This is a genomic window from Ruegeria sp. D6 (assembly GCF_056534365.1).
The window spans coordinates 57,672-961,575 of record NZ_JBQFPH010000001.1; the positions used below are offsets into that span (position 1 = coordinate 57,672).

Annotated in this window: 881 protein-coding genes, 12 tRNA genes, 9 pseudogenes and 1 riboswitch (2 of these 903 only partly in view); of the genes and pseudogenes, 500 read left to right on the plus strand and 402 right to left on the minus strand. The window is 57.3% G+C overall.

Translation table 11 applies throughout. The features are described from left to right. Both ACR0A1_RS00255 and ACR0A1_RS00260 read right to left on the minus strand, forming a co-directional pair. Positions 1–592, minus strand: partial view of an alpha/beta fold hydrolase gene (locus ACR0A1_RS00255; RefSeq protein ID WP_480737182.1) — the 5' portion only. 236 nt of this gene lie to the left of the window's left edge; the window shows 592 of its 828 coding nt (coding positions 1–592); it begins with the start codon at positions 590–592; the stop codon falls past the left edge of the window. Beyond that, positions 592–1,278 carry a haloacid dehalogenase type II gene (locus ACR0A1_RS00260; protein WP_480865790.1) on the minus strand — a complete coding sequence of 229 codons (687 nt, stop codon included), beginning with the start codon at positions 1,276–1,278 and terminating at the stop codon, positions 592–594. The genes ACR0A1_RS00255 and ACR0A1_RS00260 overlap by 1 nt, the downstream gene beginning before the upstream one ends. Before the next feature lie 124 nt (positions 1,279–1,402). Here ACR0A1_RS00260 and ACR0A1_RS00265 point away from each other — a divergent pair, with 124 nt between their 5' ends. Further along, complete coding sequence (locus tag ACR0A1_RS00265; protein ID WP_170397592.1) at positions 1,403–1,831, plus strand: FKBP-type peptidyl-prolyl cis-trans isomerase; 429 nt, start codon at positions 1,403–1,405, stop codon at positions 1,829–1,831. Between the two features lie 11 nt (positions 1,832–1,842). On the opposite strand, the gene ACR0A1_RS00270 is transcribed toward ACR0A1_RS00265, so the two are convergent. Genes ACR0A1_RS00270 through fabA form a run of 4 tightly spaced genes read right to left on the minus strand, consistent with a single transcriptional unit; the run spans position 1,843 to position 4,657 of the window. Continuing rightward, a complete protein-coding gene (locus tag ACR0A1_RS00270; RefSeq protein ID WP_170397589.1) occupies positions 1,843–2,031 on the minus strand; it encodes a hypothetical protein in 189 nt (62 codons plus the stop codon). Between the two features lie 59 nt (positions 2,032–2,090). After that, positions 2,091–2,882 (minus strand): enoyl-ACP reductase FabI, encoded by a 792-nt coding sequence (locus ACR0A1_RS00275; RefSeq protein WP_170397587.1) that lies wholly within the window; start codon positions 2,880–2,882, stop codon positions 2,091–2,093. A gap of 5 nt (positions 2,883–2,887) precedes the next feature. Next, positions 2,888–4,117: a beta-ketoacyl-ACP synthase I gene (gene fabB, locus ACR0A1_RS00280; protein WP_480865792.1), complete on the minus strand. Its 1,230-nt coding sequence runs from the start codon at positions 4,115–4,117 to the stop codon at positions 2,888–2,890. 30 nt (positions 4,118–4,147) lie between these two features. Further along, complete coding sequence (gene fabA / locus ACR0A1_RS00285) at positions 4,148–4,657, minus strand: bifunctional 3-hydroxydecanoyl-ACP dehydratase/trans-2-decenoyl-ACP isomerase (protein ID WP_039538618.1); 510 nt, start codon at positions 4,655–4,657, stop codon at positions 4,148–4,150. Positions 4,658–4,844: 187 nt separating this feature from the next. Here fabA and irrA point away from each other — a divergent pair, with 187 nt between their 5' ends. Then, the gene (gene irrA / locus ACR0A1_RS00290) at positions 4,845–5,261 is read left to right on the plus strand and encodes an iron response transcriptional regulator IrrA (RefSeq protein ID WP_170397577.1); all 417 of its coding nucleotides are present in this window, start codon (positions 4,845–4,847) and stop codon (positions 5,259–5,261) included. A gap of 3 nt (positions 5,262–5,264) precedes the next feature. Here irrA and ACR0A1_RS00295 read toward each other — a convergent pair whose 3' ends face one another. Further along, positions 5,265–6,161, minus strand: coding sequence for a LysR family transcriptional regulator (locus tag ACR0A1_RS00295; protein ID WP_480865794.1), 897 nt, complete (start codon positions 6,159–6,161; stop codon positions 5,265–5,267). 85 nt (positions 6,162–6,246) lie between these two features. On the opposite strand from ACR0A1_RS00295, the gene ACR0A1_RS00300 reads away from it, so the two are divergent. Then, a complete protein-coding gene (locus tag ACR0A1_RS00300; protein WP_480865796.1) occupies positions 6,247–7,044 on the plus strand; it encodes a phytanoyl-CoA dioxygenase family protein in 798 nt (265 codons plus the stop codon). Between the two features lie 3 nt (positions 7,045–7,047). On the opposite strand, the gene ACR0A1_RS00305 is transcribed toward ACR0A1_RS00300, so the two are convergent. After that, a complete protein-coding gene (locus tag ACR0A1_RS00305) occupies positions 7,048–7,911 on the minus strand; it encodes a hypothetical protein (RefSeq protein WP_480865798.1) in 864 nt (287 codons plus the stop codon). Between the two features lie 120 nt (positions 7,912–8,031). Between ACR0A1_RS00305 and miaB the strand changes: the two genes are divergently transcribed. The 10 genes from miaB (at position 8,032) to cmk (ending at position 18,517) form a co-directional block, all read left to right on the plus strand. Beyond that, positions 8,032–9,351, plus strand: coding sequence for a tRNA (N6-isopentenyl adenosine(37)-C2)-methylthiotransferase MiaB (miaB, locus tag ACR0A1_RS00310; protein WP_480865799.1), 1,320 nt, complete (start codon positions 8,032–8,034; stop codon positions 9,349–9,351). 165 nt (positions 9,352–9,516) lie between these two features. After that, the gene (locus tag ACR0A1_RS00315) at positions 9,517–10,281 is read left to right on the plus strand and encodes an outer membrane protein (protein WP_170511305.1); all 765 of its coding nucleotides are present in this window, start codon (positions 9,517–9,519) and stop codon (positions 10,279–10,281) included. A 146-nt stretch (positions 10,282–10,427) separates the two neighbouring features. Continuing rightward, positions 10,428–11,450, plus strand: a complete 1,023-nt coding sequence (locus ACR0A1_RS00320) for a PhoH family protein (protein ID WP_170404555.1) — start codon at positions 10,428–10,430, stop codon at positions 11,448–11,450. Between the two features lie 41 nt (positions 11,451–11,491). Beyond that, positions 11,492–11,986, plus strand: a complete 495-nt coding sequence (ybeY, locus tag ACR0A1_RS00325) for an rRNA maturation RNase YbeY (protein WP_170511310.1) — start codon at positions 11,492–11,494, stop codon at positions 11,984–11,986. Between the two features lie 36 nt (positions 11,987–12,022). Continuing rightward, the gene (locus ACR0A1_RS00330; RefSeq protein ID WP_170397541.1) at positions 12,023–12,907 is read left to right on the plus strand and encodes a hemolysin family protein; all 885 of its coding nucleotides are present in this window, start codon (positions 12,023–12,025) and stop codon (positions 12,905–12,907) included. Then, entirely contained in the window at positions 12,904–14,436 is a 1,533-nt protein-coding gene (lnt, locus tag ACR0A1_RS00335) for an apolipoprotein N-acyltransferase (RefSeq protein WP_480865802.1), read from the plus strand. Before ACR0A1_RS00330 ends, lnt begins: the two co-directional genes overlap by 4 nt. Positions 14,437–14,451: 15 nt before the next feature. Beyond that, a riboswitch (SAM-SAH riboswitch) is annotated at positions 14,452–14,500 on the plus strand. Between the two features lie 5 nt (positions 14,501–14,505). Next, on the plus strand, positions 14,506–15,687 hold the full coding sequence (gene metK, locus ACR0A1_RS00340; RefSeq protein ID WP_223117644.1) for a methionine adenosyltransferase: 1,182 nt from the start codon (positions 14,506–14,508) through the stop codon (positions 15,685–15,687). Positions 15,688–15,779: 92 nt separating this feature from the next. Continuing rightward, positions 15,780–16,490, plus strand: a complete 711-nt coding sequence (trmB, locus tag ACR0A1_RS00345; RefSeq protein ID WP_170511316.1) for a tRNA (guanosine(46)-N7)-methyltransferase TrmB — start codon at positions 15,780–15,782, stop codon at positions 16,488–16,490. Positions 16,491–16,559: 69 nt separating this feature from the next. Continuing rightward, on the plus strand, positions 16,560–17,906 hold the full coding sequence (gene aroA / locus ACR0A1_RS00350) for a 3-phosphoshikimate 1-carboxyvinyltransferase (protein WP_480865804.1): 1,347 nt from the start codon (positions 16,560–16,562) through the stop codon (positions 17,904–17,906). Further along, complete coding sequence (gene cmk, locus ACR0A1_RS00355) at positions 17,903–18,517, plus strand: (d)CMP kinase (RefSeq protein WP_480705644.1); 615 nt, start codon at positions 17,903–17,905, stop codon at positions 18,515–18,517. Before aroA ends, cmk begins: the two co-directional genes overlap by 4 nt. Positions 18,518–18,543: 26 nt before the next feature. Here cmk and ACR0A1_RS00360 read toward each other — a convergent pair whose 3' ends face one another. Beyond that, positions 18,544–19,020, minus strand: coding sequence for a YHS domain-containing (seleno)protein (locus tag ACR0A1_RS00360; protein ID WP_480865806.1), 477 nt, complete (start codon positions 19,018–19,020; stop codon positions 18,544–18,546). A 219-nt stretch (positions 19,021–19,239) separates the two neighbouring features. Between ACR0A1_RS00360 and ACR0A1_RS00365 the strand changes: the two genes are divergently transcribed. From ACR0A1_RS00365 to ACR0A1_RS00405, 9 genes are all read left to right on the plus strand, one after another. Then, positions 19,240–19,776, plus strand: a complete 537-nt coding sequence (locus ACR0A1_RS00365; protein ID WP_480865808.1) for a hypothetical protein — start codon at positions 19,240–19,242, stop codon at positions 19,774–19,776. Between the two features lie 199 nt (positions 19,777–19,975). Continuing rightward, positions 19,976–21,661, plus strand: a complete 1,686-nt coding sequence (locus ACR0A1_RS00370) for a tryptophan halogenase family protein (protein ID WP_170404526.1) — start codon at positions 19,976–19,978, stop codon at positions 21,659–21,661. 336 nt (positions 21,662–21,997) lie between these two features. Continuing rightward, positions 21,998–23,674, plus strand: coding sequence for a 30S ribosomal protein S1 (gene rpsA, locus ACR0A1_RS00375; protein ID WP_039532111.1), 1,677 nt, complete (start codon positions 21,998–22,000; stop codon positions 23,672–23,674). Positions 23,675–23,944: 270 nt separating this feature from the next. Next, positions 23,945–24,229: an integration host factor subunit beta gene (ihfB, locus tag ACR0A1_RS00380; RefSeq protein WP_050603110.1), complete on the plus strand. Its 285-nt coding sequence runs from the start codon at positions 23,945–23,947 to the stop codon at positions 24,227–24,229. Between the two features lie 7 nt (positions 24,230–24,236). After that, positions 24,237–24,587 carry a lipopolysaccharide assembly protein LapA domain-containing protein gene (locus ACR0A1_RS00385; protein ID WP_480866849.1) on the plus strand — a complete coding sequence of 117 codons (351 nt, stop codon included), beginning with the start codon at positions 24,237–24,239 and terminating at the stop codon, positions 24,585–24,587. 9 nt (positions 24,588–24,596) lie between these two features. After that, positions 24,597–25,241 carry a phosphoribosylanthranilate isomerase gene (locus ACR0A1_RS00390; protein ID WP_480865810.1) on the plus strand — a complete coding sequence of 215 codons (645 nt, stop codon included), beginning with the start codon at positions 24,597–24,599 and terminating at the stop codon, positions 25,239–25,241. A 45-nt stretch (positions 25,242–25,286) separates the two neighbouring features. Further along, entirely contained in the window at positions 25,287–25,622 is a 336-nt protein-coding gene (locus ACR0A1_RS00395) for a hypothetical protein (protein ID WP_170397511.1), read from the plus strand. 67 nt (positions 25,623–25,689) lie between these two features. After that, positions 25,690–26,937, plus strand: a complete 1,248-nt coding sequence (gene trpB, locus ACR0A1_RS00400; protein ID WP_170397508.1) for a tryptophan synthase subunit beta — start codon at positions 25,690–25,692, stop codon at positions 26,935–26,937. Positions 26,938–26,988: 51 nt separating this feature from the next. Continuing rightward, entirely contained in the window at positions 26,989–27,621 is a 633-nt protein-coding gene (locus ACR0A1_RS00405) for a class I SAM-dependent methyltransferase (protein ID WP_170511326.1), read from the plus strand. Here the strand turns inward: ACR0A1_RS00405 and ACR0A1_RS00410 are convergent. The 7 genes from ACR0A1_RS00410 to ACR0A1_RS00440 all read right to left on the minus strand — a co-directional run bounded on the left by ACR0A1_RS00410 (position 27,618) and on the right by ACR0A1_RS00440 (position 33,652). Further along, positions 27,618–27,998, minus strand: coding sequence for a DUF2237 family protein (locus tag ACR0A1_RS00410; protein ID WP_170397502.1), 381 nt, complete (start codon positions 27,996–27,998; stop codon positions 27,618–27,620). The two genes, ACR0A1_RS00405 and ACR0A1_RS00410, sit on opposite strands and share 4 nt — an antisense overlap. Positions 27,999–28,007: 9 nt before the next feature. Further along, a complete protein-coding gene (locus ACR0A1_RS00415; RefSeq protein ID WP_480865813.1) occupies positions 28,008–29,171 on the minus strand; it encodes a serine hydrolase domain-containing protein in 1,164 nt (387 codons plus the stop codon). A gap of 72 nt (positions 29,172–29,243) precedes the next feature. Beyond that, positions 29,244–29,927, minus strand: a complete 684-nt coding sequence (gene pth, locus ACR0A1_RS00420; RefSeq protein WP_170397497.1) for an aminoacyl-tRNA hydrolase — start codon at positions 29,925–29,927, stop codon at positions 29,244–29,246. A gap of 130 nt (positions 29,928–30,057) precedes the next feature. Continuing rightward, entirely contained in the window at positions 30,058–30,711 is a 654-nt protein-coding gene (locus tag ACR0A1_RS00425) for a 50S ribosomal protein L25/general stress protein Ctc (RefSeq protein ID WP_170397494.1), read from the minus strand. A 254-nt stretch (positions 30,712–30,965) separates the two neighbouring features. Then, positions 30,966–32,132 carry an alpha-hydroxy acid oxidase gene (locus ACR0A1_RS00430; protein ID WP_170397492.1) on the minus strand — a complete coding sequence of 389 codons (1,167 nt, stop codon included), beginning with the start codon at positions 32,130–32,132 and terminating at the stop codon, positions 30,966–30,968. 163 nt (positions 32,133–32,295) lie between these two features. Continuing rightward, the gene (gene trpA / locus ACR0A1_RS00435) at positions 32,296–33,087 is read right to left on the minus strand and encodes a tryptophan synthase subunit alpha (RefSeq protein WP_480865816.1); all 792 of its coding nucleotides are present in this window, start codon (positions 33,085–33,087) and stop codon (positions 32,296–32,298) included. A gap of 79 nt (positions 33,088–33,166) precedes the next feature. Then, complete coding sequence (locus ACR0A1_RS00440; protein ID WP_170511462.1) at positions 33,167–33,652, minus strand: acyloxyacyl hydrolase; 486 nt, start codon at positions 33,650–33,652, stop codon at positions 33,167–33,169. A gap of 202 nt (positions 33,653–33,854) precedes the next feature. On the opposite strand from ACR0A1_RS00440, the gene ychF reads away from it, so the two are divergent. Next, positions 33,855–34,952, plus strand: a complete 1,098-nt coding sequence (gene ychF / locus ACR0A1_RS00445) for a redox-regulated ATPase YchF (protein WP_170799757.1) — start codon at positions 33,855–33,857, stop codon at positions 34,950–34,952. A 28-nt stretch (positions 34,953–34,980) separates the two neighbouring features. On the opposite strand, the gene ACR0A1_RS00450 is transcribed toward ychF, so the two are convergent. Further along, positions 34,981–35,409: a DUF4275 family protein gene (locus ACR0A1_RS00450; RefSeq protein ID WP_480865818.1), complete on the minus strand. Its 429-nt coding sequence runs from the start codon at positions 35,407–35,409 to the stop codon at positions 34,981–34,983. Between the two features lie 269 nt (positions 35,410–35,678). Here ACR0A1_RS00450 and ACR0A1_RS00455 point away from each other — a divergent pair, with 269 nt between their 5' ends. The 3 genes from ACR0A1_RS00455 to fdhF all read left to right on the plus strand — a co-directional run bounded on the left by ACR0A1_RS00455 (position 35,679) and on the right by fdhF (position 41,150). Continuing rightward, on the plus strand, positions 35,679–36,560 hold the full coding sequence (locus ACR0A1_RS00455) for a LysR family transcriptional regulator (RefSeq protein ID WP_170424371.1): 882 nt from the start codon (positions 35,679–35,681) through the stop codon (positions 36,558–36,560). Between the two features lie 85 nt (positions 36,561–36,645). Further along, complete coding sequence (locus ACR0A1_RS00460) at positions 36,646–38,349, plus strand: NAD(P)H-dependent oxidoreductase subunit E (RefSeq protein ID WP_480865820.1); 1,704 nt, start codon at positions 36,646–36,648, stop codon at positions 38,347–38,349. Positions 38,350–38,363: 14 nt separating this feature from the next. Beyond that, positions 38,364–41,150, plus strand: a complete 2,787-nt coding sequence (gene fdhF / locus ACR0A1_RS00465) for a formate dehydrogenase subunit alpha (protein ID WP_480865822.1) — start codon at positions 38,364–38,366, stop codon at positions 41,148–41,150. 47 nt (positions 41,151–41,197) lie between these two features. Here the strand turns inward: fdhF and ACR0A1_RS00470 are convergent, their stop codons facing one another. The 3 genes from ACR0A1_RS00470 to ACR0A1_RS00480 all read right to left on the minus strand — a co-directional run bounded on the left by ACR0A1_RS00470 (position 41,198) and on the right by ACR0A1_RS00480 (position 48,462). Then, positions 41,198–45,280, minus strand: a complete 4,083-nt coding sequence (locus tag ACR0A1_RS00470) for a translocation/assembly module TamB domain-containing protein (RefSeq protein ID WP_480865824.1) — start codon at positions 45,278–45,280, stop codon at positions 41,198–41,200. Further along, on the minus strand, positions 45,280–47,085 hold the full coding sequence (locus tag ACR0A1_RS00475; RefSeq protein ID WP_480865826.1) for an autotransporter assembly complex protein TamA: 1,806 nt from the start codon (positions 47,083–47,085) through the stop codon (positions 45,280–45,282). Before ACR0A1_RS00475 ends, ACR0A1_RS00470 begins: the two co-directional genes overlap by 1 nt. Positions 47,086–47,238: 153 nt before the next feature. After that, positions 47,239–48,462, minus strand: a complete 1,224-nt coding sequence (locus ACR0A1_RS00480) for a urate hydroxylase PuuD (protein ID WP_170397471.1) — start codon at positions 48,460–48,462, stop codon at positions 47,239–47,241. 95 nt (positions 48,463–48,557) lie between these two features. On the opposite strand from ACR0A1_RS00480, the gene ACR0A1_RS00485 reads away from it, so the two are divergent. Next, positions 48,558–49,472 carry a LysR family transcriptional regulator gene (locus tag ACR0A1_RS00485; protein ID WP_170511345.1) on the plus strand — a complete coding sequence of 305 codons (915 nt, stop codon included), beginning with the start codon at positions 48,558–48,560 and terminating at the stop codon, positions 49,470–49,472. 2 nt (positions 49,473–49,474) lie between these two features. Here ACR0A1_RS00485 and uraH read toward each other — a convergent pair whose 3' ends face one another. Next, positions 49,475–49,831, minus strand: coding sequence for a hydroxyisourate hydrolase (gene uraH / locus ACR0A1_RS00490; protein WP_170404478.1), 357 nt, complete (start codon positions 49,829–49,831; stop codon positions 49,475–49,477). Between the two features lie 163 nt (positions 49,832–49,994). Between uraH and puuE the strand changes: the two genes are divergently transcribed. The 3 genes from puuE (at position 49,995) to ACR0A1_RS00505 (ending at position 53,390) form a co-directional block, all read left to right on the plus strand. Then, positions 49,995–51,413, plus strand: coding sequence for an allantoinase PuuE (puuE, locus tag ACR0A1_RS00495; RefSeq protein ID WP_480865828.1), 1,419 nt, complete (start codon positions 49,995–49,997; stop codon positions 51,411–51,413). After that, positions 51,410–51,895 (plus strand): ureidoglycolate lyase, encoded by a 486-nt coding sequence (locus ACR0A1_RS00500; RefSeq protein ID WP_170564627.1) that lies wholly within the window; start codon positions 51,410–51,412, stop codon positions 51,893–51,895. Before puuE ends, ACR0A1_RS00500 begins: the two co-directional genes overlap by 4 nt. A gap of 67 nt (positions 51,896–51,962) precedes the next feature. After that, positions 51,963–53,390, plus strand: a complete 1,428-nt coding sequence (locus ACR0A1_RS00505; protein WP_170397461.1) for a nucleobase:cation symporter-2 family protein — start codon at positions 51,963–51,965, stop codon at positions 53,388–53,390. Positions 53,391–53,429: 39 nt separating this feature from the next. Here the strand turns inward: ACR0A1_RS00505 and ACR0A1_RS00510 are convergent, their stop codons facing one another. The 3 genes from ACR0A1_RS00510 to ACR0A1_RS00520 form a co-directional block, all read right to left on the minus strand. Continuing rightward, complete coding sequence (locus ACR0A1_RS00510; RefSeq protein WP_170397459.1) at positions 53,430–54,419, minus strand: glyceraldehyde 3-phosphate dehydrogenase NAD-binding domain-containing protein; 990 nt, start codon at positions 54,417–54,419, stop codon at positions 53,430–53,432. A gap of 54 nt (positions 54,420–54,473) precedes the next feature. After that, the gene (locus ACR0A1_RS00515) at positions 54,474–54,797 is read right to left on the minus strand and encodes a hypothetical protein (protein ID WP_170397457.1); all 324 of its coding nucleotides are present in this window, start codon (positions 54,795–54,797) and stop codon (positions 54,474–54,476) included. 102 nt (positions 54,798–54,899) lie between these two features. Next, a complete protein-coding gene (locus ACR0A1_RS00520; protein ID WP_480570955.1) occupies positions 54,900–55,733 on the minus strand; it encodes a bifunctional allantoicase/(S)-ureidoglycine aminohydrolase in 834 nt (277 codons plus the stop codon). Between the two features lie 176 nt (positions 55,734–55,909). On the opposite strand from ACR0A1_RS00520, the gene ACR0A1_RS00525 reads away from it, so the two are divergent. The 5 genes from ACR0A1_RS00525 to ACR0A1_RS00545 all read left to right on the plus strand — a co-directional run bounded on the left by ACR0A1_RS00525 (position 55,910) and on the right by ACR0A1_RS00545 (position 60,181). Next, positions 55,910–56,266 carry a hypothetical protein gene (locus tag ACR0A1_RS00525; RefSeq protein WP_170404458.1) on the plus strand — a complete coding sequence of 119 codons (357 nt, stop codon included), beginning with the start codon at positions 55,910–55,912 and terminating at the stop codon, positions 56,264–56,266. A gap of 222 nt (positions 56,267–56,488) precedes the next feature. Then, a complete protein-coding gene (locus ACR0A1_RS00530; RefSeq protein ID WP_223117661.1) occupies positions 56,489–57,724 on the plus strand; it encodes an acyl-CoA dehydrogenase family protein in 1,236 nt (411 codons plus the stop codon). Positions 57,725–57,739: 15 nt separating this feature from the next. Beyond that, positions 57,740–58,540, plus strand: a complete 801-nt coding sequence (locus ACR0A1_RS00535) for a thioesterase family protein (protein WP_480865831.1) — start codon at positions 57,740–57,742, stop codon at positions 58,538–58,540. A 16-nt stretch (positions 58,541–58,556) separates the two neighbouring features. Next, complete coding sequence (locus tag ACR0A1_RS00540; RefSeq protein ID WP_480865832.1) at positions 58,557–59,258, plus strand: DUF1007 family protein; 702 nt, start codon at positions 58,557–58,559, stop codon at positions 59,256–59,258. Next, the gene (locus ACR0A1_RS00545; RefSeq protein ID WP_480612719.1) at positions 59,243–60,181 is read left to right on the plus strand and encodes a nickel/cobalt transporter; all 939 of its coding nucleotides are present in this window, start codon (positions 59,243–59,245) and stop codon (positions 60,179–60,181) included. The genes ACR0A1_RS00540 and ACR0A1_RS00545 overlap by 16 nt, the downstream gene beginning before the upstream one ends. Positions 60,182–60,183: 2 nt before the next feature. Here the strand turns inward: ACR0A1_RS00545 and truA are convergent, their stop codons facing one another. After that, entirely contained in the window at positions 60,184–60,951 is a 768-nt protein-coding gene (gene truA, locus ACR0A1_RS00550) for a tRNA pseudouridine(38-40) synthase TruA (RefSeq protein WP_480865834.1), read from the minus strand. A 107-nt stretch (positions 60,952–61,058) separates the two neighbouring features. Here truA and ACR0A1_RS00555 point away from each other — a divergent pair, with 107 nt between their 5' ends. From ACR0A1_RS00555 to ACR0A1_RS00605, 11 genes and pseudogenes are all read left to right on the plus strand, one after another. Beyond that, the gene (locus tag ACR0A1_RS00555; RefSeq protein WP_170511435.1) at positions 61,059–62,474 is read left to right on the plus strand and encodes a YcjX family GTP-binding protein; all 1,416 of its coding nucleotides are present in this window, start codon (positions 61,059–61,061) and stop codon (positions 62,472–62,474) included. Next, entirely contained in the window at positions 62,471–62,926 is a 456-nt protein-coding gene (locus ACR0A1_RS00560; RefSeq protein ID WP_480754500.1) for an N-acetyltransferase family protein, read from the plus strand. Before ACR0A1_RS00555 ends, ACR0A1_RS00560 begins: the two co-directional genes overlap by 4 nt. Continuing rightward, positions 62,919–63,908, plus strand: coding sequence for a YcjF family protein (locus ACR0A1_RS00565; protein WP_480865837.1), 990 nt, complete (start codon positions 62,919–62,921; stop codon positions 63,906–63,908). The genes ACR0A1_RS00560 and ACR0A1_RS00565 overlap by 8 nt, the downstream gene beginning before the upstream one ends. 54 nt (positions 63,909–63,962) lie before the next feature. Then, the gene (locus tag ACR0A1_RS00570) at positions 63,963–64,673 is read left to right on the plus strand and encodes a VIT1/CCC1 transporter family protein (protein ID WP_480754496.1); all 711 of its coding nucleotides are present in this window, start codon (positions 63,963–63,965) and stop codon (positions 64,671–64,673) included. Positions 64,674–64,759: 86 nt separating this feature from the next. Then, the gene (locus ACR0A1_RS00575; RefSeq protein WP_480754494.1) at positions 64,760–64,960 is read left to right on the plus strand and encodes an NAD-dependent epimerase/dehydratase family protein; all 201 of its coding nucleotides are present in this window, start codon (positions 64,760–64,762) and stop codon (positions 64,958–64,960) included. A gap of 128 nt (positions 64,961–65,088) precedes the next feature. After that, positions 65,089–65,253, plus strand: a pseudogene (locus ACR0A1_RS00580) (DoxX-like family protein); the annotation flags it as partial. Further along, on the plus strand, positions 65,253–65,744 hold the full coding sequence (locus ACR0A1_RS00585; RefSeq protein ID WP_480865839.1) for a DUF2269 family protein: 492 nt from the start codon (positions 65,253–65,255) through the stop codon (positions 65,742–65,744). The pseudogene ACR0A1_RS00580 and the gene ACR0A1_RS00585, both read left to right, overlap by 1 nt. Before the next feature lie 101 nt (positions 65,745–65,845). Then, positions 65,846–68,554 (plus strand): DUF2339 domain-containing protein, encoded by a 2,709-nt coding sequence (locus tag ACR0A1_RS00590; RefSeq protein ID WP_480865841.1) that lies wholly within the window; start codon positions 65,846–65,848, stop codon positions 68,552–68,554. A gap of 164 nt (positions 68,555–68,718) precedes the next feature. Then, the gene (ileS, locus tag ACR0A1_RS00595) at positions 68,719–71,628 is read left to right on the plus strand and encodes an isoleucine--tRNA ligase (RefSeq protein ID WP_480865843.1); all 2,910 of its coding nucleotides are present in this window, start codon (positions 68,719–68,721) and stop codon (positions 71,626–71,628) included. Between the two features lie 137 nt (positions 71,629–71,765). Next, positions 71,766–72,224, plus strand: coding sequence for a methylated-DNA--[protein]-cysteine S-methyltransferase (locus ACR0A1_RS00600; RefSeq protein ID WP_170404416.1), 459 nt, complete (start codon positions 71,766–71,768; stop codon positions 72,222–72,224). A 76-nt stretch (positions 72,225–72,300) separates the two neighbouring features. Continuing rightward, complete coding sequence (locus ACR0A1_RS00605; RefSeq protein WP_170397423.1) at positions 72,301–72,768, plus strand: hypothetical protein; 468 nt, start codon at positions 72,301–72,303, stop codon at positions 72,766–72,768. Here the strand turns inward: ACR0A1_RS00605 and ACR0A1_RS00610 are convergent. The 4 genes from ACR0A1_RS00610 to fsa (ACR0A1_RS00625) form a co-directional block, all read right to left on the minus strand. Beyond that, a complete protein-coding gene (locus tag ACR0A1_RS00610) occupies positions 72,753–73,466 on the minus strand; it encodes a CDP-alcohol phosphatidyltransferase family protein (protein ID WP_170397421.1) in 714 nt (237 codons plus the stop codon). The genes ACR0A1_RS00605 and ACR0A1_RS00610 overlap by 16 nt on opposite strands. Positions 73,467–73,520: 54 nt before the next feature. After that, positions 73,521–74,441 (minus strand): tyrosine recombinase XerC, encoded by a 921-nt coding sequence (locus ACR0A1_RS00615; protein WP_480865846.1) that lies wholly within the window; start codon positions 74,439–74,441, stop codon positions 73,521–73,523. Next, positions 74,438–75,145, minus strand: coding sequence for a DUF484 family protein (locus ACR0A1_RS00620; protein WP_480865848.1), 708 nt, complete (start codon positions 75,143–75,145; stop codon positions 74,438–74,440). The genes ACR0A1_RS00615 and ACR0A1_RS00620 overlap by 4 nt, the downstream gene beginning before the upstream one ends. Positions 75,146–75,342: 197 nt before the next feature. After that, positions 75,343–75,996, minus strand: a complete 654-nt coding sequence (gene fsa / locus ACR0A1_RS00625; RefSeq protein WP_170397415.1) for a fructose-6-phosphate aldolase — start codon at positions 75,994–75,996, stop codon at positions 75,343–75,345. An 88-nt stretch (positions 75,997–76,084) separates the two neighbouring features. Between fsa (ACR0A1_RS00625) and ACR0A1_RS00630 the strand changes: the two genes are divergently transcribed. From ACR0A1_RS00630 to ACR0A1_RS00645, 4 genes are all read left to right on the plus strand, one after another. Further along, on the plus strand, positions 76,085–78,280 hold the full coding sequence (locus ACR0A1_RS00630; RefSeq protein ID WP_480865850.1) for a primosomal protein N': 2,196 nt from the start codon (positions 76,085–76,087) through the stop codon (positions 78,278–78,280). A 79-nt stretch (positions 78,281–78,359) separates the two neighbouring features. Next, positions 78,360–79,592, plus strand: a complete 1,233-nt coding sequence (locus tag ACR0A1_RS00635) for an MFS transporter (RefSeq protein ID WP_170511419.1) — start codon at positions 78,360–78,362, stop codon at positions 79,590–79,592. 66 nt (positions 79,593–79,658) lie between these two features. Then, positions 79,659–80,531, plus strand: a complete 873-nt coding sequence (locus tag ACR0A1_RS00640) for a 50S ribosomal protein L11 methyltransferase (protein ID WP_170397408.1) — start codon at positions 79,659–79,661, stop codon at positions 80,529–80,531. 104 nt (positions 80,532–80,635) lie between these two features. After that, the gene (locus ACR0A1_RS00645; RefSeq protein ID WP_170397406.1) at positions 80,636–80,980 is read left to right on the plus strand and encodes a hypothetical protein; all 345 of its coding nucleotides are present in this window, start codon (positions 80,636–80,638) and stop codon (positions 80,978–80,980) included. Positions 80,981–81,088: 108 nt separating this feature from the next. Here the strand turns inward: ACR0A1_RS00645 and ACR0A1_RS00650 are convergent, their stop codons facing one another. Beyond that, on the minus strand, positions 81,089–81,304 hold the full coding sequence (locus ACR0A1_RS00650; protein WP_170397404.1) for a DUF1127 domain-containing protein: 216 nt from the start codon (positions 81,302–81,304) through the stop codon (positions 81,089–81,091). Between the two features lie 333 nt (positions 81,305–81,637). Between ACR0A1_RS00650 and ruvC the strand changes: the two genes are divergently transcribed. The 18 genes from ruvC (at position 81,638) to ACR0A1_RS00740 (ending at position 98,070) form a co-directional block, all read left to right on the plus strand. Continuing rightward, a complete protein-coding gene (gene ruvC, locus ACR0A1_RS00655) occupies positions 81,638–82,135 on the plus strand; it encodes a crossover junction endodeoxyribonuclease RuvC (RefSeq protein WP_170404395.1) in 498 nt (165 codons plus the stop codon). Next, on the plus strand, positions 82,132–82,809 hold the full coding sequence (ruvA, locus tag ACR0A1_RS00660) for a Holliday junction branch migration protein RuvA (protein ID WP_170511415.1): 678 nt from the start codon (positions 82,132–82,134) through the stop codon (positions 82,807–82,809). Before ruvC ends, ruvA begins: the two co-directional genes overlap by 4 nt. Positions 82,810–82,825: 16 nt before the next feature. Further along, a complete protein-coding gene (gene ruvB / locus ACR0A1_RS00665) occupies positions 82,826–83,845 on the plus strand; it encodes a Holliday junction branch migration DNA helicase RuvB (protein ID WP_170397397.1) in 1,020 nt (339 codons plus the stop codon). A gap of 63 nt (positions 83,846–83,908) precedes the next feature. Continuing rightward, entirely contained in the window at positions 83,909–84,532 is a 624-nt protein-coding gene (locus tag ACR0A1_RS00670; RefSeq protein ID WP_170636437.1) for a hypothetical protein, read from the plus strand. Beyond that, positions 84,529–84,912 carry a tol-pal system-associated acyl-CoA thioesterase gene (gene ybgC / locus ACR0A1_RS00675; protein WP_170636436.1) on the plus strand — a complete coding sequence of 128 codons (384 nt, stop codon included), beginning with the start codon at positions 84,529–84,531 and terminating at the stop codon, positions 84,910–84,912. Before ACR0A1_RS00670 ends, ybgC begins: the two co-directional genes overlap by 4 nt. 105 nt (positions 84,913–85,017) lie before the next feature. Next, positions 85,018–85,713: a protein TolQ gene (gene tolQ / locus ACR0A1_RS00680; RefSeq protein WP_170397391.1), complete on the plus strand. Its 696-nt coding sequence runs from the start codon at positions 85,018–85,020 to the stop codon at positions 85,711–85,713. 2 nt (positions 85,714–85,715) lie between these two features. Beyond that, positions 85,716–86,186 carry a protein TolR gene (gene tolR / locus ACR0A1_RS00685; RefSeq protein WP_170424320.1) on the plus strand — a complete coding sequence of 157 codons (471 nt, stop codon included), beginning with the start codon at positions 85,716–85,718 and terminating at the stop codon, positions 86,184–86,186. Positions 86,187–86,201: 15 nt separating this feature from the next. Next, positions 86,202–87,305 (plus strand): energy transducer TonB, encoded by a 1,104-nt coding sequence (locus ACR0A1_RS00690; protein WP_480865854.1) that lies wholly within the window; start codon positions 86,202–86,204, stop codon positions 87,303–87,305. Then, complete coding sequence (gene tolB, locus ACR0A1_RS00695) at positions 87,302–88,621, plus strand: Tol-Pal system beta propeller repeat protein TolB (RefSeq protein ID WP_170404374.1); 1,320 nt, start codon at positions 87,302–87,304, stop codon at positions 88,619–88,621. The genes ACR0A1_RS00690 and tolB overlap by 4 nt, the downstream gene beginning before the upstream one ends. A gap of 86 nt (positions 88,622–88,707) precedes the next feature. Further along, the gene (gene pal, locus ACR0A1_RS00700; protein WP_170397385.1) at positions 88,708–89,211 is read left to right on the plus strand and encodes a peptidoglycan-associated lipoprotein Pal; all 504 of its coding nucleotides are present in this window, start codon (positions 88,708–88,710) and stop codon (positions 89,209–89,211) included. A 4-nt stretch (positions 89,212–89,215) separates the two neighbouring features. Beyond that, positions 89,216–90,046: a tol-pal system protein YbgF gene (ybgF, locus tag ACR0A1_RS00705; protein ID WP_170404791.1), complete on the plus strand. Its 831-nt coding sequence runs from the start codon at positions 89,216–89,218 to the stop codon at positions 90,044–90,046. After that, positions 90,043–91,296, plus strand: coding sequence for a tRNA lysidine(34) synthetase TilS (gene tilS / locus ACR0A1_RS00710; protein WP_480737258.1), 1,254 nt, complete (start codon positions 90,043–90,045; stop codon positions 91,294–91,296). Before ybgF ends, tilS begins: the two co-directional genes overlap by 4 nt. Before the next feature lie 77 nt (positions 91,297–91,373). Beyond that, positions 91,374–93,290: an ATP-dependent zinc metalloprotease FtsH gene (gene ftsH, locus ACR0A1_RS00715; protein WP_170424311.1), complete on the plus strand. Its 1,917-nt coding sequence runs from the start codon at positions 91,374–91,376 to the stop codon at positions 93,288–93,290. Between the two features lie 95 nt (positions 93,291–93,385). Continuing rightward, positions 93,386–93,961, plus strand: coding sequence for an MOSC domain-containing protein (locus ACR0A1_RS00720; RefSeq protein ID WP_480865857.1), 576 nt, complete (start codon positions 93,386–93,388; stop codon positions 93,959–93,961). 166 nt (positions 93,962–94,127) lie between these two features. Beyond that, positions 94,128–95,804: a formate--tetrahydrofolate ligase gene (locus ACR0A1_RS00725; protein WP_170511397.1), complete on the plus strand. Its 1,677-nt coding sequence runs from the start codon at positions 94,128–94,130 to the stop codon at positions 95,802–95,804. 57 nt (positions 95,805–95,861) lie between these two features. Beyond that, positions 95,862–96,167, plus strand: a complete 306-nt coding sequence (locus ACR0A1_RS00730) for a chorismate mutase (RefSeq protein WP_170397374.1) — start codon at positions 95,862–95,864, stop codon at positions 96,165–96,167. 53 nt (positions 96,168–96,220) lie between these two features. Then, positions 96,221–97,111: a bifunctional methylenetetrahydrofolate dehydrogenase/methenyltetrahydrofolate cyclohydrolase FolD gene (folD, locus tag ACR0A1_RS00735; RefSeq protein ID WP_170511402.1), complete on the plus strand. Its 891-nt coding sequence runs from the start codon at positions 96,221–96,223 to the stop codon at positions 97,109–97,111. A 374-nt stretch (positions 97,112–97,485) separates the two neighbouring features. Then, entirely contained in the window at positions 97,486–98,070 is a 585-nt protein-coding gene (locus tag ACR0A1_RS00740) for a LytTR family DNA-binding domain-containing protein (protein WP_480865859.1), read from the plus strand. 3 nt (positions 98,071–98,073) lie between these two features. Here the strand turns inward: ACR0A1_RS00740 and pdeM are convergent, their stop codons facing one another. The 14 genes from pdeM to ACR0A1_RS00810 all read right to left on the minus strand — a co-directional run bounded on the left by pdeM (position 98,074) and on the right by ACR0A1_RS00810 (position 113,317). Further along, positions 98,074–98,736, minus strand: a complete 663-nt coding sequence (gene pdeM / locus ACR0A1_RS00745; protein ID WP_170424301.1) for a ligase-associated DNA damage response endonuclease PdeM — start codon at positions 98,734–98,736, stop codon at positions 98,074–98,076. A 40-nt stretch (positions 98,737–98,776) separates the two neighbouring features. Beyond that, complete coding sequence (locus ACR0A1_RS00750) at positions 98,777–101,188, minus strand: ligase-associated DNA damage response DEXH box helicase (protein WP_480865862.1); 2,412 nt, start codon at positions 101,186–101,188, stop codon at positions 98,777–98,779. A gap of 49 nt (positions 101,189–101,237) precedes the next feature. Beyond that, positions 101,238–102,545 (minus strand): ATPase, encoded by a 1,308-nt coding sequence (locus ACR0A1_RS00755; protein ID WP_170397365.1) that lies wholly within the window; start codon positions 102,543–102,545, stop codon positions 101,238–101,240. A gap of 116 nt (positions 102,546–102,661) precedes the next feature. After that, a complete protein-coding gene (locus tag ACR0A1_RS00760; protein WP_170404351.1) occupies positions 102,662–103,207 on the minus strand; it encodes a prepilin peptidase in 546 nt (181 codons plus the stop codon). A 3-nt stretch (positions 103,208–103,210) separates the two neighbouring features. Continuing rightward, a complete protein-coding gene (locus tag ACR0A1_RS00765) occupies positions 103,211–104,062 on the minus strand; it encodes a tetratricopeptide repeat protein (protein ID WP_170397362.1) in 852 nt (283 codons plus the stop codon). A gap of 30 nt (positions 104,063–104,092) precedes the next feature. Continuing rightward, the gene (locus tag ACR0A1_RS00770; protein WP_370644360.1) at positions 104,093–104,635 is read right to left on the minus strand and encodes a tetratricopeptide repeat protein; all 543 of its coding nucleotides are present in this window, start codon (positions 104,633–104,635) and stop codon (positions 104,093–104,095) included. A gap of 52 nt (positions 104,636–104,687) precedes the next feature. After that, entirely contained in the window at positions 104,688–105,665 is a 978-nt protein-coding gene (locus tag ACR0A1_RS00775) for a type II secretion system F family protein (RefSeq protein ID WP_170397360.1), read from the minus strand. A gap of 11 nt (positions 105,666–105,676) precedes the next feature. Further along, the gene (locus ACR0A1_RS00780) at positions 105,677–106,645 is read right to left on the minus strand and encodes a type II secretion system F family protein (protein WP_170397358.1); all 969 of its coding nucleotides are present in this window, start codon (positions 106,643–106,645) and stop codon (positions 105,677–105,679) included. Between the two features lie 12 nt (positions 106,646–106,657). Continuing rightward, positions 106,658–108,097 carry a TadA family conjugal transfer-associated ATPase gene (locus ACR0A1_RS00785; RefSeq protein WP_170397349.1) on the minus strand — a complete coding sequence of 480 codons (1,440 nt, stop codon included), beginning with the start codon at positions 108,095–108,097 and terminating at the stop codon, positions 106,658–106,660. Between the two features lie 17 nt (positions 108,098–108,114). Beyond that, positions 108,115–109,347 (minus strand): CpaE/TadZ family protein, encoded by a 1,233-nt coding sequence (locus ACR0A1_RS00790; RefSeq protein WP_170424297.1) that lies wholly within the window; start codon positions 109,345–109,347, stop codon positions 108,115–108,117. A 201-nt stretch (positions 109,348–109,548) separates the two neighbouring features. Then, the gene (locus ACR0A1_RS00795; RefSeq protein ID WP_170397345.1) at positions 109,549–110,175 is read right to left on the minus strand and encodes an OmpA family protein; all 627 of its coding nucleotides are present in this window, start codon (positions 110,173–110,175) and stop codon (positions 109,549–109,551) included. Positions 110,176–110,192: 17 nt separating this feature from the next. Further along, a complete protein-coding gene (locus ACR0A1_RS00800; protein ID WP_170397343.1) occupies positions 110,193–111,599 on the minus strand; it encodes a type II and III secretion system protein family protein in 1,407 nt (468 codons plus the stop codon). 196 nt (positions 111,600–111,795) lie between these two features. Further along, complete coding sequence (gene cpaB / locus ACR0A1_RS00805; RefSeq protein ID WP_170424295.1) at positions 111,796–112,677, minus strand: Flp pilus assembly protein CpaB; 882 nt, start codon at positions 112,675–112,677, stop codon at positions 111,796–111,798. Positions 112,678–113,122: 445 nt separating this feature from the next. Continuing rightward, the gene (locus ACR0A1_RS00810; protein WP_170511390.1) at positions 113,123–113,317 is read right to left on the minus strand and encodes a hypothetical protein; all 195 of its coding nucleotides are present in this window, start codon (positions 113,315–113,317) and stop codon (positions 113,123–113,125) included. Between the two features lie 352 nt (positions 113,318–113,669). Between ACR0A1_RS00810 and ACR0A1_RS00815 the strand changes: the two genes are divergently transcribed. Continuing rightward, complete coding sequence (locus ACR0A1_RS00815; RefSeq protein WP_170511416.1) at positions 113,670–114,536, plus strand: transglycosylase SLT domain-containing protein; 867 nt, start codon at positions 113,670–113,672, stop codon at positions 114,534–114,536. A 45-nt stretch (positions 114,537–114,581) separates the two neighbouring features. On the opposite strand, the gene ACR0A1_RS00820 is transcribed toward ACR0A1_RS00815, so the two are convergent. From ACR0A1_RS00820 to tldD, 5 genes are all read right to left on the minus strand, one after another. After that, complete coding sequence (locus ACR0A1_RS00820; protein WP_170397333.1) at positions 114,582–115,208, minus strand: 3-oxoacid CoA-transferase subunit B; 627 nt, start codon at positions 115,206–115,208, stop codon at positions 114,582–114,584. Further along, entirely contained in the window at positions 115,208–115,912 is a 705-nt protein-coding gene (locus ACR0A1_RS00825; RefSeq protein ID WP_480865866.1) for a CoA transferase subunit A, read from the minus strand. Before ACR0A1_RS00825 ends, ACR0A1_RS00820 begins: the two co-directional genes overlap by 1 nt. A gap of 92 nt (positions 115,913–116,004) precedes the next feature. Next, positions 116,005–118,629, minus strand: coding sequence for a type I DNA topoisomerase (gene topA, locus ACR0A1_RS00830; RefSeq protein ID WP_480705564.1), 2,625 nt, complete (start codon positions 118,627–118,629; stop codon positions 116,005–116,007). Positions 118,630–118,798: 169 nt separating this feature from the next. Further along, the gene (dprA, locus tag ACR0A1_RS00835; RefSeq protein WP_480865868.1) at positions 118,799–119,935 is read right to left on the minus strand and encodes a DNA-processing protein DprA; all 1,137 of its coding nucleotides are present in this window, start codon (positions 119,933–119,935) and stop codon (positions 118,799–118,801) included. A gap of 237 nt (positions 119,936–120,172) precedes the next feature. Continuing rightward, the gene (gene tldD, locus ACR0A1_RS00840; RefSeq protein ID WP_170424283.1) at positions 120,173–121,594 is read right to left on the minus strand and encodes a metalloprotease TldD; all 1,422 of its coding nucleotides are present in this window, start codon (positions 121,592–121,594) and stop codon (positions 120,173–120,175) included. Between the two features lie 176 nt (positions 121,595–121,770). Between tldD and coxB the strand changes: the two genes are divergently transcribed. The 11 genes from coxB (at position 121,771) to ACR0A1_RS00895 (ending at position 131,717) form a co-directional block, all read left to right on the plus strand. Then, entirely contained in the window at positions 121,771–122,682 is a 912-nt protein-coding gene (gene coxB / locus ACR0A1_RS00845) for a cytochrome c oxidase subunit II (protein ID WP_170397324.1), read from the plus strand. A 74-nt stretch (positions 122,683–122,756) separates the two neighbouring features. Continuing rightward, the gene (gene cyoE / locus ACR0A1_RS00850) at positions 122,757–123,713 is read left to right on the plus strand and encodes a heme o synthase (RefSeq protein ID WP_480865870.1); all 957 of its coding nucleotides are present in this window, start codon (positions 122,757–122,759) and stop codon (positions 123,711–123,713) included. Beyond that, positions 123,710–123,871 (plus strand): hypothetical protein, encoded by a 162-nt coding sequence (locus ACR0A1_RS00855; protein WP_170397320.1) that lies wholly within the window; start codon positions 123,710–123,712, stop codon positions 123,869–123,871. The genes cyoE and ACR0A1_RS00855 overlap by 4 nt, the downstream gene beginning before the upstream one ends. Further along, positions 123,871–124,446: a cytochrome c oxidase assembly protein gene (locus ACR0A1_RS00860; protein WP_170397318.1), complete on the plus strand. Its 576-nt coding sequence runs from the start codon at positions 123,871–123,873 to the stop codon at positions 124,444–124,446. Before ACR0A1_RS00855 ends, ACR0A1_RS00860 begins: the two co-directional genes overlap by 1 nt. 22 nt (positions 124,447–124,468) lie before the next feature. Further along, positions 124,469–125,284, plus strand: a complete 816-nt coding sequence (locus tag ACR0A1_RS00865; protein WP_170397316.1) for a cytochrome c oxidase subunit 3 — start codon at positions 124,469–124,471, stop codon at positions 125,282–125,284. 156 nt (positions 125,285–125,440) lie between these two features. Beyond that, positions 125,441–126,118: an SURF1 family protein gene (locus tag ACR0A1_RS00870; protein ID WP_170564724.1), complete on the plus strand. Its 678-nt coding sequence runs from the start codon at positions 125,441–125,443 to the stop codon at positions 126,116–126,118. Beyond that, positions 126,115–127,503 (plus strand): threonine synthase, encoded by a 1,389-nt coding sequence (thrC, locus tag ACR0A1_RS00875; protein ID WP_480865873.1) that lies wholly within the window; start codon positions 126,115–126,117, stop codon positions 127,501–127,503. Before ACR0A1_RS00870 ends, thrC begins: the two co-directional genes overlap by 4 nt. Further along, positions 127,500–128,762 (plus strand): M16 family metallopeptidase, encoded by a 1,263-nt coding sequence (locus ACR0A1_RS00880; RefSeq protein ID WP_170626462.1) that lies wholly within the window; start codon positions 127,500–127,502, stop codon positions 128,760–128,762. Before thrC ends, ACR0A1_RS00880 begins: the two co-directional genes overlap by 4 nt. After that, positions 128,762–129,346, plus strand: coding sequence for a GNAT family N-acetyltransferase (locus ACR0A1_RS00885; protein WP_170397308.1), 585 nt, complete (start codon positions 128,762–128,764; stop codon positions 129,344–129,346). The genes ACR0A1_RS00880 and ACR0A1_RS00885 overlap by 1 nt, the downstream gene beginning before the upstream one ends. A gap of 128 nt (positions 129,347–129,474) precedes the next feature. Then, positions 129,475–130,266, plus strand: a complete 792-nt coding sequence (locus tag ACR0A1_RS00890) for an MBL fold metallo-hydrolase (RefSeq protein WP_480587201.1) — start codon at positions 129,475–129,477, stop codon at positions 130,264–130,266. A gap of 38 nt (positions 130,267–130,304) precedes the next feature. After that, positions 130,305–131,717: an FAD-binding oxidoreductase gene (locus ACR0A1_RS00895; protein ID WP_480865875.1), complete on the plus strand. Its 1,413-nt coding sequence runs from the start codon at positions 130,305–130,307 to the stop codon at positions 131,715–131,717. 39 nt (positions 131,718–131,756) lie between these two features. On the opposite strand, the gene ACR0A1_RS00900 is transcribed toward ACR0A1_RS00895, so the two are convergent. The 3 genes from ACR0A1_RS00900 to ACR0A1_RS00910 all read right to left on the minus strand — a co-directional run bounded on the left by ACR0A1_RS00900 (position 131,757) and on the right by ACR0A1_RS00910 (position 133,167). Next, a complete protein-coding gene (locus tag ACR0A1_RS00900) occupies positions 131,757–132,239 on the minus strand; it encodes a fasciclin domain-containing protein (protein ID WP_170424274.1) in 483 nt (160 codons plus the stop codon). Positions 132,240–132,410: 171 nt separating this feature from the next. Next, positions 132,411–132,950, minus strand: a complete 540-nt coding sequence (locus ACR0A1_RS00905; protein ID WP_010441681.1) for an adenine phosphoribosyltransferase — start codon at positions 132,948–132,950, stop codon at positions 132,411–132,413. 82 nt (positions 132,951–133,032) lie between these two features. Continuing rightward, positions 133,033–133,167 (minus strand): hypothetical protein, encoded by a 135-nt coding sequence (locus tag ACR0A1_RS00910; RefSeq protein WP_255612018.1) that lies wholly within the window; start codon positions 133,165–133,167, stop codon positions 133,033–133,035. Positions 133,168–133,274: 107 nt separating this feature from the next. Here ACR0A1_RS00910 and ACR0A1_RS00915 point away from each other — a divergent pair, with 107 nt between their 5' ends. After that, entirely contained in the window at positions 133,275–133,448 is a 174-nt protein-coding gene (locus tag ACR0A1_RS00915) for a hypothetical protein (RefSeq protein ID WP_170397300.1), read from the plus strand. A 2-nt stretch (positions 133,449–133,450) separates the two neighbouring features. Here the strand turns inward: ACR0A1_RS00915 and ACR0A1_RS00920 are convergent, their stop codons facing one another. After that, the gene (locus ACR0A1_RS00920) at positions 133,451–134,080 is read right to left on the minus strand and encodes a LysE family translocator (RefSeq protein ID WP_170397298.1); all 630 of its coding nucleotides are present in this window, start codon (positions 134,078–134,080) and stop codon (positions 133,451–133,453) included. 284 nt (positions 134,081–134,364) lie between these two features. On the opposite strand from ACR0A1_RS00920, the gene ACR0A1_RS00925 reads away from it, so the two are divergent. Continuing rightward, on the plus strand, positions 134,365–135,222 hold the full coding sequence (locus ACR0A1_RS00925; RefSeq protein WP_480865877.1) for an alpha/beta hydrolase: 858 nt from the start codon (positions 134,365–134,367) through the stop codon (positions 135,220–135,222). A gap of 2 nt (positions 135,223–135,224) precedes the next feature. Here the strand turns inward: ACR0A1_RS00925 and ACR0A1_RS00930 are convergent, their stop codons facing one another. Continuing rightward, positions 135,225–136,097, minus strand: a complete 873-nt coding sequence (locus ACR0A1_RS00930) for an S-methyl-5'-thioadenosine phosphorylase (protein WP_170663867.1) — start codon at positions 136,095–136,097, stop codon at positions 135,225–135,227. A gap of 205 nt (positions 136,098–136,302) precedes the next feature. On the opposite strand from ACR0A1_RS00930, the gene ACR0A1_RS00935 reads away from it, so the two are divergent. Then, positions 136,303–137,937, plus strand: a complete 1,635-nt coding sequence (locus tag ACR0A1_RS00935; protein ID WP_170404268.1) for a SulP family inorganic anion transporter — start codon at positions 136,303–136,305, stop codon at positions 137,935–137,937. Between the two features lie 30 nt (positions 137,938–137,967). Here ACR0A1_RS00935 and ACR0A1_RS00940 read toward each other — a convergent pair whose 3' ends face one another. Continuing rightward, complete coding sequence (locus ACR0A1_RS00940; protein WP_170397291.1) at positions 137,968–138,612, minus strand: CatB-related O-acetyltransferase; 645 nt, start codon at positions 138,610–138,612, stop codon at positions 137,968–137,970. Then, entirely contained in the window at positions 138,612–139,217 is a 606-nt protein-coding gene (locus tag ACR0A1_RS00945) for a flavin reductase family protein (RefSeq protein ID WP_170511439.1), read from the minus strand. Before ACR0A1_RS00945 ends, ACR0A1_RS00940 begins: the two co-directional genes overlap by 1 nt. A gap of 72 nt (positions 139,218–139,289) precedes the next feature. On the opposite strand from ACR0A1_RS00945, the gene ACR0A1_RS00950 reads away from it, so the two are divergent. The 5 genes from ACR0A1_RS00950 (at position 139,290) to ACR0A1_RS00970 (ending at position 142,340) form a co-directional block, all read left to right on the plus strand. Continuing rightward, positions 139,290–139,784 carry a GNAT family N-acetyltransferase gene (locus ACR0A1_RS00950; protein WP_170397287.1) on the plus strand — a complete coding sequence of 165 codons (495 nt, stop codon included), beginning with the start codon at positions 139,290–139,292 and terminating at the stop codon, positions 139,782–139,784. A gap of 53 nt (positions 139,785–139,837) precedes the next feature. Further along, the gene (locus ACR0A1_RS00955) at positions 139,838–140,605 is read left to right on the plus strand and encodes an EcsC family protein (protein WP_170404266.1); all 768 of its coding nucleotides are present in this window, start codon (positions 139,838–139,840) and stop codon (positions 140,603–140,605) included. 80 nt (positions 140,606–140,685) lie between these two features. After that, a complete protein-coding gene (locus tag ACR0A1_RS00960) occupies positions 140,686–141,171 on the plus strand; it encodes an NUDIX hydrolase (protein WP_170404261.1) in 486 nt (161 codons plus the stop codon). A gap of 71 nt (positions 141,172–141,242) precedes the next feature. Continuing rightward, complete coding sequence (locus tag ACR0A1_RS00965) at positions 141,243–141,698, plus strand: DUF1178 family protein (protein WP_480865881.1); 456 nt, start codon at positions 141,243–141,245, stop codon at positions 141,696–141,698. Between the two features lie 3 nt (positions 141,699–141,701). Next, complete coding sequence (locus ACR0A1_RS00970; RefSeq protein ID WP_480754440.1) at positions 141,702–142,340, plus strand: SDR family NAD(P)-dependent oxidoreductase; 639 nt, start codon at positions 141,702–141,704, stop codon at positions 142,338–142,340. On the opposite strand, the gene ACR0A1_RS00975 is transcribed toward ACR0A1_RS00970, so the two are convergent. Beyond that, complete coding sequence (locus ACR0A1_RS00975) at positions 142,334–142,690, minus strand: hypothetical protein (protein ID WP_170397277.1); 357 nt, start codon at positions 142,688–142,690, stop codon at positions 142,334–142,336. The two genes, ACR0A1_RS00970 and ACR0A1_RS00975, sit on opposite strands and share 7 nt — an antisense overlap. A gap of 155 nt (positions 142,691–142,845) precedes the next feature. Between ACR0A1_RS00975 and ACR0A1_RS00980 the strand changes: the two genes are divergently transcribed. The 6 genes from ACR0A1_RS00980 (at position 142,846) to ACR0A1_RS01005 (ending at position 151,671) form a co-directional block, all read left to right on the plus strand. Further along, the gene (locus ACR0A1_RS00980) at positions 142,846–144,084 is read left to right on the plus strand and encodes an aspartate kinase (protein ID WP_170397275.1); all 1,239 of its coding nucleotides are present in this window, start codon (positions 142,846–142,848) and stop codon (positions 144,082–144,084) included. 45 nt (positions 144,085–144,129) lie between these two features. Continuing rightward, positions 144,130–146,373, plus strand: coding sequence for a phosphoenolpyruvate--protein phosphotransferase (gene ptsP, locus ACR0A1_RS00985; protein ID WP_170397273.1), 2,244 nt, complete (start codon positions 144,130–144,132; stop codon positions 146,371–146,373). 165 nt (positions 146,374–146,538) lie between these two features. Next, positions 146,539–147,984: a glucose-6-phosphate dehydrogenase gene (gene zwf, locus ACR0A1_RS00990; protein ID WP_170511351.1), complete on the plus strand. Its 1,446-nt coding sequence runs from the start codon at positions 146,539–146,541 to the stop codon at positions 147,982–147,984. A gap of 2 nt (positions 147,985–147,986) precedes the next feature. Then, the gene (gene edd / locus ACR0A1_RS00995) at positions 147,987–149,792 is read left to right on the plus strand and encodes a phosphogluconate dehydratase (protein ID WP_480865884.1); all 1,806 of its coding nucleotides are present in this window, start codon (positions 147,987–147,989) and stop codon (positions 149,790–149,792) included. Positions 149,793–149,796: 4 nt separating this feature from the next. Continuing rightward, complete coding sequence (locus ACR0A1_RS01000) at positions 149,797–150,429, plus strand: bifunctional 4-hydroxy-2-oxoglutarate aldolase/2-dehydro-3-deoxy-phosphogluconate aldolase (protein WP_170397269.1); 633 nt, start codon at positions 149,797–149,799, stop codon at positions 150,427–150,429. A gap of 51 nt (positions 150,430–150,480) precedes the next feature. Further along, positions 150,481–151,671: a pyridoxal-phosphate-dependent aminotransferase family protein gene (locus ACR0A1_RS01005; protein ID WP_480865886.1), complete on the plus strand. Its 1,191-nt coding sequence runs from the start codon at positions 150,481–150,483 to the stop codon at positions 151,669–151,671. An 81-nt stretch (positions 151,672–151,752) separates the two neighbouring features. Here the strand turns inward: ACR0A1_RS01005 and ACR0A1_RS01010 are convergent, their stop codons facing one another. Continuing rightward, positions 151,753–152,862, minus strand: a complete 1,110-nt coding sequence (locus tag ACR0A1_RS01010; protein ID WP_480865887.1) for a pyridoxal phosphate-dependent aminotransferase — start codon at positions 152,860–152,862, stop codon at positions 151,753–151,755. Positions 152,863–153,011: 149 nt separating this feature from the next. On the opposite strand from ACR0A1_RS01010, the gene ACR0A1_RS01015 reads away from it, so the two are divergent. Continuing rightward, a complete protein-coding gene (locus ACR0A1_RS01015) occupies positions 153,012–153,794 on the plus strand; it encodes a crotonase/enoyl-CoA hydratase family protein (RefSeq protein ID WP_480865889.1) in 783 nt (260 codons plus the stop codon). Here ACR0A1_RS01015 and ACR0A1_RS01020 read toward each other — a convergent pair whose 3' ends face one another. The 4 genes from ACR0A1_RS01020 to ACR0A1_RS01035 all read right to left on the minus strand — a co-directional run bounded on the left by ACR0A1_RS01020 (position 153,795) and on the right by ACR0A1_RS01035 (position 159,628). Continuing rightward, a complete protein-coding gene (locus ACR0A1_RS01020) occupies positions 153,795–154,127 on the minus strand; it encodes a DnaJ family domain-containing protein (RefSeq protein WP_170511344.1) in 333 nt (110 codons plus the stop codon). Between the two features lie 39 nt (positions 154,128–154,166). Further along, positions 154,167–155,327 carry a benzoate/H(+) symporter BenE family transporter gene (locus ACR0A1_RS01025; protein WP_170424251.1) on the minus strand — a complete coding sequence of 387 codons (1,161 nt, stop codon included), beginning with the start codon at positions 155,325–155,327 and terminating at the stop codon, positions 154,167–154,169. 146 nt (positions 155,328–155,473) lie between these two features. Further along, complete coding sequence (locus ACR0A1_RS01030) at positions 155,474–158,635, minus strand: valine--tRNA ligase (RefSeq protein WP_480865892.1); 3,162 nt, start codon at positions 158,633–158,635, stop codon at positions 155,474–155,476. 93 nt (positions 158,636–158,728) lie between these two features. Then, positions 158,729–159,628, minus strand: coding sequence for a phytanoyl-CoA dioxygenase family protein (locus ACR0A1_RS01035; RefSeq protein WP_170424247.1), 900 nt, complete (start codon positions 159,626–159,628; stop codon positions 158,729–158,731). Positions 159,629–159,805: 177 nt separating this feature from the next. Between ACR0A1_RS01035 and ACR0A1_RS01040 the strand changes: the two genes are divergently transcribed. From ACR0A1_RS01040 to ACR0A1_RS01050, 3 genes are all read left to right on the plus strand, one after another. Then, positions 159,806–162,097 carry a xanthine dehydrogenase family protein molybdopterin-binding subunit gene (locus ACR0A1_RS01040; RefSeq protein ID WP_480865894.1) on the plus strand — a complete coding sequence of 764 codons (2,292 nt, stop codon included), beginning with the start codon at positions 159,806–159,808 and terminating at the stop codon, positions 162,095–162,097. Then, positions 162,075–163,151 (plus strand): DUF2235 domain-containing protein, encoded by a 1,077-nt coding sequence (locus ACR0A1_RS01045; RefSeq protein WP_170397244.1) that lies wholly within the window; start codon positions 162,075–162,077, stop codon positions 163,149–163,151. Before ACR0A1_RS01040 ends, ACR0A1_RS01045 begins: the two co-directional genes overlap by 23 nt. A 110-nt stretch (positions 163,152–163,261) precedes the next feature. Then, on the plus strand, positions 163,262–164,353 hold the full coding sequence (locus tag ACR0A1_RS01050) for a Hint domain-containing protein (RefSeq protein WP_170404224.1): 1,092 nt from the start codon (positions 163,262–163,264) through the stop codon (positions 164,351–164,353). Between the two features lie 53 nt (positions 164,354–164,406). Here the strand turns inward: ACR0A1_RS01050 and ACR0A1_RS01055 are convergent, their stop codons facing one another. Further along, positions 164,407–164,976 (minus strand): GcrA family cell cycle regulator, encoded by a 570-nt coding sequence (locus tag ACR0A1_RS01055; RefSeq protein ID WP_170397240.1) that lies wholly within the window; start codon positions 164,974–164,976, stop codon positions 164,407–164,409. Between the two features lie 126 nt (positions 164,977–165,102). Between ACR0A1_RS01055 and ACR0A1_RS01060 the strand changes: the two genes are divergently transcribed. Continuing rightward, a complete protein-coding gene (locus tag ACR0A1_RS01060) occupies positions 165,103–165,906 on the plus strand; it encodes an ABC transporter permease (protein ID WP_170397238.1) in 804 nt (267 codons plus the stop codon). Here the strand turns inward: ACR0A1_RS01060 and ACR0A1_RS01065 are convergent. Then, on the minus strand, positions 165,888–166,778 hold the full coding sequence (locus ACR0A1_RS01065) for a DMT family transporter (RefSeq protein ID WP_480763566.1): 891 nt from the start codon (positions 166,776–166,778) through the stop codon (positions 165,888–165,890). The genes ACR0A1_RS01060 and ACR0A1_RS01065 overlap by 19 nt on opposite strands. A 294-nt stretch (positions 166,779–167,072) precedes the next feature. Between ACR0A1_RS01065 and ACR0A1_RS01070 the strand changes: the two genes are divergently transcribed. The 3 genes from ACR0A1_RS01070 to ACR0A1_RS01080 are packed head-to-tail and all read left to right on the plus strand — an operon-like array spanning position 167,073 to position 169,615. Continuing rightward, positions 167,073–168,260: an aspartate aminotransferase family protein gene (locus tag ACR0A1_RS01070; RefSeq protein WP_170404221.1), complete on the plus strand. Its 1,188-nt coding sequence runs from the start codon at positions 167,073–167,075 to the stop codon at positions 168,258–168,260. A gap of 27 nt (positions 168,261–168,287) precedes the next feature. Then, on the plus strand, positions 168,288–169,214 hold the full coding sequence (gene argF, locus ACR0A1_RS01075) for an ornithine carbamoyltransferase (protein ID WP_480771627.1): 927 nt from the start codon (positions 168,288–168,290) through the stop codon (positions 169,212–169,214). 56 nt (positions 169,215–169,270) lie between these two features. Next, a complete protein-coding gene (locus ACR0A1_RS01080) occupies positions 169,271–169,615 on the plus strand; it encodes a 5-carboxymethyl-2-hydroxymuconate Delta-isomerase (protein WP_480865897.1) in 345 nt (114 codons plus the stop codon). A 27-nt stretch (positions 169,616–169,642) separates the two neighbouring features. Here ACR0A1_RS01080 and ACR0A1_RS01085 read toward each other — a convergent pair whose 3' ends face one another. Together ACR0A1_RS01085 and ACR0A1_RS01090 are read right to left on the minus strand one after the other, a co-directional pair. After that, a complete protein-coding gene (locus ACR0A1_RS01085) occupies positions 169,643–170,239 on the minus strand; it encodes a ferric reductase-like transmembrane domain-containing protein (protein WP_480865899.1) in 597 nt (198 codons plus the stop codon). A gap of 6 nt (positions 170,240–170,245) precedes the next feature. Beyond that, positions 170,246–170,734: a peptidase associated/transthyretin-like domain-containing protein gene (locus ACR0A1_RS01090; protein ID WP_170397223.1), complete on the minus strand. Its 489-nt coding sequence runs from the start codon at positions 170,732–170,734 to the stop codon at positions 170,246–170,248. 256 nt (positions 170,735–170,990) lie between these two features. Between ACR0A1_RS01090 and ACR0A1_RS01095 the strand changes: the two genes are divergently transcribed. Further along, the gene (locus tag ACR0A1_RS01095; RefSeq protein ID WP_170424227.1) at positions 170,991–171,956 is read left to right on the plus strand and encodes a pirin family protein; all 966 of its coding nucleotides are present in this window, start codon (positions 170,991–170,993) and stop codon (positions 171,954–171,956) included. 65 nt (positions 171,957–172,021) lie between these two features. Beyond that, on the plus strand, positions 172,022–172,996 hold the full coding sequence (locus ACR0A1_RS01100; protein ID WP_480865901.1) for a 2-dehydropantoate 2-reductase: 975 nt from the start codon (positions 172,022–172,024) through the stop codon (positions 172,994–172,996). A gap of 61 nt (positions 172,997–173,057) precedes the next feature. Here the strand turns inward: ACR0A1_RS01100 and ACR0A1_RS01105 are convergent, their stop codons facing one another. The 3 genes from ACR0A1_RS01105 to hrpB form a co-directional block, all read right to left on the minus strand. Continuing rightward, positions 173,058–174,536 carry an inorganic phosphate transporter gene (locus ACR0A1_RS01105; RefSeq protein WP_170397220.1) on the minus strand — a complete coding sequence of 493 codons (1,479 nt, stop codon included), beginning with the start codon at positions 174,534–174,536 and terminating at the stop codon, positions 173,058–173,060. Positions 174,537–174,625: 89 nt separating this feature from the next. Beyond that, positions 174,626–175,084 carry an NUDIX hydrolase gene (locus ACR0A1_RS01110; RefSeq protein WP_170404203.1) on the minus strand — a complete coding sequence of 153 codons (459 nt, stop codon included), beginning with the start codon at positions 175,082–175,084 and terminating at the stop codon, positions 174,626–174,628. A 194-nt stretch (positions 175,085–175,278) separates the two neighbouring features. Continuing rightward, positions 175,279–177,717, minus strand: a complete 2,439-nt coding sequence (hrpB, locus tag ACR0A1_RS01115) for an ATP-dependent helicase HrpB (RefSeq protein ID WP_480865904.1) — start codon at positions 177,715–177,717, stop codon at positions 175,279–175,281. A gap of 120 nt (positions 177,718–177,837) precedes the next feature. Between hrpB and meaB the strand changes: the two genes are divergently transcribed. From meaB to ACR0A1_RS01140, 5 genes are all read left to right on the plus strand, one after another. Beyond that, positions 177,838–178,815 carry a methylmalonyl Co-A mutase-associated GTPase MeaB gene (gene meaB / locus ACR0A1_RS01120; protein ID WP_170511476.1) on the plus strand — a complete coding sequence of 326 codons (978 nt, stop codon included), beginning with the start codon at positions 177,838–177,840 and terminating at the stop codon, positions 178,813–178,815. Positions 178,816–178,985: 170 nt separating this feature from the next. Next, positions 178,986–180,179 carry a Hint domain-containing protein gene (locus ACR0A1_RS01125; protein ID WP_480865906.1) on the plus strand — a complete coding sequence of 398 codons (1,194 nt, stop codon included), beginning with the start codon at positions 178,986–178,988 and terminating at the stop codon, positions 180,177–180,179. A gap of 119 nt (positions 180,180–180,298) precedes the next feature. After that, on the plus strand, positions 180,299–180,586 hold the full coding sequence (rpmB, locus tag ACR0A1_RS01130) for a 50S ribosomal protein L28 (RefSeq protein WP_008756960.1): 288 nt from the start codon (positions 180,299–180,301) through the stop codon (positions 180,584–180,586). A gap of 405 nt (positions 180,587–180,991) precedes the next feature. Continuing rightward, positions 180,992–181,342, plus strand: a complete 351-nt coding sequence (locus ACR0A1_RS01135) for a glycosyltransferase family protein (RefSeq protein ID WP_170397210.1) — start codon at positions 180,992–180,994, stop codon at positions 181,340–181,342. 45 nt (positions 181,343–181,387) lie between these two features. After that, the gene (locus tag ACR0A1_RS01140; RefSeq protein ID WP_170397208.1) at positions 181,388–181,852 is read left to right on the plus strand and encodes a copper chaperone PCu(A)C; all 465 of its coding nucleotides are present in this window, start codon (positions 181,388–181,390) and stop codon (positions 181,850–181,852) included. 68 nt (positions 181,853–181,920) lie between these two features. On the opposite strand, the gene ACR0A1_RS01145 is transcribed toward ACR0A1_RS01140, so the two are convergent. Beyond that, on the minus strand, positions 181,921–182,529 hold the full coding sequence (locus ACR0A1_RS01145; protein ID WP_480865908.1) for an HdeD family acid-resistance protein: 609 nt from the start codon (positions 182,527–182,529) through the stop codon (positions 181,921–181,923). Between the two features lie 61 nt (positions 182,530–182,590). Continuing rightward, complete coding sequence (locus ACR0A1_RS01150) at positions 182,591–183,289, minus strand: NAD-dependent deacylase (protein WP_480865910.1); 699 nt, start codon at positions 183,287–183,289, stop codon at positions 182,591–182,593. 27 nt (positions 183,290–183,316) lie between these two features. Here ACR0A1_RS01150 and ACR0A1_RS01155 point away from each other — a divergent pair, with 27 nt between their 5' ends. Beyond that, complete coding sequence (locus ACR0A1_RS01155; RefSeq protein ID WP_480754406.1) at positions 183,317–183,760, plus strand: low molecular weight protein-tyrosine-phosphatase; 444 nt, start codon at positions 183,317–183,319, stop codon at positions 183,758–183,760. Positions 183,761–183,941: 181 nt separating this feature from the next. Here the strand turns inward: ACR0A1_RS01155 and ACR0A1_RS01160 are convergent, their stop codons facing one another. The 4 genes from ACR0A1_RS01160 to ACR0A1_RS01175 all read right to left on the minus strand — a co-directional run bounded on the left by ACR0A1_RS01160 (position 183,942) and on the right by ACR0A1_RS01175 (position 187,384). Then, positions 183,942–184,487 (minus strand): hypothetical protein, encoded by a 546-nt coding sequence (locus tag ACR0A1_RS01160; RefSeq protein WP_480754404.1) that lies wholly within the window; start codon positions 184,485–184,487, stop codon positions 183,942–183,944. A 223-nt stretch (positions 184,488–184,710) separates the two neighbouring features. After that, on the minus strand, positions 184,711–185,652 hold the full coding sequence (locus ACR0A1_RS01165) for a LysR family transcriptional regulator (protein ID WP_170397757.1): 942 nt from the start codon (positions 185,650–185,652) through the stop codon (positions 184,711–184,713). Positions 185,653–185,717: 65 nt separating this feature from the next. Beyond that, the gene (locus ACR0A1_RS01170) at positions 185,718–186,026 is read right to left on the minus strand and encodes a hypothetical protein (RefSeq protein ID WP_170404173.1); all 309 of its coding nucleotides are present in this window, start codon (positions 186,024–186,026) and stop codon (positions 185,718–185,720) included. Positions 186,027–186,190: 164 nt separating this feature from the next. After that, a complete protein-coding gene (locus ACR0A1_RS01175) occupies positions 186,191–187,384 on the minus strand; it encodes a hypothetical protein (protein WP_480865913.1) in 1,194 nt (397 codons plus the stop codon). Between the two features lie 36 nt (positions 187,385–187,420). On the opposite strand from ACR0A1_RS01175, the gene lepA reads away from it, so the two are divergent. After that, a complete protein-coding gene (gene lepA / locus ACR0A1_RS01180) occupies positions 187,421–189,220 on the plus strand; it encodes a translation elongation factor 4 (protein ID WP_170466104.1) in 1,800 nt (599 codons plus the stop codon). Positions 189,221–189,248: 28 nt separating this feature from the next. Here the strand turns inward: lepA and ACR0A1_RS01185 are convergent, their stop codons facing one another. Further along, complete coding sequence (locus ACR0A1_RS01185) at positions 189,249–190,196, minus strand: aldo/keto reductase (protein ID WP_480865915.1); 948 nt, start codon at positions 190,194–190,196, stop codon at positions 189,249–189,251. 187 nt (positions 190,197–190,383) lie between these two features. Here ACR0A1_RS01185 and ACR0A1_RS01190 point away from each other — a divergent pair, with 187 nt between their 5' ends. Together ACR0A1_RS01190 and ACR0A1_RS01195 are read left to right on the plus strand one after the other, a co-directional pair. Continuing rightward, complete coding sequence (locus tag ACR0A1_RS01190) at positions 190,384–190,704, plus strand: hypothetical protein (RefSeq protein WP_170397195.1); 321 nt, start codon at positions 190,384–190,386, stop codon at positions 190,702–190,704. A 130-nt stretch (positions 190,705–190,834) separates the two neighbouring features. Next, on the plus strand, positions 190,835–191,284 hold the full coding sequence (locus ACR0A1_RS01195) for a hypothetical protein (protein ID WP_170466098.1): 450 nt from the start codon (positions 190,835–190,837) through the stop codon (positions 191,282–191,284). Between the two features lie 82 nt (positions 191,285–191,366). On the opposite strand, the gene ACR0A1_RS01200 is transcribed toward ACR0A1_RS01195, so the two are convergent. The 3 genes from ACR0A1_RS01200 to ACR0A1_RS01210 all read right to left on the minus strand — a co-directional run bounded on the left by ACR0A1_RS01200 (position 191,367) and on the right by ACR0A1_RS01210 (position 193,202). Continuing rightward, entirely contained in the window at positions 191,367–191,795 is a 429-nt protein-coding gene (locus tag ACR0A1_RS01200) for a hypothetical protein (protein ID WP_480592184.1), read from the minus strand. 828 nt (positions 191,796–192,623) lie between these two features. Further along, a complete protein-coding gene (locus ACR0A1_RS01205) occupies positions 192,624–192,761 on the minus strand; it encodes an entericidin A/B family lipoprotein (RefSeq protein ID WP_010443271.1) in 138 nt (45 codons plus the stop codon). Positions 192,762–192,860: 99 nt separating this feature from the next. Next, the gene (locus tag ACR0A1_RS01210) at positions 192,861–193,202 is read right to left on the minus strand and encodes an ArsR/SmtB family transcription factor (RefSeq protein WP_170397190.1); all 342 of its coding nucleotides are present in this window, start codon (positions 193,200–193,202) and stop codon (positions 192,861–192,863) included. A gap of 309 nt (positions 193,203–193,511) precedes the next feature. Between ACR0A1_RS01210 and ACR0A1_RS01215 the strand changes: the two genes are divergently transcribed. The 6 genes from ACR0A1_RS01215 (at position 193,512) to ACR0A1_RS01240 (ending at position 197,253) form a co-directional block, all read left to right on the plus strand. Then, entirely contained in the window at positions 193,512–194,144 is a 633-nt protein-coding gene (locus ACR0A1_RS01215; protein ID WP_039970058.1) for an ATP-dependent Clp protease proteolytic subunit, read from the plus strand. 136 nt (positions 194,145–194,280) lie between these two features. After that, positions 194,281–195,546, plus strand: a complete 1,266-nt coding sequence (gene clpX / locus ACR0A1_RS01220) for an ATP-dependent Clp protease ATP-binding subunit ClpX (protein WP_170397188.1) — start codon at positions 194,281–194,283, stop codon at positions 195,544–195,546. 62 nt (positions 195,547–195,608) lie between these two features. Then, positions 195,609–195,971, plus strand: a complete 363-nt coding sequence (locus tag ACR0A1_RS01225; RefSeq protein WP_170663838.1) for a RidA family protein — start codon at positions 195,609–195,611, stop codon at positions 195,969–195,971. Positions 195,972–196,050: 79 nt separating this feature from the next. Continuing rightward, the gene (locus tag ACR0A1_RS01230; protein ID WP_010443266.1) at positions 196,051–196,434 is read left to right on the plus strand and encodes an NADH:ubiquinone oxidoreductase subunit NDUFA12; all 384 of its coding nucleotides are present in this window, start codon (positions 196,051–196,053) and stop codon (positions 196,432–196,434) included. 10 nt (positions 196,435–196,444) lie between these two features. Then, positions 196,445–196,897: an outer membrane lipid asymmetry maintenance protein MlaD gene (gene mlaD, locus ACR0A1_RS01235; protein ID WP_170466091.1), complete on the plus strand. Its 453-nt coding sequence runs from the start codon at positions 196,445–196,447 to the stop codon at positions 196,895–196,897. Beyond that, positions 196,894–197,253: a DUF2155 domain-containing protein gene (locus ACR0A1_RS01240; protein ID WP_170799915.1), complete on the plus strand. Its 360-nt coding sequence runs from the start codon at positions 196,894–196,896 to the stop codon at positions 197,251–197,253. The genes mlaD and ACR0A1_RS01240 overlap by 4 nt, the downstream gene beginning before the upstream one ends. Here the strand turns inward: ACR0A1_RS01240 and aat are convergent. From aat to ACR0A1_RS01260, 4 genes are all read right to left on the minus strand, one after another. Further along, positions 197,217–197,849, minus strand: coding sequence for a leucyl/phenylalanyl-tRNA--protein transferase (aat, locus tag ACR0A1_RS01245; protein WP_480865919.1), 633 nt, complete (start codon positions 197,847–197,849; stop codon positions 197,217–197,219). The two genes, ACR0A1_RS01240 and aat, sit on opposite strands and share 37 nt — an antisense overlap. A 51-nt stretch (positions 197,850–197,900) precedes the next feature. Beyond that, the gene (gene accC / locus ACR0A1_RS01250; protein ID WP_170635420.1) at positions 197,901–199,247 is read right to left on the minus strand and encodes an acetyl-CoA carboxylase biotin carboxylase subunit; all 1,347 of its coding nucleotides are present in this window, start codon (positions 199,245–199,247) and stop codon (positions 197,901–197,903) included. 9 nt (positions 199,248–199,256) lie between these two features. After that, positions 199,257–199,751 (minus strand): acetyl-CoA carboxylase biotin carboxyl carrier protein, encoded by a 495-nt coding sequence (gene accB, locus ACR0A1_RS01255; protein WP_170397178.1) that lies wholly within the window; start codon positions 199,749–199,751, stop codon positions 199,257–199,259. A 149-nt stretch (positions 199,752–199,900) separates the two neighbouring features. After that, the gene (locus ACR0A1_RS01260) at positions 199,901–200,437 is read right to left on the minus strand and encodes a helix-turn-helix domain-containing protein (protein WP_170397176.1); all 537 of its coding nucleotides are present in this window, start codon (positions 200,435–200,437) and stop codon (positions 199,901–199,903) included. Positions 200,438–200,613: 176 nt separating this feature from the next. On the opposite strand from ACR0A1_RS01260, the gene ACR0A1_RS01265 reads away from it, so the two are divergent. From ACR0A1_RS01265 to ACR0A1_RS01285, 5 genes are all read left to right on the plus strand, one after another. Beyond that, the gene (locus tag ACR0A1_RS01265) at positions 200,614–201,909 is read left to right on the plus strand and encodes a short-chain fatty acyl-CoA regulator family protein (protein ID WP_480865922.1); all 1,296 of its coding nucleotides are present in this window, start codon (positions 200,614–200,616) and stop codon (positions 201,907–201,909) included. A 78-nt stretch (positions 201,910–201,987) separates the two neighbouring features. Beyond that, positions 201,988–202,368, plus strand: coding sequence for a response regulator transcription factor (locus tag ACR0A1_RS01270; RefSeq protein WP_170397172.1), 381 nt, complete (start codon positions 201,988–201,990; stop codon positions 202,366–202,368). After that, positions 202,365–202,685: a hypothetical protein gene (locus ACR0A1_RS01275; RefSeq protein ID WP_170397170.1), complete on the plus strand. Its 321-nt coding sequence runs from the start codon at positions 202,365–202,367 to the stop codon at positions 202,683–202,685. Before ACR0A1_RS01270 ends, ACR0A1_RS01275 begins: the two co-directional genes overlap by 4 nt. Next, positions 202,673–205,354, plus strand: a complete 2,682-nt coding sequence (locus ACR0A1_RS01280; RefSeq protein WP_170397168.1) for an ATP-binding protein — start codon at positions 202,673–202,675, stop codon at positions 205,352–205,354. Before ACR0A1_RS01275 ends, ACR0A1_RS01280 begins: the two co-directional genes overlap by 13 nt. Before the next feature lie 77 nt (positions 205,355–205,431). Beyond that, positions 205,432–206,526 (plus strand): FliM/FliN family flagellar motor C-terminal domain-containing protein, encoded by a 1,095-nt coding sequence (locus tag ACR0A1_RS01285; protein ID WP_480865924.1) that lies wholly within the window; start codon positions 205,432–205,434, stop codon positions 206,524–206,526. A 5-nt stretch (positions 206,527–206,531) separates the two neighbouring features. Here ACR0A1_RS01285 and ACR0A1_RS01290 read toward each other — a convergent pair whose 3' ends face one another. From ACR0A1_RS01290 to ACR0A1_RS01305, 4 genes are read right to left on the minus strand one after another with little or no spacing between them, the layout of a single operon-like run. After that, the gene (locus tag ACR0A1_RS01290) at positions 206,532–206,960 is read right to left on the minus strand and encodes a protein tyrosine phosphatase family protein (RefSeq protein ID WP_170397163.1); all 429 of its coding nucleotides are present in this window, start codon (positions 206,958–206,960) and stop codon (positions 206,532–206,534) included. A gap of 9 nt (positions 206,961–206,969) precedes the next feature. Beyond that, positions 206,970–207,401, minus strand: a complete 432-nt coding sequence (locus tag ACR0A1_RS01295; RefSeq protein ID WP_170404153.1) for a DUF6691 family protein — start codon at positions 207,399–207,401, stop codon at positions 206,970–206,972. Further along, on the minus strand, positions 207,401–207,829 hold the full coding sequence (locus ACR0A1_RS01300) for a YeeE/YedE family protein (protein ID WP_170404150.1): 429 nt from the start codon (positions 207,827–207,829) through the stop codon (positions 207,401–207,403). The genes ACR0A1_RS01295 and ACR0A1_RS01300 overlap by 1 nt, the downstream gene beginning before the upstream one ends. 19 nt (positions 207,830–207,848) lie before the next feature. Further along, positions 207,849–208,712 (minus strand): MBL fold metallo-hydrolase, encoded by an 864-nt coding sequence (locus ACR0A1_RS01305; protein ID WP_480865926.1) that lies wholly within the window; start codon positions 208,710–208,712, stop codon positions 207,849–207,851. Between the two features lie 242 nt (positions 208,713–208,954). Between ACR0A1_RS01305 and ACR0A1_RS01310 the strand changes: the two genes are divergently transcribed. Next, the gene (locus ACR0A1_RS01310) at positions 208,955–209,170 is read left to right on the plus strand and encodes a hypothetical protein (RefSeq protein WP_170397156.1); all 216 of its coding nucleotides are present in this window, start codon (positions 208,955–208,957) and stop codon (positions 209,168–209,170) included. A 9-nt stretch (positions 209,171–209,179) separates the two neighbouring features. On the opposite strand, the gene ACR0A1_RS01315 is transcribed toward ACR0A1_RS01310, so the two are convergent. Further along, positions 209,180–209,398, minus strand: a complete 219-nt coding sequence (locus ACR0A1_RS01315; protein WP_170397154.1) for a hypothetical protein — start codon at positions 209,396–209,398, stop codon at positions 209,180–209,182. 147 nt (positions 209,399–209,545) lie between these two features. Here ACR0A1_RS01315 and ACR0A1_RS01320 point away from each other — a divergent pair, with 147 nt between their 5' ends. Then, complete coding sequence (locus ACR0A1_RS01320; RefSeq protein ID WP_170397751.1) at positions 209,546–209,812, plus strand: DUF2312 domain-containing protein; 267 nt, start codon at positions 209,546–209,548, stop codon at positions 209,810–209,812. A 10-nt stretch (positions 209,813–209,822) separates the two neighbouring features. Here ACR0A1_RS01320 and ACR0A1_RS01325 read toward each other — a convergent pair whose 3' ends face one another. Beyond that, a complete protein-coding gene (locus ACR0A1_RS01325) occupies positions 209,823–210,698 on the minus strand; it encodes a hypothetical protein (RefSeq protein ID WP_170733218.1) in 876 nt (291 codons plus the stop codon). 179 nt (positions 210,699–210,877) lie between these two features. Here ACR0A1_RS01325 and ACR0A1_RS01330 point away from each other — a divergent pair. After that, positions 210,878–210,953, plus strand: a tRNA-Thr gene (locus ACR0A1_RS01330). 363 nt (positions 210,954–211,316) lie between these two features. Then, positions 211,317–211,559, plus strand: coding sequence for a glycine zipper 2TM domain-containing protein (locus ACR0A1_RS01335; RefSeq protein WP_170397150.1), 243 nt, complete (start codon positions 211,317–211,319; stop codon positions 211,557–211,559). A gap of 272 nt (positions 211,560–211,831) precedes the next feature. Here the strand turns inward: ACR0A1_RS01335 and ACR0A1_RS01340 are convergent, their stop codons facing one another. From ACR0A1_RS01340 to pepN, 6 genes are all read right to left on the minus strand, one after another. Continuing rightward, positions 211,832–212,278, minus strand: a complete 447-nt coding sequence (locus ACR0A1_RS01340) for a DUF4177 domain-containing protein (protein ID WP_170397148.1) — start codon at positions 212,276–212,278, stop codon at positions 211,832–211,834. Between the two features lie 98 nt (positions 212,279–212,376). Continuing rightward, the gene (pepT, locus tag ACR0A1_RS01345) at positions 212,377–213,615 is read right to left on the minus strand and encodes a peptidase T (protein WP_170424176.1); all 1,239 of its coding nucleotides are present in this window, start codon (positions 213,613–213,615) and stop codon (positions 212,377–212,379) included. 153 nt (positions 213,616–213,768) lie between these two features. Further along, positions 213,769–215,280: an Asp-tRNA(Asn)/Glu-tRNA(Gln) amidotransferase subunit GatB gene (gene gatB / locus ACR0A1_RS01350; protein ID WP_170612191.1), complete on the minus strand. Its 1,512-nt coding sequence runs from the start codon at positions 215,278–215,280 to the stop codon at positions 213,769–213,771. A gap of 77 nt (positions 215,281–215,357) precedes the next feature. Next, on the minus strand, positions 215,358–216,617 hold the full coding sequence (locus ACR0A1_RS01355) for a hypothetical protein (protein WP_170733179.1): 1,260 nt from the start codon (positions 216,615–216,617) through the stop codon (positions 215,358–215,360). A 126-nt stretch (positions 216,618–216,743) separates the two neighbouring features. Beyond that, positions 216,744–217,172 (minus strand): hypothetical protein, encoded by a 429-nt coding sequence (locus ACR0A1_RS01360; RefSeq protein WP_170397141.1) that lies wholly within the window; start codon positions 217,170–217,172, stop codon positions 216,744–216,746. Continuing rightward, positions 217,169–219,721 (minus strand): aminopeptidase N, encoded by a 2,553-nt coding sequence (gene pepN, locus ACR0A1_RS01365; protein WP_480865931.1) that lies wholly within the window; start codon positions 219,719–219,721, stop codon positions 217,169–217,171. Before pepN ends, ACR0A1_RS01360 begins: the two co-directional genes overlap by 4 nt. A gap of 204 nt (positions 219,722–219,925) precedes the next feature. On the opposite strand from pepN, the gene ACR0A1_RS01370 reads away from it, so the two are divergent. The 4 genes from ACR0A1_RS01370 (at position 219,926) to ACR0A1_RS01385 (ending at position 225,226) form a co-directional block, all read left to right on the plus strand. Further along, the gene (locus ACR0A1_RS01370; protein WP_480865933.1) at positions 219,926–222,061 is read left to right on the plus strand and encodes a malate synthase G; all 2,136 of its coding nucleotides are present in this window, start codon (positions 219,926–219,928) and stop codon (positions 222,059–222,061) included. An 81-nt stretch (positions 222,062–222,142) separates the two neighbouring features. Next, entirely contained in the window at positions 222,143–222,568 is a 426-nt protein-coding gene (locus ACR0A1_RS01375; protein WP_170466015.1) for a GlcG/HbpS family heme-binding protein, read from the plus strand. A 134-nt stretch (positions 222,569–222,702) separates the two neighbouring features. After that, positions 222,703–223,482: a gamma-glutamyl-gamma-aminobutyrate hydrolase family protein gene (locus ACR0A1_RS01380; protein ID WP_170397133.1), complete on the plus strand. Its 780-nt coding sequence runs from the start codon at positions 222,703–222,705 to the stop codon at positions 223,480–223,482. A 403-nt stretch (positions 223,483–223,885) separates the two neighbouring features. Then, complete coding sequence (locus ACR0A1_RS01385) at positions 223,886–225,226, plus strand: autotransporter outer membrane beta-barrel domain-containing protein (RefSeq protein WP_480865936.1); 1,341 nt, start codon at positions 223,886–223,888, stop codon at positions 225,224–225,226. A gap of 51 nt (positions 225,227–225,277) precedes the next feature. Here the strand turns inward: ACR0A1_RS01385 and ACR0A1_RS01390 are convergent, their stop codons facing one another. Together ACR0A1_RS01390 and ACR0A1_RS01395 are read right to left on the minus strand one after the other, a co-directional pair. Beyond that, entirely contained in the window at positions 225,278–227,518 is a 2,241-nt protein-coding gene (locus ACR0A1_RS01390; protein WP_480865938.1) for a xanthine dehydrogenase family protein molybdopterin-binding subunit, read from the minus strand. Between the two features lie 3 nt (positions 227,519–227,521). Continuing rightward, on the minus strand, positions 227,522–227,986 hold the full coding sequence (locus tag ACR0A1_RS01395; protein WP_170397127.1) for a (2Fe-2S)-binding protein: 465 nt from the start codon (positions 227,984–227,986) through the stop codon (positions 227,522–227,524). A gap of 99 nt (positions 227,987–228,085) precedes the next feature. Here ACR0A1_RS01395 and ACR0A1_RS01400 point away from each other — a divergent pair, with 99 nt between their 5' ends. Beyond that, positions 228,086–228,664, plus strand: coding sequence for a TetR/AcrR family transcriptional regulator (locus ACR0A1_RS01400; RefSeq protein WP_170424159.1), 579 nt, complete (start codon positions 228,086–228,088; stop codon positions 228,662–228,664). Here ACR0A1_RS01400 and kynU read toward each other — a convergent pair. Then, on the minus strand, positions 228,657–229,850 hold the full coding sequence (gene kynU, locus ACR0A1_RS01405) for a kynureninase (RefSeq protein ID WP_480865940.1): 1,194 nt from the start codon (positions 229,848–229,850) through the stop codon (positions 228,657–228,659). The genes ACR0A1_RS01400 and kynU overlap by 8 nt on opposite strands. A 196-nt stretch (positions 229,851–230,046) precedes the next feature. Between kynU and ACR0A1_RS01410 the strand changes: the two genes are divergently transcribed. From ACR0A1_RS01410 to ACR0A1_RS01435, 6 genes are all read left to right on the plus strand, one after another. After that, positions 230,047–230,496 (plus strand): methyltransferase family protein, encoded by a 450-nt coding sequence (locus ACR0A1_RS01410; protein WP_223117760.1) that lies wholly within the window; start codon positions 230,047–230,049, stop codon positions 230,494–230,496. A 132-nt stretch (positions 230,497–230,628) separates the two neighbouring features. Then, positions 230,629–232,200, plus strand: coding sequence for a Re/Si-specific NAD(P)(+) transhydrogenase subunit alpha (locus tag ACR0A1_RS01415; protein ID WP_170564888.1), 1,572 nt, complete (start codon positions 230,629–230,631; stop codon positions 232,198–232,200). A gap of 13 nt (positions 232,201–232,213) precedes the next feature. Further along, positions 232,214–233,668 (plus strand): NAD(P)(+) transhydrogenase (Re/Si-specific) subunit beta, encoded by a 1,455-nt coding sequence (locus ACR0A1_RS01420; protein WP_170397117.1) that lies wholly within the window; start codon positions 232,214–232,216, stop codon positions 233,666–233,668. A 159-nt stretch (positions 233,669–233,827) separates the two neighbouring features. Beyond that, positions 233,828–234,184 carry a VOC family protein gene (locus ACR0A1_RS01425; RefSeq protein ID WP_480865943.1) on the plus strand — a complete coding sequence of 119 codons (357 nt, stop codon included), beginning with the start codon at positions 233,828–233,830 and terminating at the stop codon, positions 234,182–234,184. A gap of 107 nt (positions 234,185–234,291) precedes the next feature. Continuing rightward, positions 234,292–235,569: a DUF3422 family protein gene (locus ACR0A1_RS01430; protein WP_170404096.1), complete on the plus strand. Its 1,278-nt coding sequence runs from the start codon at positions 234,292–234,294 to the stop codon at positions 235,567–235,569. 69 nt (positions 235,570–235,638) lie between these two features. Further along, a complete protein-coding gene (locus tag ACR0A1_RS01435) occupies positions 235,639–236,775 on the plus strand; it encodes an MFS transporter (RefSeq protein ID WP_170397111.1) in 1,137 nt (378 codons plus the stop codon). A gap of 6 nt (positions 236,776–236,781) precedes the next feature. On the opposite strand, the gene ACR0A1_RS01440 is transcribed toward ACR0A1_RS01435, so the two are convergent. The 3 genes from ACR0A1_RS01440 to ACR0A1_RS01450 all read right to left on the minus strand — a co-directional run bounded on the left by ACR0A1_RS01440 (position 236,782) and on the right by ACR0A1_RS01450 (position 240,563). Further along, on the minus strand, positions 236,782–237,762 hold the full coding sequence (locus ACR0A1_RS01440) for an ABC transporter permease (RefSeq protein WP_170397109.1): 981 nt from the start codon (positions 237,760–237,762) through the stop codon (positions 236,782–236,784). Further along, positions 237,755–238,762: an ABC transporter permease gene (locus ACR0A1_RS01445; protein WP_170397107.1), complete on the minus strand. Its 1,008-nt coding sequence runs from the start codon at positions 238,760–238,762 to the stop codon at positions 237,755–237,757. Before ACR0A1_RS01445 ends, ACR0A1_RS01440 begins: the two co-directional genes overlap by 8 nt. A gap of 94 nt (positions 238,763–238,856) precedes the next feature. Continuing rightward, complete coding sequence (locus ACR0A1_RS01450) at positions 238,857–240,563, minus strand: peptide ABC transporter substrate-binding protein (RefSeq protein WP_170397105.1); 1,707 nt, start codon at positions 240,561–240,563, stop codon at positions 238,857–238,859. Between the two features lie 285 nt (positions 240,564–240,848). Between ACR0A1_RS01450 and ACR0A1_RS01455 the strand changes: the two genes are divergently transcribed. Genes ACR0A1_RS01455 through ACR0A1_RS01475 form a run of 5 tightly spaced genes read left to right on the plus strand, consistent with a single transcriptional unit; the run spans position 240,849 to position 247,389 of the window. Beyond that, positions 240,849–242,669, plus strand: a complete 1,821-nt coding sequence (locus tag ACR0A1_RS01455) for an ABC transporter ATP-binding protein (protein ID WP_170397103.1) — start codon at positions 240,849–240,851, stop codon at positions 242,667–242,669. Between the two features lie 5 nt (positions 242,670–242,674). Next, entirely contained in the window at positions 242,675–243,841 is a 1,167-nt protein-coding gene (gene argE, locus ACR0A1_RS01460) for an acetylornithine deacetylase (RefSeq protein ID WP_480865946.1), read from the plus strand. A gap of 22 nt (positions 243,842–243,863) precedes the next feature. Continuing rightward, entirely contained in the window at positions 243,864–245,030 is a 1,167-nt protein-coding gene (locus ACR0A1_RS01465; protein WP_480865948.1) for a M20 aminoacylase family protein, read from the plus strand. 14 nt (positions 245,031–245,044) lie between these two features. Continuing rightward, complete coding sequence (locus ACR0A1_RS01470) at positions 245,045–246,208, plus strand: M20 aminoacylase family protein (protein ID WP_170397097.1); 1,164 nt, start codon at positions 245,045–245,047, stop codon at positions 246,206–246,208. A gap of 17 nt (positions 246,209–246,225) precedes the next feature. Continuing rightward, entirely contained in the window at positions 246,226–247,389 is a 1,164-nt protein-coding gene (locus ACR0A1_RS01475; RefSeq protein WP_170511235.1) for a M20 aminoacylase family protein, read from the plus strand. 77 nt (positions 247,390–247,466) lie between these two features. Here ACR0A1_RS01475 and ACR0A1_RS01480 read toward each other — a convergent pair whose 3' ends face one another. Both ACR0A1_RS01480 and moaA read right to left on the minus strand, forming a co-directional pair. Beyond that, entirely contained in the window at positions 247,467–248,765 is a 1,299-nt protein-coding gene (locus ACR0A1_RS01480; protein ID WP_480865951.1) for a 3-deoxy-D-manno-octulosonic acid transferase, read from the minus strand. Between the two features lies 1 nt (position 248,766). Then, entirely contained in the window at positions 248,767–249,774 is a 1,008-nt protein-coding gene (gene moaA, locus ACR0A1_RS01485; protein WP_170404063.1) for a GTP 3',8-cyclase MoaA, read from the minus strand. 91 nt (positions 249,775–249,865) lie between these two features. Here moaA and ACR0A1_RS01490 point away from each other — a divergent pair, with 91 nt between their 5' ends. Continuing rightward, positions 249,866–250,279: a hypothetical protein gene (locus ACR0A1_RS01490; protein WP_170404060.1), complete on the plus strand. Its 414-nt coding sequence runs from the start codon at positions 249,866–249,868 to the stop codon at positions 250,277–250,279. On the opposite strand, the gene ACR0A1_RS01495 is transcribed toward ACR0A1_RS01490, so the two are convergent. The 3 genes from ACR0A1_RS01495 to glmU are packed head-to-tail and all read right to left on the minus strand — an operon-like array spanning position 250,267 to position 254,136. Then, positions 250,267–250,950 (minus strand): DNA alkylation repair protein, encoded by a 684-nt coding sequence (locus ACR0A1_RS01495; protein WP_480612870.1) that lies wholly within the window; start codon positions 250,948–250,950, stop codon positions 250,267–250,269. The genes ACR0A1_RS01490 and ACR0A1_RS01495 overlap by 13 nt on opposite strands. Positions 250,951–250,956: 6 nt before the next feature. Continuing rightward, positions 250,957–252,780 carry a glutamine--fructose-6-phosphate transaminase (isomerizing) gene (gene glmS / locus ACR0A1_RS01500; RefSeq protein WP_480865953.1) on the minus strand — a complete coding sequence of 608 codons (1,824 nt, stop codon included), beginning with the start codon at positions 252,778–252,780 and terminating at the stop codon, positions 250,957–250,959. Positions 252,781–252,783: 3 nt separating this feature from the next. Next, a complete protein-coding gene (gene glmU / locus ACR0A1_RS01505; protein WP_480865955.1) occupies positions 252,784–254,136 on the minus strand; it encodes a bifunctional UDP-N-acetylglucosamine diphosphorylase/glucosamine-1-phosphate N-acetyltransferase GlmU in 1,353 nt (450 codons plus the stop codon). Between the two features lie 134 nt (positions 254,137–254,270). Here glmU and ACR0A1_RS01510 point away from each other — a divergent pair, with 134 nt between their 5' ends. The 3 genes from ACR0A1_RS01510 (at position 254,271) to ACR0A1_RS01520 (ending at position 257,499) form a co-directional block, all read left to right on the plus strand. After that, on the plus strand, positions 254,271–254,942 hold the full coding sequence (locus ACR0A1_RS01510) for an HAD-IA family hydrolase (protein ID WP_480865957.1): 672 nt from the start codon (positions 254,271–254,273) through the stop codon (positions 254,940–254,942). 39 nt (positions 254,943–254,981) lie between these two features. Continuing rightward, complete coding sequence (locus tag ACR0A1_RS01515) at positions 254,982–256,172, plus strand: DegT/DnrJ/EryC1/StrS family aminotransferase (RefSeq protein ID WP_480865959.1); 1,191 nt, start codon at positions 254,982–254,984, stop codon at positions 256,170–256,172. Positions 256,173–256,335: 163 nt separating this feature from the next. Beyond that, positions 256,336–257,499: an isovaleryl-CoA dehydrogenase gene (locus tag ACR0A1_RS01520; RefSeq protein ID WP_223117768.1), complete on the plus strand. Its 1,164-nt coding sequence runs from the start codon at positions 256,336–256,338 to the stop codon at positions 257,497–257,499. A 47-nt stretch (positions 257,500–257,546) separates the two neighbouring features. On the opposite strand, the gene ACR0A1_RS01525 is transcribed toward ACR0A1_RS01520, so the two are convergent. After that, on the minus strand, positions 257,547–258,152 hold the full coding sequence (locus ACR0A1_RS01525) for an OmpW/AlkL family protein (protein WP_170404039.1): 606 nt from the start codon (positions 258,150–258,152) through the stop codon (positions 257,547–257,549). Between the two features lie 136 nt (positions 258,153–258,288). Between ACR0A1_RS01525 and ACR0A1_RS01530 the strand changes: the two genes are divergently transcribed. The 33 genes from ACR0A1_RS01530 to ACR0A1_RS01690 all read left to right on the plus strand — a co-directional run bounded on the left by ACR0A1_RS01530 (position 258,289) and on the right by ACR0A1_RS01690 (position 287,174). Continuing rightward, entirely contained in the window at positions 258,289–259,815 is a 1,527-nt protein-coding gene (locus ACR0A1_RS01530; RefSeq protein ID WP_480865962.1) for an AMP-binding protein, read from the plus strand. After that, positions 259,812–260,276, plus strand: a complete 465-nt coding sequence (locus ACR0A1_RS01535) for a lysozyme inhibitor LprI family protein (RefSeq protein WP_170466002.1) — start codon at positions 259,812–259,814, stop codon at positions 260,274–260,276. Before ACR0A1_RS01530 ends, ACR0A1_RS01535 begins: the two co-directional genes overlap by 4 nt. After that, a complete protein-coding gene (locus tag ACR0A1_RS01540) occupies positions 260,273–261,880 on the plus strand; it encodes a carboxyl transferase domain-containing protein (RefSeq protein WP_480865964.1) in 1,608 nt (535 codons plus the stop codon). The genes ACR0A1_RS01535 and ACR0A1_RS01540 overlap by 4 nt, the downstream gene beginning before the upstream one ends. A gap of 1 nt (position 261,881) precedes the next feature. Further along, positions 261,882–262,307, plus strand: a complete 426-nt coding sequence (locus ACR0A1_RS01545) for an ASCH domain-containing protein (RefSeq protein ID WP_170511216.1) — start codon at positions 261,882–261,884, stop codon at positions 262,305–262,307. Between the two features lie 3 nt (positions 262,308–262,310). After that, a complete protein-coding gene (locus tag ACR0A1_RS01550; protein WP_480865966.1) occupies positions 262,311–264,242 on the plus strand; it encodes an acetyl/propionyl/methylcrotonyl-CoA carboxylase subunit alpha in 1,932 nt (643 codons plus the stop codon). Positions 264,243–264,321: 79 nt separating this feature from the next. Beyond that, complete coding sequence (locus tag ACR0A1_RS01555; protein ID WP_170397063.1) at positions 264,322–265,176, plus strand: hydroxymethylglutaryl-CoA lyase; 855 nt, start codon at positions 264,322–264,324, stop codon at positions 265,174–265,176. Positions 265,177–265,179: 3 nt separating this feature from the next. After that, the gene (locus ACR0A1_RS01560) at positions 265,180–265,962 is read left to right on the plus strand and encodes a crotonase/enoyl-CoA hydratase family protein (RefSeq protein WP_480865968.1); all 783 of its coding nucleotides are present in this window, start codon (positions 265,180–265,182) and stop codon (positions 265,960–265,962) included. A gap of 182 nt (positions 265,963–266,144) precedes the next feature. After that, positions 266,145–266,510 carry an NADH-quinone oxidoreductase subunit A gene (locus ACR0A1_RS01565; protein WP_010442778.1) on the plus strand — a complete coding sequence of 122 codons (366 nt, stop codon included), beginning with the start codon at positions 266,145–266,147 and terminating at the stop codon, positions 266,508–266,510. Beyond that, positions 266,501–267,034, plus strand: coding sequence for a NuoB/complex I 20 kDa subunit family protein (locus ACR0A1_RS01570; protein ID WP_010442777.1), 534 nt, complete (start codon positions 266,501–266,503; stop codon positions 267,032–267,034). The genes ACR0A1_RS01565 and ACR0A1_RS01570 overlap by 10 nt, the downstream gene beginning before the upstream one ends. A 12-nt stretch (positions 267,035–267,046) precedes the next feature. Continuing rightward, positions 267,047–267,649 carry an NADH-quinone oxidoreductase subunit C gene (locus ACR0A1_RS01575; protein ID WP_170511208.1) on the plus strand — a complete coding sequence of 201 codons (603 nt, stop codon included), beginning with the start codon at positions 267,047–267,049 and terminating at the stop codon, positions 267,647–267,649. A 3-nt stretch (positions 267,650–267,652) separates the two neighbouring features. Next, a complete protein-coding gene (locus tag ACR0A1_RS01580; protein WP_170397057.1) occupies positions 267,653–267,826 on the plus strand; it encodes a hypothetical protein in 174 nt (57 codons plus the stop codon). Further along, the gene (locus ACR0A1_RS01585; RefSeq protein ID WP_010442774.1) at positions 267,826–267,951 is read left to right on the plus strand and encodes a hypothetical protein; all 126 of its coding nucleotides are present in this window, start codon (positions 267,826–267,828) and stop codon (positions 267,949–267,951) included. The genes ACR0A1_RS01580 and ACR0A1_RS01585 overlap by 1 nt, the downstream gene beginning before the upstream one ends. Next, positions 267,951–269,174: an NADH-quinone oxidoreductase subunit D gene (locus tag ACR0A1_RS01590; RefSeq protein WP_010442773.1), complete on the plus strand. Its 1,224-nt coding sequence runs from the start codon at positions 267,951–267,953 to the stop codon at positions 269,172–269,174. The genes ACR0A1_RS01585 and ACR0A1_RS01590 overlap by 1 nt, the downstream gene beginning before the upstream one ends. Next, a complete protein-coding gene (nuoE, locus tag ACR0A1_RS01595) occupies positions 269,174–270,274 on the plus strand; it encodes an NADH-quinone oxidoreductase subunit NuoE (protein WP_170511206.1) in 1,101 nt (366 codons plus the stop codon). Before ACR0A1_RS01590 ends, nuoE begins: the two co-directional genes overlap by 1 nt. A gap of 30 nt (positions 270,275–270,304) precedes the next feature. Further along, positions 270,305–270,532 (plus strand): DUF5337 domain-containing protein, encoded by a 228-nt coding sequence (locus tag ACR0A1_RS01600; protein WP_480865971.1) that lies wholly within the window; start codon positions 270,305–270,307, stop codon positions 270,530–270,532. A 6-nt stretch (positions 270,533–270,538) separates the two neighbouring features. Next, positions 270,539–271,837 (plus strand): NADH-quinone oxidoreductase subunit NuoF, encoded by a 1,299-nt coding sequence (gene nuoF / locus ACR0A1_RS01605; RefSeq protein WP_170403997.1) that lies wholly within the window; start codon positions 270,539–270,541, stop codon positions 271,835–271,837. Positions 271,838–271,842: 5 nt separating this feature from the next. Beyond that, positions 271,843–272,259, plus strand: a complete 417-nt coding sequence (locus tag ACR0A1_RS01610) for an MAPEG family protein (RefSeq protein ID WP_170647694.1) — start codon at positions 271,843–271,845, stop codon at positions 272,257–272,259. After that, entirely contained in the window at positions 272,256–272,759 is a 504-nt protein-coding gene (locus tag ACR0A1_RS01615; protein ID WP_170403991.1) for a DUF3291 domain-containing protein, read from the plus strand. Before ACR0A1_RS01610 ends, ACR0A1_RS01615 begins: the two co-directional genes overlap by 4 nt. 76 nt (positions 272,760–272,835) lie before the next feature. Further along, positions 272,836–273,195, plus strand: coding sequence for a hypothetical protein (locus tag ACR0A1_RS01620; RefSeq protein ID WP_170403988.1), 360 nt, complete (start codon positions 272,836–272,838; stop codon positions 273,193–273,195). Positions 273,196–273,293: 98 nt separating this feature from the next. Then, entirely contained in the window at positions 273,294–273,698 is a 405-nt protein-coding gene (locus ACR0A1_RS01625) for a DUF5333 domain-containing protein (protein ID WP_480865974.1), read from the plus strand. A gap of 2 nt (positions 273,699–273,700) precedes the next feature. Continuing rightward, positions 273,701–275,722, plus strand: a complete 2,022-nt coding sequence (gene nuoG / locus ACR0A1_RS01630; protein ID WP_223117776.1) for an NADH-quinone oxidoreductase subunit NuoG — start codon at positions 273,701–273,703, stop codon at positions 275,720–275,722. Then, a complete protein-coding gene (locus tag ACR0A1_RS01635; RefSeq protein ID WP_170424099.1) occupies positions 275,719–275,934 on the plus strand; it encodes a hypothetical protein in 216 nt (71 codons plus the stop codon). The genes nuoG and ACR0A1_RS01635 overlap by 4 nt, the downstream gene beginning before the upstream one ends. Beyond that, the gene (nuoH, locus tag ACR0A1_RS01640; RefSeq protein ID WP_039534288.1) at positions 275,927–276,964 is read left to right on the plus strand and encodes an NADH-quinone oxidoreductase subunit NuoH; all 1,038 of its coding nucleotides are present in this window, start codon (positions 275,927–275,929) and stop codon (positions 276,962–276,964) included. Before ACR0A1_RS01635 ends, nuoH begins: the two co-directional genes overlap by 8 nt. A 1-nt stretch (position 276,965) precedes the next feature. Beyond that, a complete protein-coding gene (gene nuoI / locus ACR0A1_RS01645) occupies positions 276,966–277,460 on the plus strand; it encodes an NADH-quinone oxidoreductase subunit NuoI (protein ID WP_170397042.1) in 495 nt (164 codons plus the stop codon). Next, positions 277,457–277,867 carry a carboxymuconolactone decarboxylase family protein gene (locus ACR0A1_RS01650; RefSeq protein WP_010442761.1) on the plus strand — a complete coding sequence of 137 codons (411 nt, stop codon included), beginning with the start codon at positions 277,457–277,459 and terminating at the stop codon, positions 277,865–277,867. Before nuoI ends, ACR0A1_RS01650 begins: the two co-directional genes overlap by 4 nt. Beyond that, entirely contained in the window at positions 277,864–278,466 is a 603-nt protein-coding gene (locus ACR0A1_RS01655) for an NADH-quinone oxidoreductase subunit J (protein WP_170397038.1), read from the plus strand. The genes ACR0A1_RS01650 and ACR0A1_RS01655 overlap by 4 nt, the downstream gene beginning before the upstream one ends. A gap of 4 nt (positions 278,467–278,470) precedes the next feature. Beyond that, on the plus strand, positions 278,471–278,776 hold the full coding sequence (gene nuoK / locus ACR0A1_RS01660) for an NADH-quinone oxidoreductase subunit NuoK (RefSeq protein WP_005984024.1): 306 nt from the start codon (positions 278,471–278,473) through the stop codon (positions 278,774–278,776). A gap of 6 nt (positions 278,777–278,782) precedes the next feature. Continuing rightward, positions 278,783–280,912, plus strand: coding sequence for an NADH-quinone oxidoreductase subunit L (nuoL, locus tag ACR0A1_RS01665; protein WP_480865977.1), 2,130 nt, complete (start codon positions 278,783–278,785; stop codon positions 280,910–280,912). Then, positions 280,912–282,456 carry an NADH-quinone oxidoreductase subunit M gene (locus ACR0A1_RS01670; RefSeq protein WP_170403976.1) on the plus strand — a complete coding sequence of 515 codons (1,545 nt, stop codon included), beginning with the start codon at positions 280,912–280,914 and terminating at the stop codon, positions 282,454–282,456. Before nuoL ends, ACR0A1_RS01670 begins: the two co-directional genes overlap by 1 nt. 15 nt (positions 282,457–282,471) lie before the next feature. Beyond that, the gene (gene nuoN / locus ACR0A1_RS01675) at positions 282,472–283,914 is read left to right on the plus strand and encodes an NADH-quinone oxidoreductase subunit NuoN (protein ID WP_170397032.1); all 1,443 of its coding nucleotides are present in this window, start codon (positions 282,472–282,474) and stop codon (positions 283,912–283,914) included. 54 nt (positions 283,915–283,968) lie between these two features. After that, entirely contained in the window at positions 283,969–284,718 is a 750-nt protein-coding gene (locus ACR0A1_RS01680; RefSeq protein ID WP_170403973.1) for a biotin--[acetyl-CoA-carboxylase] ligase, read from the plus strand. A gap of 12 nt (positions 284,719–284,730) precedes the next feature. Further along, positions 284,731–285,510 (plus strand): type III pantothenate kinase, encoded by a 780-nt coding sequence (locus ACR0A1_RS01685; protein WP_223117778.1) that lies wholly within the window; start codon positions 284,731–284,733, stop codon positions 285,508–285,510. Beyond that, positions 285,507–287,174 carry a ribonuclease J gene (locus ACR0A1_RS01690; RefSeq protein ID WP_480865979.1) on the plus strand — a complete coding sequence of 556 codons (1,668 nt, stop codon included), beginning with the start codon at positions 285,507–285,509 and terminating at the stop codon, positions 287,172–287,174. Before ACR0A1_RS01685 ends, ACR0A1_RS01690 begins: the two co-directional genes overlap by 4 nt. Here the strand turns inward: ACR0A1_RS01690 and ACR0A1_RS01695 are convergent. After that, positions 287,171–287,872 carry an NUDIX hydrolase gene (locus tag ACR0A1_RS01695; RefSeq protein WP_480737400.1) on the minus strand — a complete coding sequence of 234 codons (702 nt, stop codon included), beginning with the start codon at positions 287,870–287,872 and terminating at the stop codon, positions 287,171–287,173. The two genes, ACR0A1_RS01690 and ACR0A1_RS01695, sit on opposite strands and share 4 nt — an antisense overlap. Further along, positions 287,869–288,267: a DUF983 domain-containing protein gene (locus ACR0A1_RS01700; RefSeq protein WP_170647708.1), complete on the minus strand. Its 399-nt coding sequence runs from the start codon at positions 288,265–288,267 to the stop codon at positions 287,869–287,871. The genes ACR0A1_RS01695 and ACR0A1_RS01700 overlap by 4 nt, the downstream gene beginning before the upstream one ends. 221 nt (positions 288,268–288,488) lie before the next feature. On the opposite strand from ACR0A1_RS01700, the gene ACR0A1_RS01705 reads away from it, so the two are divergent. The 4 genes from ACR0A1_RS01705 to ACR0A1_RS01720 are packed head-to-tail and all read left to right on the plus strand — an operon-like array spanning position 288,489 to position 290,372. Beyond that, positions 288,489–288,944, plus strand: a complete 456-nt coding sequence (locus ACR0A1_RS01705) for an EF-hand domain-containing protein (RefSeq protein ID WP_170403961.1) — start codon at positions 288,489–288,491, stop codon at positions 288,942–288,944. A 6-nt stretch (positions 288,945–288,950) separates the two neighbouring features. Then, the gene (locus tag ACR0A1_RS01710; protein ID WP_170818013.1) at positions 288,951–289,565 is read left to right on the plus strand and encodes an RNA polymerase sigma factor; all 615 of its coding nucleotides are present in this window, start codon (positions 288,951–288,953) and stop codon (positions 289,563–289,565) included. After that, positions 289,558–289,902 (plus strand): hypothetical protein, encoded by a 345-nt coding sequence (locus ACR0A1_RS01715; RefSeq protein WP_170647710.1) that lies wholly within the window; start codon positions 289,558–289,560, stop codon positions 289,900–289,902. The genes ACR0A1_RS01710 and ACR0A1_RS01715 overlap by 8 nt, the downstream gene beginning before the upstream one ends. Next, a complete protein-coding gene (locus ACR0A1_RS01720) occupies positions 289,899–290,372 on the plus strand; it encodes a periplasmic heavy metal sensor (RefSeq protein WP_170397015.1) in 474 nt (157 codons plus the stop codon). Before ACR0A1_RS01715 ends, ACR0A1_RS01720 begins: the two co-directional genes overlap by 4 nt. 4 nt (positions 290,373–290,376) lie before the next feature. Here the strand turns inward: ACR0A1_RS01720 and ACR0A1_RS01725 are convergent, their stop codons facing one another. Next, the gene (locus tag ACR0A1_RS01725; RefSeq protein WP_223118255.1) at positions 290,377–291,777 is read right to left on the minus strand and encodes a diguanylate cyclase; all 1,401 of its coding nucleotides are present in this window, start codon (positions 291,775–291,777) and stop codon (positions 290,377–290,379) included. An 89-nt stretch (positions 291,778–291,866) separates the two neighbouring features. Between ACR0A1_RS01725 and ACR0A1_RS01730 the strand changes: the two genes are divergently transcribed. The 5 genes from ACR0A1_RS01730 to ACR0A1_RS01750 all read left to right on the plus strand — a co-directional run bounded on the left by ACR0A1_RS01730 (position 291,867) and on the right by ACR0A1_RS01750 (position 296,245). Then, a complete protein-coding gene (locus ACR0A1_RS01730; RefSeq protein WP_480865982.1) occupies positions 291,867–292,151 on the plus strand; it encodes a DUF3572 domain-containing protein in 285 nt (94 codons plus the stop codon). A gap of 19 nt (positions 292,152–292,170) precedes the next feature. Then, on the plus strand, positions 292,171–292,866 hold the full coding sequence (locus tag ACR0A1_RS01735; protein WP_170424087.1) for an HAD family hydrolase: 696 nt from the start codon (positions 292,171–292,173) through the stop codon (positions 292,864–292,866). Between the two features lie 113 nt (positions 292,867–292,979). Next, positions 292,980–294,539: a trimethylamine methyltransferase family protein gene (locus ACR0A1_RS01740; protein WP_170397009.1), complete on the plus strand. Its 1,560-nt coding sequence runs from the start codon at positions 292,980–292,982 to the stop codon at positions 294,537–294,539. 123 nt (positions 294,540–294,662) lie between these two features. Continuing rightward, positions 294,663–295,250 carry a heme NO-binding domain-containing protein gene (locus ACR0A1_RS01745; protein WP_170403939.1) on the plus strand — a complete coding sequence of 196 codons (588 nt, stop codon included), beginning with the start codon at positions 294,663–294,665 and terminating at the stop codon, positions 295,248–295,250. Next, positions 295,247–296,245 carry a GGDEF domain-containing protein gene (locus ACR0A1_RS01750; RefSeq protein ID WP_170403937.1) on the plus strand — a complete coding sequence of 333 codons (999 nt, stop codon included), beginning with the start codon at positions 295,247–295,249 and terminating at the stop codon, positions 296,243–296,245. Before ACR0A1_RS01745 ends, ACR0A1_RS01750 begins: the two co-directional genes overlap by 4 nt. Positions 296,246–296,269: 24 nt before the next feature. Here the strand turns inward: ACR0A1_RS01750 and ACR0A1_RS01755 are convergent, their stop codons facing one another. The 8 genes from ACR0A1_RS01755 to ACR0A1_RS01790 all read right to left on the minus strand — a co-directional run bounded on the left by ACR0A1_RS01755 (position 296,270) and on the right by ACR0A1_RS01790 (position 303,871). Beyond that, positions 296,270–296,956, minus strand: coding sequence for a CbiX/SirB N-terminal domain-containing protein (locus ACR0A1_RS01755; protein WP_480865985.1), 687 nt, complete (start codon positions 296,954–296,956; stop codon positions 296,270–296,272). 72 nt (positions 296,957–297,028) lie between these two features. Further along, positions 297,029–297,961: an AEC family transporter gene (locus tag ACR0A1_RS01760; RefSeq protein WP_170397001.1), complete on the minus strand. Its 933-nt coding sequence runs from the start codon at positions 297,959–297,961 to the stop codon at positions 297,029–297,031. A gap of 44 nt (positions 297,962–298,005) precedes the next feature. Then, positions 298,006–298,803, minus strand: coding sequence for an MBL fold metallo-hydrolase (locus tag ACR0A1_RS01765; protein WP_480865988.1), 798 nt, complete (start codon positions 298,801–298,803; stop codon positions 298,006–298,008). Then, the gene (locus tag ACR0A1_RS01770; RefSeq protein WP_170424075.1) at positions 298,800–299,606 is read right to left on the minus strand and encodes a TatD family hydrolase; all 807 of its coding nucleotides are present in this window, start codon (positions 299,604–299,606) and stop codon (positions 298,800–298,802) included. Before ACR0A1_RS01770 ends, ACR0A1_RS01765 begins: the two co-directional genes overlap by 4 nt. Continuing rightward, complete coding sequence (locus tag ACR0A1_RS01775) at positions 299,606–300,724, minus strand: DNA polymerase III subunit delta' (protein ID WP_480865990.1); 1,119 nt, start codon at positions 300,722–300,724, stop codon at positions 299,606–299,608. The genes ACR0A1_RS01770 and ACR0A1_RS01775 overlap by 1 nt, the downstream gene beginning before the upstream one ends. A 1-nt stretch (position 300,725) precedes the next feature. Beyond that, positions 300,726–301,358, minus strand: coding sequence for a dTMP kinase (gene tmk / locus ACR0A1_RS01780; RefSeq protein ID WP_480865992.1), 633 nt, complete (start codon positions 301,356–301,358; stop codon positions 300,726–300,728). Further along, positions 301,355–302,521 (minus strand): D-alanyl-D-alanine carboxypeptidase family protein, encoded by a 1,167-nt coding sequence (locus ACR0A1_RS01785; RefSeq protein WP_170396992.1) that lies wholly within the window; start codon positions 302,519–302,521, stop codon positions 301,355–301,357. Before ACR0A1_RS01785 ends, tmk begins: the two co-directional genes overlap by 4 nt. An 18-nt stretch (positions 302,522–302,539) precedes the next feature. Then, complete coding sequence (locus tag ACR0A1_RS01790) at positions 302,540–303,871, minus strand: SPOR domain-containing protein (protein ID WP_480865994.1); 1,332 nt, start codon at positions 303,869–303,871, stop codon at positions 302,540–302,542. Positions 303,872–304,075: 204 nt separating this feature from the next. On the opposite strand from ACR0A1_RS01790, the gene ACR0A1_RS01795 reads away from it, so the two are divergent. Then, positions 304,076–304,165, plus strand: a tRNA-Ser gene (locus ACR0A1_RS01795). 375 nt (positions 304,166–304,540) lie between these two features. Here ACR0A1_RS01795 and ACR0A1_RS01800 read toward each other — a convergent pair. Next, positions 304,541–304,870, minus strand: a complete 330-nt coding sequence (locus tag ACR0A1_RS01800) for a hypothetical protein (RefSeq protein WP_480865996.1) — start codon at positions 304,868–304,870, stop codon at positions 304,541–304,543. On the opposite strand from ACR0A1_RS01800, the gene ACR0A1_RS01805 reads away from it, so the two are divergent. Next, the gene (locus tag ACR0A1_RS01805) at positions 304,869–305,576 is read left to right on the plus strand and encodes an IS6 family transposase (protein ID WP_480865998.1); all 708 of its coding nucleotides are present in this window, start codon (positions 304,869–304,871) and stop codon (positions 305,574–305,576) included. The genes ACR0A1_RS01800 and ACR0A1_RS01805 overlap by 2 nt on opposite strands. Before the next feature lie 88 nt (positions 305,577–305,664). Here ACR0A1_RS01805 and ACR0A1_RS01810 read toward each other — a convergent pair whose 3' ends face one another. From ACR0A1_RS01810 to ACR0A1_RS01855, 10 genes are all read right to left on the minus strand, one after another. Beyond that, positions 305,665–306,819: a Gfo/Idh/MocA family protein gene (locus ACR0A1_RS01810; RefSeq protein ID WP_480866000.1), complete on the minus strand. Its 1,155-nt coding sequence runs from the start codon at positions 306,817–306,819 to the stop codon at positions 305,665–305,667. Continuing rightward, positions 306,819–307,874, minus strand: coding sequence for a sugar phosphate isomerase/epimerase family protein (locus tag ACR0A1_RS01815; protein WP_480866002.1), 1,056 nt, complete (start codon positions 307,872–307,874; stop codon positions 306,819–306,821). The genes ACR0A1_RS01810 and ACR0A1_RS01815 overlap by 1 nt, the downstream gene beginning before the upstream one ends. A 27-nt stretch (positions 307,875–307,901) precedes the next feature. Next, positions 307,902–308,960, minus strand: a complete 1,059-nt coding sequence (locus ACR0A1_RS01820; RefSeq protein ID WP_480866004.1) for a LacI family DNA-binding transcriptional regulator — start codon at positions 308,958–308,960, stop codon at positions 307,902–307,904. A 7-nt stretch (positions 308,961–308,967) separates the two neighbouring features. After that, positions 308,968–310,590, minus strand: a complete 1,623-nt coding sequence (locus ACR0A1_RS01825; protein WP_170626548.1) for a dihydroxyacetone kinase subunit DhaK — start codon at positions 310,588–310,590, stop codon at positions 308,968–308,970. Positions 310,591–310,601: 11 nt separating this feature from the next. Then, positions 310,602–311,594: an ABC transporter ATP-binding protein gene (locus ACR0A1_RS01830; RefSeq protein WP_480737424.1), complete on the minus strand. Its 993-nt coding sequence runs from the start codon at positions 311,592–311,594 to the stop codon at positions 310,602–310,604. Beyond that, positions 311,587–312,684: an ABC transporter ATP-binding protein gene (locus ACR0A1_RS01835; RefSeq protein WP_170403464.1), complete on the minus strand. Its 1,098-nt coding sequence runs from the start codon at positions 312,682–312,684 to the stop codon at positions 311,587–311,589. Before ACR0A1_RS01835 ends, ACR0A1_RS01830 begins: the two co-directional genes overlap by 8 nt. 2 nt (positions 312,685–312,686) lie before the next feature. Beyond that, the gene (locus ACR0A1_RS01840) at positions 312,687–312,875 is read right to left on the minus strand and encodes a hypothetical protein (RefSeq protein WP_170399676.1); all 189 of its coding nucleotides are present in this window, start codon (positions 312,873–312,875) and stop codon (positions 312,687–312,689) included. Then, positions 312,872–313,810, minus strand: coding sequence for a carbohydrate ABC transporter permease (locus ACR0A1_RS01845; protein ID WP_010442361.1), 939 nt, complete (start codon positions 313,808–313,810; stop codon positions 312,872–312,874). The genes ACR0A1_RS01840 and ACR0A1_RS01845 overlap by 4 nt, the downstream gene beginning before the upstream one ends. Beyond that, positions 313,807–314,754, minus strand: a complete 948-nt coding sequence (locus ACR0A1_RS01850; protein WP_170403466.1) for a carbohydrate ABC transporter permease — start codon at positions 314,752–314,754, stop codon at positions 313,807–313,809. The genes ACR0A1_RS01845 and ACR0A1_RS01850 overlap by 4 nt, the downstream gene beginning before the upstream one ends. 79 nt (positions 314,755–314,833) lie before the next feature. Beyond that, positions 314,834–316,153, minus strand: a complete 1,320-nt coding sequence (locus ACR0A1_RS01855) for an extracellular solute-binding protein (RefSeq protein ID WP_170567723.1) — start codon at positions 316,151–316,153, stop codon at positions 314,834–314,836. 399 nt (positions 316,154–316,552) lie between these two features. Here ACR0A1_RS01855 and ACR0A1_RS01860 point away from each other — a divergent pair, with 399 nt between their 5' ends. Together ACR0A1_RS01860 and ACR0A1_RS01865 are read left to right on the plus strand one after the other, a co-directional pair. Continuing rightward, positions 316,553–317,332, plus strand: a complete 780-nt coding sequence (locus ACR0A1_RS01860; protein ID WP_170399685.1) for an MOSC domain-containing protein — start codon at positions 316,553–316,555, stop codon at positions 317,330–317,332. A gap of 443 nt (positions 317,333–317,775) precedes the next feature. Beyond that, positions 317,776–318,398 (plus strand): annotated as a pseudogene (locus ACR0A1_RS01865) (IS6 family transposase); the annotation flags it as partial. A gap of 305 nt (positions 318,399–318,703) precedes the next feature. Here ACR0A1_RS01865 and ACR0A1_RS01870 read toward each other — a convergent pair. Both ACR0A1_RS01870 and ACR0A1_RS01875 read right to left on the minus strand, forming a co-directional pair. Further along, positions 318,704–322,318 (minus strand): autotransporter domain-containing protein, encoded by a 3,615-nt coding sequence (locus ACR0A1_RS01870; protein ID WP_480866007.1) that lies wholly within the window; start codon positions 322,316–322,318, stop codon positions 318,704–318,706. A gap of 352 nt (positions 322,319–322,670) precedes the next feature. Further along, entirely contained in the window at positions 322,671–323,573 is a 903-nt protein-coding gene (locus ACR0A1_RS01875; RefSeq protein ID WP_170598774.1) for a LysR family transcriptional regulator, read from the minus strand. 107 nt (positions 323,574–323,680) lie between these two features. Here ACR0A1_RS01875 and ACR0A1_RS01880 point away from each other — a divergent pair, with 107 nt between their 5' ends. From ACR0A1_RS01880 to ACR0A1_RS01890, 3 genes are read left to right on the plus strand one after another with little or no spacing between them, the layout of a single operon-like run. Continuing rightward, the gene (locus tag ACR0A1_RS01880) at positions 323,681–324,304 is read left to right on the plus strand and encodes a glutathione S-transferase family protein (protein WP_480866009.1); all 624 of its coding nucleotides are present in this window, start codon (positions 323,681–323,683) and stop codon (positions 324,302–324,304) included. A 12-nt stretch (positions 324,305–324,316) separates the two neighbouring features. Beyond that, entirely contained in the window at positions 324,317–324,793 is a 477-nt protein-coding gene (locus tag ACR0A1_RS01885; RefSeq protein WP_170567713.1) for a nuclear transport factor 2 family protein, read from the plus strand. Positions 324,794–324,819: 26 nt separating this feature from the next. Further along, entirely contained in the window at positions 324,820–326,793 is a 1,974-nt protein-coding gene (locus ACR0A1_RS01890) for a pyridoxamine 5'-phosphate oxidase family protein (RefSeq protein ID WP_480866012.1), read from the plus strand. 313 nt (positions 326,794–327,106) lie between these two features. On the opposite strand, the gene ACR0A1_RS01895 is transcribed toward ACR0A1_RS01890, so the two are convergent. Next, positions 327,107–328,246 (minus strand): AraC family transcriptional regulator, encoded by a 1,140-nt coding sequence (locus ACR0A1_RS01895; RefSeq protein WP_480866014.1) that lies wholly within the window; start codon positions 328,244–328,246, stop codon positions 327,107–327,109. On the opposite strand from ACR0A1_RS01895, the gene ACR0A1_RS01900 reads away from it, so the two are divergent. After that, positions 328,240–329,067 (plus strand): NmrA family NAD(P)-binding protein, encoded by an 828-nt coding sequence (locus ACR0A1_RS01900; RefSeq protein WP_170424807.1) that lies wholly within the window; start codon positions 328,240–328,242, stop codon positions 329,065–329,067. The genes ACR0A1_RS01895 and ACR0A1_RS01900 overlap by 7 nt on opposite strands. A gap of 28 nt (positions 329,068–329,095) precedes the next feature. Beyond that, complete coding sequence (locus tag ACR0A1_RS01905) at positions 329,096–329,530, plus strand: DUF4345 domain-containing protein (RefSeq protein WP_170399705.1); 435 nt, start codon at positions 329,096–329,098, stop codon at positions 329,528–329,530. Between the two features lie 99 nt (positions 329,531–329,629). Here ACR0A1_RS01905 and ACR0A1_RS01910 read toward each other — a convergent pair whose 3' ends face one another. Continuing rightward, a complete protein-coding gene (locus ACR0A1_RS01910; protein ID WP_170399709.1) occupies positions 329,630–330,121 on the minus strand; it encodes a P-loop nucleotide/nucleoside kinase family protein in 492 nt (163 codons plus the stop codon). A 16-nt stretch (positions 330,122–330,137) separates the two neighbouring features. After that, on the minus strand, positions 330,138–331,037 hold the full coding sequence (locus ACR0A1_RS01915; RefSeq protein WP_170508695.1) for a LysR family transcriptional regulator: 900 nt from the start codon (positions 331,035–331,037) through the stop codon (positions 330,138–330,140). A 51-nt stretch (positions 331,038–331,088) separates the two neighbouring features. Between ACR0A1_RS01915 and ACR0A1_RS01920 the strand changes: the two genes are divergently transcribed. Further along, a complete protein-coding gene (locus ACR0A1_RS01920; RefSeq protein WP_480866016.1) occupies positions 331,089–331,781 on the plus strand; it encodes a class I SAM-dependent methyltransferase in 693 nt (230 codons plus the stop codon). A gap of 297 nt (positions 331,782–332,078) precedes the next feature. Here the strand turns inward: ACR0A1_RS01920 and ACR0A1_RS01925 are convergent, their stop codons facing one another. From ACR0A1_RS01925 to ACR0A1_RS01955, 7 genes are all read right to left on the minus strand, one after another. Further along, complete coding sequence (locus ACR0A1_RS01925; protein ID WP_170819487.1) at positions 332,079–332,255, minus strand: hypothetical protein; 177 nt, start codon at positions 332,253–332,255, stop codon at positions 332,079–332,081. 492 nt (positions 332,256–332,747) lie between these two features. Continuing rightward, on the minus strand, positions 332,748–333,605 hold the full coding sequence (locus tag ACR0A1_RS01930) for an SDR family oxidoreductase (RefSeq protein WP_170819486.1): 858 nt from the start codon (positions 333,603–333,605) through the stop codon (positions 332,748–332,750). A 63-nt stretch (positions 333,606–333,668) separates the two neighbouring features. Next, the gene (locus ACR0A1_RS01935; RefSeq protein ID WP_480754303.1) at positions 333,669–334,232 is read right to left on the minus strand and encodes a TetR/AcrR family transcriptional regulator; all 564 of its coding nucleotides are present in this window, start codon (positions 334,230–334,232) and stop codon (positions 333,669–333,671) included. A 6-nt stretch (positions 334,233–334,238) separates the two neighbouring features. Continuing rightward, entirely contained in the window at positions 334,239–335,300 is a 1,062-nt protein-coding gene (locus ACR0A1_RS01940) for a flavin monoamine oxidase family protein (protein ID WP_480754301.1), read from the minus strand. A 3-nt stretch (positions 335,301–335,303) separates the two neighbouring features. Next, complete coding sequence (locus ACR0A1_RS01945; RefSeq protein WP_480866018.1) at positions 335,304–335,987, minus strand: SDR family NAD(P)-dependent oxidoreductase; 684 nt, start codon at positions 335,985–335,987, stop codon at positions 335,304–335,306. Between the two features lie 3 nt (positions 335,988–335,990). Further along, positions 335,991–336,659, minus strand: a complete 669-nt coding sequence (locus tag ACR0A1_RS01950; protein ID WP_480754297.1) for a cupin domain-containing protein — start codon at positions 336,657–336,659, stop codon at positions 335,991–335,993. Positions 336,660–336,695: 36 nt separating this feature from the next. Further along, positions 336,696–337,316: a glutathione S-transferase family protein gene (locus tag ACR0A1_RS01955; RefSeq protein WP_480866020.1), complete on the minus strand. Its 621-nt coding sequence runs from the start codon at positions 337,314–337,316 to the stop codon at positions 336,696–336,698. Positions 337,317–337,472: 156 nt separating this feature from the next. On the opposite strand from ACR0A1_RS01955, the pseudogene ACR0A1_RS01960 reads away from it, so the two are divergent. Then, positions 337,473–338,180: pseudogene (locus tag ACR0A1_RS01960) on the plus strand (IS6 family transposase). Positions 338,181–338,613: 433 nt separating this feature from the next. Here the strand turns inward: ACR0A1_RS01960 and ACR0A1_RS01965 are convergent. The 3 genes and pseudogenes from ACR0A1_RS01965 to ACR0A1_RS01975 form a co-directional block, all read right to left on the minus strand. Continuing rightward, positions 338,614–338,901, minus strand: coding sequence for a hypothetical protein (locus ACR0A1_RS01965; protein WP_170567879.1), 288 nt, complete (start codon positions 338,899–338,901; stop codon positions 338,614–338,616). Further along, a pseudogene (locus ACR0A1_RS01970) lies at positions 338,901–339,008 on the minus strand (IS5/IS1182 family transposase); the annotation flags it as partial. The gene ACR0A1_RS01965 and the pseudogene ACR0A1_RS01970, both read right to left, overlap by 1 nt. Positions 339,009–339,374: 366 nt before the next feature. Continuing rightward, positions 339,375–340,451 (minus strand): TIGR00180 family glycosyltransferase, encoded by a 1,077-nt coding sequence (locus ACR0A1_RS01975; RefSeq protein WP_480866022.1) that lies wholly within the window; start codon positions 340,449–340,451, stop codon positions 339,375–339,377. 589 nt (positions 340,452–341,040) lie between these two features. Here ACR0A1_RS01975 and rfbF point away from each other — a divergent pair. The 5 genes from rfbF to ACR0A1_RS02000 are packed head-to-tail and all read left to right on the plus strand — an operon-like array spanning position 341,041 to position 345,698. After that, entirely contained in the window at positions 341,041–341,805 is a 765-nt protein-coding gene (gene rfbF / locus ACR0A1_RS01980) for a glucose-1-phosphate cytidylyltransferase (protein WP_170627351.1), read from the plus strand. Beyond that, entirely contained in the window at positions 341,790–342,851 is a 1,062-nt protein-coding gene (gene rfbG / locus ACR0A1_RS01985; RefSeq protein ID WP_480755195.1) for a CDP-glucose 4,6-dehydratase, read from the plus strand. Before rfbF ends, rfbG begins: the two co-directional genes overlap by 16 nt. Then, the gene (gene rfbC / locus ACR0A1_RS01990) at positions 342,848–343,390 is read left to right on the plus strand and encodes a dTDP-4-dehydrorhamnose 3,5-epimerase (protein WP_170399817.1); all 543 of its coding nucleotides are present in this window, start codon (positions 342,848–342,850) and stop codon (positions 343,388–343,390) included. Before rfbG ends, rfbC begins: the two co-directional genes overlap by 4 nt. Then, entirely contained in the window at positions 343,387–344,598 is a 1,212-nt protein-coding gene (locus ACR0A1_RS01995) for a class I SAM-dependent methyltransferase (RefSeq protein WP_170399820.1), read from the plus strand. The genes rfbC and ACR0A1_RS01995 overlap by 4 nt, the downstream gene beginning before the upstream one ends. Then, positions 344,595–345,698 carry a DegT/DnrJ/EryC1/StrS family aminotransferase gene (locus ACR0A1_RS02000; RefSeq protein WP_170627347.1) on the plus strand — a complete coding sequence of 368 codons (1,104 nt, stop codon included), beginning with the start codon at positions 344,595–344,597 and terminating at the stop codon, positions 345,696–345,698. Before ACR0A1_RS01995 ends, ACR0A1_RS02000 begins: the two co-directional genes overlap by 4 nt. Here ACR0A1_RS02000 and ACR0A1_RS02005 read toward each other — a convergent pair. From ACR0A1_RS02005 to ACR0A1_RS02025, 5 genes are read right to left on the minus strand one after another with little or no spacing between them, the layout of a single operon-like run. After that, positions 345,695–346,381: a metallophosphoesterase family protein gene (locus tag ACR0A1_RS02005; RefSeq protein WP_170399826.1), complete on the minus strand. Its 687-nt coding sequence runs from the start codon at positions 346,379–346,381 to the stop codon at positions 345,695–345,697. The two genes, ACR0A1_RS02000 and ACR0A1_RS02005, sit on opposite strands and share 4 nt — an antisense overlap. Continuing rightward, positions 346,362–347,351, minus strand: a complete 990-nt coding sequence (locus tag ACR0A1_RS02010; protein WP_480866026.1) for an ATP-grasp domain-containing protein — start codon at positions 347,349–347,351, stop codon at positions 346,362–346,364. Before ACR0A1_RS02010 ends, ACR0A1_RS02005 begins: the two co-directional genes overlap by 20 nt. A gap of 24 nt (positions 347,352–347,375) precedes the next feature. Next, positions 347,376–348,095 carry a class I SAM-dependent methyltransferase gene (locus ACR0A1_RS02015; protein WP_170399832.1) on the minus strand — a complete coding sequence of 240 codons (720 nt, stop codon included), beginning with the start codon at positions 348,093–348,095 and terminating at the stop codon, positions 347,376–347,378. A gap of 27 nt (positions 348,096–348,122) precedes the next feature. Continuing rightward, positions 348,123–349,280, minus strand: a complete 1,158-nt coding sequence (locus ACR0A1_RS02020; RefSeq protein WP_480866028.1) for a class I SAM-dependent methyltransferase — start codon at positions 349,278–349,280, stop codon at positions 348,123–348,125. Between the two features lie 26 nt (positions 349,281–349,306). Continuing rightward, a complete protein-coding gene (locus tag ACR0A1_RS02025; protein ID WP_480866030.1) occupies positions 349,307–350,149 on the minus strand; it encodes a phytanoyl-CoA dioxygenase family protein in 843 nt (280 codons plus the stop codon). Positions 350,150–350,618: 469 nt separating this feature from the next. Here ACR0A1_RS02025 and ACR0A1_RS02030 point away from each other — a divergent pair, with 469 nt between their 5' ends. The 3 genes from ACR0A1_RS02030 (at position 350,619) to ACR0A1_RS02040 (ending at position 352,837) form a co-directional block, all read left to right on the plus strand. Then, a complete protein-coding gene (locus ACR0A1_RS02030) occupies positions 350,619–351,371 on the plus strand; it encodes a cephalosporin hydroxylase family protein (protein WP_480866032.1) in 753 nt (250 codons plus the stop codon). Continuing rightward, positions 351,368–352,090 (plus strand): WbqC family protein, encoded by a 723-nt coding sequence (locus ACR0A1_RS02035; RefSeq protein ID WP_480866034.1) that lies wholly within the window; start codon positions 351,368–351,370, stop codon positions 352,088–352,090. Before ACR0A1_RS02030 ends, ACR0A1_RS02035 begins: the two co-directional genes overlap by 4 nt. A 429-nt stretch (positions 352,091–352,519) precedes the next feature. Beyond that, on the plus strand, positions 352,520–352,837 hold the full coding sequence (locus tag ACR0A1_RS02040) for a hypothetical protein (RefSeq protein ID WP_170399847.1): 318 nt from the start codon (positions 352,520–352,522) through the stop codon (positions 352,835–352,837). Between the two features lie 280 nt (positions 352,838–353,117). On the opposite strand, the gene ACR0A1_RS02045 is transcribed toward ACR0A1_RS02040, so the two are convergent. Then, positions 353,118–353,462, minus strand: coding sequence for a hypothetical protein (locus tag ACR0A1_RS02045; protein WP_480866036.1), 345 nt, complete (start codon positions 353,460–353,462; stop codon positions 353,118–353,120). A 131-nt stretch (positions 353,463–353,593) separates the two neighbouring features. After that, positions 353,594–353,788: pseudogene (locus ACR0A1_RS02050) on the minus strand (hypothetical protein); the annotation flags it as partial. Between the two features lie 286 nt (positions 353,789–354,074). On the opposite strand from ACR0A1_RS02050, the pseudogene ACR0A1_RS02055 reads away from it, so the two are divergent. After that, positions 354,075–354,778, plus strand: a pseudogene (locus ACR0A1_RS02055) (IS6 family transposase); the annotation flags it as partial. Between the two features lie 60 nt (positions 354,779–354,838). Here the strand turns inward: ACR0A1_RS02055 and ACR0A1_RS02060 are convergent. The 5 genes from ACR0A1_RS02060 to ACR0A1_RS02080 form a co-directional block, all read right to left on the minus strand. Then, complete coding sequence (locus tag ACR0A1_RS02060) at positions 354,839–355,354, minus strand: redoxin domain-containing protein (RefSeq protein ID WP_480866038.1); 516 nt, start codon at positions 355,352–355,354, stop codon at positions 354,839–354,841. Between the two features lie 84 nt (positions 355,355–355,438). After that, complete coding sequence (locus ACR0A1_RS02065; protein WP_480866040.1) at positions 355,439–356,719, minus strand: TRAP transporter large permease; 1,281 nt, start codon at positions 356,717–356,719, stop codon at positions 355,439–355,441. Positions 356,720–356,728: 9 nt separating this feature from the next. Beyond that, positions 356,729–357,256, minus strand: a complete 528-nt coding sequence (locus ACR0A1_RS02070; protein ID WP_170635330.1) for a TRAP transporter small permease — start codon at positions 357,254–357,256, stop codon at positions 356,729–356,731. Positions 357,257–357,331: 75 nt separating this feature from the next. Further along, positions 357,332–358,315: a TRAP transporter substrate-binding protein gene (locus ACR0A1_RS02075; RefSeq protein WP_170396121.1), complete on the minus strand. Its 984-nt coding sequence runs from the start codon at positions 358,313–358,315 to the stop codon at positions 357,332–357,334. A gap of 51 nt (positions 358,316–358,366) precedes the next feature. Next, positions 358,367–359,152, minus strand: coding sequence for an SDR family NAD(P)-dependent oxidoreductase (locus ACR0A1_RS02080; protein WP_480503412.1), 786 nt, complete (start codon positions 359,150–359,152; stop codon positions 358,367–358,369). A gap of 260 nt (positions 359,153–359,412) precedes the next feature. Between ACR0A1_RS02080 and ACR0A1_RS02085 the strand changes: the two genes are divergently transcribed. Continuing rightward, on the plus strand, positions 359,413–360,093 hold the full coding sequence (locus ACR0A1_RS02085; RefSeq protein ID WP_480866042.1) for a GntR family transcriptional regulator: 681 nt from the start codon (positions 359,413–359,415) through the stop codon (positions 360,091–360,093). Between the two features lie 35 nt (positions 360,094–360,128). Then, complete coding sequence (locus ACR0A1_RS02090) at positions 360,129–360,440, plus strand: cupin domain-containing protein (RefSeq protein WP_170396125.1); 312 nt, start codon at positions 360,129–360,131, stop codon at positions 360,438–360,440. 140 nt (positions 360,441–360,580) lie between these two features. Here ACR0A1_RS02090 and ACR0A1_RS02095 read toward each other — a convergent pair whose 3' ends face one another. Together ACR0A1_RS02095 and ACR0A1_RS02100 are read right to left on the minus strand one after the other, a co-directional pair. Then, a complete protein-coding gene (locus ACR0A1_RS02095) occupies positions 360,581–362,218 on the minus strand; it encodes a GMC family oxidoreductase N-terminal domain-containing protein (RefSeq protein WP_170626566.1) in 1,638 nt (545 codons plus the stop codon). 10 nt (positions 362,219–362,228) lie between these two features. After that, on the minus strand, positions 362,229–363,257 hold the full coding sequence (locus tag ACR0A1_RS02100; protein WP_170396944.1) for a LacI family DNA-binding transcriptional regulator: 1,029 nt from the start codon (positions 363,255–363,257) through the stop codon (positions 362,229–362,231). A gap of 247 nt (positions 363,258–363,504) precedes the next feature. Between ACR0A1_RS02100 and ACR0A1_RS02105 the strand changes: the two genes are divergently transcribed. From ACR0A1_RS02105 to ACR0A1_RS02140, 8 genes are all read left to right on the plus strand, one after another. Continuing rightward, positions 363,505–364,962 (plus strand): aldehyde dehydrogenase family protein, encoded by a 1,458-nt coding sequence (locus ACR0A1_RS02105; RefSeq protein ID WP_480585699.1) that lies wholly within the window; start codon positions 363,505–363,507, stop codon positions 364,960–364,962. Positions 364,963–365,017: 55 nt separating this feature from the next. Continuing rightward, entirely contained in the window at positions 365,018–365,992 is a 975-nt protein-coding gene (locus ACR0A1_RS02110; RefSeq protein WP_170396129.1) for an ABC transporter substrate-binding protein, read from the plus strand. 67 nt (positions 365,993–366,059) lie between these two features. Then, a complete protein-coding gene (locus tag ACR0A1_RS02115) occupies positions 366,060–367,595 on the plus strand; it encodes a sugar ABC transporter ATP-binding protein (protein ID WP_480866045.1) in 1,536 nt (511 codons plus the stop codon). After that, on the plus strand, positions 367,580–368,557 hold the full coding sequence (locus ACR0A1_RS02120) for an ABC transporter permease (RefSeq protein WP_480866047.1): 978 nt from the start codon (positions 367,580–367,582) through the stop codon (positions 368,555–368,557). The genes ACR0A1_RS02115 and ACR0A1_RS02120 overlap by 16 nt, the downstream gene beginning before the upstream one ends. 3 nt (positions 368,558–368,560) lie before the next feature. Then, positions 368,561–369,556: an ABC transporter permease gene (locus tag ACR0A1_RS02125; RefSeq protein WP_170403549.1), complete on the plus strand. Its 996-nt coding sequence runs from the start codon at positions 368,561–368,563 to the stop codon at positions 369,554–369,556. Beyond that, entirely contained in the window at positions 369,556–370,656 is a 1,101-nt protein-coding gene (locus tag ACR0A1_RS02130) for a mandelate racemase/muconate lactonizing enzyme family protein (RefSeq protein WP_223117812.1), read from the plus strand. Before ACR0A1_RS02125 ends, ACR0A1_RS02130 begins: the two co-directional genes overlap by 1 nt. After that, a complete protein-coding gene (locus ACR0A1_RS02135; RefSeq protein ID WP_480866049.1) occupies positions 370,653–371,693 on the plus strand; it encodes a zinc-dependent alcohol dehydrogenase in 1,041 nt (346 codons plus the stop codon). The genes ACR0A1_RS02130 and ACR0A1_RS02135 overlap by 4 nt, the downstream gene beginning before the upstream one ends. Beyond that, positions 371,690–372,460, plus strand: a complete 771-nt coding sequence (locus ACR0A1_RS02140; protein ID WP_170612569.1) for an SDR family oxidoreductase — start codon at positions 371,690–371,692, stop codon at positions 372,458–372,460. The genes ACR0A1_RS02135 and ACR0A1_RS02140 overlap by 4 nt, the downstream gene beginning before the upstream one ends. A gap of 30 nt (positions 372,461–372,490) precedes the next feature. Here ACR0A1_RS02140 and ACR0A1_RS02145 read toward each other — a convergent pair whose 3' ends face one another. The 7 genes from ACR0A1_RS02145 to ACR0A1_RS02175 all read right to left on the minus strand — a co-directional run bounded on the left by ACR0A1_RS02145 (position 372,491) and on the right by ACR0A1_RS02175 (position 379,254). Further along, complete coding sequence (locus ACR0A1_RS02145) at positions 372,491–372,910, minus strand: secondary thiamine-phosphate synthase enzyme YjbQ (protein ID WP_170511753.1); 420 nt, start codon at positions 372,908–372,910, stop codon at positions 372,491–372,493. 112 nt (positions 372,911–373,022) lie between these two features. Further along, a complete protein-coding gene (locus ACR0A1_RS02150) occupies positions 373,023–373,886 on the minus strand; it encodes a sugar phosphate isomerase/epimerase family protein (RefSeq protein ID WP_480866052.1) in 864 nt (287 codons plus the stop codon). Between the two features lie 11 nt (positions 373,887–373,897). Continuing rightward, positions 373,898–374,788, minus strand: coding sequence for an NAD(P)-dependent oxidoreductase (locus ACR0A1_RS02155; protein WP_480866054.1), 891 nt, complete (start codon positions 374,786–374,788; stop codon positions 373,898–373,900). A gap of 224 nt (positions 374,789–375,012) precedes the next feature. Then, positions 375,013–376,194, minus strand: a complete 1,182-nt coding sequence (gene uxuA / locus ACR0A1_RS02160; RefSeq protein ID WP_480570501.1) for a mannonate dehydratase — start codon at positions 376,192–376,194, stop codon at positions 375,013–375,015. Beyond that, positions 376,191–377,243: a Gfo/Idh/MocA family protein gene (locus ACR0A1_RS02165; protein ID WP_480866056.1), complete on the minus strand. Its 1,053-nt coding sequence runs from the start codon at positions 377,241–377,243 to the stop codon at positions 376,191–376,193. The genes uxuA and ACR0A1_RS02165 overlap by 4 nt, the downstream gene beginning before the upstream one ends. Continuing rightward, entirely contained in the window at positions 377,240–378,241 is a 1,002-nt protein-coding gene (locus ACR0A1_RS02170; RefSeq protein ID WP_480866058.1) for a Gfo/Idh/MocA family protein, read from the minus strand. The genes ACR0A1_RS02165 and ACR0A1_RS02170 overlap by 4 nt, the downstream gene beginning before the upstream one ends. Continuing rightward, the gene (locus ACR0A1_RS02175) at positions 378,238–379,254 is read right to left on the minus strand and encodes a Gfo/Idh/MocA family protein (protein ID WP_480866059.1); all 1,017 of its coding nucleotides are present in this window, start codon (positions 379,252–379,254) and stop codon (positions 378,238–378,240) included. Before ACR0A1_RS02175 ends, ACR0A1_RS02170 begins: the two co-directional genes overlap by 4 nt. A gap of 102 nt (positions 379,255–379,356) precedes the next feature. On the opposite strand from ACR0A1_RS02175, the gene uxaC reads away from it, so the two are divergent. Beyond that, positions 379,357–380,721 (plus strand): glucuronate isomerase, encoded by a 1,365-nt coding sequence (gene uxaC, locus ACR0A1_RS02180; protein WP_480866061.1) that lies wholly within the window; start codon positions 379,357–379,359, stop codon positions 380,719–380,721. Then, positions 380,722–381,918 (plus strand): mannitol dehydrogenase family protein, encoded by a 1,197-nt coding sequence (locus ACR0A1_RS02185; RefSeq protein WP_480866062.1) that lies wholly within the window; start codon positions 380,722–380,724, stop codon positions 381,916–381,918. Here ACR0A1_RS02185 and ACR0A1_RS02190 read toward each other — a convergent pair. The 10 genes and pseudogenes from ACR0A1_RS02190 to ACR0A1_RS02235 form a co-directional block, all read right to left on the minus strand. Then, on the minus strand, positions 381,905–382,768 hold the full coding sequence (locus ACR0A1_RS02190; protein WP_480866064.1) for a sugar kinase: 864 nt from the start codon (positions 382,766–382,768) through the stop codon (positions 381,905–381,907). The genes ACR0A1_RS02185 and ACR0A1_RS02190 overlap by 14 nt on opposite strands. Beyond that, positions 382,765–383,646, minus strand: coding sequence for a DMT family transporter (locus tag ACR0A1_RS02195; protein WP_170646478.1), 882 nt, complete (start codon positions 383,644–383,646; stop codon positions 382,765–382,767). The genes ACR0A1_RS02190 and ACR0A1_RS02195 overlap by 4 nt, the downstream gene beginning before the upstream one ends. A gap of 3 nt (positions 383,647–383,649) precedes the next feature. Then, positions 383,650–384,570, minus strand: a pseudogene (locus tag ACR0A1_RS02200) (NAD(P)-dependent oxidoreductase); the annotation flags it as partial. A 106-nt stretch (positions 384,571–384,676) separates the two neighbouring features. After that, complete coding sequence (locus ACR0A1_RS02205; RefSeq protein WP_480866066.1) at positions 384,677–385,681, minus strand: Gfo/Idh/MocA family protein; 1,005 nt, start codon at positions 385,679–385,681, stop codon at positions 384,677–384,679. Beyond that, complete coding sequence (locus ACR0A1_RS02210) at positions 385,678–387,180, minus strand: UxaA family hydrolase (RefSeq protein WP_480866068.1); 1,503 nt, start codon at positions 387,178–387,180, stop codon at positions 385,678–385,680. Before ACR0A1_RS02210 ends, ACR0A1_RS02205 begins: the two co-directional genes overlap by 4 nt. A 24-nt stretch (positions 387,181–387,204) precedes the next feature. Beyond that, on the minus strand, positions 387,205–388,155 hold the full coding sequence (locus ACR0A1_RS02215) for a phytanoyl-CoA dioxygenase family protein (protein WP_170626580.1): 951 nt from the start codon (positions 388,153–388,155) through the stop codon (positions 387,205–387,207). 10 nt (positions 388,156–388,165) lie between these two features. Further along, positions 388,166–389,788, minus strand: coding sequence for a TRAP transporter large permease (locus ACR0A1_RS02220; RefSeq protein WP_170403499.1), 1,623 nt, complete (start codon positions 389,786–389,788; stop codon positions 388,166–388,168). Continuing rightward, positions 389,788–390,630, minus strand: a complete 843-nt coding sequence (locus tag ACR0A1_RS02225) for a TRAP transporter small permease subunit (RefSeq protein WP_480503398.1) — start codon at positions 390,628–390,630, stop codon at positions 389,788–389,790. Before ACR0A1_RS02225 ends, ACR0A1_RS02220 begins: the two co-directional genes overlap by 1 nt. Before the next feature lie 16 nt (positions 390,631–390,646). After that, positions 390,647–391,816, minus strand: a complete 1,170-nt coding sequence (locus ACR0A1_RS02230; protein WP_480561298.1) for a mandelate racemase/muconate lactonizing enzyme family protein — start codon at positions 391,814–391,816, stop codon at positions 390,647–390,649. A 79-nt stretch (positions 391,817–391,895) separates the two neighbouring features. Further along, complete coding sequence (locus tag ACR0A1_RS02235) at positions 391,896–392,909, minus strand: TRAP transporter substrate-binding protein (RefSeq protein ID WP_170396175.1); 1,014 nt, start codon at positions 392,907–392,909, stop codon at positions 391,896–391,898. A gap of 197 nt (positions 392,910–393,106) precedes the next feature. Between ACR0A1_RS02235 and ACR0A1_RS02240 the strand changes: the two genes are divergently transcribed. Continuing rightward, entirely contained in the window at positions 393,107–393,757 is a 651-nt protein-coding gene (locus tag ACR0A1_RS02240; protein WP_170396177.1) for a GntR family transcriptional regulator, read from the plus strand. Here ACR0A1_RS02240 and denD read toward each other — a convergent pair. Next, a complete protein-coding gene (gene denD, locus ACR0A1_RS02245; RefSeq protein WP_480866070.1) occupies positions 393,754–394,722 on the minus strand; it encodes a D-erythronate dehydrogenase in 969 nt (322 codons plus the stop codon). The genes ACR0A1_RS02240 and denD overlap by 4 nt on opposite strands. Next, complete coding sequence (locus ACR0A1_RS02250; RefSeq protein WP_480866071.1) at positions 394,719–395,603, minus strand: NAD(P)-dependent oxidoreductase; 885 nt, start codon at positions 395,601–395,603, stop codon at positions 394,719–394,721. The genes denD and ACR0A1_RS02250 overlap by 4 nt, the downstream gene beginning before the upstream one ends. Before the next feature lie 190 nt (positions 395,604–395,793). On the opposite strand from ACR0A1_RS02250, the gene ACR0A1_RS02255 reads away from it, so the two are divergent. The 5 genes from ACR0A1_RS02255 to ACR0A1_RS02275 are packed head-to-tail and all read left to right on the plus strand — an operon-like array spanning position 395,794 to position 400,728. Then, entirely contained in the window at positions 395,794–396,552 is a 759-nt protein-coding gene (locus ACR0A1_RS02255) for an SDR family oxidoreductase (protein WP_170609034.1), read from the plus strand. Further along, on the plus strand, positions 396,549–398,345 hold the full coding sequence (locus tag ACR0A1_RS02260) for an IlvD/Edd family dehydratase (RefSeq protein ID WP_480561301.1): 1,797 nt from the start codon (positions 396,549–396,551) through the stop codon (positions 398,343–398,345). The genes ACR0A1_RS02255 and ACR0A1_RS02260 overlap by 4 nt, the downstream gene beginning before the upstream one ends. 11 nt (positions 398,346–398,356) lie before the next feature. Beyond that, positions 398,357–399,205, plus strand: coding sequence for a fumarylacetoacetate hydrolase family protein (locus ACR0A1_RS02265; protein ID WP_170733451.1), 849 nt, complete (start codon positions 398,357–398,359; stop codon positions 399,203–399,205). Further along, positions 399,198–400,121, plus strand: a complete 924-nt coding sequence (locus ACR0A1_RS02270) for a 2-hydroxyacid dehydrogenase (protein WP_170733450.1) — start codon at positions 399,198–399,200, stop codon at positions 400,119–400,121. The genes ACR0A1_RS02265 and ACR0A1_RS02270 overlap by 8 nt, the downstream gene beginning before the upstream one ends. Before the next feature lie 16 nt (positions 400,122–400,137). Beyond that, positions 400,138–400,728: a LysE family transporter gene (locus ACR0A1_RS02275; protein ID WP_170403474.1), complete on the plus strand. Its 591-nt coding sequence runs from the start codon at positions 400,138–400,140 to the stop codon at positions 400,726–400,728. Positions 400,729–400,775: 47 nt separating this feature from the next. Here ACR0A1_RS02275 and ACR0A1_RS02280 read toward each other — a convergent pair whose 3' ends face one another. Beyond that, positions 400,776–401,543, minus strand: a complete 768-nt coding sequence (locus ACR0A1_RS02280; protein ID WP_170565707.1) for an SDR family oxidoreductase — start codon at positions 401,541–401,543, stop codon at positions 400,776–400,778. 69 nt (positions 401,544–401,612) lie between these two features. On the opposite strand from ACR0A1_RS02280, the gene ACR0A1_RS02285 reads away from it, so the two are divergent. From ACR0A1_RS02285 to ACR0A1_RS02310, 6 genes are all read left to right on the plus strand, one after another. Beyond that, the gene (locus tag ACR0A1_RS02285; protein WP_480866074.1) at positions 401,613–402,671 is read left to right on the plus strand and encodes an L-idonate 5-dehydrogenase; all 1,059 of its coding nucleotides are present in this window, start codon (positions 401,613–401,615) and stop codon (positions 402,669–402,671) included. Further along, positions 402,664–403,485, plus strand: a complete 822-nt coding sequence (locus ACR0A1_RS02290) for a phytanoyl-CoA dioxygenase family protein (RefSeq protein WP_480866076.1) — start codon at positions 402,664–402,666, stop codon at positions 403,483–403,485. The genes ACR0A1_RS02285 and ACR0A1_RS02290 overlap by 8 nt, the downstream gene beginning before the upstream one ends. A 136-nt stretch (positions 403,486–403,621) precedes the next feature. Further along, positions 403,622–404,329 carry an IS6 family transposase gene (locus tag ACR0A1_RS02295; protein ID WP_480866077.1) on the plus strand — a complete coding sequence of 236 codons (708 nt, stop codon included), beginning with the start codon at positions 403,622–403,624 and terminating at the stop codon, positions 404,327–404,329. Positions 404,330–404,899: 570 nt separating this feature from the next. Beyond that, positions 404,900–406,357, plus strand: a complete 1,458-nt coding sequence (gene xylB, locus ACR0A1_RS02300; RefSeq protein ID WP_480866079.1) for a xylulokinase — start codon at positions 404,900–404,902, stop codon at positions 406,355–406,357. Beyond that, complete coding sequence (locus ACR0A1_RS02305) at positions 406,354–407,307, plus strand: aldose epimerase family protein (RefSeq protein ID WP_480866081.1); 954 nt, start codon at positions 406,354–406,356, stop codon at positions 407,305–407,307. The genes xylB and ACR0A1_RS02305 overlap by 4 nt, the downstream gene beginning before the upstream one ends. Beyond that, the gene (locus ACR0A1_RS02310) at positions 407,304–408,605 is read left to right on the plus strand and encodes a cytochrome-c peroxidase (RefSeq protein WP_480752660.1); all 1,302 of its coding nucleotides are present in this window, start codon (positions 407,304–407,306) and stop codon (positions 408,603–408,605) included. The genes ACR0A1_RS02305 and ACR0A1_RS02310 overlap by 4 nt, the downstream gene beginning before the upstream one ends. Here ACR0A1_RS02310 and ACR0A1_RS02315 read toward each other — a convergent pair whose 3' ends face one another. Beyond that, on the minus strand, positions 408,606–410,117 hold the full coding sequence (locus ACR0A1_RS02315) for a CRTAC1 family protein (RefSeq protein ID WP_480752663.1): 1,512 nt from the start codon (positions 410,115–410,117) through the stop codon (positions 408,606–408,608). It abuts the gene before it with no gap. Further along, entirely contained in the window at positions 410,107–411,324 is a 1,218-nt protein-coding gene (locus ACR0A1_RS02320; protein WP_170626595.1) for an ROK family transcriptional regulator, read from the minus strand. The genes ACR0A1_RS02315 and ACR0A1_RS02320 overlap by 11 nt, the downstream gene beginning before the upstream one ends. 151 nt (positions 411,325–411,475) lie before the next feature. Between ACR0A1_RS02320 and xylF the strand changes: the two genes are divergently transcribed. The 5 genes and pseudogenes from xylF to ACR0A1_RS02345 form a co-directional block, all read left to right on the plus strand. Further along, complete coding sequence (gene xylF, locus ACR0A1_RS02325; RefSeq protein WP_170626596.1) at positions 411,476–412,495, plus strand: D-xylose ABC transporter substrate-binding protein; 1,020 nt, start codon at positions 411,476–411,478, stop codon at positions 412,493–412,495. Between the two features lie 60 nt (positions 412,496–412,555). Continuing rightward, a complete protein-coding gene (locus tag ACR0A1_RS02330; RefSeq protein WP_170396208.1) occupies positions 412,556–413,854 on the plus strand; it encodes a sugar ABC transporter permease in 1,299 nt (432 codons plus the stop codon). Further along, positions 413,854–414,657, plus strand: a complete 804-nt coding sequence (locus ACR0A1_RS02335; RefSeq protein WP_170635293.1) for an ATP-binding cassette domain-containing protein — start codon at positions 413,854–413,856, stop codon at positions 414,655–414,657. The genes ACR0A1_RS02330 and ACR0A1_RS02335 overlap by 1 nt, the downstream gene beginning before the upstream one ends. 9 nt (positions 414,658–414,666) lie before the next feature. After that, positions 414,667–415,974 carry a xylose isomerase gene (gene xylA, locus ACR0A1_RS02340; protein ID WP_480866084.1) on the plus strand — a complete coding sequence of 436 codons (1,308 nt, stop codon included), beginning with the start codon at positions 414,667–414,669 and terminating at the stop codon, positions 415,972–415,974. Between the two features lie 91 nt (positions 415,975–416,065). After that, positions 416,066–416,416: pseudogene (locus ACR0A1_RS02345) on the plus strand (DDE-type integrase/transposase/recombinase); the annotation flags it as partial. Between the two features lie 123 nt (positions 416,417–416,539). Here the strand turns inward: ACR0A1_RS02345 and ACR0A1_RS02350 are convergent. From ACR0A1_RS02350 to ACR0A1_RS02365, 4 genes are all read right to left on the minus strand, one after another. Further along, complete coding sequence (locus ACR0A1_RS02350; protein WP_170396212.1) at positions 416,540–417,562, minus strand: adenylate/guanylate cyclase domain-containing protein; 1,023 nt, start codon at positions 417,560–417,562, stop codon at positions 416,540–416,542. A gap of 3 nt (positions 417,563–417,565) precedes the next feature. Then, a complete protein-coding gene (locus tag ACR0A1_RS02355; protein WP_170403431.1) occupies positions 417,566–417,925 on the minus strand; it encodes a group I truncated hemoglobin in 360 nt (119 codons plus the stop codon). A gap of 117 nt (positions 417,926–418,042) precedes the next feature. Further along, positions 418,043–418,873: a class I SAM-dependent methyltransferase gene (locus tag ACR0A1_RS02360; protein WP_480866086.1), complete on the minus strand. Its 831-nt coding sequence runs from the start codon at positions 418,871–418,873 to the stop codon at positions 418,043–418,045. A 63-nt stretch (positions 418,874–418,936) separates the two neighbouring features. Continuing rightward, entirely contained in the window at positions 418,937–419,749 is an 813-nt protein-coding gene (locus ACR0A1_RS02365) for an alpha/beta fold hydrolase (protein WP_480866088.1), read from the minus strand. A gap of 287 nt (positions 419,750–420,036) precedes the next feature. On the opposite strand from ACR0A1_RS02365, the gene ACR0A1_RS02370 reads away from it, so the two are divergent. From ACR0A1_RS02370 to ACR0A1_RS02390, 5 genes are all read left to right on the plus strand, one after another. Continuing rightward, a complete protein-coding gene (locus ACR0A1_RS02370; RefSeq protein WP_480866090.1) occupies positions 420,037–422,268 on the plus strand; it encodes an ATP-binding protein in 2,232 nt (743 codons plus the stop codon). Then, a complete protein-coding gene (locus ACR0A1_RS02375) occupies positions 422,261–422,974 on the plus strand; it encodes a response regulator (protein ID WP_170396223.1) in 714 nt (237 codons plus the stop codon). The genes ACR0A1_RS02370 and ACR0A1_RS02375 overlap by 8 nt, the downstream gene beginning before the upstream one ends. A gap of 38 nt (positions 422,975–423,012) precedes the next feature. After that, a complete protein-coding gene (locus ACR0A1_RS02380; protein ID WP_480866092.1) occupies positions 423,013–423,903 on the plus strand; it encodes an adenylate/guanylate cyclase domain-containing protein in 891 nt (296 codons plus the stop codon). Positions 423,904–424,016: 113 nt separating this feature from the next. Beyond that, a complete protein-coding gene (locus ACR0A1_RS02385; RefSeq protein WP_170396227.1) occupies positions 424,017–424,481 on the plus strand; it encodes a hypothetical protein in 465 nt (154 codons plus the stop codon). Positions 424,482–424,496: 15 nt separating this feature from the next. Next, positions 424,497–428,915 carry a WD40 repeat domain-containing serine/threonine protein kinase gene (locus ACR0A1_RS02390; protein ID WP_480866094.1) on the plus strand — a complete coding sequence of 1,473 codons (4,419 nt, stop codon included), beginning with the start codon at positions 424,497–424,499 and terminating at the stop codon, positions 428,913–428,915. 71 nt (positions 428,916–428,986) lie between these two features. Here ACR0A1_RS02390 and ACR0A1_RS02395 read toward each other — a convergent pair whose 3' ends face one another. The 6 genes from ACR0A1_RS02395 to ACR0A1_RS02420 are packed head-to-tail and all read right to left on the minus strand — an operon-like array spanning position 428,987 to position 434,211. Next, complete coding sequence (locus ACR0A1_RS02395) at positions 428,987–429,925, minus strand: HAD-IIA family hydrolase (RefSeq protein WP_480866096.1); 939 nt, start codon at positions 429,923–429,925, stop codon at positions 428,987–428,989. Further along, positions 429,889–430,704, minus strand: coding sequence for a phosphonate ABC transporter, permease protein PhnE (gene phnE, locus ACR0A1_RS02400; RefSeq protein WP_170396234.1), 816 nt, complete (start codon positions 430,702–430,704; stop codon positions 429,889–429,891). Before phnE (ACR0A1_RS02400) ends, ACR0A1_RS02395 begins: the two co-directional genes overlap by 37 nt. Further along, positions 430,704–431,519, minus strand: coding sequence for a phosphonate ABC transporter, permease protein PhnE (gene phnE / locus ACR0A1_RS02405; RefSeq protein WP_480866098.1), 816 nt, complete (start codon positions 431,517–431,519; stop codon positions 430,704–430,706). The genes phnE (ACR0A1_RS02400) and phnE (ACR0A1_RS02405) overlap by 1 nt, the downstream gene beginning before the upstream one ends. Further along, positions 431,516–432,310, minus strand: coding sequence for a phosphonate ABC transporter ATP-binding protein (phnC, locus tag ACR0A1_RS02410; RefSeq protein ID WP_170403402.1), 795 nt, complete (start codon positions 432,308–432,310; stop codon positions 431,516–431,518). The genes phnE (ACR0A1_RS02405) and phnC overlap by 4 nt, the downstream gene beginning before the upstream one ends. Positions 432,311–432,368: 58 nt before the next feature. Continuing rightward, complete coding sequence (gene phnD, locus ACR0A1_RS02415) at positions 432,369–433,343, minus strand: phosphate/phosphite/phosphonate ABC transporter substrate-binding protein (RefSeq protein ID WP_170396240.1); 975 nt, start codon at positions 433,341–433,343, stop codon at positions 432,369–432,371. Between the two features lie 13 nt (positions 433,344–433,356). Then, positions 433,357–434,211 carry a DeoR/GlpR family DNA-binding transcription regulator gene (locus ACR0A1_RS02420; RefSeq protein ID WP_170403399.1) on the minus strand — a complete coding sequence of 285 codons (855 nt, stop codon included), beginning with the start codon at positions 434,209–434,211 and terminating at the stop codon, positions 433,357–433,359. 224 nt (positions 434,212–434,435) lie between these two features. Between ACR0A1_RS02420 and ACR0A1_RS02425 the strand changes: the two genes are divergently transcribed. From ACR0A1_RS02425 to ACR0A1_RS02445, 5 genes are read left to right on the plus strand one after another with little or no spacing between them, the layout of a single operon-like run. Then, on the plus strand, positions 434,436–434,900 hold the full coding sequence (locus ACR0A1_RS02425; RefSeq protein WP_170396245.1) for an NUDIX hydrolase: 465 nt from the start codon (positions 434,436–434,438) through the stop codon (positions 434,898–434,900). A 59-nt stretch (positions 434,901–434,959) separates the two neighbouring features. Further along, positions 434,960–435,985 (plus strand): ABC transporter substrate-binding protein, encoded by a 1,026-nt coding sequence (locus ACR0A1_RS02430; RefSeq protein ID WP_170422361.1) that lies wholly within the window; start codon positions 434,960–434,962, stop codon positions 435,983–435,985. Next, complete coding sequence (locus ACR0A1_RS02435; protein WP_480866101.1) at positions 435,986–438,199, plus strand: ABC transporter permease; 2,214 nt, start codon at positions 435,986–435,988, stop codon at positions 438,197–438,199. Between the two features lie 11 nt (positions 438,200–438,210). After that, a complete protein-coding gene (locus ACR0A1_RS02440) occupies positions 438,211–439,272 on the plus strand; it encodes an ABC transporter ATP-binding protein (RefSeq protein WP_223117844.1) in 1,062 nt (353 codons plus the stop codon). Next, complete coding sequence (locus ACR0A1_RS02445; RefSeq protein ID WP_223117845.1) at positions 439,273–439,839, plus strand: histidine phosphatase family protein; 567 nt, start codon at positions 439,273–439,275, stop codon at positions 439,837–439,839. Between the two features lie 4 nt (positions 439,840–439,843). Here the strand turns inward: ACR0A1_RS02445 and ACR0A1_RS02450 are convergent, their stop codons facing one another. From ACR0A1_RS02450 to ACR0A1_RS02480, 7 genes are all read right to left on the minus strand, one after another. Then, entirely contained in the window at positions 439,844–440,635 is a 792-nt protein-coding gene (locus ACR0A1_RS02450; RefSeq protein WP_480436639.1) for an inositol monophosphatase family protein, read from the minus strand. Positions 440,636–440,849: 214 nt separating this feature from the next. Continuing rightward, positions 440,850–440,924 (minus strand) — tRNA-Glu (locus ACR0A1_RS02455). A gap of 22 nt (positions 440,925–440,946) precedes the next feature. Beyond that, positions 440,947–441,021 (minus strand) — tRNA-Glu (locus ACR0A1_RS02460). 109 nt (positions 441,022–441,130) lie between these two features. Then, positions 441,131–442,873: a single-stranded-DNA-specific exonuclease RecJ gene (gene recJ, locus ACR0A1_RS02465; RefSeq protein ID WP_480866105.1), complete on the minus strand. Its 1,743-nt coding sequence runs from the start codon at positions 442,871–442,873 to the stop codon at positions 441,131–441,133. A gap of 90 nt (positions 442,874–442,963) precedes the next feature. Next, positions 442,964–443,947 carry a class II fructose-bisphosphatase gene (gene glpX, locus ACR0A1_RS02470; protein WP_170422349.1) on the minus strand — a complete coding sequence of 328 codons (984 nt, stop codon included), beginning with the start codon at positions 443,945–443,947 and terminating at the stop codon, positions 442,964–442,966. Positions 443,948–444,018: 71 nt separating this feature from the next. Beyond that, positions 444,019–445,305, minus strand: a complete 1,287-nt coding sequence (locus ACR0A1_RS02475; protein ID WP_170612477.1) for a homoserine dehydrogenase — start codon at positions 445,303–445,305, stop codon at positions 444,019–444,021. A 128-nt stretch (positions 445,306–445,433) separates the two neighbouring features. Next, positions 445,434–445,682: a hypothetical protein gene (locus tag ACR0A1_RS02480; RefSeq protein ID WP_170396262.1), complete on the minus strand. Its 249-nt coding sequence runs from the start codon at positions 445,680–445,682 to the stop codon at positions 445,434–445,436. Between the two features lie 100 nt (positions 445,683–445,782). Here ACR0A1_RS02480 and ACR0A1_RS02485 point away from each other — a divergent pair, with 100 nt between their 5' ends. After that, positions 445,783–446,370, plus strand: coding sequence for a TetR/AcrR family transcriptional regulator (locus ACR0A1_RS02485; RefSeq protein ID WP_170422345.1), 588 nt, complete (start codon positions 445,783–445,785; stop codon positions 446,368–446,370). Between the two features lie 7 nt (positions 446,371–446,377). On the opposite strand, the gene ACR0A1_RS02490 is transcribed toward ACR0A1_RS02485, so the two are convergent. Next, entirely contained in the window at positions 446,378–447,289 is a 912-nt protein-coding gene (locus tag ACR0A1_RS02490; RefSeq protein ID WP_170734763.1) for a pirin family protein, read from the minus strand. Between the two features lie 159 nt (positions 447,290–447,448). On the opposite strand from ACR0A1_RS02490, the gene ACR0A1_RS02495 reads away from it, so the two are divergent. Next, positions 447,449–447,919 carry a hypothetical protein gene (locus tag ACR0A1_RS02495; protein WP_170396268.1) on the plus strand — a complete coding sequence of 157 codons (471 nt, stop codon included), beginning with the start codon at positions 447,449–447,451 and terminating at the stop codon, positions 447,917–447,919. Here ACR0A1_RS02495 and ACR0A1_RS02500 read toward each other — a convergent pair. The 3 genes from ACR0A1_RS02500 to ACR0A1_RS02510 are packed head-to-tail and all read right to left on the minus strand — an operon-like array spanning position 447,916 to position 450,939. Further along, positions 447,916–448,512 (minus strand): TadE/TadG family type IV pilus assembly protein, encoded by a 597-nt coding sequence (locus ACR0A1_RS02500; RefSeq protein ID WP_170422339.1) that lies wholly within the window; start codon positions 448,510–448,512, stop codon positions 447,916–447,918. The genes ACR0A1_RS02495 and ACR0A1_RS02500 overlap by 4 nt on opposite strands. Beyond that, a complete protein-coding gene (locus tag ACR0A1_RS02505) occupies positions 448,499–449,116 on the minus strand; it encodes a TadE/TadG family type IV pilus assembly protein (RefSeq protein WP_170396272.1) in 618 nt (205 codons plus the stop codon). The genes ACR0A1_RS02500 and ACR0A1_RS02505 overlap by 14 nt, the downstream gene beginning before the upstream one ends. Next, complete coding sequence (locus ACR0A1_RS02510) at positions 449,113–450,939, minus strand: Tad domain-containing protein (protein WP_480866109.1); 1,827 nt, start codon at positions 450,937–450,939, stop codon at positions 449,113–449,115. Before ACR0A1_RS02510 ends, ACR0A1_RS02505 begins: the two co-directional genes overlap by 4 nt. A 30-nt stretch (positions 450,940–450,969) precedes the next feature. Here ACR0A1_RS02510 and ACR0A1_RS02515 point away from each other — a divergent pair, with 30 nt between their 5' ends. From ACR0A1_RS02515 to rpoD, 9 genes are all read left to right on the plus strand, one after another. Continuing rightward, a complete protein-coding gene (locus ACR0A1_RS02515; RefSeq protein ID WP_480866111.1) occupies positions 450,970–451,278 on the plus strand; it encodes a hypothetical protein in 309 nt (102 codons plus the stop codon). Further along, entirely contained in the window at positions 451,265–452,695 is a 1,431-nt protein-coding gene (locus tag ACR0A1_RS02520; RefSeq protein ID WP_170396277.1) for a Glu/Leu/Phe/Val family dehydrogenase, read from the plus strand. The genes ACR0A1_RS02515 and ACR0A1_RS02520 overlap by 14 nt, the downstream gene beginning before the upstream one ends. A gap of 196 nt (positions 452,696–452,891) precedes the next feature. Continuing rightward, positions 452,892–454,145 carry a sarcosine oxidase subunit beta family protein gene (locus ACR0A1_RS02525; RefSeq protein ID WP_480561317.1) on the plus strand — a complete coding sequence of 418 codons (1,254 nt, stop codon included), beginning with the start codon at positions 452,892–452,894 and terminating at the stop codon, positions 454,143–454,145. Positions 454,146–454,200: 55 nt separating this feature from the next. Beyond that, on the plus strand, positions 454,201–454,464 hold the full coding sequence (locus ACR0A1_RS02530; protein ID WP_480866113.1) for a sarcosine oxidase subunit delta: 264 nt from the start codon (positions 454,201–454,203) through the stop codon (positions 454,462–454,464). Next, positions 454,461–457,394: a sarcosine oxidase subunit alpha family protein gene (locus ACR0A1_RS02535; RefSeq protein ID WP_480866115.1), complete on the plus strand. Its 2,934-nt coding sequence runs from the start codon at positions 454,461–454,463 to the stop codon at positions 457,392–457,394. Before ACR0A1_RS02530 ends, ACR0A1_RS02535 begins: the two co-directional genes overlap by 4 nt. After that, entirely contained in the window at positions 457,387–457,932 is a 546-nt protein-coding gene (locus ACR0A1_RS02540) for a sarcosine oxidase subunit gamma (RefSeq protein ID WP_480866117.1), read from the plus strand. Before ACR0A1_RS02535 ends, ACR0A1_RS02540 begins: the two co-directional genes overlap by 8 nt. 35 nt (positions 457,933–457,967) lie before the next feature. Further along, positions 457,968–458,264 carry a hypothetical protein gene (locus ACR0A1_RS02545; RefSeq protein ID WP_170396287.1) on the plus strand — a complete coding sequence of 99 codons (297 nt, stop codon included), beginning with the start codon at positions 457,968–457,970 and terminating at the stop codon, positions 458,262–458,264. Positions 458,265–458,344: 80 nt separating this feature from the next. After that, positions 458,345–460,294 (plus strand): DNA primase, encoded by a 1,950-nt coding sequence (dnaG, locus tag ACR0A1_RS02550; protein ID WP_170635276.1) that lies wholly within the window; start codon positions 458,345–458,347, stop codon positions 460,292–460,294. Positions 460,295–460,408: 114 nt separating this feature from the next. Beyond that, positions 460,409–462,397, plus strand: coding sequence for an RNA polymerase sigma factor RpoD (gene rpoD / locus ACR0A1_RS02555; protein WP_170396291.1), 1,989 nt, complete (start codon positions 460,409–460,411; stop codon positions 462,395–462,397). Between the two features lie 183 nt (positions 462,398–462,580). On the opposite strand, the gene ACR0A1_RS02560 is transcribed toward rpoD, so the two are convergent. After that, entirely contained in the window at positions 462,581–463,594 is a 1,014-nt protein-coding gene (locus tag ACR0A1_RS02560) for an AraC family transcriptional regulator (RefSeq protein WP_170565787.1), read from the minus strand. A gap of 420 nt (positions 463,595–464,014) precedes the next feature. On the opposite strand from ACR0A1_RS02560, the gene ACR0A1_RS02565 reads away from it, so the two are divergent. From ACR0A1_RS02565 to ribD, 6 genes are all read left to right on the plus strand, one after another. Continuing rightward, positions 464,015–464,359, plus strand: coding sequence for a thiol-disulfide oxidoreductase DCC family protein (locus ACR0A1_RS02565; protein WP_480866852.1), 345 nt, complete (start codon positions 464,015–464,017; stop codon positions 464,357–464,359). Further along, entirely contained in the window at positions 464,265–464,903 is a 639-nt protein-coding gene (locus tag ACR0A1_RS02570; RefSeq protein ID WP_480866120.1) for a DUF4166 domain-containing protein, read from the plus strand. Before ACR0A1_RS02565 ends, ACR0A1_RS02570 begins: the two co-directional genes overlap by 95 nt. Before the next feature lie 77 nt (positions 464,904–464,980). Further along, positions 464,981–465,382 (plus strand): hypothetical protein, encoded by a 402-nt coding sequence (locus ACR0A1_RS02575; RefSeq protein ID WP_255612048.1) that lies wholly within the window; start codon positions 464,981–464,983, stop codon positions 465,380–465,382. Between the two features lie 6 nt (positions 465,383–465,388). Further along, positions 465,389–465,799 (plus strand): secondary thiamine-phosphate synthase enzyme YjbQ, encoded by a 411-nt coding sequence (locus tag ACR0A1_RS02580; protein ID WP_170403327.1) that lies wholly within the window; start codon positions 465,389–465,391, stop codon positions 465,797–465,799. A gap of 119 nt (positions 465,800–465,918) precedes the next feature. Then, positions 465,919–466,389 carry a transcriptional regulator NrdR gene (gene nrdR, locus ACR0A1_RS02585; RefSeq protein WP_039534475.1) on the plus strand — a complete coding sequence of 157 codons (471 nt, stop codon included), beginning with the start codon at positions 465,919–465,921 and terminating at the stop codon, positions 466,387–466,389. Next, positions 466,386–467,486, plus strand: coding sequence for a bifunctional diaminohydroxyphosphoribosylaminopyrimidine deaminase/5-amino-6-(5-phosphoribosylamino)uracil reductase RibD (gene ribD / locus ACR0A1_RS02590; RefSeq protein WP_480866123.1), 1,101 nt, complete (start codon positions 466,386–466,388; stop codon positions 467,484–467,486). Before nrdR ends, ribD begins: the two co-directional genes overlap by 4 nt. Before the next feature lie 3 nt (positions 467,487–467,489). On the opposite strand, the gene ACR0A1_RS02595 is transcribed toward ribD, so the two are convergent. The 3 genes from ACR0A1_RS02595 to ACR0A1_RS02605 form a co-directional block, all read right to left on the minus strand. Beyond that, on the minus strand, positions 467,490–469,487 hold the full coding sequence (locus ACR0A1_RS02595; protein ID WP_480752722.1) for a capsular polysaccharide biosynthesis protein: 1,998 nt from the start codon (positions 469,485–469,487) through the stop codon (positions 467,490–467,492). 3 nt (positions 469,488–469,490) lie between these two features. Next, positions 469,491–470,624 (minus strand): polysaccharide biosynthesis/export family protein, encoded by a 1,134-nt coding sequence (locus ACR0A1_RS02600; protein WP_480866125.1) that lies wholly within the window; start codon positions 470,622–470,624, stop codon positions 469,491–469,493. A gap of 80 nt (positions 470,625–470,704) precedes the next feature. Next, on the minus strand, positions 470,705–472,003 hold the full coding sequence (locus ACR0A1_RS02605) for a capsule biosynthesis protein (RefSeq protein ID WP_480866127.1): 1,299 nt from the start codon (positions 472,001–472,003) through the stop codon (positions 470,705–470,707). Between the two features lie 141 nt (positions 472,004–472,144). Here ACR0A1_RS02605 and ACR0A1_RS02610 point away from each other — a divergent pair, with 141 nt between their 5' ends. Next, on the plus strand, positions 472,145–472,732 hold the full coding sequence (locus tag ACR0A1_RS02610) for a riboflavin synthase (protein WP_170396310.1): 588 nt from the start codon (positions 472,145–472,147) through the stop codon (positions 472,730–472,732). 3 nt (positions 472,733–472,735) lie between these two features. Here the strand turns inward: ACR0A1_RS02610 and ACR0A1_RS02615 are convergent, their stop codons facing one another. Then, positions 472,736–473,791, minus strand: coding sequence for a phosphatase PAP2 family protein (locus tag ACR0A1_RS02615; protein ID WP_480866129.1), 1,056 nt, complete (start codon positions 473,789–473,791; stop codon positions 472,736–472,738). Positions 473,792–474,110: 319 nt separating this feature from the next. Here ACR0A1_RS02615 and ribB point away from each other — a divergent pair, with 319 nt between their 5' ends. The 4 genes from ribB to ACR0A1_RS02635 are packed head-to-tail and all read left to right on the plus strand — an operon-like array spanning position 474,111 to position 476,630. Next, positions 474,111–475,232 carry a 3,4-dihydroxy-2-butanone-4-phosphate synthase gene (gene ribB / locus ACR0A1_RS02620; RefSeq protein ID WP_480866131.1) on the plus strand — a complete coding sequence of 374 codons (1,122 nt, stop codon included), beginning with the start codon at positions 474,111–474,113 and terminating at the stop codon, positions 475,230–475,232. Between the two features lie 2 nt (positions 475,233–475,234). Next, on the plus strand, positions 475,235–475,786 hold the full coding sequence (locus tag ACR0A1_RS02625; RefSeq protein WP_170396313.1) for a 6,7-dimethyl-8-ribityllumazine synthase: 552 nt from the start codon (positions 475,235–475,237) through the stop codon (positions 475,784–475,786). Further along, a complete protein-coding gene (gene nusB / locus ACR0A1_RS02630) occupies positions 475,783–476,265 on the plus strand; it encodes a transcription antitermination factor NusB (protein WP_170396315.1) in 483 nt (160 codons plus the stop codon). Before ACR0A1_RS02625 ends, nusB begins: the two co-directional genes overlap by 4 nt. A gap of 59 nt (positions 476,266–476,324) precedes the next feature. Beyond that, complete coding sequence (locus ACR0A1_RS02635; RefSeq protein WP_170403312.1) at positions 476,325–476,630, plus strand: hypothetical protein; 306 nt, start codon at positions 476,325–476,327, stop codon at positions 476,628–476,630. 215 nt (positions 476,631–476,845) lie between these two features. Here ACR0A1_RS02635 and ACR0A1_RS02640 read toward each other — a convergent pair whose 3' ends face one another. Together ACR0A1_RS02640 and ACR0A1_RS02645 are read right to left on the minus strand one after the other, a co-directional pair. After that, the gene (locus ACR0A1_RS02640) at positions 476,846–477,271 is read right to left on the minus strand and encodes an SRPBCC family protein (RefSeq protein WP_170396319.1); all 426 of its coding nucleotides are present in this window, start codon (positions 477,269–477,271) and stop codon (positions 476,846–476,848) included. Continuing rightward, positions 477,268–477,588, minus strand: a complete 321-nt coding sequence (locus tag ACR0A1_RS02645; protein WP_170422312.1) for a metalloregulator ArsR/SmtB family transcription factor — start codon at positions 477,586–477,588, stop codon at positions 477,268–477,270. Before ACR0A1_RS02645 ends, ACR0A1_RS02640 begins: the two co-directional genes overlap by 4 nt. A 117-nt stretch (positions 477,589–477,705) precedes the next feature. Between ACR0A1_RS02645 and ACR0A1_RS02650 the strand changes: the two genes are divergently transcribed. After that, positions 477,706–478,125, plus strand: coding sequence for an MmcB family DNA repair protein (locus ACR0A1_RS02650; RefSeq protein WP_480436653.1), 420 nt, complete (start codon positions 477,706–477,708; stop codon positions 478,123–478,125). On the opposite strand, the gene ACR0A1_RS02655 is transcribed toward ACR0A1_RS02650, so the two are convergent. After that, positions 478,122–478,310 (minus strand): DUF6324 family protein, encoded by a 189-nt coding sequence (locus ACR0A1_RS02655; protein WP_170396325.1) that lies wholly within the window; start codon positions 478,308–478,310, stop codon positions 478,122–478,124. The genes ACR0A1_RS02650 and ACR0A1_RS02655 overlap by 4 nt on opposite strands. A 78-nt stretch (positions 478,311–478,388) precedes the next feature. Here ACR0A1_RS02655 and ACR0A1_RS02660 point away from each other — a divergent pair, with 78 nt between their 5' ends. The 7 genes from ACR0A1_RS02660 (at position 478,389) to ACR0A1_RS02690 (ending at position 482,985) form a co-directional block, all read left to right on the plus strand. Then, on the plus strand, positions 478,389–478,871 hold the full coding sequence (locus ACR0A1_RS02660) for an N-acetyltransferase family protein (protein WP_480759069.1): 483 nt from the start codon (positions 478,389–478,391) through the stop codon (positions 478,869–478,871). 47 nt (positions 478,872–478,918) lie between these two features. Then, positions 478,919–478,995: transfer RNA gene (locus ACR0A1_RS02665), tRNA-His, on the plus strand. 92 nt (positions 478,996–479,087) lie between these two features. Then, positions 479,088–480,107 carry a tRNA dihydrouridine(20/20a) synthase DusA gene (gene dusA, locus ACR0A1_RS02670; RefSeq protein ID WP_170422308.1) on the plus strand — a complete coding sequence of 340 codons (1,020 nt, stop codon included), beginning with the start codon at positions 479,088–479,090 and terminating at the stop codon, positions 480,105–480,107. Between the two features lie 28 nt (positions 480,108–480,135). Then, complete coding sequence (locus ACR0A1_RS02675) at positions 480,136–480,960, plus strand: sulfite exporter TauE/SafE family protein (protein WP_170511906.1); 825 nt, start codon at positions 480,136–480,138, stop codon at positions 480,958–480,960. Continuing rightward, positions 480,954–481,739, plus strand: coding sequence for a hypothetical protein (locus ACR0A1_RS02680; RefSeq protein ID WP_480866136.1), 786 nt, complete (start codon positions 480,954–480,956; stop codon positions 481,737–481,739). The genes ACR0A1_RS02675 and ACR0A1_RS02680 overlap by 7 nt, the downstream gene beginning before the upstream one ends. Positions 481,740–481,775: 36 nt before the next feature. Continuing rightward, positions 481,776–482,504: a SpoIIAA family protein gene (locus ACR0A1_RS02685; RefSeq protein ID WP_170396335.1), complete on the plus strand. Its 729-nt coding sequence runs from the start codon at positions 481,776–481,778 to the stop codon at positions 482,502–482,504. A gap of 280 nt (positions 482,505–482,784) precedes the next feature. Continuing rightward, entirely contained in the window at positions 482,785–482,985 is a 201-nt protein-coding gene (locus ACR0A1_RS02690; RefSeq protein WP_223117863.1) for a hypothetical protein, read from the plus strand. A 9-nt stretch (positions 482,986–482,994) separates the two neighbouring features. Here the strand turns inward: ACR0A1_RS02690 and ACR0A1_RS02695 are convergent, their stop codons facing one another. The 3 genes from ACR0A1_RS02695 to ccmI are packed head-to-tail and all read right to left on the minus strand — an operon-like array spanning position 482,995 to position 484,927. Beyond that, positions 482,995–483,228 (minus strand): DUF1289 domain-containing protein, encoded by a 234-nt coding sequence (locus ACR0A1_RS02695; protein WP_480752749.1) that lies wholly within the window; start codon positions 483,226–483,228, stop codon positions 482,995–482,997. Positions 483,229–483,245: 17 nt separating this feature from the next. Then, entirely contained in the window at positions 483,246–483,710 is a 465-nt protein-coding gene (ruvX, locus tag ACR0A1_RS02700) for a Holliday junction resolvase RuvX (RefSeq protein ID WP_170403288.1), read from the minus strand. Beyond that, positions 483,707–484,927: a c-type cytochrome biogenesis protein CcmI gene (gene ccmI / locus ACR0A1_RS02705; RefSeq protein WP_480866139.1), complete on the minus strand. Its 1,221-nt coding sequence runs from the start codon at positions 484,925–484,927 to the stop codon at positions 483,707–483,709. Before ccmI ends, ruvX begins: the two co-directional genes overlap by 4 nt. Positions 484,928–485,105: 178 nt before the next feature. On the opposite strand from ccmI, the gene ACR0A1_RS02710 reads away from it, so the two are divergent. The 4 genes from ACR0A1_RS02710 to ACR0A1_RS02725 all read left to right on the plus strand — a co-directional run bounded on the left by ACR0A1_RS02710 (position 485,106) and on the right by ACR0A1_RS02725 (position 490,385). Then, complete coding sequence (locus ACR0A1_RS02710) at positions 485,106–486,350, plus strand: sarcosine oxidase subunit beta family protein (protein ID WP_170396345.1); 1,245 nt, start codon at positions 485,106–485,108, stop codon at positions 486,348–486,350. 88 nt (positions 486,351–486,438) lie between these two features. Further along, positions 486,439–486,768, plus strand: a complete 330-nt coding sequence (locus ACR0A1_RS02715) for a sarcosine oxidase subunit delta (RefSeq protein ID WP_480866141.1) — start codon at positions 486,439–486,441, stop codon at positions 486,766–486,768. Between the two features lie 43 nt (positions 486,769–486,811). Further along, a complete protein-coding gene (locus ACR0A1_RS02720; RefSeq protein WP_480866143.1) occupies positions 486,812–489,826 on the plus strand; it encodes a sarcosine oxidase subunit alpha family protein in 3,015 nt (1,004 codons plus the stop codon). Beyond that, positions 489,819–490,385 carry a sarcosine oxidase subunit gamma family protein gene (locus ACR0A1_RS02725; protein ID WP_170422292.1) on the plus strand — a complete coding sequence of 189 codons (567 nt, stop codon included), beginning with the start codon at positions 489,819–489,821 and terminating at the stop codon, positions 490,383–490,385. The genes ACR0A1_RS02720 and ACR0A1_RS02725 overlap by 8 nt, the downstream gene beginning before the upstream one ends. 109 nt (positions 490,386–490,494) lie before the next feature. Here the strand turns inward: ACR0A1_RS02725 and ACR0A1_RS02730 are convergent, their stop codons facing one another. Next, positions 490,495–491,262: an FkbM family methyltransferase gene (locus ACR0A1_RS02730; RefSeq protein ID WP_480866145.1), complete on the minus strand. Its 768-nt coding sequence runs from the start codon at positions 491,260–491,262 to the stop codon at positions 490,495–490,497. 101 nt (positions 491,263–491,363) lie between these two features. Here ACR0A1_RS02730 and ACR0A1_RS02735 point away from each other — a divergent pair, with 101 nt between their 5' ends. Further along, positions 491,364–491,963: a superoxide dismutase gene (locus ACR0A1_RS02735; RefSeq protein ID WP_113789565.1), complete on the plus strand. Its 600-nt coding sequence runs from the start codon at positions 491,364–491,366 to the stop codon at positions 491,961–491,963. Between the two features lie 284 nt (positions 491,964–492,247). Continuing rightward, positions 492,248–492,700 (plus strand): baeRF12 domain-containing protein, encoded by a 453-nt coding sequence (locus ACR0A1_RS02740; RefSeq protein WP_170396355.1) that lies wholly within the window; start codon positions 492,248–492,250, stop codon positions 492,698–492,700. A 47-nt stretch (positions 492,701–492,747) separates the two neighbouring features. On the opposite strand, the gene ACR0A1_RS02745 is transcribed toward ACR0A1_RS02740, so the two are convergent. Further along, complete coding sequence (locus ACR0A1_RS02745) at positions 492,748–493,299, minus strand: LOG family protein (protein WP_480705195.1); 552 nt, start codon at positions 493,297–493,299, stop codon at positions 492,748–492,750. 126 nt (positions 493,300–493,425) lie between these two features. Between ACR0A1_RS02745 and ACR0A1_RS02750 the strand changes: the two genes are divergently transcribed. From ACR0A1_RS02750 to ACR0A1_RS02760, 3 genes are all read left to right on the plus strand, one after another. After that, entirely contained in the window at positions 493,426–494,766 is a 1,341-nt protein-coding gene (locus tag ACR0A1_RS02750; RefSeq protein ID WP_480866148.1) for a LysM peptidoglycan-binding domain-containing protein, read from the plus strand. Positions 494,767–494,825: 59 nt separating this feature from the next. Beyond that, positions 494,826–496,637, plus strand: coding sequence for an ABCB family ABC transporter ATP-binding protein/permease (locus ACR0A1_RS02755; protein ID WP_170565844.1), 1,812 nt, complete (start codon positions 494,826–494,828; stop codon positions 496,635–496,637). A 136-nt stretch (positions 496,638–496,773) separates the two neighbouring features. Further along, positions 496,774–497,097 carry a hypothetical protein gene (locus ACR0A1_RS02760; protein WP_480866150.1) on the plus strand — a complete coding sequence of 108 codons (324 nt, stop codon included), beginning with the start codon at positions 496,774–496,776 and terminating at the stop codon, positions 497,095–497,097. Between the two features lie 46 nt (positions 497,098–497,143). Here ACR0A1_RS02760 and ACR0A1_RS02765 read toward each other — a convergent pair whose 3' ends face one another. Together ACR0A1_RS02765 and ACR0A1_RS02770 are read right to left on the minus strand one after the other, a co-directional pair. Further along, on the minus strand, positions 497,144–500,959 hold the full coding sequence (locus tag ACR0A1_RS02765; RefSeq protein WP_480866152.1) for an efflux RND transporter permease subunit: 3,816 nt from the start codon (positions 500,957–500,959) through the stop codon (positions 497,144–497,146). Next, positions 500,956–502,179, minus strand: a complete 1,224-nt coding sequence (locus ACR0A1_RS02770; protein WP_170646411.1) for an efflux RND transporter periplasmic adaptor subunit — start codon at positions 502,177–502,179, stop codon at positions 500,956–500,958. Before ACR0A1_RS02770 ends, ACR0A1_RS02765 begins: the two co-directional genes overlap by 4 nt. Before the next feature lie 226 nt (positions 502,180–502,405). Between ACR0A1_RS02770 and ACR0A1_RS02775 the strand changes: the two genes are divergently transcribed. The 5 genes from ACR0A1_RS02775 (at position 502,406) to ACR0A1_RS02795 (ending at position 507,789) form a co-directional block, all read left to right on the plus strand. Then, positions 502,406–503,077 (plus strand): hypothetical protein, encoded by a 672-nt coding sequence (locus tag ACR0A1_RS02775; protein WP_170396370.1) that lies wholly within the window; start codon positions 502,406–502,408, stop codon positions 503,075–503,077. 40 nt (positions 503,078–503,117) lie between these two features. Beyond that, positions 503,118–504,440: an outer membrane protein assembly factor BamB family protein gene (locus ACR0A1_RS02780; RefSeq protein WP_480866155.1), complete on the plus strand. Its 1,323-nt coding sequence runs from the start codon at positions 503,118–503,120 to the stop codon at positions 504,438–504,440. A 49-nt stretch (positions 504,441–504,489) separates the two neighbouring features. Continuing rightward, a complete protein-coding gene (gene der / locus ACR0A1_RS02785) occupies positions 504,490–505,953 on the plus strand; it encodes a ribosome biogenesis GTPase Der (RefSeq protein ID WP_480613186.1) in 1,464 nt (487 codons plus the stop codon). 164 nt (positions 505,954–506,117) lie between these two features. Next, complete coding sequence (locus ACR0A1_RS02790) at positions 506,118–507,104, plus strand: fatty acid desaturase (protein WP_170396376.1); 987 nt, start codon at positions 506,118–506,120, stop codon at positions 507,102–507,104. Positions 507,105–507,192: 88 nt separating this feature from the next. After that, on the plus strand, positions 507,193–507,789 hold the full coding sequence (locus ACR0A1_RS02795; protein WP_480752771.1) for a helix-hairpin-helix domain-containing protein: 597 nt from the start codon (positions 507,193–507,195) through the stop codon (positions 507,787–507,789). A 52-nt stretch (positions 507,790–507,841) separates the two neighbouring features. Here ACR0A1_RS02795 and serS read toward each other — a convergent pair whose 3' ends face one another. Together serS and ACR0A1_RS02805 are read right to left on the minus strand one after the other, a co-directional pair. Then, the gene (serS, locus tag ACR0A1_RS02800) at positions 507,842–509,134 is read right to left on the minus strand and encodes a serine--tRNA ligase (RefSeq protein ID WP_480752774.1); all 1,293 of its coding nucleotides are present in this window, start codon (positions 509,132–509,134) and stop codon (positions 507,842–507,844) included. A gap of 72 nt (positions 509,135–509,206) precedes the next feature. Beyond that, positions 509,207–510,871, minus strand: a complete 1,665-nt coding sequence (locus ACR0A1_RS02805; RefSeq protein WP_480438678.1) for a mechanosensitive ion channel family protein — start codon at positions 510,869–510,871, stop codon at positions 509,207–509,209. A 192-nt stretch (positions 510,872–511,063) separates the two neighbouring features. Between ACR0A1_RS02805 and yajC the strand changes: the two genes are divergently transcribed. The 10 genes from yajC (at position 511,064) to ACR0A1_RS02855 (ending at position 518,042) form a co-directional block, all read left to right on the plus strand. Next, complete coding sequence (gene yajC, locus ACR0A1_RS02810; RefSeq protein WP_155151194.1) at positions 511,064–511,351, plus strand: preprotein translocase subunit YajC; 288 nt, start codon at positions 511,064–511,066, stop codon at positions 511,349–511,351. Between the two features lie 33 nt (positions 511,352–511,384). Continuing rightward, entirely contained in the window at positions 511,385–513,046 is a 1,662-nt protein-coding gene (gene secD, locus ACR0A1_RS02815; protein ID WP_480866158.1) for a protein translocase subunit SecD, read from the plus strand. Between the two features lies 1 nt (position 513,047). Further along, complete coding sequence (gene secF, locus ACR0A1_RS02820; RefSeq protein WP_170422272.1) at positions 513,048–514,016, plus strand: protein translocase subunit SecF; 969 nt, start codon at positions 513,048–513,050, stop codon at positions 514,014–514,016. Next, positions 513,997–514,755, plus strand: coding sequence for a TSUP family transporter (locus ACR0A1_RS02825; protein ID WP_480866160.1), 759 nt, complete (start codon positions 513,997–513,999; stop codon positions 514,753–514,755). Before secF ends, ACR0A1_RS02825 begins: the two co-directional genes overlap by 20 nt. 10 nt (positions 514,756–514,765) lie before the next feature. After that, entirely contained in the window at positions 514,766–515,119 is a 354-nt protein-coding gene (locus ACR0A1_RS02830) for an Mth938-like domain-containing protein (RefSeq protein ID WP_170626639.1), read from the plus strand. Between the two features lie 130 nt (positions 515,120–515,249). After that, positions 515,250–515,864 (plus strand): heme ABC exporter ATP-binding protein CcmA, encoded by a 615-nt coding sequence (gene ccmA, locus ACR0A1_RS02835; protein WP_480866163.1) that lies wholly within the window; start codon positions 515,250–515,252, stop codon positions 515,862–515,864. Then, a complete protein-coding gene (ccmB, locus tag ACR0A1_RS02840; protein ID WP_480735850.1) occupies positions 515,861–516,517 on the plus strand; it encodes a heme exporter protein CcmB in 657 nt (218 codons plus the stop codon). The genes ccmA and ccmB overlap by 4 nt, the downstream gene beginning before the upstream one ends. Before the next feature lie 61 nt (positions 516,518–516,578). Continuing rightward, positions 516,579–517,352 (plus strand): heme ABC transporter permease, encoded by a 774-nt coding sequence (locus ACR0A1_RS02845; protein WP_170396395.1) that lies wholly within the window; start codon positions 516,579–516,581, stop codon positions 517,350–517,352. Continuing rightward, positions 517,352–517,507, plus strand: a complete 156-nt coding sequence (ccmD, locus tag ACR0A1_RS02850; RefSeq protein ID WP_037321536.1) for a heme exporter protein CcmD — start codon at positions 517,352–517,354, stop codon at positions 517,505–517,507. Before ACR0A1_RS02845 ends, ccmD begins: the two co-directional genes overlap by 1 nt. Beyond that, positions 517,500–518,042 carry a DsbE family thiol:disulfide interchange protein gene (locus ACR0A1_RS02855; RefSeq protein ID WP_480866165.1) on the plus strand — a complete coding sequence of 181 codons (543 nt, stop codon included), beginning with the start codon at positions 517,500–517,502 and terminating at the stop codon, positions 518,040–518,042. Before ccmD ends, ACR0A1_RS02855 begins: the two co-directional genes overlap by 8 nt. On the opposite strand, the gene ACR0A1_RS02860 is transcribed toward ACR0A1_RS02855, so the two are convergent. The 3 genes from ACR0A1_RS02860 to acnA all read right to left on the minus strand — a co-directional run bounded on the left by ACR0A1_RS02860 (position 518,037) and on the right by acnA (position 523,164). Next, complete coding sequence (locus ACR0A1_RS02860) at positions 518,037–518,738, minus strand: SDR family oxidoreductase (RefSeq protein ID WP_170396398.1); 702 nt, start codon at positions 518,736–518,738, stop codon at positions 518,037–518,039. The two genes, ACR0A1_RS02855 and ACR0A1_RS02860, sit on opposite strands and share 6 nt — an antisense overlap. 115 nt (positions 518,739–518,853) lie before the next feature. Continuing rightward, positions 518,854–520,356 (minus strand): BCCT family transporter, encoded by a 1,503-nt coding sequence (locus tag ACR0A1_RS02865; RefSeq protein WP_170511957.1) that lies wholly within the window; start codon positions 520,354–520,356, stop codon positions 518,854–518,856. Between the two features lie 117 nt (positions 520,357–520,473). Next, positions 520,474–523,164, minus strand: a complete 2,691-nt coding sequence (gene acnA / locus ACR0A1_RS02870) for an aconitate hydratase AcnA (protein WP_480866167.1) — start codon at positions 523,162–523,164, stop codon at positions 520,474–520,476. Positions 523,165–523,390: 226 nt separating this feature from the next. On the opposite strand from acnA, the gene ACR0A1_RS02875 reads away from it, so the two are divergent. Beyond that, a complete protein-coding gene (locus tag ACR0A1_RS02875) occupies positions 523,391–524,092 on the plus strand; it encodes a DUF1223 domain-containing protein (RefSeq protein ID WP_170396404.1) in 702 nt (233 codons plus the stop codon). On the opposite strand, the gene ACR0A1_RS02880 is transcribed toward ACR0A1_RS02875, so the two are convergent. The 4 genes from ACR0A1_RS02880 to purB all read right to left on the minus strand — a co-directional run bounded on the left by ACR0A1_RS02880 (position 524,093) and on the right by purB (position 528,490). Next, positions 524,093–525,016: a lysophospholipid acyltransferase family protein gene (locus tag ACR0A1_RS02880; RefSeq protein ID WP_170396406.1), complete on the minus strand. Its 924-nt coding sequence runs from the start codon at positions 525,014–525,016 to the stop codon at positions 524,093–524,095. Between the two features lie 85 nt (positions 525,017–525,101). Further along, positions 525,102–526,178: a flagellar motor switch protein FliG gene (locus tag ACR0A1_RS02885; protein WP_480866854.1), complete on the minus strand. Its 1,077-nt coding sequence runs from the start codon at positions 526,176–526,178 to the stop codon at positions 525,102–525,104. 84 nt (positions 526,179–526,262) lie between these two features. Then, positions 526,263–526,805, minus strand: a complete 543-nt coding sequence (locus ACR0A1_RS02890; RefSeq protein WP_170403198.1) for a hypothetical protein — start codon at positions 526,803–526,805, stop codon at positions 526,263–526,265. 380 nt (positions 526,806–527,185) lie between these two features. Continuing rightward, entirely contained in the window at positions 527,186–528,490 is a 1,305-nt protein-coding gene (gene purB, locus ACR0A1_RS02895) for an adenylosuccinate lyase (protein WP_170646395.1), read from the minus strand. A gap of 88 nt (positions 528,491–528,578) precedes the next feature. On the opposite strand from purB, the gene ACR0A1_RS02900 reads away from it, so the two are divergent. The 5 genes from ACR0A1_RS02900 to ACR0A1_RS02920 all read left to right on the plus strand — a co-directional run bounded on the left by ACR0A1_RS02900 (position 528,579) and on the right by ACR0A1_RS02920 (position 531,051). Beyond that, on the plus strand, positions 528,579–528,911 hold the full coding sequence (locus ACR0A1_RS02900) for a hypothetical protein (protein WP_480866170.1): 333 nt from the start codon (positions 528,579–528,581) through the stop codon (positions 528,909–528,911). Continuing rightward, the gene (locus ACR0A1_RS02905) at positions 528,908–529,330 is read left to right on the plus strand and encodes a DUF6314 family protein (RefSeq protein ID WP_170646391.1); all 423 of its coding nucleotides are present in this window, start codon (positions 528,908–528,910) and stop codon (positions 529,328–529,330) included. Before ACR0A1_RS02900 ends, ACR0A1_RS02905 begins: the two co-directional genes overlap by 4 nt. A 75-nt stretch (positions 529,331–529,405) precedes the next feature. Then, complete coding sequence (locus tag ACR0A1_RS02910; RefSeq protein ID WP_170396416.1) at positions 529,406–529,993, plus strand: biotin transporter BioY; 588 nt, start codon at positions 529,406–529,408, stop codon at positions 529,991–529,993. 139 nt (positions 529,994–530,132) lie between these two features. Further along, positions 530,133–530,690, plus strand: a complete 558-nt coding sequence (locus ACR0A1_RS02915; RefSeq protein WP_170512898.1) for a hypothetical protein — start codon at positions 530,133–530,135, stop codon at positions 530,688–530,690. Positions 530,691–530,700: 10 nt separating this feature from the next. Beyond that, a complete protein-coding gene (locus ACR0A1_RS02920) occupies positions 530,701–531,051 on the plus strand; it encodes a hypothetical protein (RefSeq protein ID WP_170403183.1) in 351 nt (116 codons plus the stop codon). Positions 531,052–531,106: 55 nt separating this feature from the next. Here ACR0A1_RS02920 and ACR0A1_RS02925 read toward each other — a convergent pair whose 3' ends face one another. Beyond that, positions 531,107–532,321: a bifunctional alpha/beta hydrolase/OsmC family protein gene (locus ACR0A1_RS02925; RefSeq protein WP_170422256.1), complete on the minus strand. Its 1,215-nt coding sequence runs from the start codon at positions 532,319–532,321 to the stop codon at positions 531,107–531,109. A gap of 255 nt (positions 532,322–532,576) precedes the next feature. On the opposite strand from ACR0A1_RS02925, the gene ACR0A1_RS02930 reads away from it, so the two are divergent. Continuing rightward, on the plus strand, positions 532,577–532,771 hold the full coding sequence (locus ACR0A1_RS02930) for a hypothetical protein (protein ID WP_480866172.1): 195 nt from the start codon (positions 532,577–532,579) through the stop codon (positions 532,769–532,771). A gap of 10 nt (positions 532,772–532,781) precedes the next feature. Here ACR0A1_RS02930 and dddP read toward each other — a convergent pair whose 3' ends face one another. Next, positions 532,782–534,125 (minus strand): dimethylsulfonioproprionate lyase DddP, encoded by a 1,344-nt coding sequence (gene dddP, locus ACR0A1_RS02935; protein WP_480866174.1) that lies wholly within the window; start codon positions 534,123–534,125, stop codon positions 532,782–532,784. Between the two features lie 124 nt (positions 534,126–534,249). On the opposite strand from dddP, the gene ACR0A1_RS02940 reads away from it, so the two are divergent. Continuing rightward, a complete protein-coding gene (locus ACR0A1_RS02940) occupies positions 534,250–534,993 on the plus strand; it encodes a heme-dependent oxidative N-demethylase family protein (protein WP_480705165.1) in 744 nt (247 codons plus the stop codon). A gap of 36 nt (positions 534,994–535,029) precedes the next feature. Here ACR0A1_RS02940 and ACR0A1_RS02945 read toward each other — a convergent pair whose 3' ends face one another. The 5 genes from ACR0A1_RS02945 to ACR0A1_RS02965 form a co-directional block, all read right to left on the minus strand. Further along, complete coding sequence (locus ACR0A1_RS02945; RefSeq protein WP_480771535.1) at positions 535,030–535,938, minus strand: hypothetical protein; 909 nt, start codon at positions 535,936–535,938, stop codon at positions 535,030–535,032. Between the two features lie 197 nt (positions 535,939–536,135). Beyond that, the gene (locus ACR0A1_RS02950; RefSeq protein WP_170396432.1) at positions 536,136–536,930 is read right to left on the minus strand and encodes a lytic murein transglycosylase; all 795 of its coding nucleotides are present in this window, start codon (positions 536,928–536,930) and stop codon (positions 536,136–536,138) included. Positions 536,931–536,995: 65 nt separating this feature from the next. After that, positions 536,996–537,643, minus strand: a complete 648-nt coding sequence (locus ACR0A1_RS02955; RefSeq protein WP_480866177.1) for an MSMEG_1061 family FMN-dependent PPOX-type flavoprotein — start codon at positions 537,641–537,643, stop codon at positions 536,996–536,998. 128 nt (positions 537,644–537,771) lie between these two features. After that, the gene (glnA, locus tag ACR0A1_RS02960; protein ID WP_170396436.1) at positions 537,772–539,178 is read right to left on the minus strand and encodes a type I glutamate--ammonia ligase; all 1,407 of its coding nucleotides are present in this window, start codon (positions 539,176–539,178) and stop codon (positions 537,772–537,774) included. A gap of 33 nt (positions 539,179–539,211) precedes the next feature. Next, positions 539,212–539,550: a P-II family nitrogen regulator gene (locus ACR0A1_RS02965; RefSeq protein WP_170396438.1), complete on the minus strand. Its 339-nt coding sequence runs from the start codon at positions 539,548–539,550 to the stop codon at positions 539,212–539,214. A 169-nt stretch (positions 539,551–539,719) separates the two neighbouring features. Here ACR0A1_RS02965 and ACR0A1_RS02970 point away from each other — a divergent pair, with 169 nt between their 5' ends. The 3 genes from ACR0A1_RS02970 (at position 539,720) to tig (ending at position 544,243) form a co-directional block, all read left to right on the plus strand. Continuing rightward, positions 539,720–541,303, plus strand: coding sequence for an NAD(P)H-hydrate dehydratase (locus ACR0A1_RS02970; RefSeq protein ID WP_480866179.1), 1,584 nt, complete (start codon positions 539,720–539,722; stop codon positions 541,301–541,303). A gap of 299 nt (positions 541,304–541,602) precedes the next feature. Continuing rightward, complete coding sequence (locus ACR0A1_RS02975) at positions 541,603–542,727, plus strand: porin (RefSeq protein ID WP_480866181.1); 1,125 nt, start codon at positions 541,603–541,605, stop codon at positions 542,725–542,727. Positions 542,728–542,911: 184 nt separating this feature from the next. Continuing rightward, a complete protein-coding gene (gene tig / locus ACR0A1_RS02980; protein WP_170396960.1) occupies positions 542,912–544,243 on the plus strand; it encodes a trigger factor in 1,332 nt (443 codons plus the stop codon). Between the two features lie 95 nt (positions 544,244–544,338). Here the strand turns inward: tig and ACR0A1_RS02985 are convergent, their stop codons facing one another. From ACR0A1_RS02985 to rpsF, 6 genes are all read right to left on the minus strand, one after another. Then, positions 544,339–545,193, minus strand: coding sequence for an acyl-homoserine-lactone synthase (locus ACR0A1_RS02985; protein ID WP_170396444.1), 855 nt, complete (start codon positions 545,191–545,193; stop codon positions 544,339–544,341). A 119-nt stretch (positions 545,194–545,312) separates the two neighbouring features. Further along, positions 545,313–546,014 carry an autoinducer binding domain-containing protein gene (locus ACR0A1_RS02990; RefSeq protein WP_170396446.1) on the minus strand — a complete coding sequence of 234 codons (702 nt, stop codon included), beginning with the start codon at positions 546,012–546,014 and terminating at the stop codon, positions 545,313–545,315. A gap of 278 nt (positions 546,015–546,292) precedes the next feature. Then, complete coding sequence (locus ACR0A1_RS02995; protein WP_170396448.1) at positions 546,293–546,778, minus strand: lytic transglycosylase domain-containing protein; 486 nt, start codon at positions 546,776–546,778, stop codon at positions 546,293–546,295. Between the two features lie 153 nt (positions 546,779–546,931). Continuing rightward, the gene (rplI, locus tag ACR0A1_RS03000) at positions 546,932–547,552 is read right to left on the minus strand and encodes a 50S ribosomal protein L9 (protein WP_170396450.1); all 621 of its coding nucleotides are present in this window, start codon (positions 547,550–547,552) and stop codon (positions 546,932–546,934) included. A gap of 12 nt (positions 547,553–547,564) precedes the next feature. Further along, positions 547,565–547,792, minus strand: a complete 228-nt coding sequence (gene rpsR, locus ACR0A1_RS03005) for a 30S ribosomal protein S18 (protein ID WP_005608650.1) — start codon at positions 547,790–547,792, stop codon at positions 547,565–547,567. A 27-nt stretch (positions 547,793–547,819) separates the two neighbouring features. Beyond that, complete coding sequence (gene rpsF / locus ACR0A1_RS03010) at positions 547,820–548,173, minus strand: 30S ribosomal protein S6 (RefSeq protein WP_068332653.1); 354 nt, start codon at positions 548,171–548,173, stop codon at positions 547,820–547,822. 278 nt (positions 548,174–548,451) lie between these two features. Between rpsF and ACR0A1_RS03015 the strand changes: the two genes are divergently transcribed. Next, positions 548,452–548,961, plus strand: a complete 510-nt coding sequence (locus ACR0A1_RS03015) for a hypothetical protein (RefSeq protein ID WP_480459283.1) — start codon at positions 548,452–548,454, stop codon at positions 548,959–548,961. A gap of 126 nt (positions 548,962–549,087) precedes the next feature. Then, positions 549,088–549,660 (plus strand): YceI family protein, encoded by a 573-nt coding sequence (locus ACR0A1_RS03020; protein WP_170422240.1) that lies wholly within the window; start codon positions 549,088–549,090, stop codon positions 549,658–549,660. A gap of 54 nt (positions 549,661–549,714) precedes the next feature. On the opposite strand, the gene ACR0A1_RS03025 is transcribed toward ACR0A1_RS03020, so the two are convergent. Next, entirely contained in the window at positions 549,715–550,944 is a 1,230-nt protein-coding gene (locus ACR0A1_RS03025) for a cytochrome b/b6 domain-containing protein (protein ID WP_480866185.1), read from the minus strand. Positions 550,945–551,116: 172 nt separating this feature from the next. Between ACR0A1_RS03025 and fabD the strand changes: the two genes are divergently transcribed. The 7 genes from fabD to mltG all read left to right on the plus strand — a co-directional run bounded on the left by fabD (position 551,117) and on the right by mltG (position 557,456). Beyond that, on the plus strand, positions 551,117–552,055 hold the full coding sequence (fabD, locus tag ACR0A1_RS03030; RefSeq protein ID WP_480866187.1) for an ACP S-malonyltransferase: 939 nt from the start codon (positions 551,117–551,119) through the stop codon (positions 552,053–552,055). Positions 552,056–552,099: 44 nt separating this feature from the next. Further along, positions 552,100–552,837, plus strand: coding sequence for a 3-oxoacyl-[acyl-carrier-protein] reductase (gene fabG, locus ACR0A1_RS03035; protein ID WP_480866189.1), 738 nt, complete (start codon positions 552,100–552,102; stop codon positions 552,835–552,837). A 210-nt stretch (positions 552,838–553,047) separates the two neighbouring features. Further along, positions 553,048–553,281 carry an acyl carrier protein gene (locus ACR0A1_RS03040; protein WP_008756330.1) on the plus strand — a complete coding sequence of 78 codons (234 nt, stop codon included), beginning with the start codon at positions 553,048–553,050 and terminating at the stop codon, positions 553,279–553,281. A 141-nt stretch (positions 553,282–553,422) separates the two neighbouring features. Beyond that, the gene (locus tag ACR0A1_RS03045; protein ID WP_170396461.1) at positions 553,423–553,962 is read left to right on the plus strand and encodes a GNAT family N-acetyltransferase; all 540 of its coding nucleotides are present in this window, start codon (positions 553,423–553,425) and stop codon (positions 553,960–553,962) included. Positions 553,963–554,085: 123 nt separating this feature from the next. After that, positions 554,086–554,829: a 1-(5-phosphoribosyl)-5-[(5-phosphoribosylamino)methylideneamino]imidazole-4-carboxamide isomerase gene (locus ACR0A1_RS03050; protein WP_170396463.1), complete on the plus strand. Its 744-nt coding sequence runs from the start codon at positions 554,086–554,088 to the stop codon at positions 554,827–554,829. 203 nt (positions 554,830–555,032) lie between these two features. Then, on the plus strand, positions 555,033–556,298 hold the full coding sequence (fabF, locus tag ACR0A1_RS03055) for a beta-ketoacyl-ACP synthase II (RefSeq protein WP_170396465.1): 1,266 nt from the start codon (positions 555,033–555,035) through the stop codon (positions 556,296–556,298). Further along, the gene (mltG, locus tag ACR0A1_RS03060; protein ID WP_480866192.1) at positions 556,299–557,456 is read left to right on the plus strand and encodes an endolytic transglycosylase MltG; all 1,158 of its coding nucleotides are present in this window, start codon (positions 556,299–556,301) and stop codon (positions 557,454–557,456) included. Positions 557,457–557,569: 113 nt separating this feature from the next. Here the strand turns inward: mltG and ACR0A1_RS03065 are convergent, their stop codons facing one another. Continuing rightward, positions 557,570–558,829 (minus strand): DEAD/DEAH box helicase, encoded by a 1,260-nt coding sequence (locus ACR0A1_RS03065; RefSeq protein WP_170512921.1) that lies wholly within the window; start codon positions 558,827–558,829, stop codon positions 557,570–557,572. A gap of 325 nt (positions 558,830–559,154) precedes the next feature. Here ACR0A1_RS03065 and ACR0A1_RS03070 point away from each other — a divergent pair, with 325 nt between their 5' ends. Further along, the gene (locus ACR0A1_RS03070; protein WP_480613231.1) at positions 559,155–560,042 is read left to right on the plus strand and encodes a DMT family transporter; all 888 of its coding nucleotides are present in this window, start codon (positions 559,155–559,157) and stop codon (positions 560,040–560,042) included. A gap of 433 nt (positions 560,043–560,475) precedes the next feature. Then, positions 560,476–561,846 carry a DNA-packaging protein gene (locus tag ACR0A1_RS03075; RefSeq protein WP_480866856.1) on the plus strand — a complete coding sequence of 457 codons (1,371 nt, stop codon included), beginning with the start codon at positions 560,476–560,478 and terminating at the stop codon, positions 561,844–561,846. Between the two features lie 73 nt (positions 561,847–561,919). On the opposite strand, the gene ACR0A1_RS03080 is transcribed toward ACR0A1_RS03075, so the two are convergent. After that, positions 561,920–562,174 (minus strand): hypothetical protein, encoded by a 255-nt coding sequence (locus ACR0A1_RS03080; RefSeq protein WP_170396475.1) that lies wholly within the window; start codon positions 562,172–562,174, stop codon positions 561,920–561,922. Between the two features lie 279 nt (positions 562,175–562,453). After that, positions 562,454–563,182 carry a hypothetical protein gene (locus tag ACR0A1_RS03085; RefSeq protein WP_223117890.1) on the minus strand — a complete coding sequence of 243 codons (729 nt, stop codon included), beginning with the start codon at positions 563,180–563,182 and terminating at the stop codon, positions 562,454–562,456. A 218-nt stretch (positions 563,183–563,400) separates the two neighbouring features. Between ACR0A1_RS03085 and ACR0A1_RS03090 the strand changes: the two genes are divergently transcribed. The 16 genes from ACR0A1_RS03090 (at position 563,401) to ACR0A1_RS03165 (ending at position 575,925) form a co-directional block, all read left to right on the plus strand. Further along, positions 563,401–564,561 carry a phage portal protein gene (locus ACR0A1_RS03090; RefSeq protein WP_223117891.1) on the plus strand — a complete coding sequence of 387 codons (1,161 nt, stop codon included), beginning with the start codon at positions 563,401–563,403 and terminating at the stop codon, positions 564,559–564,561. Then, on the plus strand, positions 564,554–564,772 hold the full coding sequence (locus ACR0A1_RS03095; protein WP_170635229.1) for a GTA head formation protein, RCAP_rcc01685 family: 219 nt from the start codon (positions 564,554–564,556) through the stop codon (positions 564,770–564,772). The genes ACR0A1_RS03090 and ACR0A1_RS03095 overlap by 8 nt, the downstream gene beginning before the upstream one ends. 26 nt (positions 564,773–564,798) lie before the next feature. Next, the gene (locus ACR0A1_RS03100; RefSeq protein WP_480866194.1) at positions 564,799–565,344 is read left to right on the plus strand and encodes an HK97 family phage prohead protease; all 546 of its coding nucleotides are present in this window, start codon (positions 564,799–564,801) and stop codon (positions 565,342–565,344) included. Between the two features lie 34 nt (positions 565,345–565,378). Then, positions 565,379–566,557 (plus strand): phage major capsid protein, encoded by a 1,179-nt coding sequence (locus ACR0A1_RS03105; RefSeq protein ID WP_480866196.1) that lies wholly within the window; start codon positions 565,379–565,381, stop codon positions 566,555–566,557. A gap of 172 nt (positions 566,558–566,729) precedes the next feature. After that, the gene (locus tag ACR0A1_RS03110; protein ID WP_480866198.1) at positions 566,730–567,329 is read left to right on the plus strand and encodes a head-tail connector protein; all 600 of its coding nucleotides are present in this window, start codon (positions 566,730–566,732) and stop codon (positions 567,327–567,329) included. Beyond that, positions 567,326–567,664, plus strand: a complete 339-nt coding sequence (locus ACR0A1_RS03115) for a head-tail adaptor protein (RefSeq protein ID WP_480752838.1) — start codon at positions 567,326–567,328, stop codon at positions 567,662–567,664. Before ACR0A1_RS03110 ends, ACR0A1_RS03115 begins: the two co-directional genes overlap by 4 nt. Then, complete coding sequence (locus tag ACR0A1_RS03120; RefSeq protein ID WP_480752840.1) at positions 567,661–568,074, plus strand: DUF3168 domain-containing protein; 414 nt, start codon at positions 567,661–567,663, stop codon at positions 568,072–568,074. Before ACR0A1_RS03115 ends, ACR0A1_RS03120 begins: the two co-directional genes overlap by 4 nt. 20 nt (positions 568,075–568,094) lie before the next feature. After that, the gene (locus ACR0A1_RS03125; RefSeq protein WP_170374021.1) at positions 568,095–568,508 is read left to right on the plus strand and encodes a phage major tail protein, TP901-1 family; all 414 of its coding nucleotides are present in this window, start codon (positions 568,095–568,097) and stop codon (positions 568,506–568,508) included. Beyond that, complete coding sequence (locus ACR0A1_RS03130; protein ID WP_480866200.1) at positions 568,508–568,822, plus strand: gene transfer agent family protein; 315 nt, start codon at positions 568,508–568,510, stop codon at positions 568,820–568,822. The genes ACR0A1_RS03125 and ACR0A1_RS03130 overlap by 1 nt, the downstream gene beginning before the upstream one ends. After that, positions 568,819–569,028, plus strand: a complete 210-nt coding sequence (locus tag ACR0A1_RS03135; protein ID WP_170422216.1) for a rcc01693 family protein — start codon at positions 568,819–568,821, stop codon at positions 569,026–569,028. Before ACR0A1_RS03130 ends, ACR0A1_RS03135 begins: the two co-directional genes overlap by 4 nt. Beyond that, entirely contained in the window at positions 569,015–569,677 is a 663-nt protein-coding gene (locus tag ACR0A1_RS03140) for a phage tail tape measure protein (RefSeq protein WP_170422215.1), read from the plus strand. Before ACR0A1_RS03135 ends, ACR0A1_RS03140 begins: the two co-directional genes overlap by 14 nt. Before the next feature lie 12 nt (positions 569,678–569,689). After that, positions 569,690–570,322: a DUF2460 domain-containing protein gene (locus tag ACR0A1_RS03145; RefSeq protein WP_170396498.1), complete on the plus strand. Its 633-nt coding sequence runs from the start codon at positions 569,690–569,692 to the stop codon at positions 570,320–570,322. Beyond that, a complete protein-coding gene (locus tag ACR0A1_RS03150; RefSeq protein ID WP_480866203.1) occupies positions 570,322–571,206 on the plus strand; it encodes a DUF2163 domain-containing protein in 885 nt (294 codons plus the stop codon). Before ACR0A1_RS03145 ends, ACR0A1_RS03150 begins: the two co-directional genes overlap by 1 nt. Then, complete coding sequence (locus ACR0A1_RS03155) at positions 571,206–571,646, plus strand: NlpC/P60 family protein (protein ID WP_170396502.1); 441 nt, start codon at positions 571,206–571,208, stop codon at positions 571,644–571,646. Before ACR0A1_RS03150 ends, ACR0A1_RS03155 begins: the two co-directional genes overlap by 1 nt. Further along, positions 571,646–575,626 carry a baseplate multidomain protein megatron gene (locus ACR0A1_RS03160; protein WP_480866205.1) on the plus strand — a complete coding sequence of 1,327 codons (3,981 nt, stop codon included), beginning with the start codon at positions 571,646–571,648 and terminating at the stop codon, positions 575,624–575,626. The genes ACR0A1_RS03155 and ACR0A1_RS03160 overlap by 1 nt, the downstream gene beginning before the upstream one ends. A gap of 2 nt (positions 575,627–575,628) precedes the next feature. Continuing rightward, positions 575,629–575,925, plus strand: a complete 297-nt coding sequence (locus ACR0A1_RS03165; protein WP_170403088.1) for a DUF7742 family protein — start codon at positions 575,629–575,631, stop codon at positions 575,923–575,925. Here the strand turns inward: ACR0A1_RS03165 and ACR0A1_RS03170 are convergent. After that, a complete protein-coding gene (locus tag ACR0A1_RS03170) occupies positions 575,906–576,244 on the minus strand; it encodes a TraR/DksA family transcriptional regulator (protein ID WP_480866207.1) in 339 nt (112 codons plus the stop codon). The genes ACR0A1_RS03165 and ACR0A1_RS03170 overlap by 20 nt on opposite strands. 86 nt (positions 576,245–576,330) lie before the next feature. Between ACR0A1_RS03170 and cysE the strand changes: the two genes are divergently transcribed. Next, positions 576,331–577,140, plus strand: coding sequence for a serine O-acetyltransferase (gene cysE, locus ACR0A1_RS03175; protein ID WP_170396508.1), 810 nt, complete (start codon positions 576,331–576,333; stop codon positions 577,138–577,140). A 71-nt stretch (positions 577,141–577,211) separates the two neighbouring features. Here cysE and ACR0A1_RS03180 read toward each other — a convergent pair whose 3' ends face one another. From ACR0A1_RS03180 to ACR0A1_RS03205, 6 genes are all read right to left on the minus strand, one after another. Beyond that, a complete protein-coding gene (locus ACR0A1_RS03180; protein ID WP_170646353.1) occupies positions 577,212–578,513 on the minus strand; it encodes a pyruvate dehydrogenase complex dihydrolipoamide acetyltransferase in 1,302 nt (433 codons plus the stop codon). Position 578,514: 1 nt separating this feature from the next. Further along, on the minus strand, positions 578,515–578,775 hold the full coding sequence (locus ACR0A1_RS03185; RefSeq protein ID WP_170403080.1) for a hypothetical protein: 261 nt from the start codon (positions 578,773–578,775) through the stop codon (positions 578,515–578,517). After that, the gene (locus ACR0A1_RS03190) at positions 578,775–580,148 is read right to left on the minus strand and encodes a pyruvate dehydrogenase complex E1 component subunit beta (RefSeq protein ID WP_480866210.1); all 1,374 of its coding nucleotides are present in this window, start codon (positions 580,146–580,148) and stop codon (positions 578,775–578,777) included. The genes ACR0A1_RS03185 and ACR0A1_RS03190 overlap by 1 nt, the downstream gene beginning before the upstream one ends. A gap of 15 nt (positions 580,149–580,163) precedes the next feature. After that, on the minus strand, positions 580,164–581,153 hold the full coding sequence (gene pdhA / locus ACR0A1_RS03195; protein WP_170396516.1) for a pyruvate dehydrogenase (acetyl-transferring) E1 component subunit alpha: 990 nt from the start codon (positions 581,151–581,153) through the stop codon (positions 580,164–580,166). 172 nt (positions 581,154–581,325) lie between these two features. Next, complete coding sequence (locus ACR0A1_RS03200) at positions 581,326–581,625, minus strand: septum formation initiator family protein (RefSeq protein WP_170396518.1); 300 nt, start codon at positions 581,623–581,625, stop codon at positions 581,326–581,328. Between the two features lie 130 nt (positions 581,626–581,755). Next, positions 581,756–582,946: a phosphoglycerate kinase gene (locus tag ACR0A1_RS03205; protein WP_170565960.1), complete on the minus strand. Its 1,191-nt coding sequence runs from the start codon at positions 582,944–582,946 to the stop codon at positions 581,756–581,758. A gap of 135 nt (positions 582,947–583,081) precedes the next feature. Between ACR0A1_RS03205 and ACR0A1_RS03210 the strand changes: the two genes are divergently transcribed. Continuing rightward, on the plus strand, positions 583,082–583,588 hold the full coding sequence (locus ACR0A1_RS03210) for a peptidylprolyl isomerase (RefSeq protein ID WP_170396522.1): 507 nt from the start codon (positions 583,082–583,084) through the stop codon (positions 583,586–583,588). Then, positions 583,581–584,129, plus strand: a complete 549-nt coding sequence (locus ACR0A1_RS03215; RefSeq protein WP_170565963.1) for a peptidylprolyl isomerase — start codon at positions 583,581–583,583, stop codon at positions 584,127–584,129. The genes ACR0A1_RS03210 and ACR0A1_RS03215 overlap by 8 nt, the downstream gene beginning before the upstream one ends. Before the next feature lie 51 nt (positions 584,130–584,180). On the opposite strand, the gene aqpZ is transcribed toward ACR0A1_RS03215, so the two are convergent. After that, positions 584,181–584,870, minus strand: coding sequence for an aquaporin Z (gene aqpZ / locus ACR0A1_RS03220; RefSeq protein WP_170565966.1), 690 nt, complete (start codon positions 584,868–584,870; stop codon positions 584,181–584,183). A gap of 239 nt (positions 584,871–585,109) precedes the next feature. On the opposite strand from aqpZ, the gene ACR0A1_RS03225 reads away from it, so the two are divergent. Further along, the gene (locus ACR0A1_RS03225; protein ID WP_008758336.1) at positions 585,110–585,475 is read left to right on the plus strand and encodes a cupin domain-containing protein; all 366 of its coding nucleotides are present in this window, start codon (positions 585,110–585,112) and stop codon (positions 585,473–585,475) included. 175 nt (positions 585,476–585,650) lie between these two features. On the opposite strand, the gene ACR0A1_RS03230 is transcribed toward ACR0A1_RS03225, so the two are convergent. The 4 genes from ACR0A1_RS03230 to ACR0A1_RS03245 all read right to left on the minus strand — a co-directional run bounded on the left by ACR0A1_RS03230 (position 585,651) and on the right by ACR0A1_RS03245 (position 589,010). Continuing rightward, positions 585,651–586,151 (minus strand): bactofilin family protein, encoded by a 501-nt coding sequence (locus ACR0A1_RS03230; RefSeq protein WP_170396528.1) that lies wholly within the window; start codon positions 586,149–586,151, stop codon positions 585,651–585,653. Then, a complete protein-coding gene (locus ACR0A1_RS03235; RefSeq protein WP_480866213.1) occupies positions 586,141–587,466 on the minus strand; it encodes a DUF5930 domain-containing protein in 1,326 nt (441 codons plus the stop codon). Before ACR0A1_RS03235 ends, ACR0A1_RS03230 begins: the two co-directional genes overlap by 11 nt. A gap of 178 nt (positions 587,467–587,644) precedes the next feature. Beyond that, complete coding sequence (locus ACR0A1_RS03240; RefSeq protein ID WP_480866858.1) at positions 587,645–588,463, minus strand: ferritin-like domain-containing protein; 819 nt, start codon at positions 588,461–588,463, stop codon at positions 587,645–587,647. Between the two features lie 85 nt (positions 588,464–588,548). Next, the gene (locus tag ACR0A1_RS03245; RefSeq protein WP_480866215.1) at positions 588,549–589,010 is read right to left on the minus strand and encodes a peroxiredoxin; all 462 of its coding nucleotides are present in this window, start codon (positions 589,008–589,010) and stop codon (positions 588,549–588,551) included. 68 nt (positions 589,011–589,078) lie between these two features. Between ACR0A1_RS03245 and ACR0A1_RS03250 the strand changes: the two genes are divergently transcribed. From ACR0A1_RS03250 to ACR0A1_RS03265, 4 genes are all read left to right on the plus strand, one after another. After that, positions 589,079–592,462, plus strand: a complete 3,384-nt coding sequence (locus ACR0A1_RS03250) for a YhdP family protein (protein ID WP_480866217.1) — start codon at positions 589,079–589,081, stop codon at positions 592,460–592,462. Between the two features lie 44 nt (positions 592,463–592,506). After that, complete coding sequence (gene queA / locus ACR0A1_RS03255) at positions 592,507–593,553, plus strand: tRNA preQ1(34) S-adenosylmethionine ribosyltransferase-isomerase QueA (protein ID WP_480866860.1); 1,047 nt, start codon at positions 592,507–592,509, stop codon at positions 593,551–593,553. A 106-nt stretch (positions 593,554–593,659) separates the two neighbouring features. Further along, the gene (locus ACR0A1_RS03260; protein ID WP_170422201.1) at positions 593,660–594,931 is read left to right on the plus strand and encodes an MFS transporter; all 1,272 of its coding nucleotides are present in this window, start codon (positions 593,660–593,662) and stop codon (positions 594,929–594,931) included. A gap of 107 nt (positions 594,932–595,038) precedes the next feature. After that, complete coding sequence (locus tag ACR0A1_RS03265; RefSeq protein ID WP_170396541.1) at positions 595,039–595,617, plus strand: DUF924 family protein; 579 nt, start codon at positions 595,039–595,041, stop codon at positions 595,615–595,617. Here the strand turns inward: ACR0A1_RS03265 and ACR0A1_RS03270 are convergent. Next, positions 595,614–596,048 (minus strand): hypothetical protein, encoded by a 435-nt coding sequence (locus tag ACR0A1_RS03270; protein ID WP_170598068.1) that lies wholly within the window; start codon positions 596,046–596,048, stop codon positions 595,614–595,616. The two genes, ACR0A1_RS03265 and ACR0A1_RS03270, sit on opposite strands and share 4 nt — an antisense overlap. A gap of 212 nt (positions 596,049–596,260) precedes the next feature. Here ACR0A1_RS03270 and lpdA point away from each other — a divergent pair, with 212 nt between their 5' ends. Next, positions 596,261–597,655 carry a dihydrolipoyl dehydrogenase gene (gene lpdA / locus ACR0A1_RS03275; RefSeq protein WP_170396544.1) on the plus strand — a complete coding sequence of 465 codons (1,395 nt, stop codon included), beginning with the start codon at positions 596,261–596,263 and terminating at the stop codon, positions 597,653–597,655. A 134-nt stretch (positions 597,656–597,789) separates the two neighbouring features. On the opposite strand, the gene ACR0A1_RS03280 is transcribed toward lpdA, so the two are convergent. Beyond that, positions 597,790–599,175, minus strand: a complete 1,386-nt coding sequence (locus ACR0A1_RS03280) for a dipeptidase (RefSeq protein WP_480866220.1) — start codon at positions 599,173–599,175, stop codon at positions 597,790–597,792. 302 nt (positions 599,176–599,477) lie between these two features. Here ACR0A1_RS03280 and hemA point away from each other — a divergent pair, with 302 nt between their 5' ends. The 3 genes from hemA (at position 599,478) to ispG (ending at position 603,238) form a co-directional block, all read left to right on the plus strand. Further along, on the plus strand, positions 599,478–600,701 hold the full coding sequence (hemA, locus tag ACR0A1_RS03285; protein WP_170403046.1) for a 5-aminolevulinate synthase: 1,224 nt from the start codon (positions 599,478–599,480) through the stop codon (positions 600,699–600,701). 130 nt (positions 600,702–600,831) lie between these two features. Then, the gene (locus ACR0A1_RS03290; RefSeq protein WP_480570170.1) at positions 600,832–602,046 is read left to right on the plus strand and encodes a helix-turn-helix domain-containing protein; all 1,215 of its coding nucleotides are present in this window, start codon (positions 600,832–600,834) and stop codon (positions 602,044–602,046) included. Between the two features lie 70 nt (positions 602,047–602,116). Next, positions 602,117–603,238, plus strand: a complete 1,122-nt coding sequence (ispG, locus tag ACR0A1_RS03295; protein WP_170396552.1) for a flavodoxin-dependent (E)-4-hydroxy-3-methylbut-2-enyl-diphosphate synthase — start codon at positions 602,117–602,119, stop codon at positions 603,236–603,238. A 6-nt stretch (positions 603,239–603,244) separates the two neighbouring features. Here ispG and ACR0A1_RS03300 read toward each other — a convergent pair whose 3' ends face one another. Genes ACR0A1_RS03300 through ACR0A1_RS03310 form a run of 3 tightly spaced genes read right to left on the minus strand, consistent with a single transcriptional unit; the run spans position 603,245 to position 606,478 of the window. Then, entirely contained in the window at positions 603,245–604,315 is a 1,071-nt protein-coding gene (locus ACR0A1_RS03300) for an agmatine deiminase family protein (RefSeq protein WP_480866223.1), read from the minus strand. A gap of 22 nt (positions 604,316–604,337) precedes the next feature. Next, on the minus strand, positions 604,338–605,096 hold the full coding sequence (locus ACR0A1_RS03305; protein WP_170396556.1) for a DsbA family protein: 759 nt from the start codon (positions 605,094–605,096) through the stop codon (positions 604,338–604,340). Beyond that, the gene (locus ACR0A1_RS03310) at positions 605,093–606,478 is read right to left on the minus strand and encodes a M48 family metalloprotease (protein ID WP_480705100.1); all 1,386 of its coding nucleotides are present in this window, start codon (positions 606,476–606,478) and stop codon (positions 605,093–605,095) included. The genes ACR0A1_RS03305 and ACR0A1_RS03310 overlap by 4 nt, the downstream gene beginning before the upstream one ends. Between ACR0A1_RS03310 and ACR0A1_RS03315 the strand changes: the two genes are divergently transcribed. The 7 genes from ACR0A1_RS03315 (at position 606,477) to ACR0A1_RS03345 (ending at position 615,776) form a co-directional block, all read left to right on the plus strand. Beyond that, the gene (locus tag ACR0A1_RS03315; protein ID WP_480771515.1) at positions 606,477–607,640 is read left to right on the plus strand and encodes a pyridoxal phosphate-dependent aminotransferase; all 1,164 of its coding nucleotides are present in this window, start codon (positions 606,477–606,479) and stop codon (positions 607,638–607,640) included. The genes ACR0A1_RS03310 and ACR0A1_RS03315 overlap by 2 nt on opposite strands. Positions 607,641–607,706: 66 nt before the next feature. Continuing rightward, on the plus strand, positions 607,707–608,927 hold the full coding sequence (locus ACR0A1_RS03320) for an N-acetylmuramoyl-L-alanine amidase (RefSeq protein ID WP_480866225.1): 1,221 nt from the start codon (positions 607,707–607,709) through the stop codon (positions 608,925–608,927). Between the two features lie 95 nt (positions 608,928–609,022). Then, positions 609,023–611,509, plus strand: a complete 2,487-nt coding sequence (locus ACR0A1_RS03325; RefSeq protein ID WP_480585332.1) for a penicillin-binding protein 1A — start codon at positions 609,023–609,025, stop codon at positions 611,507–611,509. 89 nt (positions 611,510–611,598) lie between these two features. Beyond that, positions 611,599–612,726, plus strand: a complete 1,128-nt coding sequence (prfB, locus tag ACR0A1_RS03330) for a peptide chain release factor 2 (protein ID WP_170396566.1) — start codon at positions 611,599–611,601, stop codon at positions 612,724–612,726. After that, on the plus strand, positions 612,727–613,434 hold the full coding sequence (locus tag ACR0A1_RS03335) for a M50 family metallopeptidase (protein WP_480866228.1): 708 nt from the start codon (positions 612,727–612,729) through the stop codon (positions 613,432–613,434). A 118-nt stretch (positions 613,435–613,552) separates the two neighbouring features. Next, the gene (locus ACR0A1_RS03340; RefSeq protein WP_480866230.1) at positions 613,553–614,950 is read left to right on the plus strand and encodes an amidase; all 1,398 of its coding nucleotides are present in this window, start codon (positions 613,553–613,555) and stop codon (positions 614,948–614,950) included. 28 nt (positions 614,951–614,978) lie between these two features. After that, positions 614,979–615,776: a DUF2189 domain-containing protein gene (locus ACR0A1_RS03345; protein WP_170396570.1), complete on the plus strand. Its 798-nt coding sequence runs from the start codon at positions 614,979–614,981 to the stop codon at positions 615,774–615,776. Here ACR0A1_RS03345 and ACR0A1_RS03350 read toward each other — a convergent pair. The 4 genes from ACR0A1_RS03350 to ACR0A1_RS03365 form a co-directional block, all read right to left on the minus strand. Then, positions 615,773–616,468 (minus strand): helix-turn-helix domain-containing protein, encoded by a 696-nt coding sequence (locus tag ACR0A1_RS03350; RefSeq protein ID WP_223118269.1) that lies wholly within the window; start codon positions 616,466–616,468, stop codon positions 615,773–615,775. The genes ACR0A1_RS03345 and ACR0A1_RS03350 overlap by 4 nt on opposite strands. A 340-nt stretch (positions 616,469–616,808) precedes the next feature. Beyond that, the gene (gene ilvN / locus ACR0A1_RS03355; protein ID WP_170396580.1) at positions 616,809–617,369 is read right to left on the minus strand and encodes an acetolactate synthase small subunit; all 561 of its coding nucleotides are present in this window, start codon (positions 617,367–617,369) and stop codon (positions 616,809–616,811) included. After that, positions 617,366–618,637, minus strand: a complete 1,272-nt coding sequence (locus ACR0A1_RS03360; RefSeq protein ID WP_170626685.1) for a glycosyltransferase family 87 protein — start codon at positions 618,635–618,637, stop codon at positions 617,366–617,368. Before ACR0A1_RS03360 ends, ilvN begins: the two co-directional genes overlap by 4 nt. 73 nt (positions 618,638–618,710) lie before the next feature. Then, a complete protein-coding gene (locus tag ACR0A1_RS03365; RefSeq protein ID WP_480561373.1) occupies positions 618,711–620,462 on the minus strand; it encodes an acetolactate synthase 3 large subunit in 1,752 nt (583 codons plus the stop codon). A gap of 425 nt (positions 620,463–620,887) precedes the next feature. Between ACR0A1_RS03365 and ACR0A1_RS03370 the strand changes: the two genes are divergently transcribed. Next, positions 620,888–621,733 carry a HalD/BesD family halogenase gene (locus ACR0A1_RS03370; RefSeq protein WP_170403004.1) on the plus strand — a complete coding sequence of 282 codons (846 nt, stop codon included), beginning with the start codon at positions 620,888–620,890 and terminating at the stop codon, positions 621,731–621,733. Between the two features lie 43 nt (positions 621,734–621,776). Beyond that, entirely contained in the window at positions 621,777–622,163 is a 387-nt protein-coding gene (locus ACR0A1_RS03375; protein WP_255612071.1) for a bleomycin resistance protein, read from the plus strand. 74 nt (positions 622,164–622,237) lie between these two features. Here the strand turns inward: ACR0A1_RS03375 and ACR0A1_RS03380 are convergent, their stop codons facing one another. Beyond that, entirely contained in the window at positions 622,238–622,885 is a 648-nt protein-coding gene (locus ACR0A1_RS03380) for a response regulator transcription factor (RefSeq protein ID WP_170396590.1), read from the minus strand. Further along, positions 622,885–624,318: a cache domain-containing protein gene (locus tag ACR0A1_RS03385; RefSeq protein ID WP_170396592.1), complete on the minus strand. Its 1,434-nt coding sequence runs from the start codon at positions 624,316–624,318 to the stop codon at positions 622,885–622,887. The genes ACR0A1_RS03380 and ACR0A1_RS03385 overlap by 1 nt, the downstream gene beginning before the upstream one ends. Positions 624,319–624,564: 246 nt before the next feature. On the opposite strand from ACR0A1_RS03385, the gene ACR0A1_RS03390 reads away from it, so the two are divergent. From ACR0A1_RS03390 to ACR0A1_RS03400, 3 genes are all read left to right on the plus strand, one after another. Continuing rightward, positions 624,565–625,647 (plus strand): TRAP transporter substrate-binding protein, encoded by a 1,083-nt coding sequence (locus ACR0A1_RS03390; protein ID WP_170396967.1) that lies wholly within the window; start codon positions 624,565–624,567, stop codon positions 625,645–625,647. 117 nt (positions 625,648–625,764) lie between these two features. Then, the gene (locus tag ACR0A1_RS03395) at positions 625,765–626,691 is read left to right on the plus strand and encodes a TRAP transporter small permease subunit (protein ID WP_170396594.1); all 927 of its coding nucleotides are present in this window, start codon (positions 625,765–625,767) and stop codon (positions 626,689–626,691) included. 17 nt (positions 626,692–626,708) lie between these two features. Next, the gene (locus tag ACR0A1_RS03400) at positions 626,709–629,063 is read left to right on the plus strand and encodes a TRAP transporter large permease subunit (RefSeq protein WP_170396596.1); all 2,355 of its coding nucleotides are present in this window, start codon (positions 626,709–626,711) and stop codon (positions 629,061–629,063) included. A gap of 53 nt (positions 629,064–629,116) precedes the next feature. On the opposite strand, the gene ACR0A1_RS03405 is transcribed toward ACR0A1_RS03400, so the two are convergent. The 5 genes from ACR0A1_RS03405 to ACR0A1_RS03425 form a co-directional block, all read right to left on the minus strand. Continuing rightward, the gene (locus tag ACR0A1_RS03405; protein ID WP_480705083.1) at positions 629,117–630,475 is read right to left on the minus strand and encodes a dicarboxylate/amino acid:cation symporter; all 1,359 of its coding nucleotides are present in this window, start codon (positions 630,473–630,475) and stop codon (positions 629,117–629,119) included. A 244-nt stretch (positions 630,476–630,719) separates the two neighbouring features. After that, a complete protein-coding gene (locus ACR0A1_RS03410; protein ID WP_480762581.1) occupies positions 630,720–631,127 on the minus strand; it encodes a VOC family protein in 408 nt (135 codons plus the stop codon). A gap of 6 nt (positions 631,128–631,133) precedes the next feature. After that, on the minus strand, positions 631,134–631,958 hold the full coding sequence (locus tag ACR0A1_RS03415) for an arginyltransferase (protein ID WP_170396602.1): 825 nt from the start codon (positions 631,956–631,958) through the stop codon (positions 631,134–631,136). Between the two features lie 74 nt (positions 631,959–632,032). Beyond that, the gene (locus tag ACR0A1_RS03420) at positions 632,033–632,464 is read right to left on the minus strand and encodes an RDD family protein (protein WP_170402989.1); all 432 of its coding nucleotides are present in this window, start codon (positions 632,462–632,464) and stop codon (positions 632,033–632,035) included. A gap of 65 nt (positions 632,465–632,529) precedes the next feature. Further along, positions 632,530–632,952, minus strand: a complete 423-nt coding sequence (locus ACR0A1_RS03425; protein WP_480866234.1) for a DUF2852 domain-containing protein — start codon at positions 632,950–632,952, stop codon at positions 632,530–632,532. A 263-nt stretch (positions 632,953–633,215) separates the two neighbouring features. Here ACR0A1_RS03425 and ACR0A1_RS03430 point away from each other — a divergent pair, with 263 nt between their 5' ends. After that, positions 633,216–633,893: an aspartate/glutamate racemase family protein gene (locus ACR0A1_RS03430; RefSeq protein WP_480561377.1), complete on the plus strand. Its 678-nt coding sequence runs from the start codon at positions 633,216–633,218 to the stop codon at positions 633,891–633,893. 784 nt (positions 633,894–634,677) lie between these two features. On the opposite strand, the gene ACR0A1_RS03435 is transcribed toward ACR0A1_RS03430, so the two are convergent. Then, positions 634,678–635,313, minus strand: coding sequence for a response regulator transcription factor (locus tag ACR0A1_RS03435; RefSeq protein WP_255612072.1), 636 nt, complete (start codon positions 635,311–635,313; stop codon positions 634,678–634,680). A gap of 215 nt (positions 635,314–635,528) precedes the next feature. Between ACR0A1_RS03435 and ACR0A1_RS03440 the strand changes: the two genes are divergently transcribed. The 6 genes from ACR0A1_RS03440 (at position 635,529) to ACR0A1_RS03465 (ending at position 642,461) form a co-directional block, all read left to right on the plus strand. Further along, positions 635,529–636,770 carry a pyridoxal-phosphate-dependent aminotransferase family protein gene (locus ACR0A1_RS03440; protein ID WP_480866237.1) on the plus strand — a complete coding sequence of 414 codons (1,242 nt, stop codon included), beginning with the start codon at positions 635,529–635,531 and terminating at the stop codon, positions 636,768–636,770. A gap of 15 nt (positions 636,771–636,785) precedes the next feature. Next, a complete protein-coding gene (locus ACR0A1_RS03445) occupies positions 636,786–637,982 on the plus strand; it encodes a malate--CoA ligase subunit beta (protein WP_170396612.1) in 1,197 nt (398 codons plus the stop codon). Next, the gene (gene sucD / locus ACR0A1_RS03450; protein WP_170424786.1) at positions 637,982–638,872 is read left to right on the plus strand and encodes a succinate--CoA ligase subunit alpha; all 891 of its coding nucleotides are present in this window, start codon (positions 637,982–637,984) and stop codon (positions 638,870–638,872) included. The genes ACR0A1_RS03445 and sucD overlap by 1 nt, the downstream gene beginning before the upstream one ends. Further along, positions 638,872–639,843: a 2-hydroxyacid dehydrogenase gene (locus ACR0A1_RS03455; protein ID WP_480866862.1), complete on the plus strand. Its 972-nt coding sequence runs from the start codon at positions 638,872–638,874 to the stop codon at positions 639,841–639,843. The genes sucD and ACR0A1_RS03455 overlap by 1 nt, the downstream gene beginning before the upstream one ends. Before the next feature lie 28 nt (positions 639,844–639,871). Next, entirely contained in the window at positions 639,872–640,849 is a 978-nt protein-coding gene (locus tag ACR0A1_RS03460; protein WP_480866239.1) for an HpcH/HpaI aldolase/citrate lyase family protein, read from the plus strand. Between the two features lie 820 nt (positions 640,850–641,669). Then, a complete protein-coding gene (locus ACR0A1_RS03465; RefSeq protein WP_480866241.1) occupies positions 641,670–642,461 on the plus strand; it encodes a Gfo/Idh/MocA family protein in 792 nt (263 codons plus the stop codon). A 342-nt stretch (positions 642,462–642,803) separates the two neighbouring features. Here ACR0A1_RS03465 and ACR0A1_RS03470 read toward each other — a convergent pair whose 3' ends face one another. From ACR0A1_RS03470 to ACR0A1_RS03480, 3 genes are all read right to left on the minus strand, one after another. Beyond that, the gene (locus ACR0A1_RS03470; protein WP_480866243.1) at positions 642,804–644,483 is read right to left on the minus strand and encodes a BCCT family transporter; all 1,680 of its coding nucleotides are present in this window, start codon (positions 644,481–644,483) and stop codon (positions 642,804–642,806) included. A gap of 27 nt (positions 644,484–644,510) precedes the next feature. After that, positions 644,511–645,569 (minus strand): FAD-binding oxidoreductase, encoded by a 1,059-nt coding sequence (locus ACR0A1_RS03475; RefSeq protein WP_480866245.1) that lies wholly within the window; start codon positions 645,567–645,569, stop codon positions 644,511–644,513. Between the two features lie 78 nt (positions 645,570–645,647). Then, entirely contained in the window at positions 645,648–646,523 is an 876-nt protein-coding gene (locus ACR0A1_RS03480; RefSeq protein ID WP_480866246.1) for a LysR family transcriptional regulator, read from the minus strand. 125 nt (positions 646,524–646,648) lie between these two features. Between ACR0A1_RS03480 and ACR0A1_RS03485 the strand changes: the two genes are divergently transcribed. The 8 genes from ACR0A1_RS03485 to ACR0A1_RS03520 all read left to right on the plus strand — a co-directional run bounded on the left by ACR0A1_RS03485 (position 646,649) and on the right by ACR0A1_RS03520 (position 655,051). Further along, entirely contained in the window at positions 646,649–647,731 is a 1,083-nt protein-coding gene (locus ACR0A1_RS03485; RefSeq protein WP_480866248.1) for an amidohydrolase family protein, read from the plus strand. A 17-nt stretch (positions 647,732–647,748) separates the two neighbouring features. Then, on the plus strand, positions 647,749–648,102 hold the full coding sequence (locus ACR0A1_RS03490; RefSeq protein WP_480866250.1) for a Rieske (2Fe-2S) protein: 354 nt from the start codon (positions 647,749–647,751) through the stop codon (positions 648,100–648,102). A gap of 692 nt (positions 648,103–648,794) precedes the next feature. Then, entirely contained in the window at positions 648,795–649,718 is a 924-nt protein-coding gene (locus ACR0A1_RS03495; RefSeq protein ID WP_480866252.1) for a hypothetical protein, read from the plus strand. A gap of 112 nt (positions 649,719–649,830) precedes the next feature. Next, a complete protein-coding gene (locus ACR0A1_RS03500) occupies positions 649,831–650,220 on the plus strand; it encodes a nuclear transport factor 2 family protein (protein ID WP_170396632.1) in 390 nt (129 codons plus the stop codon). Next, positions 650,217–653,009 carry a [protein-PII] uridylyltransferase family protein gene (locus ACR0A1_RS03505; protein ID WP_480866254.1) on the plus strand — a complete coding sequence of 931 codons (2,793 nt, stop codon included), beginning with the start codon at positions 650,217–650,219 and terminating at the stop codon, positions 653,007–653,009. Before ACR0A1_RS03500 ends, ACR0A1_RS03505 begins: the two co-directional genes overlap by 4 nt. Further along, complete coding sequence (locus ACR0A1_RS03510) at positions 652,996–653,268, plus strand: hypothetical protein (protein WP_170396636.1); 273 nt, start codon at positions 652,996–652,998, stop codon at positions 653,266–653,268. The genes ACR0A1_RS03505 and ACR0A1_RS03510 overlap by 14 nt, the downstream gene beginning before the upstream one ends. A gap of 41 nt (positions 653,269–653,309) precedes the next feature. Next, entirely contained in the window at positions 653,310–654,512 is a 1,203-nt protein-coding gene (locus ACR0A1_RS03515) for an RSP_2647 family RNA methyltransferase (protein WP_480866256.1), read from the plus strand. Next, complete coding sequence (locus tag ACR0A1_RS03520) at positions 654,509–655,051, plus strand: RSP_2648 family PIN domain-containing protein (RefSeq protein WP_480866258.1); 543 nt, start codon at positions 654,509–654,511, stop codon at positions 655,049–655,051. The genes ACR0A1_RS03515 and ACR0A1_RS03520 overlap by 4 nt, the downstream gene beginning before the upstream one ends. 68 nt (positions 655,052–655,119) lie before the next feature. Here the strand turns inward: ACR0A1_RS03520 and ACR0A1_RS03525 are convergent, their stop codons facing one another. The 7 genes from ACR0A1_RS03525 to ACR0A1_RS03555 all read right to left on the minus strand — a co-directional run bounded on the left by ACR0A1_RS03525 (position 655,120) and on the right by ACR0A1_RS03555 (position 661,967). Further along, entirely contained in the window at positions 655,120–655,809 is a 690-nt protein-coding gene (locus tag ACR0A1_RS03525) for a M48 family metallopeptidase (RefSeq protein ID WP_170396642.1), read from the minus strand. An 84-nt stretch (positions 655,810–655,893) separates the two neighbouring features. Next, the gene (locus ACR0A1_RS03530) at positions 655,894–657,696 is read right to left on the minus strand and encodes a hypothetical protein (protein WP_480866260.1); all 1,803 of its coding nucleotides are present in this window, start codon (positions 657,694–657,696) and stop codon (positions 655,894–655,896) included. A 161-nt stretch (positions 657,697–657,857) separates the two neighbouring features. Further along, entirely contained in the window at positions 657,858–659,042 is a 1,185-nt protein-coding gene (locus ACR0A1_RS03535) for a vWA domain-containing protein (RefSeq protein ID WP_223117923.1), read from the minus strand. Between the two features lie 4 nt (positions 659,043–659,046). Next, positions 659,047–659,214 (minus strand): hypothetical protein, encoded by a 168-nt coding sequence (locus ACR0A1_RS03540; protein WP_480705065.1) that lies wholly within the window; start codon positions 659,212–659,214, stop codon positions 659,047–659,049. Between the two features lie 6 nt (positions 659,215–659,220). Further along, on the minus strand, positions 659,221–660,585 hold the full coding sequence (locus ACR0A1_RS03545; RefSeq protein WP_480705063.1) for a DUF2927 domain-containing protein: 1,365 nt from the start codon (positions 660,583–660,585) through the stop codon (positions 659,221–659,223). After that, complete coding sequence (locus tag ACR0A1_RS03550; protein ID WP_480613313.1) at positions 660,582–661,031, minus strand: N-acetyltransferase family protein; 450 nt, start codon at positions 661,029–661,031, stop codon at positions 660,582–660,584. The genes ACR0A1_RS03545 and ACR0A1_RS03550 overlap by 4 nt, the downstream gene beginning before the upstream one ends. A gap of 90 nt (positions 661,032–661,121) precedes the next feature. After that, positions 661,122–661,967, minus strand: a complete 846-nt coding sequence (locus ACR0A1_RS03555; protein ID WP_170406386.1) for an AAA family ATPase — start codon at positions 661,965–661,967, stop codon at positions 661,122–661,124. 385 nt (positions 661,968–662,352) lie between these two features. On the opposite strand from ACR0A1_RS03555, the gene dksA reads away from it, so the two are divergent. Together dksA and ACR0A1_RS03565 are read left to right on the plus strand one after the other, a co-directional pair. Beyond that, positions 662,353–662,775 (plus strand): RNA polymerase-binding protein DksA, encoded by a 423-nt coding sequence (gene dksA, locus ACR0A1_RS03560; RefSeq protein WP_074736317.1) that lies wholly within the window; start codon positions 662,353–662,355, stop codon positions 662,773–662,775. A 72-nt stretch (positions 662,776–662,847) separates the two neighbouring features. Then, positions 662,848–663,999 carry an FAD-dependent monooxygenase gene (locus ACR0A1_RS03565; protein WP_480866262.1) on the plus strand — a complete coding sequence of 384 codons (1,152 nt, stop codon included), beginning with the start codon at positions 662,848–662,850 and terminating at the stop codon, positions 663,997–663,999. Between the two features lie 4 nt (positions 664,000–664,003). Here the strand turns inward: ACR0A1_RS03565 and xth are convergent, their stop codons facing one another. Together xth and ACR0A1_RS03575 are read right to left on the minus strand one after the other, a co-directional pair. Then, entirely contained in the window at positions 664,004–664,783 is a 780-nt protein-coding gene (gene xth / locus ACR0A1_RS03570; RefSeq protein WP_170406381.1) for an exodeoxyribonuclease III, read from the minus strand. A gap of 280 nt (positions 664,784–665,063) precedes the next feature. Continuing rightward, positions 665,064–665,387, minus strand: coding sequence for a HesB/IscA family protein (locus tag ACR0A1_RS03575; protein ID WP_480866264.1), 324 nt, complete (start codon positions 665,385–665,387; stop codon positions 665,064–665,066). 76 nt (positions 665,388–665,463) lie between these two features. Between ACR0A1_RS03575 and ACR0A1_RS03580 the strand changes: the two genes are divergently transcribed. Further along, entirely contained in the window at positions 665,464–666,621 is a 1,158-nt protein-coding gene (locus ACR0A1_RS03580) for a deoxyguanosinetriphosphate triphosphohydrolase (protein ID WP_480866266.1), read from the plus strand. Here ACR0A1_RS03580 and ACR0A1_RS03585 read toward each other — a convergent pair. Then, entirely contained in the window at positions 666,603–667,154 is a 552-nt protein-coding gene (locus ACR0A1_RS03585) for a putative pterin-binding protein (RefSeq protein ID WP_480866268.1), read from the minus strand. The genes ACR0A1_RS03580 and ACR0A1_RS03585 overlap by 19 nt on opposite strands. Before the next feature lie 130 nt (positions 667,155–667,284). Here ACR0A1_RS03585 and argS point away from each other — a divergent pair, with 130 nt between their 5' ends. The 6 genes from argS (at position 667,285) to ACR0A1_RS03615 (ending at position 672,897) form a co-directional block, all read left to right on the plus strand. Beyond that, positions 667,285–669,030: an arginine--tRNA ligase gene (gene argS / locus ACR0A1_RS03590; RefSeq protein ID WP_170662779.1), complete on the plus strand. Its 1,746-nt coding sequence runs from the start codon at positions 667,285–667,287 to the stop codon at positions 669,028–669,030. A gap of 39 nt (positions 669,031–669,069) precedes the next feature. Then, the gene (locus ACR0A1_RS03595; RefSeq protein ID WP_480752930.1) at positions 669,070–670,161 is read left to right on the plus strand and encodes an SPOR domain-containing protein; all 1,092 of its coding nucleotides are present in this window, start codon (positions 669,070–669,072) and stop codon (positions 670,159–670,161) included. Next, entirely contained in the window at positions 670,158–671,165 is a 1,008-nt protein-coding gene (nagZ, locus tag ACR0A1_RS03600) for a beta-N-acetylhexosaminidase (RefSeq protein ID WP_480762566.1), read from the plus strand. The genes ACR0A1_RS03595 and nagZ overlap by 4 nt, the downstream gene beginning before the upstream one ends. After that, positions 671,155–671,949 carry a segregation and condensation protein A gene (locus ACR0A1_RS03605; protein ID WP_170509855.1) on the plus strand — a complete coding sequence of 265 codons (795 nt, stop codon included), beginning with the start codon at positions 671,155–671,157 and terminating at the stop codon, positions 671,947–671,949. Before nagZ ends, ACR0A1_RS03605 begins: the two co-directional genes overlap by 11 nt. Beyond that, positions 671,942–672,592, plus strand: coding sequence for an SMC-Scp complex subunit ScpB (gene scpB / locus ACR0A1_RS03610; RefSeq protein WP_170422113.1), 651 nt, complete (start codon positions 671,942–671,944; stop codon positions 672,590–672,592). The genes ACR0A1_RS03605 and scpB overlap by 8 nt, the downstream gene beginning before the upstream one ends. 65 nt (positions 672,593–672,657) lie before the next feature. Then, the gene (locus ACR0A1_RS03615; RefSeq protein WP_170396673.1) at positions 672,658–672,897 is read left to right on the plus strand and encodes a hypothetical protein; all 240 of its coding nucleotides are present in this window, start codon (positions 672,658–672,660) and stop codon (positions 672,895–672,897) included. Between the two features lie 3 nt (positions 672,898–672,900). Here the strand turns inward: ACR0A1_RS03615 and ACR0A1_RS03620 are convergent, their stop codons facing one another. The 8 genes from ACR0A1_RS03620 to ACR0A1_RS03655 form a co-directional block, all read right to left on the minus strand. Next, complete coding sequence (locus ACR0A1_RS03620; RefSeq protein WP_170396675.1) at positions 672,901–673,980, minus strand: 2'-deoxycytidine 5'-triphosphate deaminase; 1,080 nt, start codon at positions 673,978–673,980, stop codon at positions 672,901–672,903. A gap of 61 nt (positions 673,981–674,041) precedes the next feature. Further along, positions 674,042–674,118, minus strand: a tRNA-Pro gene (locus tag ACR0A1_RS03625). Between the two features lie 61 nt (positions 674,119–674,179). Then, positions 674,180–674,770: a MerR family transcriptional regulator gene (locus ACR0A1_RS03630; protein WP_480866271.1), complete on the minus strand. Its 591-nt coding sequence runs from the start codon at positions 674,768–674,770 to the stop codon at positions 674,180–674,182. Positions 674,771–674,788: 18 nt separating this feature from the next. Continuing rightward, the gene (ihfA, locus tag ACR0A1_RS03635) at positions 674,789–675,091 is read right to left on the minus strand and encodes an integration host factor subunit alpha (protein ID WP_008755922.1); all 303 of its coding nucleotides are present in this window, start codon (positions 675,089–675,091) and stop codon (positions 674,789–674,791) included. 96 nt (positions 675,092–675,187) lie between these two features. Beyond that, the gene (locus ACR0A1_RS03640; protein ID WP_170406350.1) at positions 675,188–676,159 is read right to left on the minus strand and encodes a beta-ketoacyl-ACP synthase III; all 972 of its coding nucleotides are present in this window, start codon (positions 676,157–676,159) and stop codon (positions 675,188–675,190) included. Between the two features lie 24 nt (positions 676,160–676,183). Further along, positions 676,184–677,269, minus strand: a complete 1,086-nt coding sequence (gene plsX, locus ACR0A1_RS03645; RefSeq protein WP_170626811.1) for a phosphate acyltransferase PlsX — start codon at positions 677,267–677,269, stop codon at positions 676,184–676,186. Between the two features lie 24 nt (positions 677,270–677,293). Beyond that, positions 677,294–677,500, minus strand: coding sequence for a 50S ribosomal protein L32 (gene rpmF / locus ACR0A1_RS03650; protein ID WP_008756996.1), 207 nt, complete (start codon positions 677,498–677,500; stop codon positions 677,294–677,296). Between the two features lie 205 nt (positions 677,501–677,705). Next, complete coding sequence (locus ACR0A1_RS03655; protein WP_170509414.1) at positions 677,706–678,242, minus strand: DUF177 domain-containing protein; 537 nt, start codon at positions 678,240–678,242, stop codon at positions 677,706–677,708. Between the two features lie 84 nt (positions 678,243–678,326). Between ACR0A1_RS03655 and ACR0A1_RS03660 the strand changes: the two genes are divergently transcribed. The 3 genes from ACR0A1_RS03660 (at position 678,327) to ACR0A1_RS03670 (ending at position 681,513) form a co-directional block, all read left to right on the plus strand. Then, a complete protein-coding gene (locus ACR0A1_RS03660; RefSeq protein WP_170509417.1) occupies positions 678,327–678,803 on the plus strand; it encodes an outer membrane protein assembly factor BamE in 477 nt (158 codons plus the stop codon). A 98-nt stretch (positions 678,804–678,901) separates the two neighbouring features. Then, positions 678,902–679,636 carry a GNAT family N-acetyltransferase gene (locus ACR0A1_RS03665; RefSeq protein WP_223118271.1) on the plus strand — a complete coding sequence of 245 codons (735 nt, stop codon included), beginning with the start codon at positions 678,902–678,904 and terminating at the stop codon, positions 679,634–679,636. A gap of 68 nt (positions 679,637–679,704) precedes the next feature. After that, positions 679,705–681,513: an ABC-F family ATP-binding cassette domain-containing protein gene (locus tag ACR0A1_RS03670; RefSeq protein WP_480436734.1), complete on the plus strand. Its 1,809-nt coding sequence runs from the start codon at positions 679,705–679,707 to the stop codon at positions 681,511–681,513. A gap of 71 nt (positions 681,514–681,584) precedes the next feature. Here the strand turns inward: ACR0A1_RS03670 and ACR0A1_RS03675 are convergent, their stop codons facing one another. The 3 genes from ACR0A1_RS03675 to ACR0A1_RS03685 all read right to left on the minus strand — a co-directional run bounded on the left by ACR0A1_RS03675 (position 681,585) and on the right by ACR0A1_RS03685 (position 683,918). After that, a complete protein-coding gene (locus ACR0A1_RS03675) occupies positions 681,585–682,127 on the minus strand; it encodes a sugar O-acetyltransferase (protein ID WP_170817865.1) in 543 nt (180 codons plus the stop codon). A gap of 10 nt (positions 682,128–682,137) precedes the next feature. Beyond that, positions 682,138–682,893: a 3-hydroxyacyl-CoA dehydrogenase gene (locus ACR0A1_RS03680; RefSeq protein ID WP_480866274.1), complete on the minus strand. Its 756-nt coding sequence runs from the start codon at positions 682,891–682,893 to the stop codon at positions 682,138–682,140. 74 nt (positions 682,894–682,967) lie between these two features. Further along, positions 682,968–683,918 carry a GlxA family transcriptional regulator gene (locus ACR0A1_RS03685; protein WP_170396693.1) on the minus strand — a complete coding sequence of 317 codons (951 nt, stop codon included), beginning with the start codon at positions 683,916–683,918 and terminating at the stop codon, positions 682,968–682,970. 133 nt (positions 683,919–684,051) lie between these two features. Between ACR0A1_RS03685 and ACR0A1_RS03690 the strand changes: the two genes are divergently transcribed. The 4 genes from ACR0A1_RS03690 to ACR0A1_RS03705 are packed head-to-tail and all read left to right on the plus strand — an operon-like array spanning position 684,052 to position 688,524. After that, positions 684,052–684,762: a GntR family transcriptional regulator gene (locus ACR0A1_RS03690; protein ID WP_480866276.1), complete on the plus strand. Its 711-nt coding sequence runs from the start codon at positions 684,052–684,054 to the stop codon at positions 684,760–684,762. A 7-nt stretch (positions 684,763–684,769) separates the two neighbouring features. Next, positions 684,770–685,687 (plus strand): dihydrodipicolinate synthase family protein, encoded by a 918-nt coding sequence (locus ACR0A1_RS03695; RefSeq protein WP_480866278.1) that lies wholly within the window; start codon positions 684,770–684,772, stop codon positions 685,685–685,687. Between the two features lie 3 nt (positions 685,688–685,690). Continuing rightward, positions 685,691–687,187 (plus strand): aldehyde dehydrogenase, encoded by a 1,497-nt coding sequence (locus ACR0A1_RS03700; protein ID WP_480866280.1) that lies wholly within the window; start codon positions 685,691–685,693, stop codon positions 687,185–687,187. Then, the gene (locus ACR0A1_RS03705) at positions 687,184–688,524 is read left to right on the plus strand and encodes an NAD(P)/FAD-dependent oxidoreductase (RefSeq protein ID WP_480866282.1); all 1,341 of its coding nucleotides are present in this window, start codon (positions 687,184–687,186) and stop codon (positions 688,522–688,524) included. Before ACR0A1_RS03700 ends, ACR0A1_RS03705 begins: the two co-directional genes overlap by 4 nt. 12 nt (positions 688,525–688,536) lie before the next feature. On the opposite strand, the gene ACR0A1_RS03710 is transcribed toward ACR0A1_RS03705, so the two are convergent. The 3 genes from ACR0A1_RS03710 to ACR0A1_RS03720 are packed head-to-tail and all read right to left on the minus strand — an operon-like array spanning position 688,537 to position 691,569. Next, the gene (locus tag ACR0A1_RS03710) at positions 688,537–689,271 is read right to left on the minus strand and encodes an SDR family oxidoreductase (RefSeq protein ID WP_170406318.1); all 735 of its coding nucleotides are present in this window, start codon (positions 689,269–689,271) and stop codon (positions 688,537–688,539) included. Then, positions 689,268–689,999 (minus strand): SDR family oxidoreductase, encoded by a 732-nt coding sequence (locus ACR0A1_RS03715; protein ID WP_170611031.1) that lies wholly within the window; start codon positions 689,997–689,999, stop codon positions 689,268–689,270. The genes ACR0A1_RS03710 and ACR0A1_RS03715 overlap by 4 nt, the downstream gene beginning before the upstream one ends. A gap of 19 nt (positions 690,000–690,018) precedes the next feature. Next, positions 690,019–691,569, minus strand: a complete 1,551-nt coding sequence (locus ACR0A1_RS03720; RefSeq protein WP_480762558.1) for a trimethylamine methyltransferase family protein — start codon at positions 691,567–691,569, stop codon at positions 690,019–690,021. Between the two features lie 341 nt (positions 691,570–691,910). On the opposite strand from ACR0A1_RS03720, the gene ACR0A1_RS03725 reads away from it, so the two are divergent. Continuing rightward, positions 691,911–693,398 (plus strand): adenylate/guanylate cyclase domain-containing protein, encoded by a 1,488-nt coding sequence (locus ACR0A1_RS03725; protein ID WP_480866285.1) that lies wholly within the window; start codon positions 691,911–691,913, stop codon positions 693,396–693,398. Between the two features lie 77 nt (positions 693,399–693,475). Here ACR0A1_RS03725 and tyrS read toward each other — a convergent pair whose 3' ends face one another. Continuing rightward, the gene (gene tyrS, locus ACR0A1_RS03730; protein WP_170646599.1) at positions 693,476–694,726 is read right to left on the minus strand and encodes a tyrosine--tRNA ligase; all 1,251 of its coding nucleotides are present in this window, start codon (positions 694,724–694,726) and stop codon (positions 693,476–693,478) included. Positions 694,727–695,024: 298 nt separating this feature from the next. Beyond that, the gene (locus ACR0A1_RS03735; RefSeq protein WP_480866287.1) at positions 695,025–696,104 is read right to left on the minus strand and encodes a Hint domain-containing protein; all 1,080 of its coding nucleotides are present in this window, start codon (positions 696,102–696,104) and stop codon (positions 695,025–695,027) included. A 650-nt stretch (positions 696,105–696,754) separates the two neighbouring features. Between ACR0A1_RS03735 and ACR0A1_RS03740 the strand changes: the two genes are divergently transcribed. Continuing rightward, a complete protein-coding gene (locus tag ACR0A1_RS03740; RefSeq protein WP_480866864.1) occupies positions 696,755–697,834 on the plus strand; it encodes an anhydro-N-acetylmuramic acid kinase in 1,080 nt (359 codons plus the stop codon). A 64-nt stretch (positions 697,835–697,898) separates the two neighbouring features. Here the strand turns inward: ACR0A1_RS03740 and ACR0A1_RS03745 are convergent, their stop codons facing one another. Then, a complete protein-coding gene (locus ACR0A1_RS03745; RefSeq protein ID WP_480866289.1) occupies positions 697,899–698,789 on the minus strand; it encodes a fatty acid desaturase in 891 nt (296 codons plus the stop codon). A 4-nt stretch (positions 698,790–698,793) separates the two neighbouring features. Beyond that, positions 698,794–699,213: a cupin domain-containing protein gene (locus tag ACR0A1_RS03750; protein ID WP_170422068.1), complete on the minus strand. Its 420-nt coding sequence runs from the start codon at positions 699,211–699,213 to the stop codon at positions 698,794–698,796. 86 nt (positions 699,214–699,299) lie between these two features. Between ACR0A1_RS03750 and ACR0A1_RS03755 the strand changes: the two genes are divergently transcribed. Continuing rightward, positions 699,300–700,718, plus strand: a complete 1,419-nt coding sequence (locus ACR0A1_RS03755) for a protein adenylyltransferase SelO (protein ID WP_223117943.1) — start codon at positions 699,300–699,302, stop codon at positions 700,716–700,718. Positions 700,719–700,780: 62 nt separating this feature from the next. Here ACR0A1_RS03755 and ACR0A1_RS03760 read toward each other — a convergent pair whose 3' ends face one another. Next, positions 700,781–701,212, minus strand: coding sequence for a hypothetical protein (locus ACR0A1_RS03760; protein ID WP_255612082.1), 432 nt, complete (start codon positions 701,210–701,212; stop codon positions 700,781–700,783). Positions 701,213–701,328: 116 nt separating this feature from the next. On the opposite strand from ACR0A1_RS03760, the gene ACR0A1_RS03765 reads away from it, so the two are divergent. The 6 genes from ACR0A1_RS03765 to ACR0A1_RS03790 all read left to right on the plus strand — a co-directional run bounded on the left by ACR0A1_RS03765 (position 701,329) and on the right by ACR0A1_RS03790 (position 705,666). Then, positions 701,329–702,033, plus strand: a complete 705-nt coding sequence (locus tag ACR0A1_RS03765; RefSeq protein WP_170396721.1) for an endonuclease/exonuclease/phosphatase family protein — start codon at positions 701,329–701,331, stop codon at positions 702,031–702,033. A gap of 72 nt (positions 702,034–702,105) precedes the next feature. Further along, complete coding sequence (locus ACR0A1_RS03770; protein ID WP_170396723.1) at positions 702,106–702,519, plus strand: Fur family transcriptional regulator; 414 nt, start codon at positions 702,106–702,108, stop codon at positions 702,517–702,519. A 136-nt stretch (positions 702,520–702,655) separates the two neighbouring features. Then, a complete protein-coding gene (locus ACR0A1_RS03775; protein ID WP_170422062.1) occupies positions 702,656–703,534 on the plus strand; it encodes a DMT family transporter in 879 nt (292 codons plus the stop codon). A gap of 144 nt (positions 703,535–703,678) precedes the next feature. Then, positions 703,679–704,956, plus strand: a complete 1,278-nt coding sequence (gene eno / locus ACR0A1_RS03780; protein ID WP_170406273.1) for a phosphopyruvate hydratase — start codon at positions 703,679–703,681, stop codon at positions 704,954–704,956. A gap of 122 nt (positions 704,957–705,078) precedes the next feature. Next, positions 705,079–705,396: a hypothetical protein gene (locus ACR0A1_RS03785; protein WP_170422059.1), complete on the plus strand. Its 318-nt coding sequence runs from the start codon at positions 705,079–705,081 to the stop codon at positions 705,394–705,396. Positions 705,397–705,498: 102 nt separating this feature from the next. Next, on the plus strand, positions 705,499–705,666 hold the full coding sequence (locus tag ACR0A1_RS03790; RefSeq protein WP_170396730.1) for a hypothetical protein: 168 nt from the start codon (positions 705,499–705,501) through the stop codon (positions 705,664–705,666). On the opposite strand, the gene ACR0A1_RS03795 is transcribed toward ACR0A1_RS03790, so the two are convergent. The 3 genes from ACR0A1_RS03795 to mazG form a co-directional block, all read right to left on the minus strand. Beyond that, complete coding sequence (locus ACR0A1_RS03795; protein WP_170422057.1) at positions 705,663–706,112, minus strand: GNAT family N-acetyltransferase; 450 nt, start codon at positions 706,110–706,112, stop codon at positions 705,663–705,665. The genes ACR0A1_RS03790 and ACR0A1_RS03795 overlap by 4 nt on opposite strands. Next, the gene (locus tag ACR0A1_RS03800; protein ID WP_480866293.1) at positions 706,109–707,047 is read right to left on the minus strand and encodes a nucleoside hydrolase; all 939 of its coding nucleotides are present in this window, start codon (positions 707,045–707,047) and stop codon (positions 706,109–706,111) included. The genes ACR0A1_RS03795 and ACR0A1_RS03800 overlap by 4 nt, the downstream gene beginning before the upstream one ends. 62 nt (positions 707,048–707,109) lie before the next feature. Then, positions 707,110–707,967, minus strand: coding sequence for a nucleoside triphosphate pyrophosphohydrolase (mazG, locus tag ACR0A1_RS03805; RefSeq protein ID WP_223117944.1), 858 nt, complete (start codon positions 707,965–707,967; stop codon positions 707,110–707,112). Positions 707,968–708,033: 66 nt separating this feature from the next. Here mazG and ACR0A1_RS03810 point away from each other — a divergent pair, with 66 nt between their 5' ends. From ACR0A1_RS03810 to ACR0A1_RS03825, 4 genes are all read left to right on the plus strand, one after another. Beyond that, the gene (locus ACR0A1_RS03810) at positions 708,034–709,197 is read left to right on the plus strand and encodes a M20 aminoacylase family protein (RefSeq protein ID WP_170636205.1); all 1,164 of its coding nucleotides are present in this window, start codon (positions 708,034–708,036) and stop codon (positions 709,195–709,197) included. A 12-nt stretch (positions 709,198–709,209) separates the two neighbouring features. Further along, positions 709,210–710,178, plus strand: a complete 969-nt coding sequence (speB, locus tag ACR0A1_RS03815; protein WP_170662750.1) for an agmatinase — start codon at positions 709,210–709,212, stop codon at positions 710,176–710,178. A 60-nt stretch (positions 710,179–710,238) separates the two neighbouring features. Then, positions 710,239–711,186 (plus strand): agmatinase, encoded by a 948-nt coding sequence (speB, locus tag ACR0A1_RS03820; protein ID WP_170396741.1) that lies wholly within the window; start codon positions 710,239–710,241, stop codon positions 711,184–711,186. A 63-nt stretch (positions 711,187–711,249) separates the two neighbouring features. Then, a complete protein-coding gene (locus ACR0A1_RS03825; protein WP_480453734.1) occupies positions 711,250–711,645 on the plus strand; it encodes a DUF1499 domain-containing protein in 396 nt (131 codons plus the stop codon). Here ACR0A1_RS03825 and ACR0A1_RS03830 read toward each other — a convergent pair. Next, complete coding sequence (locus ACR0A1_RS03830) at positions 711,571–711,873, minus strand: hypothetical protein (protein WP_170509520.1); 303 nt, start codon at positions 711,871–711,873, stop codon at positions 711,571–711,573. The two genes, ACR0A1_RS03825 and ACR0A1_RS03830, sit on opposite strands and share 75 nt — an antisense overlap. 62 nt (positions 711,874–711,935) lie before the next feature. On the opposite strand from ACR0A1_RS03830, the gene prfA reads away from it, so the two are divergent. The 3 genes from prfA to ACR0A1_RS03845 all read left to right on the plus strand — a co-directional run bounded on the left by prfA (position 711,936) and on the right by ACR0A1_RS03845 (position 714,654). Further along, positions 711,936–712,991, plus strand: coding sequence for a peptide chain release factor 1 (prfA, locus tag ACR0A1_RS03835; protein WP_170396981.1), 1,056 nt, complete (start codon positions 711,936–711,938; stop codon positions 712,989–712,991). After that, on the plus strand, positions 712,988–713,845 hold the full coding sequence (gene prmC / locus ACR0A1_RS03840) for a peptide chain release factor N(5)-glutamine methyltransferase (protein WP_480866297.1): 858 nt from the start codon (positions 712,988–712,990) through the stop codon (positions 713,843–713,845). The genes prfA and prmC overlap by 4 nt, the downstream gene beginning before the upstream one ends. A 227-nt stretch (positions 713,846–714,072) precedes the next feature. Continuing rightward, entirely contained in the window at positions 714,073–714,654 is a 582-nt protein-coding gene (locus tag ACR0A1_RS03845) for a DUF4167 domain-containing protein (RefSeq protein ID WP_170396747.1), read from the plus strand. A gap of 58 nt (positions 714,655–714,712) precedes the next feature. Here ACR0A1_RS03845 and rsmA read toward each other — a convergent pair whose 3' ends face one another. The 5 genes from rsmA to lptG all read right to left on the minus strand — a co-directional run bounded on the left by rsmA (position 714,713) and on the right by lptG (position 721,109). Further along, positions 714,713–715,555, minus strand: coding sequence for a 16S rRNA (adenine(1518)-N(6)/adenine(1519)-N(6))-dimethyltransferase RsmA (gene rsmA, locus ACR0A1_RS03850; protein ID WP_480814168.1), 843 nt, complete (start codon positions 715,553–715,555; stop codon positions 714,713–714,715). Between the two features lie 82 nt (positions 715,556–715,637). Next, positions 715,638–716,603, minus strand: coding sequence for a 4-hydroxythreonine-4-phosphate dehydrogenase PdxA (pdxA, locus tag ACR0A1_RS03855; RefSeq protein WP_480866299.1), 966 nt, complete (start codon positions 716,601–716,603; stop codon positions 715,638–715,640). After that, positions 716,600–717,853, minus strand: a complete 1,254-nt coding sequence (locus ACR0A1_RS03860; RefSeq protein WP_480866301.1) for a peptidylprolyl isomerase — start codon at positions 717,851–717,853, stop codon at positions 716,600–716,602. Before ACR0A1_RS03860 ends, pdxA begins: the two co-directional genes overlap by 4 nt. Beyond that, positions 717,844–720,009: an LPS-assembly protein LptD gene (locus ACR0A1_RS03865; protein ID WP_480866303.1), complete on the minus strand. Its 2,166-nt coding sequence runs from the start codon at positions 720,007–720,009 to the stop codon at positions 717,844–717,846. Before ACR0A1_RS03865 ends, ACR0A1_RS03860 begins: the two co-directional genes overlap by 10 nt. Continuing rightward, a complete protein-coding gene (lptG, locus tag ACR0A1_RS03870; RefSeq protein ID WP_170646596.1) occupies positions 720,009–721,109 on the minus strand; it encodes an LPS export ABC transporter permease LptG in 1,101 nt (366 codons plus the stop codon). The genes ACR0A1_RS03865 and lptG overlap by 1 nt, the downstream gene beginning before the upstream one ends. 219 nt (positions 721,110–721,328) lie before the next feature. Between lptG and ACR0A1_RS03875 the strand changes: the two genes are divergently transcribed. From ACR0A1_RS03875 to ACR0A1_RS03885, 3 genes are read left to right on the plus strand one after another with little or no spacing between them, the layout of a single operon-like run. Continuing rightward, positions 721,329–722,795: a leucyl aminopeptidase gene (locus ACR0A1_RS03875; protein WP_480866305.1), complete on the plus strand. Its 1,467-nt coding sequence runs from the start codon at positions 721,329–721,331 to the stop codon at positions 722,793–722,795. Positions 722,796–722,799: 4 nt separating this feature from the next. Further along, on the plus strand, positions 722,800–723,258 hold the full coding sequence (locus tag ACR0A1_RS03880; RefSeq protein WP_170567077.1) for a DNA polymerase III subunit chi: 459 nt from the start codon (positions 722,800–722,802) through the stop codon (positions 723,256–723,258). A gap of 31 nt (positions 723,259–723,289) precedes the next feature. Next, positions 723,290–724,336, plus strand: a complete 1,047-nt coding sequence (locus ACR0A1_RS03885; RefSeq protein WP_480866307.1) for an aldo/keto reductase — start codon at positions 723,290–723,292, stop codon at positions 724,334–724,336. Between the two features lie 75 nt (positions 724,337–724,411). On the opposite strand, the gene ACR0A1_RS03890 is transcribed toward ACR0A1_RS03885, so the two are convergent. Next, entirely contained in the window at positions 724,412–725,398 is a 987-nt protein-coding gene (locus ACR0A1_RS03890; RefSeq protein ID WP_480866309.1) for a GlxA family transcriptional regulator, read from the minus strand. A gap of 132 nt (positions 725,399–725,530) precedes the next feature. On the opposite strand from ACR0A1_RS03890, the gene bcoG reads away from it, so the two are divergent. From bcoG to ACR0A1_RS03905, 3 genes are all read left to right on the plus strand, one after another. Continuing rightward, positions 725,531–726,448 carry a 3-dehydrocarnitine:acetyl-CoA trimethylamine transferase BcoG gene (gene bcoG / locus ACR0A1_RS03895; RefSeq protein WP_480866311.1) on the plus strand — a complete coding sequence of 306 codons (918 nt, stop codon included), beginning with the start codon at positions 725,531–725,533 and terminating at the stop codon, positions 726,446–726,448. Between the two features lie 63 nt (positions 726,449–726,511). After that, positions 726,512–727,993: a carnitine 3-dehydrogenase gene (locus tag ACR0A1_RS03900; RefSeq protein ID WP_480866313.1), complete on the plus strand. Its 1,482-nt coding sequence runs from the start codon at positions 726,512–726,514 to the stop codon at positions 727,991–727,993. After that, a complete protein-coding gene (locus ACR0A1_RS03905; protein WP_480866315.1) occupies positions 727,990–728,751 on the plus strand; it encodes an SDR family oxidoreductase in 762 nt (253 codons plus the stop codon). Before ACR0A1_RS03900 ends, ACR0A1_RS03905 begins: the two co-directional genes overlap by 4 nt. A gap of 1 nt (position 728,752) precedes the next feature. On the opposite strand, the gene ACR0A1_RS03910 is transcribed toward ACR0A1_RS03905, so the two are convergent. Both ACR0A1_RS03910 and ACR0A1_RS03915 read right to left on the minus strand, forming a co-directional pair. Continuing rightward, entirely contained in the window at positions 728,753–728,935 is a 183-nt protein-coding gene (locus ACR0A1_RS03910) for a hypothetical protein (protein WP_170396771.1), read from the minus strand. Positions 728,936–729,011: 76 nt separating this feature from the next. Then, positions 729,012–729,878 (minus strand): helix-turn-helix domain-containing protein, encoded by an 867-nt coding sequence (locus tag ACR0A1_RS03915; protein ID WP_480866317.1) that lies wholly within the window; start codon positions 729,876–729,878, stop codon positions 729,012–729,014. Positions 729,879–729,986: 108 nt separating this feature from the next. On the opposite strand from ACR0A1_RS03915, the gene ACR0A1_RS03920 reads away from it, so the two are divergent. From ACR0A1_RS03920 to ACR0A1_RS03930, 3 genes are read left to right on the plus strand one after another with little or no spacing between them, the layout of a single operon-like run. Next, positions 729,987–730,190 carry a DUF2061 domain-containing protein gene (locus ACR0A1_RS03920; RefSeq protein ID WP_039535902.1) on the plus strand — a complete coding sequence of 68 codons (204 nt, stop codon included), beginning with the start codon at positions 729,987–729,989 and terminating at the stop codon, positions 730,188–730,190. After that, a complete protein-coding gene (locus tag ACR0A1_RS03925; RefSeq protein ID WP_170567086.1) occupies positions 730,183–731,085 on the plus strand; it encodes a fatty acid desaturase in 903 nt (300 codons plus the stop codon). The genes ACR0A1_RS03920 and ACR0A1_RS03925 overlap by 8 nt, the downstream gene beginning before the upstream one ends. 21 nt (positions 731,086–731,106) lie before the next feature. Next, complete coding sequence (locus ACR0A1_RS03930; RefSeq protein WP_170567088.1) at positions 731,107–732,009, plus strand: DMT family transporter; 903 nt, start codon at positions 731,107–731,109, stop codon at positions 732,007–732,009. On the opposite strand, the gene ACR0A1_RS03935 is transcribed toward ACR0A1_RS03930, so the two are convergent. The 3 genes from ACR0A1_RS03935 to ACR0A1_RS03945 all read right to left on the minus strand — a co-directional run bounded on the left by ACR0A1_RS03935 (position 732,006) and on the right by ACR0A1_RS03945 (position 736,093). Further along, positions 732,006–733,358, minus strand: a complete 1,353-nt coding sequence (locus ACR0A1_RS03935; protein ID WP_170396782.1) for a DEAD/DEAH box helicase — start codon at positions 733,356–733,358, stop codon at positions 732,006–732,008. The two genes, ACR0A1_RS03930 and ACR0A1_RS03935, sit on opposite strands and share 4 nt — an antisense overlap. 183 nt (positions 733,359–733,541) lie before the next feature. Continuing rightward, a complete protein-coding gene (locus ACR0A1_RS03940) occupies positions 733,542–734,447 on the minus strand; it encodes a glycosyltransferase family 2 protein (protein WP_170662732.1) in 906 nt (301 codons plus the stop codon). A 41-nt stretch (positions 734,448–734,488) separates the two neighbouring features. Then, a complete protein-coding gene (locus ACR0A1_RS03945) occupies positions 734,489–736,093 on the minus strand; it encodes a peptide chain release factor 3 (protein ID WP_170817885.1) in 1,605 nt (534 codons plus the stop codon). A 109-nt stretch (positions 736,094–736,202) separates the two neighbouring features. Between ACR0A1_RS03945 and ACR0A1_RS03950 the strand changes: the two genes are divergently transcribed. The 8 genes from ACR0A1_RS03950 to ACR0A1_RS03985 all read left to right on the plus strand — a co-directional run bounded on the left by ACR0A1_RS03950 (position 736,203) and on the right by ACR0A1_RS03985 (position 743,611). After that, positions 736,203–736,565: a SnoaL-like domain-containing protein gene (locus tag ACR0A1_RS03950; RefSeq protein WP_170396787.1), complete on the plus strand. Its 363-nt coding sequence runs from the start codon at positions 736,203–736,205 to the stop codon at positions 736,563–736,565. A gap of 72 nt (positions 736,566–736,637) precedes the next feature. Next, entirely contained in the window at positions 736,638–737,417 is a 780-nt protein-coding gene (locus ACR0A1_RS03955) for an SDR family oxidoreductase (protein WP_170421993.1), read from the plus strand. A 2-nt stretch (positions 737,418–737,419) separates the two neighbouring features. Beyond that, the gene (locus ACR0A1_RS03960; protein WP_480866321.1) at positions 737,420–738,532 is read left to right on the plus strand and encodes a hypothetical protein; all 1,113 of its coding nucleotides are present in this window, start codon (positions 737,420–737,422) and stop codon (positions 738,530–738,532) included. Positions 738,533–738,628: 96 nt separating this feature from the next. Further along, positions 738,629–739,675, plus strand: a complete 1,047-nt coding sequence (locus ACR0A1_RS03965) for a methyltransferase domain-containing protein (RefSeq protein ID WP_480866323.1) — start codon at positions 738,629–738,631, stop codon at positions 739,673–739,675. Between the two features lie 80 nt (positions 739,676–739,755). Further along, entirely contained in the window at positions 739,756–740,841 is a 1,086-nt protein-coding gene (locus ACR0A1_RS03970) for an ABC transporter ATP-binding protein (protein WP_480866325.1), read from the plus strand. Between the two features lie 118 nt (positions 740,842–740,959). Continuing rightward, the gene (gene surE / locus ACR0A1_RS03975; RefSeq protein WP_480866327.1) at positions 740,960–741,742 is read left to right on the plus strand and encodes a 5'/3'-nucleotidase SurE; all 783 of its coding nucleotides are present in this window, start codon (positions 740,960–740,962) and stop codon (positions 741,740–741,742) included. Beyond that, complete coding sequence (locus tag ACR0A1_RS03980; protein ID WP_480866329.1) at positions 741,739–742,389, plus strand: protein-L-isoaspartate(D-aspartate) O-methyltransferase; 651 nt, start codon at positions 741,739–741,741, stop codon at positions 742,387–742,389. Before surE ends, ACR0A1_RS03980 begins: the two co-directional genes overlap by 4 nt. 58 nt (positions 742,390–742,447) lie before the next feature. Then, the gene (locus ACR0A1_RS03985) at positions 742,448–743,611 is read left to right on the plus strand and encodes a peptidoglycan DD-metalloendopeptidase family protein (RefSeq protein ID WP_170406164.1); all 1,164 of its coding nucleotides are present in this window, start codon (positions 742,448–742,450) and stop codon (positions 743,609–743,611) included. A gap of 63 nt (positions 743,612–743,674) precedes the next feature. Here the strand turns inward: ACR0A1_RS03985 and ACR0A1_RS03990 are convergent, their stop codons facing one another. Continuing rightward, a complete protein-coding gene (locus tag ACR0A1_RS03990) occupies positions 743,675–744,346 on the minus strand; it encodes a helix-turn-helix transcriptional regulator (RefSeq protein WP_223117959.1) in 672 nt (223 codons plus the stop codon). 21 nt (positions 744,347–744,367) lie between these two features. Next, positions 744,368–744,673, minus strand: a complete 306-nt coding sequence (locus tag ACR0A1_RS03995; protein ID WP_170406158.1) for a hypothetical protein — start codon at positions 744,671–744,673, stop codon at positions 744,368–744,370. Between the two features lie 218 nt (positions 744,674–744,891). Between ACR0A1_RS03995 and ACR0A1_RS04000 the strand changes: the two genes are divergently transcribed. The 4 genes from ACR0A1_RS04000 to ACR0A1_RS04015 all read left to right on the plus strand — a co-directional run bounded on the left by ACR0A1_RS04000 (position 744,892) and on the right by ACR0A1_RS04015 (position 747,405). Then, positions 744,892–745,107, plus strand: a complete 216-nt coding sequence (locus ACR0A1_RS04000) for a twin-arginine translocase TatA/TatE family subunit (RefSeq protein ID WP_010440381.1) — start codon at positions 744,892–744,894, stop codon at positions 745,105–745,107. 6 nt (positions 745,108–745,113) lie between these two features. Continuing rightward, positions 745,114–745,572: a Sec-independent protein translocase protein TatB gene (tatB, locus tag ACR0A1_RS04005; protein WP_480753014.1), complete on the plus strand. Its 459-nt coding sequence runs from the start codon at positions 745,114–745,116 to the stop codon at positions 745,570–745,572. Beyond that, positions 745,569–746,447, plus strand: a complete 879-nt coding sequence (gene tatC / locus ACR0A1_RS04010) for a twin-arginine translocase subunit TatC (protein WP_170396809.1) — start codon at positions 745,569–745,571, stop codon at positions 746,445–746,447. Before tatB ends, tatC begins: the two co-directional genes overlap by 4 nt. A gap of 115 nt (positions 746,448–746,562) precedes the next feature. Beyond that, complete coding sequence (locus ACR0A1_RS04015) at positions 746,563–747,405, plus strand: ATP-binding protein (RefSeq protein WP_170396985.1); 843 nt, start codon at positions 746,563–746,565, stop codon at positions 747,403–747,405. A gap of 61 nt (positions 747,406–747,466) precedes the next feature. Here the strand turns inward: ACR0A1_RS04015 and ACR0A1_RS04020 are convergent, their stop codons facing one another. From ACR0A1_RS04020 to ACR0A1_RS04050, 7 genes are all read right to left on the minus strand, one after another. Beyond that, positions 747,467–748,111 carry an SDR family NAD(P)-dependent oxidoreductase gene (locus tag ACR0A1_RS04020; protein ID WP_170396811.1) on the minus strand — a complete coding sequence of 215 codons (645 nt, stop codon included), beginning with the start codon at positions 748,109–748,111 and terminating at the stop codon, positions 747,467–747,469. 42 nt (positions 748,112–748,153) lie between these two features. Further along, positions 748,154–748,402, minus strand: a complete 249-nt coding sequence (locus tag ACR0A1_RS04025) for a hypothetical protein (protein WP_170396813.1) — start codon at positions 748,400–748,402, stop codon at positions 748,154–748,156. A 238-nt stretch (positions 748,403–748,640) separates the two neighbouring features. Next, a complete protein-coding gene (purF, locus tag ACR0A1_RS04030) occupies positions 748,641–750,161 on the minus strand; it encodes an amidophosphoribosyltransferase (protein WP_170396815.1) in 1,521 nt (506 codons plus the stop codon). 638 nt (positions 750,162–750,799) lie between these two features. Then, positions 750,800–751,372: a CvpA family protein gene (locus ACR0A1_RS04035; RefSeq protein WP_170421967.1), complete on the minus strand. Its 573-nt coding sequence runs from the start codon at positions 751,370–751,372 to the stop codon at positions 750,800–750,802. 40 nt (positions 751,373–751,412) lie between these two features. Then, positions 751,413–752,777, minus strand: a complete 1,365-nt coding sequence (gene radA / locus ACR0A1_RS04040; protein WP_170396821.1) for a DNA repair protein RadA — start codon at positions 752,775–752,777, stop codon at positions 751,413–751,415. A gap of 121 nt (positions 752,778–752,898) precedes the next feature. Next, a complete protein-coding gene (locus tag ACR0A1_RS04045; protein WP_480736052.1) occupies positions 752,899–753,675 on the minus strand; it encodes a DNA repair protein in 777 nt (258 codons plus the stop codon). 148 nt (positions 753,676–753,823) lie between these two features. After that, a complete protein-coding gene (locus tag ACR0A1_RS04050; RefSeq protein WP_170396825.1) occupies positions 753,824–754,276 on the minus strand; it encodes a paraquat-inducible protein A in 453 nt (150 codons plus the stop codon). Positions 754,277–754,404: 128 nt separating this feature from the next. Here ACR0A1_RS04050 and ACR0A1_RS04055 point away from each other — a divergent pair, with 128 nt between their 5' ends. Beyond that, a complete protein-coding gene (locus tag ACR0A1_RS04055; RefSeq protein WP_480866335.1) occupies positions 754,405–754,815 on the plus strand; it encodes a hypothetical protein in 411 nt (136 codons plus the stop codon). Here ACR0A1_RS04055 and ACR0A1_RS04060 read toward each other — a convergent pair. The 9 genes from ACR0A1_RS04060 to ACR0A1_RS04100 form a co-directional block, all read right to left on the minus strand. Further along, complete coding sequence (locus tag ACR0A1_RS04060) at positions 754,812–755,558, minus strand: ATP-binding cassette domain-containing protein (RefSeq protein WP_170567110.1); 747 nt, start codon at positions 755,556–755,558, stop codon at positions 754,812–754,814. The two genes, ACR0A1_RS04055 and ACR0A1_RS04060, sit on opposite strands and share 4 nt — an antisense overlap. Next, positions 755,555–756,337, minus strand: coding sequence for an MlaE family ABC transporter permease (locus tag ACR0A1_RS04065; protein ID WP_170396831.1), 783 nt, complete (start codon positions 756,335–756,337; stop codon positions 755,555–755,557). The genes ACR0A1_RS04060 and ACR0A1_RS04065 overlap by 4 nt, the downstream gene beginning before the upstream one ends. After that, positions 756,334–757,368, minus strand: coding sequence for an alanine racemase (gene alr / locus ACR0A1_RS04070; RefSeq protein ID WP_170406133.1), 1,035 nt, complete (start codon positions 757,366–757,368; stop codon positions 756,334–756,336). Before alr ends, ACR0A1_RS04065 begins: the two co-directional genes overlap by 4 nt. Before the next feature lie 47 nt (positions 757,369–757,415). Next, complete coding sequence (locus ACR0A1_RS04075; protein ID WP_480866337.1) at positions 757,416–758,354, minus strand: isopenicillin N synthase family dioxygenase; 939 nt, start codon at positions 758,352–758,354, stop codon at positions 757,416–757,418. A gap of 173 nt (positions 758,355–758,527) precedes the next feature. Continuing rightward, positions 758,528–760,018: a replicative DNA helicase gene (locus tag ACR0A1_RS04080; RefSeq protein ID WP_170567117.1), complete on the minus strand. Its 1,491-nt coding sequence runs from the start codon at positions 760,016–760,018 to the stop codon at positions 758,528–758,530. A 201-nt stretch (positions 760,019–760,219) separates the two neighbouring features. Then, entirely contained in the window at positions 760,220–760,897 is a 678-nt protein-coding gene (locus ACR0A1_RS04085) for an orotate phosphoribosyltransferase (RefSeq protein WP_170690719.1), read from the minus strand. Between the two features lie 330 nt (positions 760,898–761,227). After that, entirely contained in the window at positions 761,228–761,710 is a 483-nt protein-coding gene (locus ACR0A1_RS04090) for a CinA family protein (RefSeq protein ID WP_480866339.1), read from the minus strand. Then, on the minus strand, positions 761,707–762,204 hold the full coding sequence (locus tag ACR0A1_RS04095; RefSeq protein WP_480866341.1) for a phosphatidylglycerophosphatase A family protein: 498 nt from the start codon (positions 762,202–762,204) through the stop codon (positions 761,707–761,709). Before ACR0A1_RS04095 ends, ACR0A1_RS04090 begins: the two co-directional genes overlap by 4 nt. After that, complete coding sequence (locus ACR0A1_RS04100; RefSeq protein ID WP_480866343.1) at positions 762,201–763,331, minus strand: bifunctional 2-C-methyl-D-erythritol 4-phosphate cytidylyltransferase/2-C-methyl-D-erythritol 2,4-cyclodiphosphate synthase; 1,131 nt, start codon at positions 763,329–763,331, stop codon at positions 762,201–762,203. The genes ACR0A1_RS04095 and ACR0A1_RS04100 overlap by 4 nt, the downstream gene beginning before the upstream one ends. A 233-nt stretch (positions 763,332–763,564) precedes the next feature. On the opposite strand from ACR0A1_RS04100, the gene dusB reads away from it, so the two are divergent. From dusB to ACR0A1_RS04135, 7 genes are all read left to right on the plus strand, one after another. Then, on the plus strand, positions 763,565–764,494 hold the full coding sequence (dusB, locus tag ACR0A1_RS04105; RefSeq protein WP_480866866.1) for a tRNA dihydrouridine synthase DusB: 930 nt from the start codon (positions 763,565–763,567) through the stop codon (positions 764,492–764,494). After that, positions 764,491–765,570, plus strand: a complete 1,080-nt coding sequence (locus ACR0A1_RS04110; protein WP_170396849.1) for a two-component system sensor histidine kinase NtrB — start codon at positions 764,491–764,493, stop codon at positions 765,568–765,570. Before dusB ends, ACR0A1_RS04110 begins: the two co-directional genes overlap by 4 nt. Further along, a complete protein-coding gene (locus ACR0A1_RS04115) occupies positions 765,570–766,937 on the plus strand; it encodes a sigma-54-dependent transcriptional regulator (RefSeq protein WP_170396851.1) in 1,368 nt (455 codons plus the stop codon). Before ACR0A1_RS04110 ends, ACR0A1_RS04115 begins: the two co-directional genes overlap by 1 nt. A 162-nt stretch (positions 766,938–767,099) precedes the next feature. Further along, positions 767,100–769,325: a sensor histidine kinase NtrY-like gene (locus ACR0A1_RS04120; RefSeq protein ID WP_480453723.1), complete on the plus strand. Its 2,226-nt coding sequence runs from the start codon at positions 767,100–767,102 to the stop codon at positions 769,323–769,325. Next, entirely contained in the window at positions 769,322–770,731 is a 1,410-nt protein-coding gene (ntrX, locus tag ACR0A1_RS04125) for a nitrogen assimilation response regulator NtrX (protein ID WP_170396856.1), read from the plus strand. The genes ACR0A1_RS04120 and ntrX overlap by 4 nt, the downstream gene beginning before the upstream one ends. Further along, positions 770,728–771,318 (plus strand): helix-turn-helix transcriptional regulator, encoded by a 591-nt coding sequence (locus ACR0A1_RS04130; RefSeq protein WP_480736069.1) that lies wholly within the window; start codon positions 770,728–770,730, stop codon positions 771,316–771,318. The genes ntrX and ACR0A1_RS04130 overlap by 4 nt, the downstream gene beginning before the upstream one ends. A 43-nt stretch (positions 771,319–771,361) precedes the next feature. After that, complete coding sequence (locus tag ACR0A1_RS04135) at positions 771,362–772,555, plus strand: MFS transporter (RefSeq protein ID WP_480866346.1); 1,194 nt, start codon at positions 771,362–771,364, stop codon at positions 772,553–772,555. On the opposite strand, the gene ACR0A1_RS04140 is transcribed toward ACR0A1_RS04135, so the two are convergent. Next, entirely contained in the window at positions 772,520–772,999 is a 480-nt protein-coding gene (locus ACR0A1_RS04140; RefSeq protein ID WP_170406102.1) for a hypothetical protein, read from the minus strand. The two genes, ACR0A1_RS04135 and ACR0A1_RS04140, sit on opposite strands and share 36 nt — an antisense overlap. A gap of 96 nt (positions 773,000–773,095) precedes the next feature. Here ACR0A1_RS04140 and trkA point away from each other — a divergent pair, with 96 nt between their 5' ends. The 4 genes from trkA to hflX all read left to right on the plus strand — a co-directional run bounded on the left by trkA (position 773,096) and on the right by hflX (position 777,655). Further along, positions 773,096–774,472, plus strand: a complete 1,377-nt coding sequence (trkA, locus tag ACR0A1_RS04145; protein WP_170396865.1) for a Trk system potassium transporter TrkA — start codon at positions 773,096–773,098, stop codon at positions 774,470–774,472. Further along, on the plus strand, positions 774,472–776,013 hold the full coding sequence (locus ACR0A1_RS04150; RefSeq protein ID WP_170396867.1) for a TrkH family potassium uptake protein: 1,542 nt from the start codon (positions 774,472–774,474) through the stop codon (positions 776,011–776,013). Before trkA ends, ACR0A1_RS04150 begins: the two co-directional genes overlap by 1 nt. A gap of 131 nt (positions 776,014–776,144) precedes the next feature. Beyond that, positions 776,145–776,384: an RNA chaperone Hfq gene (hfq, locus tag ACR0A1_RS04155; protein WP_005982826.1), complete on the plus strand. Its 240-nt coding sequence runs from the start codon at positions 776,145–776,147 to the stop codon at positions 776,382–776,384. After that, the gene (gene hflX, locus ACR0A1_RS04160) at positions 776,384–777,655 is read left to right on the plus strand and encodes a GTPase HflX (RefSeq protein ID WP_480569933.1); all 1,272 of its coding nucleotides are present in this window, start codon (positions 776,384–776,386) and stop codon (positions 777,653–777,655) included. The genes hfq and hflX overlap by 1 nt, the downstream gene beginning before the upstream one ends. On the opposite strand, the gene ACR0A1_RS04165 is transcribed toward hflX, so the two are convergent. The 4 genes from ACR0A1_RS04165 to hemB form a co-directional block, all read right to left on the minus strand. Next, a complete protein-coding gene (locus tag ACR0A1_RS04165; protein WP_170396870.1) occupies positions 777,652–778,047 on the minus strand; it encodes a nuclear transport factor 2 family protein in 396 nt (131 codons plus the stop codon). The two genes, hflX and ACR0A1_RS04165, sit on opposite strands and share 4 nt — an antisense overlap. A 103-nt stretch (positions 778,048–778,150) precedes the next feature. Next, entirely contained in the window at positions 778,151–780,613 is a 2,463-nt protein-coding gene (locus ACR0A1_RS04170) for a penicillin acylase family protein (RefSeq protein WP_480866350.1), read from the minus strand. Between the two features lie 165 nt (positions 780,614–780,778). After that, complete coding sequence (locus tag ACR0A1_RS04175; RefSeq protein ID WP_170396874.1) at positions 780,779–781,351, minus strand: lipid-binding SYLF domain-containing protein; 573 nt, start codon at positions 781,349–781,351, stop codon at positions 780,779–780,781. 143 nt (positions 781,352–781,494) lie between these two features. Further along, positions 781,495–782,493: a porphobilinogen synthase gene (gene hemB, locus ACR0A1_RS04180; protein WP_480866352.1), complete on the minus strand. Its 999-nt coding sequence runs from the start codon at positions 782,491–782,493 to the stop codon at positions 781,495–781,497. A 120-nt stretch (positions 782,494–782,613) separates the two neighbouring features. On the opposite strand from hemB, the gene ACR0A1_RS04185 reads away from it, so the two are divergent. Next, entirely contained in the window at positions 782,614–783,138 is a 525-nt protein-coding gene (locus tag ACR0A1_RS04185) for a component of SufBCD complex (protein WP_170396878.1), read from the plus strand. A 21-nt stretch (positions 783,139–783,159) separates the two neighbouring features. Further along, positions 783,160–786,615, plus strand: coding sequence for a transcription-repair coupling factor (gene mfd, locus ACR0A1_RS04190; protein ID WP_480866355.1), 3,456 nt, complete (start codon positions 783,160–783,162; stop codon positions 786,613–786,615). On the opposite strand, the gene ACR0A1_RS04195 is transcribed toward mfd, so the two are convergent. From ACR0A1_RS04195 to ACR0A1_RS04215, 5 genes are all read right to left on the minus strand, one after another. Next, positions 786,612–787,289: an SH3 domain-containing protein gene (locus tag ACR0A1_RS04195; protein WP_480561425.1), complete on the minus strand. Its 678-nt coding sequence runs from the start codon at positions 787,287–787,289 to the stop codon at positions 786,612–786,614. The two genes, mfd and ACR0A1_RS04195, sit on opposite strands and share 4 nt — an antisense overlap. Further along, positions 787,286–788,950 carry a hypothetical protein gene (locus tag ACR0A1_RS04200; RefSeq protein ID WP_480866357.1) on the minus strand — a complete coding sequence of 555 codons (1,665 nt, stop codon included), beginning with the start codon at positions 788,948–788,950 and terminating at the stop codon, positions 787,286–787,288. Before ACR0A1_RS04200 ends, ACR0A1_RS04195 begins: the two co-directional genes overlap by 4 nt. 55 nt (positions 788,951–789,005) lie before the next feature. Then, complete coding sequence (locus ACR0A1_RS04205) at positions 789,006–790,214, minus strand: multidrug effflux MFS transporter (RefSeq protein ID WP_170406074.1); 1,209 nt, start codon at positions 790,212–790,214, stop codon at positions 789,006–789,008. A 73-nt stretch (positions 790,215–790,287) separates the two neighbouring features. Then, entirely contained in the window at positions 790,288–790,947 is a 660-nt protein-coding gene (locus tag ACR0A1_RS04210) for a DsbA family oxidoreductase (protein ID WP_170510066.1), read from the minus strand. Then, the gene (locus ACR0A1_RS04215; RefSeq protein WP_480866360.1) at positions 790,944–792,461 is read right to left on the minus strand and encodes a class I adenylate-forming enzyme family protein; all 1,518 of its coding nucleotides are present in this window, start codon (positions 792,459–792,461) and stop codon (positions 790,944–790,946) included. Before ACR0A1_RS04215 ends, ACR0A1_RS04210 begins: the two co-directional genes overlap by 4 nt. Before the next feature lie 65 nt (positions 792,462–792,526). Here ACR0A1_RS04215 and ACR0A1_RS04220 point away from each other — a divergent pair, with 65 nt between their 5' ends. Further along, positions 792,527–793,150, plus strand: coding sequence for an XRE family transcriptional regulator (locus tag ACR0A1_RS04220; protein WP_170396891.1), 624 nt, complete (start codon positions 792,527–792,529; stop codon positions 793,148–793,150). Here ACR0A1_RS04220 and ACR0A1_RS04225 read toward each other — a convergent pair. The 5 genes from ACR0A1_RS04225 to ACR0A1_RS04245 form a co-directional block, all read right to left on the minus strand. After that, positions 793,139–793,375 (minus strand): hypothetical protein, encoded by a 237-nt coding sequence (locus ACR0A1_RS04225; protein WP_170396893.1) that lies wholly within the window; start codon positions 793,373–793,375, stop codon positions 793,139–793,141. The two genes, ACR0A1_RS04220 and ACR0A1_RS04225, sit on opposite strands and share 12 nt — an antisense overlap. 187 nt (positions 793,376–793,562) lie before the next feature. Continuing rightward, complete coding sequence (locus ACR0A1_RS04230; RefSeq protein ID WP_170421892.1) at positions 793,563–794,222, minus strand: MIP/aquaporin family protein; 660 nt, start codon at positions 794,220–794,222, stop codon at positions 793,563–793,565. Continuing rightward, positions 794,219–794,695 (minus strand): arsenate reductase ArsC, encoded by a 477-nt coding sequence (locus ACR0A1_RS04235; protein ID WP_170421889.1) that lies wholly within the window; start codon positions 794,693–794,695, stop codon positions 794,219–794,221. Before ACR0A1_RS04235 ends, ACR0A1_RS04230 begins: the two co-directional genes overlap by 4 nt. 26 nt (positions 794,696–794,721) lie before the next feature. Next, a complete protein-coding gene (locus ACR0A1_RS04240; protein ID WP_170595469.1) occupies positions 794,722–795,546 on the minus strand; it encodes an arsenate reductase/protein-tyrosine-phosphatase family protein in 825 nt (274 codons plus the stop codon). Positions 795,547–795,578: 32 nt separating this feature from the next. Continuing rightward, entirely contained in the window at positions 795,579–797,405 is a 1,827-nt protein-coding gene (locus tag ACR0A1_RS04245; protein WP_480866363.1) for an extracellular solute-binding protein, read from the minus strand. Positions 797,406–797,698: 293 nt separating this feature from the next. On the opposite strand from ACR0A1_RS04245, the gene ACR0A1_RS04250 reads away from it, so the two are divergent. Further along, positions 797,699–798,472: a 3-hydroxybutyrate dehydrogenase gene (locus ACR0A1_RS04250; protein ID WP_170421879.1), complete on the plus strand. Its 774-nt coding sequence runs from the start codon at positions 797,699–797,701 to the stop codon at positions 798,470–798,472. A 64-nt stretch (positions 798,473–798,536) separates the two neighbouring features. Then, entirely contained in the window at positions 798,537–799,562 is a 1,026-nt protein-coding gene (locus ACR0A1_RS04255; RefSeq protein WP_480585181.1) for a patatin-like phospholipase family protein, read from the plus strand. On the opposite strand, the gene ACR0A1_RS04260 is transcribed toward ACR0A1_RS04255, so the two are convergent. The 4 genes from ACR0A1_RS04260 to ACR0A1_RS04275 all read right to left on the minus strand — a co-directional run bounded on the left by ACR0A1_RS04260 (position 799,563) and on the right by ACR0A1_RS04275 (position 802,784). Next, the gene (locus ACR0A1_RS04260) at positions 799,563–800,240 is read right to left on the minus strand and encodes a DUF502 domain-containing protein (protein ID WP_170396909.1); all 678 of its coding nucleotides are present in this window, start codon (positions 800,238–800,240) and stop codon (positions 799,563–799,565) included. A gap of 63 nt (positions 800,241–800,303) precedes the next feature. Continuing rightward, positions 800,304–801,218 carry a pseudouridine-5'-phosphate glycosidase gene (locus ACR0A1_RS04265; protein ID WP_480866365.1) on the minus strand — a complete coding sequence of 305 codons (915 nt, stop codon included), beginning with the start codon at positions 801,216–801,218 and terminating at the stop codon, positions 800,304–800,306. Continuing rightward, the gene (locus ACR0A1_RS04270; RefSeq protein WP_170509655.1) at positions 801,215–802,108 is read right to left on the minus strand and encodes a PfkB family carbohydrate kinase; all 894 of its coding nucleotides are present in this window, start codon (positions 802,106–802,108) and stop codon (positions 801,215–801,217) included. Before ACR0A1_RS04270 ends, ACR0A1_RS04265 begins: the two co-directional genes overlap by 4 nt. A 55-nt stretch (positions 802,109–802,163) precedes the next feature. Beyond that, complete coding sequence (locus tag ACR0A1_RS04275; RefSeq protein WP_480866367.1) at positions 802,164–802,784, minus strand: thiamine phosphate synthase; 621 nt, start codon at positions 802,782–802,784, stop codon at positions 802,164–802,166. Positions 802,785–802,948: 164 nt separating this feature from the next. Between ACR0A1_RS04275 and ACR0A1_RS04280 the strand changes: the two genes are divergently transcribed. Genes ACR0A1_RS04280 through ACR0A1_RS04290 form a run of 3 tightly spaced genes read left to right on the plus strand, consistent with a single transcriptional unit; the run spans position 802,949 to position 806,371 of the window. After that, complete coding sequence (locus ACR0A1_RS04280) at positions 802,949–803,692, plus strand: RNA methyltransferase (RefSeq protein ID WP_480704950.1); 744 nt, start codon at positions 802,949–802,951, stop codon at positions 803,690–803,692. Between the two features lie 59 nt (positions 803,693–803,751). Next, positions 803,752–804,897: a heme A synthase gene (ctaA, locus tag ACR0A1_RS04285; RefSeq protein WP_480866369.1), complete on the plus strand. Its 1,146-nt coding sequence runs from the start codon at positions 803,752–803,754 to the stop codon at positions 804,895–804,897. A 4-nt stretch (positions 804,898–804,901) separates the two neighbouring features. Further along, on the plus strand, positions 804,902–806,371 hold the full coding sequence (locus ACR0A1_RS04290) for a carboxypeptidase M32 (protein WP_170510097.1): 1,470 nt from the start codon (positions 804,902–804,904) through the stop codon (positions 806,369–806,371). Positions 806,372–806,394: 23 nt separating this feature from the next. On the opposite strand, the gene trhA is transcribed toward ACR0A1_RS04290, so the two are convergent. Further along, entirely contained in the window at positions 806,395–807,063 is a 669-nt protein-coding gene (gene trhA, locus ACR0A1_RS04295; protein WP_480866371.1) for a PAQR family membrane homeostasis protein TrhA, read from the minus strand. 126 nt (positions 807,064–807,189) lie between these two features. Next, positions 807,190–809,913 carry a DNA gyrase subunit A gene (gyrA, locus tag ACR0A1_RS04300; protein WP_170662678.1) on the minus strand — a complete coding sequence of 908 codons (2,724 nt, stop codon included), beginning with the start codon at positions 809,911–809,913 and terminating at the stop codon, positions 807,190–807,192. A gap of 194 nt (positions 809,914–810,107) precedes the next feature. Here gyrA and ACR0A1_RS04305 point away from each other — a divergent pair, with 194 nt between their 5' ends. Next, on the plus strand, positions 810,108–810,377 hold the full coding sequence (locus ACR0A1_RS04305) for an usg protein (protein ID WP_039535770.1): 270 nt from the start codon (positions 810,108–810,110) through the stop codon (positions 810,375–810,377). Positions 810,378–810,380: 3 nt separating this feature from the next. Here the strand turns inward: ACR0A1_RS04305 and ACR0A1_RS04310 are convergent, their stop codons facing one another. Beyond that, positions 810,381–811,334: a radical SAM family protein gene (locus tag ACR0A1_RS04310; protein WP_170396933.1), complete on the minus strand. Its 954-nt coding sequence runs from the start codon at positions 811,332–811,334 to the stop codon at positions 810,381–810,383. 163 nt (positions 811,335–811,497) lie between these two features. On the opposite strand from ACR0A1_RS04310, the gene zwf (ACR0A1_RS04315) reads away from it, so the two are divergent. The 4 genes from zwf (ACR0A1_RS04315) to ACR0A1_RS04330 all read left to right on the plus strand — a co-directional run bounded on the left by zwf (ACR0A1_RS04315) (position 811,498) and on the right by ACR0A1_RS04330 (position 816,962). Then, positions 811,498–812,952 carry a glucose-6-phosphate dehydrogenase gene (zwf, locus tag ACR0A1_RS04315; protein ID WP_170610868.1) on the plus strand — a complete coding sequence of 485 codons (1,455 nt, stop codon included), beginning with the start codon at positions 811,498–811,500 and terminating at the stop codon, positions 812,950–812,952. Beyond that, positions 812,949–813,620, plus strand: coding sequence for a 6-phosphogluconolactonase (pgl, locus tag ACR0A1_RS04320; RefSeq protein ID WP_170396937.1), 672 nt, complete (start codon positions 812,949–812,951; stop codon positions 813,618–813,620). The genes zwf (ACR0A1_RS04315) and pgl overlap by 4 nt, the downstream gene beginning before the upstream one ends. 5 nt (positions 813,621–813,625) lie before the next feature. Continuing rightward, positions 813,626–815,236 (plus strand): glucose-6-phosphate isomerase, encoded by a 1,611-nt coding sequence (gene pgi, locus ACR0A1_RS04325; protein WP_170396938.1) that lies wholly within the window; start codon positions 813,626–813,628, stop codon positions 815,234–815,236. Between the two features lie 106 nt (positions 815,237–815,342). After that, a complete protein-coding gene (locus tag ACR0A1_RS04330; RefSeq protein ID WP_480866374.1) occupies positions 815,343–816,962 on the plus strand; it encodes a long-chain-fatty-acid--CoA ligase in 1,620 nt (539 codons plus the stop codon). 18 nt (positions 816,963–816,980) lie between these two features. On the opposite strand, the gene ACR0A1_RS04335 is transcribed toward ACR0A1_RS04330, so the two are convergent. Beyond that, a tRNA-Asn gene (locus tag ACR0A1_RS04335) sits at positions 816,981–817,055 on the minus strand. A gap of 347 nt (positions 817,056–817,402) precedes the next feature. Next, a complete protein-coding gene (locus ACR0A1_RS04340) occupies positions 817,403–818,602 on the minus strand; it encodes an ROK family transcriptional regulator (RefSeq protein WP_480866868.1) in 1,200 nt (399 codons plus the stop codon). Between the two features lie 186 nt (positions 818,603–818,788). Between ACR0A1_RS04340 and ACR0A1_RS04345 the strand changes: the two genes are divergently transcribed. From ACR0A1_RS04345 to fsa (ACR0A1_RS04365), 5 genes are all read left to right on the plus strand, one after another. Beyond that, positions 818,789–819,808: a sugar ABC transporter substrate-binding protein gene (locus tag ACR0A1_RS04345; protein ID WP_170392952.1), complete on the plus strand. Its 1,020-nt coding sequence runs from the start codon at positions 818,789–818,791 to the stop codon at positions 819,806–819,808. Positions 819,809–819,925: 117 nt separating this feature from the next. Further along, complete coding sequence (locus ACR0A1_RS04350) at positions 819,926–820,996, plus strand: ABC transporter permease (RefSeq protein ID WP_170392953.1); 1,071 nt, start codon at positions 819,926–819,928, stop codon at positions 820,994–820,996. Continuing rightward, positions 820,996–821,778: an ATP-binding cassette domain-containing protein gene (locus ACR0A1_RS04355; protein WP_170402609.1), complete on the plus strand. Its 783-nt coding sequence runs from the start codon at positions 820,996–820,998 to the stop codon at positions 821,776–821,778. Before ACR0A1_RS04350 ends, ACR0A1_RS04355 begins: the two co-directional genes overlap by 1 nt. Beyond that, positions 821,775–822,446: a nucleoside/nucleotide kinase family protein gene (locus ACR0A1_RS04360; RefSeq protein ID WP_480866377.1), complete on the plus strand. Its 672-nt coding sequence runs from the start codon at positions 821,775–821,777 to the stop codon at positions 822,444–822,446. The genes ACR0A1_RS04355 and ACR0A1_RS04360 overlap by 4 nt, the downstream gene beginning before the upstream one ends. Before the next feature lie 105 nt (positions 822,447–822,551). Next, positions 822,552–823,193 carry a fructose-6-phosphate aldolase gene (gene fsa, locus ACR0A1_RS04365; RefSeq protein ID WP_480866379.1) on the plus strand — a complete coding sequence of 214 codons (642 nt, stop codon included), beginning with the start codon at positions 822,552–822,554 and terminating at the stop codon, positions 823,191–823,193. Positions 823,194–823,943: 750 nt separating this feature from the next. Here the strand turns inward: fsa (ACR0A1_RS04365) and ACR0A1_RS04370 are convergent. Further along, positions 823,944–824,018: transfer RNA gene (locus tag ACR0A1_RS04370), tRNA-Asn, on the minus strand. 73 nt (positions 824,019–824,091) lie between these two features. Next, a complete protein-coding gene (locus ACR0A1_RS04375) occupies positions 824,092–825,006 on the minus strand; it encodes an MBL fold metallo-hydrolase (RefSeq protein ID WP_480866381.1) in 915 nt (304 codons plus the stop codon). A gap of 44 nt (positions 825,007–825,050) precedes the next feature. Here ACR0A1_RS04375 and ACR0A1_RS04380 point away from each other — a divergent pair, with 44 nt between their 5' ends. Both ACR0A1_RS04380 and ACR0A1_RS04385 read left to right on the plus strand, forming a co-directional pair. Beyond that, a complete protein-coding gene (locus ACR0A1_RS04380) occupies positions 825,051–826,370 on the plus strand; it encodes an ATP-binding protein (protein ID WP_170562528.1) in 1,320 nt (439 codons plus the stop codon). Between the two features lie 762 nt (positions 826,371–827,132). Further along, positions 827,133–827,320, plus strand: a pseudogene (locus ACR0A1_RS04385) (IS5/IS1182 family transposase); the annotation flags it as partial. A gap of 24 nt (positions 827,321–827,344) precedes the next feature. On the opposite strand, the gene ACR0A1_RS04390 reads toward ACR0A1_RS04385, so the two are convergent. Further along, positions 827,345–828,445: a glycosyltransferase family protein gene (locus ACR0A1_RS04390; protein WP_170595500.1), complete on the minus strand. Its 1,101-nt coding sequence runs from the start codon at positions 828,443–828,445 to the stop codon at positions 827,345–827,347. A gap of 181 nt (positions 828,446–828,626) precedes the next feature. After that, positions 828,627–828,703: transfer RNA gene (locus ACR0A1_RS04395), tRNA-Ile, on the minus strand. Between the two features lie 107 nt (positions 828,704–828,810). Between ACR0A1_RS04395 and purM the strand changes: the two genes are divergently transcribed. The 3 genes from purM (at position 828,811) to rnd (ending at position 831,718) form a co-directional block, all read left to right on the plus strand. Next, a complete protein-coding gene (gene purM / locus ACR0A1_RS04400) occupies positions 828,811–829,857 on the plus strand; it encodes a phosphoribosylformylglycinamidine cyclo-ligase (RefSeq protein WP_480866384.1) in 1,047 nt (348 codons plus the stop codon). Then, positions 829,854–830,450 carry a phosphoribosylglycinamide formyltransferase gene (gene purN / locus ACR0A1_RS04405; RefSeq protein ID WP_480866386.1) on the plus strand — a complete coding sequence of 199 codons (597 nt, stop codon included), beginning with the start codon at positions 829,854–829,856 and terminating at the stop codon, positions 830,448–830,450. The genes purM and purN overlap by 4 nt, the downstream gene beginning before the upstream one ends. Before the next feature lie 110 nt (positions 830,451–830,560). Further along, on the plus strand, positions 830,561–831,718 hold the full coding sequence (rnd, locus tag ACR0A1_RS04410; protein ID WP_170406001.1) for a ribonuclease D: 1,158 nt from the start codon (positions 830,561–830,563) through the stop codon (positions 831,716–831,718). Here rnd and ACR0A1_RS04415 read toward each other — a convergent pair. Further along, entirely contained in the window at positions 831,715–832,239 is a 525-nt protein-coding gene (locus tag ACR0A1_RS04415; RefSeq protein ID WP_170392961.1) for a hypothetical protein, read from the minus strand. The two genes, rnd and ACR0A1_RS04415, sit on opposite strands and share 4 nt — an antisense overlap. Before the next feature lie 141 nt (positions 832,240–832,380). Between ACR0A1_RS04415 and ACR0A1_RS04420 the strand changes: the two genes are divergently transcribed. Then, entirely contained in the window at positions 832,381–832,791 is a 411-nt protein-coding gene (locus ACR0A1_RS04420) for a SufE family protein (RefSeq protein WP_170392962.1), read from the plus strand. A gap of 3 nt (positions 832,792–832,794) precedes the next feature. Here the strand turns inward: ACR0A1_RS04420 and ACR0A1_RS04425 are convergent, their stop codons facing one another. Together ACR0A1_RS04425 and ACR0A1_RS04430 are read right to left on the minus strand one after the other, a co-directional pair. Beyond that, positions 832,795–833,460, minus strand: a complete 666-nt coding sequence (locus ACR0A1_RS04425; protein ID WP_170421836.1) for a DUF1638 domain-containing protein — start codon at positions 833,458–833,460, stop codon at positions 832,795–832,797. A 101-nt stretch (positions 833,461–833,561) separates the two neighbouring features. Next, on the minus strand, positions 833,562–834,260 hold the full coding sequence (locus ACR0A1_RS04430) for a corrinoid protein (RefSeq protein WP_170392964.1): 699 nt from the start codon (positions 834,258–834,260) through the stop codon (positions 833,562–833,564). 315 nt (positions 834,261–834,575) lie between these two features. On the opposite strand from ACR0A1_RS04430, the gene ACR0A1_RS04435 reads away from it, so the two are divergent. Continuing rightward, positions 834,576–835,643 carry a PA0069 family radical SAM protein gene (locus ACR0A1_RS04435; protein WP_480866389.1) on the plus strand — a complete coding sequence of 356 codons (1,068 nt, stop codon included), beginning with the start codon at positions 834,576–834,578 and terminating at the stop codon, positions 835,641–835,643. A 9-nt stretch (positions 835,644–835,652) separates the two neighbouring features. Here ACR0A1_RS04435 and ACR0A1_RS04440 read toward each other — a convergent pair whose 3' ends face one another. The 3 genes from ACR0A1_RS04440 to gltX all read right to left on the minus strand — a co-directional run bounded on the left by ACR0A1_RS04440 (position 835,653) and on the right by gltX (position 839,582). After that, the gene (locus ACR0A1_RS04440) at positions 835,653–836,594 is read right to left on the minus strand and encodes an autotransporter outer membrane beta-barrel domain-containing protein (protein WP_480866391.1); all 942 of its coding nucleotides are present in this window, start codon (positions 836,592–836,594) and stop codon (positions 835,653–835,655) included. 171 nt (positions 836,595–836,765) lie between these two features. Beyond that, the gene (gene gltA, locus ACR0A1_RS04445; RefSeq protein WP_170392967.1) at positions 836,766–838,061 is read right to left on the minus strand and encodes a citrate synthase; all 1,296 of its coding nucleotides are present in this window, start codon (positions 838,059–838,061) and stop codon (positions 836,766–836,768) included. Positions 838,062–838,175: 114 nt separating this feature from the next. Then, positions 838,176–839,582: a glutamate--tRNA ligase gene (gene gltX / locus ACR0A1_RS04450; protein WP_480866392.1), complete on the minus strand. Its 1,407-nt coding sequence runs from the start codon at positions 839,580–839,582 to the stop codon at positions 838,176–838,178. A gap of 78 nt (positions 839,583–839,660) precedes the next feature. On the opposite strand from gltX, the gene ACR0A1_RS04455 reads away from it, so the two are divergent. After that, on the plus strand, positions 839,661–841,688 hold the full coding sequence (locus tag ACR0A1_RS04455; protein WP_480866394.1) for a ComEC/Rec2 family competence protein: 2,028 nt from the start codon (positions 839,661–839,663) through the stop codon (positions 841,686–841,688). On the opposite strand, the gene lexA is transcribed toward ACR0A1_RS04455, so the two are convergent. The 6 genes from lexA to ACR0A1_RS04485 form a co-directional block, all read right to left on the minus strand. Beyond that, positions 841,682–842,380 carry a transcriptional repressor LexA gene (lexA, locus tag ACR0A1_RS04460; protein WP_170392970.1) on the minus strand — a complete coding sequence of 233 codons (699 nt, stop codon included), beginning with the start codon at positions 842,378–842,380 and terminating at the stop codon, positions 841,682–841,684. The two genes, ACR0A1_RS04455 and lexA, sit on opposite strands and share 7 nt — an antisense overlap. Before the next feature lie 70 nt (positions 842,381–842,450). Beyond that, positions 842,451–843,623: a molybdopterin molybdotransferase MoeA gene (locus ACR0A1_RS04465; RefSeq protein ID WP_480866397.1), complete on the minus strand. Its 1,173-nt coding sequence runs from the start codon at positions 843,621–843,623 to the stop codon at positions 842,451–842,453. Next, complete coding sequence (gene moaC / locus ACR0A1_RS04470; RefSeq protein ID WP_170405973.1) at positions 843,620–844,093, minus strand: cyclic pyranopterin monophosphate synthase MoaC; 474 nt, start codon at positions 844,091–844,093, stop codon at positions 843,620–843,622. The genes ACR0A1_RS04465 and moaC overlap by 4 nt, the downstream gene beginning before the upstream one ends. After that, a complete protein-coding gene (trpC, locus tag ACR0A1_RS04475; protein ID WP_480866399.1) occupies positions 844,093–844,905 on the minus strand; it encodes an indole-3-glycerol phosphate synthase TrpC in 813 nt (270 codons plus the stop codon). Before trpC ends, moaC begins: the two co-directional genes overlap by 1 nt. After that, on the minus strand, positions 844,902–845,921 hold the full coding sequence (gene trpD / locus ACR0A1_RS04480) for an anthranilate phosphoribosyltransferase (RefSeq protein WP_480866401.1): 1,020 nt from the start codon (positions 845,919–845,921) through the stop codon (positions 844,902–844,904). Before trpD ends, trpC begins: the two co-directional genes overlap by 4 nt. Beyond that, complete coding sequence (locus ACR0A1_RS04485) at positions 845,918–846,499, minus strand: anthranilate synthase component II (RefSeq protein ID WP_170392975.1); 582 nt, start codon at positions 846,497–846,499, stop codon at positions 845,918–845,920. The genes trpD and ACR0A1_RS04485 overlap by 4 nt, the downstream gene beginning before the upstream one ends. 197 nt (positions 846,500–846,696) lie before the next feature. Here ACR0A1_RS04485 and ACR0A1_RS04490 point away from each other — a divergent pair, with 197 nt between their 5' ends. Beyond that, positions 846,697–848,178, plus strand: coding sequence for a divergent polysaccharide deacetylase family protein (locus ACR0A1_RS04490; RefSeq protein ID WP_480866403.1), 1,482 nt, complete (start codon positions 846,697–846,699; stop codon positions 848,176–848,178). A 24-nt stretch (positions 848,179–848,202) separates the two neighbouring features. Here ACR0A1_RS04490 and trpE read toward each other — a convergent pair whose 3' ends face one another. The 5 genes from trpE to fabI form a co-directional block, all read right to left on the minus strand. After that, positions 848,203–849,714, minus strand: coding sequence for an anthranilate synthase component I (gene trpE / locus ACR0A1_RS04495; protein WP_480866405.1), 1,512 nt, complete (start codon positions 849,712–849,714; stop codon positions 848,203–848,205). A 12-nt stretch (positions 849,715–849,726) separates the two neighbouring features. Continuing rightward, entirely contained in the window at positions 849,727–851,568 is a 1,842-nt protein-coding gene (locus ACR0A1_RS04500; RefSeq protein ID WP_480866407.1) for a peptidyl-prolyl cis-trans isomerase, read from the minus strand. An 81-nt stretch (positions 851,569–851,649) separates the two neighbouring features. Continuing rightward, positions 851,650–852,825, minus strand: a complete 1,176-nt coding sequence (locus tag ACR0A1_RS04505; protein ID WP_170562577.1) for an aminotransferase — start codon at positions 852,823–852,825, stop codon at positions 851,650–851,652. Between the two features lie 39 nt (positions 852,826–852,864). Beyond that, a complete protein-coding gene (gpt, locus tag ACR0A1_RS04510) occupies positions 852,865–853,374 on the minus strand; it encodes a xanthine phosphoribosyltransferase (RefSeq protein ID WP_170392980.1) in 510 nt (169 codons plus the stop codon). Positions 853,375–853,380: 6 nt separating this feature from the next. Continuing rightward, on the minus strand, positions 853,381–854,187 hold the full coding sequence (fabI, locus tag ACR0A1_RS04515; protein ID WP_170405951.1) for an enoyl-ACP reductase FabI: 807 nt from the start codon (positions 854,185–854,187) through the stop codon (positions 853,381–853,383). A 134-nt stretch (positions 854,188–854,321) separates the two neighbouring features. Between fabI and pdxH the strand changes: the two genes are divergently transcribed. The 4 genes from pdxH to ACR0A1_RS04535 all read left to right on the plus strand — a co-directional run bounded on the left by pdxH (position 854,322) and on the right by ACR0A1_RS04535 (position 856,167). Continuing rightward, complete coding sequence (gene pdxH / locus ACR0A1_RS04520) at positions 854,322–854,927, plus strand: pyridoxamine 5'-phosphate oxidase (protein WP_170405948.1); 606 nt, start codon at positions 854,322–854,324, stop codon at positions 854,925–854,927. Between the two features lie 117 nt (positions 854,928–855,044). Next, positions 855,045–855,572 carry a cold-shock protein gene (locus ACR0A1_RS04525; protein WP_170392983.1) on the plus strand — a complete coding sequence of 176 codons (528 nt, stop codon included), beginning with the start codon at positions 855,045–855,047 and terminating at the stop codon, positions 855,570–855,572. A 7-nt stretch (positions 855,573–855,579) separates the two neighbouring features. Further along, complete coding sequence (locus ACR0A1_RS04530) at positions 855,580–856,047, plus strand: DUF192 domain-containing protein (RefSeq protein WP_170392984.1); 468 nt, start codon at positions 855,580–855,582, stop codon at positions 856,045–856,047. A 43-nt stretch (positions 856,048–856,090) separates the two neighbouring features. Further along, a tRNA-Pro gene (locus ACR0A1_RS04535) sits at positions 856,091–856,167 on the plus strand. A gap of 8 nt (positions 856,168–856,175) precedes the next feature. Here the strand turns inward: ACR0A1_RS04535 and ACR0A1_RS04540 are convergent. Continuing rightward, positions 856,176–856,610, minus strand: coding sequence for a hypothetical protein (locus tag ACR0A1_RS04540; RefSeq protein ID WP_170392985.1), 435 nt, complete (start codon positions 856,608–856,610; stop codon positions 856,176–856,178). Positions 856,611–857,154: 544 nt separating this feature from the next. Between ACR0A1_RS04540 and ACR0A1_RS04545 the strand changes: the two genes are divergently transcribed. Together ACR0A1_RS04545 and ACR0A1_RS04550 are read left to right on the plus strand one after the other, a co-directional pair. Continuing rightward, entirely contained in the window at positions 857,155–860,772 is a 3,618-nt protein-coding gene (locus ACR0A1_RS04545; RefSeq protein WP_480866410.1) for a vitamin B12-dependent ribonucleotide reductase, read from the plus strand. Between the two features lie 543 nt (positions 860,773–861,315). Continuing rightward, the gene (locus ACR0A1_RS04550) at positions 861,316–861,561 is read left to right on the plus strand and encodes an EF-hand domain-containing protein (protein ID WP_170405941.1); all 246 of its coding nucleotides are present in this window, start codon (positions 861,316–861,318) and stop codon (positions 861,559–861,561) included. A 54-nt stretch (positions 861,562–861,615) separates the two neighbouring features. Here the strand turns inward: ACR0A1_RS04550 and ACR0A1_RS04555 are convergent, their stop codons facing one another. Next, a complete protein-coding gene (locus ACR0A1_RS04555; protein WP_480866413.1) occupies positions 861,616–863,160 on the minus strand; it encodes a trimethylamine methyltransferase family protein in 1,545 nt (514 codons plus the stop codon). Positions 863,161–863,573: 413 nt separating this feature from the next. On the opposite strand from ACR0A1_RS04555, the gene ACR0A1_RS04560 reads away from it, so the two are divergent. Next, a complete protein-coding gene (locus ACR0A1_RS04560; RefSeq protein ID WP_170392989.1) occupies positions 863,574–864,092 on the plus strand; it encodes an outer membrane beta-barrel protein in 519 nt (172 codons plus the stop codon). A 17-nt stretch (positions 864,093–864,109) separates the two neighbouring features. Here ACR0A1_RS04560 and ACR0A1_RS04565 read toward each other — a convergent pair whose 3' ends face one another. Beyond that, positions 864,110–865,285 carry a pyridoxal phosphate-dependent aminotransferase gene (locus ACR0A1_RS04565; RefSeq protein WP_480561451.1) on the minus strand — a complete coding sequence of 392 codons (1,176 nt, stop codon included), beginning with the start codon at positions 865,283–865,285 and terminating at the stop codon, positions 864,110–864,112. 57 nt (positions 865,286–865,342) lie between these two features. Beyond that, entirely contained in the window at positions 865,343–865,687 is a 345-nt protein-coding gene (locus tag ACR0A1_RS04570) for an MmcQ/YjbR family DNA-binding protein (RefSeq protein WP_170405929.1), read from the minus strand. A 218-nt stretch (positions 865,688–865,905) separates the two neighbouring features. On the opposite strand from ACR0A1_RS04570, the gene cysS reads away from it, so the two are divergent. The 3 genes from cysS (at position 865,906) to ACR0A1_RS04585 (ending at position 869,993) form a co-directional block, all read left to right on the plus strand. Next, positions 865,906–867,510, plus strand: coding sequence for a cysteine--tRNA ligase (gene cysS, locus ACR0A1_RS04575; RefSeq protein WP_480866415.1), 1,605 nt, complete (start codon positions 865,906–865,908; stop codon positions 867,508–867,510). A gap of 70 nt (positions 867,511–867,580) precedes the next feature. Beyond that, positions 867,581–869,215 carry a citramalate synthase gene (gene cimA / locus ACR0A1_RS04580; RefSeq protein ID WP_170562600.1) on the plus strand — a complete coding sequence of 545 codons (1,635 nt, stop codon included), beginning with the start codon at positions 867,581–867,583 and terminating at the stop codon, positions 869,213–869,215. Position 869,216: 1 nt separating this feature from the next. Then, the gene (locus ACR0A1_RS04585; protein ID WP_480866417.1) at positions 869,217–869,993 is read left to right on the plus strand and encodes a squalene/phytoene synthase family protein; all 777 of its coding nucleotides are present in this window, start codon (positions 869,217–869,219) and stop codon (positions 869,991–869,993) included. Positions 869,994–869,995: 2 nt separating this feature from the next. Here the strand turns inward: ACR0A1_RS04585 and ACR0A1_RS04590 are convergent, their stop codons facing one another. Then, a complete protein-coding gene (locus tag ACR0A1_RS04590) occupies positions 869,996–871,222 on the minus strand; it encodes an MFS transporter (RefSeq protein WP_480866419.1) in 1,227 nt (408 codons plus the stop codon). Between the two features lie 98 nt (positions 871,223–871,320). Between ACR0A1_RS04590 and ACR0A1_RS04595 the strand changes: the two genes are divergently transcribed. From ACR0A1_RS04595 to ACR0A1_RS04605, 3 genes are read left to right on the plus strand one after another with little or no spacing between them, the layout of a single operon-like run. Beyond that, entirely contained in the window at positions 871,321–871,953 is a 633-nt protein-coding gene (locus ACR0A1_RS04595) for a DNA-3-methyladenine glycosylase family protein (protein ID WP_480866421.1), read from the plus strand. Beyond that, positions 871,950–872,615, plus strand: coding sequence for an alpha/beta fold hydrolase (locus ACR0A1_RS04600; protein WP_170392997.1), 666 nt, complete (start codon positions 871,950–871,952; stop codon positions 872,613–872,615). The genes ACR0A1_RS04595 and ACR0A1_RS04600 overlap by 4 nt, the downstream gene beginning before the upstream one ends. 27 nt (positions 872,616–872,642) lie before the next feature. Next, complete coding sequence (locus tag ACR0A1_RS04605) at positions 872,643–872,945, plus strand: putative quinol monooxygenase (protein ID WP_170625868.1); 303 nt, start codon at positions 872,643–872,645, stop codon at positions 872,943–872,945. A 4-nt stretch (positions 872,946–872,949) separates the two neighbouring features. On the opposite strand, the gene ACR0A1_RS04610 is transcribed toward ACR0A1_RS04605, so the two are convergent. Together ACR0A1_RS04610 and ACR0A1_RS04615 are read right to left on the minus strand one after the other, a co-directional pair. Then, positions 872,950–873,375: a VOC family protein gene (locus ACR0A1_RS04610; RefSeq protein ID WP_170392999.1), complete on the minus strand. Its 426-nt coding sequence runs from the start codon at positions 873,373–873,375 to the stop codon at positions 872,950–872,952. 31 nt (positions 873,376–873,406) lie between these two features. Continuing rightward, the gene (locus tag ACR0A1_RS04615) at positions 873,407–874,012 is read right to left on the minus strand and encodes an rRNA large subunit pseudouridine synthase E (RefSeq protein ID WP_480561456.1); all 606 of its coding nucleotides are present in this window, start codon (positions 874,010–874,012) and stop codon (positions 873,407–873,409) included. Positions 874,013–874,223: 211 nt separating this feature from the next. On the opposite strand from ACR0A1_RS04615, the gene ACR0A1_RS04620 reads away from it, so the two are divergent. Continuing rightward, a complete protein-coding gene (locus ACR0A1_RS04620) occupies positions 874,224–874,811 on the plus strand; it encodes an HNH endonuclease (RefSeq protein ID WP_170405905.1) in 588 nt (195 codons plus the stop codon). Between the two features lie 3 nt (positions 874,812–874,814). On the opposite strand, the gene ACR0A1_RS04625 is transcribed toward ACR0A1_RS04620, so the two are convergent. Further along, positions 874,815–875,279 (minus strand): disulfide bond formation protein B, encoded by a 465-nt coding sequence (locus ACR0A1_RS04625; RefSeq protein WP_170421771.1) that lies wholly within the window; start codon positions 875,277–875,279, stop codon positions 874,815–874,817. Continuing rightward, the gene (locus tag ACR0A1_RS04630; protein WP_170393003.1) at positions 875,276–875,854 is read right to left on the minus strand and encodes a YqaA family protein; all 579 of its coding nucleotides are present in this window, start codon (positions 875,852–875,854) and stop codon (positions 875,276–875,278) included. The genes ACR0A1_RS04625 and ACR0A1_RS04630 overlap by 4 nt, the downstream gene beginning before the upstream one ends. A 145-nt stretch (positions 875,855–875,999) precedes the next feature. Between ACR0A1_RS04630 and ACR0A1_RS04635 the strand changes: the two genes are divergently transcribed. Then, positions 876,000–876,085: transfer RNA gene (locus tag ACR0A1_RS04635), tRNA-Leu, on the plus strand. 33 nt (positions 876,086–876,118) lie between these two features. Here ACR0A1_RS04635 and ACR0A1_RS04640 read toward each other — a convergent pair. The 3 genes from ACR0A1_RS04640 to ACR0A1_RS04650 are packed head-to-tail and all read right to left on the minus strand — an operon-like array spanning position 876,119 to position 880,201. Further along, positions 876,119–877,153 carry a lipocalin-like domain-containing protein gene (locus tag ACR0A1_RS04640; protein ID WP_480866424.1) on the minus strand — a complete coding sequence of 345 codons (1,035 nt, stop codon included), beginning with the start codon at positions 877,151–877,153 and terminating at the stop codon, positions 876,119–876,121. After that, positions 877,143–879,557 (minus strand): ABC transporter permease, encoded by a 2,415-nt coding sequence (locus ACR0A1_RS04645; protein WP_480866426.1) that lies wholly within the window; start codon positions 879,555–879,557, stop codon positions 877,143–877,145. Before ACR0A1_RS04645 ends, ACR0A1_RS04640 begins: the two co-directional genes overlap by 11 nt. Further along, complete coding sequence (locus tag ACR0A1_RS04650) at positions 879,554–880,201, minus strand: ABC transporter ATP-binding protein (protein ID WP_480866428.1); 648 nt, start codon at positions 880,199–880,201, stop codon at positions 879,554–879,556. The genes ACR0A1_RS04645 and ACR0A1_RS04650 overlap by 4 nt, the downstream gene beginning before the upstream one ends. On the opposite strand from ACR0A1_RS04650, the gene ACR0A1_RS04655 reads away from it, so the two are divergent. Then, positions 880,200–880,802 carry a potassium channel family protein gene (locus ACR0A1_RS04655; protein WP_480866430.1) on the plus strand — a complete coding sequence of 201 codons (603 nt, stop codon included), beginning with the start codon at positions 880,200–880,202 and terminating at the stop codon, positions 880,800–880,802. The genes ACR0A1_RS04650 and ACR0A1_RS04655 overlap by 2 nt on opposite strands. On the opposite strand, the gene cls is transcribed toward ACR0A1_RS04655, so the two are convergent. The 3 genes from cls to ACR0A1_RS04670 are packed head-to-tail and all read right to left on the minus strand — an operon-like array spanning position 880,799 to position 884,880. Then, positions 880,799–882,211 carry a cardiolipin synthase gene (gene cls, locus ACR0A1_RS04660; RefSeq protein WP_170510213.1) on the minus strand — a complete coding sequence of 471 codons (1,413 nt, stop codon included), beginning with the start codon at positions 882,209–882,211 and terminating at the stop codon, positions 880,799–880,801. The two genes, ACR0A1_RS04655 and cls, sit on opposite strands and share 4 nt — an antisense overlap. Before the next feature lie 23 nt (positions 882,212–882,234). Beyond that, positions 882,235–883,209: an HAD family hydrolase gene (locus tag ACR0A1_RS04665; RefSeq protein ID WP_480866432.1), complete on the minus strand. Its 975-nt coding sequence runs from the start codon at positions 883,207–883,209 to the stop codon at positions 882,235–882,237. A gap of 60 nt (positions 883,210–883,269) precedes the next feature. Beyond that, positions 883,270–884,880 carry an arylsulfatase gene (locus ACR0A1_RS04670; protein WP_255612093.1) on the minus strand — a complete coding sequence of 537 codons (1,611 nt, stop codon included), beginning with the start codon at positions 884,878–884,880 and terminating at the stop codon, positions 883,270–883,272. A gap of 275 nt (positions 884,881–885,155) precedes the next feature. Between ACR0A1_RS04670 and ACR0A1_RS04675 the strand changes: the two genes are divergently transcribed. Next, positions 885,156–885,752, plus strand: coding sequence for a Crp/Fnr family transcriptional regulator (locus ACR0A1_RS04675; protein WP_480613503.1), 597 nt, complete (start codon positions 885,156–885,158; stop codon positions 885,750–885,752). 7 nt (positions 885,753–885,759) lie between these two features. On the opposite strand, the gene ACR0A1_RS04680 is transcribed toward ACR0A1_RS04675, so the two are convergent. Beyond that, complete coding sequence (locus ACR0A1_RS04680) at positions 885,760–886,851, minus strand: AI-2E family transporter (RefSeq protein ID WP_170421749.1); 1,092 nt, start codon at positions 886,849–886,851, stop codon at positions 885,760–885,762. Between the two features lie 158 nt (positions 886,852–887,009). Between ACR0A1_RS04680 and ACR0A1_RS04685 the strand changes: the two genes are divergently transcribed. The 3 genes from ACR0A1_RS04685 (at position 887,010) to ACR0A1_RS04695 (ending at position 890,057) form a co-directional block, all read left to right on the plus strand. Next, positions 887,010–887,867, plus strand: coding sequence for a YihY/virulence factor BrkB family protein (locus ACR0A1_RS04685; RefSeq protein WP_170393012.1), 858 nt, complete (start codon positions 887,010–887,012; stop codon positions 887,865–887,867). After that, complete coding sequence (locus tag ACR0A1_RS04690; RefSeq protein WP_480866435.1) at positions 887,864–889,771, plus strand: cytochrome c3 family protein; 1,908 nt, start codon at positions 887,864–887,866, stop codon at positions 889,769–889,771. Before ACR0A1_RS04685 ends, ACR0A1_RS04690 begins: the two co-directional genes overlap by 4 nt. Positions 889,772–889,862: 91 nt before the next feature. After that, positions 889,863–890,057, plus strand: coding sequence for a hypothetical protein (locus ACR0A1_RS04695; RefSeq protein WP_170393013.1), 195 nt, complete (start codon positions 889,863–889,865; stop codon positions 890,055–890,057). 6 nt (positions 890,058–890,063) lie between these two features. Here the strand turns inward: ACR0A1_RS04695 and ACR0A1_RS04700 are convergent, their stop codons facing one another. Both ACR0A1_RS04700 and ACR0A1_RS04705 read right to left on the minus strand, forming a co-directional pair. After that, entirely contained in the window at positions 890,064–890,780 is a 717-nt protein-coding gene (locus ACR0A1_RS04700; protein WP_170393014.1) for an RlmE family RNA methyltransferase, read from the minus strand. Then, positions 890,780–891,892, minus strand: coding sequence for a Ppx/GppA phosphatase family protein (locus tag ACR0A1_RS04705; RefSeq protein ID WP_170393015.1), 1,113 nt, complete (start codon positions 891,890–891,892; stop codon positions 890,780–890,782). The genes ACR0A1_RS04700 and ACR0A1_RS04705 overlap by 1 nt, the downstream gene beginning before the upstream one ends. A gap of 241 nt (positions 891,893–892,133) precedes the next feature. Between ACR0A1_RS04705 and ACR0A1_RS04710 the strand changes: the two genes are divergently transcribed. The 4 genes from ACR0A1_RS04710 to ACR0A1_RS04725 all read left to right on the plus strand — a co-directional run bounded on the left by ACR0A1_RS04710 (position 892,134) and on the right by ACR0A1_RS04725 (position 894,642). Beyond that, positions 892,134–892,430: a virulence factor gene (locus tag ACR0A1_RS04710; protein ID WP_170393016.1), complete on the plus strand. Its 297-nt coding sequence runs from the start codon at positions 892,134–892,136 to the stop codon at positions 892,428–892,430. 26 nt (positions 892,431–892,456) lie between these two features. After that, entirely contained in the window at positions 892,457–893,383 is a 927-nt protein-coding gene (locus ACR0A1_RS04715) for a methylenetetrahydrofolate reductase (RefSeq protein ID WP_170393017.1), read from the plus strand. 9 nt (positions 893,384–893,392) lie between these two features. Next, positions 893,393–894,457 (plus strand): methyltetrahydrofolate cobalamin methyltransferase, encoded by a 1,065-nt coding sequence (locus ACR0A1_RS04720; RefSeq protein WP_170393018.1) that lies wholly within the window; start codon positions 893,393–893,395, stop codon positions 894,455–894,457. Positions 894,458–894,568: 111 nt separating this feature from the next. Continuing rightward, positions 894,569–894,642 (plus strand) — tRNA-Gly (locus ACR0A1_RS04725). Position 894,643: 1 nt separating this feature from the next. Here the strand turns inward: ACR0A1_RS04725 and ACR0A1_RS04730 are convergent. Together ACR0A1_RS04730 and ACR0A1_RS04735 are read right to left on the minus strand one after the other, a co-directional pair. Further along, positions 894,644–895,501, minus strand: a complete 858-nt coding sequence (locus ACR0A1_RS04730) for a class I SAM-dependent methyltransferase (RefSeq protein ID WP_480866438.1) — start codon at positions 895,499–895,501, stop codon at positions 894,644–894,646. Between the two features lie 24 nt (positions 895,502–895,525). Beyond that, positions 895,526–897,571 (minus strand): ASKHA domain-containing protein, encoded by a 2,046-nt coding sequence (locus ACR0A1_RS04735; RefSeq protein ID WP_480866440.1) that lies wholly within the window; start codon positions 897,569–897,571, stop codon positions 895,526–895,528. Between the two features lie 215 nt (positions 897,572–897,786). Between ACR0A1_RS04735 and guaB the strand changes: the two genes are divergently transcribed. The 3 genes from guaB (at position 897,787) to ACR0A1_RS04750 (ending at position 902,853) form a co-directional block, all read left to right on the plus strand. Then, complete coding sequence (guaB, locus tag ACR0A1_RS04740; RefSeq protein WP_170646100.1) at positions 897,787–899,235, plus strand: IMP dehydrogenase; 1,449 nt, start codon at positions 897,787–897,789, stop codon at positions 899,233–899,235. 59 nt (positions 899,236–899,294) lie between these two features. Continuing rightward, positions 899,295–900,458 (plus strand): RsmB/NOP family class I SAM-dependent RNA methyltransferase, encoded by a 1,164-nt coding sequence (locus ACR0A1_RS04745; protein ID WP_480866442.1) that lies wholly within the window; start codon positions 899,295–899,297, stop codon positions 900,456–900,458. Positions 900,459–900,561: 103 nt separating this feature from the next. After that, a complete protein-coding gene (locus tag ACR0A1_RS04750) occupies positions 900,562–902,853 on the plus strand; it encodes an ATP-binding protein (RefSeq protein ID WP_480866444.1) in 2,292 nt (763 codons plus the stop codon). A 5-nt stretch (positions 902,854–902,858) separates the two neighbouring features. Here the strand turns inward: ACR0A1_RS04750 and ACR0A1_RS04755 are convergent, their stop codons facing one another. After that, a complete protein-coding gene (locus tag ACR0A1_RS04755; RefSeq protein ID WP_480613515.1) occupies positions 902,859–903,320 on the minus strand; it encodes a gamma-glutamyl kinase in 462 nt (153 codons plus the stop codon). A gap of 322 nt (positions 903,321–903,642) precedes the next feature. On the opposite strand from ACR0A1_RS04755, the gene recA reads away from it, so the two are divergent. Further along, positions 903,643–903,904: the 5' portion of a recombinase RecA gene (gene recA / locus ACR0A1_RS04760; RefSeq protein WP_170595572.1), read on the plus strand. It continues 803 nt past the right edge of the window; the window shows 262 of its 1,065 coding nt (coding positions 1–262); it begins with the start codon at positions 903,643–903,645; its stop codon lies off the right edge, out of view.

Here is a 903,904-nt window from a genome sequence, read left to right on the forward strand (position 1 = left end):
GCTCGATCAGCGCTTGTCGCAATGCGGGGTCATAACGCAGCTGTAGCCCGGTATCGGTTTGAATGTATTGATGTTCTACCTGCAGTTTCCAGACGTCCTGAGCGATGCCCGGGAACTGTGGCGCCATCATCGTTTGCAGGACCTGCGCAGCCTCATCATAGGATTGTGAACTTGGGGGATTGCCGACATAGTCCATAATCTTGGCAATGCCACCGGGTTCGATCACCGGGCCAACGTCGTTCAGGATAACACCTGCCAGCCGGTCAGGATGGCTGGCGGCCAAGGCCATGGCGATCAGCCCCCCCCGTGACGTGCCCAACAGGGTCACCTTCTCCAAACCCAGCTGATCCAGAAGTTCGACCGCATCCTGTCCTTCGCGCAGGATGTTGTAATTCATGTAGTTCGCATCAAAATCGGACTTGCCGCGCCCGCGATAATCCATCGCAATCATACGAAGATCACTCATATGTGGCGCAAGAAATGAAAAGTCGCGGCAGTTGCGCGTCAAGCCAGCCAAGCAAAGCAGAGGATGGCCCGTGCCGGTATCTTCATAGTACAGGCGTTTGCCGTCCGAGGTGGTGAAATATGCCATCAAAGCCCTGCCAATTGAGGGATCGTCGTCAGGTCTGGCAGCACATGTGCAGGTTCCCACGGCAGACGGTCCATTGGTTCGCCAGCGCGGTTGACCCAAGCTGTGACAAATCCATAGCCACTGGCCCCGGCAGCGTCCCACCCGTTTGAGCTGACGAACAGCACTTCATCGCGCGCGCAGCCGAAGCGGTTCTGCACCAGATCGTATACGCTGGCATGGGGTTTGAAGACCCCCACGCTTTCGACCGACAGAACATCACCCAGCACATCACCGATCCCGGCAGACTGCACCGCCCCGTTCAACATCGGGGGTGAACCGTTGGATAGGATGGCGGTCTGCAACCCACCGGCCTTCAGCGCCTTCAACATATCGGGGACCTCGGGATAGGCCTGCAATTCCCAATACAAATCGAGCAGACGCTGCCGAAGGGTGTTATCCCCCTGAAGGCCTACCGCTTCCAAGGCCCAATCCAGCCCATCTTGCGTGACATCCCAAAAGTCACAATGCGCATCAGCGACAGCACGCAACCAAGTATATTGCAGTTGCTTTAAACGCCAGTGATTGGCCAACTCGGGCCATTTATCAGCCAACGTTTCGAACTCCGGTTCCGCTGCGGCCTGCCTTGCGGCGGCGGCCACGTCAAACAGAGTGCCATAAGCGTCGAATACACACGTGGTGATAGCCATCCGATCCTCCCCTGATCGGGCGCAGGTAAACACAACCGGTTCCGGGGTTAAAGAGGGCAGGGTTTACAATGCTGTGTCAGCCTCTAGGCTGCGCCGTTCATTTCTTTTCAGGCCGGAGGCCATCATGACCGCAATCAAACAAGGCGACACGGTTCGCATCCACTACACCGGAACTCTGCTGGACGGCAAAGTCTTCGACAGTTCCGAGGGGCGCGATCCGTTGGAGTTTGCGGTTGGTTCCGGGCAGATCATACCCGGTCTGGACGCTGCCCTGCCGGGCATGGAGATTGGCGAGAAAAAGCGTGTCGAGATCGATTGCGTTGACGCCTATGGCCCGATCAATCCGGGCATGCGGCAGCAGATCCCGCGTGAAGGCATCCCGGATGACATTCCGCTTGAACCGGGCACGCAGTTACAGATGCAAACTCCTGACGGTCAGGCATTGCCAGTGACTGTCGTCGAGGTAGATGAGGCGACAGTGACCTTGGATGCAAATCATCCACTAGCGGGGCAAGATCTGGTCTTCGATATCGAAATCGTTTCGATCAACTGATGCTGATTGGATCAAAGGCCCGGGATATGTGACAACAACGGCTCAATCGCATCGCGCACGGGCGGTTGGGTCAGAAACACAAAGGCAATCAGCAGCGATGTGAGAATCAGCAGCAAAAGACGCGCACGTCCGCTTCCTGATTTGCGTTTCAAAGCTGGCGAGCGCGTGTTGCTCGCAAGGATCTGTTCAAGTTTGCTCATATCGTAATCCCTGCGGGGCAAAGATGTTCAAATCTTGGCAGCCGCAGGGAAAGATATGGTCACATGGCCTCTGGCTGGGGCATGCCCAGAATATGATACCCGCCATCGACGCGGATGATCTCACCCGAAGTATAGCTGCCGGCGTCGGACGCAAGATACACGGCGGTGCCTCCGACGGCCTCCAGCGTGGCATTCGAACGCATAGGTGCGTTCTGGTCGCAGAACTTGTAGGTCTTGCGTGCACCACCAATAGCCGCACCTGCCAATGTTTTCATCGGGCCGGGCGAGATGGCGTTCACGCGAATACCCTCGGGGCCCAGATCGTTCGCCAGATAGCGCGTCGCCGATTCCAGCGCAGCCTTGGCGACGCCCATGACATTGTAGTTTGGTACAACCTTGTTCGACCCCTGATAGGTCAGGGTCAACAACGTGCCGCCATTGTCCTTCATCAGCGGATAAGCGCGACGGGCAACTTCGATGAACGAATAGGCCGACACATCCAGCGAGTGTTTGAAGTTTGCCCGCGTGGTGTTCAAGAATCGACCGGTCAGTTCGGACTTGTCCGAATAAGCGATAGCGTGGACAACAAAATCTATTGTTGGCCAGCGGGCGGACAACTCGCCAAACGCGCGATCCAGTGAATCATCATCGGTCACATCCGCATCGACCATGAAGTCGCTGCCCAAGCTTTGGGCCAGCGGTTCGAGCCGTTTGCCAAATGCCTCGCCCTGATAGGTGAAAGCCAGCTCAGCGCCCGCTTCGTGCATGGCTTTGGCGATGCCCCACGCGATAGAGCGGTCATTAGCCACGCCCATGATCAGGCCGCGTTTACCCTTGAGAATATCCGACATCTTGTTCACCCGTTATACTTCGACAGAACCATGGATCCGTTGGTGCCGCCAAAGCCGAAGCTATTGGTCATCACGCTGTCCAAGCCTGCGTTTTCAACCACTTGAGTTGCAATTTCACCGGGCAGGATGCCGTCGGCAAGTGTGTCGACATTGATCGACGGAGTAATGAAATCATGTTCCAGCATGAGCAGGCAGAAGATCGCCTCAAGCGCCCCCGCTGCGCCTTGCGCGTGACCGGTCATCGATTTTGTCGATGAAATCGGAGGCACACTGCCTTCACCAAAGATACGGCGTACGGCTTCGACTTCTCCGACGTCGCCCACTGGGGTCGAGGTGCCGTGGGCATTGATATAGCCGACCTTGCGGCCTTCGGGCACGGTCGACAGCGCCAGACGCATCGCGCGCTCGCCGCCTTCGCCGGATGGTGCCACCATGTCGTGCCCATCAGATGTCGCGGCATAGCCGGTTACTTCGGCATAGATTTTCGCACCGCGCGCCAGCGCATGCTCGAGGTCTTCCAGAACCACGATGCCGCCACCGCCGGAAATCACAAATCCGTCGCGGTTCTGATCGAATGCGCGCGAGGCTTTATCAGGTGTGTCGTTGTACTTGGACGACATCGCACCCATCGCGTCGAACAGGCAGGACAGGGTCCAGTCCAGCTCTTCTCCTCCACCTGCGAACATCACATCCTGCTTTCCCAGCATGATCTGTTCAGCCGCATTGCCGATGCAGTGCAGCGAGGTCGAGCAGGCCGAGGTGATCGAGTAGTTGATACCTTTGATTTTGAACGCGGTCGCCAAGTTCGCAGAAATCGTCGAACACATGCACTTTGGCACTGCAAACGGGCCGATCCGTTTGGTTGCGCCGGTTTTCAGCACGGTTTGGTGCGCAGTCAACATCGCGCTGGTCGATGGTCCACCCGAACCTGCCACCAGACCTGTGCGCGGATTGACCACCTGATCTTCGGTCAGCCCGGCGTCCGCGATGGCCTGATTCATCGCGATATGGGCATAGGCAGCACCCGGACCCATGAACCGCAGGGTCCGCTTGTCCACGTGATCGGCCACATCGATTTTCAGCGAACCGGCGATCTGGCTGCGAAAGCCGCGCTCGACCATCTGTTCGCTTGCTACGATGCCGGATTTGCCTGCTTTGAGCGAGGCGAGCACCTCTTCGGCATTGTTCCCGATCGAGGACACAACCCCCAGACCGGTGACGACTACTCGACGCATGTGCGTACTCCTTATTGCGGCCGGTCAGGCTCAGGCGTCTGACAGAACGACCTTCATATCCTTGACGTCGTATATCAATTCGCCATCGGCTTCGACGATGCCATCTGCCACACCCATGGTCAGGCGGCGCGTCTGGATCGCCTTTTTGAAATCAATCTTATAGGTCAGCATCTTCCGGTCTGGGCGCACCATGCCGGTCAACTTGACCTCTCCGACGCCAACGGCCATGCCACGTCCTTGCCAGCCGCGCCAGCCGAGGTTGAAGCCGGTCAGTTGCCACAAACCGTCCAGGCCCAGACAGCCGGGCATGATCGGATTGCCGGGGAAATGGCAGTCAAAGAACCAAAGGTCAGGTGTGATATCGAATTCGGCCAGCACATGACCCTTGCCATGCGCTCCACCGTCGCCGGAAATCTCGGTAATGCGGTCCATCATCAACATCGGCGGAGCCGGCAACTGCGCGTTGCCAGGCCCAAATAGTTCGCCGCGGGCGCATTTCAGCAGATCGTCCTTGTCAAAACTGCTCGGGAATTGGGCCATTCTGCCGCCTCTCCTGCCTGGGTCCGTTTATTACATCTGGCCTCGTCTATCACCCGTATGCAAGGTCCTGCAAGACCAGCACTCCATATCTTGTTGTGACTACAATATTCTTTGCGAATGAATTTCATTTGAAATTGCAGGCAGGGCGCACTTATATTAAGGGCAGCAAAACACAGGTATCGGATTCATGACACCTCAGAGCCGTGAGATCGCTGCAAATTGGTTGGTTGACGCAGGTTTGCGCCCCACGCGCCAAAGGGTTGCTTTGGCCGAATTGCTTGTGGGCGACGGTCTGCATCGTCATGTGACAGCGGAAAGCCTGTTTGAATCCGCAAAAGCCAAAGGTGACGCGGTTTCGCTGGCGACCGTATACAACACATTGCGGGCGTTTTGCGATGCCGGGGTGCTTCAAGAGATCACTGTTGACGGGTCCAAAAGCTATTTCGACACCAACACGCATGACCATCCGCATTTCTATTGGGAAGACGAAAGCCGTCTGAGCGATGCACCATCCGATCAATTGGTAATCCAACAATTGCCGGAAGCTCCTGAAGGCGTCGAAATCGCATCGGTCGATGTGGTGATCCGCCTGCGGAAGAAGTAACCTCTAATCCTTACATAACAACGTAACCAACGCATGCTCAGCCTGCGTGATCATCGGATCTGTCGGCCCCGTGCCATGCCGTGCCAATACAACAGATTCGGTTGCGTCTGGATCGGTGATCGGCAGGCTTATCACGCGGACCTGATCATAACTGAAGCCGTTTTTAGGGCTGGTATAACTTATCCCGATGCCTTCCCCATGAGCGGCCAGACTACGTGAAAGCTCCAATGATTCCGCTCGATGCGAGATTGTGGGGTTCAGACCTTTGCGTCTGAAAAGCGCGAGTACATGCTGTGCAGACAAACCCTCTTTAGACAGAATCAGTGGATATGACGCAAGCTCGGTCAGGGTTACTTGCTTGGCCGCCGCTAGTGTATGATCAGGTGAAAGCAGTGCGTGTGGGGTGCTGTCGAACAACTTCTTGCAAGAAAAACCGGCATCCATGCCGAGGTCATAGGTGAGTGCAAAATCGTATCTGCCATCGATCAGGTCGGAAATCAGGCCTTCGAACGTCTCAACCCCGTGTGTCAGGACGACGTCGGGCAAAGCTTCTTGCAGGCGGTGCAGAGATTGGGCCAGAAGAAAGGGTGCCAGATCGACAAAGCATCCCAGGCGCAATCGGCGCTCGCCGGTTATCGGCTGCTTTGACTGTTCCAAAAGCGCTGCTCGCTTCAACAAGGCCTCGGCCTCTTCGATGAATTTGCGGCCCTGCGGGGTCAGCGCCATCGCGGCACCCCGTCTTCGGGCAAACAGTGGATATCCCAAACGTGATTCGACCCGGGTCAGCGCATTGGACAAGGCAGGTTGCGATACATTTAGGCGTTGTGCCGCAGCAGACAGGCTGCCATGCCGACCGATGGCGCAAACATATTCGTACTGGCGCAGAGTGAGATATAACATAGAGTTAATACCTAAATTGAAAGATATGATTTGAACAGATGTCTTATTCATGCGCAGATCGGGCGACAAATCTAAGGAGACCGCGATGACTCACCCTCTTGTTTCTCAGGCCATGATGGACAACTTCCAGACGGACGGCGTTGTGTTGGTCAAAGGCCTGTTCGCCGATCATATTGAAACCCTACGGGCCGGGGTTGCCGCGAATATGGCCGAGCCGGGTCCTTATGCTTCGGAGAACAGGAAAGATGGCGAAACCGGCCGTTTTTTTGACGACTATTGCAACTGGTCCCGTATCCCGCAGTTTCGTGAAGTGATCGAAAAATCTCCTGCTGCTGAAGTAGCGGCCGACCTCATGCAGTCGCAATCTGTGCAGATGTTCCATGACCATGTTCTGGTGAAGGAACCCGGAACCTCAATGGCAACGCCGTGGCATCAGGATGGGCCGTACTATTTTGTTGATGGTCAAAAGAATATCAGCTTCTGGTCACCGTTGGACCCGGTGAAACAAGCGACCTTGCGCTGCGTTGCCGGTTCGCACCGCTGGGAAAAAGAAGTGCTGCCTACCCGCTGGGTCTCGGAAGAAGGTTTCTTCCCCGACGAGGGGCAGTACATGCCGATTCCGGACCCAGATGCCGAAGGGATGAAGATTGTAGAATTTGAAATGGAGCCCGGTGACGCAGTGGCCTTCAATTATCGCACACTACACGGGGCCCGAGGCAATACTTCCGATAGCCGACGCAGGGCATTTTCGCTGCGATTGGTTGGTGATGATGCACGTTATGTCGAGCGTCCAGGCCGGACTTCGCCGCCATTTCCGGGACATGAAATGGTGCCGGGGCAAAGGCTGCGCGAGGACTGGTTCCCGATTCTATTGCAGCGTTAGAACCTAGAACCATTGACCCGTTTCGATCAGGCCCAGATCCAGCAGTTGGCGCGAATCCCACTCGAACGGAGTTGAATGGTTCCAGCAGAAGTTGGAGATATCGAACGTCGATCCGGCGTTCGTCTTCAATGCTTTGGCCGCCCGGAACGAACAGATCGCGGCGGTCAGGTTGTTGTGCCACGGGCAGGCGTAGGTGTTGTATTCCGGCTCATTGAAAGTGTGATCAGGCAGAAGTTTCAGATCGGGTTTTGCTTTGAACAGCGAAATCCGATCGATACGGCGCCGTTCATACGGGATATGATCTTCGAACCGCCAGCGCAGACCACCAGACATATCCAGTTGCCGCTCTAGCGGCTTGCCAGATGCGTCATGCCGCGTGTGGGCGTAGTATCCGGTCTTGTCCAGCATTGCGTGATCGGGGGCCACTCCGTTTGGATAGGCCGTCAGATCATTCGCATAAAGATCGATCACATGGGTCAGCATGGCCTGGCGCCGTTCTTCAGAATGGAAGGCCAGTAACTCTCCGACCGAGCGGGTCTCGCAGAAAGGGTAGAACAGATATTCAGAGTTGTAGCAGTAGTATACCCATGCACCCTGAGCCGCCTGAATGATCCGATTGACGGCCTCAAATACGACGGTTCTGGGCGCGCAGGTCATCGTCACTCGATGAACCCTTTCCTCCAGCGCTTCATCCAGCGTGAATTCCTGGGGCAGGAATGTGATCACGGATTTGAACCCCAGCTTCAAATGATGGTGCAGCGTCCCTTCTAGCTCGACATCATCTTCGGCAAATATCAGTGCCACGGGTCCCTTGCTCAGGATCGACCGATCGGAATTCAGAAGGTGATCAAGGGATTCGTACTGCATCGTTGGTTTCGTTGCCGCCTTGCTGGAAATTCCCGCCAAATTCGGGTAATTGCGCCAGCATTGCAAGCGGCGTTCGATACGTATAGACGACGCCGATCCAGCGACTGCAAAGGCCAACCCATGTCTGAACCGAAAAAGCTGTTTATCAAGACCTATGGCTGTCAGATGAACGTCTATGACAGCGAACGCATGGCCGAAGCGCTGGGCGGACAGGGCTATGTCGAGACCAAATCGCCCGATGATGCGGATATGATCCTGCTCAATACGTGCCACATTCGAGAAAAGGCAGCTGAGAAAGTCTATTCCGAACTGGGCCGTTTCAAGGGCCTCAAGGCGGAAAAGCCGGACCTTAAAATCGGTGTCGCGGGTTGCGTCGCTCAGGCCGAAGGCGAGGAAATCATCCGCCGCCAGCCGCTTGTCGATCTGGTGGTGGGGCCGCAAAGCTATCATCGCCTGCCCGAGATGGAGGCGAAGACGCGCGCGGGTGAAAAGGCGCTTGATACCGAGTTCCCCGAAGAAGACAAATTCGAAAAGCTCAAGAACCGCCCCAAGGCCAAGCGCGGACCGACGGCATTTCTGACCGTGCAGGAGGGGTGTGACAAGTTCTGTGCCTTCTGCGTTGTGCCCTATACACGCGGGGCCGAGGTCAGCCGCCCGGCAGATCGCATCCTGCGTGAGGCCCGCGATCTGGTTGAGCGCGGTGTGCGTGAGATCACGCTGCTGGGGCAGAACGTCAATGCCTATCACGGGGCTGGACCGGACGGAGACATGACCCTTGCCGGTCTGATCTGGGAATTGAACAAGGTCGACGGGCTAGAGCGCATACGCTTTACCACCTCGCACCCGAACGACATGGATGATGCGCTGATCGAAGCGCATGGCACCTGTGAGAAGTTGATGCCATATCTGCATTTGCCGGTGCAGTCGGGGTCGGACAAAATTCTGAAGCGGATGAACCGCAGCCATACGGCTGAAAGCTATCTGCGATTGATCGAGCGTATCCGAGAAGCGCGCCCCGATATTCTGATGTCCGGCGATTTCATCGTGGGCTTCCCGGAAGAGACGGAAGAGGATTTTCAGGCCACTCTGGATTTGGTCGAAGAGGTCAAATACGGCTACGCCTATTCCTTCAAATACTCGACGCGACCCGGCACACCTGCAGCAGAACGGCCACAGGTCGAGGCCGAAGTGGCGGATGCACGCCTGCGGCGCTTGCAAGGGTTGATCACGCGCCACCAGCGCGAGATTCAGGACTCGATGGTCGGAAAGACAGTTAATGTCCTGTTTGAAAAGCCTGGGCGGCAACCGGGCCAGATGGTTGGAAAATCCGAGTATCTGCATGCGGTTCACGTCGCTGACGCTGATATCGCGAGCGGCGACTTACGTAAGGTAAGGATAAAATCGTCTGGCGCGAACTCGCTGGGTGGTGCGTTGGTCTGATCCCTTGTGGCTGGCCCGCAAAGGGTTTTCGCCTTGAAATTTAACCCTTGATTTATGGCTTGGAACTATGTTCCGAGGAAGGCTAGATTTTTCTGGGCCGAATTTTGGGTGTCGACAAACGCACCGACCCCGCCTGACGGCCCGCCTTTGCGGAGGGTACGAGTAGTGAGCTGGATACGTTTTCCGAGTGTAAACCTTTCCCGTGTTTTGTCGGCGACTGTCGTGTTTCTATCTTGCGCTGCCCCGACTTTGGCCGGCGATGTCGTCGGGGAAGTCACTGAGCCCGACGTAATCTCGTCTCAGCGTTTCGCGCGCGACGTCAATGCGTTCTATCTGGGGGTCAGCGCCGGACATGCCTCGGGCGGTTCGGACGAGTTTGGCCTGCGCGTGAACGACGGAGACACGTTTGCTGCGGGCGACCTTAAGCCAAGCGGAAATTTCGCAGGTTTTCGCGGTGGCTGGCGCGGCATTCTGCCAGCCAGAGGTGGGCGCGACTATGTGTATGGGCTGGAAGTCGGCTATGACTTTGGCACGCTCGATGACATCACCTCGTCCCGATCCGGTGGGGCAGAGGTCAGCGGCAGATCCGCGATCTCGGATGTATTGTCCATCCGCCTGCGGAACGGGCTTACCAACCGCAGCGGCAGTGTCCTCTATTTCGTGACTGTGGGTTATGTCCGCGGCGATATCACCACGTCAGGCTCACTAACTGATGCAAGCGGGACAAGCCGATTTGAGAGCGAGGACCGCCGACAAGGTTTCTCGGCCAGCTTGGGCGCTGAACACAAACTGAACGAAAATTGGTCGATCACCGGCGAGATCGAGTATCTGCAGTTCGAATCAAAAACGGTCGAACTGGGTCCGTCATTCTCGACCAAATCGACGCCAAGCTATCGCGGACTGCGGATCGGGTTGAACTATACATTCTGATATCCGCGCGATTGGCGTTTAAAGTTGGCTGTTTCAGCGTTCATCGGCGCATTTGTCATGAGGTGTGCAAATTTTGAAACTGCCGCTTGCGTCTACCTCTTCAGTTTGTCTACGCTCAAGGTGAACCGCCAAGACAGGAGAACGGATTGGCCATCGGTGCCCTGACCCCACCGCAAGATGACATGCCCCAGCGTGAGGCGCTTGTTGAATTTCCAGACAACAGATTATTGATCGATTTGTGCGGAGAGTATGACCGCAACTTGACCGATATCGAACAGAAGCTCTCGGTGCAGATTGTGCGACGCGGCAATCAGCTTGTCGTGCTGGGCGACGAGGATTCGCAAAAGCAGGCGATTGAGGTTCTACAGGCCCTCTATACACGGCTCGAAGGTGGGCGTGATGTGGAAGCCGCAGATGTCGACCGCGAGTTGCGCATGGGCAATTCCGAGGTCGGAACTGGCACGCGCGATGGTGACCAGCTTGAGATGTTCAAGGGTGGCACGGTCGAGATCAAGACACGCAAAAAACTGGTCGAGCCGCGCACCGACGCCCAGAAGGCCTATGTGCAGTCGCTGTTCAACAACGAACTGGCCTTTGGCATTGGTCCCGCGGGCACCGGCAAAACCTATCTGGCCGTTGCGGTCGGGGTGTCCATGTTCATTGGCGGGCACGTTGACCGCATCATTCTCAGCCGTCCGGCGGTCGAGGCCGGTGAAAAGCTCGGTTACCTGCCCGGTGACATGAAGGATAAGGTCGATCCCTACATGCAGCCGCTTTATGACGCGCTGAATGATTTCCTGCCCGGAAAGCAACTTGCCAAGCTGATCGAAGAAAAGCGGATCGAGATTGCTCCGCTTGCCTTCATGCGCGGTCGTACGCTGGCAAATGCATTTGTGGTGCTGGACGAGGCGCAGAATGCCACAACGATGCAGATGAAGATGTTCCTGACCCGGCTTGGTGAAGGTAGCCGGATGGTTATTACCGGCGACCGGTCTCAGGTTGATCTGCCGCGCGGTGTGCAGTCGGGTCTCAAGGATGCCGAACGGTTGCTGAAAACGATCCCGAATATCAGCTTCAACTATTTCACCTCGAAAGATGTCGTCCGCCATCCGCTTGTCGCCGCCATTATCGAGGCGTATGAGGCCGATGCGGGGCGCGAAACCGGTTAACTTTCAAGGCGCCGATTGAAGCTGGGCTCGGAGCCAAAGGTATGAATCTGGAAATCACGCTTGAGGATGATCGCTGGCGCGGGCTGGAGCCTTTGGCCACGCGCGCAATTGCTGCTGTTCTTGAGTATTGCGATCTTGAGGCGGATCAATGCGAGATCAGCTTGCTGGGCTGCGATGATGCACGGATCGTTGAGTTGAATGCTGAATTTCGTGAAAAATCCACGCCGACCAACGTCCTCAGCTGGCCTGCCGAAGAACTGGCCCCGGATCGGGCGGGAGACACTCCGCCGGCTCCGCAACCTGACTTTACTGGCGAAATCGTGCTGGGCGACATTGCGATCTCTTATGACACCTGCGCGCGCGAAGCAGCTGAAGCCGGCAAAAGCACCGACGATCACGTGACGCATCTGATCGTTCACGGTACACTACATTTGCTGGGGTATGATCACATTCGTGACCTCGACGCCACTTTGATGGAAAGGGTCGAGGTCGAGATACTTGGCAAACTGGGTATAGATGACCCATATAATGTATGACATGGGCACCTTTGCCCGATCATTTGGAACAGGATAATGGGCGAAACAGACGGCAGTTCTAGGGCGGCGCATGGCGCGCATTCTCAGAACAGCAGCAATGACAGCGACGAGAGAGGCGGGCTTTTTTCTCGACTCATCGACGTATTTTCTTCTCAGGGCGAAGAGACCAGCCAGCTAAACGGGGCAGAGGTCGTCAGCGCTCAGCCAAGGGGCATGATCAACCTGCGCAGAATGCGGGTCGAAGATGTTGCGATCCCAACAGCCGAAATCGTATCGGTCCCCTCGACAACCCCGAAAGACGAACTTGTCCAGATTTTCCGCGACAGCGGCTTGTCACGCATTCCGGTTTACGATGGCACTTTGGATACGCCCTTGGGGTTTGTGCATCTCAGGGACTTTGCGCTGACTCATGGCTTTAACGGCAACTCCTCCGAGTTCGATCTGAGGTCGATGCTGCGGACATTGCTGTTCGTGCCACCATCGATGCCAATTGGCGTTTTGCTGACCAAGATGCAGACAGAACGTCGCCATATGGCTCTGGTGATCGATGAATACGGTGGAGTCGATGGTTTGCTGACTATCGAAGATCTGATTGAACAGGTTGTCGGAGAAATCGCCGACGAACATGATGCCGACGAAGATCAGCTATGGATACAAGAGAAACCCGGCTGCTACGTGGTTCAGGCGCGTGTACCACTTGAAGAGTTCGAGGCCGAGATTGGCCGCTCTCTGACCAGCCACGAAGATGTAGACGAAGAAGAGATCGACACATTGGGCGGTTTGGTCTTCATGCTCTCGGGGCGGGTTCCGGCGCGTGGTGAGGTTGTATGCCACCCCGAAGGGCCCGAGTTCGAGGTCATTGACGCAGACCCGCGCCGCATAAAACGGTTGCGTGTCATGCTGCCGGATATTGTTGCATGAACCCTGCCGAGGGGTGGCCCTTTTGGCTGCGGTTGGTGCTGGCGGCGCTGTTGGGTGTCGCAGCGGCCAGTGGTCAGGCACCATTGGGATATTGGCCAATAAGCTTGCTGTCGCTGGTGCTGATAGCGCCGTTGTATCTGAGCACTGAGACAAATCGCCGAGCGGTTTTGCTGGGTTGGGTCTTCGCAACGGGCTATTTTGCGCACGCATTAAGCTGGATTATCGAGCCGTTTCTGGTTGATGTCCAACGCCATGCGTGGATGGCCCCTTTTGCTCTGATCTTCTTGTCGGGCGGGTTGGCCTTGTTCTGGGCGTTGGCCTTCGGAGTTTCGAAACGCATCGGTGGAGCGCCCGTCTTGCAGGGGGCTTTGCTGTCTGTCACGCTGGCGCTGGTCGAGTTTGCGCGTGGCTACATTCTGACCGGATTTCCTTGGGCAGGCATCGCGCAGATTTGGGTGGATACGTCGTTTGCCCAGACTCTGTCACTTGTCGGCCCTTATGGATTGGGAGCGCTGACACTGCTTGCCGCATTGCCATTGGGCGCAGCCTTGTTCAGCAATCGTACCCGAAGCGGCATCGTTGTACCTATCGCGTTGACCGCAGGCTGTGCGGCCTTGGCTTTGCTCTATGCAGCGAACCGACCTCCTGTCATGCCCTCTGGTCATATCGTGCGGCTGATTCAACCCAATGCACCCCAGCACCAGAAATGGGATCCTGCCTATGCGTCAGTGTTTTTCGCACGCCAACTTGAATTCACAGCGGCCGAGCCCCGCCCGGACCTGATCGTCTGGCCGGAAACCTCGGTCCCGGCATGGCTGGGCAGCGCACAGCCCTATCTTTCAGCCATTGGCGAAGCGGCACAGGGCACCCCGGTGATCCTGGGCATTCAGCGCGCAGATGGGCAGCAGATTTATAACTCGATGATCTATCTAAATGAGGAGGGTCAGCAAGACGGGCTATACGATAAACATCACTTGGTGCCCTTTGGGGAATATGTGCCATTTGGTGAAGTGATGGCAAGGTTCGGCATCTACGGGATGGCCGCAACCACAGGGAATGGCTTTAGCGCGGGACCGGGTGCCGCATTGATGGATGTAGGCGTGCTTGGCAAGGCGCTGCCGCTGATCTGTTACGAGGCGGTTTTCACGCAGGATATTTTATCCGCGCCGGATCGTGCGGATTTTCTTTTGCAGATTACAAACGACGCTTGGTTCGGAACGCGTTCCGGCCCGTATCAGCACCTCGCCCAGGCGCAGATGCGTGCAATCGAACAAGGCCTGCCGATGTTGCGCTCGGCCAATACCGGAGTTTCGGCAATGATTGACCCAGCGGGGCAGATCACCGAGGCGCTGGTGCTTGGGCAGGCGGGGTTTATCGACGCCGAATTGCCGCGCCCACAAACTCCGACCGTTTATTCCCGAATTGGTGATAGTCCGGTATTAGTAGCTCTATTGGTGCTATTCGCGCTGCTATGGCGACACACCCGGCGCGTAAACGACCAAATTCCGATTGACCCTGTCAAACGCTAAGCGTATTCGGTCGCACGCCTGTCACAACGGCTTCCTGACGTGGTGGGGTAAACTTAATGGAGCACATTCATGTCCCGACAGAATTATACTTTTACTTCGGAATCCGTTTCCGAAGGACACCCGGATAAGGTCTGCGATCGTATTTCCGATGCAGTACTAGACGCATTCCTGCGCGAAGAACCCGAGGCCCGCGTTGCCTGCGAAACTTTTGCCACCACGGATCGCGTGGTAATCGGCGGTGAAGTGGGTCTGTCGGATCAGGACAAGTTGCATGATTATATGGCGCATATCGACGATATCGCGCGGGCATGTATCAAAGATATCGGCTACGAGCAGGACAAGTTTCACCACGAAACCGTCGAAGTGACGAACCTGTTGCACGAGCAGTCGGCCCATATCGCGCAAGGCGTGGATGCTGCCGATAACAAAGACGAAGGTGCAGGCGATCAGGGCATCATGTTCGGCTATGCCACGACCGAGACGCCAGCGCTTATGCCTGCACCGATCCAATACTCGCATGCTATCCTTCGCCGTCTCGCTGAAGTTCGCAAAAATGGCAGTGAACCCGCCCTTGGCCCGGATGCAAAATCACAGTTGTCTGTTATCTATCGCGACGGCACGCCAGTCGGTGTCAGCTCTATCGTGCTGTCGACGCAGCACATGGATGAGGCGCTGACCTCGGGTGATATTCGCGCCATTGTCGAGCCCTATATCCGTGAAACCCTCCCTGACGGCTGGCTGACCGCCGAAACCGAATGGCACGTGAATCCCACCGGCAAGTTCGTCATCGGCGGTCCGGATGGTGATGCGGGTCTGACCGGTCGCAAGATCATCGTCGACACTTATGGCGGTGCAGCACCTCACGGTGGTGGCGCATTCTCGGGCAAAGACCCAACCAAAGTGGACCGCTCGGCGGCTTATGCGGCGCGGTATCTGGCTAAAAATGTTGTGGCCGCAGGCATGGCTGAGCGCTGCACCATCCAGCTGAGCTATGCGATTGGTGTATCCAAACCGTTGTCGATCTACGCCGACACGCACGGAACCGGCCAGATTGCAGATGCAGTGATCGAAAGGGCGGTTGGGCAGGTGATGGACCTGACGCCGCGCGGAATTCGCCAACATCTGCAACTCAACAAGCCGATTTATCAGAGGACCGCTGCTTATGGCCACTTTGGTCGTGAACCCGATGCGGACGGCGGATTTAGCTGGGAGCGCACCGATCTGGTGGACGCGTTGAAACAGGCGGTCTGATCAACAATTAGAAAAACGCGCCGGTTTCGGCGCGTTTTTTGCAAGTCGGCGACCACTTGCAACAATTTCAGCCCCGCAGTAAGGGCTGCGCCATGAGTACAAAGACCCCACAACGCCCGCGCAGAAATTTTTATGGCCGCTTTAAGGGCAAAACCCTGAAGCCCAGTCAAAAGACTTATCTGTCGGAAGACCTTGCTGCCTTGTCCCCCGGTGCGGTGGATTGGGACGGTAATCCTGAACGCGATCCGCTCGATCTCGACGGTCTATTCAGAGGCAAGCCTGTCTGGCTTGAGGTCGGCTTTGGCGGCGGTGAGCATTTGGTGCATCAGGCTCAGCAAAACCCGGATATCGGCATCATCGGAGCCGAACCCTATATCAATGGTGTCGCGATGCTGTTGGGTAAAATCCGTCAGGCCGGTGTTGAAAACCTTGCCGTACATCCCGGGGACGCGCGAGACTTGTTCGACGTTTTGCCTGAAGCCAGCATATCGCGCGCTTTTCTGCTCTATCCCGATCCATGGCCCAAAACACGGCATCACCGCCGTCGGTTTGTCACACCTGAACATCTGGAGCCTTTGGCGCGCGCGTTAAAGCCGGGCGCAATTTTTCGCGTTGCAACAGACATCCCTGACTATGTGCGCCAAACGCTGGAAGAGGTGCCGCGGGCGGGCTTCGAATGGCTGGCCGAGCGCCCCGCCGACTGGCGTGAGCCGTGGGATGACTGGATTTCCACGCGCTACGAACAGAAGGCGCTGCGCGAAGGCCGTACACCCCATTACCTGACCTTCCGCCGCAAAGACTGATTGTCGCTGGACCAACCGGCCCCAATTCGCTAATCGGCCTGAGGACTGATAGCGAAAACAGGAGCCCCCATGTCTGGACACGGCACGCCCATCCCGATGACTTCGCAGCCTTGCGGCCCGCTGACAGGCACCGCAGAGGTGCCCGGGGACAAGTCGATCTCGCACCGGTCCCTGATCCTGGGGGCAATGGCTGTGGGAGAAACCAAGATATCGGGCCTGCTGGAAGGCGAGGACGTATTGGACACCGCTAAGGCCATGCGTGCCTTTGGGGCCGAAGTAACGGATCATGGCGGTGGCGAATGGTCGGTGCATGGCGTAGGCGTTGGTGGTTTTTCCGAACCAGATCAGGTAATCGATTGTGGTAATTCGGGCACTGGCGTGCGCCTGATCATGGGGGCGATGGCGACTTCTCCGATCACAGCGACCTTCACCGGAGATGCGAGCCTGAACAAACGTCCGATGGCGCGGGTCACCGATCCGCTGGCGCTGTTCGGAACGCAATCTGTCGGCCGAGACGGTGGACGTCTGCCGATGACCATTGTCGGAGCTGCGGACCCCACCCCGGTGCGCTATGAGGTGCCTGTGCCTTCGGCGCAGGTGAAATCCGCCGTTCTGCTGGCAGGGCTGAACGCTCCCGGCAAGACCATCGTGATCGAGAAGGAAGCGACCCGCGATCATTCCGAACGGATGCTTGCGGGCTTTGGTGCCGAAATCACGGTCGAGGACACGGATGAAGGGCGCGTCATTACGCTGACCGGTCGGCCCGAGCTGAAGCCACAAGTCATCGCCGTGCCGCGCGACCCGTCCAGTGCGGCCTTCCCCGTCTGTGCCGCACTGATCACACCGGGCTCGGACGTGTTGGTCCCCGGTATCGGCCTGAACCCGACCCGCGCAGGCCTGTTCACCACGCTGCGCGAAATGGGTGCCGATCTGACCTACGAAAACGAGCGCGAAGAGGGGGGTGAACCGGTTGCCGATCTGCGTGCAAAATACTCGCCCAACATGAAGGGGATCAACGTCCCGCCCGAACGCGCGGCGTCGATGATCGATGAATACCCGGTGCTGTCTGTTGTGGCCGCAAATGCGACCGGCACAACAATGATGGGCGGCGTGAAAGAGCTGCGCGTCAAGGAAAGTGACCGGATCGACGCAATGGCCCGTGGCCTGCGCGCCAACGGTGTGACCGTGGACGAGGGTGACGAATGGTGGTCAGTCGACGGGCGCGGCATCGGCGGTGTGCCCGGTGGTGGGACCTGCGAAAGCTTCTTGGACCACCGCATTGCCATGTCGTTCATGGTCATGGGGATGGGGGCTAAAAAGGCGGTTTCGGTGGATGACGGCGGACCGATCGCAACGTCGTTCCCGATTTTTGAGCCTTTGATGGCCGCGCTCGGTGCCAAGGTCGAGCGTACATGAGATTCACCGTAGCTATCGACGGCCCTGCGGCGGCGGGCAAGGGGACGATTTCCAAGGGCGTTGCCGCGCATTTCGGGTTTGCGCATCTGGATACCGGTCTTCTCTATCGCGCGGTGGGGCGTCGTATGCTGCAAGGTGACGAACCGGTTGCAGCGGCAGGGTCCCTGACAGCAGAAGAATTGCAGCAGGGTGATCTGCGTACGGCTGAGATCGCACAGGCGGCCTCGAAAGTTGCGGTCATTCCTGAAGTCCGAAGCGCACTCGTCGATTTTCAGCGGGGGTTTGCCCGTCGCGCCGGAGGCGCCGTGCTGGACGGGCGCGATATTGGAACCGTGATTTGCCCAGACGCTGAGGTCAAACTGTTTGTCACCGCCAGCCCCGAAGTCCGGGCGGAACGGCGATATCTTGAGCTTTCGGCCAAAGGTGCGGACGTGTCACGCGAACAGGTGCTCGCGGATGTCAAAGAGCGTGACGCACGTGACGCGGATCGCAGCACCGCACCGATGAAACCTGCAGATGACGCCGTGCAGCTTGATACGTCAAACCTGAGCATTGAGGCCGCGCTGGCACGGGCGCTCGAAACAATTGAACAGAACCTGCCCGCAGCCTGAAGTGGATGCGGACAGGTGTCCGTTAACTACAATTCACCAACTGCGATGCTCTTGATGTTGGTCCACTGGTCATCTGCGGTTTTAGCGGTGCCGGTGACGTCTTTCAGGAAAGCAGCGCGGGTATCAGCATTCAGGAACAGATACAGCTTGCCGTCTGCGATCAGGTACTGATCCGGGTCGCCGTCGAACTTTTTGCCAACCGACACCCCGAACGAACAATAGCCACCGTGCTGGGGCAAGTAAGCCGCCGGATTGGCCTCGAACGCTTCAAGGTTTTCCGCGCTGGTGAAGTAATAGGATGCGCCGTCATAAGTCGCCGAATGATTGGCGAAGCCTTCGACCGGATTGCCATTGTTGACAAGCGCGACCAGATCGACGCCATGGGCTGCCAGGGGTGCACCAGCCGCCGACAGGCCTTTGGAGACGTTGATTTCGTCTACGGCAAAAGCCGGAGCTGCCAGGGCCAGAGTTGCGGCTAATGCAGTAAGTGCGAGCGATTTCATAGTAGGGGTCCTTTCCCTTTTTGGTTCAAGGCTCGGGTCCGCCCCAAGCCGATGTAACTAAGTTAGAAAAGGTTCTTCGGACGGGTAATCGCAGATAGGTCATGAGATTTTGCAGATCGTCCAAAGATCAGAGCGTTTTGCAAAAACTGTTCACATAGCTTTGTTTGGCCACCTCTCCGATGGCCGCCTAAGCTTGTTGGACAACCGTAGGAGTGGCCCATGATCAGACTAGCCCTGTTTTTGTTCTTTCTTGCAGGTAGCGTAGCTGCGCAGCAATCAGACGCGCCGGTGCCCGAGGCCGAACCTCCGATGACTTACGAGCGTCTGGGAAAAATCATCTTTGCGCTAGATCCCGAGGCGCAACCGATCGGGCCGGGGTTTGAGTTGACGATATCTGATGTGACGGTGCTGGTTGTCACCGATACCAATGCTGACCGCATGCGGGCGATGGTCGCGATCGGCAGTGCTGCGGATTTGTCGCCAGCCGATTTGCAACGGATGATGCAGGCAAATTTCGACAGCACGCTGGATGCGCGCTATGCGATCGCAAATGGCACCTTATGGGCTGCGTTCATTCACCCGCTTTCGCTGTTGCAAAGGGATCAGTTGATCTCGGGTCTGGCCCAGACTGTGAATATCGCCAACACCTATGGCACATTGTACACCGGTGGCGCGGCGGAATTCGGAGGGGGCGACAGCCATGATCTGCAGCGTGAGCTGATCGAAGAACTTCTGAAGAAGGGTGAGAAAATCTGACACTTGTCCAAAGTAGGCGCAAAGCCTGAATTCTGATGACGAATATGCCTGCGACCATGGGTGTCATAGGCTCTAGCTGGATGCTTGAAAGCTGTTATAGTCTTCCCACAGCTAAATAAGGGAAAGCTGCTGTTAATCCCCAACACTCAAAAAAAGGGGGAGGCAGCTACAAAATCCCAAGCCAACAGGGACAAAAAATATGAATAATCGTTTGCGTAAGATCACCATCGTGGGTGGTGGTACGGCTGGTTGGATGACTGCGCTCATCCTGGACATGGTGTTCTCCCGCACGTCAGCACCCAAGGATCGCCCACGCATTTGCTTGATCGAAAGCCCCAACATCTCGACTGTGGGTGTCGGTGAAGCGACCGTGCCGCGTATGCCGGTCACGCTCCGTCAGGCGGGCATCTCAGAGCGGGATTTCTTCCGCGAAACCAACGCATCGTTCAAGTTGGGAGTTAAGTTCTGCAATTGGAACAACGACGCCAAGGGCAATCGGATCGACTACGTAAACCCGTTTGCCCATGGTCAATTGCTGGAGGGGTTGGAGGCTGCCGAGTATTTTCTGCGTTTTGGTAACGGGGATCGGGATTTCACGCAGTCAATCTCACCGCATGATGATCTGGCCCGGTTGTGCAAGGGTGCGCGTCCTTTGGGTGCACCTGAATTCGAGCAGCGGTTTGGCTATGCTTATCATCTGGATGCCGTGAAGTTTGCGGGCATGCTAACAAAGGTCTGCGCCAAGCGAGGCGTAGAGCATATTCAAGACGAAGTGCAATCGGTCGAATTGGACGAGCAGGGCAATGTCAGTCACCTGATGTTAGAGCGCAAGGGACGCCATGACATTGAGATGGTCATAGATTGCACCGGCTTCCGGGGATTGATCATCAATCAAGCGCTGGGCGAGCCGTTCATGGACTATTCGGACTATCTGCCCAACGACCGCGCCATGGCCTTGCAGATCGAGCACCCTAACCCCGAAAAGATCGAAAGCGTTACACGCTCGACCGCGCTTGGTGCGGGTTGGACGTGGCGTGTGCCGCTCTACAATCGTGTAGGTACGGGATATGTGTATTCATCCGCGCATCGGACCGATGATCAGGCGGCGGACGAATATCTTGAGTGGTTGGGCGACAGCGGCAAGGGGCTGACACCGCGCGTGATCCCCATGCGTGTTGGTCGTGTCCGCAATGCCTGGGTTAAGAACTGCTTGGCGATCGGTTTGTCTGGTGGATTTATCGAACCGCTTGAAAGTACCGCGATCCACATGATCGATCACGCGATCCGCTGGTTTGCCGAGCATCTGCCGACCCGCGATATCGAGCCCGCGCTGCGCAACCGATATAACCGGCAGATGAACAAGCTTTATGACGAGGTACTGGATTTTATCTGCCTGCACTACCGATTGGGTAACCGCACCGATGATCAATATTGGATCGACGCCCGCACCGAGATGAAGATTCCGGATCGGTTGGCCGAGAACCTTGAGCTGTGGCAGCATCGTCTGCCGATGGAACACGATATCGAGTTTGCGACGCTGTTCAATTTCCGCGTCTATCAGACGGTTCTTCTGGGCAAACAGGTGTATGATACGGGGTATGGCGAAGGTATCCGTGATCGTCTGCGACCGCTGAAGAAACCGATTTGGTTCCAGTGGTGGAAGGGGGCAAAAATGGACCTTGCGCAGATCCTCAAGACCATGCCGGATCACAAAACCCTGCTGAGAGATATCCGGGGCGAGTTGGAGAAGCCTGCCTTTGGCAAGGCCGCAATGGGGCAGCCGACTGTCGCAATGCCGGGCGCGAAACCGGCACCCGTGGTGATCGAGAACATGCCAAACCTCGCTGAGATTCAAAGCGGCAAGAAGGATCTGCAACTGTTCTAGCGCCGCATGGTATCATTCGGCAGAACTGACAAAGAAGGCCGGGGATCGGATCGCGTTTGCTTCGATGCCCGGACCTGATGTTCGGATTTTGTGGGATTGGCCAGTGTTTAAGGGCTTTGCTCTTGCACATGACACGGAATCCGCCTATACGCGCGCTGTCTGAACAAGGGCGGTTAACGTCCGGATGACGTATCTGAGCAGGGCCGGGAAACCTCGGCCCTTTGTGTTTGTTAGCTCGGGCGCGTTCTGGATCACGCATTCAGGCATCATGAAACAAGACCGGCGGAGACAACCGCTCGGCCAGCAAAAACGTTATGTAAAGGAAAACAACGCCACATGGCTAACGCATCCATGGAGGAATTCGAAGCCCTCCTGAATGAAAGCTTCGAAATGGACACGCCCGAAGAGGGTTCTGTTGTCAAAGGCAAGGTTCTGGCGATCGAAGCCGGCCAAGCCATCATCGACGTAGGCTACAAAATGGAAGGCCGCGTTGATCTGAAAGAATTCGCAAATCCCGGCGAAGCCCCTGAAATCGCTGTAGGCGACGAGGTCGAAGTGTACCTGCGCGCCGCAGAAAACGCCCGCGGCGAAGCCGTCATCTCGCGCGAGATGGCCCGCCGTGAAGAGGCATGGGACCGTCTGGAAAAAGCATATGCCGACGACCAGCGCGTCGAAGGTGCAATCTTTGGTCGCGTCAAAGGTGGCTTCACCGTCGATCTGGGTGGCGCAGTTGCCTTCCTGCCCGGCTCGCAGGTTGACGTTCGCCCCGTGCGCGACGCTGGCCCGCTGATGGGTCTGAAGCAGCCGTTCCAGATTCTGAAAATGGACCGCCGCCGTGGCAACATCGTTGTTTCGCGTCGCGCCATCCTGGAAGAATCGCGTGCCGAACAGCGTGCCGAAGTCATCGGCAACCTGTCCGAAGGTCAGACCGTCGAGGGTGTCGTCAAAAACATCACCGAATACGGTGCATTCGTTGATCTGGGCGGCGTTGACGGCCTGCTGCACGTCACCGACATGGCATGGCGCCGTGTGAACCACCCGTCCGAGATCCTGACGATCGGCGAAACCATCAAGGTTCAGGTCATCAAGATCAACAAAGAGACCCACCGCATCAGCCTGGGCATGAAGCAGCTGCAGGAAGATCCGTGGGATCTGGTTGCTGCGAAATACCCGCTGGGCTCGGTCCATCAGGGTCGCGTCACCAACATCACCGACTACGGCGCGTTCGTCGAGCTGGAAGCTGGTGTCGAAGGTCTGGTGCACGTATCCGAGATGTCCTGGACCAAGAAAAACGTCCACCCCGGCAAGATCGTTTCGACCAGCCAGGAAGTCGACGTCATGGTTCTGGAAATCGACGGCGCCAAGCGTCGCGTGTCTCTGGGCCTGAAGCAGACTCAGCGCAACCCATGGGAAGTGTTTGCAGAAACACACCCCGAGGGCACCGAGGTCGAAGGCGAAGTCAAGAACATCACCGAATTCGGTCTGTTCATTGGCCTCGAAGGCGACATCGACGGCATGGTTCACCTGTCCGACCTGTCCTGGGACGAGCGTGGCGAAGATGCGATCCAGAACTACCGCAAAGGCGACATGGTTTCGGCCGTCGTCTCGGAAGTTGACGTTGAGAAAGAGCGTATCTCGCTGTCGATCAAAGCCCTGGGCGGTGACAAGTTCGCTGAAGCCGTGGGCGGCGTGAAGCGTGGTTCGGTCATCACCGTCGAAGTGACCGCGATCGAAGATGGCGGCATCGAGGTCGAGTACGAAGGCATGAAGTCGTTCATCCGTCGTTCGGACCTGTCGCGTGACCGTGCTGAGCAGCGCCCCGAGCGTTTCTCGGTCGGCGACAAGGTCGACGTCCGCGTCACCAACGTCGACAGCAAGACCCGTCGTCTGGGCCTGTCGATCAAGGCACGCGAGATCGCCGAAGAGAAAGAGGCCGTGGAACAGTACGGTTCTTCCGACTCGGGCGCGTCGCTGGGCGATATCCTGGGTGCAGCACTGAAGTCGGGCGACTAAGTCCGGGGCGTATCCCAAACATGAAATTCGGCCTCGCACCATGGTGCGGGGCCGTTTTTGTTGCGAATCAATATCTTCCAAATAGTCGGCTTAATTTGCCTATCGTTCGCGCATGAAGTGTGGAAATCAGGCCAACGGGCAAAAATTCGCGTGAGATTGTCGCAAAATGCCGCCTTTGCTGGCAGAGTATCCGTTCCCCCGATCCGGGTTTTTTCCTATACTGTCAGAACTATAGGCTTGTCACATCGTCCGCCTGGGAGGGTATTGCGTATGATCCGTTCAGAATTGATTCAAAAAATTGCCGACGAAAACCCGCATCTCTATCAACGCGACGTCGAGCGGATCGTGAATACCGTTTTTGAAGAAGTGACCGACGCCATGGCACGCGGCGACCGTGTCGAGCTGCGCGGTTTCGGCGCGTTTTCGGTGAAAAAGCGTGACGCACGTGTCGGCCGCAATCCTCGCACCGGTGAGACTGTGCAGGTTGAAGAAAAATGTGTTCCATTTTTCAAAACTGGCAAGTTGCTAAGGGACCGTTTGAACGGTAAAGCCTAGCCTCATGATGCGCTACATTCGTTATGCTTTTCTGGCTGCATTGGGGATCGTTCTGGTCTCGGTTTCGCTGGCCAATCGCCAAATTATTGAACTTAAGCTTATGCCGGATGCTTTGTCCGAGTTGCTGGGGTTCAACCTGTCAACCTCCTTGCCGCTGTTTCTGGTCGTGCTGGGTGGGGTTGTTGCCGGCCTGGTCATCGGCTTCCTGTGGGAATGGCTGCGCGAGCATAAGCACCGCAAGGATGTGACCGTGAAGCAAGGCGAAGTGCGCAAGCTTGAGCGTGAAGTTAAGAAGCTCAAGAAAAAGCAGAATGAAGGTCAGGATGATGTTCTGGCCATTCTGGATGAGGCAAGCTGAGGCCCTACGATGCCCGCTGATATCCGAGTTAAAATCTGCGGCCTGACCGCCCCTGACCACGTGCGCGCTGCTGTGGATGCGGGCGCGGGATATGTTGGCTTCGTGTTTTTCCCCAAATCCCCGCGGCATGTTGAGCCCCAGTCAGCTGCGACATTGGCACAGCAGGTGCCTGCGGGCGTCGCCAAGGTGGCGCTGACAGTGAATGCGACGGACGAGGATTTGGACCACATTCTTTCGATCGTGCCTCTGGATATGTTGCAACTGCATGGCAAAGAAAGTCCTGAGCGTGTGCAGCAAGTGCGAGACCACTTCGGCCTGCCAGTAATGAAGGCCATTGGTGTGGCCGAGGCCGAAGACCTCGCGGCCATCGATCTCTATTCAGATGTGGCGGATCAGCTGTTGATCGACGCAAAGCCACCGCGAAACGCGGAGCTGCCTGGTGGTAACGGTTTGTCTTTTGATTGGCGCCTGCTGGCAGGTCGTAAATACTGGCGTAGGCCATGGATGCTGGCCGGAGGTCTGACCCCTGACAATGTCGCAGAAGCGGTGCGAATGACCGGCGCACAGCAGGTGGATGTCTCATCCGGCGTCGAAAGCTCTCCGGGTGTCAAAGATGCCGGGCTGATCCGCGCCTTTATCGACGCGGCAAGTTGATCTGATAAGCACGAAACTGCGTATCTCCTCAAAATGGGGGAGAGCATGCTGGCAGTGATCGGCGGAGTTTCACTTAAACGATGGTATCACGGGCCCGAGTTCTTCTGGCGCGCTCATCAATCCTTGCGGCAGGCACGCGGTGACGCGCTGTGCCTGCATGCCGAGGTATTTGTGCGTCAAGGCTGTTATTTTTCATACACAGTCTGGCATGATGTCGAAGCTATGCTGACATTCGCACATTCCGGCCCTCATCGCCGTGTAGTACGCGCGTCGACCCGTCTGGCAGATATCAATGTGTTCTGTCAATTTCCCTGCATTGCTGTTCCAAGTCGAGTTCAGGCACTTCAGGTATGGGAACAGCGCGCTCAGGCGGCGGAATGATACGTTTTGCGATGGCAAATCACTCCATCACCTCCTATGAACATCGGGTACGACGAGGGAGACTTCCATGGCCAACGATCTTTTTAATTCCTTCATGTCCGGCCCCGATGAACAAGGCCGCTTTGGCATCTTCGGCGGGCGCTTTGTCAGCGAAACGCTGATGCCGCTGATCCTGTCACTGGAAGAGGAATATGACAAAGCCAAGGATGACCCCACATTTTGGGCCGAGATGGACGATCTGTGGGCAAACTACGTGGGTCGCCCTTCGCCGCTCTACTACGCGGAACGCCTGACCGAACATCTGGGCGGCGCAAAGATTTACTTGAAGCGTGACGAACTGAACCACACCGGCGCGCATAAGATCAACAATGTGCTGGGCCAGATCATTCTGGCGCGGCGCATGGGAAAGACCCGGATCATCGCCGAGACCGGGGCAGGGCAGCACGGCGTGGCCACCGCCACCGTCTGCGCCAAGTTCGGCCTGAAGTGCATTGTCTACATGGGTGCCCATGACGTTCAGCGTCAGGCCCCGAACGTGTTCCGTATGCGCCTGCTGGGAGCCGAAGTGATTCCGGTGACATCCGGCAGGGGTACGCTGAAAGATGCGATGAATGACGCTCTGCGCGACTGGGTGACCAATGTGCGCGATACCTTTTACTGCATCGGCACCGTTGCTGGCCCGCATCCTTACCCGGCGATGGTGCGCGACTTTCAGTCGATCATCGGCAAGGAAGCCAAGGAACAGATGCAAAAGGCCGAGGGCCGTTTGCCCGACACCATCATCGCCGCCATCGGAGGTGGTTCGAATGCGATGGGCCTGTTCTACCCGTTCCTCGACGACAAGGATGTGAATATCATCGGTGTTGAAGCGGGCGGCAAGGGCGTGAACGAGAAGATGGAGCATTGCGCCTCATTGACCGGAGGTCGTCCGGGCGTGCTGCACGGCAACCGCACTTATCTGCTGCAGGATGATGACGGGCAGATTCTCGAAGGCTATTCGATCTCGGCCGGTCTGGACTATCCTGGCATTGGCCCCGAGCATTCCTGGCTGCACGACATCGGTCGCGCCAACTATGTCTCGATCACGGATAAAGAAGCGCTTGAAGCGTTCCAGTTGTGCTGCGCCACCGAAGGTATCATCCCTGCGCTGGAGCCCTGCCATGCGCTGGCGCATGTTATGAAAATCGCGCCGGAATTGCCCAAGGACCACCTGATCTGCATGAATATGTGTGGCCGGGGGGATAAGGATGTGCAGACCGTCGCACGGTACCTGAACTTTGATATGTCGGATACCGAAGGTCGCGCAGCGGACTGATCAGGCCCAACAGGCTTTGCGCCTTTGAGGAACTGTGCCAGTTTGCATTGCATGTGCAGTGTTTCCTCAAAGGCCGGACCCGACCGACTTGACCAGAAATACGATCAGGCCGCCCCGGGCTGGGCAGACAAGATGCGTCTGCTGGGGTATTTCGATGCCTATCTGGGTTTTCTATCCTCGGACCCGCAGGTCGAATTGGGCCGTAACGCACTGGATATCGGGTGCGGTACGGGAGCCTTTGCCGAAGCACGCGCCGTGATCCGGCGCGAAGGGCATGTGACGCTTTTGGAACCTTCGGCCCGAATGCTGCAACTGGCAGGGTCAGCGTTGCAACGGCGCGGTGGAAACGCCGAGACTGTCCAATCGCGCTTGGAAGAGTTCCATCCGGCATCCCGTTTTGACTGCCTGTTGGCTGCGCATGTTCTGGAGCATTGCGTTGATCCGACAGATGCTTTGCGCCGCATGCGCGATCTGGCTGAACCGGGTGCAACGCTTTGGTTGGTTGTCAGCAAGCCACATTGGTGTAATGTGATCATCTGGTTCCAATGGCGGCACCGAACCTATCGACCGGATATTGTGGCGGAGATGCTCGCGCGTTCGGGCTGGGATCTGCAGGCCGAGCATGGCTTTCCAACCGGGCCGCCGTCGCGCACGTCTCGCGGATATCGGGCGATCGCCATCTAGTGCTCGTCTTCAGCGCGCTGCATTTTTAGAATATGGAGAGGTACGATATCTAGCGCCCTCTGGTGCGTGGCTTCAAGGTGCACCTTGGGCGCGCATCCCTCGTCATGGGCTTGCAAAAAGCGCCCCGCACACAAGCACCAGCGATCACCAGGCTTGAGCCCAGGAAAATCGAATTCAGGCCGGGGTGTGCTCAGGTCATTTCCGACATATTTCGAATATGCCAGAAACTCTGCCGTCATCACGGCGCAGACCGTATGGCTTCCCTGATCCTCGGGGCAGGTGTTGCAGGCGCCGTCGCGAAAGAAACCGGTTAATGGTTTGCGCGAGCAAGGCGCGAGCACGCCGCCCAGAACATTGATGCTGTCTTGCTTCTGCATGATGGTATCTTACAGGCTTCGCGCAATTTTGCGGAACATTTCTATGTTCTGCTCACCGACACCGGGATCGCGGAACTTTCGGTCTGCGCCCGTCGTGACAATCAGAACACCACGTGGCTGGTCGAAGTAAATGTACTGCCCATACACGCCCCGCGCCATGAATTCACCTTCATGGGCACCGATCGGAATCCACCATTGATAGCCATACCCTATCTTGCCCGGTTCGGTCGGTGCGCTTGGCCAAGTAGCGGCGTCGATCCAATCCGCGGGTACAATCTGCAGTCCATCGCGTTCGCCATCCTGCAAAATCAACTGCCCGAACCGGGCAAAATCGCGCGTTGTGAAGTTGAGACCACCCAGAACAAATGCAACGCCTGCTCCATCGGTGATGTAGTAGCCTTCTCGCTCCAATCCCAGCGGTGTGATCACTTTCTCGGTCAGTAACTCTGCAACGCTGCGCCCTGTTGCCCCCCGGATGACCATTCCGATCACATGAGTATCGATCGACACATATTGCCATGTTTCACCCGGCGCGACGAAACTGTCCTTCAACGAAGCCGCGAAGTCGTCCAACTCACCTCCCAGCGCCACGACGCGGCCCATGCGATTGATGTCGGAATTATAGTCCAGATAATCCTCGTCGAAGGTCACGCCGCTGGCCATGTTCAACACGTTGCGGATCGTGGCGGTCTCATAGGCGCTGCCCTTGAGGTCAGGTGCGTATTGCACAACCGGATCGTCGAGCGAGTTGATCGCGCCTTCATCCAGCAAAATACCGAACAAGGCAGACAGATAGCTTTTAGCAATTGACCACGAGATCCTGCGATCATCCGGCCCGGTGTCCAGATAGTATTCTTCGAAACGAATTTCTCCGTCCTGCATCACCAACAGGGATGTTACCGAGCGATCTTCTATCCACTGGTCTGTTCCAACGGGAAGATCGAAGCCAGGCCCATACGGCAGCTCCCAGGTCGGGCCATTGCCACGCGGCAGAGTGACCGTCAGAAAGGCTTCGTCCATATGCGAAAAGTTGTGGACGATCTTTTCTTCTGAAAACAGCGAATTCACCGCCATCAGGCGCTGGATTTCCTCGCGTTTCCAAAATCCGACAACCGCCGCTGCCAATGCTAAGGTCAACAGGATACGCAGCAGCCATCTGAGCGCTGTTTTCATTCGACAACTCCCTTTTCCTCTGACATTGGACTTTGGCCTGAGGCTTTGCGCAAGCGCAACGTTGCGGAATGATTATCTGAATTTATCCAGCAGCTTTTGCATGGCCGAACGCTCATCGGGCGCTGAAACGGCTTCGGCGGCAGCTTTGGGGGGCGTATCAGGTTTAGTGGGCTGCTTCGATGATCTAGGCGGAGCAGTGCGCAGGGCAACGGCATTCATGAATTTCCCGCTTTCGTCATCGGCAAGATAGGTGGCACCGTCCGAGACGCCGCGCAGCACGTCATCCAGCCAGTCCGCATCCGCCTTTGCAAAGTCGCTTAGAACATAAGGCGAGACCATTTCTTTGCGGCCCGGATGACCGATACCCAGCCGCACGCGATCATAGGCCGGGCTGATATGGTCGTGGATCGACCGCAACCCGTTATGGCCTGCGTGGCCACCGCCTGCCTTAACGCGCACTTTACCGGGTGCCAAGTCCAGCTCATCATGAAAGACGGTCACGTCCGTCGAGTCGAGCTTGTAGAAGCGCATTGCCTCTCCTACTGACTGGCCAGAGCGGTTCATGAAGGTTTGCGGCTTGACCAGCAGCACTTTTTGGCCGCCTAGACGTCCTTCGGCAATTTCAGCCTGGAACTTGGACTTCCACGGACCAAAGTTGTGATCTTCGGCAATTCGCTCCAACGCCATGAAGCCGATATTGTGCCGGTTGCGAGCGTATTTTGATCCCGGATTTCCCAAACCGACAAACAGTTTCATCGCTTTGTCCCTTACAGTCTCGCGTCGTTATCTCATTGCATGGATCAGGGGATGTTTTCCAGCCCCGTACACGCAAAAGAAAACGGGGCCCCAGATGGCGCCCCGTTTCAAATCTGGATTTGATCCGGATTTATTCTTCTTCCTGGCCGATGACTTCAACTTCATCTGCAGCCACTTCTTCCTCATCACCCTCTTCGTCGTCGCTGGTCGACAGACCGGTGGGGGCCGAGACGTTGGCGATCACGAAGTCACGATCGATGGTGGGCTTGGTGCCTTCGGGCAGCACAACCGAAGAGATGGTGACAACGTCGTTGATTTCCATGCCGGTCAGATCAACGGTGATCTTCTCAGGAATGTCACCAGCGGTGCAGAGCAGTTCAACCTCGGGGCGGACAACGGTCAGAACGCCACCCTTTTTGATGCCGGGGGCTTCTTCTTCGTTGATGAATTCAACGGGGATGAACAGTGCGATCTTGGTGGTCCGACGCAGGCGCATCAGGTCCAGGTGGGTCGGCAGGTCTTTGACAACGTCACGCTGCACGTCGCGGCAGATGACGCGCACGTCTTCGTGACCTTCGACTTTCAGGTTCCACAGGGTCGACTTGAACCGGCCTGCTTTCAGGCGCTTGAACAGTACGTTGAACGGGATCTGGATCGGCAGCGGCTCTTTGTCGCCACCAAAAACAATGCCCGGAACCATGCCATCGCGGCGTGCTTGACGAGCGGCGCCCTTGCCTGTCCCCGTCCGTTCCAGAGCTACGAGATCAGGAATCTCTCCAGCCATGATAATTCTCCAATGTTAGGGCGGGCATCCTCCAAGGCTGTATGCCCGCGTGAAGCCGCGTCCTTAGCTTGATTCAGTTGGTTTGGAAAGGGCTTTTTGTAGCCCGAGAAATTTTGCGAGGCTCTGCCTCGCGCTCCGAGGTATTTACGGCCAGATGAAGGACAGATCCTCTGCTTCATCTGGCTGCAAGTACCTTGAACGAGACGCTCAATGGGCGGCCATGCGGCGTCTCCATCTACGTGGGAGGCGTAGGATCAAGCCTGCCAGCGACCGCCAAAGTCTTCGGGGACTAGAAGATTGTGGCGCCCAAGATCGGCTACGTTACGTTCACCGCAAAGTGCCATCGTTGTATCGAGCTCTTTCTGGATCACTTCCAATGCCGTTGTCACGCCTTTCTGACCCATTGCACCTAGCCCATAGACAAAGGCGCGACCAATAAAGGTGCCTTTGGCCCCAAGCGCCAGAGCTTTCAGCACGTCTTGCCCTGAACGGATGCCGCTATCCAGATGCACTTCGACATCACTGCCGACGGCATCCATGATCTCGGGCAGAACCCGGATCGAACTGAGCGCGCCATCCAGCTGCCGTCCACCATGGTTTGAGACAACAATTGCATCTGCGCCCAGCTTGGCAGCCATTTTGGCATCCTCGGCATCGAGTATGCCCTTAAGGATCACCTTGCCGCCCCATTGTTCCATCAGCTTCTCGACTTTGCCCCAGTCGAGGCTGGGATCGAATTGCTCGGCGGTCCATGTGCCGAGCGAGCGTGTATCTGTGATGCTATCGACATGACCGACGATATTCCCGAATTCTCGGCGCTTGGCACCTAGCATCTCGATGCCCCAGGCCCATTTCGTCATCAGGTTGGCGATGGTTTTGGGGGTCAGCTTTGGCGGCGCAGATAGGCCATTTTTCAGGTCCTTGTGTCGTTGGCCAAGGATTTGCAGATCAAGCGTAATGACAAGGGCCGAGCATTTCGCATCCTTCGCGCGCTGGATAAGTCGCCCGACATAGTCCTGATCTTTCATGGTGTAGAGCTGAAACCAGAAAGGGGCCGAAGTGTTTTCAGCGACATCTTCGATCGAATTGATCGACATGGTCGACAGTGTGAAGGGTACACCAAAGGCTTCGGCGGCTTTGGCCGCTTTGATCTCGCCATCCGCGTGTTGCATTCCTGTCAGACCTACCGGAGCCAATGCAACGGGCATGGATACATCCTGCCCGATCATCTGCGATGCGGTCGAGCGCCCTGTCATGTCTACGGCGACCCGTTGGCGCAGGCGGATATCTTCGAAATCCGACGTATTCTCGCGGAAGGTTTGTTCGGTCCAGCTGCCGCTTTCTGCATAGTCAAAAAACATGCGCGGAACGCGACGCTCATAGATCCGTTTGAGGTCTTCGATATTGGTAATGACTGGCATTGATCAGGCTCTCGCAGGATTGGTTAAGTTTCTTTACCAATTATTTTGAAACACTGCAATGCCCGCTTTCTGCGGTTGGTTGCCGCGTGGCCAAAACTAAAAACACCGCAGTAGGCGGCGCGCCTGCTGCGGTGAAGAACCATCTGAAAATGGAAAGAAATTGTTAGGCGGAGTGTGCGCCATCTGACAGTGTTTTGACAAAATCCAGAACCTCGGTCACCGGTTTTCCGGAACCGATCTGGCTGACAATGGCAGATCCAACTACCGCGCCATCGGATACACTCGCGATGTTTCGAGACTTTTCTGGCGTATTGATCCCGAAACCGACGATCACGGGCAAATCAGTTGCAGCTTTGATCCGAGCGACCTCGGGCCCAACATCGGTTGCCTGCGCTTCGGCAGCACCGGTTATGCCGGTAATCGATACATAATACACAAAGCCGGATGTGTTTTGCAGTACGCGAGGCAAGCGTTGGTCATCGGTCGTCGGCGTCGCCAAGCGGATGAAGTTCAGCCCGGCAGCTTGCGCGGGCAGACAAAGCTCTTCGTCCTCTTCGGGGGGCAGGTCGACGACAATCAGCCCGTCGATCCCCGCTGATTTTGCATCTGCCAGGAATTTCTCGACACCTCGGCTGTAGATCGGATTGTAATATCCCATCAGCACGATCGGTGTGGTGTCATCGGATTCACGAAAGGCGCGGGCCAAATCCAGAGTGCGTTGCAATGTCATTCCACTATCCAACGCCCGTTGGCCAGCAGCCTGAATGGTCGGGCCATCGGCCATCGGATCGGTAAAGGGCAGGCCCAACTCGATGACGTCGACACCTGCGCCGGGCAAACCCTTCACGACCTCCAGCGATGTGTCATAGTCGGGATCCCCGGCCATGACATAAGCTACAAATGCCTTTTTGCCCTGTTCCTTCAGGGCGGCGAATTTGGCGTCGATACGGGTCATCGGAAGTCCTTGCACTCGGGTTTGGACCTGATGTGCAGAAACTTTCGCTGAAAATCAATCCCGCTTGGTGGGCTTCCGATCAGAAGGCGTAATGGTATCTCAGCAAAAGTGCATTTACACCTGGGTTGTCTTCCTGCGTGCTGGCGTTGGATATATGAGTGATAGCGGCAGACAGTTTGTTGCCGCTTTCCAGCGTATAGCCAAGGCCCAGTAAGCTGCGTATCTGAAAACTGCCGCCCAGATCATTCAGTTCGTTGGATTCACTATAGTATCCCGGCATGACACTGCCCTCGATGAACCAACGGTCCGCAAAAGTGTAAAGCCCGATCAGGCCCGCGCCAACATGCGTGTCACCGTCGGTATCAACAGACAGGGCCGCACCCCAGGTGGCGCTGAAACGGGTCGCTTCGTAGAAAGAGCGATGCTGGTATTCCAGCGAAACAATCGCCTGATCTTCGCTCTCAGCGCTGGAATAATCTGCGTAGCCTGCTCCGAAAATGATGGATTGGGCCTGTGCTGCAGTAGCGGCTGTCAGCGCAAAAGCCAGAATAACAAGGGATTTCATTTTTACCTACTATGTCCGTCGTTCGTTGGTATTGGTTTTATTGAGGAATGTAGGTGCATGTTTTCAATGGACGCAAGAACACAAATCGATGTCGATTTTGTGATGTGGCAGAATAGACTCGCGGCAGTGTTCAGGCACTTTGCCTTGCGCATTGCACCGGACCTGCCTAGAAGCGGCGCTCGAATGGTATCAGGAGGCCGTCATGGGCTTTAAAATGGGAATCGTGGGTTTGCCGAATGTTGGCAAGTCGACTCTCTTCAACGCACTGACCAAAACTGCGGCAGCTCAGGCGGCGAATTTCCCGTTCTGCACCATCGAACCCAATGTGGGGGATGTCGCCGTTCCTGATGACCGGCTGGATAAACTGGCGGCGATTGCGTCCTCGAAACAGATCATTCCAACCCGCATGACCTTTGTGGATATCGCGGGGTTGGTGAAAGGGGCCTCGAAAGGCGAGGGGCTGGGCAACCAGTTTCTGGCAAACATCCGCGAGACTGACGCGATTGCCCATGTGCTGCGTTGTTTCGAAGATGGTGACGTGACCCATGTGGATGGCCGCGTTGATCCGGTGGCCGATGCCGATACGATCGAGACCGAGCTGATGCTGGCCGATCTGGAAAGCATCGAAAAGCGTCGCGCCAATCTGGTGCGCAAGCTGAAGGGCAATGACAAAGAGGCACAGCAGCAGGACCGCCTGCTGGCCGAGGCGCAGGAGATGTTGGAAAACGGCAAGCCAGCGCGTCTGGTTGAAGTGTCTGATGAAGACGCCAAAGCATGGAAAATGCTGCAACTTCTGACCACCAAGCCGGTGCTTTATGTCTGCAACGTGTCCGAAGAAGAGGCCGCCGAAGGCAACGAGTACTCTGCCAAAGTCGCTGAGATGGCTGCAGCGCAAGGTAATGCTCATGTCATTATCAGTGCCAAGATCGAGGAAGAGATCAGCCTTCTGGAAGACGACGAGGCACAGATGTTCCTAGAGGAAATGGGCCTGGAAGAGCCCGGCCTCGACCGTCTGATCCGCGCGGGCTACGACTTGCTTAAGCTGGAAACCTATTTCACCGTCGGCCCGAAAGAGGCCCGGGCCTGGACCATCCGCACCGGCACCGCCGCCCCGCAGGCCGCAGGTGTCATCCACGGAGACTTTGAGAAGGGCTTCATCCGCGCCGAGACTATCGCCTATAACGACTACATCGCTGCCAATGGCGAACAAGGTGCCAAAGAGGCGGGTAAGATGCGGGCCGAAGGGAAGGGCTACATCGTCAAGGATGGCGATGTGATGCACTTTTTGTTCAACACCTGAGAAGCCACCAAAGCAGCCACTGCTCAGCTTATAACCTCGGATTTTCTGCGAAGAACGGGCCGATATCGGGTTGCTCGTGCGTGAATGCCATTGTCCACTTCATGTTGTGGTGGGCTACGTAGATATCCGCGCCAAAAGATGTGAAATCTGGATATGTTTCTGAGACGCAGCGATACGACCATTTGATATCTTCATCAAAGATAACATACGCGGCAGGCCACTGGTTCTTATAGGCATTTAAAGCGTCATCGCCCGCCCGCGCGATTTGAAACCCGTAACTGAAACCATGCCAGCGGAAGCGATTGTGAATCCAGGAACCGGTTGATTTCTTTACGTTCCCGGCGAATGTCTGATGCCAGCATTGAACAACCTCACCACCTTCTTTGGAATTGAGAGGATCAAAATCGACGCATTCACGCACCAAGAAGTCCTCAATTTGGTTTCTTGTAGGGTTCATGGAATAATTCGGTTCTATGTTGTTGTTGAACCGGCATATCGCGCGTTAAGGCGAAGTGTCAAAACCGCTCAGGTGGCAAGATGCGATCCTGTTAGTTTCATTTGGGCTGGAACAGCAGTTCGGCAGGCTCAACCACCCGAGTATTGCATGTATCTGAAGCGCCGATCCTTTGGCAGCCAACAAATTGACGATGCTCGCATCTCGCACATTTCTCTCGTGCAGAAATGTGGTTAGTTTGGATTTTGACCTGATACTTGAGACAGCTCTAGATGATCGAAATCCGCGACCTGCAATTGCTCAGCGCATTGGCGCGGCATCGTCATTTCGCCAAGGCAGCTGAGGAATGCGGGATTTCACAGCCTGCGTTCTCGATGCGAATCCGAAACCTGGAGGATCGGCTGGGTGTCTCCATCGTTCGCCGCGCAAACCGATTTCAGGGGCTGACCGAAGAGGGCGAGATGATTGTCCAGCGCGCGCGGCGCATTCTCGACGACACCAAGGCTTTGGAACAACAGGTGCTCGCTGCAAAGGGTGAGATCACCGGCACGCTTATTTTGGGTGTGATACCTACAGCGATTGCCTTCACCGGGCGTCTGACGAAGCGGTTGCGCGATGCGCATCCACGTATCGTGACCCGGATTGAAACAATGTCTGCAACGGCCATTCAGCACCGGTTGGACGAAGGAAGTCTGGATGCTGGCATCACTTATGGCGACAGTATCGGTACCGATCTACGGCAAGTGCAGCGCTTGTACGAAGAAACTTATGTCCTATTGGTCCCCTCGCATATGACCCATGAGACAGGCCCGATCCCATGGGCCCGCGTGGCCGAGTTTCCCCTGAGCCTGCTGGAACCACAGATGCAGAACCGGCGGATTCTGGATCGGATATTCGCCGAACAGGGCTTGCACCCGGATATTGTGGCCGAGACCAGCGGATTCACTGCCTCGATGGTCATGGCACGCGAGGGGCTAGCGGCCACCGTGATTCCACGCGTGCTGGTGCGGGCGCTGGGCGACCTGAAGGACACAAGGGTGCTGTCCCTGATCGAACCCGTGGTGAGCAAGCCGATTTGTCTGGCCACGCTCACTCGTGACCCGGAATTACCCACGGTCGCGGCCTTGCGCACAGTGATGGCGTCTTTGCGGTGATAAACTGTCGTTATCGTGCGATTGAAATATGCGATTTGACGATATGCTAGTCTGATGAGACACGGGGCCTCAATCGGAGGGCATCATGGCACCATTAGACACCAAGCCATCAGGCGCGCCAAAGGGCGTCTGGAAGTCAGGTAAAGGCAAGGGGCGGCACACGCCCAAAGGCCGTCAATTCTCGGACGAGGCACAAGCAGAAATTGCACGTCTGCTGGGCGACCGCCCGCGACGTCGCGATCTGCTGATTGAATTTCTGCATTTGATTCAGGACGCACACGGCCATATCAGCGCCGACCACATCGCCGCTCTGGCGGTTGAGATGCGGATCGGGCAGGCTGAGATTTACGAAACCGCAACCTTCTATGCCCATTTCGATGTAGTGAAAGGGGGTGAAACGCCTCCTCCGGCGTTGACGATCCGTGTGTGCGATTCGCTGTCCTGCGAAATGGCTGGTGCCCAGCAGCTGCAAAAAGCGCTGGAAGACGGTTTGGATGCCTCGCAGGTCCGCGTTGTCCGTGCGCCCTGCATGGGACGCTGCGACACCGCTCCAGTGCTGGAGATCGGTCACAACCACATCGACCACGCGACCCCCGAAAAGGTGCAGGCCGCGATTGCGGCGAATGACACCCACGCCCATCTGCCCGATTACGAAGCCTTTGCGGTTTATGAAGCCAATGGCGGCTACGCCAAACTGAAAGAGCTGCGCGAGGGCGGCGATTGGGAGAAGGTGCAGGAAGACGTACTGTCCTCGGGCCTGCGTGGTCTGGGCGGCGCTGGCTTCCCGTCGGGCAAGAAATGGGGCTTTGTTCGCATGAATGAAGGCCCGCGTTATCTGGCTGTCAACGGCGATGAGGGCGAGCCCGGGACATTCAAGGACCGCTACTATCTTGAGCGCACGCCGCATGTCTTCCTCGAAGGGATGCTGATCGCCGCTTGGGCCGTCGAGGCAGAGACCTGCTTTATCTATATGCGCGACGAATACCCGGCAGTTCTGGAAATCCTGCGTCGTGAGATTACCGCGCTCGAACAAGCCGGGATCGTCGAAGAAGGCTATATCGACCTGCGCCGTGGTGCTGGCGCTTACATCTGCGGCGAAGAATCCGCGATGATCGAGTCGATCGAAGGCAAAAAAGGCCTGCCGCGTCACCGTCCTCCATTCGTGGCGCAGGTTGGGGTCTTTAACCGTCCGACCTTGGTGCACAATGTCGAGACGCTCTATTGGGTGACCAAAGTTTGCCGTGAAGGGCCTGAATGCCTTAACAGCACCGAAAAGAACGGTCGCAAGGGTTTGCGTAGCTATTCGGTCTCGGGTCGTGTCGCAAAGCCGGGCGTTTACCTTCTGCCCGCTGGCTCGACCATTCTGGACGTGATCGAGGCTGCCGGCGGCATGGCCGGGGGCCAGACCTTCAAGGCTTATCAGCCGGGCGGTCCATCCTCGGGTCTGTTGCCTGCATCTATGGATGACATCCCGCTGGATTTCGACACGTTGCAACCGCATGGCACCTTCATCGGGTCCGCTGCGGTTGTGGTTCTGTCCGATCAGGACACCGCCCGCGATGCGGCACTGAACATGCTGCGCTTTTTCGAAGACGAAAGCTGCGGCCAGTGCACGCCCTGCCGTGCAGGCTGCGAAAAGGCGGTCAAGCTGATGCAAGCCGACAAATGGGATCAGGACCTGCTGGAAGACCTGTGTCAGGTCATGGGCGATGCCTCGATCTGTGGTCTGGGGCAGGCCGCCCCGAACCCGATCCGCCTTGTCATGAAACATTTCGCTGACGAAATCTGAGGGGAGACAGAGCCATGCTAGATGCAAGCCCAAACAAGACCGTCACCTTCAACCTGAACGGCGGAGATGTCACCGTGCCCGAAGGCTGGACCATCTGGGAAGCCGCAAAGGGGCAGGGGTTCACTATCCCTCACCTGTGTCACAAGCCGCAACCCGGTTACAAACCCGACGGCAATTGCCGTGCCTGCATGGTCGAGGTAGAAGGCGAGCGCACGCTGGTCGCCTCGTGCATCCGTCCGGCAGCCGACGGCATGGTGGTTAAGACCGACAGCGACCGGGCCGAGAAATCGCGCGCGATGGTCATGGAGCTGTTGGTCGCGGATCAGCCTGAGGAAGCGCACGACACCTCCAGCCACTTCTGGGATATGGCCAAGCTGAACCATGTCAGCGACAGCCGTTTCCCGGCGAAAGAGGCCGAGAAAATCCCGCTGTTGGATGACAGCCACGTTGCGATGCGCGTCAATCTGGACGCTTGCATCAACTGCAACCTCTGCGTCCGGGCCTGCCGCGACGTGCAGGTCAACGACGTGATTGGTATGGCCGGTCGTGGCCACACAGCGCAGGTGGTGTTCGACCAGAACGACCCGATGGGTGCTTCGACCTGTGTGGCTTGTGGTGAATGCGTGCAGGCCTGCCCGACCGGTGCTTTGATGCCAGCAACCGTACTGGATGACCAGCAGCGAGGCGACAGCAAGGACTACGACTCGGAAACGGAAAGCGTCTGCCCGTTCTGCGGCGTGGGCTGTAAGGTTTCGCTCAAGGTCAAAGACGGCAAGGTGAAGTATGTCGAGGGCATCAACGGCCCTGCAAACGAAGGTCGTCTGTGCGTCAAAGGCCGCTTTGGCTTTGACTACATTCACCATCCGCATCGCCTGACCAAGCCGCTGATCCGTCGCGAGGATGCTCCAGCCAAGGGATTGAACGTCGATCCCGGCAACCTGGATACCCATTTCCGTGAAGCAACGTGGGAAGAGGCGATGGATTTGGCCGCGACCAAGCTGAAGGACTTGCGCGACAAAGACCCGCGCAGCGTTGCAGGCTTCGGCTCGGCCAAGTGCACCAACGAAGAAGCCTATCTGTTCCAGAAGTTCATCCGTCAGGGCTTCCGCCACAACAACGTCGACCACTGCACCCGTCTGTGCCACGCGTCATCTGTTGCGGCCCTGATTGAGAATGTGGGCTCGGGTGCTGTGACCGCGACCTTCAACGAGATCGAAAACGCGGATGTGGCGATCATCATCGGGGCCAACCCGATTGAAAACCACCCTGTCGCTGCGACCTACTTCAAGCAGTTCACCAAACGTGGTGGCAAGCTGATAGTTATGGACCCGCGCGGCGTTGGGATGCGTAAGTTTGCTGATGAGATGCTTCAATTCCGTCCCGGTGCGGATGTTTCGATGCTGAACGCGATCATGAACGTGATCGTGGAAGAAGAGCTCTATGACAGCCAGTACATCCACCGCTGGACCGAAAACTGGGAAGCCGAAAAAGAACACCTGCGCCAGTTCACGCCTGAGGCTATGTCGCCGATCTGCGGCATCGAACCGGATCAACTGCGCCGAGTGGCGCGTACCTTTGCGCAAGCCAAGGCCGGTCTGATTTTCTGGGGTATGGGTGTCAGCCAGCACATCCATGGCACCGACAACTCGCGCTGCTTGATCTCGTTGGCTCTGATGACCGGCAATGTTGGTAAACCCGGTGCAGGTCTTCACCCTCTGCGCGGGCAGAACAACGTGCAAGGTGCCTCAGACGCGGGCCTGATCCCGATGTTCCTGCCGGACTATCAGTCCGTTACCGACGACGGCATTCGGGCCAAGTTCACCAACGTCTGGAATGACGACCGCGACTTCTCGAACGAGAAGGGGCTGACCGTCACCGAGATCATCGATCAGGCTTATGCGGGCAACATCAAGGGTATGTACATCCAGGGGGAAAACCCCGCCATGTCCGACCCCGATGTGAATCACGCGCGCGACGCACTGGCCAAGCTGGAACTGATGATCGTGCAGGATATCTTCCTGACCGAAACGGCGAACTATGCCGACATCATTCTGCCCGCCTCAGCGCTCTATGAGAAGAACGGCACCGTGTCGAACACCAACCGTCAGGTACAGCGTGTGCGGCCCGCCGTGACCCCTCCGGGCGAAGCGCGCGAGGATTGGAAGATCACCGTTGAGTTGGCGCAGCGGATCGGTTTGAACTGGGATTATTCCGATGTTTCTCAGGTCTTTGCTGAGATGAAGCTGACGATGAATTCGCTCGACAACATCACGTGGGAACGGCTTGAGACTGAGACGATCACTTACCCGTCACTGTCCGAGACAGACCCAGGTCAGGCGATTGTGTTCGGCGATGGTTTCCCACGTGCGGATGGTCGCGCCCGGTTCACGCCAGCCAGTGTCATCCCACCGGATGAGGCCCCGGATGATGAATACCCGATGATCGCCACCACTGGGCGCCAGCTGGAGCATTGGCATACCGGGTCGATGACCCGCCGGTCCAACGTTCTGGATGCCGTGGAACCTGAAGCGAACTGCTCGATGAACCCGCGTACATTGAAACTGATGGGAATTGAGCCGGGCGATATGATCCGTCTGACTACTCGCCGCGGTTCGATTGAAATCATGGTGCGGGCCGACCGGGCGATTGCCGAAGATATGGTGTTCATCCCGTTCGCCTATGTCGAGGCTGCGGCGAATATCCTGACCAACTCGGCCATCGATCCTTATGGCAAGATCCCCGAGTTCAAGTTCTCGGCAATTCGCGTCGAAAAGATCGCAGACGCCGTCGCGGCGGAATAATCTTCAATCAACTGAAAAAAGGCGGCCCTTTGGGGTCGCCTTTTTTTTCAGTAGTCGCGTTCGAAAAAGATACCCAAGCCCGTCTCACCCCGGCCATCCACCGTGCCGCGCACCGTGAAGCTGTCGGTGACGTCGAGGTTCAAATTCACCTCGGTGTCACCTTCGGTATTGACGGTGAAATCGGTGTAGAGATTGTCGCTTAGATATGCGCCCGCACCAAGGCTGCCCCCACCGCCCTCAGTCGCGCCAAGGTCGATAGTGTCCAGGCCCGTGGCCTCGCGCACCCCTTTGGTAGTATCCCCGCCGGCGCCGCTGAGTTGGGCAAGTGAGGCCGCCATCTGGGCGATCACAAAAGGCGACAGCTCCGAGAAGCGGTTGCCGAATAACAACATGGCCAGCGCTTCCTCGGTCGGGCGCTCTGGATCGGAGAATACGTCGACCTCGGGTGAGTCCAGCGGCCCGGCGATCTCGATCGTTGCGGTGCCGTCCGAGGTGCTGGAGGACGATTCAAACTCGATATATGGCGTCAGGTCACCCTGCAGGGTGACCACACCCTTAGTCAGCGCAAGGCGGCGACCAAGGATATCAATATTACCTCGGATAAGCTCAATCTGGCCTGACGGCACAACAGAAGTTGTAGTTCCACCAATTTGTATGCGACCGCCCAGTTCCGCGTTCACGCCGCGTCCTCGGACAAAAACTGCCTTGGGTGCAAGCAATCCGATGTCGAGCGACATGCGCGAGTTGCTTTTAGTCTCATCCTCGGTTTCCACCAGATTGGCGCGTTCCCGCGTTACGAAACCGGCACGGCTTTCGTTCAGGTGTTGGATCGTCGGAATTGGTGCTGCGCCGACTGCTCCTGCGGCGGCTGCAAGATTGATGTTGGTTTCGCCAAAGTTGATCTGCCCGGCCAGCGAACTGTTCCCGGCCAATGCCCCGGTCAGGGCGATCTGACCGTTCAATGTGGTTTCGTAGAGCAGCTTGTCTGTCAGCACGAGATTGTTGAGCGCTGTGGTTATCTGGGCGTTGAAGGGTGGCGTCAGATCAATCGGGCCGTTGACGGTAAACCCTCCGCCCGCTCGTAACCCACCCTGCAGTGCAATCGTGGCGCGGCTTTGCGCGATGTTTACGGAACCCCCGATGCCAGTGATTGTCTGTCCCACATCGGGCAAGGCCATCGACGCGCCGGATGTTGAAATCGTTCCGCTAAGCGCATCCAGCGCAGGTGCCCCTTTCAGGGCCAGATCGAACCGGGCAGTACCGGCCAGATTGTTGGGAGAGATAAATGCATTGGCGATACCGATGTTGACACCGCCCTGCATCTTCAGGTCCGCTTCGCCGCTGGTTTCGTTAAAGGTCCCGGCAACAGTTGTACTGATATCGGCGGGGCCATTAGCCTTTGCGTCGATGGTCCACATCCCGGCGTCGCGGCGGGCGGTACCACTGGCGGCGACGGTTCCGGGGAAATCGGGCACAAAACGTTCGACCCGATTCAGGCGGGCGTCAAAATTTAGATCCGCGGTGCCACCGGTTTCTACGGTTCCGGTTAAATTGGCGTACGAGCTATCAGGTCCCTGCAGGCGCGCATTGCCTTCCAAACCGGACCCTGTAGGGGCGACGTTGCCATCCAGCGTGAGCGGCCCGGACAATGTCGAAGATAGACGGCCGATGTCGTCCAGCATGGCCGAGAAATCGAGGCCACCGGCCTCCCGATCCAATCGGCCCGATGCATCTGCGGTCAGCGCGGTTCCGTTCAGACTGAAAGTGCGGATGTTCAGCCCCTGATCATCGTTGGCGGCATCCACGTTCAGCGTGGTTCGTCCCTGTACCAACGCATCTACGGCTTGGATACCCGTGGCAAGGTCGTCTGCTCTCAGGTTGCCTTTAATATCAAAGGCCTTGCTGCTTTGCGCGGCCCGACCGGTGACGTCGGCATCAATCGACCCGGCCAGATCAAGCCCGGCGAGGCCGGAGAACAAAGACAGGTCGGGGGCGTTCAGCTTGGCGCTTCCATCCACCGTGATGTTTCCGGTGGGGTCATCGATGGTTGCGCCCACCTCGGCAGTAAGAGCAGCACTTTTGACCGTGGCGTTTCGAATAACGATTTGGTTGCCCGAATGCGCACCGTCCAGATTGATTGATGTCCGGCCTTTCAACAGCGGGTCGAACTCGCTCATCCCGGTTTCGATATTTGTTCCGATCACGCTGGCTTGGCCGTCGAATTCCAACGTCTGTACGGTGCCTTTGCCATCCAGCCGGGCCTGTAATGCGCCCGCCAGATCACGCTGTGCGATGCCTGAGAACACCGCCAGATTTGGGGCGTTCACGCTGGCCTGACCGTCAATCGTCAGATTGCCATTTGGCGTCGTGACCGTGCCGCTGGCCTGCGCTGTCAGAGCGTCGCCATTCACGGTGAAATAGCGAATTGTTACCCCATCGGTGTCGCGTTTGGCATCCAGAACGATTTCGGTTTCACCCGTGATCATTGGATCAATATCGTCACGCCCGGTCACCAGATCACGCCCATTCACCGTGACCTTGCCGTCAAAGCTGCGTTCCAGTGGCGAGCCCTTTCCAGCCACCTGGACCGAAGCCTCGCCACCAAGCTGAAGCTGTGCCAGGTCCGAGAACCGCGACAGGTCGGTCGCCTGCAGCAGTGCCGTGCCATCAACCTGCAACCCGGTCGCAAGCCCGCTGATCAACGCATCAGCGTCTAGAGTATAGTCGCTGCCGACCAGTTCGACCCCGGACAATTGCAATGTCTGGTCGCTGCCGTACTCGAACTGCCCATCCAGTGTGATCTGATTTCCGACGGCGGCATTCAGTGCGGCATCTGTCAGATCAATGCCAGCCAGCACAGCCTGCAGATCGCCATCGACCGACAGCCCGCTGGATTGATCTAGCGTGCCTTGCCCGCTGATCCGTGCATGATCGAGGTTCAGGTTGGGGGTTTCAATCTTGTTGGTCGTCAGGCTCAGGTCCCAGAGGTTGCCATTCTCGGTATTGTACAAGGCCGAAATCTGAGCCGCGCCGATTGACGTATCGCCGCCGCTGACGGGCAGAACGACCTTGTCACCTTCCGGCGGCGTGATACGACCTTGCAGGGCGACCAGTTTCAGAACACCACCCGAAGCAAGGCTGAGTTCGCTTTTGAGGTCCAGCGCTTCCGAGGTAATCTCGATATCCGATATATCCAGCGCCCCGTCAGAATGGGTGCGCCCATCTACAAACAGCCGTGTGTCGGTACCGAAGAACGCGTCCATCTCTTCGGCCAGAAACGGCGTCAGGTCGCCTCCGACATCGGCAGTAAACGCGATTCCATCAGAGGCGTTGCCACTCTCTTCGGCTGTGCGCAGTCGTACCTGACCGGACACGCGAAGCTGCTGATCGCTGCTTAGACCGATATCAGCATTAAAATCCGTTATCGGCCCCGAGCCTTTTGCAGTCAGCTCAAGCGGCGGGGCATCGGGGATGGACAGGGCCATTGCGATCAGACCGCCTGATGCTTCGGCTACGGTCAAGTCCAGATCGATCTGGCGGCTGTCGTTCTGAAAGCCTGCTTTCAGATCAATCGTGTCCCCGGCGCGGTCCAGTCGGTCGATATCCAGCGTAGTATCCAGTGTTCCATCAGCCAGCGATAGGTTGCCGTTCACGGCAAGCTCGGCAGCGACGCCGATCAGCGGCTCACCTAAAGAAAGGTCATCGACACGCAGCTCTCCGATTTCGATCGAAACCGGAAGCTCAGGTAGTTGGAAGGGTTGGGTTTCGGCTGAAGGGGGCGGTGCGTCCTTTGTTGTTGTACCGGGTGCGCGGGCGATATCGATTTCCTGCGCCGATAGTGTGTTGACCGAGAACCGGCCGCGCAGCAGTGCCAATCGGTTCCAGTCCAATTCAGCGTTTTTAATGGTGAGCCAGACGCCGTCGTCATCGGCGACTGTGATTTCCTGAATCGTCGCACGCGAACTTAAGGCACCTTCAAGGCCGATCACCCGCACATTCTGATCATCACCGGACAGGGTATCTTGCAGAAACTGCTCGATCATGCTGCCGCCCTCGTCCTGAGCGGTCGCCGCGATGGGAACGGTGATCGCTGCTGAACTTAGCAACAAGGGATATACAACGCGACGCATCAAAAGGCCTGCCCGATCCCGAGGTAGAATTGCAGCCCGTCACCCGTATCGCCCTGAACCGGCACCGCAAGGTCAAAGCGCAAGGGCCCGAAGCCGCCCAGATCATAACGGATTCCAAGGCCCGCGCCAGAATGCTCTTCCGCGCCGCTGCCGATGAATGAGGACGTGTCGACCACACCGTAGTCATAAAACCCAACCAACGAGATTGCGTCAGTGACTTTGCCTCGGACCTCGGCTGAGAGCCCCAGAAAGGATTTGCCACCTGCGACACCATCCCCGACGGGGATACCTAGGCTTTCAAATGGCTGACCCCGTACTGTACCGGCACCACCCGAGAAGAACAGGAAATCTGGAGTTACACCATCTGCCGGAGGTCCGAGGACCGATCCCAACTGCACCCGGCCTGCCAACACCAGCCGACCGGCGGTGCCCAGATCGTTATAGGCGCGACCGTCAAAGAACATTCTCAGGCCGGTATCCGACCCGGAGAACCCGACAAAGGGCATGACTTGCGAGTCTAGATAATAACCGCGCGTCGCGCTGACCTTGCTGTCGCGTTCATCCCATTCTGACCGGAACGGAAGAATGAAGTATCGAAACTTGCGCCCATCGCCATAGGCGTCATCTGCGTCCGACCATTGGAAACCTGCCGAGGCTTCGGCGTAGAGGCGGTCAGAGAATGTGCGGCGTGCACCATAGGCAAGCGAGGCGACGGTGACGTTGTAGTTTTCGGTATTGCGCCGCTCCAACAGCGCGCTCCAGAATGTATTGTCGTCAGGGCCCAGACGATCAGGTTGATCCAGCCGCAGACCAATACGTCCATCGATATCCTCGGCACCGCCGATATTGCGGATTGCCGCCTCGAACCGCAGCCTTTCGGCTCGCCGGAAGACGTTTCGATGGGTCCACGTAGCGGTAAGATCAACCCCGTCGCGCGAAGCAATCTCGGCCCCGAAGGTTAGGCGGCGCGGTGGCAGGTCTTCGAAAGTTGCGTCGAAATCCAGCGTGCCATCCGGGTTGGGTTCTTCATGTTCCTTGAGCGAAACCGTAGCGAATGTGCCGGTGCGCCGCAGGCGGGTGCCAACCTTTTGGACCTGTTCAGGCGAATAAACCTCACCCGAGGGGAAGCCCGCGATTTTCTCGATCGATCGATGGCGGACATTTGTATCGCCCTGAATGATCATTTTACCGAACCGCAGCCTTGGCCCCGGAGCCAGATCAATTGTCGCGTCCAGCCGTGCCTGCGCATGGCGCGCTATTACTTTCTGATCTTCCACTTCCGCCTTGGCATGGCCTGTATCGCGCCAGCCCTGCACCCCGGCCGAAGCCGCCTGTTGGATCGCTCCGGTGGTCGCGGTCTTGCCCGTGGCGAACTCTTCGGGCAGTTCCGTGCCCGGTGCCAGCGGTTGCACGACAGCCGTTCCGAACTTGAACTTCCGTCCCGGTGTGACAAGGATGGTCGCCCGTTTGAATTGGGCTGGAACGTTCAGCGAATTGATTTTGGCGGCTTCCTGCCCGTCAAGCTTGATGCTGACGACGGGGCTGAAATAACCTTCGTCGTACATGATCTGAACGATGGTGCGGTAGTCGGACAAAGCTGCCGACAGTATTTCCAGTGACGTATCAAGACCACGCGATTCCGAGGTGAAGATGGATGAAGTCTCTTCCAAGCGGTCGACCAGATCTTCAGATGCACCAGGGGCGGATAGGGTCGTTTCTAGCGCGGTAGAAAGATTGGGGGACAAGGCCACAAACGCACCAAAAAGCCAGCCTCTCAGATCGCTGCGCGGTCTGCTCCCTGTCATTGTCTGGCTCCAACTGCCCCAAGTCGAAATCGCTATGGCCGCGAAACAAAACGAATGCGGCGTGTTGAATTCATTTAGAGCATCTGACGGCGCTTAGGGGAAGAACTAAACAAAGTTCAGGTGTTTTTATTGGCAAACTCGTGTGCCAATCCGCTACAGACCGGCATTTCGGAACCAGCGAACAATCGCATCCCGGTCTTCAGGTTCCATATAGGTCACGTTCGCAGGAGGCATGGCATGTGTGACGCCGGATTGCAGATAAATCTGTTGCGCGTTCTGAGCAATGTCAGCTTTTGTTTCCAGCAGGACACCTTTGGGTGCCCACAGGATGCCTTCCCAGACAGGCTCGCGCGCGTGGCACATAGAACAGCGACCCAGAACTATGTCCTGTGCTTCTTCAAAGCCATCCGCTGATGCGAATTTCTGTTCGTAGGGCGTTAGTTGCCGTGCTTCGGCCTCTTCCAACGGGTCGTTCATCGAAGCGGTCGACAACCACATGATTGTCATGAACAGCAAAGCCGTTACCAGCCAAGTCCAGGTTGGGTTTCCAGCGCGCGCGTGGCGGGTGTTGAAATAGTGCCGGATTGTGACACCCATCAGGAAGACCAGCGCGGCGATGATCCAATTGTACTCGGTCGCAAAAGCCAGCGGATAGTGGTTCGACAACATCAGAAACACGACCGGCAATGTCAGATAGTTGTTGTGGGTCGAACGCAGCTTGGCGATCTTGCCGTATTTCGGATCAGGTGTGCGCCCGTTCTTTAGATCGTCCACCACAATGCGCTGGTTTGGCATGATGATGAAAAACACATTTGCGGTCATGATTGTGGCCGTGAAGGCCCCCAGATGCAGCATCATCGCGCGACCGGTGAATATCTGGTTATATCCCCAGCCCATAATCACCAGCAGCACGAACAGAAGAACCATCAGCAATGTCGGACGCTCGCCCAATCCCGACTTGCAAAGAAAATCGTAGACCAGCCAACCGACAGTCAGCGAGGCAGCCGAGATCAATATGCCTTGCCATAGCGCCAGATCCGCCTTTTGGGCATCGATCAGATAGAGCTCTCCGCCTACCCAGTAGACGATCATCAGTAGCGCGGCACCGCTGAGCCATGTGGCGTAGCTTTCCCATTTAAACCAGGTCAGGTGGTCGGGCATACGCTCCGGAGCGACGAGATATTTCTGGATGTGATAGAATCCTCCGCCATGGACTTGCCATTCCTCGCCGTCCGCCGGTCCGGGGATATCGCGGTTCAAACCAAGATCCAGCGCGATGAAGTAGAAGGATGATCCGATCCAGGCAATCGCGGTGATAACGTGCAACCAGCGCACGCCAAAACCAATCCAATCCCAGAACACGGCGAAGTCGTACATGCTTATGTCTCCGATTGCGTTGCGCCACACTAGGCAAACGGGCTTTTCTTCGGTATTCCCGTATATTGTCAAACTGTATCAAAAAAAACGATAAGATGTCCTATCTCGACAACATTCGAACCTTTGTCCGGGTCTATGACTTGGGCAGCATGTCAGCCGCCGGGCGGGATATGAGAATTTCACCTGCGGTGACGTCGGCGCGAATTTCGCAGTTGGAGGATCATCTGGGAGTGCGCCTGTTTCAGCGCACAACCCGGAACCTGACACCAACGGAACAGGGACGGGCGTTCTACCCCGGCGCGGTTGCGGTTCTGGATGCAGTTGATGAGGCAGAGGCCCAAGTCACGCATCTGACCGAAGCCCCCCGCGGGTCTCTGTTTGTTGCTGCGCCCTTGGGCGTCGGGCGCCGGTTATTGGCGCCTCATGTGCCTGATTTTCTGTCAGAATACCCTGAGATTGATGTGCGTCTAAGACTGACAGACCGCTCGGTTGATCTGACCACTGAAGGCTTGGATCTGGCTTTTTTCATCGGTCAGCCCGAAGACAGTACATTGCGCATTCGCAAGATTGCGGATTGCCAGCGTGTGCTATGTGCAGCCCCTGATTACGTGAGCCGATGTGGGATGCCAGAAGCTGGATCCGATCTGATTTCAGGCAAGCATGAATGCTTGAACCTGCGCTTCCCCGGCGCGGCAGAGTTTCAGTGGATGCTGGAAACACCCGATGGCCCGAAACGATTTGCTGTCTCGGGCAGGTATGAATGTGACGATGGTGATGTTTTGACCGATTGGGCGCTGTCCGGGCAAGGTATTGCCATGAAACCCGTTTTTGAGGTGTCAGAGCACTTGAAGGCGGGGAGGCTGATCCCGGTGGCGATGAAGACGCCTCCGGTTCCCGTGCAAATGGCCTGCCTGTATACGCATCGCCGCCATCAGGACCCGAAGGCGCGGCTGTTTATGGATTTCATGATTGACCGGATCGGCAAAGTGGTTCGAAGCGCCGAAGTCTAGGGCTAGCTGCCCCGGTAGGTCGAGTAGCCGTAGGGGGACAACAGCAGCGGAACGTGGTAGTGCGCGTCCGCATCGGACATGCCAAAGCGGATCGGCACCTGATCCAGAAACAGAGGATCATCGCCATCCTGACCTGTCGCGCGCAGGTAATCTCCGGCGAAGAATATCAGCTCATAAGTGCCGGTTTTAAAGTCGTCCTGCGGTAAGATCGGGCTATTGGTTCGGCCATCCGCGTTGGTTTCCATCTCGACCAGTTTACGGTGCGAGTTCCCTGACACTTTGTAGAGCGCGATTTTCAACCCCTCAGCGGGGCAGCCGCGCGCCGTGTCGAGAACGTGGGTTGTCAGATAGCCAGCCAAGGGTCTCTCCTATGTGTTTCTTTTGGTGTGCCACAGTCTGGGCCAAACCGCAAAATGGTTGAAATGCCGAAAGAACTGGAAACAGTGTTCGGATTGATTTGATAATCAATGGACCGTTTCTGCGGTAAAGCTGTCAAAACACCTAATCGGACTGGAAGACCCTATGCAGCCGCCTCGTTACCCCCGCGATATGATCGGATACGGAGCCAACCCACCTGACGCCGCATGGCCCGGTGATGCAAAACTGGCTGTACAGATTGTGTTGAACTACGAAGAAGGCGGCGAGAACTGTGTCCTGCACGGGGACGCTGCGTCCGAGGCGTTCTTGTCCGAGATCGTTGGGGCGGCGCAGTGGCCGGGCCAGCGTCATTGGAACATGGAATCGATCTATGAATACGGCTCGCGGTCGGGGTTCTGGCGCCTGCATCGCTTGATGAAAGACCTACCGATCACCGTTTATGGTGTGGCTACCGCGTTAGCGCGTTCGCCAGATCAGGTTGCGGCGATGAAATCGGCAGGGTGGGAGATTGCCAGCCATGGCCTGAAATGGGTCGAGCACAAGGATATGCCCGAGGCGGAAGAACGGGCCCAGATCGCCGAAGCGATCCGTCTGCATGCCGAAGTCGTAGGGGATCGCCCGCGCGGCTGGTACACTGGGCGCTGTTCGGACAACACCGTGCGTCTGGTCGCCGAGGAAGGTGGCTTTGCTTATGTTGCCGATACCTATGCAGACGATCTACCCTACTGGATGCAAACCGGTGGTCGGGATCAGTTGATTGTTCCCTACACGCTGGATTGCAACGACATGCGCTTTGCGACGCCACAGGGGTTCAACGCCGGGGATCAGTTCTATTCATATCTGAAAGACAGTTTCGATGCGCTTTATGCGGAAGGTGAGGCTGGTGCACCCAAGATGCTGTCGATCGGTTTGCACTGTCGCCTGATCGGGCGACCGGGACGCGTCATGGCGCTGAAACGGTTTCTGGATTACGCGCGTGGGTTCTCGGACGTGTGGTTCGCGACGCGATTGCAGATTGCCGAGCATTGGGCCGAAAAGCACCCGGCGGCTGAGCGTCCACAACCCTCGCAAATGGGCCGCGAAGAATTCGTCTCTGCGTATGGAGGTATCTTCGAGCATTCCGCTTGGATCGCCGAGCGCGCCTATGATCTGGAATTGGGCGCGGCGCATGACACGGCAGGCGGATTACACAATGCTTTGACCCGCATGTTCCGGTCCGCCTCAACCGAGGAACGGTTGGGCGTTTTGACGGCCCACCCTGATCTGGCAGGCAAACTGGCGCAGGCTAAGCGGCTGACACAGGAAAGCACGTCCGAGCAAGCCTCGGCAGGGCTTGATGCGCTGACGGATGAGGAACGCGCCACCTTCACCGAACTGAACCAGCGCTATACGGAAAAATTCGGCTTTCCGTTCATCATTGCCGTGCGGGACCACAACAAGGCTTCGATCCTAAACGCATTCGAACGGCGCATCGAACAGGATCGCGAAACCGAGTTCGCCGAGGCCTGCCGACAGGTCGAGCGGATTGCCGAGTTCCGTCTTCGCGATGTGCTGCCCTCATGACACGGATTGTCGCTGAACCGATCTCGGCCGAAGCTTTCGCACCGTTTGGTGATCTGATTGATGTGTCAGGTGAGGCCGACAAGATCATCAACCAGGGCCAGTGCGGGCGGTATCATGATCGGGCAAGGCTGGATTTCGGTGATGCCCAAGCGGGCATCAGCCTGTTCAATGCCAACCCCCGCGAACTGCCTTATCAGCTAGCGATGGTTGAGCGTCATCCTGACGGCAGCCAGGCGTTCATTCCGATGACTCACCAGCCCTTTCTCGTGATCGTCGCCCCGGATGAGGAGGGGCAACCGGGTCGTCCTCGCGCGTTCATTACACAGCCAGGACAGGCGGTGAACTATCACCGGGGAACATGGCACGGAGTCCTGACACCCTTGCATGGACCCGGTCTGTTCGCAGTCGTTGATCGGATCGGGGAAGGCCCGAACTTGGAGGAATACTGGTTCAGCACACCGTACGAGGTGGTCAACCGCTGAAACCAGAACCGAAGCCGCCAGAGAAGCGGTAAGAACCCCATTGGATCTTAGGGAGGACAATGAGATCATGGCTGAAACTTCGATAGGGACGCCCGAACAGCTTCGGGACCCGAACTTCACACCCGCCTTGCACAAGGCGATACCGCTGGGCATTCAGCATGTTTTGGCGATGTTCGTCTCGAACGTGACACCGGCCATCATCGTGGCGGGTGCTGCCGGTTTTGGATTTGGGTCGAACTCCCCGGATTTTCCCGAATTGCTGTACCTGATCCAGATGTCGATGCTGTTCGCTGGGCTGGCGACCCTGCTGCAGACTATCACGATTGGCCCGGTCGGAGCGGCTCTGCCGATTGTACAAGGAACGAGCTTTGCGTTTTTGCCCATCATGATCCCTCTGGTCGCCGGAAAAGGCGTGGATGCCTTAGGGGCGCTGTTTTGCGGTGTCCTGGTTGGCGGCTTGTTTCATGCCTTTCTTGGCCTCTTCATAGGCAAGATACGGTTTGCGCTTCCGCCGCTGGTCACCGGACTTGTCGTAACAATGATCGGTTTGGCGCTGGTCAAGGTCGGTATTCAATACGCCGCTGGTGGTGTGCCTGCGATTGGCACCCCGGAATACGGATCGCTGCTTAACTGGTCGGCAGCTTTGGTTGTGGTTGTTGTGACGCTTGGCCTCAAGTTCTTTGCACGCGGTATGCTGTCGGTGTCTGCCGTACTGGTTGGTTTGGCCATCGGCTACGTCTATGCCCTGATGGTCGGGATGGTGACGTTCGAGGCCATTGGCACAAGTTGGTCACGCGCCTCAGCTTTTGCTCTGCCCGTACCGTTCAAATATGGGTTTGAGTTCTCTCTGGCCGCCGTGATCGGCTTTTGTCTGATGTCTTTTGTCTCGGCCATCGAGACCGTCGGTGACGTATCGGGAATCACCAAAGGTGGTGCAGGTCGCGAAGCAACCGACAAAGAAATCGCGGGCGCGACTTATGCCGATGGTTTCGGTACTGCCGTTGCCGGTATGTTCGGCGGTTTTCCCAATACTTCGTTCAGCCAGAATGTCGGTTTGATTGCGATGACGGGCGTCATGAGCCGCCATGTTGTGACCTGTGGAGCTATCTTCCTGATCCTGTGTGGCCTTGTGCCAAAAGTCGGGGCAATTATCCGCACCGTGCCTATCGAAGTGCTGGGCGGTGGTGTGATCGTCATGTTCGGCATGGTGGTCGCGGCAGGTATCTCGATGCTGTCAGACGTGGATTGGAACCGTCGCAACATGGTGATCTTTGCGATTTCGCTGTCGATCGGTCTTGGGTTGCAGCTGGAACCCGGCGCGGTTCAGCACCTACCTGATACACTTCGTATCCTGATGACCAGCGGCCTGCTGCCCGCAGCGCTGATCGCCATTGTACTGAATTTGGTCCTGCCAGAAGAATTGGCCGAAGAATCGACTGAAGAGGTTTCAGGGGGTATGGCCGGTCACGGGGCGGGTAGCCTACCTCACGATTGAAGTCTTGAAGTAATCCGCAGCGTGCTTCAGCGCTGCGGATTACCCGGCGTTTGCCATCAGGCGCGCGACATCCAGCATGCGGGCTGAAAACCCCCATTCATTGTCGTACCAGCCAAAGACCCTGATCTGCCTCTCTCCAATCATGCGCGTCTCGGGCCCCGCCACCACCAGTGACTCAGGGCGGGACCGCAAATCAGATGACACCAAGGGCAGATCGGTCCATCCCAGCACGGCAGAAGCTGCGACCGCGTCGCGAAAGGCTTGGTCGAACTGCTCAGCGCTCATGCCACGTTCAAGCGTGGCGACAAGATCAACGGCAGATACGCTGGCCGTCGGAACACGCACCGCGGCCCCCGACACACGACCGGCCAGGTCTGGCAAGACGATATCAATCAAATGCGTCGCGCTCGAGGTCGTGGGCACCATCGACAATGCCCCGGCGCGCGATCGGGCCAAATCCCCGCGTGGCGCATCGACCATCGGCTGGCTGTTTGTATAGCAGTGGATGGTGGTCATGTGCCCGGACACAAGCCCGCCGATTTCATCAATCAGCTTGACGAGCGGTGCCAGACCATTGGTGGTGCAGGATGCATTTGAAACGATCCGTGCGCTGCCCAATTGATCTTCGTTTGCCCCCAGCACCAGTGTGACTTCGGCAGCGGGTGACGGACCGGAAATCAACACTTTATCCGCCCCAGCAGTCAAGCCCCGGCTGGCCACGTCGGATGTTCGCGCGATGCCGGTGCAATCGAGCATGACATCGACGCCGGACAGATCGACCTGTGCCAAATCGGCGCTGTGAGACATCAGAATAACGCGGCCATCGATATTCAGTGCTTCACCTTCGGTCGTGACCGAACCCTGATAGGGGCCAAACGTGCTGTCATATTTGAACAGGTATGCGCATGTTTCCAGCGGTGCGATATCGTTGATCAGCACTAGTTCTACATCCGAATGCTGCGGCAGGCTTAAGACCTGACGCAGAATGGTGCGGCCGATACGGCCGAATCCGTTGATCGCGAGTTTCATGCGCAAGCTATGGCAGGCAGATCAGGCGATCTCAATCAAAGTATTGTACCAATTTCAGTTGCAGCTGACCTGCGAAAAGAACTGGCCCGAAATGTTCTGATACATGCTGGAATAGATCGCCTTGCAGCCAGTCGCCTTCTGTATCGCGGCCATTGCCTGGATGGTGCGAAGACGTGGCGGCGGGCCAAAGGGGTTCAGATTGTTATTATCCCGCGTCGCCCGATAAACCACAGGCGCGTCCGAGACCTGCGTCACCGCCCATGTGCGGCTCATGACGAAAACGGATTTGGTTTCTTCCTTGGCTGCGACCGGGGCGGCGTTGAACGCCGAAAGGCCAAGGGTGGCAACCAGTGCAATCATCGTACCGCGCAGTAACATCGAACAATCTCCAGTGCTGAAAACTCATTTGATTTCATCAGATTCCAGCGATTCTGTGAACCCCTTTACCTGAACTTGACCCGGTAAAGCCCCGATCGTCAGCTACCTAGACGGTACAGACAACGGCATGTGCCTATTCACATCCTTGTACAACAGATAGCGAAACCGTCCCGGTCCGCCTGCGTAACAGGCCTGTGGGCAGAAAGCGCGCAGCCACATGTAGTCGCCGGCCTCAACCTCGACCCAGTCCTGATTGAGACGATAAACGGCCTTGCCCTCAAGCACATAAAGGCCGTGTTCCATCACATGGGTTTCGGCAAAGGGAATCACGCCACCAGGTTCGAAATTGACGATGTTGACATGCATGTCGTGACGCAGGTCCTGCGGATCGGTGAAACGGGTGGTAGACCAGCGGCCTTCGGTGCCGGGCATTTCGTTGGGTACCACGTCGCGTTCATTGGTGATGATCGGGTCAGGGGCGGGCAGGCCGGGCACTGCATCATAAGCCTTGCGCACCCAATGGAACCGGGCAACTGAATCGCCATGGTTGTGCAGCGTCCAGTCGCTGCCCGGGGGGATATAGGCATATCCACCGATCTCAAGAACATGATCCGCTTCGTTCAGGGTCAGCGTAACGCTGCCCTCGACCACGAAGATCACCCCTTGCGCATTTGGGTCGGTTTCAGGCGTATCGCTGCCACCGCCGGGCTGCACCTCCATTATGTATTGCGAGAATGTCTCGGCAAAACCACTCAAAGGCCGGGATAAGACCCAAAGACGTGTATTCTCCCAGAAAGGCAGAAAGCTGGTGACGATGTCGCGCATCGTGCCCTTGGGGATTACCGCATAGGCATCGGTGAACATGGCACGGTCGGTCAACAGTTGCTCTTGCCCCGGATGTCCGCCTATCGGTGCATAATATTTAGGATGTGTCATCAAATGCCTCTGCTTCGTCTGGGCACAATATGAGGCGATCTCACGGGCGGACCTAGCGCCCGCCTTGCGAAAGGTTTGTTCGGGATAATTTGAAGGTGGCCAAGTGGGGCTTGGCCGCACACGCATAGAGGTATATCTATGGACGTGAAAGTCATTCAAATCGGCGAGGCCCTTTGATGAAAGCCTTTGTTTACACAGCGCTGGTTGCTGCACTTTTTCTGGGGGTGGGTGGAATAGCACAGGCTAAACCACTTTCCCGAATCATCGCGGAAATGGGGTTGAGCCCCGCTGACTTTGAGGTGTTGAACGACACCTCAAACGCGTTGCTGTCGACGGGCACTCCATCCGTGGGGCAGGAGAGGGCTTGGCTCAATCAGGACACCGGCTCGAAGGGGACAATCCGCGTGCAAAGCGTTCAGGGCAATTGTGTGATACTTCAGCACTTTGTGCAGCCTGAAGGTGCTGCACAGGCCCGCGATATCAGAACGCGCCGCTGCAAGACCGCTGATGGGAACTGGATCCTGACACCTTAAAGGCCGTTGCCTTGGCCAGCACCCGAACTAGCACAGCTGCACCCTTGTGATTTGCTCCAGCTAATTTTACCGCAGGCCCCCTGCTGGGCATCGCATTGATGCTGGACCGGGCTCAATTTGCGTGAATGACGTTCCGTCACTTAGCTGGACACGCTCATGGCCACTAAGCCATCCTCGGACCAAAGCCAAAGACCCGCATTGCGCCACAGGGAAGGAATAGACATGACCATGACTTTCGGATTGCGTGAGGAAAACCGCGCCCTGTTACAGCGGGTGAGAGATATGATTCACGACGAGGTCATGCCGCTTGAAGATGAGTATCAGGCAGAAATCAATAAAGGCGATCGTTGGAAATATACCGAGCGACAGGCCGAGATTCTCGAGGGGCTGAAAGCCAAGGCCAAGGCGGCGGGGCTTTGGAACTTCTGGCTGACAGACAGCGACAAAGGTTTTGGCCTCAGTACAGTTGAATACGCCTATTTCGCCGAGGAGATGGGCAAGACGCCCTTGGGGGCCGAAGTTTTCAACTGCTCCGCGCCCGATACAGGGAATATGGAGGTGTTTGAACGCTACGGGTCAGGCGCGATGAAAGAGCAGTGGCTGAAGCCTTTGCTCGACGGGCAGATTCGCTCGGCTTATCTGATGACCGAACCCGATGTGGCCTCATCAGATGCCACCAACATTTCGATGTCCTGCGTGAGGGACGGGGCCGAATATGTTCTGAACGGCGAGAAATGGTGGTCGTCTGGGGCGGGCGATCCGCGTTGCAAGGTCTATATCGTGATGGTCAAAACCGGCGGGGACGATCTGCCAAAGCACCAGCGCCAGTCGATGATCGTGGTCCCAGCAGACGCGCCGGGTATTGAGGTATTGCGCCCGATGGAGGTCTATGGCCACGACGATGCGCCCCATGGTCACATGCACATCCGTTTCACAGAAGTTCGGGTCCCGGCCGAAAACATTCTATTGGGCGAAGGGCGCGGGTTCGAGATCGCGCAGGGGCGCTTGGGGCCGGGCCGTATTCACCATTGCATGCGCGCGATTGGTCAGGCCGAGTCTGCGCTGGAGCAGATGTGCAAGCGTTCACTACAGCGCCAGGCGTTTGGGAAGAAACTGGCGCAGCTGGGGGCAAACTACGACATCATCGCCGAATGTCGGATGGAGATCGAAATGGCCCGTTTGCTGTGCCTCAAGGCCGCCTGGTACATGGATCAGGGCGATGCACGGGCGGCGGCCCCATGGATCAGCCAGATCAAGGTCGTTGCCCCCAAGGTCGCGCTGAAGGTGATCGATGAGGCCGTGCAAATGTTCGGCGCACAGGGGATCAGTCAGGATACGCCCTTGGCAAATGCATGGATCCATGTGCGCACCCTGCGTCTGGCGGATGGGCCGGACGCAGTGCATCGCCGTCAGGTCGCTCGCGCCGAGTTGAAGAAATACACGCAGGAAAAAGTCTGAGGCGACAGAACCACAATGACATCGGATGTGTTGGGGCAGGCGTATTTCCACCAAAATGCGCAGGGTGTGTTTGTCGGAAATGACCCCGCGCGCGGGCCTTGGTCGGCCGATCATTGCCATGCTGGGCCAGTCAGCGGATTGATCGTGCGGGCGGCAGAAACCGAAGTTGGCCCTGAGAAGATGTTGACCCGGTTGACCGTCGATCTGCTGCGTCCATTGCCTCTGGCTGGTTTGCGAGTCGCGGCAGAGACGACACGCCATACCAAGACGCTGGCGACCACACGGGTCACCGTACATGATCTGGACGACACGCTTTGCGCCACCGCCACAACCATGCATATGGTGCGCAAAGACCTTGGGGCCGTGCCCAATGTCGAACTGCCCGCGCCCAGGGTCGAAGATATGGTCGATGGCCCGTTTCCGATCGGTGAGATGCGCCATCAGTTGTCCGGTTTTGCCCATCACTCCCAGATCGGCTATCCCGCTGATGGCAAGCAAGGGGCAGGTCCGAAAACCGTCTGGATGCGTACACCTGCCTTGCTGGAAGGAGAGGACCCGTCGCCGATCCAAGCGCTCTGCCCGCTTGCAGATTGCGGCAATGGCATATCGTGGAATGCGCCCACATCTGAGATGGGTTTCATGAATACTGACCTAACGGTGCAAATCCACCGCGAGCCTGTCTCGGATTGGCTGGCATCTGACTCGATCTCGCACTGGCAGCGCTCGGGGATCGGCATGTCGCAGTCGGTTCTTTTCGATACGCAGGGGCCGGTCGGCACGGCGCTGCAGACATTGGTCCTGTTTCCGCCGGGATAAAGCGGCAGGTTTATGCATGATTGCGTTCAATCGGATTGCCGTATGGCATTGCGCGCCCTATCTTCGCCGTATGCGCTGGCTTGCCTTCTCATTGACCTGCCTTCTGCCGATACCGGCTCTAGCCCATCCCCATGTCTTTATCGACACGGGGCTGGAGTTCATGGTCGATGACGCAGGCAACCTGACCCATGTGCGTGTGACCTGGGCCTATGATGAGTTCTATTCATTGCTGGTTCTCGAAGACATGCGACTGGATCAGGACGCGGATGGCGTCCTGACCGAGGCCGAAGAGCAGTTTCTAAGCGGTTTCGACGCGCAGTGGGTCGAAGGCTACAATGGCGATCTGGTCATCCGCATGGGCGAAACCGTGATCCCGCTCTCTGGTCCACTTGAGCCGCAGGCCACGACCGAGGATGCGCGCATCGTAACCACACATCTGCGCGCAATCGAGGGAGACCCCGTTCCCGCGGATGCGCTGTCGATCAAAGCCTTTGATGAGAGCTTTTATACCGCATACGAAGTGACCCGCCCGGTTCTGGTTTCAGGCCCCACGACCTGTGATATCGAACGGAGCGATCCGGATATCGACAACGAACTGGCCCAAATGCAGGCTTTTTTGCTGACGCTGGACGCCGAATATGACCTTGAAGAAAACGATATCCCTCTGGTCGGTGAGAAGTTCGCAACCGAGATTCGGCTTTCATGTCCAAATACCTGATCGTTCCCGTTGCCATCGCCTGCGGGGTGCTGCTGTGGTTCTGGGGCAGCGGTGGTTTTGACCATCTGGCCGCTTGGGCTGCCGGAGAGCAACGCGAATTCCAGAACCAGATCGCCCGCGCCCTTCGCGCAGCACGCGCCGAGCAGCCCGAAGCTGTGGCAACGCTACTGACGGTCTGTTTTGCATATGGGTTTTTTCATGCCATCGGACCGGGCCATGGCAAGGTTTTGATCGGAGGATACGGGCTTGGCCGTCGTGTCGCGTTTTGGCGACTTTCTGCAATAAGTGTCCTGTCGAGCCTAGGGCAAGCAGTGACGGCGGTTGTGCTGGTTTATGCCGGGGTATTGGTATTCCAGATGTCACGCGAGTCGCTTGTAGGCACGACCGAACAGGTCATGGCACCGATCAGCTACGGCGCAATTGCCGCTATAGGCCTGTGGCTGGTTTTTCGCGCCATCCGCAGTTTTGCGCGGCGTCACAAAAACCAGGCCTCTCAAACGCACGACCACCATCACCATGCGCATGATCACGACCACCATCATCACGACCACGAGGTTTGCGCTGATTGCGGCCACCGCCACGGCCCGACGGCCGAAGAAGTCGCTCAGGTCGGCAGCTTGCGCGAGGCGTTGATCCTGATCGCTGGTATAGCCGCACGCCCCTGTACGGGCGCGTTGTTTGTGCTGATCCTGACATGGCAGATGGGTATCGCAATGGTCGGCATCGCAGGTGCATTCGCCATGGCTTTAGGCACCGCAACCGTCACCACTCTGGTCGGTTGGACATCTTTTGGGTTGCGCGGCGGGTTGCTGGCCTCAGCCTCGGCTACGCGCTTTGCATCGGTACTGGCCCCGACCATCGAACTGGTTGCGGGTCTTATCATCGCCGTGATTGCAAGCGGGCTGCTACTGCGGGCCTTGTAGACTTAGCCAAACACCGGTTCGGGATATCCTACCCGTGCTAGATACAATCCTTGCGGCGGGCAAACCGGCCCACAAGCCGCACGGTCAACCGCCTCAAGCGCATCGCGAACGTCCTCGGGCGTCCAAGCTCCGGCCCCCACGCGCTCCAACGTGCCAACGAAGCTACGTACCTGATTGTGCAGAAACGACCGGGCGCGAACATGGAAGTGGATTTCGGGCCCCGAGAAGCCCTGAACCTGTTCCACCCGCAACTCATCCAGTGTTTTGACCGGGCTGGCGGCCTGACAGATGGAGGACCGGAAGGTGGTGAAATCATGCCGCCCGATCAGCACATCCGCCCCGGCCTGCATCGCTGCAACGTCCAGAGAATGATTGATCTGCCAGACCTGCCCCTTGTCATGGGTGGCGGGTGCACGACGCATCAGGATACGGAACAGATATTGCCGCTCAAGCGCCGAAAACCGCGCGTGCCAGTCATCATCCACCCATGCGGCTTTCACGATGGCGACAGGCTGCGGCTTGAGATGATAATTCAACGCCTCAGACAGGCGAAATGGGTCCCATTCTTTGACTAGATCGCAATGCGCCACTTGTCCTAGCGCGTGAACCCCCGCGTCGGTACGACCGGCGGCGGCGATTGTGTGGTCTCCGGGTTCGATCCGCGAAAGCGCTAGTTCGATCGCGCCCTGAACCGAAGGCAGCTCCTTTTGCCGCTGCCATCCGGCAAACGGTTCCCCTTGGTATTCGACTTGCAGCGCGTATCTGGGCATGGGGCGCTGGTATCGCGCCTTGGTCGGACGGGCAAGGGGGCGAAAGCTCTGGCAAGTGCCGCAACCGCTACCTATCTTGGGCAAAACGATAATTGCGGGGCGACAGCTTGGTCATCTCATCATTGGCAGACAGTCTGGTGCGCGGCGTCGAATCCGTGGGTGACCGTGTGTCTGAGACATTCTTCGAACCGGTCATCCGGCTGGGCGTCACGGGATTGGCGCGGTCGGGTAAGACAGTGTTCATCACATCACTGGTCGCCAACCTGCTGGATCGGGGCCGCATGACCGGTCTTGTGGCGCAGCAAGAGGGGCGTGTCACCGCCAGCTACCTGCAGCCGCAACCCGACGACACCGTGCCCCGGTTCGATTTCGAATCCCATCTGTCCGCCCTGACCGGACCAGCGCCGCACTGGCCGGACAGCACGCGTGCTGTTTCCGAGTTACGCCTGTCCTTCAAAGTCCAGCCCGCAGGTCTGCTTTCGGGATTGCAGGGCCCCCGAACATTGCATCTGGACATTGTGGACTATCCGGGTGAGTGGCTGCTGGATCTGGCCCTACTGGACAAATCCTATGAAGATTGGTCGCGGGACACGCTGGAACACATATCCAATCGCCCACAAGCAGGGGCATTTATGGCAAAGGTTCAGGCGACCGACCCAACCGCGCCACATGATGAGCCGCAGGCGCAGGACCTCGCCCGCAGCTTCACCGATTACCTGAATGCCGCGCGTGATGCCGGTTTCTATGACTGCACTCCCGGACGGTTTCTTCTGCCGGGCGATCTGGCCGGGTCTCCTGTGCTGACATTCGCGCCGCTCCCGGTGTCGGGGGCGTCAATTCGGCGTTCACTACACCGCGAGATGGAGCGGCGGTACGAGGCGTACAAATCGCGTGTGGTCAAACCTTTCTTTCGCGACCACTTTGCCCGGATCGACCGGCAGATCGTTCTGGTAGATGCGTTGGGGGCAATCCATAAAGGCCCGCAAGCGGTCGAGGATATGCGCCGCGCGATGGCCGATATCCTGTCGGCCTTCCGCCCCGGTCGCAACGCATGGCTCAACAGGCTGCTGCTTGGTAAGCGGGTCGAGCGTATCCTATTTGCGGCCACCAAAGCGGACCATCTGCACCATCTGCAGCACCCGCGCCTGACCGCGATCATTGAGGCCCTGACCCGTGAGGCCCGCGACCGCGCCAGCTTTGCCGGGGCTGAAACTGCGGCCTTATCGTTGGCTTCACTTCGGACAACGACGGAAGAGATGCGCAGCCATAACGGCGTAGAACTGCCATGCGTGCGCGGCACTCTGCTAGATAGCGGTAAGCAGGCGGCCTTTTACCCCGGTGATTTGCCAGAGGACCCTGCCCATCTGCTGGGCCCCGCGCGCAATGGGGCCGAGCGATGGCTGGGCGAGGACTATGGCAATATGGCCTTTGCACCCGCACATTTGACCCTGAATCCCGGTGACGGTCCGCCACATATTCGGCTGGACCGGGCTGCGCAGTTTCTGATCGGAGACCGGCTGTGAACGTGATCCTTCGCCCCGCTCGCAGTACCGATGCCGGAACCATAGGCGCTATTCTGCACGGGTTCGCCCGCGAAAACGACTGGATGCCTGAACTGCATTCTGAGGCCGAGACCATTGCGTTTTGCGGCAGGATGATTGATCTCGGCTGGGTCACGGTGGCCGAAAAGCAGGGGCAGGTGGCCGGATTTCTGGCGTTGAATGGGGACGAAGTGCAGTCGCTCTATCTGGCGACCTCGGCGCGCGGGCAGGGGATCGGGCAGCGATTACTGGATCGTGCCAAAGCGCAGCGTCCCACGCTCAACTTGTATGCGTTTCAGGCCAATCCTTCCGCATGCCGGTTCTATGAGCGTAACGGCTTTGTCGAGGTCGCACGCGGCGATGGGTCCGAGAACGACGAAAACCTGCCCGACATCAGATATGTTTGGACGCGCGAGGAGTTGGTCGATGGCTAAAGGCCCCGTTTTGATTGATCTGGAAGACGATGCCTCGGCAGTTGATGTCTCGACCGCGCCTCCTGTTCCGGACATCGCGCCTCCGCAGGGGCAGGCGATGCAGGCAGCGGTACGGTTTGCAGCGCGGAAACCTTCGGTTTTAGCGCGTTGGTTCTGGGGGCTGGCACTAGCGGTTGTGGGGGCGGTGGTCTCGGTCGCCGCATGGGATTTTGCCATCTCTCTGCTGGAACGCGCACCAATTCTGGGTTGGATCGTCACCGGTCTGATCGCTGCGCTGTTGCTGGTCGTCCTGATCATTGCACTGCGCGAGTTGGCCGCAATCAGCCGTCTGTCTCGCGTCGACGGGCTGCGGCGCGCGGCGGACACAGCTTTAACAGACGAGGACTTGTCGCAAGCCCGCGCTGTAAACATTCGGCTGATTGCGTTCTATAAGGGACGCGATGAAACACGCTGGGGTCGCGACCGTTTGACCGAACGCATGGGAGAGCAATTCGATGCGGCAACCCTGCTGAGCTTGGCCGAAGACGAATTGCTGGCCCCGCTGGACGCTGCTGCTAGCCGCGAGGTCGAGGCCGCAGCCCGGCAGGTTGCCACCGTTACCGCTTTGGTTCCGCTCGCGCTGGCCGATGTCGCGACCGCGCTTGCAAGCTCATTGCGAATGATCCGACGTATTGCCGAAATCTATGGCGGTCGTGCAGGTTTCTTGGGCAGTTGGCGCCTAACCCGCGCCGTATTCGTGCATCTGATTGCAACTGGCGCGGTGGCAGTGGGGGATGATCTTCTGGAGCCGATTTTGGGCGGCTCAGTCCTCAGCAAATTGTCGCGCCGGTTCGGTGAGGGGCTGGTCAACGGCGCGCTCACCGCCCGCGTGGGTGTCGCTGCGATGGAGGTCTGTCGACCTTTGCCTTTCTCGAAACGCCACCAGCCCTCGACCCGTGGCATGATCAAACGCGCGCTCAGCGGGTTGTTCTCCAGGACTTGATCTGGCGCAAGGCAGTGCCTGAACCTGTCCTGCATAAACAGGACGGAGCCAGCCATGACCGAACACGGCCACAGCCAGCAAGAGATTTTCGAACGGATCAATGCGCCTCCGGGTCGTGGGGTTCTGCGCGATGTGGTTTATGGCGGCATCGATGGCTCAGTCACGACATTCGCGATCGTTGCCGGGGTTGCCGGGGCAGGTTTATCGCCTTTTGTCATCGTGGCACTTGGGTTGGCCAACGTGCTGGCGGATGGTTTTTCGATGGCGGCGGGCAACTACTCGGGAACCAAGGCCGAGCTCGATAACATCCACCGTATTCGCGCTATCGAGGAACGGCATATCAAGTTGTACCCGGATGGCGAGCGAAAGGAGGTGCGCGAAATCCTCGCACAAAAAGGCCTTTCAGGCAGCGTTCTGGATGACGCGACAGCTGAAATCACTTCGAACCACGACAATTGGGTCGACCTGATGATCGAGGGCGAATACGGGCTGGGCAGCGTCGACCCGCATCCCCTCAAAGCCGCGATGGCGACGTTCTTTGCCTTTCTGATCGCGGGGATGATTCCGTTGTTGCCGTTCCTCTTATCCGTTGCAAATGCGTTCACCGTATCAGCCTGGATGACTGTGGGCGTATTCTTTGCCATTGGCGCGATGAAAAGCCGGTGGTCGCTTGCCCCCTGGTGGCGATCAGGCGGAGAAACCCTGCTGATCGGGGGTGCGGCGGCAGCTATCGCCTTCTGGGTTGGCTCGTTGTTTCACCCCTGAATGGTGCTGTTGTCGCGGACGGGGTGATCAGGCTGATCCTCAGAATCTGATTCGCTAGGGTGTTGTAAACCAATGCGAGGCAACTCGTGGCAACGGATCGTCCTGAAAAAACTGTTTTGGTGCTGGGCGCTTATGGGTTCATTGGGGCTGCGGTGGTTCGATCGCTGCATGCGGATGGTGCCTGTGTGAAGGGTCTTGTGCGCAGCCGGAAGACGGCTGAGCGGGTCCTTTCGGATATTGCGCTGATCTCGGGGGATCTACGTGATTTCAAGTCGGCGGCGGATTGACGAGGCTATCGCAGGCAGCCGAGATACTGTCGTGCAATGGTTGGCCCGTTGGGATTGCCAACGCGAGCGTGCTGTTCTGGTCGATTATCGACATCGCGCTGGGGCTGGCAATCTAGTGGCGTCCATGGGCCGCGCGCGCTTGCCTCGCGCAGGCTGCAATCGCCGCTTTCTATCTGATCGCCGCCACGTTGACGGTGCCTGAACTGTGGCTCGACCCTTTGGGACCGTTGGCCAAGATAGCACCGGCTTTGATGCTGTCACTGATCGCGCGACCCCTGTTGGAGAGCCGCTGATGGACCCGGATCTGATCTTGCACTGGCTTCACGTGATCGGAGCATGCGTTCTATTGGGCACTGGCGCGGGGATCGCCTTTTTCATGCTGATGGCGCGCCGCACAGCAGATGCACGGGTGATTGCTCATACGGCGGGAATCGTGGTGCTGGCCGACACAGTTATTACGGCCACCTCAGTCATTTTCCAGCTGTTCACCGGCGTGTTGCTGGCCTGGCAACTGGGCTGGCAACTGGGCTGGTTGCTGTCGGAGGGTCGGATCGCGATATCACTGTTGCTTTACGTACTGACCGGCCTGTTCTGGCTGCCGGTGGTTTGGATTCAGGTGCGTCTGAGGGATTATGCAAGGCAGGCTGATCGGGATGGTACCTCCTTGCCAAGCAGTTACTACAAAATGTTCCGCAGATGGTTCGCTTGCGGTATTCCGGCCTTTGCTGCAGTGCTGGCGATCCCTTGGCTGATGCTGGCACACCCTCACATCCTGCTTTTCTAGGCCGATTACCTGTGCAGCAGGCGGTATCCATGCGGATTTCCAGACTATAAACCAGCCTGTCTGCACGGTACGTTTGGCGCATCGCATCCCGGAGGTTTCGGTTGGAATCCTTGCTTGTCCTCGTTGGTCTGATCGTTCTGGCCATTCCTGTTTCGATCATCGCTTTGCTGATTGGTCAATCGCGGTTGCGCAAGCGCGTCGAACAGCTTGAGCGGCAATTGGCCAGGCAAATACCGGAAAGCGGCGCCGAAACCTCCAAGACATCAAGGCCGGAGCCGAAGACGACGCAAACCAAGCATGATCCCTTGGCCGCGGCGAAAACCTCGTCTACCACTGACGAAAGCCCATCGGATGCGCCGCAGGCCGTTGAGGCCGCCGATCCTCCTGCCACCATCGTTTTTCGTGAAGAAAAGATCGCCGCGCTGGGCGCGTGGTTGCGTGAGAACTGGTTCTATGCGGTTTCGGCGCTGTCACTGGCCTTGGCCGGGATATTTCTGGTGCAATACGGGGTTGAGAACGGGCTGTTGCCACCCACCGCGCGGGTCGCCGCAGCCCTGATCTTTGGCCTTCTGCTGATTGGGTCAGGTGAAGTGATCCGCCGCCGCTTCGGCGATGACGAGGACGCGTCGACCGCTTATCTACCATCGGTCTTCTCGGGCGCGGGTCTGGTGACCTTGTTTGGTGGCGTCCTTGCCGCGCGCCAGCTTTATGATCTGATCGGCCCCGAGGCCGCTCTGGCCGGTCTCGTTATCATCGCTCTGTTTGCGTTGGTCTTGGGATGGTTCCACGGGCCGCTGCTCGCCGCCGTAGGCCTAATCGGAGCCTTTGCCGCGCCCTTTATGGTTGGAGGCGCATCGGACGATCCCAGTTGGCTTTATGGTTATTTCTTTATCATCGCCATTTTGGGCTTGGGTATCGATACCGTCAGGCGTTGGGCATGGATTTCCATTCTGACGCTAGTGGGTGCATACGGGGCGGCGTTTTTGCTGGTGCTGTCTTCCCCCTCTACGGAACCGGGGTATCTGACCTGTGTGACAGCACTGGCGCTGATTGCGATGGCGATACCCGTACGCAGTATCTGGCCCGACCACACCGGCCCGATGATTGCTGAAGTCATTCGGCGACGGAAAGGGATTCCATGGCCCGAGTTTCCAACCCGAATTGCCTTTGGTGCAGTTCTCACCAGTTCCATCATCCTGTCGCTGCATTGGTCGGATTCAAGCGTTGAGTTTTGGCTGGGCGTTGCTCTGTTTACCGCGTTGATACTGGCGCTGATGCTTTGGACAAAAGCTGCGCGTGCTTTGCAGGATGTGACGGTGCTGCCTGCGTTGGGTCTGAACTGGTTTGTTCTGCTGCACGGGTTGGACGGTGGCTCCGTGTGGCGCGGCTTTGCCGACACATACGTGGAAACGGCCGAGGCCGATTATCCTTGGGTAGTCACGCTATTGGTTGCCCTCGGGGCCTTGATCAGCGTGCTCGCTGCGTGGCGGTCCTTCCACGCCGGGCGCTACGCTGTGGTCTGGGCCGGGGGTGCAGCCCTATATGCTCCGACGCTGGCGATCGCGCTTGAAGTCGGATGGCAGCCTGCAAACGTGATCGGAGCTTATGCGTGGGCCTTACACGCAATCGCAATAGGCGCGATGATGGTGGTTTTGGCCGAACGGTTTGCGCGGGCCCATGGTGAGAAACGGATGCGGCCTGCACTGGCAACTCTGTCTGCGCTATCGTGCCTTAGCTTTGCCTGCATCATCGTACTCAGCTCTGCCGCATTGACCGTAGCACTTGTCGCCATGATTGTTGTGGCCGCGGCGCTGGACCGGCGATTTGTTTTGGCTCCGATGAGTTGGTTCATTTGGGCGGGTGTGTTCACGGTGACCGTACGGCTGGTGCTCGACCCGGGGCTCGATTGGGCCGAAACCGCGCCTTTGATCGAAATGACCTTGGTCTATGCAGTGGCGGTTGCCGGGTTCATCATGGGGTGGGCGTTGCTAAGGTCCTTGGACCGCCCGATTGCCTCATTGCTGCTTGAAAGCGCAGCCTGGGCAACGGCGGGAATACTGCTATCGCTCTTGTTGCTGCGCTGGCTGGAAAGCTTCGGAGAAGGCGGCGCTACAGACAGCCACTGGGGGCTGGGGCTGCTTGCAGTGATCTGGCTGCTGTTGGCTTTTGCACAAATACAGCGGTTCGAGCTTGGCGGTAAGCTGAACTACGCGCGTTACGCGCTCGCGGCGTTCTTTGCGGCACACGGCATGATGCGTCTGGTTCAGGCTTTGTCTGAGGCTAACCCGTTGCTCGACCCATTTGCCGATCCCGTGCTCGGCCCGCCGGTGCTGAACACGTTGGCGGTGGCTTATCTGTTGCCTGCGCTGGCCATCGGCTTCTCGGCTTGGCGCGTCGTGACGCAGCCCGTGCTACTGAAGCAGATCAGTTATGGGGTCGCCGGTGCCCTGATCGCGTTTTGGCTGGGGCTTACAATCCGTCATGTCTGGCAGGGGGCGAGTGGCATGTATGAAGGCAACGGCGTCACCCAGCCCGAGCTTTATTCATACACCATCACCTTGTTGGTGGTCGGCGCAGGGTTGTTCTACCAGTCGCTGGCCCGCCGGTCCGATTTGATGCGTAAGGCCGGTTTGGCCGTGATTGGCCTCGCGGTGGCGAAGGTGTTTCTGATCGATATTGCCGGATTGGGCGGGCTGATCCGGGTGTTTTCGCTGTTGGCGCTCGGTCTCGCACTGGCGGGTCTCGCATGGCTCAATCGCTGGGCCAAGCTGCGCCATTCGTCGCAAGACCCGGAACCTCTGGACCATTGAGAGCAGGCGTCCTATAAGCGCGGCCATGTTTGACCGGCTGGCCATCATTATTCGAATTATATCCCCGGCGCTCTGATATCGCGAGACGCCGGGCAAAGGTGCTTGAGTTATCGCACTGACCGCTTCGATCCATACACGACCAGAACATCCTGAGGACGCCCCAAATGTGCGCCGAAACACCTGACTACAAAGACACGCTGAACCTGCCGAAAACCGAATTCCCCATGCGTGCAGGCCTGCCCAAGCGCGAGCCAGCATGGCTGGACCGCTGGGAAAAGATCGGCGTCTATGACCGCCTTCGCGAGAAAGAGGGTCGCAAACCTTTTACCCTGCATGACGGCCCTCCTTACGCGAACGGCCATCTGCATATCGGCCACGCACTGAACAAGACCATCAAGGACATGATTGTTCGGTCCCATCAAATGATGGGCTACGATTCACGCTATGTACCTGGCTGGGACTGCCACGGTCTGCCCATCGAATGGAAGATCGAGGAACAGTATCGCAAGAAGGGCAAGAACAAGGACGAGGTGAACATCGTCGACTTCCGTCAGGAATGCCGCAAGTTCGCCGAAGGCTGGATCGACATCCAACGTGAAGAGTTCAAGCGTTTGGGCATCACTGGCAATTGGCCCGATCCTTATATCACCATGGATTATCACGCCGAGGCTGTGATCGCAGACGAGTTCATGAAGTTCCTGATGAACGGTACGCTTTATCAGGGCTCGAAACCCGTGATGTGGTCGCCCATCGAAAAGACGGCTCTGGCCGAGGCCGAGGTCGAGTATCACGACAAGGAAAGCTTCACCATCTGGGTGAAGTTCAAGGTTGTGAACACCGGCGATGTGACGCTGGACAACGCTTATGTGGTGATCTGGACGACGACCCCTTGGACGATGCCCTCGAATAAGGCCGTGGTCTATGGCGAGGATATCTCCTACGGCCTCTACGAAGTCATCGGCCGCCCCGAGGAGTGCTGGGCGCGGATCGGTGAGCGCTATCTACTGGCCGATGACCGCGCGGCGGATGTGTTTGCCCGCGCGCGTCTGGACGATACGATGTACCGCCGCCTGTGTGATGTCACGCAGGAGGATCTTGCCAAGATCCAACTGGCACACCCGCTGGCCGGGGCCGAAGATGGCAATGGCGAATGGGACGACATCCGCGATTTCCGCGCCGCTGAGTTTGTGACCGACACCGAAGGCACCGGCTTTGTCCACTGCGCGCCGTCGCACGGGATGGAGGAATTCGAGCTTTACCGTGATCTGGGGATGTTGGAACAGGTCATCACTTACAACGTGATGGATGATGGCAGCTTCCGCGCCGATCTACCGTTCTTTGGCGGTAAATACATCCTGTCCCGCAAGGGCGGTGAAGGCGATGCGAACAAGGCTGTCATCGACAAGTTGGCCGAGGTTGGCGGGCTGCTGGCGCGTGGCAAAATCAAGCACAGCTATCCGCATTCGTGGCGCTCGAAGGCGCCGATCATCTACCGCAACACACCGCAGTGGTTTGCCTCGGTTGACCGCAAGCTGGAGGACGGCATGGGCGAGATGGGCGACTCCATCCGTGAACGTGCCCTGCGCTCGATTGATGAACTGGTGAAATGGACGCCGCAGACCGGCCGCAACCGTCTGTATTCCATGATCGAAGCACGCCCGGACTGGGTTCTGTCGCGCCAACGCGCCTGGGGCGTGCCGCTGACCTGCTTCACCAAGAAGGGGGCATTGCCGACCGATGCGGACTACCTGCTGCGCAACGACGAACTTAATGCGCGTATCAAGGCGGCGTTTGAGAAGGATGGCGCAGACGTCTGGTACACGGACGGGTTCAAGGAGAAGATCCTCGACGGTATCGCGAACCCCGACGACTACGATCAGGTGTTCGACGTGCTGGATGTGTGGTTCGACTCTGGCTCGACCCATGCCTTTGTGCTGCGTGATCGTGAGGACGGGACCGCGGACGGTATCGCTGACGTCTATATGGAAGGCACCGACCAGCACCGCGGTTGGTTCCATTCGTCGATGCTGCAGGCTTGCGGCACCAAGGGGCGTGCACCATACCGCAACGTAGTGACCCACGGATTTACGCTGGATTCCAAGGGCAACAAGATGTCCAAATCGCTGGGCAACACCATCGTGCCGGAAGAGGTCGTTAAACAATACGGCGCCGATATCCTGCGCCTGTGGGTGGCTCAGACCGACTACACCGCCGACCAGAGGATCGGACCGGAGATCCTGAAAGGGACAGCCGACAGCTATCGCCGCCTGCGCAACACCATGCGGTTCATGCTGGGCTCGCTGGCAGACTTCACCGAAGCGGATCGGGTTGCGCCTGAAGATATGCCGCGCCTGGAGCGCTGGGTGTTAAGCCGACTGGCCGATCTGGATGAGCAGGTGCGCAAAGGTTATGCAGCATTTGACTTCCAGGGTGTATTCAGCGCCGTATTCACATTCGCCACGGTTGACCTGTCATCGTTCTATTTCGATGTCCGTAAAGACGCGCTTTATTGCGACGGTGACAGCCTACGCCGCCGTGCCGCGCGGACTGTGCTGGATATCCTATTCCATCGTCTGACCACATGGCTGGCCCCAGTTCTGGTCTTCACTATGGAAGAGGTCTGGCTGGAAAGGTTCCCGGCCGATGATAGTTCGGTCCATTTAATGGATTTCCCTGAAACGCCCGCTGATTGGCGCCATGAAGACCTGGAAGCCAGCATGGCCAAAGTCCGCCGCGTTCGCCGCGCCGTGACCGCTGCGCTGGAAGTTCAACGTCAGGACAAGGTGATCGGATCCAGCCTTGAGGCCGCACCGATCGTGCATGTCGAAGATCAGGAAACCCGCGATCTGCTTGCGACTTTCGACGTGGATGACATGTGCATCACTTCTGGTCTGGCCGTCACAGGCGATCCGGCCCCGGCTGAGGCGTTCCGTGTGCCGGAAATCGAGGGCGTAGCTGTAGTGTTCGAAAAAGCCCAAGGCGACAAATGCCAGCGCTGCTGGAAAATCCTTCCTGATGTTGGGCTGCACGCCCATCCGGGCGTATGCGGGCGCTGTAACGAGGCGCTGAGCTGACATTCGAACGGAGCGCGAGAGAGAGATCGCTGATGCGAGGCTCTGCCTCGCGCTCCGAGGTATTTTTGGCCAGATGAAGAGGCGGATCGTCAGGATTCGGGTTGCAGGTGTGGTGAAACATCTGCAACCGTTCTCTTATGCCGATGATCGCCGTAGAAACTAAGTTTGGTTGCCTTGGTGTCGAAGAGACCAGCGGCGCCATCACGCGTCTTGTCTGGAATGGCCGTGACGAAGGTCTAGCCACCCCGGTTCTGCGAGAAGCGGCGGCGCAGTTGCGTGCCTATGACGAAGGGCGTTTGCAGCAGTTCGAACTGCCCTACCGGATCAAGGGATCGGAATTTCAGCGTCAGGTGTGCGATGCAATGTATGCTATCCCATTTGGTGATACGCGCACCTATGGCGAGTTGGCTAACGACCTTGGCTACTCGGCGCAAGCGGTTGGGCGCGGATGCGGAGGAAATCCCATCCCCATCATTATTCCCTGTCACCGGGTTCTGGGTGCAGATGGGAAGATGGTTGGGTTTTCAGGCCACGGCGGTGTTGAGACCAAAGTGGCTCTGCTGCGTCACGAAGGTGCTGCCAGCCTGTTGATCTGATCGGTACTTATCTGTTGCAATCGGAGCGGCACGGCCCCAACCTATATCGAATAGTGAATTTGAAGGACCGAATTGAATGACCGGCCAGACAGACCCCGCCGCACGTAAGAAAGCCATCATCGATCATCTGATGTCTTTGGAAGAACAGGAACTGGCAACCGCACAGGCACACTATGATGCCTTCCTTAAGGACTCGCAGTTGGATGACCGAGAAGGGCATGACAAGGACGACATCGCTGCCTCGCGCGAGAATGCGGATCTGGCGGCCGCCTTTGATGCGCCTGTTCATGCGCATCACGCCAAGATTGACGTGATCGAGAACACCGATTTTGGCCTCACGGATACGGTGCAGCCCGGCGCCGTAATCAAGTTCAACAATCGCCGCTTCGTCGTATGTGTCTCAACGACTCGATTTGAAGTGGACGGCAAAACCTACATGGGAATTTCGACCCAAAGCCCGATCTATCTGGCTATGGTTGGCCTGCAAGAGGGTGACGTGTTCACCCATAACGGGACTGAGTTCGAGGTTCAGGAAGTCTTGTAATCCCGGGCCTTGCGCGGCGGAATGATCTGCTGCGCAATACCGGCCGAGACCAAATACAAGCTGGTGATCACCAGCCCCCAATGGGCCCAGCTTTCGGGGTGAAAATCGACCCAGGCAGCCCAACCTGCAAAGAAAGTCCAGGCAAACGCCATCGGCAAGGACAAAGTGCGCCAGCGCTCGGTCCGGACCGGGTGAATGAATTTCAGCGGCAGGAACATCGCGACTGACAGCAAGGTGACCAGAAGTAGGATCACCCAGAAGTTGGGCTCCAAAGCGAAGATCACGATGACGAACATGTTCCAGCAGCCGGGAAAGCCAGAGAAGGAATTATCTTTGGTTTTCATGCGCGTATCCGCAAAATACATCGCGCTTGCAAAGGTGATGACGATGATTGCGAACCAGCCGGTCCAACCGTCCATCAGACCCGATTTGAACAGGGCAAAGGCAGGGATGAAAACATAGGTCAAATAGTCGATGATCAGGTCCAGCAAGACTCCGTCAAACTCGGGTGCGTTCTTCTTAACGTGATAGTGCCGCGCCAGCGGGCCATCGATGCCATCGACGATGAACGAAACAACGAGCCAGAGATACATCAGGCTCCATTTCTCTTCGACTGCTGCCAACATGGCGAGCATTGCGAAAACGGCACCTGTGGCGGTGAAGAGATGAACGGAAAGCGCTTTGAATCTGAGTGTCATGGTGGTGTCATGACGGAAGCAAGGCGCAGATGCAAAGCAAAAAGGGTCTTTGCTTCAGGCTTTTGGGTGCGTGCGGTTATAGACTTCCATCAACCGGGCCGTATCGACTGCGGTATAGGTCTGCGTGGTTGAAAGCGAGGCGTGACCCAAAAGCTCTTGGATCGCGCGCAGGTCGCCGCCCGCAGACAGCAGATGGGTGGCAAAGCTGTGGCGCATCGCGTGCGGGGTGGCTGTTGCGGGAAGGCCAAGTTGCATCCGTGCCTTGGCGACCACAGCCTGAATGATTCCGGGGTTGAGCGGGCCGCCCCTGACACCTCGGAACAACGCCTTATCGGGGGATTGCGGATGTGGGCAGAGGTGAAGATAGCGATCCACCGAAGCCCGAGCGGCAGGCAAGACCGGTACGATTCTTTCCTTATCGCCCTTACCCGATATGCGCAGCGTTTCTGGCAGAGGAGCGTCCACACCGGTCAAAGACAACGCCTCGGAAATCCGCAACCCGCACCCGTAGAGGAGCGTCACAACCGCAACATCCCGTGCAGCGATCCAGTCCGATGAGGATTGTAGCTCGACCGTGTCGATCATTGCGCGCGCGGCATCTTCGGCCAGGGGTCGGGGCAGTTTCTTGGTAAATTTAGGCGCTCGGGTGGACAGCACCGCAGTAGGTTCGAACCCTTCGCGTTCGGCCAACCAGCGATAGAAGGTTTTGACGGCAGAAAGCTTGCGCGCCAGAGATCGCGCGCCGACATCAGAATTTCGCTGCTCTGCCATCCAGGCCCGCATGTCAGAAACGCTGATGCGTTCCAGCGCGGCCAGCCCTTGGCGCTCGCTGTGATGCAAGGTCATGAAGGACAGGAATTCTGTCACGTCGCCGCGATAGGCGTTGAGCGTATTTTCAGACCGCCCCGCCAGCGCCCCCAGACTGTCCAGCCAATGCTGCAGAGCATCGCGGCAGGCTGGGGAAATCAGGCTCACGACAGCCAGTGGTGCATAGAGCGTTCGAACACGCCGGCAAAGAAGGCAAGAAGATCAGTGCCAAGCTGAGGTGAGAAATGCCTCGGATCGCGCGCGCCCATGACAATCATGCCGGGTAGGCGGCCAGTGCCAAGATCGAGTTTCAGGCAGGCCTCGGATCGTAGCTGATCGGCTTGTTTACCGTAAACTTGCGGATTGGGATGGCGGATTTCGCGCAAGGTAACCTCGCGCGGCTGACCGTTGCGGTCAGCGGTTAGATAGCTATCGATAAAGCCGGGCTCAGCCACAGTCAGCACGCCGCCGAGCTGGTTCACTACCGGATCATCGCGTACGACGGTTGTTTCGAGGACCAGAGTGATGTGATCGACTCGCAGGATTTCGGCCACGTCATTGCCTAGCGCGCGCAGGAAATCCTCGAACACGGTGGGCTCCAACAGGCGAAGAATGGCGCGATGCACCTGATTTGTGCCCGCCAAGTTCTCATACGCGGCAGCGATCACCGAGCGATGAGTGTCCTCAAGGCGGTCAAGACGCGCCTCAAGCCGCTGCATGGCGATACCGCGCAGGTCGATAACGTTGTCACCACGCGCCTGCTCATTTGCAGCCACCAAGGCCTGCATCAGGTCTTTGTCATCCAGCACGGCGTCAGGCTCAGCCAGAATTGCGGCGCGGAGATTGTCCTTGAGTTTAGGATCGCTGCTCATGTCCCGTCCGGTCGTTTTTTTTGTTTGGCGGGCTTATAACATGGGTTGCTGGATTTGCCTTGGGAAAAATGCACGCGAAAGGCGAATTTCATCGCTGCTGTGGCGGGCGCTCCCGCCTGCCCGGCGCTGATCAAAGATCAGCTTTTGCCGTTGGGCCGGGCGCGGTGCCTGATGGCACCGCGCGGCAATGCTTGGGATCAGAGGATTTTCTGACCTGTCTTGGCCCAGTCGGCCAGGAAAGTTTCAAGGCCTTTGTCGGTCAGCGGGTGGTCGGCCAGTTTTTTGATCACGCCCGGAGGTGCGGTAATCACGTCAGCCCCGATGCGGGCACTGTCGGTCACGTGGTTTACGGTACGGATCGAGGCGGCGAGGATTTCGGTCTCGAACCCGTAATTGTCATAAACTTGGCGAATATCTGCGATCAGGTCCATGCCATCGAGGTTGATATCATCCAGACGTCCGATGAAGGGCGAGATGAAGGTCGCGCCCGCCTTGGCGGCCAGAATGGCCTGATTGGTCGAGAAGCACAGGGTCACGTTGACCATCTGGCCTTCGTCGGTCAGTGTTTTACAGGTTTTCAAACCAGCCCATGTCAGCGGTACTTTGACTGCGATGTTGGGCGCGATCTTGGCCAGCTTACGGCCTTCGGCGATCATGTCGTCGGCCTCGGTGGCGACAACTTCGGCCGAGACGGGGCCGTCGACCAGATCACAGATCTCTTTGGTGACTTCCAGAATGTCGCGGCCCGATTTCAGGATCAGCGAGGGGTTGGTGGTTACGCCGTCCACCATGCCCAGATCGTTCAGTTCGGCGATGGCGTCGATCTCGGCGGTGTCTACGAAGAATTTCATGAGGGCAGTCCTTTGATGGGTTGGCCTTGGTCGCGGATGGCTTTACCTCAAAGAGACCCATGCTGGAACCCCCTGCGAAGGATATACCGTGAGCGCTAACGGATTTTTCGACGAAGGAGAGCTGGTTGCGGTGCTGACCACGCAGCCGCTGGACCGGACGTTGGATTACAAAGCGCCCGAGGGCGGGTGCTTTCTTGGGGCGTTTGTCGAGGTGCCCTTGGGCCCGCGCAAAGTCTTGGGTGTGGTTTGGGGGTCGGGGCAGGGTGGTTTTGATCTGGCCAAGGCGCGGTCGGTGAACCGGGTGCTTGAGGTCGCGCCGATGCGTGAAGAAATGCGGGTGTTTCTGGGGAAAGTGGCTGACTACACCCTGACGCCGATGCCTGCGATGCTGCGGCTAGCAACGCGCGCGCCGGGGTTGGGCGATCCGCCCTCAATGCGCAAGGTTTATCGTTTGGGCGGTGGTCAACCGGACCGAATGACCGACGCACGAATGCGGGTACTTGAAGTTTTGCGAGACTATGGCGGCTTGGCCTTTACGCTGAAGGAACTGGCCGAGCAAGCGGGGGTCACATCTTCGGTCATCAAGGGGTTGGTCAAACAGAATGCTGTGCGTGAAGAGGACAGCCCGCGTGATCTTCCTTATCCTCATCTTGATCCAGAATTGCCGGGAAAGGACCTGACCGAGGATCAGGCGGAGGCCGTGATGCGGCTTCAGACCGGGCAACGGACGGGAGATTATGGAACGACTCTTCTGAAGGGAGTGACGGGTTCGGGCAAGACCGAAGTTTATCTTGAGGCGGTCGCCGAGGCCCTGCGCGTGGGGCGGCAAGCACTGGTCTTGCTGCCCGAGATCGCGCTGACGGCTGAATTTCTGACCCGTGTCGAGGCGCGATTTGGTGCGCGTCCGGCGGAATGGCATTCGGGCGCGACCATGACTGAACGTCGCCGGGTTTGGCGGATGGTCGGTCAGGGTGATGCGCAACTGGTCGTTGGGGCCCGGTCAGCACTGTTTCTTCCATTTCGCGATCTTGGTCTCGTAGTTGTCGATGAAGAACACGACACCTCGTACAAGCAAGAAGATGGGGTGCATTATAGTGCGCGGGATATGGCCGTTCTGCGTTCGGCCATCTGCGGAGCGCGGGTGATTCTGGCCAGCGCGACGCCTTCACTGGAAAGCTGGGCCAATGCCGAGGCGGGTAAATACGAACGGCTGGACCTGACCTCGCGTTTTGGTGCAGCAGTCCTGCCCGAAATGAAGCCGATCGACATGCGCGCCGAGCAGATGCAGGCCGGGACTTGGATTTCCCCCTCGCTGCGGCAGGCGGTGCAACAGCGTATCGAACACGAAGAGCAGTCACTGCTGTTCATCAACCGCCGTGGCTATGCGCCCGTGACACTATGCCGGGCGTGCGGGGAGCAGATTGCCTGCGATCATTGCGACGCGCGAATGGTTGAACACCGGTTCCTCAAGCGTCTGATGTGCCATCAATGTGGTGAGACCAAGCCAATGCCAGAGGCCTGCCCATCCTGCGGGGTCGAGGGTAAACTGGCACCGGTCGGACCCGGGATTGAACGGCTGGCAGAAGAAGCCGAGGCGGCGTTCCCCGAAGCCAAGATCGCTATGCTCAGCTCTGATCTGTTTGGTTCGGCTCGTGCCCTGAAGGCCAAGATCGAAGAGATTGCCGAAGGCGATGCGGATATCGTTATCGGGACGCAGCTGGTGGCCAAAGGACATAACTTTCCAAAGCTGACACTTGTAGGGGTGATCGATGCGGACCTCAGCCTGCATGGGGCTGACCTGCGCGCGGCGGAACGAACTTTTCAATTGATGCGGCAGGTGGCGGGCCGGGCAGGTCGTGCGGAAAAACCGGGGCAGGCGTTGTTGCAGACATTCCAGCCGGAACATCCGGTGATCCGGGCGATTCTATCGGGCGATGAAGAAGGGTTCTGGAAGGCTGAAGCCGCCGGGCGTCAGGCCGCCGGGGTGCCGCCGTATGGCCGCATGGCCGGGATTGTCCTGTCTGGCCCCGAGGTCGGGCCGGTCTTCGACATCGGCAACGCCATGGCGCGCAACGATGCGCCGTTGCGCGATGTTGGTGCTCAGGTATTTGGCCCGGCTCCAGCCCCGATCGCGCGCATACGTGGGCGTCACCGCGTCCGGCTGTTGGTCAAAGCCCCGAAAGGTGCGCCTATTCAGGACGCCATCGCCCGCTGGATCGCCCCGTTGAAGTTGAAAGGCGATATCCGCCTGACCGTGGATATCGATCCGCAAAGCTTCTACTGACCCCTGCATCAGTGCAGAGCCGCTGTGCGCCTGCCGCTTTCCCCTCGCCAAAAAGTACAAATGGGCGTAGAGCATCCTCATGCTGAAACCCATGCCCTTGTCTGAGGCGCAGAGTCTTCCGCTCTGGCGCCGCCCTATGACGCTCTTGTTCGTGATGGCGTTGACCATGCCGATCGCGTTCAACGCGTGGAGTGCATTGCTGAACAATTTCGTCATCGAGGCGGCGAACTTCGACGGGGCGGATATCGGGCTTTTGCACACGGTACGCGAGATTCCGGGCTTTCTGGCCGTTGGCGTGATTGCGGTGATAATTTTCATCCGCGAGCAGGTACTGGCCATGATCTCATTGATGATGTTGGGCGTGGCGACGGCGGTGACGGCCTGGTTTCCTAGCCTTGGCGGGCTGCTGTTTGTGACGCTGTTCAGCTCGATCGGGTTTCACTACTATGAGACGGTGAACCAGTCACTGCAGCTGCAATGGCTGCCTAAAGACCGTGCGCCGCAGGTGCTTGGCTGGCTGGTGGCTATGGGCTCGGCTGCGACGGCTGTAGTCTATGGGTTGATCGTTCTGACATGGGACCGCTTCGACCTGTCCTATAACTTCGTGTTCATGGCGGCGGGCGGCGTGACGGCCTTGCTGGCATTGTTTTGCCTGATCGCTTACCCGCAATTCGACGCGCCGACGCCGCAGACCAAGAAGCTGATCCTACGCCGCCGCTACTGGCTGTATTATGCATTACAGTTCATGGCGGGCGCGCGGCGGCAGATTTTTGTAGTGTTCGCCGGTTTCATGATGGTCGAGAAATTTGGCTTTGAAGTACACGAACTGACCAGCCTGTACCTGATCAATCTGATGATCAACATGATGGCGGCTCCGCTGCTGGGCAAGGCAGTCGCGCGGTTTGGCGAACGCCGCACGCTGATCTTTGAATATGCCGGGCTCGCCATCGTTTTCGCAGCCTATGGCGGCATCTACTGGTTTAGCTGGGGCGTGCTGCTGGCGGCGATTCTCTATGTGATCGACCATGTGCTGTTTGCTCTGGCGTTGGCTTTGAAAACTTATTTCCAGAAGATCGCCGACCCGGCGGATATTGCACCCACTGCGGCGGTGGCATTTACCATCAACCATATCGCCGCTGTTTTCTTGCCAGCACTTTTAGGTCTGCTATGGGTCGTTTCGCCCGGCGCTGTGTTTGGTTTGGCCGCTGCAATGGCGATCATCTCGCTTCTGCTGTCATTACTGATCCCGCGTCATCCGGAACCGGGCAACGAAACCATCCTGTCGAAATACGCCCCCGCGCCCGCCGAATAAGCGACTCCGCTTGACCTTGGCGGTCGGTGCCCCTAGGCGCTGTTTCGATCGAAACAGGAGGCCCCCATGCCAACATTCACTGCTCTGACCACTTTGACCGGCAAGAAAGCCGCCGAAGGATTGGGCGAGGCGATGGAACGGCTGGACCCGGAACCAACCGGCGTCGGCGTGTTCGAGGTCGAGGATGGCTCGGGCCTGTGGGAGGTCGGCGGCTATTTTACCGAAACCCCGGATGAAACCGCGCTGGCGGTTCTGGCCGCCGCGTTCGAGGCCAAGCCCTTTGTGGTCTCGGAGCTGCCCGAAACGGATTGGGTCGCCCATGTCCGCCGCGAACTAGCCCCAGTCGAGGCCGGTCGGTTTTTTGTCTATGGAAGCCATGATGCCGACAAACTGCCCGAAGGCCGCATTCCGCTGCTGATCGAAGCTGCGATGGCCTTTGGCACAGGGCACCATGGGACGACGCTTGGTTGCCTCAAGGCTTTGGACCATCTTCTGGATCATGGGTTCACGGCCACCAAAGTTGCCGATATCGGCTGCGGTACTGCCGTGCTGGCGATGGCCGCAGCTCGGGTCTGGGATGGCGATATCATCGCCAGCGACATTGATGAGGTTGCCGTCGACGTGGCCGAGGCCAACCTACGGGCGAACGGTATGGCGGGTGCGGTTAAATGTGTTGAAGCTGCAGGTTTCGATCACCCGGATCTGAAGGCGCATGCGCCTTACGATCTGATATTCGCCAATATCCTAAAAGGTCCGCTCGTGGCCCTTTCGCCTGAAATTTCGGCGAACCTGCGGGGGGGTGGACAAGCGATTCTATCGGGAATCCTCAATGAACAGTCCGATGACGTGATCTCGGTTTATCTCCAAAACGGCTTCAATCTGGTTCGCCAGGATCGGATTGGTGAGTGGACGACGCTAATCTTAAGCAAACAGGGCTGAATTTAGGCCATTTACGGGAGTTTTGTGGATTTTTGCCACGTTTTTGTCGCATTCTCTAATTACCGTCTTTCAATGCACTCGGGGGGCGGTTTTCGGAGGCTGCCATGACAGGAAAACAACTCGAATTCGATCAACGCATCTCGCGTTTGAACAAAAAGCACCAGAAACTCAGCCGCGGCTATCGTGCCACGTTGCGCTCAGACGGGCTGGTGGTGATGAAACCCCAGCGTATGCGTTCAGCAGTTCCAGCGAGGGTTTTGTTGCTGTGTTTGGTTGGCTTCTTTGCCTTCAAGGCCTTTTTACTGTCCCATCTTGGCCCGACTGCGTACGAAACGCGTGTTGAGAGCCTGAATCAGGGCACGCCGGTTGAGAAAGCTGGCGCCTGGATCATGCAGGCCGATCCGGTGACCGCGTTTTTCTCGAGCCAACTGAACAAGGTATGGTTCTAACCGGATATCTTGCACCCTCCTAACAAAAACACCGCATGCCTCACGGCGTGCGGTGCTTCTGTTTGCCCCACAGGGAGGAGGAAGGGGCTTATGCGGTAGTCCGTTATCTCAGTAACGGCGGCCTTCGGCGACAACGTCGATGTCGCCGCGGCATAGTCCGATATCGTCCAGTTCGCGGTCAGAAAGACCGTTCAGCGCGTTACGGGTTGCGCGGGCGTCATTCCATTCAACAACGGCGTTTACAACCGATGCAAAAAGTGCGCCGATACGGCCGACGAGGCCGAATGAGCCAGTGGTGGTGCGGGTGGTATCCAGTGCAGCCATATCCTGTTTCCTTCTGGTTTGTGTTAAACTCTGATCTTGCGATCTGAGCGGCATCTAGTGATGAGTTTCGCCGTGCGCAAGCGCAGAAATTGCATGTGTCCTATGCATTTTTTGCAACGCTCGAAATTGATGAAAACCCCTTAAATCATTGGTTAAAGTTCGATCGGATAAGCGTCGAAAACGAACCTAACCCGGTCGCAAACAGGCCGCGAGGAACCGGCGGCGACATGAATGTCGGTTTTGGACCTTGAGTTGATTTCCTTGGAAAATGTTCACGCTTCGTGCTAGTCGATGAAAAAAGATCACACAAACCCGAGCAGGCCGAGACAAAACATGCGAATTCTGGGCATTGATCCAGGGCTTAGAACCTTGGGATGGGGCGTCATCGAATCGCATGGCAGCCGCCTGAGCCACGTTGCGAATGGATTGTGTAAATCCGATGGTGATGATCTGGGGGAAAGGCTGCTGTCGCTACACAATCAAATCGTCGAAGTCATCGCCGAGCACAATCCAGATCAGGCGGCAATTGAACAGACCTTCGTCAACAAAGATGGGGCCGGTACACTGAAACTGGGTCAGGCGCGTGGTGTTGCGCTTCTGACGCTTGCGCAGGCGGGTTTGCCGGTTGGCGAGTACGCCCCCAACCGCGTCAAGAAAACGGTGGTGGGCGTCGGGCACGCCGAAAAAGAGCAGGTTCTGCATATGGTCAAACTCCAACTGCCCGGTTGTTCCCCCAAAGGGGCGGATGCTGCGGATGCATTGGCGATTGCCATCTGCCATTCCTACTATGGCGCCGCACCGCAGGCACGGATGAAAGAGGTACGCGCATGATCGGCAAGCTCACTGGACGGCTGGATTACCGCGCGGCGGATCACGTTCTGATCGACGTGCGGGGGGTCGGCTATATCGTCTATTGCTCGGACCGGACCATGGCGGCCCTGCCGGGGGTGGGTGAGGCAATGTCGATCTACACCGATATGGTCGTGCGCGAAGACCTGATGCAGCTTTATGGTTTTCTGTCCTTGGTCGAGAAGGAATGGCACCGTCTGCTGTGCTCGGTTCAGGGTGTGGGTGCGAAGGTATCGCTGGCCATTCTTAGTGCGCTGGGGCCTGATGGTGTCAGCCGCGCGATTGCCTTGGGTGATTGGGGGGCCGTGAAGGCCGCAAAGGGTGTCGGCCCCAAGACCGCGCAACGGATCGTTCTTGACCTCAAGGACAAGGCCCCGGGTGTGATGGCGATGGGCGGCACGGTGACCGAAGCGATGGATGGCCCGGCACTTGAAGTGGTTGAGACGACCGAGCCTGCGCCTGTTCCGAAACGGGTGGCGAAACCGGCCTCGGGCGCTTCCGCTGCTTCTGCCGATGCGCTGTCGGCGTTGGGCAATCTGGGCTATGGACCGTCCGAGGCGGCATCGGCCGTGGCCGAGGCAGCGGCCAATATGCCAGATGCGGGCGAGGCCGATCTGATACGCGCCGCGCTGAAGCTACTGGCCCCCAAAGGCTGAGTGAAAGGGTATCTGAATGGTAGACGCTGATCCCGCCCTGCGACCCGAGCCGATGCCCGAGGACAATGACCGCGCCCTGCGCCCGCAGGGGCTGGATGAATTCATTGGTCAGGCCGAGGCGCGGGCCAACCTACGAATCTTCATCCAGTCGGCCCGCCAACGCGGTGAGGCGATGGATCACACGCTGTTCCATGGTCCACCTGGATTGGGTAAGACCACGCTTGCGCAGATCATGGCGCGCGAGTTGGGAGTGAATTTCCGCATGACCTCGGGACCGGTTCTGGCCAAGGCGGGGGATTTGGCGGCGATTCTGACCAATCTGGAATCGCGGGATGTCTTGTTCATCGACGAGATTCACCGTCTGAACCCGGCGGTCGAAGAGGTGCTGTACCCCGCGATGGAGGATTTCGAGCTGGATCTTGTCATTGGTGAAGGTCCGGCGGCGCGGACTGTACGGATCGAGCTGCAGCCATTTACGCTGGTCGGGGCGACAACGCGGATGGGGTTGCTGACCACGCCGTTGCGCGATCGGTTTGGCATCCCGACCCGGCTGCAGTTCTATACGGTCGACGAGTTGCACGAGATCGTCACCCGCAATGCCCGCAAACTGGGCGCACCTGCGGATGACGAAGGCGCGCGTGAGATCGCGCGCAGGTCTCGTGGAACACCACGGATCGCCGGTCGTCTGCTGAGACGCGTAGTGGATTTTGCCATCGTCGAAGGCGATGGGCGGATTACGCGCGACTTGGCGGATGGGTCACTGACCCGGCTGGGGGTCGATAACCTTGGTCTGGACGGGGCCGACCGCCGGTATTTGAAGCTGATTGCCGAGAACTATGCGGGCGGGCCAGTGGGGATTGAAACACTCTCGGCGGCGTTGTCCGAAAGCCGGGATTCGCTGGAAGAGGTGATCGAGCCTTATCTCCTGCAGCAAGGCCTGATCCAGCGCACTCCGCGCGGACGGATGCTGGCGCAAAAGGCATGGACGCATCTGGGGATGGCTGCACCCAAAGGACAGAGCGATCTGTTTGGTTGAAGTGGGGCGCATTAGATTTTAAGGCTCAGGCAGTCGTATCTAAATCGAGAAGAAGGACTGGGCGTGACACCCGATGAGATTGAGGCGCTGTTCACACGCGATAGCGGTGAGTTTCTGTTTGCGCGCTGGGGCAGACCCATAGTGCCCATCGTGTTTGGTGTCGAGGATGAAACGCTGTCGACCGTAAAAGGTGCGTTCGAGGCGGTTGTCACTCTGGCAAATCACAAGATGGCCGAGACGGATCCCGAACTGGGTGCCAATTGCATGGTGTTCTTCTTCCGTGAGTGGCAGGAATTGTTGGATGTGCCCGATCTGGATCGCCTGATCCCGGATCTGGCCCCACTGGTTGACCGGCTGGTGGCTGCCGATGCCAATCAGTATCGCATTTTCCGGTTCGAAGAAGACGGCGCCATCCGCGCGGCATTTGTGTTTTTGCGCATGGACAAAGAGCTGTCGAAAGTGCCGGCAGAAACGCTGGCGCTAAACCAGGTCGTACAAACGATCCTGCTTTGGTCCGATACTGCCTTTCGCAGCGCCTCACCTCTGGCGATTGCTGGTGACGCGACGATCTTGCGGCCTGATATTGCGGCCTTGATCCGCGCCGCCTACGATCCTGTTCTGCCCGGTGCCGCGCAGGATCCCTCTCATGCGCTGCGCTTGTTCGCCAGATTGGAGCCGTCGCAATGAAGCATCACTACCCGGTCCGTGTTTATTACGAAGACACCGACATGGGAGGCGTGGTCTATCACGCAAATTATCTGAGATTCATCGAACGCGCCCGGTCGGACTGGGTGCGTAAACTGGGTAATGATCAGAACGCGATGCGGGACGCAGGCATTGTCTGGGTCGTGCGGCGGATCGAGGCGGATTATCTCGCCGCCGCTAGGTTTGAAGACGAGCTGATGGTCGAGACCGAGATGGTTTCGCTATCGGGCGCTCGGTTGACAATGTCGCAATTGGTCAAGCGTGGCGAGACCGAGATTTTCCGCGCCGTAGTAACGGCCGTCTGTATGAATGCGCAGGGCAAGCCCGTGCGCCTTCCGGCAGAGATTCGCGCATTGATGTAACATTTTCAGCCTCCGGGGTGGTTCTGTTGGCTTTTCATCTCCATCTGCGTTAGCGTTTGGCAAAACAAGGCCAAATGGCCATCAGGCAAAACAAAGAGCAGGTTCATGGAAGCTGAAACGCTGGCGCTGGCGCAGGAGATCGATTTCTCCATGTGGGGGCTGTATGCCCGCGCGACCTTTATCGTCAAACTGGTGATGTTGATGCTGATCGGTGCATCCATCTGGTCCTGGGGCATTATCATTCAGAAACTGATCAACTACCGAGCCGCGCGGCGCGAGGCGCAGGTATTCGATGAAAGCTTCTGGTCTGGCAATCCGCTAGATGAGCTGTTCGAGCAGATCGGAACCCAACCCGATGGCAGTTCCGAGAAGATTTTCGCGGCGGGGATGATCGAGTGGCGACGCTCGCACCGCACCGATGGCGGCTTGATCGCAGGCGCGACGGCGCGGATCGATCGCTCGATGGACGTGGCGATCGCGAAAGAGGCTGAGGGGCTGCAAAAAGGGTTGCCCATTCTGGCCACTGTCGGATCGACAGCGCCGTTTATCGGCCTGTTTGGCACCGTTTGGGGCATCATGAATGCCTTTATCGAGATTGCCGAGCAGCAGAACACAAACCTCGCCGTTGTGGCCCCGGGTATTGCCGAGGCGTTGCTGGCCACCGGTCTTGGCTTGCTGGCCGCGATCCCGGCGGTGATATTCTATAATAAACTCAGCGCAGACAGTGACCGCATCGTCGGCGGCTACGAGGCCTTTGCCGATGAATTCGCCACTATCCTGTCGCGTCAGTTGGATAGCTGACGATGGGTGCGGCAGTTCAGCAAAGCTCGGGCGGGAACGGACGCAGGCGCGGACGGCGGCGCGGGCGCGCCCAACCGATGGCCGAGATCAACGTGACGCCCTTTGTTGATGTCATGCTGGTGTTGCTGATCATCTTTATGGTGGCGGCCCCATTGTTGACCGTCGGCGTACCTGTCGATCTGCCCAAGACTGCCGCAAGTGCCTTACCCGGTGACAACGAAGAGCCGCTGACTGTGACCCTGACCGCAGATGGGCGCGTGCAGATCCAGACCACGGATGTGCTGCGCGAAGAACTGATCGGTAAGCTGCGCGCGATCGCAGCTGAGCGCAGCAGCGACCGTGTGTTCTTGCGTGCTGACGGCGCGATTCCCTACGCGCAAGTGATGCAGGTCATGGGCGCTTTGAACGCGGGTGGGTTTTCCAACGTAGGCCTTGTGACCGATACCGGCGGGCCAACGCTGGACGAAGGGTGAGAGTGAGGCTGCGCGGTGGATACCGGCACCAAGATTTCGGCAATTGCGCATGTCAGTCTGATTGGCTGGGCGCTGATCGGCGGGACCTTCCGGTCCGAGCCGCTGCCGATGGCTGTACAGGATGTCTCGGTGATCTCGGCTGAGCAGTTTGCGGCCATGACCGCGCAACGCGAGGCACCCGAGGTGCCGACTGACCCGGCTGAACTGCAACAGCCTGCAGAACCTGATGAGATCGAAATACTGGACCCGACGCCGGAAGATACGCCCGAACCTGAGCAGGTTGCTCAACCCGAACCGGATCCGGAACCGGAACCAGAACCAGAAACAGTGGAAATCCCACCTGAACCCGAACTGATAGAACAGCCTCCAACGCTTGAAGAGCCCGAGCCTGAGCTGGCGGCGCTTCCTGCGCCTCCAGGCCCAGAGGCAGAACCAAGCCCAGCGGATAAGATCGCGCCCGAGCAGATTGCTCCTCCTCCGCCCGAGGCCAAGCCGGATGAAATTGAAACCCCTCCGGTTTCGCTGGATGAAGGGGCGGAAATCCAACAAGAACAGCTGGATCAAACGGCACCAGAAGAGGCCGCTCCCGAGATCGTGACCGAGGCGGAAGAAGTCGAAGATCCGGCCCCGCGAACTTCTCCTCGTCCGCGCGTGCGCCCGAACCGGCCGGCACCCCAGCCAGAGCCCGAGGTTGCAGAAACGCCCGAGCCCGCGCCGACTGAGCCTGCGCAAAACGAGCAAGCGATCAATGACGCCCTGGCCGAAGCATTGGGCAATGGCACCGAACCTTCGGGCCCACCACTGACTAGCGGTGAAAAAGACGCGATGCGGGTTGCGGTGTCGCGGTGTTGGAATGTCGGGTCCCTGTCGACGGATGCGCTGGAAACTGTGGTTGTTGTCGGGTTTTCGTTAACCAGAGATGGCAAAGTGGTTGGCGGCAGTTTGCAGCTACTCGACAGTACAGGCGGCTCGGCCGCATCAGCAAAACAAGCCTACGAAGCTGCGCGCCGCGCAATTTTGCGCTGTGGGTCTAAAGGATATGACCTACCTGCTGACAAATACGATCAATGGCAGGATATTGAGATTACATTCAATCCCGAGAGGATGCGGATCAAATGATGAAACTTCTGACCAGCCTCTTAATTGGCCTGACCCTTCTTTCGACCTCGGCCTACGCCCAAAGTGGCCCGCTGCGTCTGGAAATCGATGAAGGGATCATCGAACCAATGCCGTTTGCCGTGCCAAGCTTTGTGCCTGACGGTCCCTCGGCGGCACAATATGCACAAGATATCTCGCGGGTGGTCGTGTCTGACCTGACCGGAACGGGCCTGTTTCGTGAAATCTCGTCGGATGCATATATCAGCCGCGTCAGCAGTTTCGATGCGCCGGTACAGTTCGCTGATTGGAAGGCGATCAACGCTCAAGCACTGGTGACAGGGGCGGTCAACGTGTCGGGCAAGCGCCTGACGGTTCGGTTCCGGGTCTGGGATGTCTTCTCGGGACAGGAACTCGGCAACGGGTTGCAGTTTGCAGGAACAACCGACGGTTGGAGGCGCATGGCGCATAAGGTCGCGGATCAGGTTTATACCCGGATCACGGGAGAGGGCGCCTATTTCGACAGCCGTGTCGCGTTTGTGTCGGAGAGCGGCCCAAAGGATCAACGGCGCAAACGGTTGGCCATAATGGATTACGACGGCGCTAATGTGCAGTATCTGACCGACAGCGCAGCGATTGTTCTGGCGCCTCGGTTCTCACCGGCGGGCGACCAGTTGCTCTATACCAGCTACGAGACCGGTCAGCCGCGTATTTACGTTCTGGATGTCGGCCGCGTGAAGCGGCAAGAGTTGAAAACGCAGGAAGGCACCATGAGTTTCTCACCGCGCTTCTCTCCGGATGGTCGTTCAATTGTTTACTCGTTGACCCAAGGCGGAAACACGGATTTGTGGAAAATGGATCTGGCCTCGGGCCAGAGCGTGCGGCTGACCAACACGCCGGCAATTGAAACTGCCCCCAGCTATGCGCCGGATGGCAGCCGGATTGTGTTCGAAAGCGACCGATCCGGCACCCCGCAGCTTTACATCATGCCCGCCAACGGAGGCGAGGCAACGCGGATCAGTTTTGGGCAAGGCCGCTATGGCACGCCGGTCTGGTCTCCGCGTGGTGACTTGATTGCCTTTACCAAGCAGAACAAAGGTCGCTTCCACATCGGTGTTATGCGCACGGATGGCAGCGAAGAGCGCCTTTTGACCGCCTCGTTCCTGGACGAAGGTCCCACATGGTCGCCAAACGGGCGGGTCATCATGTTCACCCGCGAAACGCAGGGGGCAAGCGGTCGATCGACGCTTTACTCTGTGGATATTTCGGGCCGTAACTTGCGTCCTGTTAGAACGCCGGATGGCGGTAGCGACCCGTCTTGGGGGCCACTGCAGAATTGATCGGAACTGACAGCAGGTAAAGTTCACAACAAACCCGCAATGTGATAGAAGCGCGGCAATAAACAACGAAACACGAGGCACTTGAGATGAAACTGTTGAGCAAAGTCGCGGCAATTGGGGCGCTGACCCTGATTGCGGCCTGTTCCAATAATGATCCGTCGGCTCTTGGTGGCGGCGCTGGTGGCAGCGGCGCGCTGGTTCCGGGCTCACCCAGTGATCCGCGCTCACCGGCTTATTTCCAGCAGACAGTTGGTGACCGGGTTCTGTTCGCGGTCGATCAGTCCACGCTCAGCCCGCAGGCGCAGACGATTCTGCAAGGGCAGGCCGATTGGCTGCTCGCCAATCCGGATTTTGTCGCCAATATCGAAGGCCATGCGGACGAGCAGGGCACGCGCGAATACAACCTTGCGCTTGGAGCTCGTCGGGCCAATGCGGCGCGGGAGTATCTGATCTCACGCGGGGTGGCAGGCAACCGGTTGACCACCGTCAGCTATGGCAAGGAACGCCCGATCGAAATTTGCAGCACCGAGGATTGCTATTCGAAAAACCGCCGCGCGGTGACGGTGCTGACCGGTTCAACCTTGGGGTAAGATGATGCGAATTGCAGGTTTGGTTCTGGCGGCGGTCGTGACCGTCGCTGGTATGGCACAGGCACAGGATCAGCAGACGCTGGCGGATATCCGTCAGGAATTAACCGTGCTGCATGTGGAAATTCAGCGTCTCAAGCGCGAGTTTTCAACCACTGGGTCCCCCGCGCCAAACCTGTCTGGCAGTTCCGTGCTTGAGCGCGTTGATGCGATCGAGGCAGAATTGCAGCGCCTGACACGCCAGACCGAGCAGTTGAACCAAAGGGTGCAGAATGTCGTGACCGATGGCACCAACCGTATCGGTGATTTGGAGTTTCGTCTGGTTGAACTTGAAGGCGGTGATCTGAGCGCGTTGGGTGAAACCTCAACGCTGGGTGGTGAGACATCGACCGATGTGGCTGTGGCACCCACCCCCAACCCTACGCAACCCACGGTCACTGATCAGGGTGAGCTTGCAGTCGGTGAACAAGCGGATTTTGATGCCGCTTCGCAGGCCCTGGTGGATGGAGATTTCCAGACCGCGGCCGATCTGTTTGCGCAATTCGACCAGTCCTATCCGGGCAGCCCGCTGGCGAGCCAAGCCAACCTGCGGCGCGGGCAGGCGCTGAAAGGGGTGGGCGATACACGCGAAGCGGCGCGCGCCTTTCTGGCCAGCTTCACGGGCGACTCCGAAGGGCCTCTGGCACCCGAGGCGTTGTTTGAGTTGGGCGCAGCGCTTGGACAGCTGGGCCAAACCGATCAGGCTTGCATCACTCTCGGCGAAGTTGGCGTTCGGTTTCCGGCATCGGCACCAGCTGCTTCGGCCACACAGGAAATGGCAACGCTGGGCTGTTCTTGACCTCTGACGCCGATACGCTTCGGGCCAATTTGCGGGCAGGTCTGCCCGATCCACTGCCGCGCCGTCTGGGGGTGGCGGTATCAGGGGGCAGTGATTCGACTGCCCTGTTGCGATTACTTGTTGATATCGCGCGACAAGAGCAGATCGAGCTGTTTGCGGCGACCGTTGATCACGGCCTGCGAGCTGAATCTGCGTCAGAGGCCTTGGCTGTCGCAACCCTGGCGCAGCGCTTAGGCATTCCTCATGAAACGCTGAAATGGCAGGGGTGGGATGGATCCGGAAATCTGCAGGATCAGGCGCGGCGTGCGAGATACCGGTTGCTGGTCGCGTGGGCCGAATCGAAGGGCCTAGAGGCAGTTGCGCTGGGCCACACGGAGGATGATCAGGCTGAAACGGTACTGATGCGGCTGGCCCGTGCTTCGGGCGTTTCGGGGCTTTCGGCCATGGCTGTATCGCGAAAAGAAGGTCGGGTCACATTGCTGCGCCCATTGCTGTCCACGACACGCTCCGATCTTCGGGAATATCTGACTGCGCAAGGTATTTCGTGGATTGATGATCCGTCGAATCAGGACCCTCGTTTTGACCGGATCAAAGCCCGCCAGGCACTTTCCGGATTAAATCAAATCGGGATCACGGCAGAGTCATTATCACGGGTCGCTGAAAATATGGCGCAAGCGCGTGAAGCATTGGCGCAATACGCGCAAGAATCCGCTTTCCGGTGCATGACGGTGACGGATGGCGATCTTTGCATTGATCGCGAAGGTTTCGAAACTCTGCCCGAAGAAATCCGTCGTCGGCTTGTGATCGCGTCGGTTTCATGGATCGTGGGAGGAGAGTATCCGCCACGACACAAAGCGGTTGATCAAGTGCTGGATTCGATATCGTCTGCTCAGACGGCCACCCTGGGGGGCTGTATTTTTACCCCGGAAGGCAAAAAAACTTGGGTTTGCAGAGAGCTAAACGCCGTCAGCAATCAGCACGCGCGCCCCTCAGAACCTTGGGACAGGCGTTGGATTATATCCGGGCCAAAAACTGAAGTTGCGGAAATCCGGGCGCTTGGTGAGGATGGTATATTGCAGCTGGAAAACTGGCGCTCTGTGGGCAAACCTCGCGCTGCAGTGTTGTCGACGCCCTCGGTCTGGGCCGAAGGCATGCTATTGGCGGCACCTCTGGCCGGTTTTGCAAACGAATGGCGGGCCGAACTGCTTCCAGAAAGGTCCGACTTCGATGCGGTGATTTTATCTCATTGAACCTGCCACAATCCTCTCTATTTTAAGGAACAACCCCGGCAGGTCCCCACCTGCCGAAACCTTTCGGGAGATTTTCCTTGGGCAACGCTCGCAACATCGCCTTCTGGGTCGTTCTGTTTCTGCTGATCCTGGCACTGTTCAACCTGTTCAGTGGACCCAGCGGGTCGCTTCAGAACAATGAACGCACCTATTCCGAATTCGTCAGCGCCGTGGACGCCGGAGACGTCACCAGCGTGACGCTGGATGGCGAACAGATCCGCTATCGCACGAATGAGAATCAGGACTTTGTCACCATCAAACCCACCGATGCCGAGGTGACGAAGCTGCTGATCGACAAGAACATCCCCGTACGTGCTGAAAAACAGCAGCAATCGGGTTTCCAGTCGTTCCTGATCACGCTGCTGCCCTTCCTGCTGCTGATCGGTGTCTGGGTCTATTTTATGAACCGGATGCAGGGTGGCGGCAAAGGTGGCGCGATGGGTTTTGGCAAGTCCAAGGCCAAGATGCTGACCGAAAAGCACGGCCGGGTGACGTTCGACGACGTTGCGGGCATCGACGAGGCCAAGGAAGAGCTGGAAGAGATCGTGGAATTCCTGCGCAACCCGCAGAAATTTTCGCGTTTGGGCGGTAAGATTCCCAAAGGCGCGCTGCTGGTTGGCCCTCCGGGCACTGGTAAGACGCTGCTTGCCCGTGCGATTGCGGGCGAGGCAGGTGTGCCGTTCTTTACGATCTCGGGTTCCGATTTCGTTGAAATGTTCGTTGGTGTTGGTGCATCGCGTGTGCGTGACATGTTCGAGCAAGCCAAGAAGAACGCGCCTTGTATCGTCTTCATCGACGAAATTGACGCCGTGGGGCGCCATCGTGGTGCTGGCTATGGCGGCGGTAACGACGAACGCGAACAGACTCTCAACCAGCTGCTGGTTGAGATGGACGGTTTCGAGGCCAATGAAGGCGTGATCATTCTGGCTGCCACCAACCGGAAGGACGTTCTGGACCCCGCGCTGCTGCGTCCGGGCCGGTTTGACCGTAACGTGACCGTCGGCAACCCCGACATCAAAGGCCGTGAAAAAATTCTGGGCGTTCACGCGCGCAAGACGCCTCTGGGTCCCGATGTCGACCTGCGCATTATCGCGCGCGGCACGCCGGGCTTTTCGGGCGCTGATCTGGCGAACCTCGTGAACGAGGCCGCATTGATGGCCGCCCGCGTCGGTCGTCGCTTTGTCACAATGGAGGACTTTGAGAACGCCAAAGACAAGGTGATGATGGGGGCCGAGCGCCGTTCGATGGTGCTGACGCAGGACCAGAAGGAAAAAACCGCCTATCACGAGGCCGGCCATGCCGTTGTGGGTCTGGAACTGCCGCTGTGCGATCCGGTCTATAAGGCGACCATCATTCCGCGCGGTGGTGCGCTGGGTATGGTTGTGTCACTGCCCGAAATGGATCGTCTGAACTATCACCGCGATGAGTGTGAGCAGAAGCTGGCCATGACTATGGCAGGCAAGGCCGCCGAGGTGATTAAATACGGCGAAGATCACGTGTCGAACGGCCCTGCGGGTGATATCATGCAGGCCAGCCAGTTGGCCCGCGCCATGGTGATGCGCTGGGGCATGTCGGACAAGGTCGGCAACATCGACTATGCCGAGGCGCATGAAGGCTATCAGGGCAACACCGCCGGGTTCTCGGTATCGGCTCATACCAAAGAGCTGATCGAAGAAGAGGTAAAGCGCCTGATCCAGCAAGGCTATGAACGCGCGCACAAGATCCTGACCGACAAGAACGAGGAATGGGAGCGACTGGCGCAAGGCCTGCTTGAGTATGAGACCCTGACCGGCGATGAGATCAAGCGCGTCATGAATGGCGAACCGCCCACCGAAAGCGATGATGAGGGTGACAGCCCCGATGAGGGCAACGCCCCCAGCGTAACTGCCATCCCGAAGACCAAGTCCAAGAAATCGCCGCCAGATGGCGGTATGGAACCAGAACCCACTGCATAATTGCAAAACTCGGAGCCAGCCTCCGGGTTTTCTCTTTTCATCAGGGCTTTGCTAGGCATTATGCCTGCTAACCTGTGATTGAAGGGGGGCGCCTCATGCCATTCTTGCGTGAAACTGAATATTCGGCCGAGGTGGTATGGCTGGGCCATGTTCCAGCAGGCCAGTCTTTGCGGGCCAAGCCTGTCAACGCTTTGGACCTGAATTTTGATGGCGTTCAGGGGGAACGGCATCAAGGGCTCAATCGGGCGTCCTGTGTTCGGGTAGCGAATCTCTATCAAAAGGGCACCGAGATCCGGAATGTGCGGCAATTGTCAGTGCTGTCGGCAGAGGAATTGGGTGATATTGCGGCTGAGATGGAGTTGGCAACGCTTGATCCGTCTTACCTTGGGGCTTCGATTGTCCTGAAGGGCATTCCCGATTTCTCTCATATCCCTCCGTCGTCGCGGTTGCAGGCCGAGAGCGGGTTGACGATCACTGTGGACATGGAAAACGCCCCCTGCGTTCTTCCGGGCCGCGAGATCGAGGCGGATCACATCGGTTACGGGGCGGCATTCAAACCTGCGGCCAAAGGGCGACGCGGGATAACGGCTTGGGTCGAACGCCCGGGAGCTCTGAAACGCGGTGACAAGATGCAATTGTTTGTGCCGGATCAGCCCCTTTGGAACCCATAGGTTCAATCCGTTTCCGATTTGCGCATTACGATTTCTCGCAACGCCGTTTCGCGGCATGAAAATGTCGGAATCCTTAGCCATCAGTGTTGTGTACATCAGTATATGTTGCGCAGCGCCGACGCCCGTGCGTCGGTTTTGCACGGAATTCAATCAGGGACCCTGCCCAATGAGCTACAAATCCGACATTGAGATTGCCCGCGAGGCGAACAAAAAGCCGATTCAGGAAATCGGCGCGAAGCTGGGTATCTCCAGCGATGATCTGCTGCCTTACGGCCATGACAAGGCCAAAGTCAGCCAGGACTTCATCAACTCGGTACAGGACCGCGAAGACGGCAAACTGATCCTGGTGACCGCGATCAACCCAACCCCCGCAGGTGAAGGTAAGACCACCACCACCGTAGGTCTGGGCGACGGCTTGAACCGCATCGGAAAGAACGCGATGATCTGTATCCGCGAAGCTTCGCTTGGCCCGAACTTCGGTATGAAGGGCGGCGCCGCAGGTGGCGGTTACGCGCAGGTTGTTCCGATGGAAGAAATGAACCTGCACTTCACAGGTGACTTCCACGCCATCACCTCGGCCCACTCGCTGCTGTCGGCGATGATCGACAACCATATCTATTGGGGTAACGAGCAGGAAATCGACACCCGCCGCGTTGCATGGCGCCGCGTCGTCGACATGAACGACCGTGCTCTGCGTCAGATCACGGCGTCTCTGGGCGGCGTGTCGAATGGTTTCCCGCGTGAAGCAGGCTTTGACATCACCGTGGCGTCCGAAGTCATGGCGATCCTTTGCTTGGCAAACGACTTGAAAGATCTGGAGAAGCGTCTGGGCGACATTATTGTTGCTTACCGCCGCGACAAGACCCCGGTTTACTGCCGCGATATCAAGGCAGAAGGTGCAATGACCGTTCTGTTGAAAGACGCGATGCAGCCGAACCTGGTGCAGACGCTGGAAAACAACCCGGCCTTCGTTCACGGTGGTCCCTTCGCAAACATCGCGCATGGCTGCAACTCGGTCATCGCAACCAAGACCGCTCTGAAAGTGGCCGACTATGTTGTCACCGAAGCGGGCTTTGGTGCTGACCTCGGTGCCGAGAAGTTCATGAACATTAAGTGCCGCAAGGCGGGTATTGCTCCGTCGGCAGTGGTACTGGTTGCCACCGTGCGCGCGATGAAAATGAATGGCGGCGTGGCCAAGGCTGACTTGGGTGCGGAAAACGTTGACGCTGTGAAGTCAGGTTGCGCCAACCTGGGTCGTCACATCGAAAACGTCAAATCCTTCGGTGTTCCGGTTGTCGTCGCGATCAACCACTTCGTCACCGACACCGATGACGAAGTTCAGGCGGTCAAGGACTACTGCGGCGAGCATGGTGTTGAGGCGATCCTTTCGCGTCACTGGGAGCTGGGTTCGGACGGCTCTGCGCCTCTGGCCGAAAAAGTTGTCGAAATCGTCGAAAATGGTGCCGCGAACTTCTCACCGATCTACCCAGACGACATGCCGCTGTTCGAGAAGATCGAAACCATCGCCAAGCGTATCTATCGCGCCGACGAAGTTCTGGCCGACAACAAGATCCGCAACCAGCTGCGCGAATGGGAAGAAGCAGGCTATGGCAATCTGCCGGTCTGCATGGCGAAAACCCAGTATTCGTTCTCGACCGATCCGTCGCTGCGCGGCGCGCCTACCGGACACTCGGTTCCGGTGCGTGAGGTTCGCCTTTCCGCTGGTGCCGGTTTCATCGTCGTTGTCTGCGGTGAGATCATGACCATGCCCGGTCTGCCGCGCAAACCGGCCGCCGAAACCATCTGCCTTAACGACGCAGGTGAGATCGAGGGCTTGTTCTAAGCGCTCAAATAAGACATCTCGTGGTCCGGGGATATCCCCGGGCCGCAGGAGACCAAAATGCCCACTCTGATACCTCCGCAAGACTGTCATTCGATGCAGGAATTGCGGCCTCAGATCGACAAGCTAGACCGCCAATTGATTGGATTGCTGGTAAAGCGCGCAACCTATATCGACCGCGCGTCGCAACTGAAACCCGGCGAGGGCCTGCCAGCCCGCATCCCGGAACGTGTCGAAGATGTGGTGCAGCGCGTCCGCAAGAGCTCGGATGAGTTGGGTATGGACCCCGATCTTGCCGAAAAGCTCTGGCGTATACTGATTGATTGGTCGATTGCCCGCGAAGAACGCGTGCTCGGCCCAGACTGAAGAAACGGGCGCCTAGTGCGCCCGATCCGTTTTGTGAAAGAAGGGATCAAAGAATGGTAGCGCAGGTTATCGACGGAAAGGCCTTTGCCGCCAAAGTGCGCGCACAGGTGGCTGACCAGGTTGCAAAGCTGAAAGAAGAGAACGGCATCACCCCCGGTCTGGCGGTGGTTCTGGTGGGCGAAGACCCGGCCAGCCAGGTCTATGTGCGTTCTAAGGGCAAGATGACCGTCGAGGTCGGCATGAACTCGTACGAGCACAAGCTGGATGCAGAGACCTCCGAAGAGGACCTGCTGGCGCTGATTGACAAACTGAACAATGACCCTGCGGTGCACGGCATTCTGGTGCAACTGCCGCTGCCCAAGCATCTGAACGAAGATCTGGTGATCAACTCGATCGATCCGGCAAAGGATGTGGACGGGTTCCACATCTCGAATGTGGGCCTGCTGGGAACAGGTCAGAAGTCAATGGTGCCGTGCACTCCGCTGGGCTGTCTGATGATGTTGCGCGATCACCACGGCTCTTTGTCCGGCATGGATGCTGTAGTGATCGGTCGGTCGAACATCGTGGGTAAGCCGATGGCGCAGTTGCTTCTGGGCGACAGCTGCACCGTGACCATCGCGCATAGCCGCACCAAAGACCTTCCCGATGTTGTGCGCCGTGCTGATATTGTGGTCGCCGCAGTTGGTCGCCCCGAGATGGTTCCGGGTGACTGGATCAAGGAAGGCGCAACCGTGATCGATGTCGGCATCAACCGGATCGAACGCGACGGCAAGAACAAGCTGGTTGGCGACGTTGACTACGCCACTGCGGCAGAACGCGCTGGTGCGATTACCCCTGTTCCCGGCGGAGTTGGCCCTATGACGATCGCCTGCCTTCTTGCGAACACGCTCACCGCGGCTTGCCGCGCAAACGGCTTGCCTGAACCGGAAGGCCTGACTGCCTAATTGCAACCTCCGGGTTCAATTCGGGCGCAAGGTCAATGATTGAATTGGCCGGAGAGCGAAAAGCCCTCCGGCCTTTTTCATTAGATTAGGATATTTATATAACTACATCTTGACTTGACCTGGCGTCGGTCGGTGATAATCCTTCTATTCCAGCCGTTTAAGGGGTTATAATCCTGTCTGTTCGTGTTTCATGGTTTTGCCTTTGGCGAGGTGCGTTACCTGGTATGATGAAGCTGAGTCCGATCTTCTCGTTAGTAAGCCTTCAACGGTTAGTGGCGGGCCTCGTTTTTATTCCTTTATTGGCGTATTCCTTTGCCCCCTTTCGGGATATGACACTGCCATTCAGTCAGCGGATGGTGTTCTGGACAGGTGTTATGCTGCTCGCGCTTGCAGCGACTTGGTCGGCTGGAAAGCTGGTACGCGAACGGCTCAATCGATCAGGATTGCTGGTGCGTGATTTTGCCTTCGTCCTGTTGATCCTGACATTGTTTGCCCCATCGCTGTGGTTGCTGACCTGGATTCTGTTCACGCTAAATGGATTGATGGCACCGGGCATATTGAAAGTCGCCCCTTATGGTCTTCTCTTCGCCACCGGACTTTTGCTGGTGCGTCAGCGGGAAGAAACCGCAGCACCGCTATACGAACCCAGACCACGTCTTTTCAATCGTTTGCCTGCCAAGTTCGAGGGTCAGGTTTATCGGTTGACCGTGCGCGATCACTATGTCGACGTGGTCACGTCCGATGGCACGTTTACAATCCGCTCGCGCTTTACCGACGCGATTGCCGAGATGGAGCCGGTACAAGGCCATTGTACGCACCGTTCACACTGGGTTGTGGATTCGGCGATTGTTGGGGTCGAAAAAGAAAGGGGAAAATCCTTTTTGCACCTCAGCAACGGCGATCAGGTTCCTGTCAGCAGGAAATACAAGCAACAGCTCGTGGACGACGGGTTGCTCTAGAACCTATCTGGGCATCGGGATGAGTTGAGGCTGCGCACCGGTCAGAATTGCCCGCGCATCCGGCGCCATGATGCCGCTCAGAGCCTCTGCTGAACTGCGCAACCCCCCAGTGTAAGCGCCATAAGCTGGAAGGATCAGACGTGATTGATCCAACAAAAAAGCCGGTCGGGTGATCGAGCGCCCTCGGGCATTGAGGTTAACTTTGGGGTGGTAGTGGCCCGAGACTTCACCAGCACTGTTTTGCTGGGCGATATGGCGAAAAATCAGATCGTGGCAAGCCCATTCGGACAGATGTGTGCCGCCCATTTCTACCGGGCCGGGGTCATGGTTCCCTTCAATCCAGATCCAACGCCGCCCAGCCTGCATGGCGGTGATCTGTTGCCTATCCTCAGCAGCCAACGCGCCCGAGGCATCGAGATCGTCAAAGCTGTCCCCCAAACAGATGACCGTCGTGGCACCGGTACGGGCAAGATCACTTGCCAATCGGGTCAATGTTTCGCGGCTGTCATACGGCGGCAATGTCGGGCCGCCCCTGCGGGCGATCCGTTCGGATTTGCCTAAATGCAGATCGGAAACACAGAGCAAGCCCTGTTCCGGCCACCATAGTGCGCCCGACCCAAGCGCAGTCAGGTCTTGGCCAGAAAATGAAAACGCGATCTTGTTCATGATCCGTTCTTCATACGATTTTGCGGATTGCGCAAGTGGTTTATGCCGGTTGCAATCCGGCCGCCTGCAGCAACCGGGCACTTTCTTCCGCAAGCAGGCGTTCCTCGGCTTCGCCCTTGACGGGGACTTTGCCAACTTCGAGGAACAGAGGCGCCGCCAGGGGTGAGACGCGGTCTAGCCGCAGCAGGTCAATCCGGTCTCCGATCCGGGCGACCATGGCTTCGATCCGTCCGAAATCGACCAACCCGCGCATGGCCTCTTCGCGGGTGATTTGCATCAGCAGATGCTCAGGATCGTATTTCAGCAAGGTGTCATAGAGGATATCTGACGAAAATGTCGCCTGCCGACCACTCTTGCGCTGCCCACCAGTGTTGCGTTCGATCAACCCCGCGATTGTGGCCGAAGCACGAAATGTGCGTTTCATCACGGCGTTACCCGCCAGCCAAGTCTCCAATCCTTCTCGTAGCGCGTCCAACTGAAATAGTGGGCGCGGATCGGTCACCGCATCCAGCCCCCAGATTAAGGTGGCATAGTCAGTGGCTACAAATCCCAGCGGCGCAAGGCCGGTTTCCTCCATGCGTTTGGTCAACAGCAAGCCCAGCGTCTGTTGCGCATTGCGGCCGGCAAATCCGTAGACGCATAGATGCTCGCGCCCCCTGTCAGGGAAGCTCTCAATCAACAGGCGGTCACTTTGCGGCAGGCGTGATATCTCGCGCTGAAGACCCAGCCATTCGGCAGTATGTCCGGGCAGTTGAGGCCAATCCGGCTGTGCGAACATCCGTAGGATTCGGTCGCTCAGCTGGGTGGACGTGGCGAACTTAGTACCCGAAAAGGTCGCGATCTTGGGCTTGCGGTCAGCGCGGCGGCTGACCTCGACCACCATCTCTCGCAGACCCTCATAGCGGACGATCTGACCACCGATCAGAAAGGTATCACCAGGGGTTAGCGAGGCCGCGAATCCCTCCTCTACCTCACCCAGAGGCTTGCCCCCGCGATTGCGCTTAAGCCGAACCTTCAGCGTGTCGGTGTCCTGAATCGTGCCAAGGTTCATGCGGATACGCTGTGCCGCCCTCGGGTCGCGCAATTGCCAGGCTCCATCCGGGCGCTGCTGAAGCCTCTGCCACCGATCATAGGCTCGCAGGGCATATCCACCGGTGGCGCAGAATTCCAAACAGGCATCGAATTCAGCACGGGTGATCTGCGCATAAGGCCCGGCAGCCGTCATTTCGGCGTAGAGTGCATCTGCATCAAACGGTCCCGCTGCGGCGGCGATCAGAATATGCTGGCACAAAACGTCCCTGGGTCCTGGCCCGCGGGGGTCGCCATCCAGATCATGTTCTTGCACAGCTTCCAATGCAGCAACACATTCGACCACTTCGAACCGGTTGGCTGGGACGAGAATAGCTTTGGAAGGGGCATTGTAGCGGTGATTTGCGCGCCCGATCCGCTGCACCAGCCGCTTGACGTTCTTCGGCGCGCCGATCTGGATCACCAGATCCACATCGCCCCAGTCGATCCCCAGATCGAGGCTGCCGGTGCAGACAATTGCCCTCAGATCACCCCTGACCATCGCGGCCTCGACCCGTTCGCGTTGTTGCCGATCCAGGCTGCCGTGGTGAATACCAATGGGCAGAGCGTCGTCGTTGGCGAGCCAGAGGTTGTGAAAGAAAATCTCGGCCTGCGCCCGAGTATTGTGAAAGATAAGTGTCGTCTTGTGCTTTTTGATCTGCTCCATCACAGCGGGGATGGAATAGGCTGCGCCACCGCCCGACCATGGCGGCATCTCTTGTGTTTGCAGCATCGAGATATCGGGGTCAGGTCCGGGATCAGCCTGAATAATTCGGCAAGGATCGGGATTGCGGGCTAGAAATCGTGCGATGCCTTCGGGGTCTTCAACCGTGGCGGACAAGCCTACGCGGCGCAGATCGGGGCAGAGTGTCTGCAATCGTGCCAGCGCCAGCATCAATTGATCCCCCCGTTTGCTTTCTGCAAGTGCATGTATCTCGTCGACAACAATGCGCTGGACCCCAGCAAACATGCGCGGAGCATCTTCGTATGAAGTAAGTAACGCCAGACTTTCGGGCGTGGTCAGCAGGATATGTGGAGGATCGGCGCGCTGGCGTTTCTTCTGCGTGGCCGATGTGTCGCCGGTGCGATCTTCGATCCGAATTGGCAGGCCGATTTCCTCGACGGGAACGCGCAGATTGCGCCTGATATCCGCTGCCAGCGCCTTGAGAGGAGACACATAAAGCGTGTGCAATCCGTCATGCTGCCCTTCGGCCAACTCGGCCAGGGAAGGTAGAAAACCGGCCATGGTTTTGCCGCCACCAGTTGGAGCGATAAGAAGCGTCGCGGGATCATTCGCCCGCTCAAACATTTCTTGCTGATGCGGATGAATCGACCAGCCTTTGTTCGAAAACCAGTTTTGGATTGCCGGAGGAATCTGCACCATCCGACGAACCTAGCGCAGCCCTCAGGCCATGGAAACCAGGACCAGGGGATCAGTGAATGATCTTTTCTTCCTTCACGAACATGTTGGCCCAGGCTCGGTCGATCAGGTCCGGACTCATCTGATACGGGATACCCTCAAACTCGCAGATTGAGATCATCTGGTCGATCAGGAAGATCGGCTGATAGTTTGCGTAGATGTTGTTGATGGTCGGGTATTTGACCTTCAGCAAATGCACTAGCGCCGCCTCGTCTAGTGGCATACCGCGCTTGCGGGCGACCATGGCAAAGATCTTCAGGAAGTTCTCTTGGTTCGGGCCGTCGATTTTGATCTTGAAGAAAATCCGGCGCAGGGCCGCTTGGTCGAAAATCTCATTTGGGTGGAAGTTGGTCGAAAATATAACCAGCGTGTCGAATGGTACTTCGAACTTCTCACCCGATTGCAGGCCAAGGATATCCTTGCTTTCTTCAAGCGGAACAATCCAGCGGTTGATCAGGGCCTGAGGGGGCTCTGCCTGACGTCCAAGGTCGTCCACGATGAAGATGCCACCGGTGGATTTCAGCTGCAGAGGTGCCTGATAAGTACGCGCAGTGGGGTTGTAGACCAAATCCAGCATGCTCAGTGACAGTTCACCACCAGTCACAACGGTGGGGCGTTCGCACTGAACATAGCGAGTGTCGAACCGCTTGCGGCGGCGCAGGCTGTTGGGATCGTCCTCTTCTTGCTCGATCGCGGTGTGCACGATCGGGTCGTAGACCGTAATCACCTGACCGGCATATTCGATTGCGCGCGGAACATAGACGTTGTCCCCCAAAGCATCACGAATGCCGTTCGAGATCGAGGATTTACCATTGCCCGGAGGGCCATACATCAGAATTGAGCGACCGGCGCTGACCGCCGGGCCCAGATGATCCAGCAGGCTGTCGGGCAGAACAAGATGGCCCATCGCGCCAGTTAGCTGGTCGCGGGTGACTTGAATGTTACGGATCGACTGGCGCTTGACCTGCTCGCGGTAAACATCGAGCGGCACCGGCATCGCACCGAAATATTCAGACTGGCTCAACGCGTCCAACGCCCGCGCTTTGCCCGCATCGGTCAGCTGATAGCCCATTTCATTGCCGGAGTTGGCGTTCAGAGTCCCGGTCGCTTCAAGCAGTTTCTGCTCGCGTGCGATATCAACTAGTTCCTGTGTCACGGACCCGGGCAGACAGATGGCACCCGCAATTTCGCTGACCGTATCCACGTTCTTGCGAAAGACGGTCTTCAACAGAATGTCCCGCATCATCACCAGCGGAAGTTGCATTTCTCCCAGGCCTTTGGGGGCAGGGGGGGCAATCACAGAGGAGGTCTGCATATTCATGAGCGGGGCTCGTCCATCCAAAAATCACGCAAAAGGCCCTTGCGGGGCCGCTTTGGAAGAATTTGGCGCGGATTTGTGGCAGGACAAAGGCGCGGGCAAGGCGCGCTGATGATTGTTCACGATCCGTGGATTATGCCCAAAATCAAATAAACAACGAGGCTGCCAGCCAGCGTCAGACCCATAGGGAACTGTTTGCCGCGATCCCAGCTTTCCCAATGTGGTGCGATCTGGCGCAGCCGGGTGTATTTCGCCAACCGGTGGGCAAAGAACGCTCCCAGCAGAGTTGCCGTCAGAATCACCATGACCCACATCAGGTCACCGACCCAGACAAACGCTGCGGCTGCGGCACAGAACTTCGCGTCTCCGGCCCCCATCACACCAGCTGCATTTAGCACGATGCCGATAACAAGAACGACAACCATGTGAAGCAGCTGCCATCCGTAGACAGGCAGGGTCAGGGTTAACGGCCCGATGTTGCCGGGGATCCACGGACCGGACCACGGTGGCAATGCGATAAGCCCGACGATGAGATAAACAACCGCCAGCGCGACGACAGCGTGGTTCTTGATCCGCATCTCACGCATATCCGTAAAGGCAACGTAGAAACAGATCGGCAGAACAAAAGGTAGAAACCACGCCGCCGCTGCCGCTGGTATGATCATGGATCAGGCGTCCTCAAGGGCCCGAAGCGAGCGGACCGCCTCGTCATAATGCTGCGGGTGGGTGGAAATCGCCTCGCGATAGAGGTTCTTGGCCAGGTTGATATTCCCCTGTTTCACGGCTGAAATGGCCATGGTGTTCAACAGTTTCGCCCGTTCGGTCTGCGTCATTGGGACAACAGGAACGCTGTAGTTGCCCTGTGCGCTGCGCGCCAGAACAAGGTTGTTTTTGGCGGTGAACATAGAATTGTCCTGCCTAATGGCGTCGGTAAACAGCCGCTCGGCTTCCGCATATTGCCCGCGCGTTAGTTTGGAATAGCCCCAGTTGTTCATGACTCCGGCAGGGCGGGTCGTCAGGCCCACCGCGGTTTCGTAGTAATGGTCGGCGCGATTCCAGTCTTTTTTGGCATCTGCCACCAGCGCTTCAAGCCGATACCGTTTAAAGGTTTCATATGTAGGGGGGATCTTGTCCAATGTCGCCTTTGCGCCGTCCCAGTTGCCGCTGCGAATCTGCGCATCAGCGTATTCGACACGGTCGGCGTTGTTGGCCCCTTTCATGCTCAGCACTCGTTTCCACGCGGCGGAAGCTTCAGTGCTGCGCTTGGCACGGGTCAGCGTGATCGCTAGTCCTCGTTGCAGGTCGATGCGGTCAGGGTTCTTGGCGGCCGCACTTTGGAAATAGGTCACCGCCTCATTGGGATCGGCCGCATTCAGCATCACGTCATTCAGGTTGGTCTCGTCGATGACGTTCACTTCCTGAAAAGTACGTTCAACCTTTTCCTCTTCGGTTTCCTTTGCGCAGGCGGCCAAAACCAGCCCGCACGCCAGCATCGTCGGAATCAAGAAGGGTTGGCGCATTTTTGTGCGTCCTTTACTGCTCTGCCTCTATTACTGGATTTTACGCAGAACAAATTGCCCGTTGCCGCGCTGCTCCAGTTCAAATTCTTGTTCTTGAGGGGTATTATTAACAGGATTTTCCATTTTTGCGAGTGCTAACCGCAGATTGTCGCGGATTGCGTCACTTTCGCCATTGTCCAGCGCATAGGCTCTGCGGAACATCTGCGCGGCTTCGGCATATTCGCCCGTTTCCACCAAGAAGACACCCAGGTTGTTCCATGCCACAGGCCACTCGGGATCGTCCTCGACAGCACGACGCAGTAGCGGTTCAGCTTGGCCAATCCGGCGCAATCCCAAATTAGCTGTCCCAAGCGAAGTCAGGATTTGCGGGGTCATACCCTGTTGCAACGCGGCACGGGTGAAGGATTCAAGTGCAAGCTCATATTCGCCCGCCGCCATCAATCGGTTTCCGACGGTCACCTCATCTACCGCAGGCCCATCTGGGTCGACGCCAGGGGCAAACGGATCGTCTGTCGCGCCTGTTTCAGTGCAAGAGGCCACCATGGTGAAAACCATGGCGGCCTGAATTGTCATACGAAGGTGCCAACAACCTGATTTGGCAACCCAGCGAAGAAGCGGGAAGGCGTTATCGGTTTCCAAACTCCATAATACCTTTTGCCGAAGGTCCAACAAGGATGACCAGCAGAGGAGGGACGGTCAACATCATTGTCGCAAGGGTCATTTTGGTTGGCAACTTATTCGCTGCCTCTTCGGCGCGCATCACGCGTTTGTCACGCATTTCATCGGCATAAACCCGCAACGCTTCGGCAATGGATGTCCCGAATGTCGCTGATTGGATCATCACGGTGACGAACGCACTAACGTCCTGAACGCCGCATCGCGTCGCGAAGTCGCGCAAAACGGTGTCCTTTTCTTTACCGGCTTTCATTTCGTAGGCGACAACCTCGAACTCAAGCGCGATGTCTGGGTAAGATGCTTTCATCTCAGACGCGACCCGTACAATGGCCTGATCCAAGGACTGCCCGGCCTCGACGCATACCAACATCAGATCGAGCGTATCAGGGAAACCATTTACGATCGCTTCCTTGCGTTCCTCTACGCGCCGCGTGATCCAGTATTTGGGCACGAAGTAACCCGCAATACCAGGTCCCAGAACGCGAATGAGGATTTGTGTCGAGTCAAATTCCTGATCGCCCGCAAACACGGTAACCAGCGAGACGCCGATCAGGATCCCGATTATGCCCAATGCGAACTGAGCGAAGTGATAGAAACGAACCGCGTCCTTGGACTGATAGCCGGCTTGCCTCAACTTGAGTTGAACGGCGGTATACTCTTCTTCGTTCTTTGGTTCGAGAAAGTTGGCGAACTTCTCAAGCTGTTCGTTCCGGCTGGCTGTTCTGAGACGCTCTTTCTTTTCTTTCTTGTTGTTTTTTGGCGGTGAATTTGACCGCTGCAACTTCTTTAGTGGGTCTTCCGGCTGGTTCAGCATCAGCGGGATTGTGACCAGGATCATGAACAATCCCAAAACGCCCACGACAATCAGCGGACCGAATTCACCCAAGTTCTGCTTCAACAGTTCATTGATCTGGTTCAAAAATTCCATCTTTGGGCCTCTTAAACCTTAATGTCGGTCAGGATACGCATGACGATCAGGTTCAGGGTCAGCGTGATGCCGACAAAGAAACATGCCGGAATGAAAAGCGGATCGTCGATTACGGCGTCGTAGTAGTTCGGGTCCTTAACCATGATGAACAGAAGACAGGCGACCGGGAAACCCGACAGGAATTTACCTGACCATTTGGCTTCGGCGGTGATAGCGTTCACCCGGCGGAACAGTCGGAAACGCGCGCGGATCACCTTGGCCAATCCAGCCAAAATATCGGCAAGGTTACCCCCCGATTGCTGCTGGATCGAAACGGCGACGGCCAAAAACCGTAAATCCTGCATGTCCAGCCGCTCTGCCATATCTTTGAGTGCTTCACCGACATCCCGGCCATAAGCGGATTCATCCGAGATAACACCGAACTCTGTCGCAAGGGGGTCCTCGACCTCGTTAGCAACGATTTGGATCGAAGAAACAAATGGGTTTCCGACACGAAGTGACCGAACCATCAGTTCCACCGCGTCGGGCAATTGTTCTTCAATCAAGGCCATACGTTTATTGGCTTTGTTATTGACCCAAGCGTACACCGCTCCGACCCCGATCGCGACCGATAGAGCCGCCCGAAGCGTCGGTTCGGTCGCTGTTCCTACGCTCAAACCTACAAAAGCCAGCCCTGAAACCAGTGCCATGATCACAATCAACTGCCGAGGAGAGAAGGCGATCGCCGCCTTCTGCGCCTTGTCTGCCAATAGCGAGTAGAGCGGTATGCTCTGCGACTTCATGTGCTGCTGCATTTCCTTGCGCAGCTGCTCCAGTACTTGCTCGCGCCCGACGCCCTTATCGATCATGTCCAGCCTGCGATTGACGCGGCTGTTCAGGCTGATCGATTTTCCGAATGCGACGAGATAGATACCTTCGACCAGGGCAAAGACCCCGACGAAAATCACGATGTAGATGAGCGCCTCGACAGGCAGTTGCATATCTTGGTTCTCCTACATCGTGGTTGGATCGTAGATCGAGGCGGGCAGATCGAAGCCCCACAGACGGAAGCGCTCGGAATAGTGGCTGCGCACACCTGTGGCGGTGAAATGACCGATGATCTTGTTGTCGGGGGTCAGGCCAACACGTTGAAATTTAAATATTTCCTGCATCGAGATGACGTCACCTTCCATGCCGGTAATTTCGGTGATTGATGTCATCCGGCGCGAACCATCCTGCAGACGGCTGGCCTGAACGATCAGATTCACAGCCGACGAGATCTGGCTGCGGACCGCTTTGATCGGCATTTCGATCCCCGCCATGGCGATCATGTTTTCAAGACGCGAGATACCGTCACGGGCCGAGTTCGCGTGGATCGTGGTCATTGATCCGTCGTGGCCGGTATTCATGGCCTGCAGCATATCGATCACTTCGGCGCCACGGGTCTCGCCCACGATGATGCGGTCGGGGCGCATCCGCAGGGCGTTTTTCAAACAATCGCGTGGACTGACCTCGCCTTTGCCTTCAACGTTGGGCGGACGGCTTTCCATCCGACCCACATGGGTCTGCTGCAGCTGAAGTTCCGCGGTATCCTCAATGGTCAGAATGCGCTCGGCGTCGTCGATAAAGCTCGACAGCGCGTTCAGCGTTGTCGTTTTACCGGAACCGGTACCGCCCGAAACAATGATATTCAGACGAGTCGACACGGCGGCTTGCAGATAGGCTGCCATTTCTTCGGTAAACGCACCGAAATTGACCAGATCGTCGATGCCGAGCTTGTCTTTCTTAAACTTACGAATGGAAACAAGCGAACCATCCACCGCGATCGGCGGCACCATCGCATTGAAACGTGAGCCATCAGCCAAGCGGGCGTCAACATACGGGTTGGATTCATCGACACGGCGACCAACGGCAGAAACGATCTTGTCGATGATCCGCATCAGGTGCTTTTCGTCTTTGAACGTGATGTCGCTGATCTCAAGCTTACCGGCCCGTTCGACAAAAATCTGCTGGGGGCCGTTGACCAGAATATCGTTGACCGAGTCGTCTTGTAGCAGCGCTTCCAGCGGCCCGAGACCGGTGACCTCGTCATAAAGCTCTTTGTTCAGCTGGCTGCGGTCTTCACGGTTCAGAACGATGTTGCGGGCTTCCAGAACTTCGCTGGCAATCGCGCTGATTTCTGTCCGCAGCTCGGATTCTTCAGCTTTTTCAAGGGCTGCGAGGTTCAGGTTTTCAAGAAGCTCGCGGTGCAGCTCAAGCTTGATTTCGCCCAGCCGTTCCTTGCGTTTGCGTTCCTTGTCGTTTCCAACAACTTCTGCTGCCTTTTTCTTGACCGGCTTGCGCGCAATTGCGTTGGCAGCTGGTGCCGCAGCTGCCGCTGCCGGGGCCTCGACTTTCGACGCCTGGGTTTCAACCGGCTGCGCCGAAGGCTGTTTTTTGTATCTTGAAAACACGGCAGCTCCCCTTTGAGTTATGCGGCTTCGGCGTCACTGCTGCCAAGGCTATGAAGCGATTGAGCCAATTTGGCGATTTCCCGGCGCAGTGGGTTCTTGGCCGCTGAATTTGCCAGCGGTAAACCGTGGTCGCCGCTTTGCATGACGGGTTTGCCGCCATCGGGCAGAAGCAGATCAATGGAAATACCCAGACTTTCGCCCATACGTTTAACCCGGCTTTTACCGTTGAGATCGGTAAATTTCGGAGCCCGATTCATAGCAAACCGCAGTTTGTTGAAGGGTAATTCCTCGGCCTGCAGTGCCCGTTTCAGACGCAATGCATTCTGGGCCGAGCGCATATCCAGCTCGAGCAAGGCAAAATAGACATGGGCGGCCTGCAGAACCGTTTCTGACCAGTGAACAAGTGTTTTTGGCATGTCTATGACGACATAATCAAAATTCGCGCGTGCGGTGTCGATCACTCGCTGAATGTCCTCAGGCGTGATGATGTCCAGCGGCACCATGTCAGATGGTGCTGTTAGAACTTGCAGCTTCTCTTCAAACGTCTGGAGCGCCTGTCCGAAAGAGTCTTCGTCCATCGAATCCGTGTCTGAGAGCATTTCGAACACGGCTTCATGACGAGGCAGGTCCAAATAGGTCGAAACAGTGCCGTATTGCAGATCCAGATCGATCAGGCACACTTTCGGGGCTTCTTTGGCTGAAACCGTTGCAAGTTCCCATGCCAGATTGACCGCCATGGTTGTAGAACCGACACCACCTGCCAGGCCCTGCACGACAAAAAGCGCCCCTTCTTTCGAGGAGCCGTTCGTCGCAGTGGGCGCTGCTTGTGGTGCCACAACCGGATCGGGTTGTTGCATACGATCGATTGCTTCCTGAAGTTCATTTTCGGGAAGCGGGTAGGGGACAAACTCGTCCGCACCTCTGCGTAGCAGCTGATGCAATGCGGCAGGGGTGACATCCTCGGCGATCAAGACAACCTTGATGCCTTTTTCCTTGGCCTGAGTGATGATCTCACCCATCAGTGTCAGGTTGTCTTCATCATCGCCGTCCAGCGCCAGCGCTACAAATTGAAGCGTCTTGGCTTCAGGTTGGCTAAAGAACGCAAGCGCTTCGGCAAATCCAAGATCACCCCAGCGTTCGCCCAGCGCAGCTTCCATATCCTCGATCAAAAGGTCGAAGTTCTGGACATCACGGCTGATGGTGCAGGCCAAAATGGCGTTATTATCGTCTTGCGGCGTCGCGCTCGTCATTAACACAATCCTCATCGAGAGGGCTGAGCAAACCATTTGAACGCGAGAAGATTCAGTTCTGGTATGCTGTCGCCCGATGCGGTCGATTTTGGCCGCAGGTCACCCAATTGTTCACAAAGTGGCTTGGAAGTTAGGCAAGAATTGGGCGCAAAAGAACCAATTGTAGGGAAATGGGCGACAATGCCGCCCATTTCCTATTTATTAGTCGCTGGTACCACCGGCGTCTTCTTGCCGTTGGATATCGCTTATCGGGATCGCGCTTGAGATGTATTCGCGATAGATCACGTCCGCATATTTTCCATCTAGAATATTTGGATGCCGGTCGAAGAAGCCGGATACCTCGGTCACTGTCCGCCGATTGCGTCGATCCCGATCTTGGGTGGCAACCAACGGCCTGGATTTGCCAAAGGAAACAACGGCTTCCAACCGTGAACGCGATATTCCTTGTCGTGTCAGGAATGCAACGGCGGCATTGGCGCGGCGCTGGCCCAATCGCTTGTTATATGCCTCAGAGCCAACGGCATCCGTGTGCCCATAGACACGGAACCGCGCCTCGGGGAACTGTTTGATCCAGGCCGCCTGCTGCAACAGGATTCGTTGCGCCGAAGCGTCCAATTGCGCGCTATCGAAGGCAAAGTTGATCTGTGTTGGCACCTCGGCAGCGAAACGCCGCGCGAGGATTTGGCCATACGTCAACTCACCATTCATGACCTGAATGTTGTTCAGTGTAGCGTTACCAAACGTGCCCTGATCGATTTCGTACCCGGCCTCGCGTGTACAACCGGCGACAGCAACCGAAAGACCCAGTGTGATGATCCACTTTTCCATTGGTTCTATCCTCTCTATCAGTCCAGCACGTAGCCGTAAGAGGTGCCAAAATCCTGATTGGCAACTTCAGAGGCTGCACCATTTCCGGCGCGTTCAGTCCGAGAGATCTTGCCGTTTACGAACAGATCGAACTCGCTGGGCGGTTTCACACGATCGGTCGGCAGGGCAAGCGCCTCGCCACGAGTGGGCGACACCAGATGCGCGGTAATGATGATGATCAATTCACTCTGCTCACGCTGATACTGAGCGCTCCTGAACAACGCGCCCAATACAGGCACATCGCCAAGCCAGGGAACCTGGCTGTTCAGATCCGTGAAATCATCCTGGATTAGGCCTGCAATGGCAAAGCTCTCACCGTCGCGCAACTCGATGGTTGTCCGGGTTTGACGCGTGATGAAGCTGGGAACATTGTCGCCGTTGATCGTGAAGTTCGCACTCTGGTCGATGCTCGATACTGATGCACCCAGTTCCAGGTTGATCAGGTTGCCATCGACGACGCGCGGAACAAACAGGAGCTGTACGCCAAACTGACGATACTCGATCGCAACAACACCGTCGCCTTGGGGTACTGGGATTGGCACCTCACCACCGGCAAGGAACTCCGCCTCTTGGCCAGACAGTGCAGAAAGATTCGGTTCTGCCAAGCTGCGAACCAAACCCTTGGTTTCAAGGGCTTCCAAAAGCAGTCTAACCTGTGTCGACCCCGCGCCGAAACCGAAGAGAATGGCACCGGAATTTGTCTGAACAAACGGGATGTTGTTCGCCAGTGCGTTGTTCAGTGCGCCCTGGTTATTCAAGGAATTGAAGCCCGCAGTGGTGTCGCCACCGCCAAAGCCCAACGATGCCGACAAGTTTTTGGCTACAGAGCGGTTCATTTCCGCAAAGCGCACTTTCAGCATGACCTGCTGCACGCCACCGACATTCATCAGGTTCGATACACGTTCAGGGGCATACCGTTCTGCCAACTCAAGCGCACGCGCCAGTTTGGCACTGCTGGAAACTGTTCCCGACAAGACGATCCCATCATTGGCGGTCCGAACCTCGATTCGCTCACTGGGAAGAATCTGACGCAAGCGTTCTTTGAATTCCGAAACATCAGGGGAAACACGCACACGCACGTTGGTAATCAGATTACCCGCGCCGTCGAACATTGTCAGGGTGGTTGTACCCGGTGCCCGACCGAGAACATAGATAGTGCGGTCCGACAGGGTCGAAATATCCGCTATGCCTGCATTGGCAATGCTGATGTCTGCGAACGGTTGTTCGCTTTCCACCACGATTGCGCGATTTACGGGGACATCCAGCGTTTCCGCTGTACCCTTTTTAACCACGCGAAGATTTTGGGCCCAAGCGGCATCGCCGATTGGGCTCACAACTAGCGACAACCCCAGCAGGGTTGCGCTGATCCAGGAACGTATTGTCATGTGACCTGCCTCTCCGATCACCACTCGATTTTTTTTGGGTCTTATGCCCTATGCTATGAAACCCTGCGACAGAACCAGATTTATTGCAATAATCAATGGTTTCTGGAAAGTTCCTTATGTGGATTATGCGCAACAACACAAAGAAAGAGACCGCGCAAAATGCGCGGTCTTTGTCTCGTAAAGGTCTGAAACTTAGTTAGTTTGTGCAGGGAATTGGGGTCTCTACCGTCTCGCCACCACGACGGGTGCGGATTGTGCAGACCTTCTCCGGAGCTGCGACGGGGGCCGGGGCCCTCTCTTCAATGCCAAGCAAAGACTGCTGATCGACTTCAACCACCTCTGCCACCTTGTCATCTTGAGCGCCAACCAGTGCCAGCGACATGCGACCCGTGTTCTGAGCCTGCGCCAAAGCGGCGATCTGTTGTGGCGTCGCTGCAACTGTGACCGTGCGAGCAATGGTTGTGCCGGTTACATCCAGTCCCGCCGATTGATCAACAGCGACCAATTCGATGTTCGTCAGTACCAAACGAGTAATCTCACCGCGGCCAGAATCGCTGGTGCCACGTAATGAGCCGGTCCAATATACGTCCACCGTATCGCCCGGGCGCAAAAAGCCCGATACGCCAGATGCCACGTCAACGCTTATCGCAAATGCGCGCATTCCCTTGGGCAATTGTGACCTGAGGCCAGCAGTCTCGCCTGGATTGGTGACTTTGACTTCCATAATCGCTTCGTCTTTCTCCATCGCGCGGAGAACGAATCGTTCATTGTTTTTGATTTCCGGGAATAGGGTTGTCATGTCCACGAAGGCACCCTCGGGAATCGCATCCTCTGGCCACTGAACGACGCGGATATCTTCCTGGTTCAAACGTTCGCCGTATTTGAAGGAGCGATTCGAAACCAAAACGCCTACTGTCGGGACAATGCCCGCCTGCGCATTGGCAAGCGCCTCTTCGCGCAACTTGCGTTCCTGAGCAAGTTTGGCCTGATTGTCCGTGATGTATTCGCGTGCCATATAGACAGCACCACCGGCCAACGCGACCCCGATGATAAGAACAAGTCCAAAAACAGCTCGCATTTGTCCCTCTTTATTTTCCGTAGACCGCGACTCTTGAAGTCACATCGATTCAGGATCCAAGATATTTTTCAATTGTGTCGAAAAAGCGGACAATCCCGGTAATTTTTGGTAGAAAATACGTTTATTCGCAGGGTTGCCGTCTCGCTAGTAAATGGGAATGGGCCCGCGCTACTCAAAGACCATCTCTTCTACTTCTACATTTGCGATCGGCTGTCCCGCTGTTAGAAGTCCTTGGCTCAGGATGAAGTAGATTATTGCGGCGAGACCTGCGATTGCAGCAGTTAAAACCACCCAGTCTACGGTTATCGCGCCGGTCTCATCGGTTCGGAAACTATGTACTCTTTTTAACATTGGACTATACCGGATCGCTCTCTTCTGAAAACAAAGGGGCCACGCCTTTGAGTAAAGACATGGCCCCAAGTTGTTATGCTAGACCGATAACAGATTAATCGGTATCCGGAACTGTCACAGTTACCGAACCCAGAGCGTCATCGATGTTGCCTGCCAGGCTGCTGGCACCATTGTGGATCTGGTTGTAAGCAACGGCTGCCAGGCCAACAACAGCTGCGGTCAGAACGACCCAGTCTACAGTTACGGCGCCGTCTTCGTCTTTGCGGAAGTTCTTGATGAACTTGATCATGTTATGTCCCTCCTAAAGGATCAAAAATTAATTAACCTCGGCGTCTTTCAGAGCTTTCTCTCTCAGTCCGCTCCCGATCGTCTCGGTATGGATATATGTTTGACCCCTGTGCGTGGCAGGAATTGGGCCAAACCAATATTTTTTTGCTCAAAGCTTAATTTTTTGTTGGTGAATTTAGTAACTAATTGAAAATAAATAGAAAAAATCACACCTTTTTTGTACTTCCGTTGTGTGGGCGATGCAAAATGGCGGCAATTGAGGCGAAATTGCCCCAATTCGCTTGGTTTTTCTGGTGTTGCGGGCCGTTATGATGTTCAAAATGCTTCAAAAGATAAGAAATCGAGGCAGGCAAATGTATTTCCGGGACGCAGTATTATGCGCCGGTGCAGCGGTGTTTCTGATGGCGGGTGCGATTCCTGTCACTGCAACCGAAACCGAGCCGCGCGGCGTCTATAAGCGCATAAAGGCCCCGAAACCGGGGACACGTCCGCGCGTGACGATTCAGATCACGCCCGAACAACATGCAGCATCACCATCAGCCCCCAGCACTGGCGCCAAGCTGGAAGTGCCTGAGATTGCCGCTATCGCAAAGCCGCCCCCATCGGTTCCTCAGAAGATTGCGGGGGCGACCAAGCCAGTTGGCTCTTATAAAGCATTCTGGAGCCGGGTATCCCCCGATCTGGCGCAGGCCAGCGCAGGTAGGCTGAGAGAGGCCGTTCAAGCGCTTACTGCCACGGGTGTCGCGGCGCCGCGTCTGCAGACCTTGCAAGACATCGCAGAAAAGCGAGGGGTGGATATTCTACGTTCGACCGTAGGGACGAATGTCTCACCCGCACTTGTCCTAGCCGTTATCTCGGTAGAATCTGCGGGCCGCACACAGGCTGTCAGTTCTGCCGGGGCGCAGGGCTTGATGCAATTGATGCCAGCTACCGCCGAACGTTTTGGGGTAGAGGACAGCCTGAAACCTGAACAGAATATCGAAGGTGGGGTCAAATACCTGCATTGGCTCATGAACGAGTTCGACAATGACCCGATTCTCGTACTGGCAGGTTACAATGCCGGCGAAGGGGCCGTGCGCAAGCATAGTGGTGTGCCACCTTATGCCGAGACCAGAGACTACGTGCCCAAGGTTCTGGCCGCGTTTCAGGTCGCGAGTGCTCTTTGTACAACAACACCGCAGTTCGTTTCGGACCCCTGCATTTTTCAGACTTCGAACTAAAAAAGGCCCGCGTCGCAGCGGGCCTTATGAATCATTGGCCTGAGGTCAATCTACGATTGTTGCCTGAGTCGCTCCTCGCATCTCGTCCTCGCTGACGCCGTCGGCCAGTTCGACGATCTTCAGGCCACCTTCGACGACATCCAGAACACCCAGATTGGTGATGATGCGATCCACAACGCCCTGGCCAGTCAGAGGCAGCGTGCATTCCTTCAGCACTTTTGAATCACCATGCTTGTTGGTGTGATCCATCACTACAATCACGCGACCAACGCCAGCGACCAGATCCATCGCACCGCCCATACCTTTGACCAGCTTGCCGGGGATCATCCAGTTGGCCAGGTCTCCTTTCTCGTCCACTTCCATCGCACCCAAAATCGCAGCAGCGATCTTACCGCCTCGGATCATGGCGAACGAGGTCGCGCTATCGAAGTAAGAGGTGCGGGACAGTTCGGTAATCGTTTGCTTGCCTGCGTTGATCAGGTCAGCGTCTTCCTCGCCCTCAAACGGGAAAGGCCCCATGCCCAGCATACCGTTTTCGGACTGTAGGGTGATGTCCTTGTCCCCTACATAGTTCGCTACCAGCGTCGGAATACCGATGCCGAGGTTCACATACATGCCGTCTTCCAGCTCTTCTGCCGCACGTGCGGCCATCTGATTGCGATCCCAGGGCATTATGCGTCCTCCTTCTTGCGGGTGGTGCGCTGTTCGATGCGCTTTTCGTGGCTGCCTTGGATAATGCGATGCACATAGATGCCGGGCAGGTGGATGCCATCCGGGTCCAGCGAGCCGCGCGGGACGATTTCTTCAACCTCAGCCACACAAATCTTGCCGCAAGTCGCTGCGGGCACGTTAAAGTTGCGGGCGGTCTTGCGGAACACGAGGTTCCCGGTGTCATCGGCTTTCCACGCCTTTACGATCGCGAGGTCGGCGAAGATGCCTTCCTCCATGATATAGATCTCGCCGTTGAAGTCCTTGTGCTCTTTGCCTTCAGCGATCACCGTTCCCACGCCCGTCTTGGTGTAAAACCCGGGGATGCCAGCGCCACCGGCCCGCATCCGCTCGGCCAGTGTGCCTTGTGGATTGAATTCCAGCTCCAGTTCTCCACTGAGATACTGGCGCATGAATTCGGCGTTTTCCCCAACGTAAGAGCTGATCATCTTTTTGACCTGCTTGGTTTGCAGCAGGATGCCGATGCCAAAATCATCCACACCTGCGTTGTTTGAGGCAAACGTCAGGTCCTTCGCGCCTGAGGCCTTGATCGCTTCAAGCAGCATTTCCGGGATACCGCACAGCCCAAAGCCGCCCGCAGCGATCAGCATGCCGTCCGATATCACCCCATCGAGCGCCTCATAGGCATTGTCATAGATTTTCTTCATGGAAAACTCCCCCAATGACATGGTGTTGGGCCGATTTGTGCCGCCACGTCACGGGGAAGTCAACGAATCCAAGGGGCAGGTGGTATTTCTACCTAACTTGCTTTCTTGGTGGTCTTCTTGGCAGCAGCTTTCTTCTTGGGGGCTGCCTTTTTCTTTGTGCCTTTCTTGGCCGCGCGTTCATTGACCAGTTCGATGGCCATTACCTGGGTCACATCCTCGGGTTTGATGTCTTTGGGGATCGTCGCGTTGACCTTTTCCCATTTCACATACGGTCCATAGCGCCCGTCCAGTACCTGCATCGCGCCGCCATCGGGATGGTCGCCCAGCTCTTTCAGCGGCTTCGCGGCCGCCCGACGTCCGCGACCTGGATTGGCGCGTTTTTCGGCCAACAGTTCGACGGCGCGGTTCATGCCGATCTCAAACACATCGTTCGGGTCTTTGAGGTTGGCGTAGACAGGCTTTGCCTCGTCGGCCAACTGATGCATTAGATAAGGTCCAAAGCGACCAAAGTTCGAACTGATCATGCCACCTTCGGGGTGCTCGCCGATCTGACGGGGCAAGGACAGAAGCGTCAGAGCTTTCTCCAGATCCATGTCGTCTTTGCTCCAGCCACGGGGCAGGGACGCACGAGGAGGCTTCTTGTTCTCAGGCGTGGGCTCTCCACGCTGGACATATGGCCCAAAGCGACCGGATTTCAGCCAGATCTCATCGCCCGCATCTTCGCCCAGCAAACGCTCGTCACCTTCCGCGCCCTCACCAGCGATCGGACGGGTATAAGTGCACTCAGGATAGTTGCCACAACCGACAAACCCGCCGGTGCGCGAAGTTTTCAGATGTAACTGGCCAACACCGCATTTCGGGCAAATGCGCGGGTCCGAGCCATCTTCACGCGGCGGATACAGCTGCGGTGCCAGCGCTTCGTCCAGCTTGTCCAGCACTTCCGAGATACGCAGCTCCGATGTCTCACCAATCGCGGCAGAGAAATCGCGCCAGAACTTTCCCAGCAGATCCTTATAGTCGCGTTCACCTGCGCTGACGTCGTCAAGCTCTTCTTCCAGATTGGCGGTGAACTCGTAGCCCACATACTGGCGAAAGAAATTCAGCAGGAAGATGGTGACGATCCGGCCCTTTTCTTCGGGGATCAGCCGATTCTTGTCTTTACGTACATATTCACGATCCTGAATCGTGGTGACAATCGAGGCATAGGTCGACGGACGCCCGATCCCCAGCTCTTCCATCCGTTTGACCAGCGTCGCCTCTGTATAGCGCGGCGGCGGTTGGGTGTGATGCTGCAGCGCCAGAACGGATTCGTTCTCGGCCAGAATGGCGGCCTTTTCCGAGTCGGCGGTGGCCTTGGCAAACTGATCACGCAGCGAGGTCTTGGCAAAACGTGCGGGATCGCCCTGCATGATCTGTGGCAAGCGCTTGTCGTCATCGTCGACCACGTCATCGCGGCCTTCTTCGTAAACGCGCATGAAGCCATCGAACAGCACCACCTGACCGGTGGCGCGCAGGCCAACCTGACCGTCCGCGCTGGTAATCTCGACAGTCGTGCGTTCAAGCCGTGCGGCAGCCATCTGGCAGGCAATGGTGCGTTTCCAGATCAGATCATAAAGCTTGCGCTGATCCTCATCGGTCACCTTCAGCGCCTTGGCATCGCGCGACATATCTGTCGGGCGAATACACTCGTGTGCTTCCTGAGCGTTCTTGGCCTTGTTTTTGTACATGCGCGGGCTGTCTGGCACGTATTCCGCACCATAACGGTCGGCGATTGCATCGCGCGCTGCCGCCACGGCCTCGGGGGCCATGTCGATACCGTCGGTTCGCATGTAGGTAATGTATCCGGCCTCATACAGCCGCTGGGCCACCTGCATCGCATGGCGTGCACCCATGCCGAACTTGCGGCTGGCTTCTTGCTGCAAGGTCGACGTCATGAACGGGGCAGAGGGGTTGCGCGCGGCAGGCTTGGCCTCGACCGATGTCACGCTCAGATCACGGCTGGTGATCGCCTGAACCGCCAGTTCGGCTTGCGTTGCATTCGCTAGATCGTGCTTGTCCAGTTTCTTGCCTGCCAGCGTGACTAGACGCGCCTCGTAGGTTTGTCCCCTAGGCGTCTCGAACACAGCTTTGACCGACCAGTATTCGACCGGCTTGAAGGCTTCGATCTCCATCTCGCGTTCGACGATGAGGCGCAGGCAGACCGATTGCACGCGCCCCGCTGAACGGGCACCCGGCAGTTTGCGCCACAGAACGGGCGACAGGTTGAACCCTACCAGATAGTCCAGCGCGCGGCGGGCCAGATAGGCCTCGACCAGCGGCATATCGACCTCACGCGGGTTCTGCATCGCCTCGGTCACGGCGTCCTTGGTGATCGCGTTGAACGTCACGCGGCTGACTGGCGTGTCCTTCTTGATCGAACGCCGCTTGGTCAGCGCTTCTTGGAGGTGCCAGCTGATTGCCTCGCCTTCTCGATCAGGGTCGGTCGCGAGGATCAGTGCGTTGTCTTCTTTCAGAGCGTCGGCGATCGCCTTGACATGCTTACGGCTGTCATTGCCGACCTCCCATTTCATTGAAAATTCATGCTCGGGATCGACCGACCCATCCTTCGGCGGCAGGTCCCGCACATGGCCATATGAGGCCAAAACGGTGTAGTCGGGGCCAAGATATTTATTGATCGTTTTTGCTTTGGCCGGAGATTCTACAACAACTACGGGCATTTAAGAGGAATCCTCGCTCGACGGATTTTGCGCTTTGTATGACCGTGCAAAATGTGTGGGGCAAGATCGAATTGTCAATGCGTTCGTTTTCACTACTAAAAATACTCTGAATTCAAGCCGGTTCTGGCCGCACCGCTCGCGGAATCAGGTGTCGAATCCATTCGGTAACTTAGGCGCAAAGTGACAGCAGGCCGCCTGGTTGCCGCTGAATCTTGCCCTCAAGCTCCAGATCGACCAACACAGGGCCGACTTCGCCCGCAGATGCAGCGATGTCCCGGATCAACTGGTCTTCCGCGATCGGAGATGGGCCAAGTCGAGTCAGAATCGCCTCGTGCAAGGCTTGGGGCGTGATTTCGGCTGTGTCTGCCTCGGGTCCAAGGGGTAGGATTTGTTGGGCGGAGGATTGTAGCTGTTGCTTGGGCAAAGCATCAATCACGTCTTCTGCATTGCGGACGAGTATAGCCCCGTCTCGGATCAGCAGATTGCATCCTGCCGCGCGGGCGTCAAAGGGATGGCCGGGCACGGCCAGAACCTCGCGCCCTTGGTCCAGGGCGTCCCGCGCGGTGATCAAGCTGCCGGATTTCGCCGCGGCCTCGACAACGACCACTGCCTGCGCCAGACCCGAGATAATGCGATTGCGGCGCGGAAAATGTCGTGCCTGAGGCGTTGTGCCCATCGGTTGTTCAGACAGACGAAGTCCGGTGTCTGCGATATCTCGCGCCAGATCGGCATTTTCGGCCGGATAGATCACATCAACCCCACCTGCCAACACTGCCACAGTACCGGTCGCCAATGCGGCGAAGTGCGCCGAGGTGTCGATGCCGCGGGCAAGCCCCGAGACCACGACATAGTCTTGCTTACCCAGATCCGTCGCCAACGCCCGCGCCATGCGCGCGCCCAGCGAAGAACAGTTCCGTGCCCCGACCATGGCAATTGCCCGGCGTTTCAAGATCGACGGATCGCCGATTGCCCAAAGCATCGGGGGCGCATCCGAAAGGTCACATAACGCGTAAGGGTAATCGGCGGCCCCAAGGCACAAAAGCTGCGCTTTGGCGACCTTTGCGGCCTTGAGCTCCGCCTCAATTACGCCGGGCGGGCAGATTTCATAATCCTCGATCCCGGCAGCGCGCGCCATTTCCGGCAACGCGGCCAGCGCGTTCTGCGCCGAGCCATGTTCGCGCAATAAGCGCCGGAATGTTGCCGGCCCTACTTTGCGTGAGCGCAACAGACGGAGCCAGGAAAACCGGTCCTCTTCCGTGGTGGGTGGGAGTGGGGGGTGATTGGAAGAAAGCTGCTCTTCGGTCATCCGATGCTCCGCCTGATTGCAAAACTGGTTTACGGTGCAGCGGGTTAACAGCCTGTGAATCTTAGAAAATTAGATCAGTATTTTTCGAACCCATCCCTCGGAGAGATGATTATGTCATTGAAAGAAAGAAAATTCGTGCGAATTTTCTTGGCACACATAGTCCATGGATGAGTTTTTGATTTGACGCGAAGGGTAGTGTGTTAACCCTTCGCGCCTTGATTCTTCTTTTGAGCCGACTCAGGTGGCAGAGCCGCCCACAGTCAGCCCATCCATCAAAACGGTAGGTTGGCCGACACCGACCGGCACCCATTGCCCATCCTTGCCACATGTGCCCATGCCGGGATCCAGCGCCATGTCATTGCCCAGTCCCCGAATGCGTTTTAGCGCCGAGGGGCCGTCGCCAATCAGCGTCGCGCCTTTGACCGGAGCGCCGATCTTGCCGTTCTCGACACGATATGCCTCGGTGCAGGAGAACACGAACTTGCCGTTGGTGATGTCGACCTGGCCACCGCCGAAGCCCACAGCCCAGATACCGTCTTTGATATCTGCCACCAACGAGGCCGGATCGGCATCGCCACCCAACATGATTGTGTTGGTCATGCGCGGCATCGGTTTATGGGCATAGCTTTGACGCCGGCCGTTCCCGGTTGGAGAAACGCCCATCAGGCGTGCGTTCTGTCGGTCCTGCATATATCCGGTGAGGATTCCATCCTCGATCAGAACTGTACGCGAACTGGGTGTACCCTCGTCATCCATTGATATCGAACCGCGTCGGTCTGCAATCGTCCCATCATCCACGACTGTTACACCTTTCGAAGCGATCTGCTGCCCCATCAGCCCGGCAAAAGCGGAACTGCCCTTGCGGTTGAAATCACCTTCAAGCCCGTGGCCGATGGCCTCGTGCAACAGAATGCCGGGCCATCCGGGGCCCAACGCGACTTCCATCACGCCGGCAGGTGCAGGGACGGCATCCAGATTGACCATCGCGATCCGCAGAGCCTCACGCGCCTTATCTTGCCAGTCTGAGGGATCGATCAAGCCATCCAGCCCAACACGTCCGCCACCTCCGGCAGAGCCGCTTTCGCGCCTGCCGTTCTGTTCTACGATAACCGAGATGTTCAGGCGGGTCATCGGGCGTATATCGCGCACCTGCACACCATCGGGGCGAAGAATCTCGACCTCCTGCACTGCAGCGGCAATCGTGGCGCTGACTTGCACAACCCGGGAATCCAGATCACGGGTAAAAGCGTCTATCTCGCGCAGTGTCTCGATTTTGACCGGGAAGGCGGCGGATTCGATCGGGTCTTCATCGGTATATAACCTGGTATTGGTGGCACGTGGTGGCCCGGCCAGCGTCCCACCACCATCGCCGACCGCCAACCGCGCGGTTTCGGCTGCACGCTTCAGAGAGGGAATCGAAACATCCGTTGAATGCGCGTATCCAGCCACTTCACCCTGCACCGCGCGAAGACCGAATCCCTCGGAAGCGTCGTAAGAGGCCGTGCGTAATCGACCGTCATCAAACACCAAAGATTCGGATTTGCGCCGTTCTACGAACAGTTCCCCATCCTCGGCGCCATCAGTTGCAGCCTTCAGTACAGCAAGCGCTTCATCCTTCGGAAGAACGCTTTCAAACGGGCGAAACGGGGCCTGAGTCATCAGTTGTGACCTTTCGGGTTTGATCCAGATCAAAAATAGCGTCTGTTTGACGCAAGCATTTTGCTTTATCTACCCGACGGAATATGGTTTTTAACGCGGCCAAAGACAACGGGAGAGGTGCGACCGATTCACACCTTTTCGCGAGAGACGCAAAGATCAAACGATCAGGACAGAAAATGAAGAATGCTTTGATGCTTTCCGGGCTTGCTACGGCCCTCTCCAGCCTTCCCGCCATGGCTCAGGAGCTTGAGATTATTGGCAAGCCGGTTGACGGCGGCATGGGGTTCCAGCCTGCTGCCACCAGCCTTGCCGAAGGGATTCAGTCGCTGGACAACATGATTCTGGTGATCATCACCGCGATCTGTGTGTTCGTTGCGGGTCTGCTGGTTTACTGCATCGTACGCTACAACCAGCGCGTAAACCCGAACCCGGCTCGGTTCTCGCATTACACTCCGGTTGAGATTGCCTGGACTTTGGGCCCGATCCTGATTCTGGTCTTCATCGGGGCTTTCTCGCTGCCGGTTCTTTTCAAGCAACAAGAGATTCCCGAAGGCGACATCACCATCAAAGTCGTGGGGAACCAGTGGTACTGGACCTACGAATATGTCGATCATGACTTTGCCTTCGATAGCTATCTCCTGGGCCACCCGGCCACCCTCGACGAGGGCGCGCGCCCGGCGGATGCCGACGTAACACCGTTTGTTCTGGACGATGCGATGCGGGCGAAGCTGGCCGATGCAGGCTATGGCGAAGACGAATGGCTGCTCGCCACCGACACCGCGGTCGTTGTTCCGGTCGGCAAGATTGTCGTGATGCAGGTTACTGCATCGGACGTGATCCATTCCTGGACCATTCCTTCGTTCGGCGTGAAGCAGGACGGCGTTCCTGGTCGTCTGGCCGAACTGTGGTTCGAAGCAGACAAGGAAGGCGTCTATTTCGGACAGTGTTCTGAGCTGTGCGGTAAAGACCATGCCTATATGCCAATCACTGTCAAAGTGGTCAGCGAAGAGGCATATGAACAGTGGCTGCAGGGCGCGCTTGAAGAATATGCAGGTCAGCCTGCTTCCTACCAAGTGGCCTCGAACTAAGCCCTTTGCGGCCTAGATAAACACATGCGAGCTGCGCGGAAATCGCGCAGCTTTTGCCCCGAAAAGGACCGGATATGAGCGACGCAAGCTTCAATGCCAGCACCGTTTCTGCGCAGACCCGCGCGGACGAGTCCAGCTTTGGTGATTATTTCGCCCTGCTGAAGCCGCGCGTGATGTCGCTGGTCGTATTCACGGCTTTGGTCGGACTGCTTGCGGCTCCGGTTCCGATACATCCATTTGTTGGCTTCTGCGCCATCCTGTTCATCGCTATTGGTGGCGGTGCATCCGGCGCGCTGAACATGTGGTGGGACGCGGATATCGACCGCGTGATGAAGCGCACCAAAGGCCGTCCAATCCCCTCTGGCAAAGTTGAAGAAGGCGAGGCATTGGCGCTGGGTCTGGCTCTGTCTGGCCTGTCCGTGATTATGCTGGGTTTGGCAACCAACTGGTTTGCAGGGGCGTTTCTGGCCTTCACAATTTTCTTCTATGTCGTCGTCTACACGATGTGGCTGAAACGCTCGACTCCGCAGAACATCGTCATTGGTGGTGCCGCGGGGGCGTTCCCGCCGGTCATCGGATGGGTCGCGGCCACAGGTTCGATGACGCTTGAGCCGTGGTTGATGTTCGCCCTAACATTCATGTGGACGCCGCCGCATTTCTGGGCTTTGGCGCTGTTTATGCGCTCGGACTACGACGACGCAGGCGTGCCGATGCTGACCGTCACGCACGGTCGACGCGCCACACGCTGGCACATTCTTGTCTATACCGCGCTGCTGGCGGTGCTGGCGGTGGGTACTGCGTTCTCGGATATCGGAGGCCCGATTTATCTAGTTGTTGCGCTGGTTCTGAATGGCTTGTTTCTGCGGGGGGCCTGGCAGATTTCTCGTCGAAACGAAGACGATTCGGAGGCCGACAACTTCAAGGTCGAACGCAGTTTCTTCAAACTGTCGCTGCTGTACCTGTTTCTGCATTTCGGCGCGATTCTCGTCGAGGCCCTGTTGAAACCTTACGGATTAGGAGGCTGGTCATGAGCCTGCGCAAAACTCACGAACTTCACCAAAGACGGTTCAGCCGCAATCTGGGCGTCGGCCTGACACTGGCCGCGTTCATCGTGATCATCTTCGGCCTGACAGTCGTCAAGGTCTCGAACACAGATTTTAGTCTGGCGACGCAGCAGGTGCAGAACTGATGAAGTTGACGGGGCCACAGAAAACGGTCGCGCAACTGGTCGGCGTCGTCGTCCTTATGGGCGGTTTGGCATGGGCAGCGGTGCCGTTTTATAATTGGTTCTGCCGGGTCACGGGGTATGGAGGGACCACCGGGGTTGCCGAGAAAGCCCCTGATGACATTCTCGACCAAGTGGTGACGGTCCGATTTGATGCCTCCAAGGCCAAGGGTATGCCGTGGGAATTCAAGCCCGTCGAACGCGAGATGAAAATACGTATCGGTGAGACAGGTCTGGCGTTCTACGAAGCGTACAATCCAACCGACAAGCCCGTCGCAGGGCAGGCGTCCTACAACGTGGCGCCCTATTCCGCCGGGGGGTATTTTCAGAAAATCGCCTGTTTCTGCTTCGATGAACAGGTGTTGGAGCCGGGTGAGCGAGTCGAGATGCCCGTTACGTTCTTCGTCGATCCCGAACTGATCGAAGATCCCGAAGCAAAATATGTGCATACGATCACGCTGTCGTATACATTCTATGAGATTGATCTGCCCGAGGGCTATGCCGCCCTTGACGTGCAGGCTGAGACAAACAAGAACTAACGCCTGTAGGTGAGGGACGCTGATGGCACACGCAAAAGACCATGATTACCACATTCTGAACCCGTCAATCTGGCCACTGATCGGCGCGGTAAGCGGATTTGTGATGCTGTTCGGGGCCGTTCTTTGGATGCACGGGATCACCCCGTGGATCTTCTGGATGGGGTTGGTCGGGGTTCTTTATACCATGTTTGCATGGTGGTCCGAAGTCGTGGTTGAAAGCCGTCAGGGCGATCATACGCCGGTCGTGCGTATCGGCCTGCGCTATGGCTTTATCCTGTTCGTGATGTCCGAGGTGATGTTCTTCTTCGCCTGGTTCTGGTCGTTCTTCAAACATCGCATGTATCCGATGTACGACTATGCCGGTACTGAATACATCCAGCCGGATATCCACGCCGTTGATCCGTTCCACCTGCCGCTGATCAACACTTTGGTCCTGTTGCTGTCGGGTTGTGCGATTACTTGGGCCCACCACGCGCTTGTTCATGACAATGACCGCAAGGCGCTGATCAATGGTCTGGCCATTGGTATCGTTCTGGGCATCGCCTTTACTGCGCTTCAGGCGTTTGAATACTATGAGTTACTGGCCCATGAGGGTTGGGAGTTCGGTGGCGATCAGTTCTATTCGAACTTCTTCATGGCAACCGGTTTCCACGGCGCGCATGTGATTATCGGCACCATCTTCCTGTCGGTCTGTCTGATCCGCGCCCTGAAGGGGGACTTTACGCCCGAGAAACACGTCGGTTTCGAGGCTGCCGCATGGTATTGGCACTTCGTTGACGTCGTCTGGCTGTTCCTGTTTTTCGCCGTCTACATCTGGGGTCAGGCCCCGCTGATGTAACGCCACGCAGGTGATCCAATTGCAAAAGCCGCCCCACGGGGCGGCTTTTTCTCAATCAGGGGCGCAAGATTGCGCCCGATACAATTACATGGTTGCACTTCGGTTCACGTGCCCCTTAACAAGGCGCCGGTTCCCGCAATAAGGTCTGATCCCACCATGCGCAGCTTTCTGTTTCTGCTGATCTTCGGTCTTGCCGGTCTGGGCCTGCTGCTGTCGCTGGGCATTTGGCAATTGCAGCGGCTGACCTGGAAACAGGAGGTGCTGGCCGAGATCGAAAGCCGCATCGCTGCCGATCCTGTCGCCTTGCCATTGCAGGTGTCCGAAGATGCGGACAAATACCTGCCGGTGACGGTCACAGGCGAGATCGAACCGGGCGAGATCCACGTTTTGGTTTCGGTCAAGCAGGTGGGGCCGGGGTATCGGATCATCCAGTCCTTTACCACCGACGACCGGACTATTCTGGTGGATCGCGGTTTTGTGCCGACCACAGCCAAGCAGGCTGTTCGTCTGACTGGCCCGATGGAAATCACCGGCAACCTGCACTGGCCCGATGAAGTCGATGGCTACACGCCTGACGCAGATATTGACGGCAACATCTGGTTCGCCCGCGATGTGCCCAATCTGGCCGCCGCGCTGGGGGCTGAGCCGGTGTTGCTGATTGCCCGCTCGGAAACCGATCCGAATGTAACGCCAATGCCGGTGGATACGGCGGGCATCCCCAACGATCATTTGCAATATGCAATCATCTGGTTTGGTCTTGCTCTGGTCTGGGCCGCAATGACCGGATACTTCCTGTGGCGCAGCCGTGCCAATTCCGAAAGTGACGCGACATGAAATACATCTCGACCCGCGGGCAGGCGCCCGAACTGACCTTTGAAGAGGCGATGCTGACCGGACTGGCCCGTGATGGTGGTCTGTACTTGCCCGCTGAAATTCCGGTGATGTCGCAGGACGAAATTGCTGCGTTGGCTGGCTTGTCCTACGAAGAAATCGCATTCCGCGTGATGTGGCCCTATGTGAGTGGCTCGTTCTCTGATGATGAATTCAAAGATATCATAGCGCGCGCTTATGAGGGCTTCGGCCATGACGCCCGCGCGCCCTTGAAGCAGCTGAACGAGAACCATTTTCTGCTGGAGCTGTTTCACGGACCCACACTGGCCTTCAAAGATTTTGCCATGCAGCTAATCGGCCAGCTGTTCCAGGTCGCGCTCAAACGGCGCGAAGATCGCGTTACCATTGTCGGCGCGACGAGCGGTGACACCGGTTCTGCCGCAATCGAAGCGTTCCGTGGCCTGGATGCGGTGGATGTGTTCATCCTGTTCCCGCATGGCCGTGTTTCAGAAGTGCAGCGCCGTCAGATGACTACGCCTGCAGACAGTAATGTGCACGCTTTGGCGGTAGACGGCGATTTCGATGACTGTCAGGCAGCGCTCAAAGACATGTTCAACGACTTTGATTTCCGCGACGGTGTGAAACTTGCAGGCGTCAATTCGATCAACTTCGCCCGCGTGTTGGCACAGATCGTTTACTATTTCTCCGCCGCCGTCAGCCTCGGCGCGCCACATCGCAAGGTCAGCTTCACCGTGCCGACAGGGAATTTCGGCGATATCTTCGCAGGCTATCTGGCCAAACGCATGGGGCTGCCCATCGATCGTCTGGTGGTGGCGACCAACCAGAACGACATTCTGCATCGCTGTCTCTCGGGCGAGGGATATTTCAAGGGCGATACGATCCCCTCAATCAGCCCTTCGATGGATATTCAGGTTAGCTCGAACTTTGAGCGCGCACTGTACTACGCCTATGGCGAAGATGGCGGCGCAGTCGCTCAGTTGATGGACGAACTCAAGAGCGGAGGCTTCAATGTCAGCCAAGGCGCAATGGAGGCTCTGCGAGAAAGCTTTGACTCGGGCCGCGTTTCTGAGGACGAGACGCTTGAGACGATCAGGCGCACGATGGTCCACAGCGCCGAGTTGGTTTGTCCGCACACCGCCGTTGGGATCAAAGTGGCTGAAGACCACCGCGCTGCCGATGTGCCCATGATCACTCTCGCAACCGCGCATCCCGCGAAGTTCCCGGCGGCGGTCGAGAAGGCAAGCGGCGAACATCCGCCTCTTCCATCCCGCATGTCTGATCTATATGAACGTCCGGAACGGGTGACCCGCATAGCAAATGATCTGGGCACCCTCGAGGATCATATCAGAAGGCATATTGCTGGGTGACTGTCAGACAAGACCAACTGAAGAACGGATTTCGTATCGTCAGTGAACATATGCCGGGACTGCAATCTGCGGCCATCGGCATCTGGGTAACCGCCGGTGGGCGGCACGAGCGGATCGAGCAGAACGGTATCGCGCATTTCCTTGAGCATATGGCGTTCAAGGGAACCCAGCGGCGTTCTGCGCTGCAAATCGCCGAAGCGATCGAGGATGTGGGCGGGTACATCAACGCCTATACCTCGCGCGAAGTTACGGCCTATTATGCACGCGTATTGAAGGACGATGTGGCGCTGGCCATGGATGTCATCGGCGACATCGTCCTGAACCCGGTGTTCGACCCGCGCGAGATCGAGGTCGAGCGCGGCGTGATCCTGCAGGAAATCGGTCAGGCCTATGATACGCCGGACGATGTAATCTTTGACTGGCTGCAAGAGCAGAGCTATCACGACCAGCCCCTTGGCCGCACCATTCTGGGCCCGACCGAGCGCGTCAGTGCGTTTTCCCGTGAGGACTTGTCGGGTTTTGTGGCTGAGCACTATGGGCCGGAACAGATGATCCTGTCTGCAGCTGGAGCTGTGGACCACGATGCGCTGATGAAACTGGCCGAAGAGATGTTCGGCCACCTGCAGCCGCGCAAGGGTCTGATCCCCGACGCTGCGCGGTTCACTGGTGGTGAGGCGCGGCAGGAGAAAGAACTGGAGCAGGCGCATTTCGCGCTGGCGCTGGAAAGTCCGGGCTATCGCGATGATGCGATCTATACGGCCCAGATTTACTCGACCGCTCTGGGTGGAGGCATGTCCTCGCGCCTGTTTCAGGAAGTGCGCGAAACGCGCGGGCTTTGTTATACGATCTTTGCTCAGACCGGTGCTTATGCGGATACCGGTACGACAACGATTTACGCAGGCACCTCGGCCGATCAGGTGGGCGAATTGGCGACGATTACCATCGACGAGATGAAGCGCGCTGCCGAAGACATGAGCGCAGAAGAGGTTGCCCGTGCGCGGGCCCAGATGAAGGCTGGGATGCTGATGGGGCTGGAAAGCCCGTCGAACCGGGCCGAACGGCTGGCGCGGCTGGTGCAGATCTGGGGACGTGTGCCCTCGCTTGAGGACACCGTGGCCAAGATCGATGCGGTCAGCACCGAGGACGTGCGTGCTTTTGCCGAAGACATGGCAGTCAAAGCCCCTGCAGCGCTGGCGCTGTATGGGCCGGTCTCGGGCGCACCGACGCTGGTGGATCTGCAGGAGAGGCGTGCGGCGTGATGCTGTTAGGCAGACGCAAGCTGAAACTCGAAACCGAGCGCTTGACGCTGCGCCCGCCCATGCATTCCGACTTCAACGACTGGACCGCCCTGCGGCGTGCTTCAAAGGACTATCTGGTGCCGTGGGAGCCGGTTTGGGCCAAAGACCATCTGAGCCGCAAATCGTTTACCAACCGGGTCTATTGGGCCCAGCGCTCAGTCGCAAGCGGAACGGCGATTCCCCTGTTCCTGTTTCGTCGCACAGACAATATTCTGTTGGGGGCGATCACGTTGGACAATGTTCGCCGTGGTCCGGCGCAGGCTGGCACCTTGGGCTATTGGACCGGGCAGGCCTTTGCGCGTCAGGGGTTCATGCGCGAAGCAATTGGCGCCGTTGTTCATCACGCCTTCACCCGTCTGGATTTAAGCCGGATCGAGGCCGCGTGTTTGCCTGAGAACAAGGCCTCTCGCGGTCTGCTGGAAAGCTCAGGCTTCAAGTACGAAGGCGTGGCGCAGTCTTATCTGCAGATCAATGGGCGCTGGCGAACGCATGTTCTGTATGCCAGCTTAAGGTCCGATCGTCGGGGCAAGACTGAGGCAGGCTAGAGGGCTCTGCCGCCAGGCATGGCAAGCCTCCTGTCTTGGAGATATCCGTGGCCAGATCAACAAGGGCATGACTTGTTGGCCCATTGCGCTACACTTGCCCTATGTGGCGGTTTGTTGCGGGACTGATGATGATTGCCGGCGGGGCTGTGGCGCAGGAGCGGCGGCCTAGTCACTGTATCGCCATCGCAGATGCGGCACCGGGGATTGAATATCTTCACAAAGCGGCGTGGCAGGATCCCGTGCCCGAGTTTTCGGTTCGTATCAGCTATGTCGCGCATGCATCGTTTCTGATCCAGACACAGGGCGGGCTGAACGCGGTGACCGATTTCACCGGTTTTATCGGCGGCGCTGCGCTAATTCCTGACGTGGTCACAATGAACCATGCGCACAGCACCCACTGGACTGCCCATCCCGATCCGGCCATCCCGTATGTCTTGCCGGGCTGGGGCGAGTTCGGCGAAGGCATCGAGCACCATCTTGATCTGGGTGAGATGCTGATTCGCAATGTGTCGACCGATATCCGTTCGGCCTATGGCGGTATTGAAGATCGCGGAAACTCGATCTTTGTGTTCGAGGTCGAAGGGTTGTGCATCGGCCATCTGGGGCATCTGCATCACATTCCGTCGGATGAACAATTCGCTGCACTGGGTCGGCTGGATGTGGTCATGGCGGCGGTGGACGGAGGCACCACGATGCCCTTGCCCGAGATGGTTCAGGTTCTGAAACGCCTCAAAAGCTCGGTCATTATCCCGATGCATTGGTTCTCGGACTTTTCGCTTGAGCGGTTTCTGGTGGATATTCGGGATGAATTCCCGGTTGAACGGGATGGGGTGTCCGAGATTGTCGTCTCGTTGCGCACGCTGCCCGACAGGCCGACGGTTGTGGTGCTGGAGCCTCAGTACCTGATAGAGCTGGAATAGGGCTTGTCGCGGCCTGTGGCCTTTGGCAGGGAAGAGCCATGAAACTGAACTCTGCAGACAGCCGCCTTGCCGAAGCAATCAGAGCCCGATTGGGTGCTGACGTTTTGCGCCCGATTGCAGATCGTTACCTTGAAGAGCCGCGTCAGCGGTTTGTCGGGCAGCCCGGTTTGCTTGCCTTGCCACGCACTGTGGAAGATGTGTCGGCTCTGGTGCAATTGGCCGCAGACGCTCGGGTGCCTGTTGTCCCTTATGGCGGCGGCACCGGTCTGGTAGGAGGGCAGGTTGTTCCGGATGGTCCTGTCCCTTTGATCGTTTCCCTGGAACGGATGACGGCGATACGGGCGACTTACCCCACCGAGAACATACTTGTGGCCGAGGCCGGTGCCATTTTGGCCGACGTCCAGACCGCCGCTGAAGATGCGGACCGTCTATTTCCCCTGTCGCTGGCTACGCAGGGTTCTTGCCGGATTGGTGGCAATCTGGCCACCAATGCGGGTGGCGTGAATGTGCTGCGCTATGGCAATGCACGCGATCTGTGCTTGGGGCTTGAAGTGGTATTGCCCAGTGGTGAGATTTGGCACGGGCTTAGCCGGTTGCGTAAGGACAACACCGGTTATGACCTGCGTAACCTGATGATCGGGTCCGAAGGGACACTTGGCATCATTACGGCGGCGGCGTTGAAGCTGTTCCCGCGACCCAGGGGCGTTGGAACCGCAATGTTTCAGGTCTCCTCACCCGAGGCTGCCATTGATCTGTTGTCAGTGGCGCGGGATCAAGTGGGGGAAGCGGTCAGTACGTTTGAGTTGATCCATGGGCAGGGACTCAAATTCCTGACCGAGGTTTTGCCCGACGTGCGGCAACCCTTTGCGGCAACACCGGAATGGAGTGTGTTGATCGAGCTGGGCTTGTCGGTCGGCCAAGACCCTTCGGACATGCTTGAGGCGATTTATGTCGCCGCTGATGAGCGCGATCTGGTCCGCGATGCGGTCATCGCGCAGAGCGAAGCACAGCGGTCCGAACTCTGGGCCGTGCGCGAGCGCATCCCCGAGGCCAACCGGCTGATCGGATCAGTTTCCAGCCATGATATCTCGGTCCCGATTTCCCGCATTCCAGAGTTCATTCGGCGCGGTGCGGATGTGGTGGCCGGGCAGGGGCCGTTTCGCGTAAACTGCTTTGGCCATCTGGGCGACGGTAATTTGCACTACAACGTATTTCCACCTGCCGGGCAGGATAAGGCGGAGTTTGTCGCACAGCGGGGCGCGGTCAAACGCGCGGTACATGATCTGGTTCATGAATTTGGTGGATCGGTCAGTGCCGAACACGGTGTCGGTCGGCTCAAGACAGATGATCTGGAACGCTATGGCGATCCGGTCAAGATGCAGGCCATGAGGGCGATCAAAGCAGCGCTTGATCCTCAAGGGATTATGAACCCCGGGGCGGTTCTGGCCTAATAGACGCGCCCCGGACGTATACCGGGGCGCTGCGGTTCTTTACGAAGCGGGCAGAATGACCTTGTCGATCACATGGATCACGCCGTTCTCGGCTTCGATATCGGCTTGCACAACGTTGGCATCATTCACCATGACGCCATTGTCGAGATCGATGGTGATATCTCCGCCCTGCACGGTGGCGGCGGTCATGTCATCGGACAGATCACCCGACATCACTTTGCCCGGGACAACGTGATAGGTCAGCACTGCGACCAACTGGTCCTTGTTTTCGGGCTTCAGCAGATTTTCGACCGTGCCCTCGGGGAGCGCTGCAAAAGCCTCATCCGTTGGGGCGAAAACGGTGAACGGCCCTTCGCCTTTCAGCGTTTCAACCAGTTCGGCCGCCTGAACGGCAGCGACGAGCGTTTCAAAACTGCCCGCGCCCACCGCAGTATCGACGATATCCTTGGCGTGCCCATCTGCCAAAGCAGAGGTGGTCAACAGAAGACTGGCAACTCCAGCAACAGCGAATTTGCGCAACATGACATGATTTCCCTTGTTGAGAATGCCTTAGGTGGCATCATTCGGGGTACGCAGTCAGGTCGCGACAAGATCACAGAATCCAGAGGCAACTGTTTCTTGAATGTGACCCCAATCGCGCTAAGCCTGCGGCGCACGCGATTTCCAGTCACGAGTTTGTGAAGTTTGTGGAGATCAGAGCCCTTCGAACTCGCACAGAACGTGCACGTCCATGCCCAAATCTTCCAGCGCTTTGCGACCACCCAATTCGGGCAGATCGATGATGAACGCGCATGAGATGATCTCGCCGCCCAGCCGTTCGATCAGCTTGATCCCCGCGGCGGCGGTGCCTCCGGTAGCCAGAAGATCATCAACGACCAGGATCTTCTCACCCGGTTGGATGGCGTCATCGTGAATTTCGACGATCGCCTCGCCATATTCCAGCTTGTAGTCCTGGCTGATCGTGGTGCCGGGCAGTTTGCCCTTTTTGCGGATCGGCACGAATCCAACGCTTAGCTGGTGGGCAATCGCACCGCCCAGAATAAAGCCGCGCGCCTCAAGGCCCACAACCTTGTCGATTCGCTCACCGGCGTAAGGGTGCAACATCTGGTCAATTGCCATGCGGAACCCACGCGGGTCGGCAAACAGGGTGGTGACATCGCGGAACATGATCCCTTCATGCGGGAAATCGACGATGGTCCGAATGTAATCCTTGACCGTTTTGTTTCTGGACATGGGCCACCCCTTTGGCATCAAACACGCGCGGGGTATTTCGCCCATAAGGTGCGGTCATGCAAGAGAACTCTGGCCCCTGCGGCTACTTGCTGCGGCCGCGCATGGCGTTAGGCAGGCCGTAGTAGCGATACAGCGCGTTCGGAAGCCAGGACAGGTGCGGCTTGCGCCAGTTGCGTTGATCCCGAAGAAGAATAGCTTGCGCGACATGAAGGTTCATTGCTTTAATCTCACTTTTGCTGTTATGTGCGCGATATCTACATTTTATATTCTATGTATATACAATGCATCGCACTTAGAATCAAGGGCAGGACGGGGACTGGACGTGTGACCAAGAAAGATGGAAAGAAATCTACGAAGAAAAACAGTCAGTTGGTTTTGCGCCTCGACAAGGATGAGCGCGACGCGTTCGTCGAGTTGTGCAGGGATCTGGACACCTCTGCCGCCCGCGAAATCCGCCGGTTTATCCGGGGGTTCATGAAGGAAAACGCTGAAAACTGAAATCACGCCGGGCGGCGCAGAACCGCTGTGGCGATGCCCATTCCGATCAGGGTCAACCCTCCGAACCGGGTCATGGTCGTGATGACATTCGCACGTCCGATCATACGGCGCAGCTTGTCCGCCAGCAGCGCATAGGCCAGCGCGTTCAGCCCCGCGAGACCCACAAATGTTGCGATCAGGATCGCGAATTGCGGACCCAAAGGCTCGGCTGGACGCAAGAATTGCGGTACGAAAGCGATGAAGAAGGCAATGGACTTCGGGTTCAGCGCGGTGACTGCAGCGGCATGGCCAAAAACACTGCGGGCGGTCACGTCACGTTCGGTTTCAATTGCTTGCAGCCCGCCCGACGGCGCGCTGCGCAGGAGTTTGACACCCAGCCAGACCAGATAGGCTGCCCCAACCCATTTCAGCACGGTAAACAGTGTGGCAGAGGCCAGCACCAGCGCCCCCAGCCCCAGCAGCGACGCGGTCATCGCCACCAAATCCCCCAATGCGACCCCAGTGGCCGAGGCAACCGCCACACTGCGTCCTTTCGACAGCGCATAGCTAAGCACCAGCAACACGGTCGGGCCTGGGATCAGCAGCAGCGCGGTCGAAGCGGCCACAAAGGCCAGCCAGATTTCAATGGACATGGAGTATCCTATTAGAGTGTTTCCCACACCAAGCCTTGGCACGACGTATTGGTCAAGGCTTTGCGGGCACATTCTCGTGGTGAAACACCGGCTCCAACGGGTTGGCGTTCGGATTTGCGAAGCCGGGGTCGCCTAAATACCGAGGACATGGGGCAGGGAATTCAGGCGTGCAATGCGATCTGGGATTGCCGCAACAGGTTTAAAATTGGATGAAGCTTGGCTTATGCATCTTGAAACGCCTCCAATGTACCCCACTCTCGCAATGCGACCCAAAGGAGGGAGCCATGGTTCAAACCCAACACGCTGAGGCCGATACCGGCCGCGCCAGATCCGGTGTCGAGCGCCTCAAAAGCATCTTGGTAGGACTGCTGTTGGCCGCGGCGATCTTGTATGCGGGCGTCCTCGGATACATGTTTTTCAACCAGCAATCTCTGCTGTACAAACCCGAAGGTACGTTACCGGATCCGGCTTCGGTGGGGTTGGCGGATGTTGATGCGCTGTCGCTGACAATGGCTGATGGTACTGCCCTGACGGTCTGGGCAGCACCCGCTGCAATCCCGGATGCACCGACCGTCCTATTCTTCCACGGCCAAAGCGGCAATCTGGGGGACCGTGCTGAACGGCTGCGCGAAATCCTCAACTCGGGCTACGGGCTGCTTGCCCCCAGCTATCGCGGCTTTCCGGGCAGCGAAGGCGAGCCTTCGGAACTGGCGCTGATCTCTGATGGAGTTCAGCTCTATGACAGGCTGGCGGGTCAGGGCAAAGCTGTGGCGCTGCACGGTCAGAGCCTTGGCACCGGCATTGCCGCCGCTGTGGCTGCCGAGCGTCCTGATGCAGAACTTCTGGTGCTTGAGGCCCCGTTCACTGCAACCGTTGATGTCGCGGCGGAACGCTATCCTTTTCTGCCGGTCTCAGCCTTGATGAGGGATCAGTTCGCCACACGTGATCTTATCGAACAGATCTCGGTGCCGACGTTGATTTTTCACGGCACCGAGGATGAAACTATTCCACTGCATCACGGAAAAGCTCTGGCCGAGATGTCTGATACCGCGCAGATTTACGTGATCCCCGACGGCACCCACAACGATTTGTGGTCGCGTGGCCTATGGGACGAAGTGCAAAAGAAACTGTCGCAGTACTGAGTTTATAACACCCGCCCAGCCACAGCATCCAGCTTGGCCAACAATTCCGGATCGCGCTTTTCAGGCGCGGTCAGGATGGCATACTCCAGCGCCCGGTCGCAGCCATGCGGGCAGGGCGCACGGTCGGTCCCCAGCAGAGTGGGTAGACCTTTGACCAATGCCCGGCCTTTTTCCGCATTACCGGTCAGCGTGGCGATGATGGCGGCCACGTCGACTTCACCGTGATCAGGGTGCCAGCTGTCATAGTCGGTGACCATGGCAATTGACGCATAACAAAGCTCGGCCTCGCGGGCGAGTTTCGCTTCGGGCATGTTGGTCATGCCGATCACGTCGCACCCCCATTGTTCGCGATATAATTTGGATTCCGCCAATGACGAGAATTGCGGTCCTTCCATCGCCAGATAGGTTCCACCTCGGTGGATGGTGATGCCAGCCGTCTTGCCAGCAGTCTCACAAGCGTCCGACAGGCGCGGGCAGGTCGGATGCGCAACACTGACATGGGCGACGCAGCCAGTCCCGAAAAAGCTCTTTTCACGGGCAAATGTTCGATCGATGAACTGATCCACGATCACGAAATCACCCGGCGCCATATGTTCGCGGAACGACCCGCAGGCCGAGACCGAGATCACATCCGTTACGCCAAGCCGTTTCAACGCGTCGATATTGGCGCGATAGGGCACCTCGGTCGGCGAGTGCACATGTCCGCGACCGTGACGCGGCAAGAAGGCCATTTCGACCCCATCCAGCGACCCGGTCAGGATCTGATCCGACGGATCGCCCCATGGCGTTTCTACTGTGACCCACTCGGCATTCTCTAGACCATCGATGTCATAAATGCCCGATCCTCCAATGACGGCGATTTTTGTTTGGGTCACGAGTGCTCTCCATTGAAAATTCCTGCTGTGTGAGTTCTGCGGGCCACAGCTTCATTTGACAAGTGGGTTCAACGGTTTGTGTGCGCTTGGGTCAAGCTATGCGCACGGCGCATATCAGGGTCCCGCCTGGCGCGGTATCTCAAGACCGGTTTGACCGCTAGAAGGCCCCTTTCGCGCGAACAAAACCGACCAACAGGACCGATCCATGCCCCGAGCCATGCTGGCAAGCTTTGCCAATCGTATAGCCAAACCCGATTTGCGCTGGGTCCCGGATGAGGGATTGACCTTTTCCCGCCTGCGGATCGAACTGCTGTCCGGTCTCACCGTCGCCTTGGCGCTGGTCCCCGAAGCCGTGGCCTTTGCCTTTGTCGCCGGGGTGCACCCTCTGGTCGGGCTTTACGCGGCGTTTCTGGTCGGTCTGATCACTGCGTTGATCGGTGGTCGCCCCGGCATGATCTCGGGCGCGACCGGGGCGCTTGCCGTTGTCATGGTCGCACTGGTCGCACAACACGGGGTCGAATACCTGTTCGCAACGGTGGTGCTGATGGGGATTATGCAGATCATCGCAGGTGCGATGCATTGGGGCCGGTTCATCCGACTTGTGCCGCATCCGGTGATGCTGGGCTTTGTGAACGGCCTGGCGATTGTGATCTTTCTGGCGCAGCTGGGGCAATTCAAAGTGCCCGGAACCATGGAAAATACCGGCCACGGCATGGGCGGTGGCGAGTGGCTTTCAGGCCTACAGCTCTACACAATGCTGGGTCTGGTTGCTCTGACCATGGCTGTGATCTGGATCATGCCCCGCATCACCCGCGTCATCCCAGCGCCTCTGGCCGGGATTTTTGTTGTCGCTGCTTTGGTCATTGGCATTGGGCTGGACGTCCCGCGTGTCGGTGATCTGGCTTCGATCGAAGGCGGCCTGCCCAGCTTCCATATACCTATGGTGCCGCTGAACTGGGAGACCTTTGAAATCATCCTGCCCTATGCCCTGATCCTTGCCGCAATCGGTCTGATTGAATCCCTGCTGACGCTGAACCTTGTGGGTGAGATTACCGGCAAGCGCGGTGGTGCCTCGCAGGAATGTATCGCGCAAGGCACAGCGAACGTGGTCACTGGCTTCTTCGGCGGTATGGGCGGTTGTGCGATGATCGGTCAGTCGATGATCAACGTGAAGTCAGGCGGGCGCACGCGTATCGCAGGTATCGCTGCAGCGCTATTTCTGTTGCTCTTCATCCTGGTGGGTTCGCCTCTGATCGAGCAGATTCCACTGGCCGCACTTGTCGGTGTGATGTTCATGGTGGTGATCGGAACCTTCGCCTGGAATTCGCTGAAGATCATGCGCAAGGTGCCTTTGATGGATGCGTTCGTGATCGTACTGGTGACAGTCGTCACCGTGATGGAAGACCTTGCAGTGGCTGTTGTGGTCGGTGTGATTGTCTCTGCCCTGGCTTATGCATGGAATAACGCCAAACGCATCCACGCGGTTACGCGCGACTCGGAAACGGAAGAAGGGGCGAAGGTCTATGAAATTCAGGGCCCGCTGTTCTTTGGCTCGTCCGAGGGCTTCGTGGAGCTGTTCGACGTAAGAAACGACCCCGAGACCGTCATCATCGACTTTGCAGCCAGCCGTGTGGTGGACCAATCCGCGCTGCAGGCTATCGAGAACATCGCCGCCAAATACGAAGCGGCTGGCAAACGCGTCATGCTGCGGCACCTGAGCCGTGATTGTCATACACTGCTGAACAAGGCCGGCCATCTGATGGTCGACAGCGATGATGACCCGGATTACGAACTGGCCGTGGATTATTCGGTCCGCACCGGTATTCTGGGCGGGCACTGAATACGCGAAAGGGCGGCCGGGTTGGCCGCCTTATATCTCAGAAGCAATGCGCTCCAACGCATCGATATTGCCTGAAAGCAAGGCATCTTCGGCCCGAGTGATGGTTTCTGCGGGCCAATCCCACCATCGCAAGTCTTGCAGCCTTTCAATCACATCGCGATCAAAACGATAGCGCCGGACTTTTGCCGGATTTCCGGTAACGACTGCATAGGGTGGAACCTGACCCCGCACGACCGAGCCTGCGCCAACAATCGCGCCATTTCCGATCTGCGCTCCGGGTAAAATCAAAGCTCCGTAACCGATCCAGACATCGTGCCCGATAACGGTATCACGTGTATCAGGCTGGTAGCCTGACATGCGATCCGGATCGAAGATTGGAAATGGAAAGCAGGTCAAGCCATCGGTCGCGTGATTTGCGGAGGCAGTGATAAACCTTACTCCATGAGCGATTTGGCAGAACTTGCCCAGCATCAGCTTTTCTTCTGAAAAGGGAAACAGATACGGTGCAAGCCGCTGCGCCCAGTCCTTCGGTGCATCGAAATCCGACGCATAAGTGTAAGCTCCTGCCTCAAAGCGGGGATGATCGATGGCCTGAGATAGAAACACTGTTCCGTTGTGGCTAGAGCCGTCGGGCAGAACAATCGGATATCTGCGTGTAGGATCAGGCAGTGGCATTAGTCATCCGGGCGTGAAAGGCTGAACAATTCTGTCACCACAGAATAGTCCCGATAACCCAACCGCGCGAGCGGGTTGAATGAGGTCACGTCAAATTTGCCGTCACGGATGTGGTCATCGTGCAGGTGCACACCAGTGACCTCTCCGAACACCACCCGATTGGACTCACCCGGCAGAGTTACGATCTGAGTAAGTTTGCATTCCAGCGCTGCGGGCGCTCCCTCGACCCGAGAGCAATTTATGGTTTCGCATTCAACGGGTGTCAGCCCAGCATGAGTGAACTCGTCGACGTGCTTTTCCAAACCCTCTGAGCTGGCATTCATTGCGTCGCGATGCGCATGGGCCACCACGTTGACGCAGAATACCTTCGTGGCCTCGATGTTGGCGATGCTGTCCTTGCCGCCATCCTGATCGTGTTTGGAGCCGGTTGAGGCGAACATCACCTGAGGCGGTGTATAAGCGACACCATTGAAGAAGGAATACGGGGCCAGGTTGTTGATCCCGTCAGCATCGCGCGTCGAAATCCAGCCGATCGGGCGTGGGGTTATGATGGCGTTAAAGGGGTTGTGTGGCAGGCCGTGGCCGTCTTCGGGGCGATAGAACATATGGACTCCAAGCGTTTGCCCAAGGCCTATCGAAGTGCTAGGGCGATTTCCAGCAAGGATAAGAGGGCGCGCGTGCAGCAATTCAAGATCAGGCCGGAAGAGCCGGAAGACTGGTGGGAGGTCGAAGCGCTCTATGACCTGTGCTTTGCTCCGGGGCGCGAGGCGTTGTCGTCTTATCGTCTGCGCGATGACGTGCCGCCTGTCGCTGGCCTGTCGCAGGTCGCGCGCGATGGGCAGGGCATTCTGGCTGGTGCAATCCGGTTTTGGCCCGTGCATGTGGGTGAACATGACGCGCTGCTGCTAGGTCCAGTGGCGGTCCACCCGACCCATCAAGGCGAAGGGTTGGGCGGATATCTGATCCATCAGGGGGTAGAGGCCGGGCGCGCCAAAGGGTGGGATCGCGTCATGCTTGTGGGCGATGCGCCCTATTATGCCCGGTTCGGGTTCACCCCGCTGACGGGTGTCGAAATGCCCCCGCCCACCAACCCTGATCGCATACTGGGTTTGGAACTGACCCCCGGAGTTTGGTCCGAAATTCAGGGGCTTGTTAGTCGCTGGACCCGTTGACCCATTGAAAACCCGCTGCAAAGTCCCGATGTTTTCAGGACAGGAGGGCACAGATGCAGGACGTGGTTCTTGTCGAAAAACTCGATCCCGAGGCCGAGCTTGATCGGCTTGCGCAGCTGTACGGTGCGGCAGGTGGCGCAGGAGTGAATCTGCTGAACAAGCTTGGTGGTTCGGCGGAATCCTTATTGGATCAGTTACCTAAGCCGGTGCGAGAAGGTCTGACCGAAGCAACCGAACAGGCGCTTTGGCTTGCCATGCATGCGGCCGAAGGCTCTCGGCGTGCCGTGCCTGACCAGAAACCATGGGTCAACACAGCCTTGACCACTGCCATGGGCGCAGCCGGAGGTCTGGGTGGAGTGTCCACAGCACTTGTCGAGCTGCCCGCGACAACCGCCATGATGCTGCGCGCGATCCAAGGCGCAGCGATGCGGGAAGGATTTGATCCGACCGCCGAGAACGTGAAATTCGACTCGATCCGAGTGTTGTCAGCCGCAGGTCCTTTGGCCGAGGATGACGGGGCTGATCTGGGCTTTTTCTCAATGCGCATGACCCTGACCGGACCGACCATGCAACGCCTCATTGCGATGGTGGCGCCGCGCCTGTCCGTAGTGCTGGGCCAGAAGCTGGCGGCGCAGTCTGTACCGTTGCTTGGGGCGCTTGCTGGGGGCGGTACAAATTTTGTCTATACCCGCTACTACCAGCAGATCGCGCATGTGCATTTTGGGCTGCGTCGATTGGCGATTGATGCCGACATCCCTCATGACGAGCTGGTGCGGCGTTTGTCGGGGCGGATGGCTCTGAACAAGGGGGCTTTCCCGTAAAGCTTGGCAGACTCTGCCGGATATGATAAATATCACTTTATAAACCGCAACATAAGCGGAGCGAGCAGTGGATATGAACCGTGTTTGACGGGCGCAGTAGTGGTGCGATTGCCGGGCTTTCGGCAGAAAACCTCTCCCTTTCCGGGGCGCTGCCTGTTTATGCTCAATCCGCTGCGCTTTGCTATCGTACCAATGATGACCTGCCAGAGATTTTGTTGATCACAACGCGCAGGGCGCGGCGCTGGATCATTCCCAAGGGTTGGTTGATCAACGGGCTGACCCCTTCTGAAACAGCCGCCCGCGAGGCCTGGGAAGAGGCTGGTGTTTTGGGGCAGTGCGGAAGCGAAAGTCTTGGTCGGTTTGCCTATATCAAGAACCGGCCTGGCAAGCCATCGGCGCTGTGTCTGGTTGATGTGTTTCCGCTGCATGTGCAGCGATTGGAGGCGCAGTTTCCCGAAGCGGGTGAGCGCAGGCGCAAATGGGTTTCGCCCAAAAAGGCATCGTTGAAGGTGTCGTCGCCCGATCTTGCTGCGCTTTTGGGTGGATTCGGGTTGCATCGGCAATAGCGGGCCAAGATCAAGACTTGATATTGCCATGTTGGTCGGTATCTATTCGCCAACCGGATTTTGGATGTGATATGATTCAATACGCATTGAAATGCAGCAATGACCACAGCTTTGACAGTTGGTTTCAATCCGCAGCCGCCTTTGACAAACTGTCAGCGGCCGGGTTGGTAACCTGCGCGGTATGCGGCTGCGACAAGGTGGAAAAGGCGGTGATGACACCGCGTGTCCGGCCTGCGCGCAAGGCGGTGACCGAGGTTGCACCAGCGCAGCCTTCTGCGGATGATATCAGCATGGCAACACCTTCGCCCGAGATCGCTGAGGTCCTCAGCGAACTGCGTCGAAAGGTCGAGGAAAACTCGGACTATGTGGGCAAGGATTTCGCCAAAGAAGCCCGCAAAATCCATCTGGGGGATGCGCCCGAGCGCGCAATCTATGGTGAGGCCAAGCCCGAAGAGGCGCAATCGCTGATTGAAGACGGCGTGCCGGTCGCACCGCTGCCGTTTGTTCCTAGCCGCAAAACCAACTGACCCATGCACATCGTTGTTACGGGCGCGAACCGAGGGATCGGGAAATCCATTGCGGATCAGTATCGTGCAGAAGGTCATGAAGTGACCGGAACTGCCCGGGACGGTAGCGCAGATATCGTGCTGGATGTCACGGACCCAGAACAGCACGCTGCGATGGCCGAGCAACTGCGAGGCCGCCAGATTGACCTGCTGATCTGCAATGCGGGCGTTTATCTGGACAAAGGACACGACATTAGTGGCTATCCCGCCGAGATGTGGGCGCAAAGCTTCGCCGCCAACGTGACAGGCGTGTTTCTTACCATCCAGTCCTTGTTGCCGAACCTGCGAACCGCGCGGGGCCGGATCGCCATCGTTTCGTCTCAGATGGCGTCACATACGCGCGCGCCGGGTGGCAGCTATATCTACCGTGCGTCAAAGGCGGCGGCGCTGAATTTGGGCCGCAACCTAGCGACTGACCTACAGGCGGATGGCATTGCGGTGGGAATCTACCATCCGGGCTGGGTGCAGACGGACATGGGCGGAGCTGCGGCAGAGATCACGGTCGATCAGGCGGCAAACGGCTTGATCGAGCGATTTGCGGCTCTCTCGCTCGATACTACCGGTTGTTTTGAAACCTGGGATGGTCGGGCGCACCCTTACTGAGAGTTCAGGGCCGCCTTGGGGATTTCGTAGACTTCACCGGGATCAATGAAGATCACCATGATATCACCGCGTGTCTCATAGGTCAGTTTCGATGTCGAACTGCTGGAATCCGGCACGCCTTTGGTGAAGTAAATCCGCCGGACCTCGCCAGTGTTCAACTGAACCGCCAACGTCGCCGTTCCATCTTCGCGCTTCCGCAATTCGGCCGGACAACTGGCCAGTGTATCACCTGCCAATGCAGCGCATGGAACGGTGCCTAATGAGTTCTCGCCATCCGTTCCCGATAGGGTGGCCACTTGGGCATTTGCGGCAGTCGAAACCAAGCTTAGGGCAAGGGCAAAGCGGAACATTGAAATCCTCGTGGAATAAGACTTTGATCGAACGCTTACACCACGCACGACCAAAGTAAAGCACTGCGGTGCAGACTTTGCCCACTTGCCCTTGCGCCCCCCCTCGCATAAGAGGCACGGGATCAGAAATTCAAGGCGCGGAGACACTAGCCCCCATGCCCGTACTCGTGATGAAATTCGGCGGCACATCGGTCGCCAATCTGGACCGGATCCGCCGTGCTGCCAAACGGGTTGGTGTCGAGGTAGCTAAAGGCTATGACGTCATCGTCATCGTTTCGGCGATGTCCGGCAAGACCAACGAGCTGGTGGGCTGGGTCGATGAAATCTCTCCGCTCTATGACGCGCGCGAATATGATGCCGTTGTCTCCTCTGGTGAAAACGTTACAGCTGGCCTGATGGCGCTGACCCTGCAGGAAATGGACATCCCGGCGCGCAGCTGGCAGGGTTGGCAGGTGCCGCTGATCACCAACGGTGCCCATTCAGCGGCCCGGATCGAAGAAATCCCGCCAGAGAATATCAACCAGAAATTCGGCGAAGGGATGCGCGTTGCGGTGGTCGCGGGCTTCCAGGGCATCAGCCCCGAAGGTCGCATCACCACGCTGGGTCGGGGCGGTTCGGACACCACCGCCGTGGCTTTTGCTGCCGCTTTCGAAGCCGAGCGCTGCGACATCTATACGGATGTGGACGGTGTCTATACGACCGACCCGCGCATCTGTGAAAAGGCGCGCAAGCTGGACAAAATCTCGTTCGAGGAAATGCTCGAACTGGCCTCGCTGGGGGCCAAAGTGCTTCAAACCCGCTCGGTCGAGCTGGCGATGCGCTACAAGGTGAAACTGCGCGTTCTTTCAAGCTTTGAGGAACAATCCGACGAGGCCGGTACACTGGTCTGCGACGAGGAGGATATCATGGAATCCAATGTTGTGGCCGGTGTGGCCTATTCCCGCGACGAAGCCAAGATGACCGTCGTTTCGGTGGCGGACCGTCCCGGCATCGCCTCGATCATCTTTACCGCGCTCAGCGACGAGGGCGTGAACGTGGACATGATCGTCCAGAATATCTCGGACGAAGGGCGCACCGACATGACCTTCTCCTGTCCGACCAATCAGGTCTCCCGCGCCGAAAAGGCATTGCTGGCGATCAAGGATCAGGGTGAGCTGAACTACGCCGAACTGGTTGCGGATGAGGACGTTTGCAAGGTCTCAGTTGTCGGGATCGGCATGCGTTCGCAATCCGGTGTTGCGGCCAAGATGTTCAAGATTCTCTCGGATGAGGGGATTAACATCAAGGTCATTACAACCTCCGAGATCAAAATTTCCGTCCTGATCGACAGGAAATACATGGAACTTGCGGTTCAGGCACTGCATGATGCCTTTGAACTGGACAAGGCGGCCTGAGCTTTCAGCCAAGTGTCCTGTCTGAAACCGTAACGTGGGTGGGCCATGGCGGAAGGCACGGAAACAGAATCTCGCAAGCTGCTGGGACGGCTGCGCGAAGAAATGGCGAGTGAAGCCGCCGGTCAGGAACGTCTTGACCGGATCACGCACCTGATCGCCGACAGTACCGGTCGCGAAGTTTGCTCGATCTACCTGTTTCGGGATGAGGATACGCTTGAACTGTGCGCCACCGAAGGTCTGTCCCCAGAAGCGGTGCACAAGACGCGGATGCGTATGGGCGAAGGGCTGGTCGGTCGCGTCGCCAAATCTGGCAAGGTGGTGAATACGGCGGACGCGCCCTCGGCGAAGGGCTTTCGGTACATGCCGGAAACTGGCGAGGAACGGTATTCGTCCTTTCTTGGTGTGCCGGTACAGCGTCTGGGTCAGAAACTGGGCGTACTGGTGGTTCAGTCCCGGGACGCGCGCGAGTTTTCGGCGGATGAGGTTTATGCGCTGGAAGTTGTCGCGATGGTTCTGGCCGAAATGGCCGAACTGGGCGCGTTCGTCGGCGAAGGCGCGGCCTTGTCACCGCTGCACCAGCAATCGGTGCAACTTACCGGTGGCCCGGCGCAGGAGGGATCTGCTGAAGGCCATGTCTGGCTGCATGAACCTCGTGTTGTTGTCACCAATCCCATTGCCGAAGACCCGCATCGTGAGCGTGAGCGGCTGACCGAGGCCGTTGAAGAGCTACGCGTCGGCGTCGACAAGATGCTTGAGATTTCTCAGGGCGGCGACAAAGAGCAGTTGCAGGTTCTGGAAGCCTACCGGATGTTCGCCAACTCCAAGGGTTGGATGCGCCGGATGGAGGAGGACATCGCTCTTGGTCTCAGCGCTGAGGCGGCGGTCGAGAAAGAACAATCTCAGGCGCGGGCCCGCATGGGGCAGGTCACCGATCCGTATTTACGTGAACGGTTGGCCGATCTGGACGACCTCAGCAATCGGTTGCTGCGAATTTTGACTGGACAGGGTAACGGAAATGGGGCTGACCTGCCGCCCGATCCGATCCTAATTGCGCGAAATATCGGCCCCGGTGATCTGCTGGAATATGGCCGTTCTCTCAAAGGGATCGTATTGGAAGAAGGCTCGGTCGGAAGCCATGCCACTATCGTGGCGCGCGCGTTGGCGATCCCACTGGTGGTGCATGTAGGCCGCATCACCACCGAAGCGCTGAATGGCGATCACATATTGGTGGATGGGGATAGCGGTGTCGTACATCTGCGCCCCGAGGACACCGTCGTTAGTGCTTTCCGTGATAAAATCGCGATGGAAGCCAAGGCGCAGGAACGCTACGCCTCGATCCGTGAAACGCCCACCGTTACTCAGGATGGTGCGCGAATCAACATGGTGATGAATGCGGGCCTGATGGCCGATCTGCCCTCACTTAGCAATTCTGGTGCCGAGGGAGTGGGCCTGTTCCGCACCGAACTGCAGTTTCTGATCCGCAATCAGATGCCCAAGCGATCCGAGCTGGTAACGCAATACAAACGGGTTCTGGATGCTGCGGGCGAAAAGCGTGTGGTGTTCCGTACACTCGATATCGGGTCAGACAAAGTTCTGCCCTATATGAAGCATGTGGAAGAACCGAACCCTGCGTTGGGCTGGCGGGCGATCCGGGTGGGTCTGGACAAGCGCGGCGTGATGCGGATGCAGTTGCAGGCGCTGATCCGCGCCGCTGATGGCCGCCCCCTGACCATCATGTTCCCCTTTGTCGCGCAGGCTGACGAGTTTCGCGAGGCGCGCTGGGAGGTCAAGAAAACGATCGAGCGTGAACGGCGTCTGGGCCATGTTCTGCCTGAATCGCTCGAAGTGGGGGCGATGCTGGAAACGCCTTCGCTGGCCTTTGCGCCGCAGAAGTTCTTTGACGAAGTCGGTTTTATCTCGATCGGTGGGAACGACCTGAAACAGTTTTTCTTCGCCGCCGACCGCGAAAATGAACTGGTTCGCCGTCGCTACGATACGCTGAATGTCAGCTTTCTGAGTTTCATTGAACGTATCGTTGAGAGATGCTCGATCTCGGACACACCGCTCAGCTTCTGTGGCGAAGATGCTGGTCGTCCCGTCGAGGCGCTGTGTCTCGCGGCCATGGGCATCCGTACCCTTTCGATGCGCCCGGCCTCAATCGGGCCGGTCAAAAGCCTGTTGTTGCGGTCGAACCTTCAGGATGTGCGTAAAATTATCGCCGATGCCCGCCATCGTGGGGAACAATCCGTGCGTCCGGCGGTGATGGACTGGCTGCGGACGCAGTCCTGACTGATCTTCCGCGATGCCAGCTGCAAATCCGCGCTTGATTTTTGCGCTCAGGTTTTCTATTCAGCCGATGAATGTTAGCGATAACATAGCTAATGACGCACATGCGTTTTAATCCCGGGCTGAAACCTCGCTTATGCTGGCGGGGAATTCGAAAGGAGCCTTGCAATGGTCTCACGCGTAATTCCGGTAGATCCGTTCGACCTTGTGTTGTTCGGCGCGACGGGCGATCTGGCGCAGCGTAAAATCCTGCCGGGCCTCTATCATCGCTTCGAAGTTGGCCAGATGCCTGAGGATGCGCGCATCATTGGAACCGCCCGATCCGACATGGACAGCGACGGGTTCCGTGAACAGCTGCGTGCGTCGATGCAAGAGTTTGCGCCGGGTTTCAATAAGGATACGCTTGATCGCTTTCTGTCCCGCGTCGAGTATGTTCCGGTAGATGCGCTTGGCGATGCGGGTTGGTCTGACCTAGCGAAAACGCTGCGACCGGATGTGGTACGCGCCTTCTATCTGTCAGTAGGCCCAAGCCTTTTCTCGGGCATCGCCCAACGTCTGAACGAGCACGGCCTGTCCACACCTGACAGTCGTATCGTGGTCGAGAAACCCTTTGGTCACGATCTGGCATCAGCCAAAGCGTTGAACGAAGGGCTGCGGGCCTGTTTTGAAGAACATCAGATTTACCGGATCGATCATTATCTGGGCAAGGAAACCGTGCAGAACCTGATGGCGCTGCGCTTTGCCAATTCGCTTTTCGAACCGCTCTGGAACGCCACTCATGTTGATAACGTCCAGATCACCGTGGCCGAAACCGTGGGCGTCGAAGGGCGCGGTGCTTATTATGATCAGTCCGGCGCGATGCGCGACATGATCCAGAACCATCTGGTTCAATTGCTGTGCCTGACGGCGATGGAACCGCCTTCGAAATTCTCACCCAACGCGGTGCGCGATGAGAAGGTCAAAGTGATCGAAGCGCTGGAGCCGGTGGAACCCAAGGATATCGCTCGTGGTCAGTACCGCACCGAAAAAGGGGGCGATGGCTATCTGGATCACGTCGGCAACCCCGCCAGCCGTACCGAAAGCTTCATTGCGCTGAAGGCGCATATCGGCAACTGGCGCTGGGCCGGTGTCCCGTTTTATCTGCGGACCGGCAAGCGCCTGCGCGCACGTGAATCCGAGATTGCAGTGTTCTTCCGCGACCCGCCGCATACGATTTTTCCGAATGTCGGCCCATTGCATGGCAACGTGCTGGTGATCCGCCTGCAACCGGACGAAGGGATCACGCTCCGCACCACCATCAAGGAACCGGGGCAGGGCGGGTTCCGCCTGTCCGACGTTGCACTCGATATGAGTTTCGCTGATGCGCTGGGCGACGACGGCCAATCCCCGGATGCCTATGAACGCCTGATCATGGATGTCATCCGCGGCGACCAGACTTTGTTCATGCGCGGGGATGAGGCCGAGGCCGCATGGGCCTGGGTCGATCCCATCATTCACGGCTGGGAAGAGCGTGGCGATAAGCCCGCGAAATACGATCAGGGCAGTTCGGGGCCTGAAGAAGCATTGATGCTGATGCATCGCGATGGGCGCCGCTGGCGTCAGATCGGAGGGTAATCATGGTCAACACAGTTATATCCGACGTCACCAAACGCATCATCGACCGCAGCGCCGATCTGCGTGGCCCGCATCTTGAACGAATGGCGCAGGCCAAATCCAAAGGCCCTGCGCGTGCGCACCTGTCCTGCAGCGGGCAGGCCCACGCCTATGCCGGGGCGGGCGAAGATCAGGACTCCATGGCCGCCGGCACGGCTGGCAATCTGGGGATCGTTACCGCCTATAACGATATGCTCTCGGCCCATCAGCCTTTCGAACGCTACCCGGCCCTGATCCGCGATGCGATCCGCGCAGCAGGCGGCACAGCGCAGGTTGCAGGCGGCGTGCCAGCCATGTGCGACGGCGTCACGCAAGGCGAGGCGGGGATGGAACTATCTCTGTTCTCGCGCGATGTGATCGCGCTGGCGACCGGAGTGGCGCTAAGCCACAACACTTATGACGCCGCCGTTTTCCTGGGCGTCTGTGACAAGATCGTGCCCGGCCTAATCATCGGCGCGCAAGCCTTTGGGCATCTTCCTGCCGTCTTCCTGCCTGCAGGACCGATGACCAGTGGCCTGCCGAATGACGAAAAGGCCAAGGTCCGCCAGAAATTCGCCGCCGGAGAGGTGGGCCGCGAAGAGCTGATGAAGGCCGAAATGGCCGCATATCACGGCCCCGGCACCTGCACCTTCTACGGAACTGCCAACACCAACCAGATGCTGATGGAATTCATGGGCCTGCACCTGCCAGGGTCCAGCTTCATCAACCCCAACACCCCCCTGCGCGATGCCCTGACCGAGGAAGGCGCGTGCCGCGCCCTGTCTCTCAGCGCGCTGGGCAATCACTACACACCGGTCTGCCAGATCCTTGACGAGCGCGCTTTCGTCAATGGCATCGTCGGCCTGATGGCCACCGGCGGTTCCACCAACCTACTGATCCACCTGATCGCCATGGCGCGTGCCGGTGGTATCGTGCTGGACTGGGAGGATTTTTCCGACATCTCCGCTGTCGTGCCTTTGGTCGCGCGCGTCTATCCCAACGGTCTGGCAGACGTGAACCACTTCCACGCTGCGGGTGGCCTGGGCTTCGCCATCGGTACGCTGCTGGAAGATGGCTTGCTGCACCCCGATACGCTGACTGTCGCGGGGCAGGGCCTGCACAACTACACCAAAGAACCCAAGCTGAAAGACGGCGAGTTGGTCTGGGAAGAGGGCGCGGGCCACAGTCTGAACGAAAAGATCGTTCGCCCGGCCAAAGACCCGTTCCAACCCACGGGCGGGCTCTCTCGCTTGACGGGCAATCTGGGCACAGGGGTCATGAAGGTGTCGGCTGTAGCACCTGAACACCAAGTGGTCGAAGCGCCCGTGCGTGTATTCCACGACCAGAACGCCGTTAAAGCCGCTTTCAAAGCCGGAGAATTCACCGATGACGTCATCGTTGTTGTTCGCTTCCAAGGGCCAAAAGCCAACGGTATGCCTGAACTTCATTCGCTGACGCCGATCCTGTCGATCCTGCAGGGCAGGGGGCAGAAGGTGGCTCTGGTCACCGATGGCCGTATGTCGGGCGCATCCGGCAAAGTGCCCGCCGCCATCCATGTCTGCCCCGAGGCGCTGGATGGTGGACCGATCGCCTATCTGCAAGACGGTGACCTGTTGCGCGTTGATGCGGTCAAGGGCGAGTTGGAAATCCTGACCCCCGGTGTTCTCGACCGCAATCCGGCCACCGCCGACCTTACGGCAAACCAACACGGTGTTGGCCGTGACCTCTTCGGCGCCTTCCGTCAGAATGTCGGCTCAGCCGACACCGGCGCCAGCATTTTCGGAGTGTAACCCAATGTCCAAAACCCAACGCACCCGCGAGATCTGCGCGCTGGCCCCGATTGTTCCAGTCCTGGTCGTAGACGACGCGGCCCATGCGCGCCCGTTGGCCGAAGCTTTGGTCGCCGGTGGCCTCCCGGCGCTTGAAGTCACCTTGCGCACTCCCGCCGCGCTCGACGCGATCCGCGCCATGGCCAACGTCCCCGGCGGTGTTGTCGGGGCGGGTACACTGGTCACGCCCGAAGATGTCCGCGCTGCCAAAGAGGCTGGCGCTCAGTTCGGCGTCTCGCCCGGTGCAACCGATGCCCTGATCGCCGCCTGCGAAGCCGAAGGTCTGCCCCTTCTCCCCGGTGCGGCTACTGCAAGCGAAGCCATGGCTCTGCTGGAAAAGGGCTATGACATGCTGAAATTCTTCCCCGCCGAGGCCTCAGGAGGGGCTCCCGCCCTAAAAGCCATCGGCGCACCGCTACCGCAGATCACCTTCTGCCCAACTGGTGGCGTATCGCCGTCAAATGCCCTCGATTACCTGTCGCTGTCGAATGTTGTCTGCGCCGGCGGCAGCTGGGTCGCGCCCAAGCAGATGGTTCAAAACGGTGATTGGTCCGGGATCGAAACACTTGCCCGCGAGGCCGCCAGTCTGCTGGATTGACGCCGCAGGGCAAGACGCTAGGGTAGGCCTCAATTCAAACAGGTTGCCCTCATGACAAACCAAACCTCCCTCGCGCATGGGCGCGAGTATCTGGCCATCCCCGGCCCTTCGGTCATGCCCGATACGGTGCTGCAGGCGATGCACCGTCCGTCGCCCAATATCTATGACGGTGAATTGATCGAGATGATGCCCGCGCTCACCCGAGATCTGAAACGCGTTGCCGGAACTCAGCACAACGTCGCCATCTATATCGCTAATGGTCACGGTACATGGGAGGCTGCGCTTTCCAACGTCATCGCACCCGGTGAAACCGTGCTTGCCCCGGCCTCTGGCCGATTCACCCACGGTTGGGCCGAGATGGCCGAAGGAATCGGCGCCAAGGTTGACCTGATCGATTTCGGAATGTCCTCGCCCTGGGATCTTGACCGCATCGCCGAGGCCCTGCGTAACGATACCAGCCACAAGATCAAAGCGGTCCTTGCGGTCCACGTCGATACGTCCACATCGATCCGCAACGATATCCCGGCTCTGCGAGCGTTGCTCGACGACCTTGACCACCCAGCCTTGCTGATGGCTGACTGCATCGCGTCGATGGGCTGCGACCGGTTCGAGATGGATGCCTGGGGTGTCGACGTCACTGTCACGGCTTGCCAGAAAGGGCTGATGACCCCGGCGGGCACCGGCTTTGTCTTCTTCAACGACAAGGCGCAAGCCAAGCGCGCCACAATGCCCCGCGTCTCGCAGTATTGGGACTGGCAACCACGCGCCAATCCAGATCTGTTCTATCAGTATTTCAACGGCACCGCGCCAACCCACCACCTGTATGGCCTGCGTGCCGCGCTCGACCTGATCCATGGCGAAGGGATCGAACAGGTCTGGGCCCGCCACGAACATCTGGCAAAGGCAATCTGGGCCGCCTGCGAAATCTGGGCGCAAGGTGGCGCGCTGCATTTCAACGTCGCCGACCCGGCCCATCGCAGCCACGCGGTCACTGCCCTCCGCCTGACCGAGGGGCGCGGCACGCCGCTGCGCAGCTATACCGAAACCCAACTGGGTCTGACGCTGGGCATCGGTCTGGGAATGGAGGATTGGGATGGCTGCTTCCGCCTTGGCCACATGGGGCACGTAAACGCTCAAATGGTCATGGCCATGCTGGGTGGCGTCGAAACCGCTATGGCTGCGCTCGATATCCCCCGTGGTCAGGGTGCGCTCGAAGCCGCCGCCGCGACGCTGGCCGGATAAGCCCGATCCGCCTCTTCATCTGGCCCGAAATACCTTCGGGGGAAATCGCGCATGGGCGCGATAGGGGGCAGACAGCCCCCTTTACGAGGCTCGGGCTTTTGCCAAGGCCGTGGGCAGAGCAGCTTCAAACGCCGTCATTTCCACCTCACCTCCGCAGCTGACCCGAATGCACCGGTTCTGGGGCGCGGCAAATGGCATCCGCACGAACACGCCTTGTTCAACGAGCGTGTCCAACACGGCCTTGGCAAACACCCCATCGCGCCCACAATCAATCGCCACAAAGTTTGTCGCAGACGGCAAAGGCACCAGACCATTCGACCGTGAAATCTCTTCGATGCGGTTCCGGGACCCGGCAATCCTTTGCTGCACATGCGTCAGCCAATCTTCATCTTTTAGCGCGGCCAATGCCCCTGCCTGCGCGGCTCGGTTCATGCCGAAATGGTTGCGCACTTTGTTGAAGCTCGCAATCAACTCGGGCGAGCCGATAGCGTAGCCTACCCGCGCCCCGGCAAGGCCATAAACCTTGGAAAACGTTCGCATCCGGATCACACGCGAATCATCAGCAGCGACAGGTGCAGCGGTCCCCTCGGGCGCGCATTCGACATATGCCTCGTCAAGAACCACCAAACAGCCCTCTGGCAAAGCCTCCAGAGCGGACAAGATATCCTCACCTGAATGCCATGTTCCCATCGGGTTGTCCGGGTTGGCCAGATAGACCAACTTGGCGTCTACCTCCGCTGCTTTGGCGAACAGCGCCGTCGGGTCCTCGTGATCGTCGTGGTAGGGGACCTTGTGCAATACCCCACCAAACCCGGCCACGTGGTAATTGAAAGTCGGATAAGCTCCATCCGAAGTCACAACTGCATCGCCGTGACCAACCAGCAGGCGCACCAGATAGCCCAGCAACCCGTCAATGCCTTCGCCAACCACGATGTTTTCAGGCGCGACCCCATGATGTACCGCCAGCGCATGGCGTAGTTCGAAATTCTCGGGATCGCCATACATCCATATCTCGCCCGCGGCCCGTTGCATTGCATCGATGGCGCGCGGGGACGGGCCAAACACGCTTTCATTCGCACCGATCCGGGCCACGAAGGGCGCGCCACGTTGGCGCTCCTGCGTTTCGGGGCCGACAAAAGGCACGGTCGCGGGCAGTGTGAGGGCAAGCGGGGTATAACGAGGACCAGTCATGGCCGCAGATAAGCGCAACCGATCAGGCGGGGCAAGCCTTGCCAGAAGTTCAAAGGAGGCTTCGGATGTGCGGTTTGCCCTGACGTCGCTGTGGCGCTGCTGGCGTCTTGCTGGCATGTTTACACAACAAAACACGCCCCGGAGGTCCCATGTCCCGCGTATCCATCGAATACAAAGACCACATCGCACGTGTCACGCTGACCCGTGGCGACAAGATGAACGCGCTGGACGATGCGATGATCAAGGCGATCCTTTCGGCCGGTCAAGAGGTCGCCGCAGCCGACATTCGCGGCGTGGTGCTATCGGGGGAAGGCAAAAGCTTTTGCGCTGGGCTCGATATGGCCAGCTTTGCCAGCATGGCGCACACAGACCCAAGCGAATGGCTGATGACCCGCAGCCACGAAGATGCCAACGAAATGCAGGAACTTGCCTTGATCTGGCGGCGCGTCCCGGTGCCGGTGATCTGCGCTATTCAAGGCGTCGCCTATGGCGGTGGGCTACAGATCGCGCTGGGTGCCGACATCCGCATCGCGCATCCCGAAGCCAAGCTGGCCGTGATGGAGATGAAATGGGGCATTATCCCCGACATGGGCGGCATGGTTCTGCTGCCAGAGCTCGTGCGCTCGGACGTGCTGCGCCTGCTGACCTATACCGCCCGCCCTATCGGTGCGCCACAGGCGGCAGATTGGGGGCTTGTTACCAAACTGTCGGATGATCCCCTGACCGAAGCGCTGGCGCTGGCCGAGGACATCGCGGGTAAAAGCCCGTCCGCCATCCGCGCCGCCAAACGGTTGATTGATTTGGCCGAAACCCGTGACCGTGCTGATGTGCTGTTGGCCGAATCTACCGAACAGGTCGACCTGATCGGTAAGTCGGATCAAATGGAAGTTGTCATGGCACAGATGCAGGGCCGAAAGCCCGAGTTCAAATGATCACCGCATGAATGCGCGCCGTGCATCGCGGGCCATGTTGTATCGCATCTCAAGATCAGCAATCTTTGCCATTGCGGCCCTGCGGTCCTGATTGTCAGTCAGCGCTGCAAACTCCTTGCGGGCGGCGTCGAGCTGTTTCTTGATGTCGAACTCCTCGGGTAGCACTCCGGCCTGCGCCATGATCCGATGACCCGCAGCAATGGCGGGATCGCCTTGTGCCTCGCCCGAGCGGTCGGGTAACGGGGCACCTTCGCCTTCAAGACCCTGCAGTTGGCCTTCGGCCTGCGCCTTTTTGATCTGGCGTTCAATCAGTTTTCCAAGCGATCCGAACATGCGCTCATTTTACCGCCTGAGGGGTTCTGATGAAAGGGCTCAGCGCACTCGGTTTGTTGCCAGATATGCGATACCCCCAGCCAACAGCCCCCAGACTGCCGCGCCCAACCCAAAAACCGTTATTCCAGAGGCTGTGATGGCCAGTGTCAAAATAGCCGCTTCGCGCTCGACAGGGACGTCCAGTGCGGCATGCATGGCATTGGCCAGGACCCCGATCAGGGCCACACCTGCCAGAGTGCCCATAAGCAGCGGGTCGGCATGGGCGGCAAAACTGGTGATCGCCACGGCAAAGATACCGAAGAGGCAGTAGAACACGCCACCCATGATTGCCGACCAATAACGCTGCGCCGGATCGGGGTGGCTTTCCTCGTTGGAACACATCGCTGCGGTGATTGCGGCCAGGCAGGTTGCAGGCGCCCCGAAAGGGGCCGAAAGCATGCTTGCGCCACCGACGGATGAAAACAACCGGCCGGGAACAGGATCAAAGCCAAAGCTGCGCATCACCGCGACGCCGGGGATATTCTGTGTCGCCATCGTGACGATAAACAGCGGTACGCCGATCCCGATGGCCGACGCGACCGAGAATGATGGCATGGTCCAGATCGGAGCCGCGATCAAACGATCCGGCATCAATTGGGCATCTCCTGCGTTCAGCGACACAATGATAGCCGCCGCGACCACAGCTGCCGGAACCGCGATCAATCGATTGAAACGGCCCGCGACAAACCACGTCAGGATCACCGGCAACGCCTGCCATGGAATCTCGATCGCCGCCTTGAAGGGCACAAGGCATAGTGGCAAGAGCACGCCTGCCAGCATTGCTTGCGCCAGTGTTGTGGGAATTGCTGCTGCCAATCGTCCCAGCGGCTTCCACAGCCCTGCCAGAACCGTTAATGCTCCGGCGCACAGGAACGCACCAATCGCGCCTGAAAATCCCTCGACCGGGGTGGCCGAGACGGCTAACAGAGCGGCCCCCGGAGTCGACCACGCAACGCTGATCGGCATTTTGTACCGCAGGCTGAGGACGATGGCTGCAAGCCCCATGGCAATCGCCGCACTCATCAGACCCGAGGCGGCTTCCTGCGATGAAGCTCCCATCGCGCCCAACCCCTGCAGTACGATGGGAAACGAGCTGAAGAACCCGACAATGGCCACAACCAACCCGGTTGAGACGGTCTGCATCGGAGGGAAAGATCGCATCGTCAGTGCCTCGCCAGGTTGTGTCGTCGAAGTGCTAACAAGCGGGGCGTGGCGTGAACAAGGGGAAAGCTCTGAGGGTAAAGAAAAACCTCACCGCCGGTTGGGTGGTGAGGTTCGATTTCAATATATCAGCAGCAGGAAAAAGATCAGGCGATTTCAGCCAAACGGGCGAGAGCTTCGTTTAGCTTGGCTTCTTCTTCTTCGCGGGCGGCAAGGTTAGCTTTGGCTTCCGCAACAACCTCTTCCGGGGCCGATGCCACGAATTTCGGGTTGTTCAGGCGTCCGCGCAGACCGCCGAGTTCCTTGGCCAACTTGCCTTTGGCTTTTTCCAGCCGTTCCTTTTCCGCACCAATGTCGATGATGTCCGCCAGTGGCAGGCCAAAGGAGGCACCGGGGGCGGCAATCGAGATCGTGCCCTTGGGCAGTTCATCCGCCTTGGTCAGGCTGTCGATCCGCGCCAGACGTTTGATCAGCGCTTCGTTGCGGTCCCATGCCGCTTGGCCGTGCGCGTCAATCTCCGTCACCAGCATCGGCACGTAGAGGCCAGCAGGAACCCGCATCTGTGCGCGGGCCGAGCGGGTGTTTTCGATCACCGAGATCACCCAGTTCATTTCTCGATCCGCATCCGCGTCGATCAGGTCGGCAGCCGCATAGGTCGGCCAATCTGCGTGTACAACCATTTTGGCACGCTTACCAGTCAGGCCCCACAGCTCTTCGGTGATGAAAGGCATGATCGGGTGCAGCAGAACCATGCACTGATCCAGAACCCAGCGCATGGTGGCGCGGGTCTCGGCCTGTGCCTCGGTGTCGTCGCCTTGCAGCAAGGGTTTAGAGAGTTCCACGTACCAGTCGCAGACCTTGCCCCAGACAAAGGCGTAGAGCCCGTTGGCCGCGTCGTTGAAACGATAGCTTTCCAGCGCCGCGTCGACCTCTTCCCGCACACGGGCGGTTTCACCGATGATCCAGCGGTTCACGGCGGCTTTGGGTTTCAGGTCAGTCACGTCCAGTTGCGGGACAGCGTCGGTGAAGACCTCATTCATCTCGGCAAAGCGGACGGCGTTCCACAGTTTGGTGCCGAAGTTTCGGTAACCTGTGATGCGCTCGCGCGACAGTTTCAGTACCCCGCCAATAGCCGCCATTGAGGCATTGGTAAAGCGCAGCGCGTCAGCACCGAATTCGTCCACGATCTCCAACGGGTCGATCACGTTGCCGGTGGTTTTGGACATCTTCTTGCCCTTCTCGTCGCGGACGAGCTGGTGCAGATACACGGTGTGGAACGGGATCTCGTTCACTACGGCCAGTTGCATCATCATCATCCGCGCGACCCAGAAGAACAGGATGTCAAAGCCGGTGATCAACACATCGGTTGGGAAATAGCGCTCTAACTCTTCGGTCTTTTCAGGCCAGCCCAGCGTGCCGATAGGCCAGAGGCCGGAAGAGAACCATGTGTCGAGTACGTCGGGGTCGCGCCAGACCGGGTAGACCAGCTTGGTCGGGTCTTGTTCGACTGCGTATTGAGCAAGGCTTTCGGCGAACTGATGGATCGCTTCCTGCTTATCGGCAACTTCGATGACCGTCGCGTGGCTCAGCGGGCTGGGTATATTGGCATTGTCGTCGAGGAATTTCTCTGTAACGGCCTCAAGGCTTGCCGCGCATTCCATGACATTGCCACGATGCAGCATGCCGCCTTCGTTCAGCAAACGACCCAATTCGACCAAATCAAGGTCGCCGTCGTTTTCGTCGTCCTTGAAATTCTCAGCCGAGAGATCGAGGCCATACCAAACCGGTATCTGATGCCCCCACCATAGCTGGCGCGAGATGCACCACGGCTCGATGTTTTCCAGCCAGTGGTAATAGGTCTTCTCGCCCGACTCGGGGATGATCTTGACAGTGCCGTCCTTGACCGCGTCCAGCGCAGGGCCGACGACCTTGGCGGCGTCGACGAACCATTGGTCGGTGAACATCGGCTCGATGACGACTTTCGAGCGGTCGCCGAAGGGCTGCATGATCGGTTTGCTTTCGACCAGCGGCACCAGCTTGTCCGCGCCTTCGTGTTCCGGCTTTAAAGCGGTCGAACCCAGACGTGGGTCATCGGCGCGAGTCATGACAGCCAGACCGTCTGCAGTGATCTCCTCAACCACCTTCGCACGTGCCTCGAACCGGTCGAGGCCGCGCAGATGATCAGGGATCAGGTTGATCGCGTCGATCTCGTTCTCGGTGAACTCTCGCCCGCGCGCGTATTCCTGCGCCTTGTCCGCCTCTTCGGCATAAGGCGCACCATCGGCGCGCATTGCGCCTTTGGTGTCCATCAGGCGATACATTGGAATGCCGCCGCGCTTGGCGACCATATTGTCGTTGAAGTCATGTGCACCGGTGATTTTCACCGCGCCCGAGCCGAAATCTGGATCAGGGTAATCATCGGTGATGATCGGGATCTGACGGCGATGCTCTTTCGGGCCTACCGGGATTTCGCAAAGTTTTCCGACGATGGGCGCATAGCGCTCATCGGATGGGTGAACCGCAACTGCGCCGTCGCCGAGCATGGTTTCGGGGCGGGTCGTGGCGATCGAGATATAGTCGCGCTCTTCCTCCAGCACGATATTCCCGTCCTCATCTTTCTCGACGTAGGTATAGGTCTCACCGCCCGCCAGCGGATACTTGAAGTGCCACATATGGCCCGCAACTTCGATATTCTCGACCTCAAGGTCCGAAATCGCGGTCTCGAAATGCGGGTCCCAGTTGACCAACCGCTTGCCGCGATAGATCAGTCCCTTTTCGTACATGTCGACAAAGACCTTGATCACCGCGTCGTGAAAATTCGCAGAATTTTCGTGGCCCGTGCGCGGGTCACGCGGCGCACCCGCCATAGTGAAGGCGTTGCGCGACCAATCACAGGACGAGCCCAGGCGCTTGAGCTGCTCGATGATCGTGCCGCCGTATTCTCCCTTCCATTCCCAGACCTTGTCCAGAAACGCCTCACGTCCCAGCTCACGACGTCCCTGCTGCTGGGTGTTGGCCAACATCTTTTCCACCTGCATCTGCGTGGCGATACCAGCGTGGTCCTGACCAGGCTGCCATAGCGTGTCGAACCCGCGCATCCGGTGCCAGCGGGTCAGAACATCCTGCAGCGTGTTGTTGAACGCGTGGCCCACATGCAGCGCACCCGTCACGTTCGGTGGCGGGATCATGATGGTAAAACTCTCGTCGCGCGATTTGTTCGCGCCTGCCTTGAAGGCTCCGGCCGCTTCCCAGGCCTGATAGATGCGGGCCTCGGCCTCGGCCGCGTTGAATGTCTTTTCCATCGCCATGGGATGCGTCCTGCGTCAACAATATCGGGTCAGCGCCTGCAATAGCGAATGGACGCAGGAAGGGGAAGGCCCTGCGCGGCGGTCCTGCAATGATCAGCCGGGATTTGATGGGGCGGGCGCATAAAGATCCAGCTTTTCGCTGGCCCCTTGCCCCATCGCCTTGGCCTGATCGCTGCGGATGCGCGCGTGCAGGTCCAGCGCCTCAGGAGCAAACAGCTCGGTCGGCTCAGGGATATGGATGAAATTCCCCACCCGGTCCTCGCCCCGCGCTAGAATGGCATAGTCGCGATCCGCCACTTTCTGCTGCGCATTGGGGTTGAGATAACGGATAGCCAGGCCAATTCGACGATCATCAGATACGTTCGGCCCTGACCCGTGAATGGTCAGCCCATGGTGCAGCGACATCTGGCCGGGCTGCAACTCGATATGGGTTTTGTCTTCCTCCGCGACATCGACTGCTACCTCTTGCCCACGCGACAGAAGGTTGTTGTCGGAAAACGTATCATTATGCGGCAGGATCGGGTTCTTGTGGCTGGCCTTCACGAAATCCATGCAGCCACTCTCAACCGTCGCAGGGGATAGGGCGATCCAGGCGGTCAACTGGTCCGAGGTTTCACCCATACCCCAATATGTCAGGTCCTGATGCATGCCCACCACTTGCGTCGTGCGCGGTTCCTTGATGAACAGCTCAGCCGACCACAACAGCAGGTCTGGGCCCAAAACACCTTCGACAACGTCCAAAACGCGCGGGTCCAACGCGATGCGAGTGGCGAATGGCATCACCACATGCGCGTTGATGCGTTTGTACATGTTCAGGGGTAGCGGCAGGTCAGCCTCGCGCCAGCTGGCCTCGACATCTTCCAACTCGGCACGGTACCCGGCGGCTTCTGCGGCAGAGAACACGGGGATCGGAAATATAAACCCATCATCCCAATAGGCCTCGGCACTTTGGCTGTCCAATCGGCCATCCGTCAGCTTGATTTCTTTGGGCATGGAAACCTCCACTCGACTGAATTTAGGTTCAGCCTAGGCGCGGCCCAGATCGGCGCGCAACGCTGTTTCCAGACATGAATGTCGCTTTCAGACCGTGCGGGGTTAATTTTCTCAGCCACTGGACAAGGTCCTGCTTCACGCTAGGGTCGCGCATTCAGGCAGCCAGAGGATCATCCCATGGAAAAATTCGGCAAAAGCCAGCCCATCAAACGGACCGAGGACCAGCGGTTTCTGACCGGGCAGGGACAATACATGGACGATTCTGTGCCCGAGAATGCGCTGTTCGCAGCATTCTTTCGCAGCCCGGTGGCGCATGCCACGATCACGTCGCTGGACCTTGAAGATGCACGTACAGCGGATGGGGTGCGCTTGGTCATGACGCTGGAAGATCTGACTGCTGCCGGGATCGATACGGTGATGAACGCGACTACAGTCGCCAACCGCGACGGCAGTCAAGGCGCTGCGTCCGAGCGGAACATGCTGGCCAAGGACCGCGTGCGTTTCGTCGGAGAACCCGTTGCGGTCGTCATTGCCGACTCGTTGTTACAGGCCCGCGATGCAACCGAATTGATCTGGATGGAAACCGAAGACCTGCCGGTCAAGATGGATGTCGCTGCGGGTGGCGAACCTTTGCATCCACAAGCCCCCGACAACCGCGCCTTTGACTGGGGCTTGGGTGATGAGAAGGCGACCAATGCCGCCTTTCATGCAGCGGCGCGCACCGTCGCGCTGAACGTGCATGACAACCGGGTCATCGTGAGCTCGATCGAACCGCGTGGCTGTCAGGCCGATTGGTCGGGTGGCCGTATGCATTTCTCATATGGCGGGCAGGGTGTCTGGGGGATGAAAGCGCAACTGGCACAAAAGCTGAAACTGGACCCCGAGGCGATCCGTGTTACTACGCCAGATGTCGGCGGCGGATTTGGTATGAAGGCGATGCCTTATCCCGAATATTTCACCGTTGCTGTTGCTGCCATGAAACTGGGCCAGCCGGTGCACTGGATGTCGGACCGGTCCGAAGCGATGTTGTCCGATCACCACGGCCGTGACCTGACCTCACTGGCGGAGCTGGCCTTTGATGCCGATCACAAGATCACCGCCTATCGGGTTCACAGCAAGATCAACCTTGGTGCCTATAACAGCCATTTCGCGCAGGCGATCCAGACCAGCCTATTCAGTAAGGTTTTGATGGGTGTCTACGATGTTCAGACCACCTACTTGCGGGTCGAAGGATTCTTCACCAACACCACGCAGGTCGACGCCTATCGCGGTGCCGGGCGACCCGAGGCGATCTATGTGCTGGAACGCGTCATGGACCGTGCTGCGCGTGAGTTGGGGATTGATCCGTGGGAGTTGCGGCGCAAGAATTTCATCCGACCCGAAGCTTTCCCCTATAAGACGGCAACCGGCGAAACCTATGATGTGGGTGAGTTCGACATGGTCCTCAGCCGCGCCGCCGAACAGACTACGGGCTTTGAGGCCCGCAAGGCGGCGGATGCCGAAAACGGTCTGATCCGGGGTCAGGGGCTTTGTTACTATATCGAAAGTATTTTGGGAGACCCTTCCGAAGGCGCGAAGATCGAGTTTTGCGAGGACGGAACGGTGAACCTCTATGTCGGCACTCAGTCCAATGGGCAAGGGCACGAGACCGTCTATGCCCAGTTCCTTTCGGACCAGACAGGGATTCCTTCGCACCTGATCAATGTTGTGCAAGGCGACACGGACAGGCTGGCGCAGGGCGGCGGAACCGGCGGATCACGCTCGGTAACGACCCAAAGCAACGCGACACTGGTCACAGTTGATACGATGATCGCCGCATTCACGCCCTATCTTGCGGATAAGATGGGTATCGAGGAAAGCGATGTGACCTTCGACCATGAAACCTTCCGCGCGCCGGGGTCCAACCTGACCCCCACGCTGACCGAGGCGGCCGAGATGGCGCGCGCAGACGGGCGCACCGATCTGTTGCAGCACGAAGCCCGCGCCACGCTAGATGCACGCAGCTATCCGAACGGCGCACATGTTGCCGAAGTCGTTATCGATTCTTTCACTGGTGAAACATGGGTCGACCGCTACACGGTGGTGGATGATTTCGGCAATCTTATCAACCCGATGCTGGCCGAGGGGCAGGTGCATGGCGGGGTAGTGCAGGGTATCGGTCAAGCACTGACCGAGTATGTTGTTCATGATGCCGAGGGGCAACTGCTCACGGCTTCGTTCATGGACTACGCCTTGCCCCGCGCTGCTGAGATACCCATGATAGAGTTTACCTCGGCGCCGGTTCCGTCAACCGCCAACCCGATGGGGATGAAAGGCTGTGGCGAGGCAGGCACCGTGGGCGCACTGGCCGCAGTGGCGAACGCGGTACAGGATGCGCTCTGGGATCACGGGGTGCGGCAGGCGGATATGCCTTTCACACCTCACAAAGTTTGGGAATTGTTGACGCATGGTTCTGTCGCGGCTGAGTAGAAAGGTACTGGGATGGCTCGGACGGCCTCTGCGGTCCGAGCACTCGGCCGAAACGCGCCACCGCGAACCTGTCAGCCATGTCATCATTCTTGACGGCACCATGTCGACGCTGGAAGCAGGGCGGGAAACCCACGCGGGCCAGACCCTGCGCCTGTGCTGCGAGATGGGCAGCCAGGTTTCGGTTTTCTACGAATCCGGCGTGCAGTGGGAAAGCTGGAAGTCGACTATGGACGTGATGATGGGGCGGGGTATCAACCGTCAGATTCGTCGGGCCTATGGTTATTTGGCTTCGCGTTACAAACCCGGTGATAAGATCTTTTTCATCGGCTATTCACGCGGCGCATACGGGGTCCGCAGCCTTGCGGGCGTGATCGATGCTATCGGGTTGCTCAAGGCCGAACACGCCACTGTCCGCAATATCAAACAGGCCTATCGACACTATGAATGTAACGCCAATGGCGAAGCGGCGGCGGTCTTTCGTCGGGAGTTCTGTCACGAGGATGTCGCCATCGAGATGGTCGGCGTCTGGGACACGGTCAAGGCGCTGGGCCTGCGCCTGCCGCTGCTCTGGCGCTGGGCCGAGGAACGCCACGCCTTCCACAACCACCAGCTTGGCCCGGCCACCCGCCACGGCTATCACGCCATGGCGCTGGACGAGACCCGCGAAGTGTTCGAGCCGGTGCTGTGGAAATGCACGCCTGACTTCAAAGGCCATATCGAGCAGGTTTGGTTCCGCGGCACCCACGGCGATGTTGGCGGCCAGCTGAACGGGTTCGAAGAGGCCCGCCCCCTCAGCAACATCTCCCTGATCTGGATGCTCGACAAGGCCGAGCTGCACGGCCTGCCCCTGCCCGAAGGTTGGCGCGACCGTTTCCCTACCGATCCGCATGCGCAATCCGTGGGCACCTGGCGTGGCTGGGGTAAGATTTTTCTGCTGCGCAAGCATCGCAAAGTAGGGCGTGACCGGTCAGAGAAACTGCATGTCTCGGTTTCGCCTGAGGAACTACCCCGATGGGTGCCGATGCCAAATCTGCCTTCGCATCCGGCGCAGTAACAGAAGCAACAGCTTGCCTTCCTATGAAAGTTGTATCAACAGCAGCCACAGCATTTCTGTCCCGTCAGTGCCGGGTGGACGTCTTAGCATCATCGAAAGACATGTGATTTATGCCGGATCCATACTTTTCTGAGCTCAAATACTTAGGTGGCCCGACCCTGGATTTTATTGAGGTCGCGGTTGACGCTGGTACGGATGTCTCGGGGTTGGTCGTGACGATCTATTTGAGCAATGGCTCGATCCGAACCACCAATACTCTGGCCGGTATCACGCCGACAACGGTTGCCGGTCGCGATATCTATGTTATCGACACGACAAGTTCCGGGACATTTAACGGATTGGGTAAAACCAATGGTATCTCGCTCTCCGAAGGGACAACGGTTTATCAGTTTAATTCTTTCAGCGATCCTCCAAGTCCCGGCCCGATCACTGCGAACACTGGCCCGGCCAATGGTATGCAATCCACAGTCATCGGGCAGGCCGGCGCTGGCGATTCCCTGATTTCGACCGACAATGGCGGCACATATACAGTCAATACCGATCCCACCCCGGGCAGCATCCCCTGTCTGACTGCGGGCACACTCGTATCCACTGATTTGGGTCCGGTGCCGGTAGAAGATCTGAAGCCTGGCCAGTTGCTTTTGCTGGCGCGGGGTGGCAACCAGCCTTTGCTGCAGATCTTGCGCCGTTCACTCACTGCGCGCGAGTTGCGCCGCAATCCGAAACTCTATCCAGTGCGAATTTGCGCGGGCGCACTTGGACAAGGCCTGCCCCGACGTGATCTGCTTGTCTCGCGTCAGCATCGCATGCTGGTGTCCTCGGCGATTGTGAAACGCATGTTCGGTCGTTCTGAGGTTCTGGTCGCCGCGATAAGGCTGACCGATCTGCCGGGGATTTATGTCGATGAAACCGTAGACAGCGTCACGTATTTCCATCTGGTCCTGGCGACGCACGAAGTGATTATCGCCGAGGGTGCCCCGACCGAGAGCTTGCTGATGGGACAGGAAGCGTTGAATTCACTCCCTCCTGCAATGGTCGAGGAACTTACTGTATTGTTTTCGGGCATTTCGACCGGGGGCCTCTCGGATACCAGTTATCTGGTGCCGGACAACGCGCGTCAGAAACAGCTGTTGTCGCGCCACGCTCAACACGCCCGATCATTGCTATCCGACTATACGGAAAGCACCCGTTCTGCAGACTAATGTTGATAGGGCGTTGGCCAACCAAGGCCAACCCCCGCTGTCATGTCTAAGAATTACCGCCGACGATCTCTGCGCGAGCTCATCGGCTGGAACGCCACGCCCACATGCGCTTCGCAATAGGGTTTGCCTGCCTCGACGGGCAGGCCGCAGAACCAGAAATCCTCGGTCGCGGGGTCGCCGACAGGCCATTTGCAGGTCTTTTCGGTCAGCTCCATCAAAGACAGCTTCTTGGCCTTCTTTTCAATCTCGTTGACCTTGGCCAAAGCCTCGGGGCTGATCTCATTGGCCGACGGTTGCGGAGGCAGCGGCTGGCCGGCGGGTATGATCTGGCGACGGGCCGGGGTGACCGGTTTGGCCTCGGGGGCTGGCACCGGACGGGCCGGTTCAGTCTTGGGTGTCGGTTTCGGTTTGGCCTCGGCCTTGGGCGCGGGGGCCGGTTTTTCCTTAGGCTCGGCCTTTGCCGGGCTTGCACCGGTGGCGCGATTCGACAGACCCAGACGGTGCACCTTGCCGATCACCGCATTGCGGGTCACGCCGCCCAGTTCCTTGGCGATCTGGCTGGCCGACTGGCCCTCGCCCCACATCTTTTTCAGCAGCTCTACACGCTCGTCAGTCCAGGACATCATTTGCCTTTCAAAAGCGGAAAGCGGCCCCGGATTCGGGCCGCCTTGGGAAATCATCTCAGCGCCCTATTCTAAACACTGCGGCCCGAGTTACAAGCGGTCTTCGAATCAGGTATGGGGCTGAGCATGCATAATCTCATGGATCACGACGCACGCCGCTTTGGCGCGGTGAATTGGATGGGCCTCTATACACTGGCGCAGCGCGAAACCCTGCGCTTTCTGGCCGTGTGGACGCAGACCCTGCTGGCACCGCTGGTGACGGCAGGCCTGTTCCTGCTGATCTTCAACATTGCTATTGGTCCCAGCCGACCGGATGTGATGGGGGTGCCGTTTCTGACCTTTCTGGCACCGGGCATCATGATGATGACCGTGATTCAGAACGCCTTTGCCAATACATCGTCATCGATGGTGATCGCCAAGGTTCAGGGCAATATCGTCGATACGCTGATGCCGCCGCTATCGCCGCTGGAAATCCTGTTGGGTTATCTGGCCGGAGGCATCGCCCGCGGTATCCTGATCGCCCTTGTTGTTGCAATCGCTCTGGCGTTGGTTCTGGGCATCGTGCCGCAGAACCCGCTGATCGCACTGATATTCGTGGTTCTGGGCGGCGCGTTCATGGGTGCGCTTGGGCTTTTTGCCGGGATTTTTGCCAACAAGTTCGACCAGATGGCGGCGATCACCAATTTCATCGTCACGCCTTTGGCTTTCTTGTCCGGCACTTTCTATTCTGTGCAGGCGCTACCGCCAGTGCTCAATCGGCTAAGCCATGCGAACCCGGTCTTCTATCTGATCGACGGGTTGCGCTATGGGATGATCGGCGTGTCCGACAGCTCTCCTTGGTTGGGCATGGCGATCTGCGCCAGCGCGACATTGTTGGTTGGAGGATTGACCTGGCAGATGTTGCGCACCGGCTACCGGCTCAAGGCCTGACGGTGTATCGCCTCGCGCCAGACCAGAATCAGACCTCCGGTCAGGATGATGGCCGAGCCGATCAGGCTGATCCCATCCGGTATCACCTTGAATACCGCGAAATCGTAGAAGGCAGCGAAGATCAGGGTGGCGTAGCTGATCGGAGCCACAAAAGAGGCATCCGCCCGCGCCATTCCGTTGACGAAACAAGCCTGCGCACAGGCCATTAGCACACCAATCGAGGCCAGCGCCGCCCATTGCTGAGGCGTCGGCATCTGGAAAACGAAACTTACCGCGACTGTCGCAATGGTCAGACCCATCGCATTGTTGATCAGCAGAATCTGGATCGGTATTTCTCGGCCCGAGAGCTTTTTGATAAAGATCAGTTCCATCCCAATTATCACTGCTGCGGTCAGGGCCAGTAATGCAGCGGGTTGAAAGCTAGCGGGCGTTGGACGCAACAGAACCAAGGCACCGATCAAGGCTACGAAGGCGGCCAACCAGCGCCACGGGCCGACACCTTCTTTCAGCAGCGGGATCGCCAACATCATGGCAAAGACCGGGTTCAGGAACGAGATCGCCGTCGCATCCGCAATCGGTATGAAAGCAACGGATGCAAACATCAGCGTGATCCCCAGCCAGCCGAAGCTTGTCCGTCCGATATGCAGACCCCAATGCGGGCGGCTCAGACGGGGGCGCATGATGCCGACGGCTGTCACGATTACCAGAAAGGCAAACAGAAACCGTCCATGGCTGATCTGCATCGGATGCAGGGCAGGGCCAAGCACATCCGTCCCCAATGCTTTCGCCAGCAATGTGGTCCCTGCGAGAAGGGCGCTGGCCGCAAGGATCAGCAGGGCCGCAAGGGCAGGATTCTGACGTATCGGTGTCATGGTTCAGCCGTGCGCCAGCGTCGGGTAAATGACAAGCGGTAAATCCCGGTCTCAGAATGATTTTTGCCCCGATCGCAAAAACGGGGTTTTCAGACCCGGTGCACCCCGCTATACGGCCTCACATGATCAATACCGCACATATCCTGCGCCTCCGACGCCGACGCCTGACCGCATAATCGGCCCGTTTGATCCATTTGCGCTGTCCAAATCCGCGCAAACCCCACCAAATCAGTTGACGACCATGGCCCCAGTGTATCACTCACAGGGCTCAAGCTATTCGAAAAGGATGATCCGATGATCCCGTCCGTTCTGCCGACCTATAACCGCGCGCCCCTGACATTCGTGAAGGGCGAAGGCGCCTGGCTGACCGAGGCGGATGGCCGACGTTTTCTGGATCTGGGCGCGGGCATAGCGGTGAACGCGCTGGGTCATGCGCATCCGGCGCTGGTGGCGGCCCTGACGGAACAGGCGCATGCGCTGTGGCATGTTTCAAACCTCTATAACATCCCGCAACAGCAGGCACTGGCGGACAAGCTGGTGGAACACACCTTTGCCGATACGGTGTTCTTCACCAATTCGGGCACAGAATCCTGCGAATTGGCCGTCAAAATGGCCCGCAAGTATTTTTATGACAAAGGTCAGCCCGAGAAGGTCGAGATCATCACCTTCGACGGCTCATTCCATGGCCGGTCATCGGCGGGTATCGCCGCCGCCGGGTCCGAGAAGATGACCAAAGGCTTTGGACCGCTGCTTCCCGGCTTTGTGCATCTGACATTCGGAGACCTCGACGGTGTCACCAACGCCATCACCGACACCACGGCAGCCATCCTGATCGAACCGGTTCAGGGCGAAGGCGGCATCCGCCCCGTTCCGGATGCAGAGCTGAAAGCCTTGCGCCAGATTTGCGATGATAACGGCCTTTTGCTGATCCTCGATGAAGTCCAATGCGGCGTGGGGCGGACCGGCAAACTCTTTGCCCATGAATGGGCCGGCATCACGCCGGATATCATGATGGTCGCCAAAGGCATCGGCGGCGGTTTCCCTCTGGGTGCGGTTCTGGCCACCGAAGAGGCCGCCAGCGGCATGACGGCAGGCACCCACGGCTCGACCTATGGCGGCAACCCCTTGGGCTGCGCTGTAGGCTGCGCGGTGATCGATCAGGTCGCCACTCCGGCCTTCCTCGAAGGGGTGAATCGCAAGGCGGGCCTGCTGCGTCAGAAGCTCGAAGGCCTGATCGCGGACCACCCCGAAGTATTCGAGGAGGTGCGCGGCTCAGGTTTGATGCTTGGCCTGAAATGCAAACCCGCCAATATCGACGTGGTCAACGCTGGCTATGACAACGAGGTCATAACGGTCCCCGCCGCAGATAACGTGATCCGCCTGCTGCCGCCGCTGACCCTCACCGAGGATGACATCGCACAAGCCCTGATCCGCCTTGAGAAAACTGCGGCACAAGTCGAAAACGCAATGGCTTCGGCCTGAACTCGCCTGATTAAAAAGTGAATTAAAATGAACCACTTCCTTGATATCCACAAAACTGACGCAGGTGATCTGCGGAACATGATCGATCAGGCCAGCGCGATGAAGCAGGCGCGCCTCGGTCGTCCCAAAGCAGCCCCGGACGACGAGCAGCCTCTGGCAGGCCGCATGGTTGCGCTGATCTTTGAAAAGCCGTCAACACGGACCCGCGTGTCCTTCGATGTCGGTGTGCGCCAAATGGGCGGGCAGACCATGGTGCTGTCCGGCAAGGACATGCAGCTGGGCCATGGCGAGACCATCGCCGACACCGCCCGGGTCCTGTCGCGCTATGTCGACATGATCATGATCCGGACCTTTGATGAAACCATCCTGACCGAGATGTCCGAATACTCGGACGTTCCCGTCATCAATGGTCTGACCGATCGTACACATCCCTGCCAGATCATGGCCGATGTGCTGACCTATGAAGAGCATCGCGGCCCCATCGCAGGAAAAAAGGTCGTCTGGACCGGCGACGGCAACAATGTCTGCGCTTCATTTCTGCATGCCGCCGGTCAATTCGGTTTCGACCTGACATTCACCGGCCCGGCGCAGCTGGACCCAGAAGAAGAATTCATGGGGCTTGCGCGCCAGAAGGGCTCGAAAATCGTGATCGAACGGGACCCGCACAAAGCTGTTGAAGAGGCCGACCTCGTGGTCGCCGACACCTGGGTCTCAATGCACGATTCTCAATCCGCGAAGGAGCGCCGCCACAACATGCTGCGCCCCTATCAGGTCAACGCCGAGCTGATGTCGCATGCCAAGCCAGACGCGTTGTTCATGCACTGCCTGCCTGCGCACCGCGAAGAAGAGGCCACATCCGAGGTCATGGACGGCCCGAACTCGGTGATCTTTGACGAGGCCGAAAACCGCCTGCATGCGCAAAAAGCCGTGATGCGCTGGTGTTTGGGCGTCTGAGGCCGACAGCAATCTGGGAGAGCGATAGATGGCTCTCTTAAATCTCGGAGCAACCAATGCCACACATCACTCTGGAATTCTCTGCCGGGCTCGAAAAAACTCATGATTTTCAAGCCATCTGTGAGCAGCTCTATTCCGTGCTCGCCGTGCATGAAGAATTCGATGCCCCAACACTCAAAATCCGTGCCAACTCGATCCCGTATTTCCGCATCGGGACCGAACCGCAGACGTTCATTCATGCCACGCTCTTGTTGTTGCAAGGCCGAGATGAGGCAACGCGCGCCGAGTTGAACGCGATCATTCTGAATGTTCTGGCTGAGTCTGCGCCCACGGTCGGCAGCATCACCGTGCGGGATGTTGAAATAGATCGCGCGACCTATGCCAAACGCCTGTCAGCCTGACGCAGCCCCGGTATGCGTATGGGATGACTAAACGCGTCGGGACACTTCCCAGACCCGTAGTCTGGCGAGCGTAGCAACGCACGCCAGAACTACCAGCACACACAATGCGATCTTGGTCATGATCTCCATTGTGCCCTCAATCATCAGGGCGTGTACGACACTGCCCAGTATGGTCACCACTGCCAGTCCGGCGTGACCCAGACGCCAGAGCCGAAATCGCAGGTTCAGGCGTAGCCGCAGAACGCCCATCGTTGCTGCAGCAAAACCCGTCCACATCGCGATCACACCCCAGACGGAAAAGGGTGTGGCTGATACGAATAGAAGCGCGTCCACGACATCCGGCGGGCTCGTGATCCACAAACCGCCCACATGGATTACGATCGCTGCGACAAGGGCCAGACCGCACCGCCTGTGCCATAAGCGGCTGCGCACAGGTGAAAGCCCAGGCAACCAGCGTCCGGCCAGCAAGGGTTGCATCAGCAGAAGGCACATCCCGACGATGCCCGCAAACCCGGCTAGGATGTAGATCGGCTCGCGCCACGCCAGATAAGGGCTGAATGCTGCCGCGATAACCGGCACCAGAAGGGCGAAAATCAACGCTGCCCAGATCAGTATGCGCCTCAACACGTATCAGGCAGGCTGCAAGACGAAATGCGCGGCAAGCGTTTTATCCTTCGCGCTCGACATCACCGGGCGCAGGAACACCGTCTCGAATTCGCCGCTGTCATAGGCCAGATGTCCATGCGGTTGGCCAAAGGCGGGCACGATTTGTGGCATCTCAAGCCGAAATTCACCGTTCGCATCCGTCAGCGTCGCCCCATGGCTGCGCTGGTCGCGCTCGTGCCCCTCGGTCGTATGCGCCCAGATCTGGATACGCTGGCCGGGCAAGGGGGCTCCGTCGCCTGCGCGGCGCACGGTGCCGGTCATCCAGAAACCTCCGCCGCCGATGCGCTGCACAATAGGGGCGCCGGGGCGATAGTTGTTCGATCCGCCCCGCATGGACGGGGTCGGTGCAACGCCCTGCGCCCGCGCGGGCGTGGTCAGCCCGGCCGTGCCTAGCGCTGCAAAACAGCCCGCCGTAACCAACGCGCTGCGGCGGGTAAGAAGAACGTGCGACATCGAGAGGGCTCCTTTCGATAACGGGCATGGTGTCTGGCCTGACACTCAATCTAGCACGTTTGTTGCGAAAGCCGAGTTAAGCTGGTCTGAAGATCGGGTCATTTCATCACCGTCACGTGAGCGTTGCCGCCGTTTCCGCCCATCGTGCACTGTATATGTGCACTCATGCGCTATGCCCGACAATAAATCATACTATATACCACATAATCAAACATATTGAAGCCCAAGCCAGATCCTGACCCAAGGGAGAGCGAGAATGAGCTGGAATCCGACCCATACCCCCGACTGCCGGTCCGAGAACCCGGCGCTGGACAGCCTGATCATCCCCCGTGCCCGTGATCTGGGCGGGTTCGAGGTGCGCCGCGCGCTACCCTCGGTCAAACGGCAACTGGTCGGCCCCTTCATCTTCTTCGACCAAATGGGTCCGGCCGAATTCATCACCGAAGGCGGTATTGACGTACGGCCGCATCCCCATATCGGACTTGGTACCGTGACCTATTTATATCAGGGCGAGTTTGAACACCGCGACAGTCTCGGCACGCATCAGATGATCTACCCCGGCGAGGTCAACTGGATGGTCGCTGGGCGTGGTGTGACCCATTCCGAACGTACCAGTGACCAAACACGCGGCAAGAAACACAGCCTGTTTGGCATCCAGACTTGGATCGCCCTGCCCGAAACTCACGAAGATATGGCCCCCGATTTCGAACACCACAAACAGGGCGCGTTGCCTCATATTCAGGATGCAGGCGTCAGCGCCCGCCTGATCCTTGGTTCCGCCTATGGCGAAACCAGCCCGGTCACCATGCTGTCCGAGACCTTTTATCTCGACGTCCAGCTCGAACCGGGTGCCTCCTTCCCGCTGCCCGACAATCACGAGGATCGCGGTGTCTATGTCACCACAGGCTCGGTCGAGATCGCAGGCGACAGCTTTGAGGCGGGTCGCATGATGGTCTTCCGCCCCGGCGATCACCTGTCCGTGAAGGCCGGACCACTGGGTGCGCGGCTGTTGCTGCTGGGCGGCGCGACCTTGAACGAAGATCGCTATATCTGGTGGAACTTCGTCTCCTCTTCGAAAGAGAAGATAGAAACCGCCACACGCGAATGGAAAACTGCCGACTGGGCGAACGGCGCCTTCCACCTGCCGCCCGGTGATGATCAGGAGTTCATTCCGATCTCGGAAGACCTCGAACGCACCCGACCCAGACGCGCCCGCGTCTGACCTCACGTCACGCTGGCTCCGTTGAACGATCCCGGCGATCCTTGGAGGCACAGCGGAGGTAAGCCATGAATATTGTCATCGCCGGTGCAGGCAGCATTGGCTGCTTTTGCGGCGCATTGCTGGCCGCAGCGGGACACAGCGTGACACTGCTGGGTCGCGCGCGGGTGCTGAACGCCATCCGGGGACAGGGGCTGACGGTGACAGATTTCTCGAACCTGCATCGTCACGTCGCCGCCGCACAACTCACGCTCAGCGAAGACCCTGCCTGTCTCGGGGATGCCGAGTTGGTCATCGTCACGGTAAAAACCGGCGCGACCGCCGAGATGGCAACGCTGATCGCCGCACACGCCACGGAAACGGCCCCGGTTCTGTCTTGGCAGAATGGGCTCGAGAACGCCCGCACCCTGCGCACCGCTCTTCCCGGACGCGACGTTCGGGCTGGAATGGTGCCCTTCAACGTGGTGCCGACGGGCCCGGCAACCTATCACCGCGCCACATCGGGCGAGATCGTCATCGAGCGTGGCTCCCAGTCTCTGGCTGAACGCCTAAGCGCCCCAGATCTACCCGTCAGCGAAAGCGACCAGATCGAGGCGGTGCAATGGGGTAAGCTGGTGATCAACCTCAACAATGCATTGAACGCATTGTCCGGCCTGACCTTGCAAAACCAACTGCTCGACCGAAACTGGCGTCGCCTGATGGCTGATCAGATGGCCGAGGCGCAGCGTGTTTTGAAAGTCGCCGAGATCGAGGCCACCTCCACAACGCCACTACCCGCATGGATGACACCGCACATTCTACGTCTGCCAACGCCATTTTTTACACGAATTGCGGCAAAAATGCTGACCATCGACCCCAATGCGCGCACCTCGATGGCTTATGATCTGACGGCGGGTCGCCCGACCGAAATCGACAGTCTACAGGGCGAAATCATCAAACTCGGCCAACAGTACGCGATCGCAACCCCGATCAATAGCCGAGTCTCTCAACTCATCCACCATTCACCGGACACGCCGCTCACAGTCGACCAGATCATAACCTGATCCGTCTCTTCATCTGGCCTAAAATACCTCGGAGCGCGAGGCAGAGCCTCGCAAATTCCGATCAAGCGAACGCAGTCAAAACCCAGAAAATTAGCGCCGACATCACTGCCGCTGCCGGTACCGTGATCACCCAGGCCGCCACGATGGTCATGAAATGCGACCGCCGCACCAGCTTGCGCCGCCGCCGTTCCTCGCGCGCCAGTCGCAGCTCTGCAGGCCGCTGGCGGTTCGAGTATTTCCACCGCCGTTCTGCATGCCACTCCCGATAGAAGCCAACACCAAAGACGGCCCCAACCGCGATATGAGTCGAACTGACCGGCAGACCCAGCCAACTGGCGACGATGACCGTGATCGCCGCCGATAGCGCGACACAGAACGCCCGCATCGGGTTCAGCTTGGTGATCTGGCTGCCGACCATACGGATCAGCTTGGGACCGAACAGGAATAGGCCGAACGAGATGCCAAACGCGCCGATCACCATGACCCATGTCGGGATCGATACTTTCGTGGCAAAATCTCCGAACTCGGCCGCATGCACGATTGCCGCCAATGGACCCACCGCATTGGCCACATCATTGGCCCCATGCGCAAAGCTCAGAAATGTGGCCGAAATCACCAGAGGCAGACCAAACAATGTCTTCAACGACCGGGTCCGGTTCTCCAACCCTTCAGACTTGCGCTTGACCCACGGTACCGTCGCAGCCCAGACCAGGCCGCCAAAGGTCAGACCGATCAAAAGGGCAAATTGAAGATCAATTTTGACGATCCGCTTCAGGCCTTTGACCGACAAGTAGGTGGCAAACGCCCCTGCCATCACGGCAACCAGAATGGGCACCCAGCGCCGCGCTGCCGCGATCTTGTCGTCCTGATACTGGATCTTGTGTTTGATCAATGCCAGAAAGGCGGCTGCAATCATCCCGCCCAAAACGGGTGAGATCACCCAACTGGCGGCAATCGCGCTCATCGTGCCCCAACTCACCGCACTTAGGCCCGCCGCAGCAATGCCGGCACCCATCACGCCGCCGACCACCGAATGCGTGGTCGAAACCGGTGCCCCGACCCAGGTAGCCAGATTGACCCACAGTGCCGACGATATCAGGGCCGCCATCATCGCCCAGATGAACACATTGCTGTTCTGCACCGACATCGGATCGATGATGCCCTTAGAGATGGTCGAAACCACATCCCCCCCTGCCAGCAACGCGCCTGCGCTTTCTGCGATGGCGGCAATAAGGATGGCTCCGCCCATGGTCAGAGCATTGGCCCCAACTGCCGGGCCCATATTGTTGGCCACGTCGTTGGCACCGATATTGATCGCCATGTAAGCGCCGAATGCCGCAGCTGCGACAACGATCACGCCACCATCGGCCCGTCCGAACAGAAGCGCTGCAGCCAATCCTGCTAGCGCGATAAAGGCCAGTGCAATTCCGGGGGCCAACAGAGGACGCGATACTTGGGCATTGGCGTGCTCAACGCGCGAGATACGCTGTAGGTCACGGTCCAGTGCGTGCCAACGGGCTTTAGTGGGGTGGTCTGACATCGGTTCACAACGGCTGTTTTGAATGATGCCCGCCGCTAAACGGTTCCAATGGGCGCGGCAACCTTTGTCATCAGTTTTTTACAATATTGTTACAATTGCAGTAGCAAGTCGCGCAATTCCGGCTCTTGCACGCGTTCGGCGGCCACCTTCGGGGACACCCAGCAGCGCTTACGCTGATCGGACTCGGGGAATACATCCGCCAGATCGGTCACCTCGATCCGATAAACGCTGGTGATAACCGGCAAGGCCGTGCCGTCATCCAACCTTTTGTCGTAAGAGTAATGACCAACGGGATCTTTCTGCACCTCCGTTGCACGTACGCCAGCCTCTTCCCAGGCTTCCCGCAATGCGGTTTCCGGCCCGTTGAGCCCATCAATAGGCCAGCCTTTGGGGATAATCCAGCGTCCGGTGCCCCGACTGGTTATTAACAAAACGTCGTCACCGGGACCTGCCTTGCGGGTACACAACGCAGCAACCTGCACCCGGCTTGGGCGCTGGATCAGCGGTCGCGCGACCTCTTCCCAGATGTTGCGTATCCATGTCGTCATGTCAGGCCTGCTCGGGCGTGTTCTTTTTGTAATTCGAAGAAGTTACATAATCATGTATTGCTGAGTTAACAATACCGCCCTCGGATAACCGCAAAATATGGCCTGAACTTTCGGTGTTTCGTGTATTTTTGCAGCAATTTGTGCGCTTTGCACTGTTTCCGCCAATGAGGCTTATTTACGCCCACCTGATCAACTCAGCCTTTGCGCCGCTTCGCGCGCAGCGTCGGATCCGCCTGAGTTGGATCTTCGGGCCAGGGATGTTTTGGGTACTGCGCCCGCATGTCCTTGCGCACATCGGCATATGACCCGGCCCAGAATCCGGGCAGATCACGGGTGATCTGGATCGGTCGCTGGGCCGGTGACAGCAGCGTGATCTTCAAAGGCTCGCCCCCAACCACCGGATGTTGCGTAACGCCGAATACCTCTTGTAGCCGAACCGAGATTTCGGGCACCGCACCGCCATAGTCAATTGGCAGCTTGCGGCCCAACGGAGTCACAAACGAGCCCGGCGCCCGCCGATCCAGTTCATGCATCTGTTCCCAGTCCAGCCGGGCACGCAGCGCGGGCAGCAGGTCGAACCGCTTCCAGTCATCGGCATTGCGCACGCCCGAGAGCATCGGCAGCAGCCAGTCTTCCAGCGTATCCATCAGCCCGGTTTCCGAGAAGTCCGGCAAATCAGCGCCTTCCGCGCGGATCAACTCGACCCGAGCGGTCAATCGCGCTGCGGCCCCGTTCAGCCGCACACCCAGATCGCGCACCCCGTCCAACATCGCCCGCGCCAACGCATCCTCGGGGACATCTTTCCAGATGCGGTCGTCCAGCGTGATCGCTCCGAACCGCTCTTGCCTGCGCGCCACGACACGGCGTTCGCGTTTTGACCAGTCGCAGCTGTCGACCCACGCGATCTGATCGCCGAATAGATCGCGAATTTCCCCCTCGGAAATCTGCGCTGCCATGCGCACACGCGCCTCACGCGGGTTCCCATCCGTATCCGTCACCACGAGATATGGCGCACCTGCCAGCGTATCACCAGCTTCCAGCACGACGCCTTTGCCACCCGACAGGACATAACGCGGGACATCTCCCTTGCGTCGCTGTCCGATGCGATCGGGATAGGCCAGCGCCGCCATCGCTGCCGGGCTCAGACCATCTGCGCCTCCGGCCTGCGCGCGCAACCGTTTTGCTTCGCCCTTGATCCGATCCAGCGCGCCCATGTTGACCTGCCAGACCCGATTGCGCTGAAACGCGCGCACGTCCCGCAGCACCTCAAGCCTCAAAGACAGATCGACCGGCGCGCCCCGCAGCGGATCGCGTTCCGCCATCAGCGCCGCCAGTGTCGCGGCCTCAGGTCCCGCGTGCAGCAGCATGTGCCCCAGCCGAGGATGCAGCGGCAGCGCCGCCAGCGCCCGCCCATGTTCGGTGATCCGGCCTTTGCCATCCAGGGCACCCAGCATCGCCAGCAACGCGCGCGCCTCAGCCAGCGTGCCTTCGGGCGGCGCGGTCAGAAACGCAAGATCACCCGGTTCTGCGCCCCAGAGCGACAATTCCAACGCCAGCCCGGTCAGATCGGCAGCCTCGATTTCGGCAGGCGGGTAGGCGGCCAGTGCACCTTCTTCGCCTTTGGACCACAACCGATAGCAGACACCTTCGGCCACACGCCCCGCACGGCCTGCGCGCTGCGTCGCTTCGGCCCGCGTCACCCGCTCGGTCACCAGCTGCGACATGCCTGATCCGGGATCGAACCGCGCCCGCCGGGCTTGCCCCATATCGACCACCACGCGGATATCGGGAATAGTCAGCGAGGTTTCGGCAATCGACGTCGCCAGAACTACCTTGCGACCTTGCTTAACCGGCGCAATCGCCACGCGCTGGGCGGCAAAGGGCAGTGCTCCGAACAAAGGCCGCACTGAACAGGTGTCGGGTAGACGGCTGGCCAAAGCCGCCTCGGCCCGCCGAATTTCACCTTCACCGGGCAGGAACACCAGCATGCCCCCTTTGGTTTCCCGTTCGGCTCGCACCACCAGATCGATCAGCGCGTCCAGTCGCCGCGCCTGCGGCCCCAAAGGCCGGTCCAACCAGCGGGTCTCGACCGGATAGCTGCGCCCTTCGGATGTCACCAGAGGCGCGTTCATCAGCTGGCCCACCGGTTCAGCATCCAGCGTCGCGGACATCGCCATCAAGATCAGGTCATCGCGCAACGCTCCAGTCACCTCAAGGCACAGTGCAAGCCCAAGATCGGCGTTCAGGGACCGTTCGTGGAATTCATCGAATATCACAGCACCTACGCCGGGCAGGTCAGGTTCGGATTGCAGCATCCGTGTCAGGATACCTTCGGTCACAACCTCGATGCGCGTCGCCTTTGAAACTTTCACGTCTCCACGGACACGATAGCCCACGGTCTGGCCCACGGGTTCACCCAGCGTCTCGGCCATGCGTTCGGCGGCGGCGCGGGCGGCCAGCCGCCGGGGCTCCAGCATGACGATCCGGCCCTCGCACAGACCGGCCTGTAGCATCTCAAGCGGCACGCGGGTTGTCTTGCCCGCACCCGGCGGCGCCTGCAGCACCGCGCGCCCATGCGTTCGCAAGGCGTTCAGAAGATCGGGAATGGCGTCATCAATGGGCAACCGGGTCATATCGCCTTATCGCCAAAGCCTCGGCCAAGGTCCAGCGTCGCCAAACTCGGCTCCGGTTGGGGCTGGACAAACCGGGTCATCCCCCCTCATCTAGGGCAAATTCCAGCCGGGGACTTACCGATGAACATTGCCGAGCTTGGCGACAGGATCTTGAACGGAGAGCGCAGGGCATTGGCCCGTGCGATCACACTGGTCGAAAGCGGGCGTGAAGATCATCGAGCGCAGGCAACCGCGCTGCTGGATCAATTGAGCGGCGCCGGACGCCAGGCTTTGCGGATCGGCCTGTCGGGCACGCCGGGTGTAGGCAAATCGACCTTTATCGAAAGCTTCGGCATGATGCTGACGGGGCTGGGGCTGCGCGTTGCGGTTCTTGCAGTTGACCCCAGCTCGGCCCGTTCGGGGGGCTCGATCCTGGGCGACAAGACCCGCATGGAAAGGCTGAGCCGCGAGAAAAACGCCTTTATCCGCCCGTCCCCCAGCCAGAGCCATCTTGGTGGCGTGGCGCGCCGCACACGCGAAGCGATTGCACTTTGTGAGGCGGCTGGTTTTGACGTCGTGCTGATTGAAACCGTGGGTGTGGGCCAATCGGAAACCGTTGTGGCCGAGATGTCTGACCTGTTCCTGCTGCTGCTGGCCCCGGCGGGCGGCGATGAGTTGCAGGGCGTCAAGCGCGGCATCATGGAGATGGCTGACATGATCCTGATCAACAAGGCCGATGGCGACCTGAAAGCGACTGCCACCCGCACCTGCGCCGATTACGCGGGCGCGCTGCGTCTGCTGCGCAAACGCCCGCAGGACCCCGAAGGGTTTCCCAAGGCCATGACCGTTTCAGCGGTTGAAGAGCATGGGCTGGAACAGGCCTGGGACGAGATGCAGGCCCTGACAACCTGGCGGCGCGAAGCCGGGCATTGGGTATTGAACCGCGCCACACAGGCAAAATACTGGTTCGAGCAAGAGGTACGCCACGCATTGCTTGCGCGTCTCGAAACGCCACAGATGCGCAGTCGGATGAGCGATCTTGGCGCTCAGGTCAGTGCGGGCCACCTCAGCCCATCGGCGGCGGCCGAACAAATCCTCTCCGGGCTGTCCGACGCGTAACACTCTGGCGGTATGATGCGTGCGCGGCTGGTGCGCTGACCGCTAATCGTGTATTAAAGCTACATATATTGTTGTGTTTGAGTGTAAGTCACTGCGTTTGAACCGGGTTGAGAAAGGGCTTGGTCAGCTCGGATCGTGCCCGGATTCTCCGAGGAACGGGACACGTCAGAATGCCCAATATCAATGGTACCAATGGCGACGACGATATCGATGTCACAAATGACAACGGTACTCTGAACGGAAACCCGGCGACGCCTCCGGTGACCGGTATCCGCGGCCGTGGCGGCGATGACGATATCACCATCACCAATAGCACCATTGCCAACAATGTCCTGGGCAATGCAGGCACCGACACGATCATTGTCACCAACAGCACGGTTGGCGGGCGCATCGCTAGCGGTTCGGATGCGGATACGGTTGATATCAGGGGGTCAACCGTCGGCGATATCCGGCTTGGTGCCGGTAATGACACGCTGAATTTCACCAGCACCACGGTGTCGGGTGACATTCGCGGCGGCAGCGGAACCGACACGCTGAACCTCCCTGAGGGCACTGTTATCACGGACGATACTTTCGGGGTGATTACGGTCGAAGACGGGGTTGGTTACTCAGTCTCTAGCGGCACATTTACCCTGCCTTCAGGCATCACCGTCACGTATTCAGCGTTCGAGAACGGGTCGGGTATGCCCTGTTTCACGCGCGATACATTGATCACGACGCAGCAGGGCCAGACCCCCATCCAGTCGCTGTGCACCGGTGACCTGATCCCCACGCTGGGGCAGGGCCTGCACCCGATCCGTTGGATCGGGCGGCGCGAATTTGATCGCTTCCAGCTTGAAGCCAACCCCAGACTCTGGCCTGTGCGTATCCTTGCAGGGGCATTGGGCGAGGGGCTGCCGCATCGCGATCTGCTGGTCTCGCGCCAGCATCGGATGCTGGTGTACTCAAAGATCGCCCAACGCATGTTCGGCACGACCGAGGTTCTGATTCCGGCCATCAAACTCACTGCAATGCCGGATATCTACATTGATGAAAGCGTGGAAAGCGTCGAGTATTACCACCTGCTGTTCGACTGCCATCAGGTGATCTTTGCCGAGGATGCGCCAACCGAAAGCCTCTATACCGGCCCCGAAGCGCTGAAAATGCTGAGCGCCGCGTCGCGTCGCGAGATATTCGAGATTTTTCCCGAACTGACAGACCTTGACTACCGCGCCGACCCGGCCCGCATGATCCCCGGCGGGCGGCTGCAAGCGCAGTTGATCACACGGCATTTGAAGAATAACAAGCCGCTGTTGCGGATGTCCCCGATCTTGACCTCAAATGAATTCAACTCGGGTGCAAAGATTTCGCCGCAGCCGTCTTGACCCTTCGCGCGATTCCCACTAAACGCATCCAACCAGTTTTCGGGCGCGACTTCGGGTTGCGCCCCTTGTGATTTGGCCGCGGGTCTTGTACCCGGCCTCCAGAAACAAAGGAAGAAACCATGTCGCGCCGTTGCGAACTGACCGGAAAAGGCCCGATGACTGGCAACAATGTCAGCCACGCCAAAAACAGAACTCGTCGCCGTTTTCTGCCCAACCTGAACGACGTTACCCTGCAGTCGGAAACTCTGGGTCGTGGCGTCAAGCTGCGCATCTCGGCAGCTGCCCTGCGCTCGGTCGACCACCGCGGTGGTCTGGACGCGTTCCTGGCCAAAGCCAAGGATGACGAGCTGTCGGCGAACGCCCTGAAAGTGAAGAAAGAAATCGCCAAGGCGCAAGCCTCGGCCTAAGCGCTTTCTCACGCAAGAATTCAGCCCTGCACCCTGCGGTGTGGGGCTTTTCTTTTTTGCATTCGCAGCCCCTGTGCGAATGATTGTCTCTGAAATGGTAATAAAACGCCCCGCTTCGTGACGTTGTTCACAGAACGCCTGCTGAATATCGCATATGTTTATGCATATTCATGTTGAGGGGGTTACCATGTCACTCAAAGCAAAGAATTTTCTGTTTTTACTGCCACGATCAATTGCAAAAGCCGTGATCCGCTGCACCCGGATGCAGCGCCGGGTAAACCGACTGCATACGGGGATGAATGCCGAGGCGTTCAGGCCGCCGAAAAGCTGAGCTAGGCCATACTGTCTCAGCCACTGCTTTGCGCTTGAAGCCGGTTCAGTGGGCAGCGTATATACCAAGCTGACATGACAGGCTTTTTCCGCACATTTCTGCCTTATACGCTGTCCCTGATGGTGATCCTCACCGGGCAGGGACTGGCCGTGTCGCGGGGTATGGAGCGCGCGGTCGGGCAGATGGTTTTGTGCACCGGCAGCGGGCCGGTCGTCGTCTATATGGACGAAGACGGCCAACCGACCCGCGCACCGCAATACTGCCCTGACTATGCGCTCAACCTGCTGGGCGCGATCCATGAAGCCTCGGTTGCCGTACCTCCGGCCCCGTCGCGCGCGCTCCCCGCGCCGTCGCTCCTTTCCCAGCATCTGATTGCCGCGCCGTTGCCGCGACACCCAGCTCGTGCCCCGCCGGTTTCTGCCTGATTCCAGTTTCCAAACTCTATCAGACAGTTACCAAGGAGAGGCATAATGACCCTCAAATCCAGCCTGCTTGCAGTCCTGACTACCTTTTCGCTGACCGGTGCGGCGCTGGCTGCCGATACCATCTCGGTCGAAGACCCTTATGCACGGTCTTCGGGCAAAACCGCGAAGGCGGGTGCCGCCTTCATGATGATCCAGAATCAAGGCGATACCGATGACCGCCTGATCGGCGTGACCTCGGATGCGGCTGCCCGAGTGGAACTGCACACTCATAAGGTTGACGAAAACGGTGTCGCCAAGATGGTGCATGTGAAGGAAGGCTTCGCCATTCCGGCGGGCGAAACCCACATGCTGAAACGCGGCGGTGATCACGTCATGTTCATGGGCCTGACAGCGCCCTTCGAACAGGGAGGGAGCGTTCCCGTCACATTGATCTTCGAAAACGCCGGAGAGGTCGCGGTCGAGATCCCGGTCGATCTTGAGCGCCAGGACAAAGGCGGCCATTCGAACTAACGCCTGTCTTCAGGCTGTGGTACAGCCATCATCCATACGTCAGGCCGGGCAATGCCCGGCCTGTTGCGTCATCTGTTGACGGTTTTCATCTCCAATCGATCGCCCGCTTTTTTGAACCGTGCCGCCAGAAAGAACATCACCACCGCCGAGGTCAGCGCGAAGAAGGCAATTGCCCAGCCCAACGCCACCATGCCGCTGCCGGGCCAGAAGATCAGCGCCAGCCCGACGATGAGTGCGAAGATACCTGAATTACGCACCGTTGCGCGCTCGGGGTCTTGTGGATGCATTTGCGGCAGCGCCATGAACGAGCCGATCGCAACGAACAGCGCCATCGCCCCCATGAGGGTGAAGGCAAGCCAGGCCACGCCCTGTGGCCAGATCAGCAACACCAAACCGATCAGCGCGGCACCGATCCCGACGCCTCCGATCAGCCCGCGCCGCCCAAAACCCAGCCAGGTCAGCGCGCCATCCAGAATCAGCAGCGCCCCTACCAATCGCAGCAATAATGAGATGCTGCTGGTCGGCCAGAACAGCGCTGCAATCCCGATCAGACCTGCGAGAATTCCACGCAGCAGAAAGGTCCACCACAGGCTGGCCAGATTGGTACTTAACGTATCGCGCGCGTCGATACTGCTGTCGTCAAGGATTTCTCCGTCTTTGGGCGGTAGATCGGTCATGTCACTCACTCGGGTTTGCGTTTTCTGCACCATAGACGGGAAGACGCGCCGCTGTCTGCCCCTATCGCGTGCTGCCTCGCGCCAACAGCTCATCGACCCAGCGCGGTACTGCCTTCGAGGCTGGCCCCAGCCGGGTTTCATCAAATATTCCGGCTGATGGCTCAAGGTTCAATTCGATCGTCCGCGCGCCCACGGCCCGCGCCTCTTGTACAAACCCTGCCGCCGGATAAACCTGCCCCGAGGTGCCGATCGAGGCGAACAGCGATGCTTCCATCAGATGGTCGTAGATCTCATCCATGAAATATGGCATCTCGCCGAACCATACGACGTCGGGCCGGGCCGAGGGCTGGTGACAGGACGGGCAGGGCTCACCCACATCCATTTCGGGTGGCGAAGCCCAACGATATCCGCACGCCGCACACAAAGCCCCAGCCAAGGTGCCATGCATATGGATCACATGCGCGGCCCCTCCTGCCTCGTGCAGGCTGTCGACATTCTGGGTGACAAGGATCACCTCTCCAGGCCAGCCCTGCTGCAACCGGGCCAGCGCCTGATGCGCCGCGTTGGGCTGCGCCTTGGCGGCCTGTACTCGGCGGGCATTGTAAAATTGATGCACCAGCGACGGATTGCGGGCAAAGCCCTCGGGCGTGGCCACATCCTCGATCCGGTGCTGCGCCCACAGGCCCCCTTCATCGCGGAACGTGCCCAACCCGCTTTCGGCGGAAATCCCGGCCCCGGTCAGAATGACGATCTTTTCCATACCTGCCCCACGCGCTAAACCTCTCTTATGTCACACCGTATCCTTTTCGTCTGCCTGGGCAATATCTGCCGATCCCCCGCCGCCGAGGGCGCTTTTCGCGCCCGCGCCCCGCATCACCAGACCGACAGCGCCGGAACCTCGGGCTGGCATATCGGAGACCCGCCCTACGGCCCAATGCAAAAGGCCGCCCGCGCGCGTGATATCGACCTCAGCGACCTACGCGCGCGCCAGTTCGTGGCCGAAGATTTCAACCACTTCGACCTGATCATCGGAATGGACGCAGAAAACATCGAGGGTATCGAGGCCCTGCGCCCCGACGGCATCACCACCCCGGTCCGCCTGCTGACCGATTTTGCGCCTGATAGCGGCGCGGACCACGTGCCCGATCCCTATTACACCCGGGATTTCGACGGCGCGCTGGACCTGATCGAAGAGGCGGTGCAGGGGCTCGAGGCACATGTGCGGGCCTAGCTTGAATATACCATTCATTTACGACGGCAGATGCGGACGGCATTGTTCCCCATGCGATATATGTCCAATTCTGGACTGATGGGTATGTCGAACTCAATTTGTAACAACTAAATTTGAGCCAAGTGTTTCAAATAGGTTCTACGGCAAAAATGGGGCAAAGCAGGTGGTGGCTGAAGCTTCCTTATGTAGCGCTATCCTCATCCGGGCATGGGCAAATCTCATCCATTGCTTCCAGAACGATCTTAGCAATAACAGTAACTGGAACAACGGTGTCGGCCGTAAATTCAGCGATTTCAGTCGTCAGAGCCATCGCTTCCTCAAGTAGTATAGCTATTGTCTCATTGTTCTCTCGGAACTTATCGTATGCCTCGGTTGCCAACAGTACGCGATCTTCCTGAAGGCTCCGGATAAAGCCGACAGCAGTCCGGGCTTGTTTGCGCCGTCGGCAATAGTCGATTTTGTCACAAAAATCCTCAGGTTCGCCAGGTGGTTTTCTCTTGACTTGTCGAGCAAGCAAGCGACCCGACCAGCCAATAAACCGTGCCTTCTGCTCTTGCCACCAGCTAACAATCGAGTAGCTTCGACCATGCGCGTTAGCTACGCGTCTGAGATCGCTTGAAATTTGTCGATCGAGCGCTTTGGGTGTCAGAAGCAACGCTTGTTCAAGAGTTAGAGCATCTTTGTAACCCGGCGGCTCTGCACCGATGCCATCTATAGTCATCGTCATTCTAAAAAAACTTTCGTAGCAAATTCAAAACATGAAGCGCACACTATGTTGCAAAGGCAATGCTTGGCAACGTACTTTAATGAAAATGGTGACTTGCCGCTAAAAAGAGAGGCGCCAGAGTCCATCTGGTTTCGTTGTAGAAGAAATGCTGCGTTCTTGAGATAAACTTTTGAAAGTCGCAAATTAGAGCGATAGCAAATAATCGTATTCGCTGCCTCTCGCTCTATCCCACCACCTTCAACTGACCACCTAACCACGGCAGTTGCGCAATCGCTGGATCAACGATCTGGCTGCGCATCAGGCGTCGGATCATGTCGGCCACTTCCTGCGGTACCTGATCGGACCAGTCGGTCCGTGTAAACAAGGAAATGGTGCGTGCGAACTCACCGAACGGGGCAGGGTGCGCCTCCATCCCGTCGTGGAAGCGGGCGGCGCGCATATAGCCCAGCGGCGTGGTAATCGCCCAGCCAAGGCCGCGCGCAACCATCGCCATCAGCGCGAGGTGTGAGCCGATTTCGAACCGTTCCTCGAACTCCAGCTGCTGCCGGGCCAGATGGCTTTCGATCTGACGGCTGATCAACTGCTCGCGGGCATAGCGCAGAAAGGGCAGATCCTGCACTGGTTGCGCAACGCCCTTAGGCGCGACCAGAATGAACGGATCCTGCACCAGCGGATATTCGACCACGCCCTCCAGCACCTCGCCAGAATGGGCCGAGACCGCCATGTGCAGGCGCTGCGCCTCCAGCTCGGCAAACAGGTCCAGACTGGGCAGCGTGATCAGCTTGAATTTCGACCGGGTCAGACTGTCGGCCAGCAACGTCGCCAATCGCGGCGTCAGGTCGTTGTCGAAATCGTCGATCAAGCCGATGGACAGGGTGGTCAGATGCCCCAGATCCATCACTGCCAGTTCGCCTTGCGCCATCTGCAACTCGGCCAGCACTGCCTCGGCCCGCGCCAGGAAACTGCGGCCGGCCTGCGTCAGTCGCATCGGTCGCCGCCCGTGATCCACCAGATCGGTGCCCAAAGCCTTTTCCAGATTGCGCAACTGCTGGGAAACCGAGGGCTGGCTGAGCCCCGTGATCTCGGCCGCCTGCGCCACCGATCCGGTCCGCGCCAGCGCCTCGAACACTTCAAGGCCCCGCAGGGTCAGCCCTTTCATCACCATCGCACATACCTTTCGCTGCGCCATTTCTGAGGCGCAGCGGGCATCAGGTCAAGGATTGACAGGGCTCAGTTGCAGATCGCTTGCGCCATCTGGCCAAAGTTCTGATACCGATCCCACAGCGCATCATCGCGCGCGGTCTGCGACATCTTCAACTCCTGCGCCTGATGCGGGTTGGTGAACCACTTGGCGACGGTCTTCTGATCACTACGCGTCAGCGCCTGATCCGCCACGCGCTGAATACACCGGCACCGCGCCCGCGTCGCCGCTTCACGGTCTGATGCCAGACACGCCCGCTTGATCTGCGCCGCGTCCACTGTGTGGGCCACCGACGTCAGCGATGCCGCACAAAATGCGATTAAGAGGAACTGTTTCATACTCGAGCCTCGTTTTTTGCCTGCCCGGACGGGTCTTATGCCCCTCTCGGTCTGCGGCGGAGTATGAATCAAAGTGGATTCGGGATCAATTGGGTGGTTCGAAAAAGTGAATACACGAGTCGGAAACACCCCACTCCGTAGGCCGGGCTTCAGCCCGGCACTAGTCATGACAAAAACGGAAGCCAGTGCTCGATAGCTTCAATTAGGGCTTCGATTTTCTCTGGATACTTGGCGGCATACCCCGCCCCGGTAGCAGGAATACCCCACTTAATTAAAGTATCGACCGAAAGATCGCCCTTGCCTGCGCACCACTTGAGAAAGCTTGCCAATCCGGATTTGAACTTAGCTAGGATTGCCTCAATCCACTCGCGATCAGGGCTTTCCTGCTCCAGCGCTTCCGAAAGTTCTTCTTCGGCTTCCCAGATTAGTGTGACAGCGCCGACCAAGAGTTCATCTTGGATACGGTCCGGAGGGTTGTTTCCTCCTATGCCGTGGCGAGCACTAGTCTGGCTTTTCGAGCCATCTTTGAGACCAGTAAGCGCGGATTCAACTGCGCACCGCGACCGAATACGTTCAATTTCGGATGCAACGGCATCTGGGCCTGCTTTCCAGTTACCTTCTTCGATGTTTGCAATTCGTCGCAGTAACGCGAAGTTTGGAGATGCGCCTTCAAGTATAGCTTCGTAGAATTCGCCCCAATATCTCCATTTCCTGCCAGACTGGTGGAGAGCTTCAACCAAACCAACCACTGAAAAAGGTGCTTGCAAGCCTGCCTCTGCTTGGCAGTCATCATGACGAAACAGAAATGGATCGAAGTCCACTCCGTTGTCCCTACTAACCTTTGTTTTGGAGTCAGCTGAAATTTCCCAAAGCAGCTGCATCATAGGTTCTAGCTCGACAGCGTTGACCAGACATCGTTCGGCTATTTCTCTAGTCAAGTAAGGCGAGGAGCCTTCCGCAAACTGAAGTGCATTTTCCAATACCCACATTGCTGTTGACAGGTTGCTAAGACTCATCTCTTCAAACTGATCAATATGGCATTGGATGGCATCTTCGATCGTCTGGTCATCGAGCGCGTTTCTATCGTTCAGAAGAACCATCGTTGTAACTACTGTGCGAAATGCGATTAGAACGTTTTGTTCTTCGCCTTCAGAAATGCGCCACGCGTCTAGTACCACTCCGTCAAATTTTGGAAAATCTGGGTGAAACGCTGGTAATGCTCGCAATGCAGCACGAAAAATAAGCCCCCCAGCTTCAATCTGGTTTGCTTCCGAGATGATTTCGGCGATGATTTCTACCCGATCTTCAAAATCGAGGTTTGAGGTAGTAATACCTGCTTCGGCCTTCTCATTGTCCATTGACCAACCCACGATTCCTCTACATATCCCCAACCCATGACAGACCTCGCTCATATCCGCAATTTCTCCATCGTCGCCCATATCGACCATGGCAAATCCACCCTTGCTGACCGGCTCATCCAAGAGACCGGCACGGTTAAGGATCGCGACATGAAGGAACAGCTGCTCGACAGCATGGATATCGAGCGCGAGCGTGGCATCACCATCAAAGCCAACACGGTTCGCATCGACTATACCGCCGACAACGGCGAAGCATACGTGCTGAACCTGATCGACACCCCCGGCCATGTGGACTTTGCCTATGAGGTCAGCCGGTCCATGCGCGCGGTCGAAGGCTCTCTGCTGGTTGTGGACTCGACCCAAGGGGTCGAGGCGCAGACGCTTGCCAACGTGTACCAAGCCATCGACGCCGACCACGAAATCGTGCCGGTGCTAAACAAGATCGACCTGCCCGCGTCCGACTGTGACCGCGTGGCCGAACAGATCGAGGATGTGATCGGCATCGACGCGACCGACGCCATTCAAGTCAGCGCCAAGACCGGGCAGGGCATCCACGAAACGCTTGAAGCCATCGTGCAGCAACTGCCCGCGCCGCAGGGCAATCTCGACGCGCCGCTCAAGGCGATGCTGGTGGATTCGTGGTACGACGCCTATCTGGGCGTCATCGTTCTGGTCCGCATCATGGATGGCACGCTGAAAAAGGGGATGCGGGTCAAGTTCATGTCGAACAACACCCTGCACCATGTCGACCGCGTTGGTGTCTTCCGGCCCGAGATGGAGATGGTCGACTCGCTTGGCCCCGGTGAGATCGGCTTCCTCACCGCTTCGATCAAACAGGTCCGCGACACCCGCGTTGGTGACACCATCACCAATGACCGCAACGGCACTGAAGAGGCCCTGACGGGATTCAAACCCGCGCAGCCGGTGGTGTTCTGCGGCCTCTTCCCCGTCGACAGTTCCGAATTCGAAGACCTGCGCGATGCGATCGACAAACTGGCCCTGAACGACGCCAGCTTCAGCTTTGAAATGGAAACCTCGGCGGCATTGGGCTTTGGCTTCCGCTGCGGTTTCCTCGGCCTGCTGCACCTTGAGGTCATCCGCGACCGGATCGAACGCGAATACGATATCGAGCTCATCACGACGGCTCCCTCGGTGATCTATCACGTCTACATGAAAGACGGCGAGATGATCGAGCTGCACAACCCCGCCGACATGCCCGACCCGTCGAAGGTCGACCATATCGAGGAACCGCGCATCAAGGCGACCATTCTGGTGCCCGACGAATACCTCGGCGACGTGCTGAAACTCTGCCAGGACCGCCGCGGCATCCAGCTGGACCTGACCTATGCGGGCAGCCGCGCCATGGTCGTCTATGATCTGCCCCTGAACGAGGTCGTCTTCGACTTCTACGACCGCTTGAAATCGGTGACCAAGGGCTATGCCTCGTTCGACTATCAGATGACCGGCTATACCGAGGACAATCTGGTCAAGATGTCGGTGCTGGTGAATGACGAACCGGTTGACGCGCTGTCAACCATGGTTCACCGCGACCGGGCTGAGATGCGGGGCCGGGCGATGTGCGAAAAGCTCAAGGACCTGATCCCGCGCCACATGTTCAAAATCCCGATCCAGGCCGCCATCGGAGGCAAGGTCATCGCCCGCGAGACCCTCTCGGCCTTGCGCAAGGACGTGACCGCCAAATGCTACGGAGGCGACGCCACGCGGAAACGCAAACTGCTGGACAAGCAGAAGGCGGGTAAGAAGAAGATGCGCCAGTTCGGGAAAGTGGATATCCCGCAGGAGGCGTTTATTTCAGCGTTGAAGATGGACAGCTAAGGCTGTCCTTCCTCTCCGTTGATCGGTTCTATACGGCCTCAGGATCAGCGTCACTCTGACCAAGTTCCGCGAGTTCACTCCAAACCGCTCTTGGGATATCCCAATCCGCCCATTCGAGTGTTTGTCTCACATGCTGTGGCCAAGTCACTCCACACACCGTTGACGCAATTTTTGCGTCCCGCATCGAGAATTGCAGCGCTAAGGCGCCTAAGGGCACGTCATAGCGGGCACAGATTTCCTCAACCGCGCGCACGGGTGCGAGCGTTTCTTCTGTTGCTGGCTGATAGACGTAGAAATGATGGATTGCGCTGCCTCTGGCCAAGATTCCGCCGGCGTAAGGCGCTGCGTTCAATACCGTAACGTCCTTCGAGTTGGCCAGTTCGATCAGCGGCGCCGCATTCATGTTTACAAGCGTGTGCCGGTTGTGAGTCATCACCACGTCGAAACCCCGTTCGCGCAGCATTGGCATCAACACATCCAACTGCCCGCCCGCCAGACCAACTGCAGTTGCCAATCCTTCCTCTTTAATTTTGAATAATTCGTCCAGCGCACCTCCGCTGCGGGTAATCTCAGTTACGTCACCAGCGTATTCCGGGTCGTGCAGATGAAGGATGTCCACGCGATCTACCTCAAGAGCCTTGAGGCTTTGTTCAAAGGACCGCCGCGCTTGGGCGGCGTCGAAAACATTCGTTTCCATGTCACGGTCTACTTTTGTGGACAGAACGCGGCCTTTCGGCCAGCCACCGAGTTCACGGATGACACTCCCGATGCGCTCCTCGCTGCGCCCCAACGCATAGCCTCGGGCGGTGTCGATAAACCCGTCGGGCCGGGCAAGTATGGCGCGTATGGTCTCGTGCGCCCTATTCTCATCAACTTCGTAACCGTAAATCTGTGGAATGTTGCCTATACCGGTTGATCCAAAGCCAATTCGTGGGATTCGCACTCCGGTTTGACCTATTTCGCAAAGTGTTGTCATTGCACCCCTCCCCAGTCGCATATGAATAATTGAATTTTGAACAGGTCGACCCATCACTGCAAGTTCGGGGGCAAAAAAACACAAGAAGAAAAGCGAGAATGGAACCTGAAACTGTGACCCACCTCACAGCCCTAAATCAGCCCATCTGCTACAGTTGACCTAATGGCAACCTTTGCAGGAGGCCCTTATGTCTACATCGCTTGTTCCCCTTATCGCTTTTGGATCAGCAGGCCTTTATTCCGTTGCCATGATCGCGATGAAGTTCTGGTGGAAACTCCCCGGCGTGGGTCTTGGTCTACTGATCGTCGCGACCCTGCTGGCCGGGGCCACGCTCGAACTCGCCGCGCTGCGCGAGGAACGGCTGGGCATCATCTATACCGGCATTCTTGGGGCCGAGGTTGTTCTGATCGCCATCGCCTCATTCTTTCTGTTCGGCGAGAACTTCTCGTATCGCGAGGCGGCAGGTATCGGTCTGGTCATCCTCGGCACTGCGCTGGCCTGGGCCTGACGCAAACATTACCGGTTCATGAAGTTTCCCTTAGGTAAGTTGTAACCGGCGCACCTCCGCCCAATCTGTATGCCACAGCAAGGATGTTCGCTTTTGAACTCCAAAGGGTCGCTTTCAGGAGGAGATCCCCATGACCAGATACATGACTGCCGGAGCCGCCGCTCTGGCCACGTCCCTCGCCCTCGGAACCGCAGCACTGGCCGATACCACACCGGATCTGCGCGGCACGTGGGTCGGGTCTTACACGACCGTGCAGCCCAGCCATTATTACAAGGGCGATCAGCCCCGCTTTAATCAGGCCGAATGGATGCTCGACGTCCAGATGCAGGAAGACAATGTTTTCTGGGGGCCCAGCAAGTGGCGTCGGGATGGCGACACTGAATGGAATGAATACGAGGCCACCGGAACCATCAGCCTCGATGGGTCTGGCTCGATCGGCATCGTTGAAACTTCCCCGCTGGTGATTGGCGCCAATGCGTTGATCGATGCGCGGTACGAGGACGGCAAGATCTTTGCCGATTTCCGTAGCCTGCGGAACGGAACGACCTACAGCACAGTTCTGGAACGTCAGGTGAACTGAAGCGTTTCCGGCCCGATCGGATGTTAAAGGGGGTTAATGCCGCTGAGATTTGTGACTGCGGCAGGAGTAGTAGGTACCCCGTTCAGGTCGGAGCGCTTCTCATAAACAACAGTCTCCACAGGGAGGCGACGGGCCGGGCGGCGATCTCGCCGCCCGCGACAGGGTCCAGACCCCCGCGTTTGAGAATGCGGCGTTCCTCGGCACGGGTCATCTGGATCTCGCGGACCTTCAGCGCGGCGTCGCGCGCGGTGAGGTAAGAACCGTCCGGCCCAGGTTCCATCCCCGGAATACCACGCCCCTTCGACCACCACCCGCGCAGCCCGTTGAGCGGGTGTTTACGTCCGATGGTGTCATCATCCAGTAACTCCCAAATCCGCTGCGCCTCGTTCATCGACACCAGTGCGGCGATCGGTTTGCCATAACGGGTCAGCACGATCACTTGCCGGGGGTCTTGCGACAAGGTGGCCAGTTCGCCCAAACGGGCGCGAGCTTGAGAAATGGTCAGGCGCATAGACGAATCTCCGGTTGTACGATTCGAAAGATTGGGGGCTTGAGTGTTGTACAACTCGGACAATACCCCCCTAATTCAGCGCACGGGACCTTCGCAGGTGCAGAAACCAAGCGAATTCTGGCCCGAGATCCATATTTGACTTTTTCCATCCCCAAGCCTGCGCGATGACGCGAATTCTCGGGTTATCCACATGGCTCTCCCGGCGGATATCAACAGCTTATCCCCGTCTAATTTTTATGCTGCAGTGCTATTTTCTTGCCGGATCATGACGCTGATGTAACAGTCTGGTTACTGCTTCTGATCTTCGGAACAGGGGCGGGACGCAAGGGCCAAGGGGGCCACGGCAGCTAAGGCGGATTTTAGGATTTGTTTTTAGTTGCAATGGCTTACCGGTGGTGGAGCAGGTGGTCTGGGCTTCGGTTCGGGTTAGATGCTCAGCCTCTCAGAAGGTCCGTGCGGACTGCGACGCGACATAGCGCGTGTGGCAGTGGCCAAAGTCCCTTCGGGGGCCGAGGCAACTGGACCGAGAAGCCCCTCGGGCGGAACGGACCGGCAAGGCGTCAGGAGTGTCCGCAAGGATGCATGCAAAGACCGCGTCTGAGCACCTGACGCCTTTTCCTTTTTGAGAACCCAAGGTTCATACAGGCTATCACGCACCACCCTCCGGACCAGAACGGGGTTCTTTCGCTTGCGCAAAAGAACCCCGTCAAAGTGTCAGAAATGCAATGCCGCGTCTATGCACCTGTACCGGCACACTACTCGGGTTGAGTCGGTGTGGCAACTACATATTGCGGGTAAGCGTTGCCTGAACGCAACATCCCGTCACGATCAGATGTTTTCCTGCACGTCCTCGGCCGCGTTCTGGATGGCATCTCCGGCGTTTTCGATATCTTTGCCAGCGCCCTTTGCGGTTTCGCATGCGGTCAAGGTGAACAGGGCCAGGCCAATCAGAATTGCGCGGATCATCGGTTGCTCCATAAGTGCTTGTTTCGAATTGACTAGCAGCTTTCCCAGGCCATAGCTACAGGTTTTGCATGGCCGATTTCGAAGGGCTAAATACTAGGCTCAGGTCGCATCCTGAGCGCAAAACAGTTCGTACACCACTTCCAGTATTCGGGCTGGTCGATCATCTGCCAGCCGGTAATATATCGCCTTGCCTTCGCGACGAGGAACAACCAGCCCCTCAAGTCTGAGCCGCGACAGTTGCTGAGAAACGGCGGCTTGGCGGGCCGATAGCAATTGTTCCAGTTCAGTAACGGATTTCTCGCCCGAGACGAGGTGACACAGGATCATCAAACGCCCTTCGTGGCTTATGGCTTTCAGAAAGTTCGATGCGCGCGTCGCGTTTTCAACCATCCGGTCAAGGTCGCCGGGTGACATATCCTCGGTCATTTGCGGAAAAGCCATGATCGTATTCCCTCGTTAGTGCCGCCGAATCCCGTCGCCTGACCGGCGCCGCATCCGCAGCGAGAACTCTTGGTACAATTTCCAGGCATGTATTTCCATATGCATGGATCAAAATAGCGTGATGTAACCAGCACGTTTCCGCGCAATCCGTCAACCGACCTGTAGCGGCGTGTGCATTCGGGTCGTGCAGGTAGACGGAATTCGTGGGAACGTTCGGCCCCCCTTGCAGCCCCCCTGTGGCGGCACTAAGACTCGGGTAACTACTCTTCGGGTAATGTCCCGATCCATCGCAAAACAGGCAGGTTCCGAATGTTCGATCCAGTTGATACATATATGAACACACTCGTCCCCATGGTCGTCGAGCAGACCAGCCGGGGCGAGCGCGCATACGACATCTTCTCGCGCCTTCTGAAAGAGCGGATCATTTTCATCAACGGCCCCATCCATGACGGTATGAGCCATTTGGTGGTCGCTCAGCTGCTGCACCTTGAGGCGGAAAATCCGAACAAGGAAATCTCGATCTACATCAACTCTCCCGGTGGCGTGGTCACCAGTGGTTTGTCGATTTACGACACAATGCAGTATATCAAGCCGAAATGTTCCACATTGGTGATCGGTCAGGCGGCGTCGATGGGTTCGGTTCTGCTGGCCGGGGGCGAGAAGGGAATGCGCTTTTCGCTGCCCAACAGCCGGATCATGGTGCACCAGCCCAGCGGTGGATATCAGGGTCAGGCAAGCGACATTATGATTCACGCAGCCGAGACGCAAAAGCTGAAAGATCGCCTGTATGACATCTATGTGCGCCATACCGGGCAGACCAAAAAGGCGGTTGAAAAGGCGCTGGATCGTGACAATTTCATGAGCCCGGAAGAGGCCAAGGATTGGGGCCATATCGACGAGATCGTCGAGAACCGCGCCAAGATGGATGGTGACGAGGCCTAGGTTCAAATCCGAGCGCGTCCGGCGTGAGGGATGATTTTGAGATTGTAGCTGCCAGAACGCTGGCCTAAGCTGCAGGCATATACGGCAAGCGCGGCCCTTGAGAGGGGCCGCTGAGACGGAGCCCGAGGGGTAAAGCATGGCGACGAATTCAGGCGGTGACGGCAAGAACACGCTCTATTGCAGCTTTTGCGGCAAAAGCCAGCATGAGGTGCGTAAGCTGATCGCAGGCCCGACCGTGTTCATCTGCGATGAGTGTGTCGAGCTGTGCATGGATATCATTCGCGAGGAAACCAAGGCCAGCGGTCTGAAATCCTCGGACGGTGTGCCAACACCCAAGGATATCTGCGAAGTGCTGGATGACTATGTGATCGGTCAGGCCACCGCCAAGCGGGTGCTGTCGGTTGCGGTACATAACCACTATAAGCGTCTCAATCATGCCCAGAAAGCGGGCAGCGATATAGAACTGGCAAAATCCAACATCTTGCTGATTGGCCCCACCGGCTGCGGCAAAACCCTGCTGGCGCAAACGCTGGCGCGGATTCTTGACGTGCCGTTTACGATGGCGGACGCGACCACGCTTACCGAAGCCGGTTATGTGGGTGAAGATGTTGAAAACATCATCCTCAAACTGCTGCAGGCCAGCGAGTACAATGTCGAACGCGCACAGCGCGGCATCGTCTATATTGACGAGGTCGATAAGATCACCCGCAAGTCTGAAAACCCTTCGATCACCCGCGATGTATCGGGCGAGGGCGTTCAGCAGGCCCTGCTGAAACTGATGGAAGGCACCGTGGCCAGCGTTCCGCCGCAGGGTGGGCGCAAACATCCGCAGCAGGAATTCCTGCAGGTGGATACCACGAACATCCTGTTCATCTGTGGCGGTGCATTCGCCGGACTAGACAAGATCATTGCACAGCGTGGCAAAGGCTCGGCCATGGGCTTTGGTGCCGACGTGCGTGACAATGACGAGCGCGGCGTGGGCGAGATCTTCAAGGATCTGGAACCCGAAGACCTGCTGAAATTTGGCCTGATCCCCGAATTCGTCGGCCGACTGCCGGTTCTGGCGACGCTGGAAGATCTGGACGAAGACGCTTTGGTCACCATCCTGACCAGCCCGAAGAACGCTCTGGTCAAGCAATACCAGCGGTTGTTTGAGTTGGAAGATGCGGAACTGGCCTTTACCGATGATGCGCTGAAGGCGATCGCCAAGAAAGCGATCGAGCGTAAAACCGGTGCACGTGGTCTGCGTTCTATCCTGGAAGACATCCTGCTGGATACAATGTTCGAACTGCCGGGCATGAAGAACGTGACCGAAGTTGTGGTCAACGAAGAGGCTGTGACGTCGGATTCTCAGCCTTTGATCATCTACGCAGACGCGGCGGAATCGGCTTCGGCGGGTTGAACCGCATAGATTGATGCACACACGGCGCGGCAATGCCCGCGCCGTTTTCGTTTGAGGACACGATGACAGTAAGACGTATCTCTTCGGGTGGTGAGTTTGAAGCCAAGGTTGGCTATTGCCGCGCGGTTGTCGCGGGTGGCTGGGTTCATATCGCGGGAACTGTTGGGCAAGGTGAAACGGTCGTGGAGCAATGCCGCTCGGCGCTGTCTATCATCGAAAACGCGCTGGCCGAGGCGGGTGCTTCATTCTCTGATGTCGTGCGCATCACTTATATGCTGCCGGATCGAACCGAATTTGAACCTTGCTGGCCCATTCTGGCCGAAACCTTTGGTGCGAACCCTCCTGCAGCGACGATGATCGAATGCGGATTGATCGATCCGAAATACCGGATTGAAATTGAAGTCACCGCTATCCTGCCGGAATGACGCAGGTAGCGCTGGCAGTACTGGACCTTAGCGTGCCTTTGGTCCATATCTTCTGGGACAGAAATGCCGGAGGCAGCCGATGGGAATCCTGAACAGTCTTTTGCGGGCCGTGACCTGGTGGAACGGGGCCACCCTGAACACGCAGTTCTACACTGCGCGCAAGGGGATCAAGGTCGGTGAGGACGACGAGGGCAACGTGTTCTATCGCAATGCCGACGACAGCAAGCGCTGGGTGATTTTCAATGGCGAAGCCGAGGCCAGCCGGATCGATCCCGATTGGCATGGCTGGCTGCACCGCACATGGGATGAACCGCCAACCGATAAACCTCTGGCGCACAAGTCCTGGGAAAAACCGCATCAGGAGAATCTGACCGGCACCGCGCTGGCCTATGCACCTGCCGGTTCTCTGCGTCGTGCCGATCCGGTTGAACGTAGCGATTACGAGGCGTGGAGCCCGGAATAAGCGAGGCCAGATGTCTAATCATACGAAGACCGAAGTTATCGTCGGCGGTGCCGTGCTGGCCTGCGCCATTGCGTTCGGTGTCTACGCCAGCCAATCCACAGGCTTGTCTCAATCCGGCGCAGGATACGAGCTGGGCGCGTCTTTCCGCTCGCTCGAAGGTGTGGGCGTTGGCACGGATGTACGCCTTGCCGGGGTCAAGATTGGGACGGTGACCGGCGTTACGCTAAACTCTGATACGTACCGTGCGGACACCCGATTTTCCGTGGCAGATGGTATTCTTATTCCAGACGATAGCGCCGCTGTGATTTCTTCCGAAGGCTTGCTGGGTGGCAACTTTGTTGAGGTTATGCCGGGCGGTTCCCCGTTCTATTTTGAGGCGGGTGATGAGATTACCGATACGCAAGGCGCGGTCAGCCTGATCTCGTTGCTGGTCAAATTCGTGGCCGGGGACGGAAGCGAATGATCCGCGCTGCACTGGTGGCTCTGATGGTCACCGCAACCGGAGCTGCTGCGCAGCAAAAGGTCGAATCCGGCCCCGGCGCCATGTTGCGCGGGTTGGACAAGGTCAGCGGGCAGACGGTGGACATCGAAATACAGAACGGCGAGACCACGTCGGTCTTTGGTCTGGATGTCGCGCTGGGTGATTGTCGCTATCCAGCCGAAAACCCGACAGGTGACGCCTTTGCCTATCTGACCATCTGGGAACAGGGTAAGGCGCAGCAGCTGTTTGATGGCTGGATGATTGCGACCTCACCCGCGCTGAACGCGTTGGATCACGCCCGCTACGATGTCTGGGTGATACGTTGTATCACACCCTGAGGGACCTGTTGCAGATCAGCGGTGAAATCTGCTTTCAGGTCAAGCGCTTGTTTCAATTCACTATGATAAACCGCACGCGGGATCTCGATCGCGCCTAACGAGGCCAGATGCGCCGTCAGAAACTGCGTATCGAACAGCGTGAACCCGGTTTGGCGCAGTCGATCCACCAGATAGGCAAGTGCAATCTTCGATGCGTCCGTGCGACGCGAGAACATGCTTTCGCCAAAAAAGGCCGCGCCGAGGACTACGCCGAAAACGCCGCCAATCAGTGAAGCGCCGTCCCAGACTTCGAGGGAATGCGCGCGGCCGGTCCGGTTTAGTTCCTGATACAGATGGCGCAGTTCGGGATTGATCCAGGTATCCGATCGGTCGGCGCAGCCATCCACGACGCCCGCAAAATCGCGATTGATGCTTACCGAAAACCCACAGGTCCGGATACGCCGCGCTAGGCTGCGGGAGATGTGGAACCCATCTAGGGGGAACACGCCGCGAAACTTCGGGTCGACCCAGAACAACTCGGGGTCGTCGCGATGCTCGGCCATCGGAAAAATGCCGATGGAATAGCCATGGAGCAGAAGTTCAGGGGAAAGGCTCATGCCGGGTGCCTCGGGGCCGAAGGGGGGTTATCCTTCGGCCCTTTGGTCAGATTAGGCCATGTTCTCCGCAAGCCAGTGCTCCAGCCAGTGGATGTTGTACTCGCCGCTGTGCAGGTCAGGTTCCTGCAGCAGGGCGTGGAACAGCGGCACGGTGGTGTCGATACCGTCGACGATCAACTCGCCCAAAGCACGTTCCAGACGGGCCAAAGCTTCAGCCCGGTCACGGCCCTGAACGATCAGTTTGGCGATCAACGAGTCGTAATACGGCGGGATCGAATAGCCGTCATAGAGCGCGGAATCCATCCGCACGCCCAGACCACCTGGCGCGTGATAGGCCGTAATCTTGCCCGGGCAGGGCGAGAAGTTCGGCAGTTTTTCCGCGTTGATGCGAACCTCGATGGCGTGGCCATTGATCTCAAGATCGTCCTGACCGAACGACATGTCCTCACCAGCGGCGACGCGGATTTGTTCGCGCACCAGATCGACGCCGAAGATGCCTTCGGTCACGGGGTGTTCCACTTGTAGACGCGTGTTCATTTCGATGAAGTAGAACTCGCCATTTTCATAGAGGAACTCGATGGTGCCCGCGCCGATATAGTTGATCTTGGCGACCGCGTCGGCGCAGATCTTACCGATCTTCGCACGTTCTTCCGGGGTGATGCTTGGGCCGGGTGCTTCTTCAAACACTTTCTGGTGACGACGCTGCAGCGAACAGTCGCGTTCGCCCAAATGCACTGCCTTTCCCTTGCCATCGCCGAAGACCTGAATCTCGATATGGCGCGGGGTGGTTAGATATTTCTCGATATAGACCTCGTCATTGCCAAAGGCGGCCTTGCCCTCGGCGCGTGCGGTCATGAAGGCGCTTTCCATTTCATCGGCACTTTGCGCGACTTTCATGCCGCGACCGCCGCCGCCGGCGGTGGCCTTGATGATCACGGGATAGCCGAATTCCTCGCCGATGCGCTTGGCGTCGGCCAGCGTTGGCACACCGCCGTCCGAACCGGGAACGCAAGGTACACCCAGTTCCTTCATCGTGTCCTTGGCGGTGATCTTGTCACCCATGACACGAATATGTTCGGCGGTGGGTCCGATGAAGGTAATGCCGTGATCTTCGACGATCTGCACGAACTCGGCATTCTCGGACAGGAAGCCATAGCCGGGATGGATCGCCTGCGCGCCGGTGATTTCACAGGCCGAGATGATCGCGGGCACGGACAGATAGCTTTGCGGGCTGGGCGGGGGGCCGATGCAGACCGATTCGTCCGCCATGCGCACATGCATCGCATCGCTGTCGGCGGTGGAGTGCACGGCAACCGTCTTGATCCCCATCTCGCGCGCAGCACGGATCACACGCAGGGCGATCTCGCCTCGGTTGGCAATCAGGATTTTGTCGAACATGGGCCCGCCTTACTCAACGATGACCAGAGGCGTGCCGAATTCCACAGCATCACCATCGCCGACTAGAATGCGTTTGATGGTGCCCGACTTGGGTGCGTGGATGTGGTTCATTGTCTTCATGGCTTCGACAATCAATAGCGTGTCACCTTCCGAGACCGATGCACCGACCGAGATAAACGCAGGCGCGCCCGGTTCCGGTTGCATGTAAACCGTACCCACCATGGGCGAGGTCACAGCGCCTGGATGGCTGGCGGGATCATCCACGGCAGCGGGCGCTTCGGCAGCGGCCGGCGCGGCAGCAGGTGCGGCAACCGGTGCAGCCGCAGGAACCGCAACCTGAACCGGAGCGGCCACGGTCTGCGACATGCGGCTGACACGGACATTCAGGCTGTCTTCCTCGCCATATTCGCGCTTGACCTGCAATTCGGTCAGGTCATTCTCGCGCAGCAGTTCGGCCAGTGCCTTGATAAACGCGACATCCGCTTCGTGTTTGGTATCTGTCATGAGTGTCCTCGAAGGTTCCCCTATGCCCGTCTGTTTGCTGCGGGCTTGGTTTGATTACGCAGGGTTATAAGCCATGCAGACGGCCATGAAAAGCGCCGTCTAAGCCTGCCAAATGGGGGTTTTTGCGCGAATTACGAGGGCTGTCGCGATTACAGCGGCGTTCCAGACAATTTTGCGACCAGTTCTGGTAGCTTGCGGGCTCCGTATTTTTCCAAAAGTCGGGCGCGATAGGCCTCGATCGTGCGGTAACTTAGCCCAAGTTCAACGCCAATTTCCTTCGCGGATAAACCCCGGCATGACAGGATGGCCACTTCGCGTTCGCGGGTTGTCAATTGCACCAAGGGGCGCTCTTCCGAGATGTCCGAGAAGCTCCATATCCCGTGCCGGAACGGATCGTCTGGCGTCAGCGAACGCCCCCGCGCGCGGCACCAGAACAGGTCACCGTCGCGTCGCCGCATCACCCGTTCGTCTGTGTAATAGCCTGTATCGCGCATCACCTGCAGACTACGCGCGCCGATCCGTTCCCAATCGGCGACCGAAGGATAAAGATGCAGCAGGGGCATGTTGCGATAGTCAACCTCATCCCCGCCAAAGGTCCGCGCAAATTGCAGATTGCACCGTCGGATGATCCGGTTTTCAAGCTCAACAAGGCCGATGGGGGCGTATTCAAAGGCGGGATCGCTCATGTTCTTATGGTGACGGGTATTGCGTCGAAAGAGAAGGGTGGGCGGCAGGAAAGGGCGGGTTTCTTTCTGTTGCTGTTGTCAAAGTTGTAAATCTTCTTTGAAAATTAGTCAGCAACAGATAATAAATACTTAGTTAATCTGCAAATCCAGCCGCAGTAGCCAAGGACATAAACGCCATGCGCGACACGCTGACCGGCAGCCGGATACGCGAAAGACGGCAAATCTCTGGGCTGCGACAGGCGGAACTGGCGCGGCAGGTGGGGATTTCGGCATCGTATCTGAACCTGATCGAACACAACCGCCGCCGCATTGGGGGCAAACTGCTCGTCGATATCGCGGCGGCTTTGTCCGTCGAGCCGTCGCTGCTGACAAAAGGGATCGAAGAGACGCTCATCGCCGCTCTGCGCGAGGCCGCGGCGGATGCAGTCGGTCAAAAGGCCGAGGTGGACGGGCTGGAAGAATTCGCCGGCCGCTTTCCCGGTTGGTCGGGTGTTCTGGCGCAAATGCATCGCCGCGTAGTGTCGCTGGAGCGCACTGTCGAAGTTCTTTCCGACCGACTGACCCATGACCCGCATCTGGCGGCCTCAATGCACGAGGTGCTGTCGACCGCCGCCGCCATCCGCTCAACAGCTGCAATCTTGGCTGAACCGGGAGAGATCGAACCGGAATGGCGCGACCGGTTCCATCGCAACTTGCATCAGGATGCCGAACGACTGGCCGAAAGCTCCAAAGCGCTGGTGACCTATTTGGATGACAGTGACGGGCAGCGCGATCTGCGCGGTATCCCACTGGACGCGGTCGAGGCGTTTTTTGCCGAGCAAGGATATCATTTCCCGGAACTCGAAGACGGTGGGCAATTGACCGAAGTGCCGCTGGATGGGCTCGATTCCGCTGCGGCCAACACTGTGGCCTCGGGGTTGCTGGACCTTTATGCCGCCGACGCGCGCGCTATGCCGCTGGATCAGGTGTGTGCCGCGCTGGATGCAGCAAACCCCGATCCGCTGGCGTTGGCGACGGTGTTTTCAGTGGATCTTGCTACGGTATTGCGACGGTTGGCCTTTCTGCCTGAAGGCACGCTGGCGCGTCCGGCTGGCTTGGTGATTTGCGACGCCTCCGGCAGCGTTCTGTTTTTTAAACCCGCGCCGGGGTTTGCCCTGCCGCGCCATGGCGAGGCCTGTCCGCTCTGGCCCTTGTTCACCGCCTTGAATCGGCCCTTGGTCCCGATCCGGAAACGGGTTGTTCAGCTTGGTCGAACCGCTGCTGAGTTTGAGTGTTTTGCAATCGCAACCCCTCAGCCAGCTAAGGAATTCGGGGCCGAGCCGGTCTATCGTTCGGTCATGCTGGTGCTGCCGGTCGAAGACACGGTGCAGCCTGCGGAAAACGCGGCGCAAGCCGGAGCCAGTTGTCGGATATGCCCGAAACGCGAATGCAGCGCGCGGCGCGAGCCATCGATCCTGAGCGAAGGGTTTTGACAGTTTCGTGACGCAGCGCTTAATCTGGGCTGGACGGGTGGCCGGACGTGCAATCCGTCATGGGGAGGATATGCAAATATGAGCCGCAAGGTTCTGTTGATCGAGGATGAGCCCAACATCACCGAGGCGATCCGGTTTCTGCTGACACGCGAGGGGTGGCAGGTTGAAACCCATGCCGAGGGAACGGATGCGGTGCAGGTGATTCTGTCCGCGCGGCCCAATCTGGTGATTCTGGATGTGATGTTGCCGGGAAAAAGCGGGATGGATGTGCTGCGTGATCTGCGCGAACATGATGATATGAAGGCGTTGCCGGTTTTGATGCTGACCGCGCGCGGGCAATCCCGGGATCGTGAAATGGCCGAACAGGCAGGGGTCAGCCGATTCATGACCAAGCCGTTTTCGAACACCGAAGTCCTGACAGCGGTACGTGACCTGCATGCGCAGGCGTCTCAGTTATGAGCTCCGCGGGCGACGGCAAAGATCGGCCCTCGCCAGTTCGTCCGTCCCTGTTTCTGGAACGGCAAAGCTATCGTCGGCGCAGGCTGGCGGATGCAGCGCGGCTGCTGCCTTTTCTGGGTGCCGCAATGCTCGCGCTGCCGCTTCTATGGCCTGATGACAGCGCAGGCGCCGAGGCTCTGTCGCTGTCGACGGCCATGTTCTACATCTTTGCATGCTGGGGTGTTCTGATCCTGATCAGCGTGATCTTCGGCTTCGTCGCCAAACGCATGACCGCGCGCGAGACTGCCGAGCCCGAGGCCGAGACATGGCAACCCTGAATGTCCTGATTCTGGTCTGTCTGGGCTATGTGGTTCTTCTGTTCGGTGTCGCCTTCGCAGCGGACCGGCTGGCTGCGCGTGGCGGCGGGAAATGGTTGCGTTCCCCGCTAATCTACACCCTATCACTGTCGATCTATTGCACTGCATGGACGTTTTATGGCGCGGTTGGCAACGCCGCGCGTTCTGGGCTTGAATTCGTAACCATCTATCTGGGTCCTACACTGGTGATGATCAGCTGGTGGTGGGGCCTGCGCAAACTCGTACGCATCGGACGCAGCCAGCGCGTGACGTCGATCGCTGACCTGATCTCGTCACGATACGGCAAGTCCAACACACTGGCGGTGTGCGTGACCATTCTGGCGGTGTTGGGCGGCACACCTTATATCGCGCTGCAATTGCAGTCGATCACGCTGTCCTTTTCGATCTTTGCCGAGGCCGATCCCTCAGGACTCTATCGCGAAGGCTCCAGTGTGTTCTGGGTCGCGGCGGGCTTGGCCGTCTTCGCGATCCTCTTCGGGACGCGCAATCTGGATGCCAATGAGCGCCACCACGGCGTTGTTACCGCTATTGCGTTGGAATCTGTGGTGAAACTCTTCGCCCTTCTGGCCGTTGGCATCTTTGTTGTCTGGGGCGTCGCTGGCGGCTTGGGGCCGATGATGGATCAGATCGATGCCTCGGAAATTGGCCAATGGCATGTGGATGCCGGGCGCTGGACCACTTTCATTTTTCTTTCGGCGGCGGCCTTTGTCTGCTTGCCGCGGATGTTTCAGGTCATGGTGGTCGAGAATGACGATGAGAGCCACCTGCGCACCGCCGCCTGGGCCTTTCCGCTCTACCTGCTGCTGATGAGCTTGTTTGTCGTGCCCATCGCCGTCGTTGGGTTGGACCTGATGCCCGAAGGCTCGAACCCCGACCTGTTTGTGCTGACCGTGCCGCTGTCGCAGGGCAATGACTGGTTGGCGATGCTGTCGTTCATCGGCGGGTTTTCCTCGGCCACATCAATGGTGATCGTTACCGCGATGGCGCTGTCAACCATGGTTTCGAACCATGTGGTCATGCCGATCTGGCTGAATACGCAGGAAGGCACCGCGTCGGTCTCTGGTGATGTGCGAACAGTCGTGCTGATGGCGCGGCGCGTCTCGATCGCGGCGATCATGGCGTTGGGCTATTTCTACTTCCAGCTTTCGGGGGGCGGGGCTGCCCTGACCTCGATCGGGCTGGTGGCCTTTGCCGGGATTTCCCAGATTCTGCCCGCACTGGTGGGCGGCCTGTTCTGGCGCGGCGCGACCCGAACTGGGGCGTTGGTCGGGCTCAGCGTCGGGTTCTTTCTCTGGATTTACACACTGCTGCTGCCTGGCATGGGTGGCGGCATTGTCCCGGCATCGGTGATTGAAAACGGACCCTTCGGCTGGGGCTGGCTCCGCCCGCAGGCGCTGTTCGGGATCGAAGGGATCGACCCGATGGTGCATACGGTCATGTGGTCGCTGTCGCTGAATACAATCGCCTTCTGTGTCGCCTCGATGCTCAGCTTCCCCAGCCCGCTGGAACGCCTTCAGGGTGCGCAATTCGTAAATGTATTTGACCATTCGGTTTCAGCCCGTGGCTGGACCGGTTCGGTGGCGCAAAGCGAAGACCTGATGATTATGACCCAGCGGATTCTGGGCACTATTCCCGCGCAAGAGTTCTTTCAAGCCGAAGCCGAGCGCCAGAATGGTCGCCCCGGACGACTGCCCGAGCCTACGCCGCAGTTTCTGGAACGGCTGGAACGCGAACTCAGCGGCTCGGTCGGGGCCGCAACCGCCCATGCGATGATCGGTCAGATCGTTGGCGGGGCGTCTGTTTCTGTCGAAGACCTGTTGGCCGTTGCCGACGAATCCGCGCAGATGTTGGAATATTCCAGCCAGCTTGAGGCGAAATCGACTGAGCTCAGCCGCACAGCGCGTCAATTGCGCGAGGCGAATGCCAAGCTTACTCAAGTCTCGAAACAGAAAGACGCGTTTCTTAGCCAGGTCAGCCACGAATTGCGCACGCCCATGACCTCGATTCGGGCGTTTTCTGAAATTATGCGCGACACCGATGGCCTCAGCGCCGAGGAACAAATCCGTTATGCTGCGATCATACATGATGAATCGCTGCGTCTGACCCGGCTACTGGATGATCTGCTCGACCTTAGCGTGCTGGAAAGCGGCCAGGTTAGCCTGAACATGGGCGAAGCCACCCTAAGCGAAGTTCTGGACCGCGCCGTTTCAAGCGCGCTGGCGGGCAGTGATCGAAAGATTGGCGTACGGCGGGTGCGCGCAAGTGAACGTATCCCGCTGCACACGGATCTCGACCGGCTGGGGCAGGTGTTCATCAACCTGATTTCCAACGCCCAGAAATATTGCGACGCCATTGAACCGGTGCTGACCATCTCGGCCCATGATGTCGGCGGGCAAGTGGTAATCGATTTCATCGACAACGGTGGTGGTATCCCGGCCGAGGCGCAATCGATGGTATTCGAAAAATTTGCCCGCGTCGGCTCGGACAAGGCAGGCGGGGCAGGGTTGGGGCTGGCGATCTGCCGAGAGATTATGCAGCGCTTGGGCGGCGAAGTTGCCTATCTGCCGGGGCAGGGAGGGGCGGCCTTCCGCGTCAGCCTTCCGCTGGCTTTTCGTCAGGCCGCGCAATGAGGGCGTCATAAAGACATTCGTAACCTCCGCCGGGTTAGACAAATTGTCATCGCATCGACAAACGGCGGAATGGGGCCATGACCACATCAGCACTGGCACGAAAGCTTTCAGCGGGGCAATGCGGTGCCGACACGCCCCGCTCGGTCCTGCGCGCCTTGCGGCTGGGGTTGGCACGCGCCTCCGGCGAAAGCATGGGGCTGGCGCTGTCGGTCATCGGGGCAAAGCAGGCCGTACGTGCGCAGGAAGATATAGCCGACCGGCTGAATGAGGGGTGGTTGATGCTGCTGTTTACCTCGGATCAGGGCGGCCTGGCTGCGGCCTGTCTGGACCCGGGTTGCGTCTCTGCCATCGTCCAGCAGCAAACGATTGCCATGGTCACCTCTGACCCACCACCCGAGCGTGCGTTTACCGACACCGACGCTGCCATGGTCGCCCCTCTGATCGAGGATATGCTGAGCAGGGCGCTGAAACTGGTTGAGTCCCCGGCAGACATGGCCAGCCTGTCCGGGTATGAGTTCACCTCACGCGCCGAAGGTCGGCGCGCACTGAACCTGGCGCTGGTGGATGAGGTCTATCGCATGTTTGATCTGACGGTCGAACTTGCCGGTGGTCCGCGTCAGGGCGAGGTCAGTATCCTGCTGCCCGAACGCCCGCTCTCGGATCAGGAACAGGTTGCGGATATCACCCAATCGGAGGTGAATCTTGATCAGGCATCCGGGGTAATTCGGGCTGAGCTGAACACCGTGATCTGCCGCCTGTCTTTGCCGCTGACAGCGCTTTCGGAATTGTCCGTCGGGGGTGTCCTGCCGCTGCAGGGCGCGCGGGTGGATCGGGTTGAAGTTCTGTCAATCGATCGTGCCCGAACCGCCATCGGACGTCTGGGTCAGTGCGGCGGAATGCGTGCGGTACGGATCAACGAACAAGGCCCTCCTTCTGCGTTGCCCGCCAAAGACTGCGCCGGATTTCTGGCCAGCAATTCAAGCTTGACGCCCTCGGCCCCAGATGACGAGATGTCGTCCCCGCTTGATGACGATATTGTAGCGCATGATCTGGCGACCGAGGATTCCCTCCTGGAACCCGACGACTTGTTGCCTGCCAGTTCCGAACAGCGTGTCACGGAAATCTCGCACCTCGCCGGTCTGCCAGCGCCCGAAGGCAATGGCCGCGATTGAGGGGCTTACCCGCGCCCTCGCAGCTGTTCCAATGCCGGGCGTAACCCGTCGAGCGCATAGCCCGCTTTTCCGGTCGCATCGAGGATTTCATCCGTGCTTAGCCGATCGCACTGTCCCAGCGCCCAGACCACCGAACATCGTGTGCCAGAGGCGCAATAGGCCAGAACCGGCCCGCTGCAGCTTTCGGCCAGATCGCGTTGCAGCGCCACGTTTTCCGGTGTCATCGTCTGGTGTGTCAACTCCAGAACCTCATATTCCATCCCGGCCTCGCGAACGGCTTGACCGATGGCGTCTGACTGCTGATCCGGCGGTACTTCGGTATTGGGACGGTTGCAGATCACCTTGACGAAACCGGCCTCGGCAATGGCTGGCACGTCCTCCACCGAGATCTGAGGTGAGACGGCGTAGCGGGGGGTTATCGGTCGAATCTCCATGGCAATTGCTTAGGCTGCGTCGGCGATCCTGTCCAGTTGCGCACCCAGCTTTGGTGCGGCAAACATGCCTGCGATCATCGCAATCAGGAACACAATCCCGCCAACGCCCCCATATCCAAGCGAGGCCATCGCCGGGCCCGGGCACAAACCCGCCAATCCCCAACCGACGCCGAACAGGACCGACCCGACGATCAGACGGCGATCCAGTTCAACACGGGGCGGGGTGGGGAATTGTCCGCCCACAACAGGGACCCTGTTCCGTGTCAATCGCCACGCCACCAGCATCGGCAGGATCGCCCCGCCCATGACAAAGGCGAGCGTCGGGTCCCAATTGCCGAACACATCCAGCCACCCCTGCACCTTGGTGGTGTCGGTCATGCCTGAGATCAAAAGCCCGATGCCGAACAGCGATCCGGCGAGAAAAGCAAACACTGCGCGCATTAGATCACCCCCAAAGCATGGCGAAACAGCGCAACCGTCAGGCCACCTGCAAGGATGTAGAACACCGTTGCGACGATCCCGCGCAACGAGAAGCGAGAAATCCCACAAACGCCGTGACCCGACGTGCAGCCATTGGCGATCCGTGTTCCAGCCCCCACCAGCAGCCCAGCAAGGATCACGATCGCCAGATCCGGGGTCAAATGGGTCTCGGCCTGCGGCGCAATCAATGGGCGCAGCAATAAGGGCATCACGATCAAGCCCGCGACGAAAGCCAGGCGTTCAGTCATTACGCTCCGGTCGCTGCGTTCCAGCAGCCCGCCCAATATGCCGCTCGCCCCCATGATCCGCCCATTACACAGCAGATAAACGCTGGCACCTAGCCCGATCAGCAGACCACCAGCCAGACCCGAAATCCATTCGATATTCATTGTCTCATCTGCCCTCGTATCAAAGCTTATTGACTGGGATTTTCATGAAAACGTCGCCCTGCTCATCCGCTGGTGGCATCTGACCGGCCCGCATATTGACCTGCAGCGAGGGCAAAATCAGGCGCGGCATCGCAAGGGTTGCATCCCGCGCATCGCGCATCTCGACAAATTCTTCGACGCTGCGGCCCTGACCGATATGAACGTTCAGCGCCTTCTGTTCGCCAACTGTGGTCTCCCACGCGTATTCATCGCGACCAGGCGCTTTGTAATCATGGCCTACAAAAATCCGCGTCTCGTCAGGCAGAGACAGGATTTTCTGGATCGAGTCATACAGGTCCGCCGATGACCCGCCGGGAAAATCGCATCGGGCAGTTCCGAAATCTGGCATGAACAGCGTATCGCCCACAAAGGCCGCATCGCCGATCACATAGGTCATGCAGGCTGGCGTATGGCCTGGCGTGTGCAAAACGTCCCCGCGCATCTGGCCGATGTGAAAGCTGGACCCTTCGGCAAACAGTGCATCGAACTGGCTGCCATCACGCTGAAACTCGGTGCCTTCGTTGAAGACCTTGCCGAACGTGTCCTGAACGACCACGATATTCTCGCCAATCCCGATCTGACCACCCAGCTTTTCCTGTAGGTAAGGGGCTGCTGACAGGTGGTCGGCATGGACATGGCTTTCCAGAATCCATTCCACCTTCAGTCCCTGTGCCGTCACATAGTCGACAATCTGGTCGGCCGAGCTGGTGTCGGTCCGCCCCGAGGCGTGATCGAAATCCAATACACTGTCGATGATGGCGCAGGCCTGCCCCTGAGGTTCCTGCACAACGTAAGAGACGGTGAAGGTCTGCGGGTCGAAAAAAGCTTTCACACTTGGCGTCATGGGTTCCTCCGTTCAGCTTGCATACATATAACAATAGTGGAATATGTTTAAAGCCCCTAATCACGAGTTGATGTCTGTCAAAGCAATCTCCGCAATTTGAGCGTATGCTTTAGGCGACCATGGACATATTGAGGGTTTTTTGCCTGACTAGGCAAGAATTCGCGATGTTTTGTTCCGGTCTCGTGCTCGTCTTAAACTCGTTACCTGTATCAGGCACATTGGCACCATATGGGAGGAAGGAAATGACTGCTCAGGATCTTTTTACCGAAGCGGAACGGCTTGAACAAAAGCTGAATGGTGCGTGTCTTGAGACCCGGCTAGAGCTTCAGCCACATGTCAGCATGGTTCTGGATAAAATGCGCGCGCAGGGGGTTCATATCCCATCGCGCTTGCGTCGGCTGGATGCTGCGCTATGCGAAGACGTGCTTGAAGCGCGGTTCGACAATATGCCGATCTGATCGATCTGGTTATCCCAGCGAAATGCCCAGGATAACCATCATCAGCCCAAGTACCGACAGGAAAAGCGACGCCAGATTCCAAGGCAGAACCCCCTGAACTGCAGCGCGCAACTCGTCATCCGTCAGGTTGGCTTTGCGCGCTTTCATCACTTGCAGGATGCACCAGACCAGACCGACCAGCCCGGCCACAGACAGGGCGGCCCCGCCCCAGACGATAATGTCGAACATGGTTGTTTACGCTCACCCTTTGAATCCGTGACCGCGCTTATCGGATCGGCGCAGGTCAGACAAGCCCGCCGTGCAGAATGCACGCTTGCGGTCGGGTCGGTGCCGATGTATCCGGCACCTTATTTTCAGCCCTTGGGAGAGACGCAGATGGAAGACATCACCGAAGATCAGGCCGCAGCCAACTACCGAGTGACCGCAGGCGAGCTGCGCCAGTTCGTCGAACGGTTCGAGCGTCTTGAGGCCGAAAAGAAAGATATCGCCGACCAGCAGAAAGAGGTCATGGCCGAGGCCAAGGCCCGCGGCTACGACACCAAGGTCATGCGCAAGGTCGTTGCCCTGCGCAAGCGCGACAAGGACGACATCGCCGAGGAAGAGGCGGTGCTGGAAATGTACAAGGAAGCGCTGGGCATGTAGCGCCAGCCGGTTACGGGTTCAGAAAACGTATATCTGGCATGGTCTGCAGCCGTGCCAGATCCTGCTCATAAAGCTCGGTAAAGGCGGTAACGATATCTTCGTTCCAGCCAGGCAGCTCCACCTCTTCTTCGATTTCATCCGTCAGCGCATGCTGCTGAAACACCTGCGCCAGCCTGCCCCTGAGCACGGGATCATTGGGGGCCGCTTGATGCTCTAACAAGCTCTGAATCTCCTGTTTGCCCATGTCTGAGACAAGTGAGGACAGCAGAGCGTATTCCTGTTCCAGCGGCGTGTCCTCGGGTAGCCCTACAAGTGCGCGCGCGATGTCGCCGCAGATCAGCGGCGAATCCTCGTTGCTCCACAAAGTGATTTTGACATCTGGCGCTAGGTCGCGAATGTCTTCGATCATGGCGAGCCAACTCAGGCAACTCAGATCGGTGGTGGCAATGATATGCTCGCGCTCAGGCGCCGACAGCAGCATCAGCACCTTGGGAATAAAGCTGCCGGGATTACGTAGCCCCACGAATAGCTCAACCGTCGAATCGCTGAACAGATTATCCAGATAGGCTAACCTTTGACCGGCATTCGCGTAAAATTGCCCATCCATGATGATGGAAGGCCGTTCCCCCAGGTAAAGCGCGCTCGACAAGATCGCCCGGTCGACCTGCTGCCCATTGGGGAACAGTTTATGAAATCGCGCCAGTGTATCCTGATGTGATGGCCGGTCGGCAGAGGGTTTCAGCGCAGGTCGAAAGATCTTTCTGAACGGACGAAGCCCCCAGAAGGCAGTATGATTTCCCGCAACCAGATCCGCATTCACCTGCAGTAGATTGAGCAGGTGATCATGGTCGGTAAAGTGCGCTCCGGCTTGGATGACCATCTGCATATCGGAATTGTCCTTACCTCGGTCGGGATCGCCGTTTGGGTTACAACCTGTCCCCGGTGCAGTCAAATTCGGATGAGGCCTGATATTACTGTTATCCTAAGGCAAACCAGCACAAAGTTAAGATGACCCGAAATTTCGGGCTTGCAGTCCCTGTTCCGAGATATTAATCGACACCCAGTGCCCCTATAGCTCAGCTGGTAGAGCAACTGATTTGTAATCAGTAGGTCCGCGGTTCGAGTCCGTGTGGGGGCACCATCTCTTCAGATATCTATGTATATTTGCTCGATCTGGCTCGCGACCTATGTGGTCTTGGGGGAAACATAGGGGAACAAAAGACTCAGAAGTCGCGCTTTATTGTGCGTCAAATCTTACTGCGATGCTCCGCGCTCATCGCCCGTTTTCTACAATTAAAACACGGCCGTCCAATGTCGGGGTTTACCAGGAACCCGGCACCCGTAACCATCGGAAACCAGCAAATATCGCTTTAAGCGCTCGACCCTTAGTCTTCTTTATTAAGTTTTGATTAATCTCGAATCAAACAGACGCTGATCTCTTGTACGCTAGACGCGCCAGAGCCACTTACTCAGATAACTATTTGGTATTTGAGAGGCAATCGAGATGAACAAAGCACTGACAACCTGTGCGCTTGCGACCTCACTGCTCTTGGCTGCTTGCGGGGCTCCGACGACGCCAACTCAGGCGCAGGTACAGCAAGACGCCCGCTGCGCTGCGGGAATCCTTGGTGGCGCTGCCCTTGGGGGAGTGGTTGGAAATCGGTTCGGTGGCGGTACAGGCAAGACACTCGCGACTGCAGCAGGTGCAGGCGCTGGGATGTATGCAGGGCAATCAGCTTGCAATTGACAACCTTGCAATAAACCCTCTTACCCCAAGCTCGTTTTTGGCTCCGCAAATATTGTTTTCGCAGGTCATTTAGTTGCCCTGTCTGGCGGTTGCGCGCCTAGCTTCCTGGATGTGCCAAATTCAAGGTCAACTGGCTCAGCAGCAATCCCATTACTGCGTCGTTTCTCGCCGATGGGGTTCGCGGGTCGGAACTGAGAAAGCATAACCGTTATGGGGCAGGGTATAAGGGCTTTGCCCCTTCACGCGGTATCCTTCGATTGATTGTTATCCAATCACGGCTCGGCTGGGCGTGCTTGCTCGGGGCGCACTTCGTCATCCGCCACTTCGTCCGAAGGTTTCAAAGACAAGGGCGGGTCTTCGGGCTCTTCCGAGATTGGGGCAGGGGCGGCAGGAGTTTTGGCCAGAACCTCTTCGGGTCCCGGGACTGCGCGCGCGGTTGGGGCGGTGTCCTCTTCGACGAGTTCGGGCTGTTCAGGTTTTTCCAACGCCAGAGCCCGGCGGAAAACCAACACGTTGCGCCAGTTGGTGGTTGACCCGGTCAGCCCCGAACGTTCTTCGCTGGGCAGCAATTCGGCGCGCTGATACTCCCAGCCATCCTGTCCCATCTGGTTCAGCAGTTGCTCGATCGAGGTGGCAAACCGGCCCTCGGGCGTTTTCACGCCCTTCGCCTTGGTGCCCTTTTGCGGAGCGGGGACAACTTTGTATTCGTAGCGCTGCATCAACTGGTCCTGATTGCCGTGTCGGGGCAAATTAACATTTTGACAGGCGGGCGAAAGCCAAGATCACGCATTGGCGAAATTCAGCCCGCACTGTTGCTTTAGCCTCGCGCTGCCTTGCTGACCAGCGACAGGCACGTTTCGGTTGCGACCGCCATGTCCTGAACCGAAATCCATTCCAACGGGCCGTGTATGCATTGCATGCCTGTGAAGATATTAGGTGTCGGTGTGCCAAATTCGGTCAGGCGCGAGCCGTCGGTGCCACCCCGGATCGGCACCGAGACCGGCTCGATCCCTTGTTCACGGCAGGCCTCGCGGGCCAGATCAACCGGCGTCATGTCATTTTCCAGCCAATAGCGCATGTTGCGATACTGATGGGAGATGTCGCAGGTGATGGTCGCACGCGGCTCGGTGGCCTGTACGGCGGCGCAGACTTGTCGGACGATCTCGCGCTGGGCTTCCAACGCATCCATCTCGAAATCGCGCAGGATCAGTTTTATCTCCATCTCGGACGAGCCGCCGTTCATATCGGTGACATGGATGAATCCCTGGCGCCCATCCGTCACCTCGGGCGTCATCGTTGCCTGAGGTAGGGTCTGCACGATCTTTGCAGCCAGATGTGCCGCGTTTACCATTTTGTCTTTGGCTAGCCCGGGGTGGATCGACACGCCGGTGATCTTGATTACCGCGCGGTCGGCCGAGAAGCTTTCGTATTCGATTTCACCCAGTTCCTGCCCGTCCAGCGTATAGGCGAAATCCGCGCCCAGATCTTTGGGCAGCTGTTCGGTAACACCGCGCCCGATCTCTTCATCCGGGGTAAAGGCGATGCGAATCGGACCGTGCGGCACGTCCTTGTTCTCAAGCAGGTGTCGCGCCATCGTCATCAGGATTGAAACGCCCGCTTTGTCATCGGCCCCCAGCAGAGTTGTTCCCGACGCAGTGATCAAATCATGCCCGATCTTTTCGGCCAGATAAGGGTGCTCTTCAGGCGACAGCACTAGCTCGGGATCATCAGGGAAAGTAATCTCGCCGCCATTATACCCTTTGATCACCCGAGGCTTCACGCCGGTTGCATTGAACTGAGGCGCGGTGTCGACATGCGCCAGAAACCCGATGGTCGGTCCTTCGGCCGTACCGGGGATGGTTGCCACTACGACGCTGTCACCAGTCATCTCAACATCCTGCGCACCGATTTCGGTAAGCTCTTGCTTCAGCAGGTTCAGCATGTCGAACTGGATTTCGGTGCTGGGGGTCGATGGCGAGGTCTCATCGCTCTGGCTGTCGATGGCGGCATAGCGCACCAGCCGGGTTTCCAGTTCCTGATCGAAACGATTTTTCATTGATGCTCACCTCTCTGACTTGGCGAGATGAGAATGCGCATTCGGGCAGGGAGTCAAGCCGATGGATTGCCCGATTTAAGCGCTCTGAAATTAAGTTTTCGTTATGTACAAGTCGAATAAACCCCTGTCCGGGGTTTGTACAACTCGGAAGATTTACGAACCCAGCTTTTTGCTGACCAGTTCGTTAACGGCCTTCGGGTTGGCCTTGCCGCCGGTGGCCTTCATCACCTGCCCGACGAACCATCCGGCCAGTTTTGGGTTCACCTTGGCCTTCTCAACCTGTGCCGGATTGGCCGAGATGATCTCGTCCAAAGCGGCCTCGATCGCGCCGGTATCTGTCACCTGTTTCATGCCGCGGTCTTCAACGATCTGCGCCGGGTCACCGCCTTCGGTATAGACGATTTCAAACAGATCCTTGGCGATCTTGCCCGAGATGGCATCCGACGAAATCAGATCAATGATACCCGCCAACTGAGCCGGAGACACCGGAGACTCGGTGATGTCGTGGTCTTCTTTTTTCAGGCGACCAAACAGTTCGTTGATGACCCAGTTCGCGGCCAGCTTGCCGCTGCGCCCCTTGGCGACCTCTTCGAAATAAGCAGCCGATTCCACCTCGGCGGTCAGCACCGATGCGTCATAGTCGGTCAGGCCGAACGCACTGATAAAACGAGCTTTTTTATCGTCTGGCAGCTCGGGCAGATTGGCGGCGATGTCATCCACCCATGCCTGTTCGATCTCCAGCGGCAGCAGGTCAGGGTCGGGGAAGTAGCGATAATCATGCGCCTCTTCCTTGGACCGCATCGAGCGTGTCTCGCCCTTGTCCGGGTCGTACAGACGGGTTTCCTGATCGATGGTACCGCCGCCTTCGACGATGGCAATCTGACGGCGGGCTTCGACCTCGATCGCTTGCTGGATAAAGCGCATTGAGTTCATGTTCTTGATCTCGCAGCGCGTGCCCAGATGCGAAAAGTCCTGTGTTTCCTGATACTTCTCGTAAGCACCCGGCAAACAGATCGAGACGTTTACGTCTGCCCGCAGGTTGCCGTTCTGCATGTTACCGTCGCAGGTGCCCAGATAGCGCATGATCTGACGCAACTTGGCGATGTAAGCCGCGGCCTCTTCTGGTCCACGAATATCGGGGCGCGAAACGATCTCCATCAGGCAGACGCCGGTCCGGTTCAGGTCGACAAAGGACATATGCGGATCCATGTCGTGGATCGATTTGCCCGCGTCTTGCTCCATGTGGATGCGTTCGATGCGGACCATGCGCGCGGTGCCGTCACCCATCTCGACCAGAACTTCTCCTTCACCTACAATAGGCTGATAAAGCTGGGAAATCTGGTAGCCCTGCGGCAGGTCGGGATAGAAATAGTTCTTGCGGTCAAAGGCCGATTTCAGGTTGATATCCGCTTTCAGACCCAGCCCGGTGCGCACGGCCTGTTCAACGCAATACTCGTTGATCACTGGCAGCATGCCGGGCATCGCAGCGTCCACGAAGGCCACGTTCGAATTCGGCTCCGCCCCGAATTGGGTTGATGCACCCGAGAACAGCTTGGCATTGGATGAGACCTGAGCGTGCACCTCCATCCCGATCACCAGTTCCCAATCGTGCTTGGCCCCGGCAATGGTTTTGGGTTTGGGCATTTCGTATGTCAGGTCGAGCATGGCGCGCCTCATTTCCGCAGAAGTCTAAGCCTGCGTATTAGGCTCGGCGCGCCAAAGGGGCAAGGGGCAATGGCGCTTTAGTTCCCCGAGAACTGCAGCCCCGACGGTGTAAAGGTCACACTCTGCCCACTGCGCAACTCATCCCGCAACAGATTGGCGATCGCCTTCAGCGCATCGCGGCGACCACGGGCGGCAAAACGCTCGGCCGAGTTGACGCGAAGGCTGTTATTGAACCCGTTAGCCGCATGGGCCCAGATCAGCGGATGCAGTTCGGTCATGTGATCGCGGATCAGCCAGTTTGCGGCCTCGCAAATCTGTTTGCGGGCGATATCGGCGCGCGGGTTCTGGCCCATTCTGTTCTGCAGTGTGACAGAGCAATAGGCCGCCAGCAGGTTGATTGTCTGCTGATCCGGACGACGTGCAACGATATCGCGCAAACCTTCAATGAAGTATTCGACATCCACCCGCGCGCAGGCCTCGTCATCCAGCGCGATGGCGTCGAATTGCACCCAGGTATACCCACCCGCACCCCAATTTTTCTGGGTCCGTGCGGCGTTTCGCAAGGCTTGCACCTCAAGCTGTTCATAGCTGCCGAACCAGCGCGGCAGCAGGTGGCTGCCCATCGCACGCATGTGGCGATGGTTCTGGGGATCCAGCGTGATCAGGGCCTCGTATTTATCAGCAACGCGGGTGCGCGGATCAATGTGTCCTGCCAGCAAGGCGCAATCCGCTGCAGCAATCGCCGGACTGTCGGGCAGCGCAGCGCGGCATTTCGGAAGCAGCGCAGCAGCCCGGTCGAAATGCGCGGCACAACGGGATTGGTGCAGCGCCGGCAGCGTGTCCGGGTGCGCCGTCCCGCGCCAGGCCCACGCCAAATCGATATGGGCCAAGGCAACCACAAGCGTGATCATCGGATCATCGGGATGGTTCTGAATCTCGCCTTCCAATTCCGAGATCCCGCCCAGCAGATCATAGTCTGACAGTGCTTTGCCGTCCGACAGCGCGTGCTCGGCCGCCAAAACCACATCGGACCGGGCCCCAAATGCCAACAGCTCGGAGATCGGCTGCCCGCAAGGGGTAGCCTTGCGCCCCTCATCTGCAGCGCGCATCTCCAGCGACAGTTCTGCCCACATATCCTGCCGCGCCAGATGGCGGCCACGTTCGATCACCTGATGCCCGATCGCATCATTTTCATCTGATTCTGCGATTGGGATGTTCAACTGCCCCGAGGCGACAAGCCATGCAGTAGCATCGGCGACGGACGCAGGCAGAGGTGTAGGGGTGGGATCAGAAGAACCGACAATACGGGCGGCAAAAGCCTTCAAAGACCAAAACATGGCAAAACTCGAACTGGAACAAACTTGTAACCCGTCCAGTTTGCCAAAAAATCTGCTCAAATCAAGACTGCGTCGCGGAGAACCCGCGATTCAGGTGCCAATGTGGCCCAGACTCCATGAATCGTTTCAGAAAACTCTAAAATGATGTCGTTCGACCGCGAATCCCGCCTGATTCAGGACCATTTCGAATTGCTTGTGTGGCGGCAGTGATTCATCGGGTAAACGCACGCGTTTGTCGGATTTCAGAACCGCTGAGACGCGCACCGAGAAATCCCACCGCGTGTCAAACCGGAATCGATCCACCTCGGACAGCTTGAGTTGTCCCTGACGTTGGCCGGTGTGCCAACGCAGGGTTTCATCGGTCAGCTCCATACCTGCGCTGGTGTCCTTGATGACATCCCACAGCGCGGGCAGGGTAGTCAGGGCCAGAAGCGCCATCAGCCACCAGACCGCGTTCAGCAGGATCATCAAAGCGATCAACATCGCGTAAACGCCGATCAGGATCAGAACCGTTCGCTGATTTCGGTTCTGTCGAGTGAACGTAAACGCGGTCATGCGCCCAAGATGCGCGTGACCATTTCGGTCGTGTCCCGGGACAGGTTCGGCGTGCCGGCAATGCGATTCAGTTGTGCAAGTATTAAGGCCTGACGGTCGGCGTCATAGCGTTTCCAAGTTTGGAACACGCTGCTCATCCTGGCGGTGGTCTGCGGGTTTACGGGATCAAGTCGGATCAACCAGTCTGCCAGCAGCGCGTAACCTGCTCCGTTCGCTTGGTGGAAGCCTGCGTGGTTGCCTGCCAGGGATCCCATTAAGGCGCGGAAACGATTTGGGTTTTTCCAATTAAAATCAGCATGCTCGGTCAATCTGTGCGCGGTCTCAACCGATTTTTCCGGTCCGGTCATCAAGACCTGCATGGCGAACCACTTGTCCATGACCAGCCGGTCATGCTGCCATTGATCATAGAAGGCGGCCAGCTCACGTTCGCCTTTGCCCGCGCGTAGCAGACAAGACAACGCGGCCAACTGCAGGGTCATGTTGTCAGCACGTGCATATTGCTCTGCGGCCTTGGCACCTCCATCCAGTCTCGAGGTCAGCGCAAGCGCCGCGCTGCCCAAGGCGCGTTTGCCTGATTGTTCAGCGTCCGGCTGATAAGCCGCGTCCACCAGCGTTTCACTGTTCAGACGAGGGAGCAGGTCTTGGACGTGTTGCGCCGTGGCTTGACGCAAAGTCTCAACCGCTCGCCAGATCGCCATCGGGTCAGGGGTGATGCCCTTGTCAAATAGTGTTGCGGCCAGTTCCGATTGCGTCGGCAGACCCAGCATCAGTGCCCTGTAGGCCGGGTCCAGCGCCTCATTCCGTAGCACTGCCAGCAAGCCGTCAAGGTAGTCGGTATCAGGCGTTGCCTCATCGGTGATCATGCGCAGCAGGGTGTCCTCGGCTAGCGACCGCCCTGCCTGCCAGCGGTTGAACGGGTCGGTGTCATGAGCCAGAAGGAAGGCGCGTTCGGCATTGCTGATCTCATGTTCAAGGATCACAGGGGCCGAGAAATCGCGCAGGATCGAGGGCACAGGTTTGGCCGCGAGACCGGTAAAGTTAAAACTCTGCTCGGCTTCGGTCAGTTCCAGCACTTCGGTCGCACGTATCTCGTCCCCGTTCGGGCCAAGCAGACCCACAGCGATAGGGATGACCTGAGGTTGCTTGTCTTCTTGCCCCGGCGTCGGCTCGGTCCGTTGGCGCAGCGTCAGGGTATAGGTGCCATCGGTCCAATCGTCGGCAACTGAGACACGGGGGGTACCGGATTGGCTGTACCAACGTTTGAACTGGGTCAGGTCGCGGCCCGTAGTGTCTTCGAATACTTTCAGCCAATCTTCGATCGTGCAGGCCTGCCCGTCGTGGCGATCGAAGTACAGGTCCAGTGCTTTGCAGTAGGCCTCATCCCCGACCAGCCGTTTCAGCATCCCGATCACCTCGGCGCCTTTTTCATAGACGGTTGAGGTGTAGAAGTTGTTGATTTCCTGAAAGCTTTCGGGTCGGACCGGGTGCGAGAGCGGCCCGTTATCTTCGGGGAATTGCCGCGCGCGCAGGTCGATGGCATCGTGGATACGTTTTACAGGGGCCGAGCGCATATCCGAAGTGAACTGCGCGTCGCGGAACACAGTCAGCCCCTCCTTCAGGCACAGTTGGAACCAGTCGCGGCAGGTGATGCGGTTGCCGGTCCAGTTGTGGAAATACTCATGTGCGATGATCGCCTCGATCCGTTCGAAATTCATATCGGTCGAGGTTTCAGGGCTGGCCAGAACGGCTGAGGAGTTGAAGATGTTCAGCCCCTTGTTCTCCATCGCGCCCATGTTGAAATCGTCGACGGCCACAATGTTGAACACGTCCAGATCGTATTCACGGCCATAGACGTCCTCATCCCATTTCATCGACTTTTTAAGGGCTTCCATGCCAAAGGCGCATTTGCCTTCATCGCCGGGGCGGACCCAGAGATTTAGTTCGACGTCGCGACCGGATTTGGTGGTGAACTGGCCGGGATGGGCGATCAGCTCTCCGGCGACCAGCGCGAACAGATAGGCGGGTTTGGGCCATGGATCGACCCATTCAGCCCAGCCCTCGCCTTTGCCCGAAGGGTTGCCGTTCGATAGCAGCACGGGAAGGTCGCCATTGATGCGCACCGTGAAGGTAGACATCACATCCGGGCGGTCGGGGTAATAGGTGATCTTGCGAAACCCTTCGGCCTCGCATTGGGTGCAATACATGCCCTTCGACATATACAGCCCCTCAAGCGCGGTGTTGTTGCCGGGATCAATCTCGACCACGGCCTCCCACACGAAAGGCGCGTCGGGCACCGTTGCGGTGAGGCCTTCGGCGGTCACTTCAGGCGTGATCACTTCACCATCAATTGCGGCACGGATCAGCTTTAGCTCTTCGCCATGCAGAAAAAACGTGCGGTCGGTCGCCTCGGGGTTCGGGCGGAAGGCGATGCGGGAAGTGACGCGAGTGGCGTGTGCGGCCAGATCGAAGGTCAGATGCACACTGTCCACTAGAAACCCGAACGGAGTGTAGTCTTTCAGATAAATCGTTGTGGGGGCGGCGTCGCGCATCGGGGGCCTCATCGACTGGGAATCTGGCGCGACGTTATGGGCTTCGCGCGGACGCTGCAACCGATGTGCCATTGCCGCTGTTCATTTGAGACGGTTCGCGCTGGGTCAAATGCCCCTCATGTCGGGACAGAAGTTGCCTATCGGAAACGAACGCCCTAATTGAGGAGCGCATACAATGGCACACAATCGTAGGGGATTCGGAATATGAGCAGCAGAGAGACCCGCAACGGGCTGCAGATTGACCCGGTTCTGGTGGATTTCATCGAACAGAAGGCGCTGCCGGGCACGGAAGTTTCGGCAATTGATTTCTGGGCGGGTCTGGCGCGCTTGGCCAATGAACTTGGGCCGAAAAACCGGGCGCTGCTGGACAAGCGGGCTGACATTCAGGGCCGGATCGATGGCTGGCACGCGGCGCGGCGGGGGTTGCCCATTGACGCGGCTGAATATCAGTCTTTTCTGCGTGAGATTGGGTATCTGGTAGAGGAAGGCGACGATTTCGAGATCGAGACAGCCAATGTCGACCCTGAAATCGCGCTAATCCCCGGACCGCAATTGGTTGTGCCAATCACCAACGCGCGCTTTGCGTTGAATGCCGCAAATGCGCGCTGGGGCAGTTTATATGATGCGCTTTATGGAACAGATGCGTTAGGCGATCTGCCGACAGGCAAGGCTTATGACGCCGGGCGCGGTGCGCGGGTCATCGCCTGGGCGAAGGCGTTCCTGGATGAGGCTGTGCCGCTATCCGAAGGGTCCTGGGCGGAGGTCTCCGGGTTAAGCGTTAGGGACGGTGCGCTGATACCGAAGCTCGCCGACCCGTCTCAGTTCGCAGGCTACGCTGGCGCGGCTGAAGCACCGGAGTTTGTATTGCTGCGCAACAACGGGTTGCACATTCAAGTCAGGATTGATGCGCATAGCACAATTGGCGCCACCGATCCTGCAGGTATTTCTGATGTCCGTTTGGAATCCGCGCTTTCGACCATCATGGATTGCGAGGATTCTGTTGCTTGTGTCGACGCGACCGACAAGGTGTTGGCCTATGGAAACTGGCTTGGCTTGATGGCCGGCAACCTGACCGAAGAGGTTACGAAAGGCGGCACAACCTTCACGCGCAAGCTTGCTGGGGATTTGGCCTACATGGCTCCGAATGGCACGCCAGCCACTCTGAAAGGTCGGTCGCTGATGCTGGTGCGAAATGTGGGCCATCTAATGACGAACCCCGCAGTGCTGGATGCCGAAGGGCGCGAGATTGGTGAAGGTTTGATGGACGCGCTCTGCACAACGCTGATCGCCATGCATGACCTGAAGCGCGAGGGCGGGAACTCGGTCAAGGGGTCGGTCTATGTGGTCAAACCCAAGATGCACGGGCCCGAGGAGGTGGCGTTTTCGGTCGAGATTTTCGACATGGTCGAGGACATCCTGGGCCTGCCGCGCAATACGGTGAAGCTGGGCATTATGGATGAAGAGCGGCGCACATCGGCCAACCTCAAGGAATGCATCCGGGCCGCAAAATCGCGCGTGGCCTTTATCAATACCGGATTCCTGGATCGGACGGGGGATGAGATTCATACTTCTATGGAAGCAGGCCCGATGCTGCCGAAGGGCGATATCAAGGATACGCCATGGATTGCGTCTTACGAGGATCGCAATGTGGATATCGGACTGGTCTGCGGCCTGAAAGGCAGAGCGCAAATTGGCAAGGGTATGTGGGCCATGCCCGATCGGATGGCGGACATGCTGGCGACCAAGATCGGCCACCCGCAATCCGGTGCAACCTGCGCCTGGGTGCCGTCACCTACTGCGGCAACGCTTCATGCAACCCACTATCACAAGATCGATGTGTTGGCGCGCCAGGATGAATTGGCTGCTGATGGGGCTCGTGGTACGTTGAATGATCTGCTGACCATACCTCTGCTGGGCGGTCGTAATCTCAGCGCTGGTGAGATCACCCGTGAGATCGAAAACAACGCACAAGGAATCTTGGGTTATGTTGTGCGCTGGATTGATCAGGGTGTTGGCTGCTCGAAAGTTCCGGATATCAACGACATAGGACTGATGGAGGACCGCGCGACCTGTCGGATTTCTTCGCAGGCGCTGGCCAACTGGTTGCATCACGATGTGGTCAGTCAGGAACAGGTGATGGCGGCGATGCAGAAAATGGCCGCGGTAGTGGACCGTCAGAACGAAGGAGACTCGGCCTACAGGCCCATGGCACCGGGTTTTGACGGGGTGGCGTTTCAGGCGGCTTGTGATCTGGTGTTCCGGGGGCGGGTGCAGCCCTCGGGTTATACCGAGCCTGTGCTGCACGCCCGTCGCCTGGAACTGAAGGCAAGTTTGAGCTAGGGGCAACGGCAGGTACGAGGGGGCTGTCTGCCCCCTCGTGCTCCCCCGAAGGTATTTTTGGCCAGATGAAAAGGATCGGGCATGAACATTTCATTGCGCAAAGCGCGGACCATCATTCGGAAAGCTCTGGAAAAAGGGCGCGAGATGGAGCTGAAACCGCTCTCGGTTGTTGTCCTGGACGCCGGAGGCCACGTGATCTCGTTCGAACGCGAAGATGGCGCCGCGCCGGGGCGTTTTGCAATCGCACATGGCAAGGCTTACGGATCGGTAATGCTAGGTATGGCGGGCACCGCGCAGATGCAGCGGGCCGAAGGGCAGGCCTATTTCATGGCGGCCGTGAACGGGGTTTATGGCGGTCAGGTTGTTCCGGTTCCTGGCGGTGTGCTGCTGCGTGACCGCAAGGGTGCGGTGGTTGGTGCCGTTGGTGTAACCGGCGACACTTCTGATAATGACGCAGCGGCCGCGTTGGCAGGTATCGAAGCCGCTGGGTTGACGGGCGAGATCTGACCCCTTTATCGAACTTCATCAGGGATGTGCGTCGCTGAACACGCGCTTGCGCTACCATGCAGGGTCTGTGCCGTTGCGCGCGGCCAAACCTGCCGATAGGTTTTGCAGGAAATGAGCGATACAAGGGACTTGGAATGGCGCGCCCCGTCGTTGGAATAATCGGCAACTCTTATCTGATGAATGATCAGTATCCGACCCATGCGGGCGGAACGATGAATTCCGAGGCGGTCTCGAACGTGTCTGACTGTCTGCCGCTACTGATCCCCGCCGACCCGCGTTATGTAGCGGTTGATGAGTTGCTCGAGGTTTGCGACGGCTTCCTGCTGACCGGCGGCCGTCCGAACGTTCACCCCGAAGAATATGGCGAGCCCGCAACCGAGGCGCATGGTGAGTTTGACCGCGCGCGGGATGCAATCACGCTGCCTCTGATCCGGGCTTGTGCTGAGCGGGGTCAGCCGTTCTTTGGGATTTGTCGCGGGTTTCAAGAAGTAAACGTCGCCTTGGGTGGTACGCTCTACCCTGAGATTCGTGACCTCCCAGGGCGTCAGAACCACCGGATGCCACCCGACGGCACTTTGGAGGAGAAGTTTGCTCTGCGCCATGTCGTGTCGCTAACCGAAGGTGGAGTGTTCCACCGCCTGCTGGGCGCGGCCGAAGTGATGACCAATACGTTACACGGACAAGGGATTAAGACGCTGGGCGAGAATGTGGTGATCGATGGCCACGCGCCTGATGGCACGCCCGAGGCGATCTATGTCGAGGATGCCCCCGGCTTTACCCTTTCGGTCCAATGGCACCCTGAATGGGACGCGGCGAATGACCCGGTCTCGCGGCCATTGTTCAAGGAATTTGGTCGCGCCGTATACGATTGGAAAAACGCGAAAACGGTCGGGGCGATCCGGCAGTCTGCTTAGTCACGCTAATCTGTCGATGGATCGTTCTAAGGTTTGCCGGCAACATTCGAATAAAAAGATAATTGGATATCTTCCCTGAACCGCGAATTTGCGCCGAGATACCCTTGGCCATATTCAAATCTGACTGGGTTCGGAGCAGTTCATGCACAGCTTTTCAGGAAAGTACCCTCGCGGTTTAAGAGAATTCGTTCCTGCGGCACTTTTTTTGGCGGTCCTGGGAACTGCTGGGCATGCGCAACAATGCAGCTCGGCCGGAGACCTGCTTTACATCGGGCGAACACCTGACTCTTCATCCTCATTGTGGTTATCGCAGACGGAAAGCGGTGCTTTTCGTCTGGAAGCTGCACAGGGCAACACGACCGTTGATACCTGGAGCCGATCTCGGCCTGGAGTTCATCTAAGCTTGTCTCCCTTCGTATCTAATGGATCAGGGGGCGTTCATCGTCTGTTCAAACGCGGAGGGGCACCAAATGGGCGCGACTGTCTGATCGATACGCAAAACCAAAAAAGAGATTGGACGCTGCCGGGTTGGGGTGGTGGCAATGGTGGCGGCGGGGGAGGAAACGGAGGCGGCTCGGGTGGATCCGGCGGCGGTTCCGGGGGTGGCTTCGGCGGTGGCGGCGGCTCGGGTGGATCAGGTGGCGGATTCGGAGGCGGGGGCGGCTTTGGAGGCGGCGGTTCCGGGGGTGGCTTCGGCGGTGGCGGCGGCTCGGGCGGATCCGGTGGTGGCTCTGGTGGTGGATCCGGTGGTGGCTCTGGTGGCGGTTCCGGAGGGTCGGGCGGTGGAATTGGCAACATAGGCGAGACAGGTCGACCCGTTAATCCGCTCTACGTAAGTGGGCGACCATCGGGCGACGACCAAGCCTGCGTGGCGGATGCGACGGGTAAGCTTGACCCTGCCTTGTGCGATCCGGTTGTCGGCCCTCCGCTGACGGAGGGGCGCGAGTTTGGGCCAGAATCTGTTTGGAATATATGGACCAATTTCACCTACACAGACATTGAAGACACCCGTGGAAACAGCGAACTGGATGTGAACGACAGCTTTTTCGAAATTGGAATCGACCGTCTTGTCCAAGAAAACCTCGTGCTTGGTTTGCAGCTTGAATACGAAAACACTCAGCTGGACGGCTTTCAGGGGCAGTTTTCTCAGGATACTTCGGGATTCGCGATCGGACCCTATTTCGCCTGGCGGATGTCTGAGAGGTGGGTTCTAAACGGTCTCGCCACGGTCGGTCGCTTCTCCACGGATGTGGATGTGCTGGAGCTGAGCGGTGATTTTGATCGCACCCGTTGGCGCGCGAATCTCGAGGCAATCGGACAATATGAGGCTGGAGCTTACTTAATTCGTCCGTCGATCTCGTTTGATTACTATAATTACAGTGCCGAGGATTACGATCTCACCGGGACGTATCTGGGAAATCCAGCCGAGTTTATTGGTGAAATCCAAGAAGCAAAATACAGTGCCCTAACGCCCGAGGTCGAAGTAAGTCGTCCGTTCTTCAATGGCAACTCTGTCATTTCACCTTATGCATCGCTCAGCGCGACCTATTGGTTTGAACGCGAGAACTTAGGGGGTGGAACAGTTGCAAACACTGACAATGATGTTGTTTGGTCAACCCGTTTGGGTGTGAGAGGACGCACAAGCAAGACGGTGTTTCTGGAGGCTTCAATCGGATATCTCGACATGTTCGAAAGTGATTTTGAAGCGACGGAAGCTGCAATCTTTCTCTCTGTCAACTTCTAAGGCCATCAGGAAGAGCGAGCGCCGACCCAGAACCGGGTCGGCGCAAATTGATCATACGAGCAAGTCGAACTGCTTGTTCAGCGGCAAGCTGCGCGCGCGTTGGCCGGTCAGGTCGAACAGCGCGTTGCCCAAAGCGGGCATCGACGGCGGGGTTCCCGGTTCACCGACACCACCCAGATGTTTGTTGGTCTCGAGTATCCGGACTTCCGTGATCGGTGTGCTTTGCATCCGTAACGCATCATAATCCGGGAAATTATACTGTTCGACCTCACCATCGGCAAAGGTGATCTCTTCTTGAGCGGCGGCGGACAATCCGTAGATCATGCCGCCGATCATCTGCGCCTCGACTGTCGCCGGATCCAAAGCCAAGCCGACATCGCAGGCGATCCAGGCCTTGTTGATGCGGATGGTGCCGTCATCGTCAACCACTTCGATCACCTGTGCGACCGGAGTGCCAAAGCTGAAGGCCATTGCCACGCCACGTCCGACACCATCGGGGGTTTTGCCGGTCCAGCCTGACATCTCTTTCACGGCCTCTAGGCACCCCGCAGCCGGGGCGAACTCGGACCTTGCCAACTCCAGCCGGAACTCCAGCGGGTCGCGCCCGGCGGCATGGGCCATTTCATCCAGGAAGGTCTCGTGGAAGAAGGCATTATGGCTGTTGCCGACCGAGCGCCAGAAGCCCACCGGCACGGACAGATCGGCGACATGACCGCTCATGCGGTAGTTGGGCACCGCGTAGGGCTGGTTAAAAAATCCCTCAACCAGAACCTTGTCGGGGCCACCGCCTGAGAAACCCGTAACACGTTCAACCGCCTGATGGGTCGGCGATTGCGAGGCGACCTTGCCGTCGATCAGAACGGCCTTGCCATCCTTCACTGCCCCTCGCATGCGCGCCATCGCGCCGGGGCGGTAGAAATCGTGACGCATATCCTCTTCGCGGCTCCACGTCGTTTGCACAGGGGTGCCTGGAATGGCCATGGCGACCTTTGTGGCGATCTCGCCGAAATCCAACTCGCCCCGGCGGCCGAAACCGCCGCCCAGATAGGTGGTGTGAATCTCGACGGCTTCGGTGTCCAGACCGGCGGTGTTGGCTGCGCGGATCTGGATCAGGGTCGGGGCCTGATTGCCGCACCACAGGTCCAGCTTGTTACTGGTATAGAGCGCCGTGGCGTTCATCGGTTCCATTGTGGCGTGGGCCAGATAGGGCACGGTATATTCTGCCGTAATCTCGGTGGCACCTTCAGGAAGCGTTTCGACATCGCCTTCATCGCGCATGGTCGAGTTCGGGGCGTCATCAAACGCCTTGGCAATTTGCGCGAATACCGCATCAGTATCGGGCGGATAGGGGGCATCGCCCCAATTCACGTCAATCGCCTCGACCGCCTGCATGGCAATCCAAGTGTTGTTGGCAATCACCGCGACGCCCGTGCCCAGATCGACGATCTTTTCAACGCCGGGCATGGTTTCTGCAGCACTGGCGTCAAAGCCGTTCATTGCCCCGCCCAGCTTGGGGTTCATGCGGACCGAGGCGAATTTCAGGCCCTCGGGGCGCACGTCGATGCCAAAGGTGGCGGTGCCGGTGGATTTGCCCGGAATGTCGACGCGGGGCAGGGATTTGCCGATCAAACGCCATTCGGACGGATCACGCAGGGAAACCTCGGGCGGTTCGATCTGGCCTGCGGCCTCGGCCAGTTCGCTATAGGGAATGCGCGTGCCATCCGGGGCAACCACAGCACCATTTTCGGTCATGAGTTGATCGCGATCGACCCCCAGTTGGTCCGCGGCAGCCTGCTTCAAGGTTTCTCGCGCAGTAGCGCCGGCCATCCGCATCCGTTCGAACCCGTCTTTCATCGAGGTTGAACCGCCGGTAACCTGCAGGCTTAACGTTTTGCCCAGAACACCCAGTGCCTCACCCAGATTGTGCTGGAAATCCGAGATGTCATAGCCCTTGCCTGGCAGGCTTTCACCCATAAGAGCATGGTTGTAATAGGCGGCAGCAGCAGGTCCGTGCAGCACACGGATTTCGTCCAGCTCAACATCCAGCTCCTCGGCGATCAGTGCTGCCCAGGTGGTCATAACGCCCTGACCCATTTCAGCGCGGGGCGCGAACAGGGTCACGCCCTGCTGGTCGATCAGAACAAAGGGGCTAAGCGCGGTTTCCCCGTCACGCGGTTTCAGCGGGTTCGCAGCTGGACGCGTGACGTAGTAGGCACCGAAGGCCACTCCACCTACGATGGCGGCAGATCCGATCAGGAATGTGCGGCGAACGATTTTACCGATACGTCCCATGGCTCAAGCCTCCTTCAACTTGGCAGCGGCATCGTGGATGGCCGCGCGGATGCGAGGATAGGTGCCACAGCGGCAAAGGTTGCCTTGCATCGCATCGTCGATGTCTTCGTCCGTTGGGGCCGGGTTTTCAGCCAGTAGCGATGCGGCCTGCATGATCTGGCCCGACTGGCAGTAACCACATTGGGCCACTTGGTGGTCAACCCAGGCCTTCTGGATCGTTGCCATGGCGTCAGGCGTGCCAAGCCCCTCGATCGTGGTGACATCACCCCAAACATCCGAGAGCGCTACCTGGCAGGACCGCACGGCCTCACCATCAATATGAACGGTGCAGGCACCGCAGGCAGCCACACCACAGCCGAACTTGGTACCGGTTAGTCCAACCTCATCACGCAGAACCCATAACAAGGGCACATCATCAGGCAGATCAACCTGATGGGTCTTTCCGTTGATCTTAAGGGCCGTCGCCATGGCGCACCTCTCTTAGCTTTGGCTGGTTTCTGACATAATTAATGAAAAGTGTCAGCTTGTCAATTGACAAAATGAACAAGAAGTGTCAGAGGTTCTCGCATGACGAGTGTAAGTGAAGATTCCAAGACAGCGGCCATTCTGAAATCGGCATTTCAGGCCTTTGCGACCTATGGGTTTAAGAAAACTTCGATGGATGACATTGCCAAAGGGGCAGGGATGTCCCGGCCTGCGGTCTATCTGCATTTCAAGAATAAAGAGGCCATCGTTCGCGAACTGACGCAGTTTTATTATGGCGAGAAAGTTACCCTAGTCGCTGAAGCCTTGGCCAGCGAAGGTCCTTTGCCTCAGATCCTCGCTCAGGCGATCGAGGCGCAATCAAACGGGATGGCTGAAATTTTGGCCTCACCTCATGGGCTTGAAATGCTGGACGCGACCAAATCCATGTCGACGGATATCGTTCAGGAGGGCGAGGCCAAATTGACGCAACTTTACGCCGAATGGTTACGGCGCGAGGATGCGGCAGGTCGCGCGCATTTGCCTGTCGGCCCGGATGAGGCCGCAAAGACAATCACCACATCGCTGAAGGGCGTCAAGATGACGGCCTCCAGCGCTGAAGAGTTCGAACAAGGCATTTCGCAATTGGCCACGCTTTTGGGCGCGGCGCTTGAGGTCAGGTGACGCGCTGACGGATTTTGTATTCCGGTTTGTCCCACAGCTTGTTGGTTATGATATCGGCCAGAATTTGGGCGGCCTGTTCTACATCCCCTTCATCGACATATAGCGGTGTGAAGCCAAACCGCATGATATCGGGCGCTCGGAAATCGCCGATCACGCCACGCGCGATCAAAGCCTGCATGGCAGCGTATCCTTCATCAAAATGAAACGATACTTGACTTCCGCGCTGGGCTGGATCGCGGGGGCTTGCGAGTGTCAATCCCCGGCAGGTAGCCTCAACCCGGGTAATGAACAATTCGGTCAATTCGATTGACTTGGCGCGCACATCGGCCATTTCAGCCATGTCCCAGATATCCATCGCTGCCGACAGCGCTGCCATCTGAATGACCGGAGGGGTTCCGACCCGCATCCTCTCTATTCCCGCGCCGGGGCGATAGTCGAGATCGAAGGCAAAGGGGGCTTCATGCCCCAACCAGCCCGAAAGCGCCGGGCGCACGCGATCCGACAGGCGCGGAGCGACGTAGACGAACGCTGGCGCACCGGGACCGCCATTGAGGTACTTATACGTGCAGCCAACAGCGAAATCCGCGTTGCAACCGGACAGATCTACCGGGATTGCCCCCGCAGAATGGGCAAGGTCCCAGACGGTCACGACACCGTTCGCGTGGGCCAGTTCGGTCAAAGCCTTCATGTCATGCATACGGCCGGAACGATAATCGACCTCGGTCAGCATCAGAACGGCGACCTCTTCGGTGATATGTGCAGCGACGTTTTCGGGATCGACCACGCGCAGTTCGTAATCCGTCCCCAGTGATCGCAACAGCCCATCTGCCATGTAAAGATCCGACGGGAAGTTGCCGTTGTCCGACAGGACGACCTTGCGGGTCGGGTTCAGCTCCAGCGCTGAGGCGACCGCCTGATAAACCTTGATCGACAGAGTGTCGCCCACCACGACGCTGCCGGGCTCTGCCCCGATCAGCCGTCCGATCCGATCCCCCAGGCCGGTCGGCATACCCATCCACCCGGCTTTGTTCCAGCCGGTGATCAGCAACTGACCCCATTCGTCCTTCATCATGCTTCCTACACGGTCACTGGCTGATTTCGGCAACGGGCCCAGAGAGTTACCGTCGAGATAAAGAACGCCCTCGGGCAGGTGAAACATGGATTTGGTTTTGGCGAAATCGGTCATGGCGAGGCTTTGTCTTTCTGAAACAGTCAGGTTGTAACTGGCTATCTGATACCGTTGTGTCTGTCTATTGGTGCGGGTTGTCCAGCGCCCTGGGTCGATGCGACACCCTGCGCTTTTGCCAATGCGGTCAGAAAACGATAGGAGAGCGATCAGAAGCGACATTTGCCACCATGTGTCGCCGCGTGAAGGGACAGCCATGCGCCTGATCGACATACCACCTGTTTGGCTTGTGGGCTTTGCCTTGCTCGCCTGGGTCCAAGCCCGCGTGTTGCCGCTGGGGTTGTCTCTGGATGGGGCGGTGACAGATCTGCTCAGCGGCATACTGATCGGTGGCGGTATCATTCTGGCCGTGATGGCGGTGATTGAGTTCCGCCGGCACAAAACCACGGTCTTTCCGCACGAAACACCCTCGACCATGGTGCAGACCGGGATTTACAAGCGCAGCCGCAATCCTATCTATGTGGGCGATGCGCTGATCCTGACTGGGCTGATCCTGCGTTTTGACGCGGTGTTGTCGCTGGTGCTGATCCCAGTTTTTGTCTGGGTGCTGGAACGCCGCTTTATCATACCCGAGGAAGACCGTCTGCGCCGCACATTCCGCGCCGATTTCGCCCGGTATGAACGCAAGACCAGACGATGGATATAAGGGTGTGGTCATCATGACACAGCGTCATAATTGCTGCGCTTGCGAAATAATCTTGCGCAGGATACATGTCTGCTTGTCATTCTATGCCGAACACCCACCTGGCCTGAATCAAAAATTAGGGGGAACCGACTGGTGAAAATTGGGACGCCAAAGGAAACGTACAAGGGCGAGAACCGGGTCGCGATGACTCCGGACTCGGCTGTGCAGTTGCAGAAACTGGGCTATGAGTGCCTGATCGAAAAGGGCGCAGGCGCTGCTGCGGGGTTTTCGGACGCCGCTTATGAAGCCGCAGGCGTTGAGGTCATGAAGACCGCCGCCTCGCTTTGGAAGGCGGCGGATATTATTGCCAAGGTGCGTCAGCCCGATGCCACCGAACTGAAGCGTCTGACCAAGGATAAGACCCTGATTTCCTTCTTTAACCCGGCTGGGAATGAAGATGGGATGGAGGCCGCCAAATCCAAGGGCGCGACCGTGATCGCGATGGAGATGGTCCCGCGTATCTCGCGCGCGCAGAAGATGGACGCGCTGTCTTCGATGGCCAATATCGCCGGGTACCGTGCTGTGATCGAGGCAGGCAACAACTTTGGCCGTTTCTTCACCGGTCAGGTGACGGCGGCCGGTAAGGTGCCGCCTGCCAAGGTGCTGATCGTTGGTGCTGGTGTGGCTGGTCTGGCCGCGATTGGGACCTCAACCTCGCTGGGTGCGATCACCTATGCGTTCGACGTGCGCCCCGAAGTGGCCGAGCAGGTCGAATCCATGGGGGCTGAGTTCGTCTATCTGGATTTTGAGGAAGAACAGCAGGACGGTGCATCGACTGGCGGCTACGCATCGGTCCAGTCGGAAGAATTCCGCAACGCCCAGCTTGCCAAGTTCCGGGAACTGGCGCCCGAGATGGACATCGTCATCACCACGGCGCTGATCCCCAACCGTGAGGCACCTGAGCTTTGGACCAAAGATATGGTCGAGAGCATGAAGCCGGGTTCGGTCATCGTTGACCTTGCAGCGGAAAAGGGCGGTAACTGTAAACTGACGGTGCCGGATGAGAAGATCGTGACCGACAATGGCGTGACTATTATCGGCTATACCGACTTCCCCAGCCGGATGGCGGCGCAGTCATCGTCTCTTTACGCGACCAATATCCGTCACATGATGACTGACCTGACACCCGAGAAGGACGGCAAGGTCAATCACGACATGGAAGATGACGTGATCCGTGGCGCGACCGTGACCCATGAGGGCGAGATCACCTTCCCGCCACCTCCGCCCAAGGTGCAGGCGATTGCGGCACAGCCTAAGGCCGAGGTCAAGGAACTGACACCGGAAGAGAAAAGGGCGCAGGAAATCGCGGCCTTCAAAGCGCAGACCAAGCAACAGTTCACGTTGCTGGGCGTCGGCGGTGCGTTGATGTTGCTGGTGGGGTTGATCGCTCCGGCCAGCTTCATGCAGCATTTCATCGTCTTTGTGCTGGCAATCTTTGTGGGCTTCCAGGTGATCTGGAATGTGAGCCACAGCCTGCACACACCACTGATGGCGATCACCAACGCGATCTCGTCGATCATTATCGTTGGGGCCTTAATGCAGATCGGATCGGGATCTTTCCTGGTCATTCTGCTGGCGGCGCTGTCGGTCTTCATGGCCGGAATCAACATCTTCGGCGGCTTCCTCGTAACCCGGCGCATGCTCGCCATGTTCCAGAAATCTTAAGGAGGCCGGGCACATGGAATTTGGCTTCACTACTGCCGCCTATGTCGTTGCGGCTGTCCTTTTCATCCTGTCTCTGGGTGGATTGTCGAACCAGGAAAGCGCCAAGCGGGCGGTCTGGTATGGCATTGTTGGTATGGCGCTGGCGGTTTTTGCCACGCTGGTTGGTCCGGGTTCAGGCCTGTGGCTACTGTCGTTGCTGCTGATCGCGGGCGGTGGTCTGATCGGTCAGTACGTGGCGCAACGCGTGCAGATGACCGAGATGCCGCAGCTTGTGGCCGCGATGCATTCGCTGGTGGGTCTCGCGGCTGTGTTCGTGGGATTCAATGCCCATTTCGAGATCGGCAATGTGGCGCAAGTCATGGCGATTGCTGACAGTGCGTCTCAGGCGGACCTGTCCGATCTGGGGGCGTTCGCCAAGCTGATCGCGAAGAAGACCGCGGCCGAACTGGCGATCCTGCATGTTGAGCTGTTCCTCGGTATCTTCATCGGTGCGATCACCTTCACTGGATCGGTCGTGGCTTATGGCAAGTTGGCGGGCAAGGTGACCTCGGCGGCGACCAAGCTTCCGGGCGGTCATGCTCTGAACGCGGGTGCGGCTGCTTTGTCGTTCATCTGCCTGATCTGGTACACCAATTCGGGCGGTTTCTTCCCGCTGTTCCTGATGACGCTGGCAGCGCTGTTCATCGGCTATCACCTGATCATGGGCATCGGCGGGGCCGACATGCCGGTGGTTGTGTCGATGCTGAACAGCTATTCGGGTTGGGCGGCTGCGGCCATCGGCTTCTCGCTAGGCAACGACCTGCTGATCGTGGTTGGTGCATTGGTGGGCTCGTCTGGTGCGATCCTGTCCTACATCATGTGTAAGGCGATGAACCGTCACTTTGTCAGCGTAATTCTGGGCGGCTTTGGTGGCCCGCAGGGCGAACAGATGGCTGTTGAGGGTGAACAGATCGCCATCGAGGCAGATGGTGTCGCGGCGGCGCTGAATGATGCAGATAGTATCGTCATCATCCCCGGCTATGGCATGGCCGTGGCGCAGGCGCAGCAATCGGTGTCCGAGCTGGTTCGCAAGCTGCGCGCCAAGGGCAAGAACGTGCGCTTTGCGATCCACCCCGTTGCCGGTCGTCTGCCGGGCCACATGAACGTGCTGCTGGCCGAGGCGAAGGTGCCGTATGACATTGTTCTGGAGATGGACGAGATCAACGACGACTTCCCGGATACGGATGTGGCCATCGTGATTGGCTCGAACGATATCGTGAACCCTGCGGCGCAGGAAGACCCGAACAGCCCCATCGCCGGGATGCCGGTGTTGGAATGCTGGAAAGCCAAGCAGGTGTTTGTGTCCAAGCGTGGTCAGGGCACCGGCTATTCGGGCATCGAGAACCCGCTGTTCTTCAAGGAGAACACCCGCATGTTCTATGGCGACGCCAAGGCTTCGCTCGACAAGTTGTTGCCCATGATCGATTGATCAGAAGGGACAATCTGATTGCAAAGGGCGCCTGAGGGCGCCCTTTTCTTTTGTGATGAGATGGGGGCTTGCCTCCAACCCCCTCAAGGTTTTTTAGCCATATGAAGCAAGCGGGCTGTGTTAAACTTGGCGAGTGTTCGGGATAGTCGGAGGCAGACCATGCAGAAGGTAAATGGAATTGGCGGGATATTCTTTCGGGCCCGTGATCCGCAGGCGTTGAGTGCTTGGTATGAGAAGCATTTGGGCGTCAATCACTACGATCCTGTGCCCTGGAAGCAGCGGGAAGGATATACGGTGTTCGCACCCTTTGCGCAGGACACCGAGTATTTTGGCCGCTCCGAGCAGCAATGGATGATCAATTTTCGTGTCGATGACCTGAGCGCGTTTATCGACCAATTAAAGATCGCCGGAATCACCGTCGAGACGAACCCGGAGTGGGACAGCGAGGTCGGGAAATTCGCCCGCATCCACGATCCTGAAGGCAATCCCATCGAGCTATGGGAGCCGAATCAATAAGATAGCGGGATTGTATACCGTTGTATCCTTGTAAGTAATTGAAATAAATAAACAATTGATGTTGTGTCGGTCTGCCTTATAGTGCCGGTGATACACCGGAGCCTTACATGACGCCCATAGACAATCATCCGCTTCGCTATACGCTGGCCAATGAACTGCATGCACGCCCATTTCCGGTTGCACCCTTACCCAGCACGGTTGTGTTTCTGGCGATCAAGAAGCCCAAAGAAGCGGTTACGCGCGATCGTGGCGAGGATATGGCCCACCTGATCAATCTGCTGGATCGCCACGGCGCGCAGCACCCTCAGCCAGAAGCCACTCACTACGCGGGTCAGATCGGGCGTCATTGGCTGAAATGGGAACAACATACCGAGTTTGTGACCTATACCGCGATCACTCCGAACGTCAGTGAACGTGCATTCAATCCGGCAGACTTTGAGGTGTTTCCTCCAGACTGGTTGATGGCGAGCCCGGGGCAGCGGGTGACATCGGCCTTAATTCGCGTGGTCGAGTACGAGGGAGATGAGGCGGCAAAGGCTTCGCTGGCTCAGTGGTTCGAGCCGGAAAGCCTTGCGGTGGCGCGGGTGCTGGATGATGCCGCGATCTGCGCTTGTGATTTCCGAATTGATCCGGCGGGGCATATGCGGCTTGCGATGTTTGTCAAGAAAGGCACCGGGCGGCGTCGGACCGGGCGGATCGTTCAGCGGCTGTGCGAGATTGAGACCTACAAGGCAATGTCGATGCTGGGATTTGCACGGGTCAAGCAACTGATGCCGCGCATCGGCGAACTGGATGGTCAATTGACCCGCCTGATGGGGCAGATGTCCGATGAAACAGCGCACCCAGACGAATTGTTGCCGGATCTTCTGTCTACCTCGATCGAGCTTGAGACACTTTCGGCACGGTGTTCTTTTCGGTTCGGCGCCACGGGTGCCTATGAGGCGATTGTCAATCAGCGCATCGAAGTGTTGCGTGAACAAAGATTCAATGGACGTCAGAGTTTTGCCGATTTCATGATGCGTCGTTATGACCCCGCGATGCGGACGGTTAAATCAACCGAGCGACGTTTGCAGGCCTTGTCCGACAGGGCTATTCGCGCCGGCGACCTGTTGCGTACCCGTGTCGATGTCGAACGCAGCGCTCAAAATCAGGCTCTGCTGGAAAGCATGGACCGGCGTGCTGATCTGGCCCTTAGATTGCAGCACACAGTCGAGGGATTATCTGTGGTGGCGATCAGCTACTATGCGGTGTCTCTGGTCAGCTACTTGCTCTACCCACTGACGCAGGCCGGGATTAGCAAAGGGATGCTGACGGCAATTGTGACCGTGCCTGTCATCCTTGCCGTTTGGTTCGGGGTGCGCCAGATCCGGAAGCGAATTGAATAAGCGGTCTATGCCGGGCGACGAATGATCTGTAGAACGGGTGGCGTTTGGCAGATTTTATGAGGATTCCCTGTGATCGGTATTGTTGCGGCGTGGCGGGCTGTGGCCGCCATGTTTATCCTGAACGGTGCGCTGTTCGGCATCTGGGCATCGCGCATACCTGCGGTTCGGGACAGGCTGGATCTGACGCACGAGGCGCTAGGGCTTGGTTTGCTGTTCATGGCAGCAGGGGCCGTTTGTTCGTTTCCGATCACGGGCCGTTTGACGGACAAGTTTGGGGCGGTGGCGATCACGCGGGTGATCGCGGTTCTCTACACCTTTTCCCTGATCCTTTTGGCTCTCGCCGGCGGGTTCTGGTCGCTTGCGGCGTTTCTGTTTGTATTCGGAGCCTTCCATGGCTCGATGGATGTTGCGATGAACGCCTGGGCGGCAGAGGTCGAACAGGCCTATGACAAGCCGGTCATGTCGTCCTTTCACGCGATGTGGAGCCTTGGAGCCGGACTGGGAGCGCTCAGCGGATACGGTGCCGTACAGATGGGGCTGTCGGTGTTGCAACATTTTCTGCTAGCGGGTGGCGTTGTCGTCGCGCTTGCGCTTGTTTTGTCTTGGGTACGCTGGACTTCGAAACGATCGGCTTCAAAACCTGGATCGGTGTTCGCTTTGCCGTCGGGTGCCCTAATCCTTGTGGGTTTCACAGCGCTGTGCGGCGCTTTGGGCGAGGGGGCTGTTGCGGATTGGAGCGCGATTTTCCTGCGTGACGTTACCGGTGCGGCTGAGAGTATCGCGGCGTTAGGCTATGCGGTCTTCTCGGTCACGATGGTTGCGTTCCGGCTTGCGGGCGGGGTGGTGATCGCGCGTTTCGGGCCTGTTGCAACAGCACGATTTGGCGGCGTTTGCGCCGCGCTGGGCGTGTTTGGCGTGGTATCGGCGGGAGGGGCAGGATTGGCTTTGGCGGGTTTTGCTCTGATGGGAGTGGGCTATGCGGTAATCATGCCTCTGGCCTTTAGCCGCGCGGCCAACGACCCGCATGTCCCGCCCGGACAGGCGATCGCAAGCGTCGCGACTTTGGGATACGGAGGTTTATTGATTGGGCCGCCTCTGATCGGATTTCTGGCCGAGTTGATGACGCTGAGATTTGCCTTTGCAGTTCTTTTACCGCTGGCCGTTCTGATCATCGTATTGGCCGGCGCGCTGAAGCGCGCCGACTAAGTTCGCTTAACGTCCGCGAATACGTGGATCCAGCGCATCGCGCAGGCCGTCACCCAGATAATTTACACTGAGGACGGTTAGTGAGATCGCCAGTCCGGGCCAGAACACGCGCTCGGGGTATTGCTGAAGATAGTCGACGCCATCGAAGAGCAGCCGACCCCATGTCGGGAAGTCCGGCGGAAATCCGAGGCCGAGGAAGGAAAGCGCGCTTTCGGTGATGATCGCAGTTGCAATCCCCAGCGTGGCCGACACCATGATCGGAGACAGAACATTCGGCAGGATGTGCCGGGTGATGATCTGGCCATTGCTGGTGCCGATGGACCGGGCGGCCAGAACGAACTCACGCTCTTTGATCGCCAGCACATCGCCGCGCACGATCCGCGCTGTGGGCATCCATGAGGTGATGCCGATGGCGCAGACGATCAGGATGAAGATTCCACGCTCTAACCCGAAGGCAGCAGATAGCGGCTCGCGGAAGAGCAGCATCATGACCAGCAGCAGCGGTAGCAACGGCAAGGCCAAGAACAGATCCGTCAGGCGCATCAGTGGGCCATCCAGCCGTTTGAAAAACCCGGCCAGAACACCGATGAACGAGCCCAGAAACAGCGCCAACAGCATCGCGGTGATGCCGACTGACACCGATGTCTGACCGCCTGACATCATGCGAGCTAGGATATCGCGGCCCAACTGGTCGGTGCCAAAGGGATGCGCCCAACTGGGGCCCTGATTGCGCGAACGGATGTCGATCTGAGTGGGGTCGATGCTCCATAAGTATGGGCCCAAATAGACGCCTGCGACGATGAAGATGAACAGAATCGCTCCGATCATCGCGCCTTTGTGGGTCTTGAACTGATCCCAGACATCGCGCCATTGGCTCCGTGGTGGGGTGGCCAGTTCTTCCATCACATCGGTGGTTGGCAGCGCTGTCGAGGCGGGCGCAAGCCCTTCGTCCGGGACCAGTGTATCGGTACGATCATGATCAGTCATAACGAATCCTCGGGTCCAGAATGCCATAGAGAACGTCGGCGATCAGATTGAACAGGACGATCAGCACGGCAAATATGAAGGTCAGGGTTTGGACCATCGGTAAGTCATTGGCCTGAATAGCCCCGATCAGCAACTGGCCGATGCCGTTCACTTTGAACACCTGCTCGGTAATGATCGCTCCGCCGAAGATGGCCGGAATACCCAGCGCGATAACGGTGACCACAGGGATCATCGAGTTGCGCAGGACGTGGACCATGACGACCGTGTATTCGCTGAGGCCCTTGGCGCGGGCAGTGCGGACATAATCCTGATTAAGGTTGTCCAGCATCGAGGCGCGCATGAATCGGCTGAGCTGCGCGGTGATCTGCAGAGCCAGGACCATGACCGGCATGATCATCTGTTTCAGTTGTACAACAAAGCTGTCCCAGCTGTTGACCACATGGGTAGTGTCATAGATCGACGGGAACCACCCAAGCTGGACTGAGAAGATCACGATCACCAATACGCCCGAGAAGAACGGCGGTACCGAGAAGCCGACCATCGACACGAATGTGCCCATCTGGTCGAACCAGGAATACTGCCGGTAAGCCGAATAGATACCGATGGGCAGAGCGATCAGGATGGCGACCACATAAGCGGTGCCAACAACCCACAGGGTCTGCGGGATGCGCTGAACGACGATGTCCATGACGGGTGAGCGGGTCTGCCACGAAATCACGCGCAGGTCACCTTCGGAGAAGGTTGTGCCAAAGATCGAGTCGACCAGAACCTGCGGTTCGATCCAGAAGAACTGCACGATCCATTTCCAGAACCGGATATGCATCGGCTGACCGAGGCCCAGTGCCTCGCGCATCTTCTCTTTGACTTCGGGAGGGACGGTAAGTGGAACCTGCGCCATCGGATCGCCGGGTGCGAGTTCGAGGAGCAGGAAGATGACGAGGCTGATGAACAGTAGCGTGGGAACGGCCAGCACCAGTCGTCTGATGGTAAAGTTGAGCATTAAGAGGCGCCTTTATATGCGTCTTCTTGTTGGAGTGGTCTGCAAATGACCGCGCCCCGATATGGGTCGGGGCGCGGTTTTGCAAGATTAACGCTTAGGAACCGGTCTTGCGGTACCAGTCCGCAATGTTCCACAGCTCGCTGTCCCAAACGTTCAGGACAACGCCACCCAGCGTGTTAGCGTGTGCCGACAGTCGACCACGGTGCACCAGCGGGATCATTCCGCCATTTTCAACCATGATGTCGTTCAGCTGACGCGCGATCTGCGCGCGCTCATCCGCACCTGCGGTTTCGGCCAGCTTGCCATGCAGCTTGTCGAACTCTTCGTTGCAGAAACGGCTGATGTTCTCGCCCTGCCACTGGCTTTCAGGCTTGGGTGCCTTGTCGCACAGGCCGTTGCCCAGATAGGACTGCGGGTCAGTGCCGTTGAAGGTGTTGGCATACATTTCAACGTCGGCATAGAACTTCTGGAAGGTGTCAGGCGAACCCGGATCACCACCAAAGAAGACCGAAGCATTGATGTTGCGCAGCTCAGTTTCGATACCGATTTGGCTCCACCATTCTTTGATCAGCGCCTGGAAGTCCTGGCGAACTGCGTTGGTAGAAGTCTGGTAGACAATCTTCAGCGGTACACCGTCTTTTTCACGGATGCCATCGCCATCGGAATCAACGATACCCGCGTCATCCAGAAGCTTCTTGGCACCTTCGATATCTTGAGTATCGCAGCTGAATGTGTCGGAATTCACCGCGGCAGGCGCAGGTACCCAGTTGCAGGTAACCTTACCGGCCTGACCGTAGCCGATTTCAACCAGCAGCGGCCGGTCGATGGCCAGCGACATGGCCTTGTAAACAGCAGGGTCCTGCAGGAACGGGTGCGGATGCGTTGCAGTCGAACGCTCGCCCTCCGGCAGATCTGGCGACGGGTTGGTCTGGTTCAGCATGATGCGTTCCACCAGCGGGCCGAAGCCTGCGACCGGAGTACCTTTGCCGCCTTCCTGCATCTGCGCGATCACTTCAGGCGCAAGCTGCAAGTTCCAGGCATAGTCAAATTCGCCGGTTTCCATGACCGCACGACCAGCAGCAGTTGCATCGCCACCGCCTTTGAATGTCACCGTTGCGAACGCAGGCTTTGCCGGGTCACGGTAGTTATCATTGGCCTTGAAAGTGATCACGTCATTTGGCTTGAACTCGGTGACAACAAACGGGCCTGTGCCGATCGGGTTAAAGTTCTGCTCGGTGCATTCGGGCGCTTTGGCTCCCATGCAATCCGCGAACTGTGCCGCCTGGATGATCGGGCTCTCACCACCCACGAACGGGCCGTAAGGGAACGGGGTCGGCGCATCGAATGTGACTTTGACGGTCAGATCATCGACAGCTTCGACATTGGTGACACCTTCAAATTTGGTCACCTGCGCACAACCGCCCTCTGGGTCCATGCAATAGTTTGCAGTGAATACAACATCAGCGGAGGTGAATGGCGTGCCGTCTGACCAGGTGATTCCCGGCGCGATTTTCCAAGTGATCGAGGTCAGGTCTTCGCTGACGCCACCATTTGCAACTGTCGGAATTTCGGATGCCAGGAACGGAACCATTTCGCCATCTTGATTGTACCGGGCAAGCGGCTCAATCACTAGCGACGCGGATTCCACATCCTTGGTGCCACCCGAAAGGAACGGGTTCAGGATCGATGGGGCTTGCCAGTAAATGATGCTGACATTGCCGTCCGATCCGCGCTCGGCCATGGCCATCGGGGCCATTGCCGTGCTTGCAATCGCACCAAGCAAAAGGGTTTTGATTTTCATCATACACTCCATGTTGGACACATACGTGTCTCGATTATCTCCGCGATGCCCGCGGGTTAGGCGTGGCCGTCAAAAGGGATAAGGATTTGGAATCAAACGGAAACGATTGTATCGCCTTCGTGTATTCAGACCTCTCCCCAGAACGGTTACGCGGCGTATCGAAACAGAGTTTTGGAAAATTGCAAGCCTTGCCTTGCGAAATTTGACCTATCGGTTTGACTTTTCACATCTGCCCGCCTTAGCGTTTGGCACCCAATCCGAAAAGCCGCCAAGGGGAGAGCGCGCGTGCTGGATCAGCCAATTGCCCAGATCAAAAAACTGCGGGTCGAATTTCAAACTAAAGATGGCCCAGTGGTGGGCGTCGAGGACGTCTCGTTCGAGGTCAACCCAGGCGAAACCGTCTGTATCGTGGGCGAATCGGGGTCGGGCAAATCAGTCTCATCTCTATCGCTGATGCGCTTGGTCGAGTTCGGCGGCGGTGAAATTGCTGGCGGGCAACTGCTTTTCGATCGCCGCGGCGGCGAGGAAATGGATCTGTCCCACGCCGATCAAGATCTGATGAAGCAGATTCGCGGAAATGAGATCGGAATGATCTTTCAGGAGCCGATGACGGCCTTGAACCCGGTTTTCACCGTCGGACGGCAGCTCACCGAAGGATTGCGAATCCACAAGGACATGAACAAAGCGCAGGCCGAAGAGCGCGCGCTGGAATTATTGCGTCAGGTGCGCATCCCCGAGCCCGAGCGACGTTTGAAGCAATATCCGCATGAACTGTCCGGTGGCATGCGCCAGCGTGTGGTGATCGCCATGGCCATGGCGTGTGAGCCTCGCCTGCTGATTGCGGATGAACCCACTACTGCATTGGATGTGACCATCCAGGCCGAGATTCTGGCGCTGATGGACCGCCTGAAGCGCGAGACAGGTACGGCGGTGATGTTTATCACCCATGACATGGCTGTGGTCGCGCAGATGGCGGACCGCGTGGTGGTTATGTTCCGCGGCAACAAGGTCGAGGAAGGCACCGTCAAAGAAATCTTCGAAAACCCGCAGCACGATTACACCAAGGCGTTGCTGGCGGCGGTTCCGAAATTGGGCGAGATGCAGGGCAAAGCCGCGCCCGAGCCAATGAAACTGCTGGGTGAGGAAGGCCAGAAGATCGCTCCGATCCCGGGCACGAACGAAGTGTTGCTGACGGTCAAGAACCTGACCACGCGATTTGCGGTGAAAGGCGGATTGCTGCGTCGGACCATCTCGAACGTGCATGCAGTCGAAGATGTCTCGTTCACGCTGAACCGGGGGCAAACACTCAGCCTCGTTGGCGAATCTGGGTGTGGCAAGTCGTCGGCAGGGCGCTCGATCCTGCGGTTGGTGGAGCCGATGGCGGGTGAGGTTGATCTGGACGGTGTCGACATCATGAAGCTGGACCAGGCCGGCCTGCGCAAAGCGCGGCTGGACATGCAGATGATCTTTCAGGATCCGTTCGCCTCGCTAAACCCTCAGATGCAGTTGGTTGATCAAGTCGCTGAACCGATGCGGAACTATGGGGTTGCCTCGGGGTCAGAACTGCAGGACCGGGTAGCGCAACTGTTCGACAAGGTGCAACTGCCGCGCAGCTTCATGCGCCGCTTCCCGCATGAGATGTCGGGTGGTCAGCGGCAACGGATTGCGATTGCGCGAGCACTGGCGCTGAATCCCAAGCTAATCATCGCGGATGAGGCCGTTTCGGCGCTGGACGTCTCGGTTCAGGCGCAGGTGCTGAACCTGATGATGGAGCTGCAATCGGAACTTGGCCTAAGCTATCTGTTCATCAGCCATGACATGGCGGTGGTCGAGAGGGTCAGTCACCATGTCGGTGTGATGTATCTGGGCCGCATTGTCGAACTGGGTCCGCGTGCTCGGGTGTTTGAGAACCCACAGCACCCTTATACGCAGGCGCTGATGAAGGCGGTTCCGATAGCCGATCCGAACAAGCGCAAGTCGGAAAAAGACTTGAACTTCAAACCGATCCCGTCGCCAATTCATCCGATTGGATACGCGCCCGAACCCTCGCAATACAACGAGGTTGAACCGGGCCATTTTGTTTTGACCACTGACAGCGGATATTGACCCTCATGGCTGAGCGCCTGTCTCCGCTAGAGATCATGACTAAGCTGATCTCATTCCCGACTGTCAGTCGCGATACGAATTTACCGTTGGTGGATTGGGTCGAGGCGTATCTGCAAAGCCACGGGATCGAACCGCATCGTTGGCCTGATCCGGATCAGCCGCATAAGGCGGCTCTGTTCGCGCATGTCGGCCCGTGGGAAGAGGGCGCGATTGTCCTATCAGGTCACACTGATGTTGTTCCCATCGATGGCCAGCCTTGGTACACCGATCCATTTGTCGTGACCGAGAAAGATGGCAAGTATTTCGGGCGTGGCACCTGCGACATGAAGGGCTTTGACGCGCTGGCGATCTGGGCCTTGGTCGAGGCGCATCACGCTGACACCAAACGCCCCCTGCAACTGGCGTTGAGCTTTGATGAAGAGGTTGGCTGCACCGGCGCGCCGCCGATGATCGCCCACATGCAGGAGGTTCTGCCCAAAGGATCAGCCGTGATTGTGGGCGAGCCGTCGATGATGCAGGCCGTCACCGGCCATAAGGGCGGGTTTGGCTTTGACACGCATGTGGTGGGGTTCGAAGTTCACAGCTCAATCATGCACACAGGCGTCAATGCGATCATGGAGGCCGCGCCGCTGATCAATTGGGCCAATGATCGGAACGCCGAGAATATGGCGGCGCAACCTTCAGACATTGCGTCAGTGTTCGATCCGCCTTGGACTACCTGCCATGTTGGTATGATCGAAGGCGGAACCGCGCATAATATCACTGCCAAAGACTGTCGCTTCATGATGGATTTCCGCACCGTTCCGGACGATGAAAAATCGGTCTGGCAGAAGGCCTATTTCGATAAGGTTCGTGAAGTCGAGGCGCGGATGCAAGCGGTTCATCCCGACGCCCGGATCGAGCTGTCCGAGCATTTTTCGATCCCAGGTCTTGTGCCTGAAGAAGATGGCGAGGCTGAGACGCTGGTGCGCGCGCTCACCGGTGACAATGCGACACATGTGGTAAGCTATGGCACCGAGGCGGGGCAGTTTCAGGAAGCTGGTTATTCCGCTGTTATCTGCGGCCCAGGTGATATCGCGCAGGCCCATCAGCCGAATGAGTTCATTACGATTTCTCAATTCAACGCAGGTCAAAAATTTATGGAGCGTCTGGTAAAGAGGCTCTGCGAATAACATCTCAAAGGAGAGGTTAAAGATGCCCGTCAAGAACCGGCTCGCCGAAATGCATGGCGAGATCACCAAATGGCGCCGTCACCTGCATATGCATCCCGAGCTGATGTACGATGTGGAAGAAACGGCAGGGTTTGTGGTCGACCGACTGAAGGAGTTCGGTGTGGATGAGATCACGCCCGGCATCGGCAAGACTGGCGTGGTTGCCGTCATCAAGGGACGTCGGGATACGCTAGGCCGTGTTATCGGGCTGCGTGCCGACATGGATGCGCTGCCCATTCAAGAGGCGACGGGGCTGGACTATGCTTCGACGGTTTCTGGTAAGATGCATGCCTGTGGTCATGACGGTCATACCTCGATGCTGTTGGGCGCCGCGCAGTATCTGGCCGAGACGAGGAATTTTGACGGTACTGTTGTTTTGATTTTCCAGCCTGCCGAAGAAGGCGGGGCAGGTGGTCTGGCCATGTGTCAGGACGGGCTGATGGAGCGCTGGGGTATTCAGGAAGTCTATGGCATGCACAACATGCCGGGAATGCCGGTTGGTGAGTTTGCCATTCGACCAGGCGCATTGCTGGCTTCTTCGGATGAATTCGAAATTGTTGTAACGGGTAAAGGCGGTCATGCTGCCGCCCCGCATGAGGCGGTAGATACAACGCTGATTGCGTCGCACATTGTTGTAGCTTTGCAATCAGTGGTGTCGCGTACCGTGGACCCTATCAAAAGGGTGGTGCTGACCGTCGGGACTTTTGAAACCGATAGTGTGGCCTCGAATGTGATTGCCCATACGGTGCGGTTGCGGGGAACTGTTCGCACACTTGACCCAGAATATCGAAAGGTCGCTGAAGAACGCGTGCGCCGGATCGCCGAAGACACTGCCTCGGCCTTTGGAGCTTCGGCTAAGATGACGTGGACACCGGGCTATCCGGTGACGGTGAATTCGGACGATGAAACCATCTATGCTGCTGAGGCCGCGCAGGTCGTGGCAGGCAAGGTCAATGACAGCACCGATCCAATCATGCCGTCAGAAGATTTTGCTTACATGCTTGAAGAACGGCCCGGAGCCTACATCTTTATCGGAAACGGGGACACGGCCATGTGCCATCACCCGGAATACAACTTCGACGACGACGCCATTCCCGCCGGTTGCAGCTGGTTTGCTGAGCTGGTGGAACGACGATTACCCGTCGCCTGATTTGGGAGGATCAGATGCCAATCAAGAACCGACTTGCCGAAATGCACGAAGAAATCACCGGTTGGCGGCGGGATATTCATCAACACCCTGAGATCCTCTATGACACCCACCGCACCAGCGCCTTGGTGGCTGAAAAGCTGAAAGAGTTCGGTTGCGATGAGGTTGTGACGGGCATTGGCCGCACCGGAGTTGTTGGCGTCATCAAGGGCAAGACCGACACGCAGGGTCGTGTGATCGGCCTGCGTGCCGATATGGACGCGCTGCCGATGCAGGAGCAGACGGGCCTTGATTATGCCTCGAAAACCGATGGCGCCATGCATGCCTGTGGCCATGATGGCCATACGGCGATGGTGTTGGGCGCGGCGAAATACTTGTCTGAGACGCGGAACTTCGACGGCACGGCCATTGTGATTTTCCAACCAGCGGAAGAAGGCGGCAATGGAGCCGAAGCGATGTGCAAAGACGGTCTGATGGATCGGTTCGGCATTCAGGAAGTCTATGCCATGCACAATGTGCCAGGTGTGCCGACGGGGCAGTTCGCGATCCGGTCTGGCCCGCTGCTGGCGGCTGCGGATGAGTTCGACATTCATCTGGAAGGTCGAGGCGGCCACGCGGCGAAACCGCATGAAACAATTGATACTACAGTGATGTTGTCGCAACTGATCGTGGCACTTCAGACCATCGTGTCGCGTAACGCGGACCCTATTTTACAGGCGGTTCTGTCTGTGACTTCGGTCGAGACCTCATCCAAAGCGTTCAATGTGATCCCTCAATCGGCGCAGGTGCGCGGTACTGTACGAACGCATTCGAACGAAATGCGCGACCTGATCGAGACGCGGCTAAGCGAGGTGGCTGAGGGTATTGCTGAAACCTTCGGTGGCACTGTCAAAGTCTCATACACGCGTGGAGTTCCGGTGACGATCAACGCCGAAGAACAGACGGAATTTGCCGCTGAGGCCGCCATTTCCGTAGGTGGCAGCTGTGATGAAGCGCCCATGGTGATGGGCGGCGAAGATTTCTCGTTCATGCTGGAAGAACGCCCCGGAGCGTTCATCGTGCTGGGCAATGGCGACAGCGCCGGGCTGCACCACCCTGAATACAATTTTAACGATGAGATCATCCCGATGGGATGCTCATGGTTTGCCGAAATGGTCGAGCGCCGGATGCCGGCGGCTTGAATTAGGAGAGAGAAGACATGCCAGTTAAGAACCGCTTTGCCGAATTGCAGGCCGAAATCACCGAATGGCGACGGGATATTCATGAAAACCCCGAGATTCTGTTTGAAACCCACCGCACCAGTGCTTTGGTCGCGGACAAACTGAAAGAGTTCGGCTGCGACGAGGTCGTTACCGGGATCGGTCGCACCGGGGTTGTCGGTGTGATCAAGGGCAAATCAGACTCGAGTGGCAAAGTCATCGGTCTGCGTGCTGATATGGATGCGCTGCCGATTCACGAGGCGACGGGGTTGGATTACGCCTCGAAAACCGATGGGGCGATGCATGCTTGTGGCCATGATGGACATACGGCGATGCTGCTCGGGGCGGCGAAATACCTTTCGGAAACGCGTAATTTTGACGGTACTGTAGTGGTGATCTTCCAGCCCGCTGAAGAAGGTGGCGGCGGTGGTCGCGAAATGTGCGAAGACGGCATGATGGCGCGCTGGAACATTCAGGAAGTCTACGGCATGCACAACTGGCCGGGCCGTCCGGTCGGCAGCTTCTCGATCCGTCCGGGTTCGTTCTTTGCCGCGACCGATCAGTTCGACATCACCTTTGAAGGTCGCGGTGGCCACGCCGCGAAACCGCAGGAGACCGTGGATACGACCGTGATGACCGCGCAGGCCGTGTTGGCGTTGCAGACGATTGCCTCGCGCAATGCCGACCCGATCGATCAGGTCGTGGTGTCTGTGACATCGTTCGAGACTTCCTCGAAGGCGTTCAATGTCATTCCTCAAACAGTGCAGATCAAAGGCACCGTACGCACCATGAGCAAAGAGATGCGCGATCTTGCCGAGAAACGGATCAACGAGATTTGCGCAGGAGTTGCAGCGACCTTTGGTGGCACGGCGGATGTGACCTATATTCGTGGCTATCCGGTGATGGTGAACAGTGACGAGCAGACCGATTTCGCGGCCGAGGTGGCGAAATCGGTCTCGGGCAGCTGTGACGAGGCGCCCCTTGTCATGGGGGGTGAGGATTTTGCCTTTATGCTCGAAGAGCGTCCGGGGGCTTATATTCTGGTGGGCAATGGAGATACGGCCATGGTTCATCATCCCGAGTATAATTTCAACGACGAGGCCATTCCTGCCGGGTGTAGTTGGTGGGCCGAGATTGTTGAGCAGCGGATGCCTGCTGCTTGATGGAAAGGGTGGGGGCTCTGCCCCCCCCCCCCCCCCGAGGTATTTTTAGCCTGATGAAGAGGGATCGGTGTGTTTTGTCAGCCGAGAGACAGGCGGGAGCAGAGCGCTTCGATCACCGCATCCAACGCCGAACTCTGTGTTTTCACGCAGGCATCGGCCGCCATTCGAGCGGTGTGCAGTTCGGCTTTGTCCGACAGCCAGAGGGTGACAGCATCTGACAATGCGTTGGCCGAGTTGATCCGGACGGCGCCGCCCGTTTTGATGAGCGGCTCAAATGTCTCGGCAAAATTGAAATAACCAGGGCCGGTGATCACCGCAGCCCCCGCCTGAACCGGTTCGAACGGGTTATGGCCGCCGATCTCTTTCAGCGATCCCCCCAGGAAAACGATGGGGCAGAGGGCGTACCAGGTTCCAGTTTCACCCAATGTATCCGCGACATAGACCTGTATGTCTGATGCTATCTGTTGGTCAGCGCTGCGTCGTGCATGCGAAAGTCCAGCATCTCTCACCAATTTAGCAACGTCGTCTCCACGCTCCGGATGGCGAGGGATCAGCAGCAATAGCAGGTCGGGCCAGCGCTGTAGCAACGCTTTGTGGGCTGCCAGAACCGTTTCTTCTTCCCCTGCATGGGTCGAACTGGCAATCCATAGCGGGCGACCATCTATCTGCGCTTGGGTTTTGGTCAGGACATCCTGATTTACGGGCAGCGGGTCAGACATGGCCTTGAGGTTGGTGCCGGGCTGTACGCGATCCGCGTCGGCACCAATTGCGATCAGATTAGCGGCGGTTTTGTCGTTCTGGGTCAGAAATACCTTGAAATGATCCAGAATGAAGCGCGCAGTGTTCGGGCGCTTGTTCCAACTATCCACTGATTTGTCAGATAGCCGGGCATTCAAGAGCGCCAGTGGCGTGCCGCGATTTGCGGCCTCTACGATCAGCCGGGGCCAGATTTCACTTTCTACAAAGATGCCTGCATCGGGTTTCCAGTGGTCCAGAAACTCGCGCACCGGAGCGGCGATGTCCAATGGCGGATATTGGTGGCGCGTCCGGGCAGGCAAGCGCTTAGCAATCAACGTCGCCGAGGTCGGGGTGCCTGAGGTGATGAGAAACTCAGCATTCGGCAGGCGCTGCCCCAGACGGTTGATCAGGCTTAGAACCGATAGGCTTTCACCCACACTGGCCGCGTGAAACCAGATCAGCTGCCCATCTGGGCGCGGCAAACTGGCATGGCCAAGCCGTTCTTGCTGGCGGCTTTCGGGAACACCCGCAGCGTGCAGTTTGTTGCGTACTTTTCGCCAAATCAGGGGTTCGGCAATAGATATGAGACCGCAGTACAGTTTGTACAGCAGCGTTCGCTGCGCGGGTGTGCCGGGCATCTCAGCCGCCCGTATGACTCATGTGGCGGCTCATCTGACCGTCGACGGCTTGCCGGGAATAGTCGAAATCATGGCCCTTGGGCTTGAGGTTGATGGCTGCACGGATCGCGTCTTCCAACGGTTTCTCGGTATCGGGATGATCGCGCAGGGGTGCGCGCAGATCAGCCATATCTTCCTGGCCAAGGCACATGTAGATCTCACCAGTGCAGGTCAGGCGTACGCGGTTGCAGCTTTCGCAGAAGTTATGGCTGAGTGGCGTTATGAAACCGATCTTTTGTCCGGTCTCCTCAAGCCTGACATACCGCGCCGGACCACCTGTCCGTTCGGCCAGATCAGTGACCGTATAGTGGTTCTGGTATTCCTTGCGGACGTCCTTGAGCGACCAATACTGATCCAGCCGGTCTTCGTTGCCTATGTCGCCCATGGGCATCACCTCGATCCAGGTCAGATCCATATCACGTTCGGCACACCATTCGGTGATCTTGGGTAGCTCGGGCTCGTTGAACCCTTTCAGAGCGACAGCGTTGATCTTGATCCGCAGGCCAGCCTTCTGCGCTGCGTCAATGCCGTTCAGCACCTGTTTCAGGCGGCCCCATCGGGTGACCTTGGCAAATTTGTCTTCATCCAGCGTATCGAGCGATACATTCACGCGCCGCACGCCCGCTGCGTAAAGATCATCCGCAAATCGGTGCAATTGTGATCCGTTGGTTGTCAGCGTCAGCTCCTTCAGGGCGCCGCTGTCCAGGTGTCGGGTCATGCTGTTGAAGAATGACATGATGTTTCGCCTAACCAGTGGTTCGCCCCCGGTGATGCGCAATTTCTCGACGCCCAAATTGACGAAAGTCGTGCACATACGATCCAACTCTTCCAGAGTCAGAAGGTCTTTCTTGGGAAGAAACTTCATATCTTCGGACATGCAGTAGACGCAGCGGAAATCGCAGCGATCCGTAACGGAGACGCGAAGATAGGTGATGGCGCGGGCAAACGGGTCTATAAGCGGAGCTGTCATGGCTCATAGGTAAAGCGGAGGCATGTTCGCGGCAAGTGCCATCTGCGTTTTGGACTGGTACAGTTAGGCGCAGCGCTCTAGGTTTTGTGTTATGAAATATGCTTTGGTTTTAGCTTTTAGCCTCGTTGCCGGTTGCGATGCCGTTCGGTCCACGACGGATCGGGTGTTCGGAAGTTCATCCAACGAGACGGCGGCTGAACCCGTTACAGCAGAGGCGACGGAGGTAACTCCTGAGCCTGTGGCTGCCGCAGGGTGGTCTGGCGCCAAAACGACCGTTGCCGGGCTGGGCGATCCCAACACACCGGGGCGCTGGTTGCAGACGCCTCTGGTACAAACTGAAATCAACGGCCGCGTGGTTGTGCCGCGCACGGGTGCGCAGGCCTATGTCACGCTTGTTCCCGCACCAGGCCCCGAAGGCGGTGGCGGACGGCTGTCGCTTGAAGCCATGCGCGCGCTGTTGGTGCCATATGACGAGTTGGTGGAACTGGAAGTCTATTCCGACTGAGCGCGCAGGTATTTCCCAGCCTCTTTGCGGGCAAAGGGTTTCATGTTTGCGCCGTGCGTTTCCAGAAACGCGACTACGCGCTCTGGATCATGCTTTGACAATTCGCGCAGCCACCATGCGATGGCCTTCTGGATAAACCATTCCCGATCGGAGACATACGTGGCAGCCCAGCCGAGTATACGGTCACGGCATGCCAGGTCTTTCGGTTTGGGATGGTTCTGTTTGGTCCAGGGCAAGGTGGCGACCAGCGCGGCGCGTTTGGTCCACATGTGGCCCGACGTAGTCCAGCGTTCGACCTGATCCAGCCGGGTTGGATCCGCCGAAAGACGCTTTTGCATCGCCATACAGGCATGATCGGCCACTGCCCAGGCGTCAAAATCCGGTAGCCAGCTTTGCAGCAGGTCCCACACCGCGTCATCCGGTCGGATACGGGCTTGGGTCAGCAGCTTTGCTGCCGCGACCCGCGCCTCGTGAATGTTGGTCTGCCACAACCCATCGGCGACGGAGATGCGGTCAGCGACCTCAAGTTCGCGTCGCCACGCCTTGGTCAGATCGTTCAGAACCGGGTTCGGAACACCCAGATAGGGGCGGTCTACCTTGTGATAGGCCGCCACCTGTTCTGCGCGTTCGGGATCGGCATGGGCTTTGATCTGATCAAGATAGGCTTGCATACCTGATCACTCAACCGTGACGGATTTTGCCAGATTACGGGGCTGATCAACATCTGTGCCTTTGGCCACCGCCGTGTGGTAGGCTAGCAATTGCGCGGGCACCGAATAGAGAATCGGGGCAAGGCTGGTGTGCACATGTGGCATACGGATCGTGCTCCAAACTCCATCTTCTGCCTCAGCGATACCGTCATCATCCGAGACAAGGATAACCTTGCCCTTGCGCGCCATCACCTCCTGCATGTTCGAAACTGTCTTGTCGAAAACTGCGTCGCGCGGTGCCATGACAACAACCGGCATATGCTTGTCGATCAAGGCGATGGGGCCGTGCTTCAACTCACCCGAGGCATAGCCTTCGGCGTGAATATAGCTGATTTCCTTGAGTTTCAGCGCGCCTTCCATCGCCAGCGGGTACATGAGGCCACGGCCCAGGAACAGCACGTCGCGCGCCTCGGACAGGCGCTGGGCAGATTGGCGAATAGCGTCATTTTGATCCAGCGCAGCATTCAGAACAGTCGGCAAACCGCGAAGGGCGGCCGCGTGATCGGCGATCTCTTCATCGCTAAGCGTGCCTCGATCTGCAGCGGCCTTGAGGGCAAGCATCAGCAACACGCTAAGCTGACAGGTGAACGCCTTGGTCGAAGCAACACCGATCTCAACACCCGCATGGATCGGCAACGCCACATCGCTTTCGCGCGCAATCGAGCTTTCCGCGACATTCACGACCGAGACAATCTTGTCCGCCTTGCCCTCGCAATAGCGCAGGGCAGCAAGCGTGTCGGCGGTTTCGCCCGACTGGCTTACAAACAACGCCAACGTCCGGTCCGAGATTGGAGGCTCGCGATAGCGGAACTCGCTGGCGATATCGACTTCAACCGGCATCTTGGCCAGCTGTTCGAACCAGTATTTTGCCGTCAGGCAAGCATAGAATGCCGTGCCGCAAGCCACCATGGTCAGACGGTCCAGCTTGGTGAAATCCAGACCGTCGCCGGGCAATACAACCTGATCGCCTCCGGTCGGAAGATACGAGCGGATGGCTTCGGCCACCACAACAGGCTGCTCGGCAATTTCCTTGGCCATATAATGCTTGTGGCCGCCTTTGTCGGCACGGGTCTGATCGATTTGAATCTGCCGAATTTCGCGGTTGGCAAGCTCTCCCGATTCGGTTCGAATCTCAAGCGAAGTGCGGGTCAGAACCGCCCGATCGCCTTCCTCAAGATAGGTGATGCGATCCGTCAGGGGGGCCAGCGCGATCGCATCAGACCCAACAAACATCTCACCGTCGCCGTGACCAATTGCAAGGGGCGAGCCCTTGCGCGCCGCAACAATCAGGTCTTCTTGACCGTCGAACAGAAAAGCGAGCGCAAAGGCGCCCTTAAGCCGATCAATGGTTTTAAACGAGGCGTCGACCGGAGAGAGACCTTCGGACATGTACCTTTCCGTCATCAAGGCAACGGTTTCAGTGTCGGTATCCGTCACGAAACCGACCCCATTATCGGCCAGTTCAGCCCGCAATTCACGATAGTTTTCAACGATGCCGTTGTGCACTACGGCGACAGGCCCGGCCTTGTGCGGATGTGCATTGTTAACCGATGGGGCACCATGGGTGGCCCAGCGGGTATGACCGATACCGGATTTACCCGGAAGGGGGTTGTGAACCAGAAGGTCGCTTAGGTTCACCAACTTGCCGACGGCCCGTCGGCGGCCCAAAGCGCCATCGTTCACGGTCGCAATACCGGCGCTGTCATAACCGCGATATTCAAGCCGCTTCAGTGCTTCGACCAGGATAGGGGCAGCTTCGTGACTGCCCAGAACACCAACAATTCCACACATAACTCAGGCTCCTTTGTCGCGGCGAGCCTTCTTCGCCTTCAACATTTCAAACAATTTACGCGCATAGCCGGGTTTGTTTTCCTGCTTGGAACGCGCTACGGCCAATGCGTCTGGCTCAATATCCTTGGTCACTACGGTCCCCGTGGCGGTCATTGCGCCATCACCCAGAGTGACCGGGGCCACCAGCATCGTGTTCGATCCGATGAACACGTTTTCCCCGATGGTCGTTTTATGCTTCATCACGCCGTCATAGTTGCAGGTGATGGTTCCCGCACCAATATTTGTCGCCGCCCCGACTGAGGCATCGCCGATATAGCTGAGGTGATTCACCTTAGCGCCTTCGGCGATTTCGGCGTTCTTGATCTCGACAAAGTTGCCAATTTTGGCGTTTTCAGCCAGCTCTGTACCCGGACGCAGCCGGGCATAGGGTCCGACCACCGAACCTCGGCTGACATGGCAGCCTTCGAGATGTGAAAACGCCCGGATCGTTGCGCCGCTTTCCACGGTCACTCCGGGGCCGAAAACCACATTGGGTTCAATGACAGTGTCGCGGCCAATTACGGTATCTGCGGCCAGATACACGGTTTCAGGGGCCATCAGTGTGACCCCCAGATCCAGCAATGCAGACCGTGCTTGCACCTGAAACACCGCATCAGCCGCCGCCAGGTCAGTGCGCGAGTTGACGCCCAGCGTTTGTGCCTCGTCACAGGCCACAGCGGTCACGTTCAGCCCCCGGCTGCGGGCGATTTCAACCACGTCGGTCAGGTAGTATTCACCTGAGGCATTGTCACTTCCAACGGCATCGATCAGCGAGAACAAAGTTTCAGTATCACATGCCAAAAGACCAGAGTTACAGAAGGTTATAGTGCGCTCTTCATCTGTGGCATCCTTGAACTCGACGATCCGCTCTAGGGCGTCTCCGTTCATCACAAGGCGGCCATAACGGGCGGGGTCTGCAGCTTCGAAACCAAGAATGACCAGATCGTTTTTTGCGCGCGCTTCGATCATCCGCTGCAGGGTGTCGGGCTGTAGAAACGGGGTGTCACCATAGAGGACGACCACATCCCCCTGAAAGCCCTCCAGCGCTGCACACGCCTGCGCAACCGCGTGGGCGGTGCCAAGTTGTTCTTCCTGCACCGCAATGCTGGCGTTTTCATCTTCGGCTTCAGCCACACGCGCGACTGCTTCCGCACCGTGGCCGGTAACAATCACCGTGCGCTCGGGCGACAGGACAGCACCGGCGCGCATGGCGTGAACCAGCATTGGGGCCTGAGCGATCGGATGCAGGACTTTGGGAATATCAGAGTTCATCCTTGTGCCTTTTCCGGCGGCAAGAATGACAAGGGCAGTGCTCATGAAATCGTTTTCTCTTTTGTTTTGTCGCCGCCCGTTTTATCCGCTGTGGGCAAAGGCGCAAGCGGTTCAGCCATCAAAGAAGATTGCCGTTTGCAACACGACATGGCGGAAACCCGCCGGTTCAGGAGGTGAGCATGCGAACGGTAATCTTTGATCTGGATGGAACTTTGGCGGATACATCTGGTGATTTGCTGGCCGCTGCAAACCATTGTTTTCGCGAGATGGGTCATGGGGATGTTCTGTCGCGCGAGCTTGATGCGGCGGTATCGGTACGCGGTGCACGCTTGATGTTGTCCCATGGATTGAAGCGGGTCGGCGCCTATGACGCGGACGTTGTTGAAGCCTATTATCCGGTCTTTTTGGACGTCTATGGGCAGGCGATCGATACGCATACCTATTTCTATCCCGGTGCGCTTGAAGCCGTCGAAGCACTGAAAGATGCAGGTTATGGCGTGGGGATTTGCACCAACAAGCCCGAAGGCCTGGCTGATTTGCTGCTGACCCGGATGGGTGTCCGTGATCACTTTGCTTCACTGATCGGTGCAGACACATTACCGGTGCGGAAACCCGACCCTGAACCGTTACGCGAAGCAGCGCGTCGCGCCGGAGGGCACCCTGACCACTGCGTATTGATCGGCGACTCAGATACCGACCGAAATACGGCGCGGGCTGCGGGAGTGCCGTCGGTACTGGTGACATTCGGCCCGTCGGGCGATGAGATGGCTGCGCTGGAGCCCGAGGCGTTGTTGCATCATTTTGATGATTTACCGAAACTGGTCTCCGATTTGATCGGAGCGGCGGCCTGATCCCTTGACCCGCTTAACACTCAGCATAAAAACGGATTCATGACTGAGACATTCACAGGTAATTTCACCCAGCAAGAACCCATTCCCGAAGAGGCGATCGAGGCCGCCTTGGCCGTTTTGCGCCATGGTCGTTTGCACCGCTACAATGTTGCCCCTGGCGAGTTGAGCGAGACGGCTTTGTTGGAGCAGGAATTCGCCGCCCAGATGGGAGCGAAATACTGTCTGGCGGTCTCGTCGGGTGGCTACGCTCTGGCCACAGCTCTGCGGGCGGTGGGGGTTAAGCCGGGCGATCCGGTTTTGACCAACGCGTTCACTCTGGCCCCGGTGCCCGGGGCGATCGCGTCGGTTGGGGCAAAGCCGGTCTTTGTTGGTGTGACCGAAGCCCTGACCATCGATCTGGATGATCTTGAGGCCAAGCTGGATCAGGCGAAGGTGTTGATGCTGAGCCACATGCGAGGGCATCTATGCGATATGGATCGCCTGATGCAGACGTGTGATGCGGCGGGTGTGATCGTGATCGAAGATTGCGCCCATACCATGGGTGCCGCCTGGCGCGGGCAGCTGTCTGGGCGGCAGGGGGCCATCGGATGTTACTCGTGCCAGACCTATAAACATGTCAATTCGGGCGAGGGCGGGTTGCTGATCACGGATGATCCGGAACTGGCCGCCAAGGCTACGATGTTGTCCGGCTCTTATATGCTTTATGAACGCCATCTGGCCGCGCCTGGGCCGGAGGTGTTCGAGCAGATCAAATACACCACCCCCAATGTCTCGGGCCGGATGGATAATCTGCGTGCGGCGATCCTGCGCCCGCAGTTGCGCGATCTGGACCGGCAGGTGCAGCGCTGGAACGAACGCTATGTTGAGATTGAGCGTGGCCTGCGTGAAACGCCGGGTTTGACGATGGTGGAGCGGCCTGATGCTGAGACCTATGTCGGTTCATCGATACAATTCCTGTTGCTGGACTGGACACCCGAGCGCATTGCCGAGGTAATCCAGCGTTGCGCCGCGCGCGGGGTCGAACTGAAGTGGTTCGGGGGGACTGAACCGTCGGGCTTTACCTCACGCTATGACAGTTGGCGTTATGCCGACAGCGCCCCGATGCCGGTCAGTGATCGGATATTGGCAGGGATCATGGATATGCGCGTTCCACTGACCTTTTCGCTGGAAGATTGTGCCCAAATTGCACGCATTATCCGGGCTGAAGTCAGCGCTGTCTATCAGTCATAGTCCAGCGGAGTGCGCTTTCAGCGCACGCTCGATTTATCTGAAAACGCCGCCCCTTGCCGGGCGGCGTTTTGCGTTGGCCTGCGTGTCGTCATTGACCCGAGGAGGAAACGCTGCTATCTGATTATTGAACGCTTGTTCATTAATGCAATCGGAGGAGCCCTGCATGTTTATGGCCACAATGCAATTCGATCTGGGCGAGGACGTGAACGCCTTGCGTGAGATGGTGCACCGCTGGGCTCAGGAACGGGTCAAGCCGATGGCGGCCGAGATCGACGCGTCCAATGCCTTTCCGAATGAGCTGTGGAAAGAGATGGGTGAGCTTGGTTTGTTGGGCGTCACAGTCCCTGAAGAATATGGCGGGGCCGGTATGTCCTATCTGGCGCATACGGTGGCAGTTGAGGAAGTGGCGCGCGCCTCGGCCTCGGTATCTTTGTCCTATGGCGCGCATTCGAACTTGTGCGTGAACCAGATCAAGTTGAACGGAACAGAAGAGCAGAAGAAAAAATATCTGCCCCGTCTGATTTCGGGTGAACACGTCGGGGCGTTGGCTATGTCCGAGTCCTCGGCTGGGTCGGATGTGGTTTCCATGAAGCTACGTGCAGAAAAGCGAAACGATCACTATCGGCTGAATGGCAACAAATACTGGATCACCAACGGGCCGGATGCAGACACTCTGGTCGTCTATGCCAAGACCGATCCGGACGCCGGGTCAAAGGGGATCACGGCCTTTCTGATCGAGAAAGAGATGACCGGGTTTTCGACTTCGCCTCATTTCGACAAGCTTGGCATGCGCGGCTCGAACACCGCTGAGTTGATCTTTGAAGATGTTGAAGTGCCGTTCGAGAATGTTCTGGGCGAAGAAGGGCGGGGTGTAGCCGTTCTGATGTCCGGTCTGGACTATGAGCGTGTGGTTCTTGCGGGTATTGGAACCGGGATCATGGCCGCCTGCTTGGATGAAGTGATGCCCTATCTGGCCGAGCGTAAGCAGTTCGGAAAACCGATCGGTAGCTTCCAGCTCATGCAAGGCAAGATCGCGGATATGTACACAGCCATGAATTCGGCGCGGGCCTATGTCTACGAAGTTGCCAAGGCATGCGACCGCGGGGATGTAACCCGTCAGGATGCTGCAGCGTGCTGCCTATATGCCTCGGAACAGGCGATGGTGCAGGCGCATCAGGCCGTTCAGGCGTTGGGTGGTGCCGGTTTCCTGTCGGATTCGCCGGTCAGCCGGATTTTCCGAGATGCAAAGCTGATGGAGATCGGCGCGGGCACCAGCGAAATCCGCCGCATGCTGATTGGGCGCGAAATGATGAACGAGATGTTGTGACGGAAAACCCCGCAGTTCATTGAACCACGGGGCTTTTTGCGATTGGATCAGAAACGATGAACGTAGGACAGGCCAATCAGGAACGGGTCGATTTCGGCGGTGCCGATGTCGTTGCCGTCAAGTTTGACGTCCGAGTCGATGTCGAACCAGCGCACGTTCAGACGCACCGCGCCTTTTTCCGTGACCATGTAATCCAGACCGGCCTGCAGAGAAACGCCGAAGGAGTTGTCCAGATCGAGATCGCCCAAAGGCGAGTCTTCCTCGAAGAAGATGGTGTAGTTCAGACCAGCGCCGACATAGGGCTTCCACGCGCTATTGGTCGGGAAGTGATAGTTCAGCGACAGAGTAGGCGGAAGATGCTTGACGCTGCCCGCGTCAACGCTGCCACCGAGAGTGACGTCATGCTTGTAGGGGGTCGAGGCCAAGAGCTCGATCCCGAGATTGTCCTGAACGAAGTATTCGACGGTGAAAATCGGACGGGTGTCCGAGTCGATTTCGGCGTCGAACCCGGCCAGAGTCCCATTGTCGGATTTGGGGTCCAGATAGCCGACACCAACACCGACTGTCCAATCGCCTTGGGATTGGGCGAAGGCTGGGGCAGCCAGAGCGACAAGTGCGGTAGAAAGGGTCAAAGCGGCGAGTTTCTTTGTCATATTCGTGCCTTTGCTTGCGTTGATGCCGATGTTTTGGATGCCGCGGCGCAGAAATGCTCTGATCTGCATCAAACTCCGGAAATTGCTGAAGCGGGGAGGCTAGCTGCAACCGCTAATGAAATAAGGGAAAATCAGCATGCATCCCGCTGAGCGCATACCGGGTTTGCGCGGCGACCAAAGCTGGGCGATGCCTGATCGGCTGAACATGGCGCAGCAATGCCTGTCGCAACAATCCGATCGGGTTGCTTTGCTGGATCTGACCCGGGGCGATCCGAGCGTGGTAACATTTGGCGAACTGGAGCTTATGGTTGATGGCATCGCTCGCGCGTTGATAGCTCGGGTCCAGCCAGGAGACCGGGTTGGCGTCTTGCTCAGCCAGTCGCCGTGGTGTGCCGCCGCGCATCTGGCGATCTGGAAGATCGGCGCGATTTCGGTGCCGTTGTTCAAGCTGTTCAAACACGATGCGCTGGCATCGCGCGTCAGAGATGCAGGTGCGCGGATCGTATTGACCGATGCGGAAGGGTCTGCGTTACTGGGTGAATTGGCCCAACCGCTTTTGGTTGATGAGATTAGGCAGGAAGGGCAACCGGTGCCCTTTGCTGATACCGGCCTCGAGGATCCGGCAGTCCTAATCTACACGTCCGGCACTACTGGCAGCCCCAAGGGTGCGCTGCATGGTCATCGTGTGCTGCTGGGCCACCTGCCGGGCGTCTCGATCAGCCACAACCACCTGCGTGAAGGGGATTGCCTGTGGACGCCAGCAGACTGGGCGTGGATCGGCGGCTTGTTCGACGTTCTGATGCCCGGGCTTGCGCTGGGCGTTCCGGTGGTCGCCACGCGGTTGGACAAATTCACCCCACAGGCCTGCGCCGATGTGATCGCGCGGGCAGGGGTGCGGAACGTCTTCTTTCCGCCGACGGCTTTACGGATGCTCAAAGCTGCGGATCAGTCGATACCGGGATTGCGGTCGGTGGCGTCTGGGGGCGAGCCTTTGGGCGCTGAGATGTTGGCTTGGGGCCAGCAGGCGTTTGGTCTGACGATCAACGAGTTTTATGGCCAGACCGAGTGTAACATGGTCGTATCCTCCTGCGCCGAGGACTTTCCCGTGCAACCCGGCTGTATCGGTAAACCGGTGCCTGGTCATGAGGTGGCGGTAATTGACGATCACGGCCTACCGACGACGGAGGAAGGCGATGTTGCCATCCGGCGCGGTTCGGCCTCAATGCTGCTGGAATACTGGAATAATCCGCAAGCAACGGCTGAGAAATTCCGAGGTGATTGGCTGATCACCGGTGACCGTGGCGTGTGGGTGGGCGATTATCTGCGCTTTGTCGGTCGGGATGATGACGTGATTACCTCGGCAGGTTACCGGATTGGCCCGGCTGAGATCGAGGATTGCCTGCTGACCCATCCGTCAGTGGCAACGGTGGGCGTGGTCGGCAAGCCCGATGAGCTGCGGACCGAGATCGTGAAGGCCTATGTGGTATTGAAGCCGGGGGCTGAGGCGTCGGGCGCTGAGTTGCAGGACTGGGTTAAGGACCGTTTGGCGCAGTATTCCTATCCGCGTGAGGTGTCGTTTCTGGAAGAGTTGCCGATGACGGTGACAGGAAAGGTGATCCGGAAGGAATTGAAGGCGCGGGCTGCAGGGGAGGCAATTACATGATGCGAATTGCACTTGCTGCGATGCTAGCACCATCGCTTGTTTCCGCTCAGGGCGCTTGGGTAGACCAGTCGTATATTCAACAGTGTTTTTCTCAGACGCAGCAGGGCGATAGCATGTCATCATGTCTCGGCGCAGCTGCCAATGCCTGCCAAACGATACCGGGAAATGAAACAACCCTTGGCATCACCGAGTGTATTCAAGCCGAAACCCAAATTTGGGATTCATTTCTAAACGAACAGTATAAACTGCGTCGAGCAGAACTGGCTGAACAAAGTCCCGAACTTTCGGACCAGTTGCGAGATGCTCAACGCGCATGGATCGGGTTTCGGGATGCTGAATGTGCTCTGGCCTACGGCATATGGTCTGATGGAACGATACGCTCGATTGTTGCCGCAAATTGCCTGCTGACCGAAACCGCTGAACGCGCTGTGGAATTGCGCGACTTGGGGAAGATGGAATGAAAATAAAATCCAAAGCCATACCAACCTCTGAGGGGTTTAAGGCGAACCGAGCCGCACATCTGGATGCGCTGGCACATATTACGGATGCCGCCGAAGCGGCCCGCATGGGTGGCGGTGAAAAATCGCGGGCGCGGCATGAATCGCGGGGCAAGATGCTGCCGCGTCGTCGGGTGGCGAACCTGCTCGATCCGGGTTCTCCGTTCTTGGAAATCGGCGCGACGGCGGCACATGGGATGTATGGAGATGCCGCGCCCTGTGCCGGGGTGATCGCGGGGATTGGCCGAGTGCAGGGGCGCGAGGTCATGGTGGTGTGCAACGATGCCACTGTGAAAGGCGGCACATACTATCCGATGACCGTCAAGAAACACCTCCGCGCGCAGGAGATTGCCGAGGAAAACCATCTGCCCTGCATCTATTTGGTCGATAGCGGCGGCGCGAACCTGCCCAATCAGGATGAGGTGTTTCCCGATCGCGATCACTTTGGCCGCATCTTCTACAATCAGGCGCGGATGAGCGCGAAGGGGATCGCTCAGATAGCCGTCGTGATGGGCTCGTGTACGGCAGGCGGGGCCTATGTGCCTGCGATGTCCGATGTCACGATCATCGTAAAAGAACAGGGCACGATCTTTCTGGCCGGACCGCCTTTGGTCAAGGCTGCGACGGGGGAGGTTGTGACAGCCGAAGATCTGGGTGGCGGCGATGTGCATACGCGCCTGTCCGGTGTGGCGGATTATCTGGCCGAGGATGATGCGCATGCGTTGGCCTTGGCTCGGCGGGCCGTCGGGTCGTTGGGGGGTGCCGAGCTGAAGCCTGGCCTACAGTTCGAAACACCGGAAGAGCCTGCCTATGATCCCGAGGAAATTTTGGGCGTAGTTCCCGCCGATCTGCGGACGCCCTATGACATCCGCGAGGTGATTGCGCGGCTGGTCGATGGCTCGCGCTTCGACGAGTTCAAACCGCGATTTGGTGAGACGCTGGTGACCGGATTCGCCCATGTCAAAGGTTGCCCGGTTGGGATCATTGCCAACAATGGCGTACTGTTCTCGGAGGCTGCGCAGAAGGGTGCGCATTTTGTCGAACTGTGTTCGCAGCGCAAAACCCCGCTGGTCTTCCTGCAGAACATCACCGGCTTCATGGTCGGCCGCAAATACGAAAACGAAGGCATCGCGAGGCACGGGGCCAAGATGGTGACGGCGGTGGCGACGACGAGCGTTCCAAAGATCACAATGCTTGTCGGAGGGTCCTTCGGAGCTGGAAACTACGGCATGGCAGGACGCGCCTATCAGCCTCGGTTCCTGTGGACCTGGCCGAATTCGCGCATTTCCGTGATGGGGGGCGAGCAGGCTGCGGGCGTTCTTGCCACCGTCAAGCGTGACGGGATCGAACGACAGGGCGGCACATGGTCCGCCGAGGAAGAGGCTGAATTCAAGCGCCCGACGCTGGACATGTTCGAGGAGCAATCCCACCCGCTTTATGCCTCGGCCCGGCTCTGGGATGACGGCATCATCGACCCGCGCAAAAGCCGCGACGTGCTGGCCCTATCGCTGAGCGCCGCGCTAAACGCCCCGATTGAGGAGACACGTTTCGGCGTGTTCAGGATGTAAGATGAGCGTTTCATTGAATGAAGTAATGGCCCGCTACCCGGGCGCGCAGACCTTCAAGTTTGGAGACAGCGCATCGCTAAGCGCCGAGCTGCTGGCGTTGGTAAGATTAGGCCGAAAAACGGCGACATGTGGTGCTTTGCGAGACTACCCAGAAGGCAGTGCAGATATTCCGGTCGTTGGGCGTCAGGATATTGCACTGGAATGGGATGATCGCCCGGCTTTGGTGATCGAAACGGTCGAGGTCTCGACCTGCCGATATTGCGATGTGACCGAAGACTTTGCGTTGGCCGAGGGTGAGAATGAAACGCTTGAGGGATGGCGCGAGGATCATCGCCGGTATTTCGAACGCAATGGCGGGTTCGATCCCGAGATGGAATTGCTGTGCGAACGCTTCCGCCTTGTCGAAGATCTGGCGGTTAAGGGGTAAGCTATGTTTAACAAAATCCTGATTGCCAACCGCGGCGAGATCGCCTGCCGGGTCATGGAAACTGCTCAGAAGATGGGCGTATCTTGTGTGGCTGTGTATTCGGATGCCGATGCATCGGCCAAGCATGCGCAAATGGCGGATGAAGCGGCGCATATTGGTGGCGCGGCCCCAGCCGAAAGCTATCTGAAGGGTGATGTGATCATTCAGGCGGCGCTGGATACAGGAGCGCAGGCGATCCATCCTGGTTATGGCTTCTTGTCCGAAAACCCGGATTTTGTGGATGCAGTCGAGGCTGCAGGTCTGACCTTCATCGGGCCATCGGCGGACGCGATCCGCAAGATGGGCCTTAAGGATGCAGCCAAGGTATTGATGGAGGACGCAGGAGTTCCCGTCGTCCCCGGCTATCATGGCAACAATCAGGACCCCGAACATCTGGCTGGCGCGGCAGATACCATCGGGTACCCCGTTTTGATCAAGGCCGTTGCAGGTGGTGGTGGCAAGGGGATGCGGCTGGTCGAGGCGCCCGAGGAGTTCTCGGCTGCATTGGACAGCGCGCGCGGTGAGGCAAAGACGGCGTTCGGTAACGATGCTGTACTTGTCGAGAAATTCGTCGCCAAGCCCCGCCATATCGAGGTGCAGGTGTTCGGCGATGGCACCCATGCGGTGCATCTGTTTGAACGCGACTGCTCGTTGCAGCGGCGACATCAGAAAGTGATCGAAGAGGCCCCAGCCCCTGGAATGACTGCCGAGATGCGTGAGGCGATGGGGCAGGCGGGCGTGCGTGCGGCTGAGGCGATTGGATACAAGGGCGCAGGGACGGTTGAGTTCATCGTCGATGCCTCGGACGGGCTACGCCCGGATCGGTTCTGGTTTATGGAGATGAACACGCGCCTGCAAGTCGAGCACCCGGTGACCGAGGCCATTACCGGCGTCGATCTGGTCGAATGGCAGTTGCGCGTAGCAGCGGGTGAAAGCCTGCCGAAGCGGCAGGGCGATTTGTCGATCCGCGGGCATTCCTTTGAGGCGAGGCTTTATGCCGAAGATGTGCCCAAAGGCTTTCTGCCTGCGACGGGTACGCTGACTCATCTACAGTTCCCGGAAGGCTGCCGTGCCGACAGTGGCGTGCGCGCCGGGGATACGATCAGCCCATGGTACGACCCTATGATCGCCAAGGTCGTGGTGCATGGCCCGACACGCGCGGTCGCTTTGGAAAATCTCCACCGGACCTTGCGCCAGACCGAGGTCGCCGGGACTGTCACAAATCTCGCCTTCCTTGGTGCTCTGACGCGGCACAGCGGGTTTGCGTCGGGCGACGTGGATACCGGGCTGATCGGGCGGGATCTTGATGATCTGGTGCAGGAAGCTGGCGCAAGCAACGCTTCGGCAGTGGCTGCGGCGATGACGGCGTTGGGTCTGGCCGAGACGGTCTCTGAAACGGGCTTTACGCTATGGGCACCGTTACATCGCGCTGTGCAGTTACTGCGGGACGGAGAGGTTGTTGATCTGGATGTCCAGGTCGAAGGCCCGGATCGGCAGATTTGGGAGATCGAAGGTGCGCAGCTTGTTGCGCGGCGGCGTGGCGCTGGCTGGACCATCGATGGGACACCCATGCCCAATGTTGTCATGGCCGGGTCACAGGTCACAGTATTCGACGACTATGGGCAGGTATTTGAGGTCATTGACCCTCTGGACCGCGATGCCAGTGCTGCAGGTGACACCAACGTGATCGAGGCGCCGATGCCCGGGCTGGTCAAGGCCGTCTTCGCCTCGGCGGGGCAGGAGGTGAAAGAGGGCGACCGGCTGGCCATTCTGGAAGCCATGAAGATGGAGCATTCTCTATTAGCCGCCCGCGATGGCGTGGTTGCAGAAGTGCTGGCCGAAGCGGGGGCACAGGTCGAGGCAGGTGCGGCGTTGGTTCGGTTGGCCGAGGATTGATCTGTTCGGCCCGTGGATTGCGTGGCAAAGTCGGGCCATCCGCAATTGAAACGATAAGAAACCGGGAAGGGATGCGCTGATGAAAGAACGGGTCGAAATATTCGAGGTCGGGCCACGCGACGGCCTGCAGAACGAACAGCGCGAGATCCCGGTGGCCGAGAAGGTCGCCTTGGTCGATTGCCTCAGCCGGGCCGGTTTCAACCGGATCGAAGTTGCCAGTTTTGTCTCACCGAAATGGGTCCCGCAAATGGCGGGCAGCGGTGAAGTTATGGCTGGAATCACACGGACCGAAGGCGTGCGGTACGCTGCGCTGACGCCGAATATGCGCGGGTATGAGGACGCGTTGGCAGCCAAGGCAGATGAGATCGCGGTGTTTGCTTCGGCGTCCGAGGGATTCTCGAAAGCGAACATAAACGCGACGATTGCCGAATCCATCGAACGGTTTGTGCCCATTCTTGAAGCGGCACGACATATTGATCTGCCCGTCCGGGGCTATGTCTCGTGCGTGACCGACTGTCCCTATGACGGCCCGACCCCACCCGAGAAGGTGGCCGAGGTGGCGGACGCGCTGTTTGCCCATGGCTGCTATGAGATTTCGCTGGGGGACACAATTGGGCAGGGAACGCCGGACAAGATTGCTCATATGCTGCTGGCCGTGCGCGAACGAGTGCCGGTTACCCGGCTTGCAGGACATTTTCATGATACCAACGGGCGGGCAATCGACAACATAGACGCTTCGCTTGCCTTGGGTGTGCGGGTATTTGATACCGCCGTGGGCGGGCTGGGTGGTTGCCCTTATGCGCCGGGTGCGGCCGGTAATGTCGCAACCGAAGCCGTGACCGCACATCTGGAACGGTTGGGATATGAGACCGGTCTGGATGTGCCGGTTCTGGAACAGGCGGCGCGCATGGCGCGGGCAATGCGGGCGGAATAAGATATGTTCGAGACCATTACGCTGAACACAGACGCGCGTGGCGTGGCCACTCTGACGCTGGATCGACCCGAGAAGCACAACGCACTGTCGGCGCAGATGATTGCAGAGCTAACCCAGGCCGCTGGGCAATTGGCAAATGATGATGCGGTGCGGGTGGTGGTTCTGGCCGCCTCGGGCAAGAGCTTTTGCGCCGGGGGAGATCTGGGTTGGATGCAGGCGCAGATGGCTGCCGATCCCGAGACGCGTTTTGCCGAAGCGCGCAAGCTGGCTGAGATGCTGAATGCCTTAAATACGCTGCCCAAACCCTTGATCGGCGCGTTGCAGGGAAACGCGTTTGGTGGTGGTGTTGGGATGGCCTCGGTCTGCGATGTGGCGATCGGCGTGGAAAGCCTGAAGATGGGTCTGACCGAAACGCGGCTTGGCCTGATCCCGGCGACGATTGGACCCTATGTCATTGCCCGAATGGGCGAAGCACGTTCGCGGCGCGTCTTTATGTCTGCCCGCCTGTTCGAAGCGGCGGAAGCGGTCGAACTGGGCCTGTTGACCCGCGCGGTGTCCGCTGTGGCGTTGGCTGACGCGGTCGAAGCTGAAGTGCTTCCCTATCTGTCCTGTGCACCCGGTGCGGTGTCTTCGGCCAAGCAGCTGATCCAGTCACTGGGGCCGCGAATTGATGACGCGGTGATTGACCACACCATTCGACAGCTTGTCGCGCGTTGGGAAACTGATGAGGCGCAAGAGGGAATCGGCGCCTTTTTCGACAAACGAAAACCTGCATGGATTAGTTAGGTTTAGCCGATCACTTTGTTCCAGAAGTGTTCTCCGCAATAGCCCGCTGGATGATTGTAACAATGCCGACCTGCGCGTTTCTGTTCGGTTGACCCTCTGACCCCACAGGGATAGAGAATGTCCAGTCAAATCGCCAATTGACGGCGCACCCTTTCGGGACTTGCGCAGGAAAGGAGCTATACGTGGAAGACCTGCTGCGGGAGTACCTCCCGATTCTGGTGTTTCTGGCCGTTGCCGTAGGCCTTGGAATCGTACTGATTCTGGCTGCTGTGGTCCTGGCTGTCCGCAATCCCGACCCCGAAAAGGTCAGCGCCTATGAATGTGGCTTCAACGCATTCGACGATGCGCGGATGAAGTTTGATGTCCGATTCTATCTGGTCGCGATTCTCTTCATTATCTTTGATCTGGAAATCGCCTTCCTGTTCCCCTGGGCCGTTGGCTTCAAAGACATCAGCGATGTTGGGTTCTGGTCGATGATGGTGTTCCTGGCGGTGCTGACCATCGGCTTTGCCTATGAATGGAAGAAAGGGGCCCTGGAATGGGAGTGATGACGGGCGCAAACACCGCCGGCGTCGACAAGGAAGTCGCCACCCAGGCCCTGAATGCGGAACTGCAGGACAAGGGGTTTCTGCTGACCTCGACCGAGGACATCATCAACTGGGCGCGGACCGGATCCTTGCATTGGATGACCTTTGGTCTGGCCTGCTGCGCGGTTGAGATGATGCACACGTCGATGCCACGGTATGACGCGGAACGGTTCGGAATCGCGCCTCGTGCGTCTCCGCGCCAGTCTGATGTGATGATCGTCGCTGGAACGCTGACCAACAAGATGGCCCCGGCGCTGCGCAAGGTTTATGACCAGATGCCCGAGCCGCGCTATGTGATCTCGATGGGCTCCTGCGCGAATGGCGGTGGGTACTATCACTATTCTTATTCTGTCGTTCGTGGCTGTGACCGGGTTGTTCCGGTGGATATCTACGTGCCCGGCTGCCCTCCAACCGCTGAGGCATTGTTGTATGGACTGATGCAGTTGCAACGCAAAATCCGCCGCACCGGCACGATTGTACGCTAAGGGAGAGGGCAGATGAGCGAAGCACTCAAAGAACTCGGCGCTCAGTTGGAGCTGAAACGTGCAGATTGCGTTCTGGCCTGGGATGTGACCCATGGCGAGCTGAACGTCGATGTGGCTCCTTCGAATCTGGTGGAATTCATTGAGTTTCTCAAAAGTGAGCGGACCTGCCAGTTCTCGACCCTGGTTGACATCACCGGCGTCGACTACCCCGAACGGGCCAAGCGGTTCGATGTGGTCTACCACTTCCTGTCAATGTATCAGAACCAGCGCATTCGCTTGCGAGTCTCGATCCGAGAAGATGACATGGTGCCTTCAATCGTGGACGTGCACCCCTCTGCCAATTGGTTCGAGCGCGAGGTGTTCGACATGTTCGGCATCCTGTTCTCGGGTCATCCAGACTTGCGACGCATCCTTACGGATTATGGTTTCCGCGGCTATCCGCTGCGCAAGGATTTCCCGACCACTGGCTATACTGAAGTCCGCTATGACGAAGCGCAAAAGCGCGTGGTCTACGAACCGGTCTCATTGGTTCAGGAATACCGTCAATTTGATTTCATGTCCCCGTGGGAAGGTGCGAACTACATTCTTCCGGGGGATGAAAAACAGGAGTCGTAAGTCATGGAGTTCCTGATCTGGATTGCCGTCACGGTTGCCACGATTATCCCGATGCTGAAGCTGCTACCGCATTTCGGGATCGAGAAATACTGGGTCGTAGCCTGCGTCATCCCGATTGGAACGCTGATCCTGATTTGGATCATGGCCATGAAACTGCAAGAGATGGAGCGCCGTTGATGGGTCTGGGGGAACTGATTGCGTTGGGGGCGCTTGGGGTTCTGCTGGCTGGGGCCGCTGCCAAGGCAGCTGAGGCGGAAAAGGTCCGGGTACGGGCCGAAGCGAAGAAGAAACGAGGGCGTTGATGGACGGCTCAAGATACGATGACGGCAGCACGGACGCGCTGAGCGGAGAACAGAAGATCCGCAACTTCAACATTAACTTCGGCCCGCAACACCCTGCGGCGCACGGAGTTCTGCGACTTGTGCTTGAGCTGGACGGCGAGATCGTCGAACGTTGCGACCCGCATATCGGCCTATTGCACCGTGGTACCGAAAAGCTGATGGAAAGCCGGACGTATCTGCAGAATCTGCCGTATTTCGACCGTCTTGATTACGTGGCACCGATGAACCAGGAACATGCCTGGTGTCTGGCCATCGAAAAACTGACCGGTGTTGAAGTGCCGCGTCGCGGCTCGCTAATCCGAGTTTTGTATTCCGAGATCGGTCGTATTCTTAACCACCTGCTGAACGTGACTACTCAGGCCATGGACGTTGGCGCGCTGACCCCGCCTCTGTGGGGTTTTGAAGAACGTGAAAAGCTGATGGTGTTCTACGAGCGTGCCTGTGGTGCCCGCCTGCACGCCGCCTATTTCCGCCCCGGAGGCGTGCATCAGGACCTGCCGCCGGAACTGCTGGACGATATCGAGGCTTGGAGCCACGAGTTTCCCGCCGTTCTCGATGACATTGACGGCCTGTTGACCGAAAACCGCATCTTCAAACAGCGCAACGCCGATATTGGAGTCGTGACCGAGGATGACATTCAGAAATACGGCTTCTCGGGCGTAATGGTGCGCGGATCGGGGCTGGCATGGGACCTGCGCCGCGCGCAGCCCTATGAGTGCTATGACGAGTTCGAGTTTCAGATCCCCGTCGGCAAAAACGGCGACTGCTATGACCGCTATCTCGTCCGCATGGAAGAGATGCGCCAGTCGCTGCTGATCATCCGTCAGGCCATCGCCAAAATCCGTGACTGCCCCGGTGACGTTCTGGCACGCGGCAAGATCACCCCGCCGAAACGTTCGGACATGAAGACCTCGATGGAAAGTCTGATCCATCACTTCAAGCTCTATACCGAAGGCTTCCACGTCCCTGCGGGCGAGGTCTATGCCGCTGTCGAAGCCCCCAAGGGTGAGTTCGGCGTCTATTTGGTCGCCGACGGCACCAACAAGCCCTACCGCGCCAAACTCCGCGCGCCGGGTTTCCTGCACCTGCAAGCCATGGACCACGTTGCCGGAGGACACCAACTGGCCGACGTCGCCGCCATCATCGGCACCATGGACGTCGTATTTGGAGAGATTGACCGCTAATGCTCCGCCGTCTTCACCCCGAACAACCCGAAAGCTTTGCCTTTACCGCTGCCAACCAGCAATGGGCCGAAGCGCAGATCACCAAATACCCCGAAGGCCGTCAGGCCAGCGCGGTGATCCCGCTGCTGTGGCGTGCGCAAGAACAAGAGGGCTGGCTGAGCCGTCCGGCGATTGAATCCGTCGCCGACATGCTGGGTATGGCCTATATCCGCGTGCTTGAGGTCGCGTCGTTCTACTTCATGTTCCAGCTGCAGCCGGTTGGATCGGTGGCACATATTCAGGTGTGCGGCACGACATCCTGCATGATCTGCGGGGCCGAGGATCTGATTGCGGTCTGCAAGGAAAAGATCGCGACCAAGCCGCATGAACTGTCTGCTGACGGTAAGCTGAGCTGGGAAGAGGTGGAATGCCTCGGGTCCTGCACCAACGCGCCGATGGCTCAGATCGGCAAGGATTACTACGAAGACCTGACGACCGAGAGCTTTGGTAAGATTCTCGATGATCTGGTGGCGGGCAAAGTGCCTACTCCGGGTCCTCAGAACGGGCGGTACGCGGCGGAACCTTTGAAAGGTCTGACCAGCCTGACGGATTATGACAGCGGCAGAACGCAGTATAACGCAAGCGTGCAGCTTGCGAGCGATCTGGGCGATACAGTCAAGCGCATCGATGGGACCGAGGTTCCAATCCTGACCCCTTGGCTGGGCGAGGATGGAAAAGCGACGGCGGCCAAGGCCGCGCCGAAGCCGCCTAAAGCGCCGGCCCCGGCGAAGCCAGCGGTGAAACAGGCTGCTGAGGCGAAAGCGGCGAAAGAGGATCAACCGGAAACGCTGAGCAGTGCGCGCGATGGCAAGCCCGATGATCTGAAGATGCTGAAGGGTGTGGGTCCGAAGCTGGAAGAGACCCTGAACGAGTTGGGCTTTTACCACTATGACCAGATCGCTGCATGGACACCCGAGCAAGTGGCCTGGGTGGATGCGCGCCTGAAATTCAAAGGCCGGATCGAGCGGGACGGGTGGATCGAACAAGCCGCGAAACTGGCCGCAGGTGAAGAGACCGATTTCGCCAAACGTGCCAAGGAAGACGGCACATACGAAGACTAAACGGGTGCCCGTTCGGGGCATCAGGATGAGATGGATACGGATAAGGAACTGGCCATAGCCCGCAAGGGCCGACATATCGGCATCGTCATCGCCGTGACGATGGTGGTTTGGCTTGGCATGACCTTGTTCATCGGCCCAGCAATCGGATTGCCGGGGCGCTACGCGCTGCTGTTTGATTTCGCCGCTCTGGCCGGATTCATCTATGCGGGCGTCAACATATTTCAACTCTGGCGCATGCGTCAGGACAGCCAAAGGTAACACGCGATGCTGAAGGATCAGGACAGGATCTTTACCAACATCTACGGGATGCATGAGCGCACGTTGAAAGGCGCGCAGGCCCGCGGGCATTGGGACGGCACCGCTGGCCTGATCGAGAAAGGCCGCGACTGGATCATCCAGACAATGAAAGACTCAGGTCTGCGCGGCCGTGGTGGTGCGGGTTTCCCGACCGGTCTGAAATGGTCTTTTATGCCCAAGGAAAGCGATGGTCGCCCGGCTTATCTGGTGGTGAACGCGGATGAATCCGAACCCGGGACGTGCAAAGACCGCGAGATTATGCGTCATGATCCGCACACGCTGATCGAGGGGTGCCTGATCGCGTCTTTCGCAATGAACGCGCATACTTGCTACATCTACCTGCGCGGCGAATACATCCGCGAGCGTGAGGCTCTGCAGGCGGCGATTGACGAAGCCTATGACGCGGGTCTGCTCGGGAAGAATGCTGCTGGTTCCGGCTGGGATTTCGACCTGTTCCTGCATCACGGCGCTGGGGCTTATATCTGCGGCGAGGAAACTGCTCTGATCGAAAGCCTTGAGGGCAAGAAGGGTATGCCGCGCATGAAGCCTCCGTTTCCGGCGGGTGCGGGTCTTTATGGTTGCCCGACCACGGTGAACAATGTGGAATCGATTGCCGTTGTGCCCACGATTCTGCGGCGTGGTGCCGACTGGTTCGCAGGCTTTGGCCGTCAGAACAACGCGGGCACCAAGCTGTTTGCGATCTCGGGCCATGTGAACAACCCCTGTGTCGTCGAAGAGGCGATGTCGATCTCCTTCGAAGAGCTGATTGAAACCCATTGCGGCGGCATTCGTGGCGGCTGGGACAATCTGCTGGCGGTAATACCCGGCGGGTCTTCGGTGCCATGCGTGCGCGGTGAGAACATGCGCGACGCGATCATGGATTTTGACTATCTGCGCGGAGAACTGGGCTCGGGTCTGGGCACGGCAGCGGTCATCGTGATGGACAGGTCCACCGACATCATCAAGGCAATCTGGCGGTTGTCGAAGTTCTACAAGCACGAAAGCTGCGGCCAGTGTACGCCGTGTCGCGAAGGTACCGGTTGGATGATGCGCGTGATGGATCGTCTTGTACGCGGTGAAGCCGAACTGGAAGAGATCGACATGCTGTTTGACGTCACCAAACAGGTTGAAGGCCACACGATCTGCGCTCTTGGCGATGCGGCGGCCTGGCCGATCCAAGGTCTGATCCGCAATTTCCGAGAAGAAATAGAGGACCGCATCAAGGCCCAGAAATCGGGCCGCATGGGTGCGATGGCAGCGGAGTAAGACCGATGGAAGCCTATGCCGAATATTCCCACGCGATCGCCGCTTTGGTGATCTTTACCCTGATCGTTCTGTTCATGTCGCCGTTCTCGGCGCTTGCAAAAGCGGGCAAGGGGCTGGCACCGGGTGCCACTCCGGATCAGGATTATTCGGACAGGGCCTATCGTTTGAACCGCGCTTATCTGAACGGCACTGAAACTCTGCCTGCCTTTTTGACTGTTACAGTCGCGGCGATCCTGTTGGGGGCCAGCCCGTTCTGGGTGAACCTGCTGGCCTCAATAGCGCTGCTGGCGCGGGTTGTTATGTTGGTGATTCACCTGCGCGGGATCGGCAAGCCGCATAGCGGGGTCCGGTCTGTTGCTTATGTGGTTGGATGGGCCTGCATGTTCATTCTTGGCCTTATTGCGTTGGTGGCCGCGTTTTGATCCAGCCCGAAGGATATCATCTGGCCGAGTTGAATGTCGGCCGTTTGTTGGCGCCAACAGACGATCCGCGCGTGGCTGAATTCATGGCCAACCTGGATCGCGTCAACGGGCTTGGTAAGCGGATGTCCGGCTTTGTCTGGATGATGGAAGGGTCCGGAGAACCGGGAACAGGCAACACCGAAAACAGCATCGGGGATGATCCGCAATTCGTCGCGAACCTGACGGTTTGGGAAGACGTCGCCAGCCTTGAGAAATTTGTTTGGGGGACTATCCACAAACAGTTCTACGAGCGTCGGCAAGAGTGGTTCGAAATCCTTGGCGAACAACATTTTGTCATGTGGTGGGTGCGGGAAGGGCATTGCCCCAGTTTGGCCGAAGCGCTGGATCGTCTGGAAAAGCTGCGCTCGGAAGGACCCAGCGAGCATGCCTTTGGGTGGGCAGAATTGAAACAGGCCAGCAAGTGGCGCGACAATCGTTGCGTACAGGTCGCGGCGGAGTGAACGGGATGTTGATTCATACGCTTTCTCCTGCGCATCAGCGGATGCCACAAGCGCCAGCCACGAAACAGGAGTGGTCATGATGGCGAAGCGCGTATTTGTAATGACAATGGTATTGGTGGGAAGCTTACTTGTATCTGCCTGCGGTACAGCGAAATCGAGGGCGACCCGCGTGGCGTTTGACGGCATTTTCTTCAACGCCAACGCTAAACACGTGGATAAGAAGACGACGCCTACCGATTTCACTGTGACTGTGAATGGCGTTTCGCAGTCATTGGAAGGCGCACGCGAAGCAGGCCGTTATGAGGGCACAAAATTCTGCATTCAGAATTTTGGATCGTCCAGAATTGTATGGAAGGTTGGGCCGGAGACCGAGCCGCAAAATCTACGGATCGAAAACGATAAGCTGACATATGCCGGAAGCTGTCAGCGACCATGAGCCACCGTATCGCATATCACGGCAAAACCCATGGGCTGTTATTGCATAGCAGCCCGGCTGACCGCCGTCTTGGGAATCCCAAGACGAAAGGAAATGTCATGACTGTTGTACGACTTCTGGCCGCGATTTGCGCGATTTCGATGCCTGTAATGGCCGAAGCCAAACCACCCTTGAGGGATATCAAAGAGATCGACAACGAACTCTACTACATCGCGATCGCAAATGAGATTTCGGAGTACTGTCCGTCGATCAGCGGGCGTCGACTTAAGGCGATTGGGGTGATGTGGGATCTGCGGTCCAAGGCGAACAAACTGGGATATTCGGACAAGGAAATCCGCGCCTATGTGGACTCGGATACCGAGAAAGACAGGATGCGCGCCAAAGGTGAGGCGTATCTGATCCAAAACGGCGTGTCTTATGAAAATCCCAATTCTTTCTGCACGTTAGGGCGGAAAGAGATTGAAAGAAACAGCGCCATAGGCGTGTATTTGAGGGCGAACTAGCGATGTCTGACCTCCGCAAAGTCAATATCGACGGGCAGGAAATCGAAGTCGATGGCGCGATGACACTGATCCAGGCCTGCGAGCAGGCCGGGGTCGAGGTGCCGCGCTTTTGCTATCACGAGCGTCTGTCGATTGCCGGGAACTGCCGGATGTGTCTGGTCGAGGTCGTGGGCGGCCCGCCGAAACCGGCGGCCTCCTGCGCGATGCAGGTGCGCGATCTGCGTCCGGGTCCGGAAGGGCAGGCACCGGTGGTCAAGACGAACTCGCCCATGGTCAAGAAGGCCCGCGAAGGGGTGATGGAGTTTCTGCTGATCAACCACCCGCTGGATTGCCCGATCTGCGATCAGGGCGGTGAGTGTGACCTGCAGGATCAGGCCATGGCCTATGGTCTGTCAGGGACGCGCTTCAAAGAAGCCAAGCGTGCCGTGGATGATCTGGACCTTGGTCCGCTGGTTGGCACCGCGATGACTCGCTGCATCAGTTGTACTCGTTGCGTGCGCTTCACCACAGAGGTCGCCGGGATCACCCAGATGGGTCAGACCGGACGCGGCGAAGATGCCGAGATCACCTCGTACCTGAACCAGACGCTGGATTCGAACCTGCAGGGCAACATCATCGATCTGTGCCCGGTAGGGGCGTTGACCTCGAAGCCATATGCATTCACCGCTCGCCCTTGGGAACTGACCAAAACCGAGAGTATCGACGTGATGGACGCTTTGGGCTCAAGCATCCGTGTAGATACCAAAGGGCGTGAAGTGATGCGCTTTCTGCCGCGCAACCATGACGGTGTGAACGAGGAATGGATCAGCGACAAGACCCGCTTTGTCTGGGACGGCTTACGGCGTCAGCGACTGGACAGGCCTTATGTGCGCGAAAACGGCAAGCTGCGTCCTGCCACATGGCCAGAAGCACTGAACAAAGCTGCTGAGGTTCTTAAGGGGGCCGAGAAACCGGCTGGGATCGTAGGTGATCTGGCTTCGGTTGAGGCCATCTATGCGCTGAAACAGATGATCGAAGGGCAAGGCGGTATCGTTGAGTGCCGCACCGACGGCGCCAAACTGCCTGCGGGTAACCGAGCAGCCTATGCCGGGACCGCGGCAATCGAAGATATTGATGCAGCTGAACGTATCCTGTTGATCGGGACCAACCCGCGTGACGAGGCTCCGGTTTTGAATGCTCGTATCCGCAAGGCCTGGGCACACGGCGCCGAGGTGGCCTTGGTCGGGCCTGCCGTCGATCTGACCTATGAGTATCACCATGTAGGCAGCGACCGTGCCGCGCTGCAGACCATCGTTGATATGGGTGGTGATGATGAGATCAAGAGCAAGCGCTCTCTTGTCATCGTCGGGCAGGGCGCGCTACAGGAGGCCGATGGCTCTGCCGTTCTGGCCGCCGCGCAAGCCATTGCAAGCAATACCGAAAGTGGGCTGATCGTTCTGCACACCGCGGCATCGCGCGTAGGTGCGATGGATGTGGATGCGACCAACGAAAGTGGCATGGAGGCGGTCAACGCGGCCGATGTGATCTATAACCTCGGTGCTGACGAAGTCGAGATCGGCGAGGGTGCTTTTGTGATCTATCAGGGCAGTCACGGCGATCGTGGCGCGCACCGCGCAGATGTGATCCTGCCGGGGGCGGCTTACACAGAAGAAAACGGTCTGTTCGTGAACACCGAAGGGCGTCCTCAACTCGCCATGCGCGCAGGCTTTGCACCGGGAGAGGCCAAGGAAAACTGGGCAATCCTAAGGGCGTTGTCTGCCGAGCTGGGGGCTACTCTGCCCTACGATACATTGGCTCAGTTGCGCACCTCCTTGCTCGAATCTGTTCCGCATCTGGCGCGCATTGATGAGGTGATTGAGAATGAAGCAGCGGCGCTACAAGCCGGAAAATTGGGAGAAGCCAGCTTCCGCAATGCAATCAAGGATTTCTACCTGACCAACCCGATTGCCCGCGCCTCGCAATTGATGGCCGAACTATCGGCACAGGCGCAGACCCGCAAGACTGAGAAGATTGCGGCTGAATGAACCAGAAACGTTTCATATCGCAGACGTACGCGGTGCCCGGGTGGCAGATAGCCGCGCCGGATTTGCGTGTGAAATTGAAGATTAAGGGTGGCGTACAGACGGCAGATGCTGTTTACACCAACGCGCCGACCCAGCCGCAGATTGCGCAGGCATCTGGCCTTTGCATCGCACGCGGAAATCAAAATACCCACGGTGTGAGGACCAATGGCTGACTTCTTTAACACCCCAGGCGGAATAGCCATCATCATTCTGGCGCAAGTGCTTGCTGTTGTTGCGTTCGTGATGATCTCGCTGTTGTTCCTCGTTTACGGCGACCGCAAGATCTGGGCCGCCGTCCAGATGCGTCGCGGCCCCAACGTTGTCGGCGTATACGGCCTGCTGCAATCGGTGGCGGACGCACTGAAATATGTGGTGAAAGAGGTCGTCATTCCCGCAGGTGCCGACCGTACAGTGTTTATCCTCGCACCATTGACCAGTTTTGTCCTCGCGATGATCGCCTGGGCGGTGATCCCGTTCAACGATGGCTGGGTCCTGTCGGACATCAACGTCGCCATCCTCTATGTCTTCGCAGTCTCATCGCTTGAGGTTTATGGCGTGATTATGGGTGGTTGGGCGTCGAACTCAAAGTATCCATTCCTTGGGTCGCTGCGCTCTGCCGCGCAGATGATTTCATACGAGGTATCCATCGGTCTGATCATCATCGGCATCATCATCTCGACCGGTTCGATGAACTTTGGTGATATCGTCCGCGCACAGGATGGCTCGTTCGGGTTCTTCAGCTGGTACTGGCTGCCGCATTTCCCGATGGTGTTCCTGTTTTTCATCTCGGCATTGGCTGAAACCAACCGGCCACCTTTCGATCTGCCCGAGGCGGAATCGGAACTGGTTGCAGGCTATCAGGTCGAATACTCGGCCACGCCTTTCCTGCTTTTCATGGCTGGTGAATACATCGCCATCTTCCTGATGTGTGCTCTGACCACACTGCTGTTCTTTGGCGGCTGGCTGTCCCCGATCCCAGGCCTGCCTGACGGCGTATTGTGGATGGTTGCCAAGATGGCGTTCTTCTTCTTCATCTTCGCGATGGTCAAGGCGATCACACCCCGCTACCGCTATGACCAGTTGATGCGCCTGGGTTGGAAAGTGTTCTTGCCGTTCAGCCTCGTCTGGGTCGTCTTCGTGGCCTTCGCGGCGAAATTCGACTGGTTCTGGGGCGCGTTTGCCCGTTGGAGCGTAGGAGGCTGATATGACTCAAATCGACTACACCCGCGCCGCCAAGTATTTCCTGCTGCAGGACTTCTGGGTCGGAATGAAATTGGGCTTGAAATACTTCTTCGCCCCAAAAGCCACCGTGAACTACCCGCATGAAAAGGGGCCCTTGTCCCCGCGGTTCCGGGGTGAACATGCCCTGCGCCGTTATCCGAACGGTGAGGAACGCTGCATCGCCTGCAAACTGTGCGAAGCGATCTGTCCTGCACAAGCCATCACCATCGATGCCGAGCCGCGCGAAGACGGAAGCCGCCGCACCACGCGCTATGACATCGACATGACCAAATGCATCTATTGCGGTTTCTGCCAGGAGGCATGTCCGGTTGATGCCATCGTCGAGGGCCCGAATTTCGAATTCGCCACCGAAACCCGGGAAGAGTTGTTCTACGACAAGCAGAAACTGCTGGATAATGGCGAACGCTGGGAAGCCGAAATCGCTCGCAATCTGGAAATGGACGCGCCGTACAGATGAGTGACAGTCCGACAAATCCGTTCGAGCTGATGATGAAGCAAGCTCAGGACATGGCCAAGGCGATGAACCCGGCGATGGAAAATTTCTCGCCCAAAGGGTTCGAGGCGCTGTGGCCAACCATGCCGAAAGAGGTCATGGAGATGATGTTCGGCAATACCGTCAACAAGGACGGGCTGGACGCCAAAACGCGCCTGCTGCTGACGCTGGCTGGGCTGACCTGTCAGGGCGCTCAGGCGGACTCGGCGGTGCGTCAGACCGTGCGCCACGCGCTGGAAGCTGGCGCCAAGAAACAAGAGATCGTGGAAACGATCGGTCAGATGTCGGTCTTTGCCGGCATCCCGGCCATGACCCGTGCGCTGGATCTGGCGCAAGAGGTCATGGGTGATAACGAGGATGAGGATCAATGACCGTCTTTGCCTTCTATCTGTTTGCCATCAGCGCCATCACCGGCGGGCTGTTCACGGTGATCAGCCGCCAGCCGGTGCATTCGGTGCTGTGGCTGATCCTGTCCTTTCTGTCCTCTGCGGGCCTGTTCGTGCTGCTGGGGGCCGAGTTCGTGGCGATGCTGCTGATTATCGTTTATGTCGGCGCGGTTGCGGTTCTGTTCCTCTTCGTGGTGATGATGCTGGATGTGGATTTTGCCGAGCTGAAGGCCGAGATGGCGCGCTACATGCCGCTGGCGCTGTTGATCGGATTGGTGATCCTGATGCAGTTCGTCATGGCCATCGGAGCATGGGACAGCGCGCAGGGTGCCGCCGCCAATCTGGCGCAGCCGGTACCGAGCGACCGCCACAACACTGAGGCGCTCGGCGTCATTCTATACGATCAATACTTCCTTCTGTTCCAACTGGCGGGCCTGATCCTGCTGGTGGCCATGATCGGTGCCATTGTGCTGACACTGCGCCACCGTCAGGACATCAAGCGTCAGGACATCATCGGCCAGATGATGCGCGACCCGGCCAAAGCGATGGAGTTGAAGGACGTGAAACCGGGGCAGGGACTTTGAGACGATGATCGGACTTGAACACTATCTTACGGTCGCGGCGACGCTATTCGTCATCGGCATCTTCGGTCTCTTCCTGAACCGCAAGAACGTCATCATCCTGCTGATGAGCATCGAGTTGATGCTGCTGGCGGTGAATATCAACCTCGTGGCGTTCTCTAGTTTCCTCGGCGATCTGGTCGGGCAGGTCTTTACGCTGTTCGTGTTGACAGTTGCGGCGGCTGAGGCGGCGATTGGCCTTGCCATTCTGGTCTGCTTCTTCCGCAACCGTGGCACCATCGCGGTTGAAGACGTCAATATGATGAAGGGGTAAGAGAATATGGAAACCACCATCCTCTTTGCCCCGCTCGTGGGTGCGTTGATCTGCGGTTTTGGCTGGCGCTTCATTGGTGAGAAAGCCGCCATGTGGACCGCAACGGGCCTGCTGTTTCTGGCCTGCCTGCTCAGCTGGATCGTCTTCCTTTCATTTGATGGCCACACCCAGCAGATCGAGATCATGCGCTGGATCGAAAGTGGTTCGCTGTCGACAAGCTGGGCCATTCGTCTGGACCGTCTGACGGCGATCATGCTGATCGTGGTGACGACCGTTTCGGCGCTGGTTCACTTGTATTCGTTCGGCTACATGGATCACGACCCGCAATGGCGTGAAGGCGAAAGCTATAAGCCGCGTTTCTTTGCCTATCTGTCGTTCTTCACCTTCGCCATGCTGATACTGGTGACGGCGGACAATCTGGTTCAGATGTTCTTTGGCTGGGAAGGCGTGGGTGTCGCCTCGTACCTGCTGATCGGGTTTTATTATCGCAAGCCCAGCGCCAATGCAGCGGCGATGAAAGCGTTCATCGTGAACCGAGTGGGCGATTTCGGCTTTGCGCTTGGGATCTTCGCGCTGTTCTTCCTGACCGACAGCATCAATTTCTCAGACATATTCGCGTCGGCCCCGGCATTGGCGGAGGAAAAACTGAGCTTCCTCTGGGGTGAGTGGACTGCGATCGAGGTGATCTGTGTTCTGCTGTTCATTGGCGCGATGGGTAAATCGGCGCAGTTGATACTACACACCTGGCTGCCGGATGCGATGGAAGGTCCGACCCCTGTGTCCGCGCTGATCCACGCTGCGACCATGGTTACCGCAGGTGTGTTCCTGGTCTGCCGTATGTCGCCGCTGATGGAGTTCGCACCGGGGGCCACCGGGTTCATAGCCTTCCTTGGCGCTTCGACTGCGTTTTTCGCAGCAACCGTGGGCTTGGTGCAGACCGATATCAAGCGGGTCATTGCGTATTCGACCTGTTCGCAATTGGGTTACATGTTTGTCGCCGCCGGCGTTGGCATGTACTCAGCCGCGATGTTCCATCTGCTGACGCACGCGTTCTTCAAGGCGCTGCTGTTCCTTGGTGCTGGTTCAGTGATCCATGCGATGCATCATGAGCAGGAGATGACCGAGTACGGCGGTCTGCGGAAGAAAATCCCCTATACGTTCTGGGCGATGATGATCGGCACGCTGGCCATTACCGGTGTGGGCATCCCGCTGACCACGTTTGGCTTCGCCGGGTTCCTGTCGAAGGATGCCATAATCGAAAGCGCCTTTGTAGGTGGCACAGGTTATGCCTTCTGGATGTTGGTAATCGCAGCGGTGTTCACCTCATTCTACAGCTGGCGTCTGATATTCCTGACCTTCTATGGCGAGCCGCGTGGCGACAAGCATACGCATGAGCACGCGCACGAAAGTCCGATGGTCATGCTGATCCCGTTGGGGGTACTGTCTCTGGGCGCGGTATTCTCGGGGATGCTGTGGTACAACCAGTTCTTCGGCTACACCGATAAAGTGGCCAAGTTCTACGGTATTCCGCTGGCGGAAGAGACCGGCGGTCATGGCGAAGTTGCCGCAGACGCATCTCATGGTGAGGCCAAGGCAGATGACGACCAAGTCGACGCGAAGGCTGATAAAGGCGAGGGTGACTACAAGGCGGACAAAAAGCATGCCAGCTTTGGCGGTGAGCCGGGCGAAGGCGCGCTGTATATGGCGCCTGACAACAATGTCCTGAACGACGCGCATGAGGCTCCGAAATGGGTCAAAGTATCGCCTTTTGTTGCCATGCTGCTGGGTTTTGTCGTCGCCTATTGGTTCTACATCGTGAACACGTCGTTGCCCGCACGTCTGGCGGCGAACCAGCGGCCGCTGTACCTGTTTCTCAAGAACAAGTGGTACTTTGACGAGATCTACGACGCGATCTTTGTCAAACCTACCGTTGCGCTGGGTCGGTTCCTGTGGAAACGCGGTGACGGCAACACGATTGATGGCTTCCTGAACGGGGTTTCGATGGGCGTGGTGCCCTTCTTTACCCGCCTCGCAGGCAAAGCTCAGACGGGTTACATCTTTACTTACGCCTTCTGGATGGTTTTGGGCATCGCCGCTCTTGTCACCTGGATGTCGATCGGCGGAGGCGCAAACTAATGGACAATATCCTATCTATTGTCACCTTCATCCCCGCCATCGCAGCAGGCATTCTGGCCCTGTTTCTGCATGGCGAGGACGTAGCCGCGCAGCGCAACGCCAAATGGGTTGCGCTGGTTGCCACAACCGTGACCTTTCTGGTCTCAATCGGCATCTATACCGGCTTTGATCCGTCCAACACCGGCTTCCAGATGGTGGAAGAGGGCGAGTGGCTGCTGGGCCTGAAGTACAAGATGGGTGTCGATGGGATCAGCGTTCTTTTCGTGCTGCTGACCACCTTCATCATGCCGCTGACCATTCTGGCCAGCTGGCAGGTCACGGACCGGGTCAAGGAATACATGATCGCATTCCTGCTGCTGGAGACGCTGATGCTGGGCGTGTTCATGGCGCTGGATCTCGTGCTGTTCTACCTGTTCTTCGAGGCAGGCCTGATCCCGATGTTCCTGATCATCGGTATCTGGGGTGGCAAGGACCGCATTTATGCCAGCTTCAAGTTCTTCCTATACACCTTCCTCGGCTCGGTGCTGATGCTGGTGGCGATGGTTGCGATGTATGCGGATGCGGGCACTACGGATATCGAGGCGCTGATGAGCCATCAGTTCTCGTCCGAAGGGTTTAGCGTGCTGGGCATCTATATCGTCGGCGGCATGCAGACGCTGATGTTCCTGGCCTTCTTCGCGTCGTTCGCGGTGAAGATGCCGATGTGGCCGGTGCATACCTGGCTGCCGGATGCGCACGTTCAGGCGCCGACGGCAGGTTCGGTCGTGCTGGCGGCGATCCTGTTGAAGATGGGCGGCTATGGCTTCCTGCGCTTCAGCCTGCCGATGTTCCCGGTAGGGTCTGCGGTGATGACCGATGTGGTGCTGTGGATGTCGGCGATTGCTGTTGTCTACACCTCTCTGGTCGCGCTGGTGCAGGAGGATATGAAGAAGCTGATCGCCTATTCCTCGGTCGCGCATATGGGCTTTGTGACCATGGGTATCTTTGCAGCGAACCAGCAGGGCATTGATGGCGCGATCTTCCAGATGCTCAGTCATGGGTTCATTTCCGCAGCGCTCTTCCTGTGTGTTGGCGTGATCTATGACCGGATGCACACCCGCGATATCGAGGCGTATGGCGGTTTGGTCATCCGGATGCCGGCTTACGCTCTGGTCTTCATGCTGTTCACCATGGCCAATGTCGGCTTGCCTGGTACATCGGGCTTCATCGGGGAATTCCTGACCCTGATGGGCGCATTCCAGGTCAACACCTGGGTGACGGCTGTGGCTGCAACCGGTGTGATCTTCTCGGCGGGCTATGCGCTATGGCTCTATCGCCGGGTAGTCTTTGGAGATCTGATCAAGGAAAGCCTCAAGGCCATCACAGACATGAGCTCGCGCGAGCGGCTGATCTTCGCGCCGCTGATCGTGATGACCATTCTGCTTGGGGTTTATCCCTCGCTGGTGACCGATGTGATCGGGCAATCCACCGCAGCGCTAATCTCGAACTATGACACGGCTCTGGCCGCGGCTGAAGCCGCAACCCAGACAGCCGCTTCGCATTAAGGGGGCTTTGGAGACATGATCCAGGCTGATCTGACAATCATCCTGCCGGAAATTGTTCTGGCAATTTATGCGATGGCGGCGCTGATCGGGGCTGTCTACACCACCAAGGATGCTCTGGCTCCCATGCTGGTCTGGGCCACTTCAGGTCTGATGGCGGTGTTGGCAATCTGGATTGCGATGAATGGCGAAGGTACCAACGTGGCCTTCAACGGCATGTTCGTGGATGACGGCTTTGCTCGATTTGCAAAGGTTGCGATTCTGCTGTCTGCCGCTGCGGTATTGCTGATGAGCCAGGAATATATGGCGCGCCGCGATCTGTTGCGCTTTGAATATCCTCTGCTGGTCGCACTTGCGGCTGTAGGCATGATGATGATGGTTAGCGCAGGCGATCTGATGTCGCTTTATATGGGGCTTGAGCTGCAGTCGCTGTCGCTTTACGTCGTGGCCGCCTTGCGGCGCGACAGTGCCAAATCCACCGAAGCCGGTCTGAAATACTTCGTGCTGGGCGCGTTGAGTTCTGGCTTGCTGCTCTATGGTGCGTCGCTGGTTTACGGCTTCACTGGCACCACGCTGTTCTCGGGTATCATCCAAACGGTGCATCATGGAGATGTCTCGATTGGCCTCCTGTTTGGCCTGGTGTTCATGATCTCGGGTCTGGCCTTCAAGGTCTCGGCCGTGCCGTTCCACATGTGGACGCCGGATGTGTATGAAGGGTCACCGACCCCGATTACAGCGTTCTTCGCTACCGCTCCGAAAGTGGCTGCGATGGCCTTGTTCGCGCGCCTGATGCATGACGCATTCGGAGGCGTGATCAAGGATTGGCAGCAAGTGATCGTGCTGCTTTCGGTCCTGTCGATGCTGCTGGGCGCGGTTGCGGCCATCGGGCAGCGGGACATCAAGCGGCTGATGGCGTTTTCGTCGATTGCCCATATGGGATATGCTCTGATCGGACTGGCCGCCGGGACCGAGATGGGCATCAAGGCAATGCTGATGTATCTGGCCATCTATGTGACGATGAACATCGGAACCTTCGCATTCATCCTGATGATGGAGCGTGATGGCAAACCGGTCACTGATATTGATGCGCTACGTCAGTTCTCGAAGCGCGATCCGGGCAAAGCTCTGGCGGTCCTGATCCTGATGTTCAGTCTGGCGGGCGTGCCACCGATGCTGGGCTTCTTCGCCAAGTTCGGCGTCTGGCAAGCGGGTATCGATGCCGACCTGTTCGGGCTGGTGATCGTCTCGGCCATCGCCTCGGTCATCGGTGCGTTCTACTATCTGCGGATCGTGTTCTACATGTATTTCGGGGCGGAGAATGAAGACCCGATCGAGATCCGCTCGACCCCGGTTTTGTGGGCAGCGCTGATGGGCTCTGCGGCTCTGATGTTGATTGGCGTATTTTATCAGTTCGGTGTGGAAGGGGCAGCTGCAGCTGCTGCGGCGACGCTTGTCAACTGATACTGCCGCGTTTCGATCAACCGAGGCTCGGTCGCGCGACCGGGCCTTTTTGACATGAGCGAATGGCCGCAGGGATATGGCCTGCATATACTGAAAGAAGTCGACAGTACTCTGAATGAGGCGGTGCGGCTTGCGCCAACAGCGACCGGTCCGGTCTGGATCATGGCACATCATCAGACCGCCGCGCGTGGTCGGCGCGGGCGAGCCTGGGCCAACCCCAAAGGTAATCTGGCAGCGACTTTGCTGATGCGCCCGCCGGGTGATCCGGAACAGGCGGCCCTTCGAAGTTTTGTCGCAGCGCTCGCCCTGTATGATGCCTGTGTGGCGGTAACGGGGCGCGCAGTAGGTTTGGCACTGAAATGGCCCAATGACGTGCTGCTCAACGGCGGAAAACTAGCGGGTATCCTGCTAGAAAGCACGGGGCAGGGCCGGGGGGTGTCACATCTGGCGATAGGGGTTGGGGTGAACCTGTCCGAGGCACCGGGCACTGATCGCGTCGAAGCCGGAGCGGTGCGACCTGTTTCTCTGCTCTCGGAAACCGGCGCGCTCACCACCCCCGAGGATTTTCTGACCGAACTGGCGGTAGCTTATGCGCATTATGAGACCCAGTTCATGACCTACGGGTTCGAACCGATCCGCACAGCCTGGCTATCCCGAGCAGCGCGGTTGGGCGAAGTCATAACCGCTCGTACAGCCACGTCCGAAACGGTTGGAACCTTCGAAACGGTAGACGTGGGTGGCAGCCTTGTCCTAAACACCGCCAAGGGCCGGGTCAGCATTCCGGCTGCGGATGTTTACTTCTGAAAGGGGCGCGGGATGCTTCTGGCGATTGATTGCGGCAATACCAACACCGTTTTCTCGATCTGGGATGGCGAAAAGTTTCTGTGCACTCTGCGCACCTCAACCCACCATGCCCGCACAGCGGACGCCTATTTCACCTGGTATTCAACCTTGGTGAAACACTACGGTATCGAAGCTGATATCTCGGATGTGATCATCGCCTCAACCGTGCCACGCGTGGTGTTCAACCTGCGGGTCTTTGCTGATCGCTTTTTTGGATGCCGGCCGATTGTTGTTGGCAAGCCAGATTGCCTGCTGCCGGTCAATCCGCGCGTGGACGAAGGCACCGTGCCCGGTCCGGACCGGTTGGCCAACGCGGCGGCGGCGTTCGACCGCCATGGCGGCAATGTGGTTGTGGTTGACTTTGGGACCGCCACGAATTTCGACGTGGTCGCAGCCGACGGCGCCTACGTCGGTGGTATCATCGCCCCTGGCGTGAACCTGAGCCTTGAGGCACTGCATCAGGGTGCCGCGGCGTTGCCGCATATCGACATCACGAGGCCCGAAAAAGTGATTGGAACAAACACGGTTGGCTGTATCCAGTCCGGCGTGTATTGGGGATATTCCGGCCTGATCGAAGGGCTGATCTCGCGCGTGAAAGCTGAATACGGAATGGCGATGAAAGTCGTCGGTACCGGGGGCCTGGCGCCTCTTTTTGATCAGGCTGACGTGGGTTTTAACGCTATCGAGGATGATCTGACGATGCACGGGTTGACCGTGATACATCGCTATAACAAGGAAAATGGCTCAACATGAGCAGTGAACGACTGATCTATCTGCCGCTGGGCGGTGCAGGCGAAATCGGCATGAATGCCTATGTCTATGGTTACGGTAAGCCGGGGCAAGAGCGGTTGATCCTTGTGGATCTTGGCGTTGCCTTCCCGGACATGGACACCTCGCCCGGCGTGGATCTGATCTTTGTAGACATCACCTGGTTGAAAGAGCGCGCCGATCAGCTGGAAGCAGTTTTTGTCACTCACGCGCACGAAGATCATGTCGGGGCGGTGGCCCACTGTTATGAGGCTTTGGGCGCGCCGGTCTACGCGCGCGCTTTTACCGCCAATATCGCGCGTCGCAAGATGGAAGAACGCGGCCACCCGACCGAGGCGGTGCAAACTGCGTCTCCATGGCCCGAACAGATCAAGGCTGGCCCGTTTACCGTTGGCTTCCTGCCGGTTTCGCATTCCATCCCTGAAAGTGCAGGGCTCGTTATCGACTCGCCTGCCGGACGCGTGGTGCATACGGGGGATTTCAAGCTCGATTCCAACCCGGTCGTGGGCGAACCATTCGATCCCGATCTGTGGGCCGAGGTGGCAAAGCCCGGCGTCAAAGCGTTGGTCTGTGACAGTACCAATGTGTTCTCAAGCCATCCCGGGCGTTCGGAATCCGAAGTCGGCCCCGAGATCACCCGTCTGGTTCAAGAGGCCAGCGGCATGGTCATCGCAACCACGTTTGCCTCGAACGTGGCACGCGTGAAAACGCTGGCAGAGGCGGGACAGAAAGCCGGCCGTTCGGTCGTACTGCTGGGTCGTGCGATGCGGCGTATGATCGAGGCGGCGACCGAGACCGGCATCCTGACCGATTTTCCAAAGGTTATCAGCGCTGAAGAGGCCGTCGACGTGCCGCGCGCGAACCTGATGTTGATTGTGACTGGCAGCCAAGGCGAGCGCCGCGCGGCCAGCGCTCAACTGGCGCGTGGTAAATATCGCGGGCTAGAAGCGAAAGAGGGCGATCTGTTTCTGTTCTCGTCCAAGACTATTCCCGGCAATGAACGTGGCGTAATCCGCATCATGAACCAGCTCAGTGAGAAGGGCGTGGATGTGGTCGATGACAGCTCTGGTCTGTATCACGTCTCGGGTCACGCCAACCGGCCTGATCTTGAGAAGGTTCACGCCCTGATCGATCCGCAGATGGTCATCCCGATGCATGGCGAACACCGCCACTTGCGTGAGCATGCCAAACTGGCCGAAACGGGTGGTCGCACTGGGATTCTCGCTGTTAACGGCACTATGCTGGATCTGACTGGGAATGCGCCCAAAGTGGCGGATTATATCGAGACTGGCCGGACCTATCTGGATGGTACAGTCAAAATCGGCGCCTTGGACGGCGTGGTGCGCGACCGGATTCGGATGGCGCTGAACGGCCATATCATCATCACCGTGATATTGGACGAAGAAGACGAACCGCTGGGTGAGCCGTGGTGCGATACGATGGGCCTGCCCGAAACGGGATCATCCCGCGCGGGGCTGATTGAGGTGCTGGAAGAGGACCTGAACCAGTTCCTGATGCGTGCGGGCGCAAAGACGCTGCGTGATGACGACAAACTGGAAGAAGGGTTGCGCCGGATCGCACGTCAGACCGCGCAGGCCGAGATCGGCAAGAAACCCGAGGTAACAGTGGTTGTTAGCCGAATGCGTTAATCTGCATAGGGCATCGGATAGCCCCTAAGCTGCAGGAAAAGGCTGGCCTCTTCGTTGTTGAGAAAGAAGGGAACGGTTTCAGGCGGGTTCGGGTCCTCTGCACGGGCAGCGACTTCGGCCAGAACAACTTCGGTGATGAAGGGCAGGTCGAACTCCCGCGCTTGGCTGATCTTGACCCATTGCAAATGCGATAGCTCGTCCGAGGCATGGGTGAAGTCGTCAAGATCCCCCTGAATCGCGTCCGCATCGACCAGAAAGAACCTGGCGTCGAACCGGCGGGGTCGCCCCGGTGGTGTGACTGCGCGAAAGACAAATTGCAGTGCTTCCGCAGACGGCAGGTAGCCCATCGCCGCAAAGCTTTGCCAATCGGCTGGAATCGCGCCTTGCCAACCCCCTTGTTGTCCCAGAACAAGCCCGGTTTCTTCCCACAACTCTCGGATCGCCGCGACAGCCAGAGAGGTCTGCAAGTTTGGCGCTGATTGTTGTGACAGGCGATCGGTGCATAGATCGGGCAATGGCGTACTGAGCGGGATGCCTGCATCGGAAGCATCAACCGCGCCGCCCGGGAATACGAATTTGTTCGGCATGAACGCAGCCTTGGCACCGCGTTGGCCCATCAGGATCGACGGGTCTGTGAACCGATCACGCAATACGATTACGGTAGCAGCATCCCGGATTGCGGTTTTATCCGCCGTCATCCGGCCTTGCCAAACCCGTGCATCCGCCGCGCCCATTGATAGGCGACAACGGCCCCTTTGAGACGGGGCAGAAGGAACAGGGATAGCGCGACGCAGCCGATCGAGAATGCAATCGCCATGGTCCATGGATCGGGACGCCACTGCACGTAAGAGACATGAAGGGCGGGTGCCAGAAGGTGCCCCACCAGCAGGATCGTCAGGTAGGCCGGGCCGTCATCAGCGCGATGATGGAACAATTCCTCCCCGCATTCCGAACAGGTGTCATTCACCTTGAGATAGCTGTGCAACAGCGCACCCTCACCGCAATTCGGGCATTTGCACCGGAACCCTCGGATCAATGCGGGTTTTGTTGGGCGGTCTTCTTCGAGCGAACTGTCAATAGTTTGGTCAATCATATGTATCTCGCGCATCTTTCCTGGAGGCATATAGGCAGGATCAGACCCAACGGAAAAGGGGGGTGCGTCGCTTTGTGGCGCTGCTGCTTAGCGTATCATTTTCTATTGGCGTTTCAAATAAAGCAAAAAAAGTTGTGCCGGAAGCGACGGAAACCCGCCCAAGCCGCGTTTGAACAGGTATCAACAGCGGCAAATGGCCGCCAAATTCAGGGAACTATGTAATGAAAACCAAAAGCTTCATTTCGGCAATCGTCGTAGCTGCAGTTACTGTGACCGGCACTTCCGCTTTGGCCAAGGGCCCGCGTGCGACATTTCAGGAACTGGATGCCGACGGGGACGGGCAGGTGACTCAGGCCGAGATCGAGACACATCGCAACCAGAAATTCACCGCTGCCGATACGGATGGCGACGGCCAACTGAGCGTCGAAGAAATGCAGGCTGCGGCGCAGACCAAGGCCAACGAGCGTGTCACCAAGATGTTCGAAAAGCACGACGCAAATGCGGATGGTTTCCTTAGCGAAGATGAATTGCCGAAACCGCGCCGCGCCTCCAAGATGTTCGAGCGCATCGATGCCGACGGCAACGGTTCGATCTCAGAACAGGAATACGCGGATGCAAAAGACAAAATGGGCCGGAAACACAAGCGGCATCAGAAGTCGGACACCGACAACAACTGATACGGGATGGAGGATCTGACCTCTTATCCCGACATCGAGCATGGCGGAACATCTGCCATGCCCGAGCCCAGCGACGAAGAGTTGCTGGGCCGGTTTTCTGATGGCGATGCTACGGCGGCCCGCCTGCTGACCGGGCGGTTGGGGCCGCGAAGTTATTCCGTGGCTTTGCGAATGCTGGGAAACCCAGCCGAAGCAGAGGACGTAACGCAAGAAGCGATGATGCGCCTGTGGAAAATGGCGCCTAACTGGGTGCCGGGGCAGGCGCAGTTATCGACTTGGCTCTATCGCGTAACACTGAATCTATGTGTGGACTTGCGCCGGAAAAAGCGGCCTCAAGCGTTGGACAATGTGGCCGAACCCGAAGATGAGACTGCCAGTGTGGTCGACCAGATGCAGGAGAGTGCCCGCAAGGACGCGTTGCAGGCTGCATTGGAGCATTTGCCGGACCGGCAGCGGCAGGCTGTGGTTCTGCGGCACATCGAAGAATTGTCCAATCCCGAAATCGCGGGGATCATGGATATTTCGGTCGAGGCGGTTGAAAGCCTGACCGCGCGTGGCAAACGATCTCTTACCGCGATACTGGCGGGGCGTCGGGATGAACTGGGGTACGAACATGGCTGATCAAGATAACGAACTCGACCATCTGTTTGCACAGGCGCGTGCGGCGCGGGATGTGCTTCCCGACGATCTGGCTGTTCGCATCGAAACGGATGCCGAAGCCATACGTCTGGCCCGGACTGCAAGACCGCAGCGGCGGACATGGCGGCAAAAGATAGGCGTTATCGGGGGGTGGCAAGGGTTGAGCGGTCTTGTGGCGGCAAGCGCAGCTGGCGTCTGGATCGGGTTCTCCGCGCCGACCTTCTTGCCGGACCCTGTTGATTATTTCATCTCACAAGAGACGACCTATCTGATGGCCGATCTGAATTTAGACGAAAACTATCTGGAGGATGCAGAATGAGCGATCATCCCGCACCCAAACGCAAATGGATGCCGATATTGCTGGTTGTCTCTCTTGCTTTGAATCTGTTGATTGTCGGAGTCATTTTGGGTGCGGCATTGCGCTTTAAAGGAAGCGCTCATGCCGATGCGCCTCCGGGATTTGGCCCGGCGCTGTATTATGCGCTGCCAAAGTCGGATCGAAAGGCTCTGAGGGGTGAGTTGTCGGACCTGCGCGGAAAAGGATCACATCGGCGCAAGCAGGATTTTACTGCTCTCAGTCAAGTGCTTAGGGCCGTGCCTTTCGATCCCGCAGCGGTTGCGAGTCTTTTGGCACAGCAGTCGAAGGCAACTGCTGATCTGCAGACTGCGCTTCATCAGCAATGGCTGGCCCAGATCTCGGCCATGAATGATGACCAACGTGCCGCTTACGCGGACCGGCTGGAGGACGTGGTTAAACGCGGCCCGCGCAAACACAAAAAACGGGACTGACTAGTCACGCTGCGCTTTGCCGAATCTGTACCTGGTTGCGGCCCGCTTTTTTGGCGGCATAAAGTGCTTTGTCCGCCGAGCTGATCAATCGACCGACCGGGTCTGCTTCGCCTGGATGAGAGAGTTCGGGCGGGGTACATAATTTCACCCCCACGCTGATCGTTACGGGTACTGGGGCCGGACGATCCGGCAGCTGAAAAGGTTTTTCGCAAATTGTTTCACAAATCTGTTTCGCTTGCTTCAGCGCTTGGTCGGTTGAGGTATTCGGTAGCCCGATCATGAACTCTTCGCCGCCGATACGCGCGACAAAACCGGTTTTTCCTATCACGACTCGCAGCCTTTTCGCGGTTTCGGTCAGAACCAAATCCCCCGCGGCGTGACCGTAACGGTCATTGATTGCCTTGAAGTGGTCCAGATCGGCCAGCATCACGGCGAATCCGTGTTCCGTTTCTGGGGCCTGATGCGCGATCTGGTCCAGCGCGCGCATCGCATAGCGGCGATTGAACAGTCCCGTCAGCGGATCGATCAGGGATTCGGCCAAATCCCTGCGCAATGTCGCTCGCAATCTGTCGTCTCGGGTCTTGCGGGCGATCAAAGTTTCAAGCCGCAAGCATATCTCATCTGTCTGAAACCCGCCCATGCAGACCGCATCAGCGCCTCGGTCCAGCGCCTCGGCCGCAAGTGCGGGATTATCATCCGGCAACACACCGATCAGCACCGTATTTCGTGTCGCACCGCGCGACCGAAGATCTGCCAGTAGGTTCCGCCCCGAGCTATTCGGTGCAAGCTCAACAACAATCGCGTCCGGGATCGTCCCGGACAGGATGCCTTTGAGATCAGGCAGAGTATGGCCGGTCACACGATGCCGGGTTTGATGGGTCAGAGCATTACTCCACAACGCGCTGGTTCGAACTGTTTGCGTCAGGATCGCGATCTCTGCCGTCGATGGCGGGGCGATCAGCACCTGTGGCGCCTCGCCAAAGCCAATGGTTTGGGCCGAACCTTCGATGTTTAATTCCTGCCGTTCGGCGCGCGCACGTAACAAGCTGCGCACGCGGGCCAATAGAAGTGTATCCTTGAACGGATAGCCAAGCACATCATCCAGCCCGTCCGACAGTGCCTTCAAACGCGCTGCTTTGTCGTTTTGCGGTGCAATCGCAACAATCGGCACATCGATCAGAGCAGGATCTGCCGCCATCACTTTCTTAACATCCGCAGCGCTTCCGTCGGGCAGAGTTTGCGCTGTAAGAACCAGATCAGGCCGTGTCCGCCGCAGCAATGCACCAAGCCCGGCCAGTTTCTCACCCTGCACGACATGGTACCAGGCCGCCGTCAACTGAACCTTGAGCATTATACGATTGGTCGAAACACCGTCGAGGACGAGTATGGTGCCTTGTACAGACATAGCCATTCACCGTTTGATTGCATGCGTTGCTAAAGTGTTTATGAGTCTGGTTAACAAACCCTTTCCAACACAGTGTCCGAGGCCAGTTTATGCCGATCTCCGCCAATTCCGCTGAAACTCTGGCCCTGAATGTGCTGGGCTGGCTGGTGGGAAATGATGAGTTGCTGCCCGTTTTCATGGGGGCGACAGGTGCCTCGGAACAAGATTTGCGCGACCGTGCGGGTGAGGTTGAATTTCTTGGGTCTGTGTTGGACTTTCTGCTGCTTGACGATTCATGGGTGATCGCTTTTTGTGACGCCAATTCCGTGCCCTACGAAGAGCCGGGTCAAGCCCGTGCCGCGTTGTCCGGAATTTCGGATATGCACTGGACCTAACCCAAAGGAAATTTGTTTCATGGCAATCGACGCCCTCGTGTTCGACAAGGACGGTACTCTTTTTGATTTTGCAGCCACTTGGGGTGCGTTCGGGCGTATCGCGATGCTGCAGCTCTCTGATGGAGATGTGCAGCGCGCGACCGAGTTGGGGAAGGCCATCGGATTTGATTTTGAACAAGAGAGCTACGACCCGAATAGCGTAGTCATCGCCGGAACGGTCGATGAAGTTGCTGCAGCCCTTACACCGCATTTGCCTGAGGTATCTCTGGGGCACCTGATCGAAACACTCAACCGGGCGTCAGCGAACGCAGAGCAGATCCAAGCCGTTCCCTTGGCACCATTCCTTGCCGAGCTGCGTCGCGCCGGGCTGAAACTGGGCGTTGCGACGAACGATGCTGAAATGCCGGCCCTGCAGCACCTGCAGTCCGTTGGTGTGCGAGACCATTTTGATTTTGTAGCCGGATATGACAGCGGACATGGTTACAAGCCAGGTCCGGGGCAGCTATTGGCCTTTGCTCAGCATGTCGAGGTCGCGCCATCTCGTGTTGCGATGGTTGGTGACAGTCTTCACGATCTAGAGGCGGGACGCGCCGCAGGGATGGTCACCATCGGGGTTCTGACCGGCATGGCGACGGCCAAAACACTCGAACCGCTGGCGGATGTCGTCTTGCCCAACATCGGGCACATTCCCGGCTGGTTGTCGAAAACCGAATAACCTCGGTTCCAAATCGCCGGGTTGGATAATAAAACCGACAACTCTTGTCGCAGACAGAACGGCGATGCTGAGTCTTCGGGGCTTTCATGGGAGTGAAAGCGCGGAGGATGGTGATGGCTGAGAGCAAGACACGCAAACGTCGCGGTGGTGGACGCGCGGGCGCAGCCGCGAGGCGCGGCGCGGCGGTGATCGAGCAGATGCCCTGGAACCCGCCCACAAACATCGACAAGCCAATCGAGCCGTTGGGACCCGAGGGAATCGAAGCGGTTCACGAAGGTGCCATGCGGATTCTCGAAGAGATCGGCATCGAGTTCTACAATCAAGAAGCCATCGGGATCCTGCGCAAGGCGGGCTGTACAATTTCCGGCGACAACGTCCGTATGGACCGGGATTTCGTGATGGAAATGGTGAGCAAGGCGCCCAACAAATTTACCATCACGCCGCGCAACCCGGAGCATCAGATCGAGATTGGTGGCAAGACCATTCTGTTCGGCAATGTTTCATCCCCACCAAATTATTGGGACATGGAAATCGGAAAAAAAGTGCCCGGCACCCGGCGGATGTGTCAGGACCTGCTGAAGCTGACGCAATACTTCAACTGTATCCACTTTGCAGGTGGATATCCGGTTGAGCCGGTCGATATCCACGCCAGCATACGGCACCTTGATGTGCTTTATGACAAGCTGACCCTGACTGATAAGGCAATGCATGCCTATTCGCTGGGGAAAGAGCGCGTCGAAGACGTGATGGAGATGGTGCGTATCGCGGGTGGCCTGAGCCACGAGGAATTCGAGGCCACGCCCCGGATGTACACTAACATCAACTCGACCTCACCGTTGAAACACGACCATCCAATGATCGATGGCTGCCTGCGGCTTGCGCGGCGTGGGCAGGCAATTGTCGTGACGCCTTTCACTCTGGCCGGGGCGATGGCCCCCGTGACGATGGCTGGCGCAGTGGCACAATCGCTTGCCGAAGCGCTGTGCGCGATTGCGTTGTTTCAGTACGTTCGCCCGGGTATTCCATGCGTGATCGGGACCTTTACTTCGAATGTCGATATGAAATCCGGTGCGCCTGCATTCGGGACACCGGAATACATGCGCTCGACCCAGATGACTGGGCAGATGGCACGGTATTATGGCTTGCCTATGCGGTCCTCGGGCGTTTGCGCGGCAAATGTGCCTGATGGGCAGTCGGTTTGGGAAACCTCGAATTCCCTTTGGGCGGCGGTACAGTCAGGCACCAACATGGTATATCATGCGGCAGGCTGGCTGGAAGGAGGCCTTATCGCAAGCCCCGAGAAATTTATCATGGATTGCGAAATCCTTCAGCAGATTCAGAGGTATATGCAACCGGAACTGACAGCGACGGGCCCGGATGACATCGCCCTTGAAGCGATCCGGTCTGTTGGAAACGACGGGCATTTCTTTGGCATCCAACATACGCAAGATCGCTATACCACCGCATTTTATCAGCCGTTCCTGAGTGACTGGAAAAACTTCGAAGCCTGGGAAGCAGCTGGTGGTATCTGGACTGCGGAACGTGCCCATCGGATGTTCAAGGAGATCGTGAACAATTTCGAAGCCCCGAAGATGGATGAGGCGATCCGCGAGGAGCTGGCCGAGTTTGTTGAGCGCCGCAAGGCCGAAGGCGGTGCGCCGACCGATTTCTGATCGCTGCCCAATCCGCCCTTCAGTTTGGGATTAGATCGGATTCTCATAATCCCGTATCGGATTTTGGGTGTTTGTTAAGCTTTCTGCGATCACTTGAGAGTGTCTTTCAATCTGAGGCGACTCATGCACGGGCTGATCAACAGGGCGATCCAATCCTTTGTCTGCGCCACCTACGGGCGTCAATGCTGGTTGCGCGCGACTCATACGGCCGGGCTGGGATTTGACGAGTTCGAGGCGATGTTGATCTATGACGCGGAGATATCGACCCGAGTGCTCGACGCTTTGTGCGCTGACTTGAACCGCCCAAAATCCGAATTTCTTGAGGATTTGGGCACTTATCTGGTCTCACACTCGAACATGGAAGATCTACGCAGGTTATTGCGTTTTGGCGGGGTCACCTATTTGGAGTTTCTGCATTCGCTTGATGATCTGTCGGATCGCGTCCGCCTTGCTGTGTCCGATCTGAGATTGCCGGATTTGGAATTGCAGGAACACTCGCCCGGGGAATATCACCTGCATTGCACTCCTGATTTGCCGGGGTATTCCAGCGTCATGACAGGTGTACTACGAGCCATGGCGGATGACTATGGGGCGTTGGTGATCCTGTCCAATGAAGGGTGCCAAAACGGGGCTGAGTTGATTTCAATCACATTGATCGAAAGCGCGTTTGCCGAAGGGCGTCACTTTGATCTTGGGGCACGTAAATCATGATCAAGACCGCAGATCTTGGACAGTTGCTGGACACCTTATGTCCGATGTTCGTCCTTGTAGATGACATGGGGCGGATCGGGCAGGTTGGACCAACTCTGCAGAAGCTACGTCCGGATCGGCCTATGGTCGGCCGAAGCTTTCTGGATGTCTTTGAGCTGGTGCGCCCTCGCTCAATCACGACAGTAGCTGCGCTGATGATGGTGCCGGACCGAAAGCTACACCTCAGGTTTCAAGACCGGCCGCAGACTGCGTTCAAAGGTCTGATTGCGCCGTTTCCTGGCGGAAGCGGGGCGGTCATCAACCTGTCGTTTGGAATTTCGATACTGGATGCGGTACGCGACTATTCTCTGACCAGCACCGATTTCCCGGGCACTGATCTGGCCATAGAATTGTTGTATCTGGTCGAGGCAAATTCTGCCGCGATGGAAGCGTCACGCTCACTGAACTTGCGTCTGCAAGGTGCGATGCTGGCGGCAGAAGAACAAGCCTACACGGACACGTTGACCGGGCTGAAAAATCGACGTGCGATGGATCATATTCTGGGGCATTTGATTTCGTCGAAATCGAGTTTTGCAATGATGCATCTGGATCTGGATTTCTTCAAATCGGTCAATGATCGATTGGGGCATGCTGCAGGGGACTATGTTCTGCAGCAAGCCGCAAAGATCATGCTGGACGTCACACGCAGCGACGACACGGTTGCCCGAGTCGGGGGTGATGAGTTTGTCTTGATTTTTAAGGGCATGAACGATCGTACAAAGCTTGATGGTATTGCAGGGCGCCTGATTTCACGCCTGTGCAAGCCGATGCAGTTCGATGGGGCAACCTGCCGTATATCGGCAAGTATTGGTACAGCACTCTCGACACAATTCGAAGTGCCCAAGGCCGAAGATATTCTTCATGCCGCCGATCTGGCTTTATACGCAGCGAAACGAAGCGGGCGATCCTGCCACCGTTTCTATTGCGAGCTATCTGATGCGCAGCATTCCGGTTGACGCAGGTGGCCCCCCTTTGCTTCGCTACAGTGTATCCAACATCGCCGCGATGTGTCGTTTGACCTGAGGAAGCTCTGAAATCACGGGCATTACGTGTCCGTGAAAGCTGGCGCGGGCAAGTTCCTCGGGCACATCTTCCAAAACATGGCCTCCGGTGCAGGCAAAAAACGGCAGGCACAGCGCCTTGCCACCGCACCCGGTGGCGGCGTCCGCAATTGATGGGGTTTGCTCAACGAACCCGGTGCGAATGCTATTGAACGCGGTAAGCCGACCCAGATTCTCGGCGAAACCCTTTGCGACAATGGCCGGATTGGCGCTGCGGCCCGAGCCATGTGCAGCGATCACAAGATCTGTGTCCGCCGCGCTCCAAACCCTGTTCGTCAGTTCCTGATGTATGGCCGCTGTAATCAGGGAAGGCAGTTCGGGATCGATACCCATGGGGTCCAGAATCGTGACAGAACGCTGGCCAATCCGCTTTGGCAGAGCGCTGGTGACAAACCAGCCGCGCGCCATGAATAAGGGGTAGATAACCGTGTCGCCAGTCAATCCATCAAGGCAATTTTCCAACGCCTGCGGGGCTGCCAATGTGGCCGACGTTACCGAAACCCGTTGACATAACTCATCTACCTCTCGCGCAAAGGCTGCTAGCGCAGCTTCTGCAGGTGCAGGGTCCGAGGGTTGGCCATGGGCGACGATAACGGCGTGTGTCATGCAGGGCTCCGGATAGGTTCTGCGATAGATGTATTGCTGGTGGGCAGAGTCAATGCGGTGTTGGCAATTTCGTCATCCCAGTAGAGTCAGCCACAACCAGACCGTCAATATTGACGCGGTTGTTCCGATCAGAACCGACGACGCGGCCACACGTTTGGCATGTCCGTACATGTTCGCGAAGATGTAGCTATTGATCCCCGGCGCCATCGCTGCGGTAAGAACGCCCGAGCGGAACAGGTCTTGCGGCAGCGCCAGAGTTGACCCGAAGAACCAAACCAGGCTCGGGTGCAGCATCAATGAGATACAGCAGACGAAAATAATGGTACGCAGATCGCCCTCGGGTCGGTACTTAACCAGCACGCCCCCCAGCGCGAACAGGGCACCGGGCAAGGCCGCGCGGGTGATCAGGTTCAAGGCTTCGTCTACAACTCCGGGTATGGCCAGTCCAGTGAGGTTTACGACAAACCCCAACGAGATCCCAAGAATGAGTGCATTCTTGAACATGGCCGACAGCACGGATTTCAACATCAGCACTCCGCCGTTGCCGCGGTTTCGAAGCACCTCCATCACCGTGATGCCGAGGCAATAGCAAAAGGGTGAGTGGAACGCGATGATTGTGAAGTTGCCAACTAAATTTTCGACCCCATAGGCGCGCTCGGTAATAGGCAACCCCAAGAGGACCGAGTTTGAAAACAGACAGCAAAATCCAATAGCAACCGAATCCTCCCACGCTCGTCCGAAGATCAGGCGCGCACCGATCATACCAGCGACAAAACACAGACCAGCTGCTGAATAGAAACTGACCAAAAGCCGAGGATCGAAGCTGGTGCCGAGATCGAGATTGGCAATGGCGAGAAACAGTAGGCAGGGAATGGCAAAGTTCTGCGTGAAACTCATTAACCCATCGATATGGGTTTCGCGAAAATAGCCGAACCTCGTCGCCGTGTATCCGGCACCGATGACCAGAAACACCGGCAGGATGACATCAATCAGGCTTTGTAACATGGCGGCGTCATACGGGGTATCGTAAGCGCGTGCAGCAGCATGCCTTACAGGGTGTGCCGGATCACCATGCCATCATAGGCAGGCGTGATATGATCCGGTGTTTCCGCATCGACCGTCGCATAATCCAGATCGATATGCATGTTGGTCAAAACGGCGCGTTTTGGTTTCAATTGGTCGATCCACTCCAGCGTCTTTTCCAGATGGGCATGTGTCGGATGCGGGGAACGACGCAGAGCGTCAATAATCAGGCAGTCCAGATTCGCCAGTTCAGTCATGCTCTCATCATAAAGCTCTGCTACATCAGGCAGATAGACGATGTTTCCCATTCTGAAGCCAAGCGCATCAATCGATCCGTGGTTCACGCGAAATGGCCGAAGCGGGATCGTGCCGCCTGGACCGGGAATTTCGAACGGCCCATTGATTGTCTTGAGGTCGAGTATGGGCGGATAGGGCGAGCCCTCGGGCTGAACGAAGGCATAGCCAAACCGGCTGAGCAGATCGTTCTGCGTGTCACCATCGGCCCAGACGGGGACGCGGGTTTTCATATTGAAAACGATCATCCGCAGATCGTCGATCCCATTCATGTGGTCCGCGTGGGAATGCGTGTAGACGACACCGTCCAATCGCCCAGTCCCGGTGTCCAGCAATTGGCTACGCATATCAGGTGAGGTGTCGATCAGAACCGACGTAGTCCCGTCCGGCCCGTCCCGTTCGACCAGTAACGAGCATCGCCGACGCTGGTTTTTCGGGTTTTCCGGATCACAATCGCCCCAATGTCCCCCGAGACGGGGGACGCCACCGGATGACCCGCAGCCCAGAATTGTCAGGCGCAGCTCGCTCATGCAGCCGCCTTGTATGTGGCGGCTTTAGTGAAGAGCCGATCAAAATTGGCCTGCGTTTTTGCGGCGAAATCTGCGTAATCCAATCCGAAGACCTCAGCCCCTTTACGGGCGGTGTGTGCGGTATAGGCGGGCTCATTCCGTTTACCGCGATATGGTGGGGGGGCAAGATAGGGCGCATCGGTTTCGACCAGAATACGATCAACCGGAGCTGAAGCGAAGATATCGCGTAGTTCTTGGCTTCTTGGGAAGGCCGCGATGCCGGACATGGACAGGTAAAAGCCCAGATCAAGCGCGGCCCGGGCCAGTTCAGCCGATGAAGAGAAACAATGCATGACACAGGAATAGGGCGTATTACGATGCTCTTCGGTCAGAATGCGGGCCATGTCGTCATCAGCAGCGCGCGCGTGGATGATCAATGGCAGGCCAGTGCGCTGGGCGGCCTCGATATGGATGCGCAGCGATTGTTTCTGAACATCTGCCGACTCGGCCGTGTAGTGATAATCAAGCCCGCTTTCCCCAATGCCCACGAACTTGGGATGCTTAGCCAATGCGACCAGCTCATCGACCGTGGCCATCGGCTCATCAGCGGCGCTCATCGGGTGGGTGCCTGCAGCGTAGAAGACTGGGGCGTGAGCCTCGGCGATGGCGCGCACAGCGGGTTCGTTGCGCAGCCGGGTGCAGATGGTCACCATGCGGGTCACGCCAGCCTCGGCAGCGCGGGCGACGATATCATCCAACTGACCGTCGAAATCAGGGAAATCCAGATGGCAGTGGCTGTCGGTAATTTCGGGGGTGAGGCTCATCAGCTGTGACCGGCGGTTTCCTGTATCTTGAACACCGTATCTAGGACAAGCGAGGCAGGGTCAAGGTTCACCGCCTGCCCGTGTCGTGCGCGCGCCGTGATGAGCGCGGCGACCTCCGCCCATTGGCGGGCCTTGTGCTGCGAGTTAGAGAGGCGCGACAGAGTTTCAGCCTCATTCGGGGCGGCCTCGGGTATGGGGGCGGCACCTTTTGCACCTGTCAGCGCCAAACGCGAGAGCGCAACGTCGATCAGCGAAAGCAGCAGATCAAACCGTTCCGCAGCACCTCGCTGAGCAGCCGCTTCTGCCAGTTTCAGGGCGCGCTGGCGGTCGAGCCGGGGAAGGGAGCCCAGAACTGCAATCAGCTCGGCATAAAGCTCTAGCCCGCCGAGATTGATCAAGCGGACGGCATCACCCACTGAACCGGCGGCGAGGGCTGCCAAATGCTCGGCCCGACTAGGGATTTCTGTGCCGGTCTGCGCTAGCGCGGCCTGCATGTCATCTGCGCCAAGGGGTGAAAGCCGCAGCGTGCGGCAACGCGAACGGATGGTCGGCAGCAGGCGCGAAGGTTGGTGTGAAACCAGCAGCAGCGTCGTGCGCGCTGGGGGTTCTTCGAGCATTTTCAGCAGCGCATTGGCGGCGCTGACATTCATTTCATCCGCTGAATCGACGATAACAATCCGGCGACCACCATCGGCAGAGGACAGGCCGAAGAACTTGCCCAGTTTGCGGATGTCATCGACAACGATTTCGTTGCGCAGCCGTCCCTGATCGTTGACGGACCGGGTGATTGCGGCAAGGCCGGGCTCGGCCCCCGCCTGGATACGGTGTGCGACGGGGTGGTCCGGGTCGATGTCCAACGTCTCAGGCGCAGGAGGGGCACCAAACAACCCGCCTTCATCTGCCCGAGGTGTGGCCAACAAAAACTGTGCAATGCGCCAGGCAAGGGTAGCCTTGCCCACGCCGCGCGGCCCCGTTAGCAACCAGCCGTGGTGCAGCCGGTCCGAGTTATACGCGGTTAAAAACGCCTCTTGGGCCGCATCCTGTCCGAACAGCTTGAGAGTTTCGCGCGGATGCGGGGCACCAGGGGCCTGATCCGGTGATTGGATATCGTCGCTCATGTCAGCTCAATTGCAGGGACGCCATGACAATATCTGTCACATCCCGCGCAACGCTGTCCATGTCCCGATTGCCGTCGACCACGTGGAAACGGTCAGAGAATTCTTGGGCCAGACCCAGAAAACCTGCCCGCATCTGTTGTTGAAGATCCAAACCGAAATCTTCGAATCGTTCTTCGGTGCCCTGACGACCTTTGGCGCGCAACAGACCGGTTTCCGGGTCCATATCGATCAGCAAGGTCATATCTGGCTCTCGCCGGATCATCAAGCTGTGCAACTGATCCACCAAACCCCGCAGATCGCCGCGCGACAGACCTTGATACATCCGGGTACTGTCGGCAAAGCGATCGCAGATCACAACCTTGCCCTCTGCCAACGCGGGTTCAATCGTGCGCTCAAGATGATCGCGCCGGGCAGCGGTGAACAGCAGGATCTCGGTCTCGGCCGACCAGCGGTCCGGATCACCGTGCAGCACAAGGCTGCGAATTTCTTCTGCCCCGTCCGATCCGCCGGGCTCGCGCGTCAGAACGACGTCGCGGCCTTGATGCCGCAAGTGCTCGGCCAGCAGGCGCGCCTGCGTGGACTTGCCTGATCCGTCAATGCCTTCGAAGGTCAGAAACGTTCCGCGCGCTGTCACATTTGCTCCAGAGGAGTGTTGATCACTTCTTTCAGAACGATGCCACCCACGGTCAACATACGCACGACAAACCCGCCCAAGGGAACATCCTTTTCCGCAACCAGCGGGCGGCGGATTTCGGGCAATCCCTCGGGTTGGATAACAAGCTCGGCCAATTGCTGGCCTTTGCTGACCGGTGCGTTGATAGGGCCGTCATAGACAACTTCGGCCTTGATGTCCTTGTCGCCCAAAACGGGGAACAGCAAGGTCAGATCACCCTCGGGCACCAATCCCACAGTCTTTTCCGCCCCCATCCAAAGCTTGGCCTGGGCTACCGGTTCTTCTGATTTGGCAACTGTCCTCTCGACAAAATTTCGAAACGACCAGTTAACCACGGCCTCAGCCTCCTCTGCGCGCTTGGCAGTGCTGTCGAGCCCTGAAAGAACAAAGACAACCCGTCGGTCGCCTTGTTTGGCAGAACCGACCAAACCATATCCTGCCTCTTGGGTATGGCCAGTCTTGAGGCCATCGGCCCCGATATCAAGCTTCAGCAGCGGATTGCGGTTTCGCGCGTTCGAGGGCGCTCGGCCATCGAATTCGAACTCTTCTTCGGCAAACAGGGGATAGTACTCGGGGAAATCGGTGATCAGCCGGTCGGCCAGAACTGCCAGATCGTGCACTGACATCATGTGCCCAGCAGCAGGCCAGCCGTTGGAATTGGCAAAGTTCGAGTTGTTCATGCCCATCTGCTGCGCCCGCTGAGTCATGAAACGGGCGAATCCGGCTTCGCTTCCGTCGGGGCTGAGCGCTTCGGCGATCACGACACAGGCGTCATTGCCCGAAAGCACGATGATCCCGCGCAAAAGATCCTCGACCCGGACACGATCCTGCGTGTTCAGGAACATGGTCGAGCCGCCATAGCTCATTGCATGTTCCGAGACGGGCAAAGTTTCGTCCAGCGTCAAACGGCCATCGCGCAAGGCTTCAAACGCCACATAAAGCGTCATGAGCTTCGACATGGACGCTGGAGGCAGAGGCTGATCGGCGTCTTTAGACAACAGCACAGTGCCGGTTTTCTGGTCCATCACATAAGCCGCACGCGCGGTGGTGTCGAAGGCATGGGCGGGCAGTGCCAACAGCGCCAACCCGAGGGCCAGTGTGGTGGATCGCAAAGCGGAAAGCATCATGGGCCTCCTGTTTGATCAGTTCTTTGCCGTGAAAGCATCGGTAAACCCAAGGTCTTTCACATCGTTCAACATCGCCCGACGTTCCGCGCGGGTTGCAACGGGTCCAACCAAAACGCGCCAGACCGACTTGTCCTCGCTTTTCAGCTCCATGACTTCGGCAGCCATGCCATTGCGCCGGATCTTGTCCGCCGCGCTCTTGGCGTTGGATTCTACGCTGAATGTGCCCGCCTGAACAAAAGGTTTTGCCAACCCACTTGTCGTCGCAGCACTCGCCGTCGCTGGTGCCGCCGCCGTTGGTTCAGAGGCCTCGATGGCCGCTGCCGCTCCGGCAATCGGGTCCAGAGGCGTTTCGGTGATTGCGTTAGGGTCTTTCTTTTGCCACCACTTGCGCTTGGCCGGTTTTTCAGCCGGTGCCGTCAGTTCGGGATCCGACAATGCTGCCGTCTGTGTTTCTGACGAAGGGGATTCGGTCTCGGCAGCCGCTGCGGTTGCTGCGCCAGCTGCTGCGACTGCAGTCTCGTCGCTTGGCTTTTTCTGCCACCATTTGCGTTTGGCCGGTTTCTCTGGGGCTGGGGCCTCATTCGCGGCCAATTCACTGGTCGGTGCTTCTGCATTGGTCGGGGCTTCTGCATTGGTCGGGGCTTCTGCACTGGGCGCATCTTCATCCGACGATGCAACAACGGCAGCCCCGGCAACGACCGCAGCTCCGGTCGCTGCTTCGGTGCTTGGCTTTTTCTGCCACCATTTCCGCTTTTGAGGCTTTTCAGCAGCGCCCGTTTCTGACGCTTCTGCGGTGTCGGTTGTTTCCGAACTCTCTGCACTATCTGTCTCTTCGGCAGGTTCCGCGGCGACAGGTGCAGGGGGTTCTTCAATAGCCTCACGTCGCAACGCGACAACCTGCACCCTGGTTGGAGCACCAGCCAGCATTCCCAATTGCTCGGCAGCGGATGACGAGACCTGCAGCGCGGGTCCCGGCAAATTCCGCTCACGGCGGAACAGTGCACCCGTTACCGATTTGTTGTTGGCTGTATTCTTAATCAGCACCCGTTCGGGTTGAGTCACATTGGGATGCGCCACCCAGATACCACCCAGCGATGGCCGCCCGTCCCACAATCCTGCTTCGGTGACCTGAAAAACCTCGGGGGCTTCAACATCGCGCTGATTGGTCGCGGCAGCCTCGGGGAACAGTTCGAACCGGTTTGTGTTGTCCGCATCTTCGGCGGCCGTATCCTCAGGCGGGTCCTCTGTTGTAAGTAGCCCTTCTTCGCATCCAGCCAATGCTGCCATGGTCACGACCAAAATTGCCAGCCGTTGTGGCCCAAAGCGTGTGCCCGTAGCTCGCTCCATTTTCTCAATCCCTTGCCTGACAAGGCCATTCCGGCCGCGCCCCACCGCGTCATTGCTGGTTCTTGTTGCCAATCTTGTGCGGTCTTTCCCGCAGATCATAGCGCGGGCATCGGGCCATGGAAAGACTGCTACATTCGCTTCGGCAAGATTTCCCGCTTTATGGCTTGCCACCGCGCTCAACTCGTCATAGACCCAGCCTCACGCGGGGAGGTGGCAGAGTGGTCGAATGCGGCGGTCTTGAAAACCGTTGAACGTGAGAGCGTTCCCAGGGTTCGAATCCCTGTCTCCCCGCCACTCAAACCTGTCTCACTTCAGTTGTGTTTTCTGACCCGGAATTGTGCCGCAATTCCCGCGAGTTGGCGCATGCGCTTTCAATCATAGACGGAGCAGACTGTACATTCAGGGGACAATTCAGGCGCCAGTCTCAGTATAGCATTTTAGCGGGGTCGCTTTGGGCTGGATTTCCCTGATACCCGGAAGTTTACAGGGAAATTTCGCAAAACGGGACTGAGTTCCGTCATTCACTCTATTAGAAATGTATGCTTTTCAGAGGATTACGATGCAAATTCCCTAAATTTTGGAGCAGGGAAGTCTCTCGTGGGAACAGGGAATTGTGCCGACGGATCAGGGAGGGCGAACCCCGTATCAGAGACGCAGGATCTGAAGCTATCAATAGCCGAACTGGCGTTCCTGTTCGGACCAATCAAGTGGGTGGGTCACGCTGACCAGAAGCTTGAGTGTGAGTACGGGTGTCTGAGTGCCGTCGAGAATCGCGACTTGAATCTTCGGAGAGAGAAATGCGAGCTGAGCACGGGAAAGGATGAAAGCGCCGGGGACGCTTTCACGCCGCGCAACTTCCATCAGTTGAGCTCCGGACTTCAGATCGCGGGTCCAGCCATGGGCGCGGATCAACATGGACCGGAGGCGGGGATCGGGTTGGGGTCTTGTCAGAAGAACGTGTCTTGAGCGGGGCAGGGGTGTTGCATAGCTTTTGCTCATGACCAGACCTGCTTTTTTTAAATATTATAAAACCAGTCCTGAGATCATCCGCCTGACCGTGATGTTATACATCCGCTTCCCGCCCTCGCTTCGGAATGTCGAAGATCTGCTGCACGAGCGAGGCATCGACGTGAGCCACGAAACTGTCCGATATTGGTGGAACAGGTTTGGTCCTCTGTTTGCTGCTGAGATCCGAAGAAAGCGTGTTCAGCAATTGAGAGCATACTCCAAATGGAAGTGGCACGTGGACGAGGTTTTCGTGAAGGTGAATGGTAAGCGGCATTATCTTTGGCGGGCTGTTGATCACGAAGGCGAGGTGCTGGAAGCCGTTGTCACGAAGCGTCGAAATAAAGCCGCAGCACTGAAATTCCTCAGGAAATTGATGAGGTGGCACGGTTGCGCCGATGAGATCGTCACAGATCGCTTCGCTTCCTACAAGGCTGCGCTCAGAGAAATAGGCGCGCTTGAAAAACAACAGACGGGCAGGTGGCTCAACAACCGTATCGAGAATTCGCACCTGCCGTTTCGACGACGCGAACGCGCGATGCAGCGTTTCAGGCGCATGCGAAGTCTACAGAAATTCGCCTCCGTCCATTCCTCTGTCTACAACCACTTCAACCAGGAAAGATCGCTAGCCAGTCGAGACACCTTCAAGCTGACCCGCGCAGCCGCTCTTAGCGAGTGGCGTCAACTTTGTTCCGGGTAGTTTCGCGGTTTCCGCCGCAAACTGAGACTGGTTCGAATTCGTTTGACAGCACCCTCTAAGATGTCCGCTCTTTTCCCACAGCCAGACTTTACTCTAACTTGATCCAAGCTGCATTCCTTGAAGAGCTTTGTACGCATGCGGCTACAAACTTTACACCATTGAGTCCATCATGGACCGTTGGATAGACAACCGAAGTACTAGGTGAAATCCCGCCTCGGAAAGCTTGGATTGCCTCAGCAGCCTCTCCATAGATATTTGCGAAACCTTCAAGATATCCCTCGGGATGGCCCGGAGGGACTCTACTCAACCGATTGGCAGCGTCACCTGCTCCAGCTCCATTTCGGGTGATCAGACGCTTGGGTTTGTTGTATGGCGTGAACCAAAGGTAATTGGGATCTTCCTGAGACCACTCCAACCCACCTTTTTCGCCATAGACCCGCAAGCGCAATGCGTTTTCGTTACCGGGCGCCACCTGAGACGACCACAGCATACCACGCGCGCCGCCTTCAAAGCGAAGCAAAACGTGGGCGTTATCATCGACCTTGCGCCCCGGCACAAAGGCCTGCAAATCCGCCGCCAGGCTTTCCGCAGTCAGCCCGGTTACAAAGCAAGCGAGGTTGTAGGCATGGGTTCCGATGTCACCGATTGATCCACCCGCGCCCGAGCGTTCGGGATCGGTTCGCCACTCAGCCTGTTTGAAATCCTGCTGCTCGGTCAGCCAGTCCTGCGGGTACTCAACTTGAACCACACGAATCTTGCCAATTTCGCCGTTGGCAACCATTTCACGCGCCTGCCGAACCATCGGATAGCCCGTGTAATTGTGGGTCAAAATGAACAGTGCCTTCGCGCTTTCGGCCGCCTTCACCAGTCTTTTTGCATCCGCAAGGGTCGAGGTGAGTGGCTTGTCACAAATGACGTGAATACCGCGTTTCAGGAATTCACGCGCGGCTGCATAGTGAACGTGATTTGGCGTGACAATTGAGACTGCCTCGATCCCAGATTTCAATCGGGCTTCCCGGATCGCCATCTTCTTGAAGTCTTCATAAACCCGTTCGAGCCCCAATGCTTGACCACTTTCAAGAGATTTCTCTGGCGTCGAAGACAAAGCACCGGCGACCAGCTCGAACTTGTCGTCCAGTCGCGCCGCTATGCGATGAACACCCCCTATGAAGGCGTCGTTTCCGCCGCCAACCATGCCAAGCCGAATGCGTCCTGATGTTTCTTCACTGCGTCCTGTGACCATCAATCAATCCCCAGCATTTTCCGATTGGCGGCTTCGTCGGCGCCACTATCAGCGAAATCATCAAAGGCTTTCTCGGTCACACGGATGATGTGATCTGACACAAACTGAGCGCCTTCACGCGCGCCATCCTCGGGGTGTTTGAGACAGCATTCCCATTCGACCACAGCCCAACCATCAAAGTCATTCGCCGCCATTTTTGAGAAGACCGCACCGAAATCCACTTGGCCATCACCAAGCGACCGGAACCGCCCAGCCCGATCAACCCAGCTTTGATACCCGGAATAAACACCTTGCCGCCCGGTTGGGTTGAACTCGGCATCTTTGACATGGAACATCCGGATCCGATCTTTGTAGATGTCGATATTGTCCAGATAGTCGAGGCATTGCAGCACGTAGTGCGACGGGTCGTATAGCATGCAGGCCCGTGGGTGATTTCCCGTCCGTTCCAGAAACATCTCGTACGTCACACCATCGTGGAGGTCCTCTCCGGGGTGGATTTCGTAGCATACATCAACGCCGCAGTCTTCGGCGTGATCAAGGATTGGCACCCAACGACGCGCAAGCTCATCAAACGCCGTTTCAATCAAGCCGGCGGGGCGCTGCGGCCAAGGATAGACATAAGGCCATGCCAACGCGCCCGAGAATGTCGCATGTGCAGAAATACCCAAGTTTTTCGAAGCTGATAGCGCTTTCTTGACCTGGTCTACTGCCCATTCTTGCCGGGCTTTCGGGTTCCCTCTGACGCTTTCGGCCGCAAAGCCGTCAAATGCACTGTCATAGGCCGGGTGAACGGCCACAAGCTGGCCCTGAAGGTGCGTTGAAAGTTCAGTAACTTCGACACCATTGTCCCTGGCTTTTCCTTTGAAGTCATCGCAGTAATCGGTGCTGGACGCGGCCTGTTCCAGGTCGAACAGCCGGCCGTCCCAACTGGGCACCTGAACGCCTTTGTATCCACAGTCAGCTGCCCATTTAGTGATCGCGTCCCACGAATTGAACGGCGCTTCGTCCCCCGCAAATTGCGCAAGAAACAAAGCTGGACCTTTGATCGTCTTCATAAAATCTCCTCCCCAAAACCTGAGCCTCTATGGCGGTAAATTTTCCTTCAGATAGATGTCGATGCGGATACGTTCCTGCGCTTTGTTGAACGGAACCTTATCCGAAGTCGCGCGCAGCAGGCGGACGGCTGAACGTACAATGTGCCCAGTGTCTTGCGAGATCAGAGCGTCAAATGTACCGAGCGTGAGCGCCTCACGACTGAGCGGTGTAAGCTCATGAGCTATGATCACCAGATCTTCGCTGAGCTTGTTTTCTGAAAGGAATTGAATCAGGCCTGCGTTACCCGCTGCTGACGAGTATATTCCGACCAGATCTGGATAGGTTTCAAATATTTCGGGCATCATCCTGTAAATCAGATCCGGGTCATCTCGGCCCTCGACTGATGCTACGACTTCGAGGTGCGGAAATTCCTCAGCCACAACAAGGTCAAAGCCTTGACGTCGTTCGAGGTGGTCACGTGCCAAACGGGATCCTGTAAGTACCAAGACCTTGCCGTCACGATGCACAAATCGCCCCATTAGCTGAGCGGCGGTTCGTCCTGCCGAAACGTTATCAATACCGACAAAGTGGTCTCGTTCAGAACTCGGCAAGTCAGACACCAGGGCAACAACCGGAACGCCTTTGTCCCTGAGCCTTTTAACAGCATCCCGGACAGAAGGCGTTTCGGGCCCGAAAACGGCGACTCCGTCTATATCCAAACTGTCTACAGCATCCAGAATGTTGACGATATCTTGGGGCTCAAACGGAGCAACCTTCTTTATTGCAATGCGAGTCCGTTCGATAAATTGGTCGCGTGATTGTTCTGCGATCTGACTGCTGATTGCCTCCACAAACTCGTTGTCCGTGTCCGGCAGAACAAAGAGGAAGTTGTAAACTCGGTTACGCGCAAGGTTGGCCGCGGCCGTGTCGCGCACATACCCCAGCTCATCAATCGCCTTTTGTACTTTCTGTACGGTCACCGCCCGCACGCCGGGGCGTCTGTTCAAGACCCGGTCAACAGTCGCTAGGCTAACACCCGCAACGCGCGCGATGTCATTAACGGTTGGCTTTTTCACCAATTCTAGTTTTTGTTTTTGGTCTTCCACGTGTTCTTCAGCCCTCAATCTCCCGCGCTAAGCCTTCAAACAACAAAGCAACAGCCTCAGCGCCGGGATCGTTATGTCCAACAAGGTTTTCTTCGGGAACATAGGCTGCGCGGCCTGCCTTAGCACGTCGAATATTTGCGGTGTTGTTCGCGCCTTTGCGGGCAGCCTCGGCCGCGTGCGTCAGACCAGATGGCAGCGCGGCAAGTGCCGGTGCTAGGGCGTCAATCATTGTCCTGTCACCGACCTTGGCACCCCCAACCTGGCTGACGCGATTCAGTCCTTCGACGAGAGATTTTGGTACCGATGCTCCGCTCGCACAGGCATCTCCAGCTGCGTTGAAGAAGATTGCGAGTATCACGCCGGAAGAACCACCCATTGTCTGACTTAACTCATTGCCCAACGCCGGAAACAGTTGTGTCAGATCAGCAAGCGGCATGCGGTCAAGGCTACCTTGCAATGCTCTTGCGGCAGTCGCCAATGTGCTTCCTGTATCGCCATCTCCAGATTTCGCGTCCAGTTCGTTGAGGTTCTTCTCTGCGTTGATGAGCAGTTCAGACAACCGGGTGATCGTTTCCCTTGTGGTGGGATTGTTCGAAGGAATTGGATCGATAGGGGTCAGGCCATCAGGCAATGGGGCCACTTTGATCGGGCCGATGGAATCGACCCCGGGCCATGCGGCCAGATCAACGGGTGTTTCAAGGGCTGACAAATCGTCCTGATCCACAGGCAGAATGGAAACCGAAAACCCGTGCATATCCAGCGACGTCATCATGGGTGCCGGGCCAATGATATGGTGGGCAAAACCAGTTTCGGACAACGCATGCGTAAGGACAGCCATTTCTAGCGGAGTTGTAGAACCCAGGTTGTTGACCAACGCCACGCAATCCCCGGACCCCACCCTTTGCTTCAGCTTCTCCACCACTGTGGACATAGCCGATACAGCATTTGAGAACTCGACTTGCTGTACACCGGGCTCGCCATGAATACCCAAGCCAAGCTCTGCTTTCCCGGGGGCGATCCGGTCTTCTTTTGGAGATCCCGGAACGGTACAGGTGTCCAAGCTCATACCGATGCTGACAACCTTCGCAATGGTGCTTCTTGCAGCATTTGTAACGGTGTCTAGGTCAGCACCGTCTTCAGCAAGCGCTCCGGCGATTTTGTGAACGAACAACGTACCCGCCACGCCACGTGGTTGCGGAAGATCGGGCAGGGCGATGTCATCGTCGACAACGACCATCTCTACCTTGCGGCCCAATGCACGGGCGCGTTCAGCTGCCAGTCCAAAGTTCAACCGATCACCGGTGTAATTTTTGACGATAAGCAGGCACCCAGCCTCACCCGTGACCGCAAGAATGCCCGCCAGAACCGCCTCGACTGACGGGGATGCAAACACTTCCCCGCACACCGCGGCTGTCAGCATACCGGCGCCAACAAAACCTGCATGGGCGGGTTCGTGACCAGACCCCCCGCCAGAAACCAGGGCGACCTTCGACTTGTCCCAATCCGACCTGTAAACAACCTTGATGTGCGGGTAACCGTCCAACCGGGTCAGTTGCCCTCCGGAAGACGCCAGAAGACCGTCTATGGCCTCTGTAACCAAAGTTTCTTTTGTGTTGAGGAACTGGGCCATGCTTTTGCTCCTTAATTCACGCGCGCGCCGGACGCGTCAAAATACAACGGGTTGTGTGGGCGGATTTTTATAAGTTTTCCAGATGGATAATCCTGATGTACATCAATCAAGGTCACAACCGGGTGACCGTTCAGGTCCAGGTGTAGCCGCGTTTGATCCCCCAGATGCTCTGCGCGTATTACCCGCGCTTCGCTGCCTTCTCCTTCGATGATGTTTTCCGGGCGAAGACCTATTTGCGGACCTTTGTGATTGCCTCCGAACAGCTCGGAAGGCAGAATGTTGATCCGCGGCAGTCCCAACCGGCTGGCGACATAAACGCTACCGGGGTTTTCATAGATGTCCCGGGGTGTTCCGTACTGAACCAGCCTGCCGTTTTCCAAAACGCCGATATGCGTCGCCATTGTCATAGCTTCGACTTGATCATGGGTCACGTATAGCAAGGTCGATCCCAGATCCGCCTGAATTCTTTTTAATTCGACCCGCAAATCCGCCCGAAGCTTGGCGTCCAAAGAGCTGAGGGGTTCATCCATCAGAAATATCTGGGGGTCTCGCACCAGCGCTCGTCCAATTGAAACGCGCTGCATTTCACCGCCAGACAGTTCAGTTGCTTTGTTGTTCAACTTGTGCGGAATCTGGAGGATGTCCGCAACTTCGTTAACCTTCCTCTTGATCTCATCCTCTGGCGTCTTCAGGATCGGCGACCTCAGAGGAAAAGTCAGGTTCTCCCGCACTGTCATATGCGGGTACAGTGAGTATTGCTGGAAAACCATGGCCACATCGCGCTGGGCTGGCGTTTCTATTCCAACATCCCGTCCAGCAATACGAACGGTTCCAGAATCCAGTTTCTCAAGTCCGGATATCAATCTCAGCGTCGTTGTCTTTCCCGCGCCCGTTGGACCCAATAGCACCACAAAGGCGCCGTTGGGGATCGTCATTGAGATATCATCCACCGCCTTTAGATTGCCGAATGACTTCGAGATATTCTCTAAAACGACTTCAGCCATTACTTAGTACCTCGTCGTTCAGAGCGGACCTCAACGCGCGTCCGGTGGCCTTTTCAAACAGTGTTACTGCGGGTGAGCGGAACTCTAACCCCACCGTCTCGCCGGGATTTACGACTTCGCGCGCATCAATCCGGGCTTTCAGCTCTCCGTTCGGGCTTTGCAGCGTCACGATCTGGGTGGTTCCCAAATATTCTGTCGCCAGAACCTTGGCTCTGTAGGCGCTCGCATCCGATAGAAAAACATGCTCAGGGCGAACCCCAAAAACTAAGTCACCTTCCGCCCCCTCCATCAGTTTGGGCACGGCTTCGTCATGGCCATTTAGTCGAACCATTTCCGAGTCAGGCGCGACCTTTCCTTGAAACGGCAGGAAGTTCATGGAAGGGGACCCGATAAAATCTGCAACGAACATTGTGGCTGGTTTGTCGTAGATTTCCTGAGGTGTGCCGAATTGCTCAATCACAGCGTTGTTCATCACTACGATCTTGTCGCCCATTTGCATGGCTTCCAACTGGTCGTGTGTCACGTAAACAGTGGTTGCGCCCATACGGTCATGAAGCGCGCGTAACTCTTCGGCCATGTGTTCTCGAAACTCGGCATCTAAGGCACCCAACGGTTCGTCCATCATGAATGCCTTGGGTTCGCGAACGATCGCGCGGCCCAGTGCCACGCGCTGCCGGTCGCCACCTGACAGTCCACCTACCGGGCTATCGAGGATGTCGTTGATCCCCAGAATTCCCGCGACTTCTTCTACTTTGGCTTTTACAGCAGCACGCGGCATGCCCTGCGATATCAGGGGGTAGCTGATATTTTTGCGCACGTTCATGTGGGGATACAGCGCAAACATCTGGAACACGAATGCAATGTCTCGCTCTGATGGGGGTCGCTGGCTGATTTCTTCGCCGTCGAGATAGATCTCACCCGATGTTGGAAGCTCCAAGCCTGCGATCATCCTCAGCGTCGTTGTTTTGCCGCAGCCCGATGGACCAAGCAGCATGAAGAATTCACCATCTTCAATCGTGAACGAGCTTTCCCGCACAGCGGTGAAATCGCCGAACATCTTCTTTACGTTTTTGACAACGATCTGGGCCATTTCTACTCCGGAAAATGGCTGACGATGATGAACATGACAGTTCCGATCAGCGTAACGATGAAGGAATAAGTGAACGCCCAAAGGACGAACGGTTGCATCAGCATAAATACGCCGACCGCGATGAGGATGGTCGCGACCATCTCCCAAGGGCCTCGGCGAAAACGCATTAATCCTGATAGAAACTCGCTCATTTGCGCACCGCTCCGAATGTGATCCCGCGCAGCAGGTGTTTGCGCATCAGGATGGTGAAAATCATGACCGGAATCAGGAAGATCGTGGCACCAGCCGCAACTGCAGGCCAATCCAGCCCACCGATCCCGATGATGGTTGGAATAAAGGGCGGCGCGGTCTGCGCATTCGCGGATGTCAGCAACACGGCAAACGCATACTCGTTCCATGCAAAGATAAGGCAGAAGATCGCTGTCGAAGCGATACCCGTCGCAGCCTGCGGCAGTACAACTTTGTAAAACGCCTGAAACCGCGTGTAGCCGTCTATTAGTGCCGCTTCCTCGTACTCTCGCGGGATTTCGTCGATGAACCCTTTCAGCAGCCAAACAGCCAACGAGATGTTCACACCCGTATAGAGAAGGATCATCCCCAAATGCGTGTCGCTTAGACCGAGGTTTCTGAACATCAGAAAGATTGGGATCGCAACGGCAACCGGGGGCATCATTCTCGTACTGAGGATGAAGAACAGAAGGTCATCCTTGAGCGGCACCTTGAAACGGCTGAATGCATAAGCAGCCAAGGTGCCAAGGAAGATGCTTAGGAACGTCGATCCAAACCCGATGATCACCGAATTCATAAAACGCTCGCCAAACTTGGATGGCCCGACAATAACCATGTCATATTGCCGGACGATCTCATCTGCCCAGTTCTGTGGCGGGTTGGCTTCCAGGAACTCCTGCGTCTGCCGTGTGCGAGTGGTGAAGAGATTGACATAGCCTTCTAGCGTTGGATCAAAGACAACCTTGGGTGGGTAGCTGATCGCATCGGCTGGAGACTTGAAGCCAGTTAGCAAAATCCAAACCAGCGGGATCATCGTGATCAGCGCATAGGTGATAACCAGAAACCCGGCGATCCACTTTGAACGGTTCGAAGGTTCGGTGACGGAAAAACTGCTCATCTCTGTTTCACCTTGTTCAGGGCTTTGACGTAGATCGACGCGAGGCCGAACACGGTGACGAAAAGGATGATCGCATAGGCCGAGGCATAACCCGTGCGCCATTTCTCAAAGGCTTCGCGCTTCAAATTGATGGAGGTCAGCTCCGTAACAGACCCTGGCCCGCCGCCCGTCAGTTGCACCACCAGATCGAACATCTTGAAGTTCTCGATCCCTCTAAACAGCACCGCCAACATGAGGAATGGCAGGACCATCGGGATGGTAATCGTAAAGAACTGGCGCAGCTTGCTGGCCCTGTCGATCTCAGCTGCCTCGTAGATGTAATCGGGAATACTGCGCAGCCCGGCCAGACAGATGAGCATCACGAAGGGGGTCCACATCCAGGTGTCGACAATCACGATGGACCAGGGCGCCAGCGTTACGGACCCGAGCATCTCAAAGCTCGACGGGTCTTTGCCGGTAAACCACGATACGATGTAGTTAAACAGACCGATCTGGGGCTGATAGAGAAACTTCCAGAAGTTCCCGACGACGGCAGGCGACAACATCATCGGCAGCACGATGATCGTGGTCCAAAGATCATTGCCCTTGAATTTCTTGTTGATCAACCACGCCAGAGTAAATCCGATCAGGACTTGAAAAAAAATCGTCCAGAACAGGAAATGCGCCGTCGCCTGCATGTTCAGCCATGTGTCCGAGTCTGTCAGGATGCGCTCGTAATTCCTGAACCCGACATCTTTGACCTCGCGCCCGATCCGGTTGGCCTTGTAGTTGGTAAAGCTCAGTTGGATGGTCCAGATCAAAGGGAAGATATTGATCGCCAGCAGTAGAAATATCGTTGGGGAGATGAATATCCAGGCGATCGCGCGGTCGGATAACCCCCGAATTTTTCGCGCAACTCGCTCGGGCGTTGCCTGCGCAACGCGATCTACGGTCCTGTCAGACATCTCTTTGCCAGTTCTTGTTGGTTTAGGACTCACGGGTGAAGGTAGAGCGGGTTTGCACCCGCTCCTGCCTGTGTCCGGACTAAAGCTTGCCTTCGTCTTCGAAGACTTCCGTCCAATCTTCGATCAGAAGATCAAGCGCTTCTTGAGCTGTGCCTTGGTCGGCAACCACGTAGTCGTGGATGCGCTTCTGCATTGCCAGCAGCAGTTCCGCGTAGGCAGGCTCTTGCCAGAAATCCTGCACCCCGGCCATTGCTTCCAGGAAGTCACCGGCGAACGGTTGGCTGTCTACGAAACCAGGATCTTCCAGCACCGAATTATGTGCCGAGTAGCCGCCTAGTTCCCACCATTTGGCCTGAACTTCTGGCTGCGCGAACCACTTAATGTACTCAAGCGCGGCGTCCTGTTTGTCAGAGTAGCTGACAACAGAGATACCTTGTCCGCCCAGTGTCGAGCCTGCCTGATTTTGTGGTGGGTTGACGAAGAAGTCGATCTTGTCACCACCGGTATTGGGATCGGCATAGAGACCCGGGAAGAACGCAAACCAGTTCATAGCCATGGCGACCTGACCGGACTTAAAGGCGTCCAAGCTCTCGCCCATGTAGGAGTTTGTGTATCCTGGGGGTGTCGCTGTTTTGTAGAATTCTTTGTAAAACTCTAGCGCTTCGACTGCTTCGGGCGAGTTTACGGCACCCTCCATATCGTAGGATCCTGGTGTGTTTTCATATTTGAAGCCCCACGGATAGAGCGCTCCGGTCACACCCATGGTGATCCCTTCGGAACCACGCTCAGTAAAGATCGCCGCACCGTAGACCGTCTTTCCATCGATCTCACGGCCCTGGAAAAACTGCGCGATTTGCAGCAATTCTTTCTGAGACTGAGGTTCACGCAATTCTTGCCCTGTTGCTTCCTTGTACGCAGCTTGGATGTCCGGATTCTCGAACCAGTCCTTGCGATAGAACCAGCCGTTTGCATCCCCCATTGCGGGCAATGCGTAGTAGTTCGGAGTACCTTTAGGCCATGTCGAATAGGCGTAAACCGTTGCCGGCGCGAAATCGTCCATGCTGATGCTCTCGGCATCGAAGAAATCATTCAGTTTTACATAATGACCGTTTTCAGCGCCCCCGCCGATCCACTGACTATCTCCGATCAACAGGTCGCAGAGCTTACCCCCAGAGTTCAGCTCGTTCAGCATCCGGTCGGCAAAGTTTGGCCAGGGAACAAATTCGAAGTTCATCGTGTGGCCGGATTCTGCTTCGAATTCTTTTGATAGCTCAACAAGCGCGTTGGCCGGGTCCCATGCAGCCCAACAGAGCGTCAGGTCTTCAGCATTTGCCTTGGTAGAAAGAGTAGTAGCGGCAAGGACTATTGCGCTGGCCGAAGCCAGTTTTGTGTAAGTCATCCATTCCTCCCTTTTTTGCGCCGTCATTCGAGGATGTGCGAATCGCGGCGTGTCTATAAGGCTATTTGAGGTACGCACCTCAAGTCCAGAAATATTTGAGGTTCGTACCTCAAAATGGCGGAGAGGAACGTTCAATTTGCTTCTTAGTCGTTGACTATATGAGAATTTGTTTATTTTTCTTGATACGCATCTATTCTCGTCAGCGAGGTATTAAATGGCTCTATCGACTAAAATTGGCACAGCCTACAATCGCGGCCATCATGCGGCCAACGCGTTTAGCGAACCCTCTGCTGAAGCACTCACAGATTATTTGGTCGATACCTTTGAGAATTGGAGGTAGCGTCGAATAGCGCGGACCACTCGGGAACGTGTATAACTCGTTTGGTCAGGTGCAGACGTATGAACACACTCTCTATCGTCAGATTGAACCGCTATCCAATTAAAGGATTGAGTGCCGAGCCTATGCAAACCGTGACGCTGCGAGCAGGGGAGGGGATTCCAGGTGATCGCCTTTTCGGGTTCGCGCGCTACAACTCCGGATTTAACGCACAGAACCCCCAGCCTCTGCCGAAAGATCGCTTTGTTGTTCTATTAAATGAGGCTGCTCTGGCAGGTGTTAAGACGAATTTTGATATTGAGACCCAAGATCTTGTGATCAAAGCGAGCGGCAAAACACACAGCTTTAACATGCAAGCTGCAGAAGATCGGAAAAATGCGTCAAATTTCCTTTCTTCAGAGATCGGCTTAAAAGATCCCGAACCGCCAATATTCGTTTCGTCGGCTCCTCATCGGTTTACAGATGTGTCTGTCGTATCACCCAAAATGATGAACGCGATATCCGTTTTAAATTTGGCGTCTGTGGAAAAGTTGGGTGAAAAACTGAACGCAGAAATCCACCCAGCGCGCTTCCGGGCGAATATCGAGATGGACGGTTTACCTCCGTTTTCTGAGTTGGATGAAGCTGGATCAGTTTTCAGATTTGGCGATGTTGAGTTAAAGATACTTTCACGTACGAAAAGGTGTGCAGCCACTGAAGTGAACCCGGAAACGGCCGAGCGGGACATGAAGATACCCTATCAAATTCGGGTGTTGATGGGTCATACGGACATGGGTGTCTATGTTGAGGTTGCTAAAGGCGGAACGTTGAGAGTCGGCCAAACTGGGGAAATCTTAAATTGAATGTTACTCACACCGCCAAAGTAGCAACCCCGGGCGGTTTGTCCCGCGTTCTCTCAAATGATTTGTGTCTACTCTCAGCAAAGCGGCGATTTCTGCCATTTGAGGCGTTACATCATTTCGCTTCGCAATGAGAAATTCTGCTACGACTTTTTGAACTTAGGAGGGCCTGTCGTGTACCGCGCTGAGTAGGACCTCCTCTGTCCCAAAACTGCATTGTAAAAAATCCGGCGTTCACCGGGCTGCAATCTTTGCACACTATATTGATATTGGGCTGCGACCTCGGGTCCTGCTTCCTTCAGAACGTAACCTATGGCAGCTTCCACGTTGAAAGCATGAAGATCGGGATTGCTGACGTCCATGGGAGAACATGGGTTCCGGTGTTGAAGTCGTTGAACAACCTCAATCTACCGATCAGTCCCGCGGTGCCTCTTTGTCCACCCGGCGTTGCGCTTCGGAATGTCGAAGATTTGTTGCACGCGCGAGGCATCGACGTGAGCCACGAAACTGTCCGGTACTGGTGGAACAGGTTTGGCCCAATGTTTGCTGCTGAGATCCGAAGAAAGCGTGTTCAGCTATTCAGAGCATACTCCAAATGGAAGGGCACGTGGACGAGGTTTTCGTGAAGCTGAATGGCAAGAGACACTACCTCTAGCGGGCCGTCGATCATGAGGGCGAAGTGCTCGAAGCAATCGTTACCAAACGTCGAAACAAAGCAGCAGCACTGAAATTCCCCAAGAAATTGATGTAGCGATACGGTAAAGCGGAAACCGTCGTCACGGATCGCTTCGCATCGTACCGGGCCGCTCTTGGAGAGCTTGGCGCTACCGAAAAACAACAGACGGGCAGGTGGCTTAACAACCGAGTCGAGAATTCACACCTTCCTTTCCGACGGCGTGAACGCGCCATGCAACGTTTCGTGCGCATGCGAAGTCTGCAGAAATTCGCCGCCGTCCATTCCTCCGTATACAACCACTTCAAACAGGAAAGATCGCTAGCCAGCCGAGACACCGTCAAGCTGACCCGCGCCGCTGCTCTTAGCGAGTGGCGTCAACTTTGTTCCGGGTAGGTTCGCGGTTTCCGTGGCAAACTGAGACTGGTTCGAATTCGTCTGACAGCACTTTGGTCCCGAAGGGCGGGAAGCTGACATTCTCTGCAGTTGCAAACCTATCCGGTAGCGGAGGCGAAATCCGACCTTCGCGGTCGACGCCTACGGCTAGATTCGAAAATACAAAAAAGCCCCTGTGATTTCGTAGGCGTAGATGGCTTGGACGTGCGTGACGAAACTAAACAGACGCTCCCATGTTAAGGCAGTCAGTTTGAAGAGGCTGTTAAGAACCAACATTTGACCAAACAATACGGCAATTCGTTGGTTTAGAACCTTATGGAAGCCGTGAGTTCTCCGACAACACTGGATCCACCACCAAAGGTTGATTGAAACTCGCCGCTGAAGCCTATCGATCGGTTTCCATCTGCAGAGGTATGTTCAAGCGTAAAGCCAAGAAATCCTGCAGCTGCATCTTCTGTTGAAGCTACGAAAGAAAAGGGCGTCGCTGCTACGATTGCGTCCACATCGTCGGATCCTGCATCAAAAGTTGCATCTACTCCAACGGCCCAGTTCAGGTAGGTACTCGATCCATTTGCGGCCTCGTAGCGGCGGGGCAAGTTCAATTGCGCCCGCGTGTTGAACAGCGAAACGTTCCGATCTTCGACAGTCAGCGGATACGCGGTTCCTGCTTCGGTATATTCATCAAGTTTCAGAAAGACATAGCTTGCGCGTGCACTGAAGAAGGCAGGAATTGGCAAGGCGTTGATGGGTGCCGAGATCGAGAGCGATGGCGAAACGAACGTGCCGTCAAAATCGCCTTTCGCTTCGCCGCCATCAACGTTTCGGGTCGCTTCATTGTCGGTTACGCCAGCAAGAAGCGCTGCGTTGAGGCTGTATCGTCCGTAGTCCCTTTCGAGGTAAACGCCACCAAAATATGACGTGATATCGGTATCTCCTGCGTCTTGATCCAGCGAGATATGGCTGTCGTCATATCCGACAAGAACACCAAAATCGCTGTTATCGATGAATTCATTCGTCTCGGCACCAACTACGAAACCGTACATACGATGGCTGAATCCAAGATTTGAACCGTCTTCTTCAACATCGCGATCTCCTCCGAAGGCCGAACCCCAGACATATGGGCCGTTATCCTGTTCAACATACCCGAAAGGACCCAGGTTTCTGCTAACCTGGCCACCGGACGAGCCGGACGCATAGGGGCTGGCGGTGTCAATCGTATTGAACACCGCGTCGGTGAGATCGCTGATAAAGGTACCTTGGGCCGCGAATCCCGTCGTATCCACCGAAACCGCAGTGAGGCCATTGTTGGCCACAACGCCGGCCCCTTCAAAATTGACGACTTCGGGGGCGGACGCGAGGTCATTATCGTCACCCGATGCATCAGCAAAATTTACAATCGAATTCATCCCGCGCGCAAAGTTCAACGTGTCAATGTCATTCGGGTTCGTGCCCCCCATGCCATCGTTGCCATTGCCGAAATCGACCGATCCGTTCAGAATCGAGCCGGGCTCGAGATTCAACGTGTCGTTCCCGTCGCCGCCATATACGATGGAAAAGCCTTCTCGACCGGTGATGCGGGCGGAGTTTGTGATTATTGCAGCGGCGTTGTTGTCGCGATCTTCGATCTCGATACCGTATTCGAACGCATCAATATTTCCGGTGTTCACAATGGTGATTGAACCGGCTCCGTCCACGTCCACTTCGATCCCGTTATTGTCCAGCGAACGCAACGCCCCGCTATTGGTCACACGGGCATCGCCGTCACCGTTTAGTTCGATATCGATCGCGTCGGAATCGGCGGTGAGCTGGGCAGAGTTCACAATGCTGACATCGCCGCTTCCCTCGACATCCACTTCGATCGCATCGTCTTCGCGAGAGGTTATCCGCCCCGAGTTTCTAATGAAGACATCGCCATCTCCGAAGATTTCGGCGTCAATTCCCTCGTCGTTTCTGGCGATTATGGATGCAGCGTTTGTAATGCTTATGTTGCCGTTCTCGGTTACATGGGCGAAGATTCCGTCGACTTCGGCATCGATGGTACCGGATGCCGAAATAGTAACATCGCCGTTTCCGTCTATTTCAGCGTTAATGCCATCAATATTGTCCGCCGCAATTTCACCCGACGCTTCAACCGAGATGTTTCCGTCGCCAGCAACAAAGCTGCGGATCCCGTGTTCGCTTGCTTCGATATCACCGTTCATCGTGATCGAGATATCGCCGTCACCATCAACTTCGGCTTCGATGCCGTCATCCGAACCGGCGCGGATATCACCTGTGACCTGAATGTTGATATCACCGGAATCCTCGGCATCAGCGTCAATGCCGATCGCATCGCCAGTGATATTGCCCACCACAGTGACGTCAATCACGCCTCCGGGGCTGCCGGTTTCCACATCAATTGCATCGCTATCGAGGGATTGGACGTCGCCCGTCACATTGACGGTCACATTCCCGTCCTCCGCGTCAGCAAAGATCGCATGTTCTTCTTCAGCAGAAATGTTGCCGTTGGAATTGACCGTTACGTTGCCTGTTCCATTTGCTACGCCGTAAATCCCGTATTCTCTGCCAGTAATATCCCCGATGCTGTCGACGACGACATCACCAGCGCCATTCACCGTGGCGTTGATACCGTCGCCCGCTGCTGCGCCGCTGACATCGCCCCGGTTCGAAATTGTAATGTCGCCATCATTGGTCAGAAGCGCGCGGATGCCGTCCCTTGCGGACGAAATATTGCCCGACGAAGTGACGCTGATATCTCCGTTTCCGCCTCGTTGGCGGACAAAGATACCATCGGCGTTGTTTCCTTCTGTCGTGATATTTCCGGTCGAGCGGATCGTGATGTTGCCATCACCGTCGTCTTGCCGTGCAAAGATCCCGCGGGCGTTATTTCCAGAAGTCGAGAGGTTGCCCTCGGATTCAACTGTGATATCCCCATCGCCGCCATTTTGACGCGCCAAGACGGCGTTCGCGTTGTTTCCTTCTGTTGTGATGTTTCCGGTTGATTGGATCGCGACATCGCCATCGTCATCGCTTTGCTGTCCAAGTATACCGCCAGAGTTGTTTCCAGCCGTCGAGATATTGCCATTCGACACCACCGAGACATCCCCTTCGCCGCCACTCTGAAGAGCGGTGATGCCTGTTGATCGATTTCGAATTGTGCTGATATCGCCCGCTGAGTTGACCGATACCGTGCCGTCTCCACCGTCCTGATTGGCGTAGATTCCGTCTGAACGGCTGCCCGATGTGCTTATACGACCCGCTGAAACCACTGACACATCGCCATCACCACCTTGTTGAGTAGCGCCGATACCGGCGCTTCTGCTGGGTCCGGATGTCGTGATATTGCCGGTCGAGTTAACCGAAATGGCACCGTCACCCTCAAGATCGGATCGAATGCCAAAGGATCGACGTCCGTCGGTTGCAATTTCGCCCGTCGATGTGATCGAAACATCCCCGTCGCCGTCCGCATCCACAACAATCCCATCCGCGCCGTTCCCCGTCGTGACAATGCCGTCGGTTCCATTCGTCTGGATGTTAAGGGTTACGTTACCTGTTGGTGTGCTGAAAGCCACTCCGTCTGTTCCACCGCCTGGTGTAATTCCCGGAGCAGTCACGTTATTGATATTGAGCGTTTCGATTGCCGGCCCGTTTGCCTGAACACCCGTTGAAACATCTCCCGTACAGGTGGCGAGGTCACCCGCAACACTGCACGGACCGTTTGATGGGGGAACAACCGTTTGCGCGATCGAAGGAGTTGCCACTCCAATCGATGCACCCAAACCTATCGCACCGGCAGCAACTGGAGCAGCGAAAGCGCGATATGCAGCGGATTTTCCTTGATGGTATTTGCTCGTCTGCGCTTTGGAAAGTGCCGCTGTACGACGGCGCGCTTTGCGGTTCAAACCGCTTACTCGTAACATCTTGTTCACCCCTTAAGAGTGGTCTGGAAACCACCGCAACTTTTTTGCGCGAAAACCTCCGCGTATTTGTTAGCAGCAAAAAAAAGATGGCTTTTTGATGTTCCGATTAACGATATATTAACGAATTTCTGACTGGTCTTTTGTATGATGCAATTTGATCACATGCATGCTCTGAAAAAACCGGCCAGCGGCAGCTCCCTACTTGGATCCGACGGAATGATAGAATTATTCAAATAACCTCCATCTGTCTGCATGAATGCCAAACGGGTTTAGAACTCGTGCCCACTCGAATTTCTGCTGAGCGCTCTTAGCGCAGAACTTCGGATACACGTCGAATGTCTGCAACGGGCCGTCAGCGCTTTCCATCAGGACATAAAGTCGTGTCGCCTGCTAGGTGATCCAGAAGCGCGCGCACCCGAGTTGTAATGCGCCTGTTCTGTGGAAATAATGCAGCGACGACATATGGCGACACCCGGTTCTCCGGAAACAGCTCGACCAGATCGCCGGACCGTAAGGCATCTGCGACTGTATATGCCGGGCACCGTGCGATGGCGGCGCCTTGTTCAGCAAGGCGAGCCGACGCAGCGGGAGCATTCATTCGGAAGCGTCCAGTCACTTGGACAGCCTCTTCTTGGCCGCCGAAGTCGAACCTCCACACTGTAGGCTCTGTCATATTGCCATCGAGAATGCACTCATGTTTGGCCAGTGCCCGGGGATGGTCCGGGCGCCCTGCGCGTTCCAAATAGGTGGGTGAGGCACAGACAACCAAGGGCATGCGGCCCAATTGCCGAACCTTGAGCGAGCTGTCCCGCATTGGGCCAATCCTGACAGCAAGGTCGAGGCCTTCTTCAACAATCGACGCTCTGCGATCAGAAAACTTCAGATCGAGCTCTACATGGGGGTGTTTCTCAGCGAATTTGGCGAGCGAAGGTACCAACCGCAATGCGCCAAACCCCGTTGGCGCCGAGATATGGATCACACCGCGAAGGGACGCCTGCTCATTTCTGACCCTGTCTTCGAGTTCGTCGAATCCGTCGAGAAGCGGCTCGCACAACATCAGGTATGTTGCACCCGCATCTGTCAACGACACGCTGCGGGTCGTGCGATTGAGCAGCTGTACACCAAGCGCGTTTTCCAGATCAGCGACGTACTTACTGACCAAACGCGCAGACCGCCCCATGCGCTGCGCAGCGACGGTGAACGACGTGTTCTTTGCAACCAGCGCAAAGGCCCGCATGCGGTCTATCTTGTCCATCTCATTGCGCCTTCTGAGGGCTTAAAGTTCGTCAAATATAGGAGATTATCATCAAGAAGCGCAATGTGTATTGCTTGTTCAACACCTGCAACCAACCGGAGAAACCCATGTCCAACGCTGTTCGTATTCACCATTTCGCCAAATCTGGCCATGCACACCGCGCTTTGGTCTTTGCGAAACTTGCCGGGATTGCACATGAGGTTGTTCCCGTCGATCTGGCAGCTGGCGCGCATAAGTCGCCTGAATTTCTTGCCATGAACCCAAATGGGCAAGTGCCCGTTCTTGAGGATGGCGAGGTTGTTGTGTCCGACTCGAACGCGATTCTTGTCTATCTTGCGCGGACATATGCGCCTGATTGGATACCAAGTGATGCGGTCGGAGAAGCAAACGTGCAGCGTTGGCTCACTTTAGCGGCTGGAGAGATTGCGTTTGGTTCTTGCGCTGCGCGGTTGATCACCGTCTTTGGCGCGCCGCTGGACCCGAACTTTGCAGCCGCGACTGCCGAAAAAGCGATGCAGAAACTGGAGCATGGGCTCACGGGCCGCGACTGGCTCGTCGGCGAGCAACCCACGATCGCTGATGTGGCTAACTACTCCTATACGGCACACGCGCCGGAGGGGAATGTCTCTCTCGAGCCATACCCGAATGTCCGTGCCTGGCTCGCTCGGTTTGAGGCCTTGCCCGGTTTTGAAGCGATGCCGGCGACGGCTGTTGGTCTTGTTGCAGAGTGAAAGGGCAAACCCATGACGACCGAAGCCCAACGGCATCCTTTGCCACCGTTCTCAAAAGAAACCGCCATTCAAAAGGTGCGCCTGGCTGAGGACGGCTGGAACGGCCGGGATCCGGCCAAGGTCGCGCTGGCCTACACGCCGGACAGCAAGTGGCGCAACCGGATCGAGTTTCCCCAAGGGCGCGATCAGATTGAGGAGTTCTTGACCCGGAAATGGGCCAAGGAACTGGACTACCGTCTGATCAAAGAGCTTTGGGCACATGACGGCAATCGCATCGCGGTCCGCTACGCCTATGAGTACCACGATGACGGCGGAAACTGGTTCCGGGCCTATGGCAATGAAAATTGGGAGTTCGACAAGGATGGCTACATGGAACGCCGGTTTGCCAGCATCAATGAACACCCCATCCAAGAGGCGGACAGAAAGTTCCGCTGGCCGCCGGGGCGCCGTCCGGATGACCACCCCGGTCTGAGCGATCTCGGGCTCTAGCGTGGCTCTGGTGAAAGGATCAAGCGATGGCACAGATACATAAATCGCACAGAGGTGAGTTGATGCTGCAAGAGCGGCGTCACACTCCCAAAGAGGTGAGCGATGCGATTCCGCACTACATCGAAAGCGATATGCCGAAACAGCATGCGGATTTCTTTGCGGGTCTGTCCTATTTGCCGCTCGCAACGCTTGATCGTAATGGGCGTCCGTGGGTCAGCCTTCTGGTTACACAATCAGACAGCGACCCTTCTGTTGGCATTCAGGTTGCGGGCCAGAACACCACGCATGTGGTCGCGGAAACCAATCCGCATGATCCCTTTGTGCGTGCTGTGAGCCAGGATCCCGCATCGGGCCTTGAAGCTCGGCTCTTTGCCGGGGTTGGGATCGATTTCGGTAACCGCCGACGAAACAAAATTGCGGGCTCCATACGTACCGCAGATGTCGAGGGCGAGGAGAAGATCAGGTTACAACTGTTGTCCGATCAGCACTTGGGGAACTGTCCAAAGTACATTACAGTCCGTTCCTTAGGGCACACGCGACGCAACCCTGAAATTATCCATGACAGCTTCGATGTGCACTCATCTGTGCTGTCGAATGAGGCCAAATCCGTCGTGGCGCGCGCCAGCACCTTGTTCTTGGCGACAAAACATACAAGCGATGCCACCACTGCAGGCGCTCAGACCGATATGGGCGTCAATCATCGCGGCGGCGCGCCCGGCTTTACCCGGCTCTACGAGGAGAACGACGGGGCGCGGGTTACGACCTATTTGGTTCTGCCCGATCATTCTGGCAATCGCTTCTACCAGTCGCTGGGCAATATCGAAACGGACCCGAAGGTTGGGCTGGTCTTTCCAGACTTTGAAACCGGTGAGATCCTCTACATTACGGGGGATGCTGAAAATCTGCTTGGGGATGACGCAGATGCGCTGATGCCGCGCGTGAGCCTGCTGACACGTATCAAGGTAACGGGCGCGGTTTTTGTGCGTGGAGGCCTAAACCTCAAGCAGGCATCAAAAGAGCAACTCTCCCCCTACAATCCGCCGGTCAAATATTTGCGCGCAGAGTTGGAGAAGATGGGACATGCAATCAAGGCGCACGACGCCGCTATCCCGTTGACCGCCAAGCTTATCGCTACAAAACCCCTGTCCAGCACAATCAGTACCTTCGAATTCGAGTTGTCTGAGGCAATCAATGCCCCATTGCCCGGTGGCTTTGGCGTCTTTGACTTCTCCGACCTGGTGGACGCCGGATACAGCCACATGAACGAGACAAACCCTCAGCTTGTGAACGAGGACTACGTCCGCACATGGACGCTTTCCGGAGCGCCAAAGTTTGACGAAGAGAACAACGCGTTTCGCACGACCAATCGGATCAGTGTTACGGTCAAACGCAAACCAGGCGGTCTGATGTCCAACCTCTTGCACAACAACGCGGAGAAGCTGATCACGTACAATCTTCCAGTTAAATTCAAAGGCACCGGAGCGGGCTTTTCCTGTTTTTCCGAAGTGGCTGAGGGCAGCCCCCCAAAGTTCCCAGCAAAGATGCTTTGGATCGCGGGTGGCGTTGGCATCACCCCGTTCATGGTGATGTGGGACGGAGTCAAACAAGTGGTAGAGACTTACCCGCAGGACCAGCCCATCGATATCGTGTTTCTGTTTTCCGGTCGGGACGATGACATTGCAGTTCTGCAGCACTTTGCGAAAAAAAACAGCTCTGTTTCGGACCAGGTGACACTACGTATTGTCGCGTTTCAAAGCGCAGGCGAAAACGCATTGGCTGCGAAATCCGCACGCGATGATCTGAACGCGACTTTCACCGACCAGCTGCTGAAGATTGAGGAGCGACGCATGCAAAGCGAAGACGTTCAATCGGTCGCGCATCTCGGAATGCGAGATGTGTACATGTGCGGTCCTGAAGCTATGATGACCAGTACGGAGGCGGCGCTCAACGGGCTGGGCGTTGAGGAAGCAAGGCGCCACCGCGAGACATTTGTGTTTTGATAGGGAGACAAAAAGCCTGCCCATGACGTCTCCGGGCAGCATAATCAACTCTATGATTAGGTGTTGGAAAGGTTTTCACCAAGTCGAAACGATACCGGTTTCCTCAGTGCTATCCCGGATCGATGACCGCTATGTGGGCTGCACTCGCGGAAACTGATCGCTCCGCGCAAGGCCCGGTTTGAGCCGTTGGATGTATCGTGGAGAACGGGGAAGGCGCTTGCGCTGCGTCTGCACCGAAGTCTGCAACGAGCCTGAAGCCGACCTGTTTAGACTCAAAGCAAATACGCTTTTCGCAAGACGTGTCTATTTTCGACTAAACAGCGCCTTGTGACTGATGTTGCAGCTTGCGGACTTTCCCTGGAGGCATGTTAAAAACCCGTTTGAATGCTTTGTTAAAAGAAGGTTCAGATAGGTACCCTATCTCAGCCACGATTTGCGAGATTGGTTGATCGGTAGCAATTAATCGTTCCCGCGCCAGATGCATCCGCCAGGTCGCAAGGTATTGTATTGCCGGCACACCGACGAGTTCGGTAAACCGTGCGGAAAACGCCGATCTGGACATACCTGCAACCTGCGCAAGAGACTCGACTGTCCAGTTTGCTGCAGGTGCGCGATGAATGGAAACAATGGTGCGGCCAATCTGTTGGTCTCTGGCGGCTTTCAGCCAACCTCGATTGGCGTCGGGCGCACTGTTCAACCATCGGCGAATAGCCTCGATGACAACCACATCGGCCAAGCGTGTAATCACTGTTTCGCCGCCCGGTCGTAATTCACGCGCCTCTCTTGCAATGAATTGCAAAGTTGCTTGTAGCCAGCTCCCTGCATCCTCTTCCCACGGATCGATTTTGAGTACGTCGGGAAGCAAGGCCATCAACATGCCGCTGGCCGCGTGATCTATCCTGACGAGCCCGTACATGATTCCGGTCTCGGCTCCACCGCCGCCGTGCTCTAGCGTTTCGTAGAGCTCGGTCACCTTGCGTATGGGCAGTTCTTCCAGTTTCAAAAGTGGGGTGTCTTTTGAGCTGGAGAACCCAACTGGCGCGCCATTTGTCATCAGAACCAAGTCGCCTTTCTCGACTTCAAACGGCACATCTTCTCCGACCCTCATAAAGCAACGCCCGTGCGTAATGACCGCAAAGCTCAGTATTTCGGGGAAACCCGGTATAGAAACGCCCCAAGGCGCAGACATGCGCGACTGGCAATAGAATGTACCCGTCAGTTTCAGAAGATGAAGAATTTCCCCGAGCGGATCACCGATTGGCTGCGCCAGTGCATGGGGGTCGGGAATATGGGGGTTGATCTGGCTCACTGCACCAGACTGTTCGATATCTCCCCAATTGTCCACAGTATTTGGATGAATGGATAAAAAGTCAGGACAATGCAGACTTCTTCGTCCTTCGTGCTTACCTATTTTGGGGTCATTGACTGATTTTACGGAGATGACCGATGACACAGCAAACCATTCTCGTACTTGGCGCAACAGGTAAAACCGGATCACGTATCGTGACGCGCCTTGAAGACAGCGGCCATGCAGTTCGGCGTGGATCGCGGAATAGCAAAACCCCATTTGATTGGGAAAAACCGCAGACATGGCCTGCAATCCTGGACGGTGTTTCTGCCGCCTATATTTCCTATTTTCCTGACATCGCCTTTCCGGGCGCGGTCGAGCAAGTTGCGGCCTTTTCGGCATTGGCTCGAGAAAAAGGACTGCAGCGACTTGTGCTGTTAACAGGTCGCGGAGAATTTCATGCCGAACGTGCCGAAGGGGTTGTTCGGAACTCCGGTGTGCCCTTTACGATCGTCCGTGCGGCGTGGTTTGCGCAAAACTACTCTGAAGGTGCATTGCTGGAGCCGGTAATGGCCGGTGTGTTGCCCATGCCCGCAGGTGACGTGCGTGAACCGATTATCGACGTGGACGACATTGCCGACGTTGCCGTCGCCGCCTTGACCGAGGAAGGACACACTGGCGAGCTTTATGAAGTTACAGGGCCGCGTCTCATGACATTTGCCGAAATGGCTGCCGAGCTTTCGCGCGCAATGGGTAGAACCGTGCAATATGTGCCGATTTCGTTTGAAGACTTCCATGCGGAAATCATCAACGCGAGCGGAGAGATGATTGCTGACGTGATTACTGACATAGCGAGGGAAACGCTTGATGGTCGCAATGCGAACACTGCGGACGGTGTTCAACGTGCCTTGGGGAGAGCTCCGCGCGATTTCTCTGATTTTGCTGATGAAGCCGCAAAGTCTGGCGCTTGGACACAAGCTGCATGAGTCGGTCTGACGACAAAGGAACACAATCATGACGTTTGACGTAAAACGCAGGCTTGTCCTGGGGTTGGCGGGTCTTGTTGCAGCCACCCTGGGGCTGATCATCACGCTGGCCCCACTGGCCTTTTACTCCAGCTACGGCATTGATATTTCGCCGCAGCCGAACTTGATGAGCGAATTGCGCGCACCTGCTGCCAATCTGGCTGCACTTGGCCTGATCATCCTGTCGGGAGCGCTATACCAAAAGATGGCCCAGACATCAGCTTGGCTTGGAGCCACTGTGTTCTTCGCCTTTGCCGCGGGGCGCGTGGTCAGCATTATGCTTGATGGACGACCATCGGACAGCATCCTTTCTGCTCTTGGGATAGAGATGGTACTTGGACTGCTGTGTTTGTGGGCCGCGAGCAAAGGGCGGCTAACGAAAGCTGGCATGCACCTCATGTCGTCGCGTAAACTTCGGATTTGAGACACAGTGAAAGCTGCCTGAGTGCATTTGGCCATTCACCGATACAGAGTGGGTGGCCAAAATATCTGAGTGACTCCGCGAAATACTGAATGGCTGGCGCTACCGATTGTGAGTTATGACATTAAAACCTTCTTCGGGTGATGGTGCCTCGAAATACCTCGCCAAACGCCAATATTGATCTTCCGTTGCTGCAAAGGCATGCGCACCTTCACTGTTGCGCTTGTGCAGCCGGCGCAGACAAACCTCATCCGGCAAGTCCAAAAAGTGAAGCTGGTGCGTCGCAGCAGTTTCTTCCAGCAGCTTGCGCATCCAGGCTCTGTTTTCAATTGTGTTCGCCGGAAAGTCGAGAATGACAGAAACCCCGGCCTTCAGCAACGATGCGATGTGCCGCCCCATGACCGGCCGCAATTTCAAAGCGCAATTTACATAATCCTGCAGGGAGTTCATCTGGTCGCCGAATAGGACGCTAAGCCATTCATCTTCTGAAATGAGCACCGCCCCGCCGCTATTCGCAAGTTTCGCCGCCAGACTTGATTTTCCTGAGGCGACTTTACCACAAAGCAAGTGAAGCGTTGGTTGGACCTGTGACATAGGGTGAACTCCCGGACTACCTAATGGCCCCTGTGCTCAGTTGATCTGCAAGTTGATCAAACACCAACCTGATCCTTCGCGCAGTATGTAATTCCGAGTGCGTCGCCAGCCAAATCGGGAACTTAAACGGCTCTCGGTCGGGTAGCACGCGCTCCACACCTGGTGTCAAGGCAGCCACGTCATCCGACATTACACTGATGCCAAACCCTTGGCGCACCAGCTCCCAGGATACAATTCCGCTTTGCGAGCCAATCCGGAAACTCTTTCGAGTGACCTTAACGCCCGCCGGATCGAGAAAACCGATCATCGTGTCAATGTCGCCAAACCCCACAAAATCCAACTTCGCGAGCTCGTTTTCATTTTTCGGCCTTCCCAACTGATCAAGGTACGCAGGTGCTGCGTAAAAATGTGCCGTCGCCTCGGCAACAAGCTTTGCGGTCAGATCTGGTTGCGTCGGGCGTACATGTCGGATGGCGATATCAGCCTCACGTCTCTGTATGTCTCGTAAGTCATTGGCAGCAACGACGTCGATCTCAAGACGCGGTGCTGCAAGTCGGATCTTTTTCAGTATAGGCGGCAGCTGATAGGCAGACATCACATCTGACGCGGTGATCCTGACTTGCCCTTCGACAGTTTGCGACTGGCTTGTAGCAGTAAGGGAGATCCTGTGCGCGACATCCGCCATTTCTCTGACATGCAACAAAAGCTCGGCGCCAGCGGTCGTTAGACTAAGCGATTTACCAACTCTTTCAAACAGGGTGATCCCAAGCGCCAATTCCAGCGCCGCAACCTGACGACCGACAGTAGGTTGAGTTTGCTCGAGAACGCGCGCCGCTGCGGAAAACGAGCCTTCTTCAGCCGTCGCAAGAAAGGTCCGTACCTGATTCCAGTCGAAATTGATGGCATTCCAGTTCATGCATTTATGCATAACACTTCTGCGAATTATGGCAATTTAGTAAATGTGTGTATGGATGTATGGGATGCGACAGCAAACTTGAAAGAGAGTAATAAAATGGCTGCTTTGTCCAAAGATGCCGCGTTCTGGAGCAGAATCTCGCGAAAGTATGCGGCGGACCCAATCCGGAACATGGAAGGGTATCTGAACACACTCGAACGTACGAAGTCGCACCTAAAAGCAGAAGACAGTGTACTGGAAATCGGTTGCGGGACGGGTTCAACCGCGCTGTTGCTTGCACCGCATGTCAACCATATCACCGCCTCGGATCTCGCTCCGGGCATGATCGAGATTGCCAACGAGAAGCGTGCTAAAGAAGGATTGGAGAATGTCACTTTCAAGGTGGCCGAAGTTCTCGAGCACGATCCTGTTGAAGGTGGTTACGATGCGGTTCTGGCGCATAACCTGCTTCATCTCCTGCCTGATTTGGATCAAGCGCTAGAGCATATTGCCAAATTGACAAAATCCGGTGGGGTTTTCATATCCAAAACGGTGTGTGCGCCTGAGAATGGTGGGTTCAAGTATGCGATGATCAGTCGTCTCGCGATCCCTATCATGCAGTTTTTTGGGAAAGCCCCGTTTGTGAATTTCGTTTCTATGTCGATGCTTGATAGGAAAATTGAGCGTGCAGGCTTTGAAATCCTGTATACTTCCGATCAAGCCTCGATGCTCCAGAGTCGTTATGTTGTTGCGCAAAAACCTTGAAGCTCTAGTTCATTCAGCTTTGCAAGTGGAAACGCTATCTGTGTCACATCACCAGTAACAGTAAATTCCTGAATGAATGGACTGCATTCAGGTTTGTTTCCACCTTTAGAAAGCTATTGCGATTGGCGGCGTTGCCCGAAAACCATGAGTTAATAAGAACCAGATGTTGCGGCCGCGGCGAAAGTAAGGTCTGTCGGGCCGCAATTCAGCGTTGAGAACTGTTTGCCAATAGAAGGTCTGAGCCGTCCACACGAACGGCCCAAGTGTTTAGATTTCGATAGCTTCTGCAATGGCAAATCACTTAGTGATGGTCCAAAGCACCATTTGATCGGTTTTTCCGCGGGCATTGTAGGCGGGAAGTTGGGATAGCATTTTGTTAACTTCATCGGACAGTTGTTCCCTGACAGCATCCGAGATCACCACTTCTACTCCGAAGTCTCTGGCAGCACTTTCTATCCGGGCGACGGTGTTCATTGTGTCGCCCAGCAAGGCTAAACGAGTGAGTGCTTTTTCATGAATCTGTGCGAAATTGTTGGGTTCGACGGTGAGTCTGTCGGGCGACCGGATCGAAGGCCCTGCGTTGGATCAGGCAAAGCTCCCACCGCGGGGTGTTGTCATTGGATTGTCGGACGCCGCTATTGCCTGCAGGCACCTTTTCTCGAATTGGTCTGGCTTATACCCCAGACCAATTCGAGAAACGGCGACATTTGGATGATGCTGAATGGTCTATCACAGAGTGAAATGACGTGACGCGTGCAATGGTTTTCATGGCGCTGGTCGCGAAAAGCTTTACGACATTGCCGACAGAAACCGATCCGAAAAGGATCAGGGATTGTACGCATGATCGACGCGTGCTGGTGTTCCTCGACATCGCAAAAAGCGGACGTCGCCGTTGATGCAGCATGGAAACCTGTGGCAATTGCAGCAAGGCTGCCGCATTCCGAGCAGACTTACACGAGTAAGGTTTTAGCGTAGGAACTGCTCAATCACGGCTGCTTGTTGCTTTTTTCCATCCGGGTCTGCTTCGGTTTTCAGGCGAGTAAACGCCTCACCCCAGTTTGAAGTGCGAACGCGGATCGGCGGGTCAGAGGCTTCAACCACGCCCATGACAACTGATGCCACTTGTTCCGAAGTTTGATAGATATCGCTGCCATCCATTCGCGCCTGAGCGCCGCCGATATACTTCTGGAGAATAGGTAGATACTCATCCTCAAGCATCCCGCCCGTGGCCTCGACATGTTTAAGCACATTGGTCGCAAACTCGGATTGAATACCGCCCGGTTCGACTGTCGAGAAATGGATACCGAAATTGGGCGTGACATAGCTGGCCAGAGCCTCAGTGTATCCCTCAACGGCGAACTTTGCGGCGCAGTAGATCTCATTGAACGGCTGACCCACAAGGCCGCCTACGGATGAGATTGTGATGACGTGGCCCGAGCGTGCTGCGCGCATGTGTGGCATCACCGCTTTTGTGCAGCGCACGACTCCCATGAAATTCACATCCATGACCCAGGCGACGTCTTCTTCGCTGGCTTGTTCGGTTGTGCGAACAAATCCAGCACCCGCATTGTTGATCAGCTTATCGATCCGCCCCTCGTTCGCGATGATCTGATCGACTGCGGCGTTTACGCTGGCGCTGTCTTGCACGTCCAGCTCAAGCACGTTGAAATTGACGCCAGCGTCAGAGGCGGCCGCATCCAAGATGCCGCGCTTGGCGAGGTTTCGCATAGTAGCGTAGACAGTATGGCCCGCATGGGCCGCTTGTACGGCGATTTGAACACCAAGGCCGGTTGACGTGCCGGTGATCAGAATGACTTTGGGCATAATGGAAGCTCCGAATATCAAATGAATTGCTTGCGGCAACGATCCGATGTGTCGGGGCGAAGGTCAACAGCGGGACTTTAAAACGCCCAAAGCCTCATCGAAGGTATTCACATTCTCTTCTGCGCGCGCGGTCAGATGCGCGCCTTCCAAAAGGGCCAGTATCGCGCGGGACTCCGAGATCGGATCGGTGATACCGGTGATTGATTTGTCCTCTTGGCCAAGCTTCAGGATCTCTTCGATTTGGGTAACCATCATGGCGCGGAATTTTCTGATCTTTTGGATCACGTCATCCGAAAGGCTTTCACGGCTGCTGATGAGCGACACGCAGAGACACAAGGTTTTCCCGTCATTGAGTGCATCCCGGTAGAGGTCGATCAGGGCCAGCATTTGCTCGGCCCCGGTTTTGTGTTCTACCCGGATGCGGTTGCACTCTGCCTGCAGGGTCTCATGATAGCGACCCATGAGTGCCGCCGACAGCGCCGCTTTGGTCGGGAAATGGTAATGGATCGACGCCTTGCGAATGCCCACTGCCTCGGCCAGATCGGCATAGCTGAACCCGTCAAATCCGCGCGCCCGTGCGGCGTGTTCGGCAACATCCAGAAGGGCAGTCTTGGTATCACTCGTCATACGTGCTCAAACCTTTTCCGTCATGATCAGGGCCAGCGCGTTTTCCGCAGCCTCCAGGGCGCCTTCGATATAGCCCCTGAACTGTGGTGCAACTTCGGTTCCGCCAAAGATTAGTCGGCCATCCCACAGACGGGTCATCGCATGGGGCAGCCCGTATTGCGGATGAGCGTATAACGGCTGTTGATCCGCTTCGATAGAGGTGAACGGGTCAAAGGCCCAATCTTTAACAAAGAGTGTCTTTGGCTCCGCAGCTTCGGCGCCGAACAGCCTGGACAGTTGCTCTTTGAGCAACTGCCGCAGCCGTTCTTCGTTACTGCGGGTGCGCGGGGGTAAGCCGATAAAGCCGAACAACGCGTAAGGTCCGCCCTCGGCAGGGGAGGCGTCGTGTATTTCCACCATCGGCCCCCTGCGGCTCATCGCGTCTCCGGACAGCCCGGCCGTGCGCCAGAACGGGGTATCATAGACAGCGATGACTTTGGCCTGGCCGGCCATCCAAGTCGCGATCCCAGTCATTGCCGCTAAAGCTTCATCTGGTAAAGCAGGTGAGAACGCGATCTTGCTCGCCACGCGAGGAGGGAGGGCCAGTACGACTTCCTGAGCATGGATGACCTGCCCAGTTTGAGCGGTCGCGGTGATCCCAGACGCAGACTTCTCTAACCCGACGATAGGCGCGGATAAGATGAGCCGCTTCGGCGGTATCTCAGCGGCAAGCGCATCAGTGAGGGCGCCCAGACCACCTTTCAAGCGATAAGATCCTTGCATCGAGGCAAACCCGCGATCGCGCTCGACCTGGCCGATCTCGTTTTCAAAGCTGAGAGCGCCTGTTGAATATTGCTCGAACCACTCCAGTCCGAGCCGCTTTATTAACGCTGCAATACGCGGCTGCCCGGGCCAGAACCAGGCGGGACCCATGTCGAAGTACCCACCCTCCAGCCTTTCCGTCAAGATACGTCCGCCCGAACGACCCCGCGCTTCGACCAGCAGGTAGTCATGGTTTCGTGTCTGTAGCTGTCGCGCAAGGCAGAGGCCAGAAAGGCCTGCGCCAATGATCAGAGTTTGCGTCCGCATCGCTCAGAACCCCTCAGATGCCGGGCGCAGGTCCAGCTCATGGGTCCAGGTGGATTGCGGTTGATGGGCTAACTGCCAGTAGGCCTCGGCAATCTCGTCCGGTTTCATCATCTTCGACGGATCCAGCGAGTGCAAATCCCGCGAGCGGTGTGTATCGATGATCCCGTCCAAAACGACGTGCGAGATATGTACGCCAGCCGGTTGATATTCACGTGCCAGCGATTGTGTCAGCCCGCGCAGGGCGAACTTAGCCGACGCAAAGGCGGAAAACCGTGGGCCGCCGCGCAGCGACGCTGTGGCCCCCGAAACGATCAGCGCGCCACTACCGCCGCGCACCATCGGTTGCAGAACACATTGCCCCAGCAGGACCAAAGATTGCACCATTGATGTCCACGTTCTCTGATAGTCCTCCAATGCGGTTTCGGGGAATGGCGCGATCACCAGCTCAGCCGTATTGTGTACCACGATCTTCGGCGGGCCATGCGTAGCGATCAATTCAGAAATCACTGGTGCAACCGCACTCGGATCGGACAGATCGACCTGATGAAACGGCGCGATCGTTTCCTGCGGCTGCGTCCGTCCAAGACCAATGGCCGTCATGCCACCTGCCTGAAACCGCGCGAGAAGGGACTGGCCAAGGCCAGCCCCCGCACCGGCGACAATCGCCAGAGGTTTCTTGCTATTCATGAATTAAACCACCGGTGGCTGTGCAAAGGGCAGGTGGCCAGTCTTCATCCAGACCTTCGCCCCGTCTGGGCCAGCCATAGCCGACAGCGCTTCACCCTCAGGCAGGCGTAGCCAGTCGTTCTTTTTCAGAACGTCTCCGCCTGAGGTCAGCGATCCGCCAATCATTAACAGCTCAATACCACCCGGCGCATTCGAAGTAATCTCGGTGCCTGCATCAACATGGCTGTAAGTGACAACCTCGCGGTCATCCTTGTGCAGGGTCGCAGTGGCGACCCCGTTCACGGGTGCGGCCAGTTCGTCGGCCATGGTTTTGCGGAACTGATTGCGGTCCTCCATGTCGAACTGCCAGAGTTTGACGAAGATCGTGCAGCCGGGTTCTGAGCCGGGCGTATGCTCGGTCGTTGGGGGATTGCGCACATAAGTGCCTTCGGGAAAATCGCCATGCTCATCCTGAAAGACGCCGTCCAAAACTATGAACTCTTCACCACCCGTATGGGTGTGGGCCGAGAATTTGCTGCCTGGTGCATAGCGCACAATGGTGGTGGCGCGGGCGACTTCGCCACCAATTCGGTCCAGCATGCGCCGGTCCACACCCTTCATGGGCGAGGCCTGCCACTCAAGCTGATCAGAGTGAACAACGACACGCGAAGAGAAGTCCGAGTTGAGTTCCATGGGAGGGGTCCTTTCAACTTAAATGGCAGTTCTCGCTTAGCCGGCGATAGATGGACGGGCCGCCATCTTAGCGCGCCAAGCTTGCAGGTTGGTCAGGGTTTCAGGAATTTCAACTTTGGCAAAATCGGCGAACGCCAATCCTGCAAAGGCGGTGATATCAGCCACCGAGAATGTGTCTCCAGCCAAGTATTCGTTTTCGGCCAATACCGCATCCAGATAGGCCATAGTGTTTCCGGCAACCTCTTTCTGTTTGTTGCCCCATTCGGCGCATTGATAGGTTTCCAGGTCCGGGCCGAGGCCAGGTGTGGCATGGCGGAAGTAGGTGCCGACCGCATTCAACAGACCGTTTTCCGCGCGCAGATTCATCATCGAGATTCGGGCGCGCTCTTGCGCAGTCACGCCGGTCAATGATGGGCCATCGAAGGTTGCGTCGATATATTCAGTGATCGCGTTGCATTGAGCGATGTGTGAACCATCTTCCAGTTCCAGACAAGGCACCTCTGCATCGGGGTTTTTGGCTTTGAACTCAGGCGTGCGATGTTCGCCGCCCATCACATCTACAGGGATGAATTCAACTTTGTCTGACGCGCCTTTTTCAGCTAGCGCAATACGAACACGGGCAGGGTTCGGGAACCCTTCGACATCATAAATCTTCATCTGAGTAACTCCGTCAGGGCTTGCAATGCTATCTACCTATCAATAGGTAGATAGCATTGCAAGCCTTTATTACGTCTTGTCAGATTGAATTGCTCTGATGGTCTTGTCAAAAGAACTTTGTTTGAGTGGGGCAGGGGTATTGCGTAGCTATTGCCCATTACCGGACCTGCTTCTTTCAAATACTATAAACACCTGTCCTGAGATCATCCGCCTTGCGGTGATGCAGTACATCCGCTTCCCGCTTTCGTTTCGGAATGTCGAAGTTCTGCTGCACGAACGAGGCATCGACGTGAGCCACGAAACTGTCCGCTATTGGTGGATCAGGTTTGGCCCGATGTTTGCCTCTGAGATCCGAAGAAAGCGGGTGCAACAACTGGGCGCATTCTCGAAATGGAAGTGGCATGTGGATGAGGTTTTGTGAAGGTTAATGGCAAGAAGCATTACCTCTGGCGGGTCGTAGATCATGAGGGCAAGGTGCTGGGAGCCGTTGTCACCAAACGCCGAAACAAAGTTGCAGCGCTGAAATTCCTCAAGACATTGATGGAGCGACACGGTAAAGCGGAAAACGTTGTCACAGATCGCTTCGCCTCATATAGAACCGCTTTCAGAGAGCTTGGTACTGACAAAAAACAGAAAACGGGCTGGTGGCTCAACAACTGCGTCGAGAATTCGCACCTGCCTTTCCGACGACGCGAACGCGCCATGCAACGTTTCAGGCGGATGCGAAGTTTGCAGAAGCTCGCCGCCGTCAACTCCTCTGTATACAACCACTTCAACCAAGAAAGAGCGCTTGCCAGCCGAGGCACCTTCAAGCTGATACTCACCGACGCTCTCGCCGAGTGGCGGGGTCTTTGTGACGAATGAAGGACAGCTATACTGGCCTAGCTGAGACTGGTTCGAATTCGCCTGACTGCACCGCCACTCATACCTGTCTCACTTCAGTTGTGTGTTTTGACCCGGAATTGTTCCGCAATTCCCGCGAGTTGACGCATGCGCTTTCAATCAGAGACGGAGCAGATCGTACACTCGGATCACGATTCAGGCCACAGTCTCAGTGCCGCATTTTGGTGGGATCGCTTTGGGCGGGATTTCCCTGATACCCGGAAGTTTACAGGGAAATTTCGCAAAACGGGACTGAGTTCAGTAATTTCACCTGTCAGAACTGAATGTTTTACAGGGGGTTAATGTTGCAAATTCCCTAAAAGGTGGAGCAGGGAATTTTCTCGTGGGAACAGGGAATTGTTCCGCCGGATCAGGGAGGGCGAAGTCTGTATCAGTGACGCAGGATCTGGAGATGTCAGAAGCCGAACAGGCGTTCCTGTTCGGACCAATCAAGTGGGTGGGTCACGCTGACCAGACGCTTGAGTGTGAGTTCGGGCGGCTGGGTGCCGTTGAGAATCGCGGCCTGAATCTTCGGTGAGAGAAACGCGAGCTGAGCACGGGCAAGGATGAAAGCGACGGGGACGCTTTCACGCCGCGCAACTTCCATCAGTTGAACTCCAGCTTTCAGATCACGGGTGCAGCCATGGGCGCGGATCAACATGGACCGGAGGTGGGGATCGGGTTGCGCCTTTGGTATCTTCACCTGTCATATTTATAGGTTTTTTTGCGCTGTTTTCCTCCGGGGACACAGGCGCGTATCCCATTGTCTTTCAATGCTTCACGGAACCAATTGGTATCGTACGCGCGATCAGCGAAGGCAACACTTGCAGGTATCGAAGACACACACATGATCCGCGGAGGATAAATTACGCCTGGACTCGGTTAGTTTCAACGCATCGCGGATTTGGCTGCTTGACCTGTTGATCCGACGAAATTTCCACGCTCAGCGATAAATTTCGCGACAGAAATACGCCCTTTAAAAGCAGGCCCACTTCACTTTCTTTCAAGCGTTTCTGGGGAAAAGGCTATATTAAACCGTGGGCTAATGATCTGCTTTGGTTTTTTTGGTTCGGGCCTCGGCTTCGCACTGTTCTCCGAGCGGCGCGCAGAAAACATCTTAGCAAGTTTGCGCTTAATCTTTCGTCTCATCCATTTACTCCTTAACGAGGCGTTCTGTCATGGCCGCGAAATACCGCCATTGGTCGAAGCCAAAAAATATTCTATTGAATCGTACTTTTCCGGCTCACCGTGATTATCTGAATTAGCCTCACTAATTTCCAACATTGCGTCGACAACCTTCCTTAGATTGCCTCCAAGTTTCTTTTGCTCTGCTGTACCTTGACGAAATAGATCTTGAAACGCGTCATATTGTTTGCGCACAGTTTCATCACGGAACAGCGATGAACACCCAAACCCATCCAAAAACTGCGGGCTGCCACCTGTCCAATGGGCAATTTTCATTGCAATCAGTTTATCTGCGATTGACCGAGCTTCTTGATTGTCAATTGCCGTAGTTGAGGCAATTTTTTCAGTATAGTAATCTCTCAGGTTTAAGGTTTCTTGTGCATGCTCCAGATAATGCAGACGGCTGGGCGGTCCAAACCTACTATGAGTGGCTAGTTTTGTGGTGAAGTAGCCAATTTCTGGCAAGGCCTTGATTTTTCCAGCCAGACAGTCGTGGAGGCCGACATTATAGTCGCCAAATATTTTCATGGCATTAAGCTGTAAGTTGTTACATCTTTCAAGGTAGTGATCACGGCGTGTCGCAGCATAACTGGTCGCGAAGGCCCATTTGCTGTATTTAGACAGACGAGAAACTATGTCTTCGTCTTGAAGGCTGAATGCATGAAGAAATTTCGCGTTGAACTGATCTTCGTCTAACATTGACAGGCAAATGATCCCGCCGATAGCGACGACGTGGTCGTGGTTTGCGCGCAGGAATTCAACACCTTGATAGAGTGTATCAAGCACAGGAAAATCATCATCTGCTCCGACGAAGATAATGTCATCATCCAACCCGCTCACACAATCAACCATGCGGTCCCGAAAATGCAGATCGGAATCGTACTCCTTATATTCGATCTGCAAAAGACTGTCGTTGTCACGTACCGCTTCCTCATAAGCAGCAAGGTATGAATGATGACTGCCATTGGCGATCACCACACGTTGTCCCGGATTGAACTCGCCCAGATACTTAAGGAGAAAGGACAAAGACATTGGACGGTTACGTGTGGGAATAACTAGAGGGACCATGGTGCATCCTTATGCGGCTAATACCGGAGATCTAGTGGGCTACACGGCGTCGAATTATGGTCTATTAGAAATTTGACGGTGTAGATATGCGGTCCAGCGCGGCTCATAACTTGATATTTTCGCATGTGTCCAACCCCAAAACACGATCGATGTCAATCTGTGAAAATATAGGTGCTGGCAACTGAACTGGAATTATTCCATGCTAACCAGCTTCTGACTCTTGAATTTTTGGCTTGTTCGGGCGGGAGCAGCCTCACTTCGTTGCGCTCGATCAGATACGCTCAACCTCTGGGCTGACTACTCAGGTAGAATGGCGGCATGAGACAACATCTGCGAATAGATCGCAGTCCGCCGCAGACAACTTGGCAATACCCGAGTTCAATCAGGAACGCCAACTCAACTCACGACCGAACTTTGAGCTGACCCAAAGTGGCAGCTTTGATTCACATGGGTTTTCAAATTATGTAGCAAACTGAGACCAGCTCGACGCGTCTCACACCACTCTCCTTGCTAATCAAAGTTATCATGCTTAAAGGGAATTCAATTATCTGCGGCCTGTTGGTCGATTAGAACAGAGCGGAGCGATGATTTGAAAGCGGTAATTCTAGCGGGCGGGCTTGGAACTCGGATTAGTGAAGAATCTCACCTCCGCCCAAAACCCATGATTGAAATTGGTGGTTTGCCCATATTATGGCACATCATGAAAATCTATGGCGCCCATGGGATCACTGAATTTGTCATCTGCTGCGGCTACAAAGGCTATCTGATCAAAGAGTATTTCGCGAACTACTTTCTACATACATCCGATGTCACATTTGATCTAAAAGACAATAAGATGAAGGTGCACAATCGATACTCGGAGCCTTGGCAGGTTACATTGGTCGACACCGGTCAGCTAACCCAAACCGGTGGCCGCCTAAAGCGTGTGAAGGAGCATCTGACCGACACGTTTTGTCTTACATACGGCGACGGTGTGACGGACCTTGATATTACCAAGCTTTTGGCCTTTCACAAAAGAACTGGCAGCCGTGCGACCGTTACCGCCTTGCAACCAGCAGCGCGGTTCGGAGCCTTGGAGATCGAGGGTGATTTTGTGACCCGGTTTAACGAGAAACCCGATGGAGATGGCTTCTGGGTTAACGGCGGTTTTTTTGTCTGTGAGCCTGAGGTGATTGACTACATCGACGGAGACGAAACGATTTGGGAACGCGCTCCATTGGAAACTCTGGCAACTGAGCGACAGCTTTCAGTGTTCAAGCATTCGGGTTTCTGGGCTCCGATGGATACGATGCGGGATCGTGATTACCTTGAAGAGCTTTGGAAATCCGGCGATGCACCATGGAAAACTTGGTGATGAATGCGTTCTGGAAAGACAAACGCGTTCTGATTACCGGACATACCGGGTTCAAAGGTGCATGGCTTGCGCTGTGGTTGACGCAACTCGGTGCCAAAGTCACTGGCATAGCACTGGCACCTGAAAGTCCCTTTTTTTCCTCTCTGAAACTAGAAGATACCATCAGGCACATTATCGGTGACATTCGAGATTCGTCTGTCGTGACAAACGCCGTAACAGCGTCAGACCCCGAAATTGTTTTTCACATGGCAGCACAATCTTTGGTTTTACGTGGATACGAAACCCCGATTGAGACCTGGTCCACCAATGTGATGGGGACGCTCAATCTGATGGAGGCGCTGCGTGATCTGACCGGTCCACGCGCCGTGGTTATGGTAACTACAGACAAAGTGTATGCCAACGACGAACAAGCGCGGCCATTTCGCGAAACTGATCCCCTAGGTGGTCATGACCCATATAGTTCCAGCAAAGCCGCGATGGAAATTGGCGTCGATAGCTGGAGAAAATCTTTTTTTGCACAGACAGAGATCCGTATGGCTTCGGCGCGCGCAGGCAACGTTATTGGCGGTGGCGACTGGGCCGAGAACCGCATCGTGCCCGATATTGCACGTGCCCTGGCGGCCGACATTCCAGTCAAAGTGCGCAACCCGAATTCCGTTCGACCATGGCAACACGTCCTGGAGCCTCTGCGAGGGTATTTGATACTCGCGGAAAAGCTGTTTACGTCGGCAGATCCCGATCTCCAAAGTGCGTTCAATTTTGGTCCACCATCTGAGGGGGTTAGAACCGTAAAGGACGTTGTTACAACGGCACTCTCCATGTGGCCGGGCGCATGGGAAGATACTTCTCGGAAATCCAATTCTGCCCACGAAGCTCAGATTCTCCGGCTTGCCACTGACAAGGCAGAGGCACTGCTGGGTCATTTCGCCTGTTGGTCTTTCGAAGACGGCATCCGCGCTACAATACAGTGGTACCAGTCTGTTGCGGAGGGCCAGTGCCCTCGTGCGGTCTCACTTAAACAGTTGCAATATTATGGTGAATCTTGAAGCTTATCCCTCAAGATATTGATGGGCTTTACGAAGTCCAGTTAGCGCGCCAGTCCGATGCCCGCGGTGCTTTTGCTCGTACATTCTGTGCTGACGTTTTTGCGCAAGCCGGTCTGCTGACCAATTGGGTGCAAATGAATATGTCGCAAACCAAGGGGCAAGGTACTTTGCGCGGTCTGCATTTTCAGCGTGCGCCGATGGCTGAGGCAAAGCTTATACGTGCAACCGAAGGAAAGGTATTCGATCTGGCGCTTGACCTGCGCGAAGGCTCTCCAACCTTTGGTCAAAGCAGAGCAATCACATTATGCGCTGAGGCTGGGAACGCAATCTACATTCCTGAGGGCTGCGCTCATGGTTTCCAGACATTGACCGAGACTGCGACGCTACACTATTGCCACACTGCTCCGTACACACCGGAACTTGAGGGTGGTGTGCGTGCGACAGACCCCGATCTGGGCATTGATTGGCCCTTACCTATCACGCTTATGTCGGAAAGAGATCAAAACTTGCCTGCCCTGCTGGATGTTCGCCCCTTATGACCAATACCTGCCGACATTGTCTGTCTTCACGCACTATGGCGTTTCTTGATTTGGGATATGCACCCCCGTCAAACGATTATCTAAGTGCGGAAGCGCTTTCTCGTCCCGAACTGACCTATCCGCTGCGGCTTTTCGTATGCAAGGAGTGCCGCCTTGTACAAACGGAAGACTTCTCGTCGGGCGAGGCGCTATTCACCGAAGAATACGCTTATTTTTCTTCCACCTCGACCTCTTGGCTTGCCCATGCCAAAGCCTATTGCGACACGGTTATCGAACGATTTGCTCTAGATGCGGATTCTCATGTGATCGAGGTTGCATCCAACGACGGTTATCTGCTGCGCAATTTTCGGAAGGCAGGGATCCCCTGCCTAGGTATTGAACCCACACATTCCACCGCCTCCGCAGCGACGGCAATCGGGATCAATGTTGTAGAGGAGTTCTTCGGGGAAGGGTTGGCTAAGGGGCTGGCCAAATCTGATCTTGTCATAGGTAACAATGTCTTTGCCCATGTACCCGACATTAACTGTTTCTCGCGAGGGCTGGCGGTTTGCCTAAAACCTCAGGGCGTGGTCACACTCGAGTTTCCGCATTTGTTGAACCTGGTGACGCAAAACCAGTTCGATACCGTGTATCACGAACATTTCTCCTACATTTCTCTTCTTTCAGCCGAGCGTATTCTGGCGGCGGCAGGTTTGCGGGTGTTCGATGTTGAACAACTAACAACTCATGGCGGCAGCTTGCGTCTCTTTGCCTGTCTTGAAGGAGCCAGACATGCGCAAACCGACGCCGTGAAGGCCATGCGTGATCTCGAAGCATCTCACGGAATGAATGACGATGACTTCTACACAGGTTTCCAACTCAAGGCGGAAAAGGTCAAAGACGATTTCTTGCGGTTCGTGCTGGATGCTAAAGCGGAGGGAAAGTCGGTAGCAGGATACGGCGCAGCCGCGAAAGGCAACACGCTTATGAACTTCGCAGGCGTTGGTCCAGACGCCATTGAATTCGTATGTGATGCTGCAGAATTTAAGATCGGCAAATACCTACCGGGCAGTCATATCCCCATTCTGGCGCCAGACGAGCTACAGAACCGACGTCCAGACTACCTGGTGATATTCCCATGGAACCTGAAAACCGAGATTATGCAATCACTTGATTGGCTTGTAGATACCCGTTTTGTAACTGCTGTGCCAGAACTGCAAATCCTATGACCGACCGCATCGTCTATACCCGACCCTCTATCACCGATCTCGAGGTTAGTTATGCCACAGATGCCGCCCGCACTGGTTGGGGGCCGAAATGTTATGACTACATTCATCGCTTCGAGGCGACCTTCGCAGAGTATGTCGGAACAAAACATGCTATTTCGACTTCCAGTTGCACGGGCGCGATGGAGATGGGTCTGGCTGCGCTAGGTATCGGTCCGGGCGATGAGGTCATCCTTGCCGACACAAATTGGATCGCTACGGTTGCTCCCGTCGTGCATTTGGGCGCAACACCGATTTTCGTTGATATCTTGCCAGACAGTTGGTGTATTGATCCTGATCAGGTCCGCGCGGCGATTACATCGAAAACCAAGGCCATCATAGCCACACATCTCTACGGTAATCTCTGTGAGATGGACACACTGTTGAGCATCGCAGATGAATGTGGAGTGGTGCTTATCGAAGACGCGGCCGAAGCGTTGGGTGCGCGATATCGCGCCATTCATACAGGCGCGATGGGAAAGTTCGGGACCTTCTCTTTTCATGGTACGAAAACGTTGACCACCGGCGAAGGCGGGATGCTGGTGACCGATGACGATGCTTTGGCGGATCGCATTCTGACGCTGTCCAATCACGGACGTGACAAGGCGCAGAAAAAACAATTCTGGGCTGATACGGTCGGCTACAAATTCAAGATGTCAAACATTCAAGCTGCAATAGGAATGGGGCAGATTGAGCGCATTGAGGAACTGACGAACCGCAAAGCGGAGATACTAGCGGCCTACAAAGAGCGGCTGTCGCATCTAGGGCTATCGATGAACCCTGAGCCTCCTCACGTTCGGAATGGCGCGTGGATGCCCACTGTTGTTTTTGACAAGGCACTTGGCGTCTCCCGTGAGAGGGCCTTGGCAGCATTCGAGGCAGCAAACATTGATGCGCGTGTATTTTTCTACCCGCTTTCCAGCCAGCCTATGTTCGTAGAAGCGCCTACCCCGCATGCCCATGATATTTGCGAGCGGGCACTGAACCTGCCCAGTTTTCACGACATGACAGACGGGGACATTGATCGAGTCTGTCGGGTAATCGAGACCTTGGCCTCTCCTTAGGCTTTCACAATCTCGTCAATACGCCCGTTGATCTGGGCGCCTTTGGCAAGTCCGCGATACATGAACTCTTCGTACCCGCGCTCTTTCATCGCGCGTATCGTGCGGTCGATGTCATAAACGACTCTGTGCAGGGCAATCTGGCCATCTGATAAGATTGCGTAAGCTGCACGTGGGTCTCCATCGCGCGGCTGTCCGACCGAGCCCGGATTGCAAAAGACGTGCGTACCGAAGTCTAGAATGCATTGCACATGGGTATGACCCGCAAAGAGCCGTGTTACGCCTTTGGGAAACGTATCGATCCCCACTTTATAGAGGTATTCATCGACATGATCCTGCGGTCCTCCGTGTACAAACAATGTTGTGCCATCCTGGATGCTGTCCATTGATCGGCTTAACCATGCCACGCTGTCCGAACTTAGCTCTGTCTGATGTTTGTCTATGATACCCGCGACGACCTTAGAGCGTTCGCAATTCTGTCCCGACGTAACGTAGCTGTCGTGATTGCCCAGTATATTGCGCACCCCTTCTGCCTTGAGCAGTTGTACGCATTCTTCCGGCTGACCATTATACCCAATAACGTCGCCAAGGCACACAAACTCTGTCACCCCTTTGGACTTCGCGTCAGCCAAAACCGCCTCAAGCGCGGCCAGATTGGCGTGAATATCAGAGATCAGGCCCAGCATAACGTATCCGATCTGCGTTGTGACGCTGCGCAATCCCTTCACGCAAGACAGGTTGCGCAGGCCGTCGTCGGTTCAGGTAAAAGTCAACACACATCTCAGCTTCGTTGAACCCGAAAGCGGTTCGCAAGGAACAACTACTTGAAAACCGAGGGTTGATTTCAAGAAGATAGGCATCCTCACCTTCCAAACGGAATTGTAAGTTGGTTGGACCCAGCGGCTTGTAGTAGCGCATGATTGTATCAGTTGCTTTGGATACGGCTTCATGAGTGACGGTCTTTGCCTCGCCAGTGTTCCCGGCACGTGTCAATCGGCGCTGAAAGATCAGTGGGCCAATGTAATCGCCGTCGCCAAAGCCAAATGTACCGACAGTATATTCATCGTCGTCCGTACCAACAATCCGCTGCACAAGAAATTCGCCCGAGGTTTTTCCGCTCCAATAATCAAAATCTACTTCGTCATGAAGAAGTACAATGCCAACGGAGCCTTCCCCAGTGCTGGGTTTCAAAAGAAATGGCGGTTTCCCCAGCGCCGCGCAGGCCGCTTCCCAAGTGCCACCTCCTGTAATCGACGGGATGACTGGCAACCCCAACTGCGCATAGTCGGCTGCAAAATCCGACTTGTTTTCAGTCAACGCGATAAGATGCGACGTGTTTAGGGCCAACGCTACCCCGAGGTCTTCGAAAAAACTTCGGTGGGCGTCTAGAAACGCCATGTCGATGCTGATACCTGGAATAATCAGTTCAATTCCGTGATCCTGCACCAAATCTTTCCAGAACGTCAGATACGCATCTGAGCTTTCGTCTATCTTGGGTTTCAGCAGAGTTTCATCGCACAGCTCTGCGCCGAATAGCGACATGCGCCGGTCAAGTCCAATTAACCACGACCGCCCGTCATCCCGCAGACTGCTGGCGATGCCCTGGCCTATGAGCGCTCCTACGCCGGTGACCAGAATACGTCGGCGCTCGTTCACAACTCAGGCCCCGCACAAACAGCTCTAGTCATGAGACACTTCTACAAGAAGACCAACACAAAGATCTGGAAAGTCAACGCCAACAGCCATCATCGCGCGCATGTTCTCTTCAAAGTTATCTAGCGTTCTTAGAACACCCAATGGAAGAGGCTTCAGGTAAAGCCCTTCCTCATGCGTTACTCTGTACCCGGCCAGCTCGATGGCGCTTCGCAATGTATCGCGGCAAAAATTGCGTTGATGTCCGAGCATTAAATCCGTTTCGTTCAGATCATAAATGTCCTCGATCATCCCCATCTCAAGCCCGAGGCGCCGGTTTAACGATTTTGCATTCGGTACAGCAATCCAAATGCGACCGTTGGGAGCTAGAAACTTTTTGTACCGGCTTAGAATGGCGACTGGATCATCCACATGCTCGAGCACGAATCCCATGACAATCAGATCGAAGGTGTCGGTAGGTGTGTAAGTTTCGAAGTACCCCGCCTCCAATGATCCAGTATACCAAGGGTTCTTGGACTGAAAATTCTCGATGACCTTTTGAGAGCCTTCAACGACGACGTGCTGGTCACTCATCTTGAAAAAGAAGGGAACTGTGTAACCATGCCCCAACCCAAGCTCTAGCAAACGCCCAACATGTCCCGCACGCTCAAAAATCCTCTCGGGATACCACCGCATAATGAGATCATTCTCAATCTCGACACTAGGTGGCTGCAAATACTTTGATGCGACGTCGTCTAGGTTTTCCATCAGATAGTCAGCCCTTTCGAATACACGTCATGACAGGTAGAGGAATTTCCGATCAGGGGTCTGAAAATTTGGAATTCCTTCAATTATTCGGCGCGCGTGACGTGGGTTTAGCCCCACCAAAATTGCCGCGGGCTCCGATTGCAAATCTCGCGGGGGGACTATCGGAATGCCATCAATCTCCTTGCCATGCAGAAACGGATTCTGATCGACAAAATAGCTGACGCGGCAGGGTTCTTTCAGACAGGAATAGATGAAATGGCCATAAATCCCGGCACCATATATCGCCAAAGGCATGTCCACCTCGACTGTCTCCTCGAATGTGGTGATCCGTGTTTTGATGTCGCTCCAAAAAGCGGCCAACTGCTTGGCATCATCTACCCGGTTCGGGAATTCTGGTGGAGTTAGAACTTTCGCGTCAGTTGCGGTAAGCCGACCTGAAACGACGTAAGCCGACGCATGAGCATCTGGATCAATATCAATGCTATCGAACCCAGCATCGGTCATGAGACGCCACAAAGACGACTCGGAGAAGTGATTTACGTGATCTGCGACTACGAAATCAGCCGCGTTCTGATACATGTCCGGCACGATAAAGTAGAAATACCCTCCTTCTTTGAGCAGTATGCTGACCTCCGCCAGTATCTGATCAAGATGCGGGATATGTTCCAGTGCGTAGAACGAAAGAACGACGTCCATCTGCCGTTGCCAACTCGGGTCAGGTGCATGAGTGGCCCATTTGGCGCTGGTTGGAAAGCGTTCCCAAAACGGTATGTATTTGTCTGTCACATCAAACAAATACGGCTCTATCTCTGGTATTTCTTTGCAAACGGACCTTAGAGTGGGCGCCTTGGCGCAGCCGTAATCTAGTACCTTTCGATGTTTTGAAAGATCAATTTTTGACATCAGCACATTCGCCTGATGTTGCGACCGATAAACTTCCTTGCCGTCTACGACGGCGTAAAGCTGATCATCGTCTTCGCTGTCAATACTGATCTCATACTCGGTGGAATAAAACGCTTCCAGATCGGGCAGTTCATTGGTTTGAGCGTGCTGGCAAACCTCACAGAAATAAACAGTAGTGCGACCCTCAATGAGGTTGTTCATTGTGGTAAGTGATCTGTTTTCGCTGCTTTCAAAAATCGGAGCACCGGAAGGCGTACCGCAGACATTACATGTTGTCGTCATATCTTACGTCTCGTCGTTGTCATACCTTACGTCTCGATAAAATGATTGGGAAAAACCTGTGCGACGTCAGTACCGGATGTCACCGACGCTTTCCAACCTACTTTCTGTCCCACAGGATCGCGGTAGTTAAAAAAACGGCTTTGCACTGACCAGCGTGCTCTTTCTGCTCGGTTCACGCCTGAGCCATGGAGCGTCAAAAAATCCATTAACAATAAGTCACCGGGTTCCGTCAGTGGGGCAGCTTGTTCGTATTTGCCGATAATCTCGTCCTCGTCGTGCAGGCCGATCTGATATGCGCCTTGCTTGTCAGCGTAGTTCGCTCCGCGAGAATAAACGCAAAGTCCGTCGCGATGGGATTTGGGTAGAACAATCACAGGGCCATATTCATCAGTTACCGGTAAAAGCGGGGTCCAAAATACAATTCCATCAATGCTTTGAGGCTGGTACATGAATTCTTGATGCCAATGAGAGCGAAATTTGTCTTCGTATGGGACATCAATCCGAATGCCATAAGACGCCGCACCAATCCCCGAATGCGTAGTATTGCGCAAGCTACGAAATAGCGCATCTGATCTCTCGTTACAAACCAATCGCAGGAACGCCGGTATTTGCTTAACCAGATCGTAAATCTCGCCGCCATAGCTACGGTTCCTAGCAATAAGGGTGTTGTAACCTGCGTCAAATTGTTCGGGCGTAAATCGGGGGCGGTTCAGATCTTCACCATGACGCTCTGCCACCAGACCGATAATTTCATATATATCTTTCTGAATCGGTGCGATTTCTTTAGCGACGTCGTAAAAGCCCTTGATTATCAAATACCCTTCAGCTTCGAAGAATTTCCGGTCCGCTTCGGATAAGATCGCTGTCACGTCAAAGCTCCTCATACCTCAGGACTTCGTCTTTCATAATGTCCCGAGACCGTCAATACCAGACCGACGACCCCAAATAGACGGCGAATTAGCGAGTTCTTTTGGAGTAGGACAGTTAAAGCTGAGGACATTCGAATTGGCTGAACTGATCATGGGCCAATTCATAAAAGACACCGAGGCGGCTATGATGTAACGATAGCAACATGGCCCCGGTAGTAGCGAGAACGTTCTAAGAATTCGGCACACTTATTCAAAGTGGGATGCTCTATTGTTTTAGTAGAGACCTTTGAGCTATTCATTTCGGAAGCTAGACAAAAAAAAATTCGGGTTGTTCAAAAGCGTGTCGGACCGACGCGAATGTTCGCGATATAAAACCTACTCACACAATGGATGGTGACACGACCTGCAACAAAGCTTAGATGAGAGCTCCAGAGCGTGGCAAATCACTTAAAAATGCTGAAGGCAAATCATGACGTCAAAAGACGACCGCAAAGAGTTTGAAGCTCACAAGAAAAAGCAATGCTTGGCGCTTGGGCAAGACGAGCAGGTTTTTCAAAGTTCAATTGCACATATGTTGCAACTTGATCCTTATGACTACTCTTATTTGTGGAGCTGGATGGGTGCACCCATCATTCAGATGCCTGCAGATGTGATGGCGACACAGGAAGTGATCTGGAACACGAAACCCGATGTCATTATCGAAACTGGCGTGGCACGCGGTGGCTCGGTGCTGTTTATGGCCTCACTATTGCAGTTGATTGGCAACGGCACCGTGATCGGAGTCGACATAGATATCCGCTCTCATAACCGTGACACGATCAACAAACACCCTATGTCGAAACGAGTCACTCTAATTGAGGGGCCGTCGACCAGCGAGGTAACATTGGCCGCTGTGCGTGCCGAGATCCCTGAAGGCGCCAAAGTCATGGTAGTTCTAGACAGCGATCACAGCCGCGATCATGTTCTGACCGAATGCCGTGCCTACGGTCCGTTGGTGACACCCGGCTGCTACATGGTCGTTGCAGATACGATGATCGGGCATGTCGCCCAAAAGGACAGTCCGCAAAATCGGTCGAAATCGTGGTTTACTGGAAACGAGCCGCTATCAGCGCTCAATGACTATATGTCAGAGGCAGACTTATTCGAAATTGATCCGGTGTTGAACGGCAAGCTTGTGCTATCCTCTTCGCCTGGCGGGTACATTCGCCGCAAACCAGCATGACCACCGTAGTCATTTCGCAACCAATGTATTTTCCTTGGCCGGGGTTTTTGGCTCAACTCGCCTTGGCCGACATAGTCGTTTGGTTGGTAGATGCGCAGTTCTCCAAGGGTTCGTTTACCAATCGGGTGCAAGTAAAGCTGCCTACAGGTACCTCCTGGCTCAGTGTACCGGTAAAAAACACTGGCAGTAGTACCAAAATCGCTGATCTCACCGCCGCCAATCCACACTGGCTTGAAAGTCACGTTGCTAAACTCAAACAATCGTTGAAAGACACCCCTTATTTGGACACGACATTGGCATTGGTTCAAAGATTGGAACGATACGACAAGCTCTGCGACGCCCTGATTGCCAGCTGTGAAGGACTGGCCTCAAGATGTGGAATTGCGCCCAAAAGTACCTGTCTCAGCACTGATCTGAATATTGGCGGGCACGGGTCAGAACGGGTCATGCACATCGTAAAGGAATTGGGCGGAACGCGCTATGTCACCGGACATGGCGCACGCAACTACCTGGAGCACAAGGGGTTTGAATTGGCAGGGATCAACGTCGAATACATGGAATATGATGTCAGGCCGTGGGGGCGTGTTGAAGATGATTTTTCGCCGTTCGTGACCGGGCTTGACCTGTTAGCACATGTAGGCCCTGCTCAAGCTGCATCTTATCTAAACCCGCGCACACGCCACTGGAAAGAATTTCTTCAGAACCACCAACAGACATAGGCTTCCTAATATGGAATCGTTTCCGGTTTGGAACAGGATCGCATCATAGCGTTGACGGCTCGGAGTGTTCTATCTGTACCCCCAACTGTCCGGGGCAGAGGAGGTGATAGCCAAAGGATTGACGCCGCCCGAAGTGAGCTCCCACGCCCAATCTTACTGTGCCGTTAACTATTGGGCGCTAACTTGAGTAATTTAAAAAAATCAGTGCCTTATTGTGGCCCTTAGTTCTGGTCTATATCATTAGCTCCCGGTGTCTGACATCAGTACCATTGGGACAGTATTGATCGATTTGATAAGAGTAGATTTCTGGCTCATCGTAGCTGCCAAGGAGTGGAGATGAGAAAGAACCCCTAAAACAAGCAGAGTCACGGTGAGAAGCCAGCAAAGGACATTTGGCGTTCGACCCGTAAACAGTATTCCGCACAAGAAATGATCCAGATCGTACTGGTCGGCCAAATAGGCGAGGAAAGTATTGCAGAGCTGTGCCGTCATGAGGGCACCGCGCAAAGCCTGTCCTGGGCGGACGCCTGTGGGCGCACCACCCTTTCGAACTATATTAAACTTGCTACCCCCCAACCCTCGCCGGGAGCAGGTTTTAGAGACGAGCACCCTGAAGGGCTTCGCCCAAAACCAGTTGTTAAAGGGAAATATGTACGACGCAACCACTTGGCAGAAGGCATGGCTGTGCGGCGTAATGGAAAATTTCTATCGCAAAAGGCAAAACTATTTGTCGCACATAGGGAGTAGGTGGCGGACCAAGGGGGAACAACCCTATTTGAGTAACCATTTTTCATGCAAAAAAATAACTGCCACAATATGTACCACGAAGTGGACAAGTATCGGTGGCGTGATCGGTCTACCACTCAGGACTTCGGGCTTTGTGCGGCCTGCCTTGTACCCAGTTCAAAATGCAGCTTGATGCATGGATCAATCCGAATTGGTAGATTCACTTTCAAGACTTTGGTTTCACTAGGGCAACCTGGGCTCTACAACGCTATAGATTCTAACGCGCGAGCACAGATATTCGCTATAACCAAGCGAATGAATCTTCGCTCAGCTCCATAAATGCCAGATCCTCAACTAAGACTTTGGCACCACTTAAATTAAGCAGCACCCCGTCATCCAGATCCCGGTACTTAATGTCAGAGATATTGTCTGCAAATAGACCTGAGCCAATCCCAATCTGATCAATCCCAACTTCAAAATCAGTCATGATGTTGAAGCCATCAAAAAAGTGAAACTCAAGAAGGTCAGCTTCCTCTCCACTAATATGAACACCGCGGCCTGGTCCGCCTCTCAGGATATCGGCGCTTTCCCCACCATCCAATTTGTCTCTTCCGAAGCCATCCTCCAGGATGTCAGCTTCATCCAAGCCATTGATATGGTCTCGTCTCCGACTTCCCGAAAGCGATACGCTGTCATCCAGTATGTTTACAGAAATGAGGGCCGTGGCTTCGGAAGTTCTACCGAACGTGTCTACAAGTTCATACGTGAATGTCTGGACTATCTCGTCACCGGGGGCGACCAAATCAAGACATCTGAATCTGCTTCATATGTAAACGATCCATCATTATTCAGGTTTGGTAGCCTCTCTTCCGGACCTGAAAGCAGGGATACGGTTAGTCCTCTGCCTGTGTACCAGTTGTCGTTGGCTAGGATGTTTCCAGCGATGACATCGTCTTCGTCAATGTGAAAAACATCGTCTTGTGCATTTTGGTGGAAATGAAGCTGCTATGGCCGTCGCCCCATCGAGATCTTTCACCGTAGATTCCGAACCGGAATAATCGCCCCCTAGAACGATGGTTGTATCGGCAAATCCATCATTGTCTGTGTCTTTGCCCAAAATTGCGGACCCCAAATAAACACTCAAATCACTTCGATCAAAACTGACACCATTCAATATAAAGACGTCATCAATCCCAAAGGTCTCGTCGGTAGACCTTGCCTTGAGGCGGGCAGGGGGCTTTCTCAGCATTTACCCAAGACAAGACCTGCTTTTTTCAAATACTATAAACACCAGTCCTGAGATCATCCGCCTTGCGGTGATGCAGTACATCCGCTTCCCGCTTTCGTTTCGGAATGTCGAAGTTCTGCTGCACGAGCGAGGTATCGATGTCAGCCACGAAACTGTCCGCTATTGGTGGAACAGGTTTGGCCCGATGTTTGCCTCTGAGATCCGAAGAAAGCGGGTGCAATAACTGCGCGCACTCTCGAAATGGAAGTGGCACGTCGACGAGATTTTGTGAAGGTTAATGGCAAGAAGCATTACCTCTGGCGGGCCGTAGATCATGAGGACAAGGTGCTGGGAGCCGTTGTCGCCAAACGCCGAAACAAAGCTGCAGCGCTGAAATTCCTCAAGAAATTGATGGAGCGACACGGTAAAGCGGAAAACGTTGTCACAGATCGCTTCGCCTCATATAGAACCGCTTTCAGAGAGCTTGGTGCTGACAAAAAACAGAAAACGGGCAGGTGGCTCAACAACTGCGTCGAGAATTCGCACCTGCCTTTCCGACGACCCGAACGCGCCATGCAACGTTTCAGGCGGATGCGAAGTTTGCAGAAGCTCGCCGCCGTCAATTCCTCTGTCTACAACCACTTCAACGAGAAAGAGCGCTTGCCAGCCGAGGCACCTTCAAGCTGATACTCACCGCCGCTCTCGCCGAGTGGCGGGGTCTTTGTGACGAATGAAGGACAGCTATACTGGCCTAGCTGGGACTGGTTCGAATTCGCCTGACTGCACTGTTGCAGTTAAAAAACTGTTCCTCGGGTCGGGCGGTTGTTTTCGATATTGAACTTCATTCCGTTTAGCAATTCTTCAAGATCCGGGCGCGCAGCAGGGCCATTCGAAATGTCGACCAACATCAAACTGCCATCTGGCCGAATTCCGAATGCGCCGGGCTCTGCAAACAATGTGGTTGTCTCAGCCTCCGAAAGAGGGTCCGACACGTAGAGTCCAAGTGATCGCATCTGCGTTTCGGTCAATCCAAAGCCCAAGTTAAATGTCCAACCGAACTCTTCCTTGTCGGCCAAAGCCTTTTCTTTAGAGTCAGCGGAAACGACCACTACATCCATGACGCTGCTCCAATCAGCCAGCATGGCGTTCAATTTGTTGAGAAATCGCTTGCATCTGGGACAGTGACGCCCGCGATAGACGAAAAGCATCGTCCATCGATCTTTGGGCCGACCAATCTCTATTTCGCCACCGCAGACATCAAAAACACTGATCTGCTCGACGGGAGCATTCACTTTGGGTTTTTGCGACATGTCAGCTTCCTTTTTTCATTAAGAGAGAAACTCGAACACAAGCTTAGCTTCAAGTGTCTGCCTTTAAACTTGAATGTACTTTATTCACCCAACCAAGCTTGGCAGTGTTAGTGAAATCGCGGGTACAAAAGTGATAAGCATTAATGCGAAGAGAATTGCCAAGTAGAAGGGCCATATTGTTCGCACGGCTTTCTCCATTGGCAATTTACCCACGGCGCAACCGACAAACAGGCAGGATCCGACCGGTGGTGTACACAATCCTAATCCCAAATTCACGAGCAAGATCATCCCGAATTGCAGCGGATCAATCCCAAGGCTGTTGGCAACGGGTAGAAAAATGGGTGTGCAGATCAGAATTAGAGCTGCCATATCCATAATCATTCCAAGCAACAACAAAACCGCATTTACCATCAGCAGGATGAGTATCGGATTTTCTGTCAACCCAGTAAGCAGATCTACGGTTCTGTCCGGAACTCTGTAAAAGGTCAGCATGTAGGCAAACGCACCAGCGCATGCGATTAATATCATTACCATCGCCGTCGTGCGCACAGCAGAAGCGACAGCAATACAAAAGTTTTCCCACGTTATGCTTCTGTAGACGATCAGTGTGACCACGAATGCATATATGGCCCCAAACGCTCCGGACTCCGTAACGGTGAAAATACCCGACAACACACCGCCGACGATAATCACAGCCGTCAAAAGTCCTGGAATTGCACTGAAGAAGCTCTCTACGAGCGCTGGCCAACCCGGGAAGGTCTCAGCTTGATAACCTCTGCGCACCGCTACAAGGTACGCCGCCACAGCAAGGCAAAGGCACATCAAAACTCCTGGAACAACGCCTGCAAGAAACAGCTTCGAGATCGATATTCCACCCCCGGCTGCGATCGCGAAAATGATCATATTGTGACTGGGTGGAATAATTATACCGGCAATCGAGGACGTGACGGTCACGTTTACGGCGTAATCTGCATCGTAACCTTTCTCTTTCATCACAGGAACCAAGATAGACCCCAGTGCGGAAATGTCTGCGATGGCCGATCCTGAAATCCCCCCAAAAAGCATCGAAGAAAACACGTTCACAATTCCCAAGCCGCCGCGCACGGCCCCGACAGCGGCTGAAGCAAACCTGACGAGACGCATGGCTATCCCGCCGTGGAACATCAGTTCACCTGCAAAAATGAAGAACGGGATCGCCATCAACGAGAATACATTGATCCCGGAGACGATCCGCTGAAATCCGATCATCAAGGGTAAGCCTTCGAACCAAAATGCCGAAATGGCCGCTATTCCAAGCGCGAATGCTACAGGCGTTCCGATCAGTACGCAGAGGGCGAACACGCCAAGCAACAGAAGTATTCCCATCATTCGCCTCTATTCGATGCTGTCATTGCGCTCGTCAAAACCGACATAGAGGCGGATTAGATGACCAACGGAAAAGAGTAATATGAGTCCTCCGCCAATTGTGAGAGGCAATGAACGCAAGCCTTCGGGGACTTGAATCAATGGGATTAGCGATCCCCACTTAAAGATCGTAAGTCGAGCTCCGAACCACAGCATCAAGGCGCCGAACCCAGCCATAAGCACGTCTGTGCAGATAACCAAAATGGTCCTCACACGTGGAGGAACCGCAGAACGCACGAGAGACACGGACAAGTGCGTGTTATCGTGTACACCTGCTGCCGCACCGAGAAACGCAATTGTCATGACGAGAAGCAAGGCGACTTGCTCGACCCAGGTCGGCGTCGCATTCAGAACATAGCGACCAAATACTAGCCATCCGAATATGACCGTGATGACAACCAGTGCGACACCGGTCAAAACCCGGCACACGTCGGCGATCCAATCCAGGATCTGGATCATCTTGCGCACAGATGTCGGGGGCAGGGAAGTATAACTCATTGGCTCACAACTCTTGATCAGGCGTCCGGACCCGCATGTGCGGGACCGGACAATATCAGACCCAATGTAGCTAAATCAGTCCGTCGCCTGGATAGTCTCGACAAGCGGGCGTAAATCGGGGTTCGTAGTAAAGTAGGCTTCGTAAACCGGGCCCATAGCCGCTTGAAACGGGGCTTTGTCGGCCACTTCATTCACGACCACACCAGCTTCTTCGACGGCTGTACGGCTGGCTGCTTCGCGCTCGGCCCACAATTGCCGCTGAAGTTTTGCAGATTCCTGAGCTGCCTCTCGAACCGCGGCCTGCATCTCAGGTGACAGTGCGTTGAACGTGTCGGTATTAATGCAGATACATTCGGGTATGATCAGGTGCTGAGACAGCGAATAGAAACCTGCAACTTCGAAGTGGCCAGTTGACTCGTACGATGGCCAGTTGTTTTCGGCACCATCGACGACACCGGTTTTCAGCGCCTGATAAACTTCGGCAAACGCCATTGGCGATGGGTTGCCACCAAGCTCAGAAATCATGCCTGTAAAGAGGTCATTATTCATGACCCGAACTTTCATTCCCTCAACATCGGCAGGTGCGTTGATTGCCTTTGTTCCGTTGTAGAAGGAGCGAGCGCCAGCGTCATACCACGCAAGAGGTGTCAAGCCTTTGGCTGCCATACCTGCCGCAATTGCCTCGCCACCATCACTGTCCAAGACGCGGAACATGTGCGGGACGTCTTTGAATATAAAGGGCAAAGATACAACATTGGCCTCGGCGACAATCGGGCCAATTGGGCCCAGGTTAAAGTTGCCGACTTCCAATGCGCCTGCGCGGACCTGTTCAACCGCGTCGGGCTGACTGCCCAGCGTGCCCCCATGGAACATTTGAAGGCTGATTTCACCGCCAGTTTTTTCCGTAATGAGTTCTGCGAATTTGTCCATCGCGATGGTGTTTGGGTAACCATCCACGTGGATATTCCACCCGCGCCAATCCTCTGCGAAGGATGCGCTCCCGGTAATTGCGACCACGGTCGCGGCGCTCATCAGCGTTTTAGTCAGTTTGATATTCATATTTTCCTCCCTAGAAAACAGACAGTTGACTCGATGCCCGGCGAAGGCCGGTTATGAAAAGAGCAGGCCTCCGTTGATGTCGATGTTCGCGCCCGTAATGAAAGCAGCGGCGTCTGAGGCCAGATAGGCGACCAGATTGGCGACATCCTCAGATGTGCCTTCGCGTTTAAGCGGCGTGGCGCCGGCCACGTTGGTCCGCACTTCGCTTTTTGTGAAGACATTGTGAAAATCGGTGTCGATCATGCCCGGGCAAACCGAATTTACCCGGATGTCCGGCCCCAGTTCTTTGGCCAATCCACGCGTCATCGTCATGACCGCACCCTTCGAGGCCGCATAGGCGACCGCGCCTGGGCCACCCCCGTCACGCCCCGCCTGACTCGCAAACCCGACGATCGCGCCGCCTTTTTTCATATGCGGCAACACGGCCTGAACAGCGCGGGCAAAAGAAGTGGTGTTCAGGTCCATGACATGGCACCAATGCTCCATATCCATCTCAGACAGGGTCTTCCGGGCCAGCAATCCGCCGGTCACGTGGGCAAGAATGTCGATCCGAGGTCCGAATGTCGCAATAGTCTCCGAGATCAGCCTTTCCACATCCGCACCGGAGGTCATGTCGCCCTGTATGGCAATCGCCTTACCTCCGGCAGCCGTTATTTCCTGAACCGCCGATTCCGCACCCGAAGATGAGCTGTGATAGTTGATCGCGATCGACGCTCCAGCCTTGGCCAGTTTCATGACGCAGGCGCGGCCAATGTCCCGTCCGCCGCCGGTTACGATCGCAACCTTCCCTGCCAGTTCCATGTTCGGGCCAATCTGTTCAGCGTTCAATTCGGTCATTTTCTTGCCCCCTTGGCTCCCCGGTCATCCAGTCAGTGCGCCCGTTTTGGTCTTTGAGCCTTAACGAGCATTCAGCCGTGTTGCCTATTGTAGTCGACTAGGATACTAGTATTGTCAACAAATTTGTTTGGGAGCCACAAAAGGCTTCGCACGGCCCGTGCTAAATGGATTGGCTGGAGATACATTGAGGAGTATCGGAGGGAGAGGCCTAGTGGCCCAGAATGCCGCCGGTGTTGGTCACGCGCAGAAAAAGGCAGGAAATGCAAAGTATTACGGATAAAATCGAGCGGCGCACAACCACTGACATCGTATATGAGAGTTTGTACGAGGCGATCGTTTCACTGGAAATTCTGCCGGGAACAAAACTGTCCGAAGCAGATATTGCAAAAAAGTTCGAAGTGTCGAGGCAGCCGGTCCGCGATGCTTTCAACAGGCTTGAGGCGCAGGATTTGCTGCTGATCCGACCACAGAAAGCCACGCGGGTACGTAGTTTTTCCATGGAACGGATCGGTCATGCGCGCTTTGTTCGCCTCTCGGTCGAGTTGGAAGTGGTGCGCGCTGCATGTCGGAACTGGAAGCCCGAGTATTCGAAGCAACTGGAAGACAATCTCATGCAGCAGAAAGATGTCGTTTCAGGGAACGAGGCCGAAAAGTTCCATCAGCTCGACTACGACTTTCATCGGCTGATTTGTGAGTTGAGCGGCAACCCGCTGGCCTTCAATACGATTCAGGAATGCAAAAGAAAGATCGATCGCCTGTGCGTTCTAAGCCTAGGGCGCGAGAGCGAGGCCGACATTTTGGTTCGGGATCATATTGAGCTGGCAAAATCGCTAGCAGACCGCGACGAGGCGACTGCGACCGAGACGATACGCCGTCATTTGGGTCGCATCGACAAGACCATCGAGGAGGTTCACTCGAAACATGCCGAGTATTTCGAATAAATTGAACGCCGCCAACTGACTAAGGACCTCGCATTATGACCAAGAGCTATCCGATTGTATCACCTGCCTCAGGTGTCACGCGCCAGGTTTTGGCGGATAATGAAGACCTCATGATGGTTTCATTCCGGTTTGAAGAAGGTGCCGAAGGCGTGTTGCACGACCATCCGCATGTGCAGTCGACATTTGTGCGGTCCGGGCGGTTCAACTTTGTCATCGGAGATCAGGAGCGAGCGTTGGAACCCGGTGACAGCCTGATTATTCCGTCCGGTGTAAGCCATGGTTGTGTTTGCCTGGCTGCCGGAGAGTTGATCGACTGCTTCACGCCCAGGCGGGACGATTTTCTGTAAGGCGTTTTCCGTCCGCGCCATGACCTTTGGCCACGTTCTGCGCATTGAGGCAGGGTAGTCTACTTTCGGTGGGTCGGGCAGGGCGACGCCATATTCTGCGTTAGAAATCGGATCAATGACGGGCGACGCCGCAGCTCAGGTTAGGAATTGCGTATCTCGCGGGCTGATCCGATGCCGAGGATCAGGTCGGCGCATCGTTCGCCCAGCATCATGGCAGGTGCGTTTGTGTTGCCGGCGTTGATGTCGGGCACGGCTGACATGTCGCACACCCGCAAGCTCTCGATTCCGCGCACGCGCATCCTGGCGTCCAGCACGGCCATTCCGTCGCCGTCCCGGCCCATTTTGGCAGTGCCCGCCGGGTGATAGTTGGTTTTTACGAATCGCTTGCAATGTGCTCGTAGCGTCTGGTCGTCGTCCGCTGTGGGAATGACGATTTCGCGAACCCTTTGAGCAAGCGGGCCCGAAGTGAATGCCCGGCGAAAGAACCGCTGCCCCCGGATCATCTCTTGCATGTCGTCTTCATGCTTCAGAAGGTTGGGCGAGACCACTGGCATGGTGTGAGGATCGGCCGAGCGAAGCCGGACCTCTCCGCGTGATTTCGGTTTGACCACGACGGTCGTAACGGTCAGGCCAAAGTCATCCTGCACCTCGTCCAGAGCGTCGCGATCCAGATAAACAATTGGCACGCAAAAAGCTTGAATGGTTGGTTCTCCATCAGGAATCGACGGATTGACAAACGCGCCGGCTTCGACTCCGGCGGAAGTCACCGGTCCGCTGCCGAACAGTTTGAACTGGATGCCGTTGCGAAGCATCCGCCAGCCCTCACCTTGTTTGAAGTATCCGTAGGGACCGTTGGCAAAGGCGGTAATTGGAACTTCGGGGTGGTCGATCAGGTTCTGGCCAACCCCAGGCAATGGGCAGATCACGGGAATACCGTGATCGGCAAGATGTGCATCAGGTCCGATGCCTGATAGCATTAGGATTTTTGGCGTCACCAGAGCGCCCGCCGCAACGACAACTTCACCATCGCACCGGACCGTGTGGGCTCCGCGTTTGTCTCGATACTGCACGCCGACGGCCTTATCGTTTTCGATGATGACTTTGCTGACCGTTGCGCCAAGCTGGATGGTCAAGTTCGGGTTCGTCTCGAGAGGGGCGAGAAACGCATAGGCTGACGAACTGCGCTTACCGGCGCGATTGGTGAACTGATAGAACCCGACACCGCGCTGCGTTGCGCCGTTAAAGTCCGTGTTGAATGGTTCGCCAAGGGCCTGCACCGACTGAACGAACCAACGTGACATGTCGTCGATATGCCCCGGATCCGAGACCTGCACCGGACCGTTGCTGCCATGCAGGTCATTGTGAAGCCTGTTATTGTCTTCCATTCTACGGAAGTAGGGCAGCACATCATCCCATCCCCAGCCGACCCCGTCGTTGGTCTGTCGTAGCAGGTCGTCCCACGCGTCATAATCAGTAGGGCGGCCGCGCATATAGACCTGGGCATTCACAGACGACCCGCCACCCAGCACGTTGGCCTGCGGAATGTCATGCACGCGACCGTCCAGGTGGTCCTGCGGTTCGGTCTGGTGGTAGGTCATGAACTTGGACCCGTTGATCATCTTGAAGATACCCGGCGGCATGTCCAGCAACGGATGGCGGTGCGAATGCCCGGCCTCCAGCACCAGAACCCTGCACTTGCCCTGGTTGACTAGTCGCGCTGCAGCGGCTGCGCCGGCAGAGCCGCCGCCGATGACGATATGATCGAAGGTTTCCGTCATGAATTCGCCTTCAGGCCCGGCGTTTGGGTTCGCTGATCGAGTCGCGCTCCACCAGTTCGCATTCAAGCTTCACGAGAGGGTGTCGCTGACCATCCGTCGGACCGTGGAACAACTGTTCGATGACCCAGCGTCCCATCGCCCTAGTTGGAAGGATCATCGAGGTCAGGGGGGGCGACAGGTGTCGCGCGGTTTCGTCATCGTCAAATCCGATGACCGAGATGTCTTCGGGGATGGATAGGCCAAGTTCCTTGAGCGCCTCATAGCAGCCGATTGCCATTCGGTCATTCTGACAGAAAATGGCGGTTGGCGGAGAGGGCAGGTCCATCAATTCGCGCGTGGCAGCATAGCCTGCGCTGGGCAGCCAGTTGCCCTCGATGACCAAATCCTCGTCAAATGGGATGTCGGCGGAAGCAAGGGCGTTTCTGTACCCGGTCGTTCGCCCTGCGGCGCATTCCATGAACGGCTCACCGGTGATGGTGGCGATTCGTTTGTGCCCCGCCTTGATCAGGGCGTTGGTCGCCGTATGTCCAGCAGCGACTTCGCCGGGGATCACCGCAGGAAAAGAGAGGTCGTCGCAAAAGCAGTTCAGCAGCAGAACCGGGGTTGCGGTCTGCCTGAGTATTTCCGGAACGACCACCCGCCGGGTGAAAACGGTTGCGTAAATGATGCCCGCAACCTGTTGGTCGAGGAAATACCTAAGCGTTCTGGGTTCGACCTCGGGGTCGTTTTGGGTTTCTGCCAGCAATACAAGATTTCCCGTGTCCCGAACGGCCTGTTTCACGCCATTAAACGCGTTTACCATTTCGGGGCTCGACGCCAGATCGTCCACGACAAAAGCGATGGTGCCGTCTAACGCCGAGGGTCGAGGCGCGCTGTCCTGGGGTTTCCTGAGTTGAGAGGGCATGGCGTATCCAAGCGTGTTGGCGGCATCCAGGACTCTTTGCTTTGTGTCCTCGGAGATTTTGACGGAATCGTTCTTGTTTAGAACCAGCGATACTGTCGTCTGTGAGCACCCGGCGACGCGTGCAATATCATGCATCGTTATGCGCTGCCGGCCCGCGACTCGTCCCACGCCCCTGTGCTGCCCGGTCTTGTTCGCTTGATCGTTCATCGCTCAACCTTTTTGTTCGCTTCCTTTTTATCGACTATGCGGAGGACACGCAACTAATATTAGTGAATAGTAATTAATATTAGTGTTGACGAAATAATATTATTAGTGTTTTGATCGGCAGTGCGGTCGCCAATGTGGTCTGACCGAGCAAACGCGGGAGGCGAAATTGCGGTCTGTGGTGGGGGAGTTGGGTCAGGTGGTTCGGCATTCGATGTTCATCGATGGCCGCTTTACCGACTCTGACGCGGACACGGTTGGTGTCGAGAACCCTGCAAATGAAGAGATCGTTGCGCAAGTTCCAGATGGCGGTGCCGCTCATGCGGATGCGGCCGTCGAGGCGGCCCATCGTGCTTTTAGCTCGTGGTCCTCGCGTCCGGCGATCGAGCGGGCGCGACTGGTTCAGCGGTTGGCCGAAGCCATCCGGATTGACGCCGGGCGTCTGGCAGCCTTGATCACGGTCGAGCAGGGCAAGCCGATCACGCAGGCCCGAAGTGAAGTTGATGCCGCTGTTACCTTTCTTTGCCATGCGGCTGAAGAGGCCCGGAGGATTTCGGGTGACATAGTGGCATCGGACAACAAGTCCGAGGAAATCCAGATCCGGCGTCATCCTTATGGCGTTGTTGTTGCGTTGACGGCCTGGAACTATCCGTTGGCATTGGCCGCCAGGAAAGTCGGGCCTGCGCTGGTCGCGGGCAACACTGTTGTTCTGTTGGGGCACGAAATCACGCCGCTGTCCGGTCTCGCGATCGCCGAGCTTGCCGAAAAGGTCGGGTTTCCGCCCGGTGTTCTGAATGTTCTGACAGGCAAGGGGCCGGTGGTAGGGCAGCGGTTGGTCGAACACCCCGATACCTCACTGATCACAATGACCGGCAGCACACGAGCCGGTAAAGAGATTTTTCGCGCCGCGGCCGACCGGATCAAGGTTGTCCGGCTCGAGCTTGGCGGTAAGGCTCCGTTCATCGTGATGGAGGATGCGGATATTGACGCCGCCGTTTCGGCCGCGATTGCCGCCCGGTTTGCCAATTGCGGCCAGATTTGCACCTGCAACGAGCGTATGTATCTACATCGCGGCATTGCGGATCAGTTTCTTGAAAAATTCGTGTCTGCGGCCCGTGCTTTGTCGATCGGGGATCCGATGGAGGACTGCGATCTGGGTCCCAAAGTCAGCAAGGCCGAGGTGTCCAAGGTCGACGAAATCATTAAGCGCAGCATCACGGAAGGTGCCACGGTTCATCTGGAAGGCGGGCCCCTGTTGGACAGCGCGCACCGCAAAGGACACTGGATGTCCCCGACGGTTCTCGAGGTCTCCGACAACGGCAATGCCGCGATGCAAGAGGAGGTCTTTGGCCCTGTGGCGACAGCCATGCGAGTCGAAGATTTTGATCAGGCGATAGAATTTGCGAATGACACATCATTCGGGCTGTCTGCCTATCTCTTTACGGGATCGCACCGGCGATTGATGGAGGCCCCGAGCCGTTTGAAGTTCGGCGAATTGTACCTGAACCGCTCCAATGGTGAGGCCGTACAGGGATTTCACACCGGTTGGGGTTTGTCCGGGGTTGGGGGCGAAGACGGCGCGTATGGCTTCGATGGCTATCTGAGGAAACAGACGACTTACATGAATTGGGCATGACCTGAGAACTCGCGGTCAAAACGGAGGCGACCGCACCAATGGAGGAGGAATAACCATGAAACGCAGAACTCTTTTGATCTCGACGGTTGTCGCGGGTGCGCTGTTGGGCACCACGGTGATCGCGCAGGATCTGCCACCGCTTGAGCAGAAGGATCGCTACAAGGTCGGCTTTGCGCAGATGGAATCGAACAATCCGTGGCGCATTGCCGAGACAAAATCATTCCATGATACGGCCGAGGCCTGCGGCTGGGACCTTATCGCGACGGATGCAGCCGGATCTGCGGCAAAGCAGGTTGCGGATGTGGACAGCATGATCGCCCAAGGCATCGACGTTCTGTTCCTGCCCCCGCGGGAAGAAAAGCCGTTGATCCCAGCCGTTATGAAGGCCCGTGCAGCGGGAATCCCGACCTTTTTGGTGGACCGCTCGGTTGATCCGGCCGTTGCCAAGCCGGGCGAGCATTTTGTGGCGTTCCTTGGGTCGGATTTCATTGATCAAGGCAACCGGGCCGCACAGTGGCTGATGGAGAATTTCGACGGCGACAATGGCGTCATCGTCCAGTTGGAGGGCACGACTGGTTCTTCACCTGCAAATGACCGCAAAAAAGGTTTCGACGACGCGATTGCAGCGGATGACCGCTTTGAGATCGTGGCTTCTCAGACCGGTGACTTTGCGCGCGACCTGGGTCGTCAGGTGATGGAAACCCTGCTGCAGGCGCACCCCGATGTGAACGTGGTCTACGCCCACAATGACGAGATGGCGATCGGTGCGATCCAGGCTCTGGAACTGGCCGGCCGCAAGCCCGGCGAGGACGTGACCATCGTTTCGATCGACGGGACACGCGATGCACTTCAGGCTATTATCGATGGCAAGATGGGGGTGACGGTGGAAAGCTCACCCTTCTTCGGCCCTCTGGCTTGTGAAGTCATGAAAAAATACGCAGCTGGCGAGGCGATCCCGGAATGGGTGAAAGTCGAAGATCGCATCTTTACCAAGGACAATGCGGCCGATCACATCGACGAAGCCTATTGATTCTCCCTGGTGGGTGGTGCTGGCCTGTGGTCGGCGCCGCCTGCAAGCAATCGGAGGAAGACATCTCATGAATGCGCTCGTCTCGATGTCGGGAATTGAAAAGTCGTTTGCCGGCGTACCGGCACTTAGCCAGGCCAACCTGGAAATCGCGCCCGGCGAGGTTCATGCGCTGATCGGCCAGAACGGTGCCGGAAAATCGACGATGATCAAGGTTCTGACCGGAGTTTACGATCGGGATGCCGGCGACGTTCATCTGGCGGGTGTGCCGAGCCGCATCTCCACTCCGCGCGAAGCGCAGGAATCCGGAATTGCCACCATCTATCAAGAGCTCAACCTGGTACCGCTGCGGTCAGTGACTGAAAACATCATCATGGGGTACGAGCCCAAACGTCTCGGCTTTCTGGTCGACTGGCGCGAGGGCAACAGGCGCGCACGCGAGGTGCTTACGCGCTTTGGCATAGATATCGACGTGACCGAGCCGTTAGGAAATTTCTCGACAGCGATCCAGCAGTTGGTTGCAATTGCGCGGGCTGTTTCGCTGGATGCGAAACTTGTCATCATGGACGAACCCACGTCGTCGCTGGATGCCAGCGAAGTCGAGGTGCTGTTCGGTGTTGTGCGCGAGTTGAAGAAACAGGGCGTGTCTGTTCTTTATGTTTCGCATTTCCTCGATGAGCTGTTCCAAATATGCGATCGAGTCACAACGATGCGAGATGGGCGCACCGTTAGCAGGCGTAACGTCCAGGACACGACCAAACTGGAAATGATCGCGGACATGCTGGGCCGCAACAAGGATGAGATCGCGGCAGACGGTTTGACGGACTTCGCAGGTGCCAAGGCCAAGAAAGGCGATATCGTTTTACGGGCGGACTCTGTTTCAACAGGCCCGCGGCTGACGCATTTCGACCTCACGCTCCACCGTGGGGAAATCGTCGGGTTGGGCGGATTGCTGGGCTCTGGCCGGACCGAGGCGGCGCGCGCTTTGTTCGGAGTGGACGGGAAACGCAGCGGCGCAATCGAGTTGCATGGCACGGTCGGTCAACCGTCCGGACCGGGTGACGCGATCGCAAACGGCGTCGGCTTTCTGACCGAAGATCGCAAGGCCGAAGGGATCGTTCCAGACATGTCCGTGCGCGAGAACATGACGCTGGCCCTGCTGCCGAAACTGGCCAGCCGTGGTCAAATCGACTTTGCCCGCGAGCGCGAGATCGTTCAGGCCTTTATCGACGATCTGGGCATCAAGGCGGCGCATATGGACCAACCCATTCGAGAACTGTCCGGTGGCAACCAGCAAAAGGTGCTGCTTGCCCGTTGGCTGGCGACGCAGCCCGACATCCTGATACTCGACGAACCGACCCGAGGCGTGGATGTCGGCGCCAAGCGAGAGATCCAATCCTTCATTCGGTCTTATGTCGAGAAGGGTTTTGGTGTCGTCCTCATTAGTTCGGAATTCGAAGAACTGGTGGAAGGCGCTGACCGCATCGTTGTCATGCACGAGGGACGCTCGGTCAAGGAATTGACCAACCCCGGAGTCACCGAGAACATACTGGTGCGCGCGCTTGCGCATCATGAAGAAGGAACTGGTTCATGGACCGCGCAATGAAGTTGCCGCAACGGGTCGCATCAATGCCCTTCCGCTTTCACGGCGGCATCGCCGCGTTGGTCGCCCTATTGGTGTTCAACGCGTTTTTCACACCTAATTTCCTGCAACTGCAAACCCTGTTCGTAAATATCAGCCAGGTCGCTACGATCGCCATCGTGGCCATGGGGATGACGCTGGTAATCGCCACGGGTGGGATCGATCTGTCGGTTGGGGCGGTCATGGCGCTGGCGGGGGCGCTTGCTCCGCTGATCTTTCTGTCGGATCTGGGCGCTGCCAATCCGATGCTAGGCGTCACTTTGGCCATTGTCCTGCCGCTTTTCATTGCGGGGCTATGCGGGGCATTCAACGGCGTGATGGTTGCCGTGTTGAACGTGCAGCCCATCGTTGCGACGCTCATTCTCTTCATCTCTGGTCGCGGTATTGCCCAAGTCTTGACGAACGGGAACCTGCAGACGTTTTCAAACCCTTCATTCAGTTATCTTGGAACTGGTAAAGTGCTTGGTTTGCCGTTCCAGGGCTGGCTGGCGCTGGCCATTGCCTGTGTGCTGTTTTGGGTGATCACCAGAACCACATGGGGCCGTTACCTGCTGGCCATAGGGGGCAATGAACGCGCGGCCTATCTGTCGGGTGGTCCCGTCCGACGGGTCAAGATCGGGGCCTATGTCATCTGCGCGGTGCTTGCGGGCCTAGCCGGTTTGATCGTGGTTGCAATCAACTCGGCCTCGGACGCCGCGCGCAACGGCAATCTGATGGAGCTTGATGCCATCGCGGCCGCGGTTGTTGGCGGGGCTCTTTTGCAAGGCGGGCGAGCGCCGATCTTTGGTGCCATACTGGGTGCCGTCATCATCCAGTTGGTCAAATATACATTGTTGGCCAACGGGGTAGAGGACGAAGTTGCACTGATCGCCAAGGCCGTCATCATTATCCTGGCCGTTTGGGTCCAGCAGTTTCGGAGGACTTAATCGATGTTGGATGAAACGGCTTTTGACCTGCGAAAATACCTTCGACGTAATTCGGCCTCGGTGACGGTGTGGATCGCACTGCTGGCTTTGATTCTGTTCGGGCTGATGCGCTATGACAACTTTGGCAGCGCCTACAATTTCTCGTCTTTCCTGAATTACAACGCGATGTTCATCGCGATTGCGCTGGGCATGTGTTTTGTGATCATGACCGGCGGGATTGATCTGTCGGTCGGATCCGTGGCGGCCTTTACCTCGGTTGTTGCGGCCTATCTCAGCCCGTATGGGATTCAGGTTGCGTTGCCGGGGGCCGTTCTTGCCGGGGTTGGTTTCGGGGCGATCAACGCCTTTTGCATAATCATCCTTCGGATCCCGCCCTTCATCGCCACGCTGGCCACCATGCTGGCCGCAAAAGGCGGCGCATTGGTGATTTCGGGCGCCCAGACAATTTCGGTCGATTGGGGGTCGAACTTCACCAAGCTTGGCATGGGGCAGGCGTTTGGCCTGTTTCCATGGGCAATCGTCATCGTGGCCGGACTGACTCTGGCACTTTGGCTGGTGCTGGAAAGAACAACCATCGGGCGGACCGTCTTGGCGATCGGTGGCAGCGAGGATGCCTCGAACCTCATGGGCCTGAAGGTCAATCGCGCCAAGGCTTTTGTCTACCTGCTGTCGGGTGGCTGTGCAGGGCTGGCCGGAGTCTTTCTGGCCTCGGGTTTTGGAGCTGGGCAACCCCTTGAAGGCATCGGATGGGAATTGTCAGCCATCGCTTCCGTGGTTGTAGGCGGCACTTTGTTGACGGGTGGGATGGGATCGATCCCTGCGACGGTCGCCGGCGCGCTGTTGCTGGGGCTGGTCTTCAACGTTCTAAACTTTGAAAACGGTCAGGGCACCATCAGTTTCAGTGCCTATTGGCAAATGGTCATACGTGGAGGCTTTCTATTTGCGGTCATCCTTTTACAGTCTCGGGTTATTGCCAGGCAGCAGAAGGTCTTAGGTTAATGAATCGCATAGAAAGTGTATCAGCGCGGCTGTTCAACGTTCCGCTCGCCGAAGTCCTAGTCGATGCCAAACATGGGGATCACACGTTTTTTCAATTGATCACGGTCACCATTCAAACCTCGGATGGGGTCGAGGGGGTCGGGTATACCTATACCGGGGGAAAGGGTGGTCACGCCATTCTGGCGATGATCAAGCATGACCTGGCACCGTTCCTTGTTGGACAAGACGCCGAACAGATCGAAAGCCTGTACGATGCCATGCAGTGGCACGTGCACTACGTGGCACGGGGCGGGATCGCCTCGTTTGCCATCTCGGCCGTGGATATTGCACTGTGGGATATTCGCGGCAGAACGCAGAATGCGCCATTGTGGCAGATGGCCGGTGGAGCGTCGAAAAGGTGCAAGGCCTATGCCGGCGGGATCGACCTGAATTTCTCGTTGGAGAAACTGCTGCGTCAGACCGAAGGGTACCTTGCGCGTGGGTTCAACGCAGTCAAGATCAAGGTCGGTCAACCAGACCTGGCCGACGATCTTGCACGTGCCCGGGCGGTGCGCGAGATGCTGGGGCCGGACCGGTTCTTCATGGTCGATGCGAATTACTCTATGAGTGTCGAACAGGCCATCGTCGCTGCCAGAGGGTTCGCCGACTGCGATATCCTGTGGTTCGAGGAACCGACTATTCCAGACGATTACAAAGGTTATGGTCGGATTGTCGAAGCGACGGGCGTTCCCCTTGCCATGGGTGAAAACCTGCACACCATACACGAATTTGAATACGCCTTTGATGACGCGAAACTGAGTTTTGTCCAGCCCGATGCCTCAAACTGCGGTGGAATCACCGGCTGGCTGCGCGTGGCCGCGCTAAGCGCACAGCACGGCATTCCGGTTTGCAGTCATGGGATGCAGGAGCTGCACGTCAGCCTTGTTTCTGCGCAACCCAACGCAGGCTGGCTAGAAGTACACTCATTCCCGATAGACCAGTACACGACCCGTCCACTAGTTGTCGAAGACTGTCTGGCCGTGGCCCCGGATACCCCGGGAACCGGAGTGGAATTCGACTGGGACAAATTGAATGCGGAACACAAGGAGATGCATAGATGACGACCCAGACGATCACTGCCGCATACTACAGGGGTAAAAAGAGCTTTGCAGTAGAGCAAGCCCAAGCGACAGATCCGGGTCCCGGCGAGGCTGCCATTCGTGTTGCCTATTGTGGGATTTGCGGGACGGATATGCACGTCTACCACGGCAACATGGATGCCCGCGTCGGCCTGAACCGGGTGATTGGGCATGAGATGTCAGGTGTGGTCGAAGCGGTGGGCGAGGGCGTCGATACGGTCGAACCCGGCCAGAAGGTCGTTGTCCGACCGCTTGATCACTGCGGAGAATGCCCAGCTTGCAAGCGGGGGCATCAGCATATCTGTCAGAATCTCAAGTTTCTCGGCCTCGACACCGATGGCGCTATGCAAGAGATCTGGACTGTTCCGGCCCACACGTTGCACGTTCTGCCGGATGACTTGCGCATGGATCACGCGGCGCTGATCGAGCCGGTTGCCGTTGCCTGCCACGATGTGCGGCTGTCTGACCTGCAACCTGGAGAGGACGTTGTCGTTATCGGCGGCGGCCCGATTGGCATCCTGGTTGCCATGGTTGCGCGGGACGCGGGTGGAAATGTCGTGATTTCCGAAGTGAATCCGAACCGTCTTGCGATTGCTGAAAAACTTGGCTTTGACACGATCAACCCAATCGAAACCGATCTGGTGTCCACAATCAACGCGCGCACGGGCGACAAAGGGGCAGATGTGGTTTTCGAGGTGTCAGGAACGCAGCCCGGTGTCGATGCAATGACCGCCGTTGCCGCGACTCGGGCCCGGATCGTAATGGTCGCGATCCATGCTCAAAAGCCCCAGATCGACCTGTTCCAGTTCTTCTGGCGAGAGCTGCAACTGATCGGTGCTCGGGTCTATGAGCCAGAGGATTACGAGAAAGCCATTGCAGTTGTCGCCTCGGGCGGAGTGGACGCGGATGTTGTGATCACGGACGTCAACCCTCTGGCAGACATCCAGGCCGCGTTCGAAGCACTGGATCGCAGCCCAACCGCAATGAAAAGCCTGATCAAAGTAGGACCGCGTTCATGAGTGTTTTGCAAAGTTTCGACCTGACGGGAAAGACGGCCCTTGTGACCGGGTGCAAACGCGGTATCGGGCGCGGTATGGCCGAAGCATTGGCATCGGCCGGAGCCAATATCATCGGAGTGTCCGCCTCGCTCGAGTTGTCTGGCTCGGATGTCGAAAAAGCCGTGACGGCGATGGGACGCAATTTCCGGGCCTACCAATGCGACTTTTCGGATCGCGCCGCGCTGCATGGGTTCATTGATCAGTTGAGGGCCGACGGACAAACCCCTGATATACTTGTCAACAATGCCGGCACGATCAAACGCAAACCCGCCGCCGAACACCCGGACGACTGGTGGGACGAAGTGATGGAGGTGAACCTGTCCTCGCAGTTCGTTCTGTCACGCGAGATCGGCAAGGACATGCTGGCGCGCGGCTCGGGGAAGATTATCTTCACTGCATCGCTGCTGACATTTCAGGGTGGCATCACCGTTCCGGGCTATGCGGCCTCGAAAGGCGGGATTGGACAGCTGACCAAAGCCTTGGCCAACGAATGGGCCGGGCAGGGCGTAAACGTGAATGCGATCGCGCCTGGCTACATCGCGACCGACAACACCCAAGCCCTGCGGGATGATCCGGTTCGGTCGAAGTCGATCCTGGAACGAACACCCCAAGGCCGTTGGGGTACGCCTGTTGATTTTGCGGGACCGGTGGTCTTTCTGGCCTCGGCTGCGTCGGACTACGTCAACGGTGAAATCCTCGTAGTCGACGGGGGCTGGATGGGGCGTTAGCACTGCCAACGCTCCATGTGATCCAAGGCATCACGTCCCGATGTAGTGCACCTTCAATCGGCGTGCCTTGGGTGCTTCCCGATGTTCGAACAGGTACAGGCTTTGTACGCGACCCAGCGGAAGCTGCCCCTGTTCGACCGGGATCGATACCTGAGTTTGCGTCAACAGCGCCCGCAGATGCGATGGAGCGTTGTCGTCCTCGGTCGGGCGGTGGTGATACTTGCCTGGTGACTTGGGCACGAGTTTCTCGAAGAACGTCTCGATATCCTTGAGCACTTCGGGATCGGCATTGGCCTGCACCAACAGCGCGGCACCGGTGTGGACGCACCAAAGGGTCAACAGGCCCGAGACAAATTCGTGTTCGGACACCGCACGCTGCACGATCCCGCTGATGTCGATGAGGGATTTGCCCGGCGTTTCAATCGACAGCTCGAAAAACTCTTGCTTCATCCAGCAGGCCCTTTCCTTGATTTCACGCGAACGCGCCCAGCTTTCTACACCCCATTTGGCATTCAGCAATGGGGGTCAAACTTTTGATTTTGAACGCATATTGACTGCACGTTCATGCAAACAGGCTTTTGAACCTGTCCACACACAGACGAAAACCATCTTCGAAATTCCCGTTGCCGGGGTGATAAACGCTTTCGAAAGAAATGACGCCATCATAGCCGTCGGATCTGAGTGCGTCCGCGATGGGTTGGAACAATGGCGCAAGCTGACCTTCCCCCATGCGGCGCACTTCCAGTGTTGCCCGCGGCGTGTCGACCTTTACGTCCTTGATATGAATGTGACCCAGATAGCCGCCGCGCAGTTCTTCATAACCGTCCGGGTATGCCAGTTCATGGCACCAGCAGTTGTTTCCGGGGTCCCACAGCACTTTCAAAGAGTCTTTGGCGTCCAACTCGTCAATCAGCTTTCGGGCTGTATAGTTGGAATTGACCAGCGTGCCGTTTCCGGTTTCCACGACAAGCGTCACGCCCTCAGCTCTTGCCAGTTCAACCGCCGGCGCGATCAGCGGCGGCATCGAGTCCCATACCCCATGCGCTACGTTCCACTTCTCGGCGCCGTTTTTTCCCCACAGTATCTGCTCTTTTCGTTGAGTCATGATCCGAACCAGCGGAGACCCAACAACATGCGCCATGTCGATTACGCGTTTCAAGGCGTCCATATGCCGAGTGTGCAGGTCGTCGCCGGGCCTGTTGGCAGCTGTCATCCCCGCAAAGATATGGCGCGACAGACATGACACAGGCTTGCCCCGGTCGCGCAAAAGCGCGTCGATCTCGGCAATTTGCTGCGGGGAATGATCCCCGACCTCCGCATCGCCAACGAATTGAAGCTCTGCATAGTCCAGGCCGTACTCGTCCATCACGTCCACGGCATGCCGCAGATCGCTGGAAATGCCGTCGCAAATTACACCCAATTTCATGTCCGGTCCCCTCAGCGATGCAATTCTGCGTCAACGATTTCTTCGATGACGCGAGTACACACCCAGTTGTCACCATTCGGGTATTTGGTTTTTCCTGCGTGAAAGATCTGCATAGCGGATGATGCTGTGTGCATTGGAACGCCCAACGCACCGGCGAGTGCCAGCGAGATCGTCAGATCCTTGTGCATGGTTGCGATATGGCTGCCGGTGGCCTCGAACTTGCGATCAATGATGTTTTCAAGGGCGGAATTCACGACGCCGCACCCCGCGCTGGATGAGGAGAACACATCAAGTAATGCCTGACCGCTGACACCGGCTTTGGCCGCCAGGGCCGCAGCCTCGAATGTGGCGGAAAAGATCGATCCGATCAGGGATTGCAGGCAGGCTTTCACGGTTTGCCCGTCGCCAGCGCTTTCGCCGACCCGATGAATTGTTGCCGACACTGCCTTCATGACTTCTGCATTTCGGTCCAGCACATCCGCAGCACCGGCAGCCATCATCGTCAATGTGCCGTTCTGCGCGCCGGGAAACCCACCTGAGACCGGCGTGTCGATTAAGTTAATGCCCGAGCCTTCCATATCCTGCCCGATGGCGCGGGCTTCGGTCGGGGTAATGGTCGCCGACAGGATGACCGTTCCGCCTTTGGCCATGTTCGCAACCAGCCCGTTTTCACCCAGAATGACATCGCGGGCCTGATCTCCGTTCATCACCATGACAAACACACTGGAGGCGTGTCGACCGACCTGTCCCACGCTGTCCTTGTGCCGGCCGCCCATGTCAGCAAATGCCGTCATGCGCGTCTCGCTCAGGTCGAAACCTGATGTTTCGAAGCCATTCTTGATCAGGTTCTTGGCAAGGCCGCTGCCCATGTCGCCAAGACCTATTACGCCTGCAGTTTTCATTTGGACTCCTCCCGATATTTCGCCATTGCCGTATGGCAGACGTTTCGAAAAATGATGCCCAATCGCATCGGTTTTCGCGGGAGTTTCACGCGTCTTGTACAGACGTCGGGCGAGTCCGGAAGACACCCCGCTGCCCGTTTACGTATAGCAATTAAACGAAGAATGCGGCGCTCAGGCAAGCAAAGAAGTGTTGCGGGCGAAAAGAAACCGCCTGATCCGACGCGTTACGAGAACGCCGCCATGATGCCGCGCAGTTCCGCAAGCCCGCGCATACGCCCGATCAACGGATAGCCGGGAGTACTGTGTCCGCCCAGATCGCTCAGCAGTTCTTGTCCGTGGTCGGGTCGCATCGGAATTTGCCAGTCGCAACGCCCTTGGGATTTGCGGCGGCGCTGTTCGTTCATCAGTTCGCGAATGGTGCCGACCATGTCGGTGTCGCCCTCCAGATGCGGGGCCTCAAAGAAGTCCGGTTTCTGGCTGTCTAATCCGGCGATGCGTTTGGTATTCCGCAGATGGACAAAGTGAATTCGGTCGCCATGCCTGCGCACGAAGTCCGGCCCATCAAATTCGGGAGACACTCCCAGCGATCCGGTACACAACGTTGCGCCGTTCGCCAACAAATCAACCGCATCCAGAACGGCGCCGTAGTCATCGGTACTGGACATGATCCGCGGCAGACCAAGCAACGAGAACGGCGGATCATCCGGATGACAGCACAAGCGTAGTTCCAGTTCTTGGGCGACTGGGGCGACTTCTGACAGGAAGTCGATCAGGTTTGCGCGAAGCCGGTCACGGTCGATATGTGCATAGGTCTGCAACAAAGCGCGCACGTCCTGCACGCTCCACTGATCGTTGGCGCCGGGCAACCCCGCTGTGACATTATGCTGCAACTGGGCCTTGGATTTATCCGACATGCGCAAGAAGCGATCCTTGGCCGTTTGCTGGACGTCGCTGGAATAGTCTTCGGACGCGCCCGGACGTTCAAGAATATGTATGTCGAAAACAGCAAAATCGGTCAGGTCGAACAGCATGGCCGTTCCGCCGTGCGGCTGCGGTGCGCGAAGGGCGGTGCGCGTCCAATCCAGGATTGGCATGAAGTTGTAGCAAACGATTTTGATGCCACGGGCGGACAGGGACCTGAGGCTGGACTTATACGCCTGCAGATGTTCAGCCATGTCTGCGGACTGTGTTTTGATCGCCTCGGAAACGGGCAGGCTTTCGACAACGTCCCAACTGTACCCGGCAGTAGCCAGAACTGCTTGCCGATCGGCGATGCTTGGTTCGTCCCAGGGCTGTCCCGGCGGGATGTGATGCAGCGCGGTGACGATGCCCTGAACCCCGACTTGATGGAGAGCGGCAAGGGCGATCGGATCATCGGGTCCGAACCAACGCCAGCATTGTTTCATGGCAGCCATCCTTCATAAAGCGGGTGATCGGACCTGATGGGAAGAGCAACGCGCTGCCCGGTGCGCGCCGCGTGATAAATCGCTGTCACAAGGCCGATGGATGCAGCGCCATCCTCCAGCGTAACGGCCGAATTTGCCTCGGACCGCAGCGCCCTGCCGACTTCGGTAAAGAACCCTTCGAACCCCGTTGGCTCGGCAGCGGAGGCTGCAAGGGCGTCGTCGATAGCGGCTTGGTCCACCGGGTCCCGCGCGACGAATGTCCAGGGCGTTTGACCCGGGGCATAGGGTTCCGTGCCAGAGGTGGCGGTCACCTTTTCAAAGACGAACCGCAGGCGGGTTTCGTCCGTGGCGGCGCCCAGGGTGATATTGCTTGTACACAAAGCTCCGGAAGTCATGCCAAAGCAGATCGCGGCGCAGTCTTCGGTCTCGATCGGGTTGACCCGCGTTGTGGCCATTGCAGACACCCAGGCGATATCACCCGCGATATGAGCCAGCAGATCATGGTTGTGGATGGCATGGCCCAGCACTGCGCCGCCGCGTTCACCAGCCCATGTTCCCCGCCACGGCACAGCGTAATAGTCTGCCCCGCGGGACCAATGGGTCTCAAGCGCGGCAGTTTGGACCGCTCCGGTCAGGCCTGCGCGTTGCAGGTGGCGCAGTTGGGCCAGTGACGGCCCCCACCGGTATTGAAACACCGGAAACACCTGCTTGCCCGCGCTGCGTGTGGCTGCCGTGATCCGATCCACATCTTGCATCGAGGTCGCAAGAGGCTTTTCGCAGACAACGTGTTTTCCTGCGGCCAGTGCTGCAAGGGTGGTCGGTACATGCAGATGGGGCGGCAGGCAGATGTCGATGACATCAATCGCCGGATCATCAAGAGCGTCCTGAATGTTGGTTAGTGCTCGAAAATCCGAGTTCTGCCGTATCTGTTCGATCCGGTCCGTATTCTGGTCGACCACGGCGGCTACGCGAAAGGTGCGGTCAAGCCGTTCCAGAGCGTCCAGATGTTGCGCACCTATACCTGCGCCAAGGATCGCAACGTTGATCATCTGCGTTCCGCCATTTCCTGCGCGTGCAGTGCCAGTTCCATGACCGTAAAGCAGTGGGTCTGTGTCATCGCGGTTTCGGTCCGGTTGCGGATGTCATCGGCCAGGCGCGCGAAGTAGGGAAGGCCGGCGTCGGCTGCGTCGATCTTTTGGCAGGTTTCACCATTGACGAGGATCAGATGGTCTGTCCCTGAAGCGCCACCCACATCGACGTATTTCCGCAACTCGATATATCCTTCGGTTCCGAGGATCGTCAGACGACCATCCCCCCAGTTTGGCAAGGCATCCGGCGTGAACCAGTCAACCCGGATGTACCCGGTACCATTCTCGCTGCGCAGATTGAGCTCTCCGAAATCCTGCAACCCGGGATCTTTGGGGTTTGCGTAGTTCGCCACATAGGCGTTTGTAATTTCTGCGGTTTCCGAACCTGTGTAGTGCAAGAACTGATCGATTTGATGCGAGGCGATGTCGGTCAGAATGCCGCCATAGCGGTCACGCTGAAAAAACCAATCCGGCCGGGTTGCCCGGTTCAATCGGTGCGGGCCAAGCCCAACCGTCTGGATCACGCGACCGATGGCACCGGACTCGACCAACTCGGTCGCCCGGGTGCTGACGGGCGTTTCAAATCGTTCGGAAAAATTCACCGACCAGATTCTACCGGTGTCGGCGACAGCTCGCTTGATCTGGTCGAGTTGCTCGAACGTCGTGCAGCCCGGCTTGTCGCTCATGACATCCATGCCGTTTTGCATGGCGCGGATCGTCAACGCGGCCCTATCTGCCGGTATTGCCGAAATCAGCGCCAGATCCGCCCCACTGGTTAGGGCGTCTTCCAGTCGGGCCAGCCGCGGAATATCGGGAAACCTTTTGACGTAGCCCGGTAGCGTTTCCGGATCGCCTTGTGTCCAGTAGCCAACGCAGTCCACGCCGATTTTACGCATGTTTTCCGTCATGCCATAGATATGGCGGTGGTCCAGGCCAAGGGCGACGCAGGTCAGTCTCATGAGATGACTCGTGTTTTCTGGCCGGTTCGATTGGCGATCTGCATCGCGTCTATGACGGCGTGGGTCAAAAGGGCACTGCGTCCGGTGGCCATGGGCAGCGTGCCATCGGCAACAGCCTTGGCGAAATCCTCGATGACCGCCTGATGCCAAGCATGGGTGAACGCCATGGGATCGGCCCCTCCGCCTGTGGCGGACGTTTCGCCAACCGTGGATTTATGACCATCGAAAGTCGTTAAGGTCAGGACACCTGACTCCAGATGCGCTTTGGCGCGTGTGCCTTGGATGGTAATGGACTCAGCGGCCCCGGGATATTCGGCAGTAGTCGCCATCATAGTGCCCACTGCGCCGTTATCCATTTCAAAGATTGTACCTGCCCAATCCTCAGCTTCGAGAACGTGTAACGGAGTTTTTCTCATCATGGCTTGAATGCCCGAGATCGGCCCCAGCAGCCACATCGCAAGATCAAGCGTGTGGATTGCCTGCGAGATCATGACACCGCCTCCGTCGCGCGCATAAGTGCCGCGACCCGGCTCGTCATAGTAGCTCTGATCGCGCCACCAGGGGACACGGATCTCCACCGTGGCGATCGCGCCCAGCTCACCTTGTTCAATGGCTGATTTCAGCGCATGCGAGGCAGCGCGGGCGCGGTGCTGAAAGACGATGCCCAGCGGCACACCAGAAACCTCGCACTGCTCGACGATGGCTGTCGCGGCGCCCAGCGTTCTCTCGATGGGCTTTTCCAACAGGATCGGTTTCGAAGCGCTCGAAAGAACCCGAACCAACTCTGAGCGCTGATCGGGCGGTGTTGCGATGATCGCAAAGTCGACGTTTGGGTCGTCTGCGATTTCCTCGATCGAGCCGAATGCGCGGGTGCCGTTTCGCCGCGCGAACTCAGCTGCTTTTTCAGAGTTGCGCCCGAGGACGCCGGCAAGACTGAGGCCTTGATCCGATGCTTGAATGGCAGCGACATGCGTGCCTGAAACCATCCCCAAACCAATCAGCGCAATATTCATTCATTCCCCCGGATCACACGGTCAGTCTGCGGGTTCGAACGGGAAAGATGCAACCATTAAAAACTGTGTTAACAATTGCGGGCAGCAGTATCGGAGGCAGAATTGACTGGCAATTTGAATGGCATTGCAGAAAACCTGTACTTGGGCATCAAGGACCTGCCAATCGTGTCTCCGCATGGTCACTGCGATCCGGGGTGGTTTGCAACCGATGAGCCGTTTCCCAACCCGGCAGAGCTGCTTGTGGTTCCCGACCATTACGTATTCCGTATGCTCTATTCGCAGGGCGTTCCCTTGTCCGAACTTGGCGTTGGGGAAGAGGGGCGAAAGAAGGATCCCCGCGCCGTTTTTCGCACCTTTGCCGAACACTGGCATCTGTTTCTGGGAACGCCATCCCGGATCTGGATAAGCTACGTGCTGCACGAAACGCTGGGCGTGTCTGAGGCGTTGTCTTCTCGCACGGCTGACCTGATTTATGATGAGATCTCAGAAAAGCTGACGCGTCCCGAATTTCGCCCGAGGGCTTTGTTCGACAGGTTTGGGATCGAGGTTCTGGCCACCACAGATTCGGCTCTCGACGGCCTGGCTGAGCATCGGGAGATTCGAACAAGCGGTTGGGGCGGGCGGGTTGTTCCGACGTTCCGCCCAGACGGGGTTTTGGATGGGGCGGACCCGGAGTTCGTACAGAACCTGAATAAGTTGGCCGAGCTGACAGACTGCGATCTGGACAGCTATGATGGCTACCTCAACGCGCTGCGAATGCGGCGGGCTTATTTCATCCAGCTGGGATGTACTGCCACCGACCACGGTATCGAACGCATAAAGACCGAGTGGCTGGACGACCCGGATGCGCTGTACCAGCGGCTGAGACGGCGGGAAGGTACCGAACAGGATGCTCGCCGGTTCTATGGGCATATGCTGATCGAAATGGCGCAGATGTCTGTCGATGATGGTCTGACAATGCAGATACATGCTGGCAGCAAGCGCAACACGAACCACGCGGTACTGCGGGACTTTGGACGGGACAAGGGGGCCGACATTCCAATCGCGATGGATTGGGTCACGGGCCTTGAGGCGCTGTTGAACCGGGTCGGTAACTCGGCGGAACTGCGCATCATTCTGTTCACACTGGACGAAAGCACCTATGCCCGCGAACTGGCCCCGATGGCGGGACATTGGCCGTGCCTTCGGATCGGGCCGCCTTGGTGGTTCCACGACAGCCCAGCCGGGATTGCGCGGTATTTCGATCAGGTCGTTGAAACGGCCGGATATTACAATCTGGCCGGATTCAATGACGACACGCGGGCTTTTCTGTCCATTCCTGCACGTCACGACCTGTGGCGACGGGGTGTGGCGATTCATCTGGCCGAGCAGGTTGCGCGCGGCTATTTCGATCGGGACAGTGCCGAGCATCTGGCGCGATTGCTGGCGGTCGATCTGGCGAAACAGGTTTACGGGTTGCAAAGGTAAATGGGTACAATTCTTCATTTCGGCCTTGGAAACTTTGCCCGGGCGCATTTGCTGGATTACACGGATCAAGCGGGCGGATGGGACGTTGTCGGCGTCAGCCTGCGTTCATCCTCGGTTCGGGATGGATTGGCCCGACAGGGTTTCGAGTACGATTTGTGCGTACAGGGGCAGGGAGTCCGGCGCATCAAAGCTCTGCGTGACGTTCTGGTCGCGCCCAAGGATCGCGCAGAGATATTCGATGTGATGGCGGATGCCGAGATCATTTCGGCAACCGTAACCGAGAAAGGTTATCACTTGGACGCCGCGGGCAAGCTGAACCTTCAGGACCCGGCGATTGCCGCCGATCTGGCAGGGCAAGAGCCTGCGACGCTGATCGGGTTTTTAGCTTATGGCCTTGCGGAACGGCGCAAGCCAGTAACGGTACTAAGTTGTGACAATCGCATGGAAAACGGCAAGACGCTCGAAACGGCAGTTGCCGATTTTGCGGAAGCAGCCGGTCTGGACGTGAATTGGGACTCTGTTCGCTTTCCCAACGCGATGGTCGACCGGATCACCCCGGCTACCACGGACGCCGTTCGCGCAATCAGCGGCGATCCTATGGCTGTTCCGACCGAGGCGTTCTCGGAGTGGGTGATCGAAGACAGTTTCTCCGGTCCGCACCCGGATTGGCCGGGAGTGCAACTGGTCGATGACGTAGCCCCGCACGAGATGCGAAAGCTGCGCATGTTGAACGGTGCCCATTCCCTGTTGGCTTATGCCGGGTTGGAGCGGGGCATGACCTACGTCCACGAAGCGGTTCGAGACCCGGTTTTGCGCCCGCTGGTTTCTGAGTTGATGAAGGATGCGGGCGCAACGCTGCCCGCTGCACTGCAAGCACAGGTTCCGGATTATGCCGAGGCTTTGTTGCGCCGCTTTGAAAACCCCGAGCTGGCGCACCGTCTGGACCAAATCGCGATGGATGGCAGCCAGAAGCTGCCGTATCGGTTTGTTCCCACACTCCGTGAGACCGGCTCTCAGGCGGTGATTGCAGGGATGCGGGCCTGGATCTCCTATTGCATGTCCGAGATCGCAAAGGGCAGGGCGCTGAACGATCCTTGCGCGTCGGAAATTGCCAAGGCCGTCAAGCAGCCGGACCCGGTAGCGCCGCTTTTTGGTCTCGTTGGTGCTGAGGATCTCGCGCCACTTATCCGGGAATGATCGCGCCGCGGAATTGAACAACGGTGGAAGCCAAATTGTGTCCAGCCATCAGGGCGTCGGCCTGTGATTTCCCCATCAGCAAGGCCGCGAGGTACCCACCGTTGAAACTGTCGCCCGCCGCTGTCGTATCCAGCACGTTTTTGGCAGGTTCATAGGTTTGGTCAGTGTTCTGACCGATGGACAAAGGGCCATTCTCTCCGCGTTTCAACGCACCGACACCGTGATGATCGGCAAAGCGTGCAGCCACCTGGTCCGCGCTTTCCCCGAACAATGCCATCTCGTCGTCAATGGACGGCAGGGCAATGTCTGCACGTTGCCAAAGCCGTTGGTTAATCTGCCGAGCGTGTTGGACGCTGTCCCAAAGAAGCGGACGAAAGTTGCTGTCATATACCAACCGAACGGAAGAGCCTTCGAGCCAGTCCAGAAGCGCAAGCCTGACTGCATGCGGAAGAATGGCCACGGAAATCCCTGACAAGTACAGCACGTTGTAACCGTTCAGCGGGCTGAAGTCGTGATCGGCAAAAAGCTGACGGGCGGCCGCCTCGCTGCGCCAATAGGTAAAGCTGCGTTCACCGTCCGCAGATGTAGTGATCGCGTATAGTCCCGGAGAGGCGTTCGGAATGATGCGGATGCCGGATGTTCCGATGTCATGACTGGCGATGAAGTCCACGATACGCCTTGAGAACGGATCGTCGCCTAGACATGTCACATACTCCACCTGCAGGTCAGGCGCGGCACGGTGCATGTAGATGGCCGTGTTCAGCGTATCCCCCGCGACGCCCACCTTCGCGCCGGTTTCCAGCATGGACAATTCGATCATTGCTTCGCCGATGCAGGCAATTCGCGTCATTTCTTTTCTCTTTTCCAGATGATGAGACCGGCAGCCATGATCAGCGCAGCCCCCGCCAACGTGAATGCGTCCGGTACTGTGTCAAAGAACAGATAACCCCAGATTGCCACGTAGATTAGGAACGAATAGGTGAATGGCATCAACTGGTTCGCCGTTCCAAACCGATGCGCGTTCGTCAGCAGCTGATGCCCGCACCAGCCAAACACACCAAGGCCGATCAGTACAATCAGGCTCCACGTGTTTTCTGGCTGGACCCAAAACCAGATGGCGAACGGCAACAGGACCACCGTACCGGTAAGCCCGAGGTAGAATTGCATAGTGTCCACGGCAACAACCCCGGACAGCCTGCGCGTCATGATCGAGTACAAGGCCAAAGCGGTGGCATTATATACGATCAGCAGCATGGTCGGATGAAAGGCCGAACCAAACGGCCGTACGACGACCAACACCCCCAGAAAGCCCAAGATGATAGCCGCCCAACGCCATGGGCCCACGCTTTCTTTCAATACTAAGACGGACAGAAAGCACACGATGACCGGGCTTGAGAACATGATTGCCGACACAACGGTCAGTGGCAAAAACCGTAGGGCATAAAAATTGAAAACGGTCGCCGAGATCAGCAGCAAGGCCCGGCTTATCACCTGCCATGGATGGTCAGTCTTGAACCGACCGGCCTCTATCCCGCCCTTGGCGATCACGCCCACTGAGATCACGAAGTGCCCCGCATAGCGCATGAACGCCAACTGAAATGCTGGCACTCCGGCCAACGCCAACCACTTGGCCCCAAGGTCAACCAACGAAAAGAACAGCCACGCCATCAACATCAGCACAATGCCAAGGCGCGGCAGGTCAGCGGTGGGGTTGGCGGAGACGGCCATCGATCAGGTGTTGAAACGCTTGACGTAGTAGTCAACCATCTGGCTTACCATGTCATCCGCCTGACCGTGGTCGCGGGCGTCATTCAGCGCCGAAAGCGCGCCCTGCGACATCACGCTGGTAACGCCTGCCTCGCGCGCCATTCGGTCATAATACCCGAGGTCTTTTGCCGCGTTCTTGATGGCAAAGGCCAGCTGATTTGGGTCGCTCTCAACGCCATAGGCTTTGACGAAATCCATCATTCCGGAATGCAGCGGCCCTGCGGCCATCACATCATACAGCTGCTTGCGGTCAACACCGGTGATGTCAGCCATGGCAAAGGCTTCGGCCATCGCGTTCGCAACGGTCATTCCGAAGAAGTTGTTGATCAGCTTGATCGTGTGCCCGGAACCAACGGGGCCAAGGTAAAAAACGTTTTCGCCCAAATCTTTCAGTGTCGGCTCGGCCTTGTCAAAGGCGGCCTTGTCTCCAGACGTCATAATGTTGAGCTTGCCTTCTAGCGCGTGTGAAGGTGTCCGGCCAAGCGGTGCATCAAGATAGCTTCCGTCGGCTGCGGCAACCTCCTCGGCCAAGGCGCGTGTGCTGCCAGGAAGCGAGGTGCCAAAGTCGATGACAATCGCGCCGGATTTCAATCCCGCAATCACTCCATCTGCACCGTGCATTCGGCTCTCGACCTGTTCGGAGGTGCCCATGCACAGCATCACGATGTCGCTGGCCTGAGCCAGTTCTTGGGCGTTTTGCATCTCGCGGGCGCCTCGGTCAATCGCGGCGTCCAGGTACGTGCGGTCGCGGTTTCCCAATACAGCGACCGAATATCCTTGGTCCAACAGTCGGCTCACCATGGCTCCGCCCATTAGTCCCAAGCCGATAAACCCGATTGATGGTTTGCTCATTGGTTTCCCTTTCCGTGAATGTGTCTGGTTTTTATTCTTGTGTTTGTTGCGGGCGGCTTTGCTTTTTTAATGCTCATATTGCCCGGTGGATAATCATTGGTTTTTAGGTGGTCCGGCATTTGGCCGGGCCGCATGTCCATCAGGCCGGCGCCCGCGCTCGGGTCGTTCGCGCCTTTAGCCCCTGTTCAATCCGTGATGTGACCTCGAGCGTTCGGGCTGCATCCTCGACGTCAATCAGAGGAGGAGCGCCATCGATCACGTCAAGGAAGTGATCCAGCTGCACCTCTAGCGGTGCGCGTTGTTGTTCCGGTCGTGTAAGTTGGTCTTTTTGGGCCGCAGTGCCCCAATCCTGTCCGCGCCACAGGGTCATGGAGGGAAAACTCACAGCGCCACTGGTTCCCGTGATCCAGATCATGTCCTGATGGGTCGTGCCGATGTTCGGGTTCTCGCCGGTTCCGGCCTCAAACCCCCAGGGGCTGGGTGCGGTATCGGCAAAGCTGATAGTGCCCGTTGCGCCGTTTTCGAATGCGATCGCGACAGCCCCGCTTTCTATCCTATCCGATCCGCGGATGGGCGCTCCGGGCAGGGCGACGACATCCGAGATTTCTCCGATCACAAAGCGCAGGACATCGATATCATGCACCAGATTGATCATGACTGGGCTGCCATCGGAAGTCCGCCAGTTCTGTTCAAAATAGCTGTCGGGTTTGCGCATGGCCCACAGCAACGAGACATTGATGACTTGTCCGATCGTACCTTGCGCGATCACCTCCTTCAGGTGTTGCAAGATTGTATGATACCGCCGATGGTGGCCTACAAGACTGCGGACATTGGCCTGGCGAATGGCCGTCTTCAGGCGCAGTGCATCACCGACCGACGCGGCAACCGGCTTTTCGATCAGCATGTGCCAACCGCGAGATGCGGCCAGAATGCCATGTTCGGCATGCAGGCGGGTCGGAGTGGCGATGATGACGCCATCTACCGGGTCCTGCACCTCGTCCATACTAGCAAAACGCGGCGCGTCGATCTGGATCGAGCCATCTGGATCGGCCAACCCGACCAACATGCAGCCGGGATGCTCAATCACGGCGCGGACGTGGCGGATACCGATTAATCCGCCGCCGGCTACAAGGATCCGTTTCACATCACCGCTCCGATTTGCCAGGGAACAAATTCGTAGTCACCCAAGCCCTGCGCCTCGGACTTGGTCCGCGCGCCAGAGGCGACTTGGAGCAGCCGTCGGTATATTTCCTGTCCTTTTTCTTCGACGCTGGCGCCTTTGGTCAGAATGTCGCCCGCATCCACGTCCATGTCTTCGGGCATGCGTGCTGCCAATTCAGAGTTGGTAGCGATTTTCAGCGTGGGTGCCGGTTTGGACCCAAATGCAGAGCCGCGTCCCGTGGTGAAGCACACAAGGTTGCACCCAGCCGCGATCTGCCCGGTCACCGAGGCCGGGTCATATCCGGGGCTGTCCATGAAGGTGAAGCCTTTGGCGGTGATGGGTTCGGCGTATTTGAATACACCGGTCAAAGGGGTGGTGCCGCCCTTCGCCGCTGCCCCCAGCGACTTCTCTAGGATGGTCGTCAGACCCCCTTGCTTGTTGCCGGGGCTTGGGTTGTTGTCCATCGAACCGTGATTGCGAGCGGTATAGTCCTGCCACCAATCGATCAGTCCGATCAGTTTTTCCCCAGTTGTGCGACTAAGGGCGCGGCGGGTCAAAAGGTGTTCGGCTCCGTAAATTTCGGGTGTTTCCGCAAGGACACCTGTGCCGCCTTGCGCAACCAACAGGTCGCAGGCATGTCCGAGCGCCGGGTTCGCGGTCACGCCGGACCAAGCGTCCGAGCCACCGCATTGCAGCGCAACCATCAGTTCGGACGCCAGGGCTTCGCTGCGCCTCGCCTCATTGGCAATGGGAAGCATCTGGTTGATCTTGTTGATGCCCATTTCCACGGTCCGACGCAATCCGGCGACGTTCTGGATGTTCATCGTTTGGAAGGTGGGACTTTGCTTCAGCCCATACGCGTCCAGCAGCCAGTCGATCTGGTTCATCTCGCAGCCCAGACCGACCATCAGAACGGCAGCGTGGTTGGGGTGTTTTGCAAACCCCCACATGACCCGTTGAAGGGCTTCGAAACCGTCGCCGGAATCGGCCATTCCGCAGCCTGTTCCATGGACAAAGGCCACCACGCCGTCGATGTTCGGAAACTTGGCCAGCTTGTCCGGCGTGAAGTGATTGGCGATCATGCGGGCCGCAGTCGCCGAACAGTTCACTGTGGTCAGAACCGCGATGTAATTGCGCGTGCCGACCCGACCGCTGTCCCGGTGGTAGCCCATGAATGTATCGACCGAGGTGGCAGGTTTGGTGGGCCTGTGATCCGTCGCAAACTCGTAGTCCACACTGGTGTTCCGGAACTCGACATTGTGGGTGTGCACATGGTCGCCGGGTTCGATCGGTTGGGTGGCGTAGCCGATGATCTGGGCGTACTTTCTGACCGGATCGCCGAGTGCAAGATTCCGTGTGGCGACCTTGTGCCCCGAGGGGATGCGTGCATTGGTCGTGATATCCTCGACCATACTGCCGGCCTCCAGGTGCCGAGTTGCAACCACCACGCTATCTGTTCGATCTAAACGTACAAAAGTCATAATCAGCTTTCCTGGCGGCAGCAGCTAGGCGCAGAACGGTGAGTCCGATGTCCACCGGTGAATATCTATATGCGGCTTGCCGGACAGTCTTGCTCGAGCCGCCTCCCAATTGGACTTGCAGACGCGCCAATCTCGCAGCTCGGTTTCGGGGCGCGATCTGGACCTCGCGATGAAGCTGGGGAAATGATCTCGACCGGTCGGCTGGCCTGCCGCGCTAAAGCGGATGTCGAACGACCAGCGGAACCGGTCCGTTTTATTGATCAGCGAAGCGTGTGGCGTCAAAGGGTGAAACAGGATTATCCCGCCGGCCTTGACAGGAAGGGGTACGGCGCGGCCTTCATCAATGAACCCGTCAGCAATGCCTGTCTGCGTCCGGGCACAATGCGGCAGGATGGTTTGGTCCTGTGCCTTCGGCAGCACTTGCAGGCAGCCGTTTTCGACGGTTGCATCGTTGACGGCAATCCACACCGTGACCATGTCGGTCTGATCAGCATCCTCCAGCGCAACCGCTCGGTCCTGATGCCAGTCCGTTGCGGTGATGTGCGCGCGCACCTCGTCCTTGGACAGCTTCAGGGCAGGGGGCTTCAGCCGAACGTGCTGGATTGGATTGCTCACCAACTCTGGCCCGATCAGCTGCTCGACGATGTCAAGCATGGTACGGGCCGTCAGCAAGTCGAACACTGCGGGCCCAATATGGAACGGTGTGTCCGCCATGATCCGATCGCCGGGCAGCGAGATGTCCAGCGGCTGGAAATAGTCGCATCCGGCTTGATAGGCGGACAGAAGTTTGTCCCAGAAGGTCATTCCAGACGGCTCGTCCTTGACCAGCCCTTTTTTGTACCAACAGTCATAGAGCCGGTTCAGGACATCCGAGTATTCCGCTTGCACCCGACCCAGGACATCGCGGGGAATTACATCCTCAACCACGAGGTATCCATCGGTCTGGAACTTGCCAATCGCATCTTGTGTCAGCATGGGTGCAACCTCACAACAGCAGCGCGATGATACCCGGCCAGATCAGAAGAACGGAAAGCGCCAGCAACTGGATCCCGATGAATGGCAGGAAGCCGCGGAAGATATCCGTCAGGCTGATATGCGGCGGGGCCACTGACTTCAGGTAGAACGCGGCCGGGCCGAAAGGGGGCGAGAGGAAGCTGACCTGCATGTTCATACAGAACACGACGCCGAACCAGATGGCGACATGACTCGGCTCCAACTGGCCAAAGACTCCGATTTCCTCGATAGGAAGGCGCAGGACGATCGGCAGAAAGACCGGAATGATCAACAGTACGATGCCGACCCAATCCATGAATGCGCCCATGAACAGCAAGATCAGCATCATTACCAGAATGACCAACATGGTCGGCAGCTCCTGGCCGACGATCAGGTCGGCCACGTATTGGGGCCCTCCAGCAATGGTATAGGCACCCGCCAGCGCGGCGGCCCCGATCGTAACCCAGATGATGGTGCCTGTGGATTTTAGTGTCCGCATCAAGCTGTCCCAAACCAGCTCGAACGATCCTTCGCCCCTTAGGATGGCGATGATCAGGACTGCGAAGGCGCCCATGCCTGCAGCCTCAGTGATACCTGTGATCCCGCCATAGATCGAGCCGAGCACGACGCCGATTACAACCAGCGGCGCGACGAGACCCTTGCCCATTTCCCAACCGATTTTTGCGCGCTGTCTGCCAAAGACGAAGAAAATCAGCAGAAGGGCGACGATCGTGATACCGGCAAACCAGGGCAGGTAGTCAGCTGTCCCCAATCGCGCTGGTTCGCCCTGGCTGGCAGCGTTGGAGCCTGACAGCTCGAAAAAAGCGGCCCGGATAAACAGAACGGTGGAAAATCCGGCGACGACGATGCTCATGAAGGCACCAAACAGTTTGCGTTTCTCGGCTGGTTCGGGGTCGTTCGGGTCCGGTTCCGGCAGCGGAGCGTGATGAGGATTCAACCGCGTGCGGATGATGATGTACAGGATGATCATCGAGGCCAGCATGAAGCCGGGAATGAAAGACGCGGTGAACAGCGACTTGATCGAGGTTTCGGTGATCAGCCCATAGATGATCAGAACGATCGAAGGAGGGATCATGGTGCCCAGAGACCCTGAGGCGCAGATGACGCCGATCGCGAGATTCTGATCGTAGCCCAGGCGCAGCATCTGGGGCAGGGCGATAAGGCCCAGCAGGACAACCTCACCGCCGATGATGCCGGACATGGCAGCCATGATCACCGCCATGATCGAGGTCACGATCGCGATGCCGCCGCGTGTTCTGGACAGCCAGACATTCAGCGACGAATACATGTCGCGCGCGATCCCGGACCTCTCTAGCAGCGACGCCATGAAGATAAACAATGGCACGGATATGAGCACGTAGTCCGTTAAGAGCCCGTATATCTTCTGCGCCAGGATATAGAGCGGCCCAGTCCCAGGCCGACCTGTGAGAATCCCGTCGCCGAATGAAAACGGGTTTAAAAGCAGTGTCGGTTCGAACTTGAGCACAAGAACCAGAACCGCAAGCGAAGCCGAGGCCAGACCCAAGGGCATCCCGATCGCCAGAAGCACAATCAGGGCGACCATCAGGATGAGTGAGATTGTTCCAATGTCCATCAGTCTTGTCCCACCGCCCGTTTGATCATTTCAATTTCGTCTTCGTCCGGTTCATCTGTGTGGATTTCCGGTTCTTTGTTCCAATCCGCGACCAGGTTCAAAATTGCTTGCATTGCGACGAGCGTAATCACGATCAGCACCATCGGCTGCAACGTCGCCGGGATCGGCGGATTGAAGGCAGAGCCATAAAGCTCCCATTTGTAGAGCTTGTTGACGAACACCTGTTTGTAGCTGCCGTAGACAAGAAAGAAGGCAAATAGCACGATCAGTATAGTCGAAACCGTATCAAAAACGCGCTGAAGCCAACGTGGAACTGCGTCGTACAGCAGGAATATTCGAATGTGACTGCGTTGCTGCATGGCGTAGTAGCCAGACATCAAAAACACAAAGCTGGCGAACCAGAGTGTCATTTCGTTCGCCCACTCGGTCGGCTTCTCCAGGATATAACGCATGAAGACTTCGTAGAGCATCACGACAGTCATGATTGCGATCATCATCATCGTCACTCGACCTATGAACAGGGCGAAACGGTCCATAACCGTCGAGCCTTCGAACTCCATCGTCGCCGGGCGCACGGTCTTGGTACCAATCACTGCAAGAAACGGTAGAAGGACGAGCGCGGCCATGTCGATGATGTCGACATACCCCCCGAATACGCCAGACAATTCGGGCGTAACGTCGCTGCGCAGATATATTTCAGTTACCTGACTTTTGAGGGACTCAGAGGTGTAAGGCAGCCAGTCCAATAGGAATGCGGGAAGATGCCAAACAAGCCAGCTGGCTGTTGCGACGAAGGCCAACGGTATGAGCCATTCAATTAGTCCGCCTGAGTTCTTGTGCATCGCGTAACCCTCGTCCCTATCCTTCGATCCTGTAGTGATCGATAAAGTCTCGGTCCGGCTCGACACCCAATCCGGGGCCAGTCGGGATCGTGACACGGCCGTTGTTGGCCTTGACTTGATTTTGAATTTCCAGCGGTTCGGTCAGCAGATCGTCCCGAAACTTGTTGTCCGTTGTGTCGAACTCCAGCATCGGCTCCCATGGATGCAAGCCGCCTGGAATTGCGGGCATGGCCGCTAGTAAATGCAGATTAGTTGCGACGGCGATGGCGCTACCCCAGACGTGATTTACGACCGGAGTGAAATGTGCGTGGCATAGAGACAGTACCCTGAGATACTCTGAAACACCGCCCAAAGCACAAACCTCTGGCTGCGCGATATCGATGCCACGGTTTTCAAGAAGATTGCGCCATGCCCAGCGATTGAATACCGCCTCTCCGCCTGAGATGTTTACTTTAAGCGAAGTGCGCAGTTCGCGGTATCCGTCAATGTCTTCTGGCGCGACCGGTTCTTCGAACCAATATGCGTCCAGTTCTTCCAGCGCCCGACCGACAAAGAACGCGTCTGAAGTCGTATAGGCATGGTTTGCATCGACCATAAAAGGAAAGTCGTCACCAACTCCGCGTCTAACTGCTTCGCACAGTTTCACATCAGGCTTCGGGCCAAAGCCCGTTTTCATTTTGGTGGCGGTAAATCCCATTGACTTGATCTTAGCGGCTTCATCCTCAAAACGGCTTGCAAGACTAGAAATCGGTTCATCCCGGAGCATCATGCCGTAGCCGTAGCAAGGAACGCTTGCGCGATGAGCCCCGCCGACAAGCTTATGGAGGGGGAGGCCAGAGATTTTGCCGGAGATGTCCCAAAGTGCGATGTCCACCCCGGACAAAGCCTGTATTGGCATTCCGCTTTGGCCATGGTCTCGCAAAAGATTGTACACCTTGTGCCAGATCACGTCTTTGTCCAAAGGGTCCATGCCAAGGACCATTGGTTGGATTACCTTTTCCACGATGGATTTGTTCGCAATGGCTACGTTTCCGGGACCAAAGCACTCCCCCCAACCGGTTACCCCTTCATCTGTCTGAATCTCGACCAGATGGGTTGTACGCTTGTCATAATACTGTTGCGAGTAGCCCAGAACTTCCGGCATGTCGTACTGCAGTACATGACTTATTATTCTGGTGATTTTCATGAAGTTCCGGATCCCGGCGCCGATCCGGAGAGGCCGCAAGCGCGGCCTTTCCGTGTGTCGTAGTTCGATCGAAGCCTGATTATTGCATTGCGCCCAGGTCACGCAGGAAGTTGATGTGGCTTTCCAAAAGCGCCTGTGCTTCAGGTGTCGTTGCGAACTCCGTCCAACCGACCTGAACGGCCGCGCGATACGCTGCCAGGTCTTCAGGCGACCATTCGTACAACTGCACGCCTTTTGCCTTCAAGTCTTTTGCAGTCTGAGCGTTCTGCACCTCATTGATTGTGGCATTGTGCAATGCCAGGCTATCCATTGCGACTTCCATGATCTTCTTGTGATGCGCGGGCATCGCTTCCCAGACGTCTTTGCGACAAGCTAGGTGATCTGCAGGCATCGAGTGGAAACCGGGATAGTTTGTGTGGCCTGCGATCTCGTACAGACCGAGGCCTACATTGTTCGTCAGGTTCGCAGCATCCGCACCATCAATGATACCGGTTTCCAAAGCCGTGAAGATTTCGTTGAAGTCCATCACGATCGGAGAAGCACCAAGTTCCGCGAACACCTTGGTAGCAAGGCCTGGAGGCGAGCGGAACTTCCAATCTTTGAAGTCTTCCACTTTTGCAATCGGCTTGGTCGAAGACAACGACTCTGGCCCGGGAATCCACCATCCGATGAATTCCATGTCGTAGCCGTTGTATAGATCATTTACAGCTTCTCTTCCGCCGCCATGAAGAAGCCAAGCCATTTGCTGATATGGGTTCTGATATCCGCCGAGCAGGTCGCCCGCAAACTGGAAGGCCGGGTTTTTACCGGTCTGATAGCCGCCGCCCGTCATGTCGCAATCCAGAATTCCTGTAGCTGCGGCATCGAAGGTTTCAACTGATTTGACCACCGAAGAGGAATAGAACATTTCAACTTCGATTTCGCCGTTCGACATTTCCTGAATGTCTTCAACGAATTTTGCAGCCATCTGGCCTGACAGAGTTTCGGGCGAAAAATGGGTTTGAATTCTAAGCTTCGTTGTTTCAGCCATCGCGAAACCGGCTGCCATTGTCGTGGCTACGGCCGCCAGGGCCGCTGTCTTGACTATTTTCATATTGTCCTCCCAGACGTTGAGCGTGCGCGGTGTGGAAGATCTTGCCGCCTCCTTTGCTGTCGCGCAGGTAAACGTTAAGCCGACGAATCGAATGCAACAAGAAAAAATTGAAATTTCTAAAAATTTCGAGATTCTTGCGATAATTCGAAAATAAGGTTAGGACGCTACTTGGACAAAACTTGAAGGTGCATACTGGAATGAACGACGAAATAGATATTTATCAAGATCTTAAGATGCGCCTGATCTCTAATGGATTCGAGCATGGAGCGAAGGTGCGGGCTGAAGAACTTCGTAAAGTGTATGGCTGTTCTGCGAGCGCCGTTCGTGAAGTCCTTTTTCGTTTGGCCGCTGTTGGTTTGGTGGACTTTCAGGAACAAAAAGGTTTCCGTGTGCCAATGCGTTCGCCGCAGAAGCTTATCGAATTGACGCACGTCCGTGTTCTGTTGGAGGCCGAAGGCACCGCAATGTCGATCCGTAATGGCGGGGTGGATTGGGAAGCAAGATTGACGGCCGCACATCACAAACTCAGCCATATCGAAAAACGCATTCACGCCACAGACGACCCGAGCGGCCTTATCGAGATATGGTTTGCCTCGGAAAAGGAATTTCACCAAACACTTATTTCTGCCTGTGGCTCGGAAACTTTAAAACAAATGCATAGCCGAGTTTATGCGCAATTCAGACAGCAGTTGATGGTGGCAGACCGGAACTTTGAATTCATTTCTCAGAACATAAGACACCATGCCGATATACTTGAAGCAGCATTGTCAGGGGATGAGCAGTTAACACGAGAGAAAATTCACGACCATCTGGAACGCCATCTAACTGGAAAGACGATGGGCGACTAAAGCCGAAAATCGTCTTCCAAATACACCTGAATTATATCGTCGAAGCTTGATTCCGCCTCGAACCCCAACTCCTGAGCGCGATCTGTTTGAAAGTCTCGCGGCCAATTCTTGACTATTCGTTCGATTGTCTCGTCGGGTTCTTGCCTGATTAGGCCAACCGCTTCTTGGCCGGCCACTTGGCGCAGAGCTTCGATTTGTTCGGCGACGGTGCAACTTACGCCAGGCATGTTCAATGCGCGTCTATCATTCAAAAGCTGTGTGTCCATTGTTGCTGCATGGGTCAAAAAAGTCGCAGCGGCGCGGGGGCTGGCGTGCCAGTGGCGAACGGTTTCGGCAACTGGCAAGACAGCCTCATCCCCATTCAATGGCTCTCGGATTATACCCGAAAAGAAGGACGAAGCGGCAGCGTTGGCTTTGCCCGGGCGCACACACAAAGTGGGCAAGCGCAAGGAAATACCGTCGATGTATCCTTTCCTGCTGAAATCCGTGATCATCAATTCAGCCGCCGCTTTCTGCGCTCCGTAACTTGTCAAAGGTGCCGAGAGGAACTCATCGCTTATCTTTTCGGGGAATGGTGACCCGAAAACTGCTATGGACGAGGCAAAAACCAGACGAGGTGTGTACTCGTTTCCTGATGCCTCGTGTTCATCCTTAAGTGCGTTCAGCAGTGCCCACGTTGCCATAAGGTTTACATCCCAACCCAACGCAAAGTCTGTTTCAGCTTGGCCTGAAACGATAGCTGCAAGATGAAAAATGACGTCTGGCCGCTGCGTAGCAAAAGACTTAGCTATGCCTGACGCAGTCAAGTTCCCCACAATTTGATTACCTGCCGCACTTTCGGGCGGGAACGAGAGATCGAACAGTGAGACTTGGGCATCGGCTCCAAAGGTTTCTTGGGTCGACACGCGATGGGCCAGTTTCTGGCCCAGCATTCCTCCGCCGCCTATAATCAGGATCCGCGTCACAGCATTCCGTTCCGTTTTTTGAGTTCTAGATACAAAGCCGAATGATCCAGTTCGGCCCCATCCATTTCGTCTATCAGATATTCGAAACGGTCGCGCACAGATCGGGTGCTAGGTAGCTCAACGCCAAGGCTTCGTGCTTCCTCCAGCGTGTTGTCCAAATCCTTGAGTTGAAACTTAGACAAACCTCCGGGTGCAAAATTTCCATCAGACATGCGTTCGCCATGTTGTTGCAAGATAATACTATCCGCAAAGCCCCCCTTCAGTGCGGCCCTCAACGCGGTGGGGTCCGCACCACCTTGCTGAACCAGCAGAGTCGCTTCGGCGACAGCCGATATTGTTACAGCGACAATTGTTTGATTGGCCAATTTGCACAATTGACCAGAACCACTTGGGCCAACATGTACAGGCCGGCCCATTGCTGTCAGAACTGGTCGCACGCGCTCCATAACGTCCTGATCGCCACCGACCATGATCGCAAGGGTGCCAGCTTCGGCACCTTTGGTGCCACCGGAAACCGGGGCGTCCAGATGCAGCACCCCCATCGAGGAAAGCTGCGCGGATTGCTCTCTTGCGTGTTCGGGTTTGGCGCTCGACATATCAATCCAGATCATCCCCGGTTTGAGTCGCTCGCGGAAAGCCTCGTCAGCAAGTAGCGCGCCGGTCGCATATCCATCCGAGAGCATGGTTATTATTACGTCTGCACCCGAAACCGCCAGCGGGGCAGTTTCCACCAATGTCGCGCCTTCTGCTGTCAACGGTTTTGCCTTTTTCAAGCTGCGGTTCCATACAGTGAGCGGAAACTCGGCGCGCAAAATATTCCGCGCCATAGGAGCTCCCATCAGGCCGGTTCCCAACAGAGCCACTTTGAACTGCTTGCTCATCATCTACTGTCCTTCCGAAGGTGCGCCACGCATGGTTATGGCCAAACCAAAATCTCTGTCATACGCTAACGGCTCTGTGCCCACATGCCAGAAGTCGTTGCAAATCCGCCAAGGTTTCTTTGCTTCTCGGTTGATCTGTGGGACGAAGTAACACTTGTCCAGTCGCCACTTTTGAGGTCGGAATATTTATATGTCAGAAAGACTTAAGGGAAAAAGCGTCTTGGTCACAGCCGCCGCACAGGGGATCGGACTTGCAAGCGCAATTGCAATGGCAAGAGAGGGTGCAAAAGTCTATGCGACGGATATTAACCCTGAAAAACTAAATTTGATTCGCGGTCGGAATCTCGAAAATCTCGAAATATTCGAGATGGATGTGACGAATAATGACAGCATTCATCATGGGGTCGCGCGAGCGAAGCCGGACGTTTTGTTCAACTGCGCAGGGTTCGTGCATCACGGAACTATTCTGGATGCAACCGATGAAGAGTGGGATTTCGCCATGGACCTTAATGTGCGCTCAATGGTGCGCACGACAAAGGCTGTATTGCCGGGAATGCTAGAGCGCGGAGGAGGCTCGATAATCAATATGTCTTCCGCACTGGGTTCCATAATCGGTGCGCCAAATCGTTTTGTATATGGAACGACAAAAGCCGCTGTTGTCGGGCTGACGAAATCGGTAGCCGTGGACTTCATAACAAAAGGAATCCGGTGCAATTGCATTTGTCCGGGAACAGTCGACAGTCCCAGTTGGCGTGACCGCGTAGATGCGTTGGGCGAGCAACTGGGCAGCAGAGAAGAGGCCCTTGCACAATTTGTGGCGCGTCAGCCTATGGGGCGTGTAGCGAAAGCAGAAGAGATTGCTGCATTGGTCGTCTATCTGGCGAGCGATGAAAGTGCATTCACCACAGGACACACGCACATAATTGACGGGGGTTGGTCAGGCCAATGACAAAAGTATCAAAAAACGATTTGCGATCTCGCAAGTGGTTCATGAATTCTGAGAACCTTGAGATGACTGCATTGTATCTGGAAAGATACCTGAATTACGGATTGACCCGTGAGGAACTGCAATCAGGCAAACCGATCATTGGCATTGCTCAGACCGGCAGTGATTTGAGCCCCTGTAATCGGCATCATATCGAATTGTCCAAACGTGTTCGCGATGGAATCATCGCCGCCGGGGGAACGTGCATCGAAATACCGGTCCACCCGATACAAGAGACAGGTAAACGGCCAACGGCGTCACTCGACCGCAACCTGGCTTATCTGTCCTTGGTTGAGAGTCTATTCGGGTATCCGATTGACGGCGTTGTTCTGAACATTGGTTGCGACAAGACCACGCCCGCGCTTCTTATGGCCGCTGCGACCGTCAACATCCCAGCGATCGCCCTGTCGGTCGGTCCCATGCTCAACGGCTGGTGGAAAGGTGAGCGCGCCGGATCGGGAACGGTTATTTGGAAAGCGCGCGAAGACCTTGCGGCTGACGAAATCGACACCGATGAGTTCATGGAAATCGCAGCCGCCGCAGCACCTTCGGTGGGTTATTGCAATACGATGGGAACAGCAACGACCATGAATTCGCTTGCTGAGGCCTTGGGTATGCAATTGCCCGGATCAGCAGCCATTCCAGCCCCGTATAGAGAGCGCGGTCAAATCAGTTATGAAACGGGTAAACGCATTGTGGACATGGTCTGGGAGGATCTACGCCCCAGCGATGTGATGACACGTCAGGCTTTTGAGAATGCGATTGTTATCAACTCTGCGATTGGTGGATCGACGAATGCGCCGATCCACCTGAATGCAATCGCTCGGCATCTTGGTGTTCCGTTGACCAACGATGACTGGCAGAAACTTGGCCACGACGTTCCACTGTTGGTTAACATGCAGCCTGCGGGTGAGTATCTGGGCGAAGATTACCAACAGGCCGGAGGTGTACCCGCCGTTGTCGGAGAGCTTCTTCATGCTGGATTGCTGCCGCATCCCAATGCGATAACGGTGAACGGCAAGACAATGGGCGACAATTGCTCGGCACGCCGGTCTCAGAATAGCGACGTAATCAAGCCCGTCAGTAACCCGGTTAAGCAACAGGCGGGGTTCATCAATCTCTCAGGCAACCTGTTCGAGAGTGCGATTATGAAAACATCTGTGATCTCACAGGCATTTCGAGAGACCTACCTGTCGAACCCGGATGATCCGGATGCATTTGAGGGCAGGGCGGTTGTGTTTGATGGGCCTGAGGACTTTCACCATCGGATTGATGATCCTGCAGAAAACATCGACGCAAACTGTATTCTGATTATGCGCGGAGCGGGACCAAAAGGATACCCTGGTGCTGCAGAGGTCGTGAACATGCGGCCGCCCTCATATTTGTTGAAACAGGGCATCGAAGCCCTTCCTTGCATCGGTGATGGACGGCAATCCGGTACATCAGGAAGTCCGTCTATCCTGAATGCCTCACCCGAAGCTGCAGAGGGTGGTGGATTGGCTTTGGTGCGAAATGGTGACCGACTGCGCATCGATCTTGGCAAAGGCACAGCAGATATGCTGGTTTCGCTCGAAGAACTGCATCAACGCGCCCGCGATCTGGAGGCAAAGGGTGGTTATTCAACCCCGCCCAACCAATCCCCGTGGCAGGAATTATTCCGCGAAAAAGTAGATCGGTTGGATCGCGGTATGACGCTCAAGGGTGCAGAAAACTACCGCGATATCGCGCGAGGCTTCATGCCACGCGATAACCACTAAAAGGAACAGAAATGAAACTTGTTCGTTACGGAGCCAAGGGCTCGGAAAAGCCAGCCCTGGTCGACTCTGAGGGTCAATTGCGGGATCTGTCCGCTCATATCAATGATATCACGGGGGATATGTTGGATGACGGAACGCTTGATAACCTGCGGTCATTGGATCCGAACAACCTGCCAATTGTAAAGGGTGACCCTCGTATCGCTCCGTGTGTCGGTGACATCGGCAAATTTCTTTGCATCGGTTTGAACTACTCGGACCATGCTGCAGAAACCGGCGCAGATATTCCCGAGCATCCGATACTTTTTTTCAAGGCGAACTCGGCTGTCATTGGTGCTTATGACGATGTTGTTATGCCGCGGGGGTCTACACATACCGACTGGGAATGCGAACTGGGGGTCGTCATTGGTAAGACAGCCAAATATGTTTCCAAGGCCGACGCACTCGAATATGTTGCGGGCTATTGCATTGTAAACGACGTGTCGGAAAGGCATTTTCAAACGCAACTGACAGGTCAATGGACCAAAGGAAAATCCTGCGACACTTTTGGCCCTACCGGCCCGTGGCTAGTGACCCGGGATGAGGTGCCGGATCCTCAGTGTCTTGGTATGTCTCTGGATGTAAACGGTCAGCGCATGCAAACCGGGAATACCGCCACGATGATCTTTTCCGTTGCCGAGATCATTGAGCATCTAAGCCAACTTTTTACACTGCACCCCGGTGACGTCATTTCAACTGGAACACCGCCTGGTGTTGGAATGGGAATCAAACCGGAACCAGTTTATCTGAAAAATGGCGACGTCATGGAGCTTCGTATCGATGGGCTTGGTGTTCAGCGGCAAAAGGTCGGCCAAGATGACTGACTTGTTGCAAATCGGAGGGATCACTGAACGGATGCGAGGACGCCTGTCTTCAGTGTTCAATATTCATCAATTGGACGATTTCAACGCGGAAAGTATTACGCATATCGTAACGAACGGGCATGATGGCGTTCCGCATGACCTAATGATTTCACTCAGTAATCTGAAGATGATCAGCGTCTATGGAGTCGGCTACGACGCCGTCGACGCTAATGCTGCGGCTGAGCGTGGGATTGTTGTGACGCACACGCCCAATGTGTTGAACAAAGAAGTCGCAACCACCGCCGTTCTGCTGTTGCTGTCATGTTATCGAGAGCTCATACGTGACGATGATTACGTCCGGTCCGGGCGATGGGAAGTTGAAGGTAATGCCCCTTTGACGCGATCAGCGGACAATCAAAAAATAGGCATTCTTGGTCTTGGTCGCATTGGTCAGGCGATTGTTGATAAGTTGGAGCCGTGGGCACCCGAAATCTCATATCACACCCGCAATCAAAAGGATGTCCCGTACCGATATTTCGACAATTTGGTTGAAATGGCAGAGCATGTGAACGTTCTCATATGCATCACGCCTGGCGGCCCGTCGACCAATAGGCTGGTCAACGCTGAGGTGTTGCGCGCGTTGGGGGCAGGCGGCACTCTGATAAACGTTAGTCGAGGTTCGGTTGTCGACGAAACTGCCTTAATTACTGCATTGCAAAATGGTGAGCTCGGGTGGGCAGGGCTTGATGTCTTCGAGGACGAACCGCGCGTTCCAAAAGCATTGCGCGAGTTGTCCAATGTCGTTCTGCTCCCTCACGCTGGTAGCGCGACTTTTGAGACGCGTGCAGCAATGGGTGACCTGACTGTCGACAATCTGCTGCAACACCATAAGGACGGATCGGTCATCACAGCTGTGCCGGAATGCAGAGATCTGTAATAGGCCAATCTGAAAAGTGTTTGAGTTTGCTGTCGCGGTTTTCTTTCTGCTGATTACGCCGGGCCCGGGTGTTCTAACAACTGCGGGTATCGGATCAGCATTTGGTTTTCGAGCTGGACTCGCCTTTGTGGCTGGTCTGATGCTGGGCGGGTTCATCAACATGATGTTAGTTGTCTCTGGAGTCGCTGCGGTTGCTTTGGCTGTACCGGTGCTTAGAACTTTGTTGCTATTCGCCTCTGTCGGGTATCTGGTATTTCTCGCCTGGCGTATTGCCAGCGCCGGCTCAAAGGTCGGATTTTCCCCTGCGGTTTCGCCGCTTGGTTTTGCGAACGGTCTGACACTTCAGTTCATCAATCCCAAGGCTTACGTGGTCGGCACAGCATTGTTTTCAGGGTTTGCCTTTTTGCCCGATGCGCCCGTTTGGGAGGTCGTCATAAAAATCGTAGTATTCAATATGATTTGGGTTCCAGTGCACATGATCTGGCTGGGTGCTGGCGCAAAGCTGGGTAGCCTTGATTTAAGCGAGAGATCGCATCAAAGGATCAATATTGCGATGGCCGCTTCATTAATGGTGGTTGTGGTGATTGCCTTGGGGTCGGCGCTATGAACGATATCTAAGTCGGTCTTACTTAGCAGGCGATTGGAAGCTGCAGATCAAAGTGACGCCGTTATTCCACCATCGACATAGAGAGTATGACCATTGACGAAACTGGATGCAGGGGAAGCAAGGAAAATGGCGGCGCCGACAAGTTCTTCTACATTGCCCCAGCGACCGGCCGGGGTACGTTTCTCAAGCCATGAGCTAAACTCTGGGTCGGCAACCAAGGCGGCGTTCAAAGGTGTATCGAAATATCCAGGCGCAATGGCATTGCAGTTTAGACCATACTTAGCCCAATCAGTTGCCATTCCTTTTGTAAGATTGGTCACGGCGCCTTTTGTCGCCGTGTAAGGCGCAATACCCGGTCTTGCTAATGCGGATTGAACCGACGCAATGTTAATGATCTTACCAGACTTTCTTTCAATCATGTGCCGTGCCACAGCCTGACCGACGTGAAAGACGGACGCTACATTTGTCTGTAGCAGGCGCTCGAAGGCATCAGCGGGGAAATCCTGTAACTCCGTCCTATGTTGCATTCCGGCGTTGTTTATCAGGATGTCTATTGGGCCGACTTTTTCTTCAAAGTCGTCCACAGCAGATCGGACACCTTCATGATCGGTTGCATCGAACGAAAGTTCGCGTACCGAGGCACCTGTTTCGCTCAGCTCGGATGCTGCTGACGCTAGTTTAGTGGCATCGCGCCCGTTCAAAACGACCTGCGCACCGGCGGCAGCCAAACCACGAGCCAACGCAAATCCGATGCCTTGGCTAGAGCCTGTTACGAGCGCGCGTGTTCCCTCTAGGCTAAACATTTCAAGCGTCATGCAAAAATCCCTTGGTTGTCAGCACCGACTATCCGTATCTTTTGGCAATCTGTATAGGGAGTCCGTGCAATGTCTACGGCCAGTGTTGCTGTTGTTATCCATGCCGCAAAAGATCTGAGGTTGGAAAACCGGGATGTGCACGACGTGGGGCCAGACGAAGTCTTGATTGCCATGCGCGCGGGAGGGATTTGCGGCTCTGACCTGCATTATTACAACCACGGTGGTTTTGGTGCGATCAAGTTGCGTCAGCCGATGGTGCTTGGACACGAAATCGCCGGGGAAATAGTGAAAGTTGGATCAAGTGTGCGGGGGCTACACCTAGGTCAGCTGGTTGCAGTTTCTCCATCCCGACCTTGCCAATCCTGCAGTTATTGTCTGAACGGGCAGCAAAACCACTGTCTTGATATGAAGTTCTATGGCAGCGCGATGCCGTTCCCGCATATCCAAGGCGCTTTTCAAAGCAAACTCGTAGCGAAAGCCAGTCAATGCGTTCCAGCAGATGGGTTAAGTCCTGCGCAGGCCGCTATGGCCGAACCTTTGGCGGTCTGTTTGCACGCGATTAAACAAGCTGGGAGCCTCTTAGGTAAAACGGTTCTTATCACGGGATGCGGTCCAATCGGCTGCCTCACGATCTTGGCGGCGCGTCGTTCTGGGGCGGCCAGAATAGTGGCGACGGATATCTCGGACCAGACCCTCGCTCTGGCGCGTGGATGCGGGGCAGACGATGTCATCAACACCTACACCGATCCACAAAAACTGGAGCAGTTTGAAAACGACAAGGGTCAGGTTGATGTACAACTGGAGTGTTCCGGGGCTCAATCGGCTCTGGCTTCTGGCGTCGCATGCTTGCGACCGGGTGGAACATTGGTTCAGCTTGGTCTGGGCGGAGATATGACTGTGCCGATGCAGGCGTTGACTGCAAAAGAGATAGTGCTTCGCGGGTCTTTCCGTTTCCATTCCGAGTTCTCAGTCGCGGTCGAGATGATGCGAAGCGGACTAATAAATGTAGACCAGTTGGTGACGCATTCCTTCGAGGTTAGCGAGGCCATCACAGCTTTCGAGGTTGCGTCCGATCGAAGCCGATCAATGAAGGTGCAGTTAACGTTTCCGGATAATGACAATGGATAGACGAACGCGTGATATTGCAAAGACTTATGAAAGAGATGGTTTCGTAGCTCCGCTGGATATCCTGACAGCTTTTGAGGTCCAAGCGCTGCGCAATGATTTTGAGAAAGCTGAGCGCATTCTCAGAGACGACCCAGATAAACTCAAGCTTCTATATTCTTATCCGGACAGGCTGATACCATCATTCGATGCACTACTTCGCCATCCGAAGCTGATTGAGGCTGCTTCAACGGTGTTAGGGCCGGACCTCATGGTTTGGAGCGGTGCACTTTTCGTAAAAGAAGCGCGATCATCGAAGATAGTCTCGTGGCACCAAGACTTGACCTATTGGGGATTGGATGATGCTGAAGAGGTTACCTGTTGGGTTGCGATTTCAGAAGCGTCTGAGCAAAGCGGGTGTATGAAGTTTGTTCCTGGCAGCCACAAAAGCCGTATCGTGCCTCACGTGGACACCTTCAGCGAAAACAATCTTTTGTCACGCGGGCAGGAAATCGCAGTCGATGTGAACGAAAAAGATGCAGTCGCTGCCGAATTGAGTGCGGGGCAGGCATCCATGCATCACGGGCATCTCTTTCACGCATCAGGACCCAATAACACAGACGATAGACGCATTGGTGCGGCGTTGCGTTTTATAAAGCCTTCAATGAAACAGCAGAATGGCGTGAAAACTTTGGTTGCGCTAGTCGCAGGGCGAGATGATTTTGGGCATTTTTTACTTGCGTCCTCCCCTCAGGGCTTTTTGCATGAGAACGATTTCGTTTTGTGTCAAAGGGATGCAGACCGCAAGAAACAAATACTCTTCGCCGGAGTGAAGTGACGCCCTTGGCATGCCAAGAACCATTGCTACATCGACCCGGAAGCAGACCTGAATCGCGAAAACCAATGAACATTCAAAAGGTTCTTGTCATAAGAACTTGGGGTGAGCGGGCAGGGGTGTTGCGTAGCTTGTGCCCATGACTAATCCTGCCTCTTACAAGTATTTCAAAACCAGCCCCGAGATCATCCGCCTTGCGGTGATGTTATACATCCGCTTCTCGCCTTCACTTCGGAATGTCGAAGTTCTGCTGCACGAGCGAGGCATCGACGTGAGCCACGAAACTGTCCGATATGGGTGGAACAGGTTCGGTCCGATGATTGCCTCTGAGATCCGAAGTAAGCGGGTGCAACAACTGCGCGCATTCTCGAAATGGAAGTGGCATGTGGATGAGGTTTTTGTGAAGGTCAATGGCAAGAAACATTACCTCTTGCGGGCCGTAGATCATGAGGGCGAAGTGCTGGAAGCAGTTGTCACCAAACGTCGAAACAAAGCTGCACCATTGAAATTCCTCAAGAAATTGATGAAGCGATGCGGTAAAGCGGAAACCGTCGTCACGGTTCGCTTCGCCGGACACAGAGTCGCGGTCAGAGAGCTGGGCACGCTCGAAAAACAACCGACGGGCAGGTGGCTCAACAACCGCATCGAGAACTCGCACCTGCCGTATCAACAACGCGAGCGCGCGATCCAGGGTTTAAGGCGCATTCGAAGTTTACAGAATTTCGCTTCCGACCATTCCTACGTATACAACCACTTTAACCAGGAAATATCCCTCACCAGCCGAGACTCCTTCAAGCTGACGCGAACCGCCGCTCTTGACGAGTGGCGTCAACTTTGTTCCGGATAGGTTCACGATTTTGAGTCAAATTGAGACTGGTTCGAATTTGTCTGACAGCACCAATGGAGTTTGAAGCCTAGGACCCGCCCAGCGTTTCGTTGTAAGATGATACTCGGATATTCGCGCTATTATTTGTCGTGCGGTTATCCACGCTTGGATTGCCAGAATCCACTCATCTGACGAATGACGGGCTTCATGATCCGCGCCGCTAGTTGTGGAAATGGGGCAATTTTCTGAGATTGGTTGTTCAATACAAGCCAGAATTGGACGCGCAAAAGCGGATGAACCTAACTATACCACGCAGCTGACTGCGAGGTGTCTGGCGAAGTAATTTGGGAACCACTTCCTCAACGAACAGGGCGACGATTGGCTTCATGTTTGCGATGCGCAGGAACAAGACAGCTGCGCTTGTTGTGATTTGCGCTACTGATCAGAGATACGGATTTCGCCGTTTGGTCGATAAATCTGCAGTGGTGCGGGGTTATCTCACAGAGAAACCAACTTGCCTGAAACTTTTGTTGACAATATCTATTCGGCTATTAATTTTAGCAACTAAAATAAAGATAGGTGGGTTCAAAGATGTATCTTGGATTGGACTTGGGAACATCTGGTCTTAGAGGGATTCTTGTCGACGACGCAGGTTCCGTCGCAGGTAGCGCTGAGTCCATTATCCTTACGTCTTCCTCAAAACCCGGATGGTCCGAACAGTCCCCTTTGGATTGGGTGGAAGCTTGCAAAGAAGTCGTCAGTCAGCTTCGGGCTGCACACGGAAACGCGTTTTCTGCGCTGCGCGGCATTGGTTTGAGCGGGCACATGCACGGTGCGACTCTTTTGGATGCCAATGGTAACGTGTTGCGACCGTGCATTCTGTGGAACGACACGCGGGCATCTAAAGAGGCAGAAATTCTTGATCAACTGCCGGGTATGCGTTCGAGTTCAGGCAATATCGTTTTTCCGGGGTTCACGGCCCCCAAGTTGGAATGGGTCCGCGCAAATGAGCCAGACCTGTTTGCTAAAACTGCCAAGGTCCTGCTACCGAAAGACTACCTGCGGCTCTGGCTGACCGGAGACTACGTCAGCGATATGTCTGACAGTGCCGGAACTTCATGGCTGGACGTTGGTGCGCGGCGATGGTCGGAAACCGCACTGGAACAGAGTCACATGAACATCGAACAAATGCCTCAACTGGTCGAAGGCAGTGATCCGGGCGGGGAGCTGCGGTCCGAGTTGGAGCAAGAGTGGGGAGTGTCTGGACCGGTCGTGATTGCAGGGGGAGCAGGGGACAATGCCGCTGCCGCCTGTGGGATAGGCAGTACAAGCGATGGAGCTGGCTTCTTGTCCCTCGGAACCTCAGGTGTGTTGCTGGTGTCCAGAGACATTTATGCTCCAGCGCCAGAAACGGCGATACATTCTTTTTGTCATTCTGTCCCTGACAGGTGGATTCAGATGGGTGTTATCCTTTCTGCGACAAACAGTTTGAACTGGCTTTCCCGCAATCTGGGCCAGTCCGTTGGGGACATGATCACCTCGCTGCCTGCCGATCTGGATAGCCCATCAGAGATCACGTTTCTGCCTTATCTTTCAGGTGAGCGGACGCCTCACAATGACAGTGCAATCCGTGGTGCGTTCCTGGGTGTGGATATCTCCTCGGAGACCACTGATTTGACGCGGGCTGTCATGGAAGGCGTCGCCTTTGCAATGCGGGACTGTTTGGAGGCCCTCAAGAGTACCGGAACAAAGCCAACCAGCCTTTTGGCCGTTGGCGGCGGTGCGCGATCTCGGTATTGGTTGAAAAACCTGGCCACCGTGCTCAATACGCCCCTTGCCTTGCCCCGGGGCAGTGAATTTGGTGCCGCCATCGGCGCCGCCCGCCTGGCAATGTGCGCCGTGAATGGCGCAAACCCGGACTCTGTGATGATGTCGCCCAAAATCGACACGGTGATCGAGCCTCGTGGGGATCTGATCGATGCATTCGAAAATGAATACCAACGTTACCGGCAATATTATTCGGCCTTAGCACCTTTTGCGAAACGATGAACAAAAGGCGGGACATACCTCCTCGAATCGAACGAGCCGTCCTGAATGATGGCGACATGCGCGTGTCGCTACTCAGCTACGGGGCGACAACTCAAGGTTGGTGGTACAAGGGGATGCCAATGATCCTTGGATACGAGAACCCGCGGGACTACGTCACCGATAATAATTATCTGGGCGCAATCGTTGGGCGTGTCGCCAACCGGATCGGAGCAGCGCGTTTTGACATGGAAAATGTTCGGTATGAACTGGACGCAAACGAGGGTCGGAATTCCTTGCACGGTGGGCGGGCAGGCCTATCGTATCAGAATTGGGCTCTTGAGCAGATGACAGCAAACGAGGCCATATTGCGCCTCACTTCCCCGGAGGGTGCCAGCGGTTATCCAGGAACCGTCAGATTTGAAGTGCGAGTAAGGCTGGACTATCCGCGTCTGGTTTATTCGATTTCAGCACAGCCGGATCGGCCGACACCCGTAAGTATAGCGCAACATAATTACTATAGCCTGGGTTGCGTAACGGGCATTTCAGAACATTGTCTGCGGCTGACTTCAAACCGTTATCTTGAAGTTGACAATCAGGGTATTCCCTCGGGCAAGATTGTGGACGCAAGAGATAGTGGTATGGATTTTTCCGCGCCGAAAGCGATCAGTGCCGTTTTGACGGATTTGGACAACTACTTCGTTTTCAACAGCGCACGAGAGAAGGGGCTTCCGGTCGCCGACCTTACTACACCCACGGGTTTGAAGCTATCTGTATGGTCAGACCAGGCAGGGGTGCAAATTTACTCCGGGGCTCACCTCACGGAACCCTTTTACAAGAGCGCTGGCGTGTGCATCGAGCCATCGGGTTATCCCAACGCGCCCAACATCCCCGAGTTCCCGTCGATCATATGCGCTCCTGAAGCCCCTTACGAGCAGACATTGATTCTGCAGATTTCAGAGGGTGTGACATGAGGCTTGTTACACCGATTGTTGCTTTTAGCGTGGTAATTGCGTCCACTACTGTGGCAGCGGCTCAGAACCTTGGGCCAATCCCAGAATTTGTTGAACCTGGCGTGAAAGAGGTCCAACTTGGGCGACTGCTTTTCTACGACCCGATCTTGTCCGGGAACAGGAATATCAGCTGCGCGACTTGTCATCACCCCAAACTCGGCACGTCCGATGGGCTCTCGCTTGGGATCGGTGAAGGTGGTGCGGGTCTGGGGGCAAAGCGGAGATTCGATGCGAAAAACCCGCCGGAGCAACGAATCCCGCGCAATTCGCCGGGTCTTTGGAATCTTGGCGCAACCGAGTTCACAGTCTTCTTTCATGATGGGCGCCTTGAAACTGATCCGACACGCGCGAACGGTATCAGGACGCCGCTGGGCACTCATATGAGGTCAGGTTTCAAATCCGCTCTGGCAGCTCAGGCAATGTTTCCGGTGCTGTCTCCTGATGAGATGGCAGGCCACTATTCCGAGAATGACGTCAGCCAGGCTGTACGCCTCGGGTTGCTTACTCAGGAAGGCGGGGCGTGGGATTTGATAGCGGCTCGCGTCGCGGCCATCCCGGAATACGAACAGCGTTTTTCTCAGGTTGCACCAGGAGATACGATCACCTTTTCCGCTATTGCGAATGTAATAGCTGATTTCATTGCCTTCGAATGGCGCGCTGTCAATAGCCCGTTTGACCTTGCGATGCGGGGGGAATCTGAGTTGCCGGAAGATGCTCAGCGCGGCATGCAGTTGTTCTACGGGAAAGCAGGGTGCAGCATCTGTCATTCGGGCTGGTTCCAAACAGACCACAAATTTCACTCCATAGCGATGCCGCAGATAGGACCCGGAAAAGCGGCGCGGTTCGAAAGCCATGTCCGGGATGATGGGCGCCTACGCGTAACTGGTGACGCAGAGGATGCGTTTGCGTTTCGCACGCCCTCGTTACGCAATGTAACGCTGACGGCCCCGTACGGGCATAACGGTGCCTATGCGCAGCTTGAAGATATCGTGCGCCATCATCTCGACCCAGAGGATTCCCTGCGTTCGTACTCCTTGGAAATGGCTGTGCTCCCTGACTTTCCGGGTGCAAAGGATCAGCTTCCATTGTCGAACCCAGAGAATTTGGATGCGATTGCCAGAAGCAGCGACCTGTCAAGGCTAAGTCTGACGGATCAGGAGATCAGCGCGCTACTGAGCTTTCTGGCCAGTCTGGAAGATCCCGCGGAACGTCTTGGTGTTCCAGATCAGGTTCCAAGTGGACTGCCGGTTGACCAATGATCATCGCTCAATTTGAATGATCTGATTTGATTGGATTTCCTGCCATCCTCCTTCTTCGCCATCAGGCCAAATAACCCGAACTTCGATTGCCTTCGCATCCCCCAGTCCAAAATGATGAAGCCCTGCGATACCGCTGGTGTGCCCTCCACCGATTGTGATTTCCCGGGTTACCACACCTGACTCGGTCCTGGCCTCGATAAAGCCGCCGACCGCGAAGCGGTTTGGTTTATCTTGGGAAATGTCCAGCATCACCCAATTCCCGGTGTGGGGCTGGTTTTGATAGACCTCAAGTTCCGAGCCCCGGTTAATCACCACCAGATCAAGCCAGCCGTCATTGTTGAAGTCAGCCAAAGCCGCGCCGCGCGACTTGGCCATAGAGGCAACGCCAGCCTCGACTGAAGCTTCTTGAAATTGACCATTCTCCAGTTGTAACAGTAGGTTGTTGGGGTCATTCAATGCTGCATCTGGCATCTGCTCGACATTTCCCTTGGCGACAAAGATATCGTCTAGACCGTCGTTGTTAACGTCGCCAAATTGCGCATGCCATCCAGTTGATGGGCGACCGTCGTCTCCAATATGTGGCCTGTGAGCGGTTGTGCCTTTGCTGTAAGTGGCGTCTCGCCAGGTTGGGCCGCCAGCTTCGGGGTCAAAAACTTGAAATTTTTGGTCACCCATAGAAGTCAGGTAAACTTCGGGGAAGCCATCGCCTGTTAGATCTCGTGAAGCGATGCCCATGCCCCAGATCGAATATGCCAACCATCCGTCTTCTTTCGAATAGGGGCGTGGAGTTTTTTCCATTGCCCACAATTGCTCGTGGCCGCCACGTACATAGTAATGGCGATCGTTACTGACCCGCAGATCCGCTTGCCCGGTGCGGGACCAGTCAGAAAAGAGAATGGACAGCGCGCAATAGCCTGGTTCGAGATGTTCCGGTGGCTGGTAACTGCCGCCACTGGGCCGGTATAGGACCGTGGGTCCGCAAGTCTCAAACGGGCCGTCGGGATTGTGACGATCAACATAAGTTCCGTAGGCCAATGTTGGCAGAGTCTGATTAGCTTCCCAGGTGGCAGAGAACCCGGTTGTCCAATGATCCTCTGATCTGAAGCCAAGGGAGCTGAAAGGGCGGAACTTGCAATCAGGCTCACCTTTTATAAGCAGATCGGGACCGACGCGCAAAACAGCCAGATCCATAACGCCATCACTGTCGACATCCAGCGGGTAAGCCCCAGTTACGTCGACCATGGAAAGCAGCTCGGGGGTATCAGCACGAAATGAAACGCTTTCGTGCGATGTGTTTCTAAACAGTTTGGATGTGTTGGTGCCACCCGCTGCAAAGAGTTCGGGCAACCCATCACCGTCACAATCGAAAACGGCGACTCCGCCGCCAACAAAGTGCTCCCAGCCGCCGTCATAGATATGAGCGCCTATGTCAATCTTTTGGAATTGCGGAGCTTGAGTTTCTGCGCTGGCCGCAGATGCAAAAGCGAATAGGATACAAAGCTCAGGGCGCATTTGTCGACAGCTCCTTTACCTTGAGGATCGAGACCTGCTCAATCCCGTACGCCGCAGCTCCCTTGGCCCACATAAGGTCGCCCCAGTGATGGGCTGTGATTTCCGGCAAGGGGGTATCGACATTCACGACGCCACTGCGAATTCGGGTTATCACCTCGTCCGAATTCAGGTGTTCTAAGTCCATCTGAGCTCCGGACAAAATAATGCGTTCGGGATCAAACAGATTGATCAGATTGGATATTCCCAGACCAAACATCTGGCCCGCGCGGGCCAGAACGGATTTCGCCCTTTCGTCTCCGGATCGAGCATTTTCGTGGATCTCTTTAATGGTTTCCGTTCCAATGCGTTGATCGGCGACGGTTGCTTCCCGGATCAGTGCATAGTCCCCGACATAGGCCTCAAGGCAACCCCGCTGGCCGCACTGGCAAAGCGCGCCGTCCAGTTGGACTTTTGTGTGGCCAAATTCCGCTCCGCAGCCTCTTTCCCCGCGATATAGCTTACCGTCCAGGACAATTCCAAGCCCAACGCCGTGTTCGATCGTGACGACAAGAAAGTTCTTAAAACCCTTGCCTAACCCAAAGAGTTGTTCCGCCTTTGCTACCAGGTTGGCGTCGTTTTCTATAAAGGCGGGGCAGGGCAGCTCTGTTTCCAGAAATTGGCTAAAATCGACGTTTCTATCGGTAAGTGAAGAGGACCAGTGTACAAAGTTCCTTTCTGCGTCCACGAGACCGGCAACCCCAATTGACACTCCGGATAAGGTGTCGAGGGTCTCGTTGATCTGAGCGCAGGCCTCATCCAAGGCCTTGCGAATAGTTGCCACTAATGCGCCTGGCGTCATCCGGACGTCGTCCAACGGATGTTTGTATGATGTGACCTCGTTGCCTTTGAAATCTACAAGGATGACCGAGATCATGTGGCGCGCCACTTTGAGGCCCGCAACAAGGTAAGAGCGGCCATCCAGCTGAAGTAAAACTCTGGGCCGACCCCTTTTGGCGGATTTGGATTGCGGTTCGGATTCGATCTCTTTGATCAGCCCCGCAGATATGAGGTCGGCTGTGGCTGCAGTAACCGTCGCAGGGCTGGTCTGCAAAGCGCTGGCGATATCTATCCTGGAGATCGAGCCTCTTGTCCGAATATGTTCCAACACCCGCAGGCGCGTAATGTTCCGCTGGTCCGCGGCATTTTGAGAAGCTTTGCTTTTCAGCATCTTGGCCTCACGAATCTGGTTCTTACCTCAATCTATTTGGATTTCGCCTGTCCTAACAGACTAAATATTTTACCGGCTGAAATAAATATGGTATTCAAGTTTGTGAGAGCCGCGAATCGAAATGCGATGGCTCGGCAAATGGGAGGAAATCATGAAGAGAATTCTCAGCTTTTCGGCTGTGGCCACTTTGTTGGCTTCGACCGCATTCGCAGAGCCAGTGGTCGGCGTGAGCTGGTCGAACTTTCAGGAGGAGCGTTGGAAAACAGACGAAGCGGCCATCAAGTCGGCACTTGAAGCAGGCGGTGCCGAGTACATTTCGGCAGACGCGCAATCGTCCTCCGCAAAGCAGCTATCGGACATCGAAAGCCTGATCGCCCAGGGTGTGGACGCGCTTATCATCCTAGCGCAGGACGCGCAGGCCATTGGTCCCGCGGTTCAGGCCGCGGCGGACGAAGGTATTCCTGTGATAGCCTATGACCGTCTGATCGAGGACGACCGAGCATTTTATCTGACCTTCGACAACGTGGAAGTCGGCAGAATGCAGGCTCGGGCTGTCTTTGAGGCCATGCCCAAAGGCAACTACGTGATGATCAAAGGCTCTCCTACTGATCCGAACGCAGATTTCCTGCGCGGGGGTCAGCAAGAGATCATCGGAGCAGCCGTCGACAGCGGTGACATCGTGATCGTTGGTGAAGCCTACACAGATGGTTGGTTGCCCGCGAACGCGCAGCGGAACATGGAACAAATCCTGACCGCGAACGAGAACAACGTGGATGCAGTCGTTGCGTCGAATGACGGTACTGCAGGCGGTGTTGTTGCGGCCCTAACAGCACAGGGTATGGAAGGCATTCCGGTGTCAGGTCAGGATGGCGACCACGCAGCGTTGAACCGCGTTGCGCTGGGCACTCAAACCGTTTCGGTATGGAAGGACGCTCGTGAACTCGGAAAGGCCGCTGGCGAAATCGCAGTCGCACTGAGCGGAGGGACAAGCCCTGCTGATGTCGAAGGTGCAATTAGTTGGACATCACCGGGTGGCACCGAGATGAACTCGGTCTTCCTCGCACCCGTTCCGATCACCAAGGACAACCTATCCGTTGTTGTGGACGCTGGATGGATCCCATTGGAAGATCTGTGTCAGGGCGTTGAAAACGGACCTGCTCCCTGCAACTAAACTTCAAAGTCCCTGGCCCCGTCTGGGCCGGGGACTATTGCTGAATTTGAAAGATCGGAAATGACCGAAACTTCGTCTCAGCCGGTACCTGAAAAAGCGAAACCCAGCCTGTTCCAGCAACTGGAACTGGATATGCGGCTTTTGGGAATGATCGGCGCGTTTGTCATCCTGTGCATCGGGTTCAACATCTTCACAGATGGGCGCTTCCTGACCCCTCGTAACCTGTTCAACCTGTCCATCCAAACGGTTTCGGTCGCCATTATGGCATGCGGGATGGTATTTATTATCGTCACGCGGCACATCGACTTGTCGGTTGGTGCACTGCTGGCAACAACCTCGGCCGTGATGGCGATGACGCAAACCGAGCTTTTGCCACAAGTCCTTGGGATGGGTTTGAACAATCCAGCAACCTGGGCGATCACCATTGTTGTTGGGCTGTTTGTCGGCACGCTGATTGGTGCGTTTCATGGCTGGATGGTCGGATACCTGACGATACCAGCCTTCATCGTCACGCTTGGTGGATTTCTGGTTTGGAGAAATGTGGCTTGGTATTTGACCAGCGGTCAGACGATTGGTCCTCTGGATAGTACATTCTTGATGTTTGGCGGGACCAACGGGACATTGGGAACGACGACAAGCTGGCTGTTCGGCTTGTTTGCTACCGCAATCGCGATCTGGGCTTTGTGGAGCAGTCGTCGCGCAAAGGCGGCACATGGATTCCCCGTCAAACCTGTCTGGGCCGAAGCCACTCTGGCCGGGATAATCGCAATCGCCATCCTTGGGTACGTATACATCGTAAACAGCTACGCCATACCGACGCGCCGACTGCAACGTATGTTCGAAGCACGCGGAGAGACAATGCCAGAGGGGCTAGTTGTAGGATACGGCATACCGATTTCTGTACTCATCCTAATCATCGTGGCTGTCACGCTGACAATTGTGGCGCGAAAAACCCGGTTTGGTCGGTACATCTTTGCCACTGGCGGCAACCCGGATGCGGCAGAGCTTTCGGGTATCAACACTCGGCTGCTGACCGTGAAAATCTTTGCTTTGATGGGTTTCTTGTGCGCGGTGTCCGCGGTGGTCGCCTCGGCTCGCTTGGCGAACCATTCGAACGACATTGGTACGCTCGACGAACTTCGGGTCATAGCAGCTGCAGTGATCGGAGGAACCGCATTGTCGGGCGGCATCGGCACTATCTATGGCGCGATCCTGGGTGCATTGATCATGCAGGCGCTGCAATCGGGCATGGCAATGGTTGGCGTTGACGCGCCGTTTCAGAACATCGTCGTCGGCAGCGTCCTCGTGTTGGCCGTCTATATCGACATCGTTTACCGCAAGCGACTGGGGGCAAAGTGATGCAAGCTCAGGATACGCAGAAAAAACTTTCTGGCACTGGGCGCGGTTCAGGCGCGCCGCCATTGGTCGAGATGCGCGACATCTCGATTTCCTTCGGTGGGATCAAGGCCGTCGACCATGTGTCGGTCGATCTCTATCCGGGTGAAGTCGTTGGCCTGCTTGGCCACAACGGAGCCGGAAAGTCCACGTTGATCAAGGTATTGTCCGGCGCCTATCAGATGGACCACGGCGAGATTCTGATCGATGGCAAGCCGGTCGAGATTGGCAATCCTCGTGACGCCCGGGCGAACAATATCGAAACGATATATCAGACGCTCGCCTTGGCCGACAATCTGGACGCGACATCAAACCTGTTCCTGGGGCGCGAGATGACGACGCCTTTTGGCTTGGTCAACGACGCAGCCATGGAGGCCGAGTGCCGAAAGATCATGGCGCAGCTCAACCCGAACTTTCAGAAGTTCAATGACCCGGTCTCCGCCTTGTCGGGTGGGCAAAGACAATCAGTGGCGATTGCTCGGGCCGTCTATTTCAATGCCCGCATTCTGATCATGGATGAACCCACTGCGGCGCTTGGGCCGCATGAAACCCAGATGGTGGCGGATCTAATCCACCAGCTGAAGGCGCAAGGAATTGGGATATTTCTGATCGATCACGACGTGCATGCCGTCATGGAACTGTGCGACCGCGCATCGGTCATGAAGAACGGAAAACTGGTTGGGACGGTCGATATCTCAGACGTGACTGACGACGATCTTTTGTCGATGATCATTCTCGGCAAGCAGCCAGCACAAAAAGCAGAGTAGGGGGCAGAAATGCCAAGTGGATTTTTTGAAGGGATCGAGAAGGTCCAGTTTGAAGGCGTGGATAGCAAGAACTCGTTGGCCTTTCGTCACTACGACCCGGATGAAATCATCATGGGCAAGCGTATGGAGGACCATCTGCGGTTTGCTGTGGCCTGGTGGCATTCATTCGCGTGGGAGGGCGGAGACCCCTTTGGTGGACCTACGTTCGAACGCCCATGGTATCCTCAGGACGATATGGGCCGGGCCCGTCAGAAGGCAGATATTGCATTCGAATTGTTTGAGCTTTTGGGGCAGCCATTCTTTTGCTGGCACGACGCTGACATCCGGCCCGAACAGGGAAATTTTGCCGATAACCTGCGCACATTGGAAGATATCACCGATTATATCGGTGAAAAGATGCAGGTGTCTGGCACCAAGCTGCTTTGGGGCACGGCCAATATGTTCAGCCATCGTCGCTGGATGTCTGGTGCCAGTACCAATCCTGATCCCGACGTTTTTGCGTTTGCAGCTGCGACAGTGAAATCCTGCATGGATGCGACCCATAAGCTCGGCGGAGAAAACTACGTTCTATGGGGTGGCCGAGAAGGCTATGAAACCCTGTTGAACACGGATTTGAAATCCGAATTGGACCACATGGGCCGTTTTTTGAACATGGTCGTTGAATACAAACACAAGATTGGGTTCAAAGGAACTATTCTCGTGGAGCCCAAGCCTCAGGAGCCGTGCAAACACCAATACGACTACGACGCCGCGACTTGTATTGGATTTCTCAGGAAGTACGGGTTGGAGGACGAGGTCAAGTTGAACCTCGAGCAGGGGCATGCGATCCTGGCCGGACACAGTTTCGAGCATGAAATTGCGGTCGCCGCTGCCGAAGGGATGCTTGGCTCAATCGACATGAACCGAAACGATTACCAATCCGGATGGGATACGGACCAGTTCCCGAATAACACGCCAGAGGTTGCTTTGGCATATTACTACATCCTGAAAGCTGGTGGCTTTACAACTGGGGGCACAAATTTTGACGCCAAAATTCGTCGGCAATCGCTTGATGCAAAAGATCTTGTTGCAGCCCATGTCGGTGGAATGGACATTTGTGCACGAGGCTTGAAAGCTGCGGCTGCAATGATTGAAGACGGTGGCTTGGAGGACACGCTAACGGAACGGTATTCCGGTTGGAACACGCCGGAAGCAGTTTCTATGTTGAGTAGCAGTCTGGAAGAGATTTCTGCCCGGGTTCTGCAGGAAAATACCAACCCGAAACCACAATCTGGGCGTCAGGAGATTCTAGAGAATTATGTGAACAGGTTTGTGTGACCAAGGAAAACTGCAATCGGGGAACTGTCAAAAGAATCTTGTCAGAAGAACTTTGCTTGGGCGGGGTAGGGGTGTTGCGTAGCTTTTGCCCATGACCAGACCCGCATCTTTCAAATACTATAATAACCAGTTCTGAGATCATCCGCTTGACCGTGATGCTGTACATCCGATTCCCGCTCTCGCTTCGGAATGCCGTAGATCTGTTGCACGAGCGAGGCATCGACGTGAGTCACGAAACCGACTGCTACTGATGGAACAGGTTCGGTCCAATGTTTGCCTTTGATATCCGAAGAATGCGGGTGCAACAACTGCGCGCACTCTCGATATGGAAGTGGCACGCCGACGAGATTTTGTGAAGGTGAATGGTAAGAGACATTGCCTCTGGCGGGTTGTTGATCACGAAGGCGAGGTGCTGGAAACCGTTGTCACCAAACGCCGAAACGAGTAGCCGCTTATTTCGGGATCAAGATCAGTGGTTTTGGGGCTGGGTAAACAGCCTACTGTAGTCACTGCAGTGATCAGTCACCATTTAGTGCGAACAAAGGATTACAGCGGGCATTGACGCTCAGCTATCGTCGGACAAGCGCCAGATGTCTTGCTCTCCAAACCCACGGATTGTTCGCGCGCCGACATTCTCAAGGTCAAACTGATCTTTGAGGACCTGCGCGACTTCGTCCTGGACTGAAATCTGCATCGGGTCAGAGAATTCCTGAAGTCTGGAGGCCAGATTCACAGCCGGACCAAAGATATCGTACACATACTTCTGGATGCCAACGACCGACCCGACTACCGATCCCGTGGCCAGTCCAATTCTGCACCGCCACTGATGCGGATGGCTCAGGTTTCGGCGGGTCAAATAGCGTACGAAACGAATGGCTGTGTTTGCGATTGCCTTGGCGTGATCCGGTGTCGGATCGGGCAGGCCTGCGACGGTGATATATGCGTCTCCAATCGTCTTGATCCGTTCGCAACCGAATTGCTCACCTATGCGATCGAACGCGCTGTAGATATCATTCAGTTCGGTGACCGTGACGCTCGGGTCCTGCGAGGCGACCATATCCGTGAACCCCACGAAATCGAGCATCAGGACGGAGACGGGATCATAGAGTTGTGGCGTGACCACGCCGAAAGTCTTGTACTCTTCGTAGACCGACCGGGGCATCAGATTTAGCAGCAGTTTTTCAACCTGCTCCTTTTCCCGCTTCAACTCGCGGGTGTTCCGTTCCACCATCATCGAATAGGAGTCGATCATGGACTCCAGCTCTTTGATGCGGGTGATGTTCTGACATACCAGAACCAGCACATCGTCATGCGCGACCGTGAAATCGAGTGCGATCACCAGTGTGCGGCGTTTCTTTTTGAACGTGATTTCTGATGTATGTCGCCCGGTGCCGGACAGGCTTGTTTGCACTGTGTCGATATCCAGATCAGGAAAGAGCTGCTGCAATTGGTCTGAAGGGCCATCGGCACTGAACCACTCGTCAAACGTATCATTGCGGAACCCAAACTTCAGCGATTGACGGTCCAGTAGGGCAACGCCCACACCAATCGCGCGAAGGAGCTGTTCATTGATGGCTTCGATGGTCATGATTTATCCAACAATCAAGGGACGACGTTTACTGAATTCCGCGACAACGATATCGATGTCCTCGGCATCCACGCCGTGTCTTTGCAAAGCATCACGGAGCACGACCTCCAACTCGTCGAAATGGTCATCCGTAATTGCGAGATGAGAGTGTAACTGGCGCAGTTGATTGTCGGTGTAGGAGGCCGGACCACCAAGGAGCGACGCTATGAACTTGGTCTGATGGTCGACCATACGGCTCATATCCACGTTGTCGAAGAAGGGTCCAACCTCGTCGTTGTCCAGCAGGATGTCATAGAACGAGAACACGATCTTGCTGATCTGTGAAAACCCACCGTATTTTTCATAAAGTGTGCGCTCGGCCATAACAAAATCCCCCTTAAACAAACTAATACCAAGAAAATGGTGGATCGACTACACCGGGTAATCTTCATCGTTCTTTGACGGTTGGGTCAAAGAACGATGAGCCAGTGATTCACGATCTCAGCCACGCTGCATGACAATTTCAGCGTACTCGGATGAGATGCAAAGTGTGTCATTGCCTGAGATATCGAACTTCTCGATCAGGGCCATGATATCGCACTGCAGCGCCTCTTGTCCCGGTGCGTCCAGTGCATCGAAGGCCTTTTGCATCGGACCATAGAAAGTCCGAAAATACTCTAGGAAGTGTTCGGCTGAACGGTAGCGGAACATGAAGTTCTTGCGTCGGAACGAAACGATGGTGCTGTGCGATCCGAAGGATTCTTCAATCCAGTCCCGGCTGCCCCACAAAGCCGGAGAGCTTACGCCAGCAGGCGGAGGCACATGTTTACCGATCGTTTTGAACAGAAGACCGATGAAGCTGTCCGGCGTCCAGTTGGCCAGACCAATCTTGCCGCCGCGTTTGACGACCCGTTGCAGCTCTGCTGCTGATTGTTGTTGGTTCGGTGTGAACATCACGCCGAACGTCGAAACCACCGCGTCGCAGGATTGATCATCGAAAGGCAGGTTTTCGGCGTCGGCAACCTTGTAGGTCACGAACAGACCTTCCGCTTTGGCGCGCTGGCTGCTGGCGTCCAGCAGGGCTTCTACATAGTCGGTCGATGTAACATCACAAAAGCGCCGGGCGAAGGCCAAGGTGGCATTACCATTCCCGGCGGCGACATCCAGTACCTTGGAACCAGGCATCAGATCCATGCTTTCTGCCAGTTCTTCACCCGTAATTTGAAGGGTGACACCCACTTTGCTGTAGTCGCCGGAGCCCCAGGCGACGTTTTGCTTTGCTTTGATTGCCGCAAAGTCTGTGGTGGCGTTGATCGATGTTTGAATGCCCATGATATTGCTCCTTTTGATGTAGCAGTGGTTTGATGAAGGCCGCATTGCTAAATGCGGCCCCGGTCAGGCAGCTTGACGTTCTGGCCAGCTGACAGTTTCAACGGGCCGCTCCACATTGGCCACGTGTTCGAAAATCCTTGAGTTGATCCATTCGGGCTGGAAGACCGGCGCCATATGACCCAGCTCGGGCAGCAACGCGATCCGCGCATTGGGCAAAGCCTTCGCGATCTCGACCGAGACGTGCTGCGCAATCTCAGGTGACTCCAAACCAGTCATTACCAACGTCGGTATCTCAAGCTTGGACAGGTCCTTCAGTTGCCAGGTTTCAGCAAAACCTTTTGCAAAATCCGACATGACTGATGGGATCATCCCAATGAACCGGTCCTGGGCCTGCGCGGGCAGCGAGTTCCAAAACCCCTTCTCGTTCCAGAAATCCAAAAAGTGATGCATACCAGCAGCGGCATCGCCATCCGCTGCTGCGGCGCTCACCACACCCGCGAGAAGCTGGATTTGCCCGAACAGTTTCTTGCTGACCTCATTGCCAGCCTTCAGAAAATGAAAGGCTGCAGGCTCATATACCGTCAGGCTTTTGACAAGATCAGGACGCATCAACGCGATCTTGATGGCAATACCTCCGCCGTTGGAATGTCCAACAAGATGAACGGGGCGTCCCAGCGCTTCGATTTCGCGGATTACCGGTATGGCAGATAACGCCGCACCGTTTTGAGAGTTATCTCCAGTCAACGGGCTACGACCGTACCCGGGAAGATCAACAGCGTGAACACTAAAGCGACCTTCCAGATCCGCCGCCAGTTGGTTCCATTGCCCACTATTGGACGCCGAAGAATGCAACGCAAAAATAGGTGCGTTAATCATTTCAGTAGTTCTAAAAGAAATAGTCATCGTTCTTACCCAATCGCACTTAAGATGGGCAATAACTGACCTTTCTATGTTTCATTGTGATGTCTGGAAGCGGTGCCAAGTGTTTCAGTTGTTGCTCTGTGAAGCAGGTCACATAACTTGCTATCCGGCTCAAAAACAAACAGGTTTATCGGCCGGTACTTGGCTGAGTTGGCACCTATTGAAACAATTGAAACACGCGATGCTGATTTTGAAATGGCATTGAAACAATGGTATCCTAAAAATTCAGGATGACGATGGGCATGGCGAACGAATTTGAAGAAATCGAGAAGGCGCGGGACCTTCTTCGTGATGCGATCGAATCTCTCAAAGAAGGGTTCGCCCTCTATGATGATGATCGCCGCCTTGTCCTGTTCAATCAACGATATGCCGAGATGAACAAGGGGGTTGCCGACCTGCTGCAACCCGGACTGGACTGGGAAATCCTGATGCGTGAGACGGCGCGCCGGGGAATTTACGCTGATGCGATTGGCAATGAACAGCAGTGGGTTTCGGACCGTTTGGCTAATGGGGTCGAGTTCATCCAAGACTTTGAGCTGACGGAAACGGATGGGCGTACCTATCTGGTTTCTGTTCATCCTACCAAGTTCGGCGGGTTTGTCGTAACGCGTGAGGATATCACCGAACGCAAACAAGCCGAGGTCGAAGAGCGCGACGGCGATCTATTGATCCGAAAGGTGCTGGATGCCAGTTCGGCAATCGTAACTATGGCGCGGATTGGTGATGGTCAGATACTGTATCGCACGCCTGCTGCGCTGCAGATGTTCGGACCTTCCAAATCTGCAAAACAGCATTATCAAAAGCCGGAAGAGCGCGCGGATTTTGTAACCCAGCTTTTGGCCGATGGTCGTGTCGATGACTACAAGCTCGACTTGATTAATGCGGCTGGCAAAACCTTCCCTGCGTCGATTTCGTCTCAATTGATCGATTACAAAGGCGAAGAAGTCATCGTGACCAGCGTGATCGATCTAACCGTCCAGAAAGAGGCTGATGCTTTGATCCGTCAGGTCATGGAGGCTTATCCAGCAGCCATCAACATGACGCATGCCGACACCGGCGAGGTGCTGTTTGCTACGCCCGAGATAAAGGCGCTGTTTGGTGATGCAGAAAGTTCGAAATCCTACTATGCGGATCCGAATGAGCGCCAACGGTACCTGAAAGACCTCCGGCAAGCGGGGGCGCTTAAGGATCGGCGTATGGAGTTCGTCGATGCAAGCGGACGAAAGTTCTGGGGGGCGGATTCTTCACGGCTGATCGAGTTCAATGGTGAAGAAGTAATCGTTTCCAATACCCGCGATCTGACCGATGAATTGGCCATTGAGGCCGAGCTTGAAAAGCAACGAGAGCTGCTGTTCCAGAACGAAAAGATGTCTGCGCTAGGCGAACTACTCGCCGGTGTGGCGCATGAGCTTAACAATCCATTGTCGGTTGTTGTGGGTCATTCGTTGATGTTGAAGGAAGAAATTTCTGACCCCGATCTCGGTGTCAGGATTGAAAAAATCGGCAATGCCGCAGAACGCTGCGCGAAGATTGTTAAGACCTTTCTGGCGATGGCGCGTCAGCAGCCCAGCAAGATCGAGCAGGTTGATGTTCCCAGCATGATCGAAACAGCTGCGGATGTCGCCGGGTACGGTAGCTCATCAGGCGAAATTCGCATTGAGCAAAGTGTGCCAGAAGACCTGCCCGCAGTTGCCGGGGATGCGGACCAGCTTACGCAAGTCGTCTTGAATCTTATCATCAATGCCGAGCAGGCCATGACCGCATCCGGCATCGGCGACCAGATCATGCTGTCTGCCGAGGTCAAGCCTGACACCGGAATGGTTGAGATCACGGTTCAGGACAATGGCCCCGGTATCCCCAAAGCCATACGCGCACGTATCTTCGAGCCGTTCTTTACCACAAAGGAGGTGGGTGACGGCACCGGGATCGGGCTTGCCTTCTGTCACCGGATCATTCTGTCCCATGGCGGTCAGATCAGGCTTGATCAGGCCGCTATGTCCGGCACCTGCTTCCGGATAACTCTGCCCGTCGCAAGGATGCAAAATGATGTGGCTGAAGAAAAACCCGAACCCGCCGCGAATTTTGCCAAGCACCGTGCATTGGTCGTAGATGATGAGGTCGAAGTGGGTGAGATCAATGCCGAGATACTGCGGAAGGACGGCTTTCACGTTGATTTCGTTACGTCAGGGGAAGAGGCGCTCAGGCAACTGCAGTCCGCCAACTACGATGTATTCCTAAGTGATATGAACATGCCCGGTGTTGACGGACGCAAGATTTATGAGGCGCTGGTGGCGCGTTTTCCGAAAATGCTGACCCGGACAGCATACATCACCGGGGACACCATGGGTGAAAGCTCATTGGGACTGCTGAAGGAGTCCGGTCTGCCCTATCTGGAAAAACCCGTCTCGCCTTCGGAACTGAGAATACTTGTCGGAAAGCTGCTCGCCGATCAGAAGGATCAAACGGATGAATGACCAGAAAACCCATATCCTGGTTTGCGATGACGAGATCGACGTGCGCGAGATGCTTCAGGAATATCTGAGCAAACGCGGGTACGAGGTTTCTGCAGCCGCTGGCGGAGAAGAGCTCCGGTCTGTCATCTCCTCTCGTGCTGTTGATGTCATGATCATGGATATCAATATGCCAAAGGAAGACGGTCTTTCGATCCTCAGATCGCTTCGTCCTGAAAACACGACGCCCGTGATCATGTTGACTGCAGCAGGCGATGTAGTGGACCGGATCATCGGGCTTGAGATGGGGGCAGATGACTATCTTGGAAAGCCGGTTGATCTTCGGGAACTGGAAGCGCGGATCAAGGCCCTATTGCGCCGAGGGGCCATCAACGAAAGTCTGCCCGCAGATGCCTCCGAAGGCAATTTGGCCCTTTTTGGCGACTACACGCTGGATAAAGAGGCAGCCAAACTTCTTGCGCCGGATGGATCCGAGGTCCCGCTAACGGCGATGGAGTATAGTCTGCTCAAGGTGTTTGCTGAAAACAAAGGGCGTGTTTTGAACCGTGATCAACTGCTTGAACAAGCGCATGACCGGTCCTGGGATCCGTTCGACCGCAGCATTGATATCCGAATATCCAGACTGCGCCGGAAGCTTGAAACCAACCCGGAAAAGCCGGAAATCATCAGAACCGTGCGGGGTATAGGTTATGTCTATGATCCCAAATAGGGTTTGCCGTTCCGAGCAAGCACATTGCGAGTAGCACCGTGGAAACCAAGCTCGTCACAACCATAATTGCTGACATTTCTGACAGCACTCCGTTCTACGAAGAAATGGGGGACGATCAGGCGCAGCAGTTGATTCAGTTTGAAATCGATCGATTGCGTGAGGTTCTACTTGGGTTTGGCGGAGTTCCTGTGGGGCAGAAAGGCGATGACGTCTTGTCCTATTTCAAGGAACCCGAGGCCGCCGTAAACGCGGTTGTAGAGATGATTCAGAAACCGCCTGGAACATTACTGTCGGTCCACGCGGGTGTTCATCAAGGTCCTGTTGTTATTGGCGATAATGGGATATTTGGCGAAACAGTTAATCTGACCGCACGTTTGGCGGCCGCGGCCAATCCGGGTGAAGCTTGTGTCAGCGAAAGCGTCGCCAAGGATCTAAGCCCCGAAAGTCTCCAGATGCTCACCCCAATCGGATCGCTTCGCCTGAAAGGTGTGAGTGACCCGGTCAAAGCTTATTCAGTCCTGGCCTCAACGGACGGGTTAAGCACCGTGATGCATCTGCCGACGCAGACGGCCAGCGGATCTGAGGGCATGCAGCAGAATGAAAGCTTTGCGCTCATTCTTTATCACGACGATCATACCTGGCGGTGTCGGGAAGGCGGGGAGCTAACGATCGGCAGATCCAGTCAATGCGACGTCATCCTGCCTGAGCCGTGGGTTTCGCGACTGCATGCGGTACTCAGCATGAAAGGCGGGAAGCTGATGCTGGCGGATCGCAGTTCGTCGGGAACTTACGTACAATTCGAGAATGCGCGTGAAATCCAGCTTAAGCGCGAGAACATAATGCTGGCCGATAGCGGGCTGATATCGCCTGCACTATCAATTTTGCACTCTGATGCGCGCCCATTAGAGTTTGAGGTCGTCCGCCGATAAACGACGTGGCACGCCTGAATTCTGGCTTCTGTGGTGAAAGTCTCAGAAAGAAACTCGCGATTGTGCTAGAATCGGCACCAATTGCGTATTTCAACCAAGATTGGGAGGAAATGATGTCATTGAATACTTCAGGAAACCAGCTTCGTCAGGGCGCTCTGATCCTGGGTGCAGCTACACTCTTGTTTGGTGCTGATGCAACTGCCCAGTCAGCGATGCCCAATGCCTGCCCTGTGGATGGGTGTGAGGTGCAGATTGTATCGGTCGCCAAAGAGGGCGACGAACTGCTTGTGAACTACGATGCGAATTTCACTCCGGACGTATCGAAGAACCATTTCCATACATGGTGGGGCGAAAGCTATTCCGTTGAGCAAGTCGGCAGAAATGCCCAAAGCGAATTCAATGCCGTTCAGGGCAGGTGGCATCGGCACGATGATTACCCAAGCTATGTGACGAAGGAGGCGGCCTCGACATCGGCGCGCGAGGGAGGGACGACACTGTGCGTTACTGCTGCCGATAGGGACCACAACATATTGGATGCGACCAAGTATCATTGCGTGGATGTGCAAGAGCACCTCTGAAGCGCCAAGAATATCATGACTTTTCCCGCGTTCATCGGCCGTTACGCTGTTGACCGTGAAATCGCGAGCGGTGGGTTCGCGGCGGTTGTCCTTGCGCGGGATGACGAGTTGGAGGTTCCGGTAACCCTCAAGATTCTGCACGCCAACCTTGCGACCAATGACAAAGTCATCACCCATTTTCTCGAAGAAGCCCGTCTGTTGCGGCGCATTCGATCTCCGCGCGTTGTCTCCGTGCATGACGTGGGGCGTTTGGAGGACGGGCGGCCCTATTTTGTCATGGACTACGCGGATCGCGGCACATTGGCCGACCGACTAAAGCGTCTAAGCCCCGCTGCTTTGGCCAAACGCGAAGGTGTGGAAATACTGATTGATGCAATGGCAGATGGCTTGTCTGCGGTTCACGACGCGAATGTCGTGCATCGGGACGTCAAACCCGCAAATGTCCTTCTGCAACGAGTGAAGCGGTCCAAAGACGATAACAGCACGACGGTTTCTGATGCTTTGGTCGGCCTAGACGAGAGGGTTTTTCTGGCGGATCTCGGTATTGCGAAGGATTTAGCGATCGGTGTGACCGGCGCGACCATGATGGCTGGGACACCGCTCTATCAAGCGCCAGAACAAGCTGAGCACGGGCAACCCGTGACGCCGATGACCGACATCTATTCGGCCAGCGCGCTGATGTGGCATGTCCTGACGGGAAAGGCGCCGCCGCCATTCCATCGCGTTACCGAGTATCTTTCCAGCCTGCCAGAAATGTGGCGTGATTGTATTGAGCACGGGATGGCAATGGACCCGCAGGCGCGTTTTCTGGACATGGTGTCCTGGCGCAGTGCAATGAATGATGCGTTGGATCGTGACCGGCGAGAGGCCGCATCCGAAGCGGTGACGCAGATATCGGAAAGTAGGGTGGAATGCCCCTACAAAGGGCTCGCCGCGTTCCAGCCAGAGGATTCCGATTATTTCTTTGGACGCGAGGATCTTGTTGAGGAACTTGTGACACGGCTTCAACAGAGCCGGATATTGGTTCTGGGTGGCTCATCCGGCAGTGGTAAATCATCCGTTCTGCGAGCAGGGCTGCTGCCAGCGATCGCTGCCAACGCGATATCCGGTAGCGAAAACTGGCGCGTTTGTGTTTTTACCCCCGGGCGCGATCCAATGACCGATTTGTACTTTCAACTCATCGGCGACAATTCTCACCTTACGGCTCAGGTCTCGCTCAACGACTTCATCGCCTATCCGAGTGCGGCGCGCCGATTGGCCACCGCGAATGAAGGAGAGTTGTTGATCTGCATTGATCAGTTCGAAGAATTGTTCACGCTGGTCAAACATGAACGCAGAAGCAAGTTCATCGAAGCTTTGTCAGCCATGACGGACCCTGCAGATAGCCGCGTTCGTATCGTGCTGACAATCCGTGCGGACTTTTATGCATCCTGTGCAGAGATACCGTGGCTTGCGGATCGAATCTCGGAAAACCAGTTTTTGGTCGGGCCGATGACACGGCCCGAGCTGCGCCGCGCAATCAGCGAACCGGCACATGCAGCTGGTTTGCACATGGACAGGTCCCTTATTGATGCGATCGTTGATGAGGCCGGGCGCGAAGCGGGTTCGCTCCCGCTGGTGGCGCATTCTCTGTACGAAACATGGAGCCGACGTAAAGGTGCGGTCATGTCTCTGGACGGCTACCGTCAGTCCGGTGGTGTCACAGGGGCAATCAGCCAGACAGCAGAGACACTTTTTACAGACGTTTTTGACAAAGTTCAGCAAGAGGCAACCCGGCGGCTATTCTTGCGTCTGGTTACGCCCGGCGAGGGGACTCCGGACACACGGCGGTTGTTGCCGATCGATGAGATCGAGCGCGACTCGGACCCGGACACAACGCGGCGGGTCGTTGAAGCTTTGACAGATGCGCGGTTGCTGACGCTGGATGACAAAAATGTTCAGATTGCGCATGAGGCGCTGCTGCGTACATGGCCGCGACTTAATTCATGGATCGAAGAAAGCCGCGATGATCTGCGCATGCGTCAGCGTATTCAGCATGACGCTGCAGAGTGGGATGTTGAAAATCGCGAGCCCGATTTACTTTATCGCGGCACAAGGTTGTTGTCGGCTGAAGAATGGTCGGTGAAGAACCAGAATATCCTCGGTGCGTTAGAGCGGGAATTTCTGGGCGCTGCACGAGATGCGCGTGACCAAGCGCAGGCTGCATCCAAGATGCGCCGGCGTCGGCGTCGACGTATCAATCAAGTTGCCGTTGCTGCCCTTGCCTTGCTTGCCATTGGCGCAACGGTTTCGTCTTTCTTGGCTATCCGCGCGTCCAACCTTGCCGAAAGCAACAGACAGATGGCCGTTGCCGCAACAGCTGAAGCCAATGAAAGGTTCGCAAGGGCGCTAGGCGCTGCGGCGAACGGGTTATCGGATACAGATCCCTTGCTAGCCCTGTCACTCAGCGCCGAAGCGATTGTCCGAGCCGAAACTGCCGGTTCGACATCAGAAGCGCGGGCGGCGATGCTGATGGCTCGGCAAAATCTGGGTGAGGGTGGGCTTGTCCCATTGGGCAGCCCGTTTACGGTTGGTGACGCGCAGACGATGGCTATTGATGCATCTGGTACGCGTGTTGCAGTTGGATTGCGTGATGGGCGCATCGTGGTTCATAGGGCTGAATCCGGCGGAGCGGTTATTGCTGAACTGGTGGGGCATTCCGGCGGGATAAGGGATGTTGCATTCTCTCCCGATGGAGAGTTGCTGGTTTCAGCGGCAACGGATGGGGATGTCCGCCTTTGGAATGTTGGTTCGGCCAGATACGGCCCGATCACGACACTGTTCTCTGGCAATGACGTCGCATTTGGCGTGGCCTTTGATTCCACCGGCAAGCGTATCGCGTCGGCGACCGGTGACGGGACCGTTCGCCTCTGGAACGTTTCCAATGGAATGCAAATTGGAGAGCCATTGGCGAAAATGCCGCTGGGCTTCAAAAAGGTCGCGTTTTCGCCCGTTTCAGAAGGACTTGTTGCCGGAAATGTCGATGGTGGCATATTCGGCTGGGTCGACGCAAAGGCTACGCCTGCATTTCCGCCGATACCGGGCGGTCCGCTGGGGCCTGACCCCGATCACCTGTCCTTCAGCCGCGACGGGAGAACATTCGCGGTATCCCATACGAACGGGAAGGTCACGACGATTGGTTTTCCGGATGGTTCTCCAATTGTTGATCGTTTTTCAGATAGTACCGACATCGTAGCAGCAGCATTTACCGCGCCGGACAATCTGCTGGTAGGGGCAGGGGCAGACGGAACGCTGCGATTGGAAAATTCAAACATGGAACGTGTTGGCGATGTGGTGCAAGCGCACAGTCAGAGGGTTGTGGACCTTGAAGTTGCCCAAAATGCCCCGTTGCTGGCGACTTTGGGCCGGGATCAGCAGGTACGTCTCTGGCGGATTGGGACCGACCCCGGCGGCAAAGACACGCTTGTTTTGCAGAACGGGGCAAAGGCGCTGGGCGTCGCTTATACGCCGGATGCAAAGTCTATAGCCATCGGTGACAGTGAGGGGAACATCTGGGTCTGGAAGATGGGGGCTTCCATGAAACCCATGCAGCTGAAGGGGCATGAAAGCCAGGTGTGGGCGATCTCTTTCTCGCTGGATGGCAAAACCATGGTGACTGGTGATCGCGAAGGCGGCTTGAAAATCTGGGACATGGCTGCGATGCGGCTGAAAAATCAACTCGATCTGGGGCAGGCTCCCGTCTGGTCGATCATGCCGGGGTCAGGTCCCGAGGTCTTTGTGGCGACAGGAGATGGAGTGCTGCAAATCGATATCTCAGACGCTGATTTGGTCAAGAGCTTTGCGCCAGCTGACATTCAGGCAAATCGTGTCGCCGTCTCTGAAGATGGCAGCATGCTGGCAGCGGCCTCGGTGGATGGAAAGGTCTATATTTGGTCGATTGGCGACGGTCAGTTGATCAGAGTGATCGAAGCTGATGACAATACGCTTTGGAGTGTTGCTTTCAGTCGTGATGGCACACAGGCTGCAACTGCTTCCAGCGATGAGGTGGTCAAGGTCTGGGATGTTGAAACCGGCGAAGAGCTTGCCGCTTATGGTGGCCATAAGGGTGGGGCGACGGATGTTGCCTTTTTGGCGGATGAGGCAACCTTGGTGGCAATCGACCGATCTGGGGAACTGCATTGGTGGGATACCGCGACGCACCGTCGGCTCATGCCTGTCGAAAAGATCCATGCAGGCCCGACCTGGCGTATCGCGCTGGCACCTGACGGAAATTCTTTTGCGACAACCAGCGAAGCTGGTGATGTTCGGGTTTGGGACAGGTTGAGCTTAGAGATCGCATGTGCGTTGGGCAGTCCAACCTTCGACGAAGGGCGCAGGGTTCAGTATTTGGGAAGCGATGAGCCAACAACGACCTGTGATGCCTTCGCGGATTGATCACATGGCGAGTATTGAAAAGCACTGACGGACGCTTGGATTTGAAGCGGAACTAAGCAGGCGTGATCAGATTATGGTCGGTTCACAACGAAATCCGGCATGATTTGCGCCTGTGTGATTGCGTCATCGACGTCATGCCCTGCGAAAAAACCGTACCCCGAAATCAGGGCCGAGGCGATTCCGGCAGCATGGGCCCCCAATATGTCGGTATGCAAGCTGTCACCAACCATAAGCACGCGAGTTTTATCGACCCGGCCAAGTCGCTTAAAAGCCAAGTCAAAAATATTCTCAAATGGCTTGCCGAAGAATTCGGGTACAACGCCGGTTCGATCGGCAAGACGGTGCGCGAACAGACCGGGTTCGTCTGAAAATCCGTGCTCGCGTGGTGCGACTATGTCCGGATTTCCAACCAATACCGGACGCTGGCGTTTTAGCAGGGCTGCTTCCAAATGGGCCTGACGTGCCTCGGTCCAGACGGCTGAGCCGATCATCAGAAACCCCTCAACCGAGTCATAGGGCTCGGGATCGTCATCGAGATAAGTCAGGTTCAAATCTTCCAGATCGCGAAGGCCGGTGCTGGGTGTTGCCATCAAACCCCAGTGCAGCGCGCGTTGACCGCCCAGCTCAGCCAGCATTGTTGCGCGGCTTGTGATGATATCCTCTGACGCAAAATCATATCCCAGCCGGGCGTATTTCTCGACGAGCGCCGCATGAGGGAGACCAGCTGCATTCGAGACGACCAGAACACGTTTACCCATGGCTTTGAGCTGATCAATCCGTGCGGCTGTACCGGGAATTGCAGTCTCGCCGATATTGAGGACACCGAACGCATCCAGAAGGAATACATCGAAGCCTTCAGCAATATCCATCAAAGTGTTCGCATGCTGATAGGATTGAACAGCCGGTTCAGCAGCTGGAAGTCGATGCCGAACGGCCTCGTAGGCTTCGAAAGCCTCTTGGGTCGTGAAGCGGCTCAAATAATTGCCCCTCGTACTTTGGCAGACACCCATTCGCTGATCATGACGGCAATCAGAATGACGATCAGGATAAGGCTGACCTGCGGCCATGCCAGAACGTTCAGCGACGCCGACAATTGCAGCCCGATGCCGCCTGCGCCAACAAGGCCAAGAACCGTAGACTCGCGAATATTGATGTCCCAGCGGAATACGGCGATCCCGGCAAAGGCGGGCAATATTTGCGGGACGATTCCATATGCCATGACCTGCCAGCGGGATGCGCCGGTGGCGGTGATGGCTTCGACTTGGGTGTGATCAATTTCCTCGATGGCTTCATAGAGAAGCTTGGCGCAGAAGCCGATCGAACGAATGGCTATGGCGATAACACCTGCGAATACTCCGGGTCCAATGATTGCGATTAACAAAAGCGCCCAGATTAGCGAGTTGATCGAGCGGGTTGAGACGATGATCAGTAACGCGATGGGGCGGATGAACACGGCCGACGGCGTGGTGTTGCGGGCGGCCAGAAAGGCGACCGGTACGGCAAGGAACAGCGCAATGATCGTACCAAGTGTGGCGATGTTCAGCGTGTCCCAGATCGGGCGGCCTAACTGCGTGATGTAATCCCACTTTGGTGGTGTCGCGCGGGTCCAGATATCGTTCGCGATCCGGGGTGCGTCCCACACAAAGAACCATGTCGTCGAGGCCGAGATGATCTGCCAGCAGTAGACAAAGACCGCCACACCCAACAGCCAGCAAAACCAACGCACAAGGCTTTGACCGGTCGTGCGTCTGCGCCAGATTTGCGTACCTTCATGTTCAAGCACTGGCATTACTGGACCCTCGCGCGGATGATACCCGAGAGGTATTCGAGCGCCATGACGATCCCGATGATCAGGATCAGAATGGCTGCCGCAGTGTCATACTCATAACGGTCAAACGCCGTATTCAGCGTTGCACCAATGCCGCCGGCCCCCACAAGCCCAAGAATTGCACTTTCGCGAAAGTTGATATCGATCCTGTACATCGACAGCCCGACCAGTCGCGGCATGACCTGCGGCTGCACGCCGTAGTTGATCCATTGCATCCATCGCGCGCCCGAGGCTTTGATCGCCTCGGCCTGCACTTTGTCCATGGCCTCGATGTCTTCAGCCAAGAGCTTGGACAGGAAACCGATAGTGGCGAAGGACAGTGTCAGGAAGCCGGCCAAAGGTCCGAACCCAAAGATGGCAACCAGAAGAATGGCGACGATGATCTCTTGCAGGGCGCGGCTGATCGCAACAATGCCTCGGCAGATCACATAGACTGGGAGAGGCGCAATATTGCGTGCAGCGCCCAGTCCGATCGGGATCGATATCAGGATGCCCACCACCGACGCTGCAACCGTCATCACGATGCTCTCGAGAAGACCGCTCCAGATATCGCTCCAGCGCGATATGAAATCCGGGCTTGTGAAAGCAAGGACAAAAGCCCAACCGCGATCCAAGCCTTCATAAACCCGGCCCCAATCCACCTCGATGGTCATAAATGCCGCAATCAGATAGGCGACGAATCCAACGATCAAGGTCCAGCGCAGTAAGGCGTTTTTGACGAAGGCCGATTTCCGCCAGCCTTTGCCCAGCAGGTCATCAAGTTCGGGATGGCTCATTCCGCGGCCTCGATCTCTTCGTCGTCTTCAACTTTCTCTATGGTCGCTTCCCAGTCTTCTTCGCCATAGATTTCGGTCAACTTGTCAGGCGTAAGCCCAGAGGGGAGGCCGTCAAATACGATTTCACCAAAGCGTAGGCCAACGACGCGCGGTACGAACATTTGCGCAAGGGCCACGTCATGAATGTTGATTATCGCGGCTAATCCGCGTTCCTGACACAGCTCGGTAATCAAGCGCATGATCTGACGGCTGGTTTTTGGGTCCAGTGAGGCGGTCGGTTCATCGACCAGCAGAAGTTTGGGATTTTGGATTAGCGCCCGGCATATTCCAACCCGCTGACGCTGACCACCTGACAGTTCGTCCGCGCGTTTGTCGGCCATATGCAACAGACCCACGCGATCCAGCAGGCGGAATGCTTCATCCACGTCAGACTGGGGGTAACGTCGCAGGAAGCTCCGCCAAAACCCAACATATCCCAGCCGTCCCGACAGTACATTTTCCATGACGGTCAGACGTTCAACCAGTGCGTATTCCTGAAAGATCATCCCCATTTCACGACGTGCTTTCCGCAGCGCGCCCGAGCCGAGTTTGACCAGGTCCACGTCGTCCAGCAGAACCTCGCCACTCGTGGGTTCAACCAAACGGTTAATGCAGCGGATCATGGTGGATTTGCCAGCACCAGAAGGCCCGATCAGCGCCAGAACCTGGCCCTTTGGCACATCTAGATCGATCGCCTTCAGGGCCTGATCGCCGGTTTTATAAGTTTTTGTAAGCTTTTGAAGCCGCAGCATTTATGCCCCCGGTTCGGGTGGTAACGGGCCCCGCAGGGCCCGTTGGATGTAGTATCGATTACTGGCAGGCGTAGGAAACGCCGTTGGCCGCGTCGATCTTGCGGATGACGTCCCAGAACTCCTGATAGGTCATCTCAAGGAACTGACCTTCATTCGATTTCGAGAACTCAGCCTCAAGCGTCGTTCCCTCCCAGTCGAAGCTGAAGAAGGCATTGCGGATTTTCTCCTGCAGTTCCGGCGTCAGGTTGTACACGGTTCCAAAGCCTGTCGTCGGGAAGGTCTGCGACTTGTAGATCGTAATGACGTCGTCTTCGTTGATCACATCGCGCGAGATCATCCGCGACTTGACGGAATTTGCGATCGAGGCGGCCAGATAGTCCTTATTGGCGACACCCAGGATCGAGTTGTCGTGCTTGCCCGAATAAACCGGCTCAAAATCGCGTTCGGGTAGCAGATCAAAGTCGCTTTTCAGGATCGCCGAGGGCGCTTTGAAGCCCGAGTTCGAAGTAGGAGAAGTAAAGGCCAATTGCTTGCCCTTGATATCCTCAACCTTTTCGATGCCTGAACCGGGATAGGTGATGATCTCCATCTCGTATCCGAAGTTTCCGTCTTTCGACGCCATGATCGTGAAGGGTCGGAAACCAGCACAGTTCACGGCCAACGGGTTTGAACCGGTATTGAAGCCCGCAATATGCAGACGCCCCGAACGCATGGCCTCAATCTGGGCCGCGTTGTTCTGAACTGGAAAGAAAACAACGTCTTTGCCAGTTTCCGCTTTCAGATGATCAAGAAAGTCCGACCAAGCAGTTTTGTATACGGCAGGGTCTTCAACCGGGGTGTAGGCAAAGATCAGAGTATCAGGATCAATCTGATCGGCAGGATCAGCGGGGATATCCGCGATCAGATCGCCATCGGCATCGCAGAACCGCGCATCCAGATCACCGCGCGGGCAGTCTTGCGCCGAAGCCGTGCCCGACAGTGACAAGAGCGCGATTGCGGAAGCTCCGATCAGTAGTTTGATATCAAATTTCATTTCTTCCTCCCAGTCATGCGTGGCTTTTCTGTCCACGGTTTGTCGTTCTTTGCAAGGACTGCTCAGCGACAAGAATCTTCACCCCGGCGTCGTTGATCGCGCCAAGCAAATCCCCTGTTGGTTTGGTATCAGTTACGATTGAATTCAGCCCGTCAAGGTCGCCCACACGGGTCAAACCTTTGCGGTCGAATTTCTCGGACCCGATCAGAAGATGTCGCGTCGCGGCGCGTGCCAGCATCATCCGTTTGACGGTTGCGAAACCGCGCACGGTTTCTGACGGCCCTTCTTCTGACAGGCCGGACGCGCCAATCATGCAGCGATCGACGTTGAAACGAGACAGGAAATCCAGTGTATCTGTCCCGATCGTGGCGGACTCGGCGGTCAGATATTCGCCTGGGCATAAAATGACTTCAACGGGTGCGTGACCAAGGGTCATGGCCACCGGTATCGAATTCGTAATTGCCGTGCAGTGAATGCCCCGATACGCCAACATACGGGCCATCTCGATCGTGGTTGAGCCGGAATCGATCATCACCGTCTCGCCTTCCTGAATCAGGTCAGCTGCGCATTTGCCGATCTTTTCACGCTCATCAAGGCGGGCGTGGGTGCGCTCATCCAGACTTGGATAACGTCCTTGTATCGGGGCAGAGGCACCGCCATGCGCCCGCGAGATCAGCCCATCATCGGCCAGGGCATCAAAATCCCTGCGCACCGTTTCCGCCGAAACATTGAAACGCTGCGCCAATTCGCTGATCCGGACGTGCGGGCGAAGCTTCAACTCCAACAATATCTCACGGCGGCGGTCGGATTTCTTGAACCGACTCTGGCCCTTGTTGGTTTTCTTATCGCGCGTTTCCGCTTTGGGCATCTGGCAATCCGACTCGGTTTCAATTTCACTTTTGTGGCGTTTCAGTCGTTTTGCAACAATTTCTGTTGCAAAGCCCACGATTCATTGTGAGACTTCAAAGAACTGTTTCTATTTCGAGGCGTAGCAATCGAAGTGCACCGGCGTTCTGGATGTAGCCACCTTGTTCAACAGCACGTATGTGTTGCCATTGCCCTTTGCGTAGTGCCAGAGCCAAGAGCGCGCGCATGAGCAAGACCGAATTCACAGATCAGATCGGTGCGCTTCCAGTGCGATGGGACAAGTCCGACAAGCTGCGGGTTCTCATGGTCACTTCGCGTGACCGGGGGCGGTGGGTCATCCCCAAAGGTTGGATGATGGATGGTAAGAAGCCTTGGCATGCCGCTGAAATCGAAGCTTTGGAAGAGGCCGGAGCGGTTGGCTTTATCTCCAAGAAATCGATCGGGTGCTTTCACTATGACAAGCGATACGAGGGTAAAAGCAGCGTGCCTTGCCGCGTAACGCTTTATCCGTTGATTGTGGAACGGCTCAAACGCCGTTGGAAGGAACGCGACGAACGCAAGCGCCACTGGTTCTCGCCTGCCAAGGCCGCAAAGCTTGTCGAAGAGAAAGAACTGGCGCGTTTGTTAAAGAGCCTGTCAGATAATCAAGAGACGTTGGCTGTTATCGAAAAATTGCGAAAGGCCGCATGAGGAAGGGCATATAAGAGCCGGGAAATCCGGACGCAGTGAACTTAAAGGGAGAGAAATCAATGAAGAAATTTACATCCACAACGTTGGGATCGCTTATTGCCCTTGCCGCATCGATGTCAGCGGCACAGGCTGACAAGTTGACACTTTATTGTTCTGCGCAAGAGGATTGGTGCCAGCTTATGGCGCGCAGTTTTGAGGACGCGACCGGCATCGACGTCAACATGACCCGTAAATCCTCAGGTGAGACCTTTGCTCAGATCCGTGCAGAAAGCTCCAACCCCAAGGGTGATGTCTGGTGGGGCGGTACCGGTGATCCACATCTACAGGCCGCAGAAGAGGGCCTGACGATGGAATACATGTCGCCGATGCGTGACCAGCTTCATGATTGGGCGATTTCTCAGGCGGAAAGCGCGGGTAACAAGACCATCGGCATCTATTCAGGTGCGCTTGGTTACGGCTACAATGCCGATCTTGTCGCCGCGAACAACCTTCCCGAACCTGCTTGCTGGAAGGACCTTCTGAAGCCCGAGTACAAGGGGCACGTTCAGATGGCGAACCCGAACTCATCAGGTACGGCCTACACGACCCTGGCCTCGATGGTGCAAATCTTCGGCGAGGACGAAGGATTTGAGTTCATGAAGGGGCTGCATTCGAACATCAACCAATACACCAAGTCGGGCTCGGCACCGATCAAGGCTGCTGGTCGAGGCGAGAATACAATTGGTATCGTTTTCATGCATGACGCAGTAAAGCAGGCGGTATCGGGTTTCCCGATCAAAGTCGTCGCGCCATGTGAAGGTACTGGTTACGAGATCGGTTCGATGTCGATCATCGAAGGCGCGCGCAACGAAGATGAGGCCAAAAAGTTCTATGACTGGGCATTGTCGCCCGAGGCGCAGAACCTCGCCCTTCAGGTAAATGCCTTCCAAGTGCCGTCAAACAAAGGTGCTGAAACTTCGGAAAGCGCGCCTGACATGAGCCAGATCAAGCTGATCGACTATGACTTCAAGAAATACGGCTCGTCGGATGAGCGCAAGCGCTTGCTGCAGAAATGGGACGAAGAGGTTTCGGTACTGCCGCAGTAAATGACTGACGACACGACAAAAACGACCCATCCGGTTCTGATCTTCTGGGTCATCGCCGGGTGGGTCGGATTCTGCCTGCTGCCGTGGTACATGGTTGACGGTGGCCTGTGGTCGTTCGAGTGGCTGCTGGACGGCTACCCTTTCGACGAAGATTATGCGCCTGCTGCCTTTCTAATTGGGCAGGGTGAAAAGCTGTGGCTTGCTCCGCTTCTTATTGCACTCTTGCTGCCACTTCTGGTGTTAAGACGCGCCAAATCAGATCCGCTTTATGCGCGCATTCTGATCCTGTCAGGGGCAATGGGCTTCGGCTGGCTGATCGCACAAGGGTTCAGCATCGGAATCCGAGGCTACAATTTCGATTGGCTGGAAGCCTTGTTCGGAGAGCTCGGTGATCGGCAATTCGGCATGGGCTATGGCGCGATGATCTGCGCGTCGAGTTTTCTGTTCCTTCTGACCCAGGGTGTCGCCGCACGTGGGGCGATTAACGGAGATGTCTTCGTGGTCAGCGCCATCGGTGGTGTGATCACCATCGTCACCGCGTTTGTATTCTTTCCTATCGCCAAGATGCTGTTTGCTGCCTTTGTGACGGAAGAGGGCGCGTACTCCATCGCAGTGTTCTTCTCGAAATTCTTTGACGACCGGCTTTGGGGGCTGGGATGTTTCTGGGGCACACGATGCGGGGCGGCATGGAACTCACTGTTTCTGGCCATCCTCGTCGGCTTCATCACCACTGCGCTCGGCTTGTGCTTTGCGCTTGTCGTGACCCGCTCGGGCTTTCGGTACAAGCGCGCGTTGCGCGCACTGACGGTTCTGCCGATTATCACGCCACCGTTCGTGATCGGCCTAGCGCTGATCCTGCTGTTTGGATTGTCGGGTTCAGTAACGCAGTTCTTTGCCGAATTGTTCGGCACCCAACCCACTCGCTGGCTGTATGGCATGCCGGGTGTTCTGATTGCGCAGACGTTGGCATTTACACCCATCGCCTTCCTTGTGCTGATTGGCGTCGTTGAAGGGGTGTCTCCCTCGATGGAAGAAGCGGCCCAGACATTGCGCGCGAATAGATGGCAGACGTTCAAAACCGTGTCCCTACCGTTAATGCGCCCTGGCCTTGCCAATGCTTTCCTTCTGGGCTTCATCGAAAGCATGGCCGATTTCGGCAACCCACTTGTGCTAGGTGGCAATTTCGATGTGCTGTCGACCGAGATTTTCTTTGCAATTGTTGGTGCGCAATATGATCAAGGCCGCGCTGCGGTTCTGGCCATGGTGCTTCTGTTCTTCACGCTTTCAGCCTTCTACGCGCAGCGAGCCTGGCTGGGTAAGAAAAGCTACACCACAGTCACGGGCAAAGGTGACGCTGGCGTACATCCATTGATGCCAACCGGCCTTTCCATCCCGGTGCTAACCGTCGCCCTTGGCTGGGCGGTGTTTACCATCGTCGTCTACGCCATGATCGTCTACGGCAGCGTGGTTGAACTGTGGGGAGTCAATAATTCCCTGACGTTCAAGCACTACGTCACTGCCTTCTCGGTTCGGTTTGAAGCAGAGGGTATTCGCTGGACAGGAGCCGCATGGGACAGTTTCTGGACGACTATCACCATCGCCGCAATTGCTGCTCCACTGACGGCTGCCGTGGGGCTCGTGACGGCCTACCTTCTGACCCGACAGAGTTTCGCGGGTAAAGATGCCTTTGAGTTCGGCACCATGCTGTCCTTTGCCATCCCTGGCACGGTGATCGGTGTCAGCTACATTCTCGCCTTCAACGTGCCACCGATCGAGATTACGGGCACGGGTGTCATCCTTGTTGTCAGCTTCATCTTCCGCAATATGCCGGTCGGTGTCCGAGCCGGCATCGCCAGCATGTCGCAACTGGATCGCAGTCTTGACGAGTCATCTCTGACCCTCGGGGCAAATTCCTGGCAGACTTTCCGCCGGATCATCCTGCCTCTGCTACGCCCGGCAATTCTTGCCGCCCTTGTCTACAGTTTCGTGCGGGCCATGACGGCGATTTCGGCCGTGATCTTTCTGGTCAGCGCGGAATATGACATGGCGACCAGCTATATCATCGGGCGGGTCGAGAATAACGACTATGGTCTCGCCATCGCCTATTCCACCACACTGATCTTTGTGATGCTGTCAGTGGTTGCCCTGATGCAGCTGATCGTGGGTCGGACCAAGATCGGGCGACGAATGACGCAGTCGCGGACCAATGTTTAGGAGAGTTTGACATGAGCCTGCAGTCCAAAGCCGCGCCGGTTCGGTTCGAGTCCGTGACAAAGATGTTTGGCAAGGATGTCGTTGCCGTTGACAACATTAACCTGCATGTCGAAGCCGGAAAGCTGGTCACGCTGTTGGGCCCGTCGGGCTGCGGCAAGACGACGACGTTGAGGATGATCGCGGGGCTCGAAATGGCCACCTCGGGAAAGATTACCATCGGGGATCGCGATGTGACCAAACTGCCCGCGACGGACCGCGACGTATCCATGGTGTTCCAGTCCTACGCGCTGTTTCCTCATATGAGCGTGCTTGAGAACGTGATGTATGGCCTCACGTTCTCGGGCTTTGCTAAAGACGAGGCCCGCCGCCGCGCGTTGGACGGTTTAGAGCTGGTTGGCCTGAAAGGTTTTGACGGCCGTCTCCCGTCAGAATTGTCTGGTGGCCAACAGCAGCGCGTCGCTGTAGCGCGGGCTTTGGTGTTGGAACCACAGGTGCTGTTGTTTGATGAACCGCTTTCGAACCTCGACGCGAAACTACGCCGCCAAGTGCGCGAGGACATCCGGGCCATTCAGCAAGACCTTGGCCTGACCGTCGTCTACGTGACACACGATCAGGAAGAGGCTCTGGCGGTGTCCGACGAAATCGTCGTGATGCGGAATGCCGCGATTGCCCAGATTGGCACGCCTCGCCAGCTTTATGACGCCCCAAATGATCGCTTCGTTGCGGATTTTATTGGTGAGGCCAATCTGCTTGCCTGCCAGATCATCTCGGTCGACGGCGACATGGCCACCATCGAGATCGAAGGCTACCGCCATACCTTGGCATCCCGTGGCTTGACCGAAGGGCCTGCGACCGTCGCCATCCGGCCTTCTCGACTTGTGATCGGAGCCGCGCAAGGGGTTGTAGCGACCGTCTCCAAAGCCACCTATGTGGGTGTCCGAATGGAGTACACTCTGACCGGTGCGTTCGGCCAGGTCTTTGCAGTCCATGACGATGTCGATGCGCCGCTAGAGCCGGGTACAGAAGTACAGATGGCCTTCGCCGAGAAAGGTCCGGTGCTTTTGCCCGAATAGATGCCCTGTCTTCTAATCATCACGCACCCCGAGGTCATCATTGACCCGAACACCCCCATTCAGGACTGGGGGCTTAGCGCGGTAGGTCGCCGCCGCGCTGCGGCCTTCGCAACCAGCGGAATTTTTGCAGAGGTTACCCACCTATGGGCCAGCACCGAGCAAAAGGCCCGCGAGACGGCCGACATCCTGGCTGCGCCCCGAAGCCTGCGGATAAAACAAGATGCCGCACTTGGCGAGAATGATCGAAGCGCCACCGGTTTTCTGCCGCGTGACCGGTTCGAAGCTGCCGCTGACGCATTCTTTGCCCACCCCAACACCAGTTTTCGCGGCTGGGAAACTGCCGTTGCCGCCCAGCGGCGCATACACAAGGCAGTGACTTCGATTATCGAAACGCATGATGGCATTGACCTCGCCATCGTTACCCATGGGGCCGTCGGGACCCTTCTGTGGTGCTCCTTGTCGGGCCGTCCTATCGATCGGGGGTATGACCAGCGCGGGCAAGGCCATTATTGGCAAGCCGATCTAACGGACCTTAAACCGCTGAGTGGATGGCGCTCAATCGACTAGACTGTCAGGCCTGCCATGCGTTCTCAGAGATTTCACGCAAAGTATTAAACACATCCGGAGTACCAGCGATCACCCGACCGCCGTTGCGGATCATTACACCTGCGTCCTGATCTTCAACCACGCCGCCTGCTTCCGCGATCATCAATTGACCAGCCAGACAATCCCAGGCGTTCATATGTTCTTCGACATAGCCAAGCAGCCGGCCCGCTGCGACATAGGCCAGTGACAGCGCGCCACTGGCGTTTCTGTGAAACATGGCCCCACGCTCGATCAGGTTCGCGACGATTGGAACAATGTTACGGTTATCCACCCGGTTCGAATAACCCACTGCCACCGTTCCTTGATGCAGCGCAACACCCGAAGCGACCCTCATTGGCGCATCATTCAGTGTTGCCCCGCCTCCGCGCGAGGCTACGAAGGTTTCATTGATATTTGGGTCATGGATTACACCGATCTCGGTATTTTCCTCAGCGACGCCCGCCAGAACGATGGTCCAGGCCGGAATGCCATTGACGAAATTCGTGGTGCCATCGATTGGATCGATCACCCAGTCAAATCCGCTTGAACCTTGTGTTTCACCATGCTCTTCGCCAAATATGCCATCGTTGGGCCAAGCCTCGGCGATCCTCTGGCGGATGAAGGTTTCGACATTCCGGTCTGCCTCGCTGACCCAATCCTGTGCGCCTTTTTGATCGACGATCAAACCGCCCCGGTCGGAGAAATATCTGGAGGCGATTGTGCCAGCTTCCTTGCAGATCGCGATCGCGAAGTCTTTGCGTTCTTTGAGGTAATCCATTGGGAATCCAAATCATATCTGTTGTTGGCCAAAACTGTGCAGGCTTGGTGATGGAATGGCAAATACCAAATGCTGGTGAACTCGGTCCGGGGCAGCCATTGACAGGCGTGCCTTCAACCGCATTTCACGTCTTCAAAACGGGGCGCGCAGGTTTCGTGCTAAACACGATGCTGTAAGAATACGTCACCGGGAACGATTGTAGCATTGAAGAAAATGGTAGCCCGTAGGGGAATCGAACCCCTCTTTCCAGGTTGAAAACCTGGCGTCCTAACCGATAGACGAACGGGCCATTTAGACCAGACAAGCACAAGTGGTAGCCCGTAGGGGAATCGAACCCCTCTTTCCAGGTTGAAAACCTGGCGTCCTAACCGATAGACGAACGGGCCACGCTGGCTTGTGGAGGGCCTTTTACGGTTTACCTTCCCCCCCCGCAAGACGAAAAACGCAAGGCTGTGAAACTTTTTTGGCCGTTCCTGAGCGGCGTTGAAACGGTTGTCAGACAGCTTCTGCCGCGTCTTCCAGCCGCAGCTGCACGCTCTGTCGTCCGCCCCAGGTATTCACCTCAAGCCGACCCGCGAAATGGAACCGCGCACCGCCGTGATTAGACAGGCGATCCCCCAACGGGCCGTCGAACGCGCCAAAGGCGATGGCATCCAGTCCGCCAGACATTCCATCCGAAAGTGACAGCTTCAAATGTGTTTCGCCCACGCGTTTAGCAAAGCGCACTTGCAGATCAGGCAGCGCATAGCGCGGGGCAGGGGCACCGGCCCCGAAGGGACCCGCTTTCTCTACCTGTTCGATCAGATCGACTGTCGCGGCCCCGGGCATCAGCGCCCCGTCCAGTTTCAAGTCGGCGGGACCGCCTTGGCCTGCACCCTGCTTGGCCAGAAGCTCGGACAGGCGCGACATTGCAGGCTCCAACTGATCACGCATCACCGTGAGACCGGCCGCCATCTTGTGGCCACCACCCTTGACCAGCAGCCCTTCGGCAGCCAGTCGCTGGATCGACGCGCCCAGATCAACGCCCGAGATCGACCTGCCTGAACCTTTGCCCTCATCCCCGTCGAACCCGATCACGATAGCGGGCCGGTTTGCCGACTCTTTCAGCCGCGAAGCAACGATACCTACCACGCCGGGATGCCAACCGTCGCCTGCGGCCCAGACCAGCGGCGCATCCAGCCCACGGTCCTCGGCTTGCGCCAAGGCCGCCGCGCGGACCGCGCTTTCGATCTCGCGCCGTTCCGAATTCAGGGCATCCAGCCGCTCGGATAAGGCTTCGGCCTCAGTGATCGAGTCCGTGCTCAGCAGCCGCGCGCCAAGATCAGCCTGACCAATGCGGCCGCCTGCATTGACGCGCGGCCCCAGAAGAAACCCCAGATGATAGCTATTGGGCGCGGTATCCATGCGCGCCACGTCTGACAACGCGACTAAACCAGGCCTTTGCCTTTGGGTCATCACTTTCAGGCCCTGTCGAACCAGCGCCCGGTTGGCGTCGATCAACGGCGCAACGTCCGCCACCGTGGCCAGCGCCACCAGATCGAGCATTGCCATCAGATCCGGCCCCTTGGCCCCGGCCTCACGCAACTGACGACCCGCCTCGACCAGCATCAGGAACACCACCGCAGCAGCGCAGAGATAGCCCAGATCGCCGCTTTCGTCCTGTCGGTTCGGGTTCACCACGGCGACGCAATCCGGCAGGGTTTCTGCACCCAAATGGTGATCCAAAACGATCACATCCGCACCCTTCGCCGCCGCGATAGGTTCGTGGCTCAGCGTTCCGCAATCCACGCAGATGATCAGGTCATGGCTAGCCGCAAGTTCCTGCATTGCAGGCACATTTGGCCCATAGCCTTCATCAATCCGGTCGGGCACATAAAGCGTCGCGTCAAGCCCCATCTGGCGCAGCCACACCAACAACAACGCAGCCGAACTGCCCCCGTCCACATCATAGTCAGCAAACACTGCGATCTTTTGGCGCTTGCGCACAGCCTGTAGAAACCGGGCCGCAGCGACTTCCATATCTTTCATCGATCGCGGATCGGGCAGCAGTTCCTTCAACTTAGGTTCCAGGAAACCGGCGGCCTCCATCACCGGAACACCACGCCGTGCCAAAACCTGACAGACGGCGCGAGGCAGATCTGTCTGCTGCGCCATCATTTCTGCTGACCGCTCGACCTCAATCCCCGGTCCGATCCAGCGTCGCCCCGTCAGAGATTGCTCTACGCCCAGAAATGCCACATCTCACCTCATGCACTAAGGCCGGACCCCTGCGGATCCGGCCTCTTGGTCTTTTATGAATACTCTTGCTGAAGGCGCTGGCGCAAGCCGCTATGCTTCGTTGTGTGGCCACATCGGCGTGCGGTAGGACATCCGCCGCACCGAGCCCGTTTTTGATCGCATGAGCAGCGTCGTTGTTTCAACCCAACCCGGTTCCCGCTTGATGCGCGGCAGCAGTGAGCCTCCGGTGACCCCAGTAGCGGCAAAGATGACATCCGCCGTTACCATCTCGTCGCGTGCATAAACACGGTCCAGATCGGTGATGCCCGCCTTGGCCGCCCGGCCACGTTCGTCGTCATTACGGAACAACAGGCGGCCAAAGATCTGACCGCCCATGCATTTCAGCGCGGCTGCGGCAAGCACACCCTCGGGCGCACCACCTTGACCCATATACATGTCGATGCCGGTCACTTCGCTTTCGGCGCAATGCATCACACCTGCGACGTCGCCATCTGTGATCAGGCGGATCGACGCACCGGTATCGCGGACTTCAGCAATCATCGCTTCGTGGCGAGGACGCTCCAATATGCATACGGTAATATCCGCAGGCTCACAGCCTTTGGCCTTGGCCAGCGCTTCAACTCGCTCGCGCGGGCTCATGTCCAAGCTTACGACACCTTCGGGAAAGCCCGGACCAATGGCCAGTTTGTCCATGTATACGTCCGGAGCGTGTAGCATTGAGCCGCGTGGGCCCATGGCAATGACGGTCAGCGCGTTGGGCATATCCTTGGCGGTCAGGGTTGTGCCTTCAAGCGGGTCCAGCGCAATGTCTACGCCCGGGCCGTTACCAGTGCCAACCTCTTCGCCGATATAGAGCATCGGCGCTTCATCACGCTCGCCCTCACCAATGACAACGACACCCTCAATGTCCAGAAGGTTCAGTTGTTCACGCATAGCGTTGACGGCAGCCTGATCGGCAGCTTTCTCATCACCCCGGCCAACCAGAGAGGCGGACGCCAGCGCGGCCTGTTCTGCCACCCGTGCAAGGCCCAGAGACAGCAGGCGGTCGTTGAAATCGATCTTGGCAGCGTTCATCTTCGCATATCCTTTGGTCAGCTAAGGCGTTTTATCCGGCATAGCCTGCGCGCAGCATAGGCCGCAAGGGGTCAGACTTGTTCGATACGCAGGGCGACGGGTTCTCCGGCCACCACATCGGTGGCGCGCAGGCCATCCAGTGCATGGTCCAGCGTCGCCCGCGTGGTTTTGTGGGTCACGATCAGCACAGGCGCTGTGCTTTCTGTGTGCCCATACTGCCGCATCCGGTCGATCGAGACGCCAGCATCGCCCAGAATCGCCGCGACCTTTGCCAGAGCGCCGGGCTTGTCCAGAAGACCGAGCCGCAGATAGTAGGGTGCAGGTAAGCCAGTAACGGCGGAGGCTGCGTCTTGTAGGGTCGTCGCAGGGCGGCCAAATGTCGGTATATGCAAGCCTCGCGCCAGATCGCAAACGTCGCCCATCACCGCGCTGGCAGTGGGACCTTCACCGGCACCGGGGCCGCGCAGAACGATTTGTTCAACTGCGTCCCCATCCAGCACAACCATGTTTGTTCCGCCTTCCAACTGACCTAGCGGAGAATTGCTCGGCACTAGACAGGGTTGCATCCGCTGTTCCAGTCCGCGCGCCGTTCGCTGTGCTACACCCAACAGCTTGATGCGATACCCCATGTCGTGGGCCTGATGGATGTCATCGAGGCTAATATGCTGAATGCCCTCGATCTCGATCCCATCGAAATTCGGCTTGGTGCCAAAGGCAATCGAAGACAGCAGCGCGAGTTTGTGCGCCGCGTCGATGCCGCCAACATCCAGATTCGGATCGGCTTCGAGATAGCCAAGCTGCGCGCATTCCTCGAACAGGGCGTTATAGCCCAACTCCTGCGATTGCATCCGGGTCAGAATATAGTTGCAGGTACCGTTCATGACGCCCATGACACGCGTGATCTCGTTACCCGCCAGTCCTTCGGTCAGAGATTTGATTACCGGAATACCACCCGCGACAGCCGCTTCGAAGCGAATGACACGACCTGCGGCTTCGGCCAATTCCGCCAGTTCCTGCCCATGAATCGCCAGCAGTGCCTTGTTTGCGGTGACGACATCCTTGCCACTGTTCAGCGCCGCCTCGACCGAAGCTTTCGCGGGGCCATTCTCGCCGCCCATCAGTTCGACAAAAACATCGATGTCTTCGCGTTTGGCCAATGCAACGGGATCGGTTTCCCATGCATAATCCGAGAGGTTTACGCCACGGTCCTTGCAGGCATCACGGGCCGAAACTGCGGTGATCTCGATGCGACGCCCGGTGCGGGCGTGCAACAAATCGGCATGACGACGCACAATTTTGACCACACCCACGCCAACGGTTCCCAATCCGGCAATTCCAAGCCTCAGCGCCTGTGTCATTCCCTTGGGTCCTTTCTGCTCGCAATACCGCCCGCGATGGCGAAGTGTCCTTTGCGGGCTGCCTTAGCGGGTTCGAGGCAGGGGTGCAATCCGTCTAATCTTTTGGAGCTAGTGGCGTGGCCGAAATCCTAGTTAATCTCGGCATTCTGCAGCGCTTCGGCCTTTTCCGCCAACGCTTCACTGCGTGCTGTCAGGTCTTCTTCTACCTCTTCCGCTTCGCTGATTGGATCGGTCGGAGGGCCGAGGGCGGGATCTAAAGCAATAAGCTTGGGGTAGGGTGCCTTGCGCAATGCGGCGGTTTCGCTGCCTTCCAACTCAGGGATATTTGCGCAGCCGGCGGTGGCCAGCACAAAGAGAATGGGCAGCAAAAGCTTCATCGCAGTCCTTCGGGTCGCAGCGTGTATCCCGTGATGCACGTTTTGTCGGAATGGTTCAAGCGGGGTTCTATCTGAACGTCTGTTCAGATACGATCGAAGCATGGCGCGTACACAAGGTTCTCATTCCGATATCACCGGCCCCCGTATTCGCGAGGCCGCACTGGGGCTGTTTGCCCGTCATGGCTATGCTGCGGTTTCAATGCGGCAGATCGCAGGCGAGGTGGGGGTGCAGGCTGGGGCACTCTATAATTACACGCCCGACAAGCAGAGCCTGCTGTTTCGGCTGATGCGCGATCACATGCAGGATCTGATGGCCGCCTATGACGATCTCGACCGGTTTGATAATCCACAAGATGCGTTGCGTCAGTTTGTCGGGTTCCACATCCGTTTTCACCTGCAGCGTCCCGACGAGGTGTTCATCGCTTACATGGAGCTGCGCAATCTGAACCCCGAAAATTTTGCCGAAATCGAGGCCCTGCGCCGCCGTTACGAGGACTCGTTAGAGCATATTCTGCGTAACGGGCAGCAATCGGGTCAATTTTCGGTCACCGATACTAAGATCGCCACATTAGCGGTGATTGCCATGCTGAATGGTGTGATCACTTGGTATCGCAGCGGTGGCCGCCTGTCGCTGGATGAGGTCGAGCAGGTGTACTGGGACATGGTCCGCAAAGCGGTGACCGCCTGACCAGCCCTTAGTGGGCCGGGCGGATGAACGTTCCGTTCCGCAACTCCCGAAACGCTTGCTGTAATTCTGCCTGCGTATTCATCACGATCGGGCCATGCCACGCCACGGGTTCATCGATCGGAGCGCCCGAGATCAAAAGAAACCGTACACCCTCGGGCCCGGCCTGAACCGTGATTTCGTCTCCGGTCCCGAACCGAACCAACGTCCTGTCTCCTGACATGTCGCGGATGTTGACCTCTTGCCCGGCGACCTCTTTCTCTAGAAGAATTCCAGTTGGCCGAGACGCATCCGCAAAGGCAGCGCTGCCTTCAAAGATATAGGCGAAGGCCCGGCGGTATGTGTCGATCGGAATGGTTTTTTTCACCCCTGCCGGTATGCTGATATCCAGGTATTGCGGATCGGCAGCGATACCGTCCACTGGGCCCGTACGTCCCCAGAATGTACCGACAATCACACGGACCTTTGTCCCATCATCATCGATGATTTCTGGAATATCAGTGCTTTGAACGTCCTGATAGCGCGGGGCGGCCATTTTCTGATCTGATGGCAGATTGCCCCACAGCTGGAACCCATGCATCTGACCGCTGGCCGACCCCTTGGGCATTTCCTGATGTAGGATACCCGACCCGGCGGTCATCCACTGGACATCTCCGGCACCCAGCGTGCCGCTATTGCCCAGCGAGTCGCTGTGTTCGACTGTACCGGACAGGACATAAGTGATCGTTTCGATGCCCCGATGCGGATGCCACGGAAAACCGGCCATATAGTCCAATGGGTTGTCATTCCGGAAATCATCGAACAGCAGAAACGGGTCCAGTTCCGACGGGTCCTGAAACCCGAACGCCCGGTGCAGTTTGACGCCCGCGCCTTCCATCGTCGGGACCGCCTTGCGGAATTCCAAAGTTGGCCTGAGTGACATAAAAGCCTCCTGATCCTTTGACCGGAACTTATGCGTCGGCCTGAGGCAGTCAATTTGCGCAGGAACACTGAAGCTGTGCGAAGATGCTCAGACAGGTGACGCGGTGCTGTCCTTTGCGTATCAAAGCGGTTAAAGCGGGCGGACAATCAGGAGAACAATATGCAAGAAGAAGTGCTGGCTACGGTCGCGGCCTCGGCACCGCGGCGCTGGACTGGGGTAGGGATGCTGGTCACGGTCGGGGCGTTGGTCATTTACGTCGCGTTGGCATCGCCGCCTGAGTTAGGCTGGCAGGTCTTCTTACTGGTTTCCGGGGCAGCTGCGTTCTGGTTAGCCCGTCGCATGTGGTACGCGACCGAAGACAGGATCGAGCTGACCCAATCCCAATTGCGCACAGGCTCGGGGCAGGTGATCTGCAATATCGAGGATGTCGAAGGCGTAGACCGGGGCGTGTTCGCATTTAAGCCATCAAATGGCTTCTTGGTAACCACTCATGCACGAAGCTCAAACCAGTGGGCGCCCGGTCTTTGGTGGCGTGTCGGACGAAGGATTGGCATAGGCGGCATGACAGCCGCCGCCGAGACCAAATACATGTCGGAAATGCTGTCGGCGATGCTTGCTGAAAAGAGTTAGACACCCAAGCAAGCAGGGTCGGTATTGACGATCTGGTCGAAAACACGCGGGTGTGTGAAGACCAGATTATCCATTTCAAAGTCAGCAAATTTGAATGCCATCTGGAATGGCGCTTTGTATGTATTGTTGGTTTCGACCAGTATCATTGAGCCGTTATCAGGCATTACCGGAAGCCGTTGTTTGATTTTCACGATCTCTGCGTCGGTCCATTTCTGATATCCAGTGCCCCGCACGCAGGACCATAGAACATCGTGGAGATCGTTATCACCATCATAGGTCAGATAGGTCACACGCATCGAGACTGGTGCTCTGGTATCAACCATGTTTTCCAGAAGGTCGTACATGGTGTTGATATACGCGGCGTTAACATCTTCAGCTTCGCGTGAGAGCACATCCGCAACTGCGTAGGCTCCTTTGATGTTGATCGCGCTTTGGCGATAGCTGTCATAATAGGTGTATGACGCAAACATTGACCAGAACAGCAGCGGCAATATCAGCATTGCCTCGACCGATAAGGCGCCGTCTTCTCGTTTGAGAAAGCGGTTCAGCAGTGCCTTGGGAAGGTTGCGATTTTCTTTGTTAGTTCGAGGCATCGGCCACATCCACTGTTGTGTCAGATGAATCGTCAGGATCAGCTGATGAACCACCAAATGGTTCATGAACAAATACGGTCGTCGCCTGCAATTCCCATTGGCCGTCGTTGTCCTGCTTCGCAATGCCGCTCAGCATCGAAAGCCCAAAAACAGGTGAAACCTCAAGACAGGCGCGGATAATCATAAGCTCATTTGAAGTCCCTTGTTCAAAAACAACTTCGTCCGGCTTACGAATTGTCTCCGGAGTGTCGACGCAATAGGGGGTCGGATCCAACTGATTGCCGACCCGCGGATCAATGGACTTCATCTCGAGCGCGAGGTTTTCCGAGCAATTGGTTATCAGCGCTTCGTCACAGATCATTTTCTTCAGCAGCGCGTGATCCCATTCATCTTCCCCTTCAGGAAGGCGATTAAGCCGGACTTCCCGAATTGTCATATCCAGAGATCGTTCAAGATCGGCATGGTGGAAGGACTGCAATCCCAGATCCATGCCTGAATAAGCGACATACAGGAAGAATGGAAACCAGAAGATAAACTCGATAGACGAGTTTCCATCCTCATTCTTTCGAAATCTCCGAAGCCGATTCCGCAGTGTCTTTGTCATTGGGTCAGCCTCAGGTTTTGAATGGAGGTGCTGATTGAATCGAAGACGCGTTCAATCTGATTGCCGGTGGCTTCATAGTAACGGGCAGGTTTGATCGCGCAGTCTTTCAGCATCTGCTTAACACCGTAGGGTGCCTCAAAAGCGATCGAGAAGATGATGACATTATCTTCTTCAGCTTCTTCGCAGAGATCTACAACATTTGGATTTTTGGTCGAAGGACCAATTTCGGTCGTGGAGTCAGCTGCAAATTCTTCGCCGCGATCCCAGCCATAAGCGTGACGCAACATATTCCGAATTGCGTATTTTTCAGTATGCGCCCAGACATCGGGCCATTCCAGTTCTACCGGATCGGAATCTGTTGAAAGCCCTTCGGAGTCCTCGCGTGTTTGCGATCGATCCATCGAATAGCAGGTGCCGTTGTAGTAATCCGTACAGCGGTAGCGCATATAAGTCCCATTGCCATGGGCATGATCTTGGTATTTGTCGCGGGTCCAGCGCCTGTACGAACTGTCCCGTACAGTTGTGGCGACATTAGGCCAAGCCCAGCGGTCATACTCTTCATCGTAGATAGAATACGTTTCGGCATCTTCATTCCAATAGATGTCCGAGGGGCCGTCATTATAAGGCGGATTCACTTTGTGCTGATAAGTGTTTTCACCATCCGTCATCAGCACCAGAACCTTGAGGGTGTCCGTGGTCTTGTTAGGGGCTGGCCGAATTGCGAACGAGTCCGGAATTTCTGAACTGTCCGCAATCTGAGCGATCAGCGGTTGGATACTATCGTCAAGCAAAGTTAGACCCCACTTGAGGCCCACATCGATCGAAGTCCAGCCGCTTGCCACAAGATTCTGGATCTGACCTTTCAGAATGTCAGGATCATTCTGGATTACCGTCATCTCTCGCCGATCTGTGGTGGTTTCAAGACGGCACGTATTGCTGGTTACCAACGTGTCGTTGAACCTTTTGTCGCTGGAGCCATTATCCTTGAAATGAAGAGTTTGCGGGACATAATCCCCTTTTGTGATGATGTTTCCTTCGTCGTCCAAGATGTCGTAATAGTTGAAATCGGTCGTTGTGTAGTCCGAAGCCTGGAAATCGATGCAATTGGCCCTTTCGTTAGCCCCGATCGTGTTCAAAGCATTCATAAGATAGTCAGGCACCGACACCTGTTCCGAGTAGGGCACGATTGAGATCGACAATCTACCATCCTCAGATTTCAGGATCATCTCATCGATAAAGTCCTCAGCGGCACTTTTGAGGTTGGTCAGCTTTGTCCCGCGCATCGAACCCGAGACGTCCAGAACCAATGAAATTTCGACGTTACCAATCGATTCTTCGGCGATGCTGGTGGCGGTTGTATCAATGTAATCGACGCCACTCCATTTCATGAAGTGTGTCTCAATGCTCATGTCGGCGCTGGCTTCGACTTTCCGTTTTCCTTCAAGTTCTGCAACCTGGGTCACGGTTCCGTCGTCGTTTGTCGTGCATGTCTCGGGCTCGACCTTGATATTTTTGATGATGTTCGTATCGAAACCTTCTTTGCGAATGTAATCATTCACCACGACCCGTGGGCAAAGCTCTTGGTCCAGGTCAGCTGCGGCAAGGACCGCGCGGTCCAGTGCGTATTGTAGCCTTACCCTTTCGCGATCATACCGCATGACGTCGACCGCGAACCCGGCCACGGTGAAGACAATCATGATCAGGAAAAGCGCAAGGATCGTCATCGTGCCTTCTGTCGAAGAAACAAAGTGCCGCAAGTGCCGCGAACAACTGTTTTCGCGGCAGAGACGGTTGAATTGGGCCTTCAAATCAAACTTGCGCATAATTGGTTCCTCGGTCGATCAGACACACTGATGCCAGCACTTCGCAACTTTAATAATTTACCCACGGATCGTGGCGAGATTTGGGCGCAGTGGACACTATGCTGCTCGTTTTTAACGAGATTCAGCTTTATTCCCGGTGTTATTGGTGGTTTTGTTTCGCGCCTTTGGACAATCGCGCGGCTTTCGTTAACGCCCGACTCACCAATGGAGCTGAAAAGTAAAGTTCACAAACCGATGAAAATACGTGCAGTTACTGATTGCGGTATTTGGCAAGCAGTGCGACAAAAAGTCATGACGTATCTCGTCTACCGGCACGGAGGATTTTATGACCGGCATTAAAGAACCCAGCTTTCGTGAGAGTGTTGATTTGATGTTCAACAGAGCGGCGTCTCTGATGGATTTGCCGCCCGGGCTAGAAGAGAAGATACGGGTTTGTAATGCCACCTACACCGTTCGGTTCGGGGTTCGTCTGCGGGGGCAGATCCACACCTTTACCGGATATCGTTCGGTTCATTCGGAACATATGGAGCCGGTAAAGGGTGGCATTCGCTATGCCTTGGCGGTGAACCAGGATGAGGTCGAAGCGCTCGCTGCGCTCATGACTTACAAGTGTGCACTGGTCGAAGCGCCCTTTGGTGGCTCGAAAGGGGGCCTTTGCATTGATCCTCGCCAGTATGAAGAACATGAGATGGAACAGATCACGCGTCGTTTTGCCTATGAGTTGGCAAAGCGCGATCTGATCAACCCCTCACAGAACGTGCCTGCGCCCGATATGGGAACAGGCGAGCGCGAAATGGCGTGGATGGCTGACCAATATGCGCGGATGAATACGACCGATATCAACGCGCGAGCCTGTGTGACAGGTAAACCGCTGAACGCGGGGGGCATCGCGGGCAGGGTCGAAGCAACCGGGCGCGGCATCCAATACGCGTTGCGCGAATTCTTCCGAAACCCGGAAGACGTCAAGAAGGCGAACTTGTCAGGCACGCTGGACGGAAAGCGCGTCGTCGTGCAGGGATTGGGTAACGTGGGCTATCACGCAGCCAAGTTCCTCAGCGAGGAAGACGGGTCGCGTGTGGTCGGCATCATCGAATGGGATGGCGCACTGTACAATCCCGATGGCATCGACGTAGAAGCCGTGCGGCAGTGGATCGTCAAGCATGGCGGCGTGAAGGACTATCCCGACGCCACACATTCCGCCGAGGGCGGCGCGGTACTTGAAGCCGAGTGTGACATCCTGATTCCGGCGGCGCTGGAGGGGGTAATAAACCTATCCAACGCCGAACGTATTAAGGCACCACTGATCATCGAGGCCGCCAACGGGCCTGTCACGGCGGGTGCTGATGAGATCATGCGCAAGAAAGGCACGGTGATCATTCCTGACATGTATGCAAACGCCGGTGGTGTGACCGTGTCCTATTTTGAATGGGTCAAAAACCTCAGCCACATCCGTTTTGGCCGGATGCAGCGGCGTCAGGAAGAAGCTCGGCATGAGTTGATCGTCAGCGAACTGGAACGGTTGGATCGGTATCTGGGTGACGCTTGGTCGATGTCTCCGGATTTCAAGGCCAAGTACCTAAAGGGCGCTGGCGAGTTGGAGCTGGTGCGTTCTGGTCTCGATGACACGATGCGCATTGCCTATCAGTCGATGAGCGAAGTCTGGCATGATCGCGCAGATGTCGACGATCTGCGCACGGCGGCCTATATCGTTGCGATCGACCGCGTCTCAAAAAGCTATCGCGCCAAGGGCCTCTGAGCGCCCAGACAACAGAAGATTCTTGAGTGGCCAACCATCGGGTTGGCCATTTTTCATTTAGGTCGAAGTCGTCAGAGTGAATGGATTAGTCGCCCAGCGACAAGTTTTCGTCGAAAACAGGAGTGGAACCGGATTCCGGCGTTGTTACTGCTGGGTGAAGTTGGTTTGATGCCGACACACCTGTAGGGAGTTCTGAATGCGTTTCTCCGGCTTACGTGTCCTGAAAGAGGGCCTGACCGGCAACAAAGGCTGGACGCCGCACTGGCGCGAGCCTGAACCGAAATCCGAATATGACGTCGTCATTGTCGGCGGCGGAGGTCATGGGTTGAGCACGGCCTATTATCTGGCCAAGGAACATGGTCTGACCAATATCGCTGTTCTGGAAAAGGGCTATATCGGTGGGGGCAATATCGGGCGCAACACCACCATTGTGCGCGCGAACTATTTTTTGCAGGGCAATTCCGAGTTCTACTCGCACTCATTGAAGCTGTGGGAAGGTCTTGAGCAGGATCTGAACTACAATGTCATGCATTCGCAACGCGGGATCATCAACCTGTTCCATTCGGACGGGCAGCGTGATGCCGCTGCGCGCCGGGGCAACATGATGATCAGTCAGGGTGACGATGCTATCCTGCTCAATCGCGATGAATTGAGGCGGATGGTGCCCTATCTGAATTTCGATGACCTTAGGTTCCCTCTGTATGGCGGTCTCTACCACCCGCGCGGAGGTACAGCGCGACACGATGCCGTGGCCTGGGGCTATGCGCGCGGAGCGGACCAGCGCGGCGTGGATCTGATCCAGAACTGCGAAGTGACCGGTATTGATATCGAGAATGGCGTGGTTCGCGGTGTTCAGACCTCGCGCGGGCCGATCCGGGCCAAGAAGGTGGCGATGGTTGCTGCCGGGCGTTCAGGTCAGGTGGCGGCGATGGCTGGAATGAGGCTGCCGATTGAAAGCCATGTCTTGCAGGCCTTCGTGACCGAAGGTCTGAAGCCCTGCATCGATCATGTGGTGACCTTTGGCATGGGGCATTTCTATATCAGCCAGTCAGATAAGGGCGGTCTGGTCTTTGGCGGTGATCTGGATTTTTACGCCTCCTATGCGGCGCGAGGTAATTTACCTACCGTCGAAAGCGTGATGGAGGCCGGGATGGCGCTGATGCCGATGATCGGCAAGGCGCGGGTGCTGCGATCCTGGGGCGGGATCATGGATATGTCGCCCGATGGCTCTCCGATCATAGACCGAACGGATATTGATGGGCTCTATCTCAATTGCGGCTGGAACTATGGTGGCTTCAAGGCGGTTCCAGGTTCGGGGAATGTGTTTGCGCATCTGATTGCGACGGATCGGTATCACGAGAATGCCACCGGCTTCCGACTGGATCGTTTCCGCACCGGGCGTGGGATTATCGATGAAGAGGGCAAGGGCTCTCAGCACAATCTGCATTGAGGGGCGCGATGTTGGATTTGGGTATTATTGAAAAGATCAAGAAGGGCGCGCGGCTATGAGGATCACCTGTCCATATTGCGGCGAGCGGGATCGGCGCGAATTCTACTATCGCGGGGCGGCAGTGGATCTGGACCGACCGGCCCCGGATGCCGGTGAGGCGGCTTGGGATGATTTTGTCTACCAACGGGAAAACCCGGCAGGGCCGACACGAGAGCTTTGGTATCACGAAGGCGGGTGCGGTACATGGATCGTGGTCACACGAAACACGATCACGCATGAGATGATCGACGCGCAGCCGGCATCGGAGGAGCGGGCATGAGGATCGATGGAAAGGGTCTTATCGATCGTACGCAGTCGATTCCGTTTGTTTTCGATGGTGCCAGCTATAGCGGCTATGCGGGCGACACACTGACCTCAGCGCTTTTGGCGAATGGCGTACGACTGATGGGGCGTTCGTTCAAGTACCACCGGCCTAGGGGTGTGCTGAGCGCAGGCAGCGAAGAGCCGAATGCGCTGATGACCTTGGGGGCAGGCGCAGGTCAAGAACCAAATATTCGCGCCACGATGCAAGAGATCTATCCGGGACTTGAAGCGCGCAGCCAGAATCGCTGGCCCAGCCTGAGTGTCGATTTGATGGGGATCAACGATCTGGCTTCCCCGTTCTTGGGCGCGGGTTTTTACTACAAAACCTTCATGTGGCCGAAAAGCTTCTGGGAAAAGCTATACGAGCCGATCATTCGACGTGCCGCCGGATTGGGAGCACTGTCGGGCGAAGACAATGCCGACAAGTACGAAAGCGCTTATGCCTTTTGCGATCTGCTGATTATCGGGGCAGGGCCTGCGGGGCTGATGGCCGCTCTGGTCGCGGGTCGTGCCGGCGCGGACGTCATTCTGGCCGACGAAAACAGTCGCGTGGGTGGGCGTCTGCTGGCCGAGACCTATGAGATCGACGGAAAACCGGGTCCCGATTGGGTTGACGAGGTGCTGGCCGAGTTAGCCGCGATGGACAATGTCCGCATCATGACCCGGACCACTATCGCAGGCGCCTATGACCAAGGTACCTTTGCGGCGTTGGAACGCGTTTTTCACCATACGGATCACCGCCCCAACGGGGCGCCGTTGGAAACCTATTGGCGGATCGTGGCCAAGCGGTCAGTTCTGGCGGCAGGCGCACTGGAGCGCCCGGTCGCATTCCGCAACAATGATCGCCCGGGGATCATGACCGCTGGCGCGGTGCGGGCGTATCTAAACCGATGGGGTGTCAGCCCGGGCCGCAATGTGACGATCTTCGGAAATACTGACGATATCCATCGCACTGCGCGTGATTTGTTGGATGCTGGTGTCCATGTGGCGGCTGTGATCGATAGCCGCCATGACGCGCCCTTGTCTGACGACTACGAGGTTCTACGCGGGGCGCAAGTTTGTAACAGTTCGGGCCGTAAAGGGCTGGAGGCGATTACAGTGCGCCGCGCCAGTGGAGAAGAACGGATACACACGGATTGCCTTGCCATGACAGGGGGCTGGAATCCTTCGGTTCATCTAACGTGTCATATGAATAGCCGCCCGATCTGGAAGCGTGAGATCGAAGCCTTTGTGCCAACGCCAGGGGCCGTGCCGGGCATGGTGACAGCGGGTGCGTGCAACGGATCTTTCTCAACTACAGCCTGCCTTCGTGAAGGGATTGAGGCAGCCAAAGGCGTGCTTGGCGATCTTGGCTACAAGGCCTCGAAGACTGTGCCACCGCAGGCCGAGGATACGCCATACGAGATCACGCAGCTTTGGGCCGTTCCCGGCAAAGGGCGCGCGTGGCTGGATTTCCAGAACGATGTTACAGTGAAAGACGTCAAACAGGCCGCGACTGAGAATTTCCGGTCAGTCGAGCACATGAAGCGCTATACGACGCAAGGTATGGCGACGGATCAGGGCAAGAATTCGAACGTGGCGGCGTTGGCCATTCTAGCGGACGTCACCGGGCGCGCGATACCCGAAACCGGAACCACGACGTTCCGCCCTCCGTATTCTCCTATCGCCATTGCCGCGCTGGGCGCTGGGGCTGAAGGCAAGGGTTTCAAACCGCAACGTTTTATCACTTCGCACAAAGCGACCGTTGCGCGGAAAGCTCCGTTGATTGAGGCCGGGCTGTGGTATCGCCCCAGCTATTTCCCGAAGGATGGCGAAACCACATGGCGGCAATCCTGCGACCGCGAGGTCAACATGGTGCGTCAGGCGGTCGGGGTGTGCGATGTCTCAACCCTGGGCAAGATCGACATTCAGGGGCCGGATGCGGGGGCGTTTCTGGACTTCGTCTATACGAATATGTTCTCGACCCTCAAAGTAGACCGGGCGCGATATGGTCTGATGCTGCGCGAGGATGGGTTCGTCATGGATGACGGCACCACCGCGCGGCTGGGAGAGACGCATTACCTGATGACTACCACCACGGCAGGTGCTGGCGACGTAATGAAGCATCTGGAGTTCGTTCATCAGGGACTGCACCCTGATCTGGATGTCTCGTTCATCTCGGTCACTGAACAGTGGGCACAGTTTGCCGTGGCCGGACCAAAATCGCGTGAATTGTTGAACGATCTGCTGGGCACACCTCTTGATGAAGAAAGCTGGCCCTTCATGGCTTGCGGATCGATCTCGGTGCTGGGTGTGCAGGGGCGTTTGTTCCGGATCTCGTTCTCGGGCGAGCATGCATATGAAATCGCCGTGCCTGCGCGCTATGGCGCGAGCCTGTTCGATATTTTGACCGAGCGGGCTGAGACACTGGGCGGTGGTCTTTATGGGATGGAGGCACTGAACGTTCTTCGGATCGAAAAGGGCTTTATTACGCACTCCGAGATACACGGACGAACAACTGCCTATGATATCGGCATGGGCCGGATGGTGTCGCAGAAGAAGGATTGCATCGGCAAAACGATGTCGCAACGTCCGGGCCTTGAAGAGCCGGGGCGCGAGCGGTTGGTCGGGCTCAAACCCATTGGCGAAAGCAAGGAATTGCTGGCGGGCGCGCATCTGTATCGGGAAGAGGCCGAGCCGGTGCGCACCAATGATCAGGGCTATCTGACCTCCGTGTGTTATTCCCCGACGCTGGAAACGATGTTGGGCTTGGGCTTCCTGGCGGACGGGCCTGAGAGGTATGGAGAAATCGTGAAAATGGTCGATCATCTGCGCGGCGTGACAACCCTGTGTGAAGTGGTGAACCCGGTTTTCTTTGACCCCGAAGGAGGGCGCGTCCGTGGATAATCTGACCGCCAAAACACCCTGCGACGGGTTGCTGCCTTTGACCTTCGGCTCTGCAACGCTCAGCGAAGAGGATGCGGGCGCGATCCATTCGATCTCACCTTTCAAGGGTAAGCAAAAGGCGCTATCCGAAGCTTTGAAAGCAGCGCACGGGATGGCCTATCCATCGGCCAACCGCGCAACGGGTAAGGCTGGCGCGCGGGCGATCTGGTTCGGCCCGGCGCATGCGATGCTGATCGGGCCGTCTCCTGATGCGACCCTGACCGAGAATGCGGCCATTGTGGACCAATCAGATGCCTGGGCTGTGGTCCGGTTAGAGGGTGCTGATGTCGAAGACGTACTGGCGCGCGTAGTGCCTATTGATCTGCGTAAGGCGAACTTCAAGCGCGGCCACTCCGCCCGCACCCTGCTGTTCCACATGACCGCTTCGATCACGCGCGTTGGGGAGAACACGTTTCAGATCATGGTCTTCCGATCCATGGCTGAGACACTGGTTCACGATTTGAAAAGGGCGATGGAAGGCATCGCCGCGCGCGGGTAAGCTGCGCTGAAAGAAACGAATCTTCGGAGATCCCCATGTTGCGTATCGCCATCGTTGCGGCCGTGCTGGCCACGCCAGTGGTTGCACAGGAAACCAAGGAACAGAGCTGCAAGTATCAGGCCGACGTTGTTGCAGCGATACAGAAAGCACGACTTGACCGGGTCAAGGAACGCGATGTGGCGCAGGCGGTGGCCGACAGTGGTCCTACCTGGCCCGAGAACTACAATGCCGCTGTTCCGCTGATCACGCCTTGGGTATATGAGCAGAAGATGCGCGACGTGCGTAAGAAGGATCTCGGAGCTGCGTGGCTGGAGTTGTGTTTACAACAATAATCCACAGTCAGATCATTTCTCTGTGGACAACCGCGCGCCATCCCCTTGGCGCGCGTTTTCATTTCTGGCAGGTTTGACCCATGTCTTTGCCCCCCGGATTTCTGGATGAACTGCGCACGCGCCTCAGCCTGTCTCAGGTTGTTGGGCGTAAGGTCATGTGGGACCAGCGCAAATCCAATCAGGGCAAGGGGGATATGTGGGCGCCTTGCCCCTTTCATCACGAAAAGACCGCCTCGTTCCACGTCGATGACCAAAAGGGATTCTATTATTGCTTTGGCTGCCACGCCAAAGGGGACGCGATCAGTTTTGTGAAAGAGACCGAGAATGTCTCTTTCATAGAAGCCGTGGAAATTCTGGCGCGCGAGGCCGGGATGCCGATGCCCGCGCGTGATCCCAAGGCGCAGGAAAAGCAGGACCGCCGTTCACAGCTGGCCGAGGTGATGGAACAGGCTGTGCAGTTCTTTCGTTTGCAACTCAAGACTGGGGCAGGGGCGGCGGCACGTGATTATTTGACACGTCGCGGTCTTGACGCGAAGGCGCTGGACCGTTGGGAAATCGGTTTCGCACCCGAGGGCTGGCAGGCTCTGTGGGATCATCTAACCGGTAAGAGTGTCTCCGAGGACCTGATCCTTGGGGCCGGGCTGGCCAAGCCGTCGAACAAAGGTAAGAAACCCTATGACACATTCCGCAACCGCATCATGTACCCGATCCGCGACCCGCGCGGGCGGTGCATTGCGTTTGGTGGCCGGGCGATGGATCCCAATGACAACGCCAAATACCTGAACTCGCCCGAGACCGATCTGTTCGACAAAGGCCGCAGCCTCTACAACCATGGCCCCGCACGACAGGCGGCAGGCAAGGGGCAGCCTTTGGTTGTGGCCGAGGGCTATATGGACGTGATCGCTTTGGCTGAGGCCGGGTTTGGCGCGTCGGTTGCGCCATTGGGGACTGCGATTACCGAGCATCAGTTGCAACTACTTTGGCGCATCTCTGACGAGCCGATCATCGCTTTGGATGGCGATACGGCAGGGCTGCGTGCGGCGATGCGAGCGGTCGATTTGGCACTGCCGTTGCTGGAAGCGGGCAAATCCTTGCGTTTTGCCTTGATGCCCGAAGGCAAGGATCCCGACGATTTGCTGCGCGCCGAAGGTTCGGGGGCGGTGCAGGGTGTGCTGGATGCTGCAATCCCGATGGTCAAACTGCTCTGGCAACGCGAGACGGAAGGCAAGGTCTTTGACAGCCCCGAACGCAAAGCGGCGCTGGATAAATCCCTGCGAGAGAAGATCAAGCTGATCCGCGACCCCTCGATCCGATCGCACTACGGGCAGGAAATTAAGGACCTGCGCTGGCAATTGTTTCGCCCACAGCGACAATCGCAAAATCGCCCGTGGCAACCGCGCGGAAAATGGCAGCCGCAGGCACAGCCTGCCACGCCAGGCGCACGGGCGTCATTTCTGGCCTCGGCTGAGAATGCGGATATTCAACTGCGCGAAGCGGCAATTCTCGCGATTGCCATCCTGAATCCACAAGTTGTCGTGCAATTCGAAACTCAGCTGGAAGAAATGGATTGCCACGACCCTGATCATGCGGCCTTGCGGGGAGCAATCCTGCGCCATGCCATCGACGATCCGGACAATCTGCAGGATCACATCATGCAAACTTTGGGACCGGAACCCCTTGAAAACCTGCTGGCCCTTCGCCATGTCGCAGTGATCCCCTGTGTGTACAAACCGGGCGACGTTGAAAAGGCCGAGATGACGCTGGCCGAGGAACTCGCAAAGATCAAAGCGCTCCAGGGGTTGGATGCTGAGATTGCCGAAGCGGCAGAGGAATTGTCTGATCTGGCCGATGAGGCGCTGACATATCGGCTGGCGCAAGCCGCCGAAGAGCGCAACCGTACAAGCCGCAGCCAGAACGAAGACAGGGCCGTTTTCGACATCGCCGACAATGGTGCGCGAATCAACCGCGATGAGAAAGACGCGTTTGAGGCCATCACGTCTGGCATCAAATTCGAACGGAAACATCGATGAAGTGGTGTTTTCGTAAGGCACTGGAAAAGAAAAACGGGTAAACGGGTGGCCGAATCACTTCTACGCGCTAATGATTCGGTTCAAACGAATCACCCATCCCTGCAGGAGCATTGAATGGCCGCCAAGGATACGAACGAAGACCGCAAATCCGACGAGCAGGAACAGGAAATCTCGCTGGACATGAGCCAGGCCCAGGTCAAGAAGATGATCGCCGAGGCTCGCGAGAAAGGTTACATCACCTACGACCAGCTCAATCAGGTTCTGCCGCCTGATCAGGTCAGCTCGGAACAGATCGAAGATGTTATGTCGATGCTGTCCGAGATGGGCATCAACATCATCGAAGATGAAGAAGCCGAAGAAGAAGAAAACAAAGGCTCGACCGAACTGGTCACCACCGAAGGTCCGCGCGAGGTTGCGCTGGCTGGTGCTGCAACCGAAAAGCTGGATCGCACCGATGACCCCGTACGCATGTATCTGCGTGAGATGGGTTCAGTCGAACTGCTGAGCCGCGAGGGCGAGATTGCTATCGCCAAGCGGATCGAAGCCGGTCGGAACACCATGATCGCTGGTCTGTGCGAAAGCCCGCTGACCTTCCAAGCGATCACCATCTGGCATGACGAACTTTTGTCCGAAGACATTCTGCTGCGGGACGTCATCGATCTGGAAACCACTTTCGGCAACCAGATGGATGAAGACGGCGAGGTTGAAGAGCCGGTTGTCGATACCTCATCGGTGCAGGCGGCCAAGCCTGCCAAGGATGAGGGGCCGGAGCTTGACGCTGACGGCAACCCGATTGCCAATGATGATGACGATGATGACGACGATCAGGCCAACATGTCCCTGGCCGCGATGGAAGCAGCGCTGAAGGATCAGGTGCTGACCACGCTGGAACGCATCTCGACCGATTTCGCAATGCTGTCCGAAATGCAGGACAGCAGGATATCTGCGACGCTGAACGAGGATGGCACTTTCAGCGCGAAGGACGAAGAAACCTATCAGAAGCTGCGCGCTGAGATTGTTGAATTGGTGAATGGTCTTCACCTGCACAACAACCGGATCGAAGCTCTGATTGACCAGCTTTATGGCATCAATCGCCGGATCATGTCACTGGACAGCTCGATGGTGAAGCTGGCTGACCAGGCTCGCATCAACCGTCGCGAGTTCATTGATGCTTATCGTGGGCGCGAGCTGGATCCGAACTGGTTGGCCGAAATGGCCGAGAAACCGGGTCGGGGTTGGCAGATGTTCATCGAACGCTCGACCGAAAAGGTTGAGGAACTGCGCAACGACATGGCTCAGGTTGGCCAATATGTTGGTCTCGATATCCCTGAATTCCGCCGCATCGTGCAGCAGGTTCAAAAGGGTGAGAAAGAGGCGCGGCAAGCCAAGAAGGAAATGGTCGAGGCCAACCTGCGTCTGGTGATCTCGATTGCCAAAAAGTACACGAACCGCGGCCTGCAATTCCTTGATCTTATTCAGGAAGGTAACATCGGCCTGATGAAGGCGGTGGACAAGTTCGAATACCGCCGGGGCTATAAGTTCTCGACCTATGCGACCTGGTGGATCCGTCAGGCGATCACGCGTTCGATCGCGGATCAGGCGCGCACGATCCGTATCCCGGTGCATATGATCGAAACGATCAACAAGCTGGTCCGGACAGGTCGTCAGATGCTGCACGAAATCGGCCGCGAGCCAACGCCGGAAGAACTGGCCGAAAAGCTGCAAATGCCGCTTGAGAAGGTGCGCAAGGTGATGAAAATCGCCAAGGAGCCGATCAGCCTCGAAACGCCCATCGGCGACGAGGAAGACAGCCAGCTTGGTGATTTCATCGAAGACAAGAATGCCGTGCTGCCACTGGACAGCGCCATTCAGGAAAACCTCAAGGAAACCACCACACGGGTTCTGGCCTCTCTCACCCCGCGTGAGGAACGGGTTCTGCGGATGCGCTTTGGCATCGGCATGAACACCGACCACACGCTGGAAGAGGTCGGTCAGCAGTTCAGCGTGACGCGCGAACGTATCCGCCAGATCGAGGCGAAGGCGCTGCGTAAGCTGAAACACCCGAGTAGGTCGCGTAAATTGCGGTCCTTCCTAGATCAGTAAATCGAAAGGCGCCTCATCCCGAGGCGCTTTTTTCTTTCGCCCGCTCACAATGACTGAACTTCAAATCAAATTGGCGGGAATTCGCAAGGAGTCCGGCGATGCCATCTTTATATCGCCGCTGTCCACTCATGGACAGGCCGGGGCGAGGTGATTGGGCTGATGACCCCCGGCCACTTTTTAGCTTCATGAAAGCGGATGAGAGACACGTTTGCGAAAAGCGGTCGGGGCCTGACCCGTCCAACGTTTGAAGGCGGTGGAAAACGCAGCCTGATCGGAATAACCGAGCGAATACGAGATTTCGGACAGATGCATACCGTTCTTGATAAAGGTCTGCGCTAGGTCACATCGTAAATCTTCAACGATCTCACGATATGAGGTGCCTTCATCAGCTAGGCGGCGAGCCAATGTTCGAGGGCTTAGGCCGAGCTGGGTGGCGGCGTCGTCCACCTGTACGATTCCCCCCGGCATCGCATCTGTGATCAACCCTTCGATCTGTGCTCGGGTTTTCTGTCTTGGCGACTGTCTTTCGGCCAGCAGGCGTTCGCCAAATTCAACCAAATGCGCGCGCAGGCTAGGGTCGTAAGTTGGGATCGGTGTTTCCAGCGAGGGCAGCGACAGGATGATTTCCAAGCGTTCGGCCCCGAAGGTAACTGGGAAACCTCCGATTTTCTGGTAGGTGGCTTGGTGTTGCCCAACTGTGTGCTGAAACCGTATCTCAATCGGATTCAGATTCAACTGAGTCAACGCCCGCATCCGGGCGATCGCGCCAAACAGCAGGAACTCGGTCCGCCGATGATAGCGGGAAAAGCTCGGGTCTTTCCAATCGGCCTCAAGCGAGGCAGCGTTACCTGAAAGGCGCAGATTGAAGGCCAGGGCCGGGTCGATAATGCCATGAAACCGCGCCGTATTCTCGATCACCTGCTTCAGATCACGAGAGTACTTGCTGATATAGGCCGTAATGCTGGAAGAAGAACTGAATTCCAGACCCGCCCGTGCGCCAAAGGTGATATCGCCAAGTGCATCGCAGGCGTGTCGGACAAACAGCGCTTCTTTGTGGGCGCTGTACCTTTTGGCAGGCGGTTCAATATCGCTGCGGGTCAATGCGCAGTCACTCAGGACCTGTTCCACCACGGTCGCGCTTGCGTGATCCTCAAGGGTCCGTGTCAGCAATTGAATGCGTGAAATGTCGACGTCCATCACCCAGCCCAAAAAACGCGTTACTGTAATACCGTTACCCTAGCGGCAAACCGTGGCAATGCGCCAGCCTCGGTGCTGATACCCAGGAATTGACCGCAACTCACAAAGATATGGCAGAAATGGCTATGTCCGTAGCCTTGGCCAATAGCTACATGACCGGTGTTGTCGGGTCAGCGCCTTTTGGGGAAAAGGTCAGAGCCTGAGCGAGCGGTCCACCAAGCCGTTTCAACGGGTTCCCCGGCACGCCCCTCTCATTCTTCTGGTCAGTCATGTCGCATTGCTGCGGCGCATTCGACGTGACAGCATCACGGGGAACCTTTTGTTATTTCTTGATCTCTCGTGGCTGATGATCTTTCCATCGATACAGATTTGATCGTCTTCGACGGTGAATGCGTGCTGTGTTCAGGGTTTTTTCACTTCATGTTGCGCCATGATCGAGATCAGAAATTTCTATTTGCAACCGCGCAGTCACCGCTTGGGCAGCAGCTTTATACTCTCCTGAACCTGCCGACAGACGAATTTGAAACCAATTTGGTGATCGTCAAAGGAAAGGTGCACCAAAATCTCGACGCATTTGCCGCTGCGATGCGTGCATTATATGGTCCGTGGCGGGTATTGTCCTTGTGTCGATACCTGCCGAGGTTTCTGAAGAACCCGCTGTACCGGATGATTGCCCGTAACCGATATGCGCTATTTGGGCGGCGGGATGGGTGCCTGGTTCCTGATCCTTCTCTCAGATCGCGGTTTGCCCAAGATGGATTCTGATCGTGATCCATTCCTGCAGGCGCTGGGTATAGATGAATCTGTGCCTGGATTGGTCAGGGATTTGCACAGCGGGGAAGGTCGCTACTCTGGTCGATGCAGCATTCAGCGTGGCCGAGGCGTTTTGGTCGCTCTGGCACTTTGCATCGGGCGATTTCCACCTGCGGGCGAAGATTTGCCGGTCACCCTTAAGATCCGAAAGTCCGGCGCATATTGGCAATGGGAACGGGATTTCGCAGGCCACAAAACGCGTTCACGGATCACTTTTGATCCGCTGTGTGGCATGGTGCGGGAACAGATCGGCGGGCTGACAATATGGTTGCAGCCGGTGAGAACTGATAAGGGGCTGACCATTGAGATCCGCCGCCTCGCTTTGTTTGGCATTCCGTGTCCGGGGTTTCTTTTGCCACGTTCCGGATCGACCGAGGCTGAGGACGCACAATTGAGGTTTCGCTTTGACATTTCGGCGACAGCACCGGGATTGGGGCGCTTGATCCGCTATGAGGGATGGTTAGAGCCTGTTCACGAACCACGTGGGTCAAGCTGACATGATCGTTAGTTCGCTTTGCTGACGATGGCGACGCACTAGTCTATATTTCACATGGAAACAGGAAGATGGTCACGATGAAACAGACAATACTTTGCGCATTTGCAGCACTGCTTATGACCAGCTCTGCGGGCGTTGTCGATGCAGCGCCGAACGGTTATCGAACGGAACCGATGAGCGGCACAGACTTTGAGGTCATTCCAAGGACACGTCAGGATACTGATGGATATTGGTGCGCCGCTGCTGATTTTGCCCGCCGGAAATTGGGTGCTGGGTGGCAGCAACAAATCTACGTTCTGCGCGGCTACGGCCCCAGCGTGACAACGGGACGCCGGACGGCGGTACAGTTCACACTGAAACAACCCGCCAATGTCCCGCAGAAAGGCAGCTTTTCGGTCACAGCCGGGTTCCAGCCGGGTGACAGCATGTCGGTACAGGGCGCAAATGCGCGGTGCGGCGTCCGTCCGTTTATCAATTGACCTGCGATGCAGACAGAATTCTCGATCCAGACACAGGGCGTGGGGCTCTATGAGATTACCGCCCCTGTGCGCAGTTGGCTGAGGCCGGTTTCGGACGGTTTGCTGACGCTCTTTGTGCGCCACACTTCTTGTTCGCTGCTTATTCAGGAAAACGCCGACCCCGAGGTGCAGACTGATCTGCGCGCATTCTTTGATCGGCTGGTGCCGCAATCGGATCATCCGTCGATGGCTTATCTGCGCCACACCTATGAGGGGCCGGACGACATGCCAGCCCATATCAAGGCCGCGATGATGCCTGTTTCGCTGTCGATACCGGTGTCAGATGGGGTACCTGCGCTGGGCACATGGCAGGGGATATATCTGTTTGAACACCGCAACGCGCCGCATGAAAGAAAGGTCGCTGCGCATTTTGGGTGACGCTTTATATTGGGGTAGAAAATTCCGACTACCCAAACTCTAGAGGCTGTCCTATAGTTGTGGATAAGTAAGCCGCAGCGCTTACAAAAAGTGGCCAGCTAGGGACGAGGAGACGGCGGATGCGCTGCCCGTTTTGCGGAAATATCGATACTCAGGTCAAAGATTCACGCCCGGCAGAGGATCACGTCGCGATCCGTAGACGGCGGTTCTGCCCGGCCTGCGGCGGACGGTTCACCACCTATGAACGCGTGCAACTGCGTGATCTGGTCGTCATCAAAACCAACGGTAAGCGCGAAGACTTCGACCGCGACAAGCTGGAACGCTCGATCCGTATTTCGATGCAGAAGCGGCCCATTGATCCCGATCGGATTGATCAGATGATCTCCGGTATCGTGCGCCGTCTTGAAAGCATGGGGGAAACCGATATCCCTTCGAATAAAATCGGTGAAATTGTAATGGAAGCGCTGGCCCGGATTGATACGGTCGCATATGTTCGCTTTGCGAGTGTGTACAAGAATTTCCAGGCGGCCGATGATTTCGAGGAGTTTGTCCACGAGTTGCGCCCGCCGCAACCTTCGACGGATGAGTGAGCGATACAGATAAGCGATATATGGCGCTGGCCCTATCATTGGGGCGGCGCGGCCAAGGCACCTGCTGGCCGAATCCGTCCGTCGGGTGTGTCGTCGTGCGCGATGGACGCATCGTTGGTCGCGGCTGGACGCAGCCCGGGGGTCGTCCGCATGCAGAACCTATGGCTCTGACGCAGGCGGGTAAGGCCGCGCGAGGTGCCACCGCTTATGTCTCGCTTGAACCCTGTTCACACTACGGAAAGACGCCGCCCTGTGCCGAAGCGCTGATTGCGGCCGGTGTTACCCGTGTGGTCTCGGCGATCGAAGACAGCGATCCTCGGGTCGCAGGGCAAGGGTTTGCCATGTTGCGCGAGGCCGGGATTGAGGTCACCACCGGTGTTCTGGCGGAACAGGCAGCACGCGACCACGCAGGGTTTTTCCTGAAAACCGAGCAGGGCCGCCCGTTTGTGACTTTGAAACTGGCCAGCAGCTTTGATGGACGGATTGCTACGGAAACCGGGCACAGTCAGTGGATCACAGGTCCAAATGCTCGCCGCGCGGTGCATGCGATGCGTGCGCGCCACGATGCGGTGATGGTTGGGGCAGGGACAGCGCGCGCCGATGATCCGTCGCTGACGGTTCGTGATCTGGGCGTGCAGCATCAGCCGGTGCGCGTGGTGGTCTCGCGCCATCTAGATCTGCCCTTGATGGGGCAACTTGCGCGAACCGCGTCCGATATCCCTGTCTGGCTCTGTCACGGCCCCCACCCAGACCCCGAGCGTACGCGCGCATGGGAGGGGTTGGGTGCCCGTCTGATCCCTTGTGCGCTGGATGGTCATCACGTGGATGCGGCTGATCTGTTGCAGCAGCTTGGGCAGGCCGGATTGACGCGTGTCTTTTGCGAAGGCGGATCAGCATTGGCTGCATCTTTGCTAAAGGGCGATCTGGTCGATGAGTTGGTCGGTTTTACAGCGGGGCTGACCATCGGGGCCGAAGGTCTGTCCGCGATCGGGGCTCTGAGGCTTGATACTCTGGATACTGCCCCCCGATTTGATCTGATCAAAACACAGGTCGTAGGCGGCGATATCCTACATCGCTGGGCGCGCGTGACGCACTAGCCTTTAGCGCCACCAATGCGCATGCGTTGCCAGCGCGCCCTGAAATTTGGACAAGATGCGATTTACGGGTCCGGTAGGGGATGGCGTACCCTGCGCAAGCCGTTCGACCGCGATTTCGACGGGGCAGGTCTGTCCCGTCACCGGATCGAGATAGCGGGGGTAGTCAATCAGCGTTGCGTGCACCAATCCCATCAGCGAAGGCCGCGCGCCACGTCGCGCAGGCACTGCCCCCAGATCCGTTGTCAGCCCCCAACCGGCGTAGAACGGAGCGCCGAGTGTGGTGACCCGGACGCCGCGCAGCAAAGCCTCGAACCCCAGCAGAGAGGTCATAGTCCAGACCTCATCCACCTGTCCAAGCAGGGTGGCAGGATCGGTGCCTTCTACAATGACATCGGCCAGATCAGTTTCGATCTTGCCGTCGCGCAGACCAGCTTCGACATCCGGATGAGGTTTATAGATCAACACAGCGTCGGGATTGGCCTCGCGCGCCGCGCGCAGCAGGTCCAGATTGGTGCGGATATTGCTTGTTCCCAGCCGGATCGAGGCGTCATCTTCAACCTGACCTGGCACTAGAACGCGACGCCCCTTCGGTAGGTCCGGGGCGGGGTGGCCGATGTTGTACTTGCTTAGGCCCTCGGTCAGCAGCCGGGCTGTCAGCCGCTCGGCGCGGAGCCTCTGATCAGGGCGCAAGGTTTCGCGCGTGGTGATCCATTCTTCCAGGCGGCTGGGATGCGTTGGATCGTAGTAAATGCCGATATCATCGGTCACCAGCGACAGCGGTGGAACCAGCTCCGCGCCCAACCCACGGGATCGTAAAAAGCCATCCTCAATCCGGGTTGCATTCAGCGTCTCACCGGCCCGGCTGGCCCAGACCATATGGGGTTGTTTGGTGTTCTCTGGCTGCTCGGCCACGAAACGCACCTTATGGTGCTGGCCGAAAATGCGTTGCAGGTGGCGGCGTTTCCATACCCGCATCCCGGAGGCGGTCCAGCCTTTGTGGTCCTGCCGCCAGGCCCGGGTTTGCGCCTCAAGCGTATCGAGCACGTATTCCAATTCGCACAGGCGATCATGGTAGGGATCATACCAACGCGGATACAAGATCATCGCAGCTGCAAAAAGCTGCGCCCGCGTAAGATTCCGTTGGCGACGGAGCAGGGGTGCATCATCTTGCGTCAGCCCCCACCCAGCGTAGAATGGTTGCCCGAACACGCGAGGTTTGTGCCCGGCCAATATCGCCTCAAATCCCATCTGCGAGGACAGCGTGTAAACCCCGATGGCCCCTTCAAGCAGCGACCATGGACTGATGGGGCTGTTGAGGATCGATATTCTGTCACTCAGATCCTGATCGGAAAAGTATCCCTTGCGGTGGCCTGCCGTGGTTTCGGGGTGGCTTTTGATGAGGATGCGCGCGCCGGGGTTTTCCTCTTGCGCGATTACCAGCATCTCGCGGAACCGTGCATAGTCGCCGTTGCTTGCGGTGACGGCAGCATCTCCCTGCGTCTGGTCGATCACTAGAACGTAGCCAGGATCGGGAGGCGTCAGATCAAGGTCAAAGGCCGAGTATTTGCTCAGATGCAGCTCTCGAATGCGCGCGATTGCGCCTCGCGCGCGATCCAGCAGGGCGGTGTCATCCAGCGGATGCGTGGCTAACAGAGTTTCCAGATCCGAAGGCACACTCGGATCAAAATGCAGACCCGATCGATCCAACAACAGACCCATGGGTGCCTCACCGCTTCGTCCAGGGTGCAGAGACCGCAGGAACGCGTCTTCGACCCTCAGGACGGGCACATCGCGTTTCTGCGCGATACCCATGCCCCGATGGGCTGTCGGGCTGTTGCCCCAGACCCCGACCAGATCGTCTGGCTGTGGCAGACCAAGCCGGATGTCATACCCGGCCAGAGACAATATACGACGCAGCCGCGACTGTGTCAGGAACCCACCGTTGTAAACAAAAAGCCGGGAGCGTTCGCCCCCGGCCGTGTTCTCCGGTTCAGAGAGCATTCATCAGTTACCCGTAAGCGTCGCCACATTCGCAAATGGCGTCAGACCTCCGGCAATCAGTGAGACAGATTTGCTCCACTGTGCATATGGGGCCTCGGTGACGTATATCGTGTCATCGTCTCGGATCACGAAATCGCGGGCGATGAACAGGCCATTGGGCGCGGTCAGGTTCAGCAGATAGATCATGCGCTGATCACCCTGTAGCTCGGGACGTCCCATGACATTGCGCGCCACATCCTGCCGTTCCTCACGCAGAACAAAAATACCGGTCGGGTCTGAGGATAGCGGCTGTAGGCCTCCGACCTGTGCCAGCGCCTCGAGGGCGGATAGGTCCTGACTTTCAAAGGCCACGCGGGATTGCCCGCCGGTCGAACCCAGCGCGATGTATGAGCGGCTGTCCTGTTCGACCAGAATGCGATCGCCGCCGCGCAGGGCGATATCGGTTTCCGGGTTGCGGAACAGATCGTCGTACCAGATGGTTCCTCTTTGCTTGCCCCTGATCACAGTGACCAATGCGATATCGGATGCAACTGCCACCCCGCCTGCTTGCGCGAGCATGGTCGACAACGAGCCAGTCGGTCGCTCAATCGGATAGATTCCCGGCGCGCCTATAGTTCCGATCAGAGAAACGGTCGACCCATCGCCCGGAGTACGCGACACCTGGACTTGCGGATCCGGAGTCTGTTCTTCCAGCTTCGAGGAAATCAACGTGCGGAGCTGCTCGGGCGTATTGCCCGCCGCACGCAGCCGCCCGGCATAAGGGACAAATATGTAACCTTCGCTGTCGACCTGCACCTGATCCAGAACGGTTGCGCCACCGGCTGCGGAACTTAGCAACCCATCCTCGACATTTTCCCAGATGCTGAGACTCAGAATATCGCCGGGGCGTACGGTATCGGATGCGACGCTTTGCGCGCTGCGGAAAGATTTCGAAAACCCGTATTGCGGAATCACCGATGTGGCCCGCGCAACACGGTCGTCGACCTCAACTACAAAGGCGTTACCCCCGTTTTCGACCGACCCGGCTAGAATTTCGTTTTTGTTCGGTCCGGATTTGGGAAGCTGGCATGCTGCCAGCAGGCCAAGGGTCGCCACAAGGGAAACCCCCCGGATCCATCGGGTAGGAAAGCGCTGCACTGCCGATTTACCTCAATCGTCTTTGTTTTGGGAAGGTTACCCGCATCGCTTCGAAACATCCAGCAGCAGGTTGCCCGCGATCATTCAACAACGCGCAACTGTGGCGTTGTGGCCTCTTTATCGGAGAGCAACCCTTGATAGGGGTCCTGAGCCGATAGCATCATATCAGCCGCTCGCCGCAGCAATTGACGACGCCCTCGGCGAGAATAGAACCCCCCGGGGACTTGGCAGGTTTCCAGAAGAAATTGGCGATAAGCCCGATAGGCCTTGCCGCCCGGGGCATCTGGCTGGGCAAAGAATGCCTCAATCGATTGCCGAGATACGAATTCGGGCTTGTCATAAACCGACTGCCCAAAAATCCGCAAAGGTATGCCACGCCACAGAACCTGCTGGCCTGCCGTGGAATTCACCGTCACGGCGGATTTTGCATCGTCTAGCAACCTGGCCAGCTTACCACCGGGCACATAGTGAATTCGGTTTGTGATGCCGTGCTGAGCTGCAAGCTGGCGCGCCCGCAGCCGCAGCGGCTCACGGTGGTTCTCAAGTGGATGTTCCTTGATAACGAGGTGGTGATGCGCCGGGGCGCCTTTGGCGAATCCGGCGATCACCAATTCGAGAAACTCGGACATACAGGAAAAATCCGAGTGGTACTGCACCGAACTGTCATGGCCCAATTGAAGCAACACAAGATGGTATGGAAAACCGCTCCATCTGACCTGTGCTGTGGCCCAACCCCGCTGTAGCCTGTGAATGGGCATCAGACTCAGACGTTTGAAGTACAAACGAAACTCTTTCGAAACCGGCAGCTCTCGATGTGGTCGGAATTTCTGATATCTGCGGTTCAGAAACAGCACAAACCAGTGATAGAGCGCACCGTAAAAGATGTGCTGGCGCATATCCCCCCAGTGAGACGGAGGTGGAGGCGCGTGACCTTCGGATTGTGCAAGCGCCGTTTGCATCTGTGCCACGTCCAGTTTCATTAGACGCGAATTTCCGTTCGAGCCACTTCGTTCGTAAGTCACCCACCAGGGGCGAAGGTAGCCTTCTTCAAACACATGAACCGTGATCCTGCGCGCATTGGCAATTTCGATGGCTCGTGCGTGCACGGGCCGGGTGTCTCCATATAACACGATATCGGTCACACCGTGGTGGGCGAGCAAATCGCTGAAGGTTTCTGGCCAGTCGTCGGGCGCACCGCGATACGGAATATAGCTGGATTTGTCGCCCCAGAAGGCCTGATCACCCGCGTTGAAGCCAAACCGCCAGACCTGGGCACCCGCAGCCCGCAGCATCCGACCAAGCGCGTTAAAGAACGGACCATGCGGTCCCTGTAGAAACAGGAACACACGCTGGTCGGGGCAAGCGGTCAAGGGTGCCATGCAATCTGCTCGTCTAGTGGCCTTGTGGTGCGTTTGTATAAAATTATGCCTCTTTGTCGTTTTCACGGCAAGGCAGGGCTTGCCGGTAGAGCTGCGTGCCTTTACCTCGGCTATTGAAGCTAGGTTCAGAGGGTTAATGATATGTTCACAGGGATCGTCACCGATATTGGCACCGTTACCGAACTGGACCAGCAGGGCGACCTGCGGGCACGGATCAAGACAAGCTATGAAACGGCGGGCATTGATATTGGCGCTTCAATCGCAAGTGATGGCGTCTGCCTAACCGTCATCGCGTTGGGCGATGATTGGTATGATGTGCAGATCAGCGCTGAGACGGTTTCGAAAACCAATCTGGACAGTTGGCAGGTGGGCAAGCGCGTCAATCTGGAACGTGCCTTGAAGGTCGGGGATGAATTGGGAGGGCACATCGTCTCGGGCCACGTGGATGGCGTGGCTGAGGTGGTCTCTGTGATAGACGAGGGTGATAGCACGCGGGTGACATTGCGGGCGCCTGCCAATCTGGCACGGTTTATCGCTCCGAAAGGGTCCGTCGCGCTGAACGGCACATCGCTGACGGTTAATGATGTGGACGGGTGTGACTTTGGTATCAACTTCATCCCTCACACCAAAGAGGTCACCACATGGGGTGACGTCTCGGTCGGTGATCGCGTGAACCTTGAGATCGATACTCTGGCCCGATACGTCGCGCGACTGGCCGAGATGTCCTGACCTTCAGGTGGAAGGTCCAAATTTGGCCGTCAGCCTCTTGGACAGCCACCAGAAGCATGAAGCCAGCAGGATTGAGACATACCCGTCGATGGCGTAGTGCCAGGCGAGGTGAACCGAGCCTAGTAAGATGATGAAGGCAAACACCGACAGCGCCCAGCCGAGCCAACGCGAATAGGTGAAGCCGTAGAACGCCAGCAGCACAGTAGAGGCAACATGCATGCTGGGCATCGCCGAGATTCCGCCTGCTAGCCCATTATTCCGATAACCATCCAACAGCATTTCATGCACATTCAGCGCCCAGACCGGGCTGATTTCGTGTGATTTGCGTAACAACTCCATCTGCGGAACGAAGTCAGAGCCAAGATTGAAGGGTTCGTAGTAAACGGGACCAACCGAGGCAAAGATGGTTGCAATCACATTGCCGCCTACAAACCAGCACAGTGCAAACGCTACCAGAAAAACGGTGCTGCGGTTCGGGTCACTGCGGTCCAGACAGGCGACGCAAACCGCGATGTAAATCATGGGAAACCAGATGTGATAGGCGCCATTTATCGCAGTGGTTACGATCGGGGATCCCAAAATGGGCCATAGCAAGGTCCACGGATCGACGCCGCCGTGCAGAAACCGGTCCCATTGTACAAATTGCTCATCCCAGAGTGTCGGATTCACAGCATGTATTTCGTTCTTCAGGAAGGTATAGGTCAGGATAAGAGCGACGATGCTGAGAAAGCAGATAACCGCATCGGTCGCTTTTTCAACATCTGCCACTTTGGATCGCAGATCTTGCAACATCCATTGAATTGGCTTTTTGGGTCGCACGACGAACATGGCAACGCCAAGTCGCCAAAGTACGAAATTTGCGAACATGAAACCAAGCAGACGAACTGAGATGACAATCAGGGAAGAGGTCGAAAAATCCCAATATGACCGTCCTACATAGATGCTAACGGCAATGGCATAGACCATCTGCAGTGCAATGAGTGATAGCAGCAGCCTGTTTCGCCGAAGGGCGCTTACACGCACGAAATTTGCAGCGGGCAGATCAGCGGTCTTAGACACTGGGCTCAAATTCTCGTCTAGCTAGGACATTATACAATGACTGGTGCCCAGGATATCAGGCGATCCAAGGGCCCAATTGGGGCAATTTGTGGACAAAGTTCACGCAACCGGCCTAAAGGTTCAGCTATTGGCAACAATGCTCAGAAAAGGCCTAAGTCAAAACTGGCGCATAGGATTGGTAAACTGAGTTGGCACCAGATTTCATCGCTGGCCCTATAGCGCTGGGCATATCAATCTATCTCACAGTGCTTACAGGCTGGTCTTTGCGTCCACTCTGGTCTATCCCGCCATTCAAACCCGTTGTGCGAAAGGCTGCCCTATGAGTTTTGAAACCCCCGGACCGGTAGAGGCCCAATTGCGCGAGGCGATCAGTCCGATCGAGGAAATCATAGACGAGGCCCGAAAGGGCCGGATGTACATTCTTGTGGATCATGAGGACCGCGAGAATGAGGGTGATCTGGTGATCGCGGCCGAGTTCGCTGACGCGGAGGCGATCAATTTCATGGCGACCCATGGGCGCGGGTTGATCTGCCTGCCGATGACGGCGGAACGGATCGACAGTCTGGGCCTGCCGATGATGGCGGTGAACAACTCGTCGCGTCATGAGACAGCCTTCACCGTGTCGATAGAAGCCCGCGAGGGAGTTTCGACGGGAATATCGGCCGCTGATCGCGCACTAACGGTGGCGACCGCGATCAACGAGCAAAACACTATGGCTCACATAGCGACCCCAGGCCATGTCTTCCCCTTGCGCGCCAAAAGGGGCGGGGTATTGGTGCGGGCGGGGCATACCGAGGCCGCCGTTGATATCTCGCGTCTTGCCGGGCTGAACCCCTCGGGCGTGATCTGCGAGATCATGAAGCCCGATGGCACAATGGCGCGCCTGCCTGATCTGGTCGCCTTCGCCGAAGAGCATGAAATGAAGATCGGCACGATCAGTGATCTGATCACCTATCGCTCGCGTAACGACAATCTGGTGGTTGAAACTTCGCGCGAGACAGTGAATTCCGAATACGGTGGCGAATGGGAGATGCGGATTTTCACCGACCAGACCCACGGTATCGAACACGTTGTCATGATCAAGGGCGACATCACTACACCCGAGCCGGTCCTGACGCGGACCCACGCCCTGCATGAAGCGCCCGATATTCTGGGTCTTGGCCCGAAATCGTCACGAGAGCTGCCCCGCGCGATGGAAAAGATCGCCGACGAGGGGCGCGGCGTCGTTTGCCTTTTCCGTCAGCCGCGAAATTCGCTGTATGCCGCAGACGACGAAGGCCCGCGCACGATCAAGCAAACCGGTCTGGGTGCGCAGATCCTGTCCAAGATGGGTATTCAGGAACTGGTGTTGCTGACAGACTCGCCTGAAACCGTGTATCTGGGGCTCGACGCGTTTGGACTGTCAATCGTCGGCACCCGCTCGATCCTCAAGGAAGACTGATAATGGCTGAAAAAGACAAACATGGCATTCTGCCGACTCCCAGCTTCGACAAGCCGGTGAAACTGCTGCTGGTGGTGGCTCCGTTCTACCGTGCCATCGCTGACAACATGGTCGCTGGTGCCAAGGCTGAGATCGAGGCCGCAGGCGGAACCTGCGACGTGGTCGAAGTGCCCGGTGCGCTGGAAATCCCGACCACAATCGCCATGGCCGACCGTCAGTGCAACTACGACGGCTATGTCGCGTTGGGCTGTGTCATTCGGGGCGAGACGACGCATTATGAAACCGTCTGCAACGACTCTAGCCGTGCAATCCAGTTGATGGGCCTGCAGGGCCTGCTGATCGGCAATGGCATCCTGACTGTCGAAAACGACGAACAGGCCGAGGTACGTGCAAACCCCGAAAAGATGAATAAAGGCGGTGGAGCGGCGGCTGCGGCCTTGCATCTGATCGCGCTCAGCCGTAAGTGGGGCTCTTCCAAAAAGGGCGTGGGCTTCAAGCCACCGTCCGAGTCCATCCTTGTGGCGGGCGACAGCAACGGACCCACGACAGCATGACCCAGACAGACGCGCCGAAACCGGCCAACCAGAAACGCCTGATGAAATCCGCCGCCCGGCTTTATGCCGTGCAGGCGCTGTTCCAGATGGAGCAGTCGGGCCAGACGACTGAACAGGTTGTGAATGAGTTTCTGGATCATCGGTTTGGCGCGGTCTACGAGGGGGATGAGATGCTGGATGGCGATATCAGTGTCTTCCGTAAGTTGGTGGATGACGCCGTGAACTATCAGGCCACCATCGACCAGATGACCGATCGTGCATTGGTCGCCAAATGGCCCATTGCGCGCATCGATCCGACCCTGCGCGCTGTGTTTCGCGCGGCCGGGGCTGAGTTGACCCAGAGCGACACGCCGCCAAAGGTCGTGATCACCGAATTCGTCGATGTCGCACGTGCGTTCTTCCCGGAAGGCAAAGAGCCCAAATTCGTGAACGCTGTGTTGGATCACATGGCGCGCGAAGCCCAGCCCGAGGCGTTCTGACGCCTTTACCGCGACCCTGCATGCGCTAGACTCACCATCACAGCGCAAGGAGGTTCGCCATGCCCAAACTGGTCCGTCTCTACATTACGCAAGTCATCTGGGGCTTTGTGATCTCGGCCGTCTTTGTCGGGGTGCTGCTGGCGCTCAACGTGGCCAATCTACGGCATCTGATCACCAGTTCGGAAATTGGTCTGATCGCGTTGGCCATGATCTGGTTCATGAACGGGATCGTCTTTGCGGGTGTGCAGTTCGCCTATGCGATTATGAGCATGGCTGAGAAGCCGAACAAACCACGTGGTGGAACACCGATTGCTCATGGTTTGAAGCCTGCGCCGATCAAACAGGAAGTGCGCGCAGGGCGCTGATTTATTAGGTAAATATGTGGCGGGACCACCAGTCAACCGTGCGGTTTGATTCCCGAGGACCTGTATGTACAGGTGGGCGCCAGTTAATCAGGCCAGGACCTGAACAGAGCCAGCCCCCTCGGAATTGCTTAAGGCCACCAGAATGCTACCTGTCACAAGAAGGGCAGAACCCGCCACGGGCCTAAGTAGGGCCTGAAGCAGGTTCGCACAAGGGGTTAAGCATCAACAGTTTCGTGCAATGCGGTGCGCATCTTGCCGAAATGTTCATCCCATCCGTCATCCAGCGAAAGGATCAGGCCAAAGGCGTCAGCCCCTTGAGGTAGGCCCTCGTGCAGCAGTCCAAGGCGTGTGCCGCCGGCGACGGGTTCCAGCGTCCACTTGACCACACTTTCGGCGCCGCCCATCGGTTTAATGGTGAATGTATATTCAAGATACTCTGGACGTCTCGCTTCACGCACTTCACCCCAAATCAGAAGGTCGCCGCTGGTCGTCCCGAACATCTCAAGCTTTTGTCCAGCGGCCAGGGGACGTTCGGGTTTGTGAAACCACTCGGCCAACCGGTCGGGATCAGTCAAATAGTCCCAAACGATTTCTGGCGTAGCGCGGAGAAAGATTGTTTTCTGCAAAACTGCGTCTGTCATTTCTTATTCCCTTCGATAGCTTTCTTCAGATTTGCGAGGCGATCATCCCAGAACCGGTCGAAGTAGCTGAGCCAGTCCAGAACCGGAGCCATTCCTTTGGGTTCAAGGCGATTGATGCGTTCGCGTCCACGAGCTTCGACGGTGATCAATCCTCCGTCGGACAAAACGGTCAGATGCTTTTTGACGGCCGCGCGAGTCATGTCGAAACGCTCGGTTAGTTGAGCGATCGTCATATCCTGCGCTGCCAGCATCTGAACGATGTCGCGGCGGGTCGGGTCCGCCAGAGCGCGAAATGCGTTTTGGGTCTGTGTCTTCATCGGGCACCTCTTATTGGATACCATTTGGTTTCATATTATTGCGATACCAAATGGTACCATGTCAAGTTGCTTGATTTTTGTTCATGAATTGTTCACATTCTCGGAATGACACTAATTATGCAGCCCGGACAAAAGCTGGCCCGTGGTGTTTCGCGTCACTTGTTGACCCACGGCTATGTTTCGATTGAAGAATTTGTCCCCACCCGAGGGTTGCGTGTCGATGTGATGGGGCTGGGCCCTAAGGGTGAGATATGGGTGGTCGAGTGTAAATCCAGCCGCGCCGATTATCAGTCGGATTCCAAATGGCAGGGCTATCTTGACTGGTGTGACCGATTCTTTTGGGCGGTTGATACGGATTTCCCGACCGAGCTTCTGCCTGCGGAAACAGGCTTGATCATCGCTGATGCCTATGATGCCGAAATCATCCGTATGGGGCCAGAAAGCAAGCTGGCCCCGGCGCGGCGCAAAAAGATGGTTCAGAAATTCGCGATGGATTCTGCACGTCGGTTGCAGGCCTTGCGTGACCCCAGGGTTTAGCTTTTGATGGCGCGCGCGGCTTGGGCTGCGGCGCGGATTTCCTCGGCGATTTCTTCGGCCTCTTCGGGGTCGAAATCCATTGGAATCTCAATTCCGGCACCTTCAATGAACAGCCGCACCATACCATGATCGGTGGGGCCGATCTGCAGGTTCGCTTCGATATCGCGTTCGGTATTGATGCTCATGTTCGCCTCCGGGAAATGCGCTTTGGTGCTAACGCGCGATGGGTTGAGAATCAAGCCGACTATGGGGTCAGATAGGGCATGGTGACGGCAACGCTCAGACCTTTCCGCGCCGAGGATGCGCCGTGGCTGGTAGAACAGCATGACCTGCTCTATTCCCGCGACGAGGGGTTTGATGACAGTTTCGGCCCGCTGGTTGCCCGCATTCTGACGGAATTCATCGCGGATCATGATCCAACTTGCGAACAAGGCTGGATCGCCGAGTGCGACGGGGATCGTTTGGGTAGTATTTTCTGTGTCAGGCTGGATGATCAAACCGCCAAGCTGCGGTTGTTTCTGCTGCTGCCCGAGGCTCGTGGACAGGGGCTGGGCAAGCGGCTACTGACTGCCTGCATGGGTTTCGCCCGCGACGCAGGATATCGCCAGATGGTGCTGTGGACCCATGAGAGTCACGCCGCCGCTTGCGGGCTGTATCGTGCGTTTGGGTGGGAGCTTGTCGACAGCAAGCCGGTGCATTCCTTCGGTGTCGATCTGGTCGAACAAAGCTGGCGAATTCAGCTTTAATCCCCTTGCAATCCCCGTACGCCTTCGCTAAATCGCCCCTCACAAGTGCCGCCTTAGCTCAGTTGGTTAGAGCGCTGGATTGTGGATCCAGAGGTCCCCTGTTCAAGCCAGGGAGGCGGTACCATCTCCCAAAACCCAAGAACGGTTTGCCGGTTGCAGGTCTTTCTGTATACCCGGTACTTGGCGAAAGCTGCGTTCCGATGACATGAGCAAGATATGCCGGATAAGAAACCTGTAGACATCCGTAGAAGTGCGAGACTGTCTGTTGCACCGATGATGGATTGGACCGACAAGAATTGCCGGTTTCTGCATCGTTTGCTGAGTTCTGAGACCTTGCTTTATACTGAAATGGTCACAGCGCCTGCTTTGGTGCGCGGCGGCGCGCTGCATCTGCTGGACTTTAATCCTCAGGAGCACCCGGTTGCGTTGCAGCTAGGAGGTTCGGACCCGCAGGAATTGGCGCAGGCGGCCAAGCTGGGCGCGGAAGCCGGATATGACGAGATCAACTTGAACTGTGGGTGTCCGTCTGACCGGGTGCAATCAGGGACATTCGGTGCGGTATTGATGCGCGCACCCGAAAAGGTCGCGGAATGCGTTGCGGCGATGCGCGAGGCAGTGAAGGTCGAAGTCACGGTGAAATGCCGTATCGGTGTTGACGAACAGGAACCTTCAGAAGTGCTACCTGCATTCCTCGACCAGATTCGCAAGGCCGGTTGTCGGCGGGTGACGATCCATGCGCGCAAAGCTTGGTTGCAGGGGTTAAGTCCCAAGGAAAACAGAGATATTCCGCCACTGGATTATGATCTGGTGCATCGGATGAAGGCTGATTTTTCGGACATGCATATCTCGATCAATGGTGGCATTACGTCGCTTGCTCAGGCGCAACAGCATCTGGAGGCTGGGCTTGATGGTGTCATGATCGGTCGTGCCGCCTATCACCAACCGACAGATATTCTGGCGGCTGCGGACCCGTTGATCTTTGGAACGGGCAGCGTCGCGGATCCCATTGAAGTGGTGCAGAATATGCTGCCCTATGTCGAGGCGCATCTTGTCGACGGTGGTCGATTGCACCAGATCACGCGGCATATGCTGGGCCTGTTCGCGGGGCGTCCCGGTGCGCGGGGATGGCGGCGGATGCTCTCCGAAGGTGCTGTGCGCGAGAATGCCGGCCCAGAAGTGATCCTGCAGGCTCTGGACTCTGTCGCAGCGCTATCGCAGGTGGAACAGGTAGGCTAAGACGGCTTCGAGCCGCTATGGGGGAATGATGCCCGAGACGATGTTGCTGGCCCAGATGCTGGGCCTTTTGCTTGTGATCGGCGCTTTGGCCGGGGTGTTGGCTGGGCTTTTGGGCGTTGGCGGTGGAATCGTTCTGGTGCCCGCGTTTTTCTATGCGTTTCAGACACTTGGATATGGCGGGCCTCAGCTGATGCAGCTATGCCTCGCAACTTCGCTGGCCACGATCATTGTAACGTCGATCCGATCGGTTCTTAGCCATAACAAGAAAGGCGCGGTGGATTGGGGCATCCTGCGCGGCTGGGGGCCAGGCATAGCGGTGGGTGCGGTGATCGGTGTTCTGGTGGCTTCAGCTCTGAGGACAGAGTTTTTGCAGGCGCTGTTCGGCATGCTTGGCATGGTTATCGGCATCTATCTTGGATTGGGTAAATCCGAGTGGCGGTTGGGGGATGCGATGCCCAAAGGATTGCGCCGCGCCGCGCTTTCCCCTTCGGTAGGGTTTCTGTCGGTACTGATGGGAATTGGCGGGGGCAGTTTCGGCGTTCCATTGATGAGCCTTTATAACACTCCGATCCACCGGGCGGTTGCGACCGCAGCGGGCTTTGGCGTGATCATCGCTGTCCCGTCGGTGCTGGGTTTTTTATTTCTCAACATCGCTCCGGAGCATCGCCCGCCGCTGACCATTGGCGCGGTCAATCTGGTGGCTTTCGGTATCGTCGTTGCGATGACTATGATCACCGCCCCGTGGGGCGTTAAGCTGGCGCATGCGATGGATCCGAAGCCGCTCAGGCGGGTCTTCGCGGTATTCCTTACCCTGGTTGCTCTGAATATGCTGAGAAAGGCGTTGGGGTGGTAGCGTCGTTTTACGAGCTAGGTTGGGTAAAGTTTCCTTATGATGGAGCGTTGGCGGATTGGGTGGCGCACACTCTTCCCACTGCGCGTGCGTCCGTCAGCGATCCGGCTCATGCAGCTTGGCACGATTGCGATGGCACGTGGTTCATTGGCGTTGATGCACTGGATAATGATGCGCAGGGCAGGGTCGCGGGTTCGCCTGCACTGGCGGGCGCGGCCATCGAACTGGCACACCAGCAGTTTGGATCGATTGATCTGCACAAAGGGCAGGTGTCGGTAATATATCCGGGCTACCCTCAACCCCGGCGTGGCGAAAGCGAGGCTGCGGCGCGGTATCGTGCGCGGCGAGATGCGGCGCATGTGGACGGGCTCAAGCCAGCTGGCCCTGATCGACGACGGCGGGTGGATGAACCTCATGCCTGGATATTGGGTATCCCACTTACCGAGGCCAGTGTGGACGCAGCACCAATGGTGCTGTGGGAGGGAAGCCACAAAATCCTCGGCGATGCTTTTCGGTCCGCGATGAAGAAGGTGCCGCGGCATGAATTGGGCGAGGCCGATATCACAGATGTCTATCAGGCTGCGCGCCGCGAAGTATTCGAGACCTGTCCGCGTCTCGAACTACCAGCACGTCCGGGCGAAGCCTATCTGTTGCACCGCCACTGTCTGCATGGTGTTGCACCCTGGGGTCCGAATGCCAGCGCTGGACCGGATGGACGGATGATCGCCTATTTCCGCCCTCAGTTGCCTGGTGGTGTAGCGCAATGGCTCGAATCCCCGTAACCTCCTGCCATTGTTTGGCTTTGGAGAGTTGGTTCGATGATTACGGTTCACACGAATGCAGATGGTGCCCTCATTGAGGTCGAGCTTTCGGGCGAGGTCACTAGCGCAGATTACGCGAGCACGCTTGTTCCCGCTATTGAGGCCGCATTGGAAGAGCACGACGCCATACGTCTGCTGGCGATCGTTGGGTCCGAGTTCAAGGGATATGATCTGGGTGCCGCATGGTCTGATACCAAGTTGGGGCTCAGCCATTGGCGCGGATTCGACCGGATTGGCGTTGTGGCGGACCAGGGATGGGTGCAAACAAGCGTCCGCCTGGCTGCCCCGATCCTGCCTTGCCCGGTGCACGTTTTTGGAATGGATGAGGTGGAGGAAGCGCGTCGCTGGATGCGCGAATCTCTCGGGGCGATCCACGTGACGGATCTGGGCGGACCTTGCGTGCAGATCAGCCTGATGGGCAAACTGGATTCACAGGAATACGGTCAGGCTCAAACCGATCTTGATGCGCTGTTGCGCGAACGTGACGGGTTTCGCCTGTTGATCGATCTGCGCGAGTTCGATGGTTGGCAGGGTCTGACTGCAATGGCAGCCCATTTCAGACTGGCGGCTGGTCATATTGGGATGCTGGATCGTGCAGCGATTGTCGGTGACAAGACATGGCAAAAAATGGCGCAACGCATGGCCAGCCATGTTCTGGGAACGCGGACCCAGTATTTCCCGGCTGAGGAATACGAGAATGCAAAAACCTGGCTTGCGACTGGCTAAATGCTCTAAAAATAGTTCAGAAACAATGCCTTGTAATCATAGGCATTGTTCTTTTTTGCGTTGACGTTACGGAATGCAACTTTAAGTTAGCGCTATTATTGACTGGTTGGTCAAATAACTTAAAAAGTCCTTACCTGTCCCGGATTTAGAGGGAGAGGCAACAAGCTGTTTCGCGTCGCTGTGGGCCACCACTCACTCAAACACAGCTTCCGGACTCTTCCCCCTCGGTGTTCGGAACGGTCCCGCAGTGGCGCGTCGTTTATTACATATTGGAAGAGCAATGATTTTTCGCTCAGTACTAAAGCGCATTCTTTCGAAGGACACTCCCGAACAGGCTGAAAGCCACGAGTTGGAAGTTGAGTTGCGCCCGCGACCTGCAAAGACGACAACCCAGAACGAGCTGGTTGAACTGTTCGGTTCTGAGTTGCGGGATCACGAATCTCTGAGTGATCTTAAGCCTACGCGGTCGCCAAAATACTAGGCTTGCGGATCAGGACCCTTGCAGCCGGGCGGCACGGCCACCACGGCGCTTTGCCAGACGGGGTTTGCGTTCCGGCAGATCCTGCATGATTTCGGCCCGTTCGGTGCTGTCCATCTTTGACCAGCGCGTGATCTCGTCAATGGTGCGGTAGCAGCCGGTGCAGATACGTTCGGTCGGATGAACGACGCAGATTTGGATGCAAGGGCTTTCGAGCTCGTCCCGTTTCCAAACCATATTCGTCATGGGCGTTTTCCGATCCGTCAAAGAAAGCGCAGTCTGTCCAGCGCGCCTTGCAGAATATAACCTGCTGCGACGTGATCAATAACCTGTCCGCGACGTTTTCGTGTCGTATCCGCCTCAAGCAGTGCTTTTTCTGCCGCAACGGTGCTTAGTCGTTCGTCCCAGAAACCGATGGGCAGATCGGTCAAACGGGTCATGTTTCGTGCGAAGGCGCGGGTTGACTGGCAGCGCGGCCCTTCGCTGCCATCCATGTTGCGCGGCAGTCCGAGGATAATGCCGCCGATCTCACGCTCGGTCACAATCTCGATCAAACGCGCGGAATCCAGTGTGAATTTCTTGCGTCGTACCGTCTCAAGCGGGGTGGCCACGCCGCGCATCCGGTCCGAGACGGAAACGCCGATGGTCTTTTCTCCCAGATCCAGCCCCATCAGGGCTGACATTGGGGGCAGGGATGCTGCGAAGTCTTCGAACGCGTCGTGGATCATTGAGCGATTCCGGCCTGCAGCGCGGCAGCGTCGATCATCTCCAACGCTTCGGCGTTACCCGCAAATACTTCCTTGGCTTCGTTCCTGATTTTGATGGCGCGTTGGCCTTCGCCCAGCACACCCAAGGCGGCAATCAGGCGAGCCCACTCCTCGGGTGTCCCGCCCTCGGTCGCAAGGCGGTCCGAAAGGCCATCGACCATGCCGCGGATCATTTCTTGTCGTTCCTCTGGCGACATCTCGGCGGCAGCATTTACATCGTCCTGGCTAGGGCCGGATGCAGCAGAAAAGTCGGGTGTGTTAAACACGCCTGCGCGGAATGCCAATTCATCGATCTGTGACCGGATGGCATTCGCCCATGGGGCGCCAGCCGGGGCGTCGTTAAGGGTTTCGACCCAAACGCGATAGGCCATATCAGGCCGCCCGGTCTGTGCCAGCATCTGCCCCCAATAATACCGGGCAGGACCCAAGCGCTGATTGCGCTCAAGCGCCTGTCGCAAGGCGGCTTCCGCTTCCGGTGAGACGTAGCCGCCAGCGGCCAAAATCATCATCTCTGCCTGATCCGAATAGGCCTGAGCCGACGCGTTGTCACCTGACAGTTCGATCACACGGGTTTGTGCCTCATACCCTGCTTTGAAGTTCCCCGCATTGGTTTCATGCTGTGCCAGCAGAGTATGGCCTTGCAGATCATCGGGGCGTTCGGCCACTGTTTCGCGCAGCCGGTTCAGCAAAGTTGCATAGCTTTCGTCCAGTTGAGGCGTCTGGACCGGTGTGGCAATGCCCTCGGCCTCAGCCTGGCTGGGTCGATTTTCGCGCAGGTCTTCTGCCATTTCCAGACGAACTGAAAGGGGCATGTCAGGGAAACCGGCAGCACCCAACTGGCGATACATCGCCAACCCGCCACCAACCAGAACGGCGGCCATGGCGAGGAACGCAATTATGGTAACCAAGCGTGATGGCCCGGTGCCTTTGTCTTCATTGCGCATCTGCGCGTCTGCGGCCAGGATACGGCGCGAGATTTCCGTGCGTACACGCTCAGCATCAGCTTTCGCGATCACTCCGCGCGCCAAGTCTTTGTCAACGCCTGCTAGCTGTTCACGATAGACTCGCAGATCATAAGCAGCTGTCGGGCCGGAGCCGCGACGACCGCGCAGCATCGTGTAACCCAGGAAAACCGCGATCAGCAGCGCGATCAAGAAGATGAGAACCCAGAACGGCATGGTCCCTCCAAAATGGTTGCCCTGACTTAGACCTGTCGGCGCATGGAAAAAAGGGACAAATAGCCGCGAAGGGCGCTCATGTCGCAATAGTGCATTATTGCGGCGTTGCGCGGCAGGGTTAAAATGTACGGGCACGGCATACCTGCGCCCAATCATCGAAGACCGGACGGATTCGCACATGAAACACTACTCAGCCTTTGCTGTAGCGCGCGAAGCGCTGCGCTATCACACCGGATGGGAGCGCGCATGGCGTTCGCCGGAGCCTAAGAAGCGCTATGACGTCATTATCGTCGGGGCCGGCGGTCACGGCCTGGCAACAGCCTACTATCTTGGCAAGAACTACGGCATCCAGAACGTTGCCGTAATAGAAAAAGGCTGGTTGGGCGGTGGCAACACCGGTCGGAACACGACCATCATCCGATCGAACTATCTGCAGGATCCGTCAGCGGCGATTTACGAAAAGGCGCGCGGTCTCTACGAAGATCTGAGCCAGGAACTGAACTATAACATCATGTTCAGCCCGCGTGGCGTAATCATGCTGGCGCAGACCCAGCACGAGATTCGCGGCTATCAGCGTACTGCGCATGCGAATGCGCTGCAGGGTGTTCAGACCGAATGGATTGGGCCCGAGCGTGTGAAAGAACTGGTGCCGATCATTAATCTGGAAGGTCCGCGCTATCCGGTTCTGGGCGGGCTTTGGCAGGAACGTGGTGGGACCGCGCGCCATGATGCGGTGGCATGGGGCTATGCCCGCGCATGTTCGGCCATGGGTATGGACATTATCCAGAGATGCGAAGTTACCGGCGTCCGGTCTGAAAACGGTCGTGTTGTCGGGGTCGATACCACAAAAGGGGCCATCGATTGTGACAAGCTGGGGATCGTGGTTGCGGGGCATTCCGGCCAGTTGGCTGAGATGGCGGGTTTCCGACTGCCACTGGAAGCCGTCGCGCTGCAGGCGCTGGTATCCGAGCCGATCAAACCCTGCATGGATGTCGTTGTGATGGCGAACACCGTACACGGCTACATGTCTCAGTCCGACAAGGGCGAGATGGTGATTGGTGGTGGCACGGACGGGTTCAACAACTATACCCAGCGCGGCAGCTTCCATCATATCGAGGAAACGGTACGCGCATTGGTCGAAACTTTCCCGATGATCTCGCGCCTGAAAATGCTGCGCCAGTGGGGCGGTATTGTGGATATGACCGGCGACCGCTCGCCGATCCTGTCGAAAACACCGCTTAATGGCTGCTTTATCAACGCGGGCTGGGGCACCGGCGGCTTCAAGGCCATTCCGGGATCGGGCTGGGGCATGGCACAGCTGATGGCCACGGGGCATTCACCGCTGACCGAAGCCTTTTCACTGGATCGTTTCAAAGAGGGCCGCTTCATCGACGAAAGCGTCGCGGCCGGGGTGGCGCACTGATGAAGATTTTTCGTCGAAAAATCTCGCACGCCCGTCACGCAGAATTTGCAGGCAGATACGTCTCGCCTGCTGCCAAGAGGATGATCACATGCTGATCTTGAAATGCCCCTATTGCGGCGTCGAAGCCGAAGAAACTGAACTGGCTGCAGGTGGCGAGGCGCATTTGAAGCGTTATGGCCCGGGCTCGTCAGATGATGAGTTCCACGACTACCTGTTCATGCGTGAGAACCCAAAAGGCGTTCATTTCGAACGTTGGCGCCACGCAAACGGTTGTGGCAAGTGGTTTCACGCGGCGCGCTGCACCAACACGCTTGAGGTGTTCGGCACATATCCGGCCCAGACCACCGAGCCACCGCAAGAAATCAAGGACGCCATCACCGCCAAGCGTCCCGGCTGGACGTGGAGAGAGTTTAAATGATCCGCCCAGCCATCCTTAATTCCGCCTGCGAAAGGTCCGCAACATGAGCACCCGTCTCGCAAATCAAGGCCGGCTGATTGACCGGTCGAAACAGGTTACTTTTACCTTCAACGGCACCTCGATGCAGGGCTACGAAGGCGATACCCTTGCATCCGCCCTGTTGGCCAACGACCAGATGATGATGGGCCGGTCGTTCAAGTATCACCGTCCGCGTGGCGTCGTTGCCAGTGGCGCGGAAGAGCCGAACGCTCTGGTCGGTTTGGGCGAAGGCAACCGGTTTGAACCGAACCAGCGCGCCACCACGACCGAGCTGTTTAACGGTTTGACCTCGGTGTCGCAGAACCACTGGCCGAACCTCGAGTTTGATATCGGGTCGATCAACACCCATCTGTCGCGTTTCCTGCCTGCTGGCTTCTATTACAAGATGTTCATCCATCCGAAGCCGTTCTGGAAACACGTCTACGAGCCGTTCATCCGTCAGTCCGCCGGTCTGGGCAAAGCGCCCGACAAGGACAACCGTGACGCAGACACCTATGAGCATTTCTACCACTTCACCGATGTTCTGGTGATCGGTGGCGGTGTTGCCGGTCTGCAGGCGGCCAAAGCGGCGGCTCAGTCCGGTGCCAAGGTCATGCTGATTGAGCAGACTGCGCATTGGGGTGGTCGTGCTCCGGTTGATGGCGGCACGATTGACGGTGAGCCTGTGGATAAGTTCGTGGAACAATTGGTTTCCGAACTCGAAACAATGGACAACGTCACCCAGCGCAATCGCTGCATGGGGGCAGGGGTCTATGACCACGGTTACGTACTGGGTTACGAGCGCCTGACGGACCACACTCCGGGCGTGCAAGGCCCTCGTCACCGCCTGTGGCGCATCCGTGCCAAACAGGTCGTGACAGCAACCGGCGCGATTGAGCGTCCGCTGTCTTTCGCGGGCAACGATGTTCCGGGTGTGATGCTGGCCTCGGCCATGCGGGATTATGTGGTGAACTGGGGCGTGACCCCGGGCGACCGCGTGATCGTTGCGACCAACAACGACGACGCATATCGCACCGCGATTGCACTCAAGAAAGCCGGTGTGGATGTTCTGCGCGTGGTCGATGCGCGCGCAAGCGCCGGACCTCTGGCGGAAGAGGCGCGTCAGCTAGGCATCCGTGTCGATCCCGGCAAGGCCATCGCCAAGGTCAAGGGCGGCAAGCGCGTCAAAAAAGTTGCGCTGTGCAACCAGGAAGGCATCGGTGGTGCGCGGGAAGAGGTCGAATGCGATGCAGTCGCCATGTCGGGCGGCTGGTCTCCGGTTGTTCACATGTGGTCGCATTGCGGTGGCAAGCTGATCTGGGATGAAGCAAACGCCCATTTCCGCCCCGACCCCGAGCGTCCTCCGCTGGGTGCAGATGGCGAGGGCTTCGTGATCGCCGCGGGTTCGTCCAACGGTCCTCTGGCTCTCGGTGAAGTTCTGACCGACGCGGATGCCGCAGGCAAAGCAGCGGCGAAGGCGGCCGGTTACAAGGCAAAACGCACCAAGGCTCCTTCGGGCGAAACCACGGCCGAGGCTCCGATGGCCGCAGTCTGGCTAATGCCTGCGAATGCCGACATTCAGTTGCGCATGAAGTCGTGGCTGGACTTCCAGAACGACGTGAAGGTCTCGGACGTTCAGCTGGCCGCGCGCGAAGGTTATGAAAGCGTTGAACATACCAAGCGCTACACCACGCTGGGTATGGCGACCGATCAGGGTAAGTTGAGCAACATCAACGGCTTGGCGATCCTTGCTGATGCGCTGGATTCAGAGATCCCGAAGGTCGGCACCACCACCTTCCGCCCGCCATATACTCCAATCTCGATGGCTTCGATTGGTGGTGAAGCGCGTGGTGAGGTGTTCCAGCCGATCCGTCAAACGCCGATGCACAACTGGCACGATAAGAACGGAGCCGATTGGGAGCCGGTCGGCCATTGGCGCCGAACCTATGCCTATGTCCGACCCGGTGAATCCGTGCATGATGCGGTGAATCGCGAGGTTAAAAACACCCGCGATAACCTCGGGCTGTTGGACGCTTCGACGCTAGGCAAGCTGATCGTCAAAGGCCCCGACGCAGGCAAGTTCCTGGACATGATGTACACCAACATGATGTCCACGCTGAAGGTCGGCAAATGCCGCTATGGCCTGATGTGTTCCGAGAATGGCTTCCTGATCGACGACGGCGTTGTTGCTCGCATCGATGAGGACACGTGGCTGTGCCACACCACCACCGGCGGGGCCGAGCGTATCCATGGCCACATGGAAGAATGGCTGCAGACCGAGTGGTGGGACTGGAAAGTCTACGTCGCGAACGTCACCGAGCAATATGCGCAGGTCGCCGTGGTAGGTCCGAACGCCCGCAAGGTACTTGAGAAGCTGGGCGGCATGGATCTGTCGAAAGAGGCGCTGCCCTTCATGGAATGGCGCGATGGCAAGATCGGCGCGTTCGACGCGCGGGCCTACCGTATCTCGTTCTCGGGTGAGCTGTCCTATGAGATCGCGGTCCCTGCAAGCCAAGGTCAGGCGTTCTGGGACGCTCTGATCGAGGCAGGGCAGGAGTTCGGGGTGATGCCTTACGGCACCGAATGTCTGCACATTCTGCGTGCCGAGAAGGGCTTTATCATGATCGGCGATGAGACCGACGGCACCGTGATCCCACAGGATTTGGGGCTGCACTGGGCGTTGTCCAAAAAGAAAGAGGACTACCTTGGAAAACGCGCCCATTCGCGGACTCATATGGCTGATCCGGACCGCTGGAAACTGGTCGGTCTTGAGACTGTGGATGGTTCGGTTCTGCCGGACGGTGCCTATGCGGTGGGCGAAGGCGTCAATGCCAACGGTCAGCGCAACATGATCGGGCGCGTGACCTCGACATACTATTCGGCCAATCTGGGCAAAGGCATCGCCATGGGTCTGATCAAACACGGCCCCGACCGGATGGGCGAAGTGGTCGAGTTCCCGGGCACTGACGGCAAAACCTACAAGGCCAAGATCGTGGACCCGATCTTCTATGACAAGGACGGGGAGAAGCAGAATGTCTGAACCCATCAGCGCACTGAACCACGCCTCATATGATGGCATCGCCAAGATCGAGGAATGTGGCCTGCAGGGCATGATCACACTGCGCGGTGATCTGTCGGATAAGGTACTGGCTAAGGCTGTCAAAGACGCCACCGGGCAGAAAGTGCCCGGTCAGCGTGAAGCGTTTGTGAATGGCGACACCGGTGTTTGCTGGATGTCCACCGACGAATTGCTGGTGCTTGTGCCTTATGCCGAGGTCGAGGCCAAACTGGCCGCGATGACCAACGCGCTAAGCGGTACGCACGCGCTGGCGGTCAACGTCTCCGACGCGCGGGCCGTATTCCGCGTTTCGGGCGCGAACGCGCGCGAGGTATTGGGCAAGCTGGCTCCGGTTGAGCTGTCGGCCGAGGCATTCCAACCCGGCCAGATCCGCCGTTCGCGTTTGGCGCAGGTGGCAGGTGCCTTCTGGATGGACGACGCTGAGACTTTCCGCATCGTCTGCTTCCGCTCTGCGGCGGACTATGCGTTCAAATTGCTGAAGGTTGCGGCGCAGCCCGGCAGCGAGGTCGGGGTTTATTAAGCCCTGATCGCTTGATGATATGCGGGTGAGGGGGCTTTGCCCCCTCGGCCTGCGGCCTCACTCCCAGGGTAATTATGTTTAGATGAAGGTCGGATCTCTGGTTCGGGTCTCAGGGGGTCGTGCTGAACAGGAATGTCGGGAACTGAGTGAGTGCACGCTGGCCCGTGAGGGCAGACTCACCGGTTTCGCCTGTGTGTGGGTCGTGGCATTGGCGATAGAAAGCCAGGTCTTCTGATAGTTTTTTCATGGCCGCGCTGCGGTTGTCTGCGCTCAGATAAGGTGCGTGCGTTGAGAGAAACAGCGCAGGGTTATCTTTTTCTAACCAAGGCAGCATAGAAGGCAGGACCGAAAATTCAGCGCCTTCGATATCCATTTTGACCAAAGAAACATCAGTCAGGTCGACGGATTCAGAAAATTGATCCCAACCGATGGTAAGTGCGTCGGTGCCATGGCTTCCTTCGTGGAGCAATGATGACGTTGAATCGCCTGCCTCTCCGTGCGCTGAAGCCATTCGTGTCACTCCAAACCCATCTGACAAGGCGATGCTGAAGGCTGATACGTTTCGGATGTCGTTCAGCTCTAGGTTCCAGACCAGATGGCGGTAAGCCACTGGGTCAGGCTCAAAACACCACACATGGCGAGCGCGGCGCGCGGCATAGAGGACCGTGGGGCCGATCCATGCACCGATATCAAGATAGTCCTGTTCGGGCGACAGATATTGGTCCAGCACCGAAAATGTCTCGGGTTCCCACTCCCCGGCTGATACCTTGCGCCAGAATTTCGAGTGGTAGGGGTCCAGGCGAAAGGGTTCACCGTTCAAGTTGCCCGCATAGTATCCGCGGGCGCGATAGAACATTTTGCGCGCCTGTGTCAGCATCGCGGACCTCCGGGTTTTTGTGTTGCGGCCCTTGACCTGCGGCGGCTGTCAAAGCATTTAACCTTTGGAACCGCAACATTCATTTTCAACAGGGGGCCGAGATGGCTTTTGAACTTCCTGATCTTCCTTATGCACATGACGCGCTGGCAGCCAAGGGTATGTCCGCGGAAACGCTGGAATATCACCATGACCTGCACCACAAGGCCTATGTCGACAACGGCAACAAGCTGATCGCCGGCACCGAGTGGGACGGCAAGTCACTGGAAGAGATCATCGTTGGCACATACGACGCAAATGCTGTCGCGCAGAACGGTATCTTCAACAACATCAGCCAGCTGTGGAACCACAACCAGTTCTGGGAGATGATGGGCCCCGGTGGCAACGCGATGCCCGGTGAGCTGGAGAAGGCTCTGACCGAGAGCTTTGGTTCGGTTGACGAATTCAAGTCGCAGTTCAGCGCTGCCGGTGCCGGTCAGTTTGGTTCCGGCTGGGCGTGGCTGGTCAAGAATGCCGACGGTTCGTTGGCAGTGACGAAAACTGAAAACGGCGTGAACCCGCTGTGCTTCGGTCAAACCGCACTGCTTGGTTGTGATGTGTGGGAGCACTCGTATTACATCGATTTCCGCAACAAGCGTCCGGCCTACCTGTCGAACTTCCTCGACAACCTGGTGAACTGGGAAAACGTTGCCTCGCGGATGTGATTTCCACTTGGTAGAACTTAATGAATGGCCCGCTGGCAGTGATGCTGGCGGGCTTTTTGTTATGAATTGATGGGTGGCCGGTAAAAACCTGCCGGTACGTCAACTTTCATTATCCCACCTATTGTGCACGGCCTTTCAGCACCTACGTAAAGTAGGCGGAGGGAGAGTACCGCCAATCAACCAAAAACCTATCAAAATGCGAGCGAAACACCAACGCCGCATCGTTAAACAGGTGTGTCTAAGGGACAGGCGAAGGCCAACCTAAGCGATACAGGAGATCACGAATGGCTGCACTTGAACAGGGAACATGGGTTATCATCGCCGATGGGGAAAAAGCGCTGGTGATGGAGAATATCACGGACGCACAGGACCCCAACTTGGTCGTCGTGTCGGTCGAAGAACAGGACGCAGCACCGACAAAGCCAAGTGACAGGGCAGGGCGGCGACCCGATACGGGACCGAACCAGAAATCTGCAGTTGAAGAGGAGACATGGAAGTCCCACGCAAAATCTCTGTTCGTTCAGGATGTGGCGAACCTTCTGAATCGCAAGGGGCTGAAAGGGGCCTATAAACGATTGGTGTTGGTTGCCAGTCCGCATGTTCTGGGCCTGTTGCGCCGTCGGCTGCACAGTGAAGTGTTGGCAAAGGTGGTGGCCGAGGTTGACAAAACACTCACAAACCACCCTTTGCACAAGGTCGAACGGATACTGAAGACCCGATTGGCAAAACCTGCCTAAACGAATGCCGACAATCGGGCGGCTTGCGCCGCCCGATTGCCAGTTTTTTAGTTCAGTAATTTGCGAAGCGCGGACATGGTCGCATCCGGTGTGTCGACCCAGGTGATGAATTCTGCCAGAGAACCATCTGCAAACCCCTGACCGATCAGTTGATCCAGCAGCGTGTGCAGCGTGTCCCAGTACCCGTCAACATTCATCACCAGAATGGGTTTGTCATGAAGCCCCAGTTGCCGCCATGTCAGTGCTTCGAAAAGTTCGTCCAATGATCCGGGGCCGCCGGGCAGGACAACTACGGCATCCGCGTTCATGATCATCACTTTTTTACGCTCGTGCATCGTCTCGGTCACGATGAACCGGGTAAGGTCGGTCTTGCCGACCTCGCGCTGAAGCAAGTGCACCGGGATCACACCAAATGTATCGCCGCCGGACGATTGCGCTGCACGCGCGACCTCGCCCATAAGACCCACATCTCCGGCCCCGTAGACCAGCCGCCAGCCTTCGTTGGCCAACAAAGTTCCAAAGCTGTGGGCAGCGGCGGAGTAGGCAGGATTCATACCATTGCGTGACCCGCAATACACACAGACGGATTTCTGGGACATAGGTAGGGCTTTCTGCTCTTGTGTTAGGGGTTTTGACCCCTGATAGCGGGATTGATAGGTTGGCTCAACCGCTCCATGAAATGCGCGCCAAACTGGGCATTTCCTGAGCGGAGTGAAAGGAAAAGAATGAACGCCAAATCGGGAAGCGGAGGTTCTGGTACCTTCATATGGGGGCTGGTTGCCGGGATCGTTGTGGTGCTCGTTGCGGGCGGGTTGTACCTGTCCGGTCTGTTCGGCGGGCCGGAACAGCAGGCTGAGCAGGAAGCGACCGAAATATCCGAGCCGATTGCGGAGGTCGCCGAGCCGGAAACCCAGCCAGCGGAGGCGCAGCCCGAAAGCCAGGCGGCGGAAGCCGGCGAATCTGTTGCTGAAGACACACCGCCCGAGATTTCCGATCAAACTCCGGATAGCGAAGAAGCGGATGTTCCGGTTGTGGCCGCGCCGGTTCTGGATCAGATATTCGTTGAGTCCGATGGAAACGCGGTACTGTCCGGCAATGCCGAACCGGGGTCCGAGGTCAGTGTTCTGCTGGACGGTGAGACCGTTCACAGCTTTACCGTCGATGACAGCGGCCAGTTCGCCGAATTTGTATCGATCCCGTTTGCAGACGACGCTCGCGGGCTTGTTCTTGAGACCCGGAAAGGCGAAGACACCAGCCGTTCAGATGATTATCTGATCGCGGCGCTGCCTGAACCGGTCCTGCCGACCGTGTCAGAGCCCGCTGCCGATGAGCCGGTCGAAGAGGTTGCCGAGGCACAGACGACCGAATCTGAATCAAGCGATCAGCAAGCAGCCAACCAAGCTGAAACCGAAGAGAATGAACCAGAAGTTGCAGGTGCCGCTACGCCACCTGTAAATGAGACCGCGCCCGCGACTGAAACTCAGCCGGAATCAGGCGACGCGCCTGACCAGCAGGTTGCGATCCTGCGCTCGGGCGAAGAAGGGGTTGAACTTTTGCAAGCACCCACTGTTCAGGATACGCCGCCAGAGCAGATTGCCCTGGACACGATTGGCTATTCGGACGCGGGTGATGTGGAATTGACCGGGCGGGCACAGGATGGATCGGCCGTACGCTTGTATCTGGACAACCAGCTTGTGGCCGACATTGCGCCAGCGACTGACGGGCAATGGCGCGGCGAGGTCGAGGGCATTGACCCCGGAGTGTACACTCTGAGGGTGGATGAGGTTGCCCCTGATGGCACTGTGGTCAGCAGGCTTGAGACACCGTTCAAACGCGAACCTGTTGAGGTCCTGCGCGCGACCGAAGCCACGGAACCGGGTGAGAATTCAACCGATGCCCCGGCCATCCGCTCGGTCACGGTTCAAAAAGGCGATACGCTTTGGGCGATCTCGCGCGACCGGTTTGGTGACGGTGTGCTGTATGTCAAACTTTTCGAGGCTAACAAAGATTCGATCCGTGATCCTGACCTGATCTATCCAGGGCAGATTTTCACCATTCCTGAATAAACATGACCACTGGCCCAACCCGGGCCAGGGCTTTTCTCTGACCGCAGTTAAGGTACGTGATGAGACAACCATCCGCGATCAAAACCGACACGGACGAGCATCGTTCGGGCTGGCGAACCATCCGCAAGGTTTCGCCCTATCTTTGGCCCGAGGACGAGCCATGGGTGAAACGGCGTGTCATTTTGGCGATGGCGATGCTGGTGCTGGCCAAGTTGATCGCTGTGTATACTCCCATCCTGTACAAAGGTGCCGTGGATGGTTTGGCGGGCGAAGGTGTACCGCCGCTTGCGTTGGGTGCAATCGGATTGACCGTTGCCTATGGTGTGGCCCGCATGATGACTGTTGGCTTCCAGCAATTGCGGGATGCGTTCTTTGCGCCGGTTGGGCAACGCGCGCTGCGCGCGCTGGCGCTTGAGACGTTCCAGCACATTCACCAGCTCTCGATGCGCTATCACGTGACCCGGCGCACGGGTGGTCTCAGCCGGATAATCGAGCGGGGCGTGAAAGGCGTAGAGTTTCTGTTGCGGTTTCTGCTGTTTTCAATCGGGCCCCTGATCCTGGAATTGCTTCTGGTGTCGATCATCCTGCTATGGTTATTCGACGTCTGGTATCTGGTCGTCGTTGCGGTGACGATTGCGCTTTACATATGGTTCACCTTTGCGGTGACCGAGTGGCGCGTGAAGCTGCGGCGCGAGATGAACGATCAGGATACCGAGGCCAACCAGCGCGCCATCGACAGCCTGCTGAACTTCGAAACAGTCAAGTATTTCAATGCCGAAACCCGCGAAGCCGAACGGTATGATGTTTCGATGAAAGGTTACGCGAAGGCCGCGCTGAAGACGGCCTATTCGCTGGCATTCCTGAATTTTGGTCAGTCGTTCCTGATCACATGTGGCCTGATTGGCGTGATGGTTCTGGCTGCAATGGGCGTGCAGAAGGGGGCGCTGACCGTCGGCGATTTCGTGATGGTTAATGCTTATATGATCCAGATAACCGTACCGCTGAATTTTCTTGGCACGGTGTACCGCGAAATTCGTCAGTCACTGGTGGATATGGGGCAGATGTTTGATCTGTTGGAACAGCCAGCAGAAGTGATGGACAAACCCTGCGCCCCGAACCTGAAGGTAAATGGTGGGGAGGTCACGCTTGAAGATGTCCGCTTTGGATACGAGCCTGATCGCGAAATCCTCAAGGGCGTTTCCTTGGCCGTACCAGCCGGTCAGACCGTTGCGATTGTCGGCGCCACCGGGTCTGGGAAATCCACAATCGGGCGGCTCCTGTTTCGGTTCTACGATGTCACCGGCGGGTCGCTGAAAATCGACGGGCAGGATGTGCGCGATGTTAGCCAGTCAAGCCTGCATGCCTCGATCGGTGTCGTTCCGCAGGATACGGTCCTGTTCAATGACACGATTCGATACAATATCGCTTATGGGCGCGAAGGCGCGACCCAGCAGGATGTAGAGACCGCCGCCAAATCCGCGCAGATTCATGATTTCATCGTCAGCCTGCCAGAAGGATACGATACCAAGGTCGGCGAACGCGGCCTGAAACTATCAGGCGGTGAAAAGCAACGCGTCGGCATCGCCCGAACCTTGCTAAAAAACCCGCCGATCCTGTTGTTGGACGAAGCGACGTCAGCCTTGGATACGGATACCGAGCAGGACATCAAAGATGCTTTGGCCCGAGCGGGTGAGGGGCGGACGGTGATCACCATCGCACACCGCCTTAGCACCATTGCCGAGGCCGATCGGATCGTCGTTCTGGAACGTGGTGAGATCATTGAGCAGGGAACGCATGATGAGCTGCTCAGCCGCGAAGGGCGATATGCCCAGCTATGGAACCGTCAACAGGCCGACAGCGAAGCGGCCTAGGCCCGACAGCCTTGATTGCCTATGATTGTGCGGATCGGTTCGAAAAGAAAATCGGCTGCTGTGGTACGGTTTCCGTTTGACGCGGATCCGCCGCCGCGACACTTTGCAGACCGAAACACAGACAAGGAAAAACTTCATGAAAATGCGAGCAGCAGCAGCGTTGACTGCAACACTGTTGATGGCCACTTCGGCGGCAGCCGAGGATCTGGAATTCTTGATTATCAACGAAACCAGCTATGACCTGGTTGAGTTCAACGTGTCTCCGGCCTCGTCCGGCAGCTGGGAAGGCAACCTGCTTGAGGGTGGTTATCTGGGCGCGGATTACGAAGTAGACGTCCTTATTGCGGACGGGCTGACCACCTGTGTCTATGACATCCGCGGTGTTTTCAGCGACGGGGACTCAATTGAAGACTATGGTCTGAACCTGTGTGATCTGGGCGAATACGCGTTCGTCGAGTAACGCGTCTGCCAGAATTGAAAAGGCGAGCCCGAAGGCTCGCCTTTTTTTATTCCGCCGCCTTCAACGGTGTTGTTGGAGGATGATCAGGGCGGTCGTCCTGAGCGCTCTGATCAGGGGCAGCTTTGTCCTGTTCATCGGTCCAGATCATTTCGGCTGCTTGCACATCTCTCGCGCTTTGGCCGATTGCCATGTCCTGCGCGATTTGGCTGGATCGACCCGCCGTGGCGCGTGCCAGCGCCTTACCCAGCCATACCGCGTAGGTTGTGACCCACACTCGCAGCGCCAGGAATGAAGGCGTGACGATCAGTGTCAACACCGTGGCCGTACCCAAGCCAAAGACCACCGCCGTGGCCAGCTGTTTCCACCACAGTGCCGTGGGGCTGTCGATCGAATACCCTCCGCCGATGAAATCCAGCGACAGGCCGAACATCATCGGGGTCAGACCCGCCATTGTTGTCAGCGTAGTCAGCAGAACCGGGCGGATGCGCGCCTCAGCCGTGCGGACGATGGCATCAATGCGAGACATGTAGCCGCTATATTCCTGATAGGTGTCGATCAGAACAATGTTGTTGTTCACCACGATACCGGCCAACGCCACGATCCCGGTCCCGGTCATGATGATCGAGAACGGTTGTTGCATTACCATCATGCCCAGCAACACGCCGGTCGTAGACAGAACCACGGCCAGCAGCACCAGCACCGAGTTGTAGAACGAGTTGAACTGCGCCAGCAGGATCACGAACATCAGACCCAGTGCTGCCAGGAATGCGCTGGACAGGAACGCCTGGCTTTCAGCCTGATCCTCCTGATCGCCGGTCCATTCCCAAGTGATGGTGCGACCAAATGGATCGGTTTCCAGCCACTCGGTCAGCACGGCAATCCGTTCGTTCGGATTTATCAGGGCAAACCGAGCGTCACCACTTTCGATGGCGGACCGCACTTCACCCACGTTCTCGGCACCCGTTAGTTGAACGAGTTCGAACTCTGCCCCGTCCGCGCTGGTAATCGTGCTGCCAGTTGGTGTGGCACCTTCACCAATCGCGCGCACGGTTGCCAAACGCAGCTCTGCACCGTCAGGACCGGTGGTCACGATCTTGCTCAGCCCAGGCTCGACATCCGCTTTAACGTCATAGTAGCGCTGTTGATCCGCGCGATTGATCTCGGCGAGCTTGGCCACGGGTTTGCGGGTGACGAAGTTCGACAGGGGGACCAACCCGTCCGGTGTGCGAACTTTCAGCGTATCCAGCGTTGACAGGACGCGATCCTGATCAGGTAGGCGGACGCGGATTTCTACCTCTTCATCGGTTGAATCCGGTCGCATTTCACCCAGCAAGATGCCACGCGTCACAAGCTGTACCATCGCGCCAACGGTTGCGACGTCCGCGCCGAATCGACCCGCCTTGGCCACGTCCACGTCGATCTGCCAGTCGATGCCGGGCAGGGGCAGGGTGTCCTCGATCTTGATCAGGCCGGGTGTGGTGTCAAAGGCTTCTCGTGCTGTGACGGTCGCGGCCGTCAGATCCTCCCAGCTATCGCCTTTGATGCGCAGATGAACGGGCTTGGCGGAAGCGGGACCTTGTTCCAGCGCCTGAAGATCAACGATAAAGCCAGGAAGGGTTGCCAGCTCTGCGGTCAGTTCGTCCAGAACAAAATTGCCGTCATATTCCGCCGCGACTTCTTCCTTTGCAAAGCCAAGTAGACCTGCAATCGGTCCCCAGAACCAACCGGTAATCTGTTCAGAGCTGATTGGGCGATCTTCCCAAGGAATGAGCTCGAACTGGACGCGACCAATTGTGTCGGCGGGGGCTTCTGCACCGCCATTGTTCTGATTGAGCCCACCTTCGCCCGCAAAGGCAAATACGTTGATCACCGCCGGGTGTTCGCTGATTACGCGCTCGGCCTCAAGAACCATTTCGTCCTTTTCAGCCAGAGACAGGTTGCCGCGTGCCCGGACATAGGCCGTGGCCTGTTCCGGTTCGCTTTCCACGAAGAATTCAACACCGCGAGAGTTTTGCGGGAATATGATGAATGCGACCCAGAACACCGCCGCAAAGACGACTGCGATGGACACCACCGGCATGACCGGATTGCCGACCAGGAACTTGATCAAATAACCGAAGGGCGTGTGCTCTTTAGCGGTATGAACATGTTCATCCGGGGCGCGTTCGATCTTGGCAGCACTCAGCGTGACCGACCCAGCGAAGGCGCCGAACAGAAACAGCAGCACGCCAGCAAGTGAACCGCCGGGCAGCAGATAGTTGGGGTTCAAAACCTGCATCGCGCCGAGGAAGATCATATATAATGAAGGCGGCACCAGAAGCACTCGCAGCCACCAAGGCGTGCGGGCTCGCAGCCAGTTCGAGCTGCGCTCGAAACTGCGGCTCATACGGCCCGAGACACCGCCCACGACCGGCAGGTAGATCAGTGCCACAATCAGCGAGGCCGACAGAACGAAGATCAGCGTGATGGGCAGCATCTTCATGAACTCGCCGGGAATACCGGGCCAGAACAACATCGGAAGAAATGCACACAGTGTAGTGGCCGTCGACGAAACAATCGGCCAGAACATCCGTTGCGCCGCCTCGACATAGGCGTGCATCGGACCAACGCCTTCTTTAATGCGCTTGTCGGCATATTCCACAACAACGATGGCGCCATCGACCAGCATGCCCACGGCAAGGATCAGGCCAAACATCACCATATTCGAGATGGTGACCCCGATCATCGCGAGGAAGGCGAAGCACAACAGAAACGAGGTAGGAATGGCAAAACCCACCAACAACGCGGCGCGTGTTCCCAACGAAGCCAGCACCACGATCATCACGAGCGCGACGGCGGTCAGAACCGATCCTTCAAGCTGGCGCACCATTGAATCGACGATGCGGCTTTGGTCGTTCGAGGTGCCCACATCAACAGCGGCCTGCAGCTCGGCTGGCCACTTGATCTGTTCTTCGGCGACAGTGGCTTTGATCAGCGCAACGGTGTCGATCAGATTGAAGCCCTTGCGCTTGACCACCTGCAGCGCGACGGTGGGTTCGCCGTTGAACCGGGCCGTGCCCGCGCGGTCTTCAAACGTATAGTTGATTTCGGCCAGTTCGCCTAAGGTGACCACGCGGTCTCCGTTGACCTTTACGGGCAGGCCATAGACGTCCTGAGCAGTCTTAAATGACGACGGGATCTTGACCGAGAACGTGCCCTGTTCGGTCTCGACCTCACCTGCAGCGATCAGTTGGTTGTTGTTTTGCACAACGTTGATCAGTTCGGCGGCCGTGACGTTGTAGGCCTCAAGCCGCAGCGGGTCGATCACGACCTCAAGCATTTCATCGCGGTTTCCGGCAATGCCAGCTTCCAGCACTGCGTCCAACGCCTCAAGTTCGTCCTGCAGATCTTTGGCAACGCGCGCCATTGTACGCTCTGGTACCGGGCCGGTCAGGTTGACGATGACGATGGGAAACTCGGAGAAGTTGACCTCGGTAATCGTGTATTGCTCAGCCCCATCAGGGAAATCAGCTTGCGCGGTGTTCATGGCATCGCGAACATCCGCGATGGTGGCGGATTTGTCCCAACCGAACTCGAACTCCAGCAGAATGCCTGCGTAGCCCTCGGCGGCGGTGGCGGTCATCGTGTCCAACCCGTCGAGATCGGCCATCTCGGTTTCCATCGGCCTGATCAGCAGGCTTTCGCTGTCCTCGGCTGAAATCCCTGGAAACTGCACCGACACAAAGAGCATCGGGATATCGATGTCGGGTTCACCCTCTTTTGGGAGCCCGACATAAGCATACCCGCCGATAACCAGCGAAATCGCGATGAAAGCCAGCACCATTCTGGCACGGCTTGCGGCCCAACTGACGATACCCGTCATTGCGATACTTCCCTGTATGTCGGCGCGACCGTCACACCACGTGTGACGAATTCCTGCCCGATCACGATGATATCAGCAGTTTCCGGCAGGCCACCAACCCATACACCATCAGCGGTGTCACGCAGAAGGCGGATCGGAACAAAATCAACGACATTGTCGGCTACCACGGTGCGAACACCAAGCTCACCTTCATTGTTCAAGGTCAGTGCGGATTGGGGCAGCAGATGTGCCTTGACCCCTTCGGCCGCGATCTGAATGTTGGCGGTTTGGCCGTCACGGATCAGCAGTTCCGGGTTTGGCACTGTGATCTCGACCTCGAATGTCCGCGTGGTTTCATCGGCCGAACGGCTGAGGAAGGTCACGCGCCCCTCGACCTGCAGACCCGTAACCAACTGCGCAGTTGCCATCGATCCGACAATGATCCGATTCACTTCTGATTCAGGCACAAAACCCACCAGCTTGATCGGATCGAGCTGGATGACGGTTGCGCAGAGCGAGCCGGGCTGCATCAGGCTGCCCAATTCCGCAGTATCACTTTCAAGCAGACCCTTGAACGGGGCGTTGATGGTCAGGCGATCAATCTCGCGCTGGGCGGCTGCAACTGCTGCGGTGGCGGCTTCAATCCCAGCTTGCGTAGCTTCCAGACCGGCCTCGGCGGATTTGATTCCGGCCTCGGCAGTGCTCATTTCGGCTTCGCTTGAGATACGGCGCGTTTCTGATCCAAACCCGGTTTCCGACAGCTTGCGGGCTGCTTTCAGATTGATTTCGGCTTCAGCCAAACGGGCGTGAGCTTCTTCCAGGCGCGCTTCGGCCTCGGGAACGCGGCTTTCGGCCTCAAGCTTGGCTGCCATGGCTTCGGCCAGGCTCGCGGGCCGGGTTCCGGGATCAAGCTCGCACAGCAGATCTCCTGCTTCGACAAATGCTCCTTTGCGCTTGGGCTCGGACAGGACTGTCGAAATGGTTTCGGCAAGGACCTCGACCTGGCGGTTTGCCTTGGTCTGACCCCGTAATTGAACGGCGCTGCCGATCTCGCGCGCGGTCGAGCGCAGCACAACAACGCCGATCGAGTCCGGTGATTGCACCGATTCCGAGGCCTCGGTCGCGGTCTCGGATGGCTCGTCTCCGCGACCTGCAAACGCAAACAGCGCGTCGCGCTCGAAAACAAGAAAATACAACGCAACAATAACCAAAATGGCGTTAACGAATGAAATCAATCGCATGCGGTAGAATCTCCAGATCTGTTCGCGCGGTCGGCTTTAGCCGCTATCCCTTAAAATGGGGCTGTGGCCATGTCTTTTCCATACTGAACTGAATAGTTCGGTTTAGTTTTTTACGCAAGGGTCACCCACATGGTGGCAAATGTATGAATTCGGGCACTTGGCTTGGCCTGATCGCCGGGGTATGACATGGCGCTAGAAAACCGGACACTTAAGCCTAGGGGCAGGGATGAGCGACGCCGACAGTTTTATTGAAGAGGTCACCGAAGAGGTGCGCCGCGATCGCATGTACCTTCTTTTGCGCCGTTGGGGCTGGGTTGGTGTGCTGGCTGTCGTGGCCATTGTCGGGGGCGCTGCGTTCAACGAATACCGAAAAGCACGTGATACCAACCAGGCCGAGGCTCTGGGTGATGCGATTCTGTCGGCGCTGGCTGAAAACGGATCGGCCGAGCGGGCACAAAGCCTGCAGGCGATCGATGCTGCATCTGTCGGCGGTGACGCGGTTTTGAACATGTTGCTGTCCGCCTCTCAGGCCGAGGCCGGATCGGCGCAAGATGCGGTGAACAGTCTGAACGCGATCGCCACGCAGGGGGATTTGCCCGAAATCTATCGCGCGATTGCAAGTTTCAAGGCATTGCTACTGCAAACTGACACGATGCCAGTGGCGGATCGTCGTCAACAGTTCGAAGCGCTGGCCATACCTGGTGCTCCTTTGCGTCTGCTCGCCGAAGAACAATTGGCCCTGATCGATGTGGCCGAGGGCAATACGCAAGCCGCTTTGGACCGTTTGCAGGCGTTGCGCCAGGACGCCGAGGCCAGCGTCGATCTGCAACAGCGCGCGGCTCAACTGATCGTCGCGCTTGGGGGCGAACCCGAGCCCGTGGCGAACCAGCAGGGTTAACCGGCAGCGAAACGGAACATCACAGGCGAGTTTGTAGATTATGCTATCACGTTATTTCTCAGGCTTCGGATTGCCGGTTGCGGCAGCCGCGCTCACCGTTCTCAGCGCCTGTCAGGAACCCGAAGTCATTCTGCCGGGTGAGCGTGAGGATATTCGTGCCTCCATCGACAACGAAACCGTTGAAACCCGTGGCACCAAACCGATCAGTATACCGGCTCAAAGCCGCAACGCCAACTGGTCGCAAAGCGCGGGTACACCCGCCTTCCGCACTACCAACGCAGCGCTGAGTGCCACACCGCAACGTATTTGGTCTGCTAATATTGGGTCCGGCGATAGCCGAAAACAGCGGATCACCGCAGACCCTGTTGTTGCTGGTGGCCTGATATATACGCTCGATTCCGGGGCAAATGTCTCGGCTGTTACGCCCCAAGGGCAGGTCGCCTGGAGCACAAACCTGATCCCGCCGAATGAAAAGGACGGGGATGCCACAGGCGGAGGGCTCGCCTATGCCGACGGTGTGCTTTATGTCTCGTCGGGTTTCGGTAGGTTGACCGCGCTCGATGCGAAATCCGGGGCGCAAAGGTGGCAGAAACGTCTGAATGCAACTGGCAGCGGTGCTCCTTTGGTTAGCGGCGGTATACTCTATCTGGTGGCCGGGGACGAAACCGGTTGGGCGGTGAATACCAAGGATGGGCGGATCATCTGGCAAATCGAAGGCACGCCGAGCGTCGGCAACGTTCTGGGTGCACCTGCTCCCGTGATTGCCTCGGACCTGTCAGTCTTTGCCTTTGGATCGGGTGATGTCGCGGCAACATTCCGCCGGGGCGGTATTTTACGCTGGAACGCGTCCGTTGCAGGCGGGCGTCGGGGCCGAGCGGCAGCTCAGATCGTGGATGTGACTGCCGGGCCCATGGTGTCGGGTAGTTCGGTCATAATCGGCAACCACTCGGGGCGCACGGTTTCCTTCGACGGGAATTCGGGTGAGCGGAACTGGACTGCACCGGAGGGGGCCGTTGATACAGTCTGGCCGGCGGGGAACAGTGTTTTTCTGATCAGTGATCGCAGTCAATTGGTACGGTTGGATGCAGCCGATGGCTCGACTGTCTGGGCAATCGATCTGCCGGGCTTCGTCAAGAACAAGCCGGGCCGCCGGGGTCCGATCTTTGCCCATTACGGCCCGATCATGGCCGGTGGACGCCTTGTCGTGGCTTCGAACGACGGCTATCTGCGCTTCTTCAATCCCGTCGACGGAGCGCTGGTGCATCAGGTCGAAGTGCCGGGTGGCGCGACCACGGCACCGGTTGTGGCGGGTCAGACGCTGTATGTTGTGTCGACCAAGGGCGAACTGCACGCTTTCCGTTGACGACAAGATGCGTTAAAGGGCGCATCTTGAGTCTTGAAAGTTGAGTATCATGTCGCTGACCCTCGCCATCGTGGGGCGCCCGAATGTGGGCAAATCCACTCTGTTCAATCGCCTTGTGGGCAAACGCCTGGCATTGGTCGACGACCAGCCCGGCGTAACGCGTGACCTGCGCGAAGGTGAAGGGCGGCTGGGCGACTTGCGTTTTACCGTGATCGACACGGCGGGTCTTGAGGACGCAACCGATGACAGCTTGCAAGGTCGGATGCGCCGCCTGACCGAGCGTGCAGTGGACATGGCCGATGTCTGCCTGTTCATGATTGACGCGCGGGTGGGCTTGACGCCCACGGACGAAATGTTCGCCGAGATTCTGCGTAAGCGCTCAAAACACGTGATCCTGGCAGCCAACAAGGCCGAAGGGAACGCGGCAGATGCGGGCGTGCTTGAAGCATACAACCTAGGCCTTGGCGAGCCGGTGCGTCTGTCGGGCGAACATGGCGAGGGGATGACGGACCTCTATGCGCAGTTGATGCCACTGGCTGACGCGGCTGAAGAGGCGCGCGTAGAAGAGACACCGCAAACCGATATCGAGCTGGACGAAGACGGGGAAGGCGAATCCCCGCTGATCACCGCTGACAAACCCCTGCAAGTAGCTGTAGTTGGCCGTCCGAATGCCGGTAAATCCACCCTGATCAACAAGATCATCGGCGAGGATCGATTGCTGACCGGCCCCGAGGCCGGGATCACGCGCGACGCGATCAGCTTGCGGATCGACTGGGCCGACCCTGACGGGGACAGCACCCCGATGCGGATTTTTGATACCGCCGGGATGCGGAAGAAGGCCAAGGTGCAGGAGAAGCTTGAGAAACTCTCGGTTTCCGACGGGCTCCGCGCAGTCAAGTTTGCCGAGGTCGTCGTCGTGTTGCTGGATGCGGCTATCCCATTCGAGCAACAGGACCTGCGCATTGCCGATCTGGCCGAACGTGAGGGTCGTGCTGTGGTCGTCGCCGTCAACAAATGGGACATCGAAGAAGACAAACAGGAAAAGCTGCGCGATCTGAAAGAATCCTTCGAACGCTTGCTGCCGCAGTTGCGTGGAGCGCCGCTGATCACAGTCTCGGCTAAAACAGGCCGCGGTTTGGAACGTTTGCGCGCCGCGATATTGCGTGCCCATGACGTGTGGAACCGCCGCGTGCCGACCGCTGCGCTGAACCGTTGGTTGACCGCCATGCTGGAACAGCACCCGCCGCCAGCCCCGCAGGGGCGCCGGATCAAGCTGCGGTATATGACGCAGGCCAAGACCCGCCCGCCCGGGTTTGTGGTCATGTGTTCGCATCCGGACAAGATGCCTGACAGCTATTCGCGTTATCTGGTCAACGGCCTGCGCGAGGATTTTGATATGCCGGGCACCCCTATCCGCCTGACGTTGCGCGGACAAGGCGATAAGAACCCCTACAAAGGGCGGCGCAAGAAAAACGCAGGCGCACTGGCCAAGCATCTCAAGGGACGGGCGTAACTGCGCTAATTTCCAGCATTTTCAGAGAGGGGGCGTGACAGCCCCGTTTCTGCGCGTTAGCATTCAAGCACGTGCATTTGTTTTGCACGTGCTGCTTGTTTGCGGGATCTCCGCACTTAATTTTGAATTTGTGATTGGTCGGACCTCCGTGGGGAGCGGGCGTGATGGATCTGAGAGAATATACAAGACAATACGCGGTGCAGGACAACAAGCTTGCCGCGCTCAGTTATTTCGGAACATTCGCGGTGTATTTCGCATCGCTTACACTGGCGATCACCTATGTCGACCGCTGGTACATCATGATCCCGGCCGGGATCGTTTTTGCCTTCTCTGCCGTGCGTCTCTATGTCCTGCAGCATGATTGCGGGCACCATTCGTTGTTTGAAACGCGCGAGCAGAACGAATGGGCTGGCCATGGGTTATCGCCCTTCACATTTGCCCCGTTCGAGGTGATGAAGCAGAACCACAATCTGCATCACGCCGGAATCGGCAACCTCGAGCATCGCGAGACCGGTGAAATCCACACCATGACGCTGCGTGAATGGAACGAGGCGGATTGGAAAAAGCGTTTGTTTTACCGACTGTATCGGAATCCCTTCATTCTGGTGCCGGTTGGCGCGCTATTCACATACTTCATCCGCTATCGCTGGCCCAAGAACACTGTGCGGTTCGGCGTGATGGGCGTGGTGCTGCACAACCTCTCGATTGTTGTGTTTTTGGGGCTGCTGTATTTGATCGCCGGTGCCACCGGCATTCTGGTCTGGCTGGTGTTTTCGCTGCTGGGCGGGATGCTTGGGGTGTTCCTGGTGTATTTGCAGCACAATTTCGAAGACACCTACTGGGATCGCCGCCCCGAACTGGATCCGAAGCTGGCTGCGTTGGAGGGGTCCTCGGCGCTGGATTTCGGCTGGTGGTTCGATAATGCGGTGGCCTGCATCACATTGCATGACATCCACCATTTCAATGCGCGCATCCCATCTTACCGGCTGCGCGCGTGCCACTATAACCTGCCGCCAGAATACACACCGCGACGGATCAAGTTTCCCGAGGCAGTGGCGGCGCTGAATCTGAAACTATGGGATGAAGACGCCAAAAGACTTGTCCCATTTCCCAGCCGAACTGCAGGCCATCGCCTGGCCGAAAGCGGGTAACCTCCTATCTAATTCTTGAATTGGCGCTCTCTCAGGAACGTATGTGCTGTGCGTTTACAATCTGGGGGAGTTAACGAAAGGAAACGAAATGACCGCAGTTACCGAGGTGCGTGGCGTAGGGCCAGCGCTGGCAAAGGCCTTTAATGCAAAGGGCTACAAAACAGCAGAAGCCATTGCCAAGGCCAAACCGGAAGATCTGTCCGGCACCCCGCGCGTCGGTTCCACCCGCGCAGCTAAGCTGATCGCGGCTGCGAAAGAAGTCGTTGATGCCAAGCCCAAGCCCGCGCCCCGCGCTGCCATCCGCAAGCCTGCCGAGCGGAAATCGGCTGTGCAGCGCGCGACAGCCAAAAGCAATGCGGCTGCGAACAAGGCCGAGGCCGAGCGTAAGGCGGCAAAGGAGCGCGCGGCGGCAGAACAGGCCGCTGCCGAGGCCAAGGCAAAGAAAAAGGCGAAAGCCAAGGCGAAGGCTGAAAAGGCGGCCAAGAAGAAGTCTGAAATGGAGGCGGTGTTTTCCAAAGCTAAGGAAAAGGTCAAAGAAAAGTCCAAGAAGGGTAAGAAAAACAAGAAGCCCAAAAAAGACGTTAAGAAAAAGGACGCCAAAAAGAAGGACGATAAGAAGTCTGACAAGAAGAAGTCCGACAAGAAGCCCGGAAAGAAGAAAGATAAGAAAAAGGCGAAGAAGTGATACTTCTCCGCCTTGTCTGATCGGAAACCGGCGCCTAAATGCGCCGGTTTTTTTATGTCAGCGTGCCGTTGGTCTGAAGGGTTAGCTTGCCGCCCAGATAGGGTGCCAGAACCTCGGGCAGGGTGACCGTCCCATCCGCATTCTGACCATTTTCCAACACAGCTATCAGGCAGCGCCCCACGGCCAGGCCCGAACCATTCAGGGTATGGACATATTCTGGCTTGCCCCCGGCCTCTGGCCGGAAGCGCGCATTCATGCGGCGCGCCTGAAAATCCCCGCATGTCGAGACCGAGCTGATCTCGCGATAAGTATTTTGGCCCGGCAGCCACGCCTCGATGTCGTAAGTGCGTCGTGCACCAAAGCCCATGTCGCCGGTGCACAAGATCACGGTGCGATAGGGAATGCCCAGCTTTTCAAGAATGCCTTCGGCGCAGCGCAGCATACGTTTCTGTTCATCATCCGACTTGTCCGGATGGGTGACCGAGACCATCTCGACCTTTTCGAACTGGTGCTGCCGCAGCATCCCGCGTGTGTCCTTGCCCGCCGATCCAGCCTCGGACCGGAAGCACAGGGAATGGGCGGTATAGCGGCGGGGAAGATAGCTTTCCTCGATCATCGTGTCGTTGACGATGTTGGTCAGTGAAACCTCGGAAGTCGGGATCAGCCACCAGCCTTCGCGGGTCTGATAGCTGTCTTCTCCAAACTTCGGCAACTGGCCGGTGCCCTGCATCATTTCCGAGAGAACCAGAACCGGGCCGTTGACCTCGGTCAGCTCGTTCTCATTGATATGGGTGTCCAGCATGAACTGCGCCAAAGCGCGGTGGATGCGCGCGACGCCGCCCGAAAGCAGCACAAAGCGCGAGCCGGAGAGTTTGGCAGCCGTCTCAAAATCCATGCCATTCTGAACGGCATCGATTTCAAAATGCTCTTTCGGCGCGAAATCCAATTCGCGTGGTGTGCCCCAGCGGTTGATCTCGACATTGTCGTTCTCATCCGCGCCTTCGGGCACATCCTCGGCAGGCAGGTTGGCGATGCGGATCAGCTGGTCGGTCAGCAGAGCATCCAGATCCTTGGCTTCGGTCTGCATCCGGGCCACTTCGGCCTTTTTCTCGGCGACCAGAGCGCGCAGGCGTTCGAATTCAGCTTCATCCCCGCGCCCTTTGGCAGCGCCAACCTCTTTGGAGGCCTTGTTCTGCTCGGCCTGAGCTGTCTCAGCAGCCAGAATCTTGGCGCGGCGGCTTTCGTCCAGCCTCAGCAGGTCTGACGACACCGGCGCGTCCCCGCGGCGCGCAAGGGCGGCGTCGAAGGCGGCTGGGTTTTCGCGTATGGCGCGGATGTCGTGCATGGTTCAGATCCTTAACTGCGTGAATCACTGAATCCGCTTATGCACCATCTGAATGGCAGGGTGTAGCACCGGTTACGACTTATCCGATTCCTCGTGGGATTCATGCGCCAAATGGCCATCCCACTCTTCGGTTGGGATTTTCGGCTCGGGCGGGTCGGCCATGTACGAAGGTGTCATGATCTGCACGTTATTCTCATTGAACACGGCCACAATGTTGCGATGCAGGTCCGAGCGGATTTTCGGGATGATACTGCCCCGCGTGGTATAACCGTTGATCTGATAGTTTATCGCGTAATCGGCCAATGCGGTCCATAAAACAAAGGGTTCGGGTTTTGCCTTGATCCCCTTGGTGCGATGGGCGGCTTCTATCAGCATTGCCTCAACTTTCTCGGGTGGCTCTTCGTACCCGATGCCTACGGTCGTGTGCAGCAGCAACCCGCTACCGTCGGTTCTCTTCGAGAAATTCACCACGTCCGAATTCATCAACTGGGCGTTCGGGATCGAGATCAGTTCGTTCTTGATGGACTTAAGGTGCGTCTCCATCAGCTTGATCTGCACCACATCGCCAATATGTTCCCCGATCTGGATCCGATCCCCGATCGAAGTTGAGCGGCGATAGATCACGAAGAGCCCCGCCAGCATGTTCGACACGACCGAGTTTGCGCCCAGCGACAGCATGGCACCAACCAGAATCGTCAGCCCCTGAAACGCCGCCGAGTCTGACCCGGGGATGTAAGGGACAGCAAAGACCAGAGCGATCAGGATAACGACGACGCGGGCGATGTTGAAGGTCGGGTTCACCCAGTGGCTTTCAAAATCGCCCATGTCAAAGGTTCCCGCCTCGACGGCGTCAAAGAACACACGCATGCCCCGGATAATATACAGCGTTATCCATGCGATCAGTATCAACATGATCAGGTTTGGGATGTAGCTGAGGATGCCTTTGAAGATTAGCAGGACCGGTTCGGTCAAGTAGGTCAGCAGGAGTTGCGCGAAATAGCGCGTCTCGGCAAAGGCAAGCAGAACGAAGGAAAGGTAGTAGTAGAAGCCGAGGAAAAAGATCACCAGCAGGACAAAATTCAGAGCATACCGGATCAACGCGGCGATGGCCTCGGCCTGAACGCTTTTTGCGGTCGCGGTTTCGACATCCTTGAGGTAACGCTTGACCAGTTTCAGCGTACGGCGGCGAATGCGCCGGTGCAGCCACAGGATAACGACGACAAAAAGCGCGAATCCAGCTGTCCATGCTAAGGCTTCGATGGCACCCGAAACACGCGCCTGTTCGGTGCGGTTTGCGCGATAGCTTTCAATGGATTGTTTAATAGCGTCGCCGTGCAACAAACTGAGAACGTTCAAGTCCATCTGCTCAAGCTCGGAATCGGCATCGGTCACGATCGAAACTTGAACACCATCGGCAAAGATTCGAATGCCGAACTCTGAGTCCTCGAAGGTTATAGAGACCTGCTCGGCGTCTGAGGCCTCGGCGATTTCGATGATCTTGTTCTGTACACTCGCGGCCCGTTCCGGAGCGGGCAGCGCGCTGGAGCCGCGCAGGTGAAACAAGGTGTCGCCGTCAACGATAACCGGAGCCTGAAAAATCTCTGATTCAGTGTCTTCTATAGCAGGCTCTTCGCTAGTGGCGTTCTGTGCCCATACGGGCGACGCCAAAAGACCTATACAGGTTGTCACGAGCATCAGGCGAACAAATGCGCCAAGGGTCTGGATTGATTGAATCATTAGGCCTCCTGCCACAGGACTATATCTGACTGGAAGGGTCTGCCTAGAACATATCTGCAACGTCCGGCAGCAAACCTTTGAACCCGATGGTCGAAATGGGGCCAGGTTTGCTTGCAAACCCATGTTTCAAAGCATAGGTTCCCGCAAACTTTGCAGAGAGCTCTCTGCATCATCAGAACAAAGGAATATCCCATGGAAGGTGGCGCAATCGCCCAGTTTCTCCCGCTGATCCTGATCTTCGCGATTATGTATTTTCTGCTGATCCGTCCGCAGCAGAAAAAGATGAAGGAACATCAGGCCATGGTCGAAGCCGTGCGCCGGGGCGATCAGGTTGTCACCCAAGGCGGGCTGATCGGCAAGGTGTCGAAGGTCAAGGAAGGCGATAACGAGATCGAAGTCGAGATCGCCGAGGGCGTTAAGGTTCGCGTGGTCAAATCGACCATCGCTCAGGTTCTGAACAAGACCGAACCTGCGAAGTAACTTCGCGCGACAATTCCTTGAAAAGGCAGGGTAATGCTGCAAATTGATTCCTGGAAGCGGGTTCTGATCTGGTCGGTCTGTGTGATCGGTCTGTTCCTTGCCCTGCCGAATGCGTTTTATACGCGCGTAGAACAATCTAACGATGCCAAGGCTGCGATTGAGCTGGGCATTGATACACCTGAAATGCAGGCCGAGGCCGCGCAATGGCCGAACTGGCTGCCGTCGTCTCTGGTCAATCTCGGGCTCGACTTGCGCGGCGGCGCGCATTTGCTTGCCGAGGTCAAGGTTGATGATGTCTACGAATCCCGGATGGAGGCGATGTGGCCCGAAATCCGCGACGCGCTGCGTGATGAACGCGCGACGGTCGGCACGATCCGTCGTCAGGATTCGGCGCCTGACGAGATTCGCGTGCGCATCAGCCAACCCGAGGGCATGTCCCGCGCATTAGAGGTTGTGCGCGGTCTGGCCCGACAGGTGCAGACGCTGACCGGGGCAGGGGCAACAGATATAGAGGCCCGCGCTGAGGGGGACACTATCGTTGTCCAACTGTCCGAGGCCGAAAAGCTTGCTTCGGATGATCGTACTGTGCGCCAGTCCCTTGAGATCATCCGCCGTCGGATCGACGAGGTTGGCACACGCGAACCAACGATCCAGCGTCAGGGCGCTGATCGTATCCTGATTCAGGTGCCCGGCATCGGCAGCGCTGGGGAGCTCAAAGAGATTATCGGCACGACGGCACAGTTGACGTTCAATCCTGTCGTTGGACGCGGGACTGACCCGGATGCCGTTCCGGGAGTTGGCGAGAAGCTTGTGCCATCGATCGATGAAGATGGTGTGTATTACACTCTGGACGCCGCACCCGTCGTGACCGGTGAAGAATTGGTCGACGCGCAGCCATCCTTCGACCAGAACGGCCGCCCTGCGGTCAGCTTCCGGTTCAACACCTCTGGCGCGCGCAAATTCGGCGATTACACGCTGGAAAACATTGGCGCACCCTTTGCTATCGTCCTGGATGACGAGGTGATCTCGGCCCCTGTAATCCAAAGCCATATCCCAGGTGGTTCGGGCATCATCACTGGCAACTTCACAGTTGAAGAAAGCACCAATTTGGCCGTTCTGCTGCGCGCAGGTGCCTTGCCTGCAGGTCTGGATTTCCTGGAAGAGCGCACCATCGGCCCTGAGCTGGGTCAGGACAGTATCGACGCAGGTAAAGTCGCGACAATCGTGGCCTTTGTCGCCGTGTTGGTATTCATGGCTCTCAGCTACGGCCTGTTCGGCATCTTCGCCAATATTGCGCTGATCCTGAACGTGGGGCTTTTGTTTGGCCTGCTCTCACTGATCGGCGCCACGCTGACCTTGCCCGGGATCGCGGGTATCGTGCTGACCGTCGGCATGGCAGTTGACGCCAACGTGCTGATCTTCGAGCGTATCCGCGAAGAGCTGAAATCTGCCAAAGGTCCGGCGCGTGCCATCGAGCTGGGATACGAAAAAGCGCTTTCGGCCATTCTGGACGCAAACGTGACCACGTTCATTACCGCAACCATCCTGTTTGCCATGGGCAGTGGTCCCGTGCGCGGCTTCTCCATTACGCTTGGTCTGGGTATTCTGACCTCGGTCTTCACCGCGATCTTTGTGACGCGTCTGATGATCGTGATGTGGTTCGAACGCCGCCGTCCGAAAACGATCGAGGTTTGACATGAGACTGAAACTCGTACCCCAAAACACCTCGTTCGATTTCTTTAGCCGTTGGAAGGTCTGGCTGGGCATCTCGGGTTTGATGATGGTGATCGCATTCACGTCATTCCTGCTGCAAGGGCTGAACTTCGGCATCGACTTTCGCGGCGGCACCACGATTCGGACCCAAAGCGCGCAAGAGATCGACGTCGGCGCCTATCGCGACGCCATCGCGCCGCTAGAGCTTGGCGATGTGACTATCACCGAGATTTTTGATCCCACCTTTGGCGACGATGAAAACGTCGCGATGATCCGCATTCAGGCACAGGACGGGGCCGAAGCTGTGGCGGCCGCAACCGTCACAGCCGTCGAAGAAGCGCTGACCGTTGCCGCGCCGGATATCCAGTTCGTCTCGGTAGAATCGGTTGGCCCCAAGGTTTCGGGTGAGTTGATCCAGACCGCGGTCATTGCGGTCGCCTTGGCGATTGGCGCAGTGCTTGTCTATATCTGGCTTAGGTTCGAATGGCAGTTCGCACTCGGGGCGGTCGCCGCGTTGGTGCATGACGTGATCCTGACAATCGGCATCTTCTCGGAACTACAAATCCGTTTTGACCTGGCGATCATCGCCGCTCTACTGACTATCGTCGGCTATTCGCTGAACGACACCGTGGTCGTCTTCGACCGGGTTCGCGAAAACCTGCGGAAGTATAAGAAGAAAGACCTCAAAGAGGTGCTGAACATCTCGATCAACGAAACGCTCAGCCGGACGGTGATGACCTCTGTGACCACGCTGCTGGCGCTGATCTCGCTCTATGTACTGGGCGGAGACGTGATCCGAGGCTTTGTCTTCGCGATGATCTGGGGCGTGATCGTCGGGACCTATTCGTCGGTCTTCGTGGCCTCGACCATCCTGCTGTGGCTGGGGGTCAAGCGCGACTGGTCGAAGCCGTCGAATACGGCGGGCAACCAGTTTGCCAACATTGATGCCTGAGTATTTCGGCCAGACCCCAACCGGTCTGGCCGTTATTATTTTCGCCGCCTTTGTTGGGGGCATCGTGCGCGGGTTCTCCGGCTTTGGGACGGCCCTGATCTTCCTGCCCATCGCCAGCCCGTATCTTGGCCCCTTCGGTGCCATCATCGCGCTGACGGTCATGGACATATTTGGCCCGATCCCGAACCTGCGCCGCGCATGGACGGTTGTTGACAAGGCAGATCTGATGCGCCTTTTGGTCGGGTGCGCGCTACTTCTACCGGTTGGCTTATGGCTGCTGACCCGGACCGATCCCGAAGTGTTTCGCTATATCGTCAGCCTGATTTCATTGTCGATGCTGGCCGTTCTGATTTTTGGTCTGCGCTACCGGGGAGCGGTATCGCGTGGCATGGTTGCTGCGATCGGCGGGGCTGCAGGGCTACTTGGCGGGGTAGCCGGGATACCGGGGCCTGCCGTCATCCTGTTTTATATGTCACGGCCCTTACCGGTTGAGATCATCCGCGCGACGATCCTGCTGTTCCTGTTTGCTTTCGATTTGCTGATCCTCGGATATCTTGGCGGGATGGGGCGTCTTTCGATCGCGAGCATCGGATTGGGCCTTGCGCTTGCGGTTCCCAACATCGCGGGCAACTGGCTGGGGGGCTGGATGTTCCGACCCGAGTACGAGAACATCTACCGCGCCGCAGCCTATCTGGTGATTGCAACAGCGGCCTTGTCCGGCCTGCCGTTTTGGGGCTAGAACCCTGCACATGCGCCTGAACGAGATCACATATACAAACGCTCAGCCGGTTGATGGCTATGGCCCCGGGTTCTTTCGGATAGGCGGGGAAGTTCATGATGGGGCAGTCCTGACCGGCCCCACCGGTACATCGGCTTGGGCGGGTTACTCCGACGCCCAGACCCTGCTGGCCTTGTCCGAACACGTCGATGTTCTGTTCATCGGTACGGGCAAAGAACTGACCCACATCCCAGCCGACTTGCGCACCACATTGGAAGAGGCAGGTCTGGGTGTCGAAATCATGAACTCTCCGGCGGCCTGCCGCACCTACAACGTGCTGCTTTCCGAAGGCCGCCGCATTGCGCTTGCGCTGATCCCGGTCTGAGGATCTGTTCTTGCTCTGGCTAAAAATATCCCGGGGAGTGTGAGGGGCTGGCCCCTCACTGCGATCCAACCGGCCGCTCTGCGGCAATTCCGACCTTTTGCCCACACGCACAATCCGCTAAGCGGGCTTCATGACTTTAAAGGTAACCGATCTGGCCATCGCACGCGGCGGAGTTCCCGTGCTCGAAGGGCTGAGCTTCTCGCTTGAGGCAGGAAGGGCACTGATCCTGCGGGGGCCGAATGGAATCGGAAAGACAACATTACTGCGTACGCTTGCGGGCCTGCAACCACCACTGACAGGGCAAATCGACGGGGCAGAAGACCAGATCGCATACGCGTCCCATTCCGACGGGTTAAAACCGACCCTGACCGTTGTCGAAAACCTCAACTTCTGGGCGTCGGTCTTTGGCACCCGTGATATCCAGCACGCCCTTGATGCGTTTGAACTGAACGAGTTGGCTGACCGCCATGCGGGCAACCTTTCGGCGGGGCAGAAACGGCGTCTGGGATTGGCGCGTATGTTGGTTACTGGCCGCCCGATCTGGATGCTGGACGAGCCGACGGTCTCGCTGGATCGTCACGCCGTGCAGATGTTTGCGGATGCCGTGCGCGCGCATCTGGGGCAGGGTGGTTCGGCCCTGATTGCGACCCATATTGATCTTGGATTGGACGGAGAGGTTCTGGACGTTGGCCCCAACAAGGCCAAGCCCAAGCCCATCGACGATTTCGACGGAGGTTTCTTGTGATCGCCTTATTGCTGCGTGATCTAAAATTGTCCTTCCGTGCGGGGGGTGGCTTTGGTCTCGGTCTTGCTTTCTTCCTGATCGTCACCGTTCTGGTGCCATTCTCGGTTGGCCCGCAATCTTCGCTGCTTTCGACCATCGCACCGGGTGTTCTTTGGCTGGGCGCGCTTTTGGCGTGTCTGCTGTCACTTGATCGCCTTCTGGCGCTGGATTGGGAAGACGGCTCGCTTGATCTGCTCGCGACCGCGCCGCTTCCGTTGGAATCAGTTGTTACCGTCAAAGCGCTAGCCCATTGGCTAACCACCGGATTGCCGCTGGTTCTGGCCGCGCCGTTCCTAGGCGTGTTGCTAAACCTGCCTGTACCCGGGTTTTCGTGGCTAGTGATCTCACTGCTCCTCGGTACTCCGGCGATGAGCGTTATCGGCACCTTTGGCGCGGCCCTTACTGTTGGTCTAAAACGGGGCGGTCTGCTACTGTCGCTTCTGGTTTTGCCGCTCTACGTGCCGACTTTGATTTTCGGAGCCGAGGTCGCCCGACGCGGTGCGACAGGCATGGAGACGCAAACGCCCCTGCTAATGCTGGCAGGGATTACCGCCGCAACGGTCGCACTTTTACCCTTTGCCAGCGCAGCGGTACTGCGCATCAATCTTAGGTGATGGCCACAAAGCTTGACTGAGGTCAATTGAGAACCACGCCGACTCGGACTAGATAGAGCCCATGACAATCGCAGCCAAAGCCAATGCCCTTTGGGAATACGCCAACCCGCGTAAGTTCCTCGCGACCAGCGAACGGGTCCTTCCGTTCTTCTGGATCAGCTCAGGTCTTTGTCTGGTCGTCGGATTGATCTGGGGCTTTTTCTTCACCCCGGATGACTACAAGCAAGGCTCGACCGTAAAGATCATCTACCTGCATGTACCTGCCGCGTTGATGGCGATCAATTGCTGGCTGATGATGCTGGCAACTTCGCTGGTCTGGTTGGTGCGTCGCCACCATGTCAGTGCGCTGGCTGCCCGCGCCGCTGCGCCCATCGGCATCGTGATGACGCTGATCGCATTGGCCACCGGAGCGATCTGGGGGCAGCCTATGTGGGGGACATGGTGGGCCTGGGACCCGCGCCTGACATCGTTCCTGATCCTGTTCCTGTTCTATCTAGGTTATGTCGCGCTTTGGGAAGCGATCGAAGATCCGGATACAGCGGCGGACCTGACCTCGGTCCTTTGCCTCGTGGGCTCGGTCTTTGCGTTCCTCAGCCGGTATGCCGTGAATTTCTGGAATCAGGGGCTGCATCAGGGGGCTTCGGTGATGCGCGCCGGGGCGATCACAGGCACGGATACTGAAGAGAAGGTAAGCAATATCTACTTCTATCCACTGCTGCTTTGCATCATCGGCTTTGTACTGCTGTTCATTGCGCTGGTCTTCTATCGTACGGGCACAGAAATTCGCGCCCGCCGGACCAAGGCGCTTATGGCGCGTGAAAGGGTGAGCGGGTGATGCCTGATCTTGGAAAATATGCCGATACCGTCTTGTGGTCCTATGTCGTGTCAATCGGACTTCTGATCGCATTGGTGGGTTTCAGCGTGATCCGGGGCCGTAAAGTACGGGCCGAGATGGAGAAGGTTGAACAAAGGATGTCACGCAATGGCTAAGATTTCGCCCCTGATGATCGCGCCTCCGCTGATTTTCGGCGCCTTCGCTGTACTCGCGGGCATCGGCATGTTCCGCGACGATCCTAACGCCTTGCCCTCGGCGCGCGAGGGTCAGCCAGCGCCGCCGGTTGTACTGACCGAGTTCGCGGGCAAACCGGGCTTCGATGATGCCACACTGCGTGATGGCGAGGTCAAGCTGGTCAACTACTGGGCCAGTTGGTGTGCACCATGCCGCGTCGAACACCCCAATCTGCAGGCTCTGTCTGACGAGGGTATCCCGGTCTATGGTATCAACTACAAAGATCAACTGGACAACGCCGAAGGATTTCTTGCCGAACTGGGCGATCCCTATGCCGGTATCGGTCGGGATGAACAGGGCCGCATGGGGCTGGACTGGGGCGTCTACGGTGTGCCCGAAACCTATGTGATCGACGGTGAGGGCACGATCATCCTGCGCTGGGCTGGTCCGGTCACTCAGCGGGTGATCGAAAGCACGATCCGCCCAGCACTTGAGAAAGCCACAGGTGGCTCATAAGCGATAGCCACCGGTGACGCCCAGAACCTCACCAGTGATGAAGGATGCGGCATCGGACGCCAGAAACCTGACGACTTTGGCGATATCCTCGGGCTTTCCCGCGCGACCTAAAGCGGTTTCTTTGACAAACAGCGCGGTCAACTCCTCGGACCGGGGCGCTTCGGGGATGTTGATCGCACCCGGCGCGACTGCATTAACGCGTATCCCCTTTGGCCCAAGCTCCTTTGCCATGGCGTGGGTCCATAGATTCAGGGCGGCTTTGCTGGCCCCATAGGTCACCGCATCCCGAGGCGGCAAGACCGCGTTCATAGATGAGATACTGACGATTGAGGCGTCGCGTTTCAAATGTGGTAGCGCAGCAGCCAACAATGCGGCAGGGACCAGCAGGTTCAAATCCAGAATGGCGCGGTGGTCCTCGGCCCGAAATTCCTCTTTGGGGGTAGATTTCACAAGGCCGGCATTGTTGACGATCACATCCAGCCTTCCAAACCTCTCGATCACCTGCGAAATCACGCTAGCCGGCTGGTCGGGCGCAGATAGATCGGAGCGTATGGCCAGAACATCCCCACCCAGTAGCTCGGGCGTGGGTTTGCTCGACAACCAAGTAAACGCGACGCGGTGATCACGGCTGAGGTCTTCGACGATTGCACGCCCAATTCCGCGTGCACCGCCGGTTATCAATGCAACTTTGTCCATAATCGTAGGAAATCGGTAAAATGGCTGGGATTCAAGCCGTTACTTACGGACCAAAATCCAGATCATCGCGCCGATGAATGCAAAAGTGGTCAGATTCATAAGCGTATCCGTCAGATCACCGATCAGCATGGCTCAGCCCCTCTTCTCGTAGCCCTCGGAACAGGCAGACCATCAGCAGAACCGAGATGAACACAAAGGGCAGCGCCCCGAGTGAGATCAGGACTTTGACCGATTCCACCGAGCCCGACAGGATCATCGCGACACTCAACAAGCCCAGCAATGCACCCCAGATCAGCCGCACGCGCGGGGGCGGGTTTTCATCCCCCTGGGACGAGAATGTACCCAGCACAAAGGCCGCGCTTACAACGCTGGTTACGATGAACAGAAACGCCGCTGCTACGGTTGCAAGTATTGTGATCTGCGATAAGGGCAATCGGTCGAGCAGGGCGAAGGTCACACGCTCGATGTTTGTTTGCGTATAGGCCAGCAGTTCTCCGGCACCGTTGAGCGCCTCGAACAGACCGATGCCGCCGAAGGCACCGAACCAAAGGATCGAGAACAGCGTTGGCGCAAAGAGTACTCCGATCACGAATTCCCGGATCGTGCGACCGCGAGAGATACGCGCGACGAACACACCAACAAAAGGTCCCCAGGCGATCCACCAGACCATATAGGTGAGGGTCCAGTCGCTGAACCATTTGGTGACGTCATCGCCGAAGAAGGTGAAGGTCTGAAAGCCCCGAGGGATGACATTGGTGACGTAATCGCCGAACCCTTGAACCACGGTATTCAATAGATACTCGGTGGGGCCGAGGACCACTGTATAGGCCACAAGGCAGATCGCGATCAGCATTGCCGCATTTGACAAGCGCGCCATGCCTTGGCCAAGGTCGATCAACAGAGCAGGGATGTAGGCTGCGACCATCGCCAGGAAAACAACGCTGATCAAAAGGGCACCAACCGTTTCCCGGCCACCCAGAACCGCAATCCCGTCCGCAACCTGGAACACGCCCATGGCCATTGAACCGCCAACACCGATAGAGATTGCAACAATGGCCATGAAATCCGACAGCCACCCGACCCGCTCGGCCCAGCGTTCTCCTGGGAACAGGCTTTTGATCGGTGCACTGACCATCATGCCTGTCCCGCGCCGAAAGCTGAAATAAGCAATGGTCAGCGCGGTCGAACCGTAAATCGCCCATGCGTGCAGGCCCCAATGGAAGTTTGTTGCCAGCATGGCCTGCTGCGCGGCGACATAATCGGGTGCCATGCCCGAGATGAAGTTGAAATGGGTCAGGGGCTCGGCGACCGCCCAGAACAGCAGTCCAACGCCCATTCCTGCGGAGAACAGCATTGAGATCCAGGTGGCGGTCGAAAACTCGGGCTCTTCATCATCCCGGCCCAGACGGATTTTGCCATATGGCGAAAAGGCCAGAACCAAACACCCGATCAACATGCCTGAGGCCGCGAGCATCACGAACCAACCGCGACTGTGGAAGGTTTGTTGCACGATGCTATTGGCCCAAGTCACCAAGCTTTCGATATCGACGACGCCCCAGATCCCGATCACGGCGATGACGCTAAGCGAGCAAACCAATAGGGCGTTGGGCTTTTTCATGGTGATGAAATTCCGAAGACTGTCTTGCTCAACAGTTTCAGATTTTTGAATAAATGGCCAGAAAACAAAACCCCCGGCGCAGGGCCGGGGGCTGAGGTTGGATATCAACCTGCTGATTTATGACGCTTTTGCGAGATTGCGCAGCACGTATTGCAGCACACCGCCGTTTTCGATGTATTCGATCTCGGGCGCGGTATCGATGCGGCACTTCAGGGTGATCGTCTTTTCGGTACCATCTACGTAAATGATGGTGCAGGGCACTTCCTGCAAGGGCTCAACTGAATCCAACCCGTGGATCGATACGGTCTCATCACCTTTCAGACCCAGTGTCTTGCGGGTATCACCATCGGTGAATTCGAACGGTATGACGCCCATGCCTACCAGGTTTGAACGGTGGATGCGCTCAAAGCTCTCGGCGATCACTGCCTTGACGCCAAGCAGAGCTGTGCCCTTGGCCGCCCAGTCGCGTGACGAACCTGCACCGTACTGTTCGCCGCCAAAGACGACCAGCGGGGTGCCTTGCTCCTGATAGGCCATCGATGCTTCGTAGACCGAGGTTTGTTCACCATCCGGGCCTTTTGTATAACCGCCTTCGACGCCATCCAGCATCTCGTTCTTGACGCGGATATTGGCGAAGGTGCCGCGCATCATGATCTCGTGGTTGCCACGGCGTGAGCCATACGAGTTGAATTCGCGCGGCTGAACCTGACGATCGGTCAGATACTTCCCGGCAGGTGTCGTTGTCGCAAACGAACCGGCGGGCGAGATATGGTCGGTGGTGATCATGTCGCCCAGGATCAGCAGAACCTTTGCACCATCGATATTCGAGATCGTGCCCGGCTCAGGCCCCATGCCTTGGAAATAGGGAGGGTTTTGAATGTACGTTGACGTCGGTGGCCAATCATAGGTTTCCTGTTGCGGAACCTCGACCTCCTGCCATTTCTCGTCGCCTTTGAAGACATCGGCATATTTCGACTGGAACGCCTCGCGGGTCACAGTTGCCTCAACCAATTCGGCGATTTCGCTTTGGGTCGGCCAGATGTCTTTCATGTAGACATCGTTGCCGGCCTGATCCTGTCCAATTGGTTCCGAAGTCAGGTCGATGTCCAGCGTACCGGCCAGCGCGTAGACCACGACCAGTGGAGGCGAGGCCAGATAGTTGGCGCGCACGTCGGGCGAGATGCGGCCTTCAAAGTTGCGGTTGCCTGACAGCACCGAAGTGGCAACAAGATCGCCTTCGGCAATCGCTTCGCTGATTTCCCTTTGGATCGGACCCGAGTTGCCAATACAGGTGGTGCAGCCATAGCCAACTAGGTTGAAGCCGATCTTGTCCAGATCTTCCTGCAGACCCGCAGCCTCCAAGTAGGCGGACACAACCTGCGAGCCGGGCGCCAATGAGGTCTTTACCCACGGTTTGCGATCCAATCCCAGCGCGGCGGCTTTACGTGCAACGAGGCCCGCGCCGATCATCACATACGGGTTCGACGTGTTGGTGCAGGAGGTGATCGAAGCGATCACGACTTTGCCCGATTCCATGCCGTAGTTTTCGCCTTTGACCTCTATTTGTTTGCCCATCGGGCGTTTGAAGGTCTCGGCCATTTCCTTGGTGAATGCGGCCTTGGCGTCGGTTAGTGCGACATAATCCTGCGGCCGTTTCGGGCCCGAGATCGCAGGAACAATTGTGCCCATATCCAGCGACAGAGTGTCGGTGTAGATCGGCGCGTAATCGGCATCGCGCCAGAAGCCGTTTTCCTTGGCGTAGGCCTCGACCAATGCGATGCGGTCTTCGTCGCGTCCAGTATTGCGCATATAGCGCAAGGTCTCGCCGTCAATCGGGAAGAAACCACAGGTCGCGCCGTATTCGGGGGCCATGTTGGCAATGGTTGCGCGATCGGCCAAGGGTAAGCGGTCCAGACCTTCGCCGAAGAACTCAACGAATTTACCAACCACGCCTTTCTCGCGCAGCATCTCGACGACTTTCAGGACAAGGTCAGTTCCCGTTGTGCCTTCGACCATCGAACCGGTCAGTTCAAAACCCACAACCTCGGGGATCAGCATCGAGATCGGTTGACCCAGCATCGCTGCCTCGGCCTCGATCCCGCCAACGCCCCAACCCAGAACGGCCATGCCGTTGACCATGGTGGTGTGGCTATCAGTACCAACAAGTGTATCGGGATAAGCGACTTCGGTGCCGCTCTGATCGGTGTCTGTCCAGACGGTCTGCGCCAGGTATTCCAGGTTTACTTGGTGGCAGATTCCGGTGCCGGGAGGCACGACGCGGAAATTGTTGAACGCGTTCTGACCCCATTTCAGGAACTGATAGCGTTCCATGTTGCGCTCATATTCGCGGTCCACGTTCATCTGAAACGCGCGTGGGTTGCCGAACTCATCAATCATGACCGAGTGGTCGATGACCAGATCGACCGGGTTCAGCGGGTTAATCTTTTGCGCGTCCCCACCAAGGCCCTTGATGCCGTCGCGCATCGCTGCCAGATCCACCACGGCCGGAACTCCGGTAAAGTCTTGCATCAGTACCCGGGCAGGGCGATAGGCAATCTCACGTGGGTTCTTGCCACCGTTGGCACCCCATTCGGCAAAGGCTTTGATGTCATCGACGGAAACCGAGAACCCGTCATCTTCGAACCGCAGCATGTTTTCCAGAACCACTTTCAGCGCGGCAGGCAGATTCGAAAAATCGCCTAAGCCTGCTTCTTGCGCGGCTGGAATCGAATAATAGGAAATGGATTTGCCATTCACGTTCAGGCTGCGGCGTGTCTTGGCGGTGTCCTGTCCGACCTTGATGGGCATCTGTGGCCTCCCTCTCAAATGACTTGGAATACGGGCTTCGCTAAGGGTTATCTGCATTACCACACCAGTTGTTTCAAGGTGCAACGGGCAGTTTGGGTGGTTTTTTGTATACCATTGCACACATTTTGTCGAAAGCTTGTGTCTGAGGTCTCAAGAAACCTTGATTGGCAGTTTATTCGGTTCCGACTTAAACCTTTCAGGCAATCATCCTCTATCGAGAGAAAACATGCTCAGATCAGTCGCTGCGACCGCGTTTGTTTCACTCTTTCTTGCTGCCCCGGCTCAGGCGCAGGATGATCCGGTGGTGGTCGAACTGTTCACCTCGCAGGGGTGCTCGTCCTGCCCGCCAGCGGACCGGATCATGCATGAATTGGCCAAGCGGGATGATGTAATCGGTCTGGCGTTGCATGTGGATTACTGGGACTACATTGGCTGGAAAGATGAATACGCCAATCCCGACCACACCGATCGTCAGCGCGCCTATGCACGTGAAGGCGGGCGGACGATGATCTACACGCCGCAGATGGTTGTGAATGGGCAGCAGGATGTGGTTGGGGCCAAGTCAATTGAACTGAACCGGCTAATCGATGCACACCTGACTGCGCCGCCGGAGGCCGAGGTCAGTGCCACGCGTACCGCGAACGAAGTATCCATGAATGTCGTTCCGATCGAGTTACCAGACGACGAAACCTATGATGTTCGGATTGTGCAGTATTCGCCGATGCGTCGCACCTCGATCCGGCGTGGCGAATTGGCCGGACATGATCTGGATTATGCAAACGTGGTCGAGAATTGGCAGATTGCCGGCCGCTGGGATGGCCAAACACCGCAGAGTTTCACCGCAACATTGTCATCGGAATTGCCTGCCGTTGTTCTGATCCAGCGCAGTGGCCATGGTCCGATCGTGGCCGCAGCGCGGGTTAAGTGATCAGGGCATATCCTTTGGCTGGACCCCCAGTCCCCTCCAGGACTTCCAGCGCCGATGAATCCAGAACCATTGTCCCATGTGCTGACGCACCATCGCTTCCAGGTCGTCATTGGTGAACTGGGTCATGGTTTTGGCATCAGTATGCGGGACCGGGTCGTGTAGGACGATCTCAAAATCGATCCCGTTGGGTTGGCGCACTGCATAGCAGGGGATCAGCACAGCCTTGTATTTGATCGCAAGTTCCGCGTTCAGCACCGAGGTGACGGCGGGTTTGCCGAAAAAGGTCAGCTCCTCACCACCATGCGCATGCAGGTCGGATACAATGGCAATGATGCCTCCGCTTTTCAGTGAACGGACCATTTCGACCATACCTCGGCGGCCCTGTTCGAACATGGGCGACCCGGTCTGATAGAATGCCTCGACATACATGTCGTTGAAATATGGATTTGCCATGCGGCGATAGAGGCTGCCGATGGGTTTACCGCTACGCGCCTGCAGCGCGACCCGCGCGGCCAGATAGTGCCCGAAATGCGCAGTGATCATCATCACTGGACGCCCTTCCGCCACGGCGGCATCAAATGCTTCGACACCCGAGCCCGATACTTTGGCCTTGCTTTGTCGCTCGATGAAACCGTCGGCTGAAAAATGCTCCATGATCGCGCGCCCGGCATTGTCAGGCACGGCGCGGCAGATGCGTTTGACCTCGGCCTCGGGCAGGTCTGGGCAGGTGAGTTTCAGGTTGCGGCGCACGCGGGTTCGAAACCCGACAATAGGGGCAAGCCAGCGCACAATCGCGCCCATCGCTCCGATGCGGCGCTCATATGGCAGCAGGCGCATGCCGCGGATTACGCCGGTCAGAAACAGGTTGGCGACGTAGTATTTTCCAAGCTCAAATCGGCTTAGTTCCGACTTTTCGACGGGCATGGGGAGAGACACCTGAGCGTTGTGAACTGCGCGACGAGACATACAGGCCCCATCGTGCGATCACAAGTGGTCGCGCCTTGCCGGACTATTCTGCAGTCTCCTCCGCCTCGACCAGTGCGATCGCGCCCTCGTCCAAAAGCGCGCGGATGGCTGCAACGATCTGCGACATCGCTTCTTCACTGTCGGATTGTTTGACCTTGCCACGTTCGGCCATTTCTTCCCGTAAGTTTTCCGCCATGCGAGAGGACATGTTGGCTAGGAAGAACTCGACCGTGGCGAGGTCTTCGTCGCTGTTGGCTCCGGCCAACGCCGTGATGAGAACGGGTTGATCCACACCGCGCAGAATCGCTGGAACATCGCGGGGTTGGATGCGCGAGGGCACATGCGAAAAGATGAATATCGATTGCCGGACGGTATCGGCAAAATCGGAGTCTTCTTCGTCCAGCGCGGTCAGCAAACCATCACGCGTCGCCGCGGCCGACTGGTTGAGGATCGCGCCCACACGCTCACCCGGCCCATCCCGAAAGGCGGGCTCGGGGCGTTGATCCAGCTGAGCGGCCAAGGACCATCCGATCCGCTCAACCGCCTCGGGCGTCACGTTGGCCGTTTTCGATACAGCATAGGTTATCCGTCGCGCTGTGGGGCCGGGCAGGTGGCCCAACAACTGGGCAGCCTTGGCGGTTTCGAGTTTCGACAGCATAACGGCGGCGACTTCGGTGCTTTCAGCTCTGGCCATCTCGGCCAGATCTTCTGAGGGTACTTCGCGCAAACGCTGCCATGGGTCACCGATCTGCCTCACGCCAGCTACCTTGCGCAGCCGGGCGGCGGTGGCTGGGGCGATCTTGCCGTTCACCGCGTCCAGAGCACTGGCAAGCCCATGGGGAAATGCAAGCCCTACGCCATCCAGCGCATCGGCAAATTCCTGCGCGACGGCGGCTAGCGTTATCCGGTCAACCAACCCCATCTGTCCAAGTTGGTGGGTAAGTTGTTCCTGCAGTGAATCAGGAAGCTCTTCCAGCGGGATATCCGCCCCCTCGTTCAGCAGCAGCCGAACCACAATTGCGGCTTTCTCTCGGTTGCTGAGGGCGCGCGGCACAACACGTGGCGCATCATCGTCTTGTTCAACGACCGGAGGTTTCGTGCCCGGCGTCATCTGCACCATTAGGTTCGTGTCCTGCATCTGCCTGCAATGCCTCATTCGCGTTGCAGGCAGAATATAGAGAGTCGGGTAAAGAAACCCTGAAACTCAGTAGCTATATGTCAGCCCTGTTCTGATCGCTTCGCGCAGCGATGTCTCAGCCCATGTGCCTTCGCCACCACGCGCCTTGATCTCGCGCCATTGTGCGATGGCCAACTCGGTCTTGCCCTGGGTAACAAATCCCTGACCCATGTAGCTGCGGGCGAGGATGTTGTCGGGGTTGGATTCAATTGCTTTCTGGTAAAATGCGTCAGCCAGTTTCAGCTCACCCATCTTGCGATAGGTGAACCCCCAATAGGTCTGCACCCGATCATCATCTTGATCCATAATACGCAGAATGCCCTGAGCATTTTCGTACTGCCCGTCGTAAGCCAACTCGCGCACGGCATCATACAGTTGGTCTTCGGTGAAATTCGTCTTGTTGGGTTTGACGCAGCGCCCGGCTGCCTCGTCATAGACGCGGCCAAACAGGCATTTCTTGGTGGTGTTGGTGGGCTTGGGCGGGCTGCTGTCCCCACCACCCGCAGCAATGGCCATGGGCGCGAAGGTAAAGGCCTGAAGAGCGATGGCCGAGGCTAGTACAAGACGCATTTTCCTACTCCGTTGTCAAAGAGACTTGTTACAATCATAGCTTGATCTTCAAAAAAGCTAACGATTGACTGATCGCTTTTATTCACAAGCAGGAAATAAAAATGTCAGCTATTGACGATTTTCATGCAGCTTTGGCTTTCGCTGTCCCAAATTGTGCCTTCAGCACAGGACTGGGTTTGCTTGGTGTTACCGTTACAGGCAAATCCGGCGGTGCCCGCACAGATAAGAGCAATTGCGCATAGAGCAGTTCGTAGCATCGAGTTTTCCTTTCGCGGAAACTGTGCCAACAGATTATCCGATTTTTGCCAATCTGGCAAAGACACAAGGCCCGGCTGCATTGAGCAAGCCGGGCCAAGTTTTTAGCACTGTTTGAGTTTGAATTATTCGCCGAATACGCGGGCGAAAATCGTATCTACATGTTTGGTATGGTAGCCGAGATCGAATTTCTCTTCGATTTCTTTCGGGCTCAGCGCGGCGGTGACATCGGCGTCGGCCAACAGTTCCTCTTTGAAGTCGGTGCGATGCTCCCAAACTTTCAGCGCGTTGCGCTGAACCATGGCATAGGCATCCTCGCGGCTTACACCGGCTTGGGTCAACGCCAACAGCACTCGTTGGCTCATGACAAGACCGGGGAACTTGTTCATGTTCTCGATCATGTTCTCGGGGAAGATCAGCATCTTGTCGATTACACCGGTCAATCGCGCGAGTGCAAAGTCCAGCGTGATAGTGGCATCCGGCCCGATCATGCGTTCGACCGAGGAATGCGAGATATCGCGCTCGTGCCACAGCGCCACGTTCTCCATCGCCGGGATCACGGCCGCACGCACCATGCGCGCAAGACCGGTCAGGTTCTCGGTCAGCACCGGGTTCTTCTTGTGCGGCATCGCGGATGAGCCTTTCTGACCCATCGAGAAGAACTCGGCCCCCTCCAGCACTTCGGTACGCTGCATGTGGCGGATTTCGATGGCGATGTTTTCGATGCTACTGGCGATGACGCCCAGAGTGGCAAAGAAGGCCGCGTGACGGTCGCGTGGGATGACCTGCGTGCTGATCGGCTCGGGCACCAGACCCAGTTTGTCGCAGACATGCTCTTCGACCTGCGGGTCAATGTTGGCGAAGGTCCCAACCGCGCCGCTGATCGCGCCGGTGGCGATTTCCGCTCGGGCGTCGCGCATGCGGGACAGGTTGCGGTCCATCTCGGCATAGAAACGCGCGAAGGTCAGGCCCATGGTGGTGGGCTCGGCGTGGATGCCGTGGCTGCGGCCGATGCGGATGGTGTTCTTGTGCTCGATAGCACGGCGCTTGAGGGCGGCCAGCAGGCCTTCGAGGTCAGCGATCAGAATGTCGGCGGCACGGGTCAGTTGCACGTTAAGGCAGGTGTCCAGCACATCCGAAGAGGTCATGCCCTGATGCACGAAACGGGCTTCTTCGCTGCCCACATGTTCGGCCAGATGGGTCAGGAAGGCGATGACGTCGTGTTTGGTAACGGCCTCGATCTCGTCGATGCGGGCGACGTCGAATTCGACGTCCTTGGCTTTCCACACCGCGTCGGCGTTTTCACGCGGGATCACGCCCAGATCGGCCATGGCGTCGCAGGCATGGGCCTCGATCTCGTACCAGATGCGGAACTTGCTCTCGGGCGACCAGATGGCGACCATCTCGGGGCGGGAATAGCGGGGAATCATTGGCGGCAGCACCTTTTTGTGATTGGGATGAGGCGTTGGCGCGGGGTTTAGCCGCGCATTCACCAAGGAACAAGGCGCGAGTGCTGGGATGGGACGGTTTGCCCTGATTTTATTGCTTTGGCCGGGAATTTTATCCGCCGAGGAGTTTCGGCGGCTGACAGGGGATGAAATCCTGATGGCGCTTATGGGCAAGAAACTCGACTACGGCGAGGGTATCAGCCAGACCTTCGATGACAGCATGCACACGCAGTACTTTTCAGGTCGCCCAAGCGCGGGGCGCTGGGCTGTGCGTGAGGATCGGTATTGTTCGGTCTGGCCGCCATCGGATATCTGGGCTTGCTACGATGTCGAGCAAAGCGGAGATACGATCCGGTTTGTAGATGTTTCAGGCAATGCGACTGACGGAACCTTTGTGAAGTGAACCTACCCAGGAATATCGAGGATTTCCAAGGGGTTTGGAGCCTGACGCGCCTCATCCGGGATGAGCGCGCGGGCCAGATCATTCATGCGGATGGTCTGGCAGAGCTGCAACACGATGGGGACGGGCTGATCTATGATGAGACGGTCACGCTGCACATTCCGGGGCAGCCTGCAATGACGGGAACGCGTCGATACCTTTGGCGTGATGCTGGGGATCAGATCGCCATTCACTTCGACGACGACCGGTTTTTTCACGCGCTCAAGCTGGGCCAGACACGCGCCGAGGACCACCACGATTGCCCGCCAGACAGCTATGATGCATTATATGATTTCTCGGGATGGCCGCGCTGGACTGTCCGTTGGAAAGTGTCCGGACCGCGAAAATCCTATGAAATGGAGACCAAATACGCGCTGCGATAGCGTAATCATCTTGCAGCAACGGCCCGGAACGGGCATTGCTGCAGGTGCAAATAAGTCCGAATGTGGAGAAATGAGATGAACGCAAACGTACTGGCCAATGCTTTTGGCCCGCGTGAGGGGACGGCGCTGCGCGTCAAGCAGGTGGCTCTGGTTGCCCTGGGTATCGTTGCTCTGGCTGTTGCAGCCAAAATCAAAGTGCCGATGTGGCCGGTTCCGATCACCATGGGCACATTCGCCGTTCTGACCATCGGCACCGCTTATGGCGCGCGCCTTGGCCTGATCACGATGCTGGGTTACCTGCTGGTTGGTGCTCTGGGCTTTGACGTGTTTGCAGGTTCCTCGGCCGAAAAATACGGCCTGACCTACATGATGGGTGGCACCGGCGGCTATCTGGTCGGTTACCTGATGGCGACCATTCTGCTGGGCGCACTGGCCGCGCGCGGCTGGGATCGTTCGGTCGGCAAGCTGGCGCTGGCGCTGGTGCTGGCCAATGTCCTGATCTATGTGCCGGGCCTGCTGTGGCTGGGTCAGCTGTATGGCTGGGACAAGCCGATCCTGGAATGGGGTCTGACACCGTTCCTGCTGGGTGACGCAATCAAGCTGGCGCTGGCCGCTCTGCTGATCCCTGGCCTGTGGAAGCTGCTGGGCGACGCACGCACCTGATAGCGCGCTCTTGCGCAAGACACACCCGCGTTCGGAGCTTTCCGGACGCGGGTTTTTTATTGTCTGCAGAACAGGATACTGGACAAAGTCAAACTGCATGGGCAACCTGACATCAGAAAACTGATCAGGTTATTGAGATATGCGTATTTTGTTAAGCTTGGCGCTTGCTGCAAGTGCCGTGACTTGGTTGGCTGTAACGCCTGTGCAAGCTGACACACCGGTGACCTACACCGATGAAGGGCGCGCCCTGTTCCGCTTTGAGGTTCCCGACTTTTGGGCATTGCGTACCGGTGGCCCGCGTGAAATCGAGGATACCAATCTGGGCGATGCCCGTGCGGTTTCGCGCGTCATGGGGATCAGACCGGTGACCGACGATAATGTCTGGATGGGCTTCGTCTCACCATCACGGGTTTCCAGCATTCAGGGCGGGCTGAGCTATCTTGAGGATATCGACAAATTCCTCGTCAAAGACCCGACCGTGACCAGCACCAGCAATACAAGGATTGGTGGGCGGCCAGCCCACGTTATTCGAGGCACCGGCAATCGGGATGGGCGAGGCGTAAACTTTACCGCCACCGTGATTGACCTGCCGCGTGACCGTGTTGCGATAGGGGTTGCGATCCTGCGTGACGGGGCCGACCCGTCTTATGTTGATGCCTTGAACGCCGTTTTCGCGTCGTTCCGGTCTTTGCAGTAAGGAGGCTCGGATGACTCGCAAACTGTTAAAACGGTCTGTTCTGGCGCTGGGGTTGGGTACTGCAACGTTTACACTGTCCGCCTGCGATGGCGTGTCCGTCGGGGTAGGGTATGGCGTTGGGTATGACCCGTTCTACGACTCGATGCTGTGGAATGATTACTACCACGACCGTAACGTGAATGTAGATGTTGACATAAACCGCCCAGACCGGCCCGACCGCCCCGATCGACCGGTTCGTCCGAACCCTCCACCGCGGCCAAAGCCACCGATCGCCAAACCGCCGTCGCGCCCGCATCCCCCGGTGGCGCGTCCTCCGACGGCACGGCCACCAATTCACCGACCCTCACCGAGGCGCCGTTAGAAAAAGGGGGCAAAAGCCCCCTTCAATCATTATCATAAGCTGACAAAGGTGGTTTTCAGTCCAGCAGCTCAGTCGTGATATGGGCCGAGCCTTCAAGGGTTCGGTGCACGGGACATTTATCTGCGATCTCCAATAGCTTAGCACGTTGCGCGGCATCCAGCGGCCCTTGTAGCCGTATCTTGCGGCGGAACTGATCGACCTTACCATCGCTGGCCAGTCCAGCGTCCTGGGCGTGTACCTTGTCGTGGCAGACATCGACGGTGATACCTGTCAGCGGCCATTTCTTGCGCCGCGCATACATGCGAATGGTCATCGAGGTACAGGCGCCCAATCCCGAGGACACAAATCCATAAGGGGACATGCCTCGGTCCGTTCCTCCGTACGAGGCGGGCTCGTCAGCGACCGCATGGTGGCGCGGGCCGGACTGGATGTCTTGCAGGAACCCTGCCGGGTCTGCCTCGGTTACGCGAACAACACCTTCCGGGGCGCCGGGTGGTGGGGCGGGCGGGCACAGTTTGACGTATCGCGACACCCAAGCCGCAATGACATCCGCCGCGTAATCCGCATCAGCGGCGCGTGTGATCAGATGGTCGGCATCGTCCAGCGTGACAAAACTTTTTGGATGCTTCGCAGCCAGAAAGATGGTGCTGGCGTTGTCAATGCTGACCGTGTCATCGCGCGGTGCGTGCAGGATCAGAAGCGCTGCTTTCAAATCTGAAACGGCAGGGCTAAGCGCGGCCTCTGAAATGTCATCGACAAAAGCTTTGCCAATGCGGAACGGGCGACCGCCAAGCGAAACCTCTGCGCTGCCTTGCGCCTGAATCTCGGGCAGGGCGGCCTCGAAATGGTGTGATACGTGGCCCGGGTCAGCAGGCGCACCCAATGTGACGACCGCCTTGACCGACGGTATGCCAGCGCGTGCGCGCAATACCGCAGCGCCGCCAAGTGAATGGCCAATAAGCAGGGCGGGGGCCATGTTGCGGCCGGACAGGTAGTGCGCTGCAGCGATCAGATCTTCGACATTTGAGGTGAATGTCGTATTCGCAAACTCTCCATCCGAGTGGCCAAGGCCTGTAAAATCAAACCTGAGCACGGCGATGCCCATCGCCGCCAAACGCGCCGAAATGCGCCGTGCGGCAGGTATGTCCTTAGAGCAGGTAAAGCAATGCGCAAACAAAGCCGTTGCCAATACCGGCCCGTCCGGCAGATCAAGGCGCGCGGCCAATTGGCTGCCGTCGTGACCGGCGAAAGTAATGCGTTCGGTGGGCATGATGAATCCTTGGTGGTCCGGGTTTCGACAATACTGTGTGCTGTGTGCGGTTCTCTCAACCCTTGTGTCAGTGGCGTAACGGGAAGGTGAGGGGGAGAGACCACGTAGCCCTTGGCGCGTCGCATCAATGCTTTGTTGGGGTTGGTTTTTGAATAATCAAAAAATGTGATGTTGGGTCGTATAAACATTCATTTTACTTATTTCTTCTTGGACCCCAACTTGCAATCATCCTTCTTATCCAAAGCAGAGGTCAAAATGGCACATACAACATCTGCACCGCTAAGCCCGACACTCCACGCCGGAGTTCTGTTGGCAATTCTCGTGACTGGCGCAATTGGTTTTGCACTGGGACAAAGCTGGCCGCTGACCAATACGTCTGAGGACACGCCAACTCTCACCGCGCCTGAGGATTGGCACGGCAATGTCAGACGGTCCCAATGGTCGAACTAGGCCATAGCGCTTAGCTAGACCCCATCAATTGTGCGTCGAACGGATACTTCGTGAGGTTTTCATAGCCGTCTTCGGTGATCAGTACCTGATCTTCCAGCTTGATCGAGAAATCGCCGCCTACCTCGCCAACTGCCGCTTCGACGCACAACACCATTCCGGGTTCAAGTGGATAATCATACGATCCCTCGACCGCCTTGTCGGGATAGGCTACCAAGGGCCATTCATCGCACAATCCAACTCCATGCATCAGGCAGCCGTATTTCTGTGCCTGAAACTTGTCATCCAGCCGATGGGCATTCGCGGTTAGTTCCGGGATCATGACGCCTGGTTTCAGCATTTCCATGTTGGTCATGATGTGCTCATGCGCGTGCTGCATGGCATAAATCATATCCGCACGTGGCTTTTGATCGCCGATCCACCAGGTTCGTGAGATGTCGACGCAAATGCCGTAAGAACCAATCAGGTCGGTATCAAACGCGATGATTTCATTTTGCCGCGTGATGCGCGGGCCGCATTCCTGAAACCAGGGATTGGTGCGCTGGCCCGAGGCAAGCAAGCGGGTCTCGATCCATTCACCACCGCGCCGGATGTTTTCAGCATGTAGCACTGCCCAAATGTCATCCTCGGATGTCTTCCCGTCTCCGACATTGACACGTGCGAAGCGCTCCATTTCGGCCACAGCGGTCTCGCAGGCGTGGCTGGCGCAGCGCATGGCGAGGATTTCGTCTGGGCCTTTGATAGCACGGGTTTTCTCGGTAAGCTCTTCGCCCTCCATCACCTCGAACCCCTGAGCCTCAAGCGCGCGCAGGCCGTGCAGCATGATCTTGTCGACACCCAGCCGCATGTTGCCGCCACCGTGTTCTTCGATCAGGGCGCGCACCTCGTTTGAAAACACATCTGCGGCAACGTCAATCTTGTCGCCCCGGTCGAAATAGAACAGATCGGCGCCCGAGCGCTGCTCGCGCACCAGCGGGTTGAATTTCGACAAGAACGGAGAGTTCTTGTAGTCCCAGATCACCATATATCCGTCAGCGCAAACTAGAACGGCCCGGAACGGGTTATGGGTATTCCAGAGCTGCATGTTGGTGCTGTCAGTCGCATAGCGGATATTCAGGGGGTCAAACAGCAGGATCCCGCCCCAATCGCGCTGCACGATGGCCTGAGTGAGGCGTTTCCAGCGGTATTTACGCATCTGTTCTAGATTGGGCAGGCTAAGCCCGGCAGCGGCCCATTCGTCGAAGGCAAGCTGTGTCGGTCCGATCTCGATCCTGTCATTGTCGTTCGGTGTCCCGTCCCCGAGGGTGGCGCCCCGGGTCGGGTCAATCTTACGGGTGTCACGATATGGTGTGTTCACGGTTGGACCTTTCTGCTTGCCTGCCCAACCTGCAAATCCAGATGCGCTGCGTCTTCTAGGTTTGCGACCGTCTTCTGGTCGCTTTTTGACCGACAGCACCAGAGCAGGGTGCTATGCCTCGACTATGACCGTGATATTACAGCAAGCCATTCCCTATGATCCACTCGCCCAAAACCCGCTGCCTGGCATTAAGCCTGCGGACCCCAGGGCCTGGTTGCATCGCGACGATGCGTTTTCTGCCCAGATGCAACGACGCGCCGCGCTGTTGGCGCAGCAAAAACCGGACGTCTTGGCGCAAAGCCCCGAGGCGTTGGCACCCGCGCAGGAGTTGCTGGAACTGGTCATTCAGCAAGTTTATCCGAATGTCTCCGATAACGTTGTGCGGCCCGACGGTGTACGGGTTGAGGTTGACCGGGAACGCCCGTTGGAAACGCTATGCCATTTGGTGCAAGAGGATTTCTGCATTCTGCAGAAACACGATGACGAGCATGTTTTGACTGGCGCGATCCTGTGCTTTCCCGCAAGCTGGATGCTGTCAGAAAAGTTCATGCGCCCTTTGATTGGGATCCATGAACCGGTTGATGCCTACGACGCCAATATTGCCCGCAGAGTTCAACGTTTGTTTGACGGCATTCAGCCCAACCGGCCACTTTGGCGGTTCAATGCGCTTTGGTACAATGATGCCGAATTGTTCCAACCGCGTAGTCTCATGCAGCGACGCACGCCGCAGGACGAAAATTCGGCCCGATATCTGCGTAGTGAACGTCAGACTCTCTTGCGTTTACCTGAGACAAACGCAGTGGTGTTCGCGATCCACACTTATGTAATGGCCGCTGATCAGGTCCTTAAAATGGAAAACCCCGCCTGACGGCGGGGCCTCCAAGGAGGGTCTTGGGTAATTTGATTACATGCCAATCGCGCTGGCGACCTCGGCAAAAGCATTCGTAGCGTTCAGGCCAAAAATCGCTGTGGTAAAAGCCAGAACCTGAGTGTTGAGGCGGAAATCCTCACCCCGGATCAGATTGACTGCTGCCAGGGATATGGCAATCGGTGTCGATATGCTTGCCACAGCACCAGTCATGCCCCAGCTGGTCAGTCGCAGAATATCGCTTGGGCGTTCCGTTTCGTCCTCGGACTGGTGAATGTTGCCGGCGGGCAGGGGAGCATCAGCCTCGGTCCGGAAGGCGATACTGAGCAGTTGGTCGTCACTTAGCTTGATCGGACGCGGCTTGGCGTGTTTGGTCTGTGCATCTTCCGCATCAGGATCAGGCAGATCGAGCCCCGCAAATGGGCCGCTGACTGCTTCGAATATCTGCTTTCGGTTCCGGGCGTTGCGCGGCGCAATTGAATCAAAGGCACTCATGAATTGTTCGATGGTGAGAACCGTTTTGGGCGACAACCATTCGACACGACGGGTCGTGCAGATGTCGACCATTCGGTACAGGATCACCACAAGCATCAACTCGGATATTTCACTGTCATCGAGCAGTTTTGACACCGGACAAATCGAGATCGTCAGCCGGTTTCCCGGCAGCGTAACCGCAGCACGCGGCATAGTTTTGAGACCAGCGGTTCGATCCATCCGCTCATGGTGGTTGTGATCTACTTGGGTTGGTTCCGAGTCCAATGTCAGACGCACGAGATATTGGCTGCTGACAATACTGGCCTCCGATGCGCTAAGAAGCGTCTTGCGCTCGACCAGATGGCCATAGTCACCCAGCGTCGTCGAGACGACCTCGCACAGACGCTCAAGCGCGCCATCTGCCGACCCGTCAAACTGGAGGCCACCGTGGTAACTATGCTTTGCAGTCACAGCATGTTCCTTTGCTGTCATAATCTTCACAACAAATTAACAGGCGAAATGGCGCAAATTTTGACCAAAATGGAAAAAAGTCGAAATATTCCAAGATTGATTACGCTTTGGAAACCAAGAAAATCGGGGTTTCCTTAAATCTATGTGGCAACAATGTGGCCGAATTCAGGTGCTCTGACGTCAAGCCTATGACTGCCCTAGTTGTCGATTCGCGCCGCCATGATTGCAATGGATTGCTGGTAGACCGAGGCCGCATTCCATTGCTGTATGACCGCAAAATTCGGCTCTCCGGGTTGATAGCCGCGACCGGGCTTCCACCCTTTCTTACGCAGAAAATTCGCGGTCGAGGCGAGCGCGTCGGTCATGTTATAAAAATCGACCCGACCGTCACCGGTGGCGTCCACACCATAGGTCAGGGCGTTGCCGGGCAGGAACTGTGTATGCCCCAGCTCGCCATGTTTTGCCCCTTTTGTCGCCATCGTAAGGGTACCTTGGTCAACCAGTTTTAAGGCGCCGATAGCGTGCGGGATGAAGAATTCGGACCGGCGACAATCATAGGCTAATGTCGTGATTGCGGAAACAACCTGACTATCGCCCATGAAACCTCCAAAGCCGGTTTCCATGCCGTGAATGGCAATTAGCACACCCGCCGGTACGCCATATTGACGCTCGAGCGCGGCGTAAAACTGCGGATTGCGAGCTTTGCGCTTGCGCCCTTGCGCAACGATGGTGTTTGCCCCGCGCACCTGCATGAATTTGTCCAATGAGTATTTAAAGCTCTTCTGATTGCGATCCGCGGCAATCGTACGTGTTGCATATTGCGTTTGTGCGAGCGCCTGCAGACCCTTCTTTTTCACACCCGCTCGTTTGGCGGTTTTGGCAAAGTCGGCTTTCCAGGCCTCAAACCCGCTGCTGGTATTCCCACAAGGGGCGGACAGTGCCACCGAGGGCAGAAGGAACGCGAGTGCAGCGTAAAGGCGAAGACGAGGCATAGAGGAAATCCGAGTGCAAAAAACTACGCTCAGCCTAAGCCGAGTTCGACCTACCGCAAAGTGGTTTAATAGAGATCAAGCTCGTCTGTGCCTTTCAGAGATTCGAACCATTCATCCGGGGTTTTGTCGATCTTGGCATGTTTGACCATCATCGCGTTCATATTTGGCAGACTGGATGAGTCCGGCCATTCATCGGGTTGCCACAGGTTTGATCGAATGATGCATTTGGGACAGTGCGCAAAGACGGTTTCGACATGGATCAACAGGGCCAGCTTGGGCACGCGTCCGCCAACGGCCATGTTTGAAAGAAGTTCGGGATCTGCGCTAATTCTCGCGGATCCCCGCAGGCGCAGAGTTTCCAATTTTCCGGGGACAAAGAATATCACGCTGACGCGCTGATCTTTCAGCAAATTATGAAACGTATCCACGCGCTTGTTCCCGGGCCGGTCCGGGATCGCAATCATCGAGTTCGAGAGCACCTGCACAAACCCCGCAGGATCGCCACGAGGCGAAATATCGAGATGCCCATCGGGATTGGCCGAAGCGATCAGGCAGAACGAGGACATGCCGATGAAGTCTCGACACATCTCATCAAGTGCAGGCAATTCCTTTGCAATGATCTGCGGCAAGGGTTGCCCGCAAATGCGTTCCAGATCTTTTTCCGAGGTTACAAGTCCTGAATACTCAGAAAAGGGATTGTCGCTTGCGGGCATGTGCTCTCTCCGCCTGATGTTGAGCTCAAATTTTGAAAGATCATCATCGATCCGTCAAATCTCGCGGAGATACAGAAAAAGGGGCGCCCGATGGGCGCCCCCTGAGAATTTTCGTCGAAAATTCTTAATCAGCAGCTGTAGTACATGCCGTACTCAACCGGGTGAGGTGTGTGCTCGTAGGTTTCTACCTCTTCCATCTTCAGCGCGATGTAGCCGTCGATCTGGTCTTTGGTGAACACGTCGCCTTGCAGCAGGAAGTCGTGATCAGATGCCAGTGCTTCCAGAGCTTCGCGCAGGCTGCCGCAGACGGTCGGGATGTCGGCCAGTTCTTCGGCAGGAAGATCGTACAGGTTCTTGTCCATGGCTTCGCCCGGATCGATCTTGTTCTTGATGCCGTCCAGACCGGCCATCAGCAGCGCGGCGAACGCCAGATAGGGGTTTGCGGCCGGATCGGGGAAGCGGGCCTCGACGCGCTTGGCTTTCGGGCTTTCGGTCCACGGAATACGCACGCAGCCTGAACGGTTGCGGGCCGAATAGGCGCGCAAGACGGGGGCTTCGAAACCTGGGATCAGACGCTTGTAGCTGTTGGTCGCCGGGTTGGTGAAGGCGTTCAGCGTTTTGGCGTGCTTCAGGATGCCGCCGATGAAGTACAGCGCCTCATCAGACAGGTCGGCGTATTTGTCGCCCGCGAACAGCGGCTTGCCGTCTTTCCAGATCGACATGTTCACGTGCATGCCGGTGCCGTTGTCACCTGCGATTGGCTTCGGCATAAAGGTCGCCGATTTGCCATAGGCATGTGCAACGTTGTGGATCACGTACTTGTATTTCTGAAGCTCGTCGGCCTGCTTGGTCAGGCTGTCGAAGATCAGGCCCAGTTCGTGCTGACACGATGCAACCTCATGGTGGTGCTTGTCGACCTTCATGCCCAGACGCTTCATGGTCGACAGCATTTCCGAGCGCAGGTCCTGCGCTTCGTCAACGGGGTTTACGGGGAAGTAACCACCTTTGACGCCCGGACGATGGCCCATGTTGCCCATCTCGTATTCGGTGTCGGTGTTCCACGATGCATCAGTCGCATCAACTTCGTAGGATACCTTGTTGATACTGTTCGAGAAACGAACGTCATCAAATAGGAAAAATTCGGCCTCAGGACCCATGTAGGCCACATCACCAATACCGGAAGCCTTCAGGTACGCTTCAGCTTTCTGAGCGGTGCCTCGCGGGTCACGTTCATAGGCTTCACCAGTGTCAGGCTCCACAACCGAGCAGTGCAGGCAGATGGTCTTTTCCGCATAGAACGGATCGACATAGGCGCTGTCGGTGTCGGGCATCAATTTCATGTCGGAAGCTTCAATCGACTTCCAGCCCGCGATGGACGAACCGTCGAACATAAAGCCCTCTTCCAAGAAGTCCTCATCGACCTGGTCGGACATGATGGTGACGTGCTGAAGTTTGCCGCGCGGGTCGGTAAAGCGGATGTCGACGTATTCGGCGTCTTCATCACGGATCAGCTGAAGAACTGCGTCCTTGCTCATACTATTTGTTCCTCTGATTTGAAGATTGCTGTGTTACAGGGCTTCCGAACCGGTTTCGCCGGTGCGGATACGAATGGCTTGTTCGATAGGTGAGACAAAGATTTTTCCGTCCCCGATCTTGTCGGTCTTTGCGGCGCTAACGATGGCTTCGATCGCTGCGTCAACCTGATCATCATCCAGGACGACCTCGACCTTTACCTTGGGTAGAAAGTCGACAACATATTCTGCGCCGCGATAAAGTTCGGTGTGACCTTTCTGGCGACCAAAGCCTTTCACCTCGACCACGCTGAGGCCCTGGACTCCCACGTCTTGCAGCGCCTCTTTCACTTCGTCCAGTTTGAACGGCTTGATGATCGCTTCGATCTTTTTCATTCCGGCTCACCTTGTATGGTTGTCTCGATGGCAATGATCACGTCTAAGATCGGGCGGCAATGGAACTGCGAATTTGGTCGCCTTGTGGTGCTGCAAAATCGTGCAACGGGTTAAATTTTGATCGATGTGCACAAAATGTAATCAGAATTGAATCGCGTGAGGGCGCAATATGGCAGAGTTGCTGACAGCGGCACAGATGCGGACGATCGAAAAGTCCGCGATTGAGTCCGGTGACGTGAGCGGACTGGAGCTGATGGAGCGGGCGGGGCGCGGTGTTCTTCAAGCCGTATTTGAAGAATGGCCAGAGCTGCAGCGGGGGCCAGCCCCCGCACCCCCGAGGTATTTGGGGCCAGATGAAGAGGATCCGCTGCGTGCGGTAGTTCTTTGCGGGCCAGGAAATAACGGGGGGGATGGATTTGTTGTTGCACGCTTGCTGCGGGAGCGCGGCTGGGAGGTGGCGGCATTTCTTCTTGGTGATCCGGCGAAGCTGCCACCAGATGCGCGTGTGAATCATGACAGGTGGGGCGAATTGGGGGAGGTTCACCCATTTTCCGAAGTGTTTGCCGCGCATCAAGGGGCTGACCTTTATGTCGATGCGTTATTCGGGACGGGCTTACAGCGACCGCTTGAGGGTGATGTTCTAAAATGGGCAGAAATGACTGCCTCGGATCCAGCCATCGCCGAAAAGACAGTATCCGTTGATATGCCGTCTGGCCTGTGTTCCGATAGTGGGCGTGAGCTGGCCCCGGGGACCGCGACGGTTCAGGCCAGGCTCACGGTATCGTTTCATACTGCAAAGCTGGGGCATTATCTGGGGCTGGGGCCGGTCAGAAGTGGCCGATTGGTCGTCAAGGACATTGGTTTGGAGGAGGGAGTTCAGGGCGCGGTCAAACTGGTGACCACCCCGGATGCTGATTTTTCGAAGGCAACTGCCTTACACAAATATGCGCATGGGCATGCCTTGATTATTAGCGGAGGTGCGGGGGCAACCGGCGCAGCAAGGCTGGCGGCACGTGGTGCATTACGCATCGGGGCCGGATTGGTGACGCTGGGTGTTCCACCCTCGGCTCAGATGGAGGTTGCCAGTCACATCACTGCGCTGATGCTGCAGCGGGTCCAGAGCGGCGATGATCTGATGGAAGTCCTGATGGATGCGCGGTTGAATGCACTATGCCTCGGTCCTGGTTTGGGGCTGGCGCGTGCGCAGGAGCTGGTTCCTGTCGCGCTGGCCTCGGGGCGTCCCGCAGTGCTGGACGCGGATGCTTTGACGGCGTTTGCTGATGCGCCAGAGGTGCTGTTGGACATGCTCCATGACAGATGTGTTCTGACACCGCACGGGGGCGAGTTTGCGCGATTGTTCCCGGAGATCTCCGAAAAGCTCTCGATCAAGCCGGGCAAAGGGCCGGCTTATTCCAAAGTGGATGCCGTGCGTGAGGCGGCCAAGCAGGCTGGCTGTGTGGTACTATACAAGGGCCCTGACACGGTGATTGCTGCACCGGATGGGCAATGTGCGATCAATGCGGCGCTGTTTGACCGGGCGGCGCCCTGGCTGGCGACAGCAGGGTCGGGCGATGTGCTTGCCGGGTTCATAACGGGGCTATTGGCGCGGAGCTTCAACCCGATGGCTGCAGCCAAGGCCGCAGCTTGGTTACATGTGGAATGCGCCAGGCATTTTGGGCCGGGGTTGATTGCTGAAGATCTGCCGGAACAAGTGCCAGCGGTATTCGCACGGCTTGAAATCAATGGGTCATAGGCAAATATTGGCCGATCGCGGGTCAAAGCGGCAATGTTTCGCCTTATGATTTACCTGTGCGCATATCGGGTGTTTGCAAGCTGCAACACGCAGCGCAAGAATTGTCTTGCAGGTTAGCTGGGTGCTGCTTTCGAACTAGGTCAAAATATTGATTATAAAACGCTTTCCCTGAAGGTCCCCGCCTCCGCCTGTGGCAGAAATGCAATGCCGGGCTAATAAGCTTTAGCAATCATTGGAACCGTTAATCCAGGTGCGCATATCGGCAATATCAAAAAACTGACCCATCTATGGTGAATGACATGACAGTGAATTTTAAGCTGACTTCGATAGCAGCGGCGCTTGTCGCAACAACGGCAATCCCCGCCGCCGCCGAACTGAAATACGAAAACAACACGGGCGGTTATGTCCTGCTTTATGGTCAGTTGCACCCGGCCTTAATCTCGGTTGACGACGGTGAAGAGACCGAAACGCGCGTTCTGGACAATGACCTGTCAAACAGCCGCGTCGGTTTGGAACTGTTGCAGCCCTTCGGCAACAACGATTTCACCTTCCGTTTTGAAACCGGGCTTGGTCTGCCGAGCTCGAGCGAGTGGAACCAGCTGGGCACAGATTTCAGCGGCTGGACGCGTGAAGATATCCGTCACGTGGATTTCGCACTTGCCGGTGACTGGGGTAAATTCTCGGCCGGTCAGGGCAGCATGGTGGCCGATGGCGCTGCCGAAGTGGATCTGTCTTACGTTGGAACTGCGCTGTATTCCTTTACCAACGATGAAAATGGCGGGTTCTTCTATCGCGGCACTGACGGTTTGCTGAGCGACATCACCGTTGGCGATTCCAGCAGCAACTTTGACGGTGCGCGCCGTGGCCGCGTTCGGTATGACACGCCGGAGTTCAGCGGTTTTAAGGCCGGCATCGCCTATGGTCAGAACATTCTGTCCAGCAGCGATGACGATGACTATTACGATATCGGCATTCGCTATAACAACACCTTCGGCGGCGGGGTTGAATTTGCAGCGGCGGTTGCATACTCGGTGCGTTCGGCTGACGATGGATCGGGGGACCGCAAGGATACGATCGGGTCGGCCTCGGTTATGCTGCAAAACGGCCTGAGCTTCACCGTAGCCGCCGGTACGCGGGACAATGACGCGGATGGTGCGTCTGACCCGAACTACTTCTACGGCAAGATTGCCTATGAGGATCAGTGGGTATCCTGGGGTAAAACCGGTATCGGGATCGACTATTACTCGGGCTCGGACTTCGTAAATGACGGTTCCAGCACCGATGCTTGGGGCATCGCTGTTGTTCAGCGTATCGACAGCATCAATACAGATGCATATCTGAAATACCGCAATCACGATTTCGAAGATGGTGCATCGTTCGACAACAACGAGGCGTGGGTGCTGGGGGCCCGCTGGAGGTTCTGATTTCTCAGCTTTCGATGATCGAACGCTCCGGCCTGTGCCGGGGCGTTTTTTCGTCTGTAATAGGGGTAAAACCGGCCTGAAAGGGCCTTTGCCTCTTGCACGCAGGCGGCTGTGCAAATAGAAGGCGTCAAATTTGCCCGGCGCGCCCGTTTTGCGCGCCCCGAATCCTATGGGGACTACCAAAATGCAGGTTACCGAGACGCTGAACGAAGGTCTGAAGCGCGGCTACAACATCGTTGTGACCGCAGCCGAGCTGGACGACAAGGTCAACGAGAAACTGACCGAAGCGCAGCCCGAGGTTGAAATGAAGGGTTTCCGCAAAGGCAAGGTGCCGATGGCTCTGCTGAAAAAGCAGTTCGGCCAACGCCTGCTTGGCGAAGCGATGCAAGAAACCATCGACGGTGCGATGAACAAGCACTTTGAGGACAGCGGCGAACGTCCTGCATTGCAGCCCGAGGTCAAGATGACCAACGAGGACTGGAAAGAAGGCGACGACGTAGAAGTTGCGATGTCCTACGAAGCGCTGCCCGAGATTCCGGAAGTTGACCTGAAATCGGTCGAACTGGAGAAGCTGGTTGTCAAAGCGGACGACGCAGCCGTGGAAGAAGCGCTGAACAACCTGGCTGAGACCGCGCAGAACTTCAAAGCGCGTCGCAAAGGTTCGAAAGCCAAAGACGGTGACCAGATCGTGTTCGACTTTGTTGGTAAGGTTGACGGCGAAGAGTTCGAAGGCGGTTCGGCTGAAGATTACCCGCTGGTTCTGGGCTCGAACAGCTTCATCCCCGGCTTTGAAGAGCAGTTGGTCGGTGTGAAGGCCGAGGAAGAAAAAGACGTCAACGTCACCTTCCCCGAAGAATACGGTGCTGAGCATCTGGCCGGCAAAGACGCCGTTTTCACCTGCACCATCAAAGAGGTGAAAGAGCCGGTCGCAGCTGAGGTCGACGACGAGTTGGCCAAGAAGTTTGGTGCTGAGGATCTGGCTGGGTTGAAGGCACAGATCGCCGAGCGTCTGGAAGCCGAATATGCTGGAGCGTCCCGTGCAGTTATGAAGCGCGCTTTGTTGGACGTGCTGGACGAGAAAGTCTCGTTCGACCTGCCGCCGTCACTGGTAGAAGCAGAAGCCAAGCAGATCGCGCATCAGCTGTGGCACGAGGAAAATCCTGACGTTGAAGGTCACGATCACGATCCGATCGAACCAACCGACGAGCATAACAAGCTTGCCGAACGCCGCGTGCGTCTGGGCCTGCTGCTTGCCGAACTGGGCCAGAAGGCCGAGGTTGAAGTGACCGACTCGGAAATGACACAGGCGATCATGAACCAGGCGCGTCAGTACCCGGGCCAGGAGCGCCAGTTCTTTGAATTTGTGCAGCAGAACGCCCAAATGCAGCAGCAGCTGCGTGCGCCTATTTTTGAAGACAAGGTTGTCGACTACGTCTTCGAACTGGCTCAGGTTGCGGACAAAGAAGTCAGCAAGGACGATCTGCAAAAAGCCGTTGAGGCACTGGAAGAGGAATAATCCTCTTCCTTCCCCCTTTAGGGGTCAAAAAAAAGCGGAGCCGTCTCGAATTAGACGGCTCCGCATGGGTGGCTTTGTACTATGAGGTGAGGGGGTCAGGCCTCATGAGCAAAAGCACGGGGGGTCTGTAACAGAGCGGTCTTCTGCTCTGGGGTGAATGTGTCGGACAGCGCTTCGATCAGTTTCAGCACTGCCTGCCTTTCTTCTTCCGTCTTGGCCGCACTCATCTGTTCGACAAAGTACTTCTCAAGATCGGTGAGCGGCTTGTGGTCGCGATTTGCCGGGCTGAGTTTGGCGGCCTTTTTGGCCTCGAAGAACTCCAACGCCTTTTCTTCTTCGATAAAGACATCGTGGTGAATGTCTGCGAATTCGCGAAGACCCGAAATCCTCTCTTCTGTGCAATCCAGCAACGCCGCCATGGCCGGTACCTTGCCCATCGGAACGGTTTCGCCCACATAGTCGTAAGGCGCACAGTTCGAGCGTTTGAGAACGCGGTTCATAACCGGGTCAATCACGGTGATGATGTCCTGGATACCCGCACTACGGCAGTATTCCAGAGATCCGATCATCAGCTCACAGGTCGCGTAAGAAACCGAGTTCTTCTCTTTTCCTCGGGTCAGTCGCTGCGTGTCGACGCAGAAGCGGGTGGATTCCCACATGGTCGCGCTGCGCATTGGCGCTTCGCCGCATAAGATATCCGAGAACACATCTGAAAGCATGTGCGGGCCGGTTGTCTGGAGTGCACGTACTGCGGCTACGACGTTCCCCTCATCGTCGAGACCAATTACGTATGCAGGATCCAGGTGATCGAACTGATCGATTTCTTTGCCGTCTTCGATGTGGACATCCCATCCAAGTCGTCCACCAAAAACCCGAGCGCGCAGTTCGAACATATCGTCAAGAACTTCGGTGAACAGATGTCTGTTCAGCCCATCAACTACCAAAATCATGTTAACCCCCTTCGAGTGATCTGTCTGTGGATAAGACGTTACCCGGTTTCCACAGCGAATCTATTGGGGGTTTCCCGTAATATTGGCTTTTTTTAGCCCAATTTCGGCAAAATTTGGCTTTATCCTGGGTAGATTAAGCCGATTCCGATGGCCCGACCGACAGCCTGCGGAGTCGTCAGTGCATTAAGCTTTTCGCGAGAAGAGCGCAAGTGCACCTCAACCGTGCGGTGCGAAATCGACAGGATATCGCCGATATCTTGTTGCGATTTACCCGCTGCGGCCCATTGCAAAATCTCCAATTCTCGGCTGGAGAGGGTCGGGTGGTACAGCATCCGGCTGATCGTATCCGATGTCATGACATTGTCATGGATGTGTACGGCCAATGATTGCAGGTCACTTATCACGTTGGGCACCAGTTTCTTCCACTCATCCCGGCTGCACTCGCGCACTGCGCTAAGCAAGCCGATATCTCCGTACGGCCCGCGAACCGGAATCGTAATGCCTTGATCTGGAATGCCAAAATCATGTGCATCGCGAAAAACGCGCTGGAAATCTTTACCGCGTTCCAGACGGCTCCAGTCGACCGGAGCGATACTGCGCTGGCTCATGTGCAGCGTCGGATCGATCAGGTGCAGGCCTTGCTCTTGATAGTGGGTTTTCCAGTCGTCCCCATAAGTCACATGGCCGTGAATTGTACCTGCAGCAGGATTCATACCCGCATAGGCTGCGTGGTCCATTTCATATTTGTCACAGACCTGACGCAGGAACTCGTCATACCGAGTATCCTGTTCGGGAAGAGTGCTGAGATCAACAATATCCATACGGTAACGACCAGTTAGACCCGAGTGAGCGGGCGGATCCCCTTGGCCAGGAAAATGATACTGTCTTCCCTGACGTCAAGCAGGACACCACATTTCGCTTGTCAAGACAAGAAGATGTGGGAAATGTCTGCCTTTTATAGGTAAATGTGCCTTTCGGGCACACAATTACGCACCTTTAAAAGATTTAACGTCAGAGTTGTGCAGTAGGTCATGGGATTCGCCGTGGCATTTCGAAGGTTATGTATGTGCATTACAATCGAAATGCGAATTAAACATGCCTATTCTGTGGCAGAAACCAGACCCGTCTCGACGAGCATGCCCCTGGCCTTTGCTTCGGGCCAATATCCTTTGGCATAAAGAAAGATGGCACGTTGTTGATCTCCATCAGACAAAAGCCAGGCGCCTCGCAGGTATTTTCCGGCAAACTCCAGATTGGTATCGGCGTCCAGCAGGCCTTTGGCATTTCCAGTATAACCCATTGATCGCGCAGTGGCCGGGAGGATTTGCAGAAGCCCATAATAGGGGCGGTTCACCGCCCACGGCCGATGTGTGCTTTCACGGATCGCCAGCTTGTGCACCAACTCCCGCGGGAGCTCGTAGTGGTCAGCCCATTTATTGATCGAGGCGCGAAGCTCGGGTGTTTCATTGGGGTAGAGGGGGGGATCGAACGTATCGCCGGAACCCGAGCTGCCAGGACTGCCACAAGCTGCAAGCGGTGCCATAAGCAACAAGGTTAAGACGCGGCGACGAAGGAGGGGGGTCATCAAAATACTCCTGATTGCGAATGGCGATGATATGAAACCCTCGCCGGTCTGCAAGGCCAGGCGAACAATCGGGCCGAATTTTGCTTGCGATGTAACAAAAAGAAAAAGGGCCGCGTAAAAGCGCGGCCCTTTGATATTGGATATGCAGTCAGATCAGGCTTTTGCTTCGTCTTCTTCGACCGGAGCTTCTTCGGCAACCAGATCTTCGTCTTCCGAAGCGGCAGAGCCTATGTCGTCGAACAGCTCGGCGATCTCGAATTCGGCAGCGGCTTCTTCTTCAGCAGCCAGTTCCTGGATCGATTTGCCCGATGCCTGCAGTTCGGCTTCTTCTTCCGAACGTGCGACGTTCATCTTGATCTCGACTTCTACCTCGGGGTGCAGGTTGACTGCGACCGAGTGCAGACCCAGTTCCTTGATCGGAGCGATCAGGGCAATCTGTTTCTTGTCGACGGTGAAACCAGCTTCGGTTGCGGCGTCTGCGGCATCACGCGGGGTGACCGAACCGTACAGAGCACCGGCATCCGATGCCGAACGAATCACGATGAACTGCTGACCGTCCAGCTTTTCAGCCAGCGCTTCAGCTTCTTTCTTGGTTTCCAGGTTGCGTGCCTCAAGCTGGGCTTTCTGGGCTTCGAACGACGCGATGTTGGCGTTCGATGCGCTCAGCGCTTTGCCTTGGGGCAGCAGGAAGTTGCGGGCGTAGCCGGGCTTGACGTCAACGACGTCGCCCATCTGACCCAGTTTCGCAACGCGTTCCAGAAGGATAACTTGCATGTCAGTCTCTCCTTACTTCACGGCGTAGGGCAGCAGGGCGAGGAAGCGGGCGCGCTTGATAGCACGGGCCAGTTCACGCTGCTTTTTCGCCGAAACGGCGGTGATGCGCGAAGGTACGATCTTGCCACGCTCAGAGATGTAGCGCTGCAGCAGACGGGTGTCTTTATAGTCGATTTTCGGCGCGTTCTCACCCGAGAACGGGCAGACCTTGCGGCGGCGGAAAAATGGTTTTGCGGCCATGGTTTATGTCCTTTCGTCAGGCGTTGATCAGCGGCGCTCGCGGCGGCCTTCGCGCTCATCGCGCTTCTGCATCTGGACCGAAGGGCCCTCGGCATGCTCGTCGACCTTGATGGTCAGAACGCGCATCACGTCATCATGCAGGCGCATCAGGCGTTCCATTTCCTGAACCGCACCCGAAGGGGCATCGGTTTTCAGGAAGGCATAGTGGCCTTTGCGGTTCTTGTTGATCTTGTAAGCCATCGTCTTGACGCCCCAGTACTCGCTTTCGACGACGTTGCCGCCGTTGTCAGCCAGAACGGTGCCGAAATGTTCGACAAGGCTTTCTGCCTGCGCGTTGGACAAATCCTGACGCGCGATCATTACATGCTCATACAGTGGCATGTGCACTCCTGTTTATATCAAGGCGCATTTCAAAGGCGGGGCCATATGGTCCTTCGCGACCCTGCCACGAGAGGCTGCGCGATTCATAACTCCTGCGAAGGATGGCCCCGTATACACGTTTGAGCGGGCGGGGCAAGCCCTGCCACATATGCCTTTGTGAAGTCGCCCTATTTCCACTGGTGCGCCCAATTCCTGACGCTTTTCGCCCCGAGGTTGTTCATGAAGCCGGGAGAACCCGGTAGATTGGAAAACATAGACAGGGCAAGACAATGGCCGTCATGAACACAAACACTTTTGAACAATCGACGCCTGCTGCGGTATTTGATAAATCCGTACCCGTTCTGATTACGTTTGCGCCGAATTGGCGGGCTCGGATGTTTCTTCTGCGTGCCGTTGGTGTCTTTCTGATCGTGTCGGCCTTTTCGATGTGGTTGATGCCGGGTTCGGTTATGGGGGCCGAGGTTTGGCCTATCAAGTTGGTCGCTTCGCTGATGTTCCTGATTGTTGGCGTCAGCCTGCTGACCATCGAGGTGATGGATGCGCGCCCAGACGCCTATTTTGACCCAATCCGCCGCGAGGTTCGCATTCTTCAGAAAAACGAAAACGGTCGGCCGCAAACGGTATTGCGCCGCAGCTACGACTCGCTGGGTGGCGCGCGTTTCGCTGACGACCAGGTCGAACTGTACGATGTAGACGGAAGCCTGCTGATGAAGCTGCCACTGGAATCGGCGGATGTTGGCTCAGCGCTCAAAGGTCAACTCAGCCAAAACGTAACAATTTTCGCCTGATTTTTATTCTGTTCAAAAAGGAACAGAAGTTGTGAATCAAAAAAACTTGTGTGCCGCCCTTGGGCGGCACATTTTCGTAGGTGAGCAACCCACCCGGTTTGCAACAACACCATTGCGGAGATTGTTATGAAATCCACCCTTATTGCTGCTGCTTTGGCCGTATCGGCGACCACAGCATTCGCCAGTGCTGAAAAATACGTTTTGGACTCCAGCCATAGCCAGGTCATCTTCAGTTGGAACCACCTTGGCTTTTCGACCACCACGGGCATGTTTTCGGGCTTTGAGGGCGAAATCATGTTTGATCAGGAAGACCCGGCAGCATCAAGCGTGACTGTTTCGATGCCGGTCGTTGAGATGATCACCGGTTGGAAGCCGCGCGAAGACCACTTCATGACCGAAGATTTCTTTGGCGCAGCCGAAGGTGATCTGGTGACCTTCACTTCAACTGGTATTGAGGTCACTGGCGAGAACACAGCCAACATCACCGGTGATCTGACCATGAATGGTGTCACCAAATCCGTGGTTCTGGATGCCAAGCTGAACCAAGTGGGTGAGCACCCGATGGCGGGCAAGCCATGGGCCGGATTTGACGCCACCACAACGCTGGTGCGCAGCGATTTTGATCTGGGCCAATTCGCTCCGTTCGTGGGTGACGAGGTCGAGGTCAAGATTTCGATCGAGGCGCAGAAGGCCGACTAATCCCTTCATGATCCCAAAAAAGGAACCGCCGGGGTTATGCGCCCCGGCGGTTTTTCATTTGTCGTCGCGTTCTGCCGTCAATTCAACTGCGACGATAACCGTGAACCCCAACGAATCTTCGGTGGGTTGCGATTTTCCAACGTCGAAATCCATTCGGTTGAGTTCCAGATTCCCCGACATCGTCGCTGCATCGTCGGCCAGTTCCAGCGTAAATGGCAGGACGACATCGATAGATTTGTCCCGGATTGTCAGAGGCCCTCGCGCCTCATAACCCGCATCCGTTTTGAACAGGTCGGCCTTAAATTGAGCCGTAGGAAACTGCGCACTGTCAAAGAAATCCGCACCCATCGCTTGGTCGGTGACTGTGCCGAGGCTGAGTGAGCCAATGGCAATCGTTACATCGACGGAACCGGCCAATCCCGGCTCGGCGGGCTCCTCAAACGCTATCGCTGCAGTCCAGTCAGCAAACTCGCCGCTTACGGGACTGCCCAATTGCGAGATAGTAATCGACAGGGATCCGTCTTCGACCTCCCATTCCGATTGAACTTGCGCAAGTTCGGCCGTGTCTTCGGTTGCTTTGGACTGGTCGTCAAAGACACCGGTGGACCAACCTCCGACCAGCACCGCGCCCCAGATTGCCAAGGCGGCGAAGGCGGGAACAATGGAATGGTGCTGTGCCGGGGGTTCCGGCGCGTCCGATTGGCCGGGCAGCATACGGCGCAGGGTACTGTCTTTGTCCACGACATGGTGTTTCAGCGCGCCCGCTATGTGCAGCACGAGCGCCACACCCAGGGCCCAGACGAAAAGCCAATGCAGGCTGGCGCTGATGTCTGCAAGGAAAGCTGACTTCGGAACAAGCGGTAGGTTCTGACCAAGGGGCCATAGGATCGGCGCGAAGCCGTCGGTGGCGGCGTGGTGGATCCAGCCGCTGAGCGGAGCCAGTACAAGCGAGCCGTACAGCAGCCAGTGCACAGTTTCGGCGGCGAAGGCCTCGGGTTTGTTTTCAGCGTTCAGCAAGCCCGGCTTCGTCTGGGTAACAGCCCAAAGGATTCGGGCCAGTGCGACGAAGAACACGGTAACACCAATGGTTTTGTGCAGTGAAAACAGCTGGGCGGCGCGAGCGATGTCATCCTCGGTCGTGGGAATGCTCGGATCGTAAATCGCATGGGCCAATTGGTTCGCGAACCAGCCCAGCGGCAGAGCCGTCAGGATCAATAGCGCGGTCAGCCAGTGAAATGCTTTGGTTACACCACCATAGCTGGACCGGGTGTTGGTAAGGGGCATCGATTGGCTCTCCGAGTTTCTGAATTGAGGGTAAGTTAAATGGATGCCGTGTGGACACAAGACAGAGAAATGCACAGTAAAGGTGTCCTGATGCAGAACGCAGGCAATGCTTGTGCCGCGCCGATTGTCAGTTTAAACCCCGCCGAAATCTGACGTCACGCAAGAGGCACCAATGACACGCGCGTTTGTTTTCCCCGGGCAGGGCGCCCAGACCATCGAAATGGGCAAGTCCTTGGCTGAGGCATATCCAGCCGCCCGCGCCGTTTTCGATGAGGTCGATGAGGCCTTGGGCGAAAAACTGAGCGATCTAATCTGGGACGGCGATATCGCAGAGCTGACCCTGACTCAGAATGCACAGCCCGCGCTGATGGCAACCTCGATGGCCGCAATGCGCGCACTTGAGGCCGAAGGCGTTTTGATTTCAATGGCATCTTATGTGGCGGGTCACTCGCTGGGTGAATACTCGGCGCTGGCTGCGGCCGGAGCCTTGACGGTTGCCGATACTGCCCGCCTGCTGCGGACGCGCGGGCAGGCGATGCAAAGTGCCGTGCCGGTGGGCGAGGGCGCAATGGCCGCCATTCTGGGGCTCGATCTTGAAGCGGTGCGCGCCGTTGCGGAAGAGGCCGCGCAAGATGAGGTCTGTCAGGCAGCCAATGACAACGACCCGACCCAGGTTGTAGTGTCTGGTTCAAAGGCCGCTGTTGAGCGCGCAGCCGAGATCGCCAAGGAAAAAGGTGCCAAGCGTGCAATTATGTTGCCGGTAAGTGCTCCATTTCACTGTGCGCTGATGCAGCCTGCGGCAGATGTAATGGCAGAGGCATTGGCTTCGGTTGAAATCAAAGCGCCTGCCGTGCCTTTGGTTGCGAATGTTCGCGCCGAAGCTGTGGCTGATCCAGATATGATCCGTCAGTTGCTGGTGGAACAGGTCACCGGCTCGGTTCGGTGGCGTGAGAGCGTACAGTACATGGTCGCGCAGGGTGTGACCGAAGCGTGGGAGATCGGCGCGGGCAAAGCTCTGTCGGGAATGATCCGCAAGATCGATCGAGCATTGGCGTGCACAGCGGTCGGGACGCCTGAAGATGTACAAAAAGCCGTTAACCCCGGCGCATGAACAAGGGACAGCCGCCGGATTCGGCGGCCAGAGAGGAAACATAGATGTTTGATTTGACAGGTAAGAATGCGCTAATCACCGGTGCTTCGGGTGGTATTGGCGGCGATATCGCCCGCGCGCTTTACGACGCTGGTGCAACTGTTGGCCTTTCCGGAACGCGCGTGGAGCCTCTGCAAGCTCTGGCCGACAGCCTTGGCGATCGTGCGCATGTCTTGCCGTGTAACCTGAGCGCTCCCGAAGCCGTCGAGGCCCTGCCGAAACAAGCGGCTGAGGCGATGGGCTCGGTTGATATTCTGGTGAACAACGCAGGCATCACACGCGACAACCTGTTCATGCGCATGTCGGATGAAGAATGGCAGAGCGTGATCGACGTGAACATGACCGCAACGATGAAGCTGTGCAAAGGCGTGATCAGGGGCATGATGAAGGCGCGCTGGGGTCGGATCGTCAATGTCTCGTCCGTTGTGGCCGCGATCGGAAACCCAGGGCAGGCGAACTATGCTGCCTCCAAGGCCGGCATGATCGGCTTTTCCAAGGCGCTGGCGCATGAGGTTGCGACCCGTGGCATTACCGTTAATGCTGTTGCGCCGGGCTTTATCACCACCGCGATGACCGAGAAGCTGACGGATGAGCAAAAGAAGGGTCTGCTGCTCAAGGTTCCGGCCGGTCGTATGGGTGATCCGCAGGAAATCGCAGCCGCTGTGCTGTATCTGGCAAGCCCTGAAGCAGGTTATGTTACCGGAAGCACCTTGCATGTGAATGGCGGTATGGCCATGTTGTAATCGCAATTCGGGGCGGATGCGAAAGCGTTTGCCTTGTGCGTTGTCTGTGCTATAGGCGGCGCATATGCGCAGGAACCGGTCCAAGGGCCGGTTCTCTGATTTCCCGGGGACCCGGGACCCAAACCGCCCGGAAAGGGCAAAACAAGTCCACCCCGAACGGGCAAGGGCAGAACCGGGCGGACAGCCCTGAAATTGAAATGAGGAATAGACATGAGCGACGTCGCAGATCGCGTAAAGAAGATCGTTGTTGAGCACCTGGGTGTTGAAGAGGACAAGGTTGCCGAAAACGCCTCGTTCATCGACGATCTGGGCGCAGACAGCCTGGACACCGTTGAGCTGGTAATGGCGTTCGAAGAAGAGTTCGGCATCGAGATTCCGGACGACGCAGCCGAGACCATCCAGACCTTTGGCGACGCGGTCAAATTCATCAGCGAAGCTTCCTAAGCTGACCTGACTGAGACAAAAACGGCGCTTCCGGGCAACGGAAGCGCCGTTTTTTTATGCTCTGCCACATTTCGCGCTTGCTTTGAGGCGTTGAGGCTCCGCACTCTGACACCTGAGGCAAGTTTCTGAGCGGGCAAGGGCATGATAAGATCCACCCCGATGATCAATACGGCGCGTCTGACCTTGTGTGCAATGCGCCCCGAGGATTTCAACCGGTTCGCCGAAATCTGGCGCGACCCCGAAGTTGTACGCCATATCGGAGGCACCCCGAAAACGCGCGGCGAGGCGTGGGATTCTTTCCTGCGCAACGCTGGACATTGGCAGATGACCGGGTTCGGTCAATGGGGTGTGATGCTGCAGTCGAATCGTACTCTGATCGGGCAAGCCGGGTTCTTCTATGGCAACCGGTCTCTGGGCGATGATTTCGATGGTTTTCCCGAAGCCGGCTGGGTTCTGGCCCCTGACATGCAGGGGCAAGGATACGGGTGTGAGGCCGCGCAGGCGGCGCACGACTGGTTCGACCGGATCATTCCGGGCCCGTTGGTTGCGCTGATCGACGCGGACCATGCAGCCTCACAGCGATTGGCTGAAAAGCTGGGCTACAAGCTGTTGCGCGAAGCTGAATACCGCGGCACCCCCGTTCATCTGTTTCGCCGTGACGGACCTCCTACACGGGTGTGAAACGCATTAGGCAGTGCGATGCCGCAAAATGGACGAGCTTTGCCGATCTTGTGAAACAAAGCGGCAAACTGAGACTCTATGCTATCGTGGAATTACGGAATGATTCAGCGGAGGATATGAATCATGATGATTTACCCCACGATGGAGTTGCAGAACGGTCGGTGCGTTACGCTGGACAAGGGGCGTCTGGATGAAGCGATGATCTGGCATGTAGATCCAGTCGAGACCGCGCGCGGCTGGTCTGCGGCTGGAGCGGAATGGATGCAGCTTACGGATTTTGACGCGATCGAAGGCCGGGATACCAATTCCGAACTGATCGAAGAAATCATTCGCTCCTCTGAAATGTCAGTGCAGCTGGCAGGGGGGATGCGGACCCGCGAGCATGTTGAACATTGGATCAACAAAGGGGCCGGTCGAATCGTGATTGGCACACTTGCGGCCTGGGACCCGCAGTTGGTTAAGGAACTGGCCAAGCTTTATCCCGACCAGATCGTGTTGGCGGTTGATGTTTGGCAAGGGCAAGTGATGACCGAAGGTTGGCGCAGCCAAAGTGCGTTTACCCCGGAAGCCTTCATCGAAGCTTTCGCGGATACGCCTCTTGCTGCCATTCTGGTGACCGATATCGATAGCGATATGGAAGACGTCGAGGCGCAGCTGGGTCTGATTTCAGGACTGGCCGAAAAATCGCGTACACCGATCATAGCCAGCGGTGTCGTGCGTACCAGCGACGATATCTCTCGTCTCGCCTATATCTCGAATATTTCGGGTGCGATCGTTGGCCGGGCACTGTTCCGCAAGTCCGTCGATCTGTCCGAAGCATTGGAGGTCGCCCAATCGGCACACGAGCCAGTCGCCGAGTTCCAGTGAACTTCAGTACCAGACGACCCGCCTTTCCCGTTGAAGGAAGGGCGGGTTTTTGCTTTTCAGGCATCGTTCAACTCAATTGACAGAGGATTTGAACAGGTTACGGCACAAGGATGCCGGTTCAGAATATGCCGTTGCTCTTGCCCCCGCACCCCGGGCCGGGGTATGAGCGGTTCTCATAACAGGAAGCAGGCAAGAGGCACTTCATGCGCAGAGTCGTTGTAACCGGTCTTGGATTGGTCACTCCTTTGGCCAGTGGGGTTGAGGAAACATGGTCACGGCTGCTGGATGGAGAATCCGGCGCAGGACCAATCACGCAGTTTGATGCCGAGGCAAGCGGGGTCACCACGACCTATGCCTGCGAAGTGCCGCGCGGAGATGGCACCAATGGGACATTCAACCCCGACGACTGGATGCCGCCGAAAGAACAGCGCAAGATCGAGGATTTCATCCTATATTCCATCGCTGCAGCCGAGATGGCTTGCAAGGATGCCAATTGGCTGCCCGAAGACGAAGAAGACCGCCTGCGCACTGGCGTTCTGATTGGGTCCGGTATCGGTGGGCTGGGATCAATTGCCAACACGGCCAACCTGATCCGCGACAAAGGTCCGCGCAGGGTTTCTCCGTTCTTTATCCCGGGCGCGCTAATCAATCTGGCCTCGGGGCAGGTTTCGATCCGTCATGGGTTCAAGGGGCCGAACCACTCGGTCGTGACTGCTTGCTCGACCGGTGCCCATGCGATCGGTGATGCCAGCCGCATCATCCGCGCCGGGGATGCAGACGTGATGATCGCAGGCGGCGGCGAGGGCTGTATTTGCGAAATCGGTATCGCCGGCTTCAACGCCTGCAAGGCGCTGTCGACCAAATACGCCGATGATCCGAAGAAAGCGAGCCGCCCCTATGACATCGACCGCGACGGTTTCGTCATGGGCGAAGGTGCAGGCATTGTAGTTCTTGAGGATTACGAACACGCCAAAGCGCGCGGTGCCAAGATTTACGCCGAGGTTCTGGGCTATGGCATGTCGGGTGACGCTTATCACATCACCGCGCCGTCCGAGGATGGCGATGGGGCCGAACGCTCGATGAAAGCAGCGCTGCGTAGTGCGGGGCTTGAGCCGAAGGATCTGGATTATATTAACGCGCATGGGACCTCGACCATGGCGGATACGATTGAGCTGGGCGCGGTAGAACGCCTGCTGGGGGATCACGCCAGCAACGCGACGATGACTTCGACCAAATCGGCCACTGGTCACCTGCTGGGCGCCGCTGGCGCGATTGAGGCGATCTTTTCGATCCTTGCGATCCGCGATCAGGTTGCACCACCGACGATCAATCTGGACAATCCAGCAGTTGAAACTCCGATCGATTTGGCCCCGAATGCCAAGCGCGAGCGTGAGATCAACGTGGCCTTGTCAAATTCGTTCGGCTTCGGCGGCACCAATGCAAGTGTGATCTTCGGAAAGGTCAGCTAAATGTGGCGAGCGCTCGCTTCGAATGCGTTGACAATACTGATCGTTGGGCTGTTCCTGATGGGCGGTGTCGTCCTGTGGGGGCAGTCGCAATACAAGTCCGAAGGACCGCTGGAAACCGCGATCTGCCTGCAGGTAAAGCCGGGCTCCAACATGACACGGGTCAGCCGTGACCTCGAGGATCAGGGGGCGATCAGCAGTGGACTGATCTTCCGTTTAGCCTCTGATTACACAGAGAAATCTCAGCAATTGAAAGCGGGCAGCTTTCTGGTGCGTGAGGGGTCGTCGATGGAGCAGATCATCGATGATATCACCCATAGTGGCGCCAGCACTTGCGGGACCGAGATCGAATACCGCATCGGTGTGACGCGTATGCAGACCCGCGTGCGTGAGCTGAATCCAGCGACCTTGGATTTTGATGAGGTTGCATCCTTTGTGATCGGCGAACAGGACGCGCCCGAAGTCTACGCAGAGAAGCGTGGTGAGGCGGATACACGCTATCGGGTTTCTCTGGCGGAGGGTGTCACCAGTTGGCAGGTTGTTGAGTCGCTGAAGGCGATGGATTTGCTGACCGGTGAGGTGGCCGAGCTGCCCGCCGAAGGGATGCTGGCCCCTGATAGTTATGAGGTCAGACCCGGTGAGGATCGGAATGAAATCCTTGCGGATATGCAGGAAAAACAGCAGCTTAGGATCAATGCCGCATGGGAAGGGCGTCAGGACGGACTACCCTTGGGCAGCCCCGAAGAGATGCTGATCCTGGCGTCGATCATCGAAAAAGAAACCGGTGTGCCGGATGAGCGTGGCCAGGTGGCCAGCGTCTTTGTGAACCGCCTGAACCAGGGGATGAGGCTGCAGACAGACCCGACCGTGATCTATGGCGTGACCAAAGGACAGGGTACGTTGGGCCGTGGTTTGCGGCGGAGTGAGCTGCGCCGTGCAACGCCTTGGAACACCTATGTCATCGAAGGGCTGCCACCCACCCCGATTGCCAATCCGGGTCTCGCGAGCCTTGAGGCTGCGGTGGCACCTGACAACACGGATTTCATCTTCTTTGTTGCGGACGGAACCGGTGGTCATGCCTTTGCCGAGACCCTGCAAGAGCACAATCGCAACGTCGCAAAGTGGCGTGAGATCGAGGCTGAGCGGAATTCCGGGAACTGATTCAATCGTCCGTGTTGTACAGGTTTGAAACGGCTCTTTGTCCGACTTGTACAACACGAACCTCTGACCCCGATAAAGCAACGGCCCGGTCAATCGACCGGCCCGTTTCTTATTCAGGCCGCTTTCGCGCGACGCGGTCGGCGGCGTTTCTGACCGCCCGGTTTGGGCGCACCAGAGTGCTGAGGTTTCGGGCCGCGACGGCGGTTGCTTGGGCGGCGCGGGGTTTTCTTTGGTGAGATTGCTTCAGGCATCTCACCGCTGGCGACCGGGATTTCGATCTTCATCAGTTTCTGAATCTGACGCAGCAGGTCGACCTCTTCCGCCGAGCAGAAGGCAATGGCCTCGCCCTCGCGGCCTGCACGAGCGGTGCGGCCGATGCGGTGGACATAGTTGTCCGGTACCTCGGGCAGGTCGTAGTTGATCACATAGGCCACGCCCGGAATATCGATGCCGCGCGCGGCGACGTCGGTAGCGACCAGAACATTGACCTCACCGGCGCGGAACGCCTTGATGGCGCGGTCGCGTTGGCCCTGACTTTTGTTGCCGTGGATCGAGGCTGCATTGTAGCCATCGGCGACAAGCCCCTTCATCAGCTTTTCGGCCCCGTGTTTGGTGCGGGAGAAGACCAACGTCAGCGCGTCCATGTCAGCCGAGAGGATCTCGCGCAGTTTGGCGGGTTTTGCAGGCTTTTCAACAAAGTGGATCGACTGCGTGATCTTGTCGGCTGCTTTGCCGGGGGGCGAGACCTGCACCCGTTGCGGGTTGGTCAAATAGGCACGGCTGAGCTCTTCCATTTGCTTCGGCATGGTGGCTGAGAACAGCATGGTTTGGCGCGGTGTGCCCAGTTCCGGCGCGATCCGACGCAGGGCATGGATGAAGCCCATATCGAGCATCTGGTCAGCCTCGTCCAGCACAAGGTGCTTGACTGAACCCAGATTAACCGCACCGCGATCCATCAGGTCGATCAGGCGACCGGGGGTGGCGACAAGAATGTCGGTGCCGCGCGCCAGAAACATGATCTGCTTGTTGATCGACTGACCGCCAACCACGGTCGCGACGCGGATCTTGGTTTTCTTGGTCAAGTTGCGAAGGCTGTCGGCGATCTGGTTGACCAACTCGCGGGTGGGCGCAAGGATCAGCGCCTTGGCGGTTTTGGGATCGGGCTTGCCGGGCTGGGCCAGCAGATGGTCGATCAGCGGCAGGCCAAAGGCCAATGTCTTACCTGTACCGGTCTGGGCGAGGCCAAGGATATCGTGACCATTCAGGGCCAGCGGGATCGCCTGGTTCTGGATCGGGGTCGGTTGAGTGAAGTTGGCGCGTTTGAGCGCATCATTTAGAGCGGGCGCAAGGCCCAGCATATCGAAGTCGAACAAATATCTATCCTTTACAGCCCGAGGCAATGGCCCACGGGCAAGTCGTGATGGGCCGCATCCGCGACCGGCAGGGGTTGTGCGAAACCTCAGGACGTGCAGGCGTTCCCTGCAGCATCTGGTTGTCGCGTCAAGAACCCTGCGTGATGGGGAACTATGGGTGAATCGGGCGCTGTTGGGGGCGGTGTCGCCAACGTGCTCACGCGGTAGCGCTGTTTGAGGGGCACATGCGCCTTGCGGTCGCGATTGTCAAGCGCCGTGTCGGCCATAAGCTTGCGCGGGTTGCGCGTTTGCCAGATACGGTTCGGAAGGTTTTATGAGTCGGGTCATGACATTCAGAGCTTTACACGGAGCGGATTTGAGGACCGCCAGCGTCGCCCTTGTCATCGGCGGGATGATGTGGGGGCTGTACTGGATTCCGGTTCGCTACTTTGTCGACCAAGGACTGGATGGTCCATGGCCCGGTATTGTGATGTACACCTCGGCGTTGATCGTACTGACGCCTTTCCTGATGCGCGAACGGCAAGCGCTTTTGAAAGACTGGCGCGGGCTGATCTTGAGCGGGATGTTCACCGGTGCTGCGTTCAGCTTGTTTACCATCAGTCTGGTTTACACAGATGTCGTCCGGTCAATCCTGCTGTTCTATCTGACACCGGTCTGGGGAACGATCCTTGGAATGGTGTTTCTGGGTGAACGTCTTGGCCCGGCGCGTGTGCTGGGCTTACTCTGCGGTCTGGGTGGCATGTTCATCGTGCTTGGCGGAGAACAGGGGTTTCCCTGGCCGCGCAATACTGGAGACTGGCTGGCCCTGATCTCGGGGATCACTTGGGCGATGGGATCTCTGGGGCTTTATCGGACGTCCGGTATCTCTGTTCCGGGGCAGGTTTTTGCCTTTGTTTCAGGCGCTTTGGTGTTGTCTCTGCTGAGCCTTCCATTCGGCGGCGGTTTGGCGTCATCAGAGGCAGTCGGCGAGATGGTTATACGAATCGGCCCGGTCGCGTTGCTGTCGGTCCTGTACACCTTGCCGATGTTTTTTCTGACGATTTGGCCCGCAACCAAGCTGACCCCGGCACGCGTTGGTCTACTGCTGATGAGCGAAGTTGTGGTGGGCCTGATCTCGGCGGCGGTCTTCTCGGGCGAGCCGTTTGGGATGAGAGAAGTATTGGGTGCGGCTTTGATCGTAAGCGCTGCGTTTCTTGAGGTCATGCGGGGCTGATCGTTAACGGATCGGACGCCGGGTGTTGCATCTTCGTTGCGTAACACATTGACTTTGCGTACTTTTCTTGGTACGAATTATGTCATGCTAGAAGAGGTGGGCAACGGCCCCGGGGCGACCCGGCGGTCGTTTTTCGTTTCTCTCGTGCGGAAAAACTCACGCATGAGGTCACAGGCAAACATGACTTTGATTACCCCGGAAGAGCGGATTTCTCAGACGGCTGATTTATTGCAGTCGCTTGAGCGATCCATTCGCGATCTGCGCCAAGCGGCGGAAGAACTGCGAAAACAGATCGGTGCCGGGGAGGATGCAGACCTTGCCGGAACAGGCAAGCAACTGGGTCAGCTAGAGGGGCTGATCCGCAGTTGCCAGAAAGTGGAGACAAGCTTTGTCGAACAACATCACAGACAAGCCGGAATTGCCCAAGGGGGCTATGCGCTCGACCTTGATCGGGCACGATCTGAGATCGGGTGCAGGCTGGCTCGCCTCCGCGCCTGCTGCGGTGCAGGACAGATTTCTGAGTGAGATCGGGGAGGGGGGGCTGTGTGCCCTCCCTTTCCTGTTCGAGTTCTGGGCGCTGCCGCATCAGTTGCCGCCCGAGGGCGACTGGCGGTCGTGGGTGATCATGGGCGGGCGCGGGGCCGGTAAGACGCGGGCGGGGGCCGAGTGGGTGCGGTCGGTGGTCGAGGGGTCATTGCCTCTGGATCGGGGGCAGGCGTGTCGTGTGGCTCTGGTCGGTGAGACATTTGATCAGGTGCGCGATGTGATGATCTTTGGGGATAGCGGGATATTGCAGTGTTCACCGCCGGATCGGCGGCCTGTTTGGAAGGCGTCTGAACGCAAGCTGGTTTGGCCTAACGGGTCCGAGGCGCAGGCGTTTTCGGCGCATGATCCCGAGGGGCTGCGGGGGCCGCAGTTTGATGCGGCCTGGGTGGATGAGCTGGCCAAGTGGAAGAAGGCGGGCGAGACCTGGGATATGTTGCAATTTGCGCTGCGGCTGGGGGAACGGCCGCGGGTCTGTGTGACCACGACGCCGCGCAATGTGAAGGTTTTGAAGGAGTTGCTGGCGTCTCCGTCCACGGTACAGACCCACGCGCCGACCGAGGCGAACCGGGCCAATCTGGCGGGTTCCTTTTTGGAAGAGGTACGCGCGCGCTATGCCGGCACGCGGCTGGGGCGGCAGGAATTAGACGGGGTGTTGCTGTCGGATGCTGAGGGCGCGTTGTGGACGGGTTCGATGCTGGAGGCGGCGCGCTGTGCGCAGGTGCCCGCATTGGACCGGGTTGTCGTGGCGCTGGACCCGGCGGTGACGGCGGGGTCGGATGCGGATGCCTGCGGGATCGTGGTCGTTGGTGCTCAGCTACAGGGGCCACCCGAGGACTGGCGGGCCTATGTACTGGCTGACCGGACGGTGCAGGGCGTTGGCCCGGCTGGCTGGGCGCAGGCGGCGATTGACGCGATGGATGAGTTCGGGGCCGAACGGCTGGTGGCCGAGGTCAATCAGGGCGGGCAACTGGTGGAAGAGGTCGTGCGGCAGGTGGACCCTCTGGTGCCTTATCGCGCGGTGCGGGCGTCACGCGGAAAGGTCGCGCGGGCCGAGCCTGTAGCGGCGCTATACGATCAGGGGCGTGTGGCCCATTTGGCCGGGTTGGACTCGCTGGAGGAGCAGATGTGCCAGATGACCGCGCGCGGGTTCGAAGGGCAGGGCTCACCCGACCGGGTCGACGCGCTGGTCTGGGCGCTGCATGAGTTAGTTGTGGGGCCTGCGGGGGCGTTTAGAAGGCCGAGGGTGCGGAGTTTGTGAGCACTCTGAGGGGTGCTCTACAAACAATCATATTTCTCCTAAAGGGCTGATCTTTCGCTGGGCGCATTCAGGTTCAGGGCGTTGGGTATTCTTGATTCCAACTGTCCTCGTATTCGCCGAGCAACCGGGACAACGTCAGCAGCGAAGAAAACAGCCTTGCGTGGACATCCGGCGACATCATGGTTTTGTAGTCATCAAGCAGCTGCACAAGAACGACTACGTTGGAGGCAAACACCTCGTAGACGTGTTTGTCGGCAGCAGTAGGTTCCTTGGTCCAGTTATTGTTCGTATCGGAGTGTCCGGACGGTGCAGGTTCGTTTTCAGTCATCGGGTGGCCTCTTCAATTTGAAGCACACGTGGGGGCATGTGAAACGCAGGCAACAGCCGTGGCAAGAAATCACAAGAACTTGTCGGCGATGGCAAAGGATTTGGGTTAAATGTCCAACGAGCCGCTAAATCTTACAATTGGCCATGCTGGATGGGGCTCACCAGACCGGGTCGACGCGCTGGTGTGGGCGCTGCATGAGTTGGTTGTGGGGCCTTTGGGGGTGTATCGGCGGCCGAGGGTGCGGAGTTTGTGAGACGGCTGACAGGCAAAGAGCCGAAATTAGTTCTGACGGCTCGCGAGCCAAAGCTCGAAGTCAATAAACACATCATCACCGGATTTTTCGTATTTGGACTTGGCGTCAAATCCTCTCAATCCAGCGAAAGCATCGTCGGGGATTTGCCACCTTAGTGAATAACCTTCGTCCAAAGCACCCTGTATTTCTAATTTGTATTCACGAATGCGCTTGGGGTTTTTCGGAGCAAAGTTTCGCGTCTTGAAATCCCGCGCGTTCATACGAACCAGTATGGCGTCGTTTCTTTCGACATCGTCTTTATAGAACCCAAACGGTCTATCTTCGTCGGCATTTTCTCTTAGATACTTTTCAATACCCGTCGGTGAGCCGGAGCCAAGAAACAATAGCCATCCGGTGCCGAGATCGCATGCGGGATGCTCTATGAAAGCTAAAACCCAAGCCTCATCGTACATTGCGTCATAGGAAATCCGCTCAGCCAGATAGTGAATGTCATGTGTATCCAAGGTATTCAGAAAAGCCCGCCCCTCATGACTGTCTGGAGGAGTTTCGTGCATGTTGATTACTTGTGCGGCGGCTTCCCAGTCTGGACGGAGATGCCGTGTAGCTACTCTGCGTTCGGCGTTTTGCTCTGCTTCAAGAAATTCTTCTGGAGTGCTGTGTTGAAGTTGTAGCTGTTTGAACGTGTTCGCCCTGTTTAGTTTGCGAAGCAGCCGTTTCCGTTTGAAATTGAAAATTAGTTTAGAGATTGTGGACACAAGAAAATCCCAGATTCAGTGCTTTGATTGCTCTTGGTGACGATAAGCACTCTTATTTTGTCGAGATTATGTTGAAGCACGCGCTGCGACTCACTTGGTTCGTGTCAGCTTTTAGTCCGTTGCCCACCCCCCGTACGCTCCATTCTCAAGCCCTAAACTTCTTTCCGTCATAACTCCTTTCAACAAGCCGGGTAGAGCGGCGGCAGAAAGGAGCACAGATGGTATTCGATTTCTTGCGTCGTGGATCGGCTGAGGCAGCGCCTGAGGCGAAGGCGAGCGCGGCGGGGCCGGTGGTGGCGTGGCAGACGGGTGGGCGCGTGGCGTGGAGCCCTCGGGATGCGGTGTCGCTGACGCGGACGGGGTTTTCGGGGAATCCGGTGGGGTTTCGATCGGTCAAGCTGATCGCCGAGGCGGCGGCGGCCTTGCCTCTGGTGCTGCAGGATCAGGCGCAGCGCTATGATGTGCATCCGATCCTTTCGCTGATGCGTCGTCCCAATGCGGCGCAGGGGCGGGCGGAGTTGATGGAAGCTCTGTTTGGGCAGTTGTTGCTGTCGGGCAATGCCTATATCGAGGCGGTTCAGGCCGATGGGGGGCTGCCGGTTGAGCTGCATGTCTTGCGATCCGACCGGATGAGCGTGGTGCCGGGGGCGGATGGCTGGCCCAAGGCGTATGACTATGCCGTGGGCGGCAAGAAGCACCGGTTTGCGGCGGAAAATATCTGTCATATCAAATCGTTCCATCCTCAGGATGATCATTACGGATTTTCACCGATGCAGGCGGCGGCGATGGCGATTGATGTGCATAACAGCGCGTCTCGGTGGTCGAAATCACTGCTGGACAATGCGGCGCGGCCTTCGGGGGCGCTGGTGTGGAAGGGTGACGGCCATGGGGTGATGGCCGAGGATCAGTTCCGGCGTTTGTCGGATGAGATCGAGCAGAACTATCGCGGGGCGCGCAATGCTGGGCGTCCGATGGTTCTGGAAGGGGGCTTGGATTGGAAGCCGATGGGGTTCTCTCCGTCCGACATGGAGTTTCAAAAGACCAAGGAAGCCGCCGCCCGCGAGATCGCGCTGGCCTTTGGGGTCCCGCCGATGCTGCTGGGGATCCAGGGCGATGCGACCTATTCGAACTATCAGGAGGCCAACCGGGCGTTTTATCGCCTGACCGTGCTGCCCCTGGTGACGCGGGTGGCGGCGGCGGTGTCAGAATGGCTGGCGGGCTTTATCGGTGAGGATCTGATGCTGAAGCCTGATCTGGATCAGGTGCCGGCGCTGTCGGCGGAACGGGATGCGCAATGGGCGCGGGTCAACGGGGCGGATTTCCTGACGGATGCGGAAAAGCGCGCGTTGCTGGGGCTGCCGGAGCGTGGCGATGGGTGACGGTTATCCTCCGTTCGACTGCGCGCCGGGCCTGCGTCTGGCCGCACATGAGCGGGTGGCCGAGATCCAGCACGCCCACCTGTGTCGGCGGCTGGATCAGATCGAAGAGATGATGGAGCGGCTGGAGAAGCGGTTGTGGCTGACGGTTTACGGCGTGGCGGCGGTGATTTTGGCGCAGGCGTTTCAGTCGTTACTGGTGGTAGCGCCGTAATGTCAGTGGGTTACATGGAGAAGTTCATGGATTTAGAACATAAACTCGCTCGGTTTGGCGACGGGTTGTCGGTGTCCGAGGATGCGGTGATCGAAGGGTATGCCAGCCTGTTTGAGCAGGTCGATCAGGGCAGCGATGTGGTGCAGCGCGGGGCGTATACGGGCTCGCTGGAGGGGCTGGCAAAGGCGGGTCAGCGGGTCAAGATGCTGTGGCAGCACGATCCGGCGCAGCCAATCGGCGTCTGGGATGAGGTGCGCGAAGACGACAAGGGCCTGTGGGTCAAAGGGCGTCTGCTGGAGGCCACGCAAAAGGGCCGTGAGGCGGCCGAGTTGATCCGGGCGGGCGCTATGGATGGCCTGTCGATTGGTTATCGCACCAAACGGGCCGTGAAGAATGACAAGGGCCAGCGGGTCCTGACCGAACTGGAGCTATGGGAGGTGTCGCTGGTGACTTTCCCGATGCTGCCCAGTGCGCGGGTGGCGGCGAAGGGCGTTGAGCCTGACGTTGAAAACACCTGGCGCAGTATTGCCGAGGTGTTCAACGACGCCCGGCAGGAGCTGGCGCGGACCTAGCGCGCCTCAATACCCACCCAAAAAGGAAGTGCTGATGAGCAAGACCGAGACCCCGGCCTTGACCGGAGAGGGTGCGCCCCTGGTTCAGGAGGTGAAGCAGGCGATGGCTGGCTTCGTGAATGAATTCAAGGGCCTGAAGGCTGAAGTTAAAACCAAAATGCAACAGACAGAAGAGCGACTGACCATGCTGGATCGTAAATCAACCATCGCGGCGCGTCCGCATCTTGCGGCTTCTATCGAGGACGGTGCCCCGCATCAGAAGGCTTTTGACGCCTATGTGCGTTCGGGCGAGGATGACGGGCTGCGCGGGCTGGAGATTGAGGCCAAGTCGCTTTCGACGGCGGTGAACAGCGACGGTGGCTATCTGGTCGATCCGCAGACGGCTGAGATGATCAAGTCGGTGTTGAATTCAACCGCTTCGATCCGTTCGATTGCGTCAGTTGTGAATGTCGAGGCGAACTCGTTCGACGTGCTGATCGACCACACCGATGTGGGCGCGGGTTGGGCGGATGAAAACTCGGCCACGGCTGAGACCTCGACCCCATCGATTGATCGGATTTCGATCCCGCTGCACGAGCTGAGCGCGCTGCCCAAGGCGTCGCAGCGTCTGTTGGATGACAGTGCGTTTGATGTCGAAGGTTGGCTGGCCGGTCGTATCGCCGACAAGTTTGCCCGGGCCGAGGCAGCGGCGTTTATCAATGGCGACGGTGTGGACAAGCCCAAGGGTATCCTGACCCACCGTACGATGGAAAACGGCAGCTGGGGCTGGGATAGCCTGGGTTATGTCGCGTCGGGTATTGATGGTGGCGTCGATGCGGATGCGATTGTGGACGTGGTCTACGCACTGGGCGCGCAGTACCGGGTGAACGGCACTTTCGTGATGAACTCGAAAACCGCTGGTCTGATCCGCAAGCTGAAGGACAGCGATGGCCGCTTCCTTTGGTCGGATGGCTTGGCCGCTGGTGAGCCTGCGCGTCTGATGGGCTATCCGGTACTGATCGCCGAGGACATGCCGGATGCGGCGACCGACAGCTATTCGATTGCCTTCGGTGACTTCCAGTCGGGCTACACCATAGCCGAACGTCCCGATCTGCGCGTGCTGCGCGATCCGTTCAGCGCCAAGCCGCATGTCCTGTTCTACGCGACCAAGCGCGTGGGCGGCGACGTAAGCGATTTTGCTGCAATCAAGTTGGTGAAATTCGGCACCGCCTAAAGCGGGCTGAATCCGGGGGGCCTTGGGGCCCCTCGGGCGGCGGGCGCGGGCCGGGGTGAGATCCCCCGCGTTGTCTAGCTGCTCCCCTCCGTCCGAGCAACGTGGGGCGGCGCGTGCCCGTCATTTTCCAAGGATACGGCCCCGGAGGGGTCCGAGATTGCGGAGTGAATGGATGATGTTGATCGAAGAAACCGCCATCGCGGATGCGGCGCTGCCGGTGGATCAGTTCAAGGCGCATCTGCGGCTGGGCACGGGGTTTGCCGAGGGCAATGTGCAGGACGAGGTGTTGAATGGCTTTCTGCGTGCGGCCATTGCGGCGATTGAGGCGCGCACCGGTAAGGTGCTGATCGAACGGGATTTCTCGTGGAGCCTGAACGGTTGGCGCGATCCAGCAGGTGAATTGCTGCCGGTGGCCCCGGTGGTCTCGGTTGCTGCGATCACGCTGACGGATGCGGCGGGGACCGACATGGTTGTGGATGCCGAAGCTTACCGTTTGGAGCGCGACATGCAGCGCCCTCGGTTGCGTCCGGTTGGCACTTGCTTGCCAAGGGTGCAGACCGGCGGCTCGGTGAAGATTGCCTTCACTGTCGGGATGGCCACGGATTGGGGCGGGCTGCCCGCTGACCTTGGGCAGGCGGTGCTGCTGCTGGCGGCGCATTACTACGAATATCGCGATGAGACGGCGCTGGGCGCGGGGTGCATGCCATTTGGTGTCACCAGTCTGATCCAGCGTTATCGAACTGTGCGCTTCGGGGCAGGGGTGACGCAATGAGCGCGCCGCGATTGAACCGCAAGCTGGTGCTGGAGGCTCCGATCCGTAGTGCCGATGGTGCGGGCGGCTATACCGAGACATGGGCTGCGCTGGGCGCGCTTTGGGCCGAGGTGACGGCACGTAGCGGGGCGGAACGCGCGGTCGGTGGCGCCTCGGTGTCGCGGGTTGGCTATCGGATCGTAGTCCGGGGCGCACCTGAGGGATCATCCATGCGGCCTGCGCCGGATCAGCGGTTTGCAGAAGGGACGCGCCGGTTTGTCATCCGCGCGGTGGCCGAGCGTGATGGGCGCGGCCAGTACCTGACCTGTTTCGCAGATGAAGAGGTGGCGGCATGAGCTATGGCGTTGCAGCCGCGTTGCAGGCGGCGGTGTTTCAACAGCTATTGGGGGATGTGCAGGTAAGCGCCCTGTCAGGCGGTGCGATCTATGACGCGGTGCCATCGGGAGTGCTGCCTCAGACCTATGTGACGCTCGGGCCGGAGGAGGTGCGGGACGCCTCGGACCGGTCGGGCGCGGGTGCGGTGCATCGCTTCACGGTGTCGGTGGTGTCCGAGGCGGCGGGCTTCAGTGCGGCCAAGACATTGGCGGGCGCGGTGTGTGACGCGCTGGAAGGTGCGGCGCTGAGCTTGGACCGGGGCCATCTGGTGGGGCTGTGGTTCGAACGCGCTAGCGCCCGACGCACGGGAACCGGCGGCGCGATCCGCCAGATCGATCTGAGATTCCGCGCCCGCGTGGAAGACGACTAAGCAAATAACGGAGAGAGCATATGGCTGCCCAGAACGGAAAAGACCTGTTGGTCAAAGTGGATATGAACGGCACCGGCCTGTTTGAAACCATCGCGGGCCTGCGCGCCACGCGGATCAGTTTCAATGCGGAAAGCGTGGATGTCACCAGCCTGGAAAGCCAGGGCGGGTGGCGTGAGCTGCTGTCGGGGGCGGGGGTCAAATCGGCCTCGATCTCGGGCTCGGGCGTGTTCAAGGATGAAGGTACTGATGAGCGGGCGCGTCAGCTGTTCTTTGATGGCGAGACGCCTGGGTTTCAGGTGATCATCCCTGATTTTGGCATAGTCGAAGGCCCGTTTCAGGTCAGCAGCATCGAATATGCGGGCTCGCATAACGGTGAGGCGACCTATGAGATGAGCATGGCAAGCGCCGGTGCGCTGAGCTTTACGGCGCTCTGATGGCCAATCCGTGGACGGGCGAGGTGGCGCTGGCCATCGATGGGGAGCAGCGGGTGCTCAAGCTGACATTGGGTGCTTTGGCGGAACTGGAACAGGAGCTGCAGGCCGGGTCTCTGGTCGAACTGGTGCAGCGGTTTGAAGGCGGGGCTTACTCCAGCGGTGATGTGCTGGCGCTGCTGGTTGCCGGGTTGCGGGGCGGCGGAGCGCAGGTCACGCGCGATGATCTGCTGCATGCCGAGATTGCGGGTGGGCCGATGGCGGGGGCCAAGGCGGCAGCCGAGTTGCTGGCGCGGGCCTTCATGGTGCCCGAGTGAGCGGGTTCGACTGGCCCGTACTGATGCGGGCCGGGTTCCTCGGCCTTCGCCTGACGCCGGATCAGTTCTGGCGTCTGACCCCGGCCGAGCTGCGGCTGATGCTGGGGCAGGGCGCGGGGATGCCGGCGATGAACCGGGCAGGGCTGGATGCGCTGCTCGCGGCCTATCCGGACAAGACACAAGGAGAGCGTAATGACGGATCGTGATGGTTTTGACGACCTGCAGGAGCGGGGAGATGCGCTGGGTGACGCGCTGGGCGATGCGGCGACCATGGCCTCGGCATTTGATGGCCAGATGCGACGGATCAAGGCCGCGTTTGAAGAGACCGGAAAGGATGTGGCTACGCTGGAGCGTGGCATGTCGGGCGGGTTGCGCAAGGCTTTTGATGGCGTGGTGCTGGATGGGATGAACCTGTCGGGGGCGCTGGAAGTGCTGAAGAACTCGATGATCCGCACGGCGTATTCGGCGGCGATCAAACCGGTGACGGATCATTTCGGCGGGATGCTTGCCAATGGGGTGGGTGGCTTGGTGCAGGGGATACTGCCCTTTGCCGATGGCGGCAGTTTTTCTCAGGGCCGTGTGATGCCGTTTGCCAATGGTGGGGTCGTTAGCAGCCCGACCATGTTCCCGATGCGAGGCGGCACCGGGTTGATGGGTGAGGCGGGTCCCGAGGCGATCATGCCGCTAGCGCGCGGGGCCGATGGCAAGCTGGGTGTGCGGACGCAGGGCGGCGGGCGAGCGGTCAACGTGGTGATGAATATCTCAACACCGGATGTGCAGGGGTTCCGCCGCTCTCAAGGCCAGATCGCGGCGCAGATGACCCGCGCATTGGGCCGTGGCAATCGCAACAGATAAGGGGAGCAGGCGATGAATTTCCACGAGGTGAGATTTCCCGCCAGCCTGAGCTTTGGCTCGGTCGGTGGGCCGGAACGGCGCACGGATATCGTGACGCTGGCCAACGGGTTCGAAGAACGCAACACGCCCTGGGCGCATTCGCGCAGGCGCTATGATGCGGGTCTGGGGATGCGGTCGCTGGACGATATCGAAACGCTGATTTCCTTCTTCGAGGCGCGACAGGGCCAGATGTTCGGGTTCCGCTGGAAGGATTGGTCGGATTTCAAGTCGGGCGCGGCGACGGCTGAGGTCGACAAGGGCGATCAGGTGATTGCGCGCGGAGATGGCGAGACGGTCTCGTTTCAGCTGGTCAAGACCTACAGCTCGGGCGGGTTCAGCTATGTGCGGCCAATCCTGAAGCCGGTACTGGGCACTGTGACACTGGGGCTGGATCAGGACGCGCTGCGCGAAGGCGTGGACTTTGAGGTCGATCTGGCGACCGGACGCGTGATGTTCTCGGCCCCGCCGCCTGAGCAGGTCGAGATTACAGCCGGGTTTGAGTTCGACGTTCCGGTACGGTTCGACACCGACAAGATCCAGACCAGCGTCGCCAGCTTTCAGGCCGGTGACGTCCCGAACGTACCGGTGGTCGAGGTGCGGGTCTGATGAGCGGGGACAAACAGGCGCTGCAGGCGCATTTGCAAAGCGGGCTGACCACCACCTGTCGTTGCTGGGCGATCACGCGCAGCGACGCACAGGTCTATGGTTTCACGGATCACGATATGGAGTTGCGCTTTGACGGGCTGGTGTTCAAAGCCAGCACCGGTCTGACCGCTGCGGCGATCGAGCAGGCAACCGGCCTGTCGATCGATAATACCGAGGCGATGGGCGCGCTGTCTGATGCCTCGGTCCGGGAAGAGGATATCGAGGCGGGGCGCTTTGATGGGGCCGAGGTGCGGGCTTGGCTGGTCAATTGGGCCGATCCTGAGCAGCGGATGCTGCAGTTTCGTGGTTCGATTGGCGAGTTGCGTCGCGCTGGCGGGGCGTTTCATGCGGAATTGCGCGGGTTGACCGATCTGCTGAACCGGCCTTTAGGGCGGATTTATCAGAAGCCCTGTACGGCTGTGTTGGGGGATAAGGCGTGCCGCTTTGCCCTGGAGACGCCGGGTTATCGCGCTGAGGCTGAAATTGTCGCGCTGGACGGCGCGGCTTTGCGTTTGCAGGGCGCGGAGAGTTCTGATGCGGGTTGGTTTGAACGCGGCAGGCTGGATGTGCTGGACGGGGCTGCGCAGGGCCTGTGGGCCTCGATCAAGCTGGATGAACAGGTCAGAGATGGCCGCGATGTCACGCTGTGGTCGGCGATTGGCGGCGGGCTGGCGATTGGGGACCGGGTCCAGCTGATCGCCGGGTGTGACAAGCGCATGACCACTTGCCGACTGAAGTTCAACAACATGCTGAATTTTCAGGGCTTCCCTGACCTGCCACACGAGGATTGGGTCATGGCCGTACCCAAGCGCAGTAGTCAACACAAAGGGGGAAGCAGGCGGTGATGCGGACAAAACAAGATATCGTGGACGAAGCGCGCGGATGGCTGGGCACACCTTATGTTCATCAGGCCTCTGTTCGGGGTGCAGGCGCCGATTGTCTCGGCCTATTGCGGGGCGTTTGGCGCGCGGTGATGGGGCATGAGCCTGAGGCGGTGCCGGTCTACAGCATGGATTGGTCCGAGCCGCAAGGTGAGGAACGCATGTGGGCCGCAGCCCGTCGCCATCTAGTCGAGAAATCGCCCGATGATTTGGCCCCGGGGGATGTATTGCTGTTTCGGATGCGGGATGCGGCCGTGGCAAAGCATCTGGGCATCGTCAGCGCCCAAGACCCGATGCGATTCATCCACGCCTATACCGGGCATGGTGTTGTTGAAAACACGCTGAGCGAGCCTTGGCGTCGCCGCGTGGTCGCTTGTTTCGAATTCCCGCTGGAGGATTTCTGATGGCCACAATAGTTCTGTCTGCTGCAGGTGCGGCAATAGGTGGTTCGATCGGGGGCTCGGTTGCGGGCCTGTCAACGGCGGTGATTGGCCGCGCGGTTGGGGCGACGCTGGGGCGGGTGATCGACAACCGGTTGATGGCCAGCCAATCCGTAATGGGCGGCGGCAGCGAGGTGGTCGAGACCGGGCGTCTGGATCGTTTCCGTCTCACCGAAACCGGTGAGGGTGCGACCGTCGCGACGGTCTACGGCCGGATGCGAGTTGGAGGACAGGTCATCTGGGCCTCGGACTTTCTGGAAACCCGATCGACCTCGACGACGACGCAAACATCAGGCGGTGGCGGTGGCGGCAAAGGCAAGCCGAAGCCCGTCGAAGTGACGACGACCACGACGACCCATAGCTACAGCTATTCTGTGTCTCTGGCGATTGCTGTGGGCGCAGGCGAGGTTGCAGATGTCACACGCGTTTGGGCCGATGGCGAAGAGGTTGAGCGTAGAACGCTGAACATGCGGATATATCGCGGCGATCATGAGCAATTGCCCGACCCGCTCATTGAAGCGGTCGAAGGGGCAGGCACGGTGCCCGCTTATCGCGGCACGGCTTATGTGGTGATCGAAGATCTGGCGCTGGGCCCCTTTGGCAACCGCGTACCGCAATTCTCGTTCGAGGTGGTGCGGCAGGAACAAGACGAGATGCCGGATGCCGAGGACGCGCTGTCTCGGATCATCAAGGGGGTGGCCTTGATGCCGGGTACGGGTGAATACGCGCTGGCTTCATCTCAGGTTAATTACACCAAGGGCCGGGGGCGCAGTTGGGCGGCGAATGTCAATTCACCATCGGGCAAGTCCGATCTGGTGACCTCGACGCGGGCGCTCAGCCAGGAATTGCCGGGCTGCGAGGCGGCCTCGTTGATCGTGTCGTGGTTCGGCGATGATTTGCGCTGCGGAGAATGCCAGATCCGCCCCAAGGTTGAACGCAAGAATATCGAGGGCGCAAACATGCCCTGGAGTGTTTCAGGTCTGTCCCGAACTGCGGCGGGGCAGGTGAAATGGCAGGATGGGCGTCCGGTTTATGGCGGCACACCGGCTGATGCGGCCGTAGTGCAGGCGATCCGGCACCTGAAGAACTCGGGCAAACGGGTTATGTTTTATCCGTTTATTTTGATGGAGCAATCAGAGGGCAACTGCCTGCCTGATCCGTGGTCCGATGCGCCGGATCAACCTCATTTACCCTGGCGTGGGCGGATCACTTTGGATGTTGCTCCGGGGCGGCCAGGCTCGCCGGATCAAACTGCCGATGCGGATGCGCAGGTGGCGGCGTTCTTTGGTACGGCGCGCGCGTCACATTTCTCGACCAGCGGCAGCAAAGTGACCTATCGCGGCCCTAGCGAATGGGGATTACGGCGGTTCATTCTGCACTATGCGGCCCTGTGCAAGGCGGCGGGCGGCGTGGAGTCCTTCTGCATCGGGTCCGAGATGCGCGGGCTAACGCAAATCCGCGGCGCGTCTGGCTTCGCTGCAGTTGCGGGGCTGCGGTCTCTGGCCGCGGAAGTGCGCGCGATATTGGGGCCGGAAACTAAGGTCGGCTATGCCGCAGACTGGACCGAGTATTTCGGGTATCAGCCGCAAGACGGCACCGGAGACCGGTATTTCCACCTCGACCCGCTTTGGGCCGATGAGAACATAGATTTTGTCGGCATCGACAACTATATGCCGCTGTCCGACTGGCGGGATAGGGCCTCGCATCTGGACGCTGAGGTGTCGAATGGGTCGATCTACGATCTGGACTATCTGCGCGGCAATATCGAAGGCGGCGAGGGGTATGATTGGTACTATGCCTCACCGGAGGAAGCTGAAGCGCAGATCCGAAGCCCGATCACTGATGACGATCATGGCGAGCCGTGGGTCTGGCGGTACAAGGACCTGCGCAACTGGTGGGCGAACCGACATCATGAGCGGATCGGGGGCGTGCGGCAGCAAACACCCACGGGTTGGGTTCCGGGGTCCAAGCCAATCTGGTTCACCGAACTGGGCTGCGCGGCCATCGACAAGGGCACGAACCAGCCGAACAAATTCTTGGACCCAAAGTCGTCTGAATCAAATTTGCCGCGGTATTCCAACGGGGTACGGGATGATTTTATCATGGTTCAGTACCTTCGGGCCGTCCTTGGCTATTGGGGTGATGCTGAGATCAACCCGGTTTCAGATATCTATGACGGCCCGATGGTGGACCTGTCGAACGCCTTTGTCTGGGCTTGGGATGCGCGTCCGTTCCCGACTTTCCCGAACCTGCGGTCGCAGTGGTCGGACGGCGATAACTATGCACGTGGGCATTGGCTGAACGGGCGATCCGGGTCGCGGACTCTGGCCTCGGTCGTGACAGAAATCTGCCATGAGGCAGGGGTGACGGCGATTGATGTGTCCGAGCTCTACGGCGTGGTACGCGGTTACGCGGTTGAGGACGTAATGAATGCTCGGCAGGCCTTGCAGCCGCTGATGCTGCGCTATGGGTTCGACGCGATCGAGCGGGACGGGGTGCTGAAGTTCAGAACCCGCGACGGGCGTCGGGCCGTTGACATCGACCCCGAGCAGATCGCTATCAGCGCGGATATAGACGGGCCAGTGGAACATCGCCGCGAGGCTGAGGCCGAGATGACCGGGCGCGTGCGGCTAAGATTCGTCCAGTCGGATGCGGACCATGATGTTGTCGCGGAAGAGGCCGTCTTGCCTGATGACAGAACCCATTCGGTCGCCGTCAACGAAATGCCCTTGTCGATGACTCGCGCCGAAGGGCGTCAGACGGTCGAGCGCTGGCTAAGCGAATCCCGCATCTCGCGCGAGACTGTGCGATTTGCTCTGCCGCCCTCGTTGCTGAATGTCGGAGCCGGGGATGTGGTGCGTCTGCCGGATGCAGGGGATGGGACCCTGTTCCGGATCGACCGGTTGGAACAGGCCGAGATGCAATTGGCGGATGCGGTGCGGATCGAACCCGGCGTCTATACGCCGTCTGACGTGCTGGACGATGTCGCGGCGGCTAAACCGTTCATCGCTCCGGTGCCGGTCCTGCCTGTGTTCTTGGACCTGCCGTTGATCACCGGGTCAGAAGCGCCCCACGCACCTTATCTGGCGATCTCGGCTGAGCCCTGGCCCGGCAACGTTGCCGTCTATTCGGCTGCTCAGGACGAGGATTACACGCTGCATCAGGTGATCGCGGGCCAGGCGGTGATTGGGTTCACCGAGACGCCGCTGCGGCGCGCTGGCGCTGGGCTCTGGGATGAAGGGGCCGCACTGCGGGTCAATCTGATCGATGGCGTGTTGGAGTCTCGCCCCCGCTCGTCATTGTTGAGTGGGGCCAATCTGGCGGCGATCGGTGACGGGACACCCGGCAATTGGGAAGTGTTCCAGTTCTCGGAGGCAGCCCTGCAGGAGACTGGCGTTTACAATTTGTCGGACCGGTTGCGAGGGCAGTTGGGTACGGATGCCCTGATGCCGGATGTCTGGCCGGAAGGGTCCACCTTTGTGCTGCTGGATGAACGTGTTTATCAGACCGGATTGCTGCGCACTGAACGCCGCGTGGCCAAGCATTACCGTATCGGCCCTGCAACGCGCGGCTACGAGGACCCGGCATATGTGCATCTGGTTGAAGCGTTCGATGGCAATGGGCTGAGGCCTTATGCGCCAGTGCATTTGCAGGCTTCTGCGTCGGCTGCAGGGGACGAGATCTCATGGGTGCGCCGCACCCGGATTGATGGCGATGACTGGAGCGCATTGGATGTGCCCCTGGGCGAAGAAAGCGAATCCTATCTGATCCGCGTCTTCACCGAGGGTGCTTTGTTGCGCGAAACTGTCACCAGTGATCCGGTTTGGCAGTATTCTGCCGCGATGAAAGCCGATGACGGGCTGGCCGGACCCTACGATATCGCAGTCGCGCAGGTTTCGGCTACCTACGGACCCGGGGCGTTTGCGCGCCTTTCGGTCTGCTAGCCGTGCGGCCAGTCCTGCACGGAGATCTCAGCGCGGCGGCGCGGGCTTTGCTGGCCGCGCCGCGAACCGACCGCGATAGGATAAGCACCCTCCTGATTGCTGAGGCCGAACTGGCGGATCGACATGTCGCCAGAACAGGGCGGTTGCATCCTGTTTATGGAAATGGCTCGTTGATGGCAGCCGCGCGCTGCCGGCCCTTGGCAGACGAGCCAAATTTCGACGATCTGCAATATTGCCAATGTTTCGAGATGGTTCTGCGCAAACTGATCCGGTTCCAAATCAGCCAGATGCGCAGCTGACACATTTTGAGGCGGCAAGGTCCAGCTCTAGCCTTCCGTGCGCTATTTCCTCGCCGCAATCTTCGCAATAGCCGAATTCGTCTTCGTCCATCCGGTTCAGCGCGGCCCGAAGCCGATGCGTTTCGGTGTCGCGCCGGGTCTGTTGCGCCTTGGCCATTGCTTGATTTTGCAACGCATCCATCCGGCTGAGCCGACCCACTGCCTGTTGATCCAGCTCCACAACTGATTGCGCATCCTGACCGGCGGCGGATTGCGCGGCCAGATCGCGAAGGCGCTGGTGAATAAGCTTCCGAAAATGGTCCAGATCGGCTGAGTTCATTTTTTGTTGTAGTGCATATCAAGGGTTTGCGTTTGGTAATTTTACGACTAGATGGCTATTCTAAGCGCAGCAAAGGATGAAAAGCCATGTTCGAAACGCGCAGCCAAGTGACACCTGTGGACCCGGTTTGGGACCGCATCACCTCGGAAGCCCATGCAGCCGTCGAGAAAGAGCCGCTGATGGGCGGGTTGGTACACGCCTGTATCTTGCATCACCGCAGTCTTGAGAGGGCATTGTCCTATCGCATCTCGGCCAAGCTATGCTCGAATGAGATGTCGATGATGGTACTGCGTGAGATCGTGGATGAGGCCTATGCTGACGACAAAGCGTTGATTGAAGCCGCGCGCGCGGACCTGATGGCTGTTTATGAACGCGATCCGGCCTGCCACCGCCTGCTGCAACCGATCCTTTATTTCAAAGGGTATCAGGCGATGCAGGCTTATCGCGTGGCCCACTGGCTTTGGAACAAGGGGCGCCATGATCTGGCCTATTTCTTCCAGATGCGATCTTCCGAGATATTCGGCATTGATATCCATCCAGCTGCCCGCATCGGTAAAGGCATCATGATCGACCATGCCCATTCTATCGTGATCGGTGAAACCGCTGTGGTTGGGGACAATGTTTCGATGCTGCATTCGGTGACGCTGGGCGGGACCGGCAAGGAAGAAGAACAGCGCCATCCAACCATTGGTGACGGCGTTCTGATCGGCGCGGGTGCTAAGGTTCTGGGCAATATCGAGGTTGGCCATTGCAGCCGTATCGCCGCTGGATCAGTGGTGCTGCAGGAAGTGCCACCGTGCACGACGGTCGCTGGCATTCCCGCCAAGATCGTGGGCGAGGCCGGGTGCGATCAGCCGTCAATCTCGATGGATCATATGCTGGGGAAAGACCAGTAATTCGGAGTGAATAGACGAAAAAGGCCGCCTCGGGGTTCGAGGCGGCCTTTTTTGTGCATGATCTTCTGGGCTTAGGCCAACATGACCATCGGATTTTCCAGGTTGTCGACGATGGCTTGCAGCAGCTGAGCGCCAAGCGCGCCGTCGATGACCCGGTGATCGACCGACATGGTGACGGACATGACGGTTGCGACCGTCAGTTCTCCGTCATCGCCCACTATGGGTTTCTTGAGGCCGGTACCAACTGCGAGGATACCTGCATGCGGCGGGTTCACGATGGCATCGAAATTGTCGATGCCGAACATGCCGAGGTTCGAGACTGCGAAAGTACCGCCTTGGTACTCGTGCGGGGCCAGCTTGCGCTCGCGGGCGCGTCCGGCGAGGTCTTTCATCTCAGTCGACAGCGCCGACAGCGATTTGGTGTCGGCATCTTGCAGGACCGGAGTGAACAGACCGCCCTCGATGGCGACGGCAACAGCCACATCCGAAGGTTTCAGTTGCAGAACCCGGTCGCCCGCCCAGACGGCGTTGCATTCGGGAACCTGCTGTAGTGCGTTGGCGACGGCTTTGATGATAAAGTCGTTGACGCTGAGCTTCACACCCCGGCCTTCGAGTTGCTTGTTCAACTGGCTGCGGAACTTGAGTAGCGCATCCAGCTTAATGTCGCGACGCAGGTAGAAATGCGGGATGGTCTGTTTGGCCTCAGACAGACGCGCGGCGATGGTCTTGCGCATGCCATCGAGTTTGATCTCTTCGTATTCGCGGCCTTCGTACATCTTGGCCACGGCGTCCGCCGATGGACCTGCGGGAGCGGCGGCGGTTTGGGCGGCTGCAGCAGCAGGCGCAGGTGCCGCTGCAGGTGCGGCTGTGGCGCTTTCCACATCGGCTTTGACGATACGGCCATGCGGGCCAGAACCTGAGATTTGAGCCAGATCCAGACCCTTTTGCGCGGCAATCCGACGAGCAAGGGGGGAGGCAAAAATACGACCGCCATCCGCTTTGGCCGGTGCCGCTGGGGCAGGGGCGGGCGCCTCGGGTGCCGCTGGTGCGGCAGCCTCGTTGCCCGCGGCGGCAGCTGGCGCAGCCGCGGGAGCAGCGGTTGGCGTTGCACCGATATCATCAGCGCTTTCTCCATCTTCCAGCAGGACTGCGATGGCGGTGTTGACTTTAACGCCTTCGGTTCCCTCAGGAATAAGGATCTTGCCGACGGTGCCTTCGTCAACGGCCTCGAACTCCATTGTTGCCTTGTCGGTTTCAATTTCGGCCAGCAGATCGCCCGAGGAGACGGTGTCGCCTTCCTTGACGAGCCATTTTGCAAGTGTGCCTTCCTCCATCGTCGGGGACAAGGCAGGCATCAGGATTTCGGTGGGCATTTCAGCGCTCCTCAATCAGAGTAATTTGGTCAAAGGGCGCCTTGGGGCGCCCGGTGCCGCGTGCGAGCGTCGCAATCGCAGCCTCGATTTTGTCTTTGTTCTCCGCCATCCAGACATAGGCGGTCTGGTGTGAGGGGCGCGCGCCGATCAACCGCATATCCGCCGCCAATCGCTCGGGTACAAGCGCCCGCACGATGCGGTTGTCGATGTCAATCTCGACACGGTAGCATTCGGTTGCTGGATCGCGGCCCCTGATCTCCATTACCGGTAGGTCACCTGTTTCACCGCAGCGATCACCTCATCAGTGGTGATCAGCGCCAGCTTCTCGAGGTTCGCCGCATATGGCATCGGAACATCTTTGCCGGTGAGGGTGATGACCGGGGCGTCGAGATAATCGAACGCTTCCTGCATGACCACCGAGCTGATGTAGCTACCAACGGAACCTTGCGGCCAGCCTTCTTCGACGGTCACAAGACGGTTGGTTTTCATCACCGAGTTGATGATCGCACCGGTGTCCATCGGGCGGATGGTGCGCAGGTCGATCACTTCGGCGCTGATGCCGTCTTCGGCCAGTTTGTCTGCGGCTTCCAGCGCATATTGCATGCCGATGCCAAAGCTGACGATGGTCACATCCGAGCCTTCGCGCCAGATGCGGGCCTTGCCCAGCGGGATGGTCAGGTCATCCACTTGCGGCACGTCGAAGGAGCGGCCGTAGAGGATTTCGTTTTCCAGGAAGACCACGGGGTTCGGGTCGCGGATGGCCGATTTCAGCAAACCTTTGGCATCGGCTGCGGAATAGGGCATCACCACTTTGAGACCTGGCACCTGCATGTACCATGCGGCGTAGTCCTGCGAGTGTTGCGCGGCCACGCGGGCAGCGGCACCGTTAGGGCCACGGAATACGATCGGACAGCCCATCTGACCGCCAGACATATAAAGCGTTTTGGCGGCAGAGTTGATGATCTGATCAATCGCCTGCATGGCGAAGTTGAAGGTCATGAACTCGACAATCGGTTTCAGCCCGCCAAAGGCCGAGCCGACGGCGATGCCTGTGAAGCCATGTTCAGTGATCGGGGTGTCGATGACACGTTTGGCACCGAATTCATCGAGCAGGCCTTGAGAGATTTTATAGGCGCCCTGATATTCAGCGACTTCTTCGCCCATCAGATAGACATCTTCGTCGCCGCGCATTTCTTCGGCCATCGCGTCGCGCAAGGCTTCGCGGACGGTTTGCTGCGCCATCTCGGCGTCGGCAGGCCAATCGGGCGACAGGTCCACAACCGGAGCAGTGGGGGCTGCTGCGGCAGGAGCGGGGGCCTCAACCGCCGCAGGGGCGGCTTCGGCCCCCGCTGCGGCTGCGGGCGAAGCCACGGGCAGGGCGGAGGCGTCTTCACCATCTTCGACCAGGATCGCGATAGGGGTGTTTACTTTGACCCCTTCGGTGCCCTCGCTGATCAGAATCTTACCGACGATGCCTTCATCGACGGCTTCGAACTCCATCGTCGCCTTGTCGGTTTCGATCTCGGCCATGATGTCGCCCGAGGATACGGTGTCGCCTTCCTTGACCAGCCACTTGGCCAATGTGCCCTCTTCCATCGTGGGCGAAAGGGCGGGCATGAGAATTTCGGTTGCCATGTCTTATTCGTCCTCTCAGGCGTAGATATCAGTCCAGAGCTCGTCCAGCGACGGCTCGGGGCTTTCTTTCGAGAATTCGGCGGCCTGATTGACGACCTCTTTGATCTCTTTGTCGATCGCCTTCAGGTCATCCTCGGTCGCGTGTTTGCCGGTCAGCAGCAGCTCGCGCACGTGCTCGATCGGGTCGCTTTGTTCGCGGACCTTCTGAACCTCTTCGCGTGTACGGTACTTGGCCGGGTCAGACATCGAGTGGCCGCGATAGCGGTAGGTTTTCACCTCGAGGATGTAGGGACCTTTGCCCGCACGGCAGTGGGCGACCGCTTTTTCACCTGCGGCTTTGACGGCCAGCACATCCATGCCGTTCACCATTTCACCCGGTATTCCGAAGGCTTGACCGCGGTGGTAGATGTCGGCCGAAGAGGTCGAGCGTGCTTGCGCGGTGCCCATGGCATACTGGTTGTTCTCGATCACGAATACCACCGGCAGTTCCCAAAGAGCAGCCATATTGAAGGTCTCATAGACCTGACCCTGGTTGGCCGCGCCGTCACCGAAATAGGTGAAGGTGACGCCGCCGTTCTCTTTGTATTTGTCAGCAAAGGCCAAACCCGCACCCAGCGGAACCTGTGCGCCGACAATGCCGTGGCCGCCATAGAAATTCTTCTCTTTCGAGAACATGTGCATCGAGCCGCCTTTGCCTTTGGACAGCCCGCCTTCGCGACCGGTCAATTCGGCCATTACGCCGCCCGGGTCCATTCCACAGGCCAGCATGTGGCCGTGATCGCGATAGGACGTGATGCGCTTGTCGCCTTCTTTGGCCGCGGCCTCAAGGCCGACAACAACCGCTTCCTGACCGATGTAGAGGTGGCAGAAACCCCCGATCAGACCCATGCCGTAGAGTTGACCTGCCTTTTCCTCGAATCGGCGGATCAGCAGCATCTCGCGGTAATATGTGGTCAGTTCTTCCGCAGAAACATTTGGTTTCTTTGTGGTTTTTCGCGCAGCCATAGTGGCGATCTCCCCCTTTCGGCAAGATAGTTTAGCGTTAAACTATCTCATAGAGCATTTCACACGTTCTGGCGAGTACTAATGTTACGTGAGGGCAGGATACGCGAGTTGCGGCCTGCCACAGCTTATCTTCCGGGCGTTAAGGTACAGAGATTCTTAGTAAAAAATTTCGTCAGCGGATGACGATCTCATCCGCGCGGATCATGCCGAGCACTGAGCGGGCCTGTTGATCCAGCAGATCGAGATCCAGATAGGTGTCTGACAGTCGGCGGGTCAGGTTCTCCATCTGCTCGATTTCGGCGTTCAGCTGCGCCAGATCGCGAGACAAAACATCGCGTTCGGCGGCAATCTCGACCCGGCGAAACAGACCGTAATCCCCTTGAACGGCGGCAAAGGTGAAATACACCCCCAGCATGAAGGCGATTGAGAAGAAAATGAAAGCCCCTAAACCGGGCCGATTGGAACGGGACACTGTGTTAACCGCCGTGTGAAATACTGCCTCAGAAACGCACCCTTTTTGGATGTCTCGACGCACTATGTCACAGGTGATTCGGGTTGTGAATCCCCTGAGTAGAAAAAGCTGAGACCTGAGGTTTGAGCGCTTATAGTTCCAGCGCAGCCACACCCGGCAAGGTCTTGCCTTCCATCCATTCAAGGAAGGCACCACCAGCAGTAGAGATATATGAGAAATCCGTTGCCGCGCCCGAGGCGTTCAGTGCGGCCACCGTGTCGCCCCCGCCCGCGACCGAGGTCAGCTTGCCATCGCGGGTTAGTGCTGCGGCCTTCAGCGCCGCCGCATTGGTTGCGGCATCGAACGGGGTCAGCTCAAACGCCCCCAGTGGGCCGTTCCAAATCAGGGTCTGGCTTTTTTCCAGCACTTCGGACACGGCTGCGACGCTTTCGGGACCGGCGTCTAGGATCATCGAGTCAGAAGGGCACTGATCAGCGGGCAGCACCTGATGCGGCGCGTTGGCCTCGAACACTTCGGCCACGACGATGTCGCGCGGCAAGACAATCGTGCAGCCTGCGGATTCGGCCTTGCCGAGGATTTCGGCGGCGGTATCGGTCATGGCGTGCTCGGCCAGCGATTTGCCGACATCGATCCCCTGGGCCAGTAGGAATGTATTCGCCATCCCGCCACCGATGACCAGATAGTCAACCTTCTCGATCAGGTTGCCCAGCAGGTCCAGCTTGGTCGACACCTTGGCGCCCCCGACAACCGCTGTGACAGGCCGCTTGGGCGCGCCCAGGGCGGCCTCAAGTGCGCTCAGTTCCTGCTGCATCAGGCGTCCGGCACAGGCGGGCAGCAGACGGGCCAGCGCCTCGGTCGAGCTGTGGGCGCGGTGCGCGGCCGAGAAGGCATCGTTGCAATAGATGTCGCCCAGCTTTGCCATGCCTTGGGCAAGTGGGACGCTGTTCTTGGTCTCCTCGGCATGGAAGCGGGTGTTTTCCAGCAGCAGAACCTCACCTTCCGTCAGGGCGGAGGCGGCGGTTTCAGCCTCATAGCCCACGCAATCATCGGCAAAGCGCACGGGAGCCCCAAAAGCGGATTCAAGTGCTGGCACAAGCTGCTTCAATGACAGCTCGGGTACATGCTGACCACCGGGGCGTCCGAAATGGGCCAGCAGGATGGGTTTACCGCCTGCGGCGAGGATATCGCGCACGGTTGGCACGATCCGTTGAATGCGGGTGTCGTCGGTCACCACGCCATCCGCGACCGGTACGTTGATATCCACGCGCACCAGAACCCGCTTACCGCCAAGATCCATATCGTCCAGAGATTTCCAGCCCATCGCGCTCATCCTTGCCCATTGCATCCAGTTTCAGCGGTTCTTTTCCTGCATTTTGCGTTCAGGTCAATGCGTCACTTGGCATTCGCGCGCCCGCGTCATAGGTATTTGCGCAAGTTTCAAAGACAGGAGGGCCAGATGGCCGAGATCAAAGACCCCGAAAACACGATCATCATTGAGCTGAAAGACGGCAATGTCGTTATCGAACTGCTGCCCGACGTGGCCCCTCAGCACTCGGCCCGCATGAAAGAGCTGGCGCGTGGTGGTGAATATGACAACGTCGCCTTCCACCGTGTGATCGACGGGTTCATGGCGCAAACCGGCGATGTGCAGCATGGCGACATGGAAGACGGGTTCAACATTCGTATGGCGGGCACCGGTGGATCGTCGCTGCCGAACGTTCCGGCAGAGTTTTCGAAACTGCCCCATGATCGCGGAACTTTGGGTGCGGCACGCTCGGCCAACCCGGATTCGGCCAACTCTCAGTTCTTCATCAACTTCAAGGACAACCATTTCCTGAACGGCCAGTACACCGTGTATGGCCGCGTCATCGACGGGATGGAGCATGTAGACGCGATTGTGCGTGGTGAGCCGCCAGCGAGCCCCGACCGCATGATCAGCGTTAAGGTGGCTGCTGATGCATAAGCTGGCCGCAGTTTTTACCTTGCTGGCCAGCCCTGCGCTGGCAACCGGGCTTGAGATTGAGATCGAGGGCGAGGGCGCCAATGGCACCGTCACCGTCGACCTGTTCGAAGATATTGCGCCCAAGCATGTGGAGCAGATCACCGCTCTGGCCGCTGCTGGTCAGTACGATGGGGTTGTGTTCCACCGTGTGATCGACGGCTTTATGGCGCAGACCGGCGATGTTGAGTTTGGCCGTGTCGGTGGCGACATGCGTCGTGCGGGTACGGGTGGATCGGATCGCCCTGATTTGCCTGCCGAGTTCTCGGATTTCAACTATGACCGGGGCGTCGTGGGTATGGCGCGGGCGCAGGACCCAGACAGCGCGAACTCGCAATTCTTCATTATGTTCGAGCCCGGACCGTTCCTGAATGGTCAGTACACGGTTGTCGGTCAGGTGACAGAAGGGATGGACGTGGTCGATGCGATCAAGCGGGGCGATGGCCCTAATGGCGCAGTGATCGGACAACCGGATGCGATGAAAAAGGTCACGGTGACCGAATAAAAGAAAACCCCGGCGCGCTTCTGCGGGCCGGGGGATCTTGGTGCGGCTGGGTCAATCGTCGTCCGACATCGCCCGCCAGATCAGTGCACCAATCGCACCGCCGATCAAAGGTGCCACCCAGAAGAGCCACAGCTGCGCCAGTGCCGGACCATCAGCAAACAACGCCACGCCGGTTGACCGGGCAGGATTTACGGAGGTGTTGGTCACCGGGATCGAAATCAGGTGGATCAGCGTCAATCCCAAACCAATCGCGATCGGGGCGAACCCGGCAGGCGCGCCGCTGGAGGTCGCACCGAGAATGATCACGATGAAGAACGCCGTCATGACGATTTCGATCACTAAGGCCGACATCATCGAATAGCCTTCGGGTGATGCCTCGCCATACCCGTTTGAGGCAAACCCCCCGACGCCTTCAAAGCCCGGTGCTCCGCTGACGACCAGATAGAGCACGGCTGCTGCGGCGATCGCTCCGATCACCTGCGCGATCCAGTAGGGGATCAGATCTTTGGCATCGAACCGCCCTCCGATCATCAGCCCAAGACTGACCGCCGGGTTAAAGTGCCCGCCCGATATATGACCGACCGCATAAGCCATGGTCAGCACCGTCAGGCCGAAAGCAAAAGAAACGCCCAGCCAGCCGATGCCGACATCAGCAACACCTGCAGCCAGCACCGCGCTGCCACAGCCGCCCAGAACCAGCCAGAATGTACCGAAGAATTCGGCCATGAGTTTTGATGACATGAAAAGCCCTCCAGAAATCAATGACTTTAAGGTTAATTCAAAAAACGCTTTTTGTGAAACTGTGAGAATGCGGGGAATTTTCCTTCAAGACACGTCAGATAGGGGGACTGTTAGGGAATATGCTTATTCCGGTGAGCTGGCGATTGAGAACGACACACTCGGCCCAACTTGCGTTTTTCTCCTTTGCGCCCCAATGTCCGGTATCGGTTGTGGGCTCGCGATGTGGTGGGGGTATCAAAGTGAAGTTCAAAAAACTGTATTCGGATGCTCAAGGCGAAAGCCATTGGAAAGACATCGAAGTCGAACTTGAAGAGCAAAGCTTTGCACCACCTGCGAAAGCAATCGAGATTTCAAAGCCAGAAGCTGTCAAGCAAACCATGTTCTTGAGACTCAAGAAGGGTTGGGATGAGCCAATTCATCCCACACCTGTCGCTCAAAAGCTCATTTGTCTTTCTGGCTCAGTGCGCGTGACCGCGAGCGACGGGGAATTCAGAGACATTGGTCCGGGTGACGTCTGGCATATGGAAGACAAACACGGCAAAGGCCACCACACAGTTGTAACAAGCGATGATGATTTTCTTTCGATGATCGTGCAGTACGAGTAGCGGGGGCAGCGCAGACCAAGCCCTCCTGATCAACCAAGCGCATTGCGGCACTTGCGCGGTGTAAGGCCGCTTCGTCCCGCATTGAGGTCATTGTCAGATTTAGACGAACACCCCAAAACAAAAAAACGCCGCAGGGTATCCTGCGGCGTTTCTGATTGGTCTTGCCGATAAGTGTTTACTGCTTCACTTCCGCCGCCGGGTTGGCACCCGATTTGCCGCTGCGGCCCGGGTTCAGCGGGTCGTCCTGACGCTGCACCGAACCTTCAAAATGCGCGCCGCTTTCAATGGCGATGGTCTTGTGAATGATGTCGCCTTCGACGCGGGCGGTCGAGGTCAGGCGGACCTTCAGCCCGCGGACGCGGCCCACGATACGGCCGTTGACCACTACGTCATCTGCAGTGACTTCGCCCTTGATGGTGGCAGTCTCGCCGATGGTCAGCAGATGGGCGCGGATGTCGCCTTCGACGGTGCCCTCGACCTGGATATCGCCCGAGGTCTTGATGTTACCGGTGATGTGCAGATCCGAGGACAGCACCGATGCTGGTGGCTTGGGCTTGGGAGGGGTGCTGGCCTTTGTTTCAGCCGGTGCAGGTGTTGCCGGAGTGGCCGGAGCGGCCGGTTTTGCTGCCTCAGTCTCTTTCGACCCGGGTTCGTTGATTTTGCTCTTAGAAAACATTTCTCGCAGCCTTGATGTAAGTCATTGGGTTCATGGGTTTTCCGTTCACGCGCACCTCATAGTGCAGATGCGTGCCGGTCGATCGTCCGGTGGTACCCATATCAGCAATATGGTCCCCGCGCGAGACCCTTTGGCCAACCTTAACGCGAAGATTGCTGTTATGAGCGTAAAGTGTCTCAATCCCGAAGGCGTGTTTGATTTTCACCAGCTTTCCGAAACCGGATTGCCAGCCCGCATGGGTGACAACGCCATCGGCGGTCGCAAAGATATCGGTCCCGCGAGGACCGGCGAAATCCGACCCGTTATGCATGCGCCGGCCGCCGGTTTTGGGGTCGCGGCGGGTTCCGTAGCCACTGGTATAACGGACAGCGGCGCGCACCGGGCTGGCGAAGGGGGCCTTTTCCGCAGCGATGCGATAGAGGTTCAGCTGGTCCATCTGTTCCAGCAGGATATTGGCGCGGATCTGGTCGGGGCTCAGTTCCTCACCGCGGGTGCTGAAGGATAAAGGGGTCAGCGGACCGCCCATACCGCTATATCCGCGCCGAACTTCGTCGAGGATACGATCTGTTGGCATGCCCGCACTGCGGAACATCTTGTCGAGAGGTTCGACCGAGATCAGCATCGCCTCTTCCAACTGGCGGAAAATCTCGTCGCTGCGCTCCTGCATCAGGCGGATTTCAAGCTCGAGCTCGTCACGCTGGTCCAACGCGCCTTGCGCATCGGCAGCGATCTGGTCGCGCTGCGCCGCGGTTCGGGCCAGGGCATCGGTCATGAACGCCATCTGTTCCGGGTTTGCCGATGCCATCGCATAAGCCGCGTCCGCATCAGTGCTGGGTTGCAGTTCGGCCAGTTTGGTCCGCGCGTCTTCGCGTTGCTTCATAGTGGCACGCAGCGTGGTTTGGATCACCTCGATGCCGGTTTCCAGCTCGCGCCGGCGGTTCTCGGTTTCCAGCAATTCGGACTGCATGACCGAAATCTGTTCCAGAGCTGCGTTAAACCTGTCATGTGCAGCCAGCGCTTCGGCCGCACGCGCATCGCGCTCTTCCGAAAGGATGTTCAGACGTTCTTGATACGTAGCCTGATCGCGCTTGGCCTGTTCCCGGAAATTGCCCGATCCGATGCTGTCCATCAACAGAACTGACGTGGCAATCGCGGTCCAGGCGACCATCACCGACACACCGGCGACTGCAGCGATCTGAGTTTCAGAACTCAGTCGGATGAACCGTGTGTCGTTGTCAGATTTCAGAAAAACACGGCGCTCTGGAAAGTGCCGCTCGAGCAGTGAGTGTAGTTTAATTGCCAGACGTGTCCGCACGCGTCCTACCTCAATTGTCCCCATATCTCGGAGCCGGTCGTGAGTGAGTAGCCGCTCCTTGACGCGATTGCATAAAGCGGTCGAGGCATTCGGGCAAGTTTGTTAACCAATCAAGAGCTATGAACGGAGATTTACCGCACGTGATCGGCGAGAACTTGCCGATAGCGAGCATTTGCTGTCAGTCCGACACAACTCCGGGTGGTGGCAGGTCTTCGGTCAGGGGCCAATAGAAATCTGGCGGCAGTCCGGCCTCGGCCCGTTTCTCTTCGTTAAATGGTGGTTTCAGCGCGCCGTGGAAATAGAGGCGGACGAGGGCGTGGAATACATCCTTGGGGTCGGCATTCTCGCGCCCGCACAAGAAGTGGAACCATTTCGAGCCATAGGCGACGTGACCAACTTCCTCGGCATAAATCACTTCCAGTGCAGCGACTGCGTCGTCAGCCTTGGCCTTGCGGAAAATGTCGATCATTCCGGGGGTCACGTCCAACCCACGTGCCTCAAGCACCATTGGGACGACGGCAAGACGACCCATAAGATCCTGTGCGGTGTCCTCGGCGGCGCGCCACATGCCTGCATGGGCGGGCAGGGCGCCATAGTGGCTGCCCATCTGTTCGAGGCAGTCGCAGACCATCTCAAAATGGCGCGATTCTTCTTCGGCGCATTTCACCCAATCATCGTAGAACCCGATGGGCATGGGCACATCCCCGAACCGGGCGATGATGTCCCAGTGCAGGTCCACCGCGTTCAATTCGATATGGGCAACGGCGTGCAACAGCGCGATACGACCTGCTTCTGACCCCGGCCTGCGGCGGGGTACATCGCGGGGCGATAACAGCTCGGGTTTGTCGGGACGCGCAGGGTAAAGCGGAGGCTCGGCAGTGCCCACTGCGATCTCGGGTGCTTCGCCTTTTCGGGCGGCAAACCATTCGGCGGCATAGCGTTTGGACAGAGCAGTCTTCTCGCGCCCGACCGATGTGGTCAGAATCTCGGTCGCCATTTCGGTCAGTGTTTTTGACACGCTTGCCCCCTTACGCTGCACTTCGCGCGGGTCATACCCTTGATGCCCGCGCGGGTCGAGAGGGCTAGAGCGCGCGTGCGGCCTCCAACACTTCGTCCACATGACCCGGCACTTTCACCTTGCGCCAGACACGGGCGATTTTTCCATCCGCATCAATCAGAAAGGTCGAGCGTTCGATCCCCATGGATTTGCGTCCGTACATGTTCTTTTCGACCCAGACGCCATAATCTTCGCACACGCTCTGACCCTCATCGGACAAAAGCGGCGTCGTCAGGCCGTGCTTGGCGACAAATTTGTCATGCTTTGCCACGGTATCGCGCGAGATGCCGAAAACGTTAGCACCCGCATCCGCAAAGGCTTGTAGTTGTTCCGAGAAACCGATGGATTCCTTGGTGCAGCCCGGCGTATTATCGCGGGGATAGAAAAACAGAACGACCGCGCGGCCACGCTGTTCCGACAGGGTCACCTCGCCGCCGCCGTCGCGAGGCAGTTTAAAGTCGGGTGCGATGTCTGAGACTTCGGGCATATTCAAACTCCGGCTGAGAAATTAACGGTTGCCGCTTATCATAGGGCTCCGTTGACAGGTTGAAAGGCGTGAGACGCAAATTGGTCCAGCAAGAACAGCAGGATGACACGAAGGCGGATAAGAAACCCCGCCGTCGGTCGCGGCGTCGGACCGCAGGGCTGTGGACATTGCGCGGTGTCTTCATCCTTGGATTTCTGGCACTGGTCACCGGCTTTATGGTTGTCGGCCAGCGCATGCACGCGCCGGATTGGTTGCGCGACCGGGTCGAGGCGCGCCTTGATCAGACATTGGGTGGCGTCAAAGTTCGGTTCGGCGATGTCAGTTTCATCATTCATGAAGGCTGGCGTCCGCGATTGCGACTGACCGATGTTCGTATCAGCGATGCGGACGGACGGCAGATTGCCGAAGTGTCCGACCTGCGGGCCAGCCTGTCGATGCGCCCGCTGTTGCGCGGGCATGTGCGCCCGAAGCGGATCATATTGCAAGGCGCGCAGATTGCACTGACACGGGGTGTCGATGGAGCGCTGTCGCTGACGGTCGGTGCCGGAAGTGCGCCGGTCGGTCAGGCCCGGAACCTGGCGCAGCTGATTGAATCATCGGACGAGGTGTTCCAGGCACCTATTTTGTCAGCCCTGACCTCGGTCGAACTGGATGCAATTACGCTGGACTATCAGGACCTGCGGTTGGGCCGGTCCTGGGTGCTGGACGGCGGGCGCATTCAGGCCAACCGCAACGCGGGTGAGGTTCGTCTGGCCACCAATTTCTCGGTGCTGGCCGGTCGCGATTATGTCAGCACGATCGAAGCCAACTACACCAGTTTGCTGGGTAGTCCGGCTGCGCAGTTCGGCATCTCGATCACCGATCTTCCCGCCGAGGATATCGCAGGCCACAGCCCGGCGCTGGCATGGATGCAGGTACTTCGCACACCGATCTCAGGTGCTTTGAGGGGTGGCATTGATACTGAGGGCGCGCTGGGGCCGGTCTTTGCCACGTTGAATCTGGGTGCAGGCGCCGTGCAGCCCACGCCTGAAACAACACCGATCAAATTCGACGCGGCGCGGACGTATTTTACCTACGACCCGAAACAACAGGCGCTGGATTTCAACGAAGTCTCGATCCAGTCTGCCTGGGGTACGGTGCAGGCAGATGGCAAGGCCTTTCTACATGGGGTCAAAGCTGGCGGGTTGGACAGTATGTCGGGGCAGTTCCGCCTCAGCGGGATTGAGATCAACCCGGCCAATCTGTTCCCCGAAGCACTGAATCTGACGCGGGCCGATGTTGATTTCCAGATGAAACTTGCGCCGTTCCGTATACAGCTGGGGCAAATGACGGTTGAAGACGGTGCACATCGCGCACGGCTCAGCGGGTCTCTGGCTGGTTTGACCGACGGCTGGGTCGCAGCCATTGATGCACAGATTGATCGGATGAGCTCTGATCAGCTGTTGAACTACTGGCCCGAACGACTTGCCCCGAAACCGCGCCTTTGGGTCACCGATAACCTCTATCACGGAGAAATGTCCGATCTGGATTTCGCCCTGCGTCTACGGCCCGGAGAAAAGCCGGACATCTATGCGGATTTCGAATTCGACAAGACCGAGATTCGGTTCGCCAAGACGTTGCCAACTATCCAAGACGCGCAGGGGCAGGCCAGCCTGCTCAACCGGCGCTTTACCGTCTCGGCGCAAAAGGGGATTGTGATCGCGGATGAAGGAGGTACCGTTGATGCCTCGGGCACCTCGTTCATCATCCCCGATACCGGCATCAAAAAAACCACCCCGGCCATTGCGCGGATTAAGGCCAGCGGCAGTGTAACCGCAGCCATGTCATTGCTGGACCGGCCGCCGCTGCAACTGTTGACCAAGGCCAATCTGCCGGTGGATCTGGCCGACGGTCAGGTCAGTCTGAGTGGAACGCTTTCCTTGCCGCTGATCAAGGGCCTGAAGCTGGAAGATACCAGGTTCCATTTCGTTGGCGAGTTGTCGAATTTGGACAGCAGCAAGCTGGTACCCGGATTTGAAGTCAGCGCAGACCGATTGGACCTGAGCGGCGACCAGACGCAAGTGGCCATCCAGGGCGAGGGGCTGTTTGGTGTCGTACCGGTTGAAGCGCTTTGGCGGCAGCCGATCGGAGGCGAAACCCCGCAGCAAAGCGAACTGACAGGTCAAATCGAACTCTCCCCGCGTCTGATGGAACAAATCAATGCCGGACTGCCGCGCGGCATGTTGACCGGAGAGGGGATCGCCGATTTCAGCCTGAGTCTTGGTGCGGGTGAGCCCCCGCGCTTATCGGCACAGTCCGATTTGGTTGGCGTCGCGTTGGCGATCCCTGAGCTTGGATGGCGCAAATCAGCCAGCACTGGCGGCTCTCTGACTGCCGAGGCCATGCTGGGCGCTCAGCTAAGTGTCGATTCCCTTCGGATCAACGCTGCTGGTCTACGGACAACTGCAGCGATCTCGTTCCGGGATGGCGGGTTCGAAAGGGTACGGTTCAGCACGTTCGAACTGGGCGACTGGCTTGCAGTTCCGGCGGAATTGATTGGGCGTGGTGCCGCGCTGCCAGATATCCGTGTGTTGGGCGGCGTGCTTGATCTGGGAAAATCCACCATCGGTGAGGGAGGTAGCAGCGGTGGTGCTGCCGGGCCCGGGCCAAAGCTGGATGTGAAGCTGGACCGACTACAAGTCACTGAATCCGTTGCGTTGACCGGGTTGACTGGCTCGTTTCAAACCACTGGCGGACTGACCGGCAGCTTTGCGTCGCAAGTCAATGGCGGTGCAGCGATCCGCGGTCAGGTCACCCCGCGCGCGTCCCGATCTGCGGTTGGTCTAACCTCGGACGATGCGGGGGCAGTTCTGCGATCAGCGGGGGTTCTGACGCAGGCACGCGGTGGAACAATGCAATTGCAGCTGGATCCGATCGCGGAGCCTGGAAACTATGACGTCGACTTGAAAATCAAAAATACGCGGATCACGGACGCCCCGGCCATGGCAGCGATATTGAACGCGATCAGTCTGGTGGGGTTGCTGGATGAAATGGCGGGGCAAGGTATTTTCTTCGCAGCCATCGACAGCAAAATGCGTATCACTCCGACGGAGGTGAAGGTGCTGAGCGGTAGTGCCGTAGGTCCATCAATGGGGCTGTCCTTTGATGGTACGGTTGACACTGTATCCGGGATGCTGAACCTGCGCGGCGCGATTTCACCGATCTATCTGGTCAATGCTATTGGCAGCGTTCTGACCAAAAAGGGGGAAGGTATCTTTGCCTTCAACTACACTCTGTCCGGACCGCTGTCCGACCCGCAAGTTTCGGTCAATCCTCTGTCTGGTCTCGCACCTCTGTTCCTGCGCAATCTGCTGCGCGAACCTGCGCCAACGGTCTCGGATGGTCCGAATGCCACGCCGGACCGATCCGGCCAACCCAATCCCGCCTTTCAGACACGGGGCGAGGATCGCTGATCTGAGTGGTGGCCGAATCTGTCGGGCCGATGTATGGCGCGGCCATGAAACTCAGCGATTTTGATTTCCACCTGCCAGATCATTTGATTGCCACGCGGCCTGCGAGCCCGCGTTCATCCGCGCGTCTGCTGCATGCGCAGGGCGAGGCCATTAAGGATCGGCACGTGTTCGATCTGCCCGAGATTTTGCAGCCCGGGGACCGCTTGGTGTTGAACGACACCCGCGTCATTCCCGCTCGCCTCAGCGGTCGCCGCCACCGTGACAGCGCGCAAGGGCCGGTATCTGCCGCGATTGAGGCGACGTTGCTGGACCCGCAATCTGATGGTTGTTGGGCCGCGCTGATCAAGCCGCTTAAGAAGATCAAACCGGGCGAAGAGATCGTATTCTCAGACGATCTGAGCGCAACCCTGGATCGAGTTGCCGATGGCCAAGCCTATCTGCGCTTCAACCTGACCGGAGAGGATTTCGATCAAGCGCTAGAGCAGGCGGGCGCGATGCCGTTGCCTCCCTACATCGCAGCGAAACGTGCAGCGGATGAACAGGACAAGACCGACTACCAAACTGTGTGGGCGCGAAACTCCGGAGCCGTAGCGGCCCCAACCGCGTCCTTGCATTTTGATGATGCGCTTTTGCAGGCGCTATCGGAGCGCGGTATCGAGTTCACGCATGTCACGCTGCATGTGGGGGCAGGCACATTTCTGCCGGTCAAAGTGGAAGACGTGACCACCCACAAGATGCACGCCGAATGGGGACGGGTCAGCGCGCAGGCCGCTGCTGAGATTGCAGCGACCAAAGAAGCGGGCGGGCGCGTTATCCCGGTGGGCACAACCGCCCTTCGACTGATCGAAAGCGCAGCACGACGCGGCCGGATCGCGCCGTGGGAAGGCGAGACCGATATCTTCATATACCCAGGTTTTGAATTTCACGTCACTGATGCGCTGATGACCAACTTCCACCTGCCGAAATCCACATTGCTGATGCTGGTTTCGGCGTTGATTGGGCAGGATCGGGTCAAGTCGGTCTATGACCACGCTATCGCAGAAGAATATCGCTTTTTCTCATACGGCGACGCGTCTCTGCTGATACCATAGTCGTATCTTGGCCATCTGCGCCCTTACAATGTCGTAGACAAGCGCGACGTGCTTCGTCATTGACGGCAAAGCGGACAAAACACACCAGCAATTTTGGATAGGCAGAATGCTTCAGGTTCTTTCCAGCGCTTGGGCGCTTCTTCTGGGAATGGGGTTGCTGATGGTCGGCAATGGCCTGCAGGGCACGTTGCTGGGGGTGCGTGGAGAAATTGAGGGATTCTCGACCCTAGAGATGTCCTTTGTGATGTCGGCCTATTTTCTTGGGTTCCTTGGCGGCTCGCGTCTGGCACCGGAAATGATCCGCCGCGTGGGGCACGTGCGCGTGTTTGCGGCGCTGGCCTCGTTCATCTCGGCGGTCATGATCATGTATCCGATGCTGACCGATCCAATTGCATGGTCGATTGGCCGCGTGATTATCGGGTTCTGTTTTTCGGGCGTGTATGTGACCGCGGAAAGCTGGCTGAACAATGCCGCAAACAACGAGAACCGAGGGCAGGCGCTGTCGCTTTATATGATGGTGCAGATGACAGGTGTGGTGAGTGCCCAGGCCTTGTTGCTGGTCGGTGACCCGGCAGGATATGAGACCTTTGTCATCGCTTCTATACTGGTTTCGATCTCATTTGCGCCTATTCTGCTGTCCATTTCTCCGACCCCGGCGTTCGATACCACCAAACCGATGACATTGCGCCAGCTGATGGAAACATCGCCGCTGGGCTGCGTCGGCATGTTCTTGCTTGGCGGGATATTTTCAGCGCAATTCGGGATGAGCGCCGTTTATGGCGCTCAGGTTGGATTGAGTCTGGTCGAGATTTCGACCTTCGTAGCGGTGTTTTATATCGGCGCCGTAGTCCTGCAATATCCGTTGGGCTGGATGTCCGACAGAATGGACCGCCGTCTGCTGATCATGCTGGTGGCCGCTGTTGGTGGGGTAGGCGCCGTGATAGGCATGATACTTGGCGTCACTTTCACCATGCTTCTCGTAGCTGCCTTTATCATCGGCGGCATGACAAGCCCGCTCTATTCTCTGTTGATCGCGTATACCAATGACTACTTGGAGTATGACGATATGTCGGCGGCTTCGGGCGGTCTGGTTTTTATTAACGGCTTGGGCGCAATCGCAGGTCCAATTATCACCGGTTGGCTAATGGGGGCTGGCGTGCTCGGCCCACAAGGCTTTTTCCTGTTCATCGCGGCGCTGATGTTCATCATGGCCGCCTACGCGGCCTATCGTATGACCCAGCGCGTCTACAAACCCGTGGATGAAACCGGATCGATTGCCCCGATCTACCCGACATCTTCGCCCGTTGCCCTGGAAGTTGCGCAAGAGGTCGCCATTGAGGCAGCCCAGGACGAGCAGGATACGCAAGAACCCGCCTGAGCGCCGGAAATGTGACTTTTGTGTTGCAATATGTTACTGTCACAAATCTGTAAAAGTGATTTTAATGACGTTACGTCCTGGGGAGGGCAATTACGGAGTCTAGGGCAATGGTAGGTCCTGAAGAAGTATTGAGTTTTTGGTTAGATGAGGTTGGCCCCGAGGGGTGGTACCTGCAGGATGAAGCGCTGGATGCGCGGATCCGGGATAAATTTCTTTCAACATGGGAAGCCGCGTGTGAGGGTAAATTCTCGCTTTGGCTGACCTATCCCAGCGGTTCGCTGGCCTATATTATTCTTATGGATCAGTTGCCTCGCAACATGTTCCGAGGAAGCAAACAGGCCTTTGCATCGGATCGCGCGGCACTGGCTGCAGCGAAATGCGCGGTCGACAAAGGCTGGGATCTTAAGATCGACGAACCGGCGCGGCAGTTTTTTTATTTGCCGATGATGCATTCCGAAAATCTGTGCGATCAGGAGCGCTGTGTGCGCCTTATGATCGAACGGATGCCGGAAGGCGGCGAGAGCAATCTGCTTCATGCGCGCGCTCATCGTGAGGTGATCCGCAAGTTCGGTCGTTTCCCGTATCGAAACGATGCGCTGGAACGCGCGACCACTGAACACGAAGCCGCATATGTCAGTAATGGCGGATATGGTTCGACTGTGCGCGAGTTGCAGGCCGCGACCTAGGTCGCGGGCTCACAGCCTTTTAGGATCAGAAGGCGGTCGGTGACAGTGTCGGCGGATGTCGTGATGGCATAGTCGATCAAGTCTTCTGGTTTTTCGACCAGGCCCGCCAATCGGGCCTGAGTGTCTTCCAGCTTCCCCTCCAGATCACCCAAACGTCGCAATGCCGCATTCAGCTGTTGGCGCGTGACCGCATCGAGTTGCGTGCCCTGACTGCTAAGGGTTGCAAGATCGCTGCGCAACGCGGCCAGTTCCCCACGAATTCCCTGCGCCTGATCTCGTAGCGGCGCCACGACCTGCAGGTTCTCAGCAAACCCGACCCGGATCTGATCGACAGACTGCGCAAGTTTCCACCCCAAAAACAGGCATAAAGCCAACAATATCAATGTCGCGTTCAAAAGAGCGAGCAGTAAATCTTTGAGCGTTTTAGCCATGATACGCCTTTCGAAAATCGGGAAGGTCAAAAACTGGTAGTGCATATTCGTCAGTTCTAGCCTTTGCGGTAACGTGGGTATAGGCTGAATTCAGCTCCAAATACCTGATTTGACCCCGCGTCACATATGTCGCGGGCTCTGATGTTGATGCGTTGTAAAAAATAGTTTAACGGTAAACTAGTTTTTGAACTGACCTGTGCCGAGAGGGAAACATGGCTGCACAATCTTATGATCTGATCGTAATCGGGGCTGGCCCCGGTGGCTATGTAGCCGCTATTCGCGCGGCGCAACTGGGCCTGAAGACCGCTGTTGTCGAGCGCGAGCATCTGGGTGGTATCTGCCTGAACTGGGGTTGTATCCCGACAAAGGCACTACTGCGGTCATCGGAAGTGTTTCACCTGATGGAGCGTGCCAAGGATTTTGGCTTGAAAGCAGACAAGGTCGGCTACGATCTGGATGCGGTTGTGAAGCGCTCGCGCGGTGTTGCCGCGCAGTTGTCTGGCGGTATAGGTCATCTGCTGAAAAAGAACAAAGTCGCTGTTGTCATGGGCGAGGCATCGATCCCCGCCAAGGGCAAGGTCAGCGTCAAAACAGACAAAGGCACGGAAGACCTAACCGCGAAGAATATCGTTCTGGCCACCGGTGCCCGGGCGCGCGAACTGCCGGGCCTTGAAGCGGATGGCGATCTGGTCTGGACGTACAAACACGCGCTGCAACCGCCGCGGATGCCCAAGAAACTGCTGGTCATCGGCTCGGGTGCGATCGGGATCGAATTCGCCAGCTTCTATAACACGTTGGGCGCGGACACGACCGTGGTCGAGGTGATGGATCGAGTGCTGCCTGTAGAAGATGCCGAGATCAGTGCATTTGCCAAGAAAGCTTTCACCAAGCAGGGCATGACCATCATGGAAAAGGCGATGGTTAAACAATTGGACCGCGCCAAGGGCAAGGTGACTGCGCATATCGAGGTGAAAGGCAAGGTTGAGAAACACGATTTTGACACGGTGATCTCGGCCGTGGGCATCGTCGGTAATGTGGAAAACCTCGGGCTTGAAGCCTTGGGTGTGAAGATCGACCGCACGCACGTGGTCACCGATGAATACTGCCGCACTGGGGTAGACGGGCTTTACGCTATAGGTGATATCGCCGGGGCGCCCTGGCTGGCACACAAAGCCAGCCACGAAGGCGTGATGGTAGCTGAGCTGATCGCGGGCAAACACGCACATCCGGTGAAGCCTGAAAGCATCGCGGGCTGCACTTATTGCCAGCCTCAGGTCGCTTCGGTTGGGTATAGCGAAGCCAAGGCCAAAGAGCTGGGCTATGACATCAAGGTCGGACGCTTCCCGTTCATCGGCAACGGCAAGGCCATCGCGCTTGGTGAGCCCGAGGGACTGATCAAGACCGTCTTCGATGCCAAGACTGGGGAACTGCTAGGTGCACACATGATCGGTGCCGAAGTCACAGAGCTTATTCAAGGCTATGTGGTCGGTCGCCAGTTGGAAACCACTGAAGAAGACCTGATGAACACCGTCTTCCCGCATCCGACGCTGTCTGAAATGATGCATGAAAGCGTGCTGGATGCCTATGGACGCGTGATCCACATGTAGGGACAGGGGGCTCTGCCCCCGCCGCGGCAAGCCGCGACTCCCCCGAGATATTTATAGCCAGATGAAGCAGGGGATCCGTACTTCATCTGGCCGAAAATACCTCGGAGCGCGAGGCAGAGCCTCGCAAAGGATCCTCATTTATTTATTGCTTCCAATATACGGGCCCACGAGCGGATGCCTTTGTGGAAGCTTTTGACGTCGTATTTCTCGTTCGGCGAGTGGATGGCATCATCGTCATTGGCATACCCAACCAGCATCGAATCCAGCCCCAACACTGTATTGAAATATCCAACCACCGGGATTGATCCGCCCATCCCGGTGAAAACGGCCTCGCGATTCCACTCGTCCGAAAGTGCTCTGCGGGCCGCTTCGAATTCTGGGCGGCTAAGGTTCATCACCGAAGCAGGAGAGCCTTCGAGATCACTGTCCCAGACCACTTTTGCATCCGTAGACAGGCGCTCTTCGACATGTTTGCGGATCCTTTTGCGGAGCGCGTCCGGGTCCATGTCGCCGACCAGGCGGCAGGTGATCTTGCAATGTGCCTCGGACGGGATAACGGTTTTGGAGCCCGCGCCGTTGTAACCTCCCCAAAGGCCATTCACTTCGAGCGTGGGTCGCGCCCATTGTTGTTCCAGCGTGGAATAGCCTGTTTCACCGTGCGGCTCGGTATAGCCAACCGAATTCAGGTATTCCGCTTCATCAAACCCGCAATTCTCCCATTGGCGCAACTGCTCGGCCGGGACTTCGTGTACGCCTTCGTAAAAACCTTCGACCGCGACGCGGCCGGTTTCTTCATCATAGAAGGATGCGACGATGCGCGACAGTTCCCGCAGCGGGTTCAGACCCGGCCCGCCATAGTGGCCCGAATGCAGGTCGATGCGGGGACCGATGATTGTGAATTCATCCTTGAGCATGCCGCGCAATTGCGACGCTATCGAAGGCACCCCCCGCGACACCATCGAAGTATCACAGACCAGCGCGAGATCCGCCTGAAGCTCGGATTTGTTTGCTTTGAGAAATGGCACGAGTGAGGGCGACCCGGATTCTTCCTCACCTTCGAAGAAAAACGTGATGCGGCAGGGCAGGGTGCCATGCACTGCTTTCCAGGCGCGGCAGGCCTCGACGAAGGTCATCAGTTGGCCTTTGTCGTCAGAAGCGCCGCGCCCGCGTATCACCTGTCCGTGTGGAGTGTCTTCCAAAGCCGGATCGAAAGGATCGCGTGTCCACAGCTCCAGCGGATCGACAGGTTGCACATCATAGTGTCCATAGAACAGAACATGCGGCCCACCGCTGTCCTCACCGACATGGCCAACGACCATGGGATGTCCCGGAGTTTCGCGCTTTTCGGCTGCAATACCGATACTTTTCAGATCCGCCGCCAGCCAATCGGCAGCCTGGTCGACTTGGTCCTTGAAGGCCGGGTCAGTCGAGATGGAGGGAATGCGCAGAAACTCCATCAGGCGGTCGATGGAGGTGGTCAGATCGGTATCGATCCGGCTCAGTACAGCGTCAAGCGACATAGGGGTCTCCTGGGAAGGTCTTGAAATTGGACAGAGCCTATCAGCATGGGCGGTACCGTCCAGCAGGTTTCTGTGCTGGATCTGGGGGAAAGGCCTGCGGCGTTTCCTCGCGTCTTGTGGTCGTAACTTTGCTTGTCGGTTTAGGCGTTTGGCGTTATTTGATGCAAATCAAAGTTGGGTTTGGCTGTTCGGCTGTAGGCCAGTTGGACAGATGAACGCGACGCCATACTTCCAGCCCGGCTTGTGAAGTGGCGAAAAAAGTCGCCCGGGGCTATAATAACCGGGCATCCAAGGAGGGTCCGTTGGACTATACTGCTCAGCTCGATACAGCGATTGCCAGGCTGCATGACGAAGGACGTTATCGGACCTTTATCGATATTGAACGTCGGAACGGTCATTTTCCGCATGCGGTACGGACTTGTCCCGATGGTTCGCAGCAGAACATCACCGTGTGGTGTGGCAATGATTATTTGGGCATGGGTCAGAATCCTGTTGTTTTGGAGGCCATGCACGAGGCGGTGGAGGCCGCAGGCGCAGGCTCGGGCGGGACGCGCAACATTTCAGGCACGACAGTCTATCACAAACGGCTGGAAGCTGAATTGGCGGACTTGCACGGCAAAGAAGCCGCACTGCTATTCACCAGTGCCTATATCGCCAATGACGCGACACTCAGCACTCTGCCAAAATTGTTCCCCGGCCTGATTATATATTCCGATGCACTGAACCATGCGTCGATGATCGAAGGCGTGCGCCGCAACGGGGGTGCCAAACGCATCTTCCGCCACAATGACGTGGCACATCTGCGTGAGTTGCTTGAGGCTGATGACCCTGCAGCCCCCAAGCTGATCGCGTTTGAGTCGGTCTATTCGATGGATGGCGATTTCGGACCCATTGAAGAGATTTGCGATCTGGCCGATGAATTCGGTGCTTTGACCTATATTGATGAGGTTCACGCGGTTGGCATGTACGGCCCCCGCGGCGGGGGCGTAACCGAGCGTGATCGGTTGGCGCATCGCATTGACATCATCAACGGAACGCTTGCCAAAGCCTATGGTGTCATGGGCGGTTACATCGCGGCGAGTGCCAAGATGTGTGACGCCATCCGGTCCTATGCGCCGGGCTTTATCTTCACTACCTCGCTGCCACCTGCGGTTGCGGCAGGGGCGGCAGCCTCGGTGGCCTATCTCAAGCGCGCGCCTGAACTGCGCGAGCAGCACCAGACCCAGGCCAGCATTCTTAAGCTGAGGCTGAAAGGACTTGGCATGCCTCTGATTGATCACGGCAGCCACATTGTGCCGGTGATCGTTGGCAACCCCGTCCACACCAAGAAGTTGAGCGATATGCTGCTGGATGACTATGGTATCTATGTGCAGCCAATCAATTTCCCGACCGTTCCGCGCGGCACCGAACGTCTGCGGTTTACGCCATCTCCGGTGCATGGACCCGACGAAATGAACCGTCTGGTGCAGGCGATGGACGAACTTTGGTCACATTGTGCGCTAAATCGCGCCGAACTTGCTGGATAACCTCACGCTAAAGTGTGCAACGAGTTTGCTGCGTGTTAAGCTTACGCTAACAAAAGAAGCGGACGAATCGTTATAGGGGCGATTCGACGTTTGCGCGTAACACGCGACAGGCAAAGATGGGGCAGCAGGAATGATTGGGCGCAGATCACAGCGCGATTCCGAAGAAGACATGGACGTCAGACCCAAGGGTTTTGATGACTATGAGGTACGGCTTGGCGATGTCATGCGCGGCGAACGTGCAACGATGGGCAAGTCGCTTCTGGATGTGCAGCGTGAACTGCGAATCAAAGCCAACTACATCGCCGCCATCGAAAATGCAGATCCCGATGCCTTTGACACACCCGGCTTCATCGCCGGGTATGTGCGTTCATATGCCCGTTATCTGGGCATGAACCCCGATGAGACTTTTGCGACCTTCTGTCAGGAAAGCGGTTTCGAGGTTGCGCATGGCATGTCGGCCGAGGCGTCGGTGGTCAAAAAAGCGCAAGGTGGTTTGCCTTCACGCGGGCCGATGGGGCGTGATCCGTTTGTCTCGCCCAGTACGCCTTATATTCCGGGCCGCGAATCCGTAGTCAGCCAGATTGAACCGCGTGCTATTGGATCGACGCTGGTGCTGTTGGCCGTCATTGGCGGCATCGGTTATGGGGGCTGGTCGGTTCTGAACCGCATTCAGCAGGTGCAGGTCAGCCCGGTTGAGCAGGCCCCCGTCGTGCTTACAGACCTTGACCCGCTGGATGCCGCACAGGCCCGGCCCGAGGGAACCGAGCTGGCCAGCGCCGAGGTGCCAAGCTCTGAAGCGCTGGATCGTCTGTATCGTCCGCAGGCACTTGATGTGCCGGTGCTGGTGGCGCGGGATGCACCGATTTCCACCCTTGATCCGCGCAGTGTCGGAACGTTCCGCGCGCCTGAACCTCCGCAAATCAAAGTGACCGAAGTTCATACGGTTGAACGCCCGGCCTTGCCTCAAGTGGTTGAAAAGCTGGATACGACGCTGAAGATCGTGGCCGTGAACCCTGCTTGGATGCGTGTCACGGCAGCCGATGGCAGCGTGATTTTCGAAGGAACTCTGGGCACCGTTGAGCAGGGCAGCACGTTTGAAGTGCCGCTCACCGAGGAACCCCCGCAACTGCGAGCAGGAGCTGCGGGGTCGGTCTATTTCTCGATGAATGGCGAACATTTTGGTCCTGTGGGCGCGCCGGGTACGGTGGCCAAAGGTGTTGTTCTGTCAAAAGATGCCGTTGCAGAAACCTTCGCAGTTGCCGATCTTGAGGCTGATCAGAACAGCGCGCTCAAGCAACTGGTGGCCGAGTTGCAGACCGAGGCGGCAGAAGCGCCCGCCGAGTGATCTTGGCATTGCTCCCCAAGGGATGGCGAACTATCTAATGGTCAATTCAGGCTGATCCGGATCGATCCTCATGTCGCTCAATCACGTGCGCCCCTGGCGCAATATCTATCGCCGCAAATCCCGCCAGATCATGGTTGGCAATGTGCCCGTCGGAGGTGACGCACCGATTGCCGTGCAGACCATGACCAACACGCTGACCACCGACGTGGCTGCGACCGTGGCACAGGTGCAGGCGGCAGCAGAGGCGGGGGCGGATATCGTGCGGGTCTCGGTCCCGGATGAGGCCTCGTCAAAAGCGCTGAAAGAGATCGTGCGCGAAAGCCCTGTTCCTATCGTGGCTGATATTCATTTCCACTACCGTCGCGGAATCGAATCCGCCGAGGCCGGTGCGGCCTGTCTGCGGATCAATCCGGGCAATATCGGCGATGAAAAACGGGTGAAAGAGGTTATCAAAGCCGCGCGAGACCACAATTGCTCGATCCGGATCGGGGTGAACGCAGGGAGCCTGGAAAAGCACCTGCTTGAGAAATATGGCGAGCCTTGCCCAGAGGCGATGGTTGAAAGCGGGTTGGAGCATATCCGTATTCTCGAAGACAACGACTTTCACAATTTCAAGATCAGTGTGAAGGCCAGCGACGTATTCCTGTCAGCCGCGGCTTATCAGGGCATTGCCGAGGCGACGGATGCGCCCATCCATCTGGGTATCACCGAGGCCGGAGGGCTGGTCAGCGGCACCATCAAATCGGCCATCGGTCTGGGCAATCTGCTGTGGATGGGCATTGGCGACACGATCCGCGTCAGCCTGTCTGCCGATCCGGTGGAAGAGGTCAAGGTCGGCTATGAGATCCTGAAATCTCTGGGCCTGCGCCATCGCGGCGTGAACATCATCTCATGCCCCTCCTGCGCGCGACAGGGTTTTGACGTAATCAAAACGGTTGAGGCGTTGGAACATCGCTTGGAACACATCAAGACACCCATGAGCCTGTCGATCATCGGCTGTGTCGTGAACGGTCCGGGTGAGGCGCTGATGACAGATGTCGGTTTCACCGGTGGCGGGGCAGGCTCGGGCATGGTCTATCTGGCAGGCAAAGCCAGCCACAAGATGTCAAACGACCAGATGATTGATCACATCGTTGAAGAGGTCGAAAAGAAGGCAGCAGAGCTGGATGCGGCAGCTGAAGCTGCTGAGTAACAAGGCCTAAGCAACAGGCATTTGCTGTGTTGCGCAGTGAATGCCGCCGCCCAGCTCGCCCAATACGTCGACATTTAATGCAATGATCTCGCGCCCGGCGTAGTGACGAGCTAATGCCTTCTGTGCAATCTCATCGGTTTCGCGGTCTCCGAACTGGGCCATCACGATGCCGCCATTACAAACATAGTAATTCGCATAAGACGCCACGAATTCGGGATCGTTAACTCGGCGCCTATTGGGTTCAGGGATCACCTCAACCTGCAATCCTTCGGCGACGAGACGGTCATGAGTATCAAGGGCCGCGACATGAAACGGATCATCCATATCCGGCTCGTCTGGCAGGTTGATCAAAACGCGCCCAGGGCCGGTGAAGCGCGCCAGACTGTCGATGTGGTAATCGGTGATATCCTCGCCCCAGACCCCATCAGACCAGACCATGCGGTCGGCCCCATATGCAGCCAGTAATCGAGATTCAATTTCATTGCGTGACAGGTCTGGATTGCGGTTCTCATTCACCCACGAGCTTTCATGGGCCATGATCAACCCATGACCGTCTTGTTCTACACCGCCGGCCTCGCCTTTCAAGCCGGTCGGAAGCAGGGGCAGACCGAGATGGTCGGCAACCTTGGCAGCGATCCGCGCATCGTGTTTGTGCACCTGTTTCCGACCCCAGCCGTTGAACTGGATATGAGTGACCGCAATCCCGCCTCGATTGTCGATCACGAAGATTGGACCCGCGTCGCGGCACCACAAATCTTCGGTTGGAACATCCCAGAGCTCGACTGATGAGGATAGTTTTTGACGCGCATCCGCATGGTGCTTTGCCGCCGCAAGCATTGTCACGGGTTCAAAGGCGGAAATGGCGTTCGCGATTTCCGCGATGGTTTGTTGCACCATATCCAGAAAGATCTGGTCACGGTAAACTTTGCGGCTGACCGGCCATTGCATAAATGTGCGTTCGTGGGGCGCTTCTTCCGCCGGTACAAAGAAGTTTGAGGTGCGCTGAGCGAGGGCTTGCTTAGACAGGCCCATAAAACTCAGCGCACCTCCAGTGAGTAAGAGGTTCCGTCGATCCATGCTGGAAACCCACAGTGATGACTTAACCCTGTTCTGCCCGAACACCATTTGCGATCTGGAGCATTTGGTCTGCGGGCAGGTACCCGCGCATCATTTCGGTGCCCAGAACAAAGGACGGTGTGCCTGAAATCCGCAGCTTTTGCGCCAGATCGCGGGTTTTTGCGATTTCTTCGGTGACCTCATCGCTGTTCATTGCCGCGATGATCGCGTCGCTGTCCAGACCCAGCCCATCTGAAATCCGGCGCAGGGTCACCTCGGAGGGCTCGCCGCTGAATTCCAGCAGAGCGTCATGGACCTGCTTATAGGCATCGTCTCCCGCCACCTGTTTTGTTGCGATGGCAAAGCGGGATGACGCGACAGAGGCATCGCCCAGGATCGGCAATTCCTTAATCACAAGACGGATATTGCCGTCCTCGGCCAGCAGGGTGGCCACTTCGGGCACGGCGCGCCGGCAGTAACCGCAACGGTAGTCCATGAACTCGACCAGAGTAATATCGCCGTCCGGATTGCCACCGACCCAGCTGTAACCGTCATTAAAAAGCTCGTCAGCGTTGGCCGCGACAAGCTCCTTGTCAGCCTGAGCCTCGGCAACGGCATTGCGTTCCTCAAGGATGTTGATCGCCTCGAGGATCACTTCGGGGTTTTCCAGAAGGTATTCGCGCACTTGTGCGCCAAACTCGGCCTTCTCGGCGTCGCTCATCGCGTTCAGTTCCAGCGCCTGCGCAGGACCAGTGATCAGGGAAAGACCCAATAGGGCCGGTGCAGCATGTCTCAGGATCATTTCCGTTTCCTCTTTTTCTTCTTCTTTGCGCGCTCCGAGGCAATCAACACATCCTGTGCCCTTTGCCAACCCGGAGAGCCTTCGGGGAGCTGTGCAACAGCCCGTTTAGCATGTATGCCCGCATCATCAAGTCGTCCCTGCAGCGCATAGCGTTCTGCAGTCACCGCAGACGCCATTCCGTTGTTGCCCACCTGCGAATAGGCAGAACCCAGATCCCGCATCAGCCGGGCATTGCGATAGTCGCGTGCGCGCGCCTTTTCAAGCACTTGCAGGGCTTTCTTCGTCTTGCCATCCGCCAGCAAAGCACGTCCGTAACCGGCGAGGATCAGGGCATTGTTGGGCGCCATATCAACGGCTGCACCGTAGGCATCCACAGCTTCGGGCACGCGCCGGTTCTCCAATAGAATCTGGCCCTTCAATTCATAAAAAAACGGATCGTCAGGGCGAATCTCCAGCGCACCATCGATTGCTGCGCGGGCACGGGCGAGATCGCGATTTTGATGATGGGCCGATGCCTCGCGCATCAGGCGTATGTCACGATCTTTTTCTTCGCCCGCGCGACGCATGGTCCAGGTCGGGGATCGAAGAAAGGCTGACAACTTACCTTTGATCCGCGCGAACCAGTAATCGGCATTTGCGTTTTGCTCTGCCTTGTCGCCGAATTCGTTCAGAAAGGCCTCGGCGGCGCGCAAACGTTCGCGGCTGGTAGGGTGTGAGCGCATGTAGGGGTCTTGATTGACGGGGTTCAACAGCTCTTGCCCCGCGAACTTACGGTGCAGGTTGACCATCCCGCGCGGAGATACTCCCGCCCAACGCAAATAGCTGGCAGCACTTCGATCCGCCGAGGCTTCTTCGGCCCGCGTATGGCCCAGAAAGCTGCGCAGCGCCGAGGCTTGTGTGCCCGCTGCAATTCCTGCTGCAGCTTCTCCGCCACCTGCGGCTGCGGCTGCAAGCGCTAAAAGCGTCCCAAGCTGCGCGTTACGTTGTGCCGCTCGCAGGTTCTCTGAGCGTCTGGCCAGGTGGCCGTTGGCGATGTGCGCGGCCTCGTGTGCGATCACCGCTTGCAGCATCTCGGGCGTATCGACGCTCAGGATCAAGCCATAGTTGATATAGATCGTGTTGTAATCGATCACGAAGGCATTGAACGTACCATCATTGACGATCAGTACGCGCACCCGGTTGGTGTTCAGGCCAGCGGCCCGCAGGATCGGAAAGGCGAGCTCTTGCAGCCCGTGTTCAATGTCGGGATCGCGGATAAGGCTTTGCGCGCTGGCCTGCATGGCGCTGATCGACCATGTCACTGCCAGCAGCAACACGGCCGGGATTGACGCCAGCCGGGATAAGCGTTCAAAAGCCATGGCTGCAACATGGGAGATGGCCATGAGAAACTCAACCCGTTCCGGGGTCGATCCCTTCATCGTGATGGACGTGATGGAGGCCGCGCGCAAGGCGGAAGAAGCCGGGCGGCATGTCGTTCACATGGAAGTAGGTCAACCGGGGACCGGCGCACCCAAAGGGGCAACCGAAGCATTGGCGAAGGCCATGGAACAAGGGCCGCTTGGGTATACGGTGGCTTTGGGTTTGCCCGCTCTTCGTCAGCGGATCGCGCAGATGTATGGTGAATGGTATGGCGTTGATCTCAATCCAGAACGGGTGGTCATCACACCGGGATCATCGGGCGGGTTTTTGCTCGCCTTTACCGCTCTGTTCGACAGCGGTGATCGGGTGGGGATTGGTGCCCCGGGATATCCCTCATATAGGCAAATCCTGAAAGCATTGGGTTTGGTGCCGGTAGACTTGCCGACAGCACCGGAAAACCGGCTGCAGCCGGTGCCCGCCGATTTCACGGGGCTTGATTTGCAGGGATTGATGGTTGCCTCGCCTGCCAACCCGACTGGGACAATGCTGGATCATGCGGCGATGCAGGCGCTGATCGATGCGGCGCACGCGCAGGGTGCATCGTTCATCAGTGACGAGATTTATCACGGGCTGGAATACGAGGCCAAAGCCGTCACTGCGCTCGAGCTGACGGATGAGTGCTATGTGATAAACTCATTCTCCAAATATTTTTCGATGACCGGCTGGCGCGTTGGCTGGATGGTTGTGCCCGAGGATCAGGTACGGGTGGTTGAGCGGATTGCCCAGAACATGTTCATCTGCGCGCCTCACGCCAGTCAGGTGGCCGCATTGGCAGCTATGGATTGTAACGACGAATTGCAGGCAAATCTGGATGTATACCGCCGCAATCGTCTGTTGATGCTGGACGGGTTGCCCAAGGCCGGTTTTACCAATATCGCACCGCCGGATGGGGCGTTTTATGTTTACGCGGATGTCTCAGACTTGACCGATGACAGCCGGGCATTTGCAGCCGAGATTCTCGACAAAGCCGGGGTTGCCGTGACGCCGGGGCTGGATTTCGACCCAGTGCGCGGGCACACGACGCTGCGATTTTCCTATGCGCGATCGACGGAAGACATTCAGGATGGGCTGGATCGGCTGCAACGTTTTATGGCCAAGCGGGGTGCGATCCCGCAATCGGCCTAAAGCGTTCACAAAGGCGGCGTCATGCGATAGGCTCTGCCTCAAACGATCTCGGGATAACTTGAGGCCATGAGCAGGATTTTCTACGCAATCGCCCTGATATGGGCGCTGACTGGTGCTGCTGTCGCGCAGGACTTTAGCGCGCTTTCACGCGTCCTTCCGGACCAGAGCGGAATCGTCGATGATGGCAATACCGGCGTAAGGGTCGAACTTGGGTTGACTCAAGGCGTGCCATACCGCGTGTTCACACTGCGCGATCCATACCGCGTGGTGCTGGATTTCCAAGAGGTCGACTGGTCTGGCCTGAACCGCGAGACCTTTCTGCAAACCAGCCGGATCAGCGGTGTTCAATTCGGCGCATACGTGCCCGGTTGGTCGCGTCTGGTGTTGGAGCTGGGCGCTCCGCTGGCGGTGGAAACAGCTGATCTACGGGTTGATCAGGCGACGGGCACTGCTCAACTATCGCTGCACCTGAAAGGCACTGATTTTGACAGTTTTGCAGCCAGCGCAGGTGCCCCCCGTCAGCCCGGCTGGGATTTGCCGGAACCCGCAGTGACACCGGCACTGCCGCGGCGCGACGGCGTGCGGGCGGTACGGGTCATGCTGGATCCCGGGCATGGCGGCATTGATCCCGGGGCAGAATTCGCTGATACCAATGAGAAAACACTGATGCTAACGTTCGCGCGAGAGCTGCGAGAGGCGCTGCTGCGTACCGGCGGTTTCGAAGTGGTGATGACGCGTGTTGACGATCAATTCGTCTCGCTCGAACGCCGTATCTCGCTGGCACATCAGGCCGGGGCCGACGTGTTTATCTCACTGCACGCGGATTCGCTTTCCGAAGGGCTGGCGCATGGGTCGGTCGTCTACACTCTTTCAGAGGAAGCTTCAGACGTTGCCAGTCAAAAGCTGGCCGAACGGCATGACCGGAGTGATTTGATCGCAGGTATTGATCTCAGCGGTGCGGACGATCAGGTCGCTGATGTGTTGCTGGATCTGGCTCGGCAAGAGACTGTGCCACGCAGTAGCGCACTGGCGCGCTCGCTGGTGGATGGAATGACGCAGCAGGGAGGCCCGATGAATCGTCGTCCGCTACGTTCTTCGTCGTTTTCGGTGTTGAAGGCCGCAGATATCCCGTCGGTTCTGGTTGAGCTGGGTTTTTTGTCTAGCCCGCGCGATTTCAAGAACATCTCTGATCCAAACTGGCGCGCATCCATGGCGCATGGGCTTGTGCAGGGGCTTGAGAACTGGCGTCGGGACGATCTGGTGAAGCGATCTCTGATCGGACAATGACGCAGCGGCGCAAAACAGCCATTGTAGCCTTTCGTGTTTTGACCCTGCGCGGGGGCGACACTATATAGGCGTCATCGCGAGTAAAAGGCAGTAACGTGATCCGGTTCATTCTTTCGTTCTTCGGGGCAATTTTCAGTCTCGTGACCTTAGGTATTTTTATGGCCGCGCTGGTCGTTGGCGCGGTGTTCTGGATGTATGGCCGAGACCTGCCCAGCCACGAGTCATTGGCGCAATACAAACCACCGACGATCAGCCGGATTTACTCGGGTGAGGGCCAGCTGATCGACGAATTTGCACAGGAGCGCCGCCTGTTCACGCCGTCCGAGGAAATTCCCGATCTGGTAAAACAGGCGTTTATCTCAGCGGAAGACAAGAATTTCTATACCCATCAGGGCTATGACCCGCGCGGTATCATTGCTGCCGGGGTCGAGGCCGTGCGCACTAAAGGCGAAACCGTTCGTGGTGCGTCAACCATCACGCAGCAGGTGATGAAGAACTTCCTTTTGTCCGGTGATCGCCGGGCCGAGCGCAAGATCAAGGAAATTATCCTCGCCACCCGGCTTGAGGATACCTTGGACAAGGAACAGATCCTCGAGCTGTATATGAACGAGATCTTTCTGGGCCAGAACTCTTATGGTGTGACCGCTGCTGCGCAGACCTATTTCAACAAAACTCTGCAGGAACTGGCCCCGCATGAAGCCGCGATGCTGGCGGCGATGCCCAAGGCACCATCGGACTACCATCCTGTGCGGCAGAAAGAACGTTTGCTGAACCGCCGCAACTATGTGCTGCGCGAGATGCAGCAGAACGGCTATATCGATCAGGCCACCTATGAGACCGAAGTCGAGATGCCTTTGCGTTCGGTTCAGAACGGGGATTTTGAAAGCTTCCGCACTGCACTGCCGCCGCGTGACTATTTCACCGACGAAATCCGACGCCAGTTGAGCGAGGATTTTGGCGAGGGTGAGTTCTTCACTGGCGGTTTCACCGTACGCGCCTCGGTGGATGAGGAAATGCAGGTCGAAGCGGCGAAAGCCCTACGCACGGCGCTGCAGAAATACGACCGCTCTCGTGGGCGGTGGCGCGGCACAGGCGAGGTCATCGCCGAGGAGAAGCTGGCGGATGAAGCACAGTGGCGCGAGGCGCTGGCGATCATGGAAATCCCCCGCGACGTGGTGCTGCCGACGCAGTGGTATCCTGCCGTTGTTCTGAACGTGGCCGACCAATCCCTGACCGTCGGGATCGAAGATGGCCCAGCAGATGGCACAATCCCGCGCGAAGACATCAAGTGGATGCAGGGCAATTTCCAGGACAATTTCAAACGCGGCGATGTCATTCTGGTAATGGCTGGCGAAGAGGGGCAGTGGTCTGCCCGTCAGGTGCCAGAAGTGCAGGGCGGCTTTGTCGCGATGGACGTAAATTCGGGCCGTGTTCTGGCGATGCAGGGTGGGTTCTCGTATCAGGACACCGTGTTCAACCGCGCCACTCAGGCGCAGCGCCAGCCCGGGTCCAGCTTCAAGCCATTCGTTTATGCCGCTGCTTTGGATAGCGGATACAGCCCCGCGACGATCGTTGTGGATGCGCCGATCGAGGTGAATACACCGCAGGGCCTGTGGCGTCCCAAAAACTCGACGAACAAGTTTTACGGTCCAACGCCCTTGCGTACCGGGATCGAACAGTCGCGGAACCTGATGACCATCCGTCTGGCGCAAGAAGTCACAATGCCCGTGGTCGCAGGTTATGCCGAGCGGTTTGGCGTTTATGACCGGATGGGTGCGTTCCTTGCGAACTCGCTAGGGTCTGAAGAGACTACGCTGTACAAAATGGTCGCTGCCTATGCGATGTTCGCCAATGGTGGCGAGCGGGTTGAACCCACACTGGTTGACCGTATTCAGGACCGGTTCGGCAAGACCATCTATCGCCATGACGATCGCCAGTGCGTCGATTGTAACTCTAGCTGGCTTGAGCCTGATGAGTCGCCCACGATCCTCACCGATCGCAGCCAGGTCATGGATGCCATCACCGCCTACCAGTTGACGTCGATGATGAAGGGCGTGGTTGATCGCGGCACTGCATCACGTGTTGTGAACCTGCCCGTGCCCACAGCGGGCAAGACCGGCACCACGAACGAATCCAAGGATGCGTGGTTCATCGGTTTCACCTCAAATATCGTGGCCGGTTGCTACATCGGTTATGACCGCCCGCGCCCTATGGGCCGAGGAGCCTACGGCGGCACCTTGTGCGGTCCTGTGTTCCAAAGCTTTATGGAAAAAGCAGTCGAGAAATACGGCGGTGGCCCGTTCGAGGTGCCTCCGGGTGGCCATTTCATCAAGATTGACCGTTTCAGCGGCGCGCGCCTGCCAGAAGACGCGAGTGGAGAATATGTGGTCGCCGAGTATTTCCGTGATGGCGTGGATGGTTTTATCGATCGCGTCTATGACGGTGGCTTCGCGATGGGATCTGACCTGCCGTTGTTTGAAGAGGCAAGTTCGGGCCGTCAGGTGACCACCTCAACCGGGGATACGATCACCGTTGGCCCCAATGCCAGCCAGGGCGATCTGCAGGGCGGCGGGCTTTACTGATCCGCCCAAGTTTCCCGGCTCAGTCGTCTTGTGGTACCTCGCACCACTTGCTATCACGCACACCTGATTGAGCAAGTTGGGACCTGACCATGCGCGCCGAAACCCAGAATATTGTGGCGGAAATCGAAAAGTCGCTGGAGCTGCTGGCGCAGCGCATGGACTATGAAACAGCGCCGCACCGGTTGGAGGAATTCAACGCGCGTGTTGAAGATCCGAACCTGTGGGACAATCCCGAGAACGCGCAGAAATTGATGCGCGAACGGCAGTTGCTGGTCGATGCCATCGAGACCTACGAATCCATCAAGACCGATCTCAGCGACAATATCGAGCTGATCGAACTGGGCGAGATGGAAGAGGACGAAGAGGTCGTAACCGACGCCGAAGAAGCGATCAAAAAGCTGCAGACCAAGGCCGCAAAGAAAGAGCTTGAGGCGCTGCTTGATGGCGAAGCGGACGGCAATGATACCTTCCTTGAGATCAACTCGGGCGCAGGCGGTACGGAAAGCTGCGACTGGGCCTCGATGCTGGCGCGGATGTATGTCCGCTGGGCCGAGAAAAAAGGCTATACGGTCGAACTGCAATCCGAGACAGCGGGGGAAGAGGCGGGGATCAAGTCCGCCGCCTACAAGATCACTGGCCACAACGCCTATGGCTGGCTTAAATCGGAAAGTGGCGTGCACCGTTTGGTGCGTATCTCTCCGTTCGACTCGGCGGCCAAGCGGCATACCTCGTTCAGTTCGGTCTGGGTTTATCCTGTGGTGGACGACAATATCGAGATCGAGGTGAACCCATCGGATATCCGCGTTGATACCTACCGGTCCTCGGGCGCGGGTGGTCAGCACGTGAACACGACGGACTCGGCGGTTCGGATTACGCATATTCCGACCGGAATCGTAGTCACCAGTTCCGAGAAATCGCAGCACCAGAACCGCGATATTGCCATGAAAGCGCTGAAATCACGGCTGTACCAGCAAGAGCTGGATCGCAGAAACGCCGAGATCAACGCCGCCCACGAAGCCAAGGGTGATGCGGGCTGGGGCAACCAGATCCGGTCTTACGTGCTGCAGCCCTATCAGATGGTCAAAGACTTGCGGACCAATCATGAAACATCCGACACCAAAGGTGTGCTGGATGGCGATCTGGATGGTTTCATGGCGGCGACACTGGCCCTGAATGTCTCGGGCAAAAGCCGGTCCGAGGCGCAGGGCGAAGGCTAATTGCGGCAGTCCTTGACCTCGGCTGTGAACCTGATCAAGGGCCACTGGCAATTGATCGCAATTGTCGCGTTGGTGTTTGTGTTCTGGAACACGATGCTGGTGCTTCCGTTGAAAATCCTGGTTGTGTTCCTGCATGAGCTTTCGCATGCCGGTGCCATTATACTGACCGGTGGTTCGGTTGAAAGTTTCTCGGTCTCTCCACAACAAGGTGGTCTGGTTATTGGCCGAGGAGGCAATCGGTTTGTCAGTCTCTCAGCGGGATATCTTGGGTCCTTGATGCTTGGGATGGGCCTGCTGATGATCGCCCTGCGCACCAATGCCGATCGGGCTGCGCTTGGTCTCTTTGGGGGAGTCATGCTGATTATTGCGCTCCTGTATATCCGGGAACCGTTTGCCATGGCGTTCAGCGCGGGCTGTGGAGCGGTGATGCTGGCCACCGCGTGGTTCCTGAACCGCAACCTGTGTGATCTGATTCTACGGGTCATCGGGCTGACCAGCATGATCTACGTTCCGTTTGACATTTTCGATGACACGATCCTACGCGCGGGATTGCGATCAGATGCATATATGCTGGCTGAAGAATTCGGCGGAACCACCATGATGTGGGGCGGGTTGTGGCTGGTGCTTAGTCTGGTGATGATCGTCTTTGGTCTGAAGAATGTGCTGGGCCGCAATAGCAATGTGCGGATCGACCTCAGGATCAGATGATGCGCGCTCTTGCGCCGCTCTTCTTCGCGAAATTCTAAAAAGATACATTTAAACAGTGGCTTTAAATGGTCCGAGCACGTCGCTAGGCTGATGACGAGCAGCCAAAGGACCAACCCGCATGGATTTGACCAGAGCATCCGCGACGGACATTCTTGACGCCTTGTCCCGCCGACAGCTTTCAGCTGCAGAACTGATGCGCGCGACGCTGGATCGGATCGCCCAGGTGAACGGTGAGGTAAACGCGATTGTCGCGCTGCGGGATGAAGACGCTTTGATGGCCGAGGCGCGGGCGGCGGATGCCGCGTCACCTCGCGGCGCGCTGCACGGGTTGCCGATAGCGGTGAAAGATCTGGTAAATGTGGCAGGGATCACTTCGACGCAGGGTTCGCCATTGTTCAAGGATCATGTGCCGCAAACTGACGATCTGCTGGCCGCCCGGCTAAGGGCTGCTGGGGCAATTCTGATCGGTAAGACCAACACGCCGGAATTCGGACTGGGTTCGCACACGTTCAATCCTGTCTATGGTGCAACACGCAACCCTTATGATCCCACGAAAACCTGTGGAGGTTCGTCGGGCGGTGCAGCAGTGGCGTTGGCGACGGGAATGCTGGCGCTGGCGGACGGCTCGGACATGATGGGCAGCCTGCGCAACCCGGCCGCATGGAACAACGTATACGGGTTCAGGCCAAGTTGGGGGCGCGTTCCGTCTGAGCCAGTGGGGGACGGTTATCTGCATCAGCTTTCAACTCTGGGGCCTATGGCGCGCAGCCCTGAAGACATCGGGCTATTGCTTGACGTCATATCCGGCCCCGATCCAAGGATGCCATTAAGCACAGAGGTCGAGCGCGTGTCGCCCGTTCAAGCGGCTGATCTGACAGGGATGCGCATAGGCTGGTTGGGCGACTGGGGCGGGGCGTTTCCGTGCGAAGAGGGTATCCTCGCGCTATGCCGCGATGCGTTGCACGTTTTCGAAGAACGCGGTGCGCGCGTTGAGGCGCTTGCACCACCGTTTGACGCGGACCTGATCTGGGACAGTTGGATTACTCTGCGCTCCTGGTCAGTGGCCGCAGGGTTAGAGCCTTTGGCCAAGAAGAAATCATCACTCAAAGATACCGCGCAATGGGAGTTGGAGCGCGGCCTGGCGCTCAGCGCGATGGATGTGCACCGGGCCAGTGTGAACCGGTCTGACTGGCACAAGCGGGCGGTGGAGCTTTTCGAAGACTATGACGCCTTGGTGTTGCCCGCAGCGCAGGTCTGGCCGTTCGAACTTGAAACGCTGTACCCAACCGAAATCAAGGGGCAGGGGATGGATACCTACCATCGCTGGATGCAGGTCGTGACACCCGTCAGCCTTTTGGGGTTGCCCTGTCTGGGTGCGCCTGTCGGTTTTGGAGCACAAGGGCTGCCGATGGGAATGCAGCTGTTCGGTCCGCGTGGTGCAGATGCGCGGATCTTGTCGATTGGGGCGGCATATCATTCTGCAACGCTTTGGCCTCAGAAACGACCCGCCATGTAGAACAACCGCCCGGGAGGAGAAAACAAGAATGGACAAACCCTTTGGTGTGCCGACGCTGAAACCCGTTGATACCGCGATGCTGAAAGAAGCGTTACGCCGAGCTTGGCAGGATTATCGCCGCGCGCCGCTTTTCGGACTTCTGTTCGCAGGCTTCTACGTGCTGGCCGGGTGGCTGATGGCGTGGGTCACGCTGCAGACGGGAACGTCGTTCTGGCTGGTTTTGGCTGCGATCGGCTTTCCCCTGATCGGGCCGTTTGCTGCCGTGGGATTATATGAGGTCTCGCACCGGCTGGAACAGGGTGAGCCGTTGAATCCCGGTGCGATCTTCGGCGTGGTCATACAGCAAAGCCGAAGGCAACTGCCGTCGATCTGCGCCATTATCGTGGTGATCTTTCTGTTCTGGTTCTTTCTGGGCCACATGATCTTTGCCCTGTTCATGGGGCTGTCGACGATGACCAATATTTCAACATCATTTGAGGTGTTCCTGACCCCGAATGGGCTGAGCATGTTGGTACTGGGCACACTGGTCGGGGCCGTATTTGCAATCATTCTGTACATGATCACCGTGCTGTCGATTCCTATGCTGCTGGATCGTGAGCTGGATTTTGTGACCGCGATGATCACCAGCTTTGCCTATGTCAAAGCGAACATGGGTGTGATGCTGGCGTGGGGGGCCTTCATCGCGATCATCACTTTTTTGGCGATGATCCCTTGGTTCCTGGGCCTGTTTATCGTCCTGCCTTTGCTGGGGCATGCCAGCTGGCATCTTTATCGCTTGATCTTGGACAACGATCCGTCCGGGGCTGCTCAGCCGACACCCTCTTAAATCTGTCCGTTTAAGTCAGGCCCTGATGAATTGTGCGCCTTTCGGGCCGATTGCAGTGCTGCGGACAAATCATGCCCAAGGTGATGCAGCGTAAGCCGTCTTACATCGGATCCACTGCCACCGGCCAACCGATACACATAACCCGACCATTCCTGAGGTGCCCATTCAGGCGGAAGGTTCAGAACCATCATTCTGCAATCCTGTGCGCCGGGCCGGGACATCAATGCGCAGACTTGTCCGCCGATGTGAGAAACGATGCCCTGAACCTCACGCATGGGCGCGGAGCATTTCGGCATATGGGACAAGGGCTCATAGCTGCGCAGCAAGGTGCAATGCCTAATGCGGCGGATAAACAGCAGCCGGTGCAGTGTTGGTTCGCGTCGGTTTGGCGGGGCCTCAGCGGCGTGATAAAATCCGGTCGCCATAGTTTTTTCTGACCCGGTGACGAGAAATCGATCGATGATTTCTGATGCGGGATGAGCGGCGACCGGTTCTATTTCATCCAAAGGTTTCAGCAGGATACGCGCGTCGATATCGAAGAATCGACACATCCGGTCCAGCACATCCGGCCTGGGAAAACTTTCACCTGACAGATAGCGATTAAACTGCGTTCGATTGATGCCCAATTGGCGGCAAAGCTCTGAAACCGACCGATAACTGTTTGCGAGCTGCCTGAGGTTGGCTCCGAACATGCTGCGCAATTCTGCGGGGCTGCGATTGATGTCGGTCACTTCTGTCCCAGATTTCCGTTTGTATCTTCAGCAAAAACAGGTTTACGGCGGCACAGCGACCGCGCAGTACTCAGAAATCGTAAAGTTGACCCCAACGGGTGCTGCAAAGCGCCTCGCTACGCGTCACAGGCTAGTCTGATGATAAGCAAAATCAATTGGCTTTTAGCCTATTTGCATGATCTTTTTCATGCTGTTGCTCATATATGATGAACGCATTAAGCCTTTTTGACGTTAGCAGGGCACCATGGCCAAGCAGGCCGCCGCCCCAAAATTGAATTCAGTCCCAGGGCGGAAATGGAGCTTAGTCACCGCGCAATAGGGCTGCAACTCCGGTACGGGCGATTTCAATCAAGCCAAGAGGGCGCATCAGATCGGCAAAGGCATCGATCTTGTCCGGTGCACCGGTGATCTCGAAGATGAACGAATTCAGCGTACTATCGACGACATTGGCCCGGAAAATGTCGGCCAGTCGCAGGGCTTCGACCCGTTTGTCGCCTTCACCGACAACCTTTATGATCGCCAGCTCGCGCTCGACCGAAGCACCTTCGACGGTCAGATCATGCACGTCACGGACCGACACGATGCGTCCAAGCTGCGCCTTGATCTGCTCAATCACTTGCGGGGTGCCGGTGGTGACGATGGTAATTCGGCTGAGATGCCCGGTATGGTCAACCTCGGCAACCGTTAGACTTTCAATATTATAGCCACGACCCGAGAACAGACCAATTACGCGGGCCAGAACCCCCGGTTCGTTTTCAACCAGCACCGCGATCGTGTGTTGTTCCTGCACGTCCGAGAATGTCGGGCGTAGGTTATATGCAGAATGGCGGGTGGAGCCTTTGACGATGTTTAGCGGAGTCATTGATAGACCTCATCTTGGACATAAGTTTCTTCGGGCTTTCGTAGCGCAGAGATCAGCGCTTGGAGGCAAACTACGCAAGCCAGTATTAGGATCGGGGCAAACACGAGGCGCAAAGACAATATCTCGGTCATCTTGAAAAGCACCATATGTGTTGCTGGTCCTATACCGATCCACATTGCGGCGGCCAGTACCAGACGCCATGGAGAAGTTGTCAGGACGCCAGCTCGAAGCAGGAACAGTGCAACGATTGCAAGCAGCCCAGATTCATAGAACCAGAAGTACGGTGTAGACATGGAAATACCTAGAAAGAGTACCGCTACCCGCAAGTCAAAACCTACTCTTGGGCTGCGCCATGCAACGAAGACTGCAATTCCAGACAACACTGTCAAAGTCCATTGCATCGCAAGCGCGAGCGTTTCTGGCACACCGATGCTGGCCAACAAGGAATAAGGGCTAAGCATGACCGTATTCAGGTGGATTGAGCTTCGTATCTCTTCAAAGTGAACGCCCATCATGTTGCGCATTTCGGTCCAATATTCGACGCCAACGACCAGAGTGGCCAGAACGGACAAGACCACCGTCGTGACCGTTGCTGATATGATCGTCTTCCACGCACCGCTTGCCAAAAGCGCAAGCGGTATGAGCAGGCCGAGTTGGGGTTTAAGCGTCAGCAATCCAATAAAGAACCCTGCTAGTACGAAGCGGTCGTTCTTTAGCGCCGCTAGTGCGGCCAGAAGGCCTGCTGCCCAAAGGGTTGTGGTCTGCCCCATATACAAGTTTGGCAACATGGCGGGGGAGAGTGCAAAAGCAAACCAAACCGGTACGATTCCGCAGGAAAATGGCCGCACAGCAAGAAACATCGCGACAATTGAAATCGCTGTGAAAATCGCCCAAGCCGGAGAAAACGACAATGCCCCGAGTGGTTGGAGTGCGACAAGGAATGAGGGAGGATAAGACCAAGGCATCCAATCGTCTTCCTTGGACGCTTCGTGTATTTCCGACAATCTGTCGATATCAAATGCCGCAAGCGGTTCGCCTAAATGCGCGAGGTGACCTGCAGCCCAGAACACCTTGAAATCAACGGATAACGCCATTTTTCCTTGATCAACAACGGCATACCAGCCTGTGCCGACCCAGAACAATATCAACGCTAGAACGAAGAGTGGAACCATGAGCCCCACTTGCCAACCGCGACGGCCGGTGAATATCGACAAATTCTCTTCCGGGCTCGAAGCTCTGGCTGAGAACTGACTGCTGAGATCACGCATGATCTAACCCTTTTTCATGTCACGTGCGGCGACCTTAGCTCCGGCATTTGACCTAGATGTGGCAAAGCGGTGCTCAAACGAGCACAGCTCCACCAGCTTGAATAACACCTTGCGTTTCGGCTTCGCCCAGCAGCATCTCATTGTGGGCCTTGCCCGATGGGATCATCGGGAAGCAATTCTCGTGCTTTTCGACCACGCAGTCGAAGATGACCGGACCGTCGTAATTGATCATCTCCATGATCGCGTCGTCCAGATCGGTCGGGTCGGAACACAGGATACCCTTGGCACCAAAGGCTTCAGCGAGCTTGACGAAATCAGGCAGGGCCTCGGACCACGAATGCGAATAGCGTTCGCCGTGCAGCAGTTCTTGCCATTGTCGTACCATTCCAAGCCGCTCGTTATTCAGAATGAACTGTTTCACGGGCAGGCGGTATTGCGCGGCCGTGCCCATTTCCTGCATGTTCATCAGCCACGAGGCCTCACCAGCCACGTTGATGACCAGTGCATCGGGATGTGCCATTTGCACACCGATCGAGGCGGGGAAACCATAGCCCATGGTGCCCAGCCCGCCCGAAGTCATCCAGCGGTTGGGGTCTTCAAAGCCCAGGTATTGCGCCGCCCACATCTGGTGTTGTCCAACCTCGGTCGTGACATAGCGGTCGTATTTCTTCGTCAGCTCTTCAAGCCGTTGCAGCGCGTATTGCGGCTTGATGGTCTTCTCGCTGTTTGTGAAGGCAAGGCAGTTGACGTTGCGCCATTCGTTAATCTGGTCTTGCCACTGCTTGATATTGGCAGCGTCTGTTTTGCGACCGCGTGCTTTCCAGACTTTCAGAATATCCTCAAGCACGTGGGCAACATCGCCAACTATTGGGATGTCGACACGGATAACTTTGTTGATCGACGAAGGGTCGATATCTACATGGGCTTTGATTGAGTTCGGCGAGAACGCATCGATCCGGCCGGTGATACGGTCATCAAATCGCGCGCCGATGTTAATCATCAGATCGCAATCATGCATCGCCATGTTGGCCTCGTAGAGCCCATGCATCCCAAGCATACCGATCCAGTTTTCGCCAGAGGCCGGATAGGCCCCAAGCCCCATCAGAGTCGAAGTGATCGGAAAGCCGGTTGCATCCACCAGTTCGCGCAGCAGCTGGCTGGCAGCTGGACCAGAATTGATAACGCCACCACCGGTATAGAAGACTGGCTTCTTTGCGGTCTCGATTGCTGCAACAAGCTCCGTGATTTCTTCCAGATCGCCCTTCAATACTGGCTGATAGTGAGAGGTCGACGGTTTTGGCGTCGTGTATTCACCCGAGGCGAACTGAACGTCTTTCGGAATGTCAACGAGCACGGGGCCGGGGCGACCGGAAGTGGCCACATGGAAGGCTTCGTGCATAGTTGCCGCCAGCGAGTCCGTATCCTTCACCAACCAGTTGTGCTTGGTGCAGGGGCGCGTGATGCCCACAGTGTCGGCTTCCTGAAAGGCGTCAGAGCCAATCATGAAGGTCGGAACCTGACCGGTCAGAACAACGATCGGAATTGAATCCAACAACGCATCGGTCAAGCCGGTCACGGCATTGGTCGCGCCAGGACCGGATGTGACCAAAGCAACGCCCGGCTTGCCGGTCGAGCGGGCATAGCCTTCGGCAGCATGTACCGCACCTTGCTCATGCCGTACCAGAATGTGACGGATGTCATTTTGCAGAAAGATCTCGTCATAGATCGGTAGGACGGCGCCACCTGGGTATCCGAATACCGTGTCCACGCCCTGATCCTTGAGGGCCTGAACCACCATCTTTGCGCCGGTCATCTCACGTGTCATCTGCTTTGCTCCGTTCGCGACATGTGTCTTGCGTGTTGCCAAAAAAAAGCCCCCGAGATTTTCGGAGGCGCATGGGTTCGATTATGGTTTACCGTTACCGGCCCATGCGCGTGTTTCCTACGATTACGACTAGCGCTTTCATCGCCAGAGGCTCCTTCTTTGCGTGCAGGGACATTATGGTTGAGGGGAAGGGGCGTCAACAGGCAAATACAAAAATATTGTAAGTCTGGGCTTGTGGGATTTGATATTTTGTTGCGCAAAATGACGCAGGTCGAGAAATATCCGCGAAAATTCGCCGTAAATTGGTGGGCGATCGGGTGATCAACAGTGGTCTGATTGCGTCAGGCCCATGTCTGAAACAGACCAGAGCAGCGCCCGATGCTGAGGCAGGCTGGTGAAAACAGCGCTAAATCGGGAGGTCAGACATGCTGCACGATCTTGTGGATCTGGGGCGCTATCCGATCGATCGGCCTGATTCATACGGGTACATGCAGCTGATCGCGGACCTGAGGCGGGATCTGGAAGTTGATGGATGCGCGGTCCTCCCCGGCTTTGTGCACGAAGATGGCCTTGGGAAACTGATCGCTGAGGCCGATCACGTCGCTCCCAAAGCCCATCGATCGTTCAATCGCACGAATGCCTATTTTACGCAGGATGATCCCAGTTACGGGATCGGTCATCCAATCCGACGGTTTTATGACCGATCCAACGCCTTTGTTCCGGCTGACAACTTCCCTGTCACAAGCCCGCTGCGGCGTATTTATGAGTATGAAGGTTTCATGCCTTTCATCCGCACGGCTTTGAACGAGCCGGAGGATCGGTTCTTCCGATATGATGACCCTTTGGCGGATGTGATCATCAATGTGGTCGAGAAGGGAGGCGGCTTTCCGTGGCATTTTGACACCAATAATTACACCGTGACGCTGGCAATCCAGAATGGCGAGGAGGGCGGTGCATTCGAATACGCACCCAATCTGCGGACCAGTGAAGACGAGAATTTCAAGGGCGTCGCTGCGATTTTGGATGGCAGCAGGAGGGGCGTACACCAACTGGAACTGCAACCGGGCGACCTGCAGATATTCAAGGGGCGCTATGCCTTGCACCGGGTTGCGCCGGTTGAAGGACAACGGAAACGCTATGTTGGTATCTTTTCGTTTGTCGAAACCGAAGGCATGTGTGGTGGGGTGGAGCGGACCCGTCAACTCTATGGCCGTGTGCTGCCGCATCATTATGAGCGTGAAGGGTTGCGGGGTGATCAACTGCTTGACTGATATGTGCTAGTCTCGGGCCCGAAGTTGGAAGAGGGCTGTTTTGATGCAGATATTACAACTTACACCATTTGTCCTTTGTTCTTCTTTGGACGCGCAGATTGAGTTCTACACTCAGCGGCTTGGGTTTTCCTGCACATTCAGGCAGGACAATTATGCCTTCTTGCGCCGTGATCCTGTGGCGATCCGATTATTGGAATGTCCACCGCGTCAGGATGGGCGCGCATTGGGGGATGAGCAGTCGTTTTATGTTGACGTCAAAGGAATCGACAGCCTGTTCGAAAGCCTGCGCCCCGGGTTGGAGGAGCTGCCTGAAGGGCGGGTGCGCCCGCCATTCGATCAGCCCTATCAGCAGCGCGAATTTCATGTCCTCGATGAAGATGGGACTTTGGTGTTCTTTGGTGAAGATATCAGTGAACGCGGCAGCGGGTAGTGCTCCCGCCCGACTTCAATGTGCCGTTGGCACATCTCCTTCGGTTGGGCCGGGCAGCGCGTTTCGCGCTGCGGTCATAGCCCAGGGCTGGTGCCCTGCAGGACGCCATGCTCCAGGGCATAGCGGGTCAAGCCGGCGGTGGAGGAGATGCCAAGTTTGCGCTTGATGTTCTTGCGATGCGTCTCAACCGTGCGCACCGAAATGTCCAGCGCCAGTGCCACCTCTTTGTTGGATTTACCTTGCGCCAATTCCAGCAGGATTGTCTGTTCCCGGCCGGTCAGCGCCTCGCGCGTGTTGCCGTCCTTGGGCTCCAGCGAGCCGCTGGCCCCGGTACAAAGATACCGCTCGCCCCGCATCACGGCATCGATGGCTTGCTTGATCTCTTCGGTGGGGACGTCCTTGAGGATATAGCCTTTGGCGCCGTGGCTGAGCGCGGTTGAGATGTATTCGGGACTGTCATGCATCGACAGGATCAGAACGCGGGTTTTGGGCAGGCGCTCTAAAATGATCTCGGTGGCGTTCAACCCGCTCAGGCCGGGCATGTTGAGATCCATCAGGATCACGTCCGGCTGCAGGTGGGTTGCTCGATCGACAGCTTCTTGTCCGTTGGAAAGTGTGCCGACAACTTCGATCTCATCATAGCTTTCCAGCAGAGACTGAATGCCTTCGGCGACCATGGGGTGATCGTCGACAATAAGGACCCGGATGATTGAGTCGGACATCAGATACCGGCCTTTCGTTTTGGCGTTGGGTCTTCCTGCGGTGGCAGCATATGACTGAGCGGCAAGCTGACCTCAATCACGGTGCCGCTGCGCCCGCCGCGCGATGAGAGGATGCGTAGAGTGCCGTCAAGCTGTTCGATCCGTTCCTGCATGTTGCGTAGCCCGATTCCGGTGCTGACATGGCCTGGCTCGTTCCGCAACCCGCGACCATTGTCCGTAATCCGCATCGTGGCGCCTTTCTTATGACCTCGCAGGTCAATGGTAACACGGGTTGCTCCCGAGTGGCGCTCGATATTGGTCAGGGCTTCCTGCGCAATACGGTAGAGGGCAATCTTGCTGTCTTGATCCAATCGGTTTCGGAACACCACGGTTGAGAAATCGGTTTCAATACCCGTGCGTTCACTGAAATCGTCGGTCAAAGCCTTGAGCGCTGGCCCAAGCCCCAGATCATCCAGAACACCCGGACGCAGGTCGCGGCTGATGCGGCGAACCTCGGTGATGGCGGTTGCCAGATTGTCGATACCTGTTTGCAATGGTTCCTGCGCCGACTCGTCATCCCCGCGGATCAGACGTCGTCGGGCGTTGTCCAGTGCATAGCGTACGCCAACAAGAATCTGGCTGATGCCGTCATGCAATTCGCGGGCGACGCGCCCGCGCTCTTCTTCCTGAGCGTCCAATACCCGCTGTGTCAGTTCCTTAAGCTTGGCATCAGCCAGCCGGCGTTCGCGGAAGTTCAGCAACATGCCCGAGGCAAAGACGATCAGAACAGCGGCCAGAACAATGCCTCCGATATAAAGGAAGGTGCGCTGCACGCGCGCCTCAACCTCAGCACGGGCATTGGCGACGGTGGCGACGATGTCATCGATGAACACACCCGTGCCCACCACCCAGCGCCAGTCCTGCAGGCCAACAACATAGGCGATCATCTGAGCCTCTTCACCGGTCGATGGTTTTTGCCACATAAAGCTGTGCCAGCCCGCGCCCTGTCGGGCGAGCGTGATGAACTCATCCACAATCGGGGTGCCATCGCTGTCGGTCAGATCGGCCCAGTTGCGATTGATGAATTCAGTCTGGCGCGGGCTGACGAGGTTGTTGCCGTCATAGTCATAGACAAAGAAGAACCCGTCCTTGCCGTAAATCATCGCCGACAGAATCTGGGTCACGAGGTTTTTTGCGATTTCGTCATCCGGGGAGGCGCGACCGTAAATATAGGCAAACCCGTTCCGCGCCTGGGTCACGTAATTACGCAGCTCTTCTTTTTTGGCTTCGATCAGGCGGCGCTCGAGCGCCTGTATCTCACTCTCGGCGGTCGCGCGCGATTCATAAGCGACCACCATTGCAATGGCCGCAACCGCTGCGATCAGCGGGATTGCGGCAACCAGCGACAGTTTTTGCGCATAGGTTAGCGAGATTAGGTTCCGGATTCCTCCCATGTTCGAATCGATACGCAAGCTGCCGGGAAATTGCAAAAAATTTGGAAGAACACAGTGCTCGGCCACAGTGATTTGGGCGCGAGCGGGTAAAATCAACCGGATTTGTGCTTTTGAATGTGGAAAAACCCGACTGGCTACGTAGTAGTAGGTATTCACATTCATGTGTGTGGAACTAGGCTAACGCGCACTAGAAACGATCGACCCGGCATCACCCGGGGAATGAATATGAAGGGGAGGATCACTCATATGGATCGTCGTAAGTTTCTGAAAACATCAGCACTGGGCGGCTCCGCCGCTGCAGCCACCACGCTGGCAGCGCCCGCCTATGCGCAAGGCAAGCGCACGCTGACTATGGTCACCTCGTGGGGCCGTGGCCTCGCAGGTGTGTTCGACAGCGCGCAGCGTTGCGCCGACAGCATTACCACAATGTCGGATGGCGACCTGAACGTTGAAATCAAAGCCGCTGGTGAACTGGTTGGTGCCTTTGAGGTGTTTGACGCGGTATCGTCCGGTCAGGCCGATATGTACCACGCGGCAGACTACTACTTTGTGGGTCAGCACCCGGGCTATGCGTTCTTCACCGCTGTTCCATTTGGCATGACCGCGCAGGAACTGGTGAATTGGTACTACCATGCCGGCGGCATGGAGCTGCATGATGAGCTGGGCGAAATCTTCGGCCTGAAATCCTTCCTGGCCGGTAACACTGGCGCGCAGGCAGGTGGCTGGTACTCGAAAGAGATCAACAGCCCCGAAGACTTTAACGGCCTGAAATTCCGCATGCCGGGTCTGGGTGGCAAGGCGCTGGGCAAACTGGGCGCATCCGTTCAGAACATTCCGGGTTCGGAAGTGTATCAGGCGTTGTCGTCCGGTGCGATTGACGGAACCGAGTGGATCGGTCCCTGGGCTGACGAAAAAGCGGGCTTCCAGGAAATCACCAAAACCTACTACACCGCGGGCTTCCACGAGCCGGGTGCGGGTCTGTCGCTGGCCACCAACCGCGAGGTTTATGACAGCCTGTCCGCCGCGCAGCAGAAGATCATCGAGATCGCAGCTGCCGAGTGCCACCAGTGGAACCTGGCACAATTCCTGGCCAACAACGGTGCAGCGCTGCAGCGTCTGCAGGCCGGTGGTGTCAAGGTCATGGAATTCCCGGACAGCGTTTGGGACGCGTTTGGCGCAGCCAGCCAAGAAGTTCTGGACGAAAACATGGGTGATGAGCTGTTCAAGCGCATTCACGACAGCGCTATGGAGTCGATGGCAGCATCGTCGGCATGGAACAACCTGTCGTCGGGTGTCTACACCTCGCAGCGTGACCGCGTACGCGGCTAAGCAATCCGCTCAATGCAATCGGTTCCCCCGTCAGCGGGGGAGCCTTTCCTGTTGCACATAAGCGGCCCGGACATGCCGTCATAACCAAACGTGCAACCGATGCGACCTGGGGACAACATGCAGGACGAAAACGGTATCTCGTTCTTCGGCGCCCTGTGGAATGGACTGGTCTGGTTCATTCAGAACATTGCCGAAGCCTTCTATAATTTCGGATACGCCATAACGCATCCGCAGCTCTGGCTGGACTGGTCGAACAAAGAAGCAATCATGCGCTTTGTTTATTATGGCGGGTCTGTCGAGTTCTTCTTCGTGATCTTCGCGCTGTTTCTGGTGCTGACGGCCATTGGTCTTTACTATCGGAACTTCATGTGGGGAATGGTGCGCGGGCTCGAGGGCTTCGCCAATACCACTGGCCGCTTCTTTGCGTGGGCGGGATTGCTGATGGTAATTCAGCAGATCGTTATCGTCTTCATGCAGCGGGTGTTCACACGGCCGGATATGTCCTTTGGGCTGGGTATCCCTTTTCAAATGGATATCAGTTGGTTCGCCGAAGAACTTAAACTCTACAACGCCATGGTTGTGTGCCTTTGCTGCACCTACACATTCGTGCAGGGCGGCCATGTGCGCGTTGACCTGATTTATGCGGGCATCAGTCACAAGGCCAAACGCGTCGTTGATATGTGCGGGGCGGTTCTGTTCATGATGCCCATGGCCGTTCTGACCTGGATGTATGGATGGTACTTCATGTGGCGGCACCTGATCGTGCCGAAACCCTCGGCCAGTGACACGCTGGATAGGCTTGTGGCCAAGTCCCGAGCGCTGCGTTGGAACGTGGAAACCATCGGGTTTAGTCCTAACGGGTTCAACGCCTACTTCCTGTTCAAAATCCTGCTGGTGGCCTTTGCCGCCATGGTGTTCCTGCACGCGATTGCGTTCCTGTATCGCTCGTATCTGGAATACGTGGAAGGGCCGGAAAGTGAAGGAAAATACCTCGACAAGGACAGCCTTGGCGAGGGTGAAGAAGCCTACGAAGGCGCGCATTAGGGACGGAGAACCAGACAATGCTATTCGGACTTGATGGCGTCGAGATAGGCCTCATTATCGTATTTTTCTGCCTCTTCGGAGGCATTCTTTCGGGTTTCCCCGTGGCCTTTGCCATTGGTGGGGCCGGGGTGATTTCGTTCGGGATTATCGCTGCATTGGATAGTGCCGGACTGTTGATCCACCAGGCGATCGACACCGGCTCGCAAGCCTACCGCGACGTGGTGAATTCTGGCGTCAAACCTGACGTGATATCCGTGTTCCGATACCCGGATTTGCCAAGGATCGCCGAGCCGGTCTTTGTACAAGGCTGGGAAACCGCGCTGGACCGGAATGTTTCCTTCATCGTGAACCGCATGAACGAACGTGTTCTGGCCGGGCAGTCGATCGAGACGCTGCTGGCGGTGCTGATGTTCGTTCTGATGGGCATCACGCTGGAGCGTTCAAAAATTGCAAACGACCTGCTGACCACGATGGCGCGCGTCTTTGGCCCGCTGCCCGGTGGCCTTGCGGTCTCGATTGTGGTCGTGGGCGCGTTCCTTGCTGCCTCGACCGGAATCGTCGGCGCGACCGTTGTTACCATGGGACTGTTGGCCCTGCCGACCATGCTGCGGAACAACTATTCGCCGGAATTGGCGACAGGTGTGATCGCGGCCTCGGGTACGTTGGGGCAGATCATTCCACCCTCCATCGTGATCGTTCTGCTGGGTACACTGGCTGGTGACCTCTATTCGACCGCGCAGGAAACGCGCGCGGTTGAAGCCGGGTGCACCGATGCGCTGACCTATCTGGGCGAACCAGCGGTTGTTTCGGTGGGTACATTGTTCCAGGCGGCGTTGCTGCCTGGGATCATGTTGGCGCTGCTCTATGCGCTCTATGCCTTTGGCTATGCGCTGTTGAACCCGGAAAAGGCCCCGGCAGTTGAACTGTCGGGAGGCTCGGGTGAAACCATCACGCGCTCGGAAGGGCTGACCTGGCTGCTGGGTGCTCCGGTTGCTCTGATTGTTGGCGCGGTGCTTTTGGGAAGCGCGGGAGTGATTGGCAGCCAGAACATCTCGGTCTCGGCATTTACGGATATCGGGCAGGGCGCCTCGCTGCGCACGAACGTGTCCGAAGAGTGTAAGGCTTCGATGATCGAACTGCATGGGCAATCAGCCTGGGATCAGGCCGTGGCCGAGCAGGAAGCGATTGACGAAGCAGGTGGTTCGTCCGAAGCCCAGCGTCTGAGCGAAGAGGAACTGGCTGCTGCGCAAGAGGCCAAGATTGCCGCTGCAGCGCCAATCGGCAACGGCGTCGCCGTTATTGTGGTACTGCTGGGTCTGACACTGGTGCTGGGTCGCGGGATTGCACCGTCGCAAGCGCCGCAGCCTCTGATCGTCGGAGCGATTGGCCTGTTGCTGATGCTGTTGGTCGACGTGTTGCTGATCGCGCCAACGACTTCGTCCGGGGCTACGTTCCTGATACTCGCCATACCTTTTGCGCTCGCAATGCATGGGTGCAAAGAAGCTGCCGCCCGTTGCGCGACCAATGATCTGATCCGTGTGGTCTTCCCACCGCTGGTGCTGATCATCGCGGTGTTGGGTTCGATCCTTGGCGGTGTCACCAACCCTACGCCGGCTGCGGCACTGGGGGCGGGTGGAGCGATCATGCTAGCGGCCTATCGGAAACTTCAGGATCAGAACCGGTCGGGCAAAGTGATCATCTGGTCAACCTTCGCAGTGATCATCGCACTGGTGATGGGAGTGAACTTTGATCTGCGCATCAATCAGGGCAATGTTTCAGTTGAAAGCTGGATCGCGTTCATCATCGCCTATTCGGCCTACCTCTATGCGCTGTTCGGCTTGATCTACGGTTGCTGGGTGCTGTTCTCAAGTGGGGTTCTGACACCGGTGGTGCGTGAGACAGCGAAGGTGACGTCAATGGTCTTCACCATCCTGATCGGATCGCAACTGCTGAACCTGGTGGTGATTTCCTTTGGTGGAGAGCACTATATACAGCAGTTCCTGCGCAGCTTTGATAATGAATTCACGGTCTTCCTGATCGTGATGCTGGTGCTGTTCATTCTTGGCTTTGTGCTGGATTTCCTTGAGATCATCTACATTGTGATCCCGATCGTGGGCCCCGTGATCTATGGCGGATCGTTTGATCCGAAATGGGTGACCATCATGGTGGCGGTGAACCTGCAGACCTCGTTCCTGACGCCTCCGTTCGGATTTGCGCTGTTCTATCTCAGGGGTGTTGCGCCGAAAGAGGTCACCACTGGCCACATCTATCGCGGCATCATACCGTTCGTGATCATTCAGGTTGTGGGCATCGCAATCCTGTGGTTCTTCCCGTCGATTGTAACCATCGTTCCTGACCTGATCCCGAACTGATCTGTCGCATAGACTGACGAATACGGAGGCCCATTAGGGCCTCCGTTTGTTTTTCAGGAATTCGGCTGTGGGTGTGTCAGCCTTTCAAACTCCGCTTCAGTGGCATGATCGATTGCAAGGTCTGTGGTCTCGACAAGTCCGGCATTGGGATTGTCGAACGTGGCCTTGTCCAGCTTGCCGACCTTTTGCCCGACAATGGTGGTCACCACCGCATCGCCAGTGACATTCACAACCGTCCGCATCATATCGAGGATCCGGTCGACGGCCAGAATGATGCCGATGCCTTCCAGCGGCATACCCAACTGGTTCAGAACCATCGCCAGCATCACTATCCCCACACCGGGCACACCTGCCGTGCCGATTGAGGCCAGAACTGAGATTGAAATCACGGTCAGATAACCGCTCAACCCCAGATCGATGCCATAGGCGTTGGCCAGAAATACCGTCGCCACACCATGCATGATTGCGGTGCCGTCCATGTTGATCGTCGCCCCTAGGGGAATACCGAACGAGGCCACGGAACGGTCAACGCCGACGCGCTGCGTCACGCATTGCAGGCTGGCCGGAATTGTTGCGTTCGAGCTTGAGGTCGAGAACGCAAACACCTGCGCCGAGCGCATCTTGCGCAGGAATACCCGAGGGCTCAGCCCGGTCGTAAAATACAGCAGCGCCATCAACGTGACACACAGATGGAATACCAGCGTCAGGCTGATCGTGGTCAGATAGCCGATCACCGGTCCGAATAAGCCAAAGCCCTCCATCGCAAAGGTTTTGGCAATCAGGCTGAAGACGCCGATGGGGGCGAAGGCCATGACGATATTGACGATCTTCATCGCCAGTTCATTCATGAACTCGCAGCCTTCCACAAAGGCCTTGGCGCGGCTGCCCATCATTAGCACTGCAATACCAACGACCATCACGTAGAAGATGATCTGCAGCATCTCACCATTGGCCAGAGCGTTGATCGGGTTCTTTGGGATGATGTTCGCCAGTATTTCCCAAGTGGTCTGTGGGTCGGCGACGCTTACGCTATCACCGGCCAGATGCAGGCTCGTGAATCCGGTGCCCGGCCCAATGAGGCCCGCAAAAATCAAGGCAGTTGTCACGGCCAAGGCGGTGGTGGCCAGATAGGTAACGAAGGTCAGCCCTCCGACACGGCCCAGCAATTTGACATCGCCAATGCCGACAACGCCGCACAGCAGTGAGAACACAACCAGCGGCACAACAAGCATCTGAAGTGCATTAAGGAACATTTGCCCAAACATGGACAGCACACCCTGCACAAGTGTTGCGTCGAGCGCAGCGATATCGAGATAGTTCAAGACCAGACCAAAGATCGAGCCCAAGGCGAGCGCGACCAGAATCTGGGTCGTCAGCGTGGCCGAAACCAGTCGGCGTGCGGCATATGTCATTTTCCCCCTCCTTCAGAACCTCTGCGACAGGGTGGGAGGCCTGCCGTAGCGACAATAAAGCCAGCCCGGTCAGCGTCTGATTGAGCTGCGGGTTTCAGGTTTGGGCTGGACGTTTAGAAGTGCGGCTAATTTGGTGACCTTGCGTCAACTTTCAATCGCACGGGCTGGGGAAGGTCGATTAAGATTGTTTAACAATTGGGCGCAGCATGGCGGAAGGTAGTTTAACGTGATGAAAAAAATGTATTTATTTTGTCGATACAGGTGCTGAAAATTCGATCAAATCCCAACGATTTCCGAAAGGATCCCGCCAGACTGCGACAATTCCATAGGGTTCATGGCGCGGGCGCTCTTCAAATCCTACGCCTGCTTCCAGCATCGCCGCGTGATCGCGGTAGAAATCATCTGTTTCGAGGAAAAAGCCAACGCGCCCACCGGTTTGATTGCCAACCGATGCGATCTGTTCCGCGCCCACAGCCTGGGCCAGCAACAACGAAGCACCATCCGAGCCCGGAGGCGTGATCCGCACCCAGCGTTTACCATCGCCCAGATCAATATCCTGCGTCAGAGTAAAGCACAGCACTTTGGTGTAGAACGCGATCGCTGCGTCATAATCCGGGACGACCAGCGTCACCGCATGAAGGCTCTGACGCATGATAGATTAACCTTTGGTGGGGTGGCGGTCAGGCAGTTGGATGTTGGCCACCTGCTCGGCAATCGGGGCCGACGAAAGGGGGTGGTGGGCCGTATGGTCACACTGCTCGGGATTTTTAATTCGCTGCCATTCACCCTGCATATAGACCTGCAAGCCCGCGAATTTGGCCTTGTATCCCATCTTGGGGCTGCCGGGCACCCAATAGCCCAGATAAATATAGGGCAACCCAGCCTCGCGCGCGATCTCGATATGGTCGAGAATCATGTAAGTGCCCAGCGAGCTTTGCTGGAACTCTGGATCGTAGAATGAGTAAACCATGCTCAGCCCGTCATCCAGTACATCGGTCAAACTGACGGCGATCAGCTCGCCGGTTTCGGGATCGGCATATTCTACGACTCGGCTGCGGATCGGGGTTTCCTCGATCATCGCGGCGAATTCGAAGACATCCATATCGGCCATGCCGCCATCCGCATGGCGCGCGTCCAGATACCGACGGAACAGGTCGAACTGTTCATCCGTTGCCCAGGGCGATGTTGCACGTCGGATCAAGTAGGAATTGCGCTTGTGGGCCCGTTTTTGGCTTTTGCTTGGCTGAAAGGCTGACACATCGATACGGGCAGACAGACAGGCGGCGCAGTCGGTGCAGGACGGGCGATACAGAACGTTCTGCGAGCGGCGAAATCCTTGTTGCGAAAGGCAATTGTTCAATTGATCCGCACCTTCCCCCTGTAGGGCGGTGAACAGTTTGCGCTCCATCCTGCCCTCAAGGTAAGGGCAGGGCTGGGGTGCCGTCACATAGAATTGTGGCGCAATTGGCAGCGTGTGTCGCATGAAGGTCCCGCATTTCCTCGGAACCGATGATAGCAACGGTTTTTGGCGCAGCCAAGTGTTTCACTCAGGTGTTTTTAGGCGCGCTGGTTGATCATCACGGTGCCGAGGAAGGCATCGGTCAGGCCCTGACAGCGGGCGCTGGTCATCATCATGATGACCGAAATGATCTGTAGTACCGGGATCGCCATGCTGACAAAGTAACCTGCCGTATGTGCAATGGCTTTCCCCGTATCCATTCGGGCGCCAAAGGCGTCACGCAATTCTATCCCCATGAAGCGCATCCCCAGCGTGGCCGAGCCGTTGGCGATGGTAACAACGCGATAGACAAAGCTGATGACTGCGTAGATCAGCGCCAATATGAAGAAGCCCATGCCAAAGGTCAGCAGAATCGCAACTGTACAGAGCAATGAGATAAAGGCGATGTCGAACAGCCACGCGAAAAAGCGCTTGGTCGCTACGGATTGGTAGAATTCGGGTTGGCTGTCGGGGTCAGGCAGATGAGGCATAGACTGTAATCCGGGTATTGTGCAGAAACACCCTGTCCCGATGGGCGGGACAGGGCAAGCCACGATTAGGCAGGTTGTTCGCCGTTTTCGTCATCACGATTATCGCGGGCGCGTTCATCCATGAACTCGTCGAACTCGGCCTTGTCCTTGGCTTCACGCAGGCGGTGCAGGAACGCCTCAAAGTCTTTCTGTTCGCGCTCCAAACGCGCCAGGGTGTCGGCCTTGTAGGCGTCAAACGCGCTGTTGCCCGAAGGTTTCATGGCGCTCATGTGGCCTTTCCACGACGAACGGCGGCTGCAGGATTTGCTGAACATGCGTTTGCTCCAGATCATATAGGCAAGAAAGGCCAGGCCGATGGGCCAGAAGAAGATAAAGCCAAGGACCATTGCGGCGATCCAGGCGCCTTTTCCCTTGCTATCAAGCCAGGCTTCGCTTCGGTGCAGCCATCCCGGATTTTGGGGAACGGCGTGGTCGGACAATGCGGTCATGTGCTCTCTCCAGTTAGGATGTAAATGCTTTTCACATTACCAAGATGGGAGGGGGGATAGGTGGTTGCAAGGGGGTATGTGAAAAAGATTTACATTTTTCGGAATCCAGCGTCTGACCGGGCGGGTCAATCAGCGGGGTGAAGCGCGCCATGGTTTTATTCAAATTTCGACATGGATAATTGCAGCAAGTCGTTTTCTGGTTTCTTCGCTCACTGGTCCCCGGATCAAAGCCGCCTATCTGGGCGGAGAAGTGTGAGGACGCTGTGAAACTGCTTGTTGTAAATCTCAACACCACCGCCTCCATGACGCGAAAGATCGATGAAGCTGCACGGGCCGCTGCGCATTCCGAAACCACGATCATTGCCGCCAATTCGCAAGAAGGCCCCGCCAGCATTCAGGGCTATCTGGATGTCTCTACCTGTGTACCCGGTCTTCTGGAGGTCGTGAAGGCGCATGCTGATGCGGACGCAATTGTTGTTGCTTGTTTCGATGATACCGGAGTCGACGCCGTGCGCTGCGTCACTTCGGCGCCAGTCATCGGCGTTGGGGAGGCGGCCTACCACGCGGCGTCCATGATCAGTCCAAAATTTAGCGTCATCACCACTTTGTCCCGATCTCTAGCAGGGCTAGAGGCAAACTTGTTGCGATACGGCTTAGATCGCAGATGTGTCAGGGTTCGGGCTTCGGATGTGCCGGTTTTGAAGCTGGAGGAAAACGACCCCAAGACCATCGATATAATACGGGCAGAGATACGCGCCGCAATCGAAGAAGACCGAGCGGAAGCGATTGTTCTGGGCTGCGCTGGCATGACAGATCTGATGTCACAACTGTCCGAAGAGTTCGGCCTGCCGGTGGTAGATGGCGTTGCATGTGCCGTCACTTTTGCCGAAGCCCTTGTCAAATCCAGATTGACGACGTCAAAGCTTTGTTCTTATTCCTAGCCGGTTTTTTTACTAGTTGCGTCAGAGGTCGAGTGGTAGCAATGGCATGTTGCTTATCAAAATTGTTAATTGATGCGTTCAATCGTTGAAACTAGTTGATGCACAAGATCATTTGCCGCGGCGGATGGCAGGCAATGCGCAGGGCGCATGATTGAAATATTCAGCGCAACCTCGGGAAAGAATGCTCGAAAAACAACCGAAGGCGATTATTACTGCCCGTTGATGTATCCGCTCACGGTGGTCGGGTCGCAAAGAAAATGGCAAAGCTCTTTTTCGACCAGTCAAGTCAGGGTGAAAGGCTCTGAGTTCGAAGCCGTGTTCGAACCGAGCTTACTACAGAACGAAGGCAACGAGGGTTGCGATCGGGTTCGGGTCCCCCAACTGAATCGCTGCCCTTGGGCGGCCCAATAGCGATTTGGTGTCCCGTGTATATCCGAGAATTACGGGCACAAAATCTAGGCTAGAGCATCTGCGTATATCTGCGTCCAGAAATTCAGGCACAGCAACAACGCCTCAAAGTAGGCATAGCCCGCTGGTTTGCCCCTGATCTACGCCAGCCGGTCCGACGCGATGTCCATCGCCCAGATGTCATTCATACGCTCAACTTCTGATTGGCTGGAGCAGCGCGCTCAAATCAGCGGGGGTAACGCTCGACGAAAAGGTAAGTGACGCATTTGATCCGCAAAGGTCAAATCATACCCGGAATCTGTCCGTTTCATCAATTCGCTGAACCAGCCGCTTAACAATCTAAACCTTAGTAACGGACGCCACGAGGTTTCGCAGTTCACGAGTTTCCGTTGTCCAGTTTTGAAGCGTAATAGAAGGCAATCGCCTGCGCGCGGTTCTTGATCGACAGCTTGTCGTATATGTTCGACAGATGGAACTTTACCGTGTTGGTCGAAATCTGCAGCTCTTTCGACAATTCCTTGTTAGACATGCCCTGCGCCAGCGCCTCAAGGATAGCGAGTTCTTTGCGCGACAAAGTCTGCAACGGGTTTTGATGCATTTTGCGCACGTCGATATAGGGAAATACCATTTTGCCCTTAGCGACATCGACACAGGTTTCCAGCAAGCCTTCGACCTCGCCCGAACGCGGCGCGAACCCTGCGGCCCCGGCCTGCATAGCCTGACGCGGTACGTCCCCAGCCTCGTCCCCATAGACCACAAAGCGTGGCGCGTTGGTCTGCTCGCGCAGAACCTCAATCAGTTTTGCCGCGCCCAAAGCAGGAAGTTCCCAGGACACGATCCCCACCTGAACCGGCACCCGCATGACTGTGCCCAGAAATCCCTCGGCGGTCGCTGAAGTGGCCACCAGAGAGAATCGCGGGTCGCGCTCGAAGATCTCGGACATGGCCGACAGCACCAAAGGGTTGTTGTTGGCTAGCATGACATCAATGGGGCGTTGAGATGTGTCGGACATTGTTTTCCCGTCTGATTTTATCTAAACCTACCCATTTTGGTGGGGATGCTTTCAGTATACATTGGCATATTTACCAAAATGGGTAGGTTAATACCCACCTAATAAGATATGCTAAAGCTGTAGTAAGTTACGTTGTGCCCCGGCGCAAGTTTCAGTTTTCCTCTGGGTCAAGGCGATCGGCGGTATCGAACACACCCGACGCACAGGAGGAGCACATGACGTTTCAGATTTATCCAACGCTCGACATCCCCGAGACGCTGGCCGCTGGCCCAGGACCGGGAAACACCGACGCACGTGTTTTGCAGGCGTTTGCCAGCGCCGGCGTTGCCGACCACATGCAGAGCGACGTGCTGCGTGGCATGATCGAATGCAAGCACATGCTGCGTCTGATCTGGGGCACCGCCAACACCCATACCTTCGCGGTTGCTGGCACCGGATGGAGTGGGCTGGACACCATGTTCTCGGCGGTGATGCCGGGTGACAAGGTTGTGGCCTTCACCAATGGCACCTTCTCGGGCATCGATGCGATGACTCTGCGGATCAAGGCTGCAACACCGGAAGAGCACGCGACCAACCCTCTGGACCCACAAGCTGCGAGTGTCGCCGTTATTGAGGTTCCTCATGGCCAGCCCGTCACAGGCGAGATGGTCGAAGAGGTGTTGGCCACGCACAAACCGAAGTGGGCCTTCATGGCGCATTGGGAAACCGGGTCGGGTCGGGTCAACGACCTGCGTGGCTTCTCGGATGCCTGTGAACGCCACGATGTGATGGGTTTGATCGATGCCGTATCGTCGTTGGGTATCGCGGATTTCCGCATCGATGACTATCCGGGTGTCGCGGGATGGGCCTCGTGCCCGCAAAAAGGGCTGTGCTGCCTACCGCTGACCTATGCGCCGGTCAGCTTCACCGACGCCTATATCGACGCGCTGAAGACCTCCGGCGCCTATACATACGTCCACAACCCGATTTTCGAAGCACGCCACTGGGGCATCGTTGACGGGCAAGACGTGGAAAAGGGCACCTATCACCGTACCCACTCGGGCTATGCGGTCGCCGCCTTCCATGAATCGCTACGCCTGACTCTGCAGGAGGGATTGGCCAAACGTGCGCATTCCTATCGTACGCATGAGGCCGTCCTGCGCGACGCCGTCACCGCGATGGGTTGCCAGGTCACATCGGACATGCCCAGCCTTGTGGTGCTGAACCTGCCCGCAGAGCTGGCGGGTCGTGAGATGGAGTTGGTACAGAACTGCCGCGCCCGTGGCTTTGGCATCTGGCCGACGCTCAGCGCCCCGGTTCAAGTCCGTATCGGCATCCTGAACCAGCTAACCCACCAATCGGTCAGTCGCATCGTCAGGCTGTTCGCCCAGGCCATCCGCGAGATGGGCGGCTCGGTTGATTTCGAAGCCATCGAAGCACTTTTGGAAAGTCGCTACGGCACATCTATCGCTGCATAACGGGAGGGAATGCAGATGGATATCCATGAATATCAGGCGAAAGAACTTCTTTCGAATTTCGGCGTCGAGGTCCCTTCGGGGGCTTTGGCCTACAGCCCCGAGCAAGCGGCATATCGCGCGCGTGAGTTGGGTGGTGACAAGTGGGTCATTAAGGCGCAAGTCCATGCCGGCGGGCGTGGAAAGGCCGGTGGTGTAAAGCTGTGCAACTCGGAAAGCGAAATATACGAGGCTTGTGACGAGATGTTTGGCCGCAAGCTGGTGACGCACCAGACCGGCCCCGAGGGCAAAGGCATTTACCGCGTCTATGTGGAGGCCGCCGTACCGATTGATCGCGAGATTTATCTGGGCTTTGTGCTGGATCGGTCCAGTCAGCGGGTGATGATCGTGGCCTCTTCGGAAGGTGGGATGGAGATCGAAGAAATCTCATCTGAGCGCCCCGACAGTATCGTCCGCTCAATCGTTGAACCTGCCGTTGGATTGCAGGAGTTTCAGGCCCGCGAAATAGCGTTTAATCTGGGGCTGGAACCTCGCCTAATTCAGCACATGGTCCGTACCCTGCAGGGTTGCTATGCTGCGTTCAGCGAGCTGGACGCGACTATGGTCGAGATCAACCCGCTGGTCATCACTGGTGACGACCGTGTGCTGGCATTGGACGCGAAGATGAGCTTTGACGACAATGCTCTGTTTCGCCATCCGCAGGTTGCTGAATTGCGCGACAAAAGTCAGGAAGACCCGCGCGAAAGCCGCGCGGCGGATCGCGGACTGTCTTATGTCGGACTGGACGGCAATATCGGCTGTATCGTGAACGGTGCCGGTTTAGCCATGGCCACGATGGACACCATCAAGCTGGCTGGGGGTGAACCTGCGAACTTTCTGGACATCGGTGGCGGTGCCTCGCCCGAGCGGGTGGCCAAGGCGTTCCGACTGGTACTGTCCGATGACAACGTTCAGGCGGTGCTGGTCAATATCTTCGCAGGCATCAACCGCTGTGACTGGGTGGCCGAGGGCGTAGTACAGGCGCTGCGCGAGTTGGAAATCGACCTGCCGGTCATCGTGCGTCTGGCGGGTACCAATGTCGAGGAAGGTCAGAAAATCCTGGCCAAATCGGGCCTGCCAATCATCCGAGCGACAACCCTTATGGAAGCCGCTGAACGCGCTGTGGGTGCATGGCGCAACGATCTGTCCCAAAACACCAAGATGAGGGCTGTGTAATGAGCATTCTTCTGGACCGCGACACCCGCGTCATCGTTCAGGGCATCACCGGACGCATGGCGCGCCTGCATACCAAGGATATGGTGCAATATGGCACCAACGTCGTTGGCGGCGTTGTTCCCGGCAAAGGCGGAGAGACCGTCGAAGGCGTACCCGTATTCGACACCGTCAAACAGGCGGTTGAGGCCACTGGCGCCGAGGCTAGCCTTGTCTTCGTGCCCCCTCCGTTCGCGGCGGATTCGATCATGGAGGCCGCAGATGCCGGTATTCGCTATTGCGTCTGCATCACCGACGGTATCCCCGCGCAGGACATGATCCGCGTAAAACGCTACATGTACCGCTATCCTAAGGACAAGCGCATGGTGCTGACCGGTCCGAACTGTGCCGGTACCATCAGCCCCGGTAAGGCGCTGCTGGGCATCATGCCGGGCCATATCTATCTGCCGGGCACTGTGGGGATCATCGGACGCTCGGGCACGCTGGGTTACGAGGCCGCAGCGCAGTTGAAAGAGCGCGGCATCGGTGTCTCGACCAGCGTCGGCATCGGCGGTGATCCGATCAACGGCTCGTCCTTCCGCGATATCCTTGAGCGGTTCGAACAGGACGAAGACACCGAGGTCATAGCCATGATCGGCGAGATCGGCGGCCCTCAGGAAGCCGAGGCTGCAGAATACATCCGTGACCACGTCACCAAGCCTGTTGTGGCCTATGTCGCGGGTCTGACCGCGCCCAAGGGCCGGACCATGGGCCATGCTGGGGCGATCATCTCGGCCTTTGGCGAAAGCGCCAGCGAGAAGGTGGAAATCCTGTCAGCGGCTGGTGTAACGGTTGCTGAAAACCCCGCGGTGATCGGCGAGACTATCGCCCGTGTCATGGGAAAGGCCGCGTGATGGTCAAACCTTCGGTCCTTGTCACCCGTCGCTGGCCTGCCGCCGTCGAGGCGCAACTGGCCGAAAACTACAACGCCGTGCTGAATACCGGGGACATTCCGATGTCTCCGGCGGAACTCCGCGACGCGTTGAAGACATACGACGCGGTTCTGCCCACCGTCACCGACACGCTTAGCGCCGAGGCGCTGGACGTGGCCGCAGCTCAGACCAAGATTTTGGCCAATTACGGCGTCGGGTACAGTCATATCTGTGAACCGGCGGCCCGTGATCTGGGTATGACGGTCACCAACACGCCCGATGTTCTGTCTGAATGCACCGCCGATCTGGCCATGACCCTGCTTCTGATGGTCGCCCGTCGCGCCGGTGAGGGCGAGCGCGAGCTGCGCGCAGGCGGCTGGACCGGCTGGCGTCCGACCCATTTGGTCGGCACCAAGGTCAGCGGCAAGACGCTGGGCATCATCGGCTTTGGCCGCATCGGTCAGGAAATGGCCCGTCGCGCCCATCACGGGTTTGGCATGAAAATTCTTGTCCAGAACCGCAGCGCCGTGTCGCCCGACGTGCTGAAGCAGTTCGATGCGACCCAAGTCGAAACGGTGGATGATCTGCTGCCGCATTGCGACTTTGTCTCGCTGCATTGCCCCGGCGGGGCTGCGAACCGGCACCTGATCAACGGACGCAGGCTGGACCTGATGAAGCCCGACGCCTTCCTGATCAACACCGCGCGCGGTGAGGTGGTGGACGAGCGCGCTTTGGTACAGTCGCTGATGTTCGACACGATCGGCGGCGCCGCGCTGGATGTTTTCGACGGCGAGCCGCGCATCAACCCTGACCTGTTGCAATGCGACAACTTGGTGATGCTGCCGCATCTGGGCAGCGCAACAAAAGAATCGCGCGAAGCCATGGGCTTTCGCGTGCTGGACAATCTGGGCGACTTCTTCGCTGGTCGCCCACCCCGTGACCGCGTGATCTGACGCACCCTTCTTCAAAGGAGCAAAAACCATGAGCTTTTATGCCATCGAACAGGCCCCCGCGCGCCTGAACCGCAGCGAACTCGCCGTGCCGGGCAGCCAGCCCGGCATGTTCGAAAAAGCCGCGAACTCGGAGGTGGACGTGATCTTCCTAGATCTCGAAGACGCGGTAGCCCCGGATGAGAAAGAGCAGGCCCGCAAGAACATCATTCAAGCCCTGAACGATATCGACTGGGGCAGCAAGACAATGTCGGTGCGCATCAACGGGCTGGATACGCATTACATGTATCGCGACGTTGTGGATGTAGTCGAACAAGCCGGTGCGCGGCTGGACCTGATCATGATCCCCAAGGTCGGCACAGCAGCAGATGTCTATGCCGTCGATATGATGGTGACGCAGATCGAAGACGCGATGGGTTACAAGAAACGCATCGGGTTCGAGCATATCATCGAGACCGCTCTGGGCATGCAGAATGTCAGCGAAATCGCGGCGGCCTCGAGCCGCAATGAGAGCCTGCACTTCGGTGTGGCGGACTATGCAGCCTCGACCCGCGCGCGGACCACGATCATCGGTGGTGTGAACCCCGACTATTCGGTTCTGACCGACCCGGATGTCGATGCTTCGCGCGCGACCCATTGGGGCGATATGTGGCACTACGCGCTCGCCCGTATGGTTGTCGCCGCCCGTGCCAACGGTCTGCGTCCGATTGATGGTCCGTTCGGTGATTTTCAGGATCCTGAAGGCTATAAGGCAGCTGCCAAAAGGGCGGCGGTGTTGGGCTGCGAAGGCAAATGGGCCATCCACCCCAGCCAGATCGCGTTGGCGAACGAGGTCATGTCACCCAGCGCTGCCGAAGTCACCAAGGCGCAGCGTATCCTTGTTGCTATGGCCGAGGCCGAGACCGCAGGCAAAGGTGCGGTGTCTCTGGATGGTCGTCTGATCGACTATGCCTCGATCCGCCAGGCCGAAGTGATGGTCGAAAAGGCTCGCCAGATCGCGGCAGCGTGATTTTAGCCCGCATTGGGCACTGAAGTAGGGGTGCGCACGCTTGCCTCGGCAGGTCCGGGGCAGGCAACATCTGCAGACTTCGGTGGTCATTCAATCGATATGGCTGAAGTCTGCAACACAATACCCTGAACACTCACAGCCTTGCCTGAAAACGATGTTCTTCGGACCAAACCAGATAGGTTCTGTCGCAATCTACGATCCCAACTGTCGCTTGCAAGGTAGTTCTTTTGGCGGCGTTCGCAAAACAGACAGGAGCGGTATGTACTGATCTTACTCAAGGGAGCAAATTTTCCTGATGAAGTGATCTTCCACGCGGTTTTCCACTACCTGCGTTAGCGTGTTTCTTGCCGGGGCCCAGAAGAAACCATGTCGGAGCTGAGCGTAGTCTTGGACCACGCTGCACTGAACCGCCTTTTGAAGGAGACCAATAGCAGACCGTCAACTGGATAATACCTTTCGCCAAACAGGCGCTAGATCCACCAAGGTCAATGGCCAAAAGACTGCAACGGGTCCCGTTACGACAGAACCAGCTTCTATAAAGTGGCAACGGCGCAAACGCGGTTTTGAACCATGTCAATTTTGACGACGACAGCAGGGGGCCAAGACGTTCAATCAGTGTCGCATGATAGGTATTAAGCCAGATGACCTAAGCCTCGGTCAAAAACTGAATCTGCAGCATAGTGGTTTGAACAGGGCACCATGTCAGGTTCGAAAACTGTATGAACCCGTCATCGACTCGTAAGATCTCGAACAGGTTTACGATCCGGATACCGAACTATTCGGGCACATAAGAGCCTGGTTCGCAAAGAAGGGCGATCTTGTGACCGAACGTGATGCCGAGTACGCCATTCTGCGCTTCCGACAAGCGTCATCAGCTCATTTTATACTGTCTAACAACTACACGGGTTATCCAATGGTTCGTCAGGCACGTGGCATGGTGCATGCGGGCGAGTTGGGCAAGCTGCGGTTGGTGCAAGTGGAATATGCGCAAGACTGGCTGGCCGTACCCACCGCATCGGACATCAACCAGTCCGACCGGCGCACCGACCCAATTCGGTCCGGTGCTGGTGTAATTGGTGATATCGGTACTCACGCGTTCAATCTGGCACATTTTGTAACGGGCGAAGTGCCATCGCACCTTGCCGCCGACCTTTCAAGCTTGGTTCCGGGCCGCCAGGTGGACGACAACGCCCACGTCTTGATGCGCTATGCTAGTGGCGCGCGTGGAATGCTATGGGCCAGTCACGTGGCCGTGGGAAACGAAAACGGCCTGCGTTTGCGGGTTTATGGCGAACGTGGTGGTCTGGAGTGGTCACAGGAACACCCTAACCACCTACAATTCACCCGCTTTGGCCAACCTATGCAGCTCCTGACACGTGGATCAGGATCGGTGCTGCCGCAAGCCGCCCAACGAGCAACTCGTATCCCTCCGGGCCACCCTGAAGGATATTTGGAAGGCTTTGCAACCTTCTACGCCGAGGCCGCCGAACTGATCCGATGTGAGGATAAGGCGGACCACTTACTGCCCGGTCTTTGTGACGGTTTGTTGGGTATGGCGTTAATCTCAAGCGTACTGGCATCGGTCAAGACGAAGGCCGATGGTGCCGCATGAATGCATAAGGGTTCTACAGCGAAGCCTCCTGAAGTTCTAATAAATGCATCTGACCTGCGGTATAAAGTGGTCAGTTCTTTGAGCTTTTGAAAGGAACAGACTCCAAGCGTTAGCTGACCTTTACGGATCATGTGCGCGACCTCGATTGTCGGCAAAAAAGTGCGGGGCGATACTTGTAGTAAAGCGTCCACATTGGCCGACATTGTCGCAAACAACTTCAAACTGGAATACAGATTTGAATCAGTTTCAGTTTGCTCACACCTTTGATGGGTTGGCATTGAGGGCCAGACAGAAAATGGCCTCCGAAATACCGGAGGCCAATCAAAGATATTAGCTCAACCTCTACTCGGCCGGCATAGTCGTTGCGTCAGCTGAGATTGTTGTCGCGATGCCCGCTGCTTCGCGCCGCCCATCATTCCAGATTGCTTTGATCAGTGCGATGCACATCAACGCCATTACAATAGAGAAGGGCAATGCACCTATCACCATTGCAGTCTGAATTGCTCCGGTACCACCTGAGACAAGCAAGCCCCCGACAACAAGTGCCAGAGCTGCGCCCCAGAACATGATGTGAGGCCTTGCCTTGGGACCTTCGTCGCCAGCTGCGTTGATCGTATTCACGATCAGCACGGCCGAGTCTGCAGACGTGACAAGGAAGGTCATCAGCAGGACAACGATCACCGCGGCCATTGCCCACGCCAATGCTTCTGCAATCGGAGCAAGCATGTGTTCTGTCATCGCGAAGATTTTGTCGCCGTTCGCCGCATCCAGGATGACGCCGTTTGCGTCTCCGTTCAGTTCCAGGTCGATTGCCGTGCCTCCGGCCCAGGCGAACCAGACAAAGCACATTAGTGCGGGAACAATCATCGCGCCCAACACGAACTCACGGATTGTCCGGCCTCTGGAAATCCGCGCCAGGAACAAACCGACGAAAGGCGCGAACGCGATCCACCACGCCCAATAGAAGACCGGCCACCAGCCTTGCCACTGCGCAAGAAGGAACGCTTCCGACCCTTCAACACCATCAGATGTGTATACGTTTAAGCTCAGCCATGGCAGCGCGACCACATAGTCCCATATGCCTACAAAAAACGCTTTGGCGCCAAAGAAGGTCGCTCCGAACAGGATGAAGAACCCCAGAAGGAAGATCGACAGGCCCATATTGATGTTCGAAAGCCATTTGATGCCCTTGCCAACACCGGACAGGGCCGACAAGGTCGACGCGCCCATGATGACAAGCAGAGCGACGACGATACCCAAGTTTGTCGCAGAACCATCGGGCTGTGCGAGCCCACCGATGCCGATGCGTGAGAGACCTGCAACGAACTGTTCAACACCGAAGCCGAGCGTCTGGGCTACCCCAAGAATAGTGGCGACAACGGCGACGATGTCGATCAGATGACCGAGGTTGCCCGACAGTGATTTACCAAACAGTGGGGTCAATGAGGAGCGGATCGTTAGCGGCAGTCCGCGACGATAGCTGAAGAAAGCAAGCGCCAAGCCAGCTATCGCATAGCATGCCCACGCCCCGAAACCCCAATGTAGGTATGACCAAACATACGCCGTTCGGACATTGTCTGCATCCAGTGCAGTCGTCACCCCCTGAATAACGGATGGATTGTTCTTGAAATGCGCGACAGGTTCGGCGACCGCCCAAGTTAACATTCCGACACCGATGCCCGCGCCAAACATCATCGAGAACCAGGAAAAGTTAGAGAACTCGGGTTTCTCGCCCTCTACGCCAAGTTTCATACGTCCAGCAGTTGGCCAGATGGCCAGCCCAATACAGACGATGACAAATCCGGTAACAACCCAGATATACCAGGCAGCAAACTGCGAAAGAATGGCGGCATTCCAATCGCCAAGAATTCTACCCGCCTGTGTTGGCCAGACTATGCACCAAACAACCAGCAGGCTGATGACGATCTTGCTGATCACCGTCACGTTGACGCTGAACCCCCGGTAAAAACCGTTGTCAGCGGTTTTTATCGGAAGTTCCGATAGTGGTGGTTTCATTGACATTTGTATTCCTCCCTTTGAATCTCCGCTTCACACGTCGAGCGCGACCGGGCCTTTCGGCCAACTGCAACAGGCCAGCACATACCCTTGCTCGGTATCACCGGGTTGCAGGCCGCCCATGTCCTGCATCTCAACATCGCCCTGAGTGAGGCGCACTTTGCAGTTGCCGCAAACGCCCTGCTGGCAGGCCGAGTCGATCCAGACGCCTGCGTTCAGCGCAGCCTCTAGCAAGGTCTCGCCCTCGGCGGCATGACCGTGCAGACCGCTGAGTGAGAAATAGACCTCACCCCCCGTGCCGCTGCTTTCTTCGATAGTGATCTTTTCGCCAAAGCTTTCTTCGTGGACAGCGGCAAACGGAATGACAGAAGCCACATCACGGGCTGCTTTCATGAACCCTTCGGGACCGCACATGAAAATGCTGCGCTCGGCGTGATCAGGCACAAGTCGCTGCAGCAAATCTGCCGATATCTGACCGATTTCACCCTCAAACCCATCATTCGCTTCATCCACAATGGTATGGATGGTCACGTTGGCGAAGCGTCGGTTCAAAAACTCAAGCTGGTCGTGGAAAATGATGTCCCTCGGCGAGCGAGCGAAATGCACGAAAACGATGTCTTTCGGCAAGGTCACGTCGGTGACGTATTGCAGCATCGACATGACCGGGGTGACACCCGAGCCACCGGACAGGAACAATGGCTTATCGCTGGGGATATCCACCCAGTTGAAGCCACCGGTGATATCTGCAATCTCGATCTCTGTTCCGGGGACCATCTGATCGTTCAGATAGTTGGACACAACCCCACCGGGCACGCGCTTGACGGTGACCTGAATGTTGTGGGGCCGGGTCGGCGTGGACGAGATCGAATAGGCGCGTACATGCTGCTTGCCCTCGATCTCGAAACAGAAGGTCACGTATTGGCCTGGTTTGAAGTCGAAGCTGCGGTTTTGCGTGTCTTCAAAGACGAAGGTCTTGCTGTCATGCGTTTCATCGATCACCGCTTTGCAGGTCAAAGTGGCAGGCCCACCTGCGTAGCAGGGTTGGTTGTTGGCTGAACTCAGGGAAAACGGACTGTCCGTCGCAACGAGCATCTTGCGGAAACCTCCAGAATAGGGTTCGCGCGAGGATAATGGTGCGAGGGGACTGAAAAACGGTGCAGAATTGCGGTATCAATCGGTTAAAGCGATTGATCTGTGTTGGATTAGTTCTTTGAACAGGGTGACAGCTTGCGCCACCAGCGGATCATGGCGTTTTCGAACGTGCACGATGGAATAGATGGGCTGTGGGATCACCGGTGCGTCAGTAACCTGTTGCAATGTTGGATACTCGGCACACAGACCCGGTGCGGCAAATCCGGGGAAATATGCCGTTCCGCCGCTGGCTTTTAGGAAATCCAAAGCCAGATCATTGCTGCCCACCAGGGTCGAGCTTTGCGGCTGATCCAAAAACGCCTCGTCATGCTGGCGGTCAAAATATGATGTGTAGGTTACCTGAATGTAGCGCGTCCATGGAACGTCCTCGATACGGTCACAATCGGTGGACAGCATTACATAGCTTTCGCTGCCCAATTCGCTGACAAACATGTCAGGCGCCCGCTGCGGGACAAAAACAATACCGATATCGGTCTCGCCGGTCAGAACATCCCGCTGTATCTGTTGTGAGAAATTCGCCTCGAGATACAGGTCAAGATACGGGTTTCTTTCCCTGACTGCCTTAGTCCAGTCTATCAGCACGGATCGGGCCAAACTGAACTGAACTGATATACGCAAGCGTTGCCTGTTGCCGCTGCCACCCGCCTCAACATCGCGTCGTGCCAGACTCCAAGCAGCCAGAAGTGACCGGCAATGGGTCTCAAAGCGGCGCCCGGCGGCCGTGGGTTCAGCCCCGCCGCGCCCCCGTTCGAACAGACGCGTGTCCAGCTCCTGCTCCAACTGACGGATGCGAGCGCTGACCGTGGATTGGGTCACATTCAGACGTTCGGCGGTGCGGTTGAAGTTCCGCGTTTCCAGAACATCCATGTAGGTCACTAAAAGCTGGCGATTCATTTAATCGGTAATCCCGATCGATAGGTGCGTTTCAATTGTATTTATTTGCCAAAGTTTCGCAGATATCAAGCATCGTTGAACAAGATGTAAGCCCGCCCTTTTGGCGCCAGCAACAGGAGAAGTTCATGTTCATCGTCGATTGCGACTGCCACAACTATTGGTGCAGCGCCACGGTTCTGGAACCCTACATGGAAGGTCTTTTCAAGGACATGTTCGTCCGGGGTGAACGCACCGGCCCACGTGGTGCATTCCCACATGGCCATCGTCCCTGGTTCCACCCCGAAGGATTTGCCCGCCATGACGTGAATCCAGTTAAGGAAGACGACAACTACTTGATAATGAAGGAGAAGCACCTCGATAAATACAATATCGATGTTGCGATCCTGACCGGCGACGAACCGATCGAAGCCTCAACGCTGGCCAACCCTTATTACGCCAATGCGCTGTGCAAAGCCTATAACGACTACATGATCGACTACTGGCTGCCCAAGGACGAGCGGTTCTGGGGCTCGATCGTGGTGGCACCGCAGGACCCGTATCTGGCCGCCGCTGAAATCCGCCGAGTTGGCGGCCACCCCCGTGTCGTTCAAGTTTTGGTGAGCCACGGTGCCGCACGCCCTTATGGCGACCCGTTCTATCACCCGATCTATGAGGCTTGCGCCGAAATGGGCTTGCCATTCGCTATGCATCTCGGCGGACAGGGCGGCATCAACTCGACCCCGATCGGGGCCGGGCCTTCGACCTTTTTCTGGGAAACCCACGCGATCCTGCCGCAGACGGCCATGACCCACATGGCCAGCCTGATCGCCCACGGCGTGTTTGAGAAATGGCCGGGCTTGAAAGTGGTAATAGTCGAATGTGGCGTCGCCTGGGTGCCCTCGGTTCTTTGGCGTCTAGATGCGAACTACAAGGCGCTGCGAAAGGAAACGCCGTGGCTCAAGCGTCTGCCGTCCGAGTACTTCAAGTCGAACATCCGCATGTCGACCCAGCCGTTGGAGCAGCCCGCGAATATCCAGCACCTGTGGGCCACGCTTGAGGCGATGGATGGAGAGAACACCCTGATGTTCGCGTCGGACTATCCGCATTGGGACTACGACGACGTCAACAAGCTGCATGTCCCGCCCGCATGGCGCGAGAAGATCTTCGGACTCAATGCGTTGGACGTATATACCCGTCTGCCACGCCCGATGGCGCATGCCGCCGAATAAAGAAGGAGACATCGACCATGGCAAACAAGTATTTCGCCTGCAAAACTGATGAAGTCCCCAGCGACGCGGCAAAGATCGTCACAGTTTCGAACATACCCATCGGCGTTTTCAAACTCGACGACGGTTATCACGCTTTGCTCAACATCTGTCCTCACAAAGGTGCGGCCCTCTGCGAAGGCCCGGTCTGCGGTACGACCCGCCAAACGGACTCAACCGAATTTGTCTATGATCGCGCCGGTGAAATCGTCCGTTGCGCCTGGCACGGTTGGGAATTCGACATTCGCAGCGGTGAGTTTCTTGTGGATTCGTCCATTAAAACGAGACGCTTCGATGTATCAGTAGAGGGCAGTGATCTCTTCGTGCATCTGTAAGAAGCGGGTTTCACGACGAAGGTCAGAAATATTAGGCAGTTCAATCTTTCCTCCCAGCTGCCTGCGCTGGCATTGTCTAGGCATAGGCAATGCCAGTTCTATTTTTGAAACTGGAGATCTATCGCTGCGCTTCTCGTATTGGCTTGGAGGATGGCTATATGCACGTTCTGATTGGCCTACAGGAGGGCGCTCACCCTGGCCAGATATTTAATGAAAACAACTCATGGCTTGGCTAAGCCATTCTTACCAGCGCCCAAAACTATTTATTTGATTGGCTTCATGAGGCATTGGGCATTTGCCACTTTTATGTCCCAGAAAACAGCAGACCGCGTAAATAGCTGTTCAAGGCCTTCTTGAAAACCATTGGGCTCATGAGATTTTCAAACTAAGGAAATGCATTTGAGCCCATATTTTACACGCCAATTCAGGTCCATTCGCAATTATCCCGCTTCCTCTGATCTACTGCAGTATCGAGTATTCAACTACAGCGGATTTACGTCTCAGTAATTCAGGCCGAGCGACGCAGCCCATCGGTTAAACGTTTCATTAAGAACGCTTAATAATCAAACCCTTCCATAGGGTTTGCGCAATGGCTGCATACATAGTTTTCCGAGGAGCAATCAAGGGAGGTCGCTGAAATGAATGTTGTGAACACAACTCATTGGCCGTTCGGGTCAGAGGAGAGTTTCATCTTGTCGACCGAACCAGGCCTAGCTTCGCAAGGCGGCGTATCTAGTTCGATTGATCAAGTCGATTTGCCTTTTTTGAACCTCGATCCCCATGATCTCGAAGGGAAAGAAGATCTGCCGGATATCGAACTGCGCGGGTTTTGGGACGGGGTGATCGACAGCACGGTCAGCGCGTATCAAGGTGCTGGGTCTCACGAGGTTGAGTTCAATCTTTCGATGGTGAACCACGAGATCGCGACACGCGGAAGCGCCACGCTCATTTCCGAGCTGTACCATACACAGCAAGTCGCGCTTGAAACCATAAGCATGCATGGAACGGACATACCTGTTTCTTACGAGGCCCGGTCCGCCTTTGGATTTGAGGGCGTTCACATTGGTCAGGCAGCACAGTTTCAGCATCTGTCTATAGCCAGCGAACAGGGGGAGATGTTCGATGTGCATGGGTTCGATGCAAATGGCGATCTGGTTCTGGCGTCATGCGGCTATTACGAAGTCGTCGAGATCGCAGGCAAGCTTCATCAAAACGGAATTTCTGATTTTGCGCTTAGTTTCGAGGTGTCGTTCGAGCTCGAAATGAATGAGACCGGTCTTTATGAAGTATTTGCTGCGGTCTCGTTCGATGGCCAAATTGACTTTAACGACGGAATGTCGCGCTTTTTTGAGTTTGAAGAGGATATGTATTTCCCAGCTCGCGATCTGGGGAGTGTGGAATTTGGCCCTTTGCCAGATGGCTTGTTCCAACAACTGGCGATGTTCCAGGCTCATATGGGTGACGCCTGGGACGAGTTGGTGAGTTTGAACGATCAGCTTGAGGCGGTGTTTTTGCAGCTTCGTGAAGACGAGCACTATGATGAGTGGGATTTGGCCGGGCAGGGGATTGAAAATCCGTTCACTTTCGATTTGCCGCCAGTGGATCAGTGGCTATAACGATTTGGACATTCGGCCCTTTCTGCTGTTCAATCGGACAGGGCTAAGCCAACTCTGTCCGATCATGTGCGCTGGCCGCATCTGATTTTCGGCCGTCACAAGTCATAGGCAAATGGAAGATATTGAAAACACCAGCCCACCGTCACTCGATCAGATCCTCTCGCTGGAAAAACAGGTATGGACTGCGCTGGTTGAAGGCAATGCACAGGCGGACCGGGCACTGTTGAGCCCCGATTTTCTGGGCGTGTATCCAACGGGTTTTGCCAATCGCGACGATCATGTTGGCCAGTTCGCCGATGCGCCTACGATGGCGCAATATGAACTCAGCGATACCAGGTTGCGCGTCTTATCGGCGGATGTGGTTTTGCTCTCATACAGGGCAGATTATCTGCGTCCAGAAGCACAGGAATGGGAGGCGATGCTGATCTCATCCCTGTGGGAGCGGCGTCACGACGTCTGGATCAACAGTTTCAGCCAGGACACGCCACTGGAACGGTCATGAGCCAGCCTCTTGTTATCAACCGCTTGCCGCGCGCTTTTCATACCGATCTGGGTGACGAAACACGCGCGGCGCTGCCCGATTTGACTGCCGAGCAGGGGGAGTTGATCGCGGGAACTGCGGGCTCTAGCCCCTACCTGAAAGGTTTGATTGACCAAGAAAGGGACTGGTTGCCGCACGCGTTGCAGCAACCGGACCAGGCATTGGCGGATGTGATGGGCGCAGCGCGCGCGCTGCCGCCGGATCAGTTGAAACCCGGTTTGCGGCAAGCGAAGAGGCGCATGGCCTTGCTGACGGCGCTGGCCGATCTGGCAGGTGCGTGGCCGTTGGAAAAGGTAACTGCCGCGCTGACCGACTTTGGCGCTTTGGCCGCAGATGTGGCAGCGAAGGCCGAAATTGCTGCGCTGATCCGGCGCGGCAAGCTGCCGGGTATGACCGAAGATGATGTCGAAACCGCAGCTGGTATGGTCATTCTGGCGATGGGCAAAATGGGCGCGTATGAGCTGAATTATAGCTCAGATATCGATCTGATCGTGCTGTTCGACGAAACCCGCTTTGATCCCGATGATTTCTACGAAGCGCGACAGGGCATGGTGCGCGCCACGCGGAATTTCTGTGCCACGCTCAGCGACAAGACGGCGGATGGCTATGTGTTCCGCACCGATCTGCGATTGCGCCCCGACCCGGCGGTGACGCCTGTGTGTCTGGCGATGGAAGCGGCTGAGCGCTACTATGAAAGCCTTGGGCGCACGTGGGAACGCGCGGCCTATATCAAGGCACGCCCCTGCGCCGGGGACATCGCGGCAGGTCTGAGATTCCTCGATGCATTGCGCCCGTTCGTCTGGCGGCGGCATCTGGATTTTGCCGCCATTCAAGACGCTCATGACATGCGACTGCGTATACGCGAGAACAAGGGAACGGGCGGAAGCCTCTCGATTCCCGGTCACGACATGAAGCTGGGGCAGGGCGGTATTCGAGAAATCGAGTTCTTCACCCAGACCCGCCAATTGATCGCGGGCGGACGTGATCCAGACCTTCGTGTACGGGGCACCGTTCCCGGTCTGGCGGCGCTGGCCTCAAAAGGCTGGGTGCCCGAAGATGTCGCCGAGAAGCTGACTGACCACTACCGCGCCCACCGCGAGGTCGAGCATCGCATCCAGATGGTGCACGACGCACAGACCCATAAGATGCCAAATTCAGAGGACGGTTTCGAACGGGTCGCGTGCCTGATGGGGATCAGCAGCGCCGAACTGACCGCCGAACTGACCCGCCGCCTGACCGAAGTGCACGAACTGACCGAAGGGTTCTTCGCCCCTGGACCAGGCGCGGCACCCGTGCCGCTTCAGGAGGTTGAGTTTGACAAGGGTGTGCTGGCCCGCTGGCCGACTTACCCGGCGCTTCGATCGCAGCGTGGTGCACGGATATTCGAGCGGCTCAGACCGGAACTTTTAGCGCGATTGGCTAAAACTGCGAAACCCGACGAAGCATTGCTGGCACTGGATGGGTTTTTGGCAGGATTACCCGCTGGAGTGCAGCTGTTTTCCCTGTTCGAAGCGAACCCGCATCTGATCGATCTGCTGGTCGATATCGTTGGGACATCGCACGCCCTTGCCACCCATCTGTCGCGCAACGCCTCGGTTTTTGATGCGGTGATTGGTGGCAGCTTTTTCAGCGACTGGCCCGGACAGTCGGCCTTGCAAGCTGATCTTACACAGGCGTTGTCGGATGAAAGCGACTATGAAACACAGCTCGATTTCGCACGTCGCTGGTGCAAGGAGTGGCACTTTCGCATCGGTGTGCATCATCTGCGCGGACTGATCGATGGGGCGCAGGCCGGGCAGCAATATGCCGAACTGGCGCAGGCCGTGATTGCGGCGGTTCTGCCCTGCGTTGTCGACCAGTTCTCCAAAAAGCATGGACCGGTGCCGGGGCGCGGCGCTGCGGTTTTGGGTATGGGGTCACTTGGGGCAGGGCGCATCAACTCGCAATCCGATCTGGACATGATTGTCATCTACGATCCTCAGGATCAGGACATGTCCGATGGCCCTCGCCCGCTGGCAACGCGGACATACTACGCTCGTTTCACCCAGGCTCTGATCACGGCGCTCAGCGCGCCAATGTCGCAGGGTCGGCTTTATGAGGTCGACATGCGTCTGCGCCCGTCAGGCAATCAGGGGCCGGTGGCTACAAGCTGGGTCAGCTTCACCAACTATCAGCAGAATGAGGCCTGGGTGTGGGAACACCTTGCTTTGACCCGCGCCCATGTGGTCGCAGGCGACGCCGGTCTGGCCGAGGATATCGAAAGCTTCCGCGCCGATTTCCTGTCGCAAACGCGCGACCGCCAGAAGGTGCTGAAAGAAGTCGCCGAGATGCGCGAAAGACTGGCCGCAGCCAAAGCACCAGCGGGCGTTTGGGACGCAAAGAATGGGCCGGGCCGCATGATGGATATCGAGCTGATGGCAGAGACGGGCGCATTGCTGGCCGGATTGCCCCAGCGCGATGTACACTGGGGTCTGGACGGGGCGGTCGCTGTCGGGCTGCTGGATGTCGCGCAGGCGCAAACCCTGAAGGGTTGTTACGATTTATGCTGGTCGGTGCAATGTGCGGCGCGTCTGCTGTCGGGAAAGGTGATCGAGGCCGACAAGATCGGTGAAGGCGGTACGGCCTTTCTGTGCCGGGCGACCGGGTTCGATCAGGTCGAACAGCTGCAATCCGCGTTGCAAGACAATTACAGCACTGCGGCCTCGTTGATTGGCGCAGTGGTCGGAGGGGTTGAAGATGGCACGCAGTGATGATCCGAATGACCACAAAGGCCTGATCCGCGAGGCGTATCGCATTGAAGGCATCACCTTGCCCGAGTGTCGCAGCATCTTTCTGGATTGGGCGCTGAGCCTGCCCGGAGAGCTTGATCAAAATCAGGCCTTGACCAACCTGCACGCAGTCTATTCGGAACAGGCTGCTGATCATCCGATGACGCAGGTCCTGACCGAGGGTTTGCAGGCGGCCCAAGCCCCCAAGCGTCGTGGCGGCTGGCGCAAGCGCAACCGTTAACGGGGCTTTCACCCCCGTGCATTCACGATTATGAGGGCGCCATGACACCCGTAGCTGACCGCCCCCGTATCCGTTTGAAACCCAAGGCCAATGCGCGTGGCCTGCGCCACGGGTTTCCCTGGGTCTACGCCAACGACATCGTCACCGACCGCCGGACCCGCAAAATCGGGCCGGGGTCCTTGGCTGTGCTGGAAGACGAGAAGCGTGCGCCAATCGCTCTGGTCGCGGTGAATCCGGTCTCGAAGATCATGTGCCGGGTACTTGATCGCGATATCGGCGCGCAGTTGGATGCGGACTGGTTTGAAACCCGTCTGCGCCGCGCGCTTGAGATGCGCGAGCGACTGTTCGATGCGCCGTACTACCGCCTGATCCATGCCGAGGCGGATGGGTTTCCCGGGGTGATCATCGACCGGTTCGGCGACGCCTGCGTGATCCAACCCAACGCAGTCTGGGCTGAGGCACATCTTGCATCTCTGACCGACGCGCTAGTCAAGGTGACCGGGGTCGACACAGTGCTGAAGAACGCCTCGGGGCGCACGCGTGTGCTCGAGGGGTTGGACGACACCAATCTGACCTTGCGCGGCATCGCGCCCGATAAGCCTCTGCCGGTGCCAATGAATGGCGCAACCTACATGGCTGACCTGACTGGTGGACAGAAAACCGGCCTGTTCTATGACCAACGCCCCAATCACGCGTTTGCCGCCAAGTTGGTTCACCCCGAGGCGCAGGTGCTGGATGTATTCAGCCACGTCGGAGGCTTTGGTCTGGCCATGTTGGCGGGCGGCGCAGCACAGGCATTGTCCGTTGACGGCTCGGCAGCGGCGCTCGAACTGGCGGCGAAGGGCGCAGAAGTCTCAGGATTTTCTGCCCGTTTCCAGACCCGACAAGGCGACGCCTTTGATATACTGACCAAACTCGGCGAAGAGGGCGCGTTGTTCGACGTCGTCATCTGTGATCCCCCGGCTTTTGCACCTTCGAAACAGGCGTTGGATGCAGGTTTGCGCGCCTATGAGCGTACCGCACGTCTGGCGGCTCTGCTGGTCAAACCGGGCGGGTATCTTGGCCTCTGCTCCTGTTCTCATGCCGCTGATCTGGGCCGCTTCCGCGATGCCTCATCCCGTGGGATCGGACGGGCAGGACGACAGGCCCAACTGATCCGAACTGGCTTTGCCGGGCCGGACCATCCACAACTGCCGCAGCTGGCAGAAAGCGGCTACCTCAAAGCCGTGTTTTACCGTCTGTGAAGGCGGTTCTTGATACCTGCGTCATCTATCCCACGGTGATGCGAGAGATGCTGTTGGGCGCTGCGAGGCTTGGTTATTTCACGCCCGTCTGGTCTGCACGTATCCTCGAAGAATGGGCCCGCGCCGCCCGCAAGCTTGGCCCCGAGGGCGAGGCGCAGGCGCGCGCCGAAATCGCGCTGGTTCAGGCCCATTGGCCAAATGCCGAGCAACCCGCCAACCTCGGTGTTGAACAGCGCCTATGGTTGCCGGATGCCGCTGACATCCACGTTCTCGCAACGGCGGTCACAAGCTCGGCAGATGTCATTGTCACCGTCAATGCCAAGGACTTTCCCAAGAATATTTTGGCCGACGAAGGGCTTGAGCGGCGCGATCCGGACGGGCTGCTGCATGAACTCTGGCTGTCCAACCCCGAAGGTATAACGCAGGTTTCCAGAGCGGTCCTTGCTGAAGCCAACCGGCTATCCGGTGCTCAATGGACCTTGCGCAGCTTAATGAAAAAAGCCCGCCTGCCGCGCCTTGGCAAAGCCCTGAGTACTTAATTCGGGATCCCATTCATCTGGTCAAAAATATCTCGGGGAGCGCGAGGGGCTGGCCCCTCGCTCCTATCCTAAACTCCCACGCCCCACTTTTGTTCAAGTACTTCCAGAGCTGCGATCCGCTCATCCGTCTTTGGATGACTCATTAACCAAGCGGGCACAACGCCCGCGCGCTGCTGTGTCAGATCCTCAAGCTTGTGGAACAAAGACTTCTGTGGACCAATCCCGATCCCGGCTTTTGTCAAAAGCGCTGCCGCATATTCATCCGCCTCATATTCATCACTCCGCGACAGGCGGGAGGCCAGCAAATGAGTCAGCATATTTGCAATCCAGGCTCCAATGAAGGGGATGAAGCGGTTCAATAGCATCATCAGCGCAGCACGCAGGGCGTTTTGACCCGAGAAATCAATCATCCGCCGCCGGGCGTGGCCAAGGGCGACATGGCCCAATTCATGCGCGATTACGCTTGCCATTTCTTCCGCTGATACTTCGCCGTTGCCAAATTTGCGATAAAAACCGCGAGTGATGAAAATACGCCCATCCGGCGCGGCCAGCCCGTTCACCGGATCGATCTCGTAGATGTAGACTGGGACCCGATCAATCTCCAAGGCTGCAGCCAGCCGGTCCGTCATGCGTTTTAGCGCAGGATCGGCCAGTTCGGTGGACTTCGCATCCAACTCACGATGCGTGCGCCAGACGGATATCCGGTACATCACAACGGCATAAGCTATGGCAAGCAGGATGGGTGTTAAGCGAAGCATGAGTTAGATATGGGCGGCCCGCCCCGAGGAGGCAAGCGGTAACTCGCCCTTCACGCCCGATCAGTTATGCGGCTCAATCCAGCCTTACCTGCCTGGCGAGGGCAGGTGCAGGTTCGAATGAAACTCGGCAAGGGACTGCTTGGTTAAGACCTCGCCCTTCGAAGCCTCAAAAAATGCGCGTTCAGCTTCCTTTTCTGCGACCAGAGCATCAACTCTCAGGTCCCTCACATCTGCGCGCAGAGCGTCGCGCGCCTCCTCGTAGGTTTCAGCATCGCGCAGCTCATCCTCAAGCGCACTCAGCTTGTCATCATAGTCCGGGTCCGCAGGATCAAGTGCGGCGATATCATCGGCGATGTCTTCGCTGCTGCGGCCATCGTAGTCTTCGTTCAGATCACGCAGTTCACGGCGCGCCTCATAGAGGTCACCGCGTAAGTCGTAATAGGTTTCCGCCGCCGCCTGGTAGGTCGCGATTTTGCCGACATTGCTGTTGGGTGAAGCGTTGCGGAACGCTGGGGCCGCTGCCTTAGACGCATTCAGGTTACGCAGCTTGTCCGAGCCATAGGGATCGGTGATCGCTGCAACAAGCGGGTCGCGATAATAGCGGTAGCGGTTCTTATTGCGATCGGAATATGGCTTGTCGTAGCGCAGTCGATAGTCGGTTTCATCATAGAACTTCTTATCATCCGAATAGCGGTAGCCGTCAGGATCGTAAGGCACCGGCTGGACCGTTGCCCAGTCCTTGTGCCGGTGGTTTGGCTGTGGCAGATCGAGATTGCCGTGGAACTCGCCCAGCGTCGCCTTGATCAATGTACGCCCTTTCGAAGCGTCATAAAAGGCAGCCTCCGCATCTTGCAACGCGTCGCGGGTTTCGTATTTCAGATCCCTCAGATCAGCGCGCAGATCGTCGCGCGCCTCCTCATAGGTTTCAGCATCGCGCAGTTCATCCTCAAGCGCACTCAGCTTGTCATCGTAGTCCGGGTCCGCAGGATCAAGTGCGGCGATATCATCGGCGATGTCTTCGCTGCTGCGGCCATCGTAGTCTTCGTTCAGATCACGCAGTTCGCGACGGGTCTCATAGAGGTCACCGCGCAGGTCGTAATAGGTTTCCGCCGCCGCCTGATAGGTCGCGATTTTGCCGACATTGCTGTTGGGTGAAGCATTGCGGAACGCCGGGGCTGCTGCCTTAGACGCATTCAGGTTACGCAGCTTGTCCGAGCCATCGGGATCGGTGATCGCTGCAACAAGCGGGTCGCGATAGCGACGCTTTCTGGGCTTCTTATTGTCATAGTGCTTGGATTTATAATCTGTGCGAGCAACAGGTCGCGGGGAATACTCAACCGGAGCCACCGACGCCTTGCGGTACGATTTCTTTACCCGGTTCGCGCTTGACTTGGTTTTTACCGGCGAACGCTTGCCAAATAGTTGCTCGACATCGCGTTTAAACTCTCTTCCAAAGCCCGCCAGTGTGGTCTTTTGTACCTTGCCGTTCCGTCCCTTAGCTTTAGCAGAGGTTTTGGCTGACCGGTGGTGTTTTGCCTTTTGCTTCTTGTTAAACCCGAAAGCCTTTTCCACGCGGTGCGTTTTGGAGTTGGCCTTGCCGGCATCTTTACCCGCGCTTTTGGAACCCTTAGCTTTGCCGGATTTTCCCTTTTCGCCACTTTTGTTGCCGTCGTTGCCTTTTCCGGACTTACCCTTGCCTTTGTTGCCATCGTTGCTTTTTCCAGAATTACCTTTGCCGCCGCCGCGGCCCTTTCCATTGCCATTATCATTCTTGGCATAAGCGGCGTCAGGGGAAAGTACCAATGTCGCGGTCGCACCCGATGCAATTGCGAACGCTGTAATGGTCAAAACAGATGTCAGGATATTTCGTAGTTTTGAAATGGTCATCACAGCCCCCCAGCTTCAATCCCTTTGTCGTATATCACGAATTCGAGAGAGGCAGGGAATTTTGCCGAGATTGTTTCTTTGGTGGTTCTTTTGACGCGAATATCTCTGAAAAATGGGCCTATTGTTTCCGGTTTCTGAAAAAACAAGGACTCCGACGGTGACTATCGCGTCAGTTCCCGCATACCTTGTTCCAAACCCGCCAGCGTCATGGGTACCATGCGATCTTCGAATATCTCACGGATCATGCCGATCGAATGGGTATATTCCCAATACTTCTCTGGCACTGGATTGATCCACAGGTTCGATGTCCACTGTTCGCGTGCACGGCCCAGCCAGACTTGGCCAGATTCCTGATTCCAATGCTCATTTGCACCGCCGGGATAAGCGATCTCGTAGGGACTCATCGAGGCATCGCCGACAAAGATGCATTTGTAGTCCGGCCCGTATGTACGCAAGACCTCGTGCGTCGGAGTTTGCTGATCCCAGCGGCGGCGATTGTCGCGCCAGACGCCTTCATAGAGGCAATTGTGGAAGTAGTAGTATTCCAGATGTTTGAACTCGGTCCGGGCCGCCGAGAACAGTTCTTCCACAACCTTGATATGCGGGTCCATCGATCCGCCCACGTCCAGAAACAGAAGCACTTTGACGGCGTTGTGACGTTCGGGTCGGGTTTTGACATCCAGATATCCGTGTTCAGCCGTAGCCCTGATCGTTCCATCCAGATCAAGCTCTTCCGCTGCACCTTCACGCGCCCAGCGGCGCAGGCGTTTCAAGGCAACCTTGATGTTCCGGGTGCCTAGTTCAACAGTGTCATCTAAGTTCTTGAATTCGCGCTTGTCCCAGACCTTTACGGCACGCTGATGGCGGCTTTCTTTCTGGCCGATGCGCACGCCTTCGGGGTTGTAGCCATAGGCGCCGAAAGGTGAGGTGCCCGCGGTGCCGATCCACTTGTTACCGCCCTGATGGCGACCCTGTTGGTCCTTGAGGCGCTCGCGTAGCGTCTCCATCAGTTTATCAAAGCCACCAAGCGCCTCGATCTCGGCTTTTTCTTCATCCGACAGGTGCTTTTCGGCCATCTTTGCAAGCCACTCGGCAGGAATATCGACCGCCTCGAGTACTTGATCGAAACTGATTTCACCCAACCCTTCGAAACTGGCGGCAAAGGCACGGTCGAACTTGTCGATGTTGCGCTCGTCTTTCACCATCGAAACGCGGGCGAGATAGTAAAACGCCTCGACATCGTATGTCGCCAAGCCCTTTTTCATCCCTTCCAGAAACGTCAGGTACTCGCGCAGAGATACGGGAATGCCAGCGTTTCGGAGGTTTTCGAAGAAGGGCAGGAACATCGTTCTATACCAGGCGGACAATGACCAGTGAAATCACCAGCCCGACCAACGCAAAGGCAATGCCGTAACCTGCGGCGTATTGAACCATATCAGCACCGCTTCCGTTACGTTTGCGTGCTGTCAACGCGCCCAGAATCGCGCCCAGAATAGCCATGCCCAGAACCACTATCATGTGACGTTATCCACCCGTGCTTGTGGCGGCTGACTGCGCGATGTCTTGTGTGACCGAGCGCACCACCAAATCCGAGCCGAAGCCGTAACGTGCCCATCCGATACTGTCCAGCCGAACACGACGTGCCTGATCTAGTTGACCGGACTGCCGCAGTGCCTCGGATTTGAGCAGCAGCAGGGTGGCCAGAAGGGCGGCGTTCTCGGCCTTGGTCATGACATTGATTGCTTTGTTCAATTCGGGCAGGGCCTCGGTGCCCTGACCCTGTGCCAAAGCAAATGCTGCGGTTTGTGCCGTGATATGAGCGCGCTGAATTTCCGTTCCCGGGGTGGCGTTCAGGTATTTCAGGGCAATTTCATATTGCTGCTGCGCCGCCTCGGGGTCGTCGAATTGCCCCATGCGCCCCAGCAGATAATGCGGATAGGCGCGGCGGTGGTCGGTCCAGCCTTGCTGTTGACCAATTCGCGCTGCCTCGTTCGCAGCGTTGACGCGTTTGGCCGTACCAGCGCCAGCCCCCAAAGCGCGTTGAACTGCGTTAATCCACGCCCGAGGCGTCTCAGTAACCTGTTGTGGCGCAACCCGATCCCCTCTGGGGTTCAGCCGGCTGAGTACGCCGGGCAGAACCGCCGCCGCCTGTTCGCGTGTCATGCCATTTTGCAACTCAGGCGCATAGGCTGCGCGCAGGATCAACATGTCGAATCCGGTCAGAACCGTGTGGAAATTGTCGTCGTTGAATACTGAATCGGTTAGGCGATAGAGGTCGTTCAGAGGTCCAAGTGCCTGAGCCAATTCTTCATGCAGGCAGTCCCGAATTTCCTGTGGGCTGGCATCGTAGGGGATGAATATCCCGATCCGTTCACGTTTTCGCAGTTCGGTCCAGTTGCTTTTGCTTTTGCGCCTGTCACGGCGGTATTCTTCCAGACTTGAAGAGTTGGGCACGACGAAACAGGCGGCCTGCGGCAGGATGCGGCGGATCTGTTTCTGGCTTACAGCCTCGATCGTGATGTTCGCCTGACCCTCTGGAATCTGCCGGATGTCGATCTTCGCCTCACGTTGCAACCGGGTCAGTAGCCGGCTCAGGTCGGTCTGCATCGTTGGTGGCGGTGTCCCAGTCAGACGCACCGTGATGGGTCCATCAAACCGGGTGAAAACGGGCAACTCTGCGCCGCTCTCAAGTGCGAAATGCAGCGATAGGAAATCTGCGGCGATGTTCTTGTTTGAACGGGCAGGCGGGCTTGGACGAGCAGCGCCGAAGGATTTAGACGGCGGCAGCGAAGCTTCAATCACCTGGGTACGGGTCGGCGTCTCGATCCGGTCGACCGTGGTGCAGGCAGACAGCGCCGCCAGAAGGAGAGTTGCGCCCAAAAGCCTCATGGTCGCTGATACTTCAGAAACGGCGACAACTTGCCGATGCGGTCATAGAGTTTGCGTGCGGTATGGTTGTTTTCCTGCGTCAGCCAATAGACTGAGGGGGCTTTCTGCCTGTCCGCTTCTTCATAGACGGCCTCAATCAGGGCGCGTCCAACTCCGGTGCCTCTCGCTTCTGGGCGGGCATAGAGATCCTGCAGATAGCAGACACTTTCTTCCTTCCAGGCGTGGCGATGAAACAGGTAGTGGGTCAGTCCAAGCAGTTGCCCATCCAAATCCGCGACAAAACAGGAAAAGTCATTCGGATCATCACCTAAGAGCCGTGCAAAGGTGTTTTGGAAAGTCGAATCCGGCACTTCGGTTTCATAAAATGCCAGGTAGTCACGCCACATTTCGGCCCATTGATCCCGGTCTTCTGGTCGCAAGGGGCGAATTGTGAGGGCGTTAGTCATTTTATTATTTCCTGCTCTGGAGGCCCGATTGGCGCGGGGTCTTTCGTTGATGTAATGCTGACACCCGACCGTACCGATGACAAGCTGTGATCACCGCTTGCTACGTGCCATAAAGGCCAGCCGTTCAAACAGGTGTACGTCCTGCTCATTTTTTAGAAGCGCACCATGTAGCTTGGGCAGTGCATTCACACCGTCGCGTTTAAGGTCCTCAGCGCTCAAGTCCTCAGCTAAGAGCAGTTTCAGCCAGTCCAGCACTTCCGAGGTCGAGGGCTTTTTCTTCAAACCCTGCGTTTCGCGGATTTCGTAGAACTGGGTCAGCGCGGTGGTTAGCAGCGCATCTTTGATGCCGGGGTGATGGACTTCGACGATACGGCGCATCGTGGCTTCGTCTGGAAAGCGGATGTAGTGAAAGAAGCAGCGGCGCAGGAATGCGTCAGGTAGTTCCTTTTCGTTGTTCGACGTGATTATGACGATAGGACGGTTCTTGGCACGGATCGTCTCGCCAGTCTCGTAGACGTGGAACTCCATCTTATCTAGTTCTTGCAGCAGGTCGTTCGGAAACTCGATATCAGCCTTGTCGATCTCGTCGATCAGTAGCACAACCTTTTCATCCGCATCGAATGCCTGCCATAGCTTCCCCTTGCGAATATAGTTCGAGACATCATGCACGCGCTCATCACCTAGCTGACTGTCACGTAGACGGCTGACCGCATCGTATTCATACAGTCCCTGCTGCGCGCGCGTTGTGGATTTCACGTTCCACTCAATCATCGTCAGCCCCAGCGCGCCTGCGACCTGTTTCGCCAGCTCGGTTTTGCCGGTTCCGGGTTCGCCCTTGACAAGCAGCGGGCGTTCCAGCGTGACGGCGGCGTTCACGGCAATGTTCAGATCGTCGGTGGCAACATATTCTGCGGTGCCTTGAAAACGTGCGGTCATGGGACCCCTCATGTGGTTTCCGCGGAATGCGGGCTGGGTTTGCTCTGCTCGGGTTACAGAGAGGTAAGGTTATTTACAAGCCGGGCCGCAGCGTCGCGAAAGGATGGAATGTGCTGTAAGTCCAATCTGTATTGGGCGATTCGTTCGGGGCGGGGTATCGCAGGGGTTGAAGCTGCCTGAAAAACGCCTTGCGAGAACCACAGAAAAACAAGGTTTTGTTGTTACAAGTCTCAATATTAGAGCAGTCGGAGTGACGCGGCGGCGAGGCATACGTTTGTGTAGTGACAATCTCTGCCCCGTCGGATAAACGCTCCGCAGAAGGGGGTGCCGAATGTCAGGTAATACAATCGCAACCGACGTTTCAGGCCATACCGAGGGAGCAAATATGAAGCAGGAAGTTTTTCTGCCGGAAGATTACCGTCCGGCTGAAGATGAACCTTTCATGAATGATCGCCAGCTTGAGTATTTTCGCCGCAAGCTGATGGATTGGAAGACAGAACTACTCGCAGGCAGCCGTGATACGATCGAAGGTCTGCAGGACAACACCCGAAACATTCCCGATGTCGCTGACCGCGCAAGCGAAGAGACCGACCGTGCGCTGGAACTGCGCACCCGGGATCGTCAGCGCAAGCTGGTGGCCAAAATCGACTCGGCCCTGCGCCGGATCGAAGAAGGGGAGTATGGATATTGCGAAAAGACCGGTGATCCGATCTCGCTTAAGCGCCTGGATGCGCGTCCTATCGCGACTATGACGCTTGAGGCGCAAGAGCGTCACGAGCGCCGCGAAAAGGTCCACCGCGACGATTGATCGCTGGGAAATTGCAATAAAACAACAGCGCCGGGGCCTGTCGCCCCGGCGTTTTTGCGTTATGGCAGGCCCATGAATATCAATGGTCTGAATTTCTGCGTCATTGGCGGCGGCATTGGGGGCATGGCCGCGGCACTCGCACTGCGAAGTCAGGGTGCTCAGGTGACGGTTCTGGAGCGGGCCCCAGAACTGACCGAAGTTGGTGCTGGATTGCAAATCAGTGCGAACGGGATGGCGGTACTGCGTGCGCTAGGCGTTGCTGGTAAGGTCCCGGAAGCTGGACAAATCTCGGGTGGGACCGTTCTGCGCGATTACCGTAATGGGCGCGTGATCAGTCGGGTCCCGGTCCCTGCCGCTGGGTCGACTTACTATTATCACCGGGCAGATCTGCTGGACCTGTTACACAAAGCCGCCTTGCGCTCTGGGGTGGATATTCGGCTGGATGCACCTGTCGCCACGGTTCATAAACACCCAAGCGAAGCCGAGATCGTTCTGGAAAGCGGCGAAAGGCTGCGTGCGGAATGCGCGATCGCCGCAGACGGTGGGCGCAGCGCTATCCGCCCGATCTTGAATGGTCCCGAGGTCCCGGTGTTCACCCATCAGGTTGCCTGGCGAGCAACGATCCCCTGGACCCAGCGAGAAGAATTGCCATGCGCGTCCTTGACGATGGGGCCAGGTCGGCACGTTGTAACCTACCCGCTGCGCGATCAACGCCTCGTGAACTTCGTGGCCATAGAAGAGCGTTCCGACTGGCAAGAGGAAGGCTGGCGACGTCAGGGTGATCCCGACGACCTGCGAACCCGGTTCGCCGATTTTGGCGGACCGGTTGGTGACATATTGTCAAAGATTGACGAGGTTCACCTTTGGGCGCTGTTTCTGCGCCCCGTGGCGCAAATCTGGCAGAATGGGCGATTGGCCTTGCTTGGGGATGCGGCGCACCCGACGTTGCCTTTTATGGCCCAAGGAGCTTGCCTAGCACTGGAAGATGCCTGGGTCCTGACACGCGCGTTCCAGGACAACTCAGGCGTCGCCCGTGCATTGGCTACCTATGAAGCCACTCGACGACCGCGTGCCAGGCAAGTGGTTGGCGCCGCAGGCGCAAATGCGCGTAATTTCCACCTTCGTGGGCCAATGAGGCTGGCCGCACAGGCCGCCTTAATGGCGGTTGGTCCACGCTTGGCACGGCGCTACGAGTGGATCTATAGCTACGACGCGACCGCGTAAGCGTTCACAGGTCGAGATCAACCCAGACCGGCACATGGTCCGAAGGTTTTTCGTGCCCCCTCACTTCGGCATCGATCCTGCAATCACGCATCAAATCCGCAGCTTGCGGCGTCAGAAGAAAGTGATCGATGCGAATCCCGTCGTTTCTGTTCCACGCGCCAGCTTGATAATCCCAGAATGAGTAATGACCGGGGCCTTGCGTTCGAGCGCGAAATGCTTCGGTGAAGCCCAGATTCAATACCTTGCGGAATGCAGCGCGACTTTCGGGTCGAAAAAGCGCATCCTCGCGCCAGGCGTCGGGGCGCTTGGCATCTTCGGCCTGCGGGATAATATTGTAATCCCCGGCCATCAACGCGGGTTCCTCTGATGCCATCAAATCGCGGGCACGATCATAGAGGCGTTCCATCCACTCAAGCTTGTAGTCATACTTCGGCCCCGGCACCGGATTGCCATTTGGCAGATACAATCCGCAGATGCGCAGTGCTCTCTTTCCTATGACAGTAGCTTCGATCCAGCGCGCCTGCTCATCACTTTCATCACCGGGCAACCCACGGGAGACATCCTCAAGCGGTAATTTCGAAAGGATTGCAACGCCGTTGAAGCTCTTTTGCCCGTGGGTTTCAACGTTATATCCGCGCTCCTCGAAAATCTCGCGGGGGAAATTCTCATCGATTGATTTGATTTCCTGCAGCAACACGACATCGGGCTGCGCCTCATCCAACCAGCGAGGTAACGCCTCGGCGCGTGCCTTGATACCGTTGATGTTGAATGTGGCGATTTTCATGCGTGATCCTCCGGTGCCATTGGCAACCTATCGCGCAGAATACACGCAACGGCAAGTTGCCGTACAAGTTAGCGAGGCTCTGCCTCGCGCTCCGAGGTATTTTGGGCCAGATGAAGAAACGGATTCTTAACCATATTCGTCAAAACTGAGTATGCGGTACAGGCGGAGGCGCCGATGACCGCGCCAGGTGAAGCTCTCTGACTTTGACTGTCAGAGAGCGGATCCCTCTTCATCTGGCTAAAAATACCTTGGGGGTGTGGGGGCAAAGCCCCCACCGGAGCTACATCGAGAACGATGTGCCGCAGCCGCAGGACGCGGTGGCGTTGGGGTTCTCAATCACGAAGCGCGCGCCGATGAGTTCCTGTGTGAAATCAATTACCGCGTTCTCCAGAAACGGCAGAGAGATCGAGTCGACGATGACCTTTTGGCCTTTGCCCTCTAGCACCAAATCGTCCTCTTTCGGCACATCCAGGGCGATCTCATATTGAAATCCGGAACATCCGCCACCCTCCACAGCGACACGCAGGGCCTGGCCCTGATCTGCGGCACCGATTTCGGCCAGGCGTTCAAAGGCGCGTTCTGTGACTGTTGGGGGCAGATTCATGCCGGTCTCCAAAGGTTTATTTCCTTAGCATCGTACAATATATGGAACCTGACGACAGGCGACAAGGACAAGACCTTTGGACAGAGCGGGTTTTGCCTCGGACCCAGGCCGCGCAAGGGGGCGGCTTGTACCTGAGGAGGAAAGCAGTTTTCGGTCATGCTTTCAGCGCGACCGTGACAGGATTATTCATGCCAGCGCGTTTAGGCGCCTCAAACACAAAACTCAGGTGTTTGTTGAGCATGAGGGCGACAGTTATCGAACCCGCCTGACGCATTCCATAGAAGTGGCTCAGGTGGCTCGAACGATTGCCGGGGCCTTAGGCTTGAACGGCGAATTGACCGAAGCGGTCGCGTTGGCGCACGACCTCGGGCATACGCCGTTTGGCCACACGGGCGAGGATGCTCTGCATGCGTTGATGGAGCCATATGGTGGCTTTGACCACAACGCACAGGCCATTCGGATCGTAACCAAACTCGAGCGTCACTACGCCGAGTTCGATGGGTGCAACCTGACCTGGGAATGTCTGGAAGGGATAGCCAAGCACAACGGACCGGTTACTGGTGCATTGCCTTGGGCATTGGCCGAATGCAACCAGGGCTTTGACCTCGAACTCCATACTCATGCGAGCGCTGAGGCGCAGGTCGCGGCGTTATCGGACGACATTGCCTACAACAACCACGATCTATTTGACGGATTGCGGGCGGGATTGTTCAGAGATGAAGACATTCAGCAGCTTCCCATAATTGATGCCTGTTTCGCCGAAGTGGATGCCAAGTATCCGGGTCTTGACCCTTATCGCCGTCGGCACGAGGCGCTCAGACGGGTATTTGGCGTCATGGTTTCGGATGTGATCGACACCTCACGCGCGTTGATAGCGGCCTCGGGGGCGCAGTCGGTCGAGGATATCCGCCATCTGGGTTATCCGGTCATTCAATTCTCGGATGATCTTTGGGCGAAGCTCAAACAGATCCGCGCCTTCCTGTTTTCGCGCATGTATCGCGCACCGAGCGTGATGGAAGTGCGCGCCAGTGTCAGCAAGGTGGTTGAGGAACTGTTTCCGATTTACCTGACCGATCCCAAACAGATGCCGCGCCATTGGCACAGCGATATCGAGGCGGCAACGGATGAAACCGCGCTGGCCCGCATCGTCTCGGATTATATCGCGGGCATGACCGACAGGTTTGCGCTGCAAGACCATGCCCGGCTGACCGGAGATCACTCGATCGCAATATAGGCGATGGCCCAGACCTGTTGGCTGGCTTGTGTTTGAGCCAATTCAGCATCATCCGTGGGCGGGAAAACGATCATCGTGGGGCCGTAACTACCAATGCCCATCGGCACGCCATCCGCGTGGGTGGCCACGATGGGTTGATGTGTCTCGATGCTTTCCCATGGGATTTCAGCCTGATAGCCATCCATAGCCATGGGCAGAGCAGATTTGCCCCTCGCACCTGCCATCGTCATCACGTCGGACAACAGTGGGCCGGAAAAGGTATAGTCGCGCTGGTTCTCTGGCGGGCCGTAGGGGATGGTGATCTCGACCTGATCCAACCCGTCCAGCATGGCAGCGTCAAAGCCTGCTGCACCGTCATGTGTGACTTCGAGAAAACCCAACAGCCCACCGTCGTTCTCGGCGCGCGCGGGCAGATTGGTTTCGGTGATGGCGCCACCGAGCGTCAGCAGTACGTGGCCTTGAGGTGAGGGCATCTCGGCCCATGTGGGCAGGGCGGTGGTCAGCAACAGGGCGAAGTGCAGGGTAAGGCGCATTCAGGGGCTCCGGTCACGGTTTTCCCCGACCTTAGCCCTGATAGCGGTTAATCCAAGCGCAAAATTTAGGCGTCCATTGACCTTGGCGCTTTGCGTGGTAAACCCCGCGGCAAGCAAAAGGACATCCGAAATGAACCTGTTTTCCGAGATCCGCGGCCTGGTACTGGACGCGCTGGCGCAGATGCAGTCCGAAGGCGCGCTGCCTGAGGGGCTGAGCTTTGACAACGTGGCAGTTGAGCCTCCGCGCGATGCGGCGCATGGCGATATGGCGACCAATGCGGCGATGGTACTGGCGAAACCGGCGAAGATGAAGCCGCGGGACATTGCGGATGTGCTTGCGGGCAAGCTGTCTGCAGACAACCGGATCACCAGCGCCGAGGTGGCGGGCCCGGGTTTTCTAAACCTGCGGCTTGCGTCTTCGGTTTGGCAGGGAGTGTTGGCTGCGGTGCTGGAAAAGGGCACCGATTATGGCCGTTCGACCATGGGACATGGTCAGAAGGTGAACGTGGAGTATGTCTCGGCCAACCCGACCGGCCCGCTGCATGTGGGCCACACGCGGGGGGCTGTGTTCGGTGATGCGCTGGCAAGCTTGCTGGCCTATTCGGGCCATGAGGTGACCCGCGAATACTACATCAACGATGGCGGCGCGCAGGTGGATGTGCTGGCGCGGTCGGCATATGAACGGTATCGCGAGGCTAACGGGCTGAGCCCCGAGATCGCAGAAGGTCTCTATCCCGGCGATTACCTGATCCCGATCGGTCAGGCGCTGAAAGAGAAATACGGCGACAGCCTGATCGACAAGCCTGAAAGCGTATGGCTGGAAGAGCTGCGCGAGTTCTCGACCGACGCTATGATGGACCTGATCCGCGCCGACCTGAAGGCGCTGGGTGTTGAGATGGATGTGTTCTTCTCCGAGAAGTCGCTCTACGGCACAGGGCGGATCGAGGCTGCGCTTCAGTCGCTAACCGACAAGGGCCTGATCTACGAAGGCGTTCTTGAGCCGCCCAAGGGTAAGAAACCCGAGGATTGGGAACCGCGCGAGCAGACCTTGTTCAAGTCGACCGAACACGGGGATGACGTCGACCGCCCGGTCAAGAAATCGGACGGCAGCTGGACCTATTTTGCCCCGGATATCGCTTATCATTATGACAAGGTGAGCCGTGGGTTTGACGCGCTAATCGACGTATTCGGTGCGGACCATGGCGGCTATGTCAAACGGATGAAGGCGGCCGTTTCGGCCCTTTCCGATGGTAAGGTGCCGCTGGATATCAAGCTTACCCAATTGGTGAAGCTGTGGAAGAATGGCGAGCCATTCAAGATGTCCAAGCGGGCAGGGAACTTTGTCACGTTGCGCGATGTAGTCGATCAGGTCGGGCCTGATGTAACCCGTTTCGTGATGCTGACCCGCAAGAACGACGCACCGCTGGATTTCGATTTCGACAAGGTGTTGGAACAAAGCCGCGAAAACCCGGTGTTCTACGTCCAATACGCCCATGCCCGCGTCATGAGTGTGCTGCGCCGCGCCGCTGAGGCCGGGATTTCTGCCGATGATGCTACGCTATCTGGGGCAGATCTGGGAAAGATCGACCACGCCTCTGAGCTGACCGTTGCCAAGAAGCTGGCAGAATGGCCACGTCTGGTTGAAATCGCCGCTCGCACAAATGAACCGCACCGGGTTGCCTTCTATCTCTATGAATTGGCAGGAGATTTTCACGCGCTGTGGAACAAGGGCAATGACGAAACCCAGTTGCGTTTCATTCAGGATGGCGATGTTGCCACAAGCCAATCGAAAATCGCACTGGCCCGGGCTGTTTCTGTTGTGATTTCAGCGGGCTTGGGTATTCTTGGCGTTACCCCGGCGCAGGAGATGCGATAACAAATATCGCCCGAACCGCCGGTCTGAGGCAGACAAGAAATGACCCGCGCGCCACTTTTTACGGCGCAATCGGGCGGTGAGGCGGAAATGGCACGTTACGATTACTCGGGGCAGCATAGCCCCGAGCAGATGCATTACTCGAATCAATCGCATCCTGAAGATGCGTATGATTATCCTGATGAAAGCTATAGCTATGATGACGCCCCGCGCGCAGGCGCTGGGCTGGGCCGCATTGTCAACGTGCTTGGGGCGGTTGCGTCTTTGGCGCTGGTCGCCGGAGTCGGCGTTTGGGGCTACCAACTGATCATGCGCGACGTCAGCGGGGTACCGGTCGTGCGTGCCGCCGAAGGACCCATGCGCGTGCAGCCCGAAAATCCCGGCGGGACGCCTGCTGATCATCAGGGCCTAGCGGTGAATGCAGTTGCCGCTGTCGGGACTGCTGCACCGCCGGCAGATCGTCTGATCCTCGCACCGCGCCCCGTGTCTCTGACTGATGAAGACACGCCCATGACCGCGCTTGAGGCCACAAATGCAGTGCAAGTGATTGAGGAACCCGCCACTGATCAGGCGATCGTGAACGCTCTGGCCGAAGGGCTCGCCGCCGAACCTCTGCCTGAACAGACGCCTGAGCAGGGCGTGCAATTGGCTTCCCTGGTCACGCCCGAAGACGAGCCCGCGATTGATCCGGCTGATTACGCCGCGCAACAGCCCGACCCTAAGATTGCTGCACTGCCTGGTGTGCGCCGGTCGCTGCGTCCGCATGTGCGTCCAGCCCGCGCTACGCCAAGTTCTATTTCGTCCAACAGCGCTACGGAAGCTGCGATCAATGCTGCAGTAAAGGCTGCTGTTGGTCTGGATGTTGATCCCGATACATTGACCAAAGGCACGCGACTTGCTCAGCTTGGGGCATACGAAAGCGCCGATGTGGCGCAGGCCGAATGGGCACGTTTGAATGGCCGATTTGGAGAATATATGGATGGAAAACAGCGTGTTATTCAGAAGACCTCAAGCGGAGGGCGAACCTTCTATCGCCTGCGTGTCATGGGGTTTGATGATCTGAGCGACTCGCGCCAGTTTTGCGCGGCCCTAGTCGCGCAGGGTGCAGACTGTATCCCGGTCGCCGTCCGGTGAGATTTGGCGCGGTTATCACCGATGCCGAAGGGCTGCGCCTGACGCCGGATGAAAAAGCTTTGTTCAAAGAGATGAACCCGTTCGGGTTCATTCTGTTTGCCCGCAACATCGAATCCGCTGACCAGACCCGCGCCTTGTGCGAGGACTTCCGCGAGGCGGTTGGCCGAAATTGCCTAATCACAGTCGATCAGGAGGGGGGCCGCGTACAACGTCTGCGCGCACCTTTAGCCCGTGAATGGTTGCCCCCTTTGGATCATGTCGCGCATGCCGGAGATCAGGCCGAGCGCGCGATGTATCTGCGCTATCGTCTGATCGCGCATGAACTGCTGGGATTGGGCATCGACAGCAATTGTGCGCCGATGGTCGATCTGGCCCGCGAGGGTACTCATGCGTTCCTGAAGAACCGCTGCTATGGGTCTGATCCCGAAAAGGTTTCCGCGATTGGTCGAGCCGTTGCCAACGGACACTTTGATGGCGGAGTGTTGCCGGTAGTAAAGCATATGCCCGGCCACGGTCTGTCGACGCTCGACAGTCATCACGAGTTGCCGCATGTGGATCTTTCTCTAAGTGCACTGGAAGCGGCAGATTTTGCACCATTCCGCGCGCTGAACGACTTGCCGATGGGGATGACGGCGCATTTGGTTTATGACCAGATCGATCCACGGCCCGCAACGATTTCTGCTGGAATGATGACTTTGATTAGGGAGCGCATCGGTTTCGACGGTCTGATTATGACCGACGATATCACGATGAAAGCCCTGAACGGCGCGCCCGCCGACTTGGCCCGACAGGCACTGGACGCTGGATGCGATGTTGCTTTGCACTGCAACGGGGCCTTTGAAGAACGCGCGCAGGTGCTCGAAGCCGCTGGTGAGATGTCGGATGCGGCACAAGCCCGCGCAGATTGGGCGCTGGCCCGGAGACAACCGCCACAGGAACTTGACATCCAAGCCGCCGAGGCGGAACTATCTGCCCTAATGGGCGGGCAGGTATATGCAGGATAACCTTTTCAGCGAAGACCCGGTCTCGGTTGCCGATCGGCTGGCCGCCGAGGCTTTGATTGTGGACGTCGATGGATTTGAGGGTCCGCTCGATGTGCTTTTGACACTTTCGCGTACGCAAAAAGTGGACTTGCGCAAAATCTCGGTTCTTGCGCTGGCTCAACAGTATCTGACATTTGTCGAAAAAGCGCGTCAGTTGAGGATCGAACTGGCCGCCGACTATCTGGTGATGGCCGCTTGGCTAGCTTTCCTCAAATCCCGCTTGCTGCTGCCCCCGGACCCGGATGATGAAGGCCCCTCGGGCGAGGAACTCGCCGCGCACCTCGCATTCCAATTGGAGCGTCTGCAGGCCATGCGCGATGCCGCTGCGCGCCTGATGGCGCGTGATCAATTGGGCCGCGATTTTTTCAAACGCGGGCAGGGTGAGGATGTTACGCGTATCCGCACCGTGACCTATTCCGCCACACTGCTGGACCTGATGCAGGGCTATGCGCGTATCCGCACGCGCGACGAGTTCCGCCCCTTTGTCATGGACCGCGACGCCGTTTTCACCATGGAACAAGCGCTTGAGCGGATGCGACCCCTAATAGGCTTTGCCGGTGCGTGGACGGATATGGAGACCTACCTGCCCGAAGGCTGGGATGCTGATCCGGTTCGGCGACGCTCTGCCACGGCTGCAACCTTCGCAGCCTCGCTTGAGCTGGTGAAAGAAGGACATATGGAGATCAAGCAAAGCGAGACCTTTGCGCCGATCCATCTGCGTAAGAGGACTGAGACACGTGACTGACGCCAACGAAGAGACAGGCACACTGTTCGAAGCGCCGCCCTTGGCGGAACAGGAACGTATGGTCGAGGCCGTGCTGTTTGCCAGCGCCGAGCCAGTGACGATTGGTGATCTTGAAGCGCGGATGCCCCATGGCAGCAATGCCGCGCAAGCCGTTGAATCGCTTCAGAAGCGGTACGAAGGGCGCGGGGTGCGTGTGGTGCGCGTTGGTGAGGCTTGGGCGATCCGCACAGCCCCCGATCTTGGCTTCCTGATGCAGAAGGAAACTGTCGAGACCCGCAAACTCAGCCGGGCGGCCATCGAAACGCTGGCGATCGTGGCTTATCACCAGCCCTGCACGCGTGCGGAGATCGAGGAAATCCGGGGCGTGTCCGTTTCGCGCGGCACCATTGATCAACTGCTTGAGATGGAGTGGATCCGACTGGGCCGCCGTCGCATGACACCAGGCCGTCCGGTGACATTCGTCGTAACGCCTGAGTTTCTGGATCATTTCGGGCTGGAAAACGCCCGTGACCTGCCGGGCCTGAAGGAGTTGCGCGCAGCCGGACTGTTGGAGAATCGCCCACCCCCTGGTGCTGTGCCGCTGGGCGAAGGAAAGGGTGATGACGAGGACGAAGATCAAACCGAGCTGTTCGAAGAAGAGTGATCGGACGGCCCTTTTATTGCCGCAGATCGCACCTATCCTAGGGTGCACATAACGGAGTTGAGCCAATGAATGCCAATCGGATCATCGATATGATCGTGCGCCGGGTGATGCGTCGCCTGGTGAACCACGGTGTGGACAAGGGTATTGATATGGCCAGCAAGGTGGGCCGTAAACCGGGTCAGTCTGATGTTGAGAATGGCCCCGAGGCGGATCGCCAGATGCGCGATGCGACCAAGCGCCAAAATCAAAGCGCAAAGCAGATGCGGCAGGTGTCGCGTCAGATGCGTCGGTTCATGAAGTTCTGAAACTCAGCCCACAGCTTTGAAATGCTTGGACAGTTTCAGGCCTTGACCCTGATAGTTCGAGGCAATCCCAGCACCATATAGCTGTGTCGGCATTTCGGCCATCTTCTCATAAACCAGGCGCCCGACGACTTGTCCGTGTTCCAACACAAATGGCGCTTCGTGGCAGCGCACTTCCAGCACCCCGCGTGATCCAGCGCCGCCTGCTTCGGCATGTCCAAAGCCCGGGTCAAAGAATCCGGCGTAATGTACCCGGAACTCGCCGACCATAGCGAGATATGGGGCCATTTCAGCAGCATACATTGGCGGGATATGCACCGCTTCGCGGCTGACGAGAATGTAAAACGCGCCGGGGTCGAGGATGATGCGACCATCCTTGGTATGCACCTCTTCCCAGTATTCCTGCGGGTCGTATTCGCCGATCCGATCCAGATCGATCACCCCGGTATGGGGCTTGGCGCGATAGCCGACCAGATCGGTATCGGGCAGTTGCAGATCGACCGAAAACCCCAACCCGTCCTGAATGACGGCTGGCCCATCAACCAACGGCGTTTGACCATGCAACGCGGTCAGCTCGGCGTCGCTGAGTACCGCCTGACCTTTGCGGAAACGGATCTGATTCAGACGCATTCCGGGGCGCACCAGAACCGAGAACGATCGCGGGCAGATCTCGGCATAAAGCGGACCTGTGTAGCCTGCGGGAACCCGATCAAACTCGGTTCCGCCATCGGTGATCGTGCGCGTGAGCAAGTCGAGCCGCCCGGTCGAGCTTTTGGCATTGGCCACCGCACTGATGTCATCGGGCAGGGCGAGCGATTCCATTAGCGGCACCAGATAGACACAGCCCTTTTCCAGAACAGCGCCTTCAGTGATGTCGATGCGGTGCATCTCAAACTCGGCCAACCGGTCTGCGACAGAACGCCCTTCGCCCGCCAGAAACGACGCGCGCACCCGGTAAGCCACTGTTCCCAAACGTAGATCAAGGCTTGCCGGCTGCACCTGTGCAGGGATGATGTCTGGGCTTGCGGCGATCTCACCGCGTGCAATCATTGCCTCAAGCTGTTGATTTGGGCAAACACCTGTCATCTCGATCCCCTCTGCTGCCAGAGCGGGATCTGGCCTATGTGCCATAAACGTCGGTGTGATTTGGTCGGGCTAGCAGGACTCGAACCTGCGACCTTCCGTCCCCCAGACGGACGCGCTACCAGGCTGCGCCATAGCCCGACGTTGAGGTGTTCATAAAGACTTTCCCGGCGGGGGCAAGAGGAAATCATCGCCTTTTTTGCTATCCCGCCGTGTGGTGTTCGACGCGATTCAGCCACCTGCGCAGGTCCTTGGCGATGGGTGCAATCTGGTGCAACAGCTCATCGTCATACTCGTCACGATTCCATGCCAGCGAGGCAATACCACCCATCAGCGGCGCTGCATCCAGCTCAGCCGGTATCGGTTTGGGTTCGGGGGTTGCGACGGGTTTCGGAGCCTCTGGGGCAGGGGAATGGGCGGGTTCGCCCAAATCCATGTCGATCTGGTTTGCGGATGGTTCCGGCGCTGAAGCGAACGGAACCACAGTATCGTCGATGCTGGGTGCGGGCGCGTTTTCATCCAAATTGGGCGAAAGCGATGCAACATGCGCAACGCCCTGTTCCCGAAGGATACGCTGAACACCTTTGATGGTAATCCCGTCCTCGTGCAGCAGTTTCTTGATACCGCCCAGCAGACGCATATCATTGGGGCGATAATATCGCCGCCCACCGGCGCGTTTGACGGGTTTGACTTGGGTAAACCGGCTTTCCCAGAAACGCAGCACATGAGCCTGAACTCCGAGCCAGTCCGCAACTTCACTTATGGTGCGAAAGGCATCGGGGGACTTACTCATAACCTGGATGTCCTGAACTTACTTGCGGTTCCCTGCGGCGACGCGATCCTTCATCAGGTGCGACGGACGGAATGTCAGTACACGACGGGGCTGGATCGGAACCTCTTCACCGGTTTTAGGGTTGCGACCGATACGGGCGGTTTTGTCCCGAACGCTGAAGGTGCCGAATGACGAAATCTTAACCTGTTCGCCACGCACCAGCGCGTCAGACATGTGGTTCAGAACGCTTTCGACCAGCTGTGCGCTTTCATTGCGTGACAAGCCAACCTCACGAAAGACGGCCTCGCTCAGATCCATTCGGGTCAGTGTTTTGTCGCCCATGCTTTTTCCCCTGTTGATGTCTGAGCATATGGCTATGCAAAATTCGCTGTCAATATCAATGAATTGCGGGAGGCTCTGTAAGCCGGATTGTGCCGGTTACCAACGCAGTGCGACCGCCCCCCAGGCCAGACCGCCACCAATCGCCTCTGTAACGATCAGATCGCCGGTTTTGATCTGGCCGTTTTGCTTGCCCACCGACAGGGCCAGAGGGATGGAGGCTGCCGATGTGTTGCCATGGTCCTGAACGGTGACGACGACGTTATCCATCGGCAGGCCCATCTTCTTGGCGGTGCCCTGAATAATGCGGATATTGGCCTGATGCGGCACGATCCAGTCGACATCATCGCTGGACAAACCGGCTCGTTCCAGCGCGACTTCGGCAGTTCGGGCCAGTTTCTCGACCGCATGACGGAAGACCTGATTGCCCTGCATCCGCAAGTGGCCGGTGGATTGGGTCGAAACCCCGCCATCAACATAGAGAAGGTCTTTGTAGCGTCCGTCCGAATTCAAGTCGGTCGCAAGAATACCGCGATCATCCGAAGTGCCCTGACCCTCTTGCTCTTCCAGAACCAGTGCGCCCGCGCCATCGCCAAACAGCACGCAGGTCGACCGGTCGGTCCAGTCCATGATTCGTGAAAAGGTCTCGGCGCCGATCACCAGTACGCGCTTGGCCTGACCGGACAGGATCAGGGCGTTGGCGTTGCTGAGCGCAAAGACAAACCCTGCGCAGACCGCCTGTACATCGAAGGCAAAACCTTTGGTCATGCCCAACCGGGCCTGTACCATGGTTGCCGCCGAAGGAAAGGTCAAATCAGCTGTGGAGGTTGCCAGCACAATCGCGTCGATATCATCCGCCGTCAGTCCGGCATCAGCCAGTGCGGCTTCGGCCGCTTTGGTGGCCAGATCGGATGTGGTTTCGTCCTCGGCCGCGAAGTGTCGCCGCTCGATCCCGGACCGGGTGCGAATCCATTCGTCCGTCGTATCCAGCGTTTTCTCGAACTCAGAGTTCGGTACAACGCGCTCTGGCAAATAATGCCCGACACCTACAACAACTGAGCGGCCTGCCATGCTGGGGTACTGCCTTTTTTGTTATTATTCCGATTGAGACACGGAATGGGCCGCATCTTGTGCAAGTGCGGCTGTTGATGCAACCCGTGCCGCCAATTTTTCGGAGAAACCGGATTCAGCCAATGTGAAAGCCAGTTTGACCGCTGCGGAAACGCCGGTTGCGTCCGCTCCGCCATGGGATTTCACCACGGTTCCATTAAGCCCGAGGAACACGCCTCCATTGACGCGGCGCGGGTCTATCCGCTTTTTCAGACGATTCAACGAGGTGATTGCCAGGATCGAGGCCAGCCGGGATAGGGGCGAGTATTTGAACGCTTCACGAAGCAAATCACCGATAAGGTTCGCGGTGCCTTCGCCGGTTTTAATGGCGACATTTCCAGTGAAGCCGTCGGTCACGATCACGTCAGCTTTGTCGCCGGGGATATCGCTGCCTTCGACAAAGCCCACGAATTCGAAATTCGCCTGATCGGCAAAGTCCGAAATCATCGCATGGGCTTCTTTCAGTTCGGCGCGGCCCTTGTGTTCTTCGGTACCGACATTCAGCAACCCGATCCGAGGGCGGCTGAGCGCCATACCGTTGCGCGCGTATGAAGCCCCCATCAGCGCGTATTGCAAAAGGTCCTTGGCATCAGCGCGCACATCTGCGCCGACGTCCAGCATCACGTTGAACCCATGCGGATTGCGCGAGGGCCACAGGATCGCGATGGCAGGGCGGTTCACGCCGGGCAGCTTGCGCAGCCGCAACATGGACATGGCCATCAGCGCGCCCGTATTGCCGCAGGACACCGCGCCGTGCGCTTCACCTGCACGCACCGCTTCCAGAGCGGACCACATCGACGTGCTCTTGCCGCTGCGGACAACCTGGCTTGGTTTGTCTTCCATCGTGACCACGTCCGGGCAATCACGAAAAACGACGCGCCCATCAAGGACACGCCGTTTGGCAACCAGCTTGCGTAGTTCCTGTTCCTGACCGTGCAGGATGAACCCGATCTTCGGGTTCTTGTCCGCAGATTTTGCAATGCCCGCCACAACGACGGCAGGGCCCGAATCTCCGCCCATAGCGTCAACCGAGATGATGATCCGTCCGGTCTGCGTGGGCTGATCCGTCATGCCTTGGCCTGCGTCCAATCAGGCTTAGGCCGCGTCTTCGTCCAGGTCGATTTCGTCGGCCTGAGCGACGACTTCACGATCGTCATAGTGGCCGCAAGATGCGCAAACGTGGTGTGGGCGCTTCAGCTCGCCGCAGTTCGGGCATTCGTTCGGGTTTGCAGCAACCAGAGCGTCGTGTGCGCGGCGGTTGTTGCGACGCGACTTGGAAACTTTGTTCTGTTGGACGGCCATGGTCTCAACCTTTGTCTGATATGGGCTGACAGATTCGCTCTCAGCCGGGTTACGTACTTTGTTTTCTCGTGGTTTGACGCGCGTTTAAGGGGCTTGCCCCGCAATGTCCAACCCAAATTCCAATGAGCGCGCGAAAATACTGCGATTCTCGTCATGTTCAAGCGGTTTTTCTGACGGCCTGCTATGACAGGAAATCCCTCGCCTGTCACTCGTCTTTTTTCATCGCATCCCGCAGCCCGGCCAAACCAGCGAAGGGTTTTACATCCTCATCCGTGAGTGCCTGTTTGCCCGGTTCGGTATAGTCTATCTGGCCCAGCTCGACTCCATCCTTCCGTGGGTATTGGGGCAGGGCCAGCGACAGCGCTTCAACCATGATCAGCGCAGGATCGATCTCGGGGCCAAGCGGTTCGGTTTCGTCATCCTCGGGGATTTCGAACTCGGGCTCCTCCGGATCGCTCCAATCAGCCACAAAGACGCGACTCACCGGGGTGTCGATGCGTGTGGTCACAGGTTCCAGCGTCACGACACAAGGTTGGATCACCGTTGCGCCCAGCTTGCCTGAAAGCGTCCAATCCCGTTTGCCCTGCGCGCGCAATTCGCCGACAAAGCTGAGCTTGCGGAGGCCAAGCAGGCCGAGCTCTTGTTTTATGGCCTCCAGCGCCTCGCCGGTCGGGCGCAACTCAAACGGGGTCGGAGCGTTTTGCGGCAGGTCTGCGACGCGTAAAGATGTCTGGTTGCTCATTCGTGAGGTTTTCCTGTGTTGAACCGGAGCCTTGGTTTCTGTAATCGGATAGGGTCCGCAAGGGGCCATGGCAAGAGGATGTGCATGTTGAAGGGTTTGAACAGGTTGAAACCAGCGTCGAAAACGCTTGTCTTTGCGGCCTGTCTGGCGGTCGTGGGCGCATGTTCACCAATCTTCAAGAATCACGGCTACGTGCCTCCGCCAGAGGATCTGGCCAAAATCAAGGTCGGCGTCGATACCCGCGATAGTGTTGAAGAAACCATCGGCGCGCCCAGCTCGGCGGGCGTGGTGCGGGATTCGGGCTATTACTATGTCGCCTCGCGCGTCCGTCATTATGGGCCCAAACGACCCGAGGTCGTTTCACGTGAACTGGTCGCGATCAGCTTTGATCAGCGTGGTGTCGTTCGCAATATCGAGCGGTTCGGCCTGGAAGACGGCTATGTCATCGTGCTGGATCGTCGCGTGACCGATTCCAACGTGGAAGACAAAGGCTTCCTGCGTCAGCTTCTGGGTAACATCGGTAACTTCAACCCGGCAAATATTCCTGGCGCAAACAACTAAAGCGACCAATTCTCTTGCAGTGGTCACAGGACAGTCACACATTCTGTAGTAAGGACCAGACAGATGTGACCGGTCAGCAACCGCAGGAGGATGCGACCATGGCGGTTTTGTTGGACAAGGGCCGATATCGCGCCCGCTTGGCGCAAACCGAGCAAGACGTGGCGGCGGCGCAGACGCTGAGGATGCTGACCTTTGCTACTGATGGTCAGGATTGTGATGCTTTTGACGAACGCTGCGCCCATGTTCTGGTCGAAGATCTGCAGGCCGGTGGGGCGTTGGTGTGCTGTTTCCGTATGCTGACAATGCAGGGCGGCTTTGAAATCGGACTCAGCTACTCGGCACAGTTCTATGACCTGTCGGCGCTACGCGATTTTACCGGACCGATGGTCGAGATGGGTCGGTTCTGTATCCACCCGGACTACAATGATCCGGATATCTTGCGTGTCGCGTGGGGCGCAATGACGGCGTATGTCGATCAGAAGGGGATCGAAATGCTGTTTGGTTGTTCGTCATTCGCTGGAACAGAAACTGCCGAATATCTTGACGCTTTTGCGATGCTCAAACACCGACATCTGGCACCAAGGCGATGGTTGCCGCGAGTCAAGGCGCCGGATGTGTTTCGCTTTGCGGCGCGCTTGCGCAGACGCCCTGATGTAAAACAGGCGATGCTTAGGATGCCGCCCTTGTTGCGCACCTATCTGATGATGGGGGGGTGGGTCAGCGATCATGCGGTGGTGGACAGGCACATGAACACCCTGCATGTGTTCACCGGCCTTGAAATCGGAGCAATTCCCCCAGCTCGTAAACGGTTGCTGCGCGCGGTGGCTGGGTGATTTGAGTATCTGGGAAAAGGTGAAGTTGGGGCGTTGACGCCTTGCTTTGGCCGGTTTAGCTGGCGGGTATGGCGAGAATTCCTTTATTGCAGATGTCCGGTATCTCTCTGACGTTCGGGGGTGATCCGGTGTTTTCCGATCTGGACCTTGTGGTTCAACCCGGTGATCGCGTGGCGCTGGTCGGGCGGAACGGGTCAGGCAAATCCACCTTGATGAAAGTGATGGCCGGGCTGGTCGAGGCCGATCAGGGTGAAATTGTCATCCCTCCTGGTAAATCAGTGGGTTACATGGAGCAGGATCCCGGAATGCAGGGATTCGCGACGCTTGGAGACTATGCCTCAAGCGGGTTGGAACCGGGTGAGCTGTATAAGGTCGAACGCGCGGGCGAAGGGCTGAAATTCGACCCTGAGCGTGCGGTCGAAACCGCTTCGGGTGGGGAAAGGCGACGCGCCGCCTTGGCCAAGCTGATGGCCGAAGCGCCGGACCTGATGTTGCTGGACGAACCGACGAACCACCTGGATATCGAGGCGATAGCGTGGTTGGAGCGTGAGTTGGGCTCGACCCGTGCAGCCTATGTTCTGATCTCGCATGATCGCGCATTCCTGCGTGCGTTGACCCGTGCGACGCTGTGGATCGATCGCGGAGTTGTGCGGCGGCAGGAACAGGGCTTTGCGGCCTTTGAAAGCTGGAGGGATAAGGTCTGGGAAGAGGAGGATCAGCAGCGCCACAAGCTGAACCGCTTGATCAAGTCCGAGGCGCGATGGGCCGTCGAGGGTATCAGCGCCCGCCGCAAGCGCAATCAGGGTCGTGTTCGGGCGCTACAAGCCTTGCGCGCCGAGCGTGCAGCGCAGATCAAACGTCAGGGATCGGCTGCCATGACGTTGGAATCCGGTCCGAAATCAGGCCGCAAGGTCATCGAGGCCACTGGCGTTTCAAAGTCATTTGACTCTCAGCAGATCGTGCGCAATTTCGATCTTCTGGTTCAGCGCGGCGACCGCGTGGCCTTTGTTGGGCCGAACGGTGTGGGCAAAACGACGTTGCTGAAAATGCTGCTGGGTCAGGTCGAACCGGACGAGGGTTCGGTGGTGCTGGGTACTAACCTTGAGATCGCCGTGTTCGATCAGGCGAGGGCACAGCTGGACCCGGAAATGAGCCTGTGGGACAGCTTGACCGGCGATCCCGAGATGCGGGTCTCGGGCAAGGCCGATCAGGTGATGGTCGGCGGGCAGCCCAAGCATGTGGTGGGCTATCTCAAAGAGTTTCTGTTTGATGATGCGCAGGCAAGAGCGGCTGTTAAGTCATTGTCCGGAGGGGAAAAAGCCCGGTTGCTGTTGGCGAAACTGATGGCAAAAACCTCTAACCTGCTGGTGCTGGACGAACCGACCAACGATCTGGATGTTGAAACGCTGGATCTGCTGCAGGAATTGCTGGACGACTATGATGGCACGGTGCTGCTCGTTAGCCACGATCGGGATTTTTTGGATCGGGTTGCAACCACAACCATCGCCATGGAGGGCAACGGGCGCGCGACCGTCTATGCTGGTGGTTGGTCCGATTACATCGCTCAGCGAGGTGATGTAGTTGCGAAAAAGGAAGAAAAAGCAAGGCCTTTAAAACCGAAAGTGAAGCAAGAAGCGAAGGCAAAAGCAGGGCTGTCGTTCTCGGAGAAACACCGACTTGAGAAGCTACCAGCAGAGATCGCGCGCCTTGAAGCCGAGATCGCCAAGCTCGAAGAACTGATGTCTGATCCTGAGCTGTTCACACGCGAACCGATCAAGTTCCAGAAGGCAACCGATGCCCTGGTCGAACGGCAGGAAAAACTGTCAGCGGCTGAGGAAGAGTGGCTGATGCTTGAAGAGAAGGCCGAAGCCGGTTGAGCCCGAGTTGTACAACCTCAATCGACTAGATTGTCTGAGTTGTACAAACCTATGCACCGGTTTGCGCGTGCTCAAATGGGGCGGGCGGGGTTACCGACAACAGTTGCTCCGGCGGGGACGTCCTTCGTGACGACACTGCCCGCGCCGACGATGGCGCGGTCTCCGATAGTAACGCCGGGCATGATGATCGCGCCACCGCCGATCCAGACGTTTTCGCCGATTGTCACCGGGTGGTCGATTTCCAGACCCTGTGCGCGCAGGGCTGGGTCTTTGGCGTGTTGGGCGCAATAGATCTGTGCCGTGGGGCCGAGCATCGAGTCACTGCCGATGCGAACAGGCGCGGTGTCGAGAATGACACAGCCCGCATTCAGATACACCCGGTCGCCCAGCGACAGGTTCATTCCATAAGCGCAGTGGAACGGAGCCTCAAAATAGCAATCTTGCCCGATCCCCGCAAAGAGCGCCGCCAATTCGGGAGCTATAGCCCCTCGGTCATCGGGCGGGCAGGTGTTGTGGGCATGGACCGCGCGGCGTGCTTTCATACGAAGCACTTCCAGTTCGGGGTCGAGGCAGCAATACCACTCGCCTGCCGCCATTTTCTGCCGCTCGGTCATGAAACCCGTCTTAGCGCATCCGCAGGGCACCGTCGATGCGGATGACCTCTCCGTTCAGGTAGCCCATCTCGACGATGAACCCGGCCAGACGACCGTATTCGCGCGGGTCGCCGAGGCGAGCAGGGTTGGGGACGTCCGCCGCAAGCTGTTGCTGCATCTCTTCAGGCAGGCCGGCCAGCATCGGGGTCATGAAGATGCCCGGTGCGATGGCCATCACACGGATACCAGTCGAGGCCAGATCGCGTGCCATGGGTAGGGTCATGCCGACCACGCCGCCTTTCGAGGCTGCATAGGCCGCCTGACCCTTTTGCCCGTCAAAGGCGGCGATGGAGGCGGTGTTGATAATCACGCCGCGCGCGCCATCCGGTTCGGGGTCATTCTTTGCCATCTCTGCGGCAGCAAGACGCGAGACGTTGAAGGAACCGACCAGATTGATGTCGATGGTACGCTGGAACGCCTCCAGAGGGTGGGGGCCGTCTTTGCCCACAGTCTTAGCTCCAATCGCGATTCCGGCGCAGTTCACTGCGGCGGTGATGCGACCCATCTTGTCCATCGCATGTGCAATCGCTGAAGCGACCGAGGCCTCATCCGTCACATCGGTTTGTGCGAAATGTCCGCCGATTTCAGCCGCGACTTGCGGGCCACGCTCGGCGTCGCGGTCAAGGATTGTGACCTGCGCGCCGTTCTCGGCAAAGTGACGGGCTGTGGCTTCACCCAGGCCGGAGGCTCCGCCGGTGATCACCGCAGCTGTGGTTGAGAGTTGCATGGCGGGTTCCTTCCTGATCTGAACACTTGTTCAGATAATCCCAACCATGGCCCTCTGTCCAGTCACAGCTTTGATCAATCAAGCCTGCTGCGCTGCTGCATTGGCGTGACACCAAAGGCGGCCCGGTATACGCGCGAGAAGTGACCGGCGCTTTCGAAACCGCAGGCAAAGGCGACCTCGGTCACCGAAGATTCGGTCTGCAACAGCAGATTGCGGGCGCGGTCCAGCCGCAATTCCATGAAGTATTTCTTAGGCGAGGTGTTCAGGAATTTCCCAAACAGGCGCTCCAGTTGCCGGGTTGAGATGCCGATATCGCTGGCAATGACCGAGGGGGACAACGGGCTTTGGATATTGTCGGTCATGATGTGGATTGCCTTGGCCAGATGCGCGTTCCGCATCCCGTTGCGCGATTGCAGCGAGACGCGCTGATCGGCAGTGGCGTTGCGCACGGCGTTATAGACCATCTGATCGGCCACTGCGACCGACAGGTCGTGGCCGTGGTCGCGTTCGATCAGGTGCAGCATCAGATCGGCGGTCGCGGTGCCGCCCGAGGCGGTCATGTGTTTTTCGTCGGCGACAAAGACGCTGCGAACAAGGTTTATCTCGGGGAAGGCCTCCATGAAAGCATCATGGTATTCCCAATGGATCGCTGCCTGCATCCCATCCAAAAATCCGGCCTCGGCCAGCAGCCATGCACCGGAACACAAGGCGCTGATATTGGTGCCCCGTGCCCGCTCTCGGCGCAGGGTTGCGAGCAGCGGACGCGAGACGTGATTGCGCATGTTTATTCCTGACAGAACAAACAGTTGGTCACATTTTGGGATAGATCCCAATCCGCCATGCACCAAAGTGACCGATCCGTTTGAACAGACCGCATGCTCTGCGTGTTCGGACAGGAAGGACCATCGATAAAGATCTTCCTCGGCCAGCAAATTTGCGATCCGCAATGGCTCGACCGCGCAGGAGAAGGCGAGATGCGAGAATTCCTCGACCAGTATGAAGGCGTAGTGCTGTGTTTGGCTCATCGATAGGACCGGAATCAGGGCGTTCTGACAGTTTTCTGCATGCTGCACGAAAACTAACTGTATACAACATGTATTTTTATACGATACCAGAGGGCAAGCTATCGATTCGCGGGATCGTGATGAAGGGGATCGGATGAGGGACGAAGGGAAATCACCAAAAAAGGCGTTGGCTGAGCATCTGAAGATGTCGGTTCTGACCCTGCGTTTGCGTCCCGGAGAAGATTTGGACGAGGCGCAGCTGTCGCAGGCCTTTGGCTTGTCGCGCACGCCTTTGCGCGAAGTGTTCCGGCAGTTGGCCGGTGAGGGGTATCTGGACCTGCGCACCCATCGCGGGGCGCGGGTGTCAGAGATGTCTCATACTACGCTACGCGATTTCTTTCTGGTTGCGCCGATGGTCTATGGCGCCGTGCTGCGTCTGGCCGCGGCGAATGCGACGCACGATCAGATCGATCAGTTGAAAGAGGCGCAAGAGACGTTTCGGCAAGCCTTGCGTACAGGCTCGGCTGAGGAGCGGACGCTGGCCAATACCCGGTTTCACGAGGTGACCGGAGAGATGGCGGGGAATGTCTATTTATCCCCATCGTTCAACCGGTTGCTGATCGATCACGCGCGGATCGGGATGACATTTTATCGCCCGCAGACCGCACGAATGGCTGAGAACCTTTCAGAGGCGAGCGACCAGCATGACGCCATCATCGCCGCCATCGAGACGGGCGATGAGGCGGCTGCTGCGCAGCTGGCCGACGACCACTGGACCCTGTCACGCGATCAGATCGAGCTGTTCGTGATGCCCGAGGGGTTGGATTTTCCGCTGGGGCAGGTCCCCGGTAAGACTTCTGCATGAGGGACACATGACTCCGATCTTCAGATTTGAGGGTATTTATACGCCGGTGGTGACACCCTACGCGGCGGATGGTGGCGTGAACTGGGACGCGTTGGCCGAGGTGATCGAGTACCTGATCGAGAATGGTGTGCACGGGCTGATCTCGGGCGGGTCCACCGGCGAAAACTATGCGCAGACCGTCGATGAGCGGCTGGAACTGGCGCGCTTTACGCATGAACAACTAAAGGGGCGTGTGCCTCTGGTTGTGGGAACGGGGGCGATGCTGACCGGGGATTCCGTCGCTTTAGCCTCAGGTGCGCGAGAACTAGGCGCAGATGCGATCTTGTTGGCCAGCCCGCCGTATTCGGTGCCCACCGACCGCGAGAATGCGCTGAATGCGCTGGCAATCGACAAGGCGGCTGACCTGCCGGTGATGCTGTACAACTATCCGCACCGGACCGGCACGATGATGGGGGAAGAGTTCCTGGACCGCGTAGGCCGCAGCCGGAATTTCTGTGGCATCAAGGAAAGCTCGGGCGATATCAACCGGGTGCATCTGCTGGCGCGCGATTATCCGCATATCCAACTGGGCTGCGGCATGGATGATCAGGCGCTGGAGTTCTTCGCCTGGGGTGCGCCGTTCTGGGTCTGCGGCGGGTCGAACTTTCTGCCCGTCGAACACGTGGCGCTGTATCAGGCTTGTGTGATCGAGGGTAACTTTGCCAAAGGCCGCCGCATCATGAGCGCGCTGATGCCGCTGATGCGGGTGCTGGAGCAGGGCGGCAAATTCATCCAGACGATCAAGTATGGGGTGACCATGAACGGGATCGATGCTGGGATGGTGAGACCTCCGCTCAAAGGGCTGAACAAGGATGACAAACGCGCGCTGGAGCAGGTGACGCGCGTTCTGAAACGCAAAATCGCAGATATCGTGGCGGAGGGTTAAGGCATGGGCTTGCTGACGAAAGACGAATACGAATCCATCGCTGCGCATCTGGATCTGCCGACGGGCGCTTTCATCGACGGCGGTTATCGCCCCTCGATCTCGGGACAGGTGTTCGACACTATCAATCCAGCCACCGGGGCTGTGCTGACCAGCATTGCTGCCTGCGGATCGGAGGATGTGGATTTTGCGGTCGAAAAGGCGCGAGAAGCCTTTGACGACGGGCGTTGGTCAAAGATGCACCCCTCGGATCGCAAGGACATTCTGATCCGCCTGTGCAAGCTGCTTACCCGCAACGCGCGGGAACTGGCGGTGATGGAGAGCATCGATAGCGGCAAGACGATCTTTGATTGCGAAACCGTTGATGTTCCCGAGACGATCCACTGCCTGAAATGGCACGCCGAGGCGATTGACAAGATCTATGATCAGGTCTCACCCGCCAGCGACGACCACATTGCCATGGTGGTGCGCGAACCCATCGGTGTGGTTGGGCTGGTCCTGCCGTGGAACTTCCCCTTGCTGATGCTGGCGTGGAAGATCGGGCCGGCGCTGGCGGCGGGGTGTTCAGTGGTGCTGAAGCCGGCGGCCGAGACTTCTCTGACCGCTTTAAAGGTGGCGGAGCTGGCGTCTGAGGCCGGGTTGCCGCGCGGTGTGCTGAATGTGGTGCCCGGCGGTGGCGCCGAGGTGGGCGAACCCATCGGGCGGCATTTGGATATCGACATGGTGTCCTTCACGGGCTCGACCGTGACGGGAAAGAAGTTCCTGAGCTATTCCGCTGAAAGCAATGCCAAGGAGGTGGTGCTTGAGATGGGTGGTAAGAACCCGGCCATCGTCTTGGACGATGCGGAAAATCTGGACCGGGTGGCAGCGCATGTCGTCAATGGTGCGTTCTGGAACATGGGCGAGAATTGCTCGGCCTCGTCGCGGTTGATCGTGCATAAGGACGTGAAGGCAGAACTGCTGGAACGGATCGCGCATCATGCCAAGCACTGGAATGTCGGCGACCCGTTGGACCCAGAGACCCGCATGGGCGCGCTTGTCAGCGAGGGGCATTATTCCAAGGTGTGCGGCTATCTGGAACAGGCCGAAAACGTGCTGATAGGCGGCAAGGCCGACAAGGGTTTTGTTGAAGCCACGGTGGTCGAAGTGCCCGGAAACGATGCCACGCTGGCGCGCGAGGAAATCTTTGGCCCGGTTCTGTCGGTGATCGAAGTCTCTGGCTTTGACGAGGCGATCAGCATTGCCAATGACACCGAGTACGGGCTGTGCGCCTCGATATTCACAGCCAACGCCAAACGCGCGATCCGTGGCGCGCGGGCGATCCGGGCGGGTACCGTCACGATCAACAGCTTTGGTGAAGGGGATATCACCACACCCTTTGGTGGCTACAAGCAGTCCGGGTTTGGTGGCCGGGACAACTCGGTTCACGCCCATGATCAGTATACCCAGCTGAAAACCATCTGGTTTGATCTGGCCGATGACGAAGATGAGGCGGTAGATTGACGATCTACACCGCCAAACGTTTGCCCCGGCAAACCGGCGTGGCAGGATGGAATGCCATCCTGCCTCTGCAGCAAGACCTGCCTCGGCTTGAGCAAGACCAGACCGCAGATGTGACCATCGTCGGCGGTGGTTTTGCCGGGCTGTCCGCAGCGCTGAGGCTGCATCAGCTTGATCCGGCGCTGAAGGTTGTGGTGCTTGAGGCTGGGCGCTTTGCGGAAGGCTCTGCCGGGCGCAACTCGGGGTTCATGATCGATCTGCCGCATGACTTGGCCTCGGACAATTACGCCAGCGATGGGCTGGAGGCAGATCAGGCCACAATCGCGCTGAATCGTCAGGCGATTTCCTTTGCGACCCGGGTAGCCGCTGAGTGCGACCTGTCGCCGGAGATGTTCGACCCGTGCGGCAAGATCAACGCTGCAGCGACCGCAGCGGGTGATCGGCACAACGCAGACTACGCAGTGCATTTGGCACGATTGGGAGAGCCCCACGAGCTTTATGATGCACAGCAGATGCAGGCGCTGACAGGCAGCCCGCATTACACATCTGGTCTGTTTGCGCCCGGGACGGTGATGATCCAGCCCGCAGCCTATGTGCGGGCTCTCTCAACGCATCTGGCTGGGCGGATTAGTGTTTATGAAAACTCTGCCGCGACCGGGTTTCGCAAACAAGGCGGTGGCTGGGAGGTCGAGACCGAACAGGCGCGGGTTTCGACGGGGCGGATCGTGATGGCAACAAATGGTCATCTGGAAAGCTTTGGGTTTTACCAGCGGCGTCTGATGCACATCTGCCTCTACGCGTCGATAACGGAACCACTGACGCCAGATCAGATCGCCACGCTGGGCGGACAGCCACGCTGGTCGGTAACGCCAGCGGATCCGATGGGCACTTCGGTCCGGCGGGTTTCGGGCAGTTATGGGGATCGCATTCTGATCCGGACCTGTTCAAGCTTTCATCCTGAAATCCACAGCGGCGACAGCCATTTGAAACGGGCAGGCGCGGTGCACGATCGTAAGTTTCAGGAGCGATTTCCCAACTTGCCGAATGTACAGATGCAGCACCGTTGGGCTGGGATGCTGTGTCTTAGCCGCAATGGCTCGGCCGCGTTTGGTGAGATCGAGCAGGGTGTATATGCCGCCTGCTGTCAAAACGGATTGGGTATAGCGCGAGGAACACTGCAGGGAATGGGCGTGGCAGAGCTTGTACTGGGAAAAGACTCCCAGATTGCAGATCATTTTCTGGCGCAACCGATACCACCGCGTTTGCCACCCGAGCCCTTCGCATCGGTTGGGGCCAATACGTATCTGCGCTGGAAAGAGTGGCGATCAGGGGCGGAATAGCATGCAGGCTGGTCAGGGCAGGCTGAGCTTTGCCATCCGTCCGCCATCGATCGTGTAAATTTGACCGGTGACAAAACCCGCTTCCTCGGCTGCCAAGAACGCGACCAGTGCGGCGACTTCTTTCGGGTCGCCGGTGCGGCCAACGGGATGAATGCGGGCGATATCCCGGCGGAATGCGCCAGGGTCGTTCATGCTCTCGATGAAATCGATGTTGAGGTCTGTGTCGATCCAGCCTGGTGCCACTGCATTGCAGCGAATGCCTTCTGCTCCGTGGTCCACGGCAACCGCGCGGGTCAGCCCATGCAGCCCGGCCTTAGAGGCGCAGTAGGCGGCGTGGCCGGGGTTGCTGCCCAACCCCTCGACTGAGCCGATATTGACGATGCTGCCCTTGGTTTTGCGCAGATGTGGCAGTGCAGCCTGGATCAGCAGGAACGGGGCGGTCAGGTTGACCATGAGGTTGCGTTGCCAATCTTCAAGCGGCATGTCGTTGACGGAGGCCTCCTGCATCATGCCTGCATTGTTGATCAGTACGTCCAGCTGGCCCGCGCTGTCCACAACCTGCTTGATGATCTGCACCGGGCTTTCCGGGTTTGCAAAATCCGCCGGGATAGAGGGGAACTCATCATCCTTACCGCGCTGCGCAGTGTAGACATTAGCCCCTTCTTCGCGCAGCCGCCGGGCGATGGCTTGTCCGATGCCACTGCGGCCACCGGTCACGAGCGCTGTTTTTCCTGCAAATCTTTTCATTGTACCGGCTTGCCCCCATTCACTTCGACCAGAGCACCACACATGTAGCGCGCCGAATCCGAGGCGAGAAAAAGGATCACTTCGGCTATATCTTCGGGTTCGGCGATACGCCCTAAAGGCACCGACTTCCCAAGCTCGGCAATCGCCGTATCAGGATCGAACCCACGTTTGGCAAAGCCCGAACGCAGCATCGGTGTGTTCACCTCGTTCGGGCAAACGGCGTTAATGCGGATGCCCTGATGGGCGTGATCGTGCCCCATGCATTGGGTGAGGCTGGCAATGGCCGCTTTGGTCATGCAGTACACCGCATGATCCGGGCCAGGTCGAAGGCCCCAGCACGAGGCAGTGTTCACAATAGCACCGCCACCCGCCGCCGCCATGATTGGAATCGCAGCGCGGCAGATACGGAAAGGGGCCTCGACATTCACTCCGACGGACAGGGCCCAATCCTCATCGGATGTTTCAGTCACCGGGCCGCGGGTGATCACGCCTGCATTGTTGATCACGATATCAAGACCATCCAGCGCCTGATGCGCGGCCAAGGCCAGCCCGTCGCAATAGTCGGGATCGCGCAGATCGCCGGGCAGATGCGCCTCGGCTTCAAGGCTGCCCACATCGCGGTCAGCAACAGCCACACGCGCGCCTTCGGCCCGCAGCTGGCTGACGATGGCGGCCCCGATCCCGCCCGACGCCCCTGTGACGAGTGCGGTTTTTTCAGCGAACCTCATTCGTGTACCTCCCCGGGATTTAGTAGGACTGGTTCAGCTCATCCGCAGCCGGTATTTCACGCTCGCGCCGGGCGATGTAATCCAGCAGCTCTTCGTTCTTGGCGATATCGAGCGTTGGTTCCTGATACTCGGCCAGCAGCTTGCGGGCGTGTTTGAGCGCGCGTTCGGTGATTTCAACACAACCCTCAGCCTGCCATTGTTCGATCGAGTTGTTGTCGAACATATCCGGCATGAAGAATGCGCTCTGGAAATTGTCCTGCGTATGCGGATGCCCAAGGTAGTGCCCGCCCGGACCGATATCACCGACTGCCGAAACGGCCTGATCGAAATCGCCCCATTTCGGGCCCTCGGCCATGCGATAGGCCATGGCGCATTGTTCCGCGTCAACGATGAACTTGGCGGTCGAGCAGTGCATCCCGGCCTCGTTCCAGCCCGCCGAATGCCAGATGTAGTTGGCGCCGGAATGGATCACGGCCTGCAGAGTGGTTGCGGATTCATAGCCTGCCTGCGCGTCGAACGTCTTGGCTCCGCCCAGAGTGTTTGAGGTACGCCAAGGCACTTCGTAATACCGGGCCATCTGTCCAATCATGAAGTTCATCAGACTGATCTCGGGCGTGCCTGCCATCGGCGCGCCGGATTTCATCGAGACGGTCGACAGGTAGTGCCCGTAGATCGCGGGCGCGCCCTTGCGGATCACCTGCGTATAGGCCAGCGCGCTGAGCGCCTCGGCATTCAGTTGCGCCACGGTCGCCGGAACGCTGGCAGGCGTATTGGCCCCGCCCAGAACGAAGGGCGAGCACAACACCGGCTGCTTTCGGCGACAGAAGGCGCGCATCGCGCCCAACATGGTTTCATCCCAGACCAGCGGCGAATTGCCGTTGCAATTGCCAGTGGTGACCGGGTGATCTTCAAGGAAATCCTCGCCGAACAGGATGGCACACATCTCCATGACATCTTCGGCATTCTTGGGGCTGGTGGTCATGCCCATGAAGGTTTTGTCAGAGTGCTTCATTGACGAATAGGTAATCCGCAGATGCCGCTGACTGATCGGGTGATCATAGGGCTCCACGATGTGATGGGCCGAGGAATGCAGCGCGGGCAACATATGGCTGAGCTTGTGGAACATCGCCAGATCGTCCAGCGTCGGGTTGCGGCGCACATCTTCCAGATCGCGCAGGAAGGGCGCTCCGGTCATCGGCACGAAGATCGAGTGTCTACCGCCCAGCCGCACGTTCTTTTTCGGATCGCGCGCGTGGTAGGTGAAATCTGACGGAATGGTCGCGATCAGCTCACGCACCAGACCGCGATCCAGATAGACGAGCTCACCTTCGACCTTGGCACCAGCCTTCTTCCAGTCTTCCAGCGCGATGGGGTCACGGAACTGAACGCCTACGTTTTCCAGAATTTCCATCGAGGCCGCATCGATGCGTTCTACCTGTGCGCCGTCCATAACCTCGCATAACGGAATGCCGCGGGTCAGGCCCGGCAACATCTCGAAGTTTGGAGCGGTGCGCATGGCGCGCCGGGCTGAGCGCCCTCCGGTACGTGTGGCTGTGGCAGTTCTGGTCATATGGTGCCTCCTTCCGGTTCAGAGTGGAACGGAAAGGGTGGGGTGCACATGCAGGAATGCGAAAGACTGTTGCGAAATGCGACGTTGGGGTTTCGTCAAATAAACGGCAACTCGAAGGAGGTTCACTAAAGCATCTCAAACGCATCTTTGTGGGGGGGGTGTGTTGGCATCACACAATGGCAGCGAGGCAGACGATCGGGCCAAAGAATTGCGGCCAAAAGTGACTAGTCCACCCGCAGACTGTATTCTGATTAATGTATCGGCACCATTCGAGACGGGCTTAATCCATGTGGGAGCGGGGCATTAGGAACTCTCAGCAACCAAATCTGATCGTAAGGAGCGTGGCAAAAGCTGCCCTGTCTGTGCGGGTGAAACTGCTGACGGCGTTTTTGGGTATCACCTTGTTGCTTTTGGGATTGGCGCTTTTTGCTGTGTCGGCCTTGCAGCAATCGAACAGGCGTGTCGATGCGATGATCCATGATCAGGAGAGGATTGCATATTTCAACGAAATCCATTTGGCGCTGAGCGAGTTGAACCTGATGAACTTGTCCTTGGTCATCGATCAGACGCCCGGGGACGACTCGGACGAAATTTTTGCATTTTCAACCGGCAATTTCATCGGTCAGATCGAGAACCTGCAACATCACATTGCGCAAGGGATACGTCGATTCCTGCAGGCGGGCAGCAAAGAGTTCCAAACCAATGATGAAATCCGCGCAGATTTGGGCGACATCAAAACCAAGGCCGCCGCCATGGTGCGGTTTCGAAGAGACGGAGACATGCAGAATCTCGCCGAATTGGGATTGGATCAGATTTTTCGCCAAGTTCGTTCACTGCAAAGCGATGCGTATAATCTTGTGCAGGGTGCCGAAGCAGAGATGCGTGACCGGGCAAATAGGAATGCCGAAGTTTACCAATCGACGCGCAAAATGGTCGTGGCGGCGGCAACAATTGCAATGGGGGCAGCCCTTTTTCTTGGCTACGCAATCTCTTCGTCACTGATCTGGCCAATGCGCCGAATTGGCCAAACACTTAGCGTTGTCGCCGAAGGAGATTTCGCGGCGCGTGTTGATGTCCCCAATCGCGACGAGCTTGGCAAATTGGCAAACGACGTGAATGCAACAAGTGCGCGGCTGGGTGATCTTTATGAACAGGTAGAGACCCAGCGAGCCGAACTGGAAGCCGAATACGACCGGTCGGAAAAGTTGCTTTACAATCTGCTGCCAGAAGACATTGCGGTAAGATTGAAGTTTGAGCCAGACCAGACTATCGCTGACAGTTTGCCCAAGGTTGCAATACTATTCGCTGATATCGTGGATTTCACGCCACGGGCATCGAAACTGCCACCGGAAGATGTAGTCGGGTTTCTGAACAAGATCTTTCGTCTATTTGATGAATTGGCCGACAAACACGGATTGGAAAAGATCAAGACAATTGGTGATGCCTATATGGTCGCGGCAGGTATGCCGTCTCCGGTCGGCGACCCGGTGCATCGTGTCGCCGAGATGGCTCTGGACGTGCAGCGGTCGGTTGCGGAAATGTCACCTGATTTTCCGGATGGGCTTCAAGTAAGAATCGGACTTCACGCAGGGCCTGCTGTCGCCGGTGTCATTGGAAACCAGAAGTTGTTCTATGATGTTTGGGGGGAAACGGTGAACACCGCCAGCCGGATGGAGAGCCACGGTGAACCGGGGAGGATCCAGGTAACGGGTGCCGCAAAAGAGGAGCTTGAAGCGGACTACGACTTCGAACCCCGAGGCATGGTGGAGATAAAGGGATTGGGTTCTGTGAAAACGTGGTTCTTGATCGGTTCTAAAACCAAAAGCTGACCACTACGTCTCGACCTAATTAATCTGCCACTTCTACCTCAATGGACGGCCACCCGGCGGCGACCGCCCAATTTGGCTCAGCCCAATTGAACCAGAGCGTGACGCTTCTTGCCCGCGCTCAGCTTGATCGGCGATGACAACGCGCCTGCGTCGATCATCAAGCCCGCATCTGTCAGCGGGGCATCGTCCAGTTTGGCGCCGTTTTCGGCGATCAGGCGCTTGGCCTCTTTGCCGGATTTGGCGAGGCCGGATTTGACGATCAGCTGGACGATGGACATGCCGTCACCCAGCTCTGATGCGCTGAGGGTCAGGGTCGGGAGGTCTCCGCCAACGCCGCCCTTTTCGAACACCTCGCGCGCGGTCGCCTCGGCGGTTGCAGCGGCTTCTGCACCGTGCAGCAGAGTTGTGACTTCGTTGGCGAGGCGGATTTTGGCCTCGTTGATTTCGGACCCTTGCAGCGCGGCCATGCGGTCGCATTCGTCTACCGGAAGCTCGGTGAAGATTTTCAAGAAACGGCCCACATCGGCGTCAGTCGTGTTGCGCCAGAACTGCCAGAACTCGTACGAGCTGAGCATATCTCCGTTCAGCCAGACTGCGCCGCCCTGCGATTTGCCCATTTTGCGGCCATCGCTGGTGGTCAGCAGGGGGGTCGTGAGGCCATAGATCTCGTGATCCAGCACCCGGCGGGTTAGGTCGATGCCGTTGACGATGTTGCCCCATTGATCCGAGCCGCCCATCTGCAGAACGCAGTTATATCGGCGGTTCAGTTCGAGGAAGTCATAAGCCTGCAGGATCATGTAGTTGAATTCGAGAAAACTCAGCGACTGTTCACGATCCAACCGCGATTTCACCGATTCAAAGCTGAGCATCCGGTTGACCGAGAAATGCCGCCCAATATCGCGCAGGAAATCGAGGTAGTTCAGGCTATCCAGCCATTCGGCATTGTTCAGCATCAACGCGCCGGTCTCGCTGTCATCGTAAGACAGGTATTTCGAGAACACCTGCTTCATGCCTGCGATATTGGCGTCGATCTGTTCAGGGCCCAGCAGGGGGCGTTCATCCGAGCGGAACGAGGGATCGCCCACCTTGGTGGTGCCGCCGCCCATCAGGGTAATTGGCTTGTGGCCGGTTTTCTGCAACCAGCGCAGCACCATAATGTTCATCAGGTGACCTACATGCAGCGACTGTGCGGTGGCGTCATAGCCGATATAAGCCGTCTGCACCCCAGAAATCAGAGCGTCGTCAAGGCCTTGATAATCGGTGCAGTCGGCGAGAAAGCCGCGCTCGATCATCGTGGCGATGAAATCCGATTTGGGGTGGTAGGTCATGACGCTCAACAGGCCTTGTGTTCTGGCCCTCTCTGCAAGGGCTGGTGTAAGTCATAGGTCAGTAATTTCAAAACCAGACCCGCTTGGTCGCACGACGGAAAGTACATTCATGCGACTGGCCTTCTAATTCCCTAAGTCTCGCGGAATGTCCAGTCATTGGCGAGCAAGTGCAGTCCGTACTGAAAGAATCTTGCGGATAAGCTTTCTGAGGGAAACGCGAAGAAATAACGCATAGCGAAACCCAGAATATCGCGTCAGTCTTTGAAGCGTACCAAGTCCTGCCGGATAACCTCTGGTTCTAGCGTGCAGTGTGTCTGGACAGAAGCGGCTTTTCATTCTTGATGTGGCGTTCAATCAGTTGCTTTTGCAGCTTCCCGGATGGGATCGGGCAGGCGGGCTTGGGGGCAAATTCCAGTTCTGCTATCTCGGGGAATATGCTCAGGATTTCTATTCGTGCTTCTGCACTGATGGCCTTGAGCACTTCCGGTCCGGTGAACAGGCTTTCCGATGGTGCGCCTTCGGCATAGACTACCTCGTGCTGTCCAAAAAGAAGGTGAAAATACTCGACGCTCTGAGCATCCTGGTCGATGAAAATACCGGGCAGCGAAGTCAGATTGACGGCGGGTACCAGAACTTCGGAAGTCCTGAACATACGCTCGACAATCTTTGAAGACACCAGCATCCGGTGCTGCCGGGACACCACAAGATCACGCTGAGGCAAGCCCAGACCTAACGCTCCGGCGCTGATACGAACCGGGCGCAGTTTGGGGTTTGCGGCCAGTTCCGGGGCAGATATCGTACGGCGAAACACCCGCAGCAGGGTGGCAAATCCGGGCCCATCACCTGTGGGATCAAACACTTCGATCTCATCGCTGGCTTTCAGATCCTCGACCGCCTTATGGCCACCCCTTACCCGAATATTCGTGCCACTGGTGAAACAGGGAACAAAGTCGTCAACGGGCAGATTTACGACTGGACTGGCGAAGGCACCGTCACCCAGCGCCGTGATCGTCAGTGTTGTGTTGAGCGGGGGGACATCCCCCAAAAAGCCGATGAAAAACCCTTGCTCGGCTCCGCCGCCAAACGCGCCGTTGCCGCTGGAATCATAGTCGAAAACGCCAATCGTGTAGGTATTGGTGCCATCCGTGACTATGTAATTGTAGTCCCAGGCAATTGCATTCCCCAGATAGGTTTGCGTGGGGTCGTCTGGGAATTCGTTGTTTACACCGTCTCCTTCGATGGTGTTGGGGTCAACACCATCAGTAATTTCGATCGTATTATATGCGGAGATCTGAAATGTCGTTCCAACGCCGCCGAATTGGGCCTGGTTCGTGGTCAGAGTCGTGTCCGTCCGAAATGCACCGTATATGTTTGGCATAAACCCTGTTCAGGCCAATTCACTACCGCTTTTTACTAAGCTGTATGAACCTACTCACCCGTCCTCAATTTGTTGTCTGTGCTTTGCTGCATATTAATATCTCATCTATAAGCATTGGCGCAACATTTGCGAATATCCGGGGTTTTGAGCCTGCGCTTTTATTGCACTCAACATCCCAAAATACCTGCCATTATTCAGTCGCTTTGTTTCAATGAAAATCTGACGAAGCTGAGCTATATGGAATGATCGTAGGTGCTTCAGATCAAGTGGAACACTGAAACCGGCAACGGGCATTCTTGGGAGAGCTTGGCACCTGCTGTAGCGATCTGCGAACATGTGGTAATGGACTTTGTACAGCTCTTTCATGAGCACTCGGAACTGCGCTGCGTTTGGGAACGCCTTGTCGCCTTCATTCGCGGTCTCGTACCTTTCGGAATTCTGTAGCGGCGCACGGTACAGGCGGGGGCAGAGGCAAGGAAAAGGCACCTTTTCCAAGAAAAATGAAGCTCGCGCATGATGTGTCTTGCCTTGGCTTTGCATTACCGTGCAGGTTGTGCTCAGAACCCGGCGAAACGGGTGGAGAGACGCAATACGAGGTCGGCGTGGGCAGGGTCATCAGCAAATCGGGGGCGATCAGAGCGTTGGGGGCCATGTCGGGCACATCGCTGGACGGTGTGGACGCTGCGGTCGTTGAAACCGATGGGCAGCAGATATTCGGCTTTGGTCCCAGCGGGTATCGCGCTTATTCCGAAGAAGAGCGTGCCACACTGCGCGCGGCGCTGGGGCTTTGGCATGGACCAAAGGTTGATATTTCGGCTGAATTGGTGACCCAGGCACATGCCGAGGTTCTTTCAGAGTTCGAAGAGGTCGACCTGATCGGCTTCCACGGTCAGACATTGGCACATGAGCCGCGTGGGCGTGGCACGTTGCAGGTGGGTGACGGGCTGGGTCTGTCGCAGGCTTTGGGGCTGCCGGTGGTCTGGGATTTTCGCAGCGATGATGTGGCGCTGGGCGGAGAGGGTGCGCCTCTGGCCCCGTTCTTTCATTTCGCCTGCGCCAAATGGATCGGGGCGGAAGAGCCGCTGTGTTTCCTCAATCTGGGCGGTGTTGGGAACCTGACCTATGTTGACCCGTCTTTTGACGGGCCTGAAGCGCCAGGGGCGTTGCTGGCTTTCGACACCGGACCTGCCAACGCGCCGGTTGACGATCTGATGCAGGCGCGGTTGGGGATGCCGATGGATCGGGACGGCGCGCTGGCCCGAGAGGGTACGGTCGAGACCGGCGCACTGGAGCTGTTTCTGGCCGAGCCCTATTTCAACCGAATGCCGCCCAAATCGCTGGACCGGAATGATTTCTCGGAAATGATCGGTCTTGTGACCGAGCTGAGCGATGCGGATGCGGTGGCCACGTTGACCGGGATGAGCGCTGCGGGTGTGCTGCAGGGGATGGAGCATTGTCCCAAGCCACCCGCCCGTATGTTGGTGACCGGGGGTGGACGGCACAATCCGGTGCTGATGGAAATGCTGCGTGTGTCGCTGGATTGTCCGGTGGAGCCGGTTGAGGCGGTTGGGCTGGATGGCGATATGCTGGAGGCGCAGGCCTTTGCCTATCTCGCCGTGCGTGTGGCGCGGGGATTGCCGACCTCATGCCCGGGTACCACCGGGGTAAGTGCGCTGGTCGGGGGCGGTGTCGTGTCGTCTCCGGCGAGGGGTGTCGTGGTGAGCGGGTAGGGGGCTCTGCCCCCGTCGCTGCGCGACTCCCCCGAGGTATTTTTGGCCAGATGAAGGGACGGATCTAGCGATTTAGGGCACGCGCGTAATCCAGGGTGAATTCGGTGTAGCCGTCCGAGGTGGATTGCAGGTGTGCCTGGGTCCAGCGGTGGAAGGCTGGAAGGTGGTGGAAAGGCACGTTTGGAAAGGCGTGGTGTTCCGCGTGGTAGGGCATGTTCCAGGCCAGAAATCGGATCATTCGATTGGTAAAGGTGGTACGGGAGTTTTCGAGCATATTTGCCACCGGCGGGCAGAGGCCGTGTTCGGCGAGCAGGTATAGGCGCAGGAAAGGCTGGCCGATAAGGGCGGGCAGAAGCCAGAGCCAGAACAACAAGGGGCTGAAGAACAGGCTGAGTGCGCCCAGGGCATATAGTGTGGACAATATTCGGGCTTCGGTTCGTATGGCGTGGTGCTGGCGGGTTGGCAGGTAAGCGGCGTCAATCCTGCCGCGCGCGTTGTCGGTCAACACACGGGCCATACCCGTCCAATATGGCCAGCCGCTGAGATAGATCGCAAGGCTGCGCCAGTTTTCGGGGCGGGGTTTGCCGCCAAGTTCCGGGTCTTTGGTTGGGTGGTTTGTCCATTTGTGATGGGCAAGGTGAAAGTAGCGAAACCATGTGAACGGCAGGCAGATAGGAATTGAGACAAGGTGCCCAACCGCTTCGTTGATCCAAGGGGTTTTGAACGGCGTCTTGTGGGTGCATTCGTGGCTGAGCGTAAAGAGGAAAACCAGCAATAGGCCTTGCGGCAGGAGCAGTAGTGGCCAGAGGGGAACCTGTAGGATGATACCGGTGCTGGTTGCTGTCAAAGCGCCGAAATAGATCGCTAGATGTCTGAGACTTGGCATGTCCGACCGCTGTTGCAGCCTGTCCTTGGTCTCGGGCGGGATCGCGGCGATCAGGGCGCGGTGGTCCATGGAATTACACTCCAGGAATATCAAAGCCGGGTGGCGCGAGTTCAAACCCATCAAATTCAAATCCCGGTGAAACAGTGCAACTGACTAGCGTGTAGTCTCCACTGCTGCGCGCCGCCTGCCAATGGCCCTTGGGTACAATAAGCTGCGGTGCGCCTTGGGTCAGATCAGGTGTGAGGGTGTGGTCTTTGGCAGGGCCTGTATCGGAGGCGCTGAGCGAGAGGATCAGCGGAGCGCCGGAATGGTAGAGCCAGATCTCGGTCGCATCTACCTTGTGCCAGTGGCTGCGCTCACCCTCTGCCAGCAGGAAGTAGATGCAAGTGCCGGTGGCACGGCCGGGATTGTCGGCGCGCCAGGTCTCTTTGAACCAGCCGCCTTCGGGGTGCTGCTGCAGGTTCAGGTGTTGGATGATGTCTTGCGCGGTCATGGGAGCCTCGGGTCTGTTTGTGGGATTATGCACGCACGCGCACGATCTGCTATGGCAATTGTGTATGCAGAGCATATGTTTGCCGCATGACTTTGATGATCCCGTTTGACAACAGCTATGTTCGCCTGCCGGACACCTTCTTTGCGCGGCAGGGGCCCGTGCCTGTGCGTGCACCAAAGCTTGTTGCCTTCAACAGTGATCTGGCGCGACTGTTGCGGATTGCGCCGGGCGACGTTGAAGAGATGGCGCAGGCTTTTGCGGGCAATACTGTGCCCGAGGGGGCCGAGCCGCTGGCGCAGTTATATTCCGGGCATCAGTTTGGCACCTATAACCCTCAGCTAGGAGATGGGCGCGCGGTTTTGTTAGGTGAGACGGTCGGAGTCGACGGGATTCGGCGGGATATTCAATTGAAGGGCTCAGGGCAGACACCTTTCTCGCGCCAGGGAGATGGACGTGCCTGGCTGGGGCCGGTTTTGCGCGAATATGTGGTTTCCGAGGCGATGCATGCGCTGGGCGTTCCCACCACGCGCGCCTTGGCAGCGGTTGAAACCGGAGAGATCGTGCTGCGCGAGGGTCCGATGCCCGGGGCGGTATTGACACGTGTAGCGCAAAGCCATTTGCGGGTAGGCACGTTTCAGGTGTTTGCAGCGCGAGGGCAGTTAGAGAGCCTGCAACGGCTAACTGAATATGCCATTCAGCGCCACTATCCTGAGGCGGACGGGGCTATGGGTTTGTTGCGCGCGGTTCGGGATGCGCAGGCCGGGTTGATCGCCCGATGGATGAGCGTGGGTTTCATTCACGGGGTCATGAATACTGACAACAGCTCGATCGCCGGTGAGACGATCGACTATGGCCCATGTGCGTTCATGGACAGCTATCACCCGAATACAGTCTATAGCTCGATCGACCGGATGGGGCGGTATGCCTACTCGAACCAGCCTGAGATTGCGGTTTGGAATCTGGCGCAGCTGGCAACGGCCCTAATTCAGCAGTTTGAGGACAAGGACGCAGCTGTCGAAGAGGCCACCGAAATTGTCCATGCCATGCCTGCGTTGATGCAGGCACATTGGCTGGAACGTTTCAGGGCCAAGATCGGATTGGTTCGGGCAGAGGAGGGGGATCTTGAAATGATCTCGGATCTGTTGACGCGGATGGCGCAGAATCAGGCGGACTTCACAAACACGTTCCGCGCGCTGGGCAGCGACCGCGCGCGAGACCAGTTTGCCGACCCGGCGGCTTTTGACGAATGGGCAAAGGGATGGCAGGAACGCTTGGCGCGTGAGGATGCGCCTTTGGACGTGATGGATGCGGCCAATCCGGCCTTCATTCCACGCAATCATCGGGTGGAGCAGATGATTCAGGCTGCGGTGCAAGGCGATTACGCACCGTTCAATCGGCTGAATGAAGTGCTGTCACGGCCGTATGAGGATCAACCAGATTCAGCTGACCTGATGCGCCCTCCGGCGAAGAACGAGGTCGTACACGCGACATTCTGCGGTACGTAACAAAGAGACGGTTTCTTATGAAGAAACCGAGCCTGAAACTTTTGAAGTTTCAGCTTTTGAGGCTATCGGGGCGTGTCTGCAAAGGGCTCGGCGATCACCTGACACGCATCTTCATAGACAATGTAGCCGATCCGGTCTGATCGCAGAGTATCGATCTGGTATCCGTTTTCTTTGAGCAGTGCGACCATCTCATACGACTTGCCCAAAACCTCATTGGCTTCGGGTTTGAACCAGCTGAGGCCTTTGGTGTTGCGCTGAAAGGCGCCTTTAGATTTTGTCCTGTTGAACCGATAGGGGATTTCAAGGTTTTCCCGGAACCAAACCAGCAGCGCCTCAATTCGATCGAATGTGTATTTATCCAGCGCGGCAGTGTCGCGCAGGTCGTAGGCCGCGCAGAAGAACCCCTGACGCGCGTCCATATCTTCTATCTTGATCGGATGGACAAACCTTATGAACATGATCGTGAAGGTGGCCGAGGGGCTGCGCGGGCTCAAGGCCGTTTTGCACAAATGTTAGCGGAGCAAGCGGCGCGTTGCCATTCAGCGCTGGGTTCGGCTTGCACTTGTCCGACCAGTTGGCGATCTTGGGTTAAATCAGTTTAAGTGTGCCGATGACCTACCGCTCGACCCTGCGCCTTGCCAGTTACAACATTCAGAAATGCGTGGGACTCGATTTCCGGCGGCAGCCGCAGCGGATATTGCAGGTCATCGAAAGCATGCAGGCCGATATCGTTGTTCTGCAGGAGGCGGACAAACGATTGCCGCCCCGTCCTGCCGCTTTGCCACATTTCATGCTGGATGAGGCCGGGTGGCAGATCGTGGACTTGGGCGGTGCCGGTAGTCTTGGTTGGCATGGCAACGCGGTGATCTGGCGTGGGGACGCCATTCAGGTGCGTCAGGCAGGTCATCATGATTTGCCGGGTCTGGAGCCCCGCGGCGCCGTGCGGGTCGAGTTTGATACGCAGATCGGGCCTTTGCGGGTGATGGGCATGCATCTTGGGCTTTTGCCGGCGTCGCGACGCCAACAGATCAGTCATATCCGTCGATGTGATTCTGATCTGGAACACATGCCCACCGTCTGGGCCGGGGATTTCAACGAATGGTCACGCCAGCCTGTTCTAGATCATTTGGCCCCGGACATGCGGTTTCTTCCTCCGGTTCCAAGCTTCCCGGCCGCGCAGCCATTGGGGGCACTGGACAGAATCGCGGTGGGGCAGGGGCTTGAGGCTGCACTGCACGGGGTGCATGATGCGCGGCCCGCGCATATCGCCTCGGATCATTTGCCGGTCTGGGCCGATCTGCGGCGCATCGCCTGACCGCAAAATCGTCTGTGGCGCAGGGCGCGTAGACATATTAAGACAGAACACCGAACAGTCCCGGGGGTCACCATGTCCGACACGATTATCGCCCGTTGCGAAGCCAAGGGCCTGCGCATGACCGGCCAGCGGCGGACCATTGCACAGGTCTTGCAGCAAAGCGAAGATCACCCGGATGTAGAAGAGCTTTATGCCCGTGCTTCAGCCGAAGATGCGGGAATTTCGATCGCGACAGTCTATCGTACCGTGAAGTTGTTCGAAGAGGCCGGGATACTTGAGCGGCTGGAGTTCGGCGACGGGCGCGCGCGATACGAAGATGCAGAGCGCGATCACCACGACCACCTGATCGACATGCAGTCAGGCGAGGTGATCGAGTTTGTCGACCCTGAGATAGAAGCTCTGCAAGAAAAGATTGCAGCCAAGCTTGGCTACAGGCTGAAAGGCCATCGCCTTGAATTGTACGGCGTACCGTTGGAAAAAGACTGACACATCACGAAAATCGATCGGTCGGTGAACGCGATTTCATCAAACATGTCGTAATACTGCTTGCGACGTCGCAAAGGTTGCGGTTTTGCTGCCGGAAAGGTCCGCCTGACAGCGGCCTGTTCCAATGGAAACGCGCATGAACAACGTAAACGGCATTTTGCTGATCATCGGCTCGATGGCGGCCTTCGCGCTTGAGGACATGTTCATCAAGCATCTCTCGGTCAGTGTGTCGACCGGGCAGATCATGATCGCATTGGGTCTGATCTGCGGGGCTGTGTTCACGCTTATGTCTATGGCAACACGCAAACGCATCTTCGACCCGGTCGCGTGGCAACCTTTGCCGCTGATCCGTGCCGGGACCGAAGCCTTTGGTGCACTCAGCTTCGTGACCGCGCTGTCACTTGTTGATCTGTCGACTGTGGCGGCGGTTTTTCAGGCGATGCCACTATTCGTCACGATGGGGGCAGCACTGTTTCTGGGTGAGCAGGTCGGTTGGCGCCGTTGGAGCGCCATCGGGATCGGCTTTGTCGGCGTCTTGATGATCATCCGCCCCGGGTTCGAGGGATTCCAGCCGGAATCATTGTTTGTTTTGGTCTCGGTCGTTGCGATCGCGGCACGTGATCTGATCACACGCAGGTTGGATGTTCGTGTGGCCTCGTCGGTCGTCGCATTGCAGGCCTATATCGGAGTGGCGCTGGCTGGTGCGGCCCTTATGGTGTTCACAGCACAGCCCGTTGTGCCGCTGCAAGCTGCGCAGATCGGGCCTTATCTGGGTGCCATCGGGTTCGGCGTTTTGGGCTATTACGGCATCGTAACCGCGATGCGGATTGGCGAAGCTTCAGCGCTGACGCCATTTCGGTATACTCGGTTGGTGTTCTCGATCACGGCCGGGATGCTGATGTTTGGCGAACGCCCCGACAGCATGACGTTGGCCGGTGCTGGTCTGATTATCGGATCAGGTCTGTATACTTTCATTCGAGAACGCCAGCTGGCGCGGGCATTGGCAGTGGCCTAAGCGCCCGCGACCTGTTGGCGCAAACAGCAAACTGTTAGCCCTAAAGGCTGAAAAATATAAGTGTTAGCGATAACGGAAACGGTTTACTTTTCGCCGCGTGCTGGTATGAGGCATGCAACCGTTGGCATCATTGGGACCCGTATCATGAGCACGATCATCGACATCCACGCACGCGAAATACTGGACAGCCGGGGCAACCCGACGGTCGAAGTGGACGTGATTCTGGAAGACGGCACCATGGGCCGCGCCGCAGTGCCTTCAGGTGCGTCGACCGGCGCCTACGAGGCGGTGGAAAAGCGCGATGGTGACAAATCTCGTTACATGGGCAAGGGCGTGCTGGAAGCGGTTGCTGCCGTTAACGGTGAGATCGCCGAAGAACTGGTGGGCTTTGACGCGACCGAGCAGGTGGCCATCGATCAGGCGATGATTGAACTCGACGGGACCGAGAACAAGGGCCGTCTGGGCGCGAACGCTATCCTGGGTGTCTCGCTGGCGACGGCCAAGGCGGCGGCGGATTTCACCACGCAGCCTCTGTATCGCTATGTTGGCGGTACTTCGGCGCGCGTTCTTCCGGTTCCGATGATGAACATCATCAACGGGGGTGAGCACGCCGATAATCCGATCGACATTCAGGAATTCATGATCATGCCGACCTCGGCCGCGAATATCCGCGAAGCCGTGCGCATGGGGTCGGAGGTGTTCCATACGCTCAAGCGCGAACTGTCGGCTGCCGGACTGGCCACCGGAGTGGGGGACGAAGGTGGTTTTGCCCCTAACATCGCTTCGACCCGTGAGGCACTGGATTTCATCCTGCAGGCGGTCGAAAAAGCGGGCTACAAACCCGGAGAAGAGATCCATCTGGCGCTGGACTGCGCCGCCACCGAATACTACCGCGACGGAAAATATGTTCTGTCGGGTGAAAACATCTCGCTGACCTCAGAGGAAAACGCAGAGTATCTGGCGACATTGGTCAAAGATTACCCAATTATCTCGATCGAAGACGGCATGTCCGAGGACGATTGGGATGGCTGGAAAGCGCTGACTGATGCCATCGGCAACGAAGTACAACTGGTCGGCGACGACCTGTTCGTAACCAACCCAGAGCGTCTGGCCGAGGGAATCGATCGTGGCTGTGCCAACTCGATGCTGGTTAAGGTGAACCAGATTGGATCACTAACTGAAACCCTGCGCGCCGTCGATATGGCCCACCGTGCACGGTATACCAACGTGATGTCGCATCGCTCGGGCGAGACCGAAGATGCCACCATTGCCGATTTGGCTGTGGCGACCAACTGCGGGCAGATCAAAACCGGCTCGTTGGCGCGGTCGGACCGGTTGGCCAAATACAACCAGCTGATCCGCATCGAGGAATCGCTGGGTGAGGTCGCAGAATACGCCGGCGCGTCGATCCTAAAGCGCTGAGTTTGGCGTACTTGGTAAAACCAGATCAGGCCCCGGTAGAACGCCGGGGCCATTTTTTTCTTTGCGTCATTACCGATCCGTCTAAGCTGGGCATCGAAGGCCAACATGGGAGAGGGCGATTTATGACAACATTCAAACGCATCGTTGGCGCTGGGGCGCTATTGATCCTGCCTCAGCTTGCAGGGGCTGATCGTCCGCCTCAGGCAGTGTGCCAGAAAATGGTGGAAGGCGATCCCAGCGGGCAGGTCACGATGGAGGAATGCCTGTGCACCTATAACGTCGCCAACACGGTTTTGGACGATGACATCAAAGAATTATTGTTCGAGTCCTGGTACACAGGTGAGAACATAACTGAACAGTTGAATGCGCTGCCCAAACCCAAACGCGTGCCCCGGCAGTTCAAGACCATGGAGCAGACGTTCAATAAGAACTGCCGCTGATCGTTAAGCTAAACAAACATAAATGTCGTTATGTGTGAACTTGTTCCTATTGCGGCGCTGTGACTCCCGATAGTCTGCAAGCATTGCAGAAAGGGGGACGATATGTCTGCTTCAAAGGTCTTTCTCGTAATTTCAATGCTTTGCGCGGGGATGCTGGCCGCATGTTCAGAGCCTGGGACCTATCCGATCACAGGGATGCAGGTTTCGCAGGATGATCCGGTGCAGGAAATGGCAAATCCGGCGGTAATCTTCCGGGGGGAATCGCGCTAAAGCGATTTGCTCATCAGCATGTAGCGATCGCGCGGTTTAAAACCTGACCGCAGATATAGTTTCTGCGCGGTTTCGTTGGTTCGGTCGACCTCAAGATGCAGGGCGGTCAGACCGGCCTCGGCCAGCGCCTTGGGGAGATCATGCAGCACTTCGGTGGCGATACCGCGTCCGCGAACGGCGGGGCGGATGTAAATCTCATCTACAAAGGCATCCATGCCACCAAACTCGACCGACCAGCCGAAGGTGAGGATGACATAGCCCAGCGGTGCGCGGCCCGGACCGATCAGATATATGCACCCATGGGGTATTCCATCCAGCAGAGGGGCCAGCGCGTTGCGACGTTTCTCGTCATCCTGCGCGATGCCGGATTCCGAGTGAAACGCCGCGACCAGCGCCATCAGTCGGTCCAGATCGTCGGGGCGGGCAAGGCGGAGTGCGGCGGTCATAGGCGGGCAAGTCTTTCTGTGAGCAGGTCGAAGAAACCTTGGGCATCCACGTCACCCATGAACATGGCGTTTGGTGCGCGATCAGTGACCCGCCACCAGTCGGCCACTGTCATGCCCAACGTCAATTCTGATTGGGTTTCGATCTCAACATTGATGTGGCGGCCCGAGAACAACTCGGGTCGGATCAGATAGGCGGTGACGCAGGGGTCGTGCAGCGGTGCGCCCTCCGATCCGTATTTTTCTTTGTCGAAACGTTCGAAGAAATCGGTCATCTCTGCCACTGCATGACCAACCTTGCTGTCCAATGCCCGGAATGCATCATTGCGATGGGGTGTGACCAGCGCATCATGTGTGACATCCAATGGCATTACGACGACATGAATGCCGGATTTAAACACAATATCAGCAGCTTCCGGGTCGACATAAATGTTGAATTCGGCTGCTGGTGTGATGTTTCCAACCTCAAAATACGCACCACCCATCAGGACGATTTCCTGCACCCGGTCGATGATGTCGGGCGCTTTTTGGAAGGCAGTGGCGATGTTCGTCAGCGGCCCCAGAGGGCAGAGCGTCACCGTGCCGGGCTCATGTGCGCGTAGGGTATCGATGATAAAATCGACCGCGTGACCCTCGGCCAGAGGCATTTCGGGATCTGGCAAAACAGGGCCGTCGAGCCCTGTTTTACCATGCACATGCTCGGCGGTGACGAGCGGGCGTTTCAAGGGGCGATCGCATCCGGCGTAGACGGGGATTTCGGTGTGCCCCGCCAACTCGCACACGATGCGAGCGTTTTTGGCGGTCAGCTCCAAAGGCACGTTTCCAGCGACGGCGGTGATACCCAGAACCTCGATCTCTTCGGGGCTGGCAAGCGCCAGAAGAATGGCGACGGCGTCGTCCTGTCCGGGATCGGTGTCGATTATGATCTTGCGGGGCATTGTGGTCTCCGGGGCCGTGAAGGGCGGACACTCGCAAGTGTCGCGGGGCTTGTCCAGCGGTTTCAGGCCTCGCGTGCGGCATCCACCGGCGGGAGTTTGCCGTTGGCGCGGTGTTCCTCGATTTTCACCTCATCCCACAGCGCGTCCATTTCGGCCAGATCACTTTGGGTGGGCGTTTTTCCGCGTTCGGCCAGCCGGGCTTCGACCTTCTCAAAACGACGAGTAAACTTGGCGTTTGTGCGGCGCAGGGCAGCCTCGGGTTCGATGCCCAGATGGCGGCCAAGGTTGACCATCACAAACAGCAGATCGCCGAATTCATCCTCAAGCGCGTCGGCATCCATGCTGTCGCGCGCCTCTTCCAGTTCGGCGGCCTCTTCGGTGATTTTGGCCAGCACATGGCTGGCGTCGGGCCAGTCGAACCCTACGCGCGCGGCACGTTTCTGCAGCTTATGTGCGCGTAGCAGGGCGGGCAGGTTGGCGGCGACACCGTCTAGTGCACCTTTTTGTTCTTTGCCCGCACGTTCGGCGGCTTTGATGGTTTCCCAGTCCTTTGTCTGTTGATCCGCCGACTTGTCTCGGGACTCATCACCGAAGACGTGTGGGTGACGGGTAACCATCTTGTTCGACATGGTGCGCACCACGTCCTGAAAGGTAAAATGCCCAGCCTCTTCAGCCATTTGCGCGTGGAAGACGGATTGGAACAGCAGGTCGCCCAGCTCTCCCTTCAATTCGTCATAAGCCTCGCGTTCGATGGCATCGGCGACTTCATAGGCTTCTTCGATCGTATAGGGCGCGATGGTCGAAAAATCCTGTTCGATATCCCACGGGCAGCCGGATTGAGGGTCGCGTAAGCGGCGCATGATTTCCAGCAAACGCTCGATACCTGCGTCCGTGTCGTGGATCAGAGGATTTTCGGCCATTGCGAACCCTTTCGTTCCGGTGTCAGATGCATCCATCCCGCAGTCAGGATCAGGAGTCCACCCCAGATGCCCGTCGTCAACCGAATTGCCGATTACGCCGCTGATATGGCCAAGTGGCGCCAGCACCTTCACACCATCCCCGAATTGGAATTCGAATGCTATGAGACCGCCGCCTATGTGGCCGAGCGTCTGCGCGAGTTTGGGGTAGATGAACTGCATGAGGGAATCGCCAAAACCGGCATGGTCGCGATCATCAACGGGCAGGGCGAGGGACCGACTATTGGTCTGCGCGCTGACATGGATGCTCTGCCGATTACCGAGGAAACGGGCGTGGACTACGCCTCGAAGAACCCCGGTAAGATGCATGCCTGCGGTCATGACGGGCACACAACCATGCTGCTGGGTGCTGCGCGCTATCTGGCCGAAACGCGGAATTTTGCGGGCCGGGTTGCGCTGATCTTTCAGCCTGCCGAGGAAGAGGGCGGCGGCGCGGGCGTGATGGTTGAAGAAGGCATCATGGATCGGTTCGATATCTCTCAGGTTTACGGTATCCATAACACTCCGGGTCGGCCCGAGGGGCTGTTCGAAACCACGCCGGGGCCGCTGATGGCCGCAGTAGATACGTTTGAGATCCATATTCAGGGCGTGGGCGGCCACGGGGCAATGCCGCATGAGACGCGCGACCCGGTGATGGCAGCTTGCGGGATGGCGCAGGCGATCCAAACCATCGTCAGCCGCAACCACTATGCGCTGGACGATCTGGTGGTGTCGGTGACGCAGATACACACCGGAACAGTGAATAACGTGATCCCTGATACCGCTTATCTGAACGGCACCGTTCGCACCTTTGATCCGGCCGTGCAAAGGATGGTCAAAGAGAGAATGGCGCAGATCGTGGCGGGGCAGGCGGCCTCGTACGGTGTCGAGGCCAAACTGGACTATCAGGAGGGTTATCCTGCCACCATCAATGACGCCGACAAGGCGGCATTCGCGGCTGAAGTGGCGCGGGATGTATCCGGCGCGGAACGCGTGAAAGATGATGCTGGGCGTGAGATGGGGGCAGAGGATTTTTCCTACATGCTGCAGGCCCGACCTGGTGCTTACTTGTTCATGGGGCAAGGAGATGGCGCGGGGCTGCACCATCCGAAATACAACTTCAATGACGACGTCGCGCCGATCGGAGCGTCCTTCTTCGCACGGATCGTCGAAAAGGCACAGCCGTTGGGCTGACAGGGAAAAGACATGGCACTGGAAGATGCAAAGAACCAGGTGGATGAGGCATTCACCAACCCCGATCTTAAGGGGCTGTCCTATGAAAACACCTTTGGCGGCGCGACCTCATTCCTGCGGCGGCTTTATACCAAAGACCTGACGGGTGCGGATATTGCTGTAACCGGCGTGCCTTTCGATCAGGCGGTGACAAATCGCCCCGGAACCCGTCTGGGGCCGCGCGCGATCCGTGAGGCGAGCGCGTTGCAATCCCCGGATGCACCCTATGGCTGGCCCTTTGACGCGCTCAGCGAGTTGGCGATCGTGGATTATGGAGATATGGCCTATGACTATGCCAATATCCCGGCCTTTCCCGACACGCTGACCGATCATATCCGTACCATTTTGGCGGCGGATGTGGCTTCGGTCACGCTGGGAGGGGATCACTATATCAGCTTCCCGATCCTTAAGGCCTATGCCGAGAAATATGGGCCAATGTCACTGCTGCAATTCGATGCGCATACGGACACCTGGGCCGATGACGACATGTCCCGCGTGGATCACGGGACGATGTTCTACAAGGCAGTGAAATCGGGGTTGGTTGATCCGAAACGCTCGGTTCAGGTGGGCATTCGCACTACAAACGAAGACACGTTGGGCGTCAACATCATCGACGCGCGCGAGGTTTACGAATCCGGACCCGCCGCCGTGGCGCAGAAGATCAGGGGTATTCTGGGCGACAGTCCGGTCTATCTGAGCTTTGACATCGATGGCCTCGATCCGGCCTTTGCGCCGGGGACGGGCACACCGGTCTGGGGCGGTCTAACTTCGATTCAGGCGCAGATCATTCTGCGCGACATCGCCGGGATCAACATCAAGGGCGGCGATGTGGTTGAGGTATCTCCGCCATACGATACCTCTGGTGCGACGGCGATTGCGGGGGCTCATGTGGCGACGCAGATCATTTGCTTGCTTGGGTGGAACAAGCTGGTGAAACCTTAACCTTTGGTTAGGCATAATCCCGGTATCTGCTTGGTTAAGGCACCGGATCGGAGACATCACATGACCCAATACAACCAACCGATTGGCGGCAATGATCTGGCACGGTTTTCGGGGCCGAACACGTTTATGCGGTTGCCACAGGCGTCGTCGCTGGACGGGCTGGATGTGGCGATCCTGGGGGTTCCGATGGATATCGGCACTTCGTGGCGGTCGGGCACACGGTTCGGACCCAAGCAGATTCGCAGTGAAAGTGCGATGATCCGGCCCTATAACATGTCCAATGGCGCGGCACCGTTCGACCATTTGCAGATCGCAGATATCGGCGATCTGGCGATCAACACTTTCTCGCTCGCCGACAGTCTTAAGATCATCAAGGAAAGCTATGACGGCATTTTGGCGCAAGGTGTTGTCCCAGTGGCGATGGGTGGGGATCACTCGATCACTTTGCCGATCCTGCGGGCGATGGCGGCCAAGCACGGGCCTGTGGCTCTGGTGCACGTGGACGCCCATGCTGACGTGAATGATGAGATGTTCGGTGAAAAGGAAACCCACGGCACTGTCTTCCGCCGCGCCTATGAGGAAGGGCTGATTGTCCCTGACAAGACCTTTCAGATCGGCATTCGAGGCTCGGGTTACGCCGCCAGCGACTTTACCGAGGCACAGGGTTGGGGGTTCCGTCAGTACCCGGCGTGGGAGCTGTGGCAACAGAACCTGACCGAAATCGGCTCTTTGATCCGTAAAACTGTTGACGATCACCCGGTCTATATCACCTACGATATCGACAGCCTCGATCCGGCCTATGCACCCGGAACAGGCACGCCCGAGATCGCAGGTCTGACCACTCCGCAGGCGCTGCAGTTGATCCATGCACTGGCAGGCATGAATGTGGTGGGCTGCGATCTGGTCGAAGTATCTCCACCCTATGATCCGTCGGGCAATACGGCACTGACCGCAGCCAATCTACTGTTCGAGATGCTGTGCATTCTGCCCGGAGTGACGTCACGATAGGGGTGCGACGCCATCCTCTGACCGAGTAAGCAGGGCATAGCGGGAATGAATGGGCAGATAAAAATGTTGCTGTGGCTGTTGATTGCGGTGGGCCTTGCAATGGGTGCCTATATCAGACTTGCGCCTTCAGATCCTGTGCGCTGGCATGTGGCCCCTGAAGACACGGAACGAGACCTGAAGGGTGGTGTCGTTCGGGTCGTCGAAACCGGTCCTGATGGGCTGGCGCGTCTCGATAAAATTGCGCGCGCAACACCACGCACCAGTGTGCTGGCCGGATCGCTGGAAGAGGGCATGATCACCTATATCACCCGTACCAAGGTGTTCGGTTTTCCCGATTACACCACCGTGCAGCTAGACGGTGATACGCTGCGTATCTATGCAAGATTAAGATTTGGCCGGAAAGATTTCGGCGTCAATCGGGACCGGGTCACCCAATGGCTTGCTTTGCTGCAACCCTGACGACAAACAGCCCTCTTGCACCTCGCGCCACATGGGCACGTTCAGCGACATCTGGCATTGGGCCATGAACATGCGGCCGTCGACCTGCAGGCATATCATCTCTCCCAACTCGATGCGGGTGCCGGATTTGTCGGTGCAATAGCAGTCTTGCACTTTGCCTCCGGGGCCAACAACATCGGCCATTCCGGGCGTCGCAATGAGTGTCAGGGCTAAGATCAGTCGCTTCATGGCCCAAGCCTAGCACAAGGCAGGGCCTTGACCAAAGCCTCTGGATGATAGACACCGCGCGGATGATCCCCGAAGAACGCCTTGAACAGATAACTCAGCGATTCCAATACCTCGAAGCGGCCATGGCGGATGGTGCCTCGGGCGGGGATATTGCAGCTTTGGCAAAGGAATATTCCGACCTCAAGCCGGTGGTCGATCAGATCATGGCGTGGCGTCAGCTGGTTTCAGATCTGGCCGAGGCCGAGGCAATGCTGTCCGACCCGGACATGAAAGAGCTGGCCGAAGAGGAAATTCCAGAACTGCAGGCGCGTATCCCCGAGGCGGAGCATGCCTTGCAGCTGGCGCTGTTGCCCAAAGACGCGGCTGATGCGCGCCCGGCAATGCTGGAAATACGCCCCGGCACCGGCGGGGATGAGGCCGCGCTGTTTGCCGGAGACTTGCTGCGCATGTATCAACGCTATGCCGAAGCGCGGGGCTGGCAGTTCGAGATCATCGAGGAACAAGCGTCTGATCTTGGTGGGATCAAAGAGGTGGTGGCACATATCAAGGGCGACAATGTCTTTGCGCGGATGAAGTACGAATCCGGCGTGCATCGCGTGCAGCGCGTGCCCGAAACCGAAAGCGGTGGGCGCATTCATACCTCGGCGGCGACGGTGGCGGTTTTGCCAGAGGCCGAGGATGTGGACATTCAGATCGATGCCAATGACATCCGAATTGACACGATGCGCAGCTCGGGCGCGGGGGGGCAGCACGTGAACACGACGGATTCGGCTGTGCGGATTACTCACTTGCCCAGCGGAATCGTGGTGACCAGTTCCGAGAAATCCCAGCACCGAAACCGTGAGATAGCGATGCAGGTGCTGAAAACGCGCCTTTATGATCTTGAACGGCAGCGGATCGACAGCGAACGCTCGGCGGATCGCGCCAGTCAGGTCGGTTCAGGTGACCGGTCGGAACGGATTAGGACGTATAACTTCCCGCAAGGCCGCATGACGGATCACCGCATTAACCTGACGCTTTATAAGCTGGATCAGGTGATGCAGGGCGATCTGGATGAGGTGATCGACGCGCTGACCGCAGATGATCAGGCTCGGCTTCTGGCCGAAATGGCGCAATGATTGCTGCGCTGACAGCCGCGCAGGCCATGGTCGCTGCAACCGCACGTTTGCGCGCAGCCGGTGTGCCTGATCCAGCGCGGGATGCGCGGGTGCTGCTGGCGCATGCGGCGCGGATCGAGGCCAGCCGGGTGACGCTGATCGCGCCCGAGGAACTGCCGGAGGATATCGCGGAACGCTACGATCAATTGATCTCGCTAAGGGCCATCCGAGTGCCGGTATCGCATCTGCTGGGCGAGCGTGAATTCTATGGTCGGCGGTTTCGGGTCAGTCGCGATGTGCTGGACCCGCGCCCGGAGACCGAGGCATTGATCGAGGCGGCGCTGAGCGAGCCGTTTGATCATGTACTCGATTTGGGTGTGGGCTCGGGCTGTATCCTGATCACCTTGCTGGCCGAGCGGGCGAGTGCCTCGGGCGTCGGCGCCGACCTCAGCGAAGCTGCCTGTCTGCAGGCCAGCGCCAATGCAGTACAGCATCAGGTGCAGGCGCGCGTCGAGATTCGGCAATCTGACTGGTTCGAAAACATTGAAGGTCAGTTCGATCTGATTGTTTCGAATCCGCCCTATATTTCAGCGGACGAGATGCATGCGCTTTCCCCTGAAGTGCGCGAACATGAGCCGCGCATGGCGCTGACGGATGAGGGCGACGGTCTGGATGCCTATCGCCGTATTGCGGCGTCGGCCCCGGATTATCTGATGCCTGGCGGACGTATCCTGGTTGAAATTGGCCCGACACAGGGCGCTTATGTTTCTGCCCTTTTTGATGCCGCTGGTTTGACCGGCGTAAAGGTGATCCCAGATTTGGACGGGCGTGATCGTGTTGTGGGGGCCAGAATGCCGCCTTCTAAGCGAAACTGAGGCCGAAAAATGCCGATTGATGTAAAAAAGCTGCGACATTTTCGAGAATCCCCTTGTCTGAACGCTCAGGACATGTTTACTCAGGATTAGTCGGCGAGGTTGACGCTGTTTCAGCGCACCCCTGACGCCAAGCCCAAAAAGTCGATAGCGCGTAACGGCACAAGCCACTGAGCAGCGTTAGATACGGGTTGATCGACAGTGAATTGATAAGGCTGACGTAAAGTAAGATGAGATCTTCCAAATCCCGCTCGCGGGCCAAGAACAACCGCAATCGTCCTTCTGGCGGAAACGTCGTAAACCGGGTTTTTGACAGCTCGGGCCCCGAAGGCAAGGTGCGTGGCACACCGCAGCAGATCATTGACAAATACAACCAATTGGCGCGCGACGCTCAGCTGTCGAATGACCGCGTGGCAGCTGAGAACTTTCAGCAACACGCCGAGCACTATCTGCGCATGCTAAGCGAAGCGCAGCGCGAGATCGAAGCGCGCCGCGAAGAGCAAGAGCGTCAGAACCGCGAACGACAGGCCGAGCGTGATCGTGAACGCGCGGAGCGTCAGGAACGCGAAGCAGCCCGTCAGGCCGATCCGGCCGAGGCTCCGCAGCCGGACGTTGTGGATTTCGGGAATGAGGCGGCTGCGCCCGATACAGGGCTGGTCGAGACGCCGGAAAGCAAGGATGCCGAGCAACCCGAAGCGACCGAGCGTAAGGAAAAGCCGCGCCGCCCGCGCACCCGGAAGCCAAAGGCTGCCACCCCTGCGGCTGAGGATGCACCCGCTGACAAGGGCGACGCACCCGAGGCAGCTGAATAAGCGCTTTTCGATCATGAATTTAATGAAAACCCCGGGCAAAGGCCTGGGGTTTTTTCGTTCAGGGTTTGCGAATTTCGCGCGCGAGCGCGCAGAAGGCTTCGAGCGGGATCTGCTCGGCCCGGTCGGTGGGTTTGATTCCGGCTGCGATCAGGCGGTCCTCGATATCTGGCGCTGCCCCTTTCAGTGAGGCCCGCAGCATTTTGCGGCGCTGATTGAAGGCTGTGGCAACCACGCGCGACAGGGTTGCGGCGTCAGCGGGATAGCGGGGTTCGGGCAGGGCAGTCAGGTGAACCACGGCGCTTGAGACCTTGGGCGGTGGAGTGAAGGCTCCGGGTGGCAGGGACATTGCAATGCGCGCTTCGGCCCGCCATTGGGCAAGTATGGCGAGGCGGCCATAGGCCTTGCTGCCGGGTTGGGCGACGATCCGCTCGGCCACTTCACGTTGAAACATAAGGGTCAGGCTCTGCCAGAAGGGCGGCCATTCGGGCGGGGTGAGCCAGCGGACCAGAAGCTCGGTCCCGACATTGTAGGGCAGGTTGGCGGCCACCCGGATCGGAGGCGTCAGATGGGCCAGCGGCTCGATTTCCAGCGCGTCGCCGTTGATCACTTCCAGCTGGCCCGGATAGGCGATGGCGATGTCGTTCAGGGCGGCGATGCAGCGGGTGTCCTTTTCCACGGCCACGACCTTGCGCGCGCCTTCGGACAGAAGCCCGCGAGTCAGACCTCCGGGGCCTGGGCCGATTTCAAGGACATCGCATTGAGTCAGATCACCCGCCTGCCGCGCGATCTTGGCGGTCAAGTTGAGGTCGAGCAGGAAGTTCTGGCCCAGCGACTTGCGGGCCGAAAGCTGGTGAGTTGCGATAACCTCGCGCAGCGGGGGGAGGGAGTCGATGGCGCTCATGACTTTACCGTCGCGCGGGTTGCGGGGAGAGCGCCAGAGATTTTTTTGCCTCCGGCGGAGGTATTTGGGGCCAGATGAAGCATTAGCGGGACTGCGCCATTCGCTGGGCGAGCTTCAGGGCCTCGATCAGGCTGTTGGGGTTCGCGCTGCTTTGGCCCGCGATATCCAGAGCGGTGCCGTGATCCGGCGAGGTCCGGACGAAGGGCAGGCCCAAGGTTACGTTCACACCGCGGTCGAAATCCAGTGTCTTGATCGGGATCAGGGCCTGGTCGTGATACATTGCAATCGCGGCATCATAGCGGGAGCGCGCAGCGGCGTGGAACATGGTATCGGCGGGGTGCGGGCCCGTCACTGCGTAGTCGATTGGATCGAGGTCTGCGATCAGTGGCGCGATCCAGTCAAGCTCTTCCGTACCCATTTTCCCGCCTTCGCCAGCGTGGGGGTTCAGCCCCGCGATGGCGATGCGAGGATGGTGGATACCGAATTGGGTGCGCAGGCCTTGGGCGGTGATCTCGATGGTTTCTTGCAGCACTTCTGGGGTGAGTGCGCTTGGGACCTGGGAGAGCGGGATGTGGATGGTGGCAGGAACCACGCGGAGCTGTTCGCTGGCCAGCATCATTACCACGCGCGACCGGCCTGCCAACGCCGCAAGAAATTCGGTATGGCCGGGGAAGGCAAAACCCGCACCGTCGATCAGCGCCTTTTTGTGGATCGGGGCGGTACAAAGTGCAGAGGCTGCGCCGGAACTCACCAGCTCAACACCCTTTTCAATAGAATCGATGACCGAAAGTGCGTTTGCTGGATCGGGGTGGCCGGGCGTGTTCGGGGCAGGAAAGTCGAAATGCAGCACCGGCAGAGCCGAGGCGCTGGCCGGTGCCGCCTCAGACGGGTCGGCGATCCGGGTAATGGGTGTTCCATCGGGCAAATGTGATGCGTCGCCGATGTAGAAGAACGGACAGGTATCGCGCAGGGCTGCCCAAGCTTTGGCTGCGATTTCGGGTCCGATCCCGGCGGGCTCACCACAGCTTAGCGCGATTGGGGCGATCATTGTTCGATGATGACAGCGTCGGCCCTCAGCTGTTCCAGCAGGCTGTTTGCAAGGGCCTGCAACCGCTGCTGGGTCAGTGCGTTTGCCACGTCCACACGGGTGGTGTCTTCGCCCAGGTTGCGGGTGCGATTGCACAGCATCAGGAACATCAGCGTCTGCCCGTTGTTGCGCGTCAGCGTGGCCGATGCCTCATTTGGATCAAGCTTGGCCAGCTCAAGCGCTACGTCGCGTGGAATCGCCGAGGGGCTTTGGGTAAGGCGTTCCAGCACGTCGGGCGATTGATCTTTGGCGATGCCGTAGAGGTCATCGCAAGTGTCGATCTCTTCCTTGAGCTTTTCGGCTTTCGCAAGCGTTTCGGTGCTGCGGCCACCGGGAAGGTAGTAGATCGCGTAGTCGATCTCGGAATAGGTTGGGGCACCCGCGGCAACTTCGCGGATGCCGCGCATCTGGAACAGAGCCACGGCGTTCGGGAGCGACAGTGGGTCGGTGATCTCACCGTTTTTCAAGCCCAGAATGACGGGTTGCAGGGCCGGAGGCAGGTTGTTGAGCGACAGCCAATCCAGTCGCCCGCCATTCTCGCGTGTGGCAGCGGCAGAGTATTGCGTAGCAGCCGAAGAAAAGCTGTTTTGATCGGGAAGTTGTGAGATTTCATCGGCCAGGGCTTCAGCCTGCGCCAGGGTCTGCGGTGTTACCGGAATGATAATTTCGGACAACAGAACCTGCAGGCCGCCGCCGCCACCCTGACCCAAAGCACGGTTGATCTCATCTTCCGAGGGACGAGCCTGCGACAGAAAGCGGGTACTGACAAAGTCGCGCCAGGACAGTTGATCGGCGACAAAATCCCGGACGGTTTCCTTTGATACGCCCGCATCGTTGAGCAGCTGCAGAAACTCTTCGCTGCTGAGGTTGCCGCGCGAGGCGAATTCATCAATCCCGGTCTGGATATCTTCGGGCGCGGCTTCGATGCCGGCATCGCGCATCGCCTGTTTGCGCAGACGATCCTCGATCAGGGCTTCGCGGACTTCGCGCTCGGAACTGCCCGGAACGCCGAGCAATTCGAGAAACTGCTGACGTTGTTGAAGTTCATACCAGGTGATAATGTCCTGATTGACCCGGATTGCAGGCGAGAACAGGCTTTGAGCCTGAACCTGTGGTGTGGCCATTGCAACAAGCGCGGCAGCCAGCACCGGCAGCACCGATCTACGGCAGCCAGAGCGGAGAGATTTTGTGAAACCTGAGATCAACTGCATCTTCTCTTAAACTTCTGTCCATCGCCTTCGACGGAATACCCTGTCAGGGCAACGGTAAAGCCGAATTCTGTCGAAGGCTCAATACTTGATGTGGAGGTAAAGCGTCTGTTGACGTTCACATTTACCTGCACACACTCATTTTCGTAGGTCACGCCGAACCCAAGGCGGAGTGGTTCGGATTCGCTGAAATCATAGCGTGCGCTGGCAAGGGTTAGCCAATTTTGGTCTACGCGGTAGCGGCCACCGACCCGTAGTTCCGAGATTTCATCATTATTTGCTTCAGCAGGATCAGGTTCGAGCCAGATGTACCCGCCGGAGATTGCCGTATCTCCATTAGACCAGCCTGCACGAATTTCAGCTTTGGTAAAACTGAAATCGCTGTTTAAAAGCCCACGCGCGGCCAATGTCAGCCCCTTGCCGTTATTCAATTGCCCGGCAAGCAGAATGTCGGACTTGGTACCCTGCAGCCCCGATGTGAGCGTGAAATCCGGATCCGCATCGGACCGGAAGACCTGTCCGATTGTCGCCAGCGCCCGCCAGCCGTCAGCGTTGTACCGAGACCAGTTCAGGCCCACAACGGCGGTTGCACCGTCTTCGCGGCGGTCGGGGGCCGGAAAGCGCGAAAGGGACAAAAGATTGCCCTGATCGAGTTCCTGAAAGGTACTTTCATCGTTGGGAACGTCATTGTTCGAAACATGCGTCCAACCAATTTGCGCGATTGGCTCAAGGATTTGTGTTGCACCGGACTGCTCGCGGCGCAGCATGGGATAGCGCAGGGTAAAAGCTGCGCGCGGGGTCGAGCGGGTTACATTGTTCGGAAACTCGCTGTCATTGCGGATATTGAACGTATCCACTGACGCGCCCACCAATGCCTCTGCACGTAATCCGGTCGCAAAGGTCCAGTTGCGCAGCCATTCCGCATCGAATGTTGCCCTGGCGACGTCGCGACCAATAATATCTTCGTCACTGGTTCGCGTGTGGGTGTGACCATCGAGGCTTAGTTCAACTTCACCCCCTAAGGTGCTGGGGAAGAATCGCTTTCGATAGTTGATGTCGAAGACACGCGATGGGATTTCATCCTGATTTTCGCTATCCCGAAGGGACTTGTAGTGGATGAAGCTGGTTCTGAACGCCGTATCACGCTTGATCCGCTCAAGTGCAATTTCGCTACGCAGGCGGTCGAAATCGGGCAAGCCGTAATCTGCCAGATACGAGTCATCCGAAGTTGTTTTGATATCGAATGTCAGCCGGTAGTCATTTCCAAGACCGAACCGGCCATCGGCGAAGAAATACCCCCGATCCTGACCGGGCTGCAGGTCGTCGCGTGTATAAGAGCCCCGCAGCCGAATGCGCCCGCGTTTGAATGCCTGCCGGTAACGAAACCCAAGTGTGCGGGTCTTGGACGACAGATAGGGCGTCAGAGTCAGGTCCTTGTGATCTCCGATCTTGAAGAAATACGGCACCTGAACGCCAGTGCCTAGTTGCGAAGTGGTGCGGATCGACGGCACGAGAAAGCCGGTCGCCCGCTCAAGTGTCGGGTCGGGTAGGCGCAGCGTGGGAAAGTAGAAGACCGGGACATCGAGTATTCGGAACTGTGCGCCTTCGAAATAGAGCTGCCGTTCAAGCTGGTCATGGGTCACTTTCCGGGCGCGAATTTGCCAGATCGGGGGTCTGCCATTCGCGCAGACATGACATGACGTTGCAGCGACCTTGCTGAATTGCGTGTAGCGACCTGCCGCACGGGTGGCCTGAACTGAGGCGATCTGCACTTGCTGGTCAAAGACCATGCGCGCGCCCACCAGAAGTCCATTCTGTATCCCGCTGTCCAACTGCGCGGAATCGGCCAGCAATGTGCTGTTCCCGCCTTGATCGATCCGGATTGGGCCGGTCAGGGTCAGCTCGCCGGTTTCGCGATCATAGGTGACGCTTTGTGCTGTCAGTTTGACGTCGCCTTGGAAGGCCTCGACATTCCCCTCTGCGACCAGTTTGCGATCCGGGGTAATGAATATCTCATCGGCCACCAGTAGGGCGGGTTGATTCTGTTCAGTTGCGTCAGCCTCGCTGGCGGCACCTTCTGGTTCGGACTGTGCGGCAACTGCTGCTGGCAGCGAGAGGATCAGTGCGCTCGACAGCAACAAAGACAGGACGGAGCGCATCAGCCATCCTCCGCATGGAGCAACAGGCCCAGAGACAGTAGAATGCCCGCAAAGGGTGGGGCCCAGGCCGAGACCAGAATAGGTAATTGCCCGTTTTCGCCAAGAATTTGGGCGAAATTCCGGATGAAGTAGATACCGAACCCCAGCAATACAGCGGTCAGCACGGCAACTCCGGTGCCGCCGAACCGGACATGGCGCATTGTGAAGGCGGCCCCGATCAGAACCATCGAAACCAGAAACAGGGGTCGCGCAAGTTGTACTTGCAGCCAGACCTCATATTGCTTGGTTGAAAATCCCGCCTCGCCCAGATCACGAATCAACTGGGGCAGATCATAGACCGAAACTGAATCCTTTTGCCCGAGAGTGTCCAGAATCCGGTCTCTGGTCAGCGTTGTGGGTAGGTTCAGGATCTCATGGCTGGTGGCATTTGCTTCGGGATTGAGATCGTCCTGAATGGGCCAGATTTTGGCCTGATGCAAGGTCCAGAATCCATCCTCCAGATCAGCTTTCTGGGCCGAGATTTGCTGGTTCGGCTTGCCGTCGGATGAGAACGTTGTGATGGTCACGTTCCGCAGGGCGAACCGGTCGCCATTGACAGTGCCGGTTGCGTGAATCACCGACTGACCGTTGGCTGAGCTCTGGCGCAACCACAACCCCTCGCGGCTGATGGACAGGGCTGAACCACCCTGGTTGCGATAGCCATCGGACAAACGTTGGAACTCTTCCGACGTCGCGGCCGCGATGGGATTCAGCAAAGTCACAGCAAGTGCGCCGATGGTCAGCGCAAGCAACACGGGCGCTAGCAGGGCTCGGATACCGGATCGCCCGATAGCGCGGGTCACCACCAGTTCGGAGCTGCGGGCGAGGCCGACAAACAGCGCGATCGTGGCCAGGATCATCAGCAGGGGCAACATCTCGCTGATCGCGGCCGGTGTGTTCAGCAACGTCAGTTGCAGCAACTGGCCAAAGGATAGGTCAACACCATCGAACCGCCGCACCTGTTCGATCAGATCGATCAGGATCATCAAGGTCAGAAAAATACCGCCGATTACAAGAAAGCTTTGAATAAAGCGGCGGGCAAAATAGCGGTCGAGGATCACTTGGGCATCCCCGTCAAACCCCGGCATCCAAGAATCACAATCGGGCATGGAATCATGCGCGACGGCCTGTAACTGCCGATTGGTGTCACGTTCTCTCCCCCGAGCCTGCCGTTATTTTCGCGCGACCATAATGCAATTGCCCGGCGGGGAAAACTGCTATCTGGTCAACGGTGGCTGCGCGGGCTAGGTCTTGGGCAACGCATTTTTTAGGAGAATGATATGAGCAGTCTTGTGCCCGTCCGATTCACCCCCTTTGACCTTGATGCGATAGCGCAAACCGAAGGGCGTGTGGCCATTCTCATTCCCGCCGATGGCAAGATGAGCCCCGCCGCGCGTCGAGCCAATCGCCTGACCAAAGGCGCGGTTGCGCGGCTGGTCGAAAGCGAGCGGTTCAGCAAGGTCAAATCGGGTAATGTTATTTCGCTGGCCTGGCCTGCCGGAATGGTGGCTGAGGCGCTGGATATTCTGGTGTTGCCGCGTCGCCCCGACTCTGACGAGGCACGCAAGGCCGGGGCCAATCTGGCGAAAGCTGCAGCGGGCAAACCCGTGCTGGTCATGGCCGCCAATCACGCGCGTATCGAAGAGGTAGCCTTGGGCATGGTACTGCGGGCCTACGATTTCGATGTCCACAAATCCAAGGACTCAGACCCGGCGGGTGAGATCACCATCGGTCACTCCAAGCCGGAGGAGGCCGAAGCTGACTTTGCGCCGCTCTATGCCGTCGCAGACGGTGTGCGCATGACACGAGATCTGACAAATGAACCCGCGAATGTGCTGACGACAACTGAGTTCGCGGACAGGTTGGTCGAGATGGAATCGCTGGGCCTGAAGGTCGAGGTTCTGGAAGAGGACAAGCTGGCCGAACTGGGCATGCGTACGCTGCTGAGCGTCGGGCAGGGCTCGGTCAGCCCCTCGAAAGTTGTGGTGATGCAATGGGACGGCGGCGACAAGGATGACGCGCCGCTGGCCTTGGTCGGCAAGGGCGTCGTGTTCGATACCGGCGGTATCTCGCTTAAGCCGGCCGGAGGCATGGAAGACATGACCATGGACATGGGCGGCGCGGGTGTTGTTGCCGGAAGCATGCGAGCGTTGGCCAAGCGCAACGCCAAAGCCAATGTCGTGGGGCTGGTCGGGTTGGTCGAGAACATGCCGTCGGGCAATGCGACCCGTCCGGGCGATGTCGTCACCTCGATGAAAGGCGACACTGTCGAGATCATCAACACCGATGCCGAGGGTCGTTTGGTTCTGTGTGACGTCATGTGGTACGCGCAGGATCGGTTCCAGCCGGTGGGCATGATCGATCTGGCCACTCTGACGGGCGCGGTCATCATTGGTCTTGGGCATGAGAATGCCGGTGTGTTTTCAAACAATGACACCTTCTGCGACGCCTTCCTGAAGTCGGCAAAGGCCGAGGACGAGGGCGCATGGCGGCTGCCCTTGGGGGAAGGCTACGACAAACAACTTAAATCGCGCATTGCAGATATGAAGAACGTGGGCGGGCGGCCCGCAGGTTCGATCACCGCAGCGCAGTTCCTGCAGCGTTTCGTCAAGGAAGAGACGCCGTGGATTCACTTGGATATCGCAGGTGTGGCCTCTGTCTCTTCCGAGACCTCTTATGCGCCGAAAGGGGCCACGGGCTGGGGCGTCCGCGCGCTAAGCCGGTTCGTGCAGGACAATTTCGAGTAAGCGCATGGGTGCCGTCTATTTCTACCACCTGACCCGTCAGCCGTTGGAGCACACATTGCCTGTGCTGCTCGACAAGGCACGGCAGGCCGGATGGCGGATTGCCGTGCGGGGTGTCGACCCTGCGCGGATGGACTGGCTGGATGAGAAATTGTGGCTGGGACCTGAGGACGGGTTCCTGCCGCATGGCCGCGAAGGTGGCCCGCACGACGCGGCACAGCCCGTTCTGCTGACGACCGGCCAAGGGGCAGCAAATGGCGCGACCTGTGTAATGGCTGTCGATGGGGCAACGGTTGAGGCGGAGGAAGTTTCGACCATGGAGCGTGTCTGCATTCTGTTCGACGGGAATGATCCGGAGGCGGTTCAACATGCGCGCGGGCAGTGGAAGGCTCTGACCGGGGCGGGGTGTTCGGCACAGTATTGGTCCGAGGAATCCGGACGATGGGAGAAAAAGGCCGAGGCTTGATCGGCCACAAATATATTTTAGGAGATTTCAAATGGATATGAAGCCTTTGGGCCGCACCGGGATCATGGTGTCGGATTTATGTCTTGGGACAATGACCTTTGGTACTCAGACCTCGGAAACTGAGGCGCACCGCCAGATGGACATGGCGCTTGCGGGTGGGATCAACTTTGTCGACGCGGCTGAGATGTATCCGGTGAACCCGATCTCGGCAGAGACGGTCGGGCGGACCGAGGAAATAATTGGCAATTGGAATGCCGCCAATCGTTCGCGTCGAGGGGACTATGTGCTGGCCACGAAACACTCCGGTGAAGGGTTCGTGCATGCGCGCAATGGCGCCCCAATCTCGAAAGAGACCATACCTGAGGCGATAGAGGGTTCACTGCGTCGTCTACAGACTGATTGCATAGATCTCTATCAGTTCCACTGGCCAAATCGTGGCAGCTACATGTTCCGACAGAACTGGGACTATGCGCCCTTGGGTCACAACCGTGACGAGATTATGGACGAGATGCGCGAAAGCCTGATCGCTCTGCAGGCGCAGGTGGACAAGGGCAATATCCGTGCCTTTGGTCTGTCGAATGAAAGCGCTTGGGGTACCGCTCAGTGGTTGCGGGCGTCGGATGAGGTTAGTGGACCTCGGGTCGCGTCGATCCAGAACGAGTATTCTTTGCTCTGCCGGTTATTCGATACCGACCTGGCTGAATTGTGTCTTCTGGAAGATGTCGGGTTGCTGTCCTTTTCGCCTTTGGCTGCGGGTTTCCTGACCGGGAAGTATCAAGGCGGGGCTATTCCAGAAGGGTCGCGCATGGCGCTAGTGCCGAATATGGGCGGACGCAAAACGGATCGCGTGTATGATGCCGTGGCTGCTTATCTAGAAATCGCGCAGCGACACGGGTTGGACCCCGTGCAAATGTCCTTGGCGTGGTGTTGCAGCCGGCCGTTTATGGGATCGACCATTTTCGGCGCGACGACTGTGGCGCAGCTAGAACATATTCTGGCGGGTAAGGATTTGAAGCTGTCGTCCGAAGTGATGGCCGAGATCAGTGCGGCGCATCGGGCGTTTCCGATGCCATATTGAAGGGATGGGGGCTCTGCCCCCGTCGCCTTTGGCGACTCCCCCGAGGTATTTTAGGCCAGATGAAGCTGGATCGTGTCAGTGATGGGTGGGTTGCGTACGGTCTTGCCTGAGGTCGCGAGCCGTGAGGCCGTGGGCGGTTCGGAACGCGCGGGCGAAGCTGGATTGCGAGGCGAAGCCGGTGGCTAGAGCCACGTCCATCAGCGGCAGGTCGGTATCGGTAACCAGACGGCGGGCCTCGGCCAGTCTGAGTTGCAGGTAATGATCCTGTGGAGTTGTATTCAGGCGCAGGCGGAACTGCTGCTGCAGGGTGCGTGTACTAGTGCCGAGTCTATCGGCGATGTGCGCAAGGGACAGCGGGTCGTCCAGTGAGGATTCCATCAATGAGTTGGCTTTGGCTGTGAGCGCGGTGTGACGGTGCGGCGCACCGGTGCGGCTTTGTGGTTTTGAGGGCTGAGACGCACCTTCATAGAGGAATAGCCCGGACACGCGGGCGGCAAAGCCCGCGCCATGACGTGCAGCAATAATATGGAGCATCATATCGATCGCCGGGACGGCGCCGCCAGAGGTTAGGCGTGTATCGGAGACGGTAAATCGGTCAGGGCGCACATCGACATTGGGAAAGCGCGCAGCGAAGTTCTCCAAATCCTCCCAATGGGTCGTCGCCGCGTGACCGTCGAGCAATCCAGCCTCAGCCAGTAACCAGGGGCCGCCATCTATCCCGGCGATTGTTGCACCGGTGGCCGCGATCCTGCGGAGCCCGGCGAGCAGGCTGGGCGTCGCATGACGGGCCAATTGGAATCCGGCAACTACAATCAACAGATCGCAGCCCTGCAACCGGGCCAGGGGAATGCCCTGCACATTCAGAGCGCTGGTCAGCAACGCGGGTTCTGCGGTTGCCGTGACGTAGTCCCAATCAAAAGCGGGCCGATCCGCTAGTCGGTTGGCAGCACGCATCGGATCGACGGCGGCCGCGAAGCTGAGTGTGTTGCATTCGTCCAGCACCAGCACCGCCGTTTTCAGGGAGCGATGTTCGGGCTGCAGTATGTTTTTTGCGGATTTCATCAAGTCTGATTCGCATTTTGCTAAGTGGTTCCCTCAAGGCTGCGTCAGAGTTGGCGTTGACGCAAATCGGAATCCGGGGAGAAGCCTGGGGAAAACCCACGGTAAAACCGGGTATAAGCTGGGGATAACGCCATGCCTTTGGAAATGAACCGCGAAGTCTTTATCACCTGTGCCGTCACCGGCTCGGGCGGGACACAGGATCGCAGCCCACATGTGCCGCGTTCGCCGAAGCAGATTGCCGATAGTGCAATTGCTGCAGCGAAAGCCGGTGCGGCCGTGGTGCACTGCCATGTGCGCGACCCCGAGACCGGTGCGCCTTCACGCGATCTGGCGCTGTACCGTGAAGTCACGGACCGCATTCGCGATGCCGAAGTAGACGCGGTTCTGAACCTGACGGCGGGCATGGGCGGAGACATGGTGTTCGGCGGGATCGAAAATCCGCTGCCTTTGGCAGAGGCCGGAACAGATTTGGTCGGCGCGACTGAACGTATTGCACATGTAGCGGAGTGCTTGCCTGAAATCTGTACTCTGGATTGTGGCACGATGAACTTTGCCGAGGCCGACTATGTGATGACCAATACGCCCGGCGCCTTGCGGGCGATGGGGCAGATGATGACCGATCTGGGTGTGAAGCCCGAGATCGAGGCCTTCGACACCGGCCATCTGTGGTTCGCCAAGCAGCTGGTGAAAGAGGGTGTTCTGGAACCGAACGCTCTGGTCCAGCTATGTATGGGGGTGCCGTGGGGGGCTCCGGATGATCTCAACACCTTTATGGCGATGGTGAACAATGTGCCGGAGGACTGGACGTTCAGCGCGTTTTCGCTGGGGCGCAATGAGATGGCGTATGTCGCGGCCTCGGTTCTGGCGGGCGGCAATGTGCGCGTCGGGCTGGAGGACAACCTGTGGCTGGAAAAGGGTGTTCTGGCCGAAAACTGGCAGTTGGTCGAGCGTGCAGGCAGCATCATCGAAAACATGGGCGCGCGGGTGATCGGGCCGCAGGAAGTACGTGAGAAGCTGGGGCTTACCAAGCGGGCTCCGGTTGCGAAGTAGTCGCGGATTGGGGGCCAGCCCCCAAACCCCCGAGATATTTTTGGCCAGATGAAGAGGCGGATCGTGGGCAAAGAACAGCAAGCAAAAACAGCAGCAATCATCGGAGGCGGAGTGATTGGTGGCGGGTGGGCTGCCCGGTTCCTGCTGAACGGATGGGATGTTCGGGTATACGATCCCGACCCTGAAGCCGAGAGGAAGATCGGTGAGGTGTTAGATAACGCGCGTCGTTCTTTGCCGGGGTTGAGCGATGTACCTCTGCCGCCCGAAGGGACGCTGAGCTTTCATGACGATCTCGGTGAGGCGGTTCAGGGTGCGATCTGGATTCAGGAGAGCGTACCGGAAAGGCTCGATCTGAAGCTGAAGGTTTACAAGAGCTTGCAGGGGGCTTGTGATCCAGATGCAATCATCGGGTCCTCGACCAGCGGGTTCAAGCCCTCGGAGTTGCAGGAAGGCGCGTTGCGACCCGAGCAGATCGTGGTGACCCACCCGTTCAACCCGGTCTACCTGTTACCACTGATCGAACTGGTTCCGACCGACAAGAATTCACCTGACTTGATCGCGCGGGCCAAAGATCTTTTGACCTCGGTGGGGTTCTTCCCGCTGCACATCAAGAAGGAAATCGACGCGCATATTGCTGACCGGTTCCTCGAGGCGGTGTGGCGCGAGGCGCTTTGGCTGGTGAAAGACGGCATCGCAACGACCGAAGAGATCGATGAATCCATCCGCATGGGTTTTGGTATCCGTTGGGCCCAGATGGGACTGTTCGAAACCTATCGCGTGGCCGGTGGAGAGGCCGGGATGCGGCATTTCATGGCTCAGTTCGGCCCAGCGCTGAAATGGCCCTGGACCAAACTGATGGATGTGCCTGAGTTCACCGATGAGTTGGTCGACATGATTGCGGATCAGTCGGATGCGCAGTCTGGCAAGTACTCGATCCGCGAGTTGGAGCGTATCCGGGACAATAACCTCGTTGGTATGATGCGGGCGCTGAAGGCCCAGAACTATGGTGCAGGGGCGGTATTGAACCAGCATGATGCGGCCTTGAAGCCCGGAGCGCTGCCGACGCTGGACGAGGCGGATCTGAGCCAGCCGATCCTCACGCTGTCGCGCGCCGTTCCGCTGGATTGGACCGACTACAATGGCCACATGAATGAAGCTAAATATCTGGAGGCCTTTGCAGCGGCCACGGATCGTTTCATGGAAATCATTGGCTGCGATATGGAGTATATCGCGACAGGCGGCAGCTATTTCACTGCCGAAAATCACATCCGTTACATGCAGGAGACCCATGCGGGGTCGCGGATCGAATGCCGTACGCAGATGCTGTTGGGGCAGGGCAAGAAGCTGCATGTCTTCCACAGCATGTACGAGGGTGAAACGCTGCTGGCCACAGGCGAAAGCTTTCTTCTGCATGTCAGCCTTGAGACCCGACGCCCCAGCCCACCTTCACCCGAGATCGAGGCCGCGATGGCACGGGTTGCCGAGGCGCAGGCCGGGTTGCCTTATCCCGAAGGCGCGGGCGCGGCGATCCGCAAGCCCGCATGAGCAGCCGGGTCTTGATTACCGCAGGTGCCTCTGGCGTCGGCAGGGCCATGGCTGAAGCGTTTGATGCTGCCGGGGCTCAGGTCTGGGTTGCGGATGTTGATGTGGATGCGTTGGCGGATTGCCCGGCGCATTGGAAGCAAAGCCAGCTTGATGTGTCGGATGAGGATGCTGTCGCGGCTGCGTTTACTGACCTTGAGACCGAATGGGACGGGCTTGATGTGCTCTGTGCGAATGCAGGGATAGCGGGTCCCACCGCAGCGGTTGAGGACGTTTCCCTGACGGATTGGAGGTCATGCCTTTCCATCAATCTAGAGGGGTCATTTTTGTGCTCTAAATACGCCGCACCTCTGATGAAACAGCAACGCAGCGGCGCGATCTTGATCACTTCATCGACTGCAGGCCAGTACGGATACCCCAACCGCGCGCCGTATGCGGCGGCCAAGTGGGGCATGGTGGGATTAGGCAAAACGCTGGCGATGGAGCTTGGGCCGCACGGTATCCGCTGCAATGTGATCTGCCCGGGTTCGGTTGAAGGACCACGCATGGAGGGCGTGCTGCAGCGCGAGGCCGATGCCAAGGGCATGACCCGGGATCAGGTTTACGACGGCTATGCCTCGGGCACGTCCATGGGCCGCTTTGTAGAGGCGCAGGACATTGCGAACATGGCTGTATTCCTGGCTTCAGATGCAGCGAGGCTGGTGTCGGGTCAGGTAATCGCGGTGGATGGCCATACGGTCAATCCTGACCCGAAACTGTGAGTCAGCCCTGATTTGGCCCCCGAATCTGGCGGATGGCGCTGCGGACGGCTTGCCAGTCCTGCGCCTCCTGCTGATTTCCGGCGGCTTCGCATTCGCGCATTTTCTGCGCAGCTTCGGCTTCGGCCCGATCGCCATGGGCCGTATAAAGGGCACGTGCGTATTCAGCGGTTTTGAGTGCGTCCATTCCCGTCATCCTCCATCTCAGATCGGAATGTCTGTAGTTTCGCGCCAAGTGACTATACTACAGCTTTCAGCCCAGGTCATGTCTGAGAGATTTCTGCCCGCAATTGCTGCAGATGGTCCGGGAAATCACGCGCGGTCATATCCGCCTCTCGAACCAGCCGGTCGAAATGGAGCGTAAAGACCTCAATCCGGTCGCGGTCTCGGAAAGCCATGTAGTGGCTTCCGGCATAGAACACGCATAGAAGTGGGCCGAATATCGTAACGGGGGCAGAGTAAAGACGTTTTGCATCAAATAGATAGATGCGCAGACGTGGATAAAGCTGCTCGCACACCGACAGCAGGTGATCGATCTGATCCAACCGGACCTGAAGCGGTAGTCCCTCGTAGTAACCGGTGGCATAGGCAAAGCTGTGAAGCTCGTACAACGGCATGGCAATCTCATAGTCGGACTGGGCGCTGCGCATCCATGCCAGCCGGTCTGCCGAGGCGCCAATGGCTTGATCCGCAGTACGGCCCAGATGCGGAGCGTATTCCCATTCAAGCACGGCGCGGGTCTTGAGCATGTCGGGCAGCGTGGCCGGAACGTAGCGTATCTTGTAGCCGGCGGCCTCTTGATGCCATTCAAAAATGCGCTCATCCACCAATGCCCGGGCAGCTTCGGTCAGGGTGAGGGAACTGGCCAATAATTCTGCCGCGCTTTCGGGTCGGTTAGAAAGCCCAAGCAGCCAATCGGCGGAAACCCCAAGCGCCGAGGCGCAGCTGCCGACGACATGAGCATTCGGAAGGCGCGCCCCCACCCCGGTCAGCAATTGCGAAACGGTAGATCGGTCAACCCCGATGCCGCGTGCCAGGGCGCTTTGGCTGACATTGCGCTCTTGCATCGCTCGGGCCAGGCGCTGGCGAAAATGCAGGGCACGATCCCGTTTGTCGATTTTATCAATCATGTGGTGATTAATATCACATTTGGTGAGAATTGTTAATCATATCCAGAATTCACGACCCTTGGCTCTGTCTGTAACGCTGGTGTTACAAAAATAAGAATGGGGTCTGGAATGGAAACGCGACGCAGGTCGGTCGTGAAGGCGCTGGTTTGGAATGCGATGGGGCTGGCGATGATGACGCTGGTTGGTTTGATCGCCACGGGTTCAGCAGCACTTGGAGGGATGGTTGCACTGGTCAATACGGCCATTGGTTTGACCATGTATGTGATTTACGAGCGTATCTGGGCCGGAATTTCGTGGGGCCGCAATGGCTGAGCCGGTCACACCCAAATCTCCCGAATGGGCGACATTTGCCCTGATTATCGCGTGTTATTCCGCTTGGCTTGGTGCGATTTTCTGGTTGGCAGGCATATCGCTTTGGGTTGCGATCCCGTTCATGGGGCTGGTGGCTGCGCTGCATTCCTCGCTGACCCATGAGGCTTTGCACGGGCATCCCTTTCGCCAGAAGTGGCTGAATGAGGCGCTGATGGCGATGCCGCTGACTTTGTTCATTCCCTACAATCGGTTTCGGGACCTGCATCTGGCGCATCACTGTGACGCGAACCTAACCGATCCCTACGATGACCCTGAGACCAACTATCTTGACCCACAGGTCTGGGCGTCTCTGTCCGGTTGGCAGAGGCGGATGTATCAAGTGAACAACACTCTGCTGGGGCGGATGGTTCTGGGGCCTGCGATCGGGCAGGTTGCGTTCTTGCGGGATGAACTGCGTGGTGCACTTCGCGGAGATCGGGCGATTTTGTTGGCATGGGCGCTGCATATGCCAGGCGTTGTCGCGACTCTTTGGATCGTCGCGCTTTCGCAAATGCCGATCTGGGCCTTCGCCCTTTCAGCATATATCGGGCTGGGACTGGTCAAGATCCGCACATTCCTGGAACACCGCGCGCATGAGAAATCGCGCGCGCGCACAGTGATCGTAGAAGACCGTGGCATCCTTGCATTTCTGTTTTTGAACAATAACTTGCACGTCGTTCATCATATGAACCCATCAGCACCTTGGTACCGATTGCCGGCACTCTACCGCACGGGCAAGGAAAGATACTTGGCCTGTAACGAGGCTTATGTCTACCGTTCGTACGGGCAGATATTCCGAGAGTATTTCTGGCGCGCCAAGGATCCGGTGGCGCATCCGCTCTGGCCAAAGCCTTGATTTAACGACAGAAGGGAAGCCATGAGTTTATGGATTCCCGTCACCATCGCGGCCGCATCGTTCCAGACGGTGCGGTTCATGCTGCAGAAATCCCTGAGCAGCGTGAAGCTTTCGGCTGCCGGGGCGACATTTGCACGATTCGCCTATTCCATGCCATTGGCCTTGCTGGGGCTTTTCATTGCTTTGGCCGCGACGGGGTACGAACTGCCAGCGCTGTCGGCGAAGTTCTGGATATTTGCTGTCATCGGCGGGACCACACAGATATTGGCCACGATCTGCGTTGTGGCATTGTTCAAGCAGCGCAACTTTGCGGTAGGGATTACGTTCAAGAAAACTGAGGTGATTCAAACCGCTATTGTGGGGTTCCTTGTCCTCGGCGATCAGGTCTCTACCGGGGCGCTGGGGGCAATTCTGCTTGGGTTGCTGGCCGTCCTGTTATTGTCAAAAACGCCCGGAGGCAGCGGCGCTTGGTGGCAACATCTGACAAACAAAGCCTCGCGTCTTGGACTGGGGTCAGGCGTGTTATTCGCATTCTCCTCGGTCAGCTATCGCGGCGCCTCTTTGCAATTGGGCGACATCGATGCGTGGTTCCGGGCACTTGTGACACTGGCCGTCGTGGTAACGTTTCAGTTTCTCAGCATGTGGCTGTGGCTGCTTTGGCGAGACAGGGCCGAGCTGCGCGCGGTGTGGGAGACTCGCCGGACCGGTGTTTTTGTCGGCCTGACCAGCCTCTGTGGTTCGTTTTGCTGGTTCTTCGCCTTCACGTTGCAGAACGCTGCCTATGTAAAGGCCTTGGGTCAGATCGAACTGATCCTCAGCCTGTTCGCATCGCTGCTGTTTTTCCGTGAAACCATCACCCGGCGCGAGATCGCCGGGATGACGTTGCTTGGCTTGTCGATACTGGCGCTTGTGCTGACAATCTAGCCTGCGCGACGCTCATCAAAGCTGAGAGCGATAAAGCTGGGGAGGTGATCCCCCATGCCTACAACTGCTGGCCCGCCATCGTCGCGACGCCCACGACCACGGGTTTTGGGCTCTCGCTCTTTGCGGCTCTCGCTCTTTTTGTTGTCCGACGCTTTGGCCTTCTTCTCTGGCTTTGGCGCCTCGGGCTTGGGCTCATCGGCCTTGACCGGATTGTCGATGCGCGGAATGTCCTTTTGGATCAGGCTCTCGATCGCGGCCAGCGCCTTTTCATCGCGGCCCGAGCAGATCGTGATTGCCTTGCCTTCGCGCCCGGCACGGCCCGTGCGGCCGATGCGGTGGACATAATCTTCGGCATGGCCGGGAACATCGAAGTTGAACACGTGGCTGACCGAGGGGATATCCAGACCCCGTGCAGCAACGTCCGAAGCCACCAGCAGCCGCAGTGATCCATCGCGGAATCCGTCCAGTGTTTTCATCCGCTGCGACTGATCCAGATCGCCATGGATCGCGGCGGCGTTATAGCCGTATTTCTTCAGCGACTTGGCGCAGATATCTACATCGGTCTTGCGATTGCAGAAGATGATGGCGTTGGTGCATTTGTCACCCTCGGCATCGATCAATGCGCGCAGGGTCTTGCGTTTCTGGCTGGCCTCACGATCCCGGCGACCACCTTTGAACATCACCACGCCTTGTTCGATGGTTTCCGAAGCGGTGGCCTGACGCGCAACTTCGACCCGGGTGGGGGCCGACAGGAAAGTATCGGTGATCCGTTCGATCTCGGGCGCCATGGTGGCCGAGAAGAACAGCGTCTGGCGGGTGAATGGCGTCAGCGAGAAGATGCGCTCGATATCAGGAATGAAGCCCATGTCGAGCATCCGGTCAGCTTCGTCCACCACCATGATCTGAACGCCTGTCAGAAGCAGCTTCCCACGTTCGAAATGATCCAGCAGACGGCCCGGAGTGGCAATCAGCACGTCAACACCGCGGTCAATCAGAGCATCCTGTTCCTTGAAGGAAACGCCACCGATCAACAGTGCTTTGGTCAGCTTGAGGTGCTTGGCGTAGGTGTCGAAATTCTCGGCCACCTGCGCTGCCAGTTCCCGCGTCGGGCACAAGACCAGCGAGCGTGGCATACGTGCGCGGGCGCGCCCACGGGCCAGCAATGTGATCATCGGCAGGGTGAAGCTGGCGGTTTTGCCGGTGCCGGTTTGGGCGATCCCCAGAACATCGCGCCCTTCCAGCGCGGCTGGAATTGCGCCTTCCTGGATCGGGGTCGGAGTTTCGTATCCGGCTTCCTCAATTGCTTTGAGGACCTTCGGGTTCAGGTTCAGTTCGTTAAACTTTGTCATGTATGTCCGGTTCAAGCGGACACTAGACCTGGCCCGCGCGTCTGAAAATGCCGGGCCCGGATGGCCATGCGCCCCATGCGCGTTTCGGCTGTGGCGCGGGCATAACAAAAACGTGGGGCAGGGTCAAATGAAGTCGGTTTAATCCGTGGCAAATCTGCCGGTAACAAGGATTTCTGCAACAATTCAGATGGTTCCGGGAAAGTGTTTCGCGACTTTTTGGTCCAGATCAAGCGGCCGGTGACGGATCAATTCGTTATCCTCAAGCCGTTCCAGCACTTCCGGGTCAGCAGCGCTGATTTCATCGTAAAATTCCCGCAGGCCATCGAGCCCGTATTCGGTTTCCAGAAGGGTGATCAATTCGTACCTGTCTAGCGCACCGATCTTTCGCGGCCGATCCGGGCTGGCCTGGTACGAGCCGCGTTCGAGGCGGAAACGATAATGCGCCAGCCAATGCTCCCAATCCGGGGCGTGGCGATGACACAGATCGATCTGAGGAAGCTCGGTTCTGACTGGCAGAAACTCACCGTGCTGATAGAGGTTGTGGATACGGTCGCTCAGTTTTTTCAAACCGCCGCGTACGAACAGTTTGCCCTGAATGTGGCTCATGAAACCGGCCAGAACGTAAGTGCCGAAATTGGGATAGAGCGCTTCGACCAGCGCTTGTCGATTCTGACCTTCGGGAATGAACGCTTTGTAGAGGTCCTGGCCACCCGCCAGCGCCTCAATCGGGCGGACGCGGACGGCGGGGATGTCATCGGGAATGTCGCGCAGCAGGTCTGGGATCGGGGACATCGGCCACAGGAACTCATCGACATCGATATGTGCGACCCAGTCCAGATCAGTCCTGTTGTAGATCAAATTCGCGTTCGAGGATTGTCGAACCTGATGTTTGTCCGGCCTCTCACGCCTGCGACGCTTCCAGAACGCCGCATCGCAGGTACGCACCCGGATCCGGGGATGCTCGCGCAGGGCTGAGATGTCCCCCTGGACCGGCTCGTCTAGAAAGATGTGAATCCGGTCCGCGCCGATATCGAGGTGGTGGGCGGCAAAGCGCAAAATATCCTCACGCGGGGCGCGGATCGTGGACACAATCCCCCATGTGGTCACTTCTGGATTGCCCGCAGAGTCCGTCAGGTCATCATTTCCTTCGTCGCGGTCAGGCTCAGCTCGGGATAATCGCGGACGACCCGGTCGATGTCCCACTGCAGCCGCGTTAGATAGACGATATCTCCATCGTGATCATGGGCAATATGCTGCTTGTTGGCGTTGACGAATTTGTCGATCTCAACCTTGTCGCCACTGACCCAACGGGCCGAGGTGAACTGAGACGCCTCAAACCGCACAGGCAGGCCGTATTCCATCTCAATCCGGCTGGCGAGCACCTCGAATTGCAGCGCACCGACGACGCCGACGATGAAGCCCGACCCAATCGAAGGTTTGAATACCTTCGCGGCACCTTCCTCGGCGAACTGCATCAGCGCCTTTTCCAGATGCTTGGCCTTCAATGGGTCACCCGCGCGCACCGTTTGCAGCAATTCCGGTGCGAAGGAGGGGATGCCGGTTACCCGGATCGCCTCACCTTCGGTCAGCGTGTCGCCGATGCGCAACTGACCGTGGTTGGGAATGCCGATGATGTCTCCGGCCCAGGCTTCCTCGGCCAGTTCCCGGTCAGAGGCGAGGAACAGCACGGGGTTCGATATTGCCATCGGTTTCTTCGATCGCACATGCGTTAGCTTCATGCCACGTTTGAAATGGCCCGAGGCCATGCGGACAAAGGCCACCCGGTCGCGGTGTTTGGGGTCCATATTGGCCTGCACCTTGAACACGAAACCGGCGACCTTCTTTTCATCGGGCGCGATCTGACGGGGCTCAGCCGACTGAACCTGCGGCTGCGGACCATAGGCGCCGATACCCTCCATCAGTTCCTTGACGCCAAACGAGTTGATGGCCGAACCAAACCAGATCGGCGTCATGTGCCCCTCAAGCACCGCCTGAGGGTCGAGCTTGGGCAGCAATTCGCGCGCCATCTCAACCTCTTCCAGCAGCTTGTCGAGCAATTCAGCGGGCACATGCTCGGCCAGCTTAGGGTCATCCAGACCATTGATTTGGATGCTTTCGGCAACCTTGTTGCGGTCGGCGCGGTCCATCAGCTCAAGCCGGTCGCGCAGCATGTCGTAGCAGCCGATGAAATCGCGACCCACACCGATAGGCCACGCGGCTGGCGTGACGTCGATCGCCAGCATTTCCTGAATTTCGTCGATGATCTCGAACGTATCCCGGCTTTCGCGGTCCATCTTGTTACAGAAGGTCAGGATCGGCAGATCGCGCAGGCGGCAGACCTCGAACAGTTTCTGCGTCTGGCTTTCCACACCTTTCGCACCGTCAATGACCATGACGGCGGCGTCTACGGCTGTCAGGGTGCGATAGGTGTCTTCGGAGAAATCCGAGTGGCCGGGTGTGTCCACAAGATTGAATCGGAAGTTCCCATAGTCGAACGACATGGCCGAGGCTGAGACCGAGATACCGCGATCTTTCTCCATCTGCATAAAGTCCGACCGCGTCCGCCGTGCCTCACCCTTGGCGCGTACCTGTCCAGCCATCTGGATCGCGCCGCCGTACAGCAGAAACTTTTCCGTCAGCGTCGTCTTGCCCGCATCCGGGTGCGAGATGATAGCGAATGTCCGGCGACGAGCGATCTCGGGCGGCAGGGTGGGTTGGTTCGAAGTATCAAGCATAAGCGCGCGTATAGGCGGGGAATCCAACTGAGGCAAGACAAAGGGGGTGGTTCGAATCATGTGGCTGTGGCAATAAGAACATATAGTGAACAAAATATGGAGTGGACCAATGAATTTGAAAGAAATCGCAGACGAACTGGTTGCTGGATGCCGCGAGAACCGGGCCAAGGAGAACCTCGAGAAGCTTTATGCCTCGGATGCTGTTTCTGTTGAGGGACAGGATTTTGCGGGCATGGGGCGCGAGACGCACGGATTGGAAGCTATTCGTGGCAAGCACGAATGGTGGGAAGGCGCTCATGAAGTATCGGGCGCGTCCGTCAGTGGCCCGTACCCGCATGGTGACGACCGCTTTGCCGTGATCTTTGAAGTGCAGGGCAAGGTGAAAGAAACCGGTGAAAGCTTTGATATGCGTGAGGTCGGTGTTTATCACGTCGCCGATGGCAAGATCGTGCGTGAAGAGTTCTTTTATTAATCCGCAAGATCCCATTCTGGCCTTCTTTGCCGGGCCGATGTTAGATGTGTGCCGAAGATAGGGAGGGTCAGAATGGACTTGGGAATTCGCGGAAAACGCGCGCTGGTTTGTGCCAGCAGCAAAGGCTTGGGATTGGGCTGTGCCGAGGCGTTGGCCGAAGCCGGCGTCGATCTTGTGATGAACGCGCGCGGAGCCGAAACGTTGGAGGCCGAAGCCACGCGTTTGCGATCATCATATGGCATTGCCGTGCAGACATTGGCTTGTGATGTTACCACACCAGAGGGTCAGGCCGAGGTGATAAGTGCCGCGCAGGGTGCTGATATCCTTGTCACAAACGCGGGTGGCCCTCCGCCCGGCATGTGGTCAGACTGGGAGCGTGATGATTTCATCAAAGCGCTGGATGCCAATATGCTGACACCCATAGCTTTCATGAAGGCTCTGCTGCCGGGCATGATGGATAAGGGCTGGGGTCGCGTGGTGAATATCACCTCGCAGTCGGTACGCGCGCCGATTGCGGTGCTGGGCCTGTCAAATGCGGCGCGAACTGGATTAACCGGCTATGTTGCGGGCACATCGCGCCAGGTGGCGCCACATGGCGTGACGATTAATAATCTGCTGCCAGGTATCCACGCCACCGACCGCGCGAACGCGCTGGATGGCGGGGTGTCAGAGCAGAAAGGTATTTCGATGGCCGAGGCACGGGCTGAACGCGCTGCAACCATCCCAGCGAGACGCTATGGCACGAGGGAAGAGTTTGGGGCGACCTGCGCGTTTCTATGCTCGCAACACGCCGGGTTCATTGTCGGGCAGAACATTTTGCTGGACGGTGGTGGCACCAATCTGACGATGTAGGTATGGCACAGAACTTTTCTCTGAAAGATCAGTTGTTCAACGCGGAAAAGGTAAGCTTTCTTGCGGGCTTGTTCGCCAAGGTTGATTCCGATTTCAAGGAAGAAGCATTCGCGGCGAAAGTGATGTCGCGTTTGCCCGAGCTTGAACTGAAAGAGCGTATGGCGTGGATTGCAGAGTGTCTGCAAGAATCGGTGCCTGGCGATTTGCCGGCAGTGGCACCGGTCATTCTGCGGGCGCTGCCGCCTCCGCTGGACCCCGCCAAAAGTGATGACGACTTCGGAGACTTTATCTTTGCGCCCTTGGGTGATTGGGTTTGTGCAATCGGCCTGGATCATCCCGCTTTGGCGCTGGATGTATTCGAAGAGTTGACCCAGAGATTTTCGATGGAATGGGCGATCCGCCCGTTCCTCAATCACCACTCCGAACTGGTCATGGCGCGGATGCAGGGCTGGTGCACCCATCCCAGCTATCACGTGCGTCGTCTGGTCAGCGAGGGCACGCGGCCGCGTTTACCGTGGGGGCAGGCCGTTGGCTTGGCAATGTCAGACCCATTGCCGTTATTGGACCGGTTGCACGGGGATCGGACGCGCTATGTGACGCGCTCGGTCGCCAATCATCTGAATGATATCACCAAGAAAGACCCCGATCTGGTGCTGGAACGTCTGCGGGATTGGGGCAAGGCAGGGCGGCAGGACAAGGATGAACTGAACTGGATGACATCTCATGCATTACGAGGCCTTGTGAAATCTGGGCATCCCAAGGCGATGAAGGTGCTTGGATACGATCCCGATGCAGATATTGCGGTTGAGATTCAGGTAAACGGTCCGGCCCGGATTGGTGATGCGCTGGAGTTTGAAACCCGCCTGAGCGGCGCAGAAGATCAGCCAGTCTTGGTCGACTATATCGTTCATTTCCAACGACCTGGCGGAAAGATCTCACCCAAGGTTCACAAGTTGAAACAGGCCGCGCTTACAGGTGGTCAGTTGACACTTAGAAAGCGGCACAAGCTGAAGGGCAATGCAACAACGTTCAAGTTGGTTCCTGGGCCGCATCGGTTGGAGATTCAAGTGAACGGCCGCGTGCACACAGGCGTCGATTTCGACCTGCTCGCCTGAGCCCTGTCACGGTTTCGTCAGATCGGGCGCTGGTGGATTGCGTGGTGTGGATTGCTGCACTAGCTGCAAAAGACCAGTGACAAAAGGATTGCCCCGATGAAGCACGAGGCTGTGCAGAACTACTACGGTGAGGTGTTGCAAGGCAGCGCGGATTTGCAAACAAATGCCTGCTGTACTCCGGATGATATGCCGGATCACTTCAAGAAAATTCTGTCTCAAATTCATGATGATGTGCTGACACGTTACTATGGATGCGGGCTGATTGCTCCGTTGGATCTGGAGGGAATGCGTATCTTGGATCTGGGCTGTGGTGCGGGGCGCGATGTGTATGCTTTATCCGCGATGGTCAGTGAAAAGGGCCGTGTTGTCGGCGTTGACATGACGCCTGAGCAGCTCGACGTGGCGCGAGCGCATCAGGACCATCACGCGCAGGCATTCGGTCATTCGGCCAGCAATGTCGAGTTTCACCAAGGCTATATCGAAAAGCTGGATGAGCTGGACCTCGAACCGGGATCGTTCGATATCATCGTCTCAAACTGCGTGATCAATCTGGCGACCGACAAGGCTGCTGTGCTGCGCGGTGCGCATCGGCTGCTGAAAGAGGGTGGCGAGATGTATTTCTCGGACGTCTATGCCGACCGCCGGGTGCCCAAGGCGATGGCCGAGGATGAGATCCTGTATGGCGAATGCCTGTCGGGTGCGCTCTATTGGAACGATTTTCTGTCGATGTCGCGTGCTGCCGGATTTGGCGATCCCCGTCGGGTGACGCATCGTCCTTTGACGATCGAAAACCCAATTCTTGAAGAACGGGTCGCACCGCTGAGCTTTATCTCGGCCACCTACCGTCTGTTCAAGCTGCCGGAGTTGGAACCTGCGTGCGAGGATTACGGTCAGGCTGTGATCTACAAGGGCACAGTGCCGCATGCGCCGCATGAATTTGTTCTGGATGACCACCATACGATCGAGGCCGGCAAAGTATTCCCGGTCTGTGGCAACACGTGGATGATGCTGCAAGACACCCGTTTTGCACGACATTTCGAGTTTATCGGCGATTTCTCGACCCATTACGGGATTTTCGAAGGCTGCGGCGGGGATAGCCCGTTTGTTGTACAGGGCGAAGCTGCCTCGACCGGGTGCTGCTGATCCCTTGCGCCTGATGGGCGGGGTTGTTATCCCCGCCTAAGCCCGATGGAATTGATCGGGAAAGGCAATGGGGTCCATCGGTGACAGTGACGACAACTCCTCCTCGATTGGAAATCCGCAATCTGATTGCGCGCTTTGGCGGGCGGACGGTCGTGGATGATGTATCGTTGACCGTACACGCGGGGCAGGTGACTTGCCTGCTGGGGCCTTCGGGCTGCGGAAAGTCGACCACATTGCGGATGATCGCGGGGGTCGAAATGCAGACCTCGGGCGAGATTTACGTCGATGGTAAGCTGATCTGTGACACGGTATTCCGCGTACCGCCCGAACGGCGCGAGATTGGGCTGATGTTTCAGGATTTTGCGCTGTTTCCACATCTCAGCGTAGCGGATAACGTCGCGTTCGGCCTGAAAGGCAGCAAAGAGCAGAAACGCGCGCGGGTCGAGGAACTGCTGACCAAGGTCGATCTGATGCGGTTCATCGATGGATTTCCGCATCAGTTATCTGGGGGTGAGCAGCAGCGGGTTGCTCTGGCCCGTGCTTTGGCCCCACGTCCGCGGATCATGCTGATGGATGAGCCGTTCTCGGGCCTCGATAACCGTCTGCGCGACGGCATTCGGGACGAAACGCTCGCAGTCCTCAAAGAAGAGGACGCTGCTGTTCTGTTGGTCACGCATGAGCCGGACGAGGCGATGCGAATGGCTGATGAAATCGCGCTGATGCGGCGCGGCAAGATTGTGCAGCAGGGGGCGCCATACAATGTCTATACCCGGCCTGCAGACAAGGCAGCAGTTTCGTTTTTTAGTGATATCAATGTGTTGAAGGCTCAAGTTAATGGTGCGTTGGCGCATACTCCGTTTGGCCGTTTTCTTGCGCCCGGTGTGCCGGACGCGACCGATGTTGATATCGTGTTTCGACCCCAGCACGTCAAGCTGGACTTCGACCGCAATGGCAAAGGGCCTGCGCCGACGCCGACAGACGGCATTGCCGCCCGAGGCGTGGTTGAGCGTGCTCGGTTTTTGGGAAATGAAAGCCTTGTCGAGTTTCGCATGGACTATGATGGCTCGATCCTGAAGGCGACGGTCCCGAACGTCTTTGTGCCCAAAGAGGGCCGTGTCATGTGGCTGACCATTCGCCGCGACCGGTGTTTTGTATTCCCGGCCTGACGCTCAAATCCTGCATTTTCATCCAAGTGGTGCGTGAAAGCCTCAGATTGCGCATGTGCATTGCTTGTCGCAGCGCTGAGGCGGGTCTATCAAGGGCAAAACGAGGGGTGGACCGGGCATGCGAATTCTTCTGACCAATGATGACGGCATCAATGCGCCGGGACTGATTGTGCTTGAAGCGATCGCGGTTGAACTGGCCGGTCCCGATGGCGAGGTCTGGGTCGTCGCGCCTGCCTTTGAGCAGTCAGGCGTGGGCCATTGCATTAGCTATACCCACCCAATGATGGTCGCCAAACTGGGCGAGCGTCGCTATGCCGCCGAAGGGTCTCCGGCGGATTGCGTGTTGGCCGGTTTGCACGACGTTATGAAGGACGCCCCGCCCGATCTGGTGTTGTCAGGGGTGAACCGGGGCAACAACTCGGCTGAAAACACGCTGTATTCGGGTACTATCGGCGGCGCGATGGAGGCGGCGTTGCAAGGTGTGCCCGCGATTGCCTTGTCTCAGTATTTCGGGCCGCGCAATCTGGGGCTGGACGATTCGTTTGAGGCGGCTGCCAAATTTGGGGCCGATCTGGTGCGCCGCATTCTTGATGCGACACCCGAGCAGCAGGGCGACTATCGTCTGTTCTATAATGTGAATTTCCCTCCGGTTCCCGCAGATGAGGTGCTGGGTACGCGCGTGGCCCCGCAGGGGTACCGGCGCGATACACATTTCTCTGTCGAGCCGCACAGCTCGCCCTCGGGTCGCCGGTTCCTTTGGATTAAGGGCGGGTATCAACATAACCCGACTGCTCCGGGCACGGATGCGGCGGTCAATCTGGAAGGATATATCTCGGTCACTCCGATGCGCGCTGATCTGACAGCATATGACACGCTCGAGGCGCTAAAGGTCATCGAATGACTGAACCAAGCGCAGAAACCATAATGCAGTTCCTGTTTGCCCTGCGCTCGCGCGGGGTGACGGATGCACGTGTACTGGCAGCGATGGAGCAGGTTGACCGGGGGCAGTTTGTCAAAGGCCTGTTCGCGGACCGGGCCTATGAGGACACTCCACTGCCTATTGCCTGTGGACAGACCATCAGCCAGCCTTCGGTTGTGGGGCTGATGACGCAGGCGCTGCAGGTGCGTCCGCGTGATACGGTTCTAGAGGTCGGCACCGGCTCGGGCTATCAGGCGGCGATCCTGTCCAAGCTGGCGCGCCGGGTCTACACGGTTGAGCGGCACAAGAGGCTGGTGCGCGAAACGGGAGAACTGTTCCGTGAGCTGGGGCTGACGAATGTGACCGCGATGCTGTCGGATGGATCATTCGGACTGTCCGAGCAGGCCCCGTTCGACCGTATCATTGTGACCGCGGCCGCCGAAGATCCTCCGGGGCCGCTCTTGGCGCAGTTGAAAATCGGCGGTATCATGGTGTTACCCGTGGGCCAGTCGGACGCGGTGCAGACCCTAATCCGGGTCACGCGCACTGAAACCGGTCTGGACTATGACGAATTGTTGCCGGTCCGTTTTGTGCCCTTGCTTGAGGGGCTGGGAAAAGACGGAGCGTAAAGGTATATTAGAGGCGCCAGAACCCCGGAGAACAGGGGCAGGTGTTGAGGACAGTAAAATGAGAGCAGTTTCCAAATCAGCAATGCGCCGCTATGCGACAGGTGTTGCCGCGCTGGCAATTTTGGCCGGGTGTGAAGGGCCATATGACTATGACCTGCGCGGCAATGTCGGCGGGTTCTCCACTGCAGATGCCGCCCTTGCAGCGACCGCCAACCGCCCGACGCCGGATGCGCGTGGCGTGATCACCTATCCGAACTATCAGGTCGCGGTAGCCCGCCGTGGGGATACAGTTGGCGATGTCGCCACCCGGATCGGCATGCCGGTGGCCGAATTGGCGCGGTTTAACGGATTGCAGCCAAATGACAGCCTGCGTGACGGTGAAGTTCTGGCCTTGCCGCGCTCGGTCGGTGGGACGAGCAATGTTGATATTGCGACCATTGCCGGAACCGCGATTGACGAGGCACCGGACACAGGATCTGTACAGACATCGACATTGGAGCCCGCGCAACCTGCTGCGGCTCCGGCACCGGTTGCTACGGGGCCTGAGCCGATCCGGCACAAGGTCAAGCGGGGTGAGACAGCCTATACAATTTCGCGGCTCTATCAGGTGCCTGTGGAGTCTCTGGCAGAATGGAACGGTTTGGGACCAGACTTTATGGTGCGCGAAGACCAGTACCTGTTGATCCCGGTCAAGAATCAACCGGCACCTCGGGCAGCGGCGCCGGCCGCCACGGCAACTGCGGTAACCCAACCGGGCGAAGGCTCACCAACTCCTACGCCGCCGAGCGCGACGCAGCCATTGCCGGATGAGAAAGTTGCCGCGGCAACGCCTGCGCCGGATATTACAGCCGAGGCCCCGACCAATTCGGGAAGCTCGGCGCTGGCAAGCCCGGTGAGCGGCACCATCATTCGGACCTACAAGAAGGGTAAGAATGAGGGGATAGATATCGCCGCAGCGCCAGGCGCGTCGGTCAGTGCGGCCGAGGCAGGCACGGTCGCCGCGATCACCGCGGATGCGGATCAGGTTCCGATCATCGTTGTGAAACACAACAATGACTTGCTGACTGTTTATGCCAATGTCGACAATATCACCATCAAGAAAGGTGATCGGGTGCGACGGGGACAAAAGATCGCCTCGCTGCGCGGAGGCGACAATGCATATGTGCACTTCGAAGTGCGCAAAGGGTTCGAGTCGGTTGATCCCGAGCCTTACCTGAAGTGACCGAAATGGCCCGTTCCGGGCCATGCCTCCGGCGGAGGTATTTGGGGCCAGATGAAGGACGGATCACGCATTGGGATCGTAGTCGCTGAGCCTTTTACCCGGTTCGTCGGTAAAGAGTTCCGGTAGAGGCGTGACGTTTTCTATCAGGTCGATGCGGAAGACGCGGAAGTCGTCGCGCAGCTCGCACCAGGCGGTCAGTGTCCAGACACGGCCCCAGTATTCCATATGCAGCGGTCGGATGGTGCGTTCGGTCAGCGCGCCGTCAATGCGACGGTAGCTGAGCTGCAATTTCTGGCGCGATTTGATCGCGGCGCGGATCGGGGCCATATGTGCCATTCCGCGTACGACATCAGCGAAGGGATAGACCGCGAATTTCCAGCTGTCGGCCTCGGCAATGACCTGCGTGGGCAAGACGGCGTCGATTTTCTCGGCCAGAGAGTCCGCGGCGGATTTAAGATCGGGATCGGCGGCCTCGGCAACGATCGCCATGCCGAGGTTCAGAGCCTCAAGCTCGGCGGGTGTCAGGTTTAGCGGGGGCAGCGTGATCTGTTCACGCACCATGTAACCTACGCCGCGTTCGCCTTCTACAGGAACGCCCGAGGCCACCAACGTGTCCATATCGCGATAGATCGTACGGACCGACACCTCAAGTCGGTCCGCGATGTCCTGCGCGCGGTGCAAGTTACCATCGCGCAGGATCTGTATGATGTCGAACAGGCGGTCAGTGCGGCGCATGACACGCCGTCTGAGCCGCCCTTAGGCGGTCATGTTCCATAGCACGGTCTCGTGACGCATCTGGGCGCTGTCGGGGTTGATTGCCGCCATCAGAGCGGGTGCAAAATCCTGTTGCATGAATGCAGCAGCGGCATCCTTTGCGGATTTCATATCGGTCCAGACGACATAGTCGGTCCAGCGGCCATCTTCGCCATGGCTTAGCTGGCGGTGGGTAAAGCCGGGAGCCGCGCGGACGAAGGCTTCGGAGGCTTGGCTTAGCCTGACGAACTGTTCGGGCTTTGTGCCGTCGGCAAGGGTAAAGGTGACGATTTCTGCGACATGGGTCATGTGGTTCTCCGTAGACCAGGTTTCGATATCGTCCTTCTAGGTGATATCAACTGACATAAACCTGTCAGTTGAGAAATGCGAGTCCGCAAAAAACGCATGATCCGTTCAATTTTGCGCGCGGATTTGATCTGTCGCACTTTTGCTGATGCCCGTACGGGCGTAGACACGGGGCCAGACATATTCACGGCGCGCTGCGCCGACGTAGAAGGAGACAAGTCATGCTCAACAATATTGGCCTTCCGGGTATCCTGCTGATTGCTGTTGTGGTTCTCGTCCTGTTTGGACGCGGCAAGATTAGCTCGCTGATGGGTGAAGTGGGTAAAGGCATTACCTCGTTCAAAAAAGGCATCAAGGAAGGTTCGGAAGAACTGGAGCAGGATGCGTCCGAGCTGGCCAAGGACGTCACGCCTGAGACTGACAAAGACAAGGTCTGAGCCTAGATGTTTGATCTGGGCTGGACCGAGCTTCTGGTCATCGGCATCGTCGCGTTGATCGTGGTGGGACCAAAGGACCTGCCTTTGCTGTTCCGCAATGTCGGACGGTTCGTCGGAAAGGCGCGCGGCATGGCGCGCGAATTCAGCACTGCAATGAACGAGGCTGCGGACGAAGCAGGCGTCAATGAGATCAAGAAGGGCCTGAACGCGGCGACCAACCCGGTTAGTACAGCGATGGACGGGATCAACGAAGCCGCGCGCGACGTGGCCAAATCCATCGACCCAACCAAGTTCGACCCTGACAGCGAGACCGGCAAGCTGGCCACCGAGCGAGCAGAGCAAGCCAAGAAGATCCAAGCCACAACGGCGCGCGCTGCCGCTGAACGCAAGGCCAAGGAAGCCGCGGATGCGCTGGCCAAGGCGGAAGAGGCCGAAGCAGCGCTGAAAACCGAAAGCAAGACATGACCAAGACCGACGAGATCGAGGACAGCTCGGCACCCCTGATCGAGCACCTGGCCGAGCTACGTACGCGGCTGATCCACTGCGTTGTGGCGTTTCTGATCGGTATGATCATCTGTTTCACCGTGGCCACGCCACTGTTCAACTTCCTCACGCAACCGCTATGTGAGGTGCTGACCGAGCGTGGACAGGATTGCGGGCTGATCTTCATCTCGCCGCAGGAAGGGTTCTTTGTAGCGATCAAGGTTTCGCTGCTGGGCGGGTTCATTCTGGCCTTTCCCTATATCGGGATGCAGATGTGGAGGTTCGTGGCGCCGGGCCTGTATAAGTCGGAAAAGAACGCGTTTCTGCCGTTCATGCTGGCCTCTCCCTTCATGTTCCTGCTGGGCGCAAGCTTCGCTTTTTATGTGGTCACGCCATTGGCCTATGACTTCTTCCTCGGTTTCCAGCAATTTGGAGCGGAAGGGGAAGCTGTAGCAGAAGGCGCAACCGCACCTTTGAGCGTGGTGTTTCAGGGTTCGGCGCAGGAATATCTCAACCTGACCATCAAGTTCATCGTGGCCTTTGGCCTGTGCTTTCAATTGCCCGTATTGCTGACACTGATGGGTAAGGCCGGACTTGTCAGTGCCGAAGGTCTGGGGGCAGTGCGTAAATATGCGGTGGTAGGCATTCTGGTGTTGGCTGCGATTGTCACACCGCCGGACGTGATCACCCAGATCATCCTCTTTGTCGTAGTTTACGGGCTCTATGAAATTTCAATATTCCTGGTCGCCCGTGTCGAGAAGAAGCGCGAAGAACAGTTGCGCGCCGATGGATACTACGACGATGAAGAGGCCGAAGCCGACGCAGACGTGATGCAGGATTACGAAGAGAACAAGTAACCTATTCCAATAGCTTTAAAGGCGCGCCCAAGGTAGGCGCGCCTTTTTCAATTGCTACTCTTGTTGTGTTGATCGGAACATGGTTGAACTCCGCCAGAACATCCCGGAGGAGCCGATGGACGACCAAGCCCTGAATCGCATTGCGGACGCGTTGGAACGCATGGCGCCCGCGCCGCTGGCGACACCTGATTTCAATGCGGCCCCGGCTTTCGTCTGGCATGTCGAGCCTGACCGGCTGGAACCCGTCACACAGGTCAATCGGGTCGACCTTGATCTATTGGTGGGGATCAACCGCTCCCGCGATACGTTGCTGGACAACACGCGCCGCTTTGCTGCGGGTTACAAGGCTAATAACGCGCTCTTGTGGGGCGCGCGCGGAATGGGGAAATCCAGCCTCGTCAAAGCGGTGCACGGTACGTTGCAGGATGAGCATCCTGACCTGAAACTGGTCGAATTGCAGCGCGAGGATATGGGCTCGGTCGCGCGTTTGCTGAACCACCTGCGTGCCGCGCCGCACAGGTTCATCCTGTTTTGCGATGATTTGTCGTTCAGCCACGATGATCAGCATTACAAATCGCTCAAGGCCGTGCTGGACGGCGGTATCGAAGGTCGCCCGGAAAACGTTGTGTTCTACGCCACATCAAACCGCCGCCACCTGATGCCGCGCGACATGATCGAAAACGAACGCTCCAGCGCCATTAATCCGTCCGAGGCGGTCGAGGAGAAGGTCTCACTCTCTGACCGTTTCGGCCTGTGGCTGGGGTTCCACCCCTGCGATCAGGACGAATATCTAGCGATGATCGATCGCTACTGCGCCGCTCATGGCGTCAAGGTTGATCCCGAAACTCTGCGCGCCGAAGCCATCGAGTGGCAAGCCACACGGGGGGCACGCTCGGGCCGCGTCGCCTGGCAATTCTTCGTCGACCTCGCCGGGCGAAACGGCGTCCATATCGGTTAGTCCGCGCGCTTCATCTGGCCAGAAATACCTCCGCCGGAGGCATGGCCCGTCAGGGCCATTCTCACAACAGTGCTATAATCCGCGCCGCCTCATCCGCAGTGCTGGTTAATACATCCCGATCCTCACCGGGATGGAAACGTGCACGGACAGCGGTCGGCATCGGTGCAGGCTCAACAATCGATACGCGCGGTCCCGTCCGTGCGGTCTCGGTCGCCCAACTGCGAGCCAGCGCCATCTGTGCCGCTTTGGTGGCGCCGTAGATGCCATAGAACTTCTCGCCTGCCTTCGGGTCATCGAAGAACACGGCATGGCCAGTTTCGCCCAACAAAGGCGAGACATACGGGATCAGAACCGAGGTGGCGTTTGCATTGATGCTGACTGCCTTGTTCCATTCCTTCGGATCAACGAAATGCACTGGCGTCAGGGCTGAGGTATGGATTGCAGTATGCAACCACAAATCGATCTTGCCCCAGCGATCGTGAATGCCCCGGCACAGGGTCGCCATCGCATTGGGATCGGTGATGTCCATGGGGGCCAGAGTGGCCGAGCCACCCTTCGCCTGGATGCGGTCATCCAGCTCTTCCAGCCCGCCCTGAGTGCGAGCGACAGCGACGATGTGATAGTCGGGGGCCAGCGCTTCGGCCAGCGCCGCGCCCAACCCGCGAGAAGCCCCGGTGATAAGGGCGATTTTGGTCTGATCGGTCATGAGGGGGGTTTGAACCTGCACGCGCAGGGCGTCAAGTCAGGATCAGCTGCCGGGGATGTCGATCCTTCGGTTCTGGCCGCTTTGTCGCAGCACAACACCATTTTCATCAATGGCGACGACCTTACCCGGGCCGACACGACTGCCGGGTTTCACTTTCTTAATGCGCCCCGACGACATGCGGACCAGGGCTTGCAGGTCCGCCTTGGGCCCAAAAATGCCCAATACCGAGACCGCGTTCTTCTTGAGCGCCCCCGCCTGTGTGGCGGCGCTTTTCACCGTTGCGTTTGCCATGTTCTGTGGCCGAGCTGCGCGCCCGGACCCCGTTTTGTGAGTGGTTTTCGGCATTCGGGTAACACGGGCTTTGCCGGACCAAAAGGCCGGCAGCACTCGGTTCGGAGCGGTTCGAATGCCGCATACCGAACCCTTTGCAAATGCAGCCTGTTCAGCAATAGGTTGTCGGCGGATTCTGACCTATGGCCGCTAGCGCAAGTCTCTTGGCCGACGCCTCAGGACAAAGCGATTCGCCCGATCACCCCGAGGCAAGTTTCGCCGCGTTCCACGAACTGCCGACCACCTGCATATCCTCACGCTTTTTGCTGACCCGACTGCTGTTTTCCAGACTGCCCAGATATTCCTCGTCGACGCCGGTGACGTAGTTGCCGTCAAAGCAGGAACAGTCAAAAGCTTCGATCTCGGGGTTGCCTTCCTTGGCAGCCCAGATCAGATCGTCGAGATGTTGGTAGAACAGCGCATCCGCACCCAGTTCTTCGCGAATCTCCTCGATCTCTTTGCCATTCGCGACAAGCTCGTGTCGTGTGGGCATATCGATGCCATAGACATTGGGGTATTTCACCGGTGGCGAGGCGCTGGCGATGTAGACCTTTTTGGCGCCGGCCTCACGGCACATCTGGACGATCTTTTTGATTGTATTGCCGCGCACGATCGAATCGTCGATCAGCAGTACGTTATGACCGTCAAACTCCAAAGGCACCGCGTTCAGTTTGCGACGCACGGATTTCTGCCGTTCTTCCTGGCCCGGCATGATGAAGGTGCGGCCAACATAACGGTTCTTAACAAGCCCCTCGCGATAGGGAATGCCTGTGATCTTTGCGGCCTCAAGCGCGACAGGGCGGGCGCTATCTGGCACAGGGATGATCCGGTCGATCTCAAGTCCCGAGTCCTGAATTTGCTTGGCCAGCGTCTGCCCCATGCGCATCTGGGTTTTGTAAACCGATACCCCATCCAGCAGCGAATCTGGTCGGGCCAGATAGACATACTCGAAGATGCAGGGTGTCAGTTTACCTTCAACGGCCTGGAACTCGTGCATATTGCCGTCGAGGTCGATAAGGATCGCCTCGCCGGGACCTAGGTCGCGCAGCTTGTCAAAACCGTTGATGCCGAATGCCACATCTTCGGAAGCAAAGGCATAATCATCGCCGTCACCAGTTGCAGCACGCTTGGCAACAGACAAAGGTCGGATGCCGTAAGGATCGCGGAAGGCCAGCATCCCGACGCCCGCGACGAGGCAGATCACCGAATACGCCCCCTGAACCCGCTCCATCGTCATTTTGACACCGGCAAACAGGTTGCGGATCGGATCAGCATTACCATTGACCTTGATCGCATCCGCAACCTTGTCGGCCAGTACGTTCAGAAGGACCTCGGAATCCGAGGTGGTGCGCAGGTGACGGCTGTATTTCGCGGTAACCTTTTCGCGCTGTTCTTCGGTATTGGTGATGTTGCCGTTATGGACCAGATAGATGCCATAAGGCGCGTTCACGAAAAATGGTTGCGCCTCGGCCGCGCTGAGCGAGCCAGCGGTTGGATAGCGGACATGGCCCATGCCGACCTTTCCCAACAGGGTTTCGGCGTCACTGGCATTGAACACGTCTTTGACGAGACCATTTGCTTTCTTCTCACGGAAGAACTCGCCGTTATAGGTGACGATCCCCGAGGCGTCCTGACCTCGGTGCTGAAGCATCAGCAAGCCGTCATAGATTTCCGCAAAGACATCATGTGTCCGGCTTGCGATCCCCAAAATCCCACACATACACGGGCTCCAATTTCTATGACTTGCTTAGGATGGCGTTCAGGTCGGATCGGGTGTGCACGGGTATCTGAATGGTGTGTTTTGCTCCGTTTGCACGGGACTGAGGCACAAGCACGAAAGCGGCTAGCGCATAAGAAAACAGATACAGCAAGGTCGGCAGCTCCGATTCCATGTCGGTATGGCCACCACATAATGCCAAACGATGCGTGTGTCATCAAAGGATCACATTCGCGATTTGACGCAGGTGCGAATTGTACACGCCGCGGGTTTAGGATGACAAATGTACAGACCTATGCTGTCATATCATTACGAAGGTTTTTTGCATGCAGTCCGGCAATACCTGGTGGAGCAGACGCCATGTGGCAACACAAGCAAAACACACCGAAGGACAAACCTGTCAAGCGGCGTTGCCACCGATGTCGTGGGGCAGGGCGCGCACCCTGCGAGATCTGCAAGGGAACCGGTGAAGTGATCAAGAGCCGAGACCAGTATGGCAAGCCGATCTCAAGCCGATGTGACGGATGCTTTGGCCTGAAGACCATCCGGTGCAATATTTGTGGTGGCGAAGGGTTTATCTGATTTTTCCGAACCAAACGCAAAAAAGCCCGGCTGAAACCGGGCTTTTCTTTGGAATTTGATTAACCCTCAGAGGCGTTGTCGGCGGTGCAGCTTGCGACCAGCTCTTCGTACTGGGCGGTAACCCAACCCAGCGCCGCCTCGGGGTTTTGTTCCTCGATCTTGCTGCTGAACTGTTCGAACACCTTGGCCGAGCGGCTTTCATCGACCATCGTGTAGGATTGACCGGTCATCACGGTGTCGTAGACGAAGAACGCAATCGCAACCAGCAATATGCCGCGGGCGATGCCGAAGAAGAAGCCAAGCGCCTGATCCAGCCCGCCAAGCGCGGAACGCTGCACCAGTGAAGAGAATAGCGGCGTGAAGATGCTGACTACGATTAGTGCAATGGCGAAGACGGCGGCAAAGCCGGTAATCACCGAAAGCTCACAACTGTCGCGCAGGAATTCACCGACCACTGGCACTTCTTTGACCAGCGGTACAGCCTGCGGCGCAAAGATGAATGCTAGAACTGCCGCGGCGACCCAACCTGCGATGGCCAAAACCTCGCGCATGAAACCGCGCGAATAGGCCAGCAAGCCCGACAGCACGATGATCAGGGCCACAACCCCGTCAATTATTGTAAAACCTTCCATGGCCCTCGCCTGTTCGTTTTCTGCCCCTCAAGGCGCGACTTTACCCTGCTCCGAAGGTTTCGCCAACAAACCCCACCAAATCAGAGGGTCGGGTGAGTGTCAGACCTGCCACAGTGCCAGTTTTGCCACCTGCCGGAGCAATTGCCGCTGTGAAACCAAGTTTTTGCGCTTCTTTCAACCTGTTTTCGGTCTGCGGGGCTGGTCTAAGTGCCCCGGATAGCGAGATTTCTCCGAAAACGACCGTATCGGCAGGCAGGGCGGTGTCTTCACGAGCGCTGAGCAGTGCAGCAGCAACGGCGAGGTCGGCAGCAGGTTCGCTGACTTTCAGCCCTCCGGCGACGTTCAGGTAGACATCGAGCCCGGCAAAGGGGATGCCGCAGCGTGCTTCGAGCACTGCAAGGATCATGGCGAGCCGCCCGCTGTCCCAGCCAACGACCGTGCGTCGGGGCTGCGAATGGGGCGAGGGCGCAACCAGTGCCTGCAGTTCGACCAACACGGGGCGGGTGCCTTCGATACCTGCGAACACGGCGGAACCAGGGCTGGGCTTACCGCGTTCCGATAGGAACAGGGCCGAGGGGTTGGTGACTTGCGCCAGCCCTTTGCCGGTCATTTCGAAGACGCCAATCTCATCCGCTGGGCCAAAGCGGTTCTTAACGGCGCGCAGGATGCGGAACTGGTGCCCGCGTTCGCCTTCGAAGTAAAGCACGGTGTCGACCATATGTTCGACTACACGGGGGCCAGCGATCTGGCCTTCTTTGGTGACGTGGCCAACCATGATGATCGATACGCCGTGGCGTTTTGCAAATGTCGTCAGCTCATGCGCTGCGGCGCGCACCTGCGACACCGAGCCCGGCGCGCTGTCGACATTATCGGCCCACATCGTCTGGATCGAGTCGATGATGGCGAGGCCGGGTTTTTCTGCCTCTAGCGTCGTGAGGATGTCCCGAAGGTTGGTTTCAGCGGCCAATTGCACCGGCGACTCTTCCAGACCTAACCGGCGCGCGCGCATCCTAACCTGTGCGCTGGCCTCCTCGCCCGAGACGTAGATGGTTTTGACACCTTTGCGGGCAAAACGTGCTGCAGCTTGCAGTAAGAGGGTCGATTTGCCAATGCCGGGGTCACCGCCCACCAGCAGCGCCGATGCAGGGACAAGGCCGCCGCCGAGGACACGGTCCAATTCTTCAACACCGCAGAGGGTGCGGGGCGGCGGTGTTTCTTCGGTCGATAGGTCGGTGAGCGCGATGGATTGGCCGCGCTTGCCGCCGAGTGACTTCTTGGCTGGTCCTGCCGAAAGCGGCGCTTCCTGAACGATAGTGTTCCATTCGCCGCACGCATCGCAGCGGCCCGACCATCTGGTGTGAGAGGCTCCGCAGGCCGAGCAGGAGAAGGAGTGTGTCTTTGCCATGTCGCCCTTGGTGCCCGAGGAAAGGCGGTTCTTCAAGCCCTTGCGGGCTTTCCTCACCGCCGGTGGCGCGCCACGTCCTCAGGCCCTGCGCGCCATCGTCCGCTGCGGGCGCTAGACACGCCTATTCCGCGGCACGCGGCGGGGTCATCGCAACCACGCTGCCTGGTGTTTGATCGTCCGTGAGGGATTGCAATTGCGCCGACAGTTCCGGAAGCAGATCGAACAGCTCATCCCTGAGGCGCGCGAGTTGCGATTTGGCGATGGATTCCTCGATCTCGATGTCTCGGGTCCATTGGCGCAGCTCGTGCTGGATGATTTGGGCTTCCTCGATGCGCTGCTGGAATTGTTCGACCTCTTCCTGACGTTGCCGCAGGAAGGCACGGGCGCGTTCGACCTTTGTGTCCCCATAGGTCTCGGCCAGTTCCTGGCTGATCTGGCTCATCTGAGCAGCCAGTTCCAGCACCTGCGGTTCGAGCCCCTGCAAATCGGGGTGATCGCGCAGGAAGGCCATGCGCTCTTTCACCGCGTCGAATTCGGAGGCCAGCGCAAAGGCGCCGCTGCGGTCGGCGGCATGGGCGACCTGATAGGCCCCGGCCACGTCCTGCATATTCATTGTGAACTTACGATGGGTGTTTTCAAGCGCCATCATGCGGGCGTTCGATGGCAGATAGAAGACCAGCATCAGGATCAGGGCGGTTAATCCGATCTGGATATAGATGCCTGCGTCAATTGTTGCACCGTTGCTGAGACCGGCCTGCAACGAGAGCCAGGGCAGGATGCCAATCGCGGATAAAATGGTGGTCGTCACCGCGAACAATGCTGCGGCGCAGATCAGGAAAAAAGTGAGCCTTAATAAGGTATTCTGAAATTGCAATGTTATTGTGTGGAGGGCGGCCATGATCGTCGTTCTCCTTCTTCAACCGGTACAAAAACCGGGCCGAAGCGGAAGGTTAAACAGACGCGAAGTGATCCGCTACGGACCCGAAAACTACAAAATTTACTGCTCGAAATATTAAGATGATACTCAAAAATCTGTTTTCAATCAATTAGGTCTGAGGTTTTCGTGATCCAAATGTCATCTCTGTAATATGGCCCAGTGCAAGTGAGGCCAGAATGCAGCCGGTGAACAGGTAGAGACCCCATGCAGTTTCGATGGTGGCGTATGAGATGCCTTTGGCCAGCGTGATGTAGAGCGCGATGAGGAAGATATCGGCCATCGCCAGCTTGCCGAGGATGTTGAGCGCGGGCTGGACGCGCGGGTCCAGCAGGTTCCATTGGATCAGCGCGGTGCCGATGGTTTTGACGTAGGGCGCGAAGAGGGCGAAGACGGTAACGATCAACGCGAGGAAGATGTCGGACTTCCACAAGGACTGGAGCCCGGTGATGACGCTGATTTCACTGAGGCCGAAGATCGGGAGGAGACCGGCGCGCATCAGCGGGGCGAACCACGCGATGGGGTAGAGGATCAGGAGGGATAGGGTGGCGAGGCGGAGGGTCATGAACAAGAATTTTGATAACGCAGTTGAATACTTAATGAGTGGAGGTATCTGCGGCAAGTTCTGAGTTGCGGTCGCTTTAGTTGAGTGTAAGTTTAAGTAAGTCCTAAATTAATCAGCTTTAGATTGCAGTGCCTGACCCAATAATAAAGATCGTAAATGGCCCATCCGCATTTAATAAAGGAACCGTTGCTGCGGGAACTGACGGCTTAAATGCTGTCTTTTCAGCTGCGAGTGCGGCAGCAGACAGGTTGCCGTTTGACCGAGAGCAGCTCTTTGGTGTTTTGCATTTCCGACTTTACGAAACGGATCGCGCACGAAGAAGAGCGGTATGGTTTGGTGGCCGTCTATTCAACAGGTTTTCTGGCGAAGATCCCGGCTACATCCCGGTTTCCGGAACACATCTTCGCCAAGTGTTTGATGCAATACGCATTCAAACCCCCGACTTTGTGATAAGCGCAGGGCAATATCTATTGCGCTATGACTACGCTAAGCGCGCGTATGATCAGTTAAAGCAGGAACGTGAAGAGGAGAGAGCTTAACGCACCGCCTCAATCGGCCCCTCGGCACTCCCGCTGATGAACTGCTCCACATAGGGATCGCCCGAGGCGTCCATCTGGCCGACCGGGCCGGTCCACTGGATCACGCCTCCGTGCAGCATGGCGACGTTGTCGGCAATCGCGCGGACCGAGCTCATGTCGTGGGTGATGGTCATCGCGGTGGCGCCCATCTCGGTCACAATTTCGCGGATCAGGTCGTTGATGACGCCGGACATGATTGGGTCGAGGCCGGTGGTAGGCTCGTCGAAAAAGATGATCTCGGGCTCGGCGGCGATGGCGCGGGCGAGGCCGACGCGTTTTTGCATGCCGCCCGACAGCTCGGCCGGGAACCGGTCAGCAACGTTGGATTTCAGGCCCACGCGGCGCAGTTTCTCGATGGCGATTTCGCGGGCTTCATCAGCGGGGCGTTTCAACGAGCCGCGCAGCAGGCGGAAGGCGACGTTTTGCCAGACGGGCAGCGAGTCGAACAGCGCCGCGCCCTGAAACAGCATTCCAAAGCGGGCCAGAAACGCATCGCGGTCGCCTTTCGCGGCGTCTTTGCCGTCGACGTAGATCATGCCGCCGTCGGGTTTGATCAGGCCGAGGATACATTTCAACGCCACGGATTTGCCAGTTCCAGAACCGCCGATGATGACCATCGAGGTGCCCTTGGGGATCTCAAGGTTCATGCCTTGCAGGACGTGGTTGTCGTCAAAGGCCTTATGTACGTTCTCCATCCGGATCATAGCGAGAAGAACACCCCTGTAAGAACGAAATTGGCGGCGAGGATCAGCACAGCAGCAGCCTCGACCGAGCCCTTGGTGGCGCGGCCCACGCCCTGCGCGCCGCGGCCCGATGACATGCCGTAATAGCAGCCCATGATGGCGGCGATCACACCGAAGGCGGCACCTTTGACGAGTGACGAAACGATATCCCGCGCTTCAAGGAAATCGACGGTGTTTTTCAGATAGGCTGCCGGGTTGAAGCCCAGATTTTGCGTCGCGACGGTGTAGCCGCCTGCAATGCCGATGATATCTCCGACCCCGACCAGCGCTGGAACCGTGATCAGGGCGGCCAGCACGCGTGGGGCGGTGAGGTATTTCATCGGATGGGTGGACAATGTGACCAGAGCGTCGATCTGCTCGGTCACTTTCATCGTCGCAATCTCGGCGGCGATCGAAGACGTCACGCGGGCGGCGATCATCAGGCCGACCAGCACCGGGCCAAGCTCTCGCACCATGCCTATGGCGACGATCTGGGGCACAACGGCTTCGGCGTTGAAACGCGCGCCGCCTGCGTAGATCTGCAACGCCAACGCGCCGCCGGTGAAGATGGCGGTCAGGCCGACCACGGGCAGGGACAACCAGCCGATGTTCAGCAGGGCGATTCCGAACTCGCGCGGATAAAACGGTGGTCGAAAAATGTGCGAAACCGCGTCGAGCGCGAACAGCGCGACGCGGCCAAACGCGGCGAGCATGGTCAGGATAGAACGCCCCAGCTCACCCAGCAATGAAACGGGATTCATTCCACGTAGCCCCGCGAAAAGCGACTGCCGAGCGAGGTCAGAATTTCATAGCCGATGGTGCCAGCGGCTTCGGCCAGATCATCGACGGTTTGGTGCCCGTTCAGGATACGCAGGCGATCAGGTTTATACGGCAAGTCAGTCACATCCACGGTGATCAGGTCCATCGAGATACGTCCTACCACTGGGCAGGGCTGATCACCAGCGAATGTATCGATGCCGCCCCCAATGGCGCGATGCAGCCCATCGGCATAACCGGCCGCAACGGTCGCAATCTTCGACGGGCGGCGCGCGCTCCAGCTGTTGCCGTAGCCGACGGTCTCGCCCACGGCGACGTCGCGCACTTGAATCACCGGCATATCGACGGTGACGACCGGCTTGGCCCCGGCAAAGGGCATCCCGCCGTACAGGCCAATCCCTGGGCGGCAAAAGTCAAAGTGGAATTCCGGCCCCATCAGAGTACCACCCGTCGCCGCAAGCGAGCGCGGCGCGTCGACGCCATCGGTCATCTGTTTGAACGTGTTCAACTGTTGGCGGTTCATTGGGTGTTCAGGCTCATCCCCGCAGGCCAAATGCGACATTATCACCAACGGGTTCAGGGCAAGGGCTTCGTGCCGCAGTTCGGCCCAGTCCGCAGGCTCAAGCCCAAGGCGATTCATACCGCTGTCGAGCTGGATACCAAAGCCATGATCGGGCAGGGCCTGACGATGACGCTTGAATTGTTCGGGCGAGTTGATCAACGGCGTCAGATCATGCTGGCGCAGCAGATCCGTGTCACCCTCCATATGTCCGGAAAACACCGCAACCAGCGGGCCGGGGCCCACAGCCTCACGCACGGCCACGCCTTCCTCGGCAACGGCGACGAAGAATTTTGCAACGCCTTCCTCAGCCAGCGCAGAGGCTACTGGACCGGCACCTAACCCGTAAGCGTCAGCTTTAACCACTGCGCCGGTCTCAACCTGGGTCTTTGCGTCAAGCGCCTGCCAGTTCTGGGCGAGCGCGTGCAGATTTATCGTCAGATGTGCGGTACTCATAAACGCCGTTCATCACATAGGATTGGCCCAGGTCAAGGGGGAGCACCTTAATTCTTGGCGGGTTTATGCGCCTCATAGGCCGCTTCCAGCTCGGAACGCAGGAAATCCGCAAATAATAAGGGGCTAAACTGAGGTTGGCCGGTCCCGGGTAGGGGTTCGATGATTGTGCTGACATGAGGATCAAAGAAGAACGGAACGCTATATCGTTCACGGCCCGAACGGTTGATGACCCGATGCGGCGTCGAAAGCAGGCGGCCGTTCGACATCCGGTGCAGCATATCCCCGACATTGACGACAAAGGCGTCGGGACGGGACGGAACGTCAACCCAATGCCCTGACGGTGTTTTGACCTGCAAGCCGCCCACCTGATCTTGAGCAAGCAGCGTAAGGCATCCGAAATCAGTGTGCGGGGCCGAGCCGAACAGATCATCGGGGCTGGTCTTTGCTTGCGGTGGATAGTGCAGCAGACGCAGCCAGAAAGTGGGTTCATCAAACGCGGAAAGGACCGAGAAATCCTGCGCCTCGCAAGCGATCAGCGCGATATGCATCAATCTGCGTCCAAGGGCCGACATAGCCTTAACGTAGGTTTCCAGGGTGTCGCGAAAATCCGGTAGATCAGGCCATCGGTTTGGACCCGAGAGGTAGATATCGGGATCAACACCAGCATCCTCGCGCATCATCATGAAGCTGGCGGATTGGTTGGGTTTTTTTACATCGGCCAGTGTTGAGTTCACATCTGTCGATGTGTTGATGGCGATGTATCCGCGATGCGTGTGGTCGACTGCGATTGCCAGCTTTTGATCCAGCGGCAGTGCGTGAAACCGTTTTGAGGCTTCGAACACATCGCGCATCAGCTGCGGGTCGATCCCGTGATCTTCGATATAGCCAAAACCGGTCGTGCCGTAGGCCGAACGAAACTCGGCCGCGATTTCCTCATCAGGGCGTGCACCCAGACGAATAACGGGGATCTCTGTGAATTCAGTCATGTCTCTCTCGCTTATATTGGGAAGATTGCAGGGGCAAAAATGCCCCCGGTCTATCCCGCAAAGCGTTTGCGGCGATGCCCGAAATGACGCGCCAGAATCACGCGCCGGGGTAGGGGATTGAGACAAGCTTGCATGGCCCGATCCGTACACATCGGACCGGGCTGGTCAAGGGATCAATAGCCCTCGATTTGGCTATCCTGTTGCCAGGGTTTGACCAGATTGCCGAAGCGGGTGAACTGAGCCTCGAACGACAGCTCCACCGTGCCGATGGGGCCGTGGCGCTGCTTGCCGACGATGACCTCGGCCTTGCCATGCAGGCGCTCCATGGCCTGCTTCCATTCTTCCATCTTTTCCAGCTCGTGATCGCCGGGTTTTTCGCGTTCCTTATAGTATTCCTCGCGGAACACGAACATCACAACGTCGGCGTCCTGTTCGATCGAGCCCGATTCCCGCAGGTCAGACAATTGCGGGCGCTTGTCGTCGCGGCTTTCCACCTGACGGCTGAGCTGAGACAGTGCGATGACCGGGATGTTGAGTTCCTTGGCGATGGCTTTCATACCCATCGAAATCTCGGCAATCTCGTTGACGCGGTTGTCGGCCATACCGCGACATAGCTGCAAATAGTCGATCACCAGCAAATCCAACCCATGCGTCCGCTTCAATCGCCGCGCGCGGGCGGCGAGTTGCGAGATCGGCAGGGCGGGGGTGTCATCGATGAATAGCGGGCACGCTTCCAGTTCTTTCGCGGCGTCCACGAAGCGGCGGAACTCGGCCTCGGTCATATCGCCTTGGCGGATTTTGTGACTGGAAATCTCGGAAGCCTCGGCCAGAACACGGCCTGCAAGTTGCTCGGCGCTCATTTCAAGTGAAAAGAACCCGACCACGCCGCCGTCGATCGCACCTTCAGAGCCGTCCGGCTTGGTGCCGCGCTTGTAGGCCTTGGCCACGTTGAACGCGACGTTGGTTGCCAGCGACGTCTTACCCATCGACGGACGCCCGGCCAGAATGATCAGGTCGGACGGGTGCAAGCCACCCAATTGCTTGTCGAGATCGGCCAAACCGGTGGAAATCCCCGCCATGCCACCACCGCGCTGGTACGCTTCGTTGGTGACGTTGACGGCTTCTGTGACCGCCTTGAGGAAGGATTGAAAACCCTGTTCGGTCTGGCCCTGCTCGGATAACTGATAAAGCTGCTGCTCGGCCTCGACGATCTGTTCTTTGGGCTCACTGCTGACATCAACCCGCGCCGCCTTGTCCGAAATGTCCCGGCCCAGTCGGATCAGTTCGCGCCGGATGGCAAGGTCATAGATCATCTGGGCGTAGTCATGCACCGCAAAGGCACTAATCGAGGCACCGGCCAGTTTCACCAGATAGGCCGGACCGCCCAGTTCTTTCAGGCCCTCATCTTCGGCCATGAATGATTTCAGCGTGACGGGCGAGGCCAGCGCATTTTTTGCGATACGAGTCGATGCGACTTCGTAGATGCGCGCATGAACCGGATCATAGAAATGCTCGGCCCCAATAATCGAGGCGACGCGATCATACAGATCGTTGTTCGTCAGGATCGCACCCAGAAGCTGTTGCTCGGCCTCGATGGAGTGCGGCATTGTTTCCGGATTCTGAATCTGTGCGGCGGCCTGCTCGATACTGCTGATCTCGTTCATTGCTGTTCTCTTTGTCCCCTGGACAGAGGCCATAACGCGGCCCCGTGAGTCGGCGCAAATTGTATGTTTTCTGGGGATATGCTGTGCATATCTCTCTGCCCCATCATATTGAAGGATGAGGCAGGGTTACGTCAACATATAGTGGATGAAGCGATCGGCGCGGCGGTCAGTGTTTCCATTCTGAAAACAGTTTGCGCAACGTCAGCTTTTATGTGTGTCCTGCCAGCCGCGCGGGTCGTTCAGGAAGGCTTCGACGCCATCAAGCGTCTCTTCGTCAAAGGCCTTTTGCGCTTTGGCTTCCGCCAGAACATCCCACCAGGTGCAGAGCGAATGCAGTTTTACGCCGTGATCACCCAGCGTTTTCTCGGTTTCGGGGAAGATGCCATAATAGAAGATCACCGCCGTATGCCCGCAGGTTGCGCCGGTTTCGCGGATCGCGTCGACAAAGGACAGTTTTGAGCCTCCATCGGTGGTCAGGTCCTCGACCAGCAGCACACGCTCACCCTCGCTCATCGCGCCTTCGATGCGGGCGTTCCGGCCGTAGCCTTTGGGCTTTTTCCGCACGTAGGTCATTGGCAGTGCCATGCGCTCGGCAACCATGGCCGCAAAGGGAATACCCGCCGTTTCGCCACCGGCGATATTGTCAAACGCCTCGAACCCGGCGTCGCGCATGACGGTGACGGTCAAAAAGTCCATAAGGGTCGACCGGATGCGCGGGTATGAGATCAGCTTGCGGCAGTCGATATAGGTCGGGCTGGGCAGGCCGCTGGCCAGTGTGAAGGGTTCGCGGGAATTGAAGTGTACGGCTTTGATCTCCAGCAGCATCCGCGCGGTCAGGCGGGCGATTTCGGTGCTGTCGGGGAAGGAACTGGGGATCATGGCGCAAACCTCTGGGCTGAAAGGGTGTCGCAGGCTGATAGCCTGACCCCCGGTCCAGAGTCGAGGGGTCACGCCAAAAGAAAAGCGGACCCCCAAGAGGTCCGCTTGATGCCCTTGCGGGCAAAGCAGCCAAGGTGGGCTTGACTGCTCATTTCTCAGGCTCGCTTTCCGCAATCGGCAAGACCGTGCCTTCAATCTCGGTATCGACGTGTATGCGAGGCGAGGTAAGAAGCGCAACCACCATTGCCGTCACAAATGCGTAGGCTGCCGCGCAGTAACTGTATACAGCGCCCAGTATTCGAAATGATGCGCTGTAGACTGCAGGTATTCTTAGGTCCGAGCCAGATCAGCAAGAGCGTCTCTCAAAAGGGTCAAAGCGTGGTCCCGCGCAGCGCGACGTACGTTATCCCGTCCCTGCGCTCCGAATTCCACGGTCTCGGTTCGGATCGGTTGACCCTGTGCTGCAAGGCCAAAGCATACGCGGCCTTCGGGTTTGTGCTCGGACCCGCCGGGGCCCGCGATGCCAGTGATCGAGACCGCCAACTGCGCCCGCGAATTCTGCAGGGCGCCATTGGCCATTTCTTGGGCGACTTCTTCTGAAACTGCGCCATACGTCTCAAGCGTATCGGCGCGCACGCCCAGCATCTCTTGCTTCGCGGTGTTGGTGTAGGTGACAAAGCCGCGCTCAACCACGGCAGAGCTGCCAGGGATGTCAGTCAGTGCAGCGGCGACCATACCGCCGGTACAGCTTTCAGCAGTGGCGATCATCATGCCCTGCGCCTTGGCGCGATCCAGCAGGTCGACAACGGTCATAGACCCATGACTCCATGTGAGATACCGGCGAGGACGACCACACCGATGGCTGCAAAGACCCCTGCGATCACATCATCCAGCATGACACCCATCGGATCTCCGCGCCGGTCGGCCCAGCCAATGGGACCGGGTTTGGTAATGTCGAAGAGGCGGAACAAGAGAAAACCCGCGATCCAGCCGGGCCAGAGCTCTGTGATGTCGATCCCATGCGCCCAAGACGGGTAGGAAATCGCCCATATCGCGATGAACTGGCCCGCGACTTCATCAATGACAATTTCGGACGGGTCGTGGTCATCTTGTACAGCTGTCATCACTCGCGTGGCCCACAGGCCCCCGAAGAAAACCGCGAGTGTTGAGATGACCAGCAAGGGGAAGCCACCCAGCGTATGCAGAACCCACGCCAGCGGCAAAGCAGCCAGCGATCCCCAGGTGCCGGGGGCAGGGCGGAGATAACCGACGCCGCAGACGGTTCCGATTAGACGAGCCGCTGTCATGACTTCACCAGACAGGCAGTTGCGAGCGAGGCAATGCCTTCGCTGCGACCGGTAAAGCCCAGCCGTTCGGATGTGGTGGCCTTGACCGAGACCTGATCGGTGCGCAAGCCCATGATCCGTGCCATTTCGGCACGCATGGTATCGGCATGAGGGCCGATCTTGGGAAATTCGCAGACCAGTGTGCAGTCGACATTCGAGATCTCATAGCCCAACTGCCCAGCCAATTCGACTGCGTGGCGCAGGAAAATTTCACTCGCTGCACCTTTCCACTGCGGATCGGAGGGCGGAAAATGCTGTCCGATATCACCCCGCGCCAGTGCGCCATAGATCGCGTCGGTGACCGCGTGCATCCCCACATCTGCATCGGAGTGACCTTGGAGCCCACGATTGTGCGGCACCTTCACACCGCAGAGGATCACGTGATCTCCGTCACCAAAGCGGTGCACGTCGTAGCCGTTGCCCAGCCTTACATCCATATTCATACCCATTGTACGTTCGGCCCGGGCGAAATCCTCGGGCCGTGTGATTTTCAGGTTATCCGCATCGCCCGGAATAATCGCGACTTCGATTCCCGCAGCGCGCGCGACTTCTACATCATCCGCTGCACCTCCGGGATGGGCTGAATGGGCGGCGGTGATTGTGACATAATGAAATCCCTGCGGTGTCTGCGCAGCGTAAAGGCCGGATCGATCCTGCGTTCCTGTGACCACTGAACCGTCGCCTGTCCAGAGCGCATCCGTGACGGCCAAGCCTGGAGCAGCTGCCGCATGCGTGTCGAGTGCTTTCAGAACATCGCCGATTATCCGAGCGCTGACGCAGGGTCGGGCGACATCATGTATCAAAACCTTTTCAACGCTGTACGCTTCCAAAGCCTGCAACCCGTTGCGCACTGATCTGGCGCGGTCTGCACCGCCGGGTGCAAGGATCAGGTTTGTCGCGCTGAATTCTTCCCAAACGGCTGTGTCCTCTTCGGCCAGCACCAAAACGACGTGATCAACCAACCCTTCGAAGCGGTCAATCGCCCAATCGGCCACGCGCCGCCCAGCCAAGGCACGCCACTGTTTGGGCACTCCGCCTCCGGCGCGCTGGCCGCGCCCGGCGGCGACGATGATGGCGGCTGTGGTCATCTGAAAGGTCTCCTGATTGGGGCATTGTTTAGGGGGCGGTGAATGCAGAGGCAATCACCCGCGTCAATTTGCTTAAAAAATAAGCATATGATGATTTTGCGGGCTTGAATGCTCCCGTTTTATTGTTCATATGCCGCAATTTCGATATCAAATGCGCAACTGCTCAAGGATTAAGCACATTGGCCCTGCGTCTTGCTGAAAAGGATCTGACTCCTCCGGTGCTGCTGGCGCCAATGGCCGGAATCACTGACCGGCCTTTTAGGGACCTTGTGATGCGCTTCGGCGCGGGCATGGTTGTCAGCGAAATGGTCGCCAGCCAAGAGATGGTACAGGCCAAACCAGGCGTACGTGAACGGGCCGAGCTGTCGGCGGATGTGGAAAACACCGCGGTGCAACTGGCCGGACGCGAGGCGCATTGGATGGCCGAGGCCGCCCGGCAAGTCGCTGACCGGGGCGCGCGCGTGATCGATATCAATATGGGCTGCCCGGCCAAGAAGGTAACCAATGGCTATTCCGGTTCAGCTTTGTTGAAAACTCCGGACCATGCACTGACGCTGATCGAGGCCGTTGTGGGTGCAGTTGATGTGCCTGTTACGCTGAAAACGCGGCTAGGCTGGGATGACAATCTGCTGAACGCGCCGGACGTGGCGCGGCGTGCGCAGGACGCAGGCATCCGGATGGTGACCATCCATGGGCGTACGCGCTGTCAATTCTATAAAGGCCGGGCAGATTGGCGGGCGATCCGAGCGGTGAAAGAAGCCGTCTCGATCCCTGTCATCGCAAACGGTGACATCGTCGATACCGAGGCCGCGCAAATCGCGCTGAATCAGTCCGGGGCCGATGGCGTCATGATAGGTCGGGGGGCGCAGGGCAAGCCCTGGCTGCTGGCGCAGATTTGCCATGATCTCTATGGCGCTGCTTCTCCAACCATTCCCACGGGCACTGAACTGATCAAGATGGTGCGTGGCCATTATCTGGCGATGCTGGAGTTCTACGGTACCGATCTGGGCCTGCGCGTCGCACGCAAACATCTCGGTTGGTACATGGATGAGGCCGGAACACCCGCCACTTTGCGGCGGGCTGTCCTGACATCCCGCGACACCGATGAGGTGTTACGGCTTTTGGCAGATGCGCTGAGTGGCACGGCGGAGGCAGCAGCATGACCTCTGACCAGAGCATCTGGACCTCGCTTCCGGTTCCGGCGTTCATTATCGATGCCGAAGATCGGATATCGGACGTCAACTCCTCGGGTGAGGGGTTTCTGAACGCCTCCCGCAAGGCAGTGATTGGACACCCGGTCTGGGATCAACTCGCGGTTGACGCGCCGTTGGAAGAGGCGTTTCTGCGCGCGCGTCAACAAGGTACACCGTTGTTCGTGAACGATGTGGACGTTGGGTCGGGCAATCGCGCGCCGCTGCAATGTGCGCTGCAAATCGCGCCGCTGATGGGGCATCCCGGTTCAATGATCATGATCATCTCGCCGCGCGAACTGGCCGGTCGGATGACCCGTGGCAACACTGTGAAATCGGCAGCGCAGTCTGCGATTGGTATGGCAGAGATGCTTGCGCATGAGATCAAGAACCCTTTGGCAGGGATCACCGGTGCGGCGCAATTGCTCAGCATGAATATTTCGCAGCAAGATCTTGAGCTCACTGACCTTATCGTTGAGGAAAGCCGCCGCATCGTGAAGTTGTTGGAGCAGGTAGAACAGTTCGGCAACCTGTCTCAACCCGATTTCAAACCGGTCAATATCCACGATGTACTGGATCGCGCGCGCAGGTCAGCGCTGTTGGGTTTTGGCGCGCATATGACGATTATCGAGGATTACGACCCCTCGCTGCCCTTGGCCTATGGGGACCCGGATCAGTTCCTGCAGGTGGTTCTGAACTTGCTCAAAAACGCTTCGGAAGCTGCTGATGGCAATGGTACAATCCGGCTGCGTACCTATTTTGAGCATTCATTCCGACTGCGGCGCAGCGACGGTTCGGGTCATTCGCTGCCTCTGCAGATCGAGATTATTGATGATGGGCCGGGCCTGCCGGAAAATATTCGCAGTGATATTTTCGACCCCTTCGTGTCGGGCAAGGAGAACGGCACCGGGCTTGGGCTGGCGCTAGTCAGCAAGATCGTTTCCGACCACGACGGCTGGATTTCGGCTGAATCTGTGCCCGGACGCACTAGTTTTCGACTGTCCCTGCGGCGTGCACCGAACGACGCGTATGAAAAGGAGAGCATCTGATGGATGGCACAGTTCTGGTTGCCGATGACGACCGCACGATCCGCACGGTTCTTACACAGGCCCTGACGCGGGCGGGGTGCAAGGTTCACGCGACATCTTCGCTGACCACGCTGATGCGCTGGGTAGCCGAAGGCAAGGGCGACGTTGTGATCTCGGATGTGGTAATGCCGGATGGAAACGGGTTGGAGATGCTGCCAAAGATCGCGCAGGACCGTCCCGGTTTGCCGGTCATCGTGATCTCGGCCCAGAACACCATCATGACAGCCATTCAGGCGGCTGAGGCGGAAGCTTACGATTATCTGCCAAAGCCTTTCGATTTGCCCGATCTGATGAAGCGCACCGCGAGGGCGCTGGATCAAAAGCAGCGGGTACAGGCTGAGCCGGTGATGGCCAGCGAAGACCGACCTGATGAACTGCCGCTTGTCGGGCGCACCCCGGTGATGCAGGCGCTTTATCGTCTGGTCGCTCGGGTGATGAACACGGATCTGTCTGTAATGATTTCTGGTGAAAGTGGGACGGGTAAATCTCTGATAGCACGCGCTATTCACGATTTCTCTGACCGAAGGACACTGCCCTTTGTCACCGTGACTGCTGCCGATCTGAGCGATTTGGAAGGCCCGGCACGGGTTATGGCGCGCGTACGTGGTGGTACGCTGCTGATCGATGAAATTGCCGATATTGATGATGAGATTCAGGCCCGTATCGTGCGCATGATGGACACGCCGGGCGATCACGTGCCGCGTTTCATGGCCACAAGTCAATCAGATCTGACCGACGCGATGGAAAGCGGTCGCGTGCGGCAAGATCTCTATTACCGTCTCTGCGGTGCGACGATCCACGTGCCTGCGTTGCGCGAACGGGTTGATGATATTACCTTGCTGACCGATCACTTTCTGGCGCGGGAGGAGCGGGAAAGCGGCGCGCAGCGTCGCCTCAGCCCCGAAGCGGTCGAGTTGGTGCGCCGGTATTCCTGGCCCGGCAATGTCCGACAGCTTGAAAATGCGATCCGGCGTCTTGGTCTAACCAGCCGATCTGATGAAATCTCGCGCACCGAAGTTGAGATGGTGCTGGGTAGCCAGCCCGAGGCCGAACCAGTTCTGGGTGATGGCGAGCGTGAGAAGCTGTCATCTTCTGTTGGTCGTCACCTGCGCCGGTATTTTGATCTGCACGGAAACATCCTGCCGCCTCCCGGCCTCTATCAACGTATTCTACGCGAAGTCGAGGCACCGTTGATCGAAATCGCGCTGGATGCGACTGGTGGAAATCAGGCAAAATGTGCTGATCTCCTGGGGATTAACCGGAATACGCTGCGGAAAAAGATTACTGACCTCGATATTCAGGTGACACGCCGTCGCAAACTGATGTAATATCGCCACACAAACAGTGGCATTCGGGTTCGACCCCGGGAACGACCACGATATATGGCGGTAAGCCGCGCAAGCGGCACATCAGAATGAGGGCAGACGGTGGCAACCCGGGCACAGAACGGGCCGATCCTATCGATCAACCGGTGGCGCAAGTCCCGGAGGATGCGCAATTTCAGTACATTGGGATTGGTTATGCTGGGCCCGGTTCTGGCGCTTGCAACCTATCTCGTCATTGGCCCTTTTGATCTTGGCGCGGCGGCACCGACACTGCGGCTGATTTTGTTGGCTGATCTGGTCTACGTGCTGGTCGTAGCTGCGCTGGTGTTGGGCCAATTGTTCAGTCTGATCGCCGCGCGTCGCGCAAAATCTGCGGGCTCCCGTCTTCACCTGCGCCTGATCGGCGCTTTCACGCTGTTGGCTCTGGTACCGACGGTCACGGTGGCGATTTTCGCCGGGCTGACGGTGAATATCGGCCTTGAAGGTTGGTTCTCGGACCGTGTGCGGCAGGTGGTTGGGTCGTCACTAACTGCAGCCGAAGCTTACGAACAGGAACACCGCGAGGGCCTGACGCAGGATGCGGTTGTTCTGGCGCGTTTCCTCGATAACGCGCGATCGTTGGATTATTTTGTCTCAGACGCCGAATTGCGAGAGGTTCTGGCCCAGGGGCAGGCCCAGATACAACGCGGTTTGCGCGAGGCCTATGTGATCGATGGCAGCGCCGAAATCCGATCGCGCGGTGATCGGTCCTACCTGTTCGACTACGAGGCACCAACTCCCGAAGAGATGATCGAGGCCAATGATCAGGGCGTGGCCATCATTGCCGATTGGGAGAACAGCGAATTCCGCGCGCTTGTTCCTTTGCATGCCTATCTTGACCGGTATCTTTATGTCAGTCGCGAGGTTGATGGGCAGCTTCTGACCCTGCTTGATGAAACCAAAGAGACAGCACAGTTCTACAGCCAACTGGAAAGCGAGCGGGGCAGAGTCCTGTTCGAATTCGGCCTTCTGTATCTCGGCTTTGCTGTGATCCTGATTCTGGCCGCGATGTCGCTGGGCATGTGGTTCGCCGAACGCCTTTCTCGCCCTGTCGGACGGCTGACAACGGCGGCGCAACGCGTTGGTGCTGGTGATCTTAGTGTTCAGGTCATCGAAGAGGCCAGCGACGACGAAATCGCGATGCTGGGCCGCTACTTCAACCAGATGACTCGTCAGTTGAAGGGGCAGCGCGACACGCTGTTGGAAAACACACGCCATATCGAACGTCGAAGGCGGCTATTTGATTCAGTTCTAAGCTCGGTGACATCCGGTGTCGTTGGCGTTGATTCAGAGGGTTGTGTGACCTTCGTGAACCGATCCGCTGAACGTCTTCTGGGATGGTCTGGTGGAGAGCAGAACCTGGCTATCGGCATCGCTGTTCCCGAATTTTTGCCTTTGTTCGAAGCCCTTAAGGACAGCGGGCAAGAGGCGGTCCAGGGGGAGATCAAGGTAACCCGCAAAGGCCGGTTGGAGAACTTACTGGTACGCATGGCGACACGGCGTGGCGAGGATGGAAGGCTGGAAGGCTACGTTGTAGCCTTTGATGACGTGACCGATCTGGTAAGCGCGCAGCGCATGGCGGCGTGGGGTGATGTGGCCCGTCGCATTGCGCATGAGATCAAGAATCCGCTGACACCGATCCAACTGAGCGCCGAGCGGATCAAACGCAAATTCTCGCGCAAGCTGGATGAGGACGATTGCGATAGCCTGGAATCGATGACCGACGTGATCGTGCGGCAGACCAATGATCTGCGGCGGATTGTTGACGAGTTCTCGAAATTCGCACGCATGCCCGAACCGGAACGGCGCGAAGAGAATATCGTGACGCTAGTGCGTGAGGCGGTTCTGTTGCAGCAGGCGGGTCAGCCTGATGTTCAGATCGATGCGGACTTACCTGAACAGCCCATTTTGGCGGATGTGGATTCGACCATGTTGAGCCAAGCGTTGACGAACCTGATCAAGAACGCGGGCGAGGCTATTGAAACGCTGAAAGAAAAAGGCGCACCGGACAATCTGAAACCTCAGATCAAAGTCGTAGTCTCCACTGACGATGCAGGAACGCAGATCACCATTGCGGACAATGGCATCGGTCTGCCCGAGGACAGGGCACGGCTGTTCGAACCTTATGTGACCACGCGTGACGAAGGCACCGGCCTTGGCCTGCCCATCGTAAAGAAGATCATCGAAGAACATGGCGGAGCGCTGACATTGGAAGACGCGCCCACATTCGACGGACAGGACCATTTCGGCGCAATGGCTGTCATTCGTCTACCCGGGGCCTCAGGCGGCCCGACAAATGCGCCGGAAAAACAGGCGATTAAAACAAACAAACTGAAAGCAGGCCAAAGATGAGCGACATTCTGATCGTAGATGACGAACGCGATATTCGCGAATTGGTGTCCGACATTCTGGAGGACGAAGGCTATTCAACTCGGCTGGCGGCAAACTCGGATGAGTGCATGTCGTCGATCAATGCCGAACCTCCGGGGCTGTTGATCCTGGATATCTGGCTGAAAGACAGTCGAATGGACGGGATCGACATCCTGAAAGCTGTAAAACGGGACAACCCGGATGTTCCGGTGGTGATCATTTCCGGACATGGCAATATCGAGATTGCAGTGGCGGCTATCAAGCAGGGGGCGTACGACTTTATCGAAAAGCCCTTTAACATTGACCAGTTGATGGTGGTGATCCGCCGTGCGATGGAAACCTCGCGCCTGCGTCGCGAGAATGCCTCGCTGAAGCGGCAGGAAGTCAGCTGTTCAGACATGATTGGCAATTCTGCGTCGTTCCGCGCGATGCAGGGGCAGTTGGACAAGGTAACAAAGTCGAATGGCCGGGTTATGCTCAGCGGGCCGGCTGGGTCGGGCAAGGAAATTGCCGCGCGCTATATCCATGCCCATTCCAACCGGGCGAATGCCCCATTTGTGACGGTCAATTGTGCGGGGATTGAACCTGAGAGGGTTGAAGAAGTTCTGTTCGGACGAGAATCGTCTGAGCGCGGAATCGAGTCAGGCCTGCTGGAAGAGGCGCATGGCGGCGTTGTCTACTTCGACGAAGTCGCTGACATGCCGCTGGGGACGCAGTCCAAGATTCTTCGCGTGTTGGTTGATCAGCAATTCCAGCGTGTTGGTGGCTCTGACAAGGTGCGGGTTGATCTGCGGGTCATCTCCTCGACCAACCGCGATCTGGAAGAAGAGATCGCCGCCGAACGGTTCCGCGAAGAACTGTATCACCGGCTGAATGTGGTGCCGATTGCGGTTCCCTCGCTGGAGGAACGGCGAGAGGACATCCCGGTTCTGGCGCAACATTTCATCGAGATGTGCAACGATACACAGGGTCTGCCGATGCGCGAGCTGTCGGATGAGGCTATTGCTTTGCTACAAACGATGACATGGCCGGGCAATGTGCGTCAGCTGAAGAACCTGATCGAGCGGGTGCTGATCCTTGGTGACAGCACTGGCCCGATCGAGGCCCGCGAGTTGCCCAACGAAGAAGAGAAATCCGACGAGTCCGGGCGCGTGGTACTGTCTGGCGCACTGGCGACGCTGCCGCTGCGTGAGGCGCGCGAAGCGTTCGAGCGTGAATATTTGCTGACCCAGATCAATCGGTTTGGTGGCAACATAAGCCGCACGGCCAGTTTTGTCGGCATGGAGCGCAGCGCCTTGCACCGCAAGCTCAAGTCGCTGGGCGTCGTGACCTCGAACAAATCCGGTGCGCGGGTGGCTCAAATTGACGAGCCCGAACCAGCCGAGTGATTGCTGCGCCGAATAAAAAGACCGCAGCCGTTTCCATCGGTTTTCCCGCCTTTGGTAAACGGTTGAAGCGGTTGCGGCGGTCGGTTGGACTTAAGCAATCCGCCCTCGCAGATCTGATTGAAGTCGACCAAACCACGATTTCCCGGTGGGAAAACGGGGGTCAAACGCCATCGCCGCATATTCAACAGTCCGTTTTTGCAGCGTTGGGGCCGGTTCGGGTGCAGGATTCTGCGCTGAAACGTCTGGTCGTTCATTCGGCAGAGTGCTTGCACCTTGTCGAAGAGGCCAGCCATACCTGCCTTGCTTATTCGGGCAGCCGGGCGCGGGATTGGAAGACCTCACAGCGCGCCTTGCTGGGCGTTTCGCTTTGGCAATTTGCAACGGATGAGATCAGGCAAGCCGAAGCAGAACTGCAGAAAGATGGCTGGTGGGATTTGCATTCGCCTTCACCCAAAGCGTTTCTGACTTCCGAGGCTGTGCATGATCAAATCAGGATCAGCGCCGGGCAAATCGTGTGGGAGCGGTTGTATCTGGGTGATGGTACTCCGGTCCGTCTGGTCAGCGGGCGGCGCGAAGTCACCGCATAATTTATGCGTTCCGCTGGCAGGTTAGGCGCGATAGACCGGCTGCATGAGTGACTCTTTTCGTACATTCTTGCAGGTCATGCTGATCTGGTTTGCTGGCCTCGGTGCGGCAACCCAATTTGCAAAGATTGCCGTACCATTTTCTGATGTGGGGCTGTTGTACCCGGACAATGCTGCCGTGATCGGCTGGTTGCTGTCCATTATCAGTCTAATGGGGGCTGCCTTGGGCGCGATATCCGGAGCGATCACAGCGCGTATTGGGCCAAATCGTCTATTGCTATCAGGGCTGGTGCTCGGCGGCGCATTATCTTTGCTGCAAGCAAGCTTGCCGGTTTTTCAACTGATGCTGCTCAGCCGGGTGATTGAGGGGCTGTCCCATCTAGCGATTGTGGTAGCGGCACCGACGCTGATTGCTCAGATCACATCCGGTCGGGCGCGGTATAATTCCATGGTGCTGTGGAGTACATTCTTTGGCGTTGCATTCGCATTAAACGCTTGGGTTGGGCTGCCCATCGTCGATCGTTTCGGACTGCCCACATACTTTGCCATGCACGGGGGTCTGATGCTGCTGATCGCCGCGCTGATCGCGCTTAGCAAACTGAAAACCGACATGGGCCAGACGGAGGGTACCGGGTGGGGGCTCTCCGCCTTCCTTGATGTGCATATCAGGACCTACCGCTCACCCTTTATTTCGGCCCCGGCAATTGGCTGGTTCTTCTACACGCTGACATTTGTTTCGCTGTTAGCGATCCTGCCGGGGCGTTTACCCGAAGGGCAGGGCGCATCGATTGCGGCACTTATGCCCCTGGCAGGGATTGTACTGTCATGGCTGCTGGTGCCCTTGCTGTTGACCGTCCTGTCCTGCGTCAGCGTCGTCAATCTGGGCTTTATGCTGGGGATCGCGACGATCATCGCATTGTTTCTGGGGGCGCCCCTTACGTTCGGATGTATCGCCTTGTTTGCCGTGCTCGGGCTTGTACAGGGCGGCAGCTTCGCCGCTGTGCCAGAGTTAAACGATACCACCGAAGCCCAAGCCCTGAGTTATGGTGCGATGGCGCAGATGGGCAATGCCGGAAACCTGCTTGGAACCCCGGTATTGCTGGCGATATTGCTGGGCGTCGATGAGGCTGGCATGTTTGTAGCCGTCGCCGCGTTCTATAGCATCGCGATCATAGCGCATCTGCTGATGGCGCGGCGTCGCAAATCAGCCGGCTTGTCCCGGAGTGATGATCTGAAATGACCCGTCGTCGAATTTCACGAAACAGGACGCGCTGTTCAGCGGCGGGAGCGTCGTGGTGCGCGTGGGCGTGACCCGCGATTTGACACCCTGTTTGCAAGGCGGAAGGCTGACCGGGCGATAGCCCTTTTGGGCCATGCACTGCGCCTCGACCTTGTTTCTCAGCCCCTGATTCACGTCAACGGTATAGACCCGCCCGGGCTCCCACCATCCCGGGTTGCGATAGCAGCGTCCTCGGCCATCGCAATAGGTGCGCCCGGGCCAATAGACTGGCGGGCTCTGCCGGACCTGATTGGCGACAGGGGCGTCCTTGAGGGCCTGCACCTGGCAGTTCGTGGTCTCGGTCTGCATCCGCGAGACGCTCTCACCTTCGCGATAATACAAAGAAAGCGGACCACAGGCGGACAACGTCAGCAGGCAAATCAGGGCAGGCAGAATGGTTTTCATATGCTTACTTTGGCGCAGCTTAGAAGGCATGACAATTCAATTGACCGCTTTGGGGGCATCTGTCATTCAAAGATTTCAGGCAGAAAGGCCAAGAGCATGAAGGTCATCATATGCGGTGCCGGTCAAGTCGGCTGGCAGATTGCGCGTCACCTTTCGGGCGAACTGAACGATGTGACGGTGGTCGACAACAATCCCGATCTGGTACGTCGCGCGACCGAGACGCTGGACGTGCAGGGGATCGCCGGTTTCGCCAGTTATCCGGATGTGCTGGATCGGGCAGGGGCGCGGGACGCCGATATGATCATCGCCGCGACACATTCGGATGAGGTGAATATGGTCACCTGCCAGATGGCGCATTCGGTTTTTTCGATCCAACGCAAGATCGCGCGTTTGCGGTCAAAATCCTATCTTGAGGCGATCCACTCCGATCTGTACCGTCGTGATCATCTGCCCATCGATGTCGTAATTAGCCCCGAGCGCGAGGTTGCCGCCGCAGCGATGCGCCGTCTTTCGGCACCCTCTGCTTTCGATACCGAGATTTTCATGGACGGTAAGGCGCAGCTGCTGGGCATTCGGGTCGAGGAAGACTGCCCAATCGTCAACACACCGCTGCGACAATTGACCGACCTGTTTTCCACGCTCAGCTCGATTGTGGTTGGTGTGCGCCGCGAAGGGACGCTGTTTGCACCGGAATCCGAGGATCAGCTGTTTGTAGGCGACGAATGCTACGTCTTCACCAGCGTCAAGGACGTTGAACGTACGATGGAGGTGTTCGGCAAGGCTCAGCGTAAGCAAGATCGTGTGGTGATCGTCGGCGGCGGTAATGTCGGGTTGGAAGTGGCCCGCACACTGGAAGAGCGCGAAAGCCGGGTGCGTGCCAAGATTATCGAGCGTGACCGCAAATGCGCCGAAATCGCTGCCGAAGCATTGGAGCGGACGATTGTTCTGAACGGCGACGGCCTAGATTCATCTTTGCTGAGCGAAGCAGGGATTGAGCGCGCCGACGCGATGTTGGCGGTCACGGATGACGATCGCACCAACATGCTGGCCGCGGTACGCGCCAAGGGAGAGGGTTGTCCACTGGCCATCGCCCTGATCAACGACCCCAGCATGGTCGCTTTGATGGGACCGCTGGGGATTGACGCATATATCAACCCGCGCGCCACCACTGTCAGTTCGATCCTGCGTCACATTCGGCACGGGCGCGTGCGTCAAGTGTATTCCATTGGTGATGCCGAGGCCGAGGTAATCGAGGCCGAAGTGCTATCAACTTCGCCCATGGCTGGACAAAAACTGCGCGACATCGATTTCCCAGAAGGCGTTCTGGTCGGCGCAGTACGCAAAGGTGACGAGGTTCTGCGCCCGACCGGCAGCCTGCGCATCGACGAGAAAGACGTGGTGGCGATCTTTGCAATGGCCAAAGACGTGCCCGAGGTTGAGCGTCTGATGCAGGTTTCAATCGATTTCTTCTGATGTTGCAGGCACGCGGACAGCAACGGATCGGAGTATTGCGGCGATTGCCGCTGCTGCTGATGATCTGGGGTATCGTGTCGCTGGCAATGTGGATACCCGCAGTTTATGCGCTGGCGCTGGATGATCACGCCACCTCACGGTCATTCTTCTATTCCGGATTGCTGGGTGTTTTTGCGGTGTCGATCATAGCTCTGGCCATGTCGAACCGACGACCACGGCGGGGAACGCTTGGTCAATTGGCGGTTCTGCTGGCCGCCTTTACCGTACTGCCGATATTTCTTGCTATTCCGTTTCATGATGCGCTGGGGACAACCAGCTTCCTGAACGCCTATTTCGATATGGTCAGCGCGCTGACCACAACCGGCGCTGATCTGTTCCCCGATCCCGCACGCCTTTCGGCGCCGTTGCACTTATGGCGCGCGTTGGTCGGTTGGATGGGCGGATTGCTGATGTGGATCTCGGCGGCCGCGATTCTGGCACCCTTGTCGTTGGGCGGTTTCGAAGTCACAGCCCGGGGGCAACCAGGGCGTCCCGTCTCGGGCGTGGCACAGAGCGAGAAGTCCGATCCACGCGGCCATCTGATCCGCGTGTCGCGCACATTGGCACCCGTCTATGCGGGTTTGACAGCTGTGATCTGGATCCTGCTGTTGATCGCAGGTGAGCAAGGGCTTACTGCCGTGAGCCACGCGATGTCAGTGATTGCGACTTCCGGCATATCACCCGTCGGTGGATTGGAAGGATCGACCGCAGGAATCACTGGCGAGGCGATCCTGTTCCTGTTCCTGTTCTTTGCCCTGTCGCGGCTGACCTTTTCGACCGATACAGCGACCTCAGGGTATTCGCGGCTGGACAAAGACCCAGAATTTCGGATTGGCATCTTCATCGTGCTGGCGGTCGCTGTGCTGCTGTTCATCCGGTTTTTGGCTGGAACGGCCGAACTGAACATTGCCGTCGAAGTGCGGCAAGCACTTGGCGTTTTTTGGGGGTTCATGTTTACGGCGATGTCGTTTCTGACCACGGCCGGATTTGAAAGCGCCAACTGGAACGACGCGCAGCAATTGTCGGGCTTGAGCACACCGGGCCTGATTCTGATGGGGCTAGCCCTTGTCGGAGGAGGCGTGGCGACGACTGCGGGTGGGGTAAAGCTGTTGCGGGTTTTTGCGCTCTATCTGAATGGCAAGCGCGAGATTGACCGACTGATCTATCCTTCTTCGGTCAGCGGAGAGGGTGGCGGCAACCGCCGCATTCAAAGCGACGGTGCCTTCATCGCCTGGATCTTCCTGATGATGTTCGCCCTGACGTTGGCCTTGTTCGATTTGTTGCTGGCCGTCATGGGCGTAGGTTTTGAACAGGCCATGTTGCTCAGCGTTGCCGCTCTCAGCACCACGGGGCCGTTGATAGAATTGGCAACGGATGTGCCCATACGTCTGATTGATCTTTCCAGCGGGGCCAAGTTGACGGTCTGCGCGGCGATGGTGATCGGGCGGTTGGAAACTCTGGCGATCGTGGCACTGATTACGCCAACGCTGTGGCGCGATTGACCCTGCGTCAGGCACCTGGTGTTACTGCCTGATTTTTCATCTGGAATATCTGTGCGCGGCACTCCATACTCTGCCGGAGGGAGCGCGTTGGTCCGCAGCGCGTAGCAAGAACAATGGCGAGATAACAAAATATGGCTTCGGACAGACAGAATCTGCAGGACGCGTTCCTGAACAATGTACGGAAAGCAAAGGTCCCGGTCACAATATTCCTGATCAACGGTGTGAAATTGCAGGGTGTAATCACCTGGTTCGATAACTTCTGCGTGCTGCTGCGCCGCGACGGACAGTCGCAGTTGGTGTACAAGCATGCGATTTCGACCATCATGCCGTCACAGCCGATCAACCTTTATGAGGGCGAAGACGCCTCTTGATGGAACATGAGAGGGCGCGCACCCGGGCTTGGGTGCTGCATCCCGAAATCAAATCAGATGAACAGCGCCGTGTCCCCGAACCAGCGCTGGAAGAGGCGGTGGCACTAGCTGCCGCTTTGCCCGATCTGGATTTGGTCGGTTCCGAAATAGTGCGCCTACCGCGCGCGCAGGCTGGTTTTCTGTTCGGCAGCGGCAAGATCGAGGAACTGGCCGAACGCCTCCAAGACAATGAGATCGAGCTGGTTCTGATCGACGGGCCAGTAACTCCGGTTCAGCAGCGCAATCTGGAAAAAGCGTGGAAGGTCAAAATCCTCGACCGGACCGGTTTGATTCTGGAAATATTCAGCGACCGTGCGCGTACCCGTGAAGGTGTGCTGCAAGTTGAGATGGCCGCGCTTAGCTATCAGCGGACGCGACTGGTTCGGGCCTGGACTCACCTGGAACGTCAGCGCGGTGGCCTTGGGTTTGTGGGTGGTCCCGGTGAAACTCAGATCGAGGCCGACCGGCGTGCCATTGATGAACAACTGGTCCGCCTGCGCCGCCAATTGCAAAAAGTGGTGAAGACCCGCACCTTACACCGCGCAGCGCGCGCGAAGGTTCCATACCCGATTGTTGCACTTGTTGGCTATACAAACGCCGGGAAATCCACGCTGTTCAACAGCCTAACCGGGGCCGAGGTGATGGCAAAAGACATGCTGTTCGCCACGTTGGACCCAACCATGCGACGGGTTGAGCTGCCGGATGGCCCCGAGGTGATCCTGTCCGATACCGTGGGTTTCATCTCGAACCTGCCCACGGAACTGGTTGCGGCCTTCCGCGCCACGCTGGAAGAGGTTCTGGGGGCTGATCTGGTCGTGCATGTCCGCGATATCAGCCACGAAGAAACCGAAGCACAGGCACGGGATGTCGAGGCGATCCTGAACTCTTTGGGTGTCGAGGACAGTCGCCCCCGGTTGGAGGTTTGGAACAAGATCGATCTGCTGAGCCCGGAAGACCGCGAAGCCGCGCTTGCCCGGGCCGAGCGTGATCCGGCGATCTTTGCCATATCGGCCGTAACGGGCGAAGGTGTTGATCCGCTGCTGTCTGAAATCGCCACGATCCTGCAGGGCGCGCGGCATGAGACTATCCTGAAACTGGGCTTTGCCGATGGTGACAAACGCGCGTGGCTCTATCGTCAGGATGTGGTCAGGTCTGAAGATCAGACCGAAGAGGGGTTCGAGATCACGGTGCTCTGGACTGACAAGCAGGCGTCCCGCTTCGCGGCGTTCTAGGTACCGTCTATCTGGCGCTGGTAATCCTCTGCATCGAACCACCCAAGCGATGATAGCACCTTGTTGTCCTTTGAAAGCTCCCACTCTTCCCAGCCGCGTGTAACGACACGGTTGCCGGTCTCGGCGTGATGGCCTTCGAGGGTCCAGACAAAAATGGCATGCCCTCCGGCCCAACGCATCATATCGCAACGCACCTCAAGATCGGGGAATTCTGCATAGAACCCGCGGGCCATTTCGGCGATTTCGGCATGGCCGCGCAGGGGCTCACCGCGATTAATGCTGATCTGACCTTCGGGGGCGAAAAAACTGGCGACCAAGTCGGGATCGCCCGAGCTCCAGGCGATCGCATAATCGCGTGCGAGATTGTTTAAGGTGTCTCGAAAGCTGCCCATGCATTTTCCCCCTTCGTGCAATGCGACGGCCAGACGAGTTTAGGCGATAACGAAGGGGTGCGCCACGCGAGGTTCAAAAAGGGGCGGGGATTTGCCGATCAGATCAGCGCGGGTTCAGGACAGTCACACCAACCGCCGCTGCACGGGCAAGCCCGATATCCAGCGACATGGGGATGTATTCCCCGCGCCGCCATAGTTGGGCCTGATCGTCATAATAGCGAGATAGGAAATGGCCTGACTGGCCAGTTGCGGTGATGAAAACCGAACTATCGGGGTCCGCAAAATCGTAGACGCCACGATAACCTGCGCCATGCACATTCTGGAACGGGTCCGGTCCTTCGCCTGACGTGCGCCCGCGCAGCAGTGTGTTATCGCCACCGCTGGTGGATTGGCGGATGTTGACGAAAAACCGCAGCACCGGAACCTGGCCCAGCGCAGGGTGGTCCTGCGTGGCCTGATGCGCATCGCCCCAGCGTAAAGATTCGAGTGCGGAGCCATAGCGCTCGGAAATCCAAATGATCGCGTCATCCAGGGCCAGTCGTGCCATGTCGGTGCAATTTTCAACGGGAGCGCTCTGAACCACGTCGCACCAGACCGAGGCACCGTCGATATCGCGATACACCCGCTCGATAAACAGCGGCTCGACATGCTTGTACTCGGCAGCCAGCGGGCCAAGTTCGTCCGAGATCAGGCGGATTTGCAGCGCGCGCAACCATGCGGCGTAGATCAGGGGTTCCGGCAGATGCTCGTTCATCTCACCGTTCCAGTTGGCCAGCAGATCCAGCGCGATCTGACGCTGCCGTTCGGGCGTGCCATCGGGTGCCGACTCACCGGTAAACCAGAGATCGGCGCCGATCAGAGGAAGCAGTGATCGCGCTGTAAAGCTAACCGTGTCCAACTGCGCTTCGATAAAACTGTCACGCGTATGTACCTCGCGCGATTGCATCAGGCGTTCCCAGCGATTGACCCGCTGGGTGTCGCCCCACTCGTACGACACATGGCGCGGGAAGGGCCGGTCGATAATCTTGTTGTTTGTGTTACCCAGTACTCCACCGACCGGGGCCACGAATTCAGGATTGTCTGAATAGGGCAGGCGGCCCTGCCAACGGTTCCGTTCCAGCCAGCCGGGGGTGGGAATGCGGCCTCGGCTTTGATTGTTCAGATCGCGCCGGGGCATTGCGCCGACCAGTTTCATGCCGATCGTGTCTTTATCGACAAGTGACAAGTTTTGCGAAGGGGCAATATAGTCCTCGGCCGCGTCAATGGCGTCTCGAACTGAATCGGCATTCATCAGCGCCAAAGAGGCGCTCATGGATGTATCGCGGGGGCTTAGCGCGCTCCACGACAGAGACGCGACATGGCCCGGTGGTGTGATGGTTTCCAGATCATAATGCGTGCCCGGCAGAACCGGGCCATTCTCGGTCCAGCGCAGGGTCAGGGTAATTGGGGCGGCGTCTTTGATCTCGATAATCGAAGGGCGGGTCTGAAAGCGTTTGTAGCCGTCTGGGGTAAGGTATTCTTCGGGATTGTCGGGGTTCAGTTGTTCGATGTGAACGTCCTGATCGTCCAGATAGGATGAGGTAAGGCCCCAGCCCAAGCGCTCACTCCGTCCGGCTGAGATTGCCGGTACGCCTGGAATGGTTGCACCGATAACGCCGCCTTTGGCCAGTTCCAGCCGCGCCAGATACCAGATACCCGGGGCGGTGAGGCCCAGATGCGGATCGTTTGCCAGCAACGTGCCACCGCTGGCCGAGCGGGACGGCGCGGCGGTCCACGCATTTGACGCACCTGCCAGCCCGCGCTGCGGGAAAGGCGACAGCGGCGTGTCGGGCATCGGGGTGCCTTGGGCATAGCGCGGAAGGTCTGGAAACAGATCAGCATACTCGGGCAGCGCGGCAATACCGGGGCCGGGGACGTCGGGCAGAATGTCGGCCAGCCGTGCGGGATTATCCAGCATCAGCGATGTGCGTGCGCGCAACACTTCATCAGCAAGATGGCCGGAAAGCTGCAGGCTCATCAGCTTGATAATCGCTACGCTGTCGCCCGGCTGCCATGGGGGAACGGGGGCGTTGAACAGGAACATCTCGGGGGCGCCACGTCCAAGCGCCTGTTCGTTGATCTCGGTAAGCCGGGCGTTGATCCCTGCGGAATAAGCGCGAAGCGCGGCCTTGGTATAGTCGTCCTGAAACTCGACTGAGCGATGGGCGAGCCCGTAAAGATCGAAACGACGCAGTAATTTGTCGATGGCTACCGTGCGCTGGCCGAACACTTCGGACAAGCGGCCCTGTGCGGTCCGACGCAGAATGGTCATCTGCCACAGCCTGTCTTGTGCATGGGCATAGCCCAGACCAAAGAACACGTCCGGGTCGGACTGGCCCAGTATATGCGGCACATTTGCAGTGTCGCGAACGATCTCGACAGGGGCAGTTATTCCTTCAACTTCAAGGGTTTGATTGTATTCAGGCAGGGATTGGCTGGCCAGAAAGTAGACCAACCCCACAGCAGCGATCGCCAGCAGGATCAGGCCTGTCGTAAGTCTCACCAGCCAGCGAAAAACCAGGCCCATCTGTCCCCCGAGAATTCTATGCGGTCATTTGCGCCAAGGTTACTGGAACCTCCGCCCGACCGAAAGAGGAATGCCACTGGAATTTGTGGAAAACCGCGAAAACACGGAGCCCCGCCACAAGATGTAGCGGGGCTCGTCAGAGGGGGGAGGGTGGTATCTTGGGTCTTAGGGGATGATGCGCGTATATTTGGTGCCTTCGACCGTCGCGCCGAACTTCAGACCCGCCTGTCCAAAGACTGCGGCCAGCACGGGTTTGCGCAACTGAGTGGTGTCGGTCGACAAGGATTCTCCGGTCGCGTCGACGACGTATCCGATATCTGCACCGGCCGTCCAACCGCTGGAGCGGCGGAAATCGTTCAATGCCTCTTCGGTCATGAAGAACAGAACATGCGCATATTGCTGTGCGCCGATCTGCAGGCCCGCAGTACCGGAGATGGCGGAATAATAGTCGACCGTCGCGCCCTGAATACGCAGTGCACCCTGACCATAGGCGCCACCAAAGATAAATCCGGCATCTGTAATCAGTGGCATGACCAACATTCCGTTGGCCTTGTTGGCGATCTCAACGGTGTTGGGATACTTGCTGTACATTTCGTTCAGCGTCGCGTCGACGCGCGCGTCGAGTGTGACTGCGTTGGAGTTGCCAACGCCGTTGCCGCAAGCGGCGGTCAGCGTCAGTCCGGCCATGCCAAAAGCAAAACCGCGACGGCTAAGTCGGGGGGAGTTTGAACTGCTCATGTTTCTCTGTCTCTGTGTATGTGCCTGAAATGTCGGGTGTTCCCGATCTTATCTGCAAGAATACGCCGATTGCACCGGCCTGTCACGGGAAAGCTGTGCTGCGCACGCAGCAAATCGGCGAAAAATTGCGACAATCTGAGGTGTTAGCCCTGCAGGATGCGCGCGGCTTCGGGCGCAAAATAGGTCAGGATGCCGTCACACCCTGCGCGCTTAAAGGCCAGCAGGCTTTCCAGCATCACCTTTTCGCCGTCGATCCAACCGTTTTGTGCAGCGGCTTGGATCATCGCGTATTCGCCAGACACCTGATAGGCATAGGTCGGTGCACCGAAGCTGTCTTTGACCCGTCGGCAGATGTCCAAGTATGGCATCCCCGGCTTGATCATGACCATATCTGCACCCTCGGTCAGATCACGCTCGATCAGACGCAGGGCCTCGTCCGAGTTGGCAGGATCCATCTGATAGGTCATCTTGTCACCGGTCAGCGCGCCTGATGCCCCAACGGCGTCGCGGAAAGGGCCGTAGAAAGCGCTGGCATATTTGGCGGCATAACTCAGGATCATGACATTGTGGTGACCAGCCGACTCAAGTGCACTGCGCATGGCGCCGATACGGCCATCCATCATGTCGGACGGGCCGATGATGTCAGCTCCGGCTTCGGCCTGCGCCAGCGTCATTTTCACCAGCGCCTCAACAGTCTGGTCATTCACAATCTCGCCATCGACCACATAGCCATCATGGCCGTTGATGTTGTAGGGGTCCAGGGCCACATCCGTCATCACCGCGATTTCAGGCGCAGCGGTCTTGATCGCACGAATGGCGCGGTTGGACAGGTTGTCGGGGTTCCAGGCCTCGGCACAATCCTCGGTTTTCAGGCTCGGATCGGTGTATGGGAAAATACATATTGCAGGAATACCAAGGGCTTGCGCTTCAACCGCGGCTTTGGTGACCAGGTCGACCGAGCGTCGCACGACACCGGGCATCGACGGGACGGGTTCTTCGATATTTTCACCGTCGCGCACAAAAACAGGCCAGATAAAGTCATTCACAGTCAAGGTGTTCTCGCGTACCAGACCCCGGATCGCCTCGGATTGGCGGGCCCGGCGGAAACGGGTCCGGGGATATGGGGCGATGGTCGGTTTCATGGCGCACTCTCCTTGAACAATTGCGCATTGGGTGGCATGAATTCCCGGTGGTCTCAAGGGTAACAATGGACGCATCGCTGCGATGACGGTCCCTGCGGACGTTGAACAAAGGGCAGACGCTTGGACATATACTCTTCGATTTTCGAACTCATCGACATGCGGAGCTTTTCGAATCTGTGGTACTGGATCGGTCTGGCCGTTCTTTGGTCATCTGCCAGCCACTGGACGATGGGGGTGCCCTATGATCTGGTGATGCGCGCCCGTCGTGTAGGTGGTCAATCAGAACAAGACCTTCTGGATGTCGCGCGGATCAACTCGAACAGAGTGTTGTACATCGTCGAAACCTCGGGTCTGGTATTGATGGCAATTTGCTGTTTTGTTTTGACTGGCCTTGCGACGTTGGGGTTCTTCTACGACGTGGAATTTGCACAGGCCGTATTCCTGCTTCTGCTCCCGATGTGTTTTGTCATGATGATCAGTATTGCGGCAGCGCGTCGATTGCAGACTCAAGAAGCGACCGTAGAAAATGTTTCCAAAACGCTGACGCGCAGTCGGACCTTTACTCAGATCATCGGTATGTTCTCGATCTTGATCACTGCGTTCTGGGGAATGTATCAGAACATTTCGATTGGTGTCCTGGGTTAGTAGTCCCTGAAAGGCAAGGTAATGACGGCTCCGAACCACGTAACAGTCGGCGGCGGCCCCGAGGGGTTTGATGCACAGCTTGTGCTGAATGAGATCGCGCGCTCGGGCGGTCCAGTCTGTCATATCGCCCGCGATGACAAACGGATGGAGGCGATGCGGGCAGCGTTGGCATTCTTTGCGCCGGACATGCCCGTGTTTGTATTCCCCGGATGGGACTGCTTGCCCTATGATCGGGTGTCGCCCAACGCCGACATTTCTGCTGCCCGCGTGGCAACATTGGCTGCTTTGGTGCATCAGATGCCGCAGCGGTTCGTGCTGCTTACCACGCTCAATGCCGCGACCCAACGGGTACCCGCGCGTGCAGTGTTGCGAGAGGCCGCATTCACCGCTCGCGTAGATCAGCGCATCGACGAAGATGCCCTACGCAACTTTCTGGTGCGCATGGGCTTTACCCAAAGCCCCACGGTGATGGAGCCCGGAGACTACGCTATCCGAGGCGGTATCATCGACATCTTCCCACCTGGTGAGAGCGGTCCCGTGCGGCTGGACTTGTTCGGGGATGTTCTGGATGGTGCACGCCGGTTTGATCCTGTCTCGCAGCGAACGACTGAAAAACTTGATGTGGTCGAGCTTGCCCCGGTGTCCGAGGTCATACTGGACGAAGCCGCCATCACCCGATTCCGTCAGAACTATCGCATCGAATTCGGCGCGGCGGGTACGGATGATCCCTTATACGAAGCTGTCAGCGCAGGTCGCAAGCACCAGGGGATTGAGCATTGGCTGCCGTTTTTCCATGAAAAGCTGGAAACGCTGTTCGATTATCTTCCAGGGGCCTCAATCTCGCTTGACGATCAGGTCACGCCTGCTCGGCTGGCGCGCTGGGATACGATTGCGGATCAGTATGAGACGCGAAAGCTGGCTTTGGAAAACCGCTCGCGCATGGATACGGTTTATAAACCGACGCCTCCCGGTCTGCTCTATATGGACGATGCTGCATGGGAAGATGCAGTGGGCGATCGTCGCGTTTTGCAGTTCAGCCCGCTGCCGCAGGCGAGTGGTCCGGGCGTGATCGATGCAGGCGGACGGATCGGGCGCAACTTTGCACCCGAACGTCAGCAGGAAAGCATCAGCCTGTTTGGCGCTCTGGCGGCGCATATCACCGAAAAGATGGACAAGGGGCCGGTCCTCATTGCCTCTTACTCCGAAGGCGCTCGTGAACGACTGACCGGCTTGATCGAAGATGAAGGCCTGGCCGAGGCGATCCCGGTGATCGACGGAACCCGGGTTGGAAAGCGCGGCCTGCATCTTGCGGTTTGGGCGTTGGAACACGGGTTTGAAGCGCCCAATCTGACCGTGATCTCGGAACAGGACGTTCTGGGCGACCGTCTGATCCGCCAACCCAAAAATCGCCGCAAGGCCGAGAACTTCCTGACTGAAACGCAGTCGCTGTCGCCCGGTGATCTGGTGGTGCATGTTGACCACGGGATCGGGCGGTATCAGGGGATGGAGGTCGTTACGGCTGCGGGGGCCGCGCATGAATGCCTGCTGCTGGAATATGCTGAACAGTCCAAACTCTACCTGCCGGTCGAAAACATCGAACTGCTTTCGAAATATGGCCATGACGAAGGGCTGCTTGATCGTTTGGGCGGTGGCGCTTGGCAGGCCAAGAAGGCCAAGCTGAAAGAGCGCATCCGCGAAATGGCGGACAAGCTGATCCGCATCGCCGCCGAACGAGCCCTGCGGAAAGCTCCTGTCATGGACCCACCGCCGCATGCATGGGAAGAGTTCAGCGCGCGTTTCCCATATCAGGAGACCGACGATCAGTTGCGCGCCATCTCCGAAGTGATGGAGGATATGCATTCCGGCGCGCCGATGGATCGCCTGATCTGTGGGGATGTAGGCTTTGGCAAGACCGAGGTCGCCATGCGCGCAGCCTTTGTCGCCGCGATGTCGGGCGTACAGGTTGCCATTGTGGCACCGACCACGTTGCTCGCGCGGCAACACGCGGCGTCCTTCAAGGAACGCTTCCGGGGTTTCCCACTTGAAGTCCGGCAACTGTCGCGCTTTGTCTCGGCCAAAGAGGCGCAGCAAACCCGCGATGGGTTGGCGCGAGGCACTGTAGATATCGTGATCGGCACCCATGCGTTGCTGGCGAAAGGGATACGGTTCAATAATCTGGGTCTGCTTATCATCGACGAGGAGCAGCATTTCGGTGTGGTCCACAAGGAACGGCTGAAACAACTCCGTTCTGATGTACACGTCCTGACCCTGACCGCCACGCCGATCCCTAGGACATTACAGCTGTCTCTGACCGGGGTGAGGGACCTGTCGATTATCGGCACACCGCCCATCGACCGCCTGGCGATCCGTACTTATGTGAGCGAGTTTGACGCGGTGACGATCCGCGAGGCGCTGCTGCGTGAACACTATCGTGGCGGGCAGAGCTTTTACGTCGTGCCGCGCATCTCGGACCTGCCCGAGATCGAAGAATTCCTGAAGGAACAGTTGCCAGAACTCACTTATGTGGTCGCCCACGGGCAGATGGCTGCAGGTGAGCTCGATGACCGCATGAACGCGTTCTATGACGGCAAGTATGATGTGCTGCTAGCCACCACGATTGTCGAAAGCGGGCTGGATATCCCGACTGCCAACACGATGGTCGTGCATCGGGCGGATATGTTTGGCCTAGCGCAGCTCTATCAGATCCGGGGGCGGGTGGGGCGCTCAAAAACCCGCGCCTATGCCTATCTGACCACCAAACCGCGCCAGCGCCTGACGGCGACGGCTGAGAAACGGCTGCGGGTTCTGGGCTCGCTGGATACGCTCGGGGCCGGGTTCACGTTGGCTTCGCAAGACCTCGACATTCGTGGTGCGGGCAACCTGCTGGGTGAGGAACAGTCCGGCCAGATGCGTGATGTGGGCTACGAACTCTACCAATCGATGCTGGAAGAGGCGATTGCCAAGATCAAAGCCGGCGAGATGGAGGGGCTATCGGATGCCGATGACCAATGGGCGCCGCAGATCAATCTGGGTGTCCCGGTTCTGATCCCCGAGGATTATGTGCCCGATCTGGACGTGCGTCTGGGCCTCTACCGCCGCCTGTCGTCACTGTCGACGAAAGTGGAACTGGAGGGCTTTGCCGCCGAACTGATCGATCGCTTCGGCAGCCTGCCGAAAGAGGTGAATACCCTGATGCTTGTCGTGCGCATCAAGGCGATGTGCAAACGCGCCGGGATCGCCAAGCTGGACGGCGGGCCAAAGGGCGCAACGATACAGTTCCACAATGATAAGTTCGCCTCACCCGAGGGGTTGGTCGAGTTCATTCAGAACCAACGCGGGCTGGCCAAGGTCAAGGACAACAAGATCGTTGTGCGGCGCGACTGGAAGAAGGACAGCGACAAGATCAAAGGTGCGTTTGCCATCGCCCGTGATCTGGCCGAAAAGGTCGTGGCTGTGAAGAAAAAGGCGAAAGCCTAGTCCCCCGTCACAAAAGTGCAGATTTGCCAGTCGCCCGTATCGGATTTAACAAACGCAGCGCGGTAGCCAACCATCGATGTCAGAAAATCGCTGAGTAAGTAGCCCGATGTCCCATCGGTTAGTCTGATTTTCTGGTATTCCCCATCAGGTTGATAGTCAGGGACGATCACGATTTCATGACTGATCAGCGCGAGGATGGGCGCGCCACGAGACGGTGCCTGACGCAGTGTGATGCTTTCACCCGAAACATAGAAGGCGGTGAAAGGGTCTACTGTAGCGGGAAGAATGATCCGCCAATAGTGCGGCATCCAGAATTCACCCTGATCGTCAAAATATCCAGGTTGGGAAACCGTTTGCTGCAATTGCGACCAGTAAAAATCACGTAGCTCTGCAGCCTCGTCCTTAAATTCTTCACCAAGCGTTTCTGGAGGCACAGTCAAGTTGGTGCGAAACTCTTCCGGTCCACCTGCTGTGCCGTGACTGAGATAGATGTTGGGACAAGCGGCGGCGACAACTGCATCGGTATCGCGTGCCTCGATTTTCGCCAGCAAGTCAGCTCGGAATGCGACCAGTGATGGATTTTGACCTGCCTCGTCGATAGGTGGAAAGGTCTGGCGCTGTGCCAGCGCTGGACTGGCAAGCAGCAGGCCTGCCACCAAAAGGAATAGCTTCATTCCGCAGCCCTCATGGCGGCTTGGGCACAGAAGCATGACGCGCCGACGGTGCGGTCCGCGCGCGCCAAGGCAAGATCAAGGCGTTGCTTGATTTGGCGGATTTCCACTGTCTCGCCGCGTGCTTTCAGGCAATCATGCAAACCCTTCAAACTCCAGACATTGTCAGGGTGGATCGAGGCGCGGCTGAGCGTGCCACCCAAGCCTAGATCTTCACGATAGACTGCCTCGGCCTCGTTCACATGCCCTTGTTCGAACAACAACGCACCAAGCGCATGGCGTGTTGGTTGCATCCAACCCCATGGCTCGTCATAGGGCAGCGTGTCATCCAATTCGACCGAGCGGCGTAGATGTGCATAGGCAATCTCGTAGTTGCCTTTGCGATACTCGATTTCTCCGCGCAGCATTTCTGCTGCGATCTCCAGAAGATCGATGACCCGATTGTTGTGCAGGCGGCGGGTCTCGGGCACGCAGGTTTTTGCGGCAAGGAACAACTGCTCTTCGGCTTCGGCCTGCGCCACCTCATCAGTGGCTGCATGGGCGATGGCGCGAGCATAATGTATTGTTGCCGTCAGAGTGCGATAGAGATCAGGGTCGTCTGGCAACTTCAGTGCCTTGGCCTCTTCCCAGCGGCCAAAGCGGATCAGGATATGCGGGCCCATGGACATGTAGCTTTCAAAATAATCCGCCATGGGCGGGCTTTCGATCCGAAGCATATCTTCTGGGGTGGTATCCCACAGGCCCTGATTGGCACGCAGGGCTGGTTCCATCTGACCGAGAAACAGAGCGCCATAGATGGTGAAGTGATAGTTGTGCTGACGATAGCCGGTATAAATGTTGAACGCGCCTTCACGTTCATAATATTTCAGATCGGCCTCGGTGGCCTTTTCGTTCCAGTAGGCAACGTTGTGATAGTGGCCGCACAGCACGTCGATATGGGTCGGCATATGCACCAGGTGACCGGCATCGGGTACGAGTGTACGCAGGATGTCTCCGGCCTGCAGCGCCTTTTCTGGCGTCGGCGACATCTCCATCAGGTGCACATATAGGTGAAGTAGACCGGGATGAGACATCGACGCCGGGTCATTGACCATAGCGCTCTCCAAAGCGTCTTGCGCTTCAAGGGTCGCGGCACCCTCGGCCGGTTGACCCGTTTTCAGGTCCCACATCTGCCACGGGGTGAGGTTCATCAGCGCCTCAACATGGATCGTGCGCAGGTCCAGATCATCAGGCTGTTCGGCAAATGCGGCGCGCATCGCATCCGCATAGTCATAGTCCCACTGGTGCATGTTTTCGATGGGGTCACGCTGAGGGTATCGGGAGGGTAGGGCGCGGATCAACGCTTGCTCAACCGCTGTGCACCCGTTGAGCAGCGACAGCGCCTTCTGTGTTGCATCATAGGCGATGGCCAGTGATTTGGCCTGGCCCTGATCGTCCCGCAATTCCCACGGCAGGTTATAGTTTGGGCCTGCTGCATAGGCGACGCCCCAATGGGCCATGGCGCAATCCGGGTCAATCTCGGCAGCTTTCTGAAAGCACGTGACCGCTTCGTCGTGGTTGTAGCCATACGTCCAGACCAATCCGCGATCGAACCAAAGCTGCGCTTCGGGTGATGCTGTGGTGACGGCACAGGAATACGTGCCCAGATCATAATAGTCGCTCATGGCGCCCCCCCACGATTTGCGGGAAGGTTAGCGTGTTTCAGCGGCTCTGCACAGATCAGGCGGGCAGTCTGTTTTCGATCCGGCCCATATGTAGCATCAGGCCGAAGCCAAGTATGCACATCGTCAGTACTCCGGTCGTCAGCGGTGTGATCGACCCGTCAAATAACAGCCCAATAGGGGCCGCGATGGCAGCCGCCAGAATTGTGGCGATCGATCCAATGACCGAGGCAGCCATTCCCGCGATATGACCCATAGGTTCCATGGCAATGGCGTTCAGGTTGCCCATGGTTACACCGGCCATAAAGAAGATCGAGGTCTGCCACGCCACAAAAACAGCAAATGACGCGCCCGGTGAAAGTGGTGTCATGTTCAGGATGATGACGGCGCTTGTGATCAGAATCTGCGCGCCCAAGGCCCAGGTCACCATACGGCGCATCCCGACGCGTACGACCACGGCGGCGTTCAAAAGGCTGGCCGAACCCGAGATCAGCGCCACGAAGGCGAACCAGAAGGGAAAGCTGTCTGCCCGATCATGGATGACGTCAAAAACCGGCTGAACCATCGTTAGCATGGTGAACAGCAACCCCATGCAAAGGGTCTGCACCAGGATCGAGAGGCGTACGGTGGGGTGTGCGAACATCTCATGCACTGCCGCAATCATCAGGGGCAGGCGGAAGGGGCGCCGGTTTTCGGGCGCCAGAGATTCAGGCAGGCGCGTGGCCATCCAGATCACGATGATCGTGGCGAATATGATGAAGGACACAAAGATGCCGCGCCAGCCGACCAGTGCAATAACGCCTGCGCCTAGCAGCGGTGCCACGGCGGGGACCAGAGTAAAGATCATCATCGCGATCGAGATGATGCGCGCCATCTCGCGCCCTGAAAACAAGTCGCGAATGATTGCCATGGCCACAACGCGCGGCCCGGCCGCCCCGAGGCCCTGCGCGATGCGCGCAGCCAGCACCAGTTCAAGCGATGAGCTGGACCACGCAACGGCGCAGGCCAGTATATAGAGAGCGGCACCGCCATAAATCACCGGCTTGCGCCCGACCGCATCGGAAATTGGCCCAGTAAAGAATGTGCCGATCCCCATGCCCAGCACAAAAGAGGTCAGGATCAACTGTGCTTTGTTCAGATCGTAGGGGCTGAGCTCTGCGCCGATCTCGGGCAGAGCTGGCAGCATTGAATCGATCGAAAAGGCTATCGTGGCGAACATCATCGCGATCAACGCAATGAATTCGCCCCGGGACATGCGGTCGGCCATGGGGAACTCCTTCCCGAATGCGCTATCACGGCGTTTCGGGTTGGACTAGATCAGAAATGCACAGGGGTATGTGCTATTCTGCAGGGGAAGCCTCAATCTGAGACATGATCTCAGCGATCACTTTTGCCCACAATTCAGGAGGTTGCGCGCCCGGAACGGCGTGCTGGTTTGCAACGATATATGTGGGAACCGAATTTACGCCCATTTCGCGTGAATGGCTGTCGCGGTTACGGATATCTTCTCGGTCGGCGTCTGACTGCAGCAGTTTCAGTACGACCGCTGCGTCCATGCCTACGCTGTCGGCGACATCAGCCAACACCTCATGATCACCAATATCACGCGCCTCGACGAAGTAAGCATTAAAGAGTGCATCGACCACGGCATCCTGCTTGCCCTCAATCCCCGCCCAGTGGATCAGGCGGTGGGCATCCAGCGTGTTGGGCGTGCGTTTCATGCCTTCGAAATCGATATTCAAACCTGCGTTTTCGGCATGTTCAACAACGGGCGCGTATGCACGAACTGCTCCGTCCTTGCCGCCGAACTTCCGTTCAAGGTATTCGCGCCGATCCATGCCCTCGTCGGGCATATCGGGGTTCAGCTGAAAGGGGTGCCACTCGATCACAAAGGGGTGGTCTGGCACTTCGGCGAGCGCTTTGTCCAGATGGGTCTTGCCGATATAGCACCAGGGGCAAATCGGATCGGACATGATGTCGAGCTTTACAGTGTGTGTCATTCGGACGTCGCCTTGAAATAGGCCGGCAGGGCGCGGCGCAGAAGTTTGCCGTTGCCTCCGGTGGGCAAGGCGGGCAGATGGACAAAGGCACGCGGCTGTTTGTAGCGCGCCAACTTGTCAGACACATAGGCGTGCAGGTCCGCCGCGTCCAGTTCTTCGGGGCCAGTGTAGAAGGCAACGATGATCGAACTGTCCTGTTTTACCTCAACCGTAGCCGCCCCGACCTGGGTGATCTCGGGATGGGTGGATAAGGCCGCCTCGACTTCGACCGGGGAAACGCGATATCCGCCCGCATTCATCATGTCGTCATCTCGACCCAGATAGGTGATTTGCCCATCAACGGCCATCGCGCCTTGATCACCGGTCAGGAACCAATCTCCCTGCATCCGAGCAGCGGCCTCGTCGGGGGCATTCAGATAGGTTAGCATCAGGCCCGGATCTTCGCGATGTACGGCTATTGTACCTTCCTGACCTTGTGGCACAGGGCCATCCGGCCCGAGGATGGCAATCCGACGCCCGGGCTGCGGCTGCCCCAACGCTGTGCCGCGTGCTGGGTGGCTTGGGCTGGATGAGATGAAGGTCGAGCATTCGGACATGCCGTAAGCCTCATAAAGCTCGGTGCCGGTGGACTGCACCCATTGTTCATGCAGGTGTCGCGACAGCTTTTCCCCGGCGCAAAGGCCGTGGCGCAGATCGGGAAGGCCGGGCTGCGCGTCACTTTGCATCATCTTCCGAAAGACCCCCGGTGCGGCTGCAAAGATGGTGGCACGATGTTGTTTCAACAGGGCAGGCAGATCGCGTATGTCTGTCCCGGGTTCAGGGATCAGAGCCGTTGCACCAATGGCCCAAGGGTCCATCAAGCCGGTGCCCAGCGTGTAGGTCCAATTGAATGCCCCCGCATGGCACAGCCGGTCCGAGGATTTCAGGCCATACCAGCCGTCGACCATCATCTGCCGAGCCCAGATGGCGCGGTGTGCATGCGCAACCGCACGGGGTTTGCCCGAAGTGCCCGAAGTGTAGACCACGTAGGCCAGCCGCTCGGGATCTCCCATGGCAAAACTTGCAGGCGGCAGTGATCGCATCCGGGCCAGTTCAGGCAGCATGATCTGATCCGGGTGCGGCGCGCAGGCGACCTGGGGATCTCGCAAAATGGCGGCTGGTTTCAGATCGTCGATGATCTTTGCGGTCTCTTGCTCGGTCAGTTGTGATGAGGTGGGCACGGGGACCAGCCCCACGGCGATTGCGCCCAGATAGGCGATCGGAAAATCGACGGTATTGCCCAATCGCATGAGAACAATGTCTTCGGCGCGAAGGCCGCTCTGCAGCAATCCTGAACCGGTGCCCATTATCGCCGAATGCAGATCGCCATAGGTCCAGTCTGTTGCACCATCCGATCTCAGCACTGAAAGCGCGGTCTTCTCAGCTGAACTTTGCGCATGGCGCAGCACATGCGCGGCAAGATTGAATGGGCGCGGGCAGGGCGCGGGCGGCCCCTGATCAAAGATCGACAACATGAGAACTGGCTATCGCCGTGCGAGGCGCGTTGCAAGCAGGGCATGCTCGCCCTATAGAAAGACCCATGGCCACCAATGATCATAAATCTATCGTCAGAATTGCCCGCGACAATGGTGTCAACACCGAGTTGGAGCCGGTCGATCTGGGCGCGCGCGTGCGCGAACTGCGTAAAGCCCGCAACTGGACGCTGGAACAGGCGGCGAGTCAGGCGGGTCTGGCCCGGTCGACACTCAGCAAGATCGAAAATGGTCAGATGTCTCCGACCTATGATGCTTTGAAAAAGCTGGCGACCGGATTGGAGATTTCGGTGCCTCAGCTTTTTACGCCGCCACAACGCGATCAGGTGATCGGTCGAATGGCAGTGACCAAGATGGGCGGGGGGGCGGCCCATGCGACCACCACCTACGAACATGAGTTGCTGGCAGAAACGCTGACCAAAAAGCAGATGCTGCCCTATCGCGCCCGTGTACGTGCACGCTCGATGGAAGAATTTGACGGCTGGGTGCGTCACGATGGTGAGGAATTTCTGTATGTTCTGACCGGAGTGGTGCGGTTGTTTACCGAGTTCTATGAGCCGGTCGAAATGCGCCGCGGCGACAGCGCTTACTACGACGGCAGCATGGGGCATAACGTCATTTCGGTCAGTGATGAGGATGCGACGATCCTGTGGGTGACGTCACTTGCTTAGGGCTTGGGCCGCTTCGCGGTTCAATGCTTCGGTGAACAGGAAATCCTCAAGCTCTTCGCGCGCCTCGTTTACGGTCAGGTGGTGACGCTCGGCCAGGTAAGCTTCGAACTGTTTGCGATCTTCGCCAACGCGCGCCATATCCCTATCGCGCAGGTTCGGAAACCTACGTTTTGCACGCGCATATGACGCGTCCCAGTCTTGCGTCAGATCAGCCCAGTTTAGCATCTGCGAGCCTTCCTTAGTTGGTGTTTCAGGATTGCTCTCCCCCAAGACAGCCTACGGAGCGCCGTGCGTTGCTGCAGACATGACAAAATGTCGCAGCCGGAGTCGGGAGATAAGATGCAAAAAACCCGCTGCGGAGATACCGCAACGGGCCCACGGACCTGCTGTAAAGTGAGTGGCGGCCGGTCCGTTATTCTGCTTGTTCGAATAACCAGTTCAGTATTTTGTGTCCGATAAATACAGCAATTAACTGCATAATTATGAACATCGGAATGTGCGCAGGGTATATCCCCGCAAAGGTATCAGTAAAGCCCCTTGCGATGGTAACGGCCGGATTAGCAAAACTTGTGGAAGACGTATACCAGTAGGCGCCGGTAATATAGAGGCCCACAAGGGCTGGTACCGTGTCCGGCTTGTGCCGAATTCCGCCGAAAATCACAAAGAGCAAACCCAAAGTGGCGACAATCTCCGAAAACCACTGATGTGCCCCGGTACGATGCATCGTTTCCGAAGTTTGCAGAATCGGCAGGTCAAACATGTAATGGCTGGCCCAGACCCCCGCGATACCTCCGGCAATCTGAACAAGCATGTAAGGGGTGACCGCACGCCAGGGATGTTCACCGCGCAGCGCAAAGGCCAATGTCACTGCAGGGTTGAAGTGAGCGCCCGAGACAGGGCCGAGCGTAGTGATGATAGCGTAAAGGATGCAGCCGGTCGCAATTGCATTGGCCAGCAACGCCAGCGCGATGTTCCCGTCGGACAAGGTTTGCGCCATGATGCCTGATCCGACAACGCCGATCAGCAGGAAGGCGGTTCCGAGGAATTCGGCAAAGTATTGGCGGGCGCTCACAGCAGGGCTCCTATACGTTTGAGATGGGCCGAGAGTTCAACGCTGTCCATGGTTTCAATGGGCAGCTCCAGAAGTGCTTCGGCGCGGCGCCCAAGAATGTCATATGCGGTCCTAAAGGCGGTTTCCCAGTCTGACTGAGACGCGGCAGCCGGGTCCTCGACACCCCAATGCGCGCGTACAGGGGCGCCGGGCCAGACGGGACATGTCTCTTCGGCGGCTGAGCCGCAAACCGTGATCACTATGTCCATTTCCGGAGCATTTTCTGCTGCAAACTCATCCCAGCTTTTAGAGCGGGAATCGCGGACGTCATGGCCTTCGGCACCAAGCAGCGTCAAGGATTGCGGATGCACCTTGCCGGTCGGGTTGGAGCCTGCTGAATAGGCGCGTACACGCCCTTCGCCGGTGTGATTGAAGAGCGACTCCAGCAGAATCGATCGAGCCGAGTTGCCGGTGCATAGAACCAGTATGTTCATGGGGGTATCCTTGGATTGATCGAGGACTACTCGGCCATTCGACCGATGTCATCCACCTTGTGTTGTAGTGAGATGCGGTCGAGCGTTTCGAACGGGAGGCTGGCAAAGGCGGTGATACGGTTGCGCAGCAATCCGTAGGCCTGCTGGAATGCCAGCTGCTTTTGCGCGTCGGTTCCTTCAACTTTGACCGGATCGTGCAGACCCCAATGCGCGCTTATCGGTTGTCCTGGCCAAGCGGGGCAGGCCTCGTTCGCTGCGTGGTCGCAGACGGTAAAGACAAAATCCATCTTTGGGGCATCAGCAGCGGCAAATTCTTCCAGTGATTTTGAGCGGAGTGAGGTCGTGTCGTAGTCTTTTTGCTTCAAGAGTTCCAAAACGATTGAATTTGGTCCGTCCGATGGTGCCGTTCCTGCCGAATAAGCACGAAACAAGCCGTTACCTTCATTGTTCAGGATGGCTTCCGCCATGATCGAACGGGCCGAGTTTCCGGTGCAGAGGAAAAGCGCATTCATAACGCGGCCAGGGGACGCCATAACGGGGTCATCCGAGGGTTGCATGCATAAATCAGGACGATTTTGACAGCAACCGCCCAGCAACTCATCAAACAGCCCGCGCACCGCTGGTAAGTTGGCGGCATATTGCAATGATGTCCCGCTGCGCGACTGCTGGATCAGCCCGGCGGATTTCAATGCATTCAGGTAGGTTGACGCAGTATTGGGTTTCAGCGCTAAAGCCTCGGCAATCTGACCCGCAGCTACGGAATCTGGATAGCGACGCATCAACAGCCGGAACAGATCCAGCCGCTTGGGGTGTGCGAGTGCGTTCAGCCTGTCATGAATCTCTATTTCCATAATTCATGAAATATGGAAATAGAAAGGACTCGTCAATCCTGAAACCACCAGACCTGTGGCATATATTCTGGCCCATCGCCATAAATTGGCAGAGTGTCGGGTTGTTTCAGCTCTTTGACATGGGCGATACGGCCGACATCAAAGCTCCAGATAGGAATGACATAGCGACCCGCTGTCAGAACACGATCCAGCGCGCGCGTTGCCGCAACAAAATCCTCGTGGCTTTCCGAGGCCAGCATCGCGTCGATCAGCCCGTCCACGGCGGGCGAGGTCAGGCCCATAACATTCCGCGTCCCGGGAGCATTTGCGTTTTCGCTGCCCCAATACAGACGTTGTTCGTTGCCTGGCGAGAGCGACAGCGCTCGACGGAACGGGGTCATGTCAAAATCTTGCGCATCGATGCGTGAAGTATATTGCGCGTCATCTACTTTCTCGACTGTCAACTGGATACCCAGGCGTTCGAGGGCGCGGGCGTAGATTTCCGCGATCACGCCGACATCCTGCACCACATTCAGGCTGCCCTGGCTGATGACCAGATCAATCACAAACGGCTCACCGCTGGCGTTGCGAAGCTGGCCGTCCTGAATTGTCCATCCGGCCTCTTCCAGCAGTTTAAGCGCTTTGCGGATATTTCGACGGTTGCGTTCGGATCCATCGCTTTGAGGCAATTCATATCCATCCAGCGTGCCCGGTGCCAACTCGGCGGCATAAGGTTGAAGCAATTCCTCGACACGACCAGTGGCCGGTCCGGGTTGCATCCCCAATTCCGAACCCGAGAAATAGGAGGTGATCCTGGGCTGCGCGCCGCCTGTAATGGTGTCGTTGATGAACTCGAAGTTGAAGGCCAGCGTCAGCGCCTCGCGTACGCGCCAGTCATCGAATGGCGCCTTGCGTGTGTTCATGACAAAGCCGGTCATGCCTGACGGCTTTTGATGGGGAATTTCCGTCTTCACAATATCACCGCGCTGAACCGCTGGGAAGTTGTACTGCGTGTTCCATTTATCCGCGTTGAATTCACGAACGGCCGAAAGCTCACCAGCTTTGAACGCTTCAAACGCGACTGTGCCGTCTCCGTAGAACTCAATCCGCATGTCATCCAGATTCATCGTGCCCTTGCGGTAGGGGATATCGGCACCCCAATAGTCAGGATTGCGACGCAGGTTCACATAGCGGCCAGCCTCATAGTCATCGATTACGTATGGTCCGGAACCGATGGGTATATCGTGTAGTTGAGCGTCAGCGAACGACTTTCCCTCCCACTGCGCTTTTTGCAGGATCGGGCGCATTCCGGCGATCAGGGCCAGTTCGCGATCCGGTTCGTTAAAGGTGATCCGAACGCTGCGCGGTCCAGTCTGTTCAATGCTATCAATCTTGCCCCACAGCCCGCGATATCGCAGGTGGCCTTCGGTGCCCAGTGTCTCATACGACCAGATCACGTCATCGACGGTGACCGGCGATCCATCCGAGAATTCAGCATTTTCGCGCAGCGTGAATTCGACCCAAGTTCGGTCCGAATCCGTCTCAACTGATTCGGCTAACAACCCGTAAAGAGTGAAAGGTTCGTCCCAGGAGCGGCCCATCAGGCTTTCATGCGTCCAAAATCGCAACTGCCACGGCGCGGTGCCTTTTTGCACAAACGGGTTCAGACTGTTATAGCCGCCGGTATTGCCAAATACGACCTTGCCGCCCTTGGGCGCGTCAGGATTTGCGTAGGGTAGCGACACAAAATCCGGTGGTAGGGCCGGGTCACCATACATAGCTATGCCATGGGCCGATTCTGCTGACGCCATTGAGGCGGCGAAAATACAGGTGATTCCCACAATCGCGGGACGAAGGGGGCGGAGATAATCGGGGCTCATTTTGGAAACAATCCTGCTCTGGCCTTATTTTGTTTGGGATTCACCGTAGCCATGATTTTTCTTATTATCAAACTTTTAGCTTGGACGAGGGCGTGGAATTGCTTATAAAGGTTCTACTGCTCGATAGGTTTCTTGCCTGTATGAAACCTGCCTCAATAACTTAACGCCCGCTTCGTGCGGGCGTTTTTTTTGGCAAAACTCGTGCGGGTGCGCGGATCAGATCATTCCCCGTTTTCTTTGCAGGTGCAGCATGGCACTGTGTTTGAGAAACAAAAACTCATAAGGAGAGTGCCATGAGTCTGTCGGGCAAAACAGCCGTCGTCACGGGGTCGAATTCGGGGATTGGGCTGGGCATCGCGCGTGAGCTGGCGAAGGCCGGGGCGGATGTGGTGCTGAATTCGTTCACCGACCGTGATGAAGATCATGCGCTGGCCACCGAGATTGGCAAAGAGACGGGAACCAACGCGCGCTATATCAAGGCAGATATGTCCAAGGGCGATGAATGCCGTGCACTGATCGAACAGGCAGGTGCTTGTGACATTCTGGTGAACAACGCCGGCATTCAGCATGTGGCCCCGATCGATCAGTTTCCGTCGGACAAATGGGATGCGATCATCGCGATCAACATGAATTCGGTCTTTCATACGATGGCGGCAGCGCTTCCGATGATGCGCGCGGCGGGCTGGGGGCGGATCGTGAATATTGCCTCGGCTCACGGTCTGACGGCCTCGCCCTACAAGGCGGCTTACATCGCGGCAAAGCATGGTGTCGTCGGGATGAGCAAGACCGTGGCGCTGGAGACTGCGCAGGAGCCGATTACCTGCAATGCTATTTGTCCGGGATACGTACTGACTCCATTGGTTGAGGCGCAAATTCCCAACACGATGAAAGAGTACAATATGAGCCGTGAGGATGTGGTGAAGAACATCCTGCTGGAGCGGCAGCCGTCGAAGGAGTTTGCCACGGTCGAGCAGCTGGGCGGAACTACGATCTTCTTGTGCTCGGATGCAGCGGCACAGATCACAGGAACGACGATATCCGTGGATGGGGGATGGACGGCATTGTGAGGGACCATGGGGGCTCTGCCCCCATACCCCCGAGGTATTTCTGGCCAGATGAAGAGGCGGAACCATGAAACGGATCAATCTGGCATTGCAGGGCGGTGGGGCGCATGGCGCGTTTACCTGGGGTGTACTGGATCGATTGCTGGATGAAGAGGATATCGAGGTTGCCGCGATCACTGGGACTTCGGCCGGCGCGCTGAACGGGGCAGCGTTCAAATCAGGGATGGTGCATGCAGGGCGCGACGGGGCGCGGGCGTGTCTGGATGGGCTTTGGAAACGCATGGGTGCCGTCGGCGATATGCGAATTGCCCATTGGATGCGGGGCATTGAGCCTGCTCATGTTGCACAAGCGTTGGAGTACTCCGTTCCGTTCTCGATGGCCGAAGCATGGTCGCGGCTGGTATCGCCTTACGCTTATGGGCCGTTTTATCGCAATCCGCTCACCCCGGTTGTGGATCGGTTCAACTTTGATGAGATTTGTGCAGACGAAGGGCCCGCGCTGTTTGTCTGCGCCACCTGTGTGCGCAGCGGCAAGATTCGCGTGTTCACAGGCGAGGAGATTTCGACCGATGCGATTCTGGCCTCGGCCTGCTTGCCGAACCTGTTTCAGGCGGTTGAAATCTATGACCCGAAATCCGAGCGGACCGAAGCGTATTGGGATGGCGGCTATACCGGAAACCCGGCGCTTTATCCGTTGTTCGGTGGAGATTTGCCAGATGATGTGGTGATTGTGAACATCAACCCGCTGGAACGCGATGAGGTGCCTAAAACGCCGCAGCAGATTCAGAACCGGATCAATGAGATCAGCTTTAACTCATCGTTGTTTCGCGAGCTGCGTGCGATCAATTTCGTTCAACGGCTTCTGGCCGAAGGCAAGCTGAAGGCTGGTGAGATGAGCCGGGTGCTGGTGCATATGATCGCTGATGACGCCTTGATGAACGACCTTTCGGCGGCCACCAAGATCGTGCCAAACCCGGTTGTGCTGAACCGGCTGAAACAGTCCGGCCGCGATGCGGCGGAGCAGTTTCTGAGCGTGCATAAGGACGATCTGGGTCAGCGGAGCACGGTCGATTTGCCGGCAATGTTTGGTTGATTATTCAGGCGGCTGGGTTGGGTCTTTGTCATTCGGGTAAACCAGACCTGCTGAGATCACCAGCTTGGCTGCATCCTCGATGGACATATCCAGCAGGATCACATCCTCTGCGGGGAAAAACAACAGGAACCCCGATGTGGGGTTTGGGGTTGTCGGGACAAACACGCTTAGCAACTCGCCCCCGGTTTCGGCGCGATCGCTCACTTCACCGCGCGCTGTTGTCGAGACGAAGCCGATTGCCCAGATGCCCCGGCGCGGATACTGGATCAGGCAGGCTTTTTCGAAAGACCGCTCGGTCTGGGCGAACACAGTTTCCGAGATTTGCTTGATCCCGGAATAAACCGAACGGACCACGGGCATGCGGTCGACGACACTCTCGGCGAAATGGATCAGAGAACGGCCCAGAATGCCCTTTGCGATCCAGCCGACGATAATCGTGAACAGCAGGAATATGACCACGCCAACGCCGCGCAGGTTGATGCCGACATATTCCGAGGGTTGGAACCGTTGCGGGATCAGTGGCAGGACGGCGCTGTCGATCCAGCCAACCACAGACCAGATCAACCAGATGGTCAGCCACACCGGAGCAATGACGACGATACCAGTCAGAAAGGACGCGCGTAGCCGGGAGAACAGGCCGGGGCGTCGGTGGGGTTCTTCGTCAAACGGAGTGTTCATTGCGGTCCTGAGTGGTTTGCGGAATTAGGTAAGCAGTCCGGGCGCTTGGTGCAATAGCTGGGGTCAGTGGGCTGATTCCGTTAGCGCACGCGCGATGACCGCTGCCAGTCGGGCGTTGTTGCGTACCAAGGCGATGTTGGCGGTAAGCGAACGGCCTTCGGTCTGTTCATAGATACGCTGTAGCAGATAAGGTGTGACGCCTTTACCTGTGATCCGGTGAGTTTCTGCATCGGCCTGTGCGGACGCGATGATCGGGGCCAGCTCCTCGGACGGGATCTGGTCGGCTTGCGGGATCGGGTTAGCGACCAACTGACCACCCGGCAGCCCCAACGCACGCCGTGCTGCGTGGGCTTTTGCTATGTCAGCGGCATCATCCATGCGCAGCGGGGCTGCCAAGGGTGATTTTGCGGACCAGAAGGCCGGGAACTCGTCCTGTCCGTGGGCGATGACGGGGACGCCGAGCGTTTCCAGAACTTCAAGTGTTTTGGCGAGGTCGAGGATGGCTTTGGCCCCGGCCGCGACCACAGTCACCGGGGTCTGCGCGAGCTCGTGCAGGTCAGCGGAGATGTCGAAGGAGGTTTCGGCCCCCTGATGCACCCCACCGATGCCTCCGGTGGCGAAGACCTCAATGCCTGCATAATGTGCGGCGATCATTGTTGCGGCGACGGTGGTGGCCCCGGTGCCGCCTGTGGCGAGGCAGGCGGCCATGTCAGCGCGTGACAGTTTGGCGACGCCTTGCGCCTGACCCAGTGCGCTCAGCTGGTCGGCTTCGAGGCCGACGTGCAAAACTCCGTCAATAATGGCAATCGTTGCTGGAACGGCGCCCGCATCGCGGATGTCTTGTTCAACCTGTGCCGCGACCTCGATGTTCTGGGGGTAGGGCATGCCATGGGTGATGATGGTGCTTTCCAATGCCACGATCGGTTGGCCCGCATCCTTGGCGGCGCGGACCTCTGCAGAATAATGAATGGTGATCACAGTGGGGTTTCTCCGGAAACATAAGTTGCAGCGGCGCGCAGCGCGCGGCTGAGTGCCGCGTCGCTGTCGGCACCATTCGCCTCGGCGGCGATATGGGCGGCCATGAAAGTGTCACCCGCGCCGGTCACGCGGGTGACCAGAACGGAAGGGGGTGTTTGGGTCAAGACGGCGTCAGCATCCCCGACGGTGGCCGAGTTGCCGCCATCGGTCACAAGAACCCGCAACGCGCCACGGTCCAGCAGGCCTTTGGCGGCGCTCTCGGAATCGGTGAACTCGCGCTGGCAAAGCAGTCCGGCCTCTTCGAGATTCACATAGAGCGTTGCACGGGCGTGTTTGAGGAAGGGCAGCAGCCGTTCTGCCTTGCCGGGCGAGGCCGGGGCGACGCGCAGGTCGGCTTTGGCGAAGGCGGGGCTTTGGGCGATCTCTTCAAGCAAGGTCAGCGTGAGGTTACCGTCCAGCGCGATGGGCCCTTCGAATGGTGTATTTTCATAACCCAGCGGACCATGCATCAAGGGACGCAGGATTTTGGCTCCGGCAGCTTCAAGCGAATGGGCGTCGGCAATGGCGGCGATCAGCCCGTTGGCTCCTTCAACCGCCATATATCTGTCGGTCGGCAGGTCTTGCGAGCGATAGATGTGATCGGTGACCATCCCCAAACGCGCGCAGGACCGGACCAGTTCATCCCCTTCAGCGTCGCGGCCAATTGCGGTCAGCAAAGTCGGGGTCATTCCGAACCGCACCAGCGTCATGGCGATGTTCATGGCGACGCCACCGGGCAGGCGAGTAATGCGGCCGGGTACATCCGAGCCCTGTCGCATGGCGCTGGCCGAACGTCCGATCACGTCCCAAAGGACCGAGCCGATGCACAAAATTTCGCTGTTCTTGTTCATGCCTTGTGTCATGCCGCAGCCCCGACGCGGGTGCAAGGGTTAACGCTCGCATCCCTCAGCGCATTGCGGCAATCAGAGAGTTCAGCGCCTCCAACGGGTTATCTTGCGACCAGATTTCCTCTCCGATGCCGAAGAAATCGGTGCAGGGGGTGAGGTCTCGGATCAGATCGGACGTCAGGCCGCCCTCGGCCACGACGGGAACCTCGATCATTTCGGACCACCATAGGAACAGGTCCTTTTCGGCCTGAGTACCATCGCCCAGCGTGGCGGAACCAACCGGGCCAAAGGCCACGTAATCCGCGCCACTTTCACCAGCAGTCATCCCGTCATGACTGGAAGACCCGCAAAAACTGCCGACAATCGCATCCGCGCCCAGCTCCTTGCGGGCTGCCCTGACAGACCGCGCGCCGTCATCCAGATGCACCCCGTCCAGACCCAACCGCTGCGCCAGCAATACATGGTTGGAAATCACGATGGCCACATCGCGCGCATGCGCAACTTCGCGGCAAGCATCGGCGGCGCGTGCGATGGTATCTTCGTCGCTTCCAGCCAAGGCGAGGCGGATACATGCAATTTCAGCCCCGTCCAATACGTGACCCAATTGATCAGGGAATGTGCTCAGCGCGATGGTCGGAGGCGTGATCAGGTAAATCTGCGGCTGCTCGGGGGTGTCCATGGCGCGTCCTTCGGGTTTGTCATCTTTCGCGCGGTTTAGCGGATTGCGCGGGGGAAGCAAACTTTTATGCCGGCTACGTACCCTTTTGCGAACAGAAGACGCCGGGCCGACTTGCCCTCGACCCATGCGGCCATTAGAGCAAGCGGAGTTTTTCGGAGTTAGCCATGCCCAGCGATATATCACAGCCGTCTTTTGTTCTGGTGCGCCCTCAGATGGGTGAGAACATCGGTGCTGCCGCGCGGGCGATGTGGAACTTTGGGCTGGATCGGATGCGGATCGTGGCACCGCGCGACGGCTGGCCCAACCCCAAGGCGGTGGCGATGTCCAGCGGGGCCGGGCGGCTTTTGGATGAGGCGCAGTTATTTGACGATCTGGCGGGCGCGCTGGCGGACACCACCTTTGTCTTTGCCACCACAGCGCGGCAACGTGGGTTGACCAAGCCTGTCTATAGCCCGGAGCGCGCAATGCAGCTTGCATCGCAGAAAGTGGCGGCGGGCGAAAAGGTCGCTGTTCTGTTTGGCCCGGAACGGGCAGGGCTTGAGAATGAGGATATCGCCAAGGCCAATGCGATTATCTCGGTGCCGGTGAATCCTGAATATGCGTCGTTGAACCTCGGGCAGTGCGTTCTGCTGACCGCCTATGAATGGATGCGCCAGACCGGGGATGTCGTGCATGAGGCAACTGATCTGGGCAAGGGCGATTGGGCGACCGGGATCGAGGTTGAAAAGTTGGTCGAGCATTATGAGGACCGTCTGGAACAGGCCGGGTTCTTTTATCCGCCGGAAAAAGCCGAAGGAATGAAGGTGAACCTGCGCAATCTGTGGTCGCGGATGCGGATGACACGGGCCGATGTACAGATGCTTCACGGGATCATGCGGCAGATGGTCCGCTGGAAAGACAAAAGCTGAGGCTGGACCTATCTTCCGCCAAACCATAGCTTGCGACGAAATCAGGACATGAGGACAGCATGAGCGGTAAGCGCAGCATCTTCGAAGAGGTCTCGGACAGCGAAAAACAACAGGCCGTCCAACCCGGTATGATCGACCGGGGGCGTGGCGGTGCGCGGGCCGCGATCCGGGTTTGGCTGATGATCCTGTTCGCGCTGGTCGTGATCATGATTGCCGTGGGCGGGCTCACGCGGCTGACCGACAGTGGTCTATCGATCACCGAATGGCGACCTATTACGGGTGCGATCCCGCCGATGAACGCTGCCGACTGGCAAGCCGAATTCGATAAATACAAGCAGATTGACCAGTGGCGCATTCAGAACCAATGGATGGAGCTGGATGATTTCAAAACCATCTATTGGTGGGAATGGGGCCATCGCCAGTTGGGCCGCGTGATAGGATTGGTTTGGGCCGTTGGATTTATCGGTTTCCTTGTGACCCGCAAGATTCCGACAGGATGGGCTGGTAAGCTGCTGATCCCCGGCCTGCTTGGCGGTGTTCAGGGTGCTGTAGGCTGGTGGATGGTCGCCTCGGGCGTCACACAGGGTGAAGGCATGACCGCCGTTGCCAGCTATCGTCTGGCAACGCATCTTGGCTTGGCCTTCGTGATCCTCGGCTTTCTTGCCTGGTACATCTTTGAACTTGGCCGTGACGAACGTGACCTGATGCAGGCCCGCCGCGCGAAAGAGGCTAAGCTTTTCTCGATATCGACCGGACTGCTGCACTTCACCTTCCTGCAAATCCTCATCGGTGCGCTGGTGGCCGGGATCGACGCGGGGAGGTCCTACACTGACTGGCCCCTGATTGGCGGTCAGTTGCTGCCGCCCGATGCGGTCATGCTGGAACCGATGTGGCGTAACTTCTTTGAAAGTCCCGGTCTGGTGCAGTTTATCCACCGTTGCGTCGGCTATCTGCTCTTTATTTTCGCCATCATAGTCTGGCGGCGCGGTGGCAGCAGCGCGCACCCACAGACCCGCTTTGCCTTCAACGCCATGTTCGCGGCTTTGTCACTGCAAGTGGTCGTGGGCATCATCACAGTCGTCTATGCGGCACCTTGGCAGATCGCCATTTTCCACCAGTTCATGGCCGTGGTCGTCTGGACACTGATCCTGCGCGCCCGCTTCCTGACAGCTTACCCTATCGCAACATCTGTGCGCGGAGCATGATCCCATGACAGCATACAATGACCTGATGGCCTTTCAGCGCGAAACCTCGGCCCTGGGCCAGATTGCCGGTAGGCTCGGCTGGGACCAGGAAACGGTGATGCCGCGCGGTGCCGCGCCGCAACGGGCCGAGGAAATGGCAGCGATCGAGGCTGTATTGCATGCTCGCCGCTCTGACCCTCGCGTTGCCGAATGGTTGGAGCAGGCCGCACCGCAAGATGAGGTCGGCAAGGCACAACTGCGTGAGATACGCCGCGCCTATGACCGCGCGGTGAAGGTGCCCGCCGATCTGGCGACGGCGATTGCACGCGTGACATCCGCCGCGCAGGGCACATGGGCCCAGGCGCGAGCGGACGAAGATGTCTCAGCCTTCCTGCCGGTGCTGGAAGAAGTTGTCTCACTGAAACGGCAAGAAGGTGAAGCGCTGGCACAGGGTGGCGACGTTTATGATGCGATGGTTGAGGATTACGAGCCCTACACAACCGGCGCTCAGATCGCCGCGATCTTTGACGAAATGCGCCCACGTCTGGTGGCTCTTCGCGCCGCCGTTCTGGATCGCCCGGAACCTGTCGCGCTGACCGGCAACTTTGACGAACTGACCCAGATGCGCCTGACGCAGAAACTGGCAACGACATTCGGCTATGACCTGAACAATGGCCGCGTCGACAAGGCTGTGCATCCGTTCAGCTCGGGCAGCGGGCTGGACGTTCGGATCACCACTCGCACCAGCGAGACCGATCCGTTCAACTGCTTTTACTCGACCATTCACGAGGTTGGCCACGCCGCCTATGAGCAGGGCATCGACCGCGATTACCTGCTGACCCCGCTGGGACGTGGTGTGTCGATGGGTGTGCATGAAAGCCAAAGCCGGATTTACGAAAACCAGCTGGGCCGCTCGCGCGCCTTTACCGGATGGCTGTTTGACCAGATGAAAGAGGCGTTCGGTGATTTTGGCATCGCCGATGCGGATGCGTTCTATGCCACCGTCAACCGCGTCCACAACGGCTATATCCGGACCGAGGCGGATGAGGTGCAGTACAATCTGCACATCATGCTACGGTTTGATTTGGAACGCGCACTGATGGCCGGTGACTTGCAGGTCGGCGACCTTGAAGCCGCCTGGAACAACCGCTTCAAAGCAGATTTTGGTTATGCGGTCGACAAGCCCTCGAACGGGTGCTTGCAGGATGTGCATTGGTCGGTTGGTCTGTTTGGCTATTTCCCGACCTATTCGCTGGGCAATGTCTACGCGGGATGCCTGTATCAAGCACTGCGCGCAGCAATTCCCGGACTTGAGGGGCAGTTGGCTGCTGGCGATACCTCGAGGGCCACCGGTTGGCTTCGAGAGCATGTGCAGCAGCATGGAGGACTGTACGCGCCCCGCGAAATCATTCAGCGCGCCAGTGGGGTGGAACCAGGGCCGGAGCCGCTGTTGGCTTATCTGGAGCAGAAGTTCGGGGCGTTGTACGGGCTTTGAGGCGTGTTCGTGGCGCTCCGGCGTTACACTGGCCCTGACGGTACCATTTCGATACGCAAGGCAACAGCGGCGAAGAAAAGGCTGCTTCCTGCCAATACAAATACGTGCCAGATGGTGTTGTGGTAGGGTAGCCAGTCCAGAAGGTAGAATACCACGCCTGCGGTATAGATGAGGCCTCCGGCGATCATCAAAGTAAGGGTAAGGGGTGAAAGTTCGGCCAACATGGATTGTCCGGCCCAAACCGCGGCCCATCCCATCAGAAGATACAGCGCCAGCCCGAACCAGCGGAAGCGGTTCGGGTCGATCATCTTCAGAACAGAGCCCAGCGTCGCAGAAGACCACAGCCCCAGCAAAAGCCCCGGAGGTTGCGAAGCCGAGAGCAGCAGGAACGGCGTATAAGTTCCTGCGATCTTCACGTAGATACCCGAGTGATCAAGGCGGCGCAGAAACTCTGCCCACTCATCATGCTCGATCATGTTGTAGAGCGCCGAGAACGTCAGCATCAAAACCAGAGTTATTCCATAGATCGAGGCGCCCAAAACCGCCGCCGGGTCTGACCGATAGAAGACTGTCATAATGATCAGCATAGGCGCTGCGATCACCGCCGAAGAAACACCCAGCACATGAACAACACCGTCACTTATTCGCTCAGCACGGCTGTAGGCAGGTCGGATATGGGCGAATGACCACATATCGAAATGCTAGGCGTGCCGGGTCTGCTGGGGCAAGCCCACCCTCGTGCCGTTGGCAGGAACGTGACCCTGAGTAACAAAAACGCCCGCAATACGGGCGTTTTGTTACACTTCTGTAGTGCTTTGTTATTCCTCGGCTTCTTCGTCACCCTGGTCGGCGATCCAGGCCACACTGACGACTTCTTCGCCTTTACCGGTGTTGAATACACGCACACCACCCGCGCTGCGGGAGCGGAACGAGATGCCCTCGACCGGCACCCGGATCGATTGGCCCTTCGAGGTAGCCAGCATGATCTGATCGTCGATTTCTACGGGGAAGGAGGCAACCAGTTCGCCGCCGCGCATGGCTTTGTCCATGGCTGCAACGCCCATGCCACCGCGACCGCGGACAGGGTAGTCGTGACTGGAGCTCAGCTTGCCCGCGCCGCCCGACGTGATGGTCAAGATCAGGTTCTCGGCTGCCGACATCTCGGCATAGCGTTCCTGCGTGATACTGCCAGGCGCGGCTTCGTCCTCGTCCGTTTCGCCGTCATCCGCAATGCCCGCGACTGCGCGGCGCATCTTGAGGTAGGCGGCGCGCTCGTCCGGGTCGGCCTCGAAATGGCGAACTACGGACATCGAGACGACACGGTCGCCATTGCTCAGCCTGATGCCGCGCACACCGGTAGATTCGCGTGAGTTGAAGACACGTACATCAGTGGTCCGGAAGCGGATCGCACGGCCCGAATTGGTGACCAGCATCACGTCTTCATCTTCTGAACAGATGCGAGCGTTTACCAGTTCCACATCCTCGGGCAGTTTCATCGCGATCTTGCCATTGCGGCGGACGTTCGTGAAATCTGACAGACGATTGCGACGCACGTCACCCGCGCTGGTGGCGAAGACGATTTGCAGGTTCTCCCACTCTTCATCCGGCACATCCACGGGCATGATCGCCGCGATCGAGACACCGGTCGGGATCGGCAGGATGTTGACGATCGCCTTGCCCTTACCGGTCCGGCTGGATTGCGGCAGACGCCAGGTCTTGAGCTTGTACACCATGCCTTCGGTGGTGAAGAACAGCAGTTGCGTATGCGTGTTCGCCACGAAGAGATTGGTGACAACATCCTCTTCCTTGGTCTGCATACCCGACAGGCCTTTGCCGCCACGCTTTTGCGCCCGGAAATCGGCCAGAGGGGTGCGTTTGATGTAGCCGCCTGAGGTGACAGTCACAACCATATCTTCGCGTTCGATCAGGTCTTCGTCTTCCATATCACCGGACCAGTCAACGATCTCGGTGCGGCGGTCGACGGCGAACTGCTCGCGCACGCTGCGTAGCTCATCGGCGATGATGCCCATGATGCGCTCACGCGAAGACAGAATATCCAAGTATTCCTTGATCTTGTCGGCCAGTTCTTCCAGTTCGTCCGTGACTTCCTTGACACCCAGTTGGGTCAGACGCTGCAGCCGCAGTTCGAGAATGGCGCGGGCCTGTACCTCGGTCAGGTTATAGGTGCCGTCGTCATTCATCTTGGACAGCGGATCGTCGATCAGGCGTAGATAGCCTTCGATCTCGGATGCAGGCCAGCGGCGGGTCATCAGTTTCTCGCGCGCTTCAGCAGCGTCTGCCGACGAGCGGATCGTGGCAACCACTTCGTCAACATTCGAAACGGCCACGGCCAGACCACACAGGATGTGACTGCGCTCACGCGCCTTGCGCAAGTCATAGGCTGTGCGGCGGGCAACAACATCTTCGCGGAAGTCGATGAACGAGGTCAGGAAGCGGCGCAGGGTCAGCTGTTCAGGCCGACCGCCGTTCAACGCCAGCATGTTGCAACCAAATGAGGTCTGCATCGGCGAGAAGCGGTAGAGCTGGTTCAGCACCACTTCGGGCGTTGCATCGCGTTTCAGTTCGACCACGACACGCACACCATTGCGGTCGGATTCGTCCTGTACGTGGCTGACGCCTTCGATGCGTTTTTCGCGCACGGCTTCGGCGATCTTTTCGATCATCGAGGCTTTGTTCACCTGATAGGGGATCTCGTCGACAACGATGGCATACCGATCCTTGCGCAGCTCTTCTACGCGGGTCTTGGCGCGGATGATAACGCTGCCACGGCCTTCAAGGTAGGCTTTGCGCGCACCTGAGCGGCCCAGCATCACACCGCCAGTCGGGAAGTCGGGGCCGGGCACATACTCGATCAGTTGTTCTGATGTCAGATCCGGGTCGTCGATCAGCGCCAGCGTGGCATCGACCACTTCGCCTAAGTTATGCGGTGGGATGTTGGTTGCCATACCCACGGCGATACCACCGGCACCATTGACCAGCATGTTCGGGAAACGGGCGGGTAGGACGGTCGGCTCTTTGTCTTTGCCGTCATAGTTGTCCTGAAAATCGACGGTCTCTTTTTCGATATCGGCCAATAGGGACGCGGCGGGCTTGTCCATCCGTACTTCGGTGTAACGCATCGCCGCCGGGTTATCGCCGTCCATTGAGCCAAAGTTGCCCTGACCATCAAGCAGCGGCAGCGACATCGAGAAATCCTGCGCCATCCGCACCAGCGCGTCATAGATCGCACTATCACCATGCGGGTGATACTTACCCATCACGTCGCCAACCGGACGGGCCGACTTACGATAGGACTTGTCATGAGTGTTCCCGGTCTCATGCATCGCGTAGAGAATACGCCGATGCACCGGTTTCAGCCCATCGCGCAGATCGGGGATCGCACGGCTGACAATGACCGACATCGCATAGTCCAGATAGGACGTGCGCATTTCGGATTCGATGGATACCGTCGGGCCGTCATAAACGGGGCGCTCGGGCGGGGTTTCGTCCATGTTTTCAGGGATTTCTGGCGTATCGCTCACGTAGGCTGCCCGTGTCTTGTTCTTGATCTATATCTTGTGGATACACTTTATCAGACCCGGCATATAAGGTGCAAGCAAGCAACCGTTCCCCTGCCAAATTAGGTCGGTAACACCTGAGTAACATATTGTTATCTAAGTATTAGGACAGTTCCGTGTTACTCTGACTAGACCTTGTAACAAGATTGGAGGTCTGCATGGCGCAAAGTGAAACTGAACTCATGCTTAAGGGGTACGGGCTGACCACTGCGGAATTTTTCTACCACATGCCCGACTATATTCACGTACTGAACACGTTTATTTGGCAGGATTACGACCTTGCTCCGGACCATCCGAAGCTGTTCGAATTCGTAGAATTCTGGCAGAAAGAGATTGAAGGTCCGCTGCACTCGGTCAGGTTCACGCACCGTAAAATGATCGCGCCGGGGGAATGGCGCAACATGGTGGGTGAGTTTCGGGTAAATTAGCCCTCAGGCCGAACAACTCGCGCCGCCCAATACACAGAATTTGGCGCAGTGCGGGTGGTTCAGATGCACGTCGGCCTCGGCCTCTTCAAGGGTTTCGCCCAATTCAAACTCCGGTGAATAAGGCAGCAGCGTACAGGCCAGCACTACCGGGCGCTCGGCGCCTTTGCGTTTGACGACCATACGCGAGCTGGCGCACATCACCGCATCGGGGGATTTGTCCAGGATGCCCCAGCAAGCGGCTGTAATTTCAGGAACTTCAACTGTTTCGTCCATCTCGGGAAACAAAACTGTTTGGCCCGGATTTTGAGCATCAATGTCAAAGCCGTGCTTGGCAAAGAATGCTGCATACCCCGCGCGGCTTTCAGCGTCGCTATCCCCCCAGACTGAGCGCCCGGCAATTGCCATCCTAAAGCCGTTATCCCGCAACCACTCCATCCCCGTCAGAGTTTTGGCAAAACTGCCTTTGCCGCGTTCTTCGTCATGCAGATCGGGGCGGTAGTGGTCGACGGAGACACGCAGCGTCAGTTTTTCTGCGTAGTCTCGCTGTAATTCCAGCAAACCCTCGCGCATTTTGCGGCGCATCATCGGCCGCATTGCATTGGTCAGGATCAAAACTTCGTACCCACGCTCTAGCGCGACGCGCGTCATCTCGATCATCTCGGGGTTCATGAAGGGCTCACCACCAGTAAAGCCTATCTCGCGGATCGGCCATTGGCGCTGTTCGATCTGATCCAGATAGTCGCGGACTTCGTCGGCGGTGATGTAAACCAGAGCATCGTTGGTTGGGCTGCTGGCGATATAGCAGTTTACGCACTCGATGTTGCACAGCGTTCCGGTGTTGAACCAAAGGGTTTCGGGATGAGTCAGCGCAACGGACGCGCGCGTTTGCCCGTCTGCTGTCACTAAACTGTTCTGAAACTTCCCGATATTCGCAGCCTGTAGGGCGTTGTCTTTCATTCCGGCATCCGGTTCTGTGCTTGTGCCAAACCGACTTAACCGTTCGTGCCGGTTTAGTTAAGAGCATCTACCCCTCGCTGACAGAGTTTTGATGTGGGAAGAAAGTTGCTGATTGGTTGCGCTAACATTGGACATGCCCCAAGCGGCAAGGTAAGGAAAAGCCATGGTTTCTCGTGTCATACCTGTTGACCCATTTGATCTGGTCATATTCGGCGGAACCGGCGATCTGGCACAGCGCAAGATCGTTCCGGCCCTGTTTCGGCGTTACTGCGCCGGGCAGTGGCCCGAGGCCACCCGGATCATCGGCGCAGCGCGGGGCGCTCTGAGCGTTGATGGCTTTCGCGAGATGGTGGCCGAATCGTTGCGCCAGCACGCACCGAAGCGGGCAAAAGATCAGGAGGCTGTGAACGGTTTTCTGCAGCGCGTGGAGTATGTCCCGCTTGACGCTTTGTCCGAAGATGGTTGGGCCCAGTTGGCCGAAATGCTGAATGCGGATCGTGTCAGGGCCTTCTATTTCTCGGTAGGCCCCCGTTTGTTTGGCCCGCTGGCCGAACAGATCAGGGCGCACAATCTGGCCACCCCGCAAACCCGTATCGTCGTCGAAAAGCCTTTTGGGCACGATCTGGAAAGTGCTCGCGCGTTGAATGCGACACTGGCGGCGCATTTTGACGAAGGGCAAATCTATCGGATCGATCATTATCTGGGTAAGGAAACCGTTCAGAATCTTATGGCCGTTCGGTTCGGCAACATGCTGTTCGAACCGCTTTGGAACAGCCAGTATGTCGATCACATTCAGATCACTGTGGCCGAGACCGTCGGCATTGACGGTCGTGAAGAGTATTACGAGCGCGCTGGCGCCATGCGCGACATGATGCAGAACCATCTGATGCAGCTTTTGTGTCTGATCGCGATGGAACCACCCGCAAAATTTGATCCGGACGCGGTGCGCGATGAGAAACTCAAGGTCATACGTGCGTTGGATTCGGTTGAGCCGCACCATATCGTACGAGGTCAGTTTGCAGGCGGTGCCGATGGCCGGGGGTATCGTGAAGTTGTCGGCAATCAAAGGTCGACGACGGAAAGCTACATCGCATTGCGCGCGCATATCAGCAATTGGCGTTGGGCGGGCACACCGTTCTATCTGCGCACGGGCAAAGAGCTGGTGGCGCGGTCCTCGGTCATCAATGTGATGTTCAAGGATGCTCCGCATTCGATTTTTGGCGAAGAGGCCGGGCGTCATGCGAATGCCCTGTCGATCCGGTTGCAGCCCAATGAAGGCATCACTTTGAAAGTGACAATCAAAGAGCCGGGGCAGGGAGGCATGCGTCTGGTTGACGTTCCGCTGGACATGAGCTTTGCCGAAGCGCTTGGGCCTGAAAACCAGGATCCACCCGACGCTTATGAGCGGCTGGTGATGGATGTCATTCGCGGCAACCAAACCCTGTTCATGCGCGGCGATGAAGTAGAAGCCGCATGGGCCTGGACCGATCCGATTATCGCGGGCTGGGAGGCGCGCGGTGATGTTCCCAAACCCTATGAAAACGGCAGCACCGGCCCGGGCGACGCTGAGTTGCTGATGAAACGAGACCACCGCCGCTGGCAAGGAATAAATCCATGAATATCAAAGAATATGCCGATCGCGACATGCTAGCGATTGATGTCGCGAATGCATTGGCCGGAGACCTTGAGGCCGCATTGCTACATCATGATACTGTCTCGTTGGCCGTTCCGGGCGGAACCACACCGGGGCCGATCTTTGATGGATTGTGCGCTGCGGATCTGGAATGGGATCGTGTGCACATACTGCCGACCGATGAAAGATGCGTGCCGGGTGATCACGAGCGTTCGAACGAGAGGTTGATCCGGGAACGGTTGCTGACCAGTCGCGCATCCATTGCACAATACATGCCGCTCTATGTTGCGGAACATGAGCCTGAGGCGGTTTTGCCCGAGATCGAAAGCCTGATTAACCCGCATCTGCCGCTATCGGTTCTGGTGCTGGGTATGGGTGAGGACATGCATACCGCCTCGCTCTTTCCGGGGATGCAGGGCTTGTCTGCTGCTCTGAACAACAACGCCCCGACACTGGCGGTAGCGCGGACCGACGTGCAGCCCGAAGCGCGTATCACGCTGACGGGTCCGGTTCTGGACGGCGCTCTGTCCAAGCATCTCGTCATATTCGGAGAAACTAAACGGAATGCCCTGGATCGTGCCATGTCATTGCCACCCGAGGAAGCTCCGATCGCGGCCGTGCTCAGCGGCATGACCGTACATTGGGCGGAGTAATCACGATGCAGCTGGATCAATTGAACTCACTCGCAGCCACACAGACGGGCCGTCGGATACTCGATCTGTTTGACGCCGATCCAAACCGGGCGCAGGGTTTCTCGGCTTCGACCGGAGATCTGCTGTTTGACTATTCGAAGACACAAATCGACGAAGATATCCGCGCGGCACTGATCCAGCTTTGCGATCAAGTCGAATTGGCAGAGCGTCGGGCCGCGATGTTCTCCGGTGAAAAGATCAACGAAACCGAAGGCCGGGCTGTATTGCATACCGCGCTACGCAATCTCGACGGAGGCCCGGTCGAGGTCGATGGTCAGGATGTAATGCCGGACGTACTGGGCACTTTACAGCGAATGCGCGTCTTTGCCGAAGAAGTGCGTGGCGGGGCGATCAAAGGGGCAGGGGGCAGCTTTACGGATGTGGTCAATATTGGCATCGGCGGCTCGGACCTAGGGCCGGTGATGGCGACGCATGCCTTGGCACCTTATCACGACGGGCCAAGGCTGCATTATGTCTCAAACGTGGATGGCGCGCATATTGCGGATACGCTGCGCCCGCTTGATCCGACACGGACTCTGGTGATTGTCGCTTCGAAGACCTTTACGACCATCGAGACGATGACCAATGCACGCACGGCGCGGGCTTGGATGGTCGATGGTGGCGGTGATCCGGCGCGGCAATTCGCAGCGGTCTCCAGCGCTGTTGACAAGACTCAGGCCTTCGGGATTCCCGAGGCGCGGGTGTTTGGCTTCGCGGATTGGGTCGGCGGGCGGTACTCGGTCTGGGGGCCGGTCGGACTGCCGGTAATGATCGCCGTTGGCTCGAACGCGTTTGACGCGTTTCTACGGGGCGGTCAGGCGATGGATATGCACTTTCAATCCGCCGAATGGGCAGAAAACCTGCCAGTTATGCTGGCGCTTGTGGGGGTCTGGCATCGTCAGGTGCTTGGGCATGCCAGCCGCGCAGTTCTGCCATATGATCAGCGTCTGCTGCGCCTGCCTGCCTATTTCCAACAGCTTGAGATGGAATCGAACGGTAAATCTGTCGCGATGGATGGCAGCGCGCTGACCATGCCTTCAGGTCCGGTTGTCTGGGGCGAACCCGGCACAAATGGGCAGCATGCATTTTATCAGTTGATCCATCAGGGCACCGATGTGATTCCCTGCGAATTCATGGTTGCAGCAAACGGGCATGAGCCGGAACTGGCCCATCATCATCGCCTTCTATTGGCTAATTGCTTGGCCCAGTCCGAAGCGCTAATGCGGGGTCGGTCGCTGGATGTTGCACGCGCACGCATGGCCGAAAAGGGCCTGACAGGCGACGAGTTGGAGCGTCAGGCACGCCATCGTGTGTTTTCGGGCGACCGCCCGTCAACCACGCTGATCTATCCGCAGCTTACCCCGTTTGTGCTGGGTCAAATCATTGCGCTTTATGAACACCGTGTGTTTGTCGAAGGCGTGCTGCTCGGAATCAACTCGTTCGATCAGTGGGGCGTTGAGCTGGGCAAGGAGCTGGCAACGTCTCTGGGACCGATCGTGGACGGTGAGGTTAGCGCCGATGGCAAAGATGGCTCGACCTCGGCGCTGGTTGGATACGCCTTGCGACATCGCGGTTGACGCGGCACCCTGCCGCACTCTCTTATTGTCAGACAATTGAATTCTTGGCAGGGTTGTTGCCAAGACATAACGGCGCGGCCAAGCGCTGACGATGGGAGGAATGTCCATGCTGGGACAGATGATGACGCAGCCTTTGCTGATTTCGTCGCTGATTGAACATGCTGAACGTTATCACGGGCAGACCGAGATCATCTCGGTCGAGACCGACGGAACCGTGACCGAGACCAACTGGTCCGGGATCGCGCAGAACGCCCGACGGATGGCTTCGGCGTTAGAGAAACTGGGGCTGCAACCGCAGGATCGCGTGGGCACGCTGGCCTGGAATAACCGCCGCCACCTTGAGATCTACTATGCGGTGTCCGGCGCGGGCTTTGTCTGCCACACGATCAACCCGCGTCTGTTTCCCGAACAACTAACCTATATCATCAACCACGCGCAGGACCGTGTCCTGTTCTTCGATGCGACTTTCCTGCCATTGGTCGCCGCGCTGCAAGAGCATCTGACCGAGGTGCAGTACTATGTGCTGATGGGTGCGCGGGACGAGGCTGCGCTGTCTCAGGTGCCGGGGTTGGTTTTTTATGACGAGCTCATTGAAACCGGTGATACAGACTACGCGTGGCCCAGCTTTGATGAAAACACTGCCTCCAGCCTCTGTTATACTTCGGGTACCACTGGGAACCCCAAAGGCGTTCTCTATTCCCACCGCTCTACAGTTCTGCACAGCTTCGCGTCGAACACGCGCGACGTAATCGGCTATTCCGCCATGGATGTGGTGATGCCGGTGGTGCCAATGTTCCACGTCAACGCTTGGGGCTCGCCCTATGCCAGCGCTATGTCTGGTTCGCGAATGGTGATGCCGGGGCCGGGATTGCATGGCGAGGCATTGGTCAATCTGATCGACACATATGGCGTCACGCTGGCGATGGGCGTACCGACCATTTGGCAAGGTCTGCTGGCCCATGCCGCGACATGCGGGACCAAGTTGAAAAGCCTCAATCGTACTGTAATCGGTGGTGCGGCATGCCCGCCCTCAATGATTGAAACGTTCCGCGAAACCTATGGCGTCGATACCGTCCACGCCTGGGGCATGAGCGAAATGAGCCCGCTGGGCACGACGAATTATCCGATGGCCAAACATCTGGACATGCCCATGGAAGCACAGCACAAGCTGCGCGAAAGCCAGGGCCGCCCGCCGTTTGGGGTTGAACTGAAAATTGTTGATGATGATGGCAACGATCTTCCTCATGACGGCGAAATGCAGGGCGATCTGATGGTGCGCGGCCATTGGGTTCTGGACAGTTATTTCCACATGCAGGACGAGGACTTATTGCAAGAAGGCTGGTTCGCGACTGGCGACGTTGCAACACTGGACCCAGATGGGTTCATGACCATCCGCGACCGGTCGAAGGACATCATCAAATCGGGGGGTGAATGGATCAGCTCTGTCGAGTTGGAGAATATCGCGGTCGCACACCCTCAGCTAGCGACGGCTGCCGTTGTGGGCGTGCCGCATCCGAAATGGGACGAACGCCCGCTCTTAGTAGCAGTGAAGGCCGAGGGCGAAGAACCGACCGAGCAGGATTTGTTGGCATTCTTCGACGGCAAAATCGCCAAATGGCAGGTGCCCGACAAGGTCGTGTTCGTCGACGCCTTGCCCCTTAACGCGACCGGAAAGGTCCTGAAGCGCACGTTGCGCTCGGATTTCAGTGATGCGCTGATGGGATAAGTGCCAGTCTTGGAAGAATGGCTCCGGCGGTAGGGATCGAACCTACGACCAATTGATTAACAGTCAACTGCTCTACCGCTGAGCTACGCCGGAACTGAGGGGCGTGTATCAACAGGTAAAGTGGAGGTCCAGATGCAAAAACGTTTTTTTGTGGGTGAAGTGCACGGCCTCTCATCTAATTCGGAGGCGACTCAGTGTGGACCTTCCCTAATAGCGTAGCCAACGGCCTATTTGAGCCCGCTTCGACCAATGCTGCGCGATGCTCCAACGACATCAATGCGCAGAAAGCCGACGTCGGCCGCTTTCGAGGCGGCCTAAAGCAGTGCACAGTTACCCAATTGGATGGCTACCTGCAGCTGCGTCAGAGCGGCCGTTCTAAGGCCTCCAAATTGAGTAGGAGCGGTTCTTACTTGATTAAGACTGCCCCCTATGAGTTTCGACTACATCCCAGAAAGCCCAGCATTAGTGTTCAATAGAAACTGGCGGAAAATCGGGCTGCTTGCCGCCCCAATCCCGCGGGCGTTTTCTCCGACAGCCGCAGCTTTTACAACCGGAGGAATCAAACCGCGTTTATCTTGGTTGACTAGGTAACGACGAACCCGTGAGACCAACTCCTCCCGTATTTCAGATGGGAATGCGCCGTCGATAAAAATTGCCTCAAAGTCGATGACTGCGCAAATAGACAGCGCAGCTTTGGCCAGTTCCTGCGCGGTGGTACCGATCCATGGTTCGACATAGCGAGAAATGCTGCTCCAGTCCTGCGGCTTTTTCCACAAAATTCCCGGATCAACACCCGCTTCTATCAACCTGTCCTCGAGCAGGAACAGCGATGCAGTGTCAATCAGTTGCTGGCTTTCACCCAAAGGACCCGTCGTTCGCATGGCACCCAAGGCACCGGCATTGCCTTGGTTGCCCTCAAATACGGTGCCATTCAATGCAACGCCTCCGCCAATCATTGAGCCTATGAAGAAATAAAAATAGTCTCGATACTCAGCCCCACGGCCATAGAGGTGCTCCGCGTGACACGCGGCAGTAGCATCATTGACCACAAAGACCGGCAGTTCGCTGAACTTGGCCACCTCGGAAAAGAAGTTCACGTTTCTCCAGGACCTGAATTTCTGAGCCGCAAGCCCAGAAAGGTCGTGCCACTTCCACAGCTCGAACGGTGTTCCGATTCCAATCCCGCATACACGGTCCCGAAGTTTCTGGGGTTCATTGGCCAGAAGCTCTTCCAATCCTACCTCCAGAAACCCGAACACTGCTTCGGGTAGCGGGTAGTCATAAGTCGTCGAGAGCTGTTGGCGTGGCTTACCGGTGAAGTCGATCAAAAGAAGATCGGCGCTGCGGCGACCGATCTTCATTCCCACCGACAGAATGCCTTCGGGATTGAGCTCCATGGGGATCGAAGGTTTCCCAACTTTGCCCTTCAACGGCGTCCCACGTTTGAGAATCTCGTCCTTTTCGAGCTTACGCAGAATGATCGACACGGTCTGGGGTGACAGGCCCGTCAGCCGCGCGACGTCCGCCCCGGCAGCAGGTCCATGCCGTTGTAAAACCGTCAGAATGAGGCGTTCGTTATGATCACGAACACCGCTTTGGCTTACCCCGCCGGTTAGTATTTTCAACGCCTCTCTTTCCATAACCTTAAACATAAACACCTTGTTTTCTTATGAAAAGATACGTGGGCAAATTAATAAATAAACTTTATTTATTTATTGACACAGAGGCTAGAATCACGGTTTCTTGAACGGGACCTTCATTGGAGGATGGAGGCCCGCCTTGTCGCTATTCCGCGCGGGGCCACAACAATTTTCTGGGAGGACAACATGAGAAATCTACTCAAGCTCGCCGCATCCGCGACTGCGCTGACTTTGGCCGCTGCATCCGCGCAAGCGGCTGGTGAAACCGTCTGCCTGATTACCAAGACCGACACCAACCCCTTTTTCGTTAAGATGAAGGAAGGTGCGACCGCCAAGGCAGAAGAGCTGGGCATGACGCTCAAGGCGTTTGCCGGCAAGGTCGATGGCGACCATGAAACTCAGGTTCAGGCTATCGAGACATGTATTCTCGATGGCGCAAAAGGCATTCTGCTGACGGCATCCGACACTAGCTCGATCGTTCCTGCGGTTAAACAGGCGCGAGACGCAGGCGTTCTGGTCATTGCGCTGGATACGCCGCTGAGCCCGATTGACTCGGCGGATGCGACATTCGCGACGGACAACTACAAGGCCGGTCTGCTGATCGGTCAATGGGCTAAGGCCAAAATGGGCGACGCCGCGGCCGATGCCAAGATCGCGACGCTGGATCTGAACGTCAGTCAGCCGACAGTAGACGTTCTGCGCAATCAGGGTTTCCTCGACGGGTTCGGCGTGGACTTGGCGGACCCAAATGTCATCGGAGACGAAACCGATGCGCGGCTGGTTGGCAGTGACGTGACCGACGGTAATGAAGAAGGCGGGCGCCGCGCGATGGAAAACCTTCTGGCTAAGGATTCATCCATCAACGTTGTTCACACGATCAACGAACCGGCTGCTGCGGGCGCATATGAGGCGCTGAAATCCATCGGGCGTGAAAACGACGTACTGATCGTTTCGGTTGACGGGGGGTGCCCCGGCGTTCAAAACGTCGAAGCCGGTGTAATCGGGGCGACAAGCCAACAATACCCGCTGTTGATGGCCTCGCTTGGGGTTGAGGCCGTGAAAAAATGGGCCGAAGAGGGCGTGAAGCCCGAAAACACACCCGGCAAAGACTTCTATGACACGGGTGTGGCACTCATCACTGACCAGCCGGTTGATGGGGTCGAGTCGCTGTCTGTCGCAGAAGGCCTGGATCTCTGCTGGGGCTAAAGACAGCTCTATTAGGTGAGGCGCGCCGCAGCGCCTCATCAATCCTTTCACCAGCAAACCTAAACTTCCTGTAAACTGATTTCGTGGACGCGATGCCAGCCACGAAAAGGGGGAGAGATGTCTGAAGCAAACCAAAACGCCCAGGAATTCGAAACCGCCGCCAACGCGTCAGAAACCGTAGCGGAATTTGAAGATCACCGGCGTGGTGTTCTGGGGAAGTTGCAGCATCTTCTCCATGTCAACCCTTCCTTTGTGCCGTTGATCGTTCTGGTCGGCGCCATCGTAATTTTCGGCCTGCTGCTGGGGTCCAAATTCTTCTCACCCTTTGCGATGACGCTGATCCTGCAGCAGGTTCAGATCGTGGGCATCGTGGCCGCAGCGCAAAGCCTTGTCATTCTGACCGCCGGCATCGACTTGAGCGTCGGTGCGATCATGGTGTTTTCATCCGTCATCATGGGTCAGTTCACCTTCCGCTACGGTATCCCCGTGCCCATTGCCGTGATGTGCGGGCTGGCAATGGGAACGCTGATCGGGGCTCTTAATGGCTGGCTGGTCAGTCGCGTAAAGCTGCCGCCCTTTATTGTCACGCTCGGCATGTGGCAGATCGTTCTGGCGACAAACTTCCTGTATTCCGCAAACGAAACAATTCGCAGCCAGGATATCGAAGCCAACGCCCCGTTCCTGCAATTTTTTGGCACCAAATTCAGCATCGGTGGCGCGACCTTTACGGTCGGCGTGATATTCATGCTCGTACTGATTTTCGTGTTGGCTTACGCGCTCAAACACACGGCCTGGGGCCGGCATGTCTATGCAGTGGGGGATGACCCTGAGGCGGCTGAACTATCCGGTGTGAACGTGCACAGAACGCTGATGTCCGTTTATATGTTATCCGGTTTGATCTGTGCATTTGCAGGCTGGGCCCTGATCGGGCGTATCGGGTCGGTTTCACCTACATCCGGTCAATTGGCCAATATCGAAAGCATCACCGCGGTAGTGATCGGGGGCATCTCTTTGTTCGGCGGGCGGGGATCCATCCTGGGATCGCTGTTTGGCGCGCTGATTGTTGGCGTGTTCACTTTGGGGCTAAGGCTTCTGGGCGCAGACGCACAATGGACCTTCTTACTTATCGGACTTCTCATTATCGCTGCGGTTGCCGTCGACCAGTGGATTAGAAAGGTATCGGGCTAATGTCAGACTCAACTCCAGTCGTCCAAGGCCGCGGGATCGTAAAGCGTTATGGCCACGTTACCGCCATCGACCATTCCGACTTTGAACTGCGCCAGGGGGAAATCCTGGCAGTGATCGGAGATAACGGCGCGGGCAAATCGTCCATCGTGAAGGCGATCTGCGGCGCCACAATCCCGGATGAAGGCGAGATTCTGATCGAGGGCAAAAAGGTTAACTTCACCTCTCCGATCGATGCGCGGAATATGGGGATTGAGATTGTCTATCAGCAGCTCGCCATGTCTCCTGCCCTTTCGATTGCGGACAACATGTTCATGGGGCGCGAAATCCGCAAGCAGGGGTTCATGGGCAAATACATGCGTAAGCTTGACCGTCCAGCGATGGAGAAGTTTGCCCGAGAAAAACTGACCGAGCTTGGGCTGATGACTGTACAGTCGATCAATCAGGCGGTTGAGACTCTTTCTGGTGGCCAACGCCAAGGTGTTGCCGTTGCTCGTGCCGCTGCCTTTGCAACCAAGTTTATCATCATGGATGAACCGACCGCTGCTTTGGGGGTTAAGGAAAGCCGCAAGGTGCTTGAGCTGATCCAGGACGTGCGGGCGCGTGGCATTCCGATCATCCTGATCAGCCACAACATGCCTCATGTTTTTGAGGTTGCCGACCGCATTCATGTGCATCGGTTGGGCAAAAGGCTCTGCACAATTGATCCCAAGGATTACACGATGTCCGATGCAGTCGCCTTCATGACCGGTGCCAAGGAACCCCCAAAAGAGGACGCAGCGTGATCGAGCAGGACGTACAGCGCGTTTGCGACCTGATCTCCTCCCGGCGGCAAGTTGGAGTCCGGACGATTATCGCAATCGCCGGCCCCCCTGCATCCGGAAAGTCGACCTTAGCGGAAGCCGTGGTGCAATCGCTAAACACGCAACAGAGCTCGGCGGTTCCCTCAGCCACACTTGTACCAATGGATGGTTACCATTTGGACAACTGCGTGCTGGAAACGCGTGGATTGCTGGCGAGAAAAGGCGCGCCAGAGACTTTCGACGGGGTCGGGTTTTGCGCTGCAATCAGAGAGCTTCAATTTACGCGCCACGAGTCCTTTCATCCCAAATTCGACCGCACAATGGACCTCGCTATTGCCAACGCCATTGCGGTTCACCCGGCAACTCCGGTCGTCGTCGTTGAGGGTAACTATCTTCTGATGGACAGCGACCCGTGGAGAAACCTGACGGATGTCTATGCCGCAACGGTTTTTATCAGCCCAACTTTGGAAGAGCTTGAAAACAGGCTGCAAAACCGCTGGATCAGCCATGGCTTTGACCCGCAAACCGCGCTGCAACGCGCAATAGCGAACGATCTGCCAAACGCTGAACGTGTCATCCGTGATAGCCGGAAAGCCGATCTTATACTGAGCCAGAACTACACTGAATTCGGGATGCGCAACGCATTCTGAATCTGCGCACTGGCTTCAGCCAACCCTTGATGCAGTGCCTCTAGGCAGCCTCAGGTGCAACCCAAGTCACCCCTTACGCAATGAGGAAACCTCAAGAAATTCTTCGTGGACACCGCAGAAGTAAACGACATCAAAGACCTGATGGGTTTCGGATTATTGGATGGCGTGACCACCAATCCAAGCTTGATCGCCAAGTCCGGTCGCGATTTCAAAGAGGTCATTGCAGAAATTTGCACTCTGACGGATACGCCAGTATCGGCAGAGGTTGCAGCGTTGGATGCTGCGGGAATGATCGCAGAGGGAGTGCACCTCGCGGCGATCGCAGACAACGTCGTTGTCAAACTGCCGCTGACATTGGATGGCCTCAGGGCCTGTGCTCATTTCAAAAGTGAAGGTATCAGAACAAACGTCACACTGTGCTTTTCACCCAATCAGGCTCTCTTGGCGGCAAAGGCTGGCGCGACCTATGTATCTCCGTTCATTGGCAGATTGGATGACATCAATCTGGACGGAGTCAATCTGATCCGTGATATCCGTAGCATTTACGACAACTATAGTATTGAAACTGAAATCATTGCGGCATCCGTCAGAAGCCCCAATCATATTACAAAGGTGGCATTGGCCGGTTCCGACATCGCCACGATCCCGCCGTCCGTTATTCGCAAACTGATCATGCATCCATTGACCGATATCGGCATCGAGAAGTTTCTCAATGATTGGAATTCGACTGGGCAATCGATCCTTTGATGGATTGCCAACTCGATTGGGGAGGAGCGACCTGTCCCAAATGATTTACCTCTAAGCGGCACTGCTGCATTTTAAGAAATAAGGTCTCAAAGAGAGCCTTTCTGCTTTGTCAAGTACGTCGAGCTTTGTGGAAAACCGTCGTCACTCCTCACTATTGGCGGGATGAACACTAAGGCAACGGCAGACCAATATAAGGTCAACGGTAGGAAAATGGCTAGAGCAATCGGCGAGGTCGCGGCGAAATTCCGGTTTGACCTTGGCAGCCAGACGCCTTCATTTCATAGTGTCATCTTCCCGTAAACGTCCGCTTTCACTCCCGTGCCAATTACCTTTGGCGTCTCCAGGGAATAACAGCTTTCCGTCCTCCGTATTTGTTGCCTCGGTCGCAAAGTGCACAAAGCGGACGTTCCGCCGGAAAACTTTGACAGCAGCTTTGTCGGCAAAGTAGCCCTCCGCTCGGGCGAAAGTAAACGACCGGCTTCCTCGTTTCCAGATGTTCGCGAAAGGTGCCGCAAACATCAGCTTTGAGGTAGCCTATGATCGATTGATCTCGAATCAATTGACCTACCGATTTGCTCTGCCTGAAAATCAAGCAATAACAGGTGGTTGCTGGCTGAATGGTGGTTTTGCTGGGAGCTGTTGTCACTTCATTGCCACCTGATTCTTGGCAACAAACTGGCAACACGGCCCTACATTCCTTCCCCTAAATGCGAGGCTTTCCATTAAGTCTATGATCTAAATGGGGAAAATTGGCTCCGGCGGTAGGGATCGAACCTACGACCAATTGATTAACAGTCAACTGCTCTACCGCTGAGCTACGCCGGAACTGAGGGGCGTATAACAACCCGTATTTTCGGCGTCCAGAGGGGAAGCGCACGGGCCGCCAATTTTTTCCGATTCACGCGATGCGCTTGAAACGAGACGCAACTGACAGATCCCCCAAGGGCGCTACACGGGATCTGCCGGTCAGATCAACCAGATGGGCGAAGACATTACGCTCGGCCGCGGGAAGCAGCGCGGCGGGGGTTTCGATATAGATTCGCTGGGCAAGCTGTTGGGCCGTTTCAGGGCCATTTTCCAGGGCGTCGAGTATCTGTGATTCTCGCTGCAATCGGTGGTCTATCAGCCAATCCAGGCGTTTGTCAGGACCCGTAATGGGGGCACCATGCCCGGGGTGAAAAACCGACCATTTGCGCGCGCGCAGGCGGCGACAGGCTGCCATGAAATCCGTCAGGTCCCCGTCCGGGGGCGAGACCAGAGAGCTGGCCCAGCCCATGACGTGATCAGCCGTAAAGCAGACATCCCCCCAGGCCAACGCGATATGGTTGCCCAGATGGCCGGGTGTGTGGATCACTTCGAGTTGCCAGCCTTCTGCCGCGACGCGTTCACCGTTTTCAAGCTCGATATCAGGGCGGAAATCGGCATCGATTCCCTCACCACCTCCGGCAAGCCCGTTCTGGGCCAGCTCGGTCATGACTTCGCTGCGTCCAGCTTGCGGACCACCAAAAGCCAGAACCGGAGCGCCGGCGCGGGATGCGAGCGGGGCGGCCAAAGGCGAGTGATCCAGATGGGTGTGCGTAACAAATATGTGGCTGATCCGCTGCCCGGGTTCCAGCGCATCAACTATGGCTTGCAAATGGGCATCACTCAATGGCCCAGGGTCGATGACAGCAATGTCCTTATCGCCTAGAAGGTAGGTATTCGTACCACGATAAGTCATTGGCGAGGGATTGGGCGCAAGAATGCGCCTTAGCCCCGGGGCAAGCACGGCAACCTGTCCAGGGAGAGGGTTGAAATCGTCGGGGGCTTGCATTCTGACCTCTTCCTCTTGCCCGGGCAGCCCGCTAGGTTTAGCGCATGTCGACCCAATGGCTCAAACCCTATATGCCGCGCAGCCTATATGCGCGTGCCGCACTCATTCTGGTACTGCCGGTCATTGTCGTGCTTTTGGTGGTGGCGATTGCCTTTTTGCAAAAACATCTTGAGGAAGTGACCGCCCAAATGACCCGCACGGCGGCGCGCGAGGTGACGCTGGTGCTGGACGTGATGGAGAGTGCGGAAACCCAGCAGCAGGCATTGGCAGCTGCGCGGCAGGACTTGTCGGTCTTGAACATGACCGCCCGCTTTCTGCCGCCGAATGAAGAGCCGAAAAACAGTCCGCGTCGATGGTACGATTTCATTGCCCCGCAGGTGGATGCGGAATTGCGCAGCTTGTTGCCTGAAACCCAGTATGTGGCTCTGCCAAATGGACAGGAAGTGAGTCTTTTTCTGGCAACCAATCTGGGCATGCTTGAGCTAGAGTTTGATCGCCGACGCCTGTCGCCGACTGCACCGCATCAGCTGATTGTGACGATGGTGTTCTTTGCGGCTCTGATGACAACGATCTCGTTTCTATACATGCGCAATCAGTTGCGCCCGATCACGCGCCTTGCGGACGCGGCGCAGGCCTTTGGTCGCGGGCGGGTCGTGCCTTATTCACCCGGTGGCGCAATCGAGGTACGCGCTGCGGGCAATGCCTTCGTTGACATGCGCGCCCGAATCGAGCGGCAGATTGAGCAGCGCACGCTCATGTTATCGGGGGTCAGCCACGATCTGCGCACACCTCTGACGCGTCTGAAACTTGGATTAGCTATGTTGCCCGAGGACGAGGCCGCACCGTTGTTGCAAGACGTGGACGAGATGCAATCGCTGCTGGATGCATTCTTGGACTTCTCGCGTGGCGCTGCAGAGAGCGCACCCGAAGAGATTGAACCCGAAAATTGGCTGAGCCAAATCGTTGACGATGCACAGCGCGCGGGCCAGCACGTTGAACTAATCTCGGTCGAGGGGCGTGGAACGGCAATGCTGCGCCCATCGGCCATGCGCAGGGCAGTAGAGAATCTGATTGGAAACGCGAATCGCTATGGTTCACGCGCCGAGGTCAGCCTTTCGATGACGCCAAAGTCACTACGCATTCGGGTTGAAGATGACGGCCCCGGTATCCCGGTCGAACAACGCACCGAGGCCGTCAAACCCTTCACGCGACTTGATCCGGCGCGAAACCAGAATCAGGGCACCGGCGTGGGATTGGGCCTTGCGATTGTTGCCGATATCGCCCGCGTACATGGTGGTATTCTGCGACTGGGCAGCAGCGAAAGGCTGGGCGGATTATGCGCGGATATCGTGATTGGACGGTGAATTGGTAGGCCCGGAGGGTCTGTCAGGAATTAGGTTTTGCCCTTTATTATCAACGTGGGTGTCCCAGGCTGGAATACCGCTTTGCTCAGCTTTCCAATCCATCCTGGCCTGTTTTGATGCCCCCATTCCAACCAGTCTCATCCGTTCAACCCTTTCAGTATTTGCCCGGGCGCGCTCGTGAATGGACATGATCTCGCATAGAGTAACTCCACGAAGGACGAGAAGGTGATGGATCGCCTTATGAATCATCGAGGGCTACTGGTGAGGGTCTCGTCAAAGTGAAAGAGCTGGGTAGTCGAGCAGTTCGTCTGAAGCGGCCGGCGAGGGCCGGTCGATAGCTGAAGTAGCCGGATCATCTATGGGAATATCGACAGCTAGCGGTGCTGTTCCTTCCGATCTGTCGACAATGCGTTTTGATGCCGAGGTTGCAGGATCCTGCGCTCTCAAGTTTCCAAAGCCAGAACATGGCGTATACCGGTCAACCATCCCGAATTATGGAGAGATGTCGCATGACAATGATTTACAAAGACGTCTCATTTAACATGCTCGCGCCGGATACGGACGAGGTGACAAGCGATCCACAGGATTTAAACGACGTTGCCAACAATGATGTCGTAGCTTTTGTGGGGCGTGATTACAAAAGTGTTGTCTGGCAACGATCAAGGTTCCTTATCGTGTACTGACCGAAACAAAACCGTGTCGTTTGACGAATCATGGGGAGGCTCACACTCACAAAATAATGGACAACCGCGAAGTTCTGCCGTCATCCCCATTCGGAAATCACGCAAGAAGTGTGTTGCTGTCGACAGATCGCTATATTACGTTCGTAAATTGGGAGAACGTTGCTTCAGCAAGCCAAAGAATACCCACCGTGTCGACAATACCGTGGAATGCAACCTAGTCTTATCGACATCAAATCGATCCGTCTCTGGTTGCGCCACTTGTCAACACGACCAAACCAAACAGCGCTATTTCTAGAGAAAGCCAGCTCTCTCAAGCTTCTGACTTATTCGCTGTCCGGTTGATGTCGGCAAAAAATACCCCGTTCGCTCTGCAAGATAATTCTGCAAATCACTATGAAACGTATCCTCGGTACAAAGTCGCCAGAGAATGTCCAAAGCCTCCTCACTGTGGTCGTACGTTCCAGGATACGCAGAACCAAGTTGTTCGTCACGAACCGCATTTCGCCGGGTGACAATGGGGGTTTTGGTTGCCATTGCATCCAGCAGTTTCCCAGACCCCAAATAATCGCTGTCTGCGCACATTTGCCCAAGTGTCCCGCGGCAGGCTGCAAGCGCTCCGGGTACTTCTCCATAGGGAATGTGACCTAAGGACAATGCTGGCATGGGTAATGTTGTGCGGATGCTTCCAGCAAATGCGGCCAACGGATTAGTTGAAGAGCCAAGCCGTTCTCGGACAATGCTGAGGTTGTCGATCAACTCAATTGGAATTGTCTCTTTGGTAACACGCCCAAAGAATCCAAAAGACTTAGAACCAGTCATCTTTGCGTGCCAAATGAATTTCGACTTGGAAGAGATTGGTTGAAGAAAAAGGGGATCGATAGCTTGCTGGATGTTTAGGATCATATCGGGCAGCACGATCTTGTCGGGATACCATTTGGATAGTTTTTTTCGTACTGCAGCACTGGTGGAATGCTCATACAACAAATTCTGCCACGCCTCTGTCGTGACCACCAGAGCATCGGCTACACGAAAGGCTTCCGGGTCGTAAGGATATGCTAGCGTTATCTTAGGGTGGGGAAGGCTTTTGAACAACTCTGGGTTCGCCCGAACATAATACAGATCATAGTCGCGCGTCGGTGTTCTCAAGCCTCCCGGATCACCTATGATTCCGCGTTCCCAGTCAATGAGGACGTCGTTGTAGTAAACATCTGCAAAGCTGGAGAGACTTCGGTAGAATCGCATTTCGTTTATACGATCCCCAGACAAAGGCTCCATGACAGGGCGATCAAGAAATTGGCAGTAAATTTTGGGACGCTTGGAATTCACGCTGTCAGCCTGTTTTGTTTTGATTGGAATGAGGATGACGCTAACTGCCTCGCTCGGTTCAATCATACCCAACTATGCGGGTCAAGTCCGCGCATGATAGTTTGTGCTGACAAGTGTGACGGCGTATTGGCTGGCGAAATTTTTTTGTTGAAGCTCTGTCTTTTTTTGTCCCATTGGAATCACGTGAGGGTACTATCAATAGTTCTTGGGGCAATTTGGCGTTGATTTATATGGAAAATGGCGGTTTTGGTAGGCCCGGAGGGACTCGAACCCCCAACCAAAGCGTTATGAGCGCTCTGCTCTAACCAATTGAGCTACAGGCCCGCCTGAGGGCTTTGCCTATCACGATGGCAGCCCGCGTCAAGCCTGACCGTTGCAACATGGCCCACAATCGAATAACCCGCGCGCAAAGCACTCATGAGGGATTGGCCATGACAGCGGGCAAGAACGGAATCACCTATGCCGACGCAGGTGTGGATATCGATGCAGGCAACGCTCTGGTCGATCGGATCAAGCCTGCGGCCAAGCGCACCAACCGCTCGGGCGTGATGAGCGGGCTAGGCGGATTTGGCGCTCTGTTCGACCTGAAAGCGGCTGGCTATAAAGACCCGGTTCTGGTGGGCGCAACCGATGGTGTGGGCACCAAGCTGCGGATCGCAATTGATACCGGCGTTGTCGATGGCGTGGGAATCGATCTGGTGGCGATGTGCGTCAACGATCTGATCTGCCAAGGTGCTGAGCCGCTGTTTTTCCTGGATTATTTTGCCACCGGTAAGTTGGACACCGATACTGCCGCGCGGATTATCGAAGGAATTGCCGAGGGGTGTGTCCAATCTGGCTGCGCCCTGATTGGTGGTGAAACCGCCGAGATGCCGGGTATGTACCCTGACGGCGATTTCGATCTGGCCGGTTTCTCGGTTGGTGCCATGGAACGCGGGACCGCATTGCCCGAGGGCGTTGAACAGGGTGATGTCCTGCTGGGGCTGGCTTCGAACGGGGTGCATTCCAACGGCTATTCGCTAGTGCGCAAGCTGGTCGAGATCTCGGGGTTGGGCTGGGAGGCAGAGTCGCCTTTCGGTGGCGGAACATTGGGTGAGGCTCTGCTGACCCCCACGAGGCTTTATGTGAAACCAGCGCTGCAAGCGATCCGGGCCGGCGGCGTTCACGCGCTTGCCCATATAACCGGCGGCGGCCTCACCGAAAATCTGCCGCGCGTATTGCCCAAAGGGCTCGGGGCCGAGATTGATTTGAATGCTTGGGACTTGCCGCCTGCGTTCAAATGGATGGCCGAGACCGGTGGCATCGCCGAGTCCGAGATGTTGAAGACCTTCAACTGTGGCATCGGCATGATTGTTGTCTGCGCTGCAGATCAGGCAGATGATCTTACAACACTGCTTGCAGAGGCAGGCGAATCCGTTGCGCGCATCGGAACGGTCACCGCAGCGCCGGGTGTTGCCTATTCAGGCAAACTGCTGTGAGCCACAAGCGCGTCGCGATCCTGATCTCCGGGGGCGGATCGAACATGCTGTCGCTGGTCGACAGCATGAATGGCGATCATCCCGGTCGGCCATGTCTGGTATTGTCGAGCGATGCAAATGCCGGAGGGCTGAAGAAAGCTGCACAGCGCGGAATTCCGACCGCAGCCGTCGACCACAAGCCCTTTGGCAAAGATCGCGCTGGGTTTGAGGCAGAACTGCTTAAACCGCTTATGGCAGCCCAGCCGGATGCTGTCTGTCTGGCCGGTTTCATGCGTGTATTGACGGGTGAATTTGTATCGCGTTTCCAGGGCCGGATGCTGAACATCCACCCATCGCTTTTGCCTAAGTACAAGGGTTTGAACACCCATGTACGCGCAATTGAAGCAGGCGACGCCGAACATGGCTGCACCGTTCACGAAGTTACTGCCGCGTTGGATGACGGACCGATTCTGGGTCAGGCGCGCGTGGGTGTACGGGTAGGGGACACGCCTGAGGAGCTCGCCGCCCGCGTGTTGACCTGGGAGCACAAACTCTACCCTGCCGTGCTTCGCCGTTATTGTATGGGCAACAAAGACCCAGTTCTTCTGCCCTAACGCGGCGGGGTGATTTACACGCAAAGGTTATTCGTCTTATGGTCGCATATCGCTCGGGACGAGGACGGCACGGGCAGTCACAATAACCAAAAGCAAGAACAGCACCGCGCATGAAAACCCTGACGACGACGCAAGAGCTGGCCGCATTCTGCTCGGCTGCTGCACAATATCCTTATGTCACTGTAGATACCGAATTTCTGCGCGAACGGACCTATTATTCGAAACTCTGTCTGGTGCAGCTTGCAGTGCCATCGGAAGATGAAGACAGCGCCGTTCTGGTTGATCCATTGGCTGACGGCATGTCGCTGGAACCTTTGTACCAGCTGTTCAGCGACGAAAGCGTGGTCAAGGTTTTCCACGCCGCGCGGCAGGATCTTGAAATTTTTTGGGTCGACGCGGGCGTCTTTCCGACTCCGTTGTTTGATACTCAGGTCGCTGCGATGGTCTGCGGTTTTGGTGAACAGGTTGGCTATGAAACTCTGGTCCGGAAGATCTGCAAGGAAGGGGTCGATAAAACTTCGCGCTTCACCGATTGGTCACGGCGCCCTCTGACGGATGCGCAGAAAACATACGCACTGGCAGATGTAACCCATCTTCGTAAAATCTATGAGCATTTGGCTGCAGAACTTAAGAAGTCACGTCGGGATCACTGGGTTGCAGAAGAGCTTCGCATACTGACCCGACCCGAGACATATGACATTCGCCCGGAAGAGGCGTGGCGGCGGGTCAAAACGCGGACCAACTCTGCCAAGTTTCTGGCCGTGGTTCGAGAGCTGGCGCAGTTCCGTGAGGCCTATGCGCAAGAGAACAATGTGCCACGAAGCCGTGTGTTCAAAGACGATGCGTTGATCGAGATGGCCTCGACCAAGCCCAAGACGCCCTCTGATCTGGGCGGGTCGCGCTTGTTGCTGCGCGAAGCGCGCAAAGGGGCGATCGCAGAAGGCATTCTGGAGGCGGTAAAACGGGGCGTAGGTTGCCCGCAAGACCGATTGCCGAAAATTGACAACAGCCGTGACAAGCTGAAGGTCAACCCTGCACTTGCAGATTTGCTGCGCGTTCTTTTGAAATCAAAGACCGAAAGCGCAGGCGTTGCCGCAAAATTGATCGCCTCCAGCGCGGAATTGGATCAGATCGCTGCAGGCGAACGAGAAGTTCCCGCCATGTCCGGTTGGCGGTTTGAGGTTTTTGGCGAGGACGCGCTGAAGCTTTGCGAAGGCAAGATTGCTTTGGCCGCCAAGGGACAGGCTGTACAGGTTGTCTCGCTTTAACGGCGACGAGATTCCAACGCGTTCTGCTGGCCTTTGACCCGAACTAAACGAATACCTTCCAGTTCTTTTCGGCTTACATTGACGGCCTCTGAAACCATCCGCGACCGTTCGGTGCCCTGCGCAGTGGCGTAGTCCGGGTAATCCACGCGGAAGGTGAACTCCATAACGCCATTTTTGCTGAGTTCTTCGGATCTTACGCGCGCGAGCTGCGCGTTGAACGCACCCTGTCGAATGGCTGTGCCAGCCGCATAGATGATTGCACCCGTCGAGGTTGGGTCGATCCGCAATTCGTTGATCACGGCGATTGGAACGCTGTTATCCTCGGCGTCCGGACGCTCGAACAGGCCTTTTTTGTCGGCATTTTCGGGAACCAATGCATTGGCGTCATCGGCTGATACTTCGGATGGGCTGGGTGTGCTGCTGCCAAACCAGTTCGATGGATTCGCGCTTGAGTTGCTCCAGTTGCTACAAGCGGACAGAGCCATTGTGAAGATCATCAGAACAGGCAGAGTTTTGTGCATGGACCCAGTACTTTGTGCAACTTTACCTGCATCGGGTTAACGCAAATTCGATCGTTTGAAAAGCCACGCTGGGGACTGGACAGTCGGTAGCGCTGAGCATAGTTCACAATTGTGAATGCGTAACGCAAGGACGGACCCGATATGGCAACGCCAGCCTTCGAAGAGATAGTCGAGGATTTCGAGTTCCTGGAGGACTGGGAAGACCGCTATCGCCATGTGATCGAGCAGGGCAAAGCGATGGAGCCTCTGGATGATGCATTCAAAGTCCCTGCGACCAAGGTGAATGGTTGCGCCAGTCAGGTCTGGCTGCATCCAACCATTGAGGGCGGTCAATTCCGCTTTGACGGTGACAGCGATGCCCTGATTGTTCGGGGCCTGATTGCGGTTCTGCGTAGCCTGTATAACGGCTTGCCGGTGGCCGAGGTGCCCAGTGTTGATGCCGGTGGAGAACTCGCGCGACTGGGGTTGCAGGATCATTTGTCTGCCCAACGTTCGAACGGGTTACGCGCTATGATAGAACGTATTCGCGAAGTGGCATTGGCCAGCGCCTGACTTTTAGGTGGATTTGCGCGCTGCCCAGTCAGCAAGCGTGGTTTCCAAATCGCCATAGCCGGTTTGCCGACGCTCGAACTCCAGCCCCATCCGATCAGCGCACTCCTGCGCGCGACGGGTCAAGTCGGGATCATCGGTTTGCGCCTGATAAACGAGCTTGGTGTAATTTCCGAAATACATCTCTCGCAATTCAGGATGACGGTCCAGACCCAGCGGTTTCCAGACAAACGCATCAAACTGCCGCGCAAGGAAATCTGTCAGATAAAAAGCGGTGGTTTCATCGTCGCCATGCGCTGCAAAGGCAAGATTGCCCTCGAAGAAGGAATAGCAATGGGGCCCTTGGATCATCTCGACCCCCAGTCGCTCGCACGCTGCTTGTAGCAACCCACCGGTTCCGCAATCAGCATAGACAACGTAGATGCGGTCGTATGAGTCTCGATGCTTGGCAACCGCATCCTCGACCGCCTGTGTGATCTTTTCCGGGTGCACATGCAAAATGGCGGGCAGGCAAGTCAGGGCCATGTGATCCCAGCCGTTCCGTTCTTTCAGGTCCAGAATCTCGCGGGCCAGTGCACCGCATGCGATCAGAAGAATCGACTCGGCGCTGTGCGCTGCGACATAGCCCTGACGGGTCAGGCTGTCATCGTCTGGGATCTGTGAGTCGGTCATCTGATCTCTCTGGCTGGTCTCTAGCTATATATGTGCCCGAGGTTCGGACAAAAAAGGCCGCCCCAAAAAGGACGGCCTGTCTCACGATATGATCTCGCGCCTTAGCCGGCCAGTTGGTTGTGCTTGCGCGACATGAAGTCCTTGGCCATTTCCACCGCCACGGCTGCGTCGCGGCAATAGCCGTCAGCGCCGATCGCCTTGCCGAACTCTTCGTTCAGCGGAGCGCCGCCAACCAGAACGGTGTACTCATCACGCAGGCCTTGTTCGACCAACGTGTCGATTACGACCTTCATATAAGGCATCGTCGTCGTCAGCAGAGCGGACATGCCCAGAATGTCGGGCTGTTCGTTTTCCAGCGCTTCGAGGTAGTTCTCGACCGGGTTGTTGATGCCGATATCGACAACTTCGAACCCGGCGCCTTCCATCATCATCGCAACAAGGTTCTTGCCGATGTCATGGATGTCGCCCTTCACGGTGCCGATCACCATCTTGCCAACGCGCGGAGCACCAGTTTCAGCCAGCAGAGGCTTCAGGATCGCCATACCGCCTTTCATGGCGTTGGCCGCCAGCAGCACCTCAGGCACGAACAGGATTCCGTCGCGGAAGTCGTGGCCGACAATTGTCATGCCGCCAACCAGCGCTTTGGTCAGGATGTCATAGGGTTGCCATCCGCGCTCGAGCAGGATGTTCACACCTTCTTCGATCTCTTCCTTCAGGCCGTCATAAAGGTCATCGAACATCTGTTCGACGAGTTCGTCGTCATTCAGTTCGGACAGGACGATGTCTTCTTCATCAGACATGGGTATTTCCCTGAGCTGTGCGGGCCTGCGGCCCGTGGTGGCATTTTCTCCGTTTTGGCCATTTCGTCGCAGGTCTACTGTGACGATTGCGACCTAGGTCGTTCTGAGACCGACCTATAGGCCGAATATTCGCACTCAGCGACATCGAATTTTGCAAGATCATCCTGCATTGGTTTCATTAGCCACGGTAAATTCACCAGCAGTCTAATGCGTCGCCGGTTTCGAGCATCTGATGATTTTTGGGAATCGAAACATGAATCTTGCCAGTGAAACTGGTTTTAATTACATCTAGTGATAGGAACAAAAGGCGAACAAATGACTGCTGCCATCAAAAGCCCTGGGCGCGGAGCAACCTCAAACGAAGCAGGTCGATTCGAGAGGTTTACAACCGAGTTGACCGAAGATGGCTGGGATTTGCCAGAGGAACTGCCCCCGTTGCGGACCGAAGTTCGGGAAGAAATGGCGCGCAATCTGATCACCTATAACAAGTCGCCGGACCTACCTTTTGACCGATCCATAAACCCATATCGGGGCTGCGAGCATGGATGCGTGTATTGCTTTGCTCGGCCAACGCATGCGTATCTGGGGCTGTCTCCGGGTTTGGATTTCGAAACCCGCCTTGTTGCGCGACCCAATGCGGCTGAGCTATTGCGTCGCGAACTCTCGGCACGTTCTTACAAGGTGGCCACGATTGCACTGGGAACCAACACCGATCCCTATCAACCGATCGAAAAAAACCGCAAGATAACAAGAAGCTGTCTAAAGGTTCTGAGAGATTTTCAGCATCCGGTCGGTATTGTGACCAAGGGGACTCTGATCGAGCGTGATCTTGATATTCTGGCACCGATGGCCCGCAATGGCCTTGTTCGGGTTGGCATCTCGCTGACCACATTGGACCGCGATCTTTCCCGAGGGATGGAACCCCGGGCGCCTTCACCGCAGCGCAGGCTCGGAATGATCCGCAACCTGACCGAGGCTGGCGTGCCTGTGCGCGTTATGACGTCTCCGGTGATTCCCGGTTTAACCGATCATGAATTGGAAAACCTGTTGGAGGCCGGAAAGCAGGCTGGCGCCGATGCTGCAAGCTGGATTATGCTACGGCTTCCCCGTGAAGTATCCGCGCTCTGGCGCGAGTGGTTGATCGAACATCAGCCGGGCAGGGCTGAGAAGGTGATGGCACGGCTGCGCGAAATGCATGGGGGTAGGGAATATGACCCCCGGTGGGGCCACCGCATGCGGGGCGAGGGGACCTATGCCGAGATGATTGCGCAACGGTTCAAGGCCACAGTCAAACGTCTCGGGCTGTCGACTGATATGCCGCCACTAAACTGTGCGGCTTTTGCGCCGCCACCTCAGCCCGGTGATCAGCTGGCTTTGTTCTGAAACCTTTGTTCAGAAACTGATGCCAATCCCGGCGGAGAATCCGTTAACCGTATCGCTGCCGTAATAACGGACCATAAACCGTGTCGTTGATACCCAAGGCACCCATGTGTCGGACAGATCAACCTCGATCCCGCCACCTACGCGGGCCAGCCAGTCGGTGCCCAATACAATTGACTGATCCCCGATCAGATAGGACAGGGACAGATCGCCCACCCAGCGGACCGGGCGACCGAACATGCGTTTTCCAGTTGGAAAGCGGTAGCGTGACCACAGAACTGCATTTGCGGCAGTTGATTCAACCAACAGGTCCTCGTTGTCTCCGATAGGCCAGTATTCGATATGGGTATAGCGCAGGCTTGCCTCGAATTCCCGGTCGTTGGACAGAGCTTTCTCGTACGAGACCGTCATCGATCCGCCTGCGCCACCAGCCCAGATGCCGCCGCTTTCGAGAAAGTCTCGATCAAGCCCCAGGCGGTTGGCGATGGCTTGCGCACCGACAGATGCGTCGGATTGCGTACGTCCGACCGAGATATGGGCCATCGGGGTCATATTCCAATACTCGCCGATGTCGAACTGATAGCCGACACCGCCGGTCAGGGCGAGGCTGGTCCATTTCAGCGGTATACGCGTGGTATCTCCGGTGCCGCTGAAGGTCAGAACGGGGTCATAGCGCGCGTAGCCTATATACCCCTCAAGATAGATCGGCACGCCCTCAGCAAGGCGAAACCCGCCGCCCAGCTGGGCGGATTTGAAATCGTAATCGCGATTGTCTGTATTTGATTGCAGCGAGATTGCGCTGGCAGAATCGTCCGGGATGCCTGCCAGCCCTAAGATTGCCAGCGACCCGGCGGCGTTTTCCTGCTGCTGCTTCTCAAAAGCACGTTCCAGCACGCTTTGAGCGGATGCCGATTGCGCAAGTAGCAACATAATGAACAAGAGGATTAAACGCATGAGAACCAAACACTATTCGCCGGACGCGGCAACATTAGGCGGACTAACGCAGTGCGGAAAGATGCATCGAAACAGTCATTTACGTTTGGTTTCGAACGGTCTCATTTTGGTAACGCTACGGAAAAAAAGACCCCGGATAACCGGGGTCTTAACATCGATATTGTGTGTGGATCAGCGGTTTTCGATGTCCACGTAATCGCGGTTGGTCGCGCCCAGATAAAGCTGACGTGGGCGTCCGATCTTATTCTGTGGATCGGCAATCATTTCTTTCCACTGGCTAACCCAGCCAACGGTACGTGACAACGCGAAGATTGGCGTGAACATCGAGGTCGGGAAACCCATCGCTTCCATCACGATGCCCGAATAGAAGTCGACATTCGGGAACAGTTTCTTTTCGATGAAATACGGATCTTCCAGAGCCTGTTTTTCCAGCGCCTTCGCGACCTGTAGTTTGGGATTGTTTTCCACGCCCAGCAGGTCAAGTACTTCGTCTGCCGATTGCTTCATCACTTTCGCGCGTGGATCGAAGTTCTTGTAGACGCGGTGGCCAAAGCCCATCAGACGGAACGGGTCATCTTTGTCTTTGGCGCGCTCGATAAACTCGGGGATGCGGTCCACGCTGCCGATCTCTTCCAGCATTTCAAGGCAAGCCTGGTTCGCACCACCATGGGCCGGACCCCAGAGACAGGCGATACCGGCCGCGATACAGGCGAACGGGTTTGCACCCGAAGAAGATGCCAGACGCACCGTCGAAGTCGAGGCGTTCTGTTCGTGATCCGCCTGCAGCATGAAGATACGATCCATGGCGCGTGCCAGAATCGGGTTCACCTCGTAATCTTCGGCAGGAACGGCAAAACACATGCGCAAGAAGTTTGACGCATAGTCCAGGTCGTTGCGCGGATACACGAAGGGCTGACCGATATGGTATTTGTAGGCCCAGGCCGCGATGGTCGGCATTTTTGCGATCAAACGGTGCGAAGCTACTTCACGCTGACGCGGGTCCGCGATGTCGGTCGAATCGTGATAGAACGCGGACATGGCACCAACCACACCCACCATGATGGCCATCGGATGCGCATCCCGGCGGAATCCGCGATAGAAATACTGCATCTGCTCGTGCAGCATCGTGTGGCGGGTGATTGTGGTCTCGAAGTTCTCCAGATCCTTCGCCGAAGGCAGCTCGCCATACAGCAGTAGATAGCTGAGTTCGAGGAAATGCGACTTCGAGGCGATCTGTTCGATCGGATAACCGCGATGCAGCAACTCGCCCTTGTCACCGTCGATGAATGTAATGGTGCTGTCACAGCTTGCAGTCGACGTGAAACCCGGATCATAAGTAAAGACGCCAGCCTGACCATAGAGCTTGCGGATATCGATCACATCGGGCCCAGCGGTCGGAGAAAACACCGGCAGATCATAGCTTTCGCCGTGGACAGTCAGTTTGGCTGATTTTTTGCTCTCGGTCATGTTTGTCCCTTCTTCATTCGTGCGTATGCCGGATCGCTGTCCGACAAAGCAGGCAACGACTGCGTTCCGTCGCGCAGTCCGTTCTTAACGGAGCAGCGTTACCCTTATGTGAAATCAGGCCGGGTTCGCTGCATCAGAAAGCCGCGCCAGGGTTTCATCGCGCCCAAGCACAAGCATCATGTCAAATACCGAAGGTGTAACTGCCCGGCCCGCTAGTGCCGCCCGCAGCGGACCAGCCAATTTGCCGAACTTAACCCCATTCGCCTCTGCGAACGAATTCAGGGTCTCCTCCAGTTCGTTCCGGGACCAGCTAGCATTTTGCAGCTGCGGCGTCAATTCTTTCAGTATACCGTCGGATACAGATGCCAGCGCCTTTGCGGCCTTTTCATCTGGCTGGATAGGTCGCGACGTAAGCACAAAATGAGCTTTTTCAATGAGTTCCTGGAACGTGCGTGCGCGGTCCTTGAGGCAATACATCGCACGGATCAAATCACTGGATTGTGTTTCGGAAAGCGGCGGCAAACCAGCTGACTTCAGATATCCCTGAATTTCATGCTGCAGCGCGGCATCTTCCCCGACGGCAATATGTTGTCCACAAAGGTTTTCAAGCTTCTTCACATCAAATCGCGCCGGGCTTTTGCCGATGCCATCCAGATCGAACCACTCTTTAGCTTGGGCATCGGTAAAGAACTCATCATCCCCATGGCTCCAGCCCAGCCGAGCCAGATAGTTGCGCATTCCGGATGCCGGATATCCCATGGCCTGATATTCTTGCGCCCCCAACGCACCGTGACGTTTGCTGAGCTTTTTCCCATCGGGTCCATGGATCAAAGGGATATGCGCCCAGACTGGTACATCCCAACCCATCGCCTCGTAGATCATCATCTGACGGGCGGCGTTGTTGAGGTGATCGTCGCCCCGGATCACATGAGTCACGCCCATATCATGATCGTCAACCACAACGGCCAGCATATAGACCGGAGTCCCATCCGAACGCAGCAGGATCATGTCGTCCAATTGCTCATTTCGAATAGTCACATCGCCCTGCACTTGATCACGGATCACGGTGGTGCCGTCTTGCGGGGCCTTGATGCGGATCACGTAAGGGGCGTCCGGATGGGTGGCCGGGTCGGCCTCGCGCCATGGGCTGCGGAACAGGGTCGATTTCCCTTCGGCCCTGGCCTGTTCGCGGAACGCAGCGATTTCTTCCTGCGTCGAGAAGCACTTGTATGCCTTGCCTTCGGACAGCAACTGATGCGCGACCTCTGCGTGCCGGGCGGCGCCTTCGAATTGGCTGACGACTTCGCCGTCATGATCCAGCCCCAGCCAGTTCATGCCCTGCAAAATTGCTGCGGTCGCTTCCGGCGTGGAACGTTCCCGATCGGTATCCTCGATCCGAAGCAGGAATTTGCCGCCGCGGCCCCGCGCATAAAGCCAGTTGAACAGCGCAGTGCGGGCGCCACCGATATGCAGAAATCCGGTGGGTGAGGGGGCAAAGCGGGTGACGACCTGATCGGACATGGTGTGGATTAACCTTTTGGTAACCTTAGCGGGCATAGTTTGGCGACTATCTACCCAGCCCGAAGGACGGGGGCAACCATGCGTGTTCTGACACGGGTCGAGACCGCATTGCTGACCCAGCGGGGACACTTGTTTCCGTGGTCCCCGATCTGCCTGGCGGTCGGGATTGGTTGGTATTTCAGCCTCAGGTTCGAACCCGAGGTTGAGCTCTATGTCGGCGTTCTGGCGCTTGCCTTGCTGGCGCTTGCCTCCACCCGTTGGATGGGGGCCGCGTGGTCACCGCTGGCCACTGGCTTAGCCCTGATCGCGATGGGGTTCGCTCTGGCCGGGACGCGGGCACATATGGTTGCGGAGCCGGTCCTGCAATGGCGTTACTATGGCCCGGTCGAGGGGAGGGTCGTAGCGCTGGACCGCTCTGCGTCGGATGCGCTGAGGGTGACATTGGATCAGGTGCGGATCGGGGACGTTCCTGCTGATCAAAGACCCCGGCGCATCCGGCTTTCTATTCACGGGGAGTCAGTTGCGCTGTCCCCGGGTCAGCGGATTATGACCACAGCACATCTTTCGCCGCCGCAAGGGCCAGTTGAACCCGGAGGTTTTGATTTTCGCCGCCACGCCTGGTTCCAGCAACTCGGCGCTGTTGGATATACTCGGGTTCCGATCCTGACGTCGGCTGCGGCGCAAGATGGTTTGGACGGAGTGCGTATCACGGCCTTGCGCATGGAGATCTCGGATTGGGTGCGCACGATCCTGCCGGGCGAAGTCGGGGGCTTTGCCGCCGCCGTAACTACCGGTGATCGCAGCGGGATGGGGCAGGCCTCGTTAGAGGCGTTGCGCGCGTCCAACCTTGCTCATCTTCTGGCGATTTCGGGCCTTCACATGGGTTTGTTGACCGGTTTCGTTTTTGTGGCGTGCCGCATGGGGTTCTCAATGGTACCTGTCATCGCGCTTCGCATGCCCGTACGCAAGGTGGCCGCGCTCTGTGCGTTATTCGCGTCGACAATCTACCTGCTTCTGTCTGGTGGGAACGTCGCGACTGAGCGCGCCTTTGTGATGGTCTGCGTTATGCTGGGGGCCGTATTGTTGGACCGGCGCGCGATTTCATTGCGGGCGGTGGCCATGGCTGCGCTGATTGTTCTTACCTTGCGCCCGGAAACTCTATTGAGCCCCGGATTTCAGATGTCTTTTGCTGCTACAACCGCCTTGGTCGCAGGGTTTGGCGCGTTGCGGGACTATGGCCCAATGCCAGGCCCAAAATGGCTGCGGCCTGTGCTGGCCTTGTTGACATCCTCGGCGATCGCGGGGATCGCGACAGCTCCGATCGGGGCGGCGCATTTCAACGCTATTTCGCACTACGGGTTGCTGGCAAATCTCGTCTCCGTGCCCGTCATGGGAACGCTGGTCGTTCCAAGTGCGGTTGTCGCCGCCCTTCTTGCACCTTTTGGGCTTGAAGCGATTGCATTGCACGTAATGGGTCTTGGGCTGAGATGGATCCTTACCGTTGCCGATTGGGTCGCGGGACTGGAGGGCGCGCGCGGGTACGTAGTAAGCCCAGACTATTTCGTATTGCCTGTTCTGGCTCTGTCTCTTCAGTGGCTAATGCTGTGGCAAGGGCACGCACGGTGGCTCGGCATTGCCCCGGCAGCATTGGCGATAGCGCTGTGGGGCCAGGGAAGCCGCCCAGACGTGCTGATCGCCGATACCGGCGGGCTGGTCGGAGTGATGACTGAACACGGGCGCGCGCTGAGCAAACCGAAAGGCAGCGGATTTGTCGCGTCGGTGTGGCTGGAAAATGACGGGGACGGGGCAGATCAACCAAAGGCCGCTTTGCGATGGCCAGAGGCAACAGCGGGAATTCAACGTTTTCTACTGGGAGACAAAGAGCTTGTCCACTTGACTGGCAAGCGGGCTGCGAGCGCCTTTGAAGAATGCAGGAAAGATCAGATCATTGTCGCCCCGGTGTCGTTGACTTTGACCGGTGAATGCAGCGTGTACGATACGGACATTCTGCAGAAGACAGGCAGTCTTGCGTTGTCCAAGGGGCGTTTGTTCGCCAGTTCTGATATCTCAGGCCGCCGCCTTTGGTCCCCCAAGCTGCCTCAATAGCTTCGGATCAAGCCTACCAGGCGGCCCTGAACTTTCACCTTGTCCTCTGGCAGCACACGGGTCTCATAGGCCGGATTTGCCGCTTCCAGCGCAATGGCCTGACCTCGGCGGAAAAACCGTTTCAGCGTGGCTTCCTGATCTTCCACCAATGCCACCACGATGTCACCGTTGTCAGCGGCCGTTGTTTCGCGGATCACCACGACATCGCCATCGTTGATACCGGCGTCGATCATCGAGTCGCCACGAACCTCAAGCGCATAATGTTCACCACGGCCCGAAACCATCGAGCCCGGTACCGCAACGCGGTGCGAAACATGGCTGATCGCTTCGATCGGTACACCGGCAGCAATCCGGCCCATAACAGGCAATTCCATCGCATCAACTGTGACGGGTTCAAAGTTCGCGGGGCGTGGACCTTCAGGGCGATCGCCTTCAATCACACGGGGTTTGAAACCTGCAGTTGGCTCTCCCCCAAGGCTTTCGGGCAGCTTGACAATTTCGATGGCACGGGCTCGATGGGCAAGGCGGCGGATAAAGCCACGTTCTTCCAGCGCGGTGATCAGTCGATGAATCCCGGATTTTGACCGTAGATCCAACGCGGCCTTCATCTCATCAAAACTGGGCGGAACACCGTCCGCTTGCACGCGTTTGTGGATGAATTCCAGCAAATCCAATTGCTTCTTGGTCAGCATTGCTCATACCTCGTCGCTCATGCGTTTTCTTTTGTTCTACGCATGTTCACGTTTTGTGTCAACGGATTTGCTAGATCGACAGGTAAAGGACCTCATCCCCGGCCTCGCGCGCGGGATCGTGGGGTTGGCGTACCAATAGTGCATTGGCTTGCGCCAAAACACTTAGCAGCGAGCTGTCCTGATCATCACAGGCGCGGATGCCGCCGCTGTCCAACACCGCCCGCATATAATGCTCACGCGGGCCATTTTTTCCGAGCGGGGCAGAAAGGCGGGCGCGCTTGAACGGGTTCAGGACCCTTTCGATCCCCGACATGCGGCGCACCATCGGGATAAGAAACAGATAGCCGCACACCATGGCACTGACCGGGTTTCCGGGTAGACCGACCATCGCAGCATGCCCAAGCCGCCCGGCCATCAGTGGTTTACCCGGTCGCATGCGTATCTTGTAGAACGATTGCTTCAGCCCAAGACCTTCCGAGACATCCGCAACCAGGTCGTACTCGCCAACCGACGCCCCTCCGATGGTCACCACGAGGTCAGCGCCCTGTGCCAAGCCAAAAGCTGTTTCTAATGACGCTAAGGTATCTTGTGCGATAGGAAGTACACGAACTTGTGCGCCAGCATCTTCCAGTAACGCCTTAAGACCAAGGGTATTTGAGGCGATGATCTGATCGGGGCCGGGTGTTTCTCCGGGCATCACCAGTTCGTCACCGGTTGAGATTAGTGCAACCACGGGTTTGCGGGTCACAGGGACCGAAGCGATGTTCATCGCTGCCATTAATGCGACATCTTCGGGTCTGAGCTGGCGCGGGGCCGTGATCTGCGTACCGATGCTGAAATCGATCCCCGCAGGGCGGATATTGGCCTTTTTACCGGGGGCGTCGGTTATGGTGATCAGATCACCGCGTCGGTCGACATCTTCCTGTATGACGACGAAATCTGCACCATCCGGCACAGGCGCACCAGTGAATATCCGCACAGCTTGGCCGGGTCCGACGCTTCCAGCAAAGCGACGTCCGGCCGCTGCTTCGCCAACCACTTTGAACATTGCATGCAGTTCGACTTCGGCCGCCTTGACGGCGTACCCATCCATCGATGACGCAGCAAAGGGCGGCTGATCACGCGTTGCTGCAACGTTTTCTGCCAGGATACGACCGGCAGCCTCGGCAAGGGCAACCGTTTCTGCGGGCAGCGGTGAGACCAGATCGAACAGCAGAGCCCGCGCTTCTTCAACCGAGATCATGATGCCTCGTAACGCCCTGATTTTCCGCCGTCTTTCAGTAGAACACGAATGCCGCCGATCTCCATCGATTTGTCCACGGCCTTCGCCATATCATAAACCGTCAGTGCGGCTGTCGAGACTGCTGTCAGCGCTTCCATCTCTACGCCGGTCTGGCCGGAAGTCTTTACAGTCGCTTCAATCTGAACGCCGGGAAGGTCCGGGTCTAAGCTCAGTTCAATGGCGACTTTGGTCACGGGCAGCGGATGACACAGAGGTATCAGGTCAGGCGTTTTCTTGGCGCCCATTATGCCCGCAAGTCTGGCAACACCAAGAACATCGCCTTTCTTAGCGCGTCCTTCTGAAATGATATCAAAGGTTTCCTTCGCCATCTTGATGTATCCAGATGCAACCGCAACCCGGTCGGTGACAGCCTTGTCGGACACGTCCACCATATGGGCCTCACCTTTGGCATCAAAATGGGTCAGCGGCATCACATCACTCCGGGAATGAGCGGGTTGGCGAGCAGTGCTCGAGTTGCCGAAGCTACATCATCCTGACGCATCAGGCTTTCACCAATAAGGAAACAGCGCGCACCGTAGCGGGCGATATCTGCGAGGTCCGCCGGAGTGCTCAGGCCGCTCTCGCAGACGATCGTGCGATCCGCTGGAACCAGCTTTGACAGATGACGAGTTGTATCAAGATTCGTCTCGAAGGTCTTGAGATTGCGGTTGTTTATCCCGATCAGCGGGCTTTTCAGCTGCGATGCCCGCTCAAGCTCGTCTGCGTCATGGACTTCGATCAGAACATCCATGCCCCAGTCAAACGCGATTTGCTCAAGCTCGGCGGCCTGTGCATCGCTGACCGATGCCATGATGATCAGGATGCAATCCGCACCCAATGCACGCGCTTCGACCACCTGATAGGGGTCGTACATGAAGTCCTTCCGCAATGCTGGCAACGAACAGGCCGCGCGCGCTTCGGTCAGAAAGGATTTGTCGCCCTGAAAGCTAGGCGTGTCCGTCAGAACCGACAGGCAAGCCGCGCCGCCCTCTTCATAAGCTTTGGCAAGCGCGGGCGGATCGAAATCAGCGCGGATCAGACCTTTGGACGGGCTGGCCTTTTTGACCTCGGCGATCAATCCGTACCCCTTGCGCATAGCCGAATGCAGGGCTTCGGCAAAACCGCGTACCTCGGGTGCGTTCCGTGCCTCAGATTCTAGTGTTTCCAGAGGCTTATGCGCCTTATCCGCAGCGATCTCTTCCAGCTTGTACGCTTTGATTTTGTCCAGAACGGTCTCGGTCATGCGGCTTCCTGTGTAATGCGCGCCAGCGCGGTGATCTTTTTACGGGCCTTGCCGCTATCAATGCTTTCTGTGGCCATCGCAACGCCCTCGCGCAGATCGCTTGCCGCATCTGCAACGACCAGCGCCGCTGCCGAGTTCAGCAACACCGCGTCGCGGTAGGCTGAAGGTGCCCCATCCAGCAGGGCGCGGAAGGCGACCGCGTTCTCTTCGGGCGTGCCGCCGATGATATCTTCGAACGGATGCACCGGAAGGCCTGCATCTTCGGGGTGAAGCTCGACCTCTTTGACAACGCCGTCCTCAACCGATGCGACCCAGCTGACCCCGGTGATCGTAAGCTCATCCGTACCGTCTGAGCCGTGGACTAGCCAGGCATGTTCAGCCCCAAGCAGACCCAGAGTTTCGGCCATCGGGCGGATCAGGTCGCGGCTGAACGCACCGGTCAGTTGGCGCTTCACTCCGGCGGGGTTGGTCAGGGGGCCCAGAATGTTGAAAATCGTGCGCGTCCCCAGTTCTTGCCGCGAAGGCATGACATGAGCGATCGCCGGGTGGTGCATTGGGGCCATCATAAAGCCGATACCGACCTCTTTCAGCGCTTTCTCAACGACTTCCGGGCCGACCATTACGTTGATACCTAGCTGCCCAAGAGCATCTGCTGCGCCAGATTTCGAGCTCAGGTTCCGATTACCGTGTTTTGCAACGGTGACACCGGCGCCAGCCGTCACAAAAGCCGTGGCTGTCGAGATATTGAGTGTTCCTTTGCCGTCGCCCCCCGTGCCAACGATGTCCATCGCGCCAGCGGGAGCTTTCACTGCATTGCATTTCGCGCGCATTACGGCAGCGGCGGCGGCGTATTCCTCGACCGTCTCGCCGCGCGTGCGCATTGCCATCAGCAACCCGCCGATCTGGCTGGGCGTGGCGGCCCCATCAAAGAGGATGCCAAAGGCCTGTTCCGCCTCGGCACGGGTCAAAGGTCGATCGGCCGCAGCACCGATCAGCGGTTTCAGAGCGTCGCTCATGCGGGGACTTTCATTTCGTTCAGGAAGTTCTTGAGCAGGGCGTGACCATGCTCGGACGCGATGGATTCCGGGTGAAACTGGACGCCGTGGATCGGCAGTTCTTTGTGCTGCAGACCCATAATCGTGCCATCCTCAAGCTCGGCCGTGATCTCAAGGCAATCGGGCAGGCTTTCGCGTTCTACGACAAGCGAATGATACCGGGTGGCCTCGAAGGGCGAGGGCAGGCCAGCGAATACACCTTTGCCGGTGTGTTTCATCGTGCCCATTTTCCCGTGCACGATCTCATGACAGCGCACAACCTTGCCGCCAAATGCCTGACCGATGGTTTGATGCCCCAGACAGACCCCCATCAGCGGTGTTTGCGTCTCGGCCGCGGCTTCGGTCAAGGCCAGACAGATGCCCGCCTGATCGGGATCACAAGGGCCGGGGCTGAGCAGAATACCAGCCGGGTTCATCGCCATTGCTTCCTGCACATCCAGCGCGTCATTCCGGCGCACGACCATCTCGGCCCCGAGCTCACCCAGATAATGAACGAGGTTGTAGGTAAACGAGTCATAGTTGTCGATCAGCAGCAGCATTTGGGCACTTATCTTCCTATGGGCATTTCGGGCTGGCGATGCAGTCCCTGAGCGCGGTATAATGTCGGGACATACATGCTCAGGCTTGTGCGGCAGCGTCAAGAGGACATACCCAACTTGACACCGTACAGGTGAGCGTCGCGGAAGATGGCGTCTGGGCAGATGAGGCACGAAACAACGCGAGAGGCGAGATTTCGATGAGCGGATTTTACGGTGGAGTGATCGCCGGGGCGGTCTCGGTATTGGCACTGGGCGCGGTTCTTTCGCTGACTACTCCTTTGTCACGTAAACCAGATGTGACGGCAACAGCGCCCGAAGTGGCTGATACTCCGCAGCCCCTGGAGGCTGCGAAAGTTGAAGAAAGCAATGCCGATGCTGATCTGGTTGAGTTGCCACCATCCGGCCCTGAAACCCCCGATCTATCATCAGATTCGCTGGATGGCTTGGCAGGTATCGAGCTTGAGCCCGGTGCCCGTCCTGAGGCGGGTGGAGCACCGACCGTAGCCGAGGCACCTGCAGCGATCTCATCTTCTGACGTGACCGTTCAAACCGAAGCGCCCGCGGCACCGCCAAATCCACTTGCCGAACCAACCTCGCCACAACAGGAAGCCGAACCGGCAGCGCTCGCGGATGCTCCAGCAGCGCCTGCGCCCGAGGAAGCCCCGGAACCGCAGGTTGCGGAAGAAACGCCCAACGAGGCCCCTCAGGTCGCTGCCTTGCAGCCTGAGATCGCGGATGTGCCGGATGCAGCTCCAGAGGCTCAGGAAGCGGAACCCGTGCCTGATGAAAATCCAATCGCGGTTGAGGGTGAAGAAGATACCCGCCCTGTACGTCAGCCGCGCGTATTGACCCTGCCGCAAATTGGCGGAGAGGGGGTTACAGGTTCCGGTTCGTTGATCGGCAAGCGTGTCGTGCCCCTAACCGAGAGGGATGACCCGCCCGTCGAACAAGCCGTGATTACTCCAGAAGTGGTGGCCAAGCCCATCGAAGCACATGCTGCCACCTTCGAAAACCCAGAATCCAAGCCATTGATGTCGATCATTCTGATCGATGATGAAGGGGCTTTTGGGGCCGAGGCGTTGCAGGATTTCCCATACCCGCTAAGTTTTGCCGTCAGCCCGTCTGACCCGAATGCAGCGGAAAAAATGGCCCGTCATCGCGAGGCTGGATTTGAAGTATTGGCCTTGGTTGACATGCACGAAGCCGCCAGTGCTCAGGACGCTGAGGTGTCGTTGTCGGTGTGGTTGGATCAATTGCCTCAAACCGTTGGCATTCTGGAAGGTGTCGGAAGCGGCATTCAGGGCAACCGAAAGCTGGCTGATCAGGTTGCGGCGATTGCCGGAGATACCGGGCGCGGGCTGGTGACGCAGGACAATGGTCTAAACACTGCGCAAAAGCTTGCAGCGCGCAACGGCATTCCATCCAGCGTAGTGTTCCGCGATTTCGATGGTGCCAAACAGGACCCCAAGATCATGCGGCGTTTTCTGGATCAGGCAGCCTTCCGCGCCGGACAGGAAGGTGCCGTGGTGATGCTGGGTCGTCTGCGTCCCGAGACGATCTCGGCCCTGTTGCTGTGGGGGCTTGAGGATCGCGGCAGCCGCGTGGCGATGGCCCCAATTTCTGCCGTGATGATGAAAGAAGTCCAGCAGGGCGTTGCCGGATCGCTGACGGACGGGTGATGGCAGCGACCATCCGCCACCCCGCTAGCTGTTTCCGCTGCCTGTAAACCGCGCCGCATCCGCAGCCGCGCGGCGAATGGCGTTCGATTTATGGACGGTCTCCATATATTCCGACTCGGGATCGCTGTCATAGACAACGCCGCCGCCAGCTTGGATATACAGCTTGTGGTCCTTCACGATGGCCGTGCGCAGGGCGATGCACATATCCATGTCGCCACCCGCGCTGAAATACCCAACACCGCCGCCGTAGATGCCGCGCTTTTCAGGCTCCAATTCATCGATGATCTCCATCGCGCGCACTTTGGGCGCGCCCGAGACCGTGCCAGCAGGCATTCCGGCAAAGAAGGCATCCAGTGCGTCTTTGTCTTCGGCCAGTTCCCCGACCACGTTCGACACGATGTGCATCACGTGGCTGTAGCGTTCGATGATGAACTCTTCGGTCGGGCGCACAGTGCCGATCTTGGAAACGCGACCGGTATCATTGCGGCCCAGATCCAGCAGCATGAGGTGCTCGGCCAGTTCTTTCTTGTCTGCCAGCAGATCGACTTCGTTGGCCTTGTCTTCTTCGGGCGTTGCACCGCGCGGGCGAGTGCCTGCGATTGGGCGAATGGTGACTTCATTGCCGAAAACACGCACCAGTATTTCGGGGCTCGCGCCGACAACCTGAAAGCCGCCGAAGTTGAAATAGAACATGAACGGGGACGGGTTCGTGCGCCGCAGCGAACGATAGAGCGCAAACGGCGGTTGCGGGAAATCCTGCGTCCAGCGTTGGGCCGGGACGACCTGAAAGATATCACCCGCGCGGATATATTCCTTGGCCTTTTCTACGGCCTCCATATAGCCCGACTTGATAAAGTTCGACACCGGAGGCCCAACCTCGACCGCGTCGCCCAGATCGCGGGTTTCGGCGGGCATGGCGCGCTCCAGATCGCGCACGGCATCCATCACACGCTCGGCAGCCTGCGCATAGGCGGCCTTGGCGGTTTGCCCCTCGCTGACCCATGCGGGCGACACCACGGTAACCTCGCCTTTGACGCCGTCCAGCACGGCGATGACCGACGGGCGCAGCATGATTGCATCGGGAAGGCCCAGCGGGTCGGGATTCACGTCCGGCAGGTATTCCACAAGCCGCACCATGTCATAGCCCAGATAGCCAAACAGCCCGGCGGCGGCCTGCGGCAGGTCATCCGGCAGCGCGATGCGGCTTTCGGCCAGCAACGCGCGCAGGTTGTCCATCGGGTTGCCATCCTGCGGCTCGAACGCCTCGGCATCAAACCGGGCCGATCGGTTCAGGGCCGATGTCTCGCCCTGGCAGCGCCAGACCAGATCGGGCTTCATTCCGATGATCGAATAGCGCCCGCGCACTTCACCCCCAGTCACCGACTCGAGCATGAAGGCGTCTTTCTGCGCGCCTGTCAGCTTCAGCATCAGTGAAACCGGCGTATCAAGATCAGCAGCGAGGCGGGTATAGACGACCTGGTTTTCACCCGCGACATAGGCGCGCGCGAAACTGTCGAAATCCGGAGTCAGGGCCATGCTTGGTCTCTTTTAGTAACTGGCCCGTACCGCGTTCAGCGCTTGCTGATCCAGCACAGGGCGTGCGCGTGTCTGGGCGTTGCGCACATAGATGTCAAAGATGTTCTGCGCCAGCGCCTGGTTCAACTGCGCAGCCAGAGCATCCTGCATCTGGCGTTGCTCATCGGTTTCCGCAGGCGGCAGCTCTTCATCTAGACGCACGATCAGGGCATTTCCGTTTCCGGGAATGACGCGCAGCTCACCCGGGTCCATTTCAAACACCTGAGTCATGAAGTCCACGGGAACATCCTCAAGGAATGCGGTACGCGTCAGCGCATTTTCGACGCGGAAGGGCAGGCCCGTTGCAGTGAAGTCGCCATCGGTTGCCAGTTGGGTCAGAACCGAGTTGGCCTGATTTTGCAGCGATTTCGCAGTCTCGACCTGCAGCCATGCCTCGGCGACGCGGTCACGGGCGCTTTCCAGAGGTTCGGGGCGCGGTTCCAGCACTTCATTCAGGCGCAGCGCAAAGATCGAACCATCTTCAAGGAACGCGACCTCTGGGAAATCACCCTCTTGCACAGCCTCAGCGACTGAGCGGAAGCCGTCATACGCGGCAACGCCATCGTCGCTTTGCTGGGTCCAGTCGATCTGACCCAGTTCCATTTCGGTCTCACCGACCAGTTCTTCAAGCGTTGCGCCGCCTGCGAGCAGGTCGTTGATGTCTTCGGCCTGTGCTTCAATCTGACGGCGCGCACGGTCGGCGGCGAGTTCTGCGCGAAGCTCGGGCTCGGCGTCTTCAAAGCTGACATTGTTCTCGGCCAGCGATCCGTTGATCCGGAACAGGGCGGGGCCGAACACAGTGGGAAGCGGGCCGACCACATCGTCGATCTCGGCGGCAAACACGGCGTCGGCTGCATCGCCCAGATCTTCACGGGTGACATCGCCCAGATCAACATCGCTCAGCTCAAGCTGACGTTCGCGGACCAACTGTTCGAAATCGGCCCCGCCAACTTCAAGTTGTGCCAGCGCCTCGGTTGCGGATTCTTCGCTGGGATAGGGCAGACGCTCGACCAAGCGGCGCTCGGGTTGGAAAAATTCGTCAGCGCGTTGGTCGTATAGACGGCGCAGAGAATCTTCGTCCACTTCGATCGTATCGAGCAGCATGTCGGGCGACAGAATGGCGTAGGTCAGTTGCTTGGTGCGGGGCAGGGTGAACTGATCGGTATTCTCATCGTAATATGTCTGAATCTGCGCGTCTGTGGGTTGGGCCACGGGCGTTTCGAGAAGGTCGGCAGACAGCGTCGCCACGGTAAAGCTGCGGCGGGCCAGCACATAGTTCGACAAAGCCTCGGTCAGCGTACGGGGCATTTCAACACCGCTCATGACCGCACCCTGAACGATGGTGCGTGAAGATTCTTTGCGCAGATCCGATTCGAATTCGGAATCGGTCATTCCGACCTGTTCCAGCTGAAAGCGATAGGCTTCGCGGTCGAATGTACCGTTTACACCTTGGAACGCCGGTATCTGTACAATCTCGTCCTGCAGGTTCTCGTCACCGATCGAAATGCCAAGCTGTCCGACCTCGTTATCGATTGCGGCCAGCGCGATCAGGCGCGAAAGGGCAAGTTGATCGAGGCCAAGATCATGTGCCTGCGAAATCTGCATTGCCTGTCCGGTTTGTGCTTCGACGGCCCGGATCTCGCGCTGAAGCTCACGAAAATACGCGTCGACCGAAATGCTTTCATCACCGACCTGCGCAACCGTTCGCACGGTTCCGGTCAGGCTGGTGGCGCCAAAGCCCGCAAGGCCCAGCATCAAAAGACCCATGAGAATCCAGACAAAGGTTTTGGATAGGTTTTTCATGCCTGCGGCCATGGTGCCCTCTTGGTTTTGTCGGCAAATGTCTGCCCAGTCGGTTGCGGCCCTGAATACGATGCGTGCAGCCGGGGGGCAAGCTTAGAAGGACAAGCCCTGCAATCGGTCGAACAATTGCGCGATACCGGCGCGGTCGAGGTTGGCAAATGCTACGCGAACCTGCCGCTTTCCCGCGGAATCGCCCTCTGGCATGAACATGGTACCCGGCAAAAGCAGTATACCTGCCTCGGGTACCAGCCGTCGGGCCAATTCGTCGGAAGCGATGCCAAAGGGATGTTCGAGGTATGCAAAGTAAGCGCCAAGTCCCAAAAGACGCCAGCCTTTGTCTTCAAGGCGTGGCATTCCTTCTGCAATGGCGGCTCTTCGGTCGAGAATTTCATCTCGTTCACCCGCAACCCATTGGGTCAAGTTCCGCATGCCCCAAAGCGCGGCAAACTGGCCGATCTGGCCGGGGCAGATTGCGACCGTGTCCAGAAATTTCTCGATCTCCGCCAACAGGGCGGGGCTGGTTGAAATCGCGCCGACACGGTGACCGGTCAGGCGGTAGGCTTTTGAGAACGAGTAGAGATGGACAAACGTATCGTCCCAACCCGATTGCTGGAACAGGTCATGAGGCGCGCCCGATCGGCTGTCGAAATCGCGATAGGTTTCGTCAACCAACAGACGAAGCCCCGTTTCCCGCGCAAGATCATAGAAGCGGCGCACCAAGTCCGCAGGGTATTCGACACCACCGGGATTGTTCGGCGTCACCAACGAAATCGCCCGTGTCTTTTCGGTGATAAGGGCGCGGGCCCGTTCCGGATCGGGAAGCAAATCATCGTCTGTGGGCAAATCAACGGTTTTTACCCCAGCCATATCCAGCCACATCTTGTGATTGAAATACCAAGGGGTCGGAAGGATCACCTCATCCCCCTGATCGGTAATTGCCGAAATCACGGCTGAAAAGGCCTGATTGCAACCCGAGGTGATTGCGATCTGATTCGCCGATACCTCAGCCGCATAATGTGCGCTGATCTGAGCCGCGAGTTCGGACCGCAGGTCATCGTTGCCCAGAACCGGGCCGTAAAGATGTGCGCTGTCCTGCTCGACCGCGAATTCGGCCATTGCTTGCCGCAGCGCTAACGGGGGCGGATCGACCGGAGCCGCCTGACTGACATTGATCAACGGACGGTCAACTGCGAACTCGACCCCGTCCAGCCAACGGCGTGCCTCCATCACCGGAGGGGCAAAGGTGGCGGCAGTGCGGGTCATTGTCATGGTGAGTCCGTGATTTCAGCGCTTAGTTGAAACGCTTGATTAATCGGTGCCCCGATAGGGTTCGACATATTGCAGCGCCATGTCCCATGGGAAGAAAATCCATGTGTCCTGACTGACCTCGGTAATGAAGGTGTCTACCATCGGACGGCCCTTGGGCTTGGCGTATACGGTCGCGAAATGCGCTTTGGGGAACATCTCGCGCACCAGTTCCAGCGTTTTGCCGCTATCGACCAGATCGTCGATGATCAGAATACCGGTGCCATCACCCATCAGATCAGCATTGGGCGCTTTGAGAATTTCTGCTTCGCCCTGCGCCTGATGATGATAGGATTTCACGCTGACAGTATCGACCGTACGGATATCCAGTTCGCGGCTGACGATCATCGCGGGGGCCATGCCGCCACGTGTAATTGCCACGACCGCACGCCAAGCGCCATCATCTGGTCCTTGCCCATCCAGACGCCACGCAAGAGCGCGCGAGTCGCGATGAATCTGATCCCAGCTGATGTGGAAGCCTTTTTCGTGTGGCAGGCGGTCCTTGGCGCTCATGGTCTGTTATCCTTTTTCAACGTCCGGCGCGTCGACGGCCTTCATTCCGACGATGTGATAGCCTGAATCCACGTGCAGATTCTCACCTGTCACTCCGCTGCTGAGATCAGACAGCAGATACAGGGCCGATTTACCAACATCATCGATGGTCACATTCCGGCGCAGGGGCGAGTTATACTCGTTCCACTTCATGATGTAACGGAAATCGCCGATGCCGCTGGCCGCGAGCGTTTTGATCGGGCCTGCCGAGATCGAATTCACGCGAATGCCGTCTTTGCCCAAATCCTCGGCCAGATACTTTACGGATGCCTCAAGGGCGGCTTTTGCAACACCCATTACATTGTAGTGTGGCATGACCTGTTCGGCGCCGTAGTAGGTGAGGGTGATCGCACTGCCGCCTTCGTTCATCATTTTTTCCGCGCGCTGCATAACGGCGGTGAAAGAGTAGACCGAAACATCCATCGTCAGGTTAAAGTTCGCGCGCGACGTGTCGACGTAACGCCCGCGCAATTCGTTCTTGTCAGAAAAGCCAATGGCGTGGACGACGAAATCCAATTTACCCCATTTCTTTTCGAGCGCGCTGAAGAGTTCATTAATTGATTCTTCGTCGCTGACGTCACAGGGCAAAACGATCTCACTGCCCAACTGCGCCGCCAATGGATCGACGCGTTTTTTCAGGGCGTCCCCCTGATAGGAAAAGGCCAGCTCGGCCCCGGCGTCGGACAAGGCGCGGGCGATACCCCATGCGATTGATTTGTCATTGGCCAGTCCCATGATGAGGCCGCGTTTTCCGGCCATCAACTGATTTGACATCTTCGGTTCTCCGCCTGTCGTCGCATTGTGTTCGGTTGGTTTATGCCATTGATTGTCCTGCTTCAAGGCCATGCGCTCTTGCCCGCAGCGGGTTCTCGCCTTAGGGTCATGTTAATTGTTTCCTGGGGATGGAAATGAACGAGCATAATGGCATCTTCGCCGGGGCTGATCCGTTTGAAATCGCGGATCGGTGGCTGGCCGAGGCAGAAAAGACCGAACCGAATGATCCTAATGCGATTGCTTTGGCAACCGTGGACCCGGAAGGTTTGCCGAACGCCCGTATGGTTCTGCTGAAGGAAATCGAGAAGGACGCGTTTGTTTTCTATACGAACTATCACAGCGCCAAGGCTCAGGAGTTGGACAGCGCCCACAAAGCGGCTTTTGTGATGCATTGGAAATCTTTGCGGCGACAAATCCGTGTTCGTGGTACAATCACCAAGGAAGATGGGCCGCAGGCGGACGCATACTACGCCTCGCGCTCGCTCAAAAGCCGCTTGGGTGCTTGGGCGTCACACCAGTCGCAACCGCTGGAAAGTCGTGCATCCCTGATGGCCGAAGTGGCTAAAGTGACCGCAAAGTTGGGTACCAACCCGCCTCGCCCTGAATTTTGGGGGGGATACCGTGTAACACCTGTCGAAGTCGAGTTCTGGGCCGATGGTGCCTTCAGGTTGCATGACAGGTTTCAGTGGAAGCGACAAAATGTCGATTCCGACTGGCAAGTGCTGAGGTTAAATCCATGACGTTCGCGTTGCGTGAAATGCAACTGTTTGCAGACAATAGCTTTTTTCAGCTTGAATTTGCGAGCCAAAACATAAACAAGAAACCCTTAACGACTTGCCTATCGTAATGGGAAAACAGTGCCAGAAGATCTGAACAGCATGTACCGCGTCCGTGGACACGTAAAATGGTTCGATCCCGCCAAGGGATACGGATTTGTTGTGTCTGACGAAGGCGGCCCGGACATTCTGTTGCACGTCAACGTGCTGCGAAACTTCGGGCAAAGCTCGGTCGCGGATGGCGCCGGCATCGAGATCATGACCCACAAAACTGATCGCGGTGTTCAAGCGGTCGAAGTGATCAGTGTTGACCCGCCTGTTCGCGCGGAAACCATGATGTTGGCCGATTTTGCCGAGCTTGATCCAACCGTGATCGGCAGCGCTCCGCTTGAGGCTGCGCGCGTCAAATGGTTCGACAAGGGCAAAGGGTTTGGCTTTGCCAATGTTTTCGGCAGCAGTGAAGACGTATTCCTGCATATCGAGGTGCTACGTCGTTCTGGGTTGGCAGATCTGCAACCGGGCGAAGCGCTGGCCATGCGGGTCATTGATGGCAAGCGCGGAAGAATGGCCGCGCAGGTTCTGGCCTGGGAAGCGGCCCTGAACGACTAGGTTCTGAATGATGAGAACGGCTTTCGTACTGGCGCTCCTGAGTTTTTTGATTGGCGGGATCGCGCGGGCTGAATGCCGTCCGGATCGTGTCGAGCTTCGAAATGATCTGGCAGAGGTTCGCTTCGACGTTGAGCTGGCCATCACACCGAAAGAGCGATCGCGCGGATTGATGTTTCGCGAAAGCATGCCCAACAGATCTGGAATGTTGTTTGTTTTTGATCCGCCGCAACCTGTTGCGTTCTGGATGAAGAATACCCTGATTCCGCTTGATATGATCTTTGTTGATCGCGCGGGCACGGTGACGCGTGTGCACGAAGGTGCAATTCCGGGGGATCTGAGCCCAATCGAAGGCGGCGATTCGGTTTATGCGGTCCTGGAAATCAACGCTGGCCTAGCCGAGCGTTACGCCATTCGGCCTGGATCGCAGATGCGCCACGAAGTTTTTTCGCAAGGTCCTGCAATTTGGCCCTGTTAGGGCTTTTCAAATCAGATCGGCACGTTTAGGAAGGCGCACGGTCCGGGGCGTGGCGCAGTCTGGTAGCGCACCTGTTTTGGGTACAGGGGGTCGTAGGTTCGAATCCTGCCGCCCCGACCATTTTTCCTCTACACTGGCGTTCCGCCATAATCGGTGTAGAGCTTGGAAAAATCCCTGTCCAAATCTTTGCTTTCAATAGGTATTCTAAGAGTTGAACCATCTTTCTGCGGAACCAGAAAGTACAACTCTGCGTCCACGCGATACCCGGCCTGATTCTTGGTCGAGCTCAGCCGCGTTACGATCTGCGGCAAGTTCTGCGGATAACCGTTGAAGCTGAGAATCAAATACGCCGTTGCCTCGGGCGGCAAGGTCTCACGGCATTCGAAGATGCTTGCGGTGGTCTTGATATACTTGTCGCCCGGCCCCGCGCAGTCGGTCCTGAAGGAATTGAAAAGGTTCTGCGGATAACCGTCGAATTGCGCGCTGCGAGATGCAGGTGGTGCTTCCTGTGATGTGCAGGACACGATTAGCGCCACAATAGTTAACAATGAAATCAAACGCATGTAGAGTAGATTTCCCATCCAGAAATGTCGTGTGATTTCAAGTATGGCACGCGCTGCGATGTCGTGACGATGATTCTCTGAACATGTCCTTAACGCGGGATCGGTTGATCAATGACCTCTAACTGTGGCGGAAAACACGAGAAATCACTCTGAAACATCAAGGCGGAATGGGCTGGTCGTCCGGGACATGTCTGTGGAGGAATCGCGATGCGGCGAAATTCCGCCGGTTCAGCAAAACAGGTCAAGCTAAAAGATTCCAAAAATGACCGAAAAAGCCCGTTGACCAACTATGGGAATATACGTCAGATTGTATGGGCCGAAAGACGAGCCACTAAATCTGGTAGGCAATGACCGGAAAAGGCATCGGGCGAGGGACGGAAAGCATACCACTATGACGTAGACCGTATTTGCGGTTCTGCGCTGTTCTAGGCAGCGTCCGGTCCCTTGCGTCTCAAATTCGTCGGTAGTGCGGGCGGCACCCCGCAGCATCAAGATTTAGTGCCGGGACTTGAAATTTGGACAGATCGAAGCTGGGGCAGCGGACATGAAGATTGAAAGAAAATTCACCAAACCGGGACAGGATGCATATGCCGATCTGGATTTTGTGTCCGCAACATCCGAGATTCGCAATCCGGATGGCACAATCGTGTTCCGTCTGGACGAGATCGAAGTGCCTGCAAAATGGAGCCAGGTGGCTAGCGATGTCATCGCACAGAAGTACTTCCGCAAGGCCGGTGTTCCTTCCAAGCTGAAGAAGGTTAAGGAAAAGGATGTTCCCGAATTCCTGTGGCGATCGGTTCCTGCGGAAGATGCTGAATTTGATGGCGAAACCTCATCGAAACAGGTTTTTGATCGTCTGGCCGGCGCGTGGGCTTATTGGGGCTGGAAGGGCGGTTATTTCTCGACTGAAGAGGACGCGAGCGCCTATTTTGACGAGATGCGCTATATGCTGGCGACCCAGCGTGCAGCTCCGAACTCGCCGCAGTGGTTCAACACCGGTCTGCACTGGGCATATGGGATCGATGGCCCGGCGCAGGGGCACCACTATGTTGACTACAAAACCGGCAAGCTAACCAAATCGAAATCCGCTTATGAGCATCCGCAACCGCATGCGTGCTTCATCCAGTCGGTCGACGATGATCTGGTCAACGAAGGCGGCATCATGGACTTGTGGGTGCGTGAGGCGCGCCTGTTTAAGTATGGCTCGGGCACCGGAACCAACTTCAGCCATCTGCGTGCAGAGGGTGAAGCGCTTTCGGGTGGCGGCAAGTCTTCGGGTCTCATGGGATTTCTCAAGATCGGCGACCGCGCCGCTGGCGCGATCAAATCAGGCGGTACAACCCGTCGAGCAGCAAAGATGGTAATCGTCGATGCAGATCACCCGGACATCGAGCAATTCATCGAATGGAAAGTGATCGAAGAGCAGAAGGTGGCCTCGATCGTTGCCGGATCGAAGATGCACGAGAAGATGCTGAACGGCATTTTCGAGGCCATCCGGTCTTGGGACGGCTCTGCCGATGATGCCTATAATCCAAACGCAAACGACGCCCTGAAAAATGCGGTTCGCGAAGCGAAAAAGGTCGCGATCCCAGAAACTTACATCAAGCGCGTTCTGGACTACGCCAAGCAGGGCCACGATAGCATTGAATTCCCGACCTACGATACGGACTGGGATTCGGAGGCTTATAGCTCGGTCTCGGGCCAAAACTCGAACAACTCGATCCGGGTGACCAATGCGTTCCTGACCGCAGTTGAAAAAGACGCGGATTGGGAACTGATCAACCGCACCGACGGCAAGGTTGCTCGAACAGTCAAAGCACGTGATTTGTGGGAAAAGGTCGGCCACGCCGCATGGGCCTGTGCCGATCCTGGCATCCAGTTCCATGATACTGTCAACGAATGGCACACTTGCCCCGAAGACGGTGAAATCCGCGGTTCGAACCCGTGTTCGGAATACATGTTCCTCGATGACACTGCCTGTAACCTGGCGTCGATGAACTTGCTGACCTTTTTCAAGGACGGTGAGTTCCAGGCGGCGGACTATATGCACGCCTCGCGGCTTTGGACGCTGACGCTGGAAATCTCGGTGACCATGGCGCAGTTCCCGTCTAAGGAAATTGCGAAACTCTCTTACGACTTCCGCACCTTGGGTCTGGGATACGCCAACATCGGCGGCCTGTTGATGAACATGGGTTACAGCTACGACTCGGATGAGGGGCGTTCGATCTGTGGCGCGCTGACCGCGATCATGACCGGTGTGGCTTATGCGACCTCGGCAGAGATTGCAGGCGAGCTTGGCCCGTTCAAAGGATATGAGCGCAACGCAGACCACATGCTGCGCGTCATCCGCAACCACCGTCGTGCGTCGCAAGGAGTGACCGATGGTTATGAAAAACTGGCTGTTAAGCCGGTGCCTCTGGATCACGGCAATTGCCCGGATAAGCGTTTGATCGATCTGGCCATGTCCGCTTGGGATGAAGCGCTGAGCCTCGGCGAAAAGAACGGTTATCGCAACGCGCAGGCCACAGTTATCGCACCAACCGGCACCATCGGTCTGGTGATGGATTGCGACACGACCGGGATCGAACCGGACTTTGCTCTGGTCAAGTTCAAGAAGCTGGCCGGCGGTGGTTACTTCAAGATCATCAACCGCTCGGTGCCTTCGGCGCTGGAAAAGCTGGGCTATTCCTCGGCTCAGATTGAAGAGATCGTGGGTTATGCGGTTGGTCATGGCACCATCGGCAACGCGCCGGGGATCAACCACACCTCGCTGACCGGTCATGGTTTTGGCCCGAACGAGTTGGCAAAAGTAGATGCCGCACTGGAAAGCGCGTTCGACATCCGGTTCGTCTTCAACCAGTGGACGCTGGGCGAGGACTTCTGCACCGGTGTTCTGGGCATCCCGGCGACCAAGCTGAATGACCCGACTTTCGATTTGCTGCGCCATCTGGGCTTTACCAAGGCGGATATCGACGCGGCCAACGACCATGTTTGCGGAACCATGACGCTGGAAGGTGCGCCGCATCTGAAGGAAGAGCACTATTCGATCTTCGACTGCGCCAACCCGTGCGGCAAGAAAGGCAAGCGTTTCCTTGGGGTTGATAGCCACATTACCATGATGGCTGCAGCGCAAAGCTTTATCTCGGGCGCGATCTCAAAGACGATCAACATGCCCAATGACGCGACCATCGAGGACTGCCAGAAGGCATACGAACTCAGCTGGTCGCTGGGTGTGAAGGCGAACGCGCTGTACCGCGACGGCTCGAAACTGTCGCAGCCTCTGGCGGCGGCGCTGGTCGAAGATGACGATGAGGCAGCCGAAGTACTAGAAAGCGGTTCGACGCAAGAAAAAGCCGTCGTTCTGGCCGAGAAGGTGATCGAGAAGGTTGTGGTCAAGGAAATGATCCGCAGCCACCGCGAGAAACTGCCGCATCGCCGCAAGGGCTATACCCAGAAGGCAATCGTCGGCGGCCACAAGGTCTATCTGCGCACCGGTGAGTTCGAAGACGGCAAGCTGGGCGAGATTTTCATCGACATGCACAAGGAAGGCGCTGGCTTCCGGGCGATGATGAACAACTTTGCCATCGCTGTGTCGGTTGGCCTGCAATACGGCGTGCCGCTGGAGGAGTTCGTCGACGCTTTCACCTTCACCAAGTTCGAACCGGCCGGGATGGTGCAGGGCAACGACTCGATCAAAAACGCGACGTCGATCCTTGATTACATCTTCCGCGAACTGGCTGTGTCCTATCTGGACCGCACCGATCTGGCGCATGTCAAACCCGAAGGCGCAACCTTCGACGATCTGGGTCGCGGCGAAGAGGATGGTCTGTCCAACGTATCGGAAATCAGTGAAAGCGCGGCAACCAAATCTCTGGAAGTGCTGAAACAAATCAGCTCGACTGGGTATCTGCGCAAGCGGCTACCGCAGGATCTGATGGTCTTCAATGGTGGTCAAGCCGACGTGTCCGGTATGGCCGAAACTGCAGCGACATTCGAAGCACCCGCTGAGACGGCGGTTGCGACCGGAATGGACGCCCGTACCAAAGCCAAGATGCAAGGGTACGAGGGCGATCCCTGCGGCGAATGCGGAAACTACACGCTGGTGCGCAACGGCACCTGCATGAAATGCAACACCTGCGGCGCGACAAGCGGGTGTAGCTGAGTTTAGCGCCCCGGCAACCCGGGGTGCAGGGGTCGGATGCTGCCACAGTAACCGGCCCCGACGAATACGAAGCAAGGCGCTGAGACTTACCATCGATGCCTTGTTTCACTCGGCCGACATGCCCGTGTCGGCCGGGAACAGGGTGGGGCGGAATATTTGCTCCCTCCCACTCTCTCACGGGACGGGTGCGCTCGTCCCATGCGCAGTCCAGGCCGCAGGCAAAAAAACACCGGGCGGTCAACGAAATGAGCCTGGAAGGCGAAACTGACAGGGGGCTTCGGCCCCCTCTCTTTTTTCAACCCCGAGTCGTGGATTTGAGCAGGGCATTGCCGGATCATCCTGTTTGGATCGGGCAAGAGTTGCCGAAACCTGTCCTGGCCATTTCGCCCGGCAAGCCTCCGCAAATGCGACTCAGTCAAACACGCAGAGATTGGCTTGAAAGCGGCCATATCAATCTGAGCGGGTGACACGCCTTCAGGATGGCCTTTTTTTGGCGCTTGTCCGGACGCAAACACTCAAGAAAACGCAATCAGGAGGCATAACATGAAACCGCAAATTCTGGCCCTTATCTCAACCTTCGCACTTGGCCTGCCGACATTGGCCGTCGGCCAAAGCGCCGCCGATACCAACGGCGACGGAGTACTGACGATCGATGAAGTTCAGGCCGTCGTGCCTGACGTTGATGCCGAAGGCTTTGCGCAGATGGACGCAAACGGCGACGGTGCACTGGATCAGGATGAGATCACCATTGCTGAACAAGCGGGCCTGCTGCCGCCGTCCAACGGCTGATATAGCAGGAGTACTGGCGGCCCGGAAGCTCCGGGCCGCTTATTTTTCAGTGTCTTACGCGGGTAAGTAAATGTTGAATTCGCCACGAATTTCCGCGTCCAGAAGCGGGTCGAATCTGGCCGGGGAAGGCACGGCAAGGATTTCTTCCTTCCGCTTCACTGCCTTTTCGATCAGATCTGGTTTGCCAAGCTCAACCCATTCCTTCGGAGATGATCGGTCACCAAAGGTAGGATAGACGTAATCTGCCTGCATACGGCCTAGCGTCGCATCGGTGCCAAGATAATGCCCAGGACCACCCATGCAGACTTCGGCCATCTGATCCAGTGCCAGCGTCTCGTCCGTTACCTCGATTCCGCGCACACAGCGCTGTGCCTGTCCGATCAGGTCATCGCTCAGGATCAGGCTCTCGTGGCAGAACCCCAGCAATGAGGCATGCATACCCGCGGCCTCATAAACCATGTTCAGGCCCGACAGCCCAGCCATGACGTTCGAACACATCTGTTCCCAACCGGCCTGCATATCAGGCAATTTCGCGTCCGATGCACCAGCTGCGGCACCACCGGGCAGATCGTAGAGCTGGTGCATTTGTGCGCAGCCCGCGGTTAGCAGAGCTTGTTCACCCGAGCCGATGGACATAGCACCGGTGCGCAGGTCCAGACCAAAAGGCCAAGTGCCAAAAATCGCGGGTGCACCGGGTTTTACGGCGTTTACATAAACCAAACCCGCCAGACATTCGGCGGTGGCTTGTGTGATCGCTCCGGCAACGGTCGAGGGTGCGGTAGCTCCTGCCATGCCCGCAGAAAGCAGCAAAACCGGCATTCCGGCCTTGATGCATTCTTCCATCACCTCGCAGCTTTCGGTGGCGAATTTCATCGGGGGAACAACGAAGCAGTTGGAGTTGGACATGAAGGGCCGCTCGCGCCACTTGTCCTCTCCGCCCGCGATCATGTGCAGCATCTCGATGGCGGGGGCCACATGGCTGGGCTCCGTGAACGACGTACCGATATGTTTGAACGTGCCTGAGGTGGTGGCGTAGACCGTGTTCAGATCCATCTCAAGGTTGTCGGCGATATCTCGGCACACCATGGGGCGTTGAACAAAGTGAATGTTTTCAAGCTGTTCACAGATGCGAGTCGCGTCATGCAGGTCCTGCAGGGTCGAGTCGCGATATTCCTGCCCATGCACGTCGACCATGCTGACCGCTGCGCCTGCGGTGCCATAATGGACACGCGTTCCCGACAGCTCCAGATCCGATTTGCCGTCCCGGCTGTGCAGAGTGATCGAGCGATTGGCCTTGGCGATTGTGTCCTCGACCAATGCGCGCGGAAAGCGGATGCGGCCATCGTCGCCCAAGGTGCATCCCGCAGCCACGAGATAGTCGATCCCACTTTGTGGCGCATCAGCAAGGCCGATGGTTTCCAGTGCGGTCAGAGCGGCCTCGTGGATGCGTTCGATCTGTGCTTGGGTCAGAACCTTCAGGGTTCCGCCCTCCATACCAGGCCGAATCGGGCGAAGATGTTCCGGAAGAGCTGACGCACGGGCGGCACGACGCGCGGCGCGGCCACCGCTGCGGGATGAGTTTCGGGTTTGTTCGTTCATGTGTGTGTCCGGTCAAAAAAGTACGTTGTGGGTGAGTGTACCTAGACCAGTGCTGGCCGTCCTCGTGCCGCACGACCGCGATCCGCACCAATGGTGCGGCTAACCAGTCGAATTTTCCAAACTTCGTTATGCATCAACTTCCTCAGTCTGATGCGCCCATTGTTTCAATGCACTTCTGGACAATCTGTTCTGTTTGCGACTTTGGACTAATTTTATTGGGCCATCAGTCAAAATGAACTGGGCGCAAATCCTCGTGACTAAATGTTTTTTTCCAATTGCGGTAAGAATCTGTTAATCTGCACGTAGTTATTTGGATTTGTATCTTAGGTTTAAGTAAATACTGGGGTTGGCTGATCAGCAGATCGCTGCCTCGGGGATGCGCCCAAACCGGCAACGGATGTTTGGAGGTCTGCATGAAGTCATTACTGGCCGCACTCGCCACAGCACTGATAACAGGTGCAGGGCAGGTTGTGGCAGAAGACTGGACAGGCGCGTACGCTGGTTTCAGCTTTGGTTATGCAGATGTTGATGGGTCCGGAGGGGCAGGCGGAAGCGGGGGCAGTTTTGGCCCGCTGATCGGATACGACTATGATTTTGGAAATTTCGTGCTTGGCGGTGAGTTGGAATATAACCGCCTGAATCTTGATCTGGGACAATCCGAAGGAAGCCTTGATAGTATGTCGCGATTGAAGTTGCGCGGCGGCTACGACTTTGGATCAGCCCTTGGCTATGTTGTCTTGGGAACCGCGCGGGCCAGTACGTCGGGTGACAGTGATACGGCAGCCGTTTACGGGATCGGTGTTGCCTATCCGCTTGGCGATCGGTTTGTAATCAGTGGCGAAGCGCTGCGGCAGAACTTCGATGATATACCGGAGTCTGGTCGAAGCCTCGACGCAAATGTGTTCAACTTGCGCACCACATTCCGCTTCTGAAACTCGGTGGTCGATTGTCATCCATCTGCCAATTGAGCGGCAAATTCGCATAGGGTCTGTAGCGATGTGACGAATTTCTCGTCATCGATTGTCATGGCCACGCGGATGTGACCTGCGGCGGCAGAACCAAAGCTCTCACCGGGCATCACAGCGATGGCATGCGTGTCCAGCAGCGCATTTGCGAACACATCGCCGCTAAGACCCGTAGCCCGGATATCCAGCATCAGATACATCGCGCCTTGCGCCGGTATTAAGGTGACGACCTGCTGCGCAGCCAGCACTTCAATCGCCAGAGCGCGGCGGCGGCGAAACGGCGCGGCGATCTTGTCTTCGAGAGGTTGTCCCACGCTCAGCGCATAGTTGGCCGCATCCTGTATAAAGCCGGGCACACCATAGGTTGTGTGTGTTGCCAAGTTGATCAGGTGGTCGATCACGCCCTCCGGAGCAACGATCCACCCACAACGCGAGCCAGTCATGGCATGAGATTTCGACATTGAACCCACGACCAGAGTGCGCTCAGCCATGCCGGGTAGGGCGCGAGGTGACAGGTGTTCACCCTCCCAAACCTGCGTATCGTAGACTTCATCGGAAATCAGCCATAGATCGCGGCGCTGACAAACCTCGGCGATGGCAGAAAGTGTTTCGGCGGAATAGACCACACCAGTTGGATTGTTTGGGGAGTTTATCAGCAGCGACACCGCCCCGCCTGCCGCGCCATCGATATCGGAAGCGCGAGGTTGGAACAAATCTTCGGCGCGTGTTTCTATGCGTTTGGCTACCGCTCCAACGCCACGGATCGTGCCGGGGTAGGTGGCATAATACGGATCCAGGTAGAGCGCGATATCGCCCGGATCGCAAAGCGCGGTGTGTGCCGCAAACAATGCGGCCTGACCGCCAGGGGTGATGATAACGTTGTTGCGTGTGGTCGCTACACCTGTTCGCATTTGGACACGGGCGGCCACAGTATCACGCAGCAGATCAGTGCCCGGAACCATCGCGTATCCTGTGTGCCCGCTGCGGGCCGAACTTTCCATGGCCGACAATATCGACTGATCGGTCCGAATGTCATGCTCGCCGATCGTCAACTCGGTGACGGCATGGCCTTCGGCAATCATCCGACGCGCGCGGATGAACACCTCCCAGCCGTCTGATCCACCCTCGGTCAGATGCGTAATGCGATGCGATAGTTTCAAGGGATTCTCCCGACCGGCTATGACGCCGAATGGGGCAAAGCACAGCAATTTTGTCAATCAGCTTCGCGGCGGCAAACTCGCCTGTATCTTCTTGGTCAGCGATGCACGGACGATATCGTATGAGGTGATCAGGCGATGTTGCATCTCGTCGGCGTCAGTTTCCCACGGCAGGCGAACCCAGCTGCGGTGAAAATACGGGGCCTTGGTGCCAATCCCTGCGTCGATCAACATCTGCGCGGTCTCAATGTCGGGAGTCTTGACCGATACACCATCCCCGACCGAGCCGACGCAGGCGAACATCTTGCCGCCAACTTTCCATGCGTCGTGGCCGCCACCCCAAGGGTCCGAAAGTTCGGCACCGGGCAGGTCTGCGCATACGGAATTGACGTAATCACGGGTCATGGTGGGCAGACTGCCTCTGTGGAGGTTGAAACTCAAGGCTTGGCTCAGCATCAATCCCGTGCTAGGCAAAGCGCATGAACCGGAAAACTTGCATCATTATCTGCTGCATTACCTGCTGATTTCTCAAGCGGGCCGGTTTCTTTCGTTTTCATCTCTGAGACAAGTTGCTAAGCCCGCGCCAACGCGTGACGTATATGCTGTTTCAGGAGCACGACCCGATGACGACGATCAAACTGCACAACACAAGGACACGGACGAAAGAGGATTTCGCGCCGATCGATCCCGATAATGTGCGGATGTATGTCTGTGGTCCGACGGTCTATGATCGGGCGCATCTGGGGAACGCACGGCCTGTGGTTGTGTTCGACGTGCTCTATCGTTTGTTGCGGCATGTATACGGTGCTGATCACGTGACCTATGTGCGCAATTTCACCGACGTGGATGACAAGATCAACGCCACCGCATTGTCGCGCAAGAAGGCTGGGGCTGACGGGTCTTTGGAACAGTTGGTGCAGGAACGTTCGGACGAAACCATCGGCTGGTATCTTCATGATATGGGTAAGCTTGGCACGCTGAAGCCATCCATCCTCGATGGCAGCCATGAAAAAGCAATGCCACGCGCCACAGAGTATATCGCGCAGATGATTGCGATGATCGAAGACCTGATGGCCAAGGGGCACGCTTATGCTGCCGAGGGTCACGTGTTGTTCGCGGTGGACAGCTGGAAGGAACACTATGGTGCGCTGTCGGGGCGGTCGGTTGATGACATGATCGCCGGGGCGCGGGTCGAGGTCGCGCCTTACAAGAAGAACCCGATGGATTTTGTGCTGTGGAAGCCGTCGACCGATGAGTTGCCCGGCTGGGACAGCCCATGGGGCCGGGGGCGTCCGGGGTGGCATATCGAATGCTCGGCCATGAGCTATGAATTGCTGGGCGAGAGCTTTGATATTCACGGTGGCGGCAACGATCTGATGTTCCCGCACCACGAGAACGAGATTGCTCAGAGCAAATGTGCCCACCCGCATGGCGAATTCGCGCGTGTCTGGATGCATAATGAGATGCTACAGGTCGAGGGCAAGAAGATGTCCAAATCGCTGGGCAACTTCTTCACTGTGCACGACCTGCTGGAACAGGGCGTGCCGGGTGAGGTGATCCGATTTGTGTTCCTGCAGACCCATTATCGCAAGCCGATGGACTGGACCGAGAAAAAAGCGCGCGAAGCCGAGGCAACATTGCGCAAGTGGCGGGCGCTGACAGCGGGCATCGAGCCCGCCGCCACCGCAGCACCTGCGGTTATCGATGCGCTTTCGGACGATTTGAACACGGCAGGTGCCATCGCGGAACTGCATCGCCTGGCGGCGGACGGAGACGCCGCTGGTTTGTTGGCGAGTGGGCAGTTGCTAGGGCTGCTGACAAGTGATTTGAGTGTATGGATTAATGACCGCGATAAACTTCAAGTTGGAGATTTCTCGGAAGAAATCGAACTCTGGGAGGCTTTGCTAACCAACATAAAAAGTGAAGCGAAAGGTCTAATCAAAGCTGGGGAAAAAGAGGTCGCGGGAAACATTTTTGATCTGAGAACTGATCTGAGAGACAAAGTCTTGAGCGAAATAGGTTTCAAAGTGAAGGACACAAAAGACGGTTACGATTGGGAACTTCTTAACGTATTAACAGTCGTTTCAACTAGGACCCCCGACGGTGTCGTGACAGAAGAAGCATTCCAGCGGAGCAAGGACGATCTACTAGGCCAGACGATTAGGCAGTTGAAAGATGCGCGCGCGCTTGGAGAACGGAGTTTCAATGACCTGCTCGCGAAGACGTAAGTATTAACTCAAAGTTCTAGTTCACAGTTTGTGAACGGGTGCCTTCGAGCCTAGCCAAAGAGCCAAACAAATGACCAAAGAACGCCTCTACCTCTATGACACCACGCTGCGTGATGGGCAGCAGACTCAGGGTGTGCAGTTTTCGACTACCGAGAAGGTGCAGATTGCGCAGGCGTTGGATTCGCTGGGGATTGATTACATCGAAGGGGGTTGGCCCGGAGCGAACCCGACCGACAGTGCGTTTTTTGAGAGCGCGCCTGAGACGTCGGCCTGTATTACAGCGTTTGGAATGACCAAACGCCCGGGCAGGTCGGCTGAGAATGATGACGTTCTGGCTGCTGTTATGAACGCGGGAACACCAGCCGTTTGTCTCGTGGGGAAATCGCACGATTACCACGTGACCCACGCGCTTGGTATCACGCTGGAGGAAAACACCGAGAACGTTCGCGCCTCGGTCGCGCATATCGTGGCGCAGGGGCGGGAGGCTCTGTTTGATGCCGAGCATTTTTTTGATGGCTACAAGGACTACCCGGAATATGCGGTTGAAGTCTGCCGCGCTGCGCTCGATGCAGGGGCACGGTGGGTGGTTCTGTGTGACACCAATGGCGGAGCATTGCCGGCAGAGGTCGGGCGGATCGTATCCGAGGTGATTGCGGCCGGTCTGCCGGGGGATCGGCTGGGCATTCATACGCATAACGACACCGAGAACGCAGTGGCGTGCTCGCTGGCTGCAGTCGATGCGGGGGCGCGGCAGATTCAAGGTACGTTGAATGGGTTGGGAGAGCGCTGTGGCAATGCCAACCTGACCGCTTTGATCCCAACGCTGATGCTGAAAGAACCCTATGCCTCGTGCTATGAGATCGGAGTGATGCCCGAGGCGCTGGCCGGGCTGACGCGCATCAGCCGGATGCTGGATGATATCCTGAACCGAGTGCCCAGCAAGCAGAGCGCCTATGTGGGCGCGTCGGCTTTTGCGCATAAGGCCGGGCTGCATGCCAGCGCGATCCTCAAGGACCCGACAACCTATGAGCATATCGATCCGGCAAGTGTTGGAAATGCGCGCATCATTCCGATGTCGAACCAGGCTGGGCAATCGAACCTGCGTAAACGTCTGACCGATGCGGGATTGGCCGTAGAAGCGGGCGATCCGGCGTTGGGACGTATCCTTGAGCGGATAAAACTGCGCGAGGCCGAGGGGTATTCCTACGACACCGCGCAGGCTAGTTTTGAGCTGCTGGCGCGGGATGAGTTGGGGCAATTGCCCGAATTCTTTGAGGTCAAGCGCTATAAGGTGACCGTTGAACGCCGGAAAAACAAATACAACAAGATGGTCAGCCTGTCCGAAGCGGTTGTTGTTGTGAAAGTGGATGGCGAGAAGAAGCTGTCAGTAAGTGAGTCGCTGGATGAAAGCGGTAGCGATCGCGGTCCGGTGAACGCGCTTGCCAAAGCTCTGGCTAAGGATTTGGGGCAGTATTCGCAGATACTGTCGGATATGCGGCTGGTCGACTTCAAGGTGCGCATCACTCAGGGCGGGACCGAGGCGGTCACGCGCGTGATCATTGACAGCGAAGACGGGCAAGGGCGGCGCTGGTCTACGGTTGGGGTGAGTGCGAACATAATTGATGCCTCGTTCGAAGCGCTGCTGGATGCGATTCAGTGGAAACTGGTGAGCGATTGCGCCCCGCAGTCAGCGGCCGCCGAATAAGGTGGAGTTCGACGACGACATCAAGGCTTGTGCTGCGCTGGTTCATCGGGCCGATCCCGATCGCTTTATGGCTGCCATGGCCGCGCCAGTTGAGGCACGGGCAGTTTTGTTCCCGATTTATGCGCTGAACGTCGAGGTGGCCCGTGCCCCGTGGGTGACGCAAGAGAGCATGATCGCCGAGATGCGGCTGCAATGGTGGCGCGATGCCTTGCAAGAGATTGCCGAAGGTCCATCTGTTCGTCGGCACGAGGTTGTCACACCTGTGTCGCGCGTGATTTCTCCGCATCTGGCAGCGCTGCTGGATGAATATGTGGCCGTAAGGCGTTGGGATATCTATCGTGATCCGTTCGAGGATGAGGCGCATTTTGACGCCTATATTGCCCATAGCGCTGGAACATTAATGGTGGTGTCGGCGCAGGCTTTGGGTTCGGCGGATGAAACTGTTCTGCGTGATTTCGGATATGCAGCGGGGATCGCGAATTGGCTGCGCGCAATTCCCGAGCTTGAGGCACGTGGGCGCATTCCTTTGCTGGACGGAACCCATGACGGGGTTCGGGCGCTGGCGCAGAAGGCTTTGGACCGATTGGCGCAAGCGCGGTCCACCCGCAACGAGATCTCGGCACAAGCACGGCCTGCGCTCTATGCGGGGTGGCAGACAGAATGGGTGTTGCGGACTGCATTGGCCAGACCGGACCGGGTGGCCGCAGGTGCGTTGGCTCAGGGTGAAATCCGACGTCGGTTTACCCTGATGAAAACGGCAGCGACCGGGCGCTGGTAACGTCAGACGGTTTGTGGGTCCGAAGGCCTCAGAACCAGCCACAGCAGCGCGCCACCTGCAAGGGTCAGCAGCGGGATCATGGCGAGGTTTACGGCCGTCCAACCCTCGACCGCTGAACCGCCCGAGCAGTTCATCAATCCGCCAGAGGCAAGCGAAGCAAAGGTCACGCCGCCAAACACCAGCAAGTCATTCAGGCCCTGCATTCGCCCGCGTTCGTGCACTTCATGCGAGTCTGCCAACATGCTGGTGGCGCCAATGAAGCCAAAGTTCCATCCGATGCCAAGCAGGATCAGGGCGACGAAAAAGTTACCTAGATCAACACCTTGCAGGGCGAAAATGCCTGCGCCGCCAAGGATTGCCAAACCGAGAGCTACGATCTTTTCGACCCCAAACCGCGCGATCAGGTGGCCGGTGAAGAAGCTGGGAATGTACATCGCCAGTACGTGGCTGGTGACGATATCCGCGGCATCACCTTCGGTATATCCGCACCCGACGACGGCCAAAGGCGTAGAGGTCATGACAAGGTTCATCAGCGCGTAGGAAACCATTGCGCAGATGATCGCTACTGCGATGCGTGGAGTTTTCAGCAACTCCAGCCGTGTGCGACCTTTGGGTTCATCTTCGGTCGGTTTCGGCGGAGTAGGGATGTCGAGAAAGAAGAACAGGGCTGAGCCGATTACGTTGATCGCGATCACCGCCAGATAAGTGCCCAAAAACGGGACCACATACGCCTGCGAGGTCAGCTTGACGATCTGAGGGCCGATGATCGCCGCCGCAAGCCCTCCGGCCATGACGTATGAGATCGCCTTGGGCCGAAATGCATCAGAGGCGGTGTCTGCTGCTGCAAAGCGATAAAAGCCATGTGCGCTCATGTATATGCCGGTCAGGAAGCTGCCGATCAGGAAGATCGGGAACGAGCCGAGATAAAGGCCGTAAGCCCCGATAACGCCCCCTGCGGCACCTGCGGTTGATCCCACAAGAAACCCGGCACGGCGTCCCCAGCGTTGCATGATGGCTGAAATCGGCGTGGCCGCCAGCATTGAACCCAGAACGATCAGTGAAATCGGCAGCGTCGCAAGGCAAGCGTTGCTGGCCAGCGATTGGCCTGCCAGCCCGCCGACGATGAACATCATCGGCATCTGTGCACCCAGGATTGCCTGTGCTGCCACCAAAACGGCGACGTTGCGTTTGGCCTGACTATCGTCAGGGGTGGCAGCGATCATTGTCATGGGCGAATGGTTATCTACGATTGAGACTTGGCACAAGCGGGTTGCATATGCGGCACATCCGCCTAACGTGCGGACAAGGATCACTTATCGGAGAGCGCATGTCCGTCGGACGCATCATCGAAACACCGGACTGCGTTACCGAAGGGGCCGAGTGGTTGGCTGAGGCTTGCCCCCGGATGGCTTATGCGATGGAGCAAACCGGACCCCTGCCACTCAGGCGCAAGCCCGACGGGTTCGCCCAATTGCTCAGCGCGATTGTCAGTCAGCAGGTCAGCGTGGCCTCGGCAAACGCAATCTGGAAGAGGCTGCAGGACGCAAAACTGACCGGTCCGCGCAAGATTATGTGGGCCACTGATGATGATCTGCGCGCTGTGGGTCTCAGCCGTCAGAAAATTCGCTATGCCCGCGCCTTGGCCGAAGCGCGGATCGATTACAAAGCGTTGCGTGATACGCCAGATGACGAAGTGGTCGCAATTCTGACCGAGGTACCGGGAATCGGTGTCTGGACCGCCGAGATTTATGCGATGTTTTCGCTGGGTCGCGCCGATGTGATTGCACCGGGCGATCTGGCCTTACAGGAAGCTGCACGCATCCTCTATGAATTGTCAGAACGACCAAAAGACAAAGAGTTACGCCAGATGGCTGAAGCCTGGTCGCCATGGCGATCGGTTGCGGCGCGGGTGCTGTGGGCCTATTACCGGGTCGCAAAAGACAGAGAAGGGATCAGATGACACGGGTTTTGAACGCGCTCAGGAAAGAGCCGGTTTCAGGCGACACACGCTCGGTCGTGGTGTTTGTGCATGGTTATGGTGCAAACGGAGCCGATCTTTTGGGGCTGGCTGATCCGTTAGGCGAGCATCTGCCGGATACGTTGTTTGTAGCTCCGGACGCGCCTGAACAGATCATCGGTATGCCCAACGGTTTCCAGTGGTTCCCGATCCCGTGGATTGATGGCTCATCCGAGGAGGAAGCCCGACGGGGTATGGAAATGGCAGTTGAGGATTTCAACGCGTTCCTTGATGCGCTGATGGTGGATGAGGATGTCCTGCCAGAGCAGGTAGTGCTGTTCGGTTTCAGCCAGGGCACGATGATGAGCTTACATGTAGCCCCGCGCCGCGAGGACCCAGTGGCGGGGATCGTAGCGTTCTCGGGACGTTTGCTGGAACCTGATTTGCTGCCAGACGAAACCGTAAGTCGCATGCCGATCCTGCTGGTGCATGGCGATGCTGATGACGTTGTACCGCCGCAATCGTTGCCAGAAGCAGCTGAGGCACTTCAGGCGGCCGGGTTCAAAGAGGTTTATGCCCATATAATGAAGGGCACCGGCCACGGGATTGCTCCGGATGGCTTGAGTGTTGCGCTGGCCTTCATGCGGGATAAGCTGAGCCTCTGACTTGCGGGGCGATCTAAGGAGAGCATGATGCTGATCGTGACAGGAGTGGTCGAAGTTTCAGATGCAGCGGTCGAGATAGCCATTGCTGCCGCGCAGGAAATGGTTGCGGAAACTCTGAAAGAACCCGGATGCCTAATCTATGAATTCAGTCAAATCCTGGGTCAGGCGACCCGCTTTCGGGTCTATGAGGAATGGCAGGATCAGGCCGCGCTTGAGGCCCATTTCGCGACCCCTCATATGGCTGCTTTTCAGGCGGCACTTGGTGAGGTCGGCGTTGTCTCTAGCGAAATCTACCGTGTGATCGGGGGCGAGAAGCAGCCGCTTCGCTGATCGATCACTCCCACAGCCTTCCTTCCGAGAATTCGACCGAATTGCCTGCAGGGTCTCGTACATAGAGCGACCGGGCTCCGTTGGGCCAGTCGAACTCGGCATCGACAGGGATGTTCCAGTCCAACAGATGCTTGCGCATCACGGTGATTTCATCGCGGCTCAGGACAAGGCAAACATGGCTGGGACCGCGCGCCCCATGCGGTGGGACTGGCAGATCGGGGTTTCCTGGCGGTTTCTCGGTTTCGCTGGCATTGAACAGCAACAGGACGGACCCGCCGATCCGATAGAACACATGGCGATCGGTGACGCGCTGGATTTTCTCTAGCCCCAATATCTGACCATAGAAATCCTCGGCCGCATCTAGATCGTCGACATACAGCGCGGCTTCCAGGATGGCAGACGGGGCAGGGATATCCGGTGTTACCTTCATGCCCTAAGCCTATCACATCACGCAGTTTTTGTCACCGGCGCGGGCGGCGGTCCCGCTTGCGCGACGGTGCAGCGTCAACAGCTGGCATCGGCAGGCTTTCCCACTGACCGGGGTCAAGGCCGTCCAAAGTCCAATCTCCAACACGGGCTCGGATCAGGCGCAGAGTTGGGTGCCCGACTGCGGCTGTCATCCGGCGAACCTGACGGTTGCGGCCCTCTTTAATCGTCAGTTCAACCCAACTGTCGGGCACCGTTTGGCGAACCCGGATCGGTGGGGTGCGTGGCCACAGCCATTCGGGTTCGTCAATCAGCCGCGCCTTGGCGAGGCGCGTCAAGCCATCCTTAAGTTCAACACCTTCCCGCAACGCCTTTAGTGCCGCTGTGTCGGGAATGCCTTCGACCTGAACCCAGTATGTCTTAGGCATCTTGTGCTTGGGGTCTGATATCTGCGCCTGCAATCGCCCATTGTCAGTCAGCAGCATCAAACCCTCGCTATCCCGGTCCAAGCGTCCCGCAGGATAGACACCGGGCAGGTCGATGAATTCCGACAGCGTGCTGCGGGGCGAGTCAGAATTTGCGCGGTCGGTGAACTGCGGCAACACATCGTATGGTTTGTTGAAACGGATGAACCAGGACATGCCCCGCCATAGCTTGCAGACCACATCTGCGCAACCTGTGGATAAGTGTCACTTATCTGTTACGCATTCGGCCTAACCAATACCCGAGATGTTGTGTGAACTCGGCACTTGTCAGAGATTTAACACGATATATAGTTAACTTAAGGCCGGGGCGGGTGTTCCCCGCTCTGATGTCACAAACGGGCAGTACAGAGCGAGGAGCGATTCTGTTATGGACGGAGACTTCAGGACCGAATTTGTCAGGGAAACCGGTGCGCTCAAGCATCATCCGGCATTGGTTTTGAACGCCGATTACAGACCTCTTTCCTACTACCCGTTGTCTTTATGGCCGTGGCAGGAGGCGATCAAAGCTGCCTGGCTGGACAGGGTGGATATTGTTGCGGAATATGACGAGGTTGTCCGCAGTCCCAGTACCGAGATCCGAATACCCTCGGTCGTTGTCCTGAAAGACTATGTAAAACCCAGAAAGCGCGTGGCCTTCACGCGCTTTAATTTATTTTTGCGGGACGAATTCAAATGCCAGTACTGCGGCAGCCGTGAAAACCTGACCTTTGATCATGTTGTACCGCGCGCTGCGGGCGGGGTCACAAGTTGGCAGAATGTCGTTGCAGCGTGCAGCCCGTGCAATCTGCGCAAGGGCTCAAAATCCCTGCGACAGGCCAGAATGTCACTGAATAAACCGCCGCGTCAGCCGGATGCTGAAGCTTTGCGCAATATCGGTCGGAAGTTCCCCCCGAACCATCTGCACGAAAGCTGGATCGACTTCCTCTACTGGGATGCCGAACTGGATCAGCTATAAACCCTAGCGCGCGCGCCAGGCTGCGATCCAGATCAGGACCAGACCCGTCGAAATCAATCCATTCCAGCCCGCCATGGAAATCCCGAACATCTCCCACGGGATGTCATCGCAACGCACAAGCGGGGCGGACATGATCTGATCCATTAACTCTTCTGCACTCAGGCCGCCGATATCACCAGATGTGCAGGTCGATGGGCCTTCCCACCAGCCTTGCTCAACCCCAGCATGGTAAAACCCTATTCCCGCCGTTGTGGCCGCCGCCAGAGCGCCTAGTAGGGGCAGGGGGCGGACGCCCGGGAAGGCAAAGGCTAGAGCACCAAGAATCACTGCGACACCATGGGGATACCGCTGCCAGATGCACATTTTGCACGGCGCTAGCCCACCGATGTACTGAAAGCCCCAAGCCCCAAGTAGCAACGCGGCCGAGCCGGATGCGGCAACCAGAACCAGAAGTCTTTTGCGCGTCATAAGTATTTCACCACAAGAAAGCCGCCAAACAGTAGGATTATGAATAGGGTAAACATCAAACCCAACCGTTTTTCGATGAAGTCACGGATTGGTTCCCCAAATTTCCACAGCAGCCCTGCCACAAGAAAGAAGCGCAAGGCGCGCGCCAGGATCGAGGTGGCTATGAACGTCCCAATCGGCATCCCGGTCCAGCCCGACATGATGGTGATGACCTTATATGGGAAAGGCGTCACACCAGCCGCCAGCACGGCCCAGAAGCCGAAATCATTGAAGCGGGTATTGAACTCTTCCATTGCGTGGGCTTTGCCCATGGCTTCCAGAACAGGCTGCCCAAGGCTTTCGTAAAAGAATGCCCCAATTGCATAACCCAATATCCCACCCAGCACCGAGGCAACCAAGGCGACCGTCGCGATCAGCCAGGCCCGCGACGGACGTGCAAGGATCATGGGAATCATCAAAACATCGGGTGGGATCGGAAAAAACGAACTTTCGACAAAAGCCACAACAGCCAGCGCCCAGAGCGCATGAGGATGTTCGGCCAGACGAATGGTCCAGTCATAAAGGGATCGCAACATGAAGAATAAGTATCCTGGTAACCGCTGCGGCAAGCCAAACCATGCACCCGACTGACCGTCAACCTCCTTCGATGAAACATTCAGGGCAGTGGTTGTTTTTTGCCTCTGGACCTTCTCTCGGTAGAGCGCTAATCCAGTGTTCGTGGCCCAAGTGGCGGAATGGTAGACGCAGGGGATTCAAAATCCCCCGCCTTCACGGGCGTGAGAGTTCGAGTCTCTCCTTGGGCACCACAGCAATTCTGAATATATTGCTGAAGTTCAACTTCAATACCCCGTCATCTCAAGATATCCGCGTCCTGTGTGGCTACCTGTGATGGTGATTGGGCCTTCCCAGTATTCGAACCGGGTTCCCATCCAAGCCTTCGGGCTTATGGCATCGACTTCAACATCGATCCCGCGATCCGGCAACGACACCTGCCATTTGATCGGAACGTCACGTTGTGCCACGCGGGCGGTTTCAAGGGGTTCTAGCAGGACTGAGCCGTCAGGTAGGGGGGTCGTTTGCCCATCAGGCTCAATCCACGTAGCGGCCGTGAAATCCCCTCGATCCCCGCGTAGGCGGAAGGCCATCAGCTTGTCACCGTCGTCAAAGCTGAGCGAGAACCAGTCCCAGCCGCTTTGATCTTCGGCCAAGGGTTGCGAAGACCATTCGCGATCCAGCCAACCCTGGCCGGCGACTTCGACATCTTCGTTGGGCAGGTGGAGCGTGCCCTCGACCGAGTAGAAGGGTTGTGAATAGTAGTAGCTTGCCTGACCATCGGCGGATTTCACCGAATACCCCTCGGCCCCGTGAAACACCAATGGGCCTTGGGCCTTCAGGTTCAGATCATACCCAAAGTCTGATCCGTTTGCTGTCAGGCTGAGGGTTTCCAAATCATCGCCGCGCATGTGCCATTCATCGATCCATGCCTCAAACGGATGGGCCGTTACGCCAGCCTGTCCGACACCGCCGCGAGAGAGTCGTTCGGCGAAATAGTGTGTTTCTGGCGTTGTGAGCGCGGCATGGCCCATCCAGATCTGCGGGCTTTGCCAGCCGTCAGCTTCGGATGGTTTCAGGGCCGATCGGAACAGGGTCCATTGTATGCCATAGTCGCGACCCTCTGCGTCTTTGAGGTTTGCCGTCAGATACCACCATTCAATCCGATAATCCGGATGGGCGCCGTGATCTTGCGGAAACTGAAAGCTGTAGCCCGGTTCAGGACGCGTAAAGCCATCCGCATTGCCGCCCAACCCGGCATAACCCTGCGCCCAACCGGGAATTGGAAGGAGGATGAACAGAATGAAGGCTTTAACGTTCATTGGCAAAAACCCTCAACAGCGCAGCAGGTGGTAGGCGGAGCAATCGTAATGCGGGTAGGGCCGCTGCGAGCACGGCGGCAACCAGAGTCAGCAGGAATAAGCTCAGCCAATCAGTTGGGAACAAATACATGGGCAAGCGCCATCCGAAGGCCTGCACGTTGATCACGGCCAGCAGCACCCATGCCAATACAAGGCCCAATGGAAGGGCAAAGCAAGCAGTCATCACCGCAAGCAGGACACTGCGCAGAAGCTCTAGCTTGGCCAGTTGCGCGCGCGTTAGACCCAGCGCCCAGACCGGTGCGACCTGAGGCAGGCGCTGGGTCCACAATGTCAGCAAACTGGTGAGTATCGCGAACCCCGCAACGCCCAGTGTCAGCACATTCAGCGCTGAGGTGACGACGAAAGTTTTTTCAAAAACAGCCATCGATTGCGCTTTCATAGCGGCCTGCTGCACAACTGCCGATGGAGGCAGGTCAAATTGGTCACGCAACGCCTGTGCCAGCTCCGAGGCCTGATCCGGTGCGATGCGAATGCCAAAGCGGCGTGTATCCGTATCCGGGGCAATCTGATCCAGCATCGGCATTGCGACGATGGCCTGACCTGTCGGGTTCCCGTAGTCGGAATAGACACCTGCAATCGGCAAGCTGTGCTCGGGTGTGATCGCGACGGTATCTCCGGGCCACAGATCCGCGCGTCGTGCGAGTTGCTCGTTGATGAGTACGGCGCCGCGATACAGGACGTTGTCCCAGACGTCGGGATCCTTGGCGATCAGTGGCCAGTTATTGCGATAGCTATCGTGATCAACAATCCCGTACAGAAACAACGGCCCGGTCTCGTGCGGCAATTCGGTGCTGCGAATGGGTAGGACAGCTGACGCCCTTGGGGCGAGCCAATCGATAAGGGCTGCGCCTTGTGCATTGTCGGCTGCGGTCACGTAAAGTTCGGAGGTCAGCCGTTGATCGAGCCAGCCAGTAAAGGTGAGGCGGAAGCTTGAAACCATTGTGCCCACGCCGATATTCGCGGCGAGCGCTAGCAGCAAGGCCATCAGCGCAAGTGACAGACCGGGCAATTGCGCCCGCATGTCCGCGAGCACCCATTGACCAACAGGCGTGCGGGCCCGGCGCAGGCACAAGGTCAATATCCCTGACAGTGCGAGCGGCAGCAACAAGGCCGCTCCGGTCAGCATCCCGGCAAGCAAGGCAAACCCTGCGATAAGTCCGCCGATTGTGAAATATGCGATAAAGCCCACTGCTAGCAGGGCTAGGCCACACGCGCCCGTAATCTGGGCCGAGGCTTTACTGCCACGCCAAGCTTGTAAGCCCGGCCCTGCGAGGATGGGCATGCGCGAAAGTCGCCAAAGAGCGTGGCCACTGGCCGCCAACGTGCCGCCTATTGCCATCGCAAGACCTGCGGCGACCCATTGGGGGCGTAATGACATCTGCCCGTCGATTGTTGCCCCGTAGAGGCCGCGCAACGTGGCGGCGACATCAGGCAACAAGGCTCCAGCCAGAAAATACCCCAGGATTAACCCGAACAGGCCACCGATCAGGGCCAAGAGAAGCAATTCACCCAGAACGATCCAGATCAGGCCCCGCATGGGAAGGCCCAACGCCCTTAATGTACGGATAGTGCCACGCCTCTGCGCGAAGGCGAGGCCGACCGTTCCGTGAACGATGAACAGGCCGACGGCGAAAGACAGCAAGCCGAAAGCTGAGAGGTTCAGGTGAAAGCTGTCGGTAAGCTGCGCGGTATCCAACTGGGCCGAGGGGCTAATGCGTTGAAGTTCAGGCGCAAGTTCTGACAGAGACGGGACACCACGGGGCTGATTGGGCAAGATCACCAGACGGGAAATCTGACCGGGACGGTTCAGAAGACGCTCGGCCACTCCAATATCGGTGAGCACCAGATCAGGTGGCAGCGCGGTGCTGGAAAGCACCGGTGGGAAGTCGTCGCTAGATTGAAACAGCGGGGCCAGGGCGGGTGACATCAGCAGCCGCCCCGGAGCTGTCAGCATATCAGCTGGGTCGGGGGCATCCGCGCCTTGCTCGATCTGGGTGATCGCGGGCAGGACAGGGTAGGCCACCAAATCCACCCCCATCAGACGTACGGAACGGCCCTTGATGCGCAGCGTGCCTTCTAAGACGGCCGCCACTTGCCAGCCTGCGCGCCTGAGCTCGGCGTAGCGGGAAAGAGGGATCGTGGAACCGGAGGCGCGCAGTTCGTCGAATTGTCCGATGGCAAGCTGGGCGCTGGCGCGTTCATAGCTGGCGCGCGCTTCGGCATTGATGGCTTGCACGGCCGACCACAGACAAGTTGCCAGCGCGATACCCGTCAGAAGCGTCATCAATTGCAATGGGTGCATCCGCCAATGGGACACCAGCGCCAGGACCGCAGCGCGTGTCATGCGATATGCCCGCCCGTCAGGTGGGCACGCCGGTCGAGACGGCTGGCGATGTCATTCGAGTGGGTGACCAGCAGGAGCGCAGCGCCGGTATCGGCTACCAATGAAAGCATCAGGTCCAGCACCACCGCACTTGCTGTTTCGTCCAGATTGCCCGTCGGCTCATCCGCTAGCAGCAATCGTGGTCGGATCGCCATGGCGCGTCCGATGGCAACCCGCTGCTGCTGTCCGCCCGAAAGGTTCTCGGGGTAGCGGTCTTGCAATTCGCTCAGGCCAAGGCGCTCGGTCAGGTGGGCAACCCAATCCGGGTCGTCCCGACCCGCAAGCCGCGCATGGATCGAGAGGTTCTGGGCAACGGTCAGCGACGGGATCAGGTTGAACTGCTGAAAGACCAGAGACAGAGTGCCGCGACGCAATTCGGCGCGTTCCGCATCATTCAGGGCCGACATGGCGCGCCCGTCCAGAGTAATCTCTCCGCCATCAAACCCATCCAGCGCCGCCACCAGATGCAATAATGTGCTTTTGCCACTGCCACTTTCTCCGATCAGAGCCAAGGTCCGTCCCTGTTCCAGCGTCAATGAAACATCAGTCAGGACAGGTCGCCCACCGGGATAGGATTTTCGAACGTGATCAATTGATAGCAACATGCAAACTCTCATCTGGTCCAGTCACAATGTGCAACGCGGCGCGCCAGTGTCCAGAGCCGAGATCGGTTCTATTCGCCGCAGCCTTACGCATCGCATGGGGTTGTCGGCAACGCGCGAAACCCCCATGCTTGCACAGTTTTCAGCGATCAGAACAAAGGCCGTTTACATGACATTGTCGCAACAAATCATTTGGGGCAGCTTCTATCTGGGTATTTGTTTTCTGATCGAAATCATGCTGCTGACATGGTGCGTTCTGGTCATCCGAAAACTGGTTGCGAAATGGGAGACGCGCAGCACTATCCTTGCAACCGCAGGCCCGATCAGCGTGGCGCTGGTGTTTATCGTGCTGACCCATACGGTTCAGGTCTGGATCTGGGCGATTGTCTGGGTGTGGGGTGATGTGCTGCCGGATTGGAATTCGGCCCTCTATTTCTCATTGGTGACGTTCACAACGCTGGGTTACGGCGACATCGTCTTGGGCGAAGGGCTGCGCATCTTCGGAGCGTTTGCATCGGTCACGGGCCTACTGGCCTTTGGGCTGTCAACCGCGTTCCTTGTGGCCCTCATGACGCGGGTGTTTGAAGAACGGTTCCTGAACTAGAGGATCGGTGCAAACAACCGTGCAAGCGGCGCACCAAAACGGATGTGGAACGGTTGCTGGGGCAAATTGCGGGTCAATTCGTAACTTGCTTCAAAATCGGTTTCCAGCATTGCGGCGACGGCCTCTGCTGCGCGACGGTCAAAGAACAGGGCCATCGCTTCAAAGTTCAGACGGAAAGATCGGTTGTCCAGATTGGTGGTGCCAACGGCGGCCAAGGTATCGTCTACAACAAACGCTTTTTGATGCATGAAGCCGTCGGTATAGCGAAACACACGGGCGCCACAGTCTCGGATTTCGTCGAAATAGGCAAAAGCGGCCAGCCAGGGCAGACGATGGTCGATGACATCCGGCACGAGTATTCGTACATCCACACCACGCAACGCCGCGTGCTGTAGCGCGGTCATGATGTCGATGTCGGGCACAAAATAGGGCGAGGCGATCCAAAGCCGTTCTTTCGCCTCAGTGATGGCCGCAAAGAACATCATTGCGCCGGTTTCTGTTTCGTCGCCCGGGCCCGTTGCCACCAGCAGCGCATTCATGTCCTGATCAGATTCATTTCCAGCCCAATCGAGTTGGTCGATCAGATCTTCGTTGCGCGCCCAGTGCCAATCCTCGGTAAAAATCAATTGCAGTTGCCGTACTACGTGGCCGGTCATCTTGATATGCGTGTCCCGCCAGCGACCGAACCGAGGGCTTTGCCCCAAGTATTCAACGCCGATGTTGTGACCACCGATAAAGCCGACATCGCCATCCACGATCACAGTTTTTCGGTGGTTGCGATAGTTCAGTTGAAACCGGAAATTGGGCCCGCGTTGTTCGCGGGGATCTGCAACATCCACACCGGCCTGGCGCAGCGTCTCAAAATAGCTGGACGGCAGGCCATAGCTACCCACCGCGTCGGTCATGAACCGAACATGTACGCCACGCTTGACCGCGGCGATTAGCCGGTCCCGCACCCTTCGCCCAAGATCATCATCCCGGACGATGTAGAACTGGATCAGAACGTAATTCTCGGCCTTATCTATGGCGTCGAGAATGGCATCAAACGTAGCTTTGCCGTCGATCAGCAGCTCGGCTCCATTACCACGTGAGACGGGCAAATGGGCCAACGCTTCAAACGCGCGAGGATTGACTCGCATCGTCTGAGGGTCGGGTTTCGAGAAATCGGCAAAGGTCTTGATCCCTTCGACGACGCGCTCACTTTCTTGCCGAGCGATCCGGTATCCTCTGAACCGATGGTGACCGAGGAATAGATACAGCGGCACGCCAAACATCGGGGCCGACAGTAGGAACACAACCCAGCCTACCGCGCCTTGAGGTGTGCGTGCAGTCTGCGCAGCGCGAACTGCAAAGACGACCGCTACGCAATAGAGTGAAAACAGAAAAAACGAGACGAGTAATGTCCACATCGGGGCGCAGCGATCCGGGTTGCTTAGTTTGCCCCAGTGTAGATGCGGGACCAGTCGTTGGCCATATCAACAATGACCCATCCCATATCCGGGCCTTTGTCCAACCCATCGACTAGCCGTCCAATCGGGCTTTCGCGGTCGTAGGCCCATTCGCGATCCGAATCAGTGTGATGGATCAAAACGCCCAGCCGTGGCCCGTCGCCTGCGGTGGTCCATTCTAGCATGGCAAAATCCCCGTCCGAGTTTCCCCCGGCAAATATGGGGCGCTTGCCAATGGTGCGCTCGATATTGATAGGTTTGCCTTCTTTATCATCGATGAAGGCGATGCCGGGGGCCTTGTTGATTACAGGCGTGCCGTCCACATTGTCATACGTGGTCTCACCATAGGTGCCCAGAATCTGTTCGGGCGGGATGCCATATGCCTGTTCGGCGAAGACACGCATGAAATGCAGGCCTCCGCCTGAAACGATATAAGTTTTGAAATCCTCATCCCGCAGATAGCGCAACAGCTCGACCATCGGCTGATAGGTCATCTGGTCGTAGGGCAGATCGGTCTCGGGATGTCGTGCAGTGTCCAGCCAATCCGCCACCGACGCCTGAAATACTTCAACGCTGCTGCCGGAATGCGATGCGTTGACCACTTCGATCAGAGCGTCGTGCCCGCCTTCCAGAATGGTTTTCAGATCACCCTCGGCAGCCGCTTTCAGGGCTGGGCTCGATAAGATTGATGGGTCTTGTTTAGCAAGCTCTGCCAGTTGGTCCATGGCAAATATGAACTGAAAATAGACCGGTTGTTCAGCCCAAAGCGTGCCGTCATTGTCAAACACCGCAATCCGGTCGGCGGGAGTGACATATAGTTCATTCGCCGGGTCGCTGACCGCGTCAACAAAGTCGATGATCAGCTGTTTTGATGCCGAGTCGGTCCAGCTGGGCAGGGGGTCTGCGAACGCCACTAGGGGGACGGTGGCTATAAACGCCGTGAGTTTGAGAAATCTCATGTAATAGCCTCTGATACTGGAAAAAGGGGCCGCGCTTTACGGCGGCCCCTGTCTTGTTTTCTAGTTCGAAGTTGGTGTGGCCAATTTCTGCATCACCTGATCCAGGCTGAAGCTTGCCGCCTTCTGGCGTGGTGGGAACTCTTGGAAAGTACTCAGGAAACTCGCCACATATTGCTGCGCCGGTACTAGGAAATACACCCGGTCAATCATCCAGTCATAGTATGTGTTGGATGTCCGGTATCCACGCTCATAAGGGTCGCGGCGCAGATTCACGATAATCGGCACGCGCAGCTCCGTGAATGGTTCCATCCATGCGCGCAGGGTGGCCCATGCTTTTTGCTCCAAAAAGATCAGCTTCCAGTCGTCAAAACGCAAAGCGGACAGGTCGCCGTCATCCGTGAAATAAAAGATTTCACGGCGGGGGCTTTCAGTGGTCTCACCGGTCAGCAGTGGCAATATGTTGTAGCCATCCAGATGCACTTTGTAGTCGCGACCCATGGCAGGTGAGGAATAGCCGGCTTTCAGCTTTTCCTTGATTTCGGGGTCGCCAGCGACCGCCAGATAGGTGGGCAGCCAGTCCATGTGATGCACGATTTCGTTCGAGATCGAACCCGCTTCGATCTTGCCGGGCCAACGCACCATGGATGGTACGCGCCAGCCGCCTTCCCAGTTGGTATTCTTTTCGCCCCAGAACGGTGTCGAAGCGGCATCCGGCCATGTGTTGTAATGCGGGCCGTTATCGGTGGAATAATGAACGATAGTGTTGTCGGCGATGCCGAGTTCGTCCAGCAGATCAAGCAGTTGGCCGACCTGAATGTCGTGTTCGATCATGCCCGCCGTGTATTCATCGGCCGGACTACCTAGGATTTCGTTGGCTGTTTCGCGCATTTCTTCCCCGACATGGGTGCGGAAATGCATCCGTGTGCCATTCCACCAGACATAGAATGGTGTGCCGTTCTGGTTGGCCTCACGAATGAACTCAACGGCAGCTTCCAGGGTTTCCTGATCCACCGTTTCCATGCGTTTGCGTGTCAGTGGACCGGTGTCTTCGATGGGGCCGCCTGCGCTGGACTTGATCACACCGCGCGGACCATAGGCCTCGCGGAACGTGCGCCCGTCGGGCAGAACCGCGTCCCCGGGATAATCTTCATGCTCGGGTTCTTCTTCGGCATTGAGGTGATAGAGATTCCCAAAAAACTCATCAAATCCGTGATTTGTCGGCAGGTGCTCATCCCTGTCGCCCAGGTGGTTCTTGCCAAACTGGCCGGTCACGTACCCATGATCCTTAAGCAACCCTGCAATCGTGGGGTCTTCGATCTGCATCCCTTCTTTAGCGCCAGGCAAGCCAACCTTGGACAGTCCAGTCCGGAACACCGATTGGCCCATGATGTAAGATGAGCGGCCAGCTGTGCAGGATTGCTCGCCATAATAATCGGTGAAGATCATGCCTTCATCGGCGACCCTGTCGATATTGGGGGTCTGGTATCCCATAAGGCCCATTGTGTAGGCCGAAATGTTGGATTGGCCGATGTCATCGCCCCAAATGACCAGAATGTTGGGTTTTTGATCCTGCGCCCATGCGGGCAGTGCGACCAGAACGGCAATCGACGCTGCTGCGGTACGGCGCAGTCCGATACGCCAGCTTTCCAAGAACCGGGTTGTAGTTAACATGTTTTACTCCTGAACTTGTGGACAATTTGTCCCTGTGAACTATCTGAGACTTGTATCCAGAATAGGATTAGTTGCAGTCGTTAAGCATTGGATATCCCGCGAAAATAGCCAGATTGCGGGATTCGTGTGTAAGTAATGTAGGCCAGTGAGCCTGATTGAAATTTATCATATGATGAAGTTTAAATATATAGATGGCATTAATTGAAACTGATCTAGACGCGCTGCAGGAAAGTTCCTGGTTCAAAACCAGATCTCCCGCCTTTCAGGATGCTCTGATGCGCAGCGCCGTGCGCCGAACTTACGGTGCTGACGAAGCTTTGTTTGTCCAGGGTGATCCCGCCAACGGGATTCACGCTGTATTGGATGGTAGTGTTAAGATCACCGTCCCCGCAGATGACGGTCAGGAATTTGTCATACACCAAGAGGGACGTGGCTTTTGGATCGGCGATCTCGCGTTGTTTGCGACTGCGCATCGGCTGATCAGCGTGGTGGCGACTCGGCCAACCGAGACGCTTTTCTTTCCGGCCCCGCGGTTAGAACGCTTGGTGCAGGATTCTCCTGACTTTGTTCGGGATTTCTACGCTTTGAGTCATGAAAACATGCAAAAAGCCCTGCGTATCGTAGCCAATCTTGCGGTGACCGGCACCGAGAAACGGCTGGTTTTGAGGCTGCTGCATCTGGATGAGGTGACATCCGATGCAGAGGGTTGGATACCGGTTTCGCAGGAAGAGCTGGCGGCTATGATTGCAGTCTCTGCGCCAACGCTTCACCGAGCATTACACAGGCTTATCGAATTGGACTTGATCGAAGGCGGGTATGGTCGGCTGAGGTTGAAAGATCGACGCGCCCTCGTCGCTAGCTGTCAAAGTTGACGGACGTTCAAGCCGAATGTTCTGTTGACGAGTGATCATCCTCACCGAGCCTTCCATCCAAAGACATCAAGATCGCGACAGGGCGCAGCGCGGGGATGTGGCTGAAGATGATCAGGATGCAGACGGTCAAAGGCACACTCAGGAACGCTCCGATCAGACCCCAGACCGTAGTCCAGAAAGTTAATGCCAAAATCACTAGGAAGGTCGACATGTTCAGCGATCGGCCCAGCATAGCCGGATCCAGAAAGTTGCCGATTAGAAACTGTAGTGTGCCGCACCCCAGAACGATCACGAGAAATGGCCCGATCGTCTCAAACTGAACCAGAGCGATCATTGCGGGAAAGATGACGGCGATGATCGAACCGATTGACGGGATGAAATTCAGGGCGAAAGTCAGCACGGCCCAGGTTTCAGCATATTCCAGACCCAGCGCTTTGAATACGGCGTAGCTGATGGTGGCGGTGATCAGACTGATAAATGTTTTCACGCCGACGTATCGCTGCAGGCTGTACGAAATCGCATCCAGAACCAAGGCCAGGTCAGCCCCCAGCCGTGGGTTGCCGGCGGCAAGCTGGATTTTCTTGCGAAAGGCCAACCGCTCGGCCATCAGAAAGGCGACATAGAGGCTGATTAGGAAGAACTGGTTAAGCAGTGATGTGGCGCTGCCCAGCAATATCCGAGCGACATAGGACATATCGATGCTGACCAGATTGTCTCGGATAAAACTTGTGACATCGTTGCCGACCAACCCGGTAATTCTATGAACAGCCCCGTCAAACTGGCTTTCGTAGGTGTTGATCGAGCGTGCAAATTGCGTGGCCTGACTGCCCAGAATGTACATGATCATGAACAAACCGGCCAATACAACTGTTACTCCCGCGACATTCGCCAACCAGATTGGCACCCGCGTCACTGCAATGACCCGGTCGCTAAGGGCCAGGATCAGCACGTTGACCAGTAACGCCATGGTCAACGGCACCAGAAAGTTTGCCCCTGCATAGAGGCCAAGCACCATTAGCGTGGCCACGATCGCTACATCCCGCAATACGCTCAGTTGCGGACGCGCACGGGAAGGGCTGTTTTCTGGGTCAGAGGTCATAAGATGGCCTTGGTCTGAGTGCTGCCTGGATGCGTTTTGATTGATCCTGCACAGGCTGGCGGGTTTATGCAATCCATACAGAAGGTTATACGCATGAAATCGGTGGCCTGATCCGATTGGCGGTTCTGCCAAAGGAAAAGGCAGGCTAGGCTAGCGCAATGCCAACTGTTTTGATTCCCTCGTTCGGCCAATTCCTGCGTGCGCTCTGGCTTGCTGTGCGCCGATTTAATGACAAAAACGGCTTCGTCATGAGCAGCCACGTCGCCATGTCGTTGATGATGGCCCTGTTTCCATTCGTTCTATTCACGGTCGCGTTGGCAGGGGCCTTGTCACAGGGCTATGTGACCGATGAACTGATCGAACTGATATTTGGCGCCTGGCCCAAAGATGTGGCCGATCCCATCGTTTCAGAACTGCGTGCTGTTCTGGCCGGTGCGGGCTCGGGCGTGATCACTTTGGGTGGCTTGTTGGCGATCTACTTTGCCTCAAACGGAGTCGCCGCTGTGCGAAAGGCGATGGCGCAGGCCTATCACGACACGGACAATTGGCCGTTCTGGAAGACCCGACTGCTGTGCTTTGTGCTGGTCATAATCGGCGGTGCTGCCATTCTGGCCATCGCGGCGGTCGAAGTCGTTCTGCCGGTCTATACCCGTTTGGTTTCGGAAAAGACGGCAGTGGATGTGGACAACTGGCTGTCGGTGGATCGTCTGCGATGGACCTTTACCGTGGCTGTCCCCGCTGGCACCGTTCTTTTGGCTCATCTGATCTTGCCCACCCGACGGCACAGCCTACTACAAATCTTGCCGGGCGTAATCCTGACATTGGCTTTGTGGGCTGCAGGTGGATGGGGCTTTTCAATCTACATCGCCAAGTTTGCGACCTATAGCGCGACGTATGCCGGGCTTGCAGGGGCAATGGCAGCGCTGATTTTCCTGTACTTATGCTCGGCCATGCTGATCCTCGGGGCTGAATACAACGGCGCGCTGATCGATTTGCAAAACGAAGAGGGGCAATGATGTATCTCCGCGCTATCGTGATGACCGCGATCCTTTGGGCGACCGCGCAGCAGTCGCAGGCGCAGGACTATGTTGGATCAGACGCGTGCTCGGATTGTCATAAGGAAGAAACCGAAGCCTGGGAAAGCTCATACCATGCGCTTGCCTGGACCGAGGTGGAGGACGGCCATGTTCAGGCTGATTTCGATGGAACACGATTCTCGCATGATGGAATGAGCGTGGCCTTTGCGGATCAAGATGGAGCTCTTACGGCGCAGGTCACCGAAAAAGACGGCGTTACAACGACCTATCCGGTACATTCAGTGGTTGGTATCGCGCCGCTACAGCAATATCTTTTCGAAACCGAACCCGGCCGGTTGCAGAGTTTCGACGTTGTTTGGGACGTCGAAAAGGGCCGTTGGTTTCACCTTTATCCAGATCAGGATCTGCCTCCGAATGATGGGCTGCACTGGACCGGTCCGTACAAAAGCTGGAACGCCCGCTGTGCCGAGTGTCACGCGACCGGTTATGTGAAGAACTACGACTCTGAGGAAAGGCGCTATGCCTCGACACAGGTCGAAATTGGTGTCGGGTGCGAGGCTTGCCACGGGCCGGGTTCTGCGCATTTGGAGTGGACGACCGGAAAAGTGTTGCAAGACGGTTTGAGCGAGTTCGGATTCCCTACGACATGGGGCAGGGGGCAGACAGAAGCGGAAATTCAGCAATGCGCCGGCTGTCATTCCCGGCGCGAGGCGTTAGAAGATGGTAATCCGCTTCCCGGCAAGCCGTATCACGACGCCTATAACCTGGCGTTGCTGCGACCGGGTTTGTATCACCCAGATGGCCAGATTTTGGACGAGGTCTATGTTTATGGCTCATTCCTGCAGTCGCGCATGTATGCAGAAGGGGTGGGTTGCATGAATTGCCACGATCCGCACCGGGCTGAGGTGAAAGCCGAGGGTAATGGGTTGTGTACCCAATGCCACTCCCCCGCTGGCAACCCGGATTTCCCGACCCTTCGGCTGGCCGAATATGACACGCCCGTGCATCACCAACATGCTGAAAATTCTGCGGGTGCCCAATGCAAGAACTGCCACATGATCGAGCGTGTCTATATGGGGGTAGATGGCAGGCGCGATCACAGCTTCCGCATTCCCCGCCCTGATCTGGGGCTCGGAACTGATGCCTGCACCGATTGCCATGCGGATGAAGATCAGTCTTGGGCGGCGCAGCAGATTGAACTCTGGTTCCCGGAATCATCCTATAGAGTGGCGCATTATGGCACGACATTTGCAGCAGCAGGCAGTGGTCAATTGGACGACCCTGAAACGCTGGTCGCGATCGCTCTGGATGAAGGGCAGGCAGGTATCGTTCGCGCAACCGCTCTGTATTTGTTGCAACCTTTTGCAACGCCTGATCTTGCCGAGCGTCTAGCACCGTTGCTGGCCGATCCGGACCCACTGATACGGGCCAATGGACCGGTACTGCAGCGTCAGGTTCCTGCCCAGTTGCGCGCTTCGCGGTTAGAGCCGTTGTTATCCGACCCCATGCGCAATGTACGCATCTCGGCTGCGAAAGAGTTCTTATCGATCCCCGCACAGGCCATGACGCAAGACCAACGCGCAAGCGCGCAGCATGGCATGGCGGATTGGCAACGTAGCATTTCCAATCGTTTGGACTTTCCTGAGACCCATTTGGTGTTGGGTGGTTGGGCGCTTACGCTCAGAAACGCGCCGGCTGCAGAACGTGCATTCCGCGAGGTTGTAACGCTCGACCCGCAGCGCGTTGAGGCTTGGCCGATGCTGGTTCAACTTGCCCACATCAATCGCGGTGTTCAGGCTGCGTTGGCGACATTGGACGAGGCCTTGTTAGTTCTTCCCGATGATCCAAACTTAATGCAACTGGCGCAGGAACTCGGGAGATAACTGGCATGGAACTGGCAGATTTGCGCCATCTTCACGGCGCATTCTGCGGTTAGCCAACCGGTATAAGCACTCGGATTGCTACAGGTGATGTATGCCGGATCGCACCGCAACCCTCGCAAAGCCGCTGACGGCGGCCCGTAAAACGACGCTTGACCAGCGTATTGAAGAGCTGCGCGCGCGCAAGCCTGTCGATATCAATCATGGCGAAGCACTATTGCTGCAAGGCATAGCTGCAGCGTCTCTGCGGAAACAGAGCATAGCGCCGGGAAAGATCGATCTGGATTAACGCCGCTTAACCCCGGAAGCCGGTGGCGACAACAAACTTCTCGGAACTATCAGAACGTGAGGCCGGAGGCTTCACATTGGCAACCTTGTTGAATTTCTGCTTGAGCAGTTTCTGAAGGTCCCCCTCAGCCCCGCCAGCAAGCACCTTGGCAACGAAGGTGCCGCCCTCTTCCAGCACGTCGAACGCGAAATAAGCCGCCGTTTCGCACAAGGCCATGATCCGCAGGTGGTCAGTCTGTTTGTGGCCCGAGGATGCAGCCGCCATATCAGACATGACCACGTCCGCTTTGCCACCCAGCCAGTCCTTGACCTTCTGATCGGCGTCATCTTCCATGAAATCAAGGACATGCGCGGTGGCACCGGCGACGGGCTCAACCTCTTGAAGGTCAACCCCCAGGACGGTGCCGATGCGCTTGCCGCTTTTCTCGCCGAGTGCATTGACGCGTTTCACAGCGACTTGCAGCCAGCCACCGGGCGCACATCCCAGATCGACCACGCGCGCGCCGGGTACGAGAAACCGGAACTTGTCGTCCAACTCAAGTATCTTGAATGCCGCGCGTCCGCGATAGCCTTCGACCTGCGCGCGTTTGACATAGGGGTCGTTCAACTGCCGTTCTAACCAGCGGGTCGAGCTGAGCTTGCGCCCGCGCGCTGTCTTGACCTTCACCTTCAGGTCGCGTTGTCCGCGACCCGAGTTGCTTTTGCCAGTTGGTGTCTTCGCCATCAAAACGGTCCGTCTTCCAATACACCGTCCGCACTCATTTGCGCATAAAGCAAACCCTCGCGCAGCCCACGGTCCGCCACAGAAAGGCGATCGGTGGGCCAGCAGCGCAACAGGGCCTGCAAGATGGCCGAGCCGGACATGATCAGGGCCTGCCGATCTTCTCCGATCCGGGGATCACGGCGGCGCCCACGAGGGCCGAGTTCTAGATAGCCTCGTATCACCTTGTCAATCTGATCGCTGGTCATCCGCAATCCGTCCACCTTCGTCCGGTCATAGCGCTTGAGCCCAAGATGCGAGGCGGCGACGGTGGTCACCGTTCCACTGGTGCCCACGATTTGGAACCCTTCGCGGGCCTGTTCATCCTTGTAAGGCGCGAAATCGGCCAGGTTTTCTTCAAAAAACCAGCTCATTAGCGCAAAACGCGCGGCATCGTCTTCGACGTCGTTGAACTGATCACGCAATGTTGCCACGCCCAGCGGGACGCTGATCCAATCGACCACTTTGGCCGCAGGGAAAGGGCTTTCAGGTGTGTGGAACCCGTTATGCAATCTCATAATCGCGGCAGGCCGATCCCGACGAGGAACAGAGGAGATGTCGATCCAGACCAATTCGGTTGAGCCGCCGCCGATATCGACGACCAACAATTGCTCGGTCTTGGTCGACACTAGCGGTGCACAGGAAATCACAGCCAGACGTGCTTCTTCCTCGGGCTGGATGATGTCGAGCGTCAGGCCGGTTTCGCGTTTAACTTGCCGGATGAAATCGCGTGAATTCTTGGCGCGACGGCAAGCCTCGGTTGCGATCAAGCGCATGCGCTTGACCTTGTTACGTTTGAGTTTTTGCTGACAAATCCGCAGCGCCTGTACGGTACGTGCCATAGACGCCCGCGACAACCGCCCGGTGCGTTCCAGACCGGCACCCAACTGCACCGATTTGGAGAAGCTGTCCACCACATGAAATCCACTGCCCTTGGGCTGGGCGATCAACATGCGGCAGCTATTTGTCCCCAAATCCAGTGCCGCATATAACGCATCTGGATCGGGTCTTGCCGGCGCGGGGCTTTCGACCGCTTTCGGGAACGCGCCCGCACCTCTGGGACGCTTGGGCGCCATCTTAAACGCCCTCCGATTTTCGAGTTACCCCGACCATAGGTCGCGCAATTGGATCACGCAAGACGCTCATTAAAGTCATTAGGATTTTGATGTTCGGTTTTGCCCCCCAAGGCATTAAAAGCTGCGGTACGCAGCCGTGGGCAAAAAGGTCGCTGCAAATACGCCGTATGTCGAAAATCGACCGACTTGGACCCACATTGAAGTTTAGAACCGGTCCATCTGGTTAGGAGGAATCACGGTAATGCCTGACGTCACCATCGTATATTGGCGCGATATTCCCGCCCAAGTCATCGTCGGCAAGGGCCGTCGTGGCGCTAAGCGGCAGTTGGAAGAGCGGTTTGAACAAGCCATCGACCGGGCCGCAATGAAGGTGAACGCCAAAGATAGTGATGCCTATCTGGCCGAGTGGCGCAAAGCCGAGCCTTTCGCAGTTGAGGGCGACCCGTCCGAAATTGCCGAAGCCGAGGCCGCGCGTTTGGAAACAGAGTACGATCAGGACCGTATCAAGACCCTGATCGCCAATGACGGTTGGGCATGAGCCCCAGATCTTTATGGGAGGCCGCTATGGCTTTGCTGAACTTCAAGAAACGTGATGCGGTCGAAAACGGCCCTGTGAACCCGACCGTCGAAGCCTTTTTGCAGGGCTACTCGATCGAGGTGATGCCGCGCACTGCGGAAAAGGTCGAAGATTTCCGCGCGCTGCTGCCAGAAGGCACCCGTGTCTACATCGCCCATATCGAGGGCACGCCAATCGAAGACATGGTCAAAACTGCCAAGCGCATCGCGGCCGAAGGTTACCCTGTCATGCCGCATTTCCCGGCACGGATCATCAAGGATGCCGCAACGCTGGAAAACTGGATTTCCATGTATCAGGGTGAAGCGGGTGTCGAGCAGGCGCTTCTGCTGGCCGGTGGGGTCGCCAAACCGCATGGTGATTTCGACAGCTCGATGCAGCTGCTGGAAACCGGACTGTTCGACAAGGCGGGGTTCAAGCGACTGCACGTAGCCGGTCACCCCGAAGGCAACAAGGATATCGATCCCGACGGCTCGACCAAGAATGTCGATGACGCGCTGCGCTGGAAGCAGAAGTTTTCGGAAACCACCGACGCCGAAATGGCGCTGGCTACTCAGTTTGCGTTCGACGCCAAGCCGATCATCGCTTGGGCAGATAGCCTGAAAGAAGCGGGTATTGATCTGCCGATCCATATCGGTATCGCGGGCCCGGCGAAGCTGCAGACGTTGATCAAATTCGCTATCGCCTGCGGCGTTGGTCCATCGCTGAAAGTCCTGCAGAAGCGCGCCATGGACGTGTCCAAGCTGCTGTTGCCTTACGAGCCAACCGATGTGGTCACCGAACTGGCCAATCACAAGGCAGCCAACCCGGATTTCAATATCACCAAGGTACACTTCTTTCCGCTGGGCGGGATCAAGACCAACGCCAACTGGGCGATCAACAACGGCGGCGCTTCGGCAAAGCCGGTTAACTCCTAAGGAACGGACATGACCCGTACAGTCGTAGAATCAAAAACAAAAACTGCCGTTCTGGGCTTTGACGAACCGTTCTGCGTTATCGGTGAGCGGATCAACCCAACGGGCCGCAAGAAACTGGCTGCCGAATTGGAAGCAGGCGATTTCTCGACAGTCGAAAAGGATGCTCTGGCGCAGGTCGCTGCAGGCGCGACCGTTCTGGATATCAACGCAGGTGTCGTCTACAACTCGAACCCCAACCCGAACGAGACCGAGCCGCCGCTGATGACCAAGATCGTCGAGCTGGTGCAGGGGCTTGTTGATGTACCGCTTTGCATCGATTCCTCGGTTCCGGGCGCTTTGGAAGCCGGTCTTGAGGCGGCGGAAGGTCGTCCGCTGTTGAACTCGGTCACCGGTGAAGAAGAGCGTCTGGAACTGGTTCTGCCACTGGTCAAGAAATACAACGTACCCGTTGTGGCGATCTCGAACGATGACACCGGAATCTCGGAAGACCCTGATGTGCGTTTTGCCGTTGCCAAAACCATCGTTGAGCGTGCAGCCGATCACGGCATCCCGGCTCATGACATCGTGGTCGATCCGCTGGTCATGCCGATTGGTGCGATGGCAACTGCTGGCCAGCAGGTGTTTGCTCTGGTCCGTCGTCTGCGGGAAGAGCTGGGCGTGAACACCACATGCGGTGCGTCCAACATCTCGTTCGGCCTGCCGAACCGTCACGGTATCAACAACGCCTTCCTGCCGATGGCAATGGGTGCTGGAATGACTTCAGCGATCATGAACCCGGTGGCTCTGCCGGTGACGCAGAAGAAGATTGCCGAAAAGAAAGAGGCCGTTGCTGCCGCCGGTATCATTCTGCCCGAGGATATGGACGACGAAACCTTTGTACAGATGTTCGGTCTGGGTTCGACCCTTCCGCGTGCGGGCAAAGAGATGGAGGCCATCCGCGCCGCCAACCTGCTGACCAACAACGACGCACATGGCGGTGAGTGGATCAGGTTCAACAAACCACCCGCTGAGGCCGGAGCCGAAGGCGAGGGTGCACGCGGACGTCGTGGCGGTGGTCGTCGTCGCCGCGCTTAAGGTAAATAAAACAATGGATTGGGCCGGATTTTTTGATCCGGCCTTTTCGATTCGTCAGCGTTTGTTGACCCTTGAACCCCAATAAAGAGCAGTGCTAATCAATGCCCAGCGGCGGGTATGATGTAATGGTAGCCTGTCAGCTTCCCAAGCTGAACGCGCGGGTTCGATTCCCGCTACCCGCTCCAATCATTCTGCGCGTCGGGCCTGATAGAGGTTGATCATCGCCGGGATGAGGATCTCCGAACCAGACTTATACTGTCGGAACTCTTTTGCGACCGCTTCTTGAATAGCGTCAGTATCAGCCTCACTCCCTTCGAAATGAGCAACAACACGGCCCGCAGGACCAACACGTGTCACCAGCCTCGCCGTGCCTTCAACGCCGCCAAAACCCGTCAGGTTCACTGTGATCGCGTCGCCGGTTATTTCAGACAGCCCCGCTTGGGTCATCAGACCTTTGACATGGTCGATGTCGTGGAACGCCAGCGGCCCGGGCGCATAGCGGTCTACGCGGGGCGGTTGACCCATTCGCCGAACGGCGGCGACATGGGGTATCTTGAACCACGGGTTGACGTCCAATGGCCCCCAGGAAGCGAACGTCATTTGCCCACCTGGTTTCAGTGCCGAGGCGATGTTTCGGAATGCTGCGATCGAGTCGCTAAAGAACATGACACCAAACCGGGAGATTGCGGCATCCGTTTGTCCGGGTTCAAACGCGTAGGTTTGGGCATCCGCGTGCTGAAAAGTGATAGTCTGTATCCCGTTGCTTTCAGCGCGTTTGGCTGCGCGGTCCAGAAAGGGCTGTGAAATGTCAGCGGCCAGAACGTGCCCGTTCGGCCCTACCGCGCGGGCGGCAGCGATTGCGCTGACGCCCGTGCCACATCCGATATCCAGCACCTTCATGCCTGCCGACAAGGCGGCCCGGTTCAGAACGAGATCAAGAACAGGCGCAAAGGCGTGGTCAAGCTGATCCTCATAGGTCAGCCATTTGGTGCCTTGTTCCGAGTTTCCCCAGAATTCCGCCTGTTCCTCGTTCACTGATGTCATATTCGCCTCCTGTGGATGGGGCGACTATGACCTCCGGCGGCGTCGGCGGCCAGATTTTTCCTCATCCCCGCCGCCGGTATTGAAGGACGGAGCGGGCAGGGTGACGACCTGGGCCAATTCAGGGAACGGATCGGTTTTGTGCGGGATCGCATTGGCGGCGACGAAATGGTCTTGAAACTTGGGTTCGATTGCCGTTTCGACCTTGGTGATCTCGCGCACCACGCGTTCGATCTCGGCCCGCGATCCGATGTTACACAGCGCGATCCGGGCACCGGTTCCAGCGGCATTACCCGCGCTGGAGACCTTCTCCAGCGGTGCATCAGGGATCATACCCAGCACCATCGCGTGTTTGGTCGAAATATGTGCGCCGAAGGCACCGGCCAGTACCACGCGATCCACACGGTCAACCTCCATCTCATCCATTAGGAGACGCGCTCCGGCGTAGAGCGCGGATTTAGCCAACTGGATGGCACGGATATCACCCTGAGTTACCGTGATACGCGGACCGCCCTCGGCGCTGGCGTCGTGGATCAGATAGGAGTTGGTGCGGCCTTCGGGAACGCAACGCGATGTGCCCGTCTGCGCGGCCGAGCCGATCAGCCCGCTTTCGTCCAGAAGACCTGCAATGCGCATCTCGGCCACGGCCTCGATAATGCCTGAGCCGCAGATACCGGTGATGCCCGTGGTGGCAATGTCCTGATCAAAGCCTTCGTCATTCGACCATTTCTCGGACCCGATCACGCGGAAACGCGGTTCTTTGGTGACAGGATCGATTTCGATCCGTTCAATCGCACCGGGCGCGGCTCTCTGGCCCGAGCTGATCTGGGCACCTTCAAATGCGGGGCCGGTGGGTGACGAACAGGCCAGAACGCGGTGGGTGTTGCCCAGCAAGATTTCCGCATTGGTACCCACATCCACGATCAGTACCAGATCGTCGGACTTGCCGGGTTCCTCGGATAGGGCAACGGCAGCGCAGTCCGCACCCACATGGCCCGCAATACACGGCAGGATGTAGACCTGCGCGCGTGGATTCATCGTGGTCAGGTCCATCTCATGCGCAGGCAGGCACATGCTTTCGGACGTCGCGAGCGCAAATGGCGCCTGACCCAGTTCGACTGGGTCCAGACCCAGCAAAAGATGGTGCATGACCGGATTGCAGACGAACACCGTTTCGACGATCAAAGCGGCATCGATCCCGGCCTCATCAGCGATTGAAGTGGTCAGATCGTTGATCGCTTCACGCACGGCCCGGGTCATTTCCTTGTCGCCACCGGGATTCATCATGGCGTAAGACACGCGGCTCATCAGGTCTTCGCCGAAACGAATTTGCGGGTTCATCAGGCCGGAAGAAGCCTTGACTTCACCTGTTTCCAGATCGGTCAGATGCGCAGCGATGGTTGTCGAGCCGAGGTCGATAGCCAGACCGTAAAGCCCATGTTCGTGCAGGCCGGGCCAAATTTCGACGATACGGGCCACGTTGTCCTTGTGGCCTTTGTGGACGGCGACCGTGACCTCCCATTTCCCTTTGCGCAGCACTGGCTGCAGCTTGGACATCAGGGACAGGTCGGCGGTGATTGCATCGATCTTCCATTGTTCGCGCAAGGCGCGTTCTAACCGTTCCAGATCGCCTGTGGGCGAGTGCATGTCGGGTTGTTCCACCACCACGAAATACAGGCGTGTTGCAGGGTCCATGGTGATGGCGCGGGCGGCGGCGGCCTTGCGGACCACCTGACGGTGAACCTGGCTTTCAGGAGGCACGTCGATCACCACGTCACCCTGAACCGAGGCCTGACAGCCCAAACGGCGCCCGGGTTTCAAGCCTCGCTTGTCGTCATAACGCTGTTCAACCGCGTTCCATTCGCTCAGCGCGTCCTCCGAGACGGTCACGCCATGTTTGGGAAACTCGCCATAGCTGGGGGTGATCTGACATTTCGAACAAATACCGCGTCCACCGCAGACTGAATCAAGATCGACACCCAACTGGCGCGCTGCCGTCAGGATTGGCGTGCCAACAGGAAAGTGTCCGCGTTTGCCGGACGGGGTGAAAACGACAAGAGGATCGGTGGTCATGAATGGCTTGCCTTTGTATTCGCGCGTATGCCGGCGAACATATGGGTTTGAACGCAAAGGGAAAGGGCATTCAGCGGCACGTTTTGCATTGCTTGCGTCGTTTTCGGGCGTGGCAGAAGCCCGCAGGGGAAAACAACTTGGGTTCGGGGCTTTCCCTCGGGTGAAATCCATGCAATAGGGTCACCGTCAAACGGGCTTTTGCATGGGGTTATCAAATGCAGATTCGTGAGGCACTCACCTTCGACGACGTTCTTCTGGTTCCGGGCGCATCTTCTGTGCTGCCGGCAACCGCTGATACCACCACGCGCGTGACGCGTGAGATTACGATGAACATCCCGCTGCTAAGCTCGGCGATGGACACGGTGACCGAGGCGCGTATGGCTATCGCCATGGCGCAGGCTGGAGGCATCGGCGTGGTGCACAAAAACCTCTCGGTCGAGGAACAGGCCCGCGAAGTGCGTCGGGTTAAGCGGTTCGAATCCGGTATCGTCTATAACCCGGTCACGCTGCGCGCGGATCAAACATTGGCAGATGCTCAGGCTTTGGTAGAGCGCTACAACTTCACCGGCTTCCCGGTCGTTGAAGAAAGCGGTCGTGTCGTCGGCATTGTCACCAACCGAGATATGCGCTTTGCGACCTCGGATGACACGCCGATCAAAGCGATGATGACCTCTGACAATCTGGCGATGCTGCAAGAGCCCGCCGATCTGGAAGAGGCCAAAAGCCTTATGCGTGCGCGTCGGATCGAAAAGTTGCTGGTCGTCGATGGCGAGGGCAAGCTGACAGGCTTACTGACGCTGAAAGATACCGAACAGGCCGTGCTGAACCCTACGGCCTGTAAAGACCGGTTGGGCCGTCTGCGTGTGGCTGCTGCAACCTCGGTCGGAGACGCGGGGTTCGAGCGGTCAGAGCAGTTGGTCGATTCCGGGGTCGATATCATTGTTGTGGATACTGCACATGGTCATTCGCAAGGGGTTCTGGACGCGGTGAAACGTGCCAAGACGCTGTCGAACGAGGTTCAGATCATCGCCGGTAACGTCGCCACTGCCGAAGCCACCAAAGCGCTGATCGATGCAGGTGCAGACGCGATCAAAGTGGGCATCGGGCCCGGCTCGATCTGTACCACACGGATGGTCGCGGGTGTTGGCGTCCCTCAGTTGACGGCCATCATGGATTGTGCCGCTGCGGCGGGGGAAGTTCCGGTCATTGCTGATGGTGGCATCAAATTCTCGGGCGATTTCGCCAAGGCGATTGCGGCAGGGGCATCTTGCGCCATGGTGGGTTCGATGATTGCGGGCACGGATGAAAGCCCGGGCGAGGTGATCCTCTATCAAGGCCGCTCGTTCAAATCGTATCGCGGCATGGGAAGTCTGGGTGCGATGGCGCGCGGCTCGGCGGATCGCTATTTCCAGAAGGACGCCGCGAATGACAAGCTGGTGCCCGAAGGGATCGAAGGCCAGGTGCCGTACAAAGGGTCCGCAAGCGCTGTTGTGCACCAACTGGTTGGAGGTTTGCGGGCGGCGATGGGCTATACCGGTTGTGCCACCGTCGATGAGATGCGCCAGAACTGCAACTTTGTCAAAATCACTGGCGCAGGTTTGAAGGAAAGCCATGTGCATGACGTTCAGATCACACGGGAAAGCCCCAATTATCGCGTGATGTAAGTTTGTGAGACCCTTCAGGGGGCTCTCGAAATTGATCGTGTAGACGAACGGAAAACGCGATGACACCTGCTGCTCGGGTACAGGCCTCGATCGAGATCCTCGATGACATTCTTGCCGGTGCACCGGTCGAGAAGGCGTTGACCGGCTGGGCTCGACGCAGTCGGTTCGCGGGATCTAAGGATCGCGCTGCGATCCGGGATCATGTGTTTGATGCATTGCGGTGCAAGCGATCCTTCTCGGCGCTCGGTGGGTCCGAGACGGGGCGCGGCCTGATGATCGGTGCCGCCCGATCCTTGGGCTCAGACCTAACGTCAGTATTTTCGGGCGCGCGATATGCACCTGCAGAGGTAACCGAGGCTGACCAACCCAGGTCATTTCAGAGCGACGCAGAACGTCTGGATATCCCCGAATGGTTGTGGCCCCAATTTCAGGCCGCGTTGAAGGACGAAGCTGAACTTGCCGCAGCCGCGCTACAATCGCGCGCTCCGATTCATCTGAGGGTCAACCTGCTGAAAACTGACCTGCCTACAGCCATTCAACGACTGGCTGCCGAGGAGATCACGGCGCATCCACATCCGGCCTGCGATACTGCATTGGAAGTTACCGAGGGCGCACGCAAGATATCTCAGAGCGGTCCGTATACAGATGGGCTGGTTGAGTTGCAGGATGCCGCGAGCCAAGCGGTAGTTGCCGCGCTTGATTTGCAGCCAGGCATGCGTGTCCTTGACTATTGTGCGGGTGGCGGAGGCAAGTCCCTTGCTTTAGCGGCTACGTATATGGGTGTTCAGGTCTTTGCCCATGATGCCAATTCCAACCGTATGCGCGACTTGCCAGCGCGCGCGGCAAGGGCGGGCGCGGATGTCACGATCCTGACCACAGGCCAAATCACCGGTCAGGCCCCGTTCGATGTGGTTTTGACAGATGTGCCATGTTCCGGCAGCGGATCGTGGCGTCGCGCGCCGGCAGGGAAATGGGCGCTAACGCCCGAGCGTTTGGAGGAACTAGCGCAGATTCAGGCCACCATTCTACGAGATGTTTCACCTCTCGTTGCGCCCAAAGGCGTGCTTGCCTATGCGACCTGCTCGATGCTGGCGATTGAAAACGACGACATTATTGATGGATTCTTGGCCAGCAATCCCGAATGGCAGAGCGGATACCGCAAAACGTGGCTGGTTTCACACGGGACCGATGGATTTTTTACAGCACACTTGACGCGAATATAAACTTTAAAACACAACCTTAAGAAGTTTATGTCACTGATCATTAAGCAGCAATTAACCATTGCAGGCAGATATTGATCAGAAATTGTAATAATCCGGGCTGTTTATGTCTATTCAATCTGAATTTACCCCCTCTCGATCAAGTGGATGGGGCATTGATCGTGGGCGCTATGCCTCACTGGCATTGATCGCCATTTTATTGAGCGTACTTTCCTTCTTTGACGTCTTGCCGCCACGGTTAAGTGCCGGGGTCGCAGCCGTTGGCTTGTCCTTCCTGGTAGTAGTGGTCTTTGCATTGGCGCGTGCTTGGATATTGAATCAGATCGAAGCGCAAACATACGCTGCGATGACGGGTTTTCTAGAGCAAGAAACCGATGCCTGTGTCATTTCGGATGCGACGGGCGAGGTGCTAGTTGCAAACGCTCAGGCCAATGCGCGTCTTATTCGGAACGCGGGTACGCGACTAGATGAGTCTCTGCGTACCGTATTTGCAAACCCGTCGGCGGCGCTGTTGCGTTTGCAGTCTCATGCCCTGAAACGGGGTTTTTGGGAAGAAGATGTTGTCACGCGCGGACAAACAATACCGGTGTCTGTTTCAAAGCTGGGTGAAAATCGGTTTTGCTGGCGTTTTAGGATAGATGCACCCCAGATCTGGCGCAGCGTGCAGCGGCCGGTTCTGACGGTCGGACGAAATGACGTGGTGCTGGATGCCAATGATGCGGCTATCGAGCTTTTTGGTCAGATTCCCACATGCCTCAAGCCGATGGTTCAGGCTGGCGGTGCAGTTGTTGGTAGCATCATACAGATTAAAACCGGGGAAACTGTAGCACCATTCACTGTCACAACGCTCAGGCACAGCGGTATTGTGCGTGAGTTGCTTTTAACGCCGCTGCAGCACGCCGAAGGACCGCAGCACACGACATCATTTGCAGATTTGCCAGTTGCGATCATGTGCATGTCTCCCAATGGAGATGTTAGCGAAGCAAACCACCTCGCGGTTGAATTGGTCGGTGAGATCCAACCGGGGCGGACGAATATCGAAAGCATGATGCAGGGGCTCGGCTATCCGATCAGGGACTGGCTGGCGAGTGCTGCCGAACAAGGCGCAGCACCGCGGTCTGAATTCCTGCGTTTGGTGCGCAAGGACAAAGAGGTGTTTGTGCAAGTTACGCTGTCACGGATTCTCAGGGATGGTCAGGTTTGTCTTATTGCGGTTCTGAACGATGCCACCGAACTGAAAACGATGGAGGCGCAGTTTGTCCAAGGCCAGAAGATGCAAGCCGTTGGGCAATTGGCTGGCGGGGTCGCACATGATTTCAATAACTTGCTGACGGCGATTTCGGGGCATTGTGATCTGTTGCTGTTGCGCCATGACCAAGATGACCCGAATTACGGCGATCTTGTACAGATCAATCAGAACGCCAACCGTGCTGCAGCGTTGGTCAGCCAGCTTCTGGCCTTTTCGCGCAAACAAACGCTCCGGCCCGAGGTGCTGGATCTGCGAGATACGATTTCAGACCTTATCCATTTGCTAAACCGTCTTGTGGGCGAGAAGGTCCGCCTGACGCTCAGTCATGATCCCGTGCTCAAATCCGTCTGCGCGGACAAGCGCCAGTTAGAGCAGGTCTTGATGAACCTGGTCGTCAATGCGCGTGATGCGATGCCTGAGGGTGGGGAGATTCGGATCGAGACCGAAGTGGTGACATTGGATCAATCGATCACGCGCGATCGGGCGACGGTACAGCCGGGAGAATATGTTACGGTCAAAGTCATCGATAGCGGCATCGGGATTCCTGCAGACAAACTGCAAAAAGTGTTTGAGCCATTTTATACGACCAAACGCACAGGCGAGGGGACGGGGCTGGGGCTATCGACTGTTTACGGGATCGTAAAACAGACTGGTGGTTTCATATTTGTCGACAGTGTGCAGGACCGGGGAACGGAATTCACCGTGCTCTTGCCTGTGAGTTCCCGGGTCCAGGAATCGGAGCCTGAGGTACCCGATACGTCAGAGGTGCAAAGTTCCCGATTGGGTGAAGGCGTGGTTTTGTTGGTCGAAGACGAAGCCCCGGTGCGCGCCTTCGCGACGCGGGCGCTTCGCTTGAAAGGCTACACTGTGCTTGAAGCTGAATCAGCCGAAGATGCGCTGCAATTGTTGGACGACCCCAATTTGCTGGTGGATGTTTTTGTCACCGATGTGGTCATGCCCGGAATGGACGGCCCGACCTGGGTGCGCGAGGCCATGAAAACACGGCCTGACGTGCGGGTGGTCTTCATGTCAGGCTATACTGAAGGGGCGTTCGGCGAATCTGGTCCTCAGATCGAAAATTCCACCTTCCTGCCCAAGCCGTTTTCGTTGACCCAGCTGACCGAAGCGGTGTTTCAGCAAATGAATTGAAAACGCTATTCGGCAGCACGATACAATGCGTATTCTGCGGCGTTCAATGATTGGAACCGGAGTTCAGTTTGTTTTGAGAAGTCCATCGGGCAAGCGGGCGAGACGTTCTCTCGCGGTAGATCGATTTTACATTCCAGCCGATTCTGAAGGAAATCCAGTATCTTTTGCTGGCTGTCATATTTGAAAATATGCGCAACACCTTTACCGTTACTGCGGGGTTGCAAAAAATCGGTTTGGCATCCCACATCTGCGTAGGCCGGGCGGGGGTTTTGCATATAGGCGTCAAGGAATGCCTCGAAGCTTAAACCTTTTGTGGAATGCGGATGACCTGCCAATTCGGCGCGCGTTCGATATCGATACCAACTTCCCAACCAATCGACAGGTTCGCGCACAATGGCCATGACGTCCATTTCTGCATCAAACATCTTGCGAAACATGGTCTGGAAGAAGCGATCATAGCGACGCATGTTCGCATGTTTCAGGTCTGTTGGTCCGGACACGACGATATCGGCCCGATCGCGCAAAGCTGATTGATACGCGGTGGAGCCGGTCTTTGGAACAGACAGAAGCGCAAGCCGCTTTTCATAGAAAACAAGCATTTATCTTTTCTCTTCAATGCCTTTCATGTCTCAGATTGTCGTAAACGACTCTTTAACACAATTGCTGAAGAGTAGTTTTCATAAGTTTTAGTTGAAATGTTCTCTTTTTGGTCCCATAAGGAACAAGAGGCGAACAAAGCAGCGATTGCCGCCCGATCAAGGGTGTGACAAAAGAGAAGGCGACAGGACAATGGCGGATCTTCTGACGATGAGCGACAAGAAAAACGCAGACAAGCAAAAGGCGCTCGACAGCGCATTGGCCCAGATCGAACGGCAGTTCGGCAAAGGCTCGATCATGAAGTTGGGCGAAGATTCCAAGCAGGATATCGATGCGAGCTCGACCGGATCGCTGGGCTTGGATATCGCGCTGGGGATCGGCGGCCTGCCGATGGGGCGGATCGTCGAGATTTATGGCCCGGAAAGCTCGGGTAAGACCACGCTGACGCTGCACT

Coding starts and splice junctions, on each gene's coding strand:
- ACR0A1_RS00260 (WP_480865790.1), bottom strand. CDS start 1,278: ATGGCTATCACCACGTGTGTATTCGACGCTTATGGCACTCTGTTTGAC.
- ACR0A1_RS00265 (WP_170397592.1), top strand. CDS start 1,403: ATGACCGCAATCAAACAAGGCGACACGGTTCGCATCCACTACACCGGA.
- ACR0A1_RS00270 (WP_170397589.1), bottom strand. CDS start 2,031: ATGAGCAAACTTGAACAGATCCTTGCGAGCAACACGCGCTCGCCAGCT.
- ACR0A1_RS00275 (WP_170397587.1), bottom strand. CDS start 2,882: ATGTCGGATATTCTCAAGGGTAAACGCGGCCTGATCATGGGCGTGGCT.
- fabB (WP_480865792.1), bottom strand. CDS start 4,117: ATGCGTCGAGTAGTCGTCACCGGTCTGGGGGTTGTGTCCTCGATCGGG.
- fabA (WP_039538618.1), bottom strand. CDS start 4,657: ATGGCCCAATTCCCGAGCAGTTTTGACAAGGACGATCTGCTGAAATGC.
- irrA (WP_170397577.1), top strand. CDS start 4,845: ATGACACCTCAGAGCCGTGAGATCGCTGCAAATTGGTTGGTTGACGCA.
- ACR0A1_RS00295 (WP_480865794.1), bottom strand. CDS start 6,161: ATGTTATATCTCACTCTGCGCCAGTACGAATATGTTTGCGCCATCGGT.
- ACR0A1_RS00300 (WP_480865796.1), top strand. CDS start 6,247: ATGACTCACCCTCTTGTTTCTCAGGCCATGATGGACAACTTCCAGACG.
- ACR0A1_RS00305 (WP_480865798.1), bottom strand. CDS start 7,911: ATGCAGTACGAATCCCTTGATCACCTTCTGAATTCCGATCGGTCGATC.
- miaB (WP_480865799.1), top strand. CDS start 8,032: ATGTCTGAACCGAAAAAGCTGTTTATCAAGACCTATGGCTGTCAGATG.
- ybeY (WP_170511310.1), top strand. CDS start 11,492: ATGAATCTGGAAATCACGCTTGAGGATGATCGCTGGCGCGGGCTGGAG.
- ACR0A1_RS00330 (WP_170397541.1), top strand. CDS start 12,023: ATGGGCGAAACAGACGGCAGTTCTAGGGCGGCGCATGGCGCGCATTCT.
- lnt (WP_480865802.1), top strand. CDS start 12,904: ATGAACCCTGCCGAGGGGTGGCCCTTTTGGCTGCGGTTGGTGCTGGCG.
- metK (WP_223117644.1), top strand. CDS start 14,506: ATGTCCCGACAGAATTATACTTTTACTTCGGAATCCGTTTCCGAAGGA.
- trmB (WP_170511316.1), top strand. CDS start 15,780: ATGAGTACAAAGACCCCACAACGCCCGCGCAGAAATTTTTATGGCCGC.
- aroA (WP_480865804.1), top strand. CDS start 16,560: ATGTCTGGACACGGCACGCCCATCCCGATGACTTCGCAGCCTTGCGGC.
- cmk (WP_480705644.1), top strand. CDS start 17,903: ATGAGATTCACCGTAGCTATCGACGGCCCTGCGGCGGCGGGCAAGGGG.
- ACR0A1_RS00360 (WP_480865806.1), bottom strand. CDS start 19,020: ATGAAATCGCTCGCACTTACTGCATTAGCCGCAACTCTGGCCCTGGCA.
- ACR0A1_RS00365 (WP_480865808.1), top strand. CDS start 19,240: ATGATCAGACTAGCCCTGTTTTTGTTCTTTCTTGCAGGTAGCGTAGCT.
- ACR0A1_RS00370 (WP_170404526.1), top strand. CDS start 19,976: ATGAATAATCGTTTGCGTAAGATCACCATCGTGGGTGGTGGTACGGCT.
- rpsA (WP_039532111.1), top strand. CDS start 21,998: ATGGCTAACGCATCCATGGAGGAATTCGAAGCCCTCCTGAATGAAAGC.
- ihfB (WP_050603110.1), top strand. CDS start 23,945: ATGATCCGTTCAGAATTGATTCAAAAAATTGCCGACGAAAACCCGCAT.
- ACR0A1_RS00385 (WP_480866849.1), top strand. CDS start 24,237: ATGCGCTACATTCGTTATGCTTTTCTGGCTGCATTGGGGATCGTTCTG.
- ACR0A1_RS00390 (WP_480865810.1), top strand. CDS start 24,597: ATGCCCGCTGATATCCGAGTTAAAATCTGCGGCCTGACCGCCCCTGAC.
- ACR0A1_RS00395 (WP_170397511.1), top strand. CDS start 25,287: ATGCTGGCAGTGATCGGCGGAGTTTCACTTAAACGATGGTATCACGGG.
- trpB (WP_170397508.1), top strand. CDS start 25,690: ATGGCCAACGATCTTTTTAATTCCTTCATGTCCGGCCCCGATGAACAA.
- ACR0A1_RS00405 (WP_170511326.1), top strand. CDS start 26,989: ATGTGCAGTGTTTCCTCAAAGGCCGGACCCGACCGACTTGACCAGAAA.
- ACR0A1_RS00410 (WP_170397502.1), bottom strand. CDS start 27,998: ATGCAGAAGCAAGACAGCATCAATGTTCTGGGCGGCGTGCTCGCGCCT.
- ACR0A1_RS00415 (WP_480865813.1), bottom strand. CDS start 29,171: ATGAAAACAGCGCTCAGATGGCTGCTGCGTATCCTGTTGACCTTAGCA.
- pth (WP_170397497.1), bottom strand. CDS start 29,927: ATGAAACTGTTTGTCGGTTTGGGAAATCCGGGATCAAAATACGCTCGC.
- ACR0A1_RS00425 (WP_170397494.1), bottom strand. CDS start 30,711: ATGGCTGGAGAGATTCCTGATCTCGTAGCTCTGGAACGGACGGGGACA.
- ACR0A1_RS00430 (WP_170397492.1), bottom strand. CDS start 32,132: ATGCCAGTCATTACCAATATCGAAGACCTCAAACGGATCTATGAGCGT.
- trpA (WP_480865816.1), bottom strand. CDS start 33,087: ATGACCCGTATCGACGCCAAATTCGCCGCCCTGAAGGAACAGGGCAAA.
- ACR0A1_RS00440 (WP_170511462.1), bottom strand. CDS start 33,652: ATGAAATCCCTTGTTATTCTGGCTTTTGCGCTGACAGCCGCTACTGCA.
- ychF (WP_170799757.1), top strand. CDS start 33,855: ATGGGCTTTAAAATGGGAATCGTGGGTTTGCCGAATGTTGGCAAGTCG.
- ACR0A1_RS00450 (WP_480865818.1), bottom strand. CDS start 35,409: ATGAACCCTACAAGAAACCAAATTGAGGACTTCTTGGTGCGTGAATGC.
- ACR0A1_RS00455 (WP_170424371.1), top strand. CDS start 35,679: ATGATCGAAATCCGCGACCTGCAATTGCTCAGCGCATTGGCGCGGCAT.
- ACR0A1_RS00460 (WP_480865820.1), top strand. CDS start 36,646: ATGGCACCATTAGACACCAAGCCATCAGGCGCGCCAAAGGGCGTCTGG.
- fdhF (WP_480865822.1), top strand. CDS start 38,364: ATGCTAGATGCAAGCCCAAACAAGACCGTCACCTTCAACCTGAACGGC.
- ACR0A1_RS00470 (WP_480865824.1), bottom strand. CDS start 45,280: ATGCGTCGCGTTGTATATCCCTTGTTGCTAAGTTCAGCAGCGATCACC.
- ACR0A1_RS00475 (WP_480865826.1), bottom strand. CDS start 47,085: ATGACAGGGAGCAGACCGCGCAGCGATCTGAGAGGCTGGCTTTTTGGT.
- ACR0A1_RS00480 (WP_170397471.1), bottom strand. CDS start 48,462: ATGTACGACTTCGCCGTGTTCTGGGATTGGATTGGTTTTGGCGTGCGC.
- ACR0A1_RS00485 (WP_170511345.1), top strand. CDS start 48,558: ATGTCCTATCTCGACAACATTCGAACCTTTGTCCGGGTCTATGACTTG.
- puuE (WP_480865828.1), top strand. CDS start 49,995: ATGCAGCCGCCTCGTTACCCCCGCGATATGATCGGATACGGAGCCAAC.
- ACR0A1_RS00500 (WP_170564627.1), top strand. CDS start 51,410: ATGACACGGATTGTCGCTGAACCGATCTCGGCCGAAGCTTTCGCACCG.
- ACR0A1_RS00505 (WP_170397461.1), top strand. CDS start 51,963: ATGGCTGAAACTTCGATAGGGACGCCCGAACAGCTTCGGGACCCGAAC.
- ACR0A1_RS00510 (WP_170397459.1), bottom strand. CDS start 54,419: ATGAAACTCGCGATCAACGGATTCGGCCGTATCGGCCGCACCATTCTG.
- ACR0A1_RS00515 (WP_170397457.1), bottom strand. CDS start 54,797: ATGTTACTGCGCGGTACGATGATTGCACTGGTTGCCACCCTTGGCCTT.
- ACR0A1_RS00520 (WP_480570955.1), bottom strand. CDS start 55,733: ATGACACATCCTAAATATTATGCACCGATAGGCGGACATCCGGGGCAA.
- ACR0A1_RS00525 (WP_170404458.1), top strand. CDS start 55,910: ATGAAAGCCTTTGTTTACACAGCGCTGGTTGCTGCACTTTTTCTGGGG.
- ACR0A1_RS00530 (WP_223117661.1), top strand. CDS start 56,489: ATGACCATGACTTTCGGATTGCGTGAGGAAAACCGCGCCCTGTTACAG.
- ACR0A1_RS00535 (WP_480865831.1), top strand. CDS start 57,740: ATGACATCGGATGTGTTGGGGCAGGCGTATTTCCACCAAAATGCGCAG.
- ACR0A1_RS00540 (WP_480865832.1), top strand. CDS start 58,557: ATGATTGCGTTCAATCGGATTGCCGTATGGCATTGCGCGCCCTATCTT.
- ACR0A1_RS00545 (WP_480612719.1), top strand. CDS start 59,243: ATGTCCAAATACCTGATCGTTCCCGTTGCCATCGCCTGCGGGGTGCTG.
- truA (WP_480865834.1), bottom strand. CDS start 60,951: ATGCCCAGATACGCGCTGCAAGTCGAATACCAAGGGGAACCGTTTGCC.
- ACR0A1_RS00565 (WP_480865837.1), top strand. CDS start 62,919: ATGGCTAAAGGCCCCGTTTTGATTGATCTGGAAGACGATGCCTCGGCA.
- ACR0A1_RS00570 (WP_480754496.1), top strand. CDS start 63,963: ATGACCGAACACGGCCACAGCCAGCAAGAGATTTTCGAACGGATCAAT.
- ACR0A1_RS00585 (WP_480865839.1), top strand. CDS start 65,253: ATGGACCCGGATCTGATCTTGCACTGGCTTCACGTGATCGGAGCATGC.
- ileS (WP_480865843.1), top strand. CDS start 68,719: ATGTGCGCCGAAACACCTGACTACAAAGACACGCTGAACCTGCCGAAA.
- ACR0A1_RS00600 (WP_170404416.1), top strand. CDS start 71,766: ATGCCGATGATCGCCGTAGAAACTAAGTTTGGTTGCCTTGGTGTCGAA.
- ACR0A1_RS00605 (WP_170397423.1), top strand. CDS start 72,301: ATGACCGGCCAGACAGACCCCGCCGCACGTAAGAAAGCCATCATCGAT.
- ACR0A1_RS00610 (WP_170397421.1), bottom strand. CDS start 73,466: ATGACACTCAGATTCAAAGCGCTTTCCGTTCATCTCTTCACCGCCACA.
- ACR0A1_RS00620 (WP_480865848.1), bottom strand. CDS start 75,145: ATGAGCAGCGATCCTAAACTCAAGGACAATCTCCGCGCCGCAATTCTG.
- fsa (WP_170397415.1), bottom strand. CDS start 75,996: ATGAAATTCTTCGTAGACACCGCCGAGATCGACGCCATCGCCGAACTG.
- ACR0A1_RS00635 (WP_170511419.1), top strand. CDS start 78,360: ATGCTGAAACCCATGCCCTTGTCTGAGGCGCAGAGTCTTCCGCTCTGG.
- ACR0A1_RS00640 (WP_170397408.1), top strand. CDS start 79,659: ATGCCAACATTCACTGCTCTGACCACTTTGACCGGCAAGAAAGCCGCC.
- ACR0A1_RS00645 (WP_170397406.1), top strand. CDS start 80,636: ATGACAGGAAAACAACTCGAATTCGATCAACGCATCTCGCGTTTGAAC.
- ACR0A1_RS00650 (WP_170397404.1), bottom strand. CDS start 81,304: ATGGCTGCACTGGATACCACCCGCACCACCACTGGCTCATTCGGCCTC.
- ruvC (WP_170404395.1), top strand. CDS start 81,638: ATGCGAATTCTGGGCATTGATCCAGGGCTTAGAACCTTGGGATGGGGC.
- ruvA (WP_170511415.1), top strand. CDS start 82,132: ATGATCGGCAAGCTCACTGGACGGCTGGATTACCGCGCGGCGGATCAC.
- ruvB (WP_170397397.1), top strand. CDS start 82,826: ATGGTAGACGCTGATCCCGCCCTGCGACCCGAGCCGATGCCCGAGGAC.
- ybgC (WP_170636436.1), top strand. CDS start 84,529: ATGAAGCATCACTACCCGGTCCGTGTTTATTACGAAGACACCGACATG.
- tolQ (WP_170397391.1), top strand. CDS start 85,018: ATGGAAGCTGAAACGCTGGCGCTGGCGCAGGAGATCGATTTCTCCATG.
- tolR (WP_170424320.1), top strand. CDS start 85,716: ATGGGTGCGGCAGTTCAGCAAAGCTCGGGCGGGAACGGACGCAGGCGC.
- tolB (WP_170404374.1), top strand. CDS start 87,302: ATGATGAAACTTCTGACCAGCCTCTTAATTGGCCTGACCCTTCTTTCG.
- pal (WP_170397385.1), top strand. CDS start 88,708: ATGAAACTGTTGAGCAAAGTCGCGGCAATTGGGGCGCTGACCCTGATT.
- ybgF (WP_170404791.1), top strand. CDS start 89,216: ATGCGAATTGCAGGTTTGGTTCTGGCGGCGGTCGTGACCGTCGCTGGT.
- ACR0A1_RS00720 (WP_480865857.1), top strand. CDS start 93,386: ATGCCATTCTTGCGTGAAACTGAATATTCGGCCGAGGTGGTATGGCTG.
- ACR0A1_RS00725 (WP_170511397.1), top strand. CDS start 94,128: ATGAGCTACAAATCCGACATTGAGATTGCCCGCGAGGCGAACAAAAAG.
- ACR0A1_RS00730 (WP_170397374.1), top strand. CDS start 95,862: ATGCCCACTCTGATACCTCCGCAAGACTGTCATTCGATGCAGGAATTG.
- folD (WP_170511402.1), top strand. CDS start 96,221: ATGGTAGCGCAGGTTATCGACGGAAAGGCCTTTGCCGCCAAAGTGCGC.
- ACR0A1_RS00740 (WP_480865859.1), top strand. CDS start 97,486: ATGCTGCTCGCGCTTGCAGCGACTTGGTCGGCTGGAAAGCTGGTACGC.
- pdeM (WP_170424301.1), bottom strand. CDS start 98,736: ATGAACAAGATCGCGTTTTCATTTTCTGGCCAAGACCTGACTGCGCTT.
- ACR0A1_RS00750 (WP_480865862.1), bottom strand. CDS start 101,188: ATGGTGCAGATTCCTCCGGCAATCCAAAACTGGTTTTCGAACAAAGGC.
- ACR0A1_RS00755 (WP_170397365.1), bottom strand. CDS start 102,545: ATGAATATGCAGACCTCCTCTGTGATTGCCCCCCCTGCCCCCAAAGGC.
- ACR0A1_RS00760 (WP_170404351.1), bottom strand. CDS start 103,207: ATGATCATACCAGCGGCAGCGGCGGCGTGGTTTCTACCTTTTGTTCTG.
- ACR0A1_RS00765 (WP_170397362.1), bottom strand. CDS start 104,062: ATGCGCCAACCCTTCTTGATTCCGACGATGCTGGCGTGCGGGCTGGTT.
- ACR0A1_RS00770 (WP_370644360.1), bottom strand. CDS start 104,635: ATGACAATTCAGGCCGCCATGGTTTTCACCATGGTGGCCTCTTGCACT.
- ACR0A1_RS00775 (WP_170397360.1), bottom strand. CDS start 105,665: ATGGAATTTTTGAACCAGATCAATGAACTGTTGAAGCAGAACTTGGGT.
- ACR0A1_RS00780 (WP_170397358.1), bottom strand. CDS start 106,645: ATGCAACTGCCTGTCGAGGCGCTCATCTACATCGTGATTTTCGTCGGG.
- ACR0A1_RS00790 (WP_170424297.1), bottom strand. CDS start 109,347: ATGACGAGCGCGACGCCGCAAGACGATAATAACGCCATTTTGGCCTGC.
- ACR0A1_RS00795 (WP_170397345.1), bottom strand. CDS start 110,175: ATGGAAAAGTGGATCATCACACTGGGTCTTTCGGTTGCTGTCGCCGGT.
- ACR0A1_RS00800 (WP_170397343.1), bottom strand. CDS start 111,599: ATGACAATACGTTCCTGGATCAGCGCAACCCTGCTGGGGTTGTCGCTA.
- cpaB (WP_170424295.1), bottom strand. CDS start 112,677: ATGCGAGCTGTTTTTGGACTTGTTCTTATCATCGGGGTCGCGTTGGCC.
- ACR0A1_RS00810 (WP_170511390.1), bottom strand. CDS start 113,317: ATGATCAAGTTCATCAAGAACTTCCGCAAAGACGAAGACGGCGCCGTA.
- ACR0A1_RS00815 (WP_170511416.1), top strand. CDS start 113,670: ATGTATTTCCGGGACGCAGTATTATGCGCCGGTGCAGCGGTGTTTCTG.
- ACR0A1_RS00820 (WP_170397333.1), bottom strand. CDS start 115,208: ATGCCCTGGGATCGCAATCAGATGGCCGCACGTGCGGCAGAAGAGCTG.
- ACR0A1_RS00825 (WP_480865866.1), bottom strand. CDS start 115,912: ATGAAGAAAATCTATGACAATGCCTATGAGGCGCTCGATGGGGTGATA.
- topA (WP_480705564.1), bottom strand. CDS start 118,629: ATGCCCGTAGTTGTTGTAGAATCTCCGGCCAAAGCAAAAACGATCAAT.
- dprA (WP_480865868.1), bottom strand. CDS start 119,935: ATGACCGAAGAGCAGCTTTCTTCCAATCACCCCCCACTCCCACCCACC.
- tldD (WP_170424283.1), bottom strand. CDS start 121,594: ATGACTCAGGCCCCGTTTCGCCCGTTTGAAAGCGTTCTTCCGAAGGAT.
- coxB (WP_170397324.1), top strand. CDS start 121,771: ATGAAGAATGCTTTGATGCTTTCCGGGCTTGCTACGGCCCTCTCCAGC.
- cyoE (WP_480865870.1), top strand. CDS start 122,757: ATGAGCGACGCAAGCTTCAATGCCAGCACCGTTTCTGCGCAGACCCGC.
- ACR0A1_RS00855 (WP_170397320.1), top strand. CDS start 123,710: ATGAGCCTGCGCAAAACTCACGAACTTCACCAAAGACGGTTCAGCCGC.
- ACR0A1_RS00860 (WP_170397318.1), top strand. CDS start 123,871: ATGAAGTTGACGGGGCCACAGAAAACGGTCGCGCAACTGGTCGGCGTC.
- ACR0A1_RS00865 (WP_170397316.1), top strand. CDS start 124,469: ATGGCACACGCAAAAGACCATGATTACCACATTCTGAACCCGTCAATC.
- ACR0A1_RS00870 (WP_170564724.1), top strand. CDS start 125,441: ATGCGCAGCTTTCTGTTTCTGCTGATCTTCGGTCTTGCCGGTCTGGGC.
- thrC (WP_480865873.1), top strand. CDS start 126,115: ATGAAATACATCTCGACCCGCGGGCAGGCGCCCGAACTGACCTTTGAA.
- ACR0A1_RS00885 (WP_170397308.1), top strand. CDS start 128,762: ATGCTGTTAGGCAGACGCAAGCTGAAACTCGAAACCGAGCGCTTGACG.
- ACR0A1_RS00890 (WP_480587201.1), top strand. CDS start 129,475: ATGATTGCCGGCGGGGCTGTGGCGCAGGAGCGGCGGCCTAGTCACTGT.
- ACR0A1_RS00895 (WP_480865875.1), top strand. CDS start 130,305: ATGAAACTGAACTCTGCAGACAGCCGCCTTGCCGAAGCAATCAGAGCC.
- ACR0A1_RS00900 (WP_170424274.1), bottom strand. CDS start 132,239: ATGTTGCGCAAATTCGCTGTTGCTGGAGTTGCCAGTCTTCTGTTGACC.
- ACR0A1_RS00905 (WP_010441681.1), bottom strand. CDS start 132,950: ATGTCCAGAAACAAAACGGTCAAGGATTACATTCGGACCATCGTCGAT.
- ACR0A1_RS00910 (WP_255612018.1), bottom strand. CDS start 133,167: ATGAACCTTCATGTCGCGCAAGCTATTCTTCTTCGGGATCAACGCAAC.
- ACR0A1_RS00920 (WP_170397298.1), bottom strand. CDS start 134,080: ATGTCCATTGAAATCTGGCTGGCCTTTGTGGCCGCTTCGACCGCGCTG.
- ACR0A1_RS00925 (WP_480865877.1), top strand. CDS start 134,365: ATGGTTCAAACCCAACACGCTGAGGCCGATACCGGCCGCGCCAGATCC.
- ACR0A1_RS00935 (WP_170404268.1), top strand. CDS start 136,303: ATGCCCCGAGCCATGCTGGCAAGCTTTGCCAATCGTATAGCCAAACCC.
- ACR0A1_RS00940 (WP_170397291.1), bottom strand. CDS start 138,612: ATGCCACTGCCTGATCCTACACGCAGATATCCGATTGTTCTGCCCGAC.
- ACR0A1_RS00945 (WP_170511439.1), bottom strand. CDS start 139,217: ATGTTCTATCGCCCCGAAGACGGCCACGGCCTGCCACACAACCCCTTT.
- ACR0A1_RS00955 (WP_170404266.1), top strand. CDS start 139,838: ATGCAGGACGTGGTTCTTGTCGAAAAACTCGATCCCGAGGCCGAGCTT.
- ACR0A1_RS00965 (WP_480865881.1), top strand. CDS start 141,243: ATGATTCAATACGCATTGAAATGCAGCAATGACCACAGCTTTGACAGT.
- ACR0A1_RS00970 (WP_480754440.1), top strand. CDS start 141,702: ATGCACATCGTTGTTACGGGCGCGAACCGAGGGATCGGGAAATCCATT.
- ACR0A1_RS00975 (WP_170397277.1), bottom strand. CDS start 142,690: ATGTTCCGCTTTGCCCTTGCCCTAAGCTTGGTTTCGACTGCCGCAAAT.
- ACR0A1_RS00980 (WP_170397275.1), top strand. CDS start 142,846: ATGCCCGTACTCGTGATGAAATTCGGCGGCACATCGGTCGCCAATCTG.
- ptsP (WP_170397273.1), top strand. CDS start 144,130: ATGGCGGAAGGCACGGAAACAGAATCTCGCAAGCTGCTGGGACGGCTG.
- zwf (WP_170511351.1), top strand. CDS start 146,539: ATGGTCTCACGCGTAATTCCGGTAGATCCGTTCGACCTTGTGTTGTTC.
- edd (WP_480865884.1), top strand. CDS start 147,987: ATGGTCAACACAGTTATATCCGACGTCACCAAACGCATCATCGACCGC.
- ACR0A1_RS01000 (WP_170397269.1), top strand. CDS start 149,797: ATGTCCAAAACCCAACGCACCCGCGAGATCTGCGCGCTGGCCCCGATT.
- ACR0A1_RS01005 (WP_480865886.1), top strand. CDS start 150,481: ATGACAAACCAAACCTCCCTCGCGCATGGGCGCGAGTATCTGGCCATC.
- ACR0A1_RS01010 (WP_480865887.1), bottom strand. CDS start 152,862: ATGACTGGTCCTCGTTATACCCCGCTTGCCCTCACACTGCCCGCGACC.
- ACR0A1_RS01015 (WP_480865889.1), top strand. CDS start 153,012: ATGTCCCGCGTATCCATCGAATACAAAGACCACATCGCACGTGTCACG.
- ACR0A1_RS01020 (WP_170511344.1), bottom strand. CDS start 154,127: ATGTTCGGATCGCTTGGAAAACTGATTGAACGCCAGATCAAAAAGGCG.
- ACR0A1_RS01025 (WP_170424251.1), bottom strand. CDS start 155,327: ATGCGATCTTTCCCTCCGATGCAGACCGTCTCAACCGGGTTGGTTGTG.
- ACR0A1_RS01030 (WP_480865892.1), bottom strand. CDS start 158,635: ATGGCGATGGAAAAGACATTCAACGCGGCCGAGGCCGAGGCCCGCATC.
- ACR0A1_RS01035 (WP_170424247.1), bottom strand. CDS start 159,628: ATGCCCAAAGAAATCAAGCTGACGGATGGCCGATTGGACAGCCAAAGT.
- ACR0A1_RS01040 (WP_480865894.1), top strand. CDS start 159,806: ATGGAAAAATTCGGCAAAAGCCAGCCCATCAAACGGACCGAGGACCAG.
- ACR0A1_RS01045 (WP_170397244.1), top strand. CDS start 162,075: ATGGTTCTGTCGCGGCTGAGTAGAAAGGTACTGGGATGGCTCGGACGG.
- ACR0A1_RS01050 (WP_170404224.1), top strand. CDS start 163,262: ATGCCGGATCCATACTTTTCTGAGCTCAAATACTTAGGTGGCCCGACC.
- ACR0A1_RS01055 (WP_170397240.1), bottom strand. CDS start 164,976: ATGTCCTGGACTGACGAGCGTGTAGAGCTGCTGAAAAAGATGTGGGGC.
- ACR0A1_RS01060 (WP_170397238.1), top strand. CDS start 165,103: ATGCATAATCTCATGGATCACGACGCACGCCGCTTTGGCGCGGTGAAT.
- ACR0A1_RS01065 (WP_480763566.1), bottom strand. CDS start 166,778: ATGACACCGATACGTCAGAATCCTGCCCTTGCGGCCCTGCTGATCCTT.
- ACR0A1_RS01070 (WP_170404221.1), top strand. CDS start 167,073: ATGATCCCGTCCGTTCTGCCGACCTATAACCGCGCGCCCCTGACATTC.
- argF (WP_480771627.1), top strand. CDS start 168,288: ATGAACCACTTCCTTGATATCCACAAAACTGACGCAGGTGATCTGCGG.
- ACR0A1_RS01080 (WP_480865897.1), top strand. CDS start 169,271: ATGCCACACATCACTCTGGAATTCTCTGCCGGGCTCGAAAAAACTCAT.
- ACR0A1_RS01090 (WP_170397223.1), bottom strand. CDS start 170,734: ATGTCGCACGTTCTTCTTACCCGCCGCAGCGCGTTGGTTACGGCGGGC.
- ACR0A1_RS01095 (WP_170424227.1), top strand. CDS start 170,991: ATGAGCTGGAATCCGACCCATACCCCCGACTGCCGGTCCGAGAACCCG.
- ACR0A1_RS01100 (WP_480865901.1), top strand. CDS start 172,022: ATGAATATTGTCATCGCCGGTGCAGGCAGCATTGGCTGCTTTTGCGGC.
- ACR0A1_RS01105 (WP_170397220.1), bottom strand. CDS start 174,536: ATGTCAGACCACCCCACTAAAGCCCGTTGGCACGCACTGGACCGTGAC.
- ACR0A1_RS01110 (WP_170404203.1), bottom strand. CDS start 175,084: ATGACGACATGGATACGCAACATCTGGGAAGAGGTCGCGCGACCGCTG.
- hrpB (WP_480865904.1), bottom strand. CDS start 177,717: ATGACCCGGTTGCCCATTGATGACGCCATTCCCGATCTTCTGAACGCC.
- meaB (WP_170511476.1), top strand. CDS start 177,838: ATGAACATTGCCGAGCTTGGCGACAGGATCTTGAACGGAGAGCGCAGG.
- ACR0A1_RS01125 (WP_480865906.1), top strand. CDS start 178,986: ATGCCCAATATCAATGGTACCAATGGCGACGACGATATCGATGTCACA.
- rpmB (WP_008756960.1), top strand. CDS start 180,299: ATGTCGCGCCGTTGCGAACTGACCGGAAAAGGCCCGATGACTGGCAAC.
- ACR0A1_RS01135 (WP_170397210.1), top strand. CDS start 180,992: ATGACAGGCTTTTTCCGCACATTTCTGCCTTATACGCTGTCCCTGATG.
- ACR0A1_RS01140 (WP_170397208.1), top strand. CDS start 181,388: ATGACCCTCAAATCCAGCCTGCTTGCAGTCCTGACTACCTTTTCGCTG.
- ACR0A1_RS01145 (WP_480865908.1), bottom strand. CDS start 182,529: ATGACCGATCTACCGCCCAAAGACGGAGAAATCCTTGACGACAGCAGT.
- ACR0A1_RS01150 (WP_480865910.1), bottom strand. CDS start 183,289: ATGGAAAAGATCGTCATTCTGACCGGGGCCGGGATTTCCGCCGAAAGC.
- ACR0A1_RS01155 (WP_480754406.1), top strand. CDS start 183,317: ATGTCACACCGTATCCTTTTCGTCTGCCTGGGCAATATCTGCCGATCC.
- ACR0A1_RS01160 (WP_480754404.1), bottom strand. CDS start 184,487: ATGACGATGACTATAGATGGCATCGGTGCAGAGCCGCCGGGTTACAAA.
- ACR0A1_RS01165 (WP_170397757.1), bottom strand. CDS start 185,652: ATGGTGATGAAAGGGCTGACCCTGCGGGGCCTTGAAGTGTTCGAGGCG.
- ACR0A1_RS01170 (WP_170404173.1), bottom strand. CDS start 186,026: ATGAAACAGTTCCTCTTAATCGCATTTTGTGCGGCATCGCTGACGTCG.
- ACR0A1_RS01175 (WP_480865913.1), bottom strand. CDS start 187,384: ATGGACAATGAGAAGGCCGAAGCAGGTATTACTACCTCAAACCTCGAT.
- lepA (WP_170466104.1), top strand. CDS start 187,421: ATGACAGACCTCGCTCATATCCGCAATTTCTCCATCGTCGCCCATATC.
- ACR0A1_RS01185 (WP_480865915.1), bottom strand. CDS start 190,196: ATGACAACACTTTGCGAAATAGGTCAAACCGGAGTGCGAATCCCACGA.
- ACR0A1_RS01190 (WP_170397195.1), top strand. CDS start 190,384: ATGTCTACATCGCTTGTTCCCCTTATCGCTTTTGGATCAGCAGGCCTT.
- ACR0A1_RS01195 (WP_170466098.1), top strand. CDS start 190,835: ATGACCAGATACATGACTGCCGGAGCCGCCGCTCTGGCCACGTCCCTC.
- ACR0A1_RS01200 (WP_480592184.1), bottom strand. CDS start 191,795: ATGCGCCTGACCATTTCTCAAGCTCGCGCCCGTTTGGGCGAACTGGCC.
- ACR0A1_RS01205 (WP_010443271.1), bottom strand. CDS start 192,761: ATGATCCGCGCAATTCTGATTGGCCTGGCCCTGTTCACCTTGACCGCA.
- ACR0A1_RS01210 (WP_170397190.1), bottom strand. CDS start 193,202: ATGGCTTTTCCGCAAATGACCGAGGATATGTCACCCGGCGACCTTGAC.
- ACR0A1_RS01215 (WP_039970058.1), top strand. CDS start 193,512: ATGTTCGATCCAGTTGATACATATATGAACACACTCGTCCCCATGGTC.
- clpX (WP_170397188.1), top strand. CDS start 194,281: ATGGCGACGAATTCAGGCGGTGACGGCAAGAACACGCTCTATTGCAGC.
- ACR0A1_RS01225 (WP_170663838.1), top strand. CDS start 195,609: ATGACAGTAAGACGTATCTCTTCGGGTGGTGAGTTTGAAGCCAAGGTT.
- ACR0A1_RS01230 (WP_010443266.1), top strand. CDS start 196,051: ATGGGAATCCTGAACAGTCTTTTGCGGGCCGTGACCTGGTGGAACGGG.
- mlaD (WP_170466091.1), top strand. CDS start 196,445: ATGTCTAATCATACGAAGACCGAAGTTATCGTCGGCGGTGCCGTGCTG.
- ACR0A1_RS01240 (WP_170799915.1), top strand. CDS start 196,894: ATGATCCGCGCTGCACTGGTGGCTCTGATGGTCACCGCAACCGGAGCT.
- aat (WP_480865919.1), bottom strand. CDS start 197,849: ATGAGCCTTTCCCCTGAACTTCTGCTCCATGGCTATTCCATCGGCATT.
- accC (WP_170635420.1), bottom strand. CDS start 199,247: ATGTTCGACAAAATCCTGATTGCCAACCGAGGCGAGATCGCCCTGCGT.
- accB (WP_170397178.1), bottom strand. CDS start 199,751: ATGACAGATACCAAACACGAAGCGGATGTCGCGTTTATCAAGGCACTG.
- ACR0A1_RS01260 (WP_170397176.1), bottom strand. CDS start 200,437: ATGAGCGATCCCGCCTTTGAATACGCCCCCATCGGCCTTGTTGAGCTT.
- ACR0A1_RS01265 (WP_480865922.1), top strand. CDS start 200,614: ATGCGCGACACGCTGACCGGCAGCCGGATACGCGAAAGACGGCAAATC.
- ACR0A1_RS01270 (WP_170397172.1), top strand. CDS start 201,988: ATGAGCCGCAAGGTTCTGTTGATCGAGGATGAGCCCAACATCACCGAG.
- ACR0A1_RS01275 (WP_170397170.1), top strand. CDS start 202,365: ATGAGCTCCGCGGGCGACGGCAAAGATCGGCCCTCGCCAGTTCGTCCG.
- ACR0A1_RS01280 (WP_170397168.1), top strand. CDS start 202,673: ATGGCAACCCTGAATGTCCTGATTCTGGTCTGTCTGGGCTATGTGGTT.
- ACR0A1_RS01285 (WP_480865924.1), top strand. CDS start 205,432: ATGACCACATCAGCACTGGCACGAAAGCTTTCAGCGGGGCAATGCGGT.
- ACR0A1_RS01290 (WP_170397163.1), bottom strand. CDS start 206,960: ATGGAGATTCGACCGATAACCCCCCGCTACGCCGTCTCACCTCAGATC.
- ACR0A1_RS01295 (WP_170404153.1), bottom strand. CDS start 207,401: ATGCGCGCAGTGTTTGCTTTTCTCGCCGGATCGCTGTTCGGCATCGGG.
- ACR0A1_RS01300 (WP_170404150.1), bottom strand. CDS start 207,829: ATGAATATCGAATGGATTTCGGGTCTGGCTGGTGGTCTGCTGATCGGG.
- ACR0A1_RS01305 (WP_480865926.1), bottom strand. CDS start 208,712: ATGACGCCAAGTGTGAAAGCTTTTTTCGACCCGCAGACCTTCACCGTC.
- ACR0A1_RS01310 (WP_170397156.1), top strand. CDS start 208,955: ATGACTGCTCAGGATCTTTTTACCGAAGCGGAACGGCTTGAACAAAAG.
- ACR0A1_RS01315 (WP_170397154.1), bottom strand. CDS start 209,398: ATGTTCGACATTATCGTCTGGGGCGGGGCCGCCCTGTCTGTGGCCGGG.
- ACR0A1_RS01320 (WP_170397751.1), top strand. CDS start 209,546: ATGGAAGACATCACCGAAGATCAGGCCGCAGCCAACTACCGAGTGACC.
- ACR0A1_RS01325 (WP_170733218.1), bottom strand. CDS start 210,698: ATGCAGATGGTCATCCAAGCCGGAGCGCACTTTACCGACCATGATCAC.
- ACR0A1_RS01335 (WP_170397150.1), top strand. CDS start 211,317: ATGAACAAAGCACTGACAACCTGTGCGCTTGCGACCTCACTGCTCTTG.
- ACR0A1_RS01340 (WP_170397148.1), bottom strand. CDS start 212,278: ATGCAGCGCTACGAATACAAAGTTGTCCCCGCTCCGCAAAAGGGCACC.
- pepT (WP_170424176.1), bottom strand. CDS start 213,615: ATGAAAAATCGTTTCGATCAGGAACTGGAAACCCGGCTGGTGCGCTAT.
- gatB (WP_170612191.1), bottom strand. CDS start 215,280: ATGCTCGACCTGACATACGAAATGCCCAAACCCAAAACCATTGCCGGG.
- ACR0A1_RS01355 (WP_170733179.1), bottom strand. CDS start 216,617: ATGTTTTGGTCTTTGAAGGCTTTTGCCGCCCGTATTGTCGGTTCTTCT.
- ACR0A1_RS01360 (WP_170397141.1), bottom strand. CDS start 217,172: ATGACCGCGTTTACGTTCACTCGACAGAACCGAAATCAGCGAACGGTT.
- pepN (WP_480865931.1), bottom strand. CDS start 219,721: ATGCGCGACGCCGCCCCCACAACGATTTATCTGAAAGACTACACTCCG.
- ACR0A1_RS01370 (WP_480865933.1), top strand. CDS start 219,926: ATGAGCAGCAGAGAGACCCGCAACGGGCTGCAGATTGACCCGGTTCTG.
- ACR0A1_RS01375 (WP_170466015.1), top strand. CDS start 222,143: ATGAACATTTCATTGCGCAAAGCGCGGACCATCATTCGGAAAGCTCTG.
- ACR0A1_RS01380 (WP_170397133.1), top strand. CDS start 222,703: ATGGCGCGCCCCGTCGTTGGAATAATCGGCAACTCTTATCTGATGAAT.
- ACR0A1_RS01390 (WP_480865938.1), bottom strand. CDS start 227,518: ATGGGACGTATCGGTAAAATCGTTCGCCGCACATTCCTGATCGGATCT.
- ACR0A1_RS01395 (WP_170397127.1), bottom strand. CDS start 227,986: ATGGCGACGGCCCTTAAGATCAACGGAAAGACCCATCAGGTTGATCTG.
- ACR0A1_RS01400 (WP_170424159.1), top strand. CDS start 228,086: ATGACGAGTGTAAGTGAAGATTCCAAGACAGCGGCCATTCTGAAATCG.
- kynU (WP_480865940.1), bottom strand. CDS start 229,850: ATGACCGATTTCGCCAAAACCAAATCCATGTTTCACCTGCCCGAGGGC.
- ACR0A1_RS01410 (WP_223117760.1), top strand. CDS start 230,047: ATGCGCCTGATCGACATACCACCTGTTTGGCTTGTGGGCTTTGCCTTG.
- ACR0A1_RS01420 (WP_170397117.1), top strand. CDS start 232,214: ATGGAATTTGGCTTCACTACTGCCGCCTATGTCGTTGCGGCTGTCCTT.
- ACR0A1_RS01425 (WP_480865943.1), top strand. CDS start 233,828: ATGCAGAAGGTAAATGGAATTGGCGGGATATTCTTTCGGGCCCGTGAT.
- ACR0A1_RS01430 (WP_170404096.1), top strand. CDS start 234,292: ATGACGCCCATAGACAATCATCCGCTTCGCTATACGCTGGCCAATGAA.
- ACR0A1_RS01440 (WP_170397109.1), bottom strand. CDS start 237,762: ATGACTGATCATGATCGTACCGATACACTGGTCCCGGACGAAGGGCTT.
- ACR0A1_RS01445 (WP_170397107.1), bottom strand. CDS start 238,762: ATGCTCAACTTTACCATCAGACGACTGGTGCTGGCCGTTCCCACGCTA.
- ACR0A1_RS01450 (WP_170397105.1), bottom strand. CDS start 240,563: ATGAAAATCAAAACCCTTTTGCTTGGTGCGATTGCAAGCACGGCAATG.
- argE (WP_480865946.1), top strand. CDS start 242,675: ATGGCTGAGCGCCTGTCTCCGCTAGAGATCATGACTAAGCTGATCTCA.
- ACR0A1_RS01465 (WP_480865948.1), top strand. CDS start 243,864: ATGCCCGTCAAGAACCGGCTCGCCGAAATGCATGGCGAGATCACCAAA.
- ACR0A1_RS01470 (WP_170397097.1), top strand. CDS start 245,045: ATGCCAATCAAGAACCGACTTGCCGAAATGCACGAAGAAATCACCGGT.
- ACR0A1_RS01475 (WP_170511235.1), top strand. CDS start 246,226: ATGCCAGTTAAGAACCGCTTTGCCGAATTGCAGGCCGAAATCACCGAA.
- ACR0A1_RS01480 (WP_480865951.1), bottom strand. CDS start 248,765: ATGCCCGGCACACCCGCGCAGCGAACGCTGCTGTACAAACTGTACTGC.
- moaA (WP_170404063.1), bottom strand. CDS start 249,774: ATGACAGCTCCGCTTATAGACCCGTTTGCCCGCGCCATCACCTATCTT.
- ACR0A1_RS01490 (WP_170404060.1), top strand. CDS start 249,866: ATGAAATATGCTTTGGTTTTAGCTTTTAGCCTCGTTGCCGGTTGCGAT.
- ACR0A1_RS01495 (WP_480612870.1), bottom strand. CDS start 250,950: ATGCAAGCCTATCTTGATCAGATCAAAGCCCATGCCGATCCCGAACGC.
- glmS (WP_480865953.1), bottom strand. CDS start 252,780: ATGTGTGGAATTGTTGGTGTTCTGGGCAGTCACGAAGCTGCCCCTATC.
- glmU (WP_480865955.1), bottom strand. CDS start 254,136: ATGAGCACTGCCCTTGTCATTCTTGCCGCCGGAAAAGGCACAAGGATG.
- ACR0A1_RS01510 (WP_480865957.1), top strand. CDS start 254,271: ATGCGAACGGTAATCTTTGATCTGGATGGAACTTTGGCGGATACATCT.
- ACR0A1_RS01515 (WP_480865959.1), top strand. CDS start 254,982: ATGACTGAGACATTCACAGGTAATTTCACCCAGCAAGAACCCATTCCC.
- ACR0A1_RS01520 (WP_223117768.1), top strand. CDS start 256,336: ATGTTTATGGCCACAATGCAATTCGATCTGGGCGAGGACGTGAACGCC.
- ACR0A1_RS01525 (WP_170404039.1), bottom strand. CDS start 258,152: ATGACAAAGAAACTCGCCGCTTTGACCCTTTCTACCGCACTTGTCGCT.
- ACR0A1_RS01530 (WP_480865962.1), top strand. CDS start 258,289: ATGCATCCCGCTGAGCGCATACCGGGTTTGCGCGGCGACCAAAGCTGG.
- ACR0A1_RS01535 (WP_170466002.1), top strand. CDS start 259,812: ATGATGCGAATTGCACTTGCTGCGATGCTAGCACCATCGCTTGTTTCC.
- ACR0A1_RS01540 (WP_480865964.1), top strand. CDS start 260,273: ATGAAAATAAAATCCAAAGCCATACCAACCTCTGAGGGGTTTAAGGCG.
- ACR0A1_RS01545 (WP_170511216.1), top strand. CDS start 261,882: ATGAGCGTTTCATTGAATGAAGTAATGGCCCGCTACCCGGGCGCGCAG.
- ACR0A1_RS01550 (WP_480865966.1), top strand. CDS start 262,311: ATGTTTAACAAAATCCTGATTGCCAACCGCGGCGAGATCGCCTGCCGG.
- ACR0A1_RS01555 (WP_170397063.1), top strand. CDS start 264,322: ATGAAAGAACGGGTCGAAATATTCGAGGTCGGGCCACGCGACGGCCTG.
- ACR0A1_RS01560 (WP_480865968.1), top strand. CDS start 265,180: ATGTTCGAGACCATTACGCTGAACACAGACGCGCGTGGCGTGGCCACT.
- ACR0A1_RS01570 (WP_010442777.1), top strand. CDS start 266,501: ATGGGAGTGATGACGGGCGCAAACACCGCCGGCGTCGACAAGGAAGTC.
- ACR0A1_RS01575 (WP_170511208.1), top strand. CDS start 267,047: ATGAGCGAAGCACTCAAAGAACTCGGCGCTCAGTTGGAGCTGAAACGT.
- ACR0A1_RS01580 (WP_170397057.1), top strand. CDS start 267,653: ATGGAGTTCCTGATCTGGATTGCCGTCACGGTTGCCACGATTATCCCG.
- ACR0A1_RS01585 (WP_010442774.1), top strand. CDS start 267,826: ATGGGTCTGGGGGAACTGATTGCGTTGGGGGCGCTTGGGGTTCTGCTG.
- ACR0A1_RS01590 (WP_010442773.1), top strand. CDS start 267,951: ATGGACGGCTCAAGATACGATGACGGCAGCACGGACGCGCTGAGCGGA.
- nuoE (WP_170511206.1), top strand. CDS start 269,174: ATGCTCCGCCGTCTTCACCCCGAACAACCCGAAAGCTTTGCCTTTACC.
- ACR0A1_RS01600 (WP_480865971.1), top strand. CDS start 270,305: ATGGATACGGATAAGGAACTGGCCATAGCCCGCAAGGGCCGACATATC.
- nuoF (WP_170403997.1), top strand. CDS start 270,539: ATGCTGAAGGATCAGGACAGGATCTTTACCAACATCTACGGGATGCAT.
- ACR0A1_RS01610 (WP_170647694.1), top strand. CDS start 271,843: ATGGAAGCCTATGCCGAATATTCCCACGCGATCGCCGCTTTGGTGATC.
- ACR0A1_RS01620 (WP_170403988.1), top strand. CDS start 272,836: ATGATGGCGAAGCGCGTATTTGTAATGACAATGGTATTGGTGGGAAGC.
- ACR0A1_RS01625 (WP_480865974.1), top strand. CDS start 273,294: ATGACTGTTGTACGACTTCTGGCCGCGATTTGCGCGATTTCGATGCCT.
- nuoG (WP_223117776.1), top strand. CDS start 273,701: ATGTCTGACCTCCGCAAAGTCAATATCGACGGGCAGGAAATCGAAGTC.
- ACR0A1_RS01635 (WP_170424099.1), top strand. CDS start 275,719: ATGAACCAGAAACGTTTCATATCGCAGACGTACGCGGTGCCCGGGTGG.
- nuoH (WP_039534288.1), top strand. CDS start 275,927: ATGGCTGACTTCTTTAACACCCCAGGCGGAATAGCCATCATCATTCTG.
- nuoI (WP_170397042.1), top strand. CDS start 276,966: ATGACTCAAATCGACTACACCCGCGCCGCCAAGTATTTCCTGCTGCAG.
- ACR0A1_RS01650 (WP_010442761.1), top strand. CDS start 277,457: ATGAGTGACAGTCCGACAAATCCGTTCGAGCTGATGATGAAGCAAGCT.
- ACR0A1_RS01655 (WP_170397038.1), top strand. CDS start 277,864: ATGACCGTCTTTGCCTTCTATCTGTTTGCCATCAGCGCCATCACCGGC.
- nuoK (WP_005984024.1), top strand. CDS start 278,471: ATGATCGGACTTGAACACTATCTTACGGTCGCGGCGACGCTATTCGTC.
- nuoL (WP_480865977.1), top strand. CDS start 278,783: ATGGAAACCACCATCCTCTTTGCCCCGCTCGTGGGTGCGTTGATCTGC.
- ACR0A1_RS01670 (WP_170403976.1), top strand. CDS start 280,912: ATGGACAATATCCTATCTATTGTCACCTTCATCCCCGCCATCGCAGCA.
- nuoN (WP_170397032.1), top strand. CDS start 282,472: ATGATCCAGGCTGATCTGACAATCATCCTGCCGGAAATTGTTCTGGCA.
- ACR0A1_RS01680 (WP_170403973.1), top strand. CDS start 283,969: ATGAGCGAATGGCCGCAGGGATATGGCCTGCATATACTGAAAGAAGTC.
- ACR0A1_RS01685 (WP_223117778.1), top strand. CDS start 284,731: ATGCTTCTGGCGATTGATTGCGGCAATACCAACACCGTTTTCTCGATC.
- ACR0A1_RS01690 (WP_480865979.1), top strand. CDS start 285,507: ATGAGCAGTGAACGACTGATCTATCTGCCGCTGGGCGGTGCAGGCGAA.
- ACR0A1_RS01695 (WP_480737400.1), bottom strand. CDS start 287,872: ATGACGGCGGATAAAACCGCAATCCGGGATGCTGCTACCGTAATCGTA.
- ACR0A1_RS01700 (WP_170647708.1), bottom strand. CDS start 288,267: ATGATTGACCAAACTATTGACAGTTCGCTCGAAGAAGACCGCCCAACA.
- ACR0A1_RS01705 (WP_170403961.1), top strand. CDS start 288,489: ATGAAAACCAAAAGCTTCATTTCGGCAATCGTCGTAGCTGCAGTTACT.
- ACR0A1_RS01710 (WP_170818013.1), top strand. CDS start 288,951: ATGGAGGATCTGACCTCTTATCCCGACATCGAGCATGGCGGAACATCT.
- ACR0A1_RS01715 (WP_170647710.1), top strand. CDS start 289,558: ATGGCTGATCAAGATAACGAACTCGACCATCTGTTTGCACAGGCGCGT.
- ACR0A1_RS01720 (WP_170397015.1), top strand. CDS start 289,899: ATGAGCGATCATCCCGCACCCAAACGCAAATGGATGCCGATATTGCTG.
- ACR0A1_RS01725 (WP_223118255.1), bottom strand. CDS start 291,777: ATGTCTGTACAAGGCACCATACTCGTCCTCGACGGTGTTTCGACCAAT.
- ACR0A1_RS01730 (WP_480865982.1), top strand. CDS start 291,867: ATGCCGATCTCCGCCAATTCCGCTGAAACTCTGGCCCTGAATGTGCTG.
- ACR0A1_RS01735 (WP_170424087.1), top strand. CDS start 292,171: ATGGCAATCGACGCCCTCGTGTTCGACAAGGACGGTACTCTTTTTGAT.
- ACR0A1_RS01740 (WP_170397009.1), top strand. CDS start 292,980: ATGGCTGAGAGCAAGACACGCAAACGTCGCGGTGGTGGACGCGCGGGC.
- ACR0A1_RS01745 (WP_170403939.1), top strand. CDS start 294,663: ATGCACGGGCTGATCAACAGGGCGATCCAATCCTTTGTCTGCGCCACC.
- ACR0A1_RS01750 (WP_170403937.1), top strand. CDS start 295,247: ATGATCAAGACCGCAGATCTTGGACAGTTGCTGGACACCTTATGTCCG.
- ACR0A1_RS01755 (WP_480865985.1), bottom strand. CDS start 296,956: ATGACACACGCCGTTATCGTCGCCCATGGCCAACCCTCGGACCCTGCA.
- ACR0A1_RS01760 (WP_170397001.1), bottom strand. CDS start 297,961: ATGTTACAAAGCCTGATTGATGTCATCCTGCCGGTGTTTCTGGTCATC.
- ACR0A1_RS01765 (WP_480865988.1), bottom strand. CDS start 298,803: ATGAGCGAGCTGCGCCTGACAATTCTGGGCTGCGGGTCATCCGGTGGC.
- ACR0A1_RS01770 (WP_170424075.1), bottom strand. CDS start 299,606: ATGAGCCTCACCCCCGAAATTACCGACAGCCACTGCCATCTGGATTTC.
- ACR0A1_RS01775 (WP_480865990.1), bottom strand. CDS start 300,724: ATGAGCGACGATATCCAATCACCGGATCAGGCCCCTGGTGCCCCGCAT.
- ACR0A1_RS01785 (WP_170396992.1), bottom strand. CDS start 302,521: ATGCTTTCCGCTTTGCGATCCACCACACTGGCCCTCGGGTTGGCGCTG.
- ACR0A1_RS01790 (WP_480865994.1), bottom strand. CDS start 303,871: ATGGAGCGAGCTACGGGCACACGCTTTGGGCCACAACGGCTGGCAATT.
- ACR0A1_RS01805 (WP_480865998.1), top strand. CDS start 304,869: ATGACCAGACCTGCTTTTTTTAAATATTATAAAACCAGTCCTGAGATC.
- ACR0A1_RS01800 (WP_480865996.1), bottom strand. CDS start 304,870: ATGAGCAAAAGCTATGCAACACCCCTGCCCCGCTCAAGACACGTTCTT.
- ACR0A1_RS01810 (WP_480866000.1), bottom strand. CDS start 306,819: ATGGTCACAGGACGCAGTGAAGAAACATCAGGACGCATTCGGCTTGGC.
- ACR0A1_RS01815 (WP_480866002.1), bottom strand. CDS start 307,874: ATGAAGACGATCAAAGGTCCAGCTTTGTTTCTTGCGCAATTTGCGGGG.
- ACR0A1_RS01825 (WP_170626548.1), bottom strand. CDS start 310,590: ATGGCCCAGTTCCTCAACACAAAAGAAACTTTGGTTACAGAGGCCATA.
- ACR0A1_RS01830 (WP_480737424.1), bottom strand. CDS start 311,594: ATGGCTGAAGTCGTTTTAGAGAATATCTCGAAGTCATTCGGCAATCTA.
- ACR0A1_RS01835 (WP_170403464.1), bottom strand. CDS start 312,684: ATGGCCCAGATCGTTGTCAAAAACGTAAAGAAGATGTTCGGCGATTTC.
- ACR0A1_RS01840 (WP_170399676.1), bottom strand. CDS start 312,875: ATGAGCGAGTTTCTATCAGGATTAATGCGTTTTCGCCGAGGCCCTTGG.
- ACR0A1_RS01845 (WP_010442361.1), bottom strand. CDS start 313,810: ATGAGCAGTTTTTCCGTCACCGAACCTTCGAACCGTTCAAAGTGGATC.
- ACR0A1_RS01850 (WP_170403466.1), bottom strand. CDS start 314,754: ATGTCTGACAGGACCGTAGATCGCGTTGCGCAGGCAACGCCCGAGCGA.
- ACR0A1_RS01855 (WP_170567723.1), bottom strand. CDS start 316,153: ATGACTTACACAAAACTGGCTTCGGCCAGCGCAATAGTCCTTGCCGCT.
- ACR0A1_RS01860 (WP_170399685.1), top strand. CDS start 316,553: ATGAACACACTCTCTATCGTCAGATTGAACCGCTATCCAATTAAAGGA.
- ACR0A1_RS01870 (WP_480866007.1), bottom strand. CDS start 322,318: ATGTTACGAGTAAGCGGTTTGAACCGCAAAGCGCGCCGTCGTACAGCG.
- ACR0A1_RS01875 (WP_170598774.1), bottom strand. CDS start 323,573: ATGGACAAGATAGACCGCATGCGGGCCTTTGCGCTGGTTGCAAAGAAC.
- ACR0A1_RS01880 (WP_480866009.1), top strand. CDS start 323,681: ATGTCCAACGCTGTTCGTATTCACCATTTCGCCAAATCTGGCCATGCA.
- ACR0A1_RS01885 (WP_170567713.1), top strand. CDS start 324,317: ATGACGACCGAAGCCCAACGGCATCCTTTGCCACCGTTCTCAAAAGAA.
- ACR0A1_RS01890 (WP_480866012.1), top strand. CDS start 324,820: ATGGCACAGATACATAAATCGCACAGAGGTGAGTTGATGCTGCAAGAG.
- ACR0A1_RS01900 (WP_170424807.1), top strand. CDS start 328,240: ATGACACAGCAAACCATTCTCGTACTTGGCGCAACAGGTAAAACCGGA.
- ACR0A1_RS01905 (WP_170399705.1), top strand. CDS start 329,096: ATGACGTTTGACGTAAAACGCAGGCTTGTCCTGGGGTTGGCGGGTCTT.
- ACR0A1_RS01910 (WP_170399709.1), bottom strand. CDS start 330,121: ATGTCACAGGTCCAACCAACGCTTCACTTGCTTTGTGGTAAAGTCGCC.
- ACR0A1_RS01915 (WP_170508695.1), bottom strand. CDS start 331,037: ATGAACTGGAATGCCATCAATTTCGACTGGAATCAGGTACGGACCTTT.
- ACR0A1_RS01920 (WP_480866016.1), top strand. CDS start 331,089: ATGGATGTATGGGATGCGACAGCAAACTTGAAAGAGAGTAATAAAATG.
- ACR0A1_RS01925 (WP_170819487.1), bottom strand. CDS start 332,255: ATGAACACCGTCGCCCGGATAGAAAGTGCTGCCAGAGACTTCGGAGTA.
- ACR0A1_RS01930 (WP_170819486.1), bottom strand. CDS start 333,605: ATGCCCAAAGTCATTCTGATCACCGGCACGTCAACCGGCCTTGGTGTT.
- ACR0A1_RS01935 (WP_480754303.1), bottom strand. CDS start 334,232: ATGACGAGTGATACCAAGACTGCCCTTCTGGATGTTGCCGAACACGCC.
- ACR0A1_RS01940 (WP_480754301.1), bottom strand. CDS start 335,300: ATGCGGACGCAAACTCTGATCATTGGCGCAGGCCTTTCTGGCCTCTGC.
- ACR0A1_RS01945 (WP_480866018.1), bottom strand. CDS start 335,987: ATGAATAGCAAGAAACCTCTGGCGATTGTCGCCGGTGCGGGGGCTGGC.
- ACR0A1_RS01950 (WP_480754297.1), bottom strand. CDS start 336,659: ATGGAACTCAACTCGGACTTCTCTTCGCGTGTCGTTGTTCACTCTGAT.
- ACR0A1_RS01955 (WP_480866020.1), bottom strand. CDS start 337,316: ATGAAGATTTATGATGTCGAAGGGTTCCCGAACCCTGCCCGTGTTCGT.
- ACR0A1_RS01975 (WP_480866022.1), bottom strand. CDS start 340,451: ATGGTCCCTCTAGTTATTCCCACACGTAACCGTCCAATGTCTTTGTCC.
- rfbG (WP_480755195.1), top strand. CDS start 341,790: ATGGAAAACTTGGTGATGAATGCGTTCTGGAAAGACAAACGCGTTCTG.
- ACR0A1_RS01995 (WP_170399820.1), top strand. CDS start 343,387: ATGACCAATACCTGCCGACATTGTCTGTCTTCACGCACTATGGCGTTT.
- ACR0A1_RS02000 (WP_170627347.1), top strand. CDS start 344,595: ATGACCGACCGCATCGTCTATACCCGACCCTCTATCACCGATCTCGAG.
- ACR0A1_RS02005 (WP_170399826.1), bottom strand. CDS start 346,381: ATGCTGGGCCTGATCTCTGATATTCACGCCAATCTGGCCGCGCTTGAG.
- ACR0A1_RS02015 (WP_170399832.1), bottom strand. CDS start 348,095: ATGGAAAACCTAGACGACGTCGCATCAAAGTATTTGCAGCCACCTAGT.
- ACR0A1_RS02020 (WP_480866028.1), bottom strand. CDS start 349,280: ATGACGACAACATGTAATGTCTGCGGTACGCCTTCCGGTGCTCCGATT.
- ACR0A1_RS02030 (WP_480866032.1), top strand. CDS start 350,619: ATGACGTCAAAAGACGACCGCAAAGAGTTTGAAGCTCACAAGAAAAAG.
- ACR0A1_RS02035 (WP_480866034.1), top strand. CDS start 351,368: ATGACCACCGTAGTCATTTCGCAACCAATGTATTTTCCTTGGCCGGGG.
- ACR0A1_RS02040 (WP_170399847.1), top strand. CDS start 352,520: ATGATCCAGATCGTACTGGTCGGCCAAATAGGCGAGGAAAGTATTGCA.
- ACR0A1_RS02060 (WP_480866038.1), bottom strand. CDS start 355,354: ATGTCGCAAAAACCCAAAGTGAATGCTCCCGTCGAGCAGATCAGTGTT.
- ACR0A1_RS02065 (WP_480866040.1), bottom strand. CDS start 356,719: ATGGGAATACTTCTGTTGCTTGGCGTGTTCGCCCTCTGCGTACTGATC.
- ACR0A1_RS02070 (WP_170635330.1), bottom strand. CDS start 357,256: ATGAGTTATACTTCCCTGCCCCCGACATCTGTGCGCAAGATGATCCAG.
- ACR0A1_RS02075 (WP_170396121.1), bottom strand. CDS start 358,315: ATGAATATCAAACTGACTAAAACGCTGATGAGCGCCGCGACCGTGGTC.
- ACR0A1_RS02080 (WP_480503412.1), bottom strand. CDS start 359,152: ATGACCGAATTGAACGCTGAACAGATTGGCCCGAACATGGAACTGGCA.
- ACR0A1_RS02085 (WP_480866042.1), top strand. CDS start 359,413: ATGCAAAGTATTACGGATAAAATCGAGCGGCGCACAACCACTGACATC.
- ACR0A1_RS02090 (WP_170396125.1), top strand. CDS start 360,129: ATGACCAAGAGCTATCCGATTGTATCACCTGCCTCAGGTGTCACGCGC.
- ACR0A1_RS02095 (WP_170626566.1), bottom strand. CDS start 362,218: ATGACGGAAACCTTCGATCATATCGTCATCGGCGGCGGCTCTGCCGGC.
- ACR0A1_RS02100 (WP_170396944.1), bottom strand. CDS start 363,257: ATGCATGATATTGCACGCGTCGCCGGGTGCTCACAGACGACAGTATCG.
- ACR0A1_RS02110 (WP_170396129.1), top strand. CDS start 365,018: ATGAAACGCAGAACTCTTTTGATCTCGACGGTTGTCGCGGGTGCGCTG.
- ACR0A1_RS02115 (WP_480866045.1), top strand. CDS start 366,060: ATGAATGCGCTCGTCTCGATGTCGGGAATTGAAAAGTCGTTTGCCGGC.
- ACR0A1_RS02120 (WP_480866047.1), top strand. CDS start 367,580: ATGGACCGCGCAATGAAGTTGCCGCAACGGGTCGCATCAATGCCCTTC.
- ACR0A1_RS02125 (WP_170403549.1), top strand. CDS start 368,561: ATGTTGGATGAAACGGCTTTTGACCTGCGAAAATACCTTCGACGTAAT.
- ACR0A1_RS02130 (WP_223117812.1), top strand. CDS start 369,556: ATGAATCGCATAGAAAGTGTATCAGCGCGGCTGTTCAACGTTCCGCTC.
- ACR0A1_RS02135 (WP_480866049.1), top strand. CDS start 370,653: ATGACGACCCAGACGATCACTGCCGCATACTACAGGGGTAAAAAGAGC.
- ACR0A1_RS02140 (WP_170612569.1), top strand. CDS start 371,690: ATGAGTGTTTTGCAAAGTTTCGACCTGACGGGAAAGACGGCCCTTGTG.
- ACR0A1_RS02145 (WP_170511753.1), bottom strand. CDS start 372,910: ATGAAGCAAGAGTTTTTCGAGCTGTCGATTGAAACGCCGGGCAAATCC.
- ACR0A1_RS02150 (WP_480866052.1), bottom strand. CDS start 373,886: ATGAAATTGGGTGTAATTTGCGACGGCATTTCCAGCGATCTGCGGCAT.
- ACR0A1_RS02155 (WP_480866054.1), bottom strand. CDS start 374,788: ATGAAAACTGCAGGCGTAATAGGTCTTGGCGACATGGGCAGCGGCCTT.
- uxuA (WP_480570501.1), bottom strand. CDS start 376,194: ATGAAACAATGCTGGCGTTGGTTCGGACCCGATGATCCGATCGCCCTT.
- ACR0A1_RS02165 (WP_480866056.1), bottom strand. CDS start 377,243: ATGATCAACGTTGCGATCCTTGGCGCAGGTATAGGTGCGCAACATCTG.
- ACR0A1_RS02170 (WP_480866058.1), bottom strand. CDS start 378,241: ATGAGACTGACCTGCGTCGCCCTTGGCCTGGACCACCGCCATATCTAT.
- ACR0A1_RS02175 (WP_480866059.1), bottom strand. CDS start 379,254: ATGAATATTGCGCTGATTGGTTTGGGGATGGTTTCAGGCACGCATGTC.
- ACR0A1_RS02185 (WP_480866062.1), top strand. CDS start 380,722: ATGGGTACAATTCTTCATTTCGGCCTTGGAAACTTTGCCCGGGCGCAT.
- ACR0A1_RS02190 (WP_480866064.1), bottom strand. CDS start 382,768: ATGACGCGAATTGCCTGCATCGGCGAAGCAATGATCGAATTGTCCATG.
- ACR0A1_RS02195 (WP_170646478.1), bottom strand. CDS start 383,646: ATGGCCGTCTCCGCCAACCCCACCGCTGACCTGCCGCGCCTTGGCATT.
- ACR0A1_RS02210 (WP_480866068.1), bottom strand. CDS start 387,180: ATGACTTTTGTACGTTTAGATCGAACAGATAGCGTGGTGGTTGCAACT.
- ACR0A1_RS02215 (WP_170626580.1), bottom strand. CDS start 388,155: ATGCTGACACAAGATGCGATTGGCAAGTTCCAGACCGATGGATACCTC.
- ACR0A1_RS02220 (WP_170403499.1), bottom strand. CDS start 389,788: ATGGACATTGGAACAATCTCACTCATCCTGATGGTCGCCCTGATTGTG.
- ACR0A1_RS02225 (WP_480503398.1), bottom strand. CDS start 390,630: ATGCACAAGAACTCAGGCGGACTAATTGAATGGCTCATACCGTTGGCC.
- ACR0A1_RS02230 (WP_480561298.1), bottom strand. CDS start 391,816: ATGAAAATCACCAGAATAATAAGTCATGTACTGCAGTACGACATGCCG.
- ACR0A1_RS02235 (WP_170396175.1), bottom strand. CDS start 392,909: ATGAAAATAGTCAAGACAGCGGCCCTGGCGGCCGTAGCCACGACAATG.
- ACR0A1_RS02240 (WP_170396177.1), top strand. CDS start 393,107: ATGAACGACGAAATAGATATTTATCAAGATCTTAAGATGCGCCTGATC.
- ACR0A1_RS02250 (WP_480866071.1), bottom strand. CDS start 395,603: ATGAGCAAGCAGTTCAAAGTGGCTCTGTTGGGAACCGGCCTGATGGGA.
- ACR0A1_RS02255 (WP_170609034.1), top strand. CDS start 395,794: ATGTCAGAAAGACTTAAGGGAAAAAGCGTCTTGGTCACAGCCGCCGCA.
- ACR0A1_RS02260 (WP_480561301.1), top strand. CDS start 396,549: ATGACAAAAGTATCAAAAAACGATTTGCGATCTCGCAAGTGGTTCATG.
- ACR0A1_RS02265 (WP_170733451.1), top strand. CDS start 398,357: ATGAAACTTGTTCGTTACGGAGCCAAGGGCTCGGAAAAGCCAGCCCTG.
- ACR0A1_RS02270 (WP_170733450.1), top strand. CDS start 399,198: ATGACTGACTTGTTGCAAATCGGAGGGATCACTGAACGGATGCGAGGA.
- ACR0A1_RS02280 (WP_170565707.1), bottom strand. CDS start 401,543: ATGACGCTTGAAATGTTTAGCCTAGAGGGAACACGCGCGCTCGTAACA.
- ACR0A1_RS02285 (WP_480866074.1), top strand. CDS start 401,613: ATGTCTACGGCCAGTGTTGCTGTTGTTATCCATGCCGCAAAAGATCTG.
- ACR0A1_RS02290 (WP_480866076.1), top strand. CDS start 402,664: ATGGATAGACGAACGCGTGATATTGCAAAGACTTATGAAAGAGATGGT.
- ACR0A1_RS02295 (WP_480866077.1), top strand. CDS start 403,622: ATGACTAATCCTGCCTCTTACAAGTATTTCAAAACCAGCCCCGAGATC.
- xylB (WP_480866079.1), top strand. CDS start 404,900: ATGTATCTTGGATTGGACTTGGGAACATCTGGTCTTAGAGGGATTCTT.
- ACR0A1_RS02305 (WP_480866081.1), top strand. CDS start 406,354: ATGAACAAAAGGCGGGACATACCTCCTCGAATCGAACGAGCCGTCCTG.
- ACR0A1_RS02310 (WP_480752660.1), top strand. CDS start 407,304: ATGAGGCTTGTTACACCGATTGTTGCTTTTAGCGTGGTAATTGCGTCC.
- ACR0A1_RS02315 (WP_480752663.1), bottom strand. CDS start 410,117: ATGCGCCCTGAGCTTTGTATCCTATTCGCTTTTGCATCTGCGGCCAGC.
- ACR0A1_RS02320 (WP_170626595.1), bottom strand. CDS start 411,324: ATGCTGAAAAGCAAAGCTTCTCAAAATGCCGCGGACCAGCGGAACATT.
- xylF (WP_170626596.1), top strand. CDS start 411,476: ATGAAGAGAATTCTCAGCTTTTCGGCTGTGGCCACTTTGTTGGCTTCG.
- ACR0A1_RS02330 (WP_170396208.1), top strand. CDS start 412,556: ATGACCGAAACTTCGTCTCAGCCGGTACCTGAAAAAGCGAAACCCAGC.
- ACR0A1_RS02335 (WP_170635293.1), top strand. CDS start 413,854: ATGCAAGCTCAGGATACGCAGAAAAAACTTTCTGGCACTGGGCGCGGT.
- xylA (WP_480866084.1), top strand. CDS start 414,667: ATGCCAAGTGGATTTTTTGAAGGGATCGAGAAGGTCCAGTTTGAAGGC.
- ACR0A1_RS02350 (WP_170396212.1), bottom strand. CDS start 417,562: ATGACCATCGAAGCCATCAATGAACAGCTCCTTCGCGCGATTGGTGTG.
- ACR0A1_RS02355 (WP_170403431.1), bottom strand. CDS start 417,925: ATGGCCGAGCGCACACTTTATGAAAAATACGGTGGGTTTTCACAGATC.
- ACR0A1_RS02360 (WP_480866086.1), bottom strand. CDS start 418,873: ATGGGCATTCAAACATCGATCAACGCCACCACAGACTTTGCGGCAATC.
- ACR0A1_RS02365 (WP_480866088.1), bottom strand. CDS start 419,749: ATGATTAACGCACCTATTTTTGCGTTGCATTCTTCGGCGTCCAATAGT.
- ACR0A1_RS02370 (WP_480866090.1), top strand. CDS start 420,037: ATGGCGAACGAATTTGAAGAAATCGAGAAGGCGCGGGACCTTCTTCGT.
- ACR0A1_RS02375 (WP_170396223.1), top strand. CDS start 422,261: ATGAATGACCAGAAAACCCATATCCTGGTTTGCGATGACGAGATCGAC.
- ACR0A1_RS02385 (WP_170396227.1), top strand. CDS start 424,017: ATGTCATTGAATACTTCAGGAAACCAGCTTCGTCAGGGCGCTCTGATC.
- ACR0A1_RS02390 (WP_480866094.1), top strand. CDS start 424,497: ATGACTTTTCCCGCGTTCATCGGCCGTTACGCTGTTGACCGTGAAATC.
- ACR0A1_RS02395 (WP_480866096.1), bottom strand. CDS start 429,925: ATGGGTGTCTGCCAAAGTACGAGGGGCAATTATTTGAGCCGCTTCACG.
- phnE (WP_170396234.1), bottom strand. CDS start 430,704: ATGCCAGTGCTTGAACATGAAGGTACGCAAATCTGGCGCAGACGCACG.
- phnE (WP_480866098.1), bottom strand. CDS start 431,519: ATGAGCCATCCCGAACTTGATGACCTGCTGGGCAAAGGCTGGCGGAAA.
- phnC (WP_170403402.1), bottom strand. CDS start 432,310: ATGCTGCGGCTTCAAAAGCTTACAAAAACTTATAAAACCGGCGATCAG.
- phnD (WP_170396240.1), bottom strand. CDS start 433,343: ATGAAATTTGATATCAAACTACTGATCGGAGCTTCCGCAATCGCGCTC.
- ACR0A1_RS02420 (WP_170403399.1), bottom strand. CDS start 434,211: ATGCCCAAAGCGGAAACGCGCGATAAGAAAACCAACAAGGGCCAGAGT.
- ACR0A1_RS02425 (WP_170396245.1), top strand. CDS start 434,436: ATGAGCAAGACCGAATTCACAGATCAGATCGGTGCGCTTCCAGTGCGA.
- ACR0A1_RS02430 (WP_170422361.1), top strand. CDS start 434,960: ATGAAGAAATTTACATCCACAACGTTGGGATCGCTTATTGCCCTTGCC.
- ACR0A1_RS02435 (WP_480866101.1), top strand. CDS start 435,986: ATGACTGACGACACGACAAAAACGACCCATCCGGTTCTGATCTTCTGG.
- ACR0A1_RS02440 (WP_223117844.1), top strand. CDS start 438,211: ATGAGCCTGCAGTCCAAAGCCGCGCCGGTTCGGTTCGAGTCCGTGACA.
- ACR0A1_RS02445 (WP_223117845.1), top strand. CDS start 439,273: ATGCCCTGTCTTCTAATCATCACGCACCCCGAGGTCATCATTGACCCG.
- ACR0A1_RS02450 (WP_480436639.1), bottom strand. CDS start 440,635: ATGGATTACCTCAAAGAACGCAAAGACTTCGCGATCGCGATCTGCAAG.
- glpX (WP_170422349.1), bottom strand. CDS start 443,947: ATGAACGCTGCCAAGATCGATTTCAACGACCGCCTGCTGTCTCTGGGC.
- ACR0A1_RS02475 (WP_170612477.1), bottom strand. CDS start 445,305: ATGACACAGGCGCTGAGGCTTGGAATTGCCGGATTGGGAACCGTTGGC.
- ACR0A1_RS02480 (WP_170396262.1), bottom strand. CDS start 445,682: ATGAAGCTTTTGCTGCCCATTCTCTTTGTGCTGGCCACCGCCGGCTGC.
- ACR0A1_RS02485 (WP_170422345.1), top strand. CDS start 445,783: ATGGCGCGTACACAAGGTTCTCATTCCGATATCACCGGCCCCCGTATT.
- ACR0A1_RS02490 (WP_170734763.1), bottom strand. CDS start 447,289: ATGTCACTCAGGCCAACTTTGGAATTCCGCAAGGCGGTCCCGACGATG.
- ACR0A1_RS02495 (WP_170396268.1), top strand. CDS start 447,449: ATGCAAGAAGAAGTGCTGGCTACGGTCGCGGCCTCGGCACCGCGGCGC.
- ACR0A1_RS02500 (WP_170422339.1), bottom strand. CDS start 448,512: ATGCCTCGAACTAACAAAGAAAATCGCAACCTTCCCAAGGCACTGCTG.
- ACR0A1_RS02505 (WP_170396272.1), bottom strand. CDS start 449,116: ATGACAAAGACACTGCGGAATCGGCTTCGGAGATTTCGAAAGAATGAG.
- ACR0A1_RS02510 (WP_480866109.1), bottom strand. CDS start 450,939: ATGCGCAAGTTTGATTTGAAGGCCCAATTCAACCGTCTCTGCCGCGAA.
- ACR0A1_RS02515 (WP_480866111.1), top strand. CDS start 450,970: ATGCCAGCACTTCGCAACTTTAATAATTTACCCACGGATCGTGGCGAG.
- ACR0A1_RS02520 (WP_170396277.1), top strand. CDS start 451,265: ATGACCGGCATTAAAGAACCCAGCTTTCGTGAGAGTGTTGATTTGATG.
- ACR0A1_RS02525 (WP_480561317.1), top strand. CDS start 452,892: ATGCGTTTCTCCGGCTTACGTGTCCTGAAAGAGGGCCTGACCGGCAAC.
- ACR0A1_RS02530 (WP_480866113.1), top strand. CDS start 454,201: ATGAGGATCACCTGTCCATATTGCGGCGAGCGGGATCGGCGCGAATTC.
- ACR0A1_RS02535 (WP_480866115.1), top strand. CDS start 454,461: ATGAGGATCGATGGAAAGGGTCTTATCGATCGTACGCAGTCGATTCCG.
- ACR0A1_RS02545 (WP_170396287.1), top strand. CDS start 457,968: ATGTTGCGTATCGCCATCGTTGCGGCCGTGCTGGCCACGCCAGTGGTT.
- dnaG (WP_170635276.1), top strand. CDS start 458,345: ATGTCTTTGCCCCCCGGATTTCTGGATGAACTGCGCACGCGCCTCAGC.
- rpoD (WP_170396291.1), top strand. CDS start 460,409: ATGGCCGCCAAGGATACGAACGAAGACCGCAAATCCGACGAGCAGGAA.
- ACR0A1_RS02560 (WP_170565787.1), bottom strand. CDS start 463,594: ATGGACGTCGACATTTCACGCATTCAATTGCTGACACGGACCCTTGAG.
- ACR0A1_RS02565 (WP_480866852.1), top strand. CDS start 464,015: ATGTTGCGCCATGATCGAGATCAGAAATTTCTATTTGCAACCGCGCAG.
- ACR0A1_RS02575 (WP_255612048.1), top strand. CDS start 464,981: ATGAAACAGACAATACTTTGCGCATTTGCAGCACTGCTTATGACCAGC.
- ACR0A1_RS02580 (WP_170403327.1), top strand. CDS start 465,389: ATGCAGACAGAATTCTCGATCCAGACACAGGGCGTGGGGCTCTATGAG.
- nrdR (WP_039534475.1), top strand. CDS start 465,919: ATGCGCTGCCCGTTTTGCGGAAATATCGATACTCAGGTCAAAGATTCA.
- ACR0A1_RS02595 (WP_480752722.1), bottom strand. CDS start 469,487: ATGCTCTCTGAACCGGAGAACACGGCCGGGGGCGAACGCTCCCGGCTT.
- ACR0A1_RS02605 (WP_480866127.1), bottom strand. CDS start 472,003: ATGGCACCCTTGACCGCTTGCCCCGACCAGCGTGTGTTCCTGTTTCTA.
- ACR0A1_RS02610 (WP_170396310.1), top strand. CDS start 472,145: ATGTTCACAGGGATCGTCACCGATATTGGCACCGTTACCGAACTGGAC.
- ribB (WP_480866131.1), top strand. CDS start 474,111: ATGAGTTTTGAAACCCCCGGACCGGTAGAGGCCCAATTGCGCGAGGCG.
- ACR0A1_RS02625 (WP_170396313.1), top strand. CDS start 475,235: ATGGCTGAAAAAGACAAACATGGCATTCTGCCGACTCCCAGCTTCGAC.
- nusB (WP_170396315.1), top strand. CDS start 475,783: ATGACCCAGACAGACGCGCCGAAACCGGCCAACCAGAAACGCCTGATG.
- ACR0A1_RS02635 (WP_170403312.1), top strand. CDS start 476,325: ATGCCCAAACTGGTCCGTCTCTACATTACGCAAGTCATCTGGGGCTTT.
- ACR0A1_RS02640 (WP_170396319.1), bottom strand. CDS start 477,271: ATGACAGACGCAGTTTTGCAGAAAACAATCTTTCTCCGCGCTACGCCA.
- ACR0A1_RS02645 (WP_170422312.1), bottom strand. CDS start 477,588: ATGAAGACACAGACCCAAAACGCATTTCGCGCTCTGGCGGACCCGACC.
- ACR0A1_RS02650 (WP_480436653.1), top strand. CDS start 477,706: ATGCAGCCCGGACAAAAGCTGGCCCGTGGTGTTTCGCGTCACTTGTTG.
- ACR0A1_RS02655 (WP_170396325.1), bottom strand. CDS start 478,310: ATGAGCATCAATACCGAACGCGATATCGAAGCGAACCTGCAGATCGGC.
- ACR0A1_RS02660 (WP_480759069.1), top strand. CDS start 478,389: ATGGTGACGGCAACGCTCAGACCTTTCCGCGCCGAGGATGCGCCGTGG.
- dusA (WP_170422308.1), top strand. CDS start 479,088: ATGCCGGATAAGAAACCTGTAGACATCCGTAGAAGTGCGAGACTGTCT.
- ACR0A1_RS02675 (WP_170511906.1), top strand. CDS start 480,136: ATGCCCGAGACGATGTTGCTGGCCCAGATGCTGGGCCTTTTGCTTGTG.
- ACR0A1_RS02685 (WP_170396335.1), top strand. CDS start 481,776: ATGATTACGGTTCACACGAATGCAGATGGTGCCCTCATTGAGGTCGAG.
- ACR0A1_RS02690 (WP_223117863.1), top strand. CDS start 482,785: ATGATTTTTCGCTCAGTACTAAAGCGCATTCTTTCGAAGGACACTCCC.
- ACR0A1_RS02695 (WP_480752749.1), bottom strand. CDS start 483,228: ATGACGAATATGGTTTGGAAACGGGACGAGCTCGAAAGCCCTTGCATC.
- ruvX (WP_170403288.1), bottom strand. CDS start 483,710: ATGATCCACGACGCGTTCGAAGACTTCGCAGCATCCCTGCCCCCAATG.
- ccmI (WP_480866139.1), bottom strand. CDS start 484,927: ATGCCGTTCTGGGTTCTCATCTTCTTGATCGCGCTGCTGATCGCGGTT.
- ACR0A1_RS02710 (WP_170396345.1), top strand. CDS start 485,106: ATGAAACACTACTCAGCCTTTGCTGTAGCGCGCGAAGCGCTGCGCTAT.
- ACR0A1_RS02715 (WP_480866141.1), top strand. CDS start 486,439: ATGCTGATCTTGAAATGCCCCTATTGCGGCGTCGAAGCCGAAGAAACT.
- ACR0A1_RS02720 (WP_480866143.1), top strand. CDS start 486,812: ATGAGCACCCGTCTCGCAAATCAAGGCCGGCTGATTGACCGGTCGAAA.
- ACR0A1_RS02725 (WP_170422292.1), top strand. CDS start 489,819: ATGTCTGAACCCATCAGCGCACTGAACCACGCCTCATATGATGGCATC.
- ACR0A1_RS02730 (WP_480866145.1), bottom strand. CDS start 491,262: ATGCTGACACAGGCGCGCAAAATGTTCTATCGCGCCCGCGGATACTAT.
- ACR0A1_RS02735 (WP_113789565.1), top strand. CDS start 491,364: ATGGCTTTTGAACTTCCTGATCTTCCTTATGCACATGACGCGCTGGCA.
- ACR0A1_RS02740 (WP_170396355.1), top strand. CDS start 492,248: ATGGCTGCACTTGAACAGGGAACATGGGTTATCATCGCCGATGGGGAA.
- ACR0A1_RS02745 (WP_480705195.1), bottom strand. CDS start 493,299: ATGTCCCAGAAATCCGTCTGTGTGTATTGCGGGTCACGCAATGGTATG.
- ACR0A1_RS02750 (WP_480866148.1), top strand. CDS start 493,426: ATGAACGCCAAATCGGGAAGCGGAGGTTCTGGTACCTTCATATGGGGG.
- ACR0A1_RS02755 (WP_170565844.1), top strand. CDS start 494,826: ATGAGACAACCATCCGCGATCAAAACCGACACGGACGAGCATCGTTCG.
- ACR0A1_RS02760 (WP_480866150.1), top strand. CDS start 496,774: ATGAAAATGCGAGCAGCAGCAGCGTTGACTGCAACACTGTTGATGGCC.
- ACR0A1_RS02765 (WP_480866152.1), bottom strand. CDS start 500,959: ATGACGGGTATCGTCAGTTGGGCCGCAAGCCGTGCCAGAATGGTGCTG.
- ACR0A1_RS02770 (WP_170646411.1), bottom strand. CDS start 502,179: ATGCGATTGATTTCATTCGTTAACGCCATTTTGGTTATTGTTGCGTTG.
- ACR0A1_RS02775 (WP_170396370.1), top strand. CDS start 502,406: ATGAGCGACGCCGACAGTTTTATTGAAGAGGTCACCGAAGAGGTGCGC.
- ACR0A1_RS02780 (WP_480866155.1), top strand. CDS start 503,118: ATGCTATCACGTTATTTCTCAGGCTTCGGATTGCCGGTTGCGGCAGCC.
- der (WP_480613186.1), top strand. CDS start 504,490: ATGTCGCTGACCCTCGCCATCGTGGGGCGCCCGAATGTGGGCAAATCC.
- ACR0A1_RS02790 (WP_170396376.1), top strand. CDS start 506,118: ATGGATCTGAGAGAATATACAAGACAATACGCGGTGCAGGACAACAAG.
- ACR0A1_RS02795 (WP_480752771.1), top strand. CDS start 507,193: ATGACCGCAGTTACCGAGGTGCGTGGCGTAGGGCCAGCGCTGGCAAAG.
- serS (WP_480752774.1), bottom strand. CDS start 509,134: ATGCACGACATCCGCGCCATACGCGAAAACCCAGCCGCCTTCGACGCC.
- ACR0A1_RS02805 (WP_480438678.1), bottom strand. CDS start 510,871: ATGATTCAATCAATCCAGACCCTTGGCGCATTTGTTCGCCTGATGCTC.
- yajC (WP_155151194.1), top strand. CDS start 511,064: ATGGAAGGTGGCGCAATCGCCCAGTTTCTCCCGCTGATCCTGATCTTC.
- secD (WP_480866158.1), top strand. CDS start 511,385: ATGCTGCAAATTGATTCCTGGAAGCGGGTTCTGATCTGGTCGGTCTGT.
- secF (WP_170422272.1), top strand. CDS start 513,048: ATGAGACTGAAACTCGTACCCCAAAACACCTCGTTCGATTTCTTTAGC.
- ACR0A1_RS02830 (WP_170626639.1), top strand. CDS start 514,766: ATGCGCCTGAACGAGATCACATATACAAACGCTCAGCCGGTTGATGGC.
- ccmA (WP_480866163.1), top strand. CDS start 515,250: ATGACTTTAAAGGTAACCGATCTGGCCATCGCACGCGGCGGAGTTCCC.
- ACR0A1_RS02845 (WP_170396395.1), top strand. CDS start 516,579: ATGACAATCGCAGCCAAAGCCAATGCCCTTTGGGAATACGCCAACCCG.
- ccmD (WP_037321536.1), top strand. CDS start 517,352: ATGCCTGATCTTGGAAAATATGCCGATACCGTCTTGTGGTCCTATGTC.
- ACR0A1_RS02855 (WP_480866165.1), top strand. CDS start 517,500: ATGGCTAAGATTTCGCCCCTGATGATCGCGCCTCCGCTGATTTTCGGC.
- ACR0A1_RS02860 (WP_170396398.1), bottom strand. CDS start 518,738: ATGGACAAAGTTGCATTGATAACCGGCGGTGCACGCGGAATTGGGCGT.
- ACR0A1_RS02865 (WP_170511957.1), bottom strand. CDS start 520,356: ATGAAAAAGCCCAACGCCCTATTGGTTTGCTCGCTTAGCGTCATCGCC.
- acnA (WP_480866167.1), bottom strand. CDS start 523,164: ATGCCCATCAAGGTCGGACAGGACACCGCCAAGACACGCCGCAGCCTG.
- ACR0A1_RS02875 (WP_170396404.1), top strand. CDS start 523,391: ATGCTCAGATCAGTCGCTGCGACCGCGTTTGTTTCACTCTTTCTTGCT.
- ACR0A1_RS02880 (WP_170396406.1), bottom strand. CDS start 525,016: ATGCCCGTCGAAAAGTCGGAACTAAGCCGATTTGAGCTTGGAAAATAC.
- ACR0A1_RS02885 (WP_480866854.1), bottom strand. CDS start 526,178: ATGGTGCAGATGACGCCGGGCACGAAACCTCCGGTCGTTGAACAAGAC.
- ACR0A1_RS02890 (WP_170403198.1), bottom strand. CDS start 526,805: ATGCGTCTTGTACTAGCCTCGGCCATCGCTCTTCAGGCCTTTACCTTC.
- purB (WP_170646395.1), bottom strand. CDS start 528,490: ATGATTCCCCGCTATTCCCGCCCCGAGATGGTCGCCATCTGGTCGCCC.
- ACR0A1_RS02900 (WP_480866170.1), top strand. CDS start 528,579: ATGGGACGGTTTGCCCTGATTTTATTGCTTTGGCCGGGAATTTTATCC.
- ACR0A1_RS02910 (WP_170396416.1), top strand. CDS start 529,406: ATGAACGCAAACGTACTGGCCAATGCTTTTGGCCCGCGTGAGGGGACG.
- ACR0A1_RS02915 (WP_170512898.1), top strand. CDS start 530,133: ATGCGTATTTTGTTAAGCTTGGCGCTTGCTGCAAGTGCCGTGACTTGG.
- ACR0A1_RS02920 (WP_170403183.1), top strand. CDS start 530,701: ATGACTCGCAAACTGTTAAAACGGTCTGTTCTGGCGCTGGGGTTGGGT.
- ACR0A1_RS02925 (WP_170422256.1), bottom strand. CDS start 532,321: ATGCCCACCGAACGCATTACTTTCGCCGGTCACGACGGCAGCCAATTG.
- ACR0A1_RS02930 (WP_480866172.1), top strand. CDS start 532,577: ATGGCACATACAACATCTGCACCGCTAAGCCCGACACTCCACGCCGGA.
- ACR0A1_RS02940 (WP_480705165.1), top strand. CDS start 534,250: ATGACCGTGATATTACAGCAAGCCATTCCCTATGATCCACTCGCCCAA.
- ACR0A1_RS02950 (WP_170396432.1), bottom strand. CDS start 536,930: ATGCCTCGTCTTCGCCTTTACGCTGCACTCGCGTTCCTTCTGCCCTCG.
- ACR0A1_RS02955 (WP_480866177.1), bottom strand. CDS start 537,643: ATGCCCGCAAGCGACAATCCCTTTTCTGAGTATTCAGGACTTGTAACC.
- glnA (WP_170396436.1), bottom strand. CDS start 539,178: ATGAGCAAGGACGCAGTTCTTCAGCTGATCCGTGATGAAGACGCCGAA.
- ACR0A1_RS02965 (WP_170396438.1), bottom strand. CDS start 539,550: ATGAAAAAGATCGAAGCGATCATCAAGCCGTTCAAACTGGACGAAGTG.
- ACR0A1_RS02970 (WP_480866179.1), top strand. CDS start 539,720: ATGGCAGAGTTGCTGACAGCGGCACAGATGCGGACGATCGAAAAGTCC.
- ACR0A1_RS02975 (WP_480866181.1), top strand. CDS start 541,603: ATGACAGTGAATTTTAAGCTGACTTCGATAGCAGCGGCGCTTGTCGCA.
- tig (WP_170396960.1), top strand. CDS start 542,912: ATGCAGGTTACCGAGACGCTGAACGAAGGTCTGAAGCGCGGCTACAAC.
- ACR0A1_RS02985 (WP_170396444.1), bottom strand. CDS start 545,193: ATGATTTTGGTAGTTGATGGGCTGAACAGACATCTGTTCACCGAAGTT.
- ACR0A1_RS02990 (WP_170396446.1), bottom strand. CDS start 546,014: ATGGATATTGTTGATCTCAGCACTCTTCCCGAACAGGATACTCGGTAT.
- ACR0A1_RS02995 (WP_170396448.1), bottom strand. CDS start 546,778: ATGACCCCCCTCCTTCGTCGCCGCGTCTTAACCTTGTTGCTTATGGCA.
- rplI (WP_170396450.1), bottom strand. CDS start 547,552: ATGCAAGTTATCCTTCTGGAACGCGTTGCGAAACTGGGTCAGATGGGC.
- rpsR (WP_005608650.1), bottom strand. CDS start 547,792: ATGGCCGCAAAACCATTTTTCCGCCGCCGCAAGGTCTGCCCGTTCTCG.
- rpsF (WP_068332653.1), bottom strand. CDS start 548,173: ATGCCACTGTATGAGCATGTAATGATCGCGCGTCAGGATTTGTCCAAC.
- ACR0A1_RS03015 (WP_480459283.1), top strand. CDS start 548,452: ATGAACACAAACACTTTTGAACAATCGACGCCTGCTGCGGTATTTGAT.
- ACR0A1_RS03020 (WP_170422240.1), top strand. CDS start 549,088: ATGAAATCCACCCTTATTGCTGCTGCTTTGGCCGTATCGGCGACCACA.
- ACR0A1_RS03025 (WP_480866185.1), bottom strand. CDS start 550,944: ATGCCCCTTACCAACACCCGGTCCAGCTATGGTGGTGTAACCAAAGCA.
- fabD (WP_480866187.1), top strand. CDS start 551,117: ATGACACGCGCGTTTGTTTTCCCCGGGCAGGGCGCCCAGACCATCGAA.
- fabG (WP_480866189.1), top strand. CDS start 552,100: ATGTTTGATTTGACAGGTAAGAATGCGCTAATCACCGGTGCTTCGGGT.
- ACR0A1_RS03040 (WP_008756330.1), top strand. CDS start 553,048: ATGAGCGACGTCGCAGATCGCGTAAAGAAGATCGTTGTTGAGCACCTG.
- ACR0A1_RS03045 (WP_170396461.1), top strand. CDS start 553,423: ATGATAAGATCCACCCCGATGATCAATACGGCGCGTCTGACCTTGTGT.
- ACR0A1_RS03050 (WP_170396463.1), top strand. CDS start 554,086: ATGATGATTTACCCCACGATGGAGTTGCAGAACGGTCGGTGCGTTACG.
- fabF (WP_170396465.1), top strand. CDS start 555,033: ATGCGCAGAGTCGTTGTAACCGGTCTTGGATTGGTCACTCCTTTGGCC.
- mltG (WP_480866192.1), top strand. CDS start 556,299: ATGTGGCGAGCGCTCGCTTCGAATGCGTTGACAATACTGATCGTTGGG.
- ACR0A1_RS03070 (WP_480613231.1), top strand. CDS start 559,155: ATGACATTCAGAGCTTTACACGGAGCGGATTTGAGGACCGCCAGCGTC.
- ACR0A1_RS03075 (WP_480866856.1), top strand. CDS start 560,476: ATGCGCTCGACCTTGATCGGGCACGATCTGAGATCGGGTGCAGGCTGG.
- ACR0A1_RS03080 (WP_170396475.1), bottom strand. CDS start 562,174: ATGACTGAAAACGAACCTGCACCGTCCGGACACTCCGATACGAACAAT.
- ACR0A1_RS03090 (WP_223117891.1), top strand. CDS start 563,401: ATGGTATTCGATTTCTTGCGTCGTGGATCGGCTGAGGCAGCGCCTGAG.
- ACR0A1_RS03095 (WP_170635229.1), top strand. CDS start 564,554: ATGGGTGACGGTTATCCTCCGTTCGACTGCGCGCCGGGCCTGCGTCTG.
- ACR0A1_RS03100 (WP_480866194.1), top strand. CDS start 564,799: ATGGATTTAGAACATAAACTCGCTCGGTTTGGCGACGGGTTGTCGGTG.
- ACR0A1_RS03105 (WP_480866196.1), top strand. CDS start 565,379: ATGAGCAAGACCGAGACCCCGGCCTTGACCGGAGAGGGTGCGCCCCTG.
- ACR0A1_RS03110 (WP_480866198.1), top strand. CDS start 566,730: ATGATGTTGATCGAAGAAACCGCCATCGCGGATGCGGCGCTGCCGGTG.
- ACR0A1_RS03115 (WP_480752838.1), top strand. CDS start 567,326: ATGAGCGCGCCGCGATTGAACCGCAAGCTGGTGCTGGAGGCTCCGATC.
- ACR0A1_RS03120 (WP_480752840.1), top strand. CDS start 567,661: ATGAGCTATGGCGTTGCAGCCGCGTTGCAGGCGGCGGTGTTTCAACAG.
- ACR0A1_RS03125 (WP_170374021.1), top strand. CDS start 568,095: ATGGCTGCCCAGAACGGAAAAGACCTGTTGGTCAAAGTGGATATGAAC.
- ACR0A1_RS03130 (WP_480866200.1), top strand. CDS start 568,508: ATGGCCAATCCGTGGACGGGCGAGGTGGCGCTGGCCATCGATGGGGAG.
- ACR0A1_RS03140 (WP_170422215.1), top strand. CDS start 569,015: ATGACGGATCGTGATGGTTTTGACGACCTGCAGGAGCGGGGAGATGCG.
- ACR0A1_RS03145 (WP_170396498.1), top strand. CDS start 569,690: ATGAATTTCCACGAGGTGAGATTTCCCGCCAGCCTGAGCTTTGGCTCG.
- ACR0A1_RS03150 (WP_480866203.1), top strand. CDS start 570,322: ATGAGCGGGGACAAACAGGCGCTGCAGGCGCATTTGCAAAGCGGGCTG.
- ACR0A1_RS03155 (WP_170396502.1), top strand. CDS start 571,206: ATGCGGACAAAACAAGATATCGTGGACGAAGCGCGCGGATGGCTGGGC.
- ACR0A1_RS03160 (WP_480866205.1), top strand. CDS start 571,646: ATGGCCACAATAGTTCTGTCTGCTGCAGGTGCGGCAATAGGTGGTTCG.
- ACR0A1_RS03170 (WP_480866207.1), bottom strand. CDS start 576,244: ATGAACTCAGCCGATCTGGACCATTTTCGGAAGCTTATTCACCAGCGC.
- cysE (WP_170396508.1), top strand. CDS start 576,331: ATGTTCGAAACGCGCAGCCAAGTGACACCTGTGGACCCGGTTTGGGAC.
- ACR0A1_RS03180 (WP_170646353.1), bottom strand. CDS start 578,513: ATGCCCACCGAAATCCTGATGCCTGCCTTGTCCCCGACGATGGAGGAA.
- ACR0A1_RS03185 (WP_170403080.1), bottom strand. CDS start 578,775: ATGGAGATCAGGGGCCGCGATCCAGCAACCGAATGCTACCGTGTCGAG.
- ACR0A1_RS03190 (WP_480866210.1), bottom strand. CDS start 580,148: ATGGCAACCGAAATTCTCATGCCCGCCCTTTCGCCCACGATGGAAGAG.
- pdhA (WP_170396516.1), bottom strand. CDS start 581,153: ATGGCTGCGCGAAAAACCACAAAGAAACCAAATGTTTCTGCGGAAGAA.
- ACR0A1_RS03205 (WP_170565960.1), bottom strand. CDS start 582,946: ATGGGCTGGAAATCTCTGGACGATATGGATCTTGGCGGTAAGCGGGTT.
- ACR0A1_RS03210 (WP_170396522.1), top strand. CDS start 583,082: ATGGCCGAGATCAAAGACCCCGAAAACACGATCATCATTGAGCTGAAA.
- ACR0A1_RS03215 (WP_170565963.1), top strand. CDS start 583,581: ATGCATAAGCTGGCCGCAGTTTTTACCTTGCTGGCCAGCCCTGCGCTG.
- aqpZ (WP_170565966.1), bottom strand. CDS start 584,870: ATGTCATCAAAACTCATGGCCGAATTCTTCGGTACATTCTGGCTGGTT.
- ACR0A1_RS03230 (WP_170396528.1), bottom strand. CDS start 586,151: ATGTTTTCTAAGAGCAAAATCAACGAACCCGGGTCGAAAGAGACTGAG.
- ACR0A1_RS03240 (WP_480866858.1), bottom strand. CDS start 588,463: ATGGCGACCGAGATTCTGACCACATCGGTCGGGCGCGAGAAGACTGCT.
- ACR0A1_RS03245 (WP_480866215.1), bottom strand. CDS start 589,010: ATGCCCGAAGTCTCAGACATCGCACCCGACTTTAAACTGCCTCGCGAC.
- queA (WP_480866860.1), top strand. CDS start 592,507: ATGAAACTCAGCGATTTTGATTTCCACCTGCCAGATCATTTGATTGCC.
- ACR0A1_RS03260 (WP_170422201.1), top strand. CDS start 593,660: ATGCTTCAGGTTCTTTCCAGCGCTTGGGCGCTTCTTCTGGGAATGGGG.
- ACR0A1_RS03265 (WP_170396541.1), top strand. CDS start 595,039: ATGGTAGGTCCTGAAGAAGTATTGAGTTTTTGGTTAGATGAGGTTGGC.
- ACR0A1_RS03270 (WP_170598068.1), bottom strand. CDS start 596,048: ATGGCTAAAACGCTCAAAGATTTACTGCTCGCTCTTTTGAACGCGACA.
- lpdA (WP_170396544.1), top strand. CDS start 596,261: ATGGCTGCACAATCTTATGATCTGATCGTAATCGGGGCTGGCCCCGGT.
- ACR0A1_RS03280 (WP_480866220.1), bottom strand. CDS start 599,175: ATGTCGCTTGACGCTGTACTGAGCCGGATCGATACCGATCTGACCACC.
- ACR0A1_RS03290 (WP_480570170.1), top strand. CDS start 600,832: ATGATTGGGCGCAGATCACAGCGCGATTCCGAAGAAGACATGGACGTC.
- ispG (WP_170396552.1), top strand. CDS start 602,117: ATGTCGCTCAATCACGTGCGCCCCTGGCGCAATATCTATCGCCGCAAA.
- ACR0A1_RS03300 (WP_480866223.1), bottom strand. CDS start 604,315: ATGGATCGACGGAACCTCTTACTCACTGGAGGTGCGCTGAGTTTTATG.
- ACR0A1_RS03305 (WP_170396556.1), bottom strand. CDS start 605,096: ATGATCCTGAGACATGCTGCACCGGCCCTATTGGGTCTTTCCCTGATC.
- ACR0A1_RS03315 (WP_480771515.1), top strand. CDS start 606,477: ATGAGAAACTCAACCCGTTCCGGGGTCGATCCCTTCATCGTGATGGAC.
- ACR0A1_RS03310 (WP_480705100.1), bottom strand. CDS start 606,478: ATGGCCATCTCCCATGTTGCAGCCATGGCTTTTGAACGCTTATCCCGG.
- ACR0A1_RS03320 (WP_480866225.1), top strand. CDS start 607,707: ATGAGCAGGATTTTCTACGCAATCGCCCTGATATGGGCGCTGACTGGT.
- prfB (WP_170396566.1), top strand. CDS start 611,599: ATGCGCGCCGAAACCCAGAATATTGTGGCGGAAATCGAAAAGTCGCTG.
- ACR0A1_RS03340 (WP_480866230.1), top strand. CDS start 613,553: ATGGATTTGACCAGAGCATCCGCGACGGACATTCTTGACGCCTTGTCC.
- ACR0A1_RS03345 (WP_170396570.1), top strand. CDS start 614,979: ATGGACAAACCCTTTGGTGTGCCGACGCTGAAACCCGTTGATACCGCG.
- ACR0A1_RS03350 (WP_223118269.1), bottom strand. CDS start 616,468: ATGTTCGGAGCCAACCTCAGGCAGCTCGCAAACAGTTATCGGTCGGTT.
- ilvN (WP_170396580.1), bottom strand. CDS start 617,369: ATGACTCCGCTAAACATCGTCAAAGGCTCCACCCGCCATTCTGCATAT.
- ACR0A1_RS03360 (WP_170626685.1), bottom strand. CDS start 618,637: ATGCGTGATCTCAGCAGTCAGTTCTCAGCCAGAGCTTCGAGCCCGGAA.
- ACR0A1_RS03365 (WP_480561373.1), bottom strand. CDS start 620,462: ATGACACGTGAGATGACCGGCGCAAAGATGGTGGTTCAGGCCCTCAAG.
- ACR0A1_RS03370 (WP_170403004.1), top strand. CDS start 620,888: ATGCTGCACGATCTTGTGGATCTGGGGCGCTATCCGATCGATCGGCCT.
- ACR0A1_RS03375 (WP_255612071.1), top strand. CDS start 621,777: ATGCAGATATTACAACTTACACCATTTGTCCTTTGTTCTTCTTTGGAC.
- ACR0A1_RS03380 (WP_170396590.1), bottom strand. CDS start 622,885: ATGTCCGACTCAATCATCCGGGTCCTTATTGTCGACGATCACCCCATG.
- ACR0A1_RS03385 (WP_170396592.1), bottom strand. CDS start 624,318: ATGGGAGGAATCCGGAACCTAATCTCGCTAACCTATGCGCAAAAACTG.
- ACR0A1_RS03390 (WP_170396967.1), top strand. CDS start 624,565: ATGGATCGTCGTAAGTTTCTGAAAACATCAGCACTGGGCGGCTCCGCC.
- ACR0A1_RS03395 (WP_170396594.1), top strand. CDS start 625,765: ATGCAGGACGAAAACGGTATCTCGTTCTTCGGCGCCCTGTGGAATGGA.
- ACR0A1_RS03400 (WP_170396596.1), top strand. CDS start 626,709: ATGCTATTCGGACTTGATGGCGTCGAGATAGGCCTCATTATCGTATTT.
- ACR0A1_RS03405 (WP_480705083.1), bottom strand. CDS start 630,475: ATGACATATGCCGCACGCCGACTGGTTTCGGCCACGCTGACGACCCAG.
- ACR0A1_RS03410 (WP_480762581.1), bottom strand. CDS start 631,127: ATGCGTCAGAGCCTTCATGCGGTGACGCTGGTCGTCCCGGATTATGAC.
- ACR0A1_RS03415 (WP_170396602.1), bottom strand. CDS start 631,958: ATGCGACACACGCTGCCAATTGCGCCACAATTCTATGTGACGGCACCC.
- ACR0A1_RS03420 (WP_170402989.1), bottom strand. CDS start 632,464: ATGCCTCATCTGCCTGACCCCGACAGCCAACCCGAATTCTACCAATCC.
- ACR0A1_RS03425 (WP_480866234.1), bottom strand. CDS start 632,952: ATGACCGCATTGTCCGACCACGCCGTTCCCCAAAATCCGGGATGGCTG.
- ACR0A1_RS03435 (WP_255612072.1), bottom strand. CDS start 635,313: ATGTCCGACACATCTCAACGCCCCATTGATGTCATGCTAGCCAACAAC.
- ACR0A1_RS03440 (WP_480866237.1), top strand. CDS start 635,529: ATGACGTTTCAGATTTATCCAACGCTCGACATCCCCGAGACGCTGGCC.
- ACR0A1_RS03445 (WP_170396612.1), top strand. CDS start 636,786: ATGGATATCCATGAATATCAGGCGAAAGAACTTCTTTCGAATTTCGGC.
- sucD (WP_170424786.1), top strand. CDS start 637,982: ATGAGCATTCTTCTGGACCGCGACACCCGCGTCATCGTTCAGGGCATC.
- ACR0A1_RS03455 (WP_480866862.1), top strand. CDS start 638,872: ATGGTCAAACCTTCGGTCCTTGTCACCCGTCGCTGGCCTGCCGCCGTC.
- ACR0A1_RS03460 (WP_480866239.1), top strand. CDS start 639,872: ATGAGCTTTTATGCCATCGAACAGGCCCCCGCGCGCCTGAACCGCAGC.
- ACR0A1_RS03470 (WP_480866243.1), bottom strand. CDS start 644,483: ATGTCAATGAAACCACCACTATCGGAACTTCCGATAAAAACCGCTGAC.
- ACR0A1_RS03475 (WP_480866245.1), bottom strand. CDS start 645,569: ATGCTCGTTGCGACGGACAGTCCGTTTTCCCTGAGTTCAGCCAACAAC.
- ACR0A1_RS03480 (WP_480866246.1), bottom strand. CDS start 646,523: ATGAATCGCCAGCTTTTAGTGACCTACATGGATGTTCTGGAAACGCGG.
- ACR0A1_RS03485 (WP_480866248.1), top strand. CDS start 646,649: ATGTTCATCGTCGATTGCGACTGCCACAACTATTGGTGCAGCGCCACG.
- ACR0A1_RS03490 (WP_480866250.1), top strand. CDS start 647,749: ATGGCAAACAAGTATTTCGCCTGCAAAACTGATGAAGTCCCCAGCGAC.
- ACR0A1_RS03500 (WP_170396632.1), top strand. CDS start 649,831: ATGGAAGATATTGAAAACACCAGCCCACCGTCACTCGATCAGATCCTC.
- ACR0A1_RS03505 (WP_480866254.1), top strand. CDS start 650,217: ATGAGCCAGCCTCTTGTTATCAACCGCTTGCCGCGCGCTTTTCATACC.
- ACR0A1_RS03510 (WP_170396636.1), top strand. CDS start 652,996: ATGGCACGCAGTGATGATCCGAATGACCACAAAGGCCTGATCCGCGAG.
- ACR0A1_RS03515 (WP_480866256.1), top strand. CDS start 653,310: ATGACACCCGTAGCTGACCGCCCCCGTATCCGTTTGAAACCCAAGGCC.
- ACR0A1_RS03525 (WP_170396642.1), bottom strand. CDS start 655,809: ATGCTTCGCTTAACACCCATCCTGCTTGCCATAGCTTATGCCGTTGTG.
- ACR0A1_RS03530 (WP_480866260.1), bottom strand. CDS start 657,696: ATGACCATTTCAAAACTACGAAATATCCTGACATCTGTTTTGACCATT.
- ACR0A1_RS03535 (WP_223117923.1), bottom strand. CDS start 659,042: ATGTTCCTGCCCTTCTTCGAAAACCTCCGAAACGCTGGCATTCCCGTA.
- ACR0A1_RS03540 (WP_480705065.1), bottom strand. CDS start 659,214: ATGATAGTGGTTCTGGGCATGGCTATTCTGGGCGCGATTCTGGGCGCG.
- ACR0A1_RS03545 (WP_480705063.1), bottom strand. CDS start 660,585: ATGAGGCTTTTGGGCGCAACTCTCCTTCTGGCGGCGCTGTCTGCCTGC.
- ACR0A1_RS03550 (WP_480613313.1), bottom strand. CDS start 661,031: ATGACTAACGCCCTCACAATTCGCCCCTTGCGACCAGAAGACCGGGAT.
- ACR0A1_RS03555 (WP_170406386.1), bottom strand. CDS start 661,967: ATGACCGCACGTTTTCAAGGCACCGCAGAATATGTTGCCACCGACGAT.
- dksA (WP_074736317.1), top strand. CDS start 662,353: ATGAAGCAGGAAGTTTTTCTGCCGGAAGATTACCGTCCGGCTGAAGAT.
- ACR0A1_RS03565 (WP_480866262.1), top strand. CDS start 662,848: ATGAATATCAATGGTCTGAATTTCTGCGTCATTGGCGGCGGCATTGGG.
- xth (WP_170406381.1), bottom strand. CDS start 664,783: ATGAAAATCGCCACATTCAACATCAACGGTATCAAGGCACGCGCCGAG.
- ACR0A1_RS03575 (WP_480866264.1), bottom strand. CDS start 665,387: ATGAATCTGCCCCCAACAGTCACAGAACGCGCCTTTGAACGCCTGGCC.
- ACR0A1_RS03585 (WP_480866268.1), bottom strand. CDS start 667,154: ATGCGCCTTACCCTGCACTTCGCCCTGTTGCTGACCACCGCCCTGCCC.
- argS (WP_170662779.1), top strand. CDS start 667,285: ATGAACCTGTTTTCCGAGATCCGCGGCCTGGTACTGGACGCGCTGGCG.
- ACR0A1_RS03595 (WP_480752930.1), top strand. CDS start 669,070: ATGACCCGCGCGCCACTTTTTACGGCGCAATCGGGCGGTGAGGCGGAA.
- ACR0A1_RS03605 (WP_170509855.1), top strand. CDS start 671,155: ATGCAGGATAACCTTTTCAGCGAAGACCCGGTCTCGGTTGCCGATCGG.
- ACR0A1_RS03615 (WP_170396673.1), top strand. CDS start 672,658: ATGAATGCCAATCGGATCATCGATATGATCGTGCGCCGGGTGATGCGT.
- ACR0A1_RS03620 (WP_170396675.1), bottom strand. CDS start 673,980: ATGACAGGTGTTTGCCCAAATCAACAGCTTGAGGCAATGATTGCACGC.
- ACR0A1_RS03630 (WP_480866271.1), bottom strand. CDS start 674,770: ATGAGTAAGTCCCCCGATGCCTTTCGCACCATAAGTGAAGTTGCGGAC.
- ihfA (WP_008755922.1), bottom strand. CDS start 675,091: ATGGGCGACAAAACACTGACCCGAATGGATCTGAGCGAGGCCGTCTTT.
- ACR0A1_RS03640 (WP_170406350.1), bottom strand. CDS start 676,159: ATGGCAGGCCGCTCAGTTGTTGTAGGTGTCGGGCATTATTTGCCAGAG.
- plsX (WP_170626811.1), bottom strand. CDS start 677,269: ATGACGGATCAGCCCACGCAGACCGGACGGATCATCATCTCGGTTGAC.
- rpmF (WP_008756996.1), bottom strand. CDS start 677,500: ATGGCCGTCCAACAGAACAAAGTTTCCAAGTCGCGTCGCAACAACCGC.
- ACR0A1_RS03655 (WP_170509414.1), bottom strand. CDS start 678,242: ATGAGCAACCAGACATCTTTACGCGTCGCAGACCTGCCGCAAAACGCT.
- ACR0A1_RS03660 (WP_170509417.1), top strand. CDS start 678,327: ATGTTGAAGGGTTTGAACAGGTTGAAACCAGCGTCGAAAACGCTTGTC.
- ACR0A1_RS03665 (WP_223118271.1), top strand. CDS start 678,902: ATGGCGGTTTTGTTGGACAAGGGCCGATATCGCGCCCGCTTGGCGCAA.
- ACR0A1_RS03670 (WP_480436734.1), top strand. CDS start 679,705: ATGGCGAGAATTCCTTTATTGCAGATGTCCGGTATCTCTCTGACGTTC.
- ACR0A1_RS03675 (WP_170817865.1), bottom strand. CDS start 682,127: ATGACCGAGCGGCAGAAAATGGCGGCAGGCGAGTGGTATTGCTGCCTC.
- ACR0A1_RS03680 (WP_480866274.1), bottom strand. CDS start 682,893: ATGCAACTCTCAACCACAGCTGCGGTGATCACCGGCGGAGCCTCCGGC.
- ACR0A1_RS03685 (WP_170396693.1), bottom strand. CDS start 683,918: ATGAGCCAAACACAGCACTACGCCTTCATACTGGTCGAGGAATTCTCG.
- ACR0A1_RS03690 (WP_480866276.1), top strand. CDS start 684,052: ATGAGGGACGAAGGGAAATCACCAAAAAAGGCGTTGGCTGAGCATCTG.
- ACR0A1_RS03695 (WP_480866278.1), top strand. CDS start 684,770: ATGACTCCGATCTTCAGATTTGAGGGTATTTATACGCCGGTGGTGACA.
- ACR0A1_RS03700 (WP_480866280.1), top strand. CDS start 685,691: ATGGGCTTGCTGACGAAAGACGAATACGAATCCATCGCTGCGCATCTG.
- ACR0A1_RS03710 (WP_170406318.1), bottom strand. CDS start 689,271: ATGAAAAGATTTGCAGGAAAAACAGCGCTCGTGACCGGTGGCCGCAGT.
- ACR0A1_RS03715 (WP_170611031.1), bottom strand. CDS start 689,999: ATGAGGTTCGCTGAAAAAACCGCACTCGTCACAGGGGCGTCGGGCGGG.
- ACR0A1_RS03720 (WP_480762558.1), bottom strand. CDS start 691,569: ATGACCAGAACTGCCACAGCCACACGTACCGGAGGGCGCTCAGCCCGG.
- tyrS (WP_170646599.1), bottom strand. CDS start 694,726: ATGACCTACCACCCCAAATCGGATTTCATCGCCACGATGATCGAGCGC.
- ACR0A1_RS03735 (WP_480866287.1), bottom strand. CDS start 696,104: ATGCCAAACATATACGGTGCATTTCGGACGGACACGACTCTGACCACG.
- ACR0A1_RS03740 (WP_480866864.1), top strand. CDS start 696,755: ATGTCGGGCACATCGCTGGACGGTGTGGACGCTGCGGTCGTTGAAACC.
- ACR0A1_RS03745 (WP_480866289.1), bottom strand. CDS start 698,789: ATGGACCACCGCGCCCTGATCGCCGCGATCCCGCCCGAGACCAAGGAC.
- ACR0A1_RS03750 (WP_170422068.1), bottom strand. CDS start 699,213: ATGACCGCGCAAGACATCATCCAACACCTGAACCTGCAGCAGCACCCC.
- ACR0A1_RS03755 (WP_223117943.1), top strand. CDS start 699,300: ATGACTTTGATGATCCCGTTTGACAACAGCTATGTTCGCCTGCCGGAC.
- ACR0A1_RS03765 (WP_170396721.1), top strand. CDS start 701,329: ATGACCTACCGCTCGACCCTGCGCCTTGCCAGTTACAACATTCAGAAA.
- ACR0A1_RS03770 (WP_170396723.1), top strand. CDS start 702,106: ATGTCCGACACGATTATCGCCCGTTGCGAAGCCAAGGGCCTGCGCATG.
- ACR0A1_RS03775 (WP_170422062.1), top strand. CDS start 702,656: ATGAACAACGTAAACGGCATTTTGCTGATCATCGGCTCGATGGCGGCC.
- eno (WP_170406273.1), top strand. CDS start 703,679: ATGAGCACGATCATCGACATCCACGCACGCGAAATACTGGACAGCCGG.
- ACR0A1_RS03785 (WP_170422059.1), top strand. CDS start 705,079: ATGACAACATTCAAACGCATCGTTGGCGCTGGGGCGCTATTGATCCTG.
- ACR0A1_RS03790 (WP_170396730.1), top strand. CDS start 705,499: ATGTCTGCTTCAAAGGTCTTTCTCGTAATTTCAATGCTTTGCGCGGGG.
- ACR0A1_RS03795 (WP_170422057.1), bottom strand. CDS start 706,112: ATGACCGCCGCACTCCGCCTTGCCCGCCCCGACGATCTGGACCGACTG.
- ACR0A1_RS03800 (WP_480866293.1), bottom strand. CDS start 707,047: ATGCCCCGCAAGATCATAATCGACACCGATCCCGGACAGGACGACGCC.
- mazG (WP_223117944.1), bottom strand. CDS start 707,967: ATGGCCGAAAATCCTCTGATCCACGACACGGACGCAGGTATCGAGCGT.
- ACR0A1_RS03810 (WP_170636205.1), top strand. CDS start 708,034: ATGCCCGTCGTCAACCGAATTGCCGATTACGCCGCTGATATGGCCAAG.
- speB (WP_170662750.1), top strand. CDS start 709,210: ATGGCACTGGAAGATGCAAAGAACCAGGTGGATGAGGCATTCACCAAC.
- speB (WP_170396741.1), top strand. CDS start 710,239: ATGACCCAATACAACCAACCGATTGGCGGCAATGATCTGGCACGGTTT.
- ACR0A1_RS03825 (WP_480453734.1), top strand. CDS start 711,250: ATGTTGCTGTGGCTGTTGATTGCGGTGGGCCTTGCAATGGGTGCCTAT.
- ACR0A1_RS03830 (WP_170509520.1), bottom strand. CDS start 711,873: ATGAAGCGACTGATCTTAGCCCTGACACTCATTGCGACGCCCGGAATG.
- prfA (WP_170396981.1), top strand. CDS start 711,936: ATGATCCCCGAAGAACGCCTTGAACAGATAACTCAGCGATTCCAATAC.
- prmC (WP_480866297.1), top strand. CDS start 712,988: ATGATTGCTGCGCTGACAGCCGCGCAGGCCATGGTCGCTGCAACCGCA.
- ACR0A1_RS03845 (WP_170396747.1), top strand. CDS start 714,073: ATGAGATCTTCCAAATCCCGCTCGCGGGCCAAGAACAACCGCAATCGT.
- rsmA (WP_480814168.1), bottom strand. CDS start 715,555: ATGAGCGCCATCGACTCCCTCCCCCCGCTGCGCGAGGTTATCGCAACT.
- pdxA (WP_480866299.1), bottom strand. CDS start 716,603: ATGATCGCCCCAATCGCGCTAAGCTGTGGTGAGCCCGCCGGGATCGGA.
- ACR0A1_RS03860 (WP_480866301.1), bottom strand. CDS start 717,853: ATGCAGTTGATCTCAGGTTTCACAAAATCTCTCCGCTCTGGCTGCCGT.
- ACR0A1_RS03865 (WP_480866303.1), bottom strand. CDS start 720,009: ATGCGCTCCGTCCTGTCTTTGTTGCTGTCGAGCGCACTGATCCTCTCG.
- ACR0A1_RS03875 (WP_480866305.1), top strand. CDS start 721,329: ATGAGCAGTCTTGTGCCCGTCCGATTCACCCCCTTTGACCTTGATGCG.
- ACR0A1_RS03880 (WP_170567077.1), top strand. CDS start 722,800: ATGGGTGCCGTCTATTTCTACCACCTGACCCGTCAGCCGTTGGAGCAC.
- ACR0A1_RS03885 (WP_480866307.1), top strand. CDS start 723,290: ATGGATATGAAGCCTTTGGGCCGCACCGGGATCATGGTGTCGGATTTA.
- ACR0A1_RS03890 (WP_480866309.1), bottom strand. CDS start 725,398: ATGAAATCCGCAAAAAACATACTGCAGCCCGAACATCGCTCCCTGAAA.
- bcoG (WP_480866311.1), top strand. CDS start 725,531: ATGCCTTTGGAAATGAACCGCGAAGTCTTTATCACCTGTGCCGTCACC.
- ACR0A1_RS03905 (WP_480866315.1), top strand. CDS start 727,990: ATGAGCAGCCGGGTCTTGATTACCGCAGGTGCCTCTGGCGTCGGCAGG.
- ACR0A1_RS03910 (WP_170396771.1), bottom strand. CDS start 728,935: ATGGACGCACTCAAAACCGCTGAATACGCACGTGCCCTTTATACGGCC.
- ACR0A1_RS03915 (WP_480866317.1), bottom strand. CDS start 729,878: ATGATTGATAAAATCGACAAACGGGATCGTGCCCTGCATTTTCGCCAG.
- ACR0A1_RS03920 (WP_039535902.1), top strand. CDS start 729,987: ATGGAAACGCGACGCAGGTCGGTCGTGAAGGCGCTGGTTTGGAATGCG.
- ACR0A1_RS03925 (WP_170567086.1), top strand. CDS start 730,183: ATGGCTGAGCCGGTCACACCCAAATCTCCCGAATGGGCGACATTTGCC.
- ACR0A1_RS03930 (WP_170567088.1), top strand. CDS start 731,107: ATGAGTTTATGGATTCCCGTCACCATCGCGGCCGCATCGTTCCAGACG.
- ACR0A1_RS03935 (WP_170396782.1), bottom strand. CDS start 733,358: ATGACAAAGTTTAACGAACTGAACCTGAACCCGAAGGTCCTCAAAGCA.
- ACR0A1_RS03945 (WP_170817885.1), bottom strand. CDS start 736,093: ATGCTTGATACTTCGAACCAACCCACCCTGCCGCCCGAGATCGCTCGT.
- ACR0A1_RS03950 (WP_170396787.1), top strand. CDS start 736,203: ATGAATTTGAAAGAAATCGCAGACGAACTGGTTGCTGGATGCCGCGAG.
- ACR0A1_RS03955 (WP_170421993.1), top strand. CDS start 736,638: ATGGACTTGGGAATTCGCGGAAAACGCGCGCTGGTTTGTGCCAGCAGC.
- ACR0A1_RS03960 (WP_480866321.1), top strand. CDS start 737,420: ATGGCACAGAACTTTTCTCTGAAAGATCAGTTGTTCAACGCGGAAAAG.
- ACR0A1_RS03965 (WP_480866323.1), top strand. CDS start 738,629: ATGAAGCACGAGGCTGTGCAGAACTACTACGGTGAGGTGTTGCAAGGC.
- surE (WP_480866327.1), top strand. CDS start 740,960: ATGCGAATTCTTCTGACCAATGATGACGGCATCAATGCGCCGGGACTG.
- ACR0A1_RS03980 (WP_480866329.1), top strand. CDS start 741,739: ATGACTGAACCAAGCGCAGAAACCATAATGCAGTTCCTGTTTGCCCTG.
- ACR0A1_RS03985 (WP_170406164.1), top strand. CDS start 742,448: ATGAGAGCAGTTTCCAAATCAGCAATGCGCCGCTATGCGACAGGTGTT.
- ACR0A1_RS03990 (WP_223117959.1), bottom strand. CDS start 744,346: ATGCGCCGCACTGACCGCCTGTTCGACATCATACAGATCCTGCGCGAT.
- ACR0A1_RS03995 (WP_170406158.1), bottom strand. CDS start 744,673: ATGACCCATGTCGCAGAAATCGTCACCTTTACCCTTGCCGACGGCACA.
- ACR0A1_RS04000 (WP_010440381.1), top strand. CDS start 744,892: ATGCTCAACAATATTGGCCTTCCGGGTATCCTGCTGATTGCTGTTGTG.
- tatB (WP_480753014.1), top strand. CDS start 745,114: ATGTTTGATCTGGGCTGGACCGAGCTTCTGGTCATCGGCATCGTCGCG.
- tatC (WP_170396809.1), top strand. CDS start 745,569: ATGACCAAGACCGACGAGATCGAGGACAGCTCGGCACCCCTGATCGAG.
- ACR0A1_RS04015 (WP_170396985.1), top strand. CDS start 746,563: ATGGACGACCAAGCCCTGAATCGCATTGCGGACGCGTTGGAACGCATG.
- ACR0A1_RS04020 (WP_170396811.1), bottom strand. CDS start 748,111: ATGACCGATCAGACCAAAATCGCCCTTATCACCGGGGCTTCTCGCGGG.
- ACR0A1_RS04025 (WP_170396813.1), bottom strand. CDS start 748,402: ATGGCAAACGCAACGGTGAAAAGCGCCGCCACACAGGCGGGGGCGCTC.
- purF (WP_170396815.1), bottom strand. CDS start 750,161: ATGTGTGGGATTTTGGGGATCGCAAGCCGGACACATGATGTCTTTGCG.
- ACR0A1_RS04035 (WP_170421967.1), bottom strand. CDS start 751,372: ATGGAAGGTTTTACAATAATTGACGGGGTTGTGGCCCTGATCATCGTG.
- radA (WP_170396821.1), bottom strand. CDS start 752,777: ATGGCAAAGACACACTCCTTCTCCTGCTCGGCCTGCGGAGCCTCTCAC.
- ACR0A1_RS04045 (WP_480736052.1), bottom strand. CDS start 753,675: ATGGCCGCCCTCCACACAATAACATTGCAATTTCAGAATACCTTATTA.
- ACR0A1_RS04050 (WP_170396825.1), bottom strand. CDS start 754,276: ATGACCCTCCGCCTCGCCACCCTATCCCTCCTGATCCTCTACCCCATC.
- ACR0A1_RS04060 (WP_170567110.1), bottom strand. CDS start 755,558: ATGATCCGGATGGAGAACGTACATAAGGCCTTTGACGACAACCACGTC.
- ACR0A1_RS04065 (WP_170396831.1), bottom strand. CDS start 756,337: ATGAATCCCGTTTCATTGCTGGGTGAGCTGGGGCGTTCTATCCTGACC.
- alr (WP_170406133.1), bottom strand. CDS start 757,368: ATGAGTACCGCACATCTGACGATAAATCTGCACGCGCTCGCCCAGAAC.
- ACR0A1_RS04075 (WP_480866337.1), bottom strand. CDS start 758,354: ATGACTGAATTCACAGAGATCCCCGTTATTCGTCTGGGTGCACGCCCT.
- ACR0A1_RS04080 (WP_170567117.1), bottom strand. CDS start 760,018: ATGAACGAGATCAGCAGTATCGAGCAGGCCGCCGCACAGATTCAGAAT.
- ACR0A1_RS04085 (WP_170690719.1), bottom strand. CDS start 760,897: ATGATCCCCAGTTCCTTCCCCGACAGCACCGAAATCGCCCGCCTGACC.
- ACR0A1_RS04090 (WP_480866339.1), bottom strand. CDS start 761,710: ATGACCGTTGTCGACCTGCTGGATCGCGCCAAGGCGCAGGGCATGATG.
- ACR0A1_RS04095 (WP_480866341.1), bottom strand. CDS start 762,204: ATGACAGCGGCTCGTCTAATCGGAACCGTCTGCGGCGTCGGTTATCTC.
- ACR0A1_RS04100 (WP_480866343.1), bottom strand. CDS start 763,331: ATGACCACAGCCGCCATCATCGTCGCCGCCGGGCGCGGCCAGCGCGCC.
- dusB (WP_480866866.1), top strand. CDS start 763,565: ATGGCCGGAATCACTGACCGGCCTTTTAGGGACCTTGTGATGCGCTTC.
- ACR0A1_RS04110 (WP_170396849.1), top strand. CDS start 764,491: ATGACCTCTGACCAGAGCATCTGGACCTCGCTTCCGGTTCCGGCGTTC.
- ACR0A1_RS04115 (WP_170396851.1), top strand. CDS start 765,570: ATGGATGGCACAGTTCTGGTTGCCGATGACGACCGCACGATCCGCACG.
- ACR0A1_RS04120 (WP_480453723.1), top strand. CDS start 767,100: ATGCGCAATTTCAGTACATTGGGATTGGTTATGCTGGGCCCGGTTCTG.
- ntrX (WP_170396856.1), top strand. CDS start 769,322: ATGAGCGACATTCTGATCGTAGATGACGAACGCGATATTCGCGAATTG.
- ACR0A1_RS04135 (WP_480866346.1), top strand. CDS start 771,362: ATGAGTGACTCTTTTCGTACATTCTTGCAGGTCATGCTGATCTGGTTT.
- ACR0A1_RS04140 (WP_170406102.1), bottom strand. CDS start 772,999: ATGAAAACCATTCTGCCTGCCCTGATTTGCCTGCTGACGTTGTCCGCC.
- trkA (WP_170396865.1), top strand. CDS start 773,096: ATGAAGGTCATCATATGCGGTGCCGGTCAAGTCGGCTGGCAGATTGCG.
- ACR0A1_RS04150 (WP_170396867.1), top strand. CDS start 774,472: ATGTTGCAGGCACGCGGACAGCAACGGATCGGAGTATTGCGGCGATTG.
- hfq (WP_005982826.1), top strand. CDS start 776,145: ATGGCTTCGGACAGACAGAATCTGCAGGACGCGTTCCTGAACAATGTA.
- hflX (WP_480569933.1), top strand. CDS start 776,384: ATGGAACATGAGAGGGCGCGCACCCGGGCTTGGGTGCTGCATCCCGAA.
- ACR0A1_RS04165 (WP_170396870.1), bottom strand. CDS start 778,047: ATGGGCAGCTTTCGAGACACCTTAAACAATCTCGCACGCGATTATGCG.
- ACR0A1_RS04170 (WP_480866350.1), bottom strand. CDS start 780,613: ATGGGCCTGGTTTTTCGCTGGCTGGTGAGACTTACGACAGGCCTGATC.
- ACR0A1_RS04175 (WP_170396874.1), bottom strand. CDS start 781,351: ATGAGCAGTTCAAACTCCCCCCGACTTAGCCGTCGCGGTTTTGCTTTT.
- hemB (WP_480866352.1), bottom strand. CDS start 782,493: ATGAAACCGACCATCGCCCCATATCCCCGGACCCGTTTCCGCCGGGCC.
- mfd (WP_480866355.1), top strand. CDS start 783,160: ATGACGGCTCCGAACCACGTAACAGTCGGCGGCGGCCCCGAGGGGTTT.
- ACR0A1_RS04195 (WP_480561425.1), bottom strand. CDS start 787,289: ATGAAGCTATTCCTTTTGGTGGCAGGCCTGCTGCTTGCCAGTCCAGCG.
- ACR0A1_RS04200 (WP_480866357.1), bottom strand. CDS start 788,950: ATGAGCGACTATTATGATCTGGGCACGTATTCCTGTGCCGTCACCACA.
- ACR0A1_RS04205 (WP_170406074.1), bottom strand. CDS start 790,214: ATGGCCGACCGCATGTCCCGGGGCGAATTCATTGCGTTGATCGCGATG.
- ACR0A1_RS04210 (WP_170510066.1), bottom strand. CDS start 790,947: ATGACACACACTGTAAAGCTCGACATCATGTCCGATCCGATTTGCCCC.
- ACR0A1_RS04215 (WP_480866360.1), bottom strand. CDS start 792,461: ATGTTGTCGATCTTTGATCAGGGGCCGCCCGCGCCCTGCCCGCGCCCA.
- ACR0A1_RS04220 (WP_170396891.1), top strand. CDS start 792,527: ATGGCCACCAATGATCATAAATCTATCGTCAGAATTGCCCGCGACAAT.
- ACR0A1_RS04225 (WP_170396893.1), bottom strand. CDS start 793,375: ATGCTAAACTGGGCTGATCTGACGCAAGACTGGGACGCGTCATATGCG.
- ACR0A1_RS04235 (WP_170421889.1), bottom strand. CDS start 794,695: ATGAACATACTGGTTCTATGCACCGGCAACTCGGCTCGATCGATTCTG.
- ACR0A1_RS04240 (WP_170595469.1), bottom strand. CDS start 795,546: ATGGAAATAGAGATTCATGACAGGCTGAACGCACTCGCACACCCCAAG.
- ACR0A1_RS04245 (WP_480866363.1), bottom strand. CDS start 797,405: ATGAGCCCCGATTATCTCCGCCCCCTTCGTCCCGCGATTGTGGGAATC.
- ACR0A1_RS04250 (WP_170421879.1), top strand. CDS start 797,699: ATGAGTCTGTCGGGCAAAACAGCCGTCGTCACGGGGTCGAATTCGGGG.
- ACR0A1_RS04255 (WP_480585181.1), top strand. CDS start 798,537: ATGAAACGGATCAATCTGGCATTGCAGGGCGGTGGGGCGCATGGCGCG.
- ACR0A1_RS04260 (WP_170396909.1), bottom strand. CDS start 800,240: ATGAACACTCCGTTTGACGAAGAACCCCACCGACGCCCCGGCCTGTTC.
- ACR0A1_RS04270 (WP_170509655.1), bottom strand. CDS start 802,108: ATGAACAAGAACAGCGAAATTTTGTGCATCGGCTCGGTCCTTTGGGAC.
- ACR0A1_RS04275 (WP_480866367.1), bottom strand. CDS start 802,784: ATGGACACCCCCGAGCAGCCGCAGATTTACCTGATCACGCCTCCGACC.
- ACR0A1_RS04280 (WP_480704950.1), top strand. CDS start 802,949: ATGCCCAGCGATATATCACAGCCGTCTTTTGTTCTGGTGCGCCCTCAG.
- ctaA (WP_480866369.1), top strand. CDS start 803,752: ATGAGCGGTAAGCGCAGCATCTTCGAAGAGGTCTCGGACAGCGAAAAA.
- ACR0A1_RS04290 (WP_170510097.1), top strand. CDS start 804,902: ATGACAGCATACAATGACCTGATGGCCTTTCAGCGCGAAACCTCGGCC.
- trhA (WP_480866371.1), bottom strand. CDS start 807,063: ATGTGGTCATTCGCCCATATCCGACCTGCCTACAGCCGTGCTGAGCGA.
- ACR0A1_RS04305 (WP_039535770.1), top strand. CDS start 810,108: ATGGCGCAAAGTGAAACTGAACTCATGCTTAAGGGGTACGGGCTGACC.
- ACR0A1_RS04310 (WP_170396933.1), bottom strand. CDS start 811,334: ATGAAAGACAACGCCCTACAGGCTGCGAATATCGGGAAGTTTCAGAAC.
- zwf (WP_170610868.1), top strand. CDS start 811,498: ATGGTTTCTCGTGTCATACCTGTTGACCCATTTGATCTGGTCATATTC.
- pgl (WP_170396937.1), top strand. CDS start 812,949: ATGAATATCAAAGAATATGCCGATCGCGACATGCTAGCGATTGATGTC.
- pgi (WP_170396938.1), top strand. CDS start 813,626: ATGCAGCTGGATCAATTGAACTCACTCGCAGCCACACAGACGGGCCGT.
- ACR0A1_RS04330 (WP_480866374.1), top strand. CDS start 815,343: ATGCTGGGACAGATGATGACGCAGCCTTTGCTGATTTCGTCGCTGATT.
- ACR0A1_RS04340 (WP_480866868.1), bottom strand. CDS start 818,602: ATGGAAAGAGAGGCGTTGAAAATACTAACCGGCGGGGTAAGCCAAAGC.
- ACR0A1_RS04345 (WP_170392952.1), top strand. CDS start 818,789: ATGAGAAATCTACTCAAGCTCGCCGCATCCGCGACTGCGCTGACTTTG.
- ACR0A1_RS04350 (WP_170392953.1), top strand. CDS start 819,926: ATGTCTGAAGCAAACCAAAACGCCCAGGAATTCGAAACCGCCGCCAAC.
- ACR0A1_RS04355 (WP_170402609.1), top strand. CDS start 820,996: ATGTCAGACTCAACTCCAGTCGTCCAAGGCCGCGGGATCGTAAAGCGT.
- ACR0A1_RS04375 (WP_480866381.1), bottom strand. CDS start 825,006: ATGCAAGCCCCCGACGATTTCAACCCTCTCCCTGGACAGGTTGCCGTG.
- ACR0A1_RS04380 (WP_170562528.1), top strand. CDS start 825,051: ATGTCGACCCAATGGCTCAAACCCTATATGCCGCGCAGCCTATATGCG.
- ACR0A1_RS04390 (WP_170595500.1), bottom strand. CDS start 828,445: ATGATTGAACCGAGCGAGGCAGTTAGCGTCATCCTCATTCCAATCAAA.
- purM (WP_480866384.1), top strand. CDS start 828,811: ATGACAGCGGGCAAGAACGGAATCACCTATGCCGACGCAGGTGTGGAT.
- rnd (WP_170406001.1), top strand. CDS start 830,561: ATGAAAACCCTGACGACGACGCAAGAGCTGGCCGCATTCTGCTCGGCT.
- ACR0A1_RS04415 (WP_170392961.1), bottom strand. CDS start 832,239: ATGCACAAAACTCTGCCTGTTCTGATGATCTTCACAATGGCTCTGTCC.
- ACR0A1_RS04420 (WP_170392962.1), top strand. CDS start 832,381: ATGGCAACGCCAGCCTTCGAAGAGATAGTCGAGGATTTCGAGTTCCTG.
- ACR0A1_RS04425 (WP_170421836.1), bottom strand. CDS start 833,460: ATGACCGACTCACAGATCCCAGACGATGACAGCCTGACCCGTCAGGGC.
- ACR0A1_RS04430 (WP_170392964.1), bottom strand. CDS start 834,260: ATGTCTGATGAAGAAGACATCGTCCTGTCCGAACTGAATGACGACGAA.
- ACR0A1_RS04435 (WP_480866389.1), top strand. CDS start 834,576: ATGACTGCTGCCATCAAAAGCCCTGGGCGCGGAGCAACCTCAAACGAA.
- ACR0A1_RS04440 (WP_480866391.1), bottom strand. CDS start 836,594: ATGCGTTTAATCCTCTTGTTCATTATGTTGCTACTTGCGCAATCGGCA.
- gltA (WP_170392967.1), bottom strand. CDS start 838,061: ATGACCGAGAGCAAAAAATCAGCCAAACTGACTGTCCACGGCGAAAGC.
- gltX (WP_480866392.1), bottom strand. CDS start 839,582: ATGTCCGATCAGGTCGTCACCCGCTTTGCCCCCTCACCCACCGGATTT.
- ACR0A1_RS04455 (WP_480866394.1), top strand. CDS start 839,661: ATGCGTGTTCTGACACGGGTCGAGACCGCATTGCTGACCCAGCGGGGA.
- lexA (WP_170392970.1), bottom strand. CDS start 842,380: ATGCTGACCAAGAAGCAATTGGATTTGCTGGAATTCATCCACAAACGC.
- ACR0A1_RS04465 (WP_480866397.1), bottom strand. CDS start 843,623: ATGATCTCGGTTGAAGAAGCGCGGGCTCTGCTGTTCGATCTGGTCTCA.
- moaC (WP_170405973.1), bottom strand. CDS start 844,093: ATGCCGCTGACCCATTTTGATGCCAAAGGTGAGGCCCATATGGTGGAC.
- trpC (WP_480866399.1), bottom strand. CDS start 844,905: ATGACCGAGACCGTTCTGGACAAAATCAAAGCGTACAAGCTGGAAGAG.
- trpD (WP_480866401.1), bottom strand. CDS start 845,921: ATGAGCGACGCTCTGAAACCGCTGATCGGTGCTGCGGCCGATCGACCT.
- ACR0A1_RS04485 (WP_170392975.1), bottom strand. CDS start 846,499: ATGCTGCTGCTGATCGACAACTATGACTCGTTTACCTACAACCTCGTT.
- ACR0A1_RS04490 (WP_480866403.1), top strand. CDS start 846,697: ATGAGCGGATTTTACGGTGGAGTGATCGCCGGGGCGGTCTCGGTATTG.
- trpE (WP_480866405.1), bottom strand. CDS start 849,714: ATGGCCCTGACTCCGGATTTCGACAGTTTCGCGCGCGCCTATGTCGCG.
- ACR0A1_RS04500 (WP_480866407.1), bottom strand. CDS start 851,568: ATGGCCGCAGGCATGAAAAACCTATCCAAAACCTTTGTCTGGATTCTC.
- ACR0A1_RS04505 (WP_170562577.1), bottom strand. CDS start 852,825: ATGACAATGACCCGCACTGCCGCCACCTTTGCCCCTCCGGTGATGGAG.
- gpt (WP_170392980.1), bottom strand. CDS start 853,374: ATGAGCGCCAAGGACCGCCTGCCACACGAAAAAGGCTTCCACATCAGC.
- fabI (WP_170405951.1), bottom strand. CDS start 854,187: ATGTCAAATCAGTTGATGGCCGGAAAACGCGGCCTCATCATGGGACTG.
- pdxH (WP_170405948.1), top strand. CDS start 854,322: ATGAACGAGCATAATGGCATCTTCGCCGGGGCTGATCCGTTTGAAATC.
- ACR0A1_RS04530 (WP_170392984.1), top strand. CDS start 855,580: ATGATGAGAACGGCTTTCGTACTGGCGCTCCTGAGTTTTTTGATTGGC.
- ACR0A1_RS04540 (WP_170392985.1), bottom strand. CDS start 856,610: ATGCGTTTGATTTCATTGTTAACTATTGTGGCGCTAATCGTGTCCTGC.
- ACR0A1_RS04545 (WP_480866410.1), top strand. CDS start 857,155: ATGAAGATTGAAAGAAAATTCACCAAACCGGGACAGGATGCATATGCC.
- ACR0A1_RS04550 (WP_170405941.1), top strand. CDS start 861,316: ATGAAACCGCAAATTCTGGCCCTTATCTCAACCTTCGCACTTGGCCTG.
- ACR0A1_RS04555 (WP_480866413.1), bottom strand. CDS start 863,160: ATGAACGAACAAACCCGAAACTCATCCCGCAGCGGTGGCCGCGCCGCG.
- ACR0A1_RS04560 (WP_170392989.1), top strand. CDS start 863,574: ATGAAGTCATTACTGGCCGCACTCGCCACAGCACTGATAACAGGTGCA.
- ACR0A1_RS04570 (WP_170405929.1), bottom strand. CDS start 865,687: ATGACCCGTGATTACGTCAATTCCGTATGCGCAGACCTGCCCGGTGCC.
- cysS (WP_480866415.1), top strand. CDS start 865,906: ATGACGACGATCAAACTGCACAACACAAGGACACGGACGAAAGAGGAT.
- cimA (WP_170562600.1), top strand. CDS start 867,581: ATGACCAAAGAACGCCTCTACCTCTATGACACCACGCTGCGTGATGGG.
- ACR0A1_RS04590 (WP_480866419.1), bottom strand. CDS start 871,222: ATGACAATGATCGCTGCCACCCCTGACGATAGTCAGGCCAAACGCAAC.
- ACR0A1_RS04595 (WP_480866421.1), top strand. CDS start 871,321: ATGTCCGTCGGACGCATCATCGAAACACCGGACTGCGTTACCGAAGGG.
- ACR0A1_RS04600 (WP_170392997.1), top strand. CDS start 871,950: ATGACACGGGTTTTGAACGCGCTCAGGAAAGAGCCGGTTTCAGGCGAC.
- ACR0A1_RS04605 (WP_170625868.1), top strand. CDS start 872,643: ATGCTGATCGTGACAGGAGTGGTCGAAGTTTCAGATGCAGCGGTCGAG.
- ACR0A1_RS04610 (WP_170392999.1), bottom strand. CDS start 873,375: ATGAAGGTAACACCGGATATCCCTGCCCCGTCTGCCATCCTGGAAGCC.
- ACR0A1_RS04615 (WP_480561456.1), bottom strand. CDS start 874,012: ATGTCCTGGTTCATCCGTTTCAACAAACCATACGATGTGTTGCCGCAG.
- ACR0A1_RS04620 (WP_170405905.1), top strand. CDS start 874,224: ATGGACGGAGACTTCAGGACCGAATTTGTCAGGGAAACCGGTGCGCTC.
- ACR0A1_RS04625 (WP_170421771.1), bottom strand. CDS start 875,279: ATGACGCGCAAAAGACTTCTGGTTCTGGTTGCCGCATCCGGCTCGGCC.
- ACR0A1_RS04630 (WP_170393003.1), bottom strand. CDS start 875,854: ATGTTGCGATCCCTTTATGACTGGACCATTCGTCTGGCCGAACATCCT.
- ACR0A1_RS04640 (WP_480866424.1), bottom strand. CDS start 877,153: ATGAACGTTAAAGCCTTCATTCTGTTCATCCTCCTTCCAATTCCCGGT.
- ACR0A1_RS04645 (WP_480866426.1), bottom strand. CDS start 879,557: ATGACACGCGCTGCGGTCCTGGCGCTGGTGTCCCATTGGCGGATGCAC.
- ACR0A1_RS04655 (WP_480866430.1), top strand. CDS start 880,200: ATGCAAACTCTCATCTGGTCCAGTCACAATGTGCAACGCGGCGCGCCA.
- ACR0A1_RS04650 (WP_480866428.1), bottom strand. CDS start 880,201: ATGTTGCTATCAATTGATCACGTTCGAAAATCCTATCCCGGTGGGCGA.
- cls (WP_170510213.1), bottom strand. CDS start 882,211: ATGTGGACATTACTCGTCTCGTTTTTTCTGTTTTCACTCTATTGCGTA.
- ACR0A1_RS04665 (WP_480866432.1), bottom strand. CDS start 883,209: ATGAGATTTCTCAAACTCACGGCGTTTATAGCCACCGTCCCCCTAGTG.
- ACR0A1_RS04670 (WP_255612093.1), bottom strand. CDS start 884,880: ATGTTAACTACAACCCGGTTCTTGGAAAGCTGGCGTATCGGACTGCGC.
- ACR0A1_RS04675 (WP_480613503.1), top strand. CDS start 885,156: ATGCGCAGCGCCGTGCGCCGAACTTACGGTGCTGACGAAGCTTTGTTT.
- ACR0A1_RS04680 (WP_170421749.1), bottom strand. CDS start 886,851: ATGACCTCTGACCCAGAAAACAGCCCTTCCCGTGCGCGTCCGCAACTG.
- ACR0A1_RS04685 (WP_170393012.1), top strand. CDS start 887,010: ATGCCAACTGTTTTGATTCCCTCGTTCGGCCAATTCCTGCGTGCGCTC.
- ACR0A1_RS04690 (WP_480866435.1), top strand. CDS start 887,864: ATGATGTATCTCCGCGCTATCGTGATGACCGCGATCCTTTGGGCGACC.
- ACR0A1_RS04695 (WP_170393013.1), top strand. CDS start 889,863: ATGCCGGATCGCACCGCAACCCTCGCAAAGCCGCTGACGGCGGCCCGT.
- ACR0A1_RS04700 (WP_170393014.1), bottom strand. CDS start 890,780: ATGGCGAAGACACCAACTGGCAAAAGCAACTCGGGTCGCGGACAACGC.
- ACR0A1_RS04705 (WP_170393015.1), bottom strand. CDS start 891,892: ATGGCGCCCAAGCGTCCCAGAGGTGCGGGCGCGTTCCCGAAAGCGGTC.
- ACR0A1_RS04710 (WP_170393016.1), top strand. CDS start 892,134: ATGCCTGACGTCACCATCGTATATTGGCGCGATATTCCCGCCCAAGTC.
- ACR0A1_RS04715 (WP_170393017.1), top strand. CDS start 892,457: ATGGCTTTGCTGAACTTCAAGAAACGTGATGCGGTCGAAAACGGCCCT.
- ACR0A1_RS04720 (WP_170393018.1), top strand. CDS start 893,393: ATGACCCGTACAGTCGTAGAATCAAAAACAAAAACTGCCGTTCTGGGC.
- ACR0A1_RS04730 (WP_480866438.1), bottom strand. CDS start 895,501: ATGACATCAGTGAACGAGGAACAGGCGGAATTCTGGGGAAACTCGGAA.
- ACR0A1_RS04735 (WP_480866440.1), bottom strand. CDS start 897,571: ATGACCACCGATCCTCTTGTCGTTTTCACCCCGTCCGGCAAACGCGGA.
- guaB (WP_170646100.1), top strand. CDS start 897,787: ATGCAGATTCGTGAGGCACTCACCTTCGACGACGTTCTTCTGGTTCCG.
- ACR0A1_RS04745 (WP_480866442.1), top strand. CDS start 899,295: ATGACACCTGCTGCTCGGGTACAGGCCTCGATCGAGATCCTCGATGAC.
- ACR0A1_RS04750 (WP_480866444.1), top strand. CDS start 900,562: ATGTCTATTCAATCTGAATTTACCCCCTCTCGATCAAGTGGATGGGGC.
- ACR0A1_RS04755 (WP_480613515.1), bottom strand. CDS start 903,320: ATGCGTCGCTATGATCGCTTCTTCCAGACCATGTTTCGCAAGATGTTT.